730 protein-coding genes, 6 tRNA genes, 1 other RNA gene, 3 pseudogenes and 2 riboswitches (1 of these 742 only partly in view) are annotated in these 922,746 nt (G+C 64.9%); of the genes and pseudogenes, 404 read left to right on the plus strand and 336 right to left on the minus strand.

Annotated elements, in window-relative coordinates; translation table 11 throughout:
• Positions 1 to 1,029, plus strand: a complete 1,029-nt coding sequence (locus tag VT03_RS34015; RefSeq protein WP_075091076.1) for a helix-turn-helix domain-containing protein — start codon at positions 1 to 3, stop codon at positions 1,027 to 1,029.
• 133 nt (positions 1,030 to 1,162) lie between these two features.
• Here the strand turns inward: VT03_RS34015 and VT03_RS00010 are convergent, their stop codons facing one another.
• The 3 genes from VT03_RS00010 to VT03_RS00020 are packed head-to-tail and all read right to left on the minus strand — an operon-like array spanning position 1,163 to position 3,128.
• Positions 1,163 to 2,071: a phosphatidate cytidylyltransferase gene (locus tag VT03_RS00010; protein ID WP_075091077.1), complete on the minus strand. Its 909-nt coding sequence runs from the start codon at positions 2,069 to 2,071 to the stop codon at positions 1,163 to 1,165.
• 31 nt (positions 2,072 to 2,102) lie between these two features.
• On the minus strand, positions 2,103 to 2,870 hold the full coding sequence (locus VT03_RS00015; RefSeq protein ID WP_075091078.1) for an isoprenyl transferase: 768 nt from the start codon (positions 2,868 to 2,870) through the stop codon (positions 2,103 to 2,105).
• A 51-nt stretch (positions 2,871 to 2,921) separates the two neighbouring features.
• Positions 2,922 to 3,128: a carbon storage regulator gene (locus VT03_RS00020; RefSeq protein ID WP_197489147.1), complete on the minus strand. Its 207-nt coding sequence runs from the start codon at positions 3,126 to 3,128 to the stop codon at positions 2,922 to 2,924.
• Between the two features lie 646 nt (positions 3,129 to 3,774).
• On the opposite strand from VT03_RS00020, the gene VT03_RS00025 reads away from it, so the two are divergent.
• Together VT03_RS00025 and VT03_RS00030 are read left to right on the plus strand one after the other, a co-directional pair.
• Positions 3,775 to 4,647, plus strand: coding sequence for a CDP-alcohol phosphatidyltransferase family protein (locus VT03_RS00025; RefSeq protein WP_075091080.1), 873 nt, complete (start codon positions 3,775 to 3,777; stop codon positions 4,645 to 4,647).
• Between the two features lie 123 nt (positions 4,648 to 4,770).
• Positions 4,771 to 5,403: a hypothetical protein gene (locus VT03_RS00030; protein WP_156514179.1), complete on the plus strand. Its 633-nt coding sequence runs from the start codon at positions 4,771 to 4,773 to the stop codon at positions 5,401 to 5,403.
• An 86-nt stretch (positions 5,404 to 5,489) separates the two neighbouring features.
• Here VT03_RS00030 and ilvD read toward each other — a convergent pair whose 3' ends face one another.
• The 4 genes from ilvD to VT03_RS00050 all read right to left on the minus strand — a co-directional run bounded on the left by ilvD (position 5,490) and on the right by VT03_RS00050 (position 10,538).
• Positions 5,490 to 7,163: a dihydroxy-acid dehydratase gene (ilvD, locus tag VT03_RS00035; RefSeq protein ID WP_075091082.1), complete on the minus strand. Its 1,674-nt coding sequence runs from the start codon at positions 7,161 to 7,163 to the stop codon at positions 5,490 to 5,492.
• Positions 7,164 to 7,536: 373 nt separating this feature from the next.
• Positions 7,537 to 8,991 (minus strand): Asp-tRNA(Asn)/Glu-tRNA(Gln) amidotransferase subunit GatA, encoded by a 1,455-nt coding sequence (gene gatA / locus VT03_RS00040; protein WP_075091083.1) that lies wholly within the window; start codon positions 8,989 to 8,991, stop codon positions 7,537 to 7,539.
• Between the two features lie 84 nt (positions 8,992 to 9,075).
• Positions 9,076 to 9,366, minus strand: a complete 291-nt coding sequence (gene gatC / locus VT03_RS00045; RefSeq protein ID WP_231870564.1) for an Asp-tRNA(Asn)/Glu-tRNA(Gln) amidotransferase subunit GatC — start codon at positions 9,364 to 9,366, stop codon at positions 9,076 to 9,078.
• A gap of 158 nt (positions 9,367 to 9,524) precedes the next feature.
• Positions 9,525 to 10,538, minus strand: coding sequence for an aspartate-semialdehyde dehydrogenase (locus tag VT03_RS00050; RefSeq protein WP_075091085.1), 1,014 nt, complete (start codon positions 10,536 to 10,538; stop codon positions 9,525 to 9,527).
• Between the two features lie 615 nt (positions 10,539 to 11,153).
• On the opposite strand from VT03_RS00050, the gene VT03_RS00055 reads away from it, so the two are divergent.
• Positions 11,154 to 12,728: an alkaline phosphatase D family protein gene (locus VT03_RS00055; RefSeq protein WP_075091086.1), complete on the plus strand. Its 1,575-nt coding sequence runs from the start codon at positions 11,154 to 11,156 to the stop codon at positions 12,726 to 12,728.
• A 367-nt stretch (positions 12,729 to 13,095) separates the two neighbouring features.
• Here the strand turns inward: VT03_RS00055 and VT03_RS00060 are convergent, their stop codons facing one another.
• Positions 13,096 to 13,764, minus strand: coding sequence for a TetR/AcrR family transcriptional regulator (locus VT03_RS00060; protein ID WP_075091087.1), 669 nt, complete (start codon positions 13,762 to 13,764; stop codon positions 13,096 to 13,098).
• A 303-nt stretch (positions 13,765 to 14,067) separates the two neighbouring features.
• Here VT03_RS00060 and VT03_RS00065 point away from each other — a divergent pair, with 303 nt between their 5' ends.
• The 3 genes from VT03_RS00065 (at position 14,068) to VT03_RS00075 (ending at position 22,168) form a co-directional block, all read left to right on the plus strand.
• Positions 14,068 to 15,240: an efflux RND transporter periplasmic adaptor subunit gene (locus tag VT03_RS00065; RefSeq protein WP_156514180.1), complete on the plus strand. Its 1,173-nt coding sequence runs from the start codon at positions 14,068 to 14,070 to the stop codon at positions 15,238 to 15,240.
• A gap of 45 nt (positions 15,241 to 15,285) precedes the next feature.
• The gene (locus tag VT03_RS00070; RefSeq protein WP_082845828.1) at positions 15,286 to 18,750 is read left to right on the plus strand and encodes an efflux RND transporter permease subunit; all 3,465 of its coding nucleotides are present in this window, start codon (positions 15,286 to 15,288) and stop codon (positions 18,748 to 18,750) included.
• A 64-nt stretch (positions 18,751 to 18,814) separates the two neighbouring features.
• Positions 18,815 to 22,168 (plus strand): efflux RND transporter permease subunit, encoded by a 3,354-nt coding sequence (locus tag VT03_RS00075; protein WP_075091089.1) that lies wholly within the window; start codon positions 18,815 to 18,817, stop codon positions 22,166 to 22,168.
• Between the two features lie 321 nt (positions 22,169 to 22,489).
• Here VT03_RS00075 and ispD read toward each other — a convergent pair whose 3' ends face one another.
• A complete protein-coding gene (ispD, locus tag VT03_RS00080) occupies positions 22,490 to 23,224 on the minus strand; it encodes a 2-C-methyl-D-erythritol 4-phosphate cytidylyltransferase (RefSeq protein ID WP_075091090.1) in 735 nt (244 codons plus the stop codon).
• A gap of 342 nt (positions 23,225 to 23,566) precedes the next feature.
• Between ispD and VT03_RS00085 the strand changes: the two genes are divergently transcribed.
• The 3 genes from VT03_RS00085 to VT03_RS33050 all read left to right on the plus strand — a co-directional run bounded on the left by VT03_RS00085 (position 23,567) and on the right by VT03_RS33050 (position 26,050).
• Complete coding sequence (locus tag VT03_RS00085) at positions 23,567 to 24,466, plus strand: HDOD domain-containing protein (protein WP_075091091.1); 900 nt, start codon at positions 23,567 to 23,569, stop codon at positions 24,464 to 24,466.
• 43 nt (positions 24,467 to 24,509) lie between these two features.
• Positions 24,510 to 25,574: a chemotaxis protein CheB gene (locus VT03_RS00090; protein WP_075091092.1), complete on the plus strand. Its 1,065-nt coding sequence runs from the start codon at positions 24,510 to 24,512 to the stop codon at positions 25,572 to 25,574.
• Between the two features lie 305 nt (positions 25,575 to 25,879).
• On the plus strand, positions 25,880 to 26,050 hold the full coding sequence (locus VT03_RS33050; RefSeq protein WP_156514181.1) for a hypothetical protein: 171 nt from the start codon (positions 25,880 to 25,882) through the stop codon (positions 26,048 to 26,050).
• A gap of 108 nt (positions 26,051 to 26,158) precedes the next feature.
• Here the strand turns inward: VT03_RS33050 and VT03_RS00095 are convergent, their stop codons facing one another.
• The 7 genes from VT03_RS00095 to VT03_RS35125 all read right to left on the minus strand — a co-directional run bounded on the left by VT03_RS00095 (position 26,159) and on the right by VT03_RS35125 (position 31,391).
• The gene (locus VT03_RS00095) at positions 26,159 to 27,043 is read right to left on the minus strand and encodes a DUF1848 domain-containing protein (protein WP_075091093.1); all 885 of its coding nucleotides are present in this window, start codon (positions 27,041 to 27,043) and stop codon (positions 26,159 to 26,161) included.
• Between the two features lie 52 nt (positions 27,044 to 27,095).
• On the minus strand, positions 27,096 to 28,424 hold the full coding sequence (gene nuoF / locus VT03_RS00100) for an NADH-quinone oxidoreductase subunit NuoF (protein ID WP_075091094.1): 1,329 nt from the start codon (positions 28,422 to 28,424) through the stop codon (positions 27,096 to 27,098).
• Positions 28,425 to 28,547: 123 nt separating this feature from the next.
• Entirely contained in the window at positions 28,548 to 28,745 is a 198-nt protein-coding gene (locus VT03_RS00105; RefSeq protein WP_075091095.1) for a hypothetical protein, read from the minus strand.
• Positions 28,742 to 29,344 carry a zeta toxin family protein gene (locus VT03_RS00110; RefSeq protein ID WP_075091096.1) on the minus strand — a complete coding sequence of 201 codons (603 nt, stop codon included), beginning with the start codon at positions 29,342 to 29,344 and terminating at the stop codon, positions 28,742 to 28,744. The genes VT03_RS00105 and VT03_RS00110 overlap by 4 nt, the downstream gene beginning before the upstream one ends.
• Entirely contained in the window at positions 29,341 to 29,817 is a 477-nt protein-coding gene (locus tag VT03_RS00115; RefSeq protein WP_075091097.1) for an NAD(P)H-dependent oxidoreductase subunit E, read from the minus strand. The genes VT03_RS00110 and VT03_RS00115 overlap by 4 nt, the downstream gene beginning before the upstream one ends.
• 136 nt (positions 29,818 to 29,953) lie before the next feature.
• Positions 29,954 to 31,174, minus strand: a complete 1,221-nt coding sequence (gene nuoD / locus VT03_RS00120) for an NADH dehydrogenase (quinone) subunit D (protein ID WP_075091098.1) — start codon at positions 31,172 to 31,174, stop codon at positions 29,954 to 29,956.
• 118 nt (positions 31,175 to 31,292) lie between these two features.
• Positions 31,293 to 31,391 carry a 50S ribosomal protein bL37 gene (locus tag VT03_RS35125; protein WP_369299129.1) on the minus strand — a complete coding sequence of 33 codons (99 nt, stop codon included), beginning with the start codon at positions 31,389 to 31,391 and terminating at the stop codon, positions 31,293 to 31,295.
• Positions 31,392 to 31,705: 314 nt separating this feature from the next.
• Between VT03_RS35125 and sufD the strand changes: the two genes are divergently transcribed.
• Both sufD and VT03_RS00130 read left to right on the plus strand, forming a co-directional pair.
• Entirely contained in the window at positions 31,706 to 33,022 is a 1,317-nt protein-coding gene (sufD, locus tag VT03_RS00125) for a Fe-S cluster assembly protein SufD (protein WP_075091099.1), read from the plus strand.
• A gap of 993 nt (positions 33,023 to 34,015) precedes the next feature.
• A complete protein-coding gene (locus VT03_RS00130) occupies positions 34,016 to 36,337 on the plus strand; it encodes a bifunctional SulP family inorganic anion transporter/carbonic anhydrase (RefSeq protein WP_075091100.1) in 2,322 nt (773 codons plus the stop codon).
• Here the strand turns inward: VT03_RS00130 and surE are convergent.
• On the minus strand, positions 36,279 to 37,046 hold the full coding sequence (gene surE, locus VT03_RS00135; protein WP_075091101.1) for a 5'/3'-nucleotidase SurE: 768 nt from the start codon (positions 37,044 to 37,046) through the stop codon (positions 36,279 to 36,281). The two genes, VT03_RS00130 and surE, sit on opposite strands and share 59 nt — an antisense overlap.
• Before the next feature lie 182 nt (positions 37,047 to 37,228).
• Here surE and VT03_RS00140 point away from each other — a divergent pair, with 182 nt between their 5' ends.
• Positions 37,229 to 37,711, plus strand: coding sequence for a hypothetical protein (locus tag VT03_RS00140; protein ID WP_075091102.1), 483 nt, complete (start codon positions 37,229 to 37,231; stop codon positions 37,709 to 37,711).
• Positions 37,712 to 37,829: 118 nt separating this feature from the next.
• Here VT03_RS00140 and VT03_RS00145 read toward each other — a convergent pair whose 3' ends face one another.
• Complete coding sequence (locus tag VT03_RS00145; protein WP_075091103.1) at positions 37,830 to 38,378, minus strand: hypothetical protein; 549 nt, start codon at positions 38,376 to 38,378, stop codon at positions 37,830 to 37,832.
• Between the two features lie 819 nt (positions 38,379 to 39,197).
• On the opposite strand from VT03_RS00145, the gene VT03_RS00150 reads away from it, so the two are divergent.
• Complete coding sequence (locus VT03_RS00150; protein WP_075091104.1) at positions 39,198 to 39,605, plus strand: hypothetical protein; 408 nt, start codon at positions 39,198 to 39,200, stop codon at positions 39,603 to 39,605.
• Positions 39,606 to 39,641: 36 nt separating this feature from the next.
• Here the strand turns inward: VT03_RS00150 and rnc are convergent, their stop codons facing one another.
• The 3 genes from rnc to VT03_RS00165 all read right to left on the minus strand — a co-directional run bounded on the left by rnc (position 39,642) and on the right by VT03_RS00165 (position 41,827).
• Complete coding sequence (rnc, locus tag VT03_RS00155) at positions 39,642 to 40,376, minus strand: ribonuclease III (protein WP_075096857.1); 735 nt, start codon at positions 40,374 to 40,376, stop codon at positions 39,642 to 39,644.
• A gap of 255 nt (positions 40,377 to 40,631) precedes the next feature.
• Entirely contained in the window at positions 40,632 to 41,390 is a 759-nt protein-coding gene (locus VT03_RS00160; RefSeq protein ID WP_075091105.1) for a leucine-rich repeat domain-containing protein, read from the minus strand.
• Positions 41,387 to 41,827, minus strand: a complete 441-nt coding sequence (locus VT03_RS00165) for a DnaJ family domain-containing protein (protein WP_075091106.1) — start codon at positions 41,825 to 41,827, stop codon at positions 41,387 to 41,389. Before VT03_RS00165 ends, VT03_RS00160 begins: the two co-directional genes overlap by 4 nt.
• 265 nt (positions 41,828 to 42,092) lie before the next feature.
• Between VT03_RS00165 and VT03_RS00170 the strand changes: the two genes are divergently transcribed.
• Complete coding sequence (locus VT03_RS00170) at positions 42,093 to 43,406, plus strand: PP2C family protein-serine/threonine phosphatase (protein ID WP_075091107.1); 1,314 nt, start codon at positions 42,093 to 42,095, stop codon at positions 43,404 to 43,406.
• 460 nt (positions 43,407 to 43,866) lie between these two features.
• Entirely contained in the window at positions 43,867 to 44,568 is a 702-nt protein-coding gene (locus tag VT03_RS00175; RefSeq protein ID WP_075091108.1) for a DUF1080 domain-containing protein, read from the plus strand.
• Between the two features lie 54 nt (positions 44,569 to 44,622).
• On the opposite strand, the gene VT03_RS00180 is transcribed toward VT03_RS00175, so the two are convergent.
• The 5 genes from VT03_RS00180 to VT03_RS00200 all read right to left on the minus strand — a co-directional run bounded on the left by VT03_RS00180 (position 44,623) and on the right by VT03_RS00200 (position 51,155).
• The gene (locus tag VT03_RS00180; RefSeq protein ID WP_075091109.1) at positions 44,623 to 45,600 is read right to left on the minus strand and encodes an NAD-dependent epimerase/dehydratase family protein; all 978 of its coding nucleotides are present in this window, start codon (positions 45,598 to 45,600) and stop codon (positions 44,623 to 44,625) included.
• Positions 45,601 to 45,733: 133 nt separating this feature from the next.
• The gene (locus VT03_RS00185; protein ID WP_075091110.1) at positions 45,734 to 46,546 is read right to left on the minus strand and encodes a succinate dehydrogenase/fumarate reductase iron-sulfur subunit; all 813 of its coding nucleotides are present in this window, start codon (positions 46,544 to 46,546) and stop codon (positions 45,734 to 45,736) included.
• A gap of 107 nt (positions 46,547 to 46,653) precedes the next feature.
• Positions 46,654 to 48,573 (minus strand): fumarate reductase/succinate dehydrogenase flavoprotein subunit, encoded by a 1,920-nt coding sequence (locus tag VT03_RS00190; protein WP_075091111.1) that lies wholly within the window; start codon positions 48,571 to 48,573, stop codon positions 46,654 to 46,656.
• Between the two features lie 69 nt (positions 48,574 to 48,642).
• Entirely contained in the window at positions 48,643 to 49,404 is a 762-nt protein-coding gene (locus tag VT03_RS00195) for a succinate dehydrogenase cytochrome b subunit (RefSeq protein ID WP_156514182.1), read from the minus strand.
• Between the two features lie 632 nt (positions 49,405 to 50,036).
• On the minus strand, positions 50,037 to 51,155 hold the full coding sequence (locus VT03_RS00200) for a Gfo/Idh/MocA family protein (protein WP_075091113.1): 1,119 nt from the start codon (positions 51,153 to 51,155) through the stop codon (positions 50,037 to 50,039).
• A 641-nt stretch (positions 51,156 to 51,796) separates the two neighbouring features.
• On the opposite strand from VT03_RS00200, the gene VT03_RS00205 reads away from it, so the two are divergent.
• Together VT03_RS00205 and VT03_RS00210 are read left to right on the plus strand one after the other, a co-directional pair.
• A complete protein-coding gene (locus VT03_RS00205; RefSeq protein ID WP_075091114.1) occupies positions 51,797 to 53,776 on the plus strand; it encodes a prolyl oligopeptidase family serine peptidase in 1,980 nt (659 codons plus the stop codon).
• 41 nt (positions 53,777 to 53,817) lie between these two features.
• The gene (locus tag VT03_RS00210; RefSeq protein ID WP_156514183.1) at positions 53,818 to 54,138 is read left to right on the plus strand and encodes a hypothetical protein; all 321 of its coding nucleotides are present in this window, start codon (positions 53,818 to 53,820) and stop codon (positions 54,136 to 54,138) included.
• Here the strand turns inward: VT03_RS00210 and VT03_RS00215 are convergent.
• Entirely contained in the window at positions 54,112 to 54,447 is a 336-nt protein-coding gene (locus VT03_RS00215; protein ID WP_156514184.1) for a hypothetical protein, read from the minus strand. The two genes, VT03_RS00210 and VT03_RS00215, sit on opposite strands and share 27 nt — an antisense overlap.
• Before the next feature lie 341 nt (positions 54,448 to 54,788).
• A tRNA-His gene (locus VT03_RS00220) sits at positions 54,789 to 54,862 on the minus strand.
• A 43-nt stretch (positions 54,863 to 54,905) separates the two neighbouring features.
• Between VT03_RS00220 and VT03_RS00225 the strand changes: the two genes are divergently transcribed.
• The 3 genes from VT03_RS00225 to VT03_RS00235 all read left to right on the plus strand — a co-directional run bounded on the left by VT03_RS00225 (position 54,906) and on the right by VT03_RS00235 (position 60,000).
• Positions 54,906 to 55,679 carry a TrmH family RNA methyltransferase gene (locus VT03_RS00225; RefSeq protein WP_197489149.1) on the plus strand — a complete coding sequence of 258 codons (774 nt, stop codon included), beginning with the start codon at positions 54,906 to 54,908 and terminating at the stop codon, positions 55,677 to 55,679.
• Entirely contained in the window at positions 55,672 to 57,168 is a 1,497-nt protein-coding gene (locus tag VT03_RS00230) for a sulfatase family protein (protein ID WP_075091117.1), read from the plus strand. The genes VT03_RS00225 and VT03_RS00230 overlap by 8 nt, the downstream gene beginning before the upstream one ends.
• 213 nt (positions 57,169 to 57,381) lie before the next feature.
• The gene (locus VT03_RS00235) at positions 57,382 to 60,000 is read left to right on the plus strand and encodes an alkaline phosphatase family protein (RefSeq protein ID WP_075096859.1); all 2,619 of its coding nucleotides are present in this window, start codon (positions 57,382 to 57,384) and stop codon (positions 59,998 to 60,000) included.
• A 347-nt stretch (positions 60,001 to 60,347) separates the two neighbouring features.
• On the opposite strand, the gene VT03_RS00240 is transcribed toward VT03_RS00235, so the two are convergent.
• Entirely contained in the window at positions 60,348 to 62,054 is a 1,707-nt protein-coding gene (locus VT03_RS00240; RefSeq protein ID WP_156514185.1) for an Nramp family divalent metal transporter, read from the minus strand.
• Positions 62,055 to 62,367: 313 nt separating this feature from the next.
• Positions 62,368 to 63,399 carry a prenyltransferase/squalene oxidase repeat-containing protein gene (locus VT03_RS00245; protein WP_075091119.1) on the minus strand — a complete coding sequence of 344 codons (1,032 nt, stop codon included), beginning with the start codon at positions 63,397 to 63,399 and terminating at the stop codon, positions 62,368 to 62,370.
• A gap of 177 nt (positions 63,400 to 63,576) precedes the next feature.
• Between VT03_RS00245 and VT03_RS00250 the strand changes: the two genes are divergently transcribed.
• Positions 63,577 to 64,692 (plus strand): D-TA family PLP-dependent enzyme, encoded by a 1,116-nt coding sequence (locus VT03_RS00250; protein WP_075091120.1) that lies wholly within the window; start codon positions 63,577 to 63,579, stop codon positions 64,690 to 64,692.
• A gap of 350 nt (positions 64,693 to 65,042) precedes the next feature.
• On the opposite strand, the gene VT03_RS00255 is transcribed toward VT03_RS00250, so the two are convergent.
• Complete coding sequence (locus VT03_RS00255) at positions 65,043 to 65,855, minus strand: zinc-dependent peptidase (RefSeq protein ID WP_156514186.1); 813 nt, start codon at positions 65,853 to 65,855, stop codon at positions 65,043 to 65,045.
• A gap of 200 nt (positions 65,856 to 66,055) precedes the next feature.
• Here VT03_RS00255 and VT03_RS00260 point away from each other — a divergent pair, with 200 nt between their 5' ends.
• The 3 genes from VT03_RS00260 (at position 66,056) to VT03_RS00270 (ending at position 71,576) form a co-directional block, all read left to right on the plus strand.
• A complete protein-coding gene (locus tag VT03_RS00260; RefSeq protein WP_075091122.1) occupies positions 66,056 to 68,269 on the plus strand; it encodes a tetratricopeptide repeat protein in 2,214 nt (737 codons plus the stop codon).
• A gap of 425 nt (positions 68,270 to 68,694) precedes the next feature.
• Positions 68,695 to 70,854 carry a DUF2079 domain-containing protein gene (locus VT03_RS00265; protein WP_075091123.1) on the plus strand — a complete coding sequence of 720 codons (2,160 nt, stop codon included), beginning with the start codon at positions 68,695 to 68,697 and terminating at the stop codon, positions 70,852 to 70,854.
• A 131-nt stretch (positions 70,855 to 70,985) separates the two neighbouring features.
• A complete protein-coding gene (locus tag VT03_RS00270; protein ID WP_075091124.1) occupies positions 70,986 to 71,576 on the plus strand; it encodes a Uma2 family endonuclease in 591 nt (196 codons plus the stop codon).
• A 27-nt stretch (positions 71,577 to 71,603) separates the two neighbouring features.
• Here VT03_RS00270 and VT03_RS00275 read toward each other — a convergent pair whose 3' ends face one another.
• On the minus strand, positions 71,604 to 72,395 hold the full coding sequence (locus tag VT03_RS00275) for an alpha/beta fold hydrolase (RefSeq protein WP_075091125.1): 792 nt from the start codon (positions 72,393 to 72,395) through the stop codon (positions 71,604 to 71,606).
• Between the two features lie 220 nt (positions 72,396 to 72,615).
• Between VT03_RS00275 and VT03_RS00280 the strand changes: the two genes are divergently transcribed.
• The 7 genes from VT03_RS00280 to VT03_RS00310 all read left to right on the plus strand — a co-directional run bounded on the left by VT03_RS00280 (position 72,616) and on the right by VT03_RS00310 (position 80,611).
• Positions 72,616 to 73,806: a hypothetical protein gene (locus tag VT03_RS00280; protein WP_075091126.1), complete on the plus strand. Its 1,191-nt coding sequence runs from the start codon at positions 72,616 to 72,618 to the stop codon at positions 73,804 to 73,806.
• Positions 73,807 to 73,939: 133 nt separating this feature from the next.
• On the plus strand, positions 73,940 to 74,851 hold the full coding sequence (pyrF, locus tag VT03_RS00285) for an orotidine-5'-phosphate decarboxylase (protein ID WP_075091127.1): 912 nt from the start codon (positions 73,940 to 73,942) through the stop codon (positions 74,849 to 74,851).
• Positions 74,852 to 75,087: 236 nt separating this feature from the next.
• Positions 75,088 to 76,692: a hypothetical protein gene (locus VT03_RS00290; RefSeq protein WP_075091128.1), complete on the plus strand. Its 1,605-nt coding sequence runs from the start codon at positions 75,088 to 75,090 to the stop codon at positions 76,690 to 76,692.
• Between the two features lie 69 nt (positions 76,693 to 76,761).
• Positions 76,762 to 78,048, plus strand: coding sequence for a hypothetical protein (locus tag VT03_RS00295; protein WP_075091129.1), 1,287 nt, complete (start codon positions 76,762 to 76,764; stop codon positions 78,046 to 78,048).
• A 389-nt stretch (positions 78,049 to 78,437) separates the two neighbouring features.
• Complete coding sequence (locus VT03_RS00300; RefSeq protein WP_075091130.1) at positions 78,438 to 79,169, plus strand: hypothetical protein; 732 nt, start codon at positions 78,438 to 78,440, stop codon at positions 79,167 to 79,169.
• Between the two features lie 55 nt (positions 79,170 to 79,224).
• Positions 79,225 to 79,794: a hypothetical protein gene (locus VT03_RS00305; RefSeq protein WP_075091131.1), complete on the plus strand. Its 570-nt coding sequence runs from the start codon at positions 79,225 to 79,227 to the stop codon at positions 79,792 to 79,794.
• Positions 79,795 to 79,801: 7 nt separating this feature from the next.
• On the plus strand, positions 79,802 to 80,611 hold the full coding sequence (locus VT03_RS00310; RefSeq protein WP_075091132.1) for a hypothetical protein: 810 nt from the start codon (positions 79,802 to 79,804) through the stop codon (positions 80,609 to 80,611).
• Here VT03_RS00310 and VT03_RS00315 read toward each other — a convergent pair.
• Together VT03_RS00315 and VT03_RS00320 are read right to left on the minus strand one after the other, a co-directional pair.
• Complete coding sequence (locus VT03_RS00315; RefSeq protein WP_075091133.1) at positions 80,584 to 81,546, minus strand: bifunctional riboflavin kinase/FAD synthetase; 963 nt, start codon at positions 81,544 to 81,546, stop codon at positions 80,584 to 80,586. The genes VT03_RS00310 and VT03_RS00315 overlap by 28 nt on opposite strands.
• Positions 81,547 to 81,615: 69 nt before the next feature.
• A complete protein-coding gene (locus VT03_RS00320; protein ID WP_075091134.1) occupies positions 81,616 to 82,896 on the minus strand; it encodes an adenylosuccinate synthase in 1,281 nt (426 codons plus the stop codon).
• Between the two features lie 448 nt (positions 82,897 to 83,344).
• Here VT03_RS00320 and VT03_RS00325 point away from each other — a divergent pair, with 448 nt between their 5' ends.
• Complete coding sequence (locus tag VT03_RS00325; RefSeq protein ID WP_156514187.1) at positions 83,345 to 84,643, plus strand: hypothetical protein; 1,299 nt, start codon at positions 83,345 to 83,347, stop codon at positions 84,641 to 84,643.
• Positions 84,644 to 84,672: 29 nt separating this feature from the next.
• Here the strand turns inward: VT03_RS00325 and VT03_RS00330 are convergent, their stop codons facing one another.
• The 10 genes from VT03_RS00330 to VT03_RS00375 form a co-directional block, all read right to left on the minus strand.
• Entirely contained in the window at positions 84,673 to 85,476 is an 804-nt protein-coding gene (locus VT03_RS00330; protein ID WP_075091136.1) for a sterol desaturase family protein, read from the minus strand.
• A 139-nt stretch (positions 85,477 to 85,615) separates the two neighbouring features.
• Positions 85,616 to 86,878: a tagaturonate epimerase family protein gene (locus VT03_RS00335; RefSeq protein ID WP_075091137.1), complete on the minus strand. Its 1,263-nt coding sequence runs from the start codon at positions 86,876 to 86,878 to the stop codon at positions 85,616 to 85,618.
• An 87-nt stretch (positions 86,879 to 86,965) separates the two neighbouring features.
• A complete protein-coding gene (locus VT03_RS00340; protein WP_075091138.1) occupies positions 86,966 to 88,348 on the minus strand; it encodes a glycosyl hydrolase in 1,383 nt (460 codons plus the stop codon).
• 92 nt (positions 88,349 to 88,440) lie between these two features.
• Positions 88,441 to 88,848: a YraN family protein gene (locus VT03_RS00345; protein ID WP_075091139.1), complete on the minus strand. Its 408-nt coding sequence runs from the start codon at positions 88,846 to 88,848 to the stop codon at positions 88,441 to 88,443.
• 142 nt (positions 88,849 to 88,990) lie between these two features.
• Positions 88,991 to 89,737: a hypothetical protein gene (locus VT03_RS00350; RefSeq protein WP_075091140.1), complete on the minus strand. Its 747-nt coding sequence runs from the start codon at positions 89,735 to 89,737 to the stop codon at positions 88,991 to 88,993.
• A 397-nt stretch (positions 89,738 to 90,134) separates the two neighbouring features.
• Positions 90,135 to 90,701, minus strand: a complete 567-nt coding sequence (locus tag VT03_RS00355; RefSeq protein WP_075091141.1) for a DUF456 domain-containing protein — start codon at positions 90,699 to 90,701, stop codon at positions 90,135 to 90,137.
• Between the two features lie 147 nt (positions 90,702 to 90,848).
• Complete coding sequence (locus VT03_RS00360; protein WP_075091142.1) at positions 90,849 to 92,111, minus strand: pyridoxal phosphate-dependent aminotransferase; 1,263 nt, start codon at positions 92,109 to 92,111, stop codon at positions 90,849 to 90,851.
• A 439-nt stretch (positions 92,112 to 92,550) separates the two neighbouring features.
• Positions 92,551 to 92,925: a rhodanese-like domain-containing protein gene (locus tag VT03_RS00365; protein WP_075091143.1), complete on the minus strand. Its 375-nt coding sequence runs from the start codon at positions 92,923 to 92,925 to the stop codon at positions 92,551 to 92,553.
• Positions 92,926 to 93,022: 97 nt separating this feature from the next.
• Positions 93,023 to 94,510, minus strand: a complete 1,488-nt coding sequence (locus tag VT03_RS00370) for a DUF1501 domain-containing protein (protein WP_075091144.1) — start codon at positions 94,508 to 94,510, stop codon at positions 93,023 to 93,025.
• Positions 94,511 to 94,540: 30 nt separating this feature from the next.
• The gene (locus VT03_RS00375) at positions 94,541 to 97,804 is read right to left on the minus strand and encodes a DUF1553 domain-containing protein (RefSeq protein WP_197489150.1); all 3,264 of its coding nucleotides are present in this window, start codon (positions 97,802 to 97,804) and stop codon (positions 94,541 to 94,543) included.
• Between the two features lie 300 nt (positions 97,805 to 98,104).
• On the opposite strand from VT03_RS00375, the gene VT03_RS00380 reads away from it, so the two are divergent.
• Entirely contained in the window at positions 98,105 to 100,045 is a 1,941-nt protein-coding gene (locus VT03_RS00380) for a prolyl oligopeptidase family serine peptidase (RefSeq protein ID WP_075091145.1), read from the plus strand.
• A gap of 232 nt (positions 100,046 to 100,277) precedes the next feature.
• Here the strand turns inward: VT03_RS00380 and VT03_RS00385 are convergent, their stop codons facing one another.
• Positions 100,278 to 101,270 carry a PA14 domain-containing protein gene (locus VT03_RS00385; protein WP_075091146.1) on the minus strand — a complete coding sequence of 331 codons (993 nt, stop codon included), beginning with the start codon at positions 101,268 to 101,270 and terminating at the stop codon, positions 100,278 to 100,280.
• 211 nt (positions 101,271 to 101,481) lie between these two features.
• Here VT03_RS00385 and VT03_RS00390 point away from each other — a divergent pair, with 211 nt between their 5' ends.
• Positions 101,482 to 102,390 (plus strand): efflux RND transporter periplasmic adaptor subunit, encoded by a 909-nt coding sequence (locus VT03_RS00390; protein ID WP_075091147.1) that lies wholly within the window; start codon positions 101,482 to 101,484, stop codon positions 102,388 to 102,390.
• 160 nt (positions 102,391 to 102,550) lie between these two features.
• Here VT03_RS00390 and grpE read toward each other — a convergent pair whose 3' ends face one another.
• The 7 genes from grpE to VT03_RS00425 form a co-directional block, all read right to left on the minus strand.
• Positions 102,551 to 103,102 carry a nucleotide exchange factor GrpE gene (gene grpE, locus VT03_RS00395; protein WP_075091148.1) on the minus strand — a complete coding sequence of 184 codons (552 nt, stop codon included), beginning with the start codon at positions 103,100 to 103,102 and terminating at the stop codon, positions 102,551 to 102,553.
• Positions 103,103 to 103,268: 166 nt separating this feature from the next.
• Positions 103,269 to 104,168, minus strand: a complete 900-nt coding sequence (locus VT03_RS00400; RefSeq protein ID WP_156514188.1) for a hypothetical protein — start codon at positions 104,166 to 104,168, stop codon at positions 103,269 to 103,271.
• Between the two features lie 102 nt (positions 104,169 to 104,270).
• Positions 104,271 to 108,272, minus strand: coding sequence for a secretin N-terminal domain-containing protein (locus tag VT03_RS00405; RefSeq protein ID WP_075091150.1), 4,002 nt, complete (start codon positions 108,270 to 108,272; stop codon positions 104,271 to 104,273).
• 251 nt (positions 108,273 to 108,523) lie between these two features.
• Positions 108,524 to 109,981, minus strand: a complete 1,458-nt coding sequence (tig, locus tag VT03_RS00410; RefSeq protein WP_075091151.1) for a trigger factor — start codon at positions 109,979 to 109,981, stop codon at positions 108,524 to 108,526.
• Between the two features lie 119 nt (positions 109,982 to 110,100).
• Positions 110,101 to 110,173, minus strand: a tRNA-Gly gene (locus VT03_RS00415).
• Positions 110,174 to 110,373: 200 nt separating this feature from the next.
• On the minus strand, positions 110,374 to 111,207 hold the full coding sequence (locus VT03_RS00420; RefSeq protein WP_075091152.1) for a hypothetical protein: 834 nt from the start codon (positions 111,205 to 111,207) through the stop codon (positions 110,374 to 110,376).
• 94 nt (positions 111,208 to 111,301) lie between these two features.
• Positions 111,302 to 112,216 carry a Gfo/Idh/MocA family oxidoreductase gene (locus tag VT03_RS00425; protein WP_075091153.1) on the minus strand — a complete coding sequence of 305 codons (915 nt, stop codon included), beginning with the start codon at positions 112,214 to 112,216 and terminating at the stop codon, positions 111,302 to 111,304.
• 379 nt (positions 112,217 to 112,595) lie between these two features.
• Between VT03_RS00425 and VT03_RS00430 the strand changes: the two genes are divergently transcribed.
• Together VT03_RS00430 and VT03_RS00435 are read left to right on the plus strand one after the other, a co-directional pair.
• On the plus strand, positions 112,596 to 113,849 hold the full coding sequence (locus VT03_RS00430) for a homoserine O-acetyltransferase (protein WP_231870565.1): 1,254 nt from the start codon (positions 112,596 to 112,598) through the stop codon (positions 113,847 to 113,849).
• 409 nt (positions 113,850 to 114,258) lie between these two features.
• Positions 114,259 to 116,259, plus strand: coding sequence for a hypothetical protein (locus VT03_RS00435; protein ID WP_075091154.1), 2,001 nt, complete (start codon positions 114,259 to 114,261; stop codon positions 116,257 to 116,259).
• 345 nt (positions 116,260 to 116,604) lie between these two features.
• On the opposite strand, the gene VT03_RS00440 is transcribed toward VT03_RS00435, so the two are convergent.
• Positions 116,605 to 117,783, minus strand: coding sequence for an FG-GAP repeat domain-containing protein (locus VT03_RS00440; RefSeq protein ID WP_082845834.1), 1,179 nt, complete (start codon positions 117,781 to 117,783; stop codon positions 116,605 to 116,607).
• A 191-nt stretch (positions 117,784 to 117,974) separates the two neighbouring features.
• On the opposite strand from VT03_RS00440, the gene VT03_RS00445 reads away from it, so the two are divergent.
• Positions 117,975 to 118,871: a rhomboid family intramembrane serine protease gene (locus VT03_RS00445; protein WP_075091155.1), complete on the plus strand. Its 897-nt coding sequence runs from the start codon at positions 117,975 to 117,977 to the stop codon at positions 118,869 to 118,871.
• Between the two features lie 141 nt (positions 118,872 to 119,012).
• The gene (gene truA / locus VT03_RS00450) at positions 119,013 to 119,870 is read left to right on the plus strand and encodes a tRNA pseudouridine(38-40) synthase TruA (RefSeq protein WP_075091156.1); all 858 of its coding nucleotides are present in this window, start codon (positions 119,013 to 119,015) and stop codon (positions 119,868 to 119,870) included.
• Positions 119,871 to 120,775: 905 nt separating this feature from the next.
• On the opposite strand, the gene VT03_RS00455 is transcribed toward truA, so the two are convergent.
• Together VT03_RS00455 and VT03_RS00460 are read right to left on the minus strand one after the other, a co-directional pair.
• Positions 120,776 to 122,287 carry an ammonium transporter gene (locus VT03_RS00455; RefSeq protein ID WP_075091157.1) on the minus strand — a complete coding sequence of 504 codons (1,512 nt, stop codon included), beginning with the start codon at positions 122,285 to 122,287 and terminating at the stop codon, positions 120,776 to 120,778.
• Positions 122,288 to 122,878: 591 nt separating this feature from the next.
• Positions 122,879 to 124,243, minus strand: a complete 1,365-nt coding sequence (locus tag VT03_RS00460) for an ammonium transporter (RefSeq protein ID WP_410000380.1) — start codon at positions 124,241 to 124,243, stop codon at positions 122,879 to 122,881.
• On the opposite strand from VT03_RS00460, the gene VT03_RS34475 reads away from it, so the two are divergent.
• The 3 genes from VT03_RS34475 to VT03_RS00470 all read left to right on the plus strand — a co-directional run bounded on the left by VT03_RS34475 (position 124,236) and on the right by VT03_RS00470 (position 125,977).
• A complete protein-coding gene (locus VT03_RS34475) occupies positions 124,236 to 124,670 on the plus strand; it encodes a hypothetical protein (protein ID WP_231870567.1) in 435 nt (144 codons plus the stop codon). The genes VT03_RS00460 and VT03_RS34475 overlap by 8 nt on opposite strands.
• Positions 124,671 to 124,895: 225 nt before the next feature.
• Complete coding sequence (locus VT03_RS00465; protein ID WP_075091159.1) at positions 124,896 to 125,330, plus strand: YciI family protein; 435 nt, start codon at positions 124,896 to 124,898, stop codon at positions 125,328 to 125,330.
• A 107-nt stretch (positions 125,331 to 125,437) separates the two neighbouring features.
• Positions 125,438 to 125,977 carry an SRPBCC family protein gene (locus tag VT03_RS00470; RefSeq protein ID WP_075096863.1) on the plus strand — a complete coding sequence of 180 codons (540 nt, stop codon included), beginning with the start codon at positions 125,438 to 125,440 and terminating at the stop codon, positions 125,975 to 125,977.
• Between the two features lie 66 nt (positions 125,978 to 126,043).
• Here VT03_RS00470 and VT03_RS00475 read toward each other — a convergent pair whose 3' ends face one another.
• Positions 126,044 to 126,433 (minus strand): YciI family protein, encoded by a 390-nt coding sequence (locus VT03_RS00475; RefSeq protein WP_075091160.1) that lies wholly within the window; start codon positions 126,431 to 126,433, stop codon positions 126,044 to 126,046.
• Positions 126,434 to 126,668: 235 nt separating this feature from the next.
• Here VT03_RS00475 and VT03_RS00480 point away from each other — a divergent pair, with 235 nt between their 5' ends.
• The 3 genes from VT03_RS00480 (at position 126,669) to VT03_RS00490 (ending at position 129,067) form a co-directional block, all read left to right on the plus strand.
• Entirely contained in the window at positions 126,669 to 127,088 is a 420-nt protein-coding gene (locus VT03_RS00480; protein ID WP_075091161.1) for a VOC family protein, read from the plus strand.
• A gap of 208 nt (positions 127,089 to 127,296) precedes the next feature.
• On the plus strand, positions 127,297 to 127,716 hold the full coding sequence (locus tag VT03_RS00485) for a YciI family protein (protein ID WP_075091162.1): 420 nt from the start codon (positions 127,297 to 127,299) through the stop codon (positions 127,714 to 127,716).
• A gap of 64 nt (positions 127,717 to 127,780) precedes the next feature.
• Positions 127,781 to 129,067, plus strand: coding sequence for an RNA polymerase sigma factor (locus VT03_RS00490; RefSeq protein ID WP_075091163.1), 1,287 nt, complete (start codon positions 127,781 to 127,783; stop codon positions 129,065 to 129,067).
• A 21-nt stretch (positions 129,068 to 129,088) separates the two neighbouring features.
• Here the strand turns inward: VT03_RS00490 and VT03_RS00495 are convergent, their stop codons facing one another.
• From VT03_RS00495 to VT03_RS00530, 7 genes are all read right to left on the minus strand, one after another.
• Positions 129,089 to 129,538, minus strand: coding sequence for a DUF1579 domain-containing protein (locus tag VT03_RS00495; protein WP_075091164.1), 450 nt, complete (start codon positions 129,536 to 129,538; stop codon positions 129,089 to 129,091).
• Positions 129,539 to 129,976: 438 nt separating this feature from the next.
• The gene (locus VT03_RS34020; RefSeq protein WP_197489151.1) at positions 129,977 to 130,936 is read right to left on the minus strand and encodes an SRPBCC domain-containing protein; all 960 of its coding nucleotides are present in this window, start codon (positions 130,934 to 130,936) and stop codon (positions 129,977 to 129,979) included.
• 126 nt (positions 130,937 to 131,062) lie between these two features.
• Positions 131,063 to 131,431 carry an ArsR/SmtB family transcription factor gene (locus VT03_RS00510; protein WP_075091165.1) on the minus strand — a complete coding sequence of 123 codons (369 nt, stop codon included), beginning with the start codon at positions 131,429 to 131,431 and terminating at the stop codon, positions 131,063 to 131,065.
• Between the two features lie 159 nt (positions 131,432 to 131,590).
• Positions 131,591 to 131,878, minus strand: a complete 288-nt coding sequence (locus tag VT03_RS00515) for a GIY-YIG nuclease family protein (protein WP_075091166.1) — start codon at positions 131,876 to 131,878, stop codon at positions 131,591 to 131,593.
• 112 nt (positions 131,879 to 131,990) lie between these two features.
• Positions 131,991 to 132,311: a hypothetical protein gene (locus VT03_RS00520; protein ID WP_075091167.1), complete on the minus strand. Its 321-nt coding sequence runs from the start codon at positions 132,309 to 132,311 to the stop codon at positions 131,991 to 131,993.
• Between the two features lie 320 nt (positions 132,312 to 132,631).
• Complete coding sequence (locus VT03_RS00525; RefSeq protein ID WP_075091168.1) at positions 132,632 to 132,874, minus strand: DUF1653 domain-containing protein; 243 nt, start codon at positions 132,872 to 132,874, stop codon at positions 132,632 to 132,634.
• 231 nt (positions 132,875 to 133,105) lie between these two features.
• Complete coding sequence (locus VT03_RS00530) at positions 133,106 to 133,984, minus strand: endonuclease/exonuclease/phosphatase family protein (protein WP_075091169.1); 879 nt, start codon at positions 133,982 to 133,984, stop codon at positions 133,106 to 133,108.
• Positions 133,985 to 134,273: 289 nt separating this feature from the next.
• Between VT03_RS00530 and VT03_RS00535 the strand changes: the two genes are divergently transcribed.
• Entirely contained in the window at positions 134,274 to 135,269 is a 996-nt protein-coding gene (locus tag VT03_RS00535) for a DUF1559 domain-containing protein (protein WP_075091170.1), read from the plus strand.
• Between the two features lie 140 nt (positions 135,270 to 135,409).
• Positions 135,410 to 136,489 carry a threonine aldolase family protein gene (locus tag VT03_RS00540; RefSeq protein ID WP_231870568.1) on the plus strand — a complete coding sequence of 360 codons (1,080 nt, stop codon included), beginning with the start codon at positions 135,410 to 135,412 and terminating at the stop codon, positions 136,487 to 136,489.
• Positions 136,490 to 136,920: 431 nt separating this feature from the next.
• On the opposite strand, the gene aceE is transcribed toward VT03_RS00540, so the two are convergent.
• Positions 136,921 to 139,662, minus strand: a complete 2,742-nt coding sequence (aceE, locus tag VT03_RS00545) for a pyruvate dehydrogenase (acetyl-transferring), homodimeric type (protein WP_075091172.1) — start codon at positions 139,660 to 139,662, stop codon at positions 136,921 to 136,923.
• Positions 139,663 to 140,127: 465 nt separating this feature from the next.
• Positions 140,128 to 140,604, minus strand: a complete 477-nt coding sequence (locus tag VT03_RS00550; protein WP_075091173.1) for a hypothetical protein — start codon at positions 140,602 to 140,604, stop codon at positions 140,128 to 140,130.
• Between the two features lie 784 nt (positions 140,605 to 141,388).
• On the opposite strand from VT03_RS00550, the gene VT03_RS00555 reads away from it, so the two are divergent.
• The 4 genes from VT03_RS00555 (at position 141,389) to VT03_RS00570 (ending at position 146,489) form a co-directional block, all read left to right on the plus strand.
• On the plus strand, positions 141,389 to 143,686 hold the full coding sequence (locus VT03_RS00555; RefSeq protein ID WP_075091174.1) for an ATP-dependent helicase: 2,298 nt from the start codon (positions 141,389 to 141,391) through the stop codon (positions 143,684 to 143,686).
• Between the two features lie 26 nt (positions 143,687 to 143,712).
• Positions 143,713 to 144,744 carry a DUF3500 domain-containing protein gene (locus VT03_RS00560; RefSeq protein WP_197489152.1) on the plus strand — a complete coding sequence of 344 codons (1,032 nt, stop codon included), beginning with the start codon at positions 143,713 to 143,715 and terminating at the stop codon, positions 144,742 to 144,744.
• Positions 144,744 to 145,919, plus strand: a complete 1,176-nt coding sequence (locus VT03_RS00565) for a formylglycine-generating enzyme family protein (RefSeq protein ID WP_075091176.1) — start codon at positions 144,744 to 144,746, stop codon at positions 145,917 to 145,919. Before VT03_RS00560 ends, VT03_RS00565 begins: the two co-directional genes overlap by 1 nt.
• Before the next feature lie 87 nt (positions 145,920 to 146,006).
• Entirely contained in the window at positions 146,007 to 146,489 is a 483-nt protein-coding gene (locus VT03_RS00570) for a hypothetical protein (RefSeq protein ID WP_075091177.1), read from the plus strand.
• 384 nt (positions 146,490 to 146,873) lie between these two features.
• Here VT03_RS00570 and VT03_RS00575 read toward each other — a convergent pair whose 3' ends face one another.
• On the minus strand, positions 146,874 to 148,502 hold the full coding sequence (locus VT03_RS00575) for a sulfatase (RefSeq protein ID WP_075096865.1): 1,629 nt from the start codon (positions 148,500 to 148,502) through the stop codon (positions 146,874 to 146,876).
• 69 nt (positions 148,503 to 148,571) lie between these two features.
• Entirely contained in the window at positions 148,572 to 149,207 is a 636-nt protein-coding gene (locus VT03_RS00580) for an alpha/beta family hydrolase (RefSeq protein WP_075091178.1), read from the minus strand.
• A gap of 523 nt (positions 149,208 to 149,730) precedes the next feature.
• Here VT03_RS00580 and VT03_RS00585 point away from each other — a divergent pair.
• Together VT03_RS00585 and VT03_RS00590 are read left to right on the plus strand one after the other, a co-directional pair.
• Positions 149,731 to 151,116: a transposase gene (locus VT03_RS00585; RefSeq protein ID WP_075091179.1), complete on the plus strand. Its 1,386-nt coding sequence runs from the start codon at positions 149,731 to 149,733 to the stop codon at positions 151,114 to 151,116.
• A 227-nt stretch (positions 151,117 to 151,343) separates the two neighbouring features.
• The gene (locus VT03_RS00590) at positions 151,344 to 152,483 is read left to right on the plus strand and encodes an FtsW/RodA/SpoVE family cell cycle protein (RefSeq protein WP_075091180.1); all 1,140 of its coding nucleotides are present in this window, start codon (positions 151,344 to 151,346) and stop codon (positions 152,481 to 152,483) included.
• A 12-nt stretch (positions 152,484 to 152,495) separates the two neighbouring features.
• On the opposite strand, the gene VT03_RS00595 is transcribed toward VT03_RS00590, so the two are convergent.
• The 6 genes from VT03_RS00595 to VT03_RS00625 form a co-directional block, all read right to left on the minus strand.
• Positions 152,496 to 153,530 (minus strand): SAM-dependent methyltransferase, encoded by a 1,035-nt coding sequence (locus VT03_RS00595; protein WP_075091181.1) that lies wholly within the window; start codon positions 153,528 to 153,530, stop codon positions 152,496 to 152,498.
• A gap of 417 nt (positions 153,531 to 153,947) precedes the next feature.
• Positions 153,948 to 158,048 (minus strand): methionine synthase, encoded by a 4,101-nt coding sequence (gene metH / locus VT03_RS34485; RefSeq protein WP_255378500.1) that lies wholly within the window; start codon positions 158,046 to 158,048, stop codon positions 153,948 to 153,950.
• 332 nt (positions 158,049 to 158,380) lie between these two features.
• On the minus strand, positions 158,381 to 159,097 hold the full coding sequence (locus VT03_RS00610) for a carboxypeptidase regulatory-like domain-containing protein (protein ID WP_075091182.1): 717 nt from the start codon (positions 159,095 to 159,097) through the stop codon (positions 158,381 to 158,383).
• A 112-nt stretch (positions 159,098 to 159,209) separates the two neighbouring features.
• Positions 159,210 to 159,959 (minus strand): carboxypeptidase regulatory-like domain-containing protein, encoded by a 750-nt coding sequence (locus VT03_RS00615; RefSeq protein WP_075091183.1) that lies wholly within the window; start codon positions 159,957 to 159,959, stop codon positions 159,210 to 159,212.
• A gap of 76 nt (positions 159,960 to 160,035) precedes the next feature.
• Positions 160,036 to 160,812, minus strand: a complete 777-nt coding sequence (locus VT03_RS00620; RefSeq protein WP_075091184.1) for a carboxypeptidase regulatory-like domain-containing protein — start codon at positions 160,810 to 160,812, stop codon at positions 160,036 to 160,038.
• A 695-nt stretch (positions 160,813 to 161,507) separates the two neighbouring features.
• Positions 161,508 to 162,620 carry a DUF1573 domain-containing protein gene (locus tag VT03_RS00625; RefSeq protein WP_075091185.1) on the minus strand — a complete coding sequence of 371 codons (1,113 nt, stop codon included), beginning with the start codon at positions 162,618 to 162,620 and terminating at the stop codon, positions 161,508 to 161,510.
• A gap of 1,188 nt (positions 162,621 to 163,808) precedes the next feature.
• Here VT03_RS00625 and VT03_RS00630 point away from each other — a divergent pair.
• From VT03_RS00630 to VT03_RS00640, 3 genes are all read left to right on the plus strand, one after another.
• Positions 163,809 to 164,837 (plus strand): hypothetical protein, encoded by a 1,029-nt coding sequence (locus tag VT03_RS00630; RefSeq protein ID WP_075091186.1) that lies wholly within the window; start codon positions 163,809 to 163,811, stop codon positions 164,835 to 164,837.
• Between the two features lie 128 nt (positions 164,838 to 164,965).
• Entirely contained in the window at positions 164,966 to 168,661 is a 3,696-nt protein-coding gene (gene ccsA / locus VT03_RS00635) for a cytochrome c biogenesis protein (RefSeq protein WP_075091187.1), read from the plus strand.
• A 574-nt stretch (positions 168,662 to 169,235) separates the two neighbouring features.
• Positions 169,236 to 170,495 (plus strand): glutamate-5-semialdehyde dehydrogenase, encoded by a 1,260-nt coding sequence (locus VT03_RS00640; protein WP_075091188.1) that lies wholly within the window; start codon positions 169,236 to 169,238, stop codon positions 170,493 to 170,495.
• A 128-nt stretch (positions 170,496 to 170,623) separates the two neighbouring features.
• Here the strand turns inward: VT03_RS00640 and rdgB are convergent, their stop codons facing one another.
• Together rdgB and VT03_RS00650 are read right to left on the minus strand one after the other, a co-directional pair.
• Positions 170,624 to 171,259 (minus strand): RdgB/HAM1 family non-canonical purine NTP pyrophosphatase, encoded by a 636-nt coding sequence (gene rdgB / locus VT03_RS00645; RefSeq protein WP_075091189.1) that lies wholly within the window; start codon positions 171,257 to 171,259, stop codon positions 170,624 to 170,626.
• A gap of 38 nt (positions 171,260 to 171,297) precedes the next feature.
• Entirely contained in the window at positions 171,298 to 173,013 is a 1,716-nt protein-coding gene (locus VT03_RS00650) for a GGDEF domain-containing protein (RefSeq protein ID WP_075091190.1), read from the minus strand.
• 316 nt (positions 173,014 to 173,329) lie between these two features.
• Here VT03_RS00650 and VT03_RS00655 point away from each other — a divergent pair, with 316 nt between their 5' ends.
• Positions 173,330 to 176,536 carry a PAS domain-containing hybrid sensor histidine kinase/response regulator gene (locus VT03_RS00655; RefSeq protein WP_075091191.1) on the plus strand — a complete coding sequence of 1,069 codons (3,207 nt, stop codon included), beginning with the start codon at positions 173,330 to 173,332 and terminating at the stop codon, positions 176,534 to 176,536.
• Positions 176,537 to 176,545: 9 nt separating this feature from the next.
• On the opposite strand, the gene lysA is transcribed toward VT03_RS00655, so the two are convergent.
• Positions 176,546 to 177,820 (minus strand): diaminopimelate decarboxylase, encoded by a 1,275-nt coding sequence (gene lysA, locus VT03_RS00660; protein WP_075091192.1) that lies wholly within the window; start codon positions 177,818 to 177,820, stop codon positions 176,546 to 176,548.
• A 513-nt stretch (positions 177,821 to 178,333) separates the two neighbouring features.
• Positions 178,334 to 179,242: an alpha/beta hydrolase gene (locus VT03_RS00665; RefSeq protein WP_075091193.1), complete on the minus strand. Its 909-nt coding sequence runs from the start codon at positions 179,240 to 179,242 to the stop codon at positions 178,334 to 178,336.
• Between the two features lie 526 nt (positions 179,243 to 179,768).
• On the opposite strand from VT03_RS00665, the gene VT03_RS00670 reads away from it, so the two are divergent.
• Complete coding sequence (locus VT03_RS00670; RefSeq protein ID WP_075091194.1) at positions 179,769 to 180,959, plus strand: SGNH/GDSL hydrolase family protein; 1,191 nt, start codon at positions 179,769 to 179,771, stop codon at positions 180,957 to 180,959.
• Positions 180,960 to 180,992: 33 nt separating this feature from the next.
• Here VT03_RS00670 and VT03_RS00675 read toward each other — a convergent pair whose 3' ends face one another.
• Entirely contained in the window at positions 180,993 to 182,252 is a 1,260-nt protein-coding gene (locus VT03_RS00675; protein ID WP_075091195.1) for a DUF1552 domain-containing protein, read from the minus strand.
• Between the two features lie 42 nt (positions 182,253 to 182,294).
• Positions 182,295 to 184,646 carry a DUF1592 domain-containing protein gene (locus VT03_RS00680; protein WP_082845838.1) on the minus strand — a complete coding sequence of 784 codons (2,352 nt, stop codon included), beginning with the start codon at positions 184,644 to 184,646 and terminating at the stop codon, positions 182,295 to 182,297.
• Between the two features lie 526 nt (positions 184,647 to 185,172).
• Between VT03_RS00680 and VT03_RS00685 the strand changes: the two genes are divergently transcribed.
• The 8 genes from VT03_RS00685 (at position 185,173) to VT03_RS00720 (ending at position 202,331) form a co-directional block, all read left to right on the plus strand.
• A complete protein-coding gene (locus VT03_RS00685) occupies positions 185,173 to 186,762 on the plus strand; it encodes an aldehyde dehydrogenase (NADP(+)) (RefSeq protein WP_075091196.1) in 1,590 nt (529 codons plus the stop codon).
• Positions 186,763 to 186,881: 119 nt separating this feature from the next.
• Positions 186,882 to 188,339: a sedoheptulokinase gene (locus VT03_RS00690; protein ID WP_075091197.1), complete on the plus strand. Its 1,458-nt coding sequence runs from the start codon at positions 186,882 to 186,884 to the stop codon at positions 188,337 to 188,339.
• A gap of 396 nt (positions 188,340 to 188,735) precedes the next feature.
• Positions 188,736 to 192,251, plus strand: a complete 3,516-nt coding sequence (locus VT03_RS00695) for a hypothetical protein (RefSeq protein WP_156514191.1) — start codon at positions 188,736 to 188,738, stop codon at positions 192,249 to 192,251.
• A gap of 541 nt (positions 192,252 to 192,792) precedes the next feature.
• Positions 192,793 to 194,262 carry a circularly permuted type 2 ATP-grasp protein gene (locus tag VT03_RS00700; protein WP_075091199.1) on the plus strand — a complete coding sequence of 490 codons (1,470 nt, stop codon included), beginning with the start codon at positions 192,793 to 192,795 and terminating at the stop codon, positions 194,260 to 194,262.
• A gap of 114 nt (positions 194,263 to 194,376) precedes the next feature.
• Positions 194,377 to 195,351: an alpha-E domain-containing protein gene (locus tag VT03_RS00705; RefSeq protein ID WP_075091200.1), complete on the plus strand. Its 975-nt coding sequence runs from the start codon at positions 194,377 to 194,379 to the stop codon at positions 195,349 to 195,351.
• 107 nt (positions 195,352 to 195,458) lie between these two features.
• Complete coding sequence (locus VT03_RS00710) at positions 195,459 to 198,839, plus strand: DUF2126 domain-containing protein (protein ID WP_075091201.1); 3,381 nt, start codon at positions 195,459 to 195,461, stop codon at positions 198,837 to 198,839.
• A gap of 49 nt (positions 198,840 to 198,888) precedes the next feature.
• Positions 198,889 to 201,420, plus strand: coding sequence for a circularly permuted type 2 ATP-grasp protein (locus VT03_RS00715; protein WP_197489153.1), 2,532 nt, complete (start codon positions 198,889 to 198,891; stop codon positions 201,418 to 201,420).
• Positions 201,417 to 202,331 carry a transglutaminase N-terminal domain-containing protein gene (locus tag VT03_RS00720; RefSeq protein ID WP_075091203.1) on the plus strand — a complete coding sequence of 305 codons (915 nt, stop codon included), beginning with the start codon at positions 201,417 to 201,419 and terminating at the stop codon, positions 202,329 to 202,331. The genes VT03_RS00715 and VT03_RS00720 overlap by 4 nt, the downstream gene beginning before the upstream one ends.
• A gap of 74 nt (positions 202,332 to 202,405) precedes the next feature.
• On the opposite strand, the gene VT03_RS00725 is transcribed toward VT03_RS00720, so the two are convergent.
• Positions 202,406 to 203,257: a hypothetical protein gene (locus VT03_RS00725; RefSeq protein ID WP_075091204.1), complete on the minus strand. Its 852-nt coding sequence runs from the start codon at positions 203,255 to 203,257 to the stop codon at positions 202,406 to 202,408.
• A gap of 239 nt (positions 203,258 to 203,496) precedes the next feature.
• On the opposite strand from VT03_RS00725, the gene VT03_RS00730 reads away from it, so the two are divergent.
• The 3 genes from VT03_RS00730 (at position 203,497) to VT03_RS00740 (ending at position 206,069) form a co-directional block, all read left to right on the plus strand.
• The gene (locus tag VT03_RS00730; RefSeq protein ID WP_075091205.1) at positions 203,497 to 204,021 is read left to right on the plus strand and encodes a DUF1648 domain-containing protein; all 525 of its coding nucleotides are present in this window, start codon (positions 203,497 to 203,499) and stop codon (positions 204,019 to 204,021) included.
• A 190-nt stretch (positions 204,022 to 204,211) separates the two neighbouring features.
• The gene (locus VT03_RS00735) at positions 204,212 to 205,075 is read left to right on the plus strand and encodes a hypothetical protein (protein ID WP_075091206.1); all 864 of its coding nucleotides are present in this window, start codon (positions 204,212 to 204,214) and stop codon (positions 205,073 to 205,075) included.
• Positions 205,076 to 205,208: 133 nt separating this feature from the next.
• Positions 205,209 to 206,069: a polysaccharide lyase gene (locus tag VT03_RS00740; RefSeq protein ID WP_156514192.1), complete on the plus strand. Its 861-nt coding sequence runs from the start codon at positions 205,209 to 205,211 to the stop codon at positions 206,067 to 206,069.
• Positions 206,070 to 206,145: 76 nt separating this feature from the next.
• On the opposite strand, the gene VT03_RS33060 is transcribed toward VT03_RS00740, so the two are convergent.
• Positions 206,146 to 206,346, minus strand: coding sequence for a hypothetical protein (locus VT03_RS33060; RefSeq protein WP_156514193.1), 201 nt, complete (start codon positions 206,344 to 206,346; stop codon positions 206,146 to 206,148).
• Between the two features lie 495 nt (positions 206,347 to 206,841).
• Here VT03_RS33060 and VT03_RS00750 point away from each other — a divergent pair, with 495 nt between their 5' ends.
• On the plus strand, positions 206,842 to 207,543 hold the full coding sequence (locus VT03_RS00750; protein WP_156514194.1) for a hypothetical protein: 702 nt from the start codon (positions 206,842 to 206,844) through the stop codon (positions 207,541 to 207,543).
• A 28-nt stretch (positions 207,544 to 207,571) separates the two neighbouring features.
• Here VT03_RS00750 and VT03_RS00755 read toward each other — a convergent pair whose 3' ends face one another.
• Both VT03_RS00755 and VT03_RS00760 read right to left on the minus strand, forming a co-directional pair.
• Entirely contained in the window at positions 207,572 to 209,074 is a 1,503-nt protein-coding gene (locus VT03_RS00755; RefSeq protein WP_156514195.1) for a hypothetical protein, read from the minus strand.
• A 199-nt stretch (positions 209,075 to 209,273) separates the two neighbouring features.
• Positions 209,274 to 209,750 carry a DoxX family protein gene (locus tag VT03_RS00760; RefSeq protein WP_156514196.1) on the minus strand — a complete coding sequence of 159 codons (477 nt, stop codon included), beginning with the start codon at positions 209,748 to 209,750 and terminating at the stop codon, positions 209,274 to 209,276.
• A 383-nt stretch (positions 209,751 to 210,133) separates the two neighbouring features.
• Here VT03_RS00760 and VT03_RS00765 point away from each other — a divergent pair, with 383 nt between their 5' ends.
• Positions 210,134 to 211,216, plus strand: a complete 1,083-nt coding sequence (locus tag VT03_RS00765) for a DUF5666 domain-containing protein (RefSeq protein WP_156514197.1) — start codon at positions 210,134 to 210,136, stop codon at positions 211,214 to 211,216.
• 401 nt (positions 211,217 to 211,617) lie between these two features.
• Here the strand turns inward: VT03_RS00765 and VT03_RS00770 are convergent, their stop codons facing one another.
• The 5 genes from VT03_RS00770 to VT03_RS00785 form a co-directional block, all read right to left on the minus strand.
• A complete protein-coding gene (locus VT03_RS00770; RefSeq protein WP_082845840.1) occupies positions 211,618 to 212,526 on the minus strand; it encodes a zinc-ribbon domain-containing protein in 909 nt (302 codons plus the stop codon).
• Positions 212,523 to 212,795: a hypothetical protein gene (locus tag VT03_RS33065; protein WP_156514198.1), complete on the minus strand. Its 273-nt coding sequence runs from the start codon at positions 212,793 to 212,795 to the stop codon at positions 212,523 to 212,525. The genes VT03_RS00770 and VT03_RS33065 overlap by 4 nt, the downstream gene beginning before the upstream one ends.
• A gap of 231 nt (positions 212,796 to 213,026) precedes the next feature.
• The gene (locus tag VT03_RS00775) at positions 213,027 to 214,271 is read right to left on the minus strand and encodes an HNH endonuclease (RefSeq protein WP_197489154.1); all 1,245 of its coding nucleotides are present in this window, start codon (positions 214,269 to 214,271) and stop codon (positions 213,027 to 213,029) included.
• Positions 214,272 to 214,528: 257 nt separating this feature from the next.
• Positions 214,529 to 216,565: a PrkA family serine protein kinase gene (locus VT03_RS00780; protein WP_075091215.1), complete on the minus strand. Its 2,037-nt coding sequence runs from the start codon at positions 216,563 to 216,565 to the stop codon at positions 214,529 to 214,531.
• A 655-nt stretch (positions 216,566 to 217,220) separates the two neighbouring features.
• Positions 217,221 to 219,734 (minus strand): protein-disulfide reductase DsbD family protein, encoded by a 2,514-nt coding sequence (locus VT03_RS00785; RefSeq protein WP_197489155.1) that lies wholly within the window; start codon positions 219,732 to 219,734, stop codon positions 217,221 to 217,223.
• 426 nt (positions 219,735 to 220,160) lie between these two features.
• Here VT03_RS00785 and VT03_RS00790 point away from each other — a divergent pair, with 426 nt between their 5' ends.
• Both VT03_RS00790 and VT03_RS00795 read left to right on the plus strand, forming a co-directional pair.
• Positions 220,161 to 221,567 (plus strand): Gfo/Idh/MocA family oxidoreductase, encoded by a 1,407-nt coding sequence (locus VT03_RS00790; RefSeq protein ID WP_075091217.1) that lies wholly within the window; start codon positions 220,161 to 220,163, stop codon positions 221,565 to 221,567.
• A gap of 238 nt (positions 221,568 to 221,805) precedes the next feature.
• Positions 221,806 to 223,011, plus strand: a complete 1,206-nt coding sequence (locus tag VT03_RS00795) for an SGNH/GDSL hydrolase family protein (RefSeq protein WP_075091218.1) — start codon at positions 221,806 to 221,808, stop codon at positions 223,009 to 223,011.
• 49 nt (positions 223,012 to 223,060) lie between these two features.
• Here VT03_RS00795 and VT03_RS00800 read toward each other — a convergent pair whose 3' ends face one another.
• The 4 genes from VT03_RS00800 to VT03_RS00815 form a co-directional block, all read right to left on the minus strand.
• Positions 223,061 to 223,357: a putative quinol monooxygenase gene (locus tag VT03_RS00800; protein WP_075091219.1), complete on the minus strand. Its 297-nt coding sequence runs from the start codon at positions 223,355 to 223,357 to the stop codon at positions 223,061 to 223,063.
• Between the two features lie 79 nt (positions 223,358 to 223,436).
• Positions 223,437 to 223,829: an SRPBCC family protein gene (locus VT03_RS00805; protein ID WP_075091220.1), complete on the minus strand. Its 393-nt coding sequence runs from the start codon at positions 223,827 to 223,829 to the stop codon at positions 223,437 to 223,439.
• 107 nt (positions 223,830 to 223,936) lie between these two features.
• Entirely contained in the window at positions 223,937 to 226,546 is a 2,610-nt protein-coding gene (locus VT03_RS00810) for a serine/threonine-protein kinase (RefSeq protein ID WP_075091221.1), read from the minus strand.
• 386 nt (positions 226,547 to 226,932) lie between these two features.
• Positions 226,933 to 227,226: a DUF1844 domain-containing protein gene (locus VT03_RS00815; protein WP_075096866.1), complete on the minus strand. Its 294-nt coding sequence runs from the start codon at positions 227,224 to 227,226 to the stop codon at positions 226,933 to 226,935.
• A 292-nt stretch (positions 227,227 to 227,518) separates the two neighbouring features.
• Between VT03_RS00815 and VT03_RS00820 the strand changes: the two genes are divergently transcribed.
• The 5 genes from VT03_RS00820 (at position 227,519) to VT03_RS00840 (ending at position 232,934) form a co-directional block, all read left to right on the plus strand.
• A complete protein-coding gene (locus VT03_RS00820; protein WP_075091222.1) occupies positions 227,519 to 227,923 on the plus strand; it encodes a VanZ family protein in 405 nt (134 codons plus the stop codon).
• A gap of 115 nt (positions 227,924 to 228,038) precedes the next feature.
• Positions 228,039 to 228,629 (plus strand): TIGR00730 family Rossman fold protein, encoded by a 591-nt coding sequence (locus VT03_RS00825; protein ID WP_075096867.1) that lies wholly within the window; start codon positions 228,039 to 228,041, stop codon positions 228,627 to 228,629.
• A gap of 198 nt (positions 228,630 to 228,827) precedes the next feature.
• A tRNA-Cys gene (locus VT03_RS00830) sits at positions 228,828 to 228,901 on the plus strand.
• A gap of 489 nt (positions 228,902 to 229,390) precedes the next feature.
• Entirely contained in the window at positions 229,391 to 230,395 is a 1,005-nt protein-coding gene (locus VT03_RS00835; protein WP_075091223.1) for a DUF1559 domain-containing protein, read from the plus strand.
• Between the two features lie 691 nt (positions 230,396 to 231,086).
• Positions 231,087 to 232,934, plus strand: a complete 1,848-nt coding sequence (locus VT03_RS00840) for an ankyrin repeat domain-containing protein (protein ID WP_075091224.1) — start codon at positions 231,087 to 231,089, stop codon at positions 232,932 to 232,934.
• Positions 232,935 to 233,182: 248 nt separating this feature from the next.
• On the opposite strand, the gene VT03_RS00850 is transcribed toward VT03_RS00840, so the two are convergent.
• Positions 233,183 to 233,410 carry a hypothetical protein gene (locus tag VT03_RS00850; protein ID WP_075091226.1) on the minus strand — a complete coding sequence of 76 codons (228 nt, stop codon included), beginning with the start codon at positions 233,408 to 233,410 and terminating at the stop codon, positions 233,183 to 233,185.
• Between the two features lie 272 nt (positions 233,411 to 233,682).
• Between VT03_RS00850 and VT03_RS00855 the strand changes: the two genes are divergently transcribed.
• From VT03_RS00855 to VT03_RS00865, 3 genes are all read left to right on the plus strand, one after another.
• A complete protein-coding gene (locus VT03_RS00855) occupies positions 233,683 to 234,165 on the plus strand; it encodes an IS5 family transposase (protein ID WP_075091227.1) in 483 nt (160 codons plus the stop codon).
• Positions 234,166 to 234,500: 335 nt separating this feature from the next.
• A complete protein-coding gene (locus tag VT03_RS00860) occupies positions 234,501 to 234,797 on the plus strand; it encodes a DUF1257 domain-containing protein (protein ID WP_075091228.1) in 297 nt (98 codons plus the stop codon).
• A 113-nt stretch (positions 234,798 to 234,910) separates the two neighbouring features.
• Positions 234,911 to 235,273 (plus strand): DUF1257 domain-containing protein, encoded by a 363-nt coding sequence (locus tag VT03_RS00865; protein ID WP_075096868.1) that lies wholly within the window; start codon positions 234,911 to 234,913, stop codon positions 235,271 to 235,273.
• Here VT03_RS00865 and VT03_RS34025 read toward each other — a convergent pair.
• Positions 235,258 to 236,106, minus strand: coding sequence for a hypothetical protein (locus VT03_RS34025; RefSeq protein ID WP_075091229.1), 849 nt, complete (start codon positions 236,104 to 236,106; stop codon positions 235,258 to 235,260). The genes VT03_RS00865 and VT03_RS34025 overlap by 16 nt on opposite strands.
• Positions 236,107 to 236,155: 49 nt before the next feature.
• On the minus strand, positions 236,156 to 237,382 hold the full coding sequence (locus VT03_RS34030) for a recombinase family protein (RefSeq protein ID WP_075091230.1): 1,227 nt from the start codon (positions 237,380 to 237,382) through the stop codon (positions 236,156 to 236,158).
• A 334-nt stretch (positions 237,383 to 237,716) separates the two neighbouring features.
• Here VT03_RS34030 and VT03_RS34930 point away from each other — a divergent pair, with 334 nt between their 5' ends.
• From VT03_RS34930 to VT03_RS00890, 4 genes are all read left to right on the plus strand, one after another.
• Positions 237,717 to 237,845: a hypothetical protein gene (locus tag VT03_RS34930; RefSeq protein ID WP_255378508.1), complete on the plus strand. Its 129-nt coding sequence runs from the start codon at positions 237,717 to 237,719 to the stop codon at positions 237,843 to 237,845.
• Positions 237,846 to 237,853: 8 nt separating this feature from the next.
• A complete protein-coding gene (locus VT03_RS00880; RefSeq protein WP_075091231.1) occupies positions 237,854 to 238,045 on the plus strand; it encodes a DUF2997 domain-containing protein in 192 nt (63 codons plus the stop codon).
• A gap of 99 nt (positions 238,046 to 238,144) precedes the next feature.
• Positions 238,145 to 239,608 carry an AAA family ATPase gene (locus tag VT03_RS00885; RefSeq protein ID WP_075091232.1) on the plus strand — a complete coding sequence of 488 codons (1,464 nt, stop codon included), beginning with the start codon at positions 238,145 to 238,147 and terminating at the stop codon, positions 239,606 to 239,608.
• Positions 239,609 to 239,629: 21 nt separating this feature from the next.
• Positions 239,630 to 239,935, plus strand: coding sequence for a hypothetical protein (locus tag VT03_RS00890; protein WP_075091233.1), 306 nt, complete (start codon positions 239,630 to 239,632; stop codon positions 239,933 to 239,935).
• Between the two features lies 1 nt (position 239,936).
• Here the strand turns inward: VT03_RS00890 and VT03_RS00895 are convergent, their stop codons facing one another.
• Positions 239,937 to 240,158, minus strand: coding sequence for a helix-turn-helix domain-containing protein (locus VT03_RS00895; protein ID WP_075091234.1), 222 nt, complete (start codon positions 240,156 to 240,158; stop codon positions 239,937 to 239,939).
• A 154-nt stretch (positions 240,159 to 240,312) separates the two neighbouring features.
• On the opposite strand from VT03_RS00895, the gene VT03_RS00900 reads away from it, so the two are divergent.
• The 5 genes from VT03_RS00900 (at position 240,313) to VT03_RS00925 (ending at position 243,882) form a co-directional block, all read left to right on the plus strand.
• Positions 240,313 to 241,209, plus strand: a complete 897-nt coding sequence (locus VT03_RS00900; protein WP_075091235.1) for a hypothetical protein — start codon at positions 240,313 to 240,315, stop codon at positions 241,207 to 241,209.
• Between the two features lie 836 nt (positions 241,210 to 242,045).
• Positions 242,046 to 243,011 (plus strand): hypothetical protein, encoded by a 966-nt coding sequence (locus VT03_RS00910; RefSeq protein WP_075091237.1) that lies wholly within the window; start codon positions 242,046 to 242,048, stop codon positions 243,009 to 243,011.
• Positions 243,011 to 243,247 (plus strand): hypothetical protein, encoded by a 237-nt coding sequence (locus VT03_RS00915; RefSeq protein WP_075091238.1) that lies wholly within the window; start codon positions 243,011 to 243,013, stop codon positions 243,245 to 243,247. The genes VT03_RS00910 and VT03_RS00915 overlap by 1 nt, the downstream gene beginning before the upstream one ends.
• Positions 243,248 to 243,338: 91 nt before the next feature.
• Entirely contained in the window at positions 243,339 to 243,587 is a 249-nt protein-coding gene (locus VT03_RS00920) for a hypothetical protein (RefSeq protein WP_075091239.1), read from the plus strand.
• 115 nt (positions 243,588 to 243,702) lie between these two features.
• Entirely contained in the window at positions 243,703 to 243,882 is a 180-nt protein-coding gene (locus VT03_RS00925; RefSeq protein ID WP_075091240.1) for a hypothetical protein, read from the plus strand.
• A gap of 238 nt (positions 243,883 to 244,120) precedes the next feature.
• Here the strand turns inward: VT03_RS00925 and VT03_RS00930 are convergent, their stop codons facing one another.
• Together VT03_RS00930 and VT03_RS00935 are read right to left on the minus strand one after the other, a co-directional pair.
• Positions 244,121 to 245,095 carry a hypothetical protein gene (locus VT03_RS00930; RefSeq protein WP_075091241.1) on the minus strand — a complete coding sequence of 325 codons (975 nt, stop codon included), beginning with the start codon at positions 245,093 to 245,095 and terminating at the stop codon, positions 244,121 to 244,123.
• Between the two features lie 376 nt (positions 245,096 to 245,471).
• Positions 245,472 to 247,013, minus strand: a complete 1,542-nt coding sequence (locus VT03_RS00935; protein WP_156514199.1) for a CNNM domain-containing protein — start codon at positions 247,011 to 247,013, stop codon at positions 245,472 to 245,474.
• 243 nt (positions 247,014 to 247,256) lie between these two features.
• On the opposite strand from VT03_RS00935, the gene VT03_RS00940 reads away from it, so the two are divergent.
• Positions 247,257 to 248,052 (plus strand): IS5 family transposase gene (locus VT03_RS00940; protein ID WP_410000381.1). Its coding sequence is split into 2 segments (ribosomal slippage): positions 247,257 to 247,592 and positions 247,594 to 248,052, totalling 795 coding nucleotides; the frame shifts between segments, so codons are not numbered across the junction.
• A gap of 12 nt (positions 248,053 to 248,064) precedes the next feature.
• Here the strand turns inward: VT03_RS00940 and VT03_RS00945 are convergent.
• The 5 genes from VT03_RS00945 to VT03_RS00965 form a co-directional block, all read right to left on the minus strand.
• Positions 248,065 to 249,351, minus strand: a complete 1,287-nt coding sequence (locus VT03_RS00945) for an MFS transporter (RefSeq protein ID WP_075091243.1) — start codon at positions 249,349 to 249,351, stop codon at positions 248,065 to 248,067.
• 42 nt (positions 249,352 to 249,393) lie between these two features.
• Entirely contained in the window at positions 249,394 to 249,744 is a 351-nt protein-coding gene (locus tag VT03_RS00950; RefSeq protein WP_075091244.1) for a DMT family protein, read from the minus strand.
• Positions 249,745 to 249,848: 104 nt separating this feature from the next.
• The gene (locus VT03_RS00955; protein ID WP_075091245.1) at positions 249,849 to 251,222 is read right to left on the minus strand and encodes a sensor histidine kinase; all 1,374 of its coding nucleotides are present in this window, start codon (positions 251,220 to 251,222) and stop codon (positions 249,849 to 249,851) included.
• 88 nt (positions 251,223 to 251,310) lie between these two features.
• Positions 251,311 to 251,964 (minus strand): response regulator transcription factor, encoded by a 654-nt coding sequence (locus VT03_RS00960; RefSeq protein WP_075091246.1) that lies wholly within the window; start codon positions 251,962 to 251,964, stop codon positions 251,311 to 251,313.
• Positions 251,965 to 252,040: 76 nt separating this feature from the next.
• A complete protein-coding gene (locus tag VT03_RS00965; protein ID WP_075091247.1) occupies positions 252,041 to 252,439 on the minus strand; it encodes an OB-fold nucleic acid binding domain-containing protein in 399 nt (132 codons plus the stop codon).
• A gap of 60 nt (positions 252,440 to 252,499) precedes the next feature.
• On the opposite strand from VT03_RS00965, the gene VT03_RS00970 reads away from it, so the two are divergent.
• The 5 genes from VT03_RS00970 (at position 252,500) to VT03_RS00990 (ending at position 254,807) form a co-directional block, all read left to right on the plus strand.
• Positions 252,500 to 252,841 (plus strand): hypothetical protein, encoded by a 342-nt coding sequence (locus VT03_RS00970; RefSeq protein ID WP_075091248.1) that lies wholly within the window; start codon positions 252,500 to 252,502, stop codon positions 252,839 to 252,841.
• 289 nt (positions 252,842 to 253,130) lie between these two features.
• The gene (locus VT03_RS00975; RefSeq protein ID WP_075091249.1) at positions 253,131 to 253,427 is read left to right on the plus strand and encodes a hypothetical protein; all 297 of its coding nucleotides are present in this window, start codon (positions 253,131 to 253,133) and stop codon (positions 253,425 to 253,427) included.
• A 74-nt stretch (positions 253,428 to 253,501) separates the two neighbouring features.
• Positions 253,502 to 253,696 carry a hypothetical protein gene (locus VT03_RS00980; protein WP_156514201.1) on the plus strand — a complete coding sequence of 65 codons (195 nt, stop codon included), beginning with the start codon at positions 253,502 to 253,504 and terminating at the stop codon, positions 253,694 to 253,696.
• 210 nt (positions 253,697 to 253,906) lie between these two features.
• The gene (locus VT03_RS00985) at positions 253,907 to 254,275 is read left to right on the plus strand and encodes a hypothetical protein (RefSeq protein ID WP_075091251.1); all 369 of its coding nucleotides are present in this window, start codon (positions 253,907 to 253,909) and stop codon (positions 254,273 to 254,275) included.
• 241 nt (positions 254,276 to 254,516) lie between these two features.
• The gene (locus tag VT03_RS00990; protein ID WP_075091252.1) at positions 254,517 to 254,807 is read left to right on the plus strand and encodes a hypothetical protein; all 291 of its coding nucleotides are present in this window, start codon (positions 254,517 to 254,519) and stop codon (positions 254,805 to 254,807) included.
• Positions 254,808 to 256,042: 1,235 nt separating this feature from the next.
• Here VT03_RS00990 and VT03_RS00995 read toward each other — a convergent pair.
• The 3 genes from VT03_RS00995 to VT03_RS01005 all read right to left on the minus strand — a co-directional run bounded on the left by VT03_RS00995 (position 256,043) and on the right by VT03_RS01005 (position 258,408).
• Positions 256,043 to 256,879 carry an SHOCT domain-containing protein gene (locus VT03_RS00995; RefSeq protein WP_075091253.1) on the minus strand — a complete coding sequence of 279 codons (837 nt, stop codon included), beginning with the start codon at positions 256,877 to 256,879 and terminating at the stop codon, positions 256,043 to 256,045.
• A gap of 62 nt (positions 256,880 to 256,941) precedes the next feature.
• Positions 256,942 to 257,817, minus strand: a complete 876-nt coding sequence (locus tag VT03_RS01000) for an SDR family oxidoreductase (RefSeq protein ID WP_075091254.1) — start codon at positions 257,815 to 257,817, stop codon at positions 256,942 to 256,944.
• 240 nt (positions 257,818 to 258,057) lie between these two features.
• On the minus strand, positions 258,058 to 258,408 hold the full coding sequence (locus VT03_RS01005) for a hypothetical protein (RefSeq protein ID WP_075091255.1): 351 nt from the start codon (positions 258,406 to 258,408) through the stop codon (positions 258,058 to 258,060).
• Between the two features lie 390 nt (positions 258,409 to 258,798).
• On the opposite strand from VT03_RS01005, the gene VT03_RS01010 reads away from it, so the two are divergent.
• Together VT03_RS01010 and VT03_RS01015 are read left to right on the plus strand one after the other, a co-directional pair.
• Positions 258,799 to 259,572: a hypothetical protein gene (locus VT03_RS01010; protein WP_156514202.1), complete on the plus strand. Its 774-nt coding sequence runs from the start codon at positions 258,799 to 258,801 to the stop codon at positions 259,570 to 259,572.
• 380 nt (positions 259,573 to 259,952) lie between these two features.
• Entirely contained in the window at positions 259,953 to 260,420 is a 468-nt protein-coding gene (locus VT03_RS01015) for a hypothetical protein (RefSeq protein ID WP_156514203.1), read from the plus strand.
• Positions 260,421 to 261,805: 1,385 nt separating this feature from the next.
• Here the strand turns inward: VT03_RS01015 and VT03_RS01030 are convergent.
• The gene (locus VT03_RS01030; protein ID WP_156514204.1) at positions 261,806 to 262,030 is read right to left on the minus strand and encodes a hypothetical protein; all 225 of its coding nucleotides are present in this window, start codon (positions 262,028 to 262,030) and stop codon (positions 261,806 to 261,808) included.
• A gap of 574 nt (positions 262,031 to 262,604) precedes the next feature.
• On the minus strand, positions 262,605 to 263,015 hold the full coding sequence (locus VT03_RS01035) for a hypothetical protein (protein WP_075091261.1): 411 nt from the start codon (positions 263,013 to 263,015) through the stop codon (positions 262,605 to 262,607).
• 1,220 nt (positions 263,016 to 264,235) lie between these two features.
• On the opposite strand from VT03_RS01035, the gene VT03_RS01045 reads away from it, so the two are divergent.
• Both VT03_RS01045 and VT03_RS01050 read left to right on the plus strand, forming a co-directional pair.
• Positions 264,236 to 265,672 (plus strand): cytochrome B6, encoded by a 1,437-nt coding sequence (locus VT03_RS01045; RefSeq protein WP_197489158.1) that lies wholly within the window; start codon positions 264,236 to 264,238, stop codon positions 265,670 to 265,672.
• A 10-nt stretch (positions 265,673 to 265,682) separates the two neighbouring features.
• Positions 265,683 to 266,504, plus strand: a complete 822-nt coding sequence (locus VT03_RS01050) for a DUF72 domain-containing protein (RefSeq protein ID WP_197489159.1) — start codon at positions 265,683 to 265,685, stop codon at positions 266,502 to 266,504.
• 55 nt (positions 266,505 to 266,559) lie between these two features.
• On the opposite strand, the gene VT03_RS01055 is transcribed toward VT03_RS01050, so the two are convergent.
• Together VT03_RS01055 and VT03_RS01060 are read right to left on the minus strand one after the other, a co-directional pair.
• Entirely contained in the window at positions 266,560 to 267,471 is a 912-nt protein-coding gene (locus VT03_RS01055; protein ID WP_075091263.1) for an SDR family oxidoreductase, read from the minus strand.
• A gap of 27 nt (positions 267,472 to 267,498) precedes the next feature.
• Complete coding sequence (locus tag VT03_RS01060; RefSeq protein ID WP_075091264.1) at positions 267,499 to 268,680, minus strand: zinc-dependent alcohol dehydrogenase; 1,182 nt, start codon at positions 268,678 to 268,680, stop codon at positions 267,499 to 267,501.
• A 347-nt stretch (positions 268,681 to 269,027) separates the two neighbouring features.
• Between VT03_RS01060 and VT03_RS01065 the strand changes: the two genes are divergently transcribed.
• On the plus strand, positions 269,028 to 270,119 hold the full coding sequence (locus tag VT03_RS01065; protein WP_075091265.1) for a catalase family protein: 1,092 nt from the start codon (positions 269,028 to 269,030) through the stop codon (positions 270,117 to 270,119).
• A gap of 189 nt (positions 270,120 to 270,308) precedes the next feature.
• Positions 270,309 to 271,082: an alpha/beta fold hydrolase gene (locus tag VT03_RS01070; RefSeq protein WP_197489160.1), complete on the plus strand. Its 774-nt coding sequence runs from the start codon at positions 270,309 to 270,311 to the stop codon at positions 271,080 to 271,082.
• 31 nt (positions 271,083 to 271,113) lie between these two features.
• Here the strand turns inward: VT03_RS01070 and VT03_RS01075 are convergent, their stop codons facing one another.
• Positions 271,114 to 271,563: a low affinity iron permease family protein gene (locus VT03_RS01075; protein ID WP_075091266.1), complete on the minus strand. Its 450-nt coding sequence runs from the start codon at positions 271,561 to 271,563 to the stop codon at positions 271,114 to 271,116.
• Positions 271,564 to 271,789: 226 nt separating this feature from the next.
• On the opposite strand from VT03_RS01075, the gene VT03_RS01080 reads away from it, so the two are divergent.
• Positions 271,790 to 272,167, plus strand: coding sequence for a hypothetical protein (locus VT03_RS01080; RefSeq protein WP_156514205.1), 378 nt, complete (start codon positions 271,790 to 271,792; stop codon positions 272,165 to 272,167).
• Between the two features lie 202 nt (positions 272,168 to 272,369).
• The gene (locus VT03_RS01085) at positions 272,370 to 272,864 is read left to right on the plus strand and encodes a general stress protein (protein ID WP_075096871.1); all 495 of its coding nucleotides are present in this window, start codon (positions 272,370 to 272,372) and stop codon (positions 272,862 to 272,864) included.
• A gap of 452 nt (positions 272,865 to 273,316) precedes the next feature.
• On the opposite strand, the gene VT03_RS01090 is transcribed toward VT03_RS01085, so the two are convergent.
• Positions 273,317 to 273,805, minus strand: a complete 489-nt coding sequence (locus tag VT03_RS01090) for a ferritin-like domain-containing protein (protein ID WP_075091268.1) — start codon at positions 273,803 to 273,805, stop codon at positions 273,317 to 273,319.
• A gap of 593 nt (positions 273,806 to 274,398) precedes the next feature.
• On the opposite strand from VT03_RS01090, the gene VT03_RS01095 reads away from it, so the two are divergent.
• Complete coding sequence (locus VT03_RS01095) at positions 274,399 to 275,637, plus strand: alpha/beta fold hydrolase (protein WP_082845848.1); 1,239 nt, start codon at positions 274,399 to 274,401, stop codon at positions 275,635 to 275,637.
• Between the two features lie 613 nt (positions 275,638 to 276,250).
• Here VT03_RS01095 and VT03_RS01100 read toward each other — a convergent pair.
• Positions 276,251 to 278,443, minus strand: a complete 2,193-nt coding sequence (locus tag VT03_RS01100) for a Tex family protein (protein WP_082845849.1) — start codon at positions 278,441 to 278,443, stop codon at positions 276,251 to 276,253.
• 448 nt (positions 278,444 to 278,891) lie between these two features.
• On the opposite strand from VT03_RS01100, the gene VT03_RS01105 reads away from it, so the two are divergent.
• The 3 genes from VT03_RS01105 (at position 278,892) to VT03_RS01120 (ending at position 282,135) form a co-directional block, all read left to right on the plus strand.
• On the plus strand, positions 278,892 to 279,353 hold the full coding sequence (locus VT03_RS01105; protein WP_075091269.1) for a hypothetical protein: 462 nt from the start codon (positions 278,892 to 278,894) through the stop codon (positions 279,351 to 279,353).
• 1,784 nt (positions 279,354 to 281,137) lie between these two features.
• Positions 281,138 to 281,419, plus strand: a complete 282-nt coding sequence (locus tag VT03_RS01115; protein ID WP_075091271.1) for a hypothetical protein — start codon at positions 281,138 to 281,140, stop codon at positions 281,417 to 281,419.
• A 314-nt stretch (positions 281,420 to 281,733) separates the two neighbouring features.
• Positions 281,734 to 282,135 (plus strand): hypothetical protein, encoded by a 402-nt coding sequence (locus VT03_RS01120; RefSeq protein WP_156514206.1) that lies wholly within the window; start codon positions 281,734 to 281,736, stop codon positions 282,133 to 282,135.
• A gap of 625 nt (positions 282,136 to 282,760) precedes the next feature.
• On the opposite strand, the gene VT03_RS01130 is transcribed toward VT03_RS01120, so the two are convergent.
• The 5 genes from VT03_RS01130 to VT03_RS01165 all read right to left on the minus strand — a co-directional run bounded on the left by VT03_RS01130 (position 282,761) and on the right by VT03_RS01165 (position 288,951).
• Positions 282,761 to 283,021, minus strand: coding sequence for a hypothetical protein (locus VT03_RS01130; protein WP_075091274.1), 261 nt, complete (start codon positions 283,019 to 283,021; stop codon positions 282,761 to 282,763).
• 1,654 nt (positions 283,022 to 284,675) lie between these two features.
• The gene (locus tag VT03_RS01145; RefSeq protein ID WP_075091277.1) at positions 284,676 to 284,957 is read right to left on the minus strand and encodes a hypothetical protein; all 282 of its coding nucleotides are present in this window, start codon (positions 284,955 to 284,957) and stop codon (positions 284,676 to 284,678) included.
• Between the two features lie 1,577 nt (positions 284,958 to 286,534).
• Positions 286,535 to 286,903 carry a hypothetical protein gene (locus VT03_RS33075; protein WP_156514207.1) on the minus strand — a complete coding sequence of 123 codons (369 nt, stop codon included), beginning with the start codon at positions 286,901 to 286,903 and terminating at the stop codon, positions 286,535 to 286,537.
• A 272-nt stretch (positions 286,904 to 287,175) separates the two neighbouring features.
• Positions 287,176 to 287,721: a DUF1003 domain-containing protein gene (locus VT03_RS01155; RefSeq protein ID WP_075091279.1), complete on the minus strand. Its 546-nt coding sequence runs from the start codon at positions 287,719 to 287,721 to the stop codon at positions 287,176 to 287,178.
• A gap of 450 nt (positions 287,722 to 288,171) precedes the next feature.
• Positions 288,172 to 288,951 carry a response regulator transcription factor gene (locus VT03_RS01165; protein ID WP_156514208.1) on the minus strand — a complete coding sequence of 260 codons (780 nt, stop codon included), beginning with the start codon at positions 288,949 to 288,951 and terminating at the stop codon, positions 288,172 to 288,174.
• 412 nt (positions 288,952 to 289,363) lie between these two features.
• Here VT03_RS01165 and VT03_RS01170 point away from each other — a divergent pair, with 412 nt between their 5' ends.
• The 4 genes from VT03_RS01170 to VT03_RS01185 all read left to right on the plus strand — a co-directional run bounded on the left by VT03_RS01170 (position 289,364) and on the right by VT03_RS01185 (position 293,394).
• Positions 289,364 to 290,521, plus strand: a complete 1,158-nt coding sequence (locus VT03_RS01170) for a vWA domain-containing protein (RefSeq protein ID WP_075091282.1) — start codon at positions 289,364 to 289,366, stop codon at positions 290,519 to 290,521.
• A 615-nt stretch (positions 290,522 to 291,136) separates the two neighbouring features.
• On the plus strand, positions 291,137 to 291,550 hold the full coding sequence (locus tag VT03_RS01175; RefSeq protein ID WP_075091283.1) for a hypothetical protein: 414 nt from the start codon (positions 291,137 to 291,139) through the stop codon (positions 291,548 to 291,550).
• 522 nt (positions 291,551 to 292,072) lie between these two features.
• Positions 292,073 to 292,399 carry a hypothetical protein gene (locus tag VT03_RS01180; protein ID WP_075091284.1) on the plus strand — a complete coding sequence of 109 codons (327 nt, stop codon included), beginning with the start codon at positions 292,073 to 292,075 and terminating at the stop codon, positions 292,397 to 292,399.
• Between the two features lie 2 nt (positions 292,400 to 292,401).
• Positions 292,402 to 293,394, plus strand: a complete 993-nt coding sequence (locus tag VT03_RS01185; protein ID WP_075091285.1) for a hypothetical protein — start codon at positions 292,402 to 292,404, stop codon at positions 293,392 to 293,394.
• A 304-nt stretch (positions 293,395 to 293,698) separates the two neighbouring features.
• Here VT03_RS01185 and VT03_RS33080 read toward each other — a convergent pair whose 3' ends face one another.
• Positions 293,699 to 293,845, minus strand: coding sequence for a hypothetical protein (locus tag VT03_RS33080; protein ID WP_156514209.1), 147 nt, complete (start codon positions 293,843 to 293,845; stop codon positions 293,699 to 293,701).
• Positions 293,846 to 294,356: 511 nt separating this feature from the next.
• On the opposite strand from VT03_RS33080, the gene VT03_RS01190 reads away from it, so the two are divergent.
• The 5 genes from VT03_RS01190 (at position 294,357) to VT03_RS35130 (ending at position 301,983) form a co-directional block, all read left to right on the plus strand.
• Positions 294,357 to 294,776 carry a hypothetical protein gene (locus VT03_RS01190; protein ID WP_075091286.1) on the plus strand — a complete coding sequence of 140 codons (420 nt, stop codon included), beginning with the start codon at positions 294,357 to 294,359 and terminating at the stop codon, positions 294,774 to 294,776.
• Between the two features lie 120 nt (positions 294,777 to 294,896).
• Complete coding sequence (locus tag VT03_RS01195) at positions 294,897 to 296,141, plus strand: efflux RND transporter periplasmic adaptor subunit (protein WP_075091287.1); 1,245 nt, start codon at positions 294,897 to 294,899, stop codon at positions 296,139 to 296,141.
• Positions 296,141 to 299,230: an efflux RND transporter permease subunit gene (locus VT03_RS01200; protein ID WP_075091288.1), complete on the plus strand. Its 3,090-nt coding sequence runs from the start codon at positions 296,141 to 296,143 to the stop codon at positions 299,228 to 299,230. The genes VT03_RS01195 and VT03_RS01200 overlap by 1 nt, the downstream gene beginning before the upstream one ends.
• Before the next feature lie 1,775 nt (positions 299,231 to 301,005).
• Positions 301,006 to 301,605: a DUF1559 domain-containing protein gene (locus VT03_RS01205; protein ID WP_075091289.1), complete on the plus strand. Its 600-nt coding sequence runs from the start codon at positions 301,006 to 301,008 to the stop codon at positions 301,603 to 301,605.
• A gap of 54 nt (positions 301,606 to 301,659) precedes the next feature.
• Positions 301,660 to 301,983 carry an H-X9-DG-CTERM domain-containing protein gene (locus tag VT03_RS35130; protein ID WP_410000383.1) on the plus strand — a complete coding sequence of 108 codons (324 nt, stop codon included), beginning with the start codon at positions 301,660 to 301,662 and terminating at the stop codon, positions 301,981 to 301,983.
• 736 nt (positions 301,984 to 302,719) lie between these two features.
• Here VT03_RS35130 and VT03_RS01210 read toward each other — a convergent pair.
• On the minus strand, positions 302,720 to 303,022 hold the full coding sequence (locus tag VT03_RS01210) for a hypothetical protein (protein WP_075091290.1): 303 nt from the start codon (positions 303,020 to 303,022) through the stop codon (positions 302,720 to 302,722).
• A gap of 448 nt (positions 303,023 to 303,470) precedes the next feature.
• Entirely contained in the window at positions 303,471 to 303,776 is a 306-nt protein-coding gene (locus VT03_RS01220) for a hypothetical protein (RefSeq protein WP_156514210.1), read from the minus strand.
• Positions 303,777 to 304,351: 575 nt separating this feature from the next.
• On the opposite strand from VT03_RS01220, the gene VT03_RS01225 reads away from it, so the two are divergent.
• Both VT03_RS01225 and VT03_RS01230 read left to right on the plus strand, forming a co-directional pair.
• Positions 304,352 to 304,744, plus strand: coding sequence for a BlaI/MecI/CopY family transcriptional regulator (locus VT03_RS01225; RefSeq protein ID WP_075091293.1), 393 nt, complete (start codon positions 304,352 to 304,354; stop codon positions 304,742 to 304,744).
• Positions 304,745 to 304,746: 2 nt separating this feature from the next.
• Positions 304,747 to 308,328 (plus strand): M56 family metallopeptidase, encoded by a 3,582-nt coding sequence (locus tag VT03_RS01230; protein WP_197489163.1) that lies wholly within the window; start codon positions 304,747 to 304,749, stop codon positions 308,326 to 308,328.
• A 668-nt stretch (positions 308,329 to 308,996) separates the two neighbouring features.
• On the opposite strand, the gene VT03_RS01235 is transcribed toward VT03_RS01230, so the two are convergent.
• Together VT03_RS01235 and VT03_RS01240 are read right to left on the minus strand one after the other, a co-directional pair.
• The gene (locus VT03_RS01235) at positions 308,997 to 310,181 is read right to left on the minus strand and encodes a hypothetical protein (protein ID WP_075091295.1); all 1,185 of its coding nucleotides are present in this window, start codon (positions 310,179 to 310,181) and stop codon (positions 308,997 to 308,999) included.
• 72 nt (positions 310,182 to 310,253) lie between these two features.
• Entirely contained in the window at positions 310,254 to 311,402 is a 1,149-nt protein-coding gene (locus tag VT03_RS01240) for a hypothetical protein (RefSeq protein ID WP_075091296.1), read from the minus strand.
• Positions 311,403 to 311,730: 328 nt separating this feature from the next.
• On the opposite strand from VT03_RS01240, the gene VT03_RS01245 reads away from it, so the two are divergent.
• From VT03_RS01245 to VT03_RS01255, 3 genes are all read left to right on the plus strand, one after another.
• Positions 311,731 to 312,003: a hypothetical protein gene (locus tag VT03_RS01245; protein WP_075091297.1), complete on the plus strand. Its 273-nt coding sequence runs from the start codon at positions 311,731 to 311,733 to the stop codon at positions 312,001 to 312,003.
• 615 nt (positions 312,004 to 312,618) lie between these two features.
• Entirely contained in the window at positions 312,619 to 313,440 is an 822-nt protein-coding gene (locus VT03_RS01250) for a hypothetical protein (protein WP_075091298.1), read from the plus strand.
• Positions 313,441 to 313,731: 291 nt separating this feature from the next.
• The gene (locus VT03_RS01255) at positions 313,732 to 314,250 is read left to right on the plus strand and encodes a DUF4375 domain-containing protein (RefSeq protein ID WP_075091299.1); all 519 of its coding nucleotides are present in this window, start codon (positions 313,732 to 313,734) and stop codon (positions 314,248 to 314,250) included.
• Between the two features lie 163 nt (positions 314,251 to 314,413).
• Here the strand turns inward: VT03_RS01255 and VT03_RS01260 are convergent, their stop codons facing one another.
• The 6 genes from VT03_RS01260 to VT03_RS01285 form a co-directional block, all read right to left on the minus strand.
• Entirely contained in the window at positions 314,414 to 314,695 is a 282-nt protein-coding gene (locus VT03_RS01260) for a hypothetical protein (protein ID WP_075091300.1), read from the minus strand.
• A 260-nt stretch (positions 314,696 to 314,955) separates the two neighbouring features.
• Complete coding sequence (locus VT03_RS01265; protein WP_156514211.1) at positions 314,956 to 315,396, minus strand: hypothetical protein; 441 nt, start codon at positions 315,394 to 315,396, stop codon at positions 314,956 to 314,958.
• A 154-nt stretch (positions 315,397 to 315,550) separates the two neighbouring features.
• Entirely contained in the window at positions 315,551 to 315,781 is a 231-nt protein-coding gene (locus VT03_RS01270) for a hypothetical protein (protein ID WP_075091302.1), read from the minus strand.
• A 223-nt stretch (positions 315,782 to 316,004) separates the two neighbouring features.
• On the minus strand, positions 316,005 to 316,478 hold the full coding sequence (locus VT03_RS01275; protein ID WP_075091303.1) for a hypothetical protein: 474 nt from the start codon (positions 316,476 to 316,478) through the stop codon (positions 316,005 to 316,007).
• A gap of 38 nt (positions 316,479 to 316,516) precedes the next feature.
• Positions 316,517 to 316,948: a hypothetical protein gene (locus VT03_RS01280; RefSeq protein WP_075091304.1), complete on the minus strand. Its 432-nt coding sequence runs from the start codon at positions 316,946 to 316,948 to the stop codon at positions 316,517 to 316,519.
• A 103-nt stretch (positions 316,949 to 317,051) separates the two neighbouring features.
• Positions 317,052 to 317,570, minus strand: a complete 519-nt coding sequence (locus VT03_RS01285; RefSeq protein ID WP_075091305.1) for a hypothetical protein — start codon at positions 317,568 to 317,570, stop codon at positions 317,052 to 317,054.
• Positions 317,571 to 317,659: 89 nt separating this feature from the next.
• On the opposite strand from VT03_RS01285, the gene VT03_RS01290 reads away from it, so the two are divergent.
• From VT03_RS01290 to VT03_RS01320, 6 genes are all read left to right on the plus strand, one after another.
• Positions 317,660 to 318,403: a transposase gene (locus VT03_RS01290; RefSeq protein ID WP_197489164.1), complete on the plus strand. Its 744-nt coding sequence runs from the start codon at positions 317,660 to 317,662 to the stop codon at positions 318,401 to 318,403.
• Positions 318,404 to 318,460: 57 nt separating this feature from the next.
• Entirely contained in the window at positions 318,461 to 318,703 is a 243-nt protein-coding gene (locus VT03_RS01295) for a hypothetical protein (protein WP_075091307.1), read from the plus strand.
• A gap of 95 nt (positions 318,704 to 318,798) precedes the next feature.
• Positions 318,799 to 319,062 carry a hypothetical protein gene (locus VT03_RS01300; protein ID WP_075091308.1) on the plus strand — a complete coding sequence of 88 codons (264 nt, stop codon included), beginning with the start codon at positions 318,799 to 318,801 and terminating at the stop codon, positions 319,060 to 319,062.
• Positions 319,063 to 320,202: 1,140 nt separating this feature from the next.
• Complete coding sequence (locus VT03_RS01310; RefSeq protein WP_156514212.1) at positions 320,203 to 320,460, plus strand: hypothetical protein; 258 nt, start codon at positions 320,203 to 320,205, stop codon at positions 320,458 to 320,460.
• A 252-nt stretch (positions 320,461 to 320,712) separates the two neighbouring features.
• On the plus strand, positions 320,713 to 320,946 hold the full coding sequence (locus tag VT03_RS01315) for a hypothetical protein (protein ID WP_075091311.1): 234 nt from the start codon (positions 320,713 to 320,715) through the stop codon (positions 320,944 to 320,946).
• Between the two features lie 205 nt (positions 320,947 to 321,151).
• Positions 321,152 to 321,598 (plus strand): YgaP-like transmembrane domain, encoded by a 447-nt coding sequence (locus VT03_RS01320; protein WP_075091312.1) that lies wholly within the window; start codon positions 321,152 to 321,154, stop codon positions 321,596 to 321,598.
• Between the two features lie 12 nt (positions 321,599 to 321,610).
• On the opposite strand, the gene VT03_RS01325 is transcribed toward VT03_RS01320, so the two are convergent.
• The 3 genes from VT03_RS01325 to VT03_RS01335 all read right to left on the minus strand — a co-directional run bounded on the left by VT03_RS01325 (position 321,611) and on the right by VT03_RS01335 (position 322,918).
• A complete protein-coding gene (locus VT03_RS01325) occupies positions 321,611 to 321,838 on the minus strand; it encodes an ECF-type sigma factor (RefSeq protein ID WP_075091313.1) in 228 nt (75 codons plus the stop codon).
• Positions 321,839 to 321,945: 107 nt separating this feature from the next.
• Positions 321,946 to 322,422, minus strand: coding sequence for a hypothetical protein (locus tag VT03_RS01330; protein ID WP_075091314.1), 477 nt, complete (start codon positions 322,420 to 322,422; stop codon positions 321,946 to 321,948).
• 49 nt (positions 322,423 to 322,471) lie between these two features.
• Positions 322,472 to 322,918, minus strand: a complete 447-nt coding sequence (locus VT03_RS01335; RefSeq protein WP_075091315.1) for a hypothetical protein — start codon at positions 322,916 to 322,918, stop codon at positions 322,472 to 322,474.
• Between the two features lie 481 nt (positions 322,919 to 323,399).
• On the opposite strand from VT03_RS01335, the gene VT03_RS01340 reads away from it, so the two are divergent.
• The gene (locus VT03_RS01340; RefSeq protein WP_075091316.1) at positions 323,400 to 324,254 is read left to right on the plus strand and encodes a hypothetical protein; all 855 of its coding nucleotides are present in this window, start codon (positions 323,400 to 323,402) and stop codon (positions 324,252 to 324,254) included.
• Positions 324,255 to 325,289: 1,035 nt separating this feature from the next.
• Entirely contained in the window at positions 325,290 to 325,529 is a 240-nt protein-coding gene (locus VT03_RS01350) for a hypothetical protein (RefSeq protein WP_075091318.1), read from the plus strand.
• Positions 325,530 to 325,872: 343 nt separating this feature from the next.
• Here the strand turns inward: VT03_RS01350 and VT03_RS01355 are convergent, their stop codons facing one another.
• On the minus strand, positions 325,873 to 326,460 hold the full coding sequence (locus VT03_RS01355; RefSeq protein ID WP_075091319.1) for a hypothetical protein: 588 nt from the start codon (positions 326,458 to 326,460) through the stop codon (positions 325,873 to 325,875).
• A 292-nt stretch (positions 326,461 to 326,752) separates the two neighbouring features.
• Between VT03_RS01355 and VT03_RS01360 the strand changes: the two genes are divergently transcribed.
• The 6 genes from VT03_RS01360 (at position 326,753) to VT03_RS01390 (ending at position 332,683) form a co-directional block, all read left to right on the plus strand.
• A complete protein-coding gene (locus VT03_RS01360) occupies positions 326,753 to 327,172 on the plus strand; it encodes a hypothetical protein (protein ID WP_156514213.1) in 420 nt (139 codons plus the stop codon).
• A 657-nt stretch (positions 327,173 to 327,829) separates the two neighbouring features.
• Entirely contained in the window at positions 327,830 to 328,786 is a 957-nt protein-coding gene (locus VT03_RS01370) for a tyrosine-type recombinase/integrase (RefSeq protein ID WP_156514214.1), read from the plus strand.
• A gap of 9 nt (positions 328,787 to 328,795) precedes the next feature.
• On the plus strand, positions 328,796 to 329,623 hold the full coding sequence (locus tag VT03_RS01375) for a hypothetical protein (protein WP_075091323.1): 828 nt from the start codon (positions 328,796 to 328,798) through the stop codon (positions 329,621 to 329,623).
• Between the two features lie 75 nt (positions 329,624 to 329,698).
• Complete coding sequence (locus VT03_RS35135; protein ID WP_075091324.1) at positions 329,699 to 329,980, plus strand: DUF1580 domain-containing protein; 282 nt, start codon at positions 329,699 to 329,701, stop codon at positions 329,978 to 329,980.
• The gene (locus VT03_RS01385; protein WP_075091325.1) at positions 329,977 to 331,488 is read left to right on the plus strand and encodes a hypothetical protein; all 1,512 of its coding nucleotides are present in this window, start codon (positions 329,977 to 329,979) and stop codon (positions 331,486 to 331,488) included. Before VT03_RS35135 ends, VT03_RS01385 begins: the two co-directional genes overlap by 4 nt.
• Positions 331,475 to 332,683: a reverse transcriptase domain-containing protein gene (locus VT03_RS01390; RefSeq protein ID WP_156514215.1), complete on the plus strand. Its 1,209-nt coding sequence runs from the start codon at positions 331,475 to 331,477 to the stop codon at positions 332,681 to 332,683. The genes VT03_RS01385 and VT03_RS01390 overlap by 14 nt, the downstream gene beginning before the upstream one ends.
• Before the next feature lie 1,557 nt (positions 332,684 to 334,240).
• Here VT03_RS01390 and ahcY read toward each other — a convergent pair.
• The 3 genes from ahcY to VT03_RS01405 form a co-directional block, all read right to left on the minus strand.
• Positions 334,241 to 335,575: an adenosylhomocysteinase gene (ahcY, locus tag VT03_RS01395; RefSeq protein ID WP_075091327.1), complete on the minus strand. Its 1,335-nt coding sequence runs from the start codon at positions 335,573 to 335,575 to the stop codon at positions 334,241 to 334,243.
• A gap of 82 nt (positions 335,576 to 335,657) precedes the next feature.
• Entirely contained in the window at positions 335,658 to 336,443 is a 786-nt protein-coding gene (locus VT03_RS01400) for a sigma-70 family RNA polymerase sigma factor (protein WP_197489165.1), read from the minus strand.
• Between the two features lie 382 nt (positions 336,444 to 336,825).
• Entirely contained in the window at positions 336,826 to 337,305 is a 480-nt protein-coding gene (locus VT03_RS01405; protein WP_075096874.1) for a TspO/MBR family protein, read from the minus strand.
• A gap of 537 nt (positions 337,306 to 337,842) precedes the next feature.
• Here VT03_RS01405 and VT03_RS01410 point away from each other — a divergent pair.
• Positions 337,843 to 338,463 (plus strand): response regulator, encoded by a 621-nt coding sequence (locus VT03_RS01410; protein ID WP_075091329.1) that lies wholly within the window; start codon positions 337,843 to 337,845, stop codon positions 338,461 to 338,463.
• On the opposite strand, the gene VT03_RS01415 is transcribed toward VT03_RS01410, so the two are convergent.
• The 3 genes from VT03_RS01415 to VT03_RS01425 all read right to left on the minus strand — a co-directional run bounded on the left by VT03_RS01415 (position 338,455) and on the right by VT03_RS01425 (position 341,828).
• Positions 338,455 to 339,273: a GAF domain-containing protein gene (locus VT03_RS01415; RefSeq protein ID WP_156514216.1), complete on the minus strand. Its 819-nt coding sequence runs from the start codon at positions 339,271 to 339,273 to the stop codon at positions 338,455 to 338,457. The genes VT03_RS01410 and VT03_RS01415 overlap by 9 nt on opposite strands.
• Positions 339,274 to 339,306: 33 nt before the next feature.
• Positions 339,307 to 339,825, minus strand: coding sequence for a PAS domain-containing protein (locus VT03_RS01420; protein WP_075091331.1), 519 nt, complete (start codon positions 339,823 to 339,825; stop codon positions 339,307 to 339,309).
• 173 nt (positions 339,826 to 339,998) lie between these two features.
• The gene (locus tag VT03_RS01425; protein WP_075091332.1) at positions 339,999 to 341,828 is read right to left on the minus strand and encodes a hypothetical protein; all 1,830 of its coding nucleotides are present in this window, start codon (positions 341,826 to 341,828) and stop codon (positions 339,999 to 340,001) included.
• A 921-nt stretch (positions 341,829 to 342,749) separates the two neighbouring features.
• On the opposite strand from VT03_RS01425, the gene VT03_RS01430 reads away from it, so the two are divergent.
• From VT03_RS01430 to VT03_RS01450, 4 genes are all read left to right on the plus strand, one after another.
• The gene (locus tag VT03_RS01430; protein ID WP_075091333.1) at positions 342,750 to 343,193 is read left to right on the plus strand and encodes an Hsp20/alpha crystallin family protein; all 444 of its coding nucleotides are present in this window, start codon (positions 342,750 to 342,752) and stop codon (positions 343,191 to 343,193) included.
• 118 nt (positions 343,194 to 343,311) lie between these two features.
• Positions 343,312 to 344,055, plus strand: a complete 744-nt coding sequence (locus VT03_RS01435) for a YoaK family protein (RefSeq protein ID WP_075091334.1) — start codon at positions 343,312 to 343,314, stop codon at positions 344,053 to 344,055.
• 523 nt (positions 344,056 to 344,578) lie between these two features.
• Entirely contained in the window at positions 344,579 to 344,869 is a 291-nt protein-coding gene (locus VT03_RS01445; RefSeq protein WP_075091336.1) for a hypothetical protein, read from the plus strand.
• A 210-nt stretch (positions 344,870 to 345,079) separates the two neighbouring features.
• On the plus strand, positions 345,080 to 345,337 hold the full coding sequence (locus VT03_RS01450; RefSeq protein WP_156514212.1) for a hypothetical protein: 258 nt from the start codon (positions 345,080 to 345,082) through the stop codon (positions 345,335 to 345,337).
• Positions 345,338 to 346,152: 815 nt separating this feature from the next.
• On the opposite strand, the gene VT03_RS01465 is transcribed toward VT03_RS01450, so the two are convergent.
• The 3 genes from VT03_RS01465 to VT03_RS01480 form a co-directional block, all read right to left on the minus strand.
• Positions 346,153 to 346,428: a DUF1488 family protein gene (locus VT03_RS01465; RefSeq protein WP_075091339.1), complete on the minus strand. Its 276-nt coding sequence runs from the start codon at positions 346,426 to 346,428 to the stop codon at positions 346,153 to 346,155.
• 71 nt (positions 346,429 to 346,499) lie between these two features.
• Entirely contained in the window at positions 346,500 to 346,724 is a 225-nt protein-coding gene (locus VT03_RS01470) for a hypothetical protein (protein WP_156514217.1), read from the minus strand.
• Between the two features lie 1,997 nt (positions 346,725 to 348,721).
• Positions 348,722 to 350,245, minus strand: a complete 1,524-nt coding sequence (locus VT03_RS01480) for a hypothetical protein (protein ID WP_156514218.1) — start codon at positions 350,243 to 350,245, stop codon at positions 348,722 to 348,724.
• Positions 350,246 to 350,340: 95 nt separating this feature from the next.
• On the opposite strand from VT03_RS01480, the gene VT03_RS34035 reads away from it, so the two are divergent.
• On the plus strand, positions 350,341 to 350,433 hold the full coding sequence (locus VT03_RS34035; RefSeq protein ID WP_197489166.1) for an ankyrin repeat domain-containing protein: 93 nt from the start codon (positions 350,341 to 350,343) through the stop codon (positions 350,431 to 350,433).
• A 27-nt stretch (positions 350,434 to 350,460) separates the two neighbouring features.
• On the opposite strand, the gene VT03_RS01485 is transcribed toward VT03_RS34035, so the two are convergent.
• Positions 350,461 to 351,534: a prenyltransferase/squalene oxidase repeat-containing protein gene (locus tag VT03_RS01485; protein ID WP_075091343.1), complete on the minus strand. Its 1,074-nt coding sequence runs from the start codon at positions 351,532 to 351,534 to the stop codon at positions 350,461 to 350,463.
• A gap of 146 nt (positions 351,535 to 351,680) precedes the next feature.
• Complete coding sequence (locus VT03_RS01490) at positions 351,681 to 352,808, minus strand: tRNA dihydrouridine synthase (RefSeq protein ID WP_231870570.1); 1,128 nt, start codon at positions 352,806 to 352,808, stop codon at positions 351,681 to 351,683.
• A 154-nt stretch (positions 352,809 to 352,962) separates the two neighbouring features.
• Between VT03_RS01490 and nadD the strand changes: the two genes are divergently transcribed.
• Both nadD and VT03_RS01500 read left to right on the plus strand, forming a co-directional pair.
• Entirely contained in the window at positions 352,963 to 353,559 is a 597-nt protein-coding gene (nadD, locus tag VT03_RS01495) for a nicotinate-nucleotide adenylyltransferase (RefSeq protein ID WP_075091344.1), read from the plus strand.
• A 218-nt stretch (positions 353,560 to 353,777) separates the two neighbouring features.
• Positions 353,778 to 353,984 carry a hypothetical protein gene (locus tag VT03_RS01500; RefSeq protein ID WP_075091345.1) on the plus strand — a complete coding sequence of 69 codons (207 nt, stop codon included), beginning with the start codon at positions 353,778 to 353,780 and terminating at the stop codon, positions 353,982 to 353,984.
• 596 nt (positions 353,985 to 354,580) lie between these two features.
• Here VT03_RS01500 and VT03_RS01505 read toward each other — a convergent pair.
• Positions 354,581 to 356,005, minus strand: coding sequence for a class II fumarate hydratase (locus VT03_RS01505; RefSeq protein ID WP_075091346.1), 1,425 nt, complete (start codon positions 356,003 to 356,005; stop codon positions 354,581 to 354,583).
• 280 nt (positions 356,006 to 356,285) lie between these two features.
• Between VT03_RS01505 and VT03_RS01510 the strand changes: the two genes are divergently transcribed.
• The 5 genes from VT03_RS01510 (at position 356,286) to VT03_RS01530 (ending at position 364,745) form a co-directional block, all read left to right on the plus strand.
• Positions 356,286 to 357,413 carry an AAA family ATPase gene (locus VT03_RS01510; RefSeq protein WP_075091347.1) on the plus strand — a complete coding sequence of 376 codons (1,128 nt, stop codon included), beginning with the start codon at positions 356,286 to 356,288 and terminating at the stop codon, positions 357,411 to 357,413.
• A 33-nt stretch (positions 357,414 to 357,446) separates the two neighbouring features.
• Positions 357,447 to 357,833, plus strand: an RNA gene (gene rnpB, locus VT03_RS01515) — RNase P RNA component class A.
• Between the two features lie 120 nt (positions 357,834 to 357,953).
• A complete protein-coding gene (locus VT03_RS01520; protein WP_075091348.1) occupies positions 357,954 to 359,279 on the plus strand; it encodes a peroxiredoxin family protein in 1,326 nt (441 codons plus the stop codon).
• Between the two features lie 89 nt (positions 359,280 to 359,368).
• On the plus strand, positions 359,369 to 360,118 hold the full coding sequence (locus VT03_RS01525) for an SDR family NAD(P)-dependent oxidoreductase (RefSeq protein ID WP_075096876.1): 750 nt from the start codon (positions 359,369 to 359,371) through the stop codon (positions 360,116 to 360,118).
• A gap of 604 nt (positions 360,119 to 360,722) precedes the next feature.
• The gene (locus VT03_RS01530; RefSeq protein ID WP_075091349.1) at positions 360,723 to 364,745 is read left to right on the plus strand and encodes an FtsK/SpoIIIE domain-containing protein; all 4,023 of its coding nucleotides are present in this window, start codon (positions 360,723 to 360,725) and stop codon (positions 364,743 to 364,745) included.
• 419 nt (positions 364,746 to 365,164) lie between these two features.
• Here the strand turns inward: VT03_RS01530 and VT03_RS01535 are convergent, their stop codons facing one another.
• From VT03_RS01535 to VT03_RS01555, 5 genes are all read right to left on the minus strand, one after another.
• The gene (locus VT03_RS01535; RefSeq protein WP_075091350.1) at positions 365,165 to 366,004 is read right to left on the minus strand and encodes an alpha/beta hydrolase family protein; all 840 of its coding nucleotides are present in this window, start codon (positions 366,002 to 366,004) and stop codon (positions 365,165 to 365,167) included.
• A 23-nt stretch (positions 366,005 to 366,027) separates the two neighbouring features.
• Positions 366,028 to 366,462, minus strand: a complete 435-nt coding sequence (gene tsaE / locus VT03_RS01540) for a tRNA (adenosine(37)-N6)-threonylcarbamoyltransferase complex ATPase subunit type 1 TsaE (RefSeq protein WP_075091351.1) — start codon at positions 366,460 to 366,462, stop codon at positions 366,028 to 366,030.
• Between the two features lie 75 nt (positions 366,463 to 366,537).
• The gene (locus VT03_RS01545) at positions 366,538 to 366,984 is read right to left on the minus strand and encodes a hypothetical protein (RefSeq protein WP_075091352.1); all 447 of its coding nucleotides are present in this window, start codon (positions 366,982 to 366,984) and stop codon (positions 366,538 to 366,540) included.
• 89 nt (positions 366,985 to 367,073) lie between these two features.
• Complete coding sequence (gene bioA, locus VT03_RS01550; RefSeq protein WP_075091353.1) at positions 367,074 to 368,432, minus strand: adenosylmethionine--8-amino-7-oxononanoate transaminase; 1,359 nt, start codon at positions 368,430 to 368,432, stop codon at positions 367,074 to 367,076.
• 123 nt (positions 368,433 to 368,555) lie between these two features.
• On the minus strand, positions 368,556 to 369,836 hold the full coding sequence (locus VT03_RS01555; RefSeq protein ID WP_075091354.1) for a glucose-1-phosphate adenylyltransferase: 1,281 nt from the start codon (positions 369,834 to 369,836) through the stop codon (positions 368,556 to 368,558).
• A 303-nt stretch (positions 369,837 to 370,139) separates the two neighbouring features.
• Here VT03_RS01555 and VT03_RS01560 point away from each other — a divergent pair, with 303 nt between their 5' ends.
• The 4 genes from VT03_RS01560 (at position 370,140) to VT03_RS01575 (ending at position 376,257) form a co-directional block, all read left to right on the plus strand.
• A complete protein-coding gene (locus VT03_RS01560; protein WP_197489167.1) occupies positions 370,140 to 371,336 on the plus strand; it encodes a Gfo/Idh/MocA family protein in 1,197 nt (398 codons plus the stop codon).
• Between the two features lie 547 nt (positions 371,337 to 371,883).
• Positions 371,884 to 372,294, plus strand: a complete 411-nt coding sequence (mscL, locus tag VT03_RS01565; RefSeq protein WP_075091355.1) for a large conductance mechanosensitive channel protein MscL — start codon at positions 371,884 to 371,886, stop codon at positions 372,292 to 372,294.
• Between the two features lie 42 nt (positions 372,295 to 372,336).
• A complete protein-coding gene (locus VT03_RS01570; protein WP_075091356.1) occupies positions 372,337 to 373,647 on the plus strand; it encodes a sulfatase in 1,311 nt (436 codons plus the stop codon).
• A gap of 435 nt (positions 373,648 to 374,082) precedes the next feature.
• The gene (locus VT03_RS01575) at positions 374,083 to 376,257 is read left to right on the plus strand and encodes a molybdopterin oxidoreductase family protein (protein ID WP_075091357.1); all 2,175 of its coding nucleotides are present in this window, start codon (positions 374,083 to 374,085) and stop codon (positions 376,255 to 376,257) included.
• Positions 376,258 to 376,757: 500 nt separating this feature from the next.
• Here the strand turns inward: VT03_RS01575 and VT03_RS01580 are convergent, their stop codons facing one another.
• Together VT03_RS01580 and VT03_RS01585 are read right to left on the minus strand one after the other, a co-directional pair.
• Entirely contained in the window at positions 376,758 to 377,438 is a 681-nt protein-coding gene (locus VT03_RS01580; protein WP_231870572.1) for an ABC transporter ATP-binding protein, read from the minus strand.
• A 429-nt stretch (positions 377,439 to 377,867) separates the two neighbouring features.
• Entirely contained in the window at positions 377,868 to 379,190 is a 1,323-nt protein-coding gene (locus VT03_RS01585) for a DUF1501 domain-containing protein (RefSeq protein ID WP_231870573.1), read from the minus strand.
• A gap of 298 nt (positions 379,191 to 379,488) precedes the next feature.
• Here VT03_RS01585 and VT03_RS01590 point away from each other — a divergent pair, with 298 nt between their 5' ends.
• The 10 genes from VT03_RS01590 (at position 379,489) to VT03_RS01635 (ending at position 390,537) form a co-directional block, all read left to right on the plus strand.
• Positions 379,489 to 379,776, plus strand: coding sequence for a Flp family type IVb pilin (locus VT03_RS01590; protein WP_156514219.1), 288 nt, complete (start codon positions 379,489 to 379,491; stop codon positions 379,774 to 379,776).
• Between the two features lie 359 nt (positions 379,777 to 380,135).
• Positions 380,136 to 380,480 carry a hypothetical protein gene (locus VT03_RS01595; protein WP_075091360.1) on the plus strand — a complete coding sequence of 115 codons (345 nt, stop codon included), beginning with the start codon at positions 380,136 to 380,138 and terminating at the stop codon, positions 380,478 to 380,480.
• A gap of 504 nt (positions 380,481 to 380,984) precedes the next feature.
• Positions 380,985 to 381,608, plus strand: a complete 624-nt coding sequence (locus tag VT03_RS01600) for a sigma-70 family RNA polymerase sigma factor (RefSeq protein WP_075091361.1) — start codon at positions 380,985 to 380,987, stop codon at positions 381,606 to 381,608.
• Positions 381,605 to 383,227, plus strand: a complete 1,623-nt coding sequence (locus VT03_RS01605; protein WP_082845857.1) for a serine/threonine-protein kinase — start codon at positions 381,605 to 381,607, stop codon at positions 383,225 to 383,227. The genes VT03_RS01600 and VT03_RS01605 overlap by 4 nt, the downstream gene beginning before the upstream one ends.
• Before the next feature lie 145 nt (positions 383,228 to 383,372).
• On the plus strand, positions 383,373 to 384,518 hold the full coding sequence (locus tag VT03_RS01610; RefSeq protein WP_075091363.1) for a hypothetical protein: 1,146 nt from the start codon (positions 383,373 to 383,375) through the stop codon (positions 384,516 to 384,518).
• Between the two features lie 53 nt (positions 384,519 to 384,571).
• Positions 384,572 to 385,672: a hypothetical protein gene (locus tag VT03_RS01615; protein ID WP_075091364.1), complete on the plus strand. Its 1,101-nt coding sequence runs from the start codon at positions 384,572 to 384,574 to the stop codon at positions 385,670 to 385,672.
• Complete coding sequence (locus tag VT03_RS01620; RefSeq protein ID WP_075091365.1) at positions 385,650 to 386,528, plus strand: GNAT family N-acetyltransferase; 879 nt, start codon at positions 385,650 to 385,652, stop codon at positions 386,526 to 386,528. Before VT03_RS01615 ends, VT03_RS01620 begins: the two co-directional genes overlap by 23 nt.
• 406 nt (positions 386,529 to 386,934) lie before the next feature.
• Positions 386,935 to 388,128 carry a pyridoxal phosphate-dependent aminotransferase gene (locus tag VT03_RS01625; protein ID WP_197489168.1) on the plus strand — a complete coding sequence of 398 codons (1,194 nt, stop codon included), beginning with the start codon at positions 386,935 to 386,937 and terminating at the stop codon, positions 388,126 to 388,128.
• A gap of 134 nt (positions 388,129 to 388,262) precedes the next feature.
• Positions 388,263 to 389,138 carry an acetylglutamate kinase gene (gene argB / locus VT03_RS01630; RefSeq protein ID WP_075091366.1) on the plus strand — a complete coding sequence of 292 codons (876 nt, stop codon included), beginning with the start codon at positions 388,263 to 388,265 and terminating at the stop codon, positions 389,136 to 389,138.
• A 211-nt stretch (positions 389,139 to 389,349) separates the two neighbouring features.
• Entirely contained in the window at positions 389,350 to 390,537 is a 1,188-nt protein-coding gene (locus tag VT03_RS01635) for an ATP-grasp domain-containing protein (protein ID WP_075091367.1), read from the plus strand.
• Between the two features lie 324 nt (positions 390,538 to 390,861).
• Here the strand turns inward: VT03_RS01635 and cimA are convergent, their stop codons facing one another.
• The 3 genes from cimA to VT03_RS01650 form a co-directional block, all read right to left on the minus strand.
• Complete coding sequence (gene cimA / locus VT03_RS01640; RefSeq protein WP_231870574.1) at positions 390,862 to 392,454, minus strand: citramalate synthase; 1,593 nt, start codon at positions 392,452 to 392,454, stop codon at positions 390,862 to 390,864.
• 770 nt (positions 392,455 to 393,224) lie between these two features.
• Positions 393,225 to 396,515 (minus strand): excinuclease ABC subunit UvrA, encoded by a 3,291-nt coding sequence (locus VT03_RS01645; RefSeq protein ID WP_075091369.1) that lies wholly within the window; start codon positions 396,513 to 396,515, stop codon positions 393,225 to 393,227.
• A gap of 307 nt (positions 396,516 to 396,822) precedes the next feature.
• Entirely contained in the window at positions 396,823 to 397,254 is a 432-nt protein-coding gene (locus tag VT03_RS01650; RefSeq protein WP_075091370.1) for a hypothetical protein, read from the minus strand.
• A 277-nt stretch (positions 397,255 to 397,531) separates the two neighbouring features.
• On the opposite strand from VT03_RS01650, the gene trpB reads away from it, so the two are divergent.
• The 4 genes from trpB to VT03_RS01670 all read left to right on the plus strand — a co-directional run bounded on the left by trpB (position 397,532) and on the right by VT03_RS01670 (position 400,987).
• A complete protein-coding gene (trpB, locus tag VT03_RS01655) occupies positions 397,532 to 398,737 on the plus strand; it encodes a tryptophan synthase subunit beta (RefSeq protein WP_075091371.1) in 1,206 nt (401 codons plus the stop codon).
• A 160-nt stretch (positions 398,738 to 398,897) separates the two neighbouring features.
• Positions 398,898 to 399,713 carry a tryptophan synthase subunit alpha gene (gene trpA / locus VT03_RS01660; protein WP_075091372.1) on the plus strand — a complete coding sequence of 272 codons (816 nt, stop codon included), beginning with the start codon at positions 398,898 to 398,900 and terminating at the stop codon, positions 399,711 to 399,713.
• Positions 399,714 to 399,746: 33 nt separating this feature from the next.
• A complete protein-coding gene (locus VT03_RS01665) occupies positions 399,747 to 399,989 on the plus strand; it encodes a hypothetical protein (RefSeq protein WP_075091373.1) in 243 nt (80 codons plus the stop codon).
• Positions 399,990 to 400,147: 158 nt separating this feature from the next.
• Positions 400,148 to 400,987: a prephenate dehydrogenase gene (locus VT03_RS01670; RefSeq protein WP_197489169.1), complete on the plus strand. Its 840-nt coding sequence runs from the start codon at positions 400,148 to 400,150 to the stop codon at positions 400,985 to 400,987.
• A 332-nt stretch (positions 400,988 to 401,319) separates the two neighbouring features.
• On the opposite strand, the gene VT03_RS01675 is transcribed toward VT03_RS01670, so the two are convergent.
• Positions 401,320 to 402,603, minus strand: coding sequence for an NAD(P)/FAD-dependent oxidoreductase (locus VT03_RS01675; protein WP_075091375.1), 1,284 nt, complete (start codon positions 402,601 to 402,603; stop codon positions 401,320 to 401,322).
• A gap of 304 nt (positions 402,604 to 402,907) precedes the next feature.
• On the opposite strand from VT03_RS01675, the gene asnS reads away from it, so the two are divergent.
• From asnS to VT03_RS01690, 3 genes are all read left to right on the plus strand, one after another.
• Positions 402,908 to 404,383 (plus strand): asparagine--tRNA ligase, encoded by a 1,476-nt coding sequence (gene asnS / locus VT03_RS01680; RefSeq protein ID WP_075096880.1) that lies wholly within the window; start codon positions 402,908 to 402,910, stop codon positions 404,381 to 404,383.
• 262 nt (positions 404,384 to 404,645) lie between these two features.
• A complete protein-coding gene (locus VT03_RS01685) occupies positions 404,646 to 405,140 on the plus strand; it encodes an EVE domain-containing protein (protein ID WP_075091376.1) in 495 nt (164 codons plus the stop codon).
• Positions 405,134 to 406,228 (plus strand): lysylphosphatidylglycerol synthase transmembrane domain-containing protein, encoded by a 1,095-nt coding sequence (locus tag VT03_RS01690; RefSeq protein ID WP_075091377.1) that lies wholly within the window; start codon positions 405,134 to 405,136, stop codon positions 406,226 to 406,228. The genes VT03_RS01685 and VT03_RS01690 overlap by 7 nt, the downstream gene beginning before the upstream one ends.
• A 4-nt stretch (positions 406,229 to 406,232) precedes the next feature.
• Here the strand turns inward: VT03_RS01690 and VT03_RS01695 are convergent, their stop codons facing one another.
• From VT03_RS01695 to VT03_RS01705, 3 genes are all read right to left on the minus strand, one after another.
• Positions 406,233 to 407,039 (minus strand): type III pantothenate kinase, encoded by an 807-nt coding sequence (locus VT03_RS01695; RefSeq protein WP_075091378.1) that lies wholly within the window; start codon positions 407,037 to 407,039, stop codon positions 406,233 to 406,235.
• Positions 407,036 to 408,058 carry a hypothetical protein gene (locus VT03_RS01700; RefSeq protein ID WP_156514220.1) on the minus strand — a complete coding sequence of 341 codons (1,023 nt, stop codon included), beginning with the start codon at positions 408,056 to 408,058 and terminating at the stop codon, positions 407,036 to 407,038. The genes VT03_RS01695 and VT03_RS01700 overlap by 4 nt, the downstream gene beginning before the upstream one ends.
• A 112-nt stretch (positions 408,059 to 408,170) precedes the next feature.
• Positions 408,171 to 411,158, minus strand: coding sequence for an MMPL family transporter (locus VT03_RS01705; RefSeq protein WP_075091380.1), 2,988 nt, complete (start codon positions 411,156 to 411,158; stop codon positions 408,171 to 408,173).
• A gap of 227 nt (positions 411,159 to 411,385) precedes the next feature.
• On the opposite strand from VT03_RS01705, the gene VT03_RS01710 reads away from it, so the two are divergent.
• The 34 genes from VT03_RS01710 (at position 411,386) to VT03_RS01870 (ending at position 438,536) form a co-directional block, all read left to right on the plus strand.
• The gene (locus tag VT03_RS01710) at positions 411,386 to 412,708 is read left to right on the plus strand and encodes a tyrosine-type recombinase/integrase (protein ID WP_156514221.1); all 1,323 of its coding nucleotides are present in this window, start codon (positions 411,386 to 411,388) and stop codon (positions 412,706 to 412,708) included.
• The gene (locus VT03_RS01715; protein WP_156514222.1) at positions 412,705 to 413,802 is read left to right on the plus strand and encodes a hypothetical protein; all 1,098 of its coding nucleotides are present in this window, start codon (positions 412,705 to 412,707) and stop codon (positions 413,800 to 413,802) included. The genes VT03_RS01710 and VT03_RS01715 overlap by 4 nt, the downstream gene beginning before the upstream one ends.
• 139 nt (positions 413,803 to 413,941) lie before the next feature.
• A complete protein-coding gene (locus VT03_RS01720; protein ID WP_075091383.1) occupies positions 413,942 to 414,196 on the plus strand; it encodes a helix-turn-helix domain-containing protein in 255 nt (84 codons plus the stop codon).
• Entirely contained in the window at positions 414,189 to 414,455 is a 267-nt protein-coding gene (locus VT03_RS01725) for a hypothetical protein (RefSeq protein WP_075091384.1), read from the plus strand. Before VT03_RS01720 ends, VT03_RS01725 begins: the two co-directional genes overlap by 8 nt.
• A gap of 90 nt (positions 414,456 to 414,545) precedes the next feature.
• On the plus strand, positions 414,546 to 414,827 hold the full coding sequence (locus tag VT03_RS01730; RefSeq protein WP_075091385.1) for a hypothetical protein: 282 nt from the start codon (positions 414,546 to 414,548) through the stop codon (positions 414,825 to 414,827).
• 90 nt (positions 414,828 to 414,917) lie between these two features.
• The gene (locus tag VT03_RS34040; protein WP_075091386.1) at positions 414,918 to 415,394 is read left to right on the plus strand and encodes a hypothetical protein; all 477 of its coding nucleotides are present in this window, start codon (positions 414,918 to 414,920) and stop codon (positions 415,392 to 415,394) included.
• 53 nt (positions 415,395 to 415,447) lie between these two features.
• Positions 415,448 to 417,196, plus strand: coding sequence for an AAA family ATPase (locus VT03_RS01740; RefSeq protein WP_075091387.1), 1,749 nt, complete (start codon positions 415,448 to 415,450; stop codon positions 417,194 to 417,196).
• A 46-nt stretch (positions 417,197 to 417,242) separates the two neighbouring features.
• Entirely contained in the window at positions 417,243 to 417,404 is a 162-nt protein-coding gene (locus VT03_RS01745; RefSeq protein ID WP_156514223.1) for a hypothetical protein, read from the plus strand.
• A gap of 131 nt (positions 417,405 to 417,535) precedes the next feature.
• Complete coding sequence (locus tag VT03_RS01750; protein WP_075091389.1) at positions 417,536 to 417,778, plus strand: hypothetical protein; 243 nt, start codon at positions 417,536 to 417,538, stop codon at positions 417,776 to 417,778.
• Between the two features lie 473 nt (positions 417,779 to 418,251).
• Positions 418,252 to 418,662 carry a hypothetical protein gene (locus VT03_RS33095; RefSeq protein ID WP_156514224.1) on the plus strand — a complete coding sequence of 137 codons (411 nt, stop codon included), beginning with the start codon at positions 418,252 to 418,254 and terminating at the stop codon, positions 418,660 to 418,662.
• Between the two features lie 232 nt (positions 418,663 to 418,894).
• Positions 418,895 to 419,779, plus strand: coding sequence for a hypothetical protein (locus VT03_RS01755; RefSeq protein ID WP_075091390.1), 885 nt, complete (start codon positions 418,895 to 418,897; stop codon positions 419,777 to 419,779).
• Complete coding sequence (locus tag VT03_RS01760; RefSeq protein ID WP_075091391.1) at positions 419,674 to 421,167, plus strand: terminase gpA endonuclease subunit; 1,494 nt, start codon at positions 419,674 to 419,676, stop codon at positions 421,165 to 421,167. Before VT03_RS01755 ends, VT03_RS01760 begins: the two co-directional genes overlap by 106 nt.
• A gap of 304 nt (positions 421,168 to 421,471) precedes the next feature.
• On the plus strand, positions 421,472 to 422,407 hold the full coding sequence (locus VT03_RS01770; protein WP_075091393.1) for a phage head-tail joining protein: 936 nt from the start codon (positions 421,472 to 421,474) through the stop codon (positions 422,405 to 422,407).
• 422 nt (positions 422,408 to 422,829) lie between these two features.
• Complete coding sequence (locus VT03_RS01780; protein ID WP_075091395.1) at positions 422,830 to 423,138, plus strand: hypothetical protein; 309 nt, start codon at positions 422,830 to 422,832, stop codon at positions 423,136 to 423,138.
• 84 nt (positions 423,139 to 423,222) lie between these two features.
• Positions 423,223 to 423,381 (plus strand): hypothetical protein, encoded by a 159-nt coding sequence (locus VT03_RS33100; RefSeq protein ID WP_156514225.1) that lies wholly within the window; start codon positions 423,223 to 423,225, stop codon positions 423,379 to 423,381.
• A gap of 558 nt (positions 423,382 to 423,939) precedes the next feature.
• Positions 423,940 to 424,293, plus strand: coding sequence for a hypothetical protein (locus VT03_RS01785; protein ID WP_156514226.1), 354 nt, complete (start codon positions 423,940 to 423,942; stop codon positions 424,291 to 424,293).
• An 80-nt stretch (positions 424,294 to 424,373) separates the two neighbouring features.
• Positions 424,374 to 425,315 carry a major capsid protein gene (locus tag VT03_RS01790; RefSeq protein ID WP_075091397.1) on the plus strand — a complete coding sequence of 314 codons (942 nt, stop codon included), beginning with the start codon at positions 424,374 to 424,376 and terminating at the stop codon, positions 425,313 to 425,315.
• Positions 425,316 to 425,348: 33 nt separating this feature from the next.
• Entirely contained in the window at positions 425,349 to 425,996 is a 648-nt protein-coding gene (locus VT03_RS01795; RefSeq protein WP_075091398.1) for a hypothetical protein, read from the plus strand.
• The gene (locus VT03_RS33105; protein WP_156514227.1) at positions 425,993 to 426,160 is read left to right on the plus strand and encodes a hypothetical protein; all 168 of its coding nucleotides are present in this window, start codon (positions 425,993 to 425,995) and stop codon (positions 426,158 to 426,160) included. Before VT03_RS01795 ends, VT03_RS33105 begins: the two co-directional genes overlap by 4 nt.
• A complete protein-coding gene (locus VT03_RS01800; protein WP_075091399.1) occupies positions 426,157 to 426,576 on the plus strand; it encodes a DUF3168 domain-containing protein in 420 nt (139 codons plus the stop codon). Before VT03_RS33105 ends, VT03_RS01800 begins: the two co-directional genes overlap by 4 nt.
• On the plus strand, positions 426,573 to 427,130 hold the full coding sequence (locus VT03_RS01805) for a hypothetical protein (RefSeq protein ID WP_075091400.1): 558 nt from the start codon (positions 426,573 to 426,575) through the stop codon (positions 427,128 to 427,130). Before VT03_RS01800 ends, VT03_RS01805 begins: the two co-directional genes overlap by 4 nt.
• Positions 427,131 to 427,133: 3 nt before the next feature.
• Entirely contained in the window at positions 427,134 to 427,628 is a 495-nt protein-coding gene (locus VT03_RS01810; RefSeq protein WP_075091401.1) for a hypothetical protein, read from the plus strand.
• Positions 427,629 to 427,675: 47 nt separating this feature from the next.
• Positions 427,676 to 428,119: a hypothetical protein gene (locus VT03_RS01815; protein WP_075091402.1), complete on the plus strand. Its 444-nt coding sequence runs from the start codon at positions 427,676 to 427,678 to the stop codon at positions 428,117 to 428,119.
• A gap of 51 nt (positions 428,120 to 428,170) precedes the next feature.
• Complete coding sequence (locus VT03_RS01820) at positions 428,171 to 428,587, plus strand: hypothetical protein (RefSeq protein WP_075091403.1); 417 nt, start codon at positions 428,171 to 428,173, stop codon at positions 428,585 to 428,587.
• Between the two features lie 5 nt (positions 428,588 to 428,592).
• Positions 428,593 to 428,928 carry a hypothetical protein gene (locus VT03_RS01825; protein ID WP_156514228.1) on the plus strand — a complete coding sequence of 112 codons (336 nt, stop codon included), beginning with the start codon at positions 428,593 to 428,595 and terminating at the stop codon, positions 428,926 to 428,928.
• Positions 428,929 to 428,974: 46 nt separating this feature from the next.
• Positions 428,975 to 430,714, plus strand: coding sequence for a hypothetical protein (locus VT03_RS01830; RefSeq protein ID WP_156514229.1), 1,740 nt, complete (start codon positions 428,975 to 428,977; stop codon positions 430,712 to 430,714).
• On the plus strand, positions 430,714 to 431,772 hold the full coding sequence (locus tag VT03_RS01835) for a hypothetical protein (RefSeq protein WP_075091406.1): 1,059 nt from the start codon (positions 430,714 to 430,716) through the stop codon (positions 431,770 to 431,772). Before VT03_RS01830 ends, VT03_RS01835 begins: the two co-directional genes overlap by 1 nt.
• The gene (locus VT03_RS01840) at positions 431,769 to 433,841 is read left to right on the plus strand and encodes a hypothetical protein (RefSeq protein WP_075091407.1); all 2,073 of its coding nucleotides are present in this window, start codon (positions 431,769 to 431,771) and stop codon (positions 433,839 to 433,841) included. Before VT03_RS01835 ends, VT03_RS01840 begins: the two co-directional genes overlap by 4 nt.
• Positions 433,826 to 435,580 carry a glycosyltransferase family 2 protein gene (locus tag VT03_RS01845; protein ID WP_082845863.1) on the plus strand — a complete coding sequence of 585 codons (1,755 nt, stop codon included), beginning with the start codon at positions 433,826 to 433,828 and terminating at the stop codon, positions 435,578 to 435,580. The genes VT03_RS01840 and VT03_RS01845 overlap by 16 nt, the downstream gene beginning before the upstream one ends.
• Positions 435,577 to 435,954 carry a hypothetical protein gene (locus VT03_RS01850; RefSeq protein WP_075091409.1) on the plus strand — a complete coding sequence of 126 codons (378 nt, stop codon included), beginning with the start codon at positions 435,577 to 435,579 and terminating at the stop codon, positions 435,952 to 435,954. The genes VT03_RS01845 and VT03_RS01850 overlap by 4 nt, the downstream gene beginning before the upstream one ends.
• Positions 435,951 to 436,328 carry a hypothetical protein gene (locus tag VT03_RS01855; protein ID WP_075091410.1) on the plus strand — a complete coding sequence of 126 codons (378 nt, stop codon included), beginning with the start codon at positions 435,951 to 435,953 and terminating at the stop codon, positions 436,326 to 436,328. The genes VT03_RS01850 and VT03_RS01855 overlap by 4 nt, the downstream gene beginning before the upstream one ends.
• A 10-nt stretch (positions 436,329 to 436,338) precedes the next feature.
• Positions 436,339 to 437,130: a hypothetical protein gene (locus tag VT03_RS01860; protein ID WP_075091411.1), complete on the plus strand. Its 792-nt coding sequence runs from the start codon at positions 436,339 to 436,341 to the stop codon at positions 437,128 to 437,130.
• 3 nt (positions 437,131 to 437,133) lie between these two features.
• On the plus strand, positions 437,134 to 438,093 hold the full coding sequence (locus VT03_RS01865) for a hypothetical protein (protein ID WP_075091412.1): 960 nt from the start codon (positions 437,134 to 437,136) through the stop codon (positions 438,091 to 438,093).
• Complete coding sequence (locus VT03_RS01870) at positions 438,093 to 438,536, plus strand: hypothetical protein (protein WP_075091413.1); 444 nt, start codon at positions 438,093 to 438,095, stop codon at positions 438,534 to 438,536. The genes VT03_RS01865 and VT03_RS01870 overlap by 1 nt, the downstream gene beginning before the upstream one ends.
• Before the next feature lie 4 nt (positions 438,537 to 438,540).
• Here the strand turns inward: VT03_RS01870 and VT03_RS34045 are convergent, their stop codons facing one another.
• Both VT03_RS34045 and VT03_RS01880 read right to left on the minus strand, forming a co-directional pair.
• On the minus strand, positions 438,541 to 439,131 hold the full coding sequence (locus VT03_RS34045; RefSeq protein WP_075091414.1) for a hypothetical protein: 591 nt from the start codon (positions 439,129 to 439,131) through the stop codon (positions 438,541 to 438,543).
• Positions 439,132 to 439,143: 12 nt separating this feature from the next.
• A complete protein-coding gene (locus tag VT03_RS01880; RefSeq protein WP_075091415.1) occupies positions 439,144 to 439,398 on the minus strand; it encodes a hypothetical protein in 255 nt (84 codons plus the stop codon).
• 617 nt (positions 439,399 to 440,015) lie between these two features.
• On the opposite strand from VT03_RS01880, the gene VT03_RS01885 reads away from it, so the two are divergent.
• The 7 genes from VT03_RS01885 (at position 440,016) to VT03_RS01915 (ending at position 443,761) form a co-directional block, all read left to right on the plus strand.
• Positions 440,016 to 440,450 carry a hypothetical protein gene (locus VT03_RS01885; RefSeq protein WP_075091416.1) on the plus strand — a complete coding sequence of 145 codons (435 nt, stop codon included), beginning with the start codon at positions 440,016 to 440,018 and terminating at the stop codon, positions 440,448 to 440,450.
• A 119-nt stretch (positions 440,451 to 440,569) separates the two neighbouring features.
• Entirely contained in the window at positions 440,570 to 440,971 is a 402-nt protein-coding gene (locus VT03_RS01890; protein WP_156514230.1) for a hypothetical protein, read from the plus strand.
• Entirely contained in the window at positions 440,968 to 441,225 is a 258-nt protein-coding gene (locus tag VT03_RS01895; protein WP_075091418.1) for a hypothetical protein, read from the plus strand. The genes VT03_RS01890 and VT03_RS01895 overlap by 4 nt, the downstream gene beginning before the upstream one ends.
• Entirely contained in the window at positions 441,222 to 441,590 is a 369-nt protein-coding gene (locus VT03_RS01900) for a hypothetical protein (RefSeq protein WP_075091419.1), read from the plus strand. Before VT03_RS01895 ends, VT03_RS01900 begins: the two co-directional genes overlap by 4 nt.
• Before the next feature lie 10 nt (positions 441,591 to 441,600).
• Positions 441,601 to 441,831 carry a hypothetical protein gene (locus VT03_RS01905; RefSeq protein ID WP_075091420.1) on the plus strand — a complete coding sequence of 77 codons (231 nt, stop codon included), beginning with the start codon at positions 441,601 to 441,603 and terminating at the stop codon, positions 441,829 to 441,831.
• A gap of 173 nt (positions 441,832 to 442,004) precedes the next feature.
• Positions 442,005 to 442,748 (plus strand): sigma-70 family RNA polymerase sigma factor, encoded by a 744-nt coding sequence (locus VT03_RS01910; RefSeq protein ID WP_075091421.1) that lies wholly within the window; start codon positions 442,005 to 442,007, stop codon positions 442,746 to 442,748.
• A 710-nt stretch (positions 442,749 to 443,458) separates the two neighbouring features.
• The gene (locus VT03_RS01915; protein WP_075091422.1) at positions 443,459 to 443,761 is read left to right on the plus strand and encodes a hypothetical protein; all 303 of its coding nucleotides are present in this window, start codon (positions 443,459 to 443,461) and stop codon (positions 443,759 to 443,761) included.
• Here VT03_RS01915 and VT03_RS35140 read toward each other — a convergent pair.
• The 6 genes from VT03_RS35140 to VT03_RS01945 all read right to left on the minus strand — a co-directional run bounded on the left by VT03_RS35140 (position 443,724) and on the right by VT03_RS01945 (position 446,761).
• Positions 443,724 to 444,062, minus strand: a complete 339-nt coding sequence (locus VT03_RS35140; RefSeq protein ID WP_156514231.1) for a helix-turn-helix domain-containing protein — start codon at positions 444,060 to 444,062, stop codon at positions 443,724 to 443,726. The two genes, VT03_RS01915 and VT03_RS35140, sit on opposite strands and share 38 nt — an antisense overlap.
• Positions 444,063 to 444,071: 9 nt before the next feature.
• The gene (locus VT03_RS01920) at positions 444,072 to 444,317 is read right to left on the minus strand and encodes a hypothetical protein (protein ID WP_075091423.1); all 246 of its coding nucleotides are present in this window, start codon (positions 444,315 to 444,317) and stop codon (positions 444,072 to 444,074) included.
• A gap of 248 nt (positions 444,318 to 444,565) precedes the next feature.
• Positions 444,566 to 445,342 (minus strand): RES family NAD+ phosphorylase, encoded by a 777-nt coding sequence (locus VT03_RS01925; RefSeq protein ID WP_075091424.1) that lies wholly within the window; start codon positions 445,340 to 445,342, stop codon positions 444,566 to 444,568.
• 115 nt (positions 445,343 to 445,457) lie between these two features.
• Positions 445,458 to 445,700: a helix-turn-helix domain-containing protein gene (locus VT03_RS01930; RefSeq protein WP_075091425.1), complete on the minus strand. Its 243-nt coding sequence runs from the start codon at positions 445,698 to 445,700 to the stop codon at positions 445,458 to 445,460.
• Positions 445,701 to 446,132: 432 nt separating this feature from the next.
• The gene (locus VT03_RS35145) at positions 446,133 to 446,498 is read right to left on the minus strand and encodes a helix-turn-helix domain-containing protein (RefSeq protein ID WP_197489170.1); all 366 of its coding nucleotides are present in this window, start codon (positions 446,496 to 446,498) and stop codon (positions 446,133 to 446,135) included.
• A 65-nt stretch (positions 446,499 to 446,563) separates the two neighbouring features.
• A complete protein-coding gene (locus VT03_RS01945; protein ID WP_075091427.1) occupies positions 446,564 to 446,761 on the minus strand; it encodes a hypothetical protein in 198 nt (65 codons plus the stop codon).
• A 748-nt stretch (positions 446,762 to 447,509) separates the two neighbouring features.
• Between VT03_RS01945 and purL the strand changes: the two genes are divergently transcribed.
• Positions 447,510 to 450,443 carry a phosphoribosylformylglycinamidine synthase subunit PurL gene (gene purL / locus VT03_RS01950; protein WP_075091428.1) on the plus strand — a complete coding sequence of 978 codons (2,934 nt, stop codon included), beginning with the start codon at positions 447,510 to 447,512 and terminating at the stop codon, positions 450,441 to 450,443.
• 123 nt (positions 450,444 to 450,566) lie between these two features.
• On the opposite strand, the gene VT03_RS01955 is transcribed toward purL, so the two are convergent.
• The 4 genes from VT03_RS01955 to VT03_RS01970 form a co-directional block, all read right to left on the minus strand.
• Positions 450,567 to 452,549 (minus strand): ATP-dependent helicase, encoded by a 1,983-nt coding sequence (locus tag VT03_RS01955; RefSeq protein ID WP_075091429.1) that lies wholly within the window; start codon positions 452,547 to 452,549, stop codon positions 450,567 to 450,569.
• Positions 452,550 to 452,767: 218 nt separating this feature from the next.
• Positions 452,768 to 453,262 carry a hypothetical protein gene (locus VT03_RS01960; protein WP_075091430.1) on the minus strand — a complete coding sequence of 165 codons (495 nt, stop codon included), beginning with the start codon at positions 453,260 to 453,262 and terminating at the stop codon, positions 452,768 to 452,770.
• A 9-nt stretch (positions 453,263 to 453,271) separates the two neighbouring features.
• The gene (locus tag VT03_RS01965; protein ID WP_231870575.1) at positions 453,272 to 454,672 is read right to left on the minus strand and encodes an MFS transporter; all 1,401 of its coding nucleotides are present in this window, start codon (positions 454,670 to 454,672) and stop codon (positions 453,272 to 453,274) included.
• 230 nt (positions 454,673 to 454,902) lie between these two features.
• On the minus strand, positions 454,903 to 455,901 hold the full coding sequence (locus tag VT03_RS01970) for an acyl-CoA desaturase (RefSeq protein WP_082845866.1): 999 nt from the start codon (positions 455,899 to 455,901) through the stop codon (positions 454,903 to 454,905).
• Positions 455,902 to 456,210: 309 nt separating this feature from the next.
• Between VT03_RS01970 and VT03_RS01975 the strand changes: the two genes are divergently transcribed.
• The 9 genes from VT03_RS01975 to VT03_RS02015 all read left to right on the plus strand — a co-directional run bounded on the left by VT03_RS01975 (position 456,211) and on the right by VT03_RS02015 (position 469,851).
• A complete protein-coding gene (locus VT03_RS01975) occupies positions 456,211 to 456,669 on the plus strand; it encodes a hypothetical protein (protein ID WP_156514232.1) in 459 nt (152 codons plus the stop codon).
• A 402-nt stretch (positions 456,670 to 457,071) separates the two neighbouring features.
• Complete coding sequence (locus VT03_RS01980) at positions 457,072 to 459,573, plus strand: vWA domain-containing protein (protein ID WP_197489171.1); 2,502 nt, start codon at positions 457,072 to 457,074, stop codon at positions 459,571 to 459,573.
• A 41-nt stretch (positions 459,574 to 459,614) separates the two neighbouring features.
• Positions 459,615 to 461,126 (plus strand): hypothetical protein, encoded by a 1,512-nt coding sequence (locus tag VT03_RS01985; protein ID WP_075091434.1) that lies wholly within the window; start codon positions 459,615 to 459,617, stop codon positions 461,124 to 461,126.
• Positions 461,127 to 461,558: 432 nt separating this feature from the next.
• The gene (gene ald, locus VT03_RS01990; protein ID WP_075091435.1) at positions 461,559 to 462,662 is read left to right on the plus strand and encodes an alanine dehydrogenase; all 1,104 of its coding nucleotides are present in this window, start codon (positions 461,559 to 461,561) and stop codon (positions 462,660 to 462,662) included.
• Positions 462,663 to 463,007: 345 nt separating this feature from the next.
• Positions 463,008 to 465,023, plus strand: a complete 2,016-nt coding sequence (locus VT03_RS01995; RefSeq protein ID WP_075091436.1) for a YidC/Oxa1 family insertase periplasmic-domain containing protein — start codon at positions 463,008 to 463,010, stop codon at positions 465,021 to 465,023.
• A gap of 237 nt (positions 465,024 to 465,260) precedes the next feature.
• Positions 465,261 to 466,304 carry a prenyltransferase/squalene oxidase repeat-containing protein gene (locus VT03_RS02000; RefSeq protein WP_231870576.1) on the plus strand — a complete coding sequence of 348 codons (1,044 nt, stop codon included), beginning with the start codon at positions 465,261 to 465,263 and terminating at the stop codon, positions 466,302 to 466,304.
• A gap of 562 nt (positions 466,305 to 466,866) precedes the next feature.
• Positions 466,867 to 468,303 carry an aldehyde dehydrogenase family protein gene (locus VT03_RS02005; RefSeq protein WP_075091437.1) on the plus strand — a complete coding sequence of 479 codons (1,437 nt, stop codon included), beginning with the start codon at positions 466,867 to 466,869 and terminating at the stop codon, positions 468,301 to 468,303.
• A 123-nt stretch (positions 468,304 to 468,426) separates the two neighbouring features.
• A complete protein-coding gene (locus tag VT03_RS02010) occupies positions 468,427 to 469,266 on the plus strand; it encodes an SDR family NAD(P)-dependent oxidoreductase (protein WP_075091438.1) in 840 nt (279 codons plus the stop codon).
• A gap of 93 nt (positions 469,267 to 469,359) precedes the next feature.
• Complete coding sequence (locus VT03_RS02015) at positions 469,360 to 469,851, plus strand: hypothetical protein (RefSeq protein WP_075091439.1); 492 nt, start codon at positions 469,360 to 469,362, stop codon at positions 469,849 to 469,851.
• An 82-nt stretch (positions 469,852 to 469,933) separates the two neighbouring features.
• Here the strand turns inward: VT03_RS02015 and VT03_RS32520 are convergent, their stop codons facing one another.
• Together VT03_RS32520 and prmC are read right to left on the minus strand one after the other, a co-directional pair.
• Positions 469,934 to 471,172, minus strand: coding sequence for a YpsA SLOG family protein (locus tag VT03_RS32520; protein WP_082845868.1), 1,239 nt, complete (start codon positions 471,170 to 471,172; stop codon positions 469,934 to 469,936).
• A 77-nt stretch (positions 471,173 to 471,249) separates the two neighbouring features.
• Positions 471,250 to 472,149 (minus strand): peptide chain release factor N(5)-glutamine methyltransferase, encoded by a 900-nt coding sequence (gene prmC / locus VT03_RS02030; protein ID WP_231870577.1) that lies wholly within the window; start codon positions 472,147 to 472,149, stop codon positions 471,250 to 471,252.
• Positions 472,150 to 472,435: 286 nt separating this feature from the next.
• On the opposite strand from prmC, the gene sugE reads away from it, so the two are divergent.
• Complete coding sequence (gene sugE, locus VT03_RS02035; RefSeq protein WP_075091440.1) at positions 472,436 to 472,762, plus strand: quaternary ammonium compound efflux SMR transporter SugE; 327 nt, start codon at positions 472,436 to 472,438, stop codon at positions 472,760 to 472,762.
• 10 nt (positions 472,763 to 472,772) lie between these two features.
• Here the strand turns inward: sugE and VT03_RS02040 are convergent, their stop codons facing one another.
• The 7 genes from VT03_RS02040 to tatC all read right to left on the minus strand — a co-directional run bounded on the left by VT03_RS02040 (position 472,773) and on the right by tatC (position 484,187).
• Entirely contained in the window at positions 472,773 to 474,215 is a 1,443-nt protein-coding gene (locus VT03_RS02040) for a CvpA family protein (protein ID WP_075091441.1), read from the minus strand.
• Between the two features lie 186 nt (positions 474,216 to 474,401).
• Positions 474,402 to 475,001, minus strand: a complete 600-nt coding sequence (locus VT03_RS02045) for a hypothetical protein (RefSeq protein ID WP_075091442.1) — start codon at positions 474,999 to 475,001, stop codon at positions 474,402 to 474,404.
• A 225-nt stretch (positions 475,002 to 475,226) separates the two neighbouring features.
• A complete protein-coding gene (locus VT03_RS02050) occupies positions 475,227 to 477,113 on the minus strand; it encodes a GspE/PulE family protein (protein ID WP_231870578.1) in 1,887 nt (628 codons plus the stop codon).
• A 191-nt stretch (positions 477,114 to 477,304) separates the two neighbouring features.
• Entirely contained in the window at positions 477,305 to 478,480 is a 1,176-nt protein-coding gene (locus tag VT03_RS02055; RefSeq protein ID WP_075091444.1) for a type IV pilus twitching motility protein PilT, read from the minus strand.
• A 76-nt stretch (positions 478,481 to 478,556) separates the two neighbouring features.
• Entirely contained in the window at positions 478,557 to 479,927 is a 1,371-nt protein-coding gene (locus VT03_RS02060; RefSeq protein WP_075091445.1) for a GDSL-type esterase/lipase family protein, read from the minus strand.
• Positions 479,928 to 480,176: 249 nt separating this feature from the next.
• A complete protein-coding gene (locus VT03_RS02065; protein ID WP_075091446.1) occupies positions 480,177 to 483,050 on the minus strand; it encodes a hypothetical protein in 2,874 nt (957 codons plus the stop codon).
• 153 nt (positions 483,051 to 483,203) lie between these two features.
• Complete coding sequence (gene tatC / locus VT03_RS02070) at positions 483,204 to 484,187, minus strand: twin-arginine translocase subunit TatC (protein ID WP_231870579.1); 984 nt, start codon at positions 484,185 to 484,187, stop codon at positions 483,204 to 483,206.
• A gap of 267 nt (positions 484,188 to 484,454) precedes the next feature.
• Between tatC and VT03_RS02075 the strand changes: the two genes are divergently transcribed.
• Positions 484,455 to 485,231: a hypothetical protein gene (locus VT03_RS02075; protein ID WP_075091448.1), complete on the plus strand. Its 777-nt coding sequence runs from the start codon at positions 484,455 to 484,457 to the stop codon at positions 485,229 to 485,231.
• 7 nt (positions 485,232 to 485,238) lie between these two features.
• Positions 485,239 to 486,021, plus strand: a complete 783-nt coding sequence (locus VT03_RS02080) for a ferritin-like domain-containing protein (protein ID WP_075091449.1) — start codon at positions 485,239 to 485,241, stop codon at positions 486,019 to 486,021.
• 354 nt (positions 486,022 to 486,375) lie between these two features.
• On the opposite strand, the gene hisF is transcribed toward VT03_RS02080, so the two are convergent.
• Positions 486,376 to 487,158, minus strand: coding sequence for an imidazole glycerol phosphate synthase subunit HisF (gene hisF, locus VT03_RS02085; protein WP_075096886.1), 783 nt, complete (start codon positions 487,156 to 487,158; stop codon positions 486,376 to 486,378).
• A gap of 105 nt (positions 487,159 to 487,263) precedes the next feature.
• A complete protein-coding gene (ftsY, locus tag VT03_RS02090) occupies positions 487,264 to 488,208 on the minus strand; it encodes a signal recognition particle-docking protein FtsY (RefSeq protein WP_075091450.1) in 945 nt (314 codons plus the stop codon).
• Between the two features lie 759 nt (positions 488,209 to 488,967).
• On the opposite strand from ftsY, the gene VT03_RS02095 reads away from it, so the two are divergent.
• The 6 genes from VT03_RS02095 to VT03_RS02120 all read left to right on the plus strand — a co-directional run bounded on the left by VT03_RS02095 (position 488,968) and on the right by VT03_RS02120 (position 496,441).
• Positions 488,968 to 490,818 (plus strand): DEAD/DEAH box helicase, encoded by a 1,851-nt coding sequence (locus VT03_RS02095; protein WP_075091451.1) that lies wholly within the window; start codon positions 488,968 to 488,970, stop codon positions 490,816 to 490,818.
• A 429-nt stretch (positions 490,819 to 491,247) separates the two neighbouring features.
• Positions 491,248 to 492,297, plus strand: a complete 1,050-nt coding sequence (locus tag VT03_RS02100; RefSeq protein WP_075091452.1) for a lysylphosphatidylglycerol synthase transmembrane domain-containing protein — start codon at positions 491,248 to 491,250, stop codon at positions 492,295 to 492,297.
• Between the two features lie 31 nt (positions 492,298 to 492,328).
• Positions 492,329 to 493,081: an ABC transporter ATP-binding protein gene (locus VT03_RS02105; RefSeq protein ID WP_075096887.1), complete on the plus strand. Its 753-nt coding sequence runs from the start codon at positions 492,329 to 492,331 to the stop codon at positions 493,079 to 493,081.
• Positions 493,078 to 495,279 (plus strand): ABC transporter permease subunit/CPBP intramembrane protease, encoded by a 2,202-nt coding sequence (locus tag VT03_RS02110; RefSeq protein ID WP_075091453.1) that lies wholly within the window; start codon positions 493,078 to 493,080, stop codon positions 495,277 to 495,279. The genes VT03_RS02105 and VT03_RS02110 overlap by 4 nt, the downstream gene beginning before the upstream one ends.
• 151 nt (positions 495,280 to 495,430) lie before the next feature.
• Complete coding sequence (locus VT03_RS02115; RefSeq protein WP_075091454.1) at positions 495,431 to 495,808, plus strand: DUF2237 family protein; 378 nt, start codon at positions 495,431 to 495,433, stop codon at positions 495,806 to 495,808.
• 255 nt (positions 495,809 to 496,063) lie between these two features.
• On the plus strand, positions 496,064 to 496,441 hold the full coding sequence (locus VT03_RS02120; RefSeq protein WP_075091455.1) for an RNA recognition motif domain-containing protein: 378 nt from the start codon (positions 496,064 to 496,066) through the stop codon (positions 496,439 to 496,441).
• Positions 496,442 to 496,877: 436 nt separating this feature from the next.
• Here the strand turns inward: VT03_RS02120 and VT03_RS02125 are convergent, their stop codons facing one another.
• Complete coding sequence (locus tag VT03_RS02125; protein ID WP_075091456.1) at positions 496,878 to 497,645, minus strand: SDR family NAD(P)-dependent oxidoreductase; 768 nt, start codon at positions 497,643 to 497,645, stop codon at positions 496,878 to 496,880.
• 153 nt (positions 497,646 to 497,798) lie between these two features.
• Here VT03_RS02125 and VT03_RS02130 point away from each other — a divergent pair, with 153 nt between their 5' ends.
• Positions 497,799 to 499,394, plus strand: coding sequence for an AAA family ATPase (locus VT03_RS02130; protein ID WP_231870580.1), 1,596 nt, complete (start codon positions 497,799 to 497,801; stop codon positions 499,392 to 499,394).
• A 91-nt stretch (positions 499,395 to 499,485) separates the two neighbouring features.
• Here VT03_RS02130 and VT03_RS02135 read toward each other — a convergent pair whose 3' ends face one another.
• From VT03_RS02135 to odhB, 6 genes are all read right to left on the minus strand, one after another.
• Positions 499,486 to 501,537: a DUF4340 domain-containing protein gene (locus VT03_RS02135; protein WP_075091458.1), complete on the minus strand. Its 2,052-nt coding sequence runs from the start codon at positions 501,535 to 501,537 to the stop codon at positions 499,486 to 499,488.
• Positions 501,538 to 501,681: 144 nt separating this feature from the next.
• Positions 501,682 to 504,357, minus strand: a complete 2,676-nt coding sequence (locus VT03_RS02140; protein ID WP_075091459.1) for a Gldg family protein — start codon at positions 504,355 to 504,357, stop codon at positions 501,682 to 501,684.
• A 60-nt stretch (positions 504,358 to 504,417) separates the two neighbouring features.
• Entirely contained in the window at positions 504,418 to 505,158 is a 741-nt protein-coding gene (locus VT03_RS02145; RefSeq protein ID WP_075091460.1) for an ABC transporter ATP-binding protein, read from the minus strand.
• Between the two features lie 384 nt (positions 505,159 to 505,542).
• Positions 505,543 to 506,064: a hypothetical protein gene (locus VT03_RS02150; protein ID WP_075091461.1), complete on the minus strand. Its 522-nt coding sequence runs from the start codon at positions 506,062 to 506,064 to the stop codon at positions 505,543 to 505,545.
• Between the two features lie 563 nt (positions 506,065 to 506,627).
• Positions 506,628 to 508,010: a dihydrolipoyl dehydrogenase gene (lpdA, locus tag VT03_RS02155; RefSeq protein ID WP_075091462.1), complete on the minus strand. Its 1,383-nt coding sequence runs from the start codon at positions 508,008 to 508,010 to the stop codon at positions 506,628 to 506,630.
• Positions 508,011 to 508,124: 114 nt separating this feature from the next.
• A complete protein-coding gene (odhB, locus tag VT03_RS02160) occupies positions 508,125 to 509,339 on the minus strand; it encodes a 2-oxoglutarate dehydrogenase complex dihydrolipoyllysine-residue succinyltransferase (protein WP_075091463.1) in 1,215 nt (404 codons plus the stop codon).
• 738 nt (positions 509,340 to 510,077) lie between these two features.
• On the opposite strand from odhB, the gene VT03_RS02165 reads away from it, so the two are divergent.
• Positions 510,078 to 510,293 carry a hypothetical protein gene (locus VT03_RS02165; RefSeq protein ID WP_075091464.1) on the plus strand — a complete coding sequence of 72 codons (216 nt, stop codon included), beginning with the start codon at positions 510,078 to 510,080 and terminating at the stop codon, positions 510,291 to 510,293.
• 39 nt (positions 510,294 to 510,332) lie between these two features.
• Here VT03_RS02165 and VT03_RS02170 read toward each other — a convergent pair whose 3' ends face one another.
• A complete protein-coding gene (locus VT03_RS02170; protein WP_156514233.1) occupies positions 510,333 to 511,688 on the minus strand; it encodes an MFS transporter in 1,356 nt (451 codons plus the stop codon).
• Between the two features lie 457 nt (positions 511,689 to 512,145).
• Here VT03_RS02170 and VT03_RS02175 point away from each other — a divergent pair, with 457 nt between their 5' ends.
• Positions 512,146 to 512,733, plus strand: coding sequence for a Uma2 family endonuclease (locus VT03_RS02175; protein WP_075091466.1), 588 nt, complete (start codon positions 512,146 to 512,148; stop codon positions 512,731 to 512,733).
• 89 nt (positions 512,734 to 512,822) lie between these two features.
• Here VT03_RS02175 and VT03_RS02180 read toward each other — a convergent pair whose 3' ends face one another.
• Together VT03_RS02180 and VT03_RS02185 are read right to left on the minus strand one after the other, a co-directional pair.
• On the minus strand, positions 512,823 to 513,716 hold the full coding sequence (locus VT03_RS02180; protein WP_075091467.1) for a sugar phosphate isomerase/epimerase family protein: 894 nt from the start codon (positions 513,714 to 513,716) through the stop codon (positions 512,823 to 512,825).
• Positions 513,717 to 515,195, minus strand: coding sequence for a serine/threonine-protein kinase (locus VT03_RS02185; RefSeq protein WP_075091468.1), 1,479 nt, complete (start codon positions 515,193 to 515,195; stop codon positions 513,717 to 513,719).
• A gap of 742 nt (positions 515,196 to 515,937) precedes the next feature.
• On the opposite strand from VT03_RS02185, the gene VT03_RS02190 reads away from it, so the two are divergent.
• A complete protein-coding gene (locus VT03_RS02190; RefSeq protein ID WP_075091469.1) occupies positions 515,938 to 517,263 on the plus strand; it encodes a Gfo/Idh/MocA family protein in 1,326 nt (441 codons plus the stop codon).
• Between the two features lie 118 nt (positions 517,264 to 517,381).
• Here the strand turns inward: VT03_RS02190 and VT03_RS02195 are convergent, their stop codons facing one another.
• The 3 genes from VT03_RS02195 to VT03_RS02200 form a co-directional block, all read right to left on the minus strand.
• Positions 517,382 to 518,701 (minus strand): excinuclease ABC subunit UvrC, encoded by a 1,320-nt coding sequence (locus VT03_RS02195; RefSeq protein WP_075091470.1) that lies wholly within the window; start codon positions 518,699 to 518,701, stop codon positions 517,382 to 517,384.
• 80 nt (positions 518,702 to 518,781) lie between these two features.
• Positions 518,782 to 518,943: a hypothetical protein gene (locus VT03_RS33120; RefSeq protein WP_156514234.1), complete on the minus strand. Its 162-nt coding sequence runs from the start codon at positions 518,941 to 518,943 to the stop codon at positions 518,782 to 518,784.
• Positions 518,944 to 519,115: 172 nt separating this feature from the next.
• On the minus strand, positions 519,116 to 520,333 hold the full coding sequence (locus tag VT03_RS02200; RefSeq protein ID WP_075091471.1) for a BBP7 family outer membrane beta-barrel protein: 1,218 nt from the start codon (positions 520,331 to 520,333) through the stop codon (positions 519,116 to 519,118).
• Positions 520,334 to 520,783: 450 nt separating this feature from the next.
• On the opposite strand from VT03_RS02200, the gene VT03_RS02205 reads away from it, so the two are divergent.
• The 7 genes from VT03_RS02205 to VT03_RS02235 all read left to right on the plus strand — a co-directional run bounded on the left by VT03_RS02205 (position 520,784) and on the right by VT03_RS02235 (position 530,781).
• Entirely contained in the window at positions 520,784 to 524,056 is a 3,273-nt protein-coding gene (locus VT03_RS02205; RefSeq protein ID WP_075091472.1) for a tetratricopeptide repeat protein, read from the plus strand.
• Positions 524,057 to 524,128: 72 nt separating this feature from the next.
• Positions 524,129 to 525,058, plus strand: a complete 930-nt coding sequence (locus VT03_RS02210; RefSeq protein WP_075091473.1) for a histone deacetylase — start codon at positions 524,129 to 524,131, stop codon at positions 525,056 to 525,058.
• A 5-nt stretch (positions 525,059 to 525,063) separates the two neighbouring features.
• Positions 525,064 to 525,948, plus strand: a complete 885-nt coding sequence (folP, locus tag VT03_RS02215) for a dihydropteroate synthase (RefSeq protein ID WP_075091474.1) — start codon at positions 525,064 to 525,066, stop codon at positions 525,946 to 525,948.
• Between the two features lie 582 nt (positions 525,949 to 526,530).
• Positions 526,531 to 527,184 carry a riboflavin synthase gene (locus tag VT03_RS02220; RefSeq protein ID WP_075091475.1) on the plus strand — a complete coding sequence of 218 codons (654 nt, stop codon included), beginning with the start codon at positions 526,531 to 526,533 and terminating at the stop codon, positions 527,182 to 527,184.
• On the plus strand, positions 527,162 to 528,106 hold the full coding sequence (gene rsmA / locus VT03_RS02225; protein WP_082845873.1) for a 16S rRNA (adenine(1518)-N(6)/adenine(1519)-N(6))-dimethyltransferase RsmA: 945 nt from the start codon (positions 527,162 to 527,164) through the stop codon (positions 528,104 to 528,106). The genes VT03_RS02220 and rsmA overlap by 23 nt, the downstream gene beginning before the upstream one ends.
• Before the next feature lie 73 nt (positions 528,107 to 528,179).
• Positions 528,180 to 529,667: an IMP dehydrogenase gene (gene guaB, locus VT03_RS02230; protein ID WP_075091477.1), complete on the plus strand. Its 1,488-nt coding sequence runs from the start codon at positions 528,180 to 528,182 to the stop codon at positions 529,665 to 529,667.
• Positions 529,668 to 529,710: 43 nt separating this feature from the next.
• A complete protein-coding gene (locus VT03_RS02235; RefSeq protein WP_075091478.1) occupies positions 529,711 to 530,781 on the plus strand; it encodes a hypothetical protein in 1,071 nt (356 codons plus the stop codon).
• A 188-nt stretch (positions 530,782 to 530,969) separates the two neighbouring features.
• Here the strand turns inward: VT03_RS02235 and VT03_RS02240 are convergent, their stop codons facing one another.
• The 5 genes from VT03_RS02240 to dnaX form a co-directional block, all read right to left on the minus strand.
• Positions 530,970 to 532,076, minus strand: a complete 1,107-nt coding sequence (locus VT03_RS02240) for a glycosyltransferase family 2 protein (protein ID WP_075091479.1) — start codon at positions 532,074 to 532,076, stop codon at positions 530,970 to 530,972.
• 386 nt (positions 532,077 to 532,462) lie between these two features.
• Positions 532,463 to 533,947, minus strand: a complete 1,485-nt coding sequence (rpoN, locus tag VT03_RS02245) for an RNA polymerase factor sigma-54 (protein WP_075091480.1) — start codon at positions 533,945 to 533,947, stop codon at positions 532,463 to 532,465.
• A gap of 51 nt (positions 533,948 to 533,998) precedes the next feature.
• Positions 533,999 to 534,625: a recombination mediator RecR gene (gene recR / locus VT03_RS02250; protein ID WP_075091481.1), complete on the minus strand. Its 627-nt coding sequence runs from the start codon at positions 534,623 to 534,625 to the stop codon at positions 533,999 to 534,001.
• A 36-nt stretch (positions 534,626 to 534,661) separates the two neighbouring features.
• Positions 534,662 to 535,009 (minus strand): YbaB/EbfC family nucleoid-associated protein, encoded by a 348-nt coding sequence (locus VT03_RS02255; protein WP_075091482.1) that lies wholly within the window; start codon positions 535,007 to 535,009, stop codon positions 534,662 to 534,664.
• Between the two features lie 18 nt (positions 535,010 to 535,027).
• Positions 535,028 to 536,875: a DNA polymerase III subunit gamma/tau gene (gene dnaX, locus VT03_RS02260; RefSeq protein WP_156514235.1), complete on the minus strand. Its 1,848-nt coding sequence runs from the start codon at positions 536,873 to 536,875 to the stop codon at positions 535,028 to 535,030.
• A gap of 664 nt (positions 536,876 to 537,539) precedes the next feature.
• Here dnaX and VT03_RS33125 point away from each other — a divergent pair.
• On the plus strand, positions 537,540 to 539,102 hold the full coding sequence (locus VT03_RS33125) for a BPL-N domain-containing protein (protein ID WP_197489173.1): 1,563 nt from the start codon (positions 537,540 to 537,542) through the stop codon (positions 539,100 to 539,102).
• Between the two features lie 42 nt (positions 539,103 to 539,144).
• Here VT03_RS33125 and uvsE read toward each other — a convergent pair whose 3' ends face one another.
• The 3 genes from uvsE to VT03_RS02280 all read right to left on the minus strand — a co-directional run bounded on the left by uvsE (position 539,145) and on the right by VT03_RS02280 (position 541,195).
• Entirely contained in the window at positions 539,145 to 540,044 is a 900-nt protein-coding gene (gene uvsE / locus VT03_RS02270) for a UV DNA damage repair endonuclease UvsE (RefSeq protein ID WP_075091484.1), read from the minus strand.
• A 51-nt stretch (positions 540,045 to 540,095) separates the two neighbouring features.
• Positions 540,096 to 540,620: an SRPBCC family protein gene (locus VT03_RS02275; RefSeq protein ID WP_156514237.1), complete on the minus strand. Its 525-nt coding sequence runs from the start codon at positions 540,618 to 540,620 to the stop codon at positions 540,096 to 540,098.
• A gap of 200 nt (positions 540,621 to 540,820) precedes the next feature.
• Positions 540,821 to 541,195 carry a hypothetical protein gene (locus tag VT03_RS02280; protein WP_075091485.1) on the minus strand — a complete coding sequence of 125 codons (375 nt, stop codon included), beginning with the start codon at positions 541,193 to 541,195 and terminating at the stop codon, positions 540,821 to 540,823.
• 667 nt (positions 541,196 to 541,862) lie between these two features.
• On the opposite strand from VT03_RS02280, the gene VT03_RS02285 reads away from it, so the two are divergent.
• The gene (locus VT03_RS02285) at positions 541,863 to 543,170 is read left to right on the plus strand and encodes a hypothetical protein (RefSeq protein WP_075091486.1); all 1,308 of its coding nucleotides are present in this window, start codon (positions 541,863 to 541,865) and stop codon (positions 543,168 to 543,170) included.
• Here VT03_RS02285 and VT03_RS02290 read toward each other — a convergent pair.
• Positions 543,161 to 543,394: a hypothetical protein gene (locus tag VT03_RS02290; RefSeq protein ID WP_075091487.1), complete on the minus strand. Its 234-nt coding sequence runs from the start codon at positions 543,392 to 543,394 to the stop codon at positions 543,161 to 543,163. The two genes, VT03_RS02285 and VT03_RS02290, sit on opposite strands and share 10 nt — an antisense overlap.
• Before the next feature lie 385 nt (positions 543,395 to 543,779).
• On the opposite strand from VT03_RS02290, the gene VT03_RS02295 reads away from it, so the two are divergent.
• Positions 543,780 to 544,373, plus strand: coding sequence for a hypothetical protein (locus VT03_RS02295; RefSeq protein WP_082845875.1), 594 nt, complete (start codon positions 543,780 to 543,782; stop codon positions 544,371 to 544,373).
• A 100-nt stretch (positions 544,374 to 544,473) separates the two neighbouring features.
• On the opposite strand, the gene VT03_RS02300 is transcribed toward VT03_RS02295, so the two are convergent.
• Positions 544,474 to 545,283: an alpha/beta fold hydrolase gene (locus tag VT03_RS02300; RefSeq protein ID WP_075091489.1), complete on the minus strand. Its 810-nt coding sequence runs from the start codon at positions 545,281 to 545,283 to the stop codon at positions 544,474 to 544,476.
• Positions 545,284 to 545,413: 130 nt separating this feature from the next.
• Positions 545,414 to 545,905, minus strand: a complete 492-nt coding sequence (locus tag VT03_RS02305) for a GNAT family N-acetyltransferase (RefSeq protein WP_075091490.1) — start codon at positions 545,903 to 545,905, stop codon at positions 545,414 to 545,416.
• A gap of 375 nt (positions 545,906 to 546,280) precedes the next feature.
• On the opposite strand from VT03_RS02305, the gene VT03_RS02310 reads away from it, so the two are divergent.
• Complete coding sequence (locus VT03_RS02310; RefSeq protein ID WP_075091491.1) at positions 546,281 to 547,552, plus strand: SGNH/GDSL hydrolase family protein; 1,272 nt, start codon at positions 546,281 to 546,283, stop codon at positions 547,550 to 547,552.
• 407 nt (positions 547,553 to 547,959) lie between these two features.
• Here the strand turns inward: VT03_RS02310 and VT03_RS02315 are convergent, their stop codons facing one another.
• From VT03_RS02315 to VT03_RS02335, 5 genes are all read right to left on the minus strand, one after another.
• Positions 547,960 to 548,295 (minus strand): hypothetical protein, encoded by a 336-nt coding sequence (locus VT03_RS02315; RefSeq protein ID WP_075091492.1) that lies wholly within the window; start codon positions 548,293 to 548,295, stop codon positions 547,960 to 547,962.
• A complete protein-coding gene (locus VT03_RS02320) occupies positions 548,292 to 548,651 on the minus strand; it encodes a hypothetical protein (RefSeq protein WP_075091493.1) in 360 nt (119 codons plus the stop codon). Before VT03_RS02320 ends, VT03_RS02315 begins: the two co-directional genes overlap by 4 nt.
• Before the next feature lie 583 nt (positions 548,652 to 549,234).
• Entirely contained in the window at positions 549,235 to 550,311 is a 1,077-nt protein-coding gene (locus tag VT03_RS02325) for an adenylate/guanylate cyclase domain-containing protein (RefSeq protein WP_075091494.1), read from the minus strand.
• 2 nt (positions 550,312 to 550,313) lie between these two features.
• Complete coding sequence (locus tag VT03_RS02330) at positions 550,314 to 552,125, minus strand: sensor histidine kinase (protein ID WP_156514238.1); 1,812 nt, start codon at positions 552,123 to 552,125, stop codon at positions 550,314 to 550,316.
• 213 nt (positions 552,126 to 552,338) lie between these two features.
• Positions 552,339 to 555,389, minus strand: a complete 3,051-nt coding sequence (locus VT03_RS02335) for a vitamin B12-dependent ribonucleotide reductase (RefSeq protein WP_231870581.1) — start codon at positions 555,387 to 555,389, stop codon at positions 552,339 to 552,341.
• A 1,230-nt stretch (positions 555,390 to 556,619) separates the two neighbouring features.
• Between VT03_RS02335 and VT03_RS02340 the strand changes: the two genes are divergently transcribed.
• Positions 556,620 to 558,287 carry a glycine--tRNA ligase gene (locus VT03_RS02340; RefSeq protein ID WP_075091497.1) on the plus strand — a complete coding sequence of 556 codons (1,668 nt, stop codon included), beginning with the start codon at positions 556,620 to 556,622 and terminating at the stop codon, positions 558,285 to 558,287.
• Positions 558,288 to 558,701: 414 nt separating this feature from the next.
• Here the strand turns inward: VT03_RS02340 and VT03_RS02345 are convergent, their stop codons facing one another.
• From VT03_RS02345 to VT03_RS02360, 4 genes are all read right to left on the minus strand, one after another.
• Positions 558,702 to 561,812 carry an efflux RND transporter permease subunit gene (locus VT03_RS02345; RefSeq protein WP_075091498.1) on the minus strand — a complete coding sequence of 1,037 codons (3,111 nt, stop codon included), beginning with the start codon at positions 561,810 to 561,812 and terminating at the stop codon, positions 558,702 to 558,704.
• A gap of 132 nt (positions 561,813 to 561,944) precedes the next feature.
• On the minus strand, positions 561,945 to 563,411 hold the full coding sequence (locus VT03_RS02350; protein ID WP_082845878.1) for an efflux RND transporter periplasmic adaptor subunit: 1,467 nt from the start codon (positions 563,409 to 563,411) through the stop codon (positions 561,945 to 561,947).
• Between the two features lie 107 nt (positions 563,412 to 563,518).
• Positions 563,519 to 564,013: a hypothetical protein gene (locus VT03_RS02355; RefSeq protein WP_156514239.1), complete on the minus strand. Its 495-nt coding sequence runs from the start codon at positions 564,011 to 564,013 to the stop codon at positions 563,519 to 563,521.
• Positions 564,014 to 564,316: 303 nt separating this feature from the next.
• Positions 564,317 to 565,327: a DUF1559 domain-containing protein gene (locus tag VT03_RS02360; RefSeq protein ID WP_075091500.1), complete on the minus strand. Its 1,011-nt coding sequence runs from the start codon at positions 565,325 to 565,327 to the stop codon at positions 564,317 to 564,319.
• 107 nt (positions 565,328 to 565,434) lie between these two features.
• Positions 565,435 to 565,624, minus strand: a riboswitch (cobalamin riboswitch).
• Between the two features lie 433 nt (positions 565,625 to 566,057).
• Positions 566,058 to 566,296: riboswitch (cobalamin riboswitch) on the plus strand.
• Positions 566,297 to 566,628: 332 nt separating this feature from the next.
• Between VT03_RS02360 and VT03_RS02365 the strand changes: the two genes are divergently transcribed.
• From VT03_RS02365 to VT03_RS02420, 12 genes are all read left to right on the plus strand, one after another.
• Positions 566,629 to 569,481 carry a ribonucleoside-diphosphate reductase subunit alpha gene (locus VT03_RS02365; protein WP_075096891.1) on the plus strand — a complete coding sequence of 951 codons (2,853 nt, stop codon included), beginning with the start codon at positions 566,629 to 566,631 and terminating at the stop codon, positions 569,479 to 569,481.
• 11 nt (positions 569,482 to 569,492) lie between these two features.
• On the plus strand, positions 569,493 to 569,828 hold the full coding sequence (locus VT03_RS02370) for a hypothetical protein (RefSeq protein ID WP_075091501.1): 336 nt from the start codon (positions 569,493 to 569,495) through the stop codon (positions 569,826 to 569,828).
• Positions 569,829 to 569,909: 81 nt separating this feature from the next.
• Positions 569,910 to 570,989, plus strand: a complete 1,080-nt coding sequence (locus VT03_RS02375; protein WP_075091502.1) for a ribonucleotide-diphosphate reductase subunit beta — start codon at positions 569,910 to 569,912, stop codon at positions 570,987 to 570,989.
• A gap of 636 nt (positions 570,990 to 571,625) precedes the next feature.
• On the plus strand, positions 571,626 to 572,351 hold the full coding sequence (locus VT03_RS02380; protein ID WP_075091503.1) for a tetratricopeptide repeat protein: 726 nt from the start codon (positions 571,626 to 571,628) through the stop codon (positions 572,349 to 572,351).
• Positions 572,352 to 572,567: 216 nt separating this feature from the next.
• On the plus strand, positions 572,568 to 573,623 hold the full coding sequence (locus VT03_RS02385) for a DUF1559 domain-containing protein (protein WP_075091504.1): 1,056 nt from the start codon (positions 572,568 to 572,570) through the stop codon (positions 573,621 to 573,623).
• Positions 573,607 to 573,861, plus strand: coding sequence for a hypothetical protein (locus VT03_RS02390; RefSeq protein ID WP_156514240.1), 255 nt, complete (start codon positions 573,607 to 573,609; stop codon positions 573,859 to 573,861). Before VT03_RS02385 ends, VT03_RS02390 begins: the two co-directional genes overlap by 17 nt.
• Positions 573,862 to 574,113: 252 nt before the next feature.
• Positions 574,114 to 575,412, plus strand: coding sequence for a leucine-rich repeat domain-containing protein (locus VT03_RS02395; RefSeq protein ID WP_075091506.1), 1,299 nt, complete (start codon positions 574,114 to 574,116; stop codon positions 575,410 to 575,412).
• Between the two features lie 62 nt (positions 575,413 to 575,474).
• Positions 575,475 to 576,608, plus strand: coding sequence for a bifunctional diaminohydroxyphosphoribosylaminopyrimidine deaminase/5-amino-6-(5-phosphoribosylamino)uracil reductase RibD (gene ribD / locus VT03_RS02400; RefSeq protein WP_197489174.1), 1,134 nt, complete (start codon positions 575,475 to 575,477; stop codon positions 576,606 to 576,608).
• A 171-nt stretch (positions 576,609 to 576,779) separates the two neighbouring features.
• Entirely contained in the window at positions 576,780 to 577,889 is a 1,110-nt protein-coding gene (locus VT03_RS02405; RefSeq protein WP_075091507.1) for a hypothetical protein, read from the plus strand.
• 445 nt (positions 577,890 to 578,334) lie between these two features.
• The gene (locus VT03_RS02410; RefSeq protein ID WP_075091508.1) at positions 578,335 to 578,568 is read left to right on the plus strand and encodes an FmdB family zinc ribbon protein; all 234 of its coding nucleotides are present in this window, start codon (positions 578,335 to 578,337) and stop codon (positions 578,566 to 578,568) included.
• A gap of 73 nt (positions 578,569 to 578,641) precedes the next feature.
• Positions 578,642 to 579,766, plus strand: coding sequence for a 3-dehydroquinate synthase (aroB, locus tag VT03_RS02415; RefSeq protein ID WP_075091509.1), 1,125 nt, complete (start codon positions 578,642 to 578,644; stop codon positions 579,764 to 579,766).
• A gap of 327 nt (positions 579,767 to 580,093) precedes the next feature.
• The gene (locus VT03_RS02420; RefSeq protein ID WP_075091510.1) at positions 580,094 to 582,385 is read left to right on the plus strand and encodes a prenyltransferase/squalene oxidase repeat-containing protein; all 2,292 of its coding nucleotides are present in this window, start codon (positions 580,094 to 580,096) and stop codon (positions 582,383 to 582,385) included.
• Between the two features lie 78 nt (positions 582,386 to 582,463).
• On the opposite strand, the gene VT03_RS02425 is transcribed toward VT03_RS02420, so the two are convergent.
• From VT03_RS02425 to aroE, 4 genes are all read right to left on the minus strand, one after another.
• Entirely contained in the window at positions 582,464 to 582,949 is a 486-nt protein-coding gene (locus VT03_RS02425) for a hypothetical protein (protein ID WP_075091511.1), read from the minus strand.
• Positions 582,950 to 583,493: 544 nt separating this feature from the next.
• Positions 583,494 to 584,954, minus strand: coding sequence for a cryptochrome/photolyase family protein (locus VT03_RS02430; RefSeq protein WP_075091512.1), 1,461 nt, complete (start codon positions 584,952 to 584,954; stop codon positions 583,494 to 583,496).
• A gap of 82 nt (positions 584,955 to 585,036) precedes the next feature.
• Positions 585,037 to 585,912, minus strand: a complete 876-nt coding sequence (locus tag VT03_RS02435) for a UbiA-like polyprenyltransferase (RefSeq protein WP_075091513.1) — start codon at positions 585,910 to 585,912, stop codon at positions 585,037 to 585,039.
• Between the two features lie 203 nt (positions 585,913 to 586,115).
• The gene (gene aroE / locus VT03_RS02440) at positions 586,116 to 586,973 is read right to left on the minus strand and encodes a shikimate dehydrogenase (RefSeq protein WP_075091514.1); all 858 of its coding nucleotides are present in this window, start codon (positions 586,971 to 586,973) and stop codon (positions 586,116 to 586,118) included.
• A 444-nt stretch (positions 586,974 to 587,417) separates the two neighbouring features.
• Between aroE and holB the strand changes: the two genes are divergently transcribed.
• The 5 genes from holB to VT03_RS02465 all read left to right on the plus strand — a co-directional run bounded on the left by holB (position 587,418) and on the right by VT03_RS02465 (position 593,093).
• Entirely contained in the window at positions 587,418 to 588,491 is a 1,074-nt protein-coding gene (gene holB / locus VT03_RS02445; RefSeq protein WP_075091515.1) for a DNA polymerase III subunit delta', read from the plus strand.
• A gap of 201 nt (positions 588,492 to 588,692) precedes the next feature.
• Positions 588,693 to 589,544 (plus strand): hypothetical protein, encoded by an 852-nt coding sequence (locus VT03_RS02450; protein ID WP_075091516.1) that lies wholly within the window; start codon positions 588,693 to 588,695, stop codon positions 589,542 to 589,544.
• 103 nt (positions 589,545 to 589,647) lie between these two features.
• The gene (locus VT03_RS02455; protein ID WP_075091517.1) at positions 589,648 to 589,998 is read left to right on the plus strand and encodes a cupin domain-containing protein; all 351 of its coding nucleotides are present in this window, start codon (positions 589,648 to 589,650) and stop codon (positions 589,996 to 589,998) included.
• Positions 589,999 to 590,371: 373 nt separating this feature from the next.
• The gene (locus VT03_RS02460; protein ID WP_075091518.1) at positions 590,372 to 591,988 is read left to right on the plus strand and encodes a hypothetical protein; all 1,617 of its coding nucleotides are present in this window, start codon (positions 590,372 to 590,374) and stop codon (positions 591,986 to 591,988) included.
• Between the two features lie 238 nt (positions 591,989 to 592,226).
• The gene (locus VT03_RS02465) at positions 592,227 to 593,093 is read left to right on the plus strand and encodes a YicC/YloC family endoribonuclease (RefSeq protein ID WP_197489176.1); all 867 of its coding nucleotides are present in this window, start codon (positions 592,227 to 592,229) and stop codon (positions 593,091 to 593,093) included.
• Between the two features lie 75 nt (positions 593,094 to 593,168).
• Here the strand turns inward: VT03_RS02465 and VT03_RS02470 are convergent, their stop codons facing one another.
• Positions 593,169 to 593,909, minus strand: a complete 741-nt coding sequence (locus VT03_RS02470; protein ID WP_075091520.1) for a dual OB domain-containing protein — start codon at positions 593,907 to 593,909, stop codon at positions 593,169 to 593,171.
• 173 nt (positions 593,910 to 594,082) lie between these two features.
• Here VT03_RS02470 and dprA point away from each other — a divergent pair, with 173 nt between their 5' ends.
• The 7 genes from dprA to VT03_RS02505 all read left to right on the plus strand — a co-directional run bounded on the left by dprA (position 594,083) and on the right by VT03_RS02505 (position 601,949).
• On the plus strand, positions 594,083 to 595,189 hold the full coding sequence (dprA, locus tag VT03_RS02475) for a DNA-processing protein DprA (RefSeq protein WP_075091521.1): 1,107 nt from the start codon (positions 594,083 to 594,085) through the stop codon (positions 595,187 to 595,189).
• 530 nt (positions 595,190 to 595,719) lie between these two features.
• Positions 595,720 to 596,733: an ABC transporter ATP-binding protein gene (locus VT03_RS02480; RefSeq protein ID WP_075091522.1), complete on the plus strand. Its 1,014-nt coding sequence runs from the start codon at positions 595,720 to 595,722 to the stop codon at positions 596,731 to 596,733.
• Entirely contained in the window at positions 596,730 to 597,635 is a 906-nt protein-coding gene (locus tag VT03_RS34050) for an ABC transporter permease (RefSeq protein WP_197489177.1), read from the plus strand. Before VT03_RS02480 ends, VT03_RS34050 begins: the two co-directional genes overlap by 4 nt.
• Positions 597,632 to 598,600 carry an ABC transporter ATP-binding protein gene (locus tag VT03_RS34055; protein WP_075091524.1) on the plus strand — a complete coding sequence of 323 codons (969 nt, stop codon included), beginning with the start codon at positions 597,632 to 597,634 and terminating at the stop codon, positions 598,598 to 598,600. The genes VT03_RS34050 and VT03_RS34055 overlap by 4 nt, the downstream gene beginning before the upstream one ends.
• Before the next feature lie 14 nt (positions 598,601 to 598,614).
• A complete protein-coding gene (locus VT03_RS02495; protein ID WP_075091525.1) occupies positions 598,615 to 599,382 on the plus strand; it encodes an ABC transporter permease in 768 nt (255 codons plus the stop codon).
• Positions 599,372 to 600,787: an APC family permease gene (locus VT03_RS02500; protein ID WP_082845881.1), complete on the plus strand. Its 1,416-nt coding sequence runs from the start codon at positions 599,372 to 599,374 to the stop codon at positions 600,785 to 600,787. The genes VT03_RS02495 and VT03_RS02500 overlap by 11 nt, the downstream gene beginning before the upstream one ends.
• 7 nt (positions 600,788 to 600,794) lie before the next feature.
• The gene (locus tag VT03_RS02505) at positions 600,795 to 601,949 is read left to right on the plus strand and encodes an amidohydrolase family protein (protein ID WP_082845882.1); all 1,155 of its coding nucleotides are present in this window, start codon (positions 600,795 to 600,797) and stop codon (positions 601,947 to 601,949) included.
• Between the two features lie 324 nt (positions 601,950 to 602,273).
• Here the strand turns inward: VT03_RS02505 and VT03_RS02510 are convergent, their stop codons facing one another.
• The 3 genes from VT03_RS02510 to VT03_RS02520 form a co-directional block, all read right to left on the minus strand.
• Positions 602,274 to 603,860, minus strand: coding sequence for a tetratricopeptide repeat protein (locus VT03_RS02510; RefSeq protein WP_156514241.1), 1,587 nt, complete (start codon positions 603,858 to 603,860; stop codon positions 602,274 to 602,276).
• Positions 603,861 to 604,288: 428 nt separating this feature from the next.
• Entirely contained in the window at positions 604,289 to 604,975 is a 687-nt protein-coding gene (locus VT03_RS02515; protein ID WP_156514242.1) for a hypothetical protein, read from the minus strand.
• A 181-nt stretch (positions 604,976 to 605,156) separates the two neighbouring features.
• Entirely contained in the window at positions 605,157 to 605,849 is a 693-nt protein-coding gene (locus VT03_RS02520) for a hypothetical protein (RefSeq protein WP_075091529.1), read from the minus strand.
• Positions 605,850 to 605,981: 132 nt separating this feature from the next.
• On the opposite strand from VT03_RS02520, the gene mutM reads away from it, so the two are divergent.
• From mutM to VT03_RS02685, 33 genes are all read left to right on the plus strand, one after another.
• On the plus strand, positions 605,982 to 606,851 hold the full coding sequence (mutM, locus tag VT03_RS02525) for a bifunctional DNA-formamidopyrimidine glycosylase/DNA-(apurinic or apyrimidinic site) lyase (protein ID WP_075096894.1): 870 nt from the start codon (positions 605,982 to 605,984) through the stop codon (positions 606,849 to 606,851).
• A 241-nt stretch (positions 606,852 to 607,092) separates the two neighbouring features.
• Positions 607,093 to 608,421, plus strand: coding sequence for a hypothetical protein (locus VT03_RS02530; RefSeq protein ID WP_075091530.1), 1,329 nt, complete (start codon positions 607,093 to 607,095; stop codon positions 608,419 to 608,421).
• 223 nt (positions 608,422 to 608,644) lie between these two features.
• A complete protein-coding gene (locus tag VT03_RS02535; protein WP_156514243.1) occupies positions 608,645 to 611,284 on the plus strand; it encodes an O-antigen ligase family protein in 2,640 nt (879 codons plus the stop codon).
• Between the two features lie 280 nt (positions 611,285 to 611,564).
• Positions 611,565 to 613,085, plus strand: a complete 1,521-nt coding sequence (locus VT03_RS02540; protein ID WP_075091532.1) for an MraY family glycosyltransferase — start codon at positions 611,565 to 611,567, stop codon at positions 613,083 to 613,085.
• 376 nt (positions 613,086 to 613,461) lie between these two features.
• Positions 613,462 to 614,049, plus strand: coding sequence for a transcription termination/antitermination NusG family protein (locus VT03_RS02545; protein ID WP_075091533.1), 588 nt, complete (start codon positions 613,462 to 613,464; stop codon positions 614,047 to 614,049).
• Positions 614,050 to 614,253: 204 nt separating this feature from the next.
• Positions 614,254 to 616,512, plus strand: coding sequence for a polysaccharide biosynthesis tyrosine autokinase (locus VT03_RS02550; protein WP_075091534.1), 2,259 nt, complete (start codon positions 614,254 to 614,256; stop codon positions 616,510 to 616,512).
• Positions 616,513 to 616,603: 91 nt separating this feature from the next.
• Positions 616,604 to 617,962 carry a hypothetical protein gene (locus VT03_RS02555; RefSeq protein WP_075091535.1) on the plus strand — a complete coding sequence of 453 codons (1,359 nt, stop codon included), beginning with the start codon at positions 616,604 to 616,606 and terminating at the stop codon, positions 617,960 to 617,962.
• 73 nt (positions 617,963 to 618,035) lie between these two features.
• Positions 618,036 to 619,358 carry a glycosyltransferase family 4 protein gene (locus tag VT03_RS02560; protein WP_082845886.1) on the plus strand — a complete coding sequence of 441 codons (1,323 nt, stop codon included), beginning with the start codon at positions 618,036 to 618,038 and terminating at the stop codon, positions 619,356 to 619,358.
• Positions 619,355 to 620,554: a glycosyltransferase gene (locus tag VT03_RS02565; protein WP_075091537.1), complete on the plus strand. Its 1,200-nt coding sequence runs from the start codon at positions 619,355 to 619,357 to the stop codon at positions 620,552 to 620,554. The genes VT03_RS02560 and VT03_RS02565 overlap by 4 nt, the downstream gene beginning before the upstream one ends.
• Before the next feature lie 24 nt (positions 620,555 to 620,578).
• Complete coding sequence (locus tag VT03_RS02570; protein ID WP_075091538.1) at positions 620,579 to 621,523, plus strand: glycosyltransferase family 2 protein; 945 nt, start codon at positions 620,579 to 620,581, stop codon at positions 621,521 to 621,523.
• A gap of 34 nt (positions 621,524 to 621,557) precedes the next feature.
• Positions 621,558 to 623,564: an asparagine synthase (glutamine-hydrolyzing) gene (gene asnB, locus VT03_RS02575; protein ID WP_075091539.1), complete on the plus strand. Its 2,007-nt coding sequence runs from the start codon at positions 621,558 to 621,560 to the stop codon at positions 623,562 to 623,564.
• A 29-nt stretch (positions 623,565 to 623,593) separates the two neighbouring features.
• On the plus strand, positions 623,594 to 624,316 hold the full coding sequence (locus VT03_RS02580; RefSeq protein WP_075091540.1) for a class I SAM-dependent methyltransferase: 723 nt from the start codon (positions 623,594 to 623,596) through the stop codon (positions 624,314 to 624,316).
• Positions 624,316 to 625,647 (plus strand): glycosyltransferase family 4 protein, encoded by a 1,332-nt coding sequence (locus VT03_RS02585; protein ID WP_075091541.1) that lies wholly within the window; start codon positions 624,316 to 624,318, stop codon positions 625,645 to 625,647. The genes VT03_RS02580 and VT03_RS02585 overlap by 1 nt, the downstream gene beginning before the upstream one ends.
• On the plus strand, positions 625,644 to 627,845 hold the full coding sequence (locus VT03_RS02590) for a bi-domain-containing oxidoreductase (RefSeq protein ID WP_075091542.1): 2,202 nt from the start codon (positions 625,644 to 625,646) through the stop codon (positions 627,843 to 627,845). Before VT03_RS02585 ends, VT03_RS02590 begins: the two co-directional genes overlap by 4 nt.
• 55 nt (positions 627,846 to 627,900) lie before the next feature.
• Positions 627,901 to 629,205: a glycosyltransferase family 4 protein gene (locus tag VT03_RS02595; protein WP_075091543.1), complete on the plus strand. Its 1,305-nt coding sequence runs from the start codon at positions 627,901 to 627,903 to the stop codon at positions 629,203 to 629,205.
• Complete coding sequence (locus tag VT03_RS02600) at positions 629,202 to 629,843, plus strand: class I SAM-dependent methyltransferase (protein WP_075091544.1); 642 nt, start codon at positions 629,202 to 629,204, stop codon at positions 629,841 to 629,843. Before VT03_RS02595 ends, VT03_RS02600 begins: the two co-directional genes overlap by 4 nt.
• The gene (locus tag VT03_RS02605) at positions 629,840 to 631,729 is read left to right on the plus strand and encodes a heparinase II/III family protein (RefSeq protein WP_075091545.1); all 1,890 of its coding nucleotides are present in this window, start codon (positions 629,840 to 629,842) and stop codon (positions 631,727 to 631,729) included. Before VT03_RS02600 ends, VT03_RS02605 begins: the two co-directional genes overlap by 4 nt.
• A 42-nt stretch (positions 631,730 to 631,771) precedes the next feature.
• Positions 631,772 to 632,878 (plus strand): non-hydrolyzing UDP-N-acetylglucosamine 2-epimerase, encoded by a 1,107-nt coding sequence (gene wecB / locus VT03_RS02610; protein ID WP_075091546.1) that lies wholly within the window; start codon positions 631,772 to 631,774, stop codon positions 632,876 to 632,878.
• 255 nt (positions 632,879 to 633,133) lie between these two features.
• Positions 633,134 to 634,108, plus strand: a complete 975-nt coding sequence (locus VT03_RS02615; RefSeq protein ID WP_197489178.1) for an ABC transporter permease — start codon at positions 633,134 to 633,136, stop codon at positions 634,106 to 634,108.
• Between the two features lie 50 nt (positions 634,109 to 634,158).
• Positions 634,159 to 635,463 (plus strand): ABC transporter ATP-binding protein, encoded by a 1,305-nt coding sequence (locus VT03_RS02620; protein WP_075091547.1) that lies wholly within the window; start codon positions 634,159 to 634,161, stop codon positions 635,461 to 635,463.
• Positions 635,464 to 635,468: 5 nt separating this feature from the next.
• Entirely contained in the window at positions 635,469 to 636,239 is a 771-nt protein-coding gene (locus VT03_RS02625) for a class I SAM-dependent methyltransferase (RefSeq protein ID WP_075091548.1), read from the plus strand.
• 25 nt (positions 636,240 to 636,264) lie between these two features.
• Positions 636,265 to 637,167: a glycosyltransferase family 2 protein gene (locus VT03_RS02630; RefSeq protein ID WP_075091549.1), complete on the plus strand. Its 903-nt coding sequence runs from the start codon at positions 636,265 to 636,267 to the stop codon at positions 637,165 to 637,167.
• An 81-nt stretch (positions 637,168 to 637,248) separates the two neighbouring features.
• The gene (locus VT03_RS02635) at positions 637,249 to 638,211 is read left to right on the plus strand and encodes a glycosyltransferase (RefSeq protein ID WP_075091550.1); all 963 of its coding nucleotides are present in this window, start codon (positions 637,249 to 637,251) and stop codon (positions 638,209 to 638,211) included.
• Positions 638,208 to 639,059, plus strand: a complete 852-nt coding sequence (locus VT03_RS02640; RefSeq protein ID WP_075091551.1) for a class I SAM-dependent methyltransferase — start codon at positions 638,208 to 638,210, stop codon at positions 639,057 to 639,059. Before VT03_RS02635 ends, VT03_RS02640 begins: the two co-directional genes overlap by 4 nt.
• A 172-nt stretch (positions 639,060 to 639,231) precedes the next feature.
• Positions 639,232 to 640,230: a glycosyltransferase family 2 protein gene (locus VT03_RS02645; protein ID WP_075091552.1), complete on the plus strand. Its 999-nt coding sequence runs from the start codon at positions 639,232 to 639,234 to the stop codon at positions 640,228 to 640,230.
• 17 nt (positions 640,231 to 640,247) lie between these two features.
• Complete coding sequence (locus VT03_RS35150; RefSeq protein ID WP_197489179.1) at positions 640,248 to 640,805, plus strand: acyltransferase; 558 nt, start codon at positions 640,248 to 640,250, stop codon at positions 640,803 to 640,805.
• A 156-nt stretch (positions 640,806 to 640,961) separates the two neighbouring features.
• Positions 640,962 to 642,089, plus strand: coding sequence for a glycosyltransferase family 4 protein (locus VT03_RS02655; protein WP_197489180.1), 1,128 nt, complete (start codon positions 640,962 to 640,964; stop codon positions 642,087 to 642,089).
• A 175-nt stretch (positions 642,090 to 642,264) separates the two neighbouring features.
• Entirely contained in the window at positions 642,265 to 643,296 is a 1,032-nt protein-coding gene (gene gmd / locus VT03_RS02660) for a GDP-mannose 4,6-dehydratase (RefSeq protein ID WP_075091555.1), read from the plus strand.
• A 49-nt stretch (positions 643,297 to 643,345) separates the two neighbouring features.
• A complete protein-coding gene (locus VT03_RS02665) occupies positions 643,346 to 644,533 on the plus strand; it encodes a glycosyltransferase family 4 protein (RefSeq protein ID WP_156514247.1) in 1,188 nt (395 codons plus the stop codon).
• Positions 644,530 to 645,456 (plus strand): NAD-dependent epimerase/dehydratase family protein, encoded by a 927-nt coding sequence (locus tag VT03_RS02670; RefSeq protein ID WP_075091557.1) that lies wholly within the window; start codon positions 644,530 to 644,532, stop codon positions 645,454 to 645,456. The genes VT03_RS02665 and VT03_RS02670 overlap by 4 nt, the downstream gene beginning before the upstream one ends.
• 81 nt (positions 645,457 to 645,537) lie before the next feature.
• A complete protein-coding gene (locus VT03_RS02675) occupies positions 645,538 to 646,641 on the plus strand; it encodes an acyltransferase family protein (RefSeq protein WP_197489181.1) in 1,104 nt (367 codons plus the stop codon).
• A 51-nt stretch (positions 646,642 to 646,692) separates the two neighbouring features.
• Positions 646,693 to 647,688: a glycosyltransferase family 2 protein gene (locus VT03_RS02680; protein WP_075091559.1), complete on the plus strand. Its 996-nt coding sequence runs from the start codon at positions 646,693 to 646,695 to the stop codon at positions 647,686 to 647,688.
• Between the two features lie 169 nt (positions 647,689 to 647,857).
• On the plus strand, positions 647,858 to 648,967 hold the full coding sequence (locus VT03_RS02685; RefSeq protein WP_082845890.1) for a type I phosphomannose isomerase catalytic subunit: 1,110 nt from the start codon (positions 647,858 to 647,860) through the stop codon (positions 648,965 to 648,967).
• A gap of 181 nt (positions 648,968 to 649,148) precedes the next feature.
• On the opposite strand, the gene VT03_RS02690 is transcribed toward VT03_RS02685, so the two are convergent.
• Together VT03_RS02690 and VT03_RS02695 are read right to left on the minus strand one after the other, a co-directional pair.
• Positions 649,149 to 650,534 (minus strand): polysaccharide biosynthesis/export family protein, encoded by a 1,386-nt coding sequence (locus tag VT03_RS02690; protein ID WP_197489183.1) that lies wholly within the window; start codon positions 650,532 to 650,534, stop codon positions 649,149 to 649,151.
• 99 nt (positions 650,535 to 650,633) lie between these two features.
• Positions 650,634 to 651,179, minus strand: coding sequence for a hypothetical protein (locus VT03_RS02695; RefSeq protein WP_075091561.1), 546 nt, complete (start codon positions 651,177 to 651,179; stop codon positions 650,634 to 650,636).
• Positions 651,180 to 651,735: 556 nt separating this feature from the next.
• On the opposite strand from VT03_RS02695, the gene VT03_RS02705 reads away from it, so the two are divergent.
• From VT03_RS02705 to VT03_RS02720, 4 genes are read left to right on the plus strand one after another with little or no spacing between them, the layout of a single operon-like run.
• On the plus strand, positions 651,736 to 653,067 hold the full coding sequence (locus VT03_RS02705; RefSeq protein ID WP_075091563.1) for a nucleotide sugar dehydrogenase: 1,332 nt from the start codon (positions 651,736 to 651,738) through the stop codon (positions 653,065 to 653,067).
• 56 nt (positions 653,068 to 653,123) lie between these two features.
• Positions 653,124 to 653,795, plus strand: coding sequence for a metallophosphoesterase family protein (locus tag VT03_RS02710; protein ID WP_075091564.1), 672 nt, complete (start codon positions 653,124 to 653,126; stop codon positions 653,793 to 653,795).
• A 35-nt stretch (positions 653,796 to 653,830) separates the two neighbouring features.
• Positions 653,831 to 654,544, plus strand: a complete 714-nt coding sequence (locus VT03_RS02715) for a hypothetical protein (protein ID WP_075091565.1) — start codon at positions 653,831 to 653,833, stop codon at positions 654,542 to 654,544.
• Positions 654,511 to 655,176 carry a YdcF family protein gene (locus VT03_RS02720; protein WP_082845891.1) on the plus strand — a complete coding sequence of 222 codons (666 nt, stop codon included), beginning with the start codon at positions 654,511 to 654,513 and terminating at the stop codon, positions 655,174 to 655,176. The genes VT03_RS02715 and VT03_RS02720 overlap by 34 nt, the downstream gene beginning before the upstream one ends.
• Before the next feature lie 140 nt (positions 655,177 to 655,316).
• Here the strand turns inward: VT03_RS02720 and VT03_RS02725 are convergent, their stop codons facing one another.
• Together VT03_RS02725 and VT03_RS02730 are read right to left on the minus strand one after the other, a co-directional pair.
• Complete coding sequence (locus tag VT03_RS02725; protein ID WP_075091567.1) at positions 655,317 to 656,627, minus strand: putative sugar nucleotidyl transferase; 1,311 nt, start codon at positions 656,625 to 656,627, stop codon at positions 655,317 to 655,319.
• A gap of 76 nt (positions 656,628 to 656,703) precedes the next feature.
• Positions 656,704 to 658,425 (minus strand): alpha-keto acid decarboxylase family protein, encoded by a 1,722-nt coding sequence (locus VT03_RS02730; protein ID WP_075091568.1) that lies wholly within the window; start codon positions 658,423 to 658,425, stop codon positions 656,704 to 656,706.
• 189 nt (positions 658,426 to 658,614) lie between these two features.
• Here VT03_RS02730 and VT03_RS02735 point away from each other — a divergent pair, with 189 nt between their 5' ends.
• The 4 genes from VT03_RS02735 (at position 658,615) to miaA (ending at position 662,510) form a co-directional block, all read left to right on the plus strand.
• Positions 658,615 to 659,292 carry a class I SAM-dependent methyltransferase gene (locus VT03_RS02735; protein ID WP_075091569.1) on the plus strand — a complete coding sequence of 226 codons (678 nt, stop codon included), beginning with the start codon at positions 658,615 to 658,617 and terminating at the stop codon, positions 659,290 to 659,292.
• Between the two features lie 33 nt (positions 659,293 to 659,325).
• Positions 659,326 to 660,495 (plus strand): iron-containing alcohol dehydrogenase, encoded by a 1,170-nt coding sequence (locus VT03_RS02740; RefSeq protein ID WP_075091570.1) that lies wholly within the window; start codon positions 659,326 to 659,328, stop codon positions 660,493 to 660,495.
• A complete protein-coding gene (locus tag VT03_RS02745) occupies positions 660,492 to 661,454 on the plus strand; it encodes a 1-phosphofructokinase family hexose kinase (RefSeq protein WP_075091571.1) in 963 nt (320 codons plus the stop codon). Before VT03_RS02740 ends, VT03_RS02745 begins: the two co-directional genes overlap by 4 nt.
• Before the next feature lie 123 nt (positions 661,455 to 661,577).
• Positions 661,578 to 662,510 carry a tRNA (adenosine(37)-N6)-dimethylallyltransferase MiaA gene (gene miaA, locus VT03_RS02750; RefSeq protein WP_075091572.1) on the plus strand — a complete coding sequence of 311 codons (933 nt, stop codon included), beginning with the start codon at positions 661,578 to 661,580 and terminating at the stop codon, positions 662,508 to 662,510.
• A 462-nt stretch (positions 662,511 to 662,972) separates the two neighbouring features.
• Here miaA and VT03_RS02755 read toward each other — a convergent pair whose 3' ends face one another.
• From VT03_RS02755 to VT03_RS02770, 4 genes are all read right to left on the minus strand, one after another.
• Positions 662,973 to 663,524 carry an RNA polymerase sigma factor gene (locus VT03_RS02755; RefSeq protein WP_075091573.1) on the minus strand — a complete coding sequence of 184 codons (552 nt, stop codon included), beginning with the start codon at positions 663,522 to 663,524 and terminating at the stop codon, positions 662,973 to 662,975.
• A 390-nt stretch (positions 663,525 to 663,914) separates the two neighbouring features.
• Positions 663,915 to 664,217 carry a hypothetical protein gene (locus tag VT03_RS02760; RefSeq protein ID WP_156514248.1) on the minus strand — a complete coding sequence of 101 codons (303 nt, stop codon included), beginning with the start codon at positions 664,215 to 664,217 and terminating at the stop codon, positions 663,915 to 663,917.
• Between the two features lie 668 nt (positions 664,218 to 664,885).
• A tRNA-Lys gene (locus tag VT03_RS02765) sits at positions 664,886 to 664,958 on the minus strand.
• A 141-nt stretch (positions 664,959 to 665,099) separates the two neighbouring features.
• Complete coding sequence (locus VT03_RS02770; RefSeq protein ID WP_075091575.1) at positions 665,100 to 665,756, minus strand: bifunctional 4-hydroxy-2-oxoglutarate aldolase/2-dehydro-3-deoxy-phosphogluconate aldolase; 657 nt, start codon at positions 665,754 to 665,756, stop codon at positions 665,100 to 665,102.
• Between the two features lie 279 nt (positions 665,757 to 666,035).
• On the opposite strand from VT03_RS02770, the gene VT03_RS02775 reads away from it, so the two are divergent.
• The 3 genes from VT03_RS02775 to VT03_RS02785 all read left to right on the plus strand — a co-directional run bounded on the left by VT03_RS02775 (position 666,036) and on the right by VT03_RS02785 (position 672,062).
• Positions 666,036 to 668,870, plus strand: coding sequence for a PSD1 and planctomycete cytochrome C domain-containing protein (locus VT03_RS02775; RefSeq protein ID WP_075091576.1), 2,835 nt, complete (start codon positions 666,036 to 666,038; stop codon positions 668,868 to 668,870).
• Positions 668,871 to 668,885: 15 nt separating this feature from the next.
• The gene (locus VT03_RS02780) at positions 668,886 to 670,292 is read left to right on the plus strand and encodes a DUF1501 domain-containing protein (RefSeq protein WP_075091577.1); all 1,407 of its coding nucleotides are present in this window, start codon (positions 668,886 to 668,888) and stop codon (positions 670,290 to 670,292) included.
• A 417-nt stretch (positions 670,293 to 670,709) separates the two neighbouring features.
• Positions 670,710 to 672,062, plus strand: coding sequence for a hypothetical protein (locus VT03_RS02785; RefSeq protein ID WP_231870582.1), 1,353 nt, complete (start codon positions 670,710 to 670,712; stop codon positions 672,060 to 672,062).
• A gap of 332 nt (positions 672,063 to 672,394) precedes the next feature.
• Here the strand turns inward: VT03_RS02785 and VT03_RS02790 are convergent, their stop codons facing one another.
• The 3 genes from VT03_RS02790 to VT03_RS02800 all read right to left on the minus strand — a co-directional run bounded on the left by VT03_RS02790 (position 672,395) and on the right by VT03_RS02800 (position 678,248).
• Positions 672,395 to 676,144 carry an efflux RND transporter permease subunit gene (locus tag VT03_RS02790; RefSeq protein ID WP_075091578.1) on the minus strand — a complete coding sequence of 1,250 codons (3,750 nt, stop codon included), beginning with the start codon at positions 676,142 to 676,144 and terminating at the stop codon, positions 672,395 to 672,397.
• 123 nt (positions 676,145 to 676,267) lie between these two features.
• The gene (locus tag VT03_RS02795) at positions 676,268 to 677,527 is read right to left on the minus strand and encodes an efflux RND transporter periplasmic adaptor subunit (RefSeq protein WP_075091579.1); all 1,260 of its coding nucleotides are present in this window, start codon (positions 677,525 to 677,527) and stop codon (positions 676,268 to 676,270) included.
• Positions 677,520 to 678,248: a TetR/AcrR family transcriptional regulator gene (locus tag VT03_RS02800; RefSeq protein WP_075091580.1), complete on the minus strand. Its 729-nt coding sequence runs from the start codon at positions 678,246 to 678,248 to the stop codon at positions 677,520 to 677,522. Before VT03_RS02800 ends, VT03_RS02795 begins: the two co-directional genes overlap by 8 nt.
• A gap of 378 nt (positions 678,249 to 678,626) precedes the next feature.
• On the opposite strand from VT03_RS02800, the gene VT03_RS02805 reads away from it, so the two are divergent.
• Both VT03_RS02805 and VT03_RS02810 read left to right on the plus strand, forming a co-directional pair.
• Positions 678,627 to 679,226, plus strand: a complete 600-nt coding sequence (locus VT03_RS02805; protein WP_075091581.1) for an ECF-type sigma factor — start codon at positions 678,627 to 678,629, stop codon at positions 679,224 to 679,226.
• Positions 679,223 to 681,577, plus strand: a complete 2,355-nt coding sequence (locus VT03_RS02810; RefSeq protein WP_075091582.1) for a bifunctional serine/threonine-protein kinase/formylglycine-generating enzyme family protein — start codon at positions 679,223 to 679,225, stop codon at positions 681,575 to 681,577. The genes VT03_RS02805 and VT03_RS02810 overlap by 4 nt, the downstream gene beginning before the upstream one ends.
• On the opposite strand, the gene VT03_RS33135 is transcribed toward VT03_RS02810, so the two are convergent.
• Together VT03_RS33135 and VT03_RS02815 are read right to left on the minus strand one after the other, a co-directional pair.
• Complete coding sequence (locus tag VT03_RS33135) at positions 681,543 to 682,349, minus strand: hypothetical protein (RefSeq protein WP_156514249.1); 807 nt, start codon at positions 682,347 to 682,349, stop codon at positions 681,543 to 681,545. The genes VT03_RS02810 and VT03_RS33135 overlap by 35 nt on opposite strands.
• Before the next feature lie 82 nt (positions 682,350 to 682,431).
• Positions 682,432 to 683,436, minus strand: coding sequence for a DUF1559 domain-containing protein (locus VT03_RS02815; protein WP_075091583.1), 1,005 nt, complete (start codon positions 683,434 to 683,436; stop codon positions 682,432 to 682,434).
• Between the two features lie 675 nt (positions 683,437 to 684,111).
• On the opposite strand from VT03_RS02815, the gene VT03_RS02820 reads away from it, so the two are divergent.
• The 6 genes from VT03_RS02820 (at position 684,112) to VT03_RS02845 (ending at position 696,407) form a co-directional block, all read left to right on the plus strand.
• Complete coding sequence (locus VT03_RS02820; RefSeq protein ID WP_075091584.1) at positions 684,112 to 685,227, plus strand: pyridoxal phosphate-dependent aminotransferase; 1,116 nt, start codon at positions 684,112 to 684,114, stop codon at positions 685,225 to 685,227.
• Positions 685,224 to 686,747, plus strand: coding sequence for a sensor histidine kinase (locus VT03_RS02825; protein ID WP_075091585.1), 1,524 nt, complete (start codon positions 685,224 to 685,226; stop codon positions 686,745 to 686,747). Before VT03_RS02820 ends, VT03_RS02825 begins: the two co-directional genes overlap by 4 nt.
• 833 nt (positions 686,748 to 687,580) lie before the next feature.
• On the plus strand, positions 687,581 to 688,981 hold the full coding sequence (locus tag VT03_RS02830) for a hypothetical protein (protein ID WP_156514250.1): 1,401 nt from the start codon (positions 687,581 to 687,583) through the stop codon (positions 688,979 to 688,981).
• A gap of 176 nt (positions 688,982 to 689,157) precedes the next feature.
• Entirely contained in the window at positions 689,158 to 689,775 is a 618-nt protein-coding gene (locus tag VT03_RS02835) for a 4Fe-4S dicluster domain-containing protein (RefSeq protein WP_075091587.1), read from the plus strand.
• Positions 689,776 to 690,260: 485 nt separating this feature from the next.
• The gene (locus VT03_RS02840) at positions 690,261 to 694,859 is read left to right on the plus strand and encodes a PVC-type heme-binding CxxCH protein (protein ID WP_075091588.1); all 4,599 of its coding nucleotides are present in this window, start codon (positions 690,261 to 690,263) and stop codon (positions 694,857 to 694,859) included.
• A gap of 117 nt (positions 694,860 to 694,976) precedes the next feature.
• Positions 694,977 to 696,407 carry a sulfatase gene (locus tag VT03_RS02845; RefSeq protein ID WP_075091589.1) on the plus strand — a complete coding sequence of 477 codons (1,431 nt, stop codon included), beginning with the start codon at positions 694,977 to 694,979 and terminating at the stop codon, positions 696,405 to 696,407.
• Between the two features lie 18 nt (positions 696,408 to 696,425).
• Here VT03_RS02845 and VT03_RS02850 read toward each other — a convergent pair whose 3' ends face one another.
• Positions 696,426 to 696,854: a hypothetical protein gene (locus VT03_RS02850; protein WP_075091590.1), complete on the minus strand. Its 429-nt coding sequence runs from the start codon at positions 696,852 to 696,854 to the stop codon at positions 696,426 to 696,428.
• A 170-nt stretch (positions 696,855 to 697,024) separates the two neighbouring features.
• Between VT03_RS02850 and VT03_RS02855 the strand changes: the two genes are divergently transcribed.
• Entirely contained in the window at positions 697,025 to 697,468 is a 444-nt protein-coding gene (locus VT03_RS02855) for a hypothetical protein (RefSeq protein ID WP_075091591.1), read from the plus strand.
• A gap of 135 nt (positions 697,469 to 697,603) precedes the next feature.
• Entirely contained in the window at positions 697,604 to 697,975 is a 372-nt protein-coding gene (locus VT03_RS02860; RefSeq protein ID WP_075091592.1) for an MmcQ/YjbR family DNA-binding protein, read from the plus strand.
• 20 nt (positions 697,976 to 697,995) lie between these two features.
• On the opposite strand, the gene VT03_RS02865 is transcribed toward VT03_RS02860, so the two are convergent.
• The gene (locus VT03_RS02865; protein WP_075091593.1) at positions 697,996 to 698,718 is read right to left on the minus strand and encodes a hypothetical protein; all 723 of its coding nucleotides are present in this window, start codon (positions 698,716 to 698,718) and stop codon (positions 697,996 to 697,998) included.
• A gap of 451 nt (positions 698,719 to 699,169) precedes the next feature.
• Between VT03_RS02865 and VT03_RS02870 the strand changes: the two genes are divergently transcribed.
• The 4 genes from VT03_RS02870 (at position 699,170) to VT03_RS02885 (ending at position 705,784) form a co-directional block, all read left to right on the plus strand.
• Positions 699,170 to 699,943 (plus strand): ABC transporter ATP-binding protein, encoded by a 774-nt coding sequence (locus VT03_RS02870; RefSeq protein WP_075091594.1) that lies wholly within the window; start codon positions 699,170 to 699,172, stop codon positions 699,941 to 699,943.
• Positions 699,944 to 700,040: 97 nt separating this feature from the next.
• Positions 700,041 to 702,563, plus strand: a complete 2,523-nt coding sequence (locus VT03_RS02875; protein ID WP_075091595.1) for an ABC transporter permease subunit/CPBP intramembrane protease — start codon at positions 700,041 to 700,043, stop codon at positions 702,561 to 702,563.
• Between the two features lie 440 nt (positions 702,564 to 703,003).
• The gene (locus tag VT03_RS02880) at positions 703,004 to 703,903 is read left to right on the plus strand and encodes an alpha/beta hydrolase (protein ID WP_075091596.1); all 900 of its coding nucleotides are present in this window, start codon (positions 703,004 to 703,006) and stop codon (positions 703,901 to 703,903) included.
• Positions 703,904 to 703,963: 60 nt separating this feature from the next.
• Entirely contained in the window at positions 703,964 to 705,784 is a 1,821-nt protein-coding gene (locus VT03_RS02885; RefSeq protein WP_082845896.1) for an ArnT family glycosyltransferase, read from the plus strand.
• A 337-nt stretch (positions 705,785 to 706,121) separates the two neighbouring features.
• Here VT03_RS02885 and VT03_RS02890 read toward each other — a convergent pair whose 3' ends face one another.
• Together VT03_RS02890 and typA are read right to left on the minus strand one after the other, a co-directional pair.
• Positions 706,122 to 707,462 (minus strand): IS4 family transposase, encoded by a 1,341-nt coding sequence (locus VT03_RS02890; RefSeq protein WP_255378534.1) that lies wholly within the window; start codon positions 707,460 to 707,462, stop codon positions 706,122 to 706,124.
• A 295-nt stretch (positions 707,463 to 707,757) separates the two neighbouring features.
• Positions 707,758 to 709,578 (minus strand): translational GTPase TypA, encoded by a 1,821-nt coding sequence (gene typA, locus VT03_RS02895; RefSeq protein ID WP_075091599.1) that lies wholly within the window; start codon positions 709,576 to 709,578, stop codon positions 707,758 to 707,760.
• Between the two features lie 452 nt (positions 709,579 to 710,030).
• Here typA and VT03_RS02900 point away from each other — a divergent pair, with 452 nt between their 5' ends.
• Complete coding sequence (locus tag VT03_RS02900) at positions 710,031 to 711,065, plus strand: vWA domain-containing protein (protein WP_156514251.1); 1,035 nt, start codon at positions 710,031 to 710,033, stop codon at positions 711,063 to 711,065.
• Positions 711,066 to 711,166: 101 nt separating this feature from the next.
• Here VT03_RS02900 and VT03_RS02905 read toward each other — a convergent pair whose 3' ends face one another.
• The gene (locus tag VT03_RS02905; protein WP_075091601.1) at positions 711,167 to 711,919 is read right to left on the minus strand and encodes an HpcH/HpaI aldolase family protein; all 753 of its coding nucleotides are present in this window, start codon (positions 711,917 to 711,919) and stop codon (positions 711,167 to 711,169) included.
• Between the two features lie 511 nt (positions 711,920 to 712,430).
• Between VT03_RS02905 and VT03_RS35155 the strand changes: the two are divergent.
• The 3 genes and pseudogenes from VT03_RS35155 to VT03_RS02920 form a co-directional block, all read left to right on the plus strand.
• Positions 712,431 to 712,724 (plus strand): annotated as a pseudogene (locus tag VT03_RS35155) (transposase); the annotation flags it as partial.
• Positions 712,725 to 712,743: 19 nt separating this feature from the next.
• Entirely contained in the window at positions 712,744 to 713,214 is a 471-nt protein-coding gene (locus VT03_RS34935) for an IS5 family transposase (protein ID WP_410000386.1), read from the plus strand.
• Between the two features lie 125 nt (positions 713,215 to 713,339).
• Positions 713,340 to 714,716: a transposase gene (locus VT03_RS02920; RefSeq protein ID WP_075091604.1), complete on the plus strand. Its 1,377-nt coding sequence runs from the start codon at positions 713,340 to 713,342 to the stop codon at positions 714,714 to 714,716.
• 86 nt (positions 714,717 to 714,802) lie between these two features.
• Here the strand turns inward: VT03_RS02920 and VT03_RS02925 are convergent, their stop codons facing one another.
• The 3 genes from VT03_RS02925 to trpS form a co-directional block, all read right to left on the minus strand.
• Positions 714,803 to 715,837 carry a fatty acid desaturase gene (locus tag VT03_RS02925; protein WP_075091605.1) on the minus strand — a complete coding sequence of 345 codons (1,035 nt, stop codon included), beginning with the start codon at positions 715,835 to 715,837 and terminating at the stop codon, positions 714,803 to 714,805.
• A gap of 301 nt (positions 715,838 to 716,138) precedes the next feature.
• Entirely contained in the window at positions 716,139 to 716,780 is a 642-nt protein-coding gene (locus tag VT03_RS02930; RefSeq protein ID WP_156514254.1) for a hypothetical protein, read from the minus strand.
• A 26-nt stretch (positions 716,781 to 716,806) separates the two neighbouring features.
• The gene (gene trpS / locus VT03_RS02935; RefSeq protein WP_075091607.1) at positions 716,807 to 717,778 is read right to left on the minus strand and encodes a tryptophan--tRNA ligase; all 972 of its coding nucleotides are present in this window, start codon (positions 717,776 to 717,778) and stop codon (positions 716,807 to 716,809) included.
• A 506-nt stretch (positions 717,779 to 718,284) separates the two neighbouring features.
• Between trpS and VT03_RS02940 the strand changes: the two genes are divergently transcribed.
• The 3 genes from VT03_RS02940 to VT03_RS02950 all read left to right on the plus strand — a co-directional run bounded on the left by VT03_RS02940 (position 718,285) and on the right by VT03_RS02950 (position 721,416).
• A complete protein-coding gene (locus VT03_RS02940) occupies positions 718,285 to 719,148 on the plus strand; it encodes a hypothetical protein (RefSeq protein ID WP_075091608.1) in 864 nt (287 codons plus the stop codon).
• Entirely contained in the window at positions 719,145 to 720,044 is a 900-nt protein-coding gene (locus VT03_RS02945) for a HEAT repeat domain-containing protein (RefSeq protein ID WP_075091609.1), read from the plus strand. Before VT03_RS02940 ends, VT03_RS02945 begins: the two co-directional genes overlap by 4 nt.
• 205 nt (positions 720,045 to 720,249) lie before the next feature.
• Positions 720,250 to 721,416, plus strand: a complete 1,167-nt coding sequence (locus VT03_RS02950) for a M20 family metallopeptidase (RefSeq protein ID WP_075091610.1) — start codon at positions 720,250 to 720,252, stop codon at positions 721,414 to 721,416.
• Between the two features lie 13 nt (positions 721,417 to 721,429).
• Here VT03_RS02950 and VT03_RS02955 read toward each other — a convergent pair whose 3' ends face one another.
• Entirely contained in the window at positions 721,430 to 722,290 is an 861-nt protein-coding gene (locus VT03_RS02955) for a hypothetical protein (RefSeq protein ID WP_075091611.1), read from the minus strand.
• A 654-nt stretch (positions 722,291 to 722,944) separates the two neighbouring features.
• On the opposite strand from VT03_RS02955, the gene VT03_RS02960 reads away from it, so the two are divergent.
• The 4 genes from VT03_RS02960 (at position 722,945) to VT03_RS02975 (ending at position 726,943) form a co-directional block, all read left to right on the plus strand.
• Complete coding sequence (locus tag VT03_RS02960) at positions 722,945 to 723,754, plus strand: fumarylacetoacetate hydrolase family protein (RefSeq protein WP_075091612.1); 810 nt, start codon at positions 722,945 to 722,947, stop codon at positions 723,752 to 723,754.
• Positions 723,755 to 723,818: 64 nt separating this feature from the next.
• Complete coding sequence (locus tag VT03_RS02965) at positions 723,819 to 724,052, plus strand: hypothetical protein (protein WP_075091613.1); 234 nt, start codon at positions 723,819 to 723,821, stop codon at positions 724,050 to 724,052.
• Positions 724,053 to 724,112: 60 nt separating this feature from the next.
• On the plus strand, positions 724,113 to 725,660 hold the full coding sequence (gene polA, locus VT03_RS02970; RefSeq protein WP_075091614.1) for a DNA polymerase I: 1,548 nt from the start codon (positions 724,113 to 724,115) through the stop codon (positions 725,658 to 725,660).
• Positions 725,661 to 725,788: 128 nt separating this feature from the next.
• A complete protein-coding gene (locus tag VT03_RS02975) occupies positions 725,789 to 726,943 on the plus strand; it encodes a hypothetical protein (RefSeq protein WP_075091615.1) in 1,155 nt (384 codons plus the stop codon).
• 6 nt (positions 726,944 to 726,949) lie between these two features.
• Here the strand turns inward: VT03_RS02975 and VT03_RS02980 are convergent, their stop codons facing one another.
• The 4 genes from VT03_RS02980 to VT03_RS02995 all read right to left on the minus strand — a co-directional run bounded on the left by VT03_RS02980 (position 726,950) and on the right by VT03_RS02995 (position 732,639).
• Entirely contained in the window at positions 726,950 to 727,348 is a 399-nt protein-coding gene (locus tag VT03_RS02980) for a hypothetical protein (protein WP_075091616.1), read from the minus strand.
• 176 nt (positions 727,349 to 727,524) lie between these two features.
• Positions 727,525 to 728,955, minus strand: coding sequence for an adenylosuccinate lyase (purB, locus tag VT03_RS02985; RefSeq protein WP_075091617.1), 1,431 nt, complete (start codon positions 728,953 to 728,955; stop codon positions 727,525 to 727,527).
• A 430-nt stretch (positions 728,956 to 729,385) separates the two neighbouring features.
• Positions 729,386 to 731,821 carry a DUF1549 and DUF1553 domain-containing protein gene (locus tag VT03_RS02990; RefSeq protein ID WP_075091618.1) on the minus strand — a complete coding sequence of 812 codons (2,436 nt, stop codon included), beginning with the start codon at positions 731,819 to 731,821 and terminating at the stop codon, positions 729,386 to 729,388.
• Positions 731,822 to 732,087: 266 nt separating this feature from the next.
• Positions 732,088 to 732,639 carry a hypothetical protein gene (locus VT03_RS02995; RefSeq protein WP_075091619.1) on the minus strand — a complete coding sequence of 184 codons (552 nt, stop codon included), beginning with the start codon at positions 732,637 to 732,639 and terminating at the stop codon, positions 732,088 to 732,090.
• Between the two features lie 518 nt (positions 732,640 to 733,157).
• Here VT03_RS02995 and VT03_RS03000 point away from each other — a divergent pair.
• Positions 733,158 to 737,246: a hypothetical protein gene (locus VT03_RS03000; protein WP_075091620.1), complete on the plus strand. Its 4,089-nt coding sequence runs from the start codon at positions 733,158 to 733,160 to the stop codon at positions 737,244 to 737,246.
• A 24-nt stretch (positions 737,247 to 737,270) separates the two neighbouring features.
• Here VT03_RS03000 and VT03_RS03005 read toward each other — a convergent pair whose 3' ends face one another.
• A complete protein-coding gene (locus VT03_RS03005; protein ID WP_197489184.1) occupies positions 737,271 to 737,759 on the minus strand; it encodes a hypothetical protein in 489 nt (162 codons plus the stop codon).
• Positions 737,760 to 738,212: 453 nt separating this feature from the next.
• Between VT03_RS03005 and VT03_RS33140 the strand changes: the two genes are divergently transcribed.
• Positions 738,213 to 739,070 carry a tetratricopeptide repeat protein gene (locus VT03_RS33140; protein WP_075091622.1) on the plus strand — a complete coding sequence of 286 codons (858 nt, stop codon included), beginning with the start codon at positions 738,213 to 738,215 and terminating at the stop codon, positions 739,068 to 739,070.
• A gap of 15 nt (positions 739,071 to 739,085) precedes the next feature.
• On the opposite strand, the gene VT03_RS03015 is transcribed toward VT03_RS33140, so the two are convergent.
• The 3 genes from VT03_RS03015 to VT03_RS03025 form a co-directional block, all read right to left on the minus strand.
• The gene (locus VT03_RS03015; protein WP_075091623.1) at positions 739,086 to 740,216 is read right to left on the minus strand and encodes a DUF1080 domain-containing protein; all 1,131 of its coding nucleotides are present in this window, start codon (positions 740,214 to 740,216) and stop codon (positions 739,086 to 739,088) included.
• A 156-nt stretch (positions 740,217 to 740,372) separates the two neighbouring features.
• On the minus strand, positions 740,373 to 740,780 hold the full coding sequence (locus VT03_RS03020) for a Minf_1886 family protein (protein WP_075091624.1): 408 nt from the start codon (positions 740,778 to 740,780) through the stop codon (positions 740,373 to 740,375).
• A 183-nt stretch (positions 740,781 to 740,963) separates the two neighbouring features.
• Complete coding sequence (locus tag VT03_RS03025) at positions 740,964 to 741,242, minus strand: ferredoxin family protein (protein ID WP_075091625.1); 279 nt, start codon at positions 741,240 to 741,242, stop codon at positions 740,964 to 740,966.
• Between the two features lie 392 nt (positions 741,243 to 741,634).
• Between VT03_RS03025 and VT03_RS03030 the strand changes: the two genes are divergently transcribed.
• A complete protein-coding gene (locus tag VT03_RS03030; protein WP_075091626.1) occupies positions 741,635 to 742,825 on the plus strand; it encodes an LptF/LptG family permease in 1,191 nt (396 codons plus the stop codon).
• Positions 742,826 to 743,242: 417 nt separating this feature from the next.
• Here VT03_RS03030 and VT03_RS03035 read toward each other — a convergent pair whose 3' ends face one another.
• On the minus strand, positions 743,243 to 744,394 hold the full coding sequence (locus VT03_RS03035) for a hypothetical protein (protein WP_075091627.1): 1,152 nt from the start codon (positions 744,392 to 744,394) through the stop codon (positions 743,243 to 743,245).
• 325 nt (positions 744,395 to 744,719) lie between these two features.
• On the opposite strand from VT03_RS03035, the gene VT03_RS03040 reads away from it, so the two are divergent.
• The gene (locus VT03_RS03040; protein ID WP_075091628.1) at positions 744,720 to 745,772 is read left to right on the plus strand and encodes a Gfo/Idh/MocA family protein; all 1,053 of its coding nucleotides are present in this window, start codon (positions 744,720 to 744,722) and stop codon (positions 745,770 to 745,772) included.
• Between the two features lie 426 nt (positions 745,773 to 746,198).
• Here VT03_RS03040 and VT03_RS03045 read toward each other — a convergent pair whose 3' ends face one another.
• The 5 genes from VT03_RS03045 to VT03_RS03065 form a co-directional block, all read right to left on the minus strand.
• A complete protein-coding gene (locus VT03_RS03045) occupies positions 746,199 to 746,624 on the minus strand; it encodes an acyl-CoA thioesterase (protein WP_075091629.1) in 426 nt (141 codons plus the stop codon).
• Between the two features lie 14 nt (positions 746,625 to 746,638).
• Positions 746,639 to 747,340: a PTS sugar transporter subunit IIA gene (locus tag VT03_RS03050; RefSeq protein ID WP_075091630.1), complete on the minus strand. Its 702-nt coding sequence runs from the start codon at positions 747,338 to 747,340 to the stop codon at positions 746,639 to 746,641.
• A gap of 166 nt (positions 747,341 to 747,506) precedes the next feature.
• A complete protein-coding gene (locus VT03_RS03055) occupies positions 747,507 to 748,361 on the minus strand; it encodes an ABC transporter permease (RefSeq protein ID WP_082845900.1) in 855 nt (284 codons plus the stop codon).
• Positions 748,362 to 748,473: 112 nt separating this feature from the next.
• On the minus strand, positions 748,474 to 749,187 hold the full coding sequence (bshB1, locus tag VT03_RS03060) for a bacillithiol biosynthesis deacetylase BshB1 (protein WP_075091631.1): 714 nt from the start codon (positions 749,185 to 749,187) through the stop codon (positions 748,474 to 748,476).
• Between the two features lie 160 nt (positions 749,188 to 749,347).
• On the minus strand, positions 749,348 to 750,733 hold the full coding sequence (locus tag VT03_RS03065) for a transposase (RefSeq protein WP_075091179.1): 1,386 nt from the start codon (positions 750,731 to 750,733) through the stop codon (positions 749,348 to 749,350).
• A gap of 519 nt (positions 750,734 to 751,252) precedes the next feature.
• Between VT03_RS03065 and VT03_RS03070 the strand changes: the two genes are divergently transcribed.
• Positions 751,253 to 753,301, plus strand: coding sequence for a paraquat-inducible protein A (locus tag VT03_RS03070; protein WP_075091632.1), 2,049 nt, complete (start codon positions 751,253 to 751,255; stop codon positions 753,299 to 753,301).
• Positions 753,302 to 753,336: 35 nt separating this feature from the next.
• Here the strand turns inward: VT03_RS03070 and VT03_RS03075 are convergent, their stop codons facing one another.
• The 3 genes from VT03_RS03075 to VT03_RS03085 form a co-directional block, all read right to left on the minus strand.
• Positions 753,337 to 754,164, minus strand: a complete 828-nt coding sequence (locus VT03_RS03075; RefSeq protein WP_197489185.1) for a DUF58 domain-containing protein — start codon at positions 754,162 to 754,164, stop codon at positions 753,337 to 753,339.
• Between the two features lie 102 nt (positions 754,165 to 754,266).
• Complete coding sequence (locus VT03_RS03080) at positions 754,267 to 755,370, minus strand: sialidase family protein (protein WP_075096898.1); 1,104 nt, start codon at positions 755,368 to 755,370, stop codon at positions 754,267 to 754,269.
• 51 nt (positions 755,371 to 755,421) lie between these two features.
• Positions 755,422 to 755,691 carry a MoaD/ThiS family protein gene (locus VT03_RS03085; RefSeq protein ID WP_075091634.1) on the minus strand — a complete coding sequence of 90 codons (270 nt, stop codon included), beginning with the start codon at positions 755,689 to 755,691 and terminating at the stop codon, positions 755,422 to 755,424.
• Positions 755,692 to 755,889: 198 nt separating this feature from the next.
• Here VT03_RS03085 and VT03_RS03090 point away from each other — a divergent pair, with 198 nt between their 5' ends.
• The gene (locus VT03_RS03090) at positions 755,890 to 756,810 is read left to right on the plus strand and encodes a sugar phosphate isomerase/epimerase family protein (RefSeq protein ID WP_075091635.1); all 921 of its coding nucleotides are present in this window, start codon (positions 755,890 to 755,892) and stop codon (positions 756,808 to 756,810) included.
• 236 nt (positions 756,811 to 757,046) lie between these two features.
• On the opposite strand, the gene VT03_RS03095 is transcribed toward VT03_RS03090, so the two are convergent.
• The 6 genes from VT03_RS03095 to glyA form a co-directional block, all read right to left on the minus strand.
• A complete protein-coding gene (locus tag VT03_RS03095) occupies positions 757,047 to 758,369 on the minus strand; it encodes an MFS transporter (protein ID WP_075091636.1) in 1,323 nt (440 codons plus the stop codon).
• A gap of 105 nt (positions 758,370 to 758,474) precedes the next feature.
• Positions 758,475 to 759,695, minus strand: coding sequence for a tyrosine--tRNA ligase (gene tyrS, locus VT03_RS03100; protein WP_075091637.1), 1,221 nt, complete (start codon positions 759,693 to 759,695; stop codon positions 758,475 to 758,477).
• Positions 759,696 to 759,795: 100 nt separating this feature from the next.
• Complete coding sequence (gene rny / locus VT03_RS03105) at positions 759,796 to 761,337, minus strand: ribonuclease Y (RefSeq protein ID WP_075091638.1); 1,542 nt, start codon at positions 761,335 to 761,337, stop codon at positions 759,796 to 759,798.
• Positions 761,338 to 762,268: 931 nt separating this feature from the next.
• The gene (locus tag VT03_RS03110) at positions 762,269 to 763,219 is read right to left on the minus strand and encodes an acetamidase/formamidase family protein (protein WP_075091639.1); all 951 of its coding nucleotides are present in this window, start codon (positions 763,217 to 763,219) and stop codon (positions 762,269 to 762,271) included.
• A 31-nt stretch (positions 763,220 to 763,250) separates the two neighbouring features.
• The gene (locus VT03_RS03115) at positions 763,251 to 765,329 is read right to left on the minus strand and encodes a serine/threonine protein kinase (protein ID WP_075091640.1); all 2,079 of its coding nucleotides are present in this window, start codon (positions 765,327 to 765,329) and stop codon (positions 763,251 to 763,253) included.
• A 49-nt stretch (positions 765,330 to 765,378) separates the two neighbouring features.
• Entirely contained in the window at positions 765,379 to 766,626 is a 1,248-nt protein-coding gene (gene glyA, locus VT03_RS03120; RefSeq protein ID WP_075091641.1) for a serine hydroxymethyltransferase, read from the minus strand.
• A 586-nt stretch (positions 766,627 to 767,212) separates the two neighbouring features.
• Here glyA and VT03_RS03125 point away from each other — a divergent pair.
• Positions 767,213 to 768,475, plus strand: coding sequence for a tetratricopeptide repeat protein (locus tag VT03_RS03125; RefSeq protein ID WP_075091642.1), 1,263 nt, complete (start codon positions 767,213 to 767,215; stop codon positions 768,473 to 768,475).
• On the opposite strand, the gene VT03_RS03130 is transcribed toward VT03_RS03125, so the two are convergent.
• Both VT03_RS03130 and VT03_RS03135 read right to left on the minus strand, forming a co-directional pair.
• Complete coding sequence (locus tag VT03_RS03130) at positions 768,461 to 769,696, minus strand: MFS transporter (protein WP_075091643.1); 1,236 nt, start codon at positions 769,694 to 769,696, stop codon at positions 768,461 to 768,463. The two genes, VT03_RS03125 and VT03_RS03130, sit on opposite strands and share 15 nt — an antisense overlap.
• Before the next feature lie 193 nt (positions 769,697 to 769,889).
• Positions 769,890 to 771,200, minus strand: coding sequence for a homoserine dehydrogenase (locus tag VT03_RS03135; protein WP_075091644.1), 1,311 nt, complete (start codon positions 771,198 to 771,200; stop codon positions 769,890 to 769,892).
• Between the two features lie 351 nt (positions 771,201 to 771,551).
• On the opposite strand from VT03_RS03135, the gene VT03_RS03140 reads away from it, so the two are divergent.
• Both VT03_RS03140 and VT03_RS03145 read left to right on the plus strand, forming a co-directional pair.
• Complete coding sequence (locus VT03_RS03140; RefSeq protein ID WP_231870584.1) at positions 771,552 to 772,646, plus strand: DUF1559 domain-containing protein; 1,095 nt, start codon at positions 771,552 to 771,554, stop codon at positions 772,644 to 772,646.
• A gap of 38 nt (positions 772,647 to 772,684) precedes the next feature.
• Positions 772,685 to 773,011, plus strand: a complete 327-nt coding sequence (locus VT03_RS03145) for a hypothetical protein (protein WP_156514255.1) — start codon at positions 772,685 to 772,687, stop codon at positions 773,009 to 773,011.
• A gap of 86 nt (positions 773,012 to 773,097) precedes the next feature.
• On the opposite strand, the gene VT03_RS03150 is transcribed toward VT03_RS03145, so the two are convergent.
• Both VT03_RS03150 and VT03_RS03155 read right to left on the minus strand, forming a co-directional pair.
• The gene (locus tag VT03_RS03150) at positions 773,098 to 775,035 is read right to left on the minus strand and encodes a DEAD/DEAH box helicase (RefSeq protein WP_231870585.1); all 1,938 of its coding nucleotides are present in this window, start codon (positions 775,033 to 775,035) and stop codon (positions 773,098 to 773,100) included.
• Between the two features lie 59 nt (positions 775,036 to 775,094).
• On the minus strand, positions 775,095 to 775,604 hold the full coding sequence (locus VT03_RS03155; RefSeq protein ID WP_075091646.1) for a hypothetical protein: 510 nt from the start codon (positions 775,602 to 775,604) through the stop codon (positions 775,095 to 775,097).
• A 602-nt stretch (positions 775,605 to 776,206) separates the two neighbouring features.
• Between VT03_RS03155 and nadB the strand changes: the two genes are divergently transcribed.
• Entirely contained in the window at positions 776,207 to 777,757 is a 1,551-nt protein-coding gene (nadB, locus tag VT03_RS03160) for an L-aspartate oxidase (protein ID WP_082846715.1), read from the plus strand.
• Between the two features lie 308 nt (positions 777,758 to 778,065).
• Here the strand turns inward: nadB and ppk1 are convergent, their stop codons facing one another.
• From ppk1 to VT03_RS03180, 4 genes are all read right to left on the minus strand, one after another.
• On the minus strand, positions 778,066 to 780,171 hold the full coding sequence (gene ppk1 / locus VT03_RS03165) for a polyphosphate kinase 1 (protein WP_082845901.1): 2,106 nt from the start codon (positions 780,169 to 780,171) through the stop codon (positions 778,066 to 778,068).
• 89 nt (positions 780,172 to 780,260) lie between these two features.
• Complete coding sequence (locus VT03_RS03170) at positions 780,261 to 781,337, minus strand: ATP-grasp domain-containing protein (protein WP_075091649.1); 1,077 nt, start codon at positions 781,335 to 781,337, stop codon at positions 780,261 to 780,263.
• Positions 781,330 to 782,544 carry a class I SAM-dependent methyltransferase gene (locus tag VT03_RS03175; protein WP_082845903.1) on the minus strand — a complete coding sequence of 405 codons (1,215 nt, stop codon included), beginning with the start codon at positions 782,542 to 782,544 and terminating at the stop codon, positions 781,330 to 781,332. The genes VT03_RS03170 and VT03_RS03175 overlap by 8 nt, the downstream gene beginning before the upstream one ends.
• A gap of 57 nt (positions 782,545 to 782,601) precedes the next feature.
• On the minus strand, positions 782,602 to 783,831 hold the full coding sequence (locus VT03_RS03180) for a PQQ-binding-like beta-propeller repeat protein (RefSeq protein WP_075091650.1): 1,230 nt from the start codon (positions 783,829 to 783,831) through the stop codon (positions 782,602 to 782,604).
• Positions 783,832 to 784,542: 711 nt separating this feature from the next.
• Here VT03_RS03180 and VT03_RS03185 point away from each other — a divergent pair.
• Together VT03_RS03185 and VT03_RS03190 are read left to right on the plus strand one after the other, a co-directional pair.
• The gene (locus tag VT03_RS03185) at positions 784,543 to 785,340 is read left to right on the plus strand and encodes a phytanoyl-CoA dioxygenase family protein (protein WP_075091651.1); all 798 of its coding nucleotides are present in this window, start codon (positions 784,543 to 784,545) and stop codon (positions 785,338 to 785,340) included.
• Between the two features lie 142 nt (positions 785,341 to 785,482).
• Entirely contained in the window at positions 785,483 to 786,568 is a 1,086-nt protein-coding gene (locus VT03_RS03190) for a HEAT repeat domain-containing protein (protein WP_075091652.1), read from the plus strand.
• 39 nt (positions 786,569 to 786,607) lie between these two features.
• Here VT03_RS03190 and VT03_RS03195 read toward each other — a convergent pair.
• The 9 genes from VT03_RS03195 to aceF form a co-directional block, all read right to left on the minus strand.
• Positions 786,608 to 786,681: transfer RNA gene (locus tag VT03_RS03195), tRNA-Arg, on the minus strand.
• A 189-nt stretch (positions 786,682 to 786,870) separates the two neighbouring features.
• The gene (locus VT03_RS03200) at positions 786,871 to 788,175 is read right to left on the minus strand and encodes a sensor histidine kinase (protein ID WP_231870586.1); all 1,305 of its coding nucleotides are present in this window, start codon (positions 788,173 to 788,175) and stop codon (positions 786,871 to 786,873) included.
• Positions 788,176 to 788,772: 597 nt separating this feature from the next.
• On the minus strand, positions 788,773 to 789,519 hold the full coding sequence (locus VT03_RS03205; RefSeq protein ID WP_075091654.1) for a serine protease: 747 nt from the start codon (positions 789,517 to 789,519) through the stop codon (positions 788,773 to 788,775).
• A 346-nt stretch (positions 789,520 to 789,865) separates the two neighbouring features.
• The gene (locus VT03_RS03210) at positions 789,866 to 790,411 is read right to left on the minus strand and encodes a hypothetical protein (protein ID WP_075091655.1); all 546 of its coding nucleotides are present in this window, start codon (positions 790,409 to 790,411) and stop codon (positions 789,866 to 789,868) included.
• A 59-nt stretch (positions 790,412 to 790,470) separates the two neighbouring features.
• Positions 790,471 to 791,424, minus strand: coding sequence for a hypothetical protein (locus VT03_RS03215; protein WP_075091656.1), 954 nt, complete (start codon positions 791,422 to 791,424; stop codon positions 790,471 to 790,473).
• Between the two features lie 403 nt (positions 791,425 to 791,827).
• Complete coding sequence (locus VT03_RS03220; RefSeq protein ID WP_075091657.1) at positions 791,828 to 794,161, minus strand: GDSL-type esterase/lipase family protein; 2,334 nt, start codon at positions 794,159 to 794,161, stop codon at positions 791,828 to 791,830.
• 430 nt (positions 794,162 to 794,591) lie between these two features.
• On the minus strand, positions 794,592 to 797,918 hold the full coding sequence (locus tag VT03_RS03225) for an SNF2-related protein (RefSeq protein WP_075091658.1): 3,327 nt from the start codon (positions 797,916 to 797,918) through the stop codon (positions 794,592 to 794,594).
• A gap of 351 nt (positions 797,919 to 798,269) precedes the next feature.
• The gene (thiS, locus tag VT03_RS03230) at positions 798,270 to 798,470 is read right to left on the minus strand and encodes a sulfur carrier protein ThiS (protein ID WP_075091659.1); all 201 of its coding nucleotides are present in this window, start codon (positions 798,468 to 798,470) and stop codon (positions 798,270 to 798,272) included.
• A 36-nt stretch (positions 798,471 to 798,506) separates the two neighbouring features.
• Positions 798,507 to 800,216 (minus strand): dihydrolipoyllysine-residue acetyltransferase, encoded by a 1,710-nt coding sequence (gene aceF / locus VT03_RS03235; RefSeq protein ID WP_075091660.1) that lies wholly within the window; start codon positions 800,214 to 800,216, stop codon positions 798,507 to 798,509.
• A 308-nt stretch (positions 800,217 to 800,524) separates the two neighbouring features.
• Between aceF and VT03_RS03240 the strand changes: the two genes are divergently transcribed.
• The 3 genes from VT03_RS03240 (at position 800,525) to VT03_RS03250 (ending at position 809,765) form a co-directional block, all read left to right on the plus strand.
• Positions 800,525 to 806,920, plus strand: a complete 6,396-nt coding sequence (locus VT03_RS03240; RefSeq protein WP_075091661.1) for a hypothetical protein — start codon at positions 800,525 to 800,527, stop codon at positions 806,918 to 806,920.
• A gap of 218 nt (positions 806,921 to 807,138) precedes the next feature.
• Positions 807,139 to 808,356, plus strand: a complete 1,218-nt coding sequence (locus VT03_RS03245) for a THUMP-like domain-containing protein (RefSeq protein ID WP_075091662.1) — start codon at positions 807,139 to 807,141, stop codon at positions 808,354 to 808,356.
• 92 nt (positions 808,357 to 808,448) lie between these two features.
• Positions 808,449 to 809,765, plus strand: coding sequence for a 3-deoxy-D-manno-octulosonic acid transferase (locus tag VT03_RS03250; RefSeq protein WP_075091663.1), 1,317 nt, complete (start codon positions 808,449 to 808,451; stop codon positions 809,763 to 809,765).
• Between the two features lie 80 nt (positions 809,766 to 809,845).
• Here VT03_RS03250 and VT03_RS03255 read toward each other — a convergent pair whose 3' ends face one another.
• Positions 809,846 to 810,745: a dihydroorotate dehydrogenase electron transfer subunit gene (locus VT03_RS03255; protein ID WP_082845904.1), complete on the minus strand. Its 900-nt coding sequence runs from the start codon at positions 810,743 to 810,745 to the stop codon at positions 809,846 to 809,848.
• Positions 810,746 to 810,795: 50 nt separating this feature from the next.
• Positions 810,796 to 811,839, minus strand: a complete 1,044-nt coding sequence (locus tag VT03_RS03260; RefSeq protein WP_231870587.1) for a TolB family protein — start codon at positions 811,837 to 811,839, stop codon at positions 810,796 to 810,798.
• 528 nt (positions 811,840 to 812,367) lie between these two features.
• Between VT03_RS03260 and VT03_RS03265 the strand changes: the two genes are divergently transcribed.
• Complete coding sequence (locus VT03_RS03265; RefSeq protein ID WP_075091664.1) at positions 812,368 to 812,826, plus strand: RidA family protein; 459 nt, start codon at positions 812,368 to 812,370, stop codon at positions 812,824 to 812,826.
• A gap of 8 nt (positions 812,827 to 812,834) precedes the next feature.
• Here the strand turns inward: VT03_RS03265 and VT03_RS03270 are convergent, their stop codons facing one another.
• The 4 genes from VT03_RS03270 to VT03_RS03285 all read right to left on the minus strand — a co-directional run bounded on the left by VT03_RS03270 (position 812,835) and on the right by VT03_RS03285 (position 816,117).
• Positions 812,835 to 813,677, minus strand: a complete 843-nt coding sequence (locus tag VT03_RS03270) for a hypothetical protein (RefSeq protein ID WP_075091665.1) — start codon at positions 813,675 to 813,677, stop codon at positions 812,835 to 812,837.
• A gap of 94 nt (positions 813,678 to 813,771) precedes the next feature.
• Entirely contained in the window at positions 813,772 to 814,161 is a 390-nt protein-coding gene (locus VT03_RS03275) for a hypothetical protein (protein ID WP_075091666.1), read from the minus strand.
• A gap of 55 nt (positions 814,162 to 814,216) precedes the next feature.
• Positions 814,217 to 815,593 (minus strand): hypothetical protein, encoded by a 1,377-nt coding sequence (locus tag VT03_RS03280; protein ID WP_075091667.1) that lies wholly within the window; start codon positions 815,591 to 815,593, stop codon positions 814,217 to 814,219.
• Positions 815,594 to 815,706: 113 nt separating this feature from the next.
• Positions 815,707 to 816,117: a GlsB/YeaQ/YmgE family stress response membrane protein gene (locus tag VT03_RS03285; protein ID WP_075091668.1), complete on the minus strand. Its 411-nt coding sequence runs from the start codon at positions 816,115 to 816,117 to the stop codon at positions 815,707 to 815,709.
• A 578-nt stretch (positions 816,118 to 816,695) separates the two neighbouring features.
• On the opposite strand from VT03_RS03285, the gene VT03_RS03290 reads away from it, so the two are divergent.
• The 4 genes from VT03_RS03290 to VT03_RS03305 all read left to right on the plus strand — a co-directional run bounded on the left by VT03_RS03290 (position 816,696) and on the right by VT03_RS03305 (position 821,463).
• On the plus strand, positions 816,696 to 818,177 hold the full coding sequence (locus VT03_RS03290; RefSeq protein WP_075091669.1) for a transglutaminase-like domain-containing protein: 1,482 nt from the start codon (positions 816,696 to 816,698) through the stop codon (positions 818,175 to 818,177).
• A 30-nt stretch (positions 818,178 to 818,207) separates the two neighbouring features.
• On the plus strand, positions 818,208 to 819,590 hold the full coding sequence (locus VT03_RS03295) for a tRNA modification GTPase (protein ID WP_075091670.1): 1,383 nt from the start codon (positions 818,208 to 818,210) through the stop codon (positions 819,588 to 819,590).
• 95 nt (positions 819,591 to 819,685) lie between these two features.
• On the plus strand, positions 819,686 to 820,744 hold the full coding sequence (locus tag VT03_RS03300) for a protein arginine kinase (protein WP_075091671.1): 1,059 nt from the start codon (positions 819,686 to 819,688) through the stop codon (positions 820,742 to 820,744).
• The gene (locus VT03_RS03305) at positions 820,741 to 821,463 is read left to right on the plus strand and encodes a class I SAM-dependent methyltransferase (RefSeq protein WP_075091672.1); all 723 of its coding nucleotides are present in this window, start codon (positions 820,741 to 820,743) and stop codon (positions 821,461 to 821,463) included. Before VT03_RS03300 ends, VT03_RS03305 begins: the two co-directional genes overlap by 4 nt.
• A gap of 15 nt (positions 821,464 to 821,478) precedes the next feature.
• Here VT03_RS03305 and VT03_RS03310 read toward each other — a convergent pair whose 3' ends face one another.
• The 4 genes from VT03_RS03310 to VT03_RS03325 all read right to left on the minus strand — a co-directional run bounded on the left by VT03_RS03310 (position 821,479) and on the right by VT03_RS03325 (position 827,119).
• Complete coding sequence (locus tag VT03_RS03310; protein ID WP_075091673.1) at positions 821,479 to 822,540, minus strand: AAA family ATPase; 1,062 nt, start codon at positions 822,538 to 822,540, stop codon at positions 821,479 to 821,481.
• Positions 822,541 to 822,626: 86 nt separating this feature from the next.
• The gene (gene glnA, locus VT03_RS03315) at positions 822,627 to 824,039 is read right to left on the minus strand and encodes a type I glutamate--ammonia ligase (protein ID WP_075091674.1); all 1,413 of its coding nucleotides are present in this window, start codon (positions 824,037 to 824,039) and stop codon (positions 822,627 to 822,629) included.
• Positions 824,040 to 824,243: 204 nt separating this feature from the next.
• Positions 824,244 to 826,151 (minus strand): Hsp70 family protein, encoded by a 1,908-nt coding sequence (locus tag VT03_RS03320; RefSeq protein WP_075091675.1) that lies wholly within the window; start codon positions 826,149 to 826,151, stop codon positions 824,244 to 824,246.
• A gap of 191 nt (positions 826,152 to 826,342) precedes the next feature.
• Complete coding sequence (locus tag VT03_RS03325; RefSeq protein ID WP_075091676.1) at positions 826,343 to 827,119, minus strand: class I SAM-dependent methyltransferase; 777 nt, start codon at positions 827,117 to 827,119, stop codon at positions 826,343 to 826,345.
• A gap of 517 nt (positions 827,120 to 827,636) precedes the next feature.
• Here VT03_RS03325 and dapF point away from each other — a divergent pair.
• The 4 genes from dapF (at position 827,637) to VT03_RS03345 (ending at position 832,348) form a co-directional block, all read left to right on the plus strand.
• Positions 827,637 to 828,485 (plus strand): diaminopimelate epimerase, encoded by an 849-nt coding sequence (gene dapF, locus VT03_RS03330; protein ID WP_075091677.1) that lies wholly within the window; start codon positions 827,637 to 827,639, stop codon positions 828,483 to 828,485.
• Positions 828,486 to 828,777: 292 nt separating this feature from the next.
• Positions 828,778 to 829,176: a GntR family transcriptional regulator gene (locus VT03_RS03335; protein ID WP_075091678.1), complete on the plus strand. Its 399-nt coding sequence runs from the start codon at positions 828,778 to 828,780 to the stop codon at positions 829,174 to 829,176.
• A complete protein-coding gene (locus VT03_RS03340) occupies positions 829,169 to 830,059 on the plus strand; it encodes an ABC transporter ATP-binding protein (protein WP_075091679.1) in 891 nt (296 codons plus the stop codon). The genes VT03_RS03335 and VT03_RS03340 overlap by 8 nt, the downstream gene beginning before the upstream one ends.
• Positions 830,060 to 830,164: 105 nt before the next feature.
• Complete coding sequence (locus tag VT03_RS03345; RefSeq protein WP_075091680.1) at positions 830,165 to 832,348, plus strand: hypothetical protein; 2,184 nt, start codon at positions 830,165 to 830,167, stop codon at positions 832,346 to 832,348.
• A 433-nt stretch (positions 832,349 to 832,781) separates the two neighbouring features.
• On the opposite strand, the gene VT03_RS03350 is transcribed toward VT03_RS03345, so the two are convergent.
• From VT03_RS03350 to VT03_RS03365, 4 genes are all read right to left on the minus strand, one after another.
• The gene (locus tag VT03_RS03350; RefSeq protein WP_156514256.1) at positions 832,782 to 833,264 is read right to left on the minus strand and encodes a glutaredoxin family protein; all 483 of its coding nucleotides are present in this window, start codon (positions 833,262 to 833,264) and stop codon (positions 832,782 to 832,784) included.
• Between the two features lie 118 nt (positions 833,265 to 833,382).
• Positions 833,383 to 834,222 (minus strand): sugar phosphate isomerase/epimerase family protein, encoded by an 840-nt coding sequence (locus VT03_RS03355; protein WP_075091681.1) that lies wholly within the window; start codon positions 834,220 to 834,222, stop codon positions 833,383 to 833,385.
• The gene (locus VT03_RS03360; RefSeq protein ID WP_075091682.1) at positions 834,219 to 834,905 is read right to left on the minus strand and encodes an ACP phosphodiesterase; all 687 of its coding nucleotides are present in this window, start codon (positions 834,903 to 834,905) and stop codon (positions 834,219 to 834,221) included. Before VT03_RS03360 ends, VT03_RS03355 begins: the two co-directional genes overlap by 4 nt.
• 161 nt (positions 834,906 to 835,066) lie before the next feature.
• The gene (locus VT03_RS03365) at positions 835,067 to 837,253 is read right to left on the minus strand and encodes a hypothetical protein (RefSeq protein WP_075091683.1); all 2,187 of its coding nucleotides are present in this window, start codon (positions 837,251 to 837,253) and stop codon (positions 835,067 to 835,069) included.
• A gap of 533 nt (positions 837,254 to 837,786) precedes the next feature.
• Here VT03_RS03365 and VT03_RS03370 point away from each other — a divergent pair.
• Positions 837,787 to 838,119, plus strand: coding sequence for a hypothetical protein (locus tag VT03_RS03370; RefSeq protein ID WP_075091684.1), 333 nt, complete (start codon positions 837,787 to 837,789; stop codon positions 838,117 to 838,119).
• Positions 838,120 to 838,170: 51 nt separating this feature from the next.
• Here the strand turns inward: VT03_RS03370 and VT03_RS03375 are convergent, their stop codons facing one another.
• Both VT03_RS03375 and VT03_RS03380 read right to left on the minus strand, forming a co-directional pair.
• On the minus strand, positions 838,171 to 839,943 hold the full coding sequence (locus VT03_RS03375) for a serine/threonine-protein kinase (RefSeq protein WP_075091685.1): 1,773 nt from the start codon (positions 839,941 to 839,943) through the stop codon (positions 838,171 to 838,173).
• A 578-nt stretch (positions 839,944 to 840,521) separates the two neighbouring features.
• Positions 840,522 to 841,364, minus strand: coding sequence for a hypothetical protein (locus tag VT03_RS03380; protein ID WP_075091686.1), 843 nt, complete (start codon positions 841,362 to 841,364; stop codon positions 840,522 to 840,524).
• Between the two features lie 396 nt (positions 841,365 to 841,760).
• Here VT03_RS03380 and VT03_RS03390 point away from each other — a divergent pair, with 396 nt between their 5' ends.
• Complete coding sequence (locus VT03_RS03390) at positions 841,761 to 842,555, plus strand: hypothetical protein (RefSeq protein ID WP_075091688.1); 795 nt, start codon at positions 841,761 to 841,763, stop codon at positions 842,553 to 842,555.
• Positions 842,556 to 842,902: 347 nt separating this feature from the next.
• Here the strand turns inward: VT03_RS03390 and VT03_RS03395 are convergent, their stop codons facing one another.
• The 4 genes from VT03_RS03395 to murC all read right to left on the minus strand — a co-directional run bounded on the left by VT03_RS03395 (position 842,903) and on the right by murC (position 847,375).
• Positions 842,903 to 843,838: a cell division protein FtsQ/DivIB gene (locus VT03_RS03395; protein WP_075091689.1), complete on the minus strand. Its 936-nt coding sequence runs from the start codon at positions 843,836 to 843,838 to the stop codon at positions 842,903 to 842,905.
• A gap of 91 nt (positions 843,839 to 843,929) precedes the next feature.
• Complete coding sequence (locus VT03_RS03400; protein ID WP_075091690.1) at positions 843,930 to 844,931, minus strand: D-alanine--D-alanine ligase; 1,002 nt, start codon at positions 844,929 to 844,931, stop codon at positions 843,930 to 843,932.
• A 109-nt stretch (positions 844,932 to 845,040) separates the two neighbouring features.
• Positions 845,041 to 845,919, minus strand: a complete 879-nt coding sequence (gene murB / locus VT03_RS03405; RefSeq protein WP_075091691.1) for a UDP-N-acetylmuramate dehydrogenase — start codon at positions 845,917 to 845,919, stop codon at positions 845,041 to 845,043.
• Entirely contained in the window at positions 845,879 to 847,375 is a 1,497-nt protein-coding gene (gene murC / locus VT03_RS03410) for a UDP-N-acetylmuramate--L-alanine ligase (RefSeq protein ID WP_075091692.1), read from the minus strand. The genes murB and murC overlap by 41 nt, the downstream gene beginning before the upstream one ends.
• A gap of 314 nt (positions 847,376 to 847,689) precedes the next feature.
• On the opposite strand from murC, the gene VT03_RS03415 reads away from it, so the two are divergent.
• On the plus strand, positions 847,690 to 848,712 hold the full coding sequence (locus VT03_RS03415; RefSeq protein WP_075091693.1) for a dihydrodipicolinate synthase family protein: 1,023 nt from the start codon (positions 847,690 to 847,692) through the stop codon (positions 848,710 to 848,712).
• Between the two features lie 9 nt (positions 848,713 to 848,721).
• On the opposite strand, the gene fabD is transcribed toward VT03_RS03415, so the two are convergent.
• Positions 848,722 to 849,633, minus strand: a complete 912-nt coding sequence (gene fabD / locus VT03_RS03420; RefSeq protein ID WP_075091694.1) for an ACP S-malonyltransferase — start codon at positions 849,631 to 849,633, stop codon at positions 848,722 to 848,724.
• 328 nt (positions 849,634 to 849,961) lie between these two features.
• On the opposite strand from fabD, the gene VT03_RS03425 reads away from it, so the two are divergent.
• Positions 849,962 to 850,912 carry a fatty acid desaturase family protein gene (locus VT03_RS03425; protein WP_075091695.1) on the plus strand — a complete coding sequence of 317 codons (951 nt, stop codon included), beginning with the start codon at positions 849,962 to 849,964 and terminating at the stop codon, positions 850,910 to 850,912.
• A 55-nt stretch (positions 850,913 to 850,967) separates the two neighbouring features.
• Here the strand turns inward: VT03_RS03425 and VT03_RS03430 are convergent, their stop codons facing one another.
• The gene (locus tag VT03_RS03430; RefSeq protein WP_075091696.1) at positions 850,968 to 852,473 is read right to left on the minus strand and encodes a carboxypeptidase M32; all 1,506 of its coding nucleotides are present in this window, start codon (positions 852,471 to 852,473) and stop codon (positions 850,968 to 850,970) included.
• A gap of 75 nt (positions 852,474 to 852,548) precedes the next feature.
• Complete coding sequence (locus tag VT03_RS03435; protein ID WP_156514257.1) at positions 852,549 to 852,782, minus strand: hypothetical protein; 234 nt, start codon at positions 852,780 to 852,782, stop codon at positions 852,549 to 852,551.
• 512 nt (positions 852,783 to 853,294) lie between these two features.
• Between VT03_RS03435 and VT03_RS03440 the strand changes: the two genes are divergently transcribed.
• Complete coding sequence (locus tag VT03_RS03440; RefSeq protein WP_075091698.1) at positions 853,295 to 854,944, plus strand: formylmethanofuran dehydrogenase subunit A; 1,650 nt, start codon at positions 853,295 to 853,297, stop codon at positions 854,942 to 854,944.
• Positions 854,945 to 854,983: 39 nt separating this feature from the next.
• Here VT03_RS03440 and VT03_RS03445 read toward each other — a convergent pair whose 3' ends face one another.
• A complete protein-coding gene (locus VT03_RS03445; RefSeq protein ID WP_075091699.1) occupies positions 854,984 to 855,913 on the minus strand; it encodes a nitrilase-related carbon-nitrogen hydrolase in 930 nt (309 codons plus the stop codon).
• Entirely contained in the window at positions 855,906 to 857,534 is a 1,629-nt protein-coding gene (locus VT03_RS03450; RefSeq protein ID WP_075091700.1) for a sigma 54-interacting transcriptional regulator, read from the minus strand. Before VT03_RS03450 ends, VT03_RS03445 begins: the two co-directional genes overlap by 8 nt.
• A gap of 170 nt (positions 857,535 to 857,704) precedes the next feature.
• On the opposite strand from VT03_RS03450, the gene VT03_RS03455 reads away from it, so the two are divergent.
• On the plus strand, positions 857,705 to 858,100 hold the full coding sequence (locus VT03_RS03455) for a DUF983 domain-containing protein (protein WP_082845908.1): 396 nt from the start codon (positions 857,705 to 857,707) through the stop codon (positions 858,098 to 858,100).
• A 101-nt stretch (positions 858,101 to 858,201) separates the two neighbouring features.
• Positions 858,202 to 858,483 carry a hypothetical protein gene (locus VT03_RS03460; RefSeq protein WP_075091702.1) on the plus strand — a complete coding sequence of 94 codons (282 nt, stop codon included), beginning with the start codon at positions 858,202 to 858,204 and terminating at the stop codon, positions 858,481 to 858,483.
• Positions 858,484 to 858,576: 93 nt separating this feature from the next.
• On the opposite strand, the gene VT03_RS03465 is transcribed toward VT03_RS03460, so the two are convergent.
• From VT03_RS03465 to VT03_RS03495, 6 genes and pseudogenes are all read right to left on the minus strand, one after another.
• Entirely contained in the window at positions 858,577 to 859,803 is a 1,227-nt protein-coding gene (locus VT03_RS03465) for a DUF1501 domain-containing protein (protein ID WP_075091703.1), read from the minus strand.
• A gap of 73 nt (positions 859,804 to 859,876) precedes the next feature.
• A complete protein-coding gene (locus VT03_RS03470) occupies positions 859,877 to 861,220 on the minus strand; it encodes a DUF1549 domain-containing protein (protein ID WP_075091704.1) in 1,344 nt (447 codons plus the stop codon).
• A gap of 424 nt (positions 861,221 to 861,644) precedes the next feature.
• A complete protein-coding gene (locus VT03_RS03475; RefSeq protein WP_075091705.1) occupies positions 861,645 to 864,425 on the minus strand; it encodes a M56 family metallopeptidase in 2,781 nt (926 codons plus the stop codon).
• A gap of 3 nt (positions 864,426 to 864,428) precedes the next feature.
• Positions 864,429 to 864,794 (minus strand): annotated as a pseudogene (locus VT03_RS03480) (BlaI/MecI/CopY family transcriptional regulator); the annotation flags it as partial.
• A 285-nt stretch (positions 864,795 to 865,079) separates the two neighbouring features.
• Positions 865,080 to 867,761, minus strand: coding sequence for a cation:proton antiporter (locus tag VT03_RS03485; RefSeq protein ID WP_075091707.1), 2,682 nt, complete (start codon positions 867,759 to 867,761; stop codon positions 865,080 to 865,082).
• A 616-nt stretch (positions 867,762 to 868,377) separates the two neighbouring features.
• A tRNA-Ser gene (locus tag VT03_RS03495) sits at positions 868,378 to 868,464 on the minus strand.
• Between the two features lie 160 nt (positions 868,465 to 868,624).
• On the opposite strand from VT03_RS03495, the gene VT03_RS03500 reads away from it, so the two are divergent.
• The 6 genes from VT03_RS03500 to VT03_RS35160 all read left to right on the plus strand — a co-directional run bounded on the left by VT03_RS03500 (position 868,625) and on the right by VT03_RS35160 (position 875,557).
• Positions 868,625 to 869,866, plus strand: a complete 1,242-nt coding sequence (locus VT03_RS03500) for a tyrosine-type recombinase/integrase (RefSeq protein WP_156514258.1) — start codon at positions 868,625 to 868,627, stop codon at positions 869,864 to 869,866.
• Positions 869,867 to 869,951: 85 nt separating this feature from the next.
• Positions 869,952 to 870,518, plus strand: a complete 567-nt coding sequence (locus VT03_RS03505) for an ECF-type sigma factor (RefSeq protein ID WP_075091710.1) — start codon at positions 869,952 to 869,954, stop codon at positions 870,516 to 870,518.
• A gap of 95 nt (positions 870,519 to 870,613) precedes the next feature.
• Positions 870,614 to 872,506 (plus strand): serine/threonine-protein kinase, encoded by a 1,893-nt coding sequence (locus tag VT03_RS03510; protein ID WP_075091711.1) that lies wholly within the window; start codon positions 870,614 to 870,616, stop codon positions 872,504 to 872,506.
• A gap of 590 nt (positions 872,507 to 873,096) precedes the next feature.
• Positions 873,097 to 874,644: a DUF3987 domain-containing protein gene (locus tag VT03_RS03515; RefSeq protein WP_075091712.1), complete on the plus strand. Its 1,548-nt coding sequence runs from the start codon at positions 873,097 to 873,099 to the stop codon at positions 874,642 to 874,644.
• A 213-nt stretch (positions 874,645 to 874,857) separates the two neighbouring features.
• Entirely contained in the window at positions 874,858 to 875,220 is a 363-nt protein-coding gene (locus VT03_RS03520) for a hypothetical protein (RefSeq protein ID WP_156514259.1), read from the plus strand.
• A 64-nt stretch (positions 875,221 to 875,284) separates the two neighbouring features.
• Positions 875,285 to 875,557, plus strand: coding sequence for a helix-turn-helix domain-containing protein (locus tag VT03_RS35160; protein ID WP_410000387.1), 273 nt, complete (start codon positions 875,285 to 875,287; stop codon positions 875,555 to 875,557).
• Between the two features lie 316 nt (positions 875,558 to 875,873).
• Here the strand turns inward: VT03_RS35160 and VT03_RS35165 are convergent.
• Together VT03_RS35165 and VT03_RS32535 are read right to left on the minus strand one after the other, a co-directional pair.
• A pseudogene (locus VT03_RS35165) lies at positions 875,874 to 876,315 on the minus strand (transposase); the annotation flags it as partial.
• A gap of 20 nt (positions 876,316 to 876,335) precedes the next feature.
• Positions 876,336 to 877,297, minus strand: a protein-coding gene (locus tag VT03_RS32535) for an IS630 family transposase (RefSeq protein ID WP_231870589.1) whose coding sequence is annotated in 2 segments (ribosomal slippage) — positions 876,336 to 876,961 and positions 876,961 to 877,297 — 963 coding nt in all. Because the reading frame shifts where the segments join, the coding sequence is not laid out codon by codon here.
• Between the two features lie 284 nt (positions 877,298 to 877,581).
• On the opposite strand from VT03_RS32535, the gene VT03_RS03540 reads away from it, so the two are divergent.
• The gene (locus tag VT03_RS03540; protein ID WP_231870670.1) at positions 877,582 to 879,753 is read left to right on the plus strand and encodes a protein kinase domain-containing protein; all 2,172 of its coding nucleotides are present in this window, start codon (positions 877,582 to 877,584) and stop codon (positions 879,751 to 879,753) included.
• A gap of 776 nt (positions 879,754 to 880,529) precedes the next feature.
• Here the strand turns inward: VT03_RS03540 and VT03_RS03545 are convergent.
• Positions 880,530 to 881,045, minus strand: a complete 516-nt coding sequence (locus VT03_RS03545) for a hypothetical protein (protein ID WP_075091717.1) — start codon at positions 881,043 to 881,045, stop codon at positions 880,530 to 880,532.
• A 177-nt stretch (positions 881,046 to 881,222) separates the two neighbouring features.
• On the opposite strand from VT03_RS03545, the gene VT03_RS03550 reads away from it, so the two are divergent.
• The 3 genes from VT03_RS03550 to VT03_RS03560 are packed head-to-tail and all read left to right on the plus strand — an operon-like array spanning position 881,223 to position 882,486.
• Positions 881,223 to 881,654, plus strand: coding sequence for an arsenate reductase ArsC (locus VT03_RS03550; RefSeq protein ID WP_075091718.1), 432 nt, complete (start codon positions 881,223 to 881,225; stop codon positions 881,652 to 881,654).
• Positions 881,655 to 881,687: 33 nt separating this feature from the next.
• Positions 881,688 to 882,032 carry an ArsR/SmtB family transcription factor gene (locus VT03_RS03555; protein WP_075091719.1) on the plus strand — a complete coding sequence of 115 codons (345 nt, stop codon included), beginning with the start codon at positions 881,688 to 881,690 and terminating at the stop codon, positions 882,030 to 882,032.
• 13 nt (positions 882,033 to 882,045) lie between these two features.
• A complete protein-coding gene (locus VT03_RS03560) occupies positions 882,046 to 882,486 on the plus strand; it encodes a DUF6428 family protein (protein ID WP_075091720.1) in 441 nt (146 codons plus the stop codon).
• A 349-nt stretch (positions 882,487 to 882,835) separates the two neighbouring features.
• Here the strand turns inward: VT03_RS03560 and VT03_RS03565 are convergent, their stop codons facing one another.
• The 3 genes from VT03_RS03565 to VT03_RS03570 form a co-directional block, all read right to left on the minus strand.
• The gene (locus VT03_RS03565) at positions 882,836 to 884,161 is read right to left on the minus strand and encodes a ParB/RepB/Spo0J family partition protein (protein ID WP_075091721.1); all 1,326 of its coding nucleotides are present in this window, start codon (positions 884,159 to 884,161) and stop codon (positions 882,836 to 882,838) included.
• 88 nt (positions 884,162 to 884,249) lie between these two features.
• Entirely contained in the window at positions 884,250 to 884,402 is a 153-nt protein-coding gene (locus tag VT03_RS33145; protein ID WP_156514262.1) for a hypothetical protein, read from the minus strand.
• A gap of 16 nt (positions 884,403 to 884,418) precedes the next feature.
• Positions 884,419 to 884,739, minus strand: a complete 321-nt coding sequence (locus VT03_RS03570; RefSeq protein WP_075091722.1) for a hypothetical protein — start codon at positions 884,737 to 884,739, stop codon at positions 884,419 to 884,421.
• Positions 884,740 to 885,509: 770 nt separating this feature from the next.
• On the opposite strand from VT03_RS03570, the gene VT03_RS03575 reads away from it, so the two are divergent.
• From VT03_RS03575 to VT03_RS03605, 7 genes are all read left to right on the plus strand, one after another.
• Positions 885,510 to 885,830, plus strand: coding sequence for a hypothetical protein (locus tag VT03_RS03575; RefSeq protein WP_156514263.1), 321 nt, complete (start codon positions 885,510 to 885,512; stop codon positions 885,828 to 885,830).
• An 86-nt stretch (positions 885,831 to 885,916) separates the two neighbouring features.
• On the plus strand, positions 885,917 to 886,798 hold the full coding sequence (locus VT03_RS03580; RefSeq protein ID WP_075091724.1) for a hypothetical protein: 882 nt from the start codon (positions 885,917 to 885,919) through the stop codon (positions 886,796 to 886,798).
• A 220-nt stretch (positions 886,799 to 887,018) separates the two neighbouring features.
• Positions 887,019 to 887,297 carry a hypothetical protein gene (locus VT03_RS03585; RefSeq protein ID WP_075091725.1) on the plus strand — a complete coding sequence of 93 codons (279 nt, stop codon included), beginning with the start codon at positions 887,019 to 887,021 and terminating at the stop codon, positions 887,295 to 887,297.
• Between the two features lie 395 nt (positions 887,298 to 887,692).
• Entirely contained in the window at positions 887,693 to 887,983 is a 291-nt protein-coding gene (locus tag VT03_RS03590) for a hypothetical protein (RefSeq protein ID WP_156514264.1), read from the plus strand.
• A gap of 69 nt (positions 887,984 to 888,052) precedes the next feature.
• Positions 888,053 to 888,337 (plus strand): hypothetical protein, encoded by a 285-nt coding sequence (locus tag VT03_RS03595; protein WP_156514265.1) that lies wholly within the window; start codon positions 888,053 to 888,055, stop codon positions 888,335 to 888,337.
• A gap of 795 nt (positions 888,338 to 889,132) precedes the next feature.
• Entirely contained in the window at positions 889,133 to 889,309 is a 177-nt protein-coding gene (locus tag VT03_RS03600; protein WP_156514266.1) for a hypothetical protein, read from the plus strand.
• A gap of 157 nt (positions 889,310 to 889,466) precedes the next feature.
• Positions 889,467 to 889,796, plus strand: coding sequence for a hypothetical protein (locus tag VT03_RS03605; protein ID WP_075091729.1), 330 nt, complete (start codon positions 889,467 to 889,469; stop codon positions 889,794 to 889,796).
• A gap of 1,453 nt (positions 889,797 to 891,249) precedes the next feature.
• Here the strand turns inward: VT03_RS03605 and VT03_RS03625 are convergent.
• Positions 891,250 to 891,747, minus strand: a complete 498-nt coding sequence (locus VT03_RS03625; RefSeq protein ID WP_075091733.1) for a ferritin-like domain-containing protein — start codon at positions 891,745 to 891,747, stop codon at positions 891,250 to 891,252.
• Positions 891,748 to 891,898: 151 nt separating this feature from the next.
• Here VT03_RS03625 and VT03_RS03630 point away from each other — a divergent pair, with 151 nt between their 5' ends.
• Entirely contained in the window at positions 891,899 to 892,393 is a 495-nt protein-coding gene (locus tag VT03_RS03630; protein ID WP_075091734.1) for a general stress protein, read from the plus strand.
• 642 nt (positions 892,394 to 893,035) lie between these two features.
• Here VT03_RS03630 and VT03_RS03635 read toward each other — a convergent pair.
• Positions 893,036 to 893,893: an STAS domain-containing protein gene (locus VT03_RS03635; RefSeq protein WP_075091735.1), complete on the minus strand. Its 858-nt coding sequence runs from the start codon at positions 893,891 to 893,893 to the stop codon at positions 893,036 to 893,038.
• A gap of 976 nt (positions 893,894 to 894,869) precedes the next feature.
• Here VT03_RS03635 and VT03_RS03640 point away from each other — a divergent pair.
• Both VT03_RS03640 and VT03_RS03645 read left to right on the plus strand, forming a co-directional pair.
• On the plus strand, positions 894,870 to 895,391 hold the full coding sequence (locus VT03_RS03640; protein ID WP_075091736.1) for an RNA polymerase sigma factor: 522 nt from the start codon (positions 894,870 to 894,872) through the stop codon (positions 895,389 to 895,391).
• A complete protein-coding gene (locus tag VT03_RS03645) occupies positions 895,388 to 896,593 on the plus strand; it encodes a LolA family protein (protein ID WP_075091737.1) in 1,206 nt (401 codons plus the stop codon). Before VT03_RS03640 ends, VT03_RS03645 begins: the two co-directional genes overlap by 4 nt.
• 222 nt (positions 896,594 to 896,815) lie before the next feature.
• On the opposite strand, the gene VT03_RS03650 is transcribed toward VT03_RS03645, so the two are convergent.
• Entirely contained in the window at positions 896,816 to 897,535 is a 720-nt protein-coding gene (locus VT03_RS03650) for a hypothetical protein (RefSeq protein ID WP_075091738.1), read from the minus strand.
• A 237-nt stretch (positions 897,536 to 897,772) separates the two neighbouring features.
• On the minus strand, positions 897,773 to 898,000 hold the full coding sequence (locus VT03_RS03655; protein ID WP_075091739.1) for a hypothetical protein: 228 nt from the start codon (positions 897,998 to 898,000) through the stop codon (positions 897,773 to 897,775).
• Between the two features lie 1,045 nt (positions 898,001 to 899,045).
• Here VT03_RS03655 and VT03_RS03665 point away from each other — a divergent pair.
• From VT03_RS03665 to VT03_RS33150, 5 genes are all read left to right on the plus strand, one after another.
• Positions 899,046 to 899,300: a hypothetical protein gene (locus tag VT03_RS03665; protein WP_075091741.1), complete on the plus strand. Its 255-nt coding sequence runs from the start codon at positions 899,046 to 899,048 to the stop codon at positions 899,298 to 899,300.
• 11 nt (positions 899,301 to 899,311) lie between these two features.
• A complete protein-coding gene (locus VT03_RS03670) occupies positions 899,312 to 899,644 on the plus strand; it encodes a hypothetical protein (RefSeq protein ID WP_075091742.1) in 333 nt (110 codons plus the stop codon).
• A 613-nt stretch (positions 899,645 to 900,257) separates the two neighbouring features.
• Entirely contained in the window at positions 900,258 to 900,518 is a 261-nt protein-coding gene (locus VT03_RS03680; protein ID WP_075091744.1) for a hypothetical protein, read from the plus strand.
• A 375-nt stretch (positions 900,519 to 900,893) separates the two neighbouring features.
• A complete protein-coding gene (locus VT03_RS03685; protein WP_075091745.1) occupies positions 900,894 to 901,139 on the plus strand; it encodes a hypothetical protein in 246 nt (81 codons plus the stop codon).
• 269 nt (positions 901,140 to 901,408) lie between these two features.
• Complete coding sequence (locus tag VT03_RS33150; RefSeq protein ID WP_156514267.1) at positions 901,409 to 901,648, plus strand: hypothetical protein; 240 nt, start codon at positions 901,409 to 901,411, stop codon at positions 901,646 to 901,648.
• 352 nt (positions 901,649 to 902,000) lie between these two features.
• On the opposite strand, the gene VT03_RS03695 is transcribed toward VT03_RS33150, so the two are convergent.
• Both VT03_RS03695 and VT03_RS03705 read right to left on the minus strand, forming a co-directional pair.
• Entirely contained in the window at positions 902,001 to 902,537 is a 537-nt protein-coding gene (locus VT03_RS03695; RefSeq protein WP_197489186.1) for an STAS domain-containing protein, read from the minus strand.
• A gap of 811 nt (positions 902,538 to 903,348) precedes the next feature.
• The gene (locus VT03_RS03705; protein WP_075091748.1) at positions 903,349 to 903,732 is read right to left on the minus strand and encodes a hypothetical protein; all 384 of its coding nucleotides are present in this window, start codon (positions 903,730 to 903,732) and stop codon (positions 903,349 to 903,351) included.
• 327 nt (positions 903,733 to 904,059) lie between these two features.
• Here VT03_RS03705 and VT03_RS03710 point away from each other — a divergent pair, with 327 nt between their 5' ends.
• From VT03_RS03710 to VT03_RS03730, 6 genes are all read left to right on the plus strand, one after another.
• Positions 904,060 to 904,494 (plus strand): hypothetical protein, encoded by a 435-nt coding sequence (locus tag VT03_RS03710; RefSeq protein ID WP_075091749.1) that lies wholly within the window; start codon positions 904,060 to 904,062, stop codon positions 904,492 to 904,494.
• A 49-nt stretch (positions 904,495 to 904,543) separates the two neighbouring features.
• A complete protein-coding gene (locus VT03_RS03715) occupies positions 904,544 to 904,927 on the plus strand; it encodes a hypothetical protein (RefSeq protein WP_075091750.1) in 384 nt (127 codons plus the stop codon).
• Between the two features lie 99 nt (positions 904,928 to 905,026).
• Positions 905,027 to 905,179 carry a hypothetical protein gene (locus VT03_RS33155; RefSeq protein WP_156514268.1) on the plus strand — a complete coding sequence of 51 codons (153 nt, stop codon included), beginning with the start codon at positions 905,027 to 905,029 and terminating at the stop codon, positions 905,177 to 905,179.
• Positions 905,180 to 905,773: 594 nt separating this feature from the next.
• Positions 905,774 to 906,067: an RNA recognition motif domain-containing protein gene (locus VT03_RS03720; protein WP_075096905.1), complete on the plus strand. Its 294-nt coding sequence runs from the start codon at positions 905,774 to 905,776 to the stop codon at positions 906,065 to 906,067.
• 422 nt (positions 906,068 to 906,489) lie between these two features.
• Positions 906,490 to 906,717 carry a hypothetical protein gene (locus VT03_RS03725; protein WP_156514269.1) on the plus strand — a complete coding sequence of 76 codons (228 nt, stop codon included), beginning with the start codon at positions 906,490 to 906,492 and terminating at the stop codon, positions 906,715 to 906,717.
• 76 nt (positions 906,718 to 906,793) lie between these two features.
• A complete protein-coding gene (locus VT03_RS03730; RefSeq protein WP_075091752.1) occupies positions 906,794 to 907,123 on the plus strand; it encodes a hypothetical protein in 330 nt (109 codons plus the stop codon).
• On the opposite strand, the gene VT03_RS35170 is transcribed toward VT03_RS03730, so the two are convergent.
• From VT03_RS35170 to VT03_RS03745, 3 genes are all read right to left on the minus strand, one after another.
• Positions 907,083 to 907,943 (minus strand): recombinase family protein, encoded by an 861-nt coding sequence (locus VT03_RS35170; RefSeq protein WP_075091753.1) that lies wholly within the window; start codon positions 907,941 to 907,943, stop codon positions 907,083 to 907,085. The two genes, VT03_RS03730 and VT03_RS35170, sit on opposite strands and share 41 nt — an antisense overlap.
• Positions 907,944 to 908,549: 606 nt before the next feature.
• On the minus strand, positions 908,550 to 908,912 hold the full coding sequence (locus VT03_RS03740; protein ID WP_075091754.1) for a hypothetical protein: 363 nt from the start codon (positions 908,910 to 908,912) through the stop codon (positions 908,550 to 908,552).
• Between the two features lie 128 nt (positions 908,913 to 909,040).
• Positions 909,041 to 910,075: a universal stress protein gene (locus VT03_RS03745; protein ID WP_075091755.1), complete on the minus strand. Its 1,035-nt coding sequence runs from the start codon at positions 910,073 to 910,075 to the stop codon at positions 909,041 to 909,043.
• A 396-nt stretch (positions 910,076 to 910,471) separates the two neighbouring features.
• On the opposite strand from VT03_RS03745, the gene VT03_RS03750 reads away from it, so the two are divergent.
• The 3 genes from VT03_RS03750 (at position 910,472) to rnk (ending at position 913,785) form a co-directional block, all read left to right on the plus strand.
• Positions 910,472 to 911,698 carry a two-component system sensor histidine kinase NtrB gene (locus tag VT03_RS03750; RefSeq protein ID WP_075096906.1) on the plus strand — a complete coding sequence of 409 codons (1,227 nt, stop codon included), beginning with the start codon at positions 910,472 to 910,474 and terminating at the stop codon, positions 911,696 to 911,698.
• Positions 911,695 to 913,101: a sigma-54-dependent transcriptional regulator gene (locus VT03_RS03755; RefSeq protein ID WP_075091756.1), complete on the plus strand. Its 1,407-nt coding sequence runs from the start codon at positions 911,695 to 911,697 to the stop codon at positions 913,099 to 913,101. Before VT03_RS03750 ends, VT03_RS03755 begins: the two co-directional genes overlap by 4 nt.
• Before the next feature lie 237 nt (positions 913,102 to 913,338).
• Complete coding sequence (gene rnk / locus VT03_RS03760) at positions 913,339 to 913,785, plus strand: nucleoside diphosphate kinase regulator (protein WP_075091757.1); 447 nt, start codon at positions 913,339 to 913,341, stop codon at positions 913,783 to 913,785.
• Between the two features lie 157 nt (positions 913,786 to 913,942).
• Here the strand turns inward: rnk and VT03_RS03765 are convergent, their stop codons facing one another.
• The 5 genes from VT03_RS03765 to VT03_RS03785 form a co-directional block, all read right to left on the minus strand.
• Positions 913,943 to 914,944, minus strand: a complete 1,002-nt coding sequence (locus VT03_RS03765; protein ID WP_075091758.1) for a polysaccharide deacetylase family protein — start codon at positions 914,942 to 914,944, stop codon at positions 913,943 to 913,945.
• 425 nt (positions 914,945 to 915,369) lie between these two features.
• Entirely contained in the window at positions 915,370 to 916,482 is a 1,113-nt protein-coding gene (locus VT03_RS03770) for an isochorismatase family protein (RefSeq protein ID WP_075091759.1), read from the minus strand.
• Between the two features lie 56 nt (positions 916,483 to 916,538).
• On the minus strand, positions 916,539 to 919,511 hold the full coding sequence (locus VT03_RS03775) for a PVC-type heme-binding CxxCH protein (RefSeq protein WP_075091760.1): 2,973 nt from the start codon (positions 919,509 to 919,511) through the stop codon (positions 916,539 to 916,541).
• A gap of 150 nt (positions 919,512 to 919,661) precedes the next feature.
• Positions 919,662 to 921,098, minus strand: a complete 1,437-nt coding sequence (locus VT03_RS03780) for a DUF1501 domain-containing protein (RefSeq protein WP_075091761.1) — start codon at positions 921,096 to 921,098, stop codon at positions 919,662 to 919,664.
• Positions 921,095 to 922,746, minus strand: partial view of a DUF1553 domain-containing protein gene (locus VT03_RS03785; RefSeq protein WP_156514270.1) — the 3' portion only. 1,471 nt of this gene lie beyond the right edge of the window; 1,652 of the gene's 3,123 nt are visible here — the last part of the coding sequence; its start codon lies off the right edge, out of view — the gene reads right to left on this strand; it ends in the stop codon at positions 921,095 to 921,097. Before VT03_RS03785 ends, VT03_RS03780 begins: the two co-directional genes overlap by 4 nt.

A 922,746-nucleotide genomic window follows, 5' to 3' on the forward strand; every position in this document is an offset into this window, starting at 1 on the left:
ATGGCGTCACGAGACTCTCAGGCGAAGCGGGACCAGCACTCCTACCTCCCACTCCGGGAACACCAGTTCGCGCTGACGGCCGGGGCGCGCCTCCTCGAGGTCCCCTCGGCCGATCCGCTCGCGCTCGTGACGGTCTTCGGGGGGCTGGGGAGCGGGAAGTCGCACCTCTGCCGGCACCTGGTGGCCGAGGCGCTCGAGCGGCGGCCCGACTGGAAGACACAGATCGTCTCCATCGACGAGCTGACACGGCAGCTCCACAGCGCCTCGACGCAGGGGCGGATCCGCGCCCTCCAGCATCGCCTGCGGACCGAGACGGACCTCCTCGTCATTGAGGACCTGCACCACCTGGCCACCCGCCGCGAGACGCAGCAGCAGATCGTGGCGCTGCTCGACGAGCGGCATCTCCATCACCGGCCGACGCTCCTGACGTCGCGCGATTCGCCGGGGGAGATTGGCGGGCTCTCGTCCCGGATCGTCAGTCGATGTCACGGCGGCGTGCTGGCCGAGCTTCCGCCACCGGGACTCGCGAGCCGCAAGCGGCTCGTCGCGCACTTCGCCGACGCCAACCAGATCCCCCTTCCACAACCCCTCGTCGAGATGCTCGCCCAGCCGGCGGGCGTTCTGCCAGGGGAACTCCTGCACGACATTGTCGACCTGCGGCAGATCGCCCAGCGGCGACGGATCTCGATCGACGAGGCTCTCGTCCGGGAGGTGCTGGCGCGGTCGCACGACGGGCCGGTCACGATTGCCGAGATCACCCGGCTCGTGGCCCGGGAGTTCGCGGCCCGGGTGAGCGACCTGCGGTCCGCGGGGCGGTCGCAAGGAGTCGTTCTTCCGCGGCAGATCGCCATGTTCCTGGCCAGGGAACTGCTGGGCGGGGGAGCGGAGTACAAGGCGATCGGGGCGTATTTCGGCGGCCGCAACCACGCCACGGTGATTCACGCCTGCGAAAAGATCCGCGAGCTGCTGAAATCGGACGCCGACACCGCGGCCCGGGTAACGCGGATCCGCGAGGCGCTGCGGCGTTAGCTGCGTGCCTCTGGGTTAAACACCAAGACACCAAGGAGGCACGAAGAGCACCAAGGTCTGATCCCCCGATCGCCCCTTCTTTGTGTCCTTGGTGCGATCTTGGTGTCTTGGTGTTTAACTCTTCTGTCCCGAGTCAGGAGGAGGCCGCGGTGAACGTCGCCGCAAGCGGCGTGAACTTCCAGAAGAGGTACGCGACCGGGCCTGCGTAGACGATGCTGTCGAGCAGGTCGAGGATTCCGCCGAAGCCCGGGAAGAGCGAGCCGGCATCCTTCTTTCCGACATCCCGCTTGATGAGCGACTCGCACAGATCGCCGACAAGGCCCACGACCCCCATCACCAACCCGTAGGTCAGACTGAGGACCGCGGGGACCGGGCCGAAGCCGCTGTTGAACAGCGGGGGGACCCAGGTGAGCCAGGCCCAGGTCGCGATCGTCGCCGTGGCGCAGGCCCCGATCCCGCCGGCCCATGTCTTGCCGGGACTGAGGACGGGGGCCAGCTTTCTCCGGCCGAAGATCCTTCCGATCGTATAGCCGCCGATGTCTCCCCCCTTCACGGCGATCAGGAGCGAGCCGAGCACGAGATACCCCGCCTGCTCACCCGCCACCCAGCGGAGCTGCGCCGTCGCCCCCAGCAGCATTCCCGCATAGCTGAAGATGAACAGGTCCGCGCCAAGGTTCTCCGTCGTCCCTCCTGGCTCACGGAATTTCATCGCCTGGCGAAAGAGCTCGGCACAGACGAGGAGGCTGTACGTCAGCCCCAGCGGGCCGAACTCCGCCATCGCCTGATCGGTTGAGCCCCCCGACCAATGGGGCCACCAGGCGGCGAGGATCAGCAGCACCGTCCCGGTCAGAAGGAATGACTTCCGCGGCCGCAGTCCGCGGACCTGGAAGAGCTTGTGCAGCTCCCAGACGCTGCGGGTGGCGAGGAAGATGCACAGCACTGCCAGGACGGGGGCTGAGCTTCCGATCTGCGAGTCGAGGTAGAACAGCGCCAGCAGGAGAGGGACCAGAACCAGCGAGATGCCGATGCGCCACGCCAACATGGATTTTGGTCTTCCTCGGTTCGACTCGGTCTCACTTCGACTCGTTCAGCCCGCCGAACCGGCGTTGGCGCTGGCCGTATTCCCGAAGGGCCGCATACAGCTGCGCTTCGCGGAAATCCGGCCACGGATCGCTCGTGACCCACAACTCGGAATAACTGATCTGCCACAGGAGGAAGTTGCTGATCCGCATCTCCCCCGCCGTCCGGATCACAAGGTCCGGATCGGGCATACCCGCCGTATAGAGATGATCGGAGATCGTCGCCTCCTCGATCTCCGACGGTGAGAGTTCTCCCCGCGCCGCCTTGGAGGCGATGTCCCGCACCGCCTCGACCATTTCCATCCGGGCGCCGTAATCCAGGGCCAGGCAGAGCGTGAGGCCCTGGTTGTCGCGACTCATCTCGATGGTCTGGTCGACCTCGCTCCGGATCGCCGGGCTCAGCCGGTCGCGGCGGCCGATCGTGGTGAAGCGGATGTCCTGCCGCATGATCTCGTTCCGCTCGGCAACGACGTACCACCGCAGCAGGTTCATCAGCAGGTCGAGCTCGAGCGGCGGACGCTTCCAGTTCTCGCTGCTGAAGCAGTAGAGCGTGAGCTGGTCCAGGGAGAGCCGGCCGCACTCCTCAACGACGCGCCGCACACTCTCGACACCCCGTCGGTGTCCCTCGATCCGGGGGAGTCCCCGCTGCTGCGCCCAGCGGCCGTTGCCGTCCATGATGATGGCGACGTGCCGCGGGAGACGTTCCGACTGCAGTCCCCGCTGGGTCAGTTCCTCGGGCGTGTAGGGGATCGAAGCGGACACAGAACTCCAAGCCTGACACCACGCGGTCGTTGGGGAGAGTTTTCGCTCAGGTTACTCGGGAACGGCGCCGGGGGCGACGATCGGCAGTTCGGAATCGGAATGCTGGCGGGGCCGGTTGAGGACCACTTCGCGATACCGCGGGGTTGCGTCGGGTGAAGCGATCGCGAGACGGATCTCCTCGGACGACACCGAGACGACGCGAACGATGACGTCATCGAGAATGACCGCCTCGTCGATGCCGCGTTCCACGATCCACATGTTGACCTCTTTGAGCGCTGAAGAGAGGAGTGCGCGGGGACCTGAGGGGCAACAGCCGAAGAACTCCGGCATGCTGCGTCCGCGGCGCGTCCTTGCGCTCTTCCCGGCGACATTTCGCCGGGGCTCCGCTGTCCCGTCTGCGATGGGAAGCCCGCATTGTGATCGGTCCGCGAGGTGTTCTCAACGGACGGCGACGATGTTCTGTGGGAATGCGTCGGGTGTGTTGCTCGAACGACGTCGTTGCCGGCACGACGTGATAGCTCAAGCCCAACATGCCACGGCAGCCGGGGTCAAGGGGGCACCCCTTGCCGCCGGAGGCACTCCTGTGAGGAACCGTGGTAAACAACGGATGCCCCCCTTCGTGGCGCCGGCGTTGAGGACCACCGCTCGCTTTGCAATCCCCACGGGTTGGTAAGCGGGAGTACGACACGTCGTCCGCGGTTGGACACCCACTCCTTCAGACAGTTCTCGACGGCCAGGCCTCCGGCGGGCAAGTGGGCGTTGCCCCCTTGCATCCCCCACCAGGGGCGAGCCACTGGATCTCGGTAGACCGAGGACATCGTGTTCCGCTTTGATGGAGATCGCATGGAAAGTTCTCCCCAAACGTTGTACCGTGGGGTCAGCCCATGCATCCCCTGCCCTGAACATGAAACGTCCCCGCCTGATCGCCGTCGTTCCGACCCTGCTCACACTCGGTAACGCGGCGTGCGGCTTCGGCGCGATCACGCTCGCCGCCAAGCTCGGGCCGGGACTCGTCGACGGCCAGCAGAACCTGCTCTTCTACGCCTCGCTGCTCATCTTCGGCGGGATGATCTTCGACATGCTCGACGGGAGCGCCGCGCGGCTCACCGGACAGACGAGCGAGATCGGAGCCCAGCTCGACAGCCTCTGCGACGCCGTGACCTTCGGCGTCGCCCCCGCCTTCATCATGCTCCAGTTCGTCGAGCATGCCCTCGACGGTTACGAAGGTCCATTCTTCTATCCCAAGCGGATGGTCTGGACAATCGCCTGCCTCTACGCCCTGTGCGCGATCATGCGGCTGGCGCGGTTCAACGTCGAGACCGACGACGACGACACCCACGAAGAATTCAGCGGCCTCCCCTCCCCCGCGGCAGCGGGAACGGTCGCCGCGTTCCCCCTGGCGATGCCCGAGCTCGGCAAGATCGCCTCCAAGTCCGGCGAATGGGCGGCGGCGATCAACGGCACCGTCATCCCGGCCGTTCGGCTCGTCGTCCCGCTCGTGACGCTGGCGGTCGCGGCTCTCATGGTCTCCCGGGTCCGCTATCCCCACTTCTTCACACAGCTCTTCCGCGGACGCAAGCCGCGGCGAACGCTGCTCCAGGTGGTCTTCGGGGTCGCGGCGCTCTTCTGGGTCCATGAGCTGGCGCTGCCGATCGTCTTCTGCTGGTTCGCGCTCGCCTCGCCCGCCAAGGCGCTCTGGTTCGAGCTCGTTCCGCGCCGGGCCGCCCCGGCTCCCACACCCACGGGACACTCTCCCGAATCGACGAACGTCGCCTGATCGGTCCGCTGCGAGGAGTTTTGTTTGTCGATTCTTGTGACGTGCGGCCACTGCTCCAAAAACTACGAAGTTCCGGACGAGTTCGCGGGCAGGGAGTTCCGCTGCCGTGACTGCGGAGGGGCCGTGACCATCCCCGGCGCCGCGCCGGCCTCCGTGGCCGCGACAACCGCCCTCCCAGCGGCGGGGCCAGTTCTCGTGGACCAGCCCGCCATTGTTGAGAGCAAGGAGGCAGTTCGTCCGGAGGGCGAGCCGCGTCCCGAAGTGACGAAGCAGCGAACGGTCACATCGTCCCGGACAACGGCTGCTGCCGCCGCGCGGATGCGGGAGATGCCGTCGACGATCCTGCTGGCGGTCGTTCTGAGCGGGATCCATCTCCTCGAAGATCTGTTCCTGATCGTCGTCGGTCTCAGCCTCGGCCGCGAGGCGATCGGCACCGCCGCTGTGGTCCTGCTGGCTGCCGGGACGCGGCTCGGCGTCGAGATCTACGTCCTCTCGGGGCTGTTTCAGCGCCGACGGATCGCCCGCCTGCTGTTCCTGGTTCTCTCGGCTGTCGGACTCGGAAGCCAGATCTGGCTGGCGGTCTCGATGGCGGTCCTGTCCGGCAAGACGATCGAGTCCACGCAGATCGACTCGGCGACGCTCCGGACGATGGCCGGCCTGCTCTTCTGTTGGGGGACCGTCGGCAGTCTCCTGCGGATCCTCGACATCGCCGCCATCGCGCCGCGGAGCGCGGGCGAATGGTGCGACGAGACGTAGTTCGCCCGGCAGCTTCGACGCCGTGCCAACAAAAAACGGGCGGTCAGCGTTTCGCCGACCGCCCGTGAATCCTGAGGCTGAACAGACTACTCGTCCGTCACGCAGCCTTCGCTGGCGCTCTTCACGTTCTTGATGTACTTGTAGAGCGTCCCGCGGGTGAACTTGTAGGCGGGAGCCTTCCAGGCCGCGCGGCGCTTTTCAATCTCGCCCGCCGGGAGGTCCAGGTCGATCCGGTTCTTCTCGGCGTCGATCATGATCCGGTCGCCGTTCTTCACGAGGGCGATCGGTCCCCCTTCTTGAGCTTCCGGTGTGACGTGGCCGATGATGAAGCCGTGCGAGCCGCCGGAGAACCGGCCGTCGGTGATGAGGGCCACCTTGTCGCCGAGTCCGACACCCATCAGGGCACTTGTCGGGGTGAGCATTTCGGGCATCCCCGGGCCTCCCTTCGGGCCTTCGTAGCGGATGATGATCACCTCGCCCCCCTTGATCTCTCCCTTCTCGAGACCACGGAGCATGTCTTCTTCGCTGTCATAGCACAGGGCCGGCCCGTTGAACTGGAGCCCCTCCTTGCCGGTGATCTTGGCCACGGCACCGTCCGGACAGAAGTTCCCCTTCATGATCCGGATGTGGCCGGTCGCCTTGATCGGATCTTCGAGCGGACGAACGACGGTCTGTCCCTCGTGCAGCCCCGGAGCCGACGAGAGGTTTTCACCGAGCGTCTTACCGGTGACCGTGAGGCAATCGCCGTCAATGTACCCCTTCTGGAGAAGATACTTGAGGACGGCGGGGGTCCCGCCGACGTTGTGCAGGTCTTCCTGGACCCACTTGCCGCTCGGCTTGAGATCGGCGATGTAGGGGACGCGGTCGCTGACTTTCTGGAAGTCGTCAATCGTCAGGTCGACACCGACCGCGCGGGCCATGGCGATCAGGTGCAGGACGGCGTTCGTCGACCCGCCGACCGTCATGATGAGGACCATCGCGTTCTCGAACGCCTGGCGGGTCATGATGTCCCGCGGCTTGATGTCCTTTTCGAGCAGGACGCGGATCGCCTTGCCGGCGTCGAGGCATTCCTGAAGCTTGGCCGGGTCTTCGGCCGGGATCGATGACGAGAACGGCAGCGTCATCCCCATCGCCTCGATGGCGCTCGCCATCGTGTTGGCCGTGTACATCCCGCCGCAGGCTCCGGCGCCGGGACAGGACTTCTCGACGATGTTCCGCCGCTCCGCTTCGTCGATCTTGCCGGCGAGGTACTGGCCGTAGGACTGGAAGGCCGAGACGATGTCGAGTTTTTCGCCCTTCAGCGAGCAGCCCGGCTTGATCGTGCCGCCGTAGATCATGAGGGCCGGGCGGTTGAGGCGGCCCATCGCCATCAGGCAGCCGGGCATGTTCTTGTCGCAGCCCGGGATCGAGATCAGGCCGTCGTACCACTGGGCTCCCATGACGGTCTCGATCGAGTCGGCGATGATCTCTCGCGACTGGAGGGAATAGGACATTCCGTCCGTTCCCATCGAGATCCCGTCGCTGACGCCGATCGTGTTGAACCGCATTCCGACGAGTCCCGCCGCCACGACCCCTTCACGGGCTTTGGCCGCCAGGTCGAGGAGGTGCATGTTGCAGGGGTTCCCCTCGTACCACACGCTGGCGATCCCGACCTGGGCCTTCTGCATGTCGTCGGTCGACAGGCCGGTGGCGTACAGCATGGCCTGTGACGCCCCTTGGGATTTCGGTTGCGTGATGTGCGACGAGTACTTGTTGAGCATGTCAGTGTCGGATGGATGGGGCCGCGCGAGGGATGGAGTCCGTCACCGCTGGCGATAGGAAACGGGGGAATGGGCCATGATAACGAGGACGCGGGGAGGGTCCATCGGGTTCGCGAGGAGGGGGGAGGCGGAAGGCTTAAGGCTGAAGACGGAAGGTAGAGAAGAACGGCCCAGCATCGCCGTCTCACCGGGTCCAGGGGCACCCTGGTGGGGGGATGCAAGGGGGCCACGCCCCCTTGCCCGCCGGAGGCCTGGCCGTCGAGAGACGTCTGAAGGGGTCCGTGTCCAAGCGCGGACAACGTGCCGGATGCCCTCTCACCATCCCGCGGGGATTCCAAAGCCAGCGTTGCGGGGTGAAGGAGTTCGTCCGGCGTCACGCCGGAGCGACGCCGAACGAGGGCTGGGTCGCTTCGTACATCCGGGCCGCCCGGAGCAGGCGTTCTTCTTCGAAGACCGGAGCCAGGAGCTGGAGTCCGATCGGCAGGCCGGCGGAGCTCTTTCCGCAGGGGATCGAGATCCCGGGGATTCCGGCGAGGTTAGCGCTGATGGTGTAGATGTCCATCAGGTACATCGCCAACGGATCGTCCGAGAGCTCACCGAGCCGGAACGCCGGGGTCGGGCTGACGGGCGAGAGGATCACGTCGACGTCCGCGAAGGCTTTGGAAAAATCGTCGCTGATCAGCCGGCGGACCTTGAGGGCCTTGTTGTAATAGGCGTCGTAGTACCCGCTCGAGAGGGCGTAGGTCCCGAGCATGATCCGCCGCTTCACTTCGTCGCCGAAGCCTTCGCCGCGGGAGGATTCGTAGAGATCGACGAGGTTTACCGGCTTCTCGCCGCGGTGTCCGTAGTGGACGCCGTCGTAGCGGGCCAGATTGCTCGATGCTTCGGACGAGGAGACGATGTAGTACACCGCGACGCAGTACTTGGTGTGCGGCAGATGGACTTCCCGGACCTCGGCTCCCAGTCCGCGGTAGACGTCGATCGCCTTCCGGACCGCCTCGGCGACCTCGGGGTCGAGCCCAGCGCCGAAGTATTCCGGCACGATCCCGATCCGGAGTCCCTTCAGCGGTGTGTCGAGGTTGGCGAGATAGTCCGGAACCGTGCGGTCGACCGAGGTCGAGTCGCGATGGTCGTGACCGGCGATGGTCTGCAGGGTCAACGCCGCCCCGCGGACATCGGTGGCCAGGGGGCCGATCTGGTCGAGGGAGCTGGCGAAGGCGACCAGCCCGTACCGCGAGACGCGACCGTAGGTCGGCTTCATCCCCACCACACCGCAGAACGCCGCCGGTAGCCGGATTGAACCGCCGGTGTCGGAGCCCAGCGCCAGCGGAGCCATTCCGCCGCCGACCGCCGCTCCCGAGCCGCCGCTGGAGCCACCGGGCGAGTGGGTCAGGTTCCAGGGGTTGGCGGTCTTCTTGAACGCGGAGTTCTCGCAGGAGGACCCCATCGCGAACTCGTCGAGGTTGACGCGGCCAATGAGGACCGCGTCCTCGGCCCGCAGCCGCTCGATGACGTGCGCGTCATACGGAGGGACGAACTTCTCGAGCATCCGGCTGGCGCAGGTGCATGGCGCGCCGACGGTGCAAAGATTGTCCTTGAGCGCGACCGGTAGACCGGCCAGCTTGCCGACGGTCCCTTTAGCGCGGCGCTCGTCTATCGCGCGGGCCTGGGCGAGGGCCCCCTCCGAGTCGACATGGAGAAACGCTCCGACCGCCGCGTCCCGGGCGGCGATGCTGTCGAGGTACGCCTGGGTCACGTCGACCGCCGAGACTTCACCCCGCGTCAGCTTCGCATGGAGGTCACTGGTAGGGAGCGTCGTCAGGGACATGCGTCAGGCACTCAATGGAAGGGAACGGCGAAGAACGCCTTCGCGGGGGAGCGGCGGGAGGAACGGAGATCTAGACGGCCCCGGCTAGTCGGCTCCCAGGATCGGCGGGACGAGGAAGTATTTTCCGTCTGTCTTCGGAGCGTTCGAAAGGGCCTGTTCGCGGGGGAGCGACGGGGCGACCTCGTCCTTCCGCAACACGTTCCGGACCTCGACGGCGTGAACCATCGGCTCGACGCCGTCGACATTCACCTCGTCGAGCTGCTCGACGTACTTCAGCACATCGCCGAGCTGCTGCGTGAACCGCCCGACCTCGGCCTCGGTGAGCTTAAGCCGGGAAAGGAGAGCGACTTTGTGGACGTCGGAGGGGGTGAGCATAGTAGCCATCTCGCTCCGCGAGATGAGCCTCCAGTCGGGGCGTCAAAGGAAACCCGCGTCCGCGATCCCAATGGAATCAAGGAGCGCGAAGCAGGGAGGCGGAGCGGCGGTGCCATTGGGACCGCCGTCCCGCGATCTCCTCTCGCGGAGCGAGAGGACTACTTTCCGAACCGGTGCTTGGCGAGCAGTTCCGCGATCTGGACTGCATTGGTGGCGGCCCCCTTGCGGAGGTTGTCGCTCACGCACCAGAACGTGAGGCAGTTCGGATGCGACAGATCGCGGCGGATCCGGCCGACGAACACTTCGTCCGAACCGTCGGCGGTCGACGGCAGGGGATACTGGAAGTGGGCCAGATCGTCGATGACCGTGATCCCGGGGAACGCGGCGAAGAGCTTGCGGGCCTCTTCGACCGAGACCGGACGGCCGAGCTCGACGTTGATGACTTCGCTGTGGCAGTTGGAGACCGGCACGCGGACCGCGGTCGGGCAGACTTGAATGCTCTCGTCGCCGAGGATCTTGCGGGTCTCGTACACCATCTTCATTTCTTCGCTGGTGTACCCCTCTTCCTTTTCGCTGCCGATCTGCGGGATGCAGTTGAAGGCGATCGGGTGCTTGAAGGCGGTGTACTCGTACTTTTCGCCGGCGAGGTGGGCGTGGCTTCCCTCGATCAGCTCCTTGGTCCCCTGGACGCCGACGCCGCTCGTGGCCTGGTAGGTGCAGACGACGACCCGCTTGACCTTGGCGGCGTCGTGGAGCGGCTTGAGGGCGACCACCATCTGCGTGGTGGAGCAGTTCGGGCTGGCGATGATCCCCTTGGCGTTGAGGGCGTCCTGAGGGTTCACTTCCGGAATGACGAGGGCGACCCCGTCCTTCATCCGCCAGTAGCCGGACTCGTCGATGACGGTGCAGCCGGCGTCGATGGCGGCGGGGAGGTAGTCCGCGGCGACGTCATCGGGGGTGGAGGCGATGACGAGGTCGCAGCCTTGGAAGGCCTGCTTCGTGAGTTCCTCGATTTTGTGTTCTTTGCCCTGGAACGTGATCGTTCCCCCGGCGCTGCGGGCCGAGGCGAGGAGTCGGTAGCTCTGGGCGGGGAAGTTCCGCTCTTCGAGCATTTGACGCATGATCCGCCCGACGGCGCCGGTGGCACCAACCAGGGCTACGCACTTGAACACTGCGGAGGCTCCGAAAATGGGGTGACGTTGACGGAAGTCCGTTGGTGGACATGTCCGTGCGTCGAGAAGTTCGGCAGTATATCGGTGCGAAAAGGGAGTCGCCACACCAGGGACGGGGGCGCGTGTGTCCCGCTGCTCGAACCGCGTTCTTGCCGGCCGGACTTTGCTTGCTCAAACCCAACGTGCGACGGCCGCTGGGGTCAAGGGGGTCTCACCCCCTTGCCGCCGGAGGCATTTCTATGAGGAACCGTGGTAAACGACGGACGTCCTCTTTGTCGAACCGGCGTTGAGGACTCCACGCTCGCGTTGCGATCCCCGCGGGTCGGTGAGGGGGCATACGGTACGTCGGTCGCGCCTGGACACGATCTCCTTCAGACATCTCTCGACGGCCAGGCCTCCGGCGGGCAAGGGGGCGTTGCCCCCTTGCATCCCCCACCAGGGTACCCCTGGACCCGATGGGATGGAGGAGACCACTACTCTCCTGAGACTCCGTCACCACTTTGTTGCCTCGCAGTCACCTTTATCAAAAGTTCACAGCCTCCTTGTTGAATCCGACGCCTCCCGGGACATTGCATGCCCGCGGATTGATGAGTCTTCGACGCGTGAGGGTTCGAAATGCCGATTCGTATGGATGTCCCCGGACGGGTGTGGACGCGACGTGGGTTTCTGGCGGCCGGAGGAGCCGCGCTCGTCGCCTGGCCGCTGCTGGGCCGCCCGGAATCGGCCTTCGCCCTGCGTCAGTCGACAAGCCCCGATTACCCGTTCGCCCTCGGTGTCGCCTCCGGTGACCCGGCCCCCACGGGGATCGTGCTCTGGACGCGGCTTGCCCCCAAGCCCCTCGAAGGGGGCGGGATGCCGCAGGAGAACATCGAAGTCCGCTGGGAAGTGGCGGATGACGACAAGTTCTCCAAGGTCGTCGCCAAGGGGACGGCGGTCGCCACGCCGGACCTGGCTCACTCGGTCCATGTCGAGGTGAACGGGCTGGATCCGAACCGGTGGTACTTCTACCGCTTCGCCGCGATGAACGAGATCAGCCCCGTCGGCCGGACCCGGACCGCGCCGCGGCCGGAAGAGATCCCCCAGAAGCTGCGATTTGCCTTCGCCTCCTGCCAGAGCTTCGAAGGGGGCTACTACACCGCCTACGACCACATGCGGCACGAGGACCTCGACCTCATCGCCCACCTCGGCGACTACATCTATGAGGCGGCGGGCAATCCCAAGCGGATGCGGGTCCATGTCGGCCCCCGGCTTGAGGAGCTGTCGCACTACCGCAACCGGCACGCTCAGTACAAGACCGACGAATACCTCCAGGCGGCGCACGCCCTCTGTCCGTGGCTGGTGACCTGGGACGACCACGAATTCGCCAACAACTGCGCCGGGGAGATCTCGGAGAAGAAGGACGAGACGCCGGAGTGGTACCTCGGCCGCCGGGCCAACGCCTACAAGGCCTACTACGAGCACATGCCCCTCCGCTCAGCCCACCTCCCGAAGGGCCCGGATCTCAAGCTGTATCGCAACGTCCCTTTCGGACGGCTGGCGGAGTTCCAGGTCCTCGACACCCGGCAGTACCGCACCGATCAGCCCTGCGGCGACGGCAACAAGGCCCCCTGCGAAGGGACCTACGATCCGAAGGGAACTCTCCTCGGCAATACGCAGGAGAAGTGGCTCTACGACACGCTCAAGGCGACGAAAGGAACGTGGAATGTCCTGACCCAGCAGGTCATGATGGCCCGCGTCGACCGCGTTCCCGACGAGCCGGTCGGCTACAGCATGGACCAGTGGCCGGGCTATGAAGTGAACCGCCAGCGGATCCTCAAGTTCTTCGCCGAGCACCCGGGTCTCAACCCGATCGTCATCACCGGCGACATCCACAACAACTGGGCGAACAACCTCCAGGTCGACTGCGGCGACGAGACGTCCCCCGTCGTGGCGACGGAGTTCGTCGGGACGTCGATCAGCTCCGGCGGCGACGGAGCCGAGACGACCAAGACCACGGCGGCGGTCCTGCGCGAGAACCCCTTCGTCAAGTTCTACAACAACGAGCGGGGCTACGTCTCCTGCGAAGTCACTCCCGAGAGTTTTACTTCGCACTACCGGACGGTTCCCTATGTGGAGAAGCCGGGCGCGCCGCTTGTGACCCGCAAGAGCTTTGTTGTGGAAGCGGGACGTCCGGGGTTGAATGAAGTCTGAGCGTCGTTGGTGACGGAGCGAGATCGAGTCGCGTCCTTGCCGGCACGACTCCCATAGCTCAAACCCAACGTGCTACGGCAGCTGGGGTCAAGGGGGCCTCGCCCCCTTGCCGCCGGAGGCACTTCCATGAGGAACCGTAGTAAGCGACGGGCTTCCGTTTTGTGGGAGCGGCGTTAAGAACTCACCGCTCGCTTTGGAGTTCCCGCGGGTTGGTGAGGGAGCATGCGGCGCGTTGTGCGCGCTTGAACACTCACTCCTTCAGACATCTCTCGACGGCCAAGCCTCCGGCGGGCAAAGGGCCAAGAAAACAACACAGGCCCCTCTGCACTCCCCACCAGGGTGCCCCTGGACCCGGTGATGGGACGCGTCACGACAGTGGTGCGACCACCGCCAGCGCCTCACGCCCCTCCGGCGTCACCAGCCCGCCAAACGCCGTATTCATCAGCGACACGTACTGCTCATCCAGCGAAATCGTGCGCCCGATCGAGTTCGTAAAGATCATCGTTCCGTATAACAGCGCCCCGATCGTATCCAGCAGCCGCTCCACCGGCATGTCGCTGCGGAACGTCCCCCGCTCCATCAGAGCCGAGTAGATCTGCCGGAAGTGGATCCGCATCTCGTCGCGATGCTCAAAATACGCCCCCCGCTTCCGGTCGCGGAACATGGCCCGCTCCTGGATCAACAGCTCGACACAATGCGGGTTCTGATCGAAGAACTCGAGGTAGGCCCGGATCGAGCGCGCGATCCCCCGCAACGGACAGGGATCGGACTGGGCCGCCTCCAGGACGATTCGCTCCATCTCCGCCATTCCCCAGTCGACGCACGCCAGGAACAGCTCCTGCTTGCCGGGGAAATAGAGGTAGAGCGTCCCCTTGGCGATCCCGAGCGCGTCCGAGACCCGCTCCATATCGCACTCGCTGTAGCCCCGCTCCGCAAAGAGCCGCGCCGCCGTCTCCAGGATCGCCCGTCGACGATCCTGCTTCCGCTCGGACCGCCCCGTCGTCCTCTCATTCGCCTTGTCAGTCGTGGCAGACAATCACCGCTCCCTGCTCGCCCGGTCTTTACCGAACATTCAAACTCGAATCAAAATCGGATGATGATTGAAAGGCAACCGTTCCCCGATAGAATCATTTTTGACTGACCGGTCAGTCATCAAAGCAGTGTGCCATATTTTCGGTGGCCCGTTCAAGGGTGTCATTGCGCTCGGACCGGTGTCGATCGTTCTCCGTCGAGGTTCTGCATCTTGCGGCAATTGTGGTTTCTTCTGTGCGGGGGGGCTCTGATCCTCGCGGGGAGCGGATGTCAGAAGGCCCCTCCCCCGGCCGCCCCGCCGTCGACCATGGTGGTCAAGTACGTGACGCCGTCGGAATCGGACGTCATCCCCTTTGAGGAATTCGGCGGACGGACCCTCTCGCCCGACACAGTCGAACTTCGCTCTCGAGTCAGCGGCTACCTCAAGAAGGTCAACTTCGTCGACGGCGCCGAGGTCCAGGCGGGACAGGTCCTCTTCGAAATCGAAGATACCACCTACAAGGCGGAACTGGCCCAGGCGGAGGCGACGGTCCTCCAGCGGGAAGCGGACGTGCGGCGGGTCCAGTCACAGCTGGAACGCTTCAAGCGTCTGGCCGCCAACGCTGCCACGACCGAACAGGAAGTCGAGCGGCTCACCTTCGAGACACAGGCCGCCGTCGCCGCCCACAAGGCCTCGGAGGCGATGCGGGACCACGCCAAGCTCAACGTCGACTTCACGCGGGTCGTCTCGCCGATCAAGGGCCGCATCGGCCGGCGGCTCGTCGACCCGGGGAACATCGTCCAGCAGGACGTCACGCCGCTGGCGGTCGTCGTCTCGCTCGACCCGATCTACGCCTACTTCGACTACGACGAGCGGAGCGTTCTGGCGATGCGTCGCCTCGTCGAAACCGGCCGCCTCAAGGAAGCCCCGGACCGCGGCCAGCCGATCCAGGTCCAGCTCGCTGGCGAGTTGGACTACACGATGACCGGCCACATCAACTGGGTCGACAACCAGATCGACATGGGGACCGGGACCCTCCGGGCCCGCGTTGCCATCGACAACACACAGGGGCTCCTCTCCCCCGGGATGTTCGTCCGCCTCCGCGTCCCGGTCGGCCCGCAGGAACGGGCGCTGCTCATCCCCGAGGAAGCGCTGGGGACGGACCAGGGGCAGCGGTTCGTCTATGTCGTGAAGGAAGGGAAAGAGGGGAGCCAGATCAGCTACCAGAAGGTGCAGGTCGGCTGGGTGACGGACCGCAAGTGCGTCATCACGTCGGGCCTCGCCAAGGACGACCGGGTCGTCGTTACCGGACTCCAGCGGGTCCGCCCCAACATGAAGGTCAAGCCGGAGCCGATGACTCCGCCCGCCTCGGCCGCCGAGACCGCCTCGCAGCAGCCGTCTCCTGCCGACACGAAGAAGCCGGGCGCCGAGTCGCCGCCCGCGATCCAGACGGTGCGCGCGGGCGAGGGAGCTCCGCCGGCCGTTCCGCGAGCCCCGTAGCATCGCCGTCGTCATTCGCGGTGCGGTCGCATCGGAGGTCTTTGCGTGTTGTCCCGCTTCTTCATCGCCCGGCCGATCTTCGCGACCGTCATCTCGATCCTGTTCACGCTGGCGGGCGGGATCGCGGTCTTCTATCTGCCGATCGCGCAGTACCCCCCCGTCGCGCCGCCGACGGTCCAGGTCGACTGCAACTATCCCGGGGCGAGCTCCAAGGTCGTCGCCGAGACCGTCGCCGCCACGATCGAGCAGCAGGTCAACGGCGTGCAGGACATGCTCTATATGTCCTCGCAGTCGACGAGCGACGGCTCCTACACGCTAACCGTCACCTTCAAGCCGGGGGTCGACCTGAACCTGGCCCAGGTCCTCGTCCAGAACCGCGTCGCGCTCGCCCTCCCTCAGCTCCCCGACGTCGTTCGCCAGACCGGCGTCACGACGAAGAAGCGTTCTCCCGACATCCTCCTGACGGTGAGCCTCAACTCGCCGGACGGCCGCTACGACCAGCTCTATCTCAGTAACTACGCGGTCCTGCGAATCAAAGATGAGCTCGCCCGGCTCCCGGGGATCTCGGAAGTCCTCGTCTTCGGACAGCGGGACTACAGCATGCGGGTCTGGGTCGACCCGGACAAGCTGGCGGTCCGCAACCTGGCGGTGAGCGACGTCATTGCCGCGATCCGCGAGCAGAACTTTCAGCCGGCGATCGGCCAGGTCGGTGCTCCCCCGACCCCCGGGAAACAGCTGCTCCAGATCCCGCTGACGATCAAGGGGCGGCTCGTCAGCGAAGAGGATTTCGGCAACATCGTCGTCCGCAACACACCCGACGGCCGGATCCTGCGGATCCGCGACATCGGGTACGCCGAGCTCAACGCCCGCTCGCAGGACATCAACAACCGCTTCGACGGAAAGCCGACCGTTGGGCTCGCGATCTGGCAGTTGCCGGACGCCAACGCCCTGGCGACCGCCGACTCGATCAAGTCGACGATGCAACAGCTCTCGGAACAGTTTCCGGAGGGGGTGGTCTACGAGATCGGATACGACACGACCCCGTTCATCCGGGAGTCGATCCACGAAGTCTTCAACGCCCTTCGCGACGCCATCCTGCTCGTCGCGCTCGTCGTGCTCGTCTTCCTCCAGGGATGGCGGGCGGCGGTCATTCCGCTGCTGGCGGTCCCGGTGGCGATCGTCGGAACCTTCGCGGCGATGTACTTCGTCGGGTTCAGTCTCAACAACCTGACGCTCTTCGGACTGGTGCTGGCGATCGGGATCGTCGTCGACGACGCCATCGTCGTCGTCGAGTCGGTCGAACATCACATCGAGAAGGGGTTGTCCCCCCGGCAGGCGGCCCTCAAGGCCATGGAGGAGGTCTCGGGCCCGGTCGTCGCCGTGGGACTCGTGCTGACGGCGGTGTTCGTTCCCTGCACGTTCATCTCGGGGATCGTCGGGCAGTTCTTCCGGCAGTTCGCCCTGACAATCGCCGTCTCGACCGTCCTGTCGACGATCAATTCGCTGACCCTCAGCCCCGCGCTGGCCGCCCTGCTCCTGCGGAAGCCCGGATCGCGGCGGGATCCGCTGACCTGGCTGCTCGACATGACGCTCGGCTGGCTGTTCCGGCTGTTCGATTTCGGCTTCCGGAAGACGACCTCTGTCTACACCCGCGCCGTGGGGGGCCTGCTGCGGGTGCCCGCGCTCGTCCTTGTCCTGTACGTCGGCCTCCTGGGGCTGACCGGCTGGGGCTACCGCCAGCTCCCGACCGGCTTTATCCCGTCGCAGGACAAGGGCTACCTGATCGCCAGCGTTCAGCTCCCGGACGCCTCCTCCGCGGTCCGGACCCGCGATGTCGTGGCCAAGATCGAACAGATCGCGATGGCGCACAAGGCGGTCAAGAACGTCAACTCGGTCGCCGGGAACTCGTTCATTCTGAGTGCCTACGGTTCGAACTTCGGGTCGATGTTCATCATCCTCAAGTCGTTCGACGAACGCCGCGGCGATCCTGAGCAGTACGCCGACGATGTGGCTGCCAAGCTCCGCGCGGATTACGCCAGACTGATCCCCGAGGCGCTGGTCAACGTCTTCCCCGCCCCGGCGGTGAACGGTCTCGGCCGGGCCGGGGGCTTCAAGTTCATGGTCGAGGACCGCGGCGACGTCGGGCTCCTCGAACTGCAGCGGGAGACCGACAACCTGGTCGCCAAAGGGAACCAGGTGCCGGGGCTCGTCGGCCTGACGACAGTCTACAACGCCAAGTCCCCGGTCCTGTTCATCGACATTGACCGGGAGCAGTGCGAGAAGCAGGGGGTCAACCTGGGGAATGTGTTTGCCACCCTCCAGGGCTACCTCGGCTCGCGCTACGTCAACGACTTCAACCGCTTCGGCCGGACCTGGCAGGTGGTGGTCCAGGCGGACGCCCGGTTCCGGAACGAGATCGAGGATGTCGACCATCTCCAGGTCCGCAGCGTCCGGGGGACGATGGTTCCGATCGGCACCCTCGCCACGGTCAAGCTGGAAGCCGCTCCCCTCGTCCTGACGCGATACAACATGTATCCCGCCGCGGCCATCAACGGGGCGACGGCGAAAGGCTTCAGCACCGGGCAGGCGATCCAGGCACTCGAAGGGCTTTCGAACCGCGAGCTCGCGACGAACGTCTCCTATGAGTGGACGGAGCTGACGTACCTGGAACGGACCACGTCGGACACCGGGCTGATCATCTTCGTCCTCTCGGTCGTGTTCGTGTTCCTGGTCCTCGCGGCCCTCTACGAGAGCTGGTCGCTGCCGCTGGCAGTGATCCTCGTCGTGCCGATGTGCGTCCTCTGCTCGATCGCGGGGGTGTGGTGGGCGGGGCTCGACATCAACGTCTTCACGCAGATCGGATTCGTCGTGCTCGTCGGTCTCGCGTGCAAGAACGCGATCCTGATCGTCGAGTTCGCCAAGCTCCGCCGTGACGAAGGGGTCGGCCGTCGTGAGGCGACCCTCCACGCCTGCGAGCTGCGGCTGCGGCCGATCGTCATGACCTCATTCGCCTTCATCCTCGGCGTCGTCCCGCTCGTCATCGCGACGGGGGCCGGGGCCGAAATGCGGCGGGCCCTCGGGATCACGGTCTTCAGCGGGATGCTGGGGGTGACGGCGTTCGGCGTCGTCCTGACTCCGGTCTTCTTCTATGTGATTGACAAGCTCTCGGAATCGACGTTCTTCGGCCAGTCGCGGCTCGCCAAGGCCAGCGACGGGATGCTCGATCTGCTGCGTCTGGCTCCTCTCCGCAGTCTGGCCAATCTCGGCTGGAGCAAGTTCAAAACGGTCGGCCTGCGGGCTCCGCGGCGCGGTTCCCGGACGTCGGCCTCGGCCAATGGGGCGACTCAGGCGCCCGCGAGCGGAACGACGAACGGCGCTGCCAACGGACACGCTCCCGCACACCCGACGAGCGGCAAGGCGTCCGCGGCGACGCCCGCCCGACCTCCCCAGCCGCGCGACACGCACCGCCCGACGGAAGACCTGCAGGTGACCGGCCACGATCCGCCGTAACGACGCTCCCCTGCTCTCCCCGCCCCGCCGATAGACTCGCCCACCGCCTCCGACCGGCACTCTGATGTTCTCGCGATTCTTCATCGATCGTCCGATCTTCGCCTCGGTCCTCTCCATCGTGATCACGCTGGCGGGGGGGATCGTGCTCTTTACGTTGCCGGTCACCCAGTACCCGGAGATCACTCCGCCGACCGTCGAGGTGTCCGCCGTCTACGCCGGCGCGAACGCGCAGGTCGTGGCCGATACCGTCGCCGCACCGATCGAACAGCAGGTCAACGGCGTCGAAGGCATGCTTTACATGTCTTCGCAGTGCACCAATGACGGCCTCTACGCCCTGACTGTCGCCTTCCGGCCCGGAACCGACCTCAACCTCGCGCAGGTCCTCGTCCAGAACCGCGTCGCCCTCGCGCAGCCGGTCCTTCCTCCGCTCGTCCAGCGCCGCGGCGTGACCGTCAAGAAGAAGTCGCCGACGGTCCTGATGATCATCAACCTGTTCTCGCCCGACCGCTCGCGGGACAGCCTGTACCTCAGCAACTACGCGACGATCCAGCTCCGCGACGAACTCTCGCGGCTTCCGGGGGTCGGCGATATCGGTTTCATCGGCCAGCGGGACTACAGCATGCGGGTGTGGGTCGACCCGGAGCGGGCCGCCGCGCGGGGTGTCTCGTCCGAGGACGTCGTCCACGCTGTCGAACAGCAGAACGCCCAGGTCGCGGCGGGCCAGATCGGCCAGCCCCCGGTGCCGCAGGGACAGACGTTCCAGTTCACGATGACGACCCTCGGCCGTCTGGAGACGACCGAGCAGTTCGACGACATCATCGTGAAGACCGACGCCGAGGGACGGACGATCCGCCTCAAGGACGTCGCCCGCACGGAACTGGGGGCGATCGCCTACGACCAGATCTGCTCACTCGACGGCCAGCCCTCCGTCGCCCTCTCGATCTATCAGCTCCCGGGCTCCAACGCCCTCGACACCGCCCGCCAGGTGCGGCAAAAGCTGACCGACATGCAGGAGCGGTTCCCGGACGGGGTCTCCGGGACGGTCGTTTACGACACGACGCCGTTCATCCAGGAGTCGGTCAATGAAGTGTTCCACGCCCTGCGGGACGCCGTGATCCTCGTGGCCATCGTGGTCCTCGTCTTCCTGCAGGGGTGGCGGGCGGCGATCATCCCCCTCGTCGCGGTCCCCGTGGCGGTCGTCGGGACCTTTGCGGCAATGGCGATCTTCGGATTCAGCCTCAACACGCTGACGCTGTTCGGTCTCGTTCTGGCGATCGGGATCGTGGTCGACGACGCCATCGTGGTGGTCGAAGCGATCGAGCATCACATCGAACACGGGATGGCGCCGCGGGACGCCGCGATCCAGGCAATGGACGAGGTGTCCGGCCCTGTCGTCGCCGTCGCTCTCGTGTTGACGGCGGTGTTTGTTCCCTGCACGTTCGTGACCGGGATCATCGGAGAGTTCTTCCGCCAGTTCGCGGTGACCATCGCAGTTTCGACCGTCATCTCCGCCTTCAACTCCCTCACGCTCAGTCCCGCCCTGGCGGTGATCCTCCTTCAGCCGAAGGCGCAGCGGACGGAAGAGGCCCTGCCGCGGCCGGGTATCGTCCTGGTCGGCGGCTGGCTCGCCTGGGCCTTCGGCGGCCCGATCGTCACGCAGTGGATGGAAGCCAGTCCGGTGTTCGCGGACTGGTCCGGGTGGGGCCGGCTGATCGCGGCGATCGTGGGCCTCGTCGTGACCGCCCTCCTGAGCGGCCTCCTCAACCTCATCCTCAGCCGCGGCTTTAAGGCATTCAACGTTGTCTTCTGGTGGCTGACCGAAGGCTACGTCCGGCTGATCAGCGGGCTTCTCAAGATCTCGATCCTTGGGCTCGCGTTCTACGGCGGGATGCTGTTCCTGACGCAGCGGCTGTTCGTCGAGACCCCGACCGGCTTCATTCCCGCGCAGGACAAGGGATACCTCCTCGTCAACCTGCGTCTGCCGGACGCGTCGTCCCTTGAGCGGACCGAGTCGATCGTGCGGGAGATCGAGTCGATCACCCGTCAGGTGGACGGGGTCGATCACACGCTCGCCATCACGGGCCAGTCGCTGCTGATGCAGGCGACGGCGTCGAACTTCGGCTCGATGTACGTGATGCTGAAGCCCTTCCCCGAGCGATCGCCGCGAGGCCTGACCGCCGACGTGATCGCGACGGAGATCGAGCGTCGGCTCCTCGAGAACATTCCCGACGGTCTGGTGGAAGTCGTCGGCGCGCCGCCGATCGACGGGCTCGGGACCGCGGGGGGCTTCCGGATCATGCTGGAAGACCGCGGCGACGCCGGGCGGCAGGCCCTGCAGGAGACGAGCCAAGAGATCCTCGCCGCCGCGCGGGAGTCAGGGATGTTCCGGGGCATTTTCACGAGCTACCGGGCCAATTCGGCGTGGCTGTCGATCGAGCTCGACCGGGAGGCAGCCCGCAAGATGGGGGTTCCGCTCTCGGAGATCTTCAACACCCTGCAGGTCAACTTCGGCTCGCTGTATGTGAACGACTTCAACCGCTTCGGCCGGACCTGGCAGGTCAACGTGCAGGCGGATCCTGGCTTCCGGATGCGGCAGGAGGACCTCAAGCGGCTCCGCGTCCACAATGACCATGGGGGGATGGTGCCGCTCGCTTCGGTGGCCCGGATCGAGGAGATCACGGGGCCGGTCCTGATCTCCCGTTACAACCTCTACCCGACGGCCCCGATCAACTTCGACGTGGCTCCCGGGATCAGTTCCGGTCAAGGGCTCGAGGCGATGGAGAAGCTCGGCCGCGGGAAACTGGCGGGGGCGATGCGAGTCGAGTGGACGGAGCTGGCGCTTCTGCAGCAGATGGCGGGCAATACGGCGATCATCGCCTTCGTGCTGGCGGTCGTCCTCGTGTTCCTGGTGCTGGCGGCGCAGTACGAGAGCTGGTCGCTTCCGCTGGCGGTGATTCTTGTGGTGCCGATGTGCCTTTTGAGCTCGATTGCCGGGGTGATCCTGGCGGCGATGGACGTCAACATCTTTACGCAGATCGGGTTCGTCGTGCTCGTCGGCCTGGCGTGTAAGAACGCGATCCTGATCGTGGAGTTTGCCCGGTCGCGGCGGGAGGCGGGCGTTGATCTCAAGGAGGCGACGCTGGAGGCGTGCCGGCTGCGGTTGCGGCCGATCATCATGACGTCGCTGGCGTTTATCTTCGGGGTTATCCCGCTTGTTGTCGGCGAAGGGGCCGGGGCGGAGATGCGGCGGACGCTGGGGACGGCGGTGTTTGCGGGGATGCTGGGGGTGACGGTGTTCGGGATCTTCCTGACGCCGCTTTTCTTCTATGTCATTCAGCGGGTGACGGAGCGGATGTGGCCGGCCCGGGACACGGAGTCGGAAGATGCGATCCCGGCAAACGCGGTCGTCATCACGTAAGCTCGAACACCGCTCTTGCCGCTGCAGCTCCGCTCGCTCAAACCCATTGTGCGACGGCCACTGGGGTCAAGGGGGCAACCCCTTGCCGCCGGAGGCGCTTCCACGAGGAACCGTGGGACACAATGGATGCCCGCTTTGTGGCACCGGCGTTGAGGACTCACCGCCCGCTTTGCAATCCCCGCGGGTTGGTGACGGGGCATACGGTACGTTGTCCGCGCTTGGACACTCACTCCTTCAGATATCTCTCGACGAGAGGGCCTCCGGCGGGCAGGGGGGCGTGGCCCCCCTTGCATCCCCCCACCAGGGTGCCCCTGGACCCGGCTAAAACATCTCGTCCGAGAATGGGTGCAGGCTCTTCAGCACCTTCTCCTTCGGTAGACTGTCAAACAACGCCTCCGCCATCTTCAGATCGTCGGCCGTCGTAATCTTGAAATTGAACGGCGAGCCCTCAACCACCACCGCCCGCACACCAGTCCGCTCCACCAGCTGCGCCTCATCCGTCGGCTGGAACGCCCCGCGTTTTGCATACGCCTCCACCAACAGCTTGCGGTCGAACACCTGCGGCGTCTGAGCAGCCCACAGCTGATCCCGCGGCACCGTCTCCTCAATCCGCTTCTCCCGGTCGACCCGCTTCACCGTGCTGGAAATCGGAGTCGCCAGGATCGCCGCCCCCTCCGCCACCGCGGCCTGAAACACCGCGTCGATCCACGGTTTCACAATCAGCGGCCGCGCCGCGTCATGCACCGCCACAAACTCGACATCGGGCCGGACCAGCTTCAGCGCATTCTCCACCGAGTCCGCCCGCTCCTTCCCCCCCGCAACAAGCTCGATATTGGTGAAGGCGAGCTGCGGCCGGAACTTCTCCCTGAACCAGTCGACATCCTCCGGCGCCAGGCAGATCAGCGTCTGCACGACATCGTCCCGCCGCAGAAACGGCTCCGCCGCCCGCAGCCAGACCGGCCGCCCTTTCAGGTCGATGAACGGCTTCTTCCCCCGCGGATCGCCAAAACGAGAACTCTTCCCAGCAGCGGGGAGGATCACGGCAAACTGCGGCATGGCGGACTCTGCGCGTCGGGGACGGAATGGGGCGGGACGGGGCTTAGACACGGTCGAAGATTAGCCGTCCAGGAAGGATTTTCCAGAATCGTTCTCCTCGGAGCCAACCGTGCTGGCCGCGAAGATTCTGCGGACAATGTCTCTGGGGAGGAACGTTCAGACGAGGTCTCGACCGACCGCGGAGAAACCTGCCCTCCGGCAGTCTTTGCTCCAAAACGGTCATCCTGCCCGATGTGATGGATCGATAGCGTGCGACGTCCGCACCACGGCGCGCCCCACGCCGTCCCACTTCCCCCTTTCCGCCGGTGCGGTACGCCCGGACGGCCCGAGGACCCCCGCGACATGATGGCGTCGGCCGTCGAAAACGACCTCACGATCCCCGGCCCCCTGTGGGAGCTCGTCACGCGCAAGGCGGGCGACCTCAACATGCTGCCGGCGGTCGCCACGCAGGCGGTCGAGATCGCCAACGACCCCAACTGCTCCATCGACCGGTTCACGGCGGTCATCAACCGCGACTCCAAGCTCGCGGCCGACATCCTGAAGCTGGCCAACTCCGCCGCCTACTCCCCCGGCACGCCGATCCTGAGCCTGAACCAGGCAGTCGTCCGGCTCGGCTTCCGGCAGTGCAAGAACCTGATCCTCTCGTCGAGCATGACGGCGCTCATGAAGAAGATGACGCTGGACCAGGAGTGGGTCCGGGAGATCCTCTCCCGGCACGCCTTCATCACCGCCATGCTGGGCGTGCACCTCAACAAGGCGCTCGCCGCCGGATTCCAGGGGGAGGAGTTCACCGGCGGGCTGATGCACGACTTCGGCCGGCTGCTGTTCGCCGTGACGTTCGGCGAGCAGTTCTCCCAGCTCGACCCGCTCGAATTCGAAGAGTCTCCCGAGACCCTCGACCGGGAACGGCAGCTCGCCGGGACCGACCACGGGTCGCTTGGGGCCTGGTTCGCACAGGGGAACCGCCTCCCCGCCTCGCTCGTCGAGGTGGTCCGGTACCACCACCAGCCGGAACTGGCGCAGGACAACCCGCGGCTCGTCGCCCTCGTCGCGTCCTGCGACCACATGGCGAACCACATCCAGCGGACCGACGGCGCGGACGGCTACGACCCGGAGACGAACGAAGGGATCCGAATCCTGGAGCGTTCCGGCGTCCGGAACGCCATCCCCCGCTTCCGGGAGGTCCACGGACGGATCATGGAGATCGCCCAGTCCGACGCCCTGGCCATGCTGTCGTTCTGACCCTGTTTCCCTGAGCCGCCCCCCACCGTCCCTCGCCTCCGCCATGTCCGGTAAGAAACGGATCCTGTTCGTCGACGATTCCTCGATGCTGCGGCGGATGCTCGCGGAGGTTCTGGTCAGCCATCCGCGGCTGGAAGTGATCGCCCCGACCGACCTCCGCCCGGTCCCTGGCGCGCCGAAAGGGATCCCGGCGGACCTCGTGATCCTCGACCTCGAGAACCTGGGCGAGAACCTCGTCCATGTCGTCTCCACGCTTCGCCGCCGCGACGCGCGGGTTCCGATCCTCGTCTTCACGTCGCTGACCGCGCGGGCCGCCGAACAGACGATGCTCGCCCTGGCCGCCGGGGCGACGGACTTCGCCGTGAAGCCCGCCCGCGCGGGGCACTTCCGTCTGGCGATGGAGTATCTCCGGTCGGAGCTGCTCCCCAAGGTCCTGGAGCTCGTCCACGCCAACGGCGACGGCCAGGCCCCTCCTCCGCGGCGCGAGGGAGCGCCGCCGATGCGTCTGCGAAGCCCCGCCGACCTGATCGTGATCGGGGGCTCCTCCGGTGGTCCGCAGGCGCTCGCCGAGGTCCTCGGGCAGCTCCCCGCCGAATTTCCCCTGCCGATCCTCGTCGTCCAGCACATGCCCCCCCTCTTCACGCAGGAACTGGCGAGGCATTTGTCCGGCCGGTGCCGGCTGATCGTACAGGAGGCCCGCGACGGCGACATGGCGGAACCGGGCGTCGTCAGTATCGCTCCAGGCGATTTCCACATGGCGATCGAAGCGACGAGGGGCGGACGCCGCATCCGGCTGAATCAGGAGCCGCCGGAACACGCCTGCCGCCCGGCGATCGATGTCCTGTTCCGCTCGGCGGCGGTCGTCAGCGGCGGAGGGGCGCTCGGGATCATTCTCACCGGGATGGGGAACGACGGGATCCGCGGATCGCTCGCGATCCGTCGCGCCGGGGGACAGGTGCTGGTGCAGGACCCGGCGCTGGCCCTCGCCGAGTCGATGCCGCGGTCCGCGGTGGAGACCGGGATCGCCAACGCTATCGCCCCGCTCGCCGAATTCGGAAGCCTGCTCACGAGTCTCGTCGGCGAGCCTGTTGCAGCCAGCGCTTCGTAGCGTGCGCAGGTTTTCGCTCGCGGAACACTACGAGTAGTGTCGCTGGCCGCGAGGGCTACCCGATCGCGTGCTGAACGGCCGGCCACTCCGCTTTTTTCGGAACGGTCGGACAGGTCCCCGCGGCTTTCTCCACGGGACGGCGACCTGAAGATCTGGCGACGGATTGTGAAAGGATTTGCAGTCAGGTTGTCTGAATTGTTATGTTTTCGCCCACCACGCCGCGCATCCAATGTCGGGCATTGGACAAGGAAGGTCTCCGGGCAACCGGGCCGTGGGCGCAGGCGTCCCTTGAAGGGAGTGAACGCGTGAACGAAATCCAACTCGATCTCGAAATCGGCGAATCGGTGAGGGTGGGGCGGTTTCAGGTGACGCTGCTGGACATCGAAGACGGCGAAGGGCACTTTCGGATCGATTCGGATTGGGACGACGCGGAAGAAGTCGTCGAGCTTGTCGACGGCGGACGCTTCCCGCGGTAGGGCACGCGGGCTGACGACGCGCGATGCGGGCTGAAGAAGCGAGCGGTCACGAGCAGCGGCGGAGAACAGGCGAAGCGCCTCCTCCGCCGGTTCACTTTGAGCCGGAGTTCACCGGGGAGTGAACAGGAATTCCGCGGCGGGGTCGTGCCGTCGATACCGCTCTGCGGCCTTCGGCGCCGAGGCGACTGCGTAGCAGTAGATGCAGCCGTGCGGACAGGTGTCGTACTCCCCGATGTCCCGCGACGGGAGACACCGGCAGGTCGGCCGCGGGGCCTTTCCGCGCGGGGTGACGTCATGTCCGGCGACATCCCGGAGCCGGGCGCCGTCGATACACCGCGCCTCGCCGGTCCCCTCGACCAGCAGCCCGGGCTGTGAGCAGATCGTGAGAGCCATTCCGCGGTCAGCCGCGATCGCCTGGAATTCCGCAAGCAGCGAGCGTTTTGCCTCATCGTCCGGATCGTCCGCCGTGAAGTCCCCGGATGTGGAGGCGGCGGCGAGGTTCCGCTGCGTCTTGCGGTAAAACTGGGTCCACGACACGACCACTTCGTCCGTTGCCCCCGCGAGTGAGCGGCTCAGCGTCTCGAAATTGCGGCGATGAAAGTCGAGATCGGTGAGGCTCGACAGCAGGATCGGGTCGTACCGCCACACGGCAACGCGCGGCCCGTAGATCTCGGCGAGCTTCCGAAAGTCATCGACCGCCCGCCGCGGCGGAATGACGGAGGTTTCGAGTTCCGCCGGATAGCCCGTGATCGTGAACTGAACCGTGAACGGGTAGCCGAGCCCGCGGAGCGTTTCGAGCCCGCCGAAGAACGGGCGGACGTTCCGGGTCCAGAAGACGAACGCGTCAACACCGTCGCGGCCCAGCGGGACCCGCACGACCTGCTTGCGGTTGTACGGGTTCACCATCCGGCAGAAGCCGGCCTGGACGCGGTTGAGCAGCCACTCCCCGTAGAAGGCGGGGATGTCGGTCTTGTAGCTGGCGGAGATGATCATGGCGTCGACGCACGCCGGCCGGCCTTGAGCCGGCCCTCACCGCCCGGCGGAATCAGTGCGCGCCGACCGGATACGGCGTCACGCTCTTCTTGCCGTTGCGGATGTACTCTTCGAAGTCCCCACGAAACTTCTGGATCGCGTTCTTGACCGGCCAGGCGGCCCCGTCAGAGAGACCGCAGATCGTCGTTCCCGGGATGATCCCCATCGAGCCGGCGACTTCGGTCAGCAGATCGAGGTCCCGCATTTCCCCCTGACCGGAGCGGATCCGCTCCAGGATCCGGGTCATCCAGTTCGTCCCTTCACGGCACGGCGTGCACTGGCCGCAGCTCTCGTGGGCGAAGAAGCGGCAGCAGTTGTAGAGAACGTCGACCATGCTCGTCTGGTCGTCGACGACGACGACCGCCGCGGTTCCGAGACCGAGACACCCGGCCTTGCCCGGACCGTTGAAGTCGAGCGGCGTATCGAGTTCGCTCGCCGACAGGAATCCCATGCTGATCCCGCCGGGGACGACCGCCTTCGCCTTCCGCCCCTTCCAGACGCCGCCGGCGTGGTTGTCGATCAGCTCCCGGGCGGTGATCCCGAGCGGGACTTCCACGCAGCACGGGTTGTTGACGTGCCCGGCGACGGTGTAGAGCTTGGGGCCGAGGCTGCCGGGATCGCGCGGGTTGTTCGGGTCCGGCTGGACGCCGATCGAGCGGAACCACTCCTTGCCGCGGGAGACGATGTGCGTCACGCAGCAGAGCGTTTCGACGTTGTTGACGATCGTCGGCTTGCGGAACAGCCCTTCGATGGCGGGGAACGGGGGCTTGATCCGCGGCCAGGCCCGCTTCCCTTCCAGGCTCTCGATGAGGCCGGTCTCTTCGCCGCAGATGTAGGCAGCCGCCCCGCGGTGCAGGACGATGTCGAGGTCGAAGCCCTTGCCGAAGATGTTCTTGCCGAGGATCCCGGCGGCGTAGCACTCCTTGATCGCCGCATCGAGGACGCGGTAGCTGCGGCCGTACTCGTACCGCAGGTAGAGGTAGGCGCTCTTGGAGCGGATCGCGTGGCAGGCGATCGCGATCCCTTCGATGAGCTGGTGCGGGTCCTGCTCCATCAGGATTCGGTTGTTGAACGTCCCCGGCTCCGACTCGTCGGCGTTGATGCAGAGGTAGATCGGTCCCGGGTGATCCTTCGGCAGGAAGGTCCACTTGAGCCCGGTCGGGAAGCCGGCGCCGCCGCGGCCGCGAAGCCCCGAGTCCTTCACGAGGTTCGTCACGTCCGCCGGGGACATGTCGAGCGCCTTCTTGAGCGCCTCGTAGCCGCCATCCCGCTGGTACGTCTCCAGCTTGTGGCTGTCAGGCTTGTTGATCCGGGCGAGAAGAACGGGTTCGAAGGTGGGCACGGGCGTCTCAAATCTACGAAGTCGATCGGTCCGGGCGGACGAGCGAGGCGGCTACAAGATGATGTATTGCGGCGAGGGACTCAAGGTGTGCAGGGGCATTCCCAGAACGTGTGAACGATCCCGCTATTTCCGCTCGGAAGGAGATGCGGTCGAGGGACTTGCATCCAGCGCCGCTTCGATTTCGTCAGGCGATTTCCAGACCGGGGAGCCGTTCTCCCAGACGACCATCGGGAGGCGATACGCCTGATGTAGCCGGATGGCCGGGAGGAGGGCCTTGGCAAAATGATCGGGGAGGGTCCGCGGATCGAACGTCCGATTCATGGCAAGTTCTCCGATCCGTAAGACGCGACGAGTGCGGACCAGAGCGCCTCGTCCCGCACATCGTGAGGAGTGGCGGCCGCTCCTGCCGCAATCACTCGAAGTGATCCACCGACGGAATTGTCGACGACGGTCCAGCGATCGGCAATCGGGAGGTACAGCCGAAACAGGTTCCGCAGTCCGAGCTCATATCTTCGACGAACGACATCGACCGGGATGTCGTGGCCGCCCAGACGGACCCGGTCTGCGACTCGCTGGATGGCCAACTCGGGGGAAGGGAGCCACACGAACAGCAGTTCGACCTGGTACCCCGCGGTCCTGAGCGATCTCAGCCAGGGAGCGTAGGAACGCGTCGCCAGAGTCGTCTCGAAAGCGAACGACGCCCGGTGAGACGCCAGTTCCTCCAGCCTCCGGAGCATCAATCGCCCGGCCTGGAGCGCCGCACTCGCCGGATCGAAGCCCGAGAGCCCCCGGGCAATCTCATCCGCATTCACAAAGTCCCGGAGCTGAAATCCGTCTCGAGCAATCGCCGGAGCCAACGTCGATTTGCCCGCGCCATTCGGCCCGGCAATCACGACGGCAAGCGGCGCGGGCTCGCTCATTTCAGCTCGTCGATCACCTTCGCCGCGGAGTTGACGTCGAGGTTCATGTGGCAGTCTTCATCCACAAGGGCACAGGGGGCTCCTTCGCAGGCTCCCAGGCACTCGGCGAACTCCAGCGTGAACTTGCCGTCCGCGGTCGTCTCACCGGGATGGACGTGGTACTTGTCGCAGATCTGGCCGAGAAGCTCTTCGCCGCCGCGGAGCGCACAGGAGATGCTGCGGCAGACCCAGACCCGGTGCCGTCCCAGCGGATTCTTCTCATCCTTGAAGAACTGGTAGAAGGTCATCGTGTCGTGAACTTCGGAGGGATGCAGCTCCAGAAGTTCGGCGATCTCGCGGATCGCCTCGGTCGACACGCACCGCTGGGCGTCGTGCACGAGGTGCAGGGCCGGCAGCGTTACCGCCCGCTTGTTCGGGTACTTGGGAAAGTGAGCCCGGATCTGCTCGCGAAGTTCTTCAGTGAGGACAGGCATGGGAGCGGGTGGGCGGGGGCAGGGGCCGTTGGGGGTTGTGCGTCGATCGTGGTGAGCCGAGCGTCGCCTTGGCTGTTCGCTGAACCGGAACGGGAAAGCCTGAGCGTATCCCACGCTCAACACTCGTCCCAAGCGATCAGCGATCCAGTTCTGCCGCGATGATATTGAGACTCCCCAGCACGGCGACGACGTCGCTGAGCATGTGGTCCTTGATCATGTGCGGGAAGATCCCGAAGTGGATGTACGACGGCGGCCGGGTTCGGGCACGGTAGGCGCACGTGCCGTCCTGGCCGACGAGGTAGTAACCGAGCTCTCCATTCGGCGATTCGGTCGCGGCGTAGATCTCTTCCTTCGGCACGTCATAGCCGCGGTTCGGCATGATGACTTCGAAGTGCTGGATCAGGCCTTCGATGCTGCGGTAGACCGCCGGCTTGGCCGGAAGGACCGCCTTGGTCCCGGCATCGACGTTGACCGGGCCGCCCGGAACGTTCGCCAGGAGCTGGTTAAGAATCTTGATGCTCTCGGACATCTCCTCCATGCGGACGAGGAACCGGGCATAGCAGTCCCCGCCGTCGGCACAGACGACCTTGAAATCGAGGTCCTTGTACAGGAGGTACGGCTCGTCCTTGCGGAGGTCGCGGACGACGCCGCTGGCGCGGGCCACCGGGCCGGTGGCGCTGAAGCTGATCGCGTCTTCCTTGCTGAGGTAGCCGACCCCCTTGGTCCGGTCGATGAAGATCCGGTTCCGGGTCAGGAGGCGATGGACCTCGGCGTGCGTCTTCGGGAATTCCTTGACGAACTTCCGGACGCGGTCGATCCAGTCGTTGTTGACGTCGAACATGACGCCGCCGACGCGGGTGTAGCTGGTGTGGAACCGCTGCCCCGAGGCGTATTCGACGAGGTTGTAGATCTGCTCCCGCTGCTCGAAGCAGTACAGGAACGCCGTGAAGGCCCCCAGGTCGAGACCGGTGGTCCCGATGTTTAGGAGATGGTCCTGGATCCGCATCAGCTCGGCCAGCACCGTCCGCAGCCAGGTGCAGCGGGCGGTCAGCTCGATCCCCAGCAGCTTCTCGACCGCATGGTGCCACGAAATCTCGTTGGCCATCGGCGAGATGTAGTTCATCCGATCGACGATCGTCACATACTGGTTGAAGTCCAGATGTTCGCCGAGCTTTTCGAACCCGCTATGGAGATAGCCGATGTGGGGAACGGCGTTGACGACGCGCTCGCCATCGAGCGTCAGCACCAGCCGGAGCGTGGTGTGGGTGGCCGGATGCTGAGGACCGAAGTTCAGCGTCCAGTGGTATTCCTTGTCCTGGGCTTCCGCCTGCAGGAGGTCGACGGCGGTCAACGGCATCGTACGCGGACCTGATGAAAGGGGTGGGAGGCCAGAGGTTGCGAACGGCCGGCCACAAAAAAGCCGAGCGGCGACAAACCTTTTGCCGCCGCGGAGGACCGTCCGCCCCCGTCCCGACTCACGTCTTGACGGCCTTGCGCTTCGAGCGGCGGGCCTTGGCGCTGGCCGGACGCGCTCCGTGGTTCGCTTTCTTCAACTTCTTCTGGTTCTTGGACATCGAACGTCTCTCCTGGCAGGAACTCCGCCTGCACTGCTGATCGTGAAGTCGCGAAGATTAGCAGACAATCCGCCGGTGGTGAAGAAGACGAACGGCCCGTTTTTAGGGTTCCCGCAGCAAAGAACCCCTCGCCGCAACCCGTCCAGCCCGTTGGCCGCCCGATTCCGGCGTGATACGATCTTGGGCCCAAACGATTTCGGCCGCGCCGTGCGACCCTGGACCAGTCCGACCGCTCCGCGGTTGAGCTTTCGGTCTTGTAACTCGCCGCTGCCGATCGAGTTGGGGAATCCAGCCCGTTCCTGACCACCACGTCGATGACCACTGCCCACGCCACTGCCCCCGGATACTCCGCCGAGACGTTCGAGGCGTTTCTCTCCCAGCGAGGGGAACCGGACTGGCTTGTCGAGCGACGGCGGAAGGCGTTTGACATCTATGAAGGGAAGCTGGCGGAAGACCTCGACCCCGAGGAATACCGCCGGATCGACCTGCGGACCTTCAAGCCGCAGCAGTTCGCCATTGCTCCGACCGCCCCGGCTAAGGGGACGTTCTCGACCCTGATGGCGGACCGGGCGGAGTTTGGCGGCAGCGTCCTCCATGTTGACGGCCACACGCTGAGCGAATCGCTCTCGCCTGAACTGAGCAAGCAGGGAGTGATCTTCGGCAGCCTGAACCGCCTGATTCAGGAACGCCGCGACGTCCTGGAACCGCACCTCCTCACCACGGCGGTCGAGCCTGACCGCGATCGCTTCGCCGCCTGGCACGCCGCCTTCTGGACCGGCGGAACCGTCCTGTACGTGCCACGAAACGTCGAAGTGAAGGTTCCGCTCCACAGCTTCATCGGACTCCAGGGGAACGGCGCGGCCGATTTCAGCCATACCCTCGTGATCCTTGAAGAAGGGGCCTCGGCGACCCTCCTCGAAGAAACCGGCTCGGCCGATGCCGAGGCGACCGGCCTCCACATGGGCGCGATTGAGCTCCTCGTCGCGAAGGGGGCCCAGCTCCGTTACGTCCAGCTTCAGAACTGGAACGGCAAGGTCCGGCACTTCGCCCACCAGGCGGGCCGGGTCGAGCGGGACGGCATGCTGCAGTGGACCGTGGGAGCCCTCGGCGCCCGGATGCAGCACATCCATCAGGACGTCCACCTCGACGGTCCCGGAGCGAACGCCCAGGTCAACGGGATCACCTTCGCCACCGACCGCCAGCTCCTCTCCTATTACACGCAGCAGTCGCACAACGCTCCGAACACGCACTCCGACCTGCTCTATAAGGAAGTCGTGCGGGACCAGTCCCGCGTCATCTGGCGCGGCATGATCAAGGTCGAGCCGGATGCACAGAAGACCGACGGCTACCAGCGGAACGACGCCCTGATGCTGACCCGCGAGGCCCGCGTCGATGCGATCCCGGGACTCGAGATCGAGGCGGACGATGTCCGCTGCACGCACGGGGCGACGGCCGGCCAGGTGGACGAGGACCAGCTCCTCTACTGCATGTGCCGCGGCCTTTCCCGCTACGAGGCGATGCACGTCATCGTCGAGGGCTTCTTCGCTGAGGTGTACGACCGCGTCCCGGTCGAGCTTGTCCGCGAGACGCTTGGCCTTGCGGTCCAGAAGAAGCTGGGCATCGGGGTGTGAATTGGCTGGGGGGCAGACTTGGTGGCGCTTGGGGTTAAACACCAAGACACCAAGGTTGCACCAAGAACACAAAGAGGAGGAGGGGCGGCCACGGGTGGCCGAGCATCGAAGCCCCTCTCGACGGCCAACCGGTCACCACCTTCCGGGCCTTCTTTGTGCCCTTGTGTCTAACAACCCGCCCGGAAAACAAAGAAAGCCGCCGAGGATCACTCCTCGGCGGCTTCCAGTCTTCACGTTGTCCCAGGTTGTGAGCGACCGGTCGAGGATCGCTGCGAGAAGGATCGTTCGATCGGGTCATGCAAGCATGCACCCTGTTTTTGATCGACGTCCACGCTGGTTTTTGGTCCGCCGGCGCACAACGGGCAGGAACAACGGTGGGTCACGTCCGTGACCCGTTAACGACATCGCATCCAGGATGATCGCGTCACACGCTGGGGAGTCGGTGCTGGTGGTTGCCCGCCAGACACTACCTACATCGGCCGCAGCGCCCGGATCCACCTGCCGATTTCTGAGCGAATCGAAAGATTCCACGGATCATCGAACGGGCGGGCGAAAACTGCCTCCGCCTCGGAAAAACGCTGGGCGTTTCTCAAGCTGCTCTTGACGACGACCCGCCCTCTCCCGGCCCCCGCTTCGCCGCCGGATTACAACGGATCCGCAAGTTCGGAAAACCGTCTTGAACTTCCCGTGATCCGCCGCAACCATTCTTGCGTTTTCGTTATCTTTCAGGCTCTCTGACGAATCCCCTTCGCCGGCTCCATGATCTGCGTTCCCCATTCTGGCCGTCATCACCCCTCGGGGCCTGACGGAATCCTCGAGAAGGCCCTGAGCCGCCCGCCGTCGCGTTGACTTTCCGCGGCCGCGCCGGGGCGAGGCCGTGGTTTTTGTCCGCTTTTTGTCGGCCACATCGAATTCGCAGGGGAAAGCCGCGCGGGCTTCGCTAAGACAGTGAACACTCTGCCGCGGGATCGAAGGAAGAGGAACGCCTCGCTCATGGACAAGAAACATTCGACGCCGAATCTCGGCCGGGACCTCGGCTCGGCACTGGTTGTGTTCCTGGTGGCGATTCCGCTCTGCCTGGGGCTGGCCATTGCGTCTCATCCCGGCGCGGCATCGACCGCCCCGCTCTTCTCCGGCCTCCTGGCCGGGGTCATCGGCGGCGTGGTCGTCGGGGCGTTGAGCGGATCGCAGGTGGCGGTCACCGGTCCCGCAGCGGGACTGACCGCGATCATCGCGGCGCAGATCTCTTCGCTCGGCTCCTTTCAGGCGTTCCTCCTGGCGGTGCTGTTCGCCGGTCTGCTTCAGGTCCTGATGGGGCTGGCCCGCGTCGGATTCATCGCAGCCTTCTTCCCGACGAGCGTCGTCAAGGGGCTGCTGGCGGCGGTCGGCATCATCCTCATCCTGAAACAGATCCCCCACCTCCTGGGGCACGACACCGATCCCGAAGGGGAAATGTCGTTCCAGCAGGTCGACGCCGAGAACACGATCACCGAACTCGGTGAAACCGTGTACGACCTCCACTCGGGCGCGATCCTGGTGGGGGCGGCCTGTCTGCTGTTGCTGTTCCTGTGGGACCGCGTCCGCTGGCTGCGAAAATCCCCGGTCCCCGCCCCGCTCGTCGCGGTAATCGTCGGTCTCGGACTGGCGGCACTCGCCAACGCGATCGGCGGAAGCTGGACGATCGCCGGCAACCACCTCGTCCAGATCCCGGTCGCGAAGACCTTCGCCGAGATGGGGCGGTTCTTCACCTCTCCCGACTGGTCCCGGCTGGGCGACCCGCGGATCTATGTGGCCGCGTTCTCGCTGGCGATGGTCGCCTCGCTGGAAGGGATGCTGAACGGCGAAGCGGTGGAGAAACTGGATCCCCTTCGCCGTAACTCGCGGACGAACCGCGAACTGATCGCCATGGGTTGCGGCAACATGCTGGCCGGAGCCTGCGGGGCGCTCCCCGTAACGACCGTGATTGTCCGCAGTACGGTCAACATCCACGCCGGGGCGACTTCCCGCTGGTCCACCATCATCCACGGCGGACTGATCGCCGTGTCGGTCACGCTCCTGCCGCAGTGGATCAACCGCATTCCGATCGCCTGCCTGGCGGCGATTCTGTTCTACACCGGAACCAAGCTCGCCAGCCCCCGCGTGTTCCGGCGGATGTGGGAGGCCGGCTTCAGCCAGTTCGTCCCGTTCCTTGTGACTGTCGCCGCTATCGTCCTGACCGACCTGATGGCCGGGGTCCTGATCGGACTCATCACGAGTTTCGCCTTCATCATCTACTCCAGCGCCACGACGCCGCTGAAGCTGGTCCGGGAAAAGCACGTCGGCGGGGAAGTCCTGCGGATCGAGCTCGCCAACCAGGTCAGCTTCATCAACCGGGCCGCCCTGACGCACACGTTCGACCGCGTCCCGGTCGGCGGCCAGGTCCTGATCGACGCCCGCGGCACCGACTACATCGATCCGGACGTCCTCGAGCTCATCCGAGAGTTCGAAAATGAGGCGGCTCCCGCGCGGAAGATCAAGGTGAGCCTGCTGGGCTTCCAGGAGCGGTACCACGTCCGCGATCGGGTCGCGTTCCCGGACCACGCCAGCAAGGATGTCCAGCGGAGCATGACGCACGACGAAGTGCTGCAGATGTTCCGCGACGGCAACGAGCGGTTCCGCGAAGGCCGGCCGCTGAAGCGGGACCTCAGCCGCCAGGTCGGAGCGACGGCGGACGGCCAGTTCCCGCTCGCCGTCGTCCTGAGCTGCATCGACTCCCGGACGCCGACGGAGCTGATCTTCGACCTGGGGGTCGGCGACGCTTTCACGATCCGGATCGCCGGAAACGTCGCCCAGGACAACGCGCTCGGGAGCATCGAGTACGCCTGCGCCGTTGCCGGGGCCAAGCTGGTCCTCGTCCTGGGGCACACCCGCTGCGGCGCCGTCGGCGCGGCGGTCGACCTGTTCCGCTCCGGCAAGAGCGCCATGGAAGCGACGAACTGCGAGCACCTCGACTCGATCGTCGGCGAGATCCAGGAATCGATCCACCGCGAGCAGCTGCCGCGCGCCGAGCAGTGGAGCAAGGAGGAGCGGGAGCAGGTTGTCGATGCCGTCGCACGGGACAACATCCGCCGGATGATGACCCGCATCCAGACCGAGAGCGGGATCCTGTACCAGCTCGTCGCCGAGAACAAGATCGCCATCGTTGGCGGGATCTACAACATCCAGACCGCGAAGGTGAAGTTCTTCGAGGCCCAGGGACCGGTCAACGGCGCTTCGCTCAGCACGGGAAAGACAATGGAATCGATTCCCACGCACCTGCTGCCCCCCGGTCGGTGAGGTCGAAGTGCAGCGGGGTGACGGTCGCGTAACCGTTCGTCAGCTCGCACACATCGGTCCCCGGTTCGAGGGAGTGGTTCCGCAGCGGATCGAGGCCGCTCCAGTAATACGGGCGGCCCCGCGGATCGATTCGTTTTTCGACCGTATCGGTGTGCCGCCGGATCGCCATGGAGCAGACCTTCACCCCCTTGGGACCGGCCTCCGTCGTGTCGGGGAAGTTGATGTTCCACAGCATCCCCTGCCGCTCCTCGCGGTTCAGAATCTGGCGGATCAGCGCCACGGCCCGCTTCCCGGCGGCGTGGTAGTCCGGCGGCGTCCCCTGGGCGAGCGAGACCGCGATCGAGTTGATGCCGAAGAACGCCCCTTCAATCGCCGCGGCCACTGTTCCCGAATAGAGAACGTTGATCCCGACGTTCGCCCCGGAGTTGATCCCGCTCACGATCAGGTCGGGCCGGCGGGGGCAGAACTCGAGCACCCCCATCTTGGTGCAGTCGGCCGGGCTGCCGTCGACGGCCCAGCCGTAGCGGCCCGTCTCATCCTTGATCTCGCGGGCCATGATCGGATGGAGGTATGTGATCCGGTGCCCTACCCCGCTCTGCTCGACGAGCGGAGCGACAACCGTCACGTCCCCCAGTTCCTTCAGGACGTCGCTCATGGCGCGGAGGCCGGGGGCGTAGATGCCGTCGTCGTTGACCAACAAAATCTGCATGGGGAACACACCTCAATCCGGAAAGACGCCGGACCATGATCCGGGGCGTCGAGATAACGATCTGATTCTAGGAGAGACCGGCCGCGGCGGTCGCCGGTTCACCGTCATTCTCTCCACGGCTGACGGCCCGACTGGACACGCTATCATCCACCAAACTTTGCTCCACTCGCCTGGGATGCGTGATGCTGTTCGTCGATCTGCTCGCCCGCTGGGCTCACGTTGGTGCCGCCATCGTCCTGATGGGGGGAACGATCTTCACCCGCTACGTCCTGATGCCGGCGGCGAAGGAGCTACCCGCCGATCAGCATGACGCCCTCCGGGCCCGGATCCGGGCGACGTGGAGCCGCGTCGTCTCGATCGGGATTCTGCTGCTGCTCCTGAGCGGCTTCTACAACTTCTTCACGAAGTCGATCCCGCAGCACAAGGGGGACGGGCTCTACCACGCCCTGATGGGGACCAAGATCCTCATCGCCTTCGTGGTCTTCTTCCTGGCCTCGGTTCTGACCGGCCGGTCGCAGAAGTTCGAGTCCTGGCGGCAGCAGCCCGCGAAGTGGCTGACGATCCTGATTCTGCTCTCGGCGGTGACCGCCGGCATCGGCAGCTTCCTGAAGGTCCGCGGCGGCAAGCCGACCCTGGTCATGGTTCCGACCGCGACCGCCGAATAGACCGCGCCGGCCGAGTTGGCCTCAGAAACGAAAACGCCGCCTCGCGGGAATCGAGGCGGCGTCGATGCGGGCTCCTGTCTGGATTGCTCCAGGGGGTCGTTCCGGAGCCGCGGCCAGCTTACTTCGCCGGCTCGGCCTTCTTCTCGTGCTCGTGGTCATGATCGTGGTGGTGCTCGATGGCGCCGGTCGTCGTCTTGCCGCCGACGGTCAGCTCGACCTTCCCCACGACGTCTTCGATGTCCTCGACCTTGGCCGGAACCGCGTCCGCGGCGATGACGTATCGCGAGGACTTCTCGGCGGTCTCCCCGTCCTTCGGGGTCGACTTCGCTTCGAGGGTGACGTCCTTCTCTTCGGCCTTCACGACGAGCTTGACGGTCGCCCCTTCAACCGGCGCGGCGGTCTTGGCGTCGCCGCCCAGGATGTAGATCGAGATCTCGCGAGTCGGGGCCATGGCGACTTCGCCGTGGTATTCGCCGAGCTCGATGATGTGGCCGCCGTTGGGGCCGTGTTCGTGGGCATGATCGTGATGGTCATGTCCGTGGTCGTCCCCCTTGCTGACGGGAGTCGTGTTGGAGACAGGCTTCGGCTGGTTGGCGTTCTCGCAGCCAGCCAGCAGCAGGCCGCCGGTCAGAATCAGGCCCAGGGTGCGGCGGGAAAGGCGAATCATAGGTCTCTCGAACTTCCTGAGTGCGACGAATGCGAGGGGCTGTGTCACGTCCTCCGTGACTCTCCTGACCTCTCGCAGGCGTACGTTAGCAGATGGCCTCCTGCAAATCCTATGCACCAGGGTTTTCGGCCCCGGCCCGACTAGCTTTCCCTGTGTCTGGGGGTTTCACGAATTGGGAGACGTTTGAACCACGGAGGCGCGGAGGGGCGCTTCGCCAGTCTCGTGGACGCGTTCGTGAGATGCTGCGGGAGGAGACAGGGGGCCACGGATGAACACGGATCAACACAGATAGAGGCAGGGATGCCATCGCCGATTGGCGGTCGCCAAAGACAGGTCTCACCGGGTCCAGGGGCACCCTGGTGGGGAGTGCAGAGGGGCAACGCCCCTTTGCCCGCCGGAGGCCTGGCCGTCGAGAGATGTCTGAAGGAGATCGTGTCCAAACGCGGACACAGTGCCGTATGCCCCCTTACTAATCCGCGGGGATTGCAAAACAAGCGGTGTGGTGTGGGGGAGTCCTCATCGCCGGTACCACAAAGGGGATATCCGTTGCGTCCCACGGTTCTTCACAGGAGTGCCTCCGGCGGCAAGGGGGCCTGTGTTGTTTCTTGGCCCCTTGACCCCGGCTGCCGTGGCACATTGGGTTTGAGCTATGGGAGCTTCGCCGGCAAGGACGCGGTTCGAGCCAACACGTCCTCCTTGACAACCGCAATCCAGCGAATGCGCCCAGCATCCGACGAACCGCGCCCGCCTGCGGTGCAAAGTTCCCGGCTGTCACCTACCCTCGCAGAAACTTCTCTCCCGCATTCCCCGCCATCTCCGATGTCACTCCTGCACCAGATCCGGCTTCGCGGTCCCTGGGAGTTCTTCTCCTCCGATGCGGTCGACGGCGCACCGGCACGGATCGATCTCCCCGAGGAGTGGGAACGCCTCAGCGAATTGGCGGGACCGGTCCGGCTGCGGCGGCGATTTCATCGGCCGACCGGCCTCGATGCGAAACAACAATTGAAAGTTCGCGTCCCGGGAAGCGCGGACGGCTGCGGCATCGAAGTGAACGGCCGTCCGGTCGACCGCAGTCCTCACGAGCAGGAGAGCGTGGTCTGGACGCTCCCCCCGCTGGAGGCCAGCAACGTTCTGGTCATCATGCTTTCCGGCAGCGACGACCGCGACTGGTCGACCTGGCAGGAGCCGGTCGTCCTCGAAATCCACGATGCGCCGCCCGCGGGCTGAGCCCATCGGCCGGCGATCTCCGATCGGCTCGCACGCCTACTCCGCGGTATGGGGCGGCTCGGCCCCTTCCATGACGCAGAGCGCGTTCTCAGCCGCCCGCTGCTCCGCCGATTTCTTGCTGGGGCCCCACGCTCCGGGGAACTCCTGGTCCTTGACGACTGCCGCCACTTTAAAGCACTTCGAGTGGTCGGGGCCCTTCTCGTCGATCACCCGGTAGCCCGGTGTCGCCCCCTGTTGCCGCTGCACCGACTGCTGAAGAATACTTTTGTAGTTGATCCCCGATTCGAGCTGCGCCGCGGACAGGATGTCGTCCATGAACAGCCGCTGGACGATGGCATGCGCCTTGTCGAACCCGCCGTCGACGTAGATCCCGCCGATGATCGCTTCGATGGCGGCCGCAATCACCGAAGAGGGGAGCCGCCCATGCGCCGAGATCCCCCGGCCCAGGACGAGATACTTTTCGAGCCCCATCCGGCGGGCCAGCGTGGCGCACGAGGCGCGGCTGACGACGACCGACTTGATCCGAGTCAGCTCCCCTTCGGCATTGGCCGGAAAGCGGGTGAAGAGCGTCTCGCAGATCGTCAGTCCCAGGACCGCATCCCCGAGAAACTCGAGCCGTTCATTCGATTCCAAGCGGGTCTTGGCCGCCGACGCGTGCGTCAGGCACCGGTACAGCAGATCCTTGTCGCGAAACTCATAACCGAGAACAGCTTCGCATTCGGCCAGAAGCTCGGGTGAAACCCCCGGGCTTCCGTTGTCCTTCTTCGACATGTGACATTCCCAGGCGAAGCACGCCCGCCGGCAGCTTGCCGGGAACGCACCCGCAGTGAGGGGAAAGGGGACCATGAAGAAGGAGACCGGCATCCGCCAGGCGGACAACGGTCTCCTTGTTCACACAACGGGATTGTGATGCACGACACGGCTTGAAGCAATCCGCGAATCCCGGGGCGGCATTCTTTCGCAACAAAATGAAACCTCGCTCTCGCGCCGGTCTCTGCCTGGGAACCGGCGGTCAGCGACCGCCCTCTACGACGCTCTCCGCCGTGACCACGCGATCCGACATCCCGACAACTCCCGCTTCAGTGTGAGGTATCCGTTCAGAGTGATCCGCGTCTTCTGAACGTCCAGCCATTTCAGCCCACGGAAAGCCAGGAGATGCGGCAGCGCGGTATCCCCGATATCCGTCGAACGAAGCGAGAGCCATTCCAGATCCCGCCAGCGCACGAGACGCCGCAGCCCGCTCCCTTCCAACTCAGAATCATCCAGGTCGAGACACCACACCGTCTCCAGCGGCTCCAGGTATGCCAGACCGAAGTCTGTGACCCGCGTTCCTGCCAGGCTGAGCAATTCGAGTCGCGAGAGCCCGCCCAGCTCGCTGAGACCGACATCGGTGATGGACGTCCCGTCGAGATCCAGGACTTCCAGGTTGGTCTGTCGAACCAGCCGCGGCAGGCTGGCGTCCGTCACGGCGGTGTCGTTCAACAGAAGTTCCTCGATCCCGTCGAGCTTCACGATCTCCGCGAAGTCTTCATCCGTACACGCCGTTCCGCACAGGTCCACAATCCACTGATGCGAAAACCGGTCTCGGCGAAGCTGCCCCGCCAGATCGTCAATCCGCCGCGTGACCGCGGCCACCGTTTGGTCCGCGGGAGGGCGAGCCCAGAGATGGCTGCCGCAGGCGGGACAGAAGCCGTCCCCCAGCAGGCTGACGAGGACGGCCACGAGCCGGCCGCAGACCTGGCAGCGGAACTGCTCTCCTCCGGGGTCGGTGGCGGTCGGCTTCAAGCTCCCCTCCCCTTTCGCCGCTCCTGCCAGGCCGTCACCTCCGCTTCGACGTCGAGCGGCAGCACCACGATCGACGGGCCGGGCTGCGGGGAGGCGATCGCCTCGCGGATCTCCTTGTTGAGCGTTGTCAGCAGCCGGCGGACCTGCGATTCCTCCGCCAGGGTCTCGATCTCTCCCCGGACGACTTCGATCCGACGGCGGACCGCCAAGAGCGGGGGGAGCAGTGAAATCTGCTCTGCCTTGAGCTTCTTTTTGAGCCACCAGTCCTCGCCGAGGGGCTCGTCGAGGTCCTGCAGCGGCTGGCCGAACCCTTCGATCTGGTCGAACTTCCCCTGCATCTGGGCTTCGCGAATCCGGTACTCCGCCAGGCTCCCGATCGGAGCCCCGACGGGGCGGCGGGGCGGAACGGGCTGCGGCTCACGATCGCTTTCGGACATCCACTTTCTCTCCCGCCAGAAGACTCGTCGCGAAATTTTACCGCCGCCGGGGCGCGGCGACGATGCGTTCCGGGCAGGAGAAATGCTCGCCGGAACACCGTGATTTCGCCCCAAAGTGAAATCCTGTCGAGCGTTGGCTGTCCGTCACACCCGCCGATATGATGGCCGAAATACGGAATGGCGCAGTCAACCCAGGCAGCGGGCGGGTGGGGAGCCAGGAGTCCGCCGAACGCCGCTGTCGATCGTTACCACGGGTCCAGACCCCATGCGGTGGGAGCAGAAAATCCAGTTCGCCACGCTGTCCGATGTCGGGCTGCGCCGTTCGAACAATGAGGATTCTCTTGCCGTCGCCGTTGCCAACACGGAAGAGGACTTCGAGAACCACGGCCACCTGTTCCTCGTCGCCGACGGGATGGGGGGGCACGCGGTCGGCGAGCTCGCCAGCAAGATTGCCGCGGAGACCGTCCCGCACACGTATCTGAAGCAGGACTCGGGTGACTTTCCGTCGGCCCTGGAGAAGTCCGTCATTGAGGCCAACACCGCGATCAACACCCGCGGGGAGCAGAACCAGGACTTCCTCAAGATGGGGACGACGTGCTCGACGCTCGTCCTCTGCCCGGAAGGGGCGTTCATCGGTCACGTCGGCGACAGCCGCATCTACCGCGTCCGCCGTGACCGGATCGACCAGCTCTCCTTCGACCACAGCCTGCACTGGGAGCTCCAGCGGCGGGACCAGAAGCTCGCGGCGCAGATCGACCTGTCGCTCCACAAGAACGTCATCACCCGCTGCCTGGGCCCCGAGCCCAAGGTGATGGTCGATGTCGAGGGGCCGCATCCGATCCTGCCGGCGGACGGGTTCATCCTCTGTTCCGACGGCCTCAGCAACCTTGTCGCGGACGAGGAGATGGGGGCCATCGTCCGGGACCTGGCTCCGAACGTCGCCTGCCGCCTCCTGATCGACCTCGCCAACGCCCGCGGCGGGACCGACAACTGCACGGCGATCGTGGTCAAGGTGGGTGATCTCCCGGCCAATGTCCCGCCGCCGTTCGTTCCGGATGAACCCCAGGCCCCCAGCCTCGGCTGGGCGTGGCTGTTCGCCTTCTGGGGGGCGGCCATGCTGTTCATCTGGGGGCTGGCGCTGCTGTTCTTTGGCCACCCGTGGAAGGGGATCATCCTCACGGCTCTGGCCGGATTCGGCGGGGTGGGAATGCTGCTGGTCTCGTTCCGGCAGCGTCGGAAGCTGATCGAGGAGCATGTCGACCAGGGGGAGACGCATATCGCGCGGGCTCACCGGACGGCGGTGGCGCTCGATTCGAAGCAGTTGTTCGAGGTGCTGGCGACGGTGGAAACGCAGCTTCGCCGTCCGGCTCAGGATGACCATTGGGAGGTCGACTGGGCGAAGCACGAAGAGGCGATCAAGGCGGCGGCGAAGGGGAAGTCGGAGAAGCGGCATGCGAAGGCGTGCCGTGATCTGGCGCGGGCGATCGAGCTGATCATGACGCAGTTGCCGGCGTCGGCGCGAGAGAAGCCGTCGGAAGAGAAGAAGAAGCCAGCCGAAAAGGCGGACGGCAAAGTCTGAAAGAACCGGGTCCAGGGGCACCCTGGTCAGGGGATGCAAGGGGAAGAATCCCCCTTGCCCGCCGGAGGCTTTGGTCGTCGAGAGATGTCTGAAGGAGTGAGTGTCCAAACGCGGACAGCGTGCCGGATGCCCCTCACCAACCCGCGGGATTGCAAAGCGAGCGGTGAGGTGGGAGGGAGTCCGCAACGCTGGTGCCACAAAGGGGACATTTGTTGTGTCCCACGGTTCCGCGACGAAAATGCCTCCGGCGGCAAGGGGGCGTGGCCCCCTTGACCCCCGGCTGCCGTGGCACATTGGGTTTGAGCTATCACGTCGTGCCGGCAAGGACGTGATTCGAGCAGGAAATCCACCGCGATCAATTGCCAGTTTCGGATCGGCATGCTGTGATGCGACCAGCGAAGGACGATGCACCCCATCCGCCTTCCGGATTCTCTTTCCCGCTCTCGAAAAGGTGTCCCACATGCGCGCCTGCCTGTTCGCACTGACCGCACTGCTGTGCTTCGCCAACCCGCTCCGCGCCGAGGAAGAACCCGGCTTCAAGCCGATCTTCGACGGCAAGTCGCTCGAGAAGTGGGACGGCAACCCGGACTTCTGGCGAGTCGAAGACGGCGTCATCGTCGGACAGACCACCGCCGAAAAACCGACCAAAGGGAACACGTTCCTGATCTGGCGCGGCGGCGAGCCCGGGAACTTCGTCCTCAAGGCCGAATACAAGATCGAAGGCGGCAACTCCGGGATCCAGTACCGCAGCTTCGAAGTCCCGGACAACAAGTGGGTCGTCGGCGGCTACCAGGCCGACATCGACGCCGGCGGAACGTTCGTCGGCTCGTGCTACGGCGAACGCTTCCGCGGGATGCTCTGCGTCCGCGGCCAGAAGTGCGAGATCGGCGAGGATGCCAAGTCCAAAGTCGTCGGCTCCGTCGGCGACAACAAGGAGCTGTTCGCCAAGGTGAAGCCGGGCGACTGGAACGAATACACGATCGAAGCGGACGGCAACCACTTCGTCCAGAAGATCAACGGCGTCGTGATGGCTGACCTCACCGACCTCGACACCAAGAACCGCCGGGCCGAAGGGATCCTCGCCCTCCAGCTCCACGCCGGTCCGCCGATGAAGATCCAGTTCCGCAACGTGCGGATCAAGGAAGTGAAGCCCTCACTCTGAGCTCGAGAGGAGACCGCCGATCGGCCGCGGCGGACGGCGCATGCCATCCCGGGATCAAACCGATCCCCGGATGGCCTCCTGAAAGTCGACCGCCGGAGCATAGCCGAGGACCGTCCGGGCCTTGTCGATCCGGAAGTCGAGGTTGTAGCCCATGAACTTGATCGCCGCCTGGGAGACAGGCGGCGATGTCGTTTTCCCGAGGAGCCGCCACACCGGTTCGAGAACTCCGGCCACGATTTTCACCAGGCCGAGCGGGACGTGCTTCGTCGGACAAGGAAGCCCGGCCGCCGCGCAGACCCCGGCCACGAACTCTCTCTTCGTCACGAGCCGGCCGTCAGTGATGTTGAACGCCTCGCCCGAGAGGTCCGGGCGGTCGAGGGCCAGGAAGACGGCGTCGACGAGATTGCCGACGTAGGTATTGCTGACGAGCTTTTCGCCGCTCCCCGGGAACGCAAACTTTCCGCTCCGGATCCGGGCCAGCAACCGCGGAACGACGGTCCGGTCCCGCGGCCCGTAAAGAAACCCCGGCCGAAGCAGGACGCAGGTCAGGTCCCCTGCCGCCGCCCGCTCCTTCAGCACCTCCTCCGCGGCCACCTTCGAGCGGGTATAGCCGTCGATGCCGGAAATGCTGACGGGCATCGTCTCATCCGTGCCGCGGTGCTCTCCCGCCGGATAGACGCCCAGGGAGCTGATCTGGACGACGTGCGGTCTGAGACCGATCACCAGAAACGCCCCGAGGAGGTTTTCGAGACCGCCCACATTCGCCCGCAGGTAGTCGGCCGCCGGCCCCCAGTCCCCGACGCGGGCCGCGCAGTGGACGAGATGGGTGACGCCTTGGACCGCTTCGGGAAGTGAGGAGGGATCATCCAGATCCCCCGGAACAATCTCCACGCCGATGGACCGCAGGAATGTGGCGTCGCTCGCAGGCCGGACAAGCGCCCGCACGTTCCATCCCCGGCGGCGGGCCTGTTCGCAGACGTGGCTCCCGACGAGTCCCGTCGCTCCGGTCACAAGCAATAGGCCTGGGGACATCGCCAAAGCTGGATCTCCGCCGCAAGCGAGGTGAACCGCAGGTCGTAATACCAGACGCGGGCTCTATCCGTGTTGATCTGTGTCCATCTGTGGCTGGATCCCTTCTCTCGGCCACAGCGATCACGACAGTCGCTCAGCCGAAACCGCCCGCAGCCCCGCCCGCCTCGAGCCCTTCGGAGGAGAAGAGCGTCGCCTTCATGTACTCGCGGTTCATCCGGGCCATGTGGGTCAGGGAGATCCCGGCCGGGCAGGCGGCCTGGCACTCGCTCGTCACCGAGCAGTTGCCGAAGCCTTCTTCATCCATCTGCTTGACCATGCTCAGCACCCGCGAGGCCCGTTCGGGGTTCCCCTGCGGAAGCTGGGCGAGGTGCGAGATCTTGGCCGAAACGAAGAGCATCGCCGAGGCGTTCTTGCACGCCGCGACGCACGCCCCGCAGCCGATACAGACGGCGGCGTCGAGGGCCGACTCCTGGTCGATCTTCGAGACCGGCAGGCAGTTGGCGTCCTGGGCCTGTCCGGTGTTCACCGAGACGAAACCGCCGGCCGAGATGATCCGGTCGAAGGCCGTACGGTCGACGACGAGGTCGCAGATGACCGGGAAGGCCCGGGCCCGCCACGGCTCGATCGTGATCGTGTCGCCGTCATTGAACTTCCGCATGTGGAGCTGGCAGGTGGTCGTCAGCCGCTCCGGACCGTGCGCCTGGCCGTTGATCATCAGGCTGCACATGCCGCAGATCCCTTCGCGGCAGTCGTGGTCGAACGCGACAGGCTCTTCGCCCTTCTGGATGAGTTGCTCGTTGAGGATGTCGAGCATTTCCAGGAAGGACATGTCCGGCGAAATGCCGGTCACCTTGTAATCCGCGAACCGGCCGTCGTCCTGGGCGTTCTTCTGCCGCCAGACGCGAAGGGTCAGGTTCAGGGCTTTTCCGTGGGCTGCGTGGCTCATCGACGGACTCACTTGGCTGGGGGACTCCCGGGCGGGAGTGTTCCCATTTGTTTCCGGTTCCCGACTGTCGCGCCGGGACGCGTCGACCGACTCTCTGACTTACTCTTTTACTTGTAATTGCGGACTTCCGGCGGGACGAACTCGAAAGACAGGGCTTCCTTGTGGAGCTCCTGCGGGGCGTTGTCCCCCTTGTGTTCCCAGGCGGAGACGTAGCTGAAGTTCGCATCGTCACGCCGCGCTTCACCCTCTTCCGTCTGGTACTCCTCGCGGAAGTGGCCGCCGCACGACTCCTGGCGGTGGAGAGCGTCGCGGCACATCAGCTCGCCGAACTCGAGGAAGTCCGCCACGCGGCCGGCGTGCTCCAGGCTCTGGTTGAGCGAGTCGCCCGTCCCGAGGACGCGGACGTTCCCCCAGAACTCCTCGCGGAGCTGACGGATCTTGTCGATCGCCTTCGTCAGCCCGGCGGCGTTACGGGCCATCCCGCAGTTTTCCCACATGATGAGGCCGAGCCGGCGGTGGAAGCTCGTGACCGTTTCGGAGCCGTTGACGCTCAGCAGGCGGTTGACGCGTCCCTGGGCTTCTTCGAGCGTCTCGCGGAATCGCGGATGGGCATCCGTGATCGGCGAGAGCTTGCGGGAGGCGAGGTGGTGACCGACCGTGTAAGGGGCGACGAAGTATCCGTCGGCGAGCCCCTGCATCAGGGCGCTGGCGCCCAAGCGGTTGGCGCCGTGATCGGAGAAGTTCGCCTCGCCGAGGACAAACAGCCCCGGGATCGTGCTCTCCAGGTTGTAGTCGACCCACAGCCCGCCCATCGTGTAGTGGACGGCGGGGTAGATCCGCATCGGGTTCTTGTACGGGTCTTCGTCCGTGATCTTGTCGTACATGTCGAACAGGTTGCCGTACTTGCCACGGATGGCGTCGACACCCTGTTCCTTGATCGCCCGGCCGAAGTCGAGGTAGACCGCCAGCTTCGTCTCGCCGACGCCGAAGCCGGCGTCGCACCGCTCCTTCGCCGCGCGACTGGCGATATCGCGGGGGACCATGTTGCCGTACGTCGGATAGCGGCGTTCGAGGTAGTAGTCGCGGTCTTCTTCGGGAATCTGGTTCGCCGGCCGCGAGTCGCCCGCGGTTTTCGGCACCCAGACCCGGCCGTCGTTCCGGAGGCTCTCGCTCATCAGCGTGAGCTTCGACTGGTGGTCGCCGGTGACCGGAATGCAGGTCGGGTGAATCTGCGTGTAGCACGGGTTGCTGAAGAACGCCCCCCGCTTGTGAGCCCGCCAGGCGGCGGTGACGTTGCAGCCCTTGGCGTTCGTCGAGAGGTAGAAGACGTTGCCGTAGCCGCCGGTGCAGAGGAGGACGGCGTGGGCCGAATGCGTCTCGAACTGGCCGTTCTCCAGGTTCCGGCAGACGATCCCGCGGGCATGCCCTTCGACCACCACGAGGTCGAGCATCTCCCGCCGGGAGTACATCTTCACTTTGCCGAGGCCGACCTGCCGCATCAGGCCGCTGTAGGCTCCCAGCAGGAGCTGCTGGCCGGTCTGGCCGCGGGCATAGAAGGTTCGCGAGACGAGCGCTCCGCCGAACGTCCGGTTGGCGAGCGTCCCGCCATACTCGCGGGCGAACGGGACTCCGGCGGCGACGCACTGGTCGATGATGTTCGCGCTGACCTGGGCCAGCCGGTAGACGTTCCCTTCGCGGGCCCGCCACTCGCCCCCTTTGAGGGTGTCGTAGAACAGCCGCCAGATGGAGTCGCCGTCGTTGCGGTAGTTCTTGGCGGCGTTGATCCCTCCTTGGGCGGCGATGCTGTGCGCGCGACGGGGAGAGTCCTGGAAGCAGAACGCCTTGACGTTGTAGCCCATCTCGGCGAGGGACGCGGCGGCGCTGGCGCCGGCCAGACCGGTCCCGACGACGATAATGTCGTACTTCCGCTTGTTGTTCGGGGCGACGAGCTTCATCTCGCGCTTGCAGCGGTCCCACTTCTGTTCGATGGGGCCGCTCGGAACTCGCGAGTTGAGAACAGTACTCATGGTGAACTCAGGATCGGCAGGCGGTGGGACGGTTCCGGAATGCGGGCGGCGAGGGGAAACGGTCGGCGGCTACTGCGGGGCGGGGTGCGGGTGGGTGTGTCCGTGCTCTTCCACGCGGGAGGCCGCTTCCGGTTCATCGGCCGGCTTGGCTCCGCCGCCGAACGTGCGTCCCGACCACGCGGCGAAGCTCCCGAACCCGACGGCCACCACGATCGCAAAAACCGTCGCGACCTTGCGGATGATCGGCGTGTACTTGGGGTGGTTCATCCCCAGGGAGTGAAACGCGGACGCCAGGCCGTGCGAAACGTGAACACCGAGGACCAGCGAGCCGATGAGGTAGATCGCCTTGCGGGACATGTCTCCCAGGATCAGCTTGGCCTTGTCGAACGGCTCGAGCCCTTCGCTTCCCCAGCCGATCTCAAACTTGAAGTCGGACAGGTGAACCAGGATGAACAGCAGGACGATGGCGCCGGTGATGGCCATCGTGCCGTCCGGGGTCAGTCCCAGGACGTTCAAGGTTCGCCCGGGGACCTTCGACTTCCGGGGGTGTCCGTAGCGAACGGGCCGCGCCGCAAGATTCTCCTGAATCGTGGCGAAGGCGATCCCGATGTGGCCGAAGAACGCGAGGTAGAGAATGACTTCCGCCACGATCAGGAACTCCTGATTGGCGTGAAGCGCGTGGGCGTAGTGGTTGTAGGCGTCCGCGCCGACGTAGAGCAGCAGGTTGCCCACCAGGTGGACGAGGAGGAAGAAGCACAGGAAGAGCCCTGTCCCCCCCATTATGAACTTCTTGCCCACGGAGGATTTCAGGGCGTTGAGCAACCAGCTCAAGGTCGGCTCCTTGAATCAGTCGGCCGTCCGTCGCTGGGAAAAGACCTCGCTGGGGACGCGCGACCATCGGCGGCCGAGACCGCCAACAGGGGGGAATACGCACTCGGGATCGCCGGCGCAAACCGGGATCGGCAACCGACTTCCTCCCGCCGAGCGGGTCGAGAGAGAAGTCTGCGCGATTATAGGCGTCCCCCCCGGTGCTGCAACGCCGTTCTGAAGATCACGTTCGCGTCAGGAAATCGGTTCCCACGGAAGAGAATCCCGCAGCATGTGAATTACTGGGCGACCAAACCGCGTCCTTGCCGGCACGGCGGGATAGCTCAAACCCAACGTGCCACGGCAGCCTGGGGTCAAGGGGGCCACGCCCCCTTGACCCCGGAGGCACTCCTGTGAGGAACCGTGGTACGCGACGGAAATCCCCTTTGTGGTACCAGCAATGTGGACTCCCTCAACGCGCACCGCTGGATTTGCAATCCCCGCGGGTTGGTGAGGGGGCATTCGACACCGTGACCGTGCTTGGACACTCGCTCCTTCAGAGAGATCGAGACAGGCTAGGCCTCCGGCGGGCAAGAGGCATTCTGCCCCCTGCACCCCCTGACCAGGGTGCCCCTGGACCCGGAAAAATCTCTCACCTACTGCAGCGTGAATTCCGGCAGCTTCACGATCTCGCCCCCCTTGAGCGCCGACTGGTGGGCGCAAATCCCCACGCACGTCCAGTTGGCAGCGAGCGTCGCGTTCGGCCACGGATCGCGATCCTCAGCGAGCGCCGTCAGCATCTCGTTGACCATGTGCGGATGCGAACCGCCATGGCCGCCTCCCTGGATGAACGAGAGGTGCTCCGCGTCGTGAATCTCCGACGGCTTCGTGAACCGCCGGATCGGTTCCGGCAGCAGGTGGGCATAGTCCGGCACCGTGACGCGGGAAGGAATCTCCGGCTCCGGCTTCTTGGCGGTATGGATGATGTGCGGGTCGTGCTCCGTGAGCGTCCACTCGAAGCTCTTCTTCGTCCCATAGACGTCGAAGCTCTCGCGGTACTGGCGGGCGACGTCATAGAGGAACCGCCAGATATGGGCGGTGACGTCCGAGTCCTTCAACTTGATGTGGCAGGTCTCGACGGCAAACTTGTTGCCGGACTTCTTCTGGATGTCCTCACGGACGGTCCCCGAGCCGAAGCAGCTCACGTACTCGGCCCGCTTGTTCATCAGCCCCAGGACCGGGCTGACGACGTGCGTGGCGTAGTGCATCGGGATCATCCGTTCCCAGTAATCAGGCCAGCCATCCATGTCCTGCGGGTGGGAGGCGGCGAGGTGCTGGATCTTGCCGAGTTCGCCCTTCTCATACATCTCCTTGATGAACAGGAACTCGCGGCTGTAGACGACCGTTTCGGCCATCATGTACTTGAGGCCGGTCTGCTTGACGACGTCGCAGATCTCCTGGCAGTGCTCGATGGTGGTCGCCATCGGGACGGTGCACATGACGTGCTTGCCGGCCCGCAGCGCCTGGAGCGACATCGGGGCGTGTTCGGCGATAGGGGAGTTGATGTGGACGAAGTCGACCTTGGGGTCTTTGAGGACGTCTTCGTACCTGGTATAGCGGGTGGCGATGTTGAACTGGTCGCCGGTCTTCTTGAGCTTGTCTTCGTTCCGCTGGCAGATGGCGGTGATGTTGGCCAGCGGGTGGGCCTGGTAGATGGGGATGAATTCGGAACCGAAACCGAGACCGACCATCGCGACGTTGAACGACTTGCTCATACTGCCCTCGGGAGCGCCTGGCTGGATGGGATTCCGTTCGGCCGGGCGAGGGCCGACGGATCGGCAAGAGTCTATCAGAGTTGTTGAGGACAGCCACCGGATCCACGGCCCTTGGTCGGAGGGGGCATTCGCTGAACGAGCGAGTCCCACTCCGTTGCCTCGAACCACGTCCGTGCCGGCACGACTCTGTTTGCTCAAACCCAACGTGCGACGGCAGCCTGGGGTCAAGGGGGCCACGCCCCCTTGCCGCCGGAGGCACTTCCATGAGGAACCGTGGAACACAACGGGTGTCCCCTTTATGGAACCAGCTATGTGGACTCCCTCACATCAAACGGCTGGCTCTGCAATCCCCGCGGGTTGGTGAGGGGGCATACGGCACGTTGTCCGCGCTTGGATACGCTCTCCTTCCGACAGTGTCCGACGAGACGGCCTCCGGCGGGCAAAGGGGCGTTGCCCCCTTGCATCCCCCACCAGGGTGCCCCTGGACCCGGTTCAATCGTTCGTTTGCCTCCACGCTACGTCATCCAACCACCATCCCGCGAACACCCCCGTCACCTCTTCCTCACGCTCCCAAGTGGAAGCCCGGCGCCCGGTGTGAGATGATCGCCGCACGCTCAACGTCACGACCCGAGGACTTCTCGATGGGCACCCGTCTGCTTTCCCTGTTGGCCCTGATCTCGCTCGTCGCCCCGTCGCCGTTGTCGGCGCAGGCCAAGAAGAAGCCCGCCCCACCCGAGGTTTCGCAGGCGGACCACGACAAGCTCGTCGAACGGGCCAAGGCGCTGAGGGGGCTGGTGAAAAGTGCGGCGCCGAGGGCGGACTCCCCACTCGCCAAGCGGCTGCCGGACATCGAGATCTTCGCCAAGGCCCTGGAGTGGGCCACGCGGTACCGCGAGTATCCGGTCGCCAACTCGGTCAAGATTCTGAACGAGGTCGCCGACCTGGGCGAGAAGCGGATCCAGGCGTTCCAGGGAGGAGCCGCGGAGACGTTCGCGGCAACGACCGGCCGGTACGCGCTCGGCTACCGCTCGAAGGTCGACGACTCGGTCCAGCCGTACGCGATCTCTCTGCCGAAGGATTTCGACGCGAAAGCCTCCCAGCGGTGGCCGCTCTACGTCGTCCTCCATGGCCGGGCGGACACGATGGACGAAGCGGTCTTCATCAGGAACCACGACGGAAAGCCGGTCCCGGAGGACCAGACCTGGATCCAGCTCGACGTCTACGGCCGCGGCAACAATGCCTATCGCTGGGCCGGCGAGACCGATGTCTTCGAGGCGATCCAGGATGTCGTGAAGCGATACCGCATTGACGAACGCCGGGTCACGCTGTGGGGTTTCTCGATGGGTGGCGCCGGTGCATGGCACCTGGGGCTGCATCATCCGGACCGCTGGGCATCGGTCGGCGCGGGGGCCGGGTTCACCGACTTCTACCGCTACCAGAAGGTCGAGAATCCCTTCGAGTCCCCGCAGCACGACATGCTGCGGATCTACGACGCCGTCGGTTACGCGACGAACCTCGCCGACGTCCCCTTCATTACGTACGGCGGGGAAGTCGACCCGCAGCTCCTCGCCAGCCAGATCATGAAGGAGGAAGCGACTAAGAACGAAGCCCCGCTGGAAATGATCATCGGGCCGATGATGGGTCACAAGTTCGATCCGGCGAGCCAGAAGTCGTTCATGGAGTTCCTCGGCCGCCACAACAAGACCGGCCGCCCCCTCCCGACGGAGCGGACAACGCTTCGGTTCGAGACATGGACTCTCAAATACAACCGTTGCGACTGGATCACGATTGAAGAGCAGACGGCCCCGTATGAGCGGTCCTACGTCGAGTCCAAGCCGGCGGACGATGGACTGGCGATCGACACGCTGAACGTCTCGGCCCTCTCGATCGACCGTGGAATCGCCAACAGCGTGACGGTCGACGACTCCAAGCCGATCGACCTCAACACCGCCGGCGACAACCGGCTCCCAAACGTCATCTTGGTGAAAGAGGGGAACGAGTGGGAGGTCCAGAACTACGACGACTCGCTCGGCTTCCAGACGAACCCCGAGCAGCGGAAGCGGCACGATCTCCAGGGACCGATCGACGATGCGTTCATGTCGCGGTTCCTCTGCGTCCGCGGGACGAAGACGCCGTGGTCCGCGGACCATCAGGCGTGGTCCGACTGGACCCGCGCGCGGCTCGAGCGGGAGTTCGATCAGTGGATGCGGGCCGCGCCGCGGACGGTCGATGACGTCAGCCTCAGCGAGGACGAGATCGAAGAATCGCACCTGATCCTGTTCGGCGACCCCGGCTCGAACGCGGTCCTGGCCCGGATCGTCGAGAAGTTGCCGATTCAGTGGACCAAAGACGGCCGCCTGACGGTCGCGGGACAGACTTACGATCACAACAAGCACGGCGTCGCGCTGATCTTCCCGAACCCACTCAACCCGAAGAAGTACGTCGTCCTCAACTCGGGGCACACGTTCCACGATCGCGAGTTCCGGGCCTCGAATGCCCAGCTTTACCCCCGCCTGGGGGACATCGCCGTGATCGAGTTCGGGAAGGCCGCCAAGGGAGCGGGCTACGACGAGAAGCCGGTCTTCTCCGACTACTTCGACGCCGCCTGGTCACTGGACTGAATGTGTTCGGCCGCGGGATTTCCGGAGCGAGCCACGAGCCCATGTCGCACACCACAATCTGCCCGAAGTGCCACCAGAAGAGCAAAGTCGACGAATCGTTGATCGGACGATTCGTGACCTGTGAGCACTGCCGGTGCCTGTACTACGTCGTCGTCCCGCCGCTTGGCGAGGAGCGGACGGAGTGGCAGTCGCTCCCGGCGACAAGCGTTCCTCAACCCATCTCCGGACCGGCTTCCACGGCGACCGCGAAAGGGGCGGGGGCGGGGCCGGATCCCGTCGGAAGACTGACGTTGCTGGTGATCGTCAGCCTGATCCTGAGCGGCCTTTCGCTCGCGTTACAGATCGTCGGACTGCTGAAGTGATTTTCCGGTGGCCTGTGGCTTCTCGGGTCGTTCAGCCGAAGACCGACCGTAAGCCTCATCCGGGAAGTCGTAGAAAGTGACGACCCGCCCGTCCGCGCGTGTCGCCCGCTTTTCCTGGAACTCCATGGTTTGACCAGGCGGAATCCCCTCAACGCGGATCTGCTCGCCGTTCTCCATTCGGAGGACCGGGTCATCCCAGGAAACGACCTGCGTCTCTCCGGTCGCTTCCGAGACGACCTCCGCGACGCGTGGCCCGGAGCATCCGAACGCCAGGACGAGTCCCAGCCCCATCGCGCTGACTTGCCTCATCGCTGCCTCAACTCCCGATGCCCTGATCCGCCACAGCGGGGCGGAGTATGCCGCGGGAACCGCGCCGAGGTAAATCGCGATGTCCAGCGACCGGCAGGATCGGCCGAACCTCGGGGCCAGTGGTCACCACGGAGTCGCGGACTCGACGTCGTGGGGTCGTTTTGTGAAACACAGAGTCACAGAGAGCACACAGGAAGGCAGACCACCAGAGCCGCGCTTCGGGTCCTATCTGTGTTGATCTGTGTTCATCCGTGGCTCCCTCTCCTCACCCGCCGCCGCCCGCGGACCACACCAGAAACGAAAAAACCCGCTGCCAGGCTTCTGACAACGGGTCGTGGAAGGGTGGACAACCGGACTTGAACCGGCGACCCCCAGAATCACAATCTGGTGCTCTAACCAACTGAGCTATGCCCACCATCCTGCCTCCGCTTTCGCGTCGGCGTCAGTACATTACTGCAATGCCAGAATCGACTCAAGCACACTCGCCGCTCCACTGCGAATCGCTCCTCTCGCCTGACGAGCAGACAATTTTTCCGTACCTGTCCGACTTCCTGACCCAGCGGCGGCGGGAAAGGTTCGCGGAAGTCCTGAGCCACCGCACCCGCCGGATCACCGTCGTCCTCGACAACATCTACCAGGCACACAACATCAGCGCCGTCCTGCGGAGCTGCGACGCATTCGGGATCCAGGACGTCGCCACGATCGAGCGGGAGTTCGGTTTTGAGGTCAACCGCCAGATCGCCCTGGGGACGGATCAGTGGCTGACGATCCGTCGCTTCACCGGTCCCCGGGCGACGCTCGACTGCCTCGACGATCATCACCGGCGGGGATACCAGCTCGTCGCCACGACCCCCCGCCCCGGCAGTCTGTCGATCCACGAGCTGCCGCTCGACCGCCCGATCGCGCTGTTCATGGGGAATGAAATCGACGGTCTGGATCCCGAGATCCTGAGCCGCGCGGACGCGGCGGTCCACCTGCCGATGTTCGGCTTCGTCGAGAGCTTCAACCTGTCGGTCGCCACCGCCCTCTGCCTGCAGTCGCTGACGATGCGGCTGCGGCGTGAGCGGACCGACGGCCCCCTCACCGATACCGAGAAGGAACGACTGACGTTCGACTGGACCCGCTTGTCGGTCCCGAACGTGGCCGGCGTCGAGGCCCGGTTTTTCCGGCAGCGGCAGCAGGATTGTGTCGGCCCGAGCGGGCTCGCCTCCAACGGAAGCCACCATGACTAGAGCGTTTCCATTCGGCTGGATCGTCCTCCTGGCGCTGACCGCCACGGTCGCGGAGGGGGCCGCGCTGCCGAACGTCGTCATCATTTACGCCGATGACATCGGCTACGGCGACATTTCGTGCAACGGAGCCAGGCCCGGCCTGACGCCGAACGTCGACCGGCTGGCGAAGGAAGGATTGCGGTTCACCGACGGCCACTGCACCTCCGCCACCTGCACCCCCTCCCGCTACGGCCTGCTGACCGGCGAATACCCCTGGCGGAAGAAGGGGACCGGCGTCCTGCCGGGGGACGCGCGGATGATCATCGAGCCCGGCCGGACGACGCTCGCCACCGTCCTGCGGCAGGCGGGCTACCGGACCGGCGTCGTCGGTAAGTGGCACCTCGGCCTGGGCGCGGGCGACCTCGACTGGAATGGCGAGATCACCCCCAGCCCGCTCGACATCGGCTTCGATGAGAGCTTCATCATGGCCGCCACCGGCGACCGCGTTCCGTGCGTCTACGTGCGAGACCGCCGCGTCGTCGGTCTCGATCCCGCCGACCCGATCGAAGTCCGTTACGGCCAGCCGATCCCCGGCGAGCCGACCGGCAAGCAGAATCCCGAACTCCTCAAGGTGCATCCGAGTCACGGCCACGACATGGCGATCGTCAACGGCGTGAGCCGGATCGGTCATATGAAAGGGGGCAGGAAGGCCCTGTGGATCGACGAGGAGATGGCCGACGTCTTTACGAAGGAAGCGGTCGATTTCATCGGCCGCCACAAGGCCAAGCCGTTCTTCCTCTACTTCGCGACGCACGATGTCCACGTCCCGCGGGTCCCGCATCCGCGGTTCGTCGGCAAGAGCGGCATGGGGCCGCGCGGCGACGCCCTCCTCGAGTTCGACTGGTCGGTCAGCGAGATTCTCAAGACGCTCGACGAGGCCGGGCTCACGGAGAACACGCTCGTCCTGCTCTCGAGCGACAACGGTCCGGTCATCGACGACGGCTACAAGGACGACGCCGTTGAAAAGCTCGGCGACCACAAGCCCGCCGGTCCGTTCCGCGGCGGCAAGTACAGCAAGTTCGAGGCGGGGACCCGCGTCCCGTGGATCGTCCGCTGGCCGGCAAAGGTCCGGCCGGGGGTCTCGGACGCCCTGATGTGCCAGGTCGACTTCGTCGCCACGTTCGCGGCGCTGGTCGGTCAGCCCACCTCGGTCGCCACCGCGCGCGACAGCGAGAACTATCTCCCGGCGCTCCTTGGAGATTCTAAGACGGGCCGAAAGGAGCTCGTTGAACACGGGAACGGACTCGCCCTCCGCGACGGGCCGTGGAAATGGATTCCCGGTTCCAAGGGTCCGGCGAAGAACGGATCGACGAACACCGAACTCGGCAATGCCCCGGAAGGAATGCTGTTCAACCTGAGCGCCGATCCGGGAGAGCGCGATAACGTCGCATCCGCCCACGCCGACATCGTCGCCCGACTGCAGGCCCGCCTGACCGAGCTCCAGAAATAGGCGATCTGGTCCGCGTTCGAGCCCCTTGCCGCTGCCAGCCGTCGACATCGTCGCCCCACGGTTCGGTGGGGACCCAGGCAATGAACTTGCGGTGAATTCGACCGAAAGTCCTTAACGCTTGCGTGGCACGGCTGAAACCGGCCCGATACGGTGGCGCACGCCTTCCGCCCGGCCCATCCGCCGCCGGACAGCGCCCTGCCGGAGAAAACGCCCATGCGTCAGCAACTGCTTGCCCTGACCGCCTGCCTGGCGGTCGCCGCCCCCGTTCGTCTCAACGCCCAGGCCCCTCCCGCGGCCCCGGCCCCTCCCCCCGTCGCGGGGAGCCAGCCGGCCGGGGCGGATTCGATCCTCCTCCCCAACGGCTGGCGGCTGACGCCGGCGGGGAAGCAGATCGAGGTGACCGATCTCCCGCTGAACGTCCTGGCTCTCCCAGACAGCAAGACGGCGGTCATTGCAACAAGCGGCTACAACGCCCATGAGCTCTCCCTGGTCGACCTCGAGAGCGGACGGAAGACCGCCGTCGCCGCCGTGCCGCAGAGCTGGTTCGGTCTGGCGGCCGATTCGAAGAGTCAGCGGCTGTGGTGGTCCGGCGGCGGAGGAGGAGTGGTGCTTCCGTTCGCGGTCGGCCGGGACTCATTCACGCCGTCCGCTCCGGTGCGAGTCATTCCGGAAGGGGCCCTTCCGGCGGAAGTCGACACCACTACCCAGCGGGGCCTCCCGGGCTTCTGCACGGGGCTCCTGTTCGACGAAGCCCGGTCGCGGCTGTTCGCCCTGTGCATCCTCTCGAAAGGCGAAAACAAGTCCTTCGCCTGGGGGGACGCCAAGACGGACAACAACGCCGGCGGCGTCATTGCCGTCCTCGATCCCGCGAAGCCCGAGCAGCCGGCGGTGATCGTCCCCTGCGGCAAGCGTCCCTACGACATCGCCCTGGGAAAAAACGGCCTGCTCTACGTCAGCGACTGGGCCGACCGCAAGGTGCTCGCCGTCGATCCCGAGACGCTCCGCACCGTCGCCCGCATTCCCGTCGGCGACCATCCCAACCAGATCGTCGTCCATCCGGAGGACGGCCGGCTGTTCGTCGCCTGCGCTTCGAGCAACGGCGTCTGGGTGATCGATCCGACGGCGGGGGTCGTCCAGGAGACGATCTTTACCGCCCTCTTCCCGCAGTCTCCTGAGGGGAGCACGCCGGACGCGCTCTGCCTCAGCGCGGATGGGGAAACGCTGTTCGTCGCCAACGCGGACAACAACTGCGTTGCCGTGATCGACGTGGAGTCGCCCCGCCGCAGTGCCGTTCAGGGCTACATCCCGACCGGCTGGTATCCCACCTCGCTCGCCACGACGCCCGATGGCAAGACGCTGCTCGTCGGCATCGGCAAGGGGATCCGCACCGAGGAGAAGAAGTCAAACAAGCCGGAGGCGGAGAAGATCGCTGCCGCCCGCGCCGGAGCTCCCGGCGAAGGGGGCTACTACCGGATTCCGTTCCCGCATATCGGGACCACACTCTCGGGCGCGCTGTCGATCATCGACCTCCCGGGCGAAGAGCAGCTGGAGAAGTACACCGACCAGGTCTACCGCAACTGCCCCTACGCCGACGAGAAGGTCCGCACGGCAAAGTACGAACGGCCCACCGCGATCCCGACGCAGGTCGGCGCCCCGTCGCCGATCAAGCACGTCATCTACATCATCAAGGAAAACCGCACCTACGATCAGGTCTTCAGCGACATCCCCCGCGGCAACCGCGATCCGTCGCTGCTGATGTTCGGCGAGGACGTCACCCCGAACCACCACAAGCTCGCCAACGAGTTCGTGCTCCTCGACAACCTGTACTGCAACGGCCACGTCTCGGCCGACGGACACCCGTGGTCGACCGCGGCCTACAACACGGACTACATCGCCCGGAACTGGGCCCTCACCTATTCCCGCCGGGAAGGGATCGACGACGATGACGAGGGGGACCTCTCCACCGCCCCCAGCGGGTACATCTGGGACGCCTGCAAACGGAACGGGCTGACCTACCGCAGCTACGGCGAGTACGGCGGCCGCGTGAGCGAGCCGGACGGCACCCTCCGCATCGAAGGCCGCGTCCCGGGGCTGGTGGGGCACATGTCGCCGAAGTACGGCATCCCGAAAGTGGCCGGGCAGCCCGCCCGCGACACCGACCGTGTGGAGACGTTCCTCGAAGAGTTCGCCGAGTACGAGAAGAACGGCGACCTGCCGCGTTTCGTCGTGATGAGTCTCGGCGAAGACCACACGCAGGGGACCCGCCCCGGCGCTCCGACGCCGCAGGCCTGCGTCGCCAGCAACGACCTGGCCCTCGGCCGGCTCGTCGAAGCGATTTCCAAGAGCCGCTACTGGAAGGAGACCGCGATCTTCGTGATCGAGGACGATGCCCAGAACGGCCCGGACCATGTCGACGCCCACCGGACGATCGGCCTCGTGATCAGCCCTTATGTCCGCCGGGGCCACCTCGACAGCACGCAGTATCAGACGGTCTCGATGCTCCGCACGATGGAGCTGATCCTCGGCCTTCCGCCGCTGAGCCAGTTCGACGCGGCGGCGACGCCGATGTTCGAGTCATTCACCGACAAGCCCGACCTTCGCCCATACGAGCACGTCGACGCGCGGATCGATCTCGACGCGAAGAACGGCCGGCTGGCCTACGGCGCCGACCGCTCGGAGAAAATGGACTTCAGCGAATACGACCGGATCGACGACTTCGAGCTGAACGAGATCCTCTGGCGGGCGATCCACGGCAAGGACGCCCCGCTCCCGCCGGCCGTCCGCCGGGCGATCGCCTATCGCGGGCTGGAGCTCCCGGCCGAGCGCGACTGACTTCCGTCCGGCCCTCCCCGTCCTCCGCAAGGCGAGCGGGGGGCGTCAGCCCCCTGATCCAAAGCGGCCTTTACGGTCATAGGTCGCTGCGCGGCCTCGGATTTTGAAACACAGAGGCACGGAGGACACAGAGACCTTCGTGGGGCGCGACCGACGCCCGAGGGAGGGAGCCACAGATGAACACAGATCAACACGGATAAAGCCAGGAACGTCGCCTTCGCGGCCGCACCGCTCCGCGTCTCTCTGTGCTCTCCGTGCCTCTGTGTTTCACAACACGACTGCGATATGCCGCTCCGTTCTCGCGCGGCTTCGTCCGACCACAGACGAGATCGCCCCGCGAAATCCCTCTACGCCTTCGAGGTGAAGAGCGCCATCACCGGGCCGTAAGCCGACAGCGTCGCGATCGCGGTGAAGAAGCATCCGACGATCAGCAGCGCCACCCGCGTCCCCATCCGCGGGCGGATCGCCTGCGGCAGGAGGTACGAGTTCACCGCAACCGTGTGGAAGCAGCTGAACCCGAGAGCGAAGTTGTAGAGAATCCCGGTCCACTCCACGAGCCGCGCGCCGTTCACGAGCGTCAGGACGAGCGTCCCCAGCCCGACGTAGACGCACAGCACTCCGAAGTAGAGCTTACGGATGTCCTTCGTGTCCCACTTCCGCAGCCGCGGACTGGCGGTCCAGAAGACGTCGACCCATCTCCGCAGGACGCCGTCGGCCGTCGAAGCCATGCTGGTCCCCAGCACCAGGAATCCGCAGAAGAGCATCAGGTACCAGAACGTCGAGCCGATCCCGCTGCCGAAGCTCGCGCCGACTGCCTCACTCACCTTGTCCGCCGTGATCCCGGCCGCTTTGGACTTGTCGATCACCTGCCCCCGCTGAAGGAACTGGATCGACAGCATGCTCGGGAGGGCGATCCCCACAAAGCAGGCCGGCAGCCACAGGAACCACTGTTCCCGCTTGACGTGCCATAGCCAGCGTTTCCAGCGGGGCAGAGTCTTCTCGTTGACGTCAAAGACCGCTCCGACGTGCGACAGCTCGATCTCATGTCCGCCGACCATGCTGGGAATCGCCCCGACATGGGCTCCCATCCCCCACCCCTGGTCGCGGGTGTAGTTGCTCAGCGGCGTATTGGTCAGTCCGCCGTTCCCGGAGATCGCCGCCATCGTGATGATGAACCCGATGAGGGTCATGTCCATCGGCCGCAGCGGACGCCCTTCGCTCCAGGCGGTGATGAAGTTGTCGACGTTCGGCCCGTGGGCTTCCTCGCCTCCGTCCCGGAGGCCGTTCTTGTTCGTGTCTTCGACGGCATAGCACGGAAGATTCCCGACCTTCACGAAGCCGGTGAGGATCTCTTTCCAGGTCGAAGCGGTCGAGTAACCGATCGCCAGGAAAACCAGCAGCCCGAAGACGTAGAACAGCTTGAACGTCATCAGGGCCCGCATCGAGTTGTAGATCTTCCCGCCGATCGACAGCGGAATGAAGACCGACATGAAGACCACCACCCCCAGCGTCGTCACGAGCTGGGCTTCCTTGAACGCCCAGCCGCCGATCGTCGCCAGCAGAGGACTCGCGGCGGATTGATCCGGGAGATGTCCCAGGAACATCGCCGCCAGCGGGACCGCCGCGTTCGCCGCGAGATACGGCAGCAGCGAGCCGAAGTCGACCAGCAGATAGAGGATGACCCAGAACCAGGGGCTGGGGGGGATCCGGAACTTCCCGGTGAAGATCGGTTCGCCGGTGTAGAGCGTGTAGCGACAGATCTCGACGTTGTAGATCACCTGCCCCAGGATGCTCAGGGTGCAGAGCCAGAACAGGTCGCCGCCGTAGCGGGCCGCGTTGACCGGACCGGTGAGCCATTCGCCCCCCCCGATCGCGGCCGCCGCCATGACGAGCGCCGGGCCGAGGAAGGCGCCGAGCTTCCGCCATTCGAAGACGGGAGCCTCGGGCAGCTCCGCCGCGTCCCAGCGGGGCATCGCCTTGACGCCGGGATAGGGGGACTGGAACTCCGGGCTGTTGAGCGGCGCATCGGCGCTTAGCGAATTCGAGTCGGCCAAGCCCCCATCCGGCGCAGGACTCGACATGGAAGGGGCGGGGGCGGACTGCGACATACCGTCTCCGTAGCTGCACGGCAGGGCCCGCCCGGAGACGAGCCGATCTCTCGGAATTCCAACGACTTCGTGAACGCTGCTTCCCCGCCGGCCCAGGCTGGCGACCCAAAACGAGGCGGGAAATCAACAAGCCGCCACGCTAGACGAACGCCCGGCTCATCGCAACCGCCTGATATCGGAACTTACCGAACAGTGATCCGCGGGGTCCCGCGCGGCTCCAGTCCGAACGATTGCTCCGACCTGACACCCCTGACCGACGTCACCGCTGGTAGATCGGCAGGTACCGGTACTCGATCGCCAGACCGAGGACCGACATCGCCGTGCAGTACACCTTCCCCGCCTCCCGCTCCCCGCCGTGCCGCGGCGTCCATGAACCCTCGGCGTCCTGAGTCTCCAGGAGGAGCTTGCAGAGCCGCCGGTGCATCTTCTCCGCGTACTCGCCCCCCATCTTGAACATCCCCACGCCGGTGTAGTAGACGCCATAGTAGAAGTACTGGCTGTCGTGCCGGAGCTGGTTCTCCAGGAGCGCCTTCGCCCCGCCGATCGCCTCCCGGGTCTCGTGCTTCCCGCAGACTTCCAGGCAGGTGATCCCGGTCCCGGTGAGCGTCGGGGTCGGACCGCTGCCAGGCTGGTAGCCGAACCCCTTGTTGTCCGGGGTGGCGCAGTTCCGGACGTAGTCGACGGCGGCGTCGATCGCCTCGGCGGGGACGTCGCAGCCGACGTCCTTGGCGGCCCGCAGCGCCAGGACCTGCCAACCCGTGACGCTCAGGTCGCTGTCGCGGCTCTCGACCTGATACCGCCAGCCTCCTTCGTGCCGGCGGTCCTTGTGGACAACCTGCGATTCGAGAATCAGCCGGATCGCCCGTTCGAGGGCCTTCTTGACCTTCGCCCCGTCTTTCTCGTTCATCATCCCGTAGCACTCGGCCAGCATGAGCGTGGCGATGCCGTGGTCGTACATCGGGCCGTGGCTCCGCTTGGCGATCAGCATCCCGTTCGCCTCCTGGTGCTCCAGGACCCAGCGGATCCCCTTGTCGATCGTCTCCGCGTAGGGCCCTTCGCCCGGCGTATGCCCCGCGGCCATGAAGGCCATCACGGCGAGCCCGGTGATCCCGGTCGACTCCCCGTGCCCTTCGGCCCGCCACGCCCCGTTCGGAAGCTGCTGGGACTTGATGTAGTCCAGGGCGCGGGCGATGGCGGTGTCGACTTCCTCGTCCTGCTCCGCCCACGTGGGCGCAGCGAGGACCAGGACCATCGCCGATGTCAGCCAGAGTCGCACGAACCGGTGAACCATGAGATCCCTGTCAACGAGAGCACGTCGCAGAAACATGATACCGCGGCGGCGGCCCGATCAAACAGGGACGGTCTGGACTGCGTCTGCCTGATCCCCGGGGAAGGCTGGCGAAACCCCCGTCCCTTACTTACGTTCCCTGTCGCGCCCGCGAGGCCCGCTTTCTTCCGAAAGAGTTTCATGGATCCGCGTTACCAGATCGACGACGTCTCAAACCTCCTCAGCCCCGGGCTGGTCGTGTTCCGCGACCTCGTAGTGCAGAACGTCGAAGCGATGATCCGGATGGCGGGAGGGGTCGACCGGCTCCGTCCGCACTGCAAGACGCACAAGATGGCCGAGGTGACGAAGATCGAGTTCAAGCTGGGGATCACGAAGCACAAGGCGGCCACGATCGCCGAAGCGGAGATGCTGGCCGCCTGCGGCGTTCCGGACGTCATGATCTCCTACCCGATCGTCGGCCCGAACCTGGGCCGGGTCGCGAAGCTCATCAAGACGTTTCCGGGTACTCGCTTCTCCGTCGTCGCCGATCACGCGCGACCGATCGAGCAGCTCGGCGCGGCAATGACCGCGGCGGGGCTCAAGGTCGATGTCTTCCTGGAGGTGAATCCCGGCCGCGACCGGACAGGGATTCCGATCGGTCCCGAGGCCCGCGAGCTGTACGTGAAGCTCTGCAGCACTCCGGGAATCGTTCCAGCGGGGCTGCATGTCTATGACGGTCACATCACCGAGCCGGCCTTCGATGCGCGGAACGCGACGATCCGCGGGCATTGGGAGAAGGTCCTGGCGTTCCGGTCGGCCCTGGTCGACAGCGGGCATGCCGTGCCGCGGATTGTCTGCGGCGGGTCGCCTCAGTTCGGCGTCTACGCTCACATTCAGGGGGCGGGGGTTGAGCTGAGTCCTGGTACCTGCGTCCTCCACGATGCCGGTTACGACAAGTATCCGGAGATGCAGTGTTTCACGCCGGCGGCGCTCGTTCTGACGCGGGTGATCAGCCGTCCGACGGCGAAGCGGGTCACGTTCGATGTCGGGAACAAGGCGATCGCCTCGGACCCTCCGATGGGTCAGCGGCTTGTCCTGCCGGATATTCCGGATGCGGTTCAGGTTCTACACAACGAGGAGCATCTTGTCGTGGAGACGGCGGACGCGGACCGGTGGCAGCCGGGGGACTGGACGTTTGCGATCCCGAAGCACATCTGTCCGACGTCGGCCGTGCATAAGTTTGCTTATGCGGTGAGTGGGGGGAAGGTGATTGGCGAGTGGGAAGTCACGTCTCGCGACCGGCGGATCACGATCTGACGAAGCGCAACATCGCCGCCTCACCGGGTCCAGGGGCACCCTGGTGGGGGGATGCAAGGGGGGCAACGCCCCTTTGCCCGCCGGAGGCCTGGCCGTCGGAAGATGTCTGAAGGAGCACGTGTCCAGACGCGGACGCCGTGCCGGATGCCCCCTCACTAACCCACCGGGATTCCAGAGCGAGCGACGAGTCCTCAACGCCGGTGACACAAAGGGAACGCCCGTTGTGTCCCATGGTTCCTCATGGAAGTGCCTCCGGCGGCAAGGGGGCGTGGCCCCCTTGACCCCAGGCTGCCGCGGCACGTTGGGTTTGAGCTATCGAGTCGTGCCGGCAAGGACGTGGTTGGTCCGTGTCAGTCCCCGTCCCACGTCACAACGTCCCGTTCCTCGGCCGGATCCTGACGGTAATAGTCCCGGAATAACCCGTAGATCGCCGGATGGTGCCGGCGGAATAGCCGAGGCCGCTCAAAGAATGTCTCCGTCGATACGGCAAAGAACTCGGCCCGGTTCTTGGCCCCGTACCAGTCGAGAAGCGTCGGAATGCCGTGCGAACTCCGCTCGACCAGCCGCTGGAACTCCGGCTCCATCACTTCGCCCCACCGCCGGGCTTCGTCGATGGAATCGAGCGGTGGCGTCCCGTCCGTGATCCGCCCATTCATCATGTCAAGCTGATGGGCAAACTCGTGCAGCACCAGATTCCGCCCGGGGCTCTCCATCCGTCCCCCGGCGCGGGCATCGAGCCACGACAGCACCACCGGGCCGCGCCACCAAGCCTCCCCCAGCCGCGCCTCTTTCCCCTCCAGCACGACGCCAGCCCGGGTGATCTCGACCCCGTTGGCGACGTAGCCGCTCGGATAAAGGAGGATCGACAGCACGTGGTCGAAGTGAAAATCTTCGGGCCAGCCGACGACGAGCAGACACGCCTGCGCCGCGATGACGACCTTCATCTCCTCCGTCAGCTCGAGGCCGCGGCACCCTTCCCAGTTCTTCTCGGCGACAAAGACACGGATCAGCCGCCGGATCTTGGGCTGGAGCTCGGCCGGAAGGCTCGCGACATGCCGCACGCCGCGCTCCAGCATCCCCTCCCACTCTGCCGGAAACGGCTTGGAAAGGATCGCGGCGCGACGTCGATTTCGGAACCAGCTGAGGAACATGGTGTCAGGCAACGGTAGCAGTCGAGAGAACCGCGGCAACGGCCGGAACGGAATCAATCCCGCGGATTCCAGAATCGTCCCTCGTCGCCCCCCCTGCGGCTCGCGCAGGACTCACCGCCGCAGTTTGACAGACTCGACGGCGGTCTGTGGAATCCAACCCATCGGCCGTTTCCGTCCCGCCCGGTGATCCCCCATTGAGTACCTCTGCCTCCGTGCCTGCGCCGAACGCAGCTCCGGCCCATCCTGATTCGACGGCCGCCGCCGGGGCTCCCGCGCCCTGGTGGACCGACTACGTCCTGTGCGCCCTTCTCGCCCTGTCGATCGTCCTCGTCTTCGGACAGGCCGCCGGTTTCGATTTCGTCAACTTTGACGATCACCTGTACCTCGACAAGCATGACCACGTCCGCGGGGGACCGACGGGCGAAAACCTGCTGTGGGGCCTGACGACGCTGCACCTCTCCAACTGGCATCCCCTGACGTGGTGGTCGTGGCAGTTCGACACGCTCGTCTGGGGCTACGGCCCCCGCGGCTTCCACATCACGAACGTCCTGCTGCACGTTCTAAATACGCTCCTCGTCTACCGCCTCGCCCGGCAATGGACCGAGAATCGAGCGAACGCCTTCCTCCTCGCGCTCGTGTTTGCGGTCCATCCGCTCCGCTGGGAGTCGGTCGGCTGGATCTCCGAGCGGAAAGGACTCCTGAGCAGCCTGTTCGCCCTGCTGGCGATCGATCGCTACCACGCGTACGTCCGGTCCCCCGGACTGGCGAGGATGGCAATCGTCGCGCTGTGCCTCACGCTGAGCCTGATGTCAAAGGCCATGGCGGTCACGCTGCCTTTTGTCCTGCTGCTGCTCGACTGGTATCCGTACCGCCGCTGGAAGTCCGCTTCCGATCTGCCGCGTCTCATCGCCGAGAAGTGGGCTCTCTGGCTGCTGGTGATTGCTTCCTGCGTCGTCACCTACATCGCCCAGAAGGCGGGCGGATCGGTGCGAACACTGGAAGAGGTCCCGGTCGCTCAGCGGTTTGCCAATGTCGGCTGGGCCTACATGACGTATGTGGTCCAGACGCTCTGGCCGGCGAACCTGTGCGCCTACTATCCAATGGGCCGCCCCCGGCCCATGGAGCAGTACGCTCTGGCCTTCGCGCTCCTGCTCGGGCTGACAGTCGGGGCGGTCCTGATCCGGCGGCGGCTTCCCGCGGTGACAGCCGGCTGGCTGATCTTTCTCGGGACGCTCGTCCCCGTGATCGGTCTCGTCCAGGTCGGCGTCGCTGCGCACGCCGACCGCTACACGTATCTCCCGGGCATCGCGCTTCTGATTACCCTGGGGACCCTGGTCGTTAAAGGGATGGAGCATCGGTTGCCTCAACGGGGCCGGCGTTTCCTGGCCGCCGTTGTCGTGGTCGTCCTGGGAATCGTCAGCCTTCGCCAGGGGGGGACATGGGCCGACGGGCGAACGCTCTGGACGCAGGCCGCCGCCGCCTCGCCGTGCGAATCGAATTCGTGGCAGCTCGGCGCGTTTGAGATGCGGGCCCGCCGTTACGACGCCGCCGCGGCGGCCTTCGAACAGGCGTGCCGGCATCTCCCCGAAGCGGCCGACCTGTGGGCGATCCTGGCGACCGCCTATGACAACGCCCAGCGTGGGGACGAGGCCGAGGAGGCTGCCCGCCACTCCTTGTCGCTCACGAAATTCGTCACGCCCGACTCCCGTGCGCGATGCGAGCTCGTCCTGGGTAAGGCGGCCGAACGCCGCGGAGCGAGGGACGAAGCGGCCAAGCGGTACATCGCGGGGCTGGATCAGGCGAAAGAGATCGACATTGCTGGCGAGCTCGCCTCGCGTCTCGTGCGGGTTGGCGGGGCGGAGCAGGCGATCCCGTACCTGCAGAGCCTTTGTCTGGCGCTCCCCGGAAGTTCCGAGTTCCGGGGGAACCTTGCGAATGCGTACGCGGAGCTTGGCAACTGGGCCTTCGCGGCGGCCGCCTTCGAGGACGCGGTGAAGCTGAGTCCTGATGATCCCAAGATGCGCAGCCGGTGGGTTACGGCGCTGCTGGCGTCGGGGAACAAGGAGCGGGCGCGGGAGGAAGCGCTGAGGGTGGTTGAGCTGGATCCGAAGTGGCCGAACGCGGCGCTCCGGGCAGCGAGTCAGATGACGGCGCAGCAGGTCTCGCGCTCCAAGCTGGAGGAGGGGTACTGGCTGGCTGGCGCGGTGGCGCTCGTGTTTGAGGCGCCGCCGGCGGAGGCGTTGGGGGCGATGGCCAATGGCGCGGCGGGGCTGGGCCGTCTTGACGAAGCGGATGCCCTGGCCAAGCAGGCCGCTGAGACCGCGAGAGCCAATGGCCAGACGGATCTGGCTGATGCTATTGAAGAGCGCCGGGCCCAGCTTCGAACTGGAGGAGAGGCAGGGCCGGGGCGTGAACCGCCGATGTGACCGCGCCATGCCGCCACCTCATCGGGGTCCAGGGGCACCCTGGTGGGGAGTGCAGAGGGGCAACGCCCCTTTGCCCGCCGGAGGCCCTCTCGTCGAGAGATGTCTGAAGGAGCACGTGTCCAAGCGCGGCCGCCGTGTCGGATGCCCCCTCACCAACCCGTGGAGATTTCAACGCGAGCGGTGTTGTGTGAGGGAGTCCTCATAGCTGGTCCCACAAAACGGTCGTCCGTTGTTTACCAAGGTTCCTCATGGAAGTGCCTCCGGCGGCAAGGGGGTGCCCCCTTGACCCCAGTGGCCGTGGCACGTTGGGTTTGAGCTGGCGAAGTCTTGCCGGCGAGAACGTGGCTCGAGTCCGCGGCGCAAGCCAGCCCGGTCGACATGACATCGACCGACGACAACATTCCACCAGTCGAATATCGTAAGGCATGGCTGCTCGTCCCCCCCGACCACCGGTTCCGCTCCTCTCCGTTCCGCGTCCCGTCCGCGGTCTGCTGACCGTCGTCCTCGGGCTGATCGGCACCTGGCTGGCCGCCGTGACAATCTTCGAGAGCAGCCAGCTCGCCGCCGCCTACGTCCCACCCCGCATGTACGCCGGCTTCGTTCAGACGCTCGGCGGCAAACTCGACCTCCAGAACGGCCAGGTCGTCGGAGCGCGGCTCCCGCTGGCGCCAATCCTCCTCCCGCTGGCGGTCCTGACCGGCATCACCTGGGTCGGCGGCGCCTTGGTCGTCAGCCGCCGGCGGCGGATCGACCTCGTCGACGCCATGAGCGCGTGGGGCTCCGCCGGATGGTCATGGTGGTTCCTGCCGGGAGCCTGGGCCCTCGGCGTGACACTGACAGGCGGCGGAAGCAGCAGCCTCGGCGTCACGCTCCAAGCCCTCTCGGAATTCGCCCTGTCGATCGCCGCCGCTGGCTGGATCGCCACCTGGACCTGGCTCGTGACCGTCCCGGCTCCATCGCCTGCGGACTCCGACGTGGCCGCCACGGACGCCGCCAATCATCGACGGTTCTCCCGGATCGTCCTGATCGGAATGGCGATCTACGTCGTCGTGTTCACCGCGATGAACTGGGGACTGTGGTTCAACATGCGGATTCCCCACGGGGATTCGGCGATGTACGAGGAGCACCTGTGGAATCTCCTCCACGGCAAGGGCTTTCGCAGCTACCTCGATCCGGGGCTGTTCCTGGGCGAACATATCCAGGTCATCCACCTGTTCCTGATCCCCGTCTACGTTCTCTGGCCGTCGCACCTCCTGATGGAGCTGTGCGAGTCGCTGGCCCTCGCTTCGGGAGCCTGGTTCGTCTTCCGGATGGCGGAGCAGCACGCCCGCAGCTCCCGCATCGGAGCGGGCCTCGCCCTCTGCTATCTGCTCTACGCCCCGATGCACTTTCTGGACATCGAGATCGACCTCAAGACCTTCCGCCCCGAGGCGTTCGGAATCCCGCTCCTGCTCTGGACGCTGTGGAAGGTCGACCAGCAGAAATGGAAGTCCGCCGCCGTCGGCCTCGTGCTGACGCTGCTCGTGAAAGAGGACTATCCGCTCGTCTTCGCGCCGCTCGGCGTCTGGATCGCGCTGTGGGGAAATCCCGGGGAGCGTCCCGACGGCACCAAGCCCTCGCGACGTTTCCTGTGGTGGTTTGGCGGGGCCGTGACGGTCCTGTCGGTCGCCTACCTGCTTGTCACGGTCAAGTTCGTGATTCCGTGGTTCAAGGGGCAGCAGGTCCACTACGCCAGCTACTTCGCCAAGTTCGGCAAGACAACGGGTGAAGTCATGCTGAACATGCTGATCCGCCCGGACATCCTCTGGTCCGAGATCGTCCAGCCGCGATCGTTTATCTACGCCGCGCACCTGCTGGTCCCGATGGGGATGCTGTGCCTCTTCGCGCCGACGCGTCTGCTCGTTGCCGTGCCGACCTTCATGCTCCTCTGCCTGAACGAACTCGCCCAACAGCCCCCGGCCCCGGTCCATCACTTCCACGCCCCGATCATCCCGGTCCTGTTCTGGGCGGCCGCCGGAGGGCTCGGCTGGATGTCACGGCCGTCCTGGCTGTCACCCTACATCACAAAGTTCCACGTCCTCGGAACGGGTGTCAGCCCCGCGCCCACCGAACGGGAACGGGGCGAAGCGCTCGCCGTCTTTGCCGTCGCTTGTGCCGGGCTGACCGGCGCGGTCGTCGGCTTCTCGCCGCTGAGCCTCAAGTTCTGGGAGCCGGGCCAGCCGCACTACTGGCGGTCGCTGTATCTCCCGGGAGAGCGTCCGAAGGAGTTCGCCAAGATCGCCGACCTCATTCCGCGAACCGCCCGCGTCGCCTCGACCGACTTCGTCCACCCGCGGTACACGCATCACGAGCGATCGTACGACTACAGTAACTACATCCGCGCGGTGGCGGGCTTCACGACCTCCGTCCCGCCGGACACGGAGTACATCGTCATCGACACGCAGCACCCCTACAGCGAGATCCGCTCCCCGGCCGACGTCCGCGAACTCAAGGACGCGCCCGATGAGTGGGAGCTGCTGCCGGACACGACCGATGGTTACTTCATCGTCCTGAGGAAAAAGAACGTAGCCGCAAAGGAGCGGTGAATCCGCGTCTGCGGACACGCGCGATGTTCGAGCCATCGCGGTCCGACATGCTGGCGAAGCTCCTCCCCGTATCCGACCATGTCACCGACCTTTCTCTCCCCTCTCATCGACCTCGCTCGCCAGCCCGCCCCATGCTGCAGCCACTCATGACCATCGAAGAGTTCCTCGAAAAACGCCCGGATCTCCCCGAGTCCGGACAGTGGACCGAACTCCGCGACGGCGCCCCCGTCAGCTTCGATCCCCCAGGCGTCGACCACGGAACCGTCATCCTCAATCTGTCGAAACTCCTCTCCGAATACGTCCACCAGTCCGATCAGGGCTACGCCGCGTTCGACGTCGGAGTCGTTCTCCACCGCAGCCCCGACTTCGTTGTCTTCCCCTCCGTCAGCTACTTCCTCGAAGGACCGCGCTTCGCTGAGTCCGACAACGCCGTCGCCACCCGCCCCCCCGCTTTCGTCGTCGAAATTCTCTCCACGCCGGACCGGCAACGGGAATTTGCCGCGCGTGCCGGCCGCTACCTGGAGGCTGGAATTCCACTCGTCTGGGGAATCGTCCCCACCAACCAGACGGTCGACGTTCTGACACAAACCGGCCCTGCCCGTCGAGCCCTGCGGACCGATCACCTGACCGCCGATCCGGTCCTGCCGGAATTTGGTGTCACCGTCGCGTCGCTCTTTGTGGAGCCCGACTGGTATTCCCGCCCCGCCCCCCGGAAAGAGTGACGAGACACGCAGGGCCGAGGGACAGGATCAGTCGTCAGCCGGCTCGCCGGACTGGACCACCGCCTCGACCGATTGGCCGGTCGTGCAGGCGACGAACATCTCGACGATCGCCGCCGCCGACTCCTCCGGCCGCCCCCGCAGCACCATGTGTCCCATCGGAAACACCCGTCGAACGAACTCCGGACACTGCGGCGCATGCCGCTCGACGATCTTCTCCATGGCCCGCGAATTCCAAGGCGGAACGAGCAAATCAAATCGCCCGGACAGGCTCAGCACCGGAACGGCCAGTTTCTTAAGTTCCTCGCGGTAGTCGATGACCAGGGTCTGGCGAACCCGGTCGGCAAACACCTGGGGAGGCATCGTCTCGACCACCACGCCGATCGCGTTCTGGATGCCGATCGACTTCTCCCAGTGAAAAACCCGGTTCGCCCAGCGGAGAATCGGGAACGCGGTATGAACGAGAGGGCCGATCAGGTGCCGGGACACCTTCGGAATCCACGGATGAGGAGAGCGGGCGAACCCGACCGCCAGGATCAGCCCCATCAGGTTCCCGTGCTTCTCGGCTGCCAGTCGGATCGCCAGCGGCCCGGCAAACGAGTGTCCCAGCAGCAGATACGGCTCGTCCGGGGGAAGCGAGCCGCGGGTGAACTGCGTCAGTTCGTCATAGGTGAGCGGAACATCCTGCGGATAGCACAGGACTTTCGTCGTCAGCGTCTGGGGAAGACACGCCCGGAGCGGTTCGAAGATGGTCTGGCATCCATCGAGGCCAGGCAACATCACCAGCGTCGGGTTTCGAGCGCCGGAGTATTCGTGGACCATGATTCACCGGGAGCGCGGGCACAACCCCGCCGGATCCCAGCGGCCGAAGCAGACGCCAGGGACTTGCGAGCGCATTCCGGCAGAAACCGCCCGGTTCGTCAATCGGTCAGGCCGCCGGAAGGGGCCTTTCCCGGGTGGCGGTCTTGTCGCCAAAACCCCCGGACGCGATGATTGTTTCAACGGGCACCGTTCCGTTTGTGCTCCGATGCGTGAGGCGTTTATGAAGATTCGATGGCCTTCCCTCCGTTCGTTCCTCCGCTCCGCCACCGTGGCTCTCGCCCTGGTCGCGGTCAGCGTCGCCCTCGCCTGCCCGTTCTGCAGCGCCCCGAGCCTGACGCTCAGCCAGCAGCTCCAGCAGTCCGACACCGCCGTCCTCGTCCAGTGGGCCGGCGGCGACCGGGCCAGCCGTGAAGAGGGCTCGGTCGGCAACACCGTCTACGAAATCGTGAAAGTCGTTCACGACTCCTCCGGCGCCGCCAAGAAGGGGGAGCGGATCGTCCTCGACCGCTACCGTGACGGGAAGTCAGGGGACCTCTTCCTGCTGTTCGGCAGCAAGGGGGCCATGATCGAGTGGGGGAGCCCGATCGAAATCACGGAAACCGGCTTCAACTACGTCGCCCAGTCCCCGTCGAAGGAAGTGAAGCCGGCCGAGCGGCTCGAGTACTTCTCGAAGTTCCTCGAGTTCCCGGACCAGATGATCTCGGACGACGCGTACGGTGAGTTCGCCAACGCGGACTACAAGGACATCGCCTCGATCGCCAAGCACTTCGACCCCGCCAAGATCCGCTCCTGGCTGGCGAGCGACAAGACGAACCCGACCCGCCTCGGCCTCTACGGCCTGCTCCTCGGCCTCAGCGGCGGCGAGCAGGATGGCGAGTTCCTCAAGAACAAGATCCTGGAAAAGGTGGACGGCTACCGCCTCGGGATCGACGGAATGATTTCCGGCTACCTCGTCCTCGCCGGCGACAAGGGCTTGGAAGTCGTCGAGAACTCCAAGCTCAAAGACAAGACCTGCACGTTCTCGGAAACCTACGCCGCGATGCAGGCGATCCGCTTCATGTGGACCTACGGCGACAACCGCATCAGCCAGGAACGGCTGCGGGCCGCCATGCGGACGCTCCTCGACCGCCCTGAACTCGCCGACCTCGTGATCACCGACCTCGGCCGCTGGAACGACTGGTCGGTCGAGGACAAGCTGATGGAGCTCTACGGAAACGAGAGCTACGACATCCCCTCCATCAAGCGGGCGATCGTCCGGTTCTACCTCGTCGCCGAGTCGACGAAGCCGAAGGATCCGAAGGCGGAAGTTCCGGCCCACGTCACGAAGGCCAAGGCCCACCTCGCGACCCTCCGCAAAGACGACCCCGAAACCGTGAAGGCGGCCGAGGAGTTCTTCTTCCTCAACTTCTGATATTGTTCGCCCAGCGGACGGCCCCCCCGAGCGGCCCTCCGCCGCGGCAACGATCTCCCGAGCGACGCTCCTATTGTGAGGCCGTCCTCCTGCCCACGATCGCCCGAGTTCGCTCGGGCGATTTTCGTTTGGCATGAGCTACCGCGACCGACTCGACGCCGCTGTCCGCACCAAGAAGACCCCTGCCCTCGTGGGTCTCGATCCCCGGCTCTCCCAGATTCCGCAGGAGATCCAGGAGCGAGCCCGCCGCCGGGCCCTCAGTGCGTCCGAAGTGACGGCTCTCGCCTACGAAGAGTTCTGCTGCAGGATCATCGACGTCGTCGCCCCCCTGGTCCCGGCGGTCAAGCCGCAGGCCGCCTTCTTCGAGGAAGCGGGCCCGGCCGGGACCGTCGCCCTCTGGCGGGTCACTCAGTACGCCCGCGCGGCGGGACTGATCGTGATCATGGACGCCAAGCGGGGGGACATCGGCACAACCGCGGAAGGTTACGCGCGGGCCTACCTCGCGGGAGCCGATGTCGCCGCGGCGCCGTGGGGAGCGGACGCCCTGACCGTCAACGCCTACCTCGGACCGGACACGCTGGAGCCGTTCGTCAAAGTGGCGAGCGAGCGCGAGGCCGGAATCTACGTCCTCGTCCGTACGAGCAACCCCGGCTCGGCCGGCTTTCAGTCCCGCCCGGGCGACGCCGTCCCGATCTACCGCAGCGTGGCGGAACTCGTTGAGACCCTGGCCGCCCGTACCGGCGGTGCCGTCGGGGCGGTCGTCGGCGCGACCTATCCGGAAGAACTCGTCGAACTCCGCGGCGTGATGCCGAGTGCCCCACTTCTCGTCCCCGGCTACGGCGCCCAGGGGGGAAGCTCGGCCGACACCGCCGCCGCCTTCCACTCGACCGGCCTCGGCGCCCTCGTCAACAGTTCCCGCGGGATCATCTTCGCGTTCGAGAAGAACCGGACGCCCAGGTGGGAAGACGCCGTCGAGGCGGCGACGAAGGCGATGATCGCCGACCTGGCGGCCCACACCCCAGCCGGAACTCTGACGAAATCGTGAGCCGCCCCTGCCGTCACGACCGTCATGGTCGGCGCGATCGGCAAACTCGACGGGACGTTCCTCCGTGTCGGTGAGGCGAAATGAAAACGCTGCCGACGGCGGCGGTTGTGAAAACCTAAGCTGAAGCGATCCCCCCGCCCCTGTTGCCCTCCGGCAACACGCCTTCAGCGGTGCCGCGCATGAGTTCCGTCCTCCCTCCCTCGCCGACCCGGCCTCAGTCGCCTTATGTTGGAGGCATGACGACAGAGCAGGAAGACGATCAGGTCCCGGTTCTTGAAGACCGGACTCCGGACTGGTTCCGGATGCGTCCGAGCGGACTCGCGCTCGTCTGCGCCCTGTGCGTCGTCTTCTTCATCATCAACCAGTACACGCTGTTCCCGCAGTTCCGGCTGTGGCACAACGACCTGTGGGGGCACATCGCCTACGGCCGCTGGATCGTCGAACACAAGGCGCTCCCGGAGACCGAGCCGCTGATGCCGCTCGCCCGCGGCGTGCCGATGATCGACACCGCCTGGGGAAGCCAGGTGATCGGGCACCTGACCTATTCGGAGCTCGGGATCTTCGGCCTCCGTCTCCTCTACACCGGCTCGATCATCACCGCCCTCGCGCTGATTTCCCTCGCGGTCTACCGCCGCACGGAAAGCGTCCTGGGGGGACTGCTGTCTCTCGCGGTCTTCTCGGCGGTCTGTTACCAGATCTTCTGGGTCTCCCGCCCGCAGCTCGCGGGGATCGTCTGCTTTGCCGCGACCCTCGTGATCGCCACCTCGCGATCGTGGCCCAAGTGGTACTGGGTCGCCGTCCCGGCCCTCTTCGCCGTGTGGGCCAACCTCCACGGTTCGTTCCCGGTCGGATTCGTCGCCCTCGGCCTGATGGCGGCCGGCCACGCCTTCGATGTCTACCGCCAGTCCCGTTCGCTCGGGGCGGTCGTCGCCTCCGCGCAGGTCCGGCGGCTCGTGATCGCGACGGAGCTCGCCGCGGTCGCCACGCTCCTTAATCCTTACGGCTGGAACCTCCACCGCGAGATCCTGACGTTCGCCGACAACCCGAACCTCCAGAGCCTCGCCGAGTGGGATCCGCTTACGCTCCGCGACTATCCCGGTCAGGCGATGGCAGTCGTCGTCATCGGCCTGATGTGGCTCTATCGCCAGACGCCGCGGCGAGTGAGCACGTCGGAGATCCTGCTGCTCTTCGGCCTGGGACTCTGGTCCCTCTGGACCGCCCGGATGATCTGCTGGTGGGCCCCGGTCGCCGCCTACTTCGGAGGCCTGCACCTTGCGGCCCTCTCCCAGCGGTGGTTCCGCGAGTCCAGCGGCCGCCCGGCAGCAGGGATCTGGACCGTGACCGCCCTCTCGATGGCGTTCTTCGTCGTCATGCTGACCCCCTCTGGGATCGGGGCGACGCAGGCGTTCAAGAAGTCGCTCGGGATGAAGCTCGTCGAGCCGGACGCCAAGAAGCAGGAGATCCAGTTCCGCAACGCCGTCTCGCCGGTCACGCCGGTGCTGGCGGTCGAATACCTCAAGAAGCACCCGCCGAAGGGGCAGGTCTACAACAGCTTCGAGTACGGCGACTACCTGAACTGGGCCATGCCCGAGGTCTCGGTCTTCGTCACGAGCCACGTGCACCTGATCCCCGGCGAAGTCTGGGACCACTACCTCGAGATCGCCAACGCCGCCGGCGAATGGCAGCAGCGTTTCGACTGGTACGGGGTGAACTGCGTGATCCTCTCGGTGAACCGCCACCCGGCTCTCGTCCGGGCGCTGCGGAAGGAGACCGGCACGTGGGAGGTCGCCTTCGAAGAGAAGAACCACACGATCATCTTTGAGCGCCGCCGCCCGCTGTAGTGCGGCTTGGTTCGGGTTGTCAGTCGTCCGTCATCAGTTCTCAGCTTGATCACACCTCGGGGTGTTGCCGTGCCTGTCCGCCGTCGCAACGTTGTCGTCTTCCTCGCCGTCCAGGCGGTCGCCTTTGCCGGCGTCGCCGTGGCGTGGGTGCTCGGCCCGAACCTCCTGAAGACCTCCGGCCTCCAGGCGTCGACCGCCGGGCACCTGCCGGTTCCGGTCGCGATCCACCGCAAGACGCCGCTGCGGATCGCTCCGCTTTACGACCGTCCCGACCTCGTCAGCGATGCCGACCTTGCCGCGGTGCTGGAGCAGGTTCAGCCGCGGTTCGACCGCAAGAACCTCGCTCCAAACTTCGTCGAGCACGCGCTGCGGATCTGGGGGGTGAATGCCCAGTTCCAGGATCCAGCCGTCCTGTCCGGAGCCGACATGACGACGTTCCTGACGGACCATCGGAGCTTCATCGCCTCCTGGGGTCAGGAAACGATGCCGCTGCTGATCGACCGCCAGGACGGCCTTGCGGTCCGCTGGACGAAGGAGCCGGGGGGCTCGGTTCACCACGATCACTGGCTCGCCTCGCTGACCGAAGCGGGGATCTCGCTCGATCACACGGTCTACGGCCCGTCGCTGCGGCGGGGGATGACGATCGAAAACGTCGTCGAGGAATCGGTCCGCGACTTCCGGCTCGACGAGCGTGAGGCGGAGTGGACGGCGATGGCTTTCGGGCTGTGGTTTGCTCCAGAGACGCACCGCTGGACCGGCGGCGACGGCCGGCGGTACTCGTTCGACCTGATTGCCCAGCGGCTCATGCGGGGGCAGAAGCAGCTGGGCGTCTGCGTCGGGACGCACCGGGTGTACTCGCTGGCGGTTCTGCTGCGGCTCGACGAGGAATACAAGATTCTCTCGCCGGACGTCCGGCAGGCGGTGTGGGACCATCTCGCTTCGGTGCGGGATGCGATCGCGAAGTCGCAGTTCCCGGACGGGCACTGGCCTTCGAACTGGCCGGACGCGGAACTGGCGGTCGAGAAGCCGATCGAGGAGGAGCTGCACAAGAAGGTGATCGCGACAGGGCATCATCTGGAGTGGATGGCGATTGCTCCTCCGGAGCTGCATGTGTCGGACGAGCAGCTCAAGAAGGCTTGCGACTGGGTCATCAAGACGACGGTGGAGCAGACTCCGGCGGAGATCCTGCAGCGGTATACGTTCTTCAGCCATGTCGGGAATGCGTTGGCGCTGTGGCGGCACCAGCATCCGGCGAGTTTCTGGCAGTCTTGGGAGCAGCAGCATCCGTTTCACACGCGTCCGAAGCGGGAGGCGTCGAAGGTGGAAGTGAAGGCGGCAGCAGGCCACGAAGAGTAAAGCGACCTCCCAGCCAGTCGGGTCCAGGGGCACCCTGGTCAGGGGATGCAAGGGGGAGAATCCCCCTTGCCCGCCGGAGGCCTGACCGTCGAGAGATGTCTGAAGGAGATCGTGACCAAACGCGGACACGATGCCGTATGCCCCCCACACCAACCCGCGGGGATTACGCACCGAGCGTGGATTCCCCGGCGCCGGTACCACAAAGGGGCCATCCGTTGCATACCACGGTTCCTCGTGGAAGCGCCTCCGGCGGCAAGGGGTTGCCCCCTTGACCCCGGCTGCCGTGGCACGTTGGGCTTGAGCAAATGACGCTGTGCCGGCAAGGACGCGGTTCGTGCCTCTCGATACGATGACGACCTGACCCGCTTCTGCCCGGCAGGCTTTCCCCGATGACCACGCGCCCCTCGGACGCCACCCCCGAACTACGGCTCCCCCGCGCCTGGGGCACCGTAATCGCGTTCCTCGTCGTCGCCGCCCTGATCCTCTCTCCGAAACTGCGGACGGCCGTCCTCGGGCCTCAGCCAGCCCCCCCGGCTCAAGTCGACCCACCATCCGACGCCCCCGACTCGACGGCCCGCCAGGTCCCGACGGCGACCAGGCCACAATCCAAGCCCGAACCGGAATCGACACCGCCCCGGCCGGACGAATCGGCAACATCTCCCTCCAAGCCCGCTGGGTCAAAGCCGGAAGTCGGCAACAGCGACAAAGCCCCGCCCGCAGGGCCGCGTCTCGGTGAGCTCAAAGAGGTCCGCAAGGGAGTCTTCCGCTCGACCGCTGGCCTCGTCTACCGCAACGGCAGCGTCGACGGCCACCGCATCGATCACGTCATGCGGCACGGCCAGGATGATCTCGATAAGCCGGTTCACGGGGTGTTCGTCGGCAACCGCGAGGAGATCTTCGCCCTCGTCGACGAGGGCTACCAGCTGACCCAGAAGCGCGGCCCGCCGCTCGTCAAGAAGGAGACCGAAGGGGACCGGACCGTCTACCTGATCGACATGAAGCGGAAGGTCGGCTACCTCGGCGGTCAGGTCGGCAAGCGGAAGAACCATCCCCCGTGCCGCCTGCTGCAGCTTGTCCTGGAAGGGGACGAAGTCATCACCGCCTTCCCGACCGATCGTTGAGGCGGCTGTCCCTCCCTGTCCTGCTCACCACGCCTTCGCCCTCCGGAGACCGCCGATGAGTCGTCGCCGGATCGCCGAAGTCGTCGTCATGCTCGCCCTGGTGGCGACGGTCGGAATGCTGGTCCTCCAGTTTCTCAATGAGGACCACCCGCCGGCGGAGCCGACGACATCGGCCCTCACAGACGCTCCGCCCGCGGTCCAGCTCGAAGTCGCCGGCTGGCAGGTGCGGCAGTCGGCCAGCGGGGGGGACGCGCACGCTCTCGAAGCCTCGCGGCTCGAGCGGTTCCGCGGCATCGCCCGCGCGGCCCGGACGATTCCGCTCCCGCTGGAAACGGACCGCATCGAGCGGGGTTTCCTCGAATCGGGCGTTCTGTGGGAACGCCGGGAGCGATACGGCCCCGCGGAACTTCGAATCTCCGGCGACTCTGCTTGCACTCTCGCGGTGTTTGTCGTGGAATCCGGTGATCCCGCGGGAGAGCGGGTGATCGCGTGGTCCACGCGGCTTCCGGCCGGAACCAGCGGCGGCAATCAGGTCCAGATCCTGGAAACCGTTCGCACGCCCGCCTCCGAACCGGAGCTTCCGCCGGCCTCCGCGATCGCGCCGGGTCCAACAACAGAAGAGTGATCGATCCATGAAGGGCATCGCCGGGATCCTGCTGGCCGCCGGGCTGGGCCTCTTGGGAGCACTCTGCAACTGGTTCTACCTGCAGCGGGCGGTCCAGTTTCACGACGAGGTCTACTTCATCGCCATCCGCCAGGCGGTTCAGCTCAACGTCGGCGACCTCATCACGGAGGAGCAGATCGAGCGGGTCGAAATCCCCAGGTTTGCGGTCGGGAACCTGATCCACGTCGCGCCACAATGGTCCGCCAAGGACGCCGTCCTCGGCCACCGCGCGACCCGGTCCTACATGGGGGGCGAGATCATCCTCGACATGGACCTGACGACTCCCGTCCAGCAGGACCTCGCGGCGACGCTCAATGAAAACGAAGTCGCCCGCTGGGTCCCGGTCGATCCGCGGAGCGTGATCCCGGAGCAGATCAACCCGGGCGACCTCGTCTCCTTCGAAGTCCAGGCCCCTCTGCAGAACGCCGCCATCGCGCTCCCGGCGGCAACGCCCAGAACGCCTCCTCCGAACCCGGACGACGAACCGGCCCCACCCCCGTCGTCCCCCTCCCCTCGCTCATCGCCGCCGCAGGCTCCCATCGCGTCGCAAGCCGAGATCATCGGCCCCTTCCGGGTTTTGGCACTGGGAGGCCGCCGCGAGCGGCGGAATATCCAGGCCGCCAGCCGCGGCCGCGGGGGTCCGGAGAACACGATCACGATCCTGGTCCGGCTCAACGACAACAAGCTCGAGCCCAAAGCGGCCCGCCTGTTCGACGCCCTCCGCGGCGGCAAAACGGCGACCGTCCAGCTTCACTCGTCGCGGGCGAAAGAGCTCTGATCGACTGACGGCTGGAGAGTTGCCGCGATCGCCCGCGTCCGTTCGATGTCCCGCCCGAGCTGCTCCCGCAACTGGTCGACCGACTCGAACTTCGTGATGTCCCGCAGGTGATCGAGCAGGTCGACGTGGATCGTCTGCCCGTAGAGGTCCCCGCTGAACCCGACGAGGTGGACTTCCACCTTCTGGGCGTGCTCGCCGAAGGTCGGATTGGGACCGATGTTGATCGCCGCGGGGTAGTCCATCCCGGAGATGTTGACCCGGCCCGCATAGACGGCATTCCGCGGGATGAGCGTTTCGATCCGGTCGAGGTTCGCTGTCGGGAACCCGAGCAACCGCCCGCGGCGAGCACCGGGGGCGACGTGCCCGGTCATCCGGAACGCCCGGCCGAGAGCGAAGTTCGCGTCCTGAATCCGCCCGTCGCGAAGTGCCGTCCGGACCGAGGTCGACGAGACGTCCTGCCCCTCGAAGGCGATCATCTCGCAGATCGTCAGGTCGAGATGCGCCGCATCGCACATCGTCCGCAGCGTCTCGATCGTTCCTCCCCGGCCGCGGCCGAAGCAGAAATTCGGCCCTTCCACCATCCCCCGCGCGTGGATCTCCTCGCGGACGATCCGCTGGAAGAACTCCTCCGCCGTCAACTGCAGGAGCTCCCGGTCGGTCGGATAGGCGATGAGGCAGTCGAGCCCCAGCTCGGCCAGCAGGCGGGCCTTCTCGGGGAGCGTCGTCAGCTGCGGGGGAAGCCGCTCGGGGGCCAGCAGGGCGAGCGGGTGCGGCTCGAACGTCAGGACGACCGCGGGCCCGCCCAGGCGGCGGGCCTTGGCAATCAGCCGCCGCAGCATCTCCTGGTGCCCGCGATGGACCCCGTCAAAGTTCCCCAGCGACAGAGCTCCTCCGCGATACGCCGCAGGATCGGTGAATCCGCTGAGAAGAATCATTTGGGGAACAAAGTCAAACTGGTCGCGCAGCGACCTTCGCCGCCACGCACTGCCAACTCCCGACCGCCACTAGCTCAGCACCGTCTGCTCGCGGTCCGGTCCGACCGAAACGATCTCGACCGGGGCTCCGACGAGTTCGGAGACCGAGTCCAGATAGGCCCGCGCTTCCTTCGGGAAGTCGGCCATCCGCCGGACTCCGGTGATGTCCTTCTTCCAGCCCGGGAGCGTCCGGTAGACCGGCTTCGCCTTCGCCAGATCGTCGACGTGGCTCGGGAAGTCGGTCGTCCGCTCGCCGTCGATCTCGTACGCCTCGCAGATCTTCAGTTCGTCGAGCTTGCCGAGGACGTCGAGGAGCATGACGGCGATGCAGTCGACTCCCGCCAGGTTCGCTCCGTACTTCGTCGCGACGGTATCGAGCCAGCCGCAGCGGCGGGGGCGTCCCGTCACGGTGCCGTACTCGTGCCCTTCGTCCCGGATGTGCTGCCCGATCTCATCAAGAAGCTCCGTCGGGCAGGGACCGCCGCCGACGCGGGTCGTGTACGCCTTGACGACGCCGATGATCCGGTCGATCGCCCGCGAGGGAACGCCGCTACCGGACTGGATCCCGCAGGCCGAGGCGTTCGACGAGGTGACGTACGGGAAGGTGCCGTGGTCGATATCGAGGAGGCTTCCCTGAGCCCCTTCGAAGAGGATCGACTTCTTATCGCGGAGGGCCTTGTGCAGGAACGTCGTCGTGTCGACGACCCGCGGCCGGAGCTGATCGGCGTAGCCCATGTACTCGTCGTAGAGGGCCTGGACTTCAAACGGCTTGAAGTTCGGGTCGAGGCACTTCAGGATCTGGTTCTTGTAGGGAACGATCTCTTCGAGCCGCTTCCGGAGGACTGCCGGGCGGACGAAATCGCCGACGCGGATGGCGTGCGCGCGGCCGATCTTGTCCCGATAGCAGGTCCCGATCCCCCGCATCGTCGTGCCGATCTTGCTGTCGCCGCGGCTCGCTTCGAAGATCGCCTCTTCCGCGTGGTGATACGGGAAGATCACGTGCCCGCGGTCGCTGATGATCAGGTTCTCGCCGATCGGCAGGCCGCGATCGGTGATCGACTTCATCTCTTCCAGAAGGGCCTTGGGGTTGATGACGACCCCGTTGGCGATCACCGACTGGACCCCCGGGCGGAGGATGCCGGCGGGGAGGAGCGAGAGCTTGTAGGTCTGGCCGTCAAACTTGACCGTGTGGCCGGCGTTGTTGCCCCCCAGATAGCGGACGACGATCTCATGCTGATCGGTCAGCAGGTCGACGATTTTTCCCTTGGCTTCGTCTCCCCACTGGAGGCCGATGACTGCGGTCACTGACATGACGGAATCCGATACTGCCTGACCCCTTGCGGGGCGCACACGGCGGTCGCTCCGCGCGCGGGCGCGCACGGAATCCGCCTGAACTGGCCCCGGCGGGGCCGTCGACGTGAACCGGCTCGACGGGAGCGGCTCGTCTGACGCGCTCCGGTCAGGCCAAAGTGGCGAGTGTAGCGGCTTCCGCCAATCGGATGCCAACCCTCGCCTCCCCGTTTTCCGCATCTGCCGCGGCAATACGTCGGCCGTGCTGGATGCGTCGACTGGAGAGCGGCCTGCCGGCGGCCCGGTATCGTTTCGCCGCGGACATTCCTCCTTTTCGCCATTTCCCCCACCTCCGTATTCCCCGCCCCGGTTCCTTTAGATCGATTGATGAGTCAGAATGCCGGCGACCAGCGACGGCGGGCCTCCCGGTCCGTTCTCCGCCCCCATGATTGACCTCCGGAGTGACCGAGTGAGTTCCAGCGACGTGCCCCCCGCGTCTTCGCCCGCCTACCCGCTCGAGGAGGACTTCTGGGAGACCGGGACGGCGCGGTTCAAGCGGTGGATCCCCTGGCTGCACCTGTTCCAGGCCTTCCGGATCGCGATGGACTACCGCAAGCTGCTCGTGGCCGCGGTCGGGATCCTCCTGCTGGCGGCGGGGGAATGGGCCTGCTCGCTGATGCCGTTCGCTCCCTCCACCTTCCGGTATGTCTGGCCGTGGGAGTCGGCCTACGACTCGCCGCTGAACGGCCTCGCGGTCTCGGCGAATGCATCATCCATTGGGGCGCCCCTGAGCGACTCGACGGTCTTCGGTGTCCGGGTGCTGCGTCCGCTGCGGGACTTCGTTTCCGCCGGATGGCCCCTCGTCCGTCCCTCCCGCACCTGGGGCGAGATCGCCCTCGGCTGGACCCGGCTGCTCTGGCTGCTCGCCGTGACGGGGCTGTGCGGCGGCATGATCGCCCGGCTGGCTGCACTGAACTTCGCCGGGAAGGACTGCTCGCTGCGGAGCGCGTTCCGGTACTGCTTCGTCCGGCTGGCCTCCTACATGGGGGGACCGCTGCTTCCGGTCGTCGGGCTCGGACTCCTGTGGGGACTCTGCGCGGTTGGCGGTCTGGTCGGGGTGATCCCGGTCGCCGGACCGTGGCTCGTCGCCATCTTCTGGTTCCTGCCGCTGATCCTGGGGATCATGATGTCGGTCGTGCTCCTCGGCGTCGGCTGCGGCTGGCCGCTGATGTACGCCACCGTCAGCGCCGAGGGCTCTGACGCCTTCGACGGACTCAGCCGCAGCTATAGCTATCTCTTCAGCCGCCCCTGGTACGCCCTGTGGCTCCTGGTCGTGACCTGCGTCTATGGAACCGCCCTCGTCCTCTTCCTGCATACGGTGATCGACCTCGGCGTGCGGTGCGCCTTCTGGTCGGTCCAGAGCGGCATGGGCGAGGATCGGCTGCGGGCCCTCGTGCCGAGCGAGTTCGCCGGGGCGCCGACCGACTTCGTCGGCGCGACCGGTCCGGAGCGGGTGACCGAGGTCTGGATGAACGCCGTCCGGATGGCGGAGCCGGCGTTCCTGTTCAGCTACTTCTGGACGGCCGCCGCGATCGTCTACTTCCTGCTTCGCCGCAGCGTCGACGCGACCCCGCTCGACGCCGTCGACGAAGATTTCCCGCTCTCGACCGAACCGTTTCCCCTGGTCGGCATGCCGGCGGTCGAGAAGCGCGAGGCGGCGAACGACTCCGGCCCCGAACCGACGAGCCCGCCGGCTCCGGCGACATAACATCCCGCCGTCACGGTCCGTCGGCCAAGTCAGACCAGAGGCGAACCCGGCTCGCCCCGGGTCGGCGGCTCCTTCGCGGCCGGTAGCCAGTCGGGGACGAGGCCGAACGTCTCCCAGTAGTCCGGCCGCAGCGTCCCGAACAGCCGGTCCCAGATCAGGGTGTAGAACCCGTAGTTGCAGTTCACGTCCTGATGATGGCGGGCGTGAAAGGTGCCGCCGGTGATGGTCGCCAGCAGCGGGACGCGCTGCCACCACGCGGGGAGGGGCTCGACCCCGAGGTGCCCGATCATCCCGAACAGGACATTGAGCGCCAGGTAGATCGACATCCCGAGCCACGACGCCTGGTAGACCGAGATCACGACGAGCCAGAGCGCCCCGAACGCCAGATTCTCGAGCGGGTTGAGGATGAACAGCGTCAGCGGCCGCGGGCGGTCGTAGCGGTGATGGAGGGCGTGCATCCAGCCGTAGAACCACGGATGGTGCGCCAGCCGGTGGAGGCCGTACATCGCCAGATCCATGACGAGGAGCAGGATCGGCACGTCGAGCCACGCCCGCCAGCCGACATCGGTCCGGAACCGGACGATCCCCGCCCGCCACAGGAACAGGCCGACGATCGTCGTCACGGTGTTGAGCAGGACGTTGCTGAGGGCCAGCACGACCTCGTTCTGTTCGAGATCGCGGGCCGGCAGAGCGACCCGCCGCCGCTCATGCCGCCGGACGAGCCACTGCCCCAGGAGGACGACGCCGACGAAGATGACGACGTTCTCCAGCAGCAGGGCCATCATAGCCTGCCGGAGCGGCGCCTCTCGCAGCCAGATCAGCGCGGCTTCCATTCGGTTCGCCTCGCCCCGGGACGCGGAAAAGGAAGACGGCCGCGGCATCGCAGCCATAGACAACTGTCCGCAATCGGGACATCCGATTCACCCGGATGTCCCGCAGTCCGCGCTCATTCGACGACCGACGTCGCGTCGTCTACATCCCCTGCTTCAGCGCCACGAGGTGCCGCGAGAAGTGGTCCGCCAGAACGTCACGATAGGTCTGCGGATGGGCCTCCAGGCAGGCCTTGATCTTCGGGCCCAGTTCGTCGTTCGTCAGCACGGAGCCGAACGTGCAGTGCAGGATCTGCCGCCCCGGCTTGGTGAACCCATGTCCGGCGGGAACGTGCTCCCACATTTCCAGATAGGCCTGCTCCAGCTCCCGGATCGGGACCGCCTTCGACGGCGGCGCGTCGTAGAGGCGGGCCGAGACGTGATAGGTCGCCCGGTCGATCTCATACCGGTCGCGGCTGAAGTCGATCACCTGCCGGAACAGGGCGTCGTCGTGCCGGGCAACCACGCGGAGGGCTTCGAGGTAGCTGGTCCCCGCCGTCTTGACGTGGAATTGCCCTTTCGTGGCCCGGGCAAGGACCGGGTACATCGACAGCTTGTCCGAGCCGGAGTGGAGGCTCAGCTTGTAGGGGCCAAGGGCCTGGGCGATCGCGGCGTGATCGAACAGCGACTTCTCGAGCGAAGCGACGACCCCCTTGTAGTCGACTCCCTTTTCGAAGTTCCCGATGTACCGCGGGGCGAGGCTGATGAGCTTCATCCCGTTTTTGACGCACTGCTCGGCGATGATGTAGTGCTCGGCCAGCGTCGTCGGCTGCTCGGTCTCGTCGACGCTGAGCTCGATCTCGTAGGGCCGCCCGAGCCGCTGGTGCACACGGTCGATGTGGCGGGAGAGGTCGAGCGCCGCTTCGATCGCCTTGCCGTACTTCACGGCGGCGCGGGACAGGACTTCCGACGTGAACTTGATCTCCGTCCCCGTAGAGAGTGTGATCGTCTTGTCCTTGTAGTCCGCCATCCAGGGGCAGGCGGACAGCACCGCCGGCAGCTTCTCGCGGACCTGGCTCTCGCTGTAGTCGTCCGCGTGCTGGTCGACGTGGCCCGAGGGATCGATCGTAAAGAACGTGAACCCGACCGCCGCCGTCACCTCGACATCTTCGTAGGTCTTGAGATGGTCGGCGTCCGCGCCGGTCTTCCCTGTCCAGCCAGCGGCCTCCGCCCCCTTGAGGGCGTCGTCCATCACCTGCTGCGGCGTCCGCTTCGTGCGGGACATCTCGCGGATCGACTGCTGCGGAAAGATCGGCTCGATGCCGCTGCCGGACTGCTGCATCGCGGCGACATGGCCGGGGGTGCCGAGACCAGTCCGGTCGCCGAATCCGAAGGAGGGGGCCAGGCCCAGAGTGACGGGGGTCATGATGGTGTGCCGGCAGGTCGCCGGAATTAAGTCCGTAAAGCGTCTCACTTCTATCTTCGCAGGTCGGAACGCCGAAACAATCGACGCTCACGCCACCGGCCCGAAGAAGCGGTAGGCCGGTTCGCCGGTCGCCATCCGCTGGACCATCAGCGCCGCTTCGCGAAGGTGGTAGTCCCCCCACTGGCACGATTCCCCGCAGGGAATCTTTCGGCCAGCCGGAATGTGGTCCCAGCCCCGCGGACGGTGGTAGACCGAATGCAGCAGGAGCCCCTCGTGCTCGGGACTGCCGCTCAGGTAAGGCTCCCGCAGCAGCGACCGCAGGACGGTCAGCCCGGCCGAGACATAGCGGTCTCCCGAAGTCGGCCGCCGCACATTGAGCCACAGTCCCAGCCGGATCAGCCCCTGACAGCCGATCGCCGCCGCGGAGCTGTCGACCGGCTCGTACTCGTTGAACGGATCCGCCGCCCGATCGAGACCCCCTTCGAGCCGCGCGAGTCCCGGCGCCCCGGTGTCCCAGTAGGGAATGCCGTCGATCGGCGTCTGGTCGATGTAGAAGTCGCAGGAGGCGAGAGCCGGTTTCAGCAACTCGTCGATCACCGCCGAACGTCCGCCGAACGGCTGCAGGTCGGAGTCTGGCAGCGTATCGAGGAACTCGAGCTGCTCCGGATAGCCGAGCATGACCCAGCTGAGACCGCGGGTCCAGGTCGTGAAGGGGCTGTAGCCCTGCTGCGAACTCGGACAGCGGTACCGACCGTCGTTCGTATTGAAGACACTCTCGTGCGCCACCCGGCCACGGATGTCGTAGAAGTCCCGCCCCTCGCCGTAGAAGACGTTGTAGCGGGCATTCGACCGGGCGTGCTCGATCAGCCGGCCGAGGAGGCTGATCGACTCGTCATTCTCCCCCGCCAGCCGGTGGCCGAGATGGTGGGCGAGGGCCAGCGAGCGGAGGGACCGCATCGTGTCGCAGAACAGCGAATGCGGACCGTTGAATGAATAGATGTACCCGTCGCCGTCGGAGGTCCGGCTCCACCGGGCTCCCTGGACCGCCCCGCTCACCCGCAGCGCCAGCTCGTACCAGCCGAGTTCCGCCGGGTCGTGCGGGATGCGGCCTTCGAGCATGAGCCGCCGCAGGGCCCCGTAGGTGCTGACGTTGTTGAACCCGTGGTCGTGAACGCCGATGTGGCTGACGTGCGACGCCATCCGCTCCTGCGTGCTCTTCCGGCCCATCTCCAGGAAGCGGGTCTCACCGGTGGCGTCGAACTGGAGGATCGGCGAGCCGAACTGAAACCCCTGCGTCCATTCCGTCCAGCCCCGCGCGGTGTAGCGTCCTTCGATCGTGAAGACCGGAGCGCCATCCTCCGGCTGCCATCGCTGGTCGAGGCGATCGATCTTGGCGGCCGAAACGTCCCACATCGCCCGGATCGCCGGAAGAAGATCAGAAGGGGTGAGCTTGGAATCGACCTGGATCATGCGGGCGCCTGAACGGGGAAGCCTCCGCCAGCAGGCGAAGGTGGGCCGAAGAATAGTGACGGCCGGGGAATGCTGTCACGGGTGCGCGGTCGCTAGCAGAACAGCGACGCCGGCCCCTCGGGATCGATGGCCGATGGAAAGTGCTCCACCACCGGCGGCTCTCCGGTCTTCCACAGGATCGAGACGACATCGAACCGGCAGCGATGCTCGAGCAGCCGCCGCCGCTTGAGCCACGCCAGCGCGGACCGCGTGATCCGCTGCCGCTTGGCCCGGTTGACCGCCTCGGCCGGTCGCCCCGCCCGTTCCGTGCTCCGCGTCTTCACCTCGACGAAGACGATGCAGTCTCCATCGAGGGCGATCAGGTCGAGCTCGCCGAACCGCTCGCGGCACTGCCGGCTCAGAATCCGATATCCCTTCTTCTGAAGGACCTTCGCGGCGAGCCGCTCCCCCGCATCCCCGAGCAGCCCAGCGAGCCAGCGGCGAATCGTCGAAGGGAACATGCGGCCGGCCCGGAGAGTGATGGCGTGTCACCGCACAATAAAAGATCGCCGTCCGCCGTCGCCAGTTCTCCCTCGGGAATGCAAAAACCCCCGCCGTCTTTAGCGGCGAGGGTTTGCGAATGGCCTGCGGCGAGTGAACCGATCAGGACTTCTTCTCTTCGACCGGATTTTCGGCGGCCTGCTTCTCTTCGGCCTTCGGGGTTTCCGTCGGCTTCTTGGCCGCGTCGAGTTCCTTCTTCATCGCCTCGAGCTGCTTCTTGAGGTCGTCCGACGCGCTCTTCGAGGCGGTCGCCTCATCCTGCGAGCTCTTGAGCTTCTTCTCGGCGTCATCCTTTTCCTTGCGGGCCTTCTCGGCGGCGTCCTGGGCCGCCTTCGCGTCCGCAACTGCCTTTACCTGGGCGTCGACAGCCACCTTCTTTTCGGCTTCGGCCTTCTCAGCGGCCGCCTTCGCGGCGTCCGCCTGCTTCTTCGATTCGACCGCCTGGGCGTCCGCCTTCTTCTGCGCCGCGACAGCCACCTGAGCCTGGCTCTTCGACTGCTCTGCGTCTTTCATCGCCGCGTCCCGCTGGGCGATCGCGTCCGCCGCTTCCTTCTTCGCGGCGGCGAGCTGCTCCTGCAGAGCGGCCATCGCCTTTTCGGCGTCGCTCAGCTTCTGTTCGGTCGACGTCAGCTGTCCCTTCGTCTCCCACAGGGCCGCTTCGGCGACGTTCGCCTGCTCCGCCCGCTGCAGGGCTTCACTGTAGGAGAGCATCCGGCCGTACGAGCTGCCGCACGGATTGAAGGCCCCGGCCGGCACGCACGGAGCGCACCCGCGGCGGCCGCCCGCGTGGACATCGGCCGTGGAGGCCAGCAGCAGAGCGGGAAGGACCCACAGGACGGAACGCAGCATGACGGACAACTCCAGTGCAGTGTTCTGACTCGCCGGGAAAACCGGTGTCCCGGTCCGGACGACGTTCAGGGAAGGATCGGGGGCGGAAGGCCGCGATTGGGCTCGAAGCGCTTGTACCATCCTGGGACGCTCTCGACCTCGATGCAACCGGCGCGGCGGGACATCGTGGGAGGGGGGCGGGGGCTGTGTGGATCACTCCGTTCGCGCCGGCGATGACGGCCGCGACCGGGCAACCTGTTGCCCCTTCTGAACACCCACCGCCCACTGGACTCTCACGGGCGGGAACGCCGGCGGCAAACCTCGCGTCTCTTTTCTTATCAGAACGCCCCCGCCCCGCCGTTCAGCCGAATCCGCCGGAAGCCCGCCCCAGCCGCCGGGTCGGGCGAACGGGGGGAATCTAAGCGAATGTATTGACCGTAGCAAACGCGACCATGATGAGGCCGATGATCAGTTTGCCGACAGTACCGAGCATTCGCCCCACCATCGCCGCCTTGCTGACGACCCGCCGGACGCCGGGATCGGTCCCCCGCCCCGACTCTCCGATGTACGCCCCCAGGTAAGCCCCCGCGGCGGCTCCTCCGAGAACCCCCACGAACGGTCCGACAAACGGGATCGGCACCGTGATCATCGCCCCGAACAGGCTGCCGATGGCGGTCCCGGCCAGCGACATCGCCATCGCCCGCCGGCTCGCCCCCGCCTTCTTGGCCTTCGACGCCCCGGTCCAGAACTCCACGATCTCGCCGACGACCGCCATGATCCCCAGGATGATGACGGTCCCCCATCCGACTCCCAGGCCGCTTGGCTTCTCCGGGAGGAAATAGGCCGCCGCCCCCATCGCCAGGACGATGATCCAGTTCCCCGGCAGCATGAACAGCGTCCCGACCCACGACAGGACATTCACCACCAGCAGGACGACCCCGATGAGGTAGTAGATCCAGTCGGGTTGGACGACGTCGGTCGGCAACTACTCTTCCCGTTCACGGGTGAGGACGAGGAGAACAGCAACAGGAACGGGCTGTTGCGGGGATTGGATCACCGGGATGTTCCTTCGACCCCAGTGGTCGAGCGGAGCCGGGTGGCCCATCGGGAGTCCGTCCGGTGGAACGCGGTTCTAGACCTCGTAGGGCTTCGTGAGGCGGAACTGGGGCTTGGATTCGAGGTAGGCCTGGATCCGCTCCGGGCGGGCCAGGGCCTTCGGAATGAAGTCGACCGCCTGCTGCAGCCGCTCGTTCGGCTCAGCACAGCTGAACCGCAGGAACCCGCCCCCCGCCTCGCCGAAGCACTCGCCGCCAAGGCAGGCGACGCCGAACTTGTCGTCCGCGGCTTCCAGCAGATAGAGCGCGAGGCCGTGGCTCGTGATCCCCAGCTTGTTGCAGACCGGAGCCACGTTCGGGAAGACGTAGAACGTCGCCGTCGGATCGAGCGTCTTGAAGCCTTCGATCTTGTTGAGGCCGTTCGCCAGCAGCAGCACCTTCTCCCGGAACAGCCCCATCTGGCGGTCCCGCTCCGAGTGGTCCCGCTTGAGGGCGTTCATCCCGGCGAGCTGCACGATCGGCGGCGTGCAGGAAAGGGTCGTGTTGATCATCTTTCCGATCGAGTCGATGATCGGCGCGGACGAGACCGCAAACCCCAGCCGCCAGCCGCTCATGCTGTAGGACTTGCTGAAGGTGTAGGCCGCCACGCAGTGATCCATCATCCCCGGCTGTTCCAGCAACGAGCGATGCCGCCCCTTCCAGACCATGTGGCAGTACGGCTCGTCGCTGAAGACGGCCACGTTCGTTCCGCGGACGAGGTTCGCGATCTCGACGAGGTCCTGTTCGGTCGTCACGCCGCCGGTCGGGTTGTGGGGGGAGTTGAGGAAGATGGCCCGCGGGTTCTTGGCCGTCTTGAGGAAGGACTCGATGTCCTTGATCGACGGGCGAAACTCATTCTCCTGCTTGAGGGCGCTGTAGACGATGTTCGCCGACCGCCGCAGGATGTTCGGGACGTAGGTCGGGAAATAGGGGCTGAAGACGAGGACGCTGTCGCCCGGATCGAGGAAGGCTTCGCAGAAGTACTGTTCGAAGACCTTGGCGCCAGGGGCGACGACGATGTTCTCGGCCTTCGCCGGGATGTTGAACTCTTTCTGGACGAACTCCGCGGCGGCGGCCCGGAATTCGGGGAGGCCGGGGGACGGGCAGTAGTGTGTCTGGTTGGCCTGGATGGCTTCGATGCCGGAAGACTTGGCGGAGGGGGTGCTTTCGAAGGGGCTGTCACCGATTTCCAGTTCGACGACGTCCTTCCCCTGGGCCTTGAGGGCCTTGGCGATGGCGAGGACGCTGAAGGCGGTCTCGACGGTGAGGGACTTGGCGAATGAGCTGAGTGGAGCACCCACGGCGCAATCTCTTCTTCGATGTTGGAGAGGAAAGCTGGGGCTGAGGCCCGAGCGAGGCGAGTCTATCGGGGCTGGCTTGGCCCGTCGAACGAGCGGACCGCCTCCTCGCCGGCAGAGCGGTGGTAGCTCAAACCCGACGTGCCACGGCAGCTTGGGGTCAAGGGGGTCTCACCCCCTTGCCGCCGGAGGCACTTCCATGAGGAACCGTTGTAAGCAACGGACGCCCCCTTGGTGGAACCAGCGTTGCGGACTCACCGCTTGTATCGGAATCCCCGCGGGTTGGTGAGGGGGCATACGGCACGTTGTCCGCGCTTGGATACGCCCTCCTTCAGAGATCTCTCGACGGCCAGGCCTCCGGCGGGCAAAGGGGCGTTGCCCCTCTGCACTCCCCACCAGAGTGCCCCTGGACCCGGTGATCGGCGGCGTTCAGAAGCAGCAGCTACTTCTCGATCGGCTCGTTCGCCTCCGTCCAACCCCGCCAACCACTATCCATCGAGATCACGTTCGTATAACCCATCTTCTGAATACTGTCCGCCGCCAGCGCCGACCGGAACCCACCACCGCAATAGAGCACCAGCGGCGTCGACGAGTCCGGAATCTTCTCCTCAATGTCCCGCTCGATCACCCCCTTGCCGAGATGAATCGCACCCGGAATATGCCCCTTCGCATACTCGCTCTCCTCCCGCACATCGACCAGCACAAACTTCTCCCCCGCCGCCCGCCGCGCCTTCATGTCCGGAATCGTGCACTCGCGGACGCGGCTCTTGGCGTCGTTCACAATGTTGAGAAAACCGGGGGCGTGCTGCTTGGCCATGATCGAACAATCTCCTCGGAAACAACGGGTCCGCTGGATCCTACGAAGTTCCGGGAAGCCCCGCGAATGTCTCCCGCCGAAGGCCGCTCGCCCCGGCTCAGGCGAGGATCTCGCGAATGGGATGCCCGTAATCCAGCTCCAGGCGCTTCTGCCCGGGGATCTCCAGAAGCCGCGGATCCAGGCCGAGCTGATGGAGCAGCGTGGCATGAATATCGGTCACATAGTGCCGGTTCTCCACCGCATGGAAGCCGATCTCATCCGTCGCGCCGTGGACCACTCCGCCCTTGATCCCGCCCCCTGCCATCCAGACGCTGAATCCGTAGGGATGGTGGTCGCGGCCGTCCGACTTCTCCGCCCCTGGCGTCCGGCCGAACTCCGTCGCCCACACCACAAGCGTCTCATCCAGGAGGCCACGCCGCTTCAGGTCAGTCAGTAGGCCCGCGATCGGCTTGTCGACCGCCGCGGAGCGCGTGCTGTGATTCTTCAGCAGCTGCGTGTGCGCGTCCCAGCCGTCGTCATAGATCTGGACGAACCGCGTTCCCCGCTCGACCAGCCGCCGTGCGGCGAGACTGTGCCGCGCCGCCTCCCGGCAGGCGGGATCGTCGAGCCCGTACAGGGCCTGTGTCTCCGCGGTCTCGTCTTCGAGCCGGACCACCTCGGGGACCGACATCTGCATCCGGAACGCGAGCTCATAACTCTTGATCCGGGCTCGCATGGCCGGATCGTCGGGGTAGTCGACTCCGGCGAGCGAGTTCAGCTCCCCGAGGAGATCGAGCTGCTGCCGGCGCTCCGTGACGAAGACATCCCCCCCGGGAGTGCCGAACGGAAGAGGCCGGTTGGGATCGAGCGCGAGCGAGCACGCCGAGTGCTCCGGTCCCAGGTAGCTGCCGTCATGGGCGCCGCTCCCTCCGCAGCAGTCCCCAGGCCCCTTCCCCAGGACCACGAACTGCGGCAGGTTGTCGTTGAGTGAGCCGAGCCCGTAGTGCACCCACGATCCGATCGACGGAAAGAACCCGTCGAAGATGTGACGTCCGGTGTGGAACTGGAGCTGCGCGGCGTGATCGTTGTCCGTCGTCCACATCGAGCGGACCACCGCGATGTCGTCGACGCATCCGCCGACGTGCGGCCACCAGTCGCTGACCCAGGTGCCGGATTCCCCCCGCTGCCGGAACCCGATCTGCAGCGGGTAGAGCTGCGCCATCAGGGCCCGCGGCGTCCCGGAGAAATCGCGGACGTTCTTGCGATAGTGCGGAGAGTCGAGGACCGCGCTCTTGTAGGGGGACTCTTCGATCGTCTTGCCGGCGTATTTGTTGACCGCGGGCTTGTAGTCAAAGCTCTCCAGGTGGCTCGTTCCACCGAGCATGAAATACCAGATGACGCTCTTCGCCCGAGGAGCCAGGGACGGCAACGCCTCACTCAGCGCCGGCTGCGCTCCGCGGACCAGGCCGTCGCGCTGCAGCAGTGATCCAAGCGCCAGCCCCGTGAGCCCCATGCCGACGTCGGACAGAAAGGTCCGCCGCCCGCGCCCGGTCCCGGTGTGGGCGGCGGTCGGTCTGGAGGGAGCTGGGTCGATCGGCTGAAGCATTGTCTTCTCCCGTCGCACAGTGATCGCAGGTCAGCGAACGGTGACGAAGTCGTTGTGATTGAACAGGACGTGAACCAGGTTCTCGCGCGCTCGCTGCCCGGGGGCAGCCGCTGGTGGGCGGCGGCCGGCCGCCGCGGCGGGGAACCGCGGCTCGCCTTCCTGCGTCAGCAGGACCTGGTTCTTCTCGAGAAACACGAGACAGGCCCGCACTTCCCGTTCGTCGGGAGGGCGGGACAGGATCTGTTCGAAGGCCGCGGCGATGAACGTCCGGCGCGCCGGCTCGTCGTCCGCGCTTCCCGGCGGAGCGGACAGGCGTTCCGCGAGGACCCGCGCCGCTTCCAGGGCCAGGGGGCTGTTCATCATCGCGAGCGCCTGGTGCGGAACGACACTCTCCTGGCGACGGTAGCAGGCGTTCGGATCGGCGACGTCGAACGTCTCCAGGAGCGCCATCTTCTCATTGGGGGTCAGGCGGAAATACAGGCTCCGCCGGAAGGTCGTCTCCCCTTCGGACTCGGGGATCTCGGGGCCTCCGCGGGTCGGCAGCAGGAGTCCGGCGCTCGAGAGCACGGAGTCGCGGACCACTTCCGCCTCCATCCGCCGGGAGTTCATCCGCCACAACAGCCGGTTCGACGGGTCCGCCCCGTTCGGATCCCCCTCCGCGCTCCAGGCGGTCGCGGCGACCGTCGACGAGCTCTGCCGGTAGGCGGCCGAGAGGACGATCATGCGGTGCAGCGGCTTCATGCTCCATCCCTGCTCGACCAGCTCCGTCGCCAGCCAGTCCAGCAGTTCCGGATGGGTGGGACGGTCTCCGTTGAGTCCGAAGTTGGCGACGCTGGGGACGAGTGCCTGTCCGAAGTGGCGGAGCCAGATGTGGTTCACCGCGACGCGAGCGGTCCGTGGATTGTCGCGCCGGGTGATCCACCGGGCGAGCGCGAGGCGGCGTCCCGTGCTCGTGACCGGATAGATGTCGCCCAGCGGGCTGTAGGTCTCCCCCGGAGCGTCGAAGGCCGCGCGAGCCATCCTCAGCGTCTCCTCAGCCTGTGCGACTTTCTTCCTGGCGTCGTCAACGGCGGAGGCAGCCGCGGACGGAGACGACTGGAGCAGGGCGAGGGCCATGGACGCCTGCCGCTCCGCTTCGACTGCCTTTTCCACCGCGCCCCTTTTCTCGGCCCGGGCGGCGGCAGCGGCCAGGGAATGGCAGGTCTCGGCCGGGGCGCCTTCGTACTTCGCCCGTTCCGCATTGAGGCGAGCCTGGAGAGAACTAGCGTCCGCGCGGGCGATCGATTCCCGCTGAAGCGCCAATTCGCGTTCCGCCTTCGCGGACTCAGCCGCCCGCAGCAGGTCCTCCCGTGTCGGAGCGAGTGCCGAGAGCTCGACATCCAGGAACTCGGCCGCGCCGCTGTGGACCCACAGGGCGAACTGGCCGTCGCGACGGGGAACGGGCATGACGTATTCGAGCTTCGCTTCGCCGTTGACGCGAATCGAGAGCGACTGCCCCCGAGCCATGACTTCGACGACGACCTCATCCCCGACAGCGATCGGGGTCCGGACAATTCCGGCGGCAGGGTAATCCTGCTTTCCTCCCACACGATGGAAGGCCTGAACCGTGGAGGCCTGGTCGTTCGCGCTCGTGTAGACGTCCTGCGAGTCCCCGGCACCAGCCCGATCGAAACTGAAGCCGACTGACCGATACTGCCCACCCGGCAACGTTCGATAGCGGACCCGCGCGCGGAAGTCGCGGGGATGTTGCCCAGCGGCGACCAGCGTGGCAAAGTTTCCGAACGACTTCTCCGTCAGCCGGCCGTCCATCCACCGCCAGTCCCCAGACACGACCTTCCAGACCTCCGGCCGCGGCCCGGCGAACCCGTCCGACAGGAAGGGTCCGACGCGTCGCGGCGCGTCCTCGGGGGTCCACGCTGCCAGCGCAGCGCCCGCGCGATCCGCGTCCCGCTGCGCCGCGTCCACCGCCAAGTGAGCTTGCCGCACCTTCTCGTCCGCGGCGGCGATCAGCCCTTCCGCGATCTCCGGACGGAGTTGCGGATAGAACGCGGCGGGTGGCAGGGGGACGGCGGCGATCGGGAAACCCCCTCCGCCGAGCGCTGCCGGAACATCGGGTGTGAGGGGCCGCCCCTCGTCCGGCGAGCGGGAATCGCCGCGCTGGAAGAGGTAGGTCGGCACATCGAGTGTTTTGTCAAAGACGCGCGCGACCCCTTCCGTCAGCACCGGCCCGAGCGTGGCGTCCTTCTCCGTCGGAGTCCCGGCCCGAAGCGGATCGGTCCGGACGTCGTGCGGCTCGAAGAAGGCCCGGAACCGGTAGTACTCCTCCTGTGTGATCGGATCGAATTTGTGGTCGTGGCAGCGGGCGCACTTGAACGTCAACCCGAGGAACGCCTGCCCCGTCTGCTCGACCGTGTCGAACATCCACACGTTCCGGTCGAACTTGTACCAGTTCCGCCCGAGGAACCCCGTGGCCCGGTGGACCGAAGGGTCGAGCGGAGCGAGTTCATCCCCGGCCAGCATCTCGACGAGCATCCGGTCATACGGGCGATCCGCGTTGAGCGACTCGACGATCCAGTCCCGCCATCGCCAGATAGGCCTCTGGCTGTACCGGATCTCATTCCCCCCGCGGCTGCCGTACCAGTCGCTATACCGCCAGACATCCATCCAGTGTCGTCCCCACCGCTCGCCGTATTCGGGGCGCTCCAGCAGCCCGTCGACCACCCGCTCCTCCGCATCCGGCCTGGCATCCGCGAGGAATGCCTGAAGCTCCTCGCGGGTCGGAGGGAGGCCGATCAGGTCGAGAGAGACCCGGCGAAGCCACACTTCGCGAGGCGCCGCGACACGTGGAGCCAGGCCGCGCTGCTCGAGGGCGTAAGCGATCCAGGCGTCGATCGGCGTTCGCCCCCATTCCGAATGCTGGATCGGCGGGAGGGAACTCCGGACGGGAGGCTGATAGGACCAGTACGTGCGGGGGTCGGAGGGGACGCGTTCCTCCGGCGGCATGGCGGCCCCCTGCTCGATCCACCGCCGGATGAGTTCGAGCTGCGAGGGACTGAACGCCTCCCCCTCTCCCGCAGGGGGCATCCGGGACGCGCCGTCGGCCGAAGAGTCGCTGATCCGATTCCAGAGTGGGCTGGCCGCAGGGTCGCCGGGAACGACCGCCGCGCCGCTGTCGCCGCCGGACCGGATCAGCTGGGACGCATCGAGCCGAAGGGCGGCCTGTTGCTTGAGCGCCCCGTGGCAGGCGAAGCACTTGGCGGCCAGGAGCGGCTGGACGTCGCGGGCGTAATCCACGACCTCCCCGAATGCCACTCCGGGCAATAGGAGAAGACACAGTCCGAGCGCGATTCGGGACCGGTGGCGCAAGGAACTCACCCAAGGCGGACCAGACGGATCAACACGAACGCATGGGTCAGGCTAATGGCAAGTCGGGCCGAAGGAAAGCGACCTTCCGAGCCGGAACGGCTCGAATTCCGAAGGCTCATCCCCTGCGAGACGATGCCGGGCGGCCCGGCCGATACAATCGCGCCGCTCAAGTGTGACGGACTTTTGACTCATCGATCTCGAGCGAATCGATCTCCTTGAAAGTCTCTGATGGGAACCCTCTGTCTGGTGATCTCCGTGGCGACCGCAATCCTCGCCGGCCAGTCCGCAGCCGAAGACCCGATCCGGCCTCCTGCGATCACGGTCGAAAACGTGCCGGTGATTCCCCCCGAGCTCCGCGAGCGACTGGAGCAGTATCAAGCGGTCCGCTCCGCGGCGTTCCGGGGCTGGGCCCCGGACGGCAAGGGGATGCTGATCGCCACCCGGTTCGCCAACACGACGCAGCTCCACCGCGTCTACGAACCGGGGGGCCGCCGCGAACAGGTCACCTTCTACGGCGAGCCGGTCGACGGCCGCTTCCGCCGCGGCGACACCACCGAGCTCGTCCTCGATGTCGGCACCGGCGGCAACGAGAATTTCCAGATCCTCCGCCACGACCTCGACACCGGACGCCACGACCGCCTGACCGACGGCAAGTCGCGGAACATCCGCGGCCCGATGGCGGACGACGGCTCGTTCCTGCTCTTCACGAGCAACCAGCGGAACGGCCGGGACATGGACCTGTACCGGCTCCCGCTGGTTGAGGCCTCGTCCCCCGAGCTGGTGATGCCGGTCGAGAACCAGCAGTGGAACCCGACCGACATCAGCTCCGACGGCGGGACCGCCCTGCTCGTCCGGTATGTGTCGATCAACGAGACCTATCCCGCCCTGCTCGACCTGAAGACAGGCAAGCGGACCGATCTTCCCACGCCCCCGCCCGACAAGGCGGGGGGGAAGGTCGCCGTCAGCGAGCTCCATTTCGCCGCGGACGGCCAGTCGCTCCTGATGGCCACCGATGCCGTCGGCGAGTTTCAGCGGCTCTTCCGGTACGACCTCAAGACCAAAGAGTTCCGGGATCTGTCGAAGGAGATTCCGTGGGACATCGAGTCGGTCGCGGTCGATCCGAAGTCGGGCCAGGTCGCGGTCACGACGAACGAAGATGGCGCCAGCTCACTGTTTCTTCTGAAGGGGGACCGCCTGGAGAAGGTCGAAGTTCCCCTGGGGCTCGTCGGCTCGCTCGAGTTCTCCCCGGACGGAAAGCATCTCGGCCTGACGCTGGCCCGCGCCAAGGCTCCGGCGGACGCTTACTCGCTGGAACTCGCCACGAGGGCGCTGACCCGGTGGACCTACAGCGAAGTCGGCGGGCTGAATCCGGAGACGTTCATCGAGCCGACCCGGGTGAGGTTCCCCTCGTTCGACGAGCGGAAGATCCCTGCCTTCGTTTTCACTCCGAAGAACGCCTCGAAGGAGCATCCCGTTCCCGTCCTGATCTCGATCCACGGCGGGCCCGAAAGTCAGTCTCGCGCGAGCTTCTCGGGACTCGATCAGTTTTATCTCAACGAGCTGGGGATCGCGGTGATCTACCCGAACGTCCGGGGCTCGGCCGGCTACGGCAAGACCTATGTCGCTCTCGACAACGCGGAGAAACGGGAGGACAGCGTGCGAGATATCGGCGCGCTGCTCGACTGGATCGCCACGCAGCCGCAGTTCGATTCGAAGCGGGTCATCGTCTACGGGGGGTCGTACGGCGGGTATATGGTCCTGGCTTCGCTCGTCCATTACAGCGACCGTCTCCGGGGAGGGATCGACGTGGTGGGGATTGCGAGCTTTCGGACGTTCCTCGAAACGACAAGCGCTTACCGCCGCGACCTCCGTCGGGCGGAGTACGGCGACGATCGCGATCCGAAGATGGCCGCCGTCTTCGAGAGGATCGATCCTCTGAACAATGCCCACAGGATCAAGACCGCCCTGATGGTGGTTCACGGCAAGAACGACCCGCGGGTGCCGTTCTCGGAGGCGGAGCAGATCGCCCCCAAGGTCCGGGCGAATGGCCAAACGGTGTGGACGCTGTACGCCGACAATGAAGGGCACGGCTTTGCCCGAAAGGAGAACCGGGACTATCAGGTCGCAGCGATGACGTTGTTCCTGAAAGAGTTCCTGCTGGCGAAGTAGCGTAACCGGGTCCAGGGGGACCCTGGTGGGGAGTGCAGAGGGGCCTGTTCTGTTTTTCTGGCCCCCTGCCCGCCGGAGGCCTGGCCGTCGGAAACTGTCTGAAGGAGCACATGTCCAAGCGCGGACAGCGTGCCGTATGTCCCCTTACCAACCCGCGGGGATTGCAGAGCCGGCGGTGGGGCCAGAGAGAGTCCTCAACGCCGCTTCCACAAAAGGGACGCCCGGAACGACCTCAGCGTTTGGGGATCGCCCCCTTGCTCTGGAACAGGCACTCGGCGGGGATCCGGAGCTCCCGATCCCCCTTGGGGGGAATCCAGTGGAGGTAGTAGCCCCCCCAGGCGATGGAGTTCACGAAGTCGATCCGGATGGCGTACGGGACGCCCGCCTCAAGGTCGATGAAGGCGGTGTCCGCCTTCTTGTGCTCGTAGGAACCTTCGATCACCGGCTTGCCGTCGATCCAGACCTGCGCCCGGTCGTCGGCCCAGGCGATCAGCTTGTACTGCCCGGTCACCGGCGGCACGAGCACCCCGGTATAGCGGGCGGCCCCCTGGGTCTTGAGGCCGACCGCCGCGGCGCCCCGGTCTCCCCACATCGCCTCCGTTCCACTGACGCGTCCGGTCCCGAACTTTCGCGCGAACTTCCGGTCGAAGTACTCCGCCACGAGGCCCCGCTTGTCCGCTCCGATGCGCTGCGGCTTTCCCTTGGCGGCTTCCTCGTCCAGGAAGAATGCGTCGGTCGGAATCGCGGCCGCGGTCGGGGCGCCGGTCGGCTGCCACATGAGGACCGCCCACGCGGTGGCGGGGCCTTCGAAGAGCTCCATCTGGATCGGAACCGGGACATCCTCGAGCTCGATCGAGGCCTCGCGGAGGTCCGACTTCGCCCGCCAGTCGTCGATGATCTTCTGCCCGCCGATCCAGAGCCGAACGCCGTCGTTCGCCTGGACCAGGAACTTGTAGCGTCCCTTGGCGGGAGGCCTCAGCCAGCCGCTCCAGCGGACCGAGAAGTCGTCGATGGGCGCACTCTCGTGCGGCGCCCCGTGGTCCCAGTAGTGCTCGATATTCGGATCGACCTGTTCCGCGATCTTCTGCTCGAAATTGCGTCCGGCGTAGATCTCCGCCTTGAGTCCGTTCACAAGGGGCTTTTCATCGTCCCCGCTGGCAAGAGCGGCGAACGCCAGACAGACGAGGCCGACCGCCGCGTTGAGAATCCCCCGAACAGACCGCATGTTGCCCCCGTACTTCCTGACGACCGACCGATCGGCGGATGTTCATACACGAAGTCCGCAGAGCCTGCCAAGACCCGGTCCGGTCTTCATCGCCTTTTCGCCGTCCGCTGGCTCTGCCGGCTCCCGAGCACGATGTGGCTCATTCGCGAACACCGGGCGAACGCGGTAGTCTGGTCCCAAAGCGGCTCGGGTTCTGCGGGTGAGGGGCGACATGTTGAACGTCATTGTCTTCCTGGTAGCGGGTCTGTTGGGCCAGGCCCCACCGTCGTCCCCGCCGGCGACCGCCCCCCCCTCAGGACACCAGGGACAGATCACCGTCATCGACCAGGCCGAAGTCCCGGCGCGGGAGATGGGAGTGCTGAAGCGGCTCCATGTGAAAGAAGGGGAGACTGTCGAGGCGGGGCAGCTTCTGGCCGAGCTCGACTCGGTTGATGCCGAGCTCGCGGTGCGGCAGGCGCGGGACGAGCTGGCGATCGCCGACGCCCAGGCCCGGCACGAGATCAAGGTCAAGGTGGCCGAGCTGACGCACGCCGTCGCCGAGGCGGAGCTGAACCGGGCGGTGGAGTCGAACAAGAAGTTCGCAAACGCCGTTTCCGTCACCGAACTCGAGCAGCTCCAGCTCGACCGCGACCGGGCCCGCGCCGGAATCGACGAAGCCCGCTACGAGCTGTCGATCGCCGCCCTGACGGTACGGCTGAAGGCGACGAATCTCGTGGCCGCAGAGCAGGCCTTTGAGAAGCGGAAGATCTACGCCCCGATTCCCGGCCAGGTCGTCACGATCAAGAAGCGCACCGGCGAGTGGATTCAGCCCGGCGAGAAGTTGTTCCAGGTCACCGATTCCAGGCGGGTCCGGGCCGAGTGCCTGCTGAACGCCCGGGAATTCGCCGAGGACCTGACGGACCGTCCGATCCGGGCACTGCTGGCGACAAAGGAGGGAGGGCCCGTCACTTTCGAGGGGCGGATCACGTTCGTCGATCCGGAGATCAATCCGGTGAGCGGCCAGTACCGGATCTGGGCCGAGCTTCCCAATCCTGACGGCCGCCTCCGCCCCGGTCACCGTATCACGCTTCAACTGGCGCCAGCGCCCGCCGCCGCGCCACCTCCCCCCTCAGCCCAATAATCGGCGAGCCCAGGTATTCCTGGCCCCCGGCAATTCCTCTTTCTTTTCTCTGTGTCCCTCTGCGTCCTCTGTGTTTCCGACGCTTCAAGAAGAACTTGAAACACAGAGGACACAGAGAGCGCGGAGAATGAGGGTCTGAGCGCCGATCTGTGTCCCAGCCCTACTGCGGCTTGGAGGAGACGATCACCTTGCTCGGGCGAATGACCCGTTCGTGCAGCGTGTAGCCCCGCTCCGCTTCCTGGAGGACGGTCATCGGCTCGTGGGCCGGCGAGGGGACCTGGGCGATCGCCTCGTGCAGGTTGGGATCGAACGCCGTCCCCGTGCTGACGATCGGCTTGGCCCCGTTCCGCTCGAAGACTTCGTCGATCTGCTTGAGGACCATCGAGACCCCCTGGACGATCGTCCCGGTCTCTCCCGCGGCTGTGGCGGCGTCGACCGCGCGGCGGAGGTTGTCGAGCGCGGGGAGGAGGTCGCGGATCAGGCCGAAGGGGGCGAACTTGCGGTCTTCGTCCCGGTCCTTGTTGACCCGCTTGCGGTAATTCTCAAAGTCCGCCTGCGTCCGCAGGAGCTTGTCGAAGTTCGCGTCGCGCTCGGCGATCACCTGGGCCAGTTCGTTCTCGAGCCCGTCGATCGCGACGTCGGGAGGAGTCTCCACCTGCGAGGCGGAAGAAGGGGCCTGATCCTGAGGGTCCGGTTGAGAGGTCGCAGTCATCGATCCAAGCTGATTTGTCGGAGAAGACGGAAGTCCGGCACACGGTTATGCAACCGCTGTGCCGCACGACAATTCCGTCGGTCCTCCGTAGCTTATCCGATCAACGCTCCTGTCTCGACGTCCCAACCTGCCAGATCGGCAGATGCCGGAGGGCTGATGCCCGCACTCAATCCAGCAGAGGATGCTGCGAGCCGACCGCCCTAGCAGAGGCCGCGCGTGGCTCGGAGGCCGCTGGTTCCGGAGCAGCGGGAGTCTCCGCGGCAAGGGGATTGAGGCGACTCCGTCCCTTCGTGGAAGAGGATGCGGTGGGCTGCGTCGCGGCCGGCGCCGGTTCGTCGCTGGCCAGATCGGCCGCCAGTTGCCTCAGCTTTTGAACCTTCAGGTCCTGACTTCGCTGGCGGGCCTCGTCCCCCAGGCGGATCGTTTCCACATGCTCCGCGGTGAGCCCGGGCAGCAGACGCGGAGGAGCGGGAGAGGCTCCGACGACCTCTTCATGCGACGCCTGCTGGATGCCGCTTCTCTGCGGCCCCGGGGTTGAGTGTCGCTGGGCGGATGCACCGACCGGCCTTGTCCCGGGAAGGGCCACGGCACAGGAGCGGGAGTGAACCGTATTCCCGACGTTCGGCATGAAGCGGACACGAAGCTGGCAATCGGCGTGCTCGTTGCCCCGCTTGGTGTAGGGAATGAAGATCTGATAGGCGTTGCCGAAGTTCGTCTCGGTCAGGAACGTATTCCATGCGAGTCCCGGGAAGTCGAACTGGTGGATCGGCTTCGAGGGGTCTCCGTCGGGACCGTTCTGGTCAAAGACGTAGATCCGGATGTCGCCATCGACCTTGGCGGGAGACTTCTGGCCGGCGGTGAAGAACAGGACCTGTCCACGAAAACCTCGACAGGGCATTCCGTCCAGACCCGTCCCCTCCGCCGCCTCCCAGAGGCACATGACGTCGATCACGGGATGCCGTTCGTCGGCGACGATTTCCGGCTTGAACATCCGCGAGACATTGAGCGCCGTGCATCCCGAGGTCAGGACGATCAGCGACAGGATTCCGGTGACGGTACGTGTCATGGCGGCACTGGTGGAAGGAACCGTGCGGAGCGGAGCCCCGCAGAAATCAGGATCACACGTCATCGACGGCCGCTCCGACGGGAGCGGCCGGGGAGGCACGCTCTACTCGATGACACCGATGCCGGGACCTTCCGGGTTCGGCGGCGTCGGCGTCGGGCGAGCGGGGTAGACCGACTGGGGCCGCGGAATCGGACGGGGCTCCACGGGGATGTGGGCGTCGTCCGGGAATCCCGCCGGAGGGGCGGGGACCGGCATCGGGGCCTGCTGGAATTCCATCGTCGGATCGATCGGGCCGAACGTCTCGGCGGGAGTCGTGAACAGCGGGCCCTGGATCGCTTCGGCTTCGTCAACCAGGAAGTGCAGCCGCTCCGCCTCGACCTGCTTGATGAACTCCATGTCCTCGCTGCAGTGGATGATGCGGGGGGTCAGGAAGATCAGGAGCTCGGTCCGGCGATTGTTGACGAAGTCGTACCGGAATGCCTGGCCGAGGATCGGCACGTCGGCCAGCCAGGGAACCTTGCGGGACACGACTTCTTCGCTGGAGGTGATCATCCCACCGACGACGATCGTCTGGCCGTCAGGAACTTTCACCGTGGTGCGGGCGGTCGTGATGTCCTTGATCGGCGACGTGATCGTGTTGCCGGTCGTCGGGTCGACGTAGATCGGAACTCCCGCCGCCCCGGTCTGGAAGGCGCTCTTCTCTGCGGCGACCTCCATGACGATCTGTCCCTCCGGGCTGATCCGGGGGGTGACCGTCAGGATGATCCCCGCGTTGTCCTGCGTGACCGTCGGGTTCGCCGTCCCCAGGGCGTTCGTCTGGAATCCGGTCACAATCGGCACCTGCTGGCCGACCTGGATCTGGGCCAGCTGGTTGTCGACCGCCAGGACCTGCGGACGGCTCAGGACGCGGACGTTCCGCTTGGCTGCCAGGGCCCGGATCAGGACGCTGACCGCCTCCGAACTCGCCGACAGGACGAGACCGCCGAACCCGAGGTCCGAGTTCGTCCGGCCGACGGCAAAGTTGCTGAGCCCCTGCGTCCCGACGCGGCCGGAGCCGTTCGACGGGTTGTTCCCCAGCGGCTGGTTGTTGAACAGGAAGCCCGGGGTGGCCGCCTGCGAAATGATCTGCTGCGTCGTCGTCTGGACGCCGTTGGGGGCGGTGCTGGTGCTTTCGAGGAGCTGGATGTTGTCGATGGCGCTCCGCCGGAACAGGATCCGGTCCTGGAACCCGAGCTCGACGCCGAACTCGTCGGTGTTCTCCAGCTCGACCTCGACGAGCAGGGCCTGCATGATGACCTGCGCCGGCTCCTGGTCGAGGTCGCGGGCGATCCGCATGATGTCGTCGTAGTACCGCGGCGTGGCGCTGATGAGCAGGCTGTTGGTCACCGACTCAGCGGTCACGATGACCTCCTGCTCGAGGATCTCGCTCGTGCTGATCCGGCCCGGATCGAGCTGGGCGAGATCCCGCTGCGACTGGAGGAACTGGTTGATCGCCAGGGCGACTTGCGAGGCGGGGCTGTTCCGCAGCTTGTAGACCGTGCTCTTGCGGTTGCGGATGTCGCTCAGATCGAGCCGCAGCAGGATCGATTCGACGATCCGCAGCGCCTCCGCGCCCCCGACGGCAATGACGCTGTTCGTGCGGGCGTCGGTCCCGAACTTGAGCGGGATGAGCGTGCTGCTGGGGTCTTCCGCCCCGGCGATCTGCAGGCCGACTCCCTGGTTCTGCTGGTTCTGGTTCCCCTGCTGCTGGTTGGAAGAGAAGATCGACGTCAGCAGCTCGACCGCCGATGCGGCGTCCGAGTTCTTGAGCGTGAAGACCTTGATCTCCGCCACCTGGGCGGCGGGCTGGTCGAGGATCGCGACGAGCTCCTCGATGAAGGGGATGCTCGGCTGCGGCGCGGTGACGATGAGGGTGTTGGTCCGGACGTCGGGATTGAACCGGATGTCCGAGAGCAGCCCTGAGCGGACGAGCTTTTCCGTCGCGTCGCTCTTGGCGAGGAACTCCAGGACGACCGACTTTGAGTCCCGCAGTTCCTGCGGAGCCTGGTTCGCCCCTCCCTGGCCTCCCCCCTGCCCGAACTGGCCGCCCTGCTGGGTGGTGATCTGGGACGGCGGGGAGATCGCCTGCTGGAGAGCGTTCTGCAGGAAGGCGGCCAGCTCGTCGGCGACCGCGTAGTTCAGCTTGATGCGGTGGATGCGGGAGACCGCGTTCGAGTCCGCCCGGTCAATCTTCTTGATCAGGAGGGTGATCTCGCTCAGCTCGTTCGGCTTGGCCTGGACGATGACCGAGTTTGTACGGGCGTCGGCCGTGACGGCGATCTTGGTGCCGAGGCCGACCCGCTCCTCATAGTGGCTCTCGATGAGCGTCACGACCTGGGAGGCGATGGCGTGCTTGAGGCGGAAAATCTCGACTTCCGTCGCCGGGTCGACCGGCTGGTCGAGTTCTTCGATGAGCTGGACCACCCCTTCGAGGAGGATCGGCGGCGCGATCACGAGGACCGCGTTCGGCTTGCTCACCGCGACGACGTTGACCGTCTTCGACTGCTGGGTGCTGGAAGTGCTCCCCTGCTTGATCGTCGTCAGCTTCTCGTAGACTTCGGTCAGGAGCGCGGCGAGCGACTCCGAGTCGACGTGGTTGAGGAACTGCACGTGGATGCCCGGCGTCGTTCCCTGGGCCATCCGCTCGATGGCCTGGATCACGTTCATGACCGCTTCGACATCCTTCTCGTTCCCGCGGATCACGAGGACGTCGAGGTCGCCGACCGACTCGACAATGACCTCACCTTTGAGGTTGCCGAGCAGCTGCTGGACGTCCCCGGCGAGGCCGTTGGCCGGAGCCTCGGGCGCCTTCGGATCGATCGGCATCGGCGCCGGAGCTTCGGGGGCGTTGCTGTCGAGCGGATTGCGGACCGCGGCGGCGGGGTTCTGCCCCTGGCGATTCTGGACGATCCGGTCGAGTTCCGGCTTGAGCTTGTCGGCCACCCCCTTGAGGTTCCCTTCGCCCGCCATGATCTTTGTCGATTCCCCGGCGGCGGGAGTCTGGTCGAGGCGGCCAATGAGGACCGGGACGCTGGCCGCGGTCCGGGCGTCACCGGTGACCCACAGCGAGTTCTTCTCCGTGTCGATCTCGAGCGTGAACCACAGCGGGCCGCGCAGCGTCGTCGCCTTCTCTTCCGCCGGGGCGGGGTGATAGACCCGGATCCCCGGGAGTCCCTTCGGGCCGGCGTCGATCAGCTCGGATCGCGATTCGAACGTCTTGTAGATCTGCCTGGCGATGTCGACCGCGGTCCGCTTCGTCGGCGTCACGGAGACCGACTTCTCTTCGATCGGGTTGGCCGGAACCGGGGTGGCGGGCTGGGCCTGCGCGGCGGGCGGCGCAGGATCGGCCGGCGGCTGGTTCTCCGCGAACTGGGCCTGGACGATCGAACGTCCCGACTGGCCGGCCCGCTCGGCGGCGGAGACCTGGGCGATGCCGGTTCCTTGCGTCCGGGCCGCGACCGGCGCGGCAGCGGGGGTGATCGAGTCGAACCGGCGCTGCGGGCCGGGGGAGGGATCTTCCTTCGGGACGGCCGACACGAGCTGATTCTTGGCGCGTTCCTGCGGATAGACCGGCCGGCGGTATTCCGTGCGGGCCCGTCCCATCTCGATGACCGTCAGGAACTCACCCTTCTCCAGAATCCGGTAACCGAGCGGTTCGAGCTCCCGGTTCAGGACCGCGACCGCTTCCGTCCGGTTCAGCTTTTCGAGCCCCTGCCGCGACCAGCGTCCCGGCGGGACGTCGTGCATGACGAGGGTCGAGCCGGTCTTGGTGGCGACATCCTGGAGGATGTGTGACCAGGTCGCACTGACGTAGTAGAGGCGGACACGGCCGTCCTCACTCGCTTTCCCCTTCTCGTCCGACTGCGCCCCGTGCGGGACGGCGATCGAGTTCCCGACCGGCCTGCCGACGACCTTGGCCTGGTCGACCGACTCGCGGGCGGGAGTCGGGTTCGCCTTCTCGGCCCGCTGGACGTCGACCCGCTTCCAGCGGGCCGGGTCGAGGGCATAGGCCGCCGACTGCAGCGAAGCCAGCAGATACCAGACAACGAGGCAGCACCGGAACATGCGGCCCGAATCGGTGGTTCTGTTCATGCGGGGGGACATAGTTTCTCGCACTGGGTGCGGCCGTGTGAAAAGGCCAAGGGTGCCCGATGTGTCCCCCCGGACGATCCCCGCTCAACGCGGCGATACGCATCGGTACAATCGATGTCATCGGAAAACTTTCCTCAGCCGCTGAACTCAATCCTCCGCGCGCAAAGAAAAAGGGCCGCCGAACTCGTCGGCAGCCCTTGGTAAACTTGAGCCTGAATGAAGTTTTATTCTTCGTCGGCTTCTTTTGCCGAAACGTCCTTGATCGACCGCAGCACGGCCCGATCGACCGCCTCGACCGAGGTGTCGACCGGCGACTTCATGGCGATGTCCTTGAACTCGGCGTTGTCGAGGACCACGTCGACCGCCTTCCGCTCGCGGATCTGGGCGTGCAGGTTCTCGATGAGACCGGTCTTGATCATCCGCGACCGCAGCCGGCGGGGATTCTCGCCGCTCTGCCAGGCCATCATGAAGATCTCGTTTTCGAGCTCTTCGCGGGAGACGTCGATGTTCTCCTCGGTCGCGACGCGGTCGAGGATGAAGTGCTCCTTCAGGTTCTGACGGGTCGTCGTGAGCGACTTCTGCCGCAGCTGGTTCTCACGGGCGGCGATTTCCCGCGTCGTGAAACCGGCCTGCTGCATTTCGAGGATTTCGCGGTTCAGCGCGTTCTCGACCTGCTTCGAGACGAGGTCTTCCGGCAGCTCCCACTTGGCGGAGTCGGTGATCTGCTGGAGCACCTGGCGGCGGCAGGCCTGCCGCTGCTCGTACTTCACCTGCCGCTCGAGGGTCGTGCGGACCTGCGTGCGGAGGGTCTCTTCCGAGTCCGAGCCGAGGCGGGCGAGGATGTCGTCGTCGATCGCCGGGAGCGAGGCCCGCTTGACGGACAGCACGTGGAACTTGGCCTGGATCGGCTCGCCCCGCATGTTGATGTCCGCGGCTTCGCTGGAGATCTTGAACTCCGCTTCCTTCGTGTCCCCTTCCTTGGCAGCGACCATCAGCTTGTCGAAGCCGGCCAGTTCGGCGTCCGGGAACTGGAGCGTCGGGCGGACGCGGAAGTTCTCGGCGCTGTACTCGTTGACCTGCGTCCCCTTGTGGGAGAAGGTCACGTCGGCCGTGATGTAGTCTTCGAGGGCCGCGGCCCCTTCGACCGGCTCGAGCGTGGCGTACTGCTCGAGGTACTTGTTGAGGTACTGGTTGACTTCGGCGTCGGTGACTTCATGGGTCGGACGCTCGATCTTGAGACCCTTGTAGGTCGGCAGATCGAAGCTCGGCCGGACTTCGACGTCGAACTCGTACTCGAAGTCCCCTTCTTCCGGGATGTCGATCGTGTCGAGGTCGAGGTTCGGCTCGTTGATCGGATCGATGTTCGAGTCTTCGGCGAGCTGCTCCAGGCTCTGCATCAGAACCTGCTGCTTGAGCTGCTCGGAGAGCTCCTTCTTGAAGCGGCGGCGGACCAGCGACTCCGGCACGCGGCCGGCGCGGAAGCCGGGGACCTCGGCGCGGGAGACGTAGTCGCCAAGGATCTTCTCTTCGACGGCGTCGATGGAGCCGCGCTCCACCGAGACGCGGATGTGCTTCTTGCACGGTCCCACGTCCTTCACGTCGATCTTGAGCTGGAGCTTGGCCTGGCCTGCATCAACCGCGACCTGCTCTTCCGCCGTCGGAGTGCTCGTGGATTCCGTCACAGGGCTTTCCTTCAAAGAACTACGGCCAATGACCGCGAGAAGCAGTCAATGGCCGACGGGTAATCGGGTTTCCCACAGGTCTCTAAGTGCGACGGAAATCCTGTGGGACCATGAACAAGAGCGGGTGAAGGGACTCGAACCCTCGACATCCACGATGGCAACGTGGTGCTCTACCAACTGAGCTACACCCGCACAGCGAAAACCGCTGGGCGAGCGGGGATTATGAACGAATCGCGAGTGTCGTCAAGCGAGCATTCGCAGAGATCCAACTCACTGGGAGAAAATGAGATGGACGGATTCGTCGGCGTTGATCCCCGCTATCACCGCAGGAAAGCAAACCTCACGCCCCGGCCGCTTCGTCTCCTCGAAACAGCTGGTATTCCGCGAGAGTCTCAGCGATCGCGAAGCGCGGTCTTCCGGCTGTAGAGATCCTGCTGGTACTGCTGGAAGGAGACCCACTTCGTCTGCGCCGCGGCGATCGAACGCTCCCACTGCGTGATGAGCCGCTTGTCGACCGCTTCCAGTTCCCACGCGAACTTGTGGTCCGCCCGCAGGTGCAGCTCGGAGTCGACCTTCACGCGGAGGGTGACCTGGCTCGGGAGCAGCTTGCGCTTCAGCAGCACCGTGTTGAGGTGGACCCGCGGCTCCGGCATGGTGGAGTGCGGGTGCAGGATCGAGTTCAGCTTCGCCGCCCAGGTGGCGTACGCCAGATATGTCTCGGCACAGGATTCGGACGGCGGAACGATCGCCTGGACTTCGTAGCTCAGGAATTCGCCACCGAGCGACAGCTTTCGCGACGCCGGATCGAATGACTCCTTAAAGGTCGGCATCAGTTGGAACCGGATCGCCGCGCCATGCTCGGCCGCCAGCCGGTCTCCCTTCGTTTCGAGTTCGTCGACGTACTTCTCCGCGGCGATCGTCGCGGACTTCAGGAACTGGTTCAGTTCCTCGAAGGAAACGATCGTCGCCTTCTGGCTCGCTCCCAGGAGGACGAACCGGCTCTGCTGCGGGTCGAGGATCACGACCTCGCCCACCTTCTCCATGAAGTCATAGACCTTCCCGGCGTGGAAGATCGTCAGGCTGTGGCTCATCAGCGTGGGGGTCTCGCCTGGCCGTCCCTCATCGGTGACGGTGGTATAGACTCGCATGTCCTGAGCTAGGAGTTGGCCGGTCAGGGTCGACGCAATCAGGATGACCAGAAGGGCGAGAAGCTGCAGACGGAGCATTGTGACCTCCATGTCACGTTGCACGGGAGACGCCGGGACCGACGGTGCAGATCGGCCGGCGAGACAGTCAGGATGGGCGAAGTGGGGCGGGGTGCTAACAGGCGAGGGCGGGATCGATCTCGCGCAAGTGAACGGGCGCTCCGCCGCGGCGCTCGCTTTCCAGCGCGGCTAAAACGAAGGCGACTTCTTCGACAATGACTTGTTTCGGGACGAGCGGAGTTCCGGTTTCGAATCCGTGAACGAGCGCCCGCAACAGGTTCCGGTAGGCGTTCGTGGCCGACAGGGACAGCGGTACGACGCCGTGTTCGCAGCAAATCACCGCCCCGTAGGCGGTGCAGCCGCGGCGGATACCGCGAACGGTGCCGAGCCGACCGTCTTTCCAGGTTCCGGTGACGACGTCGGCCCCTTCGGTGCTCGCCGCGGTGACTGACTCACAGCCTGCCCCAAGGATGGTGAACAGGACCTCGACGGCATGGATTCCGTAGTGGAACAGGCCGGGATTCATGGGATGGTGCTTTGCCGGACCGTAGCTGACCGCGCCGTGCACGGATCCCCAACGGGCAAGCGATGCCGGCACCGCGAGGAGTTCGTCGCAGAACCGCATTCCCGAGGCATACTGCAGGAGGGCCTGATGCTCGTCGGCGAGCCGCAGGATCTCGCGGGTGTCGGGGGCGGTCAGTGCGAACGGCTTGTCGACGAACGTCGGCTTTCCCGCCTTCAATGCAGGCGTCGCAGACGCGCGGTGGTCTCCGCCGCACAGCGACAGGACCAGGACCGCGTCGCTCCCGGCGATCACCGCCTCCTGCTCCGCGATCTCGACGCCGCACTCTTTCATCAAAGGCGTAAACTGGGCTGCTCGCTCGGGAGCCATCGCGCTCGTTCCAGGTGCCCCCAGGACGACACGGGCCCCGCCGACGAACTGGCCCGGGCTCACGCCGACACCGTTGAGGCGACGGGTGAACTCGACGCAGTGCGAGGAATCGAAGTCGAGGATTCCCAGGCGGAGCATGGAAAGGATTCAAGGAATGGAACCGGAAGACCGGGGGCGTGTCTGTACCCTGCTCCACGCCGGGGGAACAACACGAGTCCCCACCCTCCAGAGTGTCCTCCGGAGCCGTCACGCTCCTCTCCGTGACACGGCAACGACCGCGCCCAGGTGGCAGTCGTTCACGCAACCTTTGATTCGACAGCGTGTTGCGAACCGGCCCCCCTGCCGGAACTGGTCGTCGATCAGTACAGCATTCGGCAGCGGACTTTGTGGAGACTGGTTCCCGTTCGCGGTACATTCATTCGAAGTTCGGCAAAGCCTGCAGGAGGTTGCCCGGTCGCATACCCTGACGACGGCCGCCCCGAACGACGTCCGCCGCGCGAGCGAAAAGGCCCTTGAAGTGAGTTCTGTGACCGCCGCCGCTGCCGCCAATACCACCGCTCCCGCTCCCCACGCTTCTGCGGCGGCCCCGGAGTCCTGCGGGCTCGTCAAGCCGCAGAACGTGATCCTGTTCGGGGCGGAAGATCCGCTGCAGCTCGAGTCCGGGAAGACGTTCGGGCCGGTCCACGTCAATTACGAGACGTACGGGACGCTCTCGCCCGCCAAAGACAATGCAATCTTCATCTGCCACGCCCTGACCGGCGACGCCCACGTCGCCGGCCGCCGCACCGCGGAAGACCGCAAGCCGGGCTGGTGGGACGGATTCGTCGGTCCCGGGAAGGGGATCGACACCAATAAGTACTTCGTCATCTGCGCGAACGTCCTCGGCGGCTGCCAGGGGACGACCGGCCCGAACTCGATCGACCCGCAGACCGGCAAGCAGTACGGGCCGCACTTCCCGTTCATCACGATCGCCGACATCGTCCGGGTCCATAAGTCGCTGGTCGAGTACCTCGGGATCACGAAGCTCCTGGCGGTGGTCGGCGGGAGTCTCGGGGGGATGCAGGTCCTGGAGTGGGCGGCGCGGTATCCCGATTCGCTCGGGGGGGCGGTCGTCCTCGCTTCGGGGGCGAAGCTGAACGCCCAGGGGATCGCGTTCAATGCCGTGGGGCGGCGGGCGATCTACACCGATCCCGCGTTCTGCGAAGGGAACTATTACGACCACGCGGAGAAGCCGCGGTTCGGGCTGGCCCTGGCGCGGATGATCGCCCATATCACGTATCTCTCGGAGCAGTCGATCGAGCTCAAGTTCGGGCGGCGGCTGCAGGACCGTGAGTCGCTGGCGTACGACGTGAAGCAGGAGACCGAGTTCCAGATCGAGAGCTATCTCCATTATCAGGGGAAGCGGTTTGTCGAGCGGTTCGATGCGAACAGCTACATCTGGCTGACTCGGGCGATGGACTATTTCAATCTCGACGCGTCGTACGGGTCGCTGGAGAACGCGCTGGGGCGGTCATCGGCGCGGTTCCTTGTCGTTTCCTATGACACCGACTGGCTGTTTCCGACGTCGCAGAGCCTGGAGATTGTCCGGTCGCTGATTTCGGCCCGGCAACATGTGACGTCGGCGGAGCTGTCGAGTCCGCATGGGCATGACGCGTTCCTGATTGATTCGGAATTGCCGATGCTCGAGGGGTTGGTGGTGCCGTTCCTGGCGCGGGTGCAGGAGGGGATGCGGGATGCCGCGGTCGCGACGGACGGGGCTGTCAGCCAGTAGCTCTAACCGCGTTCTTGCCGGCGCAGCTCTCATAGCTCAAACCCAATGTGCGACGGCTGCTGGGGTCAAGGGGGTCTCACCCCCTTGCCGCCGGAGGCGCTTTCCCGCTGAACCGTGGGAAGCAACGGACGTCCCCTTTGTGGCACCGGCGTTGAGAACTCCCTCAAGGTGGATCGCTTGCTCTGGAATCCCCGCGGGTCGGTGAGGGGGCATACGGCACGTTGTCCGGGCTTGGATACGCCCTCCTCCAGACATCTCTCGACGGCCAGGCCTCCGGCGGGCAAGAGGGCGTTGCCCCCTTGCATCCCCCACCAGGGTCCCCCTGGACCCGGTATGGTCTCCCTTCTTACTCGAAGGTTCTGCCTGCAATCTTCTATCATCAACGGAGTTCGACGCCTCGGAGGATCTCATGCCCCTGTCTGTCACCTGTCCGGAATGCGCCAAAACTCTGCAGATCCGCGACGAAAGCTTCCTGGGCAAAAAGGTCCGCTGCCCCAGCTGCCAGAACGTCATCGTCCTTCGGCTCCCCGGAGAAACGGAAGATGATGACGAAGTCCTGATCGAACTCGTCGATCCGATCACCCCCACTCCCCCGTCCCGCCCGACTCCGGCTCCGACCTCCGCCCCCAAGTCCGCCTCGGCTCCCGCCGCTCCCCCGGTTGCCCCCTCCCCTTCTCCCATTCCCGCAGCCAGACCGGCGGCCCGCCCCGCCCCAGACCCGTTCGGAATCGTGGAGGAAGAAGAAGAGCCCGCCGCCTCCGGTGCCGCCGCCGAACACCTGCGGCGGATGATCGAACAGAAGAAGCGCCGCAGCCGCAACAACGCCGTCCTGATCGTCGGAGTGCTGGGAATCGCGGGCATCGCCGGAGCGATCGCGATCCCGATGCTCAACAGTGCCAAAATGCCGGTCGCGGCCGCGCCCTCCGCGGGGACACCCGCCACGCCGGGCGCTCCGGCCGCCGTTCCCGTCGCCGCCGGCGTCGTCACCGAAGAGGACCTCAACCGGCAACCGGAACTCATGGCCGAGTTCCGGCCGACCAACGGCAAGCCGATCGACCTGCGGATGGTCCCGGACGGCGTCAACTTCCTGATCCACCTCCGCCCCGCGCGGCTGTGGGCCAACGACGAAGCGATGACGGAGCTCCGCTCCTGCCTCACGGAGCCGGTCGTGAAGTGGATCGAAGGAGCGATCCAGCGGAACTGCCGCCGCACGCCCGACCAGATCGACGAGCTGCTCGTCGCCATTGTCCTCGGTCCCACCGGCTCCCCGCCGCAGATCGCGGCCGTCGTCAACCTCGTCGCTCCGGCCAAGCCCTCCGACCTGATCGAAGAGTTCAAGGGGCAGATCGTCAAAGAGGCGGGCAACGCCCGTCTCATCACGAATGGCCAGAACTACTTCGTGGTCTCCGGCCTGCAGCAGTTCGCCATCGGACCGGCCAACGCGGCCACGGAGATCGAAGCGGCCCTCACAGCTCCCAACGAAACGATCCCGGACGGCGTCCTGGAGGTCGTCCGCCAGTCCGACCGGGACCGGCTGTTCACGATCGTCTTCGAGATCGACGACGTCCGCCGGAACGTCGATACGCTCTTCGCCCCTGTGGCGATCAAAGCGATCAACAACGTCCTGGACTGGTTCGGCGAGGACGTTGCAACCGTCGGCTGGTCGGCCCATCTCGGCGACACGTTCCACTCCGAGTTCACGTTCTTTCCCAAGGGGAGCCGCAGCGCGCGGGGGGTTGTGGCGACACCACGGGTGGTGCAGGAGACGTTCCGGATGCAGCTTCCGGACATGCCGCCGCTCCTCGCAGACGCGGTGAAGAAAATGAATCCGCCGACGGCCGGCTTCCGGCAGATCATCGGCCGGTTTCCGGCAATGATGCAGGCGGTCGCGCTGGAGACGGCGGCGACGGTCAACGCCCGGACCGCGCGGCTGACGACGGTCCTCCCGGCGAAGGCGGCGTCGAATCTCGCGCTGGGGACACTGTTGACCTGGGACGAGTCGACCCGGACGAACTTTGCGTCGGCTCCGGCGTATGAGGTGGCCGATGCCAAGCCGGCGCTGCCGGACAAGGTGGAAGATCGGCTCCGCATCCCGATCGACTGCGACGTGACATTCCCGCTGGAGCCGGCGTTTGCTTATCTGCTTGGTGAAGTCGGGGTCGAGGTCTTCGTGGACGGGAACGCGCTGAAGTCGGCGGGGATTACGAAGAACGAAGTCCAGACGCTGAAGCTGGGGAAGGCACCTCCGTTCAAGGCGATCCAGGCGATTCTGAATCGGTCGGACCGGGTCCAGACCTATCCGGAGATCGCGTTGTCGATCGATCAGGCGGCGAAGAAGATCACGGTGACGACGAGGGCGGACGCGGCGGCGAAGGGTTTGCCGATCTTCGACATCCGGGGGATGAAGTAGAGAGCGGAGTACATTCTCCACCGGGTCCAGGGGCACCCTGGTGGGGGATGCAAGGGGGCAACGCCCTCTTGCCCGCCAGAGGCCTGGCCGTCGAGAGATATCTGAAGGAGCACGTATCCAAGCGCGGACACCGTGTCGTATGCCCCCTCACTAACACGCGTGGATTCCAGAGCGAGCGGTCCATTTTGAGGGACTTCTCAACGCCGGCACCACAAAGTGGATGCCCGTTGCTTACCACGGTTTCTTATCGGAGTGCCTCCGGCGACAAGGGGGCGTGGCCCACTTTATCCCAGCGGCCGTAGCGCGATGGGTTCGAGGTAGCAGCGCCGCGCCGGCAAGGACGTCCTATCGTTTCGGATTCTCATACCAGACGACGTTCTTGCTGAGCTGCCCCGCCAGCAGGATGTCCAGGTCCCCGTCCACATCCATGTCGACCGCCCGCAGATCATAGGCGCACTGATCGCGGTCCAGGACGTGCCTCCGGAACTGCCCGGTCCCGTCGTTCTCAAACCACGCCGCGATCTTGCTCTCATACGCGCACGTCGCCGCGTCCACATCGCCATCCAGGTCCAGGTCGACCACCGCGAGACAGTGAGGCGAGCGCAGTTCCGTGTCGAACTCATGAGCCCGCCACCCGGGCGCCTCGTACCACACCAGTCCCACGCCGTGTCCGCGGCTCGCCAGGATGTCGACCTTGCCATCCCCGTTGACGTCCGCGGGATGAAGGTTGGTCGCCCCAGGCTGATTGGCGGCGACCATGGTCTTCTTCCAGCCCCGCTGCATCGGGTCGCGCGGCTGCTCCCAGAACGCGAACCACTCCCCCGTCCCCGGCACCGCCTGCGGGCCCCCCTTGGCCGCGGTGAAGATTTCCTTGCGGCGATCGCCCGTGACATCGCCAAGCCCCAGGTAGTGGCTCAGCCCCGGTGCATCGCCGTCCGCCGCGATCGTCCGCTCCCAACGCTCCGCCGTCCGCGGATCGGCCGGGACGCGGAACCACGCGACCGAGTTCGCAAACGGCGGCTTCGGCTGTCCGGAGTTCGCGATCAGATCGAGCCGGCCGTCGCCGTCGACGTCCCCCACCAGAACGCCATGAATGCCGTGGATCTGATCATCGACCGTTCGAGACTTCCACGAACCCGCCGGGGCCCCGCCCGGATTCTCCAGCCAGAAGATCAGTCCGGGATCGTACCGGGCTCCGATATAGTCCGGGTCGCCGTCTCGGTCGATATCGAAGGTCTCGCTGTGGATCGCTCCATGGTCGGGGGTCTCGTCGACGATCGTCTCCCGCCAGTCAGGAGCGACCAGCAGCCGCGTCTTTCCGGCGGCATTGAAGATCACGTCGACCTTCCCGTCGCCGGTGTAATCGGCGGCGACAACCGTGGTGTTGTGCAGTCCTTCGTGAACGACGTGCTTCTTCCAGGCCTCGTCGGCGCGGCTGACCGACAGGCCGGTCAGCGCGAAGGCGACCAGCGTGGGCGTCCGCAGATTGCGGAAGAGAAGAGAAAGAGCAGCGCGCGGGGGCATGCGGTGAATCCTGTCGTGGCCGGTCGACGTTCGAGCGCGATTCTGCGCCATCGCTCGCCGCTTCGCAAACGCCGCGGCTTCGTTCGCCCCGTCAACGGAACCCTAGCGGCCCGCCGGGCAGCCCCTGTTGCCCTCTCGGCGTCCGGCCCCCTATCCTTGCGATTGGTAGTTCGCCTGCTTGGGAAGACGACATGGGGCTTGATGATCGGGATTACGCGCGGGACATGGGTCGAGGAGGGTGGTCCAGCCCCCGCTCCGACAGCCTCTTCTCCACGGCGGTCAAGACGCTGATCGTCGCCAACGTCATCGTTTACGTCATGCAGCTCCTGACGGCCCAGCATGACCCGCTGTCGCGGTGGTTCGCGCTCGATCCCATGTCCGTCCTGTACGGCCAGATCTGGCGCCTGACGACTTACGACTTCCTCCACGACATGGGGGGGCCCTGGCACATCTTCTGGAACATGTACGTCCTCTGGATGGCAGGGAACCACCTGGAAGAGGGGGTCCTGGGACGACGGGAGTTCTTTGGATTCTACCTCGCCGCGGGAGTCGTCTCCGGGCTGTGCTACTGCCTGTGGGAACTGGCGTCGGGCCATCCGCACTCGGCGATCGGCGCCTCGGGAGCCGTCTCGGCGGTCATGCTCTTTTACGCGCTCCGTTTCCCGGACCACATCTGGCGGATCTTCTACATCATCCCGGTTCCGGTGATCGCGATCGTGTTCATCAACCTCATCGTCGACCTGCACCCCGTCCTGCTCCAGCTCGGCGGAATGCGGGGCGGCGACGGCGTGGCCCACGTGGCGCACCTGGGAGGGATGGCGTTCGGCTACTTCTGCCATCGGACCGATTTCCGGGTCACGTCGATGCTCGACCACTTCCATCCGTTGCGGTCGCTCGAGCGATGGAAGACGCGGCGACGCTTCCGCGTGGTGCGCGACGAGGAGGCCCCCGCCCCCCGCGCCGCCAAGGACTTCGACGCCGAGGTCGACCGGGTCCTGGCCAAGGTCCATGCCAGCGGTCAGGAGAGCCTGACGGAGGCGGAACGGCAGATCCTCACGGACGCGAGCCGCCGTTACCGCAAGTCCTAGGCCCTCGGACCGTCGTGACGGCCTCAGCCGATTCGCCGACCGCCCACCAGTCCGAAGCGCCGGCGAGGGACGTTCCTCCTGCCGCGCTGGCTGCTCCAACGATGCAGCCCGCCCGGCTCCCATCCCCCCTTCCTCGTTCCGATGACCAACCTTCGTCTTACACTCTCCTACGACGGAACCGACTTCGCGGGATGGCAGGTGCAGCCCAATCAGCGGACGGTCCAGGACGAGGTCGAAAAGGGAATCGAAAACCTGACCGGGGAGCGGGTCCGCGTGATGTGCGCCGGGCGGACCGACGCCGGCGTCCACGCCCTCTCGCAAGTGATCAACTTCCGGACAACGTCGTCGATTCCGCCCGAAAAGTGGCGCCCCGCGCTTCAGACGCGGCTTCCCCCGGACATCGTGATCCGCAGCGCCGAAGGGGTCCCCGACGACTTCCACGCGACGTATTCCGCCAAGAGCAAGCGGTATCGCTACCTGATTCTCAACAGCCGCGTCGACGATCCCTTTCTGCGGCGATTCGCCTGGCGGCTCGGCTACCGGCTCAACGTTTCCGACATGCACCGGGCGGCGCAGGTCCTGGTCGGAACGCATGACTTCCGCAGTTTCGAATCGAACTGGCCCAACAAGGCGTCCAGCGTCCGTTCGGTCTACGACGTCGCCGTCCGTCGGATCCGGCAGCATGACCTTTTCCTGCCGAAGGCCCTGTTGACGCCCGGGGGAGCGGAGGAGGCGCCGGATGAGCCGCTGGTTTGCGTGGAGATCGAGGCCAACGGCTTTCTCTACAACATGGTCCGGTCGATCGTCGGGACGCTGGTCAACATCGGCCGCGGGACTTGGCCCGTCGAGTCGATGAAGCGGATCCTGGAGTCAATGCACCGCCTGCACGCCGGGGACACGTCGCCGGCCCAGGGGCTGTTTATGGCGACGGCCAATTACGACCGCGACATGGGAGGGGAACCGGGCGTCCCGGACGAAGGGGACGGGACGGAGGAGTAAGCGACATCCCCTCGTTGGCGTTTACGCTTCAGCGTGGCTCGCCGGACTCGCTCGATTGTAAGGCATCCCAGCGGCCAGCCTGAACGTGGAACTCCAACAAACTGCCGGTCCCAGCAGAGGACTGCTCGCTTAAACCCAACGTGCCACGGCAGCCTGGGGTCAAGGGGGCCACGCCCCCTTGCCGCCGGAGGCGCTTCCATGAGGAACCGTGGGAAACAACGGGCGCCCGCTTTGTGGAACCGGCAGTGAGGACTCCCTCAATCTACACCGCTCGCTGTGAAATCCCTGCGGGTTGGTGAGGGGGCATACGGCACGGTGTCCGCGTTTGGATGCTCACTCCTTCAGACAGTTGTCGACGGCCAGGCCTCCGGCGGGCAAAGGGGCGTTGCCCCTCTGCACTCCCCACCAGGGTGCCCCTGGACCCCGGTGGCCCGTATCTGGCGACCACCAATCAGCGAATGCGCCCACCGGGGAGGGACTCTGCGCCAACAGTCCCCCTAAAAGCAGGAAGACCCAGCCTCCCGAGGTGGTCGCACAGACCTCGAGAGACTGGGTCAATCCTTCGTGCATCATGCACGCACCAACACCGAAGTTCCCAACTTCGGTCGCCAGGGAGATCACGCTTCCACTGAGGTTTCGTTCCGGGCTCGACTCCGGGACAGCCATTTCAGTGGAAGTGTTTCGTTGTCTCCTTTGATTCGGCTTCGGAGTGGAAGACTCGCAAAGCCGCAGAGTGTGTCTTGTTGACCTCGTCCCGCTCGGGAGGAGGGGAGGACCCAGCCCCCCGAGGTGGTCGCACGGACCTCGAGGGACTGGGCCAATCCTCAGTGCGTCTTGCACTTACCAACACCGGAGTTCCCAACTCCAGTCGCCAGGGAGAGACTTTTCGCTCGGCTCGGTTCGGCTCAGTTGTAGTGGTAAGCCGATTCGCCGTGCTCGTTGATATCCAGACCTTCTTCTTCGGTCGTTTCGCTGACCGTGAAGCCGATCGTCTTGTGGATCAGGAGACCGAGGATGATCGTCAGGACGAAGGCGTAGACGCCGGTCGAGACGAGGCCGATGGCCTGCAGCTTGACCTGCTCCATGCCGCCCATCACCGGACGAACCGCGAAGTAACCAACCAGGAGAGCACCGAGGGCTCCACCGACACCGTGGACGCCGACGACGTCCAGCGAGTCGTCGTATCCAAGCTTCGGCTTGGCCTGAACCGCGAGGAAGCAGACGAGACCGCCGATCAGACCGATCACCAGGGCACCGCCCGGGCTGACGTGGCCGGCACAGGGGGTGATCACGACGAGGCCCGCCACCATTCCCGACGCGACGCCGAGGGCGGTCGGCTTACCAACCTTGAGCCATTCGGCGAACATCCAGGAGCCCGTCGCGGCACTGCCGGCGATGGCGGTTGTGGCGAAGGCCATCACGGAGACGGCACCGGCGACCGGCAGGAAGTCCTTGCCGACGGCGATGGCCGAACCGGCGTTGAATCCAAACCAGCCCACCATCAGCATGCCGGCCCCCATCAGGGTCCAGCCAACGCTATGCGGAACGAACTGCGGACCGGGGTAGCCCCGACGCTTCGGAAGAATCAGGATCAGGGCGAGAGCGGAGACACCGGCGAGGACGTGGACGACCGTACCACCGGCGAAGTCCATGACACCCTTCTGGAACAGCCAGCCGTTGACGTTCCACACCCAGTGGGCCACCGGGTTGTAGACGATCGTGGCCCACAGGACGGTGAAGAGACACCACGCACTGAACTTCACGCGTTCGGCCACGGCACCGACGATCAGGGCCGGGGTGATGATGGCGAACATCATCTGGAACATCGCGAACATCAGCTCGGGAATCCCGACCGGAACCGAGCCGACCGTGTCACCGCTGGTGAGCTGGCGACCGTAGGTATCGTCGAACTTCATCGGATCCGTCGGCGTGAAAGCCTTCAGGAAGACGAGCCCCGGCTCCCAGGCCAGGTAGCTCAGCTTCGGCTTGTCGGTGCCGTCGTCATTCTTTCCGGCATCGGACGTGATGACGGAGTTCACGGAGAAGGCCATGTTGTAGCCGTAGGCCACCCACTCAATTGCGATGAGCGGGACGCAGACCATGACGACCATGAACATGTTGAGCAGGTTCTTCGAGCGGACCATCCCGCCGTAGAACAGGGCGAGGCCCGGCATCATGAAGAACACGAGGGCCGCACTGACCATGATCCACGCGGTCGAACCGGTGTCATAGGCCGGAGCGGCGGCCGGAGCCGCGGCGGAGGCCGCCTCAGCAGAGGGCGCCGCCGGGGCGGCTGGCGTTTCAGAGGCCGCTGGCGCGGCCGCAGCAGGGGGTGTTTCCTGAGCACCGACAGTCGGCGTCAAGGCCGTGGTCCAGAGGACCATGGCGAGGAGAGCGAGCGCGCACTTTCTGAGCATTGGAAACAAAGCCTCCCGGGTAGCGGAAACACTAACGACAACGGCCCTTACAACCAGCAGAAAGGGTGTCTGGCTGTGGCGTGCTCACGCATTAAACAATTCGCGTGCCAGTTGTCCCCGCCGAGATCGCCGGGAGGCGTTCTGAGTCGGCCAGAGACTCGCGATTTGCAATTTTTGCTACGTCAAGAGGCAGTTGAAGAATGGCCCGAAAGTCGCAGGGACTGCACAAACAGGAAGCACCTGTGCGCAAAAAAAGCGCCCAGCCTCCCAAGGTGGTCGCACGGACCTTGAGAAACTGGGCGGCTTTATGTGCGTCATGCACTTACCAACACCGGGGAGTTCCAAACGCCGGTCGCCAGGGAGAGATTTGAGATCCGAGTCCGCCACGCTTTCGATACCACTCAGCGGGCTGCGATTCGAACGGTGTCTTGATCCTTTGACTGCGACTTCCGGGGAAGGCTTTCAGGAGAGGTCCCAGTCTCCCGAGGTGGTCGCACGGACCTCGAGAGACTGGGCCAATCCTCAGTGCGTCATGCACTTACCAACACCGGAGTTCCCAACTCCAGTCGCCAGGGAGAGAACACTTGTCTTTCAGCCGTGGGAAGCCGTGTGGATCAGCGGCTTGGCCAGGAAGTTCGGGTAGCACTCGTTGCCGTGTTCGCCGACATCGAGACCTTCGAATTCCTCTTCCGAGGTGACCCGGATTCCCATCGTGATCTTGAGGACCAGGAAGATGACCAGCGAGGTGGCGAACGACCAGACGCCGACCGCCCCGATCCCCTTGAGCTGAACCATGAGCTGATCCATCATCGTCCACTTGTCGGCGGGGATCACGGCCCCGGACGAATCGACCGGCGGAAGGGCCGCGATCGTGGAGGCGATGTCGTAGTTGTAGAACAGGGCGACGGCCAGCGTTCCAAAGACACCGTTGAGCAGGTGCACCGACAGAGCCCCCACCGGGTCGTCAATCTTCAACTTGTCGAAGAACAGCACACCTACGACCGCCAGCGCACCGCCGATCGCACCGACGATTGCCGCCGACTGGATGGTGATGAAGGCACACGGAGCAGTCACGGCCACAAGGCCAGCGAGGCACCCGTTGAGGATCATGCTGAGGTCCGGTTTGCCGAGAAGGACCCAGGCCACCACCAGAGCGGCGAGAGACCCCGTGCAGGCACCCATATTGGTTGCGACGAGGACATGGCTGATCGCCTTGCCGTCGCCGACCGACATCGTCGAGCCCGGATTGAATCCGAACCAGCCGAGCCACAGGATGAACACGCCGAGTGAAGCCGACGTCAGGCTGTGACCAGGAATCGGAATGACCTTGCCATCCTTCGCGTACTTGCCGATGCGGGGCCCCAGGACCAAGATCCCGGCCAGGGCCGCCCAGCCTCCCACGGAGTGAACCACCGTGCAGCCGGCGAAGTCGCGGAAGTTGTTCGCTCCCAGGAACCCGCCCCCCCAGATCCAGTGACCGCTGATCGGGTAGACGAAGGCGACGAGGATGAAGCTGAAAATCAGAAACGCCATGAACTTGATTCGCTCGGCCACCGCCCCGGACACGATCGTGGCGGCAGTCCCGGCGAACACGGTCTGGAAGAAGAACTTGGCCCAGAACGGGACCGGGGTCCAGTTGATCGCGCCGTAAACGCCCTTGTACTCCTCGGTCGAGAACGGGTTCATCGCCGCGTAGGCGGAACCGAGAGCCGGCGAGTTGTCTTCACCCGCGGCAAAGAACAGCCCCTGCTGGCCGTAGTACGGGGTTCCATCGCCGAACATCAGGCCCCAGCCGATCACCCAGAACGAGAGGGCGGACGCGGCGAAGACGATGAAATTCTTGGCGAGGATGTTCGTGCAGTTCTTCGCCTGGCACAGACCGCTCTCCACGAGAGCGAATCCGGCGTTCATCCAGAACACGAGCATGCCGGCGATAAGAACCCACATCGTGTCCATGCCGATGCGGAGAGACGACGAATTCGAAGTCAGAGAGGCCAGGGGGTCCGCCGGCGGCGTCTCCTGGGCCAGCCCCGAACTGGCCGCTAACGACCAAAGGAATACGGTACATAGAGCGAGCGCGCACGATCTCCACATCGATTCTTACCCCACTGTTTTCAGACAGGATGCCAAAACAAAAGCAGCGACAGCCTCCCACTGCACCGCTCAGGAAGCTTGCGAAACGAGAAAAGCCATTGGCTCCAAGCCGCCGGACATCAAGTCAGGTAAAACCCGTCATAACATTCCGCATGCCAAATTGCGTTCGTTTGAAATTTGCGCGGAATTCAAGGTTTTTCTAAAGCCTCGTGCTTTCTGGCCCAACGGCGACACGACCGACCGCTCACAAACCGGGCACAAGTCGCTTGGGTCTGCAGCAATCACCTGACGTTGCCGGAGATTTTTCCTGACGCGCGGGGGAAGGTCGATCAGGTGGCCGCAGGTCCCGGCAAACCAGCCACATCGCACGCTGAAAATGGACGTTACGTCCAACTCAACATTTTCTGCGGGAGATCGTGTCGATTTCCCGCCGAGCCGAGCGACGCTCTGGTGACAACGCCGGCAAACATCAGCGGCGAACCACCTCAACAGTCATTCGATCGGAGCTTCGGACATGCGAGTTATGGTCATCATCAAGGCGGACAAGGACAGCGAAGCGGGCGTCATGCCGAACACCGAGCTGCTGACCCAGATGGGGCAGTTCAACGAGGAACTCGTCAAGGCGGGCGTGATGCTCGCAGGCGAAGGCCTGCACCCCAGCTCGAAGGGGGCCCGCGTCCGGTTCTCCGGAAAGGAACGAACCGTGATCGACGGGCCGTTCGCAGAGACCAAGGAGCTGATCGCCGGATTCTGGCTCTGGCAGGTCCGCTCGATGGCGGAAGCGATCGAGTGGCTCAAGCGGTGCCCCAACCCGATGGAGGGAACGTCGGAGGTCGAGATCCGCCCGGTCTTCGAGATGGAAGACTTCGGCGAAGCGATGTCCCCCGAGCTCCGCGACCAAGAGGACCGCCTCCGCACGGAGATCACCGCTCAGCAGCAGAAGAAGTAGCGGAACGGTTGAAACCAGAGCCGCGGCCGGACCGGGGCTGTTGCCTCGAACGCGGCGGAACGTCCTTTCCCTTTCCTCTCGACCTCAACGTCGCTCAGGAGTCAGTCATGCTCAAGATCCTGTTGATTGTCGCGGCAGTGATTGCCGTTCTGCTCGTCACGACACTCGTCCTGGCCGCTACGAAGCCGGACATCTTCGAGGTCCGGCGGACGGCGGCCATCAAGGCCCCGCCGGAAAAGATCGCGGCGGTCATCGAGGACTTTCAGACCTGGGGCCAATGGTCCCCCTACGAGAAAGTCGATCCGGACATGAAGCGGACCTACTCCGGGGCGCAGGCGGGCCGGGGGGCCGTTTATGAATGGGACGGAGACAACAACATCGGGGCGGGACGGATGGAGATCGTGGAGGCCTCTCCGAAGGGGGTCGGAATCGACTTCCGGATGTCGCGGCCCATGACCTGCCACAACGAAATCGCCTTCACGCTCGAGCCGGCGGGCGACTCAACGAACGTCACCTGGATGATGCGCGGTCCGAACACCTACTTCGGGAAGCTGATCCAGACGTTCATCAGCATGGAGCGGATGGTCGGCAGCCAGCAGGAAGAAGGGCTGCAGAACCTCAAGACGCTCCTCGAAGGCTCCAAGTAACCCGCGGCCGGCCGGCGGCGTCCACCGGCTGCCGGCCTGATCGCGTCGCGAAAGAGGCCTGGCGGTTTACCGCATCGTCTCTCGGCCGAGGGCCTGGGCCAGATGACAACTGCCGCGCACGGGGCGGACCTCGACCACCATTCCGTTCTTGAGGTTGGGGCACTTTCTGGCGAAGGCGGTCGCCTCGTCGAGGCTCTCGGCCGTGATCAGGAAGTACCCGCCGATCGCCTCCTTGGCCTCAACGAACGGGCCGTCGACGATTGTTTCTCCGCGAGCGCCGGAAACGACCCGGCCTTCGCCATCGAGCGGATGGCCGTGCTGAAAGCGCCCCTCGGCGGCCAGGTCGTCGTGCCAGGCGTTCCAGTCCCGGAGGGCCGCGTCCTTCTGGTCGGAGGTCATCGCCTCGTATACAGCCGGAGTCGTGTCGCGGAAGATCAGCATGTAGGCGGAGGCCATCGATTCAGTCCGTTCGAGGAACGCGGGACGGGGACGTCAGTTTCCGATGAGGCCGGGGAGCCCGCAACCCGGTCCCCTGCCCCCTTCACGGCAACTTCCAAAAACTCGGGAAACTTTCCGAAAGGAGCGTCGATTCGGGCCCGGCTCGTGCGACGCATTCCCAGAAGAGCTGCCGCACCGGGCGGCAGCGAGAACAGCAACTCTCACCACAGCCGGAACTTCAGGAGATTCTGCCATGGTCGTTCAACCTTACGTCTTCTTTGATGGGCGTTGTGAAGAGGCGTTTCAGTTCTACGAAAAGGCCGTCGGTGCCAAGCTCGAGATGAAGATGAAGTACAAGGAGAGCCCGGAGAAGCATCCGCCGGGAATGCTCCCGCCCGGCTATGAAGAGAAGATCATGCACATGAGCTTTCACGTCGGGAAATCGCTCGTGATGGCCTCCGACGGGATGTGCGGCGGTGATGCGAAGTTCGAAGGGATGTCGCTCGCGCTGTCGGTCGATACCGAAGCGGAAGCTCAGAAGGTCTTCGCCTCCCTCAGCGACGGAGGCAACGTCCAGATGCCGATGAACAAGACCTTCTTCTCCCCCGCCTTCGGCATGGTGGCGGACAAGTTCGGCGTTCACTGGATGATCATGGCGACGCCGGCAACCTGACGCGGCCCCCGCGGTCTGTGACGCGGAGGAAGACCATCGCCCTTCCTCCGCGGTCCTTGCCTCCCTGGTTGCTTCTCCGCTTTTGCCGACGTCTCTGCTCGACGTCGGCTCTGACGATGATCGCTGCCGGCTTTGGTCTGCGAAGTGCGCCGGTGCTCGCTCTTTCCGGAACGGTTCCCTTCCCCCACGCGTTTGAATGAGGCTCGCTATGCGTTTCATGATGCTGATGATCCCCAAGGGGTATGAGTCCGCCACTCCCGGCACGATGCCCTCGGCCGAAGCGGTCGCGGCAATGATGAAGTACAACGAAGCGCTGCAGCAGGCGGGTGTGCTCATCACCCTCGACGGCCTGCATCCCCCATCGGCCGGGGCGCGGGTCACGTTCGAGACCGGCACGGCCCGGGTCATCGATGGCCCCTTCATCGAGTCGAAGGAGTGCCTCGGCGGATACTGGATGATCCGGGTCAACTCCAAGGAGGAGGCGATCGAGTGGGCCCGCCGCTGCCCCGGTTCGGCGAACGAAGTCATCGAGATCCGCCAGGTCCAGGAGATGGAGGATTTCCCTGAGGACGTCCAGAAGGCGGCCGCCGGATTTCAGGAGATGCAGGGGGGCAGCCCGTCGAAGTGAGGAGACGCCGCCGACTCGCTTCGCCGCTTGCCAGAGAGAAACAATCCTGCTGTGATCGGTCTCCATGCCGGAGACCGAACTGCACCGAACGATCGAAACCGTCTGGCGGATGGAGTCCGCGCGGGTCATTGCCGGCATAGCCCGGGTGGTCCGCGACGTCGGCCTGGCCGAAGAACTGGCGCAGGACGCCTTGGTGGCGGCCCTTCAGCAGTGGCCCGGTTCCGGGATTCCCGCGAATCCGGGGGCCTGGCTCGTCGCCGCCGGGAAGAACCGGGCGATCGACGAGATCCGCCGGCAGCGGCGGATCCGCGATAAGCATGAGGAAATCGGTCGGCAGGTCGAGGCGGACCAGGAGCACGCCATGCCGGATCTCGATGCGGCGCTCGACGATGACGTGGGGGACGATCTGCTGCGGCTGATCTTCACCGCCTGCCATCCGGTGCTGTCGACCGAGGCACGGGTCGCCCTCACGCTGCGCCTTCTGGGGGGGCTCACGACCGAAGAGATCGCTCGGGCGTTTCTCGTCCCGGAACCGACGATCGCCCAGCGGATCGTCCGGGCCAAGCGGACGCTCAACGAGGAACGGGTGCCGTTCGAAGTCCCGGTCAAGTCGGAGCTGGGAGAGCGGCTCGACTCCGTCCTGGAAGTGATCTACCTGATCTTTAACGAGGGCTACACGGCGACCGCGGGGGACGACTGGATGCGTCCGGCCCTCTGCGACGAGGCGCTGCGGCTGGGGCGGATCCTGGTCGGGCTGGCGTCCGGGGAGCCGGAAGTCCACGGGCTCACCGCGCTACTTGAGATCCAGGCCTCGCGAGCGCGAGCCCGGACCGGGCCGGACGGCGAGCCGATCCTGCTCCTGGACCAGAACCGATCGCTCTGGGACCAGCTCCTGATCCGCCGCGGACTGGCGGCGCTGGACAGGGCGGAACGCCTTGGCGGCGGGAGGGGCTCCTACACTTTGCAGGCCGCCATCGCCGCCTGCCATGCCCGGGCCCGGACCGCGGAGGCGACCGACTGGAACCGGATCGCCGGACTCTACCGTGAGCTCGGACGGGTCCGGCCCTCGCCGGTGATCGAGCTCAACCGGGCGGTCGCGGTCGCGATGGCCGACGGTCCGGCGGCGGGGCTGGAGATCATCGACCGGATCGCGGAGGAACCTGTCCTTCGACGGTACCACCTGCTCCCGAGCGTCCGCGGGGACTTTCTCTTCAAGCTCGGCCGCTTCGGCGAGGCCCGCGAGGAATTCGAGCGGGCGGCCTCACTGACCCGCAACAGTCGGGAGCAGACGTTTCTGCGGCGCCGGGCCGCCGAGTGCGACGCGGCTCCGCAGGATCGTTCCGTCCGGTGATTCAACGGGCGCCGCAAGCGATCACGCTCTCCGATACGTCATCGACATGATCTGCTTCCACGTCCCGTCCGCCTCTTCCATGTGAGATGTAAAGGTCCGTTCCGCCGGGCCCTTCCACTCCAGCACTTCCCGGAAATTGGCCATCGCCCCTTCCTTGCCGAAGTTCGGACCGGTGGTGCGAAGCGTCAGGACATTTCCTTCGCGCGTCCCCTCGTAGACCCAGAGGTAGTCCATCATCGAGCCCATCCAGGTGCCGACGTACTTCCCCTTCTTCGGGTCATAGCCGAGGGTGAGCATCATTGTGGCGGGAGTCCCGTCCGGCCCGGTTCCCTTTCCTTCGCACTGGATCCAGAAGTCGCCGATGGCGCGGATGGACTCCGTTCCGGTGAACGGTTCCCCCACCATTTCGTAGGTCCACTCGCCGACGAGTTGCTGCAGCCAGGCGTGTTCCGGTGTCGGTTGACTCATCATGTCGCGGAAGGCTCCCTGAGGTGGCGCGTATGGATTGGATGGTACCCGGTGGAGTGGCTTGTTCGAACTACGTTCTTGCCGGCACAGCCCGATAGCTCAAACCCAACGTGCGACGGCAGCCTGGGGTCAAGGGGGCCACGCCCCCTTGCCGCCGGAGGCACTTCCATGAGGAACCGTGGTACACAACGGACGTCCCTTTGTGGAACCGGCGTTGAGGACTCACCGCTCGCTCTGGAAGCCCCGCGGGTTGGTGAGGGGGGCATACGACACGTCGTCCTCGCTTGGATACGCTCGCCTTCAGAGATCTCTCGACGGCCAGGCCTCCGGCGGGCAAGAGCGCGTTGCCCCCTTGCATCCCCCACCAGGGGTGCCCCCTGGACCCGGGTGTGGATTACATGTCGGACGATGCGTTTTTCTGGGGCGACTGCGCTCCTGAGATCAACCTGCCCCTGACGGCAGCTGCTCTTCCATCACGTCGAGCATCTGGAGCCAGCTCGGATACGCCCCCGTCCGCTTCGCCAGTGCCTCGGAGACGCTCTGATCCAGCGTCAGCCGCGTCCGCCGCCCGTCCGCCTCGAACCGGACCGTCACGACGGTTTCTGCCGGCCACTCCGGATCCATGCCGGCGTCGGTCGGCGAGACGAAGTTCCCCTCCGCATCCGCCACCTTCATCGTGAAGACCAGCCGCTCCGGAGCCGCGACTTCCCGGTACTCGCCAATGCACCAGCACTGGTGGCCGTCCGGCGTGTGAATGCAGGAATGGAACGTCCCCCCAGGAACGATTTCGAGACGCCGGAACTCAATCGAACAGCCGCGGGGGGCGAACCAGTTGGCGAGCTGCGACGGATTCGTCCAGGCGGCGAAGACAAGCTCCCGCGGCGCGTCGATCGTCCGGACGATATGGACCTCGCCCGACGCCGCGGAACTGCCCGAAGGGACATCGGCGGGGGCGACAAGCGTCTTCTCCAGGCTCTCGAGAATCGTCGTCCAGCCGCCGCGCACCTTTTCGACGTAGCTGAGCCACTGCGGGTCGAGTACATGCCTCAGGGTCAGTTCGCAGCCCCCACTCCGGGGGACAATCGTGATCTCCACCGGCGAGGCGGGAGTCGATCGATCCGTCGTGAACTCGAACACAATTCGTCGCGGCCGGTCGAGCTCGAGATAGCGGCCGAAGTGTTCGGCGAGGATTTCGCCCCGCTGCTCGGCGACGACGAACTCCCCGCCGACACGCGGATCGACCTCGACGCGTTTCATGACGCCGGCCGGGGTCGCGAAGAGCCACTGTCCCAGGGAGACGGGATCGAGCCACGCGTCATAAACCCGCTCCGCAGGAAACGGATAGGAACGGCGGACGACGATCTCCGTCCCCGGACCGGTGGCGGGTGTGTCGGCGGACATGGGAAACCTCAATCGAACGAAGGTGTGGAGGGAGGAAGACCATTGCGAGAAAACGAATCGCGATCGTCCGGATCCCTCCTTCCCGATCGGCTACGGCAGCGGATCCCACGTTCGGACTCCGTCCGCCTACGTGGGTGGTGACGAACCGGCTTCTTCGCCGCCGGCGGGCTCGTCCGGCGCGAAATGGCGGAGGTATTCCTCCAGCCGGTCGAGCCGCTCCTCCCAAAACTGGCGGTACTGGTCGATCCAGTCGGACGCCTGCTTCAGCGGCCGGACCTGAAGCCGGCAGGGCCGCCACTGGGCCTCCCGCCCCCGCTCGATCAGCCCCGCCCGCTCCAGCACCTTCAGATGCTTCGAGATGGCAGGCAGGCTCATCGAGAACGGCTGCGCAAGCTCCGTGACCGAAGCCTCGCCTGAGGAAAGCCGCGACAGGATCGCCCGCCGCGTCGGATCGGCGAGCGCCGCGAATGTCGTGCTGAGTGCGTCCGCCACCATACGTTTAACCCATTGGTTAATTAACTGATCGGAAAAATACACATGGCAATTGAGCCCGTCAACGATTTTCCAGGACGAGCGGAAGTAGTTTCGACGGAAGTCCCGTCAGAGACGGCTCTTCAGGGGGCCAAATTTTTCCGCCGACAGGGCCGACGAGCGTCATGCGGAGCGGCGAGCCGCTCGGACGAGCTGTTCCTTCCCCGTTCGGGGAAGTGCCTTGATGGCCCGCTCTCTACGGAGGGCATCACCGACTGTCAGGACAGCCTCCTGGTAGACGACAGCGACGGGTGAGCGACTGCGGGTGTAGCGAGCCCCTTTTCCCGAATTGTGCTGCTCCATGCGGCGGGTCAGGTCGGTCGTGATCCCGGTGTAGAGCGAGTCGTCGGCACAACGGACGATGTACACCACCCAGCCTGTCGGCGGCGATCGTTCAATGGTCGCGGACATCGGTGGGATCCTTCCCGACAACTCTGGGACGCTCCGGGCGGGGAGCTCGCTACGAGTCTATTCACGCCTTGAAGTCAACGAAACCCCGTCCGGGTCGGACGACAGTAGCCGTTCACCGGCCGATTCGCTCGGGCCAGTGCGCTTCAAAAACCCATTCGATCGCATCGCAGTGCAAGACGAACTCCCAAGCTTCGTGGGACAGTGGACGGCAATCAAACGCAATAATATCCCACGGAAGGTTCAGGTCGTCAGTATTGTCGGCATAGGTATCGACACAGGTGATCCGGGCTTGTGAGAAGCTCACGTTCACTCTGTCATTGATTCGTTCCCATGGTGCCACAGCGAGGGCGAGGCGTTTCTCGGAGAAACAGATCTCTACCAAAGCATGCTCTTTGCCCGCTCCGAACAAAAAGGACTCGATTTCAGTACGCATACGATGACCTCATCCTCCATTGTCGTGCGGACCGATCGGTTACCTGCCTCATGGAGAAAGGTTCCCTCGCCTACCGGGCCGCCCACAGAACAAGGCCCCCCAGAGTAAAGCTGGACACTCCCGCCCAGGCCCACCATATGGTCGCGCCCCCACCATTGCTGTTTGTTCCCGGGCCGGCGAGAAGCACCAAGCCAAGGCCGACGACAAGCCAGGCGAGAAACCGAATGCGTCGACGAGCGAGAAGTGAGAGTTCGTCCGGCACGGCTTCATTCCCCGTCAGAACCAGTTCGTCGGGTTCGGCGAAATCGTCTAGTCGTTGTTCAAGGCTCTGTTTGCGACAGAAGCTGAAACCGCGGGACCGGTCGGCCGTCAATCGTCACCGTCTCGCGGAACATCGCCAGCGGGCGGACCCAAAGGCCGCGGTCGCCGTATTCGGGCCGGTAGACGACGAGCGGCTCCAACGTCTCGCTGTGGCGGGCGACGCCGAGGACCGTGTACTCGTTCCCTTTGTAGTGCCGATACCGCCCCAGCGGGATCGTGTCGATCGGATTCTCGGAGGACATAGGGACGGCTTTCCAAGGGACGGGATACGGGACTCAACTCGGCCGACTTCGCGGGGTTTCAAAGGCCTTCGAAACTTAAAAACACAGAGGCGCAGAGAGCACGGAGGAACGACGGGGAGGGCAGGATGGGCGACATGCGTCGCAGGCGTTATCTGTGTCGATCTGTGTTCATCTGTGACCCCCTTCTCTGCCTCCCCTGCGTCCTCCGTGCCTCTGTGGCTCAACACCGCGTCACGGATCGAGCCGGAAGACGCAGAGCTGCGGCAGGTGGTCGCTGAGCGCGAAGTCGGCGGGGTCGCTCGTGTTCAGGCGGAACTCCCCTTCGAAGAGGGGCCGGGACTCGATCACTGACTTCGCGAGCGGGCCGACCGCGAACACGTAGTCGATCCGTCGCTTCAGGTCGTCCGCCATGAAGGTGACGCCGGGACGTTCATCCGTCGCCTGGAATCCATCGGTCCAGCCCCCCTGGATCCACTGCCGGTACTCGGGCCGCGTCGGCTCATGGTTCAGGTCCCCCATCAGGATCATCTCCCGCTCGGCGGCGAGGTCGGGCTTCATGACCTCCAGCATCACGGCCACTTCGCGCTGGCGGAGGGCGGCGTCCGAGGGATGCAGGTGCGCGGAATGGACGATGATGCGTTTCCCGTCCGGACGGTGGAGTTCGGCCATCCCCCAGTGTCGCGTGAACAGAGCCTTGTCGGCGGTGGGGGCCAGCTCCGTCGCTTTCCGCGAGGCGACGATCTGATAGCGGGTCAGGATCGCTCCGGGCCACTTTCCACCGCTGGGGAGGAAGACGTAGTTCATCTTGAGCCGCCGCGCGATGTCGGCCACGACCTCTTCCCGGGGGGATTCCGAGAAGTTGATCAGGTCGGGTTCGTGAAGCTCGAGTTCCTGGGCGAACCGCGCCGGCATCTGCCCTTTAGCTGTGGCGACGTGCCCCTGGGTTCGATCCTTGGGCCAGCCGGTGCACTCATAGACGTTGTAGGCGACGACTCGAAACGTCCCCGGCTTCTCGTCCCCGGCGGCGGGCCGGATCGCCGCGCCAGCCAGCACGACGAGGGCCGCCACCAACCATGAGCTTCGCCGCACGGATTCGAGCTTTCGGATCATCGTGACTTCTCCTCGCCGTGAAGTTAACAACCCCGGGAAGGTGACCGCCACAACGCAGCGGGCCGGGCGCTTGCCGTGGGAACGAGCGACACGGAGGAACTGAAGAGCGAGTGAATCGCCTGAATGAGTTTGTTGACGGTCTACGATTCCTCCGTATGTCGTCTCCAGGGCCCGACGCGGAGACGATGGGGTGAGCCGGGGCCCGTGGAAACACACGAATTGCATCACCTGTTGGCCAGTGTTAGCATCTGTACACGCGGTAGGTCCGCTTCTGACTCAGGAGGTCTCTATGCACGCGCTTCGTGCGGCTCGGGTTGTCCCTTCGGCGGGCTATCGCCGCGGTTTTACTCTGATCGAACTGCTTGTCGTCATCGCCATTATCGCCATCTTGGCCGCCATGCTGCTGCCGGCGATTCAGCGGGCTCGTGAAGCCGCCCGCCGGAGCCAGTGCATCAGCAATATGAAGCAGCTCGCCTTGGCGGCGATGAACTACGAGAGCGCCCACTTCGTCTTCCCGTCGGGCTGGCTGGAAGGGACGGAGATCCTCTGCGATCTCGACCTCGGCAATTTTACGCAGCCGATGACCGTTCCCCGCCCGCTGAACCAGCCTCCGCTGCTGATCCGCGGCTGGGCGATGAAGCCCTACTATTCCTGGCCGTCGCTCATCCTGCCGCAGATGGACCAGACGACGCTCCGCATCAACTTCGCGGAGCAGATTACGGAAATGAACAACTGGCCGCTGTTCCGGGCCGCCCCGATCGCATCCTTCACCTGTCCGAGCGCGGCGCTCCCGTCGGCCCGGCCGCAGAACCTGGGCTTCCTGAGCTACCGTGGCAACTTCGGCTGGTGGTCCCAGAACGATCCGAACGCCCCGCTGAACAACGGGATGTTCTTCGACAACAGCCACATCAACCAGCGGGACGTGACCGACGGCACGACGAACACGTTCCTGTTCGGCGAGACGCTCTTCGGGTTCTGGGCGGACCAGTATTCGTGCTGCGCCCGGGCGCGGGACGATCAGCCCAATTTTGACGCCCACTGGCAGGCCCCGGCCAACGCGCAGTCGATGAACAGCAACAACATGATGAGCTGCCCGCCGATTGCCTCGACGATGGACCAGGTGAACTTCTTCAACTTCGGCAGCTTCCACGAAGGGGTCGTGAACTTTGCCCTGGCGGACGGCTCGGTGCAGTCGGTCGCCAAGAACTGCGACACGACGACGTTCCGGGCGATGTGCACCCGCAACGGCTCGGAAGTCCTGGCCCAGACGATCTACGCGAACTGAGCCTCCCGCCAGTCGCGGAATCCTGCGAGGGTCGATCTCCGGATCGACCCTTTTTTCTTGCGCGGGCATTGGCCACAGTGATGATGATCACCCCGCGAACCGCGTGGTGACTTTGTCCAAAGACCCCGGCGACGATGGCCATGCCCGACGTGATCGAGCTCCGCAGCGACACCTTTACCCAGCCGACCGCCGGGATGCGAAAGGCGATGGCGGAGGCGGAGTGCGGCGACGACATGAGCGGCGAGGATCCGACGGTCAACCGCCTGGAAGCCCGCATGGCGGAGATGCTCGGCAAGGAGGGGGCGGTCTTTGCCTGTTCGGGGACGCAGTCGAACCAGATGGGGGTCTGGGCCCATTGCCAGCGCGGTGAAGAGCTCCTGATCGAGGAGACCGGGCACATTGCAAACTACGAGGCGGGAGCGCCGGCGGTCCTCAGCGGTGTGAGCATCCGGCGGATTCCGGGCGACATGGGGCGGATCGACGTTCCGCAGCTCGAGGCGATGCTCCGGGCTCCGAACCAGCACTTCACGCCGACGCGGCTCGTCTGCGTGGAGAACTCCGCCAACATCGGCGGGGGGGCGACCTATTCCCTGGACCAGCTCCGGCGGATCGGGGAATGGACGCGGGCCCACAAGATGCGGCTCCATATGGATGGGGCGCGGATGTTCAACGCCTGTGTTGCGCGGGGATATTCACCGCGGGAAATGGCGGAGGGGATCGACAGCGTTTCGATCTGCTTTTCGAAGGGGCTGGGCTGTCCGATGGGGTCGATGCTCGTCGGTTCGGCGGAGGTGATTGCTCAGGCCCGGCGGGCTCGGAAGATCTTTGGCGGGGCGCTGAGGCAGGCGGGGATCGTGGCGGCGGCGGCGGTCTATGCCCTCGACCATCATGTCGAGCGGCTGAAGGAAGACCATGACAATGCGCGGGTGTTTGCGGAGATCGTCAGCCGGTCTCCGGTGATCCGCTGTGAGGCGGCGAAGGTGGAGACGAACCTGGTGTTCTTTGAAGTGGCTCCGGAGTGGGGGACGGCGGCGGATCTTTCGACGGCTCTCCGGGAGCGGGGAGTGAAGATCAATGGGATTGCGAAGCAGCGGTTGCGGGCGTGTACGCATCTGGACGTGAATCGGGAGCAGGTGCGTCGGGCGGCGGAGATTGTGGTGGATCTCGTGTCGCATCCTCGGAAGGGGGGAGTGGGAGCCAAGGTCGCCGGCCCCTACTGAGCCAGCCAGCCCATACCGGGTCCAGGGGCACCCTGGTGGGGGATGCAAGGGGGCAACGCCCCTTGCCCGCCGGAGGCTTGGCTCGTCGGAAGATGTCTGAAGGAGTGCGTATCCAGGCGCGGACAACGTGTCGTATGCCCCCCCACCAACCCGCGGGGATTGCGAAGCCAGCGGTGTGTTTTGAGGGAGTCCTCAACGCCGGTCCCACAAAGGGGACATCCATTGCTTACCACGGTTCCTCATGGAAGTGCCTCCGGCGGCAAGGGGGCGTGGCCCCCTTGACCCCCGGCTGCCGTGGCACGATGGGTTTGAGGTAGCATCGCCGTGCCGGCGAGGACGTGGTCCGAGTAGATGCGCAACCGACCGGTCGCGCAACAAAAAAGGGGCGTCCCTCGCGGAACGCCCCTTCGTAAACTCACGCACCAACCAGCTCACGCCGTCCGCGGAGCGACCTTGTCCGGGTTGATCCCCAGGTCCTTGAGGGCCTGCGGCAGCTGCCCCTTGTCGAACGCTCCCTGACGGGCCAGGGCCTCGAGCGTCGCGTAGGCGGTGCACTCGGCATCGATCTCAAAGTGCCGCCGGAGAGCCGGCCGCGTATCGCTCCGGCCGAAACCATCGGTCCCGAGGACGACATAATCGCCCGGGATCCACTGCCGCACCTGGTCCGGAACGGCCCGGACATTGTCACTCGCGGCGATGAACGGCCCCTTGGCGTCCGCCAGCACCGCCTCGAGATAGCCCTTCTTCGGCGTGTCGGCCGGGTGGAGGCGGTTCCAGCGAGAGGCTTCCATCGCGTCGCGGCAGAGTTCGTTGTAGCTCGTGACGCTCCAGACATCGGCCCCAACGCCATACTTCTCCTTGAGGATCTGCTGGGCCTTCAGGACACCGTTCAGGATCGTGCCGCTGCCGAAGAGCTGCGGGCGGACCTTCTGCTCCCTGCCGCTGTCAGTCGAGCGGAACTTGTAGATCCCCTTGAGGATCCCTTCCATCACCCCTTCGGGCATGGACGGCATCTCGTACTGCTCGTTGTAGATCGAGAGGTAGTAGAAGATGTCCTGATTCTCGACGTACATCCGACGCAGGCCGTCCTGGAGGATGACCGCCAGTTCGTAGGCGTAGGCCGGGTCGTAGGCAATCAGGTTCGGAACGGTCGAGGCAATCAGCTGGCTGTGCCCGTCCTCATGCTGAAGCCCCTCCCCATTGAGGGTCGTGCGGCCCGAGGTTCCTCCCATGAGGAATCCCTTGCAACGGGAGTCAGCCGCCAACCAGATCAAATCGCCGACCCGCTGGAACCCGAACATCGAATAGTAGGTGTAGAACGGGATCATCTGAATGCCGAGGTTGGCATACGCGGTCCCGGCCGCCACGAAGGAGCCCATCGCGCCGGCCTCGTTGATCCCCTCCTCGAGGATCTGGCCGTCGGTTGTCTCCTTGTAATACATCATGTTCGGGGAGCCGTCTGCGAGCTGCTTGTCGACCGGCTCGTACAGCTGCCCCTTGCTGGAATAGATCCCGACGGCGGCGAACATCCCTTCGAAACCGAAGGTCCGGGCCTCGTCCGGGATGATCGGGACGATCCGCTCTCCGATCGCCTTGTTCTTCATCAAGGCTTGCAGGATCGCTCCGAAGGCCTGAGTCGTGGAGGCCATCGCCCCTTCGGACTTCAGCTGCCGGGCGTAAACTTTGTCGTCGATCGCCGGGATCGAGAGTTTGTCCGTTGTCGGGTTCCGCGCCGGAATACTGCCGCCGAGTTGCTCGCGGCGAGCCTTCAGATACGCCATTTCTGCGCTGTCTTCGGCCGGCTTGTAGTAAGGAACCTTCTCCAGATCCGCGTCTTCGACCGGGATCCCGAAGCGGTCCCGTACGTAGCGGATTGCGGCTTCGTGCTTTTTGAACTTCTTATGGTTGTGGGCGATATTCCGCCCTTCTGCCTCCTCGCCAAGACCATATCCCTTGATCGTCTTGGCCAGGATGACCGTCGGGGCCCCCTTGTGGTCGGTGGCGTGCTTGAAGGCCGCGTAGACCTTCTCAACGTCATGACCGCCGCGGCGCATCTTCGTGAGCTGTTCGTCGCTGAGGTGATCGGTCAGCGCCTGCAGCTCCGGATCGTTGAAGAAGTGCTGGCGGATGTAATCGCCGTTCGAGACCACGTACTTCTGGTACTGGCCGTCGACGATCTCCCCCATCCGCTTGACGAGCTTGCCGTTGTAGTCCTTCGCCAGGATCGGGTCCCAGTCGCTGCCCCAGACAACCTTGATGCAGTTCCAGCCCGCACCCCGGAAGGCTCCTTCGAGTTCCTGGATGATCTTGCCGTTGCCGCGGACCGGACCGTCAAGCCGCTGGAGGTTGCAGTTCACGACCCAAGTCAGGTTGTCGAGCTTTTCCCGGGCCGCCAGCGTGATGGCGCCGAGCGTTTCCGGCTCGTCGACTTCCCCGTCGCCGATGAAGCACCAGACGCGGGACTTGCTGGTGTCGATCAGGCCGCGGTGCTGGAGGTAGCGGAGGAACCGGGCATGGTAGATCGAGCAGATCGGGCCGAGTCCCATCGAGACGGTCGGGAACTGCCAGAAATCTTCCATCAGCCACGGGTGCGGGTAGCTGCAGAGCCCTTCGCCGCGGTTCACTTCCTGACGGAAGTTGTCGAGCTTGGCTTCGCTCAGTCGCCCTTCCATGAAGGCGCGGGAATACATCCCCGGGGACGCGTGCCCCTGGAAGTAAACCATGTCACCCGTGTGATCCGGCGTCCGGGCATGGAAGAAGTGGTTGTAGCCGACTTCGTAGAGCGTCGCGGAGGAGGCGTAGGTGGAGATGTGACCGCCGACGCCGCCAGCGCGGCCGTCATCGGTTTTAAGGTTCGCGCGAATGACCATCGCCATCGCGTTCCAGCGGATGAAGCTCTTGATCCGGCGTTCCATCTCGAGGTTGCCGGGATACCGCGGCTGATCTTCGAGACCGATCGTGTTGATGTACGGGGTCGTCGCCGTGAAGGGGATCATGACCCCGCGGAGGTAGGCCCGCTCACGGAGGTTGACGAGGAGCTGCTGGACGCGGTCCGGTCCGTAACGATGGATGACGTCTTCGAGGGACTCGTACCACTCTTCAAGTTCGAGCGGGTCGATCCCGTGTACGGCGCCGTCGGTCGCGTTCGGATCAGAAGCGGTCGAATCCAACATCTCAAACTCTCTCCAACCGAAGATTTCGCTAACAGTTCGGCGGCCGGGGCCATCGCGCCGGGGCCGTGGCAGGCAGTCGAGCGGTCTCCCCCCCCATCCGATGGAGGCCAGACCAGGCAGTGCAGCGGGGAAAACGGGACCGGACGCCGCCGGCGACTTTCCGGGCTGCCAAACCGGGGAATTGTAGCGAACTGGGGCAAACGCAAAACCCCGTCGCGGGGCGGTCTCAAAACCGGTGCGGTGGACAGCAGAATTCGCCAGTCGCTACCGGAGGCAGTCTCGTTTCCGGGGGGACGCGGGACCGGACCTTATCCATCAATCGGATTCGATGCGTCGGTCGGTAACGGTCTCGACGCGTCAACAAAAATGCCCGTGCCGCAGTCGTCACTGCGGCACGGGCGAGCCCGCATCAGAGGTGGGTGATCGGGGCGCGGACTGGACCGACGCCCCTTCCCCCCCGGGATCTCAGTGCTTCCGGAAGAAGTCGCTGGGGCCCTTGTGCGTGTAGTACGGATAGACGACCGCACCGCCCGGGACCTGCGGCGGCGGGTATTCGAGGTTCTGCGGCGTCTTGTAGCTGTAGGAGTAGCGGTGGGTCGGGTACCAGTCGCCGTCCGGTCCGATGTGGCCGAAGTGACCGTGTCCGCCGGCTCCCGGAGGACAGCCCGGACCACCGGCGTAGCCCTGCGGCGGGCAGCTGCCGTTCGGGCAGTTGCCGTAACCGGCCGGGGCGACGCCCTGGTGGAAGGTGGTGTGTTCGCCGTAGACGTGGTCGGCGGCGTTCTGGACCGGTCCGCCCGGACGGTACGGGTCGTGGTGCTCGAAGCCGGTCGGCTGGATGGCGGCGTTCTGGGCGCGGGTGACGGTCGACGTGCTGCAGCCCGTCATGGCGCTGGCGGCCAGGGCACAGATCGTGACGGACATGGCGGAACGGGTGGTCATGCGGAGCCCCTCCCTTGGGCCTGGTGAAATCATCAAGGACAGGCTGCGGCGTATCCCTGTCCGCGCTGCGGACACTCGCCCCGACATCCGTCGGCAGAGCCTCGCTGATGGTTCAGCGCTCACCATCGTTATCGGCAGGCGCCGGCGTCAAAGTCCGCACAATCCGCAGAAAACGTCTTGACAGCATTGCGGCGACTCTCCGGGGCTCCTGGTGTCCCGCTTCGATTCTGTTGGCTTTTCCTTCGCCCGCCGGAGCCGGGGCCCCCTGAGCGGGTGCGTTCGCTGGATGGTGTTTGGTCAACGAGGGATGGCTCGAACCGCGTCCTGGCCGGCACGGCACTGTTCGCTCACGCCCAACGTGCGACGGCAGTCTGGGGTCAAGGGGGCCACGCCCCCTTGCCGCCGGAGGCACTCCTGTGAGGAACCGTGGTACACAATGGATGTCCCCTTTGTGGTACCAGCCATGAGGACTCCCTCAATCCTCACCGCTCGCTCTGCAATTCCCGCGAGTTGGTGCGGGGACATACGGCACGTGGTCCGCGCTTGGACACTCACTCCTTCAGACATCTCTCGACGAGACGGCGTCCGGCGGGCAAAGGGCCAAGAAAACAACACAGGCCCCTCTGCACTCCCCACCAGGGTGCCCCTGGACCCGGTAAGGGCCGTATTTGGCGACCACCATCCAGCGAAATGCCCCCATGAACGAGTCGACACCAGCCACGCTACGTCTTCGCCACTGATCCAGTATGATGGTTTGTTCACTACTGGCCCAGGAAGGCGAAACGTGTCGATTCTTGATGGACTGACCGCTCCCCAGCGCTCCGCCGTGGAGCACGTCGACGGCCCGCTCCTGGTCGTGGCCGGACCGGGCTCGGGGAAAACACGAGTGGTGACGCGGCGGATCGCGCACATGGTCGAGCGCGGGATCTCGCCCCGGAGCATTCTGGCCATCACCTTCACGAACAAGGCGGCGGCCGAGATGAAGGAGCGGGTGGAGACGCTCCTGCCCGAGTCAAACGTCTGGGTCAGCACCTTCCACAAGTTCTGCGTCCGCACGCTGCGGCAGTACGGGCCGACCGTCGGACTGAGCTCCAACTTCACGATCCTCGATGATCAGGACCAGAAGCGGGCCATGCGGAGCGTGGTCGAGGAACTGGGGATCGACCCCGTCACCTATCCGCCGGACAAGCTCGGTTACCGGATCAGCAACCTCAAGAACGACCTGATCACGGCGGACGAGTACCGGGAAAAGTACCTGAACTCGATCGGCGACCACTGGCAGGCGATCCTCTCCAAGGTCTATCCGGGCTATCAGAAGTACCTCCTGGAGGCGAACAGCGTCGACTTCGACGATCTGCTGCTCCACGTCGCCAAGATGCTGACCGACCACGAGGAGATTCGGTCCCAGCTCGACGCCCGCTATCGCTACATCCTGGTCGACGAGTACCAGGACACGAACGCCGCGCAGTACCGGATCGTCCAGGCTCTTTCGCAGCGGTATCCCAACTTGTGCGCCACCGGGGATCCCGACCAGTCGATCTACGGCTGGCGGGGGGCGCGGATCGCCAACATCCTCCGCTTCGAACGCGACTTTCCGCAGTCCAAAGTGGTCCGGCTGGAGCACAACTTCCGGAGCTCCGCCGCGATCCTCCGCTCGGCCGACAGCCTCATCGCCCACAACTCCCAGCGGAAGGCCAAGAGCCTGATCCCGACGCGGGACGAAGGGACGCCGGTCCAGCTCGTCCTGTACTCGGACGGCAACGGCGAGGCGGACGGGATTGCGAAGCGGATCCACGATGCGGTCGAGTCCGGGGCCCGCAAGTATCAGGACTTCGCCGTCTTCTACCGGGTCAACGCTCTCTCGCGGACGCTGGAGCTGTCGCTGCTCCGGAACCGGATCCCGTTTCAGGTCGCCCAGGGGGTCGCGTTCTACGACCGGGCCGAGATCAAGGACATGATCGGCTACCTGCGGCTGGTCTATAACGCCGCCGACCGGACCGCGTTTCTGCGGGTCGTCAACACGCCGCTCCGGGGCCTGGGAGAGACGTCCCAGAAGCGGCTCATGGCGTGGGCCGAACGCGAAGGGCTCACACCGCTGGAAGCCTGCCGGCGGGCGAAGGAGATTCCGCGGCTCTCGGCCAAAGCCATCGCCGGCTTTCAGTCGTTCGGCCGGATGATGGAGGCCCTGTCGCTCGCTGACTCCGGTTCCGTCGCCGCGCTGATCGAGGCGATCATCGAAAAGACCCGCTTCACCTCCGTCTGGCAGGCGAGCCGGTCCGAGCAGGACCTGAACCGGCTGGCGAACGTTCAGGAACTGGTGACCGCCGCCCGCCAGTACGACGAGCTGATGGGAGAAGACCGCTCGCTCGAGGGGTTCCTCGAAGAGACAGCGCTCGTCAGCGATACCGATTTCCTCGACGACGCTCAGGGACGGGTCACGCTGATGACGCTCCACGCCTCCAAGGGGCTGGAGTTTCCAGAAGTGTTCATCCTCGGTCTTGAAGAAGGGCTCATCCCGCATGACCGGGCGATCCGCGATCCACAGACGCAGGAGCGGCAGACGTCCGGCCACGAGTTCGAGGAAGAGCGGCGGCTGCTGTTTGTCGGGATGACCCGCGCCCGGGAGAAGCTTACGCTGACCCACACCGGGTTCCGGGCCTTTCGCGGCAAGGTCCTGACCTCGATCCCCAGCCCGTTCATCTCGGAGTTCGAGGCGGATCGAATCAACGAAGTCACGTCGCCGTTTGCCAATCTGCAGCGTCAGGTGGAACACCGCGACGAGCTGGAATCGCATCTGGAAGAACACCGCGCCCGCACGCCAGTCGGGAAGCCGCTGGAGTTCGACAAGAAGCCGCTGCTGACGACTGCTGCGGACCTGCTCAACGGCACAAACAAGCCGGCCGAGGTTCCCCGGGGGTTCGCCCTGGGGCAGCAGGTCCGGCATCCGCGGTTCGGCGTCGGCACGGTGACGCAGTCGAGCGGCCTCGGCCGGCATAAGATCGTCAAGGTGACGTTCGCCGACACCCAGCGCGAGGAAACGTTCGTTGTCGGCAAAGCCCCCCTGCAGCCGATCGGAACCTGATGGGCCCCTCTTCGATGACCTCACAGATGATCCCCACCCTGTCCCGCGTCCTGATCCTCGGACTGGCGTTTCTGTCGCTGGCCGGTCGTCCGGCCCGGTCGCAGGAGGAGCCGAAGACCAACCCGTTGGTGGACGCCTCGGAACACCTGCTCTCGCTGCTGAATGCCGACGAGCGGCGGGTCGCCCTGCTGCCGTTCGACGATCCGCGCCGGCTCGACTGGGGATGCGGCGAGCGGCTCTATCGACGGGGGCTCCCGCTGGAGTTCGCCGCCGGGAACCGAGCGATCCGTCACGCCCTGTCGCCCCTCTTGAAATCACTCGCCGTCCTGCCGACGCTGGATCCGGTCCTGGTGGAGCTTGGGGACGAAACCGAGACGAAACCTCTCTCGGCCCACGCCATCTCGGACAACTGCCACCTTACGCTCTTCGGACGCCCCGGCCCGGCGTCCCGCTGGAGTCTGTCGCTCGAGGGGTCGCGGATCTCCTTGAACTTCGTCGTCGACCAGGGGCGGATCGTCTCGTCGACGCCGCAGATGATCGCGTGGCGAGGCGATGATTTCGCGAATGGGATTCCCGGCTGGGATCCCCGCCGCGTCCCCGATGGAATGCGGGAACTCGTCGCCACCTTCTCCACGGCGCAGCGCGAACGGGCCGCCTACCGGGAGTCGCCCGCGGCCGTGATCGCCTCGGAAGGGGAAGCGCAGGTTCCGCTCGCTCCGCCGCTGGGGCTCCGGTATTCCGAGCTCGATCCGGTTCAGCAGGAACTCGCCCGGCGGCCGGTCGTCGACATGTGCCGAATGCTGCCTCAGGAGGTCGCGAACGAGCGGCTGCGGACGATCGCCGAGCGGGGCTGGGACGAGGTCCACTTCGGATGGGCTGGATCGGAGAATCGGAAGGAGCCACACTCGTTCCGGATCCAGGGGCCGACGTTCCTCCTGGAGTGCGTCGCCACGGTTTCCGATGAATTCAGCGGCGATGGAGCGGTCGATACCTGGCAATGTGTCTGGAGAAGCCGGCAGGGGGATTTCGGCCTGCCGCTCGTGGGAGATTCGAACTGATGTCCGGAACGAATGTGGGACGCAGCAGCGCGGGACTGTGGATGGTCGGAGGGGCCGCGCTCCTGATGGTCGGAGCGGTCGCCGCCATCGCGCTCACTCCGCCGTCGGGCGGCGGGAGCGCGGGAACGGTCTCGCAGGAAGCCCCGCCACACGCCACCCCTCCGGGCATGGTGTGGGTCGGCGGCGGCGATTTCCAGATGGGCTCGGAGGAGCCGCAGGACAAGACCAACCCGGACCGCTTGCGTCCCGACGAGTTCCCCCGGCACCGCGTCCAGCTCGGGGGCTTCTGGATGGACGTCACGGAGGTGACGAACGCGGAGTTCGCCGAGTTCGTCGAGATGACCGGCTACAAGACCTTCGCCGAGAAGACGCCGACCCGCGAAGACCTGGCCCGTAGCGGGCTCAATATGAGTCTGGTTCCGGACAAGGCGCTCGTTCCCAACTCGCTGACGTTCAACAGCAAGTTCGACCGCGAGGCGCTCAACCGGGATCTTCCGCAGTGGCAGTATCAGGTGTGGCAGATCACGCCCGGGGCGGACTGGCGGCATCCGGACGGTCCCGGCTCGTCGATCGAGGGCCGCATGAACCACCCGGTTGTCCACGTGAACTGGGAAGACGCCAACGCATACCTCGGGTGGGCGGGCAAGCGGCTGCCGACGGAAGCGGAGTACGAGTACGCGGCCCGCGACGGCGGGAAGGACCTCCTCTATCCGTGGGGGAATGAGCGGGATCCCGGCGGGACCGCGATGTGCAACTACTGGCAGGGAGACTTTCCGCTCGACAACACAAACTCCGACGGGTTCCTGACGACGAGTCCCGTGAAGTCCTTCAAGCCGAACGGTCTGGGGCTGTACGACATCTCCGGAAACGTGTGGGAATGGTGCCACGACTTCTTCCGGGCGGACTATTACTCCGAAAGCCCGCGGAAGAACCCCAGGGGCCCCGAAGACAGCCTCGATCCGGATGAGCCGGGGATCGTCAAGCGGTCCCAGCGGGGCGGGTCGTACCTGTGCAACACGAACAGCTGTACCGGCTACCGGACGACCGCCCGGATGAAGGGGGATTTTCTCACGGGGACGGTCCACACCGGCTTTCGGGGGGTCGTGGACGACGCGGGCTATGAGAAGTTCGTCGCGGCCCAGGCGAAGATCGCGGAGCAGAAGAAGACGAAATAGTCCGTTGAGATCGGACAAGTTGCGGCGAATCTTCCGCGTCCTTGAGCGGTACTCCTCCCGAGTTCATCAAAGGACGGGAGACCGACCATGCTTCGACGGGCCGCGTTGCTGATGCTCTGTCTTTGGAGTGCGCTGGCGTTTGCGGAGGAGCCGGCTGCGGGCAAGGCGAAGGTTGCAGAGAAGCGCTTTGTCGTCCGGCTCCAGGAAGATCTGCCGGAGGCGTTTCTGGAGCGGCTCCGGGTGCCGGTGAATGCGGAGATCCGGCATCCGCTGGAGATGACGTTTCAGGAGCTGTTCCGGGCGATCAATGTGAACTGCGTCCTAGATGGAAACGCGCTCAAGTTCAGCGGGATCACCAAGAATGAGATCCAGCAGCTTTCCCGCCAGAACCAGCCGCTTTACGAGGTAATCGTGAGCATCCTGGAGCGGAAGGACCGGACGCAGACGTATCCGGACATTGCCCTCCTGTGGGATGAGGGGACGAAGACTGTGACGGTGACGACGAACCGGGAAGCGGAGAGGCTCGGGCGCAAGCCGATCGACCTGAAGGCGCTGCGTCCGGCCGAGTGAGACGGTGAAGAGCTGATCCCGCTGGTTCGAACCGCGTCTTGCCGGCGAAGCTTCCATAGCTCAAACCCAACGTGCTACGGCAGCCTGGGGTCAAGGGGGCCACGCCCCCTTGCCGCCGGAGGCACTTCTATGAGGAACCGTGGTAAGCAACGGACGTCCCCTTTGTGGTACCAGCGTTGAGGACTCACCGCCCGCCATGAAGGCGCCGCGGGTTGGTGAGGGGGCATACGACACGGTGACCGCGTTTGGACACGCTCTCCTTCAGACATCTCTCGACGGCCAGGCCTCCGGCGGGCAAGGGGAATTCTTCCCCTTGCATCCCCTGACCAGGGTGCCCCTGGACCCGGTTAAAGCGGGCGACCGACCATTCGTTCGCCGGTCGGACTACTGCTTACGACGGCTGCGCGCCGGGGCCTCCGCAAGGTCCGTGTAAGGCGCCGCCTCGAACGGCACCGGATCCTCCGTCACCCGCGGATCCTTGACCTGATGAAGCACCTCCATCAGCTGCGCCGACATCCGTGCCTTCGCGTCGGCGTAGCTCGGATCGCCCGCCACGTTCTTGATCTGGTACGGATCGCTCTTGAGATCGAACAACTCCTCCGCCGGCCGCTTGGCAAACGCATAGTCGTAGTGCCACATCCACTGCGGATCGTTCCGGTGAGCAATCAACCACGCCTTCGTCGGGCCGGCGTCCATATCGGCAAAGGCGACGCGGGTATTCTGCTCCAGTTCCTCCTGAGACGGCGCGGAGTCGTCAGTCACCGCCAGCGGATCCCCCATCGGCCATCGGTCCGCCGCGAAGTTGCGGACATACAGAAAATCCTTCGTCCGGAGGGCCCGCTGCGGGTACGGCTTGTTCCCCTCCCGGGCGTTGTCCACATGCCGCTCCCGGCCCGTCACCACCCAAGTCCGGGCAGGATCGATCTGGCCGCTTTTGCTTGAGAGCAGAAGCGGCTGGAGGCTGCGACCGCTGAGCCCCGGCGGCATCGGCAGGCCGGCGATGTCGAGGAACGTGGGCGCGAGGTCCATCAGGTTCACGTAGTCGTCGATCACCCGGTCGGGAGTCATGTCCGGCCAGCGGATCGCGAGCGTCACGCCGACGCCGAAGTCGTACAGGTTGCACTTGCCGCCGGGGAAACCGGGAGCGCCGTGGTCGCCGCTGATGACGACGATCGTCCGGCCGAGTTCCCCGGTCTCTTCAAGCCGCTTCAGCAGCAGTCCGACGTAGGAGTCGAAGGCCTGGATCTCTCCGAGGTAGTCGGCGAAGTCTTCGCGGACTTCTGGAACGTCTGGAAGGAACGGGGGCAGTTTTCCCTGGAGGTCGTCCGGCTCGATCCCCCACAGGGCCTTGCCGGAGCCTTTGATCCAGGTCCGGTGGACGGTCGTCGGGCCGCACCAGTACAGCCACGGCTCGCGTCCCTTCCGGTCCTTGAGGAATGCGTCAAAGCTGTCGGTCACCTGCCGCTCGATCGCCGTTCGGGCTTCGGCCAGTGATTTCCCCTCGGAGACCATCTTCGTCGCGTTCTCAGAGAAGTTGTTCGGGAGGTTGCCGCGTTCGTAGGCAAACTTCCCGCCGCCGAAGGGGGCGTCGTTCGGCGTTCCCGGGCTCCAGACTTTCCACGTCTCGCCGATGTGGTAGCCGGCTTCGTGAATCAGCAGGGGGAAGCTCGGAATCGAGGGATCCCATTTGGCTCCCGAGAGGATCGCCGCCCGACCGCAGTTGAAGAAGTACCGGCCGCTGAGAAGGGCGCTGCGGCAGGGGGTGCAGGAGGGGGCGCAGACGAAAGCGTTGCGGAAGAGCGCTCCCTCACGGGCGACGCGGTCGATGTTCGGCGTTTTGACGACCTGGTTCGGCGAGGGCTGTTTCTCGTGCCGGGCGTAGGCGCTGGCGTAGCGGCCCCAGTCGTCGGCGAAACAAAAGAGAATGTTCATCTGCCGCTGGTCCATCGCCGACGCCGGCTGCGCGCGGGCGATGCACAGCAGGACCAGGAGCCACGCGAGGCGAGCGCTCATCTCGATCACCTTTTCTGAAGTCACCGATTCTGGGTTGTGCCCGACGCCTTGCCCTTCGTCGTGGGCATGTCACACGACGGGCATCAGCTCGAAGACGAACTTGTGGATCTGTTTGACGCAATGGTCCCAGTTCGACTCCCGCGTCCGCTCGGAGTTCCGCGGGGGTTGGAAGCTGTGGTCCCCTTCGCGGAGGAACTGGACCGTCACGGACGGTGAGAGCGTAAACCCCTCCACTTCCTTCTTGTCGCCGAAGGTGTCGAGTGTTCCCTGCAGGATGAGGGTCGGCGTCTCGATCTTCTGGACCGGTTCCAGCCGCAGGTCCGCAGGTTTGCCGGAGGGGTGGAAGGGGTAGCCGAGGCAGATGCAGGCGGCGACGCCCATTTCGTCGGCGATCATGGTGGCCATGCGGCCCCCCATCGACTTGCCGCCGATGACGAGCCTTTCCGGGCCGAGTTCTCCGATCACGGCTCGCCAGGCGTCGAGGAGGACCGGTTCCTTGTCGGGGGGGCGGCGACGGCCGGTGATGCCCCGTTGTTCCATGTAGGGGAACTCGAAGCGGGCGACGAGGAAGCCGAGTTCGACGAGGCCGGCGGTGAAGGCGTCCATGAACTCGTTGCGCATCCCGGAGCCGGCGCCGTGGGCGAAGGCGAACGTCCACTTGGAGCGTTTGCGATTGCCGTCAAAGTGAATCTTGGGAGCGCTCATTCGGGAGGGGGCCGTTGTTCGTCGGGGGCAGTGTCGGGAGGCAGGGGACTGCCGTTCCGGGCTGTGCGTTGTATCGGGTGGCCACGTCGAATTCGAGGAATTGAGTCAGCCACGCGTACCGAGTGGCGGCAGCCCAAAGGCATTCTCTCTGCCGGGGTCCAGGGGGTCACCCCTGGTGGGGGATGCAAGGGGGCAACGCCCACTTGCCCGCCGGAGGCCCTCTCGTCGAGAGACATCTGAAGGAGTGAGTGTCCAAGCGCGGACAACGTGCCGTATGCCCCCTCACCAACCCGCGGGGATTGCAAAGCGAGGGTGGAGTCCTGAACGCCGGCATCACAACGCGGGCGTCCGTTGTTTACCACGGTTCCTCATCAAAGCGCCTCCGGCGGCAAGGGGTTGCCCCCAACGCCGTTAACCCTGGTTCGTGTTCAAAAAGAAAGTCTTGATGCGACATGGCGTTGTGGAGACGCTTCGGTTCTCACACTGAAACCCACCCACTTCGCCCTCCCGAAAGGATTCGGGGATGCCGCATCAAGACCTGTCTCCGGATGTTGCGCTCAATTCTCGGCATCTCGAGAAAGCTCTGCAATGGCTTCTGGCTGGGACGGACTGGAAGACCATCCTCTTCCGGCACGACTGCACGTGGACGCCACCACTGTTGGTTCGAGCCGCCCTTCTGTGGGCCTGGTCCGATGAGCAGACACTGCAGGAACGGTTTGTCACGACCCACAGGCTGATGGCGCATCTGTTCCCCCATCACGGCCCTCTGGCCGGGTCGTCCCAGGCCTTCATGAAGCTCCTCCGACGCTGGACCGTTCCCCTGGTCTATCTTCTCACGACGGCTCTCCGAAAGCGGATTCGCCAGACGCTCCCCCGGCAGTGGGAATCCTGCGGTCTGGTGGTCTACGGGGTCGATGGCAGCCGAGTGGAGCTCCCTCGCACCCAGTCCCACGAGACGGCCTATGCCCCGTCGTTCAAGAGATCGATCCGGAAGAGGCGCCACCGCCGCCAACGGACGAGAACAGCCGCCGGGGCCAAGGCGGCCCGCGTTCCCCAGATGTGGCTGACGACCTTGTTCCATGTCGGGACGGGGCTTCCGTGGGACTGGCGGATCGGCCCCGCCGACAGCAGTGAGCGGGAACACGCCCTTCAGATGCTCCAGGACCTGCCCGAGGGAAGCTTGATGACGGCGGACGCCGGCTTCGTGGGCTATGACTTCGCCCGGAAAGTCCTGGGAAGCGGCCGGCATCTGCTGGTTCGGGTGGGAGCGAACGTCAAGCTTCTGCGGAAGCTGGGGTTCGTGCGGGAATCGCAAGGAACCGTCTACGTCTGGCCTGACGAGGCCGCCAAACGGCTCGATCCGCCTCTGGTGTTCCGGCTGATCGTGGCCCAGGGACCGAGATCTCCGATCTCTCTGCTCACGAGCGTCCGGGACCCGAAGATCTTGAGCGACCGGGCGGTCCTGGACCTGTACCGCAAACGCTGGGGAGTGGAACTGTTCTATCGAACCCTGAAGCAGACGTTCGGTCGACGAAAACTCCGCAGCCTGTCCTCCCTGAATGCCGCGGTCGAGCTCGAATGGTCGCTGGTCGGCCTGTGGGGCATGGGACTGTCGGTTGCAGTGGAACTGGCGAAGGCCCAGGTTCCGCTGTCTCGAATCAGCATGGCGGGAGTCTTGCGGTCGTTCCGTCGACTGATACGGGACTACCGGCATCCCGTTGTTCGAGGTCAGACGCTGTGCGCGATGCTGCGTGAATCCGTCACCGACCCGTATGAGCGGAAGAACAAGGCCAGCCGGGACTACACACGGAGGAAGAAGGAGCGGCCGGCGGGATCGCCAAAGATCACCAACGCCACGTCCCAGCAGATCGACCAGGCCAGGAGACTCAAGCTCCTCAACCGGGGTTAACGGCGTTGGGTTGCCCCCTTGACCCCGGCTGCCGTAGCACGTTGGGTTTGAGCGATGGGAGTCCGTCCGGCGAGGACGCGGTCCGAGCCGAGTCTGACGCGCGGGAGGGGGACGACGGTTATCGCACTTGGGTGGAGCAGCCGCAGAGGAACAAGCTCGCCGAGGCTGTTCGGGCCGATTCTACTCAAGCCGGCCCCCCGCACCGCTCGACGCGCTTCCTACACCGCATGAACACGCTCCGCTCCACCTTCGTCTCGCTCGTCACCGTCCTCCTCGGGATCGGCGTGCTGATGGTGTTCAGCTCGAGCATGACCGCCCGCCCCTCCAACTTCGAACAGGTTTACCTTTCGCGGCACCTGATCTACCTGGCAATCGCCTGCTCCGGCGCCTGCCTCGTCGCCATGGTCCCGCCGCGACAACTGCTCGCGCTCGCCCCCCTCGGCTTCGGGGCGACGCTGCTCATGTTCCTGGCCGTCCTCGTCCCCGGCGTCGGCGTCCGCGTAAACGGCTCCCAGCGTTGGTTGCGGCTGGCGACGATCTCCATCCAGCCCTCCGAACTCGCCAAGGTCACGCTACCGCTCTACCTCTGCTGGCTCTCCCTCCGGATTCCGGCGGCGGAGACGGTCCTCCGGCGGTACGCCATCCTCTCGATCCCGATCGGCCTCTGCTCCGCCCTCGTTGTCGTGGAGCCCGACCTGGGGACGGCGGTCTTCCTGGCGGCGGTCGGCGCGACGACGCTGTTCCTCCTCGGCATGCCGATCCGGCTCATCGGGATGGCGGCCGCCGCCGTGGTCCCGCTGGGACTGGGAATGGTCGCCCTCAAGCCATACCAGCTGCGACGGATCGAGGGATTCATCCAGGCCTGGAACGACTTTCAGAACGCCCCCTATCAGGTGAAGCAGTCGCTGACGACGCTCGGAGCGGGGGGCGTGAACGGCGTTGGCCTGGGCCGCGGATCGCAGAAGCTGAGCTTCCTCCCCGAGGCAAACACCGACTTCGTGTTTGCGGTCGTGGGGGAAGAACTCGGGCTCGTCGGGACGCTGTCGGTCGTCGGGATCTGGTGCGCGATCCTGGTCGTCGGCCTCCTAGAGCTGAGCCGAACGGGACGACCGCGGACGCGGTTCGTCGCGGCGGCGGTTGTGCTCCTGCAGCTCGTCGCGCAGGCGGCAATCAACATTGCCGTCGTCACCGCCATGCTCCCGCCGAAGGGGATCGCTCATCCGCTGTTGAGCGCGGGAGGGAGCAGTCTCGTCGGAAGCCTCCTGGCGGTCGGCGTCTTCCTGTCGATGTCGCGGGAGGAGATCGCCGCGGCGCAGGCGTCCGTGAAGCCAGGGCCGCCGCTGGTGGCGCTTCCCCGGGCGGCCTGACGTTCCTGGCCGTTACCGCTGCGTGAAGATCAGCCGCTGGCCGGAGTTGGGGACGTCGACCATCCGGCTCTTCGTGAGACCGACCCGCTGCCACATGGCGTCGTATTCGGCGAACGTGTAGGCGTCCCCCTTGGGGGTGGTGCCGAGCATCGTGAAGGCGAACGATGCTCCGATCGGGGGCTCGATCCGATTCTCGTCCGGAACGAATTCGAGCGTCAGGACGAGGCCCGCCGGTGCGAGAGCATCGGCGATTTTCCTCATCCCTTTCTCGCAGGTCGCGGGATCGAAGTGGTGGAGGAAGTTCGTGACGAGCACGACGTCGTACGGGCCGCCGTAGTCGACCTCGAAGGCGTCCCCCGGCAGGAGCGTGTACCGGTCCTCGATACCGGCTGCCGCGGCGTTCTCCCGCGCGACCTCGAGGACCGGAGCCCAGTCGAGCGCCACGATCGCGGCCTGTGGGTTCTTCCGGGCGAGTGCGACGCCGAACATTCCGTGGCCTGCCGCGATGTCGAGGACGCGGACCGCGCCGGGACGTTCCCGGGTAGCCATGTCGGCCATGAACATCGCCGCCGGCATCATGATCGGGGCCATTGATCGGGCGAACTCGATCCAGCCGGCGTACTCGGTTGCGGTCGTTCCGTCGCGGCTCAGTGTGGTGGTGCCGGTCCGGACGACCTGGGCGATGTCCTTGAACGCCTCGAGGAGGTCGGGCGAGTTCATGAACTTGGCGATCGAGCCGACGTACTTTGGCGAGGCCCGGTCGAGGAACTCGGCCGAGACCGGCGGGAGGCCGTAGGTCTCGTTGTCCTTGGTCAGGAAGCCGGCGATGACGAGGAAGTCGCAGAGGATCCGTGTCGCTCGTTGGTCGGTCTTGAGATGCTCTGTCAGGGCCTCGACCGTCCGATGTCCACGGGCGATGGCGGAGAACAGGTCGAGCTCGATTGCCGCGTGGAGGGCGGCGCTCCGCTGATGGAGGTTGAGGGTTTCGAAGATGATCCCTGGGTTCGGGGCGTCGGAGTTGGGCTGAGGATCGAGCGGCTTTGTCATGGGTCTTCCGTGAAGAGAGAAGGATCTGTTGATGGTAGCGGTGGCCGAACGGCTTATCCCGCTGTCTCAAACCACCTCCTTGCCGGCGCAGTTCTGATAGCTCAAACCCAACGTGCGACGGCCGTTGGGGTCAAGGGGGTCTCACCCCCTTGCCGCCGGAGGCCTCTTCCATGAGGAACCGTGGTAGGCGACGGGCCTACGCTTTGTGGTGCCCGTGTTGAGGTCTCCCTCGATCCACAACGCTCGCTTTGCAATCCCGGAGTATCAGGTGAGGGGGCATCCGACACGTTGTCCGCGTTTGGACACGATCTCCTTCAGACATCTCTCGACGGCCAGGCCTCCGGCGGGCAAGGGGGTGTGCCCCCCTTGCATCCCCCCACCAGGGTCCCCCTGGACCCGGTGGACAGGCGATCTTTTCTAGTAGCTGAGATTTGGCGCGAGCCACTTCTCCACGTACTCGACCGGCTGGCCGCACCGGGCCGCATAGCTCTCAACCTGATCCTTCGTCACCCGGTCCACCGAGAAATACCGCGACTCAGGATGTGCGAAGATCAACCCGCTGACCGCCGCCGCCGGCCACATCGCAAAACTCTCGGTAAGGTTGATCCCCACCGCCTGCTCCGCCCCCAGCAGGTCAAACAGCGGCCGCTTGAGCGTGTGATCAGGACAGGCGGGATAACCAAACGCCGGCCGAATCCCGCGATACTTCTCGTCGATCAGCTCTTCATTCGAGAGCCCCTCGAGATCGCCAAAGCCCCACTCGCGGCGGGCTACGCCGTGGATGTACTCCGCGAACGCTTCCGCCAGCCGGTCCGCAATCGCCTTCGTCATGATCGAGTGGTACTCGTCATGGTCCTTGTCGAACTGCGCGACCAGCTCGTCACAGCCGTGCCCCGTAGTGACCGCGAACGCACCGAGGTAGTCCGACTTCCCCGACTCCGCCGGCGCGATGTAGTCCGCCAGCGAACGGAAATCCTTCTGCCCCGGCCGCTCCCACTGCTGCCGCAGCATCGGAAACGTCACCGTGCCGCCTTCGACGTCGAGCTCGATGTCGTCGCCGCGGGTCCGCGCCGGCCAGAAGCCGTAGACACCCCGGGCCGTCAGCAGCTTCTGCTCGATGATCCGGTCGAGAAGCCGGTTGGCATCGTCGAACAGCTTTCGAGCTTCGGTCCCGACAACCGCGTCGTCGAAGATCTTCGGGAATTTCCCCTTGAGCTCCCATGTCTGGAAGAAGGGAGACCAGTCGACGTAGGGACGGAGGATGTTGAGGTCGAGGCTGTCGATCTGCCGCGTCCCAGTGAACCGGGGTTTGGCGATCTCGATCGTCTGCCAGTCGGTCTGGAACCGCCGCTGGAATGCGTCGGCGTACGGAACGAGCGCCTGCTCGGACCGCTGGGCGAACCGCTTGCGGTCGGACTCCTGATCGTCCCGAACCTCCTGGACGTAGGCTGGCTTCGTCTCCGGATCGAGCAACCGCTCGACGGCGGGGACCGACAGGGAGGCGTCGATGACGTGGACCACCGGCTCCGCATAGTGCGGGGCGATTTTGACCGCCGTGTGCTTGGAACTGGTCGTCGCACCGCCAATGAGGAGCGGGATCGTCATCCCGCGGCGCTGCATCTCCTTGGCGACAGTCACCATCTCGTCGAGCGACGGCGTGATGAGGCCGGACAGACCGACGATGTCGGCTTTCTCGGCCAGGGCCGTGTCGAGGATCTTGTCGCAGGGAATCATCACCCCCAGGTCGATCACCTCGAAGTTGTTGCACCGCAGCACGACCCCGACGATGTTCTTGCCGATGTCATGGACGTCCCCCTTGACCGTCGCCAGGACGATCTTGCCGCGGTACGAGGACTGCGACTCGCCGGCCGCCGCGGTCTCAACAACCACATCGGCAGCGTTGGACGTTGCCGTCGCTGCGGGAGTCAGGACGCGGCGCTCGTAGAGCTCGCGGTCGCCAACTTGGGTCTTCGTCAGCAGTCCACCCTCTTCCAGAAGGCTCAAGATGCGCTGGACGGTCGAGCGGCCGATCTTCTTCGAAGCGAGCGTCGCGGCGATCGTTTCGGCGTCGAATGGAGCGTTGCACGCGAAGACCGCCGTGGCGACCAGCTGCCGCTCGCGCGTCAGGCCGAGTCCCTTCGATGACAGGAAACTGCGGAACAGGGTCGACGGATCTTCTCCGGTTGCCGCCGAGCTCTCGCCCTGGGCCGCCGCTTCAGCCGCGGCCTTCGCGGCGGCTTCCGCCTTCTCGGCCTCCATGAACGGTTCGAGGTAGGCGACCGCCTTCTTCATCACGCGGGCGGACTTCACCACCTGCGGCAGGAACATTTTTCCCTGGCCGAACAGGTCCCCGACAACCTTCATGCCGTCCATCAGCGGCCCCTGAATCACGTTCAGCGGGCGGCCGTACTTCTGACGGGCCTCTTCCGTGTCGGTCTCGATGTGCTCAGTCAGCCCCTTGAGGAGGGCGTGCTGCAGGCGGGCCTCGACCGGATCGCTCCGCCAGGCTTCGACCTCGGCCGCTCCCTTCTCCTTCTCCGTTCCCCTCGCCTTGAGAGCATCGGAAAAGGCGATCAGCCGCTCGGTCGCATCGGCGCGGCGATTCAGCAGGACGTCCTCGATGTAGACCAGCAGCTCCTTGTCGATCTCCTCGTAGACTTCGAGCTGACCGGCGTTGACGATCCCCATGCTGAGGCCGGACCGGATCGCGTGGTACAGGAACGCGGCGTTCATCGCCTCGCGGACCACGTCGTTGCCGCGGAACGAGAACGAGACGTTGCTCACCCCGCCCGATGTCTTCGCGCCAGGGCACTCGGTCTTGAGCCGCCGGACCGCTTCGAAGAACTCGACCGCGTAGTTCGAGTGCTCGTCCATCCCGGTGCCGACCGTCAGGATGTTCGTGTCGAAGATGATGTCCTGGGGCGGGAAGCCGACCTCCTCCGTCAGGAGCTTGTAGGCCCGCTTGCAGATGGCGACCTTGTTGTCCGCCGTGACCGCCTGGCCTTCCTCGTCGAACGCCATCACGACGACCGCGGCGCCGTAGCGGCGGATCGTGCGGGCCTGCTTGAGGAACGCCGTCTCCCCTTCCTTGAGGGAGATCGAGTTCACGACTCCCTTGCCGGCGAGACACTTCAGTCCCGCCTCGATGACGCTGAACTTCGAGCTGTCGACCATGACCGGGACTTTGTTCACGTCCGGGTCGTCGGAGAGCAGATTCAGGAAGTGGACCATCTCGGCTTCGCTGTCGAGCAGGCCCTCATCCATGTTGACGTCGATCATGTTGGCCCCGCTCTCGATCTGCTCGCGCGTGACCGAGAGGGCCTCGTCGTACTTCTTCTCGCGGATCAGTCTCGCGAACTTCCGCGAGCCAGTGACGTTGTTCCGCTCGCCGACCATGAGGAACGGCGTCGACGGAGGGGCGTCCGGCGCGGCATCTGCGGGCTCGGGACGAAGCTCGAACAGCTCCGTTCCGCTGTAGGCAGCGGTTCCCTGCGGCGTCGCGGGCGTCCAGGCGGGGCCGGTGTCGTGCTGCTTGAAGCGCGACGCCACCCCGGTGACCGCTTCGCCGATCTGGCGGATGTAGGTCGGGGTCGTCCCGCAGCAGCCGCCGACGATGTCGACCCAGCCGCTCTCGGCGAACTCGCGGATCGTCTGCGCAACCTCAGCGGGGCTGCTGTCGAAGCCACCCATTCCGTCCGGCATGCCGGCGTTCGGGTAGCAGCTCACGAGGCAGTTCGCCCGGCCGGCGAGGGCCTCCATGTAGGGCCGCATCTGCTTCGGGCCGAGCGCACAGTTGAGGCCGACGCTGAACATCGGGAAGTGCGACACCGCCGCCACGAAGGCTTCGAGGGTCTGCCCGGTGAGGGTCCGCCCCCCCTGGAAGATCGTCCCCGAGACCATGACGGGGACCTGCCGCGCTCCCTCGTCGAACACCTGCTGAATGGCGTACAGGGCCGCCTTCATGTTGAGCGTATCGAAGCTCGTCTCGGGCAGGAGCAGGTCGACGCCGCCGTCGAGCATCCCGCGGACCTGCTCGGCGTACGAATGGACCATCTGGTCAAACGTGACCGGGCGGTAGCCGGGCTTGTCGGCGTTGAACGAGAGCTGGACCTTCGTCGGCCCGATGCTTCCGGCGACAAAGCGGGGCTTGGCCGGGTTCTTCTTCGTGTACTCGTCGGCCACCGCCTTCGCGAGCTCGATGGCGGTCCGGTTGATCTCGCGGGTCAGGTCGGCAACGTGGAATTCCTCGAGCGTGACCACGTTCCCGTTGAACGTGTTCGTCTCGATGATGTCCGAGCCGGCGTCGAGGTATTCCCGGTGGATCTGCTGGATCATCTGCGGCTGCGTCAGGCAGAGCAGGTCCGTGCAGTTCTTGATGTCGACGGGGTGGTCGGCGAAGCGCTTTCCCCGGTAGTCCTCTTCGGTCGGCCCCCGGGACATGATGAGGGCTCCCATCGATCCGTCCAGAAGGAGGATCCGATGGGACAAATGTTCACGCAGCAGGTCGTCGGTCTTCATGGGAGAGAGGGTACGGGCGATGTCCGACGGCAATCAAGTTTGCCCGCCGGAATGGGTTGCGGATATCGAACACGGGAGAAACGAGGCCCATCCCGTCCCGCATCGCCCCCTTGGCCCGCCCCGTTTTCACCCGCTCGACTCCGGATTTCATCGGAAATTGATCCCTGTTTGACCGCTGCCTGTCACGCCGGAGCGTTGACGCGACCCCGGAGAACCGGGCGTCCACCGCCGCGACCTGTGACAGACACGCCTGATCGAGGCGAGGTTCCCGGGCGTCAGTGGCTTTATCAGCAGAGGGAAGCCGTTTGGCGCCGGGCGACAGGGACATCTCCTCAGTTGTTCGGCGCGGTCAGTTTGCCGATCGGAATGACGTATGGCCCCAACTGGCTGGTCTTGCCTCCAACGACCGTCACTTTCCACTCGCGTTCCAGGTAGCCGCGTTGTTCGTGCCAGACGCGGAACGAGTGCTCGCCGACGGGGAGCCCCTTGATCGTGAACCGGCCCTCCTTGTCGGTGACGGCCGCGTACGGGTGGTCGACGACCAGAAGCGTCGAGCGCATCCAGGGTTGGATATCGTCCTTGATCGGCACCGGCAACGTTTCGGGTGCCTTCAACGCGACGGCGATCCCCTTCTTGTCCATCGGCTTCAGGATGAAGTTCTGCTGGGGGTTGGCGAGCGTGTAGGTATGGATGTTGTGCTCCACCGGATCGGCCGACGTGAACCGCAGCTTCTGGTCCGTCCGGACGACGAGAGCATGTGGCACATACCGACGCTGCTCGATCGTGAGTTGGACCTCCGGCTCCTTGCTCCGGCTCAGCTCCCGGGGGATGTTGGCGGGCGCCCTTCGCAGGTAGATGAAGACGTTGGCGACGCCGCCGGTCTTCTTGTCGACAACGTAGCTTTCGTTCGGCACTTCGAAACGCAGAGGGCTGCCCCCCTTCAGGAGCGGCGGCTGGATGGGGACGAAACCTTCCGTGATGAACTCACCTGTGATGTCGCCGAACTCTTCGGCAGCGGCTGTTTGTCCTGCAAGAGCGATCCAGAGCACGATCGCAGCACCCCAAACAAGTCTCGACGCTTTCATGTTCCGGCCCCGGAAAGGAACAACGGACGGGGGATCGTTCGACCGTCCGTCAGGATACCGACCACGATCCAAATCGCTACGACTTCTCGGCGATGAGCTTCACCGCAGGGATCTTCACCGTCGGGACGGCGGTGGTCTTTCCGGCGACGACGTTGACCTTCCACTCCCGCTCCACGTAGCCCGGGTTCTCGTGCCAGACGCGGAACGAGTGCTCTCCGGCCGGGAGGCCCTTGATCGTGAACTTGCCCTCTCGGTCGGTGACTGCTGCATAGGGGTGATCAACCACCAGCATGTTGGCCCGCATCCAGGGGTGGATATCGCACCTCACCGGCAACGGCAGACCTTCCGGCCGAGGCAGTTCGATTGCGACACCGTCCTTCCCAAACTCATCGAGTAAGAGCGACTGCGGATTGGCGAGCGTATAAGTGTGGACTGCATGCGCTCGAGGCCATTTGTTGACGAATCGGAGCTTCTGGTCCGTTCGGACAACGACGGCGTGGGGGACGAACTGCCGATCTTCGATCGTGATCCTGACCTCGGGTTCCGCGCTCCTAGCCAGCTCCGGAGGGGGCGCGGCGGGAGCCTTTCGCAGGTAGATGAAGACATTCGCGACCCCGCCGGTCTTCTTGTCGACGACGTAGCGTTCGTCCGGGATGACCACCGGCGGAGGGCCAACCTCCTGAATGAGCGGCGGCAGGATGGGAACGAAACCCTCGGTGATGAACTCGCCCGTGATGTCGCCGAACTCTTCGGCGGCGGTGGCCTGTCCAGCGAGAACGCCCCAGAGCACGACCGCAGCCCCCCAGACGAGTCTCAACGCCTTCATGTTCCGGCCCCGGAAAAGAAAAACGGACGGGGGATTGCTCCTCCGTCCGTCAGCATACCGAACGCGATCGGGATCGCTATGACTTCTTGGTCGAGAGCTTCATGGCGGGGACCTTCACCGGCGGGACGGTGGTGGTCTTTCCGGCGACGACGTTGACCTTCCACTCCCGCTCCACGTAGCCCGGGTTCTCGTGCCAGACGCGGAACGAGTGCTCTCCGGCCGGGAGGCCTTCGATCTTGAACTTGCCGTCCTTGTCGGTCACGGCGGCGTACGGGTGATCGACGACGAGCATCGTGGCCCGCATCCAGGGGTGGATGTCGCACTTGACCGGCATCGGCAGGGTCTCGCTCGCCTTCATGGCAATCGCGGTCCCCGTCTTGTCGTTCGCCTGGAGGATGAAGTTCTGCTGGGGGTTGCCGAGCGTGTAGGTGTGAATGTTGTGGGCCACTGCGTCGCCGGAGGTGAACCGCACGCTCTGATCCGTGCGGACGATTGCCGCGTGCGGCACATAGCGGCAGCCCTTGTTGTCGAAGACGACTTCCTTCTCCTTGCTGGCCTTGAGCGACGGATCGATCATCGCGGGAGCCTTGCGGAGATAGATGAAGATGTCGGCCACGCCGCCGTTCGCGGCGTTGACGATCAGCGAGTCGTCCGGCACCCCTTCGGCGGCGCAGACGGCGGCGTCTTTGGCCGCTGCGTCACCCTTCTTGACCAGGTCCGCCAGCTTGGGGGCGGCCCCGTCGACCACGAACTGGCCTTCGATCGCTCCGAATTCCTGGGCCCAGGTCGGGGCGGAGGTGGCACACGCGACAGCAAAACCCGTCGCGGCGAGCAGCCGGGCGAACTTCTTCATCGTCAGTCTCCAAAAGGGGTGATCACAGGGGCCGCAACGGTCGCTGCGGCGGAGGTGGGAAGACGGATCGTTCGAGACCGTCCACACTTAGGCAGGTTCTTCCAGTATAGGCGCGGCGGCGGGAGTCCTGCCACCAGCCCATCGGCAGTTTTTGAACTGGGGGGGCGGCTATTGGCTGCGAGGGGCGGATGGGCTGACATCGCGTCCTTGCCGGAGCGGCTCTCATAGCTCAGACCCAACGTGCGACGGCAGGCTGGGGTCAAGGGGGCTCGCCCCCTTGCCGCCGGAGGCACTTTCATGAGGAACCGTGGTAAGCAACGGATGTCCCCTTTGTGGTCCCCGCGTCGAGGATTCACCACTCGCTCCGCAATCCCCGCGGGTTGGTGAGGGGGCATACGACACGATGTCCGCGCTTGGACACGTGCTCCTTCAGATATCTCTCGACGGCCAAGCCTCCGGCGGGCAAAGGGGCGTTGGCCCTCTGCACTCCCCACCAGGGTGCCCCTGGACCCGGTTGTTGGGCCGGAAATGCTGGGGGACGCAGATGTGCCCGCCTTCATGGTTAACCATCGACGGCGCGAGACTCGGTAGGCCGTGCCCGTTATCCCTCTCTGACGGCCAAATCAAACGCAAAGACCTGTCCGACCAATCGATCGAACAGGTCCCCGGTACGAACGCCATGGGGCAATCGAAAACTACTTCGACGCCGTCGAGGAGTTGACGGTCTTCTCCACGGTCCCCTGGGCGGTGAAGGTGATCGGCGTTTCACGGCCGGCGATCGTCAGCGTGAAGTTCATGTTGACGTTCCCTTCGGCACCCGACGGGGTGATCTTGACCGGCAGGACATGGAGAGCCTTCGCTTCCGGTCCGACCTTGACCTGCACCCCTTCGCCCATCTTGTCCGCTTCGACCTTCTCAATGGCGAACGGCTTCTTGGCCTTCACGACCACGGTGACGGTCTTGTCGACACCCGGCTTGAGAGCTCCGAGCTGAACGACCGACGGGATGATCTGGAACTCAGGAACCACGGTCGCCCGGACGAGGACCGGGATGTTCGGGTTCGAGGGATCGTTCGTGACGACAGTGAGCTGCTCGCGGAACTCGCCGGCCGGGACGTCGGCAGCCAGGGTCACGGCGAGGTCGTATTCGATCCGGCCGTTCGAGCGGCGGACTTCGCGGGCGGTGGCGGCAACGCTCTTGTTGTTCGAACGGACTTCGCGGACCTGCCACTGGCCGGCGCTGAAGCTGCTGTTGACGACCGAGACGTGCCGCTCGGCCGGCGCTCCCAGGTCGACTACGCCGAAGTCGGCCGAGCCGGGGGTGACCTGGAGATCGGACCGAATCTCGACGTTCAGCGGGATCCGGACCGTTTCGCTGTGCTGGCCGTTCTTATCACGGAACTGGCACAAGACCGAGATCGTCGGGTGGCGGTGGCCGGAGTGGGCCACGGTGTCGATCTTGATGTTCAGGATCCCGGTCTCCCAGCTCTTCAGCGTGAACTGGCTAACGGTCTTGTTAGGATCCTGGGGGTCGAGGAGCGATGGCTGACCGCAGCGACAGGTGGTGTTGACGCTGCTGATTGTGATGTCGTCTTTGAACTTATTCGTGATGACGACCTGACGTCGGACATCAGAATTCTTGGCGACGTTGCCGAAATCAAAACTGAGGTCGGAGAACATCTGCTGTCCCCACGACTGCTGCTGAACGACCGGCTGCGAGCTGACGGTCCGGACGGCCTGAGCCGAAGCGACGAGCGGGCAGGAAAAGAGAGCGGCGACCACAAACGTTTTGGACAACTGGCGAATCATTGAGAGTTCCTCGAGATCGGTGCGGGTTCGGGGGTGTGCGGTCCTTCCATGTTTCCGCCAGGCGGTCCAGGCGGCCGGCTCCATGCACTGGCCAGTCGTCTCACCCGCCCCAACCGGAAGTGATTGACGTTCGGCTCGCACCGGCCCCGAGCAATGGGGTCAGTTTGGAAACGAAGTCACCCGGATGGGGGTCCGTAAGGACAAGGGATGCAATGCACGTGCCACGCGGTTCGGCACTGAGATCGAAGACAGCCACTGCAAATCGCTGATGTCTGAGCATCACCCGCAAACGGCAGGGGATCAACAAAAAAACGCAGCCGCGTTGATTATTCGGCAAGTCGTTTTGCTTAGCAGGCTCTCAAGGCTTGAGGCGCAAACCTGTCATGCTTCGCCGGAGGATCCGAGGAGGGAAACTGTTCGTTCCCTGCCGTGAGTGCGATCCGCGCCGGGTGTGCTGTCGCGAGCCGATGCCGCTGTGAAATGCGCGGCTGAGGCGAGCCGCACCAAACGCCGATGCGGCAATCCTTGCGGCGTTTTGGCCTACGCAGAATCCGTCTCTTATCCATCCTCACGGGCGCAAACGCTGAACGAGGAGGAACCGGCCTGACCGGTCAATGCGCAACCCGTGTCGTTGGCTTGTCGGGTCCAAGGCGGGCCCCGGTAGGTCGCCAGGGGCCAGCCCATGGTCGCCGGAGCCATGTTCGTCGAGAGCCGTCGTCCCCCCGGTGGCGTCGCGACGGGAACTGGTGTGAGTCGACACAGCCGTTCTCTCGGAGGGTCGTGGATCGATCGGCAGCTGGAACCACCGCTGCGGCTCGGCTGGAGCCTCGCCCTCCCGGGGGCGTCCGAATGGGGACGGAGCGTTGTCACGCTCCTCGACCGGCGCGCGATGTCGCCTTGGCCGCTGACCCGGGCGGGCTGAAGGGAGCGAGGGCGATTGCCGCCACGGGGGATGGTCGCCGGGAGCCACGCCGTCGCCCGGAGGGCGGAGTTCGGGAAAGGGGCGGGACCTGCGTGTACTTCGCGCGGCGGACCTTCCTATAATAGTTGGCTTGTGCATCGGATGATCCGCGCCGGGCTCCCTCCTTACTGCCCCCGTTCTCCCACCTCGGCTGTAACTTGCTGAATCCCCATATGTTAAGACGCTGTGTCGCACTCGCCCTGCTCGGGCTGTGCGGATGCCACGATGTGGATCAGATCACCCAGTACAAGGCCCCCAAAGAGGTCACCCGCTCCGCGGCCCGCCCGAGCGCCCAAGGGAACTCGGCGGGGTCGGCGGCGTGGTTCCTGAAACTGACGGGGCCGGCCGAGAAGGTCGGCGAACACTACGAGGCGTTCGTCCGCCTGATGTCCCGCTTCCGGGTCGATGACACCGGGAAGCCGAGCTGGGAAGCGCCCGAAGGATGGGTGGAAGTCCCGCCGAAGGACCTCGATCCCGCCCTCGCCAACGCCCGCTACGCCACCTTGCGGCTGAAGGATTCCGAGCCGCCGCTGGATATCACGGTCACCACGCTCCCGAGTCCCGATCCGACGGCGGAGCAATACATCCAGATGAACGTCAACCGCTGGCGGCGGCAGCTTCAGATGGAGCCGCTGGAGGGAGACGACTGGCTCGCCAAGGCCCGGGAGACCAAGGAACTCGCGCTGTTCGCGGCCAATGACGGCTTCGTGGCGTTCGCCAACCTCAAAGGGAAGGGGGAAGACGGTGCCGCAGTCCAGACCCTCGCGGCGATCATTCCCTACGTGCCGGGTGGAGTCGGAGCGAGCGAGCCCACCTCTTCGGCGCCGCCCAGCTCGCCCATGCCGCCCAAGTCTCCGGCGGGGCCCGGGCTGAAGTACGCGACCCCCGAGGGCTGGACGGAGACCCGCAAGCCGCTGGCGAGCGTCGCCTTCACCAGGACCGAAGGGGACCAGTCGTTCGACGTCACCGTGATCCGGCTGGGGGGCGGGGGCGGCCTGCTTCCGAACGTGAACCGCTGGCGCGGTCAGATCGGACTGGAGGCGATCCAGGAGGATGCTCTTAAGACAACGCCGGTTCCGGTTGGCGAACTGACAGGGCAACTCATCGATCTCCAGAACGGCGACAAGGCCCTGATGACGGTCGTGATCCCGCAGGGGGATGCCCAGTGGTTCGTGAAGCTGATGGGATCGAATGAACTGGCTCAGAAGGAACGCGACAAGTTCCTGGAGTTTGCAAAGTCGATCCGGTTCGAGTGATGGCCGCGGTGTGCGGTCCAGCGGTTGGAAGGCGTCTGCCGTGAGCGGCAGGCGGGGTGAAGAGGCCGGGGCGTCAGGGCTGGCGTCCCCGAGACGAGAACACAGGTTTCAGAACGGAAATTCGCTCGATGTCCACGACCACCCTCCCCGAAGAGCATGACGCCGACCTCCGGACCCTCGTCCACACCGGCTCGAGCGTCCTTGACTCGATGCTGCGGTCGCTCGCCTCGCTGAAGCTGACCGTGGTGCTGCTGGCCCTGGCGTGCGGGAACGTCCTGTTCGGGACGCTGGCCCAGGCGGAAATGGATGTCTGGAAGGCGGTCTCGGAATACTTCCGGATCGACATCCGGAACCTGTTCATCGACGGCGCCCCCTGGCTGAACCTCCGGGAGCTCGTGACGTGGGTTCCGTTCGACATCTTCACCCCGAAGGCGTGGTTCCCCGAAGGGGGGCCGTTCGCCGCGAACTGGGGGTTCCTGTATCCCCGCGGCTGGACGATCGGCATCCTCATGATGCTGAACCTGCTGGCGGCGCATCTCGTCCGGTTCAAGGTGGTCGCCAAAGGGACGCGGCTGATCGTCGGCTGGGCGGGGATCGTCTTCGGCATCTTCATCACGTGGCTCGTGATCTCCAGCGGCAACAACGTCCACGGAGTCGAAGGGGAAAATCTCGTCTCCTACGAGACCCTGTGGCGGCTGGCGGGCGTGGCGGCGTTTGCCCTGACGGCCGCTTCGATCTGGGGCTCGATCGGCGCGACGAGCCGGGCGGCGTTCTGGGGGCTGATGGCCTCGAGCGCTCTGTGTGCGGCGCTGAGCGTCTACCTCATTTCCTCCGAGCCGCTCAGCGCCTCGTCGATGCGGATTCTGTATCAGCTCGCGAAGGGGACGATCGCCGGGCTGGCGATCCTGATTCCGTCGTGGGTCGTGTTCGGCAAGCGGGCGGGGATTGTGGCCCTGCATGCCGGGATCGGCCTGATGATGGGCTACGAGGTCTACGTCGGGATGCATGCCGCGCGGATGGAGGCGCGGATGCAGATCGAGGAAGGCCAGGTCATGAACTACACGTACGACATCCGCGCCGTCGAGCTGGCGGTCGTCGATCCGTCGCCGTCGGACCATGACCTGCACACCGTCATCCCGGCGGCCCGGCTGCAGAAGGGGGTCAAGTTCCATGACGACCGGCTGCCGTTCGACATGGAACTCGTGGAATACCACGAGAACAGCGAAATCCAGATGCGGCTCCCGAAGGACAAGGACGTCAAGACTCCCGCCACGAAGGGGCGGGGGCTCGAGATCCTGATGGAGCCGCGGGCGGTCGGGACCGGTGTCGAGACGAACCAGAAGGCGGACGTCCCCTCGGGCTATGTCCGGATCCTGGATCCGAAGAGTGGCAAGGAAGACGGGGTCTACCTCGTCAGTGCCCTGCTCTCCCGGCCGGAGACCATCACCTTCGATGGCAAGCCGTACCAGCTCTCGCTCCGGTTCCGGCGGGACTACAAGCCGTATCAGATCGAGCTCAAGGACGTTCAGAAGAACGACTACGTCGGCACGAACCGTCCGAAGGACTACCGCTCGAAGATCCACCTTGTCGACGAGCGGAACGGGGTCGACAAGGACTTCGAAATCTGGATGAACAACCCTCTCCGCTACGCCGGCGAGACGTTCTACCAGAGCAGCTACATCCCCGCCGGGGCGATGGGGGACAACCGCGAGATGACCGACTTCCAGGTCGTCATCAACGAAGGGTGGATGACCCCGTACGTGGCGTGCATGATCGTTGTCGTCGGGATGCTGTACCACTTCTGGCTGATGCTTTCCCGGTTCCTGCGGACGGCGAGCGCCGTTCCGGTGACCGACGGGGTTGCCGAGGGATACGACTGGACGGTCCTGGCGCCGGCTCTGGCGCTGGCGACGGTCGCCGGGCTTTACGCCTCGATGGCCGCGTTCCGTTCCGCGAAGCCGGTGAACGGATTTGATCTGGCGGCGTTCAGCGCCATTCCGATCTTCGATGGCGGCCGGGCTCAGCCGATCGATTCCTACGCTCTCAACAACCTGATGCAGATCTCCGAGCGGCAGACCTTCAAGGATGCCGAGGGGAACAAGCGGACGGCCGTCGAATGGTTCCTCGACTCGATCGCCAAGCCGGAGGACGTGGCCGCGAAGTATCCGGTGTTCCGGATCGACCATCCGGACATCGTCAAGAGCCTGAACCTCGACTGGCGGGAGTCGCACCTCTACAGCCGCGAGGAGATCGAGAAGACCTGGCCGCAGCTTCAGTCCCAGATCCAGACCGCCGGCGACAAGCGGGGCGAGGACCGGAGCATTGAAGAGCGGAAGCTGCTCAGTCTGGCCGGGAAGCTGAACCAGTTCGAGAAGATGAAGGCGGCGTTCCTCGACATGCGGGACATGCCGCAGGGTCTGCCCGTGATGCCGACCCGCGAAGAGTTCCAGAAGGACCCGCAGGGGGCGCAGGCCCGGGCCTCGCAGGTGGCGGATCTGCTCCACAACGCGCGGGACCGGTTCAGCCAGATGCACCTGCCGCTGGTCGTCCCGACGCACTTGGGACGCGGCAAGTCCGAAGAGGGGCTGCTAGCGATGCTGAAGACGAACTGGGAGCCGACGGCGCTGGCGTCGATCTATGCCCACATCGGCGGATCGGCCGGGGAGAAGATTCCGGCCCTCGATCTGCTCGAAGAGATCCGGGCCGCTTATCGCGACGGCAAGGCGGACGTGTTCAACGCCAAGGTGGTCGAGTACCGCAAGCTCATCGACGGCCTCTCGGACGACGAGCGGACGGTGCCGGGAACCGGCTCGACGCTCAACGTCGTGAAGACGAACTACGAGGCGTTCTACAACCGGTTCGCTCCGTCGTGGCTGGCCTTCATGCTCTACGTGCCGGGGATGGCCCTGATCCTGCTCGGCTGGCTGATGGCCCCGATGGGATTCTTCCGCCACCTCCGGGCGGCCGGATGGGGGATCACGGCGGTGGCGTTCATCCTGCACACCTATGCCCTGGTGGGCCGGATCTACATTTCCGGACGGCCTCCGGTGACCAACCTCTACTCGGCGTCCGTCTTCATCGGCTGGGCGATCGTGCTGATGGGACTGGGGCTGGAACTCGTGTCGCGGATGGGGATTTCGACGCTGGCGGCGGCGCTGGCGGGGTTCCTGACGCTGCGGGTGGCCGATGCACTGCGGTTCGACGGCGACACGCTGTCGGTGCTAGAGCCGGTGCTTGACACACAGTTCTGGCTGGCGACGCACGTGGTGTGCATCACGCTGGGGTACGCGACGAGTTATGTCGCCGGGCTCCTGGGGACCGGCTACCTGCTGGGGGGCGTGCTGACGCCGTATCTCAACTCGAGTATCCGGCAGCGTCTGGCGAACATGACCTATGGGACCGTGTGTTTTGCGCTGCTGTTCAGCTTCTTCGGGACGGTTCTCGGGGGGTTGTGGGCGGATGACTCGTGGGGGCGGTTCTGGGGTTGGGATCCAAAGGAGAACGGGGCGCTGATCATCGTCCTGTGGAATGCGCTGATTCTGCATGCCCGGTGGGACGGGATGGCTCGCGGGCGGGGGGTGGCGATCCTGTCGGTGCTGGGGAACATTGTGGTGACGTGGTCGTTCTTTGGGGTGAATGAGCTGGGGGTGGGTCTCCATTCCTACGGGTTCACCGAGGGGCGGCTGCGGTATATCGGGATGTTTGCGTTGGCTCATGTGGTGATTGCGGCGATTGGTTCGTTGCCGACGTCGGCGTGGATGTCGTACCGGGCGGAAGACAACCGGCCGACTCCCCCGCGGCTTGGTGACACGGCGGCGAGCTGAGGCACCTGCAAGCGGAGTTCAAGCAACCACGCGCATTCGCCGATTGGTGGTCACCCAACACCGGGTCCAGGGGCACCCTGGTGGGGAGTGCAGAGGGGCAACGCCCCTTTGCCCGCCGGAGGCCGTCTCGTCGAGAGATGTCTGAAGGAGTGAGTATCCAAGCGCGGACACCGTGTCGTATGCCCTCTCACCAACCCGCAGGGATTGCAAAGCGAGCGGTGTAGATTGAGGGAGTCCTCAACGCTGGTACCACAAAGGGGACGTCCGTTGCTTACCGCGGTTCCTCATAGAAGTGCCTCCGGCGGCAAGGGGGCGTGGCCCCCTTGACCCCTGGCTGCCGTCGCACGTTGGGTTTGAGCTGGCATAGTCGGGCCGGCAAGGACGTGGTTCGAGCCGGCGGGACAAGCCATCCCATTCCTTGCTGCATCAGCGCCGCCCGATCCCACCCGCCGCCCGCTTCGGATAGACTGTCCGTCTTGGACGGCTCCGAAAGCGAGACAGCTGAACCTCGTGTTCATCTCCCGTGTCGTGAGCCGGAACCGATCCTGAGTTCACCCGCTCCGCACACGCCACGATGTCTGAACTGCCTGAGTACGTTCGCCACACAAGCCGCAAGGCCCGGATCGCTTCCCGCGGGTTGGCGCGGGCTTCCGGGGCGACGAAAGACGCCTGGATTCGTGAAACCGCCCGGCAGCTTCGCTCGAGGTCGGCATTCCTCATCGAGGAGAACGCCAAAGATCTGGAAGCGGCTCCCGGGTATGGCCTGACGTCAGCCGCGATCGACCGGCTGCGACTGACGGCACCCCGGATCGAGGAGATCGCGCGGGCAATGGAAGAGGTGATCGGGCTGCCGAACCCGGTCGGCGAGGTGATCGACAGCAATGTTCGCCCGAACGGGCTCCTGGTGACGCGGGTCCGGGTTCCGCTCGGCGTCGTCTTCTTCATCTACGAGTCGCGGCCGAACGTCACGATCGACGCGGCGGCGCTGTGCGTCAAAAGCGGAAACGCGGTGATCCTCCGCGGCGGCAAGGAGGCGTTCCACAGCAACCAGGCCCTCTACCGAATCCTGGCCGACGCGCTTGAAGCGACAGGACTGCCGCGGGATGCCGTACAGCTCGTTTCGACGACGGACCGTGAGGCCGTGCGGCTGTTCCTCAAGGAACGCGAGAACATCGATGTCGCGATTCCCCGCGGCGGGAAGTCGCTGATCGAGACCGTGACGGCTGAGGCGACGATGCCGGTCATCAAGCACTTCGACGGGGTGTGCCACGTCTACGTCGACGCGACCGCCAACTTGGAAATGGGAGTCGAGATCCTGCTGAATGCCAAGGTCCAGCGGCCGGGGGTCTGCAACGCGGCGGAGTGCCTGCTGGTGCACGAATCGGTCGCGGCGGCGTTCCTGCCGCTGGCGGGGGCGAAGCTGGCGGCCGCAGGGGTCGAGCTTCGCGGCTGCACGCGAACGCGGGAGTTCCTGCCGGACGCGAAGCTGGCGACCGAGCAGGACTACCGAACCGAGTACCTGGGTCTCGTCCTGAGCGTGCGGGTCGTCGACTCGCTGGACCAGGCGATCGAGCACATCACGGAGTACGGGTCGCACCACACCGAAGCGATCGTCACGAACGACCATCCTTCGGCGATGCGGTTCGCGACGGAGGTCGATTCCGCGGGGGTGATGATTAACGCCAGCACGCGGTTCAACGACGGCGGCGAGCTGGGGCTGGGGGCGGAGATCGGCATTTCGACCGACAAGTTCCACGCCCGCGGGCCGTGCGGGCTGCGGGAGCTGATGAGCTACAAGTACGTCGTCTACGGGCAGGGACAGGTGCGGAAGTAGGAGTGAAACACCAAGACACAAAGGAGGCACCAAGAGCACAAAGAGGAGAAGGACGGAGAGCGGTGCGAACCTTCCTCGCCCTTGTCTGAATTCTTGGTGCCCTTCGTGACTTCTTTGTGTCTTGGTGTTTAATCCTCTTTCCGCCCCACCGACAGGACCTTGAGAAGCCCCGGGATGAGCCGGCGGAAGGCGCGGGCGCGGTGGCTGATCTGCTGCTTCACGAGCGGTGAGAGTTCGCCGAAGGTTTCGTGGTATTCGCGGACGAGGAAGTAAGGGTCGTAACCGAATCCGTTCGGGCCGCGGGGTTCGTCAAGCATCCGGCCGCGGCAGGTGTCCTCGAAGCTGAGGACGATGTTCCCTTCCGGATCGGAAACGGCGACGTGGCAGACATAGCCGCCGCCGCGTTTCTCTGGCGGGACGCCGGCGAGTTCGCACATCAGCTTGGCATTGTTTTTCTCGTCGGTCGCTCCCTCGCCGCTATACCGAGCGCTGTAGACCCCGGGCTCTCCCTTGAGGAAGTCGACCCGCAGGCCGCTGTCCTCGCCGATCGCCCAGTGCTTGAGGTGGAGCGCCGTCTGGCGGGCCTTCTTGGCGGCGTTCTCGGCGAACGTCGTTCCGTCCTCGATCACTTCGGGGACATCCGGAAACTCGGCAACGGCGACGAGCGGGATCGCGTACGGAGCCAGAAGGTCGCGGATTTCCCCCGCCTTCTTGAGATTGCGGCTGGCGAGGACAACGGTCGGATAGACGGTGGCAGGCTTCATGGGCTCTCGGACGACGGGGAGTCCCGCAGTCTATCGGCTCATGTCCCGGCGGCCACCGACTCGGCCTGGAACGTGCGCGTCCGGTTCCGACCGTCCCGCTTCGCCTGATAGAGCGCGGTGTCGGCGGATTTCAGCAGACGCTGCAGGGCACGGGCGTGGTCCGGAAAGGTCGCCGCGCCGATGCTGAGGGTGACCCGGAACTCCTGGTCCTCGAACCGGATCGGGGTCCGTTCCACCGCCTGCCGGATCGACTCCGCGATCCGCACCGCCCCGGGACCATCCGTCGCCGGAAGCAGGATCGCGAACTCTTCGCCGCCGTAGCGGGCCGCCAGCGGCTGGTCGCTCTCGCGAGTCATCGCCAGGACCCGCTGCAGGACATGAGCCACGGCCTGAAGCGCGGCGTCGCCGGCCGGGTGCCCGCGGCGGTCGTTCACCGACTTGAAGTGATCGATGTCGAGCAGCAGGAGCGAGAACGCCTCCTCCCGGTCGCCCGACCGCTCGAGGAGCGCCGAAAACTCGGCGTCGAACGTGCGGCGGTTGGGGAGGAGCGTGAGAGGGTCCAGACGCGCCTGCTCGGCGACGCGGGCCCGGTCGACCGTCTGTGTGAGGAGATCCACCAGATACCGCGCGGCCCACTCGATGAGGCTCCGGTCGGCGTCCGCGACGTGCGATCCCGACCGTCGAGTCAGACACAGGAGCCCGACTGCCGCGTCCTGCCGCTCGATCGGGACCGAGACGACCGTTGCGAAGGGGAGCGGCGCCGTGGACTGGTCGAGGTGCTGAGCGTCGTGAATGTGCAGCCCGCGTGTCTGCGCAAGCCGCGGCAGCAGCCGGTCCTCGGCGAGGATCCAAGCTTCGCCAAGCGGGCGCGGGAGGGCGGCCCCGGCCCGGATGACGGAGCTCTCCGGGGTGAGCTGGGCCCCGAAGAGATGAACCGTCACCCGCTCGAAGTCCGCCAGCAGCGCGAGCCGGCGGAGGAACTCCAGGACCATCTGGGCTGGGCCGTGGAAATGCTGGTCCACCACTCCCCGCAGCTCGAGGATCTCGCGCGAGACCGACAGTTCCGAGTCACGCTGCGTCGTGTGTTCTTCCCGCCGCAGCTCGTCGCCCAGCAGCGTGAGGACGCGGGACCAGAGCGCTTCGTCGGCCGGCGAAGGATCTTCGTGATCGTGGCGGAGAAAGCTGGCCAGAACCCCCCAGGGATGGGCCGGATCGCCGATGGGACGCAGGATGACGTCCGACAGCGCGGCGCGGGCGGCGGCATCCAGGCCGCCGACGAGCGGGGACGCACCGTTGGAGGCGGGGCTGGACTGGGAGATCAGCGAACGGTGGAGGATGCGGTGGCGAGTCAGCTGGGGGAGAATGGCGGGCGAAATCGACAGCCGCTGCCGGGTCGCCGCCGACAGCTCGTGCGAGTGGACCAGCGTGAGGACGCCTGAGCGGTGGCGGAAGACGGCGGTTGCCTCCGCGGCGTCGTGCTCCCGCGTCGCCGACTGGAGCCGCCGGAGCCGGTCGTCGATCGCCCCGGGGCTCAGGACGCAGTAGAGGAGCCGCAACTCCGCGGCGAGGATCTCCTCACGGGCCCGGGCGTTGTCGAGAGACTGCTGCAGCTGCTCCCAGTCGCGGCTGCGGTTCCGAACGCGGCGGATCTGGTCCCAGACGACCACCGGAATCGCAGCGGCGATCCCCCCGAAGGCCAGCCAGCCGGCCGGGGGGGCGAGCGATGCCACGGTCAGGAGGGGGAACGGAGACATCCTGTGCGGAGGGGGGACCTGAGGAGGGTGCCGACAGTCGACCGTCGGAGGTCTTCGGCAGCTTGCTCTTGGATGAAGCCAGCCGCATCGTCCTCCTCTCCTGCGTGAGAAGACAGAGCGTCCCTGCCGATTGCGTCCAAAGGCCGCGTCGCCGATCGACAACAAGACCGGGCGACCGTCACAGGCGGACGGAAACGCGGACGCGTGTTTGTGAAACGCTCCGAAACCTTGGACACTATCTCATGGCTGGCGGCCGATCCGGTCGCGGATCTCCCCCGCTTTCCCGCCCATCACCGATCTCCCTGGCAGTGCCATCATGATCGTGCAAGAGAAGCGTCCCTATCTCGTCGCGGTCCTCTCGGGACTCATTCTGCTGGCGGAAGTCCTGTTCCCCGGGTCGGTTTCCTACGGCGGGCTTTACGTCCTGCCGGGGCTCATTGCCGCCTCGCTCCCCGCGGCCCAGCGGTACCGGCTGCTCACCGGCGTGCTGGTGGTCCCGCTCGCGTCGCTGGCGCTCCGCTGGATTCTCGGGACCGTCGACCAGATCGTCCTGTCGCAGACGGCGATCACGATGATCGCGCTGTGCGGGCTGGCGACGTGGTCGTCCCGGATCTCGGGGGGACGGCGCGGACGGGGGGCGGGAGCGGGCGAGTCCGGGACGTTCGTCGCTCCAGCGCTCCTGGACGAGGACCGGCTCCTGCTGGACGGTCTGATGGACGCGATCCCGGACGACATCTACTACAAGGACTGCGACGGCCACTACCTGCGGATCAACGGAGCCAAGGCCCAGCGATCCGGACTGAAATCGCCCGACGACGCGGTCGGAAAGACGGACTTCGATTTCTTCCAGAAGGAGCATGCCGAGGCGGCGCTGCAGACGGAGAAGTACATCATCCGGACCGGGGCGCCGCTCCAGGATATCGAGGAACGGCTGCAGTGGCCCGACGGACACGTCTCCTGGGTCTCGGCGACCAAGGTCCCGCTCCGGACGCGGCTGGGGGACATCGTCGGGACGCTCGGGATCTCGCGGGACATCACCGCCCAGCACGAAACGGAAGCCCTCCTGCAGGAGGAGCGGGACCGGTTGCGGACGCTCATCGACAACCTGCCGGACAACATCTTCATCAAGGACACGAACTTCCGGTTCGTCACCGTCAACACGGCGAACGTCAAGGGGTTCGGCTGCCGGGACGAGTCGGAGATCATCGGCAAGGACGACTATTCGTTCTGCCCCCCGGAGCTGGCACGGCTCTACCGGGAGGACGATCGCCGGGTCCTGGCGGGCGAGGTCCTGCTGAACCGCGAGGAAATGTTCCGCGCGCCCGACGGCAACCACTGGATCCTCACGACGAAGGCTCCTCTGCGGAATCTGCGGGGGGAGGTGACGGGGCTGGTCGGCATCTGCCGCGACATCACGGAGCGGAAGAAGGTCGAAGAGGAGCTCAAGGCGGCCAAGGAGGCAGCGGAAGTCGCGAACCGGACCAAGAGCGAGTTCCTGGCCAACATGAGCCACGAGATCCGGACCCCCATGAACGCGGTGCTGGGGATGACCGAGCTGGTGCTCGAGACGTCGCTCGATTCCCGGCAGCGGGACTACCTCCAGACGGTCCACCAGTCGGCCGAATCGCTGATGGAGATCCTGAACGACATCCTTGATTTCTCGAAGATCGAGGCGGGGCGGATCGAGCTCGACCCGTACTCGTTCGACTTCCGCGAGTGGCTGGGCGACGTCCTCAAGACGATGAGCGTCCGGGCCCACGCCAAGAAGCTGGAACTGGCGTGCCGCGTCGCTCCGGACGTGCCGAAGGTGGTCAAGGCGGACGGGCTGCGGCTGCGGCAGGTGATCCTGAACCTGGTGGGGAATGCGATCAAGTTCACCGACCGTGGCGAGGTGGTCCTGACGGTCGACCTGATCCAGCGGCTGGGGGGGCGGGCGGAGTTGCATGTCCGGGTCCGCGACACGGGGATCGGGATCTCGGGGCAGCACCAGCAGCGGATCTTCAAGGCGTTTGAGCAGGCGGACTCATCAATGACCCGCCGCTACGGCGGGACGGGGCTGGGACTGGCGATCTCGTCGCGGCTGGTCCAGCTCATGGGCGGGGCGATCTGGGTCGAGAGCGAAGTGGGACAGGGAAGCATTTTCAACTTCACCATCTCGCTGGAGATCGGGGACGACGCTGTCGCGCTGACACCGACCGCCCCGAAGTCGGTCCTGGGGTTGCGGGTCCTGATCGTCGACGACAACGAGACGAACCGTCGGATCCTCGAGGAAATGTGCCGCAACTGGGGGATGAAGCCGGTCGTCGTCTCCGACGCCAACGCCGCGCTCGAGGTGCTCAAGGAGGCGGCCGCCCGGTGCGAGGCGTTCCCCATCGTCCTGACAGACGCCTGCATGCCGGATATCGATGGATTCACGCTGGTGGAGCACATCCGGCAGGAAGCAGCCATCGCCAGCACCGTCATCATGATGCTGACGAGCGTCGACGAGCGGCCCGACCCGCAGCGGGAGGAGTCGCTCGGCATCCGCTCCTATCTCGTGAAGCCGATCAAGCAGTCCGATCTGTTCGACGCCGTCGTGGCCGCGTTTGACGAGGAGCCCCGGATCCGGGCGGTGACCCAGGGGGCCGGGGAGCTGGCCAAGATCCGGCCGCTCAAGATCCTGCTGGTGGAGGACAGCCTTCCCAACCAGAAGCTGGCAATCGGGCTCCTCTCGCGCTTCGGCCATACGCTGGAGCTGGCCACGAACGGTCAGGAGGCATTCGACCGGGCCACGGGAGAAGAGTTCGACCTGGTCCTGATGGATGTCCAGATGCCGGTCGTGAACGGGCTGGAGGCGACGCAACTCATCCGCAAGTGGGAACAGGACCGGCGGCGGGCCCGTCCGGTCCCGATCATCGCCATGACGGCCCACGCCATGAAGGGGGACCGCGAGACCTGCCTGGAGGCGGGGATGGACGGGTACGTCTCCAAGCCGGTGCGGCCGGTCGAACTCGCGGACTCAATCCTCGATGTTCTGGGGGATGCGGCCAGGAACGAAGCCGCCGTCCCCGCGGTCCCGAGGTCCGACGCCGGGAGCCCGCCCGCGACCGAGAGGCCGTCGCCGCCGGCACTCCCCTCCTCACTCTCTCCTGAACCGGCTGCGTCACCGCAGTCGACCACGCAGCCCGACTCGGCGGCCTTCGCCAGCAACGGCGACGCCGTCGACTGGAACGCGGCCCTTCAGTCGACGCTTCACGACGAAGAGTTGCTGAGGGACGTCGTCGAGGTCTTCCTGGCGGATCTTCCGGGGCTGATGACGGAGCTCCGGAGGGCGGTCGACCAGAACGCCGCGCGCGACTGCCAGCGCCTGGCTCACACGCTCAAGGGGAACCTGCGGACCTTTCACGCCAGCGGGATGGACACCGCCGCGGAAATCGAGACGGAGGCCCGCGAAGGGGACCTCTCGGCCGTTCCGCCTCGGATGGAGCGGCTGACGCAGGAGCTGGAGCGGACGACCGCCGCCATGCGGGCGCGGTTCGGCTGAGGAGCCGGCTTACAGGCCGCGCTCGAAGGCGATCAGGTCTTCGTACGTTTCCCGCTTGCGGATCAACCGGACCTGGGAGCCGTTCACGAGGACTTCCGCCGCGCGGGGGCGGGAGTTGTAGTTGCTGCTCATCGCCATCCCGTAAGCCCCCGCACTGAACGTGCTGAGGAGCTCGCCCCGCTTCACTTCCGGCAGCCAGCGGGCCTTCGCGAGGTAGTCCCCCGACTCGCAGATCGGGCCGACGACGTCCGCCGGTTCGCAGCCCTGAACTTCGGCCTCGAAGTCGACCGGCGGGGCGACCCGCGGGGCGACCGGCCAGATGCGGTGGAAGGAGTCGTACATCGCGGGGCGGACGAGGTCGTTCATCGCCGCGTCCTGGATGACGAACAGCTTTCCCCCTTCGCGCTTCGTGTAGATGACGTTGCTGACGAGGACCGCCGCGTTGCCGCAGATCGACCGGCCCGGCTCCAGCGCGAGGCGGCATTCGGCCTTTCGGATGTACGGCAGGATGACTTCGGCGTAACGGCTGGCGGGAGGCGCTTCCTGGCCGCGGTAGCTGAGGCCGAAGCCTCCGCCGAGGTTGATCCAGTTCGTGCGGTGCCCCTTCGACCGGAGTTCGGTCACGACTTCGAGGGCCTTCTTGGCGGCCGCCTCGTAGGGATCGGTCGTCAGGATCGGCGAGCCCAGGTGCATGTGGATGCCACGGAGCTCGAGGTGCGGGTTCGCGAGGACCTTGTCGGCGAGCTGGTTGTGCCGCTCGATGTCCATCCCGAACTTGTTCCCCTTCTTGCCGGTCGTCGTCTTGGCGTGGGTCTTGGCGTCGATGTCCGGGTTGAGGCGAAGCGCGACGGGGGCGATGCGGTCCATCGACTTCGCCACGGCGGCGATGGCGTCGAGTTCCGCTTCGCTCTCGACGTTGAACATGAGGATGTTCGATTCGAGGCCGAAGCGGATTTCCTCATCGGTCTTGCCGACGCCGGCGAAAACGACCCGCGTCGTGTCCGCCCCGGCGTGCTTGACCCGGTAGAGCTCACCCCCCGAGACGACGTCGAAGCTGCTTCCCTCGGAGTTGAGGAGCTTCAGGAGCGAGAGGTTGGAGTTCGCCTTGACCGAATAGCAGAGGACGGGGTCCGTCTCGGCGAACGCTTCCTTGATGGCGCGGAACTCGTGGAGGAGCTTGGCCTGCGAGTAGACGAACAGCGGCGTCCCGAACTCGGCGGCGAGCTCGGAGATCCGGACGTCCTCACACCAGAGTTCGCCGCCCTTGTACTGAAAAGCATCCATCGAATTGCGACCGCTACGCTATGGGGGACCGGGGAAAGGGACGCATCTTATGGCCGGGCCCGCGTCGGTTCCAGCGGCCGGATTTGATTCCGCCGAGGGGGCGGCGGCTCCGAAGGCCGGGCATTCCCACAGCCGGGACCAGCGGCCTCGGTGGTCGGTTCGCAGTTTCCGACGTTCCTGGGCCACAGAATGAGTTTTGCGCCGGAGCCACCTCGGCGCTTTGCCGGTCCTGATGAGAAGAGGTTGGAAACACAGAGGCGCAGAGGACACGGAGAGGGATGGCAAGAGAGCCGGCGTTCAGAAGGGTTTTCAGAAGAGAGTGGGAGCCACAGATGAACACGGATGGACACAGATGAAGGCCGGCAGGCGATTCCCATTGCCTCCCATCCTTCCTCTGCTTCTTTCCTCTCCGTGTCCTCTGCGCCTCTGTGTTTCAAAAACCCGAACGCTCGTGAAACTCAACACCATCGGCGGGGCTGAGTTCGTTCCAACGCGAATGGCTCAGGGAGCGACTTACTTCTCCAGCTTCTCCACCACGAAGGAGAACAGGTCCGGATGCTTGATGCCGGTCGCTCCCGGATAGTTGAACTCGTACTCGACCCCCGCCTTCTTGAGGGCCGGTTCCAGGCCGCCGCCGAAATTGGCCGAGTGTGGCGGGTCCTTGTACGGCTGACCGAGCTGGAGCGGGGTGTCGTAGAAGAGGTAGACCGGTGGGTCGTCCTGGCTCACCAGCTCGTAGGGGGAGAACTCGCGGATCGAGGGGAGCAGTTCCGCCCGTTTCTGGAGGAAATCGGCGTAGCTGGGGAGGGCGAAGGCGTGGTGGCCGTAGTCGTTGTTCGGGATCCAGTTCCGCATCTGCTGCGGATCAAGCGACGTTTGCGGTACGAAGGCCATGACGCACCGCAGCCGGGTCGACTGGCGGGCAATCGGGTCGTCGCTCTTGGGATCGGCGAGGTCGGGATGGAAGCCGAGCCAGAGGGAGGTGAAGCCGCCCGCGGAGCCGCCGCAGCCGGCGATCCTGGTCGGGTCGATCTTCCACTCGGCCGCCTTGCTGCGGGTGAACTGGAGGGCGAGGGCGGCGTCATGGAGGCAGGCTTTGACGGGGGGCTCGACTTTGTCGGCGATCGCGTCCGGGATGAGGCGGTAGTTGATCGAGACGATGGAGATTCCTTTCGCGAGGCACTGGTCGCGGAAGTCGGGGTTTCCTTTGTCTCCGACCATCCATCCGCCGCCGTGGATGAAGAAGAGGACCGGAGTCGGTTGGTCGGACTTGGCCTGGTAGACGTCGAGGACCTGACGGGGGTGAGTGCCGTAGGGGACGTTGGCGAGTGTGGGCTTGGGTGCGCCTGACGCCTGGGCGAGGAGGGAGGTGGCGCCCGTGCTCCAGAGAAGTGTTGTGAGGAGGACTCGGGCGATCGACATTGGGGGGCTCTGGGGGAGATGCCACGGTTTTGAACGAGGCTGTCGTGGCGCGGGATTGTCAGGGGCGGCGGAGTGAAGAACAAGTGGACCGCAACTCGACCGGGTCCAGGGGGCACCCTGGTGGGGGATGCAAGGGGGCCACGCCCCCTTGCCCGCCCGAGGCCTAGCCGTCGAGAGATGTCTGAAGGAGAACGTGCCCAAGCGCGGACACCGCGTCGTATGCCCCCTCATCAACCCGCGGCGATTGCAGAGCGAGCGGTGAGCCCTCAACGCCGGCTCCACAAAACGGTCGTCCGTTGTTTCCCACGGTTCCTCATGAAAGCGCCTCCGGCGGCAAGGGGGCCTGTGTTGTTTCTTGGCCCCTTGACCCCGGTTGCCGTAGCACATTGGGTTTGACGAAACATCGCTGTGCAGGCAGGGACGCTGTTTGAGCTTTCGAATGCATCCGCTTGTTCCGATATCCCTCACCGCTCTATCGTTCCAGCGGCCCCCCGGTCCCACATGCGTTCCCCTGAGATCTCCCGCAATGCCCCAGCTCCCTTCGCTGAGCGTTCCCTCCTTCGCACGGCTCACGATCGCCGCCCTGCTTCTCGGGCTCACAGCAGCCGCTGAGGACAAGCCCGCGACGAAGACCCCCGGCGAGATCGTCAACGACCTGCGGCTCCTCGATCCGCCGTGGCGTTCGCCGGTGGCCTACCGCGAAAGCACGACGCCCCTCCGCGAGACCGACACCGCCCCGATCCTGGGACGGCTCGCCTTCGAAGCGGCCTCGATCGAAAACATCGTCAGCGCCGACGGGACGCGGACCTACAAGGTCGGCAAGGACGTCATCCTGCGGCCCGACGGGAAGACGCTGGAGTTCACTGCCGACAGCCAGGTCCCCTTCCTCCGCTACGACGAGTTCTACCCCGCGCCGATGTCGCCCCGCAGCTACCGCCATCGCAAGGACCATCCCGAGCAATGGATGCTCTACTCCGAAGGGCACTGGTTCCACGACCGGCAGATCGAAGTCACCTACACGCGCAAGACCCCCGGCTGGCCGCGGACCGCTCCAGCCCTGGCTAAGGACCAACTCCCACGAAGCCTGGCCCGACTGGCGAAGGGGGAACCGCTGACGATCGGCGTGAGCGGCGACAGCATCACCGCCGGAGCCAACGCCTCCGGCCTGACCGGCGCCGCGCCCCACATGCCCGCCTACCCGGCCCTCGTGGCGGCCCAGCTCGAAGCGACCGCGAAGTCGCCGGTCACGCTTCGCAACCGGGCGGTCGGCGGGTGGAGCGTTGCCAACGGCGTCGGCGACATCGAGATGCTGATGAACGAGAAGCCCGATCTCCTGATTGTCGCCTACGGCATGAACGACGTGGGACGCCGCGATCCGAAGTGGTTCACCGAGCAGACGGCAGCCCTGATCGCCAAGGCCCGGGCCCGGAACCCGGAGGTCGAGATCATCCTCGTCGCCTCAATGCTCGGAAATTCGGAGTGGGTCCACACGCCGCGGGACATGTTCGCTCAGTATCGGGACGCGCTGGCGAGCCTGGCCGGACCGGGGATTGCCCTCGCGGACGTGACCGCGGTTTGGGACACGATGCTGAAGTCCAAGCACGACTACGATCTGATCGGGAACGGCCTCAACCATCCCAACGACTTCGGCCATCGGCTCTATGCGCAGACGATTCTCAGTCTGTTGATCGCTCCCGCGGCCGCCGACGCCAAGTGACCGTGGCTCGACGTCCTCTCGGTTACCGGCGCCCTACGCCGTCCGGTCGAGACCGGCGAGCGTGCCGGTGCTCGATCCGAAGCGGTCGACCTCCTGGCCGCAGCCCTGGAGGACGCTGACAAAGAGGTTGCACAGCGGGGCGTTGTTCCGGGTATCGAACGAGAGATGCTGGCCGTGGCGGAACCGGCCGCCGGCGTGCAGGATTGGAAGGTTTGTCGTGAGGTGGCCGTTGGCGTTTCCCAGGTTGCTTCCCATGAGGACCTGGGTGCTCGCCAGCAGGTTGGAGTCACCCTCGGCGGTCGCCCTGAGCTGGGCGAGGAAGTCGGCCCAGATCCGGATCGTCTCGCGGTCGATGATCCGCAACTCCTCGATCAGCGTCTCGTTGAGCCCGTGGTGCGAGAGGGCGTGATACGCCTGCGTCACCCCTTTGAGGGGGGCGACGGGCGATCCGCCATCGCCGCCATAGGTCGCGACGCGCGTTGAGTCGGTCTGGATCGCGAGCCGGACGACGTCCAGGAACTCTCGAAAGTTCCCCGTGAAGTCCATCCACGGGAGTTTGGTCGGAGGCGGGACGTCGACGGCGGGCTTGGGGGTCTTGGACCACCGCTCCGCTTTGGCCAGCCGCTGCTCGGTCTCCCGCACGGCGGTGAAATACTGGTCGAGCTTGTTGCGGTCGGCCCGGCTGACACGGGGTTCGAGCGACCGGGCTTCGTCCAGGAGCGTGTCCATGATGCTCTGGCCGTCCTGCAGCCGGGACTCCTGCCGGGCGATCTCTTTCTCAGTCCCTTTGAGGAACAGCTTTTCGAAGAGGGCGACCGGAGAGGACTCCGTCGGGATGGCGATTCCGTTGGCGGACCAGGAGAGGGTGTGCGAGCCGAGTGTCAGCGACGCGAACCGTGTTTCGTCGCCGATCCGCTTCGCCAGGAACTGATCGAGCGAGATCGTGTTCGTGAAGCTCGGGGCGCCGGGATGCGGAGCGGCGGTGAGGAACGACTTTTCGGCCGAGTGCCCGCCGTCGACGTCGGGATGGCTGGTCCCGGAGATCACAGTGAAGTCCTGTCGGACCTCCTTCGCAACCTGAAGGTACGGGCTGAGCTCGTACTCCGCGCCGGTCTGCTGCGGGAAGAAGTCGGGGCCGTGAAAGCCGAGCGGGATGTTGATCGCGACGAACCGCTGCGGCGCTGGCAGGCGGTCGGCGGCGCGGGCGGGGAACATCGATTCGAGCAGCGGGAGCGCGAGCGCCACCCCGGTCCCGCGGAGCAGAGTGCGGCGAGTCAATCGGCGGATGGACATCGACGGGGTTCCTGAAGTATTCCGGCTGTGACGAGCGGGCCGCTAGGGAGTCTTGAAGGTGGGGCTCTCGACGATCGCGTGGACGAGCGACCGCAGCCCGCCCCCTTCGGCGAGGTTCCGCTTCCGGATCGCATCGACCGCGTCCCGGTCCGAGAAGCCAAGCTCCCGGCCAAGGGCGAACGTCATCAGCTTTTCGGTCAGGCAGCGGGCGAACCGTTCATCAGACTTCAGCAGGTGCTGCTTGAGCTCGCGCAGGTCGGCGAACCGCTCGCCGGTCGACAGGACGCCACTGGGGTCGACCTTTCCTGCAGGCACGACGCGGCCCCAGCCTTTGTCGGCGTGCTCCGGATTGACCTGAAAGCGGAGATACTGCTCCCGGAACTTTCCGGTCGGGTCGAAGCTTTCGAGGGCGAAGCCGGGAGGATCGATGTGCCGGTGGCAGACGTTGCACGACTCGTTGCGGCGGTGCTTATCGAGCTGTTCCCGGATGGTCGTCGCTCCCCGGATGTCGGGCTCGATCCCTCCTGCGTTCGGCGGCGGTGGGGGGACGGTTTGCCCCAGCAGGTTTTCGAGAACCCACACACCCCGAGGGACCGGGGAGGTGCTGGTTCCGTTGGCCGTCACCTTGAGGACTGCTCCCTGCGTCAGGACACCGCCGCGGATGCTCCCGGCCGGGAGCGGAGTCCGTCGGACCTCGACTCCCTGGGCGCTATCGACTCCGTAGTGCTCTCCGAGGCGGCCGTTCAGCATGGCGAAGTCGGAGTCGAGGAAGCTCCGCAGCGGGAGATCGTCGTCAAGCACGGTGCGGAAGAAGGCGTGCGACTCCTCGATCATGCTGAACTTGAGGTAGTCGTCGAATCCCGGGTAGAGCTTGGGGTCCGGGGTCGTGGCGTCGATCTCCCGCAGCCGGAGCCATTGTCCGGTGAAGTCGTCGATCAGGCGGTTGCGGCGGGGATCGCTCAGGAGGCGCTCGACCTCGCCACGGAGGATGGCGGGGTCGTGCAGCGTTCCCGCTTCGGCGCGCCCCAGCAGTTCGGCGTCGGGGAGGGACCGCCAGAGGAAGTAGGAGAGCCGCGACGCGAGTTCGTGATCCGAGATCCGCGGCCGATCGGCTGCCGGCTCCTCGCAGAGATAGAGGAAGTGCGGCGAGCACAGGATCGCGGTCAGGCCTGCGCGAAGGCTGGCTTCGAAGGGACGGCCCGCGTCGATCCGGCGGCGGACGAGAGCGACGTAGCGTTCGACTTCTCCCGCACGAGCCGGGCGGCGGAAGGCTCGCGGGACGAACCCTTTGAAGATCCGCTCCGCATCCTCGATGTTCCCCTTCGCCAGATCGACCTCTCCCAGCAGTTGCCGATGGCTGGCGGGGGGCCACTGGTCGTAGAGCGGGCCGCTGACCTCGACCGGACCGAAGCCGACTCCCGGATGTGTTCCCTTGGTAACGTCGTTGATCCAGGTCGGCAGGCCGAGCAGGAAGAACTGAATCGCGGACCGCTCGCCGACCTTGCCCTCGATCTCGAACCGCTTCGGCTGGCTCGTCGCCTCGAAGTATCCGAGCGGGATGTTCGTCGCCGACAGGCCGTGGAAGTCCGAGACACGGGCGTTGAAGACGATCGGCTGTGGGCTGTTGTACGTCGCGGCTTCGAACCGGAAGCGGTAGCGGCCTGCCAGAGGTGTCCGCTTGGGGCGGGTGGAGAGCTTGCTGTAGTTGCCGTTGTCAGTCGTGTGGATGACGGTCCGGTCCTGGTCCCGGGTGTAAAACTTCGGGATGTCCTTCGTCACTTCGCTGCCGGGGTCGACGACGAAGGTCGTCATCGGGGGCTGCGGGCCGTGGACGATGGCGGCGTCGAGAGCCGCCTCGGCCGCCAGCAGGTACTGCCCCATCAGCTCGGCGGAGATCGCGAGCGCTTCGCCGTTGTTGTCGAAGCCGGCCGCCTGCTGGTCCGCAGGGAGCAGCGACCTGAGTTCGACGTCGATCGAGAGCAGGTCGCGGATCGTGTTCTGATACTCGTCGCGGTTCAGGCGCCTCTGGACAACCTCGCGCCGCTGGCGGTCAGCGCCCCGCAACGGCTCGGCGATCGCGCCGAGAAAATCCCGCTTCTCGGTCTCGTCGGGACGAGGCTCGGATTCCGGAGGCATCTCGCCGCGGGCGACGCGATCGTAGATCCGCGCCCAGCGGTCGATCTGCGGCCGATCCTCCAGGGCTCCCGTGACCTGCTTCAGATCGAGGCCCCCCTCCCGAGTCGTCTCGTCGTGGCAGGCGGTGCAGTGCCGGGCGACGAAGCGGAGGGCCGCATGGCCGACGGGCTCGGCGGCAGAGGCTGGGAAAGAACAGAGCGTGATCGCCGCTACTAGGGCGAACAGCGGACAGGGCAGAAGGACGGAGAATGGCTTCAAGAGGGCCGACCCGCGAGCGTTCGGGGAAGTTGGCCAAGTGTCTCAGATGCCGGAGAGAGGGACAATCCCGCCGGCACAGCTCTCATTGTTCAAACCCAACGTGCGCCGGCAGCCGGGGTCAAGGGGGCGCCCCCTTGCCGCCGGAGGCGCTTCCGGTGAGGAATTGTGGGACACATCGGACGCCCGCTTTGTGGAACCGGCGTTGAGGACTTCCCGCTCGCCATGCAGTCACCGCGGGTTGGCGGGGGGGGCATACGACACGTCGCCCGCGTTTGGACACTCACTCCTTCAGACATCTCTCGACGGCCAGGCCTCCGGCGGGCAAAGGGGCGTTGCCCCCTTGCATCCCCCACCAGGGGTGGCCCCCTGGACCCCGGATTGGAGTGTGCAGTCGATCGTCGACGCCAGCGAACGCATCCAAGGGGGCCCACTCTTCCCGGCCGTCGTGGCCACTCCGTTCCCAAGCGCCTAAGATGACTGCGGCCCCCGCGGCGACACGTCGCGCGGCCCCAGGGGAGAACAATTGATGGCGGTGCAGCAGGTTCTGATCAACGGCCAGTGGCGGGCGTCCAGCGGCAAAGAAACGTTTCAGGCGGTCAACCCCGCAACGAAGCAGGCCCTTCCCGACGTCTATCCGCTGAGCCCCTGGTCCGAAGTCGAAGAGGCTCTCCAGGCCGCCGACCAGGCCGCCCGGACGGTCCGGCAGTGGCCCGCCGAACGCTTCGCCCGGTTCCTCGAAGCCTACGCCGGGCAGATCGAGAAGAAGTCCGACGAACTCTGCCGGATGGCCAACCTCGAGACGGGACTGCCGGTCGAGCCGCGGCTCAAAGTGGCCGAACTCCCCCGCACGATCAACCAGATCCGGCTCTCCGCCGCTGCCGCCCGTGACGGTTCCTGGAAGATTCCCACGGTCGATACGAAGAACAACATCCGCTCCTGCTTCGGCCCGCTCGGCCCGGTCGTCGTCTTCGGTCCCAACAATTTTCCCTTCGCCTACAACGGGATCGCCGGCGGTGACTTTGCCTCGGCGGTCGCCGCGGGGAATCCGGTGATCGGCAAGGCCCACTCATCGCATCCCGCCACGACGCGGCTCCTGGCGGAACTGGCCCATCAGGCGGCCCAGGAGACCGAGATGCCCGCGGGCTTTGTGCAGCTCATCTACCGCACGAGTCACGCCGACGGCACCAAGCTCGTCTCCCATCCGCTCCTCGGCGGGATCGGCTACACCGGGGCCCGGGCGACCGGGCTCGTCCTCAAGGAGGCCGCGGACCGGGTCGGCAAGCCGATCTACGTCGAGCTGTCGAGTATCAACCCCGTCTTCTTTCTCCAGGGGGCGATCGAGGAGCGCCCGCAGGCCCTCATCGATGACTTCGTCTCCAGCTGTCTCATGGCGACCGGGCAGTTCTGCACGAACCCGGGGCTGGTCATCCTTCCGGAAGGTCCGGGAACAGAAGCGGTCATCAAGGCGATCGCCGAGAAGTTCACGGCGGCTCCGGTCGGGACGCTCCTCAGTGGCGGCGTCGAGTCGCATCTGCGGGCCGCGATCGTTGCCATTCGAGGGGCCGGTGCCGAAGTGGTCTGCGGGGCGGACACGCCGGTCGATTCCGGCCGCCACTGCGTCCCGAACACGCTGCTTCGCGTTTCCGGCGAGGCGTTCCTCAAGAATCCTGCCAAGCTGCAGACCGAGGCGTTCGGGAACAGTTCGCTGTTCGTCGTCGTGAAGTCGAAGGAACAGGCGTTGGCAGTCATCGACACGCTCGAAGGGAATCTGACGGGCTCGATCTACAGCCACACGCAGGGGAAAGACGACGCCCAGTACGACGAACTCGCTCCGCAGCTACGCCAGAAGGTCGGCCGGCTGCTCAACGACAAGATGCCGACCGGCGTGGCGGTCTCCGCGGCGATGAACCACGGCGGGCCGTTCCCGGCAACCGGGCATCCGGGCTTCACAGCCGTGGGCGTCCCGGCGGCGATCCACCGCTTTGCGATGCTCCAGAGCTACGACAACGTCCGTTCCCACCGCCTGCCGACCTCTCTGCAGGACAAGAACCCGACCGGCAAGCAGTGGCGGCTCGTCGACGGGGAGTGGACGCAGGGGGATGTGGCGTCCAAGTGATGGACGGTGGACGCGCCGTACTGCTCCTTCGCTCGCCCTAACTGTGGTTGAGACGATCGGAGCGAAAATCCCTCGCTGGCGCTTCGGGCTGGTGTGATCTTCCGACAGGAGTGATTGGCATGGCGGTCTTGATCGGCGTGGACCTGGGGACGACGAAGATCACGGCGGTGGCGCTCGATGCGGAGTCGGGCGAACTGCTCGGCGTTCACGGCGAAGCGAACACCGCCAACATCACGAGCGCGGAGGACAAGGCCCGCGACCGGTCGGAGTGGGACGCGGCGGCGATCGTCAAGATCGGCGTCCAGCGCCTGCGGCGGCTGGCGGAGTCGCTCGGAGATCGGCGCGGTGACGTTGCGGCGATCGGGGTGACGGGCCAGCAGCACGGGGTCGTCCTTGTCGACGACCATGCCTCGCCCGTCACGCCGCTCATCAACTGGCAGGACCGCCGGGCCTTGGAACCGGTCGAGGCGGGGCACCTCGGGACGTGGCTCGATCTGGCTCGCGAGCATGTCGGCGCGGATGCGTCGCTCCGGACCGGTTGCCGACTGCAGCCGGGGTTCATGGGGGTGACGCTGTTCCGGCTCGCCCGGCAGGGGCAGCTTCCGGCGGCCTGCAAGACGGCGGTTTTCATTATGGACCTGTTCGCTGCGGCTCTGGCCGGGACGCGGCCGGTGTCGGAGCCGACCTGTGCGGCGAGCAGCGGCCTGTTCAATTTCCGGCTGCGGCAGTGGGATAACGAGTCGATCCGGAGCCTGGGGCTGGCTCATTCGATGTTTCCCGAGATCGTCGAGGCGGACCGTCCGATGGGCCGGCTCTCCGCGGCGCTGGCCGATGCAACGGGGCTTCCGGAGGGGACGCCGATCGTCGGGCCGCTGGGGGATCATCAGGCGAGTTTTGTGGGGAGCGTGGATCGGCCTCTGTCGACCGGACTCGTCAATGTGGGGACCGGGGCTCAGGCGGCGGTCTTTGTGGAGACCGGGGAGTTTCATCCGCCCGTGGAGGTCCGGCCGTATCCGATTCACGGCAACCTGCTATCGAACGTGGGGCTGGCCGGCGGGTGGGCGTATCAAACGCTGGAGCGGTTTTTCCGTGATGTGGGCGAGGCGTTCTTTCCGGGACAGGTTCCGGGGAGTCTGTATTCGCGGATGAACGAGTTGGCTGCGCAGGTGCCGGCGGGGGCGAACGGTGTGACGAGCGTGCCGACGTTCAGCGGGACTCGGTCGGATCCGACCTTGCGGGGGTCGTTTACGGGGCTGGCGCCGAGCAGTTTCCGGGTGGCGGAGATGTGCCGGGCGGTGATTGAGGGGATGGCCCAGAGTCTGACGGACGGGCTGCATACGTCGGAGATGCAGGCGGGGCGGAAAGTTCAGGGTTTGGCCGCGGCGGGAAATGGGTTGCGGGAGAATCCGTTGCTGGCGGCGGAGGTGGAGCGGAAGACGGGTCGGCCGATCCGGTATACGCGGCATCGGGAGGAGGCGGCGTTTGGGGCGGCGCTGGTGGCGGGTGTGGGTGCCGGGGTGTATTCGGACCTGGCTTCGGGGGGAACGCGGGTGCGATACGAGGAACCGCGCCAGTAAGCAACGCAGCCCCTAACCGGGTCCAGGGGCACCCTGGTGGGGGGATGCAAGGGGGGCAACGCCCCTTTGCCCGCCGGAGGCCTGGCCGTCGAGAGATATCTGAAGGAGAAAGTGTCCAAGCGCGGACACCGTGTCGTATGCCCCCTCACCAACCCGCGGGGACTACGGACTGAGCGAAGAGTCCTCAACGCCGGTCCCACAAAAGGGACGTCCGTTGTCGACCACGGTTCCTCATGGAAGTGCCTCCGGCGGCAAGGGGTGACCCCCTTGACCCCGGCTGCCGTAGCACGTTGGGTTTGAGCTGTCAGCACCGCGCCGGCGGGTCCGGTTCTGGAGCGGTCGGCGAAAAGTCGGGCGACTCTCTTTACGTTCGCCGAAATGCAGAAAAGAATGCTTATGCGTCGTCGCGCGAACGCCGCCCTCCCCGCCTCGACAATCCCCCCGCCTGAAATCCTCCGCATGATGCTCCTCGTCCGCATTCTTCCGGTCCTCTCCCTCCTGCTCCTCGCGGCTCCCGCCTTCGGGCAGTTCCCCGCGACACGCCTCTACACGCTCTTCCCCAGCGGCGGCCAGGTCGGGCAGTCGGTCGAAGTCGCAGTGACCGGAGGAGACGACCTCGAAGAAATCAGTGCCCTGCTCTTCTCCCACCCGGGGATCACCGCCGCCCCCAAACTGAACGACCAGAGACAACCGGTCGACAAGACATTCATCGTCACCATCGCCGCCGACGTCGAGCCCGGCCTCTACGAAGTCTTCGCCAAGGGACTGTGGGGCGTCAGCAACCCGCGACGGTTCGCCATCTCCTCCCGACCCCAGGTGAACGAAGCGGAGCCGAACAACGCCTTCGACAAACCGCAGCCCCTCACCCTCAATCAGGTCGTCAACGGCCGGATGGACGGCGGCACCGACGTCGACTGGTACGCCTTCACCGCCCAAGCCGGCCAGCGGATCGTCTTCGACTGCGCCGCGGCCCAGGTCGACTCCCGCATGACTCCGGTCCTCGAAGTCTACGACGCCAGCGGCACGCGCCGGCTCGCCCAGTCCCGCAGCCCCGGTGGCTCGGATGCCCCGCTCATCTTCGATGTCCCGGTCGACGGGCCCTATCTCCTGCGGGTGTTCGACGTCACGTATCGCAACGGCAACGAGTACTTCTACCGACTCGACGCCCACACCGGCCCGCACCTCGTCTTCGCCTGGCCCCCGGTCGGTCCGGCGGGGCAGACGCTCAAGGTCGCCCTCTTCGGCTACAACCTCCCCGGCTCCGCGCGGACCGATGTTCCGGGCGTCCTGCCGCAGCCGGAGCGTGTTGAGGTCGACATCCCCTTCCCGGGCGATCCGACTGCGTTCCAGGTGACGCCATGGGGCGATCCGGTGACGGCCAACAGCGACACGTTCCGGTATAGCTGGGTCGCTCCGAACGGGGTCTCGAACGCGATCCCGATGGCGGTCTCCCGCTCCCCCGTGGTGCTGGAGCAGGAGCCCAATGACCAGGCGCCGGGTCAGGCAGTCAGCGTGCCGTGCGAGATCGCCGGACAGTTCGCCCGCAAGGGGGACGCCGACGTCTTCCAGTTCGAGGGCAAGGCCGGCGAGGTCCTGTACCTCGAAGTGACCGGCGAGCGGTTGGGCTCCCCGGTAGACCCGTACTTCGTTGTCGACCGGGTTGTGGTCGGCGCGGACGGGAAGGAGACGCTGCAGCGGGTGGGGGCGGCGGACGACGATGCGAACGTCGGGATCGCCAACGTCTTCGATACCCAGTCCGACGATGCGTTCCTGAAGCTGGACGTCCCCGAGAACGCGAAGTACCGGGTGACGGTCCGCGATCGCTCCGGCCAGTCCCGCGCGTCAGGGAGCCTTGTCTACACGCTTGCGATCCGGGCCGAGCAGCCCGACTTCCGGCTCGTCGTCGTCCCCGCCGCTACGCCCGCCACGGCGGTCTGGCCTGTCAGCCTGCGGAACGGGGACACCCTGGGACTCAACGTTCTGGCCTTCCGCCGCGACGGATACAACGGGCCGATCGAGGTCGGCGTGGCCGACCTGCCGCCGGGGGTCACGGCCAGTCCGACGGTGATCGGCGAAGGGAAGGCGACGTCGCTTCTGGTCCTGACCGCCGCGGAGAACGCGGGGGACGTGTGGCAGAAGATCCGCGTGTTCGGGAAGGCACGGATCGAGTCTCCCGCCGCGGCGCGGAACGTCTCGCGGATCAAGACGCAAATCGTCGAGGCCGAGAAGCCGATCGCGGGCCTTCAGAAGCCGGTCGCCGATGCGACCGCCAAGCGCGATGAGGCCAAGAAGACCTTCACGCAGGCCGAAGAGGAAGCGAAGGCCAAGCCGGACGACGCGGCCTTGGCCCAGAAGCGGGATGCCGCCAAGGGCCCGCTCGACCAGGCGGAAGCGGCTTTGACGCAGGCGCAGGCCAATCTCGATGCGGCCAACAAGAAGGTGGCCGATCTGCGGACGGAGCAGGCTCAGGCGGAACAGGCCCTTGTGGCTTCCGCCGGAACCGTGGAGCGGCTGGCTCGAAGCGGGATCGTGCAGTTCACCGCGGCCCCCAACAAGGCCGCCAACGCCCGGCTGGCCCGCGGACTGTTCGTTTCGGTGATTCCCGAGGCGGCCCCGATCCAGATCACGCGGGATACCCAGCCGATCACGGTTTACCAGGGATCGCAGGTCCTCGTTCCGTTCCACCTCCTTCGCCGCACCGGGTTCGATGAGAAGGTGACGGCCGCGGTTCAGAATCTCCCTCCGAACACGAATATCGAGGCTCCGCAGATTGCCTTCGAGAAAGGGGCCGCCGAGCAGTTGGCCCGGTTCTATGTGAAGGACAACGCGCCGGCGGGGCAGCAGGTGGTGTGGTTCACGTCGTCGACGCCGGTCTCCTATCGCCGGAATCCGGCCCGGGCGGATCGACTGAAAGCGGCGTTCGATGCCGCGACGGCTGCGGCGAAGATGGCGCAGGACGCCGCCACCGCGGCGACGCAGGCCAAGACCGCCGCCGTGACGGCGGCCACCCAGGCGGCGGAGGCGCTTAAGAAGGCTCAGGCCGAGAAGGCTGCGCTGGACGCGGGCCGGCCGGCGGCCGTACAGAAGGTGGAGCAGGTCAAGGCGGGGCTCGCCAACATCGAGAAGACTCTCGCAACGCAGGTTCAGGCGGTGGGGACCGCCGAGACGGCGGCGGCGGAAGCGAAGAAGCAGTCCGAGGCGGCTCCCGACAACGCCGATCTCAAGACGGCCCTGCAGACCGCTGACGCGGCGGTGCAGACGGCGAAGGAGGCGGTCGCGAAGACCGAGGCCGAGAAGCAGACGGCGGCGAATGCCGTGGCGGAGGCCGAGGCCGCGCTGAAAGCGCTGGACGAGAAGATTCAGCAGGCCGAGGCGGCGGCGGCCAAGGCGGCGACGGACAACACAACGGCCACGCAGGCGAAGACGCAGGCGGAGCAGGCCGAGCAGGCGGCCCTGGGGCAAGCGAAGCAGGCTGAGGAAGCTCGCAAGGGGGCCGAGAAGGTGTCCGGCGATCAGGAGAAGGCGTCCGCTGCGAAGAACGTCAATTTCGTTACGGTCACGGAGCCGATTTTGATCGAGGTGAAGCCCGCTCCGGTCAAGTTGACGCTGAACGTTCCGAATGGCGGGGCGCTGAAGAGGGGGGAGAAGGTTGAGATCAAGGCGACCGTCGCGCGGCAGAATGGATTTACGGGACCGGTAAAGCTGACGGTGCCGCTCCCGCCGGGTGTTGCGGGGGTGTCGGCGGCGGAGGTTGAGGTTCCGGCGGGTCAGAATGAGGCGACGTTGACCGTCGTGGCGGCGGGGGATGCGACGGAGGGGCAGAATCCGAATGTGATTGTTCGGGCGGTGATGGAGTTTCAGGGGGCGGGGGCATCGGTGGATGCGCCGTTGACGCTGAAGGTCGTGCCGTAGCGAAGTCGGCCCAATCTCACCGGGTCCAGGGGCACCCTGGTGGGGAGTGCAGAGGGGCAACGCCCCTCTGCCCGCCGGAGGCCTGGCCGTCAAGAGACGTCTGGAGGAGTAAGTGTCCAAACGCGGACACCGTGCCGGATGCCCCCTCACCAACCCGCGGGGATTGCAGGCCGAGCGTGGATTCCTCAACGCCGGTCCGACGAAGAGCACGTCAGTCGTGTCCCACGGTTCCGCATGGAAGCGCCTCCGGCGGCAAGGGCCTGTGTTGTTTCTTTGGCCCTTGACCCCGGCTGCCGTCGCCACATCGGGTTTTAGCAAACGTCGTCGTGCCGGCGAGAACGCGTCCCGAGCTTTTTGGCGACCGCACGCCCGTCGCGCGGCCCTGCCCGCAAATTGAGCAACCGGGGCACTCGCAACCTGCAAAGGTACGGTCCCGGCGCTTGCTCACAAAGTTCGGACCGCTTTTTGCTGGACCACTGCTCATCGGTTTGGCATAACTATCGCCGCGCACGCCGAAGTCCGAACCACAGATTGACTTCCTATGACTGCACCGGAAACGGAACCGTCTTCCACGGGCGCCAACGGGCATCTCTCCACACCCACCGTCTTTGACGAATACCGCGACGGAGAAGTCGCGCGGCACCCCCTCGTGTGCAATCGTCTGGACGCCTTCCCTCTCCAGAGTCTCGCCGAACGGCAGCACCTCGCCGAGACCCGGCTTCGCGAAAAAGGAATCACCTTCGCCGTCTACGGACACAGCGACGGCACCGAGAAAGTCTGGCCCTTCGACGTCGTTCCCCGCCCCATGTCAGGGAGCGAATGGAGCCGCATCGAGACCGGCCTACGGCAGCGGATTCGTGCTCTGAACCTCTTCCTGGATGACATCTATGGACAGCAGAGAATCCTCAACGATGGCGTTGTTCCGCGCGAAATGGTCCTCTCGGCAAAAACTTATCGCCCTCAAATGGAAGGCTTTCGCCCGCCCAAGGGGGTCTGGACGCACGTCACCGGAACCGACCTCGTCCGCCACAGCGATGGTCAGGTGTACGTCCTCGAAGACAACCTCCGCTGCCCGTCCGGGGTCTCGTACGTTCTCGAGAACCGGGAGCTGATGAAACGGGTCCTCCCCGAGGTCTTCCAGGGGTCGTCCATCGCCCCCGTGGAAGACTACGGGGAACGGCTCCTCGCCACCCTCCAGCAGACCGCGCCGGACGGCAACCCCGATCCGACCGTCGTCCTGCTGACGCCGGGGATGTACAACTCGGCCTACTTTGAACACTGCTTCCTGGCCCAGCAGATGGGGATCGAACTCGTCTGCGGGACCGACCTCGTCGTCGACAACGGCTACGTCTGCATGCTGACGACGACCGGCCTCGAACGGGTCGACGTCATCTACCGCCGGATCGACGACGACTTCATCGATCCCAAGGCGTTCCGCGAAGACTCGATGCTCGGCGTCCCCGGGCTCCTCGATGTCTACAAGGCGGGACGGGTGACGCTCGCCAACGCCCCCGGGACCGGCGTCGCCGACGACAAGGCGATCTACGCCTGGCTGCCGGAGATCGTCCGGTACTACCTCTCCGAAGAGATCATCCTTCCCAACGTTCCGACGTATATCTGCTCCCGGAAGGAGGACCGCGACTACGTCCTCGATCACCTCGCGGAGCTCGTCGTGAAGCCGACGAACGAGTCGGGGGGCTATGGGATCGTGATGGGACCGCGGGCGACGCAGAAGGAACTCGCCGAGTGCGCGGAGCTCATCAAGGGGAACCCGCGGAACTTCATCGCCCAGCCGATGCTTTCGCTCTCGACGGTCCCGACCGTCGTGGGAGAAAAGCTCGCTCCGCGGCACGTCGACCTGCGGCCCTTCATTCTGTACGGCGACGACTTCTACGTCCTTCCGGGAGGGCTGACGCGGGTGGCCCTCAAGGAAGGGTCGATGATCGTGAACTCCTCTCAGGGAGGCGGGAGCAAGGATACGTGGGTCCTGATGAATGAAGGGACCGGCTGATCCGGCCGAGATGGACGACGGTCGAGGCGGCGGTCTAGCCTGCTCTCGACCGCCGCGCCGGATCGCGAAGTTTCTCCTGTTGTTTCCCTCATTCCTGAGACGACTCCCCTTCTCATGCTCAGCCGCGTTGCCGATTCGGTCTATTGGGTCAGCCGTTACATCGAACGGGCGGAGAACGTCGCGCGGTTCGTCGATGTCAATCAGTCGATTTCGCTGGGGGGGACGCACCAGTGGTCGCCCCTGATCTACGCCAGCGGCGACGACGAGGTTTTCACCAAGCTCTACGGAGCCTTCACGACGGCGAACGTCCTGCGGTTTCTCCTGTTCGAGAAGGAGAACCCGAACTCGATCCTCTCCTGCCTCATCAACGCCCGCGAGAACGCCCGCACGATCCGCGAGATCCTGAGCGTCTCGATGTGGGAGGCGATCAACCGCTTCTACCTCAAGGTCCGCGAGGCATCGAAGAACCAGGACGCCGCCCTGCAGAACCCGGCCAGCTTCCTGGAACGGGTGAAACGGTTCAGCCACGAGGTGATCGGTGTCACCGAGGCCACGATGTCGCACGGCGACGCCTGGAACTTCGCCCGGATCGGCCGCTTGCTGGAGCGGGCGGACAAGACCTCACGCATCCTGGACGTCAAGTACTACGTCCTCCTGCCCGACCTGGCGCACGTCGGTTCGACGCTCGACATCGTCCAGTGGTCGGCGCTTCTGGAGTCGACCAGCGCCCTGCACATGTACCGCAAGCAGCACGGGCGGATCTCCCCCCGTTCGGTCGCGGAGTTCCTGATCCTCGATCCGGACTTCCCCCGCTCCATCCGGTCCTGCATCGCCCAGGCGGAGCAGTCGCTGCGGGACATCACCGGCAACCACGGCGACAGCGCCCTCTCCCTGGCCGAGACCGCGTTCGCCGACCTGCGGGGGAAGCTGGAGACGGTCACGCTGGACGAGATCATGAATTACGGCCTGCATGAGTACATCGACCTCTGCCAGCAGGGGCTCAACGACATGGGGACCGCCCTGTTCAAGAACTTTTTTGAGATCCGGCCCTACGCCGCGACGCAGTCCCAGAGCCAGCAGCAGTCGTGATCAGTGCAGGCCCGCTGCCCTCCGCGCGGCGGAATGGCGGATGACCGGCTCGTTGCGGACCTCGATCGACAACACCATCGACCTTCAACTTTGCGAGTGCGTTAGGAATGGCAATTCGGGTCGCCCTGCGGCACGTCACGGAATACCGGTATGACCGGCGGGTCACGCTCGGCCCGCAGGTGATCCGCCTGCGTCCCGCTCCCCATTGCCGCACCCCGGTCATCAGCTACGCGCTGACGATCGACCCGCCCGAGCACTTTCTCAACTGGCAGCAGGACCCGTTCAGCAACTACGTCGCCCGGCTCGTCGTGCCGGAGAAGACGACGGAGTTCCGCGTCGCCGTCGAACTGACGGCCGACCTGACCGTCATCAACCCCTTTGATTTCTTCGTCGAGGAGTACTCGGAAGAGTTTCCGTTCGAGTATCAGCCGGAGCTCAAGCAGGACCTGCTGCCGTTCCTGGAATGCGCGAAGACCGGTCCGAAGTTCGAGGCGTACCTCAAGTCGATCGATCTCAAAAAGCGCCGCACGACGATGTTCCTCGTCGAGCTCAACCAGCGGCTGTGCAGCGAAATCAAGTACCTGATCCGGATGGAGCCGGGGGTCCAGACGCCGGAAGAGACCCTGACGACCGGCTCGGGATCGTGCCGCGACTCGGCGTGGCTCCTCGTGCAGCTCCTGCGGCGGCTGGGGCTCGCGGCGCGGTTCGTCTCCGGCTACCTCATCCAGCTCACCGCCGACGTCAAGTCCCTCGACGGCCCGTCGGGGCCCGAGATGGACTTCACGGACCTGCACGCCTGGTGCGAGGTCTACCTGCCGGGGGCTGGCTGGGTCGGACTCGATCCGACCTCAGGGCTGTTCACCGGCGAAGGACATCTTCCACTCGCCGCGACTCCGGCGCCGTCGACCGCCGCCCCGATCGCGGGGGGCGTAGATGAGTGCGAAACGTCGTTCAGCGTGGAAATGTCAGTGAAGCGGATTCATGAGGATCCGCGGGTCACCCTCCCGTACAGCGACGACCAGTGGGAGGAGATCGATCGCCTGGGTCAGAAGGTCGAAGACGACCTCGTCCGGCACGATGTCCGGCTCACCATGGGGGGCGAGCCGACGTTCGTCTCGATCGACGACCAGGAAGGGGCGGAGTGGAACACCGCCGCGGTCGGGCCCGAAAAGCAGCGGCTTTCGAACATCCTCCTGCGACGGCTGCGGAACCGCTTCGCTCCCGGCTCGCTCCTGCACTTCGGCCAGGGAAAATGGTACCCCGGCGAGTCGCTCCCCCGCTGGGCCTACAGCTGCCTGTGGCGGACCGACGGCGAGCCGATCTGGACGAATCCCGACCTGCTGGCCGACGTCTTCAAGCCGGACACGGTCGACGTCGAGAAAGCGGGCGAGTTCCTCGTCGAAGTCGCCGACCGGCTCGGAGTCGACGGCCGCTGGATGCGTCCCGCCTATGAAGACATCTGGCGCACCATCGAGGCCGAACAGAAGCTCCCCGTCGACGTCGATCCGCGGAAGTTCGACCTCGACGCGGACGAGGACCGCCGCCGGCTTGCCCGAATCATCGAAGGAGGCGTGAGCCGCCCCGTCGGCTACGCGCTGCCGCTCACCAAGGCGTGGTGGCAGGCCCAGCCGCGGTGGACGAGCGGCCCCTGGCCCTTCCGCTCGGAGCGGCTGTTCCTCCTGCCGGGCGACTCGCCGATCGGCCTGCGGCTCCCGCTCGATGCGCTTCCGGTCTCGGGACCGGCCGACGCGCGGACGATCTACACGATCGATCCTTTTGCCGATCACCACCCGCTCCCGGGGTATCAGGAAATCCGCCGCCGCACGCAGGGCCGGATTCTGGACCAGCACAACGAGTCCGGGATCACCGGCCAGGCCCGCGGCGGCCGCGACGATGCGGCCCGCCGAGCCGCCCTGGAAGCCAACAAGAAGGTCCTGCCGGATGACTGGTCGGAAAAGCCGCCGCAGGCCCCCGTCGGCGTCATCGCCACCGCCATGTGCATCGAGCCCCGGCAGGGTCGGCTGCACATCTTCATGCCGCCGCTTTCCCGGCTGGAAGACTACCTGGAACTCGTCGGGATCATTGAGAACACGGCGGAGCATCTCCAGCAGCCGGTCGTGATCGAAGGCTACCTGCCGCCGGTCGACCACCGCCTTCAGATCCTGAAGGTCACACCGGATCCGGGGGTGATCGAGGTCAACATCCAGCCGGCGCAGGACTGGAAGGAGCTCAAGGAGATCACGAACGGGATCTACGAGGACGCGCACTACACCCGCCTGGGAACGGAAAAGTTCCAGCTCGACGGGCGGCACACGGGGACCGGCGGCGGGAACCATGTCGTTCTTGGCGGACCGAGTCCGGCCGACAGCCCGTTCCTGCGGCGTCCGGACGTGCTCCGGAGCATGATCGCTTACTGGAACAATCACCCCGCGCTGTCGTACCTGTTCTCCGGGCAGTTCATCGGCCCGACCAGCCAGGCCCCCCGCGTCGACGAGGGACGGCCCGATGCGCTCTACGAACTCGAAATCGCGTTCGATCAGATCCGGACCGATCTCTATACGCCGCCGTGGCTCGTCGACCGGGTCTTCCGGCACCTGCTCGTCGACATCACCGGCAACACGCACCGGGCGGAGATCTGCATCGACAAGCTCTACTCGCCGGACCACTCCGCCGGACGGCTGGGGCTGGTCGAGCTGCGGGGCTTCGAGATGCCCCCCCACGCCCGGATGAGCCTCACGCAGCAGCTGCTGGTGCGGTCGCTGGTCGCGATGTTCTGGCAGAAACCTTACCTCGAGAAGCCGGTCCGTTGGGGAACTTCGCTCCACGACCGGTTCATGCTCCCCTATTTTCTGAAGCAGGACCTCAAGGACGTTCTGAGCGACCTGGGGGCGTTCGGCTACGAGTTCCGGGAGGAGTGGTTCGCCTCGCACTATGAGTTCCGCTGTCCACACATCGGCGACGTGACTTACGAGGATGTCTCCCTCGAACTGCGGACCGCGATCGAGCCGTGGTACGTCCTGGGCGAAGAGCCGGGGGGCGGGGGAATGACGCGGTACGTCGATTCCTCCGTCGAGCGGTTGCAGGTTCACCTGACCGGCGCCATCGACAAACGGCACGCCGTCGTCTGCAACGGACGGGTCGTCCCGCTCCACTCGACCGGCCGTCCCGGCGAATATGTCGCCGGACTGCGGTATCGGGCGTGGCAGCCGCCGAGCTGCCTGCATCCGACGATTCCGGTCCACACGCCGCTCGCATTCGACATCGTCGATACCTGGCAGCAGCGGTCACTGGGAGGCTGTCGGTACCACGTAGATCATCCGGGGGGACTCAATCCGCGGGTCTATCCGGTGAACGCCCTGGAGGCGGAATGCCGCCGCGCGGCCCGTTTCGTCCGCTACGGACAGACCGGCGGCCGGTTTGTGGTGCATCCGGAGGCACCGTCTCAGCAGATGCCCTATACTCTCGATCTGCGTCGCGCCGCCTGGTGAGACTGGAGGTCGGTGCAGTCACGCGATGCGCCCCGCGGATCAAGAGTTGATGTCCATCCTTGAGCAGACTTCTTCCCATCTGGACTTCCGGCCTTCCAATTCGTCTGGAGTTTACGATGAGGCCTTCGGCCCCGATGGGAAGCCGCGCGCCCCGTGGGCGCAGATCGCCGAATCGGCCCGCCAGATCCCCGTCGACGAGTTCCTGAGACGCTCCGCACAGGCCGAAGAGCAGCTCCGCGAAAACGGCGTCACCTTCAACGTCTTCCAGGAGGGCTCGCAGCATCAGCGGCCCTGGAGGCTCGACCTCCTCCCGGTCATCTATGGTGCGGCGGAGTGGCGGAAGCTCGAACAGGGGCTGAGCCAGCGGGCGAAGCTCCTGGAGTGGATCGTCCGCGACTGCCACGGTCCGCAGCAGCTCCTCCATGACGGGACGCTGCCGGCTGAAGTCCTGTTTGCCAACCCGCGGTTCGTCCGGGCGTTCAAGGGGCTGCACCAGGAACGGGTCCCCTCGATCACGATGTACGCCGCGGAGATCGCCCGCCGGCCGGACGGTCTGTGGCAGGTGATGGCCGACCGGGCCGAGTCCCCCGCCGGGATGGCGTTCGCGCTCGAGAACCGGATCGTCGTCGCGCGGACGATTCCGCCGGAACTGCAATACGAGATGCAGCGGCTCGCGCCGTTCTTCGTCCAGATGCAGCAGTCGTTCCGCCGGCTCGGCCTGAAGCACGGCGAGCACCCCCGCGTCGTCCTGCTGTCGGCCGGTTCGAAGGCCCGGTTCTTCTTCGAAGACACCTACCTCGCCCGATATCTCGGCTACACGCTTGTTGAAGGGGGGGACCTCGCCGTCCGCGACGACCGGGTGTACCTCAAGACCCTGGCCGGCCTCTCGCCGATCGACGTCGTCATCACCCGCGGCAGCGACCGCGGGATCGATCCCCTGGAGCTGGGGGGCGGGGCCGCGCACGGCGTGCCGGGGATCCTGCACGCGATGCGGCGTGGGAACGTCACGATCGCCAACACCCCCGGCTGCGGGCTGATCGAATCGCCGATCTTCATGGCCTTCCTGCCGCACCTGTGCCGGCGGTATCTCGGCGAAGAGCTCCTGATTCCCTCGATCCCGACCTGGTGGTGCGGCGATCCGGACCAGTTCCGCTACGTCCGCGAGCACCTCGACGAGCTGGTCCTCAAGCCGGCGTTCGCCCCCAGCGGCGACGAGGAGATCCTGGGTGGGTCGCTTTCGGGTGAGAAGAAAGACGAGCTGCTGCGGCAGATCGAGCATCGGCCCTACAACTACATCGCGCAGGAGCTCGTTCATCGCTCGGCGGTCCCGGTCTTCCGCGAGGGCCGAGTCGAGACCGGTCACGTCGCGATCCGGGCCTTCATGGTCTCGAATGAGGACCATTTCGACCTGATGCCCGGCGGGCTCGTCCGCATCGCCCCCACGACCGACCCGATGCAGCTCTCGATCGTCGCCGGGGACGGGAGCAAGGACCTGTGGGTCCAGGCGGACGGCCCTGTTCAACCCGTTTCGCTCCTGAGCTCCGAAGACACGCCGGTCCCGCTGCGGCGGACGAGCGCCGTCTTCCCCAGCCGCGTGGCCGACGACCTGTACTGGCTCGGGCAGTCGCTCGACCGGACCGACTTCCTGAGCCGGCTCATCCGCTCGGTCGTCGAACGTCTCTCCGGCGAAACGGCCGCGGACCAGCCGGAGCTTCCGCCGCTGATCCGGGCGATGGCGGACCAGGGGCTCGTCGAGGCGAGCTACGCCATCCAGTCGTTCTGGGAATCGCTCGAGGACTTCGAGGAGGCGATCCCCAAACTCCTCTCCGATCCGGCGGAGGTCCGCGGGATCTCATCGGCCGTTTCCGAGCTGCATCGGCTGGCTTCGCTCGAACGGCTGTGGATCTCGCCCGACACCTGGCGGCAGATTCACGACACGGCGGTCCGCTTCCAGACCTCGGTCCAGTCGGGATGGACGGGGCTGGTCGACGTCATGGACGCCGTCAACCACCTGATTCTCGACCTGGCCGCCGTGAGCGGGCTGATCCATGACGGGATGATCCGCAGCCCCGCGTGGCGGCTCCTCGATTTCGGCCGCCGGGTCGAGCGGGCGAGCAACGTAGCGCACCTGCTGAAGAGCCTCTATTCCGGCCCCGCTCCGGTCGGCCGGCCGATGCTCAAGGCGCTGCTCGAGGTGATCGACTGCCGAATGACGTATCGGTCGCGGTATCTCGACAACCTCCAGCAGAATGCGGTGCTGGACCTGTGCATCACGGACGAAACCTGCCCGCGGTCGATCGCGTCGCAGCTCATCGCCCTGGCGGACCATGTCGACGAGCTGCCGCATGACTTCTCGACGCCGCTCCGTTCGTCGGAGAAGCGGACCGTCATGGCGGCCGTGCATCGCGTCCGGATGATCCCCCCTGAGCTGCTGGCGACGAAGGATCCGAAGGTCATCATCGAGCTGGTGGACGACATCGCCCAGCACCTCAAGACGCTCTCCGAGCTGCTGACTCGCAAGTACCTGCTGCATTCGGGGCAGCCCCGGCAGATCACCTCCGACCTGGGGCTCTCGCCATGAAGTACCGCATCGTTCACATCACCCGCTACAGCGGGACGGAGCCGATCTCCGTAGGGCACAACGAGGCGTGGCTGACGCCACGGGACTCCACGTCGCAGAAGTGCCTCAACCACACGCTGGACATCCGCCCCGAGCCGTCGATCACGTCGCGGCGGACCGACTACTTCGGGAACACGGTGACGCAGTTCTCGTTCAACCAGGGTTATCGGGCCCTGACCGTGACGGCGGTGAACGAGGTCGATCTCCAAATTCCGACGCGGCCGACGACGGTCGATCCGGCCTGGGAGACTGTGGTGGAATCCGTTCGCCGGCACCAGACGCCGGAGGACCTGACCGCCTACGAGTTTGGCTTCGACTCCCCGCGCTGCAAGGCCCGCGATGAATTTGCCGAGTACGGGCGGGTCTCGTTTTATCCCGGCCGTCCGATTCTCGAGGCGCTGAGCGACCTTATGCGGCGGATTCACACGGAGTTCCGGTACGACACGCTGGCGACGAGCGTGACGACGCCGGTCGATCAGGTGTTCAAGCTGCGGAAGGGAGTCTGCCAGGACTTCAGCCACCTGATGATCTCGATCCTCCGCTCGCTGGGGCTCGCAGCCTGTTATGTGAGCGGGTATCTGCGGACCCTCCCCCCGCCGGGACGGCCTCGGCTGGTCGGGGCGGATGCTTCGCACGCGTGGCTCTCGGCCTGGTGCGGGCCGATGGGGTGGGTGGACCTGGACCCGACGAACAACAAGATCCCGGATGTGGACCACATCACGGTCGCCCGCGGACGGGACTATGGTGACGTGGCTCCGCTGAAGGGGGTCTATATCGGCGGCGGGAAACACGAGCTGACGGTGAGCGTGGATGTCTCGGAGGTCGAGGCGGGGGCGGGGGCTCCGGTGCAGACGGCGACGGGCGTGTCGTAGGGAAGCGAGGGTTCAGGTCGGACAGCCCGCCCGGCGGACGGGGACGCGCCGGGATTCCGGGGGCGTCTCGATCCCTACTCCGCTTCCGTCTTCCACTCCGCCGAAGAGTCCTTCTCCGCGATCCAGCGGAAGTGATACGGGGAGTCGAGGTCGAGCGTGGGGACGCTCTGCAGCGCGCGTTCGAAGACGACCTGTTCGCCGCGACGGACGCGCAGGTGAAAACTGGTCATGGGGGCGAAGCCGATGTACCACTGCGTTTGGTCCGACTGGCGGCGGGCTTCGAGGATCAGCAGCACTTCGGGGTTTGTTCCCTGCACGAAGGCGAAGATCGCCCCGTCGATGAGGCCGGTGTCCTCGGCCGCGTAACGATAGATCGGGGTCGTCAAGAGGCGCAGCTCATGCGTGTTGGCGGACGTCCCGCTGCGGTCCACGTCGACGGTGCCGGAGTACTTTTCGGCGACCGCCCGCATCTGCCGCAGACGCGCGGCGGCGGTTGCCGCGGGCGGCTCGGTCTCGTCAGCCACTGCCCACCGGAGCCCTGCGACCTTCGGATGCCACGTCCACTCCTTGACGCTCTTGTGGGCCGCTTCGAAGCCGTCGCCCGAGAGCGACTGAAACTCGTGATGCCACGCGTCTCCCTGCAGGAAGAACTGCGCCGCGACGAGAGGCCGGCCACCTTTCCCGGTCCAGAGGAACAGCATCCCGTCGTCCTCGCGGACGACCTGATTGTCCCACCGCAGCAGCGGCTGAGCATGCAGTTCGGCGGGGGCCTTCGGGCCAGGCTCCGTAACGAAGCGGTACTGCCGGGCCGCTTGAGTCGCGAAAGCCAGCCGCTGGGGAGCGGAGGAGGGTTCCAGGGCGGGAGTCGGGCTCTCGCCGATCTGGGCTGTCAGCAGGCCCGCCGTCAGAAGCAACGCCCGGAACATGACAGCCTCCCGGCACAGACGCGAGATGAGACGGACCGTGGCCGCACAATTAAGACATCGTGTCTGTACTTGTCAACGGCCGGGGAGAATCGCCGGCGGGCCCCTGGTGCGGCCGGCATAGCAGGTTCAGCGGCGAACCCGGACTCCGGTTTGGCGTGACACGATTGATGCGAGGTGCGGTATCATAGAGACGATCGACTTGCCTCCCTCCGCTCGGTGCTGTGGTGACTGCAACTCCTTTGATTCGCTCCCTCCTTGTTCTGGCACCGTTCGTCGCCGCCGGCCACTTTGCGGCTTACTACAGCCTGCTCCCGGCGAGGGTCGCTTCCCACTTTGGTGCGAGTGGGGCGGCCGATGGCTGGATGTCCCGCGGAGCCTTCGGAGTGACGTACGTCGGCACGGTCCTGCTGATGGCGGCTCTCTTTGGCGGGATTTCGGCCCTCGTCCGGCGGCTTCCGATCGGCCTCATCAACCTTCCGCACCGGGAGTACTGGCTCGCGGAGCCGCGGCGCGAGGAGACGCTCCGCCGGCTGAATGTCGAGATGGGATGGCTGGGCCTGGGGACGATCCTGCTGCTCATCGTGACGTTCCAGTTGTGCCTGGAAGCAAACCGTAACGGCACCTTTCGGCTCGGCAATGCGATCTGGGGAGCGCTGGCGGTCTACCTGGTGGCGATGACCGTCTGGCTCATTCGGTTTGTGCTTCGGTACTCTCACGTGCCGAGCCAGCGGGACGGGGGCCACGCCAGCCTCGCCGGTCGGTGAGCACGGCGGGCGATGGAACGCGGCGCTGGAGCAGGTTTGGTCTCCCGCTTGACGGATATGACAAGTTGTCTACAGACTGTCCCGTCAGCGGGACGCGGACGACGGTCCTCGAACGTGTCCACCCGCAACAGGGGTCAGGCCGCCGACGGAGTCCCTTCCGGAGCGTCGGCGATCACGGGAGGGGGAGCCGATGTCCGCGCCGCTCGATGGGGGCCGACGCCTCGCTTGTCTGGTCGTCGCCGTGCTCGCCAGTGCCATGCTGCTTGTCCTCCCGGCCGGAGCGGAGGGAGAGAAGCCGGAGGACGCGGCCCCAGCGGAGGCGGCCAAAGATCGGCCGGCCCAGAAGGCAATGCGGAAGCTCGCCGGTGAGGTCGAGCTGAAGGTTCTGGGGAGCGAGGGGGCCGGGCCCCGCTCGCTCAAGCTCCGCCCGGAGCCGGTCATGTCGTATGGCGATGAGACGCGGTTCATCAAGGATTCCACGCTCTGGGTCTGGATGGACGGCAGCCGGCCAGCCCTGTTCCAGAAGCTGGAAGTCAACGACTGGAACCCGGGGAGCCCGTTGTGGACGTGGTGCTTTGCGTCCGCGCTCCCCGGCCGCGTCGAGGGACGCTGGCCGGGCGTCGCGAACGAGATCCAGACCACGGGGGCCGTCACCTGGACGACGATTCCAGACGCCCCAGTGGGCGAGAAGGCGACCGCCTGGCCTCTGGAAGCGCGCTCGCTGAATCGCCGTTTTACCGCGGGCGACGATACGACTGTGCTCCGCGCCGTCGCCCGGCCGCTGCTCGAGTTCAAGGCTCCGGACCAGGGGGTGCCGTACGGCGCTGTGTTCTCGCACGCCCGCGGGACGAACCCGGATCTCCTGCTGATTGTCCAGGTCGAGTCGCGACCGGGGGGCGGCCACGGCTGGAGCTATGCGGCGATGCATCTGACATCGGCGAAGGTGACGCTCAAACTCGACGACAAGGAAGTCTGGAGCGACCCCGCCCAGAAGCCGGCGGAGGTCTCGAGCTGGGGCTACTTCTTCACACAACGCGATCCGGCGATCAAGTAGCTGCTGGCAGCGGCGGCAAGTTACCCTCGCGGGCCAGGACGCCCCCCCAGCCACCAGCTTTGCTGGTCCATGAGAGCCCTCGGCAACGAGATGCGATGCCGGCGTTACCGAACCGTTTGTGGGACAATGCTCAATGACTCTTGGCGCTTGGAAGTGCGACCGGATTCTCCTCTCCGCAAGGACCGGTTCAATCGGGCCGGTTGGCGGCATCGGGATGGTGCTGGCCGCATGGCTGGTATTGGCTTCGTGCGGCGATGGCGCGGAAACCGTCGTCGTCAATCCGCCGCCAGAGGTCGGCCCGTGCTCGGTCGAACTCTGGAAACGGAGCTGGCCGAACTGTGAGTATGAGGACGGAGTCGCCGCGGGCCGGCTTTCGACCACGCGGCGCGACGGAGCGTATCGCTGGCACGTCGACTACAAGGTTGGCGAAATCGGTCCCGAGAACGGCGGCGTCGGATGGCGGTATCCGATCGCGTCGCGCGAGTCCGCCACGTTGTCCTACCAGCTGCGGTTCAGCCCGGATTTCGACTGGGTCAAGGGGGGCAAGCTCCCCGGCTTGTCCGGCGGGCCGGAGAACGTGACCGGCGGCCGGCCGGCCGATGGTCGGAACGGATTCTCCTGTCGTGTGATGTGGCGGAAAGAGGGTCGCGGGGAGGCCTACGTCTACCATAAGAATCAAGCGGGAAAGTACGGCGACAGTTTTCCGTTTCCTGCCGACTTTCGTTTTTCGACCGACGTGGATCTCCGCGTAAGAATGTCCGTTGAGATGAATGCGCCGGGGCGCCGGGACGGGACGCTGCGGGTGTGGGTGACGCCGATGGGAGCAGGGGAAGACAGGCTCGTGGTGGAACGCCGCGACATGGAATGGCGCAGCGTCACGGATTTCGCCGTCGACAGCATTCAGTTCGAGACATTCCACGGGGGTGGTGATCGGACGTGGGCGCCGACGAGGCCCTGTTGGACCGAGTTTCATTCCCTCTCGGTCGGCGATTGAGCAGCGCGGGAAATCCATGTCGACGCCCCCGCAGTACTAGCCGTTTCGACACGGTCCGGTCAGGAATCATCGACACTCAGGTGAGCCCCCCTTTGAGCCACGAAAGTTGGGCGGTCATGCGAGCCCGTCTGTTCGACTTGCTCTTATTCACGACCACGAGCGCCATCGCGGCGACCGTGATGCTGTCGCAGGTCACACGGTTTCGCGGTGTGGTCAGCCCGACTGTCTTTATGACGCTGCTTGCCATCTTCGCGGCGATCGTTTCCTTGGTGATCACGTCTCCGCTCTATCGATGGCTTCGTCTCCGTCCGCTTCTTCTGCCTCGCTGTCCTCGGTGCCGCCATCGTGACCGGCACTACTTCTGCTTCCCGCAGGCCTGGCCGCGCGAGATGATCCGATGTGCGAATTGCGATCTTGAGATCGAGCTGTGTCACGACAGCCGGTACGGCGCCGAATCCTGTCCAGGTTTCCCGCGATTCGATCTGCTGTGGCCGTACTCGTTCGGCGGACGTTGGCGGCCTGTTGAATGACGGATGGATGTCAGGGGACTGGGGCAGTGGCGTTCCTGTGGTATGTCACGCCTGTTCTGCGAGAATCAATCGCCTGATCGTCAACGCGACAGTCCCCTTCAAGGCCAAACCCTCGACCGATGGCAAGCACCGTGATTTTTCTGCGGCCGTTGTGCGTGGGGATTTCGCTTCTCACCTGCGCTGTGTCATCGGTTTGGGGCCAGGATTCCCGGAAGCACGCTTACGCTCCCGACGAGATCCATGTGGACGCCGAGGATCCGTTGGATCCGGAGTTTCAAGGAAACCGGCGATGGGTGTGGGATGACGATCTGCATGCGATCCAGGGGACCATCGAGGGCCTGACGAAGGACGCGCGAGATCCCACGATTCGTCATCGCGTCATCGTTGAGGATCGGATTATCAGAGTTTCCGCCACACCGCCGCAGGCGTTTCGGTCGAAGTTCTCCGCTTCCGAAGGCGAACTGGTTCCGGTGGGGGGCGGGATTGGATTGCTCGGGAAGTTTGAGGGGCCACCATCTAACAGCAAAGTCCAGAGAGGAGGCCGAATCACGCGGCTCCGGGATGCGGCGATCCTGAAGCAACTGCCGGATCCTGCGGGGCGGCTTCCTGTGGTCCAGGGCGGGTCGACGGGGCGGCGGATCGACTCGACGCTGTCCTACTTCATTGCGCTGGAGTCGACGCATCGAGACGATGCCGGCGCGTGGGCCGTGGTTCGTACTTCCGTGACGAAAACTGACGTCGATGCGACGCAACGCCTCCGAACGAATCCTTCGCAGAAGTTGTTCAAACGCGTCGTGCTCGGAGACGAATTCGACGTTGGTGAAAGACTGGCTCGCTTCCGCGTCGAAGGAATCGCCGTCAAGGGGGAACCGGATGAGCGGATCGTCGGCTGGATCACCCTGACCCCGATCGAGGATGACGACGACGATCCAGGCGCCGAGTGAGGAATCCTCATCGCCCCGGCCGGTCGAATCACTGAAGCGGCGTGGACGGCGCCGGCGCCTGGGGAATCTGGATGACCGAGGAACGGATCGTCTTGTTGTAAACCGTCTCGGTCGCAACGATCGCATATCCCAGCGCGTAGGTGTCCGACGTCGTCTCGCGGACATTGCCCAGGTCCGTCGCGACATTCCCGGATTCCGCATCGACCACGAGCCCGTCGAAGAGCACGAGGTGCCTGCCGTCCGGATGCCATTCCAGGCCCTTCGGCCCGCCCACTCTCTTCGAAAGGATCTCCTTCGAATCCCCCGGAATCGTGATCTGCCGAACCTTCTTTCCGTCCGCCGCGCTCAGCACCAGCACCCGGAAGGCGTCGTCGTAACGCTGCAGGATCGCCACCTGCCGGCCGTCTGCCGAAAACGCCATGTCGGTCAGCGAGAGCGGTCTGTACACGTCGTCATGCGTCGCCGCCGAGCCGAGAAGCTGCCCGGAATCCAGATCGATCGCGACAAGCGGATGGGGAGGCATCCCGAAGGTCCCGAGCACCAGCAGGTACTTTCCCCCCGGCGTCAGACGCGGTTCGTCGAAGATGACCGGGACCGGCAGCGAGCGGAGGACTTTGCCGTCGAGCCCCAGCACCGCCGCCGCCCACTTCTGCTCCTTGGTGATTCCCATCGCGACGAGCTCCGTTGGCGACCGGAACTCCATCCACTGGACCATCGGGATCCCGAGAGGCGTTTCGACGTCGGCGACCACGGCTCCGGTCGCGACCGAGACGATCTGAATCCGTGAGGGCGGAAAGGTCGACGGATCGGCACGCCCCGCCCCGGGAGCGGACTTCGGAATTTCGAAACCGCTCGTCGCGAAGTGCTGACCATTGGGACTCAGCGCGCTTGTCCCATAGGTTCGCTTGGCGGGAAAGTCGACATGTTTGACCGGGGCGGTGCTGCGGAGATCGAGCACCGTGAATCCGTTGTTGTTGCTCGTTGCCAGGAAAGGACTCGGGAGTTCCGGAACAGTGCGTTTCGTCTCCCCCTCGGGAAGCGCGATCTGGACATCGAGCGTCCGGGTCCATTCGAGCGGATCTTTCGGCGGATCGACGACGTTCCAGACTGTCCCGGCGGGAACAGACGCGGCACTGCTCCCGATCGCCCCGGCCTCTGTCGCCCCGATCCCTGTCGCCGGGGCCGCAGCCCCTGGAGGCGTGGCGGACGCTTGGGCGGGGGCTCCCGGCGCAGCAGGGACCGCGTCACCGCCACCCCGCCCGAAGAAGGCATAGCCCCCGATTCCCAGCACCACGACAGCCCCGACCGCGGCCAGGAAGCCGAGCTGATTCGAGGAGCCCGGTTTCGACTTTTTGGACCGGCCCGAGGAGCCCTTCCCGCCGCTCCTGGTCCCCTTCGCTCCTGCGGAGCTCTCGCCTCCTTTGGCGACGAACACCTGACCGCAGGTGCGGCACTTCACCTTGCCGCCGAGTTTCTCCTGCGGCATCGAAACGGCGGAGAAGCAGCCCGGACATTGAACATTCACGGCCATGAACGCCCGACCCTGTTTGAGACGTGCCCTACCTCGATGACCCGCCGGCCATGTTAAGCCGGACGATCGAGAGAAGACCAGCCGGTGGACGCACGGCTGACGACTTCTTTCCGATGCCCAGTCTGACGAGGACGACAGGGAAGCGTGTTCATCCTCAATGCCGCGCACGATTGCGTGAAGAAGTGGAGGGACGTGTGCTTCACGTGGGCGTTGAGCGAGGCCCGATTGCGCCATCTCTTGCCAAAGAGAAGATCATTGGCTGTCTCAGCGCCAAACCGAGCCATGCCAGCAGGCCGATGATGATCGGGAAGTACCACGGATCGCCGACTCGGAGGTGAGTAAAGACGGCACCGCCGAGATATCCCGTCATCAGGATCGCTCCCAGAAACGAGGTGCGCGGGATGAGATAAATGACGGTCACGGCGATTTCGAGGACAGCGATCGTGGGAAGGAGCGGCAGCGGAATTCCCAGCTTGTCCATCATCTCGTTCTTGCCGGGAAAATCGAAGAACTTGGGAGCCCCGCTGGCTCCGATCATGAACAGACCGACGAGTCCCGTCAGAGCCCAGCCGGTGATCCGTTGTGCTTTGGATGGCATGCTGTTTTCTTTCTTGTGCCGTGTGACGTAGTGAAGAGATCTGTGAGTGCGTCGAACGACGGCGGTGCGAATCGACAAGCTGCCCCGAGATTTTTTGAAGTCTCACGTTTTCGCGGCTGACGCGAGCAGGATGGGAAAGTCGTCGCCAAAGCGACACGCCCTCGGCGGTGGCCTTCAGAAAGTTCGCCATCATCTCTGCGCAGCCACACAATTGCGTAAAGCCTCCGGGACGTGCCACCCGACCGGCATCACGGGGCCGAAACTGCCACGCCGCCAGACAACCTGGGCCACCCTGCCCACCGTGGAGAGCCTTCGCAGAGAATCTGGTGCATTGACATACCCCCGGCCTGGCTGAATTCTACTGTTCGGGAGCGACCGCGGTATCTGGCAGGCTGCGGACCTCCAGCCCGTCACCACGGAATGCACGCGGAACGGAGGATGGCATGAGAGGCTTTCGTCGGTTGGGCATCGCCGCCCTGACTCTGATTGTTCTGAGCATGCCGAAGGCAATGATCCACGGCGAGGAAAAGGCCACCTCCCAGACGAAGACCGGCGTGGTCCAGAGTGTGGATCCAGTCGCCAGGACCATCGTTGTGATGGTGACGCGAGAAATGACGTTTGCGGTCACCGCGAACACTCAGATCGCGGAGGGCGACATATCACGGACGCTGGCAGACGTCGCGGTTGGCGACACAGTCCGAGTCGTGTACTCCCTGAATGCCGATCGTGCTCGCGTGGCGTCCAGCGCCACGGTCTTGCCCGCCACAGTCTTGCCCGTCACGACGGCACCCGTCGGCGGGCCAGCGGGCGCCGAGCCACAGTCCCCCCTGCGGCCGGGGCAGATCTTCTCGCTTCAGTTCCCCGATCTGCCGGCGACTTTCGATGAACTGGTTGAGGCCAAGGGCATCAAGCCGCAGATGACGGTCTTCCTGCCGAGCAACTACGCCCCCGACCGCAAACACCCGCTGCTGGTCTTCCTCAACGGTGGAACGGGAGGCCGTGGCGACAACCCGGGGATTGCGCGGGCCCTTGTCGACGAAGCGGACTTCGTCTGCGTGAGTCTGCCGCTGTTCCATCAAGCCGCTCCGGGTTCGGCCGGGTACGACGTGGTGATCCGCGATGCCGACGGCAGATACATGTGGCCGTTCTACAAGCGGATGCTGGCGGAGTTGGGGCGGGCCGTGCCCAATCTCGATCCGGCCCGCCGAGTCATCGGCGGAACGTCCAACGGTGCCCACGCTGTGCAGGCAATCGTTGACCAGTCGGACGGCGAGGCAGCGGAGATGTTCTCAGCCTTCTTCCTGGTCAATGGGGGCGGCCGCCTGCAGCGGTATGACTTGCTCAAGGAGAAGCCCCTGCTGCTTGCCTATGGCGACAAGACTCTCCGCGCGTCGAGACTGTCGGAGATCGTCGCCGCCGCGAAGTCCGGCGGCACCGCGTTGACCGCCTACGAAATGAAGGGTGTCGGCCACGCCTTCCCGGCGTCGGAGTACCCCGCGATACGCAAGTGGCTCCGCGGCGAGGCAATCGGGCAAACGCCGTAGCGGAGCAGTCGAAAAGAGGGAGGAGACGGCATGGCACGGTCGGAGCCGTGTGGCACGGCTCTTGGAACCGTATCAAATAACTCTAGACGAGGCCGGCAGACCGACTTGCCACTCACTGGCACCCCGCCGCTGAGTAGCGCCGGGTGGCACTACGGGTAGCTTTGGGCCACGCAGTGACTGGACGTCGAACTCGAACTCGGCACTGCTCGTCAAAACACAAGCAGTGGCGCCCGGCGCTGATCGGGAGGTTGCCGGTCGCTAGAGCCTGTTATGCACTATCGGCGACGAGATTCATCATTCTGCGGCCGGGTGGCACTGCTGGCAGCTTTGGGCCAGCAGTGATTGGACGTCCAACGCGAACTCGGCCCTGCTCGTCAAAGCACGAGCAGGGGCACCCGGCGTCAATAGTTCATAGCAGTCGCATACGCGTTCAGCGCTGCGATCGTTTTCATTGAGCTCAAGTTCCTTCGAGCAGATTCGTAGTTCTCATCGAGGAAACGGTGATCATCCACGTTATGAGGCCAAGGACCTCCAAGGGCCGTCTTTGCCTTCAGATATCTGGTCTTGGCATGATCGAGGAGGTTATTGCGAAGTTGCAGAACATCCCAAGAAACGTGTTCAACCGCTGTTTCCCAATTCTTCCTAACTTCACGAGATGCCGAAGGCGGTGCAACCGGTGCCTGTCGTAACGGAGTCGGTGTCGACGACATCGCAAATAACGTCACGATAACCGCAAAGATCGCCAACAGGCCAGTGATCGCCACGGCCTCTGTCAGCGAGTCGGACGGTATGACACCAGAGGGTCTTTCTGTCTCGTCCGTTTCGGTGGGCGTTCCGGACTTCGCCACAACCGGAGTTAGTGAATCGGGCTGTGTGATTTCAGAGGGTTTCTCAGTCTCGTCCGTTTCCGTGGTAATCCCGGACTTGGCCACGACCGGAGCTTGAGAGGGTTGCTCAGAAGTCGTCGGCTGCTTATCAGTCTGAGCAAGATAACTCAGCGGGATCTCCAGCAACGGCTGTGAATTGGTCTCGCCTCTTGCAGCCTGAACTTCGGAAGTCGCACGGCTCTCCAATTCGCTAAGAAGTAGATTCTGAGCTTTCTCTCGACTCGCCAGTTCCGCTCCGAAGCTGCAGATCGAACAAGCCACGTAGTACTTCTTGCTCCACCTTGCAATAGGAACAAAGTAGAGCCGAGCCTCGCTGGATTGCTCCACAATTTCCCAAGGGCAGTCGTTCATGCAATGAGGGCATGTGCCGCAGCTGACTGTGCCAAGCACTTTTCGGCGCCCACCCCATCCGACGATGATCATGGAGCACCTTGTGATTCAGGCTTCCCCTTGCGAATCATCGCTTGAGCCGCGTCGTGCGAAATCTCATTCAACTGTCCGCAGATCGGGCAGGCTAGGAAGTAGCCCCGATGGCTCGACCAGAACGGACGCCTCAAGAACGGAATGCCCACGGCGATTCCACAGGGCTGATCCACCAGCACGTGCGGTGCGATATTGCTGCAACGACCACAGACCTTTTCGAGGGGCGGAGCACCGTCGACGGGTTCAATGGAGAACTGGCCAAAAAACATGCCCCCTCCCGTTCTGTCGAGCCCCAAGCAGGCGTCTCGCCCTGACCGTCAGAATATCAAAGACGAGGAAGTCTTCCAATTACCACGCTGCAGAGCGTGGTCCCAACGGAATGGTAGCCGGAATCGGATGGCCTACCCGTTGCTTCGCTGGAACGTGGAGCTTCGGCCCCTGGTTCGGGAAGATCGTCGATGGCCAGCTACGACATTTTATGGCCAAGGCTTGAACCTCGTTCAGATGTGATCGAGCTTCTTGAGGTTGCAGCCACGGCAGAGGAGCTGGATGTTGTTGTCCGAGTTGCTGCCGCCTCGCGAGTGCGGAATGATGTGATCGAATTCCAAGTACTGCGTTGCCCGGCACTCGGCGCACTGGCCTCCGTACTTTTGCCAGACTCGCTGCCGGACTTCTCGGGGGATGGATCGGGACATGGGGGAGTCGACTCGCTCGACGATTGTCTGGTTTGCGCGGCCGATGGCGACCTTGAGGATTGCTGTTGCCAGTTTGGCTTGGGCTCCGAAGTCGTAGATTCCATTTCCCCGGCCGGACGTTCGAAGCTCCACGCCTTCCTGAAACGGGACACATTCCACGATCTGCCGCAAGCTGACCGTCATGGTCTTTTCCGCGGAGGCGAATACAAACCGATTGTCCGTGACAGCTGCCGTCCCTGTGTAACGGTCGATCTTTCTTCCGGACTTCAGGTCACGGACCTGAATGAACACCGCGTCGTCATAGAAGTGAACGATCTCCGCGGCCCTGGCCTCGAATCGAGGCGGAGGGACAATAGAGGGAAGCCTCCCTTCCTGAATGTTCGTGAAGATTCGCAGTTCCCGAATCTGCTCTTCAAAGTATCGCGCGGTCCGATCGGGAATTTCGAGGACATCCATCAGCCACCGGACGTACTGCTCTTCCTCGCCCGAGAGACGTCCGTCTGATTTCACGTTGACAAAGATCCGCTCGACGAAGCTCGTCGCATGCCGCGAGATCGCTGCCTGCAGATCATCCTGCATCAATCCCAGCTTGGCCGTACTGTCGCAAAGCCTCGTCCATTCCTCTTTGGAGAGATGGCCGTCGCCAACTGCCGACAGAAACAGCCCCAGGAGAAATGACTCTCCCTCCTTGTGGAAGTAGCGACTGACGAGTTCCCCTTTGCCCAGTCCCACCCATTTCGCGATTCGTCCCAGATGCGCCGCCTCCGAGTCGTCGATCACGCCGTCTTCGAACGCCTTTGCCAGTACTCGCGCCACGACTTCGCGCGCGGCAGACTCATTGAGTTCAGCTTCCGCCACGCCGCGAAGTCCGAGAGCTCCCGCGATGAAGTTCAGGCTGGCGGCTTCGGACTCGGAGATCTCGTCGTCGCGAGTCACGCGCTCCAAGGCCCCTCGATAGACTTGGGCCTTAGCTTCCTCCAGTTCCTTCTCGCTGATTTCGAGCTTCTCGACGACCGGAGCCAGCTGAAATGCTTTCTTCTGGCGAGCCAACTCACGATTGATTGAGGTCGTGGCGGCCTCAATCCGCCGTTCTCGATCCGGATCTACCAACTTGGTGATCCCGCTTTTGACCCAATTGAGCAACCCCTTGCGATTCATCTGCCGACCACTTCGAAAGGCCCCGAGAAACGTAAAGAGCCACTATATCGGTCAAGGAATGACGGATCGAGTGAGGCTCGAAAAGCAAACGGCCCGCCTTCTCTGGAGAAGGCGGGCCGTTGTATCCCGGTTGGAAGTCGTCGGCCCGTTTACTTGTGGTGGTCGCCCTTGGCGTCGCCGCGGGCGAAGATGCTGGCGACGTATTGGAGCACGTCCGTGGCCGACTCGTCGTTGTAGCCGTAGTTGCGGATGAGGCGGCTTTTCACGATGTCGATCTTTTCCTGCGTGTCCTTGTCCACCACCTGCGAGACGAGGCTGGTCAGCTTGATCGTGTCCTTCTGGTCCTCGAAGAGCTTCATTTCGAGGGCCTTCTGGAGGCGCTCGTTCGTCTTGTAGTTGAAGACCTTGCCGTCGATCGCCAGGGCGCCGATGTAGTTCATGATCTCGCGGCGGAAGTCGTCCTTCCGGGAGTCCGGAATGTCGATCCGCTCTTCGATGGAACGCATCAGGCGCTCATCCGGCTCTTCGTCCTGGCCGGTGAACTTGTTCTTGACCTTCTCCCGCTGCGTGTAGGCCTTCACGTTGTCGATGTAGTTGGAGCAGAGGCGGGTCAGGGCGTCTTCGTCCGCCGCGATCGCCCGCTGGACTTCGTTCTTGACGATGTCCGTGTACTCCTCCTTCACCACTGAAACGAGCTGCCGGTAGTGCTCGCGGAGCTGGTCATTGGGAATCAGCGAGTGGTGCTGCAGGCCGGTTTCCAGCTCGTTCATGACCATGAACGGGTTGAGGCTCGTCGCCAGGGCATTCGAGACGAGGGCGTTCGAGACCTTGTCCTGAACGTAGCGGGGAGAGATGCCGTGCATCCCTTCGTGCTTGGCCTCGCGGCGGAGCTGCTTGACGTTTTCCGCGGTGAAGCCGGGGAGGGTTTTGCCGTTGTAGAGCTTGAGCTTCTGCATCAGCGAGAGGCCGTGGTGCTTGGGCTCCTCCAGCCGCGTCAGGACCGCCCACATGGCGGCGACTTCCAGCGTGTGCGGGGCGATGTGTTTCCGCACCCGCTGCGGGTTATAGTCCTTGGTGTAGATCCGGTGCTCATCGTTGAGTTCCGTGACGTAGGGGATGTCGATCTTGATCGTGCGATCCCGGAGGGCCTCCATGAACTCGTTCGACTGGAGCTTGCGGAACTCCGGCTCGTTCGTGTGGCCGATGATGACCGTGTCGATATCGGTTTGAGCAAACTTCTTGGGCTTGATCTTGTGTTCCTGCGATGCCCCGAGGAGGTCGTAGAGGAACGCGACGTCCAGCTTGAGGACTTCGATGAACTCGATCATCCCCCGGTTGGCGACGTTGAACTCGCCGTCGAAGTTGAAGGCCCGCGGGTCCGACTCCGAGCCGTACTGGGCGATCTTGCGGTAGTTGATGTCGCCGGTCAGCTCGGTCGAGTCCTGATTCTTCTCGTCCTTGGGCTGGAAGGTGCCGATGCCGATCCGGTCCTGCTCGGAGAAGAAGATCCGCTTGACGACGATCTGCTCGAGGACCTTGGTCCAGTCGCCGTTCGCCTTCTCCAGCCGCTCCTTGAAGTAGTGCCGGGAGAGCGGACAGACGTCGCCGATGATCTCGACCTGGTATTCGCCGTTGGCGCGGCCTTCGTTGAGATAGGCGCAGACTTCCGCGCGGCTGGCGACGGGGACGAGCTGCAGCGGTTCGCCGTGCATGGGGTCCCAGCTGATCGTCCCGTCTTCTTCCTTCCAGCCGAAGGTGTAGAGGGCGCCGTCGTCGGACTTGGAGTAGCGTTCGAGGCCGCGCTTGATGAGGCGGGCGATGGTCGATTTCGAGCTGCCGACGGGACCGTGGAGGAGCAGCACGCGGCGCTCGCTGCCGTAGCGGAGGGCGGCGGAGCGGAAGACGTTGACGAGCTCCATGAGCGGCTTGGTGAGGCCGTAGATGGCGTCTTCGCCGTTGTGGTGGGGATCGTCGAAGAACTTGTAGCGGATGAGGTCCTTGTCGATCTTGTAGGAGCCGTCCGCGATGATCATGTCGTAGACGCGCTGATAGGCCGTCCGGGCGATCTTTCCGTTGGTGCGGACGAGGTCGAGGTATTGCGAGTACGTCCCCTGCCAGTGTTCCTGGCGGAACTGCTGGGTGTTTTGACGTGACGAGATATCGGACAACAGCGTTGCGCCGGACATAGTGACCTCTTGACCGCTAGGGGATGACGGTTGGGGCTGCTCGGAAATTGCCCTGGGCGCAGCAGACAGCGGGGAATCGACGAACATTGCTAACCTCCGGAGAGAAGAAACCTTCCGAAGGGATCGCCGTCTGAGCACGAGGCGACCATCCCTGGTCGAGCAGACACGATTCAAAGGATCAAAGCAGACATAGGATTATTCCCGTGGCGTGAAGATGGGACAAGAGCAGTCTTGGGGCGGGCGGCGCAGCGGGGCCGCTTTTGTGAGAATTCGCTGACATCAAGGAAGAGCGAAGAAGCGTCCCACTCACCGGGTCCAGGGGCACCCTGGTGGGGAGTGCAGAGGGGCCTGTGTTGTTTTCTTGGCCCTTTTGCCCGCCGGAGGCCTGGCCGTTGAGAGATCTCTGAAGGAGCCCGTGTCCAAGCGCGGACACGGTGTTGGATGCCCCTCACCTCAACCCGCGGGGATTGCATCGCAAGCGGTGCGGGTTGAGGGAGTCCTCAGCGCGGGGACCACAAAGGGGACATCCGTTGTGTCCCGCGGTTCCTCATCGAAGTGCCTCCGGCGGCAAGGGGGTGAGACCCCCTTGACCCCAGTGGCCGTCGCACGTTGGGTTTGAGCAAGCCGCGTCGTGCCGGCGAGGACGCGGTTCGAGCTAGAACGAACCGACGACGTTCGCGGGCTCGCTCACCTTCTTCGCGGTCGCGGCGGCCTTGCTCCGCTTCAGCGCTTCGGTGAGTTTCTCCAGCACCATCCCCTGCGTGACCACCCCTTCAAAGACGATCGGCTCACGGCTCTCCCCGGGCGGGAAGATCACATAGACCGGAACCCCGCTCATCTTGAACTTGGTCAGCCACTTCTTGATCTCGGGGCTCTCGTCGGTGAAGTCCGCCTTCATCGCGATGAACTTGTTCTCCTCAACAAACTTCTTCGTCCCCGAACGGTTCAGCGCGGTCGCCTCATTGAACTTGCAGGTCGCGCACCAGTCCGCCGTGAAGTCGATCAGCAGCGGATGGCCCTCCGCAAGATGCTCCTGCATCCGCTGCTCGGTCCAAGGCTCCCACGCCAGCTCCTGATTCGGAAGCAGCCGCAGCCCGAAGTGATCCGCCGTCCCGTACCACATCAGCGGCAGGGCAACCGTCATCGCGGCGGCGCGGACCTTCCACTTCTCGCCAGCCGACGAGGCGTGGTTGTACAGGTTCCCGATCATCCACAGCCCGATGCCGAGCCCGAGGAAAGCGATCAGGACTCCCGTCAGCGGCTTTTCGACGCTGTGGCCCTTGGTGGCCGCGACTTCCGGCTCCACCGTGTCGGCACTCGCCACGACCGGCATGCTCCCCGTCGGCGCCGCCGCCGACTTGCCGTTCCGCTCGAGCGGCTGGATCAGGAAGAGAACCGTCGCCAGCAGCAGGAACCCGGAGAACTGCTTGAAGCGGACCATCCACATGCCGGGACGGGGGAGCCAGCTCACGAGCCCCGGAGCGAGGCCGAGGATCAGGTAGGGCAGCGACATCCCGAGACCAAGGGTGATCCAGATCGCGTAGATGATGGGAGTCGACTGGCCGAGCGACCAGCCGAGGGCCGGTCCCATGAAGGGGCCGATGCAGGGGGTCGCCAGGAACGTCGCAACGACGCCGGAGATGAAGGCCCCGATGAGTCCTTCTTTCTCGTTGTTGAGGCCGAAGCCGGTCGCGACCCCGGGGAGGTTGAGTTCGAAGACCCCGAGGAGGCTGAGAGCCATGGCGAAGACGACGACGCCGAAGACGATCAGGAAGGCGTCGCTCTGGAAGATCTGGCCCGAGTTCATCGAGAACAGGGCGGCCAGCGTCCCCAGGATCAGGAACACCAGCATGCTGCCGGCGGCGTAGGTCCAGTTCAGGGCGAAGATCCGCCAGCGGTTCTCGCCCGACTGCTCGACGAAGCTGACGACCTTGATCCCGATGACCGGAAGGACGCACGGCATGACGTTGAGGATGATCCCGCCGACGAAGGCCAGCAGGAGGTTGCTCAACAGAGTGCTGCCGGAAGCGGTGTTCACCTTGAGGTCCGTCGCCGGAGCCGCGGCCATCGTGACTGAGGTGGCGTGATAGGTGGCCGTGAACGGGAGCTTGGGGAACGGCGTGCACTCCCCGTGCTTGCACATGAGCAGGTTGACGTTCCCGGTCATCTTGACGGTTTCCAGCTTGGAAGCGTCGGCGACCTTGTACTTCCGGGAGAAGGTCACGGTCCCTTCGTGCTTTTCGATGTTCTGATTGAACGCCTCTTCAAAGTAGACCGTGGCGGCCGGGCTTTCGCTGAAGAGTTCTTCCGCCGGGGTGACTCCGGCGGTCTCCTCAACGGTGATCCGCGTCGGCTTCTTGTTGACCTTCTTGTTCTGCGAGTAGGTGTAGTGGTCCGGCGGACATTCCACGATCACCTGCAGGACGACCGTATCGTTCGAGCCTTCCAACGGATGCAGTTCCGCCCGGACATCGGGTTTGGCGGACGTGGCCGGACGGGCGATTTCGTCAGCGCCGGACGCGCCGATCTTCAAGCCCTTGCCGAGATCGAGCTTGTTGAGATCCAGCGATCCCTTCGGTCCCGGGAGGTCGACGGGGGGATCGAGGAGATCGGTTTCGCCCGCTTTGCCCGCGGGTTCATCGGCCAGGAGGGCGACGGAGCTGGTTTTGGTCGCGGCCGTATCGAGCTTCGCTGCGAAGGACTCGGTGAGGCGCTGGCAGCTTCCCTTGTGACAGTAGATGAATCGGATCGAGCCGCCGACCTGCGGGGCCTTCCCGGTGAGCCGCAGCTCCTGCGTGAACCGGACCGTTCCCGTGTGCTTGGTCAGGGTCTCCCCGGTCTGGGGATCGGTCACCGACTTGGGAGCGGGCGTTTCGTCGACGGCGCCGACCGCCGTGACGTCCATGGTCTCGGAGAGGTCGAGCCGGGTCTCGCCCGTGACGCCCGGCTTCTTATGGACGGAGTTCGTGGTCGCTCCCGGCGGGAGCTCCAGTTCGACGGTCAGGATGGCGCGGGACTGGTCGACCAGCGACCGCTCCAGCCGGGCGGAGACGACCGGTTGAGCCTTTCCGGCCAGCGTGACATCGGCAAAAGCTGCCGAGCCGAGGGCCATCAGAATGGCCCACAGGCCCCCGTACACTGCCACCGGTCGCGCGCTCCGTACGCTCATGTCCAAACCCTGCCAGACACCGTTCAGGAAATTCCCTAAGGAATTGCCGCAGTTTATCGATTTCGCGCCGGCCATGACGAGTCCACCTTGGGTCGGGGTCGTGCGGAGACCGTGTCAAGACCGGCTCCGTGATTATCGGCACAATGGCAAAACGCAGCATCACTCCGTTCGCCGAGATTATTCGCGCCGTCGGACATTTCGGCGAGTCTGGCTCGCGCCGATCGGATTTTCTGTAAACCAGTTCACAGACCGGGACTGCGTGTTGGAAGCCGGGAAGCCTGAGCGACGGACAATCCGCCGCGTCGCCCGTTCCCCTGCGTGGAAAAGCGGTTCCGGGTTCCGCTAGCATCAGCGGCGGCGGATGGGTCCGCCGTCCGGGGGGCATGGTCCCCTCCGCTTTCTGAGTCGCTCAAGCAGGTCGCTCCCGTGAAGAAGCCCTCCGCCTCTCGCCGTGATTTCCTGAAGCTGTCCACCGCGGCCGCCGCCGGCGCCGTGATGCCGATGTTCTCCGCCCCCCGCCTGAGCCTGGCGGACGAGGCGGCCAAGAGCCCCAACGAACGGCCGCGGATCGGCTGCATCGGCACCGGCGACCGCTGGAAGCAGGTGGTCGGCGGGGCGATGAAGTACGGCGACGTCGTCGCCTGCTGCGACGTCGACGCGAATCACCTCGCGGAAGGGAAGGAGATCTGCACGAAGCACCAGTCGAAGCCCGGCCACGAGTCGAAGATCGACACTTATGAGGACTACCAGAAGATCCTCGAGCGGAAAGACATCGACATCGTCACGATCGTGACCCCGGACCACTGGCATTCGAAGATCGCCATTGAGGCGATGCAGGCCGGGAAGGACATCTACTGCGAGAAGCCCCTCACGCTGACGATCAACGAGGGAAAGCAGATCATCAAGGTCCTGGACGAGACGAAGCGGGTCTTCCAGGTCGGGACGCAGCAGCGCACCGAGATGGGGCAGCGGTTCATCCAGGCGGTGGCACTCGTGCGGGCCGGACGGATCGGCAAGGTCCAGAAGGTGATCTGCAACATCGGGGGAACGCCCCCCAGCGCCGTGATCCCGAAGGTCGACGCCCCCAAGGGGCTCAACTGGGAGAAGTGGCTGGGACAGGCGCCACTGGTCGACTTCCGATATCTGGAAACGAAGGACGGCAAGGGGAACCCGACGCGGTGGGGGAATTCCCGCTGCCACTACGAGTTCCGCTGGTGGTACGAGTACTCGGGCGGAAAGATGACCGACTGGGGCGCGCATCACGTCGACATCGCGAGCTGGGCGATCGGCATCGACAAGTCCGGCCCGCTGAGCCTGGAAGGCTGGGCCAAGCATCCGGTCGAGCTCAAGAACGGGATGCCGACGAAGGACGACCAGTACAACGTGGCGACCAGCTTTGACGTGACGGTCATGTGCCCGGACGACATCGAGATGCACATCGTCTCGGATTCGCCGGACGGGAACGGGATCCTCTTCGAGGGGACCGAAGGGCGGTTCCATGTCAGCCGCGGTGCGATCAAGGGGGGCGTGATCGAGGCCCTCAAGGACAACCCGCTGCCGGAGGACGCGCTGGAAAAGGTTTACGGCGGGAAGATCCCGGCGAGCCACATGGAGAACTTCATCAACTGCGTGAAGTCCCGGGCGCTGCCGATCTCCGATGTCTACAGCCATCATCGGGCGATGACGACCTGCCACCTGGCGAACATCGCGATCCGCCTGGGCAAGAAGGTCAAGTGGGATTCGAAGGCCCAGATGATTGTGGGCGATGCCGACGCGGCGAAGTGGATGGGTCGCGAGCAGCGCAAGGGTTACGAGATCGACGTCGTGATCTAGGGACGTGTCCTGGCCTACTCTCCGCAAGCCCGCTCGTGGAGAGTAGGAGTCCAGGGGCTCCCCCTGGACTCCAGAGGCGCTTCCACGAGGAACCGCCCAAGCCATCACCGGTGTTCCCTTTTGCGACGGGACGAACGCGTGGGCCGCGTCAGTCACCGTTGTGGCTCGGCGGGAGCCTCGCCCTCCCGGTGCGCCGAGCTTCTGTGTCCAAGTCGCCATCGTTGTGAGGATGTCCGTTATGCCGCGGTTGCTGAACTCGTTTGTCGTCGCTCTGGCGTTCTCGACGGTGGGCCCGATCGCCTTCGCTCAAGAGGCCAAGCCGGCCGCCGTCGCTCCGGTCGAACCGGGTGCGGTCGTGCCGCTGGACCGGGCCAAGGTCGAGGTGAAGGCGACCGAGAAAGACGGCAAGAAGTCCGAAGAAACGACGGCGTGGTACGACGCGCGGCTGCTCGGGATCGAGGGGCAGGCGTTCTCCGACACGAAGGCCCTGTATGACCGGCTTCCGGCGAGGGCCGAGAAGACGGTTCGCCCGGCGGTGTGGGGCCTGAGCCGCAACAGCGCCGGGCTGTGCGTGCGGTTTGTGACCGATGCCCGGCAGATCGCCTGCCGCTGGACCGTCACGTCAGCGAACCTGGCGATGCCGCACATGCCGGCGACCGGCGTGAGCGGCGTCGACCTCTATGCTCGCGACGATGCAGGGACGTGGCGATGGGTGGCGGCCGGAAAACCGACGGCCCAGACGACGACGGCGGTCCTCGTCAGCGGGATGCCGGAAGGGAAGCGGGAGTACCGCCTGTACTTCCCGCTCTACAACAGCGTGAGCGACCTTCAGATCGGGATCCCGCAGGACCGGTCGCTGGCCCGCGGTCCGGCGTTCCCGGAAGACCGCCGGAAGCCGATCGTCTTCTACGGTACGTCGATCACGCACGGAGCGAGCGCCTCGCGGACCGGGATGGTCCACACGGCGATCCTCGGGCGGCGGTTCGATCGCCCGGTCGTGAACCTGGGCTTCTCCGGCAACGGCAAGATGGAGAAGGAAGTCGTCGAGTGCATCAATGACATCGACGCGGCGGTGTTCGTCATCGACTGCCTGCCGAACATGACGGCGGCGGAAGTGACCGAGCGGACGATCCCGCTCGTCGAGCAGATCCGCGCAAAGCATCCGGCGACGCCGATCCTGCTCGTCGAGGACCGCAACTACAGCGACGCGATCTTCCTGGCCTCGAAGCGGGAACGGAACCGGACAAGCCAGGCCGCGCTCAAGACGGAGTTCGCCAAGCTTCAGGAACGGAAGATCCCCGGACTGTTCTACCTCTCCGCCGAAAAACTTCTCGGCGACGACAACGAGGGAACGGTCGACAGCTCCCACCCGACGGACCTGGGATTCTTCCGCCAGGCCGATGCGTTCGAGCCGGTGCTGAAGACGATCCTCGGGGGCAAGTGACGTCAGTTCTGGCTGTCGGGAGCGATGGCAACTCGGCTCCGGGCGGAGCTCAGGACTGCGGATCCTCGACGGTGATCCATCGATCACGCGGCCGCGCGAGGAGCGGGATCAGCTGCCGGATCGTATCGGAGTCTTTGTACCGCTCGCGGACCTGGTCTGCGTCGTCGCGACTGCGCCAGCGGCCGAGAGCGAGGATGTGGCCGGGGGCGTCCTGATCGATGAGCAGGTCGTGCGACAGGTAACCTTCGAACGCCCGCATGTCCGACCAGACCTGCCGCGTGAGTCGAAGCCCCTCCTCCTCCGCACCGGGCTTCAGCCACGTATCCCAGACGACCGTCACTGCCATCGGAATCCTCCTTCTCCGCTCACCAGCGGATGAGTGGCCTCTCTGACCTCGCCGTGAGGCCACGGCCGGCCGCTCGACCTCAGGCCTCCAGCGTGGCCTTCATCGTCTGAAGGCCCTGTTCGATCATCTCGGCGATGGTGTCCGCAATTTCGTGTGGCATGACGTCGGCGATCCAGACGAGCCGACAGGTCGCCTCCCCCTCAGCCAGCACTTGAATCGAGGCGTTGTGGTGAGTGAACGGAGCGCCCCGCGCGGACCAGGAATGGCGATAACGCCGGTCGTCGATGTCGACGATGATCTCGCGAATGCTCATGCCGTTGCCGAACGTCAGATAGCGGGAGTCCCCATCCAGCCGGCAATCCACGACGAAGCCGGGAACGAGTCGCTTGTGGATGGCCCCGACGTCGCGGACCGCATCCCAGACGTGCTCACGGCTTCGGTGGACCTGGATCTCTTTGTGGATGCTGGCCATGTGGTCTCCGGACCTGTCCCCCGCGGCGACCTGTCACCATCCAGCGCGGCCGCAGCGCTTGCTGTTCCCTGCAAACGACGCCCATTCGAACGAGAGGCCACCCGCAGTCAGTCCGCGGTGGGCTTGACCCGGACGATGGGGACCGCGGGCTTCTGGGACTCGATCCAGGTCGTCAATTCGTCGGCCGTAATGCGGAGGTTCCGGTCCGCGTCGGCGGCCCCGGAAAACGCCTCGGTGAGCAGGCTGGCGAAAGAGCCTTTGCCGCCGCCGGGGCTCGCCGATGCCGTGGTGGCGACGATTTCCGTTCCGGGATGCGGGCTCTTCAGCGACGCAAGGACCGCCTCCAGCGTCGCCCCCTTGGGAAGAGCGACGTCGAGCAGGAGCAGCTTGTCCTTGCCAGCGCCAGCGGCGAGCTCGGCCACGATCTCATCGAGGGCGATCGAGTTCGCCGCGGTCGGAGACTTCCCGGCCCCCTTGAGGACCAGCCGGGGAACGGCCCCTTCTCCTTCTCCGATCACGATGCTGCCGAAGACGGACACGATCACCTGAGCCGATTGGCCGGCGCTTTCGGTGATGTGTTTGAGTTCCTTCTGGACATCGGCCACGGCGGGATCAAGGAGCCGCGGCGCCCATTGGGGGTCGACCGCGTAGCGCGCCGTCAGCGCGGCCTGGAGCCGCGTGGCGTCCGAAACAGCGCTCGAGCGAGATGGTGTCTGCGGATCGCCGGTCGCGGAGGAGCCGATGACGAGCGCCCAGCGGTCGTGCTGGATCCCCCGCGTCACATCGATGGAGCTCGCTTTGACTCCCCCCTTGCCGTCATCGACTGTCCCGATCACCGCCCGGTCGACCTGCGGCCGCAGGTCTTCGAGGCGGGCGGCTCCTCCCTGGAGCGTCACGGCTGCATCGTCCGCGACTGCGATCGTGACCGACTTGCCGGACTCGTCGCTGAGAATGAGTTCGCGAGGCTCGGTGTGGATCTCCGCGATCGAGCCGGAGATCGAGCCGGCGTCGCGGAAGACGGTGATCGACCGGATGGCCGCGTCGAGTTCGAGCTCGATCCGGTCCCCTGCCTTGAGATCCTTGAGTTCGATCGCTTCGCCGCTTCGCAGCCGGATCACGCTGTCGGGCGCCACGGTCAGTTCATCGACCTGGTTTCCACTGGCGAAGCGGACGAACAGCTTCCGCTGATCCGCCTCGACGTGGTCCACGAATCCGGCGCTGCGGGCGGCCCGGAAGGCGTCGATCTCGCTGGCGATATGGCCCCGCTTTCCGCCGGGGTCGATGACATGCCGGATCTCGACCCGGTCGGACTGCTGAATCTCCTGCAGGACACACGGCTTGCCGTTCAGCAGGAGGCGTGCGCGGGGCGGAACGCTGACCGAAAGTTCGTCCCGGACCCGGCCCCGCTCGACCGTCAGGACAAGCTTCTTGTTCGGGTAGTCGACCGACTTGATTGTGGCGACGCTCGAAACGGGGCGCGACACGACGAGGTCCCCTCCCCCCGATCCGGGCGTGGCCGCCGCGACTTCGACCCAGTCCCCGGGCTGGATCTCCTTGGCGAGCACGAAGACTTCCGGCTGGTCCGGACGGACGAGGCGGATCCGGGGCTTCGCCGGGAGTTTGTATTCGTCGGGGACGCCGCTCTGCGGGTCTTCGTATTCAATGACACCGGTCTGCGGGTCGATCTTCCGCACAACGCCGCGGACCGTCTGCGGCGGCCCCGAGGGCGTCGACGTTCCGGAGGGCCAGAAGGCGAGAGCCAGCGACAGCGTGGCCGAAAGACCGAAGGCCCCGATCGCCAGCCAGCGTTTGCGTTTGGCCGCCTGCTCTTCCTCCGGCGGGACCGTCGAGATCTCCATCGTCTCGCCGTTGATCGGGTTGACGATCTTGAGGTCCAGGTTCAGGTCGGACAGGGCCTGGTCCGCGTCCTGATACCGCTTCTTGGGAACCTTCTCGACGAGTTTCTGGATGACTTTGGCCAGATCGTCGGGAACCCCGTCGAGGACACGGTTGATCTCGGGGAGCTTCCGGTCGAACGCCGCGTGCCAGGTCATCCACGCCGCCTGCCGGTCCTTGCCGAACGCCTCGAGCCCCGGAAAGAGCTCTTCGAAGTTCGGCCCGCACAGGAGCTCATAGGCGGAGAAGCCGAGCGAGTAGAGGTCGCTCGCCGGCCCCACTTCGGAGAGGGTGTCGGTCACCATCTCGGGGGACATGTACTTCGCCGTTCCGAGGATCTGCGTGCCGTCGACATTGCTCACGCGGCGGGCCAGGCCGAAATCCCCGAGCTTCACCCGCTTGCGGTGGTCGATCATCAGGTTGCTGGGCTTCACGTCCCCGTGAATCACCCCGCGGCTGTGCAGGTACTTGAGCGCCCGCAGGCAGTGAGCCAGCGTGGTCCGCAGGGCCCGCAGGTCCATCTGCTTGCCGGCCAGGCGGTCCCGGATGTTCCCCTGCATCAGCTCCAGGATCAGCCATCCCTTGGGGCGGACGACATCGTAAATCGTCACGATGTTGGGATGCTGCAGCGACGCGAGGAGCTGGGCCTCGCTCCAGTACCGCTCGAGCTGCGCGGGGTCCTTCAGAAACCGCTCATGGATCTGCTTGATCGCGACTTCTCGCCCGAGCTCACGATCCCGCGCGCGATAGACGGTGGCAAAGCTCCCGGCGCCGATCTTCTCGAGAAGCTCGTATCGGTCCGCCGACGCCGTCGTGTTCACGCCTGAATCCTCTGGGCCACTCAGGCCCGAACCGAACGCATCCGCCCCGACGAAGTCTTGGGGGCTTGCCGATGCGGACAAGATCAAAGAGGGGATTTTGGGAAGAACTGATCCTAACACACCGCGATCCGGACGACAGCCGGGGTCGAACGGAAAGATTCAGTGGCCGTTGATGCCGGCGGTCGCCGCGACCGTTGGGCAGGATGGGTAGCCCGTTCCTCCCGCTCGGATTTGCGGAGATGGAAATCGGGGAGTCGTCCGCACTGGTTCGCGCTCGGACGCCGGCTGTTTTCGACGGTTCTCGCGTCGGATCTCCGGCGGGCGGGGGCCCATAAATCACATCACGGGTCCCGCCCCTTTCCGGGCCTGCTCTGGGCGAGGTGGACCTACTTCGACGCCGGATCGGCCGCCTTGGTCCGGTCAACGTACAGCATCCGCAACTCGTGCAGCGCCTGATCCAGACCGTTGTGCTCGTGCCCCGTCAGGTTCCCCTTCGTCTTCTCCTGCAGGATCGACAACTGGTCAATGAAATGCTTCGCGAGCGGGAGCCGTGGCTCAACCTTTCCGTCCGGCCCCGGGATCAAGCCCAGCGCATGAGCCGCCTGCCCCGCAAGCATCTGCACCAGCGATGCAAAGCTGGCGGCGGGAAGATCCTGAAGGTCGGGCTGTTCGTCAGACATGGCAATCGGCGAGCGGATGAGCAATAGGGGCGGAGCGATGTGCCCGCCTGCTCCGATTCAACCGTTTCCGGCCGACCTTAGCAAGCGGATCACCGCCGGACAGCCGCCCCATCCCTCCCGACCGCTCTCATGGCATCCCCGGAGCATTCCGAATTTCCCGTTGCCGGAGTGGCACGTCCGGTTTCCCGGTCCATAATGGTCTCAAGCGGCAGGAAGGCCGCGATGTCCGGCGGCAATGGGCCGTCGCCATCGCCTCCGTACTCAGGGACGACCGCATCCGCGCTGGGTTTCGATGAACCGCGTCCTGATCACCGCCCGCCGCGCCTTCGACTTCGCACCGGTCCTGCTGCTCGCGTACACGGCCCTGCTGTTTACGGTCACGCACCTTCCGCCGACGGCGATTCCCTCCTCGGTCGCCGGCTCCGACAAGCACTGGCACTTCTTTGCCTATTGCGGCCTGGGACTGCTGGGCGCGATGACGGCCCTGCCCCGGACGGCTCGATGGGCCGGCCTGACGATGCTGGCCATCGCCACCTTTGCCTGCCTGGACGAGCTCCTGCAGATCCCGGTTGGCCGCTCCGCCGAATTCCTGGACTGGGTCGCCGACGTCTCCGGGGCCGCTGTCGGGATCGGGCTGGTCCTGGCGGCCTCGCTCGTTCCGCTGCGGCAGCGGGCCACCCCTTCGTCGGCCGCCTGAACCTCGACGCCGGACCGGCTGTCCTGCCCTCATCATTCGAACACTTCGCTACGGACAGGGCATGTCGGATCGGACGGACGAAGGCTCCAACGAGGGATCACGGGACGGCGGCGCGATTCGCTCGGTGTGCGTCTTCTGCGGCTCCCGATCCGGGACGAATCCCGCGTTCTCGTCGTCTGCCACCGCATTGGGCCAATCGCTGGCCAGGCGGCGGCAGCGGCTCGTCTACGGCGGCGGCAACGTCGGACTGATGGGGATCCTCGCCGATGCCGCGATCGACGCCGGCGGCGAAGTCGTCGGCGTCATCCCGGCCGCCCTGCTGGAGCGGGAACTCGGACACGGCAGCCTGACCGAGCTCCGCGTCGTGCAGACGATGCACGAACGCAAAGCGATGATGGCCGATCTCTCCGGCGCGTTCGTGGCGATGCCGGGCGGCTTCGGGACGCTCGACGAGCTGTGCGAGATCCTGACCTGGGCCCAGCTCGGACTGCACGCCAAGCCGGTCGGCGTGCTCAACGTCGCGGGGTATTTCGATGCGTTCCTGGAGTTCCTGCTGCGGGCGACGCGCGACGGGTTCCTGCACGACTTCGACCGGGAACTGTTCCTCGTCGATGACGATCCGGACCGCCTTGTCGAGCAGCTTCTGACGGCTCCGCCGCGGAAGGCCCGGACAGTCGACGACAAGATCGATCGACGCGTCCGGTGAGGCCCTGGCCTCTCCGAACGTGGCGATCGGGATTGCCGTTCAGAGGCCGTTGACGGATCGGGCGACATCCTTTCAAATACCCGCCGCCACAGGATAGGCAAGATTTTCCGGCAGCCGGCGGGTGACCGCCTGAACCGGGTTTTCCGGAAAATCGATTCATGCCGGGGATCAGTTCCAACCGATCCTATTGGCACCTTCGGCGGCGTAGCCAAGTGGCCTAAGGCAACGGATTGCAAATCCGTCACTCGTCGGTTCAACTCCGACCGCCGCCTCTTGAACCGCAAGCACTGACTTCAGGTGCTTGCGGTTTTTTCGTTGGTAGTGATCGTGGATTTGATAGGACGATCGGCGATTCCAGGCGATCGGCGAATCGCTCCGCTTCCCGACGCTGGGATTCCCCCGTCGACTTCCTCTGGAGCTTCCCCGTGACTGGAGCCGTCCACTCGGCAGTCAGGAACGGGCGGTTCCCCTGCCAGAGGATCCGAACTTGATGAACCTTTCCGACAATGAGCTGCTCAGGGCAGAGGAGTTCCCCTCACATCGTCGCGTCCCACCGAGCGATCTACTGGGCCCTTGCAACTGAAGATCGCCCGAACCTTACGATCCCGTCAGTCTTCCGGCGTGGAGAAACTGAAGAACGTAACAATCAAATTGACAATCGCCGGGTCTCTGGCAACAGTGCGGGCCCTTTTGTTGCGCCGTGTTCACGGCGGTCGCTCGCCCGCGAGTCATTTCATTACTTGATCTTTGGAGTTCGTTAGATGCTCAGGAAGCGGAGTGCTGGCTTTACCTTGATCGAGCTTCTCGTGGTCATAGCGATCATCGCTGTGCTTGTGGCCATTCTGCTCCCGGCTGTCCAGCAGGCCCGCGAGGCGGCCCGCCGGTCGCAGTGCGGCAACAACCTGAAGCAGTTCGGGATTGCCCTGCACAGCTACCACGAAGCGTTCGGGATGTTCCCACTGGGACTCAACCCGTCGATCAACGATAGCTGTACAGGCGCATGTGCCTGGCGGGCGTTCAGCGCCCACACGATGCTCCTCCCCTACATGGATCAGCAGGGGATCTACAACAAGCTCGACTTCAACCAGATGTATGACGCGGCGCCCAACAACGCCGCTGCCGTCCGGATGCGGATTGCAGGATTCATCTGTCCGTCCGACTTCACCTACCCCGGCGCCGTCACGGATCCGGGTGTGAACTACTCCATGAGCGCCGGACCTTCAACGTTCTGGGGCGTGGGGAATGCTGACAAGGTCGGATTCGTCCAGTACTACCGTTCGGTGCGCGTCGGTGACATCATGGACGGCACGTCCAATGTCGTCGCGATGGCCGAGGTGACGGTCGGAAACAACGACACCACTCGGTACGACCTCCGCCGGTCGCTCGTCCGGAGTCAGGCGTTCCCGGGCGGCTTCACGAACTCCTTCGCCACCAAGGCGTCGCTGGACGCTTACGGTACTCAGTGCCTTGGCGGCACGACGAACATTCACGCCACCCCGCACCAGCAGTGGATGAACGGAATCGGCGGCCAGACCGTGTTCAACACGCTGAACACGCCAAACTCCCCGAATCCGGATTGCCACCCCTGTGCGGGTTGCGGCTGGTACGATAGCGCGGGCGTCTGGACGGCCCGGAGCCGCCACACGGGCGGGGTGCAGGCCCTGATGGCGGACGGAGCGGTCAAGTTTATCGGCGATTCGGTCGACTTCACGACCTGGCAGCGAGCCGGCGGGGCTTTCGACGGTGCCGCCATCGGCGACCTGTAGAATCCTTCTCATTGCGATCAAGATGCCGTCGCCGGCCGTTGGCTTCCGGCGGCATCTGCTTTTTATCAGCCCAGGATCTGCGGTGGCGTGGAACCAACTCAAGGATGACGCCGGTCGTCACCTGTCACTTCGTTGACTCAAACAGTGTGATCCGAGATGCGGGGGCGACCGTACCGCGTCGCGCAGCGCGAGACGACAGCAGTTCTGATCGCGATGGCCGCACGCCTGACGTCTCCAGGGCCTCGATGGGCGCTCCCTGGAACACGGTGAAGAAACGGCAACGACCCCCGACGGGAGGTCCGTGGGAGGCGGTTGGCAGGTCGGTCCAGATTAGAGATCCGTTGCTCTGTCCAACGAGCAGCGAGCGCGGGACGTTCCCGGGAGGCTGCCGGGACATGCACACCGACTGCAAATCTGTCACTCGCCGGTTCAACTCAGACCGCCCCCTCTCAAAAAGAGCCGCAACTCCGGAAACGGGTTGCGGCTCTCTTTGTTTTCCGGGCCGCTCTTTCTGCGGATGTTCCGACGCGACTCCGTCCGGTGCCCCTCTACCGCTGGCCAGCCTTTCGCGATCTCTTCCGTGACGGGACAATGGTCCGTGTCTCCTCAGTTCCGGCAGAGCTCCCCTGACCCTGGCCTCGAAAAGGGGACGGGGCGGGAGACGTTCCTTCTTCGCGATTCGGAAGTGGCCATGATCCGACCTCGCACGTTGACGGGCGACGAACCGCTGAAGTGGTCCCCCGGGACCGGGAACGAGGTGTGGGAGCTTTTCACGGCATGCATCGCGGGGGACCTGGCGACGGTCCGGCGGCTTGTGGAACGACGGCCTTCGCTCGTCCGTGCTCAGCACGTCTATCGCACGCCGCTGTATTTTGCCGTCCGCGAGAACCGCGTGGCGGTGGCGGCGTTCCTGCTGGAGCGGGGGGCGGATCCGCTCAGCCTGGCGATCAACGACTCGCTCGTTGAGATCTGCCGGGATCGCGGTTATGCGGAGATGGGTCGGCTGATCGAGACCAATCTGGCCGACGTCCAGGGAGCGTCGGCGGCGGGCGAGCTCGTGGCGGCGGCGATTCGTGAGCGGAATCTTGGGAAGGTTCGGGACCTCCTCGGCAAGTCTCTCGAGCTCCTTCACACCGGCGACCGGCGGTCGAACCAGCCGATTCACTGGGCGGTCATGACCCGGCAGATCGATGTGGTCGACGAGCTGCTGGCGCGCGGGGCGGACATCGAGGCCCGCCGTTTCGACGGTGCCCGCCCGATTCAACTCGTGAACGGCGACTACTACTTCCGGGGCTGGCGCGATGTGCCTCAGGACTGGCCGACCACGCCGATGCAGGTTCTCGCGCATCTGCGGTCGCGCGGGGCACAGTGTGACCTCTGCACGGCCTCGTACATCGGGGACATCGCCCGTGTTCGGGAACTGCTGGACCGGGATCCTTCGCTCGCCAATCGCTCGGCCGATTATGTGACGTACTATCTCGGCTCCGGGACGCCGCTCAAGAACGCCGCGGCGAAGGGGCATCTCGCGATCGTCGAGCTGCTGCTGGAACGGGGAGCGGATCCGAACCTTCCGGAAGAGGGGGTCGCTCCCCAGGGGCACGCACTCTATTCGGCGGCCGCGAACGGCTATTACGACGTCGCGAAGTTGCTGCTCGAGAGTGGGGCCTTTCCGAATCCGGAGGTCGAGAGCTCCGCGGACGCGCTGAGCCGCGCGATTTCCAAGGGGGACGAGCGGATGGTCGCGCTCCTCTGCCGCTTTGGGGCCGCACGGAACGTCGAACTTCTCGCCTACGACGGCGACCTGCGGACGGCGGCGGCGGTCTTTGCGGCGAATCCGGCGCTGGCGGACGATCCCGATGCGCTCGCTGGAGCGGCCTCGGGAGGGAAGGAGGACTTTGTCCGGCTGATGCTCCGCTACTGCCCCGATCTCCCGGCGCGGATCGCGTTCCCCGATTGGGGGGTTGGAGCGGAGACGAAGGAGCTCAACGAGTTGCTGTTCGCACACGGCATGAGCCCGAGCCATCCCGACTGGCTTCACGTCACGCCACTGCATCACTTCGCGCGGAAGGGAGATGTCGAGCGGGCGGCTCTCTACCTCGATCGCGGCGCGGACCTGCACGCCCGCGATGAGGAGATCTGCTCGACGCCGCTGGCGTGGGCGGCCAAGTATGGCCAGCGTCCGATGGTCGAGCTCCTGCTCGCGCGGGGAAGCCGGACGAACCTTCCCGACGATCCCCCGTGGGCCACGCCGCTGGCGTGCACTACCCTGCCATTCATCAATTCACGGTGCACACAAGACCCATGGAGACAATCAGATGTGCCATTACCACACGGATACAATCAGGAGATACAAATCGCAGATCGTTTTCGGGATACAAATTGGCAAGAACGGCAGTCTACGCCACACCGGTCGCTGGAGTGGCCGCGGGCATCCGCCTTTAGGACTGGCACATCAGGGCCGCTACTCGCAGATCGCGGTCTGGACACCACGGAGGATGACCGACACAAAGGCCAGTCCGACGCACAGCCAGCGGCATGATCGAGGTCGCGGTCAAAGACCCCGGAAGGCCGGGCTTCGGCCTCCAGAATCTAATCGACGTCTTCAGCGGTGTCACGATCGGCGAGATGGTTGCAGAGCCGCGGGCCGAGTGGAATTCCGAAGGTCCTAAGACTGGCCCCAAGCCCCGCCTGACAACCGACCGATCCAGCCCAGAATGATCTGAAGGGGCCAAATTGCTCACATACGAGGTGCCGTCCACCGCTTGCTTCGCCATGAGATGACGGCGGTCAGTCCGCCTTCATCGCTCTCGGGAAGCTCGCCAGGTCAAACGCCCCCCCCTTCTTCGCCGCCGAGATCTTCCCCGGCTTGGAAGCCCCTCCCCCCTTCTCCGATGTCCCGCCCCCGGACTTCTCTTTCGCAGTCCGCGAATCAAACGCGGACGAATCGAAAACGGACGACGCCGGATTCGTCGCCGACTTGGCGACGGATTTCGCTTCCGACTTCGCCTGCGGCACGCGGACACTCTCAAGCTGACCCCAACCAGAAGGACGGTTTCCCCCTCCCGATTTGACTGAACGAAAAGCCATTCGGGATCGCGTCGAAGGGTTCTCTCAGTGCCTTTCCGAGAATCTCGCCGTCCTACAAGCGGTGATGGCGAACTGCAGCTGGAGAACGGCGTATCCGCGACGGGCCGCCGTCTGACGGACTGCCTGGGCGTCGTTGCCCTTGTCTGCACACAAGTCGGATCTCGCCGAACTCCAACTCGACTCGACGTCCGTCAAAGTACATGTCGCGGGTGTCGGCGGGCGTCGTCAGGCCAAAGAAAAAAGAGGATGCCGACGAGCGACGCTGTCTCGGCCGGTCTCGCGGAGGTCTGAATACCAAGGTCCATGCGGCTGTCGACGCTCAAGGGCATATGGTCAGCATGAAGCTCAGCCCCGGCCAGGACGGTGACGGCCCGCACGGCCGGGAACTGCTTGCGGAGTTCTCCCGAGGGCCGATTGAGCACGTTCTCGCCGACACCGCCTACGACGGTGATGAAACGCGGGCCCAGGTGAAGCGGCTGAAAGCGAAGGCTTGTATCAAGCCGCACAAAAGGCGGACCAGGACGAAGCGTTACGACAAGGAGCGTTACAAGCACCGGAATCTTGTGGAGCGGTTCTTCGGCCGCAGCAAGCAATTCCGTCGTGTGGCGACCCGGTACGAAAAGATGGCCAGGAACTTTGTCGGCTTCGTCTGGCTCGCGGCCCTCATCATGGACGTCTTGTGATTGTCCACACGCCCTAGCGGACCTGAGACAGCCCTTCAGTCAGTTCGCCCCTGCATGGCGAAGCCCGGGGCGCTCGGATTGCATTCGACCGGTACGGATCGTTGGAGCAGCGCAGTCCTCCGCCGTCGGTTCCCGGCTAAGGGGCCGCAAGCATCGCTATTCGTTGGAGGGAGCAGTCGTGTGATTGCCAAGTAAGGTCAATACCCGGGAATTGACGGGGAAAGTGCACTGTAGGGCTAAATGCTCTGCGATTCCGCGTCACTACAGATGGTGCGATCGGATAGCCATCACGAACAGCTATCCGATGCTTATTTTCACGAAAGGACCACCACGGCATGTCCCACATCGTCCACATCCAGACGGAGGTCCGCGGTCCGATCGCGGTCTCCAACGCCTGCAACCGGCTCGCCCTCCCTCAGCCTGTCTCAGGGGAGCACCAGCTCTTCTCCAGCCGCGTCCGCGGCTTCGGAGTTCAACTCCCTCGCTGGCAGTATCCGGTCGTCTGCCAGACCGAGACAGGTCAGCTCCAGTACGACAACTATGAGGGCTGCTGGGGGGATCCCGCGGAACTCGACCGTTTCCTGCAGGGCCACGCCGTCGAGAAGTCGACGCGCTCACAGTGCCCTCCATGAACCGGTGTTCTCCGGAGCGGGCTTTCTCGGCAAAGCTCATCGCTGGGGCCGGAGCGATCGCAGTGTGGCTTTTCTTCCTATCGTCCCAATCACCTCACAACACGAGCAAAACCATGTCTCACATCGTTCACATTCAGACCGAGATCCGCGACTCCATCGCGCTCTCCGCGGCCTGCACGCGTCTCGAACTCAGCCCACCCGTAGCTCGCACAGTCCGGTTGTTCAACGCGGAGGCGACGGGCCTGGCTGTGGACTTACCCGGATGGAGGTATCCCGTCGTCTGCCAGCTGGAGACCGGCCAAGTTCATTACGACAACTTCGAGGGTCGCTGGGGAGACCAGCGACACCTCGACAGACTGGCGCAGTACTACGCCGTCGAGAAGACGCGGATCGAGGCGAGGCGGCAAGGTTACTCCGTCACGGAACGCCAGCTTGATGATGGCAGCATCAGGCTGCAGGTTCAGGTTTCTGCTTGACGGGGCTGATCTGGAGGACTTATCGGCTTTCGATTCGTGTGGGGCGGCGTGGCCTTCCGAGGTGTCACTAGTTCCTTTCGCATCGCCTCATCGACGCGGACGACCCAGCGGCCATCCAAGGCCCGTCGAGCGGGCAGCTCGCCACTTTCGATTCGGCTGTAGATCTTGCCGGTTCCGATCTGCAGCGTCCGCATGAGGTCGGAGATGAACCATTCGTCCTCCCCCAACGGCCCCGGATCCTGCTTCACGATCGCGCGCGAAGACTGGAATCCAAATCGGCGCATGATCGACCGAACGCGGTTCTCGCTGAAGAAGTTCCCTCGGGCGGTCCGGTACCCCTCTGCTCGCAACCTTTGGGCGACGTTCCCGGCAGATAATCCCTCCTCCAGCAACTCTCGAACTTTTCCAATCAGGGATTCAGCATTGCTGAGATGGCTGGAGGCCCGAAGAGGGCGTCGGAACCGAGTGTAGGTTTGATGTCCACCAGCCCAGTGGATCCGTGCCTCCACCCACTTCGTCTCACCTTCGATATCGACCACAACGTGATCAATGATCTCCCTGAGGATTTCCTTCCGGTCGGAGTCACTGGTCGTCTCCGCGCTCCACAGAGCGGGAACATCCCTGGCCAACTGCTCGATCCGGGTCTGGTCCTCGGAAGTGAGCCGCCGAGGCTGATCCCGCAGAAAGCGTTCGTGTGGTTCCAGGAGCTCGCGCTGGGCTCGAAGCTTCTCTTCCCAGCCAGCCTCCAGTGTGCGAGCGACCAACCGGTTTTCTGGCTCGACTGCTTGGAACTGCCGGGCGGCTCGATCGGCCTCATAGGCGGCTCGCTCCAACCGCTGGTTCCAGAGCGTCTCCGCCGCTGATCTCTGTTGCTCCCAGTCGTCAGCGACTTGGCAACTGACCGACAGCGCTTAGGGTTCCAAGGCCAACATCGCCAATCGCACGATCTCCTGATCGAGCGGTTCCAGCTTTCAGCATCTGGCAAGAAGGCTCCCCGTAGAGACTCTTCCGTGCGCCACACCGATAGATTGGATGGGAGCGGCGGCCGCCATACTGAGTCCGAAGGCGATAACCGCACCGGCCGCAGACGACGAGGCCGGCCAGCAGGGCACGCCCCTGCCGGACACTGCCTCGAGAACTGAAGAGCGACCTGTTCTGCTTCAGTCGCTCTTGGTTTGCTTCATCCTGGCACCAGGGGATGTAGGCCGGAAAGCGGTCTTTCAGGAGTACCGTCCACTCTTCCTTGGGCAGACGGTATGGACGCTTCTGCCGCCTCGCCTTTCGACTCTGGCTGCTCTGACCGAACACGTAGGCTCCGGCGTAGAGAGGGTGACTCAGAATGGTCTTGATGCCCGTCTGATTGGGACGTCGCCATTGGAGCTGCCCCTTGCCCGCGCCGTGGGATGGACGAACAGGCATGCGAGTTCCATCAGCCACAAAGTGGCGCAGGACGGCATGCATCGAGCCATATCGATCAAAGAGCTCGAACACTCGCCGAATGACTGACTGCGCCTGTTCGTCGGGATCCAAAGCGAGCGTGTCCCCATCACGGACATATTCCACCGGACCTTTGCTGAGGAGCTCGCCGCGGCGAGCCTTCTGCAAGGCTCCCTGCCACATCCGTTGCTGGAGGACGTGCAGCTCTGCCTCGGACATGATCCCCTTCAGTCCGAGCAAGAGGCGATCGTTGTAAGAGGACGGGTCATAGAGGCCATCCAGATCGCAGATGAGAGATCCGAACAGCGCACACACCTCCAGGAGCTGATACCAGTCCTTGCAACTTCGAGCGAGCCGCGACATCTCCACACCGAGGATCAATCCGACATGCCCCAAGGCGACTTCACTCAGAAGCCGCTGGAAGCCAAGTCGTCCCTCGCTCGACGCTCCCGAGATTCCCTGATCGTCATCGATGACCAGGATTCGTTCCCGCGGCCACCCCAACCGCTCTGCATGAGCGACAAGACCATATTGGAGTTGGGAGGATTCCTGGTGGTGTAGAACCTGATGGCCGGACGACTGTCGAACATAGACGACGGCCAGACGCTCCAAGTGATGAGAGTTGAGTTTCGACTCACGGATCGACTGCGGACCGCTTGTCAGCTGGTTCATCGTTTGGACCTCCGTGTCTTTGAAGCAGATTGTCTTGCACGAGCCGGCTGAGCTGTGCGATGAGCCGTTGCTGATTGCTCCCTGGTATCAATTGCCAGAGCGTGTGGGGACAGAGGGAGTGACTGCTCAGCGCCTCCGCTTTGTCCGACCTCCGTTCGCGGAGCCTGGACGCGGGGGCACCTCTGCGGCGTCCCGTTGAGGGCCGCCTTCTCGGACATCTCGACCGGACATGATTGGCCTCCGGCAACACGAGAATCTCGCTGCTCGACCCACCGAGACAGCGCCAATAACGCCAACCACCCAATTGCCGGAATTTCACCCAAGGAGTCGAGAGATGTTTTCTGATGTGCATTCTGAGTGCTTTGAGAAGGCCAAGCTCGAAGCCCGTCGCCAGGGACACAGTGTCACCGAGCAGGCCCTGGAAAGCGGCTCGATCCGTCCCACCGTCCAGGTCGGAGGCTGAAGGACCCTATGAAGACCATCGAAATTACGGTCACTCCGAATGGCCACACGCAGGTCGAGACGAAGGGGTTCGAAGGGAGCTCATGCCGTCAGGCGAGTGGTTTCCTCGAGCGAGCCCTGGGTCGCACCACTGACGAACGGCTCACTTCGGACTTCTACGCCACGCAATCTGAGTCACAACGTACTGAGACCAAGACCTGACGGCTCCCGCTGCAGGTCTCTCGCCACTCATCTTCAATCGTCCGTGGGCCCTCTCCCCGGACACGCTTCCCACATTCTCACCCTTAACGGAGACCACCCATGACGCTCACCGAGCGTTTGCGGGAGTCGGTCCGCGCCTGCTTCACCGGGCTGTGGATCGAATCCCATGAACATCACGATGCTCTGCTGGAGATCCAGCAGCTCTGCCGCCAGGAAGGCTGGCAGCTCGCCACCTGGGACATCGACCAGGGGCTTGTCGCTCCCGGAGCCGCAGCGGCTTCGGCGGCGGATCCGCTCTCGGCCATCCGGTGGCTGGGAGCCCTCGCCCAACCGGAGGGTACGACGCTGCTGGTGCTGCAGAACTTCCACCGCTTCCTGCAGTCCGCTGAGATTGTCCAGACGCTCTCCCGGCAGATCCTGGCCGGGAAGCAGAGTCGGACGTTCGTCGTCGTCCTGGCGCCGGTGGTTACCATCCCGGTTGAGCTCGAAAAGCTGTTCCTGGTCCTTGAGCACGAGCTCCCGGGACGGGTTCAGTTGGCCGAGATTGCTCGCGGGATTGGAACGGAGCAGGGAGACCTTCCGAGTGGCGCCGAGTTGGACACCCTCCTCGACGCCGCTTCGGGATTGACCCGATACGAGGCGGAGGGAGCCTTCAGCCTGTCCCTCGTCCGGCAGGGCCGGATTACCCCGGACGCGGTCTGGGAGCTGAAGACGCAGACGCTCCGCAAGAGCGGCCTGATGTCGCTCTACCGGGGCGAAGACTCCTTCGACAGCCTGGGAGGGCTCGCCGCCCTCAAGGCCTTCTGTCGGCGATCCCTGCTCCATCCCCGCGGACGGACGAAGCCCAAGGGGGTGCTCCTGCTGGGCGTGCCGGGGACCGGAAAGAGCGCCTTCGCCAAGGCCCTCGGCCGGGAGACGGGACGGCCCACGCTCTGTCTCGACATCGGGGCCCTGATGGGCTCGCTCGTCGGGCAGACCGAGCAGAACATCCGGCAGGCGCTTCGCATTGCCGATGCGATGGCGCCCTGTGTCTTGTTCATCGACGAGGTCGAGAAGGCGCTCAGCGGCGTGTCGGGATCCGGGGACTCGGGAGTTTCTTCCCGACTCTTCGGATCTCTCCTGACCTGGATGAACGACCACACTTCGGACGTCTATCTCGTCGCCACCTGCAACGACATCTCCCGACTTCCGCCGGAGTTCTCCCGGGCGGAACGGTTCGACGGGATCTTCTTCCTCAACTTGCCGGGGCAAAGTGAGCGGGAGGCGATCTGGCGGCTCTACATCGAGCAGTTCGGGCTCGATCCCGACCAGAAGCGTCCGGCGGATGAGCAATGGACAGGAGCAGAGATCCGAGCCTGCTGCCGTTTGGCGGCCCTGCTCGATCTGCCGCTCGTCCAGGCGGCTCAGAACGTCGTTCCGGTCGCCGTGACCGCCGCCGAGTCCGTCGATCGGCTCCGGAACTGGGCCAGCGGGCGTTGCCTCTCGGCAGATCAGCCGGGGATCTACTCCGCAGGATCCCTCTCGAAGCCGCCGCGGCGGAAGATCACCCCTTCTCCGAACTGACCCGTAACCCAGGAGTTCGCCTTGTTCACATCGCGTGATTTGGCTGTCCTCCGGGCGGCCCTGATGTTCTTCGATGAAGAGTTGAGCCCGCACGGCGGTGGTGCATATCGGCCGTACCTTCCGAAGGGACTTCGACCGGACTTACGGACTGAGGAGGTCGCAGGGCTCCGCAGCCGACTCAAAGCAGCCCGCGTGCGCTACCTGTGCTGTAACGCCGCCGGGACTCAGGTGGTCTCCACGCGGCTCCTGACCCGGCTGTCCTCGGCAGAAGCGATGGCAACGGCCGCGGGCAGACGGGTCGTGACGGTCCTGGTCCTGCCCGACTGACTCAGAGTCCGGTCATGAGCTCCGCCAGGCTGATCCCCAGCGTCTGGGCGATCGCTTCAATGTTTCTCAGGGCTACGTTCCGCTCGCCGCGCTCGATGCCGCCGACGTACGTCCGGTCGAGCTCGCAGGCGGCGGCAAAGGTTTCCTGGCTGAAGCCCTGCTCCTTTCGGAGCGCGCGGACCCGCTGTCCAAACCGCTCCAGGATGTCTGCTCGCCGTGCCATCACGGCATTCAATGTTGACTATGCGCATCGCTCCACGGACTATGAGTAGCATTCCGTGAGCGGCCATTCTGCGGGATCAAGGCGGTCCAATGGCCGCGGGCTCCTTCTCCATACGTGCTTTTCCTTCACCATCCTCCTCAATCGAGGTCTTTGCATGACGTTACCACTCAACTCCGGCGGCTCGCCGCCGCCTCCACTGCCCACGACCGGATGGCCGTGGGGCCAGATCGCCATTCTGCTGTTCGGCTTTGGCATGGCCCTCTCGTTTCTCAATGACGCCTCCCGCCATCTGACGGGTCGGGAAGTCGATGCGATTGTCGGATTCGCTGGACTGCTCGTTCTCACGGGAGGGGGCCTGGGAATCTTCGCCCTCTGGAAGGCCTGGCGGCTTCGCTCCACAGGACACCGGCTCACGCGATTGAAGAGACTGACGCAGGTCAATCGCGGTGTCTGGGGACTGGTCCTGGGGCTGACGGCACTCTCCGTCCTCGTCCCGGGGTTCCGCGCGGCGTCATCGGCCTCGCGACAGCGCCAGCCCGGCCCTCCGTCCGGAAGACTGCGAGTCATCTCCTCTCCCAACGGCGCCATCGCGATGAAGGTGCCGGAGGAATGGACGGACTATCCGCGTGAACTGCTCGCCTCTAACGCATTTGGCGCCATCGACCCAACGCAGCAAATGGGAGTCGCGGTCTTCGTCGAGGATCGCCGCAATCTGGATGCAAAGAGCGCCCAGGAGTATGCGACGCTCGTTTCGAGTCGGTTCTCCAGGGACTTCGACAAAGTGGAGCTACTCGAAGCGACGATGTCGTCTCGCCCTGGAGATCCTGAGTTGCAGGAGTATGTCGACGCCACCATTGACGGGGAACGACTGCGGTTCTTGCTGGCCTACGTCGTCCGACCCTCTCTCTTCATCCAACTGCGGGCTTGGGCTCCCCCGTCAGTCTTCGAACAGAACGAAGTCCAACTGGCGGAGATCCTGAGATCGGTCCATTACCCGGGCGACGACGCTGCGATCAGAGGTGCTGGCCCCGCAGCCGGACAGAGCCTCTGAGCCTGAACTGTCGTTGATTGCAGGCGGTTCGGTTTCGAGTTTCGTCCCCACATTCATCACCTTCTGTTCGTGGAGTCCCTATGGACGATCAGCAAACGAAGCAAGAACCTCGAGCGAAAAGCGACTTCTGGCGCCACGGTCTTGGATTCGCGGTCAGTCTGTGGTTTCTCCGCACCTACGTCTGGAACAAGCCGCCTCAACCGGCAGAGAAGCCCGCCGCCGCATCAGTCGCCGTTGTCGAACAGCGGTCCGATGGAAAGCAGTCCCTCCGGACACCCGAAGGCCATTTCGAGGTCGACGTTCCTGGTGCCTGGATCAAGCTCTCGTCAAACCAGCCGCGGTCCTATGGCGCGGTCATGTCTGATCGATTGGGCAAGTTCGGCGTCGGGATGGCGTCGGAGCTGAGGACGGGCCCTGGTCTCGGCAGTGCCGCTGCGTTCGGCGTTGCGCGCCTGGACAAGTTCTCCAAGTCGTTCGATCAAGTGACCGTCCTAGATTCGACGGCGTCGATGCGTCCGGGGCGTCCGCCGTTTCAGCAGACGGTCGAGACCGTCCATCAGGGCGTCCGAACCCTCTTCATCTTGTCCTACCAAGAGTCCGAGAAAGCCTTCGTTCAATTGAGCGTCTGGGGACCGCCGGACGAAGTGGAGGCTCTCCGAGAGACTCAGCGCCCCATCTGGGAGAGCCTCCGAGAGGTTCGCTAGTCGTCCGTTGGATCGATCGGGACGACTCGTCTCTGATCACTCATTTTCGCCGGATCGCTGTTGGGCGGTCGTGATTCCCTGAATCGCGGCTGCCCTTTTTGTTTGTGCCTCCAATTCCTCAACGGAGCTTTTATGCCCTCTGTCTCGACGGACGAGCCACAACCGGCCTCGTCTAACAGTTCTCGAGCCTCACAGCGGCTCCGCACGACGATGGCCGCCACCCGCGTCAGCTTCACCTGGATGGGAGTCCGCAAGACCCTCAGCCAGGAACAGAAGGCGCAGGCGGCCGATCAGTTCGACGCGGAAGCGAAGTATGTCTCCGCCAGCAAGAAGCTCCTCGACACTCGGCATCCGCAGTTTCGGGCGGTGACGGGCGTTCGAGGCAAGATTGTTCAGTTTTGGAAGTCCCAGACTCTGCCGTATCCCGAAGCCGGTGTCCGGCTCATCCCGCAGAAGGCGATCGGGCGGTTCGACGAGATCCTCAGCGAGTACCGACGCGAACTGAACGATGCCGTCGTGGGACTCGACGACGTCTACTCGGAGCTACGAAGTGCGGCCCGAGACCGCCTTGGTCGCCTGTTCAATGCCTCGGACTATCCCGTCTCGATGCGGGACGAGTTTGCGGTCAGCTGGGACTTTCCGGCGGTCGAGCCGCCGAACTACCTCCAGCAACTCAACCCGGCCTTGTACGAGCAGGAGAGTCTGCGCGTGCAGGCCCGCTTCGATGAGGCGGTCCAACTGGCCGAACAGGCCTTCCTCGACGAGTTGTCCAGGCTCGTCGAGCACCTCACCGAGCGGCTCTCCGGATCCGACGACGGCAAGCCGAAGGTCTTCCGGGACTCGGCCATTGAGAACCTGAGCGAGTTCTTCGATCGCTTCCGCCGGCTGAACATCCACTCGAGCGACGAGCTCGACGCCGTTGTCGAACGGGCTCGGAACCTGGTGAGTCAGGTTCAGCCGCAGCAGCTCCGCGACGATGCGCCTCTTCGCAGCCGCATCGCGTCGCAGCTCTCGAACGTCCAGGCCTCGCTCGATGGCCTGATGGTCGATCGGCCTCGCCGCTCGATCATCAGGCCTACGCGTCCGGAGTCGACGTGATGGAGGTGCTCATTCATCACGACGGCAACGTAACCACACTCTACAACGAGACTCTCGATCTCAGACCGCTCGGCCGCCAGTCCATCGAACGGGCTAGCCACGTCGAGCCGGATCACGAGGGCCGCTGGACAGCGCAGCTGATTGGAGGGCCCCAGTTGGGGCCCTTTGATCGCCGTTCCGACGCCATCGCGGCCGAGATCGCCTGGCTGGAAGCGAATCTCGTTTCCGGCGGGTGAGCCAGCCCGAAGTTGGACCCGCACGCTCTCGAACCATCACACGCCGCCCGCGTTGGGCGGCGTTTTCTTTTTGACCCACTACGGAGCCCACATGTCCCTACGTCAGACCTTTGAAGACTGCGCCGTGCAGTCGATCGCCGAAATCCTGGAGGAGATCCTGCCCGGCGAGCAGCAGGACCTCGACCGGGAGATCTCGCGCGCCACGGGCGACAGCCCGCAGACGATCGGCCAGCACGGTTTTGTGCGGTTGAGGCCGTTCCCCGTCGAACGGGATCCCGAGGACCTGATCGTCGATTGGGACGCGCTCGATCTGGAACGGAATGTTCCCATCGCACCCTAATCGCGGGGCCACCGGCGGCTGATTGCCGCCCAGTGCCACGCATGACATTGCTGCAATCGCTCGTCATGCCGCTCGAAGTCGGGCGGCTCCTCGCACCACTGAGAAGGAGATTCGTTTGAGTGCTCGTCAGAAACTGAACAATGCCCACGTCCACGGAGCGCTGATCGTTGCGGCCCTGATCGGTGCCGTGACCGGTTCATGGGCCGTCTTTCTCCTCTCCGCCCTCGTCGGCTTGGCGATGGCGATCCATTCGGGGGGGATCCGGTTGCGCTCTCGACGGAACCGCGACCGCTGACTCCCGAGAACGCTGCTTTCCGATCGCTACACGATTGACCTTCGCCTTACACAACAGAGGCCTCCATCCGTGGATGGGGGCCTCTGGTCATTCTCTTAGCCATCGAGTGTTTCCAAAACTCGGACGACCGCATAAACGTAGGGGCGAAATCGATGCGAGCTGTGCCAGATCAATCCTCTTGATCAAGACTCAGATCAGCGTCTCGCCTGCCGAAGGTAAACTTACTCAGGCGAAAAGCTCAGTTGTCGTTCTTCGCAGGCCACTCATCAACGATCTGCTTTCGAGTGATGAACGTCGTCCGCTTCACGAACGCGCCATCCTGAAAGGCGAATGAGACCCGAGGCCGCCCCACAACGTCCTTCCCGGTGGGAGGGTCATCGACCTCAAAAGTGAAGCAGAGCAGTTCTCGGCCGTTCACATCTGACTCAATAGTCGGGACTAAGGTCCCCAAAAGCGGTCGTCGGATCCCAGCCATCGCAGCAGTCGGAACTCGAATCTCGCCGCGTGACCCGCTGATCATCAATTGCTTTAGGGTCAGTGCGTCATCGGGGCCTTCGGCTTCAATGGAGAAGTTCACGGTCCCGAACTCTCCTCGGGACTGAACGACTCCACCGATTCCCCGAGAGACCCCGCTGATCCGACTGTTGATACTGAAGGTCTCGCCCTCCGTTTCGGCCCGACCAGTCCAGAAACTGCTGTCCTTTGGCACACTCTCCGGTTCGATCTCGAAGATAGCTCGCATCTGAACTTTGGTTACCTGTCCGTAGGTTCCCAGTTTCGGAAAGCCCCTCCAATTGTCCGTGTTCAGAAAGTCGACTTCGATGACGACACTCTCGCCCGGCCTCAGCAACCAAGAGCCGACACGTCCCCGCCTGCTGGTCAGTATCGATACTCGACGGGCGATCGTCATATTCTCCAACTCATCGATGATCTCGAACCTCAATGCCTCGCGCCCAGGCTCACTCCCTCGATCGGGCAAGTAGAACGGCTCGCGACCACGATTCGTTAGGATGACGTGAAACCGGCTGCTCTTGTCGGTCGCGTAAATTGCCCGTGCGGTGGAGTCCTCGACTCGATCAGGCACGGCAATTGAGATGGCGAGTACGGCGTCCGTACCGCCGGGCCTCTCTTGCGACGTCCCTTGAGCGGTCCCAATCGCGATCAGCGCGACGCCGCAGACGAGTCGCGACACCCTGAGGCGATGCTGGAACATAGATCTTCCTCGACGGAGTGTTGAAGCAGTTGAATCAAATCGCTGCCGCCCTAACGGCAAGACGCAGTCGACGCTCGAGAGCTGACACTGGCGGCGGAAAGAAGAGCGGGACTTCAAGCGGTGCCGGGCATGCGTAAAGGGTTAGCTCGCTGGCAGAACGCCAGACTTCTCGCTTCTGGCCACGTCGGACGACTGCGCGACCATTCCGATCACTTCTCTCGAAAACTTCGCCTCGTAGCCCACATTAGTCAAGCCGTCGTCGGAGCAACTGCGATTCCGGACGCATTCGCTGTCGCCTCTCGCACAGAAAACGACTCCGGTCGACCTGGCACAATACAAAGACTCGCATTCTTCTACACGTGGGCGGGATCGCATTCTAACCCGTTAGCGCTGGGTCCGCTGCGGCGATGATCTCGAATACCTGAACCGGCGTCTCCGCGATCAGAAGCCGCCCGCGAATGACTTCGCTCCGGGCAATCGTGGTCATACCCTCCACAAAGAAACTCTGTGCATGAGGGCGTTCTGCCGGCGTGACGACGAAGAAGAAGAGGTGTGTCGGTGTCTCAACCTCCGGCCGCAACCGAATCCCCTCCGTCGAACGACCAATGACGATGATTGGCCGCTTTGCCCCCGGACAGCGGAGATGCGGAATTGCCACACCGTTCGCCGCATCGACGACATCGCTGGCGAGATGCGTTCCGGCGAGGTCGCAGAGCTGGCTGAATGAAGGGACGCTCTCCGGAGGAATCGAAGAGGCTAGTTCCCGAACCGCTTCTTCAAGTGTCTCCGCCTTCATCTCCAGGAGGACGTTCCCGGCCGCAAGGGCATCCTTGAGGTACACCTTGGGGAGCCGCGGAAACTCGTCTTCGATGCGGCCGACGATTTCCTCGAGAATGTCTTCCAATGCAATCAGGCCAACCGGAACGTCGTTCTCGACAACGACGGCCATATTGGCTCCATCCTTCTGAAGCCGTTGCATGACTGCTTCGAGGTTCTCTGTCGGCGCCACTCGGCGAAGGGGACGAATGAGTTCAACCCAACTCATATCTGAGCCGGCTTGCGCTGTGAGATCGCGTACAAGCAGATATCCGGTCGGGACGGGATTCAGCGGATCAACCACGGGCCAGCGGGAATAGGAATGCTCTCGGACGGTCTCCAGGAGCTCTTCAAGACTGTCCGACAGGAAAACGGTCTTGACGTTGGGCCATCGAATCATCGCGTCTCGCACAGTCTGCCGGCCGAGTTCGAAAATGTTCTCCAGCATCAGCAGGCGATTGAGGGTAAATCCCTTCGAGGTCTCGACCGTCGAGAGCAGCAGTCGGATCTCCTGGGCCGAGTGAGACGCCTCCTTCGAATCGCCGTCGAGCCCGATGAGCTTCAGAACCAGATTGGAGGCACCGTTCAGCACGAGCATCGGAACGTAGAAGAGGCGATAGGCCCATCGCATCGGCTGCGAGATCCACAAAGTACTCGCCTCGGGACGCCGGATGGCGAGACTTTTGGGCGCCAGTTCACCCAAGAGGATGTGCAGGAAGGTGATGATGAGAAATGCAAGTACGGCGGAGATCGAGTGACTGACGCCCGGCGAGAATTGGGTGGGGTGGCCGATCAACCGTTCGATCAGATCGGAGAAAGCGGGCTCGCCGACCCAACCGAGTCCCAGACTGGCGACGGTGATTCCCAGCTGCGTCGCGGCCAGGTAGCTGTCGAGTTGATCGACCAACTCGCGAGCAACGACGGCGCGGCGGTTACCCGAGCGGGAGAGCTCCTCGATTCGGCTTGCGCGAACTTTGACAAGGGCGAACTCCGCCAGCACAAAGAAACCGTTGGCGATGATGCACAGTACGGCCGCCAGCAGGTAGGCGATAGTCTGAAAACCCATGCTGCAACCTGGAGACGAAGCTGAAAACCTGAGCAATCAATGCAAACGGCTTGCCAGACGTCAATTGAAAAGATCCTTCTTTGCCGGAGAAGGCGGTGGCGCGGCCGCGGGTTTCGGCGGTCCTCCGACGTCCTGCCTGTCCTTCGCGCGAAGCGGACGGTCCTGCCTAAGAGCCAATCCGAGAACCGTGTCTTGAATTGGCCCGCTCTGTGCATTTCGAGAAGTGTCTGCTCTCGAAAGGTGCATGGAGGTGTGCCTGTGGCAGTCAGAGACACGTCAATGTTTCACCAGATCTCCGATTCGCTCTGGGAACGGATCGAGCCCGCGCTCCCGGCTTACAAACCGAATTGTCGAGGGGGATGTCCACGTCTGCCTTTACGCCGTGTCGTGACAGGCATCCTGTACGTGCTGCGGACGGGTTGCCAATGGAAGGCGATGCCCCAGGAGTTCGGCTCCGGCAGCGCCATTCACGCCGACTTCCAGGAGTGGGTCAAACGCGGCCTGTTCCACAAACTGTGGCGGACCGCGCTTGAGGAATACGATGACCTGAAAGGGATCGACTGGGAGTGGCAGAGTCTGGATGGGGCCATGACCAAAGCGCCGCTCGGGGGGGAAAAAGACGGGGAAGAACCCCACCGATCGGGGGAAACTCGGTGTCAAACGCTCGGTGCTGACTGATGGCCGGGGTGTGCCGGTGGGAGTGGCCGTGGCCGGCGCCAACGTGCACGATCAGAAGTTGGTGGTCGAGACGTTCCAAAGCCTTCCCGTCCGCCGTCCCCCGGGACGTCGTCGTCAGCATCTGTGCGCGGACAAGGGCTACAACGCGCAGACAATCCGCCAGACGGCGGCCCGTCGCGGATACGTCGTCCATATCCCTCGGAAGGGGACCGAGCCCCCGCGTCCTGTGCGGCGACGGGGTCGGGCACGACGGTGGGTGGTGGAACGGCTGCACTCGTGGACGAACCGCGCCCGACGCCTGCTGACTCGCTGGGAAAAGACCGCCGTCAACTACCTCGCATTTCTCCACCTGCAGTTCGCCATCACCGCTTGGAGGACGGCCGGGGTTCTCGGATAGGCTCTAAGGTCGTTACTCGTCTTTTGCGATTCGTACGCCATTCAGTTTCTTGGGGGCACTGTTAGGCCCGGTGTCGGCGACCCGAACAAGGAACGTTACGGCAGCGACAACCGCGATCCCGGACAGGAACAAGAAGCCGTAGTCATATCCTCCGGCATCGACGATCAGGCCGGTCAGATAGTTGCTCGCCGCCGCTCCAAGGCCGATGGCAGTCGCCACCATCCCCTGCGCGAAGTTGAACCGGCCGGTCCCTCGTGTCAGGTCCGCCATCATGAGCACCGAGACGACGCCGAAAATGCCGGCCCCGACCCCGTCCAAGATTTGATTCGCGATGAGCAGCGGTGTGGCGTCGGTCAGCGTGTAGATCAAGCCCCGGATGGGAAGGATTGCGAATCCCAGAAGGAATACCCGTCGGCGGGAGAGAGTCGCCTTCACACTCCCCAGCAGTGCGACAGGAACCATCGTCACCTGAGCGACGATGATGCACACCGCCATCAGCGTCGCCGCGCTCTCCGGCGACTTGTGACCAACCTTCTGGCCTACCAGGGGGAGCATGGCCGCGTTGGCGAAATGAAAGAGAACCACTGCGACGGTGAACCAGAGGATTCGGGAGTCGGTCAAAAGTCGTCGAAGCGGGACGATCGCGCAGTGGCCGTCGGGACTGTCGGCCCCGCGGGCGAGTTGATGGTCGATGTCCCTCTCTCGAATCTGAAGCACGCTGATCGAACTGGCGATCGCCATGACCGCGACGCCGTAGAAGATCCCCATCGATCCGCAGCACCAGTTGGCCGCGGCGGCCATGACAGCCGACGCCACATTCCCCGCGTGAAAGCAAGCTTCGTTTCGTCCGAGTCGTGATGCGAGGCGCTCGCGACCGACCAGCCCCAGGCTGATCGCCGCCAGTGCGGGAGGGATCACCGCCACTGTTACGCCAGTGAGCACCTGAAGGCCGTAGACGGCACTCCGGGAGTTTGCGGAATAGAGCAAAACGGATGCAAAGGCGACAACGAGCGCCGCGGCGGCAACGGCCAGTCGCTTTCGCCTCGTGCTGTCGATCCAGAAGCCGACCAATGTCTGGGTCGCGACTGTTCCGACGAGGAGCATCGCCAGCGCAAGCCCCGCCTCCGATGAAGACCATCCCCGGCGGCTTGTCAGATCGATGACGAGAAACGGACCCAGTCCATCCGCAACGTCCGCGAGAAAGAACGCCGTCACGTCGAGAGCCCGATCGCTCCAGCGTCTCCCACCAATCGCCGTCACTGGAACGGTTGGGGGACAGTCCGACAAGATTACCGACATGATCCAACTCCCGGTCAACGGTGAGAGAAGGGAGAGGACGGCCTACGACCTGAAGACGAAGAACACGGCGCCGCACAGGCAAAGTCCTGCCCACGCGAAGTTCCAGTTGACCGGCCGATTCATGTAGTACACCGAGAATGGGACGAACACGGACAACGTAACCACCTCCTGCAGGATCTTGAGCTGCCCGAGGCTCAGTCGGTGGGCATCGCCATAGCGGTTCGCGGGAACCTGCACGAGATACTCGAAGAAGGCGATCAGCCAGCTCACAAGAACCGCGACATACCACGGGCGATCGGCCAGATTCTTCAGGTGGCCATACCAGGCAAAGGTCATGAATACGTTGGAAATCGCCAACAATGTGACGACGGTTGGAATCACCAGTGGAGACATGGCGTGGTTCGCAAGGCAGGCCGCGGGATCGGAATACGCCAGGGTTGGCAGCGAACCTTAAACGGTGATGAAAGCGACCGTCGTGACGAACACCCGTCGAGCGATCAAGTCATTGCGGAGGTTGGAAGGAGGACCGTCATCGTGGTCCCGTTCCCTGGCGTCGACTGGAGGGCGACTGTTCCTCCATGGGCCTCGACAATCTCCCTCACGATGCTGAGGCCCAGACCGGTCCCAGTTTCCCCATGCTGCGTTCGGGCCGAATCGCCGCGAGTGAAGCGGTCGAACACAGTCGCCTGACTCGTGAGAGGGATACCCGGGCCGCGATCCTCAACAGTCAGGGCAACCTTGACGGAGCTGTCCTCACATTGCCGCGGCTCGACGGAGACCAGGACCTCTCCTCCGAGATGGTTGTAGCGGATGGCGTTGGTCAGCAGATTCGTCACCACCTGTCCGAGCTGTCCCGCATCTCCGAGCGAGCGACTGGGGGCAAGGTTTGTGTTGACCTGGACCTTTCGCTCTTGTGCCAGTGGCCTCAGGAGGTCGACGACGTCACGCGTGATCTGAGCCAGGTCGATCGGGTCGCGTCGTGCCAGCAACTGGCCACTGTCGGCTCGACTCAACAGCAGCAGGTCGCCGACTAATCTCTTCATGCGTCTCGCCGCATCCCGGCACGTTCCGAGGGCCCCCTGGTAGTCTTCGGACGCCCGTTCCCGAGACAGTGCGTGTTCCGCCTGCGCGAGGATCACCGCGACCGGAGTCCGGAGTTCATGGGAGGCGTCGGCCGTGAAGCGAGACTGCCGATCAAAGGCCTGCTCCAGCCTCAGAAGCATGGCGTTAAAGACCGTCGCAAGCTGACCGACTTCGACGATTGTGGACTCAGCGGGAAGACGTTCCTTGAGGTTTCGATCGGAGACCCGCTGCGCCGATACAGCCATGCGACGTAATGGAGTCGAGATCCGGTCGGCGAGCCAGACGGCAGCGATTGCTCCGATCACCAGTGCGACCATCGCGCCGGTTGCCAGCCGCACGGCCAGCCGCCCTAGATCGTCAGACTCCTTTGCCAAGGGGCGCCCGATCCGGAGTTGTCCGCCATCAGGCGTTGCGACAACGATGTCGAGCCGAGGGCCGCTGACCTGCGTCTCGAAGGGATGGGGCCCTTCCCGCTTTGGTCGCCGATCGAGTGGACCGATTCCAGCGGGAACGTTTCCCTTGTCAACGACCTTCACTCCTGCCGAGTTCCACAGAGCGAAGAATGCCTGATCCCGCGGAGCCGGTCCGAATCGATGGAAGTACGTTTCCGGAATTCGGAGAGATGTCGGTGCGGTCCCTTCATTCAGCTCGCGAACCAGGATCTCGGCCGCTGCCAGAAGGTCGGCCTCTGCCTGATGGTGCACTGCCCTGGACATCATCCAGTAGATCGTCCCGGCGAACGCGGCGACAACGGCGGCCAGAAGGCCCACATGCGATGCGGTCAGCACACTGCGGAGCGTCCATGGGCGGTGCGACGGCCGATCCGCAGCCGGGTTCGGGGACGCTGCGGAGGATGGGGGCGTTTCGGCTTCCGGTTTATTCGGGGATGACATAACCCTGGCCCCGTCGCGTCTCAATGATGTCTGGTCCGAGCTTCTTGCGGAGATAAGAGACGTAGACATCGAGAAGATTCGACGCCGCCTCGTCATTCTCGTCAAAGAGATGGTCATACAGCTCGGAGCGGCTGACCACTTTTCCACGGTGAAGCGCGAGATACTGGAACAGTCCGTACTCCCTCGCCGTCAGCGGAATTCCCTCACCACTTCGGCTGACCGTCTGCGAACGCATGTCGAGAAGCAGGTCGCCAATCGTGACTGTCGATTTCGTTCGGCCCGCGGCGCGTCGGATCAGGGCTCGCAATCGAGCCAGCAGTTCCACACGCTCGAATGGCTTGGACAGAAAGTCGTCCCCGCCGAGATCGAGACCGAGGACCCGATCCGAGAGGGAGTCACGTGCCGAAAGAATCAACACGGGCGTGTGGTGCGTCTCCCGAAGTTGTTCGAGGAGCTTCCACCCGTCGACTTTGGGAAGCATGATGTCGAGAACGATGGCGTCATAAGGCCAGGACTGGGCCTTCGCGAGTCCATCGGCACCATCTGGCGCGACGTCAACCGCGTAGCCGTCGTCCTCCAGCATTCCGATCAGCAGCCGCCGGAGTTCCGGTTGATCCTCGATGACCAGAAGACGCATCGGACTCTGCTCTAGGGGGGCGTAAGTCAAGAGAACAGAGGCGCGACCGAGTGGCCGCGCCTCCTGACAGCGTACCCTAGGAAGCCCCATTCTCCAGCAGCTTCCGCAGGTCGCGAAGCTCCCGAAGAATCTCGTCTTGAGTTCGCTGCAGGTCGTCGAACTCACGGGGCCGCGAGCTTTCCTGCTGCGGCTCCCTCCGCGGCCCACCTGGGCCTCCCGGCATCGGCGGATGCCGTTCGATGGTCGTTCCCGTGGCAACGACTTCGATTCGATCCGCATGCAGATGCACGTCCCCCTTCGGCGTGATGTGCTTCCGTCCATCGATTCGCACGAGCTCGCCCGGCTTGACGATCGCCTCCAGCTCTGCGCCAAGATGCGGAGGAAACTTCACTTCCGTGTCGTCCTTCAGCCGGAACCCGTCGACATCACCGTGCGGATTGGTCAGCAGTTCAGCGACGGCTCCCTGCGCCTTCATTGGCACGTCCTGTCCAGGCTTTCCCTTCGGGCCCGGCTTTCCCTTAGGACCCCGAGGCGGGTGGTCGACCTCGACCACTCGCCCTTCCCGCTCGATCCTGCGAGCTTCAAGAACCGTCTCGCCCCGCGGCCGCGTGACGCGCTCGGCCTGAATGGCGACCTCGTCACCCACTTTCGCGAGCCTGGTGACCTCCCTGCCGATGTGTGGAGGGAAGCGGATATCGACGCCTCCGTCCAGTGCCACGCCGTCGATGTCCTCATGGTCATTTTTCAAAAACTGTCGAACGGTCCCTCGAATCACTTTGTGCTCCTCAGAATGATCTTCTTGAACGGGGGGCTCGGCTTGCGTTATTCGGGACGCGAGCCCAAAGGGCAAAACAACGCTGCCCAAAGCTACCGCTGATGCCGCGCCCCAGAATTTGAGTCGACTCAGGTGCATGGTGACTTCTCTCTCAGACCGGAACGGTTGGGATCGACTGATCCGTGAGTCCCCGCCCAGTGACGGAGAGAATCTAAGAGCCATGGATTAAACGGAGGTGAGAAGCTGCGACGTTCAACGTGGGGATGCCGGAGGTGGGCGACTCGCGTTCATCGCTGGAAGCACACGTGCACGGGCGCGCCCTATGCATTCGCTCGAGCAGGAACGCACGCCCCAGCCAGGACTAGGTCCCACGCCATGCTTTCAACCTGCGATGACCATCGAGTTTCGCGATCTGTGCATTCTGATTCCCGATTACGAGTTGCTGTTGGAAGCCGTGCAGGCTGGCGGCTTGGAGAACAGCGGTGTAGCACCCGGGCGGGGGTTCTCTACGACAATGCTGATCAGGAAGGGACTGGTTGAGGCCCGAGACGGGTACGTGGTTCCGACCATTCTGGGTCAGGCTGTGGCGTGCGCACGCAGGGCGGATGTGGGAGGGACTGCCGTCTATCTCACCGCGAGTGGTGTGGTTGCCGCTGCCGCGTCGTTCGATCAGCAACAGGTAGAGTGAGAATGACCGACAGCCCACAGCCTCTCGTTTCAATGCGACTTCCGGACTTCCGGCTCCTTCAGGAGTTGGTCTGGATGGGAGACACTGATTCCCGGCACGTGAACGCTGAGCGGGGCGAAAGCCTTCGGCGGCTGCTGGCGGATAAACTTGTGACGGAGAAGGGCGGGAAAGTCTGTTGCTCCGAACGTGGTCGACGGGCCGTAACTGCCCAGCGATACCACGAAACGGACGAGCTTGTGGTGGTGCTTCGCCGCGACCTCGACGACTGATGCCGGCCATTCGGGAGGCCGGTGCGTACGCGCCGCAGAGCTTGGCACATGTCGAATCAGCGCCGGTGCTGCGTGCCTTTGGTGGGGCCCTTTCCCGAGCGAAAAATGAGGGAAAAGTAACCGGCGGACCCCCGGGAAAAAGGGGCTTGCCAAGCGTGGACGTCCCGCGAAAATGTTCGGCGAAATCGAGAGCTCGCCGAGCCCCTCCTGTTGGCGACCGACGATGACTCGACGGAGTTGGAGTTGGAGATGAAGGGATTGGTATTGTTGGCCGACGAGGTAACTCTGCTCAAGGGGGCCCGGAGATCGGGGCGGCTGTCCCGGTACGGTTCCACCTTGGGCCACGACGTCGCCTGTGACTTCTTTTGCGAAGCGGGTGTAACCGACGATCACGGCGACGAACTGCGTCTGACCAAGTTTGGGACCCGCCTCGTGGACCACCTTTGGGATACAGGAGCGGCCGGGACGGTTGTCGTCTCCCAAGCGGTCTTGGAAGCTCTGGAGGCGCCAGTCGTAGAGGCGGAGATCTCGTACGGGTCGCAGTTATGTCGGGAGGCGTCCCTTCCCGCGAGCGCCTAGATTCGCCCCCACCGAGTCGTGCAGATCGCCGCATACTCGGGCTGCGGTCAAAGAGCTGGTAACCGCTCTCAGACCACAAAGGATTACTGACCCCCGATCTTCTCGACGCCGACACGGCGATTTCGCGCGTGGCACCCAGATCACGTCTGGTGCGCGGTCAACCGCTTGGGAAGATGGGCGTTGGAAGCTGAGTCCTGCCGGTCCTTCCTTCCCGACCACTTGAGGGTCTGTGGGGTGGCCGATGAAAGGGCTTGTTCTGCTGTCCGACGAGGTCGCGCTGCTGAAGTTCGCTGCAACGCAGGGGGCCCTCCGCCGAACGGGTGAGACGCTCGGCCACGAGATCGCTTGTGATTTCTTCTGCCAGTCCGGTCTCGCCGATCTTGAAGGCGATCAGGTGCGACTCACAGCCTTCGGTCAACGCTTGGCACGCCGGCTCATCTCAACTTCGGCGGCTGGCACCGTATCCATTCCCCCGGCCCTTCTCGATGCACTGGGGCCGCAAGTTGTATTCACGCGTTCGCCGTGCATGTAACGGTCACGTTGGGGGAATCGCTCTTCCTGGCTTGCCGTAGCGTGTCTGGGAACGGCGGCGATGTGCTCCTTGGCTCGGCCATCTTCTCTCCGGCTAAGCCAACCGACGTCGAGACGCGGTTGCGAACAGGGCGCCTCCGACGTCGTATTCGAGTAACGAGGCCGAGCAGGATCGGACGGCCGTTGACAACGTCATCGCGGCAAGCAATTGGACTCGAGGTGAACACCATTCGGAGCTCGCATCCGCCCTGATTTCTCAGCGACCCCGTTCCCGGGGAATTCCTGGTCTTCATGGAACTCCTGGACTGAGGTTGATTCGCAAGTAGTCGATGGTCGGCGGTTCTCGAAGGATTGAGCCAACTCGATACGGCCTGCCGGGTGCTGCGATCGAAATCGCGAACAGCGAGGGAGCAGTTCGATGCAGGACCTGGTGCTCTTGCCTGATGAAGTTGCGTTACTGAAACGGAGTGCGTTGCAGGGGGGGCTCTGCGGGACGCACGGAGGTCTGTCCGAAGAGGCAGCTTTCGAATTCTTTTGTGAGCAGGGACTGGCGGAACTTCGGGCGAATGGCCTTCGTCTGACTTCCTGGGGCCGCCAGGTCGCCCGTGAGCTGACCGAAGACGGCAATGTCGGCGTAGTGCGACTTCGACCGTCAACGCTGGCTGCTTTCAGGGGCGGTTGACTCGCAGTGGCTGAACGGACTTTCCCAGCGATGTTGGGGGAAAACCTGTTTGTGCCAAGCGCCGTCCGGTAGTGCCCATCGCTCGACGTCTTTCCCGCAGCGCCCGTGTCGGATGACGAGAGAAAAAACGTGATCGCAGAAGACTGGGTGTTCTCAGACATCACATACGAGTTATTACAGGGGGCGGCGACCGCTGATGGAGTTCCAGTGCAGCGGCTCACGGTTCCAGAGGCTGCAGCTACATGGTGGTTGGCCCACCTCGGCTTGGTGCGTCTGGAGAAGGGGCGCGTCGTCGCGACAGATCGAGGGCAGGTCGTTTCACGTGCTGAGATGGAGCAGGTCCCAGGTGCTTCTCGCATACGGGTGAGGGCAGGATCCCTCTGGGCAACGAAGCTCTCGAGGCAATGGGCTGCGCTCGGTCCTGGCAATCGGATCCCGTGGGGAGGCTGACTGCCGTACAGGGGCGGCAGATGACAGATCGAATTCCACAACTCGCTAGATAACGGGAGGTCACTGAAGCGCGTTCACTAAACAACGATCGATACGTCCAATGCTCATAACCGTGCGAGCAGTTCGCGTTTCTTTGTCTGAAACTCCTCTTCCGTCAATGCACCGCTTTTGTGCAGCTTCGCCAGGCGTTCGATCGACGAGATTACGTCTTCCGAACCCGACCGCCTTTCCACCTTTGACTCCGTCTGTTCACGCGGGAGAGGTTCCGAGACTGCCTTCGCCGGGTAAAGCTGAGGCAGGCTGGCGATGTCGATCGGACCATGCTGGCTGCTGAATTTGATGGAACTGCCCCCGGACTGTTGTTGAGAAACCCCTCCGATCTGATGATCCAGCGTGTCGTACACCGAGACTTCTCCGCCGAGATCGAGGGCCAGCCGCCGAGGCCCCGCGAAGTAAGCGTACCGCATGTTGTTCTGGGATCCCGTCGCGTTGGGCGTCCCCAGCTCGTCGGGCCACCAGTTCTTGGATTGTGCCGCGGTGCCCTGAACAAAGAGATTTGATCTGCGGGCAGTGTTGCCCACTGCTGCGGCTGTCGGAGCTGGGACGTCTCGCGGTGCTCGACTCGAAGATTGTGACTGACTCTGAGACTGACTCATAGATGGGCTCTCTTCCGAAATTGGGGAGTCGTTGAGGAGGTCCGAGAGTTCCCGGCAAAGCGCATCCACCTTGGCTTTCAGGGCGTGATTGAACATGTCGCCAATCATCGTCATTCCGCCCCGCATCCATTGCCCGACCCCTCCCAGTTCGGCGATCGAGAACTGGGCCATCGTCCCGTTGCCCTGGACGACGGCTTCAAGCAACGTTGTCACTGCCTCGGCCGATACCTGATTCCGGCGGGCGATCTCTTGAATTCGTTTCCGTCCCTCAGGTGTCAGCTGCATGGTGCTCACATGTGCTTCGTCAGGAATCCGTTGCCCCGCAAGTGACCTCATTGGTGAGCCCTTCAGCCGGCTCGCGTCTCACCGCCCAGAACGGTAAGAATCTCTCCGCTGATGTAGCTGGAGTCCGCCTGCGAAGCGAAGAACACGAACGCCGGCGCGACCTCTTCCGGTTGACCGGGACGCTTCATTGGCGTGTCGGCGCCATGCTTGGCAACTTTCTCCGGCGGCTTCGAGACCGGCTGAAGCGGAGTCCAGATCGGTCCCGGCGCGACGCAGTTCACCCTGATCCTTCGGTCAGCCAGGTTCTGAGCCAACGACTTCGTGAAGGCGTGGATCGCTCCCTTCGTCGAGGCGTAGTCGATCAGTTCCTTACTCCCCTCCAATCCTGTGATTGATCCGCAGTTGATGATGGCGGACCCGGGCGCCAGGTGAGGCAATGCCGCCTTGGCCATGTAGAAGTAACCGTGAATGTTGGTCCGAAACGTCAGGTCCCACTCGTCATCCGAGATGTCCTCGAGCGACTTGTGCGTCTGCTGGTAGGCGGCGTTGTTGACGAGAATGTCGAGCTGTCCGAACTCCTGAACGGTCGTCTGGACGGCGGACCGGCAGAACGCCGCGTCCGTGACATCGCCCGGAATCAGCAATCCTCTGCGGCCTTCCTTCTCGATGGCCGCCTTGGTTGTCTCGGCGTCGGACTGCTCGGGAGGGAGGTAGACGATCGCGACGTTGGCCCCTTCGCGAGCAAAGAGGACGGCCACGGACCGGCCGATCCCGGAGTCGCCTCCCGTGATCAAGGCCGAAAGTCCCTCCAATTTGCCCGAGCCACGGTACAGGGGCGCCTCGTACTCCGGCCGAGGATTCATTGCCGAGTCTAAGCCGGGCTTCGGCTGGGTCTGCTCAGGGAGTTGCGAGGTCGGGTGCTTCTGCTCTTGAATCATGGCTAGGGGAGCTTCGTGTTGGAAGGACTTCGGCGGACGGTACGGTCTACTCAGCCGCAGCAGCCGGCATTCCGGCTCGGCAGTTCCTCAAAGGTCTTCACCCCCTCAAAGACAACAACGCCATGATGAATGTTCATCACGGCGTTGTTCGATGAAGGCACTCAGGACTTGCCGCCCGCTGCACCAGACCGGGCGGTAGTGAAGTCGCGTCTCTTGCTTAGCGACTTATGCCGCGTTGGCTCAGCCGGCGTAGCGACGGTTGTACGCGTGGCGGATGTAAGCTCGATCACGATCGTAGTCGCCGTCGTACTCAGACCGCAGGCGTGTCTCGAGAGTATCGTTCCACGCGGGATACTCGCCGTGGTGGCGCTTCTGCGAAGCGAAGCCGAAGCGGAATGCCTGCTCGCGGTTCTCGAAGGCGTTCTCGCTCCCGGCCATCTGCTTGACCGTGTCGTCGACGTCCTGATTCATGTCGCGAGCTTCCCGCGAACCGAAGTCGGCCTTGGTTTGCTCCCAGTCGTTCTCGAAAGCTTTCTTCACGCGTTCCCAGCCGCTCAGCTCGTCGGCGGTGTAAGGTTTTGAAGCGGCCATTTGATTTCTCCTTGGTGACGGGACAGGAACTATCGAGCAACCGCCATGCCGCCGAGTGGGGCGAGTGACTGTGCGTTTCAAACGGGCGCAGATTGCTGCCGACATCCGAGCGATGACCTTGTTCACATCGCGAGTCCCAAGACGGGTACCTGTCCGCTCTCCCTTGGCGGGTTGTGAGCTGTCCCGGTGACTGTACGAGTTATCCGGCAACATCCAGACTGTCTGGGGTCGACGCGCAGCCCCCCCATATCGTGGAAGGCACCAATGCACCACCTGTTGATCGCGTGCCCGCTCGCTGTTGTGCTCTTCCTCACGGTCGGATGCCGAACAACTTGGGCCCAGGAGGCGTCCGGCCAACAACCGGCGAACGGAAGTTCGGATCAAGAGACTGTGAAAGCCTGGAACGCGTTCTATCAGTCCGATGCCGAGAACGCCTATCGCTTCGTCCTTCAGCCGGGCGATATCGAGCTCCGCCTTGATCCGACCCCCATCCTCCGGTGGACCAATCCTCTGGAGCAGGGGGACATTCACGGTGCCGTGTACGTCTGGCGGAAGGGCGGCCGGCCGCTCGTGGTCGGACAGCTGTTCTCGTATCTGAACAACCGCGGGGGCCGAGTCTACTGTCACGCCGTGCACAGCTTGGCCCGGGACGGAGAGCGACTCACGGGATCGCGAGACGGCAAGGTCTTCTGGACACCCGACTCTCCGGGTGTCCAGATGCATGATCTTCCAATGGCTCCCGCGCCAGCGGCCAGCCGGAACCTCCGCCTGACCCAAATGAAGTCCTTTTCTCGGCGATTCTCGGCTTACACGGAAGAAGCGTCGCGAGGAAAACGCAATCTTCGCCTGCTGACGACGCCGTTGGATCGCTTTCCCGAGAATGCTCTCGAGGAGCCTGACGGGGCGCTCTTCTCTCTCGTTGTCGGAAACGATCCGGAAGTCATCCTGGTGCTGGAGACAAAGAACTCCGCGGCAGAGGGCGAGATCTGGCAGTACGGGTTGATTCAGTCGACCCGCAGTACATCTGTCGCCCTGCTGGACGACAAGGAAGTTTGGCGGTACGACGCGAATGAGAAGACGGCGTCCGATAGGTCCTCCGTCTATCTGTCGGTTCACGGAATCGCCACGCTTCCACTGGAAGCCCCACGTTCTCCGGCTGATTGACCGCCGGGCCCAGTCTGAATGGGTAGGTCTGCCCAACATCGATGGTGAGAAAGCGACGTTCTGTGCCTTGGATCGGCCAGACGTCGTGCTACTGAATCTGGCCCTTCCTGGCATCGACGGGTACGAAGTCGCGGCGTGTCTTCGTTCTCGGCCAGACACAGCCTGAGCGTCCCTACGTCGACAACATTGGGTCGCGGTTCTCGAAGAGGGCGTGATCCTTCAGTATCGATCCGAGTCGTCTCACGAAGGCGTGACGACCCTCTATTCAACGCTTGGACGGACGACGCTCTTCACCTCCTTGGCCGCACGCGGACACGCAAAGACGTCTCTTCGAAGCATTCAGCGACATCACCATAGCTCGGAACGGGGACGCAGCTCAGGTGCTGTTCCACCCGGCAGCAATGTCCCTTGAAGAGTTCCATCGCGACGACGACAAGCCCGTTGACGCGACGATCGATCCGCAGCTCCTCGCAGCCGTGAAGGCGGTGGTGAACGGGAAGCCGTCCCGACGGATTCCGAAGAGTTACTACGGATACGCGCTGCAGGAGATTTGCCGGAGTCTCGGTCGTCGCCTTGCTGACGATGATCAGATCGGCGAGATAGGTTCACTCAAGTTGGAGACACGTCTCGCTTCACCTCGTGCAGTCGCCGGCGTTCCGAGCAACGGCGACTTTCCGGTCATCAGCTCTCTGACCGAGGACGAAGTTGCCGAAGAGGTAGGGAAGTTCAGATCGCGAGGGATGGCGTATCCAGAGGATCTGGACATTGAGGCGGGCAGCGCTGCGTTGCTCCGATGCTTGGAAGATGCGGCGTCGAAAGGCGAGGCGATTACTACCTTTTACTACTGAGAAGTCGTGGGGCGGGGGCGGCCGCGAATCTGGATGGACAATGTGCTTCTCACCCGGCGAGCAAACGGTAGCGAGCCTCGACGTAGTAAGCGTTCGGGAGTGGGGCGGCATGAACGCCGCTTTGCGGCTCTCGTTTCCCACTTGTGGTCACTCGGGAGTTTCCGGCCACCGAGCCGACCCGCCGCCTTGGTGGACCATTTGTCGAGTCGCTGCGTTTGGCTCCTGGGAGCAGGACGATCACCCCTTCGCTGCCGGAAGGCGCAGCAGAGCGACTCGTTGCATTTTGCACCTCAATCGTTAACGACATCATAGGCCGAGCAAGCGTCCGGGCTCCGATTCCGAACGACTTCCTGATTTCGCGATGATGTGTGGCCCATCCACAGCAGACCGTGGTCTATGCCAGCTTGGATGTACAGCACGCTTCTGAAACAAAGGACCGATCGCTCGAATCAGCAATCACTTGTGCAGAGCATGTCGACGGACGGCGTGTCGGACGCCAGGAGGTCCGCTGTGATTCGGACCACGGCCGTCCCGTGGACTGTTTCTACGGTGATCTGCGATGCGCGAATCCCTTTCTCCGTGGCGACGAGATGGTGGCGAAAGCCTCTGACAAGCCCGAGTCGAGCAAGGTCGCACGCCATCAGCACCTGTGGCGGCGTCAGGACCTCGAATGGGACACCCGGTCCTCGAGCCGCGTTTCGCAGGAGCATGTACCACATGATGGGCAACAGCACGTCATCCATGTTGTGTCTCACCGCTTTCCTCTTCAGGAAATGGGTATCCCCGGGAGAGAGCTCGTGGCAATGATGCGACGCAGTCCGACGAGCGATGCAGGCCCCTCTGTCCGATCCTGAACGCCCCGATGACTCACTATGCCACGCCAACTCGGCTCAGAGTCTCGATCACCGTCCCCGGGATCCGCACCGCGCCCGTCGCTCCATCGGCGATGAGCTTCCGGGCCAAGCGATGCCCCAGTGAGGAGAGTTTCATCTCTCCATCTCGAACCTCAGCCAGGCCCTCCTCGCAAAGAAACTTGCAGACGACTCCACCTCCCATCGTCCAGGGAGTGCGGGTCCAGAGACCCTGCATCTCCCGCTGTTTCAGCAGTCGCACCTCGTCTGCCATAAGCACCAGGTCGGCTCTCATTCGCTCCCTTTCTTCCGACTCCTTCACTCTGTCGGAAAGGCGAAATCCGGCAGGCGCTTCTCTTGGCCAATCATTGTCAGATCGCTCGCGATTGCGTCCACTCTCCACCGGATGAGCCAGTCCGAGTTTGACCGAAACCAGAGGATCTCCGGTGTCTGAGGCACCAGAGGGCGCGTATCACTCACCGGCGAGTGCTCTTATTGAACTCGGGCCCACTTATCGTGGGGCCCCGCGTAGCACTAAACGCTCTTGGAAATCGGCTTCCTTACGTCTCGAGTGCCGATGTCTCCGGACTCGGCGCTCGCGAGGGCCTCGAGACGATCCGACGGAATCCGGGTGGCAGCGGGATCGTTTGTCTCGACCACTTCGGCGGCAATCCGCTTGCCCAGAGCGGTCAGGCGGACTTCGCCATCGGCTCCCCCGTCCCGGTACGCGAGTCCCCGCGCGCACAGAAACCGCACCATGGTGTCCTCTGAGTCCGACAGAGGACGCTTTTCCACAATTCCGCTGGAGGCCGCGCCTCTCAGGAAGCGGACTTCGTTCCTCACCAACACCAGTTCTCCGAACATCAAGGCCTCTCTGTCACTCGACTGTGGGTCCATTCGCGTTGAGCCTAACGCGGCCGAATTGCTTCAGCACGATCAAGACCGTAGCCCCCCGCCGGGTTGGGGGTCGATCAAAAGAATCCCTGATACACGGAATTCCCCGAGCCAGCCCATGTCGAGTCGCGCGGCGGTTTCCCGTTCTCGAGACTCGCCTCCCAAATGTCGTGTCCTTGAGCGATCGGTTTCGTTCCCTGCCGGGCCCGATCTGCTTCCCCTGGGAGCCGGCGCCTGACCTCGGCGCGCCCAGTCTGGTCGACAGGCGCCATCGTTGCGCGAAGAGAGGAACGCGTAATCAGGACGATGTATCTCCGCAGGTGCAGGCGATGCGACGAACGAATGCGAGAGGCACGAAGACGGTGAAAGGCCCGCATGTCGGAACAGACCGATGGTCCGTTCTGCGCCAGGTCGACCATCGCATCCCGATCAAGCCTGATCATTGTCGGGCCGGCGACTTCGCGGCGGTTCTAGAGATTCCGTCCTTGCTAGATACGAGTCCCAGAGCAGCCGCACGCCGGCGGCCGAGGAAATAGAGGGGGCGAGATCGTCCCTGAATGAAAAGGTACTTCGCTTCGAGCCACACGGCCCGGCCCAGCTTCGTGGCCCTCAACGTCCCTCCCTGGCGTGTGCTTCGAGCGAAGGCAAAGCGCTTCGCGATTAAAGCGCGGGCGACGGCTTCTGAGTCCGGACTCGCGATCGACGCTATCGGCAGTCCGCGGTCCTCCTTCACCAGAGCCGACAACAATTCATGTTCGCTGTCGGAGAGAACGGCCACTTCGTCCGGCCGGAGACCGGGATCGTGCATGATGAGCGCCTGTAAAGATTCGTCCGTGACGGTACGCGGCATCCAGCCGGAATATTCTCATGCGAAAGCCGATGCTGGACACCGACAGATACTGGGTGCCGCCCCGGAAAGTTCCCTGGTACTCACACGAACGACTTCGCCAGAGCGGCTGCGTCGATGTGGGCGACTGCTCCGGACCCCGGTCGGTTAGCGCCCGTCACCGCCGCCAGTGCTAGGCCTTCGCTGGCTCCATTTCCTTTGCTGCCGCAAACGGACACGTCGGTCTCGCTGTTCACTCGCACCTTTGCTGTTCGCTTCGCCGGTACAATTCGCAGAGCACATCCGTACAAGCAGTATTCCCGCGGGGTTCTCGCCTCCATTTCCAGGACGGTGGCAGAGCACGTTGGGGAAAAGCTGGTCCGACGACAGTCCATCCCGAAGCGTGCCGGATCAGGTCTGTCTCTCCCCCAACGTGCCCATCAAATCCCAGCCGCCCCTCGGCCTACGACCGGCCACCCCAATAACTCCAGTTGCGACCGCTGCAGCCAGACCGATCTACAGGCGCCATCGGCGACCAGCTTTCTCGCGACCCGATGCCCGATCGGAGTCAGCCTCAACGTCTCGCCCTGTCGTTCAGTCAGCCCGTGCTTACAGAGTAAGTCGCATGCGACTTCGTGGCTCAGCGGGCTCGCGGCTTTGGTCTTCGTCCCCTGCAGTACGGCCCGCGTCAGGAACAAGACCTCATCAGACAACAACACCAGGTCCTGCATGATTCCACTTCAGACTCGTCAGTCCGTCGACGGGGACACCCCGGCTGGTCATTCGTCGAAACGCAATTGTGATTCGTCCACCTTAGACCGCAACGTCTTCCCTCTTCGCCGGCGATACGAATTCAACAGGACAAGAGTTTTCCTGAGGCCTCTCCCGGGCTCGTCAATGGCGCTGTACGAGGCCCAATGACTCGGCACGACAACGGTGCGCCTGGCGGATGAAGCGGGAATGGCACTTGCTTTCGGCTGCTGGCCTGATGGTCACTCGCGAGGAGACTAGTCATGTCCAGGATCTCATGTCTTGCTGTCCTGTTTGCGGCCCAAGGTGCGGCGGTGGCGTTCTGCCAACAGACCCCGCCACGACGTACTGCGGCAGCGCCGCCGACATCGAACCGGCCCGCCGGTCAAGTTCCGGCTGCGCCACGGTCTGAAGCACAACCTGCCAGCCGCCAGCCCGACGCTCGACCGCCGCAGAGTACGCCTGTAGCGACACCGGAGAGTCGCAAAGGGCCGATGTCTGGGGATGTCGTTGAACGAGCTCAGACCGCCGGGCCGCCAGAGGGGACTCTTGTTGAACAACGGCAGCAGGAGGCGGACCGTCCAGAGAAGTTCGATCCGAAGCAAGCCCAGTCTGCCTCCCCTGCGTTCAAGGACCAGCCGAAAGCGGGGAAGATCACCGGGTTTGATTTCTTTCGCGACCCGCTGAATGCCGACGAGCCGTTCACGCCGTTTGCGGACGTCATGAAGAAGGAGGCGGCCGGCAAGGATGCCGTGGTCAAGGCCCAGCGAGCTCTTCTCGAGACACGATACGACCTGACGCCGCGGCCTGATCCGGACGTCACGATGTCTCGCGGAAAAGCCGTCTTGAAGGGGCCGACGGCCAAGCTGACCAACGGGCTGACGTGGGACGAGCTGGGCAAGATGTCGCCGTCGGACATCCGGGAAAAGGGAGTCTTTCCCTACCCGACGCTTCCTCACCCGCTCCAGGTCAATGGCGGGCAGGTGTTTCCCCAAGTCCAGACTCGGATGTTCTCCCGGTTGGAGCGGTTCGATGTTGAGTTCGACCTCCCCGCCGAATTCCTTCCGGAGTTTCCGCCCGCCATCTTCCTTCAGAATCGTCCGGAGCTGGGAGATGTCTCGCGCGGCCAAGTGGTCTCGATCAACAACTTCCGTGACCTGTTCAAGGATCTGCTGACGCCAGTCCAGCTCGATGGACTGCGGTTACTCCTGACGCCGATGCCCCAGGAGGAGTTCAATCCGACCGATGATCGCAAGACCGCCCAGCCGAGCCTCGGCATCGCCTGCTTCGACTGCCATGTGAACGGTCACACAACCGGCCAGTTCCACCTGAGCCCCGACATCCGACCGCAGGAACGACGTTTCCGGCTCGACACTACGAGCCTCCGCGGGATGTTCAACCAGCAAATCCACGGCTCTAAGCGGAGCCTGCGGTCGGTCGAAGACTTCACGGAGTTCGAGCAGCGGACTGCCTACTTCAACGGCGATCCGATCCATGCCATGAAAAAGGGCTTCCAGGAGATCCCGCGGGTCTCCGTGCCGCACATGGCCCAGTTTCAGAACATGCTCGACTTTCCGCCCGCCCCTAAGCTGAATGTCCTCGGGCGGCTGAATCGAAATGCCAACGAGCGGGAGCGGCGGGGCGAAGCCCTGTTCTTCGGCAAGGCGCAGTGTTCGGTCTGCCATCCGGCGCCGTTCTACCTCGATCATCAGATGCACGACCTGCATCTGGAGCGATTCCTGGCCGACGAACCGGGGGACGGACCGATCAAGTCGTTCACGCTTCGCGGGATCAAGGACAGCCCGCCGTACCTGAAAGATGGACGGTGTCTCACGCTCGACGACACGGTCGAGTTCTTCAACCTTGTTCTCGAACTGGAACTCACCGCCGACGAGAAAGCGGACCTCGTCGCCTTTCTCAAGTGTCTCTGAGGCCATCGACGTGGCTCGTTCTTCCTCAGCTCGGCGGACGGCAAGCGTTGTCCCCGGGCCCTCGCCCGGCTACAGCGTTGATGCGTCTCTGACATTCCGGATCGGCTGTGCCGGGTGGAACATTCCGAAACAGCACGACGACCTGTTCCCTCGCGACGGGAGCCACCTCGCCCGCTACCAGCGGCAGTTCAACGCCGGCGAGATCAACTCGTCGTTCTATCGCTCGCATCGTCCGGCGACCTACCGACGATGGGCTGTTAATTCACCCGAGGAATTCCGCTTCGCCGTCAAAGCCCCGCGGACAGTCACGCATGAGCATCGCCTGAAGGGAGCCGACGACCTCCTGAAGGCGTTCCTCGGGGAAGTGGCCGAACTCGGCGAGCATCTCGGCCCGCTTCTATTCCAACTCCCTCCTTCGTTGCGGTTCTCGCCATCGGACGTGGAAAACTTTCTGGAACTCCTCCGTGGCTTGTTCTCGGGCGCCCTCGTCCTCGAGCCGCGGCACACCTCCTGGCTCGGCGAGGACGCTGCCCATCTTCTGAGGCAGTACCGCGTGGCGATGGCCGCTGCCGATCCTCCCCTCGGCCCCGAGATCGCCCCCGCCGGCTCGTCGTCGCCGACGTACTACCGCCTGCACGGTCATCCCCGAATGTACTATTCGCCTTACTCCGAGGGGGACCTCGCTCGTCTCACTCGCGACATGTTCGAGCACGCCGCTGTCGGGCACGACGTCTGGTGCATCTTCGACAATACGGCCGACGGGGCGGCGCAGACCGATGCATTGACCATGCAGCGAATGCTCGCGGCCCGCAGATCGACACTGGGACGATAGAGTGGACTACAGGGCCAGGTGGCGATGCCGCCCCAGAACGGACGCCGATCGATTGCTACCGTGATTGATTGCCGCCCGTTCCATTGGTTCGTCCCGCGACGCCCGTCGCTTCGCTCGCCTGGTACAAAGCTCCATTCGGGTTGCGCGGCTTCTCGTCGTAGGTGAGATCGTCGACCCGCCCCGCAGACAAGCGGTCCGCGACACTGGGGATCAGTTTCGAAAGCGTCGTGCTCACGAGCGACATCGCTCCAACCTTCTTCTCCCGTGTCGGGTGCTCGGCGGCGTGCAGGATCGCCTCGGCCACGTCCTGCGCCTGGATCATCGGATCGGGGAGCTTCGGCTCCTTGAGCATGTCGTTCTTCGCATGCTGAGGGAACGGCGTGTCGACGGCAGTCGGCTGGATCAACGTCACCGCAACGGGAAGCTTGTCGACCTCCTCGACTTCGACCCGCAGGACGTCGACGTACCCCTTGATGGCGTGTTTGGTCGCGACGTAGATGCTCATGAGCGGGGCGTAGGAATCGGAGACCTCGCTTCCGACCGTGATCAGCGCACCGCCACTGCTTTTCAGATGCGGAAGAGCGACGACGCAGCCGTTGACCGCTCCCCAGAAGTTGATATCGAACAGTCTCCGGGCATCCTCTTCGCGAAACGTGTCCGCGCGGCCGTACATCCCCAGGCCGGCGTTGTTGACCCACGTGTCGATCCGCCCGAAGGTCCTGATCGCCGTTTTGGCGAGGGCTTCTACCTGGCTGCGGTCGGAAACATCACACGGGACCGCGATCGCCCGGCCCCCCCGGCCCGTGATCCGCCCCGCGACGTGAAGAAGCGTCTTTTCGCTGCGGGCGGCGAGGACGACCGAAGCCCCCATCTCCGCGAGAAGTTCGGCGGTCGCCAGTCCGATCCCTGAAGACGCGCCGGTAATCACGACAACCTGATCCGCAATCTTCTTGAGCGTTGTCGACATGAAGAAGAACTCCTTGGGAGGGGGCGATCAGGGCTTCAGGACAACTTTGACACAGCCGTCTTTCTTATCGCGGAAGGTCTTGTAGGCGTCGGGCGCCTCGGACAGGGGCAACCGGTGCGTGATGATCGCCGACGGATCGATCTGGTCTTTCTCGATCCGCTCCAGGAGCGGCTGCAGGTAGCGGTGCACATGCGTCTGACCGGACTTCATCGTCAGGGCCTTGTTGACGAAGGCCCCCATCGGAACCTTGTCGAGCAGGCCCACATACACCCCCGGCACCGAGACGGTTCCTCCTTTTCGGCAGGCCATGATCGCCTGCCGCAGCACGGACGGCCGGTCCGTCGCCAGGCCGACCGCCGCCTTCGCGTTGTCGAGCACCGCCGGCCAGCTCCCCCACCCGTGGGCCTCCGCTCCGACGGCATCAATACACCGGTCCGGCCCGCGTCCCTTCGTCATCTCCTGCAGCCGGTCAAAGACGCTGGCATCGGTCTCGGTGAAGTCGATCGTCTCCGCTCGCCCCAGACGCCTCGCCATCTCCAGCCGCTCCGGAACGTGGTCGATGGCGATCACCCGCCCGGCGCCGAACAGCCAGGCGCTCTGAATGCAGAACTGCCCGACCGGCCCGCACCCCCAGACCGCGACGGTGTCGCCCGCCTCGATGTCGGCCTGCTCCGCTCCCATGTAGCCGGTCGGGAAGATGTCGGTCAGGAACAGCACCTTCTCGTCGGGGATGTGGCTCGGCACCTTGAAGGCCCCGAAGTCCGCCAGCGGGACCCGGACGTATTCTGCCTGGCCCCCGGCAAATCCCCCGAGCATGTGGCTGTAGCCGAACAGTCCGCTGGGCGAATGGCCCATCGCCTCCTCGGCGATCTTCTTGTTGGGGTTGGAGTTCTCGCAGCAGGAAAACAGTGTCTTCCGGCAGAAGAAGCACGTCCCGCACGCCATCGTGAATGGGACGACGACCCGGTCCCCTTTGCTCAGCTTGCCGGCAGCGACGGTCCCGGTCTCGACCACCTCCCCCATGAACTCGTGCCCCAGGACGTCGCCGGACTCCATCGTGGGCATGTAGCCGTCGTAGAGATGTAGGTCGGATCCGCAGATTGCGGTCGAGGTCACCCGGATGATCGCATCCCGGGGATCCTCAATCCTGGGGTCGGGGACGTCGTCGATTCGTACGTCTTCCTTGCCGTGCCAGCAGAGCGCCTTCATGGATGTCTCCCAGTTGCTGCCGCCCCGCCCGGTTCCTGTTCGATGCCGTCTCCCGGTGCCGGAGGGTTCCCTGCCCGGTTGCAAAACCACGGCCGGCGCGGCGTTCGACGGTGTCGATCTCGACGCCAGCGGTTCCGTCCAGAGAATCCCCGGCGGTCAGACCATCGGGAGGAGGGGAACTGCGGGCAGAATCGACCCGGCTGGCAGACTACGATGTGAACGAGCCTCGTCAGAACGGCATGCGGAGTGCGATCCTGACGCAGTCGTGATCGTGAATCGCATAGCCCATCATCCTTACTGCAGCATGGCCTGATGACCTCCCATGCTGGCAGGCCACCGAGCATCACATGGCTTACGTTCCGTTCAGTGAGTCGGTTGAAGTTCATCAGAAGGACGAACGGCGACTGACCGATCAGATCGTCGCCTCAGTGCTCCGGACGAACCGGGTTCGCTTTGAGAAGCATCAGCACGCGGTTCGGGAGGCCCATGCGAAGAGTCACGGTTTACTGGTGGGCCAACTAATTGTGAACGAGGGCCTGCCGTCGCACCTCCAGCAGGGGCTATTTGCAGCTCCCGGATCCTTCCCGGTCATTGCGAGGCTCTCCAGCGCCCCCGGAGATATTCAAAGCGACCGGATCCCCACACCCCGGGGAATGGCTCTCAAGGTCCTGGGCGTACCCGGCCCCATGCTGAACGAGTCGCCCAGTCCCACGCCGAATCAGGACTGGCTGCTCGTTAACGCGCCGGCGATCCCTTTCGGCGATATCGGCTCCTACGCCCAAGTCCAAAAGCTGATTGAGAACCGGGCCGACACTGCCGAGATCCTGAAGTTGGTGGCGGCCAAGGCGGCACGCGGCGCCAACCTGCTCCTCGGCATGGTCGGTCTGCAGAGCGAAATCCTCGAAGATCTGGGCCCGGCCAACAGTCACATCCTGGGAGAGACCTTTCACAGCATGGCCGCGGTCCGGTTCGGCGAGTTCATCGCCAAGATCAGCGTCGCTCCGCTGAGCGGGAATGTGAGGGCTCTGGTGGGAGCATCGATCGACGCGGACGATGACCACCGCTGCGCCTTGCGCGATCGTGTCGCGGAATTCTTCCGGGGGAACAGCGCGGAGTACGAGGTGCGGGCCCAGCTGTGCGTCGACTTGGACAAGATGCCCATCGAGGACGCCTCAGTCATCTGGGACGAGGACCTTTCTCCGCATCAGCCGGTCGCCCGACTCATCTTTCCCAGCCAAGCCACAGATTCTCCCGCCCGGAGGGTCTTTGGAGACGACCAGCTGTCCTTCACCCCCTGGCGGGCCATGACGGCACACCGGCCGCTCGGATCAGTCATGCGTGTGAGGAAGCCGGTCTATGAGGCATCCGTCCGATTCCGGCAGGAGATGAATGCTCGGGAGATCGTCGAGCCGACCAGCCTGAGCGACGTTCCTCAGTGAGTCCTACCACCTCGTTGCGACGGAAGGGGCTTGACGCGTCTTACGGCAAGCCGAGCATTCGGCAAGGAAGTTCCCCATGAGGTCGCCGCACTTGTGACTCCGGATCCGCTCCCTTTCGACCTGCAGCTTCGTTCGCTCCCGGATTTGCGGATGGAGTTGGCGACCGCTGGGAGCTCTGGTGCACCTGTCGTGATTCTCCTGCACGGGTTCCCCGATGTCTGGTCGGGCTGGCATTATCAGATTCCTGAGTTGGCGGCCGCGGGCTTTCGCGTTCTCGCACCGAATCAGCGCGGCTATGGCAGGACCGACAAGCCCAAGGGAGTGGCCGCCTATGACATCGATCAGCTCGCGGCCGACGTGATTGCGCTGGCCGACTCGGAGAACGCCTCCACGTTCCACCTCGTCGGACACGACTGGGGTGGTCTGATCGCCTGGCGGGTTGCGGCACTGTTCCCGGAGCGAGTCCGCCGCCTTCTGATTCTGAATGCCCCCCATCCCGGTGCGTTTCAGGGATACCTGCTTCGCCATCCAAGCCAGCTCTGCCGGAGCTGGTACATCGGCTTCTTTCAGTGTCCCTGGCTTCCGGAGGCCGTGCTCTCAGCCCGAAACTACGCGCTCCTCTTTCGGGCGGTGCGGTCAACCAGCCAGCCGGGGGTCTTCGATGAGAGCGACCGGCGCCAGTTTGTCTCCGCGTGGTCTCAGCCCGGCGCACTCGCGGCCATGCTGAACTATTACCGCGCGGTCGTTCGCCGCTCTCCAGCCTCGTTGAAGCGATCCGTCCCCGTTCCGACGCGGATCCTCTTTGGTCGCCAGGATCCGGCGGAAGAACCTGGCCTGGCCGAGGTGAGTCTCCAGTTCTGCTCTCAGGGCTCCATCCGCTGGATCGACGAAGGAGCCCATTGGATCCAGCGCGAGGCCGCTGAAACCGTCACGGCGGAGATCATCCAGACCTGCTCCTCTTGACGCCACGACGCAGCCAAACGTGCAACGGCAACTAGGGCGTCGCCTGCGCGGCTCCAGAGCTAGACGGTCGTTGGGGACGGTCGTCTCGCATCTCCCGGGCCTTGGCGGCAAGCCGTCGGTATTCGTCGCGAATCTCTTCGAGTTCCGACTCTTCGAGATCCTCGATGTCCATGAAGTTGTCGCGCGCGTCGGCGATGGACCGGAGGACTTCATCCAGCTTGAGATGGAGGGCCACAGTGTCCCGGTTCTGGCTGTTCTGAATCAGGAACACCATCAGGAAGGTGACGATCGTTGTCCCGGTGTTGATCACGAGCTGCCACGTATCACTGAAGCCGAAGATCGGTCCTGTAATGGCCCAGATCAAGACGATCGCCGACGCCGAGATGAACCCTCCTGGTTTCCCCGTCCAACACGCGGTGTTGTGCGCCGCGCGGCTGAACCAGGACTTGGAACCGTTTGACTCTTCGCCGCAAGACCTCATAACGCCCCCCTTTCCTCAAGCGTCCGGTGCAGAAGCGATTCCCTCTTACGGAAACGTAACAGGCATTGTTCGGCCTCTCCGTGATCGGCGGTGCTCGACTTCTTTCGTCGGGAAGACCGAGTGCCGTCCTTGCGGTCGTCACAGCACTCCTTGCCAGCGACTCGCCGCGCGCATCGGTCTCGGAATTGCGTGGTCCGATCAGGACTCCCGGGAGGGAAGGAATATCATGCGAATGCTATTGCGACAGATCTTTGGGGCCATTCTCTGTGTTGCGGGGATTGGTGCTCTATTTCTCGCGCTCGTGGTCTATGAGCGTTACTCGCGTTTTGAGCTTTCGGAAGTCCTTCCTCCGATTGCCACCTGGGAACTGGCCGGCTTCCTTTGGTTCGGAAAATGGCCGGTCGTCGGTCTATTCGCCCTGATCGGGGTGCTGCTCCTCGTTATCGCGCCAGTGGACCTGCACTCGGAGCCGGAGGCCAGTCCATCGTCGACGGCGACCCTGGTGTCGGACAACACAATTGGTCCGATGACTCCCTTCGGGGAGAGTTGGAGTTCCCCAGCCTTCCGGATTGATTCCAGTCCAGGGCGTCTACTCGGCTCCTAGTGCCGCCTGTTTGGGTGAGGGGCAGCGAAAGCACTTGGACGAGACGAGCGACTCCGACGAGCCGCAGCATGGCAACGCGAGGCGGTTCTTCATCGGAGCCCTCAGGAAAATCCTGGCCCGCGGGCCATCTCCGGGGGCGCGACGCTTGCTTGGCGTTGAGCTGATCGCTTTTCCATCCAAATGGCACGAGGAGGCTCGCTTCATGACCACGACCACCACCACGCTCGGAACCGTTGTTGGAGCATTTGAAAACGAAAGCAAAGCTCAGGCGGCCGTCAGAGACCTGCGAAGTGCAGGCTTCGCGGAGAGCGACATCGGCATCGTGTCGCCCACTTCGAGCAGTACGACCGCTGGCAGAACGTCGGACACAAAGGCGGAGGAGGGTGCGGTTGCCGGCGTCGCGACCGGTGCCGCACTCGGCGCACTTTGGGGGGTGGGTATCCTGGCGGGGGCGATTCCCGGAATCGGACCGGCCATCGCCGGCGGGACGTTGGGAGTTCTTCTGTCGAGTGCCGGAGCCGGGGCGGCCGTCGCTGGTGTTGCTGGAGCATTGGCCGGTATGGGCCTGTCGGAGAAGGATGCCGCCTACTACGACTCGGAGTACGGCAAAGGACGATCGATCGTCACCGTGCGCGGGAACCGAGGAGTCGAAGCACGGACGATTCTGGATCGGAACGGTGCACTGCGAAACGTCTAACGCTTGCGAGTGACTCGACGGCCCGCCTCTCCTCGACGCCAAGACACGGCTTGCGGTGGCGAGGTGCCTTGGCGGGCAGCCTGGCGACAACACGATGACCAGGATTGCAGGGCAGAAGGCCTAAACGCAGTCGCTGGTCGGGATCAAGATCACCGTGCAGTCATCGCCGTCGACGCTTGTCCCGCAATGGCAGCAGGCGCTGACTTACACCTTCAGATCGACCTCTTGCCCAAGTACGAAGTGATTCGGCGGCTATGTCTGGTGAGCGCGATCGCCCGAGAACTCGATATGCACGAAACGGAAGACCACGAGCTAAGAGGGTTGCTCAAGACGGTCCGCCCGCGCGATCTACTGAGAGAAGTGGAAAGTTGGGAAGGGTCGGGAGCCAACAACAAGCAAAGACGGCCGCCGGCCCCGGTTAAAACAGGTGACCAGGGCCGAGCGGTTTTGTATCAACTATTGGCTTCCGCGTTCACAGTCTCGCTCAGGCCGGTCAGAGCCTCATCGGTGGCGACCTCTTCCGCCATATTGGCCTTAAGGAGTTTGTAGGCACGGGTGTACCCCAACTGTTTCGCCCAAGTACACAGTGTCCCGTAGGTGGCAATCTCATAGTGTTCGACCTTCTGAGCGCAACCGATGAGAATTGCGTCCATGACCTCGGGATCCGCTTCCTCTTCCATCATACTGGCCGCTTCAGCCAACAGTCCTTCCATCGCCTCGCAGGTCTTGGCCCGCGCCGCTTTACCAGTTTCCTCGAAAGCCTGCTCCACCCTTTCCACCTGAGTCTTCGTTTCCGCGAGGTGCTTCTCGAAGGCGGCGCGAAGGTCCACGGAGCTGGCCGCCTTCGCAATTTTGGGGAGGGCCTTCACCAGCTGTTTCTCCGCGCTCAGGACGTCGCGGAGTTCATCGTGGAATGCGTCAGCCAAGGTTTGCAGCGGCATGATTGAGAGTCCTCAGGGATTCATTGGAACGGCGTTAAGCCAGAACGCCCGTTCGCAAGCGTCGTACCGGCGGCAGACTTCGGGATAGGCAAGAATTCATTGAGCAGCGGACCGCTCAGCGGAGTTCCCGTGGTCGACGAACGCACAGTCTGCTGTTCTCAAGATCGTCTCGGTCAGATCGTTCGCTCGCGATTCTCCTGCGTCCCAGGGAATCTCCGGGGCTGGACCTCGTGCCGCCCCTGCTTCGCGCCTTGTCAAGGACGTCCGTCGTTTCCTTTCAGCTGCTCAGCACCAAGATCGGTGCCGTCTCCAGTCCCGCCATTTCCGACGCAGGGAGGTAGTTGTGACCTCCGCCCCTTCACCGCGCCGTCATGCGGGTGACGGATCGTTCGGTCCGGGATGGATTTCTCTGGTAGTGTTCTAGATCCATCCGGGCTGAGAAACTTGATTAGGATTGCTGTCTACGAGAAAGCGGTTGAGGGCGAGGCACGGGCAATGATGTGACGGCCAAGGTTCGTTCCACTGGAAACTCCCGGTACGCGACGTGCTTTCCGCCGGCAGCATCCCGCAGTGGGCGGACAGTGGAGGTTCCTGTGCAGACACCGGCGTCAGTTCTCTTCGTCTGGCTTCGGCTAATCCTGGCGATCATGATCCTCGGGGGCGGAGCTTGGGCTCTTCACGCGTGGTATCACGACGTCACTACGCCGGTTCCCATTCTCCTGTCCCCGGATCCTGTAGGGTTTGCCGATGCGACTCTACCGCCGCGTGTCAAGCCCGGGCCGCCACGTGGGTGGCAACCCGGATGGAATCGGCAGACCGGCCTCCTCGTCTTGGGGAGCCTGCTTCTTCTGTTCTCCTTTGGCGGCTCTTGGATCAATCCGCGGCTCTGGCTTCAGTCTGGCGAGCCGGTCCCCGAGCTGGCGGGCGGGACATCCCATCGCCTCCGCCGCGACGACGGAACCGAGTTGTTCATCGAGATCTTCGGACCGGACGACGGCCCGACGGTCATTGCCACGCACGGGTGGGGAACCGATCGTCGCGAGTGGACTTACGTGCGCCACCGCTGTCCGGGTGCTCGGCTCGTAGTCTGGGACCTCCCCGGCTGCGGACGATCGACGCGGGCCGCCGATGATGACTATAGCCTTGAAAAGTTCGCTCGCGATCTGCGAGCGGTTATCGACGTCAGCGGAGTGACACCCGTCGCTTTGATGGGACATAGCATTGGCGGAATGACGATTCTGACTTTTTGCCGCCTCTTTCCCGACCTTCTCGGGAGCCGCGTCTCCGGGCTCGTCCTGGCTCACACGACGTACAAGAACCCGGTACGAACCATGCCCTTCAGCGGTCTGCTGACTGCGATCGAGCGACCACTGATCATCCCGCTTCTGTATCTTCAGATTCTCCTGTCTCCCATAGTGTGGCTTTCCAACTGCCTCAGCTACCTGAATGGGTCAGTGCACTGGTCCAACACCTCGACGGGGTTTGGGGGGACGGAATCGGCGGCCAAGTTGGACTTCGTCTCCCGCTACTCACTACAGAACTCGCGCGCGGTCCTGGCCCGCGGATGTCTGGGAATGCTGGACTACGACGCAACAGCGACACTTCCCATGATCAAGATACCGACGCTTATCATCGCCGGGGAGCAGGACCCTGTAACGCCCAGATCGGCCAGCGACGTCATCGCCCAGGGTGTTCGGGACTCGACGCTGAAGCCGCTGAATCCCGCCAAGCATTACGGCTTCCTGGAACACGATGGAGACTTTGCGGATGCACTGCTGGCCTTTTGTTCGAGAGGAGCAGAAGCGGGTAAACCAGTCACGGTCCCGGCTTAAGTGCAATCGTCCGTCTCGGCATGCCACCAACCTCGCGGCTGCTGTCCGTGCAACCCTCTTCCCAATTGAAAGACGGAAGGATCTGATTCTTCAACACCGAAAGTCATGTCGTTCGCCCATAATCGTCGTCGCTGCGACGGTCTGCCTTCAGTCAACGGGTACCAGAGCGGCTGCGACGATTAGTTGTTCCGATGCAACCGCTGCCGGACGCTTGAGCAGGGAGACCAGCCTCCCTGTGCTCGCGTCCGGCCGCATTTTCTTCCGGGTCAACATTGGTCGTACAAGAGGCCCGACGGGAGCCAGCCGGTTGGCAGAACCACGTCGAACGTTATCCCGTCATGCGGCTCCGTAGCTGGACAGGTACACCCTTAGACAGCATCGGACAGCCAAACCTCCAGCGGGCCAGGAGGCGTGGCCCTTTCCCCCCCCACTATGGTCCCCCCGGGCCTTTGGCTAGATCATTCGTCCGCCGCCACGCTACCCGGCAACCATCCGGCGAACGCACCCTAAGCAGATCGCTCGTCGATTCGATGGAAGCACCCAGGGGCCCGACGCCCGCACAACGTCGAGCCGACTCCGGTGTCTCGAGGGACAGGCGAGCATGAACCACGATTCAGCCGGTGACGTCTCGTTTCGACAACGCAATCCGGCGTCGCTCCTTGTCGACCTCGACAACCCTCACGCGAACGATCTCTCCCACCGAAACCACATCGGAAGGCGACTGAACGAACTCCGTCGAGAGCTGGGAGATGTGGATCAGGCCATCCTGATGGACCCCCAGGCCCACAAAAGCCCCGAAGTGGGTCACGTTCGTCACGACCCCTTCCAGGATCATTCCGGGTTTCAGGTCCTCCAGAGCATGCACGTCGTCGGCGAACTGGACGGCCCGGAACGCCTTGCGAGGGTCCCGACCGGGCCGGCTGAGCTCCTCAATGATGTCGATGACAGTCGGCAGGCCAATCGTGTCGTCCGTGAAATCCTCGGGCCGGATCCGACTCGACAGCTGCGTGTTGCCCAGCATCTGCTTTACATCGACCTGCAGCTTGGCCGCCATCTTGCGAACCACGGAATAACTCTCCGGATGGACCGCCGAGTTGTCGAGCGGCTCCAGGCCGTCGCGGACCCTCAGAAACCCGGCCGCCTGCTGGAACGCCTTTCGACCCAGCTTGGGAACCTGCAAGAGATCCTGTCGGCGGGCAAACGGGCCGTGGGCATCGCGGTACTCAACGATCTTCTGTGACAGCGACGGCCCGATCCCCGCGACATGCGACAGCAGCGACGGGCTGGCCAGGTTGACATCGACGCCGACGGAGTTGACGCAGGATTGCACCTCCCGCTCCAGGCACTTCTTCAAGGCCGCCTGGTTCACGTCGTGCTGATACTGACCGACGCCGATCGACTTGGGATCGACCTTGACCAGTTCGGCCAGCGGGTCCTGAAGGCGATGCGCGATGCTGATCGCCCCCCGGACCGTGACGTCGAGATCCGGATATTCCTGGCCCGCCAGTTCGCTGGCCGAGTAGATGGAGGCGCCCGACTCGCTCACCATCGCCTTCGTGATCGGACGAGCGTTCTTCAGCCTCGGGGATTTCAGGACATCGGCGACAAACGCGTCCGTCTCGCGGGAGGCGGTCCCGTTGCCGATGGCGATCAGGTCGATATCGAACCGGGCAATGAGATCGAGAAGCGTCTTCGCGGCCCCGTCCACGTCGCTGCGCGGAGGCGTCGGGTAGATCGTGGTGTTGAACAGGAACTTGCCGGTGCCGTCCACGACCGCCACTTTGCAGCCGGTCCGGAATCCGGGATCAATCCCCATCGTGACGTGCGGCCCCGCCGGCGGCGCCAGCAGCAACTTTCGCAGGTTGTCGCCGAAGACCTGGATCGCCTCGACATCCGCCCGCTCCTTCAACTGCTGCATCACCGCCGACTCCGCCGCCGGAAGCAGCAGGCGGCTGTAGCAGTCCGAGACGGCAGCCACGAGATCGCGGTGGAACTCGAACTGCGGATTTCGAATCAGCCGCGCGGAGAGCTGACGAAGAGTCGACTCTTCGTCGAGCTGCAGGCCGACGTTGAGGAAGCCCTCTTCCTCCCCCCGCTTCATGGCGAGCAGCCGGTGCGAGACGATTCGTCGGACGGTCTCCTTATAGTCGAAGTACGTATCAAACTTCTGAGCCTCAGCCTGCTTCCCCCGCTTGACCCGCGCGAAGATTTGCCCGAACTGCCGAGCCTGGTGCAGAAGCCACTGGCGGGTCTCCGCCTCTTCGGCCCAGGTCTCCGCGACAATGTCGCTGGCGCCCTGAACCGCCGCCTCTTCGTTCGGGACCTCCTTCGCGGGATCGACGAACGGCCGCAAGACCTCGGATCGGGAACGTCGCAGGGTCTGCTGCCGAAGCAAAATGTCCGCCAGAGGCTGCAGCCCCCGCTCCCGCGCCGTCGCAGCGCGGGTCTTTCGTTTGGGCTTGAAGGGGCGATACAGCTCTTCCAGAGCCACCTTGTCCCCGCACGTTTCGATCTGTTGCCGCAGACCTGGCGTCAGAAGCCCCAGCGAGTCGATCGTCTTCAGAACCGTCGATTTGCGATCGGCCAGTTCCCGGGCCGATTCAAGCGCATCGGCGATCGCTCGCAGGGCGATTTCGTCGAGACCCTGCGTCGCCTCCTTGCGATACCGGGCGATGAACGGGAGCGTGTTCCCCGCCTCCAGCAGGTCCACAACGGCCAGCGTCTGCGCCGGCCGAACCTTCACCGATTCAGCGATCTGCGAGACGACGAGATTTCGGTCGAAACAATCGTACAACTCCGACTCCATTCTCACGTTGTCTGAATGGCGAGCATCCTATTGCTGATGACGCCTCTGGAGAGGGTACTGGAATCTCGACGACGATTGCGCTCAACTTGATCCTGCCGTGGGGAGACCAAGCGCCTGGATAATCGCTTTGGTGATCAAGCATCTGAAACCGTGACGAGTGCTCAGAGCCTACGTACCGCGGCATCCCGGCCATCTCCAACGGTGGCCCATGCGACGCGTCTCCTCCGTCAACGTTGTGTTGTGGCATTCTTCGCCGCCCGATCCAACTTCGCGCGTCCTCCGGCCATCGGCTGCCGCTACCCGGCGATCCGAGAACAATTCGCCGCTCCGCATCACGTGCTCCCAAGCGTTTACCGCAGTACGTGCCAGTTCAGGGAGCAGAGAACCCTCACGGATGGATGGGAATCGGTACAATCGGTGTCTTCCCTCATACACCTACAGGCGCTCAATGAAGGGTCTCATTCAATTCCTCTGTGCTTTCGCCATTGCAATCGGCTTGGGAGTCAACGCCTTCGGTACGCACATCGATCCCTCACGCGGGCCGATGCACTACAGCGAGCAACTCGTACTGATGTCGTCGATGAGCCGGGGCGTCGGAGTTGGGCTGACCGCGCTAGGAATTCTTGGGCTCCTGCTTCCATTGGTGAGCAAGCTTGGCGGCAGCATGCAGTACACTCCGGAGGGATCGTTGCAGGTGCTTGCTGCGCTCATCGTGTGGGGGGCAGCGGCATTCATCCTGACGGCCGGAGTCATGCACCAAAACTGGTCAGGCGGGTTCGCTCTAACGGCGCTGTTGCTGGTGGTCACACTCGTCCTTCTGGCGGTCACGGCTTCGATGGCGATGATCTACGGTTGGCGCCCGTGGAGACGCATCGCCCGTGAGACATCAGCGGAGAGCCAAGAGCCATGAGGTAGAGCCAAAGCGGTCTCGCAACTGCCATGGATTGCTGAAGTAATGGCAGCCACCTCATTTTGAGTTGAACCGCTACGTGAACTGTCCCATCGGGCGACCCACCTTTAACCCCGCTCGTTCGGAGGACCTGCTGCGGCATCGTCTGAGGACTTGCTCGAGGGGTCCCTGCGATGATGCCGCAGCTGGGTCCTCCGAGCACAAAAGCAACCGGCGTTATCCGTCCTGATCGGTCCGCGTCTTCGCGGTTGATATACCGGATGTCTGCGATCGGGGATTCCGGTGGAGACCTCATAGGCTTTGCGAGGACTCGGAGTGGAGGGGCCGGGCCACCAGGCATCGCCATCGTGTTTTCGCTGGCGTTTTGTTACCCTTGCCGTATTACGCTTCATTGAGTGTTGATCCGAGGTAGGCGTTTGCCGGGAACAATCGACGGCCATGTCGTGATTGGTCGTGATGACCTCTCCTTCTTGCGGATGGTCAGCGCCAGTAAGTCGGGCAGCTTTCAGGTGATGCCTGGTGTGGTGCCTATGGCGGTCCCTCGGCTGATCGAGTTGGGGCTGCTGCACGTAATTGGGGGCAGGGCGTGTATCACGGGGCGGGGAATCCGTGCCGTTGAGGCATCTCCGATCACGGAGAGCGAGCGGTCAGTCTCGATCCGCAGTGCGGACCTGCGCTGAATACCGGCAGCCGAGGCCTTTTCGGAAGTGCTTCTTGGCACGGGTGCGAGTGAGATGGTGAGGCGGCCGCGAGCCGTCCCCATAGCATCAGCGATCGGAGACCAGAGCCCGGACCGGAGGATTTGCGAGGACCGGACTCGGACCGAGAGCCAGACGCGTTGAGCGGGCCCGCTGAGCCGGTTCCCCTTATTAGCGCGCTACACGCAACCCTAGGCAATTTCCTCGCCGAATGGCCTGTGACTTGGCGAAATTCTGTGTCGATGGCTCTGAAGGAGGTGTTAAAACAGCTCCAGCATCGTCCATGTACCGGTGAGTGACGCAGCCATGCCTTTCGAGAGTTGGTCCCACATCGTGGTTCTCGAAGCGGATCGCCAGTTACTTCGCAAGGAAGCTGGTGGAGGAGGTCGAGGGGTACCACCATCTCACGTGGCGTGGTCTCAAGCTCATCGAGACTCCGCCTTATCCGCTGCCGGACGGCTCCTGAATCGTGAAGCTCCAGTGGGTGACGCCCCCCGAGCATGCGACGTGATGGCAGCGGTACCGACGCCGCTTCCCATCCGTGGCCCTTGTGACGCTGGGTCGTTCGCGCTGTAGGCGGCCCGCCAGCACCTCTCGTCGCTGCCGCGATTGATGTCCGGTGGGAGCCTTGCCGGGACACGCGACGGTTGCGTGGGGATTCGGTGGGATGACTTCGCCGTGTTGCGGATTCTTTCCGAGAGCATCTCGAGAACCTCCGCCGTTCTGACGGAGCTCTCGCCCTCGGCGATCGAACGGCTGGCATCGCTCGATTTCGTCCTGCTTCTGGGGGCAGGCATGCGTCGCAGCCCGCGGCGTTAGCGTGGTCGAGGCGTCGCCTCTTTGGGGGGCGCCTCAACGTCTGACGTCTCCTACACGTGATCTCTTTCCGACTCCTGGATTCCAGGGCGACGAGCATCCCGCGATGTGACGCGAGCCGGATTCCCGAGAGGTTCCGACCAGTGTGCCAGGAAAACCCGGGTTTCGGTTCCTTCGCGGTTATTCTCTTCGTCCGGCGCTGGCGGGAGATTGCGCCCGCTCTTCATAACTGACCCGAGCAGTTCAGCCACGGCCGGGGAGAAATGGGCAATGAGCATGCGACGTCTCGCGATCTTTGAGGATGAGTGGCGGCTTCTGGTCGACCTGGTTACCGGTTTCAGTCACGACCGCTGCCACCCGATGCGGTTCGAGCTGGCAGTGAAGGGGCTGATGCGTGTTGGCTTGGTCGAAGAGGTCTCGAATGGAGTCCGCGTCACGCAGCTCGGCCGGCAGGTGAGGGCGTCATGTCCGCCCTTTGGATACGGAGGCCCGCGCGTCTGGGCAGGAGTCGTCGAGGCGGACGGCACCATGAAGCCGGCGGCCACGGCTTGAGTGCTCTGCCCTGGGAAACAGATGCGTTTGCTCCACCGGTGAATTGACGCGCGTCGGTTTTCCGTCCAGCGGACTCGTTGCCGCTGGACGAGAGCAGGAGTGGGCGCGTGCAACGGGGGGGACTCGAAATACCGACAGAACTGGGTCCTGCAAAACTCTCGGCTGGCTGAGCTCCCAATTGTGGTGGCGAGTTGATCAGGACACGACGCTCGACAATACGCACCGTGGCGTATCAAGATGCCGCACGGGCGCAATTGGATGCGTTCGTGGCAACCTGATTGAATAGGGCTTCAATGATGCGAACTGTTTTGTCGATGGCGGTCGCTCTTTTCCTGGCTAGCGGAATCACGGCATTCGCTGCTGACGAGGCCAAGGATCAATTTGCCGCCGGTTCTGTTTGGAACGGCGAGATTCGTGTGGCGGGTAAGGAAGAGGCGGGCAAAGCGGTCCTTACCGTGAGTGAGCGAATGGGCGAGTCGTTCAAGGGCGAGTTCATTGTCAGGAGCCCGGCCGGCAAGGTCGTCACGTTTCAGGTCAGCGGGACCGCGACGAGCAACGCTTCCGGCGCTGTCATTTTCGAGACGGAGAAACAGGAGGTCTCGCAATTGAAGTTGCGGGGGAAGCTCACGAACAACGCCGTCAATCTGGTGTTCGTCGGCACGTCTCCGTTCGGTGGGAAGGGAGGAGGGGCACTCGTGCTGACACCGAAACTGTAACTGAGGGACGGAATGGTCTGCGTAGCGTCCACGCGGTTCGGTCTTCCGCTTCCGGAAGTAATTAATGCGGAATGAGATCCAGATGGCCATGGGTCAGCGGCCGAGGCCCCCCCGAGGTGGCCGCCCCACCCGGAGCCGGACCGCAGTTCGATTAAGAAGAAAAGAAGCCGGTGTAGGAACGCCGATATCCGAGGGCCATCGGGACTGGCGTGCTCAACCACACCGGCGGTGCGAAGTTTATCCAAGTGCTGACGCATCGAACCCGATCGTTTTTTCGGTCGAGGTCAGGGGTTCGGTGCTGAGTAAGTCCCGTTCGCTGAGCATCACCTGACCGTCTCCGACAGTCGCCAGCCTCCATCCCAACAAGAAGTGCACGTCCCGGGGCGCAGAGGCAGTGAGTTCAGACATCGCCAGCGGACTCGCCGCGACTCTTCCCAAGGCCGCATATTCGGACGTCAGCATCCGAAGGACCCCTGACGGCCAACTCGGACCGAATGCTCTGCTCTTCATGATCTCGGCCCTCAGGTCTGGCGATGCAGGACGCAAACCGGAGTTTGGAGTTTCATCAGCCGTGTCACAGATGTCGTTCGACGGATAGCAGCCGTGTTGCACATGAAGATCGCCATCAGCGCCGAAGCTGCTCGATTTCGTAGCCCGTCAGAATCGCAACCTCAACGAGGTGCCGTGCCGAAACCTTGTCTGCGACCCGCTCACCAAAGGGTGTAAGCGAGAGAATCTCCCCTCTTCGGACCGTCAGCCCGTGGTCACACAGGAAGTCCGCCCGGACGTCATCGCTTCGGTACTCACCGACCACGATGACCCCACCGTGCAAACGGAGCGCATGCAGGAACTCAACCTCATCCTTCAGAAGTACCAAGTCGTCCATTGCCAGACAGAAAACATCCGCGGGAAGAAGCTGGCCCGCCTCCTGGGTGCACTGTCTGACGCGAGTACGTGCGCGTCAACTTAGGCGAAAAGGGACCAGGCTTCTCCTAGGCTCTGGTGAGCGGCTCGATCCACACCCGCACACCAATCGTCGATGGCGGGGGGGACGAGGCAAGAACCGCCAGCCCCTCGGCGGTCGCCACTAGGGCTTGGCCATCCTCTGCCACGAGGCCCTTCTGAACCAGAAACCGGACAACTTCGTATCCGAACTCTTGATCGGCCAATTCTCGATGTCGTGGGACGGCTGCCAAATGCGCCAATCCGTTCCACTCATCGTCCAGTAACGTGATCCTGCGCATCAGTCGGCACCCCTGATCGCTGAAGCCCAAGACACCGACCGCCCGCATGTCTGTTCGTTATCTGTGCATCGTCATCGAACGACCGTCGGATGTGGGCGGATTTCCGTTTGGCGATAGATGTAACGATTTCGCAAGCGAATGGTCTCAAGTTGCGATGACCGTTCGCATGCTAACATACAGGGCGTCACATCACTAGCGCGCGTCCATAGTCTCTCCGGATCCTGACCATCCGAATTCGTCGCCGCCAACGCCCGCCGCTGGCCTCACGGTGACCTGCGGAGCGCGGCCCGCCATTGAGATTCCAAGACGGCCACTTCGAATCCCTCCCTCTCCTTTGACCCCTAGGGAGCCGTCGCCTCTGCCTGACGCATCCGGGCCTATTCTCGGCTCCTACGCCCCCGCAGGGCGAACGCTCTCAAATCCTGCGCCTCGTATTCAGCAGCTTGGCTCGCAATAATGCCGACTCAGGACGAAGTCCGACGCTCTCCGCGAGCAGCTTTTGAACGGACGCGTTTCGACTGATTCGCATAACGCCACCTCTCGGATTTCCACGAAAGGCCAGGCCGGCACACAGGCATTCTCTGTCAGCCAAGCCGACTTTTTTTCCGGCACCAGCACGTCGCGCGCCCGCCTCGGAGGAGAGACCGCCCTGTACACGGGCACTTGTCTCAAATCTTTCCGTCGCGAAGGGCCAGAAGGCACAGACGGCTGAATCTCACTGCTGTGGGGATCCAAACTTCGAGAGATACCGGGAGCGGGCGTGGGCATCCCCGCCGGGATTCGCAGGACGACATGTTGTGGCGTCTCTATATAGTCCGCGTTCACGCCCAGTCAGCAGGCTTCAGCCACACTTCTCCGAGGCTCTCATGAACCGTCTCTGAGATCGCGACGAGCACCCCCGACACCGTCAGGCGATAGGTGTCGCCGGTGGCCGATACCAAGCCGGCGGCCGCTAAACTCGCCAATACCGTGCGCACTGAAGGAGTCGTGTCGCCCTGTGTCACCGGCCCATGCACCAACAGCTCTCGCAGCGTGCGATACTCTCCGACCGAGACTCTGATTACCTCTTGTTGAGCCGTCCGCACACCCCGTTCGGACGCACCCTCCCCCTCGCCGACCACTCCGTCCTCCCTTGGAATCGTCAAACCGCACCTTCAGCCGCGCCCGCGTTGTGAGGGCGAATTGTTGCGGGCAGCGTTCCGCAGACCAGTGGCTTTTTGGCAGCTTTTCAGAAGCTGCCGGGACTTACAGCGTCTTTCCTCCAGGCACGCTTTCGAAGACTCGCCGCCTCGCTGATCACCACCCGAGCGACTGGAGATCGAAACTCACAACTACGGCGCTCCAGCTATACGGCTGCACTCCCAAAAGCCCCTTGCCGCGGGGACTGACCATGACCTCTGGGCCTGCCCGGGTCGCAAGGTCCGACTCCACCAGAAAGTCCAAATCCGCTACGACAGACGGAGCGGCCAGTGCCACCACAATCGGCTTCACATCGATCTCTCGAAGCGTGATGTACTCCGACACCAGCATCCGAAATAGCTGGGTCGGCGCCTGCGGTCCGAGTGAGTTCCGCTCCACCCCAAGCATTCCCGTGATACGCCGCAACACAGATCAAGAATGTACTGATCGTTACAGAAAGCCATGGGAAGAAACAGCGACGGCCCGGTCTTTCGTCCGCTGCAGGCCCTCTTCCTCAACTCCAGGTGGACGCCTGGCCGGATGGCTTTTGGCGTTAGAACTCGACATCCAAATCCTGCGGGCTTTGGACGGTGACTATCACTGCCGCACCACCAGCGATTGCGTGCCGCCGCGACCGCGACAACCGCACTCCGAGCGGGGTGGAAGTCACCCGTCCAATCCGGATCTCAACGAGCCCCTTCACTCGGAGGTAATTCGCCATCGACCGGCTATTGAGGTGCCAGTCGCTGAGGATGACTTCCCCGGAGTGCACGATTTCCAATAGGAAGTCGTACTCACCACTTAGAATCAGAATGTCTGCAGCCTGCGTCGGTGTCATTTGCCTCCCCATTCGGCGGAGCACTGACAGGAAAGCCAAATGCGGTTGCCGAGCAACCACGAGCATCAACAGTTTGCCGTGCCTACTGCCAATGGCGACGACGAGACAGGCATTCACCGTGCCGCAGCCTTACAGGTCCCTTCAGGGATGCAAAGGCCGATGACGCGACGTCACCGGTGCCGTACAGACTGGCGTAATCGATCCAGTCGGCGTTCCATACTCTTTGCCTCCAGGCACGCGACTTGCGCAGTGACTCCCCCGGGCCGAGTCGGAACGCGGCAGCCTGCTCGAGACTACCACTGCCGCGACCGCCATTCGGAAATGATCCCCGCCAAGGCGACCAGAACGTGCCGCTCCTCCAGCCTGTGGATGCCCGCGGCATCACTTCTCAATCGATCGCCACACAGATCCACCGCCTCCCTCCCGCATCGAGTCCGGCGTGGGTGAGGTGGATCCAGAGGACCTCTTCGATTGCCGTCTGCGGACAGACCACTCACGGAAGACACGCTGGCGGAGCTCCGCCGCAACTGTGCGAGTCACCGTTCGTCCCCGCAACTCTTCTTTGGTGGTCGGGGCGGCAGCGCGGAGCTCACCATAGAATAACCGCCTGGCACCGCGCGCGACTCTAGGTTGTCGTGCCTCAAGAAAGGCATCCTCAGCGATCGTAATCGCTCACTGGATCGCTCGGATCTGACCAGATCGCGTAGCGTGCGAAGCATTGTACTGAGGAAGGAACGGCAGGCCGGGGCCAACCTACCTACCGTCCCTATCCCTCAGCCGTGTCTGATATCGGCCACTCGGAGAATGAGCGAACATCGCTTCAGACGAGGGGAGCCAAAACCCGGGAAAACCTGGGACGCACTCGCACGAAACAGGACCTACTTTGGAGCAGGTTGTGAGGAGGGGGACGCCCGGACGTAGCACTCGTCCGGGCGTCTTTTTGAAATTGCGTATCATGTCCCGGCGGCGACGCCCCAGGTCCGGCAGCCTGGAGGAGCGACGTCGCCGGGACATTTCTACTGCCCATTCCGTTTCGGTCAGAGCATACCTCTGAGTCCTCGAAACAAGCTGACCGGACGCGAGCACGCAGTGGCTGCTCCGCGCTCAAGCGTCCGGCAGCGGTTGCATCGTCCAATGCTCAGTTGCTTCCTGTCGCGCCTGGCGGGCTTGTGCGCTTCGATGATGAACGCAACGCCGCAGATGCACGGACAGTATGACCATCGCTCGTAACGAAACCGATCCGGACCTTCCGTCGTTCAAACGGGATTAGGGTAGCCCCAACCCCCGGCGCGACATCGGTCATGCAACCAGGTCGGATAGTGAATTCGACGCCGTGTAGACCAGACTCGTCGACGCGGATCAAGTTCGCTTCGAATTCGCCGATCGCCGCGACCACCAGGGTGAAGGTGTCGTCAATGACAACACTTTGTCCCAAAGCTCTGGAGAGTACGAACACGCCGTGGTCGCCCGAGGACTGAAGAGGAAGGGTCCATCGTCCTGCGATCATGGCGCGACCTCAAGGGAAAAGAAAGGAGCGGGATCGGCGCACAACAATCCCGCTCTGAGAATCCCAACAGACGGATTCGCCTCTCCGATCTGCAAACTTTGAGCCGTCCTCCTGGAGTGGCACCCCACTCCGTCCAGGTAGAGCTACCTACCTCTTCGGCACGACTCAGGTTCCCCGATGTCCAGCGACCCGAGCCGGCACGACTCCGTCCAGCCGTCATTTCCTTGCGGCAGGCACCCATCGTGCAGGTTGTTTCCGCCACGCCCAGCACGTCACGGGACGGCCTTCTCCCCTTCGAGGGTTTCCAATTCCTTGAGGAGATCGCGCGGCCGGACGGTGGTGAGCAGTTCTCGGAGGTCCTCATCTTCCGTCTCGTCGATTTGCAGCTTCTTGGCGATCGCTGAGACCAGGCACAGAAGGCGTGTCACTTCGTATTCCGCCAGAAGATCGATCTGCAGATCGAGGTCGGCCCTCTGCTCCTCCAGCTTCGCCTCGCGGTTCTGACTGACCAGGACCATCAACGTGAGGAAGATGGCCTCAAGCGAGACGACGGTCGTCAACAGCACGAAGGGGAACGGGTCAAAGGCCCCCTCCCCTCGCCAGAGATTGAAAGCGATCCAGATTCCGAACCAGGCACAGTGGAAGTACGCGAATCCCATGTTGCCCGCCAGCTCCGTGATCTTTCGGGCGATGCGCTCGCTGGCCGACTCCCTACGCTCAATCTTCTTGCGGGCCTGGATAACATCACGGATGTTTCTCTGTACGACTGCGTTACAGGAATGGGCGGGATCCGGTTCGTCCCCTTCTTGATCTGTCATGCTCGCACCTCGGCAGTGCGCCACGCAGCCCCCATACCATTCTGGCTCGCTGGGCGCGCGAGGTGCACAAGCCCTCAACAACCAGGTTTTTTCCTGCCGGGAGCCGTACTAACGGAAGTGCCACAATGGTCTCCGCGCGTCAGCAAAACGATATTGTCGTCGCAAAGTCAGAGCTGAGCATGCTGCGAGAGATTTGCAGTAGACGCACACCGATTCCGACGCCTTCGGGAATCGTGGACTTCCTTCACTTGGACGCGTTAGTTCACGAACGGCTCGTTGAGCCAACAAGGAGAGGCTACACCTGCACCGATCTGGGCCAGATCGTCGCAAGGATGCATCCATCGGAGAGCTTCTCAGCAGCCTTTCTCTACCGAGCCGCTGACATCGCACTGAGCCGCGCCGCCGGTTAAGGGCCCCGGCGGCTGATACTCGAGCGTCAAGCGTACCCTTTCACGTTGCCGCGCTCTGGGGCCCGTTTGCACGCTCCAGTACGTACGCAGTGGCTTGGCGTACAACCGCCCTGCTGCCAGAAAGCTGCAGCTTTTCTTGGATGTTCTGACGATGGTACTCGATCGTTTTGACGCTGAGATGCAACTCCCGGGCAACTTCCTTGGCGGACAACCCCTGCCCCAGGTGCTCGAAGACCTCCATCTCCCGATTGGAAAGGAGCTCCAAAGGCGATTTGGTCGCGGCCGGCCCGCCGCCTTTGGCCGCTAACAGGCGGTCCGTCATGCGTTGCGTCAACGCGACCCGCCCTTCGAGAACCTTCTCGATCGCCTCCATGAGCGTCGGCAGCGGTTCCAGCTTGTTGATGAACCCGTGCGCTCCCGCCTCAAGGGCCCGTTGGGCGAAGAGATCTTCCTCCAGCGCCGAGAACACTAGGACACGGCAGGAGGGGCACGTGTCGCGAATCCGCTTGACCAGGTCGAGACCGTCACCCTTCGCCAGTCGCAGGTCGACGATGGCGAGATCCGGAGAACGTTCCCGGATCATTTGAAGCGTCTGCAGGCATTCTTCTGCCTCGCCGCAGAGCTCCCAGTCTTGGCGGCTGCGGATGAGATGCGAAAGCCCGAGCCTCACCAGCTCATGGTCGTCGACAACGAGAATGCGACTTGGCCGGGAAATGTCACTGGAGAAACTACGGTCCGGGTCCATTGCTACACCTGGCGTGCCTGAGCGGTAAAGCGTGGGTTGCGCCAGTTGTTTCTTACCGTACTCGGTCGGGAGCAATCAATCCCCCGGCTCTGTGGCCAACTTCGCGTTCCCTGCCGGGGTCCACGCAGCCATTGAACTCATCCAATACCGCGCTGCTGGAGGCCAACTCACCAAGGTGTTTTCGTCACAAGAGCCCGTCAATACCGCAGGCCAGAGAATCCCCGGTGGAACGTCCCTACCACCCGCTTCAACCCGTTCAACCGAACCGTCGGCATAACGAGCGGGCGAAAAGATCGCACGCTCTGGTTCGGGCAAGAAAACTCGGCCGCTGCTGCAATTCGAAGCAACAGTTCCACCATCCTTAACAGTCCTTGTGACCAGATCCACTGCCGGGTGGAGCTGACTCGCTCGGGATTCCTCAGCCCCCCTGCGGTATCCTCCCGTGAAACGTTCCGTCCCGGCCTCCCCGCCTCCCCGGCGAGGAGCGATGCTCGTATTGATCGGCGTCCTGCTGGTCATCTTCCTGGCGATGGTCGTCTTCGCGGTCGACGTCTCCTACATGCAGCTCACCCGGACCGAGTTGCGGGCGGCGGCGGATGCCGCAGCAAAAGCCGGAGTCGAGTGCCTGCGCCGGACCCAGTCGGCCGACAAGGCGGCCCTCGCCGCGATCGGCCTGGCTCAATACAACAGGATTGGCGGCAAGCCTCTCCTCCTGGCCCGAAACGATCTCGAGTTCGGCCAGGTCGTTCTCAGTGGCGGGGAGTGGACCTTCACTCCCGGCCTGCAGCCCTTTCGTGCCTTGCGTGTCAACGCGTCCCTCTCGGAGGGGAGCGCCAGCGGGCCAGTCCATCTGTTCTTCGGCGGGCTCCTCGGCAGGACCACGTTCACTCCAAGGATGTCCGCCGTCGCGGCGCAGTTTGACCAGGACATCATTCTGGCCCTCGACCGGTCGCACTCAATGGCCTTCGACCTGTCGGGCGTCGACTGGAAGTATCCCCCCGGGATCCCTGGCTATCCGGTAGGAATTACACTGCCACCCCACGCGACGCTGAGCCGCTGGGCCGCGCTGATGAAGGCGGTGGACGCCTTCGACGAGATCATCGGCCGGGCGAACCTCCAGCCTCGCGTCGGCATCGTCACCTGGTCCTCCGAGATCACGCGGAACTCGGTCGAATACCTGCTGACAAAAGTGACCTCGGCGGTGACCGCCCGAGACCTGGAGCTGACCGACACCGTCATCAACGGACTGCTGAACGGCAACGGAAAGAAGAAGGGCCTCAAGAAGAAGATTGAGGCCCGGGCGTCGAATGTGATGCTCGGCGCCACGAACATGTCCGCCGGGTTGACCGAAGCCCTCCGGATGCTGGAGCAGGACACGTCAAAGCCGCTGGCAAAGAAGACCATCGTCCTCATGACCGATGGACTCTGGAACCAGGGATCGGATCCGGTCGAAGTGGCTCGCACGGCGAAAGGGAGGGGAATCGTCATCCACACCATCACCTTTCTGCCGGGAGCTCAGCAGAACGAGATGGTCGAGATCGCGACGATCACCGGCGGCCGGCACTATTTCGCGCAGAACGCAGCCGAGCTGGAAGCGGCCTTCCGTGATCTCGCCTACGCCATGCCGGTCCTGCTGACCCAGTAAAGCATCGACGCCCAACGCGAGGAGCCCGGCTTACGCAGCGCCGCCGCTCCTCCGTTGGGTTTTCTCTCTTGCAACATGCCCCGGCGGCGGCCGCCGCAGGTCCGGCAGCCTGGAGGCTCGCCATCGCCGGGGGCAATTGCCTACGCGAGACAAGGCCATCCGGCAACAGCAATGACATCGAGTCGTGGCGGCGCGCCACACATTGGTCCGCACGGCACAAACGGGGCCTGCGTTCACGCCCGCCGCTTTTTCCGTCCAAACGCCGGTCCCACCGCCACGCATCTTTTTTCTTCGTGAGCGTAGCTTAGACAGTTAGGGGATTTTGATCGGCCAGAACGCACGCTGAATTCATGGCAACCAACTGCCAGTGAAAAAGGCGCCGTCTGCGATTTGCCGGTACCGGGGTATCCCTGGATCTGATCCTTGAACTGGCCCTGCGGGCGTCATGGCAGCGACGTGTCTTGAACTGCCAACTGTCGGGCATATTGTCTCTCACCTTCCCTTAACCAGTGCATGAAGACGTCACGGATCGCGTTCACTCATCGGATCGGGCGAGTCGCGGGCTCATCAGGATGAATCACTTTCAACTTCACGCGGCGGGAACGGGGAAGAATCATGTCCTATCTCAAGGGGACGCTCACGGCACTGGTCACCGCCATCTGTTTGCTGGCGGCTCCACCCAAGCAGGCCGAGGCCTACTCGCTCGCCTTTTACGCGGATGCGCTGGCAACCGACGCGTACATCTACGCGTACTACGGCTTCGTTTCGACGAACGCCCCGACCGCCAACGAAAGTGCGGCCTACTACTACTCGTACTACGGCTACGTCTACGCCGACTACGCCTTCAACACGGGCGACTACAGCCAGCAGAACGTTGCGTACATCTACTGCTACTACGCGGCCTACTACGGGTACCAAGCGTACTTCACCGACTTCCGGTCCGCGTACTGGTACTTCCAGGCACTGCTCGATGAGTACGCGTCGGACCTCTGCAACGCCTCGTATCAGTTCAGCCAGTACGGGATTTGACCGGCCAGGTTGCCAAGACGGTTGACAGGATGCCCTGCTGTCGACCGTCTTGGCGTATTCACAGCGGTGGAGGGCTTTCTTTCAGGCAGCCGCCACTCGCGGCCGACAGCCAGGAGAGGCGATGCTCGGCCCTCCGCTTCTCGGACGCTCAGCATCTCCGAGTACCGACCGACATCAAAGTTGACGCGCGCCCCTGAGGTCGGTTGGGGCCACCCCAGCTCCGGCCCTCCGTCGTAGGGTCCGAATGAGGGAACCCCATTTGGAGCGATACGCGGATACCACAACCTCGGTGAAATGTGACGATCGGCAATCGGCGACCTTAAGAACGCCGGCAGCTCGACGTTTCCCGTGCCTTCCCCGAGAGCGCCGATGACGTAGAAGCCGTCTCTCGTTTTGCGTTCTCCTCGCGTCGCCCTCCGGGACCGCTGCCACGTCGCCGTTCACAGCCGAGCTCGCTGCCACCAGTGCCACGGCGCCGGCAAACATGGACGACACATTCGCCCGCCCTTGCGAAGAGATCGCATGGCCATCAAAGTTCCTGGCACAACCTGCATCGCAGGCGGGCAGGCATCCTTCGCCTCGACGGCCGTTTCGAGAGACATCCAAATGTTCCGCATTCTGTGCCGGGTGGTTGCAGCTTTCCTTCTATCGGTCCCGGCTTCGACTGCTGTCGCGCAGGAGGACTACAAGCTGTTCGGAAAGTACGCCAGCGGCGCCTTCACGGTGCGGGACCGGGAGGTTAGGTTTGGCATGTTGACCTACAAGGGCCCGCTCGACACCACCGCATCGTTCAACGCCGTCAAGCACCTGTCGAGCACCATTGGTGAGACAAGGACCGGGAGACGTTGAACATGTACGAGTCGACCTATCCCGCCACGGTGGCCATTCCTGAGGACCGGAACGTCATCTGGTTGGCGCGGTGCGCTCATGAGAAGGGAGCAAAGCGGAATCTCTTGCATTACGTCGCGCTGAACCACAAGGGAGAATACCTTCTGCGCAACGATACAGGTGCCGACAAGGAGGGTCCTTTGAGCCCAGGCCGATTGACTCCAGAGCGGTACAAAACCTTCACGTTCCTGATGGATGGAACTGAAATCGAGCTCTCCTTCAAACTTGTCAAACCTGGGGAATTCCAATGTCACTGGAGTTTCGGCACGGAGCCGACTTCAGCGTCCATCGTCGCCTCGTCCAAGGAACAAGCCATCGAAAGGGCCACGCAAAATGGCTTCAAGAAGATCTCGCAGGTCGAAAAGGTGCGAGACGGCGAATACCGGGTTTCGGGGCTCACTCAGCGTCGTAAGTCCCAGCCGACTCGACAGGAACTGCTGGACAAGTTTGCTGACAACCGGATTGAAAGGGAGGTTGCGGACGAGGAGGCGGTCGAGCTCGCCAAAAAGGGCTACGAGTTTGTGGGGGACTACAACACGGGCTCCCTCGATTTCAACGGGCAGAAGGTCAAGATCGGCGCGCTAACGTGTAATGGCAAACTCAGCTACAAGACCGCTGAGGAAGCAAGCGAGTATCTGGCCGCAGCCCTCAAAAAGGACAAGGACACGCTTAGCCCCAAGCAGTCCAACAACTTCGTACCGACGTCGAGGTTCAAGCTTGTCGAGGGAAAGCTGTTCGTGCTGATGATGTTCGACACGAGCACGTCAAATTACCAGTGGATCGCCGTTGATGCTTCGGGAAAGTACAGATACGTCAACGATGCCGAAGGCGACACGGGCACGTTCGAGGAAGGGAAGAGCGTACGACAGGACGTCAAAATCGGCGGTCGAACTCTGCGAATGGGGGTGCGCAGTTTCGGAAAGGGAGATTTCGGCTACTCCCTCGCCTTTCCCTGAGCCTACCTAAAGGAGCGGACCTGTTTGCGGCATCATCTATAAGGCTACTCGCTCTCCCGGCAGATGGGCGTCCTTACCTTCGGTCCCGCCGGAAGCGGCGACGTCCGGTAACTGCGCGGGGTCGAAGGCACCTAAGACCCACGAAGCCGAAGCCGCTCGACGTCCTGGGCGCGGCCGATTTCGACGGCCGGACGATTGCTCCAGAGACGGTTGTCCTGGGGGCCCCGTTGTTGGAGTAAGGACGTATTGCCAAAGGTCCTCACCTATCGCCTTCTCGAACCCGTGTTCCGGCTTCCGTACCGGTCTACAACGTGTGGGTTATACCGCATTCCCCAAGGAGATAGTTGTCCGCCCGCAGGCGAAAGGCGTGGCTCGCGGGTTCGTCGGAGAGGACCACTTCGAGACGCAACAGGGAGCGATTCCCCAACAGGTCCTCAATCGAGCGTTCCATACAGGCTTCCAGAGCGGTATCAGTACTTCCCGCGCCGTGAATGGACAGACGTTCGAACACATTGCCCTTCGAGTTCAATCGCATTTCGGCTTCGATAACGAAGGTCAGGCCATCAGCATTCGAAGTCTGCGTAGCGAGAATGCGGTGCCCGCCGTTCGCAGTTACGGGACGCTCTCTCTGATCGATGCGGGGCCGCGACTTTCGCAGCTGCGCCGCACGTTGGCTTGTCGGTGGTCCCACGGAAGGACCCGACGGCCCTGCGGAGCATCGTTGTGACTCTCCGCATGGAGCGGGCGATCCGGCCAACATGCTCTTTCATCCGGGGCCCAAGCTCCGGCCGGTGTCGATGAGTCATATGGAGGTGATCCGGCCGCGATGCGACGGCGACAAAAGTGTTCAGGTTGAGGACACTCTGTCCCCGACGACCGTAAGAACCTGTCGACAAAGGGCTGCTACCGTCTTGTCAACGCAACAGAGCAGCGTTTAGAGTTTTTCCGTCTGAGGATTACTCGTGCGAACGATTCTGGTCGTCCTGATGCTGTGTCACGCGATCCACCTTCCAGTCCCTTGTCCGGATCTGGATGGCGAGTGTCGGGGCGTCCCTATTCGCAGCCTGACCGAGCAAAACGCGTGGCACTTCTTCTTCCTCGGGATCCGCCCGGCCGCCGATATCGACCGCGGGCCGTTTTCGCTTGATGACGAAGGTCTGCCCGAGCGGGGCCTCGGGACTCCGTTCGACGACGTGGCGGTCGCCGCCGCGGTGAGCGACGTGGGCCACGCCGTGGTCGTCGCCGCGCTGCCGGAGCTGGCCTGCTGCGACACGGCCGGGAGCGACGGGCTCGCGATCGAGGAGGCGATGTCGCCGCCGAGCCGCGTTCCGATGCATCGCCGGGCCTCCGTGCGCCCACTCTTCTGCACCTGGCGCATCTAGCGGCCGGTCTGATCCGCGTCTTCCTCGCGCGTCCGTGCGTTTGCACGGATGCGATCGCTCGTCCTGACGTGCCGCGACCCCGCGCACGATCTCTTTCGCCGCCGCTTGCGGGAGCCTGGTATGGGTCTCGAACAATCAATCTGGAAATGGCTGCTGCTGGTCGCCGCGCTCGGTAGCGCGGCCGCGGGATGCCGCGAGTCGCGGGAGGGGAAGGAGGCCGACGAGGCGCCCCCCGCGAGCGCGATCGCCCAGGACGGCAAGATCGTCCTGAGCCGCGACCGGCAGACGGCGATCGGCCTGCAGACGGCGTCGGTGCGGCCCAAAGAGATCCAGAGCCGGAGGTCGGCGGTGGGCTGGCTGGGACTGCCGCCGGGTCGGGAGGTGGTGATCCGGGCGCCCGTCGCGGGGTTTGCCGTGAAGCCGGCGGACTCCGGAGGCCTGACGCTGGGACGGGCGGTGCGGCGGGGGGATCCGCTCGCGCAGGTAAATGTGTTCCTCTCGCCGCAGGAGATCTCGCAGCTCGTGCAGGCCAAGGAAGACAACGACATCCTGATCGAGCAGTCGTTGGCGACCATGCAGATCTCCGAGGCCCAGCTCGAAGCGGTCGCGAACGCGCGAGGGGCCGTCGCCGGGGTCCGGATCGACCAGATCAAGGAGTCGCTGGCGCGGTCTAGGGCGGCCTACCAGCAGGCGAAGGACAAGATCCCGTTCCTGATCCGGGAACCCTACGAGGGGGACCTGCTCGTGAAGCCGGTCGCCATCGCGGCGCCGGCCGAGGGGCGGATCACCGGCCTGCAGGTCACGGAGGGGCAGCTCCTCCAGGCGGGGGATCCGGTCTGCACCGTGGCGGACTGGTCGACGCTCTGGCTGCGGGTGCCGATCTTCGAAGGAGACGAGCCCGACATCGACCGCGCGGCGGCGGCCCAGTTCACCCACGGGACCAGCTCCGAAATCCGGCTCGCGGAACCGGTCACGGTTCCCGTGGAGACCAGGGCCGCGACGCGGACGGTCGAGCTGATCTACGCAGTCCCGAATCCCGGCTGGGACTTCCGCGTGGGCCAGTCCCTCACAGTCACGTTGCCTCTCCATGGGGCCGAGGAGGCGCTCCTCGTGCCGCGATCGGCGGTCCTCTACGACGACTTCGGCGTCGCGAGCTGCTACGTCGCCTCGGCCGAGGGGAAGGAGAAGGGGGAGGCCGACGGGGAGAGCTTCACGCGGCGGCGGATCGAGTGCGAGGGGACGCTTCACGGCAATGTCATCGTCCGCCGCGGCCTGAAGGCGGACGAGGTCGTGGTCTCCGTGGCGGCGGAGCAGCTCTCCGCCGAATCGTCTCGGTCCGACCTCATGGTGGGGGACGATGACTGATGATCCGTCACCTCATTCTGTTCTCGCTGCGGTTCCCCATCGTCGTCGTGGCGCTGGCGGCCGTGATGTCGGCCGCGGGGATCCTCCAGCTCCGGCGGGCGCGGTGGGACGTCTTTCCGGAGTTCGCGCCGCCGCAGGTGGTCGTCCAGACGGAAGCCCCGGGGCTCTCGGCAGATGAAGTCGAGCAGCTCGTGGCCCGTCCGGTCGAGGCGGCCCTCGCGGGGGTCAGCCGGATTCAGGTGCTCCGCTCGTCGTCGGTCCCCGGCCTGTGCGTCGCGACGGCGATCTTCGAAGAGGGGACCAACGTCCTGGTCGCCCGGCAGCTCGTGGCCGAGCGGCTGGCTGAGGCGCGGACGGCACTGCCGGACTTCACCGAGACCCCGCGGCTCATGCCGCTCACCTCCTCGACGAGCCGCCTGGTCATGATCGGCCTGACCGCCGGCGCCGGAGGGGCGGGGGATGCGGGACGCGACGACGAGCGGCTGCGGACGTTCTGCGACTGGACGCTGCGGCGGCGGTTGCAGGCGGTTCCGGGAGTGGCGCACGTCGAGGTCTTCGGCGGAAGCGTCAAGCAGTACCAGATCCAGTTCTCGCCGCTACGGGGGCAGGAGTACGGCGTGACGCTCGACGAGGTCGTCGCGGCGGGGCGGCAGGCGACCGGCTTCGGCGGCGCGGGGTTCATCGAGACGGCGAACCAGCGGCTCTCGATCCGGCAGCGGACCCGCATCGAGCACCCGGAGGACCTCGCCGCCGCGCCGGTCGCCGTCCGCGACGGGGTGAGCCTGCCGCTGGGGAAGGTCGCCGACGTCAAGGTCGCCGCCGCCGATCGGGTCGGCAGCTCCACGATCAACGGCGAGCCGGGGATCCTGCTCGTGGTCCACAAGCAGCCGGACTTCAACACGCTCACCGTGACGGCGTCGGTCCGGGCAGCCCTCGACGAGCTGAAGGAGGCGCTTCCCGAAGGGAGCACGCTCCATCCTCTGCTCTTCCGTCAGGCGACCTTCATCGAGCGGGCGATCGGCAACCTCAGCGACTCGCTCCTGATCGGCTGCGTGCTGGTGGCCGCGGTCCTGATCGCGTTCCTCATGAACTGGCGGGTGCTCCTCATCAGTCTGGCTGCCATTCCGCTCTCGCTGACGGGGGCGCTCCTGGTGCTGCTCGGCTCCGGGGTCTCGCTGAACGCCATGACGCTCGGAGGACTGGCGATCGCGCTGGGGGAAGTGGTCGACGACGCGATCGTGGACGTCGAAAACGTCCTCCGGCGGCTGCACGAGAACGCCCTCTCGTCGACGCCCCGCTCGCGGTTCGACATCGTGCTCTCCGCCTCGCTGGAGGTCCGCAGCGCCGTGGTCTTTGCGAGCTTCATCGTGATGCTCGTGTTCCTCCCGGTGTTCTTCCTCGACGGTCTGGCGGGGAAGCTGTTCGGTCCGCTGGGGCTGGCGTATGTCGTGGCGATCCTGGTCTCGCTGGTCGTCGCCCTGACGGTCACGCCGGCGCTGTGCGTCCTGATGCTGAACGAGTCGACGTCGCGTTCCGCCGCGGAGCCTTGGCTGGTGCGGCACACGAATCGGCTGTATCGCTGGATGCTCCCATTCTTCCTGCGGCGGTCGCGGCTGGTCATCGGCCTCAGCCTGCTGGCGCTCGCGGCCTCGGCGGCGGGGCTGCCGTTCCTGGGGGGCGAGTTCCTCCCGGACTTCCGCGAGTCGAACTTTGTGATCTTCATGGCGGGGAAGCCGGACAGCTCGCTGGTCGAGAGCGAACGGGTCGGCAAGAGGCTCGCCGCGGACCTGCTGAAGATCGACGGCGTGCGGACCGTCGCCCAGCAGATCGGCCGCGCGGAGCTGTCGGAAGACACCTGGGGGCCCAACATCAGCGAGGTCTGGGTCGCGCTCGACGACCGGGCCGATTACGACAGGACGCTCGGCGAAGTCCGCGACGTGCTGGAGGGGACGCCGGGCTATGCCTTCCAGGCGAAGCAGTTCCTGCGGGAGCGGATCGACGAGGTCCTGACCGGCAGCACGTCCGATCTGCTGGTCCGGATCGTCGGTCCCGATCTCGACGTCCTCCGCGGGATCGCCCGGGAGACCGCTTCGGCGATGGAGAATGTCGCCGGCGTCGTGGACCTGCGGGTCGAGCAGCTCGTCAACGTGCCGCTGATGGAGCTGCTGCTGAAGCCCCGCGATACCGCGCGGTACGGGCTGTCGGTCGGGTCGGTGAACCAGACGGTGCAGACGCTGCTGCGGGGGACGCAGGTGGGGCAGGTGTTCGAGGAGGACGCGGTGTTCGACGTCGTGGTCCGGCTCCCGAACGAGCTCCGCGACGATCCGATGAAGCTGCGTTCCATCCCGCTGGACGCGCCGACCGGGCATCCGGTGCCGCTGCGGGCGGTGGCGGATGTCCAGATGGCGATGGCCCCGAACATGGTCAACCGGGAGCAGGGGCGACGGCGCCTGCTGGTGACCTGCAACGCCGAGGGGCGGGACGTCGAGACCGTGATGGCGGAGATCCGCGGCAAGCTGGCCTCCGGGGTGCGGCTGCCCTCGGGGTATCACTTCGAGTTTGCGGGGGAGTTTGCGGCGAAGGCGGAGGCGCAGCAGCGGCTCTTGTGGTTAGGGGCAGCCTCGCTGGTGGGGATCTTCCTGCTCCTGTATCTCGACTTCCGGAGCGTGCGGCTCAGTTCGCTGGTGATGCTGAGCGTGCCGCTGGCGTGCATCGGGGGTGTGGCGTCGGTCTTCGGGAGCGGCGGTGCGTTGTCGCTGGGTTCGCTGGTGGGGTTTGTGACCGTGTTCGGGATTGCGGTACGGAATGGGATCCTGCTGGTCAGCAATTACCAGCATCTCCGCGAAGGGGGAGAGGCGTTCGGGAGCGAGATGATCTTGAAGGGGTCGGTGGAGCGGCTGGCTCCGATCCTGATGACGGCGGCGACGACGGCCCTGGCGATCCTGCCGCTGGTGGTGGCGGGGAACTTGCCGGGGCATGAGATTGAGCACCCGATGGCGATTGTGATTCTGGGCGGGTTGGCGTCGTCGACGTTGTTGACGTTGTTTGTTTTGCCGACCATTTACGCCACCTTTGGTGCGGAGGAATGACACGGATTCATCTAAGAGCCTATCCGAGGACCGTCTCGTGAATTGGTCCGCCGTGAAGGCGATCTCAGCGCCCCATGCCCCTGCCGTCGTAGCGTCGACCCTCGCTGTCCGTTGCGTTGATCGAGCCATCACGTTCGGCGCGGTCGTGGGCAAATGCGCAGCCGCTCTCGTATAGAACGAACCCACCGTCCATTTCGACCGTGCCGATGAGACGAAGACAAGCCGTTCCCGAAGGGACAGGACGCCTCCTGTCGAGCTGCCATGAAGCTTCGCGTCGTCACGTTGCCGCTGCCCAAAGCTGATGCTGACGTGACCGGGCTCAATACATTCAGCGATGTTGACGACGCCGTTTTGCGGCTGTTCGCGATCTCAAGAGTGGGCATCACGAGCAACGACCAACATCGAGGACACTACCGACGACGGTGCCGGGATCACCGAGTCGACATTCGGTTGTTGAGGGCGGTCCAAAATGGCGGCGGTGGGCGGGGATCGGGGCGGTCGAAGTTGACAGCGCACACGACCCCTTTCCCTTCGGTTTGCCCCGCATCTGCAGCTGCAAGACGCCAGTTTCTCCGCCTCGAAGATGACCGCGCCGGAAGTCTTGTTCGTCGCTGTCCCGCTGACCTTGAACGTAACGACCTTGCCTGCGGGACCGGGTTGAGCCCCCCGACCGGTCTTTCGACCGGAACCGGGTGAACCGAAGGAGCGGTAAATGAAGATGATCGTTAGAGCCTCGATGGTGGCGAGCCCAGCCGCCTGGGTCCTCTTGTTCGCTTGGGTATTGTCGAATGCCCCCATCACTCCGAAATGGCTTTCGCCTGCCAGAATGAGCCGGACCGACATCCAGTACTTCCGGGTGACTGAAGAATACCTCCTCCCGACAGGGTCCGGGAGCCCCTTTCCTCCACCAGCCTTCCACGCCGACGAGAATTCCGAACGACGCAACCCGAACCAGTAGAGGCTGTTTTGTGTCGAATTTCCCCGGCCCCTGGTAACGAAATCCGCAGAGACCGGATTGATACCTGAGAGGCCTAGCTCGGGCAGGAGCAGACGGGAACCGTCTCCTTCCAATAGAGGCTCTCGACCAGGGGGCGGGGCCGGCGGCGTTTCGTTCGCGGATTCGATGTCGACCGGACCGCCAGGAAGGCGTCGAGGTCAGACTGACGAAGCCGAAGGCGCGGCTTGCCGCTTTGCCGGTCGCGGGAGACATTGAACGCCGAGAGTTCGCCGGTCCTGATCCAGTGAGCGACGGTCTCATCTGAGACTTAAAGGCCCTTAACGACTCAGGATGCTTGCGTCGTGTATTCGACTGGGTATACTGTTTCTACGTTTCACTTTCTGCGACAATTCCTTGGCCAGAGGGAGTTTGCTTGCGCGCTCTTCATTGTTTGTGCTTTGCTGCTTGCTGACAGGCTGACAGGCTGTTCCACACAGGATAAGAACGCCCCCTTACCTCCGCCTGGAGGGGTAACGGTCTCGACTTAGCTGCCTACGCCGGCCGCTGGAACGATTTATATCCTCACGCTCGCAGATAACGAAGATCCCCAGTCCAGTCATCAGCTGAGTGGACAACAGGATTTCAAGACTGCGAACAATGTACAGTTCCAATGTTTCACCTATACGGTGCCCGCTGGCAGACTTATCACAGGCCGACACTATAATGCCTCGCTCGCGACGCAGGTTCCTCCCGACGGCCCACCGAACACGGAAGGCTCCGACGAGTTCCAGTATTTGAACGAGTCGTCGATTGAGATCGACTTTAGTGAAAACCCTCTATGAAAGTCACCAAGGCGACGGATCTGAATTGTTGTCTCCAGTCAGGTCGTGAGGGTCGGGCCGGAGTGACTCTCGTGGAGGTCCTCGTCGCGATCGGCGTGATTGCCTTGGTGGCGGCGATCTCGCTTCCTGCGGTGCAGTCGGCCCGTGGGGCGGCCCCGCGAATCGAGTGTGCCGCTCACCTGCAGGAGCTTGGCGTTGCCACGCAGAAGTTCCACCAAGTCTACGAGAAACTCCCCAACGCTGACCGGCCGCTGTATGACTTGCTCCCCTATGTCGAGCAGGTTTCGTTGCGTGCTGAACTCTCTAAGCCCCCGAGCGATCGCATTGGTCCGTTTAAGGGACCTCCGATATATCGCTGCCCGGCCGATTCGGATGCGATTCCGGACTCTCTGCACGTCAACTATCGGATCAACGAAGGAAGCACATTTTTCTTCAACGGCCTCCGCAATGCGGGCATCCTGCCGATGAGGTTCCGAGATGTCAGCGATGGTCTGTCGGCGACGGCGATGTTCGCTGAGGCAGGTATCGGGACGCTCGACTTGCCGTACAGACCACCTCGCGACGACGCAATGGCGAGGCAGAATCCCAACCGTTAGTTGTGGCATTTAGCCGCTTTCTACGACAACGAGGTGGTGTTCATCCAGAAGTGCATGGATCCCCTGAATCACGTGACAACCATTCTTGGTGCGCAATGGGGCGCACCACAAGTTTACGGCGGGACGGAAACGCCCTATAATCATTTTGTGCCCCCTAATCGGCCGGGGTGTCTCAATACTCCGCCTGATGAGTTGCTGTCATTTTCAAAAGCGGTTCCTCCCACCAGCTATCACACTGGAGGGGTGAACTTGTTGTTATGCGATGGTGCTGTGCGTTTTCCATTGATCTTCAGACTTGGCGGAATCTCGGATCTCGCAATGGAAATGATGTCTTTGGCCTCTTTTAGGCGTCTGCCGAAGGACGGCTCAATACCGTAACAGTTGTGGTGGGTATTTCTGCCTCGGAGCATTGCGATGTCCCGACGAAGCGTTGTGCTGTGTGCGACCGGAATCGCACTTCTCGCGCTCGCTTACTTCGCTGCAATCACCGATTGGTACGCCTTTGGCGATGCGGTTCCCCCCACTGTGCCAGCGCCTCTGTTGAACAAGAAGGTCGAAGCTCTAGACTGGACAATAGACGGTGCTACCGAAAATGCAGATGTCGGTGTGACTGCCGGCGAGCCGTTTAGGTTGGTCGGGCAATTTCCGCTCGACGTAGATCGGTGGTGGTGGGGCACTCTCACTGGCTTCTCGAAGCCTCTCGACAGAACGTCCCATGTAGCGAAACCGGCCGACCCCGCACCGCTGTTGCGAGCAGAGGTAATCAGCCGTCCGTCTCTTGGTCCCGGAGAATTCGTTGCAGCTCGGCGCTACTTAAAGCTCCGCCGCGTTGGCAAAACGGCCGCTCGATTCGACTCCGACCTTAAGGCCCCTCTGCGGCCTGGCGTGTATGAGCTTCGCTTAACCTTCGGCTCGCTAGGCGTTACGCAAACCCCGCACATGCAGCGACTTAAGTGGAACGACGAGCAGGTGATTGCCTCGCGGCTGTTTCGCGTGCAGCACGGCGCCAATGCTGCACCGTGACTGTAGAGTCGCGGACCACTGGCCCGCGACGGCCGACGTAGAACGCCCCCGCACGCCGGCGACCAATCGGCGGCGGGAATCATCCAGGTTGTCAACGATCAGTGTCCACAATTGTGGACGGTTCAGGGCACCAGACCGCGAGGACGGGAGCTTCGGTCCTCAGCCGTTGCATCTTGGCCGTCAGCTCATCAGCCCACCGCAGATTGGCCCGCCGGATCGCCTCATGCCGGTCGATGAACCTTTCGACGGCAGCCCGTACCTGAACGACCGCCTGCACCAGGGGATGACGTCGCACCATCTTTGCTGTGTAGGAGCTGTGGACGCCCTCGTCGGTGGGGTCCTTGTAGCCGGCGTCCCGGAGCTTGGCTCTTGCGGCCTCCTCTGCGGGTTCCAAGTCCGCGGCGAGTTCTTAGAGGTACACTCTCGACGCCTCCAGAACCTTACGAGCGAACTCCTCGACAGCTCTCCGGAAATGAAGCTCTTGAGACAGGAGAGAGAGGCTGGTGATCCGAACCGGCTCGAATGCTTCACCGGACGGACGATTCCGGAGAACTTCGCTCACCGCCTCGTATCGCTTTGCGATCAATTCCTCCTGAGCCAGAAACACCCCTTGCTGCTCTCGGTGCAGAGGCTCCGGCAGCCATGGTGCGTTCGTTGTCGGGGAGAGGAGCGTGAATCGCGAATGTGTTCCCATTGGGGCTCCGCGTGAGGGCCGCGGTCGCGAGCCAAGAAAGAGACCGCGGCGGGGAAGTGTGTCTTGTGTCCGGGGAAAGAACCCCGGGCGCGGCGAACGACCGCGGGACCACCTGCGGTCGTTCGCCTCGCGTCGGGTCAGCAACGCACTACACGGCCAGGATTGCGGCGTCCCGAAGCGTTTTGAGCCGCCTCGTGAGGTTCGCCACTTCCTGCTGGTTTGTCCGCATCAGCGACAGATATCCCTCGATCTCGCCGGCGACACTGTCCCGCTTGTCCTTGGCCCCGCGGACGTGCGGGTGGCGGATGAGCATGTCCGGCGTATACGTTCCCATTGTCGGGGCACCGTTGACGAGTTCGAGGTAGCCCATATCGAGCAGCCGGTCGCGGATCGCCTTCTCGGTCGCCCGGGCGTCTTCCCCGCACGTCGTCTCGTAGGCACGGCACTCGGCCACGAGGTCTTTGACGAAACCGTCCAGTGACCGGCGGAACTGATACTCGGCCTCCTTTAATGAGAAGGGGGCTCGACGCGGACCGTAGGCCCCGTGGAACTCGAAAACTTGTGGCCCGAAGCATCGCACACTTACCGATCTTCTCGGGCGATCACGAGCGCCGGTCGTCGCTCTTGGAGCCTATGAGCACGTCTGTGGATGCGAGAAACCGTCCGAGCCGGTCACTTGTAGCTTAGGCCGCACTTCGGATCGCCGCCAAACTCGATCGTGCTCAGTCCATGCTCGTCCTTCTACCTTGTAAGACGGCTGAGCGTTGACGCAGCGAGATTCGAGATTTGGCACAACCGCTTGCAAGCCCCTACACCGACCTGTCGCTTCCGAGGGCCCATGAATCATTTGTGACCGGCGACCGGACTACTGGACTGACATCGTTAGCTGGCTGGGGGAGTGAGTTAAGTGGAAGGCCTGATTGACATCTATGGTCTTTATGTGCTACTTTTGCAGCACGTGCTGCGAAACCAGCACGTTGATTGTTTAGCCCCGTGGCCTCTTAGCCGGTCTGCCCCTCCCGTTCGACTATGTCCAAACGCCTTCCCCTCGATGTCAGCCGCCGCGAACGTCAGATCGTCGAGGCGATCTATCGTCTCGACGAGGCCAGCGTAGCCGATGTTCTAGGGGCCATCCCGGACCCGCCGACGTATTCGGCTGTCCGCGCCATCCTGGCCACGCTGGTCGAGAAGGGGATCCTCAAGACCCGGCAGGAGGGGAAGCGTTACCTCTACCGACCGGCCGCCTCCCGGGACTCCGTCCGCCGGTCGGCCCTCTCTCGACTCCTCGACAACTTTTTCGCCGGCGAGCCGACCGATGCGGTCGCCGCCCTTCTCGATCTCTCGGCGAAGTCACTGACTCCGGACGACCTTGACCGGATGCAGTCGCTGATCGACCAGGCCAGGAAGGAGATTCGCGAATGATCATGGCTGCCGCTTCCACCGCGCTGTTGCCCGTCCTCGGCCGCTCGCTGCTGATTCTCACCGTCACCGCCACGCTTGTTTACGCCGCCGCGGCGATCGGATGCAGCCTCGCCCGCCGGGCCTCGGCCGCCTTCAAGCACGCTGTCTGGGGGATCGCGGCCCTCACGGTCCTCGTCTCGCCGATCCTTCTGCCCCCGCTCCAGAGCTGGCTACCACGAGGCGTCGTCTCATCGAGCGCGCTCCCCGCGTCTCTTCGGCCGCGGTCTCTTTCCGGGCCCCCGCCGCACCTCCCGGTCCTGTCGCAGTGGCCGGCGCCGGCCTTAAGCCTGCCGCCGGTCGAAGTCTCTGCTCCTCCGCAGCGGGAGTCGGACTTCGCTCCTCAGGCATCGGTCGCCCCGTTCCCCCGGCGGGTCGATCCCGCGGGGCCGACTTGGTCCCTCCCGATTCCCTGGCGTTCCCTCCTCGTGGGGACGTGGCTCGTGGGACTGCTCGTCCACGGGGTCCTGATGGCGGCCACGGCGCTCCACTTGCGACACTTCGTCCGTCGGTGCCGGCCCACGCGGCACGCGTCCGCGGTCGCGATTCTCCATCAGGCCGAGGGCGCGCTCGGTCTCCCGCGGCAAACGACGCTGCTCGATTCGGACACCGCCACGGTCCCGTTCCTGGCGGGTCTCTTTCATCCGACGATCGTGCTCCCGGCCTCGGCCTCCGGCTGGCCGGCCGATCGACTCCGGTCCGTCCTGACGCACGAGCTCGTCCATGTCCGCCGCCGCGACATCGCCTGGCAGAAGGTCGCCCGGCTGACGGCCGCCCTCGTCTGGTTTCATCCCTTCGCCTGGATCGCTCTCCGCCGCCTCCGCATCGAAGCCGAGTTCGCCACGGACAACGCGGTCCTCGCGGCCGGCCATCCCCCGGTGGACTACGCCGAGCATCTTCTGTCCATCCTCCGCAGCGCCGGCCCGACCCGGCGCCTTCCTCCGACGGTCCTCTCGATGGCCGGCCGTTCGCCCGCCGAGCTGCGGATTCGCGCCATCCTCGACACGACGAAGAACCGGTGTCCGTCGACTCGCCGGCAGCTCGGAGGCCTCCTTGCGTCCGGCATGGTGGCAATAGCCGCGGCTGGCTTCTGCGTCCCCACGACGGGGCAGGAGGCGGCTCCGTCCGCGCCGGGACGGGACGTCGACAAGCAGACTCAAACGAGCCAGACCGATCCCTCGTCTTCCGATCTGCCGACGGTTGCGGCGGCGTCCGATCGCCGGGTGCAAACGGCGCTGCAGACCGTCGACACGATCGACGTCCGCGCCGACCGGACGTTGCTCGAAGCGGTCCGCCAGATCGCGTGGCGGCACGACTTGCCGATCCGGCTCGACGATCAGAGCTTCCGCCGACTCGGGGTCAGCACGTACGACCGTCCGGGCGCGATGTCGCTGGCCGATGTCAGCCTGCGTTCGTCACTCAAGCGGCTCGTCGAGGCCTTGAACGATCGCGCCCTGGCCCCCATCGTCCTCGACCCCAAGGTGAAAGACGGCGCGGTCGAGATCGTCGCCTCGGACGATCCCTACATGCGGTCGCTGGAAGGGGACGCCCGCCAGAACCGGCTGACGGCGATTCAGGGGACCGTCCAGACCGCCGACGGGCGTCCCGCGCCCCGGGCTCGGATCGAGCTGCGGAACTATGCCAGCAGCACCTTTGTCCTGGCAGACGCCGTGGGACGCTTCCGCGTCCCGATCCGCCTTCCGCACCGGAACGGCCTGCTGGTCCTCGCCGAGAACGAGGCCCAGGACGCCGACGCACAGTTGCTTCCAACTCTGGGTGCCGATCAGGACTGTCCGCCACTCGTGCTCACGCTTGAGCCGCGGGTCCGGCTGGAAGTCCTGGCCCGCGATGCCCAGGGAGCCGTGGTGCCGAACGCGCAGGTCTCGGTCGTCTCCGCCAACCGTCCCGCCGTTCACGGCCAGACCGGGAAGGACGGGCGGTTCCTCATGGACCTTCCTCGCCGATTGCCGGTCGACGCCGTGGCCGTGTGGAAAGACGGAACGGGTTTCGACTACCGCCTCTATCGCGAGTATCTGGAGAACCGGCGAACCGAACGCGGAGTCGCTTCGTCGCTGGTTGGAGAGTTGACGTTCGCTCTGACCGGCGCCGGCTCCGTGAAGCTGGCCGTGAAGGACGAAGAGGGCCGCCCGGTCGCGGGGCTCAAGGTCTATCCCAACGCGGTCCAGCGAGCCGATCAGATCGAACAGCTGGCGCTGGGGCTGACGGGGGACTTCGCCCGGACAACGGACGCCGCCGGCGAAGTCGCCTTCCCCTGGATCCCGACCTGGCACCTAAGTCCGATCTGGTTCCGCCACCTCTCGCCGACCTTCGCCTCCCGCCTCATCAGCGTGGACCCGCCGGGAACGGGAGAGCGGAAGACCGAAGTGGTGTTGAGTCGTCGCGTCCAGATCACGGGTCATGTCCGAACCGCCGACGGCAGCCCGGTCCCCGGCGCCCGGGTGGCGAGCATCACCGCAGGATGGGTGGGTTCCCGTGGCGGCGGCGTTGTCTTCGCCGACCACGAAGGGGGCTATTCGATCGGCCTCGATCCCGATTGCCTGGGAATGCTGGTGGCCTTCTCCTCGGACGGCCGGATGGTTTCCCCGGCCCGGGACCACATCAACACCGCGCTTCGGATCGATCAGCAGGCTGTCGATCTGGTGGTCGAGCCCGCACGGCGCGTCCATGGACGAATCCGGCGGCCGGCTGGGCTGTCGTCCAGCTGGTCCGTCTCTCTTCGACAGCGTGGACGGGAGGTCCACGACGTTCCCGGAGTCCTGCTGCCGAACCCGAAGGGGCTGAATTCGCGCATCCAGCCTTACCTGGGACATCAGCCCGCGACTCTCAAGGGCGACGAGTTCGAGTTCTTTGTCGGTCCCGGACAGTTCAGCCTGGAAACCTGGCCGGAAGCGAAGTCACCTCAGCTCGACCGAAGCCGGACGTTCCTGATCGGTGATGAGCCGGAGTTTCACTTCGACGTCGAGTTCCTCGAGCCCGATTCAGCGGAGTTGAAAGGGCGGGTCGTCTCGGAGAACGCGGCCGCCAGCGTCGGTGACGCCCGGATCTTTGCCCGGGACCTGGGGACGAAGAACTTCCACCGGACCGCGACGGCGGACAAGGGAGGAACCTTCCAGATCACCCGCATCCGGCAGCCGACGATGGTGGTCGCCTACTCCGCGGACCGAAAGTTCGGCGGAATGAAGATCGTTGAGGCGGAGGATGACTCCGCCGAGGTCCCGTTGATGCCGATGGCGACCGCCACGGTCCGGCTGGTGGATGCCCAGGGACGGCCGGTCACCAGCAAAGTGACGCTCCGCGGTGACCTGGTCCCGTTCCACAACGGCCGCCAGAGTCTGTGGATCACCGACAACCGGGTAGTCCCCGACGCCGACGGCCGAGTCCGACTGACCGGCCTCATCCTGAACATCCCCTACCGGCTGACGATCGCGGATGACGTGAACCAGAACAACCGGACGCTCAAGGAGACGAGCTTTGCCGAGCCCGGAGAAGTCGACCTCGGTGACTTGAACTTCGAGGCCGGACGATGACTGCTCTGGGGACATTCGCGGCCCGGACGTAGCAAGGACCGCACTTCGGCATGCGCGGCGAAACGGCCAGCATCCCGGAGGCGTAGCAGCCCTTGGCGCTGTACCCGCCCTTCTTCCCCTATAAGGCGGCGCCTGCCGCGCGTCACTCAGGCCTGTCAGTGGTCCCGCGGAAGGGCCCGACGGCCCTGCGGAGCATCATAGTGACCCTCCGCATGGAGCGGGCGATCCGGCCCACGTGCTTTTCCATCCGGGGCCCGGGCTTCGTCCAACGCCGATCGGTCACATGGAAGCGGTCCGGCCGCGGGGAGCCGACAGACCGGTCGCTCGGTCGACGAAGTCGCCAACGTTCGAGAACACGAACTGGACCGTGCCAGCTTCAGCATGGTGGCCGGAATTCGAAGACCGCCAAGGATTTCGCGGAGCCGGAACGGAGAGCCCTGCCTGTGGAGGGGACGCCATAGGCCCGGAGTCCCGCAGCTTGCAGCGGCTGGCGCGCGAAGAACTCAGGAACCTGCGTATCGGTTAGCGAGCGAAGAAACTCTGCAGGTGTAGCGAATCGCAGCGGAGCATCAGGGTAATTCCGGACCCTCAAACGTCGGTCGTCGGGATTGTGCAGGGCAGCGACCGGGTGGCGGCGTCAGCGGCCACGCCTTCGCCTTCAGGCAAGGTTAGCCGCGGGCTTCTTCGTCTTCTCTCTCGATCCATGGGAGGGACGACTGAATCTGGCCCTTGATCCACATCGCTTCTCCAAGCGTCAGTCCGCTGATCCTCCAGGCCGGTGAGCCGTCGAGGTCCGTGCCGATCAGACCGAAGGCGTTGCGCGGCGCGACATTCCCCAGCAAAGCCTCGCAGAATTTGCTCCACTCTGAGGGTTTGTTATCGACGACGGTCAACCGTCGCGCCAGTGGAAGGAGGAAGGCGTGGGCTCTGCGAAATCCAAAGAGGCGGCTCTCGTATTCCGCCCCGTGCCTGGAGAACCGCCACCGAACGACTCGTAGCGGAGCGGCTGCCTGGGTGAGGAGAAAGACGATCAGCGCCAAACCGAGGCCAATCAACGGAGTGACAAGGAGCAGGAGCTTCCAAGTCGGAGGCTCCGCATCCGTTGCCCGCAGGCTGATGGAGATGGTGCTGGCGACGAGAAGAGTCGAGAGAGCCGAGGCTCCACCCACGTTGACGAGTAGAAGTCGCTTCCTCGAAGCCGGCGGCCAGTTTCCGAAGCCCTCCAGGGCAACGCCCTCCGCTTGTGGGTCGGCCCTCCAACTGGAATCGATCGGGAGCCGGCACTCGCGACAGTCGGCCAGGTTCTCGGGGGGCGGGGCAGGGACCGAGTGCCGCCGCCGCAGTTCGAGCAGTCGCGCATTGAGCCGCCCGACGAGGAGGCCGTTGTCGACGCCATCGATCCGGGGAGTGAACCACAGGTTTTGACCAAGCGCGACGGCTTCCACTCCCGTCGTGCGAATGTTGCTGTTCACCAAGCCGTCGTGGCCACGAAAGTCGATCAGTTCGTCGAGCGGAATCGATCGCGTCTGACTGGCGCCGAGCGTCCTCCAGTGGAGCGTGACGCCGTCCGCAGACAAAAGGTATTCACGGCGTCCGAAGAGCACGTCCCGCGCGAAGGAGGCGACGAGACACCAGAAAGGCAGAACGGCAAGCAGGAACACCGCGGCGAGGAGGTCTTGCTGCTGCACGGCGACCCAAAGCCCCAACGCAAGAACGAAGGACAGGGCGAGAAGGGGAACGCCTGGGATGATGATCCAACCGGGATGCATAAACCGGACGATGCGGATTTCGTCTTCGGTGATCTCCAACCCATCAAACGCCGAGCTGGGAGGGATCTTGGTGGACTTGGGCATTGGACCGATGTCGCCTTGTGGGCGTCGAGAACGTGTCTTTCACAAGTCTTGGAATAGTCCACTTGAGAATCGTCATCGAGCTTCCTCTCGGCGCTCACGTTCGAACTCTGCCTCGAGCCGCTCTCCCTCTTCCACGTCGTCATAGCTCTGGGGGAACCGTCGTTTCATGTCTTCCAGCCCCCCTGTGGCTTGAGCGAGACGGGCTTTCTCTTCTGAGGATTCGCCCCCGTTGGCCCGCTGCATGGCCCGCAGGAATCGAATAGTGGCCCGCTCCTGTGCTGGCGTAAAAGATTTCGGTCTCACGGCCTGCAGGATGAGATCACATGCTGTCCAGTGCTTCTCGTCTTTCAGACGCGTAATGGCGAGATCGCAGAGTTGTTCGTTTGCCGCCAACCTCGCGATCTCGGACAGAACGGCCTCGCGCGGAACGAATCCCAACGGGATGTGGTCCTGGATGGCCAGGAAGTGGGCGTAGGTGAATTCAACCTGCTTGCGTGGCGAGAGGGCGCTGTCGACCACTGAGGTGATTTCCTGCTGCCCCAAGACGGCGATTCGGGCGGCTCGAATCGCGCGGCGTTGGATCGGGTCCGACTCGAGCGAAGCGGCGTTTTCGGTCAGGAATCGCGTCCCCTTGTCTCCGCAGCCAGCGATGAGAAAAGAGTAGAACGACGACAGCTCAGGATCATGCTCCTTGAGCATCCGACTGCAGGCGGTATCGAGGAATCCCTCTGCCTTGAGGTCGAAGACTTCCCGAAGCGAAAGCTGCCGCAAACGGAGATAGACGAGGTCTCCGCAAGCAGTCTCCTGTTCGAGATGATCAAGGTGTCTTCGCAGGACCTCCCGAGCTTGCTTGGGATCGTCCAACTTCAGCAGTTCCGCCCATGCGGCGGCGTCGCCGACCGGGCTCCGAATCCATACCAGGCCGTAGTACTTCGAGCTGAAGCATGTCAGCAGGTCTCCCGGGGCGGCCCCCCGCGGGAGTCTGGCCAGTTCAAACTCGAACGGCTGGTCAGGCTGCAGCTTCGTTTCAGGAACCGCCAGAGCAATGCGGCCTTTCGCGATCTCCGCCGTTTTGTCGATGGCTTCGAGCTTGGCGACGAGTGCCAGTCGGCGATATCCAAGCCGCTTGGATTCGGCGGCCGCGGACCTGCCGAGAAGCGGAGGCAGAATCAGGCCGAGGAGAAGGAACGGGAGAAGGGACCGAAAGCGGGTGGTCGTCATCAATCAAAACTCCCGTTACTCCGCGTGAAGGGGAGGGCCGCGGCAGCAAGAAGCCGGTGGCACCAGCCGATTGAACCCTTTCCAGTTTCTTGCCTCAAGACAATTTTGGCCCCGGGCATTCCCTGCGACAAGCCGCCGTTGATCCTAAAAGGGCCGGTGCCTAGCGGTTCCTGGAGCGTCAGGGATCGCAGTGGAGACCCCGCAGGCTTTGCGAGGAGTCGGAACGGAGAGCCCGGCCCGTTGAGGGGACGACATCGGCCTGGGGAATCGACGTCAAACGCACGTCCGTGATAAAGTTGGTGTGGCGGCTGGTGGCGGAGATTGCTGGATGCGACAGGTCACGATCTTTGAGGACGAGTGGCAGTTGTTGGTCGACTTGGTCGACGGCACGTGGCTCTTTGACGACGTGGAGACCGACGACTTCGCTCGGTGGGCGTCGGCTCGAGATGGCCTGATCGAGTACGGTCTGGCGGTGCGGACAGCGGAGGAGCTTCGCGCAACGGAACTGGGGCATCGTGTCAGGGTGGACGAACCATCGAAAGTGACAGGGGTGAGTCGACTCTGGGTTGAAACCGACGCTCCGAAGCGGCGCCGGCGGTGAACCACCGCGAGGCTCGGATCGCGAGCACTGGAGTCGGAACGGAGAGCCCGGCCCGTTGAGGGGACGCCATAGGCCCGGAGTCACGCAGCTTGCAGCGGCTGGCGTGCGAAGAACTCAGGAACCTGCGTGTCGGCTAGCTTGCGAAGTAACTCTGCAATTGCAGCGAATCGCAGCGGAGCATTGGGGAAAACCCGGATCTTCGGCGGACCGGTCGCCGGAATTGGGCAAGGTAGGACCGGGCGTCAGCCCCGTCCTTCTCCTCTTGGAACGCAACGTCCGGATCGCAGATTGGAGGCACATCTTGACTCCGAAGGGGTGTTCGCTCGTATCGCCCGGATCGGTGGATCCCTGATTCCGGATCCGGCGACGGAGGAAACAGAGCAGGGCGGGGTGGCACCGATGCCGCCGCCCCGAAACGCCCCTTCGCGAGGTGGTTCCACCTCGGGTCGACGTACCAAGTGAGCCGACTGGCCCGGTTGGGCCACAGCCTGCAAAGCTGGAACCAATCGATCGTCCGGCCCGCATGTCAAACGCGGAGTTGTCTACGTAGACTCCGGATTGGGCTGAAAGGCGCGTCGCACACAATGCCTCGCCAAGGGATGGGGGGAATCGACGATGATGTTTCGTGGGGCCAAGTGGACGACCGAGCGGATAATGGCCCGAATGGCAGGGCGAAGGATCAGGTCGCTGGAGCTGTACGACACGGCGGCGGACGACGACCTCCTGAGAGCGCTGGCAGAAGTCGGAAGTCTCACAACGCTGCACGTGTCGAGTTCCCTTATCACCGACGCGGGGGTTGGGGCGCTTGCCAGGAAGTGCGGCTTGCAGAGTCTGTTGATTCGGAAGGCCCCCCTGGTAACCAACAAATCGCTCAGGGACATCTCGGTGTGCTTGTCACTGAAGGAGCTGTTCCTCGGGGGCACTTCCGTCACCGATGAGGGAATCGGCCTCGTTCGCGCGCTGCCGGATCTCTGTTCGTTAGACATCAGTCAAACTCAGATCACAGACAACGGTCTCCGCCGAATTGCGTCGAATCGCATCGAGCTGATCAGCTTCGATGATGTCGCAGTCACCGGCACGGGGTTCTCGACGTGGTCCTTTCCCGAGAAGATGTCGTTCTCTACCAAGAGATCGTCGCTTAACGACGAAGGGTTCGCCGTGGCCTGTCAGGCCTTCCCGGTCCTGTGGAATCTTGTGATGGAATTCACGGACGTGACCACCTCGGGCCTGTCCGCTCTCGCAGGACAGGCGCCAACAATGATCCGCATCAACGGCTCCAAGATCGACCGGCGAGGAGTTCTCTGGCTCATCAAGAATACGGAAGTTGAAAGCATCGAGGTTGATCCCTCTCAGTTCTCAGAATCCGACGCGGCAAGGTACAAGGACTACAACGGGCGCTACCTGAGCATTTGTGTCTACAACGATCATTCGAGTTGATGACCCACCTCCGGTGGTGCCGTTCTATGGGAATCCTCATCGAGCTTGCTCTCGGCGCTCACGTTCGAACTCTGCCTCGAGCCGCTCTCCCTCTTCGACGTCGTCATAGCTCTGGCGGAACCGTCGCTTCATGTCCAATTCTGAGGTCGAATAATGTCCGGCCATGTATCGCGACGAGCTTCGCTCAGGGCCGCCGCAAGTGGTTTCGTGTTGGCCTGTGCGGGGTGTGGGTCGCGGGCTGCGGATCCCGGTGATCGACTTCAGGATGCAATCGCACATTGCACGGGGTCGGTGATTTTCGATGGCGGGGAAGCCGCGTATCAGAAGTCGCTGTCTTCGTTGTCGCCGGAGGAGAGTCACCTGGCCCTCGTCTCGTGGTGTGATACCGAGGTCTGCAATGGAGGATTTCACCAGTTCTTTTTGAACTCAACCGGCATGGTTGCGCCCGAGGCATCGAAGGATTCCAGCGATGTTGCATTTGCGGAAGGTGGAGTGAAATGGACTCTGCACACCTTTTCGGAGGGCAAGCGCACGGCCCGAGTTGAGATCCCGGCCAAGTCTCCCCTCTCCACGGACATCGAAGAAGCGGTGGATCTCGGCAAATCGACGCCTGACGCCGTAAACCACGCTCCGTCAGTCTTGGTCGATTCCGCGCTGATTCGAATCAACTTTTTGGAGGGGAAGACGGTAATTTCCATTCGCAAATCGCCGTCGTCTGTGTGGGAGCAGAGGTCGAGGGAGCCCACTAAATCAGACACACGGCTGCGCGCCATGTTGCTCAGACGTGCAAAGATGAACGAACGAATCTGAAGGTCACGTGGCCACTCAGCGGACCGCGCAAGTTCAGGGAAACCCCGGGCGTTGAAGGGCTGGTCGAATTGATTGCACGGCGGCTCTGGATTGCGGCGCCGGAAGCCGCGTCAGCGGCCCAGCCGTCTCGTTCGGTCGTCTGGAGTGGCAGGGGGAACGCACCTCAAGTGCCGTGCTTCTCGACGAAGATCTGAGCGGCTCGACGCGCTTCCGGGGTTGCGTCATGTCGCTGGATCACTTCTTGGAGCAGGGGCGTCAGCCGAATACTGCCGACCTCCTGCACGCCTGAGTTGAGCATGCGGCCGAGCATCAATACGGGGAACTCACTTGAGGCGCGGCGTACCAGCTTGATCACGTCGCCTTCGTATCTAGGGATTGACTCCAGCCCGTGAACGATGCTCCAGAATACCCCCGCTCCATCGTCGGTCGTGAAGCGTTCGAACACCCGAGCATCACTTTCGTCCCGAGTGACTCGGCCCCGGTCTGGAATAACTCCCTCAGTAGCCCGTCGATGGGAAGCCAGTTCCCGCCGGTCGGCTCGAAGCGCCGGATGTCTTCGATGATGTCTGATGCCGCTCTCGCCATGGCCACCTCTGTGCCCAGGGGGGAGGGTGAGCAAGAGGCCGCCCTGCGGCAAGGGCCAACAGGGCGTCGGCTCCGTTTCTTGCCTCAAGGCAACTTTTGGCCGGCTGTACGTGTGGGGACTCACAGCCCTGGTTGCCGGGCTGGGATCACGTTCGCGCGATACCAATCGAGCAGCAGTGGGGTGAACTTGTCGGCGTCTCGCACGATGAAGTCGCTCATCGGCGACTCAACGTCCGAATGGAAGGGGTGACCCATGTCCCAATACAGAGCCTCCCATCGCGGCTCGTGATCCAAGGTGGCAAACCCGCCTGGAATCGCGGCCATCCACTCATCGAGGGCCTGAACGAGTCGCACTGCCCCAGCTTCGGCGATGTACTTGCGAGTCTTGAGGATCAGCTCGGTCCCAATTTGGGCCCACTCGTTCATGCCCCCGATCTCGACGAGGGCAAACAGGGATCCCATCAGCCAGAGCGGTTCATCGACTGCTGTGCCATCCGGGAGGCTGTGCCAGGCTTTGAAGAACTCGGAGTCGTGATCCAGTCGGGGCCAGTCGAAGTCCATAAGCGTCTCCATCAGGGAAGTGGCCCCGGAGGAAATCCCCAGTATCCCCCCATCTACTCCACAGGTTGCCGCTGAGAATCAACCGTCTTGATTCTGTCGGCACTTGCCGCCATCAGAAGCGTTTGCCCGTAACACTTCATCAGTGCCTCGCAACCTACAGCGAAGGGAGGCCGTCTGACTCACCAGGCGCGATTGGCCCCCACTTCTCCGCCCAGATCATTCTGATGATTCGAACGCGACGGAGCACGTAGACCCTAGTCTGCCCAAGGATCTCGGCGATTGCGATCACCTCGAGTCCCTCGAGCCCCAGGACCGCAACCTCGCGGAGAGTGGGGTCGTCGAGGGCGAGAACTCTCGCTTCGTAGTCGTCCGGCAACCTGCTCATCGCACAGCATCCGCCGCGATTTTCATCGGCACCCACGATTCGGCATTCGCCTGCAGGTACGCCATCACCTTGTCCGCTTGCGGGTCCCCGCCGGGGAACTCGAAGCGGCACACAAAGCCGTCGGCGGTCGTTTCGACCTGGAGCTCATCCTCGATGTTCTAGCCGTCCATCAGCTCAGTCAGCAAGGTGAGCTCTTCTTCGGATGTTGTCTTCGCTGTGATGATCACTCGAACAACCCTGGAGGTGCGTGTCGCCGGAACTCCCTGCCGTAGTGCTTCTGCGTCTCGGCATGGTCAATGGAAATGTGGCCCTCTGTCGCCTTCGTTGCCAGCCTCACGGAGCATCGATTGTTGCGCCACAGGAGGGCCTCGCTCGAGTCTCCCTGGTCCTCGAGCTCGCAGTCAGTTCCGAACTCTGTGTGGCAGAGTTCCAAAACCTGCTGCTGAAACTCCAGCGGGAAGGTCCAACTGACACTCCCCAACGTCTGTCCGGTGAACTGGAACGTGCTTCGACGACTCGGCGCTGGCCCAACCGTGAAGCCGGTATCGAGGACAAGCCAGGTCGCGAAGCTGTCCTTGTTGGGGAACCCCTTGATTCGTGCTGCCGCCTCACCGAGTGCCGCGAGGACTTCCTGCCGCGTCGTCAGCCCTGGAACGAGCTGCTTGTCGAAGTAGTAGAGGTCATCCGGACCGAACATTTCTGATTCCTTATGGTCGCTCTGAACGCTCGGGAGTGTCAGGCAGCCCCACCGTTCTGGTCCGCCGCCTTCCTGTGTTCCTGGCACTGTTTCAGACGCTCCGGATGAATGATTCGAAGGACCGCGATCGGATTCGCGGGCGTGGTCTCAAGGCAAAACTGTGCCCCCTTCTCCCGCCAGACGGTCTTCGGGACGCTGAAAGATTTACCGAAGAAGTGGGCGAGGGCTGGAACGTCCTCCACAGGGAATGTCGCCCAGACCATCGCGAGGATCGACTCCGAGAAGAACAGACCGAGTGTTTGAATGGAGGCGCCGCCGAACAGGCATTTGCCCGGCTCAAAACCGGTTGACCAGACCGAATACTTGTCGTTGCCCTCACGCTTCAGGAGCTTCTGCCCCTGCTCCGAGAGGTAATGCTCGGCCTGTTCGAAGGTTGTCTGACCGGGGGCGAAGGCGAGCGTAGCAGGCATTCGAACTCCTTTCTCCAGCATCGGGACGCCATCGGATACTGCCACGGTTGGGATCATTTTGCGAGCGGTGCTCCCTGGTCATGCCCCGAGCTGGGTTGCGGGATCATCGTGGACGTTCCCCGCGCGGCACGCCCAGCCCCTTCGCGACCTCGACCGCCTCGACCTTGGCAGCGAGCCGCATCACCTCCGCCGCGAACTCGTTGAGCCCCGCTGTTCCCGCCGCCGTCGCCTCTCTCAGCGGATCCTTCTCCGGGAATGCCAGCGCGTCCATCCGCTCCGTCAGCTTCCGGAGATACTCCTTGAGGGCAGCCACGCGATCGTGAACTGCCATGATCTCCTGCGGCGTCAGCCGTTCCGAACGGTTCTTCGCCGGGTCTCCGAGCGACGTCGCCACCGTCTCGTCCTTCTTGAACATCAGGCGGTTGATTGCCTCGTAGTGAGCATAAACCCACAGCCGGTGCGCCGCATCATGAACCTCGGTGACCTTCGGGCGGAGCGGGTCCGCCGGATGGAGCTTCAGCTCGTCCATCTGCCGCACGACCCGGTACAGCGCCCCTTTCATCCGGCCGAACATCTCAGCGAGCGTTTTCCAGTGAGCGTACTTCAGATCTTTGCTATCCACTTGACGCCCCTCCCCGCCGGGAGGGTACACTCAGGTCGGCACGTGGACAAATGAATACTTCCGGACGGTGCCCAGAGTTGCGGAAGGAGATGGTGCTCGTCGCCGACCGGAACTTCTGCACGAGCCGGATCCTGTTCGGAATCGTGCAGCGTTCGGCCTTCTTTGTGATCCGTCAACATGGCTCGAACCTCTCCTGGGAGCGGGAAGGGAAGCGGCGGCGGATCGGCCGGACGGCGACGGGGATGATGTTCGAGCAGACCCTGGACCTGAACTATGAGGGCCAGACGCTGCCGGTCCGGCGGCTGACGATCGAACTGGACGGACCGACGAACCAGGGGGAGAGCGAAGTCCACATCCTGACGAATCTTCCGGCTGAAACAGTCCCGGCCGGCGAGGTGGTGGAGGCATACCGCCTGCGGTGGACGATCGAAGAGGCGTTCCAGTGTCTGACGGAGGTTCTGCGGTGCGAGGTGGAAACGCTGGGCTATCCGCGGGCGGCCCTGTTATCGTTTGCAGTGGCGGTGGTGGCCTGGAACACGTATGCGGTGGTCGCGGGAAGCGACAGACCAGTCGCTCGGCCGAAGAAGGCGCCAAACTTCGAGAACACTCACCGGAACGTGCCAGCTTCCGCAGGGGTGACCGGGATTCGAAGACCGCCAACGTATGCCCGAAGCTGGAACGGAGAGCCCGGCCCGTTGAGCGGACTTCATAGACCCTCGCGTCCAAACGGTCTCGTCGGCGTTAGATTGTTTGCGAGCGAAATCGTTACATCTCAGTTTGATTTCGTAGTCCGATGGCTTCGGTCGGTGTTTCAATGCCGATTGGCCAAGTAGCCAAGACTTCAGGCGAGAACTGGAGTCGCAAGGTTCAGCGATCAGAGGTGCCGACTGATGCGCAGGATCACGTTCTTGGAAGACGAGTGGTGCTGTCTCGTAGCGATACCTCGCCGGCGGATCTTTGCAGAGGATTCGTTCAGCCTTGAGGTCGTTCGATTCCTTGTCGAGAAAGGAGTCGCGGCCGAAGAGGGAGAGCTGCTCGCCCCGACCGACTTGGGCCGCGAGATACTCGCACGAAACCCACCGCCTTCGCCGGTCGGCGCACGGTTGTGGGTAGAACGCTTCTCTGTGGGGTAGAGCATGAGCAGCGACGCGAAGGCATCGTGTTTCTGGTTCCGTGTTGGTACCGTGGTTGTGTTGCGAGTCAGTGAGTTGTGATTCGAGGTGGCCAAATGCCGGGAACAACGGATGGCCATGTCGTGGTGGGGCGTAAAGACCTCTCTTTTTTGCGGTTGGTCAGCGCCAGCAAGTCAGGCAGCTTTCAGGTGATGCCTGGTGTGGTGCCGTTAGAGGTCGCTCGGCTCGTCGAACTCGGCCTGCTGATGCTGATCGGGGGCAGGGCGTGTATCACGGCGCGGGGAATCTGTGCCGTTGAGGCGCGCCCGGTCATGCAGAGCGAGCGAACAGTGACAATCCGTGGTGTGGATCTGTGCTGAGTGCGGGCGGCTGGAGTCTGCGGGGAGACGTTCGTAGGCGCAGCGCCATGCAGGGAGGGGCGGTGGGCAGCCTCCGATGTTGAGGGGAAGCCCTGCCCGTGCCGGCTCGGGTGCACTTCGCGTTGCGCAGGCACGCCGCTTGCTTTCCCGGGCCAATTCTGGCGTGTCTGCCAGATTTGCCCTGGTGAGATTCCCGGGGCGGTGTTCGTTCCGGAGGGAGGATCGTGGAGGGGCAGGAGGGCGCTAGCACGCGCGAGCTGCTTGCGAAGAGTGCGGAGCTCCGGCACAAGTCCGAGGTGTTGCGTGAGTGCTTGCGGGATGGGGAGTCGGAAGCTCAGAACTTGAGGGCCTACGTGCTGTGGTGGAGGCATCGTCAGCGCGCGATGTTTGTTGGCGTCAAAGAGCCAAAGCCCGAGCGGGACGGGAATCCCCCGGCGCAGTGCCAACAGGAAGAGCCGAATGACGGCTCCGCCTGATGCGGCGCGAGGTGTGGGCGATTCGGGCGTGAACAAGTCGACGCGTCGATTTTGGCCGTCGCGTCCCGATCCGGTCTGGCTCACGGTCACCCGCTAGGGAAGATGAACTGCGGAAGCTGAGTCCTGCCGGTCCTTCCTTCCTGCCCGTTTCGGGGTCCGTGGGGTGACCGATGAAGGCTCTTGTTCTGCTGGCAGATGAAGTGGCGCTCCTGAAGTTCGCCGCGAAGCAGGGGGCGCTCCCCCGGACGGGTGGGACAGTCGGCCATGAGATCGCCTGTGACTTCTTCTGCGAGTCCGGCCTGGCGGAACCGAACGACGACCAGCTCCGGCTAACGGGGTTCGGATCACGCCTCGCGCATCGGCTCATCGCGACCGGGGCAGCGGGCACCGTCTCCATTCCGCCGTCGGTCCTCGATGCGCTGGGACCGCAACTTGCATTTGCCCGCCCGTCCCCCCCGGTAACGATCACGTCGGGGGTAAGCCTTTCCTGGCCTGCCGCGGCGTGTTTGGGAATGGCGGCGGACCAGCTCCCCCCGGCGTGGCCGTCTAAACTCTTTCCAAGAACCGGTCGTCAGTCGTCGGTCGGAGGTGTGTGGTGGGAGCGACGGGGAGTTCGGTGGGGCCCGTTCAAAGCCTCAAGATCTCAGAGGATGAGTGGCGGCTGTTGGTGGACCTGATTGCCGGCTTCGATGCCACGCGCTACCACCCCGTCCGACTCGACATGGCCATGCAGGGGCTGATTCAAAGCGGACTGCTCGAAGAGGTGCGGAACGGCACACGGGTCACGAAGCTGGGATACCGGGTGAGGGCGGATGGGCCCCGATACGTCCCCGGAGGTCCGCGGGTCTGGTGCGGCGGCGTCGAACGAGAGGATCCGAGAGAGAAGCCGGGCTCCGATCGCGGTGGCGCCCCCCCGGCCTGACTCGTCTCACAGGCCATGTCGCGGGGAAAGAGCCGCAGTCGCCGCTCAGCTTCGGCGGTTTGAACCTTATCTATTCCTGCCGCTATCTTCCGGTCACAGCGGCGACCCTTTGGGCTTCAGGTACGGGCGTCCTCCAACGCCGGATGCACGACGATTCTCTGGCAGTTCGATTGTCGTTGGGGCACTTTCGGGGTGAGGCTGGATATGGAGCAGGACTCGCTCGGACCGAGAGCACCATCTCGACGGTTTCGGATGCTGGTCTCCGAATACATCACGCTTCGAGAGATCGGCGTCAAGCCGATCGCTGTGCCCCTTGTCGCCCCTTCGGTAGCAGGCGATGTTGAGTTCCTGGTGGCTGCCAAACTCGCCTCTCGAGAAGGAGACACAGTGACGATCACTCCGCGAGGCACGGAGCTGTTGAAGGCGACGCCATACAGCTGGAGCCGGGTGGTGGTCAGTTTCGATGCTAAGGGCTTAAGCTGGTGATTATGCCCGCTCCCGGCACCGCTTGAAGTCTGGGTCTACGCTCCGGAAGTTGCCGTAGAGCCACCGCCGTGCGCCGCCGAGGAGGTCTCCCGCTCGTAACAGATGTAAATGACGTGGTCGACACTACCGTGGGGCTGTCGCGGCGTGGCTTTGTTCGCGGGCACGCACGTTGCAGGTGGCAGTGATATCAATCGGAGGTTGTCCCATGCTGCCGTCAACTGTCGAACGGGTTCCCCAAAACACATCCGAAGCGGTCAATGAACAGATTCGGCGCCGCACTGAGGAGTCCATCGCGAGAACGATCGGTTCTGGGCCAGCGGCCATCGAACGGAGGTTGCGGGAGCTGGATGAGGAATGGGACACAGAGCGGCTTCTGGAAGCGAACGCGTCATCGATCATGCTGGTCGGTCTCGTTCTTGGAACGACTGCCAATCGGAAGTTCCTGTTGCTGCCTGCGGCGGTCGCCGCATTCTTGCTCATGCATGCCCTTCAAGGCTGGTGCCCTCCATTGCCGATGCTTCGCCGGCTTGGTGTCCGCACCCAACCTGAAATTGAATACGAGCGATACTCGTTGAAGGCGTGGCGGGGAGACTTTCGGAGAATGTCCTCAGGTGAGACGAACGTGCCCTCACCAGCGAACTCTGCGACGTGAAGCTGATAGAGCTTACCGGGGCAGACCGTCCGGTTGGCCGAAGTCCGGCGGGCTCCACTTTTCCGCCCAAATCAACCTGATGATTTGAAGGCGGCGACGCACGTAGACTTGGGTGACGCCGAGAATGCCGGCGATGTCGATCACATCGAGCCCCTCTAGACCCAGGATCGCTACTCTCTTCAGCGTCGGATCCTCGAGGACCGCTAGTCTCGCTTCGTAGTCATCCGGAAGCCCGCTCATCTCACACCACTTGCTACGCCTTCATCCGCTCCCACGCCGTGCGTTCGCCTGCCGGTACGCTATCGCCTTGTCCGCCACGGAGCGACTGGTTGCCGTCGCTGCGATGCTCACTTCCGCCGCTTGGGGCGGGTACTCTTCTTCAGTTCTCTCTCGTAAATCTTCAGCGTCGCGTGGTGCCCGATGGCCAGGCTGAATGACTTCTCCGAGGCCGTCGTCAGGTACGCCCAAGAAAAGATGTTCTCCCACCGCCGCCCCTCAGCGTACGTTCCCTCGTGAACGACTTTGCAGTCAGGTCCAAACTGAGATTCGCAGAGGTGGAGTATCGCCGGCTGGAACTCTTTCGCGACGCTCCATTCCACTGAAGCCATCGTCTGATGACCAAACTGCAATTTGAGGGCGTAGCACGGCGAGGTTCCCACCGTCAGTCCGGGGTTGTTGACAAACCAGGACGAAAAGCCCTTTCTCTCTGGACGGTAGCTGACTCGGTCCGCCGCATTCCCGAGAACGGCGAGAGCCTCTGGTCGAGTTGTCTTCCCCGGGATCAGCCGCTCATCGAGATAGTACAGATCGTCGAAGTCGAACATTGCGCCCCGCTGGTGTCCGAAACCTTTTTGGATACTGCCACGCCCCGAATCACTTGGCGAGTCCTGCCGCCCGTTCGTAGCATCGCCTGAAGTCAGGATCTATCGCTGCCGCAGCGAGGTTCCGCCCCTCGGCGGTCGGCCGGTTCCTCCGCAGCAGGACCAGCACGATGTCGCAGATCGCCCGCGGGTATCGTTCGAGCTCGCGCTGAAAGTGCTCCTCGATGGAGTTCAGCCGCTCCGGCCAGCCATACGCTCCGCCGCCGCTCCACGAGTCCATCACGCCAACGGAGTAGAGCAGGCGGTATTGCTCGTCCTGCAGGTGGCCGTGCGAGCCTGGACCGAATACGAACAGCCATGCGGCTCGCCCGGTGCGGTCACCGATCATCCCCCGCCATTCCGCCTCGGTTGATGGAGGATCGCTTCGGAGTTCACCGTAGAGCCAACGGCGGGCGCCACGGGCCAGGTAGTGGAGGTTGTCAAAAGTCAGGAAGGGCATCGCTGGCGGATTTAGAATTCTCACTCTGCAAAATGATCCAGCCGACGGGAACAAGTGAAGCGGACCAGCTCTACACTCGCTTGACCGTCGATCGGACGAAGGACGATAGACACGGCGGCGACACAGAGCCACAAATTGTGGTTTGAGCGTGAGGGAGCCGATTGTCCGAACCCACGACCGCCGCTCGGTTCGTCTAGGACTTCATCGGGCGCGCCCGCAGCTGGGGGACGCCGGAGCATGTCGTCATGCGGGCCCTGCGAGACGCTTTACGCTCTTGCGAAGTCGCGGCCGACTGATTGCGGTACTGCCAGTAGCGGCCCGCACGGCTCGCCAGTCGACCTTCCCTTCGCGACCCTGTCCGAAACCTCGCGATGTCCTGCACGGCCAGCAAGTCGCGTTGCATTCGTGACGTGGCGGGAGCAGACTGCTGAGGGGCCAGACGTCAGCATCAGGGAATGGCAGGGCCCGGCAAAAATCATGGATGCTTCGCGAGGTGGCGCACGTGTCGGGGAAATCCCGACTCTCGTTTCCAGCCCTATTTCTCACCGCCACGGTGATAGCCTCACGTCTGTTGGGGGAAGACCGCACCATCAAGCGGGTCGAGGAGCTACTGATGGCGACGGGCGCTGACAGCCCGCAGAGCAGGCTCGTCACCACTGTTTTTGGAGGCATGAGTGAGTCTGAGCTCGCAGATTTGGTCGTCGCCTCATCCAGCATGTCCATTCGCTTACGGGCCGCAGAGGAACTCGCCCTTCACAGGGGTGATACGCATCCGTGCGACTCCTTCGTGGAATTGGTTGATGCGGCCTTGGGAGTGCCATCGCCGCGGCGATTCAAGTATTCCGTCCTGAATGCGAGGGTGTTCCAAGGTCAAGTTGTTCCGAAGTACGGATATCGTCCGTCCTTCGGAGCTGCTGAGGGGGCCGGATGGAAGATGCAGGTGCCCAATGCTGGCGTTCTAACGGTAAAGATCGGTCCGAACCGCCATGCGATCAAGGTCCCTGACAGCGGCGTTGTGGTGGCGGCCGCAGAGGTCGACAAGGCGATCGTCTGCGTTGTGTTTGACAGGTCTCTGGCTACGGATCCGTTGCTGATGGCAATTACGAAGGAATCCGGCGCTGAGATGTGGCGGTGCCGAGCTCGAGGGGCCGGACACCGAGGGGATCGCGCCCCGATGATCCCGCATCACCTGGAGCTCGTCCAGGACGGAGAACGGGTGTACCTCTACGGCGTCTCTGAAACGAACGTGTACATCGAGTGCTACTCCGTCTCGGAAGGAGCGGTCGTCGGGAGGTATCGAACCCGGATGATGCCGAGCGAGAACGTCGGTCAGTAGCCAGGTCCAACCGCACGCTCGCGGAACGCTTTACGCCCCGGCGCCTGCAAGGCAGACTGACAGGCAGGAGACATTGACCATGCTCATGACGCACGAAGGGAATCGCTCGGCTTGGATCGCCGTGGCTGTCGCGGCGTTGGCGTGCATGGTTGCCTATGCCAGCTGGCGGATTTCCCCACTGAGGCCGATCGATACCTCAGACTCCCCGCCTGCTCGCCCGACGCACACCGACAATCCAAGGCCGACTCTGACTGACTCGTGAAGTGGTGCGGTCGATGGGGCACAGACTGACCAGGATGCGATTGCCGGTCGCGCCCCGCATGGATGCCGGGCGCTTCCTTTACAGCCCAAAACGAAAACACTCGGCTGGAGCGACCCAACCGAGTGCAGGCGCCAGTGGCTGCCGGACCATCTGGCACTTCGAACATCAGCTATGCACGCCACGTGCCGTAGCATGCTAAGCGTCGTGCGGAAGACCCAGAGGTGTATGCCCGAGGGGCAATCGCATTACGCCCGCTCACTACACGTCTTGAAGTGTGGCTCCTGGGCAATCACGGCCCGGATCACTCATCGATCGTCGGTCTGCGATGCGTGCCGGACATCAGACCGGAGACCCTATGATCGGGGGCCTTTCCCGTTGTTCGTCCCGGGTTTTCTCCGATCCGGGTCGGTTCGGCGTCGACAGTAGCATGTCGTCTGTCACGGGGAGCGGACAACATGCGAGAGATCCTGACTTACGCGGTCACCGGCGTCATCACGCTAGCGGCGACGCTCTGGTGGGGCGCAGCTTTCGTAGGGCTGATAGATGTCACGCGGAAGGCCACCAGGGAAGAAGGAACAGTTCCTGGCCCTCTAATCCTGGCCTGGGCGTTCTTGGTGGTGTGCATCGCCCTCGGCCTCCAGCGGGGCTGCGCTCGCTGACCTACGGCTCACTTCTCACCTCGCGGCCGCTGGTGCATACTCTGGGCGGCACAGGCCAAGGACGGCTGGTTGCGGTCCCCGCATGGACCGCGGGACGGTTCTTGTGGAGGTCGTATGGACCCACAATACATCCCTGTCGACGAGCTCGTTCCCGGCAAGTGGTACGCGGTCAAGTACGATCCCTCTCATCTCCCGGATCGCAGGAAGGGAGACGTCGGAGTCTCGACTCTCCTTCGCTTTGCGATTGCGGGTCCATTCGATTCCGAAGCGGCCGCAGCGGGATGGTTCGACGAGCACCAGGAATTCGGCGGCGAACATGCCCACGTCCGGCAGGTGCCGATCGCGAAAGCCTGAGTCCAAAGGTGCCCGGTGACGCGAACGAACAGGGGTTTTGCCGACCTGCCTAAAATCGACCGTGCACCGGGCGCACCGATTTTGGAATCCGCAGTCGGCCGCTTCAAGCGAGGAAAAACCCGGGGACGGGAACGGCCGCGAGTCAATCCAATCTCGCGACTGCTCAACCATCCCCGGGCGGAACACGAAGTAAATGCTCGAGGCAGGACTTGGACTCGGCTAGGAAGTCCTGCTCAACCGCTCCCGGGCTCCATCAGTATCGCTCAGCTGCGGTCCTCCGCAATAAGGAAGGAGGGTGCGCTCGCCCTTTAATGAGGCACGTCACTGGACGACTGACCGCCGGTCATGGGCCGCTGAGCAGCTCCTTCAAGATCTCCCTTACCTCGGCCAGCCCAGCCTTGCTCGGATCGATGGCGTCCGACCGGAAGTAAGGCGTCTTGTCGTCGGGGAGATCTTCCACTGGGAACGCGAAGTCGTTGTCGAAGAGCACTTCGTCGACGCACTCGTCGAGCAGCAGCGCCCAGTCTTCAAAGTTCTCCGAGCTCTGAACCAGCAAGCCCTTTCCTTCGCCGCGAATCGACATGACGACCTTCTGCCGCAGCCTGCGATGCGCGTGCCCCGTTCCGTCCTCCATCTCGATTTCGATCAGGGTGAGGAACTGGTAATAGACTGAGGAGATCGCTCCCTCAATGACTGCAGTCTGCGAAGGAGGCCGGCACTCCACACATCGCAGTGCCGCCGCGGCGTCTGCCAGCTCGCTCAGCTTGTGCTCGGACTGCATGCGACCGAAGTAGGTAATCGCTTCTTCGTGATCTCGGTCGCCTGACTCGATCTCATCCTCAAGGTCTTCCACCGCGGACCGCAGGGCAGTCGAGAACAGCTCCCATTCAAGGTCAGTCAGGACTCGGGTGCCGCGCGGGGTACGCCACATGGTGTGCTGTCTGTCACTGAGAAGCTATGCGGACTCCGCAGCTTGCAACGCGACGACGGCCGGGGAGGTGAAGAGAGGGTGTAAGGCCAAACACAGCTCCGCTCACCATCCCCGGGCAGGACCAGTCTATCAGAGTGGCCGCCACAAGCAGTCCGTGCGGTGCTTTGAAGGTCCCTCATCAAGGTGTTCGTAGCGGACTCCAGGCCTCGACAATGCGACGTTGGTTGAATGAAGATGCGGCCTGACGCTCCTGAGTGCGTCTCCCACAACCCGATACCAAGGGGCCTTGACGATGCGAGTTGTTCTGTCGATGGCGGTCGCTATTTTCCTTGCTGGTGAGATCACCGCATTCGCTGCCGATGAAGTTAAGGATCAGTTCGGAGCCGGTTCCGTGTGGGCCGGCGAGATTCGTGTGGCGGGCAAAGAAGAAGCTGGCAAGGCTGTCCTTACCGTCAGCGAGCGAATGGGCGAGTCCTTCAAGGGCGAGTTCGTGGTCAGGAGCCCGGCAGGCAAAGTCGCCACGTTCCAGGTCAGCGGGACAGCGACGAACAAGGCCTCCGGCGCGGTAATCTTCGAGACCGAGAAGCAGGGCATCTCCCAAGTGAAGCTGCGAGGGAAGCTCGCGAACAATGCCGTCAATCTGGTGTTCGTCGGCACCTCCCCTTTCGGTGGAAAGGGCGGCGGAGCGCTTGTTCTGACGCCGAAGCTGTAAGCGTCCTGTCTACAACGAAAAATGCCCGGGGACGGGAACAGAGGGTGTAGGGCCAAACACAGCTCCGCTCGACCGTGCCCGAGCGGTATGTTGAGGGCGGTCCAAAATGGCAGCGGCGGGCGGGGATCGGGGCGGTCGAATCTGACAGCGCACGGGTGTGCATTTCACGAACGCGGCAGGATGAAGGCGCAAGCCTTCTTCCTGTCTCACGTCCCGGAGGTGCCCAGGAGTGCGATCCGATATGGAGTTCTGGAAAGAGGTCCGGCTGCTGGCCCGGACCGGCCAACTCACCTAGCGCGCCGCCTACCGCCAGTACAGCCTCGGTTGGCGGACCCTCAAGAAGATCCTGGCCCACCCCGAGCCACCGGGATACCGGAAGAACCAGCCACGCCCCAAGCCCAAGCTGGAGCCGTTTCTCCCCATCATTCAGCAGATCCTGGAGGTGGACCGCACGGCGCCTCGCAAGCAGCAGCATACAGCCAAGCGGAATTTCGAGCGTCTTCGGGACGAGCATGGCTACCAGGGGAAGCTGACCGTCGTGAAGGACGCGGTCCGGGACTGGAAGCAGTCCCACCAGGAATTGCGGAGTGGCTCTCTCACGGCCGGCAGATCCCGTCGGCCGTAGTTCCCGAAGAACTCAGCCTCGCCGAATTGTTCGTGGCGTATCGCGACTTCGCGCGGACGTACTACTGGCGTGATGGACAGCCGACGAGCGAGTTCACGGACATGATGGACGTGGTCAAGGATGCCGCGTCGCTCTACGGACGGCACACCGTTTCGGATTTTGGGCCCGTCGCACTGAAAGCCGTGCGGCAACTCTGGGTCAACCGCGGGTACGTCCGACGGCGGATCAATCAGAAAGTGAATCGCCTCCGGCGGATCATCAAATGGGGAGTGGAGAATGAACTCGTACCGCCCGGGATCCTCCACGGTCTTCAGGCCGTTCAACCGCTGAAGGAGAGGCGGACCCCAGCTCCAGAGAGCCAACCGGTTGAGAGCGTCTCCGAGGAGATCGTCCGACCAGTCCTGCAACACGTCTCACGGCAAGTCGCGGCGATGATTCAGCTTCAATTGCTCACGGGCATGCGCCCCGGGGAGGTGGTTCTGATCCGGCCGGGCGACGTCGATCGGAGAGAGGACGTGTGGATCTACCGCCCCCAGCGTCACAAGACTGACTACCAGGGGCATGAACGCCTCGTTTTTCTCGGCCCTCAGGCACAGGACGTCTTGCGACCGTTCCTGGACCGACATGCCTCCGGATACTGCTTCAGCCCGGCAGAGGCAGAGCAGGAACGACTTGCAAAGCGGAAGGCCACGAGAAAGACTCCGGGGCAGGACGCGGGCCGACGTCGCCGTGAACGACCAAAGAAGTCGCCGCGTGACCATTACGACCGAGACAGTTACCGTCGTGCAATTCTTTACGGGATCAAGAAGGCTGGAGTCCCCCACTGGCATCCACACCAGTTGCGTCACACTTGCGGCACGCGGGTCCGAGAAGAGCACGGCCTTGATGCAGCTCAAGTCATCCTGGGGCACCGATCGGCACGCGTCACTGAGGTCTACGCCTCCGTTAGCGCTTCCAAGGGGCAGTCTGTGGCGCGGCAATTTGGATGAGAGGGTGTCATGAAGCGACAGTCTCGTGTTGACGAAGAGCGCTTATGGAACGAGATTCACGCGTTCCAACTCGGACACTTCGCGATCCTTCGCGATTTTGAACACTTGGGAGATGTGATTCCCAAGATCTCTCGGAGGATCGGGACGGGGGCTTTGATGGGCCTCACGCTCACCGTGCAGCGTTTGCGGACTGTCATTCGGCTACGGACAGCAATGGAGAAAGCAGTCAGACGCGGAAGGGACGAGCCGAAAGCAACGTCGGCGGCCGCCACGTCCATCCTGGAGGCGCACATCGAGGGGTACTCGGAAGAGGAGACTTTCCTCATCTCCGATCTCAAGAAGTGGGGGTGTGAAGCATTTGAAGCAGACGACGTTTGCCAGGCATTCTTCATCCTCGGGCGCCTGACTGCCTCCCCTCAAGGTGATTCCACGAGGGATTTCACGCCTGAATTCACTCGCATTGATAATCGCCCGCGCATTCTCGAAGTCGTCGAACGGGCCCTCTCCGGCGGAAGCGGCGGGCAAACCGTCCTCGGAGAATTAGAGGATGCCTTTAATAAGTGGGCCGGTCCAAAGACCGATCCAGTCAAGTGGGCCGTGCAGAACTTTGCTCGAAAGTTTTCCGATCTGGAAAAGCTCGTTCTGCAAGTGCTGAAACGCCGTCCAGAAGAGGCATTGTCCGGGGAAGAGGTTGCGGCGGCACTTCCAGCGACGAAGAAGCGAGGCGAAAGTACGGTCCGAAGTGCCCTATCGCGACTCGTAAATGCAGGAGTCATTCAAAAAAACGCCCTTAAGGCAGAAGGGCGACCGCGCGGCTACTGGCTCAATTTGTCGTAGCACAATTCTTCTTTGTTCGAACAGATTCCGTCCCCTCGACACGAGTAATGTTCTCCGCCAACTCGTGGAGGACAGATGATCGACCTGGAACTCGAGACGCTCATTCCCATCGGTGAGGCGCCTCGTCACATCCCAGGGCGTCCGCACAGGGCGACCGTTTGGCGCTGGATCCAGGGAGGGGTCCGCGGCGTCACGTTGGAATCTGTCTTGATCGGAGGACGCCGGTACACATCGACCGAGGCGATCCGCCGATTTCTTTTGGCAAGCAATGCCACTTCAGCAGCCCCAATTGTGCCAGTCGCTGCTGGAAGTCGCTCCAAGGTCGATCGCGCGATGCGCGAACTCGAGCTTGGATGATTCGGATTCACGAGATCGATTCCCGGGAATTGAAAGGAACTTACGTGGGCAAACGTATTCGTACGCAGAGCGAACAAGTCGTGAGCTTTCCAACGCCGGTGTCGGCGTTGATCTTCGGTTCTCCCTATCTAGAACTGGAATACCGGTCACAAGACGCGGAGACCGTAAGAACGTTCTTCGAAACGCGACTTCTTGGCTTTGCCCAGCCGCCTCGATCACTAATCCAGGAGTGGGCTTATAACGGGCTCACGAAATTCTCCGGCCGACTGGCGCTCGGCCCGGTCTTTCGAGCACTGGTGGGACAGTATCTACCCAGCGTTCCCGAGAACCGCAGGATTGGTTGGCCTGAACAACTTTCTGACGAACTCGAGAGAACATTCTATGGGCACGTGTTCCAACAGGCTTTCGACTTCATTCGAACTTTCGACAGGGGTGTCATTCGCGGATGGAGGCCGCGCCTCTTGGATCAGTTGATCGCACAAGTCATCACCGCCTACCCGGAACGCAACATTGTTGTCGCACTCGCCAATGAGCGATCCGGCGTAACGTTGGGTGTGCGGGTGCAGGAGTTGGTTCCAGCCAATCTCCGCAAGTTCTTCGCTTTTCTCAAGAAGGGAGACTCAGCACCCTCGGAACGGAGATACTTCTTCGGAGGGATCACCCATTTGCAAGGAGTCGGTGACAATCCAAATCGCATCGATCTCATCCTCCTTGGCGACGCGCGATTCTGCGGACACGAGTCCGTACCCGAAACGCTTGACGTATACGAACACGCCAAGGTCTTTGCCTTCATCAATGAGGCTTCGCCCCTGAGTGCTTACGAGGACGACTTCACGAGGAGCGTACTGGGCTTTGAGGAGATGTGGATCCTTGGCCCCGGAGAGAATGTCCGGTTTCCGTCGATCCGAAAGATCAAGGTGCCGCGCGGGGAATCGCTGCCATCAACCCTCTCGGAGCTCGAGCTGCTCAAGCGCGGAATCATCCATCACAGGGAACGGAATCGGCTCGTTGTTGAGGTTGCGGAAAAGGAGAGCGGTTCATCACAGCTCATCGTTGCTGCCAACCTCGAGCACGCACTGCTGCTGGCCAAAAAGCTGCCGCGTTGGCACATCCCCGAGCAGTACCTCCAACCACGCTGGGCCAAGGTGCAGTACGAGAAGATGCCCCGCGTGAAGAGGACGATGAGCCAGCCTCCTCTCCACATTGTCCCGTGTCCAGACTTTCGCCGCGTCCAACTCAGCCTATATCGGCTGATTGTTTACGCTGCGGGCACCACGGAAGTCCCCGACCATATCCAACAAGGACTCCTCTGGCGTCAGCTGGGCCGATCGTCCGTTGTTACGTGGGTGGACTTCAGCGACCGTCAGCATTGGCGTTTACGGCGCGACGCCGCCAGGCGATTCCAAGAATACGCGAGCTGGGGATGGGCTCCCGAAGGCCAATCGGTGGGCGAGCTTCGCATCCGTCAGTTCATTGCCCGCAGGATTGCAAACCTTGTATCCCATTAGCCACTACCGTCGGAAACCGATTCTGTTCCCAGGACAACTTGGTTGCGTCGAGAACACAACCGAATTCGAGGAGATCATTGATCATGAAAACCTATTGGCTGCCTTCTATGAGATTCGTGAGAAGGGAGACCGTGCGGCTGGAGTCGATAAGATCCGCGCGTTCGACATCGGCCGAATTGAGGCGGCGGAGATGGCGCGAAGCTTGTCGGCCGCGATCCGTGGCGGACGCTACTGCCCACAGCCTTTCCGAACCGTGTCCATCCCGAAGGCACAAGGCACTTCGAGCGAGACGCAGCGATATCGGAAGCTCCAGATCCCAACCGTTGCGGATCGATGTGTGTCGCATGCCGTTCACCGGGCAATCGGTCCATTCGTCGATGCCAGGTTCGACGACCGAAGTCTTGGGTTTCGCCCGGGGCGGGGGATTTGGAATCTGCTCGTCGAATTGGAACGAGAGATACCTCGGAACAACGGGTTTCTGCTTCAAATGGACATTGAGGATGCGTTCCCCTCGATTCCGTTGCGCCCACTGCTGCAACACGTCGCGTCACTCATCGGAAACGAAAGCTTGGTTTTACTCATCGAGCGGATCGTCCGTCTCGATCGTACCAGAGAACCACGCGGCCTATCACAAGGAGATCCCCTCTCACCTCTACTAGCAAATCTCGCCCTACACCACACCCACGACCAACTGCAGTCGCAGTTCCTGAACCGCCGCTGGTTTCGATATGTCGATAACCTGACATACCTCGCTACCAGCAGCGTCGAGGCACGACGCATTCGCGAGTCCATCTCCGAGACTCTGGCCAAGAGCGGTCTTCGAATCCGAGTAGACGCCACAGAAACCACGGTTCTCCAAGGAGGATCGGCAGAGATACTGGGCTTCCAAATCGGATCAAAAGACGGGCAACTGACCATTGAGATCGGAGACAAGGCGAGGGGACACCTCCAAGCCCTGCTGGAAGAATGCGTGCGATCTAGCCGACCAGACGCTCATCGTGACGTCGTGCGAAGCTGGATCCTCTCAAATGCCCCTGCCCTCGACAGAAGCTCCGGAATACTGGACGAAGTTCAACTTCTCTGTAGTAGCTGCCAGATCCCCATCGAACGACACCACGTTCTGGCCTGGATCAAGACAGCACAGGCGAACTGGCGGAATTTCCGCTCGGTTCACTTGGCTACAGGAGAGGAGTAATTCGTCTTGGTGCTCCGCGACCGTAATTTGCTCTCGACCATCTTCGATGGAGAGCACGGATATCGCCTGGAAACGGGCGATTTGGTCGTGGGTGTGGTGCTGGGCGAGTGTCGTCTTGGTCCGCTTACCGCAATTCCACGATTGGGTGGAGTGTTCCCTTCGACGTCGCCTGGCCCTCACGCGGTCAAAAAACGCTGGGGAGAATCCGTCTGCGAAAAATTGTTCTGAACGTTGAACCGAGCGGTATTCCGCCGACGATCGAGACCATTTCGCCACGCTGAGGACTTCTGCCTGCTGCTGATCCTCGGGGAGAGTAGTTTCCGCCGAAAGCAGGGCGTTGCGATAACAAGGCGACGCCAGTGGATTTCCTGAGGCCGCCGGGAATATATGTTCAGTATCCCAAGCACGATTGTCGCCAAATTCGAGGCGAAAGGTCCTGCCACGCTTGTCAACTTTCCGGCGCCGCAATTGCGCCATTGAATTTCACCGAGTATCGCGGCTTGCCGATGACAATGCTCTCCATTTTGAGTGAAATGTGGTGGGGCAGCACGGTCTCCTCCGCCCCGATGACCACACGCCACTCAATCGCGTCGCATGGTGGAAGTGACTCGACTCCTACTTAACCTCGAGAGAGCCAGGCATCTGATGCAAGGGGCGGCCGCGAGATTAGGTTCGCTCTCTCGCCGCTTGAAAGATCACCGCCTCCATCTAGGTGTTGCCAAGAATTGGAGACGTGTACTGATTGCTGTCCTCAGTCGAAAATAGTTTTGCTTGACAGGCGCCACGCTCCGTCCACCTTCAGGGCGACGAACCGCATTCCGCCGAGGGCGTCTTCACCCACGAATACCGAAACCGTTCCACCGGGCCTCGGAGTGATGGACCGGACTGGTCACGATGTGTGTCGCTGCACTTGCTGTCGAATCAATAATTGGTCGGACTCGGACAACGTTACCTTGCGTGAGGCGGCCCGATGGCTTGTGTAACCCCAGATTCCATCCGCAGTGACGGCGAAAAACAGGATCGGACCACGGAGGATGTGTGACAATTTGGCCCACACTACTTTTCCTCGTGTCAGAACGACACGGGATAACCCGTCTATTGACTCCCAACACCTCACCCGGTTCACGTTAGGTTAAGCACGGTGCCTTAACTCTGGAATCGATGTCGGGGCCGGTCTGAACGAGACCATAGCACGCCGGGAGCCTGATGTATTGCTGAAAAGCGTGATCAGCCACTCAGTAGGCGACACGACCGATCCCTCTGATGAACTCCTCGCTCTTCAGTGTGCCGCAACGCGAAAGATCAAGATCACCGTCAATGCGGATCGGCGAGCTTCCAATCGTTAATGTGCTTCACGAACTCCGCGGCCAATCGGTGCCTTCCGACGAAAGACTTCGGAGGCGACGCCGCTCTTGTGTGATGTAAACTCCGTGCTGATGACGACCAGCTGATTCCCTGCTGCAAGCCCCTCCTCCGTTATGGCTTGTGGTATGTCGCACACGGGAGCCATCTGCCTTTATCGGCAGGCTCCGACTCACTGTTTCAGCCGCGACACTCCTAGTAGCGATACTGATCCGGCTTGTATGGGCCGTTCACCGGGATTCCCAGGTAGTCCGCCTGCGTCGGCGTCAGCTTCGTCAGCTTGACACCGAGCTGGTCGAGGTGCAGCCGGGCGACTTCTTCATCGAGGTGCTTCGGCAGCGTGTGGACGCCGATCGAGTACTGCTCGGCCCGCTCCCACAGCTCCAGCTGCGCGATGACCTGGTTCGTGAAGCTGTTCGACATCACGAAGCTCGGGTGGCCGGTCGCGCAGCCGAGGTTCACGAGCCGCCCTTCGGCGAGCATCAGGATCCCCTTGCCGTCCGGATAGACGTAACGATGGACCGGGCCGCCGGCCTGCGCGTCGGTCTTGATCGTGACCCGCTTGATGTCCTTACGGCCATTCAGGTAGGCGACGTCGATCTCGAGGTCGAAGTGGCCGATGTTGCAGACGATGGCGTTGTTCTTCATCACGTCGAGGTGCTCGCCGCGGATGATGTCCCGGCAGCCGGTCGTCGTCACGAAGATATCGCCCTTCGGAGCGATCTCTTCCATCGTCGTGATCTCGTACCCTTCCATCGCCGCCTGGAGGGCGCAGATCGGGTCGATTTCCGTGACGATCACGCGGGCGCCGAGGCCCCGCATCGCGTCTGCACAGCCCTTGCCCACGTCGCCGTAACCGGCGACGACGACGATCTTGCCGGCGACCATCACGTCGGTCGCCCGCTTGATCCCGTCGCCGAGCGATTCACGGCAGCCGTACAGGTTGTCGAACTTGCTCTTGGTGACCGAGTCGTTGACGTTGATCGCCGGGACCGCGAGCTTGCCGGCGGCGTGCATCTGGTACATGCGGTGGACGCCGGTCGTCGTCTCTTCCGACAGACCCTTGATCCCCTGGAGGAGCTCGGGGAACTTGTCGTGGACCATGACGGTCAGGTCGCCGCCGTCGTCGAGGATCATGTTGAGGGGCTGGCCGTCGTCCCAGAACAGGGTCTGCTCGATGCACCAGTCGAACTCTTCTGCGGTCTCACCCTTCCAGGCGTAGACCGGGATGCCGGCGGCGGCGATGGCGGCGGCGGCGTGGTCCTGGGTCGAGAAGATGTTGCAGCTGGACCACTTCACTTCGGCGCCGAGGGCCGTGAGGGTCTCGATCAGGACGGCCGTCTGGATCGTCATGTGGAGGCAGCCGGCGATGCGGGCCCCCTTGAGCGGCTTCGTGGCGCCGTACTTCTTGCGGAGGGACATGAGGCCGGGCATTTCGTGCTCGGCGATCTCGATCTCCTTGCGACCGAATTCGGCCAGGGACATGTCCTTGACCTTGTACGGCTGAAGTTTGGGCATGGCGGTCGGCATCGGAAAACAATCCTTGGGAAGAGCGGCGCCGGGAAGCGCTACGTACACCAGACAAGAAAATGGGCGATGGCATTTCAGGCCCTCAGTCCGCCAGACATCGCACGGACGTGTGTATGCTCCGATACAGTTCGTCGAGGGCATCGAGCTGAAGCTGGCGGATCCGTTCCTTGCTCAGGCCGATAGACCCTGTCAGCTCCCTGAGACTTTGTGGCCGTGCACCGTTAAGTCCATATCGCGCCATGACGATGGCTCGGTGCCGAGGATCAAGCTGACCAATCCAGTCTCGAAAGGCTTCGGATGCAATCTGTACCACAGGCTTCTCATCGACATCGCCCGGAGCCGCGGCAATCTCATTCAACAGCTCTGAATCGACGCCCTGTTCCCGGCGAGTTCGCTTCTGGTCGCGGAGGAGGTGGCGGTATAGATGTCGGCGGACGGCATGGGTGGCGTACGTGCTGAACCGAAAGCCTCGGCTGAAGTCGAACTTATCGACAGCGTTCAGCAACACGACGTTCCCTTCGCTGACCAGTTCCTCAACGTCGAGGGCTGAAGTCCGGAACCCACGAGCAGTTGCGGCAACCAGGCGCAGGTTGGACTCAACCAGTTGTGAGCGGCACAGTTCGGCGTTTCTCAGCAGGGTCTCGATCTCTTCGATGAGACGTTTGGCTGGACGACGTGGGTTAAGCTGACGGCGAAGCCTGAGTGCTCTGTACCTGCAGAAGTTCATCCTCCGAAACAGCGTTCTCTCTCCATCTGGACGGAGGAGTGGGGCCCTGAACAGAGGAGACAAGTGCGTTCGACGGAGTGGGGCCTCCTCCTCGTCAACCAAGAGAGGTCCTTGAGGAAAGGCGGCTGCTTCCGGCTTCATTCTCGCGAACGCTCGATTGGGCACAAACGAGATGTCGAGCTCCAGAATTCGCAGCGATCTTCGTTGAAGATCGTTCCGAGCGGAAGGACAGTCGCCGAAACGAGCTTCCTGATGGGTGCTGGTGAAAGACCGGTGCGAAGATGAAGTGCAGTTCCTCATAGTGCAAAGCGGCCATTGAAGGTCGGGGCGACACCTCCATTCCGCTGTCTGCTCTCTGAAACAACAGGAAAAATCCTCCAAATCTCCAAACGGACGTCGAGAGCGCCGTTGGCCGCCGACGGTCCATCGCGTGCCCTGTTAAGACACTGCAGCTGGCGAGCGGCGCCTCCCTCGCCTCTGACCTGCCGGCAAGCCACCGCGGCGACGGAGTGGCAACCCCACCCTACAGACCTCCGGGGTTGAGCTGCCAGATCGTGAGGTTCAGGCCAGCGGCAAAAGAGACCCAGGCTAGGTAGGGCATCATCAACATGCCTGCGAGCCGCCGTATCCGGAGGAAATGAAAAACCGTGACGGCGATGGCTCCCCACAAACAGAGGATCTCCAAGAATGCCCACCCCGGCTGATGAAAGTGGAAGAAGATCCATGACCACAGGACGTTCAACGTCAGTTGAACATGAAACCAGACCAGCGGCAGAACCGCTCGTTGAAGGCCCGCCGCACGCCAGACCAGCCAGGCCGAGATCGCCATCAGCAAGTACAGAGCGGTCCACACGGGGCCGAACACGGCATCGGGCGGCGTCCATTGGGGGCGAACCAGTGAACGATACCACCCATCGATTTCAGGGTTGGTGGCCAGCGCTCCCAGTGCGGCGGCAGCGAACGAGATAAGGAAAAAGTAGGCGAACGCAGGGAAGTGCTTCATCTCTCCGGCCTGTCTCTGGGTGAAGGGCATTAGCCAGTAACCCCAGCTTTGGCTGGGAACCAACGGCTCCGGATGCACGACTCATCCTCATGGAGTGCTGCAAGTCAGATGGAATTGCGGTGGATGGCGAGACGTTCACGCCAAATCCTGTGGCCGCCGGCCATGGCGGTTTCGAGAATGAGTGGAATCGGCCCCGGGGGGCCTTTCCCCAATCGTGACCACCTGAAAAGAATGCGAACAGTTCGGCATTGGGAAAGTCGGAAGGAGTTCAGGGATCGTCTGGACAGCGACTCTTCGGACGATCGTTCGAAAACAGGTATGACTCCTGGACGGCACATCGATTGCTGCACCGCTGCGGCCGTACGGTTCCCGGCTTTCAGAGGCGTGGCGATTGAATGACAGTTCGGTTTGGTCAGATGCGTGATCGCGACTAGACCGGGGTGGTGATCGGGGCTCCAGTAGCGCGGGTCTTGCACCGAAGAGAGTTCCCCTGTCGTTCTCGGATCCATTCCCATCAACCAGGAAAATGTCGCGGATATGTCTTCGTCGGTGGCCGCGCTGCGAGTTCTTCTTGTTGACGACAGCCGAGACAGTCGGACGTTCCTTTCACGCCTCCTGCAACGTCATGGCTTCGCCATCGCGGAAGCAATCGATGGGGAGCAAGCCCTTGCCATCGGATACGAGTTCCGTCCTGACTGCGTCATCTCGGATCTGGCCATGCCGAATCTGAGCGGCTATGGCTTGGCGCGTGAGCTGCGTCGCCGGAGTGGGTTGGACAAAACTCTCCTCGTGGCGTATTCCGCGTACGTTGATCCTGCTGAGGCGCGAGCTGCCGGGTTCGACTACTGGTTCGTCAAGCCGACACCAATCTCGGCCTTTTTGCAAGTTCTGAAGGAATTTGAGGTCATGAAGAAGCGGCTTGATCAAGTCGAAGAAGCAGCACGCGAACAGGGCCACGTCGTCCACGAGGTCCGCGACCTGATGAAGGAAGTCAAGAGCGACATCAATGAGATCAAGACTGGGCTCCAGGAAGACGTGAAAGATCTCAAGGTTCAGCTCCAAGAGGTGAAAGAGGATGTGCAGGAGATCAAGGAGCAACTTCGGCGAAGCGAGGACGGATCCCCTGACGGAGACGCTGCCGACACCTCCTCATCTTGATTCAATGGTACAGCTCACTGCGAACTCTGAAACTTCCCGGATCGCCGCTAACGGTCCTCGTGCTCCGGGAGTCCGGAACAGGCAGCAGCTGTATTTACACCGCGGGCCGAGGACCGCCTCGAAGAATGCCGGCGGGATCTCGTAGTGCTGCTCGTTCGCCCGCTCCGGGACGACCTCCACTCGTTCCCGTTGCTTGGACGTCAATGGATTTTGGTTGTCGGCCAGAGCATCTTCAGCCGGCCCCAGCATCAGCGCCAGCGGAGTGCGGAATTCGTGACTGACATTGCCGAAGAACGTTGTCTTCGCCCGATCGAGTTCCGCCATTGCCTGGGCTCGCCGCCGCTCCTCTTGGTAGGTACGTGCACTGGCGACGGAGGCAGCGATGTGACCGGCAAGCAAGTCCAAGAACCCTCGATAATCCTCGTCGAGCGCCAGTCGAGGGCTAACACCTGCAACGAGAAAACCGGCCAACTCCGTCTGGCCCGACCTGACAATCGGCAGAATGACCGCCCGCTGTGGAGGCTCTGGCCACGGGGCCCCGGAAAGCGGTCCGATCCGCGCTGAAATGTCGTCAACCGTGACGGCCTTGCCTGTCTCGGCGACATGGTGGAACGGCCATGGGCTCTCGAGCGAGTCGAAACGGAGCGTGACGGGACTGGCCTGAGTGTCTCGATCGAGTCCCGTAATCCCAGCAAGGATTAACTGACCGCCGTCTTGCAGCAGGTACAAGAGGGTGAACGGGAGATCGTGCGGGTTCTGTGTGAGAGAATGTGTCGCCGTCTCGCATGCTTCCTCAGCAGTACGAGCCACACCGGTCTTCCACACCCCTAACTCTCGCAGCGTTCACAGTCGGCGCTCGCCGATGACCCGCTTGGTGGTCTCTAGCCCGGCGTTGAACACGCCTTCGACCTTTCCATCCTCGCCCCGAATCGGACTGAAGGTGTAGTCGAAGTAGCATTCTTCCGTGAAACCGTGCCGGTGCATCGGGAGGAGTTGATCCCGGCTGCGTGTGGCCTCGCCAGTGGACATCACTCGCCCGAACAACGGCTCAATGATGTGCCAGATCTCCGGCCACGCCTCACGTGCGGGTCGGCCGAGTGTCCAAGGGTGCTTCTCTCCGGGGATCGGACTCCACTCGTCGTTGTAAAGGAGGACGAGGTCGCAGCCCCAGTGGATCGCAATGGGGAAATTTGAGTCGATGCAGATGCTCAAGGCCCAGAGGAGGCTCTGCGGCCAAAGCCGGATATGACCGAGCGGAGTGGCCGACCAGTCGAACTCTCGAATTCGCCGCCCCATGTTGCCACCGCCAGCGAAGGCGGCGAGTGGGGAATTGTCCGGAAGTTCCGAGCTGTCGTCTTTCATCGGTTCTCGGGCGAATTGCGGAAGGCTGCTCGGAGCTCCTCTCCTCCTGCCCCGGGGGTCCCCACCAATCGGGGGGACAAAGGGGACTATGCTACCGGTCCCAACCTGCGTCAGACACAAAAAAAGACGCACGTCGATTCGATGTGCGTCTTCAACCTGAGAATGCAGGCCGTTCAATCCGCTTTCATCGCCTTCCGGAAGCTCGCCAGGTCAAACGCCGCCCCCTTCTTCGCCGCCGCGATCTTCCCCGGCCTGGAAGCTCCTCCCCCCTTCTCCGACGTCCCCGCCCCGGACTTCTCCTTCGCAGTCCGCGAATCAAACGCGGACGAATCGAAAACGGACGACGCCGGCTTCGTCCCCGACTTGGCGACGGATTTCGCTTCGGACTTCGCCTGCGGCACGCGGACACTCTCGGTCGGGAAGACCTCCCAGAGATTGTCCGCCGGATCGATCGCCAGCGACACCCGCACCGCGGAGTCGTAGAAGCACCGCTCCGCGTCCTCCCCCTCCTTGCCGCGATTGAAGCGGATCACGATCGGATAGACCCCCGCATGCTCCCGCGTGGCGCCGGGAGCCAGCTCGAAGGACTCTCCCCCCGCCTGATAGTGGAACGGAGCGTCCATCCCCACGCTCTCCATCGTCACCTTGAACTTGCGGCTCCCCAGCTGCCACCGGCCGTCCGCCAGCGTGAAGACGTACGTGCCGTCCGTCAGCGAGTACCGCGTCGGCGAACCGCCGTTCCCCGGATCAAAACTGATCTCGCGGCTGCTGCCTGGGTTCACGTGCTCCCAGCTATCGGCGTCCAGGCTGTAGCTCTGTCCGCCGAGAAGGAAGTTGACGGCCCCTCCCGTCTCCGAGTCGTTGTAAAGCCGGATTCCGGTCTGGTCATGCGACACAACGGCAAACGCCGCGTCGCTCGGACCGACCGGCAGACCGATCAGGTCGGCCGTCGTCGTCGTCAGGCACGCGATCGGCTCGCCCGGCTCGATCCCGGTGATGAGACCGCCGCCGGGGAGATAGAAGATCTGCCCGGGCGGGAGACCGGGGATCACCGCCAGATCGATCTCGTCCGACGGCAGAACGGGGTCGAACGGATCGGCCGGATACTCGTCGTCGAACATCCCCGCGATCTCGCTGCGGGTCTGCAGGTCCGTCGTCAGCTTGGCGATCCGCTTACTATCGCTTTCGGTCAGTTCGTCGTTCTTGTCCGCGACGGCCAGCTCGATCGCATCCTCGTACGCTTTGATCATCTCGTCGGTGACCGGTTCCCCCGCCGCCACCTGGTCCTTGATGTCGTCCAGAGCTTCCTGAACGGCCGGAACGTCCCCGACGCCGAGATCGTCCGCCGCCGTCTGCAAGTCCTGGACGTCCGCGTCGATCGAGTCCTTCAGCGCCTTCTGAACCGCCGAGTAGTCCTCATCCGCCAGAACGGCGACGTCGCCCGGATCGTACTCCAGGGTGTTGTCCGTCAGCGGAGCCGCGATCGGCGGCGGGACATTAGGAACGTTCTGCGGGACGATGTTCGGCTGCGGCGTGATGACCACTGTCGGCCCCCGCTGCAGAGGCTGCGGCTGAACCGGGATCCGCTGTGGAACGACGTCGGGCTGCCGCGGGATGTAGTCGTACCGCGGCGGGCTGTTCGTCTGCGGCCGCATCCCCCCCTCAGGGAGGATCCGCCGGCCATTGTTCGGCTGCTGCGGCTGCGTGGGTCGCTGCGGCTGCTGTGGGATACCCCGTAGCGCGTCTTCCAATAATCTCGCTGCGTCCTGCCCCGACAGGTTCCGATTGTTCTGCGGCGCGCTCTCTGGAACAAAGCCTTTGGGAAACAGGTTCTGGTTCGGCTGGGTCCGGGGCCGGACATTCGTGTCCGTCTCGGCCTTGATCCCGCCGCTCGGTCGCGACGCCCGGTTGCTGCGAGCATTCTGCGCCCGGATCGGCGACACCGACAGACAGGCCGCGAGACCAACACCGCAGAAAAGCCCCCAACGCCATGTCTGACGCATGATTTTCGCCCCGTTCGTGAAGACTGCACCGCCCCATCGCCCACGCCGAGCTAGTCTAACGGTGCTGCAATTCGCCGCACACACACAGGGAAAGATTAATGCTTTGTAATTATCCACAAGTCTTCGCTCGTATCGGATTTATGCTGCAGTTCGCCTAGTGGAACAACACGGAAGTCCTCCGGCACCTTGGGCCAAGGCTATTCGACCGGCGGGACTGGAACGCTCAGGGTCGCTAGCTCCTCAGCAACGCTTTGAGAATCGGAACGCGAGATTCACCTCGATTATGACTTTCGGCTTCTTCAAGAACGTGACAGCACGGGCGAGGGGCTTCCGGTGAATCGGAAGTTGCGTTCGTAACCGACGCATCGATATGGACTTGCATCATCGTCGACCTTGTCTGCCCTCCCTTGCGGCATCGCTTTGCTGAAGCGGTGCGGAAGGCGATCGATCTCGGCTCAGTCGTCCGCTAGGAACGATTGCCACCGTCGATGCGTTGACTCTTGGTCAGTGCCAAAGTGAAGTTCGATCCGGGGCTCGGGTTGCGGCTAAGGCCGATCAGTTACATAGAAGCGGTTCGCCCTGGGGAGGACCGAAGTCGAGGCGCTCAGCGTAGGAATCGCTGTCGGCCGCTAGGCGTAGCACGGAGACTGCTTCATCCTGCTCATCGCCGCGAAGCCGGGCGATCACTGCTACTCCTCAGCCGCAACCACGCCGCCACTTGTCTGCCGACATGACAGGCGATGCCAGGGCTTCGTGGTCCTTCTTTGCCACAAGTTCTTGACGAGTTTCCTCTTGAAGCTACGAACCGCCGTTGGCGCGCGGCTTGCTTGCGGTGTCGCTCCATGTCGGAGGCGATTTTCCCTCTCCGGCAATTCGCCCTGACTGAACGGGCGCGGCTAAAACCACGAAAGGAGATGAAAGATGATGCCCACGCTCAATGAACGCTGGAACGCTTTGTTTTCCAATCCCTTCGAGGCCGTTCGCCGCGAGATCGCCAGTCGCCCGCGGGGGATCGCAAACGGTTTCGGCGCCTTGTCCTCGTGGGAAGATGAAGGAAACTACTTCGTTGAAATGGATGTCCCGGGAGTCGCGCTTGACGATCTGAGCATCACGTTCGAGAAGGAACACCTGCTGATCGAGGTCACCCGAAAGGCCCCCACGAACGCGCGCAACAGCTGGTATGACGAACGCGCGTACGGCACGCTCCGACGATCGCTGCGGCTGACCGATGAGGTCGACGCCGAGTCCGTCGAGGCGATCCTGTCGGATGGTGTGGTCCAGATCAAGATCGCCAAGAAGCCGGAACACCAGCCACGGCGGATCCCCGTACGGGCCGACGGGCAGAAACGGCTCGCCACCTCGTAGGTTCTCGTTCCTCATCATGTGATGAGTGAGCTCCCGACGATGGTTGAGCGGAGTGTAGAGCTGGCCCGCCTCACTGTGCTCCCGTCGTCGGGACTCGTTCTTCCGGCGCCCTCGTTCCATGAAGATCACGCTTCACACCCCCGAGACAATCTATTCGCCTCGCCACGTACCAAGCTGGCTTCTTCTGGCTTGTGCCGCGGGGATGGTCAACGGCTTTGCCTTCCTCATGTGCGAACAGTTCGTGACACATGTCACAGGAACCGTAACGCGAATGGGGCTCGAGTGGCCGATCGTCGGAGTCGCAATCGAGTATGCCGTGGTGCTCGCCAGCTTCGTCCTGGGGGCGGCGGTTGCGGTCATCGTCATTCAGTCCCGAGCGCGTCAGGGAAAGCAGCCGCGCTGGGCGATGCCGCTCGTCCTGGAAGCGATGCTTCTGATAGGCATCGCAATTACAGGACGTACCGGCGCATTTGGTCAGCTGGCAAGGGCAGCCTCCTCGGAGCCCCCTCCGGTTGCATTTCTCTCGCTGCTGGCCTTCTCGATGGGCGTCCAGAACGCGGCTGTCGCGTCAACGACGGGGCTGGCCGTCCGCACCACTCACTTGAGCGGGCCGGCAACTGACACCGGAATTCACTTAGGAACCGCCCTCCTGGCCGACGGTGAGGAACGACGGGCGGCTCTGCGAGGGGCCGCGCTTCGAGGAGGGAAGATTCTGGCGTTCATGCTCGGAGCTGGCATCGCCGTCCCGTTAACCCTTTCTCTCGACTACCTCACCCTGCTGGCACCGGCGATCTTGGTCAGTGCGGCTACGGCGCTCAGCTTTACCAGCACATGGAGTCCTAGCGATATTGTCATCCGTTAGGGCAACTTGTTGTGTTGGGACTCCGTTGCGAAAAATGCGGCGTTCGCCGCGACGCTGTTATCGGGCTTCTTGTGGATCCGAGGGGTGAGGAACAGTTCCGGAGTGTCCCTTGGAAAGTCAGCCCGACGGCAATCGAGAGCTCGCCGCTGAGTGCGAGAGATTGCGCCATCATTCGATGCTTCTGCAGGAGCGCCTGCGGGCTGCCGAGTGGGACGCGCAAGGCCTGCGCGGCTTTGCCATCGAGTGGATAAGGGAGCAGAGGAAACTGGTTCGCGCTCATGCGTTCCCGCCCGGGCGCGTCCCGGCGCAGAGTCTCTCGGCGGAGTAGAAAGACCGCACGAAAGGACAGCCGTTCCGGGGTCGGCGATCGCGGTCGAGGCGGCCAGAATTCAACGCACGTCAATTCGCGGCGCCTCGGGAAAACGGGGTCTAGCCGGACCGCCGCGCCTCGCGAAAATGCCCCGCGCATAGCGCCCCTGTAGGGCTGCCAAGGGTGGCAGGGACCAGGACAACGGAGTTGTGAATGAAGGGGCTGGTGTTATTGGGTGACGAGGTCGCGCTCTTGAAGTTCGCGGCAAAGGACGGGGTTCTGAGCCGGACCGGCCCGACGCTGGGGCACGAAATCGCCTGCGAATTCTTTTGTGAGGCTGGCCTGGCCGAAGCCGTCGGCGACGAGTTGCGACTGACACCGTTGGGGCGAGCTGTATCGCAGAAGCTCATCGACTCAGGAGCTTCCGGCACGGTGTCGATCCCGCGTTCAGTTCTCTATGCGCTGGGACCACCATTTGCGAGCTATCGGGGTTTGGAGCCATAGCGGCCACGTCAGGGGTAGGCCCTTCCTAGACTGCTGTGGTGCATCTGAGAAAGGTGGCGGACCAGCTCTCCCCCGGCGTGGCCGTCTAAACTCTTTCCAAGAACCGGTCGTCAGTCGTCAGTCGTCGGTCGGAGGTGTGTGGTGGGAGCGACGGGGAGTTCGGTGGGGCCCGTTCAAAGCCTCAAGATCTCAGAGGATGAGTGGCGGCTGTTGGTGGACCTGATTGCCGGCTTCGATGCCACGCGCTACCACCCCGTCCGACTCGACATGGCCATGCAGGGGCTGATTCAAAGCGGACTGCTCGAAGAGGTGCGGAACGGCACACGGGTCACGAAGCTGGGATACCGGGTGAGGGCGGATGGGCCCCGATACGTCCCCGGAGGTCCGCGGGTCTGGTGCGGCGGCGTCGAACGAGAGGATCCGAGAGAGAAGCCGGGCTCCGATCGCGGTGGCGCCCCCCCGGCCTGACTCGTCTCACAGGCCATGTCGCGGGGAAAGAGCCGCAGTCGCCGCTCAGCTTCGGCGGTTTGAACCTGATCTATTCCTGCCGCTATCTTCCGGTCACAGCGGCGACCCTTTGGGCTTCAGGTACGGGCGTCCTCCAACGCCGGATGCACGACGATTCTCTGGCAGTTCGATTGTCGTTGGGGCACTTTCGGGGTGAGGCTGGATATGGAGCAGGACTCGCTCGGACCGAGAGCACCATCTCGACGGTTTCGGATGCTGGTCTCCGAATACATCACGCTTCGAGAGATCGGCGTCAAGCCGATCGCTGTGCCCCTTGTCGCCCCTTCGGTAGCAGGCGATGTTGAGTTCCTGGTGGCTGCCAAACTCGCCTCTCGAGAAGGAGACACAGTGACGATCACTCCGCGAGGCACGGAGCTGTTGAAGGCGACGCCATATAGCTGGAGCCCGGTAGTGGTCAGTTTCGATGCTGAGGGGCTAGGTTGGTGAGGCGGCCCACTGCCTGGACCGCAGAAGTCTGGATCCCACTTCTCCGCAATCATCTCAGAGGGACTGCCTGGGCGGCGTATGCAGCCAAAATGATCGCCAGGTTCAGCAACAGGGCGGCGGCGATCAAGGTGGTGTTCCAGTCAAGTTTGACGGCACCAGTAGCCTTGCCGATTACGAGCAAGACCCCGATGAAGACGAGGAAAAATGAGAGCCCGCAGAGAAGGCCTGGGTCGACATGCATTGCATACTTGGTCAGAGCTTCCAGAAGGTCGTAGGGACCTCGCTCCGGAGGTCACCGTGGAGCCAGCGGCGGGTGCCGCGTGGCGGATTCAGCCGTTCTCGAGGTCTGCCCGAGTGATCACGATCTCGGAGTTGGGATCAGCCTTGTCAATTCTCCGCCGGGACGCGGCCTCGACCTCTCTGAACCGCTGGTCAAAGACTCTCAGAAGATCCAGAGCATTGGAGCACGGGAGGCCACCCGCGGTGATTGCCTCCTCTGAAATGATGCACCAAGTTGGAACGCCGTCCACGATCGCGCCGAATCGCACAGCGTTGCGCTCGAAGAGGTACTCGCGCTTTCCAGTGAACTCGACGTGCTTTGCCATACTTTCACTCTAACCGAGTGGCCTCGGCAGGGACGTTCCGCCGGTCGAAGCGGAGGGCGGCGGCCAGATTGTCAGTTTCTAGCAGTGGCGTCGCCGCTCGTCGTCGACTTCGGCTCTTCCGCATCGAGCACGAGCCGGATCGATTCGAGGCCGTTGCCGCGATCAATGTCGATGTCGATGACTCTGCCACGCCCGCGGAGTGCGCCGATTTCGATATCGCAGTGCCACCACACCTGGGCACCAATAGGCTTCCTCGCCGTCAGAGTGATGATCCGCCCCATCTGGTCAACTTTCACACCCTCAGTGAATTCGATCGTCCGAGTTCCATCCGTTAAGCGGTCCACAGTTCTGGCCTTTCCGTCGCTGGCTACTGGAGTGTGGTTACGCCCCGCAACTCGCGAAGTCCCCGAATCGTCTGCGCCTGATCGGAGTCTCCCAGGGCAGAAGCAAAGCAGGCCCCGGGCTAAGCAAACGCCGCCCGGAGCGTACTCAGCCTCGTGGTCACACTCGGATCTTCGATTCGATCTCATCCGGCCTGAGATAGTCGACTGTCGTTCGGTTGCAGCGCCAAACGTTTCCGAGGCAGGGTTCTAACCCCCAAGCTCGCAGATAGAGCTTGGCTGCCTCGGCCGTCAGGGGCTCGCCGTCACGTCTGGCATTCTCAACGAATCGGCGAAGGTTGACTTTCACAACGTAGGTTGGGTTTTCCATGGTCCTGACCTCCGTAGGTCAGCCCGCAACACGCCATTTTGTTCCACTCGACGAAGCTGTCAAGAAAGATACCCGGTGGCGCGAACGAACAAGGGGGTTGCCGACCTGCCTTAAATCGACCGCGCACCGGGCACGGCAATTTTGAAATCCGTAGCCGACTGGTGCAAGCAAGAAACGACTCACTGAGGCCGGGCCAGGAGGGGAGCGGCAGGAACGTTCCTTCCAGTCCGCCGCCCCTCTCCTTCGGGCCCTCGCCTCCGTGTACAAAGTGCCGGGGAGGGAACAGACTTGACGGCGGGCCAGCACGACGCCGGCTGCTCAACCGTCCCCCGGCGGCGAAGAGTATCGGCAGGAAGAATTGCAGGAATTTGCTGATGGCCGCGAGGACCGATTCATCCGAATTTGCCCTTAAAGTCGGCGCCGTCGGAGTGAAAGACCCCGGGGACGGGAACAGAGCGCTGGGCCGGCCACAGCTCCGCTCACCATCCCCAGGAAGAGGTGTCATAGTAGGGAGGCACGCACGCCGGTATCGTTTCGATCATGAGTGATCCGTCGCGGGCCCTAAAGAACCTCAATGGAGCCGCACGGCTCGTCGCTGAGGCTGCGGCCAACCTTCGCACAATCGCCGATAAGGGTACTCTGAGGCAGCTACGCCTGATCCAGGTTGAGCTGAAGCTGATCGAGGAACAGCAGGGGGCGAAGCTTAGTTCGGCAAGCGTCGCTGACGGGCCCCGATCGTCCGGTGCGGGAAAAGCGACCGACATCGCTATCGAGTAGAAACGCCCGTGGACGGGATCAGAGGCGAGGCAATCCAATCTCGCGACTGTTCAACCGTCCCAGGCGGAAGGAGACTGCGAAGCCCGGGGAGGGCCACAAGAGCGCTGCCGGCACAGCGCTCCCTCCTCCTCGGTGACATCCCTCGGGCGGGGACATCATACCGCCAAGAGCTCACTCCGTCACGATTCCCGCGGACGCCAGCTCCTGGACGAATTCCGCGATCATACGGAGGCATTCCTCCCCGTGTTGGACGCCGTCGACCGTCATCCGGATCTTGTCGGTGTGCCGGACCGCCTTCGAACGGACGACGAACGGATAGGGGCCAAGTTCGAGGGAAAGCCAAAGACCTTCCTGTGGCCTACGACTTCCCCTTTATAGACGACCGACTCATCGAGCCCCTCGACCCCGCGGCGGTAGAACTCCCGCATGGCGCGATCGTTGATTTCTGCGTCGAGATCCTTCACCGCGGCGCTGCACGCCTCAGACTCTTGCCGCCGCGCGTAGTGCGTCGGTCGGGTGAGTCCGCAGCGTTTCGCCGCGGCCGAGTGGAGCGGGCTGAAAGAACTCGCGATCGTGCCGCGACGGCGTGCCTTCGCTCTGGAGCTTGTGGGGGCAGAAATGCTTCGACTTCTAATCGAGAAGGGGCTGGTCGAGGACATGGACAGGTCATCCACAGCACTGCGCGTGGTCTGAGTCTGTTGAAGTCCAACCCTACCGTGTCCCCCGCCGAAGTGCGAATCTGGTTTGAGTGGGCCTGATGGAAACTGCGGCCTCCAGATACCTCGAATTGATGCGATAAACACTCTCAAACGGTGACATGCAGGCAATAACGGCCTTCCAACCAGCCTAAGGCTCGCGCAAGCAAGGTTGTTGGGACACCCGCGTAATGTCGATCCGACATCGACTTTGGCGCGTGGTCGAGGAAGACTGCCTCAACGCCATTGAACTCAGCGTTGTCCCGCAACAGTGAGGCACTGGTTTTCTTCAGGCTCTTGAAGTCGCCCGACTGCCCCAGGGACTTCCGAAGTCGCACGAATGCCACGCGGATTGGATTCCGTCGGACGAGCTTGCCATTCCTGAGTTCCTCGCCTCGAAGAGTCTTCCCATTCGAGGAAAGCAGCAAATGGTTCGGATCGTTAGATCGTAGCTTCTTCAAGAGCCTGAGCGTGATGCCCCACAGTTTGTACGTGACCGTGGGAACCCGCTCGAAGTGGATGGTCTTTCCTCGCTTGCGAGTCAGTGTTCCGGCGTCCCAATCGACGCTCTCAGGCTTGAGCGCGCTGATGTCGACCTGCGTCATTCCGCAGTTCAGGGCCAGGAGGATGTAGAGCTTCAGGTCCTCGGGAGCCGCTGCGAACAGTTCTCGGATCTGTTCCACAGTGTAGGTTTTGATGACGGGCGGTTCCCGAGTGATCCGCAGCGCCCGGGACGTCAGGTTCTTCGGGAGCTGGTGCAGCACGTCTGTTTCGTGGAGCCAGCGAATGAACATCTTCGCCGTCTTGAAGATGTCCGCCGCATATGTCTTCGTGAAGCGTTTTCCTTCGCAGTCCTGCAGCAACGCCTGATGGAGATCGTCGACATGTTTGCCCCCGACTGCCGAAGCATCAAGGCCTGGGCCGAGCTTTCTCTGCATGTACTGCAAGTGCCGGCGGATGTTGTCGGCAGCCGTGGGAGTGATTCCGGACTCACGCCGTTTGACGACGTATCTGTCGACGAATGCCTTCAATGTGGACTCGCGAGGCGTCTCTTGCGAGGGTTGGACGCTGGCGGCGGCGAGGCGATCCTTCCAGATCACATTGCTGATGTACCTCTCGACAATTCGTTCCAGTTCCTCTTCGCGATCCTCGGCAACGCCCAGTTCGTCAACGAGATCGACCGCGGCCGAGCGCGCAACCTTGGCCACATCGGACTGGGCGAGCGGTGCCTGGATCTGACCAATCCGCAATCCAAATCGCCGAACTGGGTAATCTGTCCGCCTGCTGACTCCCGGTGGCTTCCGGCTGTTCATTCGCCGATGGAGGTCATCGATCTTTGCCGCAGCGACGATCGCTGCCGATTGGTCTTCCACCGTCCGTGCGGCAAGAAGCACTCGCTCCCACTCCGCGATGGCCCGTTCGTACTCCGCTCGGTGCGGTTTTTCAAATGCCACCTCAGCGTCAATCAGTAGCTTCTGACGCTCAAAGTCCGCCAGGGCCCTGGAATAGGCCTCCGCGTCAGACTTTCCGCTCCCTCCATCGAAGTACAGGATCCGCCCCTTGTACATCTTCTTCCATCGCCCACGTCGCCCCGCTCCTGTCTGCCACGTCAGCTTGAATCTCTTTCGTGCCATCTCCCCGTGTTCCCCAGCGCGAATTGATACAAAACCAGGATACAATTCTTCTCATGAGGCGCCAGAATTTGTATCACAAACCTCTGAAAAATCCGGTGATTCTTGAGTTTCGCACGCCGCTGGCGTGGGCTGTCCGCCGCGGCCATCCCGAGATTGCCGAGATGCTGAAGCAGCACGGGGCGGTGTGACCGCCCGTGCGATGTCGATACGACTGCTCAGGGTTGCCGCAGAGAGACAGGGGTCTCGGGCCGCGGCAGGGCGCCCGCTTCTCCGAGGGCCATGACCGCGAAGGCGGAGCCGGCGTGCGTCAGGAAGTGATGGTTGTCCTTGTGCAGCGAACGGGTGAACCACCGCCCGCTTTCGCGCTGGTTCGTCTTGAGCCACGTGATCCCCTTCTCAATGCGAGGATCGGTCGCCGGAACGCCCCCCTTCTGCAGGACGAACAGCACGAAGCCGGTTCCGTATCCGTCGGCGACGTCGGGCGTCTGCGGCGTGTCGTCGCCTCGTTTCCAGTCCCCGAGACTGGAGGCGGACCAGCCGCCGTCGGGAAGCTGCCGCGATGAGAGGTCGGCGAGCGTTCGTTCCCGGTCTTCGGCAGTCAGGAGTTCCGGCCAGGCCGCGGATGCCCACACGAGCATGGCCCGGTGATGGAGTGTCGGCCACTTCGTCTCCCTGAGGTATTTCTGCAGCTTGGCAATTCCCACCTGGGCCTGCGGCTGTGATCGATAGTTCTCGGGAGCGCTGCCGACGGCGATGGCCGCCAGCACGGCGCCGTACTCGTCGTCGTTCTCCATCGGCGGCCAGCCACACTTGAGCCAGTCGAACCCGCCGTCGTCCCGCTGCACGGTCCAGATCCGGTCGAGGGCGGTCCTGGTGAGCGGATGAAGTTTGCCTGTCGTCGCGGCATCGTTGATCGCCAGCGCCGCGGCCGTGGCGACGACTTCCGCGTCCCAGCGGGGACCCTTTTCGGCCCAGCGTTTCTCGACGAGCTCTTCGGCGAACTCCCGGACCTGTCGGTGGGCCGTCGTATCCGCTCCGAGATAGGGGCGGGCCATCAGGTAGGCGTAGTTCGTGTGGCAGGTGAAGCACTGCCGGGACTTCTGCCAGTGCAGGGACGCGGTGTCGAGAAACGCGCCGGCCCGTTCGAGCGAAAACTCCTTGGCGACCGGCTCGTCAGCGACGTTCTTGCCGCTCGGCGCGACGTTCTCCAGCGTGACCGGCTCGTCTGCGGATGACGGGCGCGGGGACAGGGAGACCAGAAGCAGCCCGACGCAAAGGATCCGGATCATGTTCGAATTCCTGTCAGGAGACGTTTCCCCGAAGCGAACCCGCGGATGTCGACGCGCTGCGCCTCCCCGCGAAGGCACATTACCCATAAGCCCCCGATGATGCGACTGTCCGCGATCGCCGAAGAGGAGCCACGTACGAAGCGGGCTCAGGCGCCTGTCGGTGCGGAGGCGGTGTCGCTCGACTCGCCGCAGCCTTCCTGTGCGCCGTTGGCCTCGTTGAGCTGGGGACGACGACCCGGCTGGTCTTCGGCGTAGCAGGCCGAGACTACGGCGTGAAACTCCCCGACAGACCGAAGCGTCGCGAATCGGTTCCGGACGGTCTCCCAGTCCGGATGGACCCGGGAGTATTTGAGAGCGGCCTTCCGCAGCGGGCTCAGGCTGGCGGTCTCTCCGTAGTGTTCGATCAGCAGACGGCCGTGTTCCAGGAGCGTCTCCCGCTGCTCGAAGACCGAGGGGGGAGCCGGAACGGGGAGGCCGGACAGCACCGCCCGAAGCTCACGGAAGATCCACGGATTGCCGATCGCACCGCGGGCGATCGAGAGGCCGTTGACCCCCGTTTCCCGCAGCATCTTCAAACCGTCTTCGGCCGAGAACAGGTCGCCGCTCCCGAGGATCGTGCGGTGCGGAGCGTGCTCGCGGACCCGCCTAAGGAAGGCCCAGCGGCTGGGACCGATGTACCCCTGAATGACCGTCCGGCCGTGGACCGTGACCGCGGCGACTCCGGCGGCAAAAGCGCCATCGAAGATCTCGAAGAAGCGGTCGGCGCTCTCGGGGGTGTCGTCGATTCCCCGCCGCATCTTGACCGTGACCGGGATCTCGGAGGGGACGGCGTCGCGGACGCGGCGGACAACCTCCAGCGCCGTAGCGGGCTGGCTGAGGTGATAGCCGCCGCGGCAGCCTCCCATCGCCGATTTGACGGGGCAGCCGAAGTTGATGTCGATGGCGTCGAAACCCGCTTCGACGAGCCGCCGGGCCGCCGCGGGGAACTCATCGGGATCGGCCCCCATGAGTTGGCCGCCGACCGGGTGCTCTTCGTCCTGGATCCGGAAGTGGTGCGAGGTCTTCCCCGTTCCCCGGACCTGCTTGAGGAAGCGGTCGATCATCACCTCGCCGAGCGAATAGGCCGCTCCGAACCGGCGGGCCATGACCCGCATCGGGCTGTCGCTGTAGCCGCTGAGAGCCGCCTGGGCGACCGGGAGATCGAGGACGATCGATCCGATCTGGAGCCGGGGGATCGCGATGGCGGGACGGGTGGGGAGGACCGATGCGCTCAAGGGGCGGGAGAACCTGGGGGACGTGTGATCCGGAGGGGACGGATCGGCCGAGGGCCGCTGGGGCCGAACTGGGAACGAGGAACTGCGAGGGTTAATCTTCGCCGATGCCCCCCGCCATGAGAAGCGGCGGCGTTCGAAGGAAGGTGTCAGCTCGATGCGAATCGGGATCTACGGCGGAACGTTCGATCCAATCCATTTTGGACACCTGCTGCTGGCGGAGTCGTGTCGCGATGCGTGCCGGCTCGACCGGGTGATCTTCGTTCCCGCGCGAGTCTCGCCGCACAAGCTCGACGTCGTCATTGCCCCGGTCCGGGCCCGGCTCGAAATGCTGGAGCTGGCGCTCGCCGGATTCCCGGAGTTCCGCGTCTCCCGTGTCGAGGTGGACCGCCAGGGGCCGAGCTTCACGGTCGACACGCTGCGGCACTTTCGAACAGAAGTCCCCGACGACGAGCTGTTCCTTCTGATGGGGGCCGACTCCGTCACCGACTTTCCCCGCTGGCGCGAACCGCAGCAGATTCTGGAGCTGGCGACGCTGGTGGTCGTGAACCGGGCGCGGGCGGTTCCGGACCTCTCGGCCCTCGCGGATCTCGACACAACCGGGCATCCGCCACTGTCGGTCCCGATGCCCGGAGTCGACTTCAGCGCCAGCGACATCCGCCGCCGGGTGCAGGAGGGGCGAAGCGTTCGCTTCCAGCTGCCCCGACCGGTTGAGCATTACGTGCGGGACAAGCGTCTCTACGCCGCGTCGTGACACAACTGGCGGTTTGGGCAGTGTTTGAGGCCACTCGGCGGACGAATCAGTGGCATCAAATATTAATTCCAGCCACATCGTTCGTTCGCTTACTGTTAGCGTTGCCGGGGCGTTTTTATACTGCCGATCAGTCGACGGGAATCAGAGGTTCCCGTTGTGGTTCTCGAGCCGCACGCAGGGACGGAGGCGGATCGTGTTTTCCATCCGAGCCGCGTGTCATGAAGATCACTGCCAGAATTCAGGATGATCGGCTGGTCGACGTCGCCACCTACATGGCGTCGCTGACGAGTCGCGAGCCGCTCATTCGGGCCGACGTGCCTGAGCGCAACCTGCTGGGATTGCTGAACCCCCGCACCGGAAACCGGATCCTCGTCTCGTCGAACGAGGTCGACCGGCTCCGCCGCGGGATGCTGCACGCCTTCTGAAGTGGACAGGAGTCCGGTCTGGCTGAAGTGACCGACCCGCGGGAGCGACTTCCGCGTACGAGTGAGAACGGCCTGCCGGCGGTTTTCGAGAGTGACGAGTGCTGTAGTCAAGCTGTCGTGATGTGAAGCGGGACGCCTCGCCGTGACATGAGGCGGATCAGAGAGTCAAAGAAGAAAGCCCGCAGGAGAGTCCTGCGGGCTTTTTCGTTTCGAGGGCTGCTTTGGAGCTCATAAGGCCATCGCGTCCTTGCCGGCATCGCTTCCATTGCTCAAACCCAACGTGCCACGGCAGCGTGGGGTCAAAGGGGTCTCACCCCCTTGCCGCCGGAGGCGCTTCCACGAGGAACCGTGGGACACAACGGATGTCCCCTTTGTGGAACCGGCGCCGAGGAGTCCACGCTCGCTCTGGAATCCCCGCGGGTTGGTGAGGGGGCATACGGCACGTTGTCCGCGCTTGGACACTCGCTCCTTCAGACATCTCTCGACGGCCAGGCCTCCGGCGGGCAAAGGGGCGTTGCCCCTCTGCACTCCCCACCAGGGGGCCCCTGGACCCGGTTTAACGGGGTGTCGATGCTCCCAACAATCCGCCCGCGTGCTCAGGCCTGCGGCTCCGTCATCGAGAACGGATCGAGAGCCGCCTCCAAGACATCCTCCGGAAGAATCTTCTGCTCCGTGCAGAGCTCGCGGATCGTTTTCCCCGACTTGAACGCCTCCTTCGCAAGAGCCGATGCCTTCTCGTAACCGATGTGCGGGTTGAGACTCGTCACCATCGACAGGCTCTTCTCCACACTCGCCACGCAGGCTTCCTCGTTCGCCTCCATCTCCTCTGCACAGAATTCGACGAACGCATTCGTCGCCCCCGTCAGCAGCATGATGCTCTCAAGCGTCGTCTGCCCCATGACCGGCATCATGATGTTGAGCTGGAAGTTTCCGCCCGCCGCGCCGCTGAGGGTCAGACACCCGTCGTTCCCGATGACACGGGCACAGACCTGCATCATGCTCTCGCACATGACCGGGTTCACCTTGCCAGGCATGATCGAGCTGCCGGGCTGACGGTCCGGCAGCTTGATCTCGTAGAAGCCGCATCGCGGCCCCGAGCCGAGCCAGCGGATGTTGTTCGAGACGTTGAAGAGCGTCGTCGCGATCGCCTTAAGCTCGCCATGACACTCGACGAGACCGTCCCGCTGGGCGTTCCCTTCAAAGTGGTTCACCGCTTCGACAAACGGGATTCCGGTTTCACCAGCGACCGACTCCGCGACGCGGTGGCCGAACTCCGGATGCGTGTTGATTCCCGAGCCGACCGCGGTCCCGCCGACCGGAAGTTCCAGGACCGACGTCAGCGCCCGCTCGGCCCGCTCGATCGAGAGCGTGAGCTGCCGCGCGAAGCCGCCGAACTCCTGGCCGAGCCGGAGCGGCGTAGCGTCCGCGAGGTGGGTCCGGCCGATCTTGATGATCTTGTCCCATTCCTTCGCCTTCCGGGAAAGCACGTCCTCGAACCGCTTCAACGCGGGAATCAGCGTCTTCCGGATGCTGACGGCGACGGCAACGTGGATCGCGGTCGGGAAGGTGTCGTTCGTGCTCTGCCCCATGTTGACATGGTCGTTGGGGTGAACCGGCTTATCTTTGGAGAAGCGGTCGCCGCCGAGGATCTCGATCGCCCGGTTGGCGATCACTTCGTTGGCGTTCATGTTGCTCGACGTTCCCGATCCGGTCTGGAAGACGTCGATCGGGAACTCGCCGTCGAACTTGCCGGCGGCCACTTCCTTGGCGGCGGCCAGCATGGCGTCGATCTGTTTGGCATTCAGGCGGACCTTGCCCGTGTCCTGCAGCTTCATGAGGTCGCGGTTGGCGACGCCGCAGGCGTACTTGACGATCCCCATGGCGTGGATCAGATCCTTGTGCAGCGGCCAGCCGGAGACCGGAAAGTTTTCGACGGCCCGCTGCGTCTGGGCGCCGTAGTAGGCCTGGGCGGGGACTTGGACATCCCCCATGGAGTCCTTTTCGATCCGGAATTCAGACATGGGCACACTGCACTTCAAGGCCAACGGCGAGGTCGGCCGGCCACGGGATAATCGACAGGTCCGGCGCGGGGGCTGGACGACGCCGGATTTTAGCGGGGGCGATTTGAAGTCGCAGCTTCAGGCCGTTGGGCTGGAGGCGGAAGGCTTAAGGCTGAAGACGGAAGGGAGAAGGTGGTTGTCGACTTCTCCTTCACCTCTCCCCTTCCACTGAGGATGAATTTCCCGACAGGGTTCGGTCGAATGCGTCGCGAGTTGGAAACGGATACCGAGGGGCATTGGCTTGGCGATCGAAGAACTACGGATCGATGGCTACCGCTCGCTGCGGCGGCTTCGGATTCCGCTGCAGCCCATCACCGTCGTCACAGGCCCGAACGGCTCTGGAAAATCGAATCTGTATCGGGCTCTCGTCCTGATCGCCCAGTCCGCTCAGGGCCGGTTTGCCCGTGCGCTGGCTGAAGAAGGGGGTCTCTCCTCTGCGATGTGGGCGGGACAACGCTTCACGCGAGAAAAGACCCGGGTCGTGCTCGGGCTGACAACCGACGAATTCTCCTTCGAGATGGCCTGCGGCTATCCGCAGGGGGGAAAGACGCTGCATGACCCCGGTCGATTCGCCCTGGATCCGGAGATCAAACTCGAGCAGGTCTGGGGCGGACGGCAGCGACGGCCGTCCGCGCTGTTGTGCGAGCGCAGGAACAGCATGATTCGCATCCGTGGCGGCGACTACGAATGGAACGACTACCCGTTCACAGTCACGCCGACGGAGTCGGTCCTCTCGCAGCTTCGCGAGCCATACAGGTACCCGGAACTCTGGCGTCTGCGAGAGTCTGTGCTCCGGTGGCGGTTCTATCACCAGTTCCGGACCGATTCCCGATCGCCGCTGCGGCAGTGGCAGGTCGCGACGTACTCCCCGATTCTCGATGACGACGGTGAGAACCTCGCCTCCGCGCTGGCCACGATCCAGCTGGGCGAGCTCTCCGAGGCCCTGGCCCGTGCCGTCCATCAGGCGTTCGGCGCGAATCTCGTGATCGCCAGTGAAGACACTTTGAGGAATCCAGCGTCACGGACACTGACGCGAGCGGAGATTCGACTGGAGACCCCGTCGCTGGGGCGGGCCTTGACGGCCCGCGAGCTGTCGGATGGAACGCTGCGTTTTCTCTGCCTGGCGGCCGCTCTTCTGAGCGACCGTCCGCCAGAGCTCCTCGCCCTCAACGAACCTGAGACAAGCCTCCATCCCGACCTGATTCCGGTCCTGGCCGGAATGATCGTGGACGCGTCCCGGTCGAGTCAGGTCTGGGTGACGACTCACTCCGCGCTCCTGGCTGAGCGGATCGCGGAATTGAGCGGGTGCCAGCCGATCCGTCTGGAAATGGTCGACGGAGAAACGCGAATCATCGACGGCGACGCATGAGTTCCGTCCGGCGATCCCCTACAATTCGCTCCCGGAGTGAGTCGAACGGTCGCTGGAGGCGGGGTAGCCCGCCTCTGGAGGAAAGTCCGGGCTCCACAGGACACGGTGGTGGGTAACGCCCACCGTTCGCAAGAACAGGGACAGTGCCACAGAAAACAAACCGCCGATGGCCTCACGGCACAGGCAAGGGTGAAAAGGTGCGGTAAGAGCGCACCGCGATCCTGGCGACAGGGTCGGCACGGTAAACCCCACCGGGAGCAAGACCAAGCAGGACGCAATGCGGGGCGTTTCGGCGCCACGCATCGGGAGCGGTTCGTTCCCGTAGGACGTCCGGGTAGGTCGCATCGAGGCGTCAGGCAACTGCCGCCCCAGAGAAATGGCCGTTCTCGACAGAACCCGGCTTACAGACTCACTCCGGATAGTTTTTCGTCATCAGTTTTCAGTCGGCAGTTCAGCAGTCTCGGTTGGGCAAGCGGCGCTTCCAGCAGCCTCGGACTGAAAACTGATGACTGACAACTTCCTCACTCTCCGGACCTCTCCATGTCGAGTCTCCTGTTGGGCGGTGTGCTGTGGATTCTGGCCGCGGGTCCGCTTCAGGAAGCCCCTACCACCGACCTTTACTACTCGACGCAGCTCGGGCAGCTCGACCGGGGGGGAAAGTCGACTCCGGTCCATGAGTTCAATATGCATGTGTTCGTGACCCGGAACGGGACGGACTTCACGACGCGGCATGTCATCGAGGACGCCGGGAACACGCTTCCCTGGATCGGCCGGTTCGGGCAGAGCTCCCGCGCAGGGACGTTCCCGGCCATCGCGACTGTTCATCGCCATGACGGGCTGCCGTACTCCCTGACCGTCCGCGTGCCGTTCCTCAACGGGGCCCCCAAGCTCGCCGCGGACACGAAGTGGGAAGAGGGGCAGGTCGATCTCGAAGTGACCGGAACGCGGAAAGTCGGTGATTGGGACTGCTGGGTGGTCGAATCGTCCGATGGCCTCGGACGGCGGGGAACATTCCTGGTCGATCAGGAGACCGGGATCGTGACCTCCAGCACGCAGCGGATTTTTATGGGGCAGGGAGACCGGTTTGAGCTCGTCACCCGGCTTGTCTCGACCAACGCGGTGGCGGACGCCTCCGAGGCCCGCGTCGCCGCCATCGGCGAGAGTCTGCGGAAGCTGCAGGCAGAACTCGGATATGCCGAACGGACCACCGATTTTGAACTGACGGCGGCGCAGCTGGAGTCGGTGGCGGACCAGATTCCGGCGCTGACCGAAGCGGCCGAGGGAACGGCTTACGAGCGGTTGGTAGCGCTCATCAACCGGGAAGTGAAGGCCCAGCAGCAGCGGACGACCGCGGTCGCGGACCTGACGAAGCGGTTTGTCGGCCAGGCGGCCCCGCCGATCCGGGTGAAGACGCTCACCGGGACCGATTACGACATCGCCCCGCACAAGGGGAAGGTGATCGTTCTTCACTTCTGGGACTATCGTGATTCGCCGTTGACGGAGCCATACGGCCAGATCGGTTACCTGGATTTCCTGGCCTCGCGCCGCGGCGAGCGGGTTAAGGTGATCGGCGTGGCGGTCGATCCCCGGCTCGGGTCGCCGGATACGGCGGGCCTCGCGGTCCGGTCGATCCGCAAGCTGAAGGAGTTCATGAACGTCGGCTACGACATCACGACCGATTCCGGGGACCTCATCAAGAGTTTCGGCGATCCGCGACAGTTCTCCGCACCCCTCCCCTTGTGGGTCGTGATCGGTCCGAACGGGCAGATCGTTCATTACCGGAACGGGCTCTACAAGGTTGACGTGAACCGCGGTCTGGAGGAGCTGGACCTCGTGGTGGCGGCCGCTCTCAAGTCGGCCAAGTGATTGGCCGCGGATCGCGTTGCCGGATCGTCGAATGCTGAAGTGATCGCAGGGACGGGGCGGTTTGATCGCCGCCCCCGAAGGACTGAATGATGAAAGACAACCGCCGCCGCGCCGCCCTTGTCACCGGCTCCGGAACGGGGGTGGGACGGGCCACCGCTCTCCGCTTGGCACGGCTGGGATTTGATGTCGTCGTGAATTACTCACGGAGCGAGGGCGAGGCTCGCGAGACTGCGGAGCTGGCGCGGCAACATGGAGGCCGGGTGATCGTGGTCCGGGCGAATGTCAGCCGCAGCGAGGAAGTCGATGCGATGCTGAAGCAGGTGGAGGCGGAGTTCGGGCGGCTCGATGTTCTGGTCAACAACGCCGCCACGACGAAGTTTATTCCGCACAACGATCTCGACACGCTGACCGAGGCGGTGTGGGATGAGATCCTGGGCGTGAACCTGAAGGGGCCCTACTTCTGCGTCAAGGCGGCTGCGCCGCTGCTGCGGCAGTCGGATGCGCCGGCGGTGGTGAACGTCTCGTCGGTGGCGGGGATTGGCGGGGAGGGGTCTTCGGTGGCGTATGCGGCGAGCAAGGGGGCGCTCAATACGATGACGAAGTCGCTGGCGCGGGCGCTGGCTCCGATTCGGGTGAATGCGGTCTGTCCGGGGCCGATTGATTCGCGGTGGCTGCGGGACATCATGACGGAGGAGCAGCTTCATAAGCGGGTGGAGAACTATCCGATTCCGCGTCCTGCGCAGCCGGATGATATTGCGGATGCGATTGTGTATCTCGCTACGGGAACGTCGTTGACGACGGGGCAGTGCTTGGTTGTTGATGGTGGAAGGACGATGTAGCGCGTACTTACCGGGGTCCAGGGGGTAACCCCTGGTGGGGGATGCAAGGGGGCCACGCCACCTTGCCCGCCGGAGGCCTGGCCGTCGAGAGATGCCTGAAGGAGTCAGTGTCCAAGCGCGGACACCGTGTCGTATGCCCCTCTCACCAACTCACGGGGACTGCAAAGCGCGCGGTGTAATGTGAGGGAGTTCTCATAGCTGGTACCACAAAGGGGACGTCCGTTGTGTCCCACGGTTCCTCATGAAAATGCCTCCGGCGGCAAGGGGGCGTGGCCCCCTTGACCCCAGGCTCGCCGTGGCACGTTGGGTTTGAGCTATCAAGTCGTGCCGGCAAGAACGCTGTTATCGCCTGAACTTGCTGTCCGTATTTCCTGAAGGGACCTCCGCTCCCTGAGTCCGCAGGAAATCCGGTGACATGCACGCAACCAGGAATGAGTCCTCGTTCACATTCTCTTCGCCCTCCGTTCATCTCGAGGACCGACGCCCCGACTCACCCCGCTGGCTCGGCCTGGAAGGGCCAGCCCCCCTGCACGCTGCCCGCCCGGATGGATATGATCTCGAAAGGCCCCCAACGCCCGGACAGACACCTCCATCCCCGCCGCTCATGCCCTCCCGCTACCACGGACTCCTCACCGATCTCCAGAAGGCGATCAGCGCGCGGCACCGCGGCGAAATGGAGGCTTCCCGGAACTTCCAGCTCGTCGGTGACGAACAGCTCCGCGAGTTCCAGGAGGCAATCCGGCGGACGATCGCCGACCGGGAAGACACCCTGACCACGCTCGCCGAAACGCACGCCCGCGTCCGCGGCGAAACCGAAGAGGAGTTCGGAGCGCAGCTCCGCGGGATCGAGACCGAACACCGCGGCATCGTCCGAGAAATCGAGAGCCGCCGGGGGGCCGAACGGAACGACATCGAGCACCGCTACAACGAGAGCACCTGGGTGACGTCGTCGGTCCTCGACGATACCGCCGAGGACAGCCCGAAACGCCAGTACGAGCGGTTCAAAGGCACCCTCCTTAAGACCCGCGACGAGCAGGCGACCGAGGTCGAGGCCCTCGACGCCCTCTCCAAGGAATTCGCGGAGTCGCGGCACTGGGCCGGAGCCCTGCCGACGGAGCCGACGACCGTCCTCAAGAACCGCGACGCCGCGGCCGAGCGGTTCCGGGAACTGATGGACGGGGCAATGGGGCTGTTGGAGTCCGCCCGGCGGATGATCCTGCCACACCTGTTTCTCGGCTTCCGGTCGATCGCAACGTACTTCGCCCTGTCGGGCCTGATCTTCGTTCCCCTCTTTCTGCTCCTTGATCCGACGGTCCTGCAGGTGACGACGGGGCGGATGTCGCTTCACTGGATCGGGATCTCGGCGGGAATCGGGCTGGGGGCCGGACTGCTGCTGACGGGGATCGTCTACACGCTCGCGAGCATGCGGTTTCACGACACCATGCAGTCGCTGACGCAGACGCTGGCGGAGGCGGGATGGACGCACCGGCGGTGGCTCGGTTTTGCCCAGGAAGAGATGGGGCAGGCCCAGAAGGAGTTCGAGTTCCGCCAGCGGGAGATGCTCAAGCAGCGGGAAGCGGCCATCAAGCGGTACCAGCAGGCCCACCAGCAGAAGGTGCTCGAGATCGAGGCGCTGCTGCATGAGGAGCTGACGGCGGCCCGCACCGACTATGCGGCCCGTCGGCAGGAGATCGAGACAGTCCGCGACGAGCGGCTGAAGGAACTCGACTCGCAGCACCGGGAGGAAGTGTCCCACGCCACGGCGGAGCGGACCGCCCGGCTGGAGACGCTGGAGGCGGAGCTGGAAGCGTATTCGGCCGATCGCCGCCGCCGGCAGGCCGCGGCGTGGCACCAGATGAAGACGACTTGGGAACAGCAGCTCCGCGACTTCCAGGAGGCGGTCCAGGCGGCCGACCGCGAGAGCGCCGAGGTCTACGGCGAGTGGCAGGGGACGCTCGATCCCGCCTGGACACCGGCCAAGACGACGCCCCCCTTTGTCCGTGTCGGCAACTACGCGATCGATCTTCACAACTGGCAGGAAGCGATCTCGTCCGACATGCGGCTCGCCCCCCGCGCGAGCGAGTTTTCGCTGCCGGCGACGGTCCGGTTTCCTTCGGAGACCTCGCTGCTCCTCAAAGGGCGGGGAGCGAAGGCCCGGGAATCGGCGGTCAAAGTCATGCAGACGGCGATGCTCCGGCTGCTGACGCACCTGCCGCCGGGGAAGCTGCGGTTCACCATCATCGACCCGATCGGACTCGGGGAGAGCTTCGGCGGGTTCATGCACCTGGCCGACTACGACGAACTCCTCGTGACGAGCCGGATCTGGACCGAGCCGGGGCACATCGAGGCCCGCCTGGCGGACCTGACGGAGCACATGGAGAACGTCCTCCAGAAGTACCTCCGCAACGAGTTCGCCACGATCGAGGAGTACAACGAGCACGCCGGCGAAGTGGCCGAGCCGTACCACATCCTCGTCGTCAGCGATTTCCCGTCGAAGTTCAGCGACATCGCGGCCCGCCGGCTCATCAGCATCGTCAATAGCGGCCCGCGGTGCGGCGTCTACACGCTGATGAGCGTCGACACGAGCAAGGACATTCCGCACAGCTTTTCGCTGGCCGATATCGAGTCCGCCTGTTCAACGTTCGAGTGGAAGGACGAGGCGTTTCATTCGACCTCGTCCGAACTCGCCCCGTGGCCGCTGCAGATCGATGAGCCTCCACCGCCGGACGTCTTCACCGGGATCGTGAAGCGGGTCGGAGACGCCTCGAAGGATGCCCGCCGCGTCGAGGTCTCGTTCCAGCGGATCGCGCCGACTCCCGCCGCCTACTGGACGAGCGACAGCCGCCGCGGGATTGATGTCCCGCTCGGGCGGGCCGGGGCGACCAAGCTCCAGCACCTCCGACTCGGACAGGGGACGAGCCAGCACATGCTCGTCGCGGGGAAGACCGGCTCGGGGAAGTCGACGTTCCTGCACGCCCTCATCACGAACGTGGCCCTGCACTACAGCGCCGACGAGGTCAACTTCTACCTGATCGACTTCAAGAAGGGGGTCGAGTTCAAGGACTACGCGCAGTTCGAGCTGCCGCACGCCCGGGTCGTCGCGATCGAGAGCGACCGCGAGTTCGGCGTCAGCGCGCTGCAGCGGCTCGACGAAATCCTCCAGGAACGGGGCGAGCTGTTCCGTAAGCATGGCGTTCAGGACATCGCCGGCTTCCGCAACGCGAATCCGAACACGCCGCTGCCGCGGATCCTGCTCGTCGTCGACGAGTTCCAGGAGTTCTTCATCGAGGACGACAAGCTCGGCCAGTCCGCGTCGCTCCTCCTCGACCGCCTCGTCCGGCAGGGGCGGGCCTTCGGGATGCACGTCATTCTCGGCTCGCAGACGCTCGGCGGGGCCTACAGTCTCGCCCGCAGCACGCTGGGGCAGGTGGCGGTCCGCGTCGCTCTCCAGTGCAGCGAGTCCGACGCCCACCTGATCCTGAGTGAAGAAAACACCGCCGCGCGACTGCTCACCCGTCCCGGCGAGGCGATCTATAACGACGCCAACGGGCTTCTCGAAGGGAACCATCCGTTCCAGATCGCCTGGCTCTCCGATGAGGAACGCGAGGACTATCTCCTGCGGATCCAGGGGCTGGCGGAGCACAGCGACCGGGAGTGGGATCCGGCGATCGTCTTCGAGGGGAACATTCCTTCGGACGCGGCCCGGAACGTCGCGATCCGGCGACTTCTGGAGAAGCGTCCGGAGGACCGCGGGCTGACTGCTCCGACGTTGTGGCTCGGGGACGCGGTCGAGATCAAGCAACCAACGGCTTACACGTTCCACCGCCAGACCGGCTCACACCTGCTGATCGTGGGTGCGGATGCTGAAGCGGCCCAGGGGCTGATGGCGACGGGGCTGTTGACGCTGGCGGCTCAGGTCCCGCCCGTCGGTGAGTCGACATCGCCGACGTTTACGGTCTTTGACGGCAGCCCGGCCGATTCGCCGGATGCGGCGATGTGGAAGCAGGTGGTCGACGCGGCGCCGGGTGCTGTCCGGCGGGTGACTCCTCGCGACAGTGCGGCGGTCCTGGCGGAGCTTCATGCCGAATGGAAAGACCGCGACGAGCATCGCGATGAGGTTCGGCCGCCGTTGTTCCTGTTCGTGTATCACCTGAGTAAGTTCCGCGATCTGCGGAAGGGGGAAGACGAGTTTTCGCTGGGCGGGTTCGGGGGGAGCAGCGAGCCGAAGCCGCCGCAGCCTTCGAAGATGTTCTCCGACCTGCTGGCGAACGGGCCGGAGTCGGGAATTCATGTGGTGATCTGGTGCGACCTGTACAGCAACCTGGAGCGATGGATCAGCCGGAATGCGATGCGGGATCTGGATACCCGGGTGGCGTTCCAGATGAACCAGTCGGATTCGAGCAACCTCATCGATTCTCCGCAGGCGGCGAAGCTGGGTGTGCACCGGGCGCTGCTGTATCGCGAGGAGAGCGGCACTTCGGAGAAGTTCCGGCCGTATGGGGTTCCTGGCGGGGCGTGGCTTCAGTTTGTGAAGGCTCGGCTGGCGGGTGAGCCGGAGGTGGAAGGGGAGGCGGCGGCGGTTGATCTGCATGAGGCGACCGACCTCGACGAGTTCATGATTTCGTAGCGTCGCGAGGAGCCTGCTTCCGGCGGACTTGGTGGTGGACCGGCTCATCCTCGAGGAAGTGAGCGGTCAATATCTTGCGCGAGCCAACCGGGTCCAGGGGGTGCCCCTGGTGGGGAGTGCAGAGGGGCAAGGCCCCTTTGCCCGCCGGAGGCCTAGCCGTCGAGAGATATCTGAAGCAGGGAGTATCCGAACGCGTACAACGTGCCGGATGCCCCCTCACCAACCCGCGGGGATTGCAAAGCGAGCGTGGAATCCTCAACGCCGGTCCCACAAAGGGGACGTCCGCTGCATACCACGGTTCCTCGTGGAAGCGCCTCCGGCGGCAAGGGGGCGAGGCCCCCTTGACCCCAGCGGCCGTGGCATGTTGGGTTTGAGCTATGGGCGTCGCGCCGGCAACAACGTGGACGACTTCCCGCTCTCTACTCCTTCCTCCCTTTCCCCGCCCGTTCGATGACAAACTCATAGGCGGCAAGGGTGTCGGCGTAGTTCGTCGCGTGCCCCCCTTCGGGACGATGGATCACCAAAATCTCGCGGTCCAGACGTTTGAGAACGGCGGCCAGGCGGAGCGCGCTGCCGGGAGGAACGATCTCGTCCCGTCCGCCGGTCGTGATGGCGCACGGCATCGTGAACTTCTCGGGCCAGTACTCCGCGCTGCGGTTCTTGTACTCGGGCAGCTTCTCGGCCTTGCTGCCGCCGAATGAGGCTGCGATCGCATCCTGGAACCGGTCGTATTCGAGGTGGTTGGCGTGCGGATTCAGGGCGACGACGCCGGCGACCAGATCCGGATGCAGCGCGGCGAACGTCAACGCCGAGGTTCCCCCCATCGATCCGCCGCTGACGATCAAGTGTGAGATCCTGTACTTCGCCCGAAGCTCTTCGAGGATCTGAAGGACATCCTGTTCGGCCTGCGGTCCCATCCATGACGTGCGGGCCCGGTAGTCGGGGGAGACGAAGATCAGCCCGTGCCGGTCGGCGGCGTCACGGGCGGCCCGGCACTCGTCCCGTCCGTCCCGGACAAACTGCCAGCGGTCCGAGCCATGTCCGTGGAGAGCGATCAGGAGTCCATGAGGAACTTCGTCGCGGAACTCCGGAGGAAGCCGGACGACGTACCGCTGTTCCGACCCGTCGTTCCTGGCCCGGAAGACGACATCCTCCGGCTCGGCGGCTACGCACACGCCGGAAGCGAGAACGAAGCTCATCAGAAACGCGACGAACCATCGTGTCGCGGTGGGCGACGGACGATCTGCGGAGAGGGACATGGATGTCTCAGGTGACGCTGGGGTCAGGGCGATGGGAGGCCGGTCACGCGAAACTCGCGGGAGGATTCGCCGATCGGAACGATCTCGATCCGGACGAGGTCCCGCGGCAGGACGTCGGCGATCCGATCCGCCCATTCGATGAGGGCAATCCCGTCGCCGCGGAGCAGTTCGTCCCCGCCGAGTTCCAGGAACTCGTCGCTGTCTTTCAGACGATAGGCGTCGACGTGGTAGACCGGGACGCGTCCGGCATATTCCTGGATGACGACAAACGTGGGGCTGTTGACGTACGCGTCGTGGCACCCGAGGGCTTCGGCGATCGAACAGACGAGGGTCGTCTTCCCGGCTCCAAGCGGACCGGCGAGGGCCACGGTTGTTCCGGGAGCCATCCGCGCGGCGAGCGCGTGCCCGACGCGGCGCGTCTCTTCGAGTGACTCGGAACGCAGGATCTCAGGGGCCATGGGAGAAACCGACAGACGAACGAGGGTGGGGGGAGGCTGCGGGCCGCCGGTGACGGTGACCGGGTGAACGGCAGGTCATCGGGTCGAGAGCGCGGCGAGGACGCCTCCGGCGATCGTGAGCACGCTCGCGGCCAGGATCTTGACCGGATGAACGGTGTGCCATTCGGAGAGGACGACCAGACCGACGCCGACCGCCACGAGCGTGTTCATGTTGTAGAGGGGGACGAGTTGGCTGAGCTGTGCGTGGTAGCGGCCAAGGGCCGTGGCGATGCAGGCCATCCCCGCCGCCCAGAGCGCGGCTCCCGCGGCGCCGTGCGCGGCGCTCGTCCAGTTGATCGTGAGGTCCCGCTGGATGGCGGTCAGGATGAGCCCGACGAGCAGCACGACCGCGCCGACGACGAGAAGAAAGGGGCCGGCGGCGATTCCGGCCCGGTTGCTCGTCTTCTGAAAAACGCTGGAGAGTCCGAGGAACACGGCCGGGAGGAGTCCGCCGATAATCAGACCAAGAGTATTCGCTTTCATGCGGGGAGCATAACGGATCGGACAGCAAGGGCCGCACTGACGATCGGGGCCGGCGATCGGGCGGGAGTGGACACACGGGGAGTGGCCCTTCAGCGTCCCGGCGCGACTTCCTCGATCGACTCGATCGCGGCGTCCAGCAGTTCATCGACGAGCGAGAGCGGCATCGCCGGGGCCGGCATCAGGACGACGACGTCTCCCAGCGGTCGGAGGATGACACCGCGCCGGCGGGCCGCCAGCGTGACGAGGTGGCCCGTGCGCCGCGCGGCGGGGAATGGCGCGAGCGTCTCGCGGTCCGCGACGAGCTCGATCCCGACCATGATCCCCTTCTGGCGGACCTCGGCGACGTGAGGATGCGCAGACAGGGGAGCCAGCCGCTCACGGAGACGGGCTTCGGTCGCCCGGACGTTGGCCAGGACTTGGCAGGATTGGAAGAGGTCGAGAGAAGCGAGCGCCGCGGCACACCCAAGGGGGTTTCCCGTGAAGGTGTGGCCGTGGAAGAACGTCCGGGCCTCGTGCGGTTCCCCGAGAAAGGCGTCGTAGATCTGGTCCGTCGCCAGCGTCGCGGCGAGCGGGAGGTAACCTCCGGTGAGCCCTTTCGCGAGGCACATCAGATCGGGCGCGACCTCTTCCTGTTCACAGGCGAACATCGTCCCGGTCCGCCCGAAGCCGACCGCCACCTCATCGGCGATGAGCGGAATGTCGTAGGCCCGCGTCAGCTCGCGGACCCGCCGCAAGTAACCTTCAGGATGGACGAGAATCCCCGCCGCCCCCTGGACGAGCGGCTCCAGAATGAACGCCGCGAGCCGCTGATGGTTTTCGACGATCACCTGTTCCAGCGCGGTGAGACAGTGCTCGGTCCACTGCTGCCGCGTCATTCCCCGCGGCCGCCGCAGCGAGGCGGGGCTGGGAACGGACAGCGTCGGGAAGAGGAGCTTGCCGTAAACGGCGTGGAACAGGTCGATGCTGCCGACGCTGACGGAGCCGACGGTGTCCCCGTGATAGGCGCCCTGAACGGTCGCAAACAGGCTCCGGTCCGGAGCGGCGGGCCGGCGCTGCCGCTGGTACTGGTAGGCAAGCTTGAGGGCGACTTCGACCGCCGTCGCGCCGCTGTCCGAGTAGAAGACTTTCGTGAGGCCCGGCGGGACGATGTCGACCAGCCGTTTCGCCAGCTCGATCGACGGCCGCGATGAAAGACCGAGCGTCGTCGAATGGCCGACGCGGTCGAGCTGAGCCCGGATCGCGTTATCGATTTCCGGGACGCGGTGGCCGTGGACGTTGCACCACAGGGACGAAATGCCGTCGAGATACCGCCGCCCCTCGACGTCGGTCAGGTGAAACCCTTCGGCCGCCTCGATGATCGGGGCCGCCTCGGTCCGGTATGCCTGCATCGGCGCAAAGGGGTGCCAGACGTGGTCGTTGTCCCACTGGCGCAGCGTTTCGGGATCCATCGCAGTCCGTCGAGAAATTTCACGCCAGCCCGAAGTGCCGGCGAGGGAACACGGGCGTCCCCCGGCTGTCCGCTCGCGGACCAGCCGGGAGCGTGGTCTCGTCGTTCCCTTCCGTTGCCCCGTTCAGAACTTCCAGCCGTCGGGCAGGACGGTGTTCCGGGGAATGACGATGATCCCGTCGCGGACCACCAGCGGGCCCCGCTCTCCATCGCTCGGGAAGCCGGGGGGGAGCTTGATCGTCACGTTCTTGCCGATGCAGACGTTCTTGTCGACGATCGCCTTCTCGATGACCGTCCCTTCGCCGATCCCCATCGGGATCCCCTCGGGATTGGTCGTCGCCCGGACGTCGCTGGGGAAGAAGTCCGCCCCCATCAGAACCGAGTCGCGGATCACGACCCGACGGCCCAGGACCGCCCGCAGGCCGATCAGGCTGTGATGGATCACGACTTCCGGCTCGATCTTGCAGCCGTCGGCGATCAGGCTGCGGCTGATCGTCGCTCCGTCGATCCGCGACGGCGGCAGGAACCGCGGGCGGGAGTAGATCGGCGTAGCGGCAACGTCCATCGAGAACGGCGGGTTCGGATCGGTCAGGTCCAGGTTCGCCTGGTAGAACGCGCCGATCGTTCCGATGTCCTCCCAGTACCCGTCGAACATGTGCAGCTGCACGTGCCGGGTTCGGATCGACATCGGGAAGACTTCCTTGCCGAAGTCGTGGTAGTCGGTCTTGGTCAGCAGCTCAACCAGCGTGTCGCGGTTGAAGAGATAGATCCCCATGCTGGCAACGTACTCTCGCCCCTTGCTGTCGATCCCCTGCTCCTGGAGCCAGGCGGGATCGGTCCGGACGAGCTTGAGCTCCTGCTCGGTCTTGGGCTTCTCGAGGAAGCCTTCCACGCGGCCGGTCTCGTTGAAGCGGATGATCCCGAAGCCGGAGGTCTGCTTCGTCTCGACCGGCAGACCGGCGATCGTGACGTCCGCCCCGGCCGTGAGGTGCGTGTTGAGCATCTCCTGGAAATCCATCCGGTAGAGCTGGTCTCCGGAGAGAATCATCACATAGTCAATCCCGCATTCCGAGATGTAGCGAAGCTGCTTGCGGACGGCGTCGGCCGTTCCCTGGTACCAGTCCATCGCCTCGTTGGTCTGCTGGGCGGCGAGGATTTCGACGAAGCCCCCCGAGAAGGAATCGAAGTTGTAGGACTGGCGGATATGGCGGTGGAGGCTGACGGAGTTGAACTGCGTGAGGACGTAGATCCGGCGGATGCCGCTGCTGATGCAGTTCGAAATCGGAATGTCGATGAGCCGGTACTTTCCGGCGAGGGGGACGGCCGGCTTGGAACGGTCGGCGGTCAGAGGCAGCAGCCGCGTCCCCTTGCCCCCACCCAGAATCAGGCACACAACATTCTTCATCACACCACCTTGCACATCATGATTGCTTTGGGCCTCTGGCAGTCACCGCCGGCGGATCGATGACGCCATCAGACTGTCGTATCGTGTCCGATTCCCAAGCAACATTCAAACCGCGGATCGCGGAAGTTCGCTGAGCCGTCCCGGAGACCGTGGAACTGGTCTTGACGCAGCCGGGGACGGGAAGTTTCGGGACGGCTGACAGCCACAAAAGGCTACTGTATCTTCCGATCGAACTGCGGTATCGGATCATTTCCTCCACGTCTCCGTCCCACGACGGGCGCTCACTGACTGAGGTTTCGCATCATGGAAACAACGAACGGCTCCCTGAATCGCAAACTGCGGATGGCCCTGTGCGGCGGAGGACAGGGGGCGTTTATCGGCCGGGTCCATGCCACCGCGGCCGTGCTCGACAATCGCGCGGAGCTCGTGGCCGGGGCCCTTTCGTCCGATCCGGCCAAGGCCAAGGCGTCGGCCCCGGCCTACGACATCAAGGCGGACCGGGCCTATGGCTCGTTCCAGGAGCTGATGGACAAGGAGAAGGCGCTTCCGGCCGACAAGCGGATCGACTTTGTGACCGTCGCGACGCCGAACCACACGCACTTCCCGATCGCCAAGGCGGCGGTCGAGGCGGGGTTCAACGTCATCTGCGACAAGCCGATGACCTTCGACCTGAAGGAGGCCGAAGAGCTCCAGAAGCTGGTCGAGAAATCGGGCGTCGTGTTCGCCGTGTCGCACAACTACACGGGGTACCCGCTCGTGCGGCAGGTCCGGGAGATGGTTCTCAATGGGGAGATCGGCGAGGTCAACGCCATCCGGTCGAACTACATTCAGGGGTGGCTGCGGACCCGGCTCGAGTCGTCGGATCAAAAGCAGGCCAAGTGGCGGACCGATCCCAAGCAGTCGGGGGCCGCCGGGGCGTTCGGCGACATCGGGACGCATGCCTACAACCTGGCCCGCTATATGACGGGGCTGCTGCCGAAGGACGTTTCGTGTCATCTGCGGACCTTTGAGGAAGGTCGGTCCCTCGATGACTACGGTCACGCGATTGTCCGGTTTGAGAACGGGGCTCTCGGGACGGTGACTGCCAGCCAGGTTTCGCATGGTCGCGAGAACGATCTGTTCATCGAGGTCGACGGGACCAAGGGGGCGATCCAGTGGCGGCAGGAGAACCCAAACGAGTTGATCGTCCGCCGGAATGGGCAGGCGCACCAGATTTACACGCGGAACGGCGGTCCTTACCTGGGGGCGCTGTCGACCGCTTCGAGCCGTCTTCCCAGCGGGCATCCGGAAGCATTTTTTGAGGCGTTCGCGAACGTTTACCGGTTCGCCTATGACGCGATGGCCAAGCGGGCCGCCGGTGAGAAGTTCGAGGGGCGGGACACGATTTATCCGAACGTCTATGACGGTGTGGAGGGGATGTTCTTTATTCAGCAGTGCGTGGCCAGCAGCAAGGAGGATGGTGCGTGGGTGCCGCTGAAGCATGCGTCGGCCCGTAAGTAGTGGGACGTTGCAGACGTGACATGAGCCAGAGGGCGCGGTCGTCGGATCGCGCCCTCTTTCGTTTGGTGGATCAAGAACCGGGTCCAGGGGGTACCCCTGGTGGGGAGTGCAGAGGGGCAACGCTCCTTTGCCCGCCGGAGGCCTGGCCGTCGAGAGTTGTCTGAAGGAGCGCGTGTCCAAACGCGGAGAACGTGTCGTATGCCCCCTAATCAACCCGCGGGGATTGCAAAGTCAGCGGTCTGATGTGTGGGAGTCCTCAACGCTGTTCCACAAAGGGGACATCCGTTACTTACCAAGGTTCCTCATGGAAGCGCCTCCGGCGGCAAGGGGTTGCCCCCTTGACCCCGGCTGCCGTCGCACGTTGGGTTTGAGGTGGCGTAGCCGCGCCGGCAAGGACGCGGTTTGAGCGAGCGGGATACGCCCCTGTGGATGGTCCCGCTCGCCAACCGGCGGTCGACCGAACGTGGTCAACCCGAAGGCCGAGGCTTAGACTCGACGCGCGGCCAACCCATGGCCCCGTCAGACGGTCATCCTCAGAGGTGCAGTCGTGAAAGCTCTCCACGGTTTCAGAGACTTTATCCTGCGCGGCAACGTCGTCGACCTCGCGGTCGGGGTCGTCATCGGGGCCGCGTTCGGCGACCTCGTCAAGTCGATGGTGGCCGACGTCATCACGCCGTTAATCGCCTTCATCGTCTCCCTCGCTGGCGGAAAGGGAGGCAAGGCCGAGTTCGCCGCCTTTGAGATCCCCTACACGACGATCAAGATCGGCAACTTCCTGAACTCGCTCCTCAGCTTTCTCGCCATCGCCGTGGTCGTGTACTTCGCGGTCGTCCTCCCCATGAACCGCCTCCTGAATTACTTCAAATCGCCCGAGGTCGAGAAGGAGGTCCCGCTTACCAAGGACCAGCAGCTCCTCATCGAGATCCGGGATGCCCTCAAGGCCCGCCCCATCGCCTGAGCCCCTCTCCCCTTCCCAGACTCTTCGCGCCCGGAGTGTTTCATGAGCCGTCCCTCGCTGACTGTCTGGTCTCTCCTGACCATGGTGCTATGTCTCGCCGCGACGAGCGCGTGGGCGGCCGAGAAGCCGAACGTCGTCCTCATCATCTCAGACGACCACGCCTGGACCGACTACGGGTTCATGGGGCATCCCCACATCCAGACGCCGAACATCGACCGGCTGGCAGCGGAAAGCCTCTGCTTCCGGCGGGGGTATGTCCCGTCGAGCCTCTGCTGCCCGAGCCTGGCGTCGATCATCACCGGAATGTACCCCCACCAGCACAAGGTGACCTCCAACGACCCCCCGATTCCCGCGGGGATGACAAACCGGGACTTTCAGAAGTCCGACGCCTTCCGCGAAGGGCGAGAAACGATGAACGTCCACATGGATGCGGTCCCGACGCTGCCGAAGCTCGTCCGCGACGCGGGCTACCACTCCCTCCAGACCGGCAAGTGGTGGCAGGGGAACTTTCGACGAGGCGGCTTCACGGAGGGCATGACGACGGGCCAGCGCCACGGCGATGCGGGGCTCGACATCGGCCGCAAGACGATGCAGCCGATCGACGACTTCATCCGTGGCTGTGCGGCCGAGAAGACTCCGTTTCTCGTGTGGTACGCCCCCATGATGCCGCACGATCCGCACACGCCGCCGGAACGCCTCCTGGAGAAGTACCGGGACAAGACGCCCTCGATCCATGTCGCCCGCTACTGGGCCATGGTGGAGTGGTTCGACGAGACCTGCGGAGCCTTGATGGGAATCCTGCGGGACCGCGGTGTGGAGGAGAACACGATCGTCATTTATGTCGCCGACAACGGGTGGATCCAGAACCCGGACAAGCCCGGCTTCCTCCCCTCGAAGCGCTCCCCTTACGACTCCGGGCTGCGAACGCCGATCCTCTTCCGGTGGCCGGGAAAGATCACGCCGGCGGTGATCGACCAGCCCGTGCAGTCAATCGACATCGCGCCGACCGTCTGTGCGGCACTCGGCCTCCCGAAACCGGCCACGATGTCGGGAGTCGACCTCCGGGACGAACGGGCGGTCCGCGAACGAAAGACGGTTCAGGGAGCCTGCTTCACCCACAATGCCGTCGACCTGAACAACCCAGCCCGAAACGTCATGGAGCGATGGATCATCGCCGATGGATGGAAGCTCATTGTACCGACTCCACTCTCGGACGTTTCGCACGCTCAACTTTTTCACATCGCCGACGATCCGGCCGAGCAGCGCGAGCTGGCGACGGCCCAGCCGGACCGCATCAAAGAGATGACCGCCCTCCTGGATGCCTGGTGGAAACCGGTCCCCGTTCAGGAATAACCCTGCTGACGGGGCCGGCACTTTCTGCGCACTCCGTGGTCACTTGCCTCGGCACAGAGAAGATGTCCGAAGAATTTCCAGATGTTCGGTTTTCCGAACATCCCCAAAATGAGGCAGGATCGTGGGGCCGGGCCTTGAAATTCCATGGGCCAAGACTCCCCACCGCCCCATGAACGATGACGACTTCGCAGGAATCGGCCTTTCGCTCGGAGGCGGGCGGATCCCGCGTTGCCCAGGTGGCACGGGAACTGCTTTGAACGAGAACGCCTTCGGTTTTGCTGGCGCTCACTGGTGAAGCACGGGGTCTGTGACGGGTCCAGATTCGTGTCTCCCTATGCGCGCCGCTGACATTTGCTTTGGCCAATCTCCTCTGTCGACGGCGCTCCGCGCCACATCCGCCTGCTTCGGGACGCGGCTGAAAGTCGGAGGGGGCTCATGAGCCATCGAACCGACGATTCCACCGCCCAAGCTTCCGACAGCATCTGGTCCGCCGTTGACGAGACTGCGAGTGACGGTCCGCCCTGCGGGACGTGCCAGCAGTCCTGCACCATTCGCCATGAGATGGACGGGGGGGGAAGCACGCTCGGCGACAGTCTGGCACAGCTTCGTGCGTCGGACTCCGGCATTCTCCTTTCCTACACCTCCGCCGTCGGTCATCGCTCGAAACCCTCGCGTCTGACGACACCGCAGATCCGCAATGGGCGCGGCGAGCTGGAGGGGACCGACTGGCCTAAGGCGCTGCATCTGTTTGTCGAGCGGATGAAGGGGATCCAGGCGGCGCACGGGCCCGACTCGATTGCGGTCCTGGCCCTCGGCTCTCTCTCGCTGGAGGAAACGGCCTTCCTGGGGGGACTCGTCCGCAGCGGCCTGCGGACCTCGTCCCTCGCCGGTTTCCCGGCCGCCGCCTCCGTGGCCGCCGTCGCCCGAGAGGAGGCGTTCGGCTTCGACGCGCCCTCCGCCTGCTACCGCGACCTCGAGCTGGCGGACACGATCGTCCTCGTCAACACGAACTTGAGCCAGGCGCATCCCGATCTCTGGGAGCGGGTCCAGCGCAATCCGAATCATCCGACGATCGTCGTCGTCGACTCGCGGCGGACTGAGACCTCCGCCCAGGCGGACCTGCATCTGCCGATCCATCCGCACAGCGAGGCGATCCTCCTCCACAGCATCGGGCGGGAGCTGGTCGAGCGGGACTGGATCAACGCGGACTACGTGACGCAGCATACGTCCGGCTTCTCAGCCCTGGCGGCGCACATCGAGCAGTTCACGATCGACGTCGCCTGCCGCGAGACGCGGTTGAGCGCCGGGCTGATCGAGCACCTGGTGGAGCTGATCCACCGCGGCAACCGGGTGATGTTCGTCTGGTCGAGCGGGAGCGACGCCGCCGGGAACCGGGAGATCGCCCGGGCGGTGACGAACCTGGCGCTCATGACCGGCCAGATCGGACGTCCGGGGACCGGGGTGCTCACCTGCGACGAACCCTGCTCCGCGGGCGCCGAACGCCTTTTCTCGAACCGTCACTCCCTCTGGGGTGGCCGCAGCTTTTCCGACTCGCTCGAACGGCTCCAGGCGGCCAGCATCTCGGGCATCCCGGCCAAGCTGCTGCCGGAGACGGGCGCGAGCTCGTACGAACAGGTCGTCGAGGGACTTCAGGACGGATCGATCCGCGGGCTGTGGATCGTGGGGAGCGGCAGCGGCGACGTCTCATCGTCGCACCCCGAGATGGCGGCGCTCCTGGGGACCGTGGAGTTCCTGGCGGTCCAGGAGACGCGGGAGAACGCCCTGGGGGTTTCGCAGGCTCATGTCGTCTTTCCGTCTGCCGAATGGGCGGAGAAGAAGGGGACGGTCATTACGCCGGAGCGGCGGCTCAAGTTTCTCACTCCGTCGGAGCATCCTCCGGGGGACGCGCTGACCGACTTCGTGATCTTTCGCCTCCTGGCGGACGCGTGGGGCTGTGGCCGCACGCTGCGGAAGTGGAACTCTCCCGCCGGAGTGTTCGAGCTCCTGAAGAAGCTGTCGGCGCACCGGCCGTGCGATTTCTCCGGGATCGTCGATCACGACATGCTCGTGACGTTCCTGGGGATCCAGTGGCCCTTCACGGGTTCGGAGGGGAGCGACGGGGGAGAGGCGGCCTCGGGGGACCGTCGGCTGTTCGAGGGGGGACGTTACTTTCATCCGGACCAGAAGGCGCGGTTCACCTTCGATTCCCCGCATCAGCGGAAGGATCGTGAGCATCACCTGTTGCAGTTCGACGTCAAGCCATCGACCGACGTCGCGGCGGAGGGGCTTGGCGATGAGCCTCGCGGTTTGCGTGAGCCGCCTCCGGAATGGGCGGCGGCCCGGATCGTGCTGCTGCTGAACCCGGTCGACGCGGATTTCTGGTCGTTGACGGAGCGGGAACTGATCCGCCTGGAGATGGGGCCGTTTCTCCTGCAGGGGGTGATCCGTCTTTCGGACGCGATTCCTTCCGGGCAGATCGGTATTCCGAGCACTGCTCCATTTCGCCGGTTGTGGCAGAGTGCGATTTCGCAGCCTCTTGAGGCGCAGGTCCGCGGGTTGACTTGCCACATCCTTTCGGGCGGCCTGTCGATTCAGGATCCGGCGGCGTAGTGGCCGAGGGGATTCGCTGCTTGAAGGGTGCGTGATTCAAGCGACTGGCCAATCGCCGCTTCGACGAGTGCTTGAAACTCGCGCCCGGGCGGACAGATTCCCGATGCGCAACGGCCGTCATTCACCAACCGGGTCCAGGGGCACCTTGGTCAGGGGGTGCAGGGGGCAGAATGCCCCTTGCCCGCCGGAGGCCTGGCCGTCGAGAGACGTCTGAAGGAGATCGTGTCCAAACGCGGACACCATGCCGTATGCCGCCCTCACCGACCCGCGGGGATTGCAAAGCCAGCGGTGTGGTTGGAGGGAGTCCTCAACGCTGGCACGACAAAGGGGACATCCGTTGTGCCCCACGGTTCAGCGAAGAAGTGCCTCCGGCGGCAAGGGGGTGAGACCCCCTTGACCCCAGCTGCCGTCGCACGTTGGGCTTGAGCAAGCGGAGCCGTGCCGGCAAGGACGCGATTCAACTCATCCTCGCCGCTTCACCGACCACGGGAGCGAGATCGCTACACGGGGGCCGCTTCGAGCTTTCCCCCACGGAGACGATGGTGCTGCGGGAAACGGTCGGCCAGTTCCCGGCTGTGGGTCACGCAGACCAGGATCGCCTGTTCTTCGCGGGCGACCTCCAGAAGCAGCGTTCCGACCGCCGCGGCCGTCTCCTGGTCGAGGCTTCCGGTCGGCTCATCCGCCAGCAGGAGCTGAGGCTTGTTGAGCAGCGCCCGACAGACCGCGACGCGCTGCCGTTCGCCGCCTGAGATCTGAGCCGGCCGATGCTCGACCCGGGCGCCCAGTCCGACTCGTTCGAGGAGGGTCCGGGCGCGCTTCTCTTCTTCGGGGCCGACGCCGCGGCCCCCTTCGCCCAACGCCGGCAGCAGAACGTTTTCAAGGACCGTGCACTGCGGCAACAGATGGTGGTCCTGGAACACAAAGCCGATGTGCCGATTCCGGAACGCCGCCTGTTGGGCGGGGTTCAGCGCGAGCGGCTCCTGGTCGGCGATGCGGACGGTTCCGGACGTCGGAGTGTCGAGGAGACCGATGATGTAGAGGAGGGTGCTCTTGCCAGAGCCGGACGGACCGGTGATCGCCAGGGCTTCGCCGGACGCGAGGGAGAGGTCGACCCCGGTCAGGATCGAGAGTGTTCCGGCAGCGGTCGGGAAGGACTTGGTGAGATTCGAGACCTGCAGCACGGATGCTCCTCGCCATGGGACGGTCGATCGGTCCGTGGCAGGATAGCGGAGGGGAGGAACGCGAATCGAGGTTCGCGATGCTGTTTGAAAGGCGCCCTTGCCAGCACGACTCCCGTAGCTCAAACCCATCGTGCCACGGCCGCTGGGGTCAAGGGGGCCACGCCCCCTTGCCGCCGGAGGCACTTCCATGAGGAACCGTGGCAAACGACGGATGTCCCCTTTGCGGAACCAGCGTTGAGGACTCACCACTCGCTCCGCAAGCCCCGCGGGCTGGTGGGGGGGCATACGGCATGCTGTCCGCGTTTGGACACGCACTCCTTCCGACAGTGTCCGATGAGAGGGCCTCCGGCGGGCAAAGGGCCCAAAAAACAACACAGGCCCCTCTGCACTCCCCACCAGGGTGCCCCTGGACCCGGTGATCGAATAGTCCTAAACCGCCGCGCCCGTGAAGAGCGACTCGATGACCGACCCATTGTTGAGACGCACCACCCGACCCAACCGGTCCCGCACCTCCGCATCCCCCGGTACACCAAGCAGGTGATAGACCGTCGCCCCCACATCATCCGGCGAGAACGCACGCGTCACCGGATACGCCCCGGAATCATCCGACTTCCCAATCACCTGCCCCGGCTGGACCCCCGCTCCCGCGAAGAGACCAAAGAAACACGGCCCCCAGTGATCCCGCCCCTTCTGGTCGTTGATCTTCGGCGTCCGCCCGAACTCCCCCAGCATCATCACGAGCGTATCCCGCAACAGCCCCCGCTCCTCCATATCGTCCAGCAGCGCCGCCACCCCCTGGTCGAGCGGCGGAAGCAGACGCCCCTTCAGCGTCTCGAAGATCGCCGCATGACTGTCCCAGTTCTGAACCGGGCCGATGTTCGCCTGCACCACCGGAACCCCCGCCTCGATCAACCGCCTTGAAAGCAGGAGCGACTGCCCCGTCATGTTGCGACCATAACGATCACGAACCGCATCCGGCTCGCGGTCCATCAGGAACGCCTCCGCCAGCCTGTTCGACGTCAGCATCTGGAACGCCAGCCGCTGCTCGTTGTCGACCCGCACGGCGTTACCCAGCTGCTCAATCCGCGACTGCGCCCGGTTCACTTCCGCCAGAAGCGTCTGCCGGCTCCCCAGCCGCGGCAGGTCGATCCCGGCCGCCAGCGTCAGGGCGTCGACCCGGAAATCCTTCTTGTTGGGGTCTCCCGTGATCTGCCACGGATCGTACTTGGGGCCGAGGAACCCGGCATGCTGACCCGGCCAGGTGAGCGGTCCCCCCTGCAGGAACGTCGGCAGGTTGACCCCCGTCGGCAGGCCATCGGTCCGACGATTCGTAAAAGCGAGCCCGGCAGCGTAGCTCGGCCAGTCGTCCCGTGAGGCGACCTTGTCGAAGAAGCCCCCCGGCTGCCTGGTGCCGGTCAGGACGTGGTGCGTCGACATCAGGTGGTTGTTGTCGCCGTGCGAGAGCGAACGGACGACGGCGTACTTGTGCGCCCGCGCCGCCAGGTGCGGCAGATGCTCGCAGATGGAGTAGCCGGGGATCGTGGTCGCGATCGGCTGGAACTCCCCCCGGATCTCCGCGGGGGCCTCCGGCTTCATGTCGAAGGTGTCGTGATGGCTGGCGGCCCCCGTCAGGAAGACGATCAGGACCGACTTGGGGGACCGAACCGCCGCGGCATCGCTCGCGCGGGCCCGCGCGCCGAGAACCTGGGACAAGCCGATCCCCAGGAGCCCGGAGTATCCGGTCTGGAGCACTTCCCGACGGGTCAATCCGATGGAATGACGGTGAAAAAGAGATGAGCGCGGGGGGAGGGGGGACATTCGGGCGGGGGCCTTCGTGGAGCGCGGGGCCGGCGGATTCAGGTGGGAGGGCCGTCGAAGCGGCTTCCCATAATCTATCGTTGATCGGTAAGTCGCACCATGAATTCCCGGAGTCTCCTTCGCCCTGCGTGATGTCCCGCCGGATCTCTTGAGGGGAGGCCGGACGGCACAGTCGGGCACGGGGCGGCCCGTGCGGAGTTTGACGGTTGCGCCGATTAGCAAAAATTTCTCGGTGGAAAGCGCCCTGCTGCAATTTGCCTGGGCGATTCCAGCTTCCCATTGGAGGTTAGCCTTCGAAGAGAGGCTTCTCACCTTTGCCCCCGTGACGGCCATGCGACACATCCACTTGTTCATGAAGAGCGAGGAAGGCACCACTTCAGTGGAATATGCCGTCCTCATCGCGCTGATTCTCCTGACCACCATGGTTGGCATCCGGCAGTTGACGAACGGAGCCAGCGGCATGTGGGCCAACAACAACGTGCAGCTCGAGGCGGTCGGGTTCAACTCGCCGGCTCCGTAGCCTGAGACCAGGATCCAGCGGCTTGGTGCGTTCGGCCACGTCGGTGAGGGCGTCGGTCCGTTTGAGGCGGTTGCGTGATTGCGGGGCGGCCATCGACACGCGGCCAGAAGCTTTCGAAACGGGCAGGATCGGCAGGTCCCGCGATCGCAGGTCCGGGGCAAACCTCCGGGAGCGGGTCCCCAGGGCATTCGATCTTCCGGCAGCGCGGAAATATCGCTATCAGGTCTTGCTGCAGACACGATCGGGCTCCGTCTCGCGGGCTCGATGCGACTCCACAGGAGGCGCGCCCGCCGCGGCGACGCGAAATGAGCGTCGTTGTCCGCTCGCGCTGAAAGTTGTCTCTCCGCAGGTCACCGGTAGTGAATCGTCCGCACGAAATTGGCTTCGATGAGACCGGCTTCTGGGTGAAGCACCGGCGGATCGTCTACGGAAGGTTCGACTACCAGTGGACCCCGGAGCTCGACGGCGTCGAGCTGCTCTTCCAGGGGCGGAAGTTTGGAGAGATCTGCGGGCCCGAAGAGATCCAGGCGGACCTGAAAGAGTTCGGCCTGCCGCGGCGCGTGTGCGAGGTGGCGACGATCGTCCTCGGTACGATGCTCGAAAGCCTGCTGCAGGGGCTGCCCGAAGAAGCCCGCCACGATCGGGTCTGGACCCGCCTGCGGATGTCCGGCTGCGAGCAGTTCTGTCCCGACGCGCGTCGCTGAACGAAGATCAGGATCGCGAACCCGCCTTCCAGAAACGCGTCGACCCTGGCCACTTGATGTGGCCAGGGTCGATTCGCGTCGAAAGAAAAAGCGAGTGAGGATGGCTGGGGGCGTGGGCGCTCGCCCGGCGAAGCCCCACAAGGACTTCCCCGGCCACACCCCCAGTCATGCAACACTCGCCAAGGGTCGTTTGTTCGGTAAGTAACCATTTAGCAACGAGTGTGCCGCTCGGGCCAAAGTGACAAAAACATGCTCGGCACGTGCGTTTTTCCTCGCGAAAATCTTTCGGCCCCGTATGCCAGCCTCAGCGGCTGCCCACCAAGTAGGCAAGAGAGACTCTCGATTCAACAGCCTTGCGTCCCCGGCAGCGGATCGTCCCTCTATTGGGCGTGACACCCCTGCCGCGCCCGGCACGCCGCTCGTCCTCTTCACCCTCGTTCCCAATCGTGTCGGCGGTCGCTACGTTCTTTGCGGTTCTCGAATCGGAGGCGTAAGAGGCGCAGCGTGTCCGGAGGATCGACCACATTTCAGGACCGATTGGCGCGGGCTCGGCGCGGAGAGGCATCCGCACGGGATGAGCTGTTCGCGTCCTGCCGCAGCTTTGTCGGTCTGTGCGCCCGCGCTCAGCTCGAGCAGAAGCTCCGCCGCAAGGTCGATGCGTCCGACCTCGTGCAGCAGTCGCTCCTCGACGCCCACCGCGGCTTCGAACGGTTTCGCGGATCGACGCCGGACGAATGGATGGCCTGGCTCCGGCGGATCGTCTCGAACAATGCGCTCGACCTGATCCGGCATCACGTTCAGGCAGACGCCCGGGCCGTCTCCCGGGAGCGGCCGCTCGAGGGAGGACCGGAAACGTCGACAGTCGCCTTCAACCCCTTCGAGCCGGCGGCCCGCCAGGAGACCCCCAGCCAGGTCCTGATGGGGATGGAGCGGCACCTCGAACTCGCCGCGGCGATCGAGCAGCTCTCCGAAGACCACCGGGAAGTGGTCTATCTGCGGAACGTCCTGGGGCTTCCCTTTGACGAAGTCGCCACACGGATGGAGCGGTCCCGCGGGGCGGTGCAGATGCTCTGGATGCGGGCCCTCGAAACGCTCCGGTCGAACCTCGCCCGGGAGAGCAGGCCATGAGCGAGTCTCCCCCGTCACTCGCAAGCTCGGAGTCCGACGAGCCGTCGGCTGACGTGCTCCGTATGGAGAAGCTGTTCCAGGCGGTCGTCGCGAACGATCAGTCGACGATCGAACGGCTGATCGAGGAGGACCGGGGGCTCGCCGACTGGAAGAACCTGCTGGGGGACCTCCACAGCCTGGGGCAGCAGACGCGGGGTGGTGCGGAGGTGGCTGGCCTGCTGCCGTCCGGAGCAGAGCGGATCTTTGGACGGTATCGGCTCCAGGAGGAGTTGGGACGCGGGGGTATGGGGGTCGTCTATCGGGCGTGGCAGGCGGACCTGAGCCGGCCGGTCGCGATCAAGATGATCCTGGGAGGGCAGCTCTCGTCCGATGAGCAGGTCCGGCGGTTCCAGGCGGAGGCGCAGCTCGCCGCCCAGGTCCGGCATCCGCAGATCGTCACGATCCACGAAGTCGGCGAGATCGACGGGCAGCACTTCTATGCGATGGAATACGTCGACGGGATCGGGCTCGACCGATACCTCGCCGAGAACCGTGTGGAGGCCGAGGAGGCTGTCCGGTTGCTGATCCCGGTGATCCGGGCCGTGCAGCACCTGCACGAGCGGAACATCATCCACCGGGACCTGAAGCCGGCGAACCTGATTCTCGACCGCGAGCGGCGGCTGCACGTGGCGGACTTCGGGCTGGCGACTCTGCTCAATCCGGACACGCGGCAGACGCTGTCCGGGACGGTCCTTGGGACACCGGCCTATATGTCCCCGGAGCAGGCGGCGGGCAAGGTGAAGGAGCTTTCCCCCGCGGCGGACGTCTACAGCCTGGGGGCGATTCTTTATCAGATGCTGGCGGGCCGGAAGGTCTTCGACGACGAGTCCCCCGCCCTGCTTCTGCTGCAGGTCATCGAGCGCGAGCCGCAGCCAGTGATGGCCTTCAACCCGCGGGTTCCGCGGCGGTTGTGGTGGATCGTGCGGCGCTGCCTGGAGAAGGACCCGCGCCGCCGTTACCCGAATGCGGGTGAGCTGGCGGACGATCTGGAGCGGTACCTGCGGGACGATTCGGTCGTGGCCGGGAAGGATGCCTGGTCGCAGGAGATCGTGCGGTTCCTGCGGCGGCATCGGACCGTCATGTACCGGCTGGCGGCGATCGGGACGGCGCTCTTAGTGGTGCTGGCCCGGATGTGCGAGGCGCCGGAGTACGCCGCCTTCTATCGTCCGGTGGTCGTCGACATTGTGGCGTGGGGGCTGCTCGTGGTCCTCTGGGACGTGCTGGGGCAGCGGCGGCCGGCGCAGCGCGACCTGACCTCCACGGCGACGACGTTCACCGATGTCGTGGTCCTGACGCACATTCTGTGGCTGACGCAGGCGGTCGATGGGCCGGTCGTTTCGCTGTACCACATTGTGATCTCGGCCGCGGGGCTTTCGCTGCGGCCGCGGCGGGTGTGGCTGGCGGTCGGGGCGAGTCTGATCGCGTATGGGCTGCTGATGCTGCAGCCGCCCGAAGAGGGGATGATCCGGTTGCCACATCTGTCGATCCTGTATGCGCTGTCGCTGATTGTTTGCGGGGCGATCTCCAGTTCGCATGCCCGCCGGCTGGCGCTGCTGACGATTGCGGACAAAACGCCGTAGGCCACCGGGGCTGCGAAACAGCCGGTCCCCAGGCCCGGACAACGTCTGCGGACTCCCTCTTCTCATCATCCCGCTGGGTTGCAGGAACGGAGGTTGGCTCTGACACTGCGAAGGCATGACTCCGACTTCTTCTGCGAGATGCGCAATGCGGACGATTCTGTTGACCTTCTCGATCTGCCTCGCCGGCGGGTCCCTGCTGACGGCAGAGGAAACCTCGCTCGCCAAGGCGTTCTCGACGATCAAGGCGGTGCGGCGCGAAGGAGAGGGGAACGAAGCGGCTCGAGAGGCGGCCAAGGTCGTCTCGAATGCCAAGCCGGAAGAGCTGACGCAGATTCTCGTCGCCCTGGACGACGCCGATCCGATCGCGGCGAACTGGCTGCGGGGGGGCTTCGAAGCCGCCGCACAGAAGGCGGGAAAGAATCTGCCGGCCAAGGCCCTGGAGGGCTTTGTGTTGGACCGGACGCACGATGCCCGCGGACGGCGGCTCGCATTCGAGTGGCTCACGGCAGCGGATCCGGCCGCGCGGGAGCGGATCGTCCCGGGGTTCCTCGACGATCCGAGCGCGGAGCTTCGGCGCGATGCGGTCGCCCGGCTGATCGGCATGGCGAAGACGGAGAGCGGCGACGCGGCGACGAAGCTCTATGAGGAGGCGTTTTCCGCCGCAGTCGACGGGGATCAGGTCCAGGAGATCGCCCAGGTCCTGGTGAAGGCCGGAAAGCCGGTCGACCTCACGGAGCACTTCGGCTTTGTGACGCGATGGGTCCTGGCCGGGCCGTTCGACAACCGCGAGACGAAAGGGTTCGACGTCGCTTATCCGCCGGAGAAGGAAGTGAACCTTCAGGCGGAGTACGAGGGGATGAACGGCAAGGTCGCCTGGACGTCGCTCGAAGCCCCGATCGACAAGTCGGTGCTGAATCCCGAGAAGGTCGGACTATTCGATATCGCCAAGCTGACCGCGCCGCACAAGGGGGCGGCGACCTACGCGACGACCGACTTCTATTCGGAGAAGAGCCAGCCGGTCGAGTTCCGCCTGTCGACCTCGAACGCCTGGAAGCTCTGGGTGAACGGGGAACTGGTCTTCGCGCGGGATGAGTATCACCGCGGGATGTTCTTCGACCAGTACATCGTTCCGGGACAGCTCAAGACGGGGAAGAACGTCCTGCTTCTCAAGGTCTGCCAGAACGAGCAGAAAGAAGACTGGGCCCAGGACTGGAGCTTTCAGTTCCGCGTGTGCGATCCCGCGGGCAAGGCGGTCCTCTCCACCGACCAGCGGACAATGACGCAGCGGTGAGACGCGAGCGCAGGGCCGACGCGAAACGCAGTGCGATCACTCAGGAATCACGAATGCTCAGACATCCTCGACTCTCCCTTCTTCTTTGCCTTGTGACACTCTGGACGAGCGCGGCGGCCGCGGCCGACCGGATCGCGAAGACGATCGCCGGAACGGGGATCTCGGCGCATGAGGGGGACGGAGGTCCCGCGACTCAGGCGGCGGTGGGCGGTCCGTTCGGCGTCGTCGTCGGGCCGGACCATGCGGCGTACGTCTGCGAAATCACGACGCACGTCATCCGCCGGATCGACCTCGACACCGGGCTGGCGACGACCGTCGTCGGGACCGGCGAGCTTGGGAATACCGGTGACGGCGGGCCGGCCGTCCAGGCGAAGACGCATGAGCCTTACGAAATCCGCTTCGATCGGGGGGGCAACCTGTACTTCGTCGACATGAAGGCGGCGGTCGTTCGCCGCGTCGATGCGAAGACGAAGGTCATCGAGACGGTCGCCGGATCGGGGAAGGCGGGCTTCAGCGGTGACGGCGGTCCTGCGACCGAGGCCCAGTTGAACCAGCCGCACTCGATCGTCCTCGACGACAAGACGCTCTATATCTGCGACATCGGCAACCACCGGATCCGGGCGGTCAATCTCGAGACAAAGGTCATCTCGACCTACGCCGGTACAGGCGAAAAGAAGAAGACGCCGGACGGCGCGAAGCTCGCCGGCACGCCGCTCAATGGCCCGCGGGCCCTCGACTTCGATCCGATGGGGAATCTGCTGCTGGCGCTCCGTGAAGGAAACATGGTGTTCCGCGTCGACCGGAAGGCCGGAACGATTCATCACCTCGCCGGGACGGGGAAGCAGGGCTACGCCGGCGACGGTGGCCCGGCTCGCGACGCGGTGCTGGCCGGTCCCAAGGGAGTGGCGCTCGGGCCGGACGGAGACGTTTATCTCGCCGACACGGAAAGCCACACGATCCGCGTCCTGCGGATGAAGACCGGGACGATCGAGACGGTCGTGGGGGACGGGCAGAAGGGGGACGGTCCCGACGGCCCCGCCCTCAAGTGCCGGCTGGCCCGGCCGCACGGCGTGTATGTCGACAAGGACGGCGGGATCTACATCGGCGACAGCGACAACCACAAGGTCCGGTATGTTGTCCCCGTCCAGAAATGACGGGTCGGGAAGCGGCGGACTGCCGATCACGATCCGCAAGTTCGAGTGGGAGCCCGACGAGGAGCTCTCATCGCGGACCTGGGCCTATTCGGCGTCGATCGGCGGCGTGCCGGTGGCCGTTCAGGCGGTCGTCTTCCGAGCCGATCGGACGGTGCTGTACCTCCCCCCCGATGTCCGGATCGACTCGCTTCCTCCCGGCTGTCGGCCGGAACCGGTCCTGCGGGAAATCGTCTCGCAGGTCAACCAGGATCTGACGGGACTCGACGTCTGTTTCTGTCAGGCGGCGGTCGATCCGGAGGACGAACTGGCCCGGACCGCGCTGACGCTCGCCGGATTCCGATATCTCACGGACGTGACCGAATTCACGCGGAATACCACCGCGGCTGATGCTCCCCGGGGGTCGTTCGAGCCGGCCAGGGACATACGGCTCGAAACGCCGCCGCTGACGTCCGACCTCTGGGTTCGCGCCTTCGAAGCGTCGCTGGCGGACAGCGTCGACGTCCCCGAACTCCTCGACTTCCGCGGTCCCCGGGAATCGTTCGAGAGCCTCGCCCTCCTGGCCGGAGGCCACACCGAGCACTGGCGGGTGCTGATGGACGAGGACCATCCGATCGGCCTCGTCCTGCCGACGCTGCTGCCGGACGGAACGGCGGAAATCCAGTACCTCGGCGTCGCCAGCAGCCACCGCCGGCGCGGCCATGGAACGCGGCTCCTCCAACACGCGTTCGAGGCGACCGGCTCACTGGAGATCAGTTCGCTCAACGTCCACGTCGACAGCCGCAACGTCGCCGCGGCGGCGCTCTATCAGCGGTACGGCTTCGGCCCGGTCACGCGGCGATCCCTTTGGATCCGCTGACCAGAGTGTGGCTTTCCACTCGCTCCAGCGGGGACGTGAAGGGCCGAAGGACGTGTCCTCCATGCTGTTCCGCGCTCGGGTACCGGCCAATTTCCCATGGTTCTCGACTGTCGGCCTCCAGCGGGCAAAGGGGTCAAGAAAACAACACGGCCCCCTTGCGTCCCCCACCAGGGGCGAGCCCCGGGCCCCCCGGTAGGACTATAGCGATGCGGTATAATCGGTTGCCCGTCGGCCAAGGGCGGTGTTCGACCATTCTCAAAACCGCGTTTCCTTCCTTGTCCGCCAAAACACTCGTATCATCCCCCATTCGTCCCCAGGCCCCATTCCCCACGGAAGCGGACGGCTCCGGTGAGCCGCGTCGCAGCGTTTTGTTGTCGGGCCGGGGACGCCGTGAGTGTCAATCGCCATGCGCCTGTCTCCCGCCGTCAGCACCCTCAAGCCTTCCGCCACCATCGCGGCCGCGGCCAAGGCCAAGGAACTGAAATCGAAGGGGATCCAGGTTCTCGACTTCACCCTCGGCGAACCCGACTTCAACACGCCCGAACACATCCGCAAGGCGGCCATCGACGCGATGAACGCCGGGCAGACCCACTACACGGCGTCCAGCGGCATCCCCGAACTCCGCCAGGCGGTCTGCACCGCCTACCAGCGGGACTACGGCCTCTCGTTCACCCCGGCCCAGGTCGTCATCTCCAACGGCGCCAAGCACGCCATCCATAACGTCCTCGCCTCCCTCTGCGGCCCCGGCGACGAAGTCATCATCCCCACCCCCTACTGGGTGAGCTACAGCGCCCTCGTCGAACTGACGGGAGCCAAGCCGGTCCTCGTCCCGACCACCCTCGAAAGCGGCTGGTGCCTCTCTCCCGACCAGTTCCGGGACGCCATCACCCCGGCGACCAAGCTGCTGATGCTCAACAACCCCTGCAATCCGACGGGGGCCGCCTACCCGATCAAGACCCTCGAAGCCCTCGCCCAGATCGCCGTCGACAAGGACATCCCCGTCCTCTCCGACGAGATCTACGAGAAGCTCATCTACGGCGACGCCCAGTTCAAGTGCTTCGCCTCGTTCGGCCCGGAAGTCGCGAAGCGGACGATCATCGTCAGCGGCGTCAGCAAGGCCTACGCCATGACCGGCTGGCGGATCGGCTGGTCGATCGCTCCCCTCGATCTCTCCAAGGCGATCGACAACCTCCAGAGCCAGCAGACCTCGAATCCGTGCAGCATCAGCCAGTACGCGTCGGTCGCCGCGCTCCTTGGACCGCAGGACTCGATCGCCAGCATGCACGCCGAGTTCATCAAGCGGCGGGACTACGTCCTCAGCCGCCTGCGGGAAATCCCCGGCCTGAGCTTCGCCAACCCGGGGGGAGCGTTCTACGCCTTCTTCAACGTCGAGAGCTACTTCGGCGTCCCGCTCGGCTCGGGGAAGACGGTCGATAACGCCACCGACTTCTGCACCGCCCTCCTGGAAGACGCCCACGTCGCCCTGGTGACCGGCGACGCATTCGGAGCCCCCGGCTATGTCCGGCTGTCGTTCGCCACGAACATCGAGAACCTCCGTCAGGGAGTCGACGCGATCGCCAAGTTCCTGAAGGTGGCGTAGCCGCCGGTATCCTGTCTGCAAGCGTTCTCCGGGGCCGGCTCGACCGGCCCCAGTTCATTGGTTCGTCTCCGCATCGATTCTGAAATCCCGCCCCGCCCGCACTCCCTGCCCCCGCCCGTTCGGAGCATTCTGCCGTGGAAGAAGCGATCAAGAAGGCCCAGGTGTTGTCGGAAGCTCTCGGCTGGATCCGCGAGTTCCGCGACCGCTACGTCGTCATCAAGCTCGGCGGCAGCGCTCTCGAAGATGCCGAGGGGGTCCGGCGGTGCCTGGCGGACGTGGTCTTCATGGAAGCGGTCGGAATGCGGCCGATCCTGATTCACGGCGGTGGCAAGTCGATCAACAAGGCGATGTCGGAAGCGGGGATCGCCCCCCGTTTCGTTCAGGGGCGCCGTTACACCGATGACGCGACGCTGGAAATCGTCTCGCGCGTCCTCGCGGAAGAGATCAGCGAATCGCTCGTCGACGAGATCCGCAGCCTCGGCGGCCGCGCGGTCCCGATGAGCTACCGCACGCAGAACGTCCTGATCGGCGAGCGGCTCCTGCTGCCCGGAGACGGCGGCGAAGACGTGGACCTCGGCCGCGTGGGGCATGTCGTCGACATCAACCGCGACGCGCTCCTCGCCGTCTGCCGGACCGATACCATTCCGGTCCTGCCTTCGATCGCACTCGATCGCGAAGGGGGGATGCTCAACGTCAACGCCGACACTGCCGCGGCCGCCGTCGCCCGGATGCTTCGCTCGGAAAAGCTTGTCTTCCTGAGCGACGTCCCCGGGATCTTCCTCAACAAGAAGGATCCGTCGACGCTCGTCTCGCACCTCAAGGCGTCACGGGTCCGCGAGCTGATCCAGGATGGCACCATTGACGCCGGCATGGTCCCGAAAGTGGAAGCGGCCCTCGAAGCCCTGCAGGCCGGAGTGAAAAAAATCCACATCATCGACGCCGGAATCCCGCACTCGCTGCTGCTGGAGATCTACTCCGATAAGGGGATCGGAACCGAGATCGTTGCGTGATGCGGCCGAGGGCCAGATGACCGGCTGGCCCCTGCGGCGGAACAATGCAGAGACGGTGGGATTCGGCCACTCGCGTCCGGCGACACGGAGAATTTCGACGATGAAGCGGGCGTGAACGATTGATTCAGAACGTGGCCGCGGGTCAAATCTTAACGGGGGTCGCGCCAGCGGCTCCGCCGCCGGCCCCACGTCCCGTTCCCAGGGCTGTTTCATGATCGACGCCGATCTGGACTCGGAGCTCCCGACTCTCAGCAATGAACCGGACGTCCTGTTGATCGGCGTTTCGACGCGGGCTGCGGCGTTCTCCGCCCGCCGCGCCGGTCTGACGCCTCTCTGCATCGACCAGTTCAGCGACGTCGACCTCCAGTCTGTCGCCCGGACCATCGCGGCACCGGCCTTTCCGCAGGACGTCGAGCGATTCGCCCGCGACCTGCCGCCGATCCCCGTCATCTACGGCGGCGGTTGTGAGAACCAATGGGATCTTCTGAGCGGCCTGGCGCAGCAGCGCCCCGTGTGGGGCAATCCCGCCGAAGTCCTGCAGCGGGTCCGCGATCCGCAGCAGTTCTATGACGTGCTGCAGTCGACGCGGCTTCCGGCCCTGGAGATCCGCTCGGCCGACAATCCGCCCCCCGGCGACGGTACGTGGCTCATCAAGCCCCTGCATTCCGGCGGCGGCCGCGGTATTCACGTGTGGAACGGGACCTCGGATGCGGACTTGGCCGATTGCTACTTCCAGAAGTATCAGCCCGGCTCTCCCTGCTCCGCCGTCTTTTTGGCGGGGAAGGGGCCAGGCGACGTCCGGTTCGTCGGCCTGACGCGACAGTTGCTGGGGATGCCGGAGTTCGGCGGGTCCGGATTCCAGTGGTGCGGCAATATCGGGCCGATCAACCTCGATGTCGCGACGGAGATGCTCGTCCGCCGGCTCGGCAACATTCTGAAGTGGAAGTTCGAGCTTGTCGGACTGTTCGGGATCGACTTCGTCGTCGACGAGAGCGGCACCCCGTGGCCCACGGAAGTGAACCCGCGGTACACCGCCTCCGTTGAGCTGCTCGAATGGGCGTGCGATCTCAACCTTCTGGGCGAGCACTGCCGGTGCTTCGATCCGCACGTCTGTATTCAGCCATTCCGGGTCACCGGCACTCCAGGCGGAGAGGTCTTGGGGAAGGCGATTCTCTACGCCCCCTCCGATGGGAGCCTCCAGTATGCGGCCGGGCATGGCACTCATGCGTGGGAGCAGTGGCCGGAGCTCGGCGATCTTCCCGCTCCGGGGCAGCCGATCGCGGCCGGCTCTCCGATCTGTACGCTCTACACTTCTGGCAGTACGGAGGCGGGCTGCCTCAACAAGCTGAAGCGGCTGGCTGAGGAGCGGATGTCGAAGCTCTGGGCGCCGTCTGCCTGAGCCGCGTCCTTTCCGGCACGGCGGTGCTCGCTCAAACCCAATGTGCCACGGCAGCCGGGGTCAAGGGGGCAACCCCTTGCCGCCGGAGGCGCTTCCATGAGGAACCGTGGGACACAACGGATGTTCCCTTTGTGGAAGCGGCGTTGAGGACTCACCGCTCGCCTTGGAATCCCCGTGGGCTGGTGAGGGGGCATACGGCACGGCGTCCGCGCTTGGACACGCCCTCCCTCAGACATCTCTCGACGGCCAGGCCTCCGGCGGGCAGGAGGCATTCTGCCCCCTGCACCCCCTGACCAGGGTGCCCCTGGACCCGGTGGTTAGACGTCAGACGCCGTTGTCGTTCCTTGAGAGCTTGTGCTCGTAAGCATCGACCAGGGCGATCCAGCTCGCTTCGATCACGTTCTCGCTCACACCGACCGTGCTCCACACCGCTTCTTCGTCATCAACACACTCGATAACCACCCGCACTCGCGCCGCCGTCCCTTCCGCCGAATTGATCACCCGGACCTTGTAGTCCACGAGCTTCATCGAACCGAGCTCCGGATAGGTCGGGACCAGCGCCTTGCGAAGGGAATTGTCGAGCGCATTCACGGGGCCGTCCCCTTCACCGGCCACATGCTCGATCCGGTCCCCCACCCGAACCTTGACGATTGCCTCGGTCGTCACCGAAGACGTCCCCGGAACATCGCCTGATTCCGGCGCCTGGTCCATCTGGACGTTGACCCGGTAGTGGATCCGCTGGAACCGCGACTTGTGCAGGCCCGCGCACTTGCGGACCAGCAGGTCAAAGGAGGCCTCGGCCGCCTCGAACTGGTACCCCTCGCTCTCCAGCTCGACGACCCGGTCGAGGATCTGCTTCATCAGCTTGTCATCATGCTCGAGCTTGTACTTCGTGGTCTTCGCCACGATGTTCGACTTCCCCGACAGCTCGCTGACCAGGATCCGCCGCTCATTCCCGACAAGAGCCGGATCGATGTGCTCATAGCTGTGGGCAATCCGGTTCACCGCGTGGACGTGCATCCCCCCCTTGTGGGTGAAGGCGCTCCGGCCGACGTACGGCTGGCCGTTCCGGAAGTTCATGTTGGCCAGTTCGTAGACGTAGCGCGAGAGCTCCGTCAGGTGGCCGACGCCGGTCCCGTGCAGGACCGTGTGCCCCTTCTTGAGGGCCAGGTTCCCCGCGACGCTGATCAGGTCGGCATTGCCGCACCGTTCGCCGATCCCGTTGATCGTCCCCTGAACCTGGATCGCCCCGTGGTCGACGGCCCGAACCGAGTTCGCCACTGCGACATCGCAGTCGTTGTGGCAGTGGATCCCCAGCGGCACGCGGACGCTCTTACGGACCCGGTCGAGTGTCTCGGCGATCCGCTCCGGCAGGCTCCCGCCGTTCGTGTCGCAGCAGACCACGATCTCCGCGCCGGCGTTCTGCGCGGCGAGGATCGTCTGGAGGGCGTAGTCGGGATTGGCGGCGAAGCCGTCGAAGAAGTGTTCGGCGTCATAGAAGACCCGCCGTCCCTCGGAGACGAGGTAGGCGATCGAGTCCGAGATCATAGCGAGGTTCTCTTCCAGCGAGACCCGCAGAACCTCGGTGACGTGCAGGTCCGACGTCTTGCCGACGATCGTGCAGACCTTGGCCTTCGAAGCCACGAGCCCCTGCAGGCCGGCGTCGTCCCTGGCCTCGATCCCGCGGCGGCGGGTCATGCCGAAGGCGCACACAACAGCGTGCTTGAGGTTGAGGTCGGCGACCTGCTGAAAGTACTCGGCGTCCTTCTCGTTGGACGCCGGGAACCCCCCTTCGACGAAGTCGAAACCGAGCTCATCGAGCCGCTTCGTGATGAGGAGCTTGTCCTGCAGCGAAAAGTTGACCCCTTCCCCCTGGCTGCCGTCGCGAAGGGTCGTGTCGTAGAGTTGAACGCGCATGATGGGGAGACGGGAACGAGGTGCTGGGTGTCAGGATCCGGGACGAGAAGTCAGAACTCTGCCGGGCGTGGGCTGACGGCGGAAAGCTGACCTCTCCAAAAACAAAAAACCCCCAGGGAGGTCCTGAGGGTTGGCTGGCTTCGGGAAGGGCGGATGCGTGCGGACCTCAGACTCGCCCCTCCCGGCGAATAATCTGAATCGAAATGGTGGTCGTGAACGGCATCGGCGGTTCCTTGGTTTGGAGAGAGTACCGTGGGCTGGGGCGTCGGTCAAATTCACGTCTCCGCGAATCCCGATGCGGAGGCGTTCGTCGAATGGTGGCCGGACGAGGAGGCTGATCCCGGTATCTCGAACCGCGTCCTTGCCGGCACAGCTTGATAGCTCAAACCCGACGTGCGACGGCAGCCTGGGGTCAAGGGGCCAAAGAAAGAACACAGGCCCCCTTGCCGCCGGAGGCGCTTCCATGAGGAACCGTGGTCAGCAACGGACGTCCGTTTGTGGAACCGGCGTTGAGGACTCCCTCAAAACACACCGCTTGCTTTGCAATCCCCGCGGGTTGGTGAGGGGGCCATCCGGCACGTTGTCCTTGTCTGGACACTCTCTCCTTCAGACATCTCTCGACGGCCAGGCCTCCGGCGGGCAAAGAGGCTTCGCCCCCTTGCATCCCCCACCAGGGGCCAGCCCCTGGACCCCGGATGGGTTGCCACACCACCAACCGGCGGACGCCCCCTTCCGATCTCGCGACGTCGATGTCGCGAGACCGTCCGCTCCTATGGCCGCTCTCCGTCGGCATGCTCCTTCACGAAGTCCTGGAACGTACGCGACGCGACTTCATCCGCATCGGCGATCCGAATCCCGATCGTCTGCCGGCCGTCCCGGGCGGCAGCGATCTCCCGCTCCGCTCCCAGCCCGCTGATCCGCCCCATCGCATACCGCCCCGCCGCTCCGTACAGCGTCAGGTCGATCCCGCTACGGCGTTTCGTGACCACTTCGGCCCACGGCTTCGACGAGCCTTTGAGGCGGTACGTGACGGTGGTCTTGCCAGTCCAGTCGACCTCGGCGTCCGGGGCCGCTTCCGACAGGACTCCGAACAGAGACTCCAGCGTCTCCGCCTCCCATTCGACCCGCTTGTTGCTCGGAAACCCCTTACGCGAGAGGTGCCACTTCTTCCCCAGGACGGTCCAGGGCATCAGCGACGTCGGATCTACGACCGCCACTTGGGCCTGCGGCAGGAACGCCTTGACCGCCTTCTGAAGGAAATCCGCAAACGCCGGAGTCTCGATCTCCCGCAGCCAGTGGACGGTGATCGTCACTTCCTGCCACGGCCCCTTAAGGTTCTTCACCCGCACGCGGTCGCCGCGGCCGTAGACCGGCAGCTCGTCGAGATCGTCGAGCGACTTGAGAGACAACCGGCGGGCAAGGTCTTCCTCGCGGAACGAGTCCTTCTTCACGCGGAACTTGAGGACGAGGAGCCATTCGTCGCCGGTCTGGGCATGCAGGAACCAGCCACCCGATTTCTCCTTCGCCATCAGCTCGACAATGCTGCGGTGGTTCCAGTTCGGCTCGGCCAGCGTCTCGTGCTCCGCCAGCAGGTCGATAACGTGCTCCAGCGCCTCCCCCTCCCACTTCGGCGGCTTTCCGCTGTGGCTGATCCGGTCCCGCGTGTGCCAGCGGCGGCCGTCCGACTGCCACGGCGCGGCGGAGTCCTTCCCCACCTTGCTGATGTCGATGTCCCCCGCCCGCTTCTTGGCCGCCTCGTCGGCGTCGAAGAACTCAACGTCCGCCCGCTCCCCCGCCTCCATCACGGGCGCGAGTAACTCCCCGGTCCAGGACCGCATCAGCGGGGACTCGCCCGTTTCTTTCCGTCGGGTGCCGTTGGCGCCGGGCCGCGCCAGGGCGGCGTGGGCGACCACCTCTTCGGGCGTCCCCTGTGCCACGATCCAGCCGCCGCCCACTCCCGCCTCCGGGCCCATGTCGACGACCCAGTCGGCCGTCTTGATGACGTCGAGGTTGTGCTCGATGACCGCGACCGTGTTCCCCTGCTCGACGAGACTATTGAGGACTTTGAGCAGCTTGGCGATGTCGGCGAAGTGCAGCCCGGTTGTCGGTTCGTCCAGGAGGTAGAGCGTCTGACCGTTGTGGGGGCGGCAGAGCTCCGCCGCCAGTTTGACCCGCTGCGCCTCGCCGCCGCTGAGGGTCGCGGCGGATTGTCCGAGCGTCAGATAGTCAAGGCCGATCGCCGCCAGCGTCGCCAGCGGGGCACGGATCTTGGGGATGTTGCCGAAGACTTCGAGGGCCTCGCCGATCGACATGTTCAGAACATCGGCGATCGACTTCGACCGATACTGGACGGCGAGCGTTTCGACGTTGAACCGCTGCCCCTTGCAGGTCGTGCACTCCACCCAGACGTCGGGAAGGAAGTGCATCTCGATCTTCTTCTGTCCCATCCCCTCGCACTCTTCGCACCGCCCGCCGGGGCGGTTGAAGCTGAACCGGCCCGGCTTGAATCCACGCACCTTGGCCTCAGGGAGCCGGGCGAACAGCTCACGGATCGGATCCCAGACGCCGGTGTAGGTGGCAGGGTTCGACGCGGGGGTGCTGCCGAGCGGGGACTGGTCAACGACGATGACCTTGTTGACCTTCTCGATCCCCCGCAACTCGTCATACGCGCCGGGAGCTTCGCCGACGCGGTGCAGGTGGCGGGCGATCGCTCGACCGAGCGTCTCCATCACGAGCGAGCTCTTGCCCGAGCCCGAAAGGCCGGTGATGGCGGCGAACGTTCCGAGCGGAAGATAAAGGTCGACGCCACGCAGGTTGTGCTGCCGGGCCCCCAGGAGTTCCAGCCACGAACCACCCGGCGGGGCGTCGTAGAGCGCGGGGGGAGTCGACGGGCGAGCGGCGGCGGCCGGCGGTGCGGAGTCCTTCGCTTCCTCTTCGAACAGCGTCGCGGCCTTCTTTCCTCGCTTCTTCTTGGGAGTGGAGTCCGTCTCCGGCGCCAGCCGAACGAGCCGCCGCGTCCGGGGAATCGGGATCCCTTTGGCGCCGCTCAGATAGGCTCCCGTGAGCGATTTCTCGGGCTGCTTCTCCAGTTCCTTCGGCGCCCCCTCTGCGACGACCATTCCGCCGTGCCGACCCGCGCCGGGGCCGAAGTCGTACAGCCGGTCCGCCGACTCCAGGACTTCCCGGTCGTGTTCGACGAGGACGACGGTATTGCCGAGATCCCGCAGACGGTGCAGGGCCGAGATCAGCCGGCCGTTGTCCCGCGGATGGAGGCCGATCGTCGGTTCGTCGAGGACGTAGAGGACGCCGGTCAGGGCTCGTCCGATCTGGCCCGCCAGCCGGATCCGCTGGCTCTCGCCGCCGCTGAGGGTCGGCATCGACCGGTCCATCGTCAGGTAGTCGAGTCCTACGTCGACCAGGAACGACAGCCGGTGGATTGCCTCGTCGAGGAGGTCTCCGGCGACCTTCTTCTGTTCCTTCGTCAGTTTGAGCGACTTGAGGAACGTCAGGGCCTCGCCGAGGGGGAGTCGGCAGAGTTGCGGGAGCGTTTCTTCGTTGAGCCGAACGGACGCGGCGTCGTCCCGCATCCGGTCCCCGTTGCAGACCGAGCAAGGCTTCTCGCCGACGAGGTCGAGGAACCGTTGGCGGTGGGCGTAGGAGACGCGCGAGGCCTCTTCGATCGTCGGGTAGAGGCCCTTGTACTGGATGCGGACCGCGGCTCCCCCTTCACCTTTGGGGCCGGCCGGGACGTCGATCCACCGGTCGCCGCCGCCGTAGAGGATGACCCGCTGGTGTCGGGGATCGATCTGGTACCACGGGCGATCAAGGGGGATGTCGAAGGCGATCGCCAGGGCTTCGAGGATTCGCCGGAAGCCGGGGGTCAGGCGGGGATCGGGCCAGATCGAGACTGCCCCCTCGAGGAGGGAGAGGTTCGGGTTGCTGATGAGGGCGGCCTGGTTTGTGCCTCGTTCCGTGCCGAGGCCCTGGCAGGCGGGGCACCATCCCAGCGGGCTGTTGAAGGAGAAATTCTGGGGTGTCAGTTCGACAAACGTGCGCGACATTCATGACTCGGACGCGACGACGGGAATCGAGCAAGGATAGTCGTGTCCGTCCGAACACTCCATAGACAAGGGTACAGTATCAGTCCGGGTCCAGGGATCCCCTGGTGGGGGATGCAAGGAGGCCACGCCCCTTGCCCGCCGGAGGCCTGACCGTCGAGAAACATTGGAAACAACGGGTATTCAAACGCGGACCACGTGTCGCATGGCCCCTCACCAACCCGCGAGGAATACAGGGCAAGCGGCGCGGTGTGAGAAAGTCCTCAACGCGGGCTCCACAAACCGGACACCCGCCGTGAGAGGGGGCGGATCAGGCCGATTCCGCGAGGGGCTGAGCCTGGATGGCCAGCGCGGTCTTCAGAGCGGTTTTTCCCGCCGTGCTGATCTTGTAGACGAGCCCGGAGGATCGCTGGCCGATCTCGCACTTCAGCAGGCCGTGGGCAATGAGCCGCCCGTGGACCTGCGACAGGATCGCGGCGTCGACCCCCGCCACTTCGCGAATCCGGTCGAACCAGCCGACCAACGATTCGGTTTCGTCCCCCGCCTCTTCAAATGCTGGAGCGGACTGCTCGCCAGCAGGTTCCGAAACGACCACCGCAAGAGCCGCGACGGGCTCGGAAGGAGCGGCGTCCTTCTTCGCTTTGGGCGCGGGGGGGAGTTCATCCTCCAGCGTCCGGTAGGCCGCCAGGACAAGGCCCCAGGCGGGGTTGGCGGTCATCAGGGCTGGGACGTCATCGAACATGCTCCTCATATCGGAGGATCCCACCGGCCGACGCCCTCGTTCCCGGTGGCCGCGGAGCAGCTGTCACGACCGGAAAAGTCTCGCAGGCTTCCAGAATGCTCGCGTGACTCGGCTTTCCGCGAGTCCGAGGGGCCTTTCCGTGTCCCGGATGCGAGGCCGCCCGCACCAAACGTCGGCCGGGTTCGTGGACGGCACGGGGGATCGGCTCAATAATGCGGGTCCGCCTCCAGCGGACGGACTTTCCCGATCCCGCGCCAGGCGCAACGTGAGCGGAATCATGGCTGTTGCGACGATGAATGTGCCAGACCAGCAAGGGCGGTTCGGCGAGTTCGGCCGGCGGTTCGTCCCCGAGACCCTCATGCGGGCCCTCGAGGAGCTGACCGCCGAGTACGCCCGGGCCCAGAAAGATCCGGCGTTCCAGCAGCAGCTCGACCATCTCCTCAAGACCTACGTCGGCCGGCCGAGCCCGCTCTACTTCGCGGAACGCCTCACCGAAATGGCGGGCGGGGCGCGGATCTACCTCAAGCGGGAAGACCTCAACCACACCGGCGCCCACAAGATCAACAACACGATGGGGCAGGTCCTCCTGACCCTCCGGATGGGGAAGAAGCGGGTCATTGCCGAGACCGGCGCCGGCCAGCACGGCGTAGCGACCGCGACCGCCTGTGCCCGCTTCGGCCTCCCCTGCGTCGTCTATATGGGCGAAGAAGACGTCCGCCGTCAGCGGCTGAACGTCTTCATCATGCGGACGATGGGAGCCGAGGTCCGTCCCGTGACGACCGGCTCCCGGACGCTCCGCGACGCGATCAACGAGGCGATGCGGGACTGGATGGCGAGCGTAGATTCGACGCACTACATCCTCGGCTCGGTCGTCGGCCCGCATCCGTTCCCGCAGATCGTCCGCGACTTCCAGGCGGTCATCGGCCGTGAAGCCCGGGCGCAGAGTCTGGAGACCTTCGGGAAGCTGCCAGATGAAGTGATTGCCTGTGTCGGCGGCGGCTCGAACAGCGCCGGGATGTTCTATCCCTTCGTCGATGATACGGGCGTGGCCCTCACGGGAGTCGAAGCGGGCGGCCGCGGTCCGGCCCCTGGTGACCACGCCAGCACGCTCTCGTACGGGGTCAAGGGGATCCTGCACGGGACCTACAGCTACGTCCTTCAGGATCAGGACGGCCAGACGAGCGACGTTCACTCCGTGTCGGCGGGGCTCGATTACCCCGGCGTCGGTCCGGAGCACGCGTACTGGAAGGACACCGGCCGCGTGCAGTACACGAACATCCTCGACCAGGAAGCCCTCGACACCTACCGCCTCGTGGCGAAGACCGAGGGGATCCTTCCGGCAATCGAGTCCTCGCACGCCCTCGCTCAGGCGATCAAGGCGGCCAAGAAGCGGCCCAAGGATCAGAACATCGTCGTCTGCCTCTCCGGTCGCGGCGACAAGGACGTGAACGAAGTCGCCCGGCTGACTGGGCAGGAGATTTAAGGGAAGGATTTAGGAGTCAGGATTCAGGATCAAGGAGGTGTCGATGGCGGAGGTTTCCTCAGCCGTTCGAAACACCCGACCTGCCTCCCTCTCCTCCTAGATCCTGAATCCTGAATCCTGAATCCTGCCCCCTCCCCCCTTCCCTTCAAGACTCCCTCCCGTGTCACGCATCGCTCAAACCTTCGCTCCGCTTCGTTCCGCCCGCAAGATGGCGTTCATGCCGTTCATCACGGCGGCCGATCCCGACATGGAGACGACCGGCGACCTGATCCGCTCGCTCGCCGAACAGGGGGTCGACCTGATCGAAGTCGGGTTCCCGTACAGCGACCCGATCGCGGACGGCCCGGTGATCCAGGCCTCCTATACGCGGGCGCTGAACAAGAAGGCGACCGTCCGGCAGATCTTCGACGGGATCAAGGCCCTCGATACCGCCAAGCTCCCGCCGCTCGTGGCGATGCTCTCCTACGCGATCATCTTCCGGCACGGGCCGAAGACTTTCGTGCAGGAGGCCAAGGCGGCGGGCTTCTCCGGGTTCATCATTCCCGACCTCCCGGGGGACGAGGCGGCCGAGATGTTCGCGACGGTGCAGGAGGCGGGGCTGGATCTGATCCAGCTCGTGGCCCCGACGACGCCGCCGGAACGGGTCCGGGAGATCGTCAAGAACTGCAGCGGGTTCGTGTACTGCATCGCCGTCGCGGGGACGACGGGCGTGAGGGAGCAGGTGGCGGACCAGCTCCTGAAGCAGCTTCAGTGGCTGAGGACCGAGACCGACCTGCCGCTGGCGGTCGGCTTCGGGATCGGGAAGCCAGAGCACATCGATCCGCTGCGGCAGAAGGCGGACGGGGTGATCGTCGGGTCGGCGGTCGTTCAGAACGTGCAGGACCTCGCCGACGGGAAGGCGACGAAGGGCGAGGCGATCTCCCGCATCGCGACCCTCGCCAAGGCGATGGCGACGAAAGCTCACGAGGCGCACTGAACCGTTCCGAGGCGGCGAGGGCGAGGGGCGGGCATGGCCTGGGACGACGACGACGATCCGGACGACGAGGAGTACGAAGGCTCCTACGACGACCAGGAGATCACGATCCCCTGCCCGCACTGCGGGCGCGATGTCGTGGAGGACATCGCGAGTTGCCCCTACTGCGGGAACTACATCACGGACGGCGACCAGACGAAGTCGTCCAGGCCCCTGTGGATCACGCTCACGATCATCCTCTGCCTGATCATGGCGATCGGCTGGGTCATTCCGTGGTGAGCGGAAGCTGTCCGTTGGGAAGGTGTCCGGCTCCCAACTACACTCGGCGGGCGACGGTTTGACCCGCTGAAGCGGGCGCCGCCGTCCCCCTTTCGTGTGCGGCTTCGGGTCGCGGTCTTTCCCAGTGAGCGTCCATGTCCTCCTCGGATTCGAAGCCGATGTTTTCCACCCTCGTCGTGGCGGGGCTGGGGCTGATCGGAGGGTCGGTGGCGGCGGCGGCGAAGGCCCGCGGGGTGGCGGAGCGGGTCATCGGATTCGGGCGCAGCGCCGCCCGGATGCAGGGGGCGGTCGATGCGGGGCTCGTGGACGAGGTTGTCGATGCCGTTGTGCGGCTGCCGGCGGCTGATCTCGTGGTGGTCGCTACGCCGGTCGATCGGATTGCGGACGATGTCCGGCGGATTGCCGAGGTGATGCCGGACTCGTGCCTGCTGACCGATGGCGGCAGCGTGAAGGAGGCGATCTGCCGGAGTCTGCGGGAGGCTCCGCCGCAGAAGGGGATGTTCGTGGGGGCCCATCCGCTCGCCGGCTCGGAGCGGAGCGGGTGGGAGCATGCGGACGCGAACCTGTTTGAGGACAAGCTGGCGGTGGTGACGCCGGACGAGCGGACGACCGACGACGCGTTGATGACGGTCGAAGGGTTCTGGAAGCGGTTGGGGATGCGGGTGGTGCGGATGTCGGCCGCGGATCATGACCGTGTACTGGCGCTGACGAGTCATCTGCCGCATCTGACGGCGGCGGCGCTGGCGGCGCAGCTTCCGGAGGACCTGCAGAAGTATGCCGCGCGGGGATTCCGTGACACGACGCGGGTGGCGGCGGGTGATGCCGACTTGTGGACGGCGATTGTTCGCCTGAATGCGGTTCCGATTGCGGATCGGATCGACGAGTTGGTGTCGACGCTGGCGAACTATTCGACGTCGATCCGGGGCGGCGATTTTGAGCGTGTGCGGGAGCTGCTGTTCGAGGGCCAGCAGTCGCGGACACGGCTGAACGAGAATTGAGCCCTATCGGGGTCCAGGGGGCACCCCTGGTGGGGGATGCAAGGGGGCGAAGCCCTCTTGCCCGCCGGAGGCTTGGCCGTCGAGAGATGTCTGAAGGAGCACTTGTCCCAGCGCGGACAACGTACCGTATGCCCCCCTCACCAACCCGCGGGGATTGCAAAGCCAGCGGTATGATGTGACGGAGTCCTCAACGCCCGTTTCACAAAGGGGACGCCCGTTGTGTCCCACGGTTCCTCATCGAAGTGCCTCCGGCGGCAAGGGGGCGTGGCCCCCTTGACCCCAGGCTGCCGTGGCACGTCGGGTTTGAGCTATGGACGCGGTTCGGGCTCCGCCTACATCGGCGTGGGCTGAGCCGCCTGCGCAGCCTTCGCCGCGGCCAGCTCCGCCCGCAACTCATCCATCAGCGGCCACAACTGGTCCACATCGTCCTTGAACACGTCCCCGATCAGAACGTCCGTCACCAGATCCTTCATGTCCGGATGCTTCCGAACAAACCGGCCGAAGCTGAACCCGTCATAAAACTCGAGCACCAGCCGCTTCATCCGGTCCATCCCGTCCGCGAAGGGCTTGTGCCACCGGTTGAGCTGAGCCTCCGACGTGTCCCCCTTCGCCAGCCCCTCATTGATGGCATCCGCCGCCATCTCGCCCGACTTGAGCGCCATCAGGACGCCCGACGAATAGAGCGGATCGAGGAATCCGAAGGCGTCCCCCACCACAACCCACCCGTCGCCCCCAGCCTGCCGGCTGCGGTACGAGTATTCCTTCTGAGCACGGAAGATGTCGCATCGCTCCGCCTTGGCGAGCCGGGGCTGGAGCCCGGGGCAACGGTCGACTTCCTGGAAATAGATCGTCTCGAAATCGGTCGTCCCGCGATCCTTGAACAGGTAGTCCTGTCCGGCCACGACCCCCACGCTGACAATGTCGTCGTGCAGCGGGATGTACCAGAACCACCCCTTCTTATCCTTGGTCTGGAGGACGATCGTCGCCCCCTCGTCCCGACCCTGGTCGCGGTGGGCTCCCTTCCAGTACGTCCAGAGGGCTGCCTTCTTGAGGACCGGGTCCCAGTCCCGCAAACCGAGCTTGCCGATCAGCATCGACTGCTGCCCGCTGGCGTCCACCACCACCTTGGCCCGCACCTCGCGCGGCTCGGTTTCTCCAGCCAGGGTCACCTTGATCCCCGTCGCCCGGGTTCCGTCGAAAACGATGTCGTTGACCCGCGCCCCTTCGTGAACCGTCACCCCCTGCTCGGCGGCGTTCTTGAGCATCAGGTGGTCGAACTCGGAGCGGCGGACCTGCCACGTCTGCGACGAGTCCTGCGGACGGTGGTCGACGAAGTAGAACGGCTCCGACAGCTTCCCGTGCTGGGTGACGAACTGGACGCTGTACTTCTTGATGAAGTGGCTGACCTTCATCTTGGGGATCATCTTGAGACGCTGCAGCGTGAAGTACGTCTGCGGAATCAGCGACTCGCCGATATGGAACCGGGGAAACGTCTCCCGCTCGAACAGTCCGACGCGATGCCCCTGCTGGGCGATCAGCGTGGACGTTGTGGCGCCGGCCGGCCCCCCGCCGATCACGACGACGTCGAAGTCGAAGTCGAGAGCTGAAGTCACCATCTGGGCAATTCCTCTACGGACGCGAAAGTCGAAACGAGACCGACCGGGGCACGGTCACGTTCAATATAACGGCACTTTGAAGTTTCAACAACAGTTGTTTTGACAAGTGTCGCTAATTGGGGCGTTTCGGGAGATCGAGATCTCGTCGACTCCGTGCCCGTTCCCGCATCGCTGGCACGACGGAACCCGGCCAGCCCGACTGTTCAGGTGGATTCGCCCATTGGGTCCGAAGCGGAGCCCGGACTATCATTCGCGTCCGGCCGGGATGGCCGTCTCCGTCCCTCTCCACACACGGTTGGTCTTCATGTCAGCACTCGATCGTCCGCGCATCGCGAAACTCCTCAAGGACGGGCAGCCGGGAGCGGCGGTGGACGTTTCGGGCTGGGTCCGGACCCGCCGCGATTCCAAGCAGGCGTTCTCGTTCATCGAGCTCAACGACGGCTCCTGCATGGCGAACCTGCAGGTCGTCGTCGACGCGAACGTCCCGGGTTATGCCGAGGCGATCAAGCAGGTGACGACCGGGGCCAGCATCCGCGTGACGGGCGAGCTGACCGCCTCCCCCGGAGCGAAGCAGCGGGTGGAACTGCAGGCCAAGACCCTCACGGTCCTGGGAACCGCCGATGCCGTCAAATATCCGCTCCAGAAGAAAGGGCACTCCTTCGAGTTCCTCCGCGAGATCGCCCACCTGCGGGCGCGGACGAACACGTTCGGTGCGATCGCCCGCGTCCGGAACTGCGTGTGCGATTCGATCCACCGCTTCTTCCAGTCCCGCGGCTTCCTCTACGTCCACACGCCGATCATCACGACGAGCGACTGCGAAGGGGCCGGCGAGATGTTCCAGGTGACGACGCTGGGAGTGGGTCGAGGGACTAGGGACGAGGGACTAGGGAAGGAGACGAGCGGACCGGTCACGGCCGCGGGTGCGGCTACTCCCTCCCTAGACCCTAGACCCTCGTCCCTAGACCCCTACGCCAACGACTTCTTCGGCAAGAAAGCCTCCCTCACGGTGAGCGGCCAGCTCGAAGGGGAGACCTTCGCCTGCGCCGTCGGGCCGGTCTACACCTTCGGCCCGACGTTCCGCGCCGAGAACTCGAACACGACGCGGCATTTGGCCGAGTTCTGGATGATCGAGCCGGAGATGCCGTTCTACGAGCTGCCGGACAACATGCAGCTCGCCGAGGAGTTCATCAAGACGATCGTCCGGGATGTCCTGGAGCGCTGCCCGGAGGACATGGCGTTCTTCAACGAGCGGATCGACAAGAACGTCCTGGCGACGCTGAACCATATCCTCGAGAAGGATTTTCGACGGGTCTCCTACACCGAGGCGATCGAGATCGTCACGCAGGCGGACCGGAAGTGGGAGTACCCCGTGAAGTGGGGGGACAACATGCAGGCCGAGCATGAGCGGTTCCTCACGGAGGAACACTTCAAGCAGCCGATTATCGTCTACGACTACCCCCGGACGCTGAAGCCGTTCTACATGAAGTGCAACGCCGACGGGAAAACTGTCCGGGCGATGGATGTCCTCGTTCCCGGCGTGGGCGAGATCATCGGCGGCAGCCAGCGCGAGGAGCAGCTCGACGTGCTGCTTCAGCGGATGGAGGAGTGCGATCTCAATCCGGAAGAGTACTGGTGGTACGTCGACCTGCGGCGGTACGGCACCGTGCCGCACAGCGGCTTCGGCCTGGGCCTGGAGCGGATCCTGCTCCTCGTCACCGGCATGCAGAACATCCGCGACGTGATCCCCTATCCGCGTTTTCCGAAGAGCGCGGAGTTCTAAGGATCGCGAAAGCGTCCTGGGTCGGCGACGCCGCCCCCCTGTCGCTCTCCTCACACCAGCCCGAAGCGCAAGCGAGGGGACACAGCCCCGTCCCTCGCTCGCGCTTCGGGCTGGTGTCGCGTGGCCATCCTCCTTGGTGACCTTCGTGCGTCCTTGGTGACTTGGTGTTTAATCCTCCCCGGCGGCCGCCCCCGAAGACATCGACAAGAGACGAGACGCACCGGAATCGCTATCGTCCGCTCACCACGCCGAGGGTTCTTCCATGCCGAAATCTGCGCCCGCGTCCGAAACCCGCTACTGGCTCTTCAAGTCCGAGCCCGATTCGTATTCGATCGATGACCTGAAGAAGGACAAGTCAACCTTCTGGTCCGGCGTCCGGAATTACCAGGCCCGCAACATGCTGCGGGATGACATCCAGGTCGGCGATGGCGTCCTGTTCTATCACAGCAGCACCGAGCCGATGGCGATCGTCGGGTGCGCGAAGGTCGCCAAGGCGGGATATGCCGACCACACCGCGTTCGATCCCAAGGACAGCCACTACGACATCAAGAGCAAGCAGGACGAGCCGACCTGGTACATGGTCGACGTGAAGTTCGTCGAAAAGTTCCCAACGCCGCTCACCCGAGAGATGCTGAAGGAAGACGCGACGCTCTCGAAGATGGTCGTCATGCAGAAAGGCTCCCGGCTCTCGATTCAGCCGGTGACGAAGGAGCAGTGGGAACGGGTGCTGAAGCTGGCGGGAGCGAAGGCGTGGTAGTCCCCGCGGTTGAGACCTCGCCGAAGAAATCGTTCTGGAAATCCTCGGTACTGCAGCTGGCGGTGGGGATCGTCGTATCCGCCATCTGCCTGTACTTCGCGGGTCGGTCGCTGTGGAATGATCCCAAGGCGCGAGCCGAGTTGGCCGTCGCCTTTCGGACCGCCAACTACGCCCTGCTGTCAGTGCTGTGGGGACTGCTGGCGGCGTTCTACTGGGTGAAGGCGTGGCGGTGGCAGATGCTGCTGCGGCCTCTCGGCAATTTTGCCATCACCCGCGAGTGCGCGCCGCCGATGATGATCGGCTTTGCGTTCAACAACGTTCTCCCGGCGCACCTCGGCGAATTCGTCCGGATCTTTGTTTTCGCCTGCCAGCACAAGGTCTCCAACCCGGCGGTCTTCAGCACCGTGGCGCTGGAACGGGTCTTCGACATCCTGGCGATCCTGGCCTACCTCGGGATCGGCCTGATGTCGGTCAAGGGGGTCGCGCCCGGCGTGAAGTCGGTGGCTCAGGTCGTAGGGCTGGTCGCGGCGGCCGGCGTCCTGGGGGCGTTTGCGTTTGTGATCTGGACCCGGCCCGTTGTCCGACTCGCGGAGGGAATCCTGAGCCGGCTTCCGTTCCTTCCGGAAGGTCTGCGGGGGAAGATTGTGGGCCTGATCGAAGCCGGAGCCTCCGGCCTCGCCGCTCTGAAGAGTCCGAAGACGCTCCTGGGGATCCTCATCACTTCCATTCTCCAGTGGGGGATGAACGGACTCCTGATTCACCTCTCGCTGGCGAGCTTCGACGTCCACGTCTCGCCCGCGGTCTCGCTGATCGTTCTCGGCGTCGTGGCGTTCGGCGTGACGGTCCCTTCGTCGCCAGGCTACTTCGGCGTGATTCAGCTTTGCTTCGTCGAGGTGCTGCGGCACTTCCCGGTCAACCAGCCGGCGGTCCTCGCCGCGTCAGTCTACTACCACATGATCCAGTGGGTCCCGGTGACGATCATCGGGCTGCTGCTCTTCGCCCGGTCGGGAGTCCGACTCCGGGAAGTCGAGTCGGCCAAGGCGACGACCGCCGACGAAGCGGATCCGCCCGTGGAAATGTCCACCTGAGCGCTCAGGCAGTTTCGCGGAACGCGAGGTGGGCCAGTCCCTGGAGGGCGAGCATCGGCTCGAACCGCGCTCCCGGCAGGTACGGCATGAGGAGCCGCGCCGCTCCACCGGTCAGGATCAGGAGGGGGGGCGGGAACGGAGCCGTGCTGCCGGCCCGCAGTTCTTCGCTTTCCCGAGCGACGAGTTCCTTCACCGCCCCGACGTGCCCCCAGTAGAGGCCGCTGCTGAGGGCCGCTTCGGTGTTCCGGCCGATCGAGGGGGGCGTGCTGTCGTAGTGCCGGTGATGCTCGATCAGGGGAAGGAGCGCGGTGTATTCGTTGAGCGCCTTGGCCGAGAGCTCGAAGCCGGGCAGGATCGCTCCGCCGTGAAACCCCGCTTCCGAGACGACATCGACCGTCACCGTCGTCCCGCTGTCGACAATCACCGCCGACTGTCCCGCGGAGAGGAGCGCCCGCGCCGCGACAGCGTTGAGGGCCCGGTCCATCCCGACCCGATCGGGAAAGTCGACGAGGAGCGGGATCGACAGCTCCCGGCGATCGCATTTCTCGATCGGCTTCCGCCAGTCCGCCGGCCACTCGCGGAGAACGCGGGCGACCTCGGGCGGATTCGAGCCGGAGACATAGCCCGGGACCGGTCGGCTCTGAAACGGCCAGCCACGGAGTTCCTCCCAGTCGATCGCCGCGCCGCACAGGGGAGCGGCGAACTCGCAGAGCTGCGGCAAGGCGTCCGCTCCGCGGTCTTCGAAGCGGGCGAACTTGATCCGCGTGTTGCCGCAGTCGACGACGATGAGGTCCCGGACCGCCCCGCTCACTGGACCGCCTTCTTCTGCTTCGCCTCAAACTCCGCGACCCAGCGGGCCGGCTCGTCGTCGAAGGCCGCCTTGCAGCCGGAACAGCAGACGTAATAGGTCTTGCCGCCGAAGGTGACCGCCGTCGTCCCCAGTCCGCCGGAGATGACGCAGGTCCGCTCCTTGTAGTCGGAGTCGTTCATGGCGAACGACGTCCCGGACCGCTGATTGGCCAGGGTGTCGAACCGCATGAACCGCATCCCTTTCTTCTCGGCCAGCTCGAAGAGGTACCGGTTGTTGTCCTGCTGGTTCAGGACCACCTGCCAGGAGTTCCGGACATCGACCGGCGTGAGTTCCGTCAGTTCGAGCTTGAACCGCTTGTGCGGGCGGTTGTCGTCCCCCTGGTACTCTTCGACCGGCAGCGTGAACGTTCCTTCGAAGACGCGCTTGTGGCCGTCGGCGTCGGTCGTCGTGAGCTGGTACTTTTCGACGCCGGGAACGTAGGTGAGCCTGGCCTCACGGAAGTAGCGGTTCTTCTCGGACCGCATGACGAGCGAGGGCTGGTCGCGGTCCGTCTTGTGGTCCCACACCCAGTTCGGCGTGTCGAGTCCTTTGAAGTCGCCGACGTTCTTCTGCGTCTTCCCTTCCCAGCTTCCGAGGACGGTCTGGATCGGCCGCATCGCCGCCATCACGGCCTCGCGGTCCACCTTGGCCGCGGCCGGGGGGGCCGCGTCCGCGCCGGGAGCGGCGGCGGGCGCCGAGGGAGCGGTCGGCACGGCCCCGAGGGAAATCGAAGGGAGCTTGACCGGCATCGGGGCTGCCGGCGGAGGGGTGACGGGGGCCGCGGCGGGAGGCATCGGCACCTCTGCTGCGGTTGGAGCCGTGGCCACGGGCTGGGCCGGGGCCACCGGTGGAGTCGCCGCCGCCGCGGGGGCCGCGGCCTGGGGAGCGGGCGCCGGGGTTCCGCCACCACAACCGCCGATGAGGAGAAGCGCGAACCCTGCCATGCCGACGTGAGCGGCCCGCCTGGTCGAAATCAACATGGGAACGATCTTCTTCGTGGGGAACGGAGCGGCTGTGCGAGAAACGCCCATGCCGCCAGGAACGCGGGGCCGTTGGAAGTCGATCATATCGCGACCCGTTGGCCGACAACAATCAGCGTTCGGTAACGATGGCAGCCGGCGGCACGGTCCCGGCGTCGACCCAATCGCGAAAGTGCGGCCCGGGACCTGCGGCCGACGCCGAGGGCGGGCGGGGCGACGGGAGGCCGATCCGGGCGGGACTCTCACGCGAATCCGTCCGCCGTGTGAGTGAGATCCCGGTCAGGAGGGCGGACACCGGCACAAGGGCCACGAACAGGACGCACACGATTCCCAGCAGCAGAACCAGCCCCAGGCTCACCAGTCCCTGGTGGGCAGCGATCAGCATGCTGCCGAAGCCCGCCATCGTGGTGGTCGAGGTCAGCAGCAGAGCGTTCACCGTGCTTCCCGCGACGCAGAACGGTCCATCGCTGGCCCGGTACTCGTGAACGAGGACGACTCCGTAGTCGACACCGATCCCCAGGATCAGCGGCAGCACGATCATGTTCGCCGGATTGAAATCGACTCGAAGGAGGGCCATCAGCCCCAGCAGCATCCCCCCGCCCAGGACCGGCGGCAGGAGGGCCAGGCAGGCCAGCGACAGGTTCCGGAAGTCGAAGACCGCTGAGACCGCGACCGCCACCGCGAGGGCCATGCCCGCGGCAACGACCGGCTGGTCGAGGACCGAAGGGCCGGAGCGGCGGATCCAGAAGGCGAAGCCCATGACGAGCAGCGGGCTGGCGAGGGCCAGCAGCCGCGGGACCGGACGGAGGAAGTCGACCAGCAGCGCACCGAACACGACCACGAAGGCGTAGATTCCCGCGTGGAGGTAGCTGTCCCGGATCTGCACGGCCGCTTCGTAGTTCTGAAGCGGCGTCCCGGTCGCTTCGGCGTCGACCGACCGGACCTCCTCCACAAACGTCGCCAGGGCGGTCTCGTCCCACACCTGTTCGCGGGGAAAAACGCGGAGGAGCCAGTCCCCCTGCGGGCTGAGGAAGCGGCTTCGCAGTCCGGCGGGGAGCTCATCCGCGGAAACGGGGACCGGATTCGAGATCGCCAGGAGATGGGCGAACTGGCCATGGAGGGCCCGCAGCATCGCCTGCTGGTAGCCATTGATGAGCAGCGACTGTTGCTGGACCGGCAACGCCGCGAACGTGTCGAGGAACCGGTCGAGAGAGGCCGCCGCCTGTTTGGCAGCCGGCTCGGAACGGGAGCTGAGGGCGGTGTGGAGCGTTTCGAGCTGTTGATCGCCGATGTCGCCGGGATTGACGTTCGCCAGCTGAGCCGGGAGCGGCGCCAGGCGGGAGAGGCGGGCGTGGATCGCCTGGACGAGGAGCTGCGTTTCCGACGCCGGATAGGCGGGCAGGAAGTCGAGAATGTCCTCGACTTTTCCGACCGACGGGAGGGCCGCGAGCCGCTCCTGGAGACGGCGGGCTTCCGCGGGATTCGACGCGAGAGAGACGGCGTAGAGCAGCGAACTGTCGGACTCGCGGAACAGCCGGTCCTGGAGCTCGACCGACTCGACGCCGCGGGCCTGCATGTGGAGCAGGTTGCCATCGTACCGGACCCGCAGCTTCGGACGTCCGCCCGTCCATTCGAACGCGGCTCCCAGACATCCGATCGCGACGCACAGCCCCGCCAGGGCCAGGGGCCAGGGGACTTCCCGCGTCACCCACCGCAGGGCTCGGGCCTGGAGCGGACGGGGAAGATTGGTTGCGGTTCGCTTTCGATCCGCTAGCGCGATGAGCGGCGGCAGGACAAAGAACACCGCCAGGGCGCAGCAGACGATCCCCGCTCCAGAGATGACGCCGAGCTCGGCGACCCCGAGAAAGCTCGTGAAGGAGGCGGCGCCGAAGGCGAGCGCGGTCGTCGCCGCGCAGGTCAGGATCCCGGTGCCGATCGTCCCGGCGGTCCCCCGAAGGGCGTTGATGAGGTCTTTCCCCTCATGGCGGAGGGCGAGGTAGCGGGAGAGGAAGTGGATCGCGAAGTCGATGCCGAGTCCTGCGAGCAGTGCCGCGAAGGAGATGGTCAGAATCGTGAGGTGGCCGATCGCCAGGGTCGTGAAGCCGATCGTCCAGGCGATCCCCGCCAGGAGCATCAGCATGGCCAGCATCGGATGCCGGAGCCCGCGGAAGCCGATCAGCAGGATCGCGGCGACCCCGGCGAAAGAGAGGAGCGTCGCCCACGACATGTCCCTCTGGGAGCGGCTCATCTCGTCGCTCTCGAGGATCGGGATTCCGGTCAGGCCGATCCGGATGCCGGCCGACTCGTGCTCGCGTCCGACGGCGTCGACGATCTGCCGCAGGCGGCGGATCGAGGCGGAGCTGCCGGAGAAGTCCTGGTTCACGATCGTCGGCATCGTGATGAGGAAGCCCATCGTCTCCTTGCGGTTCATGAGATACCGCACGGAGAGATCGAGACCGGCCAGCCGCTCTCCGCCGTCGACCAGTTGTGGCCACGGCGAGACGAAGCTCGACGGATCGCCCGGGTCGCGGAAGAAGAGATCGAGGCTATTGGCGAGGAGCTGGCACTGGCCCAGCAGGTTCTGGACGTCTTCGGTCCGGCCCGCGCGGTCTGCTTTCCGCAGGAAGTGGCTGAGGTTCTGGATGTAGAGTTGGAGCCCCGCCCGTTTCCAGTTCCCTTCGAGGACCGGGCTGTAGACCTCCAGCTGCGAGGCGAGTCCTTCGAGAGAGTGCGGGGAGAGGTACTGCAGTCCTTTGGACCGGAGCGAGGAGGGATCGATGCGGTAGAGGGTGTTTCGGAAGTGGCGGTCGTCGGCCTCGATCCTTCCTCCGAGTTCATCGAGGACGGAGCGGATGGCGGCGGGGCGGTTTCCTTCGACGACGACGACGATGTCGTTCTGGTCGCCGAAGCGTTCGACGTAGTGGGTCCACCGCTGGTGGAAGTCGGCCGTGGGGTCGATCAGGTCGGCGCGGCTTGTTTTGAACTTGAGGCCGGTAGCAGTGATCCCGGCTGCGGCGACGACGATGGCGGCGGCGAGGAACAGCGTGACGCGGGGATAGGACGCCACGACTCCGACGAGCGCGCTCAGGGCGCGCGGCACAAATCCCGCACGCGGCGACTCAGACGAAGGGGGTGGGGACTTCCTGTCCACAGCAGCATACCGCAGCGGATCGCCTGCAACACTGTGTTTTGATTGGCGGTTTGCGTCGTCCATGATCGCCTTGCGATTCCGTTGACGCCCGTTGTGGACGCCCGCTCGCTTGCTTTTCCTTGAATTTCACTACACTGCAAACGAGGTCGCCCGGCTGGTGGAACAACCGGGCGACGATGACACCTGAGTTTTGGAGCAGAGGTGCCATGGTGGCCAAGTCTACGGCCTCGCGCGCTCGCGTAAAAGCGGCGAAGCCTGCGAAACCATACCCGACCTTTCCCTGCTACAGCCATAGCAGCGGGCGTTGGGCAGCGAAGGTTCGGGGCAAGACCCACTTTTTCGGGCGGTGGGGCGTCAAAGAGGGGGCGTCAATCGTCCCCGTCTCCGACGTGCTGGCGTCGGCGGAGGCGGCGAAAGCGGAGTACGATCGCCAAATCTTCTACCTGAAGAAGGGGCAGCCAGTTCCCGCGGCGCCGGCGGATGACGGACCCGATATCTTCGACCTTCGCGAGGCCTTTCTGGGCGTGAAGGAAGCCGATGTCAAGTCCGGCAAACGCTCGCCGCGCACCTACAAGAGATACCAGCGGGCGGCCGACACCCTTCGGAAGTTCTTCGGCGACGACAAGCTACTAGCGTCGATCACCGTCGCCGACTTCACTCGACTCTACGCGTACTTGAACCGCGGGGGGAAGCTGAATGTCGTGTCGCTCGGGAACGACATCCGGCACATCAAGATCGTTCTGAAGTACGCCTATGACTCGGAGATGATTGAGCGGCCGTTCCGCTACGGGCCCGTATTCAAGATGCCGACGGCGAAGGAAGTGCGGCTCGCGGATCAGGCGCACCGACGGGAGCACGGCCGGCGGTTCATGGAGGCCAGTCAGCTCCGGTACCTGCTCGCCTACCTGGACGGCACAGGAACGGTTCCCCGGAAACGCACCCCCTCCTCGACCGCACTACGGGCGATGATCCTCCTCGGGGTCAACTGCGGGTTTGGCCAGACCGACGTCGCAAACCTCGAGACGACGCACCTTGATCTCGACCGAGGGTGGGTCGATTACCCTCGCAATAAGACGGCGGTGGAGAGAAGGATCCCGCTCTGGCCGGAGACAGTCGCAGAGTTACGTGAGGCCCTGGCCGTACGCCCCAAGCCCAAGTCAGCCGCAGAACGGAACTGCGTGTTCCTCACGCTCCACGGGCTGCGGTGGGTCCGCAATACGAAGCGCGGCAACACCATCGACGGCATTGGCCGGGCGTTCAGCGACGTCCTGGATCTGCTCAAGCTCAAGCGTCTGCGACTGAGCTACTACTGCCTCAGACACATCACGGAAACAGTCGGCGGGAAGTGCAGAGATCAGGTTGCCGTGGATTGGGTGATGGGACACGCCCCATCGTTCGGGGACATGAGCGCGGCTTACCGCGAGGGCATTGACGACGATCGTCTGCTGGCGGTCACGAACACGATTCGGGAATGGCTGTTTGGGGGAGGCACGCTGTGAATCCGCAGCTATTGGCCTTCTACAAATTATGCAGCCGATTTGACGAAGAGTTTGCGTTTGCCTGGAACGAACGACCGGAGTCCCGGGAACTGCTGGAAGCCAGCCGTCCCGAGTTCGATGGGATGCGCAATCTGATTCGTTCGATGCTCTTAAACGTATTCCGGAAACGCGGTACATACTTGCTATGGGATTATGAACTAACCGGGTCGACGTGGCAGCCGTACGAAGAGGTTCACGGCATGTCCTACGAATTCTGGATGGATCACGCGAGTGAGTTCCGCTTTGGCAATCGGCATAAGCTGCCTTCGCAAGCAGCGCTGTGGGCGACTTGTCCGCCAATCGGAACACCGCCCGCTGAACTGTGGTCTATGTCGGCACCGAGCGCCGCCTACATATTGTTTCGTTGCTATTACGCCTTCATAAGCGTGATAAGAGATGCGGTTTACACCGCGCTCCGCAGTCCTTGTATTGCTGCCCTAGATGGCACCTGGGTCATGAAAGGTGGCGTGGCCGTACCAGAGTTTACGTTGTCGTGCGGGTTTTATCACATCAGGGATAACGTCTTCGGGGCGGCGGACCCTGTTGAGCAGGATAATGGCGAGACTCTCCCCAGTCTGATCGATACGGAAAAGACTCCAAACCTTTTCACATATCGATACCTGGTTTGCGAGGAGTGGGCTGACCCTGACGGCGATAGGTCACGGCCCGGCTACCAGTGGTGCTGCCCGTCCCTGTCTTACTTCGACTGGGAGCTCGTGGATAGCGTGCCCACAGCGGGCAGCGCGGCCGGCGCAATCGAAGGGGTCTGCGCTCAAGAAGGCGCTGAAACGCCACCGTGGCCGATCACGGCGTTCGAAGACTTAACCAATTCGCAACTTGCTGACATCCTGGAAGTCACAATTGATACGGTCGCCAAGCGGCGGAAGGCCATTCTGAACGGCTTGTCCTATCCAGCCGGATCGCGGATGGGAGTAGCGATGGTTCGAGAGATCCTCTGGTTTTTCGTCAACAAGGGTGGATCCAAGGAAATCCAGAACACGGCCCGCAAGTACGTGGAAGAGAGAACCCGGAAGGCCGATTCGAAGCCAACTTGAGGCCGAAAGCAGGCCGAAAGCAGGCCAATCTCTCAGGGTAGGCCTAATGCGTTTTGATACGTCTGGCGAGGTAAAACGCTAGCGATATCCTGCCTCTCGTCACGCGGTCGACCTGGCCGCTACAGACCACGAGGGGAATATGATCGACTCCGCTTTTCCCAGTCCCGTCGAGGCAATCACAGAGCTGCAGTTGCTGACAGCCGGTGATGTCGCCCGGATCCTCCAGACGACTCGCGAGAAGGTCACTTCACTGGTTCGTTCCGGCTCCCTGAAGCCGACAAAGACGCTTGCCCGGGGGAACTACCGGTTCAGCCGGGACGATATCCGCCGTTGGATCGAGGCGGGCGAAGGGGCGAATGCTACGGCCGAGTCGGCGGGGGTGGCCGGTGCCTGAGTTCTTCACCCCACCACAACTCGCCAAACGCTGGGGCTGCACGCCAGCGTCGATCCTTCTGCTGATCCAGGCCGGGAAGCTCTCGGCCTTCACGACCTCGCCGCCAACTTCGGTCAAAAAGCGGTGGAAGGTCACGGCCGCCGCCGTCGCTGCCTACGAGGCCGGCGAGGCTCCCGCGCCTTCCACTGCTGTTTCTGCCCCTCGCCGGTCGTCTCGCAAAGCGAATCGGGTTTCCCGGTTCCCGATGACGATCCGCTGACCCCAAAGCACGCTGGTCCACGTCGGCCCGGCAGTAAGAGCGGCCGGTCGATCGCCGGCTGGCCGCGGTATTCCCTCTGGAGAGATGGCCATGTCCTGGGAAATCCCAACGCGTTCCGGTGTCGAAGTCTACGTGTCCCAAGGTGGGTTCGTCTGCCTGAAACAGGAGGACGACCAGCACTGCGAAGGTTACTCGATCGTCGCCCTCGACAAGGAGCTCATCCCGCAAACGATCGAGTTTCTGCAGGCGGCCTTGGAGCTGGCCAACAATGGAGCCCCGAAAGAACAGGCCCCCAGTCGCCGCCGCCCGCGGGTCGCTGCCGCACCATCCGCTGAAGAAGGCTCCGCGCCTCCGGCCTCGGTCGCCGGATAACTCCTTCGGTCGTTGAAGACGTCCCACCGCGGCGGACGTAACCGCATTCGTTTGCTGTTCCCCGTTTCCCGTTTCCTCTCTGGAGTTCCCATGCAAAAGATCGCTCCCCAAGTTGTCCCGACCGGCGACGTCGACACGTTCCTCGTCGAGGTGCTGCACGCCATCGAAGAGCACAACGAACGCGTCGCCACGCAGCCGGGACTCGACGAGTCCTTGCACGTTGACATCGTCCCGCTTGTTCTGGATCTGCTCGGCGTCCCCGTGAACCGCTACGGCGTCGACGACCAGACCGGGGAATGCACCACGTCGCCGGGCGACTACTGCCGGGACTGGCTCCACGACATGACCCGCGAGAGCAAGGACAAAGACGGCCTCCGCGGCTTCATCAAGGCGGCGCGGGCCGAAGGCTGCGGCGGGCTCATGGATCAGATGACGAGGGCCCTGGACGAGTGGCAGAAGTACCGCGCCGACGATGGGGCAATCATCCCGCCGCCGACGTTCTTCGAGCTGATGAAGGCGATCGGTTTGGAGCTCGCTCGGACGCAGCAACCGGCCACCGCCGCCTGATCCGGACTCGCTCTTCGCCCTTCTGTTTCACCCTCCAGCGCACTGAGGCTTTCGTGGTCGTCTCCGGAGCAACCGCAACAGCGAATGGACTCTCCCGCAAAGGGAACTGTGCGGCCGACGCTCCGGAGCCGATCCAGCCTCGGTTGACGTCCGAGGAGGAGCTGGAGGAACTGGTCCTGGCGGGGATGTCTGCTGGCCAGAGTGATGACGAATTGACCGCAGCGGAATTCTCGACTCAGCCGGGTCGCACACTCTTCCGAGTCATCGACAAGTACCGCGGGGAGAATGGCCTCACGCCGCCGCCGCATGTCACCCGGCATCTCCTGGCGGCCGATCGGTCGATCCCGGACCCGCTCCGCGAGGAATTGACGCGATGGCTGGATCGGATCGAAGTAGAGGTGTCCGTTCCCTTCTCGATCGCGGAGCGGCACTGGGAAACGAACGTCAGGGCCCTGCTGGACGGGGCGAGGCGGAAGCGGGCGCTCAGGGCCCTGGAAGCCGCCCATCGCGAGGTTGAGCACGGGGGCGACCTCGCCGTTCTGGATCGCCTCTCGCAGTTTGGAAGCAACGGCCCCAGAGGGTTCCGCCTCGAGGGCGTTCCCCTCGGCCGGTTCCTCAAGCAACGCACAACGACGCAGTACCTCGTTCAGACGGAGGACGGCCGCGGGCTTCTCGCGCGGGGGCAGGTCTGCCTCGCCGCGGGTGCCAGTAAGTCGCTCAAGACGTCCATCATCGGTTGCGACCTTGGGCTCGCCCTCGCCACCGGTACGCCGTTTCTGGGGGAGTTCCCCACCGTCCGCTCTCGCGTCGCCCTCCTGAGCGGCGAGTCTGGCGGGAATGCCATTCGAGCCTGCTTCGACCGCATCATTCGAGCCCGGAACCTCGACGTCCCCGACGACTTCGACGGGCTGGTTTTCGAGCAGTCCCTCCCGCGGGTGAGCGAGCCGGGGCACCTGAAGGAGCTCCATCGCTTCTGCCTCGCTGGTCGCTTCGACGTGATTATCGCCGACCCCTGTTACTGGATGCTCGCGAACGAGCGGACCGAGAGCGGCGCGGGAAACCTGTTCACGATGGGCTCGCAGCTCCAGCGGCTCCGGGACGCCATTCCGGACGGCGTGACGCTGATCCTGATTCACCACTTCTCCAAGACCGCCTCGCGCAATGGCCGCGAGTCTGGGGAACCTCCGCAGATGGAGGACATGTCGCAGGCCGGGTTCGCGGAGTTTGCCCGGCAGTGGGCGCTCATCGGGCGCCGGTCCAAGTACGACGGCGAGAGCGGAACGCATCACCTCTGGCTCAACGTCGGTGGCTCGGAAGGTCACAGCGGACTCTGGGGCGTCGACATCCGCGAGGGACGGCAAAGCGACCTGGGCGGCCGGCGATGGGCTGCGACCGTCCGGACCCGCGAGGAGGTCGAAGTCGCGAAGGAAGAGCAGGCGGACGACGCGAAGGAGATTCGGCAGGATCGCCAGATGGATCGGCACAAGGCCGCTGTCGTCAAGTTCATGACGCTTCGCGGCGCTGTCACCTTGACCGACCTGAAGGACGCTCACGGCGTTCGCTACCAGACGGCACGGCGGGTTCTGCAAGCGATGAGCGAGGCTGGCGAGGCGGTTTCCACCAAGATCCACCGGGAGAATGGTCGCTCGTACGACGGTTTTGCGCTCAGTGGTTCCCACTATCCGGCACCGGTGCCGGGAACGGGTCATCCACTAGGGGTTCCCGCCCCTTCTGAAAGAAGGGCGGGGAATACCCCTGGTGGTGACATGTCGTCAGACACCGTTCCGCACGGGAACCAGTGACCCGGTGGAAGCATCATTGAAAGTTGATTTGAAGCAGGCCCCTCTCATGACCCTCCGTTCCCAGATCGTCACCCGACTCATCGCGCGCCGCGTCTGGGAGGCACACCTCCTGGCCGAGGAGCGCCGCCGGTACATCCTGGCGGATCCGACTCTGTGGCCGGCCATCTCCGCATGGTTCACCGATCGGCCGGTGAAGTCCCCGGACTGAGCGACTTCAACGCCCGGTTCAACAGCGGATCCATGTTCAACGAAAGCGCCGCGTTCGTTCAATGAAACGCCCCGACTGTGGCCACGCCAGAACCTGCCGGCCGCGGTCCAACCCCCGAAGGAGCCCCCCCGATGAAATGCCCCTACTGCCGGACCCCGACGAGCGTGGTCTACGGCGGTCACTTCCAGGCGAACGGCCTCCCGATCTATCGCCGCCGCCGATCCTGCCCGAAGTGCAATGAGCGGTTCACCACGCGAGAGCAGCCGATTGCAGTCGATCCGAACCGACTGGTCCACATCGAGAACGACCCCGTCCCCGAGGAAGAAGCCCCCCAAGGAGAGGCCAGTGTCAGCACGTCGAATGCATTGCCGTGATTGCAAGACCGAGCGGGACTTTGAGCAGCGTCGAGTTGGCCGGGTGCGGGGTGCCGAGTGGATGCGGCGCCGCTGGTTCCGATGTCCGGTCTGCGGGCTCGAAAGACGCCTTCGGGAGACGGACGAGGGCTGGTACATGCCGCCGGCGACAAGCACTCGGAGGAAATCCCAGGAAACACCCTCACCCCGTCTCTGTGGAGGGACAGACGCGTAAGACAATTCCGGTGTTGAGCGGCGACTCCCCACACCGATCCCCCCAGCCCTGCCGGTGTGTGCCCCTGAATCCTGAGCACATCGGCGGGGCTCTTTCATTCCGCGGCACCATGACCACCTCACGCAGCGAACGGGGTACACCTTGAAGCGACGTCGGTTCCTCACGTGGCTGGTGGCGCTGGCAGGGGGCTGCGGTCGGATGCCCGTGCTCGCTGCTCCATCGTACCGCTACCAGTGGCGCCCCGGAGTGGCGAGGACGGATGACCCTTCGATCGCACACCTGGGGGCACAGCGACGGACATCGGGTCTACTGCGACGGCGAGGACATGGGGCGCAAAGTCTTCGCCGCACAGTCGGGCTCCGATGGCTGGGTCGACCGGTATGTCACCGATGGCAATGGCCGCATCCTGGTGGACGCAACCGGGCGGGCGCCGAGGGTGGAACGCTGCACCGGAAACGTGGTCGTCGATCTCGCCGAGGACGGGGTGCTGCGATCTGCACCGCAAGGGAAAAACCTCGGAATAATCGAGGATGGCACGCACGGAATCGCGAGGCATGGCACGGCAGTGCGTGGTCGATCAGCGGCCACCCCCGACGGGTCCTTCCCTGGTCGCCGACCCGGCAAACCGCACAGCCTGCCCGACGCGAATCAACACAGTCCGTCCGCCTGACGGTCTTGGGGTCAGGGGGAATCTGTGGGCAGACCAAAACGGTCCGACCTCAAGCTCTACGAACAGGCCATTCGGAAGCGGTGGCCGGTCTCTGAGACGCTGAAAACGGAAGTCGTCCGCGAGGTGCGGGGGGTCCTCAAGACCGGCGACAAGCGGGAGAAGGTCGCCGCGGCCCGCGTGATCCTCTCGATGGAACGACAGAACCAGCTGGAGGACCAGGAACAGGAGCGGGATGAGCGCGCAAACCTCGGATCTCGAGTCTCTCAACTCATTGCTGAGCTCATTGAGCACCGAAGAGGTCTCCCTCCTCCTACGCCGATCTTCGTCACCGGAACCGACGTCCGAGGCGGAGAGCGACCGCCAGCGGAAGAAGCGGAAGCGGGCGGAGGAGCGGGCACTCTCGATCCCCCCGGTGCAGGACCCGGAGCGCCGCCTACGTCTTGAGCGTGAGGGCTGCGCGGCTTGGCTGGCGTGGTACCGGAACGACCTGTTCTATCACGACTTCACGCCGAACCAGCGGCGAATCATCCAGTCGATCGACGAGCGGATTCAGTTCGGTGGGCTGAAGGCGATCGCGGCGCCCCGCGGCGACGGCAAAACGGCCATCTGCGAAGGGACGATGCAGTTCGCCCTCGTCCGCGGCCGGCTCCGATACCCGCTGATCGTGGCGGCCAACGCCGAGGCCGCCAGCGACATCATGGACAACATCAAGACGCCGTTCGAAGTGAACGAGCGATTGATCGCCGACTACCCCGAAATCTGCATCCCGGTCCAGGAGCTGGCCGAGGCCCCCCAGCTCGCCGCCGGACAGACGGTCAACGGCCGCAAGACGCTGGGCGAGTGGTCGAAGAAGGGCGTCCGCTTCCCGACGGTCTGGCTCGACTGGTGCCCGAACTGCCTCTCCGCCGAGACGCTTGGCGAACTCCATGGTCCGTTTCTGTGCCTCCGGTGCGGTCACGCCTTTGAGCTGTGGAAGTCGGACATTTCCGGGCTCGTCTTCGGTCCGTCGGCGTGTTCGGGAAGATCCGCGGAAAGCGGAAGGAGGCCCAGCGGCCGGACTTCGCCCTGCTCGACGACATCGAGGACGAGGAATCCGCGGTCAGCCGGCAGAAGATGACCAAGATCCGCCGGGTCATGGACAAGGCCGTTGCCGGTCTCGCCGGACCAGACAAGCGGATGGCGACCGTCTTCCTCTGCACCATCCAGAACCAGACCTGCGTCTCGGCCGAGTACACCGACCGCAAGCGACAGGCGTCCTACTCCGGGGACCGGTACCGGCAGGTCATCGCCTGGCCGGAGTCCGAGGACGCGAAAAAGCACTGGGCCCGCTACATCGAGATCCGGCAAGACGGGATGCGGTCGGAGGAGGACATCGACGGCCGGTCCGCGCAGGCCTACCTCAAAGAGCACTGGGCGGTTATGCACGAGGGGACCGTCCTGGCGAATCCCCACCGGTTCGTCACGGATCCCGGGCAGGATGGCGAGCCGCTCGAGCTGTCGCCCCTGGAGCACATCTACAACGTGGCAGCGGACCGCGGCTGGGACACGGTCGACTGCGAGTACCAGAACGCCCCGAAGGACGAGGATCAGGCGAGCGGGATCCCGAAGCCGGAGGTGATCGCGAAACGACTGACCGTCGCCGGTCGCTGGGTCGTTCCCGCCAAGACGCAGAAGGTAACGGTAGGAATCGACGTCGGGGACTACGGACTCTGGTGGACGGTCGGCGCGTGGTGGACGCACTTCGCCGGGCAGGTCATCGCTTACGGCTGCTGGCCTGAGCAGAGCCGGCGGTTCTTCACGAAGGCCGAACTGACGCCGACCATCAAGGACGTCTACGCCCAGGTCCACGGCGCGGAGGCGGCCGGGGACGCGATGATCTTCTGGGCCCTCGGCCAGCTGGTCGACTATCTGGCCGATCAGCCTCTCGTCACCGAGACCGGTGAGCGGCACCGAATCGCCCGCATCGGGGTCGACTCCGGGCACGAGTACAACGCGGTTCAGCAGTTCGCGCAGAACTATCGAGTTCCGAACCTCGTCCTTCCCACGAAGGGCTTCGGGCTCGCGGTAAAGAACAAGCCGATGTCCATGTGGGCGAAGACGCCGGGGACGATCGACGGCTGGAACTCCCGGATCGCCCGCACCCAGGAGCGGCGCGAGATCCTGGTCGAGTTCGACGCGAATCGATGGAAGGCCAAGCTCCACGGCCTGCTGGCGCTCCCCATGGGCTCCTCTGGGGCGTTGACGCTCTACGGCGGGGAACGAGTCGATCACCGTCAGATTGCCGACCACCTGACGGCGGAACGCCGGGTCTACATCGAAGCCGCCGGCCGGAAGGGCTTCGAGTACGAACCGAAGGTCGGAGTTCACGACAACGACTGGCTGGATTCGACCACCATTGCGGCGGTCCTGGCCGGCTTCGAAGGCATTAAGGATGCAACCGATGGGACGCCACAGAAACCCGCCCGCCGAACCAACCGTCAACGGGTCAGCTACCTCAACACCTGAAGAGGGCGCCGACTTGGCGGGCAAATCCAAATTCGAGGAGGTCGTTATCCCGGTGGGGAAGTGCGCGAAGTGCGGAAGTACGTCCGCCGAGACGACCAACACGACACGAACGCCGTACAGCGGGCAAATCATCGTTCGGCGCTGGAAACGATGCCTGGGCTGCACCCAGATGCGGATCGAAAGGACGATCGAATCGACCTGATTTCGGCCATCCTGCTACCCGGTAGCAAGATGAACCGTTTTCCCGTCGGAAAGAGCGATTGCTGATCTCCCCGCGAACGCGGTGCCCCTGCATTCTTGGTGCATGGCTGATCGCACCGCAGAAATCGCTGTCCTTGAGGCGCTGCTGAACTCGGGGGCCCTGGAGACGGAAGTCCAGGGCCGCCGGATCAAGTTCGCCAGCCACGCGGACCTCCGAAAGCGGATCATCGAACTGCGGGCCGAGTCGGAAGGACGAACCCGCCGACCGCGAGCCGCCCAGATTTACATGGGGGGGCTTTTCGTGATCGCTCCCGCATTGCACATCGCCCGGCGTGCCATGCAGGCCGGACAGCAATTTGTTCAACGCGTCCGCCGATCCAGTTTCGGCTACGACGCGGCCGACAGCGCCGGCAATGGAAAGCGGCGCGCCCCTTCAACGGACCTCCGTCACGAGGATGGAGTCCTGAAGGGGACGAAGCGGAAGAGGATTCAAGGCGGCGCCCGCGATGCCGCCCGAAACTTCTCGCTGGCCGCCTGGATGGTCCGGGCTCACGTCAACTACGTCACGCGGCACCGGTTCCAGGCCCGGACGGGGAACGACGAGTTCGACGAGCAGCTCGAGAAACTGGTCGCCAAATACTCCCTGCCGGAACACTTCGACATCTCGGGGCGATTCTGCCTCGCCGAGTTCGTCGCGATGACGGAGCGGGCGGCGTTCCTCGATGGAGACTTCCTCTGGGTCAAGCTGGCGTCCGGCCACATCCAGGGGATCGAGTCCGACCTGATCCGGGATCAGGAAGCGAACGATACGGTTCAGGTCGTCAACGGGGTGGCGGTCGATCCCAAGAAGGGCGGGCGACCGATCGCCTACGCCGTCTTCTGCCGGCCCAAGCCGTCCCAGAGTCAGACCGAGTTCGTGCGATGGGTCCGGGCGGAGAACGTCTGGCTGCACGGCTACATCGAGCGCGTCGACCAGACCCGCGCATCTCGCCACTGGCCGCCGCTCTCAATCCCCTGCAGGACGTCTACGAGGGATTGACCTCTCGATGGTCAAGTTGAAGGCGGAGTCCCTGTTCGCCTCAAGATCAAGACGAGCTCCGGGAATCGACGGGAACCCTGCTGCCGGTCACCGGCTCCGGGGACGAGGAGGACGGCGGAGACGAGGAAGGGGCAGGCGGCCCCAAGTACGCCATCGACTTCGGAAACGGCCCGGTCAAGCTGGAGCTCGACACGGACGAAGACGCCGAGTTCCTGCAGCACGACTCCCCGGGGGGAACGCCCAGAACTTTATCAAGCTGGTCGTCCTGGTCACGTTGAAGGCCGCGGACCTCCCCTATTCGTTCTTCGACGAATCATTCACCAACTTCTACGGCAGCCGCGCGCGTGGCTCCGGTACGACGAAGCCTGCATCCCCAAGCGGGAGCGGGTCGCCGCCTGCTCAACGCCTGGACCCTCTGGCGGATGCAGCTGTCCGAGCTCGACGGGCGAACTGGTCGTTCCGGAGGGGATCACCCTCTCGACGATTGTTGGGACTGGGTGCCGGACGGCTCCACATGGTGGGATCCGGTCAAGGACGTCGAGGCGAACAAGTCCGCCGTCATGGCGGGTTTCGCCGACCCGAGAAGGTCACGCGCAAGGGTGCGGCGGGACATCTATCAAAACATCCGGTCAGCCGCTCGCGTCAAGGCGTTCGCGGAAAAGCTGGGAATCCCGTTGTCGTGGATCCCGATCCTGCAGCCGGTCGAAGTCGTGGAGAAGGACCCAGAATGACCCTGAATTTCTCGGCGAGCGGCCGAAGTACGACCGGTCCGACGCTCTGCGGCAGAAGCCCAGCGCGTCCAGCCGACCGGCGGCATGTTCGAGGCCGGTCTGATCGAAGGCGTCAGCCTGATCACCGAGGGGGAAGCCCTTGGGCACGAAGCCTGGATTGACTCCGTCTTCGCCCAGCAGGTTGCCGACGCCCTCAACGCCTCCGAGAAGGGGGTGAAGTCCCGGTTCACCATTCCTCCCTGAGCGGCGATGGAATGGGGGACGTTCCTCGGACGAATCACGAATGCCCGCGTCGCCGGGGACCAGATCCTCGGTGATCTGCACCTGAGCAAGTCTTCGCACGAAGCACCGGACGGGGACCTCGGCAAGTACGTCATGGGATTGGCGGACGAGGATGACGGCGTCTTCGGCTCTCGATCGTCTTTGAACACGACGAGGAGTCGGAGCGGGAGTTCTACGGCTCGAATCTCGAGGAGTTCGAGTATCAGGACCGCCAAGGCGAGAAGAAGAAGGGCAAGCGGTTCAAGTCGCCGACAGCCGGAACACGAAACAGCTCTATCACGTCGCCTGAAGGAACTCCGCGCGTCGGACGTCGTTGACGACCCGCGGCCAACCCGAAGGGGCTGTTCTACCGGGGGCAAGACATCCCGTTGATGCGGACAAGGTGCTGGCGTTCGCTCTGGGCGTCAGCAAGGAAAGCCCGTCGCCTCGCAGTTCGGGATCGACCCGGACCGGCTGAAGGGATTTGTGACCCGGTCTCTCGCGGCTCATGGCCTGGAGATCAAACGAAAGGACGAGTCCATGAGTCTCAACGCATCTCCGCCGGCCGACAACGTGACCCCGGCGACCAACACCGCTCCGACGGGGCCGACCCGGGACGAGCTCCTCTCTCAGATGTCGGTCTATACCGACGCCTTCGGAGCGGAAAAGGGCGTGGCGTGGTTCAAGGAGGGCAAGCCCTCGTCGACTGCTGGCGCGAGACGGCGGTCGCCCTCCGCGAGCAGCTGGCGCCGCCACGAAGGAGAACGGCGACCTGAAAACGAAGCTCGCCGCCGCCGCGGGGAATCGGCCCCCCTGACCTTCTCGGCCGGCCTCGGATCAGAACGGCACGGGTCGCAAGCCCTGGCCCGTATCTCCGGTCACTCCAACAACTGATTGCGGCCCGGACCGGAACTTTCGGTCGGAGAACTTTCCCTTCCCTCTCAGGCCGCGGGCCGCCCCAGGAGCACGCCTCAATGGCACAACTCGGACTGACCGATCTGGTCAAAATCAATGACCGCAACCTCGCGGACATCAACGTGACGGACCTGCTGGAGGACGCGCCTGTTCTCAAGCGGATGGCCGCCGTCCTCGCGTCGAACGGGACCGAGCACAAGTACCTCAAGCAGACCCAGACCGGCGGCGCCGGCTTCCGGGACATGAACGACGGCATCACGCAGACGGTTTCGGCCGATACGCTGGTGACGGTCACGCTCAAGATCCTGGACGCCAGTTTCCAGCTGGATAAGGCGTACTGCGACGGGTACCGCTTCGGTCCGGAGGCCGCCATCGACCGCGAGGGGATGCGGAAGCTCCGCGCGGCGTTCGCCCTCGCGGAAAAGCAGATGTTCTACGGCACCGCCTCGCCGGGGAACTCCGCCGGCTTCGCGGGGCTCGGGAACAATGCGGCGTTCAACAACAAGGACGACTCGATGGTCGTCGACGCCACCGGCACGACCGCGAGCACCGGCTCCAGCGTGTGGCTCTTCCGCTCGACTGAGGAGGATCTGGCGATCGTCGCCGGAAACGACGGTCAGATCGTCATGGACGAGTCCTACCCGATCCAGGCGACCGGCACGAACGGGCCGTTCCCGGCCTACTACACGCCGATCACGGGATGGCTCGGTCTGCAGTTCGGTTCGGTCTACAGCGTCGTCCGGATCTGCAACCTGACCGAGGACAGCGGGAAGGGGCTGACCGACGACCTCATCGCCAAGGCCCTCGAGAAGATCCCGGCCGGAAAGCGATCGAACCTGTTCCTTGCCGGCAGCCGCCGGTCGCAGCGTCAGCTCCAGGACAGCCGGACGGCGACCAACCCGACCGGGGATCCCGCACCGCTGCCGGAGTCGGCGTTCAAGATCCCGTTCATCGTGACGGACCAGATCGTCAATACGGAAACCCTCCTCGCCGCGACCTGATCCGCGGGCCCCTGACGGAACCGAGGAGGCGTGATGCCCAGTCCAGTCGATGCCGCCATCGCGGCAATGTTCGGAGCCATCCAGGCGACGCATGGAAGCGTCGTCCTGGTGACTCGTGGGACATCGAACCTGAGCATCACCGCGGTCCCGGAGGAGGTGCAGGAGCACGAGCTCAACTTCCTCACCCGGACCTTCCTGGTGAAGAACGAGGAGTTCGGAGCGGCCCTTCCGGGGGACGTCTGGACGATCAACGGCGAACGGTACGAGGTGCGGCCCTTCGAAGGGGAGGTCCCCTGGGCGTGGCTCGACGATGCCCATACCCAGCGGGTCGTTCACACGAAGGCGGTCGGCTGGGCGCGGGACACGCTCAGTTTCGAGGCGCCGCGGAAGGCCAATCAGGCCGGGGATCAACGCCTGAAGTACGACGCCGGGCAGGCGGTGGCGGGTCTGGTCAAGCCGGTCTCTGGGATGGAGACCTACCAAGACAACAACCAGCTCACGGCCTACGTCAACTACCTCGTTGTCGTGCCGAGTACCGCGGCGACGCGGACGATTACGGCCAAAGCACAGGCGAAGGTCACCAGGGACGGCATCGGTCGAACGTTGCAGGTCGTCACGGTCCGCGACCCCGGAACAAACGGATCAGTCCTCTACCTCGATTGCCGGGAGCTGGCGACATGAACCTCAAAGCCGACACCGTCGAGTTTGAACGGGCAATGCTGCGAAACGCGAAGACGCTCCAGCAGTTCAGCCTGCAACCGATCATCCGTGCCCTCCGGGCCGCCGGGGCAGTCATGAACCGCCATCTGGCGAAGAGCCTGAAAAGGGAAGGACGCGGCTCGTGAGTGTTCAGGCGGCGATCTGCGAGATCCTTGCTGGCGACCCGGTCATTTCCGGCCTCGTCGGTCCTCGGATTCGACCGCACCGCGCACTGACGACTGACGACCGGCCATTCATCCTGGTCAAAGCGGTCGAGCGGCCGTGGGGATCGCTGGAGTTCGGACGAGCGGCCAGTGGCGAAGCGTCGGTTGTCGTCGCAGCGGTGTCCGACACGTCTGAGGACGAAGCACATCGGATTGCCGAAGCGGTTCGGAGCCGCATCCCGAAGTACCTCGCCGTGAAGGGTGACCGCCGCATCACGGCGGCGTGGGAGGACGAGGCCGAAGGCGGCTGGGATCCAGTCGAAGACGGCGGTTGCAACGCGGACTGGTGGACCGAGACGGTCGGCCTGACGGTCCACTGGGAACGGGTAACGACATGACAACGATCCGCATGGGCCGACTGGGCGTCACGCACGTCCTGGAGGACCTCCGGGTGCGGCTCCCGAACAAGGCGGCGGCGGTCGCGAAACGAGCCCTCCGGGCGGCCCTGAAGGTCATGGAGACGACCGTGGCGGCCAGCGTCGAGAAGGCCAAGACGAAGGGGCACAGCGAGGAGAACGTCCGAAAGGCGATCGGCTCCCGAGTCTGGTCGGACAAGCGGTCCAAGATGAACGGCAAGGTCGGCGTCGGCGTCGGGAAGAAGCGAGGGACCTATCGGCCGAATGCCGTGTTCCTGGCGACCGGGACGCAGGTCCGGTGGACGGGAAGCAAGGGAATCAAAGGCAAGATCAGGGAGCGGATCGGCCGCGGTCACCAGTGGAAAACCCGCTGGGTCGTCACGCGGCAGGAGCAGACGGGGAACGCTCGCAAGTACCGCGGGCGGGTCCTGAGAAGCGGACTGTTGCAGCGGGGCGTGCGGGCGTCGCTTCCGATGGCCCGCCGGAAGTTCGTCGAAACCATCAACCGAGCCTTCAAACGGGCGGGAGTGTTCTGAGCAATGGCAATCGCAAACCTCGTTCTCACCGCGAAGTTGTCCGCCGATATCACCAAGTCCCTGACCGATGGATCGGTCGCAAAACTGGCCTATGACAAGGGTCTGTTCAACGATCTCCCGGCGGACGCGGACCTGCTCTACACGAACGGCTACAGCATCGCCACGGCCTCGTCGCAGTCCCTCGACCTCTCGGCAAGCCTTGCAGACGCCGTCGGAAACTCCTGCGTCTTCGCAAAGGTCTACGCCGTCTTCGTCAAGAACCTGGCGACGGCGACGGGCCGGAACATTCAGATCGGCGGCGACTCGAACCACGTCCCGCTCTTCGGTGCGCCAGCGGACTTCCTGACGGTCGGCCCGAAGGGCGTTCTGCTCGTGTGCAACTGCCTCGACGGCTGGACGGTGACGGCCGGGACCGGGGACATCCTCAAGATCGCAAACTCCGCCGGCGGGCAGACGATCCCCGTCGCCGTCGCCGTTCTGGGCAAAGCCGCGGCCTGATCCCAGGCCATGAACCATTCCACGACTGTTGACCGAAAGGGACGACGATGGCCGAGAGCAGCCAAGGGACGCGACTTCGCGTCTACATCACCGACGAAAACACGCCCTCCACGGTGGGCGCCACGCAGATCAAGCCGCCGAATCCGAAGCCGGTGCGGGTTCAGGTTCCGCACCTGGAATCGACGCACATCGACAAGCTGACGATCGACGTTGTCGATCAGGGGGAAATGACGGCGGATTTCTTCGCCCTGAAGGCGGACGCTACGCACGTCCAACTCCGCCGCGACATGGTCACGCGCCCCGCCCCCTCGAGGAAGTGGGACCTCGTCCACGTCACCGTCGATCCGGATACCGAGGTCGAGTCGGTCACCGTCTTGGACACGTTCCACGCGACGCTGATCGACTTCCCGCGGACCTTCCAGGAACGGCAGCCGATCAAGGGCAGCCTGACGCTCGACATCGACGACATCCCTGAAGTCAACCCGGAGTGATCCGCGGCTGCTGTCGTCCCCTCTCGCCCCCTCTCTGGAGACTGCTGACTGATGTCCGACGAAACGCCCCCTGCCACCCCCCTCACCCGCGACCAGTTCACCAAAGCCGGCCGCCGACGGGTCGACACGATCACCGTCCCTGGTGTCGGACCGCTCCGCGTGCGGTCGATCTCACAGACGGAGAACGCCACGTTCGAGGGGAGGATGTGGACTTCGGACAACCAGTTCGTTCGCAAGTTGTTCGACCAGCGGAAGCCGTGGCTGCTGATCCTCTGCATGCTCAACCCGGCCGACGATTCCCAGATGTGGACGGACGAGGACTACGACGCGGTCAAGGCCCTGGGGCCGGACGTCGTTGATCCGACCTTCGAAGCTCTGGAGGAGTTCTGTCGGATCAAGCCGCCCAAGCCGGAGGATAAGGCGGCCCTCGAAAAAAAATCAGATGCTCCTTCCGCCTCCTCTACCTGATGGACTTGGCAGAGCGGTTCGGACGAGCCGACTACGACGAGTTCTTCGAGGAGTTGGGGGAGGAGCGGTTCCAGATGTGGTGGGCTCGGGATCGCGTAGTCCTGAGCTCCGATCAGCAGATGGATCAGCGGTTTGCCCTGCTGGGTGCGCGGCTGGGGATTGAGGACGCCGACGAAGTGTTCGGCACGACCTGCCCGCCGGAGCTGAAAAGCCGACTGCGTCCACGAACGGATGGGACGGCGACCGAGGCCGACCTGATGACGGGGCAATCGCTGGAAGAGGCTCAGGAAATCTGGGCACTGCACAAGAGAGGATTCCGGAGTGGTAGCGGCGGCGGATGATCTCGTATGGCGGGCCGGAGCGGATACGTCCGACTTCGAGACGGCCATGCTGCGGTCGGCGTCGACGGTCGAGGCGCTGGAGCGGGCGACGAAGGGGGATTTTCAGTCTGGTCTCGTGCGGGCCCTGGAGCGGATCCGGGAAGAGTCGGACCTCGTGACGGGCAAGGTCACGGCCGTTGACCAGGCGGTCGCCCGGATGGCAAGCAAGGGCGCCTCCCCTGAGATGCTGAAGCAGTATCGGGACGAGGCCGAGGCCCTCGCGAAGACGAAGGAGGATCAGGCCAACCAAGCGGCCAACGAGGCGGCGAAGGAGAAGCAGCGGGTCGCCGATGTCGCACGGCTCAAGATCGAGCAGGAAAAGCTCGTCGAGTCTCAGAAGGCGGCCCAGTACCGCCGGGACGAGCAGAACGTCGCGAGGCAGATGGCCCTCTATGTCCAAGCGCAGGAGGTCAAGGAAAGCCTGCTGACGAAGGAAGAACGAGTGCAGCGCGAGATCGTTCGCCTGCAGGACCTGAAGAACCGCGGACTTCTCACGGAGCAGCAACTTCAGGCCGCTATCCGGATCGCCCAGTCGGCCGGCACTGCCCAAGCAAAGGGCGGCGGAGGGGGTGTTCCTCGCGGGCTGGTCGTTCAGCAGGGCGTGATCGGCATTCAGGACGCCATGACCGGGTATCAGGTCAACGGCTGGGGCGGCGCGCTGATGGCTGGCGGAAACAACGCCATCCAGATGTTTTCGATGATTAACCCGATGCTCGGGTCGGCTGCTGCTGTCGGCGTCATGGCTGGGCAGATCGCCGTCATGATGAGCAAGGGGGCCGGCGAAGCCGAAAAGCTCAAGGCGCAGGTCGAGGGGATCGAGCGGGCTTCGAAACTCTGGGGACAGGGCGGCGACGAGTTTCAGAAGGGGCTGGAAGCAGAGCGAATGCGACTGTCGATGTCGCGGGACCGCCTCGACACAGCAAAACAGATCGTGGCGTTCGAGAAGGAGCAACTAGTCCATCTTGAGGCCGCTGCCCAGAGAAACGCCGCCGACCTTCGCAAGCAGGGCATTCCCGACATCCATGCCGCAGACAAGGCAAAGATCACCGCGAAGGAGCAGGAGATCAAGGCCCTGGAGGAGCGTCAGAAGAAGATTCAGGACGAAGTGACGGAAGGGGAAAACGCCGTCAAGTTCGCCGATTCGAGCGACATGCCGGGCAAGTTCTCGGAGCGGGAGAAGGAAGAGCTGCGGCAGATGGGAGCTCGCATCCAGCGAGAGACTCGTGAGGCGAACTGGGCAGCCGCGGAACGCGGGATGACGTCCGCCGAGGTGGCGGCCGAGGAGAAGAAAGAGGCCCGCCTCAAGAAGGCGAACGAGATCGCCGCGCTGGGACGCCAAGCCCAGAAGAAGCGGGAAGCGGAAGAGGGTGCCTGGCTCAAGGCTCGACAGGATGCCGCCGACCAGTTTCGGCGGGCGACTGATCCGCAGGCCGGCGTGCGATCCCAGATGGAGACGCTGGCACAAGTCCAGAACTCGTCCGCTGCGCTCGCTGCCGACGAACTGACCCGGACGCTGCGGCTGATCGCTGGAGGGACGACGCCCTCCGGCTCCGCCCTCGTCGGCGGTGTCAGTTACGGATCTGTCGAAGAAGTGAGTTCGCGCAATCGGGCGGCCGAGCAGCAGGAACGCCAGAGGATGGTCGACACGATCGTCGAAGAGCTCCGGAAGATGCTGACCGAACTCCGGAACACGGCGAAGGCGGCCCAGGCCCTTGAGCAGAATCTCAAGCTGGAGGTCATCAACTAATGGCCATCGTCTGGATTCAGGAGGTATTCCGAAACCCCGGCAAGTTCGGTCTCTCCACGGCGGACCTGACCCGCACGCTGCAGGTCTACAGCAACGACCCGGTCAACGACGGTCCCGTGGAGATCGCCGCCGCGGTGTCGTCCTGGGGGATCGGGATTGGTTCCGCCCATCCGAAGCGGAACGACGCCTGGTGCCGCAACATCGACCCGCGCCCGAACGGTGATCGGAACCTGGGGCTGTGGGACGTCGAATGCAGCTATTCGAACGCGCCGGTGTCGAAGAGCGAGCAGGACAAGATCCTGATTGCCGACCCCACCCAGCGGCCATGGAAGGTGAAGGGCGAGCCGATCCGGGAGCAGGCGCCGTGCGTCACCGATCGCGACGGCAAGGCCTACGTCAATCCGGTCCGCGATCCATTCGACCCGCCGATCACGCGAAATCGCACCCGGCTGCAGATCAAGGTCGAGGCGAACTTTCGCGAGACGCCTTCCTGGTACTGGAACCTGACGGACACGGTGAACAAGAAAGAGCTCTACGTCGGCCACAAGATCAAGTACCTCTACCCGGCCCGCACGCTGCTGTTCTGCCCGGAACCACTGAGCGAAGACCGGCTCGAGAACGGCTTCGATTATGTGACGCTCGGCTTCACGCTCGACGTGATGCAGTACCTCCGGATCCTGAGCAATGGCGAAATCATCGCCGAGGACGACCGGATCCTGGAGACGGACCTATTCAGCGGCGACGTCTGGGTGAAGCCGCACCCCTTGCGAATCGGAACGCCGGTCGAATCCTCCGAGATTTGGCGAAGGTTTGGCGGCTGGGACGATGAGCAACTCAACCGCGGGCTCAACTACCTGCTCAATCCCGCCGAGCCAGAGGCGACCCGGTTCGGCCCCACCAACAAGACGCGAATCAAGGATGGCAACGCGCATCCGGTTGCAGTGCCACAACTGCTCAAGCCGGACGGCACTCTCTCTGCGAACGGAGATGCCAGCTACACCCGCTTCGGGAAGTATCTCCTCGGCGACTTCGAGCCCCTCCGGGAGATGCTGCAATGAGGGAGCCGACTTTCACATTCAGTCGCGAGTTGGCGTACCGGACGCGGGAGATGGTTCGCGGTCAGAGCGCGGGATACACGCCCCCTTCATATCCCACGCCGGTCAAGGACGACTACCCCGATCCGCAGCTCGCCCACGCGATCCAGCCGATCACGAAGGGCTACTACGGCACGGTCCAGATCAACGGCGGCGATCAGGTCGAAGCCTACGCCCGAAATGGCGACGTCGAAACCGGCGAGCCATTCATGATCTATTGGACCCCGGGGACGCAGATATCCGCCCAGAAGGGGGTCGACCCACCCAAGGCGGGCCAGTGGGACATCTTTTCCTACGACATCAACTACTTCGGCCTGCCCTACGCCTCCCAAGGCTGCGGCTGCGGCGACTCCCTCGACGGCACGCCGAACCATGACTGCAAGCCGGAGTGCGGCTGCATCAACAAAATGCGGTACATGTACCCGCCGGCGTGGTGGGTCCGCTGGCCGGACGCCTTGGAGAAGATCCTGTGGTCGGCCGCCTCGTCGCTCGTCACTCTGAAATACTCCGGGGAGTGCCTCTGGGTCTCGAACTGGTTCGCCGGGCCGGACTACATCCCGCCGGAGGAGGAGTGGGAGGGGGAAGAGGCGCCGGAGCCAGTCCATGACGACTACCGGTGGGAGGTCGACCGCCGGGCGCTCACGATCAAGTTGCGGCGGCGCGCGGTCGAGTATCCCAACGCCCCCGAGCTCTACGTCGAGTATTGCCTGACGCCTGCCTGCGGGCTGCGGTGCAACGGCGTCTGGAAGGGGACGTTCAAAGACCAGAAGAACATCGAGACGCCCGCGGTCTGCGAAATCTGCGTGACGCCGACGTTGCGGCTCCCCCTTTTCCCCTGCTGGGCTTGCCCCCAGGACCCGCCCGAAGCCTACGAGATGACCGTCCCGGACGGGGCGTTCTACTACGGCGAGGACGGAGAAGTCCCGATCGGCGTGGCCGGCAAGAAGATCACGCTTCAGCGGGTCGGCGCCTGCGACGACTGGGTGGAGCCTGCCGATGATCCGCACCGATGGCTGTCGGCTGCCGGCGAGTGCCCGGACATCAAGGGCTTGATGGTTGTCGGGGGATTCGCGAACCCGATCCGTCTGCCCCGAGGCGGAAACTGCAACTGTTACAAGTTCGAGGACTCGACGACGCTGGTCTGGCTGTTCGTCGAAGCCGGTCCGGGCTCAGTCTTCGCTGCGGCGACGTTCATCGACAAGGACCTGTGCGAGTACGAGCCGTCCGCGTACTGCGCAGACGGAAAGGAGCAGAAGCTCTACCGCTACTACACCCTGCGGGAGGGCGTCGGCGGTGTTCCCACGTATGAAGCACAGACGTCCGAGAACTGGTGCCAAGAGCCGACGTTGCAGCTCCGGGCGGACTGGTTCGACAACGGAAGGTTCCTGACGAACGAGACGAAACACTGGTATGACACAGAGGAGGACATGGAGGCCCAAAACGGCTACTCGCTCGTGGAGGGGGACCTCAACAACGACCTCTTCGCCGTGAAGGCGATCAACTCGACCATAGCGGGGAACACAGGCTTTTTCTTGGCCCTCGTGTCAACTGTGCCCGGAGAAACTGCGTGGTCGTATCAGGGCAGCGTGAACCCCGCATACGACCCGGGAATTGACGCGGCTGAGCGGGCGGGCATCGTCCAGATCAAGGCAACCACGCTCCCCAAGGTCACGAACAGCGGGGCCCCCGGGGCGACCTGCAGCGGCGAGGAGACGGAGGTCACGGGGTGCCCTCCGACCGCGAGTTGCCGCTGGGAGCCATTCTTCACCGCCAACCGGCTGGTTCCTTGCGTCGATGGCGTTCCGCAGGAAGAGGGAGTGGAGAGTGCCGTCGCGGATCTGGTCTTGGAACTCCCGGCAAACGCTTCGGCCGAATACGAGGTCGTTGTCGGGGCATGTGCTGACGGCTTCGCGTCGGTCCGCCTGCGGTACATGTACCTCGTGACTCCCTGCCCGGACGGCTGCGAAGAGTGCGAGGACCCGGGCGATATCACTGGCCTGCCGTATCTGGAGCAACCATGCAATCAGGCTTGATGCCCGGGGAAGTCGTTCACAGCCGCCGCCGTCGGGACGTGCCCGCGCGCCCGGCGAACGGTCCGGGGTTCTTCCTCAAGAAGCGATACAAGCAGGTCGGCTTCTCGGAGACGTGCGGCCGGTGCAACTCTGTCGCGGCGAAAATGGACGAGTGGGGTCCGGTCGGCTGCCGGGCGAACATCGACTGGATCCTCGACCGGGTGAAGGAAAACGCGACATCGAAGGGGATCGTCTGGCTGCCGTCGTTCGACGCCGTCACCCGCATCCACATCGACGCGGCGATCCTGCAGGCAGAGGGGAAACCCGAGACGCTGGCAATGCAGCTCGCCCTGTCGATCAGCGGTTTCGTTACCGGGTTCCTGCCGGCCGAGGTCAAGGAGAAGACGCTCCCCGCCTGGAACGACGTCGCCATCGTCATCCCCTGCCACAACTACGGGCGGTTCCTGGCGGAGTGCATCGAATCGGCGATCGCGGCCAACCCTGCCGAGATCATCGTGGTGGACGACGCCAGCGAGGACGAGACGGCCGAGGTGGCGGCCCGCTACCCCCGCGTCAAATACGTCCGGGTCGAACATCGAAACGTCCACGCCACCCGGGGGGCCGGATTCGCTCTGACCCGCGCGGCGAACGTCTGTTTCCTCGACGCCGACGACGTGCTCACCCCGGACTACCTCGCCGCGGCCTGCAAGATCCTCGACGAGGAGCCGAAAGTCGGGATCGTCTACAGCGACATGGAGCGGTTCGGCGAGGAGTCGGGACGGACGGACTTCCCCGAGTGGGTGGACCCGTTCTGGATCGACCGACAGAACCACCTGCATGCGGGATCGGTCGTCCGCCGGCAGGCACTCGAACTCGCTCAGGTCTTCGACGAGCACCTCAAACCGTCTGCCCACGAAGACTGGTGGCTGTGGCGGCAGATCCTCCGCTACGGATGGCAGGCCCGGAAGTCCCCCGCCCTCTACCGCTACCGCCGCCACCCGGACGGCTCGATGCTGACGAAGGTCCGGTGCAAGAGCTGGTACGAGCTCTCCTCCGCCTCGACGGAGACGATCACGATCCTGATCCCCCTTGCCGGCCGCCTCTGGGCGTGGGAGCAGCTCTCCGCCTGGCTCGACCGCCAGACGTGGCCGCACGATCAGATCGAACTCCGGCTGCTCGACTCCTCCCAGGACCCCGGCTTCTCCCGAGCGGTCGCGGAATGGATCGGTCGGAGCGACTACGCCGACGTCCGCCACATGCGGCAGGCTGTCGGCCCCCAGGGCGTCGCAGATGCCCCCCGCCGGCAGAACGGCCAAGAGGTCAACCTTGCCGTCGCTCGTGCCTGGGCGAAGCTCACCCGCGGCCTGACGACGCCGTGGAGCCTCTGCCTGGAGGACGACATCCTCCCGCCCGACGACGTGATTGAACGGCTGATGCGGCAGGTCGGCCCGGCCATCGACCTCGTGACGGCCGCCTACCGGACCCGCCACCACGATGATCGGCACTGGCACATTCAGCTCGAGCCCGGGGAGAACGTCCGGGACGGCGAGGAGGGGAAGGGCGTCGACGAGATCAACGGCAGCGGCTTCGGCTGCATGCTGATCCGGTCTCCGTACCTCTCGCAGCACCCGTTCGCGAACCATCGCGGGTCTGCATGGTACGACCCGAGTTTCTACGCCGCCTGGGGTGACGAACTCGGTTCGGTCGTCGACTGGTCGATCGTTTGCAAGCACTACAGCGGCCGGGAGGAGTGGGTATGAGTGAATACGACGAATACGCAAGCGAGCAGCTCGTGCAGCACCGCGAGGGACGGCTGCACCTGCAGGTATTCGAGGACGTGGCCCAGACGACCCCGGAGGACATCAGCGGCAAGACGTTCTCGGCGGTGATCTACAATCCGGAGAACCCGACCGAGGTCTACGCCAGAGCGGTCGGGTCGGAGCAGGTCGAAGTCACCGTCGAGACCTCGACCATCGTCCTGATCTTTCCCGCCAGCACCTTCGCGACCGCTACCTGGAAGGTCGCCGAGTACACGGTCGACGATATCACCGACCTCGCCAATCCCAAGCCGTTCCTGCCCCCGGATCAGATCCGGTTGAAGCAAGCGGCCTCCCCCTCGGTTCCGACGCCATGACCCACGCTTCATCGGAACATCCGGTTGTCGTGATCCACCGCTCGGTCACCCGCGTGGCGGTCCGGGAGTCTTCGCGACGAGTGGCCACGAAGGCGCCGCCGCGGGCTGTGACGACGCACGTCCAGATCCCCCGCACAAAGGTGACGCACCGCGGCCCGCCGGGAACTCCGGGAGCCGCGTTCAGCGGATACGACCACGAACAAGCGAGCGCCGCGACGGTCTGGACGGTCAATCACAACCTCGGCTTTCGGCCGGACGTTGCAACCTACCGTCTGGGCGGAACCGAGATGAAGGGGGCGGTCCAACACCTGTCCCTCAACACGCTCAGCATCACGTTCAACTCCCCCGTCGCCGGCTACGCGCGGGTTTCCTGAAGGAGCCATCATGGCATTCGAACAGCTCGTAAACGTCGACTTCGGCGGTGTCGCCAAGCCGGTCAACCTGCCTGATCCGACAAGCCCCCAGGACGCGGCGACGAAGGCCTACGCCGACTCGCTCATCGAGGGACTGAACTGGAAGGACAACGTCCGGCTCGCGACCACGGGGAACGTCAACCTGAGTTCTCCGGGGGGAACAATCGACGGCGTCACGCCGGCGACCGACGACCGGATCCTGGTGAAGAGCCAGACCGACGAGACGGAGAACGGGATCTACTTCTACACGGGCTCGTCCTCTGCGATGACCCGCTGCCCAGACGCCGACACCTTCGACAAGCTCGAAAATGCAGTCGTGACGGTCGACGAGGGGACCACGAACGCTCAGACCCGCTGGCGGCAGACCGAGGTCAACGGCACGCTCGACACCGATGACATCGTCTGGGACTCCTTCGATGCGGCGGTCCCGGACGCCTCAACGACGGTCAAGGGAAAGGTCGAGCTCGCCACCCAGGGGGAGGTCGACGCGGGGACCGATCAGACGCGAGTCGTCACGCCCGAAACCCTCGCGGGCTGGGCGGGGCGAAAGTTCAAGTACACCTCGACCTTCGGCAACGGCTCGGACACGGTCTACACGATCACGCACAACCTCGGCACGAAGGAGCTCGTCGCGCAGGTCCGCCGGGCTTCGAACGACAACGTCGTCGGCTGCGACATCCAGATGACCAGCACGACGGCGGCAACCGTCACGCTAGCCGCCGCTCCCGGGTCGAACGCCCTCAAGATCGTCATTTTGGGGTAAGGGATGGAGTTCCTCTCGCAGATCGACCTGCCGTCCGGGCTTCCTATCGTGGAAGGGGGCACCGGTGCGACCACGGCGGCCGGGGCACGGGACAACCTGGGGCTCGGAAACGCGGCCCTCGCCAACGCCTCCCCGTTCATGTGCGGCCGGCTGACCCTGGAGAGCGGGGTCGCTGTTTCGCTGACCGACCAGTCGGCGAAGTCGACGCTCTACCTGACGGCGGATGGCGGCAATGTGGTCTCAATCCACAACGGCTCGCTGTGGGTGCCGTATTCGTTTTCGCAGCCGAGCCTCACGCTTTCCGGACTGACGTCGGGGAAGAACTACGACGTCTTCACCTACGCCTCGGGTGGCTCGCCGGTCATTGATCTCGGCCAAGACTGGACGAATGACACGACCCGGGCGACGGCCGTTTCCCTGCTCAATGGGATCTATGTCAACACGTCTTCCTTCACGACGAAGATCGGCGGGGTGACGGTCGCGGCGAATCAGGGGACTCTGCTCGGGACGATCCGGGCGACCAGCTCTACGACGACCACGGACACCCTGACCCAGCGGTTTGTCTCGAACCTGCATCGCCCCGCCCTTCGATGGCTCAGCCGGGCAGACTTCGCGAACAGCCACACGATGAGCAGCACAACGGTCCGTGGCTGGAACAACGCCAGCGCGGCTACCCTGGAGTGGGTGACGTGCATCGCGAGGCATGCCCCTCTGCTGTGGATGAACGGAGCGTTCGTCAGCAGCAACGCCGGCACCCAGGGGGCGCGGCTCGGGTTCGGTACCGCCACGACGGCCCATGCTATGTGGCTGGACCTGAACGGCCCTTATATCTCCGGGCTTGCGACTCCGCTGACTCCCGTTCCGGCGACCGGCTACAACATTTACTACGTCACGGAATCCGCGACGGGGTCCGGCAACTCGACGTTCTACTACTACACCTTCGGCGGGCTGGTGATGCTGTGATGACCATTCAACAGATGCAGCAGTTTCGCGGCAGTTCGGAGGATCTCTCCCGCCGGCTGGTGCGAGCCGGCATCGCCTTCGAAACCATCGCCCGGGACCGGATCGACTTCGCTGAAGGGGTCTCGCAGGAGCTGCAGGACCTGGGGAACAGCATCCTGGCGACGTGGGACTGGGAGGCACCGTTCTGTCCGGAGTCGGTCTACATGTTCCAGCTCCGGAAGGCGATGCGGGAGACGCTGATCGTTCCCGGCGCCCCGCAGTACGGTGACACGCTGTCCGCCCTAGAGGCCTACATCGAGGCTGCCGAGGACGCCGACTTGGCTGACGAGTTCGCCGCCGCCGAGGTCCGCCGTGACCACCAGACCGTCGAGGGTCTCGCGCTGATGTTCAACTGGACTGACGACAACGTCGACGACCTGTTCCGCCTCGCCGCCACGAAGTAGCCCTCTACAGGTCCTGCTTGGCGGTCCCGCGGCGGTTGATCGCGTTCTGCTCCCCCGCCGTCTTGTCGGCAGCAACGAGCGTCTTATCGGTGATCGTCAGCGTCTGGGTGGAACTGCCGAGGCCCTCAAGCCGCATGTCTTCTAGGCTGGACTCCCAACGTGCATAGCCCGAACCGACGCCTTCTGCGGGGCCATACTTGTCGTTCAGCGTGTCCTTGAAAAGCCTGTCATCGTCGGCCCGCACCTTGACCGTGAGGTGCATCAGCACGCCCTTCCGAAACGAACACTCCATCGACGTCACCGGCAGCGTTGCGACGGTGAACCCATCCGGGACCGTCACTGCATAGACGCCGTGTCCCATGTCATCACCATCTAGGGTGGCGAGGGTGTATCGCTTCGAGAAGTCGGCGAAGGTCGTGACGCCTGGGGTGTCGCCCTTCAAGTAGAAGCGGCCAGCCAGCTCAGGAGCGGCCGGAGCGACATCCGGAAGCTCCGCGGCGGGCTTTGGACCTGGGAGCGGAGGCGGAGCAGCGACGGGAGCTGGAGAGCAGCCAGCGGCGGCGACCAGCAACAAGGAGGCTATCAGCACTCGCATCGTTCGGCCCTCTCACTTTGAATCAAGGCGGGTATGTTCGGGGGGCGGCACCAGAACCTCGGTGACACGGACCGGCCCTTCAACCGCGAGTAGGCGCGCACGCTTCCGACCGATGGTTATCAACCATTGAATGATGTTGTCCGCCCCCTCAGTCTCGGCGGCGTCCTTGAACAGGTCGTAGTCCGCATCCGAAAAGCGGATCGACGTTTTTTGCCCGGGCCGTTGCTCGCTCATGGTCGCAAAGTCTGCCTTCGGTCCCTGGGACATGGCAACCTCTCACGGTCGAACGGGTCCGTTTGACTGCACAAAATGGAATCCGACCGCACTTGACAGCATTTGACCGCACGCGCAGAATCACGTTCGTCGAACCTGATGGCCCGGGTGAGACGCAACAACCAGAACAACTCGGCGTCCCACGGGACCCGGTTTTTTCGAAACCACGCCAAGCGGAGGCCATGCCGCGAAGCGTGGTTTCTTTTTTCCCCGCACCGCGTAATCCGGCATCGCAACCGGACGGGGATCTCGGGTGCAACGCCCGACCAGAGCATTCGAGATGCTCGCCGCGCTCAGGATGACCGGCTGACCCGTACCGCATGATGCGGCCCTCTTGGCACTGATGGATCTGCCCCGACAAGCACTCGCCCGACCGCGGGCTAAGCGGTCCGCGCTATCTCTCCGCGCATAGAAAAACCCCTGGCGACTGTGAATCGCCAGAGGCTTGAGAGTTCCCGCTTCCCCACGTCAATAAAGGACCCGAGAACATGATCGAGGTTATCGCTACCTCTGTGCCCGGTCAAGGACATGCTTCGCTCATTCGCACGCTCAGCTTGCCGAGGGAGCCCCTCCCGGAATGGCAACACTACCCGCCGTCCACCGTCCCCCTTGTGATCCGCACGCCCGTCGAGTGGTCGCCAACGGGGACCGAGAACATCCCGGGCACGCCCACGTTTGCGATGCCGAAGCGGGAAGCGGCGGTCCTCGCCATCTCCCTCAACCGGCGTCGGATGGCGCTGGAGAAGACGCGCGACAAGACCCAGCGGGACACGGTCTGGGCCCTTGTCGTTCTCCACAAGAAGGGCTTTGCCGTCGTCCAGGTCAACGTCCTCGACTTCCATCCCTCCGACCCTTTCGAACTCCCGCCAGATGCGTGGCCTCTGACGACCGCGAACGTCGTCGCCCGCTGCGCCCTGAAGGAGTTCAATCAACGGCAAATGGACGCCGCCGGATCACCGCGATACTGGTGCCTCGCCGTGAAACGGCTGACGCTGGCCGACCTCATGACCGACGAGGAGCTCGCGGAGGAAGGGGGTGCCCGGTGAGCTGGAATCCAAAACTCAACCAGTGGGAAGACGAGGACGGCCACCGGCACCCACGAAAGGCGCAGCAACAGCTCAGCGATGCGTTTCCGCCGCTGTCGTGGCGGTCAGAGAGGTTCCCCATGCTCCGCGACGCCGCGTGGGGGTGCTGCACGCCGGCACCACAAGAACTGCTGGACGCTCTCTCCGCTGACGATCGGGCTCAGGTCGACGCATTCCTGGAGCGGGAGAATGCCATGCTTCGGACGACAGACGCGACCGGCAGTCCGCAGGTGATGTGGTGCCCTCGGCCGGTCGCCGCGGCCACGGCATCCTACCTCCGAACGGTGCGGCACCTGACGATCGACGAGCCGTTCATCCGCCGCGGGGACCGGGTTACGGTCTGCGTCGAGGTGGAGGACGGGGAGAGCGCGTGGCAGGTGTTCCGCGAGTGGTTCGCGGACGTCAGCCAGCTCGGCGTCGAGGACGAGGAAGGGGACATCCCCGCCACCGGGGTTCCGATGGGGATCGGAGGTGCCGCGTGAGGCGATCCAGAACCCCGCAGCCCCTGTTCAATGACCAGATTTCGCACTTCGCCTTCGCCGCGGCGGACAGTCACTCCTATGACTCTCCGATCCGGTTTGCGGCCGACGTTTCGCTTGTGGTCTACAACGCCCGGAATCGCGAGGAAGCCCTCTCGATGCTCCGGCAGTGGCTCGACGACGTGGCCGAATTCGGCCTCGACACCAATCCCGCGGCGGTCTCTCCGCCTGCCGTTCCCGAGGGGGTGCCATCTTGATCCAGGCAGCAACACGCTATCCGGTCCTGTTCGACACCGAGTGGGAGGCGGACCGGTACATCCCGCGGAAGACATGGGAAGGCCTGACCGATGCGCATCGGGTGGAACTGCGAGCCCAGCTCGCGGAGATCGGCCGGGCCATCTTCGTCGGGGCGGAACACGTCATTCACATGCCCGCCCCGTACGTGACGCAGAAGGCCCGGGTCGCCCATGCGACGCAGCACGTTGTCGGAATCGACGATCGTCGGATCCGCCACAATGAGCAGATGTCGATCGTCGTCTCCGCCGCGAGGAACCGCACGGAAGCGATTCAGATGGTTCGTGAGTTCCTGGCCGACGTGATGTCGGTCGGCGGGCTCGAGTGAGGTGGCGCCGATGGCCACCCCCAAGAAGGACCGGCAGCGGCCGGCGCCCGTCGAGATCATTTGCCCGCAGTCCGGTTGGTTCCTCGACTGGCAGTGGGCGGAGGTCCTGGGACAGGAGGTCGAGAGGTTCCGCGAAACGGTGCGAGCCCGCGGTATCCATCACATCCCGTGGGGATACGCGATGCTCGTCCGGGCGGAGGACTTCTACGCCGCCGGCTCCACACCATCCGCGAAGAAGTAAGAGGCGGAATTCGCCCGAGAGTGGTCGATCAGAGGGGCAGCGCTGGCACCTTCCCCTCCGCTCCCGCTCTCGGGCGTTTCTATCTCGGGCCCATGGCTATAATGCCCCCGGAGATCAGGGCTCCATCTGCATCAACAACCGTGAACTGGGGGGATCACGAATGGGGAAGAGCAATGGAGTTCGACGCTACGACCGATCGCATGATCCGGCAACCGCAGGTTAGCCTCGAGGAGCAGTTTCGGCTCGGTGCCGAGTGTCAGGCGTGGCAATCGAGGATTGCGCGCCTTCAGGAGCGGGCGAAGGGCGAGTCACCCAGCCGATACCTCCCGGCGGCCATCGCCATCGCAAAGCGTCGCGGGGCTGTTTCGCGGAACGCTATCGTCCTTTCCGTCATGCGATGGATCGCCAAGCGGGCCAAGGAGTGCCGCAGAAACCCGCACGGCATGACCTTCGAGGAGCTGGTATCCGTCGGGGCTCTGGGCGCCATGCGAGCCGCGGAGAAGTGGGACCCCTCCAGGGGGATTCACTTCCTGACCTTCGCCGATTATTCGATCCGGCGACTGATGTATCGCCACGGCGGGTACGGGAAGTCACGGAAGCTGCGGCTTGAGGACACGAGTCTCAGTACGGACGTCCTCGCGGACATCGCCGCTGACCGGGGCCCGAATCATATGGCCACCTTTCATGATGGAGCAGCGCTCCAGGAGGACATGGCGCTGGTCCACCGGCTTCTCCCGAAGCTCACAGCGAAGCAGCAGGAGGTCATCCGCCTTCGGTACCTCTGCGGACAATGGCGGACATTCCACGACGTGGCGGACGACCTCCAGACGACCCCGAAGGCTGTGCAGGATCTCGAGAGGCACGGGCTCGCGAAGTTGGCGGAGAACATTCGCTGGGAGACATCCGGCCGCCCCTGATCTGCCGTCGCGGCCGTTCGGACTTTGACGGCAATTCGGTTGAACGGGTGCGGGCGTCCATCAGGAGATTCCCGCGAGCATGTCCGCCGATAGTTCTGTCGCCCGGGGGCGGTTGAGCGGTGGGTGTAGTGCTGGCCCGCCTCACTCACGTTCCTGCCCCTGGGCGTTTCACTGCGAGAAACTCGCATCATCTCCCGCGGTCCGTGACGTCGATGAAGTACGTCGCCCGGGGGCTGGTGCGGGAGCGGGTGCAAGGGCCCGCTTCGCTCTCAATCCAGTCCTCTAGCATCATTCAAGGAAGGCGGCTGCCCAGGATGTCGGCAGCCGAAAAGCCCACGGACGGTTGAGCGGCCGCGAGCCCGAGGCCAGCTCCCGTCCTGGGCGTTTTCTCTTGAATCGATCGGGGCGTGTTCGGAAGATTTGACTGCCCGGTGCACGGTCGATTTTAGGCAGGTCGGCAACCGCTAGTTCGGTCGTGTCACCGGGCATCTTTCTTCCATCTTTGCCGGAACCGGCGGAAGCTGCGTGTGCGGCGCACGATGGGAGCGCTGCTCTTTTGCTACGGAGCCGTGCGGCGTTACAAGCTCGCCATCGCCCCCGGCCAACAGCTTGAGTCCCAGCCCCCCTGGACTCGTTGTTGCCGGGTTTTCTTTTGGCGCGGACTCACGTTTTATTGAGCAGGCAGTGCGCGCTCACCTGGAGAGTCTCACATGGCTGCCCATGAGAAGCATGCTGTTGACCCAGATCTGTTGCCCAAGCTCACGTCCGCGCAGTGGCGGAAGATCCTATTCCGCTCGAGCCCCGAGAAGATTGGCTACATCTCGACGACGGAAATCTATGGACTCAGCGAGCTCCGGAAACGTCTCGGGGTGTCTTCACCGTGGCTTGCTGCCGCGCGGGCGAAGAAGCTTCCGTTTCTGAAGATCAACGGGAATGACACGGAGGTCATCAGCGGCGCGGACTTCCTGGCATTCCTCAAGGAGCATCCGAACTTGCTTCAGGAGGACGGCTGAGAAACGCCTGAATGTCGGTAGATCGCCACCGAGACGAGTTTCCAAGCTTGATTGGCTTCGGAAACTCGTGCTTGCTGACGAGGGTGCTGATGTGGCGCTGCGATACTCGCAGCAGGAGGCTCACGGCCTTGATGTCAAGAAGCTCAAGGTCATGGCCCGACCTCGCGCTCAAGGTGGCACGGGCGGGTCGGTCCATTGCTCTGGGATCGGCGTCAACTGAGTGCAGAAGCGTCAGCGAGAGAGAGCCAGACACGCAGGCGGCGCACGGAACACGGATCATTGGCTCACGTGATTCGATCATCAAAACGCCTCACCCACCACACAGCCGGCACGCCTTGCCCTCACCCGCTCCGCAGTACCGGCCAATCTTCGTGCTCCCGAAGTGCTTGCACTTCCGGTTGTGCCGCACGTTTGAGTCCGTGTTGAGCCAGAACTGTTTGTCGGCCGCTTTTTCCGCGGCGACGTCAGCGGGGATGAGCTCCGCGGCCGGGACCGCGGCGACGGTGAGCATGGCCAGCAGCGCGGCCACGAAGACACGATGGATCGTCAGACGCATGATTCGGCCCTGGGGTGACTGCCCATTCGAAACGCCCCACGTCCCTGCGGGGCCCGCAACCGGACGTCCTTGTCCTGTGCTACACCAGTCTGCGCTTCCGGCGGCGGCACGTAAAGCCGCCCGATGTCCCTGGCGGCGGATGCGAGAAACGCGCATCGCGTTCGGGCGAGCACGACGTCGAACAGGTACGTCGCCCGAAGGGCTGGAGATAGAGTGTCGTACCTGTCTGCTGCGGGGGGGCCTTGGTCTCAGAATTGAGGGCCGTCGAACCCAACCTGTACGTCTCGCACTTTCCACAGACGGGAGGTCGCAAACGCCACTGCCTCAAGATCAAAGAGAACGCAGTTTGTCCCGTCTGCAACGGAGCTCCGAAACACGAGCCCGTCATAGCCTTCCTGCTTGAAGAGTTCGGCGAGGATCTGAGTTGCCGCATACTCGGCTGTGTCGTCACTGCGTTTCAGAGGTACAGAGAAAGCGCGGTCGATCGCCTTCCATGCGTCCGCTTCAAGCTCCTCAGCCGGTAGCATCGGCATGCCTTCCCACCAAAGCCGAGTGCCCTTGCGAGCCCTCTCTACATTGATGGTGCAGTCGACGCACCTGAGAGTCCGCTTAGCTTGAAACAGCGCGACCGTCACATACTCACCGACTCCCGGGCGCATCTCTGAACCCGCGGTCCGTGGATCAATCGCACCGTAAAAGACAGCAATGCCCTTTGGATTGGCCCTACCCTCAGGAGCTCTTCCCGTTCTAGGACGCATACGTTGCTCTCCAAACGGCTCTGGATACTCGCCGACTTGGACGTCTTCCCCTGTGTCCGACACTGTCATGTAATCGGGAATCCACTCGCAGCCGAGTTGCGCACGAAAGATGGCTTCGCCTTCCTTTATCACGCAAACACGGCTCGCTGCTGTCGCTCTGACGGCATCGAGGAAGTGCAGAACCGGCCCATCAAGAAGGTGCCGTGGACCATTCCGAACGTCCTGTGCAAAATGAAGGTAGGAATGTGGTGTCGAGAACCCGGACATTGTGGCTACCCGCGTCGCGAAAACTGGCAGGCCCCATTGGCGCCGTGTGTGAGGTAAACTGTCAGACCTGATGCTCCAAAACCCAACGGGAGTTACGCGCGGACGGAAAGGAACATCAAGCTGCACGACGTCCCAAGGCGACCAGCCGCTGTTGATCAAGGATCCATGCGCCTAAGTATCGCTCTATCGACTTACGGCCAAAGATCGCTCGGCCGCTGTACTTGTCGCGGATGATCTGCTTGTCTCGTGCGAGCTGATAGACCGTCGTGTGGCTGACGCCCAAGAGTTCCTTGGCCTCCTGGAGCGTCACCCAAAAGGGCTTGAGGGCGCGGGGCATTTCGAAATGTTTGGCCGGCATTCACACCTCGTTGGCTGGGACTAGTTGAGTGTCGTTCTGCTTCCCGATGCAGCCAAGAGGAGTGTGAAGAGACGCTGGAAAAAGCTGTGAACCTCGGCAACGATCACCGGTCGAGAGGACGCTAAGTGAGATGCGTCTGATGCCCGAAGGGCTAGAACGGGAGCGGGACAGTGATCAACAACGTCGAACTTCGGAGCCATGACAACACGCACCTTTTCGGCTCGTGCGAAGCGGGAAGGATAAAACTTTGGGGGCCGAACGACGTGCACTATTACGGATCAGTCGACGACGCGGGACGCGTGAAGCTCTGGGACGGAACGGCCGAGTTTGCAACCGGCACCCTCGATCAGGGGAAACTCGAGCTCCGAGACCGATCAGGCCTGAAGTACGAAGGGCGAGTCAAAGACGACTGATGGCTAAATCGACCGTGCGTCAACGACGATGGTTGCGGTTTTGGGCCAGCACTGTGCTGCTGAACCTGCGGGAGTCGATCCACGCATCAAGGTCCGACCGGAGGTAATAGACGAAGCGGGCAGGCTTGTAGAAGACCGGTCCTCTTCCGTCGCACCTCCAGCCCTGGAGCGTTTCCTTTCCGAGTCCCAGGTACCGGGCCGCTGCAGCTGTGGTCAGACGTTCTGGTCCTTCCGGCAGTGCAGGTGCCCCTCGCCGGCTCGCGGACAGCTGTGGGCAGGCACCAGACCCGTGTCCCGGAACAGTGTGAAGAATGGTCAGCGAGAGGGATCCGGACACGGCCTCCACCATTGGAACGCTGATCGACGGCGCGTGAGTTTCGATCATGGCATGAACCGGAATGAAGAAGGCTCCGTCCCGCCTGAATCAGCACATTGCCGGACGCGGTCCACCTACGTCGTTTGGAAGTGGCGCTGCACTTCGAGAGGAAACTGGTTGTAGATCTCCGACGATATTCCAGACGGCAAATCGGTTGTGAAGCGGAGGATGTAAGCGAGCTCCCAGGCGGTCATGTCCTTCTTCGGAAAGAACCCGTAATGGGGCTCGCGCTCCTCGCGATGCTCAACGAATCCTGGATGACGGTCGGCCACGAAAGTCTCCTTCGGATTTGAGTGTTGTGAAGCTGCGGGCGTCATTGACGCCTGTTGCGAGAATCCTCGCCAATTTTCCCAATGTTTCGAGATGTTTTCCGGACGGCCGCCGAGCGTCGCCGCACACAACCTCGGGCCCTGTGTTTTTCCTAGCGGGGACGCGCCTTCAGGGTGCATTCCCTGACCGACTTCCTGTCCATGAGCGTCCTTAGTCGAACGTCCCGCCGCGCTCATGCGGCGGGCGTCGACACAACAACGGATGGTATCGGCCGCTTCCTGACGGACACAAGCCAATCCGCTGTTCCGGGCAGCTCAAATCGCGTTCTTGCCCGCACGACTCGTTCGCTCAAACCCAACGTGCGACGGCCGCTGGGGTCAAGGGGGCCTGTGTTGTTTTCTTGGCCCCCTTGCCGCCGGAGGCGCTTCCATGAGGAACCGTGGTACGCAACGGACGGCCCCTTTGTGGGACCGGCGTTGAGAACTCACGCCTCGCTTTGCATTCCCCGCGTGTTGGTGAGGGGGCATACGGCACCGTGTCCGCGTTTGGATGTTGCCTCCTTCAGACATCTCTCGACGGCCAAGCCTCCGGCGGGCAAGGGAGGCGTTGCCCCCCTTGCATCCCCCCACCAGGGTCCCCCTGGACCCGGTTGAAGAGGCTGGTTGAATTCACCTGCGCGGATTGCGACACTTCCCCCTCACAATGCGACCAACATCGCATGGAAAAACATTGATCGAGGAACGTCCGCCCATGCTGTGGGAAGTTGAAATCCACCCCATCCCGTCAGAAGTCGATCGCGAGGGGGCTCGCGTCCTGGCGGAAGCCCACGCCCTGGGGGCCAAATCGATCACCTCCGTCCGCGCCGCCCGCTCCTTCCTCGTCGAAGGCAACCTCACCGAAGACCAGGTCCGCGGCCCGGTCGCCCGCCTCCTCGGCGACGGCGTCGCCGAACGCTGCTTCGTCAGCCCCCTCCCCGCCGGCAACGGCTCCCCCGTTCCGGAAACGAACGGAAAAACCCTCCTCAACGTCCTGTTCAAGCCGGGCGTCACCGACAACGTCGGCCTCACCGCCCGCACCGCCCTGAACGACCAGGACCTCGCGGCCACCGTCGTCGCCACCTGCCGCAAATACTGGCTCAACCCGCAGGCCACGAAGGACGACGTCGACCGCCTCGCCCGCAAGGTCCTCTCGAACGACGCCATCGAACACGTCGTCGCCGGACCGCTCCCGCTCAAGTCGATCGCCCTCGGGACCGAGTACCGCTTCAAACTCACGACCGTCCCGATCCGTGGAATGGACGACGCAGCCCTCGCCCGGCTCAGCAAAGAGGGACAGCTCTACCTGAGCCTCGTCGAGATGCAGACGATCCGCGACTACTTCTCCAGCCTGGATCGTGATCCGACGGACATCGAGCTGGAAACCGTCGCCCAGACCTGGAGCGAGCACTGCTCCCACAAGACCCTCGCCGGCCGCATTCGCTATCGCGACGAGAACGGCGAGCGGCGGTTCGAGAACATGCTCAAGGAGACGGTCTTCGCCGCAACGCAGGAGCTCCGCAAGCGGGCCGGCGCGGACGACTGGTGTGTGAGCGTCTTCAAGGACAACGCCGGCGTCGTGAAGTTCAGCGACACCTACGACGTCTGCATGAAGGTCGAGACCCACAACCACCCCTCGGCCCTCGAACCCTACGGCGGGGCCAACACCGGCCTCGGCGGCGTCATCCGCGACCCGCTCGGCACCGGCCTCGGCGCGAAGCCGGTCTGCAGCACGGATGTCTTCTGCTTCGCCCCGCCGGACACGCCGTACGATTCGCTCCCGCCGGGCGTCCTGCACCCCAAGACCGTGATGCGGGGGGTCGTCTCCGGCGTCCGGGACTACGGGAACCGGATGGGGATTCCCACCGTCAACGGGGCGGTCTACTTCGATGACCGTTACATCGGCAATCCGCTCGTCTACTGCGGAAACGTGGCCCTGATCCCGGTCGGGTTGTGGAAGAAGCACGTTGAAGTCGGCGACCACGTCGTCGCCGTCGGCGGCAAGACCGGCCGCGACGGGATCCACGGCGCGACCTTCTCGTCGGCCGAGCTGACCGAGGAGAGCGAGACCCTGTCGGGCGGGGCGGTCCAGATCGGGAACGCGATCACCGAAAAGATGCTGATGGACGTGATCCTGGAGGCTCGCGACCGCGGGCTGTACCACGCCATCACGGACTGCGGAGCCGGGGGCTTCAGCAGCGCTGTCGGGGAGATGGGCGAGGAGACCGGGGCCGAAGTGTGGCTCGACAAGTGCCCGCTGAAGTACAGCGGTCTGTCGTACACGGAAATCTGGATCAGCGAAGCCCAGGAGCGGATGATCCTCGCCGTTCCGCCCGGCAAGTGGGACGAGTTCCACGCCCTGTGTGCCTCCGAAGGGGTCGAGGCGACGATCATCGGCCGCTACACCGGGACCGAGCGGCTCGTCCTCAAGTACCAGGGAGAAGAGGTCGGAAACCTCGCCATGGAATTCCTCCACGACGGCCGGCCGCCGGTCGTCCGCGAGGCGGTTTTCGAGGCCCAGTCGGAAACGAAGACCCTCACTCCCGCCGCGGGCACGAGCGGAAAACTGTCGCTCGGCGAGACGCTCACGAAGATCCTGGGGTCGCTGAATGTCTGCTCGAAGGAGTGGATCATCCGGCAGTACGACCACGAAGTGCAGGCGGGGAGCGTCGTGAAGCCGCTCGTCGGCGTCACCAACGACGGCCCGTCCGATGCCGCGGTCGTCCGGCCCGATCTGTCTTCCTCGAAGGGGCTCGCGATCTCCTGCGGGATGAACCCGCGGTTCGGCGACCTCGATCCCTACTGGATGGCGGCGAGCGCCATTGATGAGGCGGTCCGGAACTGCATCGCTGTCGGGGCCGATCCGAGCCGCGTCGCGATCCTCGACAACTTCTGCTGGGGGAACACGGAGCGGCCGGAGACGCTCGGTTCGCTCGTCCGGGCCGCCCTCGCCTGCCACGACGTGGCGATTGCCTACGGCACGCCGTTCGTCAGCGGCAAGGACTCGCTCAACAACGAGTTCAAGTACCAGGAGGGTGGCGAGAACAAAGTCATCACGATCCCCTCGTCGCTCCTCATCAGTGCTCTTGGCCAGCTCGACGACATCGAGCAGGCGGTCACGATGGACCTCAAGGGGGCGGGGAACGTCCTCCTCCTCGTCGGCGAAACCCGCGACGAGATGGGGGGGAGCCACTTCGCTCTCGTCCAGGGTCTCCAGGGAGGAACGGTCCCGCGGGTCGACTTGACGGGCGCGCCGAAGACCTTTGTCGCCCTCCACGCGGCGATCGGGACCGGCCACGTCCTGAGCTGCCACGACCTGAGTGAAGGGGGCCTCGCCGTCGCCCTCGCCGAGATGGCGTTCGCGGGAGGGCTCGGCGTCGAGGCGTCGCTGCAGGAGGCGCTCGGCGGACTCGCGCCGGAGACGCTCCTCTTCTCCGAGTCGAACACCCGTTTCCTGCTGGAGGTCCCGGCGTCCGAGGCGGCGAACCTGACGGCTCACTTCGCCAAGGCTGGCGTCGCGGCGGTCCGCATCGGTTCGGTGACGACGGAGCCGCGGATCAAGATTACGGGAGCACTCGGGGCCGCGCTGGTCAATGAGGCGAATGCCGACCTTAAGGAAGCCTGGCAGTCCCCCCTCCGCTGGGGCTGAGTCCTCAGCTCAGGCCTTCTCTTATCTGTGTGCATCTGTGTTTATCTGTGGCTTGAAACAATTCTCTTAGCCACAGATGGACACAGATAAACACGGATAGAAGAGACGTCGCACGGTCGAGGTTCAGTACTCGACCGTCTCCGCTTCGACCCGCTCGGTGAGATCGTTCACGTTCCGCTTCATCTCAAAGAGGAAGCGGGACGGGATCGCCTTGTGGACCTTGCCCCACTTCTTGCGGCCGGCACACCGGGTCAGCGTCAGCTGCTCCTGAGCCCGCGTGATCCCAACGTAGCATAGCCGCCGCTCTTCGGCGATATCGGACTCCGCCCCCTCAACCGACCGCTTGTGCGGCAGGATCCCCTCCTCCATCCCGACCATGTAGACCCGCGGGAACTCCAGCCCCTTGGCGCTGTGGAGGGTCATCATCTTGATGGCGTCTTCGTTCGCCTGCTTCTCCTTGTCCGGCTCCTCCTGAATCCCGTCGAGAGCGAGGCTCGAGATGAATTCGTTGAGGTGCGGATCCCCCCCGCGGGCCACGAACTGCGTGAGCTGGCTGACGAGATCGTCGATGACCGTCGCCCGCGCCATCTGCATGTTGGGGTCTTTGTACTGCTTCTCGATCTCCGCCTCGTAGCCGATGTCGTTGATCAGGTCCCGCAGGTGGGCATCCATCTGCCGCGGCCGCTCGTCGAACCGTTGGCGGTAGTCTTCGAGGAGGGTGTGGAACTCCTCGAGCGCCTTCTGCGTCCGGGGGTTCACGTCGCCTTCCGCGACCGCCTCGGGGATCACCTCCCAGAAGCCGCGGCCGCTCTTCACGGCCCGGGTCATGATCTTCTCGACCGTCGCGTCGCCGATCCCGCGGACGGGCGTATTGATGATCCGCAACAGCGACTGCTCGTCCCGCGGCCTGGAGAGGACTTTCAGGTAGGCGAGGAGGTCCTTCGTCTCCTTGCGGTCGAAGAACGACTGGCTTCCGACGAGGACGTACCGCAGGCCCACCCGCCGCAACTCCGCTTCGAACAGGCGCGGCTGCTCGTTCGTCCGGAACAGGATCGCGAAATCCTTCTGCGGGATCTCCTTGTGGTGCGTGTAGAACTTGAGTTCACGGACCACCATCTCCGCTTCAGTCTGCTCGTCCGGGTACTCCATGAACCGCACATCGAGCTTGGCCGGTTTGTTGGCCCGCAGCACCTTCTTGTGCCGGTCCCGGTTGTGGGCGACCAGGTTGTTGGCGAGCTCGAGGATCTTGTCGGTGCAGCGGTAGTTCTCTTCGAGGCGGATGATCTTCGCCCCGGGGAAGTGCCGGCCGAAGCTCAGGATGTGCTTGACCTCGGCCCCGCGGAAGCCGTAGATCGACTGGTCGTCGTCCCCCACCACGAGCAGGTTCTTGTGCTTGCGGACGAGGGCCTCCACGAGCTCGAACTGGATGCCGTTCGTGTCCTGATACTCGTCGATCTGGACGTGGCTGAAGCGGTGCTGGTGACGGTCGAGGACGTCCGGAAACTCCTCGAACAGCTTGCCCGTAAGGAGCAGGATGTCGTCGAAGTCGACCGAGCCGGTGGACCGCAGCCGGTCCTGGTACTTGCGGTAGCCGATCGAGCCGAGGAACTCTTTGTCGTCGCGGGCGGCATCGCCGGCTTTGGCGGGGACGATTCCGGAGGACTTCCAGCGGCCGATGCAGGAGATGAGGTCCCCCGGCTTCATCTGCTTCTCGGTGACGCGGATGTCCCGCATCACCTGCCGGGCGATCGCCTCCTGGTCTCCGCGGTCGAGAATCGCGAACTGCTTCGGGTAGCCGAGGTTCGTGATGTCCTTCCGCAGGATGTCGATACACAGGGCGTGGAACGTCGAGATCCACGGCCGCTTGCGGAGGTTCCCGCCGAGGACGTGGCGGGTCCGCTCCAGCATCTCCTTGGCCGCCTTGTTCGTGAAGGTGACCGAGAGGATGCGGTCCGCCGGAACGCCGGATTCGACGAGCCGCGCGATGCGGTAGGTGATGACCCGCGTCTTGCCGGTTCCCGCTCCCGCCAGGACCAGGACCGGACCTCCGAGGGTCTGGACGGCGTCCCGCTGGGCGGCATTGAGCAGGCTGAGATCGAGCGGCATCAGGAGTTCAGGCGGGACAGAGGGGACGAGCCGGGTCAGGGCCGGAGGGGGCCGGGGCCGGTCGTGGGGGGCCAAGTTTTACGCCGGTCGCTTCGCGTTGAGAAGCGTTCGGTCCCGTATGACGAAAGCCTGTTGCGTTCTCGACCGATGGAGGGACGCCGCGATCCCTCAAGCCCCGTGCGGGCGAGGAGTTGTGGCGGTTCCCCGAGAGCGGGCGGTCACGTCTTGCGCGTCGAGATCGCCGGAGCGAACCGGATTCCGCCATCGAGAATCGAATGCAGGGCATCGGCGACAGCACTGCGGGGAGGGACGTCAAAGCCGACGCTGCGCAGGACCTGGAACTTCTCTTCCCAGAGCTGGTTCTGGAGCACAACAAGATCCTTCTGGATCCGCTCGCAGAACGCCGCCGCTTCCTCGTTTGTCAGGTCGCGCCGTTCGAGCGTCGTCGCCGCGTCGGTCCGGACCCGCGTCAGCTCCGCCATCGTCGTCCCCTGCGAGCGGTACAGCTTGCCATCGACAAACGCCCGCCGCAGGGAACCGTCCGGCTCGAACTGAAAGACCGGCTCATCGCCGAAGTAGAACGACCACGCCCCCGTCGCCCGGCAGCCGACGACGATCGGCTCCGGACAGCCGGCGACCAGGAACTCCGCTCGATGGATCAGCGCGACCGCATCTGCGATCAGGTCTTCACGATCCGCTTCGTGACGGGCCATGGTTCTCGTTCACTCGGGCAGGGGTTTGTCCTTCGTCTCGGGCGCGAAAGGAAGGACCAGCAGGCCAATGACGAACACCGAGCACATGAGCATCGCCGCCGGACGCATCGGCTCCGGAGAACTGGCAAAGACATCACTCCGCAACCGCCCGAGAAGAGTTGGTCCCACGGCCGCGACGACACGCCCGACATTGTAGCAGAACGACGTTCCGGTGCTGCGCAGCCGGGTGGGAAAGAGCTCCGGGAAGTAGATCGCGTACCCGCCAAAGAGCGCCAGCTGGCAGAAACCCATCAGGGGGAGCATCCAGAAAATGTCGCTCGTACTGCGGAGGCTCGAGAAGACGAGAAGCGTGCTTCCGAGCGCCGCGAGAAAGGCGATGGCGAACGCCGGACGGCGGCCCAGCCGCTGGGTCAGAAGGGCGAAGCCGTAGATCCCGAAGAACGCCCCGAGGTTGACCATCACGGAGGCGATCCCCTTCCAGCGGGTGATCTGGCCGTTGACGACCTGGATCTGCTCCTGCGTCATGTCCGGCTTGATCATCTCCTTGCGGAAGACCGAGTCGATCAGGTCCGGGAAGAAGAAGCCGATCCCCCACAGGCCGATGACCCCCGCAGAGGCGAGAACGAGGCCGATGAGAGCGTTTTTCCGCCACCGCGGGTCGCCGAACAGCTCGGCGTAGGAGCCCGGCTTGTACTTCGGCTTGTCGTCGGTCGTCGCGGCGGCGGTCCACCGCTCGGGTTCTTTGAGCCGCCAGCGGATCAGGATCGCCAGGAACGCGGGGAGGATCCCGATGACGAACATCAGCCGCCAGGCCTTCATCTGGATCCCGCCGATCGACAGGTCATTGAAGGCCCCGCCCGCTTCCAGGTGCCCCATCGCCATGCTGATGAGGGCGGCCGAAATGTTTCCGACGGCGGACAGCGCCTGGAGCAATCCGAGCGCATAGGGACGGGCTCGGGCAGGCATGACTTCGGCGACGAGGGCGACGCCGACGGCGAATTCCCCGCCGACTCCCAACCCCGTCAGGAACCGGTAGAACGCAAAGTCCCACACGTTGGTGGCGAAGGCGCTGAGACCGGTGAAGAGCGAGTACATGAGGATCGTCAGCATCATCGTCTTCGCCCGGCCGATCTTGTCGCCGAGGACGCCGAAGAAGATCCCCCCGATCGCCCACCCCAGAAGGAAGACGGTGGTCGCGTATCCGCCGTACTCGCCGATCAGGCTCTGGATCGTCTTCCCTTCCGGGGGAACGACGTTGCCCAGAAGCTCCCGCATCGCGTCGACGCGGGCGAGGACGAAGAGCTGCTGGTCCATCGTGTCGAACAGCCAGCCCAGCGCGGCCACCGTCAGCACGAACCAGTGATAGCTGTTCAGCTCCCGATACCACTTGCCGTTGTACGGCTCGGTCATCGGAGAGTCACCGGTGTCGGGAAGGGGCATGTGCATGAGACGACCGCTCGCAAACCAAAAGACGCTTCAGAACGCCAGAGAAAGGGCGATGATAGTCCGCTCCGGGCCTCTGACAACCAATGCCGGCCGTTTATGCGATGAATGCCCGTCCGCGGCCCGCCCGGCAGCGCAAAGAAAAAGACCGCCCTGTTCAGGACGGTCTTTCGTTGGACGCGATCAGCAGGCTGGGCTCAGGCGGCCTGATGCCGAGTGTTCTGAACCTCGCCCGGGAGGCGGTCATCGACATCGTAGGCCAGTCCGCAGAACTGGAGGGCGCGGATCGCCATGAAGGTCGGGTCAACTTCCCACCACTTGTGCCCGGCGCGGGCCAGGTGCTGGTGGGCGTGATGGTTGTTGTGCCACCCTTCGCCGTAGGCCAGGATCGCCACCCACCACAGGTTGCGGGACTGATCGGTCGTCTCGTAGTTGCGGTAGCCCCACAGGTGGGTCGCCGAGTTGACGAACCACGTGCTGTGGTAGGCCATCACCATCCGCAGGCAGAGTCCCCACAGGAGCCACGGGAGGCCGCCCGCCATGTACAGGGCGATGCCGGTCACGACGAGGATCGAGAAGTAGGTCCGCTCGAAGAACATCAGCATCCGGTCCTTCGCGAGGTCCGGTGCGTAGTGGCGGAACAGCATCTCGCGGACTTTGAAGTCGTGCTTGACGAACAGCCACATGATGTGGGACCACCAGGCGCCTTCGAGCGGCGAGTGCGGGTCGCCGTCCTGGTCGGACTTGTGGTGGTGCATCCGGTGGGTCGCGGCCCACGTCAGGGGGGAGCCTTCGCCGGAGATGGCCCCGATCAGCAGGGTCATAAACCGGGCGGGAGTCCGCAGTTTGAACGAGCGGTGCGAAAGATACCGGTGGTAGCCGAGGCAGATCCCGATGCTGCAGGTGAGCCAGTGCAGCAGGAGCGTGACTCCCAGGGCGGACCAGGTGAAGTAGAAGGGAGCGGCAAGCGCCCCGGCGTGCATGGCGACCATCCACGTCAGGACGATCCAGTCCACGTTGCTCCACTTCAGAGCGGTCGGGTCAAAGGCTTCGTTGAGCTGTCCCCGTTCGATCGACCGGACCGACTGCGGAACCGTCGCCCCCGGCTGGGAATCGTCGATTTCCAGCGTGGCGGGCGAGGCAGGCAGCGTGGCCGGCGTTTCGAGAGCCGGAGCATCGAGAATTTGTGGATTCATGGAACGACGTTTCTCGGGTGGCAATGTCCGGAGCGACGCGGGTCGGACCGGGTCGCCGCGAGTGGGGTCGTGACGACTGCGAGAACCATATCAAGAAGGTCGGCTTCCGGCTGTCAGCCTGATTTCACACTTCGGTCAAACTCCCGTCATGAATTGTCACAGCACTGTCACTGCGCATTTCGTGTTGCGGCGAAAGATTTTGCGTAGACCGGCGCCGAGGAATGAGTATCCTCATCGGCGGAGAGACGCCCTGTCGTGAGGGTACAAACAGGCGTCCGTATCGAAAATTTCTCTCAAGGCTTAGGTTCCATGCGCAACATCCGTTGGTGCCTGTTGGGCGGAGTCATGTTTGGTTTGGGCTGGCTGGCGGGTGGAGCGAATCCCCTCGGACAGTCGGTTTCCGGTCAGGACACCAAGGTGGAAACGGCCGCCGACAAGGTGGTCCACGCGTCCCGGGCCATCAAGGACGCGGCCGATGCACTGGCGGCGGAATCGAAGTACGAGACCGTCACCGAAGGGGTGAACTCCTTCCTGGTTCTGGCGGGGGGAGGGAACGGAACGGCGGACCTCGACGCCGGCGTCGTCGACCCGGAAACCTTTGCGGCCCTCTATGCGGGCGCCGTGAAGAAAGAGGTCAAGGACCAGCTGCAGAAGGACGCGGACGGCCGGCTGACCTACAACGGCAACGTGATCCGGATGTACTCCAAGTCGCGGCTTGAGAAAATCTTCGCCGAGCGGTCCAAGTCTCCCGTTCAGAAGCCGGAATAATCCGAGTCGTCTGGCCCGCCCGAGTCGTTCCTGCGACCGCGGGCGGAGACCGGCGGCCCGCTGGAGGGGAGCGATCCTCTCGCGGACCGCTTCCTGGTGCGCGAACGAGAGTGCTGAGGCCTGCGGCCCACGCGACGGTGCGCCGGCTGCCTCTCCGTCCCGCCCCGCCCGCCGGCCTCCCGACCTCCGGCAGAGGGTCGTGACGAATGTGCCGGGGGAGGCAGGCCGCCCGTTGCCATCCCGCGATCCATGGCGATCGGGGCCCCTTTTTCGCCGGATTTTGCTTCTAGCGGGGTCGAAACACCCTGTAAATTGAGGTCGGCTGGAGTCGTTGCGCTCTGTGACGTCGTAGAGCGCGTCCGACTCCGGTTGAACTTGCTGGTCATCCTCTGGGAGTTGTCCATGCCTCGGACTTCGCAACGCGCGTCTCGATGGGTCCTGTCGCTCGCCATGCTCGGCGGCGGTGCAGCGTCCGCTGAACAGGGAACCTCGTCGGCGGTCGTGCGCGGCTTCGAAGCGGTCGACGGCCACAGCTATTACGCCGTTTCGCTGGCGGCCGACGGTCTCGCGGAAAAACGCGGACCGCAGGACATCGTCGTCCTGATCGACACCTCGGCCAGCCAGGTCGGCGAGCATCGCCAGCAGAGCCTCGCGGTTCTCGAGGCGTTCCTCACCTCGATTCCGGCTTCCGACTCGGTTCAGGTCGTGGCGGTCGACGTCGCCTCGACCCCGCTGACGAGCGGCTTTGCCGGCGGCAAGGCGGCCCTGCAAGAAGCCCTCCCGAAGCTCAAGTCCCGCTTCCCGGCCGGCTCCACGAACCTCGGTGCGGCGGTCTCCTCCGCGGCGAAGATGGTCGAAGGCCGATCCTCGGCGGCGATCGTCTACATCGGTGACGGCCTGAGCACCGCCGCCCTGGTCCAGCCGGCGGAACTGACCGGCCTGACCGACTCCCTCCGGTCGAAGAAGGTTCCCGTTCATAGCGTCGCCATCGGCTCGCGAGTCGATCTGCAGCTCCTCGGCATCCTTGCCGAACGGACCGGCGGCGTCGTCGTCCGCGACCACGGCCAGACCGCCCCGGCCGACATGGCCGGCCAGCTCGCGAAGGCGACCGAAGCTGCCGTCGTCTATCCGGAGTCGCTCCAGGTCGACTGGAAGTCGGGCGAACTCTCGCCGGCCGTCGCCCTGCCGCTGCGGTCCGATCGTTCCACCGTTTACCTCGCCCGCGGAACGAACCCCGCCGCCGCCAAGGTCCAGCTCGGCAATCGAACCTGGTCCCTGGCCGACACGAAGATCGCCTCCGGCTACGAGTTCCTGGCCCCGATGTGGCAGCAGGCCCGGCAGACGAACGGCGTCAGCGTAAGCCTGGCGGGTGAAGACCTCCTCGCCGCGGCCCAGGACGAGTTCGTCACCGAGATCGAGCGGCTCGAAGCCCGCGGAGATCGCGCCCTCGCCGCCGGCGACCGGAAGACCGCCGAGCAGGTGGGCCTGACGATCCGCCAGATGGCCCCGAACAACATCCACGCCGGCCGGCTCATCAACGGCCAGACGATCACTCTCGCCCAGGCCGAAACGCCGGCTCCTCCGGTGGCCGAGCCTCCGGTCGTCGACCCGCTGCAGAACCGGCAGTTCCCGTCGGGCCGGTCGGCGATTCAGGACGTCGAGAACTCCCGCCGTGCCCGCGCGCAGAAGCTCGCCGCCGAAGTGCAGGCGGGAATCGAACAGGCCATGGCGATCGGCGAAAACGATCCGTCGGGCGCGATCAACTACCTCGAACAGCTCTTCGCGACCGTCAAGGCGTCCACCGACATCGACAAGGGGGAATACGACCGGTTCGTCAGCCGCGTCCAGTCGGCTCTCCTCGACGCCCGCAACCGCAAGGAAGTCCGCGATCAGGCGGCCCAGGCGATCAGCCGGCGGGAGATCGAGTTCGAACGGCAGCGGAACATCGCCCAGCAGGCGGCCCTCGCCGACCGCGAAACGGAGCGGCTCGTTGACCGGATCCGGGCCTTGATGGCGGAAGGCTACTCGGGGAACGCCGCGGCGTTCGGCGAGGCGGAAGTCATTGCCCGGCAGATTGCCAGTGAACGGCCCGGCAGCGCTCTCGGTTCGGCTCTCGTCTTCACGACCGAGGCGGCTGGCCAGCTCGACCAGGCGGAACGGCTCCGCCAGACCCGCTACGACCGGTTCCTCGATACCCTCTACCAGGCCGAACTGGCCCACATCCCGTTCCCGGATGAGCCGCCGGTCCGGTATCCCCCCGCGGAAGTCTGGCAGGCCCTCACGCAGCGGCGTGCCAAGTGGAAGTCGGTCGACCTGCACCGCAACAGCCCGAACGAAGAGCGGATCTACAACGCTCTGGCGGCGCAGACCGAGCTCGAGTTCCCGGACAACACGCTGAAAGAGGTGATGGACTACCTCTCGCAGATCCACAACATCCCCATCAAGTTCGACCCGGCCGTCACCGAGGCGGGCGTGAATCCGGAAGAGGCGAAGGTCTCGCTGACCCTCTCCGGGATCACCCTCCGCAGCGCTCTCAAGATCATGCTTGAGAACGTCGAAGGGACGGAGCTGACCTACATCATCGAAGACGAGATCATGAAGATCACGACGATCGATGCCGCCAATGAAAAGCGGTCGACCCGCGTGTATCCGGTCGCCGACCTCGTCATCCTCCTGATGCCGCTGGGTGGCGGATTCGGGGGCGGTGCCCTCGGCGGTGGCCAGGGTCAGCAGGGTGGTGGCTTCGGCAACCAGGGCGGTGGTGGTGGGGGCGGCTTTGGCGGCGGCGGCGGTGGATTCGGCGGCGGCGGCCAGGGTGGTGGCGGTGGATTCTTCAGCGTTCCGGCTGAAGAGGTCCGTGCCCTTCCCGGCGTCGTCAAAAAAAAACCTGCCGGCCTGAACTGAACGGCCGTGCCGCGGTCCGCTGGACAGCCTCCAGCAAGACCGTGTGCCAGAACGAACTTCCAAAACAGCGGGTTTCGAACAACCGTTCGGAGCCCGCTGTTTCTGCGCGCCCGGCCTCCCAGGTCGCACAGGCCCCCAGCGCCGACGCCCCCCCCGCCCCCGCGGACACGACCCCTGCCGCGGCGTCGCGCTTCCCGGAGTTCAAGGGGAAGGATCCGGCGGCGGTCTGGCCGGCCTACTTCGAGAAGAACCACCCGCCCCTGTATGAGGTCCGCAAGCTCGTCACCCGGCTGCACCTGGCGAAGGAGTACGAGCACGTCATCGGCGTGATCCAGAGCGCCATTCTGAACGGCCAGGCCCAGCCCTGGATGTACGAGATCCTGGCGATGGAGATGGAGGTCCAGAAGCGTCCCAAGGAGGAGATCGAGCGGGTCGCGCTCTCGCTGACCGACTTCGGTTCGGCGGACTATGGGGCGATGATGTACTCGGGGGCGTATCTGGCGGGCTTCGGCCGGCGGGACGCCGCGCTGCGGCTGTTCCGGCAGGCGTCGAGTATGGCTCCCGAGCAGCCGGAGCCCTACATCATGGCGCTGCCGCACCTGAAGGAGGCGACCCGTTTCGAGGATCAGCTCTGGGGTATTCCGGGGGCCATCGAGCACGTCTGGACGAGGGATTATTCCACGACGCAACAGAGCGGGCGGGACGTCGGCAAGGACGTCGCCCGCAAGCTGGAAGCGGCCGGGAAGAAGGAGCAGGCGGCGGAACTCTCGCAGGCGATCCGGGAAGCGAACCGTCGCGACCTGCGGGTTGTCGCCCGCTGGAGCGGCGACGCCGACCTCGACCTGCGGATCGAAGAGCCGGGCGGAGGAGTCTGCTCCTTTGAGCAGCGATACTCGACCGGCGGAGGGATCTTCCTGCACGACGGCTTCGGCAAGGAGGCGAAGAACGCCTTCGAAGAGTACGTCTGCCCCAAGGGGATCAGCGGGACGTACCGGATCTCGGTCCGGCTGCGGAGCGGGCAGGTCACCGGCAACCGGGTCGAACTGGAAGTGACGACGCACGAGGGTGCCGGTGAGGCGGCGGGCGAAAAGAAGGTGAACAAGTTCCTCGCGCTGGAAGGGGGACAGGCGACGTGGACCGTCAAGCTCGAGAAGGGGCGGCGGACGGACCTCCGTACGGTTCCGGCGGGGGCGATGTCGCTGCTCGGTCCCGCCCCCGCCCCCGCACGCGGAGCCGCCAAGCCGCGCGTCGCTGCGGCGGGAGGTCGGAAGGACGGGTTGGTCGTGGCGGCGGGCCAGGGGGGCGTGCTGCGTCAGGTCCCGTTCGTTGGCGGAGGGAATGTGGTCCCCGCGGGGGGCGTCGTGGGCTTCCAGCCGGTCATCCAGATCGTTCCGGAGGGGACGCAGCTCTACGCCCGGGCAGCGATTTCACCGGACCGGCGCTATGTGCGGATCGCGGTGAATCCGGTCTTTTCGACGATCACGAGCGTGTTCAACTTCACGTTTGCCGGTGGCGCGGGGTCGGTTCAGCAGCCCGCTCAGGCGGGGCGCTGACGGTGCATCCGCAGCCCAACATCGCCACTTGACCGGGTCCAGGGGGTACCCCCTGGTGGGGAGTGCAGAGGGGCAACGCCCCTTTGCCCGCCGGAGGCCCTCTCGTCGAGAGATGTCTGAAGGAGCACGTGTCCAAGCGCGGACACCGTGTCGTATGCCCCCATCAACAACCCGCGGGGATTGCAAAGCGAGCGGTGCGGGTTGAGGGAGTCCTCACAGCTGGTTCCACAAAGCGGTCACGCGTTGTGTCCCACGGTTCCTCACCAGAGTGCCTCCGGCGGCAAGGGGGTGAGACCCCCTTGACCCCAGCGGCCGTCGCACGTTGGGTTTGAGCGAGCAAAGCTGTGCCCGCGAGGACGGTGTCCGGTCGCCTTTTTCCGCACGCCCCGCCACAATCTCGCGGCAGACGGAACACACGGAAATGAGGCCCCCATGATCGTCGGCGTCCCGTGCGAAGTGAAACAGGATGAATACCGCGTCGCCATGCTCCCCGTCGGCGTCGAGGAACTGACCCGCGCCGGACACCGCGTCCTCCTCCAGACCGGCGCCGGCGTCGGCAGCGGCATCCCCGACGAGCAGTACGCCGAAAACGGCGCGGAAATCCTCTCGTCGGCCAAAGACCTCTTCGCCCAGGCCGACCTGATCGTGAAGGTCAAAGAGCCGCAGCCCGCGGAGTGGCCCCTGCTCCGCCCCGGCCAGATCCTGTTCACCTACCTCCACTTCGCGGCCGACGAACATCTCACCCGCAGCGTCCTCGCGACCGGCGTCACCGCCGTCGCCTACGAAACGCTCCGCGGCCGCGGAGGAGACCTCCCGCTCCTCACTCCGATGAGCGAAGTCGCCGGCCGGATGAGCATCCAGGAAGGGGCCAAGTTCCTCGAACGCCCCCAGGAAGGGCGCGGAATCCTGCTCGGCGGCGTCCCCGGCGTCCCCCCCGCGCACATCGCCATCCTTGGCGGGGGTGTTGTCGGAAAGAACGCGGCGCAGGTCGCCGCTGGGTTCGGCGCGGATGTCTTCATCATGGATATCAACGTCGACCGGCTGCGGTATCTCGAAGACATTATGCCGCCCAACGTCAACACCCTCTTCAGCGACCGCCACAACATCCGGGACCAACTGCGGCAGGCGGACCTCGTCATCGGCGGCGTCCTGATCCCGGGCGCCCGGGCTCCGAACCTCGTCACCCGCGACGATCTCAAGCTGATGAAACAGGGGGCGGTCATTATCGACGTCTGCATCGATCAGGGGGGCTGCACGGAGACAAGCCGGCCGACCACCCACTCCGAGCCGACCTACCTCGTCGACGGCATCGTCCACTACTGCGTGACGAACATGCCGGGCGCCGTCGGCCGGACGAGCACCTACGCCCTGTGCAACGTCACGTTCCCCTATGTCCTCCAGATCGCCAACCTCGGCCTCTCCGCTGCCTGCGGAAAGTTCCCCGGCCTGAAAGACGCGGTCAACATGCACGCGGGGAAAGTGACCTACAAGCCGGTCGCGGACACGTTCCAGCTGCCTTGCAGCGAGTATCCCTGAAGCTTGAGAGGCGTCTCGGTTAACCGGGGACGATCAGGCCATCCGGAGCGCCGGAATCGACCGTCTTTAGGGCGGATGCGGTCCCCGGGGAGGCGCTCGGATAGTCAAAGGCTGATGGGGCCCCCGGGGCGGACCGGTTCTCACGGAGAGAATGGGCGCGCCGGTCGGGCGCTTTCCGGGGGGCGTCCTGATAAGATCTTTCGCTCGTTTTCCTGATCCGATCTCCCGCGAATTCCGTTTCGCTGGAGTTCCGCCGGGTGAGGCCCATGCCTGCCTCGGTCGACTGAACCGCTTCCGCCTCTTCGGTTTTCGTTTCCGGCGGGAGCGGTGTTTGAAAGTGGCGATATGACAGAGCAAGCCCAGAGGCCCAATCCACTGCGCGGGATCCTCGTCCCGATGATCTTCTTCCTGCTGTGGATGTGGCTGGCGCCGAAGCTCTTCCCCGGCCTGCAGAACCAGCCCGCCCCTCCGCCCCCGCAGGCAGGCGATTTCAAGGAAGAGGTCAAGCCGATCCCCGAGGCGGAGCTCCCGCCGCTCGACACCAAGACCTTCCCGCGCAAGACGTGGGTCCTCGGTACCGACAAGACCGGCACAGGGGTTTTCCAGAAGGTCACCCTGACGACGCGCGGCGCGGCGATTGAGTCGGCTGAGCTGAACGACCCGCACTTCACCACCCTCGACCGCAAGTCCCCGATCAAGGTCGTCGGCAACAACCTGACCGGACCGGACGAGGCGGCCCCCCGCACGCTCGCCCTGAACCTGGCGGCGATCGACGCCTTCCTCGCCCGCGACAAGACCTCGCTCGCCGAGGTCGACTGGGAACTCGTCGAGGCGGAGAGCGACGACTCCAAAGTGGTCTTCCGTTATCCGTCGCCGGACGGCTCGCTCGCGGTCCGCAAGGAGTTCCGCGTCAACGCCGGGAAAGACAACGAGCGCGAGACCGATCCGACCGGCTACCTGCTCGACACCAAGATCACGATCGAGAACCTGACCGACCAGCCGAAGACGGTCCGCTACACGCTCCAGGGGCCCGCCGGCCTGCCGATGGAGAACCTCGAGAACACCCGGATCTACACCGAGGTGAAGGTCGGAACGCTGGCCAACCCGGCGGCGCCGACGCGAGTCTCCTCCGTGGCGGTCACCGCCGCCAAGGTCGTGGACGAGTACGCCGCGGCGAAGGCCGCGAACGACCCGGGCAAGGTCGACACCTGGCGCGATCCGCTCAAGTACGCGGGGGTCGACAACCAGTTCTTCACGGCGCTGCTCCTGTTTACGAACCAGCTCAGCGACACGAACAACGACGGCAAGCCCGACCCGTACTTCGCCACGACCCGCCCGACGATCCTTGAGAACAACCTCAAGCACAAGGAGTACAGCGACGTCAGCCTGGAGCTGACCTCGCTGCCGCTCGAGATCGAGCCGAAGGGGAGCGTGACGCACTCGTTCCAGACCTACTTCGGCCCCAAGCGGATGGGACTCCTCCGTCCGCTCGGCGCGGAAGGGGCTCTCAACTACGGCTGGACCTCGCCGGTCGCCATGGTGATGCTCGCCATCCTGGGGACGTTCCACCACGTCTTCATGGCGCCGTACTTCCTGGCGATCGTGCTGCTGACGGTCGTCGTCCGCGGACTGATGTTCCCGATCTCCCGCAAGCAGGCGATCGGGGCGGCGATCATGAAGGAGCTCTCGCCGAAGCTGACCGAGCTCAAGAAGAAGTACGAGAAGGAGCCGGAGAAGTTCATCAAGGCTCAGCAGGACCTTTTCCGCAAGTACAACTACAACCCGTTCGCGGGCTGCCTGCCGCTCGTCCTGCAGCTGCCGATCTTCATCGGTCTCTATGACGCGCTGCAGTATTCGATCGACCTGCGGCTGGCGAAGTTCATCTGGGTCGACAACTTGGCGGCCCCGGACGCGCTCTTCCGGCTCCCCTTCACGGTCCCGTTTCTGGGCTGGACGGAGTTCAACCTCCTGCCGTTCGTGACGCTGGCCTTGTTCATCGTCCAGCAGAAGATGTTCATGCCTCCGCCGACGAGCGACGAGCAGGCGATGCAGTACAAGATGATGAACTTCATGATGATCTTCATGGGGGTCATGTTCTACCGCGTGCCGGCCGGCCTGTGCCTGTACTTCATCGCCTCCAGCCTGTGGGGGATCGCGGAGCGGAAGTTTCTGGCCAAGGTGAAGATGCCGACGGCCGAGGAGCTGGAGCGCCGCGCCGCGGAGCAGGCCAAGAAGCCCAGGAAGGCGGGTTTCATGGAGAAGCTGCTGGCGGCGGCCGACTCCGCCCGCGAGCAGGCCAACGCTCAGAAGAAGCTTTCCGACTCGAGCTCGGAGTCGGGAGACAACGGCAAACGCCGTTAGGCTGTGTCGGACGTTCGAGAAACGAGAACCGCGCGGCCCCCTCGTCCATCGCCGAGCGTGGACCGAGGCGCGGGTGCAATTGCCGTCCTCCTGGCGGGTTGGCGGCCCGCGGGGCTAACGGCCGCAGGTGCTGTCGTCAAAAGGGGATTCCTCGGCGTCCGCGGACACGCCATTGCCGCAGGGCAACCTGCGGCCGTATCCTTGTCCTTGTCGGCGAACAAGGGAGGACTGTCTGACATGCTCCGATCGTTTCTGGGTTTCCTGGCGTGCGGCGCGATCGTCTTCGGCCAGGGAATGGTCTTCCCGGCGGCGGCCGCCGAACGGAATCCGAAGTACGAGGCGGCGGTCGGACGGGGGCTCGAATACCTGGTCCGCGAGCAGCGCGGACAGGGGTATTGGGAGGCGAACGGGGGGCAGTACCGCGTCGCCATGACGGCGCTTTCGGGGATCGCGCTGCTGTGCGAAGGCTCGACCCCCACGCGGGGGAAGTATGCCCGCCCGATCGCCAAGGCGGTCGATTTCCTGCTCGATTCCGCCCAGCCGAACGGCCTCATCGGCTATCTGGACGACTACCACTACACCTACGGCCACGGCTTCTCGATGCTCTTCCTCTCCCAGGTCTACGGGGAGGAGGAGGAAGAGGGGCGGCGGATGCAGATCAAGAAGGTGCTGGAGAACGCGGTCAAGTTCAGCGCCGCCGCCCAGACCTCCAAGGGGGGCTGGGGCTACGTCTCGGCGAAAGACGGGAACGACTTCGACGAGGGGTCGACCTGCATCACGCAGGTTCAGGGACTTCGCGCGTGTCGCAACGCCGGGATCGTCGTCCCGGCCGAGATCATCGAGCGGGCGAAGAAGTACATCGAGGACAGCACGGACAAGCCGAGCGGCGGGGTCCAGTACAGCAGCCGGGGGGGCGGGGCGCGTCCGCCGATCACGGCCGCGGCGGTCGCCGCGATGTACAGCGCGGGGGACTATGACGCCTCCGATCATGTGAAGAACATGCTCAACTACTGCAAGAAGAACGTCTGGCCCGGCAGCGGGGACGGGGTGGCCCAGAGTTTTGGCCACTGGCATTACATGCACTATTACTACTCTCAGGTCATGTACCGCAGTCCGCAGGAGTGGGATAAATACATTGCGGATGTCGGGGGCGAGATCCTGAACACGCAGGCGGCGAACGGTTCCTGGAGTGAGGGGAACGTCGGTCCTGTCTATGTCACGGCGATCAACTGCACGATCCTGCAGCTCGAGAAAGATTTTCTCGAGATCTATCAGCGCTAGCAGCGGCACGCCTCTCCCCAACCGGGTCCAGGAGCACCCTGGTGGGGAGTGCAGAGGGGCCTGTGTTGTTTTTCTGGCCCTTTGCCCGCCGGAGGCCGTCTCGTCGAGCGATGTCTGAAGGAGCGAGTGTCCAAGCGCGGACACCGTGCCGTATGCCCCCTCACCAACGCGCGGGGATTGCAAAGCCAGCGGTGTGATGTGAGGGAGTCCTCAGCGCCGGTCCCACAAAAGGGACATCCGTTGCTGACCACGGTTCCCCATCGAAAGTGCCTCCGGCGGCAAGGGGGCCCGTGTTGTTTCTAGGCCCCTTGACCCCAGGCTGCCGTGGCACATTGGGTTTGAGCGATGGAAGCTGCCCCGGCACGGACGCGGTTCGACGGGACGACTGGATTTTGCCTGCGCATCCGTTCGCCTATCATAAAGTGTCGCGCGAAGCACTACCGCCGCCGCGCCTCACTTCCCACCGTTCGCGAGAACGAATGGTCCGCATCCCGATCGCTCGCCCAGACGGTCGATGTCGCCCGATCATCCCTCTCGCCCCGCCTGTGACAGGACTCTCCCGATGCTCGATATCCCCGTGATCCGCTGGGGCAAACCCTACGAGTCAATCGATAAGACCCCCATCGTCCACTTCGAGACCGGGGAAACGCTGGCCACGATGAGTCAGGCCAACGGCGGGATTATCAAGCTCGACATGCGGAAGCAGGCCAAGGCCCGCGAAGTACTCCGGAAGTTCTCGATCGACCAGCTCTGTGACATGTGCGTCCAGGCGGCCGATCTCTACATGAACGCCACGCTCCCGCTCGGCAACGGGACGCAAACCCCCGAAGAGTTCTGCCGGATCCAGTCCGCCACCACCGGCCTTCCCGAAGCCATGTGCGCCGCGAACATGCGGAAGAACGCGTACATGCTCCGCAACATGCGGCAGGTCCTCGAAGCCCTGACCCGCGGGTTGCCGTTTGACATTCTCTCCCGCGGCTACGGGATGGAGTCCCGCGGCGTCATGATGAGCTACCAGTGCCAGAGCCCGGTCATGGGGATGGTGCTGCCGTCGAACTCCCCTGGCGTCCACACCCTCTGGATGCCGGTGATCCCGCTCCAGGTCGGCCTCGTCATCAAGCCCGGCTCGTCCGAGCCCTGGACCCCGTACCGCGTCGTCGAAGCGTTCGCCCAGGCGGGAGTCCCCCGCGAAGCGATGTCGCTCTACCCCGGCGGCCACGACTGCGGCCCGGCGGTCATGGAGTCGTGCGCCAGGTCGATGATCTTCGGCGGACAGGCGACGATCGACAAATACCACGGCGATCCGAAGGTCCAGGCCCACGGCCCGGGCTACAGCAAGATCCTCCTCGGCGACGACGTCGTCGATGACTGGGAGAAGTACGTCGACCTGATGGTCGACAGCATCTTCCTCAACGGCGGCCGCTCCTGCATCAACGCTTCGGGCGTGTGGGCCAGCCGGCACACCGCCGAGATTGCGGACGCGATCGCCAAGCGGCTCGGACCGGTCGCTCCGCTGCCGATGACCGATCCCAAGGCGAGCCTCGCCGCCTTCACGACTCCGGGAGCCGCCGACGCGATCAACGCCCAGATCGAAGAGAAGCTCAAGGAGCCCGGCGTCAGCGACGTGGCCGAGAAGTACCGCGGCGGGCCACGGCTCGTGAAGCACGAGCGGTGCGACTACCTCCGCCCGACGGTCTTCCACTCGACCAACCCCGACGCCTTCCTGACGAATACCGAGTACATGTTCCCGTGTGCGACGGTCGTGGAGTGCCCCCAGGACGAGATGATCAAGCGGATCGGCCAGACGCTCGTCTGCACCGCAATCACGAAGAACGAAGCGTGGTCGCAGCAGCTCGTCGACGCCGTCAACATCGACCGGCTGAACATCGGCGAAGTCAAGACGATGCAGCTCCACTGGATGCAGCCGCACGAAGGGAACCTCATCGACTTCCTGTTCCGGGCCCGCGCGTTCCAGAACAGCCCGCCGCCGGCCCACTGAGCGGACGGCATCCCTGGTCCCTGAAAGGCCGGCTGTCTCAGCCGGCCTTTTTCCTGCCCTGCTGGACTGCAGGTACCGCAACCGCATTCCGCATCGTCCCGGTCTTCCTGAGAACGCCCGCCCGTGTCCCGTTCCCCCCACTTCTCGCTCACCGGATGCCGGGCCGTCATTACCGGCGCGTCGGCGGGGCTGGGTGCGGAATTCGCGCGACAGCTCGCGCCGCGGGCGAACGCCGTGCTATTGGTCGCGCGGCGGCGGGACGCACTCGAATCGCTGCGGAGCGAGTTGCTCTCCGTCTCCCCGGCACTGCGGATCGAGCTGTGCGTCGCCGACCTCGTGACGCCGGACGGAATCCCGAACATCCTCGGACGGCTCGACGAGACCGGCCTGTGCCCGAACCTCCTCATCAACAACGCCGGGCGAGGGGACTACGGCTCCGTCGCGACGGCCGATCCTGACCGGCTCCGCGCCCAGATCGATCTCAACATCACGGGCCTCGTCCTCCTGACGCGGGCCCTCCTGCCGGCTCTGTGCTCCCACCCGGCCTCGGCGATCCTCAACGTCAGCTCGCTGGCGGGAACGCTCCCGTTACCCGACGCGGCGGTCTATGCCGCGACCAAGAGCTTTGTCACCAGCTTTTCGGAAGCGCTGCGGATCGAAGTCGCCGAGAAGAACGTCGGCGTCACGGCGGTCTGCCCCGGACCGACGCCGACGAATTTTCGAAATGTCGCCCGCCGCGAGGGGGGCGCCGATACCGATCGCAGCGGCGACGGTTTCCTCGCGCTCCCTCCCGACGAGGTCGTCCGGCAGGCGCTCCGGGGACTCGAGGCGGGCCGGGCCGTCGTCTATCCCGGCTGGGGACCGACTCTTGCCGCATGGCTTTTTCGTTATGCCCCCCGGCGGTTACTCCGCTGGTACCTGGCCCGGCGGCATGCCCGCTCCGGCGTCAACCCCGCTCGTTAAACCCGACTCAGGGCGAGGAGAATTCCTGTCGCGATTGCGGCGCGCCGGAATACAATGTTCGCGGTCGTACGTCTTTCGCCCCGGAGCACAATGATGTCGAACGGAGATCTGGTTTCGCCCTACGCCGAAGAGCCGCAGCCGCAGACCGATGCGGAGCCGCAGGCGGCGAGCGGCGCCCGCGTGGTGTCTCGCGCGGTCTACGGCCTCCTGGCAGTTCTGACTCTCGGAGCGGCCGGCGTCTATGGAGCGGTCACGGTCCGGCCGGAACTCGCCGAGTACGTGTCGTTCCTCCCGGGAATGAAATCCGACGTCCCCGCCTGCGGCGCGCGTCTGTCCTCCGGTTGCGGGTCGGCCTCTTCCTGCAGCGCGGTCGCCAGTTGCCCGTCGGCCTGCTCGGCGATCTCCCGGGCCACGGCCGCAGTTGCCGAGACCTGCCCGATGATTGAAGAACAGCGCCAGGCCATCGTCCTGAGCGATTCCGTCTTCGCGGAGCCCGCAGCGGAGCAGGCCTCCGAGCCGGCGGCTTCGGAGAACGCGGAACCGGCCGCGCCGGCTAAGACCGAATCGGCTGAGCCCACGACCTGAACGATCCAAGACCGTGAAAGCGTCGAAGGACGACGGGCGCCCCCCGTCGTCCTTTTCTTTTCACCCGACGGAAGCGGCCAGGCTACTTCGCTTTCGCGCGGACGGTCCGCAGCGCCCGGCGGCAGATCCGGACGGTGGCCGGCGTCGAGGAGTTCGCCAGCCAGTCGCGGCAGACTTCGTCGACCCAGTCGGGCCGCGACTTCGACGCGTCGTTGAGCCAGTTGGCGACGGAGTCCTGGACGTACTTGGCCGGGTCGGAGTGGAGAGGATCAAGAATCCCCCGCCCCGCATCGGGGTTTGACTTGAGCTCGCTCAGGTGCGCGCACCACACACCGCAGGGCCGCGTGATCTCGCTGGCGTACCGCCGCATATTCGCCGAGGCATGAGACGTCCACGGCCGCAGCCGGGAGAGCGCGGTCGGCAGGTCGCGCGCGACATTCGGACGGATGGCAATCCAGGCCCATTCGCGGACACCGGAATGAGGGTCGTCGGCGAGCGGCCGGATCCGGTCGAGCTTCTTCGCCAGGGGCAGTCCCGATGCCCCGAGCATGTAGGCCGCCCATCCGCGGACGGTGTCGGAGGAATGCCCGGCGAAATGATCCCAGTGATCGAGCCCGAACTCGGAGTGCAGCCACGCGGCCGCCGCCGCCATCCGCCGGGTGACGCCGGTCTCGGCAAAGAGCGTTGCCTCGGGGGGGAGTTTCCGGCGCGCCGGGAGGGCATGTCCGAGGAGCGTGTAAAAATTGACCGCCAGCCCCTCCGCCAGGGTCCGGGTCTCCAGGGTGCCGGCGTTGAGTTGTTCGAGGACCTCGGCGGGGATGTCGGCCATCCGCCGGGCCCCTTTGCGTTCGCTGGATGGCGTCATGGTTTTGAGGAGGTCACGAAGGAGGAGGCGGACCGACTGAGAGATCCCGGGTGCCGTGCTTTCCCGCGGACCGGCGACGTTGAGGACGCGGACGCGCTGACTCCGGATCCAGGAATGGATCGTTGCCGTGGCCCCGCCGTCCGTCTCCGCGAGGTTGACGATCAGCAGCGGCTTGCCGGTCTCGTCGGCGATACGACGGGTCAGTTCGGTCCCGCTCCCCAGCCGCCCGAAGTGGAGGATCAGTGTGCCGTCACTGTCGCGGATGTTCCACCGCGTCCGCCCGGCATAGTGCGGAGTCGGCGTCTCCTGGAGCGGGTACTCCGGCGGGATCGTCCCATCCTCGGCCCGTCGTCCCGCGGGACACCAGCCGCCGCACGCGATCCCGATCTCGAGCGCGGCATCAAGCGCCCCGCGATCAACGCCCGTCTGCCCGCCGGAAACGATGCGTTCGATCATGGTGATCTGGCCGCGAGGAAACGGACTTCTCGATCCACCGAGGACGGACGACGAATCTCTCCACCGCACGCCAGAAATCAGATCTTCTGAACCCGGATGACGCGCGCGGCCCCGGTGAGGTCGTTGTGCACGACGCCGGGACGGTAGGTCTCCGGCATTCCCGCAAAGAGCTCGAGCGCCGCCGGAGCCTGTTCCGGGCTGAGTTCGAACAGGAAGTATCCCCCGGACTTCAGGTGCTTCGGGACTTCCCGGGCCAGCGTCCGGATCACGTCCAGTCCGTCCGCTCCTCCGGCGAGCGCCAGGCGGGGCTCGTGCCGGGAGACTTCGGGCTCGAGCGTCGGGATCTCGCCGTCGGGGATGTAGGGGGGATTGCTGACGATGAAATCGAACGGCTCGCCTGCCCCGACGGGCTCGAAGAGATTCCCCTGCCGAAAGTCGATCCGATCCCGGACCTTGTGCTTCTCCGCGTTCCGCTGGGCGGTCGCGAACGGGACATCGTCGAGCTCGACCGCCGTCAGCTGGCTCTTCGGAAGATTCACCGCCAGCGCGACCGAGATGCAGCCGGATCCCGTACACAACTCCAGAATCCGCGGCGACTCCATCCCCTTCGCCAGCCCGATCGTCTCCATGACGAGCGTCTCCGTGTCGGGCCGCGGGATGAAGACCCCCGGGCCGACTTCAAACGAGAGGCTGAAGAACTCCCGGTGCCCAACGAGATAAGCGACCGGTTCCCGGTTCGCCCGCCGTTTCACGAAGTCCCGCATCTGGGCCCGGACCGGCTCGGTCAGGACTTCGTCGAAATCGGTATAGAGCTTGATCCGCGGACACTTTCGCGCGTGGGCCAGCAGGATCTCCGCTTCGAGCCGCGGCGATTCGCTTCCGTGCTGCTTCAGATAATCCGTCGTCCACTCCAGGATCCGGCGGACAGTCCACGGCTCTGAAGCGGCCACCTGCGGCTTGGAAGGAGCACCCGACACCAGACCTCCCTGCTGCGACACCATGCAATCCTGTGGGAAAACTCTCCGCTCCGGAGAGGGGATGAATTGTTGGGAAGACTGTTCAAAAGTTCAATTCCGCTTTCGCCCCTTTCCCGGATTCGAGCCCCCGATTGGCCTGAATGAGAGACGCCGGAGAGTCCATTGCCTCCCCGGCCCCGGACCGTACGATTCCCACCTTCAAGGGCGGCTCGCCGCTCCAGCAGGACGTGAGGACGACCTCACCTCTCCCACTCATCGGGGACGGCCCCAAACGGGAGAGGAAGATATGCCCTGGCTTATCCTGACGGTTGCGGGACTCTTTGAAATCGGCTGGGCGGTGGGCCTGAAGTACACCGAAGGCTTCACCCGCGTCGGCCCGACGGTCGGCACCCTGATCGCGCTCGTCCTCAGCATGACGCTCCTCGGCATCGCCGTCCGGAGCCTGCCGCTGGGGACCGCCTATGCCGTGTGGACCGGGATCGGCGCCGTCGGCACCGTGATCCTGGGGATCGTCCTCTTCGGCGAGGCAGCGACGGCCGGACGCCTCGTGTGCGTCGGCCTGATCCTCGCGGGGATCATCGGCCTTAAGGTCCTGACGCCTGCCGCTCCGTAGCGGGGACTCTTTACCGGAGATCGCCGGGAAGCTCGCTGCTGAGGCGGAACGAGTTCAGCCGCTGCTGGACTTCGCGGCTCAGGCGATTCTCCGGAACCCCCGCCTTCTGAAGCTGGCGGAGGAGGCGCGTCTCGATCGGCGTCGTCGCGTCGGTCTGCGGATCGGGGTCGCGCTCGCGATAGAGGTCCGCTTTCCAGTCGGTCAGCACTGCGGCCGCCACCGGCTCCGGCACGCCGCCGAGAAGCCCGTTGATCTGGTCGCGGAGCTTCTGCTGGAACGGGGCGAAGGGGGACTGGGCGGTAACGATGTCGGTCAGCAGCTTTTCACTACCCGACGCCGGGGCGCTGTTGGCCGGCGGATTGCCGTAGCTCGGCTGGGTCTGGGGCTGCGCTCCGTAGGAGGGCTGGTTAAACGGCTGCGGGTTCGATGCTGGCTGGGAGTAGGAGGGCTGCGAATAGGACGGCTGGCTGTAATTCGGCTGCGAGGCCGGCCGGGTCGGCGTCGAAGGCGCGTTCCCGCCGAACTGCTGAGAGAACCAGCTGCCGACGAGATCGACCGCGCCCTGGCGGCCGCTTTCGATGATCCGGTTCTGCATGTCACCCCACTGGTCGGGCGGGGTGTTGCGGATCGCATTCAGGATGTCGTCCTGAATCTTCTGGCGGGTCTGCGGATCGGCGTTCTGCCAGGCGCTGGCGATCTGCCGCTGCGCTTCCGCGCTCATCCGCGACTGCACCTCGGCCCAGAAGTCCTGCGCGGTCGCCTGCGATCCCTGCGGGTTGGGCCGCGTCGATCCGCCCGGAACCGTCGAGCCGGTCGGCGACGTCGTTCCCGGCCAGGGCTCGTTGCCGCCGGGGAACGGCTGGTTCATGAACCGGATGTCGTCGCCGACGACCGGCGTCCCCGGAACGGGATCGAACGGGTTCGCTGGATCGCCGGCTCCCGGCTCGATCCACTCCGGATGGTCGAGCTGCGTCAGGAACTTGTCGATCGTGGCGTGCAGCCGCTCGGGCATGAGGGGCTGGATCCGGTTCAGGAGCCGGGCGGCATAGGGGGCGGTCTTGGAGCTCTTGAGCGAGTCCCGCGCCGTGGGGGAGAAGGTCACGACCATGTAGGTCAGGACGAGGCACAGCACGACCCCTTTGACGACGCCAAAGAGGAACCCGAGGTGCCGGTTCAGTTCGCCGAGGTGCGCCTTCTCCGTCCAGGAGTTGAGTCCGCGGGCGAAGGAGAAAGCGACGAAGGTGCAGACGAGATACGTCCCGAACAGGACGATCCACTGGTTGAAGGGGGGCTGCACGTTGATGTGCGGCCCGACGAGCTTGGCGCTCGTCCCCGCGCAGGCGAGGCACAGGCCGATGCCGGCGATGCTCGCCAGCTGGAAGATGACCCCTTTGACGGCTCCGCGAAGCCCGAAGAACGCCAGGACGACCAAGACGACAACGTCAAACCACACGGCGCGTCCTCCATGTCCGCGGGGGAAAAACGTCCCCAACCGTACCGGAGAGCGCAGGGATTCGCCTGTCCAAACCGGCCGGTTCAGTCTAGTTCGTCTGGGGAAACCGGGGAAAGACGAGTTTCTCCGCCGCGACGGCCCTGCCCTCTCCGGCAAGCCCGACCCCGGAAATGAGAGTCCGTCCGATCAGAATCCGCCCGCCTTAGGACGCGAATTCCCGGGGTTTGGCGAGGGAGACGCAGGTCCGGGGCTCGGCGACGGGCCGGGAGCCGCAGGGGCGGCCGGAGCCGCCGCGGGAGCCGGCCCGGCCGCGGGCGCGGCGCCGCCGGGGGTCAGCGGGCCGTAGCTCGTGTACGCCTCGCGGCGGTGCGCGTAACGGATCGGGAACGAGGCGAACTGCCAGCCCGGAGGGGTCCCGGCCATGGTCTCGTCGGCGTAGTCGAAGATCTGCCCGGTTCCGCTCGCGAACGACTTCTCGGAAAGATACTGCATGAAACCCAGCCACATCCGGTCCGGGGCCGTGTTGAGGAAGTTGCCGCGCTCGGGAGTAAACCCGGCGAACTCGCGGCTCAAGGGGGCCAGGTGGAGCGACGTCAGGAGGATCGCGACCATCGCGTACCCGGTCGCCGCGCCGAGCGCCCAACGGCCGACATCCCACAGGAGGGGCTGGACTTCGACGTAGGTCGGCATGAGGTGGTCCGTCCCCAGCCGCATCAGATAGACGAGGAGCGAGAAAATCCCCAGGAAGGCGATGATGTCGACCCGGGCCTGCCATTCGTAGCCCATCGCCCCCCCCCATCTTCTCGGCCAGCGGCTCGAAGAAGTTGGTGGCAATGATCCCGGAGAGGATCACGCTGAAGAGCGTGAACGCGGCGCCCCACGGGCCTTCGTTGGCGACGAAGTACGTCACCCCGGCGAGGATCGCGATGAGAACGATATCGATCATGTCCTGTGCACTTTCCGTCTACGTTTCGTTCCGGCCTGGCGTCTTCGGTCCTGGCATTCAGCCCGTCACTTCACCACGCGGGCCACTTCGTCGATCGACGTGACGCCGCGGACGACGAGGCGGATCCCTTCTTCGCTCATCGACAGCATCCCGTTCTTGCGGGCCTCGGCCTTGATGGCCGTCATGGGGGCCTTCTCGCGGATCAGGTCCCGCAGCCGGTCGTTGATGACCAGCAGTTCAAACACCCCGATGCGTCCCCGGTATCCCATGCCGTTGCAGTGCGTGCACTTCTCGCCCTTCCCCTCGGTGGGCGGCTTGTAGAACTCCTTGACCTTCTCGGCCGAGAGTCCCACCTGCTTGAGGACTTCCGGATTCGGCTTGTAGGCGACGCGACAGTGCGGGCAGAGGCGGCGGGCCAGCCGCTGGCCGAGGATCCCCGACACGGCGGTCGAGAGCATGAACGGCTCGACCCCCAGGTCGATGATCCGGAAGAGGGCGGTGATCGTGTCGTTGGCGTGGACGGTCGAGAAGACCATGTGGCCGGTATTCGCCGCCTGGCAGCAGATCTTGGCGGTCTCCTCGTCGCGGATTTCCCCGATCATCACGATGTCGGGGTCCTGACGGAGGATGCTTCGCAACGAGCCGGCGAAGGTCTGGCCGGCCTTCTGGTTGATCTCGATCTGCGTCACGTTCTCCATCTTGTATTCGACCGGGTCCTCCACCGTGATGATGTTGTTTTCGTTCGAATCGATCGAGGACAGCGCAGCATAGAGCGTCGTCGACTTACCGGCCCCGGTCGGACCGCAGCTCATGAACAGGCCGTGCGGCTCGTTGATGATTTTGTCGATCTGCTCGACGAGCTGCTTCCGCATCCCGAGCTGTTCGAGCGACTTGACCGAGTTCGACTGGTCGAGAATACGCATGCTCATCTTTTCGCCGAACCGCGTCCCCTGCGTCGCAACGCGGAAGTCGATCTCGCGGTCTTCGAGGATGGCGCTGAACGAGCCGTCCTGCGGCTTGCGCTTCTCCGTGATGTCCATGGCGCTCAACACCTTGAAGATGTTGATGAGCGCGTCCCCGATGCCGCGGTCGAACGGCTCGGTCGGATACATGACGCCGTCGATACGGAGCCGGGCTCCCAGCTCGTCTTCCTTGGGTTCCAGATGGATGTCGGTCGCCCGCCGCATGATGGCGTCGTAGACCACCTCCTTGGCGGCCAGGAACCCCTTCGAGTTCTCGACCGACCGGGTCCGGGCGTCGTCCCGCTGGCCGGTCTTGGACTTCCCGACGAACGAGATTGGCGGCCCGGCGACGCTCTCCATCGCCCGTCCCGCGCCGAAGTTGATCCCGATCCGCGCGAGCTGCCGCTTCGTCCACTTCTTGATGTGGGCCGGGGTCATGACCTTGGCGGCGTCCGGAACGCGCTGGTTCCGCTCATTGATGTAGAGCCCCAGCGGAAGCCCCCCGGCCAGCGCCGCCGCGATCAGGCCGAAGGCGAACGCCGGCATGACGAGGAACAGCGCCATCGCCGCGACGCCGCCGCCAAGCATGGCGGAGTTCCACAGGAGCGGGCGGACCTTCAGCGACCCGCTGTCGTCGAAGACCCAGGTCGAATAGTGCACCCAGCCGAAGAAGAACCCGATGAGGAGAACCAGCTTGAAGAGGCTGAAATAGAACCCGACGACCCCGGAGTTCCCCCGCAGGAAATCGGTCGGGAGGTGCGCGTACCGGATGACCGGGGGAAGAGGGGTCGTGTTGTTGAGGACAACGCCGCTTCCCAGGGTGGGCACACCGGGCATGGCGGGACCGGCCGCCGGCGGGAAGCCGGCTGGCGCCGCCGCGGTCGGGTCGGGAGGCGCCTGCCCGAAGGCGACGCCGCCGCCGAGCAGGACCGCGAGGCAGATCCCGCACGCCATCCACTGTCGCCATGCCGAAGGCTGTGAGCCACGCATCCCGATGCCAATCGTTCATCGGCCCCGGGGCCACCGGAGCCACGCCAGAAGTTCTTGGGGCGCTGGCCGCGCCCCACGCGGGAGCCTCTTCGATGCTCCCTCTCGGTCATCCGTTCCCGGTTTGTCAGGCGGCTCTCTTCCGAATCGGCCGGCAGGACAAACGATCCCACGAGGAAAGGGACAGCGGCCGGCTACAGGATCGCGGGCCCCTTCACGTCGATTCCCTTGATCATCATCTTCAGCTCTTCGACGTTCGGAGAGACTTCGAACGCCGTCGGCCGGTCCAGGAACTCACCCTTCAGGAAGAAGTACAGCGAGTCGTTGAAGACCTGCATCCCTTCGTCCTTTCCGAGCCGGATCGCGGCGGAGAGCTTCTCGTCCTGCCCTTCCAGGATCAGCTTTCGGACGATCGCGTTGAAGATCATGATCTCGACGATCGGGACGCGCTTCGGCTTGTCCATGACGGTCGGGAGCAGCTTCTGGCCGACGATCGCCTTCATGTTGAACGCCATCGAGGAGCGGATGGCGTTGTGCATGTCCTGCGGGAAGAGGTCCAGAATACGGCCGATCGTCGACGGGGCGGACGACGCGTGGATCGTTCCGAACACAAGGTGTCCCGTTTCCGCCGCGTGAATCGCGGTTTCGAAAGTTTCCTTATCTCGCAATTCCCCCACCAGCATGATGTCCGGGTCCTGACGCACGGCCCCTTTCATCGCGATGTGGAAGTCGCTGACGTCCATCCCGATCTCGCGCTGGTTGATCAGCGCCTTGTCCTGCTCGTACACGAATTCGATCGGGTCCTCGATCGTCAGGATGTGGACCCGCTCGCGATGGTTGATCCAGTTCAGCATCGACGCGATCGTCGTCGACTTGCCTGACCCGGTCACCCCGGCCAGCAGCACCATCCCCTGGTCGTACTTGCAGAGCTCCTCCATGACCGGCGGGAGGTACAGCCCTTCGAAGTTCGGGATGTTGATTTCGACTTTACGGGCGACAAGTCCCGGCTTGCCGAGCTGCTTGAGGAGGTTGACGCGGAACCGCCAGTTCTTCCCCTCGTAGAGGACCATGTGGGAGAAGTCGGCGTTGCCGGTGGCCGCCATCAGCTCCTTGTTCCGGTCGTCCATCACCTCTAGAAACATCCGCCACATCGTGTCTTCGTCGATGGGGGGCATGTCGAGTTCCCGCAGCGTCCCCTTGATGCGGAGGATCGGCGGCTTCCCGACCTTGAGGTGTAAGTCGGACCCTTCGAACTTGATCTGGAGCTTGAAGAGCTTATTGATTTCCGGCTCGGGCCCGTTCCGCTTGGCCAGGTTCGGACCGAGCGTGTGACCGAGGTTGCGGGCGGGAGCCGCGGGCGAAGAACTCATGGGGGACTCCTGCGGAAGGCGGAGCGCAAACGGAGGACGGGATTACTCTTTAGTTTACGGCATTTCCGGGCCGTTGTCATTGGACGTCCGGCACGAAGGTCAGCTCGAAGCGGAGCGTCCGGGGCTTGGCCGCCCCCCGAATCTTCTCGTCCTCGGCCTCGACCCGCTTCATCAGGGCGGCCAGCTCCGTCTTCAGGTTCTCGGGAGCGTCCTTGGCGTGGGCCCGCTGGGAGAGCGCCCGCCACTGCCCGACCAGGCCTTCCTTCGCCCCGACGGCGGCCAGAATCGCCTGCCCCTGGGCCACGATCGGATTGGCCGCGGCCCCCGCCGGCCGTGCCGTCGGTCCATAGGCGAGGGCCGCCACGTTGACGCCCGCGGCCCATTCTTTGTCTGTCCGGGGATCGCCGACCGCCACTCCGCCGATGGCGAGCTGGTGCCGCCCCGCCTTGAGGCCGGTGACCGCCAGCGTGTAGTCGCTCAGCGCGGCAATCGTCGGATCGAGCGCCATGACGACGTTCGTGTCGGCCGGAATCGGAAACGGAACCGACTCATCGAGCCGATCGAACGTTAGCGTCTTCCCATCCCCCTTGGCATTCTCGATCGTGCAGCCCTTGGCTTCGGCGATCTTGCCGGAGGCATCGACCACCGCCCGGCTGACGAACGCCTCGGCCCCCAGCTCCTTGAGCAGCGCCGCCGCCATCATGACCTGTCCGGGAGCCCCCGGATGAACCGGGTCCCCCTGCATGGAAACCGGCTTCTTCGGCAGAGCGTCCTGGGCCGCCACGAACGTTTTCAATCCCTCCGCCCCCGCCACCGCCGGGTCCAGTGAGAGCTTCCGGAGCATCGGCATCGCGTTCGCCAGGCTCTCGGCCGGCTTGTTCTTCCCCCACACGTCGATCAGGAGATGGAACTGGTCGGCGAACGGGACTTTTTCGCTCGCGCTGAAGCTCTTGAGAGACACCGCGTAGTCGTGGAGCCGCTGGTTCTGCCCCAGGCTGGCCATCGTGTCGCCGCTGTTGACCGGGCTCGCGGTGAGCATCACCGGACGGGCGTCGATCCCGCGGATCTGCTTCACCATTGTCGTCATATTGGCGATGTACTCCTCGGGGGTGAACCGCCCCTTGTCGTTCATCCCCAGCTCGACCGACACGACCGTCGGCTTCCAGGCGGCGATGTCGTAGTCGAACCGGGCCAGCGTCGTCGGGATCGTGTGGCCGCCGACACCGGAGTTCCGGAAGGCGAACTTGAGCTTCGGATACCGGGCGAAGCAGAACGCCTCGAAGTAGTTCGAGTGGAGATGCTGGGCGGTGATGCTGTCCCCCGCCATGACCCAGATGTCACCGTCTTTGAGCGGAAATTCCCCGCCGCCGCTGACACCGGGAGAGAGCGTGGCCGCGAACGAGAACGCAATCGCCAGAGAGACCGAGAGGAGCCGCAGGACGTGCATGGGATTCCCTTGAGCCGCGAAAGTCTCCGGCGCAGCCGCACGCCCGCCGGCCGTCGCAGTGTCGACCTGCCCTCACCGCAGGTCAACCCTCAGAGCGGTGCCGCAGATGGGGGGCGTTCATTAAACACCAAGACACTAAGGAGGCACCAAGAGCACCAAGGGGGAACAGTTGAATGAGTTCCTTGGTGCTCTTGGTGAAGTCTTTGTGTCTTGGTGTTTAACTCTTCCTGATCCAACCGCGGCAAGACATCAGAAGGTGACTTCGACTTCACAGATCTCGTGCGGAGCGATGTGGACCACGACGGCGTCGCCGTCGACCTGCAGCGTCTGGACGGTGTGGCCGCGGAAGTCCCGCTGGCGAGCCGAGGTCGGCGCCCGGAAGAGGCGGAGTTTGAAGACCTTGCTTCGTCCCTCGGTCTCCAGCAGGCGGAGCGCGAAGCCGCTCCCCGTCGCGAGGGCCTCACCCCCTTCGCCGCGGATCGGATGGAGGCCGGTCAAGACGACGTTGCGGGTTCCAATATGGACGAGCCACCCGGTCTCGCCGACGGACGGCGGCCCCTTCTCAACCGGCAGGACGATCGGCGGCGTCATGGCGTCGAGCGCCGCCTGCATCGGGTACTGGTCGTCGATGGCGATGGAGAAGTGGAACGTCCGGGCCGTTTCGCCTTCGGTGACGAAGATCGTGTCGACCATCCGGTCGCCGGTCTGGCGATGGAACGTCAGGCCGCGTCCGAGGATCGTCGTTCGCCACGATTCATCCGCGATCTCGACATAGTGTGGGGACTCGATCCGCTCCTGCTCGCCGACCGGATGGGCTCCCATCTGGACCGCGCGGGTCAGGGCGGCGGTCGAATCCTTCCAGGCGAACCGTGCGCAGTAGTAGTTCGACCACGGGTCTCCTTCGGCCTTCTTCTGGACGTCGAGTTCGACCGTGACGTCGATCGTCGACCGTCCCCGCGCCAGGCGGACCTCCTGCCGATATCCCGCGAGCGTCTGGCCGGTCTGCTGATCGATGAGGACGCCCGTCGTCTCGATCGCTCCGACCGCGGGACCGGTCGCCAGGACGCGGCTGCCGGTCATCTGCATTTCGGAGTAGTAGGTCTTGTAGCTCTGGGCCTCGTCCCCTTCGCCGACGTTGATCGTCCGCTCGCGGGAGAAACGGAAGGCGAGTTGCTGGCTGACGCGGTTGGGGCTGCGGTGATAGGTCCGGACCTGGCTGATCCCGCCCGTCACGTCGCTGAGGACCACTTCGAACAGCTCGTTGCGAACGGTCAGCCCCTCGGCCAGCGGCGGCGGAGCTTTGCCTCCCTTGGCGGAGGGGCTCGGCTGTGAAGTTCCGGCCGGGGCGGCGGGGATCCAGATGAACCCGCAGGGGGGAATCTCGACAACTGCCGTCGAGCCCTTTCCTTCGGCCTGGGCGGCGAGGACGCGTGTTCCGTCGACCGCCGCCTCGCCTGAGTCAGTGGAAATGACCGCCTTCCGGGCGAAGGAAAGCGGATTGAAAGCGATCCACCCGGGCCGTCCGGATGTCGTCCCGTGCTGGAAGACCGCGGTCATCGCGGACTTCCCTTCGGAGAGGAGCGAGCCGGTTGCCTTCCGCGATGCGTCAACGACTTCCAGCGCCGCTTCCGGATCGGCGGCGGAGAAAGCCGCCTCGGTCGGAGCGACCAGCGCCGGCCAGTCCCGGCCCCAGAGCATCGCCGCCATGGTGCGGAGCCAGGCGGCCGACTGGAACGCCGTCTGCCGGTTCCACCACTCGACATAGCGCGTCCCGGGAGCGGCTTCCTGCTTCGCGACCGCCTGGACGAAGAACGGCGAGAGGTAGCCTTCGGCCTTGAACTCCGTCGGCCGGCCGGAGTGCTCGGTTCGGGTGAAGAACTCGCCGAACGTCGTGAACTTTCCGAGGATCGGGGCGTATCGCTCAGCCCGCCGCAGGTCTTCGAGCCACGGCGTCCGCAGCTCCGGCCAGCGGGCGATGCAGACGCCGGCAACGTGGTCGTGGTCCATCGATTCCGAGACGCGGACCGGCAGCCGGAGGTAGCTCGATGCGCTGTCGCCGGCGAGCGGGATCCGGCTGAAGGAATCGAGGGTCGAGTTGTCGCACCCTTCCCAGCGGAGCTTCGACTGCTCCTCGTCCGGGTAGATCCCGTCGTCCATCACAAAGTGGAGTCCCGATGTGAACCCGGAGCGTCCCAGGACCTGGGGCATCTGCCGGCTGACGCCGTACCGCCGGCGGCCCCAGACGACCGGGCTCGTCCCCAGCAGCCGCTCATAGACTTCCCGCCCCGCCGTGAGTTGCCGGACGGTGGTGTCGAGGTCGAGAAGCGGCGTGCAGAGATCGCGATGCTCCCCGCCGATCAGCTCAACACGTTTCGCCTGGATCCCCTCCTTGAGGAGCCGGATCGTCTCGGGATAGGTCGTTGCGATCTCCTCCAGATCGGCGCCGGTGACCATCAGGTTCAGCGGCGTCTCGGACCGCAGAAGCTGCTGGAGCTTTTCTCCTGCCAGCCGCGGGATCACGAGGCACAGGTCGAGCAGAAAACAGTCGACCGGGTAGTACCGCTCGCGGCACTCCAGGAGCATCTCGTAGCAGTGCCGCAGGTGCTTGCGGGCCCCTTCGCCATCCTGCGTGCAGGCCGCCTTGGCCGCCGCGACGATCTCCCGCTCGAGATGCGGTTCGTCGAGATGGCTGAAGTTCCGCATGTGGCGGGTCAGCAGCTCGGACTGGATGTAGAGATGACCGAACGCCAGGAAGTCCGCCGTCAGGTCGGGATCGACCGCCGGCTTCTGGTCGAGCGGCGCGAGGACCGCATCGATGAGGGCCTGCCGCTCCGTGATCCCGGTGACGACGTGCATCCCTTCCCGGCGGGCCCGTTCGATCCAGGATTCGGGAACCGATTCCGCGCACTTCGTGGGGATCATCACCAGCCGGTTCGGCTGGACGGGGATGTTCTCGTCGGCCCGTTGCCAGCGGGGAAGACGCTGGGCGTTGGCGATGAGCACGGGGTGCCACGCCACGATGAACGGATTGAGGAGCCCTTCGGCCTGCTTCTCCCCCAGCTCCGTCGGAAAATCCTCGAGGCTGTGACTCGGGATCAGAATCAGGAGGTCGTCGTAAGTCATGGGGAGGGACGCGGTGGCGAGAGAGTGCGGACTCCGGGACGTGCGGGCTCCGCAGCGTCGGGTAGACGCGGCCTGAGATCAAGCGGACGGTGCGTCGGAAGGGCTGCGGCCGCTCGACAGCGGGAAGAACTCGCGGTCCGCGGCGGGTCCCGTTCAGGCAGGCGTCAGCTCGTGGAAGGGGTTCTCGGCGAGGGTCAGCCCGCAGAGAAGGATCCCCAGCTCGTACAGGCCGATCAGCGGGAACATCATCAGCAGCATGCTGATCGGCTCGGCCGGGGTCAGGAACACCGAGAGGGTCGCGATGACGAAGATCGCGATCCGCCGCTTCTCGCGGTAGATCGAGACGTTGAAGATGTTGATCTTGTTCAGGAACACCATCACGAGCGGCAGTTCCCAGCTGATGCCGAACATCAGCGGAAGCATCACGGCGAAGGAGATGTACTCCGACAGCCGGTTCATCAGCTCCAGATCCATCGCCGTGTTGAAGCCGAGGAGGAACTTCAACACGAGCGGCATCACGAGGTAGAAGCAGAAGACCGCCCCCCCCAGGAACAGCAGCAGGCTCAGGGCTCCGTAGCGGTAAACGTACTTCTGCTCATGCGGGTACAGACCCGCCGCGACGAACTGCCAGAGCTGGAAGAAGATCCACGGAGAGGCGATGACCGTCCCGGCGACCATCGAGACCCGCATGTAGGTCAGGAACGCCTCCTGGGCGTTCGTCGTCACGATCTTCGGCTTGAGGACCCGCTCCTGGAGCTGTTTCAGCTCGGGCGAGTAAACCGCCATTGCCAGCGGCTTCTCCGGGAGGCCGTCGACAGACTCGGGAATCTGCGTCGGGGCTGCCTGATGAAGAGTCTGGACGAGATCCTTTGCGGCGATCTGGATCGTCAGCCACCCCAGCCGGGCGACGTCGATCTCTCCCGGTTCGAGGTGGGCATCCTCGTGCTTGGGGTTGCCGGTTTTCCCAGTGAGCTGCTGCTCCTCGATCATCTGGAAGATCGCCTGATCGATCGGCTGGCGGATCAGCATCACCAGGGACTCGCCCCAGTAGAATGCCAGGATCACCGCCACGCCCCAGCCGATCAGCGCGCGAATCACGTAGAACCGGAGAACTTCGAGGTGTTCTCCGAACGTCATCGTGGATTCGTCAAACAAATCCTTCGACGAAGGCTTGGCCATGGCTCAGACGCTCCCGGGAACGGAGTGGACGGAGTCGATCGCACGTGTGCGACCTGGTGCCCACTCAAAACGCCCCGCGGAGAACAGGGAGGAGAGCGGAATTTCTGCTGTCGACTCAAGTTTAGCACCGCCGGGAACCGGAGTGTAGCCAGGAAAATCGCCTTCAAACCGGGAAGCGGACCGCCGAAGATGAGGGAGTCACCACCTCGACAACCGGCAAAGTCCATGTCTCCATCGACCTACCAGGTCCGTCCCGCGGAGCCGGGAATCCTGACGGAAATCTTCCTCGCGAAGCGGGCGGAGTTTCAGAGCGGGCTCTACCAGACCCTCACAGCGGGGCTGCGGCGGGACCACCTCCGCAGCCACTTCCTCGAAGCCGATCCCCGGAAGCGGGACCGCATTCGAAAATTCCTCGACAGCGGCTGGACCGTCCGCAATCCCGGCTACACCGATGAGGAGATCCGCGAGTTCCCCCGACTCTTCTTCGGGTATTCCCTGTACGAGGTGGACGGCGTGTTCCTCAAGCGGCGGGCCGGACTGGCGACCGCGGACGACCGGGATGAGGAGTACCGGCTCGAAGAGGAGCGGGCCCAGGTCATCCGGATGATCTTTCGGTACGACTCCGCGCACCTGCCGACCAAGGTGATCGAGTTCTGCCGGGCAGCGTTACGGGATCCCCTGTCGGAGATCGGAACGCTCGGCGAAAACTACCCCGATCTGGGGTCGCGGATGGATCCTGAAGTGACCGCGGAGCTGGAACGGCTCGACCGCTGGATCCGGTATGCCGGGCTGTTCCTGTTCGGCTATTTGATCTTCGAGATCTGCGAGACGATCATCGGCTGCGAGACCGTGCGGTACGGCCAGCGGGACGTGATCGACCTGCGGCAGGACGAGGTCTGGGTGACGTCGCTCTGGAACCTGAACATGAACGTCGTGCGGTGGACCGACGCCGTGGACGGTCGGGACGCTCCGCCAACGGGATCCGCCGGGAAAGTCGAGTAGCTGCCAAGTGGAACTGCGAGCGTTTGCCGAACAGGTCGTTCTCTCTCCCGAGATCGCGGAGAAGCTGCGGCCGGCGGGGGACCTGACTGACGGCGATCCGGGAGCGGCGCTGCGTCCCGACCCGCCGGCCCGGCCAGCGAATCTCGAGTTCGCACCGCGCCGGACCGCGCCGCCGATGCCAGGACCGGAGGCGCTGCAGGATCCGCGGAAGCGGGGGATCGCGCATCACATCATGGCGAACCATGAGCTGCAGGCCCTGGAGGTGATGGGCTGGACGCTACTGGCGTTTCCGGAGGCTCCGGCGGAGTTCCGGCTGGGGATCGCACGGGTCATGGCGGACGAGCAGAAGCACACGCGGATGCACATTGAGCGGGCGCGGAAGCTGGGAGTCGAGTTCGGGTCGCTTCCGGTCAACTGCTACATCTGGCGGAAGGCGATGGCGCTGCAGTCGGTGCTGGAGTACGTTGCCTGTTTGCCGCTGGTCTTCGAGGGGGGAAACCTGGACCACTCTCTTGAGCTGGCCGAGGCGTTCGACGCCGCCGGGGATGCGCGGAGTGCGCAGCTCATGCGGATCATTCATCACGACGAGATCGAGCACGTCCGGTTTGGCCTGGAGTGGCTGCGTCGTTTGAAGCCGGCCGATGCCACGGACTGGGAGGCGTTCCAGCAGGCACTGCATTATCCGCTGCGGCCGTCGAAGTCCCGCGGACGGGTCTTTCAGCGTCAGGCGCGTCTGGACGCGGGGATGGATGCGGACTTCGTGGACCGCCTCGAAGCGTCAGCGGAGTGAATGGCGCCGCCAAGCTCAAACACATCCTCGCCGGCACGACTGTGGCACCTCAAACCCGTCGTGCCACGGCCGCTGGGGTCAAGGGGGCCACGCCCCCTTGCCGCCGGAGGCACTTCCATGAGGAACCGTGGCACACAACGGATGTCCCCTTTGTGGTACCGGCGATGAGGACTCACCGCTCGCCCTGGAATCCCCGGGGGTTGGTGAGGGGGCATACGAGACGGTGTCCGCGCTTGGACACGTGCTCCTTCAGACAGCCCGCGACTGCCAGGCCTCCGGCGGGCAAAGGGCATTCTGCCCCCTGCACCCCCTGACCAGGGTGCCCCTGGACCCGGTGAGGTGGCGCGCTGGACTTCAGGATGCCGACGAGAGAACCCGCACCGGAACGCCGCGCTCCGCCAGATACGCCTTCGTCTCCCCGATCGTGTACTCGCCGTAATGGAAGATGCTGGCCGCCAGCGCCGCACTCGCCTTTCCCTCCGTCACCGCCTCATACAAATGATGCGGCGAACCGGCACCACCACTGGCAACAACCGGAATCTCCACCGCTTCCGCCACCGCCCGGGTAATCTCCAGGTCGTAACCGTCCTTCGTCCCGTCAGCATCCATGCAGGTCAAAACGATCTCGCCCGCCCCCAGACGCTCCACCTCCTGAGCCCAAGAAACCGCCTCCAGCCCCGTCGGCTTCCGCCCGCCATTGATGTGGACGTCCCACACCTCCCGCCCGTCCCGCTGGATCCGCTTGGGATCAATGTTCACCACGATGCACTGGCTGCCAAACTTCAGCGCTGCCGCCCGCACAAACTCCGGATCCTTCACCGCGGCACTGTTGATCGAAACCTTGTCGCACCCGGCCTGCAGCAGACGCCGAATGTCCTCCAGCGTCCGGATCCCGCCGCCAACGGTCAGCGGCATGAAGACGACCTCGCTCGTCCGACGGACAACGTCGAGAATGATGTCCCGCTCTTCGTGACTGGCGGTGATGTCGAGGAAGACCAGCTCGTCCGCCCCCTCGGCTTCATACCGGGACGCGATGTCGACCGGATCCCCCGCGTCACGGAGGTTGAGGAAGTTGACCCCCTTGACCACCCGCCCCGCATGAACGTCGAGGCAGGGAATAATTCTCTTCGACAGCATGGTGGCAACGTACCGGATTGACTGCTGACCAGAACCGTCAGCGGAATACGCCTTGGACATCCGAGGCCGGCAGCGGTTCGCTTTGCCCCGCTAGCCGTCAACGGGCTAGTTATCCCCGAACAGCGCGTCGACGAACATGTCCGGCACGAAGACATCGAGGTCGTCGATCTTCTCGCCGAGACCGACGTACTTGACCGGAATCCCCATCTGCTGCCGGATCGAGATCACGACGCCCCCCTTGGCGGTCCCGTCCAGCTTGGCCAGGATGATCCCGGTGCAACCGGCCGCCTCGGAGAACTTAGTCGCCTGGCTCAGGCCGTTCTGACCGGTCGTCGCGTCGAGAACCAGAAGGCTCTCATGCGGAGCGCCGGGAAGCCGCTTGCCGATGACGCGGTGAATCTTCCCCAGTTCCTGCATCAGGTTCGAGTGCGTCTGGAGCCGGCCGGCGGTGTCGATGATCACGACATCCGCCCCCGAGTTCGCGCCGCGGTCGCACCCTTCAAAGGCAACCGCCGCCGGATCGGTCCCGGCGGGCTTCGTGACGATCTCGCACCCCAGCCGCTGGGACCACATCGTGAGCTGCTCCACCGCCGCCGCCCGGAAGGTGTCGCCTGCAGCCAGGACAACTTTCTTGCCCGCCTTCTGGAGCTTGGCGGCGAGCTTGGCGATCGAGGTCGTCTTTCCGACACCGTTGACGCCGCAAACCAGGATGACCGTCGGCTTGGACGGAGCGAGCTTGAGTGGCGAGAGCGGATCGCTCTCCTTCCAGGCGATGTCGCCGCCCCCCTTGAGGATCTCCTTCAGCTTGGCGCGGACAACGTTCCAGATCTCGTTGGGCTGGACCGTCCGGCCGCCGAACTGGTTCTTGAGCTCGGCGACGATCTGCCCGGCGGCCGTGACCCCCATGTCGGTGTGGATCAGCCCCCGGTTGAACTCCTCCAGCTTCTCGTCGTCGAGAATGACCCCGGTCTTGAAGAGGTCGCGGACGTCGGTCCGCAGGACGTCCTTCGTCTTGACGAGGGCGGACTTGAGTTTGTCGAACAGGCCCATGGGGTCGGGACTCGATAAGGCGAATCGGGCGAGGCAGGCAGGAGCCGGAAATAGTACTCAAATTGAACGCGGTCGGAACCTTACGCGCGGGCGGCGCGACGTAAAACCGAAATCCGGAACGGGAAAATCGCGTTCGCATCGAAGGCGCCCATTGTCCGGAGCGGTGCTGACGACCGGATTCGTCGGCGACGGAGCCGCAGAGGAGTGGGACCGGGTGCCATAGACGAACACAGATAGACACAGATCAGGACCGGCCGGGGCTGTGAAGTCCGCGTTCTCGGCCTTTATCTGTGTTGATCTGTGTTCATCTGTGGCCCCATTCTCTGCCTGCTCCGGCGCTTCCCGGCTTCAAGGCCGATCCCGAATCCCCGGAATTTCGCTGTTTCCCTGAATTCCTCCTTTCGAAGGCGCCCCGCCGCGCGTAGACTTCGCGTCCCAATGTGATTGGAGAGGCTTCCGATCCGGACAGACCCCGCGTCGCTCCTTAAATAAGGCGACGCACGCTTCGCGAAAGGCCGTGTTTCCCTCGGGAAACCCAGCCGCCGCAGGCGACAAGCGAGCAGAAGGCTCGCAGCAGGGCTGATTCCGGGTCTGTTTGCGGTGGTTCGGTCATTCCGCTTGTGCAGCCTGCTCCATAGGACTCCCTGCCTGGTTGACCCGTTGCGCCGCTCGGTTTGTTCCGGCTAATCGCCGTTCCGAGCGCCCTTCCTCCCCGCCGACGCAGTTTTCAAGCCTCCCTTTTGGATTGGTTCTGTCTGAATGTCTGAAGTGACTCTGCCGAAGTCCGAGGTCGCGTTTGCGGACCTGGGCCTCAACCCGCTCCTGCTCCGCGCTGTCGAAGCGTATCCCTTTGCCACGCCGATCCAGGCCGAAGCGATCCCGCCGATCCTGGAAGGCCGGGACATCGTCGGCCAGGCTCAGACCGGCACCGGGAAGACAGCGGCCTTTGCCATCCCGATGCTCCAGCGGATCGACCTCAACCGGGCGACGCCGCAGGTCCTTGTTCTGGCGCCGACCCGCGAGCTGGCAATCCAAGTCGCGGAATCGTTTGAAAAGTACGGGGCTCACCTCCCCGGCCTCCGCGTGACGTCGATCTACGGCGGCCAGGACTATCAGGTCCAGTTCCGCCAGCTCGACCGCGGCGTCCACGTCGTCGTCGGAACGCCGGGCCGCGTCATGGACCACCTCCGCCGTGGTTCGCTCCGGCTCGACGGCATGCACGCCTTCGTCCTCGACGAGGCGGACGAGATGCTCAAGATGGGCTTCGCCGAAGACGTCGAGTGGATCCTCACGCAGGCTCCGCAGGAGCGGCAGATCGCGCTGTTCTCGGCCACGATGCCCCCCGCGATCCGCCGGATTGCCGAGCAGCACCTCCGCTCTCCTGCCGAGATCACGATCCGGCAGGTCTCCGCCACGGCCGATACGGTCCGCCAGCGGTTCATCGTCGCCCCGCCGCGAGTCAAGTTCGACGTCCTGGCCCGGGTCCTCGAAGCGGAAGAGACCGACGGCGTCATCATCTTCGTCCGGACGCGGAGCACGACGGAGCCGCTGGCCGACTTCCTGAATGGGATCGGCTACCGGACCGGCGCGCTGAGCAGCGATGTGGCCCAGAAGCAGCGCGAGAAAATCGTCGACGCGCTCCGCTCGGGGAAGCTCGACATCGTGATCGCGACCGACGTCGCCGCCCGCGGTCTCGACGTGCAGCGGATCAGCCACGTCATCAACTACGACCTCCCCCGCGACAGCGAGAGCTACGTTCACCGCATCGGCCGGACGGGCCGCGCCGGCCGGACCGGGAACGCGATCCTGTTCCTGCATCCGAAGGAGCGACCCCTGCTGCGGCGGCTGGAGAACGCCACGCGGCGTGAGATCGAGCCGATGGAGGTCCCGACGAAGCGGGAGATCAACCGCCGCCGCGTTTCGAAGTTCCATGAGCGGATTACCGCCGCGCTGGCTCATCCCGAACTCGGGACGATCCAGTCGCTGATCGAGCAGTACCGCCGCGAGCATCCCGAGACGACCGTTGAGCAGATCGCGGCCGCTCTCGGAGCGATTTCGACCGGGGAAGGGCCGCTGCTTCTGACCGAGGAGTTGCCGCCGATCGGCGGGTTCGCCGAACGCCGGGATGCCCGGTTCGATGACCAGGGTCCGCGCCGCTTTGAGCGGGGCGACCGTGGGGATCGGATGGAACGCGGAGGCGAGCGGTTTGGCGATCGCCGCAATGACGAGCGGTTTGCCCGCGAGCGTCCGCCGCGTCGGAACGATGAGATGGAGACGTTCCGCGTGGAAGTCGGCCGGCAGCACGATGTGAAGCCGGGCAACCTGGTGGGTGCGATTGCTAACGAGACCGGGCTGCAGAGCTCGCTGATCGGCCGGATTGAGATCTTCGATGATTTCAGCACCGTCGACCTGCTGGCGGGGATGCCGGACGATATTTTCGACTCGTTGAAGCGGGTGTGGGTGGCCGGACGGCAGCTCAACATTTCCCGTGTCGGTTCGGAGCAGCGGCGTCCGCGGCGGGAGTTTTCGCCCGAAGGTGCCGGCCCGCGTGGTCGGGCCCGGCGTCCTGCCCGTCGAGATGGTTTCGCGCCCGAGGCTGCTTCGCGGTAACTCGAACCGCGCGCCCGCCGGCACAGCTCCGATAGCTCAAACCCATTGTTCCACGGCCGCTGGGGTCAAGGGGGCCACGCCCCCTTGCCGCCGGAGGCATTCCTATGAGGAACCGTGGGGAACAACGGGTTTGCGTTTTGTGGTGCCGGCGTCGCGGACTCACCGCTCGCTTTGGAATCCCCGCAGGTCGGTGAGAGGGCATACCACACCGTGTCCGCGCCTGGATATGCACTCCTTCCGACAGTGGCCGATGAGAGGGCCTCCGGCGGGCAAGGGGCATTCTGCCCCCTGCACCCCCTGACCAGGGTGCCCCTGGACCCGGTGAAGTTGAATCTGATTCACGACCGAGCAGTTTTGCGCCCGATCGGATATCGTCAGCCTCCCGCCGGACTCCTTTGACCTGCGCACTGTGCTGGTGACGACATCCCCATGACTCCGGCGTCCTCCACCGCTTCCTCCCGGGCCCTCTGGAAGCGGCGACTCTTCCAACTCGTCCGCTGGGGCGTCACGCTCGGCGTCGGAGGTTGGCTTCTCCAAAAGATCGACCTCGCCTCCCTCGGCAACGCGCTCGCCCGAACCCAGCTCCTCTGGACGGCCGCAGCAGTCGCCTCCATCGCCCTCGGCCACCTCCTCTACTCCGAAGCAGCCGGCCTCCTCCTCCGGACAACGGGCGCCAATGTCCCCCGACCGCGCCTGATCGCCAATCACTTCCTCGGCCTGTTTTTCTCCCTCTTCCTCCCCTCCGGCGTCGGCGGCGACGTCGTCCGCGTTATCGACCTGGGAAAGTCGTCGGCCGACGTCTCCATCCCCGCAGCCGGCTCGATGATCCTGATCCAGCGGATCCTGGCCCTCATCGCCGCCCTGGAACTGATCGTCATCGCGATGCCGCTCGCCGCGCCCCCGGTCGCGATGTCGGCCGCCTGGATCTGTGGAGGCATCCTGGCGGCGTTCCTCCTTGGAGCGCTTGCCCTCGCGATCGGCCCCCGAAACCGCAGCGGCGAACCGATTCCCGGAACACAGAAGCCCCTCGGACGGGCCCTCGGATACACACGCAACCTGCTGCAGTCGCCGGACGGTCGAAGGTCACTCCTCCTGGCGTCAGTCCTGGTCCTGCTCTCGCAGTCGCTCCTTGTCATCGGCCCCTACTTCGTCGGACGCAGCCTGGGACTGGCGACCGCCCCGCTCCATTACTTCTACATCGCGCCGCTGGCGGCCATCGCCGTCACCGCGCCGGTCTCGATCAACGGCATCGGCATCCGCGAGGCCATCTACATTCACTACCTCGGCCTCGTCGGCGTCTCCAACGCGGACGCCGCGGCGGTCGGGATCGAGCTGTTCCTCCTCAACACGCTGTTCGCGGCCCTCGGCGGACTGGCGTGGCTCTTCCCCGCGGCGGGGCCAACCGCTGACGCGGTCTCGCCGACAACCGGGCCGGCTGTCGCTCCGGTCGTGTCGGACGAACTGGTCGGGGTCAAGTAACGGCGATCGTTCCGGAAAGGTGGTTCCCCTCGTGATCCAGCTACGCGAGCTCTGCCGAACCTTCCCGAGCGAGTCGGGCGAGGTCGTCGCCGTCGACCGGGTTTCGCTGGCGGTCGCGCCGGGCGAAGTCTACGGCCTGCTCGGTGCCAACGGGGCCGGAAAGACCACCACGCTGCGGATGATCCTCGGCCTCCTCGCCCCGACGAGCGGCGACGTCGAAATTCTCGGGTTCCGCGTCTCCGACCGGCCGCTGGAAGTGAAGCGGCGGATCGGCCTCGTCTCGGCGAGCGCGGGACTCTACCAGTGGCTCACGCCGCTCGAGATCCTCCAGTACTTCGCCTCGGCGTTTGCCATCCCGGACGATATCGCGGCGCACCGCATCGATGACCTGACCCGGCTGATGGACCTCTCCCGCTTCCTTCATCGCCGGACGGCGACCCTCAGCACCGGACAGAAGCAGCGGGTCAACCTGGCGCGGGCCCTCGTCCACGATCCCCCGGTCGTCCTGCTCGACGAGCCGACCCGCGGACTCGACGTCGTCGGCTCGCAGGTCGTGTTCGACTTCGTCGACCAGCTCCGCGCCCGCGGCAAGGCGGTAATCGTCTCGACGCACCAGCTCGACGAGGCGGAACGGCTGTGCGACCGCTTCGGCCTCCTGCACCGCGGACAACTGCGGCATGAAGGAACGCTCGAGCAGCTTCGCGATCAGACCGACAAGAACTCACTGGTGGAAATGTTCCTGGACCTGATGGCTTCGGACCGCAAGGTCGAGGTGGTGGCGTGACCGACTCCCGGCCGAGCTCGACCAATCCTCCACCGGCGTCCCTGAGCGCTCCGCGACAGGAAGCGGTCTTCATCCGCAAGGAGCTCCGCGAGACGCTCCGCGACCGACGGACGCTCGTGACGCTGCTGGCGATGCCGCTGCTGCTCTATCCGCTCCTGGGGATGGTCTTCCGGTTCCTGGCGATCCAGCAGGCGGGCCCCGAGAAGGTGCTCCACCGGATCGCCGTGTCGACGGACCAGGAGGCGACCTGGCTGGCCAACGCCCTCAAGGAGGGGGACCGGGCCTACAACCAGATGCGGCTGGCCGCGGGCGAAAGCACGAAGCCACCTGGCGAGGCGCCGAAGCCGGGCACCGAAGTCGAGCTGCGACTCTTCGTGCCACAGAACGACGGCGGGGTCGACCTCCGGAGCCTGATCGCGGGAGGCGGAGCGGACGTCGGAGTCCGCGCGAAACTTCCGGAGCCCGGAGACACGAAGCTGTTTCAACAGGCAGATCTGCAGCTGATCCGGGCCGAAGGCTCCGTCACCAGCCGCAACGCGACGCTCTATGTCCAGGAGCGGCTGCGGGCCCTTAACATCGCCGTCGCCCAGCACTGGGCCGAACAGGCGGAACGGGATTTTCAGCTGCCGATCCGCGAGCGGGTCGACATGGTCGCTCCCAAGGGGCAGGGCAACGTCATTCTGGGGGTTCTGCCTCTTGTCCTGCTGCTCATGACGGTGACGGGAGGGGTCTATCCCGCCATCGACCTCACGGCCGGGGAGCGCGAACGCGACACGCTCGAAACACTGATGTCCCTGCCGGTCTCGCGGGCGCGGCTCCTGTTTGCGAAGTACGTCGCCGTCGTCACCGTGACCTTGCTCACGGGGCTGGTCAACCTGATCGTCATGGCCCTGACGGTCTATTCGCTCCAGCTCGACCGGACGCTGTTCGGCGACGCGGGGCTCACGCTGGGACTGGCCGTTCGGCTGCTCGCGGTACTGCTGGTCTTCTCACTCTTCTACTCGGCCGTGCTCCTGCTCCTGACCAGTTCCGCCCGGAGCTTCAAGGAGGCCCAGGCCTACCTGATTCCCCTGATGCTCCTCTCGATCACGCCCGGCCTCGTCACGCTGATGCCGGGCTGGCGGCTCTCGACGATGACGATGGCCCTGCCGCTGATGAACATGCTCCTCCTGGCAAAGGAGCTCCTGGAGGGGACGGCGACGCTCTTTCCGGCCCTCGTGGCGGTCGTGACCACCTTGGTCTACGCCGGCGCCTCGCTGCTCATCGCCGCGCGGATCTTCGGAACGGACGCCGTCATGACCGGGAGCCGCGGCGCCTGGACCGACCTGTTCGACCGGCCCAAGACATTCACCCCCCGGCCGACGATGGGACAGGTCTTCACGACGCTCGCCCTCACTTACCCGGCTTACTTCTTCGTCTCTGGGATCCTGGGCCGTTTTGGCGACATGCCGATCGCCGTGCGTCTCGCGGTCTCGGGCCTGTTCACGATCCTGCTCTTCGCCGGCCTCCCGGTGGTGGCCCTCCTCTGGCAACGGGTCGCGCTCCCGTCCGGCCTGCGTTTGCACGACGCCCCGCCGCTCGTCTGGCCGGCGGCGGTCGTCCTCGGCCTGTCGACGTGGCCCTGGGTCTATGAGATTGTCCTCCTCATGCAGTCCGCCGGACTGCAGGCCCTGGGGGCGGACAAGATTGCGCAGGTCGAAACGTTGCTTGCCCAGTGGCGGTCCGTCCCGGTGGCGGTCACGGTCATTGCCCTGGGAGTGATCCCCGGCATCTGCGAAGAGCTGTTTTTCCGCGGGTTCTTCCTGGCGGGGCTGCGGCCGCGGCTCGGCGTGTGGCCCGCCATCCTGGTGGCGGCGGTGACGTTCGGCCTGTTCCACGTCGTCCTGGCCGGCGGGGCGGCGCCGGAGCGGCTGGTCCCGAGCACGTTGATGGGGGTTCTTCTCGGCTGGGTCGCCTGCCGGACCGGAAGCGTCCTGCCATCGATGCTGCTGCACGTCATCCACAACTCGACGCTGCTGACGATGGCCTCGTTCCGCGATGAGCTGCTAAAGCTCAACATCGGGACGGTCGATCAGACGCATCTCCCGGCGGCGTGGCTGGGGCTTTCCGCCGGGGGGCTTCTCCTCGGCGTCCTCACGGTTTCGTGGGCGACGCGGCCTAGCCCCAAGCCAGCGGAACTCGCGACGGTCCCCCTGTAGAGTCCGTCCCCGGCGGTTTTCCGCTCCGGGCCGTCGTTTTTCCATTGGCAAACCCGAGCGCATCGGGTCGACTGATGAAGGGACCGGCTCCGGTCCTCTTCCTATTCCCGATCCCATCGACTTCCGGCCCGCGCTCTCCTGGAATCCCTTCATGCCGACCGTTTTCCCCCGCAATGTCCTGGGCGGCCCGCTCCAGACGTGCTCCCGCAAGCCCCTCACGGGCTTCCTTCGCGACGGCTGCTGCAGTTCGGCCCCCGGCGATCGCGGGCTGCATCTGGTCTGCGTCGAGGTGACCGCGGAATTCCTGGAGTTCTCCGTCGAGCAGGGGAACGACCTCGTGACGCCGGTCCCGGAGTATGCTTTTCCCGGACTGACGCCGGGCGACCGGTGGTGTCTGTGTGTCGAGCGGTGGAAGGAAGCGTGGGAGGCGGGTGTGGCCCCCAAGGTCGATCTGGACGCGACGCACATCTCGACGCTCGAGTTTGTCGACCTTGAGGTCCTCAAAAGCTTTGACGTCGAGGCGACCTAGTTGCCGGCAGCCGCCTCCGCATTTCTCCGGAGGGGGAGCGGGCCGGCCGGGCCATCGCAAAAAATTCCCATCAAGATTCTGCGATTTGCCGATGCCAAGTTCGTTGTCACATGGCTAAGATGCGGTCGCTCCTCATTCACTGGGAATGCTGGGCGTATTGGCCGTCTCGCTGATGCAGCGGCCTCAGAGTGTTTCGTCCAGCGTCCGTTCCTTCGGATCCGGCCCCGCGCGACGACAACCTAAGGAACGTATTGAATGGGTACGAAACTGTACGTGGGAAATCTTTCCTACAACACCACCAGCCAGTCGCTGCAGCAGGTGTTCGGCGAGCACGGCGAAGTCCGTTCGGCCGAAGTGGTCATGGATCGTGAAACGGGCCGTTCGAAGGGCTTCGGCTTTGTCGAAATGGGCACGGATCAGGACGCTCAGGCCGCGATCTCCGCTCTGAACGGCGCTGAAGTCGATGGCCGGTCGCTGACCGTCAACGAAGCTCGTCCGCGTGAAAGCCGCGGCGGCGGCGGCGGTGGATACGGCGGCGGCGGAGGCGGCGGCCGTGGTGGATACGGCGGCGGCGGAGGCGGCGGCCGTGGTGGATACGGCGGCGGCGGTGGAGGCCGCGGCGGCCGTTACTAAGCTGCTTGCGAGTCCGATTCGCCAGGAATCGAATAATCAGCGCGGCCGAGGGACGAAAGTTCCTCGGCCGCGTTTTCGTTTTCGGCCAGCGCCCATTCACCGGGGTCCAGGGGCACCCTGGTGGGGAGTGCAGAGGGGCAACGCCCCTTTGCCCGCCGGAGGCCGTCTCGCCGGAAACCATCTGAAGGAGCACGTGTCCAAGCGCGGACAACGTGCCGTATGGCCCTCACCAACCCGCGGGGATTGCAAAGCGAGCGGTGCGATGTGAAGGAGTCCTCAACGCTGGTACCACAAAGGGGACATCCGTTGTGTACCACGGTTCCTCACAGGAAGTGCCTCCGGCGGCAAGGGGGCGTGGCCCCCTTGACCCCAGGCGGCCGTCGCACGTTGGGCTTGAGGCAGCAGTGTCGTGCCGGCAAGGCCGCGCTTTCGCCCTTCAATAATCGAGACTGGCGCCCCCTTCGACTTCAATCCCCTGCCCCGTCACGAAACTCGAATCCTCCGTCGCCAGAAACAAACACACCCGCCCGATCTCCTCCGGCGACGCCATCCGCCCAAAGACCTGCATCTGCGAGACCCGCTCCAGAGCCGACTCGGGATCATCCAGCGTCGCCGCCCACTCCCGCATCAGCGGCGTATCGACGTTGCTCGGCAGCACCGCATTCACCCGGATCCCGTCCCGCCCCAACTCAAGCGCGAGCGCCTTCGTCAGACTCAGCTGCGCCCCCTTGGAGGCGGAGTAAGCAGCCGACTTCTCCTGCCCAAGCACCGCCGTCATCGACGACATGTTGACGATCGTCCCCTTCGTCTTCCGCAGATGCGGCGCGGCAAACTTCGCCCCCGCGAACGAACTCAGGAAGTTGATCCGCATCAGCCGCTCCACCGACTCCAGGCTCGTCTCGTCGATCGACATCGCCGGCGGATGAATCCCCGCGTTGTTGATCAGACAGTCGAGCCGCCCGAAGTCCCGCACGACCGCCTCGATCGCCCCGGCGAGCGCCCCCCCGTCCGACACGTCGCACCCGTAACACCGGACCCGCCCCGGAGACAACGCGGACAGTTCGTCCGCCAGCCGCCCTCCGGCCCCCTCGTCGAGATCGAGGATCGCCACGGAACCTCCCTCGGCCGCGAAGACCCGCACGCATCCCGCGCCGATCCCCTTGCTTCCCCCGGTGACGATGACGACGCGATTCTGGAACCGCATATGACGGTTGCTCCGACTGTACCGTGCTTGATGAACAGGGCCGTCCGATGCGGGCTTGATGCAATTTGACCACATCGGAAGCGCGACCTAGTTTTTCGATGTCGGCTTGCGCAATCAATCCCGGTCCGCTTCCGCCTCTCGTCGGTGACGCACGTGTCCAGCTCCAAGCTCTCTCCGTCGGAATTCCTGAAGCAGCTCAAGGCCGGCCAGGAAACGCTCGCGACCGCAGCCCCTCCCGCCGCCGGCACCGCGCCGCCCCCTGCTGTTCCCCCAGCCCCGCGGGGGACCGACACCGAGGAAACCCGCCCCGAGACGCTCGACGCTTTCGTCGGCGCTCCGCCGCCGGCCGAATCCGAATACCTCCCCTCCGGCCGCTGCGGCGTCGTCAAGAACCGCACCGCCCCCTCGGCCGACATCGTCCGCGGCAACAAACAGCTCGAAGACCTCTTCAACCGCGTCAACCTCCTCCTGGGCGACAACGGCGACATCGGCGACGCCTACAAGCCCCGCGTCCCCGAGAGCGTCGCCGAGACCGGCCTCACGGAAGAGGAGATCGAGCGGCTGATCCTCAAGTACCTGCTCCAGCGGGGAGCCGCCTCGGGCCGCGAGATCAGCGCCCACGTCAAGCTCCCCTACGCCATCCTGGAGCCGCTCCTCAAGCAGTGGAAGAAGGACCAGCTCGTCGCCTTCAAGGCGGCGGCCGAGATGGGCGACTACGTGTTCCTCATCACCGACATCGGCCGCGAACGGGCCCGCCGGTACGTCGACGAGTGTTCGTACGTCGGCGCGGCCCCCGTGTGCCTGGCCGACTACCTCCGGGCGATGGAAGTCCAGAGCATCGCCGGCCAGCAGGCGACCGAAGAGGACGTCCGCAAGGCGTTCCACGACCTGCTCGTCGCCGACGAGATGCTCGAAAAGCTGGGCCCCGCCATCAACTCCGGCCGCGGCATGTTCCTCTTCGGCGAGGCGGGGAACGGCAAGACCAGCATCGCCGAGCGGATTACGCGGTGCTTCGGGGACAACATCTGGATCCCGCGGACGCTCGGGATCGACGGCGAAATCATCCGCCTCTACGACCCCGGCCTCCACGAGGACGCGCCGCTCCAGGAAGGGGACGGCCTCTTCGACCTCTCCGGCGTCGACCAGCGGTGGGTCCGCATCACCCGCCCGACCGTCGTCGCGGGGGGCGAACTGACGATGGCGGAGCTCGAAGTCACGCAGAACCCGCAGACCCACATCTGCGAAGCCCCGCTCCAGCTCAAGAGCAACTGCGGGACGCTCGTCATCGACGACTTCGGCCGCCAGTCGATGCCGGTCGACGTTCTCCTCAACCGCTGGATCGTCCCGCTCGAAAAGCGGTATGACTACCTGAACCTGCCCAGCGGCAAGAAGATCCAGGTCCCCTTCGACCAGCTCATCATCTTCTCGACGAACCTCGAGCCCAAGAACCTCGTCGACGGGGCGTTCCTCCGCCGGATCCCGTACAAGATTCAGGTCCCCGACCCCTCCCGCGAACACTTCACGAAGCTGTTCGACATCATGGCCCCGAAGCTCGGCCTGATCCTGGAGCCCGGCGTCGTCGAGTACCTGATCGAGACGCACTACATCTCCAAGCGCCCCTTCCGGAACTGCCAGCCCCGCGACCTCCTGCTCCAGGTCCGGAACTACTGCGCGTTCAAGAAGCTCCCCAAGCGGGTCACCGCCCCGTCGTTCGACTTCGCCGTCGCGAACTACTTCTCGATGATGTAGCCCGGCGGGAGCCGCGAAGGATCCTTCGACAAAAACAAAGCCGGCCGCGGATTGATCCGCGGCCGGCTTCGTTTACGGAATGAGAGTCTGACTATTTCGGCTCGTCCGCCGCAGTGGCCGGCTTCTCGTCAGCCTTCGGCTCCGGCTCCGGCTCCGGCTTCGTTTCGGCAGCGGGCTTCTCAGCGTCCGCCGCCGGCTTGTCTCCCTTGTCCGCGTCGCCTGCCGGCGGGGCCGGTTCGGCCGGCTTCCCGGCTTCAGGCTTGGCTTCCCCCTTCTCCGGGGCCTTCTCGGGCGCCTTCGCCTCAGCCGCCGGCTTGCCGTCGGCCGGGGCGTCGCCCTCCTCCTTCGCGGGTGCCATCGGCTTGATGCCGCCGGGAAGCGGAAGGCCGTCGAGCCCCGGGATGCTGGGGATCATCGGGGCGCCGCCGGCGGCGCCGGTCTGGGGCGCATCCTTGGGCTCGATCAGGTCGGCTCGGCGGGACCGAAGACCTTCGTAGACATCTTCCGCCACGACGTAGTACCAGTCCGCGAACCGGCCGTTGAGCTGGGCCGCCCGCTTCTTGCCGTCGGCGATCTTCTTCTCATAGCCCTTCTTCTGGGTCTCGTAGACCTCGTTGTTGAGCTCGTACTCCTTGAGGGCGACTTCGTACTTCTTCTGCGCCTCGTCCGCGGCAGCGTCCGGCTTCTTGGCGTCGGGCGCGTCGGTCTTGGGGGCGTCGTCCTTCTTCTCTTCGTCCTTCTTTTCCGTGTCGGCCTTGTCGGCCTCCTTCGCGGCATCGGCTGCGGCGGCGTCCTTGGCCGCCTCGGGCTTCGCCGGCGGTTCCGGCTTGACCGGCGGCTTCGGCTTGTCGCCGAGGAGCTTCTCGTCGAAACGGACCTGGATGAAGACGTAACGGCTCTTCGTCAGCTTGGAATCGTCATCCTTCTTTTCTTCGCCATCCTGATCCGCTTTCTTCTTGTCAGCGGGTTCCTTGTCGTCCCCCTCCGCCTTGGGGGCGTCGGTGGCCTTCTCGCCGTCCTTCTTCTCTTCCCCCTTGGCGGCGTCCGTCTTGGGAGCCTCGTCGGCCGGCTTCTTGGCGTCGCCGCCCGACTGGCCGACTTCGATCTCGACGTCGGTTCCCGAGAAGACGCTGCCGAACGACAGGTCGTAGGAAATCCCCTCAAAGGTTCCGACGGTGATGCTTCCCGAGACCGGGATGATCCCCTTCTGGAGAACGAAGCCCTTCGACTGCATGTCGAGCTGGACTTCGAACATCTGCGTCTGCGTCGCCTTGGGCTTCTCGCCGCGGAGCAGCGACGCGACGAGTTCCGGCTTACGTCGGACGCCGACGATCTTCAGGTCGTCGAGCGACTGGAGCATCTCGTTGACGACGCTCGCCTTGACCTTGTCCTTCGACTCGTCCAGTCCCGCCATGGTCCAGTCGGCGCCGGCGTCCTTGCGGCTGAGGTCGGAGACATCGGGCTCGGTCTGCTCGCCGGTCGTCAGGTCGATCTTGTAGCGGTTGACGCTGATCTCCTCGACCTGCGACCGCTCGATCTGGAGCAGGTCCGGCTCGATCCACTCGGCGAACTTCGTCGAGATGTTGAACTTGCCGAGGTTCGCCCGGTAGTAGCGGGGCTCGTCCGCCTTGCGGATGTAGTACACGTCCTGGCCGACGTTCTCGACCTTCTTGCCGACGATGTAGTCGACGAGCACCTCGTCGCCGTTCTTGATTGTGATCCGCGTCCCGCGGCCGTCGGCCCCCGACACCGTCTCCGAGAGCGGGTCGAGGAGGTTATAGCGGCGGTGATCGTCGGCCGATTCGCCGACCTGGGCCTCGCGGCGGACGCCGACGACCGAGGCGGCCGTCTCGCGGAGGCGGTCCTTCCCGTCGGCCGGGTAGTTGTTGTGCGAGGGGATCCGCCACTTGCCGTCCTTGAACTCGACCTTGAAGTCGTTCACGCGGGCGGTGTTGGCGTCATAGGCGGCGACCTGCAGCGACGTCGCCGCGTTCGGATCGCTGAACGCGGGGAAGAACTCCTCCCCTTCGTCGCTGATCTTCTTGGTCAGGTCGACCTGGAACGAACGGTGCGTCGCAAACGCCGCAATCGTCGAAAAGCAGGCGACGGCGACGAACAGGAGAGTCTTAATGGCAGGCTTCATGAGAAGGCCTCGAACGGACGGAGCGGTGAGCCTCGAGCAGTCAGCGAGTTGGTGCTGCGTGCGTGGGGCGGGCTCCTGGAAGTCGGTGAATGGGAACCAGTCAGGGCCGCCGCTTCTGCTGAGAGCGGCGGCCGAAACGCCTTGTTACCGCTGAACGAGTCGATCGGAAGAAATCCCCCGGTTCTCGTCGAGGAGGCGGACCACCAGGACGAAGAGTCCCAGGAGCAGGGCCGGCAGTGGCGGGAGCAGGATCGCCCACAACTGGATCTGGCTCTGGATTCGCTGGACGTTCTCGTTGGCGTCGACCTGGGCGGTGCGGATTTCCGCGCTCTTGACCCGTTCGATCTCGGACTTCTCGAGGTCGAGGCGCCTCTGTTCGGCCGCCTGGCGGGTCATCTTGCGGATCTCCTTCTCGTCCGCCGAGAGCGACGCGTCCTTCTCGATCGACTCGACCGCCTTGTCGAGGCGGGACTGAGCCCCTTCGAGCTTCTCTTTCGCTTCCTTGTCCGCTTCCTTCATCCGCTCGCGGACTTCGGCGTCGAACTTCTCCCGCCGGCTTTCGACGAGAGTCAGCACCCGCTGCTCGGGGCGGCGGCTGCGGAGCGGGGTGTAGTCCTTGACCCCCGCCAGGTCGTCGATGCAGTTCATCACGAAGACGACGTTGTCGAGCAGGAGGTCGGTCTCCTCTTCGATGAACCCGAACAGGCCGTCGTTCAGCATGTCGGCGTCGGCGATGAAGATCGCGTTCACCGGCGGATCGCCGTCCTTCGACTTGATCCGGGCTCCGACGACATGCCGCTCCCCGTCCGGGTTATAGCGGAGGTCGTTGTTGAGGGTCTCGCGGCCCAGGAAGTCGGTCTTGAAGATGTCGCCGTAGGCAACGTAACCGGACGTCTTGCGGCGGGTCTCGAGGAGCGGCGTGAATTCAAACTTGGAGCCGTTCTTCTTCTCGACTTCTCCAGCGAAGACCGCGACGACTTCCTGGAGCCCCTTTGTGACCGGGTCGGCCGCGTTGATCGGCGGGTCCTGCTTCCCGGTCCCCTTGGCCGTCATGAACAGGAACGGCTTGGGCATCTCCGGGAACCGCGGATGCGGGTTGTATTCGTCGAACAGGACATCCGTGATCTGCCACTCGATGCCGAGGGCGTCGAGGAGCGAGGTCGCCTTGCCGCCGAACGCCTTGGGAGCCCCCGGAGGAGCCTGGAACCCCATCATGCCGCCGCCGGGCGAAGGTTTGGGCCGCGTCGGCGCGAGCTGCGGACCGACCCAGATCGGGGCCGGGTCGTCGAAGATCAGGGCGGGACCACCCGCCTGGATGTAGTCGACGAGGTTCTTCATCTCCGGCTCGGTCAGCGACGACGGCATGATCGCGAGCAGGACATTGAATGCGTCCTTCTTGATCGGCTCGTTCGGGCTGACCTTGACGATCTCATACTGCTTCTTGAGCTCCTGGACGAGCTTCCACTCCGGATCGGGGGTGAACGTCTGCATGTTCATCCCGCCGCCGGCCACCTTGGCATCGGTCTCCAGGACGCCGATCTTCATCCGCTCCTGCTTCGAGACCGTGCCGACCGCGCGGGTCATCTCGTACTCGATCGGCGTCCCGCGGGCGAAGTAGGGAATGACGACCTGGTCATACCCGCTCGTGGCGACGAGCCCGAGGAACACGTCTTCCTGCGAGATCCGTCCGCCCGCCTGCGACACGACGCGGCGCGAGGTAATTCCCCACTTGGCGGCCTGTTCCGCTTCCTTCGAGAGCGGATCGACATCGACCACGCGGGCGCTCAGCCGCTTGCCGCCGGCCCGGCCGAACTGCCGCATCAGCCCGAGCAGCTTCTTCCGAACGGGGACGTAGGACTCGGGAACGGTCTTGCTGACGTAGGCGGTCAGCGTGATCGGCTTCTCAGCCGGAACCGCCTTCAGGACTTTCTCCGTCGCGTTGGAGAGCGAATAGAGACGTTCGCCGGTCAGATCGATATCGAACCCGAACTGCCCGGTCACCAGGGCGATCGCGTAGGTCGCGGTCACGGCGGTGACGGTGAGGCTCAGGGCCCGCAGAAGGTACTGCAGCCCCTGCTGCTTGCTCTCGGGGGAGCCGGCCCAGTGCCGGCGGGCGACCATCACGGCGTTGAGATACAGAAAGACCACTACGATCCCGACGAAGTACGCCACGCCGCCGATCGGAATGAGCCCCAGGGTGAAGTCGCCGAGGCGGCCCGGAATGCTGACCGGCTCACGGATGTTGAGCCACGCGAGCAGGCCGATCAGGCCGGGAATCCGGTCGAGGAAGACCGGGACGGCGCACATCGCCGCCCCCAGGACGAAGGCGACCGTGGCACTGCTTGTGAGAGTCGAGGAGAACATCCCGATCGACAGGAGCGCGGCCCCTGTCAGCCAGTAGCCGAAGAAGGTCGAGACGAGCATCCCCCAGTCCGGGGAGCCCAGGATCTCCAGCACGATGACGTGAGTCAGCGAGAAGCCCAGGGTCAGCGTGTACACCGCCAGGACGGCGAAGTACTTGCCGAGGATCACCTCCCAGTCGGTCGCTGGGAGCGTGAAGAGCAACTCGTCCGTCCCCTGCTTCCGCTCGTCCGCCCACACGCTCATCGTAATGGCGGGGATGATGAACAGGAGCAGATAGGGGAAATACGCGCTGAGCTGGTCGAGATCGCACTGGTTGTTCGTGAAGAACTGGTCGTTGTACGCGACGAACGACCCGGCGATCACGAACACGATCATGAACAGGTAGCCCAGCATTCCGGAGAAATAGCTGGACACGTTCCGCTTGAAGATGGCGAGCGTGACGTGGGAACGAAGCATGGCGATTGGAAAATCGGAAGAGGGGGAGGACGGAGAACTCAGCGTGGTGGCCGCGGCCGGTCAGACCCGGCCCCCCGTGAGCTTGCGGAAGCGGACGTCGAGGTCGTGTTCCGACCCCTCCATGTCCGCCACGGAACCGTCCAGGATGATTCGGCCCTGGTTGATCAGGAGGACGCGGCTGCAGACCGCCTTGACCTCGGACAGGATGTGCGTCGAAAGCAGAATCGTCTTCGTCTGCCCGAGGCTGCGGATCAGGTCGCGGACTTCGTGAGTCTGGTTCGGATCGAGACCGCTCGTCGGCTCATCGAGAATCAGGACTTCGGGATCATGGAGCAGCGCCTGGGCCATCCCGACCCGCTGCCGGTACCCGCGGGAGAGTTTCCGGATCGGCTTGCCCCAGACGTCCTTGAGCGAGCACTTCTCCGCCACGAACTCCATCCGCCGCACGAGCGTGGCGGAATCGAGGCCGCGGACCCCGCCGACGTACCGTAGGAGCGACTGCGGAGTCATTTCCGGGTAGAGCGGGCCGTTTTCCGGGAGGTAGCCGAGGATCCGGGCGGCGTCGAGACGGTCGGTCGAGACGTCAAAGCCTCCGATCCGCCCCTTCCCTTCGCTGGGAGCGAGGAACCCGGTCAGGAGCTTCATCGTCGTCGACTTGCCGGCGCCGTTGGGCCCCAGGAAGGCCGCCACCTGCCCCCGCGGAACGGAGAACGTGACGTTCCGCGTCGCCGCGAACGGCCCGTAGAACTTGCTGAGGCCATCCGCCTCAATCATCCCCCCACCGGTGGCGGATTGAATCATTCGCCTTGTCTCCCACGCTGTTGGCCACTGCCGATGGCGAGGGAGACCGCACCAAAATGGCACATGCTCCGAGCCGCCGGCAGACGTCATCCGATGCCGCCTCTGGGACTAAGCGCCAGCCCGACCGCAATTTGCGACCAGCGACCGGATGCCGCGCCGTCCGGAGGCATCATAGGGAATGCATGCGTCATGCCAATGGTTCCGGCCTCCCCCGCGGGAGATGTCCGGAAGACGCGGCGTCCCTACAACGCGGTGTTGCCGCGGACTGGCCCGCTCACAGCGTTTTTGGACATCTCGGACGATCTTCCAGAAAGCCGGCCGCTCAACAAAAACAGCCCCGACGCAGGTCGGGGCCGTCAGTGGACTTCATCGTCGATGCAATGACTACTTGGGACGGCGCGGTGGGGCTTCCACATCGCCCTGGCCAATCCGGTCCCAGGCGTCGCGCGTCGCCCGCTGGGCCCGTTCCCAGTCGAGGCTCGAATGGTCGCGGCGGGTGTCCCAGTTCTGCTGAAGATCGCTCTCGATCTCCTCCCAGGACCTGTCGGGATACTGCACTCGCGACTCCCACCCGTAGCGATAGGCGGGCGCGTACTCGTCGTAGGCGACTTCGTCGTCGTAGTAGGGACGGTCGCGGTACGCCTGCTCCCAGTAGGCCGCTTCGACGGTCGGGTCGACCTCCTCGGCGATCTGCTTCCCCGCGAGGCCCCCGGCGATGCCGCCGATCGCCGCCCCGACGGCGGCTCCCACCGGGCCGGCGACCGCACCGGCCACCGCTCCCGTTGCAGCCCCGCCCACAGCCGCTCCGACTCCCGCTCCCACAGGATGGGCTCCCGGGGCACCAGTGATCGGGTCTTCATTCCGCGCGGCGGCTTCGGCCTTCGTGGATTTCTTGGGTCGTGCCATTGTTCTCTCCTTGGCAAAGGGAGACTCGGCGCGAGTCTCCGTTGGAACAGGGAGACGCAAACGGAATGCCCGCGATCGGCGGGTCGGCTCTTGTCCGTAAACGCTTGAAAGAAATGTGTTTAGAACACTAGCAGGAGGAGCAGAGGATTCATCTCACCGTGATTTGAGCGGTGATCAAGCAGACCTGTGACTTCCGGTCATTCCCGCGTCCTCGCCGGCACGGTTATGCTCGCTCAAACCCAACGTGCCATGGCAGGCTGGGGTCAAGGAGGCCTAGAAACAACACGGCCCCCCTTGCCGCCGGAGGCATTTTCGATGGGGAACCGCGGTCAGCAACGGATGTCCCCTTTGTGGGACCGGCGCTGAGGAGTCCCTCACATCACACCGCTGGCTTTGCAATCCCCGCACGTTGGTGAGGGGGCATACGGCACGGTGTCCGCGCCTGGACACTCGCTCTTTCAGACATCTCTCGACGAGACGGCCTCCGGCGGGCAAAGGGGCGTTGCCCCTCTGCACTCCCCACCAGGGGTGCCCCCTGGACCCCGGCTGGGTGGCGCTATGCCTTAGAAGTGAATCGCCCGCCCGGACACCGCCATCGCCGCTTCCTTCACCGTCTCGGAGAGAGTCGGATGGGCGTGGCAGGTGCGATAAATGTCTTCGCTGCTGGCGCCGAAAGAAATCGCCGCCACGCATTCGGCAATCAGGTCGCCGGCATGCGGGCCAATGATATGGACGCCCAGCACGCGATCCGTCGTGGCATGAGCCAGGACCTTGACCTTGCCGTCGACGGAGCCCATCGCCTTGGCCCGGCCGTTCGCCATGAACGGGAAAGTCCCCTTCTTGTAGGCGACCCCTTCGTCCTTCAGAACGTCCTCGGACTTGCCCACCGTCGCGACTTCGGGATCGGTGTAGACCACCCCCGGAATCGCGTTGTAGTTCACGTGGCCGTAGCCGGTGTAGAGGTGCTCGACCGCGGCGATCCCCTCTTCTTCCGCCTTGTGGGCCAGCATCGCTCCGCCGATGACGTCACCAATGGCGAGGACCTTCGCGACGCTCGTCTGGTAGTGCGGATCGACGGTGATGAAGCCCCGCTTGTCGACCTGCACGCCGGCCGTGTCGAGCCCAAGGTTCTGCGTATTCGGCTTGCGGCCGACGGCAACGAGGACCCGATCACAGACGACCGGATCGGAACCGTCGATCGTCACCTGACACTGCTGGCCGTCGAACTTCGCGCCGGTCACCTTGCAGCCCAGGCGGAACTCGATCCCCTGCTTTTCGAAAATCTTCTTGGCCTCGTTGGCGATCTCCGAGTCCATCCCCGGCAGGATCCGGTCGAGGTACTCGAGGACCGTCACCTTGGAGCCGAGCCGCCGCCAGACCGTTCCGAGCTCCAAGCCGATGTAGCCCGCGCCGATGACGACGAGATGCTTCGGCACTTCGGGGAACGCGAGGGCTTCGGTGCTCGTCCCGATCCGGTCGCCGCTGAGCTCGATCCCCGGGAGGATCGCCGGGACGCTGCCCGTGGCGATGAGGACCGTCTCACAGGTCACTTCCTGGGAGCCGTCTTTCCCGTCGACGACCACCTTGCCGACGCCGTTCAGCCGGCCGTGGCCGAGCAGGCGGGTGATCTTGTTCTTCTTCATCAGCCCGTCGATCCCGGTCGCAAGCTGCCGGACGACCCCTTCCTTGTGCTTCAGCATCGCCGGAAGGTCGAGCTTCACGTTCTCGACGACCACGCCCCGCTGGGAGATGTGGCTCGCCTGCTCGAACAGGTGGCTCGATTCGAGGAGCGCCTTCGACGGGATGCAGCCGACCCGCAGACAGGTCCCGCCGAGAGCCGATTCCGACTCGACGATGGCAACCGTCTTGCCAAGCTGGGCGGCGCGGATCGCCGCCACGTAGCCGCCGGGACCGCCGCCAATCACGACCAGATCAAAGTGGGACATCGAGGGGGGAGGTCTAGGGACGAGGGTCTAGGGACAGGAGGGAGGGAACGTTATGGAACAAAGGGAACGAAAGTCTTCTCTAGACCCTCGTCCCCGGTCCCTCGTCCTTCTCTCTCAAACTTCCAGAATGATACGCGTCGGGTCTTCGGCGACGTCCTTGACCCGCTTCAGGAAGGAGACCGCCTCGCGGCCATCGATCACGCGGTGATCGTAGGTCAGGGCGACGTACATCATCGGCCGGATGACGACCTGCCCGTTCAGGGCGATCGGCCGCTCCACGATGTTGTGCATCCCGAGAACGCCGCTCTGGGGCGGATTGACGATCGGAGTCGAGAGCAGCGAGCCGTAGACACCGCCGTTGCTGATCGTGAAGGTGCCCCCTTCGAGCTCTTCGCGGCCGAGGCGGTTTTCCTGGGCCCGCTTGGCGAAGTCGGCGATCGCCAGCTCGATCTCGGCGAAGCTCATCCGCTCGGCGTTCCGCAGCACCGGGACGACGAGGCCCCGTCCACCGCCGATCGCCACGCCGACGTCGACGTAGTTGCGGAAGACGAGCTCACGGCCGTCTTCGCTGACCTGGGCGCCGACCTGCGGGAACTGATTCAGGGCATCGACGACCGCCTTCACGAAGAAGGACATGTAGCCGATCTTGATCCCGTACTTCTTGGTGAAGAAGTCCTGGTAGCTCTTCCGGAGGCCCATGAGGGCCGACATGTCGATTTCGTTGAACGTCGTCAGGAGGGCGGCGTTGTGCTGGGCTTCGACGAGGCGGCGGGCGATCGTCTGCCGGATCGGCGACATCGGGACGCGGCGCTCTTCGCGGGGGCCCATGCTGGTGAGCGGCGCGGGAGCCGCGGGGCGGCTCGAGGGGGCCGGGACCGAGACCTTGGGTTCGGCCGCCTTCTGGACCTGGACGTCTTCCTTCAGGACTCGCCCGCCCGGGCCGGTTCCCTTGACGTCGTCGGCCTTGAGGCCCTTTTCGTGGAGCGCCCGTTCGGCGGCCGGCATGACGATCTTGTCAGAGGAGGCCGGGCCGTTGCTGCCGGCGTCCTTGGGAGCGGCGGGCTTTCCGGCGTCGGCCGGTTTGGCGGCCGGTTCGATCTGGGCGATGGTCTCGAACTTGGCGGCGGTGTCCCCCTCTTTCTTGAGGATCTTCCGGACGAATCCGGCGGCGGGGGCGGGGACTTCGAAGGTGGCCTTGTCGCTCTCGACCATCACGATGGGCGTTTCCGCCTCAACCCACTGGCCTTCCGGAGCGAACCATTTCCCGATGTAGACCTGGGTGACAGATTCCCCGACATTGGGAACCTGAACATCAACGGGGGCGGCCATTTCGATTCCTTGGATACGGGCGGAGGGCGAGTCGATCCTCGTATCGGCAGGAACGCCCCCGGACTAAACCGCGAGACATCCCCCTTCCAAGCGCCGGATGCGAGGAGTCGCCGCCAACAGTGTAAGGCGGACGTCACTGAAACTCGACATTGCGAGTGGGTTGGGGAAGTCCGCATTGGAACCGATATTGGATCGGCAGGAGTGAATCAAGGCTCTTTGCGGAGATTCTTGCGGGAGAGTTAGTTACGGATGGCTGCGGCGGGCTGGCGTCGTTCAGCGAACGTGAAGGCTGGGGGCGTTCCGCATATCAAGTTGTGGATTTCTTGCGGCCCACCCGGCGGGGCACCGGGGTCCAGGGGGTACCCCTGGTGGGGGATGCAAGGGGGCGAAGCCTCTTTGCCCGCCGGAGGCCCTCTCGTCGAGAGATGTCTGGAGGAGCGGGTGTCCAAACGCGGACAACTTGTCGTATGCCCCCTGACCAACACGCGGGGATTGCAAAGCGGGCGCTGTGATATGGGGGAGTCCTCAACGCCGGTTCCCCAAACCGAACGCCCGTGATTTACCACGGTTCCTCAGAGAAGTGCCTCCGGCGGCAAGGGGGCGTGGCCCCCTTGACCCCAAGCTGCCGTAGCACATTGGGCTTGAGCGAGCACAACCGTGCCGGCGGGCGGGCCGACGAGACTGCATGGGCATCGATATTGCGGCTCTCCCAGACAATCCCATCCGGAGGAACTCACAATGGCGTCCCAGAAACAAAAACAAACGTCGGCCGCTCCCGCAGCCAAGCCGCAGAAGACCGTCAGTCAATGCGACGGCGACGACTGCCGCCTGCCGGTCGAAGAACACTACCGCGGCGAGCCCAAGGAGAGCATCCACCCCGTCGATCCCGGCTCCCTCGAGAAGGAAACACTCGACCGGGACGCCCCGTTCAACAAGACCTACGGAAAGAACTGAGCCGTCGTCGAGACGGCTCAGTTCGCTTGTCTTGGAAAGCTAAGGCGCCTTGACCGGAGCCGGCGTGCCGTTGGAAACGATCCGCCGGGTTGCCGCACGCCGCCGATCCGCCCGCTGGCCCACCGGCCAGGCTCGGACAATCGTGATCCGCGTCGTCCGGAAGACGTCCACCGCCACCGTCATCGCCGGGGCCGTGTTGGGCTCCTGAATGAAGAAAACGAGCGGAATCGCCAGGATCCGCATCACCATGCTCGTGAAGAACAGGATGTGGAACCCCGTGGGCAGCAGGGTCCCATAGCTGACATGGTTCGCCAGCAGCGTGGAGAGAATCTGACCGCAGACGACCGAGGTCGCCCCGCCGACGAGACCCGCAACCGCCGTCCCCGCCGCGATGTACATCGTCCGGTTCTCGACCGGCGAATTCTTGAGCAGGAAACCGTTGTTGCAGATCAGGATCGAGACGTTCAACACGGCATCGAGCATGAACAGCGGCACCAGCATCCACATCGCCGCGTCCGGATCGTGCGGACAGGCGAGGAACGTGAGCATGTTGATCGGCTTCACCAGGATCGACAGGATCAGCACCGGGCGGTTGCCGTACCGCTCCGCCAGCCGGCCAAGCCAGCGGGAGGAGATCGCCCCCCCGACAGCCGCGGTCGTCCACAGGAACAGGACCTGGTAGAGCTTGAGACCGATGTAGTCGAGCAGGAACAGGCTGATGAACGGAGCCCCGATCATCGCCGCCAGGTTCCAGTACGACATGAAGCCGATGTAGCGACGGAACCCGCCGTGCCGGAATGGAGCGGCGAGCGACTTCCAGACCCCCGCTTCACGGGCTGGGGTCACCGGAGGCTCGTCGACCTTGCGGAACATCAGGATGTCGGTCACCCCCAGCAGCGAGCTGGCGGCGATCATGACGGCAAACCCGACGAGGATGTTGGCCTCGTCCTGGGCGAAAAAGAGCGTGCAGGCGAGCAGACACAGCGCCGCGCTCCACTGCATGAAGCGGTGCCGGACTCCCCAGTATTCACTCAGCCCCGACTTCGGGAGATAGTCCCCCATCCACGAGAGCCACAGCGGCGTCCCGAAGTTGAGGAGACTCTGCTCGCAGACGGAAATGAGCAGGAACGCCCACAGCCAGAGCATGCGGGGCGACTCCGGGAACATCCACGGGCCGAAAGCGACCGGGAGGTAGCAGAGCCGCTGGACGATGCACGCCCAGAACCAGAGCGGACGGCGGTATTTCACACGGTTCGCCGCGTGCGCCGCGAGGAACTGCATGAACAGCGTCGCCGAGGGGATCGCTCCCAGGAGCCCGACGTGCAGGCCGCCCCCTCCCAGTGCGCGGCAGAACTGGACCGCCGCGGCCGATGTGGTCAGTTGGGTATAAGCCATGCCCAGGCAGCCGGCCAATATGATGACCCGCTGCGCGACGGGAAGTGTCCACACGGAAGTGAACTCACGAGGAATAACTCCGTCGCAGAATCGAGCTGGAGACGAGGCACAGCCGAGAGCGAGGCGGAGACCGCCGGAAGCGTTTGGTCGCATCCTGCGAACGAATCACACTGTTGCAGACAGCCCGGGACCGATCAAGGACGGGTCGTCCGGCAACGACAAAGACCGCGACGGAAGCGGGACAAGCGGCAGCCGTTGCCGGTTCGCGATTCCGCGGGAATTGCTACCGGTAGTTATCGACAGAATCGCTCCAACCGCCCGAATTCCCGTTTTCGGAATTCCGCGGGACCGCCGACCGGCAGCCTCGGACAGCACGCGGACTGCAGTTCCCGGATTGGCCGTGCCCGCCGAGCGCCGGTAGGATGGACACTGCGTAGGCCTTGCGAAGGAGAGGATCATGGCGGCGAGCATCGTGGCCGGCCGAATGACCGCGGATGAGTTTGTGGAACTGGACCGGATCTCCGATCCAGACATTCACCGGGAACTCATCAACGGAGAAGTGCGGGAATATCCGAACATGACGCACCGCAACGCCCGGCATGCCGAAGCGATCTCCAGAATCAGCCGTGAGCTACTGAACTGGCTGGACACCGATCCCGCTCGGATTGGAACGGTTGCCAGCGGTGAAGCCCGTTGCCGGCTCGTCGCCGAATTCGAAACCCTCGTCGGGCTCGACGTCGCCTACTTCGAGGGACGGCAATTCGTCGATCGCCCGGCGGATATCTCTTATTTCAACGGTCCACCCGTCGTCGCGGTGGAAGTCCTCTCGGCCTCCGACACGCACGAGGACGTCTCGACCAAGATCGAGACCTACCTGACCGCAGGAGTCAAACAGGTCTGGATCGTCGATCCTCGGTACCGCACCGTCACCGTCTTTCGCGGCGATCGTTCGCCCGCTTTGTTCGCAGAAGATCAGGCGTTTCGCGGAGAGCCGGAGCTTCCCGGTTTCCAGCCGATGGTCCGATCGTTCTTCGGCAGCCGGTGACGGTCTTCTAAGAAGGGGCTCTCCAGTCCCCGCGCCGTGACGCGGTTGACGAATGACCGCGGCCTCCCAATTGGCCACCGCAGCGCCGCTTACAGATCGCCGGGGCTGGCAATCCCGTGATCGAACAGCTTCCGCTGCTCTTTCAGGGCGGCGATCCGGTCGGCCGGCTTGGAAGCCGCCTCCAGGAGAACACAGCCGGCGTACTTCGTGTCGACCAGAAGCCGCAACAGCTTGGCGAACGGGTACTTGGGATCGTCCAGCTCCCGCACATGGACCGTATGGCCGAAACGCTTCCGGACCAGGGCAAAGTTGGCTTCGAGCCCCTCCCCCTTCAGGTCGTCCATGTTGCTGTTCCAGCAGACCGCCACGCTCGGATGGTCGGCCACCTGCATGATCGCGGCGATGGTTGGGAGTTCGGCGCACTGGCCGTGGACTTCCAGCCGGACCTGCTGCCCCAGGTCGGCGGCGAACTTCCCCAGCTCATTCAGCGACCGGCCGATCTGCTCGATCGTCTTCTCCCGCGGGACGTCCGGATAGAACCGGTCCGGCTTGACCTTCACCCCGCTCGTGCCGATGTCATGGCTGAGCTGGAGAAACGCCTTCGAGGCGTCGATCGCCTTCTTGACGACCTCCGGGTTCGGATCGTCGAACCGCTCGTTGCTGCCGGGGCCGACACACTCGATCGGCGAATCCGCCAGCCGCTTCCGGATCTCCTTCCGCTCGGCGGCGGACAAGGACGGCTCCACTCCGTGGGCGTGCGTCGTCCGGAGCTCGACCGCCTGGAGCCCCGTCTGCTCGCAGTTCCGGAGCAGCGTCCCGAGGTCCCAGTCCGCTCCCCACATGTAGGTGACGAGCCCGAACTTGATCGCCCTGGCGGGCTCAGCGGTCCAGCCGCTCCGACCGAGAGCGGTCGCCGCCAGACCCGCTGCAGCGGCGGTGAGGAAAGCCCGACGGGAGGAAGACGGAACGGGTGCCTGGAACATTCATTGGCCTTCGTTGGGGGGCCGCCGCGGTCCTTCCCCGGGGCGGGGAGGACCTTGCTGCGAACGGGGATTGACCTGGAATTCGACCTCCCGGCGCAGCTGCTGCCAGCTGTTCGACAGGACGTTCATCGGATCCTCGGCCAGCGACAGAGCGTCCTGTGCGGTTTCCAGCTCGGTCTTGGCCAGGGCCGTCTGTCCGCGGTAGGCATGCAGCGCGGCGAGGCCGATCGTCCCTTCGACGAAGTAGCGGTCCCCTTCCGCCCCGACGCCCCGCATCTGCTGCAACTGCTTGAACTGGTCCTGGGCGTCGTCCCACCGCCGCCGGTCGCGCAGATAGAGGAGGCCCAACTGCTCCGTCGCTCTCGGCGTCCAGACCTTGTCGTTGCCGAATTCCCGGCCGACCGCCAGCCACGCGTCCTCGTTATCCACGAGGAGCATCGCCTTGAGGAACTGCTCCTTCGCGGTCAGCTGCCGGGGATAGGGAGGTCCGACCGATTCGGGGACCTTGAGGCGGTCCGAATACCCGATCGCGGCCCCGGCGGCGACCGCCAGGACGGCGCAGCAGATCGCGAGCGCGAGCGGACGGGCCCCGAGCAGCGGCGTCGGCGCCGCTGCTTGACCCGCCGCGAACTCGGCGAGCTGAACGTTGTTTGCGTTCCCCGTGTCCTTGATCGCCTTGGCGATCTTGCGGATGTCGTTCAGGGCATCCTGTGCCGAGGAGTACCGGTCCTCCGGCTTCTTGGCCATCATCCGGTGGACGAGGGCACACACCGGCTTCGGGAGATCGGGACGCTTCTGCTGGATCGGCGGCGGCTCGTTGTTGAGGTGCTGGACCGCCACCGCCACGGGGCTTTCGCCATTGAACGGCGGCTGCCCGGTGAGCATGTGGTAGCACGAAACGCCGAACGAGTAGATGTCGCTCCGCTGGTCGAGCGGAAGGCCGTTGACCTGCTCGGGGCTCATGTAGAGAGGGGTCCCCATCGTGGTCCCCTCCTGCGTCAGGTTCAGCTTCTCGCTGCCGCTCACCTGGGCCAGGCCGAAGTCCGCGACTTTCACTTCCCCCTTGCGGGTGATCATGATGTTCTCGGGCTTAATGTCCCGATGCACGATCCCCCGTTCCGCCGCGGCGGAAAGCGCCGCAGCCGTCTGACGCATGATCAGGAGTGCCAGCGAGACGTCGAGCGGCCCCTTCTTCTGCAGCAGGGCCCGGAGGGTCTGGCCGGCGACGTACTCCTGGGCGATGAAGTGCTGCCCGGCGTCGACCCCCGTGCTGTAGACCTGCACGATGTTCGGGTGGTTCAGTCCGGCGGCCGCCTTCGCTTCCGTCTCGAACCGCTTGATGTACTTGTCGTCCGAGTTGATCTCGGCCCGGAGGAACTTCAGGGCGACGTTTCGGCGGAGGGAGGTCTGTTCCGCGAGCCAGACCTCGGCCATCCCGCCGCGTCCGAGGCGGCGGAGGAGGCGGAACTCGCCGACCATCCGGCCGGCCCCTTCCGATGACTCATCTCCCTGGGGGCTGCGAGCCGGGGCGGCCCTTTCTGTGGGGGGAAAGATCGCCGTCTGTTCATTGGCAGAATCGGACGGAGGTTTGGAATCGGCCATAGCCAGAGCGACTTTCCCGGGAACAGAGCGTCTATGCACTGTATTCGACTGTAGCCGAGAGGCGGAAGCGAGACGAAAGGGCGAACCTGCGGAGGCGACACGGTTTGTTCCGGCGGCTCCAACGGCGTTCGTGCCGGCTGATCGCTGTCAGCTCAAACCCATCGTGCCAAGGCCACTGGGGTCAAGGGGGTCTCACCCCCTTGCCGCCGGAGGCACTTCCATGAGGAACCGTGGTACACAACGGACGTCCGTTTTGTGGCACCAGCGTTGAGGACTCCCCCACATCACACCGCTTGCTTAGCAATCCCCGCAGGTTGATGTGGAGGCCCATACAGCACGCTGTCCCCGGTTGGACACTCCCTCCTTCAGACATCTCTCGACGGCCAGGCCGCCGCCGGGCAAGGGGGCCAAGAAAACAGCACCGGCCCCGTTGCATCCCCCTCCAGGGTCACCCCTGGACCCGGTGGGCCAGCGGCGTTGGGTTACACATCGGACACCCGCCGGCCGGGCCCCTCGCCCCGGGCTTGATTTTGGCAAGGGGGTTTTCGATTCTGCGAGTTCGGATCGAAAGACTTCGATCTACGTGTCGCCAATGCCAGGACCAGGGGGATCATCAGTTATGGCGTCTTCAAATCGCCGCGAATTCCTGAAGCAATCATCGGTCGCCGCCGCCGTCGGTACGCTCGCCAGCCTCGCTCCGTCCGTCTACGCCGCCGGCGATGACGTCATCAAGATCGGCCTCGTCGGCTGCGGCGGACGCGGCACCGGCGCTGCCTCGCAGGCTCTCTCGACGGAAGGCCGCGTCAAGCTCGTCGCCGTCGGCGATGCCTTCCGTGACGTCATCAGCGCCTCGCTCCGCGGGATCCAGAACGCGGCCAAGAAGAACCCGAACGCCGAGACCGACGTCCCCGAAGACCACATCTTCGACGGCTTCGACGCGTACAAGAAGGTCATCGACAGCGACATCGACCTCGTCGTCCTGGCCACCCCTCCGGGCTTCCGCCCGATCCACTTCGCCTACGCGGTGGAGAAGGGGAAGCACGTCTTCATGGAAAAGCCCGTCGCCACAGACGCCACCGGCGTGCGGATGGTCCTCGAGAACGCCAAGAAGGCGAAGGACAAGAACCTCAAGGTCGGCGTCGGCCTCCAGCGCCGGCATGAAGCGTCCTACATCGAGCTGATCGACCAGATCCACAACGGCGCTCTCGGCGAGATGCTGGCGATGCGGGTGTACTGGAACGGCGGCGGCGTGTGGGAGCCGAAGAAGTCCCGCGAGCAGGTGAAGACGGAAATGGAGTACCAGATGTGGAACTGGTACTACTACAACTGGCTGTGCGGCGACCACATCTGCGAACAGCACATCCACAACCTCGACGTCGGCAACTGGATCAAGAAGGGCTTCCCGGTCTCCGCCAACGGCATGGGGGGACGGCAGGTCCGGACCGACAAGCGGTACGGCGAGATCTTCGACCACCACGCGGTCGAATACACCTTTGCCGACGGCTCCAAGATGTACAGCCAGTGCCGGCACATCAAGAACTGCTGGAACGCCGTCGATGAGCATGGCCACGGCACCAAGGGGGAATTCCACCTGGCCGGCGGCAACCCGACCCGCGGCTGCGTGCTGGACCTGTTCGACGGGACGAAGATCACCCCCAAGGGGGCCTACAAGGACCCGTACCAGGTCGAGCACGACGACCTGTTCGCCGCCATCCGCAACAACAAGGCGTACAGCGAAGCGGAATACGGGGCCATGAGCACCATGACCTCGATCCTCGGCCGGATGTGCACCTACTCCGGCAAGGTGATCAAGATGGACGAAGCTCTCGCCTCCAACGTCGGCGTCATGCCGAAGGTCTTCGCCTTCGACGCCGATCCGCCGACGCTTCCCAACGCGGAAGGGGAATACCCGATTCCGACCCCCGGCGTCACGAAGGTCCTGTAGCCCCTGCGAGACCGCGTCCCCGCCATGAGGCGCGGACAGCCGCCTGAAGACCAACGGCCCTCGTCGATCGATTCGACGAGGGCCGTTTTCGTTGCCGGGTCGCATGAGAGCGCGAGGGCTACTCCTCGAATGTCGACTTGCGCCGCAGAATGTGGTGATAGTGCTGCGCGAAGCGGTGCGCTTCGTCGCGAACGTACTGGAGGAGCCGCAGCGCGAAGGAGTGGCGGCTCAGTCGCCGCGACTCGGACTCGCCGGGGAGGAAGACTTCCTCCTCCTGCTTGGCGAGCGACAGCACGAATGGCGGAGTGACGTCGATCGCTTCCAGGGCCCCCATCGCCGCCCCAAGCTGCCCCTTGCCGCCGTCGATGAGGAGGATGTCGGGGAACGGCTCCCCTTCCATCTGCAGCCGGCGGAAACGGCGGCTGACGACTTCCCGCATCGATGCGAAGTCGTCCACCCCCTGGACCGTCCGGATCTTGTACCGCTTGTAGCCGTGCTTGAACGGCAGCCCGTCGATGAACTGGACGACGCTGGCGACCGTCTCGCCCCCCTGCAGGTGCGCGATGTCCATCCCCTCGATCCGCCGCGGGAGCTTCGGCAGGTCGAAGATCTTCTTGAGACCTTTGAGGCCTCGCTTGGGATCGATGTAGAACGCTTCCGGCTGGGCATGCTCGTCCAGGTCGCCGCGAAGCTGGAGGTTGTCGAGGGCCTTGAGCTCGTCCCGAATCCGGGCCGCCTTCTCGAACTTCAGCTCGCGGGAGGCAAGCTCCATCTCCCGCTTCATCTCGACGACGAGGTCGTCCTTTTTGCCGTCGAGGAACAGGATCAGGCGGCGGATGTCCTCGCGGTAGTCGGACTGGCTGATGCGGAAGTTGCAGGGGGCCGTGCACTGGTTGATGCTGGCCAGCAGGCAGGGGCGGAACCACCGCCACTTTTCGTCATCCGCTTCGATGTCGAGGGTGCAGTTGCGGAAGCGGAAGATCCGCTGCAGCACCGCGATCGTTCCCCGGAGCTTCTTGGCGCTCGTGAACGGCCCGTAAAGCTTCACCCCCTTCGTGGCCGGCTTCCGCGTAAACTCGACCCGCGGGAAATCCTCGCCGGTCGTGATCTGCAGATAGGGGAAGGTCTTGTCGTCCTTGAGCTCCTGGTTGAACCGGGGCTGGATGTCCTTCACCAGCCGCGCCTCCAGCAGGAGCGCGTCGACCTCGCTGTGCGCCTGGATGAAGTCGATGTCGGCGATCTCGGGAACGAGGTCGCACGTTCGACGGTCCGCCGCGGCGGCCGCGGTGAAATAGCTGGACGCCCGATTCCGCAAATTGAGCGCCTTCCCGACGTAGATCACGCGTCCCTGGGCGTCCTTCATGAGGTACACGCCCGGCGCTTCGGGAAATTGCCTGACGCGCTCGCGCGGCGCCTTAGGTTCCGAGGACTCCGTCATTCCGCTGAATCATCCCTGCCTGTGTGGTCTGGGAGAATTCTAGCGAACTGCGCACGAATGTTCAGGGGGCAACAGAAAAGTCAGCGACGACCGGAGTTCCTCATCATCAGCCAGCCCATGACCCCGATGAAGATCAGCAGCGTCCCGTATTCGATGGGAGTCATGTTGTCCCACCGCTGGCGGCCGTAGTCGGCGTAGAAGCCCAGATACTCGCCGACGACCGTTGAAATGGACTCCCACATGATTCGCCACCCGAACCGCACCGCGGACCTTCGATCCTCTCCGCAACCCTAGCTCACGCCGAGTCTGTTGCAGAAAGGAAACGGGCGGCGGACGGGATTTTCCGTTCGGCTTCGAGCCACCGCCCCTTGGGGCGAAGGCCGAAGCCTTGTCGGAAATCAGCGGGGTAACGGCTCAGCGGAACCGGAACTCGGCACCGACCGTGATGCCGTGGGCCATCATGATGTTCTTGTTGACCGAGATCCCGACGGCAGCGGGGTCGGCGAGCGGATCCTGCGGGGAGTTGTAGTAGACGTTTTCCCACGACGTGGACTGCCGACCGATGATCATCAGGTTGTAGCTGACGAACGCGGACAGGTTCGCACTCATGTGAATACGGCCGCTGACGCCCAGGTCGAACACCGGCGAGAAGTCCGTCTTCTCCTCCTGCTGCGAAGTCGGCTCTTCCGTCGGAGAGAACAGCTGGGCCGTGCTCACGCGGTCGATGTGCCGGTTGATACCGAATGTGACTTTCGGGTCGGCCGCCAGCGAAAAGTACTTGGTGTCGTAGGCGAAGCGGAGACCAGCCTGCGGTCCGAATGTGTTGTTCTCAGCCCGGCTCGAGATGGTCGGGTTGAGGTTCTCGATGGCGTCAAAGCCCGAGATCGTGAGGCTGTTCGTGTAGCGGATGTACTTGAGACCGAAGAGAGGCCGGACGGAGATCGGGTTCCCCGGCTGGAGCGGACGGAGCAGGAAGTTCGTGTCGGCTCCCCACAGGTTCGCCTGGACCGAGGCGGTGTAGTTCCCCTCGAAGGGGGTCATCCGGCTGTCCGAGAGAGCGCCTTCTCGGAGATAGGTGATCACCGGGAAGTACGGCGCGCCGAAGGTGAAGTTCGGGGCGAAGTTCAAGGTCTGGGTTTCCTGGTCGAGGGCCCAGACGCTCCCCTCGAACGTGAAGGGCTCAAAGTTGACCCCGAAGGTTCCCTTGATCCCGTTCTGGTTGTCGAAGTTGGCATCCGCCAGGCTCGGGACGAAGCCGAAGGCCCCGCCCCGCGTCCCCAGCCCCGTGACCACCGGGAAGGCGTTCGAGTTCAGCCCGTTCGGTCCCTGAATCGCGGTCGGAGGAAAGTTCCCCTGCCGCTCGAAACTCGCCAGCGGGGCTCCCAGGAAGACATCGCCGGGCTCGGTCAGGCTCCAGTTCAGGTATTCCAGGCGCCAGTAGCTGTTCTCGACCCCCTCGCGAATGTTCAGGTCCAGTTCGGAGTTCGTGTCATAGAGGAATCCGCGGTCGGTCGGCAGCAGTTCCGGCGGAACGCTGTACCCCTCCGGACCAAAATAGTCCTGGGCGAGGCAAGCGTGGGACCAGGTGCCGAGGCACGTCAGAACCAGGGTCGTGATGAACCAACGGGTCATGTGCTGTCCGTCCCTCAGTGCTTCTCACTGCGGAACCTCTGCGGAACGTCTCCGCATGCGCCGACGCCGGCACGAGAGGCTATCACCTGTATCGGCTGTAGCGGTGAAGCCGGTCGCAGGAAATCTTCCGGCTTGGCTAACTTTGTCGATCGTTCTGGTTGTGACGACTCTGCGGCCGGTCCCGGGGTCACCCCTTCGGAGTCGCGCGCTCTGGGCAGAATGCGGGGTGTGGCGAGAGACCGCCGCGCAGTCGGGCGGGAGCAACGCAAGCCGCGGGAAAAAGCCGGTCCCGGGGATCGGCGGAAACTGCCGCTTGAGAATCCGAATCCCATCGACCTAGGATGATGAATGCCGCAGCCTTCGGACGGGGACCGGGCCGGAGGGGATCGCGGCCATGCCCCGTCGACCTGCGACGCGCCTGCCGCAGGAAGGGTCGCGAGACTCCCGAAAATGAACACTCGATCCTTCGGTCCCTCTTTCTCCGGGCTGCGGTCCAGCTTCCTCCTGGCCGAGGTGGTGCTGCTGGTGACGTTCATCGCCTCCTCGGCGATGGCCGATGCCGATTCGGAGTACGGGGTCGCTCTCCAGTTCTATAAGCAGCAGCGTTGGGAGCAGTCCGCCAAGCTGTGGGCGGACTTCATTCCGCGGTATCCGCAGTCCCCGCGTCTTCCGCTGGCCAAGCTCTACTACGGCCAGGCCCTGATCCAGACCGGGAAGTACGCGGAGGCCCGGGAGACCTTTCGCGACTACGTCGCCCGTTATCCGGCGGAGGCCGACATTCCGCTCGCGCGCTACCGCATCGCCGAATGCAGCGTGTTCCTGAACGACCTCGACGCCGCCCGGGCTGAGCTCAAGGCATTCCTGAGCCAGCACGCCAACCACGATCTGGCCGAATGGGCGTGGCAGTACCAGGGAGAAGTCCTGGCCAAGCAGGGGAAGTTCGCCGAGGCGGCGGACTCGTTCCGGACGGTGCTGACGAAGTACCAGTCCGGCAAGCTGACGGAGGACGCGAAGTTCGGACTCGCCCGGGCGGAGGAACAGCTCAAGCACGTTCCGGAAGCGATGGCGCTGTACCGGGAACTCGCCGCGGCGCCGAACGGCCGGTTTGCCGCGGAGTCGCTCTTCTGCCTCGGCACGCGGTTCTTCGACGACCGACAGTATCCGCAGGCCCTCGAGCAGTTCACCGCCATCGAAAAGCGGTTTCCGGAGCACAGCCTCGTTCCGACGGCGCGGCTGCATTCGGGATACGTCCATTTTGCGACGCGGCAGTACGACGCGGCGGCCGCGGAGTTCGAGAAGGTGACGCAGCCACCGGGGCTGGCCCTGACCGCCCAATACTGGCTCGGTCTCTGCAAGAAGGAACTGGGCGACTTTGCCGCCGCGATCCAGATCCTGAGCCGCCTCGATCCCCAGGCCAAGGCGCTCAGGCCACTCGGGCAGGAAGTCGCCTTCCACTGGGGGGACAGCGAGTTGCGGCAGGAGCACTTCGACAAGGCCCGCGAGCTGTTCCTCGAAGCGACCCGCCGCGATCCGGCCGGCGAGCTGGCGGACGACGCGCTCTATCTGGCGAGCGACGCCGCGGTCCGGGCCGGCCGGTTCGACGACGCCGAACGGATGCACGCCGAGTTTCGTCGGACCTACGCCCAGAGCGGCCTCGCCCTGCTGGAGGAGCTGGTCTACGGCCGGGCCATTTTCGGCCAGGGGAACGCTCTCGAGGCAACCGATCCCGCCGGTGCGAAGGCTCGCTGGGCCTCGGCCGCGCAGGTCTTCGAGCGGGTGGCACGAGAAAGCACGGTGCCGCGGACGTCGATCCTCGCCCGGATCCAGCTCGCGCGTGTCCAGGCCCGCGGGAAGAACTTCGAGGCGGTGGTCGCCACGTTGCTGCCGCTCAAGGAGGAACTGGTCAGCGATCAGGTCCCCCGCGAGTACACCGAGGCGCTCGTCCTTCTCAGCAACAGCCTGATCGAGCTCAAGCGTTCCGAGGAAGCGGTGACCGTCCTCAAGGTCTACCAGGACTCCTCGCCCGAAAAGAAGAACCCGGTCGCTCTCTCGACCCTGGCGGTTGCCTCCGCCCAGCTCGGGAAGTGGGACGACGCCCGCCGCGCGGTCGCGTCGCTGGCGGAGGCGGAGCCCGCTGGAGAGAACCTGGCTTATGCGGCCGCCACCGTCGGAGACCTGGCGTTCCGGGCTGAGGAGTGGCCCGCCGCGGCGGAGATGTTCCAGCGGGAGGTCGGGCTCGGCGAGGCCTATCCGAAGTACTGGCGGGCCCTGTCGGACCTCGGGCACACCTACATCAATATGGAGAAGTGGAGCGACGCGGCCGCGGCAATGAGCGGCGTGCTCCAGTCCAAGGGGCAGGACGGCGCGTTGATCTCGCACATCACGTACCTCTACGGGTACGCCCTCCAGAAAGTGGGCGAGACCGGCGACGCCGCGGTCCGGACGGAAAAGACGGCGGCTGCGGTGAAGGTCTTCGAAGAAGGGTACGACCGCTTCCGGCTTCCCGCGGAGGCCAAGACTCCCTCGGAGACCGCGCTGCGGGTTTCCTACAACGCCTACCAGTGCGCCAAGGGGGCGGCCCGCTGCTACGCCCGCCTGGAGAAGTCCGCCGACGCCGATGCCTGGTGGGAGAAGGCGTACAACGAGCTCACACACCAGACCGACCCGAAGTACCGCGATCTCGACGTCGTTCTCAGCGAATGGGCGGCGATGAACAACAACGCCGGCAATGACGCGCGGGCGGACGAGCTGTTCCAGCGGCTCCTCAAGGATTTCCCCGGGAGCCAGCAGGCGGTCGTCGCCCGCCTCTCAGTAGCACAGGGGATGGCGAACGCGGGCGAGACGCAGCAGGCGATCCAGGCGTTCGAGGCGATCCTCTCCCAGCCGAAACTTCCCGACGAAGTCCGCCGGACCGCCCTGCTCTGGCTGATCGACGTCGCGGCGGAGACGTCGGACTGGTCGACGAGCCTTGCGAACGCGCTCGCCTTCGAGAAGGCCTTCCCCGCCAGCGAGCATCGGTTCTACGCGAAGTTCCGGAAGGCGGAGGCGCTGCTGCAGCTCGCCGTCCGCAGTCCCGGGGGGGCGAGCATCGAGGCGGGCCGCGGCAGCGAACAGGTCGATGAAGCGATCAAGCTGCTGATCGAGCTGAAGCAGTCGAAAGACGTGGCGCTCAAGGACAGCGGATCGACGATCGGCCAGGAGGAGTGGTATCCGCAGGTCTGGCTGCTGCTGACCGAGGCCTACTTCCGGATCCGCAACCACACGGCGGTCGCGGCGAACGTCGAGGAACTGCGGTCGCAGGATCCGATGTCGAAGTTCCTGTACCAGATGGACGAGATCCTCGGCCGGAGCCTGAACGCCCAGGCGAAGTTCGACGAAGCCCGGGCCGCCTTCACCCGCGTGATCGAATCGCCGGACGGCAAGCGGACCGAAACGGCGGCGAAGGCCCAGTTCTACCTCGCGGAGACGTTCCTCCTGCAGAAGAAGTACGCCGAGGCGCTCGAGGAGTATTACAAGGTCTACGTCAGCTACGCCTATCCGGAATGGCAGGCGATGGCCCTGTACCAGGCGATCCGCTGCGATCTCGAGCTCAAGCGTCCCGAAGGGGCGGCGAAGACCCTTGAGACCCTGAAGACGGGGTTCCCCGACAGCGAGTACACGAAGAAGGCCGAAGTCGAAGTCAAGGCGATCCTCGACAAGACCCAGCCCGAGAAACCGGCCTGACGATCAGGCGTCCGGCAGGTCGCGGGTGGCCGCGCTAAATCGGAACGGAAGTGGTCGCGACAGGGATGGTGGATGCAGGTCTTCTATACGGATCAGTTCGTCCTGCCGCTCCCCGACGGTCATCGGTTTCCGATGCGGCGGTACTCTCTCCTGCGGGAGACGCTCCAGGAGCGGGAGATCGTTCCTCGCGAGCAGTTCCACGTCCCTGCCGCGGCGACGGACGACCAGCTCCGGCTCGTCCATACGGCAGCCTATGTGGAGCGGGTCCGGACCGGGACTCTGTCGGAGGATGAGCAGCGGCGGATCGGATTCCCCTGGTCGCCGCAGATGGTTGAGCGGTCCCGGCGGTCCGTCGGAGCGACGATCTCGGCGGGCCGTGCAGCCCTTGAGGAACGGGTCGCGGTCAATCTGGCCGGGGGAACGCATCATGCCTTCACCGATCGCGGATCGGGCTACTGCGTCTTCAACGACGTCGCGGTGGCGATCCGGGTCCTGCAGTCGGAGCAGCGGGTCGGGCGGTGCGTCGTGATCGACCTCGACGTCCATCACGGAGACGGGACGGCGGCGATCTTCGCCGACACCCCGGAGGTCTTCACGGTTTCGCTCTTCGCACGGAAGGCGTTTCCTTCGCGAAAGCCGCCGGGGAGTCTCGACGTCCCACTCGAGCCGGGAACCGGCGATGCCGAGTACCACGCCGCACTCGATGCCACTCTGCGTGTCGTCGAAGCGGAATCCCGGTTCGACATCCTCTTCTATCTCGCCGGGGCCGATCCCTTCGAGAAGGACCTGCTCGGCGGCCTGGCGCTTACGAAGGAGGGACTGGCGGAGCGGGACCGGAGGGTGTTTCAGTTCGCCCGCCGTCAGGGGCTGCCGGTCGCGATCTCGATGGCGGGTGGATATGCGAGCGACGTCCGCGATATTGTCGACATCCAGGCCCGGACGGTCGAACTCGCCCGGGAGATCCTGGATCCCGAAACCCCCGCTGCTCCTGGAGTACGTTGAACGGAATGTCGCCAGATCCTGCGTTCCCTCTGGAGTCGAATCCCGTGTGGGCGTTTGGTCCCCGCCGCTGGGCGAAGGGGCCGCTGCCGCGGATCTTCGGCATCGTGAATGTGACGCCGGACAGTTTTTCGGACGGCGGAGCGTACTTCGGGCCGGACGACGCGGTCAGGCGGGGCCGGCAACTGGTGGACGAAGGGGCGGACATTCTCGACGTCGGTGGGGAGTCGACGCGGCCGGGATCGGAAAGCGTCACTGTCGAGGAAGAGCTGCGGCGGGTGGTCCCGGTGATCGAGCGGCTCTCGGCCGAGACGTCCGTGCCGATCTCGGTCGATACGACGAAGGCGGCCGTGGCCCGCGCGGCGCTGGCGGCGGGGGCTTCGATCGTCAACGACATCTCCGGGCTGACCTTTGATCCGGAGATGGTCCCGCTGTGCGCGGCGTCCGATTGCGGGGTTGTGGTGATGCACATCCAGGGGACGCCGCAGACGATGCAGATCGATCCCCGGTACGACGATGTTGTGGGGGAGATTGACGGGTTTCTTCAGGGGCAGGTGTCGTTGCTGGGGCGGGCGGGGATTGCGGAGGAGCGGGTGCTCCTCGATCCCGGGATTGGTTTCGGGAAGACGCCCCGGCACAACGTGGAGATCCTGCGAGGACTCAACGCGTTCCGGCGGCGGGGCCGGCCGGTGCTGATTGGTCATTCCCGGAAGCGATTTTTGGGTCGGATCGTCGGGCATCCGCTTGATGAGCGGGAGGCGGCGACGGTGGGGGTCAGTATTGCCGCGGCGCAGTTGGGGGCGGATTACTTGCGGGTTCATGATGTTCGCCAGACGAGAGATGCGTTGCTGGCGTGGTCGGCTGTCCTGGGGGGACCGGCCGGCGACTTGTGATCGCCTCTCACCGGGTCCAGGGGCACCCTGGTGGGGAGTGCAGAGGGGCAACGCCCCATTGCCCGCCGGAGGCCCGGCCGTCGAGAGATATCGAAAGGAGTGGGTGTCCAAGCGCGGACACCGCGTCGTATGCCCCCTCACCAACCCGCGGGGCTTGCAAAGCGAGCGGTGTGGTTAGAGGGAGTCCTCAACACCGGTTCCACAAAACGGACGTCCGTTGTGTACCACGGTTCCTCACAGGAGTGCCTCCGGCGGCAAGGGGTTGCCCCCTTGACCCCAGTGGCCGTGGCACGATGGGTTTGAGGTGGCATAGCTGTACCGGCAAGAACGCGGTTCCCAACAACGGAATTCACACCCGCTCGCTGGACGCTCCGAAGACCCTGTGGCACAATCTCTCGATGGATCGCTACCGCGAGCCGATTCCCGGCTCCCATCGACACAGCACGACAGCCCGAAGCCGCGACGAGTTCACCACTCGTCCCCGCTCCGGGCTGTGCGCTTTGATCGGCTGCCACCACTCTACAGGCACCGGTCGATCGAACGTCTTCCTGCGATCCCCGCATCACTCTCCCCTGATCGGACATGTTTACCGGACTCGTTGAAGGCCGCGGCGTCGTGCGGGCCCTCCGGCCCGCCGGAGCTTCCCTGGACCTCGGAATCGAGGCTCCCGAAGACCTGCGCCGTCCCAACGATCCCGCGAAACTCGGTGACAGCATCGCCACGAACGGCTGCTGCCTGACCCTCGTCGGAACCGACGACGGCCTGTGGTGGTTCCAGGCCGGACACGAGACCCTGGCCAAGACCAACCTCGGACGCCTCGAAGTCGGCAGCCCGGTCAACCTCGAGCGGTCCCTCCCGGTCAACGCCCGCCTCGGCGGCCACTTCGTTCAAGGACACGTCGATGGCCTCGCAACCGTCGAGCGGATCGGCCGGACCGGCGAATGGATCGACATGGTGTTTCGCGTCGCCCCCGCCCTGACGCGGCAAATGGTCCAGAAAGGCTCGATCGCCATCGACGGCGTCAGCCTCACGCTCGTCACCGTCGAGCCCGAACTGTTCAGCGTCATGCTGATCCCGCACACACTCTCGGTCACGACGCTCGGGATCCGGCAGGTCGGCGATCCGGTGAACATCGAGACCGACATCCTCGGAAAATACGTCGAGAAGCTGGTGGGGGACCTGCAGTCCCACGCACCGGCGCTGCAACGGGGGAATGGAACGATTCATGGCGGTTGAGCGGCAGACCCGGTCGTACCTCATGAGGCTCTTCCAGGAGCACGGCTTCAACCCGCGCCACGACCTCGGCCAGAATTTCCTGATCGACCTCAACATCATCGATCTGGTCGTCCGCAAGGCGGAGATCGGCCCGAACGATGTCGTTCTGGAAGTCGGAGCCGGAACCGGGAGCATGACCGCGGAGCTCGCCAGCCGCGCGGGGCACGTCGTCTCGGTCGAGTACGACGCCAACATGCACATGCTCGCCAGCCGGGCGGTGCGGTCCTTCTCGAACGTGACGCTCCTCAACACGGACGCGCTCAAAGGGAAAAACCACCTCCACCCGCTGGTCCTCGAGGCCATCAACACCGCCCTCGCCGCTCACCCGGATCGCCGGCTCAAGCTGGTCGCCAACCTCCCCTACAACATCGGCACGCCGGTCATCTCGAACCTCGTGCTCCTCGACTACCCGTGGACCCGGATGGTCGTGACGATCCAGTACGAGCTCGGCCTGCGGATGCAGGCGGCCCCGCGGAGCAACGACTACGGGGGTCTTTCGGCCTGGCTCCAGTCGCAGTGCGACGTCGAGATCGTCCGCAAGATCGGCCCGAACGTCTTCTGGCCCCGCCCCAAGGTCGACTCCGCCGTCGTCCGGATCGACCCCAACGAGGAGAAGCGGCGGCAGATTTCCGACCGGCCCCGCTTCCACGAATTCCTCCGCCACCTGTTCAACCACCGCCGCAAGGTCCTCCGCGGCGTCCTGACGGGGCTGGACGACCGCCTCGGCAAACCGCAGGTCGACGAACTGCTCCGGGAACAGGGGATCATCGAGAGCGCCCGGGCCGAAGAGCTGTCCCCCCAGGAGCTCGTCCGCCTCGCCAACCGGGTCTTCGAGTGGATCGACCAGCAGTCCCGGGAGACCCCGGCCGCCGCGACAGATTGACCGCTTTCCGAACCACAGGCCTCCCGCCGCATCCCGCCCCACGAATCACCAGTCCTTTTCGAAAGTCGAAACCATGCTCGATCGCCTCATTGACAATGGACTCACCTTCGACGACGTCCTCCTCATCCCGGCGTACAGCGAAGTGATGCCCGCCGATGTCGACGTGACGTCGAAGCTGACCCGCAACATCACGGTCCGCATGCCGATCGTGTCGAGCCCCATGGACACCGTCACCGAGAGCGACATGGCGATCGGGATGGCCCAGGAGGGGGGAATCGGGATCGTTCACAAGAACATGACCCCGGAAAACCAGGCTCTCCAGGTCGACCGGGTGAAGCGGAGCGAGCACGGCGTCATCGTCGACCCGGTCACCCTCCCCCCCGGGGCGAGCGTCCGGGACGCCATCGCCATCATGGAGGAGCGGAACGTCGGCGGGGTTCCGATCACGGAGAATGGGAAACTTAAGGGGATTATCACCCGCCGCGACCTCCGGTTCCTCGATTCCCGGGACATCCCGGTGGAACAGGTGATGACGAAGGACAAACTCGTCACCGCCCGCGAGGAGACGAACCTCAAGGACGCCGAGAAGATCCTCCGCGAGAACAAGGTCGAGAAGCTCCTGCTGGTCGATGGAGATTTCCAGCTCAAGGGGCTGATCACAATCAAGGACATCGACAAGAGCCTGAAGTATCCGCGGGCCAACAAGGATGCCCGCGGCCGGCTGCGGGTCGGAGCGGCGATCGGCGTGCACGACATGGCCCGGGCCGAGCGGCTGATCCGGGCCGGCGTCGACGTCCTGGTGGTCGACAGCGCCCACGGCCACTCGAAGAACGTCATCGAGACGGTCCGGAACTTGAAGAAACAATGGTCCTCGATCGACATCATCGCCGGAAACATCGCGACGAGTGAAGGTGCGAAGGATCTGGCGGATGCGGGGGCGGACGCGGTCAAGGTGGGGATCGGACCTGGGTCGATCTGCACCACGCGTGTCGTTTCAGGCGTCGGCGTTCCGCAGCTCACGGCCATTTCGGCTGCGGCCAAGGCGGTCGGGAATTCGATCCCCCTGATAGCCGACGGTGGCATCCGTTACAGCGGAGATATCACCAAGGCCCTGGCCGCAGGAGCATCCACCGTGATGCTCGGCGGACTGCTTGCCGGATTGGCGGAGAGTCCGGGAGAGATGATTCTCTTCCAGGGAAGGACGTTCAAACGGTATCGCGGAATGGGGTCGCTCGGCGCGATGGTCGCCGGCAGCAGTGACCGGTACCGGCAGACCGTCACGGAAGACGATTTGAAAGGCCGACCGAAGCTCGTCCCCGAGGGTGTCGAGGGTCGCGTCCCCTACAAGGGGGCTCTCAACGCGCTGATCTATCAGCTCGTCGGAGGGCTCCGGGCGGGGATGGGATACCTGGGCGTCCGGGATATCGAGGCACTTCGCACTCAGGCGAAGTTCCTCAAGGTGACGCCGGCGACGGTCAGGGAGAGTCATCCTCATGACATCGCCATCACGCAGGAAGCGCCCAACTACACCGTCGAGCACTCGCCCAACGAAGGCCATTAGCCGCGGCCTGGCGACGATCGTCCTCTCCGGACTGGCGGTCGGGATGGCTACGGCCGCTCCCCCCGCCAGTGAGGGAAAATCGGCCGGCGATCCGCTCAGCTCGCTGAAGAGCCGCTCCGGGGAGATCCGCTGGTCGGAGATCCGCGAGCGTGCCTCCGGGACGGCCCAGGCCTCGGTCGGGATCCCCCGGCCGGAGCTGCAGAAGCCGTCGCTCCCGCCGGTCACCGAGACCGTCTTCGACCAGATCGACGCTCCCTTCGGCGATATCGACGAGGAGCTGCTGACGGACAAGGAGCTGGTCGCTCCCGCGCCGCTCCCCGCCGCCCACCTCAACCGTTCGGCGATCCTACCGCTGAACGCCGAATACTTCGCGCCGCAGCCCTTCCCGGCCCCGGCGACGCTGCAGGCGGAAGAGACCGCCGTCGGTCCCGGAACGCCGCTGCCGATCCGGAGCAATCCGTTCGCGGTCGCCCAGCAGGACGCGGCTCCGATTCCCGCCGCTCCGCTCGTGCCGCAGCCCGACCAGCCCAGCAGCCCCGAGGCGCTGAAGCAGCGCGACCTTCCGGAGAATCAGCAGCGGTCCCGCTTCAAGGATCCCCTCGTCCGGGCCGCGACCGGCACCAGCGGACTGAAGCCGCTCGCCAACATCCTGCCGCACTACGACTACACGCCGTCGGGAGCGGATCCGTATTCGCGGCTGTGCCCCCGCCCCCCCGAAGCCCCGGCGGACGGCAAGTACGACCTCTGCCCGGATGAGCATCCGCTCGGCAACGAGGGGAACCTGGCACGGGCCTTCGGCGCCACCGACTTCATGTGGACCGCGTCGAACCTGTACCACAACCCGCTCTACTTTGAGGATCCGAACCTTGAGCGGTACGGCCAGACGCACGGCGTCCTGCAGCCGGCCGCCTCGATCGGACGGTTCGGCCTCCAGCTCGTCGGCCTGCCGTACCAGATGGCCCTCGATCCCCCGTGCCGCTGGGAATACACCCTCGGCTGGTATCGTCCGCAGGAAATCTGCACTCCTCGCAAGAAGTCCCGCATCCCGCTCAACGCCAAAGCCGCCGCCACCTCGGCAGCCGCTTATACCGGCCTGATCTTCATCTTCCCGTAGACGACACCCGTCACGAAACACGCACAGCCGAACGGCGTCCAGAGGGCGCCCTTCGGCTGTCGTCGTTTTCCGAGGTTAAACACCAAGGCACCAAGGAGGCACCAAGAACACAAAGGGGAGCGCCCGGCGGGGTACGTCTTGGTGACCTTTGTGCCTCCTTTGTGTCTTGGTGTTTAACCTAATCGGCCCTAGCTGGCCGACTGAGAAACGGCGGGCCGCTCGGCAGTCCCTTCGCGGGAAGCAGGAGGCTGGGGCTTCTTGGCCCGCCGCAGGAGGTCGACGAGCCGCCGCGGCAGGAGGCTCTTCAGCAGCGTCCGCCAGCTGCGACCGGGGGTCCGCCGCGTCCCCATGGCGCGAAGGGCGTGGATCGCGCTCTCCACGCTCTGTCCATTCTCCAGAAGCTCGTCCGCCAGCCAGTCGTGGGCGTCGGCCAGTGCCGCCCGGATCTGGCTGGAGGAGAGGGCCAGGCGGGAGCGGTGCTGGTGCAGCTCCTCGTGGAGCGTCCGGAGGAACGAGCGGGCGAAGTGCAGGCTGTTCTCGCGGTTCGTGATGTGATCGCCGATGCCGACCCGGTACAGGATCGACGGCACGTCGATGAAGGCGACGGGCCCCAGGCGGCAGGTCGCCAGGTGATATTTGAAGTCTTCGCCGCCGCGGAGCATCCCCGTATCGAAGGGGCCGACCTGGCGGGCCCACTCCTGCTTGACCAGGACCGTGGGGGTGTGGACCAGGTTCCCGCGGAACATCGTGGAGTAGATGTCTCCGACCCCCACGTCGGCGTCCTTCCACTCCCCGACGACCTCGGGACAGTAGCTCGACAGCGGCCGCAGTTCCGGGAACGGTGTCTCGCCGGGGAGGTGCTGGTAGGCGGAGTACATTCGCTTCAGGTAGTTCGCCTGATGCGGAGTCTTGTCCGGGCGGATCGCGTCCATGTTGGTCCACAGCATCCCGACCTCCGGGAAGCGGCTGGCGACGCGGAGCTGCAGAGAGAGCTTCCAGGGATGCCAGATGTCATCCGAGTCGAGGAAGGCGATCCACTCGCCCCGGGCCTGCGAGAGGGCAAAGTTGCGGGCGGCGGAGACCCCCTGGTTGGCCTGGCGGAAGGCCCGCACCCGGCCGTCGCGGGAGGCATAGTCGGCGAGAACGCGGGGGGTGCTGTCCCGGGAGCCGTCGTCGACGACCAGGACTTCCAGGTTGGTCCAGGTCTGGGCGAGGGCGCTCTCGATCGCCTCCCCGACAAAGCGGACCCGGTTGTAGGTCGGAAGGACGATCGAAATCAGCGGCGTGTCAGTCATGATCCGGACAATGCGAACGATGGGCGTCTTCGGTCCGGCAAGACTACTGTTGTCCCTGAATTGAGGCGGTCGGCACTTGCCGCGGAAATTTCGATTTCACGAAACGACGTTGTGCCGGAAGAATCGGTACGACTGTTCCGGCATGTCGCCTTTCGACAACGGCGAATTGTCCGCAGTAAGTCGCTGTCCCGCGATGCTTTACGGCATCGAAGCTGACGGGGCCGTAAGATTCCGAGCTTAAATGGCCCTCAGAGGCGAAACACCCGGACAACAAGAACGCACCAAGGCCACCAAGAGGCAGACGGCAGGGCCAAGCTTGGTGCTCTTGGTGCCCCCTTCGTGCCTTGGTGTTTAACAACCAGCCCGCGCACGCCGACAATCGGCCTCTAGAACTCCCGCCGCTGCCGCGACGAGGGAATGTTGAGGGCCTTGCGGTACTTCGTCACCGTCCGCCGGGCGAGCTGGAAGCCGTGCTTCGCCAGGGCCTCGACGATCTCGTCATCGCTGAGCGGGTTCCGCTTGTCCTCGTTGTCGACGACTTCCTTGAGCTTGATTCGGATGATGTCCCAGGCGACCTCTTCGCCGTCCGCGGTCGTCGTCCCCCCACCGAAGAACCGCTTGAGGGGGAAAATTCCCCGCGGCGTCTCGATGTGCTTGTCGCCGACCGCCCGGGAAATCGTCGTCACGTGGACGCCGACGACATCCGCGATGTCCTGCATCTTGAGCGGCTTGATGTGGTCCGGACCCTCTTCGAGGAACTCGGACTGCCGGTCGACGATCGCCTGCGCCACCTTCCGCAGGGTCTGATACCGCTGCTCGATGGCGTCGATCAACCACTTGGCGGATTCGATCTTCTTCTTGACGAACTCCTTCGTCTGCGGATCCGGGTTCCCTTCCAGGAGCCGCAGGTACCGCTTGCTGATCCGGAGCTGCGGGACGTACTCGTCGATCAGCTCGACGAACCACTTCCCGTCGTCGTCCTTCTGGACCCGGAGGTCCGCCGTCACGGTCTGGACCGGCATCGGCTCGAAGCCGCGGCCCGGATAGGGATTCAGGGTCCGCATCTGCTCGATCGTCGCCTTGATGTCGTCGATCGAGTAGCCCGTCTTCCGCTGAATGAGCGGCAGGCGGTTCTGCATGATGTCGTCAAGGTGGCCGGAGATGATCGTGATCAGCATCTCGCGGAGCGGCGTGTCCGGCTTGATCTGGAGCAGCAGGCACTCGCGGAGGTCCCGCGCGCCGACCCCCGGCGGATCGAGCTTCTGGATCAGTCGGAGCGTCTCTTCGGCCTTGGCCATGTCAATCGACTGGCCGAAAACCTGGACCATCTCGGGGAGCGAGCTCTGCATCCGGCCGTTGGCGTCCAAGTTCTGGATCAGGTATTCGCCGAAGGCCCGAACCTCGGGGCTGACCTGGAAGTAGTGGAACTGGTCGACGAGGTACTCATGGAGCGACTGCGGCCGCTCCTCGGCGTTGGCCATCACGTCGTGGGCCCGCTCGCCGTCCTCTTCCATCCGGTTGCTGGAGGGCTTGGAGCCGGAGGTGTAGTTGTCTTCCGGCCAGTCCTCGGCAATCTCGATGAGGCGCTCGAAGTCGGAGGCGTTGTTGTCTTCCTCGCCGGCGTTCAGCTCGCGGCGCTCGACGTCCTTGATAGGGGCCTGATCGAAGTCCGGTCCCTCGGCGACTTCGCCGTTCGTCGCTTCGCTCTTTCCCTCGACGCGCTGCAGGAGCGGATTCTCCGCCATCTCCTGGTCAATGCGTTCCTCCAGCTCCGTGAGGGGCATCTGGAGGATCTCCATCGACTGAATCATGCGCGGCGCGAGGACCTGCTGGAGGCTTTGCCGCTGGAATTGGCCGATGTTGAGGTGCATTGCTGGTTCTGACTCAGTTCCGTGTGATCCGAGGCCGAAACGGGGCGGGTCTCAAAACGACTGTCGCCCCCGCAGGGCATCGGACAGCATTTCCTTGTTCGCAAATTCGAGCACGCTCCCGGTGGCGATTCCGCGGGCCAGCCGGGTGATCTGCACCCCGCTCTCTTCGAGCAGGTTGGAGATGAAGAGGGCGGTGCCGTCCCCTTCCAGGGTCGGGTTCGTCGCCATGATGATCTCGCGGACGCCGTCGCGGCGGACCCGCTGCTGCAGGGCTTCGATCGTCAGGTCGGAGGGGCCGATCCCCTCCAGCGGGGAGAGCCGGCCGCCGAGGACGTGGTATGTCCCCTGGAAGACTCCCGTGTTCTCGAGGATCGTCACGTCCCGCGGCTGCTCGACGACGCAGACGAGCGTCCGGTCGCGGCGCGAGTCCGCGCAGACGGTGCACAGTTCCTGGTCGGTGAGGTTGAAGCAGATCGTGCAGCGGCGGATCGACTGCTTGACCTCGCGGATCGCCTCCGCCAGCCGCATCGCCTCGGGAGTCGTGGCGCTGATGATGTAGTTCGCCAGCCGCTCCGCGCTCTTGCGGCCGATTCCCGGCAGCGCGGCAAACTCATTGATGAGCCGGCCGACGGCGGGGCCGAACGGGTGCTGTTCCGGCGGGAAGGTTTTGACGGGCATGGGGCGGAGCCTCTCCGAGGCGGGGACGCGCGGGCCTCAGGAGCCGAGTCCAAGCTGGGACATCGCCTGCTGGAGGGCAGCGTTGTCTCCCCCCATCACCCCCGACATCTCGCGGGTGGCGGCCTCCTTGGCCTTGGCGACGGCGTCGTTGACCGCCTCGCTGATCGCGGTCTCCATCCGGTCCGATCCGTTGGCGAGGGCGGCCGGAGCGACCCGGCAGCCGACCAGCTGGTGGTCACCGGTCATCTCGACCGTCACGAGGCCGTCGGCGGAGGTCCCTGAGACGCGAAGCGTGGCGAGCTTCTGCTTCATCTCGGACATCCGCGACTGCATGTCCCCCATCTGCTTCATCAGCTGGGCGATATTTCCGAGTCCCTTGAACATCGGCGATTTCCTCTCGTTCTACTCCTCCGGATCGGCGTTCGCGTCACCGGAATCGCTTCCTTCGATCGCCGTCGCGCCGGAATATTCCCGGACGTCGACGACGGTCGCGTTCAGGATCGCGACTGCCTGCTGAACAAAAACATCCCCTTCCACGCTGGTGGGGCGTCTCCGTTCGGCCATGGCCGGCTTGGCTGCGACGGGGGCCGCCGGAGCGGTCACCGAGGCGTCCTCGCTAATCCTTATCTGGACAGGAGTTCCGGCCAATTCATCGATGTACTGCTGAAGGCGTTTCAGGTTTTCCGCCTTCGCACAGTACATCCGAGAGAAACCATAGCTCTTCGGGAACCGCAAATCTAGAGAATTTGGCCCAGTAATTGCAGCAAACGTGGCATTCTTCAGGTGAGAGGCCATCACCTCGGGCAATCTGGTGAGCAATTCTCCTGCGAAAGTTGCCATTGTGCCGGCTGACAGCGCAATCTGAGCTCCAGGCGCGCAATCTGCTCCTTCAGGTTCCGGCTCCGGCGCGGAACGCGATGCTGAAGGAGGGGGAGCCACGGGCGTTGCTGGAGGCGGAGGGACCGCTGGAGCCGTCACTGCAGGGGGGTGTTCAGCCCCGTTTTTTTTTTCGTCCGGGCGCGGAGCGGCCGGACTCGCCGGGGGCATCCGCGGCGGCATTGCTGGACGCGGGGCGGTCCCCGGTGAGGGGGGCGTTGCCGGGCGGGAGGCGGGAGCCGGGCCACCGACCTGGCTCAACGGCGTGAGTTCCGCCAGGAGCGTCATCCGGATCAGGGCCAGTTCCAGCAGGGAACGGGCGTAGTTGACCCGCTGCATGCGATTCTTCGCTTCGGCCAGGATCTGCATCGCCGCGCTGGCGGTCGACACCGCCCAGCGTCCGGCCTGCTCGCGGAGGGCATCCCGGACGCGTTCCGAGACCGCCAGGAGCGGCACCTCGTCCGCGCCGACGGACACGACGATCAGGTCCCGCAGGTAGTTCAGGAGCTGGTCGCTGAAGACCCCCAGCTCGACGCCGACTTCCGCCGCATTGTGGAGCCGCGACAGTACGCCGGGCCGGTCGCTGCGGATGACGGCGTCGATGAGGTCGATGATCCGCTCGTCCGGGGCGGTCCCGAGCAGCCGGTGGACGTCCTCCGCCTGAACCCGTTCGCTGCCGAACGCGAGGAGCTGGTCGAACAGGGACTGGCTGTCCCGCATCGATCCGGCGGCGCGGCGGGCGACGAGTTCCAGGGCTTCCTCGTCGACGACGCGGCCTTCCGCCTCCGCGATCTCCCGCAGGCGGCCCATGATCCGGTCGGTGGCGATCGTTCCGAAGTCGAACCGCTGGCAGCGGGAAAGGATCGTGTCCGGGACCTTGTTGGGCTCGGTGGTGCAGAAGATGAATTTGACGTTCGGCGGGGGCTCTTCCAGCGTCTTGAGGAGGGCGTTGAAGGCCTCCTTGGTGAGCATGTGGACTTCGTCGATGATGTAGACTTTGTAGGGCGACCGCATCGACCGGACGTTGACGTTGGCCCGGAGCTGGCGGATGTCGTCGATCCCGCGGTTCGAGGCGCCGTCGATTTCGAGGACGTCGACGTCGCTCCCGGCCGCGATCGAGGTGCAGACTTCGCACTGGTTGCAGGGGACGCCGTCGACGGCGTTGGGGCAGTTCAGGGCCTTGGCGAAGATGCGGGCGGTGGAGGTCTTGCCGACGCCGCGGGCGCCGGTGAAGAGGTAGGCGTGGGCGACGCGTTGCTGGCGGATGGCGTTACGGAGGGACTGTCCGACGTGTCCCTGTCCGACCACTTCGTCGAAGGTCTGGGGTCGGAAGCGGCGGGCGAGGACGGTGTATTGGGGTTGGCGGTCGGTCACGAGCAAGTCTCTCCGGACGCGGACGCCGGGCGGTGGCCGGGCGGTCCAATCCGGTATTCTCGCGACTCCCGCCGAAAGCAACCAGCGTCCCGCCAGAGCCGACGGAGTCCGGGGTGTGTTGGCTGGATTGTGGCCGGGTGGTGTGGCGTATCATCGAACGGATCAAACCGGGTCCAGGGGCACCCTGGTGGGGAGTGCAGAGGGGCAACGCCCCTTTGCCCGCCGGAGGCCTGGCCGTCGAGAGATGTCTGAAGGAGTCCGTGTCCAAACGCGGACACTGCGTCGGATGCCCCCTCACCAACCCGCGGGGATTCCAGGCCGAGCGGTGAGTCCTCAACGCCGGTTCCACAAAGGGGACATCCGTTGCGTACCACGGTTCCTCATGGAAGTGCCTCCGGCGGCAAGGGGTTGCCCCCTTGACCCCGGCTGCCGTGGCACATTGGGTTTGAGCTATCACGCCGTGCCGGCAAGGACGCGGTTCGAGACACCCGAATCAGGCTCACTCCTCGACCAGCCACCATCCGGCGAACGCCCCCTGTCCACCAGAGGCCCAACCGCCAAGCCCCACTGGACCCAGCCGCGATATCCGGCCTCGGATGAGATTCGCGTTAACATCAACACCCCGCCACTTGCCCCGGTCCAAACCCTCCGTCACGCTCCCCGGATGGACTTTCTCAACCGCCCCGCTTCCCAGCCGCTGTCAAAACTCGTGCGGCGGGTTGTCCTCCTGCTCCTGTTCAGCTGCGCGTCCTCCGGAACGTCCCAGGGACAGGACGAAGCGGCTCTCATCCTCCATCAGGCGGGCGAACTCCCCATCGTGATCTCCGCGCCGCACGGTGGAAACCGCGAGGTTCCGGGCTCCCACCCCCGAACCGGTGAGGGACAGGTCGCCGCGCCCGGGAAGTTCGGCACCGCCCGCGACGGCGGGACAGAGGAACTGGCGCAGCTCGTTTCGAAGGCCGTCGAAGCCCGCTTCGGGAAGAAGCCGTACCTCGTCGCCTCGCGGGCGCATCGCCGGTACGTCGACCCCAACCGTCCGGCGGACGCCGCCTTCGAGGATCCCGCAGCGGAACGGGTCTATCGCCAGTACCACGACACGCTGGAGGGTTGCTGCCGGACGGTCCGCAAGGAATTCGGACGCGGCCTGCTGCTGGACCTCCACGGCCAGGGTTCGAAGGCCAACACCGTCTTCCGCGGCACCCAGAACGGCAAGACCGTCGCTCTTCTCCGGGAACGCTTCGGCGAGCCGGCCCATTCCGGCCCGGAGAGCCTCACCGGCTTGCTGAAAGGACGGGGCTGGACGATGCACCCGGATCCGTTCGAAGGCCGCGAACAGGGAGGCTTCACCGGCGGCTACATCGTCCAGACGTACAGCGGCGAGCCGTTCGGGCTCGATGCGATCCAACTGGAGTTCGGGAACGACTACCGCAAACCGGACGCCCGGGAGCAGACCGCGCGCGACCTCGCGGAAGCGGCCTTCCACTTCGCCGGCCGCTACCTCGATCTGGCCGCCAACGAGGCGCAGGGCGACAAGGCGAACCGCCTCCGCGTCGGCGTGTTTCGCGGCGAGGGAACCGGTCCCTCGCGGTCCACGCTGCTCACCGCCCTCGCGCGGGAACCGCGTCTCAAGGTGTTCGATCTCACCGTGGAGGACATCCGCAAAGGGGACTGGAACGGCGCCCGGGTCCTGATTCATCCCGGCGGCAGCGGCGGAGGCCAGGGCCGTGCCCTCGGCGAGGAAGGGCGGGAGCAGATCCGCCGCTTCGTCGCAGATGGCGGCGGATACGTCGGAGTGTGCGCCGGAGCCTACCTCGCGACGTGTGACTACGACTGGTCCCTCAAGATCCTGGATGCGAAGGTCCTCGACCGCGAGCACTGGGCCCGCGGCTTCGGCGACGTCGAGCTGAGCGTCACGCCCGCCGCCCGCACTCGCCTCGGCCTCGACCGCGACCAGGTGACGATCTACTACCACCAGGGCCCGCTCCTCGCGCCGGCCAACGATCCGGCGGTCCCGGACTACGAAGGCCTCGCCTCCTTCACGAGCGAAATCACAAAGAACGGTGCCCCTCCGGGAATCATGCTGGGGGCGACAGCGATTGCCGCCGGCGAGTACCACAAAGGCCGCGTCCTCTGCTTCAGCCCGCATCCCGAGAAGACCGCGGGGCTCGAACCGCTCCTCACCCGAGCGGTCCTCTGGACGGCCGAGACACCCGACGGCAGCCGGTAGAACGTCGGCAGTCGTTCACGCGCCGCGCGGACCAAAATCGCGTCACTTCATCGCCTTGAGATCGTTCGCCAGCTTCTGGACGGCGACCTCCTTGGCCTTCGCCTCGACGTCCACGGTCAGGTCCAGCGTCCGCCAGCAGTTCGGAAAGTCTGCCGCGTCGATGAAGTCGTGATGCCGCTGCGGCTTCGGCCCGGACCATCCCTCCAGCGGACTGGAAATGTGAAACAGCGGCTCGCGGTTCCACGTCTCGCGGGCCCGCCCGGTCGCTTCCTCGATTGTCCAATCGTCCGGGTGACAGCGGTGGTGATGCACGTCGTAACAGAGCGGCAGCCCCTCGGCCCGGCACATCGGCCACAGGTCGGCCGGGGCAAAGAGCTTGTCGTCGTTCTCCACGGTCAACCGCGACCGGGCCCGCGGAGAGAGCCGCCCCAGCGATCGAGCAAAGTCGCCCAGGGCCCGGACTTTGTCTCCAAAGAGTCCGCCGGCATGGATGTTCACCACATCCGCCCCGACCCACTCCGCGACTTCCGACTGGTATTCCAGTTCGGCCAGCGACGATGTCACGACCTCCGGCCGCTGCGAATTGAGGACGACGAACTGGTCGGGATGAAAGCCGGTCCGCAGATTCGCCGCCGCCGCCACGGCTCCGCACTTCTGATACAGGCCAACGATCTCCGGCCCGTCGGGCAGATCCGCCAGCCGGTAGCCGAACACCGGGTGCGTCGCGAGCGGAAGAATCTGACTGTTGATCCGGAAGGCCCCGATCCCATGCGCGGCACAGTACCGGAGGGCCCGCAGCAGCGAATCCGCATTCTGCCGGCAGAGCAGCGACAACCGGATCCGCGCCCCCTCGGGCGGCAGCCGGGACAGGGCCGCGGCCGTCGTCGTCCCGAACTTGATCGGCTCATCGCGGAAGATGCAGCACAGCCCAAAGCGAATCATTCTCGTTCCCGTCTCCCTTTTCGCCGTCCCCTGCCTTCAATCCTTCGGAAATCACGAAGCCCGACTGTCCGCTCCGAAGATCTCCACCAGCTTGTCGCGACGGTACCGAAAGATCTCCAGGAGCTGTCCACGGACCAGAAGCCAGTGGGCGAGCGCCCCGCCGGGGACGCTGTAATCGACTTCATCCCCCACCAATGTCCCCCCGTCGACCTCCTCAAACGTGTGCCGGTGATGCCACGCCCGGTAGGGGCCGCGAACCTGCTCATCGACAAACTGTCGCGCTGGCTCCCAGGTGCTGATGCAGGACTGCCAGCGGACCGGAATGCCACGAATCCGCAGCCGGTAGTCAATCCGCAGGCCCGGCGCCATGACGATCGGCCGTGGCGTCACGACGTGGAAGTGCAGCCACGGGGGCGTAATGACTTCGAGCTGGAAGGCGTCGGCAAAGAACTCGAACACCCGCTCGCGTTCCGCCGGCAGCCAAAGCGACGTCGTCAGCCGCCACCACCCCCGCCGGTCCGGATGCGAAGCAATCTTCGGAACGCCGGAAGGGACGCTGCCACGGGGATCTGTCATACCGGCCGAGTATGACGGTGTCAGGAGAGAGGCACCATTCCGCAGGAACTCGACTTGGCGAACACTGCCGCTCGCCGCCCACAAACCCTTCATGGCAGGTGACTTGCGACTAGGCGTTCAAGCTCGTCGATGGCGCCGCGGAGCACGGGGCCCCGAAAGAAACAGCCCCGTGCGGAATGACCGAAAGGACGCCGGGCCAACTACTTGGCCGCAGCAACCTTCTGATCGCGGACAACCAGCTTCATCGCGCGGTCGACCGGAATATGGACCGTCCCTTCGGCCGGGTTGACCCAGCCGTAGCCGGCCAGGCGGCTCTGCTGATCGGTCAGCCCGTTCGCAACGGCCACTTCGGCCTTCCGGGCGGCTTCCCCGTTGTCGGCGGCGAAGAACGCCGCCTGGGCCGAAACAACGGCCCCGAAGACCAGGATCGCCGAAACAAAGCCGATGACGGCGATCCGGGACGTGTTGATCGTGTCGTAGCGTTCGAACTGGCTGGAAGGCGACTTCTTCTGAACCGGGGCGACAATCGTCTTCGGCCGGGAAATCGTCTTCGGTTCAAGCGTGGCGACGGACATTGACTCTCCTGATGTCTCTGGGCGACCTCGAGATTCGCGTTCGCTCCTGAATCTCCGGCCGTGCGAAACTATACGACGTGTCGCCGAGTCCGACTCTGCGTCAAATCGTCGCAGGAAACCGCCCCTTCCTGGACTCCTCCTGGAGAGCACCCGACGTGGCCCCTCAGAGCGTTTCACCCAGGCCCAAACGCCTTGCGCCGATGAAGCGGTGTCTTTCCTCAGGAGCAAGCTGTGACCAAGCCACCGACGCCACAACAGCATCATTCGGATCGCCACCGCCCGGGCGGCCGTCCCCTGATGACCACGAAAACCTGACAATGGAGCGATTTTTTTGCGCGCACGTCTCGAACGGTTTTCGCCAAAAACTGTTTCCCGATCAGACGTTGCGGTATTTGGCGACAGAGGTGCTGTTTGCGGTCGTTGTCGCAGGGTGGGAGGAGGCGAGGGTGTTCTCAACGCAGATCCGCAGTTGAACACAGTCCGTTTTCAACGGTTCTCAGCGGTCGGGCCTCCGGCGGGCGGGAGCCAAGAGAACGACACAAGCCCTGTCCCCCACCAAGTCCCCTGCCCTGGACCCGGTGAGTCCGCGGGAACTGGTAAACTGTCTCGCTCCAAGTCCGTATGTGTCAGTGAGGGCCCGTCACACCTGCCCGTCCGGGAGAACGCCATGTTGACGTCCGCTTCCCCCCTGCGATCCGTCGCGACCACCCTCGCGGCGCTCCTGCTCGCTCTGGCCGGCCCCCCCGCCCACGCCGTTGACGACTTCGGCAACACCGGCAAACGCTTCACGATCGACCTCGTCCTCAGCCGCGGACACGGCGAACTCCGGGGTCTCCTCCTCGGCGAATCGAAAACCGAAACCGTCCTCGCCGTCCGCCGCGACTGGCTCGAACGCAAACACCCCGACTGGCTCCGCGAACTCGACGCCGCCGGAGACACGAACAACGACGCCGCGCAAACCACCCGTGACGAGCGGATCGACGCCTGGATCAAGCGCCTCGAAGCCCGCACCGACCCCAACCGGCAGCTCATCGCCACGATCTCCCTAGCCCGCGATGAACTGAAAAAAGACACGGCCAAAGAGGAAGCCTCCCCCTGGGTCGTCCTCCGCCTCCCCGCCGCCGACATCCGCCGGACCATCGCCCAGCCCGCGGAACGGCGGCAACTCGCCCTCATGGCCTGGTACCAGAAACTCCCCCGCGTCGAGGAAACCCCCGCCACCGCTCTCGAAAAGACCGTCGCCAAAGCGGTCCCGAACTGGAAGACCGCCACGGTCGGCGCCGACAACCCCTTCCCCGCCACGGAGGACTCCGACGAGCAGTGGGGAATCCGCACCGGGATCTGGGAATTCCAGTTCGGCGAACAGGCCTGCTTCCAGGGGACGGGCGATTCCGTCTTCCGGGCCGACCGCGCCGACAAGCGGCCACCGCTGGCCGAAATGCTCCCTTCCATCCTCCAGGGGGGAGTCGGCAAGGAGCTCCAGGGACTTCTCTCCGGCCAACTGGACGCTCCGCCGGCGAAACCAACGGGCGAGCCCCGGTGGCTCAGCTCGGCTAAGAAGCAGGCGGACTCGGCCGGCCTTACCGCGTTCCGCGTGACGATGGTCGACGTCGCCCCTGAGCAGAACCAGGTCGCCGTCGACTCGGCCCTCGCCGTGAAAACGCCCGAGGGAGAGTGGCGGGCCGTCTGGGTGGATCGACAGGTCGGACGAGGCGATCAGGCCCGCCCCGAGGACATCCAGCGGATCCGCAACGACCCGCAGCTGACGGAGGTCCTGAAGGTCGCCGAGAGCCTCGGAGTGGCCGGAGAAATCGACCGGGCCCTGCGGATGGGAGCGGGAACCATGGCCGCCCAGCAGGAAATCGACCGCCGCTTCCAGCAGTGGGTCCAATCGATGACCCGCCGCCTCGACGTCCGCCGATCGCAATGCCGCGCCCGCGGTGACGCAGCAGCGTATCCGGCCCGTTACGGATAAGGATCGCTGAACAGCATCTGGATCGCCTCCGCCCGGCCCGCCCCGCGCTGCAGCAGGATCCGGATCCCATTCTCAATCAGGGCAAATCGCGGATCCCCGGTCGCGGTCGCGGCTCCATCCGACCGCTCGACGCGATCGAGTGCCGCCGCCAGATCAAGGAGGTCGCACCGCAGTTCCAGGTAATGGCGGTCAAGGACCTGCTGAGCGGACTGAACGGTCGACATGGGAACTCCTCCAAAACGGGCACGCCGTTGACCATACCGACGTTCGCGGAGAGAAAGAAGCGACCAGCCGGAGTAACGGGCTCGAGCGACGGCCGCGCCGGCATGCCGCCGTCAGCTCCGGTCGCCTCCGAATTCCTGTCGCTTCGAGCGACACGGACGGAGCCCGTCGCCCTCCACACCCCGGCGACTTCAGTGCCCACCGCCGCCTTCCCGGTCCAACACGGATTGCCCGAAACGGCTTCTTTTGCGAGGCTGCGTCCAACGAAGTCGGGCTCTGTCCGATCAATACTCATCTGGATGGAATCGGCTGATGTATTGCACGCAATGTGGAAAGCCGGGGGCCGGCAATTTCTGTGGCTTTTGCGGGACCAGTCTTTTGAAAGACATGGAGCCCGCGGCCATCGCGGGCGACTGGTCGAACGAGCATCGGTACGAAGTGCTGATTCAGGTTCCGGAAGTGCGACGGCGGATCGCCGATCACGCGTCGCGGGCTCGAGCGACGATGACCGCCGAGGAGTTCCTGCAGGTGGGGGACAAACTCCTATCACCTCTGACGGGGGGCGTGCCGGTCGGCAAGCTGGCGGCTTTTGTCCAGCCGATCTATGCCAAGCTCGGGATTCGGACCGGTCGGCAGCGTGAGGAGGTTTTCGCCCAGCCGATCGGGGAGGTTCTGGCAGCGGCGCTCTGCGCCCTGGCCGGAGCCGGGCAGAAGATCCGCGGGGTGCAACAGGCGGACGATGGCTGCGAACTGGAAGCGATCCTTCCCTCGGACCTGTTCTCGTTCGCCGGCGACGTGGTTGTCCGCCTCACGAAGCGGGAGTCCGGAACGCGGCTCGTGGCCGCGACGAACGTTCCCGGCCAGTTGTACGACTGGGGAAAAAGCGATCGCTGCCTCGACGATCTTTTGCGCGAGATCCGGCAGACCTTAAGCGGCATGGCGAACTGGCCCGGAACATCATCGGCCGGTCAGGCCGCCTGATTTCGGCTCGAGAAGCGAAGACGTGAACTTCCGAGCGTTGCGCGGTCCCCCGCAAGCCGGCAGGCTGCCCGCCCGGTCAGACAGTCACTCCCACCCGAAATCAGGGTTCGCAACCAGCCAGTCTTTGGCGGCGGCGCGGACCGTCGAGGAAACGCAGGGCTGTGGAGGCGAAGGGAACCGCGGGATCGTAGATCGGAACGTGGTCGCCGCCGGGGATGACCCACAGCGCGGCGTCGGGGATCGAGCGGTAGAGGCTTACGGGGATCTCCACGGAGAAGAAGCGGTCGCGGTCGCCGTGCACGATGAGGGTGCGAGCGGTGATGGTTGAGAGCTGTTGCGGAGTGAAGTTCATATCGTCGTAGTCGTTGTGGAACGCGTTGAACTGGGCGATGAGTTGACGAATCTGCTCGTCACCGCGTTTCGCACACTCTCGATACATCTCCTGCACCGGTTGGGGCATGGTGCCGAACGCAGCGCGGCGCATGATGGCCCGGGCTTGATCGGGGAAGTGGGTGGTCGCGCTGACCAACACCATCGAATCGATGCGGCCGGGCTGGCTCGTTGCCATGTGAAGCAGCGTCATACCACCAGAGCTGATGCCCATGGCCGAGAACTGATCGATCCCCAACTTCTCCAGCAGGAGGAAGACGTCTATGGCCGCTTTCCGATGTGTGAACTTGTTCTCGGGATTGGTGGAGTGACCGTGGCCCCGCATGTCCACGACGATCAGCCGATGGTGTTCTGAGAGCTGGGGAGTGAAGGGATGCCAGTTCTGTGAAGATCCGCCAAACCCATGGAGGAGCACCAGGGGCTTTCCAGCGCCGTACTCCTCGTAATACAGCTCCAGGTTGCGGATCTGAACGGTACACCCGCGAGGGGTTGTCGGTTCGGCGCCGTCCGTCGTTCTCATGGATGTGCGTCTCCCAGGCGCGACACTGTGAGCAGCGGCCCAACGGGACCGAAGTCACGATCGGCTCGAGACCGGAGTATAGGTCTCGCCTGTCCCTCGAGCTGCTTATGTCCGACGAGTGCCGCTGTCCTCAGGACGCACGGCCCGGTGCGGCGACGTTGCCCGGCTTCCGCTTCTCCATCCGGTAGTTGAGAAGCTCGATGTCCCGGATGCGGACGAAGTCCTCGCTTGTCGTTTCGAAGCCGAGCTTCTCGAACATCGGTTTCGCGCAGATCGAGGCCTCGACGTAGACGCGCGCGATGCCCAGGTCGAGGCAGGTCGTCACGGCATGCTGCACCAGTTCAGTCACGACGCCCCGTCGCTGGAACCGCGGATTGACGTAGGCGCAGTCGATGTGGCCGTCCGGATCGAGTTCCAGGAATCCTGCCACTTCTCCATCGACGATCCCGAGAAACGGCCGCTTCAGCTCGCAGCGTTTTCTCCAGTGCTCGTAGTTCACCTCGCGGGCCGACCACGCCAGGCACTGCTCGGGCGTGTAGACCTGCGACGCAATTTCGTGAACGGCGGAGGTAAAGATCTCCGCGACGGCACGATGGTCTCCATGCTGAAAGATTCGAATCATGGCCGGGTCGATTCCGCCGGGGGGATGGCTGCGGGCAGGTTGTCGCGGAGGAGTATGGACTGTGTCGAGGCGGGCGTTGTGAGAAGAGGCCGGCAAACTGCCCCAGCAGGTCGTCTCGGAGGGTGATCGCGAAGGGACTCAACGCCAGAACCCCGGGTCCAGGGTTGGAAGCCCTGGCCGCCGGAGGCACTTCCATGCGGAACTGTCCAAGCTGCGACGGACGCTGGACCCGTTCACCACGCCCCGCGGAAAAAAGAATGGTCGCGTGCTTTCGAGTTGCAGGTCCGGTTTACAACAATCCTCTTTCAACGCTGCCCCTTCGCAGTCTTTCAGCGACGGGGAATGACATCTCGGACCCTGTGGAGGATCTCACCGATGCGATGGACGTCGCGACTCGGCTCTTTCGTCCTGGTTCTGCTGGCTTGTGGATTCGCGAGCGCGGACGAGTTCTTTTTCAAGGACGGCGACAAAGTCGTCATGATCGGCGACAGCATCACCGAGCAGCACCTCTACAGCAATTTCGTTGAAACCTGGGTCACCACCCGGTTCCCCGGCTGGAAGCTGACGTTCCGCAATGTGGGTATCGGAGGGGACCGGTCACCAGGGGGGAATGAGCGTTTCGCCCGAGACGTCGCGTTTTTCCAGCCGACCGCATTGACCGTCGACTTCGGGATGAATGACGGCGGGTATCGCGCTTTTGACGAGCCTGGCTTCAAGACCTACATGGAGGGCCTGAAGGGGATGGCGGACAAGGCACAGGCGGCTCACGTTCGGGTGGCCTGGCTGACGCCGCAACCGATTGACACCGCCGAACAGGGTCCGACCGCGTTGACCGGGTACAACGAGACACTGGAGAAGTACTCTGCGGGCCTGAAGACGATCGCGGAGGAAAACGGCGGGCTCTTTGTTGATCAGTTCCATCCTTACCTCCAGGTTCTGAATGAGGCCCGGTCCAAGCAATCAAAGTATGTCCCGATCTCCGGCGGGGACGCGGTCCATCCCTGGTCGCCGGGGCAGGCGTTGATGGCGGCGTCGATCCTGAAGGGGATGCACTTCCCCACGACGGTGTCGTCTGTCTCGATCGATCTGGCCTCTGGAACTGTTGACGCCGAGCGGGCGGCCGTCACGGATCTTCGGAAGAACGAAGGGGGCGTGGCGTTCGTACGCACGGACGAAGGGCTGCCCTATTTTCCCGAGCATGCCAGCAGCATCCTTCCCTGGGCGCCGCTTCTCGAAGAGTTGAACCGCTACACGCTGAAGATCACGGGCCTGAACGCCGGCAAGTACGACATCAAACTGGGCGGCGTCACTGTCGCCCAGTACACGGCGGCGGAACTGGAGAAGGGGGTCAACCTCGCCGAGGCCGCCTTGAAGACTGGCCCGGTGGCAGAGCAGGTGCGGGCCATTGAATCGGCCATTCGGATCAAGAACGAATACCACCACGCTCAAATCTTCCGGGGAGTCCACCTGGCGCCGGTCCAGATTCCTGACTGGCTGGGCTTGAAGGTGAGCCCGGCGGAGATCGAGTCCCGAAAGCAGGAGGTTCTCAAGACGCGATATGCGGAACTGGAGAAGCGTGACGAAACGGTGCGGGCAACGCTGCCGGTCAAGGGGCACACAGTGGAGATTATCCCGGCCAAGTCGTAGCCGGGCCCGAGACCTCATGGAAATCGAGGGGGTCAAAGCTCATTGATGCCAATGTGTCTTTACCCTTTTTTATACCCCGAAACGAATCGCTCAGCCACACCGGCCCGTGCCAATCAGCCATGAGCTCCCGGAACCGGTGTCACGGGAGGGTGGCTGGGGCCCTGTACCAGCATCACCTTCCTACTCGACGCCCGTGGCCCCCGTCTAACGCCTGTCAGCGTTGAAGTCGGTCCCCAATTCGGAGGACTGGGGCCATGGCGTCCTTTCACTCGACCACGCTCAGTCTGCGACCGACCACTTTCCGATCATCAACGCACCATCCCGCTCCAGCCACTCCGCTGCCGCGCCCATGTGCAAAGCTTCCAGGGGCGTGCCGCCCGGTTCGCGAGGCTCAGCACGCCATCCCCTCAGTCGTCTTTCGGACCGGTCGGTGCTGGAAGGCCGTTCCAGGTGCCGGGGAGAGTCATCCGTTCTGCGAAGTCGGTCTTTCTGACGATCCCCTTCTCGACGTGAAAGATGATCACCGCATTCGATTCCCGCCTCTCGTTGTCGTACTCGCCGACCTGAACGTGAATTCGTCCGGTGAACCACTCGGCAACGATCGGAAACTGCGGGCCGGGAATGATCTGCTCGTTCCGCCGTGTCTTGCCGTCAATCTGCCCGGTGATCTTGTCGAGGTAGAGTTTTGAGTCGCGGATTCCAAACTGCGCCACGTAGCCGGAGTTGTTCGCCGAGGAGGTCATCTCGAACGGCGGCAGTTTCTGCGTTCCTGGTCCGATAGATCCCGGACCGTAATCCCACAATCCAGCATGGGGATCTCTTCAATCCCATACGTGTGATTGCCGAACTCGATGAGCCGCGGGATCTGCCAGGTCGCCTGTGCCGGCGTCGCCCCCAAGAGATAGAGCCCGACCAGGAGAATGAGACCGTACCGGATGAAGCGGCCTGTGATGAACGTCGATGCCTCACCAGGGGCACCTGTGACGCCCCAATCCGCTGGTAAGGCTCGACCTAAACGCGAGGGCATTGCAAGCTCGGCGAAGGATTCGAAGTGGAACCGCGGGCGGGCGCAGGAGCCCTGCACCAGCATCACGTTCATACTCGACGCTGATGGTCCCAGTCTATCGCCTCTCAGCGTTGAAGTCGGATCGGGTGGCACGGCCCTGGAGGCTTTGCGGAAGGGCGTGGTCGCGCAGAATAGTGCCGCAATCGAAGCGACGACACACATGGCTTGACCACGCCCTTTCGGAGTACCTACAGGGCGTGCCACCCGACCCGGAGCAACAGACCTTTCATCCCCATCTGCTGGCAGCTTTGGGCCAGCAGTGATTGGACGTCCAACTCGAACTCGGCACTGCTCGTCAAAGCACGAGCAGTGGCACCCGGCGTGATAGTCGAGTCCCAGGTAAACACGTACGATCTCCATGTCTGTTGCTCCTGGTCTTGTGATTGAACCCACCCGGCATCGTAGCCGGGACCGGAGCAACAGATCTTTCATCCCCATCTGCTGGCAGCCTTGGGCCAGCAGTGATTGGAGGTCCAACTCGAACTCGGCACTGCTCGTCAAAGCACGAGCAGTGGCACCCGGCGTGCCACCCGATCCGACGGACGCTGGAACGCTCGCCACGCCCTTCCGGAGTACCTACAGGACGTGCCACCCGACCGGCCACCCTGTCGTCGATCTAAACGATTTCGAAAAGTCTGTAGATTCCCGGGATATTCTTTATGTCATTGATCTCACCCGCCGGTCCCGTCTTCACGGAATGAGACGTCCTCCCCTCCGTGGACTGAGACATCAAAATTTGCCCTCCCTGAGATCTTCCCTCAATTCGAGCGGCGAAGTTCACGTGTGGCCCCAGCGCAGTGAACTGGTCGCGAAACTCCGTTCCGACGCTCCCGACAAGAGCGCTCCCCGTGTGAATGCCACAACCCAATCCAATTCTAATATCCTGAGGCGAATACAACTTCCAATCTACCATCCACCTATCACGCAATTCAACAAACGCCAATCTAAACTGCTGTGCCGCGTGACACGCGGCGACGGCCTCCTCCCGGCCATCCCTCGAATGCGGCGGAAGAGCACCGAATAACGCCATCACTCCATCGCCGATGAACTTATCAAGAACACCCCCATTCGAAAACACAATCTTAGCCGCAATATCGCAGTACTCTTTCAGAAAACCTGCTATCAGTGTCGGATGAGCCTTGAGGATTTCGCACAGCAACGAAAACCCCCGTATATCCCAAAAGACAATCGTGACGACTCTCTCAGATAACGCGAGCAATGATGGGTCCCGGTCGATTGCTCCGTACAATGTTCTATCAAAGTACCGTTGTGTCATCGCCACCTTCCGTGACCACTCGCGGTAGCGAAGAGCAGCCCTGGCCTTGATATTAATCTCTTTAGCCGCAATCACCCCGCGTATATTCTTCTCTACAACGTCAAAGGCCCCGACGTCGAAGGCGGCGTACCGGTCGAGACTTTTCTCTTTTGCCGTGAATAGAATCGCCATAACATGCGGGTCAATCTCCCTTGCCCGCTGCAGCATAGTCATGCCGCTCGCTTCCGATTTCATCACTAGGTCGGTAAGCACAACATCGATTGGTGACGTTGTGCCCACATGCTGTAGAAGCAGTGCTTCCCCTTCGTGTTCATTGGCGGCGACAACAAACTCCCACGCTGGATTCTCGTCTCCAAGTGCGCGGACCATTGCCTCTCGGTTGTGGACTTCATCATCAACGACCAGGATTTTTGCCATAATTACGAAGGCTTTCGTGTTTGCGAGCCAGAGTCAACTTTGTTGTATGGAAGATATATTTCAAACGTCGCCCCTTTGCCGTGCAATCCTACCTCGCGAATCGCTCCGCCATGCCCCTCAATGATTCGCCTGACCAGCGCAAGCCCGAGTCCGGTTCCGTGGTCATACGTCGTAAAGAATGCTTCGAATATCTGCTCCTTCAGATGAGGTTCAACCCCCGCGCCATTGTCAGAAAACTTGATGAGAACATACGCCCCTTTCGGGTCGACAAAAGAAGGAACTTGCTCTGCTGGGACGATCGACGCTTCGATCTCGATGACTCGCACCACTTCAGCCATCCAGTGAAGCGAATTTGCGGCCAGCTCATCCAAGACTTCTGCGATCCGCTCCGGATCGGCAAAAACCAACAGCTCAGGAGAGCAATCGATCTTGCAGTTAACACCTCGCGACCTGAGAGAGTGGCACGCGTCCTCAAGCAAAGGAAGCAGCGCTGTCTGGATTGGCGAAATGTGTTGAGCCCTCGCCAACGACTTGAATTGATCAACGATACTCTTCGCCTTTTCGACGGCACCTCTCATATTCACGACAACTGATATGGCTTCCGCCTCGCGGTGCTCCTCTATTCTTTTTTGGAGCGGAGCTAGATCAGTCTCAATTGCAAATATAGGATTTCCTATTTTGTGCGCGGCTGAAAACGAAATATCCTTCCATATGGCGTCACGTTCGGCGCGAATGCGCAAACTCTTTTCTCGCTCTAGAGCACTGTTGGTGATTGCGAGGCGCTCAACGAGATCGACATTTTCGCGATATAATTCCTCAGGCCCCTTTCGGAACTTAGCTAGTGATCGCGCCTCATCCGAAAAGTACTTAAACCCGAGTTGCGGGAACTGCTGGACTAGCCGCGTCATGTAGTCGCGATCCCACACGCGAACTCTCACCGCCGTCGATGGATAACGTTTTGACCTTAGAAAGTGCCGTTCGTGTCTCTGCAGCAGGCCATCTTCTATGAATTCGTTCTTCAGAACAATTAAGAGGAGCGTCAGGGACGAGTCTTCCCGCCTACCCGGCCGAAGGCGATCGTCGATGTCATGACCCCGACGGAGTTGGTAAAGGACTCGGTCTGGATCCCCATAAATCATCTCCAGAGCCTGTTCGGGCGGCATGCTTCTGCCGAGAGAGATCAGCCATTGCTCCAAATACTCGAAACCGTCGGGGTCCTTCTTGGGAAGCTCAGCAAGTAAATCGAACTCGGCAGACTCGCGATACCACTCAATTCGACGGAAGCCCATTTGGGCAATCAGCTCGCGGCAGAGGTTTTCGATGTCTTCCGTCGCCAGGATATCCCAATTAACAAAAAATGGCGTTGACAGGCTGGCCGGTATCGGCAATCGAACTCGTCCGGCGCCGGTGCGAACTGATCGGAGCCAACTGTGTACCAGAGAGACAAGATCTGCACGGCCTTCTGCTGTGCTCTTATACACATAGAGGGGCGACGATCTCAGCTCATTGGGAAGCTGGCGAGAATAATCGTCGCGAACTAATACTAAAGTGGGCTTCCCCATGGCCATAGATTGGCCTATTTGGAAGAAAATCCCACCATCAGAAGAAGAGATATCAGCGATTATACAATCGGAACTCGCTATCTCGGCAATAGGACTATCTGCGGGATTTCGCTGGAAATATTCCTCATCGATAGGGGTAAACTGCTGATTTCTGCATGCTTTTTTGAGACTATCGAAGAGCTCTTCAAACGCTGGCAAGTATGGGATGGCGAGGAAGCATTGTCTTTTCGGCGATTCTTTTTTTTTGGCCATGTGCTCGTGGTCCACAGATGTAAGTCACGAATGTGAGATTCACACGCCGGAAGAGGTTTATGACATGGCCTTTCTACACGCGGAGTGAACACCGCGTGGCAACGCGAGCCCGCCCACGTCTCCTAGTTTCCAACGGTGAAATGGTGACAAAATGAAATACTCCTTGCAACAACGGTGTCGCAAGGAGCGCAGGTCACGGCTGATACACGAGTGCTACGAGCACCCCATGCTCTGCCCACAGTTGTGGCAGAGGTAGCAGTTCCCGTTTCTCACCGTGATCGCTCCGCAGTTGTCACAGGCGGGGGCGTCGGATTGAAAACCGGCGAATTGGCTGTTGCGGCTGGTGGGCTGGAGCGTGGCGGACGGGGACTGGAGGCTGGGGAGGAGGGCAATCAGCCGGTTGGTGCCGGGGTGATGGCCGTTTCCGTTGCCGTTCGTCTGCCCGTTCGCCGGATGCTCCGCTTTCACCTGGGCGGCGTCCTTGGGGCTGGCGGCTGACGGCTGGGGGCTGGCAGCAGCGGCGCCCTGGGCGACCGTCGGGACGTTCCCGGCGGCCGCCGTCACTTCAGAGGACGCGGCAGTCTCCCCGGAGTCGCCGGCGGACTGGCCGTAGCCGGCCGCGGCGAGGTTGCGGTTGGGACTGTTCGCTTCCCGGTAGCCGGCGAGGAAGGTGATCCCCAGGAACCGGAAGATGTAGTCGACCACGCTCTTGGCGTGCGGGATGTCCGGGTTGCTTGTCCAGCCGCTCGGCTCGAAGCGGGCGTGGCTGAACTTGTTCACCAGGGCATCGAGGGGGACACCGTACTGGAGGGCCAGCGAGGTTTCCGTTCCGATGACGTCCATCAGGCCCCCGATGGTGGACCCTTCCTTGGCCATCGTGATGAAGAGCTCGCCCGGCGTGCCGTCTTCGAAGAGGCCGACCGTGATGTAGCCCTCGTGACCGCCGACGTTGAACTTGTGCGTCAGCGAGTGGCGGGTGTCCGGCAGGCGGCGGCGGACCGGCTGGGCCGAGACCGTGGCGACTTCCGAACCGGAGGTCGAGCCGGCAGTGCCCCCCTTCTTCTGGTCCTTCGACGTGTTGAGGGGCTGGCTCTGCTTGGAGCCGTCGCGGTAGATCGCGAGGGCCTTGAGGCCGAGCTTCCAGCCTTCGATATAGGCCTGCTCGATGTCCTCGACGGTCGAGTCGGCCGGCATGTTGACCGTCTTCGAGATCGCTCCCGAGAGGAACGGCTGGGCCGCCGCCATCATGGTGACGTGGGCCTTCCAGGCGATCGTTCGGGTTCCCTTGGCCGCCTTGAAGGCACAGTCGAAGACCGGGAGGTGCTCACCCTTGAGCTCGGGGGCCCCTTCGATGGTCTCCTCCTCTTCCATGTACTTGAGGATCCCGTCGATCTGCGGCTGGTCGTAGCCGAGGGTCTTGAGGGCGTGCGGGACCGTGCGGTTGATGATCTTCATGATCCCCCCGCCGGCGAGCTGCTTGTACTTGATGAGCGCGATGTCCGGCTCGATGCCGGTGGTGTCGCAGTCCATCATGAAGGCGATCGTGCCGGTCGGAGCGAGCACCGTCGCCTGGGCGTTGCGGTAGCCGTGCCGGCGGCCGAGCTGGAGGGCCTCGTTCCAGACCTGGCGGGCGGCATCGCGGAGGTACTGCGGGCAGGCGGGATGGATCTTTTCGACCGCGTCCCGGTGCATCTGCATGACCTGCAGCATCGAGGCCTCGTTCTCCTTGTAGCCGGCGAACGGACCGATGTGCCCGGCGATCTGGGCGCTGGTGGCGTAGCCCTGGCCGTTGAGGAGCGCCGTGAGGGCTCCGCAGATGCCGCGGCCGGCATCGCTGTCGTACGGCATTCCCATGGTCATCAGCAGGCTGCCGAGGTTGGCGTAGCCGAGACCGAGGGGCCGGAACATGTGGGAGTTCTCAGCGATCGCCGGCGTGGGGTAGCTGGCGTGATCGACCAGGATTTCCTGGGCGGTGATCATGATCGCACAGGCCCGGCGGAACCGCTCGACATCGAACGTGCCGTCGTCCTTGAGGCACTTCTTGAGGTTGATCGACGACAGGTTGCAGGCGGTGTCGTCGAGGAACATGTACTCCGAGCAGGGGTTCGACGCGTTGATCGGACCGCTCTTCTTGCAGGTGTGCCACTTGTTGATCGTGGTCTCGTACTGCACGCCCGGGTCACCGCAGAACCAGGCCCCTTCAGACATCTTCCGCATGAGTTCGCGGGCCTTGAAGGTCGGTCCCGCGTGGCTGGGATTGGTGACCCAATGCGTCCGCCATTCGCCGTCATGCTCGACGGCGTGCATGAACTCATCGCTGATGCGGACCGAGAGGTTCGCATTCTGGAACATGATGGAGGAGTACGCTTCGCCGTTGAAGTTGGAGTCGTACTCGCCGCTGTCGATGAGGATGCGGGCCTTCTTTTCTTCCTTCAGCTTGCACTCGATGAAGTCGAGGATGTCCGGATGCCAGTCCTTGAGCGACTGCATCTTGGCGGCGCGGCGGGTCTTTCCGCCCGACTTCACAACGGCGGCGATCTGGTCATAGACCCGCATGAACGAGAGCGGGCCGGAGGGGGTGCCGCCGCCGGAGAGCTTTTCCCGCGAGCTGCGGATGGTGGAGAGGTCGGTCCCGGTGCCGGAGCCGAACTTGAAGAGCATCGCCTCGCTGGTGGCGAGACGCATGATCCCCTCCATGTTGTCGTCGACCGACTGGATGAAGCAGGCGGAGGCCTGGGGGTATTCGTACGGGGTTTCCGGGCGGCGGATCTGGTGGGTCTTGACGTCGAAGTTGTAGTTGCCGACCGAGCCCTTGATGCCGTACTGGTGGTAGAGGCCGACGTTGAACCAGACCGGCGAGTTGAAGGCGGCGTGCTGGTGCAGGCAGAGCCAGGCGAGTTCGCGGTAGAAGTTTTCGCCGTCGCTGGTCGTGGAGAAGTAGCCGTCCTGGAGGCCCCAGTCCGCGATGGTGCGGGCGACGCGGTGGATCACCTGCTTGACCGACTTTTCCCGCTCGTTGGTGCCGTGCTCTCCGAAGAAATACTTGGAGACGACGACGTTGGTGGCGAGGGCCGACCAGTCCTTGGGAACTTCACAATCGGTCTGCTCGAAGAGGACCTTTCCGTTTTCGTCCTTGATCGCCGCGGTGCGGTAGTCCCACTCGACGGTGTCGAACGGGTCGCCGGAGACGGGACAGAAGTAGGGCTCGATCCGCATCGGTTCGACACCGTGGCCGGTTGGGGAAGTTCCTTTGGCCTGCTGCATGGCAATTCCTTTTGATTCGTGCATCTTGCACTCTCACTCATTATCCAGGGACGGAAACGCACAAAACAAAACATCATCCGCCTCGAACCCCACAGTTCGAGTTGGATGCAGATTCCAGGTTGGGACACTGAAGAGGGCGACCGGTCAGGACGACGGGCCGAAGGGAAGGGGGCGTGTCTCGACGGGAGCAAAGGGGGACAATGCACAGCCAGATCCGCGCAGCAATGAACGCAGTTGACTTCTGTGCATTGTGAACATTTGCAGCCTAACGAGCTATCGGCTGAAAACGCCGTGCTCCCTCACTCAAATTATAGCAAAACCCGACACCGTCCCCCACAACTCCTTGTGGGAAGTGTTAAGGAACACCCTAGATGTTGTTGCCTTGGACGGGCAGCCACTGTACCGACGTGAATCGATCTGTCAACAAGTCTTGGCGTCCGATTTGGCCACCGGATGAGGGGCCGTTGACGGAAATCTTGCCCCGTCACGGGTTACGGACGCGGACAAATTTCTACTCGAAAAGTTCATGTGTCGGGGAACGGGCCGTCACCGACATGTCGAGGGTAGGGACTGGGTAACCCCTAGGTGTTGTGGGTAGCTGGGTATTGGGGTTGGTGGGCGTTTTGGGGGCCGCGACGCGTATGGAGGGCCAATCTGACGTCGTGCGATCCGCGCTCGCCGTCGTGGGACCTGCCGGGTCCAGGGGCACCCTGGTCAGGGAGTGCAGGGGGCAGAATGCCCCTTGCCCGCCGGAGGCCTGGCTCGTCGTAAACCATCGGAAGGAGACGGTGTCCAAGCGCGGACACCGTGTCGGATGCCCCCTCACCAACCCGCGGGGATTCCAGATCGAGGGTTCCGGTGTGAGGGAGTCGTCAACGCCAGTTCCCTCAAGCGGCCGCCCGTTGTGTCCCACGGTTCCTCGCCGGAATGCCTCCGGCGGCAAGGGGTGCCCCCTTGACCCCAGCGGCCGTCGCACGTTGGGTTTGAGCTATGGACGCCTTGCCGGCGAGGACGTCTTTCGAATGGCCTCGGATGCCTTCCCCACCTGAGCGCAGGAAAGGGGCAGACCCGCAGTCCAATCGCTACACTCCGGCTCGCGCCCTGGCGCGGGGATTCCTCCGGAGCGACGAATCCCGAGGGACGGCGCACCCAGCGCGGTCCTTGAGGCGGAAACGGTGACTCCCGGTTTCCACTTCAGCCACAACCGATGGTGAGTCAGCGAGTTCAGACATGGCGGACAAGGCCCGCACAGCCCGGATGGAAAAGATCGTCGCCCTCTGCAAGCGGCGGGGGTTCATCTTCCAGAGCTCGGAAATCTACGGCGGACTCAACGGGTTCTGGGACTACGGTCCGCTGGGCGTCGAACTCAAGCGGAACGTCCGCCAGGCGTGGTGGAACGACATGGTCGTCGCCAACGATCCACTCTTCGTCCAGGCCGGGGCTCCGCAGGGCTTCTCGATCGTCGGGATCGAGACGTCGATCATCATGCACCCGCAGGTCTGGAAGGTCTCGGGCCACTACGACCTCTTTGCGGATAAGATGGTCGACTGCAAAGAGGTCAAGGGCCGCTATCGCCTCGATCACGTCAAAGGCCGCTGGGTGACGGGCAAGCTGGTTCCCAAAGAGGGAGCCGCGCCGGCGGCGAGTGACGAGGAGTGGTTTATCACCACGACCGTCGACGGCCCCGAAGCCGAAGAAGCGATTGCCAAGCGGGCCGGAAAGATCCTGGGCGTAAAGAGCAATGAGCTGAACAAGCTGCAGTGGAAGGGGAACGTGACCTCGCTGGCGACGGTGCCGGTAGCCAAGTTCACGCATGTCGTCGCTCCCGAGGTGAATAACCCGGCGACGCTGACCGACCCGCGCGACTTCAACCTGATGTTCGAGACCTATACCGGGGCGCTGCAGTCGGATGAGAACAAGGCGTTCCTCCGCCCCGAGACCGCACAGGGGATGTTCGTCAACTTCAAGAATGTCTGCGACTCGACCCGCGTGAAGGTGCCGTTCGGGATCGCCCAGATCGGTAAGAGTTTTCGAAATGAGATCACGCCGCGGAACTTCACATTCCGCTCGCGCGAGTTCGAGCAGATGGAGATGGAGTTCTTCTGCCATCCGTCGGAGTCGCAGCAGTGGTACTCCTACTGGCGCGACCGCCGCTTCAACTGGTACTTCAAGCACGGCCTCAAGAAGGAGAACATGATCCTTCGCGAGCATGAGAAGTCGGAGCTGGCGCACTACTCCGTGGGGACTGCCGATATCGAGTATGCGTTCCCATTCCTCGACGACGGCGAGTACGGCGAGTTGGAAGGGGTGGCGCACCGCGGCGACTTTGACCTGCGTTCGCATGCCGAGGGGAAGCTCGACAAGAACCTGCAGGTCGAGAAGAACGCCGATGGGCAGCCGAAGTACCGTGGGTCGGGCGAGAACCTGACGTACTTTGACGATCAGACACGCGAGCGGTTTGTCCCCCACGTCATTGAGCCGGCGGCCGGGTGTGACCGGGCGACGCTGGCGTTCCTTTGCGAAGCCTATTGCGAGGATGAGGCTCCGGACGACAAGGGGGAGATGCAGAGCCGTGTGGTCATGCGGTTCCATCCGCGGTTGGCGCCGATCAAGGCAGCGGTGTTCCCGCTGGTGAAGAAGGATGGGCAGCCGGAGAAGGCGCTGGAGATTTACCAGGCGCTGAAGGAAGCGGGGATTGCGGCGACGTATGACGCTCAGGCGGCGATCGGAAAGCGGTATCGCCGGATGGATGAGGCGGGGACGCCGTGGTGTATTACGGTCGATAACGACACGATCAAGGACGGGACGGTGACGGTCCGTGATCGGGACACGTTGAAGCAGGACCGGCTGCCGGCAAGTGAGCTGGTGAGCGAATTGTCGCAGCGGCTGCGGAAGTAGTTGCGTGAAAAGCCGGGGGTCCAGGGGCACCCTGGTGGGGAGTGCAGAGGGGCAACGCCCCTCTGCCCGCCGGAGGCCCTCTCGTCGAGAGATGTCTGAAGGAGTGAGTGTCCAAGCGCGGACGACGTGCCGGATGCCCCCTCACCAACCCACGGGGATTGCAACGCCAGCGGTGTGATGTGGGGGAGTCCTCAACGCCGGTTCCACAAAGGGAACGGCCGTTGTGTCCCACGGTTCCTCATGGAAGCGCCTCCGGCGGCAAGGGGTGACCCCCTTGACCCCGGCTGCCGTCGCACGTTGGGTTTGAGCGATCGAGTCGCGCCGGCAAGGACGGGTTTCGAGACACCGCGATCGGCCGCACTCCCCGACCGATCACCATTCGGCGAATGCACTCCCGAATGCACTCCAGCCCGCTCAATGGGCCGGAGACGACGAGGCCGCGAGGTCTTCGTCGGACGCCGGAAGACGCCGAGGCGCGAACCACGGGTAGATCGCCGGAACGACGAGCGACGTCAGAAGCGTCGACGTGATGAGTCCCCCGATGACAACCGACGCGAGGGGCCGCTGCATCTCGGCGCCGTCGCTGGTCGACATCGCCATCGGCAGGAAGCCAAGACTCGCGACGAGGGCCGTCATAAGGACCGGCCGCAGGCGCGAGAGGGCGGTCTCGTAGGTCGCGTCCTTCATCGGGATGCCGGTGCCACGGAGGTTCTCCGCGGCACTGACCCACACCAGACCGTTCAGGACCGCGACGCCGAACAGGGCGATGAATCCGACGCCGGCCGAGATGCTGAACGGCATTCCGCGGAGGGCGAGCGCGAACACGCCCCCCGAGGCGGCGATCGGGACGGCGAGGAAGATCAGGAGCGCCAGGCTGGCGCTCTGGAACGTCGTGTGAAGCAGCAGGAAGATCAGCAGGAGGACGATGGGTGTGATGAGGATCAGCCGCTGGCTGGCCGACTGAAGGTTCTCGAAGTCGCCCCCCCAACGGATCTCGTACCCGGTCGGGAGCGTGATTCCCTCGCGAATTTTTTTCTGAGCTTCCGAGACGAACGTCGCCACGTCACGGCCCCGAACGTTCGCCGAGACGAAGGTCCGGCGGCGGTTGGACTCGTGCTCGACGGAGGGGGGCGTCTCTTCAATCTTGACGTCCGCCAGATCGCCGAGCGGGACCGGCTTTCCTCCAGCGGACGAGACCGGGAGCTGTTCGATCCGGGCGACCTCGTTCCGCCAGTCCTCGGGGATGCGGACGATGATCGGGAACCGGGCTCGTCCTTCGAAGATCTGTCCGACCTCGTGACCGCCGATCGAGGCGACGACGTCCATGACCTTCTGGGCGTCGATCCCGTAACGGGCGAGAGCGTCGCGGCGTGGGACGACCGTGACGGTGGTCAGGTTCGCCTGGAAGTCTGCCTTCACGTCGACCGCGCCGGGGATCTCCTTCAGCAGCCGCTCGATCTTCTTCGCCGTCTCGCCCAGAAACGTCAGGTCGTCTCCGTAGAGCAGGACCGCGACGTCGGCCTTAACCCCGGCCACGAGTTCGTCGACCCGCATCTCGATGGGCTGCGTGAAGCCGAAGACCGCTCCCGGGACCTTGGCAGTCAGGGCGTCGGACATATCGCGGATGAGCTGGTCCCGCGTCATCCCTTTCCGCCAGTCGTGCTGGTCTTTGAGCATGACCCACACGTCGGTCTGGTGGACCCCCATGACGTCGTTGGCGATCTCGGGCCGGCCGGTCTTGCAGAAGACTGTCTGGACCTCGGGGAATGGCTTGAGCGTCTTCTCGATCTGCGTCGACATCCCGATCGCCCCTTCCAGCGAGGCACTCGGGAGCCGGACCGCTTCGACGAGCAGATCCCCTTCCTCAAGCTTCGGCATGAACTCGGCCCCAAGATTCAGCGCGACCGGGATGCTGACGACGAAGACCGCGAGCGAGACGAGCGTCGTCAGGACCGGGAAGCGGATCGTCCGCTCGACGAGCGGGCGGTAGAGGAACTTGATCCACCGGACGAGGAACACGTCCTTGTCTTCCAGGTTCTTCGGCAGGGCAAGCGAGGCCATCGCCGGCATGAAGGTCATCGAGAGGATCAGCGAGCCGAACAGGGCAAAGAGGACCGTCAGGGCCATCGGCCGGAACAGTTTCCCCTCCGTCCCCTCGAGCATCAGGATCGGCAGGTAGACGATGGCGATGATCAGCTCGCCGAACATGGTCGGCTTGCGGACCTCGATCGCCGCGTCGCGGATGATGTCGACCCGCGATTTCCCGGGGGGCGCGTGCGAGAGGCGGTGGATGCAGTTCTCGACCATGATGACCGACGAGTCGACGATCAGGCCGAAGTCGATCGCTCCGAGGCTCATCAGGCTCGCCGTGATTCCGAACGTTTGCATCAGCGTCGTGGCAAACATCATCGACAGCGGGATCGCCAGAGCGACGATCACCCCCGCCTTGAAGCTCCCCAGCATGATGAGGAGCACGAAGACCACGAGGGCGCCCCCCTCGACCAGGTTCTTGACGACCGTTTTCAGCGTCCGACCGATGAGGGCGGAGCGGTCGTAGATGACCTCAATCCGCACTCCCGGCGGAAGCGACGGCTGGATCTCGACGAGCCGCTGCTTGACCCGTTCGACGACCTCCCGCGAGTTCTCGCCGATCAGCATCATGGTCAGCCCGGTGACTGCTTCGCCGCGACCGTCACGGGTGACGGCCCCCTGGCGGGTCATGGGGGCTTCGGTCACGCTCGCGACATCGCGGATGAGGAGAGGGTTGCCGTCCCCTTCCCTCCGTAGCACGATCTCTTCGATGTCCCCCACGTTGCCGAGGAGGGCCTGGCCGCGGATGAACCGCTGTTCATCGTGGTGGACGACGTACCCACCGCCCGCCGAGGCGTTGTTCTCTTCGATCCGGGCGAACAGGTCATCGAGCGTCAGGCCATAGCTGGCGAGGCGGTCCGGGTTCGGGCGGATCTCGAAGGTGCGGTAGAAGCCGCCGTGCGTGTTGACCTCGGTCACCCCGCGGACTTCGCGGAGCTTCGGGACGACATCCCATTCGAGAATCGTCCGGAGCTGCATCGGCGAGTAGGCGTCCCCGCGGACCTCGAACTGAAGGATCTCCCCGAGGGCGGTCGTGAGCGGTCCCAGTTCGGGGGTGCCGTATCCCGCGGGGATCAGCGCGGAAGCCGCGGAGATCCGCTCCGCGACGAGCTGGCGGGCCTGGTAGAGGTTCGTCCCTTCCTGGAAGACGATCGTCACGACCGAGATCCCGAACTTGGAGACGCTGCGGACTTCCTCGACCTTGGGGAGGCCTCCCATCGTCGATTCGACGGGGTAGGTGACATACCGCTCGACCTCGACCGGGGAGAGCGAGCCAGCGTTCGTGATGACCGTCACTTGGACGTTGGTCATGTCCGGAACGGCGTCGATCGGCAGGTGGAGCGCGGCGTTGATCCCCGCCGCAGCCATGAGGAGGGTTCCCGTCAGGACGAGGAACCGGTTCTTGAGCGAAACTTCAATGAGTTGGGAGAGCATGGGGGCGGGGTCCAGGGACTAAGGCCTGGACGGAAGGAGGGAGCGAGGGACCAAGGCCGGGGTCCATGGGCAGCCGCACGGAGGCGCGGGCCGACGGAAGAACCGAGACCAATGCGGAAGAATTCCGGAGCGTTACTCGTCTGCTTCGAGGAGCAGTTCCGACTTCAGAAAGAAGGTCCCGGCAGTGACGACGGCGTCCCCCGCCTGCAGCCCCTCCGTGATCTCGATCCAGTCCCGGTCCTGAAGCCCCGGCTTGACCGGCACCTCCCGGAACGCGCGGTCCCCCTGCGACACGAATACGAAGGCCGAGCCGTCGTGCCGCGTCACCGCGGACTCCGGCACGGCGATCACGGTCCGGCTGGCGTCCACGGGAATCGTCACCCGGACGAACAGCCCCGGCCGGAGCAGCCCGTCCGTGTTGTCGATCGCTCCGATCAGCGGCACCGAGTTCGTCTCCGCCGAGACCTCCCGACCGACGTAGTGGATCTTCGCCGGGAGGATTTTCCCGGCGATGGCCGGCGTTTCGACCGAGAGCGGATCCCCTTCATGAAGCCGGACCGCGGACCAGTCCCGCTCCCGCAGGTCCGCCGCGACCCACAGCCGGCTCGTATCGGCCAGGACGAAGAGCGGCTCGCCGAGCTGCGTCCGCTCCGCCGTCGACACGAGCTTTTGCTCGATCGTCCCGGCGAACGGGGCCTGGATCTCGACCGACGACAGGTCGGACGGGGCGGACTTGGCACTCATGCTCTCCGTGTAGCCGAGCAGCGTGTTGAGATGCTGCCGGCTGACGTCGAGACGCCGCCGGGCGGCTTCGACGCCGACTTCCGACTGCCGGTACGCCTGGCGGCTTTCGAACACCGCCTGCTCCATGGCTCCCTTGAGCCCGGCGTCGGCCGACTCAAGCTCGCTCATCCGCTCGCGGACCATCCGCTGCGGGACGGCGCCGTTGTCGAGGGCCCCCGACACACCCTGAGCCAGCGAATCCGCCAGCCGCAACCGCGAATAGGCCGTCAGCACCCCTTCGCCCCCCTTGCCCAGCGGGACGGATCGGAAGGTATTGCGGATCGCATCAAGCGGGTCCTTGCGGCCGACCGCCTCGCTCAGAGCGAAGATCCCCTCGTTCGTCTTTCCCCGCCAGGAGAGTTCTTCCTCCAGGACCCGCAGCTCCCCCTCGCGCTGGAGGACGTCCGCCCGCGCGGTCCCGACCTCGGGGCTGGAGAGAATCGCCAGAACCTGTCCGGCAACGACAGCGTCTCCCGGCTTCACGAGGACGTCGGCGAGGACTCCGGCGGTCGCGGCACGGACCGAAATGTGCCGGGTGTCGTCGTACTGGAGCCGACCTGGGACCGTGATCGACCGTCCCAGCGACCGGGCCGCGACCGGCTCGACGGCGATGCGGGCCGCCTCCGCTTTCTCAAGTGAAAGGACAACGACAGCCGGAGCGTCCGTCGCTGTCGGGCCGGAGGGCTTGGACTCCCCGGCGGTCGGCTTCTCGGAGGCTTCGGCGGTCGACCGCTGCCAGGGACGATAGACGAGGGCGGCGCCCCCGGCGCCGGCTGCGACGAGCGCAACGACAAGAGAGACGTGACGTCTTTTCATGGGAATCGACTCGGAGGGGCGCAGGCGCAAGCAGGCACGCTACGCAGGAAAGAGAAGACGAGAACGCGGGACAGCATCGGGAAGCCAGCCGGCTCCCCGCCCGGATCTCAGCAGCGGGCCACGCACAACAGGTCGAGACGATTCACCAAGGGACCGGGGGCGTCGCTCGCGGGACGCTCGACCCGGGATGAGTTCTCCGGCTCCGTCACGACGGCCGGTGCCGCAATGGCCCAGTCCAGCACGGCCAGCGGCAACGACATGTCCCCCGTCGGGGAGGCCTTGACCACCGAGACGCCGTAGGCCAGGGACCAGCCTGCGGGGACGGGGGCCTGGTGGTGCCGCTCGGGACAATCTTCACCGCACGGCTCGGACTGGAACTCCGTCAGCAGCAGCAGGTGAAAATGCCAGCCCTGCGGTTCCTGAGTTCGCGTGTGATGGAGCTGACGATGCTCGCTCAGCGCCGCACCGCTTCCGCCGGCTTGACCGTGGCAGTGGATCCAGGGAATCGGCCCGCACCATGAGCCGATCCCGAGCAGGAGGTAGCAGAGGATCTGCACCGTCCGCGTCGGAGAGCCGCTCAGGGGGGAAAGAAAACGAGCCATCACACAATCAGCTTGCGTCGATTCGTCGTTGAAGTCAACGCCGCCTTCCCGGATTCGCAGGCGATCGTCTTCGCTTCGGGGGGCATCCCGCAGGTTGAGGCGGATGTTGCGGAGAAGGGATTCGCCACAGATGAACACAGATAAACACAGATTTGGAAAGGAGACGGTGTGGCGGCCTGTGCGGGGCTCACCCGCGGTCGGCCCGTGCAAAGGCGAGCGAGTCGAGTCATCGGTCCTCTCTCTGATCTGTGTTCATCTGTGGCTTTACTTCTTCTTTTCCTCTTCTGCGAAGTCCGCGGCCAATCAGAACTCGCCCACCAGTTCCTTCCCCTTCCGCGAGAGAAGTGCCGACAAGGTCTGAAGCGCGATGTTCTCCGGACAAAAGCGGACCGAGGCATCGACCATCAGGAAGTTCGCGCCCCCGGCGTGATGGCTGTGGAACTCCTGCCCAAAGTCGCACCCCAGCTTCCCGATGTTCGGGCTGTTGTTCGCAACCTGGCACGACGCGAACCTCGTCATCCCCGCGGTGCCGAACCGCCCGTTCAGCGGTGCGCTCTGATCGAAGTAGTTCTTATGCCCCGCCCACAGACCGTGGATCGCCTCGGGGGCCTCGCCGAGCAGGACCGTGTTGCTCGTGCCATCGAGAATGTCGCGGATCCCAATGCTCGTCTCCCCTGCCCCGCGGATGACGCCGCGGCCGAAGCCGTCGGTGTCCCCCAGGTCGGCGTACGAGTTCTGGCAGTTGCTCATCGGGTAGCAGCGGAGCCCCCGCTCACCCCAGTTTCCGCCGTAGTCGCTCCGTCCCATCTTCGGATGGGTCGCGTTGTCGCCATTCGACTTCAGGTCGCCGGCGCCCGGGTTCGAGGGGCAGATAAAGACCGGCAGGACCGTCGCGCAGAGCGCCGCGTTATCGGCGTGAAGGTAAGGCTCATTCTGGTTGTATCGGTGAAAGAGCCCCGTCTGATCGAGATGTGGCAGGATCGCGTTCCCCCAGCTCACGACGCGACCGGCGCGGGCCCCGGCGGTGACCCACAGCGCGGGGGATCCCATCCCGCCGCCATAGCCCCCCTTCGGAAACATCCCGCACGACTCGTGGTAGTTGTTGAGTGCCAGGCCGAGCTGCTTGAGGTGATTGCGGCACTGGGTCTGCCGCGCCGATTCCCGGGCCTGCTGCACCGCCGGGAGGAGGATGGCTACGAGGACCGCAATGATGGCGATCACGACGAGCAGCTCGATGAGGGTAAACCCGCGATACCGGGAATTCCGGCGCGAGAGAGACCGGCGCGCGCAGCCACAGACAGAAGCGTAAGACATGGAGAGCCGTCCTTTCCGGGCCAGGCGGTTCGGCCGCGCGGAAAGGCACCGATGTCGACAATGACACCTGGGACATGCCCTCCACGGATGTCTTCAGGCCGAAACATCGCATGGCAGTCCCGTCGGGCCGTATTCTGGCTTGCGAGTCAGACGGTCCCGGACGCCTTCCCACCGACGTGATGTCGGCAGTGGCATAGTGTCCGGGACCTCCTCGCTTACAGCGGCGGTCCCGCGCCGGATTCGCACCGGCTTCCTGTCCGATCCAGGGGATCGAACGCCCAACGGGGTTGAGTGGGCGAACCATAGGAGGGGCGTGCAGTGAATTCAATCCGCCTTCAAAGCACCGGGTCCAGGGGCACCCTGGTGGGGGATGCAAGGGGGCAACGCCCTCTTGCCCGCCGGAGGCCTGGCGGTCGAGAGATGTCTGAAGGAGTGAGTGTCCAAACGCGGACACCGTGCCGGATGCCCCTTCACCAACCCGCGGAGATTGCAAAGCGAGCGGTGAGTTCTCAACGCCGGTACCACAAAGGGGACGTCCGTTGCGTGCCAAGGTTCCTCACAGGAGTGCCTCCGGCGGCAAGGGGTTGCCCCCTTGACCCCGGCTGCCGTCGCACGTTGGGTCTGAGGAAGCAAAGCCGTGCCGGCAAGATCGCGGTGCTTGTGAACTTGAGCCTTAGGCGGCTTTGTGAATCCGCCGAAGGAGGCCGTTGACATTCCGTTAACCCACGATATCTTGCCTCGCGTTGCTGGTCGGGCACCATCACTTGTGGTGTCCGCGAAAGAGGGAACACCGGTGCAAAACCGGGACTGCCCCGCAGCGGTAAGCGGAAACGACCGCCGTCATGGCACTGGATCTTCAGGTCCGGGAAGCGACGGCCAGTAGGCGCGAGCCCCCCTTCATCAGTCCGATGGAGACGGGAACTCGCACGTCCGCGAGTCCGAAGACCTGCCGGCAACGGAGCGGTGTGGCGTTCACGAGGAAGGGCAGTTGTTGCTGCCAGCCCACCCCGCTGTCGAACGGAGCCTTCGTGGGAAAGGGCGGCCGAGGATGATGTCTGGCGGTATCGCTTTACGCGCATCGAGTGTCCGGCTTGGGACACCCCCTCTGTTCTCCCGGCTCCCGCGGGGCGTTTCTAAACGCACCTCCGCACTCTGGCCGTCCCGCGACGGCTGAGCCCTCGTGAGTGTCTCTCCTCCGGACCGCTGAACCGATTCTCTTCAGCGATCTCTCGGTTCGATCCAACGCGCCCCCGTTGCGTCGGCCGTTCACCTACTTTCCTCTCTTCGGACTGGATGGATTCATGCTGCGCGCCCCTCACGAATGGGTTGTCCGCAAACGCGACGGCCGAGTCGTCTCCTTCGACCTGGCCCGGATTCAGAACGCCATCGCCAACGCCTTCCGCGCCGAGCTGAACCTCGCCGCCGGTCAGCCGCTCGACGCGGATGTCCAGCAGGAGATCGCCGATGTGGCGCGGTCGGTCGGCGACGACATCGGCGTAGCGGCCAGCCGGCCCGAGGGGATCGATGTCGAGAGAATCCAGGACCTCGTGGAGATGGGGCTCATGGCCTGCGGCCAGTACCGCGTCGCCCGCCGCTACATCATCTACCGCTCCGAGCACGCCAAGATGCGGCTCATCCGGGGCGAGGTTCCGGTCGCCGACGAGACGCCGGTCGTCCATGTCGTCCTGCCGGACGGAACCCGCGTCCCGTTCGATCCGCAGCGGGCCCGGAAGCGGATCGCCGAGGCGTGCCGCGGGTTCGAGACGATCGTCTCCGTCGATGAGCTGGTCGACGAAGTCATCCGCTCTGTCTTCGACGGGATCGCGCTCGCCGAGGTGTACCGCGTCCAGATCCTCGCCGCCCGATCACGGATCGAGCGCGATCCGGCGTTCGACGTCGTTGCCTCGCGGCTGATGCGAAACGTCATTTATCAGGAGGTCCTCGGCGAGACGCCTGAGGCCCGGTCGCTGACGGCCGTGCACCGAGACCAGTTTGAGCATTCGATCATCGATGGGATCCGGGCGGGACGACTCGCGCCGGAACTGCGGAGCTTTGATCTCGGCCGCCTGGCCGTGGCGATGAAGCCGGAGCGGGACGACCAGTTCCGCTACCTGGGCCTGCAGGCGATTTATGACCGCTACCTGCTGCATATCGGCGGGCGGCGCATCGAGACACCGCAGTTCTTCTGGATGCGGGTCGCGATGGGACTGGCGATCCAGGAGCCGGAGGACCGCGAAGCCCGGGCGATCGAGTTCTACGAAGTGCTCTCGACGTTCCGGTTCACCTCCGCCACGCCGACGCTGTTCAACTCGGCGACACCGCATCCGCAGCTCAGTTCGTGCTACCTGAGCACCGTCGACGATGACCTGGAACACATTTTCAAGGTCGTCTCGGATAACGCGAAGCTCTCGAAGTGGGCCGGCGGTCTCGGGAACGACTGGACCCGCATCCGGGCCACGAACTCGCATATCCACGGGACGAACGGAAAGAGCCAGGGAGTCATCCCGTTTCTCAAGGTGGTGAACGACGCGGCTGTCGCGGTGAACCAGGGAGGCAAGCGGAAGGGGGCGGTCTGCTCGTATCTCGAAACGTGGCACCTCGACGTCGAAGAGTTCCTTGACCTCCGCAAGAACACCGGAGACGAACGCCGCCGCACGCATGACATGCATACGGCAAACTGGATTCCCGACCTGTTCCTCCAGCGGGTCCGGCAGAACGGCTCCTGGACCCTGTTCAGCCCCGACGAAGTACCGGACCTGCACGATCTCTACGGCCGCGCGTTCCAGGAACGGTACGAGCATTACGAGCGGCTCGCCGACGGGGGGGAGATCCCGCTCTTCCGGCGGCTGCCTGCCGCGGAGCTGTGGCGGAAGATGCTCACCCGTCTGTTCGAAACGGGGCATCCGTGGATCACGTTCAAGGATCCCTCGAACATCCGCTCGCCGCAGGACCATGTCGGCGTCGTCCACAGCAGCAACCTCTGCACCGAGATTCTGCTGAACACGTCGGCCCAGGAGACCGCGGTTTGCAACCTGGGGTCGATCAACCTCAAGGCCCACGTCGTCGACGGCCGGTTCGATCTCGAACTGCTGGCCGACACGGTCCGGACGGCGGTCCGGATGCTCGACAACGTCGTCGACATCAACTTCTACCCGACACCTGAGGCCGAGCGGTCGAACCGCCGGCACCGCCCGGTCGGACTGGGGATCATGGGGTTCCAGGACGCGCTCCAGGCCCTGGGGATCAGCTATGCCAGCGACGCGGCGGTCGAATTCTCTGACCGGAGCATGGAAGCGATCGCCTACCACGCTATCTCCGCGTCGGCAGACCTGGCCCGCGAACGGGGTGCCTACGCGACCTACGCCGGCTCGAAGTGGGACCGCGGACTGCTGCCGCTCGACACGCTCGACCTCTTAGAGCAGAACCGCGGCGAGGCGATCCAGGTTGACCGCTCGTCGGCCCTTGACTGGCAGCCGGTCCGGGAAGCGATTGCCGCCCACGGGATGCGGAACAGCAACGTCCTCGCCATCGCTCCGACCGCCACGATCTCGACGATCATCGGCGTCACGCAGTCGATCGAGCCCGCCTACAAGTACCTCTATGTGAAGAGCAACCTCTCGGGTGAGTTCACGCAGGTCAGCGACGTCCTTGTCGACGAATTGAAGCGGCTCGACCTGTGGGACGCTCAGATGCTGGAGGAGATCAAGTACTACGACGGCTCGATCCAGAACATCGGGCGGATCCCGCTCGAGATCCGGCGACGGTATCTCACGGCGTTCGAACTGGAGCCGAAGTGGCTCATCGAGTGTGCCTCCCGCCGCCAGAAGTGGATCGATCAGGGGCAGTCGCTCAATCTCTACCTCGCCGAGCCGAGCGGGCGGAAGATGCACGACATGTACTTCCTCGCCTGGGACAAGGGGCTCAAGACGACCTATTACCTTCGGACCCTTGCCGCAACGCAGGTCGAGAAGTCGACTGTCGACGTCAACCGCTTCGGCATCCAGCCCAAGTGGATGAAGAACAAGAGTGCTTCGAGCGAGGTCGAGGTCCGCCGCGACGGGGGTTCGGCCGAGTCGAACTCCCTGGAAGCCGCCGTTCCGCAGGCCGGCGCGATGTGTCCCATCGACGACCCCGGCTGCGAGTCATGCCAGTAGAACCGGACAACATGCCCGCTACCAGCCGGCTCTTTCTCGACCTCGGTTTTCAGGTGTGGCACATCCCCGGCGTCTCCCGCGCGTGGAAGCGCGAGTACGCCGACGGCAGCTTCCTCCTGATCACCGACGCCGGCGGGTACGACCTCCCCGAGCCGGCCGGCCCGTGGAGCGGGATCTACCTCTCGCATCGGGACGAGTTCCTCGAACTCGCTCCTTTGGCCCGGCGGATGAAAGAGATCGTCCGCTGGATCCGCCACACCGAGCGGCTGTGCCTCCATCGTGCTACTGCTCTCGAGGCCTCCGATCCGCCCCGCTGCTCCAACAAGTGTCCCATGGACCGGAGTTGAAGACTCCTGCGTCGAACGTCCCCCTTCTCACCCCGTCTGCGGCAGGGAATGTCGCATCACGATCCGAACGAAAGACCGCCCATGTTCCTCTCCGAGACGCTCGCTCCCTCGACGGCCTCCGCTCCCTCCTCCGCAGCCGCCGGGCTCGGCCGGATCGATGCCAGTTCGAAGCGGCTCATCAGTTGCCATCAGGTCGACGTCAACCAGCTCATGCCGCTCAAGTACAAGTGGGCGTGGGAGCACTACGTCAACGCCTGTGCGAACCACTGGATGCCGACCGAAGTCGCGATGAACAAGGACATCGAGACGTGGCGGTCGAGCAAGCTCACGCCGGACGAGCGGCGGGTGATTCTGCGGAACCTGGGGTTCTTTGCGACCGCCGAGAGCCTTGTCGGCAACAACCTTGTCCTGGCGATCTTCCGCCATGTGACGAACGCCGAGTGCCGCCAGTACCTCCTGCGGCAGGCCTTCGAAGAAGCCGTGCACACGCATACGTTTCTGTACGTCGTGGAGAGCCTGGGCCTCAATGAGGGGGAGGTTTTCAACATGTATCACGAGGTGCCGGCGATCGCGAAGAAGGACGACTTCGAGATGGAGCTGACGACGGAGATCCTCGATCCGAGTTTCACGACTGACACTTTTGAAGGGGCTCAGGCGTTTCTGAAGAACCTGATCGGTTATTACCTGATCATGGAGGGAATCTTCTTTTACACCGGGTTCGTGATGGTGCTGTCGTTCCACCGACGGAACCTGATGACGGGGATTGGGGAGCAGTTTCAGTACATCCTGCGGGACGAGACGATCCACTTGAACTTCGGGATCGACCTCATCAACGGGATCCGGAATGAGAATCCGCATCTTTGGACGGCCGAGTTCCAGCAGGCGATGGTAGATCGGATCCGGCAGGCGGTGGAGTTGGAGATTGAGTATGCCCGCGACTGTCTGCCGCGGGGGATTCTGGGGCTCAATGCCGAACTGTTCCGGGACTATGTTCAGTTCATTGCGGATCGTCGGCTGGAGCGGATCGGGTTGCCGACGCAGTATGGGTCGTCGAACCCGTTTCCTTGGATGAGTGAGACGATGGATCTGTCGAAGGAGAAGAATTTCTTCGAGACGCGGGTGACGGAGTATCAGAGTGCGTCGACGCTGAGCTGGGACTGAGAACGGCGCCCTTGCCGGAACGGCGTCCATAGCTCAAACCCAATGTGCGACGGCAGCTTGGGGTCAAGGGGGCCACGCCCCCTTGCCGCCGGAGGCATTTTCGTTGAGGAACCGTGGGACACAACGGACGTCCCCTTTGTGGGACCGGCGTTGAGGACTCACCGCTCGCTCCGCACGCAGCGGGTTGGTGAGGGGCATACGGCACGTTGTCCGCGCTTGGACACGCGCTCCTTCAGACATCTCTCGACGGCCAGGCCTCCGGCGGGCAAAGGGCCAAAGAAACAACACAGGCCCCTCTGCACTCCCCACCAGGGTGCCCCTGGACCCGGTGAAGGGTCAGGCCGGTTACGTGAAGGGCTGCTTCGGTCGGGCTGACAAACGTGAGCAAGTCGGCGAAATAATTCCCTAAAGTGTTTCGCCCGCACATTTTGCAGATCAGCCTTCAACCGGGGAGGCATTTTGTCCGTTGCAAACTGCGACCGACCACGCAATTATCATGAGACTGAGTCTCAGTTTCCACTTATGGCGGAAGCACTGAGCGGGCGGCACTCCACAGCCGCCGACACCCTTTCCTCCCCGAGAGGCACCCAACTCTCGGGGAGGTTTTCGTCCCCCTTTGCCCGCCACCACCGCCTCATGGTCTACACGCGTGAAGACATCCGATCCGCCATGGACGCCGGCGAGCTTGACCGCGCCGCACGGATCGCCCGGTGCTACCTCCACTCCCACCGCGAAGACGGCCGGGCCTGGGAACTGGCTGGGCTGATCCACTTCGAAGAAGGCCGCACGCCGCTGGCAATCTCCGCCCTGGAAAAGGCCTCCCTCCTCATCCCCCTCGGCCTTGAATCCCGGATTCGCCTCGCGATCGCCTACGGCCTGATCGGCAAGACCGACCTCGCCACCGACCTGCTCGCCCTTGAGATCTCGCACGAAGCCATTTCGCCGCAGCAGCTCCTGGCGGTCGCCCAGGCCCTCGGCCGCTTCGAACAGCCGGTCCTCGCCATGCACGCCTGCCGCGCCGCGACGCAGCAGGATCCCGAGTTCGCCCGCGCCTACTACGACATGGGGTTCTACGGTTCCCGCTGTGGCGTCCTGCCGCGGCACGTCGAGAGCCTGATCCGGAAGTCGATCGCCCTCGACCCCCGCTCGGCCCGCTATCGCGTCGGCCTCGCCACGCACCTGATGCAGCACAAGCGGATCGACGAGGCGTGCGCCGCCATCGAGTCCCTCACGCTGAATCAGATCGACACGATCACCTGCCAGTGCTGCCTCGCCCGGATCGCGACACTCTACGAACGCCTCAACGATTCGGAGCGGCTGGAGCGGTGCCGATCGAACCTGGGCGAGACCTCGCCCGAGTAGGCCTCCGTCGCCGTCGCGACGACGCCCGCCAACCGCCTCACCCCACCCGTTCCTCGGCCTCCGAAAAGCCCGCCCCCATCGGCCTGAAGAAGGCTGCCCCGCGTCCACCCGCCGCTCCTCGCTCACCCACCTTTGTCTGCTGACGTAGCCAGCCTTCAGCCTGGATCTGCCAGCCACGCAGCGTTTCCGTTTCACCCTTTGTGAAAGGTTGCTGCCATGCGCCGATCCCTCGGCCCTGCCACGCCGCGCGAATCCTCTTCGCGACGGTGCGGCTTTACGCTCATCGAACTGCTCGTCGTGATTGCGATCATCGCGATCCTGGTCTCTCTCCTGCTCCCCGCCGTCCAGAGTGCCCGCGAGGCGGCCCGCGCCGCCCAGTGCAAGAACAACCTGAAGCAGATCGGGTTAGCGATGCACAACTTCCACGAGGCCCGCGGGGCCCTGCCGCATCTGTGGGCGCACGGCCCGCCGAACGCCACGAACCCCGCCGCCTGCAAGCCGGCCCGCTCGCCGCTGATGCTGCTGCTCCCGTTCCTCGATCAGGCCGCGGTCTACAACCAGTTGGAGGTCCCCCTGGCGGCGCGGCCTTCGATTCCGGTCTACCTCTGCCCCTCCGATCCGAAACCGAGCGGAGCGCCGAGCACATACTGCTCGTACGGCGTCAACGCTGGCGACACGAGCTACGCGTGGGCCTGGATGTGCCCCGGAACCGATCCGACGCACTACTACTGCGTCTACTTTCCCGCAGGGAAGATGTACTTCAACGGCATGATCGACGTCGCCGGGATGAACTGCGGAGTCCGGAGCGGGGGAATCACCGTCCGGCTCAACGACATCATTGACGGCACCTCCAACACGATTGCCTACGGCGAGCGGTGGGGGACCGTGATCGAGCCCGCCACCCGCCGGCCTGTCACTTCGGGCGTGACCGGCGCGAGCTGGATCGACACCTATGCGACGTTTGCCACGCTGGCCTGCAACAAGCTCAACACGCACGACAACTACGACTTCACGGTCACCCCCAACATCAACATCTGGGCCAGCTACATGACTTCGTTCCGTTCGGATCATCCGGGCGGGGCGCAGTTCGTGATGGCAGACGGCTCCGTCCGATTCATCAGCGAGAACATCAACGGAGACGCGCAGTCCGGATACCAGTACCCCGAAGGGACCGGCGCCCCGACCCGCGACGAGGTCAATCCGAATGCCGCCGGACGGATGTTCCGGGCCCTGGCAACGCGCGAAGGAGGCGAGCGTGTTGCCGAGTTTTAAAGAGCTCTCCCCGGTACGAAAGGGGTTCGTTCTGCTGATCCTGGCGGGAGGAATGATTGCGGCGTGGCGCGCCGCGTCCCGGTTGTGGCCGCCGCGGCAGGAGATGCTGTCACCGGAGGCGTACCAGGAGGCCTTTCGCGAGTCCGAACAGATCGATCGGGAGAACTGGGACAAGATGTGGCGCAGCGCCGGTCGGAAAGCGCCTCCGCCTCCGGCCCCCGTGCCGGATCGCCAGTAGCTCGGCCTCTCCGGCTGTCCGTTGATCGGAGTCGTCCCGCCGCCTGGCGGGGCGGCTCCGATTGGCTTTGCGCGGCCGCGGTCGGGCGAAGAGTTGGGACAACAGGGGCGCGATGATCCGGGGAGCCGCCCGGGATCGCCCCTCGACCGCGAGAGGCGCGGAAGGGGCTGCGCGGCTTGTTCGGGGTGGCGGCGTTTGTATCATCAACAGCTTCCCGCCTGATCCCTGGCTGACTTGACCGGAAACCTCGATATGCCCCGCCTCCGCCGCTGTCGCCCCTTCGCCCGTCTTCTCCCAACGCTGACCGGAGCGGTGCTGGTCGCGACGCTCAGTGGATGCCCTCAGACCGAGCCCCCCAAGCAGCCGAACCCGACGCCCCCCAAGGCGGAAGCGGTCAAGGAAGTCCGCAAGGCGGACGATGCGGCGGCCATCAAGGCCCTGGAAGAGATCGGCGTCACGCTGACGAAGGACGCCGCCGGCTCCGTCGTGGCGGTCAACTGCGGGACGTCGACCCGCGAGGTCAAGGACGAGGACCTGCCGCACCTCAAGGGGTTCCCCTACCTCGCCACGCTGAGCCTCGAGAAGTCCGAAGTCTCCGACAAGGGCCTCGAGATCCTCAAGGACCTCCCGCCGATCACTCGGCTCGGCCTGCGCCGCTGCAGCAAGATGACCGACGCGGCCCTCGCCAACCTCCAGTACACCCCCAAGCTGCGGGTGCTGGAACTCCTCTACACTTTCACGTCCGACGCCGGGCTCGATGAAGTCGCCAAGCTCAAGGAGCTCCAGGCCCTCGACCTCCGCGGCTGCAACTACATCACCGATGCCGGCCTCGCCAAGCTCGAAAACCACACGGGCCTGAAGGACATCAAGCTCCGCTCCTACGGAATCACGGATGCCGGTATCAAGTCGCTGACGACGCTCAAGAACCTGCGGATTCTGGAAGTCGAAGACGCCCAGCTCGGCGACTCGGCCATGGAATTCGTCGCCCAGATGCCGGAGCTGACGAAGCTCAACCTGATGCGGACCCTCGTCAGCTCGGACGGCTTCAAGCAGCTCAAGGGGCTGACGAAGCTCACCGACCTCCGCGTCCGCGGGACGAACGTCACCGGCGAAGGTCTGGCGGCGGTGGAAGGAAGCGCGCCGACGCTGGCCTACCTCGATATCTCCGAGTGCCCGTTCGTCGACGCCGACATGGCAGTCCTGGCGAAGTTCACGAACCTGACGACGCTCAAGATGTTCCAGGTCCAGAACGTCAGCGACGAGTCGTTCAAGAACCTCGCCGGGCTCAAGAAGCTCAAGATGCTCGACGTCAGCAAGTGCCCGATCGGTCCGGTCGGGGCCGACGCCATCGCGTCGCTGCCGGCTCTCGAAGAGCTGAGCCTGGCCGAGTCGGACATCGACGACGCGGGGCTGGCGAAGATCGCCGGCATGAAGACGCTGAAGAAGATCAACCTTAAGACGCTCAACAAGGCGACCGAGGCGGGGCTGGCCAAGTTCAAGGCGGCTCAGCCGAACGTCACCGTCGCCTCGGGTGACGCGGCCAACGAGTAGTCCCGCTGCGGCAGCTGGTCTTTTGAACCTGCCGCGAACTGTCGACCGTCCACGGATGCCCCTTGCCCATCACGTTCTCGTCCGACGAAGAAGCGATGCGGCGGGCGCTGGAGCTGGCCCGCCGGGGCCGGGGGCTGGTCGAACCGAACCCGATGGTCGGGGCCGTCGTGGTCTCGCCGGAGGGGGAACTGGTCGGCGAGGGAAACCACGAGCGGTTCGGCGGGCCGCATGCCGAAGTGAATGCCCTCCGGGCGGCCGGTGATCGCGCGGGCGGGGGGACGCTTTACTGCACCCTCGAACCCTGTTCGCATTTCGGCAAGACGCCCCCGTGTGCTCCGCTGGTCGTGAGCTCGGGGATCCGGCGGGTGGTCCTCGGCACGGGCGATCCCGCGCCGCATGTCGCGGGTCGCGGAATCGCGATCCTCCGGGAGGCGGGGATCGAGGTCATCGTCGGGGTCTGCGAGGCGGAAGCGCGGCAGGTGGTGGCGCCGTTCGTCACGCTGATGACGCTCGGCCGGCCGTATGTTCATGCCAAATGGGCAATGTCGCTCGACGGGCGGATCGCCACGCGGACGGGCCATTCGCAGTGGATCTCGAACGAACGCTCGCGGGCGCGGGTTCATGAGCTGCGGGGAAGGATGGACGCGATCCTCGTCGGCCGCGGGACGGCTGTCGCGGATGATCCCCTGCTGACGGCCCGGCCCCCCGGCCCGCGGACGCCGCTGCGGATCGTCCTCGACTCGACGCTTCAGACCCCGATCGACTGCCAGCTCGTCCAGACGGCGCAGGAGTTCCCGACGCTCGTCGCCACGACCTCCGCCGCGGACGCAGTCCGTCGCGAAGCGTTTCTTGCTCGGGGTGTCGAAGTCGAGCTGTTCGACGCGGTTCCGAGCGCTGCGGCTGACGGCTCCGCCTCGCCGCGGGTCTCCATTCCCGCGCTGCTGTCGAGGCTCGGACAGCGGAAGCTCACGAACCTTCTCGTGGAAGGGGGCGGGGATGTTCTCGGCGCGTTCCACGATGCCGGACTGCTCGACGAGTACCACGTCTTTGTCGCCCCCAAGATCATCGGCGGGGCATCGGCAAAGTCGCCGCTCGGCGGGTTCGGAACCGAGCAGGTGATGGCGTCCGGTCTCTCCGTCGTGGCAACGGAATCGCTCGATGGAGACGTCTACATCAACGCGGTGCAGCCACGATGATCGCTAGGGCGGAATGACGCCCCGCTTCATCAGTTCTTGAAGCTGTTGCGATTCATCAATTCTTCCGCATCGGTTCCTTGTGAGCCCGTTTCGGGCATGAGTAGGATCGGCGCGTCCGCCGATGCGTGCCCGGGAGGCCCGCAGTCATCCACTCATTGCAAGGGGATTCTCATGTCGCGATCCAAGTCATTCTTTCGCCGGACTGTGGCGGCCCTGTGCCTGGCGGCGGGGGCGGCCGGGACGGCTCAGGCGGCCGACATCTACGGACTGACCGAGGGGACGCCCGAGCTGAAGTCGGCGGGCTCCCTCGCCTTCGGACCAGAAGGGGTCCTGTTTATCGGCGACACCAAGGGGGCGACGATCTTCGCCATCCAGACCGGTGACAAGGGGGGCGAGAAGGCAGCGGATCGGACCATCGAAGGACTTGGGAGCGCGCTCTCCGAGCTGCTCAAAACCGACGCCAAGAACATCACCGTCAATGACCTGGCGGTGAACCCGAAGACCGGCAACGTGTTCCTGTCGGTCCACGCCGATGGCAAGCCGGCGATCGTCAAGGTCGATGGAGCGGGCAAGCTGAGCCGGCTCTCGCTCGAGAAGGTCGCCTTCTCCAAGAATGAGCTGTCGAACGCTCCCGAAGACAAGGAGCAGGTCGACGGCCGGGGTCGTAAGGCCAATCCCCGTGGCGATTCGATCACCGACCTGGCGTTTGTCGAAGGACAGGTGATCGTCTCGGGTCTCTCGAAGGAGGGGTCGGCGGTCCGTTCGTTCCTGTTCCCGTTTGGCCCCAAGGACCAGGAAGTCAACCTGGAGATCTATCACGGGGCTCATGGCCGCGTGGAGAGCATGTCTCCGATCCGGACGTTCGTTCCGTTCGTGATTGATGGTCAGCCGCACGTCCTGGCCGGGTTCGTCTGCACGCCGCTGGTCAAATTCCCGGTAACCGCCGTCGGCAAGGGAGAGAAGGTGAAGGGGACGACCGTCGCCGAGCTGGGCAATCGCAATCGTCCGCTCGACATGATCGCCTACAAGAAGGACGGCAAGGATTTTCTCCTCCTGACCAACAGTGCCCGGGGTGTGATGAAGGTCAGCACCGATGACCTGGAGCGGGAAGAGGGGATCACCGAGCACGTCGTTGACGGCAATGTGGCCGGGCAGAAGTACGACACCGTGGCCGAGCTGAAGGGGGTTGTGCAGCTCGACAAGGTGAACGATGCGACGGCGGTGGTCATTGTTCAGGGTGAAGATGGGAAGATGGATCTGAAGACGATCCAGTTGCCGTAGTCGAATGGGTTTGTCGTGGAATCGGACGCGGAAACGGGAGAACCGTTTCCGCGTTTTTTTTGTCGACTCTCTGCGAGCGAAGCGAGTGGAGAGGCCGGGTCCAGGGGGAACCCCTGGCCGCCGGAGGCGCTCCGGTGAGGAACCGTGGTCAACGACGGACGACCGCTTTGGGCCATCGGCGTTGAGAACTCGCCGTTCGCATTGCATTCCCCGCGGGTTGGTGAGGGGGCATCCGGCACGTTGTCCGCGTTTGGACACGGACTCCTTCAGACATCTCTCGACGGCCAGGCCTCCGGCGGGCAAGGGGCCAAAAAACAACACAGGCCCCCTTGCATCCCCCACCAGGGGTGCCCCCCCTGGACCCCGGCTCAGGCCAGCGAAGTGCTGGCTCGTTCACGCTCCGCCGGTCGGATACACTTCCGGTTTTCTGACACGAGCGACCGTCATGCCCATCTTCGAATACCGCTGCGAGTCCTGCGAAAACGAGTTCGAACAGCTCGTCCGCACCGGCGAATCCGTGACCTGTCCCCACTGCCAGGGAAAGCGTCTCGAAAAACTCCTCAGCGCTCCGGCCGCCGCCCACATGGGCCGCGGCGATCTGCCGGTCATGGGCTCGTCCTGTCCGCCCACCTCCGCTCCCCCCTGCAGCCCGTCCTGCTGCCGGCTCCCGATGAACTGAGCCCACCCCGGCTCGTTCCCGCCAGCCACGCCGTTCCCACCAACTCCCCCGCCGCTCCTTCCCTACCGCCGCCGTGTCTCAAGCCGCCTCGACCACCGTTTCCGTCAACCTCGGTGAGCGGAGCTACGACATCCTGATCGCCGACGGCCTGCTCCCCGCTGCCGCCGGCCATGTCGCGCCGTGGGTCGACCGGCTCGGCCGCAAAGGAAAGCGGCAGGCGATCGTCATCACCGACCGGAACGTGGCGGCCCACGCCGATGGCGTCCGGAAAAGTCTCGACTCAGCCGGCTGGGAGACCGCAAGCGTCGTCGTCGAAGCAGGCGAAAACACGAAGCGGCTGGAAGTCGTCAGCCACTGTTACGACCGGCTCGTCGAACTGCGGGCGGACCGGCGGGCTGTCGTCTTCGCCGTCGGCGGCGGCGTCGTCGGAGACCTCGCCGGATTCGTCGCCGCGACCTACAACCGCGGACTGCCGTTCATCCAGTGCCCGACGACGCTGCTCGCCGACGTCGACAGTTCCGTCGGCGGCAAGACGGGGGTTAACCATCCCCAGGCGAAGAACCTCATCGGCGCGTTTCACCAACCGCTCGGCGTGCTGATCGACACGGCGGTCTTGGGAACGCTGCCGGATCGTGAGTACCGGGCGGGGCTGGCGGAAGTCGTGAAGTACGGCGTCATTCTCGACGCGGAGTTCTTCGACTGGCTCGAGGGTCACATCGCCGAGCTCAACGCCCGGGAGCCGGCGGCGCTCCGGTACGCCATCGCCCGGAGCTGCCGGCTCAAGGCGGATGTCGTCGAGCAGGACGAATACGAGCGGACCGGCCTGCGGGCGGTCCTGAACTACGGCCACACCTTTGCCCACGCCTTCGAGGCGATCGCGGGCTACGGCGAGCTGCTGCACGGCGAGGCGGTGTCGATCGGGATGCTCTACGCCAGCCGGCTGGCCGAGCGGCTGGGGCGGATCGACGCGGCGGCGACCGCGCGGCAGCTCTCCTTGCTGAGCGGGCTGCGGCTTCCGGTCTCGCTTCCGGCCGGGACGTGGCCCGCCGAGGAACTGATCGCCCGGATGCGGCTCGACAAGAAGTCCGAGTCGGGGCGGCTGCGGTTCGTCCTTCCGACGCGGATCGGTCACGTCGAACTCGTCGATGGGGTGGAAGAGCCGCTGGTCCACGAACTTCTGACGAATTCCCTGGCCTGAAGCGGCCCGGGAACGGCGAAGTCCGGCAGAATGTGCCGCCCGGGGCTCCAAAAGGCGAATTGGGTTTGCTGGCGGGAGACTGGTCTCTCCGGCGGGAATCCGTCGGCCTATACTCTTGGGGTCCGGAATTTCCGGTCGGAACCGGCTTCGGCGGCCGTTCCCCCGACGTCTCCGCCTCAGGAGAGGCGCTATGCTCCCACCGTCTGCCTGCGGCATCGCGACTGAGCGCGATCTCGGCTGCGTGTGGTGCTGCGCCGTCCGGACGGATTTCGGACGGACGGAACCGGTCCACCCGATCGGCCCGGAAGCCCCCGCTGCGAGGCCCGCATGATCCTGGCGGCCCTCGATCTCACCGCGCAGCGGTGGCATGTCGTTGAGCTCGGGGTCGCAATCCTGCAGCCGGCGCTGGTGTTGTCGCTCTGCCTGGGGTTCGTCCTCGCTTCGGCCCACCTGATCACGATGCTCGGGACCCGCTGGGGAGACCGCGGGACCTCCTCGAAGGCCCTGTTCTTCTCGCTGGCCGTCCACGTTTCGTTCGCGTGCGGAATCATTGCCCTGATTCCGGAGTACCGGCAGCGGATCTTTTTCGCTGCCTCCCGCGACGCGGAGCATTTCGCCAAGGTCATTCCCCAGCCCGAGGGGCCGGCGGCAGCCGCCTCGAGCGGCCGCGGGACCGCCCAGCCGATCTGGGACCGCGTTCCGACGAAATCGCTCTCCAGCACCGCCCGGACGGCGATCGACGTCGACCGTCCGGCTGCGGAAGCGGCTCCCGACCGGATGGAATCGGCGCAGGCCTCCATCGCGCCGCAGCAGGCCATGTCGGTCCCGCTCCCGGACGCCGTGGAGCCGATCGTCAAACCGATGCCTCTGGAAGCGCCGACGGCGGCCCGCCCTGCCGACGCGAATCCGCTCGCCACCGAGGAGATTCAGGCCGAGGCCCGGAACGACGCCAAGCCTCGCAGCACGCCGTTCCGTCCGTCGCCGACCTTCGCCGATGCTCCCGCCGCGGAAATGCAGCGGCCCGATTCGGCAGCCGCCTCACGGCCCCAGGCGGACATCTCCGGCGTCGACAGCCTGGCTTCGCTCGACACGCCGGGACGTAATCAGCTTCCGCAGGCGACTCCGACGCCGAATCTGTCCGAAGCCGCACCGACCGGCGGCCGCATGTCGCCGGCTCCCCCGACGCTCCTGGAAACCTCCGAAAACGGGATCGCGATCCCCCAGCCGGGCCCCGCATCGAATCGTCCCGGCGTCTCTTCGAGTATTGCCCGCCTCGGGACGGGGATGGGACCGGGCCGCGGGATGACGGAAAGCGGCGCCCCCGAGCGGTTCCGTCCTTCGGAATCCGGCGCCGGCGGAGCGGCGGAACCGGGCACGGGAACCGGACGAAACGTCGAAGGGAACCTCGCCCGGATCGACGGGCTGCCGCAGCTCACCCCGTCGCTGCCGACGATGCTCCGCGATCCGCTCGCTCCGGTCTCGCCCGGAAGCGGCAAGACCCCGGCCGCGTATCAACTGCGGGCCAAAGAACAGCGTGACCGGGCGGTCGTCGAGTTCGGCGGCTCCGATGCCACCGAGGCGGCGGTCGACTTGAGCCTCAACTATCTCACGTCGGTCCAGCGGCCCGAGGGCTACTGGGATGCCCAAGCCCACGGGGCGGGACGGGTCCGGATCGACTCCGAGGGGGTCGACCGGCACAACGTCGGCCGGGAGTCGGACGTCGGCGTGACGGCGCTCGCGGTCCTCGCGTACCTGGGGAAGATGAACACGACCGAGGAGGGACCGCATTCGCAAGCGGTGACGAAGGCGCTCCGCTGGCTCGCCGAAGGGCAGCGGGCCGACGGGTTCCTGGGCCGCAATGCCTCCGAATACAGCGCCATGTATTGCCACGGGATCGCGACCTTTGCGCTGGCGGAAGCGTACGCCCTGTCGCAGGACAAGGTGGCGAACGCCTGGCTTCGCGGGCCGCTCAGCAACGCCGTGAAGTACACACTCTCGTGCCAGCTCCAGGACGGCGGGTGGCGGTATCTCCGCGGTCAGCCGGATGGCGACATGAGCATGTTCGGCTGGCAGCTGATGTCCCTCCGCAGCGCCGAGGCGGCGGGGGTGGAGGTTCCGTCAGACGCCAAGGCAAAGATGATCCAGTTCCTGCAGAACAGGAGCACGGGGAGAAGCGGCGGGCTGGCGGCGTATCGTGCCGGGGAGCAGGTCACCCCCGTCATGACCGCAGAGGCCCTCTTCTGCAAGCAGATGCTGGGGATGCGGCGGACAAATCCGTCGAGCGAGGAGGCGGTGACCTACCTCCAGCAGGCTCTCCCCAACCGCGAGAAGTACAACCTGTACTACTGGTACTACGGCACGCTGGCGATGTTCCAGCACGGCGGAGAGCCGTGGGGATCCTGGAACGGCTCGATGCGGGACCTTCTCGTCTCCGAGCAGATCAAAACCGGCCGCAACGCCGGGAGCTGGGATCCAATTGACCGCTGGGGAGGATCGGGAGGCCGGATCTATTCGACCGCGATGGCGACGATGTGCCTCGAGGTCTACTACCGCTACCTGCCGCTCTATCGGGGCGTTGCCACGGAAGCCCCGCGACGCGGGCCCGCTCCCGTCGAGTGAGCCGGCTGGGGCGCAGAGCCTCAAAAAGAGCGAGGCAGCCGCGTGCTGCCTCGCCGTTCGTCGGAATTCCCGCCTGGGTCACGCCCCCTGCATCAGCTGCCACTGGCCGTAGAGGCCCAGCGCGATCGCCGCCACGACCGCGAGCATGAAGAAGACCAGGAGCGTGTAGATCAGAGCGTACATGCTGTTGAGCGAGCCGAGGCCGTTCATCAGGTGGCTGATGTCGTTGTTCTCGGTCGCGGAGATCTTCCGGAAGGACGCCCCGGCGCCCCGCGTCCATCCGCCGAGGCAAAGGTACAGCAGGCTCGAAATGCCGGCGTTCGCCGCGAAGCCCCACAGATGGTGCTGCGGAGGAAGCGTTTCCAGCTTGGCTTTCACCTCCGCCGGGACATTTGCCATGACGTCCGGGGGAAGGTTGTTGCGGTAGATCGCAGCAATGATCAGGGCCGTCACGAGCAGGTGAAGGATGCCGACGATGATGAAGAACGCTCCGACCCCCTTCATTTTGGAGCCCAGGGCACCAATCAGCGAGTTCTGGTCGGCTGTGAATTCGTACTGCGGCATGGGAGCGACCTTTCGAAGGGACTGGGGGCCGGACAGCGATTCGGAGGTTCAGACACCGCCGGCTCGCGCAGGAGCAACGAAGCAAATTCGTTGCCGGATCATTTTCCGTCAGTGAGTTTGGCCGTCGGCGAAGAGGCGATGAATTCGCGGGAGACGATTCGGGAGGCCGGCTACGGCCAATGGCTTGAAGCGTCCTTGCCGGACGGACTGTCATAGCTCAAACCCAACGTGCGACGGCAGCCGGGGTCAAGGGGGCACCCCCTTGCCGCCGGAGGCACTTCGATGAGGAACCGTGGTACGCAACGGATGTCCGGTTTGTGGTACCGGCGTTGAGGACTCCCTCAAAATACACCGCTGGCGTCGCAATCCCCGCGGGTTGGTGAGGGGGCATACGGCACGCTGTCCGCGATTGGACACGTGCTCCTTCAGACATCTCTCGACGAGAGGGCCTCCGGCGGGCAAGGAGGCGTTGCCCCCTTGCATCCCCCACCAGGGTGCCCCTGGACCCGGTTCTTGGGCCGGAGAGGCTGGGGGACACTAAAACTCAGTCGCGGGCTTCCTTCGTCTTCGCCAGAGCCTCGAGAGCCTCCACCCGCGCGGCGGCGTGGTCGACCATCGGCTGGGGGTAAGTTTCTCCCAGGACGACACCCGCCCCGCTCAGGACTTCGGGGGCAGCCGTCCATGGCTCGTGAATCACGTCCGCGGGGAGCTTGGCCAACTCCGGCACCCACTGGCGAATGTAGCTCCCCTCCGGATCGTACCTTCTCCCCTGCATGATGGGGTTAAAGATGCGGAAGTAGGGTGAGGCGTCCGCTCCACAACCCGAAATCCACTGCCAGCCGAGCGTGTTGTTGGCGAGATCCGCGTCGACGAGCGTGTCCCAGAACCATTCCGCTCCCGCCTGCCAGGACTGAAGCAGGTCCTTCGTCAGGAACGAGCCGACAATCATCCGCACGCGGTTGTGCATCCAACCGGTCCGCCAGAGCTGCCGCATTCCGGCATCGACGATCGGGTAGCCGGTCAGGCCCCGCTGCCACGTCCTGAGCGGCCGCTGGGCGTACTTCCAGGGAAATGCTTCGAACTTGGACTTCAGCGGAGCCCGGTCGGTCTGGGGGAAGTGATAAAGGACGGCGTGGGCGAACTCGCGCCAACCGATTTCGGCCAGGAAAACCCGCGGCCCCTCCGGCAACCGGGACCATTCCTGCGGTGTGACTCCGAACTCGTCGAGAACAGCCTGGGCGATCTGCCGCGGGGTGATCTCGCCGAAATGAAGATGCGGCGAGAGAGCAGAGGTGCCGTCGAGGTCGGGTCGGTTCCGAAGGTCGTGGTACTGAGCCGCGATCCCCAGGAGATGCCGGAGCCGCTTGTGGGCTCCCTCCTCCCCCGGCTTCCAGGTGGGCCCGAACTCCGCATCCCAGGGGATCTTGGGGAGCAGCCCAAGGTCGGCGACCTCCTGCGAACGGACCCGCCGCGGCGGGGGCGTGAGGTGCCGCGGGGTGGGGATCGCCTGGGGCAACCCCGACTCCTCGATCCGGGCGACGCAGGACCTCCAGAACGGCGTAAAGACCTGGAACGGCTCGTGGCTCTTGTTGAGGAGCGTCGAAGGATCGAAGAGCGTCCGGCCGGGAAAGATCCGAACCTTGAGCCCGCGCTTCTGGAGATCTTTTCGCAGATCGCTCTGCAGCGCCGCTGTGTGGGGCTCGTAGCGGGCGGACCAGTAGACCGATTCGGCGCCGGTTTCCTTCGCGATCGCTTGAACGGTCTCGGACACGTCTCCCGAGCGGATCACGAGCGGTGCTCCCCGGCCGGCGAGACGCTCCTGCAGAGCCAGGAGGGAATGGTGCAGCCACCACCGCGACGCGGCGCCGGGAGCCCAGGGCTTCTCGTCGGCGGGAGACCAGACGAACAGCGGACAGACCCAGTCCGCCTCGGTTCGCGCCGCGTGGAGGGCCGGGTGGTCCTCGATCCGCAGGTCGTTCTGAAACAGGAGGAGAGAACCCGCCATGAAAGCCTGTCTTGCAGAAGCTCCAACCGTAGGTCGACTGACTGTGCGCCGCCCCCTTGGCGTCACGCCCAAGAACGGGGCTTCAAGTTCCGCCGCGGCTGGCCAGGACGTCGATCGCCCCCAGCAGCAGGATGCCGACACTGATAACGGCGTTGACCTGGAAGAACGCCACGTTGACGCGGGCCAGATTGTCCGGCCGGACGAGGGAGTGCTCGTAAACGAGGAGCAGTGAAAAGACGATCACTCCTCCCAGGAAGATCGGTCCCAGTCCCGCAGCCCACCAGAGGCCGAAGAGGCACAGGCTCGTCAGGACATGGCTCAACGCTGCGAGCCGCAGGGCCCGCGCCACTCCGAACCGGGCCGGGATGCTGAACAGCTTTCGTTCGCGATCAAAGTCCGCGTCCTGCGTCGCGTAGAGGATGTCGAAGCCTCCGACCCAGAAGAAGATCACCGCCGCCATCAGGACGGCAGGCCACTCGACCGTCCCGCGGATCGCGATCCAGGTGGCGATCGGCGAGAGCATCAGGGCGGCGCTGAGCCAGTAGTGGCACCACGCGGTCCACCGTTTGGCGTAGGAGTACCCGAGTAGAAACAGCAGTACGGGGACCGAGAGGATCAGCGGCCAGCGGTTCGGCAGGAAGAGGAGCGTCGCGGCAATGAACGCCGCGCTGTTGACGACGGTGAAGGCCGCCACCGACCGGGCGGTGAGGAGCCCGGCCGGAATGTGCCGGCGGGCGGTCCGCGGGTTGTCCTGGTCGATGTCCCTGTCGACGAGGCGGTTGAACGCCATCGCGGCCGAACGGGCGGTCACCATGCAGATCAGGATCCCGATCAGCTCCTGCCAGCGGAACGGATGATTCCGCCACGCCAGGATCGCCGCAAAGAGGGCGAACGGGAGGGCGAAGACCGTATGGCTGAAACGGATCAGCTCGAGAATATGCCGGACAGTCTGAAACATCACTCGGTATCAGGTAGGGAGCAAACGACGGCTCGGACGAACGGACCGTCGCCGCTCACGCTCCCGACCGCAAACGGCTGCCGCATTCAACTGGTTTCTGGCCTTGTTTGGAAACTGACCGTGCTAGACCGAAGCGCGAGCGAAGGAATTCGCGGCTCGTCGCTCGCTTGCGCGTCGGGCTAGTGTGAGTTTCCAGGCAGTGTCTACGCGCCGAAGACGTCTTCGAGCGCCTTTCGCATCACGGCGGCGTCCGGCTCAATGCCGGACCAGTAGTGGACGCCGATGATCCCCTGGTTGACCAGCATGCCAAGGCCGTCGATGACCTTGCAGCCCCGGGCCGTGGCGTCCCGGACGAGGCGGGTTTTCGGCGGGTTGGGAATCACGTCGGCCACGACCATGCCGGACCGAAGGGAGTTCACGTCGAGAGCGAGCCGGGCGTCGACATCCGGGAAGAGGCCGATCGACGTGGCGTTAATGACGATGTCGACTCCTTCGGGGACGACGTAATCCTGGTCCCAGGCGACGAGATTCGTCTTGACTCGGACCTTGTCGGTCAGCAGGGCCACCAGTTCCTTCCCGCGGGAGGGGGAGCGGTTCACGATCGTGATCTCCGTCGCGCCGGCCAGGGCGACTTCGACACCGATTGCTCGGGCCGCGCCCCCGGCTCCGAAGATCACCGCGCGCTTTCCGGTCGGGTCGACCAGTTCCTTGAGCGATTTGACGAAGCCCTTGCCGTCGGTGTTTTCGCCGATGAGTTTTTCGCCCCGCCGGACGACGCAGTTGACCGCTCCCATGAGGGAGGCGGATTCGCCGAGGCCGTCGAGGTGGGCGATGACGGCGACTTTGTGCGGGATGGTGCAGTTGAAGCCGCGGAAGCCCATGGCCCGTGCGCCGGCGACGCCGGCCGCGAGGTCGTTCGGGGCGACTTCGATGGTCAGGTATCGCCAGTCGAGTCCGTGGTGCCGGTAGGCGGCCTCCATCATGACCTGGGTCGGGTTTTCGGAGACAGGTTGACCGAAGCAGGCGGTCAGTTCCTGTTTGAAGTTCAGGACCTTCGACATGGAGTTTTCAGAGGGTTGGGGACGCGGCGCTGTCGAAACCGGCTGCGATTCTGGAAGCAAAGTGGCGAGAGGTCAAATCCGTCTCATCTACCGGGTCCAGGGGCACCCTGGTGGGGGATGCAAGGGGGCAACGCCCCTTTGCCCGCCGGAGGCCTGGCCGTCGAGAGATGTCTGAAGGAGATCGTATCCAGACGCGGACGACGTGCCGGATGCCCCCTCACCAACACGCTGGGATTCCAGAGCGAGCGGTGAGCCCTCAACGCCGGTTCCCAAAAGCGTACGTCCGTTGTGTACTACGGTTCCTCGTGGAAGCGCCTCCGGCGGCAAAGGGGTGAGACCCCCTTGACCCCAGTGGCCGTCGCACGATGGGTTTGAGCGTGCAGAGCCGTGCCGGCAAGTACGCCGTTCGAGCAATCGGCAAATGCCTTGCTGGCGACATTCCGAATGGCCTCGCTGACGTCCGCTCCCATTCCCCGCTACGCTCCAGAGTTCCGAGACACACAAAAGCACATCGCCACCATGGTTTGGGACGACTTCCGGGGACACCGGGAACAGATCGAAATGTTTCGCCGAGCGGTCGACCGCGGCCGGACCGCCCACGCGTTCCTCCTCATCGGTCCGGCCGGGATCGGAAAGCGACTCTTCGCCCGCAACATCGCACAGTGCCTGTTCTGCACCCGGACCGCAAACGCCGACCTCGACGCCTGTGGCACCTGCCCCGCCTGCCAGCAGGTTCAAGCGGAAACGCATCCCGACCTGCTTCAGATCGGCTGCCCCGAAGGAAAGAGCGAGCTCCCCATCGAACTCCTCGTCGGGACGCCAGACCGCCGCGGCCGCGAAGGACTCTGCCATGACCTCTCGCTGCGGCCAATGTCGGCCGATCGGAAAGTCGCGATCCTCGACGACGCCGACCTGATGAACGAGGCGAGCGCCAACGCCCTCCTCAAAACGCTGGAAGAGCCCCCCGCCGGTTCCATCCTGTTCCTGATCACGCCGGCCGTCGAACCGATCCTCCCCACGATCCGCTCCCGCTGCCAGCCCATCCGGTTCCATCCGCTGGCGGAATCCGAAGTGGCCGACCTGCTGGTGGCGCACGGAGACGAAACCGATCCGCAGGCCGCCGCGATCATCGCCCGCATGAGCGAAGGAAGCCTGGCAGTCGCCGCGCAGCTCCTCGACGAAGGGGTCCGCGGCCTGCGGTCGCGGCTGGAAGAGGTTCTTCGAGGGACCGGCACGGACGCGATGGCGGCGGCCAAGAGCGTCACCGAGGCGGTCGAGGAGCTTGCCAAGGACCTCCCGACGCAGCGCCGCCACGCGGGCTGGCTCATCCGCTTTGCCGTCCAGTTCTATACCTCGCAGCTCGAATCGGCCTCGGACGAGACGGCGGACCGCCTGGTCCGGCAGATGGAACGGTGCCTGGAAGCCCAGGAGCACATCGACGGAGCGATGCCGATTCCCCTCTGCCTTGAGGGCCTCTGCGTCGACCTGGCGCGACTGGGACGCGGGGCTGTCTTGTAGCTGTGTACGCAACTCGCGACGGGCGAGTGACTTTAAACACAAAGACACCAAGGAGGCACGAAGGGGACAAAGGCCTGACCTCACCTTGTGCGCCTTGGTGCACTTCGTGAGATCTTTGTGTCTTGGTGTTTAACTCTTCATCCTCACCAAATCAGACGGTGACAATGCCGCAAGCCGCTGCCGTTTGATATCGTTTTCCCCATGATGAGCTGGCTGAAAACACTCGACCGGCGGTGGATCTTCCTGATGATGGCGGCGGCCGTCGCCATCCCGATCCTGTGGGACATCCAGTTCCGCGAACAGCCGGGGCAGTTCTCCCAGGACGTGTTCGACGCCATCGAGAACCTTGAGCCCGGCGATCCCGTCCTCATGGCCTGGGACTACGATCCCTCGACCGAGGGGGAGCTGGGGCCGATGGCGACCGCTTTCGCCATGCACTGCAGCGAGAAGAAGACCAAGCTCTACTTCATTACGCTGCTGCCGGTCGGCCCGCAGATGATCGAGCAGTCGATCGACAAGGTGATCCGCGCCGACTATCCCGACATGGTCTACGGCGTCGACTACGTCAACCTGGGCTTCAAGTCCGGGTACGAAGGGGTCATCAAGGTCATCGTCACCAGCCTGCGGGGGCTGTACACGACCGACGCCCGTGGAACGAACATTGACCAGATCCCCATGTGCCGGGACATCGACAACATCCAGAAGATGAAGCTGATCGTGAACGTCAGCGGCGCCTATCCCGGCATGAAGGAGTGGGTGCAGTACGCGGTGACGCCGTACCAGGGGAAGCTCAAGCTGGTCGGCGGGAGCACGGGGGTCCAGGCCCCGCAGTTCTTTCCCTACATTCCCGGCCAGATGGCGGGGATGCTGACCGGGATCAAGGGGGCGGCCGAGTACGAGCAGCTGGTCGTCAGCAAATACCGCCCGACGAATCCCGACGCAAAGTACCTGCAGGGACGCCGCCGGATGGGCCCCCAGGCGATGGGACATATCCTGATGGTCGGCCTGATCATCCTGGGGAACGTCGTCTACTTCGCCGGCAGCCGCGGGTGATCCGGCGGCTTCAGCGGGAGCCGGAGACGCGCGGCGACTAGAGAGATATCGTATCGCGATCAAAAGACCGCCTTCGGGCACGCGGAAGGAAAGACAGAGCGGTATGCCAGCCGGATACGAAATCGCCGACTTCTCCCAGATCCCCCCGGTTCACTGTCCCTGCGGCCAGGCCCGGCGGGCGTATGCCGACGTGCCGGACCTGCCGGCGACCGTCCACATGACGGAGATCTCGGAGACGGCCCGGGTCCACTATCACAAGCGGCTGACGGAAACCTACGTCTTTCTCGAGTGCCAGCCGGATGCCCAGATGGAGCTGGATGGCGAGCGGATCCCGGTCAAGCCGGGGATGTCGGTCATGATTCGCCCCGGAACGCGGCACCGGGCGGTGGGCCACATGAAGGTGATGATCGTCGCGATCCCCAAGTTTGACCCGTCGGACGAGTGGTTCGACTGACGGTCCCGTTGCCCGCTGCCGTGCCTGGTATCGGCCCTCAAGGGCCGACCCTCCCTCGCTCCGCCGCTGCTGTGCGGCGAAGGAAATCGCTCTCCATCGGCAGGACCTGCGTCTGCCTGGCCGTCCCGCTCTCACAACGGCCCGACGAGCGGAATCTTCGGCACAACCGCTCCTCTCGTCGCGCCCCGAAAAACCGGCATTGCCGGAACAACCGTTACAGTTTCACAGAATGGGGGGCCGATAAGTACCGCAGGTCCGTCCATCTGCGCCGGGTTTTCCTGCCGGGCCGGATGTGACGGTAATCCGCTCCGGAGCGTACGGAGCGGACCGTCCGTTTAGCCGCCGCAATGCGGTCTCAGTTAAGGACGTAGGGATGCGGATCCACAACTGGTTCAGGACGATCGCCGGAGCCCTGGCACTCACCGCCTCAGCCGAAACCGGCTTCGGGCAGGAGTTCTACGGAGCCCCGGGACAGGGGATGGCCGCCCCCGGAATGGGACCGGCCAATCCTGCCGTGATGTACCCGCAAGGGGTGCCGGACGGATTCAACCCCTGGCCGCAGATGAGCCCCTACGGCGTCGGCAACATGGACCAGGAGCAGCTCTTCAACCGGAAGGGCCTCTGGTTCTACGAAATGCTGACGAAGCAGCGCACGTTCTACGGCCGCGTCGACGCGATCTGGGGCTTCTCCGAAGCCGAAGCCCAAAAGACCGTGGGGAATACGCCCGCCTTCCGTCAGCCGCTGAACTACAACCTGGGGGGCTCGCCGACGTACTTTGCTCCGGCCAATGGCAACCAGCTGCCGATCCCTGGTCCGTTCGAGGTGGTTCCGGGGGCCGACCCCTACCCCTTCATGCGGCCGGCCGGGCAGGTGACCGCCGTCCAGATCATCGACAACGACATCTTTCCCATTCGAACCAACGATGTCCTCCCAACCAACGGCAATGCCGGCGTTCAGGTCAACTGGGGATTCGACGACGCTGACGGCGTCGGCCTGTTGATCAGCGGCTTCTACATGGGCGAGAACAGCGAGGTGTTCGAGTCGGGCAACGAATTCATCAACGGCCTCCCGGTGACGCCGGCCATGGTCGATGCGACCCTCGGCCAAGTGCTGAACACCCGAAACGGCGCGATCGCCTACGACACCGGTCTCCCGGCGCCGCTGGGATCCGGCCTTGGTTTTCTTGGAGCGGCTCAGAAGTATGACATCCTGTTCCGGTTGGAGCACCGGACCGAGGTTGCCGGAGCCAATCTGTCGTACTACATGGCGCCGGTCTTCAAGACCTCGGCCGTTATGGTTCGCCCCTTCCTGGCCGGCCGCTACATGTACCTGAACGAGACGTTTGGATTCCGCGGCATCGACAGCGGATGGCACTATGACGTCGACCAGATCCCCTATAGCACGGGGACGACAACCACCACGACCCCCTCGACTTACCGTCCGGATCCGGGCACATGGGCTACCCGCGCCATTCAGCAGTATCCTCAGTTTGAGGCCCGGCTGAACTCGAACGTCCAGACCCATCTGGCCGGCCCGGAAATCGGTCTGCGTTACGACTTGGGTGAGGGGGATGGTTTCAAAGTCTGGGGAGCGACGACCGTGGGCCTCATGGCCAACCAGTCGAACCTCTCCCTCGACGGAAACAACATCGGCGAAGAGTTCGCTACATCGGGCTTCAACGGGATCAGCATGCTCTCGAACGATGCCCGATTCAGCTCCGAGGCATCACACGGTCGAGTTTCTCCGCTGTTTGAGCAGACCCTCGCCGTCGACTCCCGGGTGTTTGAGGCGGTTCCCTTTGTGAACGAGATCCCGGTTTTGAATCAGGCGATCCTCCACCTCGGCTACACCTTCACCGCGATCGGCCAGGTCAACCGGCCGGCGGATACCATCAACTGGGCGGGATTCCCGATCTTCCCCTCACTCAATAACAACACCCAGACCTTTGTGCTGCATCGCTTCAACTTCGGTCTCGAGTGGAAGTACTGAGAACTGGAAGCAGAAACGCCGAGCCTCGGGAGTGTTGCCGGTCGTCGGCTTCGTTCCCGAGGCTCGTTGCGTTTGGTCCCTCCCGCTTCAAACGCCATCTCACAGGACGTTTTTCGGGACACCAGCAGTGGGCGGCACTGCGGCGCAAGGCTGACGATCCCCTCCCGGATCCCTATAACACGTCGTCACAGGACAGGTGCATAGGGGCTCGGCCCGGGGAGAGACGATGTTATTGAGCATGACCGGCTTCGGAGACGGCCGGGCCGAGAATGAGCGGCTGGGGGTCCTGGCGGAAATTCGCTGCGTGAACAATCGCCACCTCAAGGTGACGATCCGGTCGCCGGAGAACTGCGGGGGGTTCGATACCGAGATCGAGCGGATCGTGCGGCAGGGGATCGTGCGGGGGACCGTCACGGTCACGATCCGGACCTCGTCCCGCGGCGCAAATCAGCTGGGGACGCTCAACACCGAGGTGCTGACGGAATACTGGAAGCAGCTCCACCAGTGGAGCAAGGAGATGCTGGCCCCGATCGCCGATGCGTCGCATCTCCTGGCTCTGCCGGGGGTGGTCGCCGGAAACGCGCTGCTGGAAGTCTCCGAAGAGGACTGGTCGACCTTCGAAACCGCGCTCAACGCCGCTTTGACGAAAGTGCAGAGCTTCCGCGCGACCGAGGGGAAGGCGATGCGGGACGAGATGGCCCGGCACTGCGACCTGATCGAAGAGTGCCTGGGGCACATCATCACCCGCGCCCCGCTGGTCGTTATCGCCTACCGGGACAAGATCAAGCAGCGGGTGAATGATCTCCTCAAGGACAGCGGGGTCACGGTAAGCGACGTCGACTTCCTGCGGGAGGTCAACATCTTCGCCGACCGCTGCGACATCACCGAGGAGATTGCCCGGCTGAAGTCCCACATCGACCAGTTCCGGCACTCGCTCGACGCCCATCCCTCGGCCGGTCGGAAGCTCGAGTTCCTCTGCCAGGAGATCTTCCGGGAGATCAACACGATCGGCTCAAAGGCGAACGATGTGACGATCGCGCACCACGCGGTCGACGCCAAGACGAGCGTCGAGAAGATCCGGGAGATCGTGCAGAACGTCGAGTGATGCAGCGGTCCTGACCGGGCGCGGAACAACGGAGTCACTGGGCGAGACGACCCGGTGACTCCGTCTTGATGGCGATCAGAGTGGGATGACGCCAACGACCACCTTGTGGTGGATCTTGCCAAACGGGCCGGCAAGGTTGACCGCGAACAGCGACTCCTTGGCAAAGACGGCAGACGTGACGGACTCTCCCTCGCCGATCGGTGGAGCATCCGGAGCCTTCTCGAGGACAGTCCGGTCGACGATCGGCAGGTCGTATTGCGTGCCGTGGTAGGTGAACCGGACGCGGCGATGGACCTGGATCGCCCCCGGCTCGCTGCCGGAGTCGGACCAGACGTGCAGCTCGGGATCGGTCGGGCGGATCAGGAGCAGCGTCTGGGGATGCTCCATCTTCTCCACGTCGGCGATGCTGATGAAATTGGGATTCCGCTTGCGGGCGTGCCAGAGCGTCGCGGGACTCTGCTCCAGCATGCCGAGATAGGCTGTCGACAGCCGGCCGGCGTGCCCCCAGCGGAATTCGGGGGCGACGACGCGGTCTTCCGGCTGGTGCTTGAGCCGATGCACGTACTCCAGCGGGACATCGATGATGTCGCACAGGTTGGGGAGCGCGCCGTCCTCCATCCGGACGTCTGCCTGCGTCAGCGAGCCCCGTTCACGGACGAGCCGCACCCAGGGACCGGCGCTCCGCAGGGCCGCCCCCTCCCACTGGATCTCCCGCCCCGCGACGCACTGGTATCCGGAACGCTGGGAGGAATTGGCCAGCAGGACGATCCGTTTCGTCACCGGAGCAAAGAGGCGGCTCGGAGGAGTGGAGCTCATGGGTGCGGGAAGCGTTTCACGCCTCCTGCTGTTCGTCAAGCGGGCCGTTGAGGGCGCGAACTGATTCGCCGAACGCTGACGGCGCTCTCGACGTGCGGAATCGCTTTGCCTGGAGGACCTTCGCCGGTAAGTTCAGGCCTGCCGGGTGACTCGGGCCGGCGAAGGGGCCAACTATGACGGACGACGAACTACTGGATCTGTTGCGGCTGCACCTCATTTCCGGGGTCGGACCGCGGATCAGCACGCTCCTCTTGGACCGATTCGGGTCGGCCGGCGAAGTCCTGCGGGCGTCGGGACCGGACCTCCTCAGCGTCGACGGCGTCGGCCCGAAGCTCTCCGTGGCGATCACCCGCGCGAGGCAGGATCCGGCCGCTGAGCGGGAGCTGGAGCGGTGCCGCGCCGAGGGAATCCGCCTCCTGATCCGCGGGACGCCGGACTATCCGCGGGAGCTGGCCGAGATTGCCGATCCGCCCGCGGTCCTGTATTGCCGCGGCACGTATGAGCCCCGCGACTCGCTGGCGATCGCGATCGTGGGGACGCGGAAGCATTCGACTTACGGAAAGCAGACGGCGGAGCGGCTGGGAGCCGCGCTGGCCCGGGCCGGATTGACGATCGTCAGCGGCCTGGCGCGAGGAATCGACGCCGCGGCGCATCGCGGAGCGCTCCAGGCGGGCGGCCGGACGATCGCCGTCGCCGCGACCGGGCTCAAGAACGTCTACCCGCCGGAGCATGCCGATCTGGCCGTCGAGATTGCACGGCAGGGATGTCTGCTCACGGAGGCACCGCTCGATCGGGGCCCCGCGGCCGGGTTCTTCCCGCAGCGGAACCGGATCATCTCCGGCGTGTCGCTCGGCGTGATCGTGGTCGAGGCGGACCGGAACAGCGGCTCTCTGTCGACCGCTGCCCATGGACGGGAGCAGGGGCGCGAGATTTTCGCGGTGCCGGGGCAGATCGACAACCTGCGTAGTCGCGGCTGCCACGACCTGATCCGCGACGGGGCGACGCTTCTCCGCGGCCCGGACGATGTGCTGGAGGCTCTCGGCCCGCTGATGGGACCGGTGCAGACCGCCTCGGACGAGGTGGTGCATTCACCGCGGGAGCTGACGCTCAATGAGCCCGAGCGGCTCGTGCTCAACGCCGTGACTCAGGCACCTTTGCTCGTCGACGAGGTCCTGAGAGCGGTCGAGATGGAGACGTCGAGAGTCCTGTCGACGCTGACGGTGCTCGAGATGAAGCGGCTGATCCGGCGGCATCCCGGCGGGTATGTGTCGCGACCGTAGTGACCGCCCTGTGGCGCTTGCTCGTACGGTGTACTTGCCAGCAAGGCTATGCCCACTCAGACCTATCGCGCGACGGCACCCGGGGCTAAGGGGCGAAGAACACAACACAGCCCCTCTTGCCGCCGGAGGCAGTTTTATAGAGCAGTGATAAACAACGGATGTCCCCTTTGTGGCACAAGCGTTGAGGACTCCTCTACAACACGCCGCTCGCTTTGCAATCCCCGCGGATTGGCGAGGGCGCATCCGGCACGTTGTCCGCGCTTGGACACTCTCTCCTTCAGACAGCTCTCGACGGCCAGGCCTCCGGCGGGCAAAGGGGCGTTGCCCCCTTGCATCCCCCACCAGGATCCCCCTGGACCCGGTGAGGCTGGCGACGTTGAGTTGCGCGTTAGGTACCGATCGGCCGGGGGCGATGTTCAAGCATTCCCAATAGTCGTCTCTTTCCAAAGCGGTTCGACGAAACCACAATCCAAATCTCGCGGAGTCATCCTCATCGAGCCCCTTCTAACGACCCGTCCCCGGAGCCGCGTGTGATCTCCCCGTCCGACCCGCAGGCTGGGCCCGTGGTGGAACTGCACGACGTCTCCCAGTTCTACGGCAAGTTTCAGGCCCTGCGGAACGTCTCCTTCCAGGTCCAGCCCGGAGCGATCGGCCTCGTCGGCCAGAACGGGGCCGGAAAGTCGACCCTGCTCAAGCTCCTGCTCGGACTCATCCGCCCCAGCAGCGGCCGCGGAACAGTCCTCGGCTACGACCTCGTCCGTGAGCGGAGCCGGCTGCGGGGACTGATGGGGTTCATGCCGGAGGCGGAGTCGCTCATTCCCGGCGTACGAGGGGTCGACCTCGTGGCGCTCGCCGGCGAACTCTGCGGCATGCCCCGGCGGCAGGCACTTCGCCGCGCACACGAAGTCCTCTCGTACCTCGATCTCGACGAAGCCCGCTACCGGCGGTGCGAAGACTATTCCGTCGGCATGAAGCAGCGGCTGAAGCTCGCCGCCGCGCTCGTCCACGATCCGCCCCTCCTGCTCCTCGACGAGCCGACCGCCGGACTCGATCCCAACGGCCGCGACGGCATGCTGCGGCTGCTGCACGCCATCGCCAGCCGGCATGGAAAATCGCTGATTCTCTCCACGCACCTCCTGGGAGACATCGACCGGATCTGCGAGCAGGTCATCATCGTCGACAAGGGGGCGATCCTGGGGGTCGGCAAGATCGGCGAGCTCCGCCGCCACTGGCGGAACCGATTCCTCATGCGATGGCGGGGCGACGGCGAGCGACTCCTGAGTGCGCTCCAGGCGGGGGGCGTCACCGTCCCTTCGCGGCCCCGCGCGGACGAGGCGTTCATCGAGATTCCCGAGGACTGGTCGCCCCGAACAGTTTTCGAACTCTCGTTGCAGCACGAGACGACGGTCTCCGACCTCATCCCGGACAACGAAGACCTGTCGCAGCTCTATCACCGCCTCGTCGGAACGGCGGCGACGGCACGGCCGACGGGGGCGGCGGCTGCGGCAAAGGATGGAACCAGTACGAACGGGAGGCCGCAATGACGTCCGGTCCAAGCGAAAGCGGCCCCGCCATGGCGCTCAGCCAGGCGGGCTACCGCACCTGGGACGGAGAGCGCCGTTCCGCGTGGTGGAGCTGCCTGTCGCTCGTCCGCGTCGGGCTCTCGCTCATGTTCCGGCGGTGGATCTTCTGGATCCTGATCGCCCTGGGGCTGATGAACTTCCTGTTCCACTTCACGTTCATCTACCTCAAGGCGACGCTGACGGTCCAGAACGGCGACTTCGGACGCTTCCTCGACAACTTCAAGGTGACGGGGACCGGCGACGCCTATGCGGACTTCATGTTCGCACAGGCGACGATCTGCGCGCTGCTCCTCGCCTTCGCGGGCTCCACGCTCATCGGCAGCGACTATCGCCAGGGAGGGATGATCTTCTACCTGTCGCGGGGAATCGGCCGCTGGCACTACATCTTCGGGAAGCTGCTGACGATCGCGGCGGTCGTCACCCTCGTCACCACGCTCCCGGCGCTCGTCCTCTACATCGAGTACGGGACGTTCAGCAACTCGCTCGACTACTTCTTCGAGAACCCGCGGATCGCGGGGGGCATCCTGGGGTATGGAGCGGTGCTGGCCATCGTGCAGAGCCTGATGGTCTTCGCCATCGCGGCCTGGGTGCCGCGGACCGTTCCGCTGGTGATGACCTGGTTGGGAGTCTTCGTACTGCTCAAGGGGCTGGCCGAGGCAATGCGGTCGATCGATGGCAACCGGATGTGGCTCCTGCTCGGATTCTGGGACGACATGCATCGTGTCGGCCGCTGGTGTTTCGGATCGCTCAAGGAGTCGCGGCCGCCGACGCTGGTGCAGTGCCTCGTGGTCCTTGGCTCGCTCTGCGTCGTCTCGCTGTTCCTGATCCTGCGGCGCGTCCGGGCCGTCGAGGTGGTGTCATGACGGCCCCCGCATCGGAGTCAAACTCCGCGCAATCCTCGCCGCTCGTCGAGTTTCGCTCAGCGACGAAGTGGTACGGCGACGTCATCGGGATCAACGATGTGACCCTGACGCTGGGCCCCGGGATCACCGGCCTGCTCGGTCCCAACGGCGCGGGGAAGACGACGCTCATCAAGCTCCTCACGGGCCAGCTCAAGCCAAGCCTGGGGGAAGTGCTGGTCCGCGGGAAGTCCGCCCGGACCGCCGCGGCCCGGCGGCACTTCGGCTATTGCCCCGAAGGAGACAACTTCTACGAAGAGATGTCAGGGCGGCAGTTCGTCCGGACGATGGCTCGCCTCCACGGCTTGCCGCCGCGCGCGGCGCGGGAGCGGACGGAGGAGACTCTCGCCGAGGTCGGCATGTCCGACCGGGCCAGCCGTGGTCTCAGCGGGTATTCCAAAGGGATGCGGCAGCGGATCAAGCTCGCCCAGGCCCTCGTGCACCGCCCGGAAGTCCTCGTCGTCGACGAACCGCTCAACGGGATCGACCCCGTCGGACGGAAGGAATTGATGGAGCTGTTCCGCCGTCTGGCGGACCGCGGGCAGGCGGTGCTGGTGTCGAGCCATATCCTGGAAGAGATGGACCAGATGGCGGACCGCGTCGTCTTCATGGGACGGGGCCGGGTCCTCGCGGTCGGCACGCTCCCGGAGCTGCGGGCCATGCTGGCGGAACAGCCGCTGCGGATTCGCGTCGCCTGCCGCCAGCAGCGGGAGCTCGCCGCGCGGCTTGTGTTGTGGGATCTCGTGCTCGGGATCGAACTGTCGGGAGACGAGGAGATCCACCTGCAGGTCTCACGGCCGCGGGAGTTCTACGAGCGGTTCGCGCGGCTGGTCGTCGAGCAGTCGTTCGACGTAGGCCGGCTGGAGACGACGGACGCCACGACGGAGGCGACGTTCAAGTATGTCATGGCGGCCGCCACGCGGTTCTGATTCCGGGAGTCCCTGTGAACGAGTCACGCTCGACGTTCTTTGCCTGCCTGGCGCTCTTCTGGCTGACGCTCCGTCGCCAGCTCCGCTCCCGGCAGACGCTGATCTGCCTGGCGCTGGCGGTCGTCGTGGGGCTGATCGTCTATGCCGCGACGTGGCGCCCCTCCGTGCGGCCCGCGCGACTCGCGAACAACGTCTTCATCCCGACCTTCGTCGCCTTCCTGATGCCGATCTTTGCGGTCTGCTACGGAGCCTCCGGGTTCGGCAGCGAGCGGGAGGACCGGACGCTCGTCTACCTTCTGATCTCCTCTCTCCCACGTCCGCTCGCCTATCTGGTGAAAGGGCTGGCTTGTCAGCTCCTCGTGGCGGCGTGGACGGTCGGAACCCTGTGGGCTTACTGCCGGATCGCCGGTGCGCCGGGAACGGAACTCCTTCCGGTCTTTCTCCGGGCGAGCCTTCTGGGGAGTCTGGCGTACGCCTCGCTGTTCCTGCTCGTCGGAGCGGTGTTCCGGCACGGCACGATCATTTCGCTCGTCTACTGGTTCTTCCTGGAGGTGCTCCTCGGCAACCTGCCGGGGATCGTGAAGCGGGTGTCGATCGCCTACTACGTCCGGTGCGTCATCTACGGATTCGGTGAGGATCTGAAGATCAAAGCGATCAACGAGGACATGTGGGTCGGCATCTCGGGCCCGGCGGCGACGACGGCGCTCGTCGCTCTGGTGGCCGGGCTGACCCTTGCCGGCGTCGGCGCGTTCAGCCGGCGGGAATACGCCGATGTCGGATGACCTCGTGCCGCCGGGTGCGCCGGGGGGAGAACTTGCGCCGCAAGGGATACCGGAATCGGCCGAAATTCTTCCTTCCGGGCCCTCCCATGTCCCCCTGAAGCGCGTCGTCGGGGTCGGCGGCGCAACGATGATGGGGCTGGGATCGATCGTCGGCACCGGGATCTTCGTGAGCCTGGGATTGGCGGCGGGGAGCGCGGGTCCGGCCGTGCTGCTGGCGATCGCCGTGGCTTCGCTGGTCGCGGTCTGCAATGGACTGAGCAGCGCGCAGCTGGCGGCGGCCCATCCGGTCAGCGGAGGGACGTATGAGTACGGACACCGGTGGCTGCATCCGCTCCTCGGGTTTGTTGCGGGCTGGATGTTTCTGTGCGCGAAGGCCGCTTCGGCGGCCACGGCGGCTCTCGGGATCGCCGGCCACGTTGCCCAGGCGCCATCGATCGGCCCCGATGCGACGGTCGGCATTGCGCTCGCCCTGGTCGCCGGGCTGACCGGGATTGTGACGGCCGGTCTTCGGATCAGCAGTGCGGCGAACACCGTCTTCGTCTCGGTGACGCTCGCGGCGCTGGCCCTCTTCATTGGCGCCGGACTCTTCTCGGGCGGCGGACCGGAGCCGGAGCGGTTTCGTCCGTTCTTCGCGCCGATCTCATCCGACGCGACACCTCTGGGCGGCTTTCTCCAGGCGTGCGCCCTGATGTTCGTCGCCTTCACCGGGTACGGGCGCGTCGCGACTCTCGGCGAGGAGATCGTCGACCCCGCCCGGAGCATCCCGCGGGCGGTCGTATCGACCTTGGCGGTCTCGGCCGCGCTCTACGTCGGTGTGGCGTTCGTGGCTCTCGGCACCGCCTCGGCCGCCGAGCTGGAGCAGGCAGCCCGCCGCACCGGAACCCCTCTGGAGCTTGTTGCGGATCGGCTGCATGTCCTCGGTCTCACCCCGCTGGTCCAGGTTGGCGCCGTGACCGCCATGCTGGGAGTCATGCTCAACCTGCTTCTGGGACTCTCGCGGGTCGTCCTGGCGATGGGGCGGCGCCGGGATCTTCCGGGCCTGTTCTCGATTCTGGACGGCCGATCGGCTTCCCCGGTTGCCGCGATCCTGCTTGTCGGGGGCCTCATCGGTGGGCTGGTCCTTGTCGGCGACGTGAAGACGACCTGGTCGTTCAGCGCCTTCACGGTCCTGATCTACTACTCGCTGACGAACCTCTGCGTCCTGCGGATGCCTCCCGCGGAGCGGCGATACTCCGGGGCCCTGGCTGCATTCGGGCTGGCGGCCTGCCTGTTTCTTGCCTTCTGGATTGACCGCCGCGTGTGGCTCGTCGGTCTGGGGTTCATCGCCGCGGGAGCGGCGTGGTGGTGGGTCGCGGAACAGGTGCGCCGCAGGAGAGGTGGCGAGGCTCCGCTCCGGTCATCATGATGGCCGCATGACACGTTTCCTGCTCATCCCGGTTCTCTCCACGCTCGTCCTCATCGGCACATCCCGGGGGGATGACCCGCCGCGGCGGCTGTATCTCGACGAGTTCCGTCCGCAGGCCGAACTGCAGGCGCCGGAGCAGATCCTCCAGAAGGCCAAGTTCCCGTGCGTGAACGTCCACACGCATCCGTTCAAGCTGACGGACGAGGAGCTGGCCGAGATGGTCCAGGCGATGGATGTCTCGAACATCGCCTGCAGCGTGAGCCTCGACGGGCAGGCGGGGCCGAACTTTCCGCAGCATTACAGCCGGCTGACGTCGAAGTATCCGAACCGCTTCGTCGTCTTCGCTCGGATGGATTACCAGGGGCTGGCGCCGAAAGACGATCCCAAGGCGTGGGACGTCAACCAGCCGGGCTTCGGTCTGGCGATGGCGGACAAGCTTTCGGCGGCGGTCCGGGAAGGGGCGAGCGGGCTGAAGCTGCTGAAGGACCTGGGGCTGCTAGTCCGGGATGCCGAGGGGAAGCTGATTGCGCCGGACGATCCGCGGTTTGATCCGGTGTGGCAGCGGGCGGGAGAGCTGGGGGTGCCGGTGCTGTGGCACTGTTCCGATCCGATCGCGTTCTTCAAGCCGACGAATGAGAAGAACGAGCGGTGGGAGGAGCTGTACCGGCATCCGGAGTGGAGCTTTTACGGCAAGGACTTTCCGTCGCACCAGTCGCTGATCGATGCCCGGAACCGGGTGATTGCGCGGCATCCGAAGACGAAGTTCATTTGTGCGCACATGGCGGATATCCCTGAGGACCTGGCGAAGCTGTCGGGGTATCTCGACGCGATGCCGAATATGAATGTCGAGATTGCGGCGCGGGTGTCGGAGCTGGGGCGTCAACCGTATACGGCGCGGAAGTTCTTTTTGAAGTATTCGGACCGGATCCTGTTTGGGACGGATGGTGTGCCGCCGGTTTCGGAGCTGATTCCGCACTGGCGTTTTCTGGAGACGTGGGACGAGTATTTTCCTTACGAGGACAATCCGTTTCCGCCGCAGGGGTTCTGGAACATTTACGGGCTGGGGTTGCCGGATGAGGTGTTGCGGCGCGTTTATCATGAGAACGCGGAGCGGTTGATTCCGGGGGTCGCCAAGGCGGTCAAAGCGTGGAAGGCGAAGTAGCGTCCTTGCCGGCGCGGCTCCCATAGCTCAAGCCCAATTTGCGACGGCAGCCGGGGTCAAGGGGGTCTCACCCCCTTGCCGCCGGAGGCACTCCTGTGAGGAACCGTGGCAAACAACCGACGTCCGCTTCGTGGAACCGGCGTTGAGGACTCCCCGCTCGCTTCGCATTCCCGCGGGTTGGCGAGTGGGCATACGACACGGTGTCCGCGTTTGGACACGATCTCCTTCAGACATCTCCCGACGGCCAGGCCTCCGGCGGGCAAGGGGGGATTCTCCCCCCCTGCACTCCCCCACCAGGGTGCCCCTGGACCCGGTAGATAGGCCCTACTTCGATTTGGGTCCGACTGGACGGCCGGGCTGGCAGAAACACGACGACGTGATCTCCACGTCCGCGTCCTTCCAGCACTCCGCGAACCGCTTCCTCGCTGTGCCGGCTTCGTCCGCCTTCCCCTGCAACTCCAGACTGCGCGCCAACCCAAACAACGCCCAACCGTTGTTCGGCATCTTCCTGAGATCCTCCCGATACACCGCTTCCGCCTCCGCGGCCCGGCCAGCCGTCAGCAACGTCGCCCCCAGCGCATGCCGCACAGGATGAATCCAGTCGGGCGGCTCCGAGTACCGCAGCCGATCCTCCCGCCGCACCGCCTCCCGAAGCTGCTCAATCCCCTCGTCGACCTTTCCGTCCCGCACATCGATCTCCCCCGCCAGCAGACACTCAGCCACCCCCAGCACGTCCGCCGCCGTGTTGTTCCCGACGATCCCCTCCTTGGGGACCAGGGAGCGAGCGGCGAGGAAAGCCTTCTGCTCCGCGCGAGCCTTCGCAACATCGAGCTTGGCGGCATACGCGATCCCGCGGGCGCAGTGCCGCATCGCCCGCGTGAACGGCAGATACTCCGGACCTTCCGAAGCCGCGAGAACATCGTCCCAGCGCCCAAACCGGATCAGAACCTCCAGCGGCATCGCCAGAAAGCCATCGGCAAACAGGGCGTTGTCATGAACCCAGTCGGCCGGCATTGCCTCCGTCATCTCCTGGATCGCCCGGACCGCCAGCCCGCTCTGCCCCCGCATCATGGCGGCATAGGCGAGCATGTGATGGTTATGGGCCATGTAGATCCGGTAGAAGCCCTGCTTCGGCGACTGCTTCCGATACGCCTGATCCGCCTCGATCGCCAACGTGTTCGACGCGATCGCCTCCGCCCAGCGTCCCGTCCGGACATCGATGTGCGACGGCATATGAACCAGATGCCCGAGCCCTGGCTGAAGCGTCAGCAGCCGCTTCGCCGGCGCGATCGCCTTCTGCGGCTGCGGCGAGGCTTCGACCGCGTGGATGTAAAGGTGCAGCGCGAGCGGATGCTCCGGCACCTGCGTCAGGGCCGCTTCGAGGGTCCGGACGACCTCGTCCGTTCCGGGCCGGGCAACCCCCTCGGCCGTCCACAGGTCCCACGGCCGCAGGTCCATGAGCGACTCGGCGAAGAGAGCCCCGATGTCGGCATCGTCGGGATGCCGCTGCCAGACCTCCCGCATCGCCCTGGCGTAGGCCTCATCGAGCGGCTTGCGATCGTCGGGCTGCGGGTCCGCGTAGCGATGCGCGAGGGCGGCGATGAGTTCCTGCTCGGTCTCCGACGCGCCGGCCGCGACCTCGCGTGCGGTGGCGAGCGCCTGCCAGGCGGCTTTGGCCTGCTCCGGCGGGACGACGGGGTTGTTGATGTGCGGGCCGTGGGCGATCGCGACGCCCCACCACGCCATCGCGCACTTGGGGTCGCAGTCGGCCGCCTTGCGGAAGGAGCGGATCGCCTCGTCGTGATTGAACGCGTACAGCAGGCAAAGTCCCTGATTGAAGTACCGCTGCGCCTCGAAGGACTCCGTCGTCACCTTGCGGCCGAAGTTCCCCAACCCCTGAAAGAGCGGCACGATCGCTGCCGGAGCTGCTTCTTGACCCCGGCCCACCGAAGAGATTCCCGTCGCCGTAAGGGCCCCCGCCAGGAGCCCGATGCCGATGTGCACGCGTCTCATAGTGTTCCTGTTTCGATCCGTCGCAGTTGCCCGAGTTCAGAAGGCGCAGCGCTCACCGAGACGTCATGATCCTGAGAAGGCAGGATGAAAGCCGCTCGCACTCAGCACCCGGTCCGGTCGATGCCTGCACGGCATGGTCGCCGGAATCCGATGTGAATCGGTAATGGCAAATGCAGTGCCGTGTCGACCACGGAATCGTCTGGTCCTCGCCGGCCCCGCCCTCGTTCTCGTGATTCCGTTCAGTTCCAGCCGAGTCCGCCAATCGGGCCCGGTTCCGAATTCCTCGCAGGACAGCAGCGGCCCAGTTCGGTTCGCCGCACTTTGAATCACTTCGCTTCCGGCGGCTCTGCGGCGGAATTCCGCACCAGCCGGTTGAGCGTTTCGAGCGTGGCCTGATGGACGTACTTATTGTGCGAGACGATGACGTGGCTGCCGAGCGCGGTCGCCTTGCGGCTCCCTTCGGGAAGAACCAGTTCGGTGACGACCCGGGCCACGTCCTCGGCCGTGACCCCGGGACCGAGAAGCGGCTTCACGTTGTAGACCCGCAGGGAGTGACGCTTCTCGATCTCCGTCCGCGGACCGATGAACAGGGCCTCCTGGTCGATCACGAAATCGAGTGCCTGGCCGTCGACGTCCTGTAGAAGGATTCCAAGCGCCGACCGCAGCCGGATTCCTTCCAGTGTCACCGACACGCGCGCTTTGATCAGTTCCTCCTCCGAGACGCCCGGCAACAGGACGATGTTGATCCCGTGCCGGTCGGCCAGCATCCGCAGGGCCTGGGAGAGCGTGTGGTCCGGCGCCTTCAGCGCGGTCTCTGCGGAGAGGGTCCGGGCGATACGGACCTCCGCGGAGCTCGTCCGGGTGACTTCGCGGATCTCCTCGCTCTGCGAGTCGTCAGCCACCGCATCGTCCGCGCGAAGCGGCTCGCCCCCGCACAGCAGGCCCAACACCAGAAGAGCGGTCGGTGCGCAGGACCGGAACGCGACGAAGCAGCAACGCTGTGCGAAGGTCATGATGTTTTCACCAATCGAGAAGCGGACGAATGATCCCAATCGCAGTGAGACTCTCCGGCAATCTCCGAGCGGAGAGTCGGGGCCAGGGCTCACGCGGGTGGACCGGCCCCTGGTTGCCGGAGGCACCGGATCGCGGCATTGAATCCATTGAACCGCGGCGTTCGACACCGGAGAAGACGGATTACGGACGGAACGGCCCCTGTGTGGCCCGGAAGACCAGAACGTCCTCGGCATCAGTCGAACGGAGTCGACGGAGGACCGACTCATGGACGTGGCGGTTCCCCACCACGGCCACCAGGCCGCCGATCGGCTGGGCCTTGGGGGAATTCTTGAGCAGCCGTCCCGAGTTGAGCAGATCAGCAACGTCCTGGCCCGTCGCACCGTCCTTCAGAAGGGGCTGAACGTCGTAGACGCGGATCTCCAGCCGGGCGCGGACGTTGTCGCGGTCGGTGATGCGGAGCTGCTCGCCGTCGATGTGGTAGTCGATGAACCGGCCGTCGAACAGCAACTGCAGGGCCTTCCGAAGCGGGACATCGCTCGCGTCGATCGAGAAGGGCCGCTTGGCCCCCTCGCCGAGGTTCGCGATCGCTTTGTGGTCCATCACGATATTGATTCCGTGGGCGTCGGAGATGGCCCCCAGCGCCTGTGACAGCGTGCGATCCTTGAACTTGAGCTGCGCCGGCCGGTCGAGGCAATCGTAGATCCGTTGCGAAGCCCGGGCGCGGGTCGTGATGTCCCGCACGACGAGATCCGTAGACTCGTCGGAAACTTGCCTTGGCGACACCGTCTCGTCGGCGCGAACCAGCCGGCCCGGCGACAACGACGATCCGACAACGACGATCAGTACGGCAGCGCCGATCCGGCAGATTCCCATTCTTTGTCCTCCCTGCTGAGTGGCCCAGAGTCCGGCTTCGTGGGCGCATACAATAGGAGCGGAACCTGCCGCCGGTCCATGCCGGGCGGTCCGTCCGCGATCGCCGTCCGCCTTTTCCTCTTGACACCTCCGATGCCCGAGCTTCCTGAAGTCGAAACGATGGTCCGCGGAATTCGCGACGCCGTGGAGGGGACCCGGATCGTCCGCATCCGGAGATGCCCGTCGCCGTGCCGTCCCCTGCAGATCACGCCGGGCCTCCGCCAAATGGCCCGCCGCGCGGAGGGCCGGACGATCGTCGCCGTCCAGCGGCGGGCGAAGCGGATCGTCCTGAAACTCGACGACGAAGCGGCCGCGGACCGCAGTGACGGGAGTGGAGGGGGCGGGTTCGTGATCGAGCCCCGTATGACCGGCCTGATGCTCCTCTCCGATCCACCGAACACGAAACACCTCCGCCTGGAATGGCAGCTCCTCAAAGGGAACGAGGAACGGCGGCTGTGGTTCTGGGACCAGCGGGGGCTGGGGACGATCTCGCTGCTCGACGCCGAGGGCCTTTCGCAACTGCTCGACGGAGGACGGCTCGGCAAGGACGCTCTCGACATGGCTCCCCCCGACTGGACCGCGATCTGCCGGGCGACGTCGCGGCCCATCAAGGTCCTGCTCCTGGACCAGTCGAAGGTGGCGGGAATCGGAAACCTCTATGCCAGCGAGATCCTGCACCTGGCGCGGATTCATCCCGAGACTCCCGCGGACCGGCTGACCCGTCCGCAGATCCAGCGGATGGGGGCGGCAACGCTGGAGATCCTCCATGCGGCGATCCGCCACGAAGGCTCGACCTTGAGCGACGGGACCTACCGCAACGCCCTGAACCAGGACGGCGGCTACCAGAACTCCCACCGCGTCTACGACCGGGCTGAGGAGCGCTGTCCCACCTGTACCAAAGGGGTCATCGTGCGGATCGTCCAGGCCCAGCGATCGACGTTCTACTGCCCCCGCTGCCAGTGATTCGTGTCCCCCTCCAGCCGCAGCCCGAGAGACTTCGGAAAAGTGCCCGGTGCGGCAAAACGGATCGGGTAGAAACCATTGCAATCATCGGGACGGTCCACTTGAATATGGGGAACTTGTCGGATCTGCGGAAGATGCGTACTGATGACTCCCGACACACGTGAGTCACTGGCCGCAGGGGACCTGTGACGGTCTCCCTTCTGTACCGACGCCATTCAGAGACTTGGTCAGGAGGAAAGCCGTGCCTCAGAAGACGCTCGTTCATCACGTCCTCGTGGCCCTGCAGGTGGCAACGGTTCTTTGTCTTCCCCTCAAGGTGGAGGCCCAGGACGAGTTCGATGCACCGCGGCCCGTCCCGTCGACGGTCCCCGGTCCCACCCCGGCTCTCGCCCCGGCCCCTGTTCCCGCTCCGACCCCGACCCCCGCTGCTGCCGGCGAAGAACTCATTCCGCTGGCGGCTGAAGAGCGTCCCCAGGGACTGCGGCTCTCCAGCCAAGGCGCGCTCTCCGGCCGCTTCATGGTTGCGGACGGGATCACCGGAAAGAAAGTTCCGGCCCGCAAGCTCTCGATCCGCGTCCTGAAGGACGGCCAGGTCGTTTCCCGCACGCGGCCGGGGGCCGGCGGAGTGTTCCAGGTCAAGAAGCTCGGCATCGGCGCCTACTCGATCGTCGCCGAAGGGCCGGACGGGTATTTCTCGAGCAAGTTCCGCGTTCTGCCCGCCGCGGCCGGAACGGTCTCGGAGGCCGATCAGGCCCTGCAGATCGACGCCGCCGTGGTCCATCCGATCAATGCCGCCGTCGCCAAGTCGATCATCCGGAACCGGTTCCTGCCGGTCGACCGGAACCTGACCCGCGCCATGGCGGAGACCTTCCGCGGCGATCCGCGGGACGGCGAAACGGTCCCCCTCGTGACTCCCTTGCTGACGCTGTCCCGGACCGGCGAACTCAAGGTCCGGCTCAGCGGCCTGACCCCCGGAAAGACCGAGCAGATCCGCAGCGTGCGGAGCGACGGATACCTCCTCCAGGGGGGTAAGGTCGTCGGACAGGTGACTTCGGACGCCACCGGGGTGATGCAGTTCGAGGGAATCCGCCCGGGCGCCTACTCGTTCGTCGTCCTGAACGTCGTCGACAAGGCTGTGGCCCCCGGTGCCTGGTCGAATCAGCCCCGCGCCGGCTTCGTGGCGATGGGCGTTCAGGTGGTCGGAGGACCGACCGCCGCCGCGATGTCGATGAAGCTGCCGGAAGGCCAGCAGTTCGTGCAGGCGGACGGCTCGGATGTCAACGAGATCGAAGGGGTCGACAGCACCGAGGGTGAAGGGGCGATGGACGATTCTGCCGTCCCGCCTGACGAACTGCCACCGCCCGGCCCGGGAGGCGGAATGGTTGCGGGCGGCGGCGGAGGCCCTGTCGGCGGCGGCGGAGGGGGTGGAGGAGGCGGCCTCGGACTGGGGCTGGCAGGTCTCGCCGCCGGTGCCGGAATCGCCGCAGCCCTGGCAGCCAACGACGACAACAACGGCGGCTCGGCGGCTCCCGCCAGCCCGGCCGCGAATGCCCAGAACGTGAACCCGTAGAGACTCGCCAGGGGAGCGAGTCGTCTCGCCGCGGCCGAGGCCTCCTGGCCGTGAGCCAGAGGGTGGTTGTCTCCGTGAGACTCATCCTCCTATCGCGTGATTCGTCGGCACGGAGCGGGCTCCCGACGGGAGCCCGCGCGGCCCATCCGGCCGTCCGCCGCGAGCGAAGTCGAATTCGCTTCGTCACTCAGGACCACTGGGCCCTTTGCGTTTCGCTCCCGGGATGTCCCGCTTTCTTTCGTTTCTCGGCGGCGGAATTCTCCTGCTGGCGGTCCTGATCGCCCCCTGGTGGATCGCAGGCGTCAGCGCTCAAGCCCAGTTCTGGCTCTTTGCTGCGGTCGGAATCGCCGGCGCGGCGTGGTTGCTGTCGCTGCCAGGGAACAATCGCCCCGCGGCCGGCCGCCCGTTCGTCATCCCGCTCCTCCTGTGGCCGATGGCCGCCTACGTCGGGCTGGGACTCTTCCAGCTTTGGCCGGTCGCGACCAGCCCCATTGCCACTCCTCCCTCGGCGTCCCTCCACAGACTCCCCTGGGAACGGCCCAACGTCCCGGAGCCATCACAGAGCGCGGCCGCGAGCGAGTCTTCTCCCCGGGACGTCCTGGGGGCCTTCAACCGGGCATCGACTCTCTCCCCCGCTTCGACGCGGTTCGTGATAGCGCGGCTGGCCTTCGCCTCCCTCGCCATGTTTCTCAGCGCCCAGGTCTTCGGCGATCCTCGCTGGACGCCGTGGCTGTGGCGGGGGCTGGCGCTCAACGGCGTCGCCCTGGCGTTCTTCGGCCTTGTCCAGATGCTCACCTGGAACGGGAAACTGTTCTGGACGATCCCCCTGGAGCTGGGTGGGCAGCCGTTTTCGACCTTCGTCAACCGGAACAACGCGGCCGGGTATCTCAACATCTGCCTGGCGGGAGGAATCGCCCTGCTGGCGGCTCCCTCCATCGATCCGACATCGTCCGACACGGATTGGGACCGGCCCAGCTGGGCACCGACCATCGATCCGCGAACGGCCTCCATCGCGTCCGGGCTGGCGATCGCCCTGATTGCGACCGGCATCCTGGCGTCCGCCTCGCGGGGAGGGGCGCTGGGGCTGATCGGCGGACTGGCGGCCGCGGGACTGCTCGCCGTCCGGCGGGGGGGAGGGATGAAACTGCTGGCCGCCCTGGCAGCGCTGGTCGCGGTCACGGTGGGGCTCGCGGCCTGGACCGGCGCGGCGAATCGGCTGTGGAGCCGTCTCGACTCCCCCGCCGCCGAGGCGATCCGCGACAACGGACGATGGGCCCACTGGAAGGACGCCCTGTCGGTCGTGGCGGATTTTCCGCTGACCGGGACCGGACTCGGAACGTACCGCTTCGCCTCCCTGCCGTACCAGACGCACGCCTCGGACATGCGGTTCGTCAACGCGGACAACCAGTACGTCGAAACCCTCGTGGAAGCGGGAGCCTTCGGGCTCGCCAGCGGGCTGGCGGGGCTCGCCCTGCTGGCCATCCTGGTCTACCGCATGAGCCGGACCGGAACCGATCCGCCGCTGTGGGGGCCTGCGCTCGCCGGAGCGGCGGTTGTCGTCAGCCAGGGAGTGTGCGCCTTCTTCGACTTCGGTCCGGTCGTGACCGCGAACATGCTGCTTCTGGCAGTGGTGAGCGGCGCCCTGTGCGGCCAGTGGTCCCGGAGTGTCCCGACATCGCCGGGCCGTTCCGAAGGCCGATCTTTGTCCGCCCGCTCGATCGGCCGCATCACCCTCGTCGTGCTCCTCTTCTCGGCCGGAGGCTGGGGGCTGCGGGAAGTCCACGGAGTCGCCCGCCTCGAGGAGATCCGTGAGCGGGTTCCCGCCCTGGAGGGACCGGATGCGATCGACGACGCCGCACTGCAGCGGGTCCTCGCGGAGCTCGACGGAATCCCGACGGACAACCCCGAGGTCCACCAGTTCGCCGCCGATCTGTGGGCCCACCGGTTCCGGCTCGCGGTCTTCGCGCAGGCCCGGCGGGACGAGCCGCAGCGGGCCGTCACGGACCTCTGGGCCTCCACGCAGCTGCCGCTCCTTCATCGGCAGGCCAACGAGTGGGCCGCGGATGGGCAGGAAGAGCGCCTCGCCATCCTCGAGCAGGATCCGGACGTCCGCGCGCTTCTCGTCCCCTGCGTGGAGCGGCTGCGGCGGGCGGTCGCCTGCTGTCCTTTCTATCCGCGGAGCGACCTGATGCAGGCGGCGCTCGCCTTCGTCCGTTCGCCCCGGGCGCCCGCCGGGCTCGATGAGATCCATCGCGGACTGTGGATCGCGCCGACGCTCGAGCAGCCGCTCCTGACGGCGGCGGAACTGTTCGACTCGTGCGGCGAAACAGAGCTCGCCCGGGCCTGCTGGAAACGATGCCTGAGCTTCTATCCCCTGGCGATCCCGAATGTCCATCGGCGCGTCGCCGGTGCCATAAAATTCGACGACGAGCTGTCGCAGATTCTTCCTGATTCCCCTCGACTTCTGCTCACATTTGCCCGGGAGACTTTCGCCGACGAATCCCACTCGTCCGAGCGTAACGCGGTGGGACGGAAGGTTCTCGAACTTCTGGCGCAAAGCGGAGTTTCCGAGACGTTTCCCGAAGCGGAACAACACCGCCTAAGGGGGGAGGCCTGGGAGTTGCGGGGGGACTGGGACGAGAGTATTCTCTCGCTCCAACAAGCCATCTCTCTTGCTCCCTTGGAAGCGGATACTCGTCTGGAGCTCGCTCGAGTTCTCCGGAAAATGGGGAGGCATTCCGAGGCCCGAAAGCAGGCGTCGATCGCGGTGTCGCTACGGCCGCGAGACGTCGATGCACGGAGGTTGTTCGATGAGCTGCAGAAACTTGAGAACCGCGCTCCGTCTTCGGAGCCAGTTCCCTGATTGCCAGCCGGACGCGACTTCAGGCACGTTGCCTGAGCGCAAGGAATCTCCAATGTGATTTGCCAGGCGCAGGAATGAGCGCCTCTCGTGCGACGGAGTCGTGGCCGAGAAAGTCCGGTTGCTTCGCAATCGCTTTCCCGGCGTCCTGACGCGAGTCTCCCTGGGAGTTCAAAGCGTTCCCCACCGCCTGCCGCGGAGGGAGCCGCACCGCCGACGGGTCGTCCCCGAGGCGGACGGCCACGCGAGCTCTCCCGGACGTATGGACGGAACTGGAGCGGTAATGTTTCCATTCATGATCGTTGGCGCGGCCGCGGTGTGCGGCATCGTGCTGACGCCGATGGCGCGGGAATTGGCCCGCATGCTGAACATCGTCGACCGCCCCGACGGTCGGCGAAAGCTGCATGCCGAGCCGACACCGCTCGGCGGCGGGATGGCGATCTTCGCCGCGATGGCGCTGACCGCGGTCGTGGCGATGGCGCTCTCCCCCGAAGTCCGCGCCCTGATCGCCCGGGAGTCCCGTTTCCTGTGGGGACTCCTGGCCGCCGGGATCGCCATCGTGACGGTCGGCCTGCTCGACGACCGGCTGCAGCTAAGGGGGCGGCAGAAGCTCCTCGGACAGGTCATGGCCGCGGCGCTCCTGGCTTCGTCCGGACTCTACGTGCGGCGGATCGTCCTCTTTGACTTCCCGATCGACCTGGGAGTGATGGCGGTCCCGTTCACCATCTTCTGGATCGTCGGAGCGATCAACGCCCTGAACCTGATCGACGGCATGGACGGCCTGGCGGGGAGCGTCGGAGTCGTCCTGAGCCTGGCGATCGCCGTCATGGCGTGGATGACCGGGCACGCCGCCGACGCGCTCGTGGCGCTCACGCTCGCCGGAGCGATCGGAGGTTTCCTCCTCTACAACCTCCCCCCCGCGTCAGTCTTTCTCGGGGACAGCGGGAGCATGCTCATCGGGCTGGTCCTGGGGGCTCTCGCAATCCACAGCTCGATCAAGGGAGCGGCGACCGTCGCCCTGGCGGCCCCGACCGTGATCTGGGCCATTCCGATCCTCGACGTCAGCATGGCGATCGTCCGCCGCAAGCTGACCGGCCGCAGCATCTACGAAACCGACCGCGGCCATCTCCACCATTGCCTGCAGCGATCCGGTCACAGCGGACCGAGGACGGTGCTGCTCGTCGCCGCGCTCTGCACGGCGACCTGCATCGGGGCCCTGATCGGCGTGGCCCAGAACAGTGAGTGGCTGGCGCTGCTGACGGTCCTGGTGGTCGTCGCGGTGCTGGTGGTGTGCCGGGTCTTCGGCACCGCCGAGTTCCTGCTGATGTGGACCCGCGCCAAGTCGATCACCCGCTCGATGATGAAGCTCCCCCGCCAGGACGAGAGCACCCCCCGGCTTCCGGAGCGGGCCCGGCTCACCGGGACGCGCGACTGGGACGACCTGTGGGAGACCCTGACGGTCTACGCGGAGCGCTTCGACCTGAGCATGGTTCAGCTGAACGTCAACCTCCCTGCCCTGAACGAAGAGTATCACGTCCACTGGCACCGCCGCCGCGGAGGCCCCGAGCACCTGGAGTGGACGACCGACATCCCGCTCCTGGCGGGGGACGTGACCGTGGGGCGGCTGAGGATCCGCGGGCAGCCGTCGGAAGGATCGGTCTGCACCTGGATCGGGGAGCTCGTCTCCGGCCTGCGGCCTTTCGAGGCCCAGATGGTGAGTCTGGTCCTCGAGCAGTTCGAGGACTCCACGCGGCTGGAGACCGCCGCGGTTCCCCTGGTGGCGAACCCGGAGGCGGCCGTCTAGGGGAATTCCGGTGAGCACGGGGCGCCCCGGAACGGGAGTCTCGTCACGCAAGTGGTTTCCTCGGCGGAGCACGATCGAGCAGGACGCACTCGGGTCCAGGGCGGAAGCCGGATCCTCCGCCGCGGACAGGAAAAGCCGAACCGCAGAAAGCGGACGAAGGAACCGGCACGGAGAATCAGGAATGGCAGTCTGCGGACTGCCGGTTCATAGCGCGCTACGTCATGATACGAAGCGCCTGGATGGGCTCGGGAGGATTTCCTCCCGACGCGCGAACGGAGTCGCGGTTGGATGACACGCATTGGCAACGACGTTCTTCTGTGGGGTGCTGGTCACCCAAGGGAACGGAGTGCGCGCAGCGGGCGCCCCAGAGAGACGAATGCCGATCCTCGACCGCGAACCGGACATCTTTCCCGCCGACCTCTTCACCCGCTTCCCGGGTGAGACGGCCGGTTCCGCCGAGGCCAACCTCGATGACGCGGGAAGCTGGTGGGCCGTCTACACGCGGTCCCGCCAGGAAAAGGAGCTGATGCGGAAGCTCCGGGCGATGGAGATCTCTTTCTATTCGCCGCTCGTCCCGCACCGCTCCCGTTCCCCCCAGGGGCGGATTCGGACCTCGTATCTGCCGCTCTTTTCGAACTACGTCTTCCTGTACGGCGACGCCGAGGCCCGGACGCGGGCCCTGACGACGAACACAATCTCGCGGACGATCGAGGTCGAGAATCCCGCGGTTCTGGTCCGCGACCTCCGCCAGATCCACGACCTCATCGCCCGTGGCTCCCCGGTCACCCCGGAAGCAAAGCTGCAGCCGGGGGCGCCGGTCCGCATCCGCTCCGGAAGCATGAAGGGGATCGAGGGGACCGTCATACAGCGGCACGGCGAGATGCACCTCATCGTAGTCGTGAACTTCCTCCAGCAGGGGGCGTCGGTCAAGCTGCAGGACTTCGAAGTGGAGAGCCTCGGATGAGGCCGATCGCAGCATGTCCGTCCGATCAAGGGCTTTGCAGCAACCCGGAGGGCCTGCTGCGGGCGAATTGTCCGGATGGGGATTTGAAACTGCTCGCCGGAACTGGCACGATGCCCGGTTCGGCGGGACCGGCGCCGTTGGAAGCGGCGCCGGGGGCAGATGCTCCCGGTTGCCTCACCGGATTGTGAAAACGGAATTGCGGACATGGGAATTCGAGGGGATTTTGAAGACGAGCTCTCCGAGAAGTCGGACGAGCGGACCGTCAACTTCCTGGCTCTCACGTGGCGGTATCTCTGGCTGCTCATCCTGTTCGGGGGAGTCGGGACCGGTGCGGCCTACCTGCATTTCCTGAAGCAGCCGCCGATCTACCAGTCCTCCAGCACGGTCCTGGTCACGGGCGACCGGCAGCAGCAGGCCAACCCGCTCGGGACCGAATCGGGATTCGCCCAGGGGATCACGCAGACGATGCCCCACCAGATGCTGATCGGAAGCCCGCTGGTGGTCCGCAAGGCGGTCGAGACGCACGACCTCCGCAAGCATCCCGCCTTCGCGGGGGAGAGCGACCCGGCCTCCCGGATCGTGCGGGGGCTCAACGTCCTGGCTGACTCGAAGACGCCGGACGTCATCCGGATGTCGTTCCGCGACAGCGACCCGGAGGTCTGCCAGGTGGCGCTCGAGGCGGTCCTCGATGGCTACCGCTCCTATCTGGGTGAGACCCACCAGACCACGAGCAAGGACGTGGCCGAACTGATCAAAGAGGCCAAGGACGTCCTCCTCAAGCAGCTGGAGACCAAGGAGGACGAGTACCACAAGTTCCGGCAGGATGCCCCCCTGCTGTTCGCCAAGGAGGAAGGGGCGAAGAACATCCACCAGGAGCGGTTGGCCGGGATCGAACAGGCGCGGTCCGCGCTGCTGATCGCCCTGCACGAAAAGACCGCCGAGCTCGACTCCCTCAAGAACGCCATGGCGCGGGGAGGGAACCGCGAGGCACTGGCGCTGATCATCAACGCCAACAAGGAGTCCAGGGAGAACGGCCTCCCTCAGGAAAAGTCTCCCGTGACCGAGCTCTTTCCGCTCCTGCTGGACGAGCAGATGCTGCTGGAGACGCTTGGTCCGGACCACCCGAAGGTGACCGCCGTCCAGAAGCGGATCGAGATCACGCGGAAGTACCTGACCGAGAGCCTGGCGGAGGAACGAAAGAACGCCGGCGAAAACCCGATGCTGAAGGGGGGAAAGCGGCCGGATCTGGTCTCCCTGTACCTCGAGTCCCTCCAGCACGAGGTCGACGTCATCCAGACGAAGCAGAAGGAGATGAACCTTCTGTTCGACCAGGAGAAGGAGGCGGCCAAGTCGCTCGTCGCCTATGAGGTCCGGGACGAGAGCCTGCGGAACGAGATCGCCCGGACGTCGAAGCTCTTCGAAGGGGTGGTCAAGCGGCTCGATGAAATCAGCCTCGTCAAGGGCTACGGCGGCTACGAGATGTCGGTCCTTTCCCCCCCCACGGAAGGATTTCTGACGGGACCGGTGATGGCCCGCTATCTCGCCCTGGGGGCGGTCGCGGGGATCGCGGTCGGCTACCTCCTGGCCTACCTCCTCGAACTGAACGACCGCAGCTTCCGCGATCCGGAAGAGGTCCAGACGTCGCTCGGCCTGCCGGTCGTCGGCCACATCCCGGTCATCGAGCTCGCGCGGGCCGACCGGCGGTCCAACGACGCGGTCCATCCCTCGCTCGTGACGTTCCACCGCCCGAAGTCGCGGCTGGCCGAAGCGTACCGGGCGGTCCGCACCTCCCTGTACTTCCGGACCCGCGGCGAGCCGCTCAAGGTGATCCAGGTCACGAGCCCCAATCCCGGGGACGGCAAGTCGACGCTCAGCGGCAACTTGGCGATTTCCATCGCGCAGACCGGTAAGCGGGTCTTGCTGATGGACGCCGACTTCCGCCGGCCGCGGATCCACAAGCTGATCGGACAGAACACGTCGCTCGGCGTGTCGTCGGTCATCGCCGGAACGGCGGAGTTGGTGGACGCGATCCAGGACACCCCCGTCGAAAACCTCGCCGTGCTCGGGTGCGGCCCCCGTCCCGACAATCCGGCGGAGCTCCTGACCGGCAAGCGGTTCGACGAGCTGCTCGGCGTCCTGCGGGAACAGTATGACTTTGTCATCATCGACACCCCGCCGCTCCTGGCGGTGACCGATCCGAGCGCCGTGGCGCCCCGCGTCGACGCCGTGATCGTCACGCTCCGCATCGCTAAGCGGACCCGCTCGGAAGCCCGGCGGGCGATGGAGGTCCTGGGGAGCGTGGGGGCGAACGTCCTGGGGGTCGTGGTCAACGGAATCAGCAGCCGGAAGGGCTACGGCTACTCCGGCTCCGGCAATCGCGGATACGCCTACGGAGAGGGGAAGGCCGGGGTCTACTACTCCGAAGAAGAGCATCCCGCCTCGTCCCTGACCTCCCAGTCCTGATCGTTTTCCGGCCTCGTTCCTCCTGTTTCGCGAACGGCCCCAACGCGGGCCTGCGACCCCGGGTGGATCAGGTCCGCCGCTTTCCGAAGAAATGTCCGAGCTCCTGGTCCTCGCCGCCGGCCTGATCGTCTGCCTTTCGGCGGGCCGCGCGTTCCTGCGATCGCGCGATCCGCTGTGCCCGGCGGTGATCTTCGCCCCGATGCTCGTCTACATCTATTCGTATCATCCGCTGACGATGATCAGCAGCGGCAGCCTGGCGCAGTTCTTTCCGGACCCCGGCCGGGTCGACTACGTCCTGATGATCAATCTCCTGTCGCTCCTCGCGTTCTGCGCCGGGCTGCAGGCCCACCAGGCGCCGGTCGCCCGCGGCGGGGGACGGCTGGACGAGCTGATGCTCTCGGGATCCTCCCGGCGGCGGATGATCCGGATGGGGTTCGCCATCGGGACGGTCGCCGTCGGCGTCTTCGTCAGCATGGTGTGGGCGACGGGTCCGGGACTGTGGCGGATGGCCAAGCCCTTTCTGAGCTCCCCGATCGACAGCGGGTACTACCGCGAGCTGCCGAATCTGGCGTTCCCCGCGGCGTTCCTCGTCGCCCTCGGCTGGGGAGGGACGCGGCTGACGCCGGGCAAATTCCTCACGCTGCTCTACGTCCTCTCCCCGATGATCGCCTGGTCGATCATCGGCGGCCGGCGGGGGCCGATGTTCCTTTCGGCCGCCACGCTCGCCGGCGGCGTCGTCATCATCCGCCGCAAGATCCCGAACATCGCCAGCGTCCTGGCCGGACTCGGGCTGGCCGGCGTCCTGATGCTGCTGCTCGTCGACAACCGCAGCCTGCTTCGCCCCTGGACCGGCGACGTCCAGACCGACTCCTTCGTCGACACGCTGACCGGGGACGCCATCTCGGAAGGGGACGAGTTCGTCGTCGCCATGGCGACAATCCTCGCCTCCGATCAGCTTGAGAGGAACTACTGGGGGGCGCGGTACTTCGTCCAGTTTTTCATCCGGCCCATCCCGCAGGAGCTGTGGCCCACGAAGTACCGCGACTGCGACATGGAATGGATGCAGACCGCCGCCGGCTCCTCCGGAATCGGGACGGGGGAATGGATGAGCGAAGTCGGCTTCGTCCCCTACAAGGGGTCCTCCATGGGCTTCATCGCCGACCTGTTCCTCGAGTTCCACGCCGGCTGCATCGCCGCGGTTTATCTGATCGGCCACCTCTACAGCCTCGCCTGGCAGCGGTCGCGCGTCCGCCGGGGACTGTGGACGATCCTCTATTTCGAGATGCTGATCCTCTCCATCTACCTGCCGACGCAGAGCATCGGAGCGTGGCTCTATCGCCTGCTGATCCTCGCCGTCCCGACGCTGCTCCTGATGGGGTATCTCGCTCCCCGGCTCGCGTCCCGTCGGCGGGCTCCGGCCATTCGCACCTGGATTCCGTCTCCCGCCTGACGCTCCCCATCGCCCTCACCGGGCGGAAGTCGGTCTCCCCATCGGGCCGCCCCGCCGTCTTGCCCATCCGCACATGAGTGATCCGAGCGTGCTCCACGCTCCTGTTGCCGAAAGTCTCACGGTGCCGGTCTCGCCCGCCGCGCGCGAGACCCGGGACGACGGCGCGGGACCGCACACCGCCGCCGCTCCGACCGCGTCCCCCCCTCTCCGGATCTGGCTTCTGACGAATGTCCCGAGCCCCTATCAGGTGGAGTTGCTCGCGGCCGTCGCGGCCCGGCCGGAAATCGATCTCGACGTTCAGCTGATGCGGGCTCAGAGCACCGCCGGAAGTTCCACGGCGACCGGGTTCCCCGGCCGAGTCCTGTGGGGGCTCGCGCCCCGTTCCTGGCGGGACGAAGTGCGGCTCCACCCGCAAGCGGTCTGGGCGTGCCTCATCGGCCGGTACGACGGCTTTGTCCTCTCGGGATTGATGAACAGCGTCACGTTCTTCGCCTGCATGACCGCTCTGCGTCTCCGCCGCGCCCCGTGGGCCGTCTGGCTTGAGCGTCCGCGGTCCGCCGGCTCGGCCTGGCGGAGGCGATGGCTCACCCGCGGCCCGGTCCGCTGGCTGAGGAACTGGCATGTGCGGCGGGTCCTCGCGAGCGCCCGGCGGGTGATCGGCATCGGCCGCGCCGCGGCGGATGAGTACGCCCTCCAGGGGGTCCCGGCCGAGCGCCTCGGCGTCCTTCCCTACTGCTGCGACATCGGACGGTTCGCGCCCGCCTCCCCACTTGTTCGCGAGGAGATCCGGCAACGGCTGGGAGTCGCCGGGCAGGTCGTGTTCCTCTATTCCGGTCAGCTGATCGAGCGCAAAGGGGTCGACACCCTGCTCAGGGCGTTCCACCAGATCGCCGCCGACCACCCCAACTGGACGCTGCTGCTGCTCGGCGATGGCCCGATGCGGCAGACGCTTCAGTCCCTGGTCCCGCCGGCGCTGGCGGGGCGGGTCCAGTTCCTGGGACACGTCCCGCAGGGAGATCTGCCCGACGCCTTCCGGGCCGCCGACGCTTTCGTTTTCCCGTCGCGGCACGACGGCTGGGGAGTCGTCCTCAACGAGGCGTGCGGCGCCGGGCTGCCGATCATCGCCACGCGGCAAACCGGCGCGGCCCGCGAGCTCGTCGTTAACGGGGTCAACGGATTCCAGGTCGAGTGCGACGACGTCGAGGCCCTGGCGGCGCGGATGAGTGAACTCGGGAGCGATCCCGACCTCCGCCGGACCTGCGGCGCCGAATCCCGGCGGCTCGTCGAGGGGCTGAGCGTCGCCAGCGGCTCCCAGATGTTTCTAAGCGAGATGCAGGCGCTCCTGGGGGCGGAGACTGGTCGGCGGCCCGCCGCGGAAGGAGCCGCCCCGCGATGAACATCCTTCAGGTCATCAACTCCGCCAGCCCGCTCGGAGGGGGACCGATCGAATCGATCCTTCAGGCCGCGCGGGCGGTCGCGGAGCACGGCCACACGATGGAGATCGTCAGCGTCGACGATCCCTCGGCCCCGTGGCTTGAGTCGATGCCCGTTCGCGTGCACGCCCTCGGTCCGGCCCGGACGCCGTATCGGTACTCGGGGCAGCTCGTCCCGTGGCTCCGGGAGCATGCCGACGACTACGACTGCGCCGTCGTCAACGGCATCTGGCTCTATCCGAGCTATGCCGTCTGGCGCGTGCTGGCCCGTCGCCGGATCCCGTACTTCGTCTATGCCCACGGACTCCTCGATCCCTCGCATCACCGGACCTTCCCGGTCCGGCGGCTGAAGAAGATGGTCTCCTGGGTGGCGACGGAGCGCCGTGTCCTGGACGACGCGGCGGCGGTCCTGTTCACCTGCGAGGAGGAGCGCCGCGGAGCGGAGCAGGCGTTCTGGCCCCCGCGAGCCCGGGACAACGGCGCGATCCTCCCCTATTGCATCGGGGCTCCCCCCAGCGACATCACCCGGCAGACGGAGGCGTTCCTCGCGCGGTATCCGGAGCTGCGCGACCGGCGGCGTCTCCTGTTCCTCAGCCGCGTCCATCCCAAGAAGGGGCTCGACCTCCTGATCCGCGCCTTCGCGGCCCAGGCCGATCGGGACGAGACGCTGCACCTCGTGGTGGCGGGGACCGGCGACCCCGCGTACGTCGCCAGTCTCCAGGCCCTGTCGCAGTCGCTCGGGATCGAGCGGCGAATGACCTGGACCGGGATGCTGACGGGGGACCTCAAGTGGGGCGCGTTCCGGACCGCCGAGGCGTTCCTCCTCCCCTCGCATCATGAGAACTACGGGATCGCGGTCGTCGAGGCGCTCGCCTGCGGAACGCCGGTCGTGATCTCCTCCGCCATCAACATCTGGCCGGAGATCGAAGCGGACGAAGCGGGGCTGATCTGCGACGACAACGCCGCCTCGGCCGCTACCGCCCTTGGGCGCTGGCTGGACCTCGATCCCGCCGCGCGGCTGGGGATGCGGGACCGCGCTGCGGCGTGTTTCGCAACCCGTTTTTCCGCGGAGCAGGCCTGCCGGCAGTTCCTGGACCTGCTGCGCGCGAGCGGCGTCGGCGACCGGCCGCGGCCCTCGCGGACGATCGCCGCCACCTGATCTATGCGTAAGGATTCCCGCTCGATGAGCGGAACAAAATGTCCGTTGTCGGTGATCATCCTCACCGGCAACGAGGAACGGAACATCGCCGAGTGCGTCGCCGACCTTGACTGGGCGGACGACGTGATCGTCGTCGATTCCTACAGCACCGATGCGACCCTGGAGGAAGCGCGGCGGGCCCGGCCCGACGTGCGGATTTTTCAGAACCCGTTCGAGGACTTCGGACAGCAGCGGAACTGGGCCCTCGACAAGACCGGGCCGCGGCACGGGTGGATCCTGTTCCTGGACGCGGACGAGCGGTGCCCGCCAGCCTTCGCCGAAGCGATCCGGCGGACGGTGGCCGACCCGGGCGAGAAGGTCGGATTCTTCCTCTGCTATCGGAACATGTTTCTCGGCCAGTGGATCAAGCGGTCGACGTTCTTCCCCTCGTGGCAGCTGCGGCTGTTGAAGCAGGGGGAGGTCCGATATCGGAAGGAAGGTCACGGGCAGCGGGAACTGACCGACGGCCCGCTCGGGTTCATTCAGGAGCCGTACGACCACTACGGCTTCAGCAAGGGGGTGGCGGACTGGATTGCCCGCCACAACCAGTATTCGACCGACGAAGTTGAGTTGATCCTGCGGCTGGCGGCCGAGCCGCTGCAGCTAACGGACCTGCTGCGGCGGGACCCGGTGGTCCGCCGCCGATGTCTCAAGCGGATCGCGGCGAGAATCCCGCTGCGTCCCATGACGCGGTTTCTGTATTCGTATATTGTTCGCGGAGGGTTTCTGGACGGGTTGGCTGGCTGGCACTACTGCCTGCTTCGGGCGTCGCACGAGATTCACGTGCAGGCCAAGCTCGTGGAGTGCGCCAGGCAACAGGAGTCCCAGCGGACCGCCGGGGCGGCGGATCGCTTCAAGGATGCGGGTGTCGATCGACTGCGGGAGTCTCAGGCGTCTCCGCTGGGCGAGTCCTCGAAATCGCCGCCGTGAGATGACATGACTCACCCCTCAAAGGGTCGGGAGCATGTGCGGGTTTGCGGGCGTTGTGAATGCCGGGAGTCGCCATCTCCTGAGCCGGATGCTCGCGGTGCAGCAGCACCGCGGCCCCGATGACGAGGGATGCGACTGGATCGAATCCCGATCGGGAGACGTCGTCGGACTGGGGAGCCGCCGACTTTCGATCCTGGACCTTTCGGCGGCGGGCCACATGCCGATGTGGAACGCCGACCGGTCAATCGGCCTGGCCTACAACGGCGAGGTCTACAACCATCAGGAGCTCCGCCGCGAACTCGAGCAGGCAGGCCACACGTTCCGCACCCGGACCGACACGGAAGTGGTCCTGGCCCTGTACGAGCGGGAGGGGGTGGCGGGCTTCCGCCGGCTGCGTGGGATGTTCGCCTGCTGCCTGTGGGACGACCGGAGGAACGAGCTGGTCCTGGCTCGCGACCCGTTCGGCATCAAGCCTCTGTATTACTACCACCGGGGTCGGACGTTCGCCTGCGCGTCCGAGCTCAAGGCGCTCCTCGAGCTCCCCGAGGTGGACCGCGCGATCGATCCCGAATCGGTCAACCAGTACCTGACGTTCCTGTGGATCCCCGAGCCCCGCACCCTGCTGAAGCACGTCCACAAGCTCCCTCCCGGCTACTACGCCGTGGTGAAGGAGGGGCGGATGGAACGGACCGAATACTGGGACGCCGCCTTCCCGCCGGAGCGGACGTCGTACAGCGTTCCGGCGGAGGAGCTGCGGCGGGAGACGCGGCGGCGGCTGGAAACGGCGGTGCGGGAACAGCTCGTCAGCGACCGCCCGGTCGGCGCCTTCCTCAGCGCGGGACTCGACTCGACCTCGATCGTGGCCTGCATTCCCCGGGAGGAACGGGAGCGGCTACGGACCTACACGATCACCTTCCCACAATCGGTCCGGCGGGGGGAGGTGGGGTTCGACGATCCGGACGTCGCCCGGCGGACGGCGGAGGCGCTGGGGACGCAGCATCAGGAGATCGTCGTCGAGCCGCGGGTGGCGGACCTCCTGGAGCGGCTGGTCTGGCACATGGACGACCCGGTCGCCGATCCGGCGATCGTGATGGATTACCTCGTCTGCCGGGAGGCGGCGAAATCGTCGACGGTCCTGCTTTCGGGAGTCGGCGGCGACGAGATCTTCGGCGGGTATCGCAAGTACTGCGCGCACTACCTGGCCCGGCATTACCAGCGGATCCCGGGAATGATCCGCCGGCGGGCGCTCGAGCCGATGATCCGGCGGCTCCCGACCCTGACGAGCGGCGGATGCCAGGGGTGGGTCCGGCTGGTAAAGAAGATGGCGGCGAGCGGCTCGCTCCCCGCCCGCGAGCGGTTCCTGACCGACTCGACGTACATGGACCGGGAGTTCAAACGGGAGCTCCTCTCCGCCGACATGTGGAACGAGACGCGGGGGTTCGACCCTTGGACGCGGCACTGGGAGGCCTTTGAAAAGGTGGCCCATGCCGACTTCCTCCACCAGATGCTCTATGTCGACACCAAGACGTTCCTCCCGAGCCTGAACCTGAACTACAACGACAAGATGAGCATGGCCTGCTCGGTCGAGGTTCGCGTACCGTTCCTAGATCAGGAGCTGTACGAGTTCGCGGCGTGGCAGGTCCCCCCGCGGGAGAAGGTCCGGGTCGGCGCGTCCATCCGGACCAAGGTCCTGCTCCGGTCCGCCATGCAGGGGGCGATCCCGTCCGAAGTCCTGCGGCAGCGGAAAGCGGGGTTTGCCGCGCCGGTGGGCTGCTGGCTGCGGGGCGAGCTGCGGGAGATGGTGACGGGACTCCTCTCCGACGCCCGGTTCGCCGCCCGCGGGATCTTCCATCCGCAGCAGGTCGAGCGGCTCATCACGGAACATACGCGGGGACTGCGGGACCACTCCCTGCAGCTGTGGCAGGTCCTGACGCTGGAGCTCTGGTTCCGGCAGTTCGTCGACTCCCCGGCTCCCTCGTCGTCCCCGCCCCCGTCCCCCCCGCCCTCGCCTCCTCCTTCCCCTTCCCTCTCTCTGGTGTGAGATCGTCTGTGCGGCAGTGGTTGAAATGGATGCTGTTTCCCGGTCTCAATCTGCATTCCCGGCTGCGGACCCGTCTCCTGCCGAGGTACGTCGGCCGCCCGCAGGGGAATCAGGACCGCGTCGTTCTGGACGCGGGTTGCGGCAACGGCTCGCTGGCGTGGCAGGCCTACAAGCTCGGCAACCGCGTGATCGGCGTGTCGATCAAGGACGAAGTCGCCCGCAATCGCCGGCTGTTCAATGAGTTCCACGGCATCCGCGAAGGGCGGCTGAGTTTTCGCGACCTGAATCTCTATGACATCGAGTCGCTGGGGGAGCCGGTCGACGAGATCATCTGCACGGAGGTCATGGAGCACATCCGGGGCGACGAGCAGGTCTGCCGGAGCTTTTTCAAGATCCTGAAGCCGGGCGGAACGCTCCATATCTGCTGCCCCAACGCGGAGCATCCGTATCACCGGGCCTATCCGCTCGACCACGACGAGACCGGGGGGCACGTGCGGCCGGGCTACACGTATGACACTTATCGAAAACTCCTGGAGCCGATCGGCTTCGAACTCTCCGAGCCGATCGGAGTCGGGGGCCCGATCCGCCAGACCTGCAACGTGGCGATCACCCGCGCCCAGGAAGTCGCCGGGCTGCCGGCGGGGCTCGTCGCCTTCGCCCTCCTCCAGCCGCTTTCGCTCTTCGACCGCGGCGAGCCTCGCGTCCCCTACAGCCTGTATGTCCGCGCCCGCAAGCCGGAGACCCGGACCTGATGTCCCTGATTGATGGCAGTCGGTCCGGAGCAGCGGCCGATCTTCACGCTTCCGGCCCCGCCGGCCGCCCCGCCGGCGATCCTCCGAAAGTCCTTGTCGCGCAGCTCGGCGCCAGGCGGCATTATGCCGTCCCGGCGGCTCTGCACTCCGCCGGAGCGCTCCACGGACTTTATACCGACTTGTATCTGGGCCCGGGGCGCGCCTCCGGACTGCTCCGGTCGCTTTCGAGCGGCCTGGGAATCCCCGCGCTGAAACGGCTGGCCGGCCGGACCTCAGAAGGGATCCCCGCAGCCCGGATTCGAGCCTTCCCCCTGTTCGGAGCCGAGTACAAGGTGCGGGCCACGATCGCGAGAAGACGCCAGCGCCTGACGAAGACCTGGATCTGGGCCGGTCGCGCCTTCAATCGGCGCTGTCTCCAGGCGGGACTGGGGGCAGCCGAGGTCGTTTACGCCTATTCGTCCGCCGCGCTGGAAGTGTTCGAGGCGGCCAAAGCGCGGGGCATCAAGTGCGTTCTGGATCATGCGACCGCCCCCCGCCATCTGGAAATGGCGCTGGTTCAGCGGGAAATCGATCGCTACCCGGGATGGGGGGCGCCGGAGGCGCACGATCCCTGGCTGGACGAGTATGTGGAGCGGCAACGCGCGGAGGCCATCCTGGCCGACCAGATCCTCTGCGGTTCGGCGTTCGTTCGGACGCTGGTCGAGGAAGCCTGGGGGCTGGGGCACAAATGCTCGATCGTTCCGCTCGGGCTGCGAGTCCCCGCGGAACCGGCCGTGCGCGAGCCTCGGACCGAGGGCCCCTTACGCGTCCTGTTCGTCGGCGATGAGCCGATCCGCAAGGGGCTCCCGGAACTGGCGGCCGCCGCGGAAATGGTCCCTCCGGAGACCTGTCACTTCCGTGCCGTCGGCGATCTGGATCTGGCCGAACCCGGCCGACGGCAAGCCGCGCGGCGGATCGACCTGAGACCCCGGGCGGCCCGGGCGGAAATGAATGGCCACTACGACTGGGCGGACGTTCTGGTCCTCCCTTCCGTCAGCGACACCTTTGCGATCGTCGTCCTGGAAGCTCTCGCGAGGGGCGTCCCCGCGATCGTCTCCACGAACACCGGGGCCGCCGACGCGATCGTCGCGGGGATGAACGGGTTCGTGACTCCTCCATTCGAACCGGCGCCGATCGCTGAAGCTCTGGGAGTGCTGGCGGCCGACCGCTCCCTCCTCAATTCCATGTCACAGGCGTCGCAGGAAAGCGTCCGCGCCTTCGACATCCAGACTTACGCCGATCGACTCGTTCAAGCCCTGGGCCACAAGGTGGAGACGGCACCCTCCGTATGAAACAGATCCTTCAACATCGCAAGCAGGGCGATGTCCGCGTCCACGACGTCCCGCCTCCGCAGCTGCGCAGCGGCGGAGTCCTTGTGAGGAATCGCGCCTCGCTGATCTCGGCGGGGACCGAGAAGGCGGGGATCGAGCTGACGCGGCAGAGTCTCGTCGGGATGGCGCAGGAGCGCCCGGACCTCGTCCGGCGGGTCCTCGACAAGGTCCAGAAGGACGGGGTCCTGGCGACCTGGAACGCCGTCCGGGACCAGCTCGACCGCCATGTCCCGCTCGGGTACAGCTGCGCCGGGACGGTCGCCGCGCGGAGCGCCGAGGTGACCGAGCTCGAAGTCGGCCAGCTCGTTGCCTGCGCCGGGGCGGGACATGCCTGCCACGCGGAGGTCAACTTCGTTCCCCGGCTGCTCGCCGCGGCGGTGCCGGAGGGGGTGTCCGCAGAGCAGGCGGCCTACGCCACGGTCGGCTCGATCGCCCTCCAGGGGATCCGCAACGCGAACGTCCAGCTCGGCGAGTCGGTGGCGGTGATCGGCCTGGGGCTGATCGGCCAGCTCGCGGTGCAGATCCTGAAGTCGGCCGGGTGCCGGGTGCTCGGCTTCGACGTCTCGGAGGCGCGGGCGTCCCTCGCCATGGAGCACGGGGCGCTGTCTGCCTTCGGCGCGCTCGGCGCGAAGGAGGCGGGCGAAGCGGGACGGCTGACGCGCGGCCGAGGCGTCGATGCGGTCCTGATCTGCGCCGCGACCAAGAGCAACGATCCGATCGAGTTCGCGGCGAAGATCTCCCGCGACCGCGGGAAGGTCGTGATGGTCGGCGTGACGGGCATGGATGTGCCGCGGAACGACTACTACCACAAGGAGCTCTCGCTCATCGTCTCCCGCTCCTACGGCCCCGGCCGGTACGACGCCTCTTACGAGGAGCGGGGAAACGACTACCCGGCGGGCTACGTCCGCTGGACGGAGCAGCGGAACCTGGAGGCGTTCCTCGACCTTGTTGCGGCCGGAAGCATCCGGCCCGAGCTCTTTACGACGCATCGCTTCCCGATCGCCGACGCCGACAAGGCGTACGAGCTGATCCTCGGCGGGAGCGAGCCGTACCTCGGCGTCATCCTGGATTATCCCGCGTCGGCTCCCGGCTTGGAGTCGACCGCCGCGACAAACGGCGAAAGCAACTCGACAACCCGGATCGCGCTCGCGGGAACGAATCCGGAAACGGCGGGGGGGCGCGCGACCGGAGTCTCGTTCGTCGGCGTCGGCAACTTTGCCCGCGGAACGCTGCTGCCGCACCTGCGGGCCCTTCCCGGCCTTCGCCACGAGGGTCTCCTCTCCGCCTCCGGGCACTCCGCGGCGACGACTGGCGAGAAGTTCGGGTTCCGGTACTGCACATCCCGGCTCGAAGACCTCCTCGACGACGGCGCCACGGACGCGGTCTTCATCGCCACCCGGCACTCGCAGCACGCGGAGCTCGCCAGCCAGGCACTTCGCGCCGGCAAGGCGGTCTTCGTCGAGAAGCCGCTGGCGGTCAATGGGGATCAGCTCCGGTCACTGGTCCGGACGACGGTCGAGACCGGCGGTCGGGTGATGGCCGGATTCAACCGGCGGTTCGCTCCCCTTGCGCGGGCGCTCAAGGAGCACCTCGTCGGGGCCGGCCCGCTGACCATGCATTACCGGGTCAATGCGGGCCCGTTGCCGCACGACCACTGGCTCGCCGCGCCGGACGAAGGGGGCCGGATCATCGGCGAAGGGTGCCACTTCCTCGACTTCTTCGCATTCCTCTGCGGAGCCCGGCCCCGCTCAGTCTTCGCGACCCCGGCGGGGGGCGAAGGAGCCGACGACCTCGATCTCGTGGTCTCCTACGAGGATGGCTCCGTCGGCCATCTGAGCTACTGCACGACAGGAGCCAGCGCGACGCCGAAGGAGCGCGTGGAAATCTTCGGCGGGGGGCGGAGCGGACTCCTCGACGACTTCCGCCGTCTGGAACTGCACCGCGGTCCGCGGCGGAGCGTCCGCGGCGGACGCTGGAGCCGCCAGGACAAGGGGCATCGGGCGGAGCTTCAGGCCTTCCTCGAGGCGGTCCAGACCGGCGGTCCGACGCCGATCCCGTGGGAATCGCAGATCGACACGACCCTGACGACCTTCGCTGCCCTGCGGAGCGCCGCCGAAGGCCGGCACGTCCCGCTCGACGAGCTCCGCCGCGAGCTCTGAAAACCGCCCCCACAAGAGTCCCCTCCGCGGCCCCGCCGCATCCGAGTCCGGTCCGTTGCGAATCCTGTTCTTCAGCCACTACTTCCCTCCCGAGGTGAACGCCCCCGCCTCCCGGACGCACGCCCACACCGTCCGCTGGGCGCAGGAGGGGCATGACGTGACGGTCATCACCTGCGCGCCGAACTGTCCTGACGGGGTGGTCTATCCCGGCTATCGCAATCGTCTCCTGCCGCAGATCGAGATGGTGGACGGCGTGCGGGTGGTCCGGGTCTGGACCTACGTCGCGGCGAATGCCGGGACAGCGAGGCGGATCGTCAACTTCCTGAGCTACATGGTCTCCGCCGCGGCGGCGGCCTTGTTCCGCCGGCGCCCCGACATCATCGTGGCGACCTCGCCGCAGTTCTTCTGCGGGTGGGCCGGCGTCCTCGCGTCGTGGCTGCGGTGGCTGCCGCTCGTCCTCGAGATCCGGGACATCTGGCCCGAGTCGATCGCCGCCGTCGGAGCGATGCGGAAAGGGCTCGTGCTCCGCGCTCTCGAGTTCCTCGAAGTCCGGATGTACCGCGCCGCGCGGCACATCGTGACCGTCGGCGAGGGCTACCGGGAGCAGATCCTCGCCAAGGCCCCCGAAGCAGAGAGCCGGACGACGGTCATCACGAACGGCGTCGACACTCTCTTCCAGGAACCCGCGGCGCCCGACCTCGCGCTTCTCCGCCAGTATGGCCTGGAAGGAAAGTTCATTGTCTCGTACGTCGGGACGATCGGGATGGCCCACGGCCTTGAAGTCACGATCGCGGCGGCCCGCCGGCTGAAGGACGAGGGGCGCGGCGACGTGGCGTTCCTGATCGTCGGCGACGGCGCCCGCCGGGCGGAGCTGGAAGAACTGGCCCGCGCGGAAGGGGTCTCCGACCTCGTCGTCTTTGCCGGCCGGATGCCGCGGGAGCGGATCCCCGGGGTCCTGGCCGCCTCCGACGCCTGCCTGATCCACCTCCGGAAATCGAGCCTGTTCGAGAAGGTCATCCCGTCCAAGATCTTCGAGACGATGGCTCTCGGCCGGCCCATGATCATGGGGGTCGAAGGGGAATCGCGGGAGATCGTCCTCCGCGCGGAGGCGGGCGTGCCGATGACCCCCGACTCTCCCGCGTCGCTCCTGGAGGCGATCGGAAGCCTCCAATCGCCGGAAGCCTCGGCCCAGCGACGCGGCACGCGGGCGAAGGAATTCGTCCGGCAGAACTACGACCGGGACGTGCTGGCCCGCCGCTACCTGCGGCTCCTCGAAACCGTGGCGGGGCGGCCCGTCGCCGCTCGCGCGCCTCGTCCCTCTTCTCCCGGTCCCGAAGCCGTCCCGGATCCCACGCCATGAGCGGCCAAGTTACCGCCAGCGCCTATCGTCTTCCCGGAGCGCGGGGCTCCGCCGGAGCGGCCGGCTATCTGCTGCCGGTTGTCGGGAAACTGCTGGCGGAAATCCCTCGCCGGCGGATCCTCGACATCGGCTGCGGCAACGGCGTCTGGGCGCGGGAATTCCTGCAGCAGGATCCGACGTGCCAGGTCGTCGGGATCGACCCGTCCGCCTCAGGGATCCGACTCGCGCGGGAGTCGGTCCCGGGAGCCCGGTTCGAACAGGAGGTCGCAACGGAGGACCTGCTCGGGCGGCTTGGCGAAGACCCGTTCGATCTCGTCATCAGCACCGAGGTGGTCGAGCACCTCTATTCGCCGCGGACGTGGGCCCGCGCCTGCTGGAACGGTCTCGCCCCGGGCGGGACGCTCCTCTGCTCGACCCCGTATCACGGGTACGTGAAGAACATCGCGATCGCGCTGTCGGGAGGATGGGATAAGCATCACTCCGTCCACAACGAAGGGGGACACATCAAGTTCTTCAGCCGCGCGACCCTCACGGCGCTGCTGCGGGAGGCGGGCTTCGTCGACATCACGTTCGCCGGAGCGGGACGTCTACCGGGACTCTGGAAGTCGATGGTCCTGCGGGCGAGGAAGCCGCAATGAAGGACATCCCGCTCGCCGAGAGCGGCCCTCCTCCGCGGTCCCCGGCGACGCTCCGGCAGTCGCTGGGCCGGGGGGTGGCGCTGCTCCGTTATCACCGTCCTTCGCAACTGTGGCGGCGCGCCGCGAAGCTCGCTCTCCAGTACGCCGGCTGGCCCCGTCCTCCGCGCCCCCATGGCGGTGGCGACATCTCCCTCCGGGAGTCCTCCGCCGCGGCCTTCGCGAAGATTCGCGCCCGCCGGCTGGCGGCATGGGGACACCGGCTGGAGGAGTGGACGGGCAACCTGACGACGCGGACGATCCGCTCCCTGAATCACTCCCATCCGTTCGGCGACGCGATCGACTGGCGCCTCGGCCGCGCCCAGGGCGTCTCAGACCTGTGGCGGTTCCATCTCCACTACCAGGACGAACTGCTCGCCGCCTTGGCGGAAGGAGACGACGCCTCTCGCCGCCGCGCCGCGGCCCACGTCCGGATCGCGGAATGGATCGACGGAAACCCGCCGACCGCCCGCCGGCGCGACGCGTGGCATCCATTCTGCATTTCGCGGCGGGTCATCAACTGGATCCTCGCCTGGCCTGCCCTGGAGACGCACCGGAACGCAGCCGTTCGCCAGAGTGTGCTGGAGAGCCTCGCTGCGCAGGTCGAGTTCCTCCGAAAGAACCTCGAATGGGACCTGCGGGGGAATCACCTCCTCGTGAACCTGCACGCTCTGGGACTCGCCGGCGCGTTCCTGGGGGGGGCGGAAGGAGATCGAGCGCTCGAGTCCGTCGAGCGGCACCTCCCGGGACAGCTCCGCGAACAACTGCTGCCCTCCGGAGAGCACTTCGAACGTTCTCCGATGTATCACGCCCAGATGCTCGAAGCGGTCCTCGACCTCCGCGACGCCCTGACGGATGTCGCCCCACCGCTCGCCGCGGAATGTGTCTCCGCCGCGCGGCGGATGGCGGAGTTTCTGGAGGGGATCCTGCATCCGGACGAAAAGATTCCGCTGCTGGGGGACTCCGTCTTCGACGAGACGCCCGAGCCGGCGATCCTGATCGGAGCCGCACGGGAGGCGGCAACAGATCGGGAATCGTCCGCGCACAACGCCAGCAATGAAACCGGCGACTGCTGGACATTCCGCGACGAGACGACGTTCCTGCTGTTCGACACCGGACCGGTCGGAGCGGACGAACTTCCCGCCCACGGGCACTGCGACCTGCTCTCGTTCGAGGCGAGCGTTCATGGTCAGCGGCTCTTTGTCGATTCCGGGATCTTCGACTACGAGGACTCCCCGCTTCGCCGCTACGGACGTTCGACCGCCGCGCACAATGTCCTGCAGATTGACGACAGCGAGCAGTGCGACCTCTGGTCAAAGTTCCGGATGGGACGGCGGGGAAAGCCGGTCCGCCGGGCGTCGGGCCGCACGGAGGAGTGGAGCTGGTGCTTCGCTTCCCACAACGCCTATCGCCGCGCCGGCGTTCCCGAGACCGGCCGCTGGATGGCGGCCCGCGGCGGCGGGTTCTGGGTCGCCGTGGAGTCGCTCGGCGGCGCGGGACCGCGGACGGCGACCCTCCGCTGGCACCTGCATCCGGATGTCACGGCGACACGGGAATCCCCGACGGAATGGAGGCTCGCCGTCGCGGGGCAATCCCTCGTCCTGGCCCTCCCTGCGGAGGGCGAGACTCGGCAGGAGCGCTATCCCTACTGTCCCGAGTTCGGCTGCCGGATCGACGCGGCCGTCCTTGTCTGGCAGACCCGCCGCGAGCTGCCGTGCCGGCTCCTCTGGTCGCTGCGTCCGGCCGGCACCGACCTGTCGGCCCGCATCGAGTGCCCGTCGGCCGACACGCCCCCCGTGGTCGTGATCGAAGCGGCGGGTGAGTCCACGAACATTCCCCTTCCCCTGTAAACACGTTTCCGCCGCGGCGAACGGCCGCGGCGCAGGTTTTCCATGCCCCACTTTGCCTGCATCGTCGGCGCCCGTCCGAACTTCATGAAGATGGCGCCGCTGCTCCGCGCCCTCGACGCCCAGCCGGGAGCCCGCACGACGCTGATCCATACCGGCCAGCACTACGACGCCAACCTCTCCGACGTCTTCTTCGAACAGCTCGGGATGCGGCGGCCCGATGTCGCCCTGGAAGTCGGCTCCGGGAAGCAGGGGGCGCAGACCGCCAAGGTCCTGGAGCGGATCGAGGGAGTCATCGAGGATTTTTCGACGGAGGGACGCCCCTTTGACCGGATGGTCGTCGTGGGGGATGTGAATTCGACCCTCGCCGCCGCGCTGGCGGCGGTCAAGCTGGGAGTCCCGGTCGCGCATGTCGAGGCGGGGCTGCGGAGCTTCGACCGGACGATGCCCGAGGAGATCAACCGCATCATGACCGACGCGATCTCGGACCAGCTCTACGTCTCCGAGCCGGTCGGGATGGAGAACCTCCGCCGCGAGGGACGGTCCGAGGACCAGCTGTTTCACGTCGGAAACGTGATGATCGACACCCTCCTGCACCTCCTCCCGGCAGCGCGGGACCGGAACCTGGCGGGGGAATACGGCCTGCCGCGGCGGCAGTACGCCGTCGTCACGCTCCACCGCCCCTCCAACGTCGACTCCCCGGAGCGGCTCGGCGAACTCGTGGACTGCCTCCGCACGATCGCCCGGAAATGGAAGCTCGCGTTCCCGATCCATCCCCGGACGGAAAAGAAGCTCCAGGAATTCGGCCAGCTGCCGCGGCTGCAGGAGGCGGGGGTCAAGCTGCTCCCGCCGCTCGGCTACCTGGAGTTCGTCTCCCTCGTCGCCGCCAGCCGCGCGGTCATCACCGACTCCGGCGGGATTCAGGAAGAGACGACCGTCCTCGGCGTTCCGTGCCTGACGCTCCGCCCGAACACCGAGCGGCCGATCACGACCGAACTCGGGACCAACACACTCGTCGACGGCCCCCTCGGCCGGCTCGTGGAACTGGTCGATGACGTCGACGCCAGCCGCTACAAGGAGGGCCGGATTCCGGAATTCTGGGACGGCCGAGCGGCCGAGCGGATCGCCCGGCTCCTGTGCCGGTCCTCGTAAACAGAGCGAGGATTGGAACGCATCGGATCATTCCTTCCCGAACGCGAGGGGCTTGTTTGACTGAGGATGGCGCACCCTCCTATTTTCCCCCTCCTCCCCGCTCTGCCGGGAAGGACCGCGCGGTGACCTGTCACCCAGAAGGACGGAGTGCGCGCCGAGGCCGCTTGTTCCGGCACGGATCGTCCGCCGGTCCACAGTCCCTCCTCGGTTAGAATCCCTCCTCGCCTTCGTCGACTGTCCCTTCACTCCCTCGCCGTGACTTCGAACTCCGAATCCCTGACTCTCGCCGCAACCGCCGCCGCCGCCGAACGTGCCGCAATGGCGGCGAGTCACGACGGCACGCCGCCCACCGGCCCGGACGGGGGAGCGGCGGGCGAAGGGGCGCGGCACGAGGTGGTCATCGCGCCGGGCCGCGGCGACCGGATGATCGACTGGCGAGAGCTCGTCGACTACCGCGATCTCTGTCTGTTTCTGATCTGGAGAGGGATCAAGGCCCGTTACGCCCAGAGTGTGATCGGCGTCGGCTGGGCCGTGGTCCAGCCCCTCTTTTCGATGCTTGTCTTCACGGTCGTCTTCGGAAAGCTCGCCCGGATCAGCTCCGACGGCGTTCCCTACGCCGTGTTCAACTTCGTCGCCATGGTCCCCTGGACCTATTTCTCGAACGCCGTCTCGGACGGGTCCGCCAGCCTCGTCACCAACGCCGGGATGATCAGCAAGGTCTATTTCCCGCGGCTCATTCTCCCGCTGGCGGCCGTGGCGGCCAAGCTGGTCGACTTCGTCATCGCCCTCGCGCTGCTCGCCGTCCTCCTCGTGGTCTACCGCATCGTCCCGACCTGGGGCGTCGTCACGCTCCCGCTCCTGACCGGCCTGATGGTCCTCACCGCATTCGGTATGGCGACCTGGATGACCGCCCTGGCGGTCCAGTACCGGGACGTCCAGCACGCCATGACCTTCGTGCTGCAACTGCTGATGTACTCCGCCCCGGTCGTCTACCCCGCGAGCCTCATCCCGAACCGCTACGAGCTGCTCGGCTGGACCGTCAATCCGCAGTGGCTCTACGCCCTGAACCCGATGGTCGGGGTGATCGAGGGGTTCCGGTCCGCCCTCCTGGGGACGCGGACCATGCCCTGGGACTTCCTCGCAATCGGCAGCGTCAGCGCCGCCCTCCTGGCCTACAGCGGCCTCCGCTACTTCCGCAGCCGCGAGCACGTTTTCGCCGACGTCGCCTGAGACCGGCCGCCCCTCCACGACCACCGAAGCCGCAGCAAACCCTCGTCCTGATGCCGAAAGCCGCCATCACCGTCGAGCATCTCTCCAAGGCCTACCGCATCGGCCGGAAGGAGGAGACTCACAACACCCTGACGGGGGCGATGCTCTCCTTCGCACGGGCGCCGCTCCGGAACTTCCGGCAGCTCCGCACGCTCGACGCCGCGAGCGCCCCCGAGGAGGAGGTCGTCTGGTCCCTGCGGGATGTCAGCTTCGAGATCCAGCCCGGCGAGGTGGTGGGGATCATCGGCCGCAACGGCGCCGGGAAGAGCACGCTCCTCAAGATCCTCTCGCGGATCACCGCCCCTACCTCCGGCCGCGCGGTGATCCGCGGCCGCGTCTCGAGCCTCCTGGAAGTCGGGACCGGCTTCCATCCGGAGCTGAGCGGGCGCGAGAACGTCTACATGAACGGCACGATCCTCGGGATGCGGAAGCGCGAGATCGACCGCAAGTTCGACGAGATCATCGACTTCTCCGGCGTGGAGAAATTCATCGACACGCCGGTCAAGCGGTACAGCAGCGGCATGAAGGTCCGCCTCGCCTTCGCGGTGGCCGCCCACCTGGAGCCGGAGATCCTCATTATCGACGAAGTCCTCGCCGTGGGGGACTTCGAGTTCCAGAAGAAGTGCCTCGGCAAGATGAACGACGTGGCGACGAGCGGACGGACCGTCCTGTTCGTCAGCCACAATATGGCGGCGGTCGAATCGCTCTGCTCCACCGGTCTGCTCATGGAGCAGGGACGGCTCACCTACCGGGGCAGGACTCCCGAAGCTCTGCAGCGATATCAAAGAGCGGCTCAGAGCTCACAAGCCTCTCACAACGACCTGACCGGGCATCCGGGACGCCCCTCTCACGTGACGTCGATCATGCGGCACGTCACCCTCAGGGGAGACGATGGTGAGCCGACGACCACGTTCCGCATGGGGGGGGAACTCTCCGTGGACGTCGCGTTCGAGAACGACAGCCGGTTCAGTCCGGTCCTGGGAATCGTCGTCAAGACGGAGATCGGCAGCCCCCTCTTCGGAATCGACAATCGAGTCGTGAGCGGCTTCGACCTCGGCGAGACGGCCGGCGGCGGAAGAATCGTCTGTACGCTCGCCGGGCTACCGCTGATGCCCGGGAATTATTCGCTGGACCTGTATCTGGGAGACCGGCACCGGGGCCTGGATCAGATCTACGACGCGATCGCCTTTTCGGTCGTTCCATCGGACGTCTTCGGAACCGGAAAGCTTCCGTCGCCTCATTGCGGCCCGATCTGGCAGTCGGCGGAATGGTCCCTGGCACCGCAGGAGCCGGCGCTCGAGAGGGAGGTGTGTTGAAGCCCATGTCCGCCCAGTTGGAGCCTCGTCCCGAAACCGCGTATTCGGCAAAGTTCTTCGATCAGCTGGATGGCCAGACGCGGGCCTCGGCCGAGGTGATCGTGCCGATGGTCATGGACCTCCTCGGCCCGACCAGTGTCGTGGACGTCGGGTGCGGCCGGGGCGTCTGGCTGTCGGTCTTTCGGGAGGCGGGGGTCCATCGCGTCGCCGGTCTCGACGGCGCCTGGGTGGACCCGCGGCAACTGGCGATTCCGGGCGAATGTTTCCAAGCGGTCGATCTCACGGCGGACTGGCCGGCCCCTGGGACGTTCGATCTGGCGGTCTCCCTCGAAGTCGGCGAGCACCTGGCCGAAACGGCTTCCGGACGGCTCGTCGAGAACCTGACTCGCGCGGCCAGCGCTGTGCTCTTTTCCGCGGCCCTCCCCGGCCAGGAAGGGACGCACCACATCAATGAGCAGTGGCCCGAGTTCTGGGAAGGGCTCTTTGCGGAGCGGGGCTTTGCGCGTCTCGATCCCTTTCGGCGGCGGATCTGGCAGGACCCGCGGGTCGCCTGGTACTACCAGCAGAACCTGACGCTGTTTGTCGCCCAGGGCGTGCTCGACGGCTCGGCCGCGCTGCGGCAGGAGCGAGATCGAGCCGCCATCTGTCCGTTGACGCTCGTGCATTCCAAGGTGCTGCGGCCCATGAAACACCCGCGGCCGGCCCTGCATCTCCTGCCCCGGCTGGTGCTGGAGGCCATCCGTCAGCGCTGGAACCGCCTGATCCGCGGCCAATGACGCCTCCACTACACTGAAGTCCACCATGCTCGGCGTCTCGATCATCGTCCCGACCTACAACCGTGCCCAATTCCTCGGGCCGACGCTGGAGAGCATCGGGCAGCTGCGGCGTCCGGACAACGCCTCCGTCGAAGTCCTGGTCATCGACAACAACTGCACCGATGACACCGCGCGCGTCGTGGCTGCCGCCGCGGAGAGCTTTCCGTTGCCGCTCCGGCACGTCATCGAAACGCGCCAGGGGCTGTGTCACGGACGGAACCGGGGGTTGCAGGAGGCGCGCCATGACTGGCTTGTCTATCTGGACGACGACATCGCCGTGAATCCCGGATGGCTGGAGGGACTGGCGGAATCGATCGACCGCTGCGCCGCCGACGCCGTCGTCGGGCCGGTCTTTCCCAAGTTCCTCGACGGGAAGCCGTCCTATCTCGTCGGCGAGGTCCTCGATTCGATCAGCTCCGGATACAGCCGCAGGGGAGAGTCGATCCAGGTGCTGCCCTCCGAAGTCGCCCATGAGCTGCCCGGCTGCAATTTTGCCGTTCGAAGGGAGGCCGCGCAGGAGGTCGGCGGCTTCGATCCCGAGCTGGACCGCATCGGAAAGTCGCTCCTCGCCGGCGGAGACTTCGAATTGGGAATGCGGCTCGTCGCGGCAGGAAGGCGGACGGTCTACCATCCCGAATGCCGCATCGAGCACATCATCATCCCGGAAAAGCTGACCAAGACCTACCTCCGCCGCCGCTCCTTCGGCCTGGGAATGACGGTCCGCAGAGTGTCCGCCTGCCAACTGAGCTGGGGCCGGAAGATCCGTCTGGCGCTCGGCGTTTGCCGGCTCGGACTGGGTGCGATCTGCAGCCACGCGTTCCGGCGGCCGGCGACGGCGCTCGCCTGGGAGCTGCGAATGTTGAGGGCGATGGGGTACTTGCGGGGGTAGCTTCTTCCGCACCGGGCCGCTTCGGATCGAACGATGTCCCGGCCAGCGGGGCGGGGTGTGGGGGGGACGAGGACCCAGGGAATGAACGAGACCGCTCGAACGACACCGGCCAGACAGACCGGCCACCCCCAGGGGGGACTTCCGCGCCACGCCGCGCTGGCGCTGCTCACCCGGTTCAACGCCCCGCTCCCCTGGCTCAACCGGCCCGCCCCCGACGCCGCGTGGCTTGAGCATCGATGCCACCTGTTCGAGACGTTCTGCCTGCCGACCGTTCAGGCTCAATCCTTCCAGGACTTTCGCTGGATGGTCTACTTCGACTCCCGGACTCCGGATGCGGTCCGGGCGCGGATCGACTCGTATCGTCGATCCTGCCGTCAGCTCGAGCCCTGCTTCGTCGATGAGCTGGACAACGCGGTGGCCTCGCAGGCTATTCGCGACTCCTGCGGAGATGACGTGCAGTTTCTGGTCACGGTTCGCCTCGACAATGACGACGCCGTTTCCAGGCAGTTCCTGTCGCGGTTCGCGGCGGCGGTTCGGCCTCACGAACCGGAGCGGCGGTTCATCAACATGCGTCGGGGTTACACCTGGAAAGAGGGGCGCGTTTTCGAACAGGACGACCCGTCGAGCCCGTTCTTTGCCGTTATCGAGCCGCGACGAAGCGCGGTGACGGGGCTCTCCTTCGACCATACGAAGATGGCCGAGCATGGCGACGTCCAGCAGATCGTGGACGGCCGCCATTTCCTTCAGGTCGTTCACGGCCGGAATGTCTCCAACAGCCTGCGGGGACGGCCGCGCGAGGTGTCGGCGCGGGGCCTTCTCCCGCAGTTTCCGTCCGCCGCGCTCGATGTCCCCCCGAACGCGCTGCGCCGGATGTGGTGGAACGGCCTGGGAGCGGTCAGCCAGGCGCGGCGAACCCTTCGCCGGGTCCTGAGTCAGGACATCGGGCGTCTCGGAGTGACGGATCCGTCGTCGCGAGAGTCCCTCTCCGGGCTTTCGCGAGGGGAACACTCTTCGCCACCGGATCGGGAGCAGACAGAGACATGAGCGGTCACGAGCAGGAGATCCAGCCGATGCCGATGTTCGGCTTCCTGAGGCGCGTCGTGCATTCCGTTGCGGGAGAAGCGAACTACGCGCGTCTCCGGAGACGCCTCCGGCGGTCGCACCTCGCGGCCTGGCCGATCCGGAAAGACCTCCGCGCCCTGGCCCGCTTCTATGGTTCGGACAAGTGGGGCGCCCATCGCTATGCCGCGCATTACCAGCAGCACTTCGGCCCGTTGCGGCGCGACAAGCTGACCATCCTGGAGATCGGCGTCGGCGGATACCGCGTTCCCTACGCCGGAGGGGAGTCGCTCCGGATGTGGAAGAGGTTCTTCCCCAGGGCGCGGGTCTATGCGATCGACATTTTCGACAAGTCTCCCTTGAACGAAGACCGCATCCGGATTTTTCAGGGAAGCCAGGACGACCCGGTCTTCCTCCGGTCGGTGGTCGACGCGGCCGGCCCCTTCGACATTATCGTCGACGACGGAAGCCACGTGAACGCGCACGTGCTAGCGTCGTTCGAGTTCCTCTTCCCCCACCTGCGATCCGGCGGCTGGTATGTCATCGAGGACCTTCAGACCTCCTACTGGCCGGACTTTGGGGGAAGCGAAGATCCGCTGGCCGCGGACACCGGGATCGCGCTCTGCAAACGCATCGCGGACGGGCTGAACTGGGAGGAATTCCGGAGCCGTCCCCCCGGACGCTTCGATGCCGAGATCACCGCGATCCACCTGTACCACAACCTGGCGCTGATCAAGAAGGGGGACAACAGGGAGGCGAGTCTCACCGCCCCCTCTCGCCCGCCATGCGCCGAGCGCGGACCGGCGCCAGGAAACGACGGAGCCACCCACTGAATCACAACGTTTCTTTGCGACGACCACCACGCGTCCTTCAGGGGACTCGGAGCGCGTTCCCTGGCTGCGCTGAAGGATCGATCAGCACGTGCGAGAGCCTTCACTCCCTCCATCGCTCCAGAAAGCCGGCGCGGAGCCCAGCACGCGGCGGCCATCGGATCGGCCAAGGGGCATGAGTTCCACTCCACTCGTCTCCATCGTAATTCCCTGTTTCAACGCAGAGTCCTTCGTCGGCGAAGCGATCTGGAGCGCGCTCCACCAGACGTATCCGAATGTCGAAGTCATCGTCGTCGACGACGGTTCCGCCGACGGCAGCCTCGCGGTTGTCCGATCCTTCGGAGACGCGATCCGGTGGCAGACCGGACCGAACCGAGGAGGATGCGCCGCGCGAAACCAGGGTCTGCGCCTGGCCGCGGGGGAATTCGTGCAGTTCCTCGACGCGGATGACGTTCTGGCTCCCGACAAGCTGGTGAAGCAGGTCGCGGTCGCCCGCGAGAACCCCGAAGCCATCGTCTATTGCGACCATGATCTGCAGGGGGGGCCCGGAGGGGGGATCACGACGCGGGGGATGCCTTGCGGCGACACGGATGGCGTCGTCTTCGTCCTGCGGCATCGCGCGCTGACGACCATCGCCCCGCTGCATCGAAAGGAGTGGCTCATCGACGTGGGAGGCTTCCGGGAGGGCCTGAAGGCCAGTCAGGAATTCGATCTGCACCTGCGTCTGGCGGCCACGGGACGGCGTTTCGTTCATCTGCCGGAGGCATTGTTTACCGTCCGGCGGCGGTCCGGCAGCGTCTCGGCCGACGCCGCGCGGACTCTGGCGGCCCTGATCGCCTTTCTGCCCGGGCTGATCGAGCAGATGCAGGCGCAGGGTGCGCTGACGGCCGATCGGCGGAGTGAGTTCGCGGCCTATGCCGCCCGCGCCGGCCGACAGTGCTGCCGGGGCAAACAGTTCGAGGCCGGCCTGCAACTGCTCAACCTGGCCTTTCGCCTTGACCGGAGAGCGGCGACCCAGGCCGCCTACACCGCCGGATCACGACTCCTGCTGGCCGCCCTGGGACCGGGGCCTGTCGAGCACCTGGCGGCTTTGCGCCAAGCCCTGAGCGTCAACGGTCTCAAGCGAATCGCTCCCGGTCCCCCCCAACAGGGATCTGCAGCGTGCGCAGAGTGAGGAGCAAGGCCGCCTCGTTGTTGCGGCGCATTCACCGGTTTTTCAGTGCAGTCCTGTTCTGGGTCTACAACCACGTTGTCACCAGGTTCCCGTCGCACTGGCTGCGAACCGTCTTCCTTCGCCGAGTCCTGGGGATGCCGGTCGGCCGAGGGACGGCGATTCACATGGGGTGCTTCGTCACAGGGACGCAGATCCGCATCGGAGCGACGTCGGTCGTGAATCGCCGATGTTACCTCGATGGCCGAGGGGGGCTGACGATTGGCGACAACGTCAGCATTTCGCCGGAGTGCTACATCCTGTCGGCGTCCCATGACGTTCAGTCCCCGACGTTCCAGTCCCGGATGGCCAGCGTTCTCATTGAGGACCGGGCGTGGATCGGAGCGCGGGCGATCGTTCTTCCTGGCGTAACGATCGGTGTCGGCGCCGTCGTGGGAGCGGGGGCCGTCGTCACGAAATCGGTTCCGCCGTTCACCATTGTGGCCGGCAACCCCGCGCGCGAGATCGGCAAGCGAAACGAGCAGCTGACCTATCAGCTGCGCTATTTTCCCTGGTTCGATACGGACATCGGACAGTAGAGCCCACAGTGACGCCCTGAGGGTGACGGGAGACGTCACTGAGGAGGCGTCGTTCCAGTGGCTCGAAGATTCCTCCTCCCCGCCCCCCCGCTTTCCCGCCGGCACCCGCGAGGCACTCCGGTGAGCGACGGGATGACTGTGAAGCAGATGTTTGACATGACAGCAGACCTGTTGTCCGCCGGCTCGAATCCGACAGGGACCACGGCACTCAGCCACCCTCTCCCTTGTCCCGTCTACTTCGTATCGCACCGATACCAGAATCATGCCGGCCCGAGCGGCTATGATCGATTCGCGGACTACCTGGGAGAATCGGTCACCGCTCCCCGGTGGCTCGACCACCTGGGACGATCAGTCCTGCGGCCGATGACCAAGCTGGTCGAGTGGTACAACGGAAGTTTCGAATACAGCCGCCACGACTGCCTTCGCGAGATTGCGACGCGGCTGCATATGTCCGGTCGCCAGGACGCGATCTACCACTTTCTTTATGCGGAGAAGTCGCTGCGGTATCTGGGCCCCATGAATCGCCGGGGCGGCCTGCGGATCATCGGCAGCTTTCACCACTGTGCCTTCAAGTACCCGACGTATTTCCGCTCCACGGAGCACTTCCGCGCGATCGAGCACGCGGTCGTCGTCTCGAGGATTCAGATCGAGCACATGGAGTCGATCGTCGGACCGGGCAAGGTCTCCTTCGTGCCGTACGCCGTCGATGCGAGTTATTTCGTTCCGGGAGAGCGCGTTTCCAATCGTCCGCTCCGCTGCACGTGCGTCGGCCAGCATCTGCGAGACTTCGAAAACCTGCCCGCCATCATCAAAACGCTCCTGTCCGCCGAGCGGGACCTGGAGTTCTACGTCGTCGGCGCCCCTTCCAAGGTCCGACAGAGCGTCGAGTTCGATCGCGTCGTCTGGAAACAGGGGATCTCGGACGCGGAGTATCTGGACCTCCTGCAGCAGACGGATGTCCTGGTCCTCCCGCTGATCGACAGCACGAGCGTCACCACCGTCAACGAGGCGCTGGGGTGCGGGGTGCCGATCGTCACGAATCGAGGGGGAGTGTCCGACTACCTCAACGACGCATGCAGCATCGAGTTGACCACCGGGGACGTGGCGGGGATGGTCGATGCGACCCTCGCGCTGCTCCGCGACGATCGCCGGCGGAACACCATGGGCCTGGCCGCTCGCCAGCAGGGGCTGGAGCTCGACTGGTCCCGCAGCGCGGCGAAGATGGCCGACGTCTACCGGCAGGTCTACGACGGCATGCCTCGGTCCGAATCCAGGGGACACTGAAAGCCCCAAGGTCGTCCTCCGACGACCTCGACAGGGCCCTCGAGCCCCCGGCGCTCTCGAGCCGACTCTCCGAGGGCCACGTGTCTGCTGCGACAGACACCAACCATTCTCTTCCTCCACGGGCGGGCCTCTCGCCATGTGGGCTTTTCGAAACTGGGACTGACCTGTGACGCAATTGGTTCAACGAACGGCCCTGATCACCGGCATCACGGGGCAGGACGGCTACTACCTGACCCGTCTCCTGCTGGAGAAGGGATACACCGTGCACGGCATCGTCCGCCGCGCCAGCACGATGAACAGGACGCGGATCGATCAGCTCAAGCTGGAGATGCCGGATGCCGCCGCTCGCGTCATCCTCCACTACGGCGACCTCACGGACGCCGCCAGCTTGCACCGGCTCGTCGACGAGATCGCGCCTGACGAGATCTACAACCTGGCCGCCCAGAGCCACGTCCGGGTTTCGTTCGACACGCCGCTCTACACCCAGCAGGTCAACGCGGACGGAGCGCTGAACGTGCTGGAATCGGCCCGGGTCCTCAATAACCGCAAGCCGGTGCGAGTGTACCAGGCGTCGACCAGTGAAATGTTCGGGGGTATGCCGGGAACGGTGCCGCAGTCGGAGGCAACGCCGTTTCATCCCCGCAGTCCCTACGGCTGCGCCAAGGTGGCGGCGTTCTACTACACGGTCCATTACCGGGAGTCGTGTGGTTTGTTCGCCTGCAACGGGATCCTGTTCAATCACGAGTCGCCGATGCGCGGCGAGACGTTCGTCACCCGAAAGATCACGCTGGCAGCGACCCGGATCAAAATGGGGCTGCAGTCCACACTCCGCATGGGGAACCTGAAGGCGGAACGCGACTGGGGATTCGCCGGCGACTACGTCGAGGCGATGTGGCGAATGCTCCAGCAGCCTCAGCCGGACGACTTCGTGATCTCCACGGGCCAGATGCATTCCGTCGAGGAGTTTCTCGTCGCGGTCTTCACCCGCCTGGAACTCGACTGGCGCGAGTACGTGCAGATTGACCCTCAGTACTTCCGCGCTACCGAGGTCGAGCAGCTCTGCGGGGACTCCCGAAAGGCACGGGAGCTCCTTGGCTGGCAACCCCGTACGAGTTTCACGCAGCTCGTCGACCTGATGGTCGCGCACGACCTGCGCTTGGCCAAACAGGAGCGGGATCTGGCCGGGCTGGCCTCGCGCTCCGTGTAACCCGGACCGGTTCCCATCGATCGACGGACGACTTCCCGTGGACAGCATCTTGCCGCAACCCGATCTTTTGGAGCCAGGCCCGTCTCTTGAGGGGCTGCGGGTTCTCCACGTGGTGGACAACCTGAAGCTGGGGGGGACGCAGGCCCTGGGCCTGCGGATGCTGACCTGGTTGAGCCAGGCCGGATGTCAGGTGAAGCTGTGCGTCCTGTCGAGATCGCCCCGTGACCATCAGTGGCCCTGGCTTCCCGACGTCGTCGATCTCGACTTCTCCGGCGACTACCGCGTTCCGTTCGCCCTGAGCCGCTGTGCCGGGAAGTTTCGAGAGGTCGTCGAAGACTTTCATCCGGATCTCATTCACTCCTACCTCTGGACATCGGATGTCGTCGCCGCCCTGAGCAACCGGGGGGCTCGGCTGCCGCATGTGGTCCATATTGTGGACCGGCGCTCCTGGCAGGCGTCGCGAGCGATCAAGGCCCGGATCCGGCAATGGATGACGCGGCGGGCCTTCGCTCGCTCGCAGCCCCGGTTTCTCGCGGTCTCAGCGGCGGCGGGGGACTTCGCCGTGGAGCACCTGCGTCTCGACCCCGGCCGTGTCGGCGTGGCCTACAACAGCATCGACGTCGAAGGCTACGACGGCGTCGGCCCCAGCGCCTGGATCGAAAAAAGCGACCGGCCGCTGACCCTGGGAATCGCCAGCCGCATCGAGCCGGAGAAGGGGCATGCCATCCTTCTGGACGCGCTCAGCCGCGTCGCCGACAGGGGGAACATCCGTCTGCGGATCGCGGGAGAAGGTTCCTCCCGTCCGATGCTGGAGCAGCAGGTGCAGCGTCTCGGCCTGTGCGAAGTGGTCCAGTTCATCGGGTGGGCCGAGTCCTTCCAGAAGTTCATGGGCGAGATCGATGTCTTCGTCGTTCCATCCGTCGACTCGGAAGGCCTGCCGACGACGATCCTGGAAGCGATGGCCAGCCGGCGCCTCGTGATCGCAACGGACGTAGGGGGAGCCCGGGAGGCGATCCGGAACCGGGTCGACGGGTTGATGGTTCCGCCGGGCTCGGCCCCGGAGTTTGCCGCGGCGATTGAAGCGGTCGTCAACGATCGACCGGCCGTGCGGCGGATGATCGAGAGCGCCCGAACGCGGGTGGCCCGCGATTTCTCGACCACAAAGATGATGCAGACCGTGGTGGAGAGCTACCGCGCGGCGATCGCCGAACGTCAGCCCATGGGGGTGGCCCCATGATCGCCGACGTCGTCGTCACGGGCGCGGGGGGGATGATTGGCCGCGAGCTCTGCAAGGCTCTGGCACGCAAGGCGGCGAAGGTGACCGCCGTTTCCCGCCAAGAGGTCTCGCTTCCCGGCTGCGACGGACGGGTCGCCGATCTGCGCTCGCCGGACTCCCTGCACGGCCTCCTGCGGCCGGGAACCGTGGTGTTTCACCTCGCGGGTCGCACCAGCGTGGCCGGCTCGGTCCACGATCCCTGCGGGGATTTCGAGCACAACGTGGCCGCGACGGTCCAGGTCCTGAACGCGTCGGTGGCCGTGGGGGCTCGGGTGATCCTGGCCTCTTCCGCGGCGGTCTTCCAGCCGGGGCAGCCCCTCCCGCTCTCCGAAACCGCCCTCAAACGGCCGACATCGCCTTATGGCGCGGCCAAACTGTCGTGCGAGAACTACGCACAAGCCTTTCACGCGAGCCGGGGGCTCGATGTCCGCGTAGCGCGGCTGTTCAACGTGTACGGCCCGAACATGCGGAAGTTCGCCATCGTCGACTTCTTCCGGAAGCTGCAGGCCAATCCCCATTCGCTGGAGATCCTGGGGGATGGGGAACAGCTCCGCGACTACCTCTACATCGACGATACGATCGCCGCTCTGATGGCCGTCGCCGAACGTGGAGTTCCGGGCCAGGACTACAACATCGCCTCGGGACAGCCGACGCGACTGGTCGACCTTGCGAAGCTGGTCGCCGACGTCATGGGACTGAGCGACGTCCGGCTGACCGTGACCCGGAAGTCGTTTCCCGGGGACATCCCCCAGTGGTATGCCGACATCCGCAGGATTCGCGGCCTCGGTTTCGAGGCGCAAGTCCCATTGAGGGAAGGACTGGTCAGGACGATCGAGGGGCTGCGTCGCCATGAGTTCGACCAACCCGCTCCGGGTTCACGGTGAATCGGCCGGGCCATGACCTTGAGTCTCTCCACAGACATCGACACGCCGCCAGTTCCCGAACGGGAGCTTCCTGCGGAAACGGTGCCCACCTCCCCAAGCAATGCTGGGCCGATCCTCCGTCCCCGGTCCTACTACCCGGCGCTCGACGGAGTCCGAGGGCTCTCCATCCTGGGAGTGCTCCTCTTTCACTTCTACGGACACTACCACGCCCTGGCGGCGACCTTGCCCAAGCCGCTGGCTTACGTGTGCCGCCTCGGACAGACCGGCGTCGACTGCTTCTTTGTTCTCTCCGGATTCCTGATCACCGGAATTCTCCTCGATACCCGCAAACAGACGCATCGCGCCCGGAACTTCTACGCCCGGCGGGCGCTGCGGATCTTTCCGATCTATTTCCTGACCGTCCTCGTCGTCTACGGTCTCTTTCCCGGGTTCTTCGGCACCCGCTATCTGGTGCCCTACCAGCTCTGGTTGTGGACGTACACGCAGAACATCGGGACCACGTTCCACTGGTGTCCGGATTTCGGCCACTTCTGGTCCCTCGCCGTCGAGGAACAGTTCTACCTGGTGTGGCCGCCGCTCGTCTGGTTCCTGCGGACCGAGAAGAAGGTCGCTGCGCTGTGTCTGGCGACCATTGCGCTTGCGCTCGGCACGCGAGGAGTCTTCGCCGCCTTCGACCAGTTCCCGGCTCAGTTCACGCTCTGCCGGGTTGACGAACTGGCGTTCGGAGGACTGCTGGCCGTCATCGGCCGTCGGGTCACATCCCGCGCTCAGTGGACCGCCGCCACGCTGGGGATGGTCGCCGTCATCCTGTTGTTGGCCGTCCCCTTGTATTTCCTGGAGAGCGGAAAGGGCTCGCCGCTCGTTCAGGTCGTGAAGTTCGATATGCGGGCGGGCCTGTTTGCCGCGGCCATCGCCGTCGTCGTCGGCGCCACGTCCACAACGTGGTGGAATCGCCTGTTGATGGTCGGGCCCCTCGTCTGGTGCGGACATCACAGCTACGCGATGTACGTCTTTCACCCGTTCATCATGTCGGCCTGCGAGAAGGTCCCGGTTCCGGGGAGTACCGTGACCGCGGATGTCGGTCGAATGAGCCTGGCCACGGTCATCACATTGGGGATGGCCTGGTTGAGCTGGCGATTCGTCGAAGCCCCCTTCTTGAAACTGAAACGTCACTTTCTTGAATAGCAGCCCGACCGACCGCGGACGTGAGCTGGTTCTGCCGCCAGGCGATTCTGTATGGAAGTGAACACGAGATCGCCTGGCCTCGATGGCCCCCATGAATCCGATGGCTACCCGCAGGGCCTCGCAACGACCGGCACCGCCCCGCGCGTTTCGGTCGTGATCACGACGCGGAACCGCCGGGAAGAACTCCGGCGGGCCTTGCGGTCCTGCGTGCTGCTGACGGGCCTCGAATACGAGGTCCTCGTGTTCGACGACGCCTCCGACGATGCCACGTCCGACATGGTCGCTCGAGAGTTCCCGGGCGTCCGGTTGATCCGGCATGAAACGCGCCAGGGATACATCCGGCTGCGAAACGAAGGCTTTGTCGAGAGTCGAGGCGAGTTTGTCGTCTCAATCGACGACGACGCCGAGTTCACCGATCCGGCAACGCTTGCCCGGATCGCGACGTTGTTTCACAGCTACCCGCAAGCGGCCGCTCTCGCCCTCCCCTTCGTCGAGCCGCAGCGGCCAGAGGGTTCGGGAGGGATGCGGCCTGTCGCGGCGGGGACTCCGCTGCGGAACTACATCGGCTGCGCTCACGCCATTCGGCGGTCCCTCGCCTTGGAATGCGGAGGCTATCCCGAACTGCTCGTCCATCAGGGGGAGGAACGGGACCTGTGCATCCGACTGCTGGACCGCAGTCACCAGATCCTGTTCGCAGACACCGGCCCCATCGTCCATCACGCCAGTCCGAATCGATCGGCGGCCCGATTGAACTACTACGGCTATCGGAACACGATCCTCTTCTGCTGGATGCGGTTCCCCTTTCCCTATTGTCTGGGCCGGATCGGAATCTCCTCGGTGCAACTCCTTCTCCACAAGTTCCGCTGGAGCCGCTTCCCCTCCCAGGTGGCGCTGATCGGGGCGGGATACCTCGCCTGCCTCAAAAATTTCTCCGCCCGCCGACCGGTCTCAATCGACGCCTACCGTCGCTTCCGCTCGCTCCCTTCCCATGGCCCGCTCGCCGCGACAGAAATCGCTCTGCCCAGCGCGGGTGGTCCCCAGATGTAGCGATCCCGCGAGGGAGCAAGCGCGAGGCATGGCGGCCTCAGCGGCGAGCCGCCACCTCGACTTCAGACGGGACGCACAGGTGGATGACGTCCGCTGAAAAGGGGGCGGCATCCACGGGCATCCATCGTTTCAATCACGGAATCAAGCAAAGGACACTCGTCCCTTGGATATGAGTACTCGTCCCCAAACGCCGCGCCTCGAACCGGGGCCATGCGCCGCGCCCTCCGGATCCACATTGAACCGTCGTGAAAGTCCGTCGTTGGTCTCCGATTTTCGTCATCCGATCGTGTTCGACCGCTTCCACCGTCCGCAACCGTGGGGCGGACGCGAGATGGCTGAGCTGTTCGGACAGAAGTTGCCGCGCGCTTGTCCGTATGGCGAGTTCTGGGAGATCAGCGGCCTGCCCCAGCACCCCAGCCGGGTCCTCAGCGGGCCGCACGCGGGCGTCACGTTGCCGGAACTCTGGAGTCAGAGCGCTCGTCAGTTGACGGGGGACGACGGCCCGCACGAGGAGGACTTTCCGCTGCTGCTCAAGTGGCTGGAATGCAGGGACTTCGTATCCCTTCAGGTCCATCCCGACGATGGGCTCGCCCGGCAGATCACGAGCGAACGCCGCGGAAAATCGGAGGCCAGCGTCGTCGTCGCAGCCGGGCCCACCTCGCGGGTCTACGCGGGTCTCAAGAAGGGCGTGACCCCGCGGCAATTCGCGGCCAGCCTGGAGCAGGGCCGGGTGCTCGAGTGTCTTCACTCCTTCACGCCGCGCGTGGGAGATTGCATCTCGATTCCCGCCGGAACAGTGCACGCGACCGGAGGAGGCCTGATCGTCGCCGAAGTCCAGCAGGCCAGCGACGCGACGTTTCGCCTTCACGACTGGGGGCGGATGGGACTCGACGGCCAGCCGCGCCCGCTGCAGATTCCCGAGGCGTTGCAGGCGATCAACTGGGACCAGGAGCCGGTGGAGCCGACCGTGCCCCGGCGACTGCCCGACTCCGGTGACGGGGTCGAGATGGAGCGTCTGCTCGCGACACCCCATTTCCGGCTGGATCGCTATCGCGTCTCGCGGTTGTGGCCGTCCGTCCATGTGGGCGAACTGACGATGTGGATGGTGCTCGACGGAGAGGCCGAACTTCAGACGGCGGACGGCGAGTTCCGTCAGTCGCTCAGACGGGGATCGTCGGTAATGATTCCTGCGGAGGCCCGGGATCCGGTCTGGACGCCGGTTCAACCGCGGGGATCGGTTACGTTGCTCTGCGTCCGCATCGGCAGCGGCGAGTCTTAATACCAGCGGGCTGTCGCGATGGGCTCAACCGCGGAACGCCTTCATGCGGCGTCCCGGCGTTCTGAAAGACGGGCGGCCAGATTCCAAGTCCGCCGGAGCGGCCGACGTCGCCGTCCGTGAACGCCGTTCGGCATGGCGCCGCTTTCACCGCCCGGCGGCCTTCTTTTCCGCGGTCGCCACTTTACCGGTTCAACAGGTAGTTGAACTGGAGCATGTTGAGCGCCGCGTTCGTGATCTCTTCTGCGATCGTGTACTGGACGATGATCATGTCGTCCGGCTGGATCAGGACGCGCTCGCTGCTGTCCGTAATCGCCTTTCGCAGGTCGACGCGGATGGCGATCGTCTGACCGTTGCAGGTCTTGCGGACGATGATCGCCCGAGACGGGCCGACCGCTCCCCCCCCGCCGCCGTTGCCGCGGAACGCTCCTCCCTGCTGACCGATTGACATGACGCCGGTCTGGCCCTGTCCAGCGTTGCCGCCCGCCATCGAGATGGCCTGCATGATGTCGATGTCGTAGTCGCGGGGAATCAGGTGATCGGAGCCGGGGATCGCTCCTCCGGTGTAGAACTTCTCGCTGTCGCGGGAGGCGATGTACACGATGTCGCCGTCGTTCAGGATGATGTCCCGCTCGGCGAACGTCGGCGGGGTTTCCGGGTAGTAGCGGAGCGGGATCCGGACGACGTTGGGCGCGTCGGGCAGGATCGGCGGGCATTCGCAGGGCTGGCGGCTCGCGGCGATCTGCGCCACGAGCAGGTCGTGCTTGGCCGCATCCTGGTCGCCGCCGCGGATGATGATGACTTCGTTCTCCGCGTCGAGACCGGGGAGGCCGCCGGTCTTGTTGAGGGCGTGCAGGACGTCGTTCTCGTAGGCGGGGAGGTCGAGCGTCTCACCCGTCCCGCGCTTGGCGCTCGCGAGTCCCGGAACGAGGGTTCCCCCCGCCTCTTCGCGGATGACCATGACCCGGAACTGCCGGGGCCGCTGCAGGGTGACGATGATCCGGTCCTTCCCTTCGGGGAGGATCCGCTGCGTCTTCGTGTAGGCGGTCCGGATCGCTTCCGTCGCCTGGGCCAGCGTCATGCCGTCCACGCTGATCGGCTCGACCAGCGGCAGGGAGAGCGTGCCATCTTCGCGGATCGGGATCGGAAAGCCGATCGACGGGGCCCGCGTGCCGTCCTCGGGATAGAAGACCGGCGGGGCTTCATCGGGCTGGCCGAGGACGTTCTCAATGTAGATCCCGAGAACGTCGTTCGCCCCGAGCTTGTAGATCGGTGGAGGGGTCTGCCGGAGGCGGGCCATCGAGATGTCGAGCATGTCCGACCGGGGACGCCCCAGGAGGGCGCGGGGGACACGGTAGGCGGGGATCGACGGAATCCCCTTCAGGCAGTCGAGAGTCGTGCAGCCGGGAGCCAGGAGCAGGGCGGCGACGAGGCATACGAGCCCGCCGATCGACCGGCTCGCGGTCCGGCCCGGGCGGCTGGGACCGTTCCGGTCGCGACCCGACACGGCGGGAGCGGAGATGCTCACGTTCATTGCGTTCGACTCGATGGCGAAATCGTTCCGACCCATGGCACGATCTCTCACTTCCGTTTTGACGTTGGTGCGGGCGATGACGGGCAATCCACGCTTCCGGCGGTTGTCGGGGGAGAGGGGCGAACGCCCAGGCGGCTACTGGAATTCCAGCCGCGGGACTTCGGCCCCCGAAACGGGAGGCGGCAGGAAGGCGGCCGGGGCCAGCTCCGGGAGCGGCGTCGTCTCGATCGGGCCGGCGGGATACCCCGCCTGGGCCGGCATGCCGGCGGGCATGGCCTGCGGGGCGCGGATCTGGATCGTATTGACGCCGACCATGTCGTCTCCGTGAGCCATGGCGACTCCCGCCGAATAGCCGGCGTACCACGCACAGTTCTTTTCCTCCGGCGAGCAGTGATCCAGCCACGAGTGGCTGTGACACTTCGGAGGGACCATGATCGGCGGGCAGCCGGTCTTCCCGTTCAGGATGTCGGTGTAGCCCGCTTCGAAGCCTTCTTTGAAGGTATGCGGGCAGGCGATTCGCTGGTGATGCTGGGCCGCCCGGTAGTCCTTGTAGGCCCAGTGAGCCATCATGTGGTTCCGAAACTGCATTTCGGATTCCTGGATCTCGTCGCGAATGGCGTAAAAACATCCGGAGGCTGACGTCATCAACACCATGCCGACGATCGCGTTTCGGATTTTCATGTCAGTCGCTCGCAACAAGTCCCGACGCGGATGACGGACTGGCCTGACTCTCGGGGCCGATCGCCTCGGGAACGCTTTGGTGCTCCCCGCGCCGCACTCTGCCGAAGTTCAGGACTTCGAACGGATCGGTGCTCCGCGATGGAACGACGGTCCGGATTCGGCGCGACGCCGCTCTCGTTTCTTCGGCAGAGCCGGCAAAGTCGCGCCAGACGAACAGACCGTCACGAGCGGAATTTTCGACGTAATCGGAAAAGTCGCCCCATTTCGCCATGGCGGTGATCGGTTCCGCCTCGGGCGCGCCGCGAAGCAGGCCGTTTCAGACCGGCAGATCCCGCTTCACGGATCGCCCCGCTCCGGGTGCTCCCGGAGGAGAGGCGTTTGTCCCCCGAGCGATCAACGCCTGCCGATGGAACCGGAGCGGCCTTGCGGGGGATCGTTCACCGAAGCCGTTCAGCGGACGCACGTGGTGGACAAGGGGCCGCGGCCTTGATGCAATCCCCCTTCGTGCTCCATTGCCTCCTGTTTGCCGTCCTTGTTCAAAACACGTCGAGTTCGTATGTCCACGTCCCGTGAATCACTCACCCAGGCGTTCCAGAACAAGTCCGCCGTGATCGGCGTCATCGGCCTGGGGTATGTCGGGCTGCCGCTGCTGGACGCCTTCATTTCGAAAGGCTTTCGCTGCGTCGGCTTCGACGTCGACGCGAAGAAGGTGACGGAGCTCAACGCCGGGCGGAGCTACATCAAGCACGTCTCGTCGGAGAAAGTCGGCGGCTGGCGGGAGGCGAAGAAGTTCGAGGCGACGGCCGACCTGTCCCGTCTCAAGGAGCCGGACGCCCTCATCATCTGCGTGCCGACCCCCCTGACCGACTCCCGTGATCCGGACCTGTCGTTCGTCGAAGGGACCGCCCGGTCGATCGCGGCCGCCCTCCGGCCGGGGCAGCTCGTCGTCCTTGAGAGCACAACCTATCCGACGACGACGCGGGACGTCGTGCTCCCGATCCTCGAAGAAGGAGGCCTCGTCTGCGGGCGGGACTTCTTCCTGGCGTTCAGCCCCGAGCGCGAAGATCCCGGGAACGCCAAGTATTCGGCGGCTGGCATCCCCAAGGTCGTGGGGGGGATGGACCCGGCGGCACTCGAACTGGCGGCGGCGATGTACGCCCAGGCGGTCGTCTCCGTCGTGCCGGTGTCGAGCCCGGAAATCGCCGAGGCGTGCAAGATCCTCGAGAACACCTACCGGGCGGTGAACATCGCCCTCGTCAACGAGCTCAAGACTCTCTTCGACCGGATGGGGATCGACGTCTGGGAAGTGATCGACGCCGCCAAGACGAAGCCGTTCGGCTTCTCTGCCTTCTACCCCGGCCCCGGACTGGGGGGGCACTGCATCCCGATCGATCCCTTCTACCTCACGTGGCTGGCCCGCAAGTACTCAATGACGACGCGGTTCATCGAGCTTGCCGGCGAGGTCAACGCCCGGATGCCCGAGTACGTCGTGATGCGGCTGATGGAGTTTCTCAACGAGCTCGGAAAGCCGATCCGCGGAAGCCGGATCTGCCTGCTGGGGGTCGCGTACAAGAAGGACATCGACGATCCGCGGGAGAGCCCGTCGTTCGTCCTGATGGAGCTCCTCCTGGCGCGGGGGGCGACGCTGACCTACAACGACCCGCACGTCCCCAAGCTGCCGAAGATGCGGCATCACCCCTCGCTGCCGGAGATGGCCAGCCAGGAGCTGACGCCCGAATTCCTCGCCAGCCAGGACTGCGTGCTGATCGCCACCGACCACTCGGCCTACGATTACGCCGAGATCGTCCGGCACGCCCGGCTGGTCCTCGACACGCGGAACGCGACGAGCAAGGTGACTGCGGGGCGGGAGAAGATCCGCAAGGCCTGACGTGGAGAGTGGGCGTCAGGGACGAGTGACAAGGGCACGGACGGGGCGGGAGAGAGTTGGACCAGGCGCTCTACATCATCGGGGACATTCACGGCTGCAGCCGCGCGTTCGAACGGATCCTGGAGGAGTGCAGCCCGACGGCGGGCGACACGGTAATCCTCTTGGGGGACGTAATCGACCGCGGACCGGACAGCCGCGGCGTCCTGCGGCGGATCGTCGAGCTCGAACAGACGTGCGCGACGCACCTGATCCTCGGGAACCATGAGGAGATGCTCCTGAGCGCCCTCCACGGCTACCAGACGCAGGGTTGGCTGCGGCACGGCGGCATCGAGACGCTCGAGTCCTACGGCGGCCAGTTCAGCGACATCCCCGACGCGCACCTGGAGCTGCTTCACGATGCCCTCCCCTGGTGGGAGGGGCCGACGGAGATCTGCATTCACGCCAACCTCGAGCCCGGGGTGCCGTTGGCGGAACAGGACAGCGACTGGCTGCGGTGGAAGAAGTTCACCGGCCGCGAACCGCCGCACCCCTCCGGCAAGCGGATCGTCTGTGGCCATACAATCTGCCCTGGCGGAGTCCCGTTCGTCCGCAACGGCTGGATCTGCCTCGACACACAGGCCTACCGGGGCGGGTTCCTGACCTGCCTGGCGGCCCACACCGGCGAGATTCTTCAAGCGAGCGAAACGGGACGCTTCCGCCGCGGGGCGTTCCTCTCGGACCTGGAGTAAGATTGAGGGGCGGCTCGCCCCCACTCCATCGATCGATGAGCACCGTACCGCCACCGCCGCCCTCCTCGAACGCCCCCCGGCCGGCCGTCAAGTCGAGCTGGCGGCGGCGTCTCGCCCTAGTCGCGGTCGGGCTCCTGATGGCGTTCGTCTTTCGAGCTTCCATCCTCACCGGCCTCGCCCGGCCGCTGGTCTACCCGGAGGCGGAGCGACCGGCCGACACGATCGTCATCGTCGGAGGGGACAACGCCGCGGAACGGGCCGCCCGGTCGATCCTCGAGAAGGAGGCCGCGCGGATCCTGGTGGCGACCAATCCCCCCACCGAGTGGGAGGCGAAAGGGATCCTTCCCGACGAGTACTCCCCGATGCAGGCCGGCCTGAAGTCGCTCGGCGTCTCCGCGGGAGTTGTGGAAGAGATTCGTCTCCACAATGTCGATGACACGCTGACGGATGCCCTCGCCCGGTGGCTGGACCGGCATCCCGAGGCGCGGTGCCTCGTGCTGTGCGAAGAGATGCGGAGCCGCGAGGTCCGCTGGCGTCTCGACCGGACGCTCGCTTCCGCGGACCGGGATCGGGTCTGCCTGGGGCTGGTCGTCGACCGCAAATTCTGCCGGTCGAACTGGTGGAAATCCGAGGAGGGGATCTCGGCCTTCGTCACCGGGTGGATGAGTCTTATTCTCCAGGCGACGCGCGGCGATGCGATCGACGAGTGGCGCGAATGCAAACCGACCGATTTCACGATGGCCCGCTGAACCGGCCGCAGCCCTCCCGTCTATGGGTGCTGGGGCTCGGCTGCGCGCTGCTCGTGACGCTGGCGGTCGTGACGCTCACTTGGCGCGAGTCGCTGCTCGCCGCCGCTGGCCGGTGGATGAATGTCGGGGAGCGACTGGACCACTCGGTCGACTACACGTTCGTCCTCGGGGGGAATCCTAAGACGCGGGTCGTCATGGCCGCGGCGCTCTATCGCGAAGGCTTCACTCGTCGAATCCTGCTCCCTGAAGTGGAAGTCCCCCCGGAGGCCGTACAGGGACTGGCGCTGCCGGAGCGGGAAGTGGCCCGGCGGATTCTCCTCGCCTCGGACGTCCCGCTGGAGGCGATCGTCGACGTGGACGGCGAAGTGACCAGCACGCGTGACGAGGCGCGAGCGCTGGGCCGCTTTCTGGACCAGCACCCCGAGGCGGAGGTGGCGGTCGTGACGAACGACTACCACACCCGCCGGGCGCGAATGCTCTTCGAGCGACAGGTGCCGGGACATTCGCGACGGCTGCACTTTGTGGCGGCTCCCACGCGCGGCTTCGGTCCCGACAACTGGTGGAAGCTCAATAACGGCGTCAACACTTACGTGACAGAGTTTGCGAAGCTCTGCCGCGACGCCTTCCGGTAGGCGCAGCGGGTTCTGGTCTCGGACTGGGTGTGTTAAACACCAAGACACCAAGGGGGCACCAAGAGCACGAAGGATCAGGCGGTCTAAGAATGCCTCTGTGACCTTGGTGTCGTCTTTATGTCTTGGTGTTTCACTCTTCGTCAGCCCCGAGAGTTCAGCATCTTCCGGGTGACGGCGGCCGCCTCCAGAAAGGCCGCCCGTTCCGCCTCGGACATCAGGATCCGGCGGCGGGCCATCATCTTCTCGGCCACATTCAGGGCTCGCTCCGGCTCGTAAAGCACGCTTCGGCCGTCTTCGAGCCACTGGAAGTTCGGGACGAACTTGGGAGAGCGGACCGTGTTCACGGCGCTCGAAAACCCGATCGACGCGCCGGTCGGAATCGCGCAGTTGATCCCGATCTTCGCGTGGTCCCCGATCGTGGCCCCCACAAACATCTCACCGGTCTCGACCTCCGTCCCGTTGATCGGCACGCGGACCGTGCCGTAGGTGTTCTTGAGATCGCTGTTGGACGATCCGGCCCCCAGGTTCACCCACGAGCCGACATAGCTGTGCCCCAGGAAGCCGGTGTGCTGCTTGTTGGAGTACCCCGCAAACACGCTCCCTTCGATCTCCCCTCCCACCTTGCAGAACGGCCCCAGCGTCGCCCCTCCGCGGAGGACGGTCCCGGCCTGGAGCACGCAGTCATCACCGATGTAGGCGGGCCCCTGAATGGAACAGTGCGGCAGGATCTTCACCCGATCGCCGATCCAGACCGGCCCTTCATCGGCGTCGATCACGTTCGCGGGGAAGATTTTCGTGCCGCGGCCAATCCGGATCCCCGCGCGGTTCAGCAGGTAGACTCCTTCGCGCGGGGGGCTCTCTGACTCGTCCGGCTGCGACAACGCCGCGGGCCCCAGATCGGTCAGCAGCAGTTCCTGGTTCTTCTTCACCAGGTTCCAGGGCCAGTCGACCAGTTCGACGCACTCGCTCACGTCGCGGCGGGGAAGCTTGGCGAAGCGAACATCGCTCCCGTCCGGCTCCAGAAAATCGCCGGGAGCCAGCGTCCGCGCCAGTTCGGCGTCGGCAAAGAGGCAGGCGAGCTGCCGATCCGCTCCGGCGATGCCGATCCACGACCCGCTTTGCCCCCGGCCGGGCAGAGACCGCCAGATCCCGCGCCCGTTCAGCAGCAGCGTCGGCCCCTCGAGCGCGGCGTTGACCTCCAATCCAGTCGTCCGGGCCGCGATCTCCTGGAGCCCCGGCCGACACCAGGCCCCCCTCAGTGAGGAGAGCCCGTCGCCCGATGACTCAGGCCGTAGATTTCCTACGCGCCACGCCAGCGTGCCGGCGCCAACCCGCAGATCGAACACAGACCGGAGCAGTGTCAGCGGAAGAAACTGAGTCCACCGGTGGTCTTCGAAGATCAGGAGCGGGACAGCCGCGGACGCGGACAGGGAAGCAACAGCAGTCGTCATGCGAAACAATATCTCTCGTTCGAGCCCGCGGCCGCGATTTTCCGGCTTGGGTTTCGTCAGCGAATCCGGCGAATCGTCAGACGTTCTTTCCCATCCGCTCGCCGAGCCGCTTGAGCGCGGGGCTCGTGTCGTACGGGTCGAGATGGACGTTCAGGATCGTGAACGCGTCCTGGCTCGCCATTGCGGCCTTCATGGATTGATGCAGGTCGCCGACGGTGTGGACCTCGAAGCCCCACCCCGCGCCGAGGAGATCGGGCATGCGGTGGTAGTTCCAGTTGAGGATGTTGTTGAACTCCCCGTCGAGGATGAACCGTTCCGTCGTGTACCCCTTGTTGTTCAGGACCACGATGATCGGATTGAAGTCGTAGCGGACCGCCGTCGAGAGTTCCATGCAGGTCATCTGGAACGCCCCGTCCCCCACGAAGACGATCGGCCGCAGCTTGCGATTAGCGACCTGCACGCCGACCGACGCCGGGATCGCAAAGCCCATCGAGGTGTAGTAGGCGGGAGAGAGGAACTCCGTGTGCTTGTGGATCGTCAGGTCGCTGGAGGCAAAGAGTGAGTCTCCCACGTCGGCGACCACCACCATGTCGTCGTCGAGGATCGAGTTCATGTGGTCGAACAGCGACTTGATCGTGACCGGATCCGACGGGCTCGCTTTCGCGACCGGCTCGGACTTCTTCGGAGGGAGCTTGAGTTTCTTCTTCTTCCCCAGATCCGCCTGCGTCAGCCCCGTCAGGAACTCTTCGAGGCCCACCCCCTGGAAGTGGTGGTGACCGATCCGCAGTTTTTCGCTGGTCGCATAGATACAGCGGCCGACATCGAGCTTGGCCGTGTAGATCCCGAGGTTGATATCGGTCATGAAGGCGCCGAGGAGGATGACGCAGTCGCTCCCCTCGACCGTCTCCGTCACGCTCTGCCGCCCCATCGCCCCTTCGTAGACCCCGAGATAAAGCGGGTGCCGTTCGGAGACGACCGATTTCCCCAGGAGCGTCGCCGCCATCGGGATCTGACGGTCCTCCGCGAGTTTCAGGACCTGGGCCTGGAGGCCGAAGCGGTGGATCTCCACGCCGGCAATGATGACCGGATTCTCGGCCGCCGCGATCCGCTCCGCCGCCTCCGACAGGGCTGCCTGCAATGCTTCGGGATCCCCCTCGGGAGTCGTCCGCGTCGGAGTGTGGGGATAGAGGGCCGGCGAATGGACCCGGTCCCGCGGCAGCTCCAGGAAGACCGGCCGCTTGTATCGGGCGCACGCTTCGAGGCAGCGGTCGATTTCCCGGAAGGCGGTCAGCGGGTCTTCGAGGGCGGCGTTCGCGATGGTGATCTTCTCGAAGACCTGCTGCTGGGTGTTGAAGTCCCGGACGCGGTGGTGCAGCAGCGGGTCGTTGTGCCGCTCGCCGATCCCGGGCGAGCCGGTGATGACGACGACGGGGGATTTCTCCGCGAAGGCTCCGGCGATCGAGTTGCACAGGCTCAGCCCGCCGACGCAGTAGGTGACGCAGACCGCTCCCATGCCGTGAACGCGGGCGTAGGCGTCGGCGGCGTATCCGGCGTTGTCTTCCCGTGTGCAGCCGATGACCCGGATCGGGCTGTTCTGCAGCATGTCGTAGAAGCCGAGGACAAAGTCGCCGGGGATCCCGAAGACGTCGCGGACTCCGTAGTCCTGGAGCCGTTGGATGAGGTAGTTTCCGATCGTCTGGGCAGAACCGTTGGTGGCGGCTTTTCCCCTCGCCCCGACCGCCTTCGCCGGCGATTCCTTGGTAGCCGAGGTCTTCATCGCGGTCGCTTTGCGTGCCATGACATCGTCCCTGCATCAAGAGGCCGTCACGTCCGTCACTTCTCCATTATAGGAGGAGCCCCAGATGCCGGAACACCAGCGTCCGCCGGCTCCCGGCGGCCCTTTGTGAAAATGGCAAGATCCGGCCATCCTCTCTACCTTCCGCCTTAAGCCTTCCGTCTTCCGCCTCCCAATCGAAAGGAGACCAACATGCTCCCCCGCGTTCTCGAACCGGAAGCGATGGACACCGCCGAGGAGGCCGAAGCCTACGACCGGATGGACCACTCCACCGTCAACCGGGCCTTCGCCTCAGACTGGCTTGCCACCTGGATGACTGTCCGAGGGGACGCGCCCAGCTGCCACATGATCGACATCGGGACCGGCACCGCCCTGATCCCGATCGAGCTGTGCGGCCAGTCCCCCCACGTCCGGATCACCGCCGTCGACCTCGCCGACGAAATGCTCAAGCGGGCCGAGGTCAACTGCCGCCGCGCCGGCTGGGAAAGTCGGATCACCCTCCAGAAGATCGACGCCAAAGGGATCCCCTATGGCGACGGCACGTTCGACTCGGTCGTCTCCAACACCATCATCCACCACATCCCGCAGCCCAGGCAGGCCTTGGCCGAGATGCACCGGGTCCTCGCCCCCGGCGGGCTCCTCTTCTTGCGGGACCTCTATCGCCCGGAATCCGCGGATGAGGTCGAACACTTCGTCCGGACCTACGCGGGCAACGAGACCGCCGAGCAGCAACAACTCTTCCGGCAGTCGTTCCACGCCGCCCTGACTGTCGAGGAGGTGGCGAAACTGCTGGAGGAACTGGGCATTTCGCCGACCGCCGTTAGGATGACTTCCGACCGGCACTGGACGATCTCCACCTGGAAGAGCTGAGCGGCCATCGCCCGGCCGGATGAGCAAGGAACAATGACCTACGACTTGTTGCTGCCGCGGCGGATCGTGTTCGGCTGGGGCCGCCGCGCTGAGCTGCCGCAGTGGGCCGCCTCCTTGGGACGGCGGGCCCTCCTGGTCAGCGGCTCGCGCACGCTCTCCGCCAACGGTACCCTCGCCGCCCTCAAGGAATCGCTCACCGCGGCGGGCTTGGCGACGCTCGACGTAGCCGAGATCCACCGCGAACCAGAAGTCGAAGATGTCGACGCTGCGGTCTCCCGTCTCCGGGAGAGCGGCGTCCAGCCGGGGGACTTCGTTCTGGCGGTCGGGGGCGGTTCGGCGATCGACCTCGGCAAGGCGGTGGCGGCCCTGGCGACGAACCGGCAGAGCGAGACCGTCAAAGACTACCTGGAAGGGGTCGGCCGGGGCCTCAAGCTCGACCAGCCCCCGCTTCCCTGTCTCGCGATGCCGACGACGTCGGGGACCGGGAGCGAGGCGACCCGCAACTCCGTCATCTCCAGCCGGGCCGAGGGCTTCAAGAAGAGCCTCCGCTCCGACGCCATGGTCCCCGCGGTCGTCCTCGTCGATCCGGAGCTGACCGTCTCCGCCCCCCGCAACGTCACGGTCTGGTCCGGCCTCGACGCGATCACGCAGCTCATCGAGAGCTACATCACCAGGAACGCACGTCCGGTCCCGCAGGCCCTGTGCCTCGAAGGTCTCCAGAAAGCGGTCCCGGCCCTCCCCCGTCTGGTCGACGATCCTGCCGACCGCGCGGCCCGCGAGGCGATGTCGCACGCCGCTCTCCTCTCCGGGATCGCCCTGGCGAACTCGGGGCTCGGCATGGCGCATGGTGTCGCGGCGGCCCTCGGCGTCACCTGCGGAATCGCTCACGGCCTCGCGTGCGCCGTCATGCTCCCGACCGCCATGGACCTGAACCGCCGCGCCCGCGAGCCGGAGATGGCAACGCTCGGACGGATCTTCACCGGCGATGACCGGTTGAGCGGGGCCGCGGGGGCCGATGCCGCCGTTCGGTTCATCCGGGACTACTGCCAGCGGCTCAGCGTTCCGACGCGGTTGCGAGACCTCGGCGTCACCAAGGACCAGGTCGAGCCGCTCGTCCTCGGATCGCAGGGGAACAGCATGAACGGCAATCCGCGGCCGATCTCGGAATGCGAATTGTCCGACACCCTGGAGGCGCTCTGGTGATTCTGGCCGTCGGTCTGAGCCCCGCGTGGCAGCAGATTCTCGTCTTCGACAACCTCGTTCCGGGTGAGGTGAACCGCGCCGCGGAGTCGCACTGGTGCGGCTCGGGGAAAGTTCTCAACGTCGGCCGGGCGATCCACTCGCTCGCCCCCGGCGCGGGCGCCCTCACGATCTGCCCGCTCGGCGGCCCCGCGGGGCAGGCGATCTTCCATGAGTTCCAGGAAGACCGCATCCCGCTCGTCCGGATGGCGTCGGTCGCCAACACCCGGGTCTGCACGACGCTGATCGAACGCCCCACCGGCCGGATCACGGAGCTCGTCGAGAACGCCCACCCGATCCGCCGCGACCAGCTCTTCGCGTTCGAGTACATGGTCGGCGAAGCCTGGCGAAAGATGTCCACGGTGAAGTGCGCCGTCTTCAGCGGCTCGCTCCCTTCGCTCTCCGATGGATCGTCCACCGCCGACTGCTACGCCCGCATGATGTCGGGCCTCGAAGCCCCGGTGATCCTCGACGCCCGCGGCCCGGAACTCCTCGCCGCCCTGGCCCACCGCCCGCTCCTCGTGAAGCCGAACCGTGAGGAACTCGCCGCCACGGTGAAACGTCCCCTGGAAACCGATGACGGCCTCGTCCGTGCGATGCGGGAAGTCATCGACCTCGGTGCCCAGTGGGTCCTGGTGACGCAGGGAGCCGACTCGGCCTTCCTCGCCTCGCGGACGGAGGTCTACCGCTTTCACCCGCCGAAGGTCGAAGTCGTCAACCCGATCGGCTGCGGCGACAGCGTCGCCGCGGGGATCGCCGTCGGCATCGCGGACGATCAGCCGGTGGTCGAAGCGGTCCGCTACGGCCTCGCCGCCGCCGCCGACAACGCAACTCGTCTCCTGCCGGCACGGCTGGATGGGCCGTCAGTCGAGTCCCTCTTGAACCGCATTGCCGCAACCCCGACGCCTCACTCACGCTTCTGACCGCCGAGCCATTCCTATCTGTGTGCATCTGTGTTTATCTGTGGCTGAAACATTTCGGTGAGCCACAGATGAACGCGGATAAACACCGATGAAGGGGCGAGGGCATCGAAGGTTTCCAGCCGCATGAAGTTTCCCTCCGATATCCTCTGCCGCTGCTGGTTCCTCGCCGGGCCGACCGCGAGCGGCAAGACCGCGGTCAGCCTGCGGCTGGCGGAGCGGATCGGGGCCGAAATCGTCGCGATGGACTCGATGACCCTCTATCGCGAGATGGACATCGGGACCGCCAAGCCGACGGCCGAGGAGCGGACGCAGGTCCCGCACCACCTGTTCGACATCGTCGACCCCGCCGAGGACTTCTCGGTCGCCGAGTACCTCGACGCGGCGCTGCCGACGGTGAGCGACATCCTGGGACGGGGTCGCGTGCCGCTGTTCGTCGGCGGGACCGGTCTTTACCTCCGGTCACTCCTGCGAGGAGTCTTTGAAGGGCCGCCGGCCGACTGGCCGTACCGCCACGGGCTCGAAGCGGAGCTGGCCGCGACCTCCCCCGAAGCCCTGCATCAGAAGCTCGCCGCCGTCGATGCGGCGTCCGCGGCACGGCTGCACCCCAACGACGTCCGCCGCGTCATCCGGGCCCTGGAGATCGTCCACCTGACGGGCCGGCCCGCCTCGGAACTCCACGACGAGCAGCCGCTCCCCGCGGATCAGCGGCCGCAGCACGTCGTCTGGCTGAGCCCGGACCGCGAGCGCCTTCACGAGCAGATCAACCGCCGCGTCGATCAGATGCTGCAGCAGGGACTCCTCCACGAAGTCACGGCCCTTCTGCGACGGCCGCGCGGACTTGGCCGGACGGCACGGCAGGCGTTGGGCTACAAGGAGCTCCTGGACCACCTGGAAGGCCGCGAACCGCTCCCCGCCGCCGTCGATGCCATCAAGACCCGGACGCGGCAGTTCGCCAAACGGCAGTGCACGTGGTTTCGAAATCTCGAAGAGTGCCGCGCCGTCGAGATCGCACCGGGAGAAAGCGCTGATGCGATCGTGGAACGGATCACGGGATAGGCAGCGGAATGGCTGGCTTAAACCGCGTCCTCGCCGGCACAGCTATGCTCGCTTAATCCCAACGTGCGACGGCCGCTGGGGTCAAGGGGGTCTCACCCCCTTGCCGCCGGAGGCACTTCCATGAGGAACCGTGGTAAGCAACGGGCGAAGCCTTTGTGGTACCGGCGTTGAGCACTCAACGCCCGCTTTGCAGTCCCCGCGGGTTGGTGAGGGGGCATACGACACGGTATCCGCGCTTGGACACGCCCCCCTTCAGACTATCTCTCGACGGCCAGGCCTCCGGCGGGCAAAGGGCCAGAAAAACAACACAGGCCCCTCTGCACTCCCCACCAGGGGCCAGCCCCTGGACCCCGGTTCGGCCAAGTGCGCCGTTCGAGCTGCAGCAGAAACGAAAAAGACCACTCGGCAGCGCACTTGCGCCACCGAATGGTCTCACATTCCTGCTTCGCTGAAGCTCACAGCTCACGCCGGCTGAAGCTCGCCAAGAGCATCCTTCAACCGCGCCCGAGCCGTGTGCAACCGTCGCTTGATCGTCCCGACCGGGCTCGAAAACCGATCACTCATCTCCTTGAGAGACTGACCCTCAAAGTAGAACGCGACCAGCGTCTCCCGATCCAGCTTCCGCAACCGCGACAGGCCCTTCTTGACCTCCCGCGCCTGCTCCTGCCGGACCAGACCGTCAATCGGAACATCCGGCCGCGTCCGGAAGGCATCGAAGGTCTCCGGCGCCTGAGTCGTCTCATGCGGCCGCCGAACCGCCCGGTTGATCGACAACCGGATGGCAATCCGCTTGAGCCAGCCCACGAACCGTTCCGGTTCCCGGAGCTGATCAAGCTTACGGAGCATCCGCACAAAGACGTCCTGCGTCACTTCGGCCGCCTCGGCGCTGTTCCGCAACCGACGCATGACGATGGCGAAGACGGTCCCTTCGAACTGCTGGACGAGCTGGTTGAAAGCGGCCGGACAACCGGCCTGAGCCTGGCGAACCAGGAGGAGGAGTTCTAAGTCAGTCATGGGCACCTCTCGAAACCTGAGAGGGGACGCCCCGTTCCCGTTTGAGGAGAATAGAGCGTGAGGATCAGCCCTTCGTCGCCGACTCACTTCGGCAAAAGTGAAGAGGCTGCTGAGAGACCCGGCGCTTGCGAATGACACATTCGAAAACGAGTGAAATCGGCCCCCTGATCGCGGACAACGCCTGCGGATCAGAGGAGCACGCCGACACGAAGTCGGAAATTCCATCGGGGGCCTGGACAGGACTAGTCGCCGCGTAGAGCGTGAACTGCACGCAAACGGCAACCGCATCAACTGATCTGAAACGACCAGCGACCGGTTTGGGCCACGATGGCGGGGCGGGCGGGGAACAACCGTTGTCCGTGGGTGCGGACGATCGTTTCCCCAACCCCGTCAAAGTGAGACAGCTCGACTGATGGCGAGCAGTGCCCAAAGGGGCGCCGGAAGTTCGCTCTCAACTGGCGGCATGACGGATACGCCCGGTACCCGTACTGGCGAATATCTGCGGCTTGGCATCGATTCGCGCACGCTGGAGAGACAGCCTGTCTCCATCGACTTAGAGCGATGGATCTCAGAAAGCGGTTTCCCGAGGTGCATACGAATGCCCGAGCCGACGACGCGATCGCAAACGGTCGCGGCGGCCGCATTGAATGCGAACGTCTGTGCCGTGGCGGTCTTCGTGATCTGCTGGTTCATCGCTGATACCTCCTGCGACCGCTCAGGGCGGTCTTCGGGAAACGAAACAAGGTGCCCCGTATTGTTTCCCCGGGGCGGGTCCTCGAAAAGGGAGACCGAAAAGTTGGGTTGCTGGTCGAGCGCCAGGTCGGACGCCACGCCAGAAGGCATTCCCCATGGCCCGCAAACGCATCTCGTGCGTAGAAAGGAATGCATGGGAGTCAATACGTCACTACGACCCGGGCAGACCAGAAAAGGTTCGCGAGAAATCCGGAGATTCGGGGAAATTCGGAAATTCGTCCCGCTGGACACGTCGGAAAACCGGCCGCAAACGTGTTTTTCCAAGGAGAATTGATGCGTCCCGAACCGCAGGACGAGAGCGAAAAACGTCCGACAGCGGGAACACCATGGTGAGGCGGGCTAAGACCCACCCGGCTCGACCGCTGCCGGACGGACGCATTGTTCGGCAGCGAATCAATTCCTCAAGAGTCCGATCGACGTCGTTCCAGTGAACTCAGGGTTTCCCCGGACCTTTGGCCCTCCAGCAGTAACAACCCTTCCGGTGAAAACGATCCTCGGAAAACGAAACACGAACCCGCGCCGTCCGAAGGTGAGCACCGCCCGAAGAAGCCCCAGCGCAAACGAAGACGCCGCAATCGTTTACACGATTGCGGCGTCTTGCCGATGAGTGCCCCCACAAGGACTCGAACCTTGGACTTACTGATTAAGAGTCAGTTGCTCTACCAACTGAGCTATAGGGGCTTTTTGCGAGCGGGGAAAGGTATCGGCTCGCTCGCGGGAATTCAACCGCTCACATCGGCAATTTCGCCGGCACGCATGATGCAATTCGACCGCCCCCGACTGGACCGTCCCGGCCGCTCGTGGGTTCGCTCGGGAATGGCCTCACCCCTGGGCCTTTTGCCGAACCTCTTTCATCTTAGAGACATACTTCTCCGCCATCGCCCGGATGGTCCCCATGTCTCCCTTTGCCAGGGCCTCTTTCGTCACCAGATTGCTTCCCAACCCGACGGCACAGGCCCCGGATTTCACAAAGTCGCCGAGGGTATCGAGGTTGACGCCCCCCGTCGGCAGGAGCCGGACGTAGGGCAAGGGTCCATGAACCGCCTTCAGGTAGCCGGGGCCGCCGACTTCCGCCGGGAAAACCTTGATGAACTCCGCCCCCGCCTCCCAGGCGGTCAGAATTTCTGTCGGCGTGAACGCCCCGCACATGACCACCTTGTCGTAGCGGTGGCACGTTTCGATCACCGCCGGACGGACGACCGGGGTCACCAGGAATTCCGCCCCGGCCAGGATCGCGGCGCGGGCCGTCGCCTCGTCAAGGATCGTTCCGGCCCCCAGCAGGATCTTGTTCCCCAGTCGATCCCGCACCGCGGAAATGACCTCGAGCGCCCTGGGGACGGTCAACGTCACTTCCAGGACATCTACGCCCCCCTCGGCGAGCGCCTCGGACACCTGGACCAGCTGGTCACTGCTGGAAGACCGAATGATCGCCACGATCCCGCTGTCGAGCACCCGCTGCACATCGTTGTGTCGAGACATACCCCTCGCCTGACCGTCAAAGAACTGATTTTTCGGACGAGTCAGTTTGTAGGACCTCCGCTGGGGAAACGCGAGAGTCTCGCTCGCACCGCCCCAGCAGGATTCGACCGGGGCATTTCATACACCAGTGCTTATTGATACGTTGTCCCCCGGCGAGTACCGTAGTGGCAGCGCTCCGAGTGCTCCCCTCCCGACAAGGAAGCGGCTGAGCCTTCCCCCCGACGCGCTCTCCTCTCCCCTTCCCCCCGGGAGCGAGCCGCTCTCATTCGAGCCTTTCGAATGCCTGCCTCCCACGTCTTCCTGACTGTTACCCCCGCCAGAGCGCTGCTGTGGCGACTCGTCGCTCTCTTCGTGTTCCTCGCCCCCCTTCCGTCGCGCGTCGCGGCCGAAAATCCCTCCTCTCCGATGGGGCAGGCCACGAATGACGAGCGTCAGGGACACGAATATTTCGAGCGGAACGTCCGGCCACTCCTGTCGCAGCACTGTTTCTCCTGTCACGCCAAGGGGCAGGCCAAAGGGGGCCTGAGTCTTGCCGACCGGAAGGGACTACTCGCCGGCGGCGAGGGAGGCGCGGTCGTCTCGCTCGAGAAGCCGAACGACAGCCCGCTGATCGCGGCGGTCGAGGGACGGGACGGCCTTCAAATGCCGCCGAATTCGAACCTGAGCGACGCGGAAGTCGCGGTTCTCAAGCGATGGATCGAGCTGGGTGCTCCGTGGCCGGAGGCGGTCGAGGGGACCGCTCCGACGGCCGGGACCGTAACCGCCGAAGCCCGCGAGTTCTGGGCCTTTCAGTCGGTGAAGCCGGTCGCGCCCCCTACAGTCCAGGACTTTGCCTGGGTCCGCCAACCGCTCGACCGGTTCGTGCTGGCCGCATTGGAAGCCCAGGGTCTCCGTCCTGTCGAGGAAGCCGATCGACGGACATTCATTCGCCGGGCCACGTTCGACCTGACAGGCCTCCCTCCCAGTCCGCAGGAGGTCGCGGCGTTCCTGGCGGACGACGCTCCCGATGCCGACTCGCGGCTGGTCGACCGGCTGCTGGCATCGCCGCAGTATGGCGAGCGGTGGGGACGGACCTGGCTCGACGTCGCCCGCTACGGTGAAGACCAGGCCCACACCTTCCAGGCGCGGACCTATCCCAACGGCTACCGCTACCGCGACTGGGTCGTCGCCGCGTTCAACGCCGACCTCCCATACGATCAGTTTGTGGTCGAGCAGATCGCGGGCGACCTGCTGCCGGCCTCAGACCGTGCCGACGAAGAGCGTAAGGCGCGTTCCGCGGCACTCGGCTACTTTGCTCTCGGTCCGGTGTACTACAAGGACGCCGGCTGCGCGGGGAAGGCGGAGTCGGACGAGCTCGACGACCGGATCGACACCCTCTGCCGCGGATTCCTCGGGCTGACCGTCTCGTGCGCCCGCTGCCACGACCACAAATTCGATCCGATCTCGACGAAGGACTACTACGCGCTGGCCGGCGTCTTCGCCAGCACCGAGTACCGGGAAGTCCCGCTCGTCGCGGACGACGTCGTCCGCCGCTACGACGAGGCCGCGACCGCGATCAAGGACCGCGAGAAAGCGGTCAACGAGGCAAAGGCCGAGGCCACGCGTGAAGCGGGCGAACGGTTCGCTCCGGAAACGGCCAAGTACATCGTGGCCGCGTGGCGGCGGCGTCTCCCCGGTTCCGATGCCTCGGCCAAAGCCGATGCCGCCGCGAAGGACCAGGGCCTGAAACCGTTCCTCGTCGACCGGTGGGTCGAGTTCCTCAAGTCCGACATCGTTGGCAAGCGGCCCTACCTCGCTGGGCTTCAGCAAGCCCTCGGGGCCGAGGATCCCGCGGCCATGGAGAAGGCGGCCGTCCTGGTCCAGGACGAGCTCGTCGCGGCGCTGCAGACCCGCGATCAGGCGAAGACCGCGGAAGCAGGAGGATCGGAGAACTCCTCCTCAAGACCGGCAACGGCCTCAGCGGCTCTGGCCCAGCCTGAGATCCTCAAAGACCTGCTGACCGACCGGAACGCCCCGTTCGCCATCCCCAAGGACCGGGCCGAAAAGCTGTTCTCCGACTCCGCCAAGGCGCGGCTCACCGCGCTGCAGAAGGACGTCGAGCAGGCGAAACAGAACCTCGGCCCCAAGTACCCGTTTGCTCATAGTCTGGCCGATGCCGCTCCGAAGAATCTCCAGGTCCATCTCCGGGGCAACCACAAGGACCTTGGCGACGAAGTCCCCCGACGCTTCCTCACCATCCTGACGGCGGACGCCGCCGAGCCCTTCCATGAGGGGAGCGGGCGGCTCGAACTGGCGCGGGCCATTGCCAGCCCCGCCAACCCGCTCACGGCGCGGGTCATGGTGAACCGAATCTGGCTGAATCACTTCGGCCGCGGCCTGGTCGGGACTCCCAGCAACTTCGGCCTCCTCGGCGAGCGGCCGACGCACCCGGAGCTCCTGGACTACCTCGCCGACCGATTCGTGTCTTCGGGCTGGTCGATCAAGGAGCTCCATCGCGAAATCCTGCTCTCCGCGACGTACCGGCTCAGCAGCGATTCGCGCGGCGAAGGGGCGGCGACGGCTCTCAACCGCGATCCCGACAACCGACTTCTCTGGCGGCAGAATCGCCGCCGCCTGGAGATCGAGGCGTGGCGGGACGCCATGCTGCTCGTCGGCGATCGTCTCGACGACCAGTTGGGTGGCCCCGCGGTCCGACTCGACGACGCCGGGAACCGCCGCCGAACGCTCTACGCCGCGATCAGTCGCCACGACCTGAACGGGACGCTCCGGATGTTCGACTTCCCCGATCCCAACCTGACGAGCGAGCGGCGCGTCAGCACGACCGTCCCGATGCAGCAGCTGTTCGTCCTGAACAGCGAGTTCCTCGCGCAGCAGGCCCGGGCGCTGTCTCAGCGGATTGCCCGGGAGGCGTCGGCCGATGACACCGTCCGAATCGCCGCTCTTTATTCCCTCCTGTTCCAGCGCGATCCGACCGAGGCCGAGACGCAGGTCGGTCTCGCGTACCTCCAGAGCCCGCTCCCTGAAACCGTCGCGCCGGACGTCGTCAAGCTCTCCCCATGGGAGCGGTACGCGCAGGTCCTGCTCGGAACGAATGAGTTCCTGTTCCTCGACTGACATGGAATCCGGCCGATGACTCCTTCGCCACGCCTCTCGCGCCGCCACCTCCTCTCACAGATGGGGGCCGGATTCGGAACGCTCGGTCTCGCCAGCGTCCTGACCGAGGGAGGTCTGCTCTCTTCATCGGCTGACGCCGCGCCTGCGGCTGCCAGTCCCCTGGCTCCCCGGTCGCCGCACTTCGCCGCGCGGGCCAAGCGGGTGATTTTCCTGTTCATGAACGGCGGACCGTCGCACGTCGACACGTTCGATCCGAAGCCCGACCTTGCCCGTTACGCCGGCCAGCAGCCGGAGGAGCTGACGAAGAACTACCAGCGTTCGGTCGGCAAGCTCTTTCCTTCGCCGTTCAAGTTCGGGAAGTACGGTGAGAACGGGATCGATGTGAGCGAGCTCTATCCGCACGTCGCCGGCGTGATCGACGAGTTGTGCGTGATCCGCTCGATGCACACCGACATCCCCAATCACGAGCCCGGACTTCTGATCATGAATTCGGGGAACTCGCAGCCGACGCGGCCGAGCCTGGGTTCGTGGCTGACCTACGGCCTTGGGACCGAGAACCAGAATCTTCCCGGGTACGTTGTCCTCTGTCCCGGGAAGCCGGTTGTCGGTCCGCAGCTGTGGGGGAGCAGTTTTCTGCCGGGAATCTTCCAGGGCTGCCACATCAACAACAGTAAGCTCGACCCGCAGACCGTCATCCAGCACGTCCACAACGCGAACATGCCTCCGGCGGTCCAGCGGCGGCAGGTTGACCTGCTGCAGCAGCTCAACACGATGCACCAGGAACAGCATTCCGACGATCCGCAGCTCGATGCGCGGATCCAGTCGTTCGAGATGGCGTTCCGGCTGCAGTTCGCCGCACAGGAAGTGTTTGAGCTGAAGAGTGAGACGCAGGCGACGCGGGACCTGTATGGGGCGGGGCAGTTCGCGGATGCCTGCCTCGTCGCGCGGCGGATGGTGGAGCGGGGAGTTCGGATGGTCCAGCTCTACTACGGCGGCGGCCAGCCGTGGGATGACCATGGCGACATCATGAATCACGCCGACCATGCCAAGAAGAGCGATCAGGCGATTGCGGGGCTGATCCGTGACCTCAAGAGTCGGGGGCTTCTGGAGGAGACGCTTGTGGTCTGGGGGGGCGAGTTCGGTCGGACGCCGTGGTCGCAGGGGGCGAAGGGGCGGGACCATCACAGTCGTGGGTTTACGATGTGGATGGCGGGCGCGGGCGTGAAGGGGGGCCTGGCTTACGGGACGACCGACGCGTTCGGGAACATGGCGGCGGACAACCCGGTCCATGTCCACGATCTGCATGCCACGATTCTGCATCTGATGGGGCTGGACCATGAGCGGCTCACGTACCGTTACAGCGGGCGCGATTTCCGGCTGACGGACGTGCATGGTAGGGTCGTCCACGACATCCTCGCGTGACATCGCCGAGGCTCACTATCACAGCGGGTCCAGGGGTCCCCCCTGGTGGGGAGTGCAGAGGGGCAACGCCCCTTTGCCCGCCGGAGGCCGTCTCGTCGAGAGATGTCTGAAGGAGCGCGTGTCCAAACGCGGACACCGTGCCGTATGCCCCCTCACCAACCCGCGGGGATTCCAAAGCGAACGGTGAGACGTAAGGGAGTCCTCATAGCTGGTGCCACAAAGCGGATGCCCGTTGCTTGCCACGGTTCCTCATGGAAGCGCCTCCGGCGGCAAGGGGGCGTGGTCCCCTTGACCCCAGGCTGCCGTCGCACGTTGGGTTTGAGCTATGGGAGCCGTGCCGGCAACGGTGAGCCCGTCCGGCCGGATTGCTAGAGTGTCCCTCCGGACCATGATTCTTTGCAGCTCAGGACCCAAGTGATGACTCTCTCCCAGATGGCCGGCGCGTGCCGCCTCGCCGCGGCGCTCGTCCTCCTTTCCTCTTCGCTGTTCGCCCAGCAGCCCCCCTACGACGTCTTCCCGGAGGCGAAGCCGCCCTACTACCGCGTGCGGTACGAAGCCTCCACGAAGCCGGGCGAGCTGATCTATCCCGTCAACTACACAATCTGGATCCCGCAGGACGTCAAGGTGCTCCGCGGCGTCGTTGTCCATCAGCACGGCTGCGGGGAAGGGTCCTGCAAATCGGGGCTGACCGGCGCCTACGACCTCCATTGGCAGGCCCTCGCGCGGAAGCACGACTGCGCTCTGCTCTCCCCCTCGTACGAGCAGCCGGAGAAGGCCGACTGCCAGATGTGGTGCGATCCCCGCAACGGCTCCGCGGCCGCGTTCCAGAAAGGCCTCGTCGATCTGGGGGCGAAGTCCGGTCATCCCGAACTCGCCTCGGCGCCGTGGGCCCTGTGGGGGCACAGCGGCGGCGGTCACTGGGCGGGGGGGATCGTGATGATGTTTCCGGACCGCGTTGCGGCGGCGTGGCTCCGGTCCGGCGTGCCGCTCCTGAAGGAGGAGCCGAAGCGGATGGGGATCAAGTCGCATGTCCTGCCCGACGCGGCTCTCCAGGTGCCGATGATGTGCAACCTGGGGACGAAGGAGGGGGTGACGGACAAGGAGGGGCGGTTTGCCGGCGTGTGGCCCGGCAACGAGGTGTTTTTCCGGGAACTCCGCGGAAAGGGGGGACTCGTTGGCGTGGCGGTCGATCCGCTGACCGCGCACGAGTGCGGCAACCAGCGATACCTCGCGATTCCGTGGCTCGACGCATGCCTGACGGCGCGGTTGCCGAAGTCCGCCGGTCCGCTTCGCGCCATGTCGACGGACGGGGTGTGGCTGGCTCCGATCACCGGTCTGGAGGCGATCCCGGCCACTGGTGCTTCAACCGCTCCGCTCGAAGCGGGTTGGCTGCCCGATGAGGCGATCGCCCGGGCGTGGATGCAGTATGTGAAGGACACGGGCGTCACCGATACGACTCCGCCGCCGGCTCCGACTCAGCTTCGCGTGGCGGGGAATCAGCTCACCTGGGAGTGCGTGGCGGACGTCGAAAGCGGCTTGGCGAAGTTCGTTGTGGAGCGGGATGGGGCGTTCCTGGCGGATGTTCCAGGGGCGGGGAAGAACCCGTTTGGTCGACCGTTGTTTCAGAACCTGCAGTACAGCGACACGCCGACACAGCCGCTGGTGCCGATGCAGTTCACGGATGCGACGGCCAAGGCGGGTGAGAAGCATGTGTACCGGGTGATTGCGGTCAACACGGCGGGGTTGAAGTCCGAGGCTGTGGCGGAGTAAGTTGACGGTCGACCAGCGCCCTCGCCGGCGCGGCTCGATAGCTCAAACCCAACGTTCCACGGCAGCCTGGGGTCAAGGGGGCCACGCCCCCTTGCCGCCGGAGGCACTCCTATGAGGAACCGTGGTAAACAACGGACGTCCCCTTTGTGGTCCCGGCGTTGAGGACTCACCGCTCGCCCTGGAATCCCCGCGGGTGGGTGAGGGGGCATACGACACGTTGTCCGCGCTTGGACACGAGCTCCTTCAGACGTCTTCCGACGAGACGGCCTCCGGCGGGCAAAGGGGCGTTGCCCCTCTGCACTCCCCACCAGGGTGCCCCTGGACCCGGTTCTTCAGGTCGCGATCGCCGGGATTGGAGACAGCGCTGGAGACGGGGCGACAGGGACAACCGGACCATGGTGGCCGCCATGCCCCGCATGCACATACTCCGCCGGCGGCCCCTCCTGAACATGCTCACCAGGAGCCGACCACTTGATCAACCCGAAATCCTCCACAAACAGCACGTAGAACACCGGAACCACCACCTTCGTCACCAGCGTCGCAATCAACAGCCCCATGATCTGCACATAACAAAGCGGCTCCCACAACGGCCCCCCCTTGATCGCCAGCGGAATCAACCCACCGACTGTCGCCAGCACAGTCACCAGAACAGGCCGCAACCGAACGAGAGCCGCATCAATCACCGCCCGCCGCAACGGCTCGCCTCGTTCATGCGCCTCCTCGATGTACTCGAAGAGAACAATGACGTGGCTGATGATCACCCCGATCAGCGACGACACCCCCAGGAGAGCAAAGAACCCCAGCGGCACCCCAAACACAATCAGCCCCATCAGCCCACCCACCATGCCGAACGGCACCGCCGCAAAGACGACCAGCGGCTTCGTCAGGCTGTTGAACTGCAGGATCAGAGCGACATAGATCGCCAGCACCGAAACGATCATCGCAATCGTCAGCGACCCGAATCCCTTCCCCTGCTCCTCCTTCTCGCCGCCAATCTGGAAGTGATACCCGGGAGGCCACTCCGGGACGGCCCCCGCCAGTTTCGCCTCGATGAGCTCATACGCCCGGCTGGCCAGAAGCCCCGGCGCCACGTCGCACTTCACCGTCAGGCATCGCTCGTTGTCCCGACGGGCGATCTTGGGAGGAATGAACTCCGGCCGCAGCGTCCCGATCTGTGACAGCGGAACCCGCGCCCCACTCTTCGAACCGACCACGCTCAACGCCTGCAGCGCCTCCAGGCTGCCCCGCTCATCGGGCCGCAGCCGGAACGCGATCGGGATCAACCGGTCCCCTTCGCGGATGCTCGTCGCCGTGTAGCCGGACAGGGAGGCGTTCATCAGCATCGCCACATCCTCGTGCGAGACACCGCTGACGTTGGCCCGCTCCGGATCGACCTCGAGGCCGACCCGCAGATACTCCGGATCCCAGTCATCCTGAATGTTGTGGGTCCCAGGGATCTCCCGCATGAACCCCTTCACCTGCTCGCCCAGCCGGCGAAGCGTCGCCACGTCAGAGCCCAGCAGCCGGAACTGAACCGGAATCCCGATCGGCGGACCGGACTCCAGGGCCTGGACATGGACACGCGCGGCCGCCAGGTGCTTCGGCAGCTCCGCCTTGAGCCGCTCCGCCACGGCGTACGTGTGCCGCTTGTCACGGGTATGGACCATCAGCTGGGCATAGTTCGTCGCCGGCTGCTCCGGGACGATCGACAGCCAGAACCGCGGCCCTCCTTGCCCCACAAACGTCGTGTACCCCTCCACGTCCTTGCCGATGAGGCCGTCGATCCGCCGGATCGCCGCCAGAGCCTCCCGCTTCGTCTCGTGGATCGACGTCCCCTCGGGCAGGAAGAGGTTGACGGTGAACGCCGAGTGCAGGTCCTTCGGGAACAGATTCGTCCCGATCAGCGGCAACAGGCTCAGCCCCGCGATCAGCACGATCAGGCAGATCGTCAGCGAAGCCCACTTGTGGTTCATGCAGGCTTCCGAGAAGCCGTTGTAGATCCGGGCGAAACGCGAGCCCTTCCCCCCTTCGGCCATCCCCGCCTCGAGACCGAGCTGCCCCTTGAGGAGGTAGTAGCCCAGGAGCGGGATGAAGGTCATCGACACAAGCCGACTGGCCACGAGCGAAGCGGTCACGACCACCGGCAGCGACCAGATGAACTCGCCCACCCCGCCGCTGACGACGAGCAGCGGCAGAAACGCCGCGCAGTTCGTCACCGTGGCATAGAGGATGGCCCGCGAGAGCTTCTGCGGCCCGAGCCACGCCGCGACGTCGCGAGGCGTGCCGTGAGCCAGTTCACGGTTGATGGCGTCCCCCGCCACGACCGGGTCGTCGACCAGCAGTCCCAGCGCGATGATCAGCGCCGCGATCGAAATCTGCTGCAGGTCCACCCCCAGCAGCGCGCAGAACAGGAACGTCATCGCCAGCGTAATCGGGATCGACAGAGCGATGATCAGAGCGCTCCGCCACTCCATGAACAGGAGCGAAACGAGAACGACGATCACGATCGCCTCAACGAGGCACTGCACGAACTCATGAATCTTGAAGCCGACCCGCTCCGGCTCGTCGCTCGTCCGCTCGATCCACAGGTCGTCGGGCAGCACTCCGCGGAGCGACGCCAGCCCGGCGTCGACATCGCGGCTGAACTCCTCGATCTGCGTCCCCTTGACCTGCCGGATCGCAAGCGTGATCGCCCGCGACGTCCAAAGCTGCGGGGCTCCGGAAGCGGCCGAGGCTTCAACTGAAGACTCGGCCGAAGAGCCTGTGACCGGTACGACCGACGAACCGGCGGCGACAGGCCCCGTTGGCCGGTCCATCGCCGGGAACTTGCGGGTCCGAAAGTTCAGCAGCCGCGGCGAGTCGTCGTACCCGCGCGAGATATCGACCAGATCGCGAAGGTAGAGCGGGGTCCCATCCCGCACGTCGACCACGATCTCGCCGATCTCGCGCTCGCTCCGCAGTTTTCCGCTGGGCTTCACCGCCAGGTTCTGATGCGGCAGCTCGATCGTCCCGCCGGGGAGGGTCATGTTCCGCTTCTGCAGTGCATCGGCGAGTTGCCCGAAGTCGAGTCCATAAGGGGCGAGTCGCGGGTTGCTGAAGTAGAGGTCGATCCGCTGGTCGACGACTCCCATCTGTTCGATCTTGCCGATCTTGGTCGACTGCCGCAGCCGGTCTTGGACCACATCCGCCAACTGCCGCAGCTCCTCATAGCTGTAGCGGGCCACTCCCCCCGGTTCCTCCTGACAGCGCTGCCGGAGCGCGGCCTCCAGATCGGTGGGGTTCTCCACCACGACTCCTGGCCAGACGTCCGGGTGCGACAGCGTCCGCGGCGCTTCACGCCACTCGGCGAGCGCGGTTTCGATCCGCGCCGAGTCTGCTCCCGAGGGAACGTGGAAGTCGATGACCGCCGCCCCCAGGAGGGGAATCGTGACGCCGTCTTCCGCCAGCCCCTGATCCGCCAGCGTCCGCAGCCCCTGCTGTCCCAGCCGCTCCAGCAGAGCCGAGTCGACGGTCGAGGGATGAACGATCACCGCGCTCCAGCGATGGTTCTGGAACTGCGGCTCGCGTGCCGCGCGGCTCTCTTCAATCCGCCGGCGAATGACGCCCGCCCGCTGCGCCACCTCCTGGTCGGTCACCGGAGGACTGGCGAGCGTCAGCATGATCGCGACGGTGTCGCCAAAGTCCTTGTCGAGGATCGGCTTCACCATCGTCCCGCCGACACTCGGCAGGTCGGTCATCGAAGCCAGCTTGTTGTCGAGGTCCTGCCAGATCGCATCTGCGTTCTTCGTCGTGTCATAGAGGTCGACAAACACCGCCGAGAGCCCTTCGCGATTCGTCGAGCGGACATGCTCCACGGCGGGGTTCTCGGCGAGCTTCCGCTCGATCCGGCGGCTGACCTCCTGTTCCACTTCCAGCGGGTCCGCACCGGGATAGACCGTCATGACCAGTCCGCTCCGGATCTGGATCACGGGGTCCTGCCGCTGCGGCATGGCCCGGTACGCCGCGAAGCCTGCGATGAGCGTCGCCATCAGGAGGGTCCAGGCGATCGGACGCTTGTAGACGAAGTACTGAGAGACGGTCATGGCAGAACCTGTCCCGATCCCGTCCCGGGCGAGCACCCGGACGGAAGGAGGTCGAGGAACGAAAGCGAACAGAAGCGTGGACGGTCAAAGACGAGACACAGACATCCGCCGATCCGGCGGCGATCACGGAACGACGTGAACCACTTCCCCATCGCGGAGCCGGTGAACCCCGGTCGAGACGATCTCGGCGCCGGCATGCAGGACGTCCGCCGTCGAACCGGACGCATCAAGCGACACCGCGACCCGGTTGTCGAGAACATCCCCGATCCGGATCGGCACTCGGCGAAGGACCATCCGCTCTCCATCGCGCGTCACGCGAAAGACGGCAGCCTCGCCGCTGTCGCCGGTCTCTACCGGGACAATCGCCGTCAGGGGCACGAGCGCCGCGCGGCGCTCATGGCGAAGACGAACGGTCGCGACCATCCCGGGACGCAGTCCGTCGGGCCGATCGATACGAACTTCCACGGGATAGGAGCGCGACCGCTCATCGGCTGCCGCGCTGATCATGTGGACCACCCCGCGGAACACGCGGCCGGGGAGCCCCTCGGCCGTCACCTCAATCGTGTCGCCGATCGCCAGCCGGCCCAGGAGCGTGTCCTGCACTGCGAAGGAGACCACAACGCTCGACAGGTCGGTCACCACGAACACCGGATGCCCCGCCGCCACCTGCTGCCGCTGATCAATCGAACGGAGCGCGACCGTCGATTCCTCGAACGGCGCGGCCAGCTCGCAGTAGCGAAGGTTTTCGTCTCCCTGCTGGAGGGCAATCCGCGCGGCCGCGACATCCCGCTCGGCGACCTCGATCGACGCCTCGGTCATCAGCCGACGGGCGCGGGCGGCGTCGAGGGCCGCCACGGTCGTCGCCTTGCTCGCGGCCAGGGCCGTCGTGCGGTCATAGGCGGACTGCGCCTCGCCACAGTCCGCCTGGGCCTGCTTCAGCCGGGACTCGGCCGCCGCGAGCTTCTGCGAGGCGGAGTCCCGTTCGCGGCGATAGTCCGCCGGATCGAGCCGGGCCAGGATCGTTCCCGCCGGCAGCCGGTCTCCTTCGTGGAGGTCGCGGGTCTTGCCATCGGCCCCGGTCACCTGCCGCAGTTCCTGAACCGTCCCGCCGACCCGGAACGAGAGCTCGACCTTGCGGAACTCGTGAACGACACCACCGAAGTGAGTCCCGGCGACCACGACGCTCTCGGCCACCGGCTCGATCCGAACCGGCGTCGGCTGGGCGGGCGGAATTGCGATGTCATGCGAAGCGGCGAGCCGCGCCATCCCGCTTCGCCCGATGAGGACGAGCGGGATCGTCACCAGAACCGCGAGGAGACCGATTGTCGATTTCCGACGGTTCGTCGACTTCGAGGCAAAAAAAGGGACTTTGGAGTCAGTCATTGGCAGAACCCTCGTCAGACAGGATCTGGTCCGCCACGCGGGGGACCGTGACGGAGTAGTCAAAACTCGTCGACAGCGGCTTCCATTGAAGGCCGTCGAGAAGCAGGCTGAGGTTGTCGAGCAGGTGTGGGGAGCTGGAGGTGATCCCCATCTTTCCCACGACCGAGGCGTAGTTCATGACCGCCATATGGGCGCCGATGTCCTGGCAGAAGAGCGCGAACGTCACCTTCTCGGGCGTCCAGGGGGGCGTCAGCGTCAGGTCCCCTTGCTCGACCCCATCGCGGACGAGGCTGAAGGCAATCTTGAGGATCTGCTGTTCCAGCTGCTCGAGGCGCTCGCGGCGCTCGGACGAAGCCCGGGCGTCGAGGTTCGCCATCCGGATGATCATCTCTGACTGGAAGTAGTGCGGATATCGCTGAGCGAAGATCTCGTCCGCGGCAACGAGAGCCAGGATCCGCTCGCGGGAGATTCCAGGGAGCCGGGAGGCCCGGGCAAAGAGGTCCAGGCGGGTCTCACAACTCTGGATCGCCAGAGCGGCAACGAGGTCTTCCTTCGAAGAGAAGTGCTGGTAAATCGTCCCTTTGGAATACTCGGCCGCCTCAGCCAGCCGGTCGAGCCCCAGGTTGGCGAAGCCGTCTTCGACGAGCATCGTCCGAGCCAGACCAAGGAGCATTTGCTCCCGTCTGCGGATCTCCTGCTGCTTGCGCGTCGCCGTGCTCATAGACTCATTTTCGACAGATCGTCGATTTTTGTCAACTCGTCATTTCCATTGTGGATCGGAATGTCAAAGAGGCGCTCGGGGGAGCCGGTCCCGCAACGTTTGCGGCCATCAGCCAATGTGGTGGGTCCGAAAACCCGCGGCCGACGCCCTCTGGGACGGAAACGCAGCCGGATGAGGCGACGAACCGTGACACCCGTGTGGCATTTGGCTACGCTTTGAATGCGGACGCTGACAGCTGAGCGGGCTCAGGGCACAGGTCGGTTGGCCCTGGCTCCCACCGGCACCGATCCTATTCGACGGCCGGGAGGGCGAAACGCGGAAACGGATGTCGGCGTCCGAAGGCCCCACTCCCTACCTCGTTGTCCAATCCGATTCGGGATGAGTTCTCAAACAGACGACTCGATCTCCGGCTGGCTGAGTCAGCTCCATGCGGGGGACGCCGCCGCCATTCAGCTGCTGTGGGACAAGTTCTACAAGCGGCTCGTGGCCGTCGCGGACAGGTTTCTCACAGGCCTCCCTCCGATCCAGGACGACGGCGAGGACGTCGCGGCCAGCGTGTTCCAGAGCTTCTGGAGGGGGGGCAAGGAGGGGCGGTTCCAGAACATCAACGACCTCGACGAGGCGTGGTGGTTTCTGTTCCGCATGGCCTGGAGGAAGTGCGTGGACCGCGTCCGGCGGGACAAGGCCCAGAAACGGGGGGGCGGCACGCAGATCGTTTCCCTGAACGGAGAAGCGTCCCACGAGTTCCTGGAGATCGTGTCTGAAGAACCGGGCCCGGAATTCCTCGCCAGTTTCAATGAGCAGTATTTTCGACTTTTGGACGCCTTGCCCGACGCGAGCACCCGCAAAATTGCGGTATTAATGCTGCAGGGCCATTCCGCCAACGACATCAGCGAGCGGACCGAGATCTTCAAGTCGACGGTCCGCCGCAAGATGGATCTCGTGCGCAAGGTCTGGAAACACGAGCTCGACAAATGAACAACCAGGATCTTCCCACGGGGCCAGTCGAGGGAGGAACGTCTGTCGTCGTCGCCGGGAGCGGCCTGTCCGATCTCGAAATCGACCTCGAACTGAACTCAGTCTGCGACGCGTTTGAGAGCGCCTTGCAGACCGGTCAGCGGCCGCAACTGGCGGACTACCTGACCGACACACGGCTCCCCGTCTCGACGCTCTTCGTCGAGCTCGTCCAGATCGAGATGGAGTACCGCCGCCGCAAGGGGGAGCCGGTCACGCTCGAGGAATACGTCGTCCGGTATCCGGAGTTCAGCGAAGCGCTCTCGAAGCTCGCCCCGAGCCTCGACACGGTGTCGATGCCCGCCCCGCGGGGAGCGCCGACCACGTCGCTCGGCCGTTTCGAGCTCGTCGCCCCGCTGGGCCAGGGAACCTTCGGCGTTGTCTGGAAGGCCCGCGACACCAAGCTCCGCCGCTGGGTCGCCATCAAGCGGTTTCGCGAAACCGCCCCGGCCCCCAGCCGGGACCTGTTCGCCCGCGAGGCGCGGGCAGTCCAGAAGCTGGATCACCCGAATGTCGTCCGCCTCCTGGAACTGAGCCAGGGAGCGACGACCGATTACATCGTCTTTGAATACGTTGAGGGACGAACTCTCAAGGAGATCCTCGAAGAGCGGAACCACACGCCGCTCGATCCGGACCGCGCGGCGCGAATCGCGCTGCAACTCGCCAACGGCCTGCAGCACATTCACGAGCGGGGTCTCATCCACCGGGACCTCAAACCGGCGAACGTGATGATCACCCCCGCCGGGGACGCCAAGTTCCTCGACTTCGGCCTCGCCCGCCACACCGACACAACATCAACGATCGGTGGCGGCCAGGGGTTCCTGGGGACAATCCCCTACATGAGTCCCGAGCAACTCCAGAAGGGAAAGTCGGTCACAAGACAGTCCGACATCTACGCGCTGGGTACGGTCCTCTACGAGATGCTCTCCAGCCGGCGACCGTTCGAGGGTTCGGTAGAGGAACTCATTGCCACGATCCCCAAAGGGAATCCCTCCCCCATGGACGTGCCGGCCGTTCTACGAACCATTGTGGGCCTGGCAATGGAGGTCGATCCCTTGGACCGCTACGCCTCCGCGGAGGCGATGGCCGAGGACCTTCAGTGCTTTCTAGATGGCTCTACCCCCGCCAGCCGAATCGGCAGAAAGTTGAGGAAACTCGGACGCCAGGTCACGCGTCGAGATTTCCTCGTGAAGTCGGCTGTGGGCATTGCGGCAACGGCTGGAATCGTGAAAGCGGCGGGAGTGTTAGTCCGAACACACGACGACGGCCGCCACGACGTTCTGCTCACCACTCAACCAGAAGGAGCTGAAGTCCATATCATTCCCATCCGCTCTCCTACTGGCGAGCCGGACCTGGCGAGCATCCAGCAACTTCCCGGAAACTCCCCTCTTCGAAGCCGGCTTCTTCCCGGCAACTACTTGGTCGTCGCAGTTCTTCCGGAATCTCGCCGCTTCCATGAGGTTTTTCGGAGAGTGCCGGAAAGTCCCAACGGCTTCATTGACGGGATTGGCGAACACCAACGGTGGGAGCTGCACGACGGCGTCGTGCATTTGCCGTCTATCAAGATTCCGGACGTGACTGTCGTCGACGATATGACTTTGTTTCCTGGAAGCCCAACGTTCCTAACGGGGGAGGTTGGAGTCACATCGGCGCCACGAAGTATGCTCGCCATTCCTTCGTTTTATCTGGACCGTTGCGAGGTCACGATTTCGGACTATCGTCACTTCTTTCGAGGTGACCGTCCCGCTATCGCACCGAAATGGAAGGCCCCCCTCACTGACCGACAAGCCGCCCCCATGTCTTGGGATGCTGCCGTATTGCTGGCGGAGATCATGGGCAAGCGGCTGATGAGCGAATATGAGTATGAGTTTGCGGCAACCAATGGTGGCGAGCGTCTTTGGTCCTGGGGCGACAATCCCTCGCCAAACTTCGACATCGGCGCCGCATTCCAAAATGCCGGCCTCCCAGCAGAAGACCGAGTCGGCGATCCACCCGTCTACGGCCTGTGCAGCAATCTCGCAGAATGGACATCCAGCGGCTTGCTTGGCGCTGGAAATGGAACCGCAGACGGAGGTGCAAGCCGTTCACAATTGGTAAGTGCGGAGCTCACCAAATTTCAAATTGTACGGGGAGGGAGTTTGAACGTGCTGCAAGAGCAGGAAGTCGCCGCCGCGGATCGGAATCCACGGCGGCGACTCCCACGAGAACGCTATCGAGTCGACCGAGGCCTCGGATTGCGATGCGCCAGAAGCCCGCAACCTCGTTGCCGTCCCGAGCATTTCATTCAGGCGATTTTGCCTTATTCTCGGGAATAACAATCCTCCCATCCTTGCGTTCGTAGGACAACAGAACCATTGGCGGCAATCGTAGATCGCCCAGAATCCCATCCGTCAGACGATGCACATTGCTGGACCTGAACGTCGCCCTCGCGTTGACATCAACGGCCACTGCGGCGCCGTCGACAGTGCGCGGAACGGGAGCGTTGTCCATGGGTCTGTCTTCCACATACTCCTTCCCAAGATGAACAGTCCGATACGTCGTCCCCCCCAAATGAAAACGAATCTTATGGACCTGATAAATACGCCACTCGTTTGCCGCGACCTGAATGCGCAAGTACACAGGTTCGTCATCGTCGTTATAAACTTCTGGCGGCCGAATATGGCTTGGAAACGGGTGCCTTAAGACGAACTCAACTGGATTGTGTTCGCGAGTGGTTTGCCTGCGCAGTCCGGGAAATTCGCCGACGCGGGTCGTGCTGTTTGCTGCCAGTCTTCCAGCTTTCACCTCAGCAGGAGCGCCCCCCAGACAGTCGCACGCATCCGGAGACGTGTAACAGAAGTGCGGCCAGTTGCTACACATCGCAATCAAGCCGCCGCTGACGGGACTGTTGCAGTCAAGGTGATTGTAATCTGTCCAGAATGGTTGATAGCCATCATCGTCCGGATCGTCCAGCGGAACAAGAAGGCACGTGCAGGCGGGGTTCGCCCAACGCCGCTTCACAGCCTCAACAGCCTTTTCATCTGAGAAGCCCCTCTGCAAGGGAATCAGCCACATCAGCGAGGCCCACACACACACAGCAACACGCATTGCAAGAAACTCCCAAGTCGTCCAGCAAAATAAAACTGCCCTAAACCGCGAACCTCCAACAAGCTCCTTGTCGGGGCCACAGCTAGAACTCTCCGATAAGCCGTCCGTCAGCGATCATTCCCAGTAACTTGAACGTCTTCATCTCGATGGAGTCGTCGATCGCACGGACAGCGCCGTCACCCATGCACACATGAACCATCCCGGTGTGCGGCGATGTCAACGGATTGTTTGGCCCCTTGTTCTGATGAACACCCGGCTGATTGTAATGAGAATTCGGCGGATACCTCAGAGTAGTAATGTTGTAACTATCTGTGACGATGTTTCCGACGGGGTTCAGGTAGACCGGAGGAACACCCAATGCCGCCGTCCCCGCCAGGAGGCCGACATTGTGGGCTCCATCCACCCGCATCAGAGTCGGAGGGTTGGTGGCCAGGTTCTTCGCCTGCGAGGAACACTCTCCCACCACGATCACGTTTGAGCTCCCGTCCTTCATCATCTCAACCGATGCGGTGCCATTTGGAAAGAGGGCGCCATCCGCTGAGATCTGCCCAGCGTTCGAGGACAGCAGACAGCAGTCCCGGACCCGAGTGGCAGGGGTCCCATCATGATTCGTTGACCCGGCGATACCAACGTACCCGGAAATCGGGAGATTGAATCCGCCGGTCAACACGGTCGGCGCAAGGGAGCTGGAAGGGCATCTAAAAACGGGAAGATTCTTGTTGTGGAACACCTGACCGTTCGGCGAGTTCGACAGACCGCAATTTGGATGCTGAAAATCGAAATCTTTGAATGCGTCACCCTGCTCAATATGAGGCAGCAGGCCGACAATCCAGGATGGTCCCACTCCGCGCGGTTGCGCGCGTGCGCCAATCGGGAACGAACCGAAGGTGTCTTGATAGTTATGGAGGGCGAGGCCGATCTGTCGAAGATTGCTCCGGCACGCCGCCCGATTGGCTATCTCCCGCGCATATTGGACCGCAGGCAGCAAGATCGCGACGAGAATGGCGATGATCGCAATGACGACCAGCAATTCGATCAGCGTGAAACCTCGCTGACGCCGTGAGGACCTTGGAAAATCCAACACCATCTCCTCCTGCCGGAAATGACTGGGCCTAGTCACCCGGAAAACAGCCTCGACACCCGGCGGACTTGACCGGCGAAAGCGCCACCAGCCCTGGCCCGCTGCAACGAGAGAGATCGTTGCATGAAGTCCGCGAGGTGTCGAGAGTCTGTTCTCCCTCTGCGCCGAAATCCGCGACAAAAAGTGCCACGAATTCTTCCAATTTTTTTCGATGTGCCCGCGCCGCTGAAACTGACCTGCTCGCCCCGCGGCTGACCCGCTGAGCCGTCGTACTGCAAGAACGGAACTGGGCCGAGCGCCACGGGTGTCAAACGTTCAGGGGAACCCGCATGCTCAATTCACTCGTCGCCGCCCCTAATAGATGAGCGAGCCAGCGGGGCGACTCGGACGCCGTCTATGATCACATCAGCCCGACAAGGCCCCCCCTCGGCAAGCAGAGGCCCCACAAGTCGCAACGCGGGCCTTGCCCCCAGATGACGAACGACGTTGGGTTGGGCTGAGAACACCCCGTCGTCGAGCGCGCGTTCCAACATTCGCTCGAACACCGCGCCCGCTGGCACAGTTCTGTTCGCCCGATCCCATCGTTCCGCGGCCGCCGGGTCCAGGGGCCTCGCCCCTGGCTTCGCTCGGGACGGGTTGGGCGTTACCTTTTCTCCCGCCAACACCAGAAAGAGATGTGACATGAGCGAGCGGTGGATTGCGGACCGGATGCACAAGATCGATGCCTCGGGCATCCGCAAGGTGTTCGACCTCGCGGCCACGATGAAGAACCCGATCAACCTCAGCATCGGGCAGCCGCACTTCGACACCCCGGAACCGATCAAGGCCGCCGCCCGCCAGGCCATCGACAACGGCCGCAACGCCTACAGCCAGACCCAGGGGATCAAGCCCCTCCTCGAGAAGATCCAGGCCTCCGTCCAGGCGGAGTACGGCCACGCGGACCGCAAGGTCTTCATCACCAGCGGTACCAGCGGAGGCCTGATGCTCGCCCTCTCGACGCTGGTCAATCCCGGCGATGAGGTGATCGCCTTCGACCCCTGGTTCGTCATGTACAAGCACCTGACGACCCTCGCCGGCGGCAAGTGCGTCCAGCTCAGCACCTACCCGGACTTCCGCATCGACCTGGACAAAGTCCGCGCCGCGATCACCGATCGCACCAAAGTCATCCTCTTCAACAGCCCCGCCAACCCCACCGGCCGTGTGGCGACGGAAGAGGAAGTACGCGGCCTCGCCGAGCTGTGCCGCGAGAAAGACATCTGCCTCATCAGCGACGAGATCTACCGCGCCTTCTGCTACGACCGCCCCTTCGTCAGCCCGGCGAAATACAACGACCAGACCCTCGTCATCGACGGCTTCAGCAAGTCGCACTCCATGACCGGCTGGCGGGTCGGCTGGTGCCACGGACCGGAGCACGTCCTCCAGCAGATGATCAAGCTCCAGCAGTTCACCTTCGTCTGCTCGCCGCATCCGCTGCAGTGGGCGGCGTCGGAAGCCTGGGACTTTGACGTCTCGGAACACGTCGCCGACTACCGCCGCAAGCGGGACCTGATGAAGGCGGAGCTCCAGGAGGACTTCGAGATCATCGGGGCCGACGGCGCGTTCTATCTGTTCCTGAAGACCCCCTGGGGAACGGGCACCGAATTCGTCAGGAAGGCGATCGAGAACGAGCTCCTCATCATTCCGGGGAACGTCTTCAGCTCGCAGGACACGCACTTCCGGCTCTCGTACGCCGCGCCGGACGACACGCTCCGGAAGGGGGCCGCCGTCCTGCGGAAGATCGCCCGTGAGGGAGCATGATCTCGCACCGCCCACGAGCCACCGTTCGATCGCTGGAGGCCGTCACGAAGCAGTCGTGGTGGCGCAGGACGACGCGCCCGTTGCGGGTGCGGGTCATCCTGTGGAACGCCGGCGTGGTGTTGTTTACCTCGCTGACGCTGCTGCTGGCGGTCCGGGTGCAGGTCGAATTCACGCTGCGGGCGGAGCTGGACGGCATCCTCCTCGATGAGCTGGAGGAAGCGGCCGGGGAGATCGCCCCGGGAAACAACTTCCCGGCGACCCTCGATGAGGTCGTCCTCACGCGGATTGTCGACCGCGAGACCTATGGTCACGGACATCTCCAGGAGTACGTTGAAATCCTCTCGGCCGATGGCGAAGTCCTGGCGATCAACCGGACGGCCCCGCTCAACCGCCCCTCGCCGATGGAGCTGCCGAACAAGACACCGCTGACGATCGGCGGCTACCGGATCGTGAAGCAGTCGCTTCCGAAGAACACGCAACCCGCGCGGGCCGTCGTCACCGTCGGGGCGCAGGCGTCGATGATTGACGACCAGATGCGGACCCTGGACCGGATTGTGATTCTCACGGCGCTGACGTCGCTGATCGCGGCGCCGCTCGTCGGCTACTGGCTGGCGGGGAAGGCGATCGACCCCGTCTCGCAGATGACCGCCACCGCCGCGGGACTGCATCCGGAGAAGCTCGACGAACGCCTGCCGATCCGGGGGACGGGGGACGAGCTCGACCAGCTCGCCATGACGGTCAACCAGCTCCTCGACCGGATCTTCGCCTACCTGCAGGAGCACCGGGAATCGCTGGCGAACGCCGCCCACGAGCTCCGGAGCCCCCTGGCGGCGATCCGCAGTTCCGTAGAGGTGACGCTCCAGCAGCCGCGTCCGGTGGCGGAGTACGAGGAGCTGCTGGAATCGATCATCGAACAGGGGGCAGCCCTCGAGATCCTGGTCAACCAGCTCCTCCTGATCTCCGAGTCGGAGCGGGAGCACCTGGAGACGCACAGCAGCGTCCTCGACCTGCGGGACGTCGTCTCGCGATCAGCGAGCATGTTCCGCGGGGTCGCCGAGCTGAAGGAGATCACCTTCACGGCTGACGATCTCCGCTCCGCGGAGGTGGCGGGGAACAAGTTCCACCTCCGGGAGGTCGTGAACAACCTGCTGGACAATGCCATCAAGTTCACCGAGACGGGTGGGACGGTCCGGGTCACGCTTCAGGAGGACGCCGGAGCTCAGGAGGCGGTCCTGACGATCCGCGATTCCGGGATGGGGATTGCGGCAGAGGATCTCCCCCGTGTCTTTGACCGCTTCTTCCGGGGGGATCGATCGCGTTCCCGCGACACCCCCGGGACGGGTCTGGGGTTGGCGATCTGCAAGGCGGTTGTCGAAGGCCACGGCGGGACGATTCGAGTGGAGAGCGGGGCGTCGGGAACGATGTTCGAGGTCCGGCTCCCGCTCGCGTCCCATCCCGCGAGCCGGCGGATCAGTTCCTCCGAGCCATCCGCAGCGAGTGATACATCTCCCCACAATTGACCAGAACACGTTCGCTGGATGGTTGTCCGAAGAACCGGGGTCCAGGGGCTCGCCCCTGGTGGGGGATGCAAGGGGGCCTGTCTTGTTTTTTTGGCCCCCTTGCCCGCCGGAGGCCTGGCCGTCGAGAGATGTCTGAAGGAGCACGTGTCCAAGCGCGGCCAAGGTGCGGGATACCCCCTCACCAACACGCGGGGATTCAGAGCGAGCGTTGAGTCCTCACCGCCGGTCCCTCAAAGCAGACGTCCGTTGTCTGCCACAGTTCCTCAGGGAAGCGCCTCCGGCGGCAAAGGCACCACTGAACAGGCGCCCCGTACCGTCGATGGTCGGCCGGATGAGCCGATCATGCCAATCTCCCCGCCTCTGGCAGTCGTAGGGGACTCCGCCGGCGGGAGCGGATGCCCGAAGGGAGCGAAGACGCCGTGGAAAACGCCCCTGGCGGAAGAATGTAAGGAACGTTCCCGCCAAGTCTTCAGCCAAGTTGACAGCCGCAGAAAATGGGTGATAACGTAGGGAAACTGTCGTTCCGCATGGCCCAGGGCGTGCTTTCCGTGGATTTCTGCGGAGACAGCGACTTGGGGCAGCGGGCTGCCGGGCCTCCCGGCGTCCCCCTTGCGGCCCGGCTCGTAATGCCCTTCCTCAGCGGGGCTTCGGATGATCGGTTTGATCCGTCCGCGGCCCTGATGTCCCTCAAGTCGTTATCCATTCGCGTTTCGAACCTTGCCGGGTGGGTCGTCGCAGCCGCCGCTGCCCGGAACGGTGTTCAGACGGTCGATGTTTTGCCCTTCCCCGCACGACGAGGGGAAGGCGGGACATCCCTGTTGAAGGACCTCCCCGTGCCAGATTGTTCCGATCTTTCGCTCGGTCAGTGCCGTCCTTCGCCCCGCTCCGTACGCATTCTCTGGGCGCTGCTGGCCGTTCTGATCGCCGCCGCTCCGGCCCGGGCGATCGCCGAGTCGGCCGCCGCGCCGCCCGAGATCGCCAATGAGGACTGGGGGAAGAAGAACAACTTCCCGATGACGAAGGCGGCGAAGGAATCCAATCCCGCCGGGGCCAGCAAAGACCTGCTCATCAACGGCGCCAAGTTCTACGTCGACCGGATGACGATCCCGGAGAATCAGGCCGCCCTCGTTACCAAGACCGATCAGTACTTCAACAACTACATCTACGGCCCCGGAACGAGCAAAGCCGCCGAAGCGATTCTGCATCAGGCGACGATCGACCGCTGCAAGGAGCTCCTTGAACGGAACCCGCCGCACCCGCCGGTCGTGACCGTCAATCTGGTGGGCGTTCTCAGCCGGCTCGTCGCCGCGAAGCCGAACCTCACCAAGGGGACTCCGGCCGTTCCGCTCGTGGCCACGGCCGATCCGCTGATCGCGGTCCTCGACTCGGCTGTCCTCCCGGTGGAGACCAAGATCCGAGCCGCCAAGGCGCTCGGCACGATCGGACTCAATGCCGTCAACGGCGTTCCGGGGGGCGATCTGGCGATCACCAAGCGGGACGCCATCGTTGGAGCGCTGGTCCGCGGGCTGAAGTCGAAGGCCGCCGAGGGAATGACGGTCGGTCCCTGCTGGTATCGCGAAGCCCTTGTCGAAGCCATCGGAAGCTGTGACCTTCCGATGACCCTGGCGGGCGGGTCCGATCCGATTGACGCCCTGATGGACCGCATGGTTGACCGCAAGGAGAACACCAAGGTCCGGGCCGCGGCCGTGCGAGCCACCTCCCAGCTCTCGCTCAACGGGTCGTTCAACGTCCCGCTGATCGTCCACGAGACCGCAATCGTCGCCTTCCATCTGGGGCATGAGTACAACACCACGCTGCCGGCGAAACGATCCGGGGCCTTCAAGTGGTCGGCGGCCTACCTGTACTTCTCCTTCAAGCCGGAGAACCCGCAGACGGCCCTGGCCCCGAAGCTGTGGGGCTTCCTGCAGGTCTCGCAGCGTCCGGGGCTTGCCGCCCAGAAGCCGCTCGTCGACGCGGCCTATGCCGCCTGCAAGCCGATCCTGACGACGCTGCTGAACCCGGCGAATCCCGCGGTCGTCCCTGTGGTGGACCTCAATACGGCCCTGGAATGGCTGGAGAAGAACGCGCCGGCCAATCGCAAGGTGACCGCCAAGAGCCCCGCGATCCCCGATCCCAAGACCCGCGGCGCCTACGAAACGGGCCCGCCGGCCGCGAACGTTCCCGCCACTCCGGCGGCCGGACCGATGGCCGCCCAGCAGGCGGGCGGCGGCTGACCTCCGGCCCGCTCTCACGGTCGGGAATGCCGCCGCAGGTCTGGTGGCGGTCTCGTCCGGCCGATATCTTCGCAGGTGAGTTTTGATGGATGTTCGTGCGCGGAAGGGGAATCCTCCCGCGGCCCGGTTCCTCAAATCGGCCCCTCACTCGCCGCGGCCCCGCTCACTGGAATCCCATGACGATCTCAGTCACCGAGTATTTCCAGACGCGCAAAGACGACCGGAAGAAAGAAACCCGGTACATCAACGTCATCAATAAGGACAACTGCACGAGCTGCCAGTCGTGCGCGACGGTTTGTCCTGTTGACTGCATTTACGAAGTCCGGGGTGAACCTGGCCAGAGCTATCACCAGATCGATACGTCCCGCTGTATCGGTTGCCAGATGTGCTACCGGTCGCCGAATGACAGCACGGACATCTACACGCTGACGATCTGTCCGTGGAACGCGATCGACATGCTCCACAATCCGAACGTGAGTCCGGATGCGGAGTCGGTGCTGCGGCCCTACTGGAAGGGAGCCGAAACAGCTCTTCCGTGGGCCAAGCTCGAAGAGTACGGCTATCAGATCTTCCTGGACGGCCAGGTCTTCATTCCGACGAAGCGTCAGGACCTCGTCGACATCGTGACGTGGTTCACGAAGCCTGACTGGCTCTATACCGAAGACGGCGAGACGGTCGTCCTGGTGAACCGGGTGGCGGAAGACGGCGACAAGATCCAGTTCGACGCCACGCCGGAAGGGCGGGCGCTGTTCGACTGCATCTTCCCGGGCTGGCAGCGGATCTTCATGGACTGAGTCCTGCCGGGAAGCTCGACCCAACGTGCCACGGCAGCCTGGGGTCAAGGGGGCCACGCCCCCTTGCCGCCGGAGGCATTTTCGTTGAGGAACCGTGGTACGCAACGGACGTCCCCTTTGTGGGACGAGCGTTGAGGACTCTCTCACCCCGAACAGCTCGCTTTGAAATCCCCGCGGGTTGGTGAGGGGTCATACGGCACGGTATCCGCGTTTAGATACGTACTCCTCCAGACATCTCTCGACGGCCAGGCCTCCGGCGGGCAAAGGGGCGTTGCCCCTCTGCACTCCCCACCAGGGTGCCCCTGGACCCCGGCTTTCTCGGGCAATGCGTCGTCCGCGCCTGCTTGCTGCACCACCCGACCACTGCCGAGTGAACACACCCATCGCTGACTGCCGACAGCCCGCACCGTGGCGGGAATCGCCAAGCGGGATAAACTGTCGCTGATCCATTCTCCCCGCTCCCATCCCATCGCGGAGTCTGTTCGATGCCGGTCGCTCGCATCGCGGTCATCCTGCCCGCCCTTCTGTGTTTGGCACTTTCCGAGACGTCCCGCGCGGAGGACAAATTCCTCCTGCGGACGTTCCGGAAGCAGCAGCTCTCCGACAAGTTCTTCTGCGAAGGGGCGTCCTTCGGCGACTTCAACAAAGACGGCAAGATGGACCTCGTCGCCGGTCCCTACTGGTACGAGGGCCCGACGTTCGAGACGCAGCGCGAGTACTACACCCCCAAGCCGTTCGACCCGCACGGCTACTCGGACAACTTCTTCGCCTTCACCCGCGACTTCAACGGCGACGGCTGGACCGACATCCTGATCTACGGCTTCCCCGGCAAGGACGCGAGCTGGTTCGAGAACCCCCAGGGGAAGGAAGGTCACTGGACGCGGCATGTCGTCGTCCCGGTCGTCGACAATGAGTCGCCGACGTTCCTCGACATCACCGGCGACGGACAGCCGGAGGTAATCTGCTCGACGGGCGGGTTCTTCGGCTACGCGGCATACGATCCCAAGGAGCCGGCGAAGCCGTGGCCGTTCCATGTCATTTCGGACAAGTCGGCCGGCGGGATGTTCACGCACGGCATCGGCGTGGGAGACGTCAACGGCGACGGCCGGCTCGACATCCTCGAAAAGAACGGCTGGTGGGAGCAGCCCGCCTCGCTGGCGAACGATCCGCTCTGGAAGAAGCACCCCTTCAATTTCAGCCAGGGGGGCTCGCACATGTTCGCGTACGACGTCAACGGCGATGGCCGCAATGACGTCATCACCGCCCTCCAGGCCCACGGCTACGGTCTCGTGTGGTGGGAGCAGGGGGGCGACAAGGCCGAGCCGACCTTCCAGCAGCACGTCATCGTCGGCACGAAGGCGAATGAGAATCCGTACGGCGTCGTCTTCTCCCAGCCGCATGCGGTCGACCTCGTCGACATGAACGGCGACGGGCTCATGGACATCGTCTCCGGCAAGCGATGGTGGGCCCACGGTCCCAAGGGGGACGCTGAGCCGAACGCCGCCGCCGTCCTCTACTGGTTCGAGCTGTCGCGCGGCAAGGACGGCGAAGTCGACTGGGTCCCGCACCTGATCGACGACGACTCAGGGATCGGAACGCAGGTCGTTGCCGGCGATTTTTCGGGGGACGGCCAGCCGGATGTCGTCGTCGGGAACAAGAAGGGGATCTTCGCCCACACGCAGATCGTCAAAGAGGTCTCGAAGCAGGAGTTCGAAGACGCTCGACCGCGGAAACGGCCGGAAATGGCGAGCGGCCTCAGCCCGGAGGAAGCGGCCCGGGCGATGACCGTTCCTCCCGGCTTCTCGGTCAAGCTCTTCGCCGGCGAGCCGGACGTCCAGCAGCCGATCGCCATGGCGTTCGACGACCGCGGCCGGCTGTGGGTGGCCGAAGCCTACACCTACCCGATCCGGGCTCCCGAGGGCGAAGGGAAGGACCGGATCCTGATCTTTGAAGATACCGACGGCGACGGGAAGCACGACAAGCGGACCGTCTTCAAAGAGGGGCTCAACCTCGTCAGCGGAATCGAACTCGGCTTCGGCGGAGTGTGGGTGGGTGCCTCCCCGTACCTTCTGTTCATCCCCGATGCCGACGGCGACGACAAGCCGGACGGCGAGCCGCAGATCCTCCTCGACGGCTGGGGCTATCAAGACACACATGAGACGCTGAACGCCTTCATCTGGGGGCCGGACGGCTGGCTCTACGGCTGCCACGGGGTCTTCACGCATTCGCGGGTCGGCAAGCCAGGGACGCCGGACGACAAGCGGACTCCGATCAACGCCGGGATCTGGCGGTATCACCCGACGCGGCACGTCTTCGAAGTCTTCGCCGAGGGGACGAGCAATCCCTGGGGGGTCGACTTCAATGACAAGGGGGAAGCGTTCTGCACCGCCTGCGTCATCCCGCACCTCTACCACATCATCCCCGGCGCGCGGTACCAGCGGCAGGCGGGGCAGCACTTCAACCTCTACACCTACGACGACATCAAGACGATCGCCAAGCACCGCCACTGGACGGGGAACCAGTGGAACAACGAGGACCGCCTGAAGTCGGACGGGATCGGCGGCGGACACGCCCACGCCGGGGCAATGATCTACCAGGGGGGAGCGTGGCCGGAGAAGTACCGCAACCAGCTCTTCATGAACAACATCCATGGAGCCCGGCTGAACCTCGACCTCCTGGCAGCCAAGGGTTCCGGCTATGAAGGGGACGGCGCTCCGGACTTCCTGTTCGCCAATGACATCTGGTCGCAGTTCATCTATCTCACCTACGGCCCGGACGGCCAGGTGACGATCATCGACTGGTACGACAAGAACCAGTGCCACCACGGCAACTCCCCCGGCCACGACCGGACGAACGGCCGGATCTTCAAGGTCGTTTACGGCCAGACGAAGCCGGTCCAGGTGAATCTCAAGGCTCTCGGAAACGAGGAGCTGCTGAAGCTCCAGACTCACGAAAACCAGTGGTACGTCCGCCACGCGCGTCGGATCCTCCAGGAACGGGCCGCAACGGGCCGCCTCGATGAGGCATTCCTCACCAGGATCCGTGCGGAGGTTTCGGCAGCGAAGACCCCGACGCACGCCCTGCACTTCCTGTGGACCCTGTATGACGTCGGTGGCCTGCGCTCGGACGACGTGAAAGCGTTTCTCCAGAATGCGGATCCCGAAGTCCGCGGATGGACGCTGCGGCTGGCCATGAGCGCTCCGGAAACCACGCCCGCCGACGACATTCTCCTGCCTCTGCTCAAGAAGGAGACCGACCTGCGGATCAAGCGCCAGGCCCTTTCCGGGCTTCTGCGATCGGCTCCCGCAAGCCGGTGGGCCGCACTCGAGACGCTGCTGAGTCAGAAGGAGGGAACGGACGACCACAACCTGCCGCTCCTCCTGTGGTACGCCGTGGAGCCGTGTGTATCCCTCGATCCGGCGCGAGCCATGCGGATCGCCACGACGACCCCGTTCACCACCGTCGCCCGATACATCGTGCGGCGGGCCGCTTCGGAAGACCGCTCTTACGACGCTCTGTTCACGGCGATCGCCCAGACGCCGGCCGGACAGTGGCCATGGATGCTGGAAGAGGTCGTGACCGCTCTCAAGGGGCGCGGGAGAGTCGCGATGCCGAAGTCGTGGGAGAAGACCTACGACGCCCTCTCGGCCTCGTCCGACCCCAAGACCTTCCAGTACCGCGACTTCATCGCCGTGAAGTTCGGCGACCGCCGCGTCTTCGAGAGCCTGCGGGCGACGCTCGCCGATCGGGCCCAGGAACTCCCCCGCCGCAAACTGGCCCTCGACTCGCTCGTGGCGGGTGAGGACGCCGAGCTTCCCGCGGTCCTCTACGGCCTCCTCGACGACCCGGCGGTCCGCTCGCTGGCGATCAACGCCCTCCCGGCCTTCGATACCCCCCGCACGCCACAGACTCTGATCGAGGCGTACGCCAAGCTCCCCGCCGCCGACCAGCAGGCCGCAATCGCGGTCCTGAGCGCCCGTCCCGCGTGGGTCCTGGAACTCCTCTCGGCGATCGAGAAGAAGACGATTCCCCGCAATGACCTGACCGCATTCACGGTCCGGCAGATCGCCCGGCTCAACAACGAACAGGTGACGAAGCGGCTCAACGAGGTCTGGGGGACGCTCCGCGACACTCCGGCCGACAAGGCGGAGGATCTCAAGCGGTACAAGGTGCTGCTCAAGCCGGACTCGCTGACCAAGGCCAACCTGAGCCATGGCCGCGAGCTGTTCAACAAGACCTGCGCGGCCTGCCACACCCTCTTCGGCAGCGGCAAGCAGATCGGCCCGGACATCACCGGCTCGAACCGCGCGAATCTCGATTACCTCCTCGAAAACCTGCTCGATCCGAGCGCCGTCGTCGGCCGCGACTACCAGATGACGCTCTTCGTCATGCAGGATGGCCGCGTCCTGAACGGGATTGTGAAGCAGGAGCAAGGGGAGACGGTCCTGATCCAGACCCCGACCGACCAGGTGACGCTCGCCAAGGCGGACATCGAGGAGCGGCAGCTGTCTCCCCTCTCGCTGATGCCCGAAGGGCAGCTCAAGCAGCTCTCGGAAGGGGACGTGCGGGACCTCGTGGCCTATGTCCAGGGACCGAGCCAGGTCCCGCTCCCCGGCGAAGGGCCGTATCTCGATCCGACGAGCGGCAAGGTGGCCAATGCCATCGAAGGGGAGTCCCTCAAGGTGATCTCCAAGACCGGCGGGAACGCGGGTCCGCAGAACATGAGCGGGTTCCCGCTGGGACGCTGGAGCGGCAAGTCGCACCTGTGGTGGACCGGTGCCCATCCCAAGGACAAGCTCGTCATCGGGTTCCCGGTCGAAGAGTCCGGGACGTACGAGGTCTTCGTCGTCCTGACGAAGGCGGTCGACTACGGCGAAGTCCAGTTCTCGCTGAACGGGAAGCCGGTCACCGGACCGATGGACAACTTCAACGAGGGGGTCGTCAACACCCAGCCGATCTCGCTCGGGACGCACGCCCTGACGCCCGGCGAGCAGCAGCTCAACGTGGAGATCACGGGGGCGAATGCCAAGGCGGTCAAGGCCTACATGTTCGGCCTCGACTACGTCTGGCTGCGAAAGCAGTAGCCCTCCCGCTCCGCGAGAGGAGCCCGCGGTCGGCGATGTCAGCGGGAGGCCACCGCCGACTCGTGCAGAACGGGATCCGTGGCACTCATCCCCTCCCTCTATTCCGCAAAGAGCCGAATGACCCGCCTCCTCTGCAGCGTGTTCGTGCTGGCATTCGTCGCTTCGGCGCACTCCGCCGAGCGGCCGAACGTCATCATCATCCTCGCGGACGACCTGGGGTATGCGGACATCGGCCCGTTCGGCTCGACGAAGGCCAGGACGCCGCATCTCGACCGGATGGCTCGCGAGGGGATGCGGCTGACGAGCCACTACGCCGCCCCGGTCTGCAGCCCCTGCCGGGCGGCGCTGATGACCGGCTGCTATCCCAAGCGGTCCCTCCCGATCCCCCACGTCCTCTTCCCGGTCTCCGAGGTCGGTCTGCACCCAGACGAGGTGACGATCGCGGAAGTGATGAAGGGGGCGGACTACGCGACCGCCTGCATTGGCAAATGGCATCTGGGGGATCAGCCGGAGTTCCTCCCGACGCGGCAGGGCTTCGACAGCTACTTCGGCCTCCCGTACTCGAACGACATGGGGACGGCAGCCGACGGCTCCAAGAGCAACCCGGGCCAGCCGATCCCGATGCCGAAAAGGCCCGCGGCCAATCGCGCCGCGCAGCCGATGAATGACGAGTACGGTCTGCGGGGGAACGCCCAGCCCCCGCTGCCGCTCCTCGAGAACGAGAAGGTCATCGAGCGGGTCCGGATCGCCGAGCAGGCAACGCTTACAAAGCGGTATTCCGAGAAGGCCCGGGCCTTCATCCGCGAGCACCGCGGCGATCCGTTCTTCCTCTACCTCCCCCACACCGCCGTCCACTTCCCGCACTACCCCGCCGAAGGGGCGCGGGGCCGGTCCGGAAACGGCCTCCTCAACGACTGGATCGAGGAACTCGACGACACCGTGGGGGAACTCTTCGCGGAACTGCGGGAGCAGAGTCTTGAGGAGAAGACGATCGTCTTCTTCACCTCGGACAACGGCGGGTCGATCCCGCACGGATCGATCAACACACCGCTCCGGGGAACGAAGGGCCAGACGTTCGAAGGGGGAATCCGCACGCCGATGATCGCCTGGGGACCGGGGCGGATCCCGGCGGGGACCTCCTCGGATGAGGTCACGGCAATGATGGATCTTCTTCCGACCGTGGCGTCGCTGACCGGCGCTCAGCCTCCGACCGACCGGACGCTCGACGGCCGGGACATCAGCCCCATCCTCCTGGGACGCGAGGGAGCCCGTTCGCCGCACGAGACGTTCTACTACTTCCGCGGGCTCGCCCTGGAGGCAGTCCGGTCCGGCCCCTGGAAGCTGCATCTCAAGTCCGGCGAGCTCTATCACCTCGGCCAGGACATCGGCGAAAGGGAGAACGTGGCCGCCAGCCATCCCGACGAAACGGCCCGCCTGCGGACGCTCGCCGCCCGGATGGAAGGGGACCTCGGACTCGACGGCCGCGGGCCGGGATGCCGCGCGCTCGGGCGACACCCGAACCCGCAGCCGCTTATTCCCGCGGACTGAGCTCGCTTCCGCCGGGGTTCATGACCGCCACCAGATCCACAGCGGCTGCGCCGCGCTTCCGATCGTGTAGTCCCCGCGGCCGATCCGGATGTCGTCGAGCGCTGCGAGGAGCCGAGTCATTCCGTCGCTCCCCAGGGACAGCTCGATCTCCGAGTCCTCCTCTTCGATCGACCAGTCCGCCGCGTTACCCGTGTGCGTCACCCGCAGGCGGTCGAAGGCGATGACCTGAGCCGAACAGTCTGGCACGGACAGCTCCCGCTCGGCCGGTTCGCTGAGAGGGACGGATCGGGACGGGACCCGTTCCGGATGCAGCGCCCGCAGGATGTCGCCAAACACCCGGCAGCCGGTTGCCGTTCCGGTGAAGTGCCATCCCGCGTAACTGCGTGGCGGATCGACATACCGCCAGAGAAAGATCCGGTCGGACGGACGAAGCTGCGGCCAATACATATCGCCCTCCGGATCTCGGGGTCGAACGACGCGGGACCGTCGAGCCCTCGGGAATTCTGACGGGTGGCGGCAGGAAATGCCGCCTCGGTCCTCTGGTGGAGGCCGGAAGTTGGGACCGGCCGCGGCTCTCGCCTATCGTGGCCGATCTCCGGATCAGGAGGCCCCCGGCCATGCATCTGCCCGCGACCCTGCTGTTGCTGTCTCTTCTTCCGATGGGATGCGCTGAGTTGTCCGGGCTGTCGCGCGACCGGCGCCCCAATGAACAAACCGACCGGCTGATGTGTCAGGAACTGATGAGTCTGCTTGCCGTCGGCGAGAAGATCGAGGTCCAGGCGGGCCGCGGCCCGGAGGCACTGCACGTCACCGGACGCATCCGGGACTGGAATGCCGAGGAGCGACACGTCGTTCTCGAAAACTGCGTCGTTCACGCGAAGGGGACGGCCCGCAACCACGCCGGTCTCGGGCAAAAGTATTCGATGACGCAGCGGATCCTGGTCGACGAAACGAGCGGCGAGTCCACGATCGTCGTGGATGTCACCATCCCCATCAGGGACATGCACCATATCGGGCCCCTGGGTGGGGCGGGCGTCGCGCCACCGATCTTCGACCGCTGAGCCTCGACAGGCCGGTTTCGCTCCCGCTTCGGTCGCGGACCGCCGCGGCAGCATGGCAAGATGTGCGCGTTCGGCGCCCCTTCTCCCGTCGCGACTTCTCGTCCCGGATCCCCCCTCCCCTGGAGACTCCGCACCATGCCCCCCCGTCCCACGACTCAGCTGCGGAAGATCTGCCTTGCCCTGCCGGAAGCGGAGGAGGTCGAGGCCTGGGGAGAGCCGACCTTCCGCATCCGGAACAAGATCTTCGCCATGCAGGCCTCGGCGGGGAACCATCACGGCGCGGGGCGGACGGCGGTGTGGCTCAAGGCCCCGCCGGGGATGCAGGAGCTGATGATCCGGGCCGATCCGGAACGCTATTTCTCGCCCCCTTACGTCGGTCCCAAGGGGTGGCTCGGGATTCAGCTCGACCAGGATGCCGACTGGGACGAAGTCGCCCGGTTCGTGCGGGACGCCTACCGGCTGATCGCTCCCAAGCGGCTGGCAAAGCAGCTCGACGCGGAAGGCTGAGCGGTCGATCGTGAGCCGCGTCAGGGACGGGACGGGATGACCTGCTCGCTCTTGGGCGACTGAGTCGCAGAAGGCTGCCCGATGGGGACGTCCGTCCGCGACTGCTCCAGTTCCTCGATCAGGATCTCCCGCCGGAGGGCCACCTGCTGGTCGTACTCCGAGAGGACGTCGAGCGCCTTATCGCGGCTCGTCACGAGTCCGATGATCAGGTACTGCGTGATCGCCAGGAAGTAGCACGCCCAGCCGACCGGACCACCGAAGAAGACCGCCAGGATCGCGAGCATCGGCGAGGCTCGGTTGAGGTGCTGGCACAGGACCCCTTTGAGGAAGGGGCCGATCTGCGTCCGGATGTTCTGCCAGAGGGGCTGCCGCCGGTCGTACTTCAGCGGCCGCGGCCCCGGGTGGATGATCGAGAAGAGCTGCTGATCGGGCATCGCCTCGATCACCCCCATCGCCAGGAGCACCCGGCCGGCGGTGATCCAGGACTTGGAGAGGTCGTGCTCGAAATGGACCGCCAGGATGCCGGCCAGCCAGGTCTCGAAGTTGCGGGTCGCCGCGAAGAGGAGCAGCGAGGCCCGGAACCACTGCTCAATGTCTTTTTCGAACTCGCGGTCCCACGCCTGCTGGTTCGCTACCTTCCTTCGCATGGCCCGGAAGGCGGGAATCGCGACAAAACCGAGCAAGAGCCGCGTGCACGGGCGGATGATGGGGCCGAGCAGGAAATCCAGAAGGAGGGACCGCACGGGGACTCTTCAGATCGCGGAAAGGCCTTCGGTCGCGGGTTGGGGATACCTGCCGCGGCGCGCGGCAAGCCCTCGGCGGAAACGATGGCAGGGGCGGGATGGATCATGCGAACTTTGACGGAGATGGTCAACGCGGGGTTCCCCCCGCCTCGAGTCCGATCGCCGTAAGACCATTTCCCGCTTGCGACTCCGTCGACCATTGTCTCCTCGATGTTCAGGGAGGGAGTCTCCTTCGGAGTCGATCGTCAAACTTTTCGGGTCGTAGCGGTTTTCCGCACGGTAGGGGAATCTCCACAATCCCGGGGAGCGGACTGTTTCCGCAGGTCGCCGGAGAGAGGTCGTTCCGTCTCCTCCCGCGGAAATGGTGTAGAGGTGAGGAGTCGCCTCTCATGACCGCCGTCTCCTGTTCCGTCTCCGGACGGTTGTCGCGGAATGCCTTCAGGATCGATTGATGATTCAGGTCGAGAATCTGAGCAAGGAGTTTTTCGATCTCGTCCGTGGATCGGTCCATGCGCTCGATGACGTGACGTTCAAGGTCGGGCCGAAGGAGATCTTCGGACTGCTGGGGCCGAACGGCGCGGGAAAGACCACCTGCCTGCGGGTCCTCAGCACCGTGCTCCTTCCGACGAGCGGCCGGGCCACGATCGCCGGCTATGACGTGGCGACGCAGCCGGAGCTGGTGCGGGCCAACATCGGGTTCATGTCCGGGAACACCGGGATCTACGACCGGATGACCGCCTACGAATTCGTGAAGTACTACGGCGAACTGTGCGGCGTCCCCGATGAGCTGCTGAGGAGCCGCATGGAAGACCTGTTCTCCACACTCCGGATGAACGACTTCCGGGACGTCCTGGGGTCGAAGATGTCGACCGGGATGAAGCAGAAAGTTTCGATCGCCCGCACGCTGATCCACGACCCGCCGGTCCTGATCTTCGACGAGCCGACCTCCGGCCTCGACGTCCTCGTGGCCCGGACCGTCCTCGATACCGTCGATTCGCTCCGGGAGAAGGGAAAGTGCATCATCTTCTCGACGCACATCATGCGGGAAGTGGAAAAGCTCTGCGACCGGGTGGCCATCATCTACAAGGGGCGGATCCTGGCGATGGGGACGCTGCCGGAGCTCATGGAGCGGTACGGGCGGCGGGACATCGAAGAGGTGTTCTTCGGGCTGATCGACGAATATGACAAGGCCCTCGCCGAACAGGCCGCGGCGCACGCCAGCTGAGCGGGCGACGGCCCGTGGCCGGGGGCCGACGAGGCATCGACATAAGACGCGGGACCGGGGAACGGACGGCGGACCAGCCGCAGGGAAGAATACGGGAATGACCTGGAAGAACATCAAGCTGATCTTTCTGCGGGAAGTCCGGGACCAGCTCCGGGACCGGCGGACCCTGTTCATGGTCGCTGTCCTGCCGATCCTGCTCTATCCGGCGCTCGGCATCGGCATGATGCAGATGACGCTCACCTTCACCGAGCAGCCCCGCACGGTGGTGGTGCTGGGAGCGGAAGACCTGCCCCCTCCGCCGCTGATCGATCCCGCCAATCCGGGACGCTTCGTGGGGCGGTTCTTCGTCTCTCCGGATGATGCCGCCAAGCTGGATGTCCTGACGGAACAGAACGTCCGGGGAAACGTTGAAAGCAAAGAGCAGCAGGCCGCGGCCGGAATGGTCGCGCTCGCGCAGAAGAACCGACCGCAGGTCGAAGAGCTTGCGGGGACGATCCGGGCCCGACGGGACCGCGATCTCGAGCTGACGGCCGTGACCGACCGGTTGCAGGCGCTGAAGCAGACGGCCGATCGGACCGAAGCCCAGAACGAAGCGATGCAGGCGGAAGAGGCCCGGGGCCGGGAGCTGGTCCGGCAGATCGATGCCGACAAGGCCCGCGAAGCCGCAATGAAGCTGGCGATCGACCAGTGGTTCAGCGAGAGCAAAATCCAGGTCCTGATCGTCGTCCCCAAGGGGTTCAAGGAGAAGGTCCAGGAGATCGACGAGCAGCTCAAGACCCGCCAGGGGAACCTGCGGGATATCGACCAGATTCCGCGCCCGATCGTCCTGCAGAACAGCGCCGACGAGAAATCCCAGGTCGCCTATCGCCGCGTGAAAGAGGCGATGCGGGACTGGGAATCCGAAGTTCTTCAGGCCCGGCTCTCCAAGGCGGGGCTCCCCAGCACGCTCTCCTCGCCGGTGAACGCCGTCGAAGTCGACATGGCCCGGCCGGACGACATGGCGGCGAACCTGTGGAGCAAGCTCTTCCCCGCCATGCTGGTCATGATGGGGGTCACGGGGGCCTTCTATCCGGCGATCGACCTCGGAGCGGGGGAAAAGGAGCGGGGGACGATCGAGACTCTGCTTATCTCGCCGGCGACCCGCTCGGAGATCCTGGTCGGAAAATTCCTGACGGTCCTCCTCTTCAGCGTGACGACGGCCCTGCTGAACCTCGTCAGCATGGGGATGACGGGCAAGTACACGATGTCGCTCTTCGGATCGAGCCGCTTCGGCGGGGTGGGCGACATTTCGCTCCCCCCGGCGACGTCGATCGCGTGGGTCGTCGTGATGTCGATCCCCCTCTGCAGCCTGTTCAGCGCCCTGAGCCTGGCGTTCGCCATGTTCGCCAAGAGCAACAAGGAGGGGCAGTATTACCTCACGCCGCTCCTGATGGTGACGATGGGTCTGGCAGTCGTCTGCCTGAGCCCGTCGCAGGAGATCTCGCAGTTCAACAGCCTGATCCCCGTCGTCGGGCCGTCGCTGCTTCTCAAGGCGCTCCTGCAGAGCTCGCATCCGTCGCACGAGATGTCGTACTACCTCGTGTCGGTCCTCTTGGCGAGTATCGGCTACAGCGCGGCGGCGCTGATGTGGGCGGTCTCGCTCTTCAAAAGGGAAGAGGTCCTCTTCCGCGAGGCGGAGCGGTTCGACCTCAACCTGTGGATCCGCCACGTCCTGCGGGATAAGGAGCCGACCCCGCGGGCCGCCGAGGCGGTGATGTGCTACTTCCTGATGATGGTGCTTCAGTTCGCCTCGATCGGGCTGTTTCAGGAGGCGATGGGGAGCGCGATGAAGGGCCCCAACGCCGCCCAAGAGATGCTGCGGCTGCAGATGATGTCGATGGCGATGGCGGTGCTCGCGCCGCCTGTCGTGATGACGCTCGTCCTGACGACGAACTTCCGGCGGACACTCAAGTTGTACTGGCCGAAGCCGATCTTCCTGCTGTTCTCTGTGCTGCTCCCGTTCGCGCTGATCCCGGTCGCCAACGAAGTCCTGCAGAACCTGGAGTGGTTCTTCCCCAAGCCCCCGTCGTCCGCGTTCGACATCATCAAGGCGATGGGGAGTTCCGAAGTGCCCGTCGTGCTGGCTCTGCTGGCGGGGGCGGTCTTTCCGGCGGTCTGTGAGGAGGTGGCGTTCCGCGGGTTCATCCTGACGGGGTGGCAGCGTTCGTATCGCGGCTGGGCGGCGATCACGATGTCGTCCATCGCGTTCGGGATGATCCACATGATTCCTCACCAAGTGTTCAACGCGGTGTTCCTGGGGTTTGTGCTGGGGCTGCTGGCGGTCCGGAGCGGAAGCCTGCTGCCGGGGATCATCTTCCACTTCCTGTTCAACGCGACGCAGCTGTTGCGGCTGCGAGTCCGGCCGGAGTGGTTTGACTCGGGGATTACGGACTGGCTGTTCACGACGACTGTCCATGATGGAAAGCCGATGCTGGACTTCGACCTGCCGTTGATCGCGATTGCGGGGCTGGCTTCGGTTTACATGGTTTACTGGTTGTACCGGATGAAGAATGAGCGGCCCGAGGCGGCGGCGCTGGCCGAGCCGTCGCATCCGGAGACGCTCGCTTCCGTCTCGCGATAAGGTGGACCGGCCACCGGGGTCCAGGGGGTAACCCATGGTGGGGGATGCAAGGGGGCAACGCCCCATTGCCCGCCGGAGGCTTGGCCGTCGAGAGATGTCTGAAGGAGAGCGTGTCCAAACGCGGAACACGTGCAGGGTACCCCTCACCGAAGACGCGGGGAGTGCAAAGCGAGCGGTGTAGGTTGGCGGAGTGCTCAACGCGGGTTCCACAAAGCGGACGCCCGTTGCTGACCGCCGTTCCTCATAGAAGTGCCTCCGGCGGCAAGGGGTCGCCCCCTTGACCCCAGCCTGCCGTCGCACGTTGGGTTTGAGCTATCGAGCGGTGCCGGCAAGGACGCGATTCGAGGCAACGTGTCCCGACAGGAGCGCGGCATTCCTTGCAGCGCGGAACACCGTGAAGCACACTGCCAACGTCCCACGACGCTCTCCGGACTGAACCCATGACCCGAGTTTTCCCCGCGTTCCTGTGCGCCGCGCTCCTGCTCGTCCTCTGCGAACAGGGCTTCGGCCAAGACCTCATCGTCGAGAAGGACATCGAATACGCGAAGGTCGGGGACACATCGCTCAAGCTCAACATCGCCCGGCCAAAGTCCGAAGAGGACAAACTCCCCTGCATCGTCTGGATTCACGGCGGCGGTTGGGTCGGCGGGAATCGTGAGTCCTTCCAGCAGGCGATCGAAGCCTCGGCTCACAAGGGATATGTCGCGGCGACAATCAGCTACCGGCTGACCGACGCCAATCAGAAGAAGCCGGCCACCAAAAATCCGTTTCCGGCGCAGATCCACGACTGCAAGGCCGCCGTCCGCTGGCTGCGGGCCAACGCGGAGAAGTACCACATCGACCCTGAGCGGATGGGGGTGGCAGGCGGCTCCGCGGGGGGGCACCTCAGTCTCCTCGTCGGAACGACGGACGGCGACGACGGCCTCGAGGGCGACGTCCCCGCAACCGCGCCTTCGAGCCGGGTCCAGGCGGTCCTGAACCTGTTCGGCCCCACCGAAATGGTCAGCCAGCACAAGGACGGTCCGATCGCCAGGTTCATGGTCGAAGGGCTCTGCGGCGGGACGCCCGAGGCGGTGCCCGAGCAGTATCGCCTCTGCAGCCCCGTGACCTTCGTGACCAAGGACGATCCGCCGATCCTGACCTTCCACGGAACGGCCGATGACATCGTTCCCGTCCAGCAGGCCAGGCTGCTGGACGAGAAATGCCGGGAAGTCGGGGCTCCGCACGAGCTGCGGCTTTTCGAGGGACAGACGCACAGCTTCGACGGCGCCCATTGGAAGAAGGTCATCGACGAGGCGTTCCCGTTCTTCGACAGCCATCTCAAGAAAAAGGCCGCCTGAGCCACCGGCGATCCAGGATCCGTCCGCGTGGGCACGCCGCCCGGGAAGTCGTTTCGCAGCATGTCCGAGCCCCCGACCTCGTCGCCATCGGCCGTCCCTCCCGGGCCGCCGGGCCGCGATCCGCGTCCGCCCCAGCCGCAATCCGCTCCGGTCCCTTCGGCGGGAGCCTCCGCCACCCCGGGGGGGGCCGGACCGGCCTCGCCGTTTCGTCGTCGGTTGCCCGCAATCCTGATTGCGATTCAGCTCGTCGCCGGACTGCTGACCGCGGCCGCGAAGTGCACCACCTTCGATGAGTGCTGGCACCTGCCGGTCGGGCTGCTCAACCTCCGCGAACATCGGTTCGACTATGACATTCTGAACCCGCCGCTGGCGCGGATGTGGTGTGCGATTCCGCTGTACGTTTCGGGCGTTCAAGCGAAGGCGGTCTCGGCCCAGGAGGGTGTCGGAACGCTGTTTCAGCAGGACCACGTTCAAAACTATCGCTGGCTCTATTTCTGGGGCCGGTTGCCCAACGTGGTTCTGGCCTGCCTGCTCTCCTGGCTGCTCTACCGATACGCGCTGCACTTCCTGGGCAGCCCGGGGGCGGAGTGGACGCTGCTGCTGTGCGTGACGTGCCCCAATCTCCTGGCGCATGCCAGCGTCGTGACGACCGACGTGCCGGCCGCGGTCACGATGACGGCGGCGACGCTGTGGCTCTCCCGCTGGGTCGAAATGCCCGACAACCGCGGAGCCCTGCTGTGGGGGCTCGCGCTCGGGGCCGGGTGGGCCTCCAAGTACACGGCCCTGATGCTGCTGCCGTTTCCGGTGGTGGCGGCGGTCCTGATCGTGGGGATGCGGCGGGCGAGCGTTCTGGCCGCCGGTCGGCAACTGGTGCTGGGGATCGTGACCGCGCTTGCCGTGCTCAACGTCTGCTACCTGTTCCAGGGGACGGGGCGGTCGCTGCGGAGCTACACGCTTGAGAGCAAGTCGATGATCCGTCTGCAGCAGCGGACCGGCTTTCTGGCGAGCCTTCCTCTTCCGGTGCCGCGGGACTTCGTGCAGGGGCTCGACATGCAGCAGCGGATGCTCGAACACGAGCACCCGGTCTTCCTGAACGGCGAGTGGACGACCCACGGAAGCCGGGACTATTTCCTCTATGCCCTCCTCTACAAGCTGCCACACCTGCTGCAGATCGCGTTTGTGGGGGGCTTTGTGGCGGCCGTGTCGCGCGGCGGGGCGCAGCGGTGGCAGGTGCTGTGGCTTCTGGCGCCGGGACTGCTGCTCTTGGTCATCGCCTCACTGACGCCGATGCAGCTCGGGATCCGGTACGTGCTGCCGAGTCTCCCGATGATGTACCTATTCGGCGGGTATGGAATCTCCGTGATTCTGAACTCGCTGCCGAAGGCGCGGCCCGTCTTCGTTCCTCTTGTGGCCGTGGTCGCGCTGGCGTCGTTGCGGTATCACCCGGACCATCTGCCGTACTTCAACGAACTGGCGGGGGGGCCGCTCGGCGGGCGGAGCTATCTGGCTGATTCGAACCTGGACTGGGGACAGGACCTGTACGGCCTGCGGGACTGGATGAAGTCCGCCAATGTGCCGTCCGTCTATCTGGCCTACTTCGGGACGGTCTCGCCCACGCTTGCGGGGGTTCGCTTCGCTCCTCCGCCGGACCGGTTTCGGCCGGGGGTGTATGCGATCAGTGCGAACCTGGTGCTGGGGCGGCCCTCGGTGATTCCGCTGCCGGATGGATCGACCCGTTCCGTCGATGCGGGGGCGCTGATGCCGTTTCAGGTGCTTAATCCGATCGAACGGGCCGGGTACTCGATCGACATCTACCGCGTGACCGAGGCGGACTTGCCGGCGCTGGAAGAGGCGCGGCGGTTCATTGAGCGCGCCCGGTAAGTCTTCGTTCGGACACCGCCCTCTGCCAACGACGGATATCCGACTCGCAACCGAACGCCGCCAGCCAACTGGGTCCAGTGGCACCCTGGTGGGGAGTGCAGAGGGGCCGGTGTTGTTTTCTGGCCCTTTGCCCGCCGGAGGCCTGGCCGTCGAGGGATGTCTGAAGGAGCACGTATCCAAACGCGGACACCGTGCCGGATGCCCCCTCACCAACCCGCGGGGATTGCAGAGCGAGCGGTGAGTCCTCAACGCCGGTTCCACAAAGGGGACGTCCGTTGTGTGCCACGGTTCCGCACGAAAATGCCTTCGGCGGCAAGGGGGTGAGACCCAATGCTGTTCATGATCGGGCTTGTAACGTGGTCCGAAGTCGTTGGAGTTGTTGGAGATCTTCTCGGGTGGCCGGTTGGATTTTCGGGGGGCCGGGCGGCCTGTCCTGCTTCGGTCTCGGCCACCGGCGGATCTGTTTCGGGCCGACTCGACCGTCCCTGTCCACCACGGCCTGACAAAGCTGGTCCCGCAAGGACGGCATGCGGCGGACGGGGCGGCCGTGGACGACTCGACGAAGCAGACGGCGGACGGCGTCCCGAGCTTTGGCGGCAGACCAGTTCGCCGGATGCGATCCCGAGGCGATCAGTTCCCGAGCCGTCAGCAGTTGCAGTAGCCAACTCGCCAGGACATGCCAGGTCTGCTCCGCCAGCGCGCCCTCCGGCGTGCGGCTCCGCAGCGTCTGATGGCAGAGCGTCTGCTTGAGCGAGCGATAGTGCAGCTCCAGGCCCCAGCGGAGCCGGTAGATCTCGGCGGCGTCCTCGTCGGACAGCGCCCTCTCGTCGTGGATGTTCGTGACCAGCGAGACCGGTCGTTTCTGATCGTCGCGAACGACGATCAGTCGCAACACGACGGGCGGCTGGTCGCGGCAGCGGGTGGGCCACAGCGAGACCGTCTGGCCTTCGGTCTCGACCGCCCAAGCCAAGTCAGGACCGTCCAGACCGGTCAGGAGTCGGATGTTTCCCCCCACCCGCAGGACGAAGTCGTGCCGGTTCCGGGTGAGCCAGCGGCACAGCTCAAAACTGATGAAGCCGGCGTCGGCGGTCAGCAGGGAGCGGGGCGGCAGGTTGTCCCGCATGTCGTCCAGCTGTCGCCGCTCGCTCTGTGTCCCCGGCCCCAGACGGAAGTCCCATGGCAAGCCGGTTCCGATGTGCAGGAGTGTCGTCTGGAAGACCTGCGGTGTGGTCCCCTCCTTGCCGGCGCAGCCCAAGGCCTGTTCGTTGGGCGTCGTGCGAGGGGCTTCGAAGCGGGAGCCATCGACGCCGAAGACCGCCCATCCCCGGACTCGCCAGTCGTCCAGATGCTCGGCGACGAACTGTCGCAGGCGCAGGAGGATCGGATCGCGCATCCGGGGGAGACCCCGAACGCGGGCGGCCAGGAACCCGGAGAGCGAGTCGCCGATGGTCCAGGCGGGAAAGACTTCGCGGAGGATGTCGCAGGCGGCATCGAACTGCTCGCGGAGGGTCACCTGGGGCTGCCAGCTCATGATGGTGGAGACCCAGAAGATCTTCAGCGGGGTCCAGCCGGCGTTGCCGTGCGAAGAGAACCGGCTGAACCACTGTGGGGGAAAGACCGTGGCGATCGCCTCAATGAATTCGTGACGATACGATCGCCGCTGTGGCTTCCAAGCCATCTTCGAGCCTCCGTGCATCGGGCCTGTGTCGTAGAACAACACAACCGATGACGAGGCTCGAAGTCTTTTGCAATCCCACAGTTAACGCCAGTTCCGAGACAGAGTCGCGAACGGCGTTGGGTGAGACCCCCTTGACCCCAGGCTGCCGTGGCACGTTGGGTTTGAGCTATGGACGTCGTACCGGCAAGGACGGCGTTCGAGACAACGGGGTTCAGTCCACTCCTCGACTGCCCACCATTCGGCGAACGCACCCACCCGGATTCAGGGCGGATGCCCTGGCCGCCAGCTGCATCGTTCAGACCAGGACGCCGCCACGACCCGAGCGCTTCCGCTCGTTCTCGCTCAGGGCGATCTTCCGCAGCCGGATCGCATCCGGGGTGATCTCCACGTACTCGTCCGCCTCGATGTATTCGAGAGCGAGTTCCAGCGAGAGGTCGCGGGGCGGCTCCAGCTGGATCATGTCGTCCGCACCCGACGAACGCATGTTGGTCAGCTTCTTCTCGCGGATCGGGTTGACGACCATGTCGACGTCGCGGGCGTTCTCGCCGACGATCATTCCCTCATAGACCTCGACGCCGGGACCAACGAAGAACGCGGCCCGCTCAGCAAGCTTCCACAGGGCGTAAGCGGTCGTCTTTCCACCTTCCTGGGAGACCAGCACGCCATTCTTACGGCGGGCGATTTCCCCTTCGACGATGCGATAGTCCTCGAAGCGGTGGTGCATGATCGCCTCACCCTTCGTGGCGTTCAGCAGCCGGGTCTTGAGGCCGATCAGCCCGCGGGCGGGGATCAGGAACTCAAGGTGCGTATGGCTTCCCCGGCCCGCCTTCATGTCCGTCATCTGGCCGCGGCGCTGGGAGACGAGCTCGATCACCGAGCCGACGTCACCGGCCGGAGCTTCGACTTCCAGACGCTCGAACGGCTCGTGCCACTTGCCGTCGATCTGCTTGCGGATGACTTCGGGCTTGCCGACCGAGAGCTCGTAGCCTTCCCGGCGCATCGTCTCGATGAGCACGGAGAGGTGGAGCAGACCGCGGCCGGAGACCTTGAAGCATTCCTTCTGGTCGGTCTCCATGACCTTGAGAGCCACGTTCGATTCCAGTTCCCGCTGCAGGCGGTCCCGGATGTGGCGGCTGGTCACATACTTGCCGCTCTTGCCGGCCAGCGGCGACGAGTTGATGGTGAAGGTCATCGACAGGGTCGGCTCGTCGACCTTGATCCGCGGGAGCGCCTCCGGAGCAGAAGGATCGGCCAGCGTGTCGCCGATTTCGGCATCGGGAAGTCCGGTGAAGGCGACAATGTCTCCCGCCACCGCCTCCTGGACCTTCTCGCGGCCGAGTTTGGCGAACAGTTCCACCGTCTCGACCGTTTCGGAAATCTGGACTCCGTCCCCCTTGAGGATCACGACCTTCTTGCCGGGCTGGATCTTACCCCGCTCAATCCGGCCGACAGCGATCCGGCCGACGAACTCGGACCACATCAGCGACGTGACGGTCATCCGGAACGGAGCCTCGAGGTCGACTTCCGGTCCCGGGATATTGGCCAGAACCATGTCGAGCAACGGAAGAATGGTCCCCGACTTGGCGTGCGGGTCGTCGCTGGCGAAGCCGGTCCGGCCGCTGGCGTAGATGTGCGGGACGTCGGCGGCATCCTTGAGGCCGAGCTCCTCCATCAGGTGCATCGTCTCGAACAGGACCTCTTCGGCCCGGCTGTCCGGACGGTCGACCTTGTTGACGACGATCAGCGGCTTGAGGCCGACTTCGAGGGCCTTCGTGAGCACGAAGCGGGTCTGGGGCTTCGGGCCTTCGGCGGCGTCGACGAGCATCAGAGCTCCGTCCGCCATCCGCAGAACGCGTTCGACTTCCCCGCCGAAGTCGGCGTGGCCAGGGGTGTCGATGATGTTGATCTTCACGCCCTTGTAGAAGATCGCGATGTTCTTGGCGAGAATTGTAATCCCGCGCTCGCGTTCCAGGTCGTTCGAGTCGAGGACGCATTCGCCCACGGTCTCCGACTCGCGGAACACCCCGCTCTGCTTCATGAGCGCGTCCACGAGGGTCGTCTTCCCGTGGTCAACGTGGGCAATGATGGCGATATTCCGGATTTCGTTGCGTCGCATGGGCGGGAGAGAACAGACAGGCAGGAAACCGAGGGGCGTGACACACCGCGGGCGGGAGGGAGCAAACGGCCACCTCGTAAGGGCGAAGAACTTTAGCGAGCAAATTGATTGATTGGAAGGTGCCTTGCGCAAAGAAGTTGTGCAGATTGGCCGCCGCCTATCCGCGGCGGATCGCCATGTTTCGGCAAAAAGATTGCTGGCGACTGCGTTTGTGAGAAAGAGGGCCGGCCGAGCGGCGTGGTCCCGGTTTCAGACCGGTTCTTGAGCGGAAATTCTTTCAGCTTTTCACTTTGCTTCACGAGACTACCGGTTTTACGCTGGTGGTCGAAAGTCGCGGATGTGCCACCGTGCCTCTGCCGATGCGATCCTTGCCGCAGCCCCCCGCCGTTTCCGGCCCCGCCTCCGATCGGGACGCCGCGACGCGGTCGAGAAACCGTCCGGACGGGAGTTTCGTGGACCTGACGTCCCCCGCCACCCCGATCACTCGTCCCGGCCGCTCGGCAGCGGTCTGGGGGGGATTGCTGGTGTCGGTCGTCCTCCACGCCGTCGCGCTGACCGTTCTGGCCTTTGTGACGTTTCTTACGCCGTCGATGCCATCGATGGTGACCCTCGACGCCGGGCTGATCGAAGAACCGAGCCAGGTTTTCGAAGCGGACGACTGGATGCAGCGTCCCTCGGTGTTCCGCAGCGACGGGCGATCCAACGGCGGGGGCTCTAAGGGGAATTCGCTTCACCTGCCGGTGACTTCGGCGGCGGTACTGCCGAATTTCGACGCGGTCGCCTCGATCGACGCGCCGCTCAGCGATGTGGCCACTGAAGGCCCGATCAATCTGGGAGCCCGCGTGGCCGAGAAGGCGAGCGGGGTCGGGAACGGGAACGGCGCCGGGATTGGAAACGGGACGGGGAACGGCGTCGGGGACGGGAACGGCTACTTCGGAATGAAGGCCGACCGGAAGTCGATCGTCTTCGTGGTCGACGCTTCGAACAGCATGAATCACCCCTATCCGGGGATCGCCCGGACCCGGTTCGGCCGCGTGAAGCTCGAGCTCTTCAAGACGATCTCGCAGATGACGGAGGAGCAGAAGTTCTTTGTGATCTTCTTTGCCGAGGACGCCCTGCCGATGCCGGCCCGGAACCTGGTCTCCGCTACCCCGGAAAACCAGAAGCTGGCCATGGAATGGATCGGCGGGATCCGCACCTTCGGCAACACGGAGCCGCAGAACGCGGTCGTCATGGCCCTGAAGCTGAAGCCTGACGTCATCTACTTCCTGACGGACGGGAACTTTGACCGGGACACGGTCAAGTCGGCAAAGCGGCACAACCCGACCAAGATTCCGATCCACACGATCGGCTTCGGCGACAACACCGGCGAAGTCCGGATGAAGGAGATCGCCGAGCTGACGGGGGGGACCTATCGCTTTATCCCCGAGGAGCAGCCGACCCAGCAGGCGGCCGCTCCCGAGCCAGACAAGACGGCCAAGCCGTGATCACCCCGCCCTGAAGGCGGATCCGTGCTCATCTGCAGCGGATTGTTTTCGCCACAGATGCACACAGATCCCGTCGCCGGCTGAGCTGGGCGAACTGCCGACTACTGCTTCATCTCGGCCAAAACAGCTCGCATCCCCTGCCCCAGGACGATCGTGTCGACCCCCGAGACGAGGAGCGTGTAACCCTTCTCGTAGTAGGGGCGGATCGAGGCGGGAGTGACGCCGAAGATCCCGAGATGCAGCCCGCTGCGGCGGCAGACGTCGGTCACCCGTTGGATCGCCGCCACGACGTCGGGATGGTCGATCTGGCCCATCAGTCCCATGCTGGCGGAGAGGTCGTAGGGGCCGATCAGAACGCCGTCGACCCGCGGAACGGCGGCGATCGCCTCGATGTTCTCGACTGCCCGGATGTTCTCCGCCTGGACGATCACGAGCGTCTGCTCGTTCGCCGACGCGACGTAGGGCTGGAACTCCAGGCCGTAGCCGTGCGCCCGGGCGATCCCGACGCCCCGCGCACCGTGGGGTGGATACCGGCTGTACTGGACGACGCGGTGAGCCTGCTCCGCCGTGTTGACCTGCGGGACGATGATCCCCGCCGCTCCCAGGTCGAGGGCCCGCTTGATCGGGACCTCTTCGCAGGCCGGGACGCGAACGAGGCAGGGGACGCGGCGGCTGACCGTCTGGAGCACCCGCTCCAGTTCCGCCGCTTCGAAGGGGCCGTGCTCGGCATCGACGAACAGCCAGTCAAATCCGGCGTCCGCGAGGATTTCGGCCACCGTTCCGGAGGGGACCGTGAGCATTGTTCCCAGCAGCAGTTCTCCGGCCAGAAACCGCTTGCGCAACGCGATCGACATGAAGGAGCGCTCCTTGAGTTAAGGGGGGCCGAAGGGTACCAGCGGGTGATTTGTCTCGCATCTGTGCCCGCTGCCTGGGAGGCGAAACGGGTGCGTTCGCTGGATGGTGTTCGAGGATATGGCGTTGCGGCGGACGGGTGATCGACGGCGCCAACGCACCGGGTCCAGGGGCACCCTGGTCAGGGGATGCAAGGGGGCGACGCCCCCTTGCCCGCCAGAGGCCGTCTCGTCGAGAGATGTCTGAAGGAGTGTGCATCCAAGCGAGGACACCTTGACGTATGCCCCCTCACCACCCCGCGGGTACTGCGAAGCGAGCGGTGAGTCCTCGACGCCGGTCCCATAAAGGGGACGTCCGTTACTTACAGCGGTCCCTCATGGAGGTGCCTCCGGCGGCAAGGGGGTGAGACCCCCTTGACCCCGGCTGCCGTAGGGAGTGTGGACATTGAGGGTGGCGTTTTCCTCTGGAGTTGGCATCATCGGCTGCACTTCAGACCGGTCAAGGAAGACCACGATGTCCAGACGCCACGCTCTCACCGACGCGCAGTGGAACCGGATCCAGGATCTCTTGCCCGGTAAGGCTGGTGATCCGGGGAAGACGGCTGCAGACAATCGTCTCTTTGTGGACGCAATCCTGTTTGTCGCCAAGACAGGGGTTCTCTGGAGAGACCTCCCCGAACGATTCGGGAAGTGGAACAGCGTCTGGCGACGATTCGATCGCTGGTGTGAACGGAACGTCTGGAAACGACTGGCTCAGGAACTGGGCGAGTCGGATCTCGCCGAACTCCAACTCGACTCGACGTCCGTCAAAGTGCATGTCGCGGGCCTTGGCGGTCGTCGTCAGGCCGAGGAAAAAAGAGGATGCCGACGAGCGCCGCTGTCTCGGCCGGTCTCGCGGAGGTCTGAATACCAAGGTCCATGCGGCTGTCGATGCTCAAGGGCACGTGGTCAGCATGAAGCTCAGCCCCGGCCAGGACGGTGACGGCCCGCACGGCCGGGAACTGCTTGCGGAGTTCTCCCGAGGGCAGATTGAGCACGTTCTCGCTGACACCGCCTACGACGGTGATGAAACGCGGGCCCTGGTGAAGCGGCTGAAAGCGAAGGCTTGTATCAAGCCGCACAAAAGGCGGACCAGGACGAAGCGTTACGACAAGGAGCGTTACAAGCACCGGAATCTTGTGGAGCGGTTCTTCGGCCGCATCAAGCAATTCCGTCGTGTGGCGACCCGGCCCGAAAGGACGGCCAGGAACTTTGTCGGCTTCGTCTGGCTCGCGGCCCTCATCATGGACGTCTTGTGATTGTCCACACTGCGTAGCACGTTGGGTCTGAGCTATGAGACCCAGCCCTTTGAAGGTGCATCCTCCTTCATGGTAAACCGGTGTCATGTCGAGACATGCACAGGATTTCCAGGGAGGAGGCGACCATGGTTGGTCAATCGGTCCTCGACCGCTTCATTCAGCAGGCTCCGCTTTGTGTTATGGCCCGGGCGACACTTGAGAAAGTCTTCGCCCCGCAGAGATTGGATGCCCTGTTTCAACGGACGGCTGTCCGACAGTACGAACGGGAGCTTCTGTTCTCGACCGTCGTCGATCTCATGAGCCTGGTCGTCTGTCGCGTCACACCGTCCGTTCATCGGGCCTATCAGCAGAAGAAGGCCCAGATTCCCGTCTCCATCCGGGCTCTCTACGACAAACTGGGGCATATCGAACCGGCCACGTCCCGAGAACTGGTGCGGCAGACCGCCTCTGAGATGGCCGAGCTGATCCGGACGCTGCCGGCGATGGCGGCTCCCCTCCTTCCCGGATACCGGGTCAAGATTCTCGACGGCAACCACCTAGAGGGAACAGAGCATCGGCTCAAGCCGCTGCGAACTCAAGGAGGCGGAGCCTTGCCCGGCCAGTGCGTCGTCCTGCTCGATCCCCAGCTCCGCATGATCCTGGACGTGATTCCTGACCTGGATGCCTACACCCAGGAGTGTCGTCTCTGCCTGCCGCTGTTGGAGGGGATCGAACCCAAGGATGTGGTGATCGACGATCGGAACTTCTGTACGAGCGAACTCCTGTTCGGTCTGGCCCGACACGCCGCGTTCTTCATCACCCGGCAGCATCGGGGCCGGCTGCGATGGGAGGTTACCGGGAAAGCCAAATCGCTCGGCCGGGGCGATTCCGGCCGCCTGACGGAAGAGCCTGTCCGCCTGACGGATCCCACAACCGGTGAGGTCCTGCCGGTCCGCAGAATCACCATCGAGTTGGACGAACCAACCCGGGATCACGACTCCACGCTCCACTTGCTGACGAACCTGCCCGCCAGTGAGGTCACCGCAGCACAGGTCGCTGAGCTGTATCGGGAGCGATGGACGATCGAGACAGCCTTCCAGGAACTGACGACACACCTGAGGTGTGAACTCAACACCCTTGGCTATCCGCCTGCGGCCCTCTTCGGCTTCTGCACGGCGGTTGCGTGCTACAACGTCCTGGCGGTCGTGCAGGCCGCTCTGGCTTCTGCTCATGGCCAGGAGTTCGTTGACGAGCAGTTCTCGCACTGGCGGATGTCGGATGAGCTCAGCCGCACCTACGTCGGGATGATGATCGCGATTCCGGCGGATCAATGGGAACAGTATGGAACTCTTCCCACCGAAGCTCTCAGCCGGCAGCTCCACGTCTGGGCCCAGAGCGTCGATGTCATGCGATATCGCAAATCGATTCGTGGTCCAAAGACACGCACCAAACGTCCAGCCGCGAGGGCTCAGCACATCTCGACCGACAGGCTTCTCAAGCAGCGGAGATCCAACACGGGATAGCCACCTTCAAAGGGCTGCCCCCTTGACCCCAGGCTGCCGTCGCACAATGGGTTTGAGCTACGGGAGTCGTGCCGGCGAGGACGAAATCAGGCCGACTGCCGCAGCGCCACGTTCGCCTCGGCTGCAGGGACTTCATTCCACCGGTTCGACCGAGCAATCGTCCCCAGGTCGTTATTCCGCGTCCCCTGCTGCAACATCTCCTTATGGGCGGCACAAGCCACCATCTGCCGGAGGTAAAACGGCTGCCGGACCACATAGTGGTGGATGATGTGCGTCGCGCCAAAGTTGAAGCAGAAGAGCTGCAGCGGCGCAACCAGCCAGCAATTCAGAATCTGGTTCTGATAGAAGACGTCCCGATCCGGAATGTCCTCGTAGTAATGACTGTACGACGACATCAGAACGAGCGAGCACTGCCGCAGGACATTGGGAAGGACCAGCAGCACCGCCAGGTCCCGCATCACGGGATACCCCTCAGGCGGCAGGAAGTGGGCGAAGTCGAAACTGGGCGCCCAGCCGTTCTGCAACCGCCAGTAGCCAAAGAACGATTCCCAGATCACGAGGAACGACAGGTACGTCGGGACCGACATCAGCGAAAGCCGCATCGGCTGGAAGTCCGGTACGTCCTTCTTGATCTCGCGGAACAGCAAGAGCCCCGCCATCGGGTGAATCGCCACCAGGAGCCGCCGCAGGCCGAACGGAAGACCGATCCCGATCAGCCGCTCCTCGATGTCCGTCACCTGCCCGCTCTCCTGATGGTGCCGGAGATGGATCTCGCGCCGGTACCACGGATTGAGGCTCAGCTTCGCCATCCAGATCACAAAGAACATTCCGTTCTGCGCCAGCGGCGAATGACGGAAGTACAGGTCGTGGATCAGGTCGTGTTCCAGCTCATGCAGAATCGACAGCGGCAGGGCCATCAGCGGAATCGCGCCCCACCACGGCAGCACCCCGTTCAGATACAGGGCCGCAACGATCCCCATCACTCCCAGGCTGCCGAGGAAACAGAACATCCCCAGCAGGTTCTGGCGGGCGAGAATCGGATACTTGGCCCGGAGCCGCTTTTCTTCGAGAACGATGGCGGTCCGGATCGCCTTCGTTTGAGCGGACGACTCACCCTGCATTGGCGACCTCGTTCGTCTCACGGGACCCGATTTTTCGGTGATCCGGCGCGGGACGGAGACTGAAGTGAAAGATGGCAGACGAGTTCAGGATGGGCATCGGGTGGCAAATCAACCCTATTCACTCGGCTGACCGTCCGGAACCCGCGAAGCAAATTCCGGACACAAAACTGGGAAGAATCCGGAAATCTCCCAAGCCGGGAGAACAGCTTTCCAGAGGGCAATCATAAGTATGCTACTGAGTTGGCCGCTTCGGCCAGAGAGGCGTCCGCGAGGAGTCAAAACGGTGGGGTTCGCCGATTATTTACGGCGCCGGCGGGAGGGACGAGGGGGGGACTGGGGAGGGGGAGAAATTCTTCACTGCGGCACGATAGGCAAGTCCCGACGAAAGCAAACCCAAAATCACCTCGATTCCCCAGAGCAGTTCCGGAACCGGTGATGGCCGGTCCACCACGTTGGAGTATCGAAAGGCAAGATAGTCCCGCGGCTCCGGCGAGACTTGTCGCCGAAACGCCTCAATGTACGGGGCTCCGGCGGGGTCGTTCGCGTCCACCGACTCGATGAGCTTCATCAGGGCCTGACGTTCCTTGTCCTGCCGCGCGGCCGCCTGGACCTCCGCCCGGTGGGCCCGGAACGAGAGGTAGGTGGCGTTAAAAAGCGCGAGGAGCGTCAGCAGCAGGACGAACCAGATCCCGCGCCGCGGCAGGCGAAATCCTTCGCGGACCGCCATCCAGCCCCCAATGCCGCCGATCGCCGCCCCCACTGCGGCATAGAGCAGCCCCAGCCGTTTCCACCCGGCCGGGAGAGACGGGGCCATCGTGGAAATCACCAGGGCCGCGAGAACCACCGCCGCCAGCCACCGCCATCGGCTGGGGGGCGCCTTCGCCTCATCAGCGGGCGTGGACGAAGCAGCCTCCTGGGGAGCAACGCCAGGACCGACAGTCACCGGTACGGAACTTTCCGGATCGGAACTCACCGGGTCGACACTCCGCAGGCCTCCTTGGCCCGATCGAGGACCACGCGGGCCTTTTCCCGAGCCCGCTTCGCTCCGGCCGCCAGGACGTCCTGCACGTACGGCAAGTCCGCCGCCAGCGCCGCCCGCCGCTCACGGGCGGGGCCGAAGAACGCCTCCGCCTTCTCGTACAGGGCCTGCTTGGCTTCTCCGTACCCCATTCCGCCGGCCCGGTAACGGGCCGCCAGGGCGTCCTGTTCCTCGGCGTTGGCGAACAGTTTGAAGAGAGTGAAGATCGAGCAGGTGTCGGGATTCTTCGGCTCTTCCACCGGCGTCGAATCGGTCTTGATCGACATCAGCTTCTTCCGCAGCTTCTTCGGCTCCTCGAAGACCTCCACAGTATTGTCGTAGCTCTTCGACATCTTCTCGCCGTCGAGGCCGACCACCTTGGCGGTTGCCTCCATGACACGGTAGTTGGGGAGCGTGAAGACCTCGCGGTTGTAAATCTGATTGAACCGCTGGGCGACGTCCCGCGTTACCTCAACATGCTGAACCTGATCGACCCCGACCGGGACGAGCTGGCTGTCGTAAATGATGATGTCGGCCGCCATCAGGACCGGATACGTAAACAGCCCTGCGTCTGCGGCGATCCCCCGCTCTTTCTTGTCTTTGTAGGCGTGGCACTTGTCCAGGAGATGCATCTGCGTGACGGTCATCAGGAGCCACGTCAGCTCCGTCACCTCCGGGATCTCGGACTGAACGAATAGCGTCGCCTGCTTCGGGTCGAGCCCCAGGGCCAGGAGGTCGAGTGCGGCGTTGAGCGTGTTCTGCCGCAGCCGCTCCGCGTCCCGGATCGTCGTCAGGGCGTGCAGGTCCGCGATGAAATAAAACGCCTGCTCGTTGTTCTGCAGGGCGATGTACTGGCTGATGGCGCCGAAATAGTTCCCCCAGTGGGGACGGCCGGTCGGCTGGATTCCGGAAAGAACGCGCATGGATCACATGGGGAACGAGGAAACACGAATACAGGCAGTAGCCTTTATCGAGGGGAACTTGTCAATCGGAGACGAAAGGGATCGGGGCCAACGGTTGCATTCGCCGATGGGTGGTCGCCAAACACTGGCCTCACCGGGTCCAGGGGCACCTTGGTGGGGGATGCAAGGGGGCCTGTGTTGTTTTTTTGGGCCCTTTGCCCGCCGGAGGCTTGGCCGTCGAGAGATGTCTGAAGGAGCGCGTGTCCAAACGCGGACAACGTGCGGTATGCCCCCTCACCTAACCCGCGGGGATTGCAACGCCAGCGGTGTATTTTGAGGGAGTCCTCAACGCAGGGACCACAAAGGGGACATCCGTTGTGTGCCACGGTTCCTCATGGAAGTGCCTCCGGTGGCAAGGGGGCGTGGCCCCCTTGACCCCAGGCTGTGGGTCGCGGCATGGGCGTCCATCCGCCGGGGGCGTTTTTCGCCTCGCCTCGTTCGAAAAACATTCGCTATAAGGTGGCCCTATGGGACAGAGTTTTCTCCAACTTGATGCCGACCTCATCATCTCGACTGTCGAGACGTTGTCGCGGCGAATCCGGGAGCGGTTCCCCAAAGCCGGTCTCGGAAAAGTCTGCGACCAGCTCCTGGCCGTCTCCCGGCAGGCCCAGGTCCGGGCGGCCGGCATCGCACGGCCCATCTGGAGCGTGCGGCTCGGCGCCGTGGCGTTCGTCCTCGGCATCGCGGCTATGTTCGCCGTGACCTATGTGAAGCTGAATCCCCGCGACAGCCAGATCAGCACGGCGGAGTTCGTGCAGGTCCTCGAGGCGGGCTTCAACGCCACGGTCCTGATCGGCGCGGCCCTGATCTTCTTCTTCACACTCGACACCCGCATCAAACGCCGCCGCTGCCTGGAAGCAATCCACGAGCTGCGATCGATTGCGCATATCATCGATATGCACCAGCTCACGAAGGATCCGGAGCGGCTCCTCTCGCCCGGGAGCGACACCGCGTCCTCCCCGAAACGGACCATGACCGGGTTCGAACTGAACCGGTATCTCGACTACTGCAGCGAAATGCTGGCCCTCGTCGGCAAGATCGCCGCGCTTTATGTTCAGGATTTTGCCGATGCCGACGCCGTCGCGGCGGTGAACGATCTCGAAGACCTGACCGCCAGCCTCGCCCGCAAGGTGTGGCAGAAGATCATGGTCCTCAACGAGATCCCCCTCGACCGGAGCGGCGCCCCTCCCAAATACTCCGACACGACGATGTACATCCCGGCGTCGGAGATTCCGGGTTCGCCGGGCCCCACGCCGCCGTCCGGTGCCACCACTGGTCCTCCGCCCGCCACGACACTCGGAGCCGCACTTCGCGCCAAGGAATCGTCATGAAGGGATTCGTTTCACTCGCCCGTCGCCTCCGCCTTCCGCTCGGCGCGGCGCTTCTCCTGAGCGCCGGATGCGGCGGAACGTCGACGCCCCCCAGCGACACCGCGACGGAGGTTTCGTCGGCGCCCGGCAACGGGGCCGCTCAGCCTTCGACCGCCCGCGGAGCCTCGCCACAGACTCCCGGTGTCCTGACGGTCCCGGGAGAAGGGCGCTCGCGCGATCTGGCAACGCTGTCGATTCCGCTCATCATCAGTGAGGAGGAAGGGCTCCTCGTCCCGACAGAGACCGGCCCCCCGATCTCTCCCGCCGCCGAGAAGGCCTGGCGGAACCTCATGCGGCCGGATCTCGCCGCCGAGCAGTGGGACGCGGCCCAGCAAGCCCTGGTTGAACTCGGCGCCGAGGCGACGCCGCTCCTCAACCGCGAGCTCGGCTCCTCCGAGGAATACCATCGCGAAATCGCGGCAACCCTCGTCGCCCAGCTCGGAACTCCCTCAGAAGCGACCCAGAAGGCTCTGCTCCCGCTCCTCGACGACAAGTCTCTGTTCGTTCGCGCCAACGCCGCCGCCGCCCTGGCGCCGGTCGCCGAGCACAGCGAGACGGTCGTCCCGGTGCTGACGAAGCTCCTCAAGGCCGACGATCCGCAGCTGCGGAAAATGGCCGCCATGAACCTGAGCTCCTTCGGAAAGGAGGCCGCTCCCGAAGTGGCGACGCTGGCCGCCGCGTTGGAAGACAGCGACGCCGAAGTTGTCCTGCCGGTCGTCCAGCTCCTTGGCCGGATCGGACCTCGGGCGGAACCGGCGATGCAGCGTCTCCAGCAGATCGCCTTCGAGCAGGAAGGGGAGGTCAAGCGGGCCGCCCAGACCGCCATCGAACAGATCCGGACGTCGGCCAACGAATAGTCTCCCCGTGTGGCAGACGGACGAGGAACGGGCCCCGCAGCGTCCCGTTTTTCGCCCCGTTCGCTAGAGTGCGTGTGGTTCACGTGCCCCGTCCTGCCTCGCGGGCGTTCGTGCGTCGCCGATTCCTCCTCCGGAATCGGCCGCGGGCCCCGGCCTGCGGGCATCCGATCCCGCACACCGAATCGATCCGACCTTCTGGAATTTCATGGACCCGCTTCCGCTGCTGCAGGACCTGATCCGCATCCCCAGCGTCAATCCGATGGGGCGCGACCTCACCGGCCCGGAATACTACGAGACCCGGCTGACGGAGTTCCTCGTCGGCTTCTTCCGCTCGCTGGCTGTCACGTTCGAAACGCAGGAAATCGCTCCCGGCCGGCACAACGTCGTCGCCCGCATCGACCGCCCCGGCGCCCGCGAGACGATCGTCTTGGACGCCCACCAGGACACCGTTCCCGTCGACGGAATGACGATTCCGCCGTTCGAGCCGCGGATCGAGGGGGACCGGATCTCCGGACGCGGTTCGTGCGACGTCAAAGGGGGACTGGCCGCGATGCTGGCCGCGTTCGCCCGCCTGGCCAAGGCGCCGGAGCGGCTCCAGGCAAACGTCGTCATGAGCTGCACGGTCGACGAGGAGTTCACCGCGACCGGCGTCAACCGGCTGGCCAAGTCGTGGAGTGAACCAGGCGGATGCCAGCTCCTTCGCGAGCGGCCGACGCTGGCGATCATCGCCGAGCCGACCGATCTCGATGTTGTCGTCGCGCACCGCGGAGCGACCCGCTGGAAAGTCGTCACGCGGGGCCGCGCCTGCCACAGCTCCGAGCCGACGCTCGGTGTCAGCGCGATCTACCGCATGGCGAAGGTCGTGTCGGCCCTCGAAGAATTCGCGGCCGAGCTGCCGACTCTCCATCCGGCCCATCCGCTGTGCGGCGGCTCGACGCTCAGTGTCGGACGGATCCAGGGGGGCCAGAGCGTCAACATCGTTCCCGACTACTGCGAGATCGAGATCGACCGCCGCGTGATCCCCGGCGAGGACCCGCTGGGCGTCATGGACGAACTGCGGGACTACCTCCGGACGAAGGTCGATTTCGACTTCGAGATGCTCCCTCCTTGGATCGTCGGCCTGCCGCTTGGCGACGACGAAAACGGCGACCTCGCTGACCGGCTCCTGAAGGTCATCGCGGCCCAGGTCGGTCCGCGGAAGAAAGTCGGCGTTCCTTACGGAACACACGCGTCGCGGTTCGCGGCCGCCGGGGTGCCGTCCGTCGTCTTCGGTCCCGGCTCGATCCGGCAGGCCCACACGAAGGACGAATGGCTCCCCATTACGGAGCTCCGCCAGGCGACCGATATCCTGGAAGCGTTTCTCACGCAGTAGCACTCAGCGAGTTCTAGCGCGAGACCAGCCGCATCGCCTGGCCGTGCCAGAGCCATTCGAGGTCTTCCCGGTTCCACCACTGCTTTCCGGCGGAAGGCTCGAAGATCAGGGCCCGGCCGAAGTCATCGAAGCGGAGCAGCACCACCGCGTGCGCCCGTCCGGGGACCCAGCCCTGGTCGTCGGCGTAGCTGGCCGGCGCCGTCGAGGAACTCTTGAGCCCGACATGCAGGAGGAACGGGCCTTTTCGGGATTCCAGGTCCGCGATCGTGCCGTTGATCAGCTCCACCTGCAGCGGCGTTCCCGTCACTTTCTTCTTGAGACCGCGGTACGTTCCGCTCCAGAGGGTTCCGGAGCGGCGCGTCAGGCTCAGCGTCGCGAGCTCCGCTTCGGTCGCCTGCAGGTCATGCCATGAGAGGAGCGTGGCCGCCGCCGCGGGAGCGCACGAGACGTCTGTTGATTGGAGATGCATCCAGCTCCCTCGCGTCGATGAACGGGTCACGGGAGAGACGCCGATCAGGGGATGGAACATCGAGTAGAACCCCATCCCGAGCACGGTTCCCCCTAAGGCGAAACGCGACCATCGCGGCCGGGCGCTGTCTCCGGCGGCGATTCCCGCAATGGCGGAGCAAAAGAGGGGCAGCCAGTTTCCGAGGATGATGACGTTGGAAAGCGGCATCAGCATGATGATCCAGTTCGACTGGTAGCCGCACTGGATATATGCCACGAGCGCGGCCGCGGTGAGGATCGCGGCCATGTTGCGGGATCTCGGCTCGATCCCCGCGGACCAGTGGACGAGCCGGACGAAGAGCCAGGTGCTCAGCCACGTCATGAGGCCGAGTCCCCACAGCAGATCACCCTCCAGCGCAGCGGGCATCGCGGCACCTCTGGATCAGGCCAACGAAACAAGCGACATGTCCTGATTACGTCGTCCACTCTCCCGACGTGGGCGCAGAGGGGGGAGAAGGATCTGACGTAACCGCCACCGGCCTCTTGGATCACTCCTGCGAGCAGCGGAGTGCAGCGGGGTTGTTATTGCCAGGTTTCGTCGCGTGTGTCAATTTCGATTGTTTCGACCGGGGCGTTGAGATGTTGATTCCTGCCGAAGCTTTCGAGCCGCGTGGCCGGACCACGTCCTTGCCGGCACGACTCTGCTCGCTCAGACCCAACGTGCGACGGCAGCTTGGGGGCAAGGGGGCCACGCCCCCTTGCCGCCGGAGGCACTTCCATGAGGAACCGTGGTAAACAACGGATGTCCGCTTTATGGGACCGGCGTCGAGGACTCACCGCTCGCTCTGAAATCCCAGCGGGTTGTTGAGGGGGCACACAACACGTTGTCCGCGCTTGGACACCATCTCCTTCAGACATCTCTCGACGAGAGGGCCTCCGGCGGGCAAAGGGGCGTTGCCCCTCTGCACTCCCCACCAGGGTGCCCCTGGACCCGGTGAGGTCCAGCGTAAAGTCGCGATGGTTGAGTCCATCCCCCGCATCCGCGACAGTGGGACTCGACCGATTCCCTTTGAGACCCACCATGCGCATCCTCCGCTACCGAGACTCCGCCGGCTCCATCCACCTCGGATGCCAGCACGACCAGAAAAGCGTCACCCGCGTCGAAGGTGACCTCTTCGGCTCCCTCAAAGACACCGGTCAACCGGCCGAAGTCGCGGAGTGGCTCGCCCCCCTCATCCCCACGGATATCCTCTGCATCGGCCTCAACTACCGGAAGCACGCCGCCGAAGGGAACCAGGCCATCCCCGAAAACCCCGTCCTCTTCATCAAGAACAAAGGGGCCCTCCAGAACCCAGGCGCACCGATCGTCCTCCCCAAGAAGCTCCCCAGCCAGTCGGTCGACTACGAGTGCGAACTGGCCGTCGTCATCGGGAAGGAATGCCTCAACGTCTCCAAAGCCAACGCCCTCGACTACGTCGTCGGCTACACCTGTGCCAACGACGTCAGCGCCCGCGACTGGCAGCGGAACGGCGGCGGCGGTCAGTGGTGCCGTGGTAAAACCTTCCGCACCTTCGCCCCCCTCGGCCCAGTCCTAGTCACGAAAGACGAGATCCCGAACCCCAACGACCTCAAGATCAAAACGATCCTCAACGGCGAGGTCATGCAGGACTGGACGACGAGCGACATGATCTTCGACGTCCCGACCCTCATCGAGTTCCTCAGCGCCAGCACGCTTCTCCTTCCCGGAACCGTGATCCTCACCGGCACCCCGCACGGCGTCGGCTTCGCCCGCAAGCCACCGGTGTTCCTCAAGGCGGGAGACACGGTGACGATCGACATCGAGAAGATCGGCCAGCTCACCAACCCGGTCGTCGACGAAGACTGGAAGTAACCACTCACGCGGCGGGAACGGCACGCGCCGTCAGCGACGTGCCGGGAACCGGCGGAGACACACGATGACCGACCGACAACTGACCTGCCGCATCTGCGGCGGGACGGAACATTACTCGGAGGTCGTCCACGCCCGCGGGGGGTACGGCCCCGACCTGCTCCCGATCGGTGGCTTCTTCTCGTCACCGAAGTTCCGCATCGTCGTCTGCGGCGGATGCGGCCACATTGAGTGGTTCGTGATGGAGAAGGACCTCGAAAAAGTCCGGACGAGGTTCTACCCCTACCCGCCCGAGGAGTAGCCGCGGCGGCCTGTCCGTCGCGAGGGACCTATTGCGGAGAGGAGAAAACCAGGAAGCCCCATGCCTCAGATCATCAATCAGAATATCAAGTACGACATGCTCGTCCTGAAGCGGGCCGGGGTCGAGATCCCGTCGCTGGGGCTCGACACGATGATCGGGGACTACCTCCTGGATGCCGGCGCGCGGGCCCACGGGCTCGACGAACTGGCGAAGAAGTACCTGCTCCACACGATGATCCCGATCACTGACCTGATCGGAAAGGGGAAGCAGCAGATCAAGATGAGCGATGTCCCCGTCGAGAAGGTCGCCGAGTACGCCTCGGAGGACGCCGACATCGCCTGGCAGCTCGCCGAGATCATCGAGGCGAAGCTCAAGGAACAGGGCCTCTGGGACCTCTACTGGAATCTGGAGCGGCCGCTGATTCCGGTCCTGGCCGAGATGGAGTGGCACGGCATCAAGGTCGATGCGGACGAGCTCCGGCGTCAGAGCGCCTCCGCCGCGGAGCGACTGGAAGTCCTCGTCCGCGAGATCCACGCGATCGCCGGGCGGGAGTTCAACATCGACTCACCCAAGCAACTCGCCGTGATCCTGTTCGACGAGCTCAAGCTGCCGGTGATCAAGCGGACCAAGACCGGTCCCAGCACCGACCAGGAAGTGCTCGAAGAGCTGGCCAAGCAGCACGAACTCCCGCACAAGCTCATGGAGCACCGCCATCTCCAGAAGCTCAAGGGGACGTACCTCGATGCCCTTCCCGAGATGGTGAATCCTCACACGGGGAAGATCCACACTTCATTCAGCCAGGTCACCGCCGCCACGGGCCGACTCAGCTCCAGCGACCCGAACCTGCAGAACATCCCGATCCGGACGGAGGAGGGCCGCCGCGTCCGCCGGGCCTTCGTGCCGTCCGAGCCGGGCTGGAAGCTCGTCTGTCTCGACTACTCGCAGATCGAACTCCGGATGCTGGCCCACTTCTGCCAGGACCCGGCCCTCGTCGACGCCTTCCAGAAGGGGGAGGACATCCATCGCCGCGTCGCCGCGGAAGTCTTCAAGGTCGCGCCCGAAGCGGTCGACTCGAACCAGCGGCGGGTCGCCAAGGCGGTCAACTTTGGCGTGATCTACGGCCAGACCGCCTACGGCCTCTCGGCGACGATCGACATCGAGCAGGAAGAGGCCGAAACCTTCATCACGGAATACTTCCAGCGGTACGCCGGCGTCGAAAAGTTCATCAACGACACACTCGATGAATGCCGTCAGAACGGTTTCTCGACGACGATCCTCGGTCGCCGCCGGGAGATCGTGGGGATCCGCCCGCGCCGATACCGCAACCTGAACCTCCCCGAGCGAACGGCGGTGAACTCGGTCATCCAGGGCTCCGCGGCGGACCTCATCAAGCAGGCAATGATCAACGTCCACGCCAAGCTCAAAGAGACCGGCCATCCCGCCCGGATGCTCCTCCAGATCCACGACGAACTCGTCTTCGAGGCCCCCGAGGATCAGGTCGAATCGCTCGTGGCGCTCGCCAGGCACGAGATGGAGAATGCGATCCCTGTCAGCGTCCCGATCGTCGTCGACGTGAAAAGCGGTGACAACTGGCTGGATGCGAAGTAAGGTCGGGCTGACGTCACGCGATGAGATAAAGTTCTGCGGTCTTTCGACCGCAAATCGCCTCTTTCTTCCAAGCGTCGTGCCTCCGCTGCCGTAGAAGTTGGTGGGTCTGCCAAATCCTGGAGCGGCCAATGTCCAACGACTTCCTGATCGTCGTCCTGCTTCACGCCGTTCTGGCGGTCGCTCTGGTTGTCGTGCTGGCGAGAGACGACCGGAGGAAAACTGCGGCGAAGTGGCTCCAACGCATCACTGGCGTCGCTGGGGTGCTTTTGTTGATTCCCTTTGGAGACCTTCTGGCGGCCGCTGTCCTGCTCGCGACATCGATAATTTGCATTGTCGGCCGAACCTTCGATTGGACGTCCCGGCGAATGGCCATCGTGAGCGGGACGGCCATGCTCGGCCTGTTCAGCTTCTACTGGATCATCTATGTCGCTCAGGTTCGATCACTGGACCGATTGCGAGAGGACTACCCGCTTGTGTCGCTGGCTCCGCGTCTGGCGCACGAATCATCGCGGTCACTGCAGGACACTCCGGACCTCATGCCGGAGGTTCGTAAAACGTTGGACGCGACGGAAGAGTTTCTGGACCGGGACAGTTGGCGCTCGCACGCCCTGGAACTGCTGCATTCGCGAGCCTCGCATGAGTTCGTGAGCGCCCCGGGCTTCGGGGTGACTCGCATGCGGCGTCCCAGTCGGCTGGCGGTCGTCCTCAAGGAGGAACCGCCGGAGCCGTTGCCATCGGCGCCGCCCGCGATTGTCGACTACCGCACGGAATCCGAGCCAGCGGCGAATGCGAAGTCTCTGAGGACGAAGCACTTCGGGGCTCGGGACCACTTTCTGGACGGCCGGGCCTTTGGTTTCGTCCGGAACCGGGACCAGGTGGCGGGATTTGAGGCCCACGCGTTCCGAAGACCGTTTGCTCCGGAGGTGGAGACCGACACGAAGCCGGTTGCCTGGAAAGTGACGAGCCTGCAGCTTGTCAGTCTTCTGAAGTTCGAGGCGCCCCAGGTTTACGACACGCCGCATTTTCCCGACATGGTGGAGCTGGTCGGTGTTCCAACGCGTTCGCTGACCCCCTTCGAGAGCGACAGTCTCCCAAAGCTGGCGACCCAGGAGGATGTCGTGATCGAGCCGGGTCAAAACCGGATCGAGATGCTGGGCTCGCTGCGAGCATCCAAGACCTGCACCGCCTGTCACTCGGTTCCCGAAGGGACACTCCTCGGAGCGTTCACCTACGTCATCTCCCGCTTCCCGGCCGCGGCGGAGGCGGTTTCCGAACTACGGTAGCGATCCTCACAGAAGACGGCTCTCGGGATAGTGGCGGCGGTGCAAAAACCAGCGGAGCGTCAGGAGGAACGCGAGCACGCCCCCTTTCACGGCAAAGAGCGGCGCCGATTGCTCCCATGACTCGCGGACGTCAGTCAGACCGAAGGCAATAAACGCCAAAGCGTAGGCGATCTCCAGTCCCGAACGGCGGTTCCGGCTCCAACGGGCGAGGACGAGCGTCGCGAAGACGAACCACGCGCCGGCTTCCGCCAGGTTGAACCAACGGTAGGCGATATCACCCGGTCCCGCGGTCGCGGCGTCCCAGATCCACCAGGGATCGAGAAGCCACGACCGGAGATCCCGCGTGGCCAGATCGGGAACCCGCGATCGCAGGGTCACGGCGATCGAGAGCGGCAAGGTGTGCATCGGTCAGGGCCTCAATAGCGACCGCTGCCGATCAACGCTCTGTGGCACCGCCGTGAGCTCTGTGGTTCAAAGCCCAGGGAGACTGACCAGGGCGCGTGCCCACGCAGAAACGAAGACTCGTTTGCTGTCTGGCCAGGCTGAGGAAACGGTCGATGGTCCTGCATACGCAGGCCGGATCAGACCTTTAACTCGACCGCCGCGCCGGCGAGTGCCTCCGGGTACTTACCGCGGATCGGGTCGACGACCCCGGCAATGAAGGCGTCGACCTGTTCGGGGGAGCGGCCGATGAACCGCTTGCCGTCGAGCATGCTCTCCATGTCGACCTTGGCGAACGCCGGATCGGCCTTGAGCCGGTCGATGAGGTCGTTTGCCCGGCCGAACTCCTTCACTTCCCGCGCGGCGGCGTGGCTGTGGACGCGGATCAGTTCGTGGAGTTCCTGCCGGTCCCCCCCCTGCTGCACCCCCGCCATCATGATCTCCTCGGTCGCCATGAACGGCAGCTCTTCGTTGAGATGCTTCTCGATGACCTTGGGATAGACGACGAGACCGTCCGTGACGTTCCGGTAGATGATGAGGACCGCGTCCGTCGCCAGGAATGACTGGGCGATGGCGAGCCGGCGGTTGGCGCTGTCGTCGAGCGTCCGCTCGAGCCACTGCGTCGCCTGCGTCTGCTCGGCGTTGGCGGTGAGCGACATCGCGAAGCGGGCCAGGGCGCACATCCGTTCGGCCCGCATCGGGTTCCGCTTGTAGGCCATCGCCGAGGAGCCGATCTGGCCGGACTCGAACGGCTCTTCGATCTCCTTGCGGCTCTGGAGAATCCGCAGGTCGCTCCCCGCCTTATGGGCCGACTGGCCGATCCCGGAGAGGGTCGCCATGACCTGGGCGTCGACCTTCCGCGAGTAGGTCTGGCCGGTCACGGGGTAGGACGAAGGGAATCCCATCCGCTCGGCGACCATCTGGTCGAGCCGTTCGCACTTGGCGTGGTCGCCGCCGAAGAGGTGCAGGAAGGTGGCCTGGGTTCCGGTCGTCCCCTTGGCTCCGCGGAACTTGAGGCTCGCGAGGCGGTGCTCGATCTCCTCGAGGTCAAGGGCGAGGTCGTGGCACCAGAGGGTGGCCCGCTTGCCGACGGTCGTCGGCTGGGCGGGCTGGAGGTGGGTGTACCCGAGGCACGGGAGGCCGCGGTATTCGGCGGCGAACCGGGCGAGGCGGTCGATGACCTGCACGAGGCGGGAACGGAGCAGCTGGAGGCTGTCCCGCATCTGGATGAGTTCGGTGTTGTCGGTGACGTAGCAGGAGGTCGCGCCGAGGTGGATGATCCCGCCGGCGGTCGGGCAGAGTTCCTTGTAGGTCTCGACGTGGGCCATCACGTCGTGGCGGCGGATCTTTTCGTGATGGGCTGCGCGGGCGAAGTCGATGTTGTCGACGGAGGCGCGGAGTTCGGCGATCTGCCCCTCGGTGATCGGCAGTCCGAGTTCCCGCTGGCATTCGGCGAGGACGACCCAGAGCCGTCGCCAGGTGGAGTGTTTTCGCTGGTCGGACCAGATCGCGCTCATTTCGCGCGAGGCGTAGCGGGTGTTGAGGGGGTTCTGGTAGATCTCGTGGGACAAGCGTTGGGACTCCGCGCCGTGGCAAAAGGGAGAGGGTAAAGTCCCGGGCGGTTCAACGCAAAGTCGCGGCCAGTGCGAGGTGAATGGCTGAATCGCGCGGCCTCCTTGCCGGCGCGGCGATGCCACCTCAAACCCAACGTGCCACGGCAGCCGGGGGCAAGGGGGTCACCCCTTGCCGCCGGAGGCACTTCCATGACGAACCTTGGTAAGCAACGGATGTCCCCTTTGTGGAACCGGCGTTAAGGACTCACCGCTCGCCCTTGAATCCCCGCGGGTTGGTGAAGGGGCATCCGACACGTTGTCCGCGCTTGGACACGTGCTCCTTCAGAGAGGCCCCTATGAGACAGGCCTCCGGCGGGCAAGGGGGCGTTGCCCCCTTGCATCCCCCACCAGGGTAGCCCCTGGACCCGCTATGGGCCGGACCGCAACCTCAGTGCTGGAACAGGAACTCCTTCGAGTTCAAAATCGCCCAGCCAATGTCCTCCAGCGCCTGCCGACGGTTCGCCTCACCCGAAGCGGCAATGTGCGCCTTCGCGGTCTTCAGCTCATCCGTCGTCGGCGTGCGGCAAACCCCCGACATATAAAGCGTCGAGATGATCTCATCATCCGGCTTCTGCGCGGCAATCAGCTGATTGATCCGGCCATTGTCCGCACGCAGTTTGTTGTGGACGGTTGGCCCGTTGATCATCTGCAGCGCCTGCGACAGGTTCGAATCGCTCGACCGCTCGCACTCGCACACCATCTCCCGCTGCGGCTGCCCGAAGATCTTCAGGAAGTAATTGTCCGAAGGGGGCTCGGCCAGCTCCGTCGCCCGCGTCCCGGCCGGCATGTTCGGGAACGTCTCCGGAACGGCCGTCACGGCGCAGATCGCATCGAGCAGCTGCTCGGCGGTCAGCATCCGGGTCGTCGCGTGCGAGAAGTAAATGTCGTCGGTCTTGTTGAAGTCGTTCGTCCGCGAGCTCCGCTGATAGGTATGGCTCAACATGATCGTCCGGATCAGCCACTTGCGGCTGAACTTGTTCTGGGCGAACTGCTTCGACAGCTCATCCAGAAGCTGAGCGTTCGACGGCGGGTTCGAGTCGCGGAAGTCGTCGACCGGGTCAACGATCCCCCGGCCGAGGAGATGCCCCCAGATCCGGTTCGCCGCCGCCTTGGCGAAGAACGGGTTGTCCGCCGACGCTAGCCAGTCCGCGAAGACGACGCGGCGGTCCTGGTCGGCCGGCACATCGACATCCCCCTTGAGGAGCAGGTGGACCTTCATCTGCTTGTTCGTCCGGGGCTGGGTCACTTCCCCGCCGGTCGAGGTGAAGATGATCTCTTCCTGCTTGTCCGCGCTCTGCTTGCGGCCCACGCGGACGAACGCCGCCCCGATGCCGTAGTAGTTGTCCTGCGACCACCGCTCAAACGGGTGGTTGTGGCACTTCGCACATTGGATCCGGATGCCGAGGAACAGCTGCACGGTCGATTCCGTGGCGTCGCTCGGATCGCGGCTCGACTTCCAGTAGTTGGCCGCCGGATTCTCGAACGTGTTGCCGCGGGCGGTCAGAAGCTCCTTGGCGAACTCGTCGAAGGGCTGGTCTTCGAGCGTGCTCTGGTAGAGCCAGCGGTTGAACTTGGCGACGCCCGTCGGCGTCAGCTTTCCGCTGTTGGCCCGCAGGACGTCAGCCAGCTTCATCGTCCAGAACGATGCATAGTCAGAGGAATCGAGGAGCTGGTCGACCAGCCGGACCCGCTTCTCCGGAGTGATGTCGTTGAGGAACGCCTGGGTCTCCTCAAGCGTCGGCAGGCGGCCGGCGACATCGAGGTAGGCCCGGCGAAGGAACTCGTCGTCGCTGCACAGGCCCGAGGGAAGGATCTGAAGCTGCTGAAGCTTGTCGTTGACCAGCTTGTCGATGAAGTTGAATTCCGGAGGATTGTTCCAGGCGAAGCCGGGGGTCGGTTCGAGGAACGACATCTCGGCGGTGTCCATCTTGTCGAGATAGCGGGCGAGGATCGCCGCCTCCCCCTTGCCGGTCTTCTCGACGAGGCCCGCCTCCGAAACCTTCGCCACCGCTTCAGCCGACGAGCTGAAGACGGTCAGCGCGGTCAGGTCCCGCGCGGTCCCATCGCTGAAATAGCCGGTAACGAACACCTGCTGCCGCTTGCCGGTTTCCTGGAAGACCCGCTTCTTCGGATAGATCTCAATCCGGTCGAGACGCGGCTCGGTCTCCGGATCGAGGGGCATCCCTCCGGCAATCCAGCCCCGCAGGACGGTGTGGGACGCGTCCCCTTTCATGAGCCGCCGGCCCCCACCGTGGGCGACTTCCATCAGCCCCTTCTTGAGGATCAGGGAGGTGTCGGGCTCCATGACGTTCGTCCGGCGTCCGAAGGTCTCGGACCGGAGAGTCACCATGTCGAGCGGCGGATCGTAGCCGCGGAGCGAAAGCCGGAAGCCAGCCTTGCCGGAGGGGGACCCGTGGCAGGCCCCCATGTTGCAACCCGCCTTCGTCAGAGCGGCGAGCGTTTCGAACTCGAAGCTGATCGGATCGGGCGTCCCGAACTGGGCGACGGTCACTTCCGCCGTCGCGTTTTTGTCGCCGATCTTGGCGGTCACGGTGGCGGTGCCGTCGGCGACGGGAAACGCCTTCCCCTTTTCAATCCGAACGACTGCCGGATTGGACGATTCCAAGACCGCCGCCGCCGTTTCGTCGCGAGGTTCCGCCGCCCCGTAGGCTCCCGTCACAACGAGCTGCTGCTGCGAGCGCGGCCCGGTGAGCGTGAACTTCGCCGGGGCCAGTTCCAACGCGGTCGGGGCCGACTGCTGAGCAGTGGCCACCGTGCTCACGAGGAAAAGAACGCCGGCGAGGAAGGGCGGGAGTCTCAGCATGGCGGGGTCTTTCGGGGGTGGGGGACGAACGGAATGCCGCGCGCGACAACCCATCAGTCGTACTGCATGTTATCGCAAACCGCCGATGCGACTCGCAACCGCAAGCCGGACTTTTCTTTGAGAACGCCGGGAGGTTCTCTAAACGGTCGCGGTATCCCCAGAAAACAAACCTCGCGATCGGTAAACGAAAAGAGCCGGACCGCAGTCTCTGCGATCCGGCTCTGAGAGGTCCAACGCGCCCGATGGGCGGCTTGGCCGATCGAAAACTAGTTCAGGATCGAACCGGTGTCCTTGACGAGCTTGCTGACGGTGGCGCTGTCGAGCTTGCCAGCCTTGTAGGTCTCGTTGATCTTGAGTTCGCCGTTGACCCACATCATGACGGTGGTGTCGGCTTCCTTGGCGATCTTGTAGCCTTCCGGACCGGCCTGGCCGTCGAAGGTCGTCAGCGGCGTGTGCTTGATGCCGGTCGAGTCAGCGGCCTTCTTCAGCGAGCCTGCGGCTTCTTCCGGCTTGTCCGAAAGGAGAACCACGAAGGCAGCCATGCTCTTGTCCTGGTTCGCGCCGACGACGCCGTCGACCTGCTTGACCAGCGAGGCAACCTGATCGTCCATCTGACGCGAGAAGATCGTCACGACCGGGCGGCTTCCGTACTTGCAGCGGTAGCAGAGCTTCTTGCCGGCTTCGGGACCGGTCACGTCGGTCACGTAGAACGCGCCGACCTTCGAACCAACTTCGAGGCATTCCGCCTTGTCGGCGGCCTGGGCGAAGTAGGACACCGAGACCAGGGCCGCGGCGGCCAACGCAATCATCTTCTTCATTCCGTGTTCTCCCGTTCGAAACGTGAATACCGCCTGGACTCCGCCGTCGCAGGCCACCATCCATCGACGAATGTTAGTGGGTGGGTTGCGGAGTGGCGAGGCAAAACCGACGAATCATTTAGACAGTCTTCATCTTAGGCATCCCGCATGCCCTGCGCCCGTGATCTTGAGAAGCGCGCTATGCGCATGGTTTTTCGCGTGGAGCCGATCGAGCGGTACGACGTCGACCCTGTCAGATCGACAACAGCCAAGGCAGTTTTGACAACAGAAAGGAGTGTCCCGCGACGCCAAGGTCTCGGCCCCATCGGACCGCAATGCACCCGCAATCCGCCCAACTCGCCACAGCCGATCAGGCGAACTCTGAGGCACCGGCCCCTGTCTACTCTGAAAGTTCGGAGTGCGATGCAATGGTACGCTTTACCCCACTCGCCCGTCTCTACCACAATGGTCCACTTGCCGCGCCGGGTTCCGCGATCGGTCGGCTTACGGGTGGCGCGGGAACTGAAGATCGGGAAGCGATGGCATCACGGAAGTCAACGGGCCTGGAGAACTTGACGGCGGAGGATCTGGCCTCTGTCCGGGAGCTCCTGGGGCACCTGAATTTTTCCGGAGGAAAGCGGGACGCCACCTTCCTGAAACGGCTCAACTGGCTCTGGTCCCTCCTGCCGGCCGAAGGGCGGGCCGAGACCCTGCGGACATTCCTCCAGGCCCAGCTCGAAGTGGTCCAGGGAACCTCCCCGGCGTTCCAGGACACGCAGCAGGCCAAGGCCGTCATCGACCTGACACTCACGACGTTTCTCGCCGCCTACCGCGGACACCACTCCGATCTCCTGTTCCACCTGACACCGGCGGACTTCGAGCAGCCGTTCCTGATCGGAGCCTTCTTTGAGGCGGTTCTGCTCCAGGGAGCACCGTGGGACGACGTCCCGCGGATCGTCAGCGGCGCGCTGAAATACGTGAACGACTTCGTCGGCTACCGGCCGGTGGCGATCCTCGAAAATAACCGCAAGATGGAGGTCTACGACCACGAGCGGTTCCGTCCCGTCCCGATCTACATCGACGGTGTCGGTGTCGCCTCCGGGGTCTATCGCGAGCTGATCGACGCCACGCTGAGCTTCCTCAAGGAGGCGCCGGCCGACATTCTCGAAGACGCCTATTTCCGTCTGCCCCAGATGGAGGAGCTGGCGGTCGACGTCCGGGCCCATGACCACCTCCACCCCGCCAACAAGCGGACGAACTACATGTTCGGCGAGTGGGATCCGGATCGCGTCGACGTGAAGGGGCACTACCGCCGGTTCATCCTCCGCAAGGTGATCCTCGACGCGCTCCTGGTTTGGATTGACGATCCGAAGGTCCGCACGAGCCGCGAAGAGCGGCTGTTCGATGCCGCCGCGGCCCTCTGCGGCACGATGCTGATGGCCTCGTCGATCAGCGGCGACGGACCGAACACGCACGACTCGAACTCCACGCTCACGTCGCTTCTGCCGGTCGTCGCCCGCCGCCGCGATGCCTTCTACGCGCGGCTCATGCAGCAAGTGACCGGAGCCCGGCTCAAGCGGCTCCGCAAGGAAGAGGAACGGACGCAGCAGCCGTTCGGGCACGTCCGGCAGTTCCTCAACATGCACCTCGCCGGCTACGGCGCCCGGCAGATCCAGCACCGCGAGCTGGCCTACATCGAGGCCCGGCTCGGCTATCCCGAAGCGAGCGCCAAGCAGGCGGCGGCGATCCCCGCCGCGTCGATCCGTTTCGAGTGCGACATCCAGTCCCGGATCACGACCGCGCAGCTCCTCCTCGCCCGCGGGGAACTGGAGCGAGCCGCGGCTCTTGTCCTCGAACTGGAAGACTTGATCCACCGCGGCATCGACTGCGGGGCCCTCGTCGACCCGTGGAACATCCTCGGTTTCCAGGGGCAGTTTCCGCTCTTCCACACGCGGGAAGACGTCATCCCGGACAACCGCGTCGAGACCCTGCTGGAGCTCCTCGAAGGGGTCTTCGGTACGTTCTCCAAGGCGGTCAGTGAAGCGGCCGCGCAGGGGAACGGCCCCCTCCGCGAAAAGCTCTCCGCGGCGTTCCGGCATCTGACCGACTGGTGGGACCAGTTCGCCAGCTACGTCATCGAGGACCTGCCCCAGGTCCGCGGCCACGAGAGCTGGGAGTCGGCCAACCGCGTGGCGGAAGTCCTGAAGGAGTGGCGGGCCGCCGGCGAAGCGGCCGGCGACATCGGGTTCTGGCGGGAGAAGCTGGAACAGTTCGAATCGGCCCAGGCCTACGCGCTCGTCGTCGAAGCCCTGCTGGCGAAGAAGGACCACGTCGCCTCGATGGCCCTGCTGATGCAGTGGCTCAGCCAGGTCGAGCAGGCGGGTGTCGAGTCCACGCGGCACTCGATCTACTCGTCGCTGATCCAGTGGATGAAGTCGGTTACCTCCCGCGACGCCGCCGAGATGCCCGCCACGGAACGGGCGGCGGTCCTGCGGCGGATGTTCGCCTTCCTGGAATCGAACGCTGACGAATACTGGATCGTCCCCCGCATGGAGCGGGCGATCCAGCGGGCGCAGGACAAGAACCGCCCGCAGAACCGTCCCGCCAACGAGCCACCCCCGCAATCCGACGACGATGACGAAGACAACGTCTTCAGCGCCGCCTACGACGAGGTGACGTTCCGCGACAGTGCCGACGACGGTAACTGGGGGGATACGCTCGAAAACGACTTCGGCTTCCGGAACACCGAGTTCGAGCTCATCAACCGGGAGATGGAGCCGCGGCTCAAGTTCCTGAACGCCGTGGCCCAGCTGTGGCAGATGGCGGCGGTCTGCCTCGTCGCAGACGCCCATCGCGACGGCGGTCCGGACCTCAAGTTCGACGACGCGACGCTCGCCACGATCCGCGAGTGGCACCACCAGACGCAGCGGTGGCAGATCGACCTGGCGGAGCTAATGGAGGGGGTCTGGGATCACGAGATCGCGACCCCGTCGGGCGAGCACGACGCCAACGTCGAATACGACATCCAGCTGCAGGTCAAGTTCTATCTGCTGCACCAGATCATCGCGACGCTCATCTGCCTGCGGAACGGCGAGCGGCTGCTGGCCGGCTGCCTCCCGCTCAAGCCGGATGCCCCCGCCCGGCCGGAACAGATTGTCGCCGACACGTACCGCGCCATCATCCGCCGCGACCCGGCCGGCGTGCGGAAGCATCTGCCCGACATGCTGGCGTGGCTGGAGAAGCATCCGCTCCTCTACGTCCCGTTCGAGAACAGCGGCGAGCCGTCGCCGATCCTCGAAGCCCAGGCGATGCAGTCGATCGTCCGCTTCTTCCTCCGCGAACTCCCCCGGCTCGGCCTGTTGCGGGAAACCTATCACGTCCTCCACACCGCCTACCGGATGGAGCGGAAGTGGCGTCCGCAGGGGCAGGCGATCACGGAGTTCGACCGCCTGTTCGACATCGCCCTGCGGAACAGCCTCGCGGCGACGATCGAATCGGTCGATTCCTGGGCGGCCGATCAGCCGGACCGCGACGCCACCGAGCCACGGCGGGCGCCGGTCGACGATCTGATCGACGCGGTCGGCGAGATCGTCGAGCCGTTCCAGCAGCTCTGGATGGAGCACAGCCGGACGATGCGGATCTCCGCGGTCGACGGCCTCCGCAACGAAGACGACTGGGAAGACCTCGCCGAGTTCATCCAGCTCTACGGCGGCGATCTGTTCCACGCCAGCCAGCTCACCCTCGGAAACGTCCGGGCGATCCTGCACAACGGGATCGACTGGTATCTCGACTATCTCGAAGAGGAGCAGGACCCGCTCCGGCCGATGCGGCTCCTGGAGGACCTCGACGCGGGAACGCTCGACCGGTCCGACGCCGAGTGGGCGCTCGAGCAGATCTACTCGATCGTCGTCGACAAGTTTGACCGCTTCCTGGAATACAACACGACGACGACGCAGTCGGACTACGGGGAGATGTTCAACTGCCTCCTCGAGTTCCTGCGGGTCGAAGCCCGGTACGACCGGGACTCGTGGAACATGCAGCCGGTGACGCTGGTCCACGAGATGCTCTGTCGCCTCGGCCACGCCGACGCCGCGGAGCTGTGGGAGTCGACCTACGAGGCCCAGACGCGGGACCTCGCCGAGCAACACCTCAAGGACCTGCGGCAGCTCCAGACGCGGTTCGGCATGCGGATGCCGACGATCGTCGACCATCTGAACCAGCGGTTCGTGAAGCCGCTGGCGGTGAACCGGATTTTGTCGCTCGTCGAGCAGTCGGCCAAGGATGCGCGGGCCGGCGAGCCGCACTCGGCGTCGTTCGACAAGCTCTCGACCGAGGTCGATGAGTACCTCGAAGACTCGTGGGGATCGGGGGTCGACATTCCGAGCTGGCTCCGGTCGCTCGAGAAGGAAGTCCACGACCAGACCGAGCACAACGAGGGGGGCCGTCCCGGGACGGATGCCGAGCTCGATATGCCGCAACGGCTGCTCACTTCCGAGGAGTTCCGGGCGCAGCTGCGGGATTGGGAAGTCCCCGTCATCCGCGGCGTCGACCGCAAGCCGGAGCGCCGGGGGCGGAAGGGCCGGACGCAGCGCGGGCGGCATCGTCGGAAGCCGCCCGAGGGGACGTGAGCGGGGCGGCGGCCTCCCGTTCGGTCAGGTGGGGGGAGTCGAAAGACCGACCGCTTCCTTTGCGAGCAGCTCCTCGAAGTACTTGACGAAGTCCGGGTCTTCTCCTTTGAGGAGGCCCGGGAGGCGGGAGCGGAAGTCGGCGCGGTGGCACCACTCGCGCATGTAGTCTTCCCAGGAAGACCAGCGGCGCTGCTGGGAGCGGGTCATGTTTTCCTCGTAGAGGAGGAGGAACGCGCGTTCGAAGAGGGAGATCAGCATGGAGAAGATGATGAGCATCTGCTCCTTTTGCTCGTCGCTGAGGGCTTCGGTTTCTTCGGACGAAAACAGACGCAGGTCCGGGTGTTCGAGGGCGGTCTTGAGGAACTCCTGGTAGTTGTCGGAGAGGAGCTGGTAGACCTCTTCTTCCTCGTTTTCGAAGTCGCGGCGCCGTTCGTAGAGGAAGACGAAGATGGCGAGGGGGAGACCGAAGACGGTGACGATGTAGCTGAGGAGTTCCCAGGTCTGGAGGTCCATGATGGTGTCATGGTAATCGTCGGCGATGGGAGAGCGCTACTCCGGGGCGTCGAACCGTGGCCTTGCCGGTACGACTGTGTTCGCTCAAACCCAACGTGCCACGGCAGCCGGGGTCAAGGGGGTCTCACCCCCTTGCCGCCGGAGGCACTTCAGTGAGGAACCGTGGGACACGACGGACGACCGCTTTGTGGTACCCGCGTTGAGGACTCTCGGCTCGCGTTGCAATCCCCGCGGGTTGGTGAGGGGCCATACGACACGGTGTCCGCGCTTGGACACGCATTCCTTCCGCTATCTCTCGACGGCCAGGCCTCCGGCGGGCAAGGGGGATTCTCCCCCTTGCATCCCCTGACCAGGGTGCCCCTGGACCCGGTTAAGGCTCAAGATTGACGGACGGCGGAAACCAAGACCATCATGATCCCCTCTAGGGCAACTCGTTCATCGAGGAGAAGGGTCATGACAAGATCGTGGCGGCGCTCGTACGGTCTGCTCGTTGCACTGTGCTTCCTTCCCGGTCTGGCCTCAGCCCAGACCTACTCGTCGTTCCGCGAAGCCATGGCGGCGGGGCAGACACAATTGCGCTCCCGCAACTTCGCCGGCAGCCAGGCCCCCCTCGAAGCGGCCCTCCAACTCGCCAAAACCGACGAACAACGCCTCCAGGCCTACGAGGCCCTCCAGCCCGCCTACCGCCAGCTTCCGGACATCGACAAGATGACCGAGGCCTACGAATTCATCGTCCGCCACACCGACACCACCGCCGGCCGCTCTCTCTCCGCCGCTGCGTACGCCTCCTTCGTCTATCAACGCGGCCAGGGCGACAAAACCATCGAGCGCTACGAAGCCCGCCTCAAACAGGATCGCGACGACCTCCCCGCGCTCAGCGCCCTCTCCGCCCTCTACTCACGGACGCGGCGCGACAAGAAAGAGCGGGAGAACGAAGTCGAAACCCGCCTCAAGCGACTCAACACCGAGATGGCGGTCAAAAAAGCCGAGACCCTCGAACAGCAGGCCGAGGAGAACAAGATGATCTCCGCCTGGCTCTGGAAGAATGCCGCGATCGCCTGGCTCGAAGCGGAAGACCCGCCGCGAGCCCGGAAGGCCGCCGAGAAATCCCTTCAGGCCCCGCCGGAAGCCCGAACAGAGATTCTGACCATGATGTGGCGGGAAGGACTCGGCGACGTCTTCCTTGCCGCCGGAGACAAGCCGGCGGCCACACGGGAATACGCCGAGGCCGTGAAGGTCGCCCCGTCCGACCCCCTCCGAAAGAACGTCGAAAAGAAACTCGGCGCGCTGGAGACGGCCGAGAAGAAGTGAACCCCCGACCAAACCTTACGGAAGGACGGTCCAGCCCGGCAGGCTGAAGACGAGTCCACAGCACGCGGTCCCCGGCATCGGCTGGGGGGCAAAGATCGGAACCGGCGGCCCGTAGACCGGGAGATCCAGCCAGGGAACGCCGACGGTTTCCTCGGTCTTCGGAAGGACCCAGATGTTCCGGTAGACCACCGGATTGCCGTGGTCCTGGAGCTTGATCGGGAGCGGGTTGGGGCCTTCGGGCTGACCGGCTCCCGTCTTGCTCGGAATCTCCCGGTTCTCGTGGATCGGCACCCCGTTGTGCCAGACCGAGATCCGCATATTGGCGATCTTCTTCCCCGCGTTGTCAAACCGGGGCATCGTCAGATCGATGTCGTATGTCTGCCACGCGAGGGGCGGCAGCGCCATGTTGAGATTCGGTCGCACCAGCCGGTACACCGCGCCGCATTCGTTCTCGATCCCCGGGAACCCGAACGAGTCGAGAACCTGGATCTCATAACGGTTCTGGAGGTAGAAGCCGCTGTTGCCGCGGTCCTGTCCCCGGCCGAGCGGCTTGTAGGGGAGCCGGAACTCGCCGTGGAGCCGGAAGCTGCCGAACGACCGCTTCGTTTCCGTCCCCGCCATCAGGAAGCCTTCGGGCGTGACCTTGGCCCCCTTCCATTCCTCCGTCCCGCGTCCATCGAACAGGACGATCGCCTGTGACGGAGCCGGAGCCCCGAGCGTCGGACTGCCGCGGCGCTGCTTGAGCAGGCGGCCGGACTCTTCGCCCAGCTTGTTGTAGAGCGTCGCCTGCTGGCCATCGATGACGGCGTCGTAGAGATCCCCCTTCAAGTGCAGGACGTCGTCTCGCCGCTCTCCCACAAGGGGAATCCGCTCCCGCCGCCATGAGGTCGTCCCCGGCAGTCCTCCGAAGAACTTGACCGCCTCGAACTGCCCGTCGCCAACGGCAATCACCTGCAGCCCCACCAGGACGCTGCTCCGGTCGCTCGGCAGGGGACGCTGATAACCGAGGTACTCCCCCTGAAGCGGGAAATCCGCGTCCGTCTGACGAGGGTCCGTGTAGACCGCGATCGGCGTCTTGTCGGCGGCCTGGAGAGACGGAGTGCCGCAAAGAGCGGCGACCGCGAGCGCGAGCAGGCGAATTCGCATGGGACGAGAGTCTTCTGGTGAGGCGCAACGTTGCGCCTCAAAGTCTCCCCGAGCCCCAGTCCGCGGGCAAGAAAAAGTCTCCCGGCGGACGAACGGTTTCGCCGCCCGACTGCCGTCGGCCGGCGCGACAGCCCCAACGCGAAAAACCCGAACCGGTCAGGCCTTGGCGGTCTCGACCGGCGGCCGGAACGCATCCTGGACCGGGATGACATACTGGCGGTCGAGGGCCTCCGTAAAATCGTAGACCGCAAAGAAGTCGGAAAGCTGGTCCCGATCGGTCTTCCGCATCTCGCCCCGCTCGATCAGCTCGAACACGATCCGCCCGAAGTCGTCGGTCGCCCGGACGCCCCAGTGGTGAAAGACGGTGATCGCCAGCAGGCCGAACTTCTTCAGCGCCAGCTCGCGGACCCCTTCCATCAACTCCTGGCCGGAGATGTGGGCATCGTCCTCGGTCCCGCCGCGGGAGACCCGCTTCAGCTTCTCCTGCGTGAACTGCAGGGCCTCAAAAATGAACCGATACGCGTCCCGGTTGTACTTCAGTCGAGTCTGCCTCGAAACGCTCATCGCTCACCTCACCGCCCGGAGTATGGCACCGGACCTTTCGAATATATGACGATCTGGGACTCCAGGAAAGCCCATCCTGAGTCCGGAAAAGGCAAACAGGGAGCTGGAAGGCCCGGGATTCCCGGAGCCTCGCTCCCTGTCCGATCACAAATTTCCATGTCGGGCGTCGCAGGACGCCTCCGCTCAGCCTTCGGCCAGCGGCTTCTTCTTCTCGGTGATGCTCGGGCTGTTCGGCGCCATTTCGGCGTTCAGCTGCTTGTAGTCCGCCCACTGCTCGGGGAGGTTGTCTTCGTGGAAGATCGCCGCGACGGGGCATTCCGGAACGCACGCTTCGCAGTCGATGCACTCTTCCGGATGGATGAAGAGGATCTGTTCCCCTTCGTAGAAGCACTCAACGGGGCAAACAACGACGCAATCGGTGTATTTGCATCCGAAGCACGGTTCCGCGACAACGTGAGTCATGGCAGCCCTCTCTCGTGGAGCTTCAACTGGAGTGACAGGGACGTGGGTATTCAGGTACGGACGTGATCAGAGCACGACTCGTGCCCGCGGCCGTTGCAGGACCAACCTGCCGGAACCGCTGGCGACCACCAGACGGTTCGTTGTCGCCCGCTTGCGGGGGCGTTCGACGTGGTTTTAGGTCGACCCCCTGGGGCTGTCAAGGACACAGTTTTTCGCCAAAAATCGTTTCCTTGACCTGAGATCGATCGTCAACTCGGAGCCGCTTCCCGCGCGGACCGCGCCTCTTCAGGCTCCCTCCGGCAACCCCTGTTGACCGGCAGGCGATTTCTCCCGTACGTTCCGGCTAAAGTCGCCGCAGGACGCGGCCGCGCTGCCCCCACGGACGGGAACCGATGCGCCTCCCGATCTCCATTCTGCAACGCTATCTGCTGGGCGAGATCCTGCGCGTCTTCGTGTTCGTGCTGATCGTCCTGACGGTCCTGGTGATCTTCGCCGGTGTCGTCCAGCAGGCGCTGGAACGGGGACTGAGCCTCCAGCACACGCTCAAGATCCTGCCATTCATCGTCCCCAGCATGATGCCGTTCACGATCCCGGCGGCGCTCCTGCTGACGGTGTGCGTCGTCTTCGGGCGGATCGCCGGCGACAACGAGATCATCGCCGCCAAGGCGGCGGGTATTAACGTCCTCTCGCTCCTCTGGCCGGCGTTCTTCCTCGGAGCCGCCGCCAGCGTCACCTGTCTCGTCCTGACCGATCAGGTGATTCCCTGGGCGGAGCGGAAGATCGAGACCACGATCGTCCAGGCTCTCGAGGAGATTTTCTTCGAACAGCTTCGGGTCAACCGGTCCTTCGTGGATCGGTCGAAAGGGATTCACATCATCGTCGGCGGGATCGAAGGGCAGACGCTCAAACAGGCGATGATCCAGCACGCCCAGCGTTCCGGCCGGGTCACGACGATCTACGCCGACGAAGCGACGATCAAGATCGACCTCGAGCGCCGCCTGCTCCTCGTATCGATCTCCGGAGGGTACGTCGACGTCCCGGGCGCGGGACGGCTGACGATGCACCGCCCCTGGACCGAAAAGATCCGACTTGATCCGACCACCAGCAAGCCGAAGGCGCGGCACCTTCCGATCCATGTCATCGACGAGGAACTGGCGATCTCGGACGCCGTCCGGGACGAGCTCCGCGAGCGGCAGGCGGTCGAATGCCTGTTGGAGATGGGCCGCGGCCGCGCCGAGCGGTGCGGCTCCGCGCTCGGCCAGCTCCCGACCAAGATCGCCGTCGCGGACGACTGGTATCACAAGCTGCGGACCGAGTACCACAGCCGCTACGCGCTGGCCTGCAGCTGTTTCTTTTTCGTGCTGCTGGGGAGTCCCTTCGCCATCCTGATGGCCAAGAACCAGGCTCTGACGAGCTTCCTCATGTGCTTCGGCCCGATTGCCGGCGGGTATTACCCGCTGATGCTTGGCCTGATGACGCAGTGCAAGTCCGGGAACCTCGACCCGAGCTGGTCGATGTGGCTCGGCAACGGAGCTCTGGCCGTTGTGGGTTGGCATGTCTTGCGGAAGGTGCTGCGGCACTGACCCGCGTCTGGCTGGACTGAAAGCGGGCCGGTGAGGCGGGGACTCAGGGACGTTTCCCGCTGGCTCTAACCACGTCCCTGCCGGCGCAGCGTTGTTCTCTCAAACCCAACGTGCCACGGCCACTGGGGTCAAGGGGGTCTCGCCCCCTTGCCGCCGGAGGCGCTTCCCTAAGGAACCGTGGTAAGCAACGGACATCCACTTTGTGACACCGGCGTTGACGATTCCCTCAATCGACACAGCTCGCTTCGCAATACCCGCGTCTTTGGCGAGAGGGTATCCGACACGTTGTCCGCGTTCGGACACGTGCTGCTACTGACGGTGTCCGACGGGCCAGGCCTCCGGCGGCAAGGGGCCAAGAAAATTACACAGGCCCCCTTGCATGCCTCACCAAGGGCGAGCCCCTGGACCACGGCTGCTTTAGAACGTCAGCATGACCCGCATGATCCCGGTGGCCCCCAGGTCACGATCCCCGATCTGACTCTCCCACTCCAGCCGCCGCGCGAAGACACAGCCAAGTTCGCACTGCCAGCCGAAGCCCGTCTTGTCTTTGTGCTCGATCCCGCCCACGAACTGAAGATCGCGATACGTCATGAGGTCGTCGGTTCCGCCACCCGCCGGACGCCGCACAGCCCACGTCCCACCGCCCAGCTCTCCCGCCACATACGCCCACCGCTCCCGGTCGCCGTCCGAGTAGTATCGATAGGCGACCCGCGGCCGCGGCAGGCTCAGCTCATAACGGAGCCAGTCGTTGGGGACGTAAATCACCCCCAGGATCGGAAACCACGGAAGGTCCTTCCGGCCCAGATAGCTGGCCCCGAACAGGAACTGCGTGTCCGGCTTCCACTGGTAGAGGCCGAACGCCCGCGCGGTGAGCCGGAATCCGTCGTTGGTATTCTCGAAGTCCGAGAACACCCCCGGCGCCACGGTCAGCTGCGACATCCAGATGCCGTCCTGAGACCGCCATCCGAGGGTCGTATCGACCGAACCGTCGTAGACCTGCTTCGGCACGCCGTCCGGTCCATCCTTGGGGCCGTTCAGGAAGTGCCATGCGAACCGCGGCGAGATCCACAGGTACGGAGCGTTGGGGAACTTGATGGTCCCCCGGTATTCGGCGTTGGTGAAGCCGATCCCGTCCTCGGTCCGGGGGACGATGTCGAATGTGAGACGGCTGCTGCTCCACTCCGCCGCGTGGGTTCGCGGCTGGGGGAGGCACTGTTCCGGCTGAAGTACGCTCTGGTCCCGCCAGTCGGGCGTGGCCATCCCTTCCGGCGGATACGCCAGTCCGTCGGGCCCGCGTCCCTCGAAGGGATCGTTTTCGAAGGGGTACTGCACCGGCTGTGTTTCGATGACGACCGGTTCGGAGCCGTCTTCGCTGCGGAGGACTTCCTCCCACGACGAGAGCGAGTCCTGAATCGGTTGCCCGCCTCTGGTCGCCGGCCCGCTCGTCATCCGAACGCCGTCCGGATGTGAATCCGGAAGCTTCGGGCGCGCGACCTCGGCCGCGGTCAGCGGGGACGCCAGTCCCGCCAACGCACAGAGCCAGGTGCTGACTCGCCGGCGAATCGTCACGCGGTGGAAACTCCCTTTTCCGGGCACGCGGGAACCTGGGCGGAACCTGTCCGCCGTTCTTCGTGGGGGCTGTATCGCCGGACAGTCCATTGGCGTCAATCGCCCCTCACCCCGCCGGCCATTTCACCGGCAGCTCCTGCCACCGGGGCATCCGCCTTGGCCGCGGTGGCCGTGGTAAAGATGGGAATGAGCGAGCGGGAGCCGCGTCGCCGAAGACGGCCTTCGAACATTGCTCGCGTCCCTCCCCGGTTGACGATGTCTCTTCGGCAAACGATCTTGTCCGCAGCGTTCGCCTCCCACCTTTCTTTGAGTCGACAGAAACGCAATGACTGTTCGCATCGGACTTCTCGGCATCGGTTTCATGGGGATGACGCACTTCGAAGGTGCCCGGAAGCTGGAGGGGGGGAAGATCGCGGCGATCTGCACGCGGAGCGAGAAGAAGCTGGCGGGGGACTGGTCGGATATCCAGGGGAATTTCGGTCCGCGCGGCAGCACCGAGGTCGACCTGAGCGGCATCAAGACGTATCGCGATCACAGCGAGATGTTCCGCGATCCGGACATCGACCTCGTCGATATCTGTCTCCCGACCGACCAGCACGAGTCGATGGTGCTGGATGCTCTGGCGGCGGGAAAGCACGTCCTTGTCGAGAAGCCGATCGCGATCGACCTCGACGCCGCAAAGCGGATGGTCGACGCCGCCCAGAAGGCGGGGAAGCTGCTGCTGGTCGGCCAGGTCCTGCCGTTCTTCCCGGAGTTCCGCTGGGTCCGGGAGACGGTCGAGAGCGGGCAGTACGGGAAGCTGCGGGCAGCCGCGTTCCGCCGCGTGATTGCGGAGCCGAACTGGTCGGCGGGAATGAACGATTTCCGAAAGCTCGGCGGCTGGGGGATCGACCTCCACATTCACGACAACCACTACATCGGTTTGCTCTGCGGCGTTCCGAAGCAGGTCTTCTCGCGCGGCCTGCTGATCGATGGTCTCGTGAACCACGTCTGCACGCAGTACCTCTACGATGACCGGGACCTGACCGTCAGCGCCATCAGTGGCGGGATTGCGGCGGCGGGGCTGAAGTTCGCCCACAGCTTTGAGATCTTCCTGGAGCGGGCGACGCTTCAGTACGACGCCGGGACTTACGGCGACTCGTGGACCGTGAACCGCCCGCTGACGCTCATCACGAGCGACGGCCAGGTCTCGACGCCGGCTCCCGGGGGCGGAACCGAGTGGTGCGCGGCCTTCACGGACGAGCTCCAGGCAGCGGTCAACAGCGTCCGGACGGGGACGCCTGCTCCCGTCCTGAGCGGGGAACTCGCTTACAACGCCCTGCGTCTGTGCCATGCTGAGGCGGAGAGCATCGCCACGGGGAAGCCGGCAGCGATTTGACGCGGGCGCTCGGAGCTATGCCTGTCCGACGGTGTCCGGGCTAGCGCCGCGTCCTTGCCGGCGCGGCTCTGTTAGCTCACTCCCAACGTGCGACGGCAGCCGGGGTCAAGGGGGTCTCACCCCCTTGCCGCCGGAGGCTCTTCCATGAGGAACCGTGGGACACAACGGACGTCCGCTTTGTGAGATCCGCGTTGAGGACTCCCTCAAACCACACCGCTTGCTTTGCAATCCCGGCGGGGTGGTGAGGGGGCATGCGACACGTTGTCCGCGCTTTGACACGCGCTCCTTCAGACATCTCTCGACGGCCAGGCCTCCGGCGGGCAAGAGGGCCAGAAAAACAACACAGGCCCCCTTGCATCCCCCACCAGGGTGCCCCTGGACCCGGTGATTGGGCCGGTGAGATTGGGTGGCGCTGCTGCGCCCCAGTCAGGCCTTCGGCAGCGCCACCGACTCGAACGCCGCCCGGTACTCCGGCGGAATCTCGATCGAGACCAGCGTCCCGTCATGGTGGCACAGGCAGCAGGCGATCTTCATCCGCCCGTGGGCCAGACGCCGCTCGCCACAATAGATCTCGTGCAGGAACGAGACCGACTTGAACCCGACCCGCTCCACCGAGACCCGGATCTCGATCTCGTCCTCATGCCGGGCCGGGGCCTCGTAATGACAACTGCACGAGACCCGAGGCCAGCCGATGTACGGCCCGTGCGCCTGCCGCTCCATGATCTTGAGGCCGTGGGCGCGAAAGAAGTCGTGCTCCGCCTCTTCCATCCAGCGGTAGAAGTTGGCGAAGTGAACGATTCCGGCCATGTCGGTCTGAGCGAACTCGACCCGGCGGCGAGCAATGAAAGCCATCGAAACGTCTGCCTCTAGGAAACCCGCTGCTCGGCCGCCTGGATCACGCCGTACGCTTCTTCGTTGGAACTCGCCGAGCGGAGGTCGCTGAGGAACTGCGGCTGCTGCAGCATCCGTCCCAGCCGGGCCAGAACCTGCAGGTGTGTCCGCGCGTCCCGGCAGACGACGAGGAAAAACAGGTCGGTCAGCGATCCATTGGGCGCCCCGAACGGAATGCCGGTCGCGGTCCGGCCGAACGCGACGACCGACTCTTCGATCGACTCGGTGGGAGCCTGCCGGGGGTGCGGGATCGCCACGCCGGAGTCGTAGGCGGTCGACATCAGCTCTTCGCGTTCCTGAACCGCCTTCAGCACGGCGGCCGGTTCCCAGATTTTCCAGGTCCGACCGGCGACTTCGACCATCCCTTCCAGGACGGACCGCTTGGTCCGGGCCTGCAGGTCGACCTCGACCATCTCCGGCCGCAGGAACGACGTCACGGGGACCTGCGGATTGACGCCGGGAGCCTGCTGCGACCGCTCGACGCTGGCGAGCTGGGCGTCGCTGAACGACCGCATCTCCTGCTCGAGCCACTGCGAGACTTCGGTCGCCTGGAACAGCCATTCGCCGCCGCGCTTGTGGGCGGGAATCCGTCCGCGCTGGACGAGCTTTTCAATCTCGCGGAGGTCTCTTCCCAACTGACGTGAGATTTCTTCGAGCGTGAACCAATCGGAAGCCATAACGGGGAGGGCTGGCAGGAAGGCTGGCGGAGGGAGGGCACGGAGGCTGGGGGGCCGGGGCGTCAGCATAGACAGAACACCTACGCGGCGGGTAGTCACGGTCCCGGAAGATTGTCGACAATCCCGGCCGACCGCTCCTCGAGGGGGCCAGCCGGGGCCAACGCCGTCATCCGCCGAACGCCGAGTAACGCCGGACGCCGCGGGCAAACGCCAGCCGGCAGAGGAACAGCAGCCCCACCACCCAGGCCAGTTCGATCAGCAGCGCCTGGCCGAGTTCCGCATGCGAAAACCCTCCCAGGAGGATCTTGGCGGGGAAGTACGCCAGGTACTTGAACGGCAGCCACTCCGACAGCAGGCCGAGTCCCCAGGAGAACCAGGAAACGAAAGCGGATGTGCCCGGCGAGGACTCTCCCTGCAGCAGCTCCAGCGGCATCATGTGCCCGGAGAGCAGGTAGTTCAGCATCATGTAGATGAACAGCAGCGAGCTGACTTCCAGGAACCAGAACGCCACCAGGCCGAGCAGGGCTTCAATCAGAAAGCCGACCACGAAGCTCATCAGCAGGGACGCCACAAAGCCCCAGAACGTGATCGCATCCGGCCAGCCCGGAAGAAACCCGCGGCAGAGCCAGAACACGATGGCGAACGGGATCGCCGAAACGCCGTAGTACACGAGCTTATGCGCCACGCGGTACCAGAACAGGTACCCGAGCATGTCGACCGGCTGCGTGAGGTACTTCTTGATGCTGCCGTCGCGGACTTCGCGGGCGATGCCGCTCGACAGTCCCGGCATGCTGGAGAACGCCCGGGCCAGCATTACGAAGAGCTGGTAGGCGACCATGTCCTCGTAGTTGTAGTTCTCGACTCGATCCCCCGGCCGCAGGATCGCGCCCCACAGGAAGACCTGGGTCACGATCGGCAGGAAGCGGAAGAGCGTCCCGAGGATGAAGTCGCCCCGGTAGGCCAGCCGTTCCGCAAAGCAGCTGCGGACGATGACCCACTGTTTGCGAATCCACGCCAGCATCCGGGTTGCGCCTTCAAGAACGGGGAACGGGCGATCTCGTATATCACCGCAGTCGGTGTTCTGCCAAGCACGGAACGTCGCTCAAGCCGTCGCTGATGCGAGTCCGGGTCCGTCAAACGACGCCGAGCGCCGGGAATCCCGTTACGCCGATCTCCTCCCGCGACGCGAACGGCTCGGCGAACTCCCGACCGATCGTCCAGCCCCAGTACCGGGCCCGGTCGCGGACGTCCTCGACGATCGAAGGCAGTCCGTTCCGCCGCAGGTCGAGGCTCTGGCTTTCGTAGCAGCGGATGGAGGCCAGCTTCGGCTCGATCGCGTCGCCGATGTCGACGACGAACGACGGCTTGGGATGAATCCGGAGGTGAATGCTCCAGTAGTAGTAAATCCGCGGCGGGTGGTAGGGCTCCCCGAGGAGATCGGTCCGCGACAGCTTTGACCAGAACCGGGCGGCGTCGGCGAGCTGGCTGGCGGAGACGTGATCGGGATGGGAGTCCTCCCAGTACGGTGCCAGGATCACCTTGGGCTTTGTGAGCCGAAACACTCCCGCGAGTGCGCGTCGCGCCTCGACGTCGTCGCGAAGGTTGCGGTTGGGCAGCCCCAGCATGTGTCGCCATGTGAGGTCGAGGATCTTCGTTGACGCGGCCGTCTCGCGGGCCCGCTGCTCGATGCTCCCTTTCGGCGTCGGCTCTCCGTTCGTCAGTTCGACGACTCCGACCCGCAACCCCTGACGGCGGCTTTGGACGATCGTCCCCGCCACGCTGAGTTCGGCGTCATCGGGATGTGGAGCGACGACCAGGATGTCGAGGGGGGAGTCGGGTGGAGTCATGAACGAAGTCGGAACCTGGGGTGCGGTGATTACACGATGGTAGTCGACGGTCGAAACGGGACGCGACCGCAGGCCCGAACCACGTCCTTGCCGGCACGACTCTGATAGCTCGAACCCAACGTGCCACGGCAGCCGGGGTCAAGGGGGCAACCCAACGCCGTTAACCCCGGTTGAGGAGCTTGAGTCTCCTGGCCTGGTCGATCTGCTGGGACGTGGCGTTGGTGATCTTTGGCGATCCCGCCGGCCGCTCCTTCTTCCTCCGTGTGTAGTCCCGGCTGGCCTTGTTCTTCCGCTCATACGGGTCGGTGACGGATTCACGCAGCATCGCGCACAGCGTCTGACCTCGAACAACGGGATGCCGGTAGTCCCGTATCAGTCGACGGAACGACCGCAAGACTCCCGCCATGCTGATTCGAGACAGCGGAACCTGGGCCTTCGCCAGTTCCACTGCAACCGACAGTCCCATGCCCCACAGGCCGACCAGCGACCATTCGAGCTCGACCGCGGCATTCAGGGAGGACAGGCTGCGGAGTTTTCGTCGACCGAACGTCTGCTTCAGGGTTCGATAGAACAGTTCCACTCCCCAGCGTTTGCGGTACAGGTCCAGGACCGCCCGGTCGCTCAAGATCTTCGGGTCCCGGACGCTCGTGAGCAGAGAGATCGGAGATCTCGGTCCCTGGGCCACGATCAGCCGGAACACCAGAGGCGGATCGAGCCGTTTGGCGGCCTCGTCAGGCCAGACGTAGACGGTTCCTTGCGATTCCCGCACGAACCCCAGCTTCCGCAGAAGCTTGACGTTCGCTCCCACCCGAACCAGCAGATGCCGGCCGCTTCCCAGGACTTTCCGGGCGAAGTCATAGCCCACGAAGCCGGCGTCCGCCGTCATCAAGCTTCCCTCGGGCAGGTCCTGGAGCATCTGAAGGGCGTGTTCCCGCTCACTGCTGTCGGCGGGGCCGATCCGCCAGTCCCACGGAAGCCCCGTCCCGACATGGAACAAGGTCGTCAGCCACATCTGGGGAACGCGGGCCGCCTTGGCCCCGGCGGCTGTTCTCGTCCGTTGGCGGCGGTGGCGCCTCTTCCGGATCGATCTCTTGAACGACGGGGCATAGGCCGTCTCGTGGGACTGGGTGCGAGGGAGCTCCACTCGGCTGCCATCGACCCCGTAGACCACCAGACCGCAGGATTCCCACTGCCGGGGGAGCGTCTGGCGAATCCGCTTTCGGAGAGCCGTCGTGAGAAGATAGACCAGGGGAACGGTCCAGCGTCGGAGGAGCTTCATGAAGGCCTGGGACGACCCGGCCAGAGGGCCGTGATGGGGGAACAGATGCGCCATCAGCCTGTGGGTCGTGACAAACCGTTCCTGCAGTGTCTGCTCATCGGACCAGGCCCACAGAAGGGCGGCTCGAACCAACAGTGGTGGCGTCCACGTGCAGTCGTGCCGGAAGAGGATGGTCTTCCAGTCCGTCCCAGCCAGAAGCCATTGCAGAGCTTTCTCGAGATGCCGAGAATTGAGCGCAACATCCGGAGACAGGTCTTGATGCGGCATCCCCGAATCCTTTCGGGAGGGCGAAGTGGGTGGGTTTCAGTGTGAGAACCGAAGCGTCTCCACAACGCCATGTCGCATCAAGACTTTCTTTTTGAACACGAACCAGGGTTAACGGCGTTGGGGGCAACCCCTTGCCGCCGGAGGCGCTTCCATGAGGAACCGTGGTAAGCAACGGGCGTCCCCTTTGTGGAGCCGGCGTTGAGGACTCCTTCACATCACACCGCTCGCTTTGCAGTCCCCGCGGGTTGGTAAGGGGGCATCCGGCACGTTCTCCGCGCTTGGATACTCACTCCTTCAGACATCTCTCGACGGCCAGGCCTCCGGCGGGCAAGGAGGCGTTGCCCCCTTGCATCCCCCACCAGGGTGCCCCTGGACCCCGGTGGGGGATGCGACCGCTGCTTTTCGAGTTGAGGAATCGCCCAAACTTCTGATGATGAACCAGCCGGATCACGTGGTCCGCCCGCCGGGACCCTCCGTTCCTGCTGATGTTCCCGCCGCCCCTCCTTCCCCCGGTGACCCATGCTCACCCTGCGAAGCTGCCACTGCTGCGGACTCATCCAAACCGCCGCCGAGCTCCACCTCGAATACTGCGCCCGCTGCCACACCCGACTCACCGCCGCCGATCACCAGCGAGACAACCGCCTCGCCGCCACGCTCGCCCTCTCCGCCCTCATCCTCTTCCTACCGGCCGTCACCCTCCCGTTCCTCCAGATCAGCCGCTTCGGACTCACCACCGCCAGCAGCGTCCTGGGGGGAATCGGGATCCTGTTCCGCGAAGGACACTTCGCCGTCGGAAGCATCGTCGTCGTCTTCTCCCTCATCTTCCCCCTCCTGAAGCTCGGCCTGATCTTTCTTCTGAGCACCCGCAGCGACTGGCTCCACTCCGCCGACCGCAGTCTCAGCTACCGCCTCGTCGAACACCTCGGCCGCTGGGGCATGCTCGATGTCCTCCTCGTCGCCGTGATGATCGCCTTCATCAAGCTCGGCTCCCTCGTCGCCTTCGGCGCCGGCCCCGGCCTTCCCCTCTTCGCCGCCTTCGTCATCGCCAGCCTCTTGGCCAGTCTCGCCTTCAATCCACACGTCCTGTGGAGCGAACACGTCATGAACACCACCGACAACACCCCGCCAAAGCCCGCCTCCGACGCTCCGCCCTCAACGCCAAGCGCCTTTCCCACGGCGATCGGCCGCCCCTCCCCGTCGAGGCACCGGCTCTGGATCTGGATTCTCCCGCTGCTCGCGTTCGTCGCCGCCGGAGCACTGACTTGGAACGTCATCCGTCAGCGGGGACGCCTCATTACGATCACGTTTACCGAAGGGCGCGGCCTCGCCGCCGGCGACCAGCTCCGCTACCGCGGCATCCGCGCCGGCGACGTCGAAAGCCTCGAACTCCTCCGGCAGGGCGAAGGGGTCGTCGCCCGGGTCCGCATCACCCGCGACTGCGACAACCTGATCCGCCAGGGAACCCAGTTCTGGATCGTCCGCCCCCAGCTCGACGTCTCCGGCGTCAGCGGCCTCGAAACCCTCGTCGGCGCCAAGTACCTGACGTTCCGCCCGGCACCGCCGCAGGCTCCGCTCACCAGCACCTTTGCCGGACTCGAAGAGCCGCCCCTCGCGGACCTCGAGTTCCCCGGCGGAATTGAGATCGTCCTCCAGGCCCCGCAGGCCCGCGGACTCCGGGCCGGCCTGCCGCTCCACTACCGCCACCTCCGCGTCGGCGGCATTCGAAAGATCGCCCTCTCGGCCGACGGCGGCGCGATCGAAGCGACCGCCTACATCCGGCCGGACTACGCCCACCTGATCCGGACCAACACCACGTTCTGGAACGCCAGCGGCGTCAACCTGACCGGCGGCCTGACCGGCTTCCACCTGCACGTCGGCCCGGCCGAAAGCTGGATTCACGGCGGAGTCGAACTCGGCATCCCGCCCGAAGCCGGGGACGCCGTCCAAACCGGCCACCGCTTCCCGCTCCATCCCGCTGCCAAGCAGGAATGGCTCGAATGGTCCCCCGCGATCGCCAGCGGTCCCGCACCACCCGCGTCGCAAGTTCCCGACGTTGTGCCGGTCGTCCTGACCTGGAAGCACGACGGCTGGCTCTGGGACACCGACCGCTCACGGCGGGGGCTTCTCATGGCCAGCGACGGCCTCCTCCTCGGCCCCGCCGAACTCCAGACCGTCCCCGCCGACGCCATCCCCGGCACCGCCCGGCTCCAGGCCGGAGAGACCACCGTGGCGCTCAACGCCCCAGTCGGAGCCCATCCGGAATCGACGCTTCGCCAGCGGCGGATTGAGGGGGTCACTGGCCGCCCGGCCGCCTGCCGCGAGCCCTCGCAGCCCGAAGACGGCTTCATCGTCACCGGAAGCAACGACTCTCCGCTCCTCCTGGCCGCAACACGAATCCGCGTCGAGGAGGGCCACTGGCGGCTCGATCCGGAACTCTCCCTGCCCGGAATTGTGACCGGCGCCCCTCTGCTGGCGGCGACGGACCGAAAAGTGATCGGGTTCCTGCGGATCGAGGGAACGGACCGGTCGGTGATCCCCTATGCCTCCTCGCCTCATGCGGCGGAGTGACGAGCAGGCGCCGGTACTCACGGCACCACGTCGAGTCACTCCCGACCGAGAAACGATCGCAGGGCATGCTCGGGCGGCAGGTCCGTCCGGGCGAATCCGTAGTGGATGCGGTGGTCCCGGCAGGTCTCCTCCAGCCGGATCCGGAACTCGCGGAACTCCGCCCGGTACGCGTCTCCCAGCCATCGGGCGTCGACCCGCTGTTCTCCTTCCCCCTCCAGCCCTTCGAGCAGCAGCGGGTCGTCAAACGGAAACGCCTCCTCGGCCGGATCAACGATGTGGAACAGCCCCACATCGTGCCCGCCATACTTGAGATGCCGCAGCCCCAGTGCCAGCGACTCGGGATCCGTCAGACAATCGCTGAAGACCAGAACGACCCCGCGCTGCGGCAGCGATTCCGCCAGCGTGTGAAAGGCCGGACCGAGGTTAATCTCCTCTCCACGCGAACTGCCGGGGACAGGGGGCAGCGGCGCGGTCCCCTCCAGGAACTGGATCGCGTCCGAAAAACTCGACGTCGCGGCGAACCGCTGGCGGAGCGACTCCGCGAGCGTCGCGAATCCAACCCGATCCTGCTGCCGCGTCACAATGACGGAGAACGCCGCCGCCAGGAGCTGCGCGTAGCCCCACTTGCTGAACAGCATTCCGTCGGACCGATAGGTCATCGACGGACTGACATCGAGAACCAGGTGGCACTGGAAGTCCGTCTCGGTCTCGAACTGTTTGACGTAGAGGCGGTCCCGCCGCGCCAACACCTTCCAGTCGACGTACCGCAGATCGTCGCCCGCCGTGTACGCCCGGTAGTCGGCGAACTCCACCGAAAACCCCCGCTGCAGGCTCCGGTGTCCGCCCGAGAACACACCGTCCACGATCGCCCGCGCCTGGAGCTCCAGGCCGTGAAATTTTTCGATTGTTTCGGCGGTCAGAATGGAAATGGTCGGATCTCCATGGAGAGCGCTCGTCGGCCGACGTCATGTCCCGAACCGCACACAGTAAACTGGAGGCAGCCGATGGCTCACCTCCGTCCAGGCGTCGCCCCCATTCCGGCTCGCCCAGACGTTCCCCGTCGTCGTCCCCAGGACGAGCATCTCTCCACTCGAATCCACGTCGAGTGCGTGACGGTAGACGATGTCATAGCACTGGCTGGCGGGGAGACCGCCGTCGAGCGCGGCGAACGTCTTCCCGTCGGTCGTTTTCGTGACCACGAAACGCCCGTCGGTCGGGACGCGGCAACTGTCGTCGGACGCCGGAACGAACCACGCCGTGTCCGGCCGCTGCGGATGGACCGCGACCGCAAACCCGAACGGCGACGGGAGGACATTTTCGATCTCGACCCAGTCCCGCCCCGCGTTGTCCGAGCGGAAAATCCCGTTGTGGTGCTGGATCCACATCCGGTCGGGAGCCGCCGGGCAGGCGACAAGGCGGTGCGGGTCCTGGGCAATAAGGTCGTTGGCAAGTTCCGGCGGAAGATACTCCGCCCGCAGGCCGTAGCCGACGTTCTCCCACGTCTCGCCGTCGTCCTGTGTCTGCCAGACGCCGCCGCAGGAGATGCCGATCGTCACGCGGCGGGAATCGCGCGGATCGACCGTGATCGAGTGGATCCCCGGTTCGTCCTTGCCGCCCCCCATCCACTTCTGCCGCTCCGCCCGGTCCCACAGGCTTCGCATGAACGTCCACGACTGTCCGCCGTCATCGGAACGGAACAAGCCGCCCGGGATCGTCCCGGCCCACAACCGCCCCGGCTGATCCGGCCCTCCCGCTTCGAGACTCCAGATCTCCATCAGGCTGGCGGGGCGCTCCGTCGTCTGGACGTGACCGGGTGGGAGCCGGGCGCCTTCCGGATAGACCGGGGCCGTCAGTTCCGTCCAGGTCGCTCCACCGTCGGTGGACCGTTGCAGCTTCGTTCCGAAGTGCCCCAGCGTCAGCACGGCGTAGAGGGACCCGTCCCGGCGGTCCGGGAGCAGCATCGTGATCGGCTCCCCCAGGAACGACACCGGGCCCAGTTCCCAGCCGGTCGCCGCCGGCGTGAGTGACATCAGCCCCTTCCGCGTTCCGAGATAGCATCGGGATGACACGATCGGCACCTCACTTGTTGTGGCCTGACCCGCTGGCACGTCCCTGCGGGGCTATCCCCCGGAGAGCGCCTGAAAGATATAGACTTCGCCTCCATCCGGCACCGGGTCCGATTGCAGGATCCGGTCGGCAATCATCGTGTTCCCCACGAAGATCGCGACGTGCTGCCGCAGCCGCCCCTGATCATCGACGAGGTATCCGCGAAGCGGAGGATTCGCGGCGAACAGGACGTCGAGAATCTCCCGCACCGTCCTTCCCGCGACAACCTGATCGTCGCACCGGAGGTGCTTTCGCAGGTGCGGAGTGAAGGTGATGCGCGGCATGGGAGATCGCTGCGGGCGGAGGAGGTTGCCGATCGCACCAGCTTGAACGGTGAACGGGGGGCGGACAAGCCGTCGCAGACCGAAGTTCCGCCGCCCGAGGCTTGCCGATCGCGCCGCTCCGCCGTGAGAATGCATTCACGGTCAGGCGGTCCGTCCCTGTCCCGGCCGTTCCCTCCACCCGACGCCAGAACCTCAACGATGATGAATACGCGCCGCCAGTTCCTGAAGTCGAGCGCCGCCGCAGCCGCCGGCCTCTCGTTCCTCTCCTGGTCCAGTTTCAGCCAGGCGGCCGACAAGCCGCTGCCGTTCAAGATCTCGCTGGCCGAGTGGTCGCTGCACCGGGCGCTGTTCGGCAAGAAGCTCGACCATCTCGACTTCGCCAAGACCGCCAAGGAGGAGTTCGGGATCGACGGCGTCGAGTACGTCAACCAGTTCTTCAAGGACAAGGCCAAGGACGAAGCGTACCTCGGCGACATGAAGAAGCGGGCCGGCGACCTGGGGGTCAAGAGCCTCCTGATCATGATCGACGGCGAAGGGGCCCTGGGGCACGCCGACGAGACCGAGCGGCACAAGGCGGTCGACAATCACAAGAAGTGGCTCGACGCCGCTTCGTTCCTGGGCTGTCACTCGATCCGCGTCAACGCCCAGAGCAGTGGGACGTTCGAAGAGCAGATGGCCCGCGCGGCGGACGGCCTGGGCCGGCTGACCGAACTGGCGGAGAAGCAGCAGCTGAGCGTCCTGGTCGAGAATCACGGCGGGCTCTCCTCGAACGGGGAATGGCTCGCCGGCGTGATGAAGATGGTCAACCACCCGCACTGCGGCACGCTCCCGGACTTCGGGAACTTCAAGGTCAGCAAGGACGAGGAGTACGACCGCTACAAGGGCGTGGATGAGCTGATGCCTTTCGCCCATGCGGTCAGCGCCAAGTCGCACGACTTTGACGACGCGGGGAACGAAACCCACACTGACTACCGCAAGATGATGAAGATCGTTTACGATCACGGCTACCGCGGTTATGTCGGCGTCGAGTACGAGGGTGGCAAGCTCGACGAGTACGCCGGAATTCGGGCAACAAAGAAGTTGCTTGAGACCGTTCGTGATGAGATGTTGAAGGCCTGATCGAACAAGAGAACATGAACTCTGTGCGCCGCAGGGTTCTACGTTGGCGACTCGGTTTCCCCGCGCTCAGGGTTGACCGAGTCGTCTTTTTTTATGCGCCGGCTTTGCGGAAGAGTTAAACACCAAGGCACGAAGGAGGCACCAAGGTCACAAAGGATCATTCACTCCTTCCGCCCTTGGTGTTCTTGGTGAATCCTTGGTGCCTTGGTGTTTAACAATACGGTCCCAAGAACGAATCAGGCCGCCGCCGTCTGATCGCGGCGTTTGAGGCTCAGCACAAATACGATCCCCAGGAGCATGACGCCTGCAGCCGTCAGCTGCGGCCACTCGATGCCGTACTTGCTGATCGTGATCCCCAGGAACGGCCCGCCGATCCGCGCCAGCGCCGACAGCGACTGGCCGAGCCCGAGGACCTGCCCCTGCTCGTCCTCCGGACTGTTGAGCGACAGCAGCGACTGCAGCGACGGATTGAGGAACGAGAACCCCAGCACCGCGATCGGCAGGCAGGCGACCAGCGCCCAGATCGTCGTCCGTTCCTTCGGCGTCAGTTCGGAGAACGCCTTCGGCTTCTCCACCTTGTGGCTGACATCGACCGCCCGGGCCGACTGGTCGATCCCGACGCGGGAGATCACCCCTACGAGAAGCAGCCCGATCGCCAGCAGCACGGCGCCGATCGTCGCGGTCCGGTGCTCGCGGATCCGCGGCAGGACCCGGCGAACGATCCCTCCCTGGCAGATCATTAGCGTAAAGCCGAGGAACGCAAACACGCCGTAGTTCCAGCGGTCGTCGAGATGCATCGCCTTCGTGACGAGGGCCAGCGTCGACTCGAACTCCGCGAAGGCGAACGTCGTCAGGAAGATCGTCATCAACACGGGAAGAATCAGCGGACGGCGGAGCGCCAGCTGAATCGAACGGGGATCGAGCCAGTGCCGGTCGACGCGACGTCCGCCGGGGGGGAGCGACTCCGGCAGGACAAACAGTGCGGCCAGGAACGCCAGGAGCGACAGGCCACCGGCCAGGAACCCCGGCCCGGCCGAGGGAGCCGCCTCGCCGGCCCCGACGAACGGAATCGCCATCAGCGGACCGAACGTGAAGCCGAGTCCGAACGCCGCCCCGATGAGGGCCATCCCCTTGCCGCGGCCTTCCGTCGTCGTGCTGTCCGCGATGTAGGCCTGGGCGGTCGGAATCGTCGCCCCGGCGATCCCCTGTCCGATGCGGGCGATGAAGAGCCACGGCAACGCCGCGAGCCCGAGGAACGTGCCGGTGCTGCCGAGGGAGCTGACGTATCCGAAGAGGCTGTAGAACACCGCCGAGCCGGCGAGACCCACGAGCAGGATTGGACGCCGCCCGACCCGGTCCGAGATCCGCCCCCAGAGCGGTGCGAAGACGAACTGCATCGCCGAGAACGAGGCCATCAGCAGTCCCAGCGTCATCCGGCTGGCGTTGAAGGCCTCGGCGTACCGCGGCAGGAGCGGGAGGACGATCCCGAATCCGAGGAGGTCGATGAAGACCACCACAAAGATCAGCAGGAGACCGGATCGCTTGGAGGGTTCAGCCACGTCACGTCGCCGTCAGGAGGGAAGGTTGGGCGGGGGCAGGAGCCGGCGTCGGCCGATGCCGGCGGGGCCGAATGGAACGTTAGGAATCGGCGGACGGAAAAGCGATCAGGTCACTTCGATCCGGCAGAACCGCTTCTTGCCGACCCACAGGAGCAGGCCGCTCGTTACGGGGATCGACTGGTCGGGTTTCTCGATCTTGGTCTTCTCGGCTCCCATGTAGGCTCCGCCCCCTTCGATGCTGCGGCGGGCCTCGCTCGTCGACGGGCAGAGCCCCGCCACTTTCAGGAGCTGCGCCGCCGGAAGGGCACCGTCCGTAAGCTGCAACGCGGCGAGCGTGACGACCGGGATGTCGGTCGGAAGAGCCCCTTCGCCGACTTCCCGCTGCCAGCGGTCGGCTGCCTCGTCGGCGTCGGCCGCGGAGTGGTACTGGCCGATGACGGTCCGCCCGAGCCGGACCTTCGCTTCCTTGGGGTGTCCGGCGAGGATCGTGCCGACTTCGTCGAGCGGAATGTTCGTCAGCAGCTCGTAGTACATCTTCATGCAGCCGTCGGGGACCTGCATGAACTTCTTCATCATGTCGTACGGAGACTCGGAGATTCCGATGTAGTTGCCGAGGCTCTTCCCCATCCGCCGCTCGCCGTCGAGCCCGACCAGAATGGGGGACATCATCCCGATCTGCTGAGAAAGGCCGGAGTCCCGCTGGAGGTCCCGCGCCAGCATGAAGCTGTAGAGCTGCTCCGTCCCGCCGAGCTCGATGTCCGACTTGATGACGACCGAGTCCCAGGCCTGCATCACCGGGTAGAGGCACTCGTGCAGGAAGATCGGCGTCCCGGCCGCGTGCCGCTTGGCGAAGTCATCCCGCGTCAGGAGCTGGGCGACCGTCACCTTGCCGCACAGCTGCAGGATGTCGGCGAAGGTCATCGTCCCGAACCAGTCGCCGTTGCGGTGGACCTCCGCCTTCGACAGGTCGACCACCTTGCCGACCTGTTCGAGGTAGTCGCGGGCGTTCCGTTCGACATCTTCGGCAGTCAGCCGCTTGGCGCGGGCATGGTCCCGTCCGCTCGGGTCGCCGACGAGGGCGGTGTAGTTCCCGATGATGATGACCGCGGTGTGCCCCAGTTCCTGGAACTGGCGGAGCTTCCGCAGCGGGACGGTGTGGCCGAGGTGGACGTCGATCCCGGTCGGGTCGATGCCATACTTCACCCGCAGCGGCTTCCCGCTCTCACGGCTCGCCTTGAGGCGGTCCGCCAGCTCGGTTTCAGGGACGATCTTCTCGATGCCGCGGCGGATGATCGCCAGCTGCTCGTCGACGGGGAGGAAGGACATAACGCGTTCCGCTGGAATTCCGCAGACCGGCCGCATCCAGGGATGCGGCCGGTTCGAGTGAGAGGGGACAGCCGCGGGCGAAGACCGGCGGCTCTCGAGGCTACTTCGCGACGCCGACCGCGCGGGTCTCGCGCATCACGACGACCTTGACCTCGCCGGGGTAGGTGAGATTCTGTTCGACGGCGATCGAGATGTCGCGGGCCATCTTGGCCGCCTCGCGGTCGTTGACCGCCTTGGGATCGACGATGACCCGCACTTCGCGCCCTGCCTGTACGGCATAGACCTGGCTGACGCCGGGGAACCCGCAGACGAGCGCTTCGAGCTCCTCCAGCCGCTTGATGTACTTTTCGAGCGTCTCACGCCGCGAGCCGGGCCGCGAGGCCGAACACGCATCCGCGGCGGCGGTGAGGACGGTGTAGAGGAAGTCCGGACGGATATCGTCGTGGTGGCCGAGAGCGGCATGGACGACTTCCGGCCCTTCGTTGTACCGCTTGAGGAGATCCGCCCCGATCGCCGGATGGCCCCCTTCGGCCTCGTGGTCGGCTGCCTTCCCGATATCGTGGAAGAACCCGCACCGGCGGCCCATCGTTCCGTCCATGCCGAGCTGTTCCGCCATCATCCCGGTCAGGTGGGCGACTTCGATCGAGTGCCGCAGGACGTTCTGGCTGTAGCTGACGCGGAAGTTGAGCCGCCCCATGAGGGCGATCAGCTTCGGGTGCGCGCCCGGCACGTCCGCCTCTTCGGCCGCCTCCTTGCCGAGCCGCATGATGGTGTCGTCCATCTCCTTCTGCGTCTCGCGGACGACTTCTTCGATCTTGGCGGGGTGAATCCGTCCGTCCTGAATGAGCTTGGCGAGCGACCGCTTGGCGATTTCGCGGCGGACGGTGTCGAAGCAGGACACGACGACGACGCCCGGGGTATCGTCGACGATCACGTCGACGCCGGTCTCCTTCTCGAAGGCCCGGATGTTCCGGCCTTCGCGGCCGATGATCCGCCCCTTCACTTCATCGCTGGGGATGTCGATCGTCGAAACGGTCGTCTCGCTCGTGTGGGCGGAGGCGTACCGCTGGACCGCCATGCCGATGATCTCGCGGGCGAGCTTCTCGGAGTTCTGCTTGAGCTCCGACTCCTTCCGCATGATCACCCGGCCCGCTTCGGCGTTCAGGTCGCCGTCGAGGCGGGTCATCAGCCGCTCCGCCGCCTGCTCGCGATTGAGGCCGCTGATCTTGTAGAGCTCCTCCTGCTCCTGCTTCACCATCCGGTCCAGCTCGCGCTCCTGCGTCTCGATGACCTTGGTCCGCTCGACGAGCCGGTTCTGCTGCGTCTGCAGCATCTTTTCCTTCTTGGAGAACTCGTTCTGGAGCTGGTTGACGTCGCTCTCCCGCTTGTCGATCCGCCGCTCCTGTTCGTGGAGTTCGTTGCGGACCTTGCGGAGCTCGTTCTCCAGGTCTTCGCGGCGTTTGAGGAGCTGCTCCTTGATCTCGAGCTCTTTCTCCTTGCGGAAGTTGTCGGCGTCGGTCTTGGCCGAGTCCATCAGCTGATCGCGGGTGCGGTAGGCGGCCCCCATCCGCAGGCGATCCATGAAGAAGCCGACGAGCGCACCGGCGGCGATCCCCGCGAGTGCAGCGGCGACGTAGCCCATGACGAATCCTTTTCCAGCTCCGGGCCGTCCGGGATGAGGACGGAGTCGGGGCAGAGGCCCACGGGATTCGAGTCGGTCAGCGGCAAAGGCGGGAGCGGTCCCGCCGGGGATCAGCTCCCGGTTCCGGCCGGCCCTGGGTGAAAACAGCGCGATCCTCCGGAGCCGCGAAAGAGGGCGGGTGAGAAGGGGCGGGGAAGACAGGCAGGCGGTCCCGCGGGGACCAATGTCCATGCCAGCTCCGGACCGACCGCCGTTCCCACGGCTCCCCAGAACGCGCGCGCCGCATGAGCCACGACCGCGGCGCAGAAGCGCAGCGGAGCGGTCATCCAGACGAGGAACGCCAGAAACCAGGACATGCAGGAATCAGGAAGGAACTGAACGAAATGCCACTCGACGCGACTCAGACACGGCGTATCCGCCGTTGAAATCCTGAGGACCATTTGCGGCCGACGACGCGGAGCGTAAATGGTGAAATCGATGTGAAAGGCCACCCTGTTGGCAGGGCGGGTTCCTATCGTAACTGTCGAGGGGGCAATATCAACGGAAGCGAGAAGGTTGGAAGAAGATCGGGTGCAGGGGCCGTCGTTCTCGCCGGCACGGCTGTGCTTGCTCAAACCCAACGTGCCACGGCCACTGGGGTCAAGGGGGTCTCACCCCCTTGCCGCCGGAGGCACTTCCATGAGGAACCGTGGTACACAACGGGCGTCTCCTTTGTGGTACCAGCTATGAAGACTCCCTCAAACCACACCGCTTGCTTCGCGCTCCCCGCGGTTTGGTGAGGGGGGCATCCGGCACGTCGTCCGCGCTTGGACACGATCTCCTTCAGACAGTGTTCGACGAGAGGGCCTCCGGCGGGCAAGAGGGCGTTGCCCCCTTGCATCCCCCACCAGGGTGCCCCTGGACCCGGTCGGCCGGTCAGGCTTCTCTCTCGCTATCCGACGACCGGCTTTGGCACCAACGGCGGCAACCCGGCCCGCTCCAGCGTCTCCTCCTGCACCTTGCAAACCATCGTGTACGCCGGATCGAACACATTCCCCAAGTCGTAACGAACCGTCTGCTGCAGGAACAGATTCGCCCCAAGCATATCCAGCCCCACATGCGGCTCCGTCAACCAGCGAAGCATCTCGGTCGTCGCATGCTGAACCGCCTGATCGAGCGGACGGGCATTCCCCACAGTCCCGTACCACCCATCCCGCCGAGACCGCGGCCAGTGGATCTTCCAACCCTTCAGCACGTCGACCCGAAACGTCGTGGTCGTCGAGACCTCGACGCCATTACCGGAGATCTCCCCGTCCCCCTGGACCGCATGAGCGTCACCCAGAAAGAACAGCCCCCCCGGCTCGAAGACCGGAAAGTACACCGTCGCCCCCGCTCCAAACTGGCGATAGTCCATGTTCCCCCCCCACTCCCCGGAGGTCGCTGTCGAAATGCTCTGTCCCCGCGGCGGGGCGACACCAAAACAGCCCAGCATCAGCTCCAGCGGCAGGACCAGCTCCGGCAACGCGGCGGTCCGAGGAGAGACAAGCGAGACGGTCGCGGCCGAGCGGTCGATCGACCACTCGACCAGCTCCGTGGGCGGAAGATTTCCCACGAACCCCGGATCGACAATCCACGGAGCGACGGCGGTCTTCGTGAATCCGTAGGTCCGGCTCGGAACGATGTTCTCGATCGTCACCGCCAGGACATCGTCCGGCTCAGCTCCTTCGATGTAGAACGGCCCCGTCATCGGATTCCCACGGCGGGCCGCCGGCTGCCGCTGCGCGTCGAGCCCCCAGGCGTCGACGGTCGTCGTCGTCACCCGGTCGCCGCTCGCCACGCGGAGGACCGCCGCATGCGGTCCGATCGTGTTGTGCCAGGTCGTCGGTTCGAAGTGGTAATGCATGGTCGATCCCCTTCGATCTTTCTACGCCGGCCTACAACGACGCGCGATGCAGGAAGTACCACAGCACGCCCAGCAGAACACTGAAGACAAGGAAGGCACTCAGAGCCCCCCTCGTGAGAACGCCCTGCATCTGGCCCAGCGGCTCCAGCGTCAGATTTCGCCGCTCCTGAACCACGGCGGTCCAGCCGGTGTTGCCGACGGGGTAGAACGCCGCGAGCCAGGGGCCGTCGAACTTGGGATCGAGCTGAGCGATCGGATCGCGGTAGTCCTCCAGTCGGTCCGTCGTCTCCAGCGCCTTCTCGACGGCGGGCGAAACCCGCAGGATCACCTCCCCCCGCTCCTGCGTCCCGACCCGTTTGAGGGCCTCTTCGATCCGCAGGTGGTCGAGCAGGTGCGGACGGTTCCCGCGCGTCTCCAGCAAGGAGAGAAAACGGTCGTCCGGCCGCCCCTCCTTACCGATCTGAGGCTCCCACTGATCGAGGAGATCGGTGATGTGAACGCCCCGGGCCATGACCCCCAGGACGGTCTTCTGGTCCTCGTCCCAGACCGGCGTGGCAAAGGAGACTTTGTACTTGCTCGACGACGTACTGAGGTACGCGAGCGACACCCCGGTCTTGGTACGCGGCGAGACCTTGTCGTGGGGAACCGACTCGTCGAGCTCTTCTCCTCGTCCGTGAAAATAGTCCCGCCAGTGGAAGGACTCGCTCAGGCTCTTTCCGGCGTCCGGGAAGCGATAGATCTGGCGGCCTTGCGCGTCGCAGATGAACCAGCTCTCGTCGAGCGTCCGGTCCGCCTGGGCCAGCCGCTGTTCGAGCACCTTGATGTGGTTCGTCACCTTGTCGAAGGCGAGCTGAAGTTCGGCGTCGGGGAAATTCCCCTTGTTGAGCTGGGAGAGCTCGTCCTTCGTCCGCTGGTGGGAGTCGCGGATCATCTGCCGGACGTAGGTCCAGTCCGCGGTGTCGACGAGTTCATCCTGTCGGATCCGGACTTCCGTCTCGATGCTCGACGCCAGGATGCGGGCCGAGACGGCGTCCCCCGCCAGCGCCTGCTGGAGGAGCTCATGCTCCGCTGTTCGGACGATCCGCGGACCGACGGTGCTGGCGATCCAGTAGAGGGCGACGAGGAACAGGACCGGCCCCAGGGCCCCCACGACCATCAGCGGACGCTTGGCCCGCGCGTTGTCGCGGGCCTCCAGCATGTCGAGGACGATCTGGGCGTTCGCGACCCGCTTCTGGGGATCGCGTTCAAGGCACCGGTCGACGATGTCGGCCAGGCGCCAGTCGACTCCCGACTGGGTTCGATGGGCGGTCGGCGCCGGGCTCGCTTCGAGGACCTGCTGGTACACGACGAGCCGTTCTTCGATCGTCCGGGCCTGGGCGAGCTTGGCCTCCGCCTCCGGGGTCCGGAACGGCGGCGCCCCGGTCAGCATGTGGAAGAGGAGCGCCCCGAGGGCATAGACGTCCCAGCGGGCGTCCGGAATCCCGTCGAGCCGCGCCTGCTCCGGCGCCATGAAGTACAGCGTCCCGAGCGCCGGCGACATCTCGGTGACGAGCCGCGACTGGCCGAAGTCCCCCAGCCGGGCGTCCATGTTGCCGTCGATGAGGACGTTGGCCGGCTTGAGGTCGCAGTGGAGAATCCCCGCGCCGTGGGCGTGGACAAGGGCTTCCGCCACGGACCGCGTGATCCGGACCGCGTGCGACGCGGACAGCGGCCCTTCCTTGAGACGGCTCGCAAGCGACCCGTTCTCCAGGTACTCCATCACGAAGTAGGGGGGCTCGTGGTCCCACCCCACGTCGAGAAGGCCGACGATGTTCCGCGACGTGTAGAGAACCGCGAGCTTCTCGACCTCGCGGCTCAGGAGCGACCAGTCGACCCCCTGCCCGCGGGTGTAGAACTTGATCGCCACCTGCTTCCCGGTCCGCTTCTCCCGCGCCAGCCAGACCGCCCCGAACGAGCCCTCCCCGAGCCGGTGGAGGAGGTCGTAGCCGGGAATGGCCGGCGGCGCCTCGAATGGCGCCCGGCTCAGTTCCCGCGACTTCGTCCGCTGCTGCTCGTCCTGGACGAGCGTCAGATCGGACGGTGTCGCGGAAACATCAATGGCGTCCGGCATGGGAGCGGCGTGGTCAAGTCAGCGTCTCGTCACCGGCCCGGCGGCGATCCTAATCGATGCCGGGAACCGGGAAGGCCCCGGCGAACTCGGCGATCTCCAGGCGGACCTTCTCGAGCTTGGCAGCGTCGTCGGGCGTCTTGAGGGCTTCCAGGATCCAGGCCCCGACCTTCTTCATTTCGGCTTCCTTCATCCCTCGCGTCGTGAGGGCCGGCGTGCCGATCCGGATTCCGCTCGGGTCGAGCGGCTTCCGCTGGTCGTAGGGGATCATGTTCTTGTTGACGGTGATCCCCGCCTTGTCGAGTGCGTGCTCGGCGATCTTCCCGGAGAGGCCGATCGAGGTCACGTCGCACAGCATGAGGTGGTTGTCCGTCCCGCCCGACGCCAGCGTGATCCCGCCCGCCATCAGCGTTTCGGACAGGGTCTTGGCGTTCGCCACGATCTGCTTGGCGTAGTCGCGGTACGAGGGCTGGAGGGCCTCGTGGAAGCAGACCGCCTTGGCGGCGATGATGTGCATGAGCGGTCCCCCCTGGAGGCCGGGGAAGACGGTCTTGTCGACGTCCTTGGCAAACTTTTCCTTGCAGAGGACCATGCCGGAGCGGGGGCCGCGGAGGGTCTTGTGGGTCGTGGTGGTGACGAAGTCGGCCACCTTGACCGGGTTGTTGTGGAGGCCGCCGGCGACGAGGCCCGAGTAGTGGGCCATGTCGACCATGAAGAAGGCTCCGACCGACCGGGCGATCTCGGCGAACTTGGGGTGGTCGATTTCGCGCGGATAGGCACTCGCCCCCGCCACGATCATCTTGGGCTTGTGCTGCTGCGCGAGGGCGTTGACCTGGTCGAAGTCGATCCGATGGTTGTCTTTGCGGACGCCGTAGTGGACGACGTTGTAGAGTTTGCCGGAGAAGTTGAGGGCCATCCCGTGGGTCAGGTGGCCGCCGTGGGCGAGGTCCATCGCGAGGATGGTGTCGCCGACGTTCAGGACCGACATGTAGGCGGCCATGTTGGCCTGGGAGCCGGCGTGGGGCTGGACGTTGGCGTGTTCGGCGCCGAACAGCTCGCAGGCGCGGGAGCGGGCGAGGGACTCGACTTCGTCGACGAATTCGCAGCCGCCGTAGTAGCGACGGCCGGGGTAGCCTTCGGCGTATTTGTTGGTCAGGACCGTGCCGGCGGCCTGTTGGATGGCGGCGCTGGTGTAGTTCTCGGAGGCGATCAGTTCGAGACCTTCCTTCTGGCGTCGCTGTTCACGGAGAACGGAGTTCCAGACGGCGGGATCGGACTGTTGCAGCGGAGACGGGGTCATGACTCACTTTCCGGGGCGTTGCGACGTGCGTGCGGTGGCTGGTGAGGGCCAGCCGGGTGGGCGATCCGGTGGTTGGAACCGGCGGCGACAGAGGGAAACTTTATAGTTCGTGGGGGTGGGAAGCCAATGAGTTGGCGACGGGGCGAACCGATGAAAGATCACTGATCCATTGCGAGAACAGCCTCCCGTCACCGGGTCCAGGGGCACCCTGGTGGGGAGTGCAGAGGGGCAACGCCCCTTTGCCCGCCGGAGGCCCGGCCGTCGAGAGGTGTCTGAAAGAGATCGTGTCCAAGCGCGGACGACGTGTCGTATGCCCCCTCACCAGCCCGCGGGGATTCCGAAGCGAGCGGTGAGTCCTCAACGCCGACACCACAAAACGATCGTCCGTTGCGTACGACGGTTCCTCAGGGAAGTGCCTCCGGCGGCAAGGGGTGACCCCCTTGACCCCGGCTGCCGTAGCACGTTGGGTTTGAGCCAACCACGCCCAGCCGGCAAGCACACAGCTCGAACGACCTCCTTGCCTCAGCACGCCAGTGGTCTATCCTGCAAACCTCGCTCGACGACCGGGCGGAAGCAAAGGCTGCGTATGACCACGCCTCCGACCTCACCCTCGCCCCAGTCGCCGCTGATCAACGTCCCTTGCCTCGAGGGCCAGGTCATCGCCTTCACCGGCACCCTCGCCTCCATGACCCACGAACAGGCCGCGGAACTCGCCCGCGGCCACGGCGGCGAACCCCAGGAACACGTCAGCCGAGCCACCACGATCCTCGTCGTCGGTGACGAAGGCTGGCCCCTCGAAGACAACGGCCAACCCTCCGTCAAATTCGAACAGGCCGAACGACTCCGCGCCGAAGGCGAAGAACTCCGGATTCTGACGGAGACGGAATGGCTCCGACTCCTCGGCGAAACCTCCGACGCCGAAGAAGCCCGGCAACTCTACACGCCGGCCATGCTCTCCCAGCTCCTCGGCCTCCGCGCGGGAGTCATCCGCACCTGGGAACGCCTGGGCCTCATCCGCCCGGTCAAACGGGTCTACCGCCTCCCCTACTTCGACTTCCAGGAAGTCACCAGCGTTCGCCGCCTCTCCGAACTCCTCCAGGCCGGCGTCGCCCGCAAGGACCTCGAAACCGCCCTCCGCCGCCTCCCCTCCGTCGAGCGCGGAGACCACCGGCCGCTGGAACAGCTCCAGATCCTGGCTCAGAACGCGCGGATCGTTGTTCGCGACCGGTTCGGGCTCGTCGATCCCGTGCGGGGACAACGGGTCTTCGATTTCGGAACCCAGACGCCACCCGACGCGGCGGAGGACCTGCCGGCCGAAACCGCGACCATCCGCTTCGAACCGCATCGCGAAGTCGCCGAGACAAATCGTGTCCGGGACTGGTTCGTCGCCGGCTGCCGCCTCTACGACGACGGCCGCGTCGCTGAAGCAGTGGAAGCATTCCGGATGGAACTCATGGGCCGCCCCGACGGACCGGAGACCCACTTTCACCTGGCGGACTGCCTGTATCGACTCGACAACGTCCGCGGCGCGCTCGAGCGGTACTACGTCGCCGTCGAGCACGACCATCAGTACGTCGAGGCCTGGACCCAGATCGGCTGCCTGCACCGCGAACTCAACGAGCTGCAGCAGGCCCTCGTCGCCTTCGAGATCGCCCTCGATGTTCATGCGGAGTATCCGGACGTCCACTTCCACAAGGCCGAGACGCTCGCGGACCTCGGCCTGACGGACGAGGCGATCCCGCACTGGGAGTCGTACCTCGGCTTCCACACCCGCGGCCCCTCGGCCGACATCGCCCGCCAGCGGCTTGCGGTCCATGCACCGGATTCGTCGGCCCTACGCGGCGGATGACGGCCGGGAGTGAAGCAGATCGAGATCCGGCACAAAGCGCGTCAGCCGCCAGTAGGCCACGATCAGGATCACGGTCGCCGCCGTCGCCGTCAGCAGCATCGGCTGGAACCCGTACTGCAGGATCATCCACCCGTACACCGGCGACGCCATGAACGTCCCCAGTTCGATGAAGCCCAGGATCAGCGTCGTCCCGGTCCCGCGGTAGTGCTCTGGAAAGCTCCCGGAGCCCAGGGACACGACCGACGGAAAGAGCAGCGCGTGGGCGAAGCCGGTCGCGAGCCCCGCGGGGATGAAATGCCAGCTCTGGGACACCGGAACGAGGAGCAGGTAGGCGACGACCTGCCCCGACAGGCCGATCAGGATCATCTTGTTCCGCCCCAGCCACCGGCTCCAGGTCCGGCTGATGATGCGGACCGAAAACGCCGCGATCGCGTAGCTCGTGAAGAACAACTTGAAGCCGCTTTCGAGACCGAGCGACTGGGCGTACCGCGTCAGGAACACGGTCGTCACGGCAAAGCCCATCCCCATCAGGATCGCCACCAGGCAGACCGGACCGGGCCAGTGCCGGACCAGGAGCGAATGGGCGAGAGGGGTCGCCTCCGGAGGCTGGTATTTGTCATGCCGGCTGAGGAGCCACACGAGGCCCAGGTAAAGAAAGCCAACGACCGCCGCCAGACCGAACAGGACGCGGAAGTAGAGCGACGGGTCCGGAATCCGCCCCCGCAGCAGACCTTCGAGCTGGGCCCCGGCGATCATCCCCACGAACCCGCTCGACCCCAGGCTGCCGATCGCCTCGGTGCGGCGGTGGGCCGGAACGTCGAGCTGAATGTGCGCGTTCGAGCCAATGAACATGATCGCCAGCCCGAGGACGAAGAGCATCCGGGCCACGATGATCGTGGGACCGACCGCTGTGACGGTCATGAACAGCAGCGCCCCGGCAATGAAGCAGATCGCTCCGCCGCCCCACACCCGGCCGATGCCGAAGCGGTCCATCGCCGCCCCGATGAACAGCCGGCTGGCGAGCGCCCCGACCAGACTCAGGTTCACAATCCAGCCGGTCGTCGCCTCGGTGTCGCCGAGGTACTTGACGTAGTCCGCGAACCGGTAGGACATCGTGTTCGCGCCGACGAGCATCATGTTCGCGGCGTACGCCATCCAGAAGGATCGGCTGTAGATCCCTTCGGACTCGGGCAGTTCGGAGGCAGGCGCGCCGGAGGACATGGATCTCGTGAGAGCAGGCCTCCCGGGGGAGGCCCGAAGGGGGCGGGGCCGACGGTCCCCGCAGACGCGTCGGCTCAAAGGGGATTGTAAGGGAAGGATTGTCCGGATGCCCCGGCGATCACCAGGACGCCGGCCGTCTCCGTCCGGGCGCTGCGGATCGGAGGAACACGACGCCGGGCATCGGAGGCCGCGTTCAGTCGCTGACAGCCAGGCACTTCCACTCGCCGAGCAGGCAGGAGAGTTTCCGCAGCTCCTCGCCCGCCCGCCGGAGCTGCCCTTCGCGGCAGCGGTGGGTCATGATGATGAGCGGCACGGTCGGCGGGCCGCCCCCCCCTTCGACTTCCGGCGATTCCGGCTGGATCACCGAGGCGAGGCTGATCTGGTTCCGCCCCAGGATGTCGGTGATGTCCGCCATCACGTGCGGCTTGTCGAGGACCAGGAACCGCAGGTAGTAGCGGCGGCGGATCTCGTCGATCGGCTGCAGCGGGAACTGCGGCGCGTCGTGCCACAGCTCGAGGCGGGGGAACGTCAGCTGAGCCCGGCCAACCGCCACGTCGACGAGGTCGGCCAGCACGGACGACGCGGTCGGAAGCTGACCCGCGCCGCGGCCGGAATACACAGTCCGCCCCACGTTGTCGCCGTCGAGGGCGACAATGTTGAACGGCCCCTCAGTCTGGGCGATCGGGTTCTCGCGGTGGATCAGCGTCGGCTGGACGTGCATCTCCAGCCGTCCATCGACCAGCTTCGCCGTCGCCAGGAGCTTGATCCGGTAGCCCAGGCTCGACGCGTACTTGAAGTCCATCGGCTCGATGCCGTCGATCCCCTGGACAATGAAATCACTCGGAGTCGCGCGAGTTCCGAACGCCAGATGAGCCAGGAGCGACAGTTTCTGGGCGGCGTCGGTCCCCTTCACGTCCATCGAGGGATCCGCCTCGGCGTATCCCAGAGCCTGGGCCTCGCGGACGACGTCGTCGTACGGGGTCCCCTTCTGGAACATCTCGGTCAGGATGAAGTTGCTGGTTCCGTTGAGGATCGCGCGGATCTCGATCACCTGGTTGGCGGTCATCGCCGCTCCAAGGACGTGGATGATCGGAATCCCGCCGGCGACCGCCGCCTCGAAGGCGATCGCCTTCCCCGCTTCCCGGGCGGCGGCGAACAGCTCCGGCCCGTGCTCGCAGAGGAGGGCTTTGTTGGCGGTGACGACGTGTTTTCCGGCCTGGAGCGCTTCCAGGACCAGCTCGCGGGCTGGCCGGAGCCCGCCGATGAGTTCGATGACGACATCCAGGTCCGGCGAGCGGACGAGTGAGAGGGCGTCGTCGGTCAGCATTCCCGCCGGCGGCGTGTAATCGCGGGGCTTGTGGACGTCGCGGACGGCGGCCCGGATGAGCTGGATCGGCCGCCCGGTCCGCTGCTCCATCCGCGGCCCATGCTCCATCAGGATCCGCGCCACTCCGGCGCCGACGTTTCCCATTCCGATCAACCCGACTCGCAGCGGGGCAGCCATGTCCGTCACTCTCCAAATTGCCGAAAACCCACGGAAGCGACCGATGCACAAGAGCCGCGGCCATCTCTGGTGGCCGGGCGGGCGCATGTCGTCGGACGCCACTCAGTCTCGGCCAAGCCGCTTGCCGCCGGGGACTGTCCGTGACTTCGAGCCTGCAGACTTTAATGGAGGCGGGAAGAACAGGAAATGCCCCCCGGAATTCCATGAACTGGCTCCCTTCAGGCAGCCAACAGTCCTTTCCGATCCGTCAGAAATAGGGGGCGAGCAGCCTTTGCAAGGGATGAAATCCCAAGAATTGATAAATCTTTTCCGAATAATTTGACTGTACGAAAGATCCAACCGTACCCTTCCATGTTTCCCGCCGTTGCGCCGCACGGTCTCTCCACGTTCCCGCCTGAGTGGTGGCTCCGCCAGGGCTGCCTCCCCAAGTTCAAGGAAACTCCGCTGATGTTGTTGTCGCACCGCCGCCAGTCGCGCGGCTTCACGCTCATTGAGTTGCTGGTGGTGATCGCCATCATCGCGGTTCTCGTCGCCATTCTGCTGCCGGCCGTGCAGCAGGCCCGCGAAGCGGCCCGGAATTCTCAGTGCAAGAACAATCTCAAGCAGCTTGGGATTGCGATGCACAGCTACCACGAAGTGCACGGCATGTTCCCGCCCCCGCAGGGGAAGTCCGTCTGGGACAACGGGAACTACTACCGGGCCTTCAGCGCCCAGGCGATGATGCTCCCGTACCTGGACCAGGCCGCCCTGTACAGCAAGCTCGACATGAGCCTCATGTACAGCCAGGCGCCGAACGGCACCGCCGACGGCACCCCGTACCGCGTCCGCCTGGCCTCCATGCTCTGTCCGTCCGACCGCGATTGGGTCGGCGTCGAAGGGGGCAACAACTACGTGATGTCGGCCGGTCCCTCGCTGTACTGGGTCGCGGTCGCCAACCAGATCGGCATGTTCAACAAGGACCGCACGACGAACCTGCGGGACCTCTCCGACGGTGCGTCGAACACGATCGCCGCCTCCGAGTCGCTGAAGGGTGACAACGACGGCGCGGCGTACAACCTCCGAACGGACATCGGCAAGGGCGTGGCCCGTCCCTCGGGAGCTCCGGACGTCAACTGGACGCAGGCCCAGATCGACACCTTCGCCGCCAGCTCGCTGGGGAGCGCGGCGTCGCACTACAGCCACGGCCGTCGCGACTGGCTCAACGGCCTGACCGGCGCCACGATCTTCAACACGATGGCCAATCCGAACTGGCGCGCTCCGGATGCCTCGACCGGCACGGGCGGCGTGATGGACGGAGCGGGCGTGTACGCGGCCCGCAGCAACCACACCGGCGGGGTGAACGCCCTCCTCGGTGACGGCTCGATCCAGTTCATTTCCGAGAACATCGACCTGAACATCTGGCAGTCGCTGGGCCACACCTCCGACGGCAAGAAGGTCGCTCTGTAAGTTTTCCGATGGCGTTCGAGGTGGTCCGGGATCGAGTGATGATGCGCTCCGCGATTTGTGCTCTGTCGTTCGCAGGTGTTCTGGCCCTGGCCGGGTGTGGGGGAAGCAACAGCGTCCCCTCCCCGACCAATGTCGAAGGTCCCCCCGTGATCGGCTCGAAGGAGGCCCTCAAGGCCCGCTTTCAGGAACTGGCTCAATCCGGTGAGGGCGGAAGCGCCCTCGAAGGGCTGGACGCGGAGATCAAGAAGCACGTCCCGGATCCGGCCGTTCAGGCCAGCCTGCTGAAGGACTTTCACGTGCTGAACGTGTCGTCGGACGCCGCGAAGAACAAGGTTCTTTCGAAGCGGATCGCCGACAAGCTTTGAACTGTCCGCCGCCGCAGGATGTCTGGTTTACCGCCGGACCGTCCTTCCGCGAGTGGCAAAACGGATGTCATCGGCCCCGAGGTGCTTCAAGCCACCTTGGGGCCGATTTTCTTTGCGCCCCCCGCCTTGTTGCGGGCTTTGAGGTCGAACAGGCCGAAGATCTCGCCGGCGTTCATGCTGAGCTGGGCGTTCTCGTTGTCCCCTTCGCCGAGGACGCGGCGGAACATCTCCCGCTTTTCGTTCAGGACCTTGTCGATCCGTTCCTCGATCGTGTCCGTGCAGATGAACTTCGAAACGATCACCTGACTCTTGCAGCCGATGCGGTGCGCCCGGTTGATCGCCTGGTCCTCGACCGCCGGGTTCCACCAGCGGTCGAACAGGAACACGTACCCCGCAAACTGCAGGTTGAGCCCCACCGCCCCGGTGCCGTAACTCATGAGCAGCAGGTGGCTCTTGGGATCGTTCTTGAACTTGTCGAGGATCGGCTCCCGCTGCTTCGCCGGGACCCCGCCGTGGTAGACAAGGCGGCCGTAGTCCTTCGTCCGCTCGGCGATCCAGTCGATCGTCTTGGTCCACTGGCTGAAGAGGATCGCCTTCCCGCCCGAGGCGGAGATTTCTTCCATGTCCGCGCAGAGCCGCTCCAGCTTGGCCGATTCCTGCGTTAGCGGGTCGTAGTTCGAGATCTGCTTCAGCCGCAGGACGAGCTCGAACACGTTCTGGATGTTGATCTGCTCCCCCATCTCGTTGAGGTGCATCACGCCGTCTTTTTCCGCCTGGTCGTAGGCGATCCGCTGCGCCGGCCCGAGCTCGATGTACTCGTCCCGGTCGAGCCGCGGCGGCATGTCCTTCATGACCAGGTCTTTGGTCCGCCGCAGGATGTATTCGCGGCTGAGGCTCGAGAGCTGGCGGATGTCCGGATTCGCGTTCGGCGGGACCACTCCCATGAACTCGAACAGCGACACCATCTCCTCGGGCCGGTTTTCGATCGGCGTCCCGGTCAGGCACAGGCTCCGGCGGCGGGGGATCTCGCGGATGATCGTCGCCGTCAGCCCCTCGCGATTCTTGATCCGCTGGGCCTCATCGAGCACCACGAGATCGAACTTCGGAAGCGGCGGTCCCGGGTTCTCGTCCCCGCCAATGGACACCTGCCGCCGCCGGCCGAGCCCGTCGACATCGCCGACGATGTCCGCCTTCCCGCCGAGCGTTCCCCCGCGGTTCTCCAGCATCATCTGCTGAAAGTCACGGACGACGAGCTCGTAGTTCGCCAGGAGGACGAACGACCCCGGCATCCGCCAGATCATGTTCCGCCGCGGCCCGTCCCCTTCGATCGTGGTGACCGGAATCTCTTCGGCCCAGGTCTTGAACTCCCGCTGCCAGTTCGGGATGAGCGGCTTGGGGCAGACCATCAGGACCCGCCGCACCTGCCCGCTCCGCAGGAGCAGACGCAGCGCGGTGATCGTCTGCATCGTCTTGCCGAGCCCCATCTCGTCGGCGAGGAGCGCGCACTTCTGGGCGAAGAGCCAGGCGATTCCTTCGTACTGATACTGGAACGGCTCAAAGGGCATGATCAGTTCCTGGCCCCGCAGCCACGATTCGAGCGGCGGCTGGAGGACATAGAACAGGCGGTCTTCGAGCGAGAGGGCGTCGGCCGGCGGCTTGATCCGGGTCGGCTTCTTAGGGGTTTCTCCTGCCGGAACGTCCTTCTTCTGCTTGGGAGCGATCTCAACGAGATCGGCGGGGGCCGGCTTCTCCTCCTTGGGTGGGAGAAACTCCATCCCGGCCGGGAAGGTGAGCCCGAAGGTCCGGACCTTCGGCCAGAAGGGCTTCCAGCTTGGCACATAGCCCACGGAGTCCAGCAGCTTCGCCGCGCTCGGCTCGGGCGTCGGCAGCCGCCGCAGTGCGGAGTTCATGCCGGAGATGAGAATGTCCGGCGTCGCGACCGCGACCGGGACGCTCGATACACCGACTTCGGTGACGGCCGACGTCCCATCCGTTGCGCCGTTCTCTCCGGGCTCCTGCGACATCCGTGTGGCTCCCTCCACTGTCGGAAACGATCTGTCGGAACGATCCTGTGCGGCCCGCTCTAGGCCGCGGCTCCCGCCTTCAGCGTCTCCTCGAGCGCCTCACGGATCCGGTCGATCGGCTCCCGCAGATCGCAGTCCGCCCCGATGATGCTGCCGGCCTCTTTCATCGCCGTCCGGTCCGCGTCGACATGTTCGTCGTGGAACCGCAGCCACTGCTGGCCCAGCTTCATCGAGGTCTGGCTCGATTCCTTGTCGCACACGACGGCGACCGGCGCCGTCAGGTGCGGCCGCAGGGCCAGGAAGTCGGCGTCGCCCACGAGGATCGCGGTCGGCTTGACCGTGAGCCGTTCGAAGAGCGTCTTGCCGATCAGGTCGGCGAGCAGAAACGGCCGGAGCGTCGGACCATAGAGAATCTCCTGCGTCCGGTTCGGGCGGACGGGAGTCGTGCATTGAAACTCGAGCGGACGCCCCAGCTGATTCGTGACGAGCAGACCTCCCACGTAGCCGGCGGAGGGAAGCTCGACGACACTCAGAAATCCAAGATGGAACTTCTGGCCACTGGACGCCATGGACACCCGTCCTTGAAGGGATGCCGAAACTCGGAGAGGACCACCAGGTTCCACCCGGCTGCCTCACGGGAAAGATCGGTGAAGATCGCCTCCGACTTGAGCCCGTCCCCCTCCGCCGTCGCCGGCGGGAATTCGACGCAAGTGCCGTTCATGAGAGGCGTAAGGACTTTGTCGCCGACTGGCATGGGGAAAAGTCCGATCCGTTCTGCCGGATCAGCGTGAATTGCCGCTCCCTCCCGATGCGCACAAAAGGCGTGATCTGCGGCGAAACGGACGACGAGAACCGGGAAACGGCGGTCCGGCGGGAAAACGGCTGCAGTCGTCGCGGCCCTCGGCGCCGGGCCGACAGCTCCCGCCGAGTGACGCCGGATCGCGGTCTTCCGAGGGAGATGCGCATTGAACCGGCTGCAACGGATCGCCGCGCGGTTTCACGCGCCGGCCGAGGAGCGGGTGGCGTTCGCCGTGGAATGTTCCCCGCCGGAGTGTCACGATGTCGGGGTGAGGTTGGTATTCGTTGATCCGAAGGGTTTTCCGTGCCGCAGTTGAACTTCGCTCCGCGACACCGCTATCTCGTCCGGTTTGATCCCAAGCGCGTCCCGCACATGTTCACGGACGTGCTGATCATCGGTTCCGGGATCGCCGGGATCCGCGCGGCCCTGGAAGTCGACCCGCGGCTCCGCGTCGTCATCGTCACCAAGGACCGCGTCGAGCTCTCGAACAGCGCCTGGGCCCAGGGGGGAATCGCCGGCGTCCTCGACCCCTCGGACGACGTCCGCAACCACACGGCCGACACCCTCGTGGCGGGGGCCGGGATGTGCGACGAGACGGTCGTCCGGACGGTCGTCAACGCCGCCCCGACGCTGATCCGCGAACTTGTGTCGTTCGGCGCGAAGTTCGACCAGCGGAACGGCGAGCTCTCCCTGACCCTCGAAGGGGGCCATAGCCATCCCCGCGTCGCCCACGCCCTCGGCGATGCGACCGGCAAAGAGGTCATGCGGGCCCTCATTAACACCGTCCGCGGCGCCAACTGGTCGGAGATCTGGGAGCAGACGTTCACGATCGACCTGATGACGCACGAGGGGACCTGCCGCGGCGCGATCGTCTGGAACAAGGAGCACGGCAAGACGATCGTCTGGGCCAAGCAGACGATCCTCTGCACCGGCGGGGCGGGGCGGCTCTTCCGCGAGACCACGAACCCGGACATCGCCACCGCGGACGGGCACGCCCTCGGCTTCCGGGCCGGGGCCCAGGTCCGCGACATGGAGATGATGCAGTTTCACCCGACCGTCCTGTACATCGCCGGGGGAGCCCGGCACCTCATCTCCGAGGCGGTCCGGGGCGAAGGGGCGTACCTCGTCGATTCCCGCGGACACCGGTTCATGCAGGACTACGACGAGCGGGGCGAACTCGCCCCCCGCGACATCGTCAGCCGCGCCATCACGGACCAGATGGAGAAGACGCGGCATTCCTGCGTCTACCTCGACCTGCGGCACCTTCCGGACGACCTGATCGCCGAGCGGTTCCCGCACATCGCCGAGGTCTGCCGCGAGTTCGGCCTGAACCTCGCCGAGGACCTGATCCCGGTCCGTCCCGGCGCGCACTACATGATCGGCGGGCTGACCGTCGACCTCGACGGCAAGACGACTCTACCGGGCCTGTGGGCCGCCGGCGAAGTCTCGTCCAGCGGCCTGCACGGCGCGAACCGCCTCGCCTCGAACAGCCTTCTGGAAGGTCTCTACTACGGCATCCGGACCGGCCGCGGAGCCTCTGACGCCGCCCTCCAGATCCCCGACAGCTTCACCGCGCTCCCGCTCGTCTCCGACTGGCCGCGGACGACCCGGGAAGAAGAGGACCTCAACCTCCTGGACCTGCAGAACTCGCTCAGCAGCATCATGTGGCGGAACGTCGGGATCCGCCGCGATGCCGAGAGTCTGCTGTCGGCCCGCGAGCAGGTCGACTTCTGGGACCGGTACGTCTCGCAGCGGGAGTTCAGCACCGTCGCCGGCTGGGAGCTCCAGAATATGCTCCTCGTCGCCCGGCTGATGATCGATTCCGCCCTCGCCCGCGAAGAGAGCCGCGGCGTCCACTACCGCAGCGATTTCCCGCAGCCGAACGAGGCTCGCAAGGAGCGGGTCGTCATCGACAACGAGTGATCAGGGCTTCCTGTCCCAGCCCGCGGTCGAGACCCCGCGTGCAAAGAACGCGGCGTTCCCATTCGGGAGGGCGAGGCTCCAGCCGAGCCGCAACGGTGATCCTCGCGCCCGATCAATGCTCGACACTGCGCACGGAATGCCTGCGGCGGCCCTCCCTCTCTGGTCTTCTCTGTGCCCTCCGTATCTCTGTGTTTCAAAACTCTTCTGAAAGAAAACACAGAGGCGCAGAGATCACAGAGAAGGGAAGGCAATCCCGCGCGCTGACGGCTGGGCAGCCCTCCAACTAGCGCCCCGGCCTTCGCCCCTGGTCAGCCCGGCCGATGCGGCTCGAAGATCGTCCGCCGCTGCTGGTCCGCCAGATGCCGCGCCTCGTTCGCCTCGTCGTACAACCGCTGCTGAGACCGGATCGCTTCCGCCCCTGAGACCTTGATCCGCCGATGCGTCCCCGACGAAGTCAGTTTCCGCGACTTCACCGTGTCCGCAAAGCAGACCTCGAGAATATGGATCAACCGATCCCGGCACCGCGGATCCTCCACCGGCACCAGCAGCTCCACCCGCCGATCCAGATTCCGCGGCATCCAGTCCGCGCTCGAAATGAAGACCCGGTCATCCCCGCCATGATGGAAATGGAGAACCCGGGCATGTTCGAGGAAGCGGTCGACGATACTCACCACCTCGATGTTCTCGCTCAGATCCTTCACCCCCGGCCGCAGGCAGCACACGCCGCGAACGTTGAGCTTGATCTCGACCCCCGCCTGTGAGGCGTCGTACAGGGCATCAATCAGCGTCGGATCCACCAGGGCATTGAGCTTCGCCCAGATCCGCGCCGGCCGCCCGTCGCGCCGGATCTCCGTCTCCGCCCGGATCATCTCCAGCAGCTTGTCCCGCAGCCCCAGCGGAGCGGCCGCGATCCGATGGTACTGCAGCGGCTGCGAGTAACCGGTCACGGCGTTGAAGAACGCAATCGCGTCCGCCCCCAGGTCCGGATGACAGGTCAGCAGGCTCACGTCGCTGTAAATCCGCGACGTCTGCTCGTTGTAGTTCCCCGTCCCGAAATGGACGTACCGCTGAATCCCCTGCGGTTCCCGGCGGATCACCACGCAGACCTTGGCGTGCGTCTTGAGCCCCTTCACGCCATAGATCACCTGGGCGCCAGCCTGCTCCAGCTGCCGCGCCCACTCGATGTTCCGCGCCTCGTCAAAGCGGGCTTTGAGCTCGCAGATCACCGTGACGTTCTTCCCCCGCTCCGCCGCGCGAAGCAGGGCCGCGACGATCGGGCTGTCGCGGCTCGTGCGGTACAGCGTCTGCTTGATCGCCAGGACATCGGGATCGTCCGCCGCCTGCTCGATGAACCGGACCACCGGCTCGAAGCTCTCATACGGGTGATAGAGCAGGATGTCCTGCAGCGAGACCGCTTCGAACACCGAGGAGCCCGGGGGCAGGTCGGGCGAAGGAAACGGCGGCCAGCTTTCATATTTGAGATGGTCGAAGCCCGGCCGGTCGCTGATCCGGAAGAACGCCGAGAGATCGAGCGGACCCTTCGAGGGGTAGAGCGACTCCGGCACGATGTCGAGAGCGTGGCGAAGGAAGTGGGTCAGCTCCGCACTCGCGTTCTCCAGGATCTCCAGGCGGACATAGTTCCCGAGCCGGCGGGCGTCGAGGATGTTCGACATCTCCTCCATCAGGTCTTCGGCGGAGTCCTCACGGACGCTCATGTCGGCGTTCCGCGTAATCCGGAACGGGATCGTCTCAAGGATCGTCTCCCCGGGAAAGAAGTCGCCGACGTACAGCGTCACGGCGTCTTCGAGGAGCAGGTATGAATACCCCGCATCCGCCGGCAGGCCGATGATCCGCGAGAGCGCCCCCGCCAGCGGGATGATTGCGTAGCGGAACGCGTCCGCTTCCGCCCCTTCGCCTGGAGCGAGGCGGACGCAGACGTTCAGCCCCTGGCTGGAGAGGAGCGGAAACTCAATTTCCCCGCCGACCGCCATCGGGGTCAGCACGGGATAGATCTCGTTCTGAAACACCTGCTTCAGCACGCGTTTCTGCGCGGCGTTCAGCTCCGACGGCCGCAGGCACCGCATTCCGGACGCGGCGAGCTGCGGCTCCAGTTCTTCCCGGTAAACGCGGTACTGCTCCTCGATCATCTGCCGCACGCGGCGGCGGATGGCGGTGAGCTGCTGCTCCGGGGTGAGCCCCGCGGCGTCGGGCCGCATCACTCCCTGCTGTTCGAGGGTCTGGAGACCGCCGACGCGGACGCGGAAGAACTCGTCGAGGTTCGAGGCGCTGATCGCCAGGAACTTGAGCCGCTCGAGCAGGGGGATACTGGTGTCGGCCGCCTCCTCCAGGACCCGCTGGTTGAAGTCCAGCCAGCTCAGTTCACGGTTGAGGTAATTCGTCTTCAGACGGCTCATGTGGCGTGATGAGGCAACAGGGAGGCGGCCAATCGGGGATTTCTGCCCGACACGATACCCACCCTCTCCCGGAAAGCGAAGATCATCACTCATTCCGGGAGGATGGCGGTCCCGTCGGAAGAAAATGTGATTCTCCCATCAAAGATCGGGGCAGACTCCGCGCCGAAGACGAGGCTCCGGGCCAGATTGCCACGGCAAATCCTCCGATAGCCGACATAACTTGTCGTCAGGCGGGGATTGATCTCGATCAGGACCACGCTCTCCGGCGCGTCCGCCGGAACGAGGAAATCGAATCCGATCCACCCGCGGAGGCCGGGAACCTGAGAGAGAACCGATCGAACGAGCGACTCGACCGCCGCCGCGGAAACGCCCTCGGCCGGGATCGTTCCCCCGAGGTAACTCATCCGACCGTCCTCCGAGAACCGCTGTTCCGCCGGCGGAAGGATCGTCGCGGTCCCGTCCGGGTGGACGAGGGCGGCCACCGAACAGGCCCGCCCGGCGATCCAGGGCTGGACGAGCAGGTTTTCGCGCGCGCCAACGAACTCGGGATCCTGCGGAAGCTCGTCCCAGCCGAGATTTGCCGATGGACCTCTCATGAGTCCATCCACGCGACGCGTCTGCTGCGAACCCGCCCCATCCCGCGGCTTCGCGACCACCGGCCACGGCCACCGGTCCGGACCGACCCGCAGTCCCTCAAGCTCCCCGACGACCTCGTCGTCCCAGAGTGCTGCAGCCGGAGTCCGAATCCCCCGCTGACGAAGAAAGCCCGCCAGCCGGAGCTTGTCGCCGCAGAGATCGATCGACTCGACGGAGCCGTTGAGAGCGATGCCCCCCGCGGTATGCACAGCCTGAACGCGAGCCGAAAGAATCCCCGCCGTCTCTGGAGCAATGACCAGGGTCCAGGTCGCCTCCGCTGCCAGGTCCGCGAATGTCCGAATCTCCGCCTGGGGAGAATCGACCTCGACCGCTTCGACGCCGTCCGGAAAGAGGGGCCGCGCCAGCCGGTGATCCCAGGTCGTCACGACTCGCAGGCCGGGGACCGCAGCCAGATCGGCCAGCACCGCCAGCAGCATCGCCCTCCCTTCGCGCTCCAAGCTCTCGGGAGGACGCCCCTCGGACCAGCCTCCGCCGCAGACGAACTCGGAGACGAAGATCCGCTCAGCCACGCGCGGCCTCCTCGGCCGCCGGGGGCAGGATCTCATCCGTCCGCAGCGAGGCTTCGCCGAGACCGAGCGACCGCTTCAGGTCGTCGTAGCGCGTCCGCCAGACCGTGTCGATCCCACCCTCGCCGTCACCGCCGGCCTTTCGCCGCACCCCCCGGATCAGGAGGTTCTTGGGGGTGTGCTCGGTCTCGATGAACTCGAGGACCTGCGTCCGGTAGCCGGCCGCTTCAAGTGCCGCGGCCCGCAGGGCGTCGGTCGCCAGGGCCGCCAGCCGTTCCTTGAGGATGCCGTGAGCGGTCAGGGCCGGAACCGCGTCCGCAGCCAGGCGGGCGGCCACTTCGTGCTGGCAGCAGGGAGCCGCGAGGATGACGGAGGCGGTCCGCCCGGCGGCGTCAATCAGGGCGTCGTCGGTCGCGGTGTCGCAGGCATGAAGGGCGACCGCCAGATGCAGCGGCTTTCCCTCAGCTTCCTTGTCGGCAATGCGCGTCGTCCGGAAGCTCAGACCGTCGAGCCCGAGCCGTTCCGCGGTCCGGCAGCACGTTTCGATGACGTGCGGGTTGTGGTCGAGTCCCAAGATCTCGACCTCCCGCCCATGGACGTTCGACAGCAGGTGGTGAACGGCGAACGTGAGGTAGCTCTTGCCGCAGCCGTAGTCCTGGACGAGGAGCGTTCCTTCGGCCGGGAGGTCCGCGTAGACGTCTTCCACGAACTCCAGGAACCGGTTGATCTGCCGGAACTTGTGCATCATGGCGGCCCGGACATGTCCGTCCGGTGCCATGACTCCCTGGTCGATCAGAAACGGACAGGGAGTCCCATCGGGGATCAGATAGGCCTTCTGCCGGTCATGCGCCATATCCGGCTGCGGACGGCTGCGGGCCTTCTCGCTGAGCTTGACCCGCCCCTGGCGGTCGCGGCGATAGTGAACTTCGGCCCCGGTCGTGGTGAGGACCGCCTGCCGGTAGTCCGACTCCAGAGCGCGTGTCAGCCGGCCGACCGACTCGCCGCGGTCGAGATTCTCGTGCGTCTCGCTGCGGTCAAACTGCAGCGTCCACTGGAGGACCGGCTGCTTCCGGATCACGACCGGGCGGACCCGCAGGCGCCGCGGCCGATCGGAGGGGCCGGGAAACGGGTCTGAGAGAACCGCCTGAACGAGTTCGCCCGCTTCGCAGGCCGCGGCAAACGCTCGAATCAAATCGTCCGTGGACTGCACCGTCGCTCCGTCGCTGAAACCGTTACGTCGTATCCCCGGTCGTCCGGGCGGTCACGTTCAGTTGTTGGCCGGTGCGGCTTCGGTCGTGGCGGCCGCGTCTTCGTCCGGAGCAAGTTCCGGCAGGATGGGGCGGCGGTCCGGATAAAGGTGGTAGATCGGCTGCGTGAGGCCGGTCTCGCGGATGCAGACGACCAGTCCGTCCTTCGTTCCCAGATAGAGCCGGTCCGTCCGTGAGTTGCTGATGCGGATCGGGAAGTCCCGGACCGACAGCGACGGGGCTTCCGGCTTTCCGGTCTTGCGATTCAGGATCAGGATGTTCCCCAACTCGTCGGCGGCGTAGACCCGTTCGTTCGACACGGAGACGAAGTTGGTCACGTTGACGTTGCGCCAATTCTGAACGCCGGTCTGATTGTCGAGGGAGTACAGTCCCCCGCGTTCCGCGACGACGAACACCGCATCATCCACAGGTCGGGGCTGGAACCGGACGGGAGAGGAGGTTGAGAAGGTCCACCGCGTCACGCCGGTCACGGCGGAGATGCAGTAGACCTGCCCCGCCACGTCGCAGATGTAGATCGTGTCGCCGCGGTAGGCGACCGGCGTCGTGATGGGGCTCCCCGCTTCAAACTGGAACTTCAGCTTCACTCCCTGGGCATTAACGGCGTAGAGCGTCCCGCTGGAGCTGGCGAAGGTGACGAGGGTATTGTCGGACGACGGGGGAGAAAGGACCGGGCGGGCGGTCTGGTACCGCCATCCCCGGGCGCGAAGCGACCACTGCGGCAGCATGCCGGCGTCGCTCAGCTTGTGGATCGTCCGCAGATCGAACTGGTAGACGCTGGAGTCGCTCATCGGCACGTAGACGTTGTTGTCGTCCACGCCGGGGGCGGAAGAGGGATGGTGCGGGAGCTGGAGGGTCCAGTTCGTCTTGCCGGTCAGCTTGTCGAGGCTGAACAGAACCATGCCGGCGGAGACCAGGACTTCCGTGTCGTTCGAGTTGGCCCGGAAGCCGGCCTGGATGCTGGGCCCGAGCTGGCGGATCCACATCCGCTTGCCGGTTTCGGCATCGAACGCGGTGAGGCCGCCGGTCCTGGACTGGACGTACAGGACCGTTTCGTCGGCGGACAGGAACTGGACCGTGTCCTGCGACGGATCGATGTGGGCCCGCCCCCACCAGGCGCGGGTCAATCCCCGCGCGTTCAGAGCCTGTTCGGCGGGAAGCGTCTGCGCCTGGGCGACACCGGCCACGAGGAGGCACGACACAACCGCAAAGAGACGCCCCAGGGCGAGCATGGACAGGCTCCGACAGGACAAGACGACAGGCGCGACTCCCGACCGGCCGGCGACGTTTCCGCCGCGGCCGTTTTGATTCAACCGTCCTCAATCGTCGGAAATTGCCGGACGGCGTTCCAGTCTAAACCTGGTCGGCAGACTGCTCCCGGCGAAATTTGGGCGGGCGATCGGCGCGTGCGATTGGGAGTGGCCCGTTCCGGACGGTACGACCGGCCCGACCGATACAGGTGCATTCGGTGAATACTCGATGAGCGCCGGACATCGTTCTGCTCACCGGGTCCAGGGGCACCCTGGTGGGGAGTGCAGAGGGGGCCTGTGTTGTTTTTCTGGCCCTTTGCCCGCCGGAGGCCTGGCGGTCGAGAGTTGTCTGAAGGAGATCGTGTCCAAACGCGGACAACGTGCCGGATGCCCCCACATCAACCCGCAGGGATTCCCGAGCGAGCGGTGAGTACTCAGCGCCTGTTCCACAAAACGGACGCCCGTTGCTTACCACGGTTCCTCACAGGACGGCCTCCGGCGGCAAGGGGGCGTGGCCCCCTTGACCCCTGGCTGCCGTAGCACATTGGGTTTGACGTGGCATGGCCGTGCCGGCAAGGGCGATGTGCCAGCCGATACGGATGGGAAGAACCGGTCCCGGATCGCTATCCTCCGGAATCGTCGGGAACGCCGATCCGTCCCACTCCCTCCGCCCCTCCCCGAAACACGCCCGCCATGCCCTGGTTTCGCCCAACGGACGACGACCGCGCCCAGTTCGAACGGGACGGCTTCCTCATCGTCCGCAGCCTCCTCTCCACCGAAGAGGTCATCCTCCTCAGCCAGGTGGCCCGCGCCGACAAACACCTCGCCGAAACCGCCTACGGCCGCAAAGACGCCGCGGGAGCCGTCGTCACCCTGGCGGTCCGGAACGAGCTGACGGACGACCTCTACAGCGCCATCGCCCGCAGCGCCCGCGTCGTCGGCGCCATGCAGACCTTCCTCGGCGATGAGGTCTACCACTACCACCACAAGCTGATTCTCAAGGAGCCCCGCGTCGGCGGAGCCTGGGAATGGCACCAGGACTACGGCTACTGGTACCACAACGGCTGCCTCACCCCCGACATGGGAAGCTGCCTCATCGCCATCGACCGGGCGACACAGGAAAACGGCTGCCTTCAGGTCCTCGCCGGGACGCACAAGCTGGGACGGATCGATCACGGAAAGACCGGCGACCAGACCGGAGCCGACATGGAACGCGTCGACGTTGCCCTGAAACGTCACGAGCTAGTCCACGTCGACCTCAACCCAGGCGACGCCGTCCTGTTCCACGCCAACCTGCTCCACCGGTCCGACCAGAACACCAGCGAAGACCCGCGGTGGGCCCTGATCTGCTGCTACAACACGCGGCACAACGACCCGTACAAGCCGGGCCGCCACCCTGGCTACTCGCCCATCGCCGTGCTGGAGGACGAGCAGGTCCTCGCTGCCGGGATCGCCCAGAAGGAGCGGATCGACCGGGCCCTCGCCGGCTGAATCCCCCTTGCCGCGGCGGGCGGAGCGCTGAAAATTCCCAATCCTGAGCAAGCTGCGCAGGATCAGCATTCGAGCGGAGTCCGGCGCTGGACCGAAGGCGGTGCGCCCCTAGACTCTCCGACTGGATTCGTGGAGTCGAGACATGTCTGCCGAGAACCGCCCCGTGGACGACGCCGGATCGCCGCGGAATGACTACGACCTGCCGGAACACCTTCCGCCGGTCGAGCCCCCTTCGGCGGGCTTCATCGTTCAGCTCTTCGTCGTCCCGGCGATCATCGTCGCGGTCATCGTCGGCCTGTACCTCCTCTTCTCCCGGATGGCGGCTGGTGAGGCGGACTGGCGGCAGCTCGTGAGCGACGTCCGCAGCGAAAACCCACACGTCCGCTGGAGTGGAGCCAAACAGCTCGCCATGCTCCTCACCGAAGCCGCCAACGCCCCTGCGGGGACGGTTGAGCCTGGCACCGAGTCGCTGACGACGAACCGCGAGATCGCCCAGGCCCTCGTCGAGCCGTTCCAGACTCTTTCCACCAAGTCCACGCTCGCGGATGACGAAGCGCTCCAGCTCGAATTCCTCGGAAAAGCCCTCGGCCAGCTCGACGTCCCGGACGTCGTGGTCCCGCCGCTGATTACAGCCGCCGAGCCAGGAAATGAAGACGAGGCCAAGCGGACGCTCCGCAAGACGTCCCTGAACTCGCTGGCCATGATCGTTGGCCGGACCCGCCAGAAGGGGCATCTGGCCGCCCTCCCCAAATCCTTCGACGAACACCTCATCGCGATCTCCCAGGACGCCGACCGGCTGTTCCGGAACCAGGCGGCCTTCGTCCTCGGACTCTCCGGAAGTTCCGCAGCCCTCGAACGGCTGCAGGCGATGCTCGACGATCCCGAAGAGTTGATCCGGGTCAATGCCGCGGTCGGACTCGCGCGGAACGACTCCAAGCGGGGCCTCACCGTCCTGGAACAGATCCTCCGCGACTCTGCGGAGTGGAAGCTCGACGTCCCCGAGGGAAAGACCGGAGACGACGTCGTCGCGCTCGAAGGCCGCCGCTTCGAGCAGGCCTCGATGCTGAAAAACGCTCTCCAGGCGGTCGGCGACCTCGCGCCGCAACTCTCGGACACGGAACGGGAGCGGCTCCTCAAGGAAGTCCGCCGCATCGGCGAATCCTTCCCGATCATCGAACTCCGCTCCTCAGCCCTGAAAACCGCGGACAAGCTGTCCAAGAAGGGCTGAGCCCAAAAGTCCGCGCGATGAACCCTCACGGTAAATCAGCGCGCCCGGGTGGATTCGAACCACCGACCGACGGATTAGAAATCCGTTGCTCTATCCAACTGAGCTACGGGCGCACGCCGCGGATGAATCCACGGTAGGCTGCGATTCATAACGACTTGCGGCGTTTGCTTCCAGCCGGCATCGAGGACACGCGCGACGCCGCTCCTGGTTCGGTCGCCGCCGGGTTCTGGCGTGCCGATGCCCGTGTGGGACTCCCTCACCGCGAGGAGGACCCCCGATGGATAGGGCGTCTCGGTCCGATGCTACGCCGCCGGGAATCGGACGCGGAACGTCGTCCCCGCCGGGCTCGATTCGACGAGCTCGATCCGGCCGCTCATGCTTTCCACGATGTTCCGGCAGACAAAGAGGCCCAGTCCCGTCCCGGTCTCCTTGGTTGTGAAATAGGCCTGGAACAGCCGGGGCTGGTCCTCGGCGCGGACGCCGTGGCCGTCGTCCTTCACCGTGATTTCGATTCCGGGGGGGGCGGGGCGGGCCGCGATGTGGATCGTCCCCCCCTCCTGGGTCGCGTCGAGGGCATTGAGGATCAGGTTGAGGAACACCTGCAGCACCTGGTCCCGGACAATCTGGACGTCCGGCATGTCCTCGGCGTACTCGACGTCGACGTGCTTCCCCTTCATCCGCTTGTAGTACTTGGCGACGTTGAGGGCCGCCTTGATCACTTCACGGATGTCGCACCGGCGGACCTCGCGGGAGGCCGGCCGGGAGAAGTCGACGAGCTCCCGCAGCGTCCGCTGGATGCGTCGGAGCTGCTCGTCGATGAGCCCCAGCCGCTCATGCATGTCCGGATCGAGCGGCTTGCGGTTCATCATCTGGACGAGTCCGCTGATCGCCGCCAGCGGGTTCCCCACCTCGTGCGCGATCCCCGCCGCCAGAAGTCCGAAGGCCGCCTGCTTCTCCTGCTGGACGAGCATCGCCTGCGACTGCTGGAGCTCGGTCGTCCGCTCGGCGATTCGCTGTTCGAGCAGCTTCTGGTTCCGTTGCAGCTCGGCGTTGAGGTCGGCCAGCTGTTCCCCGGCGGTGTGGACCAGCATCGAGAGGGCCGTGCTGGCCCAGGTGACCCACGCCATGAAGACGAGCATCAGCAGAATCGAGGCGGGCTGGATCGGGGCCGACTGGTTTCCAGAGAAGACCAGCAGACTGAAGCTGAGGGCGTGCAGGGCGAGGGTGAGGTACGTCGTCAAGGGCGTGTAGCGGAACGCGCAGACGAGCAGCGAGAGCAGGTAATAGAATCGGAACAGGCTGTCGATCCCCTGGTCGAAGTGACACAGGAGACCGATGAAGATCGATTCCATCAGCGAGACGAACAGCGGCGTCTCGCTCAGGAAGACCCGCCGCCGCCGGCTCCAGACCGTATCGGCGATGGCGTAGCCCGTCGCCAGGGCCAGGATCCCGTTCAGCTCGAGCTGGTGCTTCGACGGGGAGAGAAAGTTGACGAAGAGGTAGCCGACGCACAGGCCGAACCAGCGGATGCGGATCGTGATCGCTTCGGCCGGGAGTTCCCAGGCGATGCGCTCAGCGGGCGACTGTGGCGGGGGAATGGGGGACAAGAGGGATTGCGACATGCTGGGCGGACGACGGCAGGGAGACGTTTCCGCGAAGGATATCGCAATTGGGTGCCAATCCGCTCGCTCAATCCCATCGTGCGACGGCAGCTGGGGTCAAGGGGGCCACGCCAGCCCGGTGTACGTCTTTGGACAGCGGCCCGGAGTAGGAAAATTGCAGGGCATGCGAGGCGACCTCTGCGACCTGCCGAAAGCATTTCTCATTTCAAGATCCGGGACACTCTGCGACAATCGCCGTAACCCCTTTGTGTTCGCGATTTGCGACCAGCAAAGACGTACATTGCGCTGGTCTCACCCCCTTGCCGCCGGAGTCGCTTCCATGAGGAACCGGGGGAAGCAACGGGCGCCCGCTTTATGGAGCCAGCGTTGAGGACTCCTTCAAAAGACGCCGCTCGCTTTGCAGTCCCCGTGGGTTGGTGAGAGGGCATACGGCACGTTGTGCGCGTTTGGACACGTACTCCTTCAGACATCTCTCGACGGCCAGGCCTCCGGCGGGCAAAGGGCCAGGAAAACAACACAGGCTCCTCTGCACGCCCCACCGGGGTGCCCCTGGCCCCGGATTGTTGGGATGGGGCTTTCTCTTCACTTGCGGCGGCGATACCACCCAGGCACCTTCCCATGGAGCTGCTGAATCGCCGAAACATTGCACGCCTTCGCCGGCCACGTCACCTGGATCGGATAACCGTGGTCCGTCTGGATCCCACCATCCCACCAGAACCAGCCCCCGGAAATCACCCCGGCCACCTCGTGGTCCGCATTGAACACCGGACCTCCGGAATCCCCCGGCAAGAGCGCCACGTCGCACAGGATCACATCGGAATTCGTCGGGGCCGAAGCCGCGGACGAAAAGTGCCGCAGGCAACAGTCGAGCTTCGAACCGCCGCCAAGCCCGGCGATCTCAACCTGATCCCCCGGCCGCACCGCCTTCTCCGCACATTTCACGGGTTCGATTCCCTTCGGAACCCAGACCCACAACAGAGCCAGATCCCGCTGCTTGTCGAAATCGAGCAGCAGCGCCCGCTCCGCCACCTTTCCATTGCGGTACAGGACCTCGATCTCGCGCTTTCCTTCGTCCGGCTCGACGACGTGGTACGCCGTCGCACACAGACCCTCAAAACCTTCGCCGACCGGCTTGTCCTTCGCGACATCGATGACGATGCCGGTGCCGATCGCCCCCTTGAGCGACACCTGGACGATCGCGTCGTGATGCGGCGCGCCGCTCGTCCAGGTCCACAACGTACTCTGCTTGCCAACCTGCGCCGCGGCGTCGGACGCCGGGAACAAGATCAGCCCCAGGCCGATCGCCAGAAGCGGGGTCAGACCTCGCATAACAGCACCTCCGTGCAATCATTGGGTCCGGATGCGGACTCGAGCGAGGTCGCATCCTCTTCCGTCGGCTGCCAACGGCCTGCACGCCCGCAAGGGGACAGGGGTCGTCAACCGGGAATCAGGGGATTGTCAGGGTGAAGCGACGGGGAGACGTATCAGAGGAGTTCATCAAGAAACATCGCGAACACCGAAGGATAGTCTGCGAACCTCTTGCGGGGGCAAGTCGAGTTTCGGAATTCATAGGACGGCCCCGCAGGAACGGCCGAACGTCCGCCGACCCGCGGCTGCGTGCCAGCTCCACCCTGCGCCCAGCCTGCCCGCATCCCTCCGCCCGCGGTTGACCCGATTACTTCGGACCGTCCTTGAGCGTGGAGAGGACATCCTTCGCCAGTGTCTCGTTGACGGACACGAATCCCCACGACTTCAGCACCTTGCCGTCACGGATCGCGACGACCGTCAGGTCCGCCTGCCCGTTGATCCCCCATTCCGGCGGACCGCCCGCGTCTCCGGTGAAGTCGGTCAGGACCGTCGATTCGAACTTGAGCGACATCTGGGCCTTCGGCAGGTACTCCCGGCTCGCCGCGTGATCCGCCGAGAGCCAGACGACGACGAGTTGCGACTGCGGAATCTCCTTCAGTCCGGCGTCGAGCTCGCGGAAGAACCGCCCGGTCGGCCGTCCCCATTTCTCGGCCGGGACAAAGGCGACCAGCGTCGGCTTGGCGGCGCGGTCGGCGACGACGTCGACCTCCTTGCCGGCGGCGTCCCCCGTCGTCACGAAGACCTTGACGGCCGACGGGACCGGGCCCACCAGCGGACCGGATTGGACATCGGCGTAGACAAACGACGATCCCGTGAAGAATGCGGCCAGGGCCGCCACGACGAAGCCTCTCATGGGGCAAGAACTCCTGAGAACGCGAAAGAGTCTCGGAACAATACCGCCGCCCTGCTCGATCAGGGCTTGAGCGATTCCTGCGCGGAGAACAGTTCCTTCTCCGCCTGCTTCAGGTCGTCGCTCAGCTTTTCCAGATCTTCCTTCGCGGGTCGGTCCTGAGCGGCAATCTCCTTCAGCCGGTCCCGCGCTTCCGCGATCGTTTTCAGTGCCGATTCGATCCGTTCGTTCGCATCCCCGAAGTCTCTGCCGGGCAGCCCGGGAAAGCCGCCGCGCCTGCCCGGAAACGGAGGCTGAGGGATCCCGCCGGGAAACTGCGGCGGCGCTATTCCGGGGAATCCGAGAGCCTGGATCCGGAACTGCTGGCCATTCAGCTGGCCGTATCGCTCGTAGAGTTCGGACGCTTCGGGGTGCTTCGTCTTCAGGTCCTCGGCGTTGTCCCCTTTGAACTCCTTGGCGACCGGTTCGCCGTTCTCGATCGTCTCGATCCGGACAGTAATGTCCTTTCCGGCCGTGTCGGTGATCGTGACCGTTCGATCGGTCTCCTGAACCGACATGGTCCGCGCGCCGTTCACGATGTTGACGTTCACCCGCAACGGTCGCCGGGCGGGCACCGGCGCGGCGCCATCGGCGGGGTTGAGCGCCGAGCGGGCCGCGTTGGAGACCTGCGGGAGCCTGGACTCCGAGAGGCTTTCGAGCGCCTCCCGGGCCGCCTTGCGCCCCTCTTCGCTCCCGGCCCGCAGGATCATGCGGAGGACGAGCGTTCCGGAACGGACACTGTCCGGATTTCCGGCCTCGATCCCCTTCTTGAGGCTCGGTACGGCCTTCGCGTCGGTATCGGCGAGCTTTTCGATCGCGTCCCGCCGCTCATTGAGGTTCCGGCTGCCGAGCTGTTCGACCCATTGCTCGATCTGCGCCGTCTCGGCGGCGGGTTCCGCGGAATGGACCTGAACCGCACCGCCGCTCGCCAGGATGAGCAGCCCCGCAGCCGCCAGTGGGAAGAACCGTGGAGTCATGGAATCCCCGTCGCTGAGGTGGGCCCGCGGCTCGATTGTCTCTCGTCCTCACTGCGCCGTCCAGTTTGCAACGGGGGACCAGCGTTCAGCAAATGTGTTTCGTGAAAGTTGGAACCTTCGGGAGGGCGAGGCTCCGGCCGAGCCGCGGCGGTGGAGAACGTCGCCGGTCGCCTCTTCGCCCCCGCCCGGAAGAAGCCGTCGTGGTGGGGGCCCTTCCTCTAAGAAGTCGGCGCGGAAGGTCGACGACGGAGGGAACGCGTTTGCGACCGTTCGCGGCTCAGCAGGAGCTTCGCCCTCCCGGTTCCCTGCGATCCAGTTTGCCCTCCCGAGAGGCGCTACAGACTCTCCTGAGACGCACGCGTTCCGCCTGCGGCCTCGGATCGTCTGGAGGCCCGCTCCTCGTTCACTTCAACACGTCGTTGAGCCACGCTCGGACCTGCGCCCTGATCGGGGACGGCCGCAGCGCCCAGGCGTCGTCGTGGTTGACGAAGCCGGCCTCGGCGAATGTCATCCGGCCGGTGTCGACCTCGGCTTCGGTCAGCATTGTTCGAACGGCGTCGAGCGACGCCCCAGCCACGGGGGAGGACTCCGCCAGGAGGAACTGAGGCCGTCCCTGGAGTCTTGCGAGACGCGTCAGGGCGCTTACCCGGTCGCTTCCGGCGACGGGCCAGGTCCGGACGCCGTCGTAGTGGCTGAAGCAGACCATCCCCCGCCAGCGTTTGGCGATTTCGTCGTCGTGCAGGCCGAGGGCGTTGCAGGCGATCGCCCCTCGCGAGAAGCCGACGAGGACGATCCGGTCGGGATCTCCGGCCCAGCGGCCGCAGACTTCGTCCAGAACCCGCTTCGCGTGTGCGACCGTGGTCGCCGGCTGATGGTCGGGAGCGGAGCCCCACCACTGGGTGACATTCGCTCCCTGCTGATCCAGGTAGGGAAGGCCGACGCAGATCGCCCCGTCCGTTCCGGCGAGGCCGAGCGCCAGTTCGCCATCCTCCACGCGGCCTGTGGAGCGGTCCCCCTGCGGGTTGGCATAGGGTCCGTTCCCCGTCCATTCCGCCACCACGGGGAACTTCTTCGCCGGGTTCCAGTCCGTCGGAAAGGTGACGGTGAAGTAGGCGTTCGGCTCTCCGTCGATCCGCATCAGGCAGCGGCGGCCCGGCGCGGGGGGCTCCTGCGTGAGAGGCGGAAGAACGACATCGGGCGCGACATCCCACACGGTCCGCGATGCCGGCTGGGGGCCGGTCGGGACGAGACGGATCTGGCGGACGTCCATCACCGCCCCCTTTGCGAGCTTCCGGCAGCGGAGCTCCAGCGATTGGGCCGATCCCGCTTCCAGCCCGAGCGTGCCGATCTCGCGCCACCGGAAGTTCTGGAAGTGTCCAGTCTCCTCCACGTCGAAGACGAGTTCCCGGTTGCCGACCGAAACGATCATCTCACTCCCGGCGTGTCCGCCGCAGCCCTGGAGGATCTGCACCTGGTACGCCGAGGGAGCAGGCAGATCGATCTTCCACTCCACCCAGTCGGCCGGGTTCACCCAGTAGCCGACGGTGTTCTTGTGCGTGAGCGGCTCGAACTGAAGTTTTTCGCCGTGGACGATCGCGTCGCTGGCATTCAGCGTCAGGACGCCGTCCCGCCCCGGTCCGATCCGTTCTCCTTCGGCAGCGAGCCGCGGGGTTCCGACGACGTCCAGCACCACAACCGCGGGGGACGCGAGCGCCTCCCCCGCCGCGATCCGCCACTCCGTGGGTGACTGAGAGAATTTCAGGAGTCGCTCGACCGGCGGAGTCCATGGCGGCGCAGGGGCCTCCGCCGGCATCTCGGCGGGCGACACCGCCCCGCCCTGCGGGATTGGCCACCACCATGCCCTGAGGACCACGTTGTTGAGCCGCGGCAGGACGACCTCACGCGTCGCCGTCGGCTGGTCGAAGACGAGGTACAGCGAACCCGGCTGCCGGAACACGCCGGCGCCCGGGATCTGGAGGGCGTCCCACTCAAAGAGGCCGGTGGCAGTGCGTCCAGCCGGCCAACCCGGGAGGGGCTTGCGGCGGAGGATCCGGTCGACGGTCTCGACAAGACGCCCCGCCATCTCGGCGTGGCCGGCCGGATTCGGGTGGTATCCGTCCGTCGTCCAGTCCCGCAGGTTCGTTCCCCCGCCCTCCGCTTTGGTCCACGCCGCGAAGTGGTCGATCACCGGCGTCCCGAATTTTCCGGCCGCCTCGCGCGTGATTGCCGCGTAGGGCTCCAGGCGGACGTTGCAGTGCTCGCCGATTCCGTTCACTGGAGACTGTTGGGCGTACCGCGGTTCAGTCATGAGGACCGGTTCACCGCCGGACCGCCGCACCGAGGCGACGATCGCTTCGAGGTTGGCGCGGAACCGGGTGGGGATGATCCGCTCGGCGGATTGCCCCTTGTCGACATAGCTGTCGTTCGTCCCGTACATGATGGCGACGATGTCGGGGTGGTGGTCGAAGAGAGTCTTCTCCAGTCGCGCGAGGGCTTGCTCGGAGTTTTCTCCGCCGATCCCGACGTTGATGACCCGGACGGTGTGTCCTTTGGCGGTCAGGTCCTTCTCGGCGATGGTGGAGAAGGTCTGTTCGGCTGTCACACCGGGGCGGACTCCCTTGGTGATCGAGTCCCCCAGTGTGAGGACCACGGTGGGCCGGGGTTCACCGGCTCTTCCGGTGGTCGGAAGGGCGGCGAGGAGGAGCCAGAAGAATGCGCAGGACAGCCAGCGAGCCATCGGTACCTCGATCGGTCGTCACGGTTGGAGCCGCGGACGATTGTCCGCCACCGTGGGATCGAGGTGTACGCGACGAGGTTCTTGGCGGCAAACGTCGTCCTGGCCGGCACGGCGTTGCTACGTCAAACCCAACGTGCGACGGCAGCTGGGGTCAAGGGGGGCAACCCCCTTGCCGCCGGAGGCACTTCCATGAGGAACCGCCGTACACAACGGGCGTCCGTTTTGTGGTACCGGCGTTGAGGACTCCTTTAATTCACACCGCTTGCTTTGCAGACCCCGCGTCTTGGTGAGGGGGGCATCCGATACGTAATCCGCGTTTGGACACGTACTCCTTCAGACAGTTCCCGACGAGACAAGCCGCCGGCGGGCAAGGGGGTGTGCCCCCCTTGCACCCCCACCAGGGTGCCCCTGGACCCGATATGGGCTGGGGCTATGACAACAGTTTCTCCAGGTCGTCGGCCGTCAGATCCTGCATCAGCGAGCCATCCGCCTCGAGAATCGCGTCCGCCAGCTCGCGCTTCTGCCCCTGCAGCTCCAGAATCTTCTCCTCGACCGTATCACTACAGATCAGTCGATACGCAAAGACCTGACGCGTCTGACCAACACGGTGCGCCCGGTCGATCGCCTGAGCTTCAACAGCAGGATTCCACCACGGATCGAGCAGAAACACGTACTCGGCCGCCGTCAGGTTCAGACCCAAGCCCCCGGCCTTGAGGCTGATGAGGAACACCTTGACGTCCTCGTTGTCCTGGAACTCGTCGACCATCTGCTTGCGGGCGCGGGTCTTGCCGTCGAGGTAGACGTACTTGACCCCCTTCTTGTCGAGGTGCTCCCGAACGATCGACAGCATGCTCGTGAACTGCGAGAAGACGAGCGACTTGTGCCCCTCCTCGATCAGCTCCTCGAGATGCGGGATCAGCACGTCCAGCTTGGCGAACGGCTCTTCCGTCGTCTCGCGGTCGAGCAGCGCCGGATGGCAGGCCGCCTGACGCAACCGGAGCAGCGCCTCGAGGACGTGCATCCGCGACTTGTTCATTCCCTGCTCGCGGACCATCCCCAGCAGCGACTCGCGGTAGTGCTGACGGAGCTCGTTGTAGAGCGCCCGCTGCCGCTTCCCCATCTGGCAGTAAATCGTTTCCTCGAACTTCTCCGGCAGGTCCGCGGCGACTTCCCGCTTCGTCCGGCGAAGAACGAACGGCCGCAAGCCGCGAGCGAGGATCCGCCGCGACTCCGCGTCCTGGGCGTCGGCCGAATTCACCTTGAAGGCGGAACTGCGACCCAGCATCCCGGGGTTCAGGAATTCGAAGATCGACCACAGATCGCCAAGGTGGTTTTCGATCGGCGTACCGCTCAGAGCGATGCGGTGCTCCGCTCTCAGCAGCCGGCACGCCTTGGCCACCTGCGAGGTGGAATTCTTGATCGTCTGGGCTTCGTCGAGGACCGCGTAGTCGAACTGGAGGTCCTTGAGGGGCAGGATGTCGCGACGGAGCGTTCCGTACGTCGTGAGGATGATGTCGAACTTCGTCAGGTCATCCCGCAGATGGGCCCGCTCGAGTCCCGTGTACTCGACGTGCTTCAGCTGCGTGAACCGCTCGATTTCGTGGACCCAGTTGAACATCAGGGACTTGGGGACCACGACGATCGACGGACGCCGGTTCGGATCCAGGTTCTTCCGCTCCTGCAGGAGCGCGAGGAGCTGGACCGTCTTACCGAGACCCATGTCGTCCGCCAGACATCCGCCGAAGTGGAAGTCCTGAAGGAACTGGAGCCAGCCGAGCCCTTCCTGCTGGTAGGGCCGCAGGCTCCCCTTGAAGCCTTCCGGTTCGACCGCCTGCTTGACTCCCTTGAAGGAGCGGAGCTTCTCCCGGACCTCTTCGAACCGGGCGTCGACTTCGACGAATTCCTCGGTTTCGAGCAGCGCATCGAGAAGGCCGACCTGGGTCATCGAGAACCGCAGGTGGTCCTCCTGGGCGGCTCCCAGCCCCGCGAGCATTCCGTACTGGACGAGCCACTCTTCCGGGAGAATCCCCAGCGAGCCGTCGTCGAGGCGGACCGTGTTGTCACCCCGCTTGAGCGCGGCGAGGAGCTCGGGGAACCCGACTCCGGCCCCTTCGAACGCGGCATCGCCGGTCAGCTCGAACCAGTCGATGCCGGAGCGGATGCGGAACTGGAGCGTCGCCGCCTGGCGGATCTGCTTGCCATCGGCCCGGACCTGCCATCCCTGCGGGATCAACCGCCGCACGGCGTTCGCCAGGTCGCTGACCGGAATCTCGACGTCGTGCTTGGCGTTCCGCTGATCGAGCATCCGGCGGAAACCCGCCTCCTTGAGCTGCGACCAGCCTCCCGCTTCCGCGTTGCGGTCCCGCAGGATGCAGCGGCCCTTCTCGCGCTGGACGATCGCCCACCGGGCGCTCGAGCCGGACACGAAGGCGTCGAGGTATTCGAACTCGACGACCCCCGTGAGCCGCTCGTGCTTCCACCCCTTGGTGCGGGGGGACTTGAGGGTCAGGTAGGCGACCGGCGTCGCCTTGGCTTCTTCGAGCTTGAGATGCGTCGGAAGGTCGAGCTCGGGGAGCGTCGGCATGTCGAGGAGCTGGTCGACCAGCTCCCGTTCCTCACCGTTGCCGACCGAGAAGCCGTTCTCGGCCCGGACCAGCTTGACCCAGTCGAACGCGCCGAAGTCTTCGACGCGGGCGATCTTGTCTTCCGTCACGACCAATCCGCCGGGGACCAGCAGGCGGGTGTCTTCGAACTTGAGGACTTCCGCGTCGCGGCGGAGCTCGCCGCCGAGCCCCCAGCGGGCGTTGGCGTCGTCATGCCGCAGGACGAGCGCGAGGGTCCACGGGTTCTCCGTATCCCAAGCGAGCGATGAGGAGTGCTTCTCTTCATCACCGAGGAAGCGGACCCGCCCCGTCGTGCACATCATCGGGAGCAGGAGCTCGCACAGCTCGTAAGGGACGCGGTAGCGGAAGATCGAGGTCTGGAATTCCGCCTGCTGGGCGAACCAGCCCGAGCGGTCGGGCACGCCCCCCATCAGGTACGCCAGGATCTGGCGGTCTTCCTGCAGCTCGAGCTCGTCCATCCGGCCCGGACGGATCTTGAGGGGCTTCAGCTTTCCCCACTGTCCGCTGGCGCGGCGCTGCCGCTGGGACGTCTGAATCACGAGCTGGTTCGACTTGAGGCTCTCCTCCAGGTCGACTTCGTAGTAGATCTCGCGGTCGGTCGTCTCGGCCGTCTTGCGGGTCGGGTCGACCGCCATGTAGGACCGCAGCGACTCCAGCCGCTGCTCCCATTCACGCATCTTGGGAGCCGCGGGGCGGGCCGGAGCGGCGACTGCCGTGGCGGCGGGGGCGGACCCGCGGCCGATCGGCGGAATGTAGACGTCCCCTTCGCCGTCCTCGTCATCGGCCGGATCGTCGAAGAGCGACGGGCGGACCTCGACGAAGAAGGGAGGAATGTGTCCGGGCTTGGGGGCGCCGGTCACAAGGTGCTGGGCGTCGACGGCGAGCAGCGTGGCCCACAGGTGTTTGCAAGCCGGATCGCGGGTCTGGCCGTCGCCGACGCAGCTGCAGAACATCCGCAGCTCGTTGTTCTGGCGGCTGAGCTGGGTGGCGTATTCCACGCCGTCCCGAACCACGCCGAAGACATCGTCTTCCGAGACGCGGATGATGGCGACCCGCTCGGCCTGGAGATATGCCTGGCCGCGGAACCGGATGTCGCCCCGAAACTTCGACTCAAACAACTGCGCCAGTGACACTCAATGCCTCCTGCGACCGCGCTCCGCGTCGGCCTCGGAACCAGTCCTTCAAAAATTCGGAATCCAACAAAGGTAACGAAAGGAGGCAGACTCTGACCACCCCTTCGGGGGAAATTGGGTAGCGCGCGTCGGGCGCGGGCCCCCTTCGTGAGCGATGACTTTGTTTCCGGCTGGAGCGCGAGGCCGAAGTTTCCAAGGCCACAGCGCTCGTCGAACTTAGAATGAGGGAAACACAAAGGCACCAAGGCCCACAAAGTTCACGAAGATTCGCGGCCACGCAGGACCAACTTTGTGCTCTTGGTGCCTCCTTCGTGCCTTGGTGTTTAACCAAACACCCCAAGCCAAGAAACGCTACCCGCCGCCGACGAGGGTCACGATCTCCAGCGCATCGCCGTCCTGCAGCGGAGTCGAAGCGTGCTCCGTCCGCGGGACGAGCTCGAGATTCCGCTCGACCGCGAGGAACTTGGGATTCTTCCCGAGTTCCTGCAGCAGGTCGCCGACCGTCGTTCCGGCGGCGACTTCCCGCGGTTCTCCATTGACCGTGACTTTCATCCGTCGTCTCTCCGACATCCGAGCCGGCCGGCCCGATCAGCAGGCCGCCAGCAGCTGGAACGGATCGGCCAGCATGTTGCACAGCGTGACGAGGAACCGGGCCGCATCCGCGCCGTTGATGACGCGGTGGTCGTATGAGAGGGACAGCGGCAGCATGAGGCGTTCGACGACCTTGCCGTCGACGAGCTTCAGTTCCGACTGTCCACGCGACATCCCCAGGATGCAGACTTCCGGGTAGTTCACGATCGGCGTGAAGCCGACGCCGCCGATGCCGCCGAGGTTCGTCACCGTGCAGGTCGCTCCCTGCATGGAGTCGATCGGCAGCTTCTTCTCGCGAGCCTTGCCGGCGAGGTCCGTCAGGTCGCTGGCGATCTGGAGGATCGATTTCTTGTCGCAGTCCTTGACGACCGGGACGAGCAGCCCGTTCGGCGTGTCGACCGCGCAGCCGATGTTGATGTACTGCTTGAAGACGATTTCGAACGTCTCGGGATCGAGGCTGCTGTTGAACTTGGGGAACGCCTGCAGGCAGCGGGCGAGGGCCTTCATGACGATGGCGGTCATCGTCACCTTGGGACCGTTCTTGCCGATGCCGTCCGAGAACTTCTTCCGCGCCGCTTCGAGGTCCGTGATATCGGCCCGGTCGTGCTGCGTGACGTGCGGGATGACGTTCCACGCGACCGTCAGGTTCTCAGCTGCGGTGCGATAGATCTTGGACATCGCCTCCCGCTTGACCGGACCGAACCGGGAGAAGTCCGGGAGCGGTGGGGCGGTCAGGCCGCCGCCGACGCTGCGGACTGCCGCAGCGGGCTTCTGCGTGGTGAGGGTCTGCATCCGGCCGCGGACGTATGCCTGGACATCCTCGTGCGTGATCCGTCCGCCGGGGCCGGTTCCGGCGAGCTGGCGGAGGTCGACGCCGAGCTCGCGGGCCATGCGGCGGGTCGAAGGCGCGGCGGGAGCGGGAGGCGTCGCCGGGCCGCTCTGGCCGTTGTTCGCGGTTCCGCCGGAGACCGTCTCGGCGGTCGTCATGACAGTGGTCGGTTGACGGGCCGGCTCCTTGGCCGGGGCTTCCTTCGCCGGCGCCGGGGCGTCTTCCTTCGGGGCAGCCGGCTTTGCCGTCGGTGCGGAAGCGGCTCCCGCGCCGAGGATCGTCAGGATCACCTGGCCGGGCTTGATCGTGTCGCCGTTCTTGACGTGGATCTTGCCGATCTTGCCCGCCTGCGGGCTCGGAACTTCGACAACCGCCTTTTCGGTTTCGAGTTCCATCACCGCCTGACCGGCGGCGATCTCGTCCCCTTCCTTGACCAGGATCTCGGCGACATCGGCCGACGTGACCCCTTCGCCGACGCTCGGAAGAGTGAATTCAAAGCTTCCACCGCCGCCGCCACCGTTGGACTTGGAGGCCGGGGCCGGAGCTTCGGCCGGTTTGGCGGCGGGCTTGTCCGCAGCCTTTGTTTCGGGAGCCTTGGCGGCCGGAGCGGGCTTGCTTTCCGGGGCGGAGCCGCCGGCGGCAGCGCCATCGATGACGAGAATCGCCTGGCCGACCTTAATCGTGTCGCCGTCCTTCACGAGGATCTTCGAGATCTTGCCGGCATGGGGGCACGGAACCTCGACGACCGCTTTTTCGGTCTCCAGTTCCAGGACGTTCGTACCGGCCGTGATGGTCTGGCCTTCCTGCACCAGAACTTCGGCGACGTCCGCCGAGTCCACCCCTTCACCAATCGCCGGCAGCTTGAATTCCATGCTCATGACCGTTCCGCGATCTCGATCAAACCGGGCCGATTCCGGCCGGTCGCTCCGAGGACACCTGAGTTCTTGTAATTCGGGAAGGACGAGGCGGAGCCCCGTCCGGAAGCGGGATGATAGTGAACGGGACGCCACATGCGACAGTGGGGAAACCCGCGAGAATCGACGTGACAACAGCACCTGAAGATGGAGGGGAAAGCGGCGGTCCAATCGAACACCTTTGATATCGCTTTCGAGAGGACGCCGGGTACAATCTTCGGGAATTCCCGGTGTGCTGGCCCCTCTCCTGTCTTCTCAAGCCGAGCGTGTCCATGTCGATGGCGCTGCTTCCTCCGGAACTGTCTCATCCCCTGGTCCGGCTGGAACGGAAGGTTCGGGGACTGACGATCATGGGCGGGGCCGGCGGACTCGTGTTCGCGCTGGCTGCGATCCTGGGGGTGGCCTTCCTGCTCGATTGGTGGGTCGAGCTTCCCTCGACCGCGCGGGCCATCGGCCTGACGCTCTTTCTGGCCTGCGGCTGCGGACTGGTGATCTGGGGCGTGATCCGCCCGTGGCTGCGGCGGATGTCGATGGCGGAAGTCGCGGCGCTCGTCGAGACGACGCATCCGGAACTCGGCGAGCGGCTCACCTCCGCCGTCGAACTGACCGACCCGAATCTTCCCGAGCGGGAACGGGGTTCCGCGCTGATGCGGCAGCTGCTCGTCCGCCAGACCGTCACCCAGACGGCGTCCCTCGATCTGACCGGCTCCGCCGACACCTGGCCGGCGATGAAACGCGTGGTCCTGGGGACCGTGGCGTTCCTGGCCCTGATGATCCCCTGGATGTTCTGGGGATCGAACTACTCGCTCCTGTGGGCTCGCTTCTTCTCACCGTTCGGCAACTTCGCCCGCCCCAGCAATCTCGTGTTCGATGTCGAGAACGGGGACCGCGTTGTCCGCCGCGGGAGTGATGTCCTGCTTGTCGCCACGCCCCGCTGGCTCAACGGACAGGCGGGCGAGATCGACGCCGTCCGCATGAACTGGACGAACGAGACCGGCGAGTCCGACGCGCGGCGGATGACCTGGGACGCCGACCGCAAGGCGTTCATGACGACCCTGCCGCACGTTTTCCACGGCTTCCGTTACGAGATCGCTGCCGACAACGCCCGTTCCCGTGAGTACCACGTCCAGGTCGTCGAAGGACCGGCGATCACCGCCATCGAGCTCGACGTTCAGCCTCCGGCGTACACCGGCCTGCCCGCGAAGAAGGTCGACGGAGCGGTCGGGGAGATTGTCGTCTTCGAGCGGAGCCAGCTCACGTTCTCGCTCTCGTTCAACAAACCGCTTGTCGAGGGAAAATTCCTGTGGCTGGCGCCGGTTCAGGGGCCCGTGGGGGAGACTCCGGCTGCCCCTGCGGGGGCGGCTCCGGTGGAAGACCCGCGGTATCCGGGTTGGAAGGTGACCGGCGAGCTCCCGCTCGTCTTTGACGCCGACGGCCAGCGGGCCACGGTCTCATTCGCCGCGATCCACAGCGGTCGGTTTGCGCTGAACGTGCTCGACCAGCACCGCCTCGACAACGAAGGGGAGCCGATCCGGCATCTGGAAGTGACGCCCGACGTCCCGCCGACGATCGCCTTTGCCGACACCGTCACGAGTCCGCAGGCCCGTCCGGATGATGTCGTTCCAGTCCCCGTCCTGGCCGCCGACGACGTCTCGATCCACGCCCTGGAACTCCACTACGCCGTTCGCGGCGGGATGGAAGGGGTCCTGCCGGCGGATCCCGCGCTGCTGGGAACGAAGGACCTGGCGCACACGTTCCGGTTCGACCTCAAGCCCCTGAAGCTGAACGACGGTGCGATCGTGACCGTCAAGGCCCGAGTGGCGGACGAGCGTCCGGTTCCCGGCCCGCAGGAGGCGTGGACCGAGATGCGGGTCATCTCGATCAAGAAGGACGCTGCTTCCTACACCGCCGAACAGATTGCCGCGATCCGCCAGGAATGGAAGGAAGCGCTGCAGGCGATCCGGAAGGACGTCCAGGCCGAGCAGGCGACGGCGCAGCAGCTGGAGACCGCCGCGGACGATGCCCGCCGCACGCAGCAGCCGTTCTCCAAGGAGGCGGATCTGGCGGACTCCGTCGATCAGTTGAAGCAGACCGTCGAGAAGGCGGAACAGCTGGCGGCGGCGTTCTCCGAGCATCCGCTGTTCGCCAACCTCTCCCGCCCGCTCCAGCAGGTGGCCGAGAACGATGTCCGGGCCGCCGCGGAGAAGTCACAGGCCGCCCAGGCGGCGGATGCGGCTCAGAAGACCGACAACCTCAAGACGGCGGGGAACGAGCTCAAGGAAGCCGATTCCAAACTGGCCGATATCGAGAAGAAGTTCGACGAGATCGCCGCTCTCGAAAAGGACCTCCTCGAACTCGACCGGCTGGCGAACCAGGCCGAGCGGCTGGCGGACGACGTGGCGACGGTCGAAGAGAAGCGCCGCGATCTGGATCAGCGGAAGCCGGAATCGCCGGAGCAGGCCCAGAAGCAGCAGCAGGAACTCGCCGAGAAGGTGAAGGACCTCAAGCAGGACCACTCCGACATCGAACGGGCTCTCAAGGAATTGATGGAGAAGCGGCCGGAGCTGATCGCCGCCGCGAAGGAGAATTTCCTGCAGAAGCTGGCCGAGCTGGGGAAGAAGGCGGAAGAGCTGGCGAACCGGCAGGACCAGTTGACGGAATCGATGAAGGCCGAGGCGAAGCAGAACGCCGGCCAGCTCGAAGCGGAACGGAAGGAACAGGAGGCGATCGAGAAGGACGCGCGGAAACTCGCCGCGGCGACCGAGCTCAACGAGGCCCGCCAGCTCGTCAATCCGCTCGACCTCGACGCCGTCAAGAAGGCGATGGAGGCCCTCAAGTCGGGCGACGCCGCCAAGGCGGCGGAGGAACAGGAGAAGGGGGCCAAGGAACTGGAGCGGCTGGCGGAGGCGTTCCGGAAGAACGACACGCTCCCGACCGACCCGCAGAAGGCGGCCCAGGAGCTCGCCAAGCGGCAGGAGGGCCTGCAGAAGAAGATGCAGGAGCTGGCGAACGCCGTCCCGATCGACCAGGGGAAACCGACCCCCTCGGACGAGCAGAAAGAGCAGCAGAAGGACTTGGCGGCCGAGCAGGCAGCCATCCAGGCGGCGGCCGCCCAGCTGGAAGTGCCCAAGGGGGCGCGCGACGAACAGAAGAACGCCGTCAAGCAGGCGAGCGAGACCCTCCGGGAGATGGCGGCCGACGAGTCGAAGAAGGCCGCCGAAACGGCCAAACGGGCGCAGCAGTCGCTCGAAAACCTCGCGAACCGGATCGGCGATCCGCAGAAGCGGGCTCAGCAGACGCTGAATGACGCCAAACAGATTGCGCACGAGCAGGCCAATCTGGCGCGGGATGTCGAGAAGACCGCCGAGGAAGCAGAGAACGGAAAGCCGCCGTTCGAGCTGGCCGAGGCGATCAAGCAGCAGGAGAAGCGGCAGGAAAACCTCAACCGCCGGATGGCCGATCTCGACCTCCCCGCGGCGGCGGCCGAGCAGCAGAAGAAAGCCGAGGAGGCGGCCGCGCAAGCGCGGGCCGACCTCGAGAACCAGAACCTTGCCGATGCCAAGGGCTCGCAGCAGGAAGCGGCCCAGGCGGCGAACGACTTGCAGAAGGCCCTCGACGGCAAGCCAACCGACCAGCGGGAGGCCCAGGCTCTCGCGGAGAAGCAGAAGGGGATCGCCGACCGCGCCGAGGAGCTCAAGGGAGCGCCGAACGCGGATCAGGCCCGGGACCTTGGCAAGCAGGAATCGGAGCTGACCGAGGCGCTGTCCAAGATGAAGGCGCCTGCGGCCCGCCCCCAGCGGGAGGCGGCGGAGGCGGCGGTCCGAAAGGCAGGCGAGCAGCTTCGTGGGGCCGGTAACGACGCGGAGAAGCAGGCCCAGGTCCAGCAGGCGGCTGAACGAGCCGCGGAGGCGCTCAAGGATCTGGCAAAGGCGCTCGAGCCGAACGCGGGCTCACCGGCAGAGCAGGCGCAGGAGCTGGCCCAGGCTCAGCAGGCTCGCGCGGAGCAGGCCGGGGAATCGGCGGAGAAGTCCGCCGCGCCGAGTTCAGAACAGATGACCCAGGCGGCGGACGCCCTCCGCAACCAGCAGCAACAACTGGATCAGCTCCCCGCCGGTGCCGCGGGGCAGCAGGAGAAGATGGATGCTTCGAAGGCGCTCAAGGAAGCCCAGGCGGCTCAGAAGTCGCTCGCTGAGAACGCCGCGAAACAGCCGGGGGGGCCGTCGGGCGAAACCTCTCCGGAAACGGCCGAGGCGATGCAGCAGAACGCCCAGGCTCAGAAGAACGCGGCCGAGGCGCTGCAGGCTCTCGCGGACCGGCTCGGCGCGCCCGAGGCCCAGCCGGCCGTCGCGGGCGAGGGGGCTCCGGAACCGCGGGGAGGCGAGGCCGAACCGTCGCGGGCCGCGGAACTCGGCGCGCTCGCCGAGAAGGCGGGTCAGCTCGCGCAGCAGCAGGACGCACTACGGGAACAGGCCCGGGCGGCTGCTGGAGGTTCACCGAAGGATGCCAGGGGACAGTTGGCCCAGACGCGAGGGGCGCAGGAGAAGCTGAACAAGGAGATCGAAAAACTGCCGAACACCGCGGCCCCGCAGGCCCGGGCGAAGGCGGAAGCCGCGAGCCAGCAGGCGCGGCAGGCCCTCCAGGAGGGACGGGCCGACGCGGCTCAGACCGCCCAGGCCGAAGCGAGCGAAGCCCTGCAGGATCTGGCCGATCAGGCCGCCGCCCAGGCGGAAGCGCTTGCTCAGGCGGACGGGCCGCAGAATGGGGAACTGGCGCAAGCCGGCAAGCCGAACCAGGGACAGCCCAATGAGGGACGGCCCAACCAAGGGCAACCGAATCAGGGGCAACCGAACCAGGGGCAACCGAACCAGGGTCAGCCCAATGAGGGGCAGCCGAACCAAGGGCAACCGAACCAGCGTCAGCCCAATGAAGGCCAGCCCAACCAAGGCCAACCCGACCAGGGTCAGCAGAACCAGGGTCAGCCAATGGACCCCGCAGAAGGGAACGAGCCCGGCGAAAAGACTCCACCGCCGCGGTCGCAGCAGCTGGCCAAAGCGGCCCAGGAACTCGCGGACCGGCAGCGGGCGCTGGCCGAGCGACTCCGGCAGGGGCAAATGGGACAGCAGCCGCAGCAGCCGGGCCAGCCCAAACCGGCTCCAGGGGACGCGCAGGCCCTGGCCCAGCAGGGGAACCAGCCCCAGCCCGGGGCACCCCAGCCGCCGCAGCCAGCCGCCCCGATGAATCCGGCGGTCGCCGGGAATGATCCTCAGGCACAGCCCCAGCCAATGCCGGGCGCCGCTCCTCCGATGCCGGCGGACCGGGACCTGCCTCCGGGAGCCGGCACTCCCGAAGATCCGGTCGCGGCGCAGCAGGCGCTCGCCAAGGAAGCGGCGGAGCTCGCGCTCGACACCGCGGTCCACGCAGGCGCCCAGAGTTCCGCGGCCAAACAGGCCCGGGAGATGGCGGATCAGGCCGCCCAGGCGGCCGACAAGGCGACGCTCGGACAGCTCAAGTCCGCCGCGCAGGAAGGGGCGAAAGCGGGCCGGACCGCCGAGACGATCGCCGAGCGGCTGCCGAAGCTCCCCTCGGCCGAAGGGGGCGCCGCGCCGGAACTGGCGGAACAGGCCCAGAAGCTCGCCGAGCGCCAGCAGCAGGTCGCTCGCGACCTCAATGCTCTCGCGGCCGATGCCGCGTCGCGTCAGCAGGCGATGCAGCAGGCGCAGCAGAACCTCTCGCGGCAGACGCAGCAGCTCGCGCGGCAGCTCCAGGACGTGGCTCAGTCGCTCGGGGACGACCCCGTCGGAGCCCAGCCGGAGAGCGACCGGGCGGAGTCGTCCCAAAACGCCGCCCAGGAGGCGAACCAGCAGATGCAGCAGGCGAAGCAGCAGCTCGCGCAGAACAACGCCGCGCAGGCCAGCCAGCAGGGCCAGAAGGCGAGCGAGAGTCTTCGGCAGGCGGCGCAGCAGGCCTCCCAGCAGGGACAGCAGGGACAGAAAGGACAACAGGGACAGCAGGGCCAGTCTGGAGAGGGACAGTCCGGCCAGGGGCAGGGGCAGCAGGGAGAAGGAAACGGTCTCGGCGAGGTCGGCGCGCAGGTCGCCCAGGCGTCGCAGAACCTCTCGCAGGCGGGGCAACAGCTCAATCAGCTCGGCCAGCCTGCCTCCTCCGGAGAGCCGATGTCCGGCCAGCCGGGGCAGTCCGGCGAATCCCCCGGGTCTCCGATGGGGCAGAAACCCGGCCAGGGAAAACCTTCCTCGGAAGCCCCGGGCGAGCAACCGGGCGGCGAGCAGGGCCAGCCCGATCCCAACAGCCAGCCCGCCTCGCCGGGGAAGGAAGCCGAGCAGTCGCTGCGGGCTTTCGCCAAGGCGCTGCGGCAGACGACCTCCCAGATGCAGGCCGCCGGGCAGTCCGGGCAGGGGAATTCCACCGAGCAGTCCGCGTCGAACATGGCCAACGACAGCGGCGGACAGGATCTCCAGGGACTCGCGAACCTCGAATCGCATCTCAAGGGGCTCAACGCCCGCAACTGGGGCGAGCTTCCGGGAACGCTGAAGACCGAGATCCTGCAGGCGGCGAAGCGGAAGCCGGACGGCGATTACGCGCGGCTGATCCAGAAGTACTTCGAGGAGATCTCGAAGGTGCAGAAGCCGCAACAACAACAGCCGCAGTAGACCGGGCGTCTCTTTCCGGCAACGAAGTGTGGTGGCCGGTGACGGCGGGTCTGCGTAAGTCTGTGGCTTCTGAAAGAGGTTTTCAGCCACAGATAAACACAGATGCACACGGATATGAGGCCAGAGGTGGGAGCGACTTGTTGACGGGGGGCTTGGCGAGTGCTAAGAGCGGATTGCCGCGATCACTTTGCCGCCGCCGTTCCCCTCGCTCCCCCGCCGTGTCTGACGACCCGATTTCCGTTTATCAGCGTCTTCTCGAGACTCCCGAGCTCTTCACCGCGCTCCAAGAAGAGGAAGGTCCCGAATTCGCCGTGCAGCAGCGGCTTCGCAAGCGGTTCGACGACGCGGTCGTCCGGCTCGCCCTGACGCTCCGCGACCTGCGGAAACGCGGCGAGGCCAAGTTTTCCTACGCCGGCCAGATGTGGTTCGACCGCACTGGTCTTGAGCAGTCGACACCCGAGGCGGTGGCCCGGCACAAGGCGGCGCGGTTCGCTGCGGCCGAGCGACCCATTCTCGACCTCTGCTCGGGGATCGGCGCGGATGCCATCGCCCTCGCCGAAGCGGGGACGGTCCTCACGGTCGACCGCAGCCCGCTCGCCGGCTGGATAACGCGGGAGAACGCCCGGGTCTACGGATGCGCGGACCGGATCGAGATCCGGACGGCGGACGTCACGGCGGTCGAGACGAGCGGCCGCCTCGTCCACATCGATCCCGACCGCCGGCCGGGCGGCGGCCGCGGAGCGGGACAGCGGACGATCCGCGTCGAGGAGGCGGAGCCCGGGCTCGACTATCTCAAGTCGCTGATCGAGACCGCCCGCGGCGGAGCGATCAAGCTCTCACCGGCGGCGAACTTCGGCGGGAAGTTCCCCGAATGCGAGGTCGAGCTCACGAGCCTCCACGGGGAGTGCAAGGAGGCGACGATCTGGTTCGGAGCCCTGCGGAGTGAGTCTCTCTTCCGGGCGACGGTCCTCCCCGAAGGGGCGACCCTGGCCGGCGACCCGTGGTCCGCGCGGGGGCCGCTCGCACCCCTCGGCCGCTATCTCCTCGACCCCGATCCGGCGGTCGTCCGGGGGGGGCTCGTCGACGTCGCCTGCGAGCAGTTCGGTTTCTCGCGGCTCGACCCCGAGGAAGAGTACCTCACGTCCGACACGCTCTCCGATTCCCCCTTTGTCCAGGCGTTTGAGGTTCTGGCGGAGCTCTCGAACAACGACACCGAGCTGCGGTCTTATTTCCGCGGCTCGGCGATCGGGCAGGTGGAGATCAAGTGCCGCCACGTGCCGGTCGCCGTCGAGGCGGTCCGCCGCAAGCTGCCGCTCCCCGGCCGCGAAGCGGCGGTCCTGATCTACGCCCGGCTCCAGGGCCGGACGCGGGCGGTCGTCGCTCGGCGCGTCCCCCGTCCCGGAACCGGCGGGGCCGGAGCGGCTCTCCCCAACTGAGGTACGCGCTCCCGGGGCGGTCTGCCATACTCCGCCGCTTCGTTCTTAACGTGTTCCTTCAATCTTCGCCGGTCGCCGCCGCCCCTCGCTGTATGTTCGGATGGATCCTGAACGCCGTGTACCTGGGCCTCCTGGCGGTCCTCTCGCCCGTGCTCGTCTGGCAGTCGTGGCGGACGGGGAAGTACCGCAAAGGCTGGAGCGAGAAGTTCCTGGGGCGGCTGCCGGTCCGTGAGAATGCCTCCGGGTCCGGCCCGGCCGTCCCCTGCGTCTGGTTCCATGCCGTCAGCGTCGGCGAGGTTCTGCTTCTGGGCCCGGTCCTGAAACGCCTCGGCGCCGAGCGGCCGGAGATCGAGGTCTGGCTCTCCGTCACGACGCAGACCGGCCACGACGTGGCCCGCGACAAGTATCCGGAGTGCCGCGTCGTCTACTTCCCGCTCGACTTCACCTGGGCGGTCAGCAATGCCATCACCCGGGTCCGTCCGTCGCTCGTCGTGCTCGTCGAGCTCGAACTCTGGCCCAACTTCATCCGCAGCGTGGACCGGGCCGGGATTCCTCTCGTCCTCATCAACGGGCGGATGAGCGAACGGAGCTTCCGCGGATACCGGCGGATCCGGCCTCTGATCGCCTCCATCCTCCGCCGCTTCTCCCGGCTGGGGATGCAGAGCGAAGAGTATCGCGCCCGGCTGGTCGAGCTTGGCGCTCCGCCGGAGCGGACCGAGGTCACCGGGTCGGTGAAGTTCGACGGGCTGGAGTCGGACCGGGCAAATCCGAAGACGGCCGCACTCCGCGCCGCCTTCGGGCTTCGCGAGAACGACCGAGTCCTCATTGCCGGCAGCACCCAGGCTCCTGAAGAGGAACTCGCGCTCAATACGTTCGCCGCGCTGCGGACGGAGTTTCCGGACCTGCGGCTGATTCTCGTCCCGCGGCACAAGGAGCGGTTCGACGAAGTCGCGCGGCTGGTCCTCTCGCGCGGCTTCTCGCTTCTGCGGCGGTCGGCGGGAACCGTCGAGGGGGGGAGCGATCGTTCGCCGGTCCTCCTGCTGGATACGCTCGGAGAACTCGGGGCCTGCTGGGGGCTGGCGGACATTGCGTTCGTCGGCGGGAGTCTGACGAACCGCGGCGGGCAGAACATGATGGAGCCGTCGGCCTACGGAGCAGCGGTCCTGTTCGGTCCCAACACGCAGAACTTCCGGCAGGTGGTGGAGCTGCTGCTCTCGAATTCCGCGGCCGAGGTCGTCCACTCGGGGGACGAGCTGACGGCGACGGTCCAGCGGCTTCTCACCGACACCGCGCTCGCCAGGCACCGCGGCGAGGCGGCCCGCAATCTCGTCCTGGCCCAGCAGGGAGCAACCGACCGGACGGTGCGGATGCTGCTCGAAGCCTTGCCCGTCGCGAAGCCGACCCGGTAATCACGGGATCCAGTGGGCTGGACTCCGCTCCTCGGATCTGTGTCCATCTGCGTTCGTCTGTGGCGGATTCTTCACGGCCACTACCCCAGCACCAGCGACGACGCCGGGAAGATCGGTCCTTCGATGCACGTCCGCCGATAGTCCCAGCCCGGCTCTTCGTCGACTTTGACCCGCGTCACGCACGAGAAGCACGCACCGAAGCCGCAGGCCATCGGCGTCTCGAGCGACAGCCAGCACGGCACGCCGGCCGCCTCGCAGAGCCGCGCCACCGCCCGCATCATGACCTCCGGACCGCAGCAGTAGACCGCGTCCGGTCGGTCAGCGCTCGCAAACTCCTGCTGGACGAGGTCGGTCACGAAGCCGTGATGTCCCTCGCTTCCGTCGTCCGTCGAGAGCTTCACGGAGAAGTTCGGGATCCCGTCGAAGTCCGACAGGTCCGCCCGGTGCGATCGGCTTCGCGATCCATAGAGCAGCGTCACCTTCCGGCCGCTTTCGCTCGCGGCCCGCGTACCGTACGCCCGCTGCCCGGCCGCTTCGCGGGCGACGGCCAGGAACGGCGTGTACCCGATCCCGCCGCCGACGCAGAGGAGTCGCCGTCCTTCGAACACGGGGAACCCGTTGCCGAGAGGTCCCCAGATCTCGACGGCGTCGCCCGGTGTCCAGTGGACCATGAGCTTGGTCGCCTTGCCGATCACGTGGTAGGCGAAGTCGATCCCCTGCGGCGTTCCGTCCGGTCCCAGGAACGTGTCGTAGAGTGCGAACGGCCGCCCCAGGATCGGCTCCGAGTTCGCCGTGCGGATCATGAAGAACTGTCCGGGGACGACCTGCTTCGCGAGGGCCGGGCACTCGACCCGGATCCGGTAGGTGTCGTGGGCCAGCTGGACCTGTTCGACGACGCGGGTCCGGGTTTGGACGGCGGTCGGGACCATCCCGGGATAGGGGGAACAGGCGTGAGCGGCATTGGAGTCCGGGTGAGACATGCGAATCGACTTCAGCGGAAGAGCGCGGCGGGAAGGACGGAGCGTGGTGGTTACTTGCGGAGCCAGTCGGCGATCCAGAGCTGGCTCGTTCCGTCTTCGGTCCGGCTGCTCGTCCACATGAGCTTCGTGCCGTCGGGGCTGAAGACCGGGAGGACGTCCGCCTTGGCGTGCGTCGTGATCCGCTCGACCGCGCCTCCCTTGAGGGTGGTGTCGGTCATGTCGATGTCCATCGTGAACAGGTCGAAGTTGGCTCCCATCGGTCCGCGGCTGTAGTCCGCTCCCGACCAGATGAGGTACTTGCCGCTCGGATGGAAGTAGGGGCACCAGTTGACCTGGTTCACGTCCTTGGTGAGCTGGACCGTCTCCTTGCCGTCGACCGAGATCGCGTAGAGCTGGAGCATGTCCTTCTTGTCGCGGTCGCTGCGGAAGATGATCCACTTCCCGTTGGGGGAGAAGAACGGGCCGCCGTCGTAGCCGGGGACGTCCGTGATCTGCCGGACGTCGGTCCCGTCCGCCTTCATGACGTAGATGTCGGGATCGCCGTCCCGCATGGAGGTGAAGACGATGTGCGTTCCGTCGGGCGAGTAGCTCCCTTCGGCGTCGTAGCCGGGGGACTCGGTGAGCCGCTTCATTCCCGTGCCGTCGAAGTTGACGACGTACAGCTCCATCTCGGGGTCGAAGTCCCATTCGTACCGCCGCCGGCCCCCCTGGGCGGCGAGTTCGCGGGCGGCCTTCTCGGTTTCGGCGATCTTGGGATCGGTGTGGGAGGAGGCGAAGAGGATCTGCTTGGCGTCCGGTGTGAAGAAGGCGCAGGTCGTGCGGCCGCGGCCGGTGCTGATGAGGCGGGGGGTCCGCTCGTCGAGCGGTTGGACGTAGATCTGGTAGAAGGGGTAGCCGAGGGGGTAGGCCTGGAAGACGACGAGTTTGCCGTCGGGCGAGAAGTAGCCCTCGCCGGCGCGGGGGAAGCCGAAGGTGACCTGCCGGATGTTGGCGAGGTGTTTTGCTTCGGCGTCCGGAGTCTCCTGGGCGGAGACTGAGCGGGAGGCGGCCGTCGATGCCATCACGAGGAGGAGGGCGATCAGGAGTCGGGGCACGTAGTTCTCCGCTGCGGGGGATCGGATGGAAGGCGGACGGCGCATGGTGAAACATGCCCCGGCGGTCCGCAACTCATCTGTGGCCAATCCTGCTGGCTCAAACGGTGTACTTGCCGGCACAGCGATGCCAGCTCAAACCCATTGTGCGACGGCCACTGGGGTCAAGGGGGCAACCCCTTGCCGCCGGAGGCATTCCGGTGAGGAACCGTGGTACGCAACGGATGTCCCCTTTGTGGTACCAGCTATGAGGACTCCCTCACATCACACCGCGAGCTTTGCAATCCCCGCGGGTTGGTGAGGGGGCATACGGCACGTTGTCCGCGCTTGGACACTCACTCCTTCAGACGTCTCTCGACGGCCAGGCCTCCGGCGGGCAAGAGGGCGTTGCCCCCTTGCATCCCCCACCAGGGTGCCCCTGGACCCAGTCGGGGGCGGCGTTGCGTTTGAACAGCGACCACCGTTTGTCGGACACCACCCCGTCTGCGATAACACACCTCCAACCGGTCACCGCCACTGGGAGCGATCCGCATGTCCGTCGAAGCCCGCCTCAAAGAACTCGACCTCATCCTCCCCGAGCCCCCCGCTCCCGTCGCGGCCTATCTGCCAGCCGTCCGAACCGGGAATCTCGTGCAGGTCAGCGGACAGCTCCCGTTCGCCGGGAAAACGCTGATGGCCCAGGGCCCGGTCCCGACCAAGACCCCCGTCGACGTCGCGCAGTCCGCCGCCCGGCAGTGCGTCCTCAACGCCCTGGCTCACGTCAACCGGCTCCTCGGAAGCCTCGACCACGTCACGCGCGTGGTCCGGGTCGGTGTCTTCGTGCAGAGCGCAGACGGATTCTCCGATCAGCCGATCGTCGCCAACGGCGCCAGCGAACTCCTGGTCCAGATCTTCGGTGACATCGGCAAACACGCCCGTGCGGCGGTCGGCGTCAACGCCCTGCCCCTCGATGCGAGCGTCGAGATCGAGTTCACGTTCGAAGTGAACTGAGGAACCGGTTACGGCTTCGGCAGCACCGTCTCCCGCGTGCCGTCCGACTTGATCCGGAACAGAGCCTTCGCGCGGGGATCGATGAGCAGCAGGTCGTCCCCCTGGAAACGGATTCCGAGCGGGTTGACGAACGGGGCGCCGCTGACCCACTGCTCCGCCTTGCCGTCGTCCGTCACCTTCCAGACGCACTTCTTGTAGCCGTCGCTGACATACGAGACGCCGTCCTTACGGGCGATCTGGTGCGGGAACTCGAAGACGAGGTCCTTCACCACGACGGTGGGCTTCTTGTCCATCGAGAACCGCTGCAGCTGCGGAGCGGGAGAGGAGAGGACCCACAGTTCGTCCTTATCGAAGAAGAGCCCGCGGGCGCCGCCGATGACGGTGAACTCCTCCGGCGGCTGGTTCTTCGGAAGGCCGGCGAGGGGCACCTTCCACACCCGCTGGAGCTCGAGGTCCGAAACGAAGAGGTCGGTCCCGTGCGGGGCCATCGTAATGGGGATGCCGACGTAGCCGTTCGTGAGCGACGTCAGCTCTCCCTTGGGACTGACCTTGTAGACCTCGCGGGTGGCGGAATCGCCGGCGAGGAGCGTTCCGTCGTCGGTCACCGCCAGGCAGCGGATGGCGTTGAGGGGAGTGCGGTACTTCGATGTCCCCTGGACGACGATCTCCAGATTCTCGCCGCGGTAGACCCAGATCCCCGGCAGCTTGAGGTCGGCGATGTAGATCTCCCCCTCCTTACCCACAGCGATGTCGATCGGGTACTTCCACGGCAGGTCGTCCGCACGTCCGGACTGAATGCCCGCTCCGGTGAGGAGAAGAACGACAGCCGCCAGTACGGAGAGGAGTCTCATGGAAGTCGGAAGGGGCTGAAGGGACGAGCCAGACGGGAGATGAAGAAAAGATTAACGATCGAGGCGGCAACAATCGAAGCCGATTTGCGTCTTCTCACGAATCCAGGAGACGTTCGATCGTCTGGATCCGGTCGATCGGCAGGGGCGAGCTTTCCCGGAGCGGAGAGCCGTCGAGCAGGAGGACGAGTTGACCGCGCTGGCTCTTCCGGGCGTCGGGGAAGCCGGTGAGGGTGGTCTGGTCGGCCAACGTGACCTGCACGCGATGGGTTTCCTCGAGCCCCGGGAGACCTTCGACATAGAGAACCGGAAAGCGGCTCCAGGCCCACAGCCAGAGCGAAAGCTGCGGGGCAACTTTCCCGGCGATGTCGAGCCATTCCTCCTCCGCCTTCCGCAGGTCCGCGAGCGGGGCGGAGCGGCACCAGGGGATCAGGACGTCGGCGATCCACTCCTTGCGGGAACGGACCAGATCCGCGAAGTCAGGCATGAGGAACGGAGAGGGGACGCAGAGAGGAAGCGGACGGGTGGAGAGTTGGGCGCGACTACAGGTCCCCAGACCCCTTGGGGGTGGGTTCCGCCGGCGCCATCGGCGCGTTCTGGCCGGCCGGGATGACCCCTTCCAGCACGGTCGCCGGTTCCGTAACGGGGGAGTCAACGATGGTCCGTGGGGGAACCTTCACCGTCAGCCGGAACGAGGGGGGCAGCACGCGCCCGCCCGTTTTCTCCGTCTTCTCCTGGATCTCGAACATCCGTGCGTTGGACGGGACGGCGAAGTACAGCACTCCCTGCGGGTCTTCGTAGATGCAGGGGAAAATCTTCCCGTCCACGACCGCCTCGACCCAGTGGCCGAGAGTCCGGTTAAGGGCGGGGACCCCGAGTCGATCGCGGAACTCGGCCATGTCGCGGATCCCCGACTGGTTCTGCACCGCCGTCGACACACGGCTCACAAAATCGTTGGCAGCGCGGCCGATCGTTGTCGAGCGTGTGATCTGGAGACGCTCCGCGTTCTGGCTGAGCCAAGCCGAGACGATCGGCACCTTGTGAGGATCGATGCGGACGATGTCGGTGTCGTAGCCATCCTTAACCTCGACGATGATTCCCCGCACGTCGCTGAGGAACGAGACCACCATGAGGTTCGAGGCGAGGGGGATCGACGTTTTGTCGAGGACCTGCCGGACGAATTTCACCTGGTCCTCGGTCGCGCCCGCTTCCTGCCAGGAGACCGTGACGCTGATCGGTTTCTTGGGCTCGACGCGCTCGCCGTCGAGTTCTCCGACGTAGTGCTTCTCGTTCAGCTTCATGTAGCCCGCGACCGCTCCGGCGACGATCACGATCGCCAGCACCGGGAGGGCGTAGACCCAGGTGGGGAGCGGCTGCCGGTTCCGGTACTGCGCCATCGCGGGCGAGCCCTGGTACTCCTCCGGCTCATCGTCGAAGAACTGAATATCGGCGTCCGCGCCATCCGTGGGAGGGTTGAAGGGATCGACCGGCTCGATGGGGCGGACCGGTTGGGCAACCGGCGGTTCGGCTTCCGCGACGGAGAATGGAGAGGGAGCGGGGGCCGAGGACTCGGAGCGCCGCTTGCGGCCGGAGCCCGAGGCTTCGTCGGCTGCCGTCCCTCCGCCAAACTTGGCGAAGAAGGATTCGGGGGCGCCCGGTTCGGCTGCGGCTGCCTCGCGGCGGACTGGACGAGGGGCCTCCGCGGGGGCAGCGGCCGGGGCCGCGTTCGCGCGGGAGGCGGATCGGCGGTCGGAGGGGGGTGCCGCTTCCGACGGCGGGGCCGGGGGAGCCGCGAGAGTGGAGGCGGCGGGTACGCGGATCCGCGCGCCGCACTTGGGGCACTTTCCGGATTTCCCTGCGGCGTTGTCCGGCACCTGGACGGCAGCGGAACACGAAGCACATTCAAACTGAATCGACATGAGTCCCAAGATCTACGGGCCACAATTCCGAGGTGGAATTGTAGTCGGATCCGGGACGGGACGCGCCGTCCAGCCCTGTTGTTCGGGGGGCGTTTTCTTGCGGAACGGGAGGTTCATCCCGCTCGGCGGCGTTCTTCGATCCAGACTTCTCGCTTGTTCGACTGCGGGCTGCGGCGGCGAGTGCGGGTTCCGAGTTCGAGCCAGCGGTCTTCCGTTTCGCGGATGAAGGAGCCGGCGAACAGGCGGTAGCAGCCCAGGAGGAGGAAGGCCCCGGCGGTTGAGGCGACGAAGCCCCAGGAGCTGATGGGAGAGACCTTGATACTGCTGGTGAAGAACGAGAGGGAGCCGCAGCCGATGACGGCTCCGACGATTCCCATGACGAGGGTTCCGACCGCTCCGCCGGGGTCGCGGCCGGGCATGATCGCTTTGGCGGTGAGTCCGACGACGGTTCCGAAGCCGACCCACAGCAGGATTTCGTGGGCTCCCTGCTCGAGCGACGTCATGAGGGAAGCGTCCAGTGCCATGGGAGTCTCCGGGAGCGGTGTTGGCCCCGTTTTTGGCGGGACGCGCTTCATGGGATCGACGCGGTGAAACCGTCAGCTCGCGTCAAATCGGTCTTTCCCGTAGGGCTCCCGCAGATTTCGCAGATTGCCAAAGCTGAGCCGTGTCCTCGCCGGCACGACTCGATAGCTCAAACCCAACGTCCCACGGCCGCCTGGGGTCAAGGGGGTCCTACCCCCTTGCCGCCGGAGGCACTTCCATGAGGAACCGTGGGACACAACGGATGTCCCTTTTGTGGAACCGGCGTTGAGACTTCCCGCTCGCATCGGAATCCCCGCGGGTTGGTGAGGGGGCATACGACACGCTGTCCGCGCTTGGACACGATCTCCTTCAGACATCTCTCGACGAGAGGGCCTCCGGCGGGCAAGAGGGCGTTGCCCCCTTGCATCCCCCACCAGGGTGCCCCTGGACCCGGTTGGTGGGGATGCTGGCTATCGTTCTGCCGAGATCGTGTTCAAATCGTCCACGGGATGTGAATAGAATCCTAACATTCCCCCCGGGACGGTGTTCCAGCACCCTCAGCCCTCCGTTCGGAGCCCGTATGCGATCGCTCGTTTCCGCCCTCCTCCTTTTCGCTGCCTGCTCAATCACCCTCCATCCGGCCCGCGCCGATTCCGAGACCTCCAAGCCGCGCGAAGACTGGCAGGTCATCTTCCTCGGCGGCCAGCGGGTCGGATACTCCAGCTCCAACACGCGGACGGTCACCCGCAACGGCCAGGAAGTCCTGATCTCGGACACCCTCGTCGCCATGACGATCAAACGCTTCGGCGTCTCCCTCAAAATGATCGTCCGGCAGTCCTCCGAAGAGGACCCCAAGTCCGGCCGACTCCTGAGCTCCTCGTTCATCTCCGAGAACCCGCCGATCAGCAAAACTGAAATGACCGGGCGGGCCGAAGGAAACGCCTTCCTCCTGGAGACCCGCAACTCGGGCCGCGTGACGAAGTCCCGCGTCGAGATCGGCGACGACGTCCGCTCCCCCGCCTGGCAGGAACGGTACCTGGAGGAACATCCCCTCAAGCCAGGGGAAAGCGCGACGTTCAAGATCTTCTCCCCCGAGACTGCCAAGGTCGCCACGATCAGCCTCAAGGCCCTGGAGCCCGGAGAGACGAAGCTCCTCGACGGATCGGTCCGAAAGTTCGACCGGACCGAGATGAAGAACTCGATCACCCCCGGCGTCGACATGCTGATCTTCAGCGAGCCCGACGGGAAAGTGGCCAAGCTCGAGACGAACGTCCTGGGCATGACGACCTACGCGGTGTCTGAGGCCGAAGCCCTGAAGGCGATCCCGGAGTCGGAACTGGACATCGGCCTCGACGGCCTCATCAAGGTCGAGGTTCCGGATCCGCACCACGCCGAGACCGTGACCTACCGCATCACCGCCACCTCCGCCGATCCCTCAACGTTGTTCGAGAGCGGACGGGACGGCCAGCAGGTGACCCGCAAGACCCCTTCGGAAACGCTTCTGACCGTCTCGCGGGTGCGGCCCCAGCCGCAGCCCGAGCCCGCCAAGAGTCTTCGGGAGGCGAACTCGTTCCTCGACTCGGACAACCCGAAGGTCCGCGCCCTCGCGGATGAGTACGACGCCGCTGGCCAGAGTCCGCGGGAGATTGCCAAGGGGCTGACGCACTTTGTCCACCGGCGGACAAAGAACAAGACCTTCTCCGTCGCAATGGCGACCGCCACCGAAGTCGCAGAGTCGCTGACCGGCGACTGCACGGAGCACTCCGTCCTGCTCGCCGCGCTGCTGCGGGCCAAGGGGATTCCCTCGCGAGTCGCCATCGGACTGGTCTACGTCGATCCGATCAAGGCGTTTGGCGGCCACATGTGGACCGAAGCCTACGTCGATGGCGCCTGGGTCCCGTTCGACTCCGCGCTGGAGATCGTCGACGTCCGGTCGGGCCATCTCAAGATGGGGGACTCGGACCTCTCGGATCAGTCTCCTAATCCGATGACCGACTTCGTGAAGATGATTCACCTCTGGTCCGGTGCGACGATCGCGGTCGTCGATCCGGCCGCGAAGTAACGGGCTCAGGGAAGGAAGTCACTCGCGACGATGGACCTCGACGAGCCGATCTGCGCCATCGCTTCCGCTCCGGGCCGCGCTCCGCGCGGAATCATCCGCGTTTCCGGACGCGATGTCGTGACGGTGGTCGAGCAACTCCTGCCGGCTACGGATGAGGAGGCCGCCGCCTCACCGACCGCGGCCCGCCGGACGCGACGTGCGTTCACCCTGACGGAGGGACCGGCCGACCTCCGCCGGTCGGTTCCGGTGGACCTTCATGTCTGGCCGACGAGCCGCAGCTACACCGGGCAGCCGATGGCGGAGCTGCACCTCGTCGGTTCGCCGCCGATCCTGGAACTGGCGCTGGAACGCCTTGTCCGAAATGGCTGCCGGTTGGCTCGGCCGGGGGAGTTCACGCTGCGGGCCTTCCTGGCGGGGCGGATGGACCTCACGCAGGCCGAGGCGGTGCTGGGCGTCATCGACGCCGAGAGCGAGCACCAGCTCCAGACGGCGCTGACGCAACTGGCCGGGGGCTTGTCGCGGCGGCTCGGAGACCTTCGCGAGCAGCTGCTCTGCGATCTGGCGGACCTGGAGGCGGGGCTCGACTTTGTGGAAGAGGACATCGAATTCGTCAGCCGCACGGATGTCCGGCGGCGAGTCCAGGAGACGATCACCGACGTCGCCACGCTCCTCCGCGTTGCGGAAACCCGTCATCGGGACGCCGCCCGGCCGCAGGTCGTGCTCGTCGGGTTGCCGAATGCCGGCAAGAGCACGCTGTTCAACGCTCTCACCGGCCGCGATCAGGCGATTGTCTCGGATGTCGCCGGGACCACCCGCGACGTTGTTCAGGCGATGGCGGAAATCGACGGACTGTCGGTCGACCTGTTCGACACCGCCGGCTGGGAGGCACCGTCGGACGAGATCATGGCTCAGGCAACCGGGCAGCGGGTGTCGCGGCTTGAACAGGCAGATGTCGTGATCTGGTGCGACGCGGCCGACGCAACAGAGCTGGAGCAGGCCGCGAGTCGCGAGCTTCGAGCGCGGCTCCCAAGGCCGCCGGACCTCGACCTGCTGCTGAAATGCGACGCCGGAACGCAGAGAGTTGGCGACGGGCCGCGGGGACATGTGTCGTGCAGCGTGAAGTCCGGGTTCGGGATGGCCGAAGTCATCGGGGCAATCGCGGGCCGGGCGCGGCGGGACTTTGGTCGGCGGGACGAGATCATCCCCTCGACCGCCGTCCGGTGCCGGGAGGAACTGCGGGCCGCCCTGACGGCCCTTGAATCCGCGATCGCGGCCCTCGACGGCGACCTCGGCGACGAGGTGATCTCGATGGAGCTGCGGCAGGCGCTCGACCGGATCGGCGAGATCACCGGGGCAGTCTCGAACGAGGATGTGCTCGACCGGCTGTTCGCCCGCTTCTGTATCGGCAAGTAGCCTCCGCGGAACCCCCTGTCCCGCCTAGAATTGAAGCCTGCTGGACGTTGGGACCGCATTGCACTAAACATGCGGTGGAATGCAGGAGATTTGAGTTGGAACTCGACACTTTGGCGAAGGGAACCGGCGAGTGGCTGCGAGGGTCGGGACCGGAGTCCGACGTCGTCATTTCGACGCGGATCCGTCTGGCCCGAAACGTTAGCGCAGATCCCTTTCCTCCCCGCGCCTCGGATGAGACCAAGGCGGCGGTCGAGTCGTTGCTGCGCGAGCCGGTTTGCCGGCAGTTCGCGAACCAGGAATTCACCTATCTCCGCCTCGACCAGCTGACGCAGCTCGACGGCCAGTTCCTCGTCGAACGGCAGATGATCAGCCGCGAGCACGCGGAAGGGACCGGGCCCCGCGGCGTGGCGATCAACGCGTCGGAGACGACGAGCGTCATGATCAATGAGGAGGATCACCTGCGGATGCAGTCCCTCCGCAGCGGCTTCGCCGTCGACGAGTGCTGGCAGGAAGCGAATGCGGTCGACGATTCCCTCCAGCAGGCGGTGACGTTCGCCTACAGCCCGCAGTTCGGCTTCCTGACGGCGTGCCCCACGAACGTAGGGACCGGGATGCGGGTCAGCGTGATGGTCCACCTCCCCGCCCTCGTCATGACGAAGGAGATCCAGAAGGTCTTCCAGGCGATGCAGCGGATGGGACTGGCGGTCCGCGGCCTCTACGGCGAGGGGAGCCAGGCGATGGGAGATTTCTACCAGATCTCCAATCAAACGACGCTTGGCCGCTCCGAGGCCCAGATCCTGGCGAACGTGAAGCGGATGGTGCCGGACATCCTCAGCTACGAGCGGCGGGCGCGGCAGGCGCTCCTCAAGGACGCCCGGGCACAGCTGCACGACAAGGTATCGCGGGCCTTCGGGGTCCTGCAGAACGCCCGGACGATCACCGCCGAAGAGACGATGCACCTCCTCTCGAGCGTGCGGCTCGGGCTGTCGCTGGGCCTCGTCAGCGGCGTCACGATTCCCGACCTCAACGTGCTGTTTATCCACACGCAGCCGGCCCATCTGCAGAAGCTGCATCAGACGTCGCTGGAGTCCAAGGACCGCAACGCCGCGCGGGCCGCGTTCCTCCGCGACCGCCTGGGACCCGCCGCGACATGACCAGTGCCGCGGCCACGCTTCCCGCTCCCTTCCATGAGCTCGACCTTCCGCCTCTTCCCGCCTTGCCGGGGGGATGGACCGTCGAAACCTTCCGCGCCGGATCCCGGGACCTGCGGCTCCTGAAGCCGGCGACCCCCGACGTCCTGCTGGACGATCCGGACGTGATCCGCGCGCACCAGAAGAACGGCTACATGCCCTACTGGGGGTACGTGTGGCCCTCGTCCTACACCATGATCAGGGCGCTGGAGAGGCCCCCCTGGAAACGGGGCGAGCGTGTTCTGGAACTCGGCACAGGGACGGGGATCGTCGGCCTCGCGATGCAGGAGGCGGGGGATGTCGTGACCTACAGCGACTACGACCCGACTTCCTGCCTCCTCTGCCGGTACAACGCCCTGGTGAACGGGTTCTCCGCGGACGACGTCCTGCAGCTCGACTGGAACGCGCCGGGAAGCGAAACGTTTCCGGTCATCGTGGGCTGCGAAGTGACTTACGAGCGGGGGAACCATCCCCTGCTGCTGAAAGTCATTGACCGGATGCTGACGCCCGACGGCATCTGCTGGCTCGGCGAGCCCGGGCGGTACTGGTCGCGATTCTTCTTCGACGACGCCCGCCAGCAGTTTCGCGTTCGCGTGCTGAACGAGCGTCTGGAGGAGATCGACGCTCCTCGGAGCGATGCGTTCCAGATCTTCGAGCTGAAGAAGCGGTCGACTGAAAACTGACGACCGACAACTTCCCTACACCCGCGTCAGCTTCTTGCCCCGCTCGTGGAGATCGACCGGGATCGCGGAGATCAGCTGCTCGACGACGTTGTCGGGCGAGACCCCTTCGCTGCTCGCCTGGAACGTCGTCACGATCCGGTGCCGCAGGACCGGAGCCGCGACCGCCTTCACGTCGTCTGTCGAGACGTGGAAGCGGCCCTCCAGGATCGCCCGGGCCTTCGCGCCGAGGATGAGGTACTGCCCCGCCCGCGGTCCAGCTCCCCAGGAGATGTACTGCTTCACGAAACTCGTCGCGTCTTCTTCGTTCGGCCGCGTCGCCCGGACAAGGTCGCGGGCATAGACGAAGACGTGCTCGGCGACCGGGACTTTGCGGACGATTTCCTGCAGGGCCAGGATCTGCTCGCCGGTGAGGGCGTGCTTGAGCTGCGGCTCGTCGCCGCTCGTCGTCTGCTTGAGGATCCGCAGCTCTTCAGCCGCGGTCGGGTACTTGACCACGATGTTGAACATGAACCGGTCGAGCTGCGCTTCGGGAAGCGGATAGGTCCCTTCCTGCTCGATCGGGTTCTGCGTGGCGAGGACGAAGAACGGGCTCGGCAGCCGGTAGGTGTTCGAGCCGACCGTGACGTGCCGCTCCTGCATCGCCTCCAGGAGCGCCGCCTGGGTCTTGGGGGGCGTCCGGTTGATCTCGTCCGCCAGGAGCATGTGCGTGAAGAGGGGCCCCTGCATGAACTGGAACGTGCGGCGGCCGGTCTCCGGGTCGTCCTGGAGGACGTCGGTCCCCGTGATGTCGGAGGGCATCAGGTCGGGGGTGAACTGGATCCGGCGAAACGAGAGCTGCAGGATCTTGGCGACCGTGCTGACGAGCAGCGTCTTGGCGAGCCCGGGAACACCGACCAGAAGGCAGTGCCCCTTGCTGAAGAGGGCGATCAGGAGCTGATCGACCACTTCGTTCTGGCCGATGATGACCTTCCCGATCTCCTCCCGCATCCGCGAGTAGGCGCTCGCCAGCCCCCGGATCGCCTGGGCTTCCTTCTCGCGAGCATCGCCGCCGCCGCCGAGATCCGCTTCTGCCACCATGACCGTGACTCCGGACGAATGAGAGCTGCTTCTTCGTACGGGCGACGCGGCCGCGCGAACGCAGCTCGCGGCCGGACGCCGATCGATCAAATGTCGTAGTACATCGCGAATTCCCACGGATGCGGGCGTTCGCGGATGGCGTCGACTTCCTGAGTCTGCTTGTACCAGATCCAGGTGTCGATGACGTCTTCGGTGAAGACGTCCCCCCGCAGGAGGAACTGGTGGTCCTCGCGGAGGGCCGCCAGGGACTCTTCGAGCGAGGCCGGGACCTTCGGGAACGCCTCGAGTTCGCTCGGACGGAGATCGTAAATGTCCTTGTCGAGCGGCGGACCGGGATCGATCTGCCGCTGGATGCCGTCGAGGGCCGCCATCAGGATCGAGGCCATCGCGAGATAGCCGTTGCTCGACGCGTCCGGACAGCGGAACTCGAACCGCTTGTTCCCCGGCCGGGACTTGTGGACCGGGATCCGGACCGCCGCCGAGCGGTTCCGGAAGCTGTAGGTCAGGTTGATCGGGGCTTCAAAGCCCGGCACGAGCCGCTTGTAGCTGTTCGTCGTCGGGCAGCAGAACGCCATCAGGGCCGGAGCGTGCTTCAGGATCCCGCCGAGGGCGTAGAGGGCGGTCTCACTGAGGCCGCCGTAGCCCGATCCCGCGAAGAGGGGCTGGTTCGCCTTCCAGAGCGAGAGGTGCAGGTGCAGCCCCGAGCCGTTGTCGTTCCAGAGGGGCTTCGGCATGAACGTCGCCGACTTACCGTGGCGGGCGGCGACGTTCTTGACGATGTACTTCATCCGCAGCAGGTGGTCCGCCGACCGGACCAGCGGACCGTACTTGAGGTCGATCTCGCACTGCCCGGCGGTCGCGACCTCGTGGTACTGAGCCCCGACGTCGACCCCGCATTCCTGCAGGGCGAGCATGATCTCGGTCCGCAGGTCCTGGAGCGTGTCGCTCGGGGGGATCGGGAGGTAGCCCTGCTTCTTGCGGATCTTGTAGCCCGCATTCGTCCCCTGCTGGGGGGCGCCACGGTTCCACTCCCCCTCGATGCTGTCGATGTGGTAGTAACCCTCGTGGTCGTTCTGGTCGAAGCGGACGTTGTCGAAGATGAAGAACTCCGACTGCACGCCGAAGCTCGCCACGTCCGCGATCCCGGTGGAGAGCATGTACCGCTCCGCTTTGCGGGCGACGTTCCGGGGGTCCTTCGCGTAGTCCTCGCGGGTGATCGGCTCCTGGATGTTGCAGGTCATCACCAGCGTCGACTGATGGAACGGGTCGACGTAGGCGGTCTCGGCCTGCGGAACGACGAGCATGTCGCTCTCGTTGATCGCCTGCCATCCGCGGATCGACGAGCCGTCGATCGTGAAGCCTTCGGCGAAGCTGTCCTCCGTCAGCTCCTTCACGGGGATCGTGAAGTGCTTCTGGGTGCCGGGAAAGTCCATAAATCGGAGGTCGACCGCTCGAATTTCCGCCCGCCGACAGAGCGCAAGAACTTCCTTGGGTGTCATGGATGCCGTGATTGCTGTGATGACGTCTAACGGTGAGCGACCACCAGAGAGTCTGTGGGTTGACGGCCTGAACGTCAATGACACGGCGACTTTATAACGATCGTCCGAACGAAGATTCTTCAGCGCGCTCGTAAATCGCCTCCCCTGCCCCGTCCAGAGCGGCGGTGGCCGGCGGGAGGCCTTCGGTTCGGGCGGGCGATCGGCTCACGAGCCGCCGCGGTTTCCGCCGGGCGGGCGGACCATCGGTTCGGTTTCCGCTTTGTGGGGATCTTCGCGGGTCGCCTTGGGAGCCGATTTCCCCGGCTTGGCGGGACGGAAGGTCATCTTCTTCTGCGTGACGCTCGGCGAGACCGCGCCGCAGGCCGTGCAGACGCCGCGGACATTCAGAGGCTCGCCGCACTGGTTGCACAGCGGAATGAGCCGTTCCGCCTCTTCGAGGAACCGCGAGCTCGACTTCGAGCTCTCTTTGGGGACCGCGTCCGGCTTCCCGGCGGCGGGGCGGCTTGCCGCGGGAGGAGCCTGGGCCGAACCGGACTTGGACGAAGTCTTTTTCGCTTCCGCCGGGGGAACTCCGCCGCTGCGGACGATGACCGCCTCCGGGCGGATGATCGAGGCCCGGGCCGCGCGGCCGCTCTTCGGTTCAACCGCGGAGACGTGGACCCGCGCCTGCTCGTCGTACCGGATCGTCACCTCGATCGACGTCTGGACCGGAAGGCCCGAGGGGAGATCCTCGACCACGCACTCGCCGAGCCGGACCGACGGCTCCTCGAGCGTCGTCCCGCTCTCGACGATGTGCAGGTGGACCCGCTGCTGGTTCTCGACGACTGTCCCGAAGGTCTGCTTGTAGGCGCACGGCAGCGGGGTGTTGGCCGGGATCAGGTAGTGCGGCACGCGATCGCCGCCCAGGCCGTCGCGGATCAGGATCCCCAGGTGCCGCGCGCAGACGCTCTGCTGCTGGAACCGGGCCAGGCGGGCGGAGGCGTCCTTGCTCAGGATCGAACGGGCGAACTTCTCCCCGCTGAGGAGCATCCCGGCGTAATACGCCGCCCCGTGCGAGATCGACTGGTCGGGAGAGAGCGTGGCATTGATCGTCGTGCCGCTGATCCGCTTGAGCATCCCCTGGACCATCGGCATCCGGGTCGCCCCGCCGGTGATCAGGACGGCGTCGACCTTGGCCCAGCCGAGCTTATTGTCCCGCAGCAGGGCCCGCGTGATCTCTTCGAGCCGGTTGACGAGCGACGAGCTCTGCTGCTCGAACGCCAGCCGCTCCAGCGCCACCACCTTCCGCCGTCCCATGTGCTGGACGGTGATGAGGGCCTTGCTGCGGACGCTCAGGCTTCGCTTGGCCTGCTCCACCTCAAGGTAGAGAGCCTGCATCGTCTCCAGGTCGAGCCGCGGGTCGTCCCCCAGCTCCCGCGTGAAACTGTCGCAGGCGAAGGTCTCGATGACCTTGTTCCAGTCCAGGCCCCCGAGGTTCAGGTCCCCTCCGCTGGCGACGACCGTCACCTTCTGCTTGTTGTAACGGACGAGCGACAGGTCGAACGTCCCGCCCCCGAGGTCGAAGACCATCACGGTCTGGTCGTTGGCCAGTTCCGCGAACCACATCCCTTCCCCAAGGACGTAGCACAGGGCCGCGGCGACCGGCTCGTTGATGATGTCGACCCGCTCCAGCCCCGCCTTGCGGGCCGCCTCTTCGGTCTTCTGCCGCTGGATGTCGCCGAACTGGGCCGGAACGGTGACCACCGCCTGCGTGATCGGCCCCCCCAGCCGCTCCTCCGCCGCCGAGATGAGCTTCTTCAGCACGAATGCGGAGATGTCTTCGGGCCGGTACGTCTTGCCGTCGATGACCCACGACTTGTGGGGGTCTCCCATATACCGCTTGGCATGCTGGACGACCCGCGTGGGGTGCAGCACCGCGTTCCGCAGCGCCTCCGAGCCGACGATCGGCTCGTCCCCCTCGAAGAGGACGACCGACGGCGTCGTCAGCTCCCCTTCCTGGTTCGGGACCGTCACCGGCTGTCCCTGCGGAGTCAGGTAGGAGATGCAGGAGTACGTCGTCCCCAGGTCGATGCCGACGGCGAAGGTCCGATGGGGCTGAGTTGCGGGGGCCATGAGGGGTCCGGGATCGAGGGGATGTGCGAACCGCGCAGAGGAGGCCCTTCATCATATCCCGGGACTCGGAACAGAATCAGGCCTCATCCCCGCCTTAACGTCCCGGACGCCGGAAGATTTTCGCGATTCCGGCCGAAATCGGCCCCGCGGTCGAGATCGCTACGCCGCCCCCGGCCTCACCGGAAGATCGCTCAGGCCTCCTTGCGGGCCTCGAAGATGATCCCGCCGGCCCGGAGGGCCTTGTGGAGCCGCGTGAAGTAGATCTGCTGGGACCACGGCAGGCCGCATTCCTCGCAGGCCTGGCGGAGCTCGGCCCGGTTGAAGGTCCGGCACTTCCAGGTGCGGCTGTTGAACGCCCCCTGGAACGTGTCTTCGGTCGCCAGCATGTACAGACTGCCGCCAGGCTGGAGGACGCGGCCGATTTCGCGGAGAGCGGGACGGGGGTCGAGCTGGTACTCCATCACCCAGCCGCAGGTGACGCAGTCGAAGGCTCCGTCGGCGAACGGCAGCCTGGTCATGTCGGCGGCGACGTAGTGCGGCCGCGTGCTCCGCATCCGGCGGCGGGCCCGGACGAGCATCTGCGTCGAGAGGTCGATTGCGATGAGATTCGCGTCGGCGTCGGCCAGGGTCAGGAGGTGCTTGAGGATCTGGCCCGCTCCGGCGCCGATGTCGAGGATCGACTTGCGGCCGGAGACGTTGATCCGCTGTTTCCGCAGGAGTCGGCCGACGAGCGGTTCATGGAGCGAGGCGATGCTGGCGAGATGCAGCATGGCGCCGGCGGGGCCGTCGTAGTGGTCGCGGACGTGATCGCGGTAGGCCTTGAGGTTGAGGCGGCGGATTCCGGCGAACTCGACGACCCGTTGAAACAGGGTGCGGGGCCGGGAGGGGGATTGCGGGAGATGGACGTGGGAGGGGTGGGACGAGTGCGACAGGGGGGAGTGGGGGGTGGGCTCGAGACCGGAAGACACTGTGGGAACTCCATTTGAGGCGCGGCGTGGTCCGACAGAATCGGCACTTCGACGCGGGTATATCCTGAAGATTCCAGCGGAAGCATTCCACTCAGCGGCGGGCGAGCGTCTATTGCGCCCCCGACGAGATGGGCCTCACCGGGGCCAGGGGCCCCTGGTGGGGGATGCAAGGGGGCTCCGAAAGCACAATACAGTCCCCCTGCCCACCGGAGGCTTGTCTCGTCGGGAACCGTCGTAAGGATTGCGTGTCCGAGCGCGGACACCGTGCTGCATGCCCCCTCACCAACCCGCGAGGATTCCAGAGCGGGCGGTGAGTCCTCGACGCCGGTTCCACAAAGGGGAGGTCCGTTGTGTCCCACGGTTCCTCATGGAAGCGCCTCCGGCGGCAAGGGGGTGAGACCCCCTTGACCCCGGCTGCCGTAGCACGTTGGGTTTGAGGGAACATAGCCGTGCCGGCAAGGACGTTGGACGATATCCTTTAGCACTTCCCAGTCGAGAGTCAGTCAGAGTCGAAAAGATGCGTTTCACCAAGATGCACGGGGCGGGCAATGACTACGTCTATGTCAATTGCTTCGCCGAGCCGGTTCCCGCCGATATCCCCGCCACCGCGATCGCCGTCAGCGACCGCCACTTCGGGATCGGCGGCGACGGCCTCGTCCTGATCGGGCCGTCCGATAAGGCGGACGCCCGGATGCGGATGTTCAACGCCGACGGGAGCGAGGCCGAAATGTGCGGCAACGCCGTCCGGTGTGTCGCCAAGTTCGTCCACGACCACGGCATCTGCCGGAAGGACGAACTCCGGATCGAAACGGGGCGCGGCGTCCTCACGCTCCAGCTGCTTGTCGAAGGAGGGAGCGTCCATCGCGTCCGCGTCAACATGTCGTCGCCGATCCTCAGGAGTGCCGACATCCCGACAACGCTCCCCGGCGATCCACCGGTCCGGGCGCCGCTCGAAGTCGCGGGCCGCAAGCTGGAAGTGACCTGCGTCTCGATGGGGAATCCCCACTGCGTCACGTTCGTCGACCAGATCACCGACGAATGGGTCCACGGCGTCGGCCCGCAGATCGAGAAGCACCCCGCCTTCCCTCGGAAGATCAACGCCGAGTTCGTGCAGGTGCTCTCACGCAGCGAGATCAACATGCGGGTCTGGGAGCGGGGAAGCGGCGAGACGCTGGCCTGTGGAACCGGGGCCTGCGCGTCGGCCGTCGCGGCGATTCTCAATGGTCTCTGCGACCGGACCGTCCTGTGCCACCTCCCAGGCGGCGATCTGACTCTGGAGTGGTCCGAAGGGGGAGATGTCTTCATGACCGGTCCGGCGACCGAAGTCTTCTCGGGGGTCTGGAACCCGAGCGGGGCGGTTCGCTAGGAACGGGTTAAACAGCAAGACACCAAGATTGCACCAAGGACACAAAGGGGGAGTGACGCGATTCGTCGCGTCATTCCCCCTTTGTCTTGCGCAATGGATCGCTCTAGGCCGTGTGAGGATCTCACCCTTCCTCCCTCTTGGTGCCCATTGTGCCTCCTTGGTGCCTTGGTGTTTCCTCTTCTTCATCCCTACAGCCAGCAGACCGGGCCGCTGCCTCGAACGCGACGGGAAAAAATCGCGGGAGATTTCTGTTGAACCTCCGCGCCGAGTGCATTACTGTTGTAATACAGTTATGCAAAGAGACTCACTCCAATTCCAGGTCAGTCCAACGTCGGGGATCCCGATCTACCGGCAGATCATGGACCAGGTCCGGGCCCTGATCGCCGGCGGGAAAGCCCAGCCGGGCGACGTCCTCCCGAGCGTCCGCCAGATGGCGGCCGATCTGGGGGTCAACATGATGACCGTGTCGAAGGCCTACGCGAAGCTGGAGGCGGAGCAGGTCGTCGAGCGGGCCCGGGGCAAGGGGATGGTCATCGCGGCGGCGCTCCCCTCCGGCTCGATTGGCCAGCGGCAGGACGAGATCCGGCCGCACCTGGAGCCGGGGGTCGTCCGGGGCCGACAGCTGGGACTCTCCGACGGACAGATTCTCGATGTCGTCAAGGAACTCCTGCGGGATACGAATCATGAATGACGTCATTGTCTTCGATCAGCTCGTCAAGCAGTTCGGACAGAAGACCGTCCTCGACGGTGTGTCGCTCCGCGTTCCGCGGGGGCGGGTCATCGGACTCGTGGGGACGAACGGGGCGGGGAAGTCGACCCTCATCAAGTGCCTGCTGGGGCTGCTCAAGCCGACCTCGGGGCACTGTGAGCTGCTCGGTGAAAACTCCTGGACCTTGAGCGACACCGCCAAAGAGCGGTTCGGGTACGTCCCGCAGGAGGTCCAGCTCTACCCGTGGATGAAGGTGAAGCACCTCGTCCGGTATGTCGGGGCGTTCTACCGCAACTGGGACCAGGCGTGGGCCGAAGAACTCCTCAACCGCTGGGAGCTTCCGCGGGAGGACCGGTTCGCTCCGCTCTCGACCGGGCAGAAGCAGAAGCTGGCGATCGTGCTGGCCCTGGCGCATCGTCCGGATGTCCTGATCCTCGACGAGCCGGTCGCGAGTCTTGACCCGGTCGCCCGGCGGCTGTTCCTGGAGTCGATCCTGGAGATCGTCGAGGACGAGCAGCACACCGTCCTGTTCTCAACGCACATCACGTCGGACCTCGAACGGGTCGCCTCGCACGTGGCGATCCTGCAGGAGGGGCGGATCGTCTACAACGACGATCTCGACACGCTCAAGGAACGGGTCAAGCGACTGCGGATTGAGTCCCGCGCGGACCTGCCCGCCTCCTTCGCCATCGCCGGGGCCCTGCGGTCGGAAGTCCGCGGCCGGCACGCGCTCGTCGCCGTCTCACAGGTGGACGACGCGCTCCTCGACGATGTGGCCCAGCGCTGGCAGGCGACGGTGGAAGTGGAAGACCTCAACCTGGAAGAGATCTTTCTCGAGATGCATGAGAAGTCCGGGGCCCGCTGAACGCGGCGAGCGGAACGGGACGAGGGGATGGACACGCCGCGGCGCCTGATGTCGTCCGCGCGACGGTCATGAGACGGATGCAGAGGGGGAGGGGGGAGAGCGACCATGTCGACGAAAGTGCTCAACATTCTGCGGGTCTATCTTTCACGCCCCTGGGTGTGGCTGATGGCGGGGCTGGCGCTGCTGCAGGCGGCTCCCGCGGTGACGATCTTCTACGGCATGCGACTCCAGGGGATCGTCAAGGTCCTGCCGGAGGTCGCGGCGCCGCGGGAGGTCCTGAAGGACTACCGCGAGTTCTTCGACGTCGCCCGCGAACAGCGGCTGGGCCAGGTCGAGGCGATCGATCTTTCGAACTCCGCTCCCACGATTCCCGCCACGCCGTTCCGGATTGTCCCGATCCAGCCGACGGGATGGACGATCGAGCCGACCGACGGAACCACTCCCGGACCGACTTTCGCCGCGCGGGAAGAGATGGGGGTCCTGGTCCATGCGCCGCATCTGCGGTATCTCAAAGCGGACGCCTGTCCGTTTTCGGTTGACGGTCTTCGTCGTCTGGGGGAACTGAAGCAGCTGAAGTTCCTCTCCCTGCGGAACGCCTCGGCGTCCGACCCCAAGACTCTCGAAGCCGCGAGCGTTGTCGTCCCCGAAGTCCTCGGAAGACTGTCGGAACTCCGCGAGCTCGACCTGACGAACGCGTTCGCCATGCGCGTCCCGGTCCCTGCCCTTCCTGGACTGACCTGGCTGGCGATCGGCCCCCGTCTGGACCTGGAGAAGGACCTGCGGCAGCTGGCCCGGACCTCCCCCGCCCTCCGGACGCTCGTCCTGACCGGGGCGTCCAACCTGCCGCTGACCGAGGGAGCCCAGGACGCTCTTGGCGAGTTCAAGAACCTGCGGGCCGTGTACCTGGACGAAATGCCGGACGGGGCGGCCCTGCGGTCGGCGCTCGCCTCCCGGTATTCCGGCGTGGCGTTTCCGCGGACCAGCTACCTTCAGCAGCGGGTCTATGGCAGCCTCTACGTGGGGATCGCGCTGATGTTCCTCAGCATGATCAACTGGTTTCAGGCGCTGGTCGCCTTCGGCATGAGCTTCTCGCGGACGACCCCCGGTTTTGCGCCGGCGCACCTGGGCGTCTCGCTCGTCTATACCGCGGGCCTGCTGCTGGTCGGAATCCCGCTGCTGATCTGGCTTGGCACCGATCCGCTCGCCGCCGTGGTCCTCCCACTGACCATCGTCTCGCTGATGATCTCTCCGCAGCCGGCGTCCGACGTCACTCCGAGCGGAACGCTGGTCGCGAAGCTGGTCTCCTCCTGGCGATTCCTGGCGATCGGCATGGCGCTGGTCTCCGTCTACCTGAGCCCGGTCACGGTTGACGCCTTCCTCGCAGGAGAGATGCGGGTTGTCGCGGGCCTGGCCCTGCTGATCGAGATCGCAGCTTCGAGCTGGGCGCTCCGCCGCCTGACGCGGCAAGCCTGCGTGGTGAGCGAACGCGGGCAGACCAACATTCCCGGACTCATCCCGACGACGCAGACTGCGTGGCAGAACCCGATCCTCAATCGCCGCGGCGGGGGGATGGCTCTCACCGAAGGGTGGCAGGACTGGGGATTCGAAAAAGTTCTCGGGCGGTCTCATCTCGGCCTGACGACGCTGCTGGCCGCGGGGAACCCCGGCGGCTTCTGGTTCGCCCGGGGGCTCGTGCTGCTGGCGGTCCTGAGCTTCTCGGGGATGATCGTCCAGCGGACCGGACGGCAGTCGATCGAGGCCGCCGCGCCGTTCCTCATGCTGCAGGGAGGCCTGATCTTCGTGATCTGGATGTTCGCCCAGTGGGTGGCGCGCCGCCCGATGCTGTGCTCCGAGTTCCTCCGGCCGGTGACGAGGCAGCGGCTTTACGGCAGCCTGTGGTCCGCCACGGCGATTGACATGGGGCGGATCTTTCTGGTGCTGACCATCATGGGGGCAGGAGCCCTGGTGTACCGCAAGGAGGACGGTGAAGTCTGGAGCGTCTTCCTGTTGACGATGGGAGCTTTGTTCCTGCTCGTTCACGGCTATCTGATGTGGGCCCTCACGGCCCGCCGACTGTGGGTCCCGCTGATCTGCGGAGCGATCACGATCTTCGGGGCTCTGCCTCTTCTGGTGATCATTCCGGCGACGCTGGTCCCGGATCAGCCTGGAACGCGGGGATCGATCTGGCCGGTCTTCGTTGCTCTGACGGCGGGGATTGTGACGGGGATCGGCCTGGAGGTCTGGAGGAAGCGCCGCTGGATGCGAATGGAGTTCGCGGCGATCGGGTGAACGGCGGCCGCGAGGCTGGGACGTGCCGGCGACGAATGAACCTCACCGGGTCCAGGGGCACCCTGGTCAGGGGGTGCAGGGGGCAGAATGCCCCTTGCCCGCCGGAGGCCTGGCTGTCGGGGACTGTCTGAAGGAGCACATGTCCAAGCGGGGACAACGTGCCGGATGCCCCCTCACCAACCCGCGGGGATTGCAAAGTCAGCGGTGTGATGTGAGGCAGTCCTCAACGGTGGTACCACAAAGCGGACGTCCGTCGTGTCCCACGGTTCCTCATGGAAGTGCCTCCGGCGGCAAGGGGTTGCCCCCTTGACCCCGGCTGCCGTAGCACATTGGGTTTGAGCGAGCACCGCCTTGCCGGCAAGAACGCAGGTTGAGCCAAACGCGGTAGACTCTGGACCTCCGTCCCATTTCGACCAACGCCGGAACGCAACCCCTACTCCGGCAGCGGAGGCGTCCCCTCAATGAGCCGGCGAAGCAGGACCTCGTTAATCACCCCCTTGAAGCGGGCCCGCCCGTCCAGTTCCAGCACCGGCACCCACGTATCAAGCCGCTCCCGCAGAGCCGGATCGAGATCGATGTCGACCTCCGTCACCGGCGGCAGGTAGTCCGTGTAGTGGGCCAGCAGCTCCTTCGCCTCGTCGCAGAGCGGGCAGTCCTGACGGGTGAACAGGACGGCAAAGCGGAACCGCTGGCCCGGAAACGTCGGCGACCAGCCGACCGGTCCGTGATCCGCGAACCACAGCTGCCGGCTCCCCAGGACCATCATCCCCAGGAAGATCCCGCACCACAGCGGCGTGGCGACGCCGAAGACGCGGTCGAGCGTCAACAGGCCAAGCGGCCCGGAGAACTCGACCGCCAGCAGCCCGGCCGCTCCGCCCAGGAAAAACGCCGTTCCCAAACCGCTCGCGCGAATCATGAGGCGGTCACCCGGGAAGCGGACCGGGGGCGCGGGACCAGGCTCCGGCGAGCCGGCCGCGATGCCCGCGCACCGCGGCCTCTCCCCCCTGATCCGCCGATTCTGCCCAGGCCGCCAATCACTTCGAGCGGGCCTTCATGAACGCCAGGCCCTTCGTCGCGAGATGCTCTTCCGAAGGGAACATCCGCCGCCAGATCCGGGTGGCGGCCGCCAGGTCCGGCAGCGCCAGGCCGAAGGCTTCGATCATCATCCAGCCGTCGTACTTGACGTCCTTGAGGGCCTGGAAGCTGGCGTCCCAGTTGATGCCCCCTTCGCCCGGCGTGGAGCGGTCGTTCTCGGAGATGTGCACGTGGACCATCTGGTCCGCGCACGCCTTGACCGCCGCGCCGATGTTCTTTTCCTCGATGTTCGCGTGGAACGTGTCGTACATCATCTTGAGGTTCGGGTGGTTCACCTCGCGGGTGAACCGGGCACAGTCCTCGGCACAGTTGAGGAAGTAGCACTCGAACCGGTTCAGGTACTCGACGACGAGCGTCACGTTGTTGGCTTTGGCGTGGTCGGCCGCCTTGGCCAGGATCTCCTGGCCCCACTTCCACTCTTCTTCCGTCCGCCCCTTCCCGGTGAATTCGCCGAGGGCGGAGTGGATCGGCCCGCAGAGGTGCGTCGCGCCGGCCGCGGCGACCATGTCGATCGCCTTCTTGAGCCGCGCGAGGCCCGCCGCCCGGATCCCGGCGTCGGGCGAGATCGGGTTCTCGGTCGGGGTGCAGACCGTCACGGCCGTCGCGCCGAGGCCCAGTTCCTTGAGCCGCTTGCCGACCGCCTGGTAGTTGGCCAGCGTCATGTCGAACACCGGCAGCTCGACCCCGTCGTAACCCCAGCCTTTGATCTTTTCCAGGAGCGGGGCCGTCGAGTCGTCGACCGCCGAGGTCCACAGGAGCAGATTCATCCCGTACTTCATTGGAGCGTCCTCAATGCAGTGGTAGGCCAGGTGAACAGGTCGTCCGGCAGGAGTGCGTGAAAATGCTCCTCGACGATGACTGCCCCCTCCCGCAGCACCGGCAGGGCCGTCTGGGGGAGGTCCGGCAGTTTGACCCGCCGCATGACTTGGTTCAAGCGTCGCAGAAGCCGCTCGGGATCGGGGTAATCGACGAGAAACCGCTCCTCGATGAAGAGCGGAATCAGACGGGAGAGCCGTTCCGTCGGGGTCCGGGCGGCCCGGTTGACCACTCCCTGGACCAGGTGGCCGTCGACTTCCCGCAGCCCCTCGTAGTAGCGGTCGAGGGCCCCCGGGTGCCGCTCCATCAGGGCGACGTCGAGGAGCAGTTCCATGACGACATGCCCCAGGAAGCTGGCGGGGAAGTCCGGATCGGGATCGAGCGCCCGGAACGCGGCGGTGAGGCGGTTCGTCGCCAGGGCGAATCCCGGCGTGGCGTGGAACCACTGGTCGTCGCTGAGGTGCTGGAGGATCCCGTAGGCGATCTCCCGCTCCTCGTGGCTGCCAAGCGATTCGACGATCGGCTCCAGGATCCGCGACCGGACCCGGACCTGCCGGTCGGCGACGGAGAGCCAGTCCGGAACGGCGGTCCCCGCCGCGAACCAGGGGCGGTCCAGATAACGGAGGGCGTGGGCGAGGTAGTTCATCGGCAGCCGGGAAGGAGGGTCCGCCGAATCATAGAAAAAGCCCGAATCGGAACAGGTCCGATTCGGGCTTTTTTGAAAACTCGGTCGATCGGAGGTCACCCGCTCCCAGTCCCGCTGTCAGCCTTGAACTGACAACCGAAGACTGAGAACTGACCACTCCCTCACTTCATGCGAGCGGTGATCCAGCCCGCATCCGTGACGAGCGACTTGACGTTGAGGCGGAGCACCCGCTCCTTGCCCACGTCGAAGTTCCCCTTGAACTTCTGCGTCTTGAACGCGCTTTCGATGTTCTGACGCATGATGTTCGCCCGGGTGATCTGCATCCCCGGCTCGGCGACCCGCTGACCCGGGATCGGCTTGACGCTCACGCGGCCCCGCTCCATCAGGATCTCGTCCCCCTGAACGGAGAAGACGAGCGGGATGATGATGAGCTGCGGCGGAATGTCTTCCTGCCCTTCCCGGTGCATGCCGGTGCGGAGCTGCAGGTTGACTTCGCCATCTTCGATCTGGAACCGGATCGGGTCTTCCTTGTCGAAGATGAAGGTGATTTCCTGGCGGGCTTCTTCGGACGGGGCGGCCTTGGCCGGGAACTTGAACTTGTCGCCCAGGAGCTTCTTCATCCGCTCCTGGAGGCGCTCGCGGACCTGCGTTTCCGTCAGGGTCTGGCCGTGGAATCCAGCCCGGTCCATGCTGTTGTTGAGCAGGCTCTCGTGGGCCTGGACGAGCATTTCCGAGGCATCGGTCACGACGCCGGGAGCGGGGGCGTTGGCCGCCAGCTCATCCGGGTTCATGACGCGGGCCCGGAGCTCGATCTGCGTGTCGGTCGAGCTGAGCGACATCGCGTCCGGATAGACCCCCAGCTCGCGGAGCGGGCCGTAGAGGCGGGTTTCCAGCTCCATCGAAGCCCCGTTGAACTTGTCGGAGACCTCGGAGTTGAGACGCGGGCCGATCTGCTGCCGGATCTTGTCGGCGGCGAGGTAGTTCGCCTGGCCGCGGCGGGAGTTGGCGACGCTCAGGGCCTTGCTCTGGGCAAACCGCCGGACGATCGGAATCCAGTCCGCCTTGGTGCTCGCGCCGGTGAACTGCGTGTTCGCGGAGACGGAGACCGTCGCCGGGGACGAGAAGAAGTTGTGGCCGTCGGTCCAGATCCGCTTGTCGGCATGGAACCGGTGGTGTCCGACAGAGTAGACCGAGGCCTGATCGGTCGAGGCCGTGCTGTTGACCGAGACGTTGCCGTTGACCTGGAGCAGGAAGGCGGCGTTCGAGGCGTCCGGAATCACGTCGACGCTGACCGTCGTGTCGGTGCAGGAGTAGCCGGAGACGCTCGCCTCCATGACCCGGTCGTTGATCCACGACGCTTCGCGGCGGCTGTCCGAGAACATCCGCTGCAGGATCCCCTCGCCGGTAAAGACGCGGAGGTTGTAGTTGAAGTACGCGTCCCGCATGGCGTCCTGCAGCGTCGCCCCATCGGGCGACAGGGCCGATGCGGACTGGTAGGCGCTGCGGACCGCCTCGGTCGACGTGCTGGAGCGGACGGTCTCGAACTTCTCGAGGGCCGTCACCAGTTCGCCGAGGCGTTCGCGGTACGCCTTGCCGGCCTCTTCACCCGCCGGCAGTTCGGAGGCGCTCGCCAACCGGACCAGCGACGAGTTCAGGTTTACGAAAGCGTTCCGCCCCAGGAACTTCTGCTGATCGGGAGGAAGCGTTCCCCGGTTGCCGATCTTTCCGCTGACCCGCTTGACCATCTCGAGCTGAGGCGCCGGATCGTCGGCTCCCTGGGCGAGCTGCGTCAGGGCGTCCGCCTCGACGTAGGGAAGCCACTTCTCGCCGCCGGCGACCGACTTGAGGTCGCTGCGGAGGGCCGACAGCCGCTCGCCGAGCTCTTTCCGCGCGGCGGTCAGCTCATCGGACTTCTTCTTGGAGACGTCCTGCTGGGAGCTTTCGAGAACCGCTTCCGCGATCCGGATCCGCCGCTGGAGGCGGGCGTACAGCCGGCTGAGCGGCCCCTGGATGGAAGCGTACTTCCGGTCCTGGAGGGCAGTCTTCATCGTGGCGAGCTTGACCCGGAGTCCGTCCAGGGCCGCCTGCTGCTCGGTCGGAGTCGCGGCCCCGTAGAACTTTTCCACGCGGGCGGCGGCATCGGCGGCCCACTCCGCCCACGCTCCGTCCAGGCTTTCGAAATCGACGTCCGTCAGCCCTTCGGGAACCTCACCGGGGAACAGGGAGCCCCCCGCCGGCGGCTCGACGCCCCAGGTGCTGGTCCCGAGAAGCCCCAGGCACAGCAGCCCGGCGGCGATCCGCTTCTTCCAGGTTCGCTGCACTGATGGAAAGCTGATCGATCGTTGCATCACGCGCTCAGTCCTCGCGGTTCCCCGCAAAAGTTATCGACACTCGCCGGTGGAAGGTCGTTATGCGTCATGCAAAACCTGACTCACCTGCTTCAAGGCAATCGACAGAATCGTCACGGCAGGATCATCCCGCCTACTCGGCCCACCTTACCGCATCACCTCGGCGGCCACAACGGGCAGGGCGGCTGTTCAAGACCTTGAACGATTCGTTTTCCCCAATGTTTCTCCGGAAATGCGCTTGCCGAGCCCGCTTCGTATCGTCGGCGGAGCCGTGAAGCTTTCACGGTAACGAAAAACCTAGCGATCTTTCCGTTCTTGCCTGTTCTACCAACGTGTGGCCTAAAAGCTGCAATTTGGCATCACAGCTTGCAAGCAAGGCACTCGGGTGCCTCTCCGGGACTCGCGATCCCGGGGAACCGCCGTCCAAGCTTCAGAGTGGATCAGACTTTGGAGCGTCCGGCATTCGGATTCGGACGGTGGAGAACGCATGTCTCAAAAACTCTACAGACACCTTGGGAAAGGAACTTTCACTCATGCTGCGTACCCTCCTTCGCGATGAAGCTGGCTTCATCGTTTCGGCTGAACTCGTCCTCGTCGCCACCATCCTCGTGATCGGCATGATCGTCGGTCTGAGCGAAGTCCAGCACGCTGTCGTGCAGGAACTCAACGACGTTGGCGACGCCATCGGCAACCTGAACCAGAGCTACTACTTCGGCGGCTTCCTGGCTCAGAAGAACCAGGGCCCGGCCAACCAGGTCAAGGCCTACACCCGTGGATCGGTCTTCGCTGACACGGTCGACGAGTGCGACAACGATCAGTGCTCCATCGCCTGCGACGGCCCGGTTGCCGAAGCTCCGAAGCCCTAATCGGATCGCGTAAGTTGAGTCCTCTCAACGCCGCCGGTAACCCCGGCGGCGTTATTCTTTTTCCGGGGCCGCACCTGGCGCGCCGGATGGGGCATCGGGAGCCGAGGACTCCGATTCCGCCTGGGCCGGCTGGGGATCGGGCTCCCCCGAGTCCCCCTTCGTGGCAGCGGGCAAGGAGCGGGGCGGCTTCTGGGCCGTCGAATCGGGGAGTCGCCGGCGGGCTTCGTCGTCGTCCCGGTACAGTTCGCGGAGGCTCGCCTCCAGGCGGTCCGCTTCGACCGTCTTCCCTGCTTTTCGCAGTTCGGCGATCCGGGCCAGGGTCTGGCTCATGACCTCGAAGCCCTGCCCTTCCGGCTGGGCGTCGAGCTCCTCGACCATCGCGTCGACCATGCTGACGGTCGCTTCCGAGTCGGGTTGGCTCCGCAGGACGTCGGCCAACGAAATCAGGAGCCGGCGGGCCTTGGCGGTCTGCCCCATCTGGCGGTGGTGCATCGCCTGCGCGAGGAACCGCTCCAGCTCCGTCCGCGGGACTTTCTCCCCCTTCGCCCCCCGCCGGCCGAGGAACGATTTCCGGAAGTCGTAGAGAGCCAGTTTCCGCAGGTACGGCTCGATCTTCGGCTCCCAGGTGTCCGGGTCCTCCAGCATCAGGGGCTCGAAGACATCGCGGCGGGCTTCGTCCCACGCGGGACCGGCGGGCTGCGCCATGAGCTCCTCGCCGCGGGCAAACAGCTTTTCCGGCGACGGAGCGCGTCGCGACCACCACCACGACACCGAGCCGATGAGCATCAGGAGCATCAGCACCAGAACCCAGGTGTTGTCGAAGACCTTTTCCAGGGGACTCTGTTCGTGCTGCCGCGCGATCTCGCCGCGGATCAGGTCCCGCATCAGGGTTCCGCCGACGGGGCCGTGATCGAAGTCGCCGACCGCCGGGGCGGTTTCTTCGGTCCCCCGCGCGCCGTCGACATCGATCGTTCCCGAGTGGGCCAGGTCGACCTTCTTCGGGATCTCCTGCAGCCGCAGCGACAGGACGTAGGCGTCGGGAAAACGGTCTTTCGGCTCCTTCGCGAGGCACTGGCAGACGAGCGAATCGAGCCAGTGGGGGATGTCCGGGACGATCCGCCGCGGACTGTCGAAGCGGCCGAACTTGTGCTTCTGGACGATGTCGAGGGCGCTCTTCCCGGTGAACGGCGGCCGGCCGGTCAGCATCACGTACATGACCGCGCCGAGCGAGTAGATGTCGCTCTGCTTGGTGACCCGCTTCCCCTGGGCCTGCTCGGCAGACATGTACTCCGCGGTGCCGATCACGCCGCCGGTCATCGTGACCTTGGAGGCGGCGAAGACCTGAGCCACGCCGAAGTCGGTCAGCTTGATGAGACCGGCCTCGTCGATGAGCAGGTTCGAGGGCTTCAGGTCGCGGTGGATGATCCCTGAGTTGTGGGCCGACTTGAGGGCCCGGCAGATCTGGACCGCGTAGTCGATGACCGTTCGCCAGGGGATCCGCTTTTCGCGGTAGAGTTTTTCCGCGAGCGTTTCGCCCGCGACGTACTCCATGGCGTAGAAGTAGGTTCCTTCCCACTCGCCGCTCTCGTAGATCTCGACGACGTTCTCACCGCGGACCATCCGCATGGCGTCGATCTCGCGGCTGAAGCGGATGACGAGCCCTGGCTCGAGAGCCATCTGGGGCGGCAGCATTTTGACGGCCGCCTCCCGTCCGGTGGTTTCATGGACGCCCAGGAAGACCTGCCCCATCCCGCCGGCCCCCAGCAGTCGTTCGATGCGGTAAGGGCCGATCCGCTCCGGCGGGGCCGGAACCTGCGTTGTCATGAGATTCCCCGTGGGCGACCGGGAAGGGGGCGGGACGTGCGCGGCCTCCCGGCCGCGACAGGCTCCCTTCGAATGGATTCTCGGGAGGATACCGCCGGGGCCGCGGCAGCGTTAACGTCCCGCGCCGGGGAGTTGTGGTGCGGGGGTATTGGTCGGTGAGGGCGAGGGAGCGGAAACGTCTTGTCCTGCTGGCTCGAAAGATGTCCTTGCCGGCACGGCGATGCCTGCTCAAACCCAATGTGCCACGGCCACTGGGGTCAAGGGGGTCTCACCCCCTTGCCGCCGGAGGCACTTCCATGAGGAACCGTGGGACACAACGGATGACCGCTTTGTGGAACCAGCGATGAAAACTCCCTCACAACTCACCGCTCGCTTTGCAATTCCCACGGGTTGGCGAGGGGGCATACGGCACGGTGTCCGCGCTTGGACACACACTCCTTCAGAAGTCTCTCGACGAGACAAGCCTCCGGCGGGCAAAGGGGCGTTGCCCCTCTGCACTCCCCACCAGGGTGCCCCTGGACCCGGCTGGGCGCAATGCCTAAACACCATCGAGCGAACGCTCCCGGCGGGGCCGCAACCTACCGTCCGGACCGCATCGCCTCCGGCCGGCCCGGACGAACGGGGACCGTCTCCTCAAAACCCGTCGGAAGAATGTTCTGCTCGTCCACCCGCTCAAACACCATCGCCGCGGGAATCGGCGGGAGGATCTTCGAAAGCGCCACCTCGTGCGCCGCGATCGCTTCCCGGCTGCTGACGGGGACAGCCGCCACGATCCGCAGGAATTCACACAGCGCCACGGTCTGCTCCAGCGCACTCCAGTGCGCCTCCGTCTGGGTCCGCCAGTGAGCCGGCGCAACCGAGACAGTCGCCGCCTGCCGCTCGATCGCCTCCAGTTTCCGCAGCAGAATCTCGATCCGGGCCTCGGCCCGCGCAATCTCCCTCGTAACGTCGACGTCCGCTTCCAGTTGCGAAGCCGCCCACGCCATGCTGATCCGCGACAGAAGCGACGCAAAGTCCTCGGCCCCAACTCCGGCATCCTGCAGCGCGGCCGCCGTCCGGGAGCCGTGTTTCCACGAGGCGGCGATCCGGGCCGGTTCAAGTCCTTCCCGGATACTGGACCGCCATCGCGCGAGGTTCTCCCGGGCCGCGCGATCGTGCGACAGTTCCGTGACCGTGCGGTCTTCCGGCTCGGGGGGTCGCGAACCAGGGAGGCGCTCGACAATCTGCAGGAACGCGGCGACTTCGCTCGAATTCAGAGGCTCGGAAATCGCCTTGGCGTTGACCAGCCCGGCCGATTCCGACGTTGCGGCAGGAGGCGAGGGGGGAGCCTCCGAACAGCCGCACAGCAGCAGAAGGCTGAGAACACCCGCCTTCGTCGCCGTCACCGCCGCAGTCGCCACTGCCCGCGCATCGAACTGCATGCGTCCCTCCCTGGACCAAAGGGGTCATTCCGGTTCCACCGTCGATGCCGACTCTAGCGCGAAGTCCGCGGCAGGGTCAAGGGCCGGCGGCCTGCTCCGGTGGAACGCCTTGCACCGACACGTATTCCACATGCCCCCCTGCAACCGGCGAATCGTGCAAACCTTTCCCAGCGTGTCCTTTCCGCTCGCCTCCCCGCCGTTTGGGCCGCCGGAGCGGTCGAATCCGTAGAAGGGCTCCTGGGGCGTGAGTAGGATCATCCGCCCTTCACCGCCCCGTAACGCGATCTTCCTTTTGCGGCGACGCAATCCGGGAGCGATCGCGCGGGCCGAACCGGCGCGGGACAGGTTTGCGCTTCCCCGCCCCTATGGTTCTCTGCACAAAGGTCATCCGTCGATATGGTCCACGCTGTCGTTTCCGAGTCCGATCTCATTTCCCGCGCCCAGACCGCGCTCAGCGAGTGCAACTGGATCGTTGGAGAGTGCGCCGCGCAGTGGACGCAGCGTTACGCCCGCGGCCGGACCGACGCCGATTTCGGCGGTCTGATCGGACTCAGCGGCGATCAGGTCTACCAGCGACGGCGGGTCTGGGAGACGTTTGCCGACGTCCATAGCGAGTACAGCAAGCTGAAGTGGTCGCACTTCTATGCCGCGCTGACGTGGGATGACGCCTCGGAGTGCCTGCAGTGGGCCAACGAGAACGACGCGACCATCAATGAGATGAAGGCGTGGCGCCGGGCTCAGCATGGGGAGAACCTGGCGGAGCCGGCCGAGGACCTCGATCTTCCGCCGTTCGACCCGGTCAATGAGTACCTGACCGTGGAGCCGGGGGTGGTTCAGGAGCCTTCGATGGCGGGCGGTGGCAACCGGTTCCCGCGGGGCGAGGTGGCTGAGGGGACCGAGCGTCCGATTACGGCCGCCGGCTTTGCGCGGGAATCGTCGGAAGGGGAGTATGCCCCTTTCGGCAAGGGGGCTCGTGGGGGTGCTCCGGGTGGCGAAGACGGCGGGAGCAGCAGCCGGGCGGCGGCTTCGGTCGAGCAGATTGTGAAGCGGGTCGTTTCGGCGATTGAGAAGTGCGATGCCGCGATTTCGCCGGCGGTGATTGAGGAATTTGGGGCGTTGTCGATCACGCTGCAGCAGCGGTTGATCAATGCGGTGGACAACCTCGCCGCGAAGGTCGCCGGACTGCGGTAAAGCTGATCATTGCGGGAGCCGCGCCCTGGCCGGCGCGGTTCCCATAGCTCAAACCCAACGTGCCACGGCAGCCTGGGGTCAAGGGGGCCACGCCCCCTTGCCGCCGGAGGCATTTTCGTCCCGGAACCGTGGGACACGACGGATGTCCCCGTTGTGGGACAAGCGTTGAGGACTCCCTCACTCAAGAACGCTTTCGTCGCATTGCCCATTGATTGGTGAGGGGGCATCCGACACGGTGTCCGCGCTCGGACACGTTCTGCTTTCAACGATGTTCGACGAGACGGGCCTCCGGCGGGCAAGGGGATGTGATCCCCTTGCATCCCCCACCAGGGTTCCCCTGGACCGGGTTAACGGTAGAGCTTGCTGTCGAGGGGGTAGAGCGAGATTGCCTCAAAACCCCGAATGTCGATGTCGTACGGACCCTGCGGCTTGTCGAACGATCCATACGTCGCCAGATAATGCTGCAGCCGCCCGATCTTCTGATCGAACGTCGGCTCCAGATCATCCGCACCGGGGGCCTTCCCCCACTGAATCCGCGACCCGGCCGAGGTCAACAGCTCAAAGCTGATCTGATCCACCGCGGCCCCCGACACCGGCTTCCCTCCCCGCGGACCGGCAATCCCCACCAGCCCGAACCGCTTCCAGATCCGCTCCCGGTCCCCTCCCGGCGTCAGCCGGTCCGCAATCTTCGCTCCCCCTTTGACGACCGCATCCTCCCACACCAGCCCCGCCTGCCTGGGAGGCGCGGAGCTCACATTGCGGATGTGCGGAAACGCCTCCGCGTCCTGCGGCGAAAAGTCCTTCGGAGGCAGCAGGACTCCATCGGCATCGACGGGATACAGTCCCGACGACGCTTCAATGAACGCCACCGGCTTGCGGTACGAGAGATCCGCGCTGATCGTGCCGTTCCGGTTCACCGAGACCCGGTTGACCCGGTCGACCCAGGGATGCTTCTGCAGCTCACGGGCGACCGTCTCCGCCGTCTCCGGCTCCAGGAGCGAGAGCAGCGGATCCCGCCCCTCGAACGACTCCTGGACGACATCGGCGGGAATCCACTCATGCCCGCCGGGGACCGCGATCGAACGCGAATCGACACGGTATTCGGGCCGCCCCTTCAGGTTCGGAATCAGCCGTGGGGCGTAGGGGGCAAAGACCCCGATGAACAGCAGGATCGAGAGCGTCAGCAGGATCCGGGGACGCAGCAGCCCGACCAGAATTGAAGGGGACGGCTTGGACGGGGCCGTCGTGACGCGGGGAGTCGAAGAAGGCCGCTTTCCGGGCATGGGATCAGTCGGGCGCAGGGTCGTGCCGCCGCCATGCGAGAATGCTCCTGCTTCTCATCTCGGCTGACCCGCCGCCGAACTTTGCTCCGCTCTAGCCCGCCCGCCGATCCGCTACATCCGGCCACCGGTCGTAGGGAGAAGACACAATCTGCGGGACCGGATTTCCCTGCAGGGCGAGGCGCATCGTCTCTTCGCACAGGGTCCCGAGCGTCCACCCCGCCCGCTCCGCCGCCTTGGGGACGAGGCTGTGATCGGTGAGCCCGGGGACTGTATTGACCTCGAGCACGAACGGTTGACTGGACCGGTCCACCCGGATGTCGACCCGCGACAGCCCGATGACGCCGAGCGAACCGGCGGCGCGGGCCGCGAGAGCGGCGATCCGGTCCCGTTCGCCGGACGTGACGCCGCCGTCGAAGTCGTACCCGGTCGTCTCCCGGCCGTACTTGTCGTCGAAATCGAAGATCTGGCCCGGAACGGTGACCTTCAGCGGCGGCAACGGGCGGTCGTCGAGCAGGCCGACGGTCCACTCGGTCCCGACGATGGCCTGTTCGATCAGCACCACGGGGCCGAACGAGAACGCCCGCTCGCAGGCGGCGATCAACCCGTCCGCCGCGGCCACGAACGAAACCCCCAGGCTCGATCCCTCCTGGTCCGGCTTCACCACCAGCGGAAAGCCCACGGACTCGGCGAGCGACCGGAGTTCCTCACGCGAGCGCGACGCCTGGACGACGAGGCCGCGGGGAGTCGAGATCTCGTGGTTTCGAAACTCTGCCTTGGCGGCCGACTTGCTGAAGGCGAGCCGCGATGCCGCCGGGCCGCTTCCAGTATAGGGAATCCCCCGACGTTCGAGGATCTTCTGGACCTGCCCGTCTTCGCCGAATCGACCGTGCAGGGCGATGAAGGCGAAATCGCCAAGCTGCCAGCGGAACCTTTCGACCGACTCTTCCAGCGGGTCCAGCGGACGAACGGCATACCCGAGCGATGCGAGGGCACACGTCACGGCCCGTCCGCTCCTCAGGCTGATCTCCCGCTCGGACGAGCCTCCGCCGAGCAGCACGACGATCCGGCGGACCCCAGCGACCAGTTCCCGCATGGCGCGACCTCCCTGTCCTACGGTTGTCAGCGGAAAGCGATTCCCCCGTGCGGCGAGGCACTCCGGCCGCCCGCAACGAGGGATCCGACTCGACCCGAAGGCCGGCCTCTCACCACACCTGGATTTCCAGCTCGAGATCGACGCCGTACTTCTCCGCGACCGTCGTCCGGATCAGGTCGATCAGCGTCAGGACGTCCGCCGAGCGGACCCCGACGTCGGTCACGATGAAGTTCGCGTGGCGATCGCTCACTTCGCACTTCCCGACGCGAGTCCCCTTGAGACCCGCCTGCTCGATCAGGGCTCCCGCGCTCTGGCCGCGGGGATTCTTGAAGATGCACCCGGCCGACTGGAACGAGAGGGGCTGCGCCGCCTTCTTCAGGACCCAGGTCTTCTTCATCCGCTGGGCGATCTCGTCCGCATTCTCCGGCTTGAGATCGAACTCCACCGACAGAATCGCGAGTTCGTTGAGGCTGCTGGACCGGTAGGCGAAGGAAAGCTCGTCCTCCTCGCGGACGACGATGTCTCCCTGGGCGGTCAGCACCGTCACGCGGGTGACGTGTTCGCCGATCTCGCCGGTCCGGCCGCCGGAGTTGCCGCGGACCGCTCCGCCGACGGTCCCGGGGATCCCGACCAGCGACTCCAGTCCCGCCAGGCCCGCTTCCGCGGCCCGGGTAACGACATGCGACAGGAGGGCTCCGGCCCCCGCCTTGAGCCGCTCCCCTTCGATGGTGACTTCGGCAAAGGCCGGGGCGGAAAGGCGGATCACCGCCCCCGGCACCCCTTCGTCACGGACGAGGATGTTCGATCCCCCGCCGAGGACGCGGATCGGCAGTCCGGCGGCGTGACAGGCGGACGCGACCCCCTTCAGCTCGTCGACGCTCCGCGGCTCGAAGAAGAGCTGGGCCGGTCCCCCCACCTTCATCCAGGTGTGCGGGGCCAGCGGCTCGTCACGCCGCGTGATTTCGTTGAAGTCGTCGAGAGAGGGCATGACACACGCGTTCAATGTTTCCGGCCCCGGCGACAAGAAACACGTCCCCCGGGCGGGCGTCAGTCTCTAATGCCGCCGAGACATGGTCAAGGCTTGGTACGAATCGGGCCGGAACCCCCTCCCGGGTGATTTCGTCCGCCAGCGATCGCGACACCGTGACATGCTCCGATCCGTAGACTTCCCGAGCCCCGAAGACCGGGCAGATCAGGACGTCATTCGCGTCGGCGAAGGCAGAGGCGAACTCGTCAAACAGGGCTCGCGTGCGGGACAGCTGATGCGGCTGGAACGCGCATCGGATTCGCCGGTCGCCATAGGCCTCCCGCACGGCTCGCAGCGTGGCGCGGATTTCCGTCGGGTGGTGGGCATAATCGTCGATAACGGTCACGCCGCGGAACTGGCCGACGACTTCCAGCCGCCGCCGCAGTCCCGTGAACGACTCCAGCCCGGCCAGGATGGCGTCGGTCGGAACGTCGAGAACATCGCACACCGCCGCGGCGGCCGCCGCGTTGCCGATCTGGTGACCTCCGAGGTGCGGCCAGCGGACCGCCCCCATCCGTGATCCATCGTGAAACAGGTCGAAAGCGACCTCGCCGCCGCCCTGGCTCCGCATCGACGCCGACCATCCGGAGGTGGCGGGCTCCGGCGAGTACCAAGCGATGCGGCCGTTGCAGCTTCGCGCAAGCTCCGGGGCCTCGGGAGACCGGCGGTTGAGGACCAGGGTCCCCTCGCGGGGGATCCGGACCGCAAACTGGCGGTAGGCCTCGACCATCTCGTCGACCGTCGCATAGCAGTCGAAATGATCGGGCTCGATGTTCAGGATCACGCCGACCTGCGGCGAGAGGTGGAGGAAGTGCCGCCGGTATTCGCAGCTCTCGACGACGAGCGGCCCGCTCCCGCCCCGGCCGTTACGGGCGGCGCCGATCGCTTCCGCCCCGCAGAAGACCGAGGGATCGCGACCAGCGGCCTCCAGGATCGAGGCGATCATCGCGGTGGTCGAGCTCTTGCCGTGCGTCCCGGCGACCGAGATCCCGACACGGCCGCGCATCAGCGTTCCGAGGGCCTCGGGATAAGAGAGTGTGCGGATACCCCGGCGACGGGCTTCCTGGAGTTCCGGATGCTCGTCCGGAACAGCTGCGCTGTGGATCACTGCGGAGACGGGTTCGGAGAGGTTCTCGACCCCTTGCCGCGCCGTGGCCGAGATCCCGTGACCGGAGAAGTGGCTCCGCAGGTCGGGAGTCAGGGCGGTGTCGGATCCTGAGACGCAGCAGCCGGAATCCGCCAGCCACTCCGCGAGGGCCTTCATCCCGGCGCCGGCCACGCCAACGAGATGCACCCGGTCGAACGGGACCGGGACGGAAAGAGGGGCGGAACCCGCCCGAGTCCTGAAAGCAGGGGAGAGCGCCGGGGCGCCGATGCTGTCGCCGGAATGTTCGTCCATGATTTCCTGTTCACGCATCGGCCAGTCCGTTGGCCGATGGGCGGAACGTACCGCGATCGCGGCCCGGCGGGAAAGGCGAATCCGTCCGGTCCTCCGGCCTGCATCGTCCTCCTCCCGAAGATCGAACAGTGTCTTAACATGCGATCTGGAGCGGTTTTGCGGGGCGAGCCACCGGTTTCCCCCGGTTGATTCGCCGTAGGAATCCGGCTCCCCGTGTGGCGAAGAGGGGCGGACGGTCGACATACTGAAATGACTCGATGTGTCGTCCCGTGCGACGGACGCCCGCCCGACCCCCGCAACCGCCCCGGTTGCCCCAGCCCTCCAAGTCTTCCATGGCCCAGCGACTCCAAGGCATTTTCACCCCCAACCTGGTCCCGTACGACAGCCAGGGGGACATCAACGAGCCGGAGTTCCGTCGGTACATCGACTGGCTGATCTCGCGTGGGGTTCATGGCCTCTATCCGAACGGGTCGACCGGAGAATTCACGCGGTTCACCCCGGAAGAGCGGCGGCGGATCCTGGCGATCGTCGCCGACCAGGTCCGCGGGCGGGTTCCGATCCTCGCCGGGGCTGCGGAGGCGAACGTCAAGGAGACGCTGAAGGCGTGCGAGTACGCCTATTCGCTCGGCATCCGCGCCGTCGCGATCGTTTCCCCCTTCTATTACAAGCTCAGCCCGGCGTCGGTGTGCGCGTACTTCCGGGAGATCGGCCGGAACACGCCGATCGACGTGACGCTCTACAACATCCCGATGTTCGCCAGCCCGATCGACGTCCCCACGGTGCAGCGGCTGAGCGAGGAGTGCGACAAGATCGTCGGGATCAAGGACTCCTCCGGCGAGCTGCCGCACATGATCCGGATGATCAAGGCGGTCCGGCCGAACCGTCCCGAGTTCTCGTTCCTGACCGGCTGGGACGCGGCCCTGATGCCGATGCTGCTCGTCGGCTGCGACGGTGGAACGAACGCTTCGAGCGGTGTCGTTCCCGAGCTGACGCGGCGGCTGTATGACCTCACCATGGCCCGGAAGATCGACGAGGCCCGCGAGCTGCAGTACGACCTCGTGACGCTGTTCGACACGATGATCTACCAGGCGGAGTTCCCGGACGGCTTCCGCGCGGCAGTGAACCTCCGCGGGTTCCAGATGGGCCAGGGGCGGCAGCCGCTGTCCGAGAAGCAGCAGACCGACCTCACGACGCTCAGCCGGACGCTGCAGTGCCTGCTGTCGTCGCAGGGCTTCACCGATCAGCCGATCGGCGGCTGCCCGGTCGATGGGGCCTCGAAGCCGGTCGGACAGGACGTGACGGTGATCGTCCAGACCGTCGTGGCGGAGCTGAAGCGCCGCGGACTGATGTCCTGAGCCGCCGACTTACTGCGAGTCGTTGATGACCGTGCAGGGGGTCTTGCGGCTGATCCGCTTCATGAGCCCCGTCAGCACGCGGCCGGGACCGATCTCGTAGAACTCGGTGATGCCGGCGTCGAGCATCGACTTCACGCAGTCCTCCCATCGGACGGGGCTGACCACCTGCCGGACGAGAACCTCCTTGATCTCCTGCGGGTCGGTGTGGGACTTCGCGTCGACGTTCGAGACGACCGGAATCCGCGGGGAGGAGAGGTTCGCCGGAGCGAGAGCCTGACGGAGCCGCTCGTCCGCCGGCTTCATGATGTCCGTGTGGAAGGCCCCGGCGACGGCGAGCGGAACGACGCGGGCGTTGGCCGCCTCGGCGAGATCGATCGCCTTTTCGATGGAGGCGTTCACACCGGAGACCACGAGGTTTCCGGGGCAGAGATAGTTGGCGATCTCGAGCGTTCCGGTCCTGGCCGCTTCGTCACGAATCTGCTGCACCTGCTCCAGGCTGAGCATGAGGATGCTGGCCATTCCCGAGGGAGTGGCGTCCGCTGCATCCTGCATCGCCCGTCCGCGGGCCTGGACGACGCGGAGGCCGTCTTCGAACGACATCGCGCCGGCGAAGACGAGGGCCGTGTATTCGCCGAGGCTCAGGCCGGCGCTCATCTCGCACCGCTCCGCGAGACCGGGCTGATCCGCCTTCAGCTTCTCGAGGCAGGCGAGGCTCGTCACGAAGATCGCCGGCTGGCTGACCGCGGTCGAGTCGAGCTCGGCCGACGGCCCCTCGAAGCAGAGCTGCTTGAGGTCGTAACCGAGGATCGCATTGGCCCGGTCGAAGAGTTCCGCCGCCGCGGGGCAGGACTCCGCGATCTTCTTCCCCATGCCGATGTGCTGGGCTCCCTGGCCGGGGAACATGAACGCGACTCGTTCCATGACTTCACTCCTGTTCGCGACTTCTGGCGGAACGATGGTGTAGTCGAGGGACCGGCACGGGGCAATCGTCCTCTTTCGCAGAACCGGTTTTCGAAAGTCAAGCTGCGAATCGGGGACAGCGGCGTCCGAAGTTGTGAATCCCCGGATGGCACGGACCTCCTTGGAAGACGGAAGGAGACGTTGCGTTTTGTCAGCTAGCTGACACAATCTTGAGATAGAGGTCCTCCCCCAAGGACTTCGTGCCGACCTGCCGGTTTTTTGAATGCGCCCGAACTCGAATGCCGAGTGAGTCCGTGCGCATACCGGTCCCGCCTGCACAATTGGTTTCATGTCGACGATTGAAACGCACGACTACACCGAACTCGATCTTCAGAGTCGGCGACTGATCCTGCTGGTTCCCTTCCTCGCCGCAACGGTCGTCTGGAGTTGGTGGACCACAAACCCGTACATCCCGTGGCTGCTGGCGGTCCCGATCGCCTACTTCTTTCTGTGCGCCACAAGCCTGCTGCATGAATTCATTCATCGCATCAACCACGTCCGCTGCCGGTGGTGGGCCCGCTTCATCGGAATGCTGATCGTCACCCCGGCAACCGCCTACCGTGAGACTCACGTCCGCCATCACGCTTACCTGAATCGTCCGGTCGACTGGGAGCTGTGGCCCTATTCCGATCCGAACTGCTCGCGGGGCTTTCGCCGGCTCTTTGCCTGGTTCGACATCCTGGCCGGGCTTGCGACCTCCCCGCTGGTCTACGGACGGATCTACTGGTCGCGGCAATCCCCGCTCTCGCCCGAGGTCCGGCGGCAGATCACGTTCGAATACCTCGCCTCACTCGTCTTCTGGGGCGCCGTCATCGCCGGAGTGGCCTACTACGGACAGTGGTGGAACTTCACCCTCGCCGTCATGCTGCCATGGTGGATGGCGGGGGTCATGCAGACGATGCGGAAGTTCACCGAGCACCTCGGGATGAGCAGCTTCGATCCGCTGGAAGGGACCCGCACGGTCCATGGCGGCAACGTCATTACGCGGGTCTGCTCGTACCTCAACAGCGACATCTTCGTCCACGGACCGCATCACCGCAGCCCGATGGTCACGGCGGACGAGCTGGACACCTTCGCCACCGAACTCCGGACGCAGCAGGAGCGGAAGCTGCCGTTCTACCGGACGTACTTCGCGGCGACGTGGGCAATGCTCCCGCACCTGCTCCTGAACCCCGGCTGCGGGGAGAACGCAACACCGGGCCCGACGGACCCTTCGCAGTCCGCCCCGGTCACCGCCTGAGCTTCAGAGGTCTGCGACCGGCACCGAGGCCGCCGCGCGAAGTCCTCTCGCGGGATCAGATCTTGTAGATCGCCCCGAACCGCGACTTCAGGTGCCGCAGCAGCGGCTCGGCCGAGAGCGGCTTCCCGGTCACGAGTTCCACGAGCCGACTGGCTCGATACTGCATGCCCCGCTCGTGAATGTTTCGGTTGAGCCAGGTCTTGAGGGCCAGGAATTCCCCGCGGCGGAACTGCTCGTCCAGATCGGGAATGTCCTTCCGCGCCTGTTCGAAGAACTGGGCCGCATACATGTTGCCGAGCGAGTAGGTCGGGAAGTACCCGATCAGCCCCGCGCTCCAGTGGACATCCTGGAGGCAGCCCAGGGCGTCGTGCGGCGGCGTCATGCCGAACGAGTTCGTGAACGCGTCGTTCCACGCTCCCGGCAGGTCGGCCGGCGAGAGGTCTCCCGCGATCAGCGGCCGCTCCAGCTCGAACCGGAGCATGATGTGGAGGTTGTAGGTGACCTCGTCCGCCTCGACCCGGATCCACGAGGGACGGACGTCGTTGATGGCGGTGTGGAATTCGTCGAGGGAGGCGCTGCCGAGAGCCTCGGGGAACGCCTTCCGGGCCAACGGGAAGAAGTGGTCCCAGAACGGCCGGCTCCGTCCGACGAGGTTCTCCCACATCCGCGACTGGGACTCGTGGATCCCGAGTGAACAGGAATCGCCGACCGGCAGGCCGAAGTCCTCTTTCACGAGCCCCTGTTCGTAGATCCCGTGCCCCGCCTCGTGAAGCGTCCCGAAGAAGGCTCCCGGGAAGTGGTGTTCGTCGTACCGGGTCGTCAGTCGGCAGTCGCCGGGCCCGATCCCGCTGCAGAAGGGGTGGGCCGCCTCGTCGAGCCGTCCCGCGTCGAAGTCGAAGCCGATCGTCGTCGCCCCCCGTCGCGAAAACTCGCGCTGCGCCGGGACGGGATACGAGCGGGTCAGGATCGACGTGTCGACTTTGACCGGGCTCTGCTGAATCGCCTGAACGAGCGGGACGAGCTCGTTGCGGAGCCGGGCGAAGACGTCGGCGATCTCGGCGGAGCTCGCTCCCGGCTCGTATTCGTCGAGGAGGGCGTCGTATGGCACCGCGCCGCCGATCGCCTGGGCTTCCTCGCGTTTGAGGGCGACCATCTTCTCGAGCCACGGGCGGAAGGCCTGGAAGTCCCGAGCCTTCTTGGCCCCGACCCAGGCCTGTTGCGACAACGTCGCACAGTGTGACAGTTCTTCGACGAGCCGCCGGGGGAGTTTCGTCGCCCGGTCGAATCGCCGCCGCGCTTCGCGGACGGAAGCGGATTCGCGTGAGTCATCGGCGGGAACGGCGGTCTCCGCGACGCTCAGCAGTTCGGCCAGCTTCGGTGAGGTGGCCCGATCGTGGGCCATTCCCGAGAGCATGGCCAGTTGCTGGGCGCGGTGTTCTGCGCCGTGGATCGGCAGGTAGGTCTGTTCGTCCCAGCCGAGGACGCTCGCGCACGATTTGAGGAGGGCGACTTCGCGAAGTTCCTGCGCGAGGCGGCGATACGCCTCCGGTGCGTCTGGCATCGACAGCTCTCTTCCTGACAGTTCTGTTGCGGCGGCCCGCTGCAGACAGGGATCCGGCCCGGTGGACCGGCCCGCTTACGAAGAGCGAACCCAGTAGATCGTGATCAGCGTCGACAGTCCCATCACGAGCACCGTGTAGAGGAACAGGACCGACAGCATCTGGGTGATGTGCGTTCCCGCTTCGGTGTCGGCGGCGATGAACTGTTTGACTTCCGCCGGCTCGAAGGCCGAGTCGGAAGTGGGATTCGCGACGGGGGCAGCGTTGTCGGACATCGTGTTCGGCGCGGTGGAGGTTTGAGTTTTCGTCATCTTGACGTCCCGTTTGCGGTGTGTCGAGTCTTTTCCCTTGCCGGGAATGAGCCGGAACCACGTCCTTGCCGGCACGGCTATGCTCGCTCAAACCCATCGTGCTACGGCAGCCGGGGTCAAGGGGGGCAACCCCTTGCCGCCGGAGGCGCTTCCCTGAGGAACCGCGGTAGACAACGGACGCCCCCTTTGGGGACCCGGCGTTGAGGACTCACAGCTCGCTCTGCAATCGCCGCGTGTTGGTGAGGGGGCATACGGCACCGCGTCCGCGCTTGGATACGTGCTCCTTCAGACGGTTCTCGACGGCCAGGCCTCAGGCGGGCAAAGGGCCAGAAAAGCAACACAGGCCCCTCTGCACTCCCCACCAGGGGTGACCCCCTGGACCCCGGTTCGACTGGCCGACCTTCCAATCTCCCCTATGATCCCTCGATCACCGATGCAGAAGGCCCGTCCGCCCCGCGCATCCGTCCGGTCCACCGAGGCCGGAGCCCGATTCGTCTGCTTCCGTCTCGCTCATGTCGCTCCTGAAGATCCGTGGGGGGACACTCTACGACCCACAGAACGCCATTGACGGAGAGGTCCGCGACCTCTGGTGCCGCGACGGCCGGATCATTCCCCCTCCGCAGGATCCCCTTACCCGCCCCGACCGGGAGATCGACGCCACGGGAATGGTCGTCATGCCCGGCGGTGTCGACATGCACTGCCACATCGCCGGCCCCAAGGTCAACGCCGCGCGAAAAATGCGGCCTGAGGAAAAACGCCGCTCCCCGGTGATCCCCCGAACGGAGCGAACTCGTTCAGGAACGACCGGAAGCGTCCCCAGCACCTTCGCCACCGGCTACCTCTACGCCGGCCTCGGCTACACCTCCGCCTTCGACGCCGCGATCCCCGCCATCATGGCGCGGCACACGCACGACGAGTTCGAAGATACCCCCCTGATCGACAAGGGGTTCTACGTCCTGATGGGGAACAACCAGTACATCCTCCGGCAGATCGCCGCGAACGAACCGCAGCGGCTCAAGGCGTATGTGGCGTGGCTGCTGGGGGCTGCCAAGGCGTACGCCTGCAAGCTGGTGAACCCCGGGGGAGTCGAGACCTGGAAGAGCGGAGGCCGGAATGTCTCGGGGCTCGACACGCCGGTCACGCATTTCAACGTGACACCGCGGCAGATCATTCGCGAAGTGACGCGGGCCGCCAACGAACTCGGCCTCCCGCATCCGGTTCACATCCACTGCAACAACCTCGGCCTCCCCGGAAACTGGTCGACGACGCTCGACACGATGCAGTCCCTCGAAGGTTTCCGCGGGCACCTGACCCACATCCAGTTCCACAGCTACGGCGGCGATCCCGACAACCAGGCGACGTTCCGCTCGCAGGTCCCGGAGCTGGTCGAGTATTTCAACTCGCACCACAACCTCACGGTCGATGTCGGACAGGTCCTGTTCGGCCCGACGACGTCGATGACCGGCGACAGCCCGCTCGGCTATTACCTCCACCGGGTCTTCGGCAAGAAGTGGTTCAGCGGCGACCTCGAGATGGAGGCCGGGTGCGGGATCGTTCCGGTCGAGTATCGGGATAAGTCGTTTGTCCACGCTCTTCAATGGGCAATCGGCCTCGAGTGGTATCTCCTCGCCGCCGACCCGTGGCGGATCGCGATGAGCACCGACCATCCCAACGGCGGCTCGTTCCTCGCCTATCCGGAGATCATCGCCCTCCTGATGGACCGCTCCCGTCGCCAGGAGGTCCTTGCCCGGGCTCCGGCGAAGGTTCGCGAGTCCTGCACACTCGGCGACATTACCCGCGAATACACCCTGTCCGAGATCGCCATCATCACCCGCGCCGCTCCAGCCCGGATGCTCGGCCTCACACAGAAGGGGCACCTCGGCCCCGGCGCGGATGCCGACATCACGATCTACCAGCCGCGGGACGACATCCAGAAGATGTTCGAGATCCCGCGGTACGTGGTCCGCGCCGGCCGCGTGGCGGTCGAAGATGGCGAGATCCGCGAGCCGGTCGACGGCCAGCTCCACTATGTTGAGCCGGAGTACGACCCGGACTGCCTTCCCGACATCCGGGAGTGGTTCGAAGCGAACTACTCGATCCAGTTCAACAACTATCCGATCGCGGAGCACGAGCTCCGAAACTCCGTGCGTCGGCCCATTTGAAGTTCCCACGGGGCGCGGCTGTGGCGCAGGAGACAGATTTCAGAGCTGGTCCGGCGGGAAGGGGGCGACGCTGGCTTTTGGGGTCTCGTCCACCTGCAGCCGAAAGACATCCGGGCGGGCGTAGTGACCAACGACGTCGAGGTCGAAGGTCCCGCGGATCCGCTCGCGGCGGTCGAGTCTGGCCGTGAGGATCGTCTCGGCGTCGTACACCGGCCCGGCGAGCAGCTCTCCAAAAGGAGAGACGATGCAGCTTCCGCCTCGGATTCCGGGAGACGACTCCTTCTCGTCCGGAGGAAGGAACTGGCACGCCGAAAGGACGAAGCAGCGTCCTTCGATCGCGATGTGCCGCATCGTCGGGATCCAGGTCGGCCGATCATCGACGGTCGGCGCGCAGTACAGCTCCACCCCCTTGGCATACATCGCCATCCGCAGGAGCGGCATGTAGTTCTCCCAGCAGATGACGGCGCCGAGCCGGCCGTGCAGTGTCTCGACGACCGTCAGCGTGGAGCCATCACCGCATCCCCAGAGGACTCGCTCGAGGGCGGTCGGCATCAGCTTGCGATGCTTTCCCAGGAGCTCCCCGCCGGGGCCGAAGAACAGGACCGTGCAATACAGCGTCGCGCCGGCGCGTTCGATGATGCCCGTGACGAGATGGATCCCGTTCTCGCGGGCGACCGTGGCGAGGAACTCGAACTCCGGACTCGGGATCGCGACGGCTCCCTCGAAATACTCCCGGAACTCCTCCCTCCCCTCCGGAGTCCGCTGCCCCAGGCTGAGGCCGAACAGCTTCCCCTTGGGATACCCGCCAACGAACGCCTCGGGAAAGAGGACGACCTGAGCGCCGGCCTGTTTGGCCTGGGCGGCGAGCCCCGCCAGCTTGTCGAGCGTCCGCGGCGTGTCGAACAACACCGAACCGGCCTGGACGACGGCGACCTGAACGTACGGATCGGTCTCGTGCGAACTACTCATGGGACTGCTCCTCCTGCGAGCGGACGATGCCGAGCGACCGGAGCCGCGAGGCGAGCGTGGCCGGGTTGAGACCGAGGAACTCCGCCGCGCTCCCCGGCCCGGAGACCTTCCAGCGGGTCGCCTTAAGGACGGCGACGAGGTTCTCCCGTTCAAGTGTCCGCATCTCCGCCTCCGTCATGAGTCGCGGCGTGGCTGGCTCTTCGATCTTCGGAGAGGACTTTCTCCCGCGTTCCTTCAGGTGCGAGAAGTCGAGCCCCCGCGCGGCGTCGACAGTCTGATGCGCAATGACCGCCCGCTCCATGACGTTCCGCAGCTCGCGGACGTTCCCCGGCCATTCGTACGCCTGAAGGAGGGCGGCCTGATCGCGGGAGAGGCGGGGAGCGGTGAGGCGGTACTTCCTCGAGTAGAACTCCGCGAAGTGCCGGGCCAGCAGGAGAACGTCCTCTGACCGCTCGCGGAGCGGCGGAACGTCGATCTGGAAGACGCTCAGCCGGTAATAAAGATCCTTGCGGAACCGCCCGCGGCGGGCCTCCTCTTCCAGGTCCCGGTTCGTAGCGGCGATGAAGCGGACGTCCCCCTTCCGCGTCCGCCCCTCCCCGACCCGCTCGTACGTCCCCTGTTCCAGCACCCGGAGGAGCTTGGCCTGCATCGGGAGCGGGATCTCGCCGATTTCGTCCAGGAACAGCGTCCCCTGCTCGGCGAGCTGGATCCGTCCCGCGCGGTCGTGGACCGCCCCGGAGAACGCCCCGGCGACATGGCCGAAGAACTCGCTCTCGAAGAGCTCCGCGGGAACGGCGGCGCAGTTCACCGTGATCAGCGGATGGGCCGCGCGGAGGCTCTGCTGGTGGATCGCGCGGGCCACCAGTTCCTTGCCCGTCCCGGACTCCCCCTGGATGAGCGTCGTGGCGTCGGTCCGGGCGACCAGTCGGATTCGGCTCTCCAGGTTCCGCATGACGGGGCTTTCTCCGACGAGGTCGCCGGCCTGATGCGAGGCCTTGACTTCGTCGCGGAGGTATTCATTTTCAGACGCCAGCTGGTCCCGCAGTTCGCGGATCCGGGCGAAGGCGTCGTTGTTCGCGATCCGGCTGGCGGCGTCATCCGCAAACGCGCGGAGCCAGGCGAGGTCGTCCTCGCTGGGGGACTGGCGGGTGAAGACGGCGAGGACACCGAGCAGCTGATCGTGGTGGATCATCGGCTGGCCGATCACCCCCTTGATTCCTTCGCGGCGGACCCACTCGGGATCGGCGATCCACGGCGAGCGGGCGCTCACCTTCCGGTCTTCGACCGGCTCGCGGGTCTGGGCGATATGGCCAACCTTCCCGAAGCCGAACGGGATTCGCGAGAACCGCCCCTCCAGACCTGACCAGTCGGTGCCGTCGACGGACCGCCCGGCGCTGGCGCTGAGCCTCAAGCAATTCTCGTGCGACTCACACCGATCCGGAGCGGGGCAGCGTCCGCACTGGGGCTTCGGGATGACGAGCCACACGCGTGCGAGCGCAGCGCCGCAATGATCGACCAGCCCGGTTACGAGCTCATGCAGGATGTCGGGCGTGGACCGCTGCCGGGCCATGGCCAGCAGGAGTTGGCGGCACTGCTCCGGCGAGACGAGAGAGGTTCGCATTGTTGTGATATTTCACGAAGGCGTTTGCGAATTATCGCTCTTTCGTGAATTCCCACAATGCTGTCCGCGAAGAAGTTATTTCGCAACACCCGCAATAGAAAGCCGTTGTGTCATTCCATTCCCTATGGAGCGGGAATTGCAAAGGCTCTCATCGTCTCAAGGAGCTTACGATGAGAATGATCTCGCGAGTGTGGACGGCCCTTCGTCTGCGGTGCCCGCGCTGCCAGAGCGGCGGCCTGTTCCAGCGGCCGATGACCATGTATGCCGCCTGTCCGCATTGCGGCCTCGGCCTGGAACCCGATCCCGGCTTCTATCTGGGATCAATCTACGCCAACTACGCCGCCACCGTCCTGCTGACCTCAGCGATCTTCATTCTGGCGGTGCACGTCTACGGCTTCGACAAGCGCGTCGTGCTCTGGGGCTGTGCCGCAATCACGGTCCTCTTTCCCATCTGGTTCTTTCGCTACGCCCGCAGCGTCTGGCTCTCGCTGATGTATGCCGTCAGCTCGAGCAGCTTTCGAACCAGATCGCCGGACTCGACCGGCGCTCCCCGCGCCGCGTCATGACGTGATGCCCCGGCCCCCCGCGGACCGTGCCTCCCCGTCAATCGATCCTTCCGGATGTCCCCCTTCCCCGCACCTGCATTTCCCCTTCGGAGAACGTCACCATGAGCACCGCCCAACTCGAACGCCCGACTTCCGGCGTGTCCCGAGATCATTCGTTTCTGTCCCCGGTCCCCGTCGAAGCCGACGTCGCGCCGCCGGATCGCGCGGCTCCGGCCGTTCTCACGCCGGGACCGTTCGCGGAGGACGATGAAGCTGCGTTTCGAAGCGACGATGCGATGGCCGGCGGGATGATCAGCGTCATCCTGGCCATCGCCTTCTGCGTCCTGGTGGCCCTGGTCGCCGGTGTCAGCTACTGGACCGTGGCCGTGACGACGACGCCATAGACCGCGGTACGTGACGTCGCCTCAGGTGGTCTCTGCCAAGCGTCGACTCAGTCGGAATTTGAAGACCGTGAGCGCCGCCGCTCCTCATCCGCCTCAGAGCAGCGCCTTGATGACCTGGCCGTGATCCGTCGCCGGAGCGACCGCGCCGAACTCCGTCCGGAACTCGTGCGCGGGATCGATGCCGATGGCCGTCATCAATGTCGCCAGGAGGTCCGGCACCTTCGCCTCTCCCTCCGTGATCCTGTGGCCCGACGCATCGGTGGCCCCGATCGCCAGCCCACCGCGAAGACCACCCCCGCCCACAACGACCGGAGTCACCGCCGGGAAGTGATCCCGGCCGGTATTCCCGTTGATCTGCGGCGTCCGTCCGAATTCTCCCATCCAGACGAGGACCGTCTCGTCCCACAGCCCGCTGCTCCGGAGGTCGTCGATCAGCGCGGCCCAGGGGCGGTCGATCTCGCCGCAGAGCCGCGACACCTGGCTGAAGTTGTTGTCATGCGTGTCCCAGCCTCCGTGCGCGATCTCGACAAACTGCACCCCCGACTCCAGGAGCCGCCGGGCCAGGAGGCACCGCTGACCGAACTCACTCTCCCCGTAGCGGAGCTTGTCCGCCTCCGCGGCGTTCTCGACGTCAAGGGCTTTGACGAACGGCGTGGTCAGCATCCGCTCGACCTTCCGCAGCGACGCCTTGCGGCGGTCGAGCGCCGCGTCCGCATGGGCCGCGTCGAAGCCGCTGTTGAACTGTTCGAGCGTGCGGAGCGTCCCCCGCTGCCTCCGCAGGCCCGTGATCAGCCGCACCGCTTCGGCCGGATTCTCCACGGCGAACGGGGCATGGTCCGGCCCCATGTAGGCGGGCCCGAGCCCGCGGGCCCCGATCGAAACGAACAGCGGAAAGTCAGCCGGCGGATTCTCGTGCGAGACGACCGCCCCCAGTGTCGGCCGCGGGAACGCCTGGACGAACGGGTAGCCCGTGTGCAGGAAGTGCTCTCCCCGGTCGTGATCCCCCTCCGGCGAGGTGAGGCCGCGGAGAAGGCTCAGGTGCTCCATCCGCTTCGCGATCTCCGGAAGATCCGCGGCGATCGAGACGCCGGGAACGGCCGTCTGGATCGCCTGCGTCGGCCCGCCGGTCGCCGTCCCGGGCTTGGGATCGAAGGTGTCCATCTGGCTCGGCCCACCGCCCATCCAGAGGACGACGCACCGCTTGGTCCGCCGGCTTCCGTCCGCGGCGAAGAGCCGGTCGCAGCGGTGCTTCAGGGCCAGCGAAAACAGTCCGCCGAGAGATCCGGTCACGAACCGGCGACGCGTCAGATGGCTGGACATCGGAACCTCCGAAGAGACGAACGGGCGAAGAGACGAAGGGACGGCGGGAACGGAACCCAGGTCGGACAGGCGGTCAGTGGTTGAACGCGAACTCGCTGGAGTGCAGCAGGATGTAACCGACCTCGCGCGGAGTCCGGCCCCGGAGGGATTCCCGCTCGGCCGATGTCGGCGTGCGGCCAAGGAACCGGACGAACAGTTCGTCCATTCCGCCGGACGCCTGAGGCGCGTCATCGACGAGCCGGGACATCAGTCCCTGGACGGTCTCGCGATACTCCCACGAGGCGCTGAAGTCCCCGTCGAGAGCGTCGCCGAGGAACGTCCGGACGAACTCGCTCCGCTCCTCCGGCCTGGGAGCGCGGCCGGTCGCGGTACACATCGACTCGTACCACTGCTCGGGAATCAGCGGCTTGATCGGGCGGACGGCGAACAGCCGGACGCGGGAGTCGTCCGCTTTGGCAGAGGTCGACGCGAGCTGGTACGCGCGGGATCCGCAGACCAGCCGGACCATGTGCCGCGTATCGAACCCCGTCCGGATCGCCTCGTCGGACAGCCATTCGAGCAGTTCCGGGGCGGCGGCCGGGTTGTCGCGGCTGACGTCGTCAACGGGGTGCACGATTCCCCGGCCGACCAGGTGATACCAGATCCGATTCGAGAAGTTCCGGGCGAAGGGGCGGCTGCGGGTGAGGAACAGGCCGAATTCGGCCCGCCATCGCGACGTACGGGGCTCGGCTCCCGAGAGGAACCGCGGCCGCTGGGCGGCCTCGACTTCCCGGACCACGTCGACGAGCTCCGTGTTCCCGTTCGACACCTCGCGGCGCTCGACGGCATCGAAGAAGCGGTTCATCCGCTGGAAGTCGGCCTGGGTCCAGCGGTCGAAGGGGTGGTCGTGGCACCGGGCGCAGTCGAGCCGGATCCCCAGGAACGCCCGCGAGACTTTGACGACCGGCTCCTCCGGATACCGCAGCAGAAAATTGACCGGTCCCGTGAACGCCGACTCACCCGAGGCGGAAACGAGGTCGAGTGCGATCTGGTCGTACGGGCGGTTGGCGCGGAGCTGCGCGTGCAGCCAGTCGGTCAACGTCTGGCGGTCGGTCGAGTCATCCGCATAGCCGTAGAGCTGCGTCGTCCAGAGTTCCGACCAGAAGCGGTTGAACTCCTCTGTGTCGAGCAGGCGGTCGACGAGCGCTGGGCGGTCCGGGCTCCGGAGGAACTCCTCCCGTTCGGCGGTTGTCGGGATTCGTCCGAGGAGATCGAGCGAGACCCGCCGGAGGAACTGCTCGTCGGAGCAGGGGGCGGCGGGCTCGACGGCATGCCGCCGCCATGTCTCTTCGAGATGGGTGTCGATGGACGGTGCGGTCTGACCGAAGGCGACTGGTCCGGCAGTCAGAGCGAACAGGATGATCGCCAGGCGGAGCATCGAGGTTCCTTCGGAGAGGATTGTTTGGTGGATGAGGTTGGGGATGAAAGGACTGGCGTTCGTCCTGTCCCAGGTCTCGAGACCTGAGTGACAAGACGAACCACGTACTCGCCGGACGGACTCTCTTAGCTCAAACCCAACTTTCGACGGCAGCCGGGGTCAAGGGGGCAACCCCTTGCCGCCGGAGGCACTCCTGTGAGGAACCGTGGGACACAACGGACGTCCGTTTTGTGGAGACGGCGTTGAGGATTTACCGCTCGCTTTGGAATTCCCGCGGGTTGGTGAGGGGGGCATCCGACACGGTGTCCACGCTTGGATACGTTCTCCTTCAGACATCTCTCGACGGCCAGGCCTCCGGCGGGCAAAGGGGCGTTGCCCCTCTGCACTCCCCACCAGGGGGACCCTGGACCCGGTTCTGAAAAAGTCAGAAGTCGGCCTTCTTCAGTTCCTTCTCAATCTCTGCCGCCTCCTGCAGCAGTTCCTCGATCGATGGTCCGGCCCAATCCTGCAGGACAAGCCCGTCAGGAGTCTCCGCGAACAGCTCGCCGAACCAGAGTTGCAGCCCATCGACCTCCGGCCGTTCCGCGGTGACTTCCGCCAGCCGCGCCAACTCGAGCTTCCCGACGAGCGAAGTCATCGCCCGCGACAACGCAGGGTTCGTCACCTCGGCCGCAAACTCGTCGACCACCCGCCCTCGACGTCGAACATCGCGGGCCTGCCGGAAGAACTCCTCGGCGCGCCCCTTAAGGTCGTCCGGAGACTCGGTCGTGATCTCGTAATTCCCCTGCGGATTCTTCGTGACGAACTGGGCCATCCACTCCCGCGCCGCGGCGTCCGCCGTTACGGGAAGGTAATCCATCTTGCGGGCAACCAGCATGAAGGCCAATTCCGTCCCGAGCAGCTTCGAGAGCTTCGCCTGGAGCGGGTCGGCCCCATCGATCTTTCCGGCCAGCTGGTGCAGCGGTGTCTCCAGCGCCTCGCGGTACTTCACGATCGCGTCGTACCGCTGGGCCGATTCCTCCAGCGCCTTGAAGGCGTCCGTCTCGACGTCGAACTTCAGCCCTTCGGCCGTGTCGCTCGTCGCATCTTCCAGCAGATTGAAAATCTCCTCCACGCTCTCGTCCTTGAGGGGGGCGTCCTCCGAGGCGTGCCCCGCGATCCAGTACTTCGCGAACAGCGGATCCGCCAGGAGCGTGCTGAACCGCCGGTGCAGGTCGTCCGTCTTCACGAGATCGCGCGACCAGGCGGCGAGCTCTTCCTGATAGCGGGCGAGCACGGGATGGACTTCGTCGATCGTCTTGAGCCGCCGTTCGACCTGAGTCTGCCGGGCGGGACGGATGACATACGCCCCAGTCCTCGTCCGGACGAGCGCCTGGTCGAGCCCGTCGAGGATGTTGTCGATCTCGGGATGCAGCCGCAGACGGAGCTCCTGCTGGTAGAGGAACGCGGGGGCGGCCTCATGCGTCAGGAACCGCTTCAGCACCGGAGTTAGCGAGTGCTTCTCATCGAGTTCTCCGGCGATCTCAATCAGAACCAGGCCGATCGGGCTCAGGTCGGCGGTAGCCGCCTCGATCTCGCGGACATAGCGGTCGATCACCTCGCCCTGCTCCGGGACGACGTTCCATTTCCCATCCTGCTTCCGGAAGTGCCGGGCGACAAATCGTTCCCACTGCGTTGCGGAATCTCCTTCCGGAGCGGCGTTCTGAGCCTGAATCGCCGCCCGGTCCGCCATGAGGATCTGCCCGGCGGGGGTCCGGAGGAGCGCTACGAACTTGCGGAGCGGCTCGTTCTCCTTGACCACGATCCGCGAGGCGAACTCCTCGAGCCGGTCGTGCGGCGCCCCGCTCGGCGCGGCGGTGACGCTCTCCCTGGCTGAACTGCGCTCCTCGTCTACCTCTTGGGAGACCGAGGCCGAGCCCGGCCCCGGGGCGGCAGCGAGCGCGGCCGGGGCGACGAACCGGAGGTCCACCAGTCCCGCGAGCCCCACGGCCAGAAGGGTGCCGGTCCACAGACCGCGCTGCATCCAGGAATCGCCCCCCTCGCGATCCGCCACGAGCCGGCGGATCCGCTGGAAGAGGGGGCCTCCGGTGGCCGCGGTCGCCATCAGGGGAGACCGCGCTCCGACCTGCGCCACCGCCAGCAGGGCCTGCGCCAGCCGCGGAGCGCGGACCGGAGACTCCTCCGCCATCAGCGCGTCGCAGGACCACTCCGCCGCCTCGTCGAAGCGCGACGCGGCGTACCACGCAAGCGGATTGAACCAGTGGAGTGCCACGACCGCTCGGGCCACGAGCGACGCCCACAGGTCCCCCCGCCGGAGGTGACAGAGTTCATGATGCAGCACCGCCTTCCGCTCCTCGGCGGAGAGCCGGTTCCAGAGCCGGACGGGAACAACGATCCGGTACCCGCCGGGAGCCCAGGTGAGGAACGGCCCGACCTGCGGATGGACCATCAGCCGGACATCGCGGCGGAGCCCCAGCTCGAGGCCGAGTTCCTGAAGCTCCTTCGTCCACGCGGACCGCGCGGGAGACGCGTTCGCGAGCGCCAGCCGGACGCAGCCGAAGTGGAACAGCAGCGTCGCTAGAACCAATGCCGCCCCGCCGGCCCACCCGCCGACGAGCATCCGCCGCCAGTCGATTGAGGCCGCCGCCGGACGGGAAGGATCGATCGAAGCGGCGGCCGGCGCTTCAGCGGTCTGGTCCAATGTCTCGGGACGAACGGGCGTCGATCGCATTTCGTTCGGCAGAGCACTCCCGGAACCGGCCGCGGAAATGGTCTCGGGCAGGGAAAGCGGCGATGCCGTTTCCGGTGCGAGAGCCGCAAACGGAGTCGAAAGGTTTTCGAAGGGTGCCTCTACCGCGCGAGTCACCGAAGCCTCGTGCCCGCCAGTCGGCGTCGACGCTGAGCTTGCCGTCGTCGGTCGGGATGTCACAGGCACCGACGACGCCAGACCGGCTGTCGCGGCCTCGCTGTCTGGGCTGGAAGAGACCGTCGGTTCGGAGTGGGAAAACGCCCACCACGCGGGAGCCTGGAGCGCCAGCGAGAAGGGGGCCACGAGAACCCCCTGCAGGAGCACCAGCCCCCAGGCGACGCGGTGCCACCGGGAGTCGGCGACGGGACGCCATCGCTGGAGGAGCCAGGCGAAACATCCGGCGATAAGCAGCATTCCGCTGGCGCGGAGGATCAGGATCGTCCAATCGACGGTCATGGCTCAGTCCTCCCGCTGCTGGGCGTTGTGACGGCGTTCCGCGTCGCGGATGAGCTTCTTCAGCTCCGCCAGTTCGTCGGATGTCAGGCTGGCCCCCTGGACGAGATGGGCCACGAGCGGCACCACGGAGCCCTGGGCCACCCGCTCCACAAAGTCCGTCAGCTGCGTCTCACGGACCGAATCGGGTTCGATTACCGCGGCGTACCGCGTCGGGACCCGCCCCGCCTTCTGCTTCTCGACCCAGCCTTTGTCGACGAGGCGATTCAGTCGGGTCTGGACGGTCGTGTAGCCCACTTCCCGCCCGACCCGTTCATGGACCTCGGCCAGCGAAAGGGCCCCGTGGTCCCACAGGAGCTTGAGGAGCTCGAGCTCCCCCTCCGTCGGATTCGCGTTCGACGTTCTCATTCGCCCCTCCGGAGAAACGTGATGAGGGCCCCAGCTCGGTGAGCCATTGTGTTTACTACTCGTGTAGTAAACCATACGACACGCGTCGTAACAACAAGAAGATTCCAGAGAGATTCTTGAGACGTGGGCAGGTTTGGCCGCCCCGCTGTTTGGCCCCCAGGTCGCCAGCGGCTGGGTCGCCCCCAAGGTGCTGCCGACATCGCTGGCACGCCTCGATCGGGGTGGCCGGAAGAGAAGCAGCAGGCGGACTCAGGCGGGACGCGGGGCCTCCTGCAGGAGCTGGTGGACCTCTTCCCCCGTGAACGCCTCGCCCAGCTGCCGACGAATCTCCGGGTTCCCCGCCAGGCCGGCTAGTTTGCCAAGCAGGACGACCTGCAGTTCGGGTTTCTCCAGCGGCGTCACGAGGAGGAACAGCAGCGTCACCGGCTCGCTCGACTGGACGCTGAATCGAATCCCCGGCGACGCGGCGCGGCCGAAGATCAGCAGCGGCCGAGACAGGCCCGGGCAGCGGGCATGCGGAATGGCGACTCCGAGCCCCACGTCCGTCGACAGCTCCCGCTCGCGCGCCACGGCCAGGGCCGCGATGTCCTGCCCCTCCGGCAGCAGCGTTGGCGGAATCCGCCGCGCCAGGATCGCGATCGCGTCCTCGGACGTCGCGGCCTGGAGATCAAACACCGCGTGGTCGGGCAGCAGGAAATCGCCCAGGACGAGCTCCTGGTGCCGCGGGTACTCGTCTTCGATGCGTCCCACAACCTGCTCCAGGATGTCCTCCATCGTGATCAGGCCGACTGGAGCGCCCCTGTCCTCCACGAGGTAGAGCGAGATGTGCTCCCGCTGCATCTGCTGCAGCACCGTCTGGACATCTTCCTGAAGCGAAACCCCTCCGAGGGGCCGGATGAGACTCGTCCACCCCGACTCGTGCGCGGGATCGAGCGAGAGCAGGTCCTTCACGAGGAGGTATCCCATGGGGCGTCCCGTCGCGGCGTCGACAACGGGCCACCGCGAGAAGTGCTGCGCCGCGACTTTCCGCCGGACCGAATCGAGACTCTCACCGGCCGACAGCCGCCGGACGCGGGTCCAGGGGACCATGACGTTGCGGACGGACTGCCCCTGGAGGTTCGAGACATTTTCGAGGATCAGCCGCAGCCGGAGCTCGCGGACCGACCGCTCGACGAACTCGCGGCTCGCTCCCGTGTCGGCCAGAACGAGCCGCGCCAGCGCGACGGCCGCTTCCCCCTCTTCGAACACGGCAGCGGTCGTCCCGACCTGATCGAGCAGCTCCCGCTCGGCGAGATACCGGGCTCGGACGAGAATTCGCAACTTGTCGTTCAGGTTCCGTGCAGCCGAGACCACGGCCGCACTGTTGGAGGCGGACGGCAGCGTCAGCACGAGGTACGCGGCCCGTTCGATCTCCGCCTGCTCCAGAACCGCGTCGCGGGAGGCGTCGCCGTAGATCGCGGCCTGCCCCTGCTTGGTCAGTTCGGTCACCGTGTCCATGTTCAGGTCGATGATCACCGTCCGGAGCCCTGCCTCGCGGAGCAGCTGATTGACGGACCGGCCGACCGGTCCGAAGCCGACGACGACCGCCAGCCGTTCGGAGGGACCGGTGCCGCGGAGCTGCTTGTGGACGCCGATGTTCATCCGCCGCATCCGCCGCTCGGCCCGCGCGTTGAGCAGCTTCCAGAGTCGCGGCTGCCGGGCCAGCCAAGCTTCGATCGCGTGCCGGGACCGGAACAGGAGCGGATTCAGCGTGATCGACAGGATCGCCGACGCGACGAGGACATTGTGTCCGGAGAGCGGCAGGAGGTTCGCCTGATGGGCCGTCTCGGACAGGATGAACGAAAACTCCCCGATCTGGGCGAGGCCGACCGCCACTGTAATCGCCGTCCGGACCGACCAGCCGAGCGAGGCGACGATCACGAGCGCCGCCAGCGGCTTGACGATCAGAATGATCCCCATCGCGGCCAGGATCATGAGCGGCTGCTGGAGGACGAAGGCTGGGTCGAAGATCATGCCGACCGAGACGAAGAAGATCACCGCAAAGGCGTCCCGCAGCGGCAGGGCGTCCGCCGCCGCCTGGTGGCTCACGGGGGACTGGGCCACGACCATCCCGGCCAGAAACGCCCCCAGGGCCATCGAGGCACCGAACGCAAAATAGGCCCCCGTCGCGACGGCGACGGAGAACACAAGGATCGTCAGCGTGAACAGCTCCCGGGAGCGGAGCCGCGCCACCTGGACCAGCACCCACGGGACGAGCCGCTGCCCGGCCACCCCCACTGTCACGACGAGCGCCACGAGCTTCAGCAGCGCCAGACCGATGGCGGCCCACGGACTCAAGGGAGCGACGGCCGCCGCAACCACCTCCCCGTGCTCCAGAGCCGCGTGGCCCGCCTCAACCACGGCCGGTCCCGCCGACGTTCCCAGGACCGGGATGAGCACGAGGACGATGACCGTCAGGACATCCTCGACGAGGAGCCACCCGACGGCGACATGCCCCTCCGGCGCGTGGAGCACGTTGGCATCGGCCAGGACCCGCATCAGGACGACCGTGCTGGCGACCGCCAGAGCCATCCCCATCACCAGCCCCCCCTTCACCGGCATTCCCAGGGCGACGAAGCACACGACGCCGAGCAGAGTCGCCATGAGGCTCTGGCCGATCGCCCCCGGAATCGCGACCCCTTTGACGGCCAGCAGGTCCTTGAGGTGAAAGTGCAACCCGACGCCGAACATCAGCAGGATCACGCCGACTTCGGCCAGCTGGTGGGCGATGTTGATGTCGCCGACGAAGCCGGGCGTGTGGGGGCCGATCAGGACGCCGGCGATCAGGTAACCGACGATCGGCGAGAGCCGGAGCCGTTGCGTCACGAGCCCCAGGATCCAGGCACTCGTAAAGGCGGCCGCGATAGTGGTGATGAGGGGAAGATCGTGCACGGGGCGAATGGGGCAGGAGAAGTCGGAACAGATCGAACGATCGACGAATCCCCGACAGGTCGGCGCGCCCCGGCGGGGACCTATCAGACTCCCCACGCCGGAATGAGACAAGCGAACTCGAACCGCATCCTTGCCGGCACGACTCGGCAGCCTCAAACCCAATGTGCGACGGCAGTCGGCGTCAAGGAGCCAGGCCTACCTCGAGGCGCTGGCGAGCGAACTGGACGGCAGCCGGAGCCGCTTTAGCTCATCGCGCCGTTGGAGAAGCTGCAGAACCATCGGCACCAGTTCTACGAAGAGGCCCGACAGCACGCCGCTCACGCCGAGATCGTCGTTGAGCTTCCCACCGAGCAGTAGAAACGTGCGCGCGGGAGTCACCTGACCGCTGCGTCTCTGGAGGGAGCCGGACAAGAAATCGCACAACCGGCGTCAGTCCAACGTGATCAAAGGCCTCATGATTCCCTCCTCTTTGGTCTCCATCACCCGGACTGCGCGATCGACCTGCGAGAACGGGATGCGGTGCGTCGTCATGAGGCTCGGATCGACCCAGCCGACCGCAAAGAAAAAAACCTTGAACTTCCTGAGTTTTCTCAGGGGTTCAAGGTGTTAGAGGAAGCGGAGAGAACGGGATTCGAACCCGTGAGACGGTTGCCCGCCTACCGGATTAGCAATCCGGCGCTTTCGGCCACTCAGCCATCTCTCCGACTAATGTTTTTGCTAGCTTTTCGTTCCTCTTCGGTGTTCGCTGTCGTCAGTCGTGACACCTTGTTTGACACCAGGGTCGCTCGCTACTATACAAAACGGCACCTGACTGAGTCACCAGGCAGGCGCCAAAGCCAACCCCTGCGTTACTAGGTGCTGACGTGCCGAAGTCTATCGGCTTGCCCGGTGCTGGCAAGCCAAGGAAACCGCGTCCCGACTTCCCGCTTTTTCCGCACTCCAGCGGACGCTGGTGCAAGAAGGTCCGGAGCAAGTTCGTCTACTTCGGGAAGGTGTCAGATGACACCGACGGCCAGAAGGCGCTCGCGCTCTGGCTCGAGCAGAAGGACACGCTGCTCGCGGGGCGGGTTCCCCGAAAACGCCGAGAGGACGACGTTACACTCGAAGACCTGTGCGATTTCTTCATGAGTGCCAAGGAGCGGGCGCGGAATGACGGGGAGCTGACTCCTCGGTCGTTCGCAGAGTATTACGGGACCTGTCAGAGGTTGCTCAACCACTTCGGCGCTTCTCGTATCGTGGACGAGGAGAACCTGACAACTGAGGAGTTCGGAAAGTATCGCAGCGAGCTCCAGAAGACGCGTGGCCCTTCAGCGCTCGCGAGCGAGATCATTCGATCTCGGATGGTGTTCAAGTTCGGGTTCGACGAGCGACACCTGAAGACGCCGATTCGCTTCGGCCAGTCCTTCAGCGTTCCAAAGAGGAAGGACTTTCGACAAGCCGAGGCAGCCCGCGGCCCTAAGATGTTTGAAGCGGAGGAACTTCGTTCGATCTTGGCTGATTTGGAGCCTCGCGATCCAGTCCAGCACGCGATCGTCCTGCTGGCGATCAATGCGGGATACGGCCAAAACGATATTTCTTCAATCCCCCATACGGCTCTGGACCTCATGCGAGGTTGGGTCAACTTCCCACGACCAAAGACCGGGCTGCCGCGACGGGCTAAGCTGTGGCCAGAAACCATCGCAGCCATCGAGAAGGCCATACCATTGAGGCGCGCGCCAAAATCGAACGAACACGCCGGGCTGGCGTTCCTGACTCGGAAGGGTGAGCCGTGGGTGCGTCATATTGAAGCGACGCTCGCCGCCGAAAACGAGAACGAGGAGGATTCGACGCTGTGGAAGTCACGAATTGACTCACTCGGCAAAGTGTTCAACCTGACTCTCAAGCGACTGGGCATTGGGGGGAAGCGAGGGTTTTACGGCATCAGGCACTCGTTCCAAACCGCCGGTGACCGCTCCAAGGACGAGGGAGCCGTGAAGTTCTGCATGGGACACATCGACGAGAGCATGAGCGCCAGATATCGCGGGAAGCCCCCAGAAGATGAGCGCCTGGTGGCGGTGGCGAATGCGGTCCGGGAGTGGTTGTTCGGGAATCCCAAGCCGTTGTAACGTAGCTTCACTGAAGGTCATCTGCGGTTGGCCGAAACGAGTCTCCCGACGACGGATATGGGCTCGCCACCTTCACTCTTCGTTCATGTCTGAAGTCACAGCCATCCTCGCAGCGGTTCAACGCGGAGAGCGTCAGGCGTCGGATGAACTCATCGCGCGACTGTACGCTGAGCTGCGAGCATTGGCGGCTGCGAAGTTGTCAGCCGAGCCGCCGGGGCAAACGATTCAGGCGACGGCGCTCGTTCATGAGGCTTACCTACGGTTGGTCGGCGATCCAAGCTCGCTACAATGGGACAGCCGAGGGCACTTCTTCGCAGCGGCGGCCGAGTCGATGCGACGGATCCTTGTCGATCGCGCCCGTCAGCGATCGACAAAGAAGCACGGCGGAGACGCAGAGCGGATCGAGTTTGATGAGGCCGTCCTACAATCGCCCTCATCCGGGCCCCACGTCGATCTTGAATTGATCGATAACGCTCTTACGGAGCTGGAACTTCAAGACGAACCAGCGGCGAGACTGGTCAAGTTGCGGTATTTTGCAGGGTTGTCGCACCAGGAAGCGGCTGAGGCGATGGGAATGACGAGGCGAGCGGCGGATCGTCTCTGGGTTGTCGCGCGGGCGTGGCTGTTCCGGCGGCTACAGGAATCGATCTAACGGTTCCAAGATTTTGCGTGCAGCTTGAGTGAATTTCTCGCATTGAGAGTGGGACGCGTCCGCGTCCGTACACAGTAGCGAGACGAGGTGCGACGATGGCGGAGTGGAATCCTCGGGCGAATGAGATTTTGGTCCATGCGATCGAAGCCGGATTCCCGGCCGACCGGAAGGCGGTGCTGGATCGAGAGTGTGCCGGGGATGACGGGCTGCGAACACTGGTTGAGCAACTCCTCCAAGCGCACGACGCGGCTCAGAGCTTTCTGCAAGAACCACTGGCCTCCGGCGCCTCGACGAGGCTCGCCGGGCCAGACACAGCTTTAGATGCGACCGGGCAGGAGATCGGGCCGTACAAGCTGCTGCAGGTGATCGGCACAGGAGGAATGGGGACCGTCTACCTAGCCGAACAGCACGAACCGGTCCGGCGAAAAGTGGCGCTCAAGGTGATCAAGGCGGGGATGGACACCGCCCAGGTAATCGCTCGATTTGACGCCGAACGGCAGGCTCTGGCGCTGATGGATCATCCCAACATCGCCAAAGTTCTCGACGTCGGAATGACGGGCGCAGGCAGGCCCTACTTTGCGATGGAACTGGTCAAAGGGGTGTCAATTACGAGGTACTGTGACGACAACCGGTTGACCCCGCGCGAGCGATTAGAGTTGTTCCTCCCGGTCTGTCAGGCAGTTCAGCATGCCCACCAGAAGGGTGTCATTCACCGTGACCTGAAGCCGTCGAACATCCTTGTTGCCAGCTACGACGGTCAGCCTGTTCCGAAAGTGATCGACTTTGGCGTGGCCAAGGCCGTGGGAAGCCAACTCACTGAACAGACTCTATTCACCGGTTTCGGAAGTGTCGTCGGAACGTTCGAGTACATGAGCCCCGAGCAGGCCAACTTTAACGCTCTGGATGTCGACGTCCGTTCCGATGTCTACAGCCTGGGAGTGATTCTCTACGAGCTGCTGACAGGATCTCCTCCGTTGCCCGCTCAACAATTGCGGTGCGCGGCGATCCTCGATGTCCTGCGGATGATTCGTGAGCAGGAGCCCCCCCGTCCTAGCGCGCGGCTAACGGAATCGCAAGAAGCCCTACCGTCCCTTTCAGCGAGCCGTCGGCTCGATCCCGCGAAACTCAAGAAAGAGATCGGCGGCGAACTGGACTGGATTGTCATGAAGGCACTCGAAAAAGATCGGTCTCGCCGGTACGAGTCTGCAAACGGTCTTGCACGGGACGTGACGAATTTTCTGCGAGACGATCCCGTCGAAGCCTGTCCTCCTTCGACGGCGTACCGCTTTTGGAAGTTTGCGCGACGTCACGAACGGACTCTGGCGGCAGCCGCCTGCCTTGGAGTTGTTTTTCTGATCAGTTTCCTTGCTGTCTCCTGGCAGGCCTATCGAGCCGCGATTGCTGAACAGAGGGCGGTGATTTCGGCGCAGCTTTCCGCGCAGCAATTCGACGCCGTCAACCGGCAGCTAGGAAGTTCGATTACAACGCTCGACGTGGCTGAACACGATCGCGACGTGGCAGTCAGCGAGCGCGACGACATTGTCGCGGGTCTGCATCGCGCGGTCTCTCGCAATCTGACTGACAAGGAACGGGCCAGCCTCGCCGCTCGTGTGAGCGAGAACTTGAACACCCTGGAGTACCCTGGAGCGCGCCGGGTCGAGTCGAAGAATCTTGGATCGATTCACCTGATCACTCTCGATGCGCCCAACAGTTTGGACGAGGTCAAGCGTTGGTATCGCGAAACGTTAGAACAGCAAACCACGTCAACAAGTGGAGCGAAGCTTGTCGTTGGCACGGCGACCGAGCAAAAAAAGGCCGCACCAAGAAACGAAGCTGCGGTGTCGAGAGGAAGTTCTGACGACCTCGGTGAGCCTCGCTCAGCTAGCCGGACTCGGGTGTACAGAACGGGCGACGGAACGGTGATCATTTCATTCAGTCCGCGCGGAGGTCACGCTGGGACAATCGTTGATGTCATCTTCGTGCCATAGGTGTCTGCGAAAGCCGTAAACGGCAGACCACCGGTTGAAGCCCGGGCACTGAACAAAATGGTGAACAGATTATTGACGTGCGTGGTCCTCGGAGGCAGAATCAGCACCCGAACAGGAACACGAGTAAGAGCGAAGGACGCTCGTTGACGGACCTCAAGACGTGGCCGCATTCATTCCTTCCGACGAGCAAATCACCGACTGGCGGACGAACCCGCGGTTCTGCCGGAGCCTCGCTTTTTTGAGGGCTCATGCGGTCATGTTGATGGTGCGGCAGGTCGGTAGATCGTCGTAACGCTTTCGTGATCGAGCCCATTGCTGCGCTCGATCGATGACCAGGCTGTGAGGAACCCCGACCGCCGCTTCGCGGGTCGAGGCCGCCTGCGACCAAGGTGCACACCACCTGCGTTAACCCACTCTCCGCGGGGTCGCGACGTCCGCTCGCGCGGGTAGGGCAATCGCACACGCGTTCCGACGCTTCGAACCCAACTCTCGGCATCGCAACAAGTCAGAAACTCATTTAACCGGCCGGTGGTTGGCGCCTGCCACTCTGCCATTCCGTATTCTCCAAGGCGAAGAAGGCAAAACGCGAAATGGTTTTCGTCAGTCGCGATCTCTCGTTTCTCGACGGCAACGCCGTCTCCAAATACGACACTCTCTTCAGGCACTCAGCAGTCAAAACCCTCGCGAGGATGTCGAGGGAACGGGAGTGGTCCCGCGAAGAGCTTCGGGCCTACGTCCAAGACCACAGCGGCCCTCGCCACTATGGATTCCCCGACGACCAAAGCTTCGACGAGTTCGTTGCGACGATGTGTAATGACTTCGAGTTTGAGCTTGGGCAAGAAGGGCTACCAGATGAGTTCTTCGCTGTTCCGGGCGTCCTTCAGGACTTTGCCTACTTCGTCATCAAGACGTCTCCGCGTCCCCAGAAAGTACTGGCATTGCTCGGAGGGATTTGCCTCGTTTCCTGCCTGATCGGACGGAAGATTAAGAGCTCGCTGGGGGCAACGGGGAATGTGTTCATTGGTACCTTCGCGCAGTCGGCGTCCGGAAAAAACAGGGTACTTGAGGCATTCAGCAGAGTGACCTCCGCCGCCGGTTGTCCCGAGTACATCCTGCCCGGCGACATGACGAGCGACTCGGCTCTGGCAGATGCCTTGAGCAAGCAACCGGCGGGGTTGTGGCCCGTCGACGAGTTCGGAAAGTTCATGGAGATCGCCAACTCCGACAAGGCCTCGGGACCGCTGAAACTTTTGATTTCCCTCATGATGAAGATCTTTTCCGCCTGTGGAATTCGAGACTTCCGCCCGAAGAAGTTCGCCGACGGCAAGAACGATCGGGTTATCGACATGCCACATTTAGTCATCTACGCCACGGGAACCGACGACTCGCTTAGACATCTGACTCCCGAGAGCAATCGAGACGGATTCAACTCTCGATTCATCTTCTACAACGAGACGAGTGCCCGGCCAGCTCACCGAACGGTCGAGGACGTGCCCATCCCTTCGGGGTTACTGGACTGGATCAAACTCGCTGCCAACTACCGGCCCGGCGGCGGAGATGTCACATGGCAGATGGGCGAGATGCGGGTAGTCCCGGTGTCTCCGGAGGCCCAACTCGCATGGGAACGATTTCGCCGGCGATGTGACATCCTGGCGGACACATACACCGAGGATGAAGGGGCGTCGATCTATGCCCGAACAGCCGAGCGAGCGAGTAACTTCGCCCTGATCTTCGCGGCCTCTCAAGTGTTCATCGATGGAGACATCCGCATCGAGAAGACGCACATGGATTGGGCGATCGCCCTGGTCGATTGGTTGACTGTCGAGACGCTGAAATGCATCGAGAAGGTTGGCCGCAATACACGCGAGCGAGACGTGAATGAGATCGTCGAATTCGTGCGATCGAAGAAGCGAGGTGGAGCGACGCTCACGGACATCACGAAGCACTTTCGCCGTATGACCCTTCGGTATCGCACGGAGCTGCTGGAGGAGCTCGTCGGGACCGAGGTCCTCGTCAGCGTGAAGACGCCCACCTCCCGAAAAATCCGAACGACGCTCTACATCCCCGGCTTCGCCCCGAAGGAAGCGGGTGAAGTGGAAATGGTTTCGATTGGAGCGTCCTCCTCTGCGAGTGACTGACAGCTTCCCAAATTGAACTTGGCAACGGGAACTTGTCGCCGGCCACAAGTCGCAGCCGGTCGGGAGGTTCGGTCAATCAATTCAATAAGTTCCATATTTTTAGATAGATATCTCTTCCCTTTCCTCCTCCCTCTCCCGGGCAGTCTCCGCCGAGATGTGCCCCGGGAAATTATCCAACTTATCACTCTGTCGTTGCGACAGATCGGAGCCAGCGTGAAACGCGAGTATCCCCGCAACCCGGACATCCCCTCAGGTGCGGCTTTTCGGCCGTGGTTTCGTGAACTCATTGGAGACCAGCCCGCGTTCGTCGTGACGATGTCCATGAGCGGGATCAGCGAAGCCAAGGTCCGGCAAATCTGCGCTGAGAGGGGAGTCGAGTTCTCCCCGCTGATGCAGGCCGCGTGCGAGCAGGCAGAGAGCGCGGACAAGGCAAACAGAGATGCTTTCCCATCGTTGGAAGAGCAGTTCGCCCCCTACGGCGGTCTGGACGCTTTCCTGCAGACCTACTGCAACGTCCGGCCGAACGGCGAAGCGCAACCGGCCGAGGGATCGTCGGGGAACGCGATCGAGGCGTGATCCCGCGCTGGGATCCGCCTCACGGTGGGGCGGAATCCCCCGCTGACTCAACAGAAAGGAACGAATGGCATCCGACAACCCCACGCATGCGTTTTCACCGACTGAATTAGCTGCACGTTGGAACTGCACACCGGAGACCATCCTGGCCATGATCCGGCGGGGAACCCTTCGGGCGTTCACGCTGAGCCCTCCAGGCTGCAAGAGGCCTCGCTGGCGAGTGTCGCGAGCCGCGGTCGAAGACTACGAGGCCGGGCCTGTTCAGGTGAAACCGCCCGAGCAGCCTCGACCAAGTCGTCGAAGCCGGGATACGCAGCTTAAGCGTTTCTTCCGCGTGTGAGTTCGACGTCGATCGAAACGACAGCCTTCGGGCTTCGTTTCGATCGACGCAGCCTCCCACTTACGATGGAAACACCCGATGCTCGCGAGCCCTCAACTGAAAGTCAGGTCAGGAGAAGACAGCCGCTTGTCAGATGGCCTTAACAATATACGGGTCCTTCCTGGGGGAAAACGCATTTCCTGATAGCCGGCGGAGGTATAGGCCGTCTAGGTATTTACACGCATATCAGATTCCGGCGATGTGACGCGACACCTCTGCCGGTGAAGGGTCGCGCGATCGGAAGCAGCCTCGCGCTCACCCGATATCCCAAGTTGGGTTAAGCATATGCATATGCTCTTGCATTGAAAAGATTCATCAGTCTGCGAAGGATAAGGACGGCGAAAGTGAGACGATGCAGGCCCGCTGACGTCGTTGTGAGCCGTTCTTAGTACCGGCCAGCCGCGGCAATCGGGACAGCCAGCCGAAGCTTCGTTCCACAACCCACCGTCGCGGTAGGAGAACGAAGCCCTTGTGGGCTTCGACGTGTTTCACAACTTTCAGTTCAATCCCCTGGGCGAGAACCGCCTCGACTGTGGCTTCTCCGGGATATCCCTGATCGACATAGGCCAGTGCCACGGTTTGCCGGTTGCCTCTTGGACCTGTTCCGCAAGTTGAGCCACCTGAGCCAACTCCTGCTCGCTGGCAGGAGTAACGAGCAAGGCCAGGAGATGACCGGGAGTGTCCACAACGGCGTCAACCTTGGAGTCGTTCTGCGTTCGTATCCGAATTAGTCTCGTTTTCACGGCGGTGTAGCGGCGGGCCTGGAACTGGGGTGGTACCCGCAATGGGTGATGTAGCGGCCACATTCGTCCGCGGAGAAGCGGTCAAGAATCTTCCCCAGCAGTTCCCACAGCCCCTCCACCGTCCGTTCCTTGGCACTCCGCAGCAGCCGCTTCAGCTTCGAGAACACCAGCTCGATGGGGTTCAGGTCTGGACTGTACGGCGGTAGGTAGGCCACCCGCGCTCCGGCCCCCTCAATGGCTTCCCGAACACCCAGCACCTTGTGCGAGGCCAGGTTGTCCATCACCACGATGTCGCCAGTCCGCAAGGTTGGCACCAGCTGTTGGCGCACGTAGGCCAGGAAGATCCGCCCATTGATGGCGCCATCGATCACCACCGGCGCGGTGAGTCCCTCTAGCCGGAGTGCCGCCACGAACGTCGTGGTCTTCCAGTGCCCATGGGGGACGGTACCGATCAGCCGCTGGCCCTTGCGGCTGCGGCCATATCGGCGGCTCATGTTCGTCGAGGCCCAGGTCTCGTCGATAAAGACGAACCGGCTCATGTCCTCTGGACTCAGCGCGCTTTGCCACTTCCGCCAATCCGTGCGTTGGCTGGCGACGTCTGGCCGGTCCTGTTCCGCCGCGCGGAAGACTTTTTTTTCAAGGTGAACCGGAGGGCGATCAGCGCCCGGGAGAGAGTCGGGATGCTGAGTGGAATTTCCAGATGCTCTTTGAGTTCCGCGAGCGTGGCATCCGGCTGGTCCGTCACGAACTGCTCAATCGAGTCAGCATATGGTTGCCATTTGGGAGGAGACGTCTTCGGTCGCCGGGGAGCCGTTTCACCGCTCTCCCGCCGTCTCTGGCGGAGGCGTCTGATCCAAGACTCACTGACGTTGTACTTCACGGCAACCTGCCGGGCCTCCATCCCAGCGTCGCAGTCGGCCAGCACCCGGTTCCTGAGATCCATCGAGTAAGCCTTCATCGGCAGCCTCCTTGAGGTTACCTGTCTTACTCAATTCCCGCGGATGGCGCTAGAGACTGAAGAGAACCGCTCTAGCCGGCCTGCCCTCCGCTCTTCGGCGTGGACCGAATTGTCCGGCCATCGAGGATCACGGCGGAGTGATTCGCTCTCCGATCTCCGACCAGACGCAGGAGCTCTCGAACGTTTGTGCATAATGCCCCAGTCAGGGTATGCCGTTCGTGATCGAGGACCGCAAAGACGAAGAACTGGTCGTCGGTGCGAATGCCTGATGGAGCATTACGTTGGTGCTTCTCGCCTTTCTGCAACGTAGTTATTCTTCGATTCCAGCTAGCGGGGTTCGCGAAGAGGTCACACATTCACCACGGTTCGCTGCTTCCGGCATGTCCATGTCCCTGAACACCTTTGTTACTCAATTGGTGGAAAGTGGTGTCGTCTCGCAGGACGTCGTCGAACGACTTCAGAGTGAGGCATCGCCAGCGAGCGCGGAGGAATTTGCCCGATCGCTCATCGCTCTGAAGCAATTGACTCCATACCAGGCGCGGAATCTCCTGGCCGGCAAAGGGCGTGGGCTGTTGCTGGGGAACTACGTGATCCTCGACAAGCTCGGTCAAGGCGGTATGGGAATGGTCCTCAAGGCCCACCACCGACGAATGGATCGGATCGTCGCCCTGAAGGTCCTCTCCCCACACTTGGTCAAATCCAACGAGCTCGTCAGCCGTTTCCACCGAGAGGTCAAAGCGGCCGCGAAGCTGAGCCATCCCAGCATCGTCATGGCGTTCGACGCAGACGAAGCTCGGGGAACGCATTTTCTGGTGATGGAGTATGTCGAGGGGAGCGACCTTTCGGATGTCGTCGATCGCGAAGGGCCGCTAGCGATTCCACAAGCGGTCAGTTACGTCGTGCAAGCGGCTGAGGGACTTGCGTTCGCGCATCTCCACGGCGTCGTTCATCGAGATATCAAGCCCGCAAACCTTCTGCTGGGGCGAAATGGCTTTGTCAAGATTCTTGACATGGGTTTGGCCCGGATCGAGGGGGAAACGGGAACCAACGCTCAACTCACAGGAAGCGGTGCCGTGATGGGGACGGTGGATTACATGGCTCCTGAGCAGGCGCTGAGCAGCAAGCGGGCCGATGCCCGCAGCGACATCTATTCTCTTGGGATCACGCTGTGGTATCTCCTGACGGGGCGTCCCGCATTCGATGGCGATTCGCTGATGGCCCGCCTGCTTGCTCACCGCGAGTCGCCAGTGCCCTCGCTTCGAACAGCCCGGCAAGACATCCCGTCAAAGCTTGACGACGTGTTCCGGAAAATGATCGCGAAGCGGCCAGAAGACAGGTTCTCGTCGATGCCTGAGGTCCTGGAGGCGCTTGTTCCTTTCGATACGCTGGCTCAAGCTAACGAACGGCCCGCCGATGCGGCTTCCAGTCGCACTGTGAAGCAACCGCGACGAAGAAACGTCGCGGCCCTCCTGGACGCTGAGAAGGGCTCCCGCTCGGAGACAGTCCTCGAGCGGCCTTCGCCAGGCGGCAGCCGGCTGTCGGGAGCAACCCGGGTCCCGACATTTGCCGGGTCGCGCCGGTTCTTGTTTGGAGGGCTTGCGGTACTGCTCCTGGCAGGAGCCCTGACAACCGCCCTACTTCTCGCGTCTCGCAGTTGGACCACCCATCTCGGAGACAACAGGCAGGGTGGGGCCGGCGAGGTCTATGGTCGCCCCGATCATTCCATCACTCCTCAAGGGAGCTCTCCCTCGCTCCCTTCGCCACCGCTCGATGGAGCGCGCCGTTCCGCATTGACTGGGGTGGCGGGGCTGAGATTCGACGGCGCAGAGTCTCACGTCGATGTCGCAGCACTCTCCCTAGACGCATCCAAGCCTTACACCGTCGAATTCTGGGGGACGCCCACGGATCTTCCGGGGGGTTCCGTCGTCAAGTTGCACGGACCCATCGGTTTCAGTCTTTGGCGCGGACTTACTTACGCAAACTGGGGGACACTCGCGTTGCCTGGCCCCGCCTCAACGGCCGGCCCCACGGTGGCCCAGACGCATACTCGACGGATCACCATTGATCAGCGTCAGCATGTCGCAATGACTTTCGAGCCATCCACTACCACGATACGCATCTTCCTGGATGGGAGCGATGTGGGTAGCAGCGTTTATTCGGTGCCAATCGAGGCGGACAGGAGAGATGCCGACGCGCCAAAGGAACCAGGGGCCTTCACGATTGGTGCCTTCCCTCGGGCTCGTACCTACTACTTCGGAACGATTGATGAGTTGCGAGTTTCTCAATCGATCCGCTACCCCGGAGCTTTTTATCCGGAAGACACTTTCTCGAAAGACCCGTCGACCGTCTTGCTGTTTCACTTTGACGAGCGCTCGGGCGACGTGCTGACCGACTCCTCGGGACGCGGCCAGCATGGCAGGATCGTCGGAGCCAAATGGGTGGAGATGCCGCGTTAGTCCCGTTTGGTTCCGGGACAGACGCAATGACCGCCATTTCTAAACGGGCATCGTGTTCGATCTAAACCTATTCGTTAGGTGCTTGCGTGGCCTTGGCCAGACTCAGAATCAAACGGAAGCCTGCGACGGAGGTCCGGGTCGACGGTACGTCCCTCACGCAAGACGCGTCCGGATCGTACTGTCCACTCCGAAAGTAAGGGCGACCCTGTTGCTTTCGGCCAAAGCTGACCAGACGGGCCCCATGAGTAACAAGCCTGCAACGAACAACGTCCTTGTAACGAAACACCAATCCCGCCCCATTGATCCTCCATGGGATTCCGGATGAGCCGGCGATGGACATCGCGACCGCCCAGGACTCGGACGGTGATGAGGATTCGACACATTGGCGAGTCCGGTGGCCAGCGGTGGTCGCCGCGATGGAGAAGGGCAGTCTAGAGGGGCCAACCGTGGTGAGCGGTCGCTCCGACGGCTTTGACTTCATCACCACTTGCTGCCATTCGACGAGACCGGTTCCCGTGTTGTCCTGGTCAACGAGGTCCGGCGGGCGCCGGCGGCTCGCCAGAGGTTTGGTGCAGTCTGCTTGGCGACCTTGATCATCGCCGGGCTCAAATTTGCGCCTGAGTAATACAGGGCACTGCGGGTCGGGCGTTATCGGCCGGGGTGCCCTCCGGGGTGGGGTGCGCCTCCCGCCGGTCCGTGAGCTGCGCATGTAGCTGTCTCGCAGACCACCGTGCTCCCCCAGAGCTTTCAAACACGGGGCTGTGTCGGGTGGTGCCTCACGCCTCTTTTCGTACTCGCCGGCGTTGTGGGATTGCCGGCAACTCTCCCCTGGAGGTTCGCCAGGCAAGGTGTTCCTTCTGAAAAGACTTCATCGACTCCAGATGGGCGATGGTCAATCCGCAGCGAGTTTTTGCCCCCCTTTGCAGGAGGGCCTCGGACTGGTTGTTGTGCCAGCGCGTCGCCTCGTCGCGAGTGCCTAGTCGCACGATCTCGAACTGCTTTCCGAATTGGGAGCGGCAAAGCTGCTCGAACGTCGACTCAGCGGGCTTTGGGACCGTGATCCATGCTGACGCCAGCGTTTCTTCGGCAAAGTAAAACATCGCGGTCAGAACTGGCGTGGAAACAATGAATCCGGGCTTCGGCGTGTACCAAACGGCAAATCGTTTCGTCAGGGGCCACTGCGTGAGTCCTGATGCATCGGTTCCGCCCAAGAGGTCGAGGACGTCGTCTCGGGTGGTTTGTCCGGGGACGAGTCGCTTGTCGACGTAGTACAGGTCATCAGGCGCGAGCACGGTCGTTTCCTCTCCAGAGGCAGAGCTGGCTTCCTGATCGTCTCGCGGCGTGCGGCACATTGCTAGCCCGCCACATTCGGCCGCAGATTGACGGCAGGGGAGGGGGGAGCCTATATTCGCCTAGGCGAATGAGTTGTCGGAACGGACCGAACGTCGAAAACAGACTGCCACCGCATCATGAATCTCCCCACCGTCCTGATCCTGTGCACCGGGAACTCCTGTCGCAGCCAGATGGCCGAGGGTTACGTCCGACACCTGGCCGGCGAGCGGTTCAACGTGTTGAGTGCCGGCACAAATCCAAGCGAACAGGTGCATCCGCTGGCCGTCCAAGTGATGGCCGAGGACGGCATCGATATCAGCTCGCAGCGACCGAAGGGGCTCCGTGAGTACCTCGGTCGTGTCCCCGTCCATTACCTCATCATTGTCTGCGGCGGAGCGCAGGAAGCGTGTCCCCGGATCTGGCCGGGCCTGGGCGAGCGGTTGTTCTGGCCGTTCGACGATCCGGCCGCATTTGAAGGGACTGACCCCGAGACCGTGGCGGAGTTTCGGAGGGTTCGCTGTGAGATCCGCAGTCGTATTGAGGGGTGGGTCCCGGAGCTCGGCAAGTAGGCCGCGAGGCGAAAGACGCTGTAAGCTCAGTGAATGAAAACCGCGACCTTCCATCCCGACCGAGTGTTCCGCGCATTGGCCGATCAGACCAGGCTCAGGATTCTGAACCTGTTGCAGGGCGGGGAAGTGTGCGTCTGTGACCTCGTCTGCGTACTTGAGAGTCCGCAGCCGACTGTGTCCCGGCACCTCGCCTACCTTCGGCGGGCCGGTCTCGTGAAAGCCCGCAAGGAAGGAATCTGGGCGTACTACGAGCTCGTCCCGGCGGAGTCAGAGTTCGAACAGGCCGTTCGAAAGTGCTTAGACGTGTGCGGCGGCGAAGCACGGTTTGCGAGAGACGCCGCGATGCTTCGAAAGAAGCAGTCCCCGTGCTGCGAGTAGTAAGGAGAAGGAAATGACGGTCCGCGACCTGCATTTGATTCTGAAGCGTGCCGGCGACCGGCTGATTGAGGTCCGCCTGCCATCGGGGGAACGAATTCCCGCTCACTTTCATGTGACCGAAGTCGGACGTGTCGACAAGAACTTCATCGACTGCGGAGGGACGGTCCGGCACATGGCCTCCTGCCTTCTTCAGACCTGGACGGCCGATGACTACGACCATCGCCTCAAGTCCGCGAAGCTGGCCGGGATCATTCGGATGGCAGAACCTCTGCTGAAGTCGCTGGACCTGCCTGCAGAGCTCGAATATGGGGCGGATGTCGCGTCGCAGTACGCGATCACCGATTTCGACCTGTCGGATGATGCGATTATCCTCACGCTCAGCGGCAAGGAGACGGAATGCTTGGCACCGGATCGATGCGGTGTCCCGGGGTGCACCCCCGGTCAGTGCTGCTGACTTCAGCAGGGGAGGGGACCGCGCGAGAGGAGCAACTCCGCGGCTCCGGGGTCAGCGGCCGGGGGCCCCTCAGGGTTGGCCGCGCCCCCCGGAGCCGGGCCGCAGGCCGATCAAGACACGAAAACGCCGGTGTGGGAACTCAGGCATCCCAAGGGCCATCGGGAATGGCGAGCTCGACCGCACCGGCAATGCGAAGTTTATGAGCAGCCCGCTCCCGGACAAGGCGGAAAATTCGCCATCCGGTGTTGAGATCGCCGGTGCGGCGGACGCATCGGCCATTGTGGGGGCCGACTTAGCCCGCGCATTCCACGGCACCGGCACGGTCAGTGCATCAAAATGCACCGATCCTTCATCTCATCGAAAGGTCTGCCGGACGCATTCCTGGCGGAAAAATGGCCTTCTTGACCTTCGCTTCGATCTCCGGCCCGTAGACGTCCTGCAAGTCCGCCAGCTCGGCCGGCGTCAGCGAGGCGAGAAACTCCTCGGCGTACTTGATCCCGACCGCCTTGAGGATGGCACGCCCCTGCGAGAAGTCCTTGATGAACCACAGGCGGTCCCGGCTCGCCAGCATCGCGGCTTCTTTCAGGTACTCCGCCAGGTAAGTCATGACGCCGGAGGCTTTGATCTTCCCGGTCTGCCAGATGTGCGACAGCGGATTGAGGGCGTCGGGACCGCCGCGACCGCCGCCGGCTGCCCAGTGGATCGAGTTCGACCGGACCGGGAACGACAGTTCCAGAAGCGGGAGCCACTTCACCGCCGCTGCCGGGTGCTTCATGCAATACGCCTGGAACCGGCGATTGATCCAGGCCAGGACGATCCGCTGGCGGACGAGGATGTCCGGCGTCTTGGTCTTCGGTTCCTCTTCGGCCGCTTCCTTCTCGGCCTGAGCCTGGGCGTCGTCGGTGATCTTCTTCCAGGCGGCGACATTGAAGGCCACCGGCTTCCCGTTGAGGTTCCGGATGTCGAGCTCCGTCCTGTGGGCCTCGTAGAGGGGCAGGGGCTTCGTCCCCTCCGGAGCATGGCAGGGCCGGCTGATGTCGTTGACGTACTTGGCGGCTTCCTCCTCCCAATCCTTGACCGTGATCGACTTGGACGTGGTGAGGCAGTTGTAGAGCTGGGCCAGCTCCTTCGGGAGCTTCTCATGCACCTGGCTCAAGGCGGGAATGATCCGGGCGTGGGTGGGGTCGGCCAGCCCCTTCCGGAGCAGGAGCTGCCACTCTTCCGGCAGCTCCAGGAGCGCCAGCGATCGCGAGAGGGCCGCCTCGGCATAACCGAGGGCCGCGGCGGCCGCCTTCTGCTTCCCCTTTCCGGTCTGCATGTCGACCAGGGCTCGGAACTCGGTTGCCTTCTCGATGGGGTTGAGGTCTTTCCGCTCGAGGTTCTCGATGATCCGGAGGGTGTGCTCCTGCTGGACGGTCATTCCCTTGGGGTAGGTCCGGCAGACGACCTCCTTCAGGCCAGCCAGGCCGGCGGCGATCACCCGGCGGGTGCCGTAGATGATCGTCCCGTCATCCCGCACGGCAGGTTCCTGCAGGATGCCATTGACCTTAATCGAGGCGGCAAGGGCCTTCGTGTCGGGATCGTTCTCGATGTCGAGCCGGGCATTGAGTTCCGACCGTTTCAGGTCAGAGAGCTTCCAAGCCTTGAGCGTGTACGTACCGGTAGCGCGGACCATCAGCGGGTCTCCTGAGAGAGAGTGAAGAGGGAGGGCCAAAGAGGTCCCGGCCGAAAGCGATGGCCGGGACGGTTCGTGAAGCGGGTCGTTACTCGGCCGAGGCCGGCGTCAGGTAGGGGAGATACCGCTCAAGGTGGGCCACCCGGCGGGAGAGGGCGTTGACCTGGGCGTTGGTCAGCACGACGCCGGCGAAGGCGATGAGCATGCCGAGGGCAAGCCAGGTCCATTTCTCGCGAAACATGGTGGGAACACTCCGTTCAAAAGGGGATGTGGTGCATCCCGAGGGAATAGCCTGTCAGGAAGTCGAACAGGCGTTGGTCGTGGGAAGCGGGGTCGTGAGCGATGGCGGACGGCACTGGGCGGTCCTTGATTGAGATCAGCCAGACCCAGAAGTTCCCGACTCGCTCGGGCCGGACCGCGAAGCCGCAGCGATACGCCAGGTCATCGAGGGCCGGGGCCAGCTCGGGCGGTTCGTCGGGGTCCGGGTCGGGCAGGGGACAGAGCAGGGGATCCCAGCGGGGACCGTGGATCAGCCGGACGTTGCCGCCGGTGGGGCACTTCTCCGTTTCGAGGGTCATGGAGTTCCGTTTCTTGACTCAAGTCAATTTCGCGGACGGGTTCCGGCCAACGAGCCGGCCAGCCGGGGAAGCGATCCTTTGGGGGGACCGCGTCAGTCGGCAGCCTGGGTGAAGGGGTCTCACCCCTTCTCCGCCGGAAGGCCCAGCGGAGCGACCGCCGCATTTCAAAACCCCGTCCGTCCGAGGGGCCTGCGGTGGATTCGTCGTAGGGCTCACCCGGGGGTTCCCTGCGACGAATTCACCGCTGAGCCCCCTCGGACACAAAAGAGCCGGCTGCATAGCCGTCCCTGGAGCGTCAGGGATCGCAGTGGAGACCCCGCAGGCTTTGCGAGGAGTCGGAACGGAGAGCCCGGCCCGTTGAGGGGACGCCATCGGCCCAGAGTCACGCAGCTTGCAGCGGCTGGCGCGCGAAGAACTCAGGAACCTGCGTATCGGTTAGCGAGCGAAGCAACTCGGCAAATGCAGCGAATCGCAGCGGAGCATCAGGGTAATTCCGGACCGTCGACAGGCCGGTTGCCGGAATTGGGCAAGGCGGGACCGGGCGTCAGCCCGGTTTCTGGCCTTGAGTCAATCGCGGCGAGATTGCCGTCCTGAAGAACGTGTTAGCAGGCAGGGCGGCGGCCGGATGCGTCCGTCGAAGCGGGTTCCGTCACTGCCTACGATCCGGAGCTCCGTGCAGAGAGGAATGGAGCTGACGCTCCCAGCTCCAGGGCCAAGCAAGAGTAGTGGCGGTTGCGATGTCCTTGATTCCAGAACCGTATCCCGAGGGCATGTTGGTCCTGTCGCGAAGTGTGCGGGAGTCGTTCGTTGTCGACGAGTCGATCGTCTTCACAGTGAGGCGGATCGGCACCATCCGGGCGACGCTGGTCCGCACGACTGCAGACATGCCGTTCGGTGCTGAGGTCGAGATTCACGTGGACGGATTGCGGGACATCGGCCCCGGGCTGCGGGCGGTCATGTTTCCTTCCCGTCCAGGCCGGATCCGCATTGGTGTGGTGGCCAGTCCGGAAAGGCACATCCGCAGACTGAACCCCTTCGAGCGGCCCGTCCGTCCGCGTCCTCCCTCGCACGACGGCACCGCCTCGCCTTAACCTCGTCTTGTGTCCCGCATGTGGTGCAAGCAGACTGTCGGTCGATCCGGGCGGCAGTCTCAGGGAGGCTTTTCGAGGTTCGTCACATGGCGGTGATTTCGCGGTCGTTCATTCTGGCCCTGCTCTCTGGCCTCGGGTTCGTGATGTCGACAGCTTTCAGCGACGATCAGACTTTGAAGCGAGTGGAGGAGCTGTTGGTGGCGGCGGATTTCGCCAGCCCGCATCGCCAACTGGTGACAAGGATCTTCAGCAGTATGGCGGACTGGGAACTGGCCGAAATGGTTGTAGATTCTCCCAGCATGTCCCTGCGTCTGCGGGCGGCTGAGGAGCTGGCGCTCCGCAGGGAGGACCGACATCCGTGTGAGACGTTTCTGGAACTCGTCGGCGGGGTGCTCGATGTGACCGTCCCGCCACGTGCCCAAGATGCCATCCGTCACGGGGTTCCCCAGCCGGCAGGCGGCCTCGCCTTCATCGACGGAGAAATCCGACCCTTGATGAGAGGCGGAGCGACTTCAATCGAGGATGAAGCGGGGGGCTGGTCGGTCACGTTTCAGAGGCCGAGATCTCTTGTCGTGAAAGTGGCAGGGCGTCGCCATGAAGTCGCCGTGCCATACCAGCGACCGACTGTCGCGGCGGGATCCGAAGATGGGGTCATGGTCTGTTCGCTGTATGAGCCCTACGGCGATTCTCCGCCTCTCAGTGTCGCCTTTTCTGCACAAACGGGAGAGGAGATCTGGCGACGTGAGAATCTCGCACCCGGTAAGCCGGTCCTTCCGCGCGGTCTGCGGCAAGACATAGAGCTCGTCATCCAGGGAGACCGGGTTTACCTGTTCGGAGTCTGTTCCCAGTCCATGTTCATCGAATGCTTTTTGCTGTCGGATGGGCGTCGCATTGGCGGCTACCGGAGTCGCTCCGCGCTGATTTTCGCGGTCCCGGCGCAGGTTCTGAAACCCGCTGCGGACCGATAGGCCGCTAGAATTGCCTCAAGGCAATTTTGGCCATTCGGCACCCCGGGCTTTGCGAGGAGTCGGAACGGAGAGCCCGGCCCGTTGAGGGGACACCCTGAAGTCGCTGAGCAAAACGCTGGCGAACTACTGGCCGTTGGGAAATAATGCGGCAGAAATCTGGCCTGAAGCCGTGAGGGTCAGAAGAGTTCTCGGTGAATCACGACAACTGAGCTTGTTTTCGATGCCTGGCACCGCGGACAGCCACATTGAGATTGGATCGGAGGACTTTGCGTACCTCCGATCACTGGCCTACAGCATCTCGGGGAGCTCTGCGATCCTTCCCGATGCGGTTCCGTGCTCGCTTGAGCGGCTTTCGAGGCTGGAACTGGTCACGGTGATGGGCGGCAGGGTCTTCATCACGGGGCGGGGGATGTGTGCGGTCGAGTCCGGACCTGTCTCGACGAACGGAGACGTTCTCAGGTTCCGGACGGTAGATCTGAAGCGCGGCCGGGTGGACTAAGCGACTCCCGCCCGTCCTGGTGAGAGTGACGTCCCGGAGTGACGCAGCTTGCAGCGGCTGGCGTGCGAAGAACTCCGGACCCTGCGTATCGGTAGCGAGCGAACAAACTCAACGAGTGCACCGAATCGCAGCGGGGGCTCAAGGAGATTCCGGACCCTCGACCGGCCGGTCGCCGGAATCGGGCAAGGGCGGACCAAGCGTCAGCCCGGTTTCCGTCTCGAGGTTCTGCCCGTTTGGGCGCCTCCAGGCGACGGCAATGGCGGGGCAAAACAGATGGCGAATCTGTCAAAAAAAGGGCCTAGCCAGGAACCGAAGTGCGGCAAAAAATGGGCGGGGTTTCCGAGGCCTGCCGGGCTTCGCTCCTCTCAGCGCTGAGGGGGGCTTTGGGGTGGGGGATGAAGGATCTGGTGTTGTTGGGGGATGAAATTGCGATTCTCAAGCTCGCCGCAAAGCAGAGAGTGTCGCTGCGCGAAGGCCGGACGATTGCCCACGAGACCGCCTGTGAATTCCTTTGTGATGCGGGCTTGGCCCGTTGTCACGATGAGGAAATTGAGCTGACCGCCCTCGGGAAAGGGCTGGCGGCTTGGTTGGTGAAACAGGGCATTTCCGGACCACGAGCGGTTTCTGGGGCCATCCTCGAAGGGCTTGTTGCATCGGATGAACGGCCCAAGGCGTCCGGCTCGTGAGCCGGCCTTCAGCAAACAATTGTTCTGCCACTCGGCAGCTTGGCGGTGATCATGCGCGCGGAGACCAAAGTGAATCGGGACGGTGAGTCGACAATCGACCTAGGGAAGGGCAGCGTTTTGTCGTTAACGGCGGTGGAATACTGTTCGCTCTTGGCGGTCGTGGCGGGACGACTGTTTCGGGGCGAGGTCACGCCGACCGTCCTGAGTTCGCTGGAGCGGCTTGTGGAGCTGGGATTGGTGCGGGAGAGCCGCGAGATTTACGGCCCGACGGAGGTGGGGGCGCTAATTGCAGGGGCTCCGGCCGCCGAGCAAGCCGGAGTTGTGACAATCGACACCAGAGCGATCCGGCGGTAGCCGAGCTCTCGCTCCGTTTCTTGCCTTGAGGCAATCCCCGCAAGCGAGCCGCCGATGATGACGCTGGACTGTCCATGCCGTCTCCGTCAGTCGGGAAAAGATCAGAGCGGAATCCCTGATCCCGTGGAGTCGGGGCCGGCGACATCACCGGCAGTCAAAACATTGATTGCGGTAACTCAGCAGGTAAAATTTGGGCACTGCCGACGGTATGTGAGTATGGAGGGCGGCCATGTCGCTGGAGGGGCCACCGAGCGTCTTCATTCTGCGATCGGAATACGATTACTTGCTTCAGATCGTTCGAGCGCGGGGCACATTGATTCGAAATCCGCTCTCGGCAGATTTTGTGAGAGCGCGCTACCTGGAGCGGAAGGGACTGGTCGCACTCGATGGCGACTGGGTTTCTGCGACGGCCTTGGGTGTAGCTCTGTCGCAACTTCCCTTCCGGTCGGCGGCATTTGGGACGGCAGTGATGGTGGAGCTCGGACCAGACGGGGAATTGCCTGAGGTAGTGGGTCCCGCATGCTCACAATGGGATGCCGGTGGGCATCGCGACAGCAGTTTCCGGCGGCCGTAATCGTCGGACTCCGATCCAAGCTCGGGCGAATCGTCTGATCTGTCACAGTTCGGTCACATTCACAATCTGAGGTCCCAGGGCGACCAGCCTTTGCCACGATACAGATGACTCTTTGAACGCCTGACAATTCTGTGCAGGGCCATCGACGCTAGCCCCGAAAGGAGGCTCCGATGTCTATGAGGATTGACGGGCTGAGCTTGTCGCCAAGAGCGGCATATCTGATGCGGCAGTACGCCGTGGCACGCAGTTGCCTGGAAGACGCCGCCGAGCGGGCGGAAGAAACGCGGGAGCGGCTTGAAATTCTGCGTGCCCGCATCGAGAGGCGCATCGCCTTGAACGACGCCTTTCTGGCCGCGCAGGACGTGAGACTCTGGGAGTCTAAGCAAAGTCACCGGTAGGGCTGTGTCCTTGCCTGGTCTGCTCCCCGCTGTGCGGATGGATTACGCTTCGGAGTCGTTGGAGCCGCAGTTCATGTCCGGCAGTGCCGCTCGTGGCATTGGCGCATCGCAACTCGGCCGTGTGCCAAGGGGGGGACTGTGAGAGCCGGACGGCGTCATGTCTGACAATCCAACAGAGCAGGGGGATGCGCTGTCCGACAGCGCGATCGTGCTGTCGCAAGGCATCCTGACGATGCCGATTCCGGTCTATGTCGCGCTTCATGCAACGAACGGGGCTCTGCGGTTGCACCCCGGGAATGTCACTCCCGCCAGGCGTGCGCACCTGGACGCATTGCTCGAAGTGGGCCTGGTCATGCGCCGCGAGATCTACTTCTCGCCGACAGAGGCTGGAGTGCAGGTCATGAAAGCGGCCATCCGCACGGAACGTGATCGCTCGCAGGACACGAGCGGCAGTATCCGGATCGACATGAGAGCGCTGGGCTGGTGACAGGGGGCGGGCGTTCTTGCCTCAAGGCAATTTTGGCCCCCGGGGGATTCCTCAGTATCACCCCCCCATCTACTCCTCAGGAATGGGCCGGATCGCAAGGGTTCCCTTCCGGCCGGCCCGATCTCGCATCCCCTCAATCTCCGTCTCCGGGTCCCCGGCGGATGTCCTCGATCTGTTCTCTCAGCGCCTGATTCTCGGCGTCCTGTTCGTGCGAGGCGGAGCGCTGGGCCAGGATAAGGGTCGCGAAGCCGCAACCCAGGCAAGCCGCAAAGAGGAGTAAGCGGGCGAGCCGGGACGGCCGTTCCTCTGACGCACGGGGATCGTTCATTCGGCTCTCCAAAGGGAAGGAGCCAGTCTGGGCGGCTGACGGGCACTACTCAACAGCCTGGCCGCCGGAATCGCCCTCGAATGATGGGATCCGTCCAGATCCGGGCGCGGCCGGTCGGCCCGACAGCATTGCGCGCACGGTGTCCGTATCGAGGGTCTTTTCGGGATTGATTGAGCGTATTTCTGTGCGTGTCCGCTGCGCAACAGAAGTCGCGAGGTCGTCTCCGGGATCGGGGCCGTTCAACTCTTCTCGGACGGACTGTGAATCATCTCGAATACCGTGGAGGTCCTCGACTGGTTCGCCGCGATCATTGACCAGTTTGAAGCGGCCGCATCTGTCACCTGGTACGTGCAACTCCACATCCTCCGGTGTCCGAACAGGACAGCCGGAATCTCGGTCTGGACATCGCGCCAGTTGTCGACCTGGCGACCCTCGGAGCTGCTTCGCACGCGGAGACCTAGCGGAGACCCTGAAAGGGCTGCTCGACGTCGCGAATGAGAAGTCCCGGACGATGATCGTCGCGGAACCGCTCATGCTCACCGTGGACGGGGACACCGGCACCTGGCAGCGATCGCGACAAGTCCCAATCGAGAGCTCTGTGATTGACCCGCGCACCGGGGCCATCTCCAGGAGTTACGATTACCGATCTGCCGGGCTCAACGTCACGGTCGACCTGCGGGAGTCGTCCTGGAGATCAGCGCGCGTCAACTTCAACATCCAGCTTGGGGACGTCATCTCCGGCGGCGATGGGTCCGGACCGCCGGTGATCGCCGATCGTGGCTCAAGGCCTCGGCCGATGTCTACACCGGCGGTGTCTATCTGGTCGGCGCTCTCCGGGAGGGGACCGGGAACAAAGGGGCTGCGGGCGCTCTCACGTTCGGAGATCGCCAATCGTCGGATTCCACGGAGGTTGTGTTGTTCGCCCGTGTCGCTCGGATCGGACGTTCCCTGATTTCCGATCCGGGGACGGAAGGGCCGGAGCAGGACAGTGGGAGCGCGGTTGAGATACCGAGGGACACTCCCCCGATACCTCATCCGCTACTTCCGGCTCCAGCGGGGCCCGAGCTTCTTCCCTTGGAGCGGACCTCTAGATCGTTGAGGGAAAAGTGAGACCTATAATGTGTCTCACTCTTCCGGCTCGTCAGCCTCCGCGTTGATGGTCCGCGCCAAGGCTGTCAACGCCTCGTCGGTTGCTTCCTCCTCAGCAATATTCGCCTTGAGAAGCTTCAAGGCTTGGGAATAGCCGAGGATTTCGGCCCACGTGCACAGCGTACCGTACGTCGCGATTTCATAGTGTTCGACCTTTTGGGCGCACGCGATGAGCAGGGCATCCATGACTTCGGGAGAGGCATCCTCCTCCATCATGCTGGACGCTTCCGTGATGAGTCCCTCCATCGCCTCGCACTTCTTCGCCTTCGCGGCCTTGCCTGTGTCGCCGAACGCCTTCTCCACCCGCTCCACTTGAGCCTTGGTCTCTTTGAGGTGTTTCTCGAAGGCGCGAATGAGCTGCGGAGCCGTAGCGGCCTTCGACATCTTCGGCAGGGCCTTTAACAGCTGTTTTTCTGCACTGAGGACATCGCGGAGCTCGTCATGAAAGGCATCGGCCAGAGATTTCAGGGCCATTCCAAACCTCGTAGGGAGAAGTGATGAAATCGTTACCGAGCACCTGCCGCAACTGACATGCCGCCTCAGATTGCAGAAGAGGTCATGGGCGCACGACTTGCGTAAGCCGGCTGTGTCTCGCGTCCCACATGTCCATGAAAGGCTCGCATTCATGACCACGTCCACCACTACTCTCGGTACCGTTGTTGGCTCTTTCGAGAGCGAGGCCCAAGCTCAGCGTGCGGTCAATGCGCTGCGAGGCGAGGGTTTTACTGAGGACGAAATCGGAATTGTCGCTCCGAACTCGACTACTGGGGTGTCGGGTACGGCCACGGCCACGAAAGCCGAGGAAGGGGCCGTCGCTGGGCTCGCCACAGGTGCCGCGCTCGGTGCTGTCTGGGGAATGGGAATACTTGCCGGCATGATTCCAGGGATCGGGCCAGCGATCGCTGGCGGCACCTTGGCGGCGTTGCTCTCAAGCGCAGGCGCTGGAGCGGCGGCGGCCGGCGTTGCGGGTGCTCTCATCGGAATGGGAATCCCTGAGAAAGACGCAACGTACTACGACGCGGAGTACGGTCGGGGACGTTCGATCGTGACCGTACGGGGAGGTCGCACCAGCGAAGCGCGGGCAATTCTTGACGCGAACGGTGCGCTTCGGCGTGTTTGAGGGATCACCGCGGCTCGGCAGCAGTCGAACGCGGACTGACCGTTTGCCTTGCTGCTGCCGAGCCATTACTTAGCTTGCAAACCCGTGCTACGAGATTCCGAAGTGAGTCACGAGAGCGCCCGATGGCACGTTGGCCACCACCCGTGTTCCCGATTTTCGCTGCTCGGGACTGACTTCTCTTGGTCACTGCGGCGAACTAAATGCAACCTGCCTGAATGGAAGGTCGACTGGCTGACCGCCCCGCTCTTGTCGGAGGGGCCGGAGCTGAGCGGGGGACCCGGCGCAGGCCCCGGAGATAGGGAAGGCCGTTCGCATCTACTGGACAGTATGCCGCTCGGCCTCAACAGCCCGCGTTACAGGTCGAATCTTCAGAACTCGATGGATGCAATCGCTGCCGGACGCTTGAGCGCGGGACGAACCTCTCCGCGTTCGCGTCGCGCTGCGTTTTGCGGACTTCGTGGTCCTTCCGGTCAGCGAATCTGCGACGGCGTTTCAGTTGAACCGGCTTGGCTGTTCTTCAAGAAACTCCCGCGGCATTCTCGCCAATACCTCTGACCGCCCGGGGACGGTCGAGCCGGTAGGTGCCGTGCTGGCCCGCCTCACTCCCGCTCCTGTCCTCGGACATTCCACCAGCAATTGGCGTCAGCTCCTTTTCGTAACGACGAGCTGGAGACGCTTCATTGCCAGTTCCAGCGCGTCTGCGAGAGTCGCTTTCGTGATGACCCCCCCGAGATCGATGCCGAGATGGACTATCGTCTGAGCAATTTGCGGCCGTACGCCGGAGATGATGCATTCCGCGCCCATCAATTGAAGGGCAGTCACGGTCTTCAGGAGATGTTGGGCCACTAGGGTGTCAACGGTTGGAACTCCCGTGATGTCGAGGATCGCGATCTCTGATCCGGTCTCGACCACTCGTTGGAGTAGGGACTCCATAACGATCTGTGTCCGCTCGCTATCCAGGGTGCCGATCATCGGAAGGGCCAGAATTCCATCCCACAACTTCACCACTGGCGTTGAGAGTTCCAGCAGGTCTTGCTGTTGTCGGCGGATCACATCCTCTCTGGTCTTCTGGAAGGCTCGAACAGTGAGCAATCCCATCTTGTCGAGCAGCTCTGTCGCCACCCAAGTTTCCTCAGTGAAAGCCTCGGCGTCTTTGGCCAGATCCGTTTTCAGACGAGCGAAGAGAGGCTGTTTGAACGAAAAGACAAAACGAGCCGTTTCGTCTACGGTGAAGCCCTGCAGGACCCGGGTGCGCGACACCTCGGCGAGAAACCCTTCGATTTCTTTCCACTCGGGCCGGGTCGTATCCGTGATGTCGCCGCTCTGTGTAGCCTTCTGAAGCAACGAGACGAATTCACCGGCCTGGGTCTTCAGGTCACTCTCATTGATGCGGTTGTCTCGCCCTGAACCGCCTTCTCGCAGTAGCCGCATCCAATCGGAAATCAGCGAGTCTTCGTGCTTCTTGATCGTATCGGCGATTCGACCGACGGCTTTCGCCATTGAGGTGCTTCGGTGTTTCGAGGGCAGGGGAGAAGCCAGTACGCGTGATGATCGTAAGCCACCGTGTGGTGAAGGGACATGAGGTCGGGCGGAACATTTGGCAAAAATGTCGCCACGGGTGTCCTTCGCCCCGTGTCTGTCCCGGCAAGCGCACCGCCAGTGATCGCCCCGAGTGGACGGGAATGCCGGCTGACGGCACTCCCGTTTTCCTGAGAGTACCGTCACGGCTCGATGCCACTGCAACTCTCGCTGTTTGAGAAGACCAGGGAGGCCCTGGGGCCGCAGGCCGGGCCGGTAACGGCCGCGAATCTTGCGGAGGTTCTCCGTCAGGAGGTAGGGGCACCGGACGAGCTCGTCGATGTACGTCTCCCGGTCCCATTCGGTCGTGAAGTCGATTCACCGTGTCGCCGCGACTTGGGCTGCTCTGTGAGTGTTCCAAGGCTCCGCCGAGCGCAGGAACTCGATCAGCCAGGCCGCCATCGTCGCCTCGTTCGCTCGGCTCTCGTGCTGCGTATTTTTCAGCACCTTCGAGAAGGTGGCTTCCTCGCGGCGAGGTTACGGCCCCGATCCATCCCAGGTTTTTTTCCGGTGTCGACGCGCGTCGATTTTGCCCGGCCGCTCCAAGTCCGACCTGGTCAACGTCGACGTCGTGGGAAGCTGAGTCCTGCTGGGCCTTCCATCCCGAACGATCGAAGGTGTTGAGGATTGCCGATCAACGGGTCTTGTGCTGCTGGCCGACGAAGTGTCCCTCTTCAGGCTCGGGGCAGGGGAGAGGGGAGAGGAGAGAGGAGAATTCCTCGAAGTGGCAGGACATGCGTCCACAAGACTGAGTTGGACCAGGGGCGCTCCGGGGCGCCATCAGACGACACGTCACGAAAAGTACCCGAATTTTGAAATACTGACCGGCCGCCAAGCGACATAACTTCGGCGAGCATACGCCACCGGCATTCCGAGTGACGATTTCACGGGAGGTTTGATGGATTGGAAGTCTGTATTGGAACGGGATGGTCCCACCGCTTGGCGGGCGGCCTACCGCCTCCTTGGAAACTCCGCAGATGCCGACGACTGCCTGCAGGAGGCTGCAATCGATGCCGTAAAGGTGGCCCGTCGCGAACCCATCGCCAACTGGAGGGCACTCCTGACCCGGCTGGCCTCGGTCCGAGCGATGGATCTTCTGCGGAAGCGGTACCGCAGCCAGAGCAATCACGGGCTTGATCGCGAGTCCCCAGTCATGGCGGATCGGCTCGATCCTGGCGAAAACGCTCAGCTGCAGGAGCTGCGACACCAATTAAGGGTCGCGCTCAGTCAATTGTCACAGGAACAGGCCGCAGCGTTCTGCCTCTGCGTGCTGGAAGGCTGGACCTATGCCGAGGCAGCCGAACATCTGAGGGCGCCAGCCAGCACGGTCGGCGTCCTAGTACACCGGGCACGACAACATCTGCGCGAACTGCTGAAAGATGTCGTCCCTGAATCCCTATCGACAAGGAGTTCTCCATGAACGCGAACCATGCTCCAAATGATTCTCTCGATGCCGCGGAAGCTTCCCTGCGGGAGCTCCCGGCGCACATCGTCCCGTTGACTGCGACATTGGATCGCATCGCCGCCCATGTCGGCGAACTGGACACCCCTTTGATGCCCCGCCATATCAAGACGGTTTGGTCCTCCCGAGGGCGACGATTCGCGGCGATGTTGCTGACCTCCGCGGCGCTCGTCGCGGTGGTGTTCGGCCTGATGCACTCGCCGCAGGAAGCCTTTGCGTTGGAGGATATCGCCGCTGCCGTGCGGGAGGTGAGCACCCTCACTTACACGACGGTCCTCACTCCCAAGAATGGAAGTGCTTCGCAACTCAAGAACTATCACAAGGGGAAGCTGGCGCGTACGGAGAGTATCGACGGCAGTTACCGCGTGACGGACAGTGCTGAGCGGAGAATGTTGTCAGTTCGTCCAGGCGTGAAGGCGGCTACGCTGACGAAGCTGGGGAGCGGTCCTCAAGACGTGCCGACGATGTCGGATTCGATCATTGCTTGGCTGAAGACTGCCGAAACGACCGGTGAACCGGCCGGAGACAAGACTATCAACGGCGTTCGGACTCAAGGATTCAAGGCCACGTTTGGCGCCACAACGATGACGTTGTGGGGGGATCCAAAGACGAAGTTGCCGGTGCTGATCGAAGCGACGATCGGATCTTTGGCGGATCCGATCCACATGGTGATGCAGGATTTCGTCTTCAATCAGCCCTTGCCTGATGCGATGTTCTCCTTCGAGATCCCGACTGGATTCAAGACTGAAGAGATAACCTTCCCGAGCGTCGACTTCACTGCGTTAGGCAAGGTACCGCCCGAAGATCACGTTGTCAGAGTCTTGCGATTCTACGCCAAACTGAACGACGGAGCCTTCCCCGAGCGAATCGACGGTCCGGAACTCGTCGCGAAGATCACGAAGGCCGCGGGGGCGGATCGTGTGAACAATCCGGAGTTCATGAAGGAGTTCATGGAATTGACGGGCAGCATGGGAGCGGCTTGGACGTTCCGCCAATCGCTCGACAAGTTTGGCTACGACGGGACGGCACGCTTGGATGATGCCGACCGGATCGTCTTCTGGTATCTCCCTAAGGGGGCCGAGAAATACCGCGTCGTCTTCGCGGACTTGACTATTGGTGATGCACCGGAAGCAAAGCTTCCCAAAGCGCCGAAGAAGTGAGCGTCGGGATTCGTTGCGACACTTGTTCGATCAAAGCCGGCCCGCTTCAGGTCTCCCGTCGATTGAGAAGAAAGCGCCCCTGCATGCGGGGGCGCTTTCCTTTATTGAGTCAGAGAATTCGTTGATCATTTCAGCAGAGCAGGGAGGTCCTTCGGCCCAGACTAGGCAGGTCTCGGCCGCGAATCTTGCGGAGGTCCTCCGGCAGGAGGTCGTAGCAGCGGGTCAGGTCGTCGATGCACGTCTCCTGGTCCCACTCGGTGGCGAAGTCGATTCCAGGGTCGCCGCGACGCGCGCCGCCTCGTGAGCGTTCCAGAGCTCCGCCGATCGCAGGAACTCGATCAGCCAGATCGCCAGCGCCGCCTCGTTCGCTCGGCTCTTGTGCTGGGTTTGTTCCAGGACCTTCGAGAAGATAGGTTCTTCGCGGAGGTCCTGATCCTGGTAGTACCGGAACAGCGCGAAGGAAAGTCCTCCGAGGGCACCGACTCCGGATCCCGCCATCATCGCCGGGACCAGAGCGAGCAGTTTCGGCCGCGATCGGGCGTTGTCGAGCTTCTTGATGATGGCTCGGGTGAACCAAGTGGCGAGAAAGGAAAGACGCTTCCATTCGTCCGGGATCTGCTCGGCCTTCGCCGGCGTCGGCTCCGGTTCCTCGTTCTCCTTCGACGCCGCCAGGTCGGCCGCCCGGTGGTCCTTGGCGAGCTGGTCCCATAGCTCGATGTTGAAACACCGCTCGTTCTCTTCGAAGCGGTGGACGTCCGGGGCCTTCTTGTTGTTCGCCTGCCATTTGCAGTTCGGGTCGAAGTCCCGCGAGAGCTTGTAAACGGTGTTGTTGACGAGGGTCTGCCACCAGCTCGTGGTGACCTCGGCATTGTTCCCGCGCCATTTGTCCCACTCCTGGCGGAAGGCGGTCGCGATCGCCGGGTGCTTCAGCCACTTCGTCACCGCCCCGGCGTGGGTGGGTGTGAACGATCCGTCGCGGATCTCCTTCTCCCACTGCGGGGACTGTCCTGCAGGACCCCGAACGATTTGACGGAGGCTATGGTCTCCTTAAGGCCGGCGGCGGTGCCGGCTTCGAGGGCTTGCCGGGTCCGGCGGTTCAGCGGGCTGGGGTCGATCAGGGAGAGGTCGACATCCTGCGATTCAACGTTCTTTGACTTGGTGACTATGAGAGCGGGTTCCTTAGAACGGAGGGTCTACGGGTGGTTGCCGGAGCCACTCGGCGGCGTCGGCGACGAAAGCGGACAACTTGCGGAGCGTGATCTCGGCGAAAGCGGCCGTAGCCAGGACTCGCCGGCGTCGTTCGATGGATGTGTTCTCATCCATCCAGTGGATTTCCTCGCGCAGCCGGCGGAGCTGGTCCTCCAGATCCTTGAGCTGCAAATCGACGCGCGTCGATTCCGGTTTCACTTGCGGCTCTCGTCGCGAAGGGAGCGCGTCATCCGCGCGACCAGGAGGTAGGCGGCGTAGCAACACAGTAGCGCCATGCAGACGACGTAGATCGTTTCGAAGGTGGTCATGGGTTGTGGTCCTTGTGTCCCGCCAACGGGCGGGCAGGGGGGAAGGGCGGTCGAGTGTTCCCGGCCATCGAGCCGGCCCGCCGCCGTAGTGGTCCTTTGGTTGAGCAGCTCCGGTCGGCTGTTGGGTGAAGGGGTCTCGCCCCTTCTCCGCCGGAAGGCCCAGCGGAGCGACCCCGCATTCAAAAACCCCGTCCGTTCGGAAGGGCTGCGGCTGCGTCGTCGTAGGGCTCGCAAGGGGGTTCCCTGCGACGACGCAGCCGCTGACCCTTCCGGACACAAAAGAGCCGGCTGCCTAGCCGTCCCTGGAGCGTCAGGGATCGGAGAGGAGACCCCGCAGGCTTTGCGAGGAGTCGGAGCGGAGAGCCCGGCCCGTTGAGGGGACGCCAGGCCGCACTTGCCTTAGCCACCCAAGGAAATCTCTCGGGACTGAGCCAGGAATCGCCCGTTGTGACGGAGACAACTTCTGTGTGAACTTCAGCCTGCTAGTAGGCGGTGAGGTCTGGAGTGTCGGACGATGTTTCGAGTTGTCGCGAATGCGGCTGAGTGGGGCTGGCTCCTGCATCTGCTTGATGTTCCAGTGAGGGTCTCTGAGCTCTCCGAGTCAGAAGCGGAGCTGGTGCTCGGCCTGCAAGATCGCTTCCTCGTGGCAACGTTGAACGGTGTCTCGACCTTGACCGCCTTAGGCAGGGGCTTCGTCGTCTCCGCTCCGGCCGTCGGGTCCGCCGGGCTCCGCGTCTGGGCAGAAGACAGGGAACCGTTTGACGCAGAGACGACTTCGATTGGTCGCGATCGCGGCTCGTTGCCAGAGTCCTGTTGAGTCGACTGCCGAATGGAGCGTCCGAGTTGTCGAGGGCGCACCGGAATCGTGTTTGGTTCGTGCGGTTGATAAGGTGCGTGCCGTCAGGCCTTGGCTGGGCTGACGGTGGAGGTGCTGAATGTCGAATCCCCCTGGGGGCGAGGTTCGGGTGACCGAATCGGATCTCAGTCACTTGAGGAGGATGGCATACAGCGTTTCGGGGAGCTGCGATGTCGGTGTCGACCTGCCGGCGGCACAGGCGCAGGCTCTTGCAAGTCGTGGCCTTGTCTTGATTGCGGAGCAGAGAGCGTTCATCACGGGGCATGGAATCCTCGCGGTCGAAAAGGCGATGGACGGTGCACCGAGCGTTCGGGCGATCGGTAAAGGCAACTAACGGCGGCAGATGTGGACCAAAAAACGGGATCCGGTGGATCGGAAGCAGAGTTCGGCGATGACGGCGTCAGCGGCCATCCGCCGCACGTTTTCCGGCTGATGCTCATCGAGTACGAAGTGCTGGCAGAGCTGGGCATCGAACCCATGCGCGCCGAGCTGGTCCCCGCTGCGATCGCGGACGCGATCGGCCATCTGGTGCTCAAGGGATTGGCCACCAACGAGCAGCGGACGGTGACGATCACCGACCGCGGTCGGCAGCTCTTGGAAGTCGGACCGGTGAGCCAGACGCCATACACCGTCGCCTTCGACTACCGCCATTTGGGTTGGAATGACGGAACGCCGTAGACGGGCGGTGTCGGGCAGCTGTCTTCGGCCGCAGTCGACGCGCGTCGATTTCCGCTGCGGCCAGAAAAATGGGACTGGCCACGAGTCGACCCATTGCGAAAATGTGCCGTGGAATCGGGTTCGCTCCGGTCTTCCGTTCCCGGTCTCGCTCGGTCCCGTGGAGTGGTGGATGAAGGATCTGGTGTTGTTGCCGGATGAAGTTGCGCTCTTGAAGTTCGCTGCAAAGCAGGGAGCCCTAAATCGGTCCGGTCCGACTCTCAGCCACGACATCGCCTGTGACTTCTTCTGCGAGACGGGCTTGGCGGAGTCCGACGGCGACCACATTCGTCTGACCCAACTTGGCCAACGGGTCGCGAACGCTTTCCTTTGCGCGGGTGTATTAGGTACCGCCTCGATCTCTCGGTGTGTCCTAAATGCTCTGGGACCGCAAGTTGCATTCACCGACGGGGCGTACCGGTAACGGTCACGTCTGGGGGCACTCCTGTGCCACCTGCCGGCATGCGTCCTCACTTGGCGGCAGAATGGCTTGTCCCCGGCGTGACCGTCCTCCGCTCGGAGCAGGGGAGTCTCGTCATTGATGGATGGGTGTTGTTGAAAATGGGATTGCGGCGGAATGGCCATTCAACGGATCACGATCTTGGAAGAAGAGTGGCGACTGCTGGTCGACCTCATCGCCGGGTTCAACCTGGCTCACTACCACCCGGTGAAGTTCGACCTCGCACTTGCCGGCTTGCTTCGAAGCGGCCTGGTCGAGGAGGTTCCGCAGGGGACCCGCGTCAGTCGCCTGGGGTATCAGGTGAGGAAAGCGGCTCCGCTCTACGCTCTCGGAGAACCTCGTATCTGGTACGGGGTGGAGGAGCCCGATGTGCCCTGAAGCCGACCTACCGCAATCCAGTTGGGCTCGTGGTCATGTGGCCTTCGGAACTGCTTGGCCAGCCTCGTGGGCAGGAAATCGCCGCGCGTCGATTCAGTGTTCGACGACCTTCTTGGCCAGGCCCGAGGTGAGCGACCGGCGTTGACTCCACTAGGGGCTGATCTCACTGCCACCAAGTCGAGTAATCGCCCCGCTTGATTTCGGGGGCGTCCTACCTGGCCTTTTTGGGTGGGCTGTCGTCGTGGACAATCCCTGCCAAATTCAGCAACTCATCCGAATGTCGTCCGAACACGGGCACCGGTGAGATACAATCGACCCAACACGCTGGCCAACTTCGACCACCGTAATTCGCTTTCGGTGACCACGAGGTTCCGCATGGATGGGATTGTGCTTTGGAATGATGAGTCCGCTTTCTTGAGGCGGTTGAGCAAAGGCTGGGGTATCCTCTCGCTGTCAGGCTGCCCGGATGAGCAGGCGGTCGCCGATTACGTGTGTGCCCGGGGGTTCGCGACGCAAACAGGAAATGCGATCCGGCTTTCCAGCGTCGGGAAGCGTCTATCACGCTTTGTTCAGGAGCACTCGGTGCCCATGCTGCAGGTGCCGGCCGTCGAATTGGCGTAGCGGCTGGTTGAACGCGTTTGGACTCCGAAACCGTTCCCAATGTTCCGGGTGTGCCGTTTGCCTTTAACCCGCCGTTGCAGCAGCGGCCCGGTCGGGAAAACGATGAGTCTCGGCTGCCGCCAGGCTTCATGAGCTGCGGTCGGTCGAGGTTCTCCAACACCGCGTGTCGGTATGGTCAAGTAGGGGACAATGTGCTTGCCGAAGATCTGATCTTCTCAGACATGAGTTACGAGCTCCTTCAGGCTTGTGCGATCGGGGAAGGTGTCCCGATGGACGAGCTGTCCGTGTCCGCGGCGTCGTCCGCGCTGGCGCTGGGATTGCTGGGCTTGGTGGTTCAAGAGAGGGGGCGGCTGATGACGACCGCCCGCGGCAGTGTCGTGTGCCGCGCCGAGACAGAGGCGGTGAACGGCGTGGATGTCCGTGTCAGGGCGGGGTCCCTATGGGTGTCGGAGTTGTCGGAGCAGTGGGCCGCGCTCGACGTTTCCCGGCAGAGGTCGTGGGGCGAGTAATGTTCGAGGAGGTGTGTGGTGTGACGCGTCACAATCTGATCAGGGCTGCCACACCGGCGTCACCCCGGGACGTTGGTCGCGTGTGGTTCGAGCCGCACACCTTCGAGGCTCTGCCAGTGGAGTGGGATGCAAGAAGAGAATCAGCGCCTGGAGCCTGATTCATCTGACGCGCCATGTTCTACACACGATTTCGATCAGCCCCTAACCGAAGGTCATTGGCGGCAGGCGGAGCGGACTCCTACCGACCACCCCCCGATCCACCTGGACGCCGCGAATCGGCTACCGCTCACACCGGCGGCCGTCGCACTCGGCTCGTTGGAGAGGTTACCCGGCGACTTTGAAAGTCCGGCGATCAGCCTCTTATTGCGACAACGAGACGGAGTTGCTTCGCTCCCAGAATCAGTGCATCCGCTAGGGTGGACCTCGTAGCCACGCCTTCGAGGTCAATACCGAAATGAACGATCGTTTGAGCGATCTGCGGCCGGCTGCCAGAGATGATGCACTCCGCGCCCACCAGCCGGATAGCCGTGACGGTTTTCAGCAGATGCTGAGCAATGAGGGTGTCGACGGTCGGTACACCAGTGATGTCGATGATCGCGATATCTGAGCCGGTCTCGACGATTCGCTTAAGGAGCGATTCCATGACATATTGAGTCGGCTCACTATCCTGGGTGCCGATCATCGGAAGGGCCAGGATTCCGTCCCACAACTTCACGACGGACGTGGAAAGTTCGAACAGTTCCTGCTGCTGCCGGCGGATCACATCTTCCCGGGCCCTCTGGACGGCTCGGATGGTCAGCATGCCCATGGCGTCGAGCAGCTCCGTAACGCGCCACATCTGCTGGGCGAGCACCTCTGGATCTTTCCCGGAGTCCGCTTTCAGTTGCACAAAGTGAACCTCCTTGAGTGAAAGGACGATGCCAGTGGTTTCGTCAGCAGAAAGCCCTTGGTGAATCCGAGTGCGCGAGACCTAAGCCAGAAAGTCCTCAATCGCTTTCCACTCCGGGCCTCTCGAACTCGCGGTGTCGCCGCATTGCGCCACCCTCTGCAGCAACGCGACAAACTCTCCGGCCTGCGATCTGAGCGAGCTTTCGTGGATCCGGTTGTCCCGCTAGGCACCCCTGTCGCGCAGCCGATCCATCCAATCGGAGAGCCGTTGGATCTCATGGTTCCAAAGCGTTTCGGCGATCGAACTTGAGGCTTTCGCCATTACGCTCACCTGGAGAACGGGTTCATGGCAAAAGCGATTGAATGCAGCGAGCGATCGTAGGACAAGTTGCCCCTGCACAACACGATCGCAGGCAAAGCATTCCGGGAACGTGCAGACATTTCCGTTTCGCGGCGGTTCAGTCGGGCACGACTGAGCGTGGCCTCCCCCTTCAATTGGCGCTGGGAAGCCGCGCGAACTCCCCCGTTCTGAACTGATCCAGCCGATTCTGTGGACCAATCCACACGTCCCAGGAGAGCGGCCGGAACCCCCAGACGTCGAGCATCAGCTGTATGTCATCCTCGGTGACCTGTATTCCAAGCGCTGTGCAGTTGGCGAATAATAGCCGAGTATCGACGCGGATCATCGCTTCCTGAGCTCTCTCAGCGGGCATTCAAAGTTCTCATTCAGCCGCTGCCTTTCAGGGGAAACGCGGGAGCCGCCAGTGATCGAGCGACATTCGGCGGCGGAGTTCCAAGTTGATCGGGACAGTCTACGTTGTGGCGACGATGGTACCTGTCGTTTCGAACAACAGACGAATCAATGTCGAGGCATCAATCGGACGGGGCAAGCAGAGTTCGCGCGGCCACTGCCATTGATCGGCCAGCTCTGCGCTGGAGGAGTCGCCCGTGAGAAACACCCGCGCGCGGTCACTTTCTCCATCGGCGCGCGCCATCCATCTCATCGTTCGGTCGAGAGGAGCAGGCTGCGTACCCGAAGCGACAATCAGGAAGTCCGGACGATACGCCTGAACCGCCCCGTAGCACTCGCTCGCGTGGTTCAGGTAGCCAACATCCATGCCTCGCAGAGAGAGCGCCGCGATGAGCCCCCGGCCGAGTTTCAACGGCGGGTCGCAGATCAGCAGGAGCTGGGGCACAGATCTCTTTTCTGTCTCAGGCGAGCTTCCGAACTCTGAGACGGTCAGCCGGTGTCTCGTTCCGAAGAGAGCGAGGTCTGACTGTATCCGGTGGGCGCCGCGATTGGGGAAGATTCGGTTGGTCCGGACGATTTGGTCAGGAATCGCAGGCCATGGAGCGCTTCGCCACCGAAATCGAACATTCGGTCGGAGACACTCGCAATTCCTGAGGCGGGAGGGAGGGATGTGCGACAATGAGCGCGCCGCCGGTCGCTCAACGCCGGCGCCATCGGCTGCCGCCACCTTCTGACGGACCGGATTTGCTGAGCTGAACAAGGACGGTGCGCCATGCCTCCGCTTCTGCTGATTTGTGATCCCACTTACGACTACCCGCGCTCCTTCCGCGAGCATCTCAACCGCCGCGAGATCGTGACTCGCCATAGCCGGACCGGGAGGGAATGCCTCCAAGCGGTCCAGATCCATCTGCCGGACTTTGTCCTGATCTCCTCCGAGACGGATGGTGGACGGCTTGGCGAGGTGGTGCGGGGACTCCACAACATGACCAACCGCACGCCGCGGGTGTTCTATGCCAGCTTCAAACCGGCGTGGCGCTTCTCGGAAGAGCAGGGGCTTCCAGCCGGGCAGTGCGTTCAGCGGCCGTTTGACGAGGCGGCCTTTGCCGAGCGTCTGGTCTCGCTCTGGAACGAAGACGGGGCAGCGGCGGACTCCCCGGCGGAGGGGACGCAGCCCGCGGGGCCCGGTCTCCGGAATCTGCCTTTGTGAGGCGTAGAGGGACCTGTCGCGCGCAACAGAACTTCAGAAAGAAGAACTCATGAATCGTGTCCTGCTGGTTTCGGACTCCGAGATCGAGTATTCCCAACCGTTCGTCGAACGGCTACGGGAGATGGGAATCGAGGTCTGCTACGCGAGAGATGAGGCGGCCTGCCTGCGAGGGCTGAAGCAACTGGCGCCCGACTTTCTGCTTGTCGATCCCGCGGAGCATCTGACGACCCTGGAGAGCCTGCTGGATCAGCTGGAGCGGGGCCGGGGACGAGAGAGCCACCCAGAGGTGCTGGTGACCGGACAGGGATCGGATCAGGATCTGGCGGACTCCTGGGGATGGCCCCGTGCCCAGTGCTTTACGCGGCCCCTCGATGAAGCGCGATTGGGAAGGATGCTGGGAATGGACGATGTCCCGGCGGCGGTCGAGGTCTGAAGTCCGCTCCCTTCCCGGTCAGCGAAGACGCTGTTCCCGAACGCCCCGGCCTCCCGGGCCCGATCAGGCGGCCCGCGTTCCCCGTCTGAGAATGAGAAGATGAGCTCGTCCGTCGCCGCAGTGACCTTTCGTCCGCTGGAGATGACTATGGACGTCGTAGTCCGGCCGAACGAGCGGGCCGGTGTCGACGGCTCCTCCATGTCGACCCTGGTGAAGTGGCTCGAACTGGGACGGATGGAGCTGTTCCGGTAGCAGGGAATCAGTCCGCGTCAGTTGGAAGACCTGGGCTACTTCCTCGTGGTGATCCACGTGGAATGTGACGTGATCGAGCCCCTCGCGATCGCTGAACGGTTTACGCTGCGCACATGGGAATCGCGTCTCACTCCCGCCAAGGTGGAGCATTCGTACGAGTTCCGGTCGCGGGGGGGCCGTGGCTGTGGGGAAAACCGTCGTGGCATGCATCGATCGCGATCGAGTCGTGCAGAAACTGGAAGAGACTCTTCTGCGGGTGTTCGCCGGATGACGGGCTGCAAAGGATGCGCGCGGACAGTAGTCCCGCCTCTCACCCGGTCCCGATGAACGGGACGGAACGTTCTCTGGATGTCGTCTCCGGCCCGCGAAAGGAACCGCTTTCAAACCGAGCGCCGCGCGATTTGCTGTATTCCGAGGGACTCGCGTGTTTCCCTCGCCGTTCGCCGATCGCGTTCTGCTAGCATCCGTCTATCTCATTCCACTTTGATGCTGGATGAACGATCCGTCTGCTTTGGCCGGGTCTCCCATCGCTTCTCGTCCAGCGAAACCGTTCCTTCGGATGCGGCCCCGCGCGCGACGATCGAAAGGAACGTCATGGCTACGAAACTGTATGTAGGCAACCTGACCTACGACACGACAAGTCAAACCCTTCAGGATCTGTTCGGCGAGCATGGAGAAGTCCGCTCCGCCGAGGTCATCATGGACCGGGACACTGGCCGCTCGAAGGGCTTCGGCTTCGTCGAGATGTCGAACGACAACGCAGCGAAGGCCGCCATCAACTCCCTGAACGGCCACGATGTCGGTGGACGATCGCTGACAGTCAACGAGGCCCGGCCTCGCGAGTCCCGCGGGGGCGGCGGCGGGGGATTCCGAGGCGGTCGATACTAGGACGGTTTCAGGATCGGTCGTCCGTCGTGACTTTCAGACGCGTGTAGCCGCAACATCAAGGTGATGGCTAATCGGCGACCCATGGCTGATCCGGCCGACGGCCGCGAAACGGCGGAGCCTTCCTTGCGTGGGGCGAGGAGGCTTCGCGTTCTCTATCTCATCAAGACCACGCGACAGCACTCTTAGGAAGCTGGGAGCGAATCATCACCAAGAATCGGAACACCCTCGTCAAAAGGCAGCGAGAACAGGACAAGCGCCGCCGCGCGGAGGACAAGCGGGTTCGAAAGGACCTCAAGAAGGCGGATAGAGGAACGGCTTCCGTGGATGGCGTGAAACCGCCACTGGGGCCCTAGTGATGATCAGCCGGGCGGGCGTTGTGTGAATTCGGACGCCTTGTGGCATTCTTTGTAGAAATGATTGTGATGGCCACCGCCGAGCGAATGAACTACGACGACTTTGACCTCATCTGCTGCGCCGCGGACGCCGCGAAGCCGCTCTCCGCCGCGGAACTGTCGACGTCGCTGCGGGGGGTCAATCTCGAGCCGCGTGTAATCATCTCGCTGCAACGGCTCATCCGTCAGGGCTACATCGAATCCGTCGGTGAGGATCAGTACCAGATCACGGGAGACGGGCGGAAGGCTCTGGCATGACGGGGGCTTCGGTCCAGCGTCCATTTTGCATCCACTCGGCAAGGTCCCAGCACTTCGGCAACGAGAGGAGCCCCGGATGCCTGATCGAGATCCGAAGACGTTAGTTTGCGACCCGGTGGCCGAGCAGGAAGCCATCGACGAGTTTGCGGAACGGCGATTGAACGCTCGCGGAGCGCGGACGTATCGGGACACGTACCAGCGTGCGGCGTCGATGCATTTCAAACAGGCGTCGGTCATCGAGATCCGGGAGGAGTTGCTCCGTGCTCCCTCACCGCCAGCCCCGGGCAAGGACGGGCACGCTCCCCTGCAGAAGCGCAAGGAGTTCGAGGCGGAGCGACGCATGGTTGCCGTACGGCTCAAGGCCATCAAGGACGCAGTTGATAGGCGTCCTGCCTCGTACGAGTGATATCCGCGACCCACGCGCCAGCACCCTTCTCCGATCTAAGCCGGCCTGAGCAAGTCCAAGCGACTCCGATGCCGATTGGGTGATAAAGATACGGCATGCCGCGTGTAGCCTGGGTTATCGCCTGACTTCGCGAGCGCGGGATGGCGCCACGCCAGGAGTTCCCCCCGATTCTTGTGGGCGATGGCGGGCGGGGTAGAAGTTGAGCGCGCGACTTCGAAATCGAGGCGCGTCGATCATGGGTAGCGGAGATGCCTCTGGAAGACTCCCATTGCCCCCATGGCCCCCATGGCCCCTTTCGAGTAGGTCTTGAGATCGGATCGCAGCACTTCCCCTGTACGCACGGCTCCCCGCTGGCGGGCTTCATCGTCCGATTCCGGCACTCCGGTCGAGCCGCGTCGAGAACGCCGCCACGGGCCCTGTAGGCGGTCAAGCCGGACTTGGTCCGCTCGCTGATTCGGCGGGCTTCGTCCTCAGCGACGGCGCTCATGATGTGCAGCGTCAGGCGGTTCGCGAACTGCATGTCCGCCGCGGAGAACTCGACTCCGCTTTCCATGAGCGTCGACACGAAGCGGACCGAGCGGGCAAGCCTGTCCAGCTTGGCGACGATCAGCGTGGCCCGCTGGCGTTTGGCGTAGGCGATCGCCTTCACAAGCTCCGGCCGCTCATCGTCACGGCCGCTCTCGACCTCCACGAAGCTCCCGACGATCTTCGCATCGTGTTGGGCTGCGAACTCGCGGACGGCGTTCTCTTGAGCCGCCAGGCCAGGTCCCGATCGGCTTTGGCGTTGCTTGCTGACTCGAACGTAGCTCACGACCTTCATGGCTGCCTCTCGCTGTGGTTGGACAGGCAAGTGTTACACAACCTTCAACGAACGTTCCTGACTCCGTAACGGGGGCGAGAAGGCCGAGTTTGGCCCAAGTCTCTTGTGCCCTTTTGATGCTGGTGTCACTGACACCAGTACCCCACCGAAACCACCGGTTTTTCTAGGGTTTTCAAGCGAATTGGCTCTGCGGATCAGAAGTGGATTTCGCTAACGAAATCCTTGGTTTTCCGCTGAAACTGGCCCTGGAGAGAATCTTTTTAGCAATCCGGCGCTTTCGGCCACTCAGCCATCTCTCCGAATCAAATTGTCCTGCTGCGAAGTTTCCTCCGCCGTATAGAGCGGCCTCGGGGGCGACCTTTGCGGAAGGCCACTCTCGACCGCTGCTATACAAAACCGCACGTGACTGTTGAGGCAGCCAAATGCCGACGCCAACTCCTGGAGGGCCAGAGGCTGACGTGTCGAAGTCTATCGGCTCGCCCGAGGCTGGCAAGCCAAGGAAACCTCGCCCGGATTTCCGGCTTTCCCGGCTGCCGGCGCGATGTTGCGGGCGACTGCACGGGGCGGCGATGGCGGATGGTCGGATGGGCTGTCCCCAGGAGGTCGTCAAGTCGATCCGGCCAGCGGCTCGGGGGAGGGGACGCCGTGACAATAGGCGAGCGCGGCTTCGACGCTGTCCAACTGGGGACACAGGCCGGTCAGCCGATGTTCGGCCAGGCGCGCGGACATTTCGGCCGAGAGGTGGCAGACGGCAGCCCTGCCGCGGGTCGAACGGATGAAACCGACGATGGCATCGGTCAGGACGGCCCCCCGGAACAGCCGCCACTGGAGATCGACCACCAGGTTTTTGAACGTCGGTCCGTTGAGCAGATCCTGAATGCGGCCGATGTCGTTGTGGACGTCCTGATAGCGGAACTCCTCGAGGTCCCCCGCCGGCGTGACGAGGAGCGTCGAATCCCTGGCTGTCACCTGAAACGACCGGCAGATGCTCACCGAGAAGGGAGTGTGGCTGTGTGAAGCGGGGCCGTGGGGAGCGGGGCCACGCGGTCCGGGTTCTCCGTTCCGGCGCGGTCCCGGACCATCGCCCTGTGGCGGTCTCATTTCCGTCCCTCCGGGGATGCCAGGAGATTCGGCTCGATCCTTCCGCGCGGAGCGGGATGGTCGCTGACCTGGGGCGGGCTGGGCAGGACCAGCACGGGAACCTGAGCGTTGCGGGCGATCTCAACGGACGGAGAGGTTTCGGCCCAGGAGAACTCTCTGGCTCCCGTCGGTCGCGCGACCGCGATCAGGTCGACGTCGCTCTCTCCCGTGATGTTCGCCAATGTGGACGGGCCTCCGTGCCCGCGGCTCGCGATCACGACCGTCGTTCGTGCCGAAGGGAGTTCGGCGCCCGTGGCCTCCGGCGACCGCGAGAGCCAGGCGTTCGCCGCGAAGGCAGCCTCCTCGGAGATGGGCCAGAGCGAGATAAGTTGCGGCTCGCGTCCTCCCAGGAGCTGGACATGGCCGATCAGGCGCGGGACCGATTGCGGGTCTTCGAGCGGGAGGACGACATGGCGGCAGAGCGGATGGCCGGTGAGGTCCGCGGGGGCGTCGTAACCGCGGATCAGGAGCACCGGGCGTTCGGCGCGGTCGAGCAGCAGATCGACCATGCTCTCGCGGCAGAGGCGGCTGAGCCAGCCGCGGCGGCGGGACGTCAGGACGGTGAGGTCCGTCTGGGCCTGAAGCTCCTTGAGCTGGCGGCCGGGGGCGTCGCTTTCGAGGAGCGAGGCGATGACCGGGACCTGATGAACGCGGGAGATCCGCTGGACCACCGACTGGAGGTAGTGCTCGTGCGGTTCGCGGATGGCACCCGCGGGATCGTCTTCCGACCAGACCCCGTCCTGTGAGGCCGCCTCCTCCCGATAGGAGTAGGCCTGGGCGATGCGGAGGACGGCTCGGTTGCGGCGGGCGATCGCCAGGGCGTGCGGAAGGGCATGCTCCGCGTGCCGCGTTCCATCCAGGGGGACCAGGATGGAACGGATCTCGGTGTTGTCGGCCCCGGTTTCGGCGATGGCGGAGGCAGCCGGCTGAACCGGGGGCGCGAACCTTCCGTGCGGGACGCGTCCGATGACGAGATGGGAGAGGGGGGACATCGCGGGCTCCACAGCCACGGTTCCAATTGGGAAGCAAGGATCGGCGGTCCCCGGCCGCGCGGTTCAAGTGGGGCACCGGCCAGGGCTCCCAGTTCTGTTCGCAAGCCCCATGCCGTCCCGGGCCGACACGTCGGAACGATGCCAAACGGCCTGCTTCTGGTCGGACGGAGGCAGAGACACTGTCGCCGGTTGGTGACAGTGTCTCCGGGCGATGACGCCTCAGACCGCGACGGAGAGATCGCCTTTTTCCCGGCCTGCGGCGGCCCGGGAGCCCGCTACAATCACTCGTGTTTGTCGCCGCGTTCGTTTGGCGAATGGCGTCCGCCCTCTGGGGTGTGACGTCTGCTCCGAGTGATTCGAATGCGGCGAGTGCTTCGGAACGATGGACTCTGCGAAATGGAACCTCGCGCCGACCAGCGGCCCGGCGTCCCGGCGTCGACATCCGATCGGGACGACATCGTTCCTGACGATCGCCACTTTCGCGCCGTCGCGAACTGCACAGCCGACTGGGAGAGCTGGCACGGACCGGACGGACGGCTGATCTGGGTCAATCCGGCCGTCGAGCGGATGACGGGGTACTCGGTCGCCGAGTGCCTGAGCATGCCGGAGTATCCGTTGCCGATCGTGGTCCCGGAAGACCGCGCGGAGATCAGCTGGATCCTGACGAGCGCGGCGGCGCGCAGCTTTGGAAGCGGGGTCGATTTTCGCGCGGAGCATCGTGGCGGCTCCGTCCGCTGGTTCTCGATGTCGTGGCAGCCGATGTACGAGATCGACGGCCGCTGGCTCGGCTTCCGGACGAGCGTCCGCGATGTGACCGAGCGGTCCCAGCTTCGCGAAGAACTCCGCCTGCACGCGGAGCATCTGGAGCAACTGGTCCAGGAGCGGACGGAGCGGCTCCGGCAGCTGGAGCTCAAGCAGCGGCAGATGGAGAAGCTGGCGGCGCTGGGACAGCTGGCGGCGGGGGTGGCTCACGAGATCAATAATCCGCTGGCGGGGATGCGGAACGCCTTCGAGCTGATCCGGGGTTCCACGTCGCCGGACCACGAGCACTATGAGCTCCTCGAGTTGATCGACCGCGAGATTGAGCGAATCGGACGGATCACGCATCAGATGTATCAGCTCTACGGTCGCTCTCCCCAAAGGCCGGCGGAGTTCTCGCTGGGACGCGTCGTCTCCGAGGTCGTGACGATGCTGGAGAGCGTGGCGCGTCGAGGCGGCGTCTCGATCGAATACGACGCCCCCACGGACCGTCCCGCGGTCCTGCTGGTCGAAGGGGAGGTGAAGCAGATCCTCTACAACCTCGTGCGGAACGCGGTTCAGGCGACTCCGTCCGGCGGGGTCGTCACGCTGCGGCTCCGCACGGAGCGCCGCGAGGCCGTCATCGAGGTCGAGGATGCGGGCGGGGGGATTCCGCCCGAGGTTCTTCCCCGCATTTTCGAGCCGTTCTTCAGCACGAAGTCCGCCGACGGCCAGGCCGGGATGGGGATGGGATTGTCGGTCTCCCGCAGCCTCATCGACGCCATGGGGGGGCGGATTGACGTGACCACCATTCCCGGACAAGGCAGCGTGTTCGCCGCCGTCTTTCCCCTCTCCTCCGAGCTCGCCGCGGCGCCTCCCCGATGAACGCTTCCGCTTCAACGCCGTCCCTGCTCACTCCGTCGCCGCGGATTCTCGTTGCGGACGATGAGCCGCTCTACCGGCGGACCACCGCCGCCCTCCTGGAGAAGGAGGGGTTTCGATGCGTGCAGGCGGCCGATGGTCACGCGGCGCTCCGGGCTCTGGAGTCGGAGCCGTTCGACCTGGTGCTGTCGGACCTCAACATGCCCGGCAACCTGCGACTTGAGCTTCTTCACGAGGGGCGGCGCCGCTGGCCCGAGGTTCCGCTGATCGTGGTGACGGGGGCGGCGACCCTCCCCTCGGCGATCGAAGCGGTCCGGTTGGGGATCGCCGACTACCTGCTCAAGCCGGTCCGCTTTGAGGAACTGCTGACGAGCGTCCGCAAGGTTCTCGCCCAGGCGACCCGGCGGCGGGAGACGGTCGAGGAACGGGAGCCGGGGACGTTCGCTGATCTGATCGGCGACAGCCCGCCGATGCGCGAGCTCCAGGACATGCTGCGGCAGGTGGCGCGGACCGACACGAACATCCTCATCACGGGGGAGAGCGGGACCGGCAAAGAGGTGGTGGCCCGGACGATCCATCGGCACAGCCTGCGTGCGGATCAGCCGTTTCAGGTGATCGACTGCACCGCGATCCCCGAGGCCCTGTTTGAGTCGCTGCTGTTCGGGCATGTCCGCGGTGCGTTCACCGGGGCGGTTCGCGATCAGACCGGGCTGTTGCTCCAGGCGCACCGGGGGACGGTCTTCTTCGACGAAATCGGGGACCTTCCCGCGCCGCTCCAATCGAAGCTTCTGCGGGTGATCCAGGAGCAGACGTTCCTTCCGCTCGGCAAGAACGAACCGGAGCGGATCGACGTGCGGTTCCTGTGCGCCACGAACCGGGACCTGGAGCTCGATGTTCGGGCGGGACGGTTCCGGCGGGACCTGTTCTATCGGCTGGCGGTCATTCCGATCGTGCTGCCGCCGCTGCGCGATCGCGACGGAGACGTGGTGCTGCTGGCCCGGCACTTCCTGCGACTGTTGAGTCCGGCGGACCGGCCGGGCCTCGATCTCGGCGAGGCGGCGGTCGAGCGGCTGGCGCAATACGGCTGGCCGGGGAATATCCGGGAGCTGCGGAATGCGATCGAGCATGGGATCGCCATGGCGCGGACGGACCGGATCGAGCCGCAGGATCTCCCGGCCGCGATCCGGTCGGGAGGGAGCGATCCGGCAGCGGCGCCGGGGCCGTTGGCCGTCAACGACTCGCGGGCCGGGGCGATGGAGGACGCAGAGCGCCGCTACCTAGTCCAGCTGCTGAAGGACCATGCGGGGAACGTGGCGCGGTCGGCGGTCCAGGCGGGGCTGTCGCGGCAGGGGCTGCACAAGCTCCTGCGGAAGCACTCGATCGATGCGGCCGAGTTCCGGCCGTAGGCGGACGCCGTTCGGAGGTCTTTCCGGCGAGACTGTCGCCTGACGTAGTCCGGGGTGTCGCCGGGTGGAGACGGCGAAGGGCGAGCAGAGGGCGTGGGCCGGGCGCGGTGCTGCGGTTTCCTTCGAGAAATCAGTTTCGGCGCCGATGTCGCGCGGATGGTCCTGAAGTTGCTTTTCGTCAGAACTGGACACGGCACTGGGCCGTGCGCTTCGCATTCGTGAACGAGGGTTTCGAACATGTCTCGACCGCAGATCCTGCTCACTGTTGAAGACTACAACCGGCTTCGGGCACTGTTGACGTCGCGCGTGGCGCAGTACGTCAGCGGTTCGGAGCGGCTGGCGGAGTTGCGGACGGAGCTGCAGCGCGCACGTGTCGTGGAAAGTGGCGAGGTTCCGGCGGACGTGGTCACGATGAACTCGATCATCACGTTCCGGGATCTCGATACGGACGAGTTGGAGACCTACATGCTGGTCTATCCGGGGGATGCCGACATTTCGAAGGGGCGGTTGTCGGTGCTCGCTCCGATCGGGACGGCGATCCTGGGGTTTCGCGTCGGCGACGAAGTCCGTTGGGGCGTGCCGGTCGGCTGGCGGAAGTTGCGGATCGAGACGCTGGTCTATCAGCCGGAGCGTGGCGGCACAGACGTGCTGGCGGAGGCCGATCTCTATCAAAGCTCAATCTGATCAGGGGCGAGGCCCCTGGACCTGGTGGCCGTGGAACGATGGGACTGAGCCGACGGGAGCTGTGCCGGCGGGCGCGGTGTTCGAGCGAATATCGGAGACCGCGCCCAGCGGAGCGTCTTAGGGACGGCTGCGATCAGGCCGCGGTCTGGGACCGCGGTCACGTCGGCTGGAGCGGGGCGGCAATCTCGTCCAGCGTGACGAAGGTCGCTTTCGCCTCGGCCTCTTTCACGAGCCTGGCGATCAGGTCGATCGTTTTGAACTCGGGGTCCTTTGCGACCAGGCAGGCCGGGTGGCCGAGGAAGTCGAAGACGGCCCGGTTCGCGATGGCCCATTCGATGCCCCGCCGAGTCACGTCGAGAAACGCCTCGAGCGGCCAGCGGGCGTTGCGGAAGGCGCCGATGTCGCTGACGGGACTCATCGGGAGCTCGACGAGTCCCGAGGGATAGACGAACGGCTGTGACGCGGCGTAGCCGGCGTCGATCGACTCGAGCACTTTCGCGGTCGGGGGCGCGCCGGCGGTCCCGACGTCGTGTCGCGGATAGACGCTGCTGACCCAGCGGTAGCCCTGCCCCAGGAGCAGCTCCTGCAGGTCCGGACGCTCGCGCAGTCCCTGCGGGTATCCGCCGGGAGTGCGAAAGCCGCTTGGTCCTGTTCCGAGCCGCTGGATCATGGCCCGCTCCGCGAGCCGGATGTTGCGGGCGATCGTCTGCTGTGGCTCCTCGCCTTCGATGAGCCACGGCGATCGCTGGAAGCGGTACTGGATCTCGGCCGGCGTCTTCGCCATCAGGTTGACGTGGTCGTAGGTGTGGTTGCCGATCCGGTGTCCTTCGCGGATCAGCTCCAGCAGCCAGTCGACGTTCGCCTGCTCGAGCGTCCGGCCGAGGGCGAAGAAGTGGACTCGGCCACCGGCCGCTTTGATGCGACGGGCGGCTTCCAGGGCGTACTGCTTCGTGGCGTCGTCGAGGTTTCCCTTTTCGTAGTCCCAATGGGTGTCGTCCCAGGCCGGGAAGTTGCGGCACATCTCGAGGTCGAGGGAGACGGCGATGCGGGCTTTGGGCGGCTCGGCGGCCGGCAGGAAGCGGGTTGCCAGCGTCACGGCGGCCGCGGCGGTGGAAGTGAGGAACGAGCGGCGGGACAGGGAAGCGGTGGAGCAGGACATGCGACGATCTCCTTCAGAGCTGGCGACCGCGAGCGTGCGGCGAGTGTATCGCGTCCTTGTGTCGACGCCATGGCAGCGGGATGTTCACAACCAAACCGGGGTCCAGGGGGCCCCACTGGTGGGGGATGCAAGGGGGCAACGCCCTCTTGCCCGCCGGAGGCCTGGCCGTCGAGAGATGTCTGAAGAAGTGAGTGTTCAAACGCGGACAACACGTCGGATGCCCCCCTCACCACCCCGCGGGGACTGCAAAGCGAGCGGTGTGATGTGAGGGAGTCCTCATAGCCAGTTCCACAAAGCGGTCGCCCGTTGCTTTCCACGGTTCCTCATGGAAGCGCCTCCGGCGGCAAGGGGTGACCCCCTTGACCCCGGCTGCCGTAGCACGTTGGGTTTGACGTGGCATCGCCGTGCCGGCAAGGACGCGATTCTCAGTCCTTCGCACTCGACAGCTCCCGGTTCTCGTCCGGCCTGATCCACGATCCCTGCGTGATTAGCAGATCCAGCGCCGCGAAGCTCACCGCGGCCGTCGTCGCAAACCGCGGCGTGGGATGCGCCGGGAACGTCGCGATCGTCGCGTCGCCAACGAGGAACACATCAAAATCCTTCCGCAGATTCTCGTACCCGGCGGTCGTCGAGCAGACACACATGTCGGTGTTGTAGCCCGCCAACAGGACATGCCGGACCCCCTGCTCCTGAAGATGCGTCTTCAGGAGCTCGTACCCCTCGGCGTCGTAAACCACCACGTCCTCGGGAGCGACCGCGATGGTCCGCATCACCGGGATCGGCAGCTTCCAGAACCCCTCAGGGTCGTACTTCGGCCCCGCATCGAGCCCCCGGAACTGCTTGAAGTAATCCCGGACGGGCGTCTCGGTCGAGACGGTGAGCGCGGCCGGCAGCGGACTCCCTTCATAACGAAAGCTCGCAAGCCGGGCCGCCAGTTCGACAGCCCCCTGCTGCCGGTCGGTCTCGGTCGGCCGCGTCCGGACCGAGCGATAGAGCTTGCGGCGGATCGGGTCCTCGGTCCCGGGAAGGCTGTAGACGATCGACTTGACCCGCGGACGGAGCGCCCTGAGGAGCGGATCGATCACCTCCTTGCCGTGGTCCAGGACGATGGCATTCTTGGCGGGGGTACACTGGAAGGCCGCCCCGGCGGGCTGAGGCGTGACCCATCCCTGTCCGTCGTCGATCCCCCACGGATGGACGACGACGATCGCCGTCCGATCGGCCCGCAGCCGGTTGGGGATCTCGATGATCCCGCGGGCGTTGTACGAGAACCGCCACGCCCGAACCGACAGGTCCGCGCCCGGGTCGTCGACCAGCGTCGGCGCCTCGAAGCGGGCGGTCTCGCGGATCGGCTCCACATATTCGGGATGGTCCCCCAGGATCGGCGCGGGGTTGGCGATCGGCGTCAGGCGGTTCTCGTAGGTCCGGGTTGCGCCGGCGGGCTCGTCGGCCGCCGGCGCACCGTGAGGGACGAGAAGGCCGGTCGCTGCAACGGTCGCCAGAAGGAGTGCGGTCGCGACGGAACAGGGCCGAGTCATTGTGTCCTCGTCATTGGTTGGAAAAGTGGGCGGGAGAGCGCCGGAGCGGCAAGCCGTCACGGAGACGGATCGGGCGGTCGGCGGAGGAAGGCGAACAGGTCACGGAGTTCCTGCGGCGTCAGGGGACTCAGGAGCCGCTCCGGCATGAGCGAGACGGGAGAGTCGTGAGCGGTCTCGATCTCGCCGCGGGGGATGCGGACCCGTTCGTTGCGGGAGGTAACGAGCGTGACCGCCGCCGCGTCCTGCTCGGCGACGAGCCCCGTCTGAACCGTCCCGGTGGTCGTGACGATCACCTGTGGAACGTATTCGCTCCGGATGACGGCACTCGGATCGACGATGTTGGTGAGGAGCGACGTCAGCTCTCCTCGGGCCGTCCCCGAGAGATCGGGGCCGAGCGGAGTTCCCTCTCCGTGGAGCCGGTGGCATGTCGCGCAGTGTTTGCGGAAGAGAGCGCCGCCGGCGGCCACCTGGCCTGTTCCGGCCCGGAGATCGTTCTGGATCCGCCGGACCTCCGCCAGCTTGACCTCTGCCGTGGCGGCCTGGACCTGCCCCCAGTGACGGCGGACCAGCGCGTCGATCGCCGGATCCGCATGGAGTCCCAGCGAGGCGACCTGCTCCAGCGAAAGCGACGTGGCCGGAAACCGACCCGCATCGACCGCCTCCAGGTACGCCAGACCACCGGCGCGGCTCGCGAGCAGTTGGTCGCGAGCCGCCTGCTGAACGGGCGCGGACAAGCTCGGCAGCGTCTCAAGAACGCGGGCCACGGCGGCCGGTTCGGGAAACCGGCCGACGATCCGCAGCGCGGCGGTCTGAACGTCAGCAGCCACGTCGGTCCGGAGGAACGACAGGGCCAGGGGAACCGCGTCGGCGTCGCCGAACTCGGCCAGGAGCGTCAGCAGGGAGGCGTCTCCCGAACGGGAGGCGGCGAGGCGGCTCAAAAGATCGCCGTATGTGGCGGCGACTCCCGCTTCCAGGGCCAGCCGGGTCCGCACGAGACTTGCCGGCTGAGCAGTCCAGGCGGCTGCGATTCGGTTGTGCAGTCCCGGGGCGACCGCGACGGTCCGCCCTCGCTCAGAGCCGCGCGGCCGCTGCCGCAGTCCGGCCGTGACCGCTTCGACGATCGAGTCCACCTCCGCTTCGGGGGCCGAACCCCACAGGGCGTCACACGCGGCGTCGGCCGCCGGAGTTCCTTCGGCAGCGTAGCGCCGGACAAGAAGCCGAAGCACGCGACGTGTTTCCGGGCGACTCCATGACTCCGGCGCTGCGAAACTGTCCAGAACGGCTTGGACGTGCGGGACCGAGACGCTCTCAACGGCCCACCATGTGAGCCACTGGAGAGCGGGGTCGGAGGGGGATGCGTCTCCGCGCAACAGAGCGAGGACGAGCCGGAGATTGGTCGCCGCGGGCAGCCGCTTGGCCGTGCTCATGAGCTGCGACCGAACCACGACGCTCGCCTCCCGTCCCGCCACGTCCACGAGGCGGGCTTCCATCTCCGGACTCACCCGCCCGGCATCGCCGAGGAGCCGGACCGTCCAGGCCCGGACGTGCTCCGAGTCGTGATCGAGAAGCCGCGCGGCGCGAGCGTCCGTCAACGCCTCCAGTCCGTGCAGGGCCCACAGCCCCTGAAGGACAGCATCGGGATCCCGATCGCGCGACAGGGCATCCAACTCGGGAACGGCCGCGGCATCGCGGCGCTCCGTGAGCAGCCGCCGGGCGCGATCCCGCATCCACCCGTTCGGGCTGCGGAGCAGCGCCACGAGTTCGCCGGTCGAAAGGCGATGCAGATCGAACGGTTCAGGTGGCGCAGCGGCGGCTGTCGCCTGGATACGGTAGATCCGCCCGTTCGAGCGGTCCCAGTTCGCGTCGGGATCGGGATGGGCGGTCCGCTGGTCGTGAAAGTCGCTCACGTAAACCTCGCCAGCGGGGCCCAGGCAGAGATCGGTCGCGCCGAACCACGTGTCATGCGAATCGAGCAGCGTCCCTTCGAGAGTCGCCGACACCGTCGAGCCCTCTGGCACGACACGCCACCACGAGCAGGTGTGAGTCAGAAAGTCGCTGCACAGGTAGGCATCCCGGAACGCGGGTGGGAACGATGTCCCGAGGTAGACGGTGCCGCCGGGATTCGGTCGACCGGTCTGGCCGCGGATCACGACGTGCGGCAGGAAGCCATAGGCGTGCGGGTTGTGGAGCGGCCCATGTTTGCCGAAGTTCTTCTCGTAGTAGGCCCCCTGCAGACCGTGCCAGAAGAGGCCGCCGTTGGAGCTGTAGAACAGCCGCCCCTGGCGATCGAAGGTGAGTCCGTAGACGTTCCCGCCCCCTTCGCAGAACAGCTCGAAGGCCCGCGTCCGGGGATGATACCGCCACACTCCCTGCTGAAACTCGATCCCGCGGATGCGGCAGGTTGTGGTGCTGCCGTTGAGACCGTAGAGCCAGCCGTCCGGTCCCCAGGTGAGATGGTTCGCCAGCGACTGCGCGTCCTCCATCCCGAAGCCGTCGAGCAGGACTTCGGGATCGCCGTCGGGGACGTCGTCCCGATTCCGGTCCGGATAGAACAGGAGGTACGGAACCTGAATGACGTAGACGCCGCCGTCGCCGAACTCGACCCCCGTGCAGAGATTGAGCCCGGTGATGAAGTCGCGGAAGCGGTCCGCCCGACAGTCGCCGTCGATGTCCTCGAGGATCGTGATCCGATCCTCTCCCCGTGGACCGTGCGGGGGCGGCTCGGGCTTTCGGTCATAAGTCGTGCGGGAGAAGCGGTCAACCTGAACCCGCTTCAGCCCGGCTGGATTGGGATACTGCAGGTACTGGATCGTCCACAGCCGGCCGCGGTCGTCGCACTTGCAGAAGATCGGCTGCCGAACCTCCGGCTCCGAGGCGAAGAGCGTCGCGGTAAGTCCTTCGGGGAGCGTCATCCGGCCGACCGCCTCGTGAGACGGGTATCCCTGACTGCGGGCCGAGCCGGGGGAGAAGCCGCCCAGGACTGCCATCGTCCACAGAAGTGCCGCGCGGAAGCCGGGACGTCCACCCATAGTCGAAGAGGCCGAACGGTCTGCGTCGCGGCGGGAGAGCGAACCGCGCCGTCAACAGGTGAGGACCGACGATCGCCGGAAAGCGTACGGGCTCACCCGCGAAAACTCGACTGAGCAGCTCGGCGGAGTTCAGGAACGGGAGGAGTGGGGCTAAACACCGCCCGCGATGAGGCCCGGAACGACGTGACCGTGGACGTCGGTCAGGCGGAAGTCGCGGCCCTGGGAGCGGTAGGTCAGGCGGGTGTGGTCGACTCCCAGCAGGTGCAGCAGCGTGGCGTTGAGGTCGTGGACGTGCACCGGATCCCGGACGACGTTAAAGCTGAAGTCGTCGGTCTCGCCATAGACCGTCGCCGGCCGGCTCCCCCCTCCAGCCATCCAGATCGTGAAGCAGCGGCCGTGGTGGTCGCGGCCGTAGTTGGAGGGTTCGAGCGTCCCCTGCGTGTAGACGGTCCGGCCGAACTCGCCCCCCCAGACCACCAGCGTTTCGTCCAAGAGGCCCCGCTGCTTGAGATCGCCCAGGAGAGCCGCCACCGGCTGATCGATGTCGCGGCACTGCAGGCGGAGGTCGCTCGGCAGGTTGTAGTGCTGATCCCAGCCGCGGTGATAGAGCTGGATGAAGCGAACGCCCCGCTCCGCCATCCGCCGCGCGAGAAGGCAGTTGGCGGCGAACGTGCCGGGCTGCTTTGACTGCGGACCGTAGGCCGAGAACGTGGCGGCGGTCTCGCTGCCGAGATCGGTGAGCTCCGGGACGGAGGCCTGCATCCGGAACGTCATCTCATACTGGGCGATCCGGCCGGCGATCTCCGGATCCTGTTGTTCCGCGAGCGCCAGACGGTTCATCTCCGCAAGCACATCGAGCTGATCGCGGCGGGCGGCGCGGTCAATGCCGGCCGGATTCGCGAGGTAGAGGACCGGGTCGCCGCTGCTGCGAAGCGAGACCCCCTGGTGGTTCGACGGGAGGAAGCCCGCGCCCCAGAGCCGCGCGTAGAGAGGATCGGCCGGCCGGGCGGCGCTTCCCCGCGAGATCATGACCACGAACGCCGGGAGGTTGCTGTTCTCGCTCCCCAGGCCGTAGCTGGCCCAGGCTCCGAAGCTCGGCCGGCCCGGCTGCTGGTGTCCGGTCTGGAGGAACGTGACCGCGGGATCGTGGTTGATCGCTTCCGTGTGCATCGAGCGTACGATGCAGAGTTCGTCGACGACGCCCGCCGTGTGGGGAAGCAGTTCGGAGACCCAGGCCCCACTCTCGCCAGCCTGACGGAAACGGAACAGCGATGACGTGACAGGGAACGACTTCTGCCCGCTCGTCATGCCGGTCAGCCGCTGATCGCCGCGAACGGAAGAGGGGAGTTCCTGGCCGTGCAGAGGCTTCAACGCCGGCTTGTGGTCCAGGAGATCGAGCTGCGACGGTCCCCCGTGCATGAATAGCGAGATGATCCGCTTGGCGCGAGGGGCTACTTGCGGCGATCCCGCGGCATTGGTTCCCGGCCACAGCGAAGCGAGCGCGAGCGAGCCCACTCCGAGTCCGCTTTGCCCCAGGAAGGCGCGGCGGGTGACTGATGGTGGCAGGAGCTCCCGAGAGATCGTCATCGGCGCGTCACCGCTTCGTCGAGGTTGAGGAGTGTGTGGGCCAGCACGGTCCAGGCAGCGATCTCCCCCGCGGGGCAGCTGTCGAGCCTCTCCGGCGTTCCGACCGAGAGGAGGCGCACTGCCGCCTGCGGGTCTGCGGCGAAGCGAGCCCGCTGCCGGTACAGCAGCCCGGAGAACAGAGACGCTTCCTCAGGCTGGGGGGACCGCGAGAGGACGCGGCGGAAGAGCCGGGTCAGACGGTCCGAGTCGGAGGTCGAGTCGCTGCAGCACGCGATCGCCAGATGCCGCGCCGCCTCCACGTAGGTTTCGTCATTGAGGAGCAGCAGCGCCTGGAGCGGGGTGTTGGTCCGCGGCCGACGGACGGTGCACTTCTCCCGCGTCGGCCCGTCGAAGAGCAGCAGGCCTGGCGGAGGGGACTGTCGCTTGATGTATGTGTAGAGGCTCCGCCGCCACAGTCCGTCCCCTCGATCAGGAACATACGATTCGTCGCCGTTGTAGGAGACCTCCTCCCACAGTCCCGGGGGCTGATATGGCTTCACGCTCGGTCCACCCAGCCGCCCGACCAGCAATCCGGAGGCCGCAAGCGCCTGGTCGCGGATCATCTCCATCGGCAACCGGAACCGGGCGCCCCGCGACAACCAGCGGTTCTCCGGATCGACGACCTCCCCCTGATGCAGGATGGCGTTCGACTGCTGCCGGTACGTTTCCGACGTGACAATGAAACGGAGCATCGCTTTGACATCCCAGCCACTGTCGCGGAACCGGGCCGCCAGGAAGTCCAAGAGCTCCGGATGGATCGGAAGATCTCCCTGCGTCCCAAAGTCGTTGACCGTCCGGACGAGTCCCTCGCCGAAGCACTGCCTCCAGAGCCGGTTCACCGCCACCCGGGCCGTCAGCGGATGGTCGGGAGCGACAAGCCACCGCGCGAGGCCGAGCCGATTGCGCGGGGCCCCCTCGGGCCAGGCCAGGACCGCCGACGGGACGTCCGGCTCTACTTCCCTCCCGCGCTTGTCGTACTGCCCTCGCTCCAGGACGTAAGTCGGCCGCGGCGGGGACATCTCGTCCATGACGAGCGCGAAGGGAATGACCCCTTTCAGCCGGGCCTCGGCAGCCCGTGCACTGCGGACGACATCCCGCGTCATTCGCACAGGCGGGCTCCCGTGCCGGTCGATGAAGTCATCGAGGAGGATGTCGCGTTCCTGCGGGCTCCGCTTCTCGGCGGGCTTCTGCAGGATCCCCCGCAACCGGTCGGAGCGAGTCCAGTCTGCGACCGCTTCCGGACTGACAGCGGTCCCCAGAATCCGGAGCTCGTCGAGCAGGCCGTAGTAGCCGAGCCCCTCGTCCCGCCGTCCGACGCGGAGCGGCTCGGCGTTGGCGATCGCCCCATCGAGCGTGTCCCTCCGAACTTCGACCGCCGCGGGAGCGCCGTCGAGGAAGACGCGGAGCCCCGCCGCCCGGCCCGATCCGTCGCAGGTGATTACCAGGTGATGCCACTGCTTCGCCGCGAACGTCTCCCGCGTCGCCACCTCGATGGCGTTCGCTCCCCATTCGTGGACCAGATGGACCACGATCCGCCCCTTCTGCCACAGCACTTCCCAGCCGCGGCGGTTCCCTTCAGGCTCGATCCGCGAGAGGGGGCAGCTCAGCG

This window comes from Planctomyces sp. SH-PL14, assembly GCF_001610835.1.
Classification (GTDB): Bacteria; Planctomycetota; Planctomycetia; order Planctomycetales; family Planctomycetaceae; genus Planctomyces_A.

Bases quoted from the DNA above. Each gene is read 5' to 3' on its own strand.
- VT03_RS02450 (WP_075091516.1), top strand. From the start codon at position 588,693: ATGATGAGCTGGCTGAAAACACTCGACCGGCGGTGGATCTTCCTGATG.
- VT03_RS03585 (WP_075091725.1), top strand. From the start codon at position 887,019: ATGCCTGGCACCGCGGACAGCCACATTGAGATTGGATCGGAGGACTTT.
- VT03_RS01995 (WP_075091436.1), top strand. From the start codon at position 463,008: ATGACAGAGCAAGCCCAGAGGCCCAATCCACTGCGCGGGATCCTCGTC.
- VT03_RS01075 (WP_075091266.1), bottom strand. From the start codon at position 271,563: ATGAGGTCTTGCGGCGAAGAGTCAAACGGTTCCAAGTCCTGGTTCAGC.
- VT03_RS02815 (WP_075091583.1), bottom strand. From the start codon at position 683,436: ATGGTGTTGGATTTTCCAAGGTCCTCACGGCGTCAGCGAGGTTTCACG.
- VT03_RS01570 (WP_075091356.1), top strand. From the start codon at position 372,337: ATGAGCCGTCCCTCGCTGACTGTCTGGTCTCTCCTGACCATGGTGCTA.
- VT03_RS00470 (WP_075096863.1), top strand. From the start codon at position 125,438: ATGCTCAAGATCCTGTTGATTGTCGCGGCAGTGATTGCCGTTCTGCTC.
- VT03_RS01275 (WP_075091303.1), bottom strand. From the start codon at position 316,478: ATGTTCGGTCCGGATGACCTCTACTACTTCGACAAGCAGCTCGTTCCA.
- VT03_RS03415 (WP_075091693.1), top strand. From the start codon at position 847,690: ATGGCCCAGCGACTCCAAGGCATTTTCACCCCCAACCTGGTCCCGTAC.
- VT03_RS02195 (WP_075091470.1), bottom strand. From the start codon at position 518,701: ATGACGGAGTCCTCGGAACCTAAGGCGCCGCGCGAGCGCGTCAGGCAA.
- VT03_RS35130 (WP_410000383.1), top strand. From the start codon at position 301,660: ATGGATCCCCTGAATCACGTGACAACCATTCTTGGTGCGCAATGGGGC.
- VT03_RS00965 (WP_075091247.1), bottom strand. From the start codon at position 252,439: ATGAAGGCGCAGGGAGCCGTCGCTGAACTGCTGACCAATCCGCACGGT.
- VT03_RS00515 (WP_075091166.1), bottom strand. From the start codon at position 131,878: ATGTCCGCGACCATTGAACGATCGCCGCCGACAGGCTGGGTGGTGTAC.
- VT03_RS01280 (WP_075091304.1), bottom strand. From the start codon at position 316,948: ATGCCTGCTACGCTCGCCTTCGCCCCCGGTCAGACAACCTTCGAACAG.
- VT03_RS03425 (WP_075091695.1), top strand. From the start codon at position 849,962: ATGTCGACGATTGAAACGCACGACTACACCGAACTCGATCTTCAGAGT.
- VT03_RS01315 (WP_075091311.1), top strand. From the start codon at position 320,713: ATGCTGGTCTCCGAATACATCACGCTTCGAGAGATCGGCGTCAAGCCG.
- VT03_RS03640 (WP_075091736.1), top strand. From the start codon at position 894,870: ATGGATTGGAAGTCTGTATTGGAACGGGATGGTCCCACCGCTTGGCGG.
- VT03_RS00665 (WP_075091193.1), bottom strand. From the start codon at position 179,242: ATGTCGATCGCCCGAGTCCTCCTCACAACACTTCTCTGGAGCACGGGC.
- VT03_RS00465 (WP_075091159.1), top strand. From the start codon at position 124,896: ATGCGAGTTATGGTCATCATCAAGGCGGACAAGGACAGCGAAGCGGGC.
- VT03_RS00350 (WP_075091140.1), bottom strand. From the start codon at position 89,737: ATGCTGCGTTCCGTCCTGTGGGTCCTTCCCGCTCTGCTGCTGGCCTCC.
- VT03_RS01205 (WP_075091289.1), top strand. From the start codon at position 301,006: ATGAAAGTCACCAAGGCGACGGATCTGAATTGTTGTCTCCAGTCAGGT.
- VT03_RS01915 (WP_075091422.1), top strand. From the start codon at position 443,459: ATGGCTGCCCATGAGAAGCATGCTGTTGACCCAGATCTGTTGCCCAAG.
- VT03_RS02325 (WP_075091494.1), bottom strand. From the start codon at position 550,311: ATGGCAAAAATCCTGGTCGTTGATGATGAAGTCCACAACCGAGAGGCA.
- VT03_RS02395 (WP_075091506.1), top strand. From the start codon at position 574,114: ATGCCCCGCCTCCGCCGCTGTCGCCCCTTCGCCCGTCTTCTCCCAACG.
- VT03_RS33150 (WP_156514267.1), top strand. From the start codon at position 901,409: ATGGACGAGCTGTCCGTGTCCGCGGCGTCGTCCGCGCTGGCGCTGGGA.
- VT03_RS01850 (WP_075091409.1), top strand. From the start codon at position 435,577: ATGAGTGAATACGACGAATACGCAAGCGAGCAGCTCGTGCAGCACCGC.
- grpE (WP_075091148.1), bottom strand. From the start codon at position 103,102: ATGACTGCGACCTCTCAACCGGACCCTCAGGATCAGGCCCCTTCTTCC.
- VT03_RS02115 (WP_075091454.1), top strand. From the start codon at position 495,431: ATGCCGACCGTTTTCCCCCGCAATGTCCTGGGCGGCCCGCTCCAGACG.
- VT03_RS03345 (WP_075091680.1), top strand. From the start codon at position 830,165: ATGTCGACGAAAGTGCTCAACATTCTGCGGGTCTATCTTTCACGCCCC.
- VT03_RS00305 (WP_075091131.1), top strand. From the start codon at position 79,225: ATGAGTCGTCGCCGGATCGCCGAAGTCGTCGTCATGCTCGCCCTGGTG.
- VT03_RS03285 (WP_075091668.1), bottom strand. From the start codon at position 816,117: ATGGCACTGGACGCTTCCCTCATGACGTCGCTCGAGCAGGGAGCCCAC.
- VT03_RS00800 (WP_075091219.1), bottom strand. From the start codon at position 223,357: ATGGCAGTGACGGTCGTCTGGGATACGTGGCTGAAGCCCGGTGCGGAG.
- VT03_RS03250 (WP_075091663.1), top strand. From the start codon at position 808,449: ATGTTCGGATGGATCCTGAACGCCGTGTACCTGGGCCTCCTGGCGGTC.
- VT03_RS00535 (WP_075091170.1), top strand. From the start codon at position 134,274: ATGCACGCGCTTCGTGCGGCTCGGGTTGTCCCTTCGGCGGGCTATCGC.
- VT03_RS01195 (WP_075091287.1), top strand. From the start codon at position 294,897: ATGGGTCTCGAACAATCAATCTGGAAATGGCTGCTGCTGGTCGCCGCG.
- VT03_RS00995 (WP_075091253.1), bottom strand. From the start codon at position 256,879: ATGCAGCTGACACCTGAGGGACGGAAACGAATTCAAGAGATCGCCCGC.
- polA (WP_075091614.1), top strand. From the start codon at position 724,113: ATGCCTCAGATCATCAATCAGAATATCAAGTACGACATGCTCGTCCTG.
- VT03_RS01435 (WP_075091334.1), top strand. From the start codon at position 343,312: ATGAAGATCACGCTTCACACCCCCGAGACAATCTATTCGCCTCGCCAC.
- VT03_RS02780 (WP_075091577.1), top strand. From the start codon at position 668,886: ATGACTCCTTCGCCACGCCTCTCGCGCCGCCACCTCCTCTCACAGATG.
- VT03_RS02740 (WP_075091570.1), top strand. From the start codon at position 659,326: ATGACCTACGACTTGTTGCTGCCGCGGCGGATCGTGTTCGGCTGGGGC.
- tyrS (WP_075091637.1), bottom strand. From the start codon at position 759,695: ATGTCCTTCCTCCCCGTCGACGAGCAGCTGGCGATCATCCGCCGCGGC.
- VT03_RS01555 (WP_075091354.1), bottom strand. From the start codon at position 369,836: ATGAAGAATGTTGTGTGCCTGATTCTGGGTGGGGGCAAGGGGACGCGG.
- VT03_RS00805 (WP_075091220.1), bottom strand. From the start codon at position 223,829: ATGGCCAGCATCCACAAAGAGATCCAGGTCCACCGAAGCCGTGAGCAC.
- recR (WP_075091481.1), bottom strand. From the start codon at position 534,625: ATGCCCGTCAAAACCTTCCCGCCGGAACAGCACCCGTTCGGCCCCGCC.
- VT03_RS01955 (WP_075091429.1), bottom strand. From the start codon at position 452,549: ATGCCGCTCGATCTCAGCCTGCTCAATGCCGCCCAGCGGGACGCCGTC.
- VT03_RS02645 (WP_075091552.1), top strand. From the start codon at position 639,232: ATGAGTTCCACTCCACTCGTCTCCATCGTAATTCCCTGTTTCAACGCA.
- VT03_RS03180 (WP_075091650.1), bottom strand. From the start codon at position 783,831: ATGCTCGCCCTGGGGCGTCTCTTTGCGGTTGTGTCGTGCCTCCTCGTG.
- VT03_RS01340 (WP_075091316.1), top strand. From the start codon at position 323,400: ATGCTTCGCGAGGTGGCGCACGTGTCGGGGAAATCCCGACTCTCGTTT.
- VT03_RS01805 (WP_075091400.1), top strand. From the start codon at position 426,573: ATGACAACGATCCGCATGGGCCGACTGGGCGTCACGCACGTCCTGGAG.
- VT03_RS00590 (WP_075091180.1), top strand. From the start codon at position 151,344: ATGAACACGCTCCGCTCCACCTTCGTCTCGCTCGTCACCGTCCTCCTC.
- VT03_RS00085 (WP_075091091.1), top strand. From the start codon at position 23,567: ATGATGGCGTCGGCCGTCGAAAACGACCTCACGATCCCCGGCCCCCTG.
- VT03_RS02810 (WP_075091582.1), top strand. From the start codon at position 679,223: ATGAACAACCAGGATCTTCCCACGGGGCCAGTCGAGGGAGGAACGTCT.
- VT03_RS00175 (WP_075091108.1), top strand. From the start codon at position 43,867: ATGCGCGCCTGCCTGTTCGCACTGACCGCACTGCTGTGCTTCGCCAAC.
- VT03_RS00900 (WP_075091235.1), top strand. From the start codon at position 240,313: ATGACGTTACCACTCAACTCCGGCGGCTCGCCGCCGCCTCCACTGCCC.
- VT03_RS03510 (WP_075091711.1), top strand. From the start codon at position 870,614: ATGGCGGAGTGGAATCCTCGGGCGAATGAGATTTTGGTCCATGCGATC.
- VT03_RS03710 (WP_075091749.1), top strand. From the start codon at position 904,060: ATGCCTCCGCTTCTGCTGATTTGTGATCCCACTTACGACTACCCGCGC.
- VT03_RS00140 (WP_075091102.1), top strand. From the start codon at position 37,229: ATGCTGTTCGTCGATCTGCTCGCCCGCTGGGCTCACGTTGGTGCCGCC.
- VT03_RS01910 (WP_075091421.1), top strand. From the start codon at position 442,005: ATGGAGTTCGACGCTACGACCGATCGCATGATCCGGCAACCGCAGGTT.
- VT03_RS35145 (WP_197489170.1), bottom strand. From the start codon at position 446,498: ATGATCGAAACTCACGCGCCGTCGATCAGCGTTCCAATGGTGGAGGCC.
- VT03_RS02995 (WP_075091619.1), bottom strand. From the start codon at position 732,639: ATGAAGAAGATGATTGCGTTGGCCGCCGCGGCCCTGGTCTCGGTGTCC.
- VT03_RS01375 (WP_075091323.1), top strand. From the start codon at position 328,796: ATGAAGCGACAGTCTCGTGTTGACGAAGAGCGCTTATGGAACGAGATT.
- VT03_RS00885 (WP_075091232.1), top strand. From the start codon at position 238,145: ATGACGCTCACCGAGCGTTTGCGGGAGTCGGTCCGCGCCTGCTTCACC.
- VT03_RS01155 (WP_075091279.1), bottom strand. From the start codon at position 287,721: ATGACAGATCAAGAAGGGGACGAACCGGATCCCGCCCATTCCTGTAAC.
- VT03_RS33125 (WP_197489173.1), top strand. From the start codon at position 537,540: ATGGACTTTCTCAACCGCCCCGCTTCCCAGCCGCTGTCAAAACTCGTG.
- VT03_RS00820 (WP_075091222.1), top strand. From the start codon at position 227,519: ATGAACCGCGTCCTGATCACCGCCCGCCGCGCCTTCGACTTCGCACCG.
- VT03_RS02885 (WP_082845896.1), top strand. From the start codon at position 703,964: ATGTCCGAGCCCCCGACCTCGTCGCCATCGGCCGTCCCTCCCGGGCCG.
- VT03_RS01855 (WP_075091410.1), top strand. From the start codon at position 435,951: ATGACCCACGCTTCATCGGAACATCCGGTTGTCGTGATCCACCGCTCG.
- VT03_RS00575 (WP_075096865.1), bottom strand. From the start codon at position 148,502: ATGAGCGCTCGCCTCGCGTGGCTCCTGGTCCTGCTGTGCATCGCCCGC.
- VT03_RS02890 (WP_255378534.1), bottom strand. From the start codon at position 707,462: ATGGCTTGGAAGCCACAGCGGCGATCGTATCGTCACGAATTCATTGAG.
- asnS (WP_075096880.1), top strand. From the start codon at position 402,908: ATGTCAGCACTCGATCGTCCGCGCATCGCGAAACTCCTCAAGGACGGG.
- VT03_RS01820 (WP_075091403.1), top strand. From the start codon at position 428,171: ATGTCCGACGAAACGCCCCCTGCCACCCCCCTCACCCGCGACCAGTTC.
- murB (WP_075091691.1), bottom strand. From the start codon at position 845,919: ATGCCCTCTCTCGACGACTTCAACGAAATCACGCGGCGTGACGAGCCG.
- VT03_RS00795 (WP_075091218.1), top strand. From the start codon at position 221,806: ATGCCGCGGTTGCTGAACTCGTTTGTCGTCGCTCTGGCGTTCTCGACG.
- VT03_RS02945 (WP_075091609.1), top strand. From the start codon at position 719,145: ATGAAGGGATTCGTTTCACTCGCCCGTCGCCTCCGCCTTCCGCTCGGC.
- VT03_RS03050 (WP_075091630.1), bottom strand. From the start codon at position 747,340: ATGGCTTCCGATTGGTTCACGCTCGAAGAAATCTCACGTCAGTTGGGA.
- VT03_RS02345 (WP_075091498.1), bottom strand. From the start codon at position 561,812: ATGCTCTCCCAACTCATTGAAGTTTCGCTCAAGAACCGGTTCCTCGTC.
- VT03_RS35170 (WP_075091753.1), bottom strand. From the start codon at position 907,943: ATGAAGGTCGTGAGCTACGTTCGAGTCAGCAAGCAACGCCAAAGCCGA.
- VT03_RS34030 (WP_075091230.1), bottom strand. From the start codon at position 237,382: ATGAACCAGCTGACAAGCGGTCCGCAGTCGATCCGTGAGTCGAAACTC.
- VT03_RS01635 (WP_075091367.1), top strand. From the start codon at position 389,350: ATGATCGACGCCGATCTGGACTCGGAGCTCCCGACTCTCAGCAATGAA.
- VT03_RS01525 (WP_075096876.1), top strand. From the start codon at position 359,369: ATGAAAGACAACCGCCGCCGCGCCGCCCTTGTCACCGGCTCCGGAACG.
- VT03_RS02620 (WP_075091547.1), top strand. From the start codon at position 634,159: ATGCCGAAAGCCGCCATCACCGTCGAGCATCTCTCCAAGGCCTACCGC.
- VT03_RS03685 (WP_075091745.1), top strand. From the start codon at position 900,894: ATGGATGGGATTGTGCTTTGGAATGATGAGTCCGCTTTCTTGAGGCGG.
- VT03_RS03440 (WP_075091698.1), top strand. From the start codon at position 853,295: ATGTCGCTCCTGAAGATCCGTGGGGGGACACTCTACGACCCACAGAAC.
- VT03_RS00190 (WP_075091111.1), bottom strand. From the start codon at position 48,573: ATGAGTACTGTTCTCAACTCGCGAGTTCCGAGCGGCCCCATCGAACAG.
- VT03_RS00370 (WP_075091144.1), bottom strand. From the start codon at position 94,510: ATGCTTCAGCCGATCGACCCAGCTCCCTCCAGACCGACCGCCGCCCAC.
- VT03_RS01560 (WP_197489167.1), top strand. From the start codon at position 370,140: ATGGAAACAACGAACGGCTCCCTGAATCGCAAACTGCGGATGGCCCTG.
- VT03_RS01670 (WP_197489169.1), top strand. From the start codon at position 400,148: ATGTTTTCCACCCTCGTCGTGGCGGGGCTGGGGCTGATCGGAGGGTCG.
- VT03_RS01425 (WP_075091332.1), bottom strand. From the start codon at position 341,828: ATGCGTCAGACATGGCGTTGGGGGCTTTTCTGCGGTGTTGGTCTCGCG.
- VT03_RS00105 (WP_075091095.1), bottom strand. From the start codon at position 28,745: ATGAATCGGACGTTCGATCCGCGGACCCTCCCCGATCATTTTGCCAAG.
- VT03_RS00490 (WP_075091163.1), top strand. From the start codon at position 127,781: ATGCCGGAGACCGAACTGCACCGAACGATCGAAACCGTCTGGCGGATG.
- VT03_RS00740 (WP_156514192.1), top strand. From the start codon at position 205,209: ATGACTCTTGGCGCTTGGAAGTGCGACCGGATTCTCCTCTCCGCAAGG.
- uvsE (WP_075091484.1), bottom strand. From the start codon at position 540,044: ATGATTCGCTTTGGGCTGTGCTGCATCTTCCGCGATGAGCCGATCAAG.
- typA (WP_075091599.1), bottom strand. From the start codon at position 709,578: ATGCGACGCAACGAAATCCGGAATATCGCCATCATTGCCCACGTTGAC.
- VT03_RS02540 (WP_075091532.1), top strand. From the start codon at position 611,565: ATGTTTCCATTCATGATCGTTGGCGCGGCCGCGGTGTGCGGCATCGTG.
- VT03_RS03255 (WP_082845904.1), bottom strand. From the start codon at position 810,745: ATGTCTCACCCGGACTCCAATGCCGCTCACGCCTGTTCCCCCTATCCC.
- VT03_RS01295 (WP_075091307.1), top strand. From the start codon at position 318,461: ATGCGCAGGATCACGTTCTTGGAAGACGAGTGGTGCTGTCTCGTAGCG.
- sugE (WP_075091440.1), top strand. From the start codon at position 472,436: ATGCCCTGGCTTATCCTGACGGTTGCGGGACTCTTTGAAATCGGCTGG.
- VT03_RS00690 (WP_075091197.1), top strand. From the start codon at position 186,882: ATGGCGGTCTTGATCGGCGTGGACCTGGGGACGACGAAGATCACGGCG.
- VT03_RS01330 (WP_075091314.1), bottom strand. From the start codon at position 322,422: ATGTTCGACTTCGACGATCTGTACTATCTCGATGAGCGGCTGATCCCG.
- holB (WP_075091515.1), top strand. From the start codon at position 587,418: ATGGCCTCGCTGACGTCCGCTCCCATTCCCCGCTACGCTCCAGAGTTC.
- VT03_RS00620 (WP_075091184.1), bottom strand. From the start codon at position 160,812: ATGAAGAAGTTCGCCCGGCTGCTCGCCGCGACGGGTTTTGCTGTCGCG.
- aroE (WP_075091514.1), bottom strand. From the start codon at position 586,973: ATGTCGAAGGTCCTGAACTTCAAACAGGAACTGACCGCCTGCTTCGGT.
- VT03_RS03090 (WP_075091635.1), top strand. From the start codon at position 755,890: ATGATGAATACGCGCCGCCAGTTCCTGAAGTCGAGCGCCGCCGCAGCC.
- VT03_RS03560 (WP_075091720.1), top strand. From the start codon at position 882,046: ATGACGGTCCGCGACCTGCATTTGATTCTGAAGCGTGCCGGCGACCGG.
- VT03_RS01420 (WP_075091331.1), bottom strand. From the start codon at position 339,825: ATGAAAGACGACAGCTCGGAACTTCCGGACAATTCCCCACTCGCCGCC.
- VT03_RS00200 (WP_075091113.1), bottom strand. From the start codon at position 51,155: ATGAGCAAGTCGTTCAACGTCGCGATGGTCGGTCTCGGTTTCGGTTCC.
- VT03_RS02600 (WP_075091544.1), top strand. From the start codon at position 629,202: ATGAGCGGCCAAGTTACCGCCAGCGCCTATCGTCTTCCCGGAGCGCGG.
- VT03_RS33080 (WP_156514209.1), bottom strand. From the start codon at position 293,845: ATGGAACGCTCGATTGAGGACCTGTTGGGGAATCGCTCCCTGTTGCGT.
- VT03_RS00235 (WP_075096859.1), top strand. From the start codon at position 57,382: ATGCGTCAGCAACTGCTTGCCCTGACCGCCTGCCTGGCGGTCGCCGCC.
- VT03_RS00625 (WP_075091185.1), bottom strand. From the start codon at position 162,620: ATGATTCGCCAGTTGTCCAAAACGTTTGTGGTCGCCGCTCTCTTTTCC.
- guaB (WP_075091477.1), top strand. From the start codon at position 528,180: ATGCTCGATCGCCTCATTGACAATGGACTCACCTTCGACGACGTCCTC.
- VT03_RS02505 (WP_082845882.1), top strand. From the start codon at position 600,795: ATGACACGTTTCCTGCTCATCCCGGTTCTCTCCACGCTCGTCCTCATC.
- VT03_RS01300 (WP_075091308.1), top strand. From the start codon at position 318,799: ATGCCGGGAACAACGGATGGCCATGTCGTGGTGGGGCGTAAAGACCTC.
- VT03_RS03395 (WP_075091689.1), bottom strand. From the start codon at position 843,838: ATGCCCGGAAAGCGGCCTTCTTCGACTCCCCGCGTCACGACGGCCCCG.
- VT03_RS00250 (WP_075091120.1), top strand. From the start codon at position 63,577: ATGGATCCGCGTTACCAGATCGACGACGTCTCAAACCTCCTCAGCCCC.
- VT03_RS02120 (WP_075091455.1), top strand. From the start codon at position 496,064: ATGGGTACGAAACTGTACGTGGGAAATCTTTCCTACAACACCACCAGC.
- VT03_RS02760 (WP_156514248.1), bottom strand. From the start codon at position 664,217: ATGAACCAGCAGATCACGAAGACCGCCACGGCACAGACGTTCGCATTC.
- VT03_RS02315 (WP_075091492.1), bottom strand. From the start codon at position 548,295: ATGACCTCCTCGGCGAACAACTCCGGCTACGTGGCGCAGTTTGGAATC.
- VT03_RS03400 (WP_075091690.1), bottom strand. From the start codon at position 844,931: ATGCGGGAACTGGTCGCTGGGGTCCGCCGGATCGTCGTGCTGCTCGGC.
- VT03_RS01835 (WP_075091406.1), top strand. From the start codon at position 430,714: ATGGCCATCGTCTGGATTCAGGAGGTATTCCGAAACCCCGGCAAGTTC.
- VT03_RS01005 (WP_075091255.1), bottom strand. From the start codon at position 258,408: ATGGCCGCTTCAAAACCTTACACCGCCGACGAGCTGAGCGGCTGGGAA.
- VT03_RS02290 (WP_075091487.1), bottom strand. From the start codon at position 543,394: ATGTCGACCGTTCAGTCCGCTCAGCAGGTCCTTGACCGCCATTACCTG.
- VT03_RS01170 (WP_075091282.1), top strand. From the start codon at position 289,364: ATGCTCGTATTGATCGGCGTCCTGCTGGTCATCTTCCTGGCGATGGTC.
- VT03_RS01730 (WP_075091385.1), top strand. From the start codon at position 414,546: ATGTCCTGGGAAATCCCAACGCGTTCCGGTGTCGAAGTCTACGTGTCC.
- VT03_RS02205 (WP_075091472.1), top strand. From the start codon at position 520,784: ATGAACACTCGATCCTTCGGTCCCTCTTTCTCCGGGCTGCGGTCCAGC.
- VT03_RS01055 (WP_075091263.1), bottom strand. From the start codon at position 267,471: ATGTCGACAACGCTCAAGAAGATTGCGGATCAGGTTGTCGTGATTACC.
- VT03_RS03370 (WP_075091684.1), top strand. From the start codon at position 837,787: ATGCTGCGTACCCTCCTTCGCGATGAAGCTGGCTTCATCGTTTCGGCT.
- lpdA (WP_075091462.1), bottom strand. From the start codon at position 508,010: ATGTCCCACTTTGATCTGGTCGTGATTGGCGGCGGTCCCGGCGGCTAC.
- VT03_RS00895 (WP_075091234.1), bottom strand. From the start codon at position 240,158: ATGGCACGGCGAGCAGACATCCTGGAGCGGTTTGGACAGCGGGTCCGC.
- VT03_RS02280 (WP_075091485.1), bottom strand. From the start codon at position 541,195: ATGTCCGTCGCCACGCTTGAACCGAAGACGATTTCCCGGCCGAAGACG.
- VT03_RS01605 (WP_082845857.1), top strand. From the start codon at position 381,605: ATGAGCGAGTCTCCCCCGTCACTCGCAAGCTCGGAGTCCGACGAGCCG.
- VT03_RS01890 (WP_156514230.1), top strand. From the start codon at position 440,570: ATGCTCCGCGACGCCGCGTGGGGGTGCTGCACGCCGGCACCACAAGAA.
- VT03_RS02220 (WP_075091475.1), top strand. From the start codon at position 526,531: ATGTTTACCGGACTCGTTGAAGGCCGCGGCGTCGTGCGGGCCCTCCGG.
- VT03_RS03070 (WP_075091632.1), top strand. From the start codon at position 751,253: ATGCTCACCCTGCGAAGCTGCCACTGCTGCGGACTCATCCAAACCGCC.
- bioA (WP_075091353.1), bottom strand. From the start codon at position 368,432: ATGGATCCCGAAACGCTGCGCCAGTGGGACAACGACCACGTCTGGCAC.
- VT03_RS03030 (WP_075091626.1), top strand. From the start codon at position 741,635: ATGCGCCTCCCGATCTCCATTCTGCAACGCTATCTGCTGGGCGAGATC.
- VT03_RS00280 (WP_075091126.1), top strand. From the start codon at position 72,616: ATGAAGATTCGATGGCCTTCCCTCCGTTCGTTCCTCCGCTCCGCCACC.
- VT03_RS00520 (WP_075091167.1), bottom strand. From the start codon at position 132,311: ATGCGTACTGAAATCGAGTCCTTTTTGTTCGGAGCGGGCAAAGAGCAT.
- VT03_RS03135 (WP_075091644.1), bottom strand. From the start codon at position 771,200: ATGGCTGCCCCGCTGCGAGTCGGGTTGATCGGAATGGGAAACGTCGGC.
- VT03_RS00780 (WP_075091215.1), bottom strand. From the start codon at position 216,565: ATGTCCGGCGCAACGCTGTTGTCCGATATCTCGTCACGTCAAAACACC.
- fabD (WP_075091694.1), bottom strand. From the start codon at position 849,633: ATGGAACGAGTCGCGTTCATGTTCCCCGGCCAGGGAGCCCAGCACATC.
- VT03_RS33095 (WP_156514224.1), top strand. From the start codon at position 418,252: ATGACCCTTCGATCGCACACCTGGGGGCACAGCGACGGACATCGGGTC.
- VT03_RS02975 (WP_075091615.1), top strand. From the start codon at position 725,789: ATGTCCAACGACTTCCTGATCGTCGTCCTGCTTCACGCCGTTCTGGCG.
- VT03_RS02185 (WP_075091468.1), bottom strand. From the start codon at position 515,195: ATGGTCGGCGAGTTCCGCCTCCTCCGCCGCCTCGGACGCGGCGGGATG.
- VT03_RS00425 (WP_075091153.1), bottom strand. From the start codon at position 112,216: ATGCTCCGCCTGGGAATCCTCGACTTCGATTCCTCGCACTGCGTCGAG.
- VT03_RS02045 (WP_075091442.1), bottom strand. From the start codon at position 475,001: ATGGGCTACGAATGGCAGGCCCGGGTCGACATCATCGCCTTCCTGGGG.
- VT03_RS02050 (WP_231870578.1), bottom strand. From the start codon at position 477,113: ATGCGTGGCTCACAGCCTTCGGCATGGCGACAGTGGATGGCGTGCGGG.
- VT03_RS03590 (WP_156514264.1), top strand. From the start codon at position 887,693: ATGAAGGATCTGGTGTTGTTGGGGGATGAAATTGCGATTCTCAAGCTC.
- VT03_RS02790 (WP_075091578.1), bottom strand. From the start codon at position 676,144: ATGACCGTCTCTCAGTACTTCGTCTACAAGCGTCCGATCGCCTGGACC.
- VT03_RS00145 (WP_075091103.1), bottom strand. From the start codon at position 38,378: ATGATTCGCCTTTCCCGCCGCACCCTGGGCCTGATTCTGACCGGCGGC.
- VT03_RS03045 (WP_075091629.1), bottom strand. From the start codon at position 746,624: ATGGCTTTCATTGCTCGCCGCCGGGTCGAGTTCGCTCAGACCGACATG.
- VT03_RS03580 (WP_075091724.1), top strand. From the start codon at position 885,917: ATGGCGGTGATTTCGCGGTCGTTCATTCTGGCCCTGCTCTCTGGCCTC.
- VT03_RS01030 (WP_156514204.1), bottom strand. From the start codon at position 262,030: ATGGTGCGGTTTCTGTGCGCGCGGGGACTCGCGTACCGGGACGGGGGA.
- VT03_RS03360 (WP_075091682.1), bottom strand. From the start codon at position 834,905: ATGAACTACCTCGCCCACGCCCTCCGTTATCTGGACCGCCCCTGGTTC.
- VT03_RS00735 (WP_075091206.1), top strand. From the start codon at position 204,212: ATGTCCGCGCCGCTCGATGGGGGCCGACGCCTCGCTTGTCTGGTCGTC.
- VT03_RS02630 (WP_075091549.1), top strand. From the start codon at position 636,265: ATGCTCGGCGTCTCGATCATCGTCCCGACCTACAACCGTGCCCAATTC.
- VT03_RS03365 (WP_075091683.1), bottom strand. From the start codon at position 837,253: ATGCAACGATCGATCAGCTTTCCATCAGTGCAGCGAACCTGGAAGAAG.
- VT03_RS02095 (WP_075091451.1), top strand. From the start codon at position 488,968: ATGTCTGAAGTGACTCTGCCGAAGTCCGAGGTCGCGTTTGCGGACCTG.
- VT03_RS01080 (WP_156514205.1), top strand. From the start codon at position 271,790: ATGCGAATGCTATTGCGACAGATCTTTGGGGCCATTCTCTGTGTTGCG.
- VT03_RS00055 (WP_075091086.1), top strand. From the start codon at position 11,154: ATGCCGATTCGTATGGATGTCCCCGGACGGGTGTGGACGCGACGTGGG.
- VT03_RS03565 (WP_075091721.1), bottom strand. From the start codon at position 884,161: ATGGTCCGCGCTACCGGTACGTACACGCTCAAGGCTTGGAAGCTCTCT.
- nuoD (WP_075091098.1), bottom strand. From the start codon at position 31,174: ATGCCGTTGACCGCCGTCGACCTCCTGCAGGCGGAAGCCCAGGACAAG.
- VT03_RS00230 (WP_075091117.1), top strand. From the start codon at position 55,672: ATGACTAGAGCGTTTCCATTCGGCTGGATCGTCCTCCTGGCGCTGACC.
- VT03_RS02800 (WP_075091580.1), bottom strand. From the start codon at position 678,248: ATGAGCACGGCGACGCGCAAGCAGCAGGAGATCCGCAGACGGGAGCAA.
- VT03_RS01225 (WP_075091293.1), top strand. From the start codon at position 304,352: ATGTCCAAACGCCTTCCCCTCGATGTCAGCCGCCGCGAACGTCAGATC.
- VT03_RS00550 (WP_075091173.1), bottom strand. From the start codon at position 140,604: ATGACCACCCGTTCCGCCATGTCCGTCACGATCTGTGCCCTGGCCGCC.
- hisF (WP_075096886.1), bottom strand. From the start codon at position 487,158: ATGCTGTCGAAGAGAATTATTCCCTGCCTCGACGTTCATGCGGGGCGG.
- VT03_RS01405 (WP_075096874.1), bottom strand. From the start codon at position 337,305: ATGAAGCACTTCCCTGCGTTCGCCTACTTTTTCCTTATCTCGTTCGCT.
- VT03_RS02820 (WP_075091584.1), top strand. From the start codon at position 684,112: ATGAGCGAGCGGTGGATTGCGGACCGGATGCACAAGATCGATGCCTCG.
- VT03_RS03085 (WP_075091634.1), bottom strand. From the start codon at position 755,691: ATGCCGCGCATCACCTTCACTCCGCACCTGCGAAAGCACCTCCGGTGC.
- VT03_RS00460 (WP_410000380.1), bottom strand. From the start codon at position 124,243: ATGGACACGATGTGGGTTCTTATCGCCGGCATGCTCGTGTTCTGGATG.
- VT03_RS01610 (WP_075091363.1), top strand. From the start codon at position 383,373: ATGCGGACGATTCTGTTGACCTTCTCGATCTGCCTCGCCGGCGGGTCC.
- VT03_RS01480 (WP_156514218.1), bottom strand. From the start codon at position 350,245: ATGGCACGAAAGAGATTCAAGCTGACGTGGCAGACAGGAGCGGGGCGA.
- VT03_RS02705 (WP_075091563.1), top strand. From the start codon at position 651,736: ATGTCCACGTCCCGTGAATCACTCACCCAGGCGTTCCAGAACAAGTCC.
- VT03_RS32520 (WP_082845868.1), bottom strand. From the start codon at position 471,172: ATGATCGAACGCATCGTTTCCGGCGGGCAGACGGGCGTTGATCGCGGG.
- VT03_RS01920 (WP_075091423.1), bottom strand. From the start codon at position 444,317: ATGCGTCTGACGATCCATCGTGTCTTCGTGGCCGCGCTGCTGGCCATG.
- VT03_RS03730 (WP_075091752.1), top strand. From the start codon at position 906,794: ATGCCTGATCGAGATCCGAAGACGTTAGTTTGCGACCCGGTGGCCGAG.
- VT03_RS02520 (WP_075091529.1), bottom strand. From the start codon at position 605,849: ATGGGAATCTGCCGGATCGGCGCTGCCGTACTGATCGTCGTTGTCGGA.
- VT03_RS03000 (WP_075091620.1), top strand. From the start codon at position 733,158: ATGGCATCACGGAAGTCAACGGGCCTGGAGAACTTGACGGCGGAGGAT.
- VT03_RS02590 (WP_075091542.1), top strand. From the start codon at position 625,644: ATGAAACAGATCCTTCAACATCGCAAGCAGGGCGATGTCCGCGTCCAC.
- VT03_RS03605 (WP_075091729.1), top strand. From the start codon at position 889,467: ATGTCTGACAATCCAACAGAGCAGGGGGATGCGCTGTCCGACAGCGCG.
- VT03_RS01575 (WP_075091357.1), top strand. From the start codon at position 374,083: ATGAGCCATCGAACCGACGATTCCACCGCCCAAGCTTCCGACAGCATC.
- VT03_RS01230 (WP_197489163.1), top strand. From the start codon at position 304,747: ATGGCTGCCGCTTCCACCGCGCTGTTGCCCGTCCTCGGCCGCTCGCTG.
- VT03_RS03380 (WP_075091686.1), bottom strand. From the start codon at position 841,364: ATGCAGTTCGATGCGCGGGCAGTGGCGACTGCGGCGGTGACGGCGACG.
- VT03_RS01815 (WP_075091402.1), top strand. From the start codon at position 427,676: ATGGCCGAGAGCAGCCAAGGGACGCGACTTCGCGTCTACATCACCGAC.
- VT03_RS01750 (WP_075091389.1), top strand. From the start codon at position 417,536: ATGAAATGCCCCTACTGCCGGACCCCGACGAGCGTGGTCTACGGCGGT.
- rdgB (WP_075091189.1), bottom strand. From the start codon at position 171,259: ATGAAGCCTGCCACCGTCTATCCGACCGTTGTCCTCGCCAGCCGCAAT.
- VT03_RS01925 (WP_075091424.1), bottom strand. From the start codon at position 445,342: ATGTCCGGGTTCTCGACACCACATTCCTACCTTCATTTTGCACAGGAC.
- VT03_RS02735 (WP_075091569.1), top strand. From the start codon at position 658,615: ATGCTCCCCCGCGTTCTCGAACCGGAAGCGATGGACACCGCCGAGGAG.
- VT03_RS00265 (WP_075091123.1), top strand. From the start codon at position 68,695: ATGGCTGCTCGTCCCCCCCGACCACCGGTTCCGCTCCTCTCCGTTCCG.
- VT03_RS02140 (WP_075091459.1), bottom strand. From the start codon at position 504,357: ATGCTTCGTTCCCACGTCACGCTCGCCATCTTCAAGCGGAACGTGTCC.
- VT03_RS03600 (WP_156514266.1), top strand. From the start codon at position 889,133: ATGCGGCAGTACGCCGTGGCACGCAGTTGCCTGGAAGACGCCGCCGAG.
- VT03_RS00130 (WP_075091100.1), top strand. From the start codon at position 34,016: ATGGACAAGAAACATTCGACGCCGAATCTCGGCCGGGACCTCGGCTCG.
- VT03_RS03750 (WP_075096906.1), top strand. From the start codon at position 910,472: ATGGAACCTCGCGCCGACCAGCGGCCCGGCGTCCCGGCGTCGACATCC.
- gatA (WP_075091083.1), bottom strand. From the start codon at position 8,991: ATGTCCCTGACGACGCTCCCTACCAGTGACCTCCATGCGAAGCTGACG.
- VT03_RS03635 (WP_075091735.1), bottom strand. From the start codon at position 893,893: ATGGCGAAAGCCGTCGGTCGAATCGCCGATACGATCAAGAAGCACGAA.
- VT03_RS02335 (WP_231870581.1), bottom strand. From the start codon at position 555,389: ATGCAGCAGGCCAAAGGAACTTCCCCAACCGGCCACGGTGTCGAACCG.
- VT03_RS03680 (WP_075091744.1), top strand. From the start codon at position 900,258: ATGGCCATTCAACGGATCACGATCTTGGAAGAAGAGTGGCGACTGCTG.
- VT03_RS00345 (WP_075091139.1), bottom strand. From the start codon at position 88,848: ATGTTCCCTTCGACGATTCGCCGCTGGCTCGCTGGGCTGCTCGGGGAT.
- VT03_RS03040 (WP_075091628.1), top strand. From the start codon at position 744,720: ATGACTGTTCGCATCGGACTTCTCGGCATCGGTTTCATGGGGATGACG.
- VT03_RS01865 (WP_075091412.1), top strand. From the start codon at position 437,134: ATGGAGTTCCTCTCGCAGATCGACCTGCCGTCCGGGCTTCCTATCGTG.
- VT03_RS02340 (WP_075091497.1), top strand. From the start codon at position 556,620: ATGGCGGACAAGGCCCGCACAGCCCGGATGGAAAAGATCGTCGCCCTC.
- VT03_RS02690 (WP_197489183.1), bottom strand. From the start codon at position 650,534: ATGGGTCGGAACGATTTCGCCATCGAGTCGAACGCAATGAACGTGAGC.
- VT03_RS00245 (WP_075091119.1), bottom strand. From the start codon at position 63,399: ATGGTTCACCGGTTCGTGCGACTCTGGCTGACATCGGCGATGGTCCTG.
- nadB (WP_082846715.1), top strand. From the start codon at position 776,207: ATGTTCACGGACGTGCTGATCATCGGTTCCGGGATCGCCGGGATCCGC.
- VT03_RS01120 (WP_156514206.1), top strand. From the start codon at position 281,734: ATGGCGGTCGCTCTTTTCCTGGCTAGCGGAATCACGGCATTCGCTGCT.
- tatC (WP_231870579.1), bottom strand. From the start codon at position 484,187: ATGACGTTCGGAGAACACCTCGAAGTTCTCCGGTTCTACGTGATTCGC.
- tsaE (WP_075091351.1), bottom strand. From the start codon at position 366,462: ATGGCCCCTGAGATCCTGCGTTCCGAGTCACTCGAAGAGACGCGCCGC.
- VT03_RS03020 (WP_075091624.1), bottom strand. From the start codon at position 740,780: ATGAGCGTTTCGAGGCAGACTCGACTGAAGTACAACCGGGACGCGTAT.
- VT03_RS02410 (WP_075091508.1), top strand. From the start codon at position 578,335: ATGCCCATCTTCGAATACCGCTGCGAGTCCTGCGAAAACGAGTTCGAA.
- VT03_RS00180 (WP_075091109.1), bottom strand. From the start codon at position 45,600: ATGTCCCCAGGCCTATTGCTTGTGACCGGAGCGACGGGACTCGTCGGG.
- purL (WP_075091428.1), top strand. From the start codon at position 447,510: ATGCTGTGGGAAGTTGAAATCCACCCCATCCCGTCAGAAGTCGATCGC.
- VT03_RS03270 (WP_075091665.1), bottom strand. From the start codon at position 813,677: ATGAGACTCCTCTCCGTACTGGCGGCTGTCGTTCTTCTCCTCACCGGA.
- VT03_RS01350 (WP_075091318.1), top strand. From the start codon at position 325,290: ATGGACCCACAATACATCCCTGTCGACGAGCTCGTTCCCGGCAAGTGG.
- dprA (WP_075091521.1), top strand. From the start codon at position 594,083: ATGACGGACGACGAACTACTGGATCTGTTGCGGCTGCACCTCATTTCC.
- glyA (WP_075091641.1), bottom strand. From the start codon at position 766,626: ATGACCCCGTCTCCGCTGCAACAGTCCGATCCCGCCGTCTGGAACTCC.
- VT03_RS03190 (WP_075091652.1), top strand. From the start codon at position 785,483: ATGTCTGCCGAGAACCGCCCCGTGGACGACGCCGGATCGCCGCGGAAT.
- VT03_RS00290 (WP_075091128.1), top strand. From the start codon at position 75,088: ATGACGACAGAGCAGGAAGACGATCAGGTCCCGGTTCTTGAAGACCGG.
- VT03_RS02965 (WP_075091613.1), top strand. From the start codon at position 723,819: ATGACCGACCGACAACTGACCTGCCGCATCTGCGGCGGGACGGAACAT.
- VT03_RS02370 (WP_075091501.1), top strand. From the start codon at position 569,493: ATGCCCGCTACCAGCCGGCTCTTTCTCGACCTCGGTTTTCAGGTGTGG.
- VT03_RS03320 (WP_075091675.1), bottom strand. From the start codon at position 826,151: ATGGCCCCCGCAACTCAGCCCCATCGGACCTTCGCCGTCGGCATCGAC.
- VT03_RS02005 (WP_075091437.1), top strand. From the start codon at position 466,867: ATGCTCGATATCCCCGTGATCCGCTGGGGCAAACCCTACGAGTCAATC.
- VT03_RS02715 (WP_075091565.1), top strand. From the start codon at position 653,831: ATGAGCACCGTACCGCCACCGCCGCCCTCCTCGAACGCCCCCCGGCCG.
- VT03_RS01810 (WP_075091401.1), top strand. From the start codon at position 427,134: ATGGCAATCGCAAACCTCGTTCTCACCGCGAAGTTGTCCGCCGATATC.
- rnk (WP_075091757.1), top strand. From the start codon at position 913,339: ATGTCTCGACCGCAGATCCTGCTCACTGTTGAAGACTACAACCGGCTT.
- VT03_RS03625 (WP_075091733.1), bottom strand. From the start codon at position 891,747: ATGGCCCTGAAATCTCTGGCCGATGCCTTTCATGACGAGCTCCGCGAT.
- VT03_RS02175 (WP_075091466.1), top strand. From the start codon at position 512,146: ATGGCGGCGAGCATCGTGGCCGGCCGAATGACCGCGGATGAGTTTGTG.
- miaA (WP_075091572.1), top strand. From the start codon at position 661,578: ATGAAGTTTCCCTCCGATATCCTCTGCCGCTGCTGGTTCCTCGCCGGG.
- metH (WP_255378500.1), bottom strand. From the start codon at position 158,048: ATGAAGACCGACGACCTGCTGCGTGAACATTTGTCCCATCGGATCCTC.
- VT03_RS03445 (WP_075091699.1), bottom strand. From the start codon at position 855,913: ATGAGTAGTTCGCACGAGACCGATCCGTACGTTCAGGTCGCCGTCGTC.
- VT03_RS02100 (WP_075091452.1), top strand. From the start codon at position 491,248: ATGACTCCGGCGTCCTCCACCGCTTCCTCCCGGGCCCTCTGGAAGCGG.
- VT03_RS02775 (WP_075091576.1), top strand. From the start codon at position 666,036: ATGCCTGCCTCCCACGTCTTCCTGACTGTTACCCCCGCCAGAGCGCTG.
- VT03_RS02635 (WP_075091550.1), top strand. From the start codon at position 637,249: ATGAACGAGACCGCTCGAACGACACCGGCCAGACAGACCGGCCACCCC.
- VT03_RS01700 (WP_156514220.1), bottom strand. From the start codon at position 408,058: ATGTTGATTTCGACCAGGCGGGCCGCTCACGTCGGCATGGCAGGGTTC.
- VT03_RS00380 (WP_075091145.1), top strand. From the start codon at position 98,105: ATGGGAACCCTCTGTCTGGTGATCTCCGTGGCGACCGCAATCCTCGCC.
- VT03_RS03130 (WP_075091643.1), bottom strand. From the start codon at position 769,696: ATGTCCTCCGGCGCGCCTGCCTCCGAACTGCCCGAGTCCGAAGGGATC.
- VT03_RS00655 (WP_075091191.1), top strand. From the start codon at position 173,330: ATGATCGTGCAAGAGAAGCGTCCCTATCTCGTCGCGGTCCTCTCGGGA.
- VT03_RS02365 (WP_075096891.1), top strand. From the start codon at position 566,629: ATGCTGCGCGCCCCTCACGAATGGGTTGTCCGCAAACGCGACGGCCGA.
- VT03_RS01105 (WP_075091269.1), top strand. From the start codon at position 278,892: ATGAAGGGTCTCATTCAATTCCTCTGTGCTTTCGCCATTGCAATCGGC.
- VT03_RS00685 (WP_075091196.1), top strand. From the start codon at position 185,173: ATGGCGGTGCAGCAGGTTCTGATCAACGGCCAGTGGCGGGCGTCCAGC.
- VT03_RS01130 (WP_075091274.1), bottom strand. From the start codon at position 283,021: ATGGACGACTTGGTACTTCTGAAGGATGAGGTTGAGTTCCTGCATGCG.
- VT03_RS02300 (WP_075091489.1), bottom strand. From the start codon at position 545,283: ATGAGAACGACGGACGGCGCCGAACCGACAACCCCTCGCGGGTGTACC.
- VT03_RS02770 (WP_075091575.1), bottom strand. From the start codon at position 665,756: ATGTCTCGACACAACGATGTGCAGCGGGTGCTCGACAGCGGGATCGTG.
- VT03_RS03550 (WP_075091718.1), top strand. From the start codon at position 881,223: ATGAATCTCCCCACCGTCCTGATCCTGTGCACCGGGAACTCCTGTCGC.
- VT03_RS00910 (WP_075091237.1), top strand. From the start codon at position 242,046: ATGCCCTCTGTCTCGACGGACGAGCCACAACCGGCCTCGTCTAACAGT.
- gatC (WP_231870564.1), bottom strand. From the start codon at position 9,366: ATGCTCACCCCCTCCGACGTCCACAAAGTCGCTCTCCTTTCCCGGCTT.
- VT03_RS00480 (WP_075091161.1), top strand. From the start codon at position 126,669: ATGGTCGTTCAACCTTACGTCTTCTTTGATGGGCGTTGTGAAGAGGCG.
- VT03_RS01320 (WP_075091312.1), top strand. From the start codon at position 321,152: ATGCTGCCGTCAACTGTCGAACGGGTTCCCCAAAACACATCCGAAGCG.
- VT03_RS03335 (WP_075091678.1), top strand. From the start codon at position 828,778: ATGCAAAGAGACTCACTCCAATTCCAGGTCAGTCCAACGTCGGGGATC.
- VT03_RS03465 (WP_075091703.1), bottom strand. From the start codon at position 859,803: ATGTCCAGCCATCTGACGCGTCGCCGGTTCGTGACCGGATCTCTCGGC.
- VT03_RS01530 (WP_075091349.1), top strand. From the start codon at position 360,723: ATGCCCTCCCGCTACCACGGACTCCTCACCGATCTCCAGAAGGCGATC.
- VT03_RS02145 (WP_075091460.1), bottom strand. From the start codon at position 505,158: ATGATTCAATCCGCCACCGGTGGGGGGATGATTGAGGCGGATGGCCTC.
- VT03_RS01115 (WP_075091271.1), top strand. From the start codon at position 281,138: ATGAGCATGCGACGTCTCGCGATCTTTGAGGATGAGTGGCGGCTTCTG.
- VT03_RS02360 (WP_075091500.1), bottom strand. From the start codon at position 565,327: ATGTCTTACGCTTCTGTCTGTGGCTGCGCGCGCCGGTCTCTCTCGCGC.
- VT03_RS00440 (WP_082845834.1), bottom strand. From the start codon at position 117,783: ATGCCCCCGCGCGCTGCTCTTTCTCTTCTCTTCCGCAATCTGCGGACG.
- VT03_RS02840 (WP_075091588.1), top strand. From the start codon at position 690,261: ATGCCGGTCGCTCGCATCGCGGTCATCCTGCCCGCCCTTCTGTGTTTG.
- VT03_RS03430 (WP_075091696.1), bottom strand. From the start codon at position 852,473: ATGCCAGACGCACCGGAGGCGTATCGCCGCCTCGCGCAGGAACTTCGC.
- VT03_RS00065 (WP_156514180.1), top strand. From the start codon at position 14,068: ATGGTGGTCAAGTACGTGACGCCGTCGGAATCGGACGTCATCCCCTTT.
- VT03_RS01045 (WP_197489158.1), top strand. From the start codon at position 264,236: ATGTCTGGGGATGTCGTTGAACGAGCTCAGACCGCCGGGCCGCCAGAG.
- VT03_RS00670 (WP_075091194.1), top strand. From the start codon at position 179,769: ATGCCCCAGCTCCCTTCGCTGAGCGTTCCCTCCTTCGCACGGCTCACG.
- VT03_RS00435 (WP_075091154.1), top strand. From the start codon at position 114,259: ATGCCCCTGTCTGTCACCTGTCCGGAATGCGCCAAAACTCTGCAGATC.
- VT03_RS03435 (WP_156514257.1), bottom strand. From the start codon at position 852,782: ATGACGAAAACTCAAACCTCCACCGCGCCGAACACGATGTCCGACAAC.
- VT03_RS34045 (WP_075091414.1), bottom strand. From the start codon at position 439,131: ATGCGAGTGCTGATAGCCTCCTTGTTGCTGGTCGCCGCCGCTGGCTGC.
- VT03_RS00165 (WP_075091106.1), bottom strand. From the start codon at position 41,827: ATGTCCGAAAGCGATCGTGAGCCGCAGCCCGTTCCGCCCCGCCGCCCC.
- VT03_RS01445 (WP_075091336.1), top strand. From the start codon at position 344,579: ATGAAGGGGCTGGTGTTATTGGGTGACGAGGTCGCGCTCTTGAAGTTC.
- VT03_RS00115 (WP_075091097.1), bottom strand. From the start codon at position 29,817: ATGCCTGTCCTCACTGAAGAACTTCGCGAGCAGATCCGGGCTCACTTT.
- VT03_RS02570 (WP_075091538.1), top strand. From the start codon at position 620,579: ATGAGCGGAACAAAATGTCCGTTGTCGGTGATCATCCTCACCGGCAAC.
- thiS (WP_075091659.1), bottom strand. From the start codon at position 798,470: ATGAAAGTCACGGTCAATGGAGAACCGCGGGAAGTCGCCGCCGGAACG.
- VT03_RS00095 (WP_075091093.1), bottom strand. From the start codon at position 27,043: ATGATCATCTCCGCCAGCTACAAGACCGACATCCCCGCCTTCTACGGG.
- VT03_RS01335 (WP_075091315.1), bottom strand. From the start codon at position 322,918: ATGCCCTTCCTGACTTTTGACAACCTCCACTACCTGGCCCGTGGCGCC.
- VT03_RS00710 (WP_075091201.1), top strand. From the start codon at position 195,459: ATGGCAATTCGGGTCGCCCTGCGGCACGTCACGGAATACCGGTATGAC.
- VT03_RS01960 (WP_075091430.1), bottom strand. From the start codon at position 453,262: ATGGCCCGTCACGAAGCGGATCGTGAAGACCTGATCGCAGATGCGGTC.
- VT03_RS34050 (WP_197489177.1), top strand. From the start codon at position 596,730: ATGACGTCCGGTCCAAGCGAAAGCGGCCCCGCCATGGCGCTCAGCCAG.
- VT03_RS02695 (WP_075091561.1), bottom strand. From the start codon at position 651,179: ATGAAAATCCGAAACGCGATCGTCGGCATGGTGTTGATGACGTCAGCC.
- VT03_RS01485 (WP_075091343.1), bottom strand. From the start codon at position 351,534: ATGATCCGGATCCTTTGCGTCGGGCTGCTTCTGGTCTCCCTGTCCCCG.
- lysA (WP_075091192.1), bottom strand. From the start codon at position 177,820: ATGGATGCTTTTCAGTACAAGGGCGGCGAACTCTGGTGTGAGGACGTC.
- VT03_RS02960 (WP_075091612.1), top strand. From the start codon at position 722,945: ATGCGCATCCTCCGCTACCGAGACTCCGCCGGCTCCATCCACCTCGGA.
- VT03_RS00595 (WP_075091181.1), bottom strand. From the start codon at position 153,530: ATGACAAAGCCGCTCGATCCTCAGCCCAACTCCGACGCCCCGAACCCA.
- VT03_RS02860 (WP_075091592.1), top strand. From the start codon at position 697,604: ATGCCCCCCCGTCCCACGACTCAGCTGCGGAAGATCTGCCTTGCCCTG.
- VT03_RS00310 (WP_075091132.1), top strand. From the start codon at position 79,802: ATGAAGGGCATCGCCGGGATCCTGCTGGCCGCCGGGCTGGGCCTCTTG.
- VT03_RS00615 (WP_075091183.1), bottom strand. From the start codon at position 159,959: ATGAAGGCGTTGAGACTCGTCTGGGGGGCTGCGGTCGTGCTCTGGGGC.
- VT03_RS00390 (WP_075091147.1), top strand. From the start codon at position 101,482: ATGTTGAACGTCATTGTCTTCCTGGTAGCGGGTCTGTTGGGCCAGGCC.
- VT03_RS03185 (WP_075091651.1), top strand. From the start codon at position 784,543: ATGCCCTGGTTTCGCCCAACGGACGACGACCGCGCCCAGTTCGAACGG.
- VT03_RS02135 (WP_075091458.1), bottom strand. From the start codon at position 501,537: ATGAAGCCTGCCATTAAGACTCTCCTGTTCGTCGCCGTCGCCTGCTTT.
- VT03_RS02425 (WP_075091511.1), bottom strand. From the start codon at position 582,949: ATGCCGCAGTACGAATTCACAGCCGACCAGAACTCGCTGATTGGTGCC.
- wecB (WP_075091546.1), top strand. From the start codon at position 631,772: ATGCCCCACTTTGCCTGCATCGTCGGCGCCCGTCCGAACTTCATGAAG.
- VT03_RS03575 (WP_156514263.1), top strand. From the start codon at position 885,510: ATGTTGGTCCTGTCGCGAAGTGTGCGGGAGTCGTTCGTTGTCGACGAG.
- VT03_RS00150 (WP_075091104.1), top strand. From the start codon at position 39,198: ATGTCACTCCTGCACCAGATCCGGCTTCGCGGTCCCTGGGAGTTCTTC.
- VT03_RS01545 (WP_075091352.1), bottom strand. From the start codon at position 366,984: ATGAAAGCGAATACTCTTGGTCTGATTATCGGCGGACTCCTCCCGGCC.
- VT03_RS01785 (WP_156514226.1), top strand. From the start codon at position 423,940: ATGAGTCTCAACGCATCTCCGCCGGCCGACAACGTGACCCCGGCGACC.
- surE (WP_075091101.1), bottom strand. From the start codon at position 37,046: ATGCAGATTTTGTTGGTCAACGACGACGGCATCTACGCCCCCGGCCTC.
- VT03_RS01085 (WP_075096871.1), top strand. From the start codon at position 272,370: ATGACCACGACCACCACCACGCTCGGAACCGTTGTTGGAGCATTTGAA.
- VT03_RS03450 (WP_075091700.1), bottom strand. From the start codon at position 857,534: ATGCGAACCTCTCTCGTCTCGCCGGAGCAGTGCCGCCAACTCCTGCTG.
- rsmA (WP_082845873.1), top strand. From the start codon at position 527,162: ATGGAACGATTCATGGCGGTTGAGCGGCAGACCCGGTCGTACCTCATG.
- VT03_RS03555 (WP_075091719.1), top strand. From the start codon at position 881,688: ATGAAAACCGCGACCTTCCATCCCGACCGAGTGTTCCGCGCATTGGCC.
- VT03_RS02955 (WP_075091611.1), bottom strand. From the start codon at position 722,290: ATGCCCGCTGCGCTGGAGGGTGATCTGCTGTGGGGACTCGGCCTCATG.
- VT03_RS01675 (WP_075091375.1), bottom strand. From the start codon at position 402,603: ATGGTGACTTCAGCTCTCGACTTCGACTTCGACGTCGTCGTGATCGGC.
- folP (WP_075091474.1), top strand. From the start codon at position 525,064: ATGTCGCCAGATCCTGCGTTCCCTCTGGAGTCGAATCCCGTGTGGGCG.
- VT03_RS01250 (WP_075091298.1), top strand. From the start codon at position 312,619: ATGATGTTTCGTGGGGCCAAGTGGACGACCGAGCGGATAATGGCCCGA.
- VT03_RS03065 (WP_075091179.1), bottom strand. From the start codon at position 750,733: ATGCCGCATCAAGACCTGTCTCCGGATGTTGCGCTCAATTCTCGGCAT.
- VT03_RS01175 (WP_075091283.1), top strand. From the start codon at position 291,137: ATGTCCTATCTCAAGGGGACGCTCACGGCACTGGTCACCGCCATCTGT.
- VT03_RS00205 (WP_075091114.1), top strand. From the start codon at position 51,797: ATGGGCACCCGTCTGCTTTCCCTGTTGGCCCTGATCTCGCTCGTCGCC.
- VT03_RS02065 (WP_075091446.1), bottom strand. From the start codon at position 483,050: ATGACTTACGACGACCTCCTGATTCTGATCCCGAGTCACAGCCTCGAG.
- VT03_RS01535 (WP_075091350.1), bottom strand. From the start codon at position 366,004: ATGTCCCTCTCCGCAGATCGTCCGTCGCCCACCGCGACACGATGGTTC.
- VT03_RS02905 (WP_075091601.1), bottom strand. From the start codon at position 711,919: ATGTCGATCGCGTTGCGCAAGCGGTTTCTGGCCGGAGAACTGCTGCTG.
- VT03_RS02565 (WP_075091537.1), top strand. From the start codon at position 619,355: ATGAACATCCTTCAGGTCATCAACTCCGCCAGCCCGCTCGGAGGGGGA.
- VT03_RS00270 (WP_075091124.1), top strand. From the start codon at position 70,986: ATGCTGCAGCCACTCATGACCATCGAAGAGTTCCTCGAAAAACGCCCG.
- VT03_RS00785 (WP_197489155.1), bottom strand. From the start codon at position 219,734: ATGAGCGTACGGAGCGCGCGACCGGTGGCAGTGTACGGGGGCCTGTGG.
- VT03_RS02310 (WP_075091491.1), top strand. From the start codon at position 546,281: ATGCGATGGACGTCGCGACTCGGCTCTTTCGTCCTGGTTCTGCTGGCT.
- VT03_RS00720 (WP_075091203.1), top strand. From the start codon at position 201,417: ATGAAGTACCGCATCGTTCACATCACCCGCTACAGCGGGACGGAGCCG.
- VT03_RS03355 (WP_075091681.1), bottom strand. From the start codon at position 834,222: ATGAAGTACGGGATGAATCTGCTCCTGTGGACCTCGGCGGTCGACGAC.
- VT03_RS03515 (WP_075091712.1), top strand. From the start codon at position 873,097: ATGGTTTTCGTCAGTCGCGATCTCTCGTTTCTCGACGGCAACGCCGTC.
- VT03_RS02845 (WP_075091589.1), top strand. From the start codon at position 694,977: ATGACCCGCCTCCTCTGCAGCGTGTTCGTGCTGGCATTCGTCGCTTCG.
- VT03_RS03390 (WP_075091688.1), top strand. From the start codon at position 841,761: ATGGTCCACGCTGTCGTTTCCGAGTCCGATCTCATTTCCCGCGCCCAG.
- VT03_RS00960 (WP_075091246.1), bottom strand. From the start codon at position 251,964: ATGCGTCTTCTGGTCATCGAGGATCAACCGGAACTCCGGCGGCTGCTG.
- VT03_RS02720 (WP_082845891.1), top strand. From the start codon at position 654,511: ATGCAAACCGACCGATTTCACGATGGCCCGCTGAACCGGCCGCAGCCC.
- bshB1 (WP_075091631.1), bottom strand. From the start codon at position 749,187: ATGACTCCACCCGACTCCCCCCTCGACATCCTGGTCGTCGCTCCACAT.
- VT03_RS03470 (WP_075091704.1), bottom strand. From the start codon at position 861,220: ATGCTCCGCCTGGCGATCATCCTGTTCGCTCTGACTGCCGGACCAGTC.
- mutM (WP_075096894.1), top strand. From the start codon at position 605,982: ATGCCCGAGCTTCCTGAAGTCGAAACGATGGTCCGCGGAATTCGCGAC.
- VT03_RS02730 (WP_075091568.1), bottom strand. From the start codon at position 658,425: ATGGCACGCAAAGCGACCGCGATGAAGACCTCGGCTACCAAGGAATCG.
- VT03_RS01665 (WP_075091373.1), top strand. From the start codon at position 399,747: ATGGCCTGGGACGACGACGACGATCCGGACGACGAGGAGTACGAAGGC.
- VT03_RS01965 (WP_231870575.1), bottom strand. From the start codon at position 454,672: ATGACCGAGCCGTACAACGGCAAGTGGTATCGGGAGCTGAACAGCTAT.
- VT03_RS02500 (WP_082845881.1), top strand. From the start codon at position 599,372: ATGTCGGATGACCTCGTGCCGCCGGGTGCGCCGGGGGGAGAACTTGCG.
- dapF (WP_075091677.1), top strand. From the start codon at position 827,637: ATGCGTTTCACCAAGATGCACGGGGCGGGCAATGACTACGTCTATGTC.
- VT03_RS02275 (WP_156514237.1), bottom strand. From the start codon at position 540,620: ATGACAGATCCCCGTGGCAGCGTCCCTTCCGGCGTTCCGAAGATTGCT.
- VT03_RS01840 (WP_075091407.1), top strand. From the start codon at position 431,769: ATGAGGGAGCCGACTTTCACATTCAGTCGCGAGTTGGCGTACCGGACG.
- VT03_RS00755 (WP_156514195.1), bottom strand. From the start codon at position 209,074: ATGGCCGTGAATGTTCAATGTCCGGGCTGCTTCTCCGCCGTTTCGATG.
- VT03_RS00770 (WP_082845840.1), bottom strand. From the start codon at position 212,526: ATGATCATCGTCGGATGGGGTGGGCGCCGAAAAGTGCTTGGCACAGTC.
- VT03_RS01385 (WP_075091325.1), top strand. From the start codon at position 329,977: ATGATTCGGATTCACGAGATCGATTCCCGGGAATTGAAAGGAACTTAC.
- VT03_RS03765 (WP_075091758.1), bottom strand. From the start codon at position 914,944: ATGTCCTGCTCCACCGCTTCCCTGTCCCGCCGCTCGTTCCTCACTTCC.
- VT03_RS00540 (WP_231870568.1), top strand. From the start codon at position 135,410: ATGCCCGACGTGATCGAGCTCCGCAGCGACACCTTTACCCAGCCGACC.
- VT03_RS03025 (WP_075091625.1), bottom strand. From the start codon at position 741,242: ATGACTCACGTTGTCGCGGAACCGTGCTTCGGATGCAAATACACCGAT.
- VT03_RS02295 (WP_082845875.1), top strand. From the start codon at position 543,780: ATGGAGCCCGCGGCCATCGCGGGCGACTGGTCGAACGAGCATCGGTAC.
- VT03_RS00170 (WP_075091107.1), top strand. From the start codon at position 42,093: ATGCGGTGGGAGCAGAAAATCCAGTTCGCCACGCTGTCCGATGTCGGG.
- VT03_RS35160 (WP_410000387.1), top strand. From the start codon at position 875,285: ATGGCATCCGACAACCCCACGCATGCGTTTTCACCGACTGAATTAGCT.
- VT03_RS00475 (WP_075091160.1), bottom strand. From the start codon at position 126,433: ATGGCCTCCGCCTACATGCTGATCTTCCGCGACACGACTCCGGCTGTA.
- VT03_RS01755 (WP_075091390.1), top strand. From the start codon at position 418,895: ATGAGCGCGCAAACCTCGGATCTCGAGTCTCTCAACTCATTGCTGAGC.
- VT03_RS00715 (WP_197489153.1), top strand. From the start codon at position 198,889: ATGTCCATCCTTGAGCAGACTTCTTCCCATCTGGACTTCCGGCCTTCC.
- VT03_RS00225 (WP_197489149.1), top strand. From the start codon at position 54,906: ATGCCAGAATCGACTCAAGCACACTCGCCGCTCCACTGCGAATCGCTC.
- VT03_RS00650 (WP_075091190.1), bottom strand. From the start codon at position 173,013: ATGTCTCCGTTCCCCCTCCTGACCGTGGCATCGCTCGCCCCCCCGGCC.
- VT03_RS01360 (WP_156514213.1), top strand. From the start codon at position 326,753: ATGCGAGTTGTTCTGTCGATGGCGGTCGCTATTTTCCTTGCTGGTGAG.
- VT03_RS03340 (WP_075091679.1), top strand. From the start codon at position 829,169: ATGAATGACGTCATTGTCTTCGATCAGCTCGTCAAGCAGTTCGGACAG.
- ahcY (WP_075091327.1), bottom strand. From the start codon at position 335,575: ATGCCGACCGCCATGCCCAAACTTCAGCCGTACAAGGTCAAGGACATG.
- VT03_RS03460 (WP_075091702.1), top strand. From the start codon at position 858,202: ATGAGCACCGCCCAACTCGAACGCCCGACTTCCGGCGTGTCCCGAGAT.
- VT03_RS00210 (WP_156514183.1), top strand. From the start codon at position 53,818: ATGTCGCACACCACAATCTGCCCGAAGTGCCACCAGAAGAGCAAAGTC.
- VT03_RS01790 (WP_075091397.1), top strand. From the start codon at position 424,374: ATGGCACAACTCGGACTGACCGATCTGGTCAAAATCAATGACCGCAAC.
- VT03_RS33140 (WP_075091622.1), top strand. From the start codon at position 738,213: ATGACAAGATCGTGGCGGCGCTCGTACGGTCTGCTCGTTGCACTGTGC.
- VT03_RS02320 (WP_075091493.1), bottom strand. From the start codon at position 548,651: ATGAACGTGATGCTGGTGCAGGGCTCCTGCGCCCGCCCGCGGTTCCAC.
- VT03_RS00400 (WP_156514188.1), bottom strand. From the start codon at position 104,168: ATGACACGTACCGTCACCGGAATCCTGTCGCTGATCGTCCTGACCTCG.
- VT03_RS02075 (WP_075091448.1), top strand. From the start codon at position 484,455: ATGTCTCCATCGACCTACCAGGTCCGTCCCGCGGAGCCGGGAATCCTG.
- VT03_RS00855 (WP_075091227.1), top strand. From the start codon at position 233,683: ATGTCGCGGGTGTCGGCGGGCGTCGTCAGGCCAAAGAAAAAAGAGGAT.
- VT03_RS01065 (WP_075091265.1), top strand. From the start codon at position 269,028: ATGGCTTACGTTCCGTTCAGTGAGTCGGTTGAAGTTCATCAGAAGGAC.
- VT03_RS33135 (WP_156514249.1), bottom strand. From the start codon at position 682,349: ATGCGTGTTGCTGTGTGTGTGTGGGCCTCGCTGATGTGGCTGATTCCC.
- pyrF (WP_075091127.1), top strand. From the start codon at position 73,940: ATGAGCTACCGCGACCGACTCGACGCCGCTGTCCGCACCAAGAAGACC.
- ccsA (WP_075091187.1), top strand. From the start codon at position 164,966: ATGTCCACGACCACCCTCCCCGAAGAGCATGACGCCGACCTCCGGACC.
- VT03_RS00330 (WP_075091136.1), bottom strand. From the start codon at position 85,476: ATGGAAGCCGCGCTGATCTGGCTGCGAGAGGCGCCGCTCCGGCAGGCT.
- VT03_RS01060 (WP_075091264.1), bottom strand. From the start codon at position 268,680: ATGAAGGCGCTCTGCTGGCACGGCAAGGAAGACGTACGAATCGACGAC.
- VT03_RS02560 (WP_082845886.1), top strand. From the start codon at position 618,036: ATGAGTGATCCGAGCGTGCTCCACGCTCCTGTTGCCGAAAGTCTCACG.
- VT03_RS03455 (WP_082845908.1), top strand. From the start codon at position 857,705: ATGAGAATGATCTCGCGAGTGTGGACGGCCCTTCGTCTGCGGTGCCCG.
- VT03_RS01980 (WP_197489171.1), top strand. From the start codon at position 457,072: ATGCCTCGGACTTCGCAACGCGCGTCTCGATGGGTCCTGTCGCTCGCC.
- VT03_RS03145 (WP_156514255.1), top strand. From the start codon at position 772,685: ATGATGCGCTCCGCGATTTGTGCTCTGTCGTTCGCAGGTGTTCTGGCC.
- ppk1 (WP_082845901.1), bottom strand. From the start codon at position 780,171: ATGAGCCGTCTGAAGACGAATTACCTCAACCGTGAACTGAGCTGGCTG.
- VT03_RS00725 (WP_075091204.1), bottom strand. From the start codon at position 203,257: ATGTTCCGGGCGTTGCTTCTGACGGCGGGCCTGCTGACAGCCCAGATC.
- VT03_RS02405 (WP_075091507.1), top strand. From the start codon at position 576,780: ATGTCGCGATCCAAGTCATTCTTTCGCCGGACTGTGGCGGCCCTGTGC.
- VT03_RS02550 (WP_075091534.1), top strand. From the start codon at position 614,254: ATGGGAATTCGAGGGGATTTTGAAGACGAGCTCTCCGAGAAGTCGGAC.
- VT03_RS02180 (WP_075091467.1), bottom strand. From the start codon at position 513,716: ATGTTCCAGGCACCCGTTCCGTCTTCCTCCCGTCGGGCTTTCCTCACC.
- VT03_RS03110 (WP_075091639.1), bottom strand. From the start codon at position 763,219: ATGCATTACCACTTCGAACCGACGACCTGGCACAACACGATCGGACCG.
- VT03_RS33105 (WP_156514227.1), top strand. From the start codon at position 425,993: ATGAACCTCAAAGCCGACACCGTCGAGTTTGAACGGGCAATGCTGCGA.
- VT03_RS03275 (WP_075091666.1), bottom strand. From the start codon at position 814,161: ATGCCTGACTTCGCGGATCTGGTCCGTTCCCGCAAGGAGTGGATCGCC.
- VT03_RS03570 (WP_075091722.1), bottom strand. From the start codon at position 884,739: ATGACCCTCGAAACGGAGAAGTGCCCCACCGGCGGCAACGTCCGGCTG.
- VT03_RS33145 (WP_156514262.1), bottom strand. From the start codon at position 884,402: ATGTTTCGCGAGAAATGGACCTGGCTTGCCCTCGGCATGCTCATCGCC.
- rpoN (WP_075091480.1), bottom strand. From the start codon at position 533,947: ATGCACCTCAACATCGGCCAATTCCAGCGGCAAAGCCTCCAGCAGGTC.
- VT03_RS01500 (WP_075091345.1), top strand. From the start codon at position 353,778: ATGAAGATCACTGCCAGAATTCAGGATGATCGGCTGGTCGACGTCGCC.
- VT03_RS03645 (WP_075091737.1), top strand. From the start codon at position 895,388: ATGAACGCGAACCATGCTCCAAATGATTCTCTCGATGCCGCGGAAGCT.
- VT03_RS03140 (WP_231870584.1), top strand. From the start codon at position 771,552: ATGTTTCCCGCCGTTGCGCCGCACGGTCTCTCCACGTTCCCGCCTGAG.
- VT03_RS03630 (WP_075091734.1), top strand. From the start codon at position 891,899: ATGACCACGTCCACCACTACTCTCGGTACCGTTGTTGGCTCTTTCGAG.
- VT03_RS01845 (WP_082845863.1), top strand. From the start codon at position 433,826: ATGCAATCAGGCTTGATGCCCGGGGAAGTCGTTCACAGCCGCCGCCGT.
- VT03_RS00585 (WP_075091179.1), top strand. From the start codon at position 149,731: ATGCCGCATCAAGACCTGTCTCCGGATGTTGCGCTCAATTCTCGGCAT.
- VT03_RS00640 (WP_075091188.1), top strand. From the start codon at position 169,236: ATGTCTGAACTGCCTGAGTACGTTCGCCACACAAGCCGCAAGGCCCGG.
- VT03_RS00560 (WP_197489152.1), top strand. From the start codon at position 143,713: ATGATCCCCACCCTGTCCCGCGTCCTGATCCTCGGACTGGCGTTTCTG.
- VT03_RS01290 (WP_197489164.1), top strand. From the start codon at position 317,660: ATGGTGCTCGTCGCCGACCGGAACTTCTGCACGAGCCGGATCCTGTTC.
- VT03_RS03725 (WP_156514269.1), top strand. From the start codon at position 906,490: ATGGCCACCGCCGAGCGAATGAACTACGACGACTTTGACCTCATCTGC.
- VT03_RS00010 (WP_075091077.1), bottom strand. From the start codon at position 2,071: ATGTTGGCGTGGCGCATCGGCATCTCGCTGGTTCTGGTCCCTCTCCTG.
- VT03_RS02920 (WP_075091604.1), top strand. From the start codon at position 713,340: ATGGTTGGTCAATCGGTCCTCGACCGCTTCATTCAGCAGGCTCCGCTT.
- VT03_RS01620 (WP_075091365.1), top strand. From the start codon at position 385,650: ATGTTGTCCCCGTCCAGAAATGACGGGTCGGGAAGCGGCGGACTGCCG.
- VT03_RS34015 (WP_075091076.1), top strand. From the start codon at position 1: ATGGCGTCACGAGACTCTCAGGCGAAGCGGGACCAGCACTCCTACCTC.
- VT03_RS01520 (WP_075091348.1), top strand. From the start codon at position 357,954: ATGTCGAGTCTCCTGTTGGGCGGTGTGCTGTGGATTCTGGCCGCGGGT.
- glnA (WP_075091674.1), bottom strand. From the start codon at position 824,039: ATGACACCCAAGGAAGTTCTTGCGCTCTGTCGGCGGGCGGAAATTCGA.
- VT03_RS02470 (WP_075091520.1), bottom strand. From the start codon at position 593,909: ATGAGCTCCACTCCTCCGAGCCGCCTCTTTGCTCCGGTGACGAAACGG.
- VT03_RS02585 (WP_075091541.1), top strand. From the start codon at position 624,316: ATGTCCCTGATTGATGGCAGTCGGTCCGGAGCAGCGGCCGATCTTCAC.
- VT03_RS33075 (WP_156514207.1), bottom strand. From the start codon at position 286,903: ATGATCGCAGGACGATGGACCCTTCCTCTTCAGTCCTCGGGCGACCAC.
- VT03_RS03720 (WP_075096905.1), top strand. From the start codon at position 905,774: ATGGCTACGAAACTGTATGTAGGCAACCTGACCTACGACACGACAAGT.
- VT03_RS02580 (WP_075091540.1), top strand. From the start codon at position 623,594: ATGCTGTTTCCCGGTCTCAATCTGCATTCCCGGCTGCGGACCCGTCTC.
- ispD (WP_075091090.1), bottom strand. From the start codon at position 23,224: ATGCCGCAGTTTGCCGTGATCCTCCCCGCTGCTGGGAAGAGTTCTCGT.
- VT03_RS34040 (WP_075091386.1), top strand. From the start codon at position 414,918: ATGCAAAAGATCGCTCCCCAAGTTGTCCCGACCGGCGACGTCGACACG.
- VT03_RS03115 (WP_075091640.1), bottom strand. From the start codon at position 765,329: ATGCCGGACGCCATTGATGTTTCCGCGACACCGTCCGATCTGACGCTC.
- VT03_RS03220 (WP_075091657.1), bottom strand. From the start codon at position 794,161: ATGGCTCGCTGGCTGTCCTGCGCATTCTTCTGGCTCCTCCTCGCCGCC.
- VT03_RS00580 (WP_075091178.1), bottom strand. From the start codon at position 149,207: ATGAGCGCTCCCAAGATTCACTTTGACGGCAATCGCAAACGCTCCAAG.
- VT03_RS02125 (WP_075091456.1), bottom strand. From the start codon at position 497,645: ATGCGGTTCCAGAATCGCGTCGTCATCGTCACCGGGGGAAGCAAGGGG.
- VT03_RS00075 (WP_075091089.1), top strand. From the start codon at position 18,815: ATGTTCTCGCGATTCTTCATCGATCGTCCGATCTTCGCCTCGGTCCTC.
- VT03_RS33120 (WP_156514234.1), bottom strand. From the start codon at position 518,943: ATGTGGGAGTCCATTTCAACGGTCGTCGGCGAGTATCTGGGCTTCTAC.
- VT03_RS01880 (WP_075091415.1), bottom strand. From the start codon at position 439,398: ATGTCCCAGGGACCGAAGGCAGACTTTGCGACCATGAGCGAGCAACGG.
- VT03_RS00420 (WP_075091152.1), bottom strand. From the start codon at position 111,207: ATGCTCCGTCTGCAGCTTCTCGCCCTTCTGGTCATCCTGATTGCGTCG.
- VT03_RS02685 (WP_082845890.1), top strand. From the start codon at position 647,858: ATGAGTACTCGTCCCCAAACGCCGCGCCTCGAACCGGGGCCATGCGCC.
- VT03_RS02435 (WP_075091513.1), bottom strand. From the start codon at position 585,912: ATGTTTCAGACTGTCCGGCATATTCTCGAGCTGATCCGTTTCAGCCAT.
- VT03_RS00570 (WP_075091177.1), top strand. From the start codon at position 146,007: ATGCTTCGACGGGCCGCGTTGCTGATGCTCTGTCTTTGGAGTGCGCTG.
- VT03_RS00950 (WP_075091244.1), bottom strand. From the start codon at position 249,744: ATGTCTCCACTGGTGATTCCAACCGTCGTCACATTGTTGGCGATTTCC.
- VT03_RS00880 (WP_075091231.1), top strand. From the start codon at position 237,854: ATGAAGACCATCGAAATTACGGTCACTCCGAATGGCCACACGCAGGTC.
- VT03_RS01245 (WP_075091297.1), top strand. From the start codon at position 311,731: ATGCGACAGGTCACGATCTTTGAGGACGAGTGGCAGTTGTTGGTCGAC.
- VT03_RS00915 (WP_075091238.1), top strand. From the start codon at position 243,011: ATGGAGGTGCTCATTCATCACGACGGCAACGTAACCACACTCTACAAC.
- VT03_RS02640 (WP_075091551.1), top strand. From the start codon at position 638,208: ATGAGCGGTCACGAGCAGGAGATCCAGCCGATGCCGATGTTCGGCTTC.
- odhB (WP_075091463.1), bottom strand. From the start codon at position 509,339: ATGGCCGCCCCCGTTGATGTTCAGGTTCCCAATGTCGGGGAATCTGTC.
- sufD (WP_075091099.1), top strand. From the start codon at position 31,706: ATGACCACTGCCCACGCCACTGCCCCCGGATACTCCGCCGAGACGTTC.
- VT03_RS02200 (WP_075091471.1), bottom strand. From the start codon at position 520,333: ATGACCCGTTGGTTCATCACGACCCTGGTTCTGACGTGCCTCGGCACC.
- VT03_RS02380 (WP_075091503.1), top strand. From the start codon at position 571,626: ATGGTCTACACGCGTGAAGACATCCGATCCGCCATGGACGCCGGCGAG.
- VT03_RS03295 (WP_075091670.1), top strand. From the start codon at position 818,208: ATGGACCTCGACGAGCCGATCTGCGCCATCGCTTCCGCTCCGGGCCGC.
- VT03_RS03150 (WP_231870585.1), bottom strand. From the start codon at position 775,035: ATGTCGCAGGAGCCCGGAGAGAACGGCGCAACGGATGGGACGTCGGCC.
- VT03_RS03310 (WP_075091673.1), bottom strand. From the start codon at position 822,540: ATGGTGGCAGAAGCGGATCTCGGCGGCGGCGGCGATGCTCGCGAGAAG.
- VT03_RS01430 (WP_075091333.1), top strand. From the start codon at position 342,750: ATGATGCCCACGCTCAATGAACGCTGGAACGCTTTGTTTTCCAATCCC.
- VT03_RS02850 (WP_075091590.1), bottom strand. From the start codon at position 696,854: ATGTATTGGCCGCAGCTTCGTCCGTCCGACCGGATCTTTCTCTGGCGG.
- VT03_RS01185 (WP_075091285.1), top strand. From the start codon at position 292,402: ATGTACGAGTCGACCTATCCCGCCACGGTGGCCATTCCTGAGGACCGG.
- VT03_RS03475 (WP_075091705.1), bottom strand. From the start codon at position 864,425: ATGACCGTCGATTGGACGATCCTGATCCTCCGCGCCAGCGGAATGCTG.
- VT03_RS01720 (WP_075091383.1), top strand. From the start codon at position 413,942: ATGATCGACTCCGCTTTTCCCAGTCCCGTCGAGGCAATCACAGAGCTG.
- VT03_RS01035 (WP_075091261.1), bottom strand. From the start codon at position 263,015: ATGCCGCGTACCGTCACGGACGAATCTTTACAGGCGCTCATCATGCAC.
- VT03_RS00445 (WP_075091155.1), top strand. From the start codon at position 117,975: ATGGGGCTTGATGATCGGGATTACGCGCGGGACATGGGTCGAGGAGGG.
- VT03_RS02305 (WP_075091490.1), bottom strand. From the start codon at position 545,905: ATGATTCGAATCTTTCAGCATGGAGACCATCGTGCCGTCGCGGAGATC.
- VT03_RS03745 (WP_075091755.1), bottom strand. From the start codon at position 910,075: ATGTCCCCCCTCTCCCATCTCGTCATCGGACGCGTCCCGCACGGAAGG.
- VT03_RS00340 (WP_075091138.1), bottom strand. From the start codon at position 88,348: ATGATCCAGGTCGATTCCAAGCTCACCCCTTCTGATCTTCTTCCGGCG.
- VT03_RS00920 (WP_075091239.1), top strand. From the start codon at position 243,339: ATGTCCCTACGTCAGACCTTTGAAGACTGCGCCGTGCAGTCGATCGCC.
- VT03_RS35135 (WP_075091324.1), top strand. From the start codon at position 329,699: ATGATCGACCTGGAACTCGAGACGCTCATTCCCATCGGTGAGGCGCCT.
- VT03_RS01325 (WP_075091313.1), bottom strand. From the start codon at position 321,838: ATGAGCGGGCTTCCGGATGACTACGAAGCGAGACTAGCGGTCCTCGAG.
- VT03_RS03375 (WP_075091685.1), bottom strand. From the start codon at position 839,943: ATGACAACGCAGGTTCCGGCCCCGCCGGAGCGGATCGGCCCTTACCGC.
- VT03_RS01505 (WP_075091346.1), bottom strand. From the start codon at position 356,005: ATGTCTGAATTCCGGATCGAAAAGGACTCCATGGGGGATGTCCAAGTC.
- VT03_RS01780 (WP_075091395.1), top strand. From the start codon at position 422,830: ATGCAGCTGTCCGAGCTCGACGGGCGAACTGGTCGTTCCGGAGGGGAT.
- rnc (WP_075096857.1), bottom strand. From the start codon at position 40,376: ATGTCGAAGAAGGACAACGGAAGCCCGGGGGTTTCACCCGAGCTTCTG.
- VT03_RS00990 (WP_075091252.1), top strand. From the start codon at position 254,517: ATGAAAGGGCTTGTTCTGCTGTCCGACGAGGTCGCGCTGCTGAAGTTC.
- VT03_RS01465 (WP_075091339.1), bottom strand. From the start codon at position 346,428: ATGGCAAAGCACGTCGAGTTCACTGGAAAGCGCGAGTACCTCTTCGAG.
- VT03_RS01970 (WP_082845866.1), bottom strand. From the start codon at position 455,901: ATGAATCCACAAATTCTCGATGCTCCGGCTCTCGAAACGCCGGCCACG.
- VT03_RS33100 (WP_156514225.1), top strand. From the start codon at position 423,223: ATGTTCGAGGCCGGTCTGATCGAAGGCGTCAGCCTGATCACCGAGGGG.
- VT03_RS00405 (WP_075091150.1), bottom strand. From the start codon at position 108,272: ATGTTCCGGTGCTGCCTCGTTGTCTGGTATCTGCTGGCTTCGCTGCAG.
- VT03_RS02785 (WP_231870582.1), top strand. From the start codon at position 670,710: ATGACTCTCTCCCAGATGGCCGGCGCGTGCCGCCTCGCCGCGGCGCTC.
- VT03_RS02455 (WP_075091517.1), top strand. From the start codon at position 589,648: ATGCCAGCCGGATACGAAATCGCCGACTTCTCCCAGATCCCCCCGGTT.
- VT03_RS02235 (WP_075091478.1), top strand. From the start codon at position 529,711: ATGGCTACGGCCGCTCCCCCCGCCAGTGAGGGAAAATCGGCCGGCGAT.
- VT03_RS01770 (WP_075091393.1), top strand. From the start codon at position 421,472: ATGGCTGATCGCACCGCAGAAATCGCTGTCCTTGAGGCGCTGCTGAAC.
- VT03_RS01615 (WP_075091364.1), top strand. From the start codon at position 384,572: ATGCTCAGACATCCTCGACTCTCCCTTCTTCTTTGCCTTGTGACACTC.
- VT03_RS00530 (WP_075091169.1), bottom strand. From the start codon at position 133,984: ATGATCCGAAAGCTCGAATCCGTGCGGCGAAGCTCATGGTTGGTGGCG.
- VT03_RS00510 (WP_075091165.1), bottom strand. From the start codon at position 131,431: ATGGTGGCGGACGCACTCAGCACGACATTCGCGGCGCTCGCCGATCCG.
- cimA (WP_231870574.1), bottom strand. From the start codon at position 392,454: ATGCGCGTTCAACTCTACGACACGACCCTTCGCGACGGCAGCCAGGGG.
- VT03_RS02625 (WP_075091548.1), top strand. From the start codon at position 635,469: ATGTCCGCCCAGTTGGAGCCTCGTCCCGAAACCGCGTATTCGGCAAAG.
- VT03_RS03780 (WP_075091761.1), bottom strand. From the start codon at position 921,098: ATGACGATCTCTCGGGAGCTCCTGCCACCATCAGTCACCCGCCGCGCC.
- VT03_RS02170 (WP_156514233.1), bottom strand. From the start codon at position 511,688: ATGGCTTATACCCAACTGACCACATCGGCCGCGGCGGTCCAGTTCTGC.
- VT03_RS00455 (WP_075091157.1), bottom strand. From the start codon at position 122,287: ATGCTCAGAAAGTGCGCGCTCGCTCTCCTCGCCATGGTCCTCTGGACC.
- VT03_RS01795 (WP_075091398.1), top strand. From the start codon at position 425,349: ATGCCCAGTCCAGTCGATGCCGCCATCGCGGCAATGTTCGGAGCCATC.
- VT03_RS00700 (WP_075091199.1), top strand. From the start codon at position 192,793: ATGACTGCACCGGAAACGGAACCGTCTTCCACGGGCGCCAACGGGCAT.
- VT03_RS00860 (WP_075091228.1), top strand. From the start codon at position 234,501: ATGTCCCACATCGTCCACATCCAGACGGAGGTCCGCGGTCCGATCGCG.
- VT03_RS03755 (WP_075091756.1), top strand. From the start codon at position 911,695: ATGAACGCTTCCGCTTCAACGCCGTCCCTGCTCACTCCGTCGCCGCGG.
- VT03_RS02795 (WP_075091579.1), bottom strand. From the start codon at position 677,527: ATGACTGACTCCAAAGTCCCTTTTTTTGCCTCGAAGTCGACGAACCGT.
- VT03_RS03205 (WP_075091654.1), bottom strand. From the start codon at position 789,519: ATGCGAGGTCTGACCCCGCTTCTGGCGATCGGCCTGGGGCTGATCTTG.
- VT03_RS00090 (WP_075091092.1), top strand. From the start codon at position 24,510: ATGTCCGGTAAGAAACGGATCCTGTTCGTCGACGATTCCTCGATGCTG.
- VT03_RS01180 (WP_075091284.1), top strand. From the start codon at position 292,073: ATGGCCATCAAAGTTCCTGGCACAACCTGCATCGCAGGCGGGCAGGCA.
- VT03_RS01975 (WP_156514232.1), top strand. From the start codon at position 456,211: ATGCGCAACATCCGTTGGTGCCTGTTGGGCGGAGTCATGTTTGGTTTG.
- VT03_RS00365 (WP_075091143.1), bottom strand. From the start codon at position 92,925: ATGGCCAAGCAGCACGCCCCCGGTTTTCTCAACATTGTGAACGACGCC.
- VT03_RS01200 (WP_075091288.1), top strand. From the start codon at position 296,141: ATGATCCGTCACCTCATTCTGTTCTCGCTGCGGTTCCCCATCGTCGTC.
- VT03_RS00525 (WP_075091168.1), bottom strand. From the start codon at position 132,874: ATGTCCTCCGAGAATCCGATCGACACGATCCCGCTGGGGCGGTATCGG.
- VT03_RS02940 (WP_075091608.1), top strand. From the start codon at position 718,285: ATGGGACAGAGTTTTCTCCAACTTGATGCCGACCTCATCATCTCGACT.
- VT03_RS00835 (WP_075091223.1), top strand. From the start codon at position 229,391: ATGCTCAGGAAGCGGAGTGCTGGCTTTACCTTGATCGAGCTTCTCGTG.
- VT03_RS03775 (WP_075091760.1), bottom strand. From the start codon at position 919,511: ATGGGTGGACGTCCCGGCTTCCGCGCGGCACTTCTGTGGACGATGGCA.
- VT03_RS00705 (WP_075091200.1), top strand. From the start codon at position 194,377: ATGCTCAGCCGCGTTGCCGATTCGGTCTATTGGGTCAGCCGTTACATC.
- ftsY (WP_075091450.1), bottom strand. From the start codon at position 488,208: ATGGGCCTGTTCGACAAACTCAAGTCCGCCCTCGTCAAGACGAAGGAC.
- VT03_RS03215 (WP_075091656.1), bottom strand. From the start codon at position 791,424: ATGACTCCACGGTTCTTCCCACTGGCGGCTGCGGGGCTGCTCATCCTG.
- VT03_RS01645 (WP_075091369.1), bottom strand. From the start codon at position 396,515: ATGTCGCGCACGTTTGTCGAACTGACACCCCAGAATTTCTCCTTCAAC.
- VT03_RS03305 (WP_075091672.1), top strand. From the start codon at position 820,741: ATGACCAGTGCCGCGGCCACGCTTCCCGCTCCCTTCCATGAGCTCGAC.
- VT03_RS00320 (WP_075091134.1), bottom strand. From the start codon at position 82,896: ATGTCAGTGACCGCAGTCATCGGCCTCCAGTGGGGAGACGAAGCCAAG.
- VT03_RS03350 (WP_156514256.1), bottom strand. From the start codon at position 833,264: ATGATTCGCGCGAGCGGTTTGGGAACGGCGTTTTTCCTGGGCGGAGCG.
- VT03_RS02880 (WP_075091596.1), top strand. From the start codon at position 703,004: ATGACCCGAGTTTTCCCCGCGTTCCTGTGCGCCGCGCTCCTGCTCGTC.
- VT03_RS03280 (WP_075091667.1), bottom strand. From the start codon at position 815,593: ATGTCGATTCAGTTTGAATGTGCTTCGTGTTCCGCTGCCGTCCAGGTG.
- VT03_RS00020 (WP_197489147.1), bottom strand. From the start codon at position 3,128: ATGTGGATCGTGGAACGCGGCATCGACGAGGCGGTCATTCTCGATGAC.
- VT03_RS02605 (WP_075091545.1), top strand. From the start codon at position 629,840: ATGAAGGACATCCCGCTCGCCGAGAGCGGCCCTCCTCCGCGGTCCCCG.
- VT03_RS02855 (WP_075091591.1), top strand. From the start codon at position 697,025: ATGCATCTGCCCGCGACCCTGCTGTTGCTGTCTCTTCTTCCGATGGGA.
- VT03_RS00975 (WP_075091249.1), top strand. From the start codon at position 253,131: ATGACCATCGAGTTTCGCGATCTGTGCATTCTGATTCCCGATTACGAG.
- VT03_RS02755 (WP_075091573.1), bottom strand. From the start codon at position 663,524: ATGACTGACTTAGAACTCCTCCTCCTGGTTCGCCAGGCTCAGGCCGGT.
- VT03_RS02925 (WP_075091605.1), bottom strand. From the start codon at position 715,837: ATGCAGGGTGAGTCGTCCGCTCAAACGAAGGCGATCCGGACCGCCATC.
- VT03_RS00695 (WP_156514191.1), top strand. From the start codon at position 188,736: ATGCGTCGTCGCGCGAACGCCGCCCTCCCCGCCTCGACAATCCCCCCG.
- VT03_RS00335 (WP_075091137.1), bottom strand. From the start codon at position 86,878: ATGACCCCCGTCACTCTGGGCCTGGCCCCCTCCTTCGGATTCGGCGAC.
- VT03_RS02555 (WP_075091535.1), top strand. From the start codon at position 616,604: ATGTCCGAGCTCCTGGTCCTCGCCGCCGGCCTGATCGTCTGCCTTTCG.
- VT03_RS34020 (WP_197489151.1), bottom strand. From the start codon at position 130,936: ATGTCCGCCGACACACCCGCCACCGGTCCGGGGACGGAGATCGTCGTC.
- VT03_RS02165 (WP_075091464.1), top strand. From the start codon at position 510,078: ATGGCGTCCCAGAAACAAAAACAAACGTCGGCCGCTCCCGCAGCCAAG.
- VT03_RS03155 (WP_075091646.1), bottom strand. From the start codon at position 775,604: ATGGCGTCCAGTGGCCAGAAGTTCCATCTTGGATTTCTGAGTGTCGTC.
- aceF (WP_075091660.1), bottom strand. From the start codon at position 800,216: ATGAGCATGGAATTCAAGCTGCCGGCGATTGGTGAAGGGGTGGACTCG.
- VT03_RS01410 (WP_075091329.1), top strand. From the start codon at position 337,843: ATGTCTTCGTCGGTGGCCGCGCTGCGAGTTCTTCTTGTTGACGACAGC.
- VT03_RS03005 (WP_197489184.1), bottom strand. From the start codon at position 737,759: ATGGACCTCCAGACCTGGGAACTCCTCAGCTACATCGTCACCGTCTTC.
- VT03_RS01400 (WP_197489165.1), bottom strand. From the start codon at position 336,443: ATGAAGCCGGAAGCAGCCGCCTTTCCTCAAGGACCTCTCTTGGTTGAC.
- VT03_RS01830 (WP_156514229.1), top strand. From the start codon at position 428,975: ATGCTGCGGTCGGCGTCGACGGTCGAGGCGCTGGAGCGGGCGACGAAG.
- VT03_RS03015 (WP_075091623.1), bottom strand. From the start codon at position 740,216: ATGCGAATTCGCCTGCTCGCGCTCGCGGTCGCCGCTCTTTGCGGCACT.
- VT03_RS34930 (WP_255378508.1), top strand. From the start codon at position 237,717: ATGTTTTCTGATGTGCATTCTGAGTGCTTTGAGAAGGCCAAGCTCGAA.
- VT03_RS00385 (WP_075091146.1), bottom strand. From the start codon at position 101,270: ATGCGGTCTGTTCGGGGGATTCTCAACGCGGCGGTCGGCCTCGTCTGT.
- VT03_RS02285 (WP_075091486.1), top strand. From the start codon at position 541,863: ATGTTGACGTCCGCTTCCCCCCTGCGATCCGTCGCGACCACCCTCGCG.
- VT03_RS00025 (WP_075091080.1), top strand. From the start codon at position 3,775: ATGAAACGTCCCCGCCTGATCGCCGTCGTTCCGACCCTGCTCACACTC.
- VT03_RS02875 (WP_075091595.1), top strand. From the start codon at position 700,041: ATGACCTGGAAGAACATCAAGCTGATCTTTCTGCGGGAAGTCCGGGAC.
- VT03_RS03770 (WP_075091759.1), bottom strand. From the start codon at position 916,482: ATGACTCGGCCCTGTTCCGTCGCGACCGCACTCCTTCTGGCGACCGTT.
- VT03_RS02060 (WP_075091445.1), bottom strand. From the start codon at position 479,927: ATGCACGTCCTGCGGCTCCTCTCGGTCTCTCTGGCGATTGCGTTCTCG.
- VT03_RS00215 (WP_156514184.1), bottom strand. From the start codon at position 54,447: ATGAGGCAAGTCAGCGCGATGGGGCTGGGACTCGTCCTGGCGTTCGGA.
- VT03_RS02980 (WP_075091616.1), bottom strand. From the start codon at position 727,348: ATGCACACCTTGCCGCTCTCGATCGCCGTGACCCTGCGATCGCGGGTT.
- nadD (WP_075091344.1), top strand. From the start codon at position 352,963: ATGCGAATCGGGATCTACGGCGGAACGTTCGATCCAATCCATTTTGGA.
- VT03_RS33065 (WP_156514198.1), bottom strand. From the start codon at position 212,795: ATGTTTTTTGGCCAGTTCTCCATTGAACCCGTCGACGGTGCTCCGCCC.
- VT03_RS01265 (WP_156514211.1), bottom strand. From the start codon at position 315,396: ATGGACTTCGACTGGCCCCGACTGGATCACGACTCCGAGTTCTTCAAA.
- VT03_RS03290 (WP_075091669.1), top strand. From the start codon at position 816,696: ATGCGATCGCTCGTTTCCGCCCTCCTCCTTTTCGCTGCCTGCTCAATC.
- asnB (WP_075091539.1), top strand. From the start codon at position 621,558: ATGTGCGGGTTTGCGGGCGTTGTGAATGCCGGGAGTCGCCATCTCCTG.
- VT03_RS00865 (WP_075096868.1), top strand. From the start codon at position 234,911: ATGTCTCACATCGTTCACATTCAGACCGAGATCCGCGACTCCATCGCG.
- VT03_RS01860 (WP_075091411.1), top strand. From the start codon at position 436,339: ATGGCATTCGAACAGCTCGTAAACGTCGACTTCGGCGGTGTCGCCAAG.
- VT03_RS00980 (WP_156514201.1), top strand. From the start codon at position 253,502: ATGGGAGACACTGATTCCCGGCACGTGAACGCTGAGCGGGGCGAAAGC.
- VT03_RS03210 (WP_075091655.1), bottom strand. From the start codon at position 790,411: ATGAGAGGCTTCGTCGTGGCGGCCCTGGCCGCATTCTTCACGGGATCG.
- VT03_RS03125 (WP_075091642.1), top strand. From the start codon at position 767,213: ATGACCACGCCTCCGACCTCACCCTCGCCCCAGTCGCCGCTGATCAAC.
- VT03_RS02190 (WP_075091469.1), top strand. From the start codon at position 515,938: ATGGCGTCTTCAAATCGCCGCGAATTCCTGAAGCAATCATCGGTCGCC.
- VT03_RS02015 (WP_075091439.1), top strand. From the start codon at position 469,360: ATGTCGAACGGAGATCTGGTTTCGCCCTACGCCGAAGAGCCGCAGCCG.
- VT03_RS01355 (WP_075091319.1), bottom strand. From the start codon at position 326,460: ATGTGGCGTACCCCGCGCGGCACCCGAGTCCTGACTGACCTTGAATGG.
- VT03_RS34055 (WP_075091524.1), top strand. From the start codon at position 597,632: ATGACGGCCCCCGCATCGGAGTCAAACTCCGCGCAATCCTCGCCGCTC.
- ilvD (WP_075091082.1), bottom strand. From the start codon at position 7,163: ATGCTCAACAAGTACTCGTCGCACATCACGCAACCGAAATCCCAAGGG.
- VT03_RS03055 (WP_082845900.1), bottom strand. From the start codon at position 748,361: ATGCTGGCGTGGATTCGCAAACAGTGGGTCATCGTCCGCAGCTGCTTT.
- VT03_RS02055 (WP_075091444.1), bottom strand. From the start codon at position 478,480: ATGAGTTCTTCGCCCGCGGCTCCCGCCCGCAACCTCGGTCACACGCTC.
- VT03_RS02255 (WP_075091482.1), bottom strand. From the start codon at position 535,009: ATGTTCAAGGGACTCGGAAATATCGCCCAGCTGATGAAGCAGATGGGG.
- VT03_RS02240 (WP_075091479.1), bottom strand. From the start codon at position 532,076: ATGACTGACACGCCGCTGATTTCGATCGTCCTTCCGACCTACAACCGG.
- truA (WP_075091156.1), top strand. From the start codon at position 119,013: ATGACCAACCTTCGTCTTACACTCTCCTACGACGGAACCGACTTCGCG.
- VT03_RS02680 (WP_075091559.1), top strand. From the start codon at position 646,693: ATGGAAGTGAACACGAGATCGCCTGGCCTCGATGGCCCCCATGAATCC.
- VT03_RS02545 (WP_075091533.1), top strand. From the start codon at position 613,462: ATGCCGATCCTCGACCGCGAACCGGACATCTTTCCCGCCGACCTCTTC.
- ald (WP_075091435.1), top strand. From the start codon at position 461,559: ATGATCGTCGGCGTCCCGTGCGAAGTGAAACAGGATGAATACCGCGTC.
- VT03_RS01745 (WP_156514223.1), top strand. From the start codon at position 417,243: ATGACCCTCCGTTCCCAGATCGTCACCCGACTCATCGCGCGCCGCGTC.
- VT03_RS00675 (WP_075091195.1), bottom strand. From the start codon at position 182,252: ATGTCCATCCGCCGATTGACTCGCCGCACTCTGCTCCGCGGGACCGGG.
- VT03_RS02385 (WP_075091504.1), top strand. From the start codon at position 572,568: ATGCGCCGATCCCTCGGCCCTGCCACGCCGCGCGAATCCTCTTCGCGA.
- VT03_RS03505 (WP_075091710.1), top strand. From the start codon at position 869,952: ATGTCTGAAGTCACAGCCATCCTCGCAGCGGTTCAACGCGGAGAGCGT.
- VT03_RS02655 (WP_197489180.1), top strand. From the start codon at position 640,962: ATGACAGCAGACCTGTTGTCCGCCGGCTCGAATCCGACAGGGACCACG.
- VT03_RS02515 (WP_156514242.1), bottom strand. From the start codon at position 604,975: ATGACCTTCGCACAGCGTTGCTGCTTCGTCGCGTTCCGGTCCTGCGCA.
- VT03_RS01100 (WP_082845849.1), bottom strand. From the start codon at position 278,443: ATGGAGTCGGAGTTGTACGATTGTTTCGACCGAAATCTCGTCGTCTCG.
- VT03_RS02355 (WP_156514239.1), bottom strand. From the start codon at position 564,013: ATGGCTCGTTTTCTTTCCCCCCTGAGCGGCTCTCCGACGCGGACGGTG.
- VT03_RS02670 (WP_075091557.1), top strand. From the start codon at position 644,530: ATGATCGCCGACGTCGTCGTCACGGGCGCGGGGGGGATGATTGGCCGC.
- VT03_RS02330 (WP_156514238.1), bottom strand. From the start codon at position 552,125: ATGGCCAAAAAAAAAGAATCGCCGAAAAGACAATGCTTCCTCGCCATC.
- murC (WP_075091692.1), bottom strand. From the start codon at position 847,375: ATGCGTGAACAGGAAATCATGGACGAACATTCCGGCGACAGCATCGGC.
- VT03_RS00945 (WP_075091243.1), bottom strand. From the start codon at position 249,351: ATGTCGGTAATCTTGTCGGACTGTCCCCCAACCGTTCCAGTGACGGCG.
- VT03_RS01930 (WP_075091425.1), bottom strand. From the start codon at position 445,700: ATGCCGGCCAAACATTTCGAAATGCCCCGCGCCCTCAAGCCCTTTTGG.
- VT03_RS00840 (WP_075091224.1), top strand. From the start codon at position 231,087: ATGATCCGACCTCGCACGTTGACGGGCGACGAACCGCTGAAGTGGTCC.
- VT03_RS02535 (WP_156514243.1), top strand. From the start codon at position 608,645: ATGTCCCGCTTTCTTTCGTTTCTCGGCGGCGGAATTCTCCTGCTGGCG.
- VT03_RS02150 (WP_075091461.1), bottom strand. From the start codon at position 506,064: ATGGCACGACCCAAGAAATCCACGAAGGCCGAAGCCGCCGCGCGGAAT.
- VT03_RS35140 (WP_156514231.1), bottom strand. From the start codon at position 444,062: ATGATCGAATCACGTGAGCCAATGATCCGTGTTCCGTGCGCCGCCTGC.
- VT03_RS00110 (WP_075091096.1), bottom strand. From the start codon at position 29,344: ATGAGCGAGCCCGCGCCGCTTGCCGTCGTGATTGCCGGGCCGAATGGC.
- VT03_RS00300 (WP_075091130.1), top strand. From the start codon at position 78,438: ATGACCACGCGCCCCTCGGACGCCACCCCCGAACTACGGCTCCCCCGC.
- VT03_RS02420 (WP_075091510.1), top strand. From the start codon at position 580,094: ATGATCCTGGCGGCCCTCGATCTCACCGCGCAGCGGTGGCATGTCGTT.
- VT03_RS01710 (WP_156514221.1), top strand. From the start codon at position 411,386: ATGACACCTGAGTTTTGGAGCAGAGGTGCCATGGTGGCCAAGTCTACG.
- VT03_RS01235 (WP_075091295.1), bottom strand. From the start codon at position 310,181: ATGCCCAAGTCCACCAAGATCCCTCCCAGCTCGGCGTTTGATGGGTTG.
- VT03_RS01905 (WP_075091420.1), top strand. From the start codon at position 441,601: ATGGCCACCCCCAAGAAGGACCGGCAGCGGCCGGCGCCCGTCGAGATC.
- VT03_RS01090 (WP_075091268.1), bottom strand. From the start codon at position 273,805: ATGCCGCTGCAAACCTTGGCTGACGCATTCCACGATGAACTCCGCGAC.
- VT03_RS02990 (WP_075091618.1), bottom strand. From the start codon at position 731,821: ATGCTGAGACTCCCGCCCTTCCTCGCCGGCGTTCTTTTCCTCGTGAGC.
- VT03_RS03240 (WP_075091661.1), top strand. From the start codon at position 800,525: ATGTCGATGGCGCTGCTTCCTCCGGAACTGTCTCATCCCCTGGTCCGG.
- VT03_RS00815 (WP_075096866.1), bottom strand. From the start codon at position 227,226: ATGTCTGACGAACAGCCCGACCTTCAGGATCTTCCCGCCGCCAGCTTT.
- VT03_RS02210 (WP_075091473.1), top strand. From the start codon at position 524,129: ATGCAGGTCTTCTATACGGATCAGTTCGTCCTGCCGCTCCCCGACGGT.
- VT03_RS02870 (WP_075091594.1), top strand. From the start codon at position 699,170: ATGATTCAGGTCGAGAATCTGAGCAAGGAGTTTTTCGATCTCGTCCGT.
- VT03_RS33155 (WP_156514268.1), top strand. From the start codon at position 905,027: ATGAGCTCGTCCGTCGCCGCAGTGACCTTTCGTCCGCTGGAGATGACT.
- VT03_RS03715 (WP_075091750.1), top strand. From the start codon at position 904,544: ATGAATCGTGTCCTGCTGGTTTCGGACTCCGAGATCGAGTATTCCCAA.
- VT03_RS00315 (WP_075091133.1), bottom strand. From the start codon at position 81,546: ATGATTCTTCTCAGCGGATTCACCGATCCTGCGGCGTATCGCGGAGGA.
- VT03_RS00930 (WP_075091241.1), bottom strand. From the start codon at position 245,095: ATGTTCCAGCATCGCCTCAGGGTGTCGCGACTCGTCTGCGGCGTCGCG.
- rny (WP_075091638.1), bottom strand. From the start codon at position 761,337: ATGGGCTACGTCGCCGCTGCACTCGCGGGGATCGCCGCCGGTGCGCTC.
- VT03_RS02950 (WP_075091610.1), top strand. From the start codon at position 720,250: ATGGACCCGCTTCCGCTGCTGCAGGACCTGATCCGCATCCCCAGCGTC.
- VT03_RS02430 (WP_075091512.1), bottom strand. From the start codon at position 584,954: ATGGCGGGTTCTCTCCTCCTGTTTCAGAACGACCTGCGGATCGAGGAC.
- VT03_RS02725 (WP_075091567.1), bottom strand. From the start codon at position 656,627: ATGACGACTGCTGTTGCTTCCCTGTCCGCGTCCGCGGCTGTCCCGCTC.
- trpB (WP_075091371.1), top strand. From the start codon at position 397,532: ATGGCTGTTGCGACGATGAATGTGCCAGACCAGCAAGGGCGGTTCGGC.
- VT03_RS01000 (WP_075091254.1), bottom strand. From the start codon at position 257,817: ATGATTCAAGAGCAGAAGCACCCGACCTCGCAACTCCCTGAGCAGACC.
- VT03_RS02350 (WP_082845878.1), bottom strand. From the start codon at position 563,411: ATGAAAAGACGTCACGTCTCTCTTGTCGTTGCGCTCGTCGCAGCCGGC.
- VT03_RS35125 (WP_369299129.1), bottom strand. From the start codon at position 31,391: ATGTCCAAGAACCAGAAGAAGTTGAAGAAAGCGAACCACGGAGCGCGT.
- VT03_RS02835 (WP_075091587.1), top strand. From the start codon at position 689,158: ATGACGATCTCAGTCACCGAGTATTTCCAGACGCGCAAAGACGACCGG.
- VT03_RS00495 (WP_075091164.1), bottom strand. From the start codon at position 129,538: ATGATGAGTCAACCGACACCGGAACACGCCTGGCTGCAGCAACTCGTC.
- VT03_RS00275 (WP_075091125.1), bottom strand. From the start codon at position 72,395: ATGGTCCACGAATACTCCGGCGCTCGAAACCCGACGCTGGTGATGTTG.
- VT03_RS00185 (WP_075091110.1), bottom strand. From the start codon at position 46,546: ATGAGCCACGCAGCCCACGGAAAAGCCCTGAACCTGACCCTTCGCGTC.
- VT03_RS02825 (WP_075091585.1), top strand. From the start codon at position 685,224: ATGATCTCGCACCGCCCACGAGCCACCGTTCGATCGCTGGAGGCCGTC.
- VT03_RS03265 (WP_075091664.1), top strand. From the start codon at position 812,368: ATGTCCGTCGAAGCCCGCCTCAAAGAACTCGACCTCATCCTCCCCGAG.
- VT03_RS01685 (WP_075091376.1), top strand. From the start codon at position 404,646: ATGCCGAAATCTGCGCCCGCGTCCGAAACCCGCTACTGGCTCTTCAAG.
- VT03_RS01650 (WP_075091370.1), bottom strand. From the start codon at position 397,254: ATGTTCGATGACGTCCCAGCCCTGATGACCGCCAACCCCGCCTGGGGC.
- VT03_RS01870 (WP_075091413.1), top strand. From the start codon at position 438,093: ATGACCATTCAACAGATGCAGCAGTTTCGCGGCAGTTCGGAGGATCTC.
- VT03_RS03665 (WP_075091741.1), top strand. From the start codon at position 899,046: ATGTCGAATCCCCCTGGGGGCGAGGTTCGGGTGACCGAATCGGATCTC.
- aceE (WP_075091172.1), bottom strand. From the start codon at position 139,662: ATGTTGGATTCGACCGCTTCTGATCCGAACGCGACCGACGGCGCCGTA.
- VT03_RS02460 (WP_075091518.1), top strand. From the start codon at position 590,372: ATGCGGATCCACAACTGGTTCAGGACGATCGCCGGAGCCCTGGCACTC.
- VT03_RS00565 (WP_075091176.1), top strand. From the start codon at position 144,744: ATGTCCGGAACGAATGTGGGACGCAGCAGCGCGGGACTGTGGATGGTC.
- VT03_RS01240 (WP_075091296.1), bottom strand. From the start codon at position 311,402: ATGACGACCACCCGCTTTCGGTCCCTTCTCCCGTTCCTTCTCCTCGGC.
- VT03_RS02465 (WP_197489176.1), top strand. From the start codon at position 592,227: ATGACCGGCTTCGGAGACGGCCGGGCCGAGAATGAGCGGCTGGGGGTC.
- VT03_RS02805 (WP_075091581.1), top strand. From the start codon at position 678,627: ATGAGTTCTCAAACAGACGACTCGATCTCCGGCTGGCTGAGTCAGCTC.
- VT03_RS01270 (WP_075091302.1), bottom strand. From the start codon at position 315,781: ATGAGCAGGTTGCCGGACGACTACGAAGCGAGAGTTCTCGCCCTCGAC.
- VT03_RS02000 (WP_231870576.1), top strand. From the start codon at position 465,261: ATGCTCCGATCGTTTCTGGGTTTCCTGGCGTGCGGCGCGATCGTCTTC.
- VT03_RS02375 (WP_075091502.1), top strand. From the start codon at position 569,910: ATGTTCCTCTCCGAGACGCTCGCTCCCTCGACGGCCTCCGCTCCCTCC.
- VT03_RS01625 (WP_197489168.1), top strand. From the start codon at position 386,935: ATGCGCCTGTCTCCCGCCGTCAGCACCCTCAAGCCTTCCGCCACCATC.
- VT03_RS00485 (WP_075091162.1), top strand. From the start codon at position 127,297: ATGCGTTTCATGATGCTGATGATCCCCAAGGGGTATGAGTCCGCCACT.
- trpS (WP_075091607.1), bottom strand. From the start codon at position 717,778: ATGCGCGTTCTTTCCGGAATCCAGCCGACCGGCCGTCCCCACTGGGGG.